Here is a 911559-nt window from a genome sequence, read left to right as displayed (position 1 = left end):
CCGAGTGGGCCGCCCTCGGCGTCGCCATCCTGGGCGCCGGCACCGCGACCGCCCAGCTGTGGCGCTTCGTGCCCGCGACGGACGACGCCCGGGCCGCCTGACCCTTATCGTCGTCGCCGTGAGGCTGATGCTCGCCGTCATCGCCGCCGTGAGCGCGGAGCTGATCGCCCTGGCGCTGTCCCTGCCCGGCTTCATGCGCCAGGTCTCCGCGAGCCAGGCGATCGCCGAGGCGCTCGACCCGGGCAGCTTTACGCGGGCGGCACGCTCATGATGCTGGTGCTCGGCAGGCTCCGCTGGATCGGCCTAGCAGCGCGGCCGTGGGCGGTGGCGTAGCCGGCGGCGGTGGACGGACGGCCTCGCTGCGTCGTGGTTCGAACTGGGCCGCCGCAGGAGCCGTGGCGGGAGCACTCCTGGACCCTGGTGGCCGCGCTGCTCACCGGCATCGTCGCGCTGGTCGTGCTGGGCCGCCCCCGCGAGCGGCACGGGCTGGAGGAGTCGTGGGCGTGATGCTCGCGGTCGCCGCGGCGGTGCTGGCCGAGGTGGCCGGGCTGGTCGTGGCCGCGCTCGGGTTCGCGGCCGAGCCGTGGCGCCCGGGCGGGCCGGTGCTGGGCTGGACGCTCGCGGGCCTGGCGGCGCTCACGCTCGCGGTGCTGGTGCAGTACCTCATCGGACGCCCGGCCTCCCTGCACCGCCTGCGGGCGCTGGTCGCGCTCGGGTTCGGGCTCGCCGCCGGCTACCTGACCGCCTGGGCGCCCGCCGGGCTGGTGGTCGCGGCGCTGGCCGGGGCCGCCGGGCTCGCGGTGCTGCGGCTGCCCCGCGACCGGCACGGGCTGAACGAGGAGTACCGGCCGGTGCCGCTGGGGTGGCTCCAGCCGCGCCCGGACGCGCTCGCCCGGCGGCGGGTCGGCGTCTCGGCCGGAACCGGGGCCGCGATCGCGCTGCCGGTCGCCGCGCTGCACGCGGCCGCGGGGGCGGTGCTCGGGCCGTCCGGGCTCGCCGACGGCTGGTCGATCGCGGCCCCGCTGGTGCTGTTCGGGGGCGCGCTCGCGGTGGCGGCGGCGGCGTACCTCGACGGGCCGGTGGCCGCGCGCCTCGCGGTGCGGCTGGTGGTCGCGGCCGGCGCCGGGGCCGGGCTCGCGCTCGGCGCCCTGGTCGCGGGCGGGCCGGGGCCGGCGACGGCGGGCGTCTCGGTGCTGGTCACCGCCGGGCTGGCGGCGATGCTGCTCGGCCCCGACCCGCGCCGGGCGGAAGCCGCAGCAGAAGCGGAAACCGCGGCAGAGGCGGAGGTCGCGGCGGAGGCGGAGGTCGCGGCGGAGGCGGAGGTCGCGGCGGAGGCGGAGGTCGCGGCGGAGGCGGAGGTCGCGGCGGAGGCGGAGGTCGCGGCGGAGGCGGAGGTCGCGGCGGAGGCGGAGGCCGCGGCGGAGGCGGAGGCCGCGGCAGAGGCGGAGGCCGCGGCAGAGGCGGAGGCCGCGGCAGAGGCGGAGGCCGCGGCAGAAGCGGAAGCCGCGACAGAAGCCGGGTAACGGGTAAGCAGAACGAGCGCGGGGCGAGGCTCAGGCGGTGTAGCCGGGGACGGTCACCATCGGGGGGCGGTCGGGGTGGGCGACGGCCGTCTCGTGCGGTACCACCGCCGAATCCCGCCGCTCGAACTGCGTCAACGTCGGCCAGAGGGAGCGGCCCGGCGACACGCGGGCGTTGATCGTCTGCAGGATCGTCGCCGCCATGCGGCCCAGCGCGGCCGTGTCCTGGTGGCCGTGGGTGCGCTGGCCCAGGTCGACCTGGGCCACCGCGTCGAGCCCGTGCGCGCGCCAGGCGTCGATGAGCAGGCCGGTCTCCACGCCGTAGCCGGCCGCGAACGGCAGCGACTCGAGCAGGGTGCGGCGGGCCGCGTACTCGCCGGCGAGCGGCTGCACGACTCCGGCCAGCTCCGGGAAGTGCGCGTTGAGCAGCGGGCGGGCGGCCAGCTCGGTGACCCGGCCGCCGCCGGCCGCGGAGACGTCGAGCAGAGGCCGGTCGTAGAACGCCTTCACCATCAGGGTCGCCGGGTCGGCCAGCAGCGGGCCCAGCAGCCCGGTCACGAAGTGGGGCCGGAAGTCGGTGAGGTCCGCGTCGACGTACACCAGGATGTCGCCCTTGGTGACGGCGAGCGCCTTCCACAGCACCTCGCCCTTGCCCGGCCGGGAGCCGGTCGCCGGGAGGATGTCGTCGCGGTGGTGCACGGTGGCGCCCGCGGCCGCGGCGACCTCGGCGGTGCGGTCCACCGAGCCGGAGTCGACCACGATCAGCTCGTCGACCAGGGGGCCGAGGCTGCGCACCCCGCTGACGATCTCCCCGACCGTGGGCTCCTCGTCGAGCGCGGGCAGCACCACGCTGACCCGGGTGTCACCCTTCGCCGCGAGCACCTCGTCGGCCGGCCAGTCGGGCCAGCGGGAGGTGCGCCGCGTGAACCAGTCCGCCGCCGCAGGGTGCATGCCTGAAACGCTAGCCCGGCCCAGCTCGTGAGATGACTCATACCCGGGGGCCGGTGGTGCCCCTTACACTCGGGTACAGCTGCACCCACAACTCAATACCTCATCCAGAGGGGCAGAGGGATACGGCCCGATGAAGCCCCGGCAACCCCTGCGACGCGTGCTCGAAGACGAGGCTTGTCGCGGTAGGTGCCAAATCCGTCCCGGTGCACGCCCGTGCGCTTTGGGAAAGATGAGAGGAAGGCCTCTGCCATGACCTCGACGCTCAGCGTCTTCACCGACTCGCCCGCCCGCAACCTGGTCTGCCGCGGGTGTGGGGCGACGTTCCCGCTCGCCGCGCAGCACGCGTGTTACGAGTGTTTCGGCCCGCTCGAGGTCGGCTACGACGCGGCGGCGCTGGCCAAGGTGACCCGGGCGCAGATCGAGGCGGGGCCGAAGAACATCTGGCGCTACGCGCCGCTGCTGCCCGTCGGGCTGGACCCCGAGACCCGCGTGACCCTGGACCCGGGCCTGACGCCGCTGGTGCGGGCCGACGGACTGGGCCGGGAGCTCGGGTTCACCGCGCCGCTGTACGTCAAGGACGACTCCGCCAACCCGACGCACTCGTTCAAGGACCGCGTCGTGTCCGTGGCCCTGACCGCGGCGAAGGCCCTGGGCTTCACGCGCTACTCCTGCGCCTCCACCGGCAACCTCGCCAACAGCGTCGCCGCGCACGCCGCGCGGGCCGGCGTCCCCTCGACCGTGTTCATCCCGGCCGACCTGGAGCCCGGCAAGGTCGTCATGACCGCCGTGTACGGCGGCGAGGTCGTCGCCATCGAGGGCTCCTACGACGAGGTCAACCGCCTGTGCTCGGAGCTCACCGAGACCGACGAGTTCGAGGACACCGCGTTCGTCAACGTCAACGTGCGGCCCTTCTACGCCGAGGGCTCCAAGACGCTCGGCTACGAGGTGGCCGAGCAGCTCGGCTGGCGCATCCCGGCCCAGGTGGTCATCCCGATGGCCAGCGGCGAGCTGCTCACGAAGATCGACAAGGCGTTCGCCGAGCTGGTCGAGATCGGGCTCGTCCCGCCGAGCGAGTGGAAGGTGTTCGGCGCCCAGTCGGCCGGCTGCAACCCGATCGCGAAGGCGCTGCACGACGGCACCGACGAGATCACCCCGGTGAAGCCGACCGGCATCGCCAAGTCCCTCAACATCGGCGACCCGGCCGCCGGGGTCTACGCGCTGGAGTCCGTGCGGCGCACCGGCGGATGGATGGAGTACGTCGGCGACGACGAGATCCGCGAGGGCATCCAGCTGCTCGCCCGGACCGCCGGCGTCTACGCCGAGACGGCCGGCGGGGTCACCACAGCGGTGCTCAAGAAGCTCGTCGAGTCCGGCAAGCTCGACCCGAACGCGGAGACGGTCATCTTCAACACCGGCGACGGCCTCAAGACCCTCGATGCGGTCGCCGACCGGGCCGTTCCCACGCACCGGGTCAAGCCATCGCTGAAGTCGGCCCGCGAGGCCGGTCTGCTCGGATGATTTTTTCGCTCCCGCGATCACGGTCCGTTGATCTGCGGAGAGCGCTTCCACGCTCGGACGAGGGGTACCTCGCCCGAGTGGGGGAGACGATCGATACCGAGCGTAGTCGTTGCTGCGCGGAATGTCGGATGGGTGACTTGACGCCCTAGGTCCCGGGGTTCAGGATGCTCGGTGCGGGAGGACGTGTCGCCGCGAGATCCCTGGATCCGCGACCACAGCACCGGAGGTGCTGGCGAGCGTCCTCCCGACCATTTCCGGGGATAAATGGATTGCCGGGAGCCGCCGCTCGGCGACACCCTGAGGCCCATGACCCCGCACACGCTCGAGATCGTCGAGGTGCGCGCCGATGACCCGGCGGCCGTCGACGCGGCGTTCGAGATCGTCGGTGAGTCGGTCCACGCGGACCGGCCCGATCTGCCGCCGGAATGCCGGTATCAGTACGACATGCAGTGGCGCGTCCCGCCGCCCCGAGAATTCCGCCACCGTTTCCTGGCCCGGCAGGGCGGCGAGCCGGTCGGTGCCGTCCAGCTCGACCTGCCCCGCCACGAGAACCTCGACAAGGCCCACGTCGACATCCACGTCCGCCCGGCCCACCGGCGGCGGGGCGTCGGCCGGGCCCTCTTCGCGCACGCGACCGCCGTCGCCCGCGCCGACGGCCGCACGCGGGTGCTCGGCTTCGGCCCGGCCGAACCCGCCGGGTTCGCCGAGTCGTGCGGCATGACGAACGGCCTGCTCGACGCCCGCCGCCGGCTGCTGCTCGCCGACGCCGACGAGGCCGCGCTCGACCGGCTCTACGCGGAGGGCCGGGCGAGGGCCGCCGGCTATCGCCTCGTGCACTGGGGCGACGCGCTGCCGGAGGAGCACGTCGAGGACCTCGCCGCACTGGACAGCTCGTTCGTGACCGAGACCCCGATGGGTGAGCTCGACTACGAGCCCGAGCGGGTCGACGCGGAGCGGCTGCGCGCCCAGCACGCCGCGTTTGTGGCCTGGGGCTCGCGGCGCTACGAGGCCGGGCTCGTCCACGAGGCGAGCGGCCGCCTGGTGGCCTGGACCGCGATCAGGGTCGCCCGGACCGTCGACTGGCACGCCTGGCAGCTCATCACCCTCGTGGACCCCGCGCACCGCGGCCGCCGGCTCGGCATCGTGGCCAAGGTCGCCAACCTGCGGGCGATGCGCGCGGCCGAGCCGGCGGTGACCACGATCGACACGTTCAACGCGGTCGACAACTCGTACATGATCGCGATCAACGAGGCGATGGGCTTCCGCCTCGTCGACCACTGGGCCAACTGGCAGGGGCCGATCCGGGACTGAGGTTGCCGGCCGGGGGAACCGTCGCGGGAACTCGTCAGATGGTCGGCGGGCCCGCTCCGCGGTGGCAGGATGGCGCCATGGAGAACTCACACCCCATGTTCGCCAGCCACGCCGACACGCTGGAGCGGGCGCTGACCGCGATCGCCGAGCGTGCGTACTGGTCAAACTATCCCGAGTCGCCCAGCCCGCGCATCTACGGCGAGCACGCCGCCGCCGACGGCGAGGCGGCGTACAAGGCCTACCTCGGCGCCGACTTCCCCCTCAAGGATCAGCCCGGCATCACCGACTGGGTCGCGACCGAGGCCTCGCCCTTCGGCATCGCGCTCGACGTGCGCTACCCCCACCTCGACCTCGACACCGCGTTCGCCGCGCTCGCCGAGGGCATGCCCGCCTGGCGCGCGGCCGGCCCGCAGGCCCGCACCGGCGTGTGCCTGGAGATCCTGGCGCGCCTGCACAAGGCCGCGTTCGAGCTCGCCAACGCCGTGCACGCCACCACCGGCCAGGCCTTCGTCATGGCCTTCCAGGCCGGCGCGCCGCACGCGTTCGACCGGGCCCTCGAGGCGGTCGCCTACGCCTACCGCGAGATGACGCGCACCCCGGCCACGGCCGACTGGCAGAAGCCCGCGGGCAAGGGCCAGACGCTGCACATGTCCAAGACCTTCCATGTCGTACCGCGCGGTGCCGCCCTGGTCGTCGGCTGCAACACGTTCCCGACCTGGAACTCGTACCCGGGCTTCTTCGCGTCCCTGGCCACGGGCAACCCGGTGATCGTCAAGCCGCACCCGGGGGCCGTCCTGCCGCTGGCGATCACCGTGAAGATCGCCCGCGAGACGCTCGCCGACGCCGGCTTCGACCCCAACCTCGTGCTGCTGGCCGCCGAGGCGCCCGGCGAGGGGCTCGCGAAGACCCTGGCCCTGCGGCCCGAGGTGCGCATCATCGACTTCACCGGCTCGACCGAGTTCGGCGACTGGCTGGAGGCCAACGCCCGCCAGGCCGTGGTCTACACCGAGAAGGCCGGCGTGAACACCGTCGTGGTCGACTCGACCGACGACTTCGCCGGAATGTGCCGCAACATCGGGTTCTCGTTGGTGCTGTACTCCGGGCAGATGTGCACCACTCCGCAGAACATTCTCGTGCCCGCCGCCGGCATCGCCACGAACGAGGGGCACAAGAGTCTCGACGAGGTCGCCCAGGGCATTGCCGGGGCCGTCTCGGCGCTCACCGCGGAGCCCGCGAAGGGCGTGGAACTTACCGGCGCAATCGTGAACGAGGGCGTTCTGGAAAGGCTCCAGAAAGCCGCGACGGTCGGCGACGCGGTGCTCGAATCATCAGACGTTTCACATCCGGCCTATGCGTCGGCGACGGTCCGTACACCGCTCATCCGGAAACTCGGCGCGGGCGATGCGGATACTTATGGGTCGGAGTGGTTCGGCCCCATTTCCTTCGTTGTCGCGACCGATTCCACGGCGGGCAGTTTGCGGATCTTCGCGGACACCGTCGGGAAGAAGGGCGCATTGACCGCTTCGGTGTATTCGACGTCGCCGGAGGTCCTCGACGCCGTGGAAGAGGCCGCACTACTTGCAGGTGTGCATTTGTCAGTCAACCTTACGGGCGGCGTCTTCGTGAACCAATCGGCCGCGTTTTCCGACTTCCACGCCAGCGGCGCCAATCCCGCCGCCAATGCCGCGCTCACCGACGGTGCCTACGTCGCGAGCCGCTTCCGTGTAGTTCAGTCACGCCGTCACGTGTAGCGCCGAAAGTCAGTAACACGTAGTCGCCGGGCGATGCTTGACTCTGCAAGGAAAAATTGCGAGAAGGCATGCTCGGCGACCTTTTCCGGCTGTTTGATTCGTGACCTTGCTGTCCGATTTGGGCCTGTCGGCGCCTCGGCTACTCCTGTACCGTGCGGTTCGGTCGTCGTTCCTCTCGCTGGAGCCACCCCCGGTCCCGGCGGCTGTGGTCGAAGACCGCGGCTCGGTTTCCCACAGCCGGCCGGGAGGCAGAAGGTCTGAAGTAGAGGAAGTGCACCGTGGCACAGGGCACCGTCAAGTGGTTCAACAGCGAGAAGGGCTACGGGTTCATCGCGGTCGACGGGGGGCAGGACGTCTTCGTCCACTTCTCCGCGATTCAGATGGACGGCTACAAGTCGCTGGAGGACGGACAGCGCGTCGAGTTCGAGATCGCGCAGGGTCAGAAGGGTCCGCAGGCCGAAGGGGTCCGGCTCCTCGCCTGACCCAGACTCCGAAATACCGCGCCGGGGCACCGTCCTCATTTGTGAGGAGCGGTGCCCTGCGCCCTTTCTCCGGCATGCACGTCAATGCCCGAATTTTCGCCAATCGCGCCGCTCGCGCCGTTTCACCACGACGAGGCGGCCTGGTAGGCGGGGGTCGCCACCGGGTTCAACGGCCCGGACTCGCCGGTGAGGATGGCGTGCTGCAGCCGCGTGAGCCAGTCGGCCGGCTCGAGGCCGAGTTCGCGCACCATCGAGGCGCGCAGCCGGCGGAAGAGGTCCAGCGCCTCCGCGCGCCGGCCCGCCGTGTAGAGGGCCACCATGAGCTGGCCGTGGAACCGCTCGTGGGTCGGGTGCTCGGCGGCGAGGCCGGTCAGCTCGCTGATCAGCATCGCGTGCCGCCCCAGCCGCAGGTTGGCCTCGATGCGCAGCTCGCGCACCCGCAGCACCTGCTCGGCCAGGCGGGCCACGTGCACCCTGAGCAGCGGCCCGGCCTGCACGTCGGCGAGCGCCGGTCCGCGCGAGCGCTCGAGCGCGGCGCGGAACTGCATCGCCGCGATGTGGAACTGGTTGTGCTGCATGGCCTCGACGCCGGCCTCGGAGAGCCGCTCGAAGTCGTGCAGGTCGAGCTGGCCGTGGCCGAGCCGGAACTGGTAGCCGACGGGCGCGGTGAGCAGGACGTGCTTGCCGGAGGGCCGGCCGCCCTCCGGTGCCGCGGCGTCCAGCATGCGCCGGATGCGCAGCACGTAGGTCTGCAGCGTGTTCACCGCGCTGGCCGGTGGTTCGTCGTCCCAGAGCTCGCGGATGAGCTCCGAGATCTTCACCGGGCGGTTGCCCTGCAGGAGGAGCGCCGCGAGTACCTTGCGTTGCTTCGCCGCCCGCGGTGTCAGGTCTTTCCCGTTGTGCTCGACCTCCAGAGGGCCCAGGACGCGAAAATGCACGTGTACTCCCCGTAAGTTGGTGCGCTTTCAACAACGTCAGCAAATTGACATTTCTCTATTGTAAGACGCGGGTCGCACCTCCGTGAATTTCCGGCCGTGATCGCTCGCGCCCGCGTGGTTTCGCCGCGCGCCGGGCCAGTTCAGCAGGGATTTTGTCGGTCCGGAAAGTTGCGGCGCGAACAATTGCGGCGCGTAACATTGTCATGCATGGATCTGTTGAAGGTTTGACGGAAATAGCCCGGCGATCTCGTGCGGGTCCGGCGCGGCGGCGTTCTCGGCCGCCACGGACTCGGCCGCGCGCCGGTGCGCCGGGTCGGTCAGCACCGCCTCGCACGCCTCCCGCAGCTCGGCGTCGGAGGCCTCGTGCGGCGGCAGCGACCGGGCCGCCCCGACGGCCGAGAAGCGCTCGGCGTTGCCGAACTGGTCGGCGAAGTGCGGCAGGATCACCTGCGGCACGCCCGCGGCCATCGCCGTCATCGCGGTGCCCGATCCGCCGTGGTGCACGATCATCGAGCACCCCGCGAGGGCCTGGGCCAGCGGCACCCGGCCCGCCCGCACCCCGTCCGGCAGCGGGCCGAGCGACGCGCGGTGCCGGTCGGGAACCGCGATGCACACCTGCGCGCCGAGCCCCGACAGCTGCTCGAGCAGCCGGCGCCACAGCGGCTCGGCCCGCTCGTCGCGGGGCAGGATCGTGCCCAGGGTGAGCAGCACGCGCGGGCGGGCCGGCGGCTCCAGCAGCCAGGGCTCGACGACCGCGGTGCCGTTGAACGGCACGTAGCGCATCCGCAGCCCGCCGTCCACGCCCGGGTACTGCACGCTGCCCGGGCACACGTCCAGCGTCCGCGCGGGCTCGGCCCAGTCGCCGCCCCCGGCCGCGAGCGCCTCGACCGCGTTCGCGGCCAGCTCCGGCCGCAGCGGCAGGCCCCACTGATGGCGCACCCAGGGCCGACCGGCCGCGGCCGCCGCCGACGGGCCCGCGAACTCGGCCGGCTCGGCGATGACCAGGTCCGGCCGCCACCGCTCGACCAGCGCCCGGGTGCCGGCGAGGGCCCGCACCGCGAGCTCGCCGAAGCGCCTGCCGGTGCGCGCCGCCATCTCCCCGGGCGACGGCGGCCCGGCCCGGCCGGCGCCCGGCGGTGAGCCCGGCGGCGGACCCGGCGGTGAGCCCGGCGGCGGACCCGGCGGTGAGCCCGGGGGCGGGCTCGACGGTGAGCCAGGTGGTGGGCTCGACGGTGAGTCAGGTGGTGGGCCCGGCGGCCGCAGCCACCCGACCAGGTCGACCTCGTCCGCGACGGCCGCGGCCGGCAGCCCGGTGGCGGTGACCGCGGGCACGAAGTCCGCGCTCGTCGCCATCAGCACCGAGTGCCCGGCGGCGCGAAACGCCCAGCCGAGCGGCACCAGCGGATACAGGTGCGCCTCCGCGGCGGCCAACGTGAAAAGGACCCTCATTGATGCCTCCTCGCGATGTTCACCTCTGTGAATATGCAGAACCGGACTGGAGCCGAACTGGAGCGGCTCGACCCCTTCCTGGCGATTTGCCGGATGCGTGACGAACGCCACTGCCTGCCTGGGAGTTGCCTTCGAACAGGCTGGTCGGGCGGCGGCGCCGCCGCCGGGCGCGCGGGGCGGGCCGCGGCCGTGCGGGCGGCGTTCAAGTTCGCCGCGAGGGCCGGTCCAGAAGGCGCTGGAACGATCGCTCGTGTCTGCCGGCCGGCCGTTGCGAGGTTCACCGCCGGTCGCCCGGGTGCTGAGACCCAGCAAGGGGAGATCAATCGTGAAGCACACACCACCGGCAATCCGCCTGTCCGACGCGACCCCGAACCGCCGCCGCGGCGGTGACCTGCGGGTGCTGCTCGGCCCGGCCACCGTCGGCGCCACCTCGGGCTTCATGGGCGCGCTGACGCTGCGGCCGGGTGAGTTCGTCTCGGAGCACTACCACCCGTACTCGGAGGAGTTCCTCTTCGTCGTCCGCGGCGATGTCACCGTGCGCCTGGACGGGGAGCCCGTGCCGCTCGGGCCGGACGAGTCCGTCTTCGTGGCGAAGGAGGTGCGGCACCGGGTGGAGAACCGCGGTACGACGGACGCGTTCGTGGTCTTCCACCTCGGACCGCTCGCGCCGCGCCCGGAGCTGGGCCACGTCGACACCGAGCCGCAGCCGAACCCCGGGGAGGCCCCGATGCGGCTGGCGCCGGCCGAATGAGCGGGCGCGAGGTGGTCGTCACCGGGATCGGCGTGGTCGCGCCCGGTGGCGTCGGGCGCAAGGCCTTCTGGGACCTGCTCACCGCCGGCCGCACCGCGACCCGCGCGATCTCGCTGTTCGACGCGACCGGCTTCCGCTCGCGCATCGCCGCCGAGGTCGACTTCGACCCACTCGCCCACGGGCTGAGCCCCGAGCAGGCGCGCACGCTCGACCGGGCGGCCCAGTTCGCCCTCGTCGCGGCCCGCGAGGCGCTCGGCGACAGCGGCGTGGAGTTCGGCCGGGTGCCGCCCGAGCGCGTCGGGGTGAGCCTCGGCAGCGCGGTCGGCTGCACCATCAAGCTCGAGGACCACTACGTCGAGGTCAGCGACGGCGGCAAGCACTGGCGGGTCGACCCGGCCCGCGCGGTCGCGCCGCTCTACGACTACCTGGTGCCGAGCTCCATGGCGCGCGAGGTGGCGTGGCTGGCCGGGGCCGAGGGCCCGGTCTCGCTCACCTCCACCGGGTGCACCTCCGGCCTGGACGCCGTCGGGCACGGCTTCCGGCTGGTGCAGGAGGGCACGGCCGACATCGTGCTGGCCGGCGCGACCGACGCGCCCATCTCGCCGATCACGGTCGCGTGCTTCGACGCCATCCGGGCCACCTCGCCGGACAACGCCGACCCGGAGCACGCCTCCCGGCCGTTCGACCGCACCCGCAACGGGTTCGTGCTCGGCGAGGGGGCGGCCGTGCTGGTGCTGGAGGAGGCCGGGGCGGCGCGGCGGCGGGGCGCGCACGTGTACGGCCGGATCGCGGGCTTCGCCGGCCGCAGCAACGCGTTCCACATGACCGGCCTCAAGCCCGACGGCCGCGAGATGGCCGAGGCGATCCGGCAGGCGCTCGGCGAGGCCCGCCTCGACCCCGAGGCGGTGGACTACATCAACGCCCACGGCTCCGGCACCAAGCAGAACGACCGCCACGAGACCGCGGCGTTCAAGGACAGCCTCGGCGCGCACGCCTACCGCACCCCGGTCAGCTCGATCAAGTCCATGGTCGGGCACTCCCTCGGCGCGATCGGCTCCATCGAGCTGGCCGCGTGCGCGCTGGCCATGGACCGCAACGTCGTGCCGCCGACCGCGAACCTGCACCACGCCGACCCCGAGTGCGACCTGGACTACGTGCCGCTCACCGCGCGCGAGCGGCGCGTCGACACGGTGCTCAGCGTCGGCAGCGGCTTCGGCGGCTTCCAGACCGCCGTGGTGCTCACCTCGGACCGGGCGGTGGCGGCATGAGCGCTGACGGCATGAATGCCGACGGCATGAGCGCTGACGAGGCGGTCTTCACGGGCCTCGGGATCGTGGCCCCGAACGGGATCGGCCACGAGGAGTACTGGGCGGCGACGCTGGCCGGCCGCGACGGGATCACGGCCATCACCCGCTTCGACCCGGACGGGTTCCCGGTGCGCGTCGCCGGGCAGGTCGAGGCCTTCAGCGCCGAGGAGCGGGTGCCGGGCCGGCTGGCGGTGCAGACCGACCGCTGGACGCACCTGGCCTTCGGCGGCGCCGACCTGGCCCTGCTCGACGCCGGGGCGGAGCTCGACGGCCGGCCCGAGTACGAGCTCGCCGTCATCACCGCCGGCTCGTCCGGCGGCAACGAGTTCGGCCAGCGGGAGATCCAGAAGCTGTGGGGCCAGGGGCCGCAGTTCGTCGGGGTGTACCAGTCGATCGCCTGGTTCTACGCCGCGACCACCGGCCAGCTGTCCATCCGGCACGGCCTGCGGGGCCCGTGCGGGGTGCGGGTGACCGAGCAGGCGGGCGGGCTCGACGCGATCGCCGACGCCCGCCGGGCCGTGCGCACCGGCTCCCGGCTGGTGCTCACCGGCGGCACCGAGGCGCCGCTCTCGCCGTACGCGCTGGTCTGCCAGGGCGCGAGCGGGCTGCTCAGCGGCGACGGGCACTACCGGCCCTTCGACGCGGCGGCGGCCGGATACGTGCCGGGCGAGGGCGGCGCGATCCTGGTCGTCGAGTCGGCCGCGGGCGCCGCCGAGCGCGGCGCGCGGGTCTACGGCCGGGTCGCCGGCTACGCCGCCACCTTCGACCCGCCCCCGGGCGGCGCGCCCGGACGGCCGGCCCGCCCGCCGGGGCTGCGCCGGGCGATCGAGCTGGCCCTGGCCGACGCCGGCCTCGGGCCGGGCGACATCGGCGTGGTCTTCGCCGACGGGCACGGCGCGCCCGAGCCCGACCGGCTGGAGGCCGAGGCGCTGCGGGCGGTCTTCGGCCCGGGCGGGGTGCCGGTGACGGCGCCCAAGTCCATGACCGGGCGGCTGTACGCGGGCGGCTCCGCCCTCGACACCGCGACGGCGCTGCTGGCCCTGCGGGATCAGGTGATCCCGCCGACCACCGGCACCGCCGCGCCCGCGCCGGAGTACGAGATCGACCTTGTCCTCGGCGCCCCTCGCCCGGCCCCCCTGCGCCACGCGCTCGTGCTGGCCCGCGGCTTCGGCGGGTTCAACGCGGCGCTGGTGCTGTCGCTGTAACGAACGACGAAAGGAGACGGACCATGTCCGAGTTCACTGTGGACGACCTGCGACAGGTCGTGCGGGAGGTGGCCGGCGCCGACGCGGGCGTCGACGTCGAGGGCGCCGCGCCGGGCGCCACCTACGAGGAGATCGGCCTCGACTCGCTCGCGGTGCTGGAGATCACCGCCCGGCTGGCCCAGCGCACGGGCCGGGAGATCCCCGAGGGCCTGGTGGAGAAAGAGACCACGCTGCAGGACACCGTGACCCTGCTGCGCGCCCGATCGGCGGCCTGAGCCGTGGCCGGGCACACGGAGAACGAAATCGTCATCGACGCGCCCATGGACCTCGTCTGGCGGCTGACCAACGACGTGCCGGGCTGGCCGGAGCTGTTCAGCGAGTACGCCTCGGCCGAGGTGCTGGCCCGCGAGGGCGAGACCGTCCGCTTCCGGCTCACCATGCACCCGGACGAGGAGGGCCGGGTCTGGAGCTGGGTGTCGGAGCGCACCCCGGACGCGGCGACCCGCACGGTCAGCGCGCACCGGGTGGAGACCGGGCCGTTCGAGTACATGCGGATCCACTGGGACTACACCGAGGTCCCGGGCGGGGTCCGGATGCGGTGGGTGCAGGACTTCGCGATGAAGCCCACGGCCCCCGTCGACGACGCCGGCATGACCGCGCGGATCAACCGCAACAGCGCCGTGCAGATGGGCCGGATCAAATCGCTGGTCGAAGCGGCACGCTGAACAGTGACAAAAAGGGGGCCCGCCGAGTGGCGGGCCCCCTTCGTTCATTGCGCTCGGCGGGGTGGGAGGCCGGAGCGCGGGATCCACGGCGGCAGCGAGCCCTCGGCGTTGACCGACTTCTCGATCACCGCCACGCCGCGGTAGAAGTGCACGGCGCCGATGTTGCGGTCGAAGTACCGCGCCTGCGCCGGATCGAGGCCGGGCCGGTCCTCGTAGTGCAGGCCGTCGGCGAGCGTCTTGAGGAAGCCGACCGACGTGTCCGGCGAGTTCAGGTCCGCCGGGCTGCCACCGAAGCCCTGGAAGTAGGAGAACATCAGGTCCTCCACCACGTAGTAGCCGCCCGGGCGCACGTAGGGCAGCAGCGCGCGCAGCGACACCACGACGTGCCCGGACATGTGGCTGCCGTCGTCCACGATGATGTCGAACGGGCCGTACTGCTCGGCCATCTCGCGCAGGTAGGCGGGGTCGCTCTGGTCGCCGCGCAGCGTGGTGACGCGGGGCTCGTCGTGCGCGGACTTGTCGAAGATGTCCAGCCCGTAGATGAGGCCGCGGCGGAAGTACCGCTTCCACGTGCGCAGCGAGCCGCCGCCGAGGTGCGGCTGCTCGTAGCCGCCGATGCCGATCTCGAGCAGCCGGACCGGCTCGTCGCGCAGCTCGCTGAAGTGCCGCTGGTAGTGCGGGGCGAACCAGTGCAGGCCGCCCCACTTGTCGGTGCCGTAGCGCACGGCCAGCTCGCCCAGGCTCGGCTCGCGCGGGTCGACGGCGCCGAGCAGCGCGTCGGCGGCCCGGGCGACCGGTTCGAGCTTCACGAGGTACGCCTTCGGGTTCGGCGGCCCGTCCTCGTCGCGCCCCAGGCGCAGCTCCACCCGGCGGGTGTGCCCGGCCCGGGCGCCGGCGGGGCCGTAGACCGCGTGGACGAGGTCGGCGAGCTCGTACGACATCCACATCGGCGCGTCCGGGTCCAGCCCGGCGGCGGCGGTGGCCCCCTTGCCGGACAGGGTGACGACGAACCCGAGCGTCCGCGCGCCGTGCACCAGGTCGAGCTGGATGTTCACCTCGGGCAGGTCCGCCGGCGGCGCGGCGCGGAAGCGCAGCTCCGCCACAACGGCCTCGGCGACCGGCTCGGGGCCGAGCCGGTCGACGGCGGCGCGCACGTCGTCCGGCCGGCCGCCCACGGCGAGGATCAACGCCTCCACCGTTTGCTGTTCGGTCATGCGATCTCCCTCACGGTTGTGGTGGTCCCGTCGCGCAGTGCGGGGCGCGGCGGGCGTTCGCGGAGCAGGCCGAGGCCGACCAGCCGGGCCGGCGGGCCGCCCAGCGCCGGGAACCGCTGCATCAGCCGGATCGGCGGCGCGGGCTTCGCGCCGGTGCGGCCGATGTTCGGCTCGGCGTCGGGGTCGTCGGCCGTGAACACGTCGCGCTGGATCACCCGCTGCAGCCCCTGCACGAGCACGGTCGGCCACCGGCGGCGGCGCTGCACCGCGGCCAGCTGCCGCACGGTGGGCACGCGCCCGGCCGCGAGCACGCCGCCGAGGAGCCGGGCGGTGGCGACCGCGTCCTGCACGGCCAGGTTGATGCCGACCCCGGCGATCGGGGACATGGCGTGCGCGGCGTCGCCGATGCAGAGCACGCCCGGGGCGTACCAGCGGCGCAGCCGGTCGATCCGCACGTCCAGCACGCGCACGTCGTCCCACGAGCCCAGCTCGCCGATCCGGTCGGCCAGCCACGGCAGGAGCGCCACGGCGGTGCGCCGCACCACGTCGACGTCCTGGGTCCGGAGGCGCTCGTAGGAGCCCTTCTGGATGAGGTACGCCACCTGCCAGTAGTCGCCGCGGTCGACGAGCACCATGCCGCGGCCGTTGGAGAAACGGATGACGAGACCCCCGGGATCGTCCGGGTGCCGGGGCAGCCGGAACCACAGGGTGTCCTCGGGGGCGCCGAAGTGGCGGCGGTACGGGTCCAGCCCCGCCAGCCGCCGCACGTCCGACGAGCGCCCGTCGCAGGCCACGGTCAGCGCGGCCGCGAGCCGGTGGGTCTCGCCCTGCGCGTCGGTGTACTCGACGCCGGCCACGCGCCCGTCCGACTCCCGCAGCCCGGTCACCGTCGCCCGCATGACCAGCCGGAACGTCGGCTCGGCGGCGCCCGCCTCGGCCAGCAGGTTCAGCAGGTCCCACTGCGGGGCCATGGCCAGGTACGAGTACGGCGGCGGCAGTTGCGTGAAGTCGGGCAGCACGAACGTGCCCCCGTCGAGCTGGACCCGCACCCGGTCCAGCCGCTGGTGCGGGATCTTCTGGAACCGCTCGCCCAGGCCGAGCTCGTCGAGCAGGCGCAGCGTCGAGGCGTGCACGGTGTCGCCGCGGAAGTCGCGCAGGAAGTCGCCGTGCTTCTCCAGCACCGTGACCCGCACGCCGCAGCGGGCCAGCAGCAGCCCGAGGAACAGCCCGGCCGGCCCGCCGCCGACCACGCAGCAGTCGGTCTCCTCGCTCATACCGGGTCCCGCCCGGCGGCCAGCGCGGGCGCCTGGGACAGCAGGACGACCGCCGTGCGCACCAGCTCCTCCGGCTCCAGCGCGCCCGCGCGGATGCCCCGCAGGCAGTGGATGAGCACCCCCTGCTCCAGCAGGTCGGGGGAGGCGACCAGGTGCCGCAGCGCGGCCAGCAGGTCCTCGCCGGACAGCTCGCCGCGGGCCCAGGCCAGCAGCGGCGCCCGGCGTTCGGGCGGGACACCGAGCAGGCCGGCGACGTAGTCCGCGGCCGGGTCGTCCGGGCTGTGCTGTCCGGTCGTGAGCTGTTCGGTCGTGAGCAGGAAGGCGAGCACGGCGGCCACCGGCTCCCGCGCGCGTTCGCTCAGCTCGGCGCAGCCGTCCGGGACATCGGGTCTATCGAAAGCGGTGATGGCCATGAGCGGAACGTAAAGGCCGTCGCTGGAGTGCTCCTTGAGAGCTGATGGACGCACCCGGCCCGGTCCGGCGCGAGTCCATCCCGGTTCAATCCGTCGCTGCCAAGCTGGCCGCGTGAAGCACAAGATTCTGATGATCGGCCGCCTGCCGGAGGGCAACGAGCAGCGGATCGCCGAGGTCTTCGGCGCCCACGACGGCACCGACCTGCCCCGGCAGATCGGCGCGCAACGGCGCACCCTCTACGGCTTCCGCGGCCTGTACCTGCACCTGGTCGAGGCCGACGGGGAGTTCCGGCAGCGCCTCTACGAGAACCGTGACCACCCCTTGTTCCAGGAGGTGAACCGGCAGATGTCGACACTCATCACGCCGTACGACCCGCAGTGGCCGACCATGCGCGACGCCGAGGCGAAGCCGTTCTACGAGTGGTCGGCGCAGTTGCCATGACCGTTACTCGCGCGAGCGTCAACGAGATGATGCGCGCCTACAAGAAGACGAGCCTGTTGCGTACCGCCGTCGAGCTGGGCGTGTTCGACGCCGTGCACGGCGGTGCCGGCACGGCCGCGGCGGTGGCCGAACACGCAGGGGCCGACCCGCGCGGCATGCGCATCCTGCTCGACGCCCTGGCGGCGGTCGGGCTGCTCACCGCCGACGGCGAGCGGTACGCCCTCGCCGACGGGGCGGCCGACGTGCTCGTCAGCTCCGCCCCGGGCTACCTCGGCGACATGACCCGCGTCGTGGTCAGCCGCTTCGAGTGGGACTCGCTCGGCCGCCTCGCCGACGCCGTGCGCCACGGCGGCACCGTCGAGGAGCAGAACGCCGAGACGCCGGGCTTCGCCTACTGGGAGACGTTCGCGGAGTACGCCTCCGCCGTCACCCTGCCGACCGCGAAGGTCATGGGCGACCTGCTCGAGCCGTGGGCGGCCGGCCGCGACCCGCTGTCGATCCTCGACGTCGCCTGCGGGCACGGCCTCTACGGCTTCACCCTCGCCCGCCGCTTCCCGCAGTCCCGGGTGACCGGGCTCGACTGGGACAACGTGCTGCCGATCACCGAGAAGCACGCGGTCGAGCTCGGCGTGCACGACCGGGCCGGGTTCATCGCCGGCGACATGTTCGAGGTCGGCTACGAAGGCCCGCACGACCTGGTGCTCGTCACCAACGTGCTGCACCACTTCGACGAGGAGCGGTGCACCGAGCTGCTGGCCCGGGCCGCCCGGGCGCTCAAGCCCGGCGGCCGGCTCGGCGTCGTGAGCTTCGTGCGCGACGGTGCCCCGGCCGAGGACCCGGAGCCGTACCTCTTCTCGATCCTCATGCTGTCGTGGACGGCCGCCGGCGAGGTGCACTCGCAGCAGGCCCACCACGACATGATCACGAACGCGGGCTTCACGAACATCGTCCAGCGGCAGGTGCCCGGGCTGCCGTTCCACGTGCTGGTCGCCGAGCGGGCCTGAGCCCCGCTCCAGTGCTTGCTTGGAGCCCGCGGTCACGTCCCCGCGGCCGCGGGCCCCCGTCGTCTGGAGTTTCCCGCATGCGCGTCCTCGTGACCACGTGTCCGGCGCACGGACACTTCCTGCCCCTCGTATCCCTGTGCTGGTCGCTGCGCGCGGCCGGCCACGACGTGCTCGTCGCCACGCCCGAGCCCTTCGTCGCCTACGCCGCCACCGCCGGACTGCCGGTCGTGGCCGCGACCGACCCCTTCGACCCGCGCGCCGTGATGCGCCCGGAACCGTCGGCCGACCGGCGGGAGCTGCTGACCGGCACCGGCCGTGGCTTCGGCCGGCTCGCCGCGCGGACCGTCGACGGACTCGCCGGCCTGGTCGAGTCCTGGCGTCCTGGCCTGGTGCTGACCGAGCCGACCGAGTTCGCGGGGCCGATCGCCGCCGCCGCGCTCGGGGTGCCGTTCGCGATCCAGACGTACGGCATCGCCAGCCGCCGCGAGCTGCACGACGCCGCGCACGACGAACTGGCGCCGGTCTACGCCCGCTTCGGCCTGCCCGGCCGCCCCCGCGAGGCGCTCCGCCTCGACGTCTGCCCCGCGGAGCTCCAGCTGCCGCGGCAGCCTGCGAGCCGCCGGATGCGCTACGTGCCGTACAACGGCGCTGCCGAGGCTCCGGGGGACCTCGGGGACCCGGGGCGCCCGCTCGCCGTGGTGACCGCGGGATCGTTCCTCGGCCGCGCGCCCGCCGTGCAGGCGCTGCTGCTCGGCATCGTCGAGCGCCTCGGCACCCTCGGCCTCGCGGTCGCCCTCGCCGTCGACCCGGCCGTGCGCGACCAGCTGGGCCCGCTGCCGGCGCACGTCGTCGCGGCCGGCTGGCTCTCGCTCGACCAGGTGCTGCCCCGGGCCGCCGTCGCGATCCACCACGGCGGCGCCGGCACCACCATGACGTGCGTCGCCCACGGGGTCCCGCAGATCGCGATGCCGTTCGTGAACGACAACTTCGACCACGGCGAGCGGGTCGCCGAGGCCGGCGCGGGCCGCTGCGTGCCCGGTGCCGAGGCCGACCCGGCGCTCGTCGCGGCCGCGGTGGAGGAGCTGCTCGGCGACCCCACGGTGGCGTCGGCCACGGGCCGCCTGGCGGCCGACAACGCCGCCGCCCCGCCGCCGCCCGCCCTGGTGCCGCTGCTCGCGGAGGTGGCGTCGTGACGGTCGAGGTGCTCCCGGACCCGTTCGCGGCCGTCCACGACGCCGACCCGTACGCGTTCCTGGCCGGGCTGCGCGAGGCCGGCCCCGTGCACCGCGCCCGCACCGGCGACGGGCAGTGGGTGTGGCTCGTGACCCGCTACGCCGAGGCGCGCGCCCTGCTCACCGACCCGCGGATGAGCCGCGACCCGCGCAACGCCCGCGCCGACTGGCTGGCCGCCAACCGGGCCAACCCGACGGCCGACCCGAGCGTCATGGCGCCGCACGTGGGCATCACCGACGGCGCCGACCACGCGCGGCTGCGCCGGCTCGTCTCCGGCGTCTTCGCGGCCGGGCCGGTCCGGCGCCTGCGGGCCCAGGTCGACCGGCTCGCCCACGACCTCGTCGACGGGCTCGCCGGGCGGGACGCGGCAGACCTCGTGACGGCGTTCGCCGAGCCGCTGCCGGCGATGGTGATCTGCGAGCTGCTCGGCGTGCCCGAGGCGGACCGGGACCGGTTCCGCGGCTGGATCCGCGCGATCGTGGCCGACGACGCCGAGGCCGGGCCCGAGGAGTCGGCGCGGCGGCGCAAGGCGGCGGTGCGGGGCCTGTTCGACTACCTCGACGAGCTGATCGCCGCGGCCCGCCGCGCGCCGGGGGAGGGGCTCGTGTCGACCCTCGCCGCCGCGGCGGCCGACGGCGACCGGCTCACCGGGCCCGAGCTGCGCTCGACGCTGTTCGTGCTGCTCATCGGCGGCTACGAGACCACCCTCGGGTTCCTCGCCACGAGCGTGCTGCACCTGCTGGCCGACCCCGGCCGGTGGCGGGCCCTGCACGCCGAGCCCGGGCGCTGCGCGGACGCGGTCGAGGAGCTGCTGCGCTACGACGGGTCGGTCAAGACGTCGTTCTGGATGTTCCCGACCGAGCCCGTCCACCTCGGCGGGGCCGAGCTGCGGCCCGGCGACCCGGTCATGGTGTCCTTCGCCGCCGCCAACCGCGACCCGGCGGCCAACGCCGAGCCCGACCGGCTGCTGCTGGGCCGCGCGGAGCCCCGGCATCTCGCCTTCGGGCACGGGCCGCACTACTGCCTGGGTGCCCCGCTGGCCCGGGTCGAGGCGAGCGCCGGCCTGGCCGCGCTGGCCGCCCGGTGCCCGGAGCTGACCCTGGCCGTACCGCCGCGGGAAGTCGGCTGGCAGCACAGCCCGATCGTGCGGTCCCCGCTGGCGCTGCCCGTGCACCCCGGGCGCGTCCTCGGCCGGACGGAGACCCGCTGATGCGCCTGCTCTTCACCAGCTGGGCGTGGCCGTCCCACCTGCACCCGATGATCCCGCTCGCCTGGGCCGCTCGCCTGGCCGGCCACGACGTCCTCGTCGCCGGCCAGCCCGCGATCGTGCCCGAGATCTGCGCGGCCGGGCTGCCGGCCGCGCGCATCGGCGCCGACGTGGACCTCGCGGCCCTCATCCCGAACATGCCCGCCGCGCCCTCCCGCGCCCGCGCGGCCGATCGCCCGGTCGGGCACCCGCTGTCGATCTTCACCGCGATGGCCGGGGCGATGCTGCCCGGCCTGACCGAGCTCGTCGAGCGGTGGCGGCCGGACGTCATCGTGCACGAGCCGACGACGTACGCGGCCCCGATCGTGGCCGCCCGGGCCGGCCTCCCGCACGTGCGCCACCTGTGGGGCGTCGACTTCCCGCAGACGCTGCGCCGGTGGGAGGTCGAGGCCCTCGCCCCGCTCGCCGAGCGCGCCGGGGTCGCGGTGCCGGACCCGCGCGGGGCGTTCACCATCGACCCCTGCCCGCCCGGCCTGCAGCTCGAGCCCGACGGGCCCCGGCAGGCGGTGCGGCACGTGCCGTACAACCGCGACGCCATCTGGCCCGGACCACTTCCGCGGAACTCGGGCCGGCCGCGGGTCTGCGTGACCTGGGGCTCGGTCCTGGGCCGCTACGGCGGCGGCGGGAGCGACGCCGCCCGGGTGGTGGCCGCCGTGGCCAAGCTCGGCGTCGACGTGGTCGTCACCGTGGCCGCGCGCGACCGGGCCGGCTTCGGGGCGGTGCCGGACAACGTCGTGCTGCTCGAGCACGCCCCGCTCGCCCAGCTGCTGCCCGGCTGCGCGGCGATCGTCTCGCCGGGCGGCGGCGGCACCTTCATGACCGCGGTGGTGCAGGGCGTGCCGCAGGTGGTCTGCCCGGGCGTACCCGACCAGAAGCTCAACGCCGCCCAGCTCGCGAAGGCCGGCGCGGCGATCGACCTCGGCTCGCCCGACCCCGACGACTCGCTCATCCGCGACGCCGTCGAGCGGCTGTTGGAGGAGCCCTCGTTCGCGTCCCGCGCCGGTGTTCTGCGCGCCGAGGCCGAGGCGGCTCCCAGTCCTACCGAAGTCCTGAGTCACCTCTCACGGATCGGAGACCAAGCATGAACACGGCAACCGGCGTGCGGGACCTGCGGGTGTCCCTCGCCGAGCGGATCGCCCGCTCGGCGATGGCCCTGGACAGCCCCGTCACCCCCAACGACGAGTTCCACGACTGGTGGGCCGGCCGCGCGGCCGCGCTGCGCCAGCAGGTGACCCGCATCCCCTTCGCCGAGCTGGGGCAGTGGTCCTTCGACCCGGCGACGGGCAACCTCGGGCACGCCAGCGGCCGGTACTTCCTCATCGAGGGCCTGCACGTGCGCAGCGACTACGGCCCGGTGCCGCAGTGGAGCCAGCCGATCATCCACCAGCCCGAGATCGGCATCCTCGGCATCCTCGTGCGCGAGTTCGACGGGGTGCTGCACTGCCTGATGCAGGCCAAGACCGAGCCGGGCAACTGTAACGACCTGCAGCTCTCGCCCACTGTCCAGGCCACCCGCAGCAACTACACCCAGGTGCACGGCGGCCGGGCGGTGCCCTACCTGCGGCACTTCCGCGAGGCGCGGCCGGAGCAGATCATCGCCGACGTGCTGCAGTCCGAGCAGGGCTCCTGGTTCTTCCGCAAGCGCAACCGCAACATGATCGTCGAGATCGACGAGGACGTGCCGGTCGGCGAGGACTTCCGCTGGGTGACCATCGGTCAGCTGCACCGGCTGCTCAACGTGGACAACCTGGTGAACATGGACTCCCGCACGGTGCTGTCCTGCCTGCCGTTCTCCGGCCCCGGCCTCGGCGGCGCGTTCTCGCACGCCGACGACGACTGGGCGGTGGCCACCGTGCGCTCGCTGACCGGGGAGCGGGCCCAGCACACCACCGGCGAGATCATGAGCTGGATCACCGACTGCCAGAGCCGGCACGAGGTCGTCACCCGGCTGGTCCCGCTCAACCAGGTCGAGCGCTGGCACCGGGAGGACGACGCGATCTCGCACGAGGAGGGGCGGTACTTCAGCGTCATCGCGGTCGACGTCGAGGCCCGCGGCCGCGAGATCGCCGCGTGGCGCCAGCCGCTGCTGGAGCCGCACGGGCTCGGCCTGGCCGCGTTCCTGGCCCGGCGCATCGACGACGTGCTCCACGTGCTGGTCAACGCCCGGGTCGAGCCCGGCTACCTGGACGTGGTCGAGCTCGCCCCGACGGTGCAGTGCACCCCGGACAGCTACCGGCACCGGCCCGCGCATGAGCGCCCGGCCCACCTCGACACGGTGCTCAACGCGCCGCGGGAGAGCATCCGGTACGACACCGTGCTGTCGGAGGAGGGCGGCCGCTTCTACCGCGCGGAGAGCCGCTACGTCGTGGTCGAGCCCGCCGACGACGTCGAGATCGAGGAGACGCCTGACCACCGCTGGATGACCCTGGACCAGCTCGCCGACCTGCTGCGGCACAGCCACTACGTCAACGTGCAGGCCCGCACGCTCGTGACCGGTCTGCGGGGGGCCTGGTGAGCGCCCCGCTGCGGGTCGGCGTGCTGGGCTGCGGCGGCATCGCCAAGCGCAAGGCGCTGCCGGCCCTGGTCGCGTGCCCGGGCACCGTCGTGGCGGCGGTCGCCAGCCGGGACAAGGACAAGGCGGCCCGGTACGCCGCCGAGTTCGGCGGCGAGCCGGTCGGCTACGAGGAGCTGCTCGCCCACCCCGGCGTCGACGCCGTGTACCTCGCGGTGCCGACCGGCCTGCACCACGAGTGGACGCGGGCCGCGCTCGAGGCCGGCAAGCACGTGCTCGCCGAGAAGCCGCTGACCACCTCGGCCGCGGACACCCGCGAGCTGGTGGAGCTGGCCGCGGCGCGCGGGCTGGTGCTGCGGGAGAACTTCGTCTTCCCGCACCACGCCCAGCACCGGGCGGTCCGGGAGCTGCTGGCCGCCGGGCGGATCGGCGAGCCGCGCTCGTTCGACGCCGTGTTCTGCATCCCGCCGCTGCCCTCGACCGACGTCCGGTACTCCCCGCAGCTCGGCGGCGGGGCGCTGCTCGACCTCGGGGTGTACCCGATCCGGGCCGCCCAGGACCTCTTCGGCGAGCTGGAGCTCGTCGGCGCCTGCCTGCGCGAGGACCCGGGCACGGGGGTCGACGTGGGCGGCAGCGCGCTGCTGGTCTCGGCCGGCGGGGTGATGGTCGGGGTCCGGTTCGGGCTGGAGCACGCGTACGGGTCGTGGTACACGGCCTGGGGCTCCACCGGCCGGCTCCTGCTCGACCGGGCGTTCACCGCCCCGGCCGGCCTCGAGCCAGTGGTGCGTATCACGGACGCCCAGGGCGAGCACGAGGAGCGGCTGCCCGCCGACGACCAGTTCCGGCGCGCGTTCGAGGCCTTCGCGGCGCAGGTGCGCGAGGGCCGCCACGAGCCGGATCCGGCCACGCTGCGCACCGCGGAACTGGTCGATGAGGTGCGGCTCAGCGCCCGCCGGGCCTCCTCCGCCGGTTCACCTGGCGGGCTTGCCTGATTGCTTGCACTCGACGGGCCAGAGTGCTAAACAAGGACTTGGCACTCCCAACCGGTGAGTGCCAAGGTCGGGACGGTGCAGTCCTCTGGTGGGCAACCACCTGAGGCTGGTCGTCGCGGGCTCATCCGGCCCGACCGCCGGGGATCCCGCCTGGGTCCTCGAAGGTGCGAAAGCAGGCGGTGAGCCGCCGGCCCCACGGGGTCGTGGCGAATCGTGAGTGTCCAGGAGGACAACGCCGAATGGCCAAGATTATCGCGTTCGACGAAGAGGCGCGCCGCGGTCTCGAGCGGGGCATGAACCAGCTCGCCGACGCCGTCAAGGTGACCCTCGGCCCTAAGGGCCGCAACGTCGTGCTCGAGAAGAAGTGGGGCGCCCCCACCATCACCAACGATGGTGTGAGCATCGCCAAGGAGATCGAGCTCGAGGACCCGTACGAGAAGATCGGCGCTGAGCTGGTCAAGGAGGTCGCGAAGAAGACCGACGACGTCGCCGGTGACGGCACGACGACGGCCACCGTGCTCGCGCAGGCGCTGGTCCGCGAGGGCCTGCGCAACGTCGCGGCCGGCGCGAACCCGATGGCCCTCAAGCGCGGCATCGAGGCGGCTGTCGCCTCCGTCGCCGACGAGCTGGCCAACCTCGCCAAGGACGTGGAGACCAAGGAGCAGATCGCCTCCACCGCCTCCATCTCCGCCGGTGACAGCACCGTCGGCGAGATCATCGCCGAGGCGATGGACAAGGTCGGCAAGGAAGGCGTCATCACCGTCGAGGAGAGCAACACCTTCGGCCTCGAGCTCGAGCTCACCGAGGGCATGCGCTTCGACAAGGGCTACATCTCGCCCTACTTCGCGACCGACAGCGACCGGATGGAGGCCGTCCTCGACGACCCCTACATCCTGATCGTCGAGTCGAAGATCTCCGCCGTGAAGGACCTCCTCCCGGTGCTGGAGAAGGTCATGCAGGCGGGCAAGCCGCTCGCGATCATCGCCGAGGACGTCGAGGCCGAGGCCCTGGCGACCCTCGTCGTGAACAAGATCCGCGGCACGTTCAAGTCGGTCGCCGTCAAGGCTCCCGGCTTCGGTGACCGCCGCAAGGCGATGCTCGCCGACATCGGCATCCTCACCGGTGGCCAGGTCATCAGCGAGACCCTCGGCCTCAAGATCGAGAACGCCGACCTGGGTCTGCTCGGCCGCGCCCGCAAGGTCGTGGTGAGCCGGGACGAGACCACCATCGTCGACGGTGCCGGTGACGCCGAGGCGATCAACGGCCGGGTCGCCGAGATCCGCGCCGAGATCGAGAAGAGCGACTCGGACTACGACCGCGAGAAGCTGCAGGAGCGCCTGGCCAAGCTGGCCGGCGGCGTTGCGGTCATCAAGGTCGGCGCGGCCACCGAGGTCGAGCTCAAGGAGCGCAAGCACCGCATCGAGGACGCCGTGCGCAACGCGAAGGCGGCCGTCGAGGAGGGCATCGTGCCCGGCGGTGGCGTGGCCCTCGTGCAGGCCGGCAAGACCGCGTTCGACAAGCTGGACCTCGTCGGCGACGAGGCCACCGGCGCGAACATCGTCAAGGTCGCGCTCGACGCCCCGCTGCGTCAGATCGCGGTGAACGCGGGCCTCGAGGGCGGCGTCGTCGTCGAGCGCGTGCGCAACCTGGAGGCCGGCCACGGTCTCAACGCCGCCAGCGGCGAGTACGTCAACCTGCTCGCCGAGGGCATCATCGACCCGGCCAAGGTGACGCGCTCCGCGCTGCAGAACGCCGCCTCCATCGCGGCGCTGTTCCTCACCACGGAGGCCGTGGTGGCGGACAAGCCGGAGAAGGAGAAGGCGCCGGCCGCGCCCGGCGGCGGCGACATGGACTTCTGAGTCCACCAGCTCCAACAACGCGGGCCGGCTCCCCTTGGGGGCCGGCCCGCTTTGCTGTCCTCAGCCGCAGGTGGCCTTGAAGACTCGCATGGTGTTGTCCCAGGCCAGCTTCCGCAGGTCCGGTTCCGACCAGCCGCGCTCGGACAGCTCGGCCAGCAGGGCCGGATACGCCGACACGTCCGGCAGGCCCTCGGGCACGATCTCGGTGCCGTCGAAGTCGCCGCCCAGGCCGACCGCGTCCACGCCCGCCACGGCGCGCACGTGTTCGATGTGGTCGGCCACGTCCCGCACCGTCGTGGGCGGGCTCGGGTTGGCGGTTATCCAGGCCTGGCGCTCGCGCAGGAACTCCGGCGAGTCCCACGGTGCGGCGATGGCGTCCTCCACCCGCGCCAGCTCCTCGCCCCACTCGCGGCAGGCGTTGGTCAGGAAGAACGGCACGAACGTCACCATCACCACGCCGCCGGAGTCCCGCACGCGCAGGAGCACGTCGTCGGGGACGTTGCGGCGGTGGTCGCACAGCGCCCGGGCCGAGGAGTGCGAGAAGAAGGCCGGGTGCGCCGAGGTGTCCAGGGCCGCGTGCATGGTCTGGTCGGACACGTGCGACAGGTCGCAGAGCATCCCCAGGCGGTTCAGCTCGCGCACGACCTCGCGGCCGAACGTCGACAGGCCGTTGGACGCGGGCGTGTCCGTCGCGCTGTCGGCCCAGTCGGTGTTGCGGGAGTGCGTCAGCGTGAGGTACCGAATCCCGAGCTTGTGCAATGAGCGCAGGACCACCAGGGAGTTGTCGAGGCAGTGGCCGCCCTCGGCGCCCAGCAGGCACGCTATGCGGCCGCTGGAGCGGGCCCGCTCGACCTCGTAGGCGTTCGTGGCCAGCGCGAGGGCCGAGGGGTAGCGCTCGACCAGGCTCCGGACCAGTTCGACCTGCTCGACGACCTGGACGGCGGCCTGGGGCTCGGGGCGGTCGTTCGGCACGTACACGCTCCAGAACTGCGCACCCACGCCGCCGCGGCGCAGGCGGGGCAGATCGGTGTGCAGGCCGGTGCTCGAGAGGTCGGTGCTCAGATCCACGTCGGCCCCACGCACCCGCAGGCGCCACGGCAGATCGTTGTGCCCGTCCATCACCAGCAAGCCGTCCAGCACCACTGAGCCGTTCATAGCCCGACCTTAGGTCCCGGATATGCGCGTTTTGCCGTCAACATGCGAACGGTCCTCATATGGTGAGGTCGGGCCGACATGAGGGGGGGATCATGGGCAAGTCCAAGAAGAACAGCAGCAGCTTCGACTCCGGCCAGAGCATCGAGCGCGGCATGCACCGCAGCGAAGACGATCTCGGCTACCTGGACCAGGACCTCACCGACGACATGACGATCACGCCCGACTCGATCATGACGGGCGAGTCCACCAACGCGAACACGGCGACGATGCGCGCGCGCACCAAGACGCAGTCCTCGCTGCAGAAGAAGCGCGGCAACCAGCCGGACATGTAGACGACGTCGGCGCCCGTGGCATGACGGGGGATCACGGGCACCGGCGGCACGTGTGTGGGGTAGGACCGTGGCGAACCCACGGCCTGCCCTACATGCGTTTACAGCTCCTTTGTGTAGATCCAGAACACGCGCTCCACCCTGGCGCCAACGGCCTTGGAGTAGAACCCGATCGGCCCCGCCCAGCCGATCTGCGCCGACCGCAGACCCAGCGAATACTGGTCGACGAGGCAGCGACGCAGCAGGACTCGTCCCACGCCGAGCCCCTCCGCGGCCGGAGCGGTGCCCATGGGGCCGAACCAGCTCGGGCGATTGGCGCCGTACGCCGCGAAGCCCAGGATCTCGCCGTCGCGCACGGCCACGTAACAGCCGGCGCCGTCGCGGCCCAGCGACTCCTCGACCTCCCACGCCCAGCCGTTGCCCCAGATCGAGCGTACCCACGAGGCCGTGTCGGGTCCGGCCGGCAGGACCTTGACGCCCTGCCCGTCGAGCCGCGCTTCGTCGACCCGCGCTTCTTCCGCCCGCTTTTCGTCCTGCCGCGACTCGCCCATCCCCGACTCGTTTGCCGGGGCCAGCCGGGTGAGATCCGCGGTCATGTTCCAGGCGGTGTCGGTCACCTCGTACCCGGCGCGCCGCGCCAGACACACCGCCGGCGTGTACCGCACGTCGACGCCCGGCCACGCATAGCACGGCGGGTTGCCGCCGAGCCGCACTCGCGTAGCGCCCAGGTCCGCGAGGCGCTCCTCGGCGGCCCGCAGCAGCGCCGCCCCGACGCCACGACGGCGAGCCTCCGGCAGCACGGCGAGGAGCTCGACGTGCCCGAGCCGCGGGTCGGCATCGCTGATGGACGCGAACGCGACGGCGGTACCGTCCGAAGCCCCCACCCGCACCCCCACCCGCCCGCTCGGCGGCGCCGCGAGCCGGGCCGCGAGCACATCGGCCTCGGCGGCGTCCTCCGGTAGGTCGAGCGCCCGGGCGAGCAGCGCCCCGGCCCCGGCAAACCCGTCGAGATCCACGATCATTTGGTAAACATACCTAACTGTTTGCGGCCGCGTCCGCCCACGTCACACGGATGTGAGCAAAACGCAAACCACGGATCTCCTCGCTCCGGAATCCGACAAAAACAGAAAAAGCCAAATATCGCACTACAGGCCATAAATCCGATATTTCACGGCGCGAACCGCTCGACTTTTTGCGCCAAGAACCGACGGCCCTGAGCGGTCGGGCGTGGCCAACGGCGCGCGGGGGGCAACGACCACCCACGGACGCTCCAAACACACGGCAGAAGCGAAATGCCCGACTTATCGCGCCGACAAAACCGGCAGCACCGGTCAGGCTGGACCGCCGCCACCGCCACCGCCACCACCCACCGCCACCGCCGCCCGCCCCCGCCGCTTACCGCCCCCGCCGCCGCGCGGCGTGGCGCGGTGCCGTGAATGCCGCCAGAAGCCCCGTGCGGGCCAGCGCGGGCCCGCCCGAGCGGCGCGAATGCCGCGAATGCCGCGAATGCCGCAGAAGTCTCGTGCGGGCCAGTGTGGGCTCGAGCACCGCGGATCGGGGCTTCGGGCGGCATTCGATGTCCGCCCGCGTGCGGGGCGGCGAGCGGAGCCGGGCCGTCGCCGTCCGACATCAACACCACGTCGGCGAGGACGACGTCGAGTGTCGGAGGCTTCCTCTCCGTTGCGAGTCGCGGCGCCGACCAGTGCGGGCCGAGCGGCGGATGAGGCGCGCCACCAGTGTCACGGCCGCCCCAGCCAGGGCGGCCGTGACAAAGGCCGGTTGCAGCGGCCTCGTCGGCGCGACGGTGAGTGGCCGACCGCGGTCACCTTGCCGCGCCGCCGGCCAGCTCGGCCAGCAGCGGAGGCTGGTCCTGCGGCGGAGGCTGGTCCGGCGGCGGAGGCCAGCAGCGGAGGTCGGTCCGGCGGCGAGGCCGGCCCCGCAACTGCTGGGCCGCTCCGAGCGCATCGGCGCCCCGACCACGCCTGTCTTCGTGGGCGCCGGCGGCGCCTCGGCCAACCCCGACTTCGTCCGGGTGTGGCGGATGGTGTGCCGCGCTGCGGCTGGGCGGATGCGCCGCCCCGAAGTCACGCGCGGCAAGGCTCGGAGGAAGTTCCTGATTCACGAAAGAGGTAAGGGGTGGGCGAGGGGGTTCACGTGGCTCCAGGGTGCCCCGTTCCGACTTGCTAAAAGCACCATACAGGATTGACAAAAACTGATTGGCTTGATCGATACTCTGCGTAGTCGTGCGAGCTGGGCGGTGGGTTTCTGAGGGGCTGGGCGGGCAGGGTTTGAGGGAGTCAGGGGGTTTTGAGTGCGACCGCGGCCTGGACGGCTGCGTAAGCGTCGATCAGGCCGGCGCCGACGGTGTTCGACAGGGCGCCGCACGCGGTGCCCGACGGCGTCGCCGGGCGGGTCGTTGTGCGGAGGATGTCGCGCGTCCTGGCGATGTTGCCGATCAGCGACGGGTTGGCCGACCACATCAGCGCGACCACGCCCGCCACGTGCGGCGTGGCCATCGATGTGCCGCTCAGCACGTCGTAGCCGCCGCCCGGCAGGGCCGACAGGATGTCCACGCCGGGGGCCATCAGGTCCGGCTTCGACAGGCCGTCGGCCGTCGGGCCGCGGCTGGAGAAGTCGGCCACGCGCGTGGCGCGGTCCACGGCGCCGACCGTCAGGGTCGCGGCGTAGTTCGCCGGTGGGTCGGTGACGGACTCGCAGCGCGGGCCGGTGTTGCCCGCCGCCGCGACGAAGAAGATGCCCGCGGCCGTGAAGGCGTCGATCGCGGGGCGCATCGAGAACTCGTCGCAGCCCTCGACCGCCGGGCAGCCCCATGAGTTCGTCAGCACCTGCGGGGCGCGCTCCGGGTGGCCCGCGTGCCAAGGGTCGGCGCCCGGCGCGTAGGGGGCGAGCATGAACTGCAGGCACGTCACGTAGTTGGCCATGCTGCCCAGGTTGCGGGGCAGGTTCTCGCACGCGGTCCACTCGGCGCCGGGCGCGACGCCGACGCCCTTGCCGACCGCGGTGGCCATCGTGTGCGTGCCGTGGCCGTTGTGGTCCGTGGGCGTGCGCGCGCCGTCGTAGGGGTCGAGCCACGAGTCGTCGCCGCCGCGGAAGTTGCCGCGCAGGGCCGGGTGGGTGCCGTCGACGCCCGAGTCCGAGCTGCCCACGACGATGCCCTTGCCGGTGGAATACCGCTCCCAGACCCGATCCGCCCCGATCAGCGTCAGGTTCCAGGGCGTCGACGCCGGGGCGGGCCGCGACCCGTGCATCGGCTCGGCGACGGCCGGCAGCGGGCGCAGCTGCGGGTTGAGCAGCACGTGGGCGACGTCGGAGCGGCCCGCGAGCCATTGCCGGGCGACCGGGCCGGCGTCCACCTCGACGCCGTTGACCAGGTAGAACGGGGTGAACGCGACGTGCTTGGAGCGCAGGTCGGCCCGCAGCGCGGCCTGGGTGCGCTCGGCCGTCGAGACCAGCCGCTCGTAGGTCGCCCGCGCCCGCGCGCCGCGATCGGGCATCGAGGCGAGCCCGCTCAGGTCGGCCTGCTCGCGCATGACCACGAAGAGCCGCTCGCCGTAGAGCCCGGGCCGCCCGAGCCCGACATACACCGTCGCGCCCGCCGCGGCCACCACGAGCGCGAGCGCCCCGGCGAGCCAGGCGTGCCAGCGCCACCGCCGGAACGCGATCAGCAGCACGATCGCGGTGAGCACGGCCAGCACGCCCGCCACGGCGGCGCCGACGGCACCCCAGAAGAGCCCGTCGCGCAGGCCCAGGATGAGCGAGGTCTCGTCGGGGTCGACGAGCGCGAGCGGGCCGAACAGCACCGGCGTGAGCAGCGCGACGACCGAGGGCATCCCGGCCCGGCGCAGCGCGGCCAGGGCGAACCCGGCCGGGGGCACGCACAGCAGGGCGAGGAGCTGCACCGCCGGCTCGCCGACCCCGGCCGCGAGCGGCACCAGCGCCACTCCCGCGAGCAGGCCGCCCACCGCCGCCCGGCCCCAGGCGTTGCCGCCCGTCGGCGTGCGGATGGTGAGCGTGAGCAGCGGGCGGGTCGCGAGCCAGGCGATCGCGAGCGCCGCCACCAGGGCGAGCACGGTCTCGGCCGCCCCGCCGAGCGCACCCACCCACAGCCACGGCAGCAGGAGCAGCAGCCCGGCGGCGAGCGACAGCCAGGGCATCCAGCGGTCCGGCTCGATGCGCGGCTGCAGCGGCCCGGTGACGAGCCGGTGGACCAGGGCCGCCGCGGCGGCGAGCGCGGCCAGGACGGCGAGATACACCTCGTGATAGGTCGGCGGCACCAGCCGCGCGACGCCCAGCAGCGCCCCGAAACCGGCGGCGAGGGCCCACTGCCGTCCCGCCAGCCGCGCGAACCACACCGGTGACAGCAGGCCGAGCAGCAGCGCCGGCACCCCGGCCAGCACCAGGCTGGTCACCGCGACCGCGAGCCACAGCGCGCGCGGCGCCGACTCGCCCTCGATGGTGAGCGCGTCGGCGACGAGCCAGAGGCCCGCATTCGGCACCACGACGACGAACGGCACCCAGAGGCCGAGCACGATGGTGAGGGCGAGCGACCAACCCCAGCTTCGTCTCGACGGCGCTGTCATGGTCCGGATGCTACGGGTCGGGTATGACAAAACGTGAGGACGCAAGAGGGAGACTCAGGGGCATGACCGAAACCGTCGACGCTGTCGTCATCGGCGCCGGGCACAACGGCCTGGTCGCCGCGAACATGCTCGCCGACGCGGGCTGGGACGTGGTCGTGCTCGAGGCGACCGAGCACGCCGGCGGGGCGGTCCGCTCGGCCGAGATCACCGCGCCCGGGTTCCTCAGCGACCTGTGCAGCGCGTTCTACCCGCTGTCGGCCGCCTCGCCGCCGCTGCTCGCGCTCGGCCTGGAGTCGCACGGCCTGCGCTGGACGCACGCGCCCGAGGTGGTGGCGCACCAGTTCCCCGACGGCCGCGCCGCCGTGATCAGTCGCGAGCTCGACCTCACGGCCGAGTCGCTCGAACGGTTCGCGCCGGGCGACGGCAAGGCGTGGCGGCAGTGGTACTCCGAATGGCGCAACCTCGCCCCCGATCTCGTCCCCGCCCTGCTCACCCCGTTCCCACCGATCCGCGCCGGTGCCCGCCTCGCGCGGACCGCGGGCGTCGGCGGCGCGCTGCGGCTCGGGCGGCGCTTCCTGGTGCCCGCGCGCGTGCTCGGCGAGGAGCTGTTCGCGGGAGAGGGGGCCCGGATGCTGCTCACCGGCCTGGCCCTGCACACCGATCTGGCCCCCGACGACGCGGCCGGCGGCGGCTTCGGCTGGCTGCTGGCGATGCTGGCGCAGCAGCACGGTTTCCCGGTCCCCGAGGGCGGCGCGCAGCAGATCACCGAGGCCCTGCTGCGCCGCTTCCCCGGCGTCGTGCACCGCCGCGCGGCGGTCGAGGAGGTGATCGTGGGCGGCGGCCGGGCGCTCGGCGTGCGCTGCGCGGACGGGCGGCTCTTCCGGGCCCGCCGGGCGGTCGTCGCGGACGTGCCCGCGCTCCCGCTGTACCAATCGATGATCAAGCCGGAGCATCTGCCCGGGCGGCTGCTGGCGGATCTGGCCGGCTTCCGCTGGGACAACGCCACGCTGAAGATCGACTGGGCGCTCTCCGGGCCGGTGCCGTGGATCTCGCCGGACGTCGCCGGGGCCGGCACGGTGCACGTGGGCGCGGACCCCGTGCGATACGCGGCGGACCTGTCGACGGGCCGCCCGCCCGAGGACCCCTTCCTGCTCGTGGGCCAGATGACGACGGCCGACCCGAGCCGTTCGCCGCTCGGGACCGAGTCGCTGTGGGCGTACACCCATCTCCCGCGCGGCATCACCGCGGAGCAGGTGTCCGCCCACGTGGAGCGCGTCACCGACGTGCTGCGGCGCCACGCGCCGGGCTTCGACGACCTGGTGCTCGCCCGCTCCGTGTCCGGCCCCGCGCAGTTGCAGGCCAAGAACCCCTCGCTGGTCGACGGGGCGATCAACGGCGGGACGGCCGGGGCCTACCAGCAGGTCGTCTGGCGGCCGACGGCCGGGCTCGGGCGGGCGGACACGCCGATCGACCGGTTGTACCTCGCCAGCTCGAGCGCCCACCCGGGCGGCGGTGTGCACGGCGCGCCGGGTGCGAACGCGGCGCGCGCGGCGCTGGCCCGCAACCGAATCCTGCTCGGCGACGCGTACCAGGCCGCGATCCACGCGGCCCTGCGCCGCATCTACCCCTGACTACCCCTGGCGGCGCTCGGCGAGGTCGGCCAGGCGCTGGAGGGCCTCATTGTTGCGGAAGTGCAGGAAGACGTCGCCGACCTTGTTGCGCACGCCCAGCATCGGGCCCTCGGTGAAGTGCTCCTGCATCGTGATCCGGGTCGCCTGCTCGTCGAGCGGGTCGAGGGTGAACCGGACGTGGCCCGCGCCGAGCGGCCAGACGTGGACCTTCAGCAGCAGCATCCGCCCCGGGTCCCAGTCCAGGGACTCGCTGCGGTCCTTGATCGACACCGGCCAGGGGCCGGCCTTGTGGTGCAGCCGCGACCCGGGCGCCGGCCAGGCCTCGTCGACTTCCCGGACGTGTGCGGTGCCGACCACCCAGTCGGAGTACGACCAGCCGTCGGCGAGCACGGAGTACACGGTCTCGGCGGGTGCGCGCACGATGCGCTCGGTGATGGACACGTCACGTCTCATTCCCCCGCCCGGGCATCTCACACCAGCGGCGTGACGGGCGCGGCTACCGTGTAGTAGTGCGCCGTGAACCCTCCACGTCCCGCTTCGAGGCTTCCCGCCTGTCGCCCGCGCGCCGCGCCGGCGATGTGGCCCGCCTGCGCCGGGAGCGTTTCGACGTCCTGATCATCGGTGGTGGCGTGACGGGCGCCGGGGCCGCGCTCGACGCCGCCTCCCGCGGCCTGTCGGTCGCGCTGATCGAGGCCCGCGACCTGGCCGCCGGCACGTCGAGCCGCTCGTCGAAGCTCATCCACGGCGGCCTGCGCTATCTCGAGCAGCTCGAGTTCGGCCTGGTCGCCGAGGCCCTCCAGGAGCGCGGCCTGCTCGCGTCCCGGCTCGCACCGCACCTCGTGCGTCCGGTGCCGATCCTGGTGCCGCTGCCGTCCCACCGCGGCTTCGCCGGGCTGGGGCAGCGGGTCTGGCAGCGCGCCTACTACGGTGCCGGCGTCGGGCTCTACGACGCCTTCGCCGCGACCGCGCGCCTGCGCCGCTCGTCGCCGCGCGGGATGCCCCTGCACCGGCACCTGTCGCGGGCGGAGACGCACCGCCGCTTCCCGTCGCTGCGCGAGGACGCGATCAGCGGCGCGATCCAGTACTACGACGGCCAGGTCGACGACGCCCGGCTGGTCGCGACGCTCGCCCGCACCGCGGCCGGCCTCGGCGCCGCGATCGTGCCCAGCGCCCGGGCGGTCGGCCTGCTGCGCGACGCCCGCGAGGTCACCGGCGTGCGCGTGCGGGACCTGGAGTCGCGCGAGGAGTTCGAGGTGCGGGCGCGCACGGTCGTCGCCGCGACCGGCGTGTGGATGGACGACATCGCCGGCATGCTCTCCGGTCAGGGCCCGCGCGAGTCCGCCGGCCTGCAGGTGCGGGCCAGCAAGGGGGTGCATCTGGTCGTACCGCGCTCGGCCATCACGGGAGAAGCCGGACTCATCCTGCGTACGCCCACGTCGGTCCTCTTCGTCATCCCGTGGGGCGGGCACTGGATCATCGGGACCACGGACACGGACTGGACCCTGGACCGGGGCCACCCCGCGGCGTCGGCGACGGACATCGCATACCTGCTGGGCCAGGTCAACGCCGTGCTGGACCGCCCCCTGGGCACGGAGGACATCGAGGGCGTCTACGCGGGCCTGCGCCCCCTGCTCTCCCGGGAGGCGCGGCACCGCCAGCCCCACAGCCGCGACGAGCAGACGTCGGCGCTCTCCCGCACCCACGCCGTGGTCGAGCCCATGCTGGGCCTGATGCTCATCGCCGGCGGCAAGTACACGACGTATCGCGTGATGGCGGCGGACGTCATCGACCGGGTGGCCCATCGCCTGGGCGGCCTGCGCCGGCACGGCGGCCTGGTGCCGGAGTCGCGGACGGCGGACCTGCCTCTGCTCGGCGCGGACGGGTACCATCCATTGTGGACGAACCGGGCGGATCTGGCCCGCCGTCACGGCCTGCCCGTGGGCGTGCTCGAGCACCTGCTCGAGCGCTACGGTTCGCTGGCCTTCGAGGTCCTCGCGCTCGACCCGCAGCTGCGCCGCCCGGTCGCGGGCGCGCCGGAGTACCTGGCGGCGGAGGTGGCGTACGCGGCCCTGGCCGAGGGCGCCCTGCACCTGGAGGACGTGCTGACCCGGCGCACGCGCATCTCGTTCGAGACGGAGCACCGCGGGACGGCCACGGCCCAGGACGCGGCCCGCGTGATGGGCGACGTGCTGGGCTGGGACGCCGCGACGCGCTCGCGCGAGGTGGACCACTACCTGGCGCGGGTGGCGGCCGAGCAGGAGTCCCAGCGCATGCCGGACGACCTGACCGCGGACGCGGCCCGCCTGGGCGCCCCGGACGTCCGAGGCTTCCAGGCGGACCGCGCGTCCGTGCTCTAGCCGGCGGCTTCGAGCTCGGCGGCCTCCGAAGGCTTCGTGCGCGGCGTCTTGCGCCAGGCCCGCGGAAGCGTGAGGGCCCGCTTGGACTCGTTCATGAAGTCCTGGCGGAGCGTCCACAGCCTGCTGCGCTGGCCGGCGTCCTGTTCGACGGCGACCGCGTGGTCGGCGTCGAGCAGCTTCACGTACTCCGCGCTCGCCGCCCTGAGGACCTGAGCGGCATCGACCACCTCGGGCGTCGCCAGCAGGCGCAGGCGTGACTGCATCACCCCCATCTGCTGCTTCGCGGCCAGGGCATCGGTGCGGCACTGGGCATCCGGGGCGGGCGGCCAGGCATCGGGCTTGCCGTCGCGGATGCCGTGCTTCACCGCGTCCTTGCCCTCGAAGCTGGCGTCCACGAAGGCGACCATGACCTCGACCAGCGCTTCGCGCGCCCACTTGGTGTGATCACGACGCCCCGTGATGTACAGGTTCACGGCGGTCAGCACCGCGGCGATCGAGGCGGCGACGGCGGAGATGACGGCGGCTCCAGTACCCATGGTCAGCAGTGTGCGGCCGCCGCGCCACCTCGTGTCCGCCCGCGCAAAGCCAGATGCGGCCCGCCGGTTGGCGGGCCGCATCTCGGGTGTCGGTGCATGAGGTGTCAGTGGGTCAGTTGGCGGCTTCGAGCTCGGTGTTGGTGCCGCTGAACATGGTGCCGCTTTCGAAGCCGGAGGCGAAGCGCTCCTTGAGCATGTCGAGCTCGGAGAACTGGGCCTGGTGCGAGGACTCGGAGCCCTCGGCGGCGAAGACGTGGTCGTCGACGGAGGCGTCGTGGGAGTAGTTGGTGTAGTCGTCCGACTCGTAGTGCACGGCGCCGGGGGCGTCGTACTCGACGTGGTGGCCCTGCGAGAAGTCGGTGGACTCGGCGGCGGAGTGGTCCTGCTCGTACACGCCGAACTGGCTGTTGTAGTCGGCCTCGGAACCCTCGGCCTGGTGCAGCTGGTCCAGCTCGGCGCTCTCCTGGCCGGCCTCGTACTGCCCGTAGTCGACGTCGCTCATGTCGCTATCTCCCTGTCATCAAAGGCAACTCGGTGATGACAAGAACGGTAGGGAATCCGGGGCCGGGCTGAATCCCGGAAACGTGCCGTCAGAAGATCTTGCCGGGGTTGAGGATGTTGTCGGGGTCCAGGGCGGCCTTGATCGAGCGGTGGGCCTTGAGGCCCGTCGGGCCGATCTCGCGCGCCAGCCAGTCGCGCTTGAGCAGGCCCACGCCGTGCTCGCCGGTCGACGTCCCGCCGAGGGACAGGCCCAGCGACATGATGGCGTCGAAGACCTTCTGGCCCTGCGCCAGGCTCACCGGGTCCGAGCGGTCGATCACCAGGACCGGGTGCAGGTTGCCGTCCCCGGCGTGGCCGACCGTCGCGACCACCACGCCGTGCTCCTGGGAGATGCGCTCGATGCCCTCGATCAGCTCGACCAGGCGGGTTCGCGGTACCGCCACGTCGTCCACCATGATCCCCCCGCCCAGCGGGAACAGGTGCGCCGCGAAATGCTCCAGGGCCGGGTGGGCCAGGCGGCGGGCGGCGAGCAACGCGTCGGCCTCGGCGGCGTCCGCGGCCACGAAGACGTCCGCGGCCTGGGCCGTGTGGCACATGGCCGAGATCGCCGCCAGGTCGTCGGGCGCGCGCGGGCCCGAGTCGACCGAGGCGATCAGCAGCGCGGCGGCGCTCGTGGGGAGGTCCATCGGGCGGTACGCCTCGATCGCCCCCATCGCCACCCGGTCGATGACCTCGAGCATGCTCGGCTGGAGCCCGGAGCCGACGATGGCCGAGACCGCGGCCCCGGCCGCCGGGAACGTGTCGAAGACGGCGACCAGGGTCAGCGAGGGCTCCGGGGCCGGGCGGAGCCGGACGGTGACCTCGGTGATCACCCCCAGGGTGCCCTCGGAGCCGACGAAGAGGCTGGTCAGGTCGTAGCCGGCGACCCCCTTGGCGGTGCGCCGGCCGCACGTGAGCACCTCGCCGCTGGCGAGCACGACCTCGAGGCCGAGCACGTGGTCGCTGGTGACCCCGTACTTCACGCAGCACATGCCCCCGGCGTCGGTCGAGACGTTGCCGCCGATGGTCGACTGCTCCCAGGAGCCGGGGTCGGGCGGGTAGTACAGGCCCCGCTCGGCCACCGCGCGGCGCAGCTGGGCGTTGACCACGCCCGGCTGGACGACGGCGATGCGGTTCTCGGTGTCGATGTCGATGATCTCGTTCATCAGCACCAGGGACAGCACGATCGCGCCGTCGATCGCGTTGGCGCCCCCGGCCAGGCCCGAGCGGGCACCCTGCGGGATGACCGGCACCCTGTGCCGGCTCGCGGCGCGCAGGACGGCGCAGACCTGGCCCGTGGTGCGCGGGCGCACGACGACCGCCGGGGTGCCGAAGGGCACCAGGTCCGCCTCGTCGTGCTCATAGGAGTGCAGCAGGTCCGGATCGGTCAGGACACCGCCCTCGTGGGGCAGGGCCGCACGCAACTCCTCGACGAGGCTCATACCTGGCACGCTAGTGCGTGTGCTCTACATCGACACGCCAAGGTGGCCCGCGCACGGGCGCCTGTTCGCCCATCTCATCAGCGACGTGTCGGCGGCCGAGCTGCATGCGTTCGCCGAGCTGATCGGGGTGCCGCCGCGGGCGTTCGAGCGCGACCACTACGACGTGACGGCCGAGCGCGCGCAGGTCGCCGTCTGGCTGGGGGCCAGGCCGGTTCCCTCGCGGGTGATCGTCGAGCGCCTGGTTGTGTCCGGGCTGCGTCGGCCGCGGCATTTGTCCGATTCAAGGGGCAAGAAAAAGCCTGGTCAGCCCTTGTTTCCGCGAATCGATTAGGTAACCCTTGCTTAGGTAAGGCTAAGCGAGGAGTACGGGCCGTGTATGTCTGCATCTGCCACCGCGTGCGGGAGTGCGAGATCCGCCGGGTCATCCAGTCCGGCGCACATACCGAGGATGCCGTCGGTGACGAGTGCGGTGCCGGCACGGGTTGCGGCACGTGTCTCGACCGCATCGCCGACCTGATCGACGCCGAAAGCCCGGCCCCGGTGCCCGTTTTCCACTAGAAACGGGCATAAGAGGCGTAACCTGCCAGCATGCAAGGGGACGCACGAGTCATCGAGTTTCTGAACGAGCAGCTCACTGCCGAGCTGACGGCGATCAACCAGTACTTCCTGCACGCCAAGATGCAGGAGAACTGGGGATACACGATTCTGGCCAAGCACACCAAACACGAGTCGATCGACGAGATGAAGCACGCCGAGGTGCTCACCGATCGCATCCTGTTCCTGGAAGGCCTGCCCAACTACCAGCGCCTGTTCCCGCTGCGCATCGGCGAGTCGGTGCCGGAGCAGTTCAAGTGCGACATGCAGATCGAGCTGGAGGCGGTCGACCGGCTGCGTCGCGGCATCGAGTACATGCGCTCCATCGGCGACGTGACCTCGGCGAACATCTTCGAGGAGATCCTCGCCGACGAGGAGCACCACGTCGACTATCTCGAGACGCAGCTCGCGCTCATCGAGAAGTTCGGCGAGGCGCTGTATCTGCAGAACGTCACCGAGCACCCAGAAGCGTAGCGATCTCGGCCTCCAGGTTCACCCGTGCACGGGCGGTCCACTCCGCCCGTGCCGGTACAATTCTGAAGATCTCCGGCAAATCCGCCAAATTGCGCAGAATGGCCGCGCGCCCCGGCCGGAAGACGTCATCCGGCACCGCCGCGTATTCCGCGCGCACGGCCTCGGCATAACGGTCGTAGTCCGGCTGCTCCGACGCCAGGATGGCCAGGTCCGCGTCGGCCAGCAGCGCGCCGTTGCGATCGCCCGGCTCGACCGCGTGGCCGGCCGTCAGGCGCACCAGCCGCGCGACCTCCGACGCCCGCCGCTCGGGGAAGCCGAGCGCGGCCAGGGTCGTCTCGGCCAGTTCCGCGCTGCGCTCCTCGTTGTCCGCCGCGAACACCTCGTAGACCGCGTCGTGGAACCACGCCGCCAGGCGCACCGCGTCCGGGTCGTCGGCGAGCCGCGCGTGCTCGTCGATCACGCGCAGCATGAGCGCCAGATGCTCGGGCGTGTGGTAGCGCCGATGCGGCTGCGACCAGCGCGCCAGCAGGTCGCGTCCGACCGTCTCCTCGCCCGGGAAGATCCGCTGCCAAGCCTCGATCACGTCACGAGCTTAGGTGCCCCACGCTCTCCACGATGTGGTCGAGGCTCACCGCGCGCCCGGCCGCCCGGTCGCGCTGGTGCGCGGCGAGGCGCGGCAGGGTCTGCGAGCGCAGCGTCTGCGCGTCCGGCGGCTCCGGCAGCCGGTGCCGGCCCCGCAGCCCGTCCGCCGCCCCGACCAGCCGGGCCGCGTGCGCCGGGTCGTCCGCGGCGAGCAGGGCCGCGACCACGTCCAGCGAGATCGCCAGGTCCAGCCGGTCGCCGACCTCGTGCCGGGTGGCCAGCGCCGCCACGAGCAGCCGCAGCGCCTCCACGCGGTCGCCCTCGGCCAGCGCGGCCAGCCCGAGCTGGTGCTGGGCCATCGCCGCGCCGAACGCGTCGCCGATCTGCCGGCTCAGGGCCAGGCTCTCGTCCAGCGCCGCGCGGGCGCCCGCCACGTCGCCCCGGCCCAGCAGGGCCTGCCCGACGCACTCGAGCGCGAGCAGGATCCCGCGCGTGTTGCCGTTGGCGCGCTCCAGGTCGAGGCACTCGTGCGCGTACCGCTCCGCCGCCGCGTAGTCGCCCCGGCTGAGCGAGACCTTGCTGAGGTTGCCCAGCGACGCGGCCACGCCCTGCGGCACCTCCAGCTCGCGCCACACCGCGAGGCTCTCGCCGAAGTGCGCGGTGGCCTCGTCGTGGTCGCCGCCGCCGATCGCGGCGATGCCCATCGCGTTGTGCGCGTGGCCGATCGTGGCCCGGTCGCCGGCCGCGGTCGCGCGCCGCAGGCTCTCCGCCCCGAGCCCGAACGCGACCTCGTGCTCGTCCTGGGTCGCGGCCAGGATCGCCGCCGCGTGCAGCAGCCGCGCCCGGGTGCCGTCGTCGTCCGCGTCCTGCTCGAGGACGCGGGCGAGCCAGTCGCGGCCCTCGCCGATGTGCGCGCCGTTGCGCCAGTAGCGCCACAGCCCCAGGCAGATCCTCGTGCGCGTCGGGGCGTCGGAGTGCCCGAACGCGGCCCGCACGTTCTCGTAGTCGGTCTCGATCCGCCCGGTCCACTCCACCTGCTCCGGCCCGGTGAGCCCGGCCGCGGAGGCCTCGGCGAACGCCGCGTAGAAGCCGGCGTGCCGGTCCGCCGGGCCGCGCTCGTCGCCGAGGCGGTTGCGGGCGTACGCGCGGATCGTCGACAGCAGGTGATAGCGCCCGTCGTCGTCATCGCGCACCACCAGGTGCTTGTCGACCAGCGCGGCGAGCCGCTTTTCCAGCAGGTCGAGATCCCCGCCCGGCAGCGCGACGGCCAGCGCCGCCGCCCCCGTCCAGCCGCCGACGAAGACCGACAGCTCGGTCATGAGCCGCTGCTCCTCGGCGTCGAGCAGCACGAAGCTCCAGTCGATCGCGCCGCGCAGGGTCTGCTGGCGGGCCGGGAGGTCGCGCGGGCCGGAGCCGCCGAGCGTGTCCAGCTCCCGGTCGAGGTGCTCGGTGAGGTGGTCGAGCAGCTCGTCCGGGCTCCACCGGTCGACGCGGGCCGCGGCCAGCTCGATCGCCAGCGGCAGGCCGTCGAGGCGGCGGCACAGCTGCGCGACGGGCAGCGCGGTGTCGATGGTGATCTCGAAGTCGGCGTCGACCGCGCGCGCCCGCTGCTCGAACAGCGTCACGGCGGGCGAGTCGGCGAGCGTCGGGACCTGGTAGACCTGCTCGCCGTACAACGACAGCCGCTCACGGCTCGTGATCAGCGCGCGCACCCCCGGCGCCGCGGCCAGCAGGTCGCTGACCAGCGCCGCGCCGTCGTCGACGACCTGCTCGAAGTTGTCGAGCACGAGCAGCTGCTCGGCCTCGGCCAGCTGGTCGAGCACCGTGTCGAACAGGTGCTGGTCGGGCAGCTCGGCCACGTGCAGGGCGCGGGCCAGGGCGGCGGTGAGCAGCTCGGCGTTCGTGGTGTCCGCCAGCGGGACGAACACCGCGCCGTCGGCGAACTCGTCCGCGACCGCGCCGGCCGCGGCCAGCGACAGCCGGGTCTTGCCGATCCCGCCCGGCCCCACCAGCGTCACCAGCCGCCCGTCGCGGATCAGCCCGGCGACCCGCGCGGTCTCGCGGTCGCGGCCGACGAGCTTGGTCATCGGCACCGGCAGCCGGCTGCGCCGCCGCTTGGGGGCGGCCGGTTTCACGCCCCAGGTGCCGTCCCCGGCCGCGACGAGCTCGCCCCGGGCCCGCAGCCGCTGCAGCTCGGCCTCGGCCCGGGCCGGCAGCCCGCCCGAGCGCTCGACCAGCCGGTCCAGCAGCGCCCGGGTCGGCTCCCCGGCGAGCGCGATGCGCAGCCAGATCCGCAGCGTCGCCGGCGACCACGGCGTCAGCTCGATCGCGGTCTCGCTGCTGTCCGCGGGAGCGCCGAGGTCGGTGGTGGCGTAGACGACCGCGCAGGCGTCCCCGAGCGCGGGCACGGGCTCGCCCACGTCCGCGAGGAGGATCACGGGTTTGCCAGGTTCCGCCGTCGTACTGCCGGCAAGCTCCGTCGCGAAGCCCCGAAGCCGCGCGATCTGGGCCACCTCGCGCAGGAACCGCGTGTGCCCCGCGCCCTTGGGGCCCGTGATGCGCAGCGCCCCGCGCAGGCCCGCCGACACGCGGGTCATGAACTCCTGCGTGGCGCTGAGCGCGGCGTCGCGCTCCCACAGGCGCGACGAGCCGGCGGCCGGGTCGGCCTCGATGTCGTCGCCGACCGCCTGGCCCCGGCCCCGCCGCTTGGCCAGATAGTTGCGGCGGTCCGCCACGGCGATGAGGGTTTCGCCATCGGTACCGTCGGCCGGGCTGGACGCCACCCCCATGCTGATCGACAGGTGCAGCGGCGGCGTGCCCGCGAACTCCCGCGCCCGCACCTCATCGGTCAGCCGGATGGCCAGCCGCAGCGCCTCGTCCGCCGCGGTGCCCGGCAGCAGCAGCACGAACTCGTCGCCGCCGTAGCGGAACAGCACGTCGTCGGCCCGGATGAGCTCCTGGATGCGCTCGGCGAGCTGACGCAGCAGCATGTCGCCGCGCAGGTGCCCGAAGGCGTCGTTGACGGTCTTGAAGTGGTCGACGTCGAACAGCAGCAGGCTGGCCCCGCCGACCTCGTGCAGGGCGGCGTCCAGGGCGGCGCGCGACTGGGCGCCGGTGACGGGATCCTGCACGTTCATCGCCAGCTTGATCGGCCTTTCCCGGGCCCCGCTGAGGTGTTCGGGAGCAATTGGCGCATCGGGTTACACGTGTCGGGTCTTCGGTGTCCGGCGGCCGGACGATCCCGGGGCGCCGTTCGTCCCTTTCGGCGCGCGGCGACCGACGATCGGGGGAGCCCGTGATCACCGCATCGGCCCCGTCCGCCCCGCCGGCCCCGTCCGCCCCGCTGCTGTTGCGGGACATCGCGGATTTCCTTTCGTGCGTACATTCTCCGGCATGTCGTCACGGTTATCCGTACCCAAGCTGGCCGCCGCCGCGGTCGTCGTCGCCTGCGGCCTGCTTTCGATCGGGGTGGCGCCCGCCTCGGCCCAGTCGCCGGGCGACGGCGGCGGGCACGCTCAGGCCGGCCTGCCGCCGGGGGCGTGCGCCGGCGCCGTCACCTCCGCGGCCGCGGCCACCCCGCCGGCCGGCTACTCGGTGCAAGTACGTGACCGCCGACCTCGACAACGCGGGCCGGCTCGTGGCCAACCGCACCGCGGCCGGCGCCTGGGAGAAGTTCACCAAGGTGCCGTTCCCGGCGCTGCTGAGCCTGAAGGCGAACATCAACGGCAAGTTCGTCACCGCGGACCTCAACAACACCGCGACGCTGACGGCGAACCGGGACTCGGCGGGGCCCTGGGAGCAGTACGACGTCGTCGACCTCGGCAACGGCGACGTGGCCCTGCGCGCGCACGCCAACTCGGCGTACGTGACCGCCGAGCTCACCAAGGGCGGGCTGCTGATCGCCAACCGCGCGGCCGTCGGCCCGTGGGAGCGCTTCAAGCTCGTCACCAACGCCGACGGCAGCGTGAGCGTGCTCGCCGGGGCCAACGGCACCTACGTCACGGCCGACATGAACAACGGCGGCAAGCTCACCGCGAACCGCACCGCGGTCGGCGACTGGGAGAAGTTCACCAAGATCGGCTGATGGACGGGCGGCGGGAAAGGGGGCCTCGGCCCCCTTTCTTCGTTTCCACCCAACCGATCGGCGGCCCGGGCGCATCTTCGGGGCGAGGCGGCGGAAGGGGACCCGGTTGCGCCAGGAACACGAGCGGGAGCTCGAGGAGTACCTCCGCGTCCGCATGCCGCACCTGCGCCGGCTCGCGTACCTGCTGACCGGCGACTTCGACCGGGCCGACGACGTCGTGCAGGCGACGGCGACGACGCTGTACCTCAAGTGGCGCCAGGTCCGCGCGGCCGGGAACATCGACGCGTACGTGCGCCGGATGCTCGTGCACACCTTCCTCGGCGAGCGGCGGCTGGCCTGGGCCCGGACCTGGCTCACCGACCGGCTGCCCGAGCGCCCTGCGGCCGCCCCGCCCACCGACGACGCGATCGTCGTGCGGGCCGCGCTGCGCCGCCTCCCGCCCCGGCAGCAGGCGGTGCTGGTGCTGCGGTTCCTGTGCGACCTGCCGGTCAACGAGGTCGCCGCGACCCTCGGCTGCTCGCCGGGCACCGTGAAGAGCCACACCTCGGACGGGCTGGCCGCGCTGCGCCGGCTTCTCGAACCCGGTGACCGGGCGGCTTCGGCGTTTGGTGGAGGTACCCGATGAGTCTCCTGGATCCGTTGCGCCGCCCGGCCTCGCTGCCACCGTCCAAGGTGGACATCGGGCGCGCCCTGCGCGACGGCCGCCGCCGCGAGCGCAACCGGCGCATCGTCGCCGTCGCCGCGGCCGCGATCGCGGTGGGCGCCACGCTCGCCGGCGTCTCCGCGTTCGCGCTGGACCGCCGGGCACCCGCGCCGCCCGCCGACGAGACGCCGTCGCCCAGCGGCTGCGGCGTGTACCGCCTGCCGACCCCGGGCGACGACCCCGGCACCGTCGCGGCGGTCGACCCCGGGGGCGGCTACGCGGTGGGGCGCCTGGACACCGACGGCCGCGTGCTGGTGTGGGCGAGCGGAGTGCTCCAGGCGGCCGAGGGGGCGCCGCAGCCCGACCCGCTCCCGGCCGCCGTCAACGCCGCGGGCATCGTGGTCGGCAACTCCGGCGCCGGCCCGTGGATGCTGCGCGACGGCTCCTTCACGCGGCTGGCCACCCCGCCGGGCGCCGAGCAGGTCACGGTGGCCGCGATCAACGCCGGCGGTGACATCGCCGGCACCGCCACGACCGGGAGGACGGGGCGCATCGTGCGGTGGAACGCGGCCCACCCCGACCAGGTCACCTACGTGACGAGCGCCGCCACGCCCGCCGTGGCCGCGGCCATCGGCGACGACGGCACGATCGTGGGGACCCAGGGCGGCGCGCAGGCCGCGCGGTGGAGCCCCGACGGCACGGTACGGCCGCTCAACCGCCCGTCCGGCCGCCCCGCGCTCGGCGCGTCGGGCCTCGCCGGCGACTGGGCCTTCGGCTTCTACGAGGACCCTGGGATGTGGTTCAACCACGGCGTGCGGTGGAATCTGCGCACCGGTGAGTCCAAGGAGCTCGGCGACTTCATGCCGGGCGCGATCGACGCGACGGGGCGCATGTTCGGCACGCGGATGCTCGGGCCGGAGAACACTCCGCCCGCGCTGTGGCGCGACGGCGAGGTGCTGGACCTTCCGGTGCTGTCGCCGGGCCAGTCCGCGACCGTGACGTCGGCGAGCGCGGACGGCCGGCTCGTGGCCGGCTTCCTCTTCAAGGCCAAGAACGACCCGATCGTCGCGGTCCGCTGGGCCTGCTAGCCCCGGACCGCCTTGAGATCCTCGACCAGCCCCGCGAACGCGGCCTCGCGGTCGTCGGAGCGCAGGACCGCCGAGGGGTGGATGGTCGCCACGAGCACGCCGTCGCCCTCGAAGTCCTCGGGGTGCTCGGCACTGGCCGGCCACGGCAGCGCCTTGCCGTGCTCGCGGGTGACCCGGAACGCCGGCCCGAGCAGTGCCTTGGCCGCCGTGGCCCCGAGCACCACGACCTTCGCGGGCCGTATGCGCGCGAACTCGGCCACGAGCCAGGGCCGGCACGCCACGATCTCGGTCCGGTCGGGCGTCTGGTGCAGCCGCCGCTTCCCGGGCGCCGCCGGACGGTGCTTGAAGTGCTTGACGGCGTTGGTGAGGTAGATGCCGCCCCGGTCGAGCCCGGCCGCGTCGAACGCGCGGTCGAGCACCTTCCCGGCCGGCCCGACGAAGGGATGCCCGCGCCGGTCCTCGACGTCACCGGGCTGCTCCCCGACGACGAGCACCCGCGCGTCCTCGGGCCCCTCCCCGAACACGGCCTGGGTCGCGTCCCGGAAGAGCTGGCACGCGTGGCACCCCTGCACGGCCCGCCGCAGCTCGTCCAGGCTCGCGTCCATGTCCATGAGCCCTCCCTCGGCCGTGGCACGTTTCCGGGATTTGTGCGGCTCCCGGCTTCCCTACTGTTCTCGGTACCACCAAAACGAAGTTTGATGCAGGGGAGATAGCGACATGAGCGACGTCGACTACGGGCAGTACGAGGCCGGCCAGGAGAGCGCCGAGCTGGACCAGCTGCACCAGGCCGAGGGTTCCGAGGCCGACTACAACAGCCAGTTCGGCGTGTACGAGCAGGACCACTCCGCGGCCGAGTCCACCGACTTCTCGCAGGGCCACCACGTCGAGTACGACGCCCCGGGCGCCGTGCACTACGAGTCGGACGACTACACCAACTACTCCCACGACGCCTCCGTCGACGACCACGTCTTCGCCGCCGAGGGCTCCGAGTCCTCGCACCAGGCCCAGTTCTCCGAGCTCGACATGCTCAAGGAGCGCTTCGCCTCCGGCTTCGAAAGCGGCGCCATGTTCAGCGGCAGCAACGCCGAGCTCGAAGCCGCCAACTGAAAAAAGCACTGACACCCGAGATGCGGCCCGCCAACCGGCGGGCCGCATCTCGTTCGGCGTCATGGCCGGTCTGTCCGGATTGATCGCACGGGACAACGCGGTGGTGACGGTCGCCGCACAATGTCCTCGTGCAGAGGCCCCTCATCGCCGGACTCCTGGCGGCGGCCGGCGCGGCGGCCGCGCTCGTCGGCGTCGCCGCCCCCGCCTCCGCGGCGGCCCCCAGGCAGGTGCTCTACGTCGGCGGGTATGGCACCGGCCTCGCGTCGGTGATCGACCCGGCGACCGGCCGGGACCTCAACCGGATCGGCGACGACAACCCCCAGGGCGTCACCGGGCGGATCGCGTTCGACGCCGGCACGGGCCGGGCCTACGTCGCGACCGGCAACGACCTCAACGTCGTCGACGTCGCCCAGAGCCGGATCATCAAGTCCATCGGCCTCACCTTCGGCCCGCTGGGCGCGGCGCTCGCCCCCGGCGGTGGTCGCGTCTACACCGCCAACTCCGCCGGCAAGACCGTGACGGTCATCGACACCACGAGCTACGCGACGGTCGCGACGATCGTCGTCGGCCGGAATCCGGCGGACATCGCCGTCGCCTCGGACGGCGGGCACGCCTACGCCGTCGCCCAGGAGCTCTACGCCGACCTCGGCACCGTGGCGGTCATCGACACGGCGACGAACACGGTCACGGCGAGCATCCGGGTCGGCCGGCAGCCGCGGTCGATCGCCGTCGCGCCGGACGGCTCGCGCGCCTACGTCGCCAACATGGACGACTCCACCGTGTCGGTGGTCGATCTGGTGGCGAACCGGATCGCCGCGACCATCGGCGTCGGGGCCCAGCCGACGGCCGTGGTGGCCTCGCCGGACTGGGCGCGGATCTACGTCAGCAACTACGCCGGGAACTCGGTGTCGGTCATCGACACGGCGACGAACGCGATCGTGGAGCGGGTGCCGCTCGCCGGGCACGCCCACGGCGTCACGATCGCGCCGGACGGCCGGAGGGCGTACATCGGCGTCGAGGACGGCTCCGGCGGTCTGCTGGTGCCGTTCGACCTGGCCACCAACGCGACCGGGGCGCCCATGCGGATCTCCCGCGTCCCCGGCAGCGCGGTCTTCGTCGACGTCGCCGACCCGGCGGGCCCCGCGGCGGACCTCTCCGTCGAGCCCGTCGCCGGCGACCCGCCCAACACCTTCAGGTTCGACCCGAGCGCCTCCGGGCTGGTCCGGATCGTCTCGTCGGCGCTCGACACCGGTGACGGCTTCACGTACAAGTCGCCGGTGCCGAGCTTCTTCACGCACACGTACCGGGCGCCCGGCACCTACACGGCCTCGCTCACCGTCACCGACGCCGAGGGGCGCGCGGCCACCGTGCGCAAGCAGGTGCGAGCGGCCTCGCCGAGCCGGACGTTCTCGCTGCTGGCGCTGAGCAATCTGCGGTACGTCACCGCCGAGGACGCCGGCCGCAAGCCCCTGATCCCGAACCGCACCGCGGCCGGGGCGTGGGAGAAGGTCCGGGTGAGCGACCTCGGCGGCGGCGATGTCGCGCTGTTCGCCCCGGTCAACAACCGATACCTGACCGTCGACCCCGCCACCTCGAAGGTGGTCGCGAGCGCGGAGAACGCGGTCCCGTTCGAGTTCGTCGCCGGCGCCGACGGCGCGTTCAGCCTCCGGTACAAGGCCACCGGCAGGTACGTGAGCACGAACTTCGACCGCGAGCTGACGGCCGACCGCACCGCGATCGGGCCGTGGGAGCGGTTCGCCGGGACGGTCGCCACCGACGTGTCCTGGGGCTCGGTGGTCCGGGGGCTCGTCTGCGCGGAGGACGGCGGCCGCAAGCCGCTGATCGCGAACCGCTCGGTGGCCGGCTCGTGGGAGACGTACGACCTCATCGACGCCGGCGACGGGCAGGTCGCGATCTTCGCCCACGCCGGCTACCGCTTCGTCACCGCGGAGGCGGGTGGCGCGCAGCCGCTGATCGCCAACCGGACCGCCGTCGGCGCCTGGGAGAAGTTCAAGATCCTCTTCAACCCGGACGACGGCACGCAGTCGCTGCTCGCGAACGCCAACGGCCGGTTCGTCACCGCGGAGGCGGGCGGCGCGCAGCCGCTGATCGCCAACCGGACCGCGATCGGACCGTGGGAGCGGTTCAAGGGCCTGCCGCAGACCTAGCTCAGGCCAGGTGCTCGGTGAACCACTGGATGAGCCGGGTGTACGCCTCCGACGCGGCCGCGGCGTCGTAGCGCTCGCCGGTGTCGTTGAAGAACGCGTGGTTCGCGCCCGGGAACGTCACCAGCTCGTGCGTCATCCCCGCCGCCGACAGGGCCGCCTCCGCCGCGCCGCGGGTCGCGTTGACCCGCGTGTCCAGCTCGCCGTAGATGCCCAGGACCGCGGCCTGCTTCGAGCCGGTGAGCGTCGCGCCGTCGGGGAACGGGCCGTAGAACGGGGCCGCGGCCGCCAGCCGGGGCTCGCCCGCGGCCAGGAGCTGCCAGACCTCGCCGCCGCCGAAGCAGAACCCCATCGCCGCGAGCCGGGCCGCCGGCGCGCGGCGGTGCAGCTCGTCGAGGGCCGAGCGCATGTCCCTGATGAACCGGGCCGGGTCGGCGGCGTTCAGGGCCGCTGTGGCCTGGGCCGGGTCCGTGAACCGCGAGGTGCCGCCCTCCTCCGAGAGCAGGTCCAGGGCGAGCGCCGAGAACCCGCTCGCGGCCAGGCGGCCGGCGACCGAGCGGATGTGGTCGGTCAGGCCGCGGTTCTCGTGGATGACGAGCACGGCGCCGCGCGGGTTCGGCGCCGCGGCCCACGCGGCCTGGAGCCCGTCGAAGGTGATGGGCTCGGCGGGCAGCGGGGCCGGGCCGGCCGCGCTCACCGGGGCGGACGCGGACGCGCCCGGGGCGGGGGCCGGGTCCGTGCAGGCGGCGAGCATCGAGGTGGCCAGCGCGGCGCCCACACCCAGCAGGGAGAGGCGCCGCAGGGCCTCGCGGCGGTTGATGAGGCCGTCGGCGTAGTCGACCACGACCTCGGACGTGAGGTAGTCGTTCACGCCCCTCAACGCTAGTGCTGAGAGGTCCGGTCCGTCGGAGGGAACGGCCATTCCAGCTTGGGCTTGTCCGACTCGCCCTCGGACTGCTCCGCCTCGGCGGCGGGGACGGCCACCGGCTCGAGGGCGGACGCGGGCCGCGCCGGGGCCTCGGGAGCGCGGGCCGCAGCCGGGGCCGGGGCGGCCGGAGCCGGGCGGCGGCGGACCGAGGCCAGCAGTTCGCGCGGCGTCGGGAGGTAGTTCCACAGCGCGCGGTCGGGGATGCGGTCGGCCGGGGCCAGCTTGCCCCACAGGACCGCGACGACCACGCAGACGGCGAAGGCGAGGACGAACGGCCAGTAGTTCTCGCCGGTGCCCGGGTTCGTCTCGACCGCCGGTATGAACCGCGCGATGTCGGGCTGCCGGATCTTGCCGGCCAGCCAGGTGAAGATCGGGTCGTTGCCGTCGCCGCCGCCGGAGGTGAAGCGCCAGAACAGGTTGACGTCACCCGTGAAGGTGATCAGGAAGCCGAACACGCCGGTGGCCAGGGCCAGCGCCAGCGGGAACCAGCTGTGCAGGCGCTGGAGGGTCACCGCCACGTAGAACGCGAGGATCGGCACGAGCACGACCGGCAGGCGCCCGGGCGGCGTGAACCCGGCCCACCAGGTGCGGAAGGTGGAGATGGCGAGCATGTACGGCAGGATCACCGCGAGCAGCATCCAGTGCGCCTGCATCCGGCTGTTGCGCCGGCCCACCAGGAACATGCCCGGCACCGCGAGCGCGAGCACAGGGAAATGACTGATCAGGCCGTACTGCCGATCGAACAGAAGCCCCGCGAGCCCCCGCTGCGGCGGGATCTGCAACACCCCGTCGCCGAGCGCCGAGTTGCCGGGGGCCGGGTTCAGCGACTGGTAGTGGGTGTAGTTGAAGATCTCGAGCGCGAGCAGCAGCACGAGCATCGGCACCGCGGCCGGGATGTAGGCGGTCAGCGCCCGCACGCCCTTCGCGCCGCCCCGGTCGACCCGCAGGAGCAGCAGCACCCCGAGGACCACGGTGAACAGCGTGAACCGGCCGTGCACCCAGGGCATCCAGCCCAGCCCCGCCGAGGCCAGCGCGACCTGCCACTTCGCCGGGCGGGCGGCCACCAGCACGCGCACGGCGTAGGCGACGAACAGCGCGCCGAACGGGTCGATGAAGAGCATGGACGCGTACATGTAGATCGGCGTCGCGACCACGAAGATCCCGGTGACGATCGTCGCGTAGGAGCGCGCGATGCCCATCTCGCGCATGATCCGGAACATGACCCCGACGGTGAGCACGCTGGCGAGCACGACGACCGCCTGGGCCCCGATGCGCCCCCAGATCATGAACGGGATCGTCCACAGGATCGGTCCGCCGAAGTTGTGCAGCGGCACCATGATGCCGTCGGCGTTCGGGTACACATGGGCCTGGATGTCCTCCGGGTAGAAGACCCGGAAGTCACCGTTGGCGTAGGCCTGCGTGAGGTCGAACGTGTGATACTTGCCCAGCGCGATGCTCTCGATGAGGTAGTGCGGCTCGTCGCCGAGCGGCGGCATGCCGAGGCGCATCTTGGCGGCGATCGCGTAGAGCACCGCCGCGAGTGCCATCAGCGCCCAGACCACCTGCCGGTCGCTGAACCGAATCGTGACCTCGGGCTCCGGATCCGTCTGGATCGACCGGTTCGCCACTTGTTACCTCCGAGCCATGGGACGCGCGACGGCGAACTTAGCACGTCCCCTCACCCGGGGGAGTCCTCCGAAGCGCGAAAACGACTCGTCCTCACATTCCGGGCGCCGGCCCGCCCGCGCGCGGCTGGCCGTCCTCGGCCGCGCTGCGCCTGCTCCGTCTGGAGGGCAAGCCCTACGTTGAGCACCTGGCCGTCGGCGCCGGGGAGACGCCGGCGTCCGACGAGCCGTTCGCGATCCGCCTCGACATCGCTGCGCTGGCCGCTCGCCGCACCGCATCCTGACGGGTCGACGGGGCGTCGCCGTACTCTGCTCCTGCATTGCTCGCTTGGGAACGAGGTGAGGCGGGTGCCGCGTAGCGCGGACAGGTGGAACACGATCGTCTGGTCGTCGGAGGACAGGACCGGCGGACCGCTTGACGAGATCTTCGACGCATTGCGGGAGCGGTTTTCCGATCTGTCCATCCAGCGGTCGGGACCAGGGACCCACCCGGGCGATGACGACAACGTCTATTGGCTGACGCGTGCGGGAGCCGATTCGGACGTGCAGATCGATACGGCGGAGGACGGTCAGCCGCCCTTCGTCTTGGAGTCGGATACCGATTCACTGTTTCGGGTGAGCGACGTGGCCTTGGTGGTGACCACCTTGAGCCAGTGGTTGCAGGCCCTCGCGTCTCCACCCTCCTAGCGCTCCAGCCCTCCGTATCCCGTCGTCCACCCTTCGGCGAACAGGTCGGCGGCGGGGCGTGCCCTCGTGAGCGCGGACCGTGACGTCCGTGCCCACGCTTGGCGGCCCCGGACGAGCAGCTCGGCCACTTGGACGGCTCGGTGCAGGCGCGGTGCTCCCCACACCGCCCCGGAAGATGCGGCAGCGGCTCAGGGACGGTCTGACGGCGGTGCGGGTCCTGGACGACTAGCTTTCAAGATCGTCTCCCACATTGCTCCCAACGGAGATCAAGAGACAACTCAGGGCCGGTCCCTCGTAGCGAGGAAACCGGCCCTGGCCTGGTGTTTCACGAAGTCGGGGTAGCCGGATTTGAACCGACGGCCTCTTCGTCCCGAACGAAGCGCGCTACCAAGCTGCGCTATACCCCGAGCGTGCCGAGTAATCGTAGCCCACGCCCGCCGCATCCCCAACTCGGTATCCCCCGTGTCGGGCGAAGGGGGCCTGACCTGGGACTACAGGGAGCGCAGGAAGTCCGCGAGGCGCTTTTCGTAGGCCTCCGGGTCCAGGTTCCAGCTTCGGCAGTGACCCGCCTCACGTGTCTCGACCAGGGTCACGAGCGGCGCCGCGGCTTGGGCGAACTCGATTGTCGGGGCCGGCGCCACGGTGCGGTCGTCGTGGTCGACGTAGAGCAGCGTGGGCACGTCGAGCCGGGCCGCCAGCGGGCGGTAGTCGAGGTCGGTCCCGCGCACGCCCAGGCGGTGCTGGATGAGCCGCAGCGCCGTCCAGGTCCACACCGGCGGCACGTTGAGCTGGCGGGCGTTCATGCGCAGCGTCTCGGTCCAGTCGACCACCGGGCAGTCCAGCACCAGGCCGCGCAGATAGCCGTCGTGGTCCCACTCGCGCAGCAGGTTCAGGATCGCCGCGCCGCCCATGGACCAGCCCATGAGGATCACGTTGCGGGCGCCCGCCGACCGTGCGTAGTCGATCGCGGACCGGACGTCACGCCACTCCGTGTGGCCCAGGTGGAAGCGGCGGTCGTACGACGGCGGGGCGTCGGCGTCGTTGCGGTACGACACCACGAGCGTGCGGCGGCCCGAGGCGGCGAGCGTGGGCAGGACGCGCAGGGCCTCGCCGCGCGGGGCGCCGCGGCCGTGCACCGCGATGATCCAGGTGTCGTCCACCGGCTCGGTCGTGGGCGGGACGAGCCACGCGGGCAGCGGCCCGAGCTCGCCCGGCACGACCACCTCGTCGAAGGACAGGCCGCGGGCGGTCGACGGATCGCCCTCGAAGACATAGCCCGAGGTGTACCCGCGCACGCCCGTCGTCAGCGAACCCCGCGTGACCTCGGTGATCTCGCGGGTCACGGTGGCCCGGTCGACGGAGATGACGTCCCCGAGGATGGCGTGCCCCTCGGCCCAGACGAACGACAGCGGGATGCTCCGCGCCGTGTCGGGGGTGCGGGTCAGCGTGATCCGGTTGCCCGCGTAGGCGCGTACGCGCACGGGGTACACCCGCGGGCCGTTGACGTTGAGCACGTGGCCGGCCAGGAACCAGCCCGCCCCGGCGGTGCCCGTGGGCAGGAGCACCGCGAGCCCGGCGGCCCCGGCGAGGCCCGCATACGCGGCGCGCCGCGGCCATTTCCGCACGGGCGCCGCAGTCTCGGCGGTCACCGCGGGATGAGGGTCAGGATCGTCGCCTCGGGCGGGCAGGCGAAGCGGATCGGCGCGGTCGGGTGCGTGCCGAGGCCGGCCGAGACGTGCAGGTACGACTCGGAATATGGCCATCGGTGCAGTCCCTTGGCCATGCTGCGGTCGAGGCCGCAGTTGGTGACCAGGGCGCCGTAGAACGGCACCGCGACCTGCCCGCCGTGCGTGTGCCCGGCCAGCAGCAGGTCGAAGCCGTCGTCGGCCATGCGGTCGAGGATGCGCGGCTCGGGGGAGTGGGTCAGCCCGATGCGCAGGTCCACGTCGGGCGAGGCCGGGCCGACGACGACGTCGTAGTCGTCGCGGCCGACGTGCGGGTCGTCGACGCCGACGAGCTCGATCGTGCGGCCGCCCGCCTTGATCGTGGTGCGCGCGTTGTTCAGGTCGGCCCAGCCGGAGCCGGACAGCAGGTCGCGCAGCTCCTCGGCGGGCAGCGCGGCGCCCTGCACGTAGGGCTTGTGCCTGTTGAAGTACCCCAGCGGGTTCTTGAACACGGGGCCGTTGTAGTCGTTGGAACCGAAGACGAACGCGCCGGGCCGGTCCAGCAGCGGGGTGAGCGCGCGGACCACGCCGGGCACGGCGTCCACGTGGGCCATGTTGTCGCCGGTCACGATGACCAGGTCCGGGTCGGTGCCGGCCAGCTCGGCCACCCAGCGCTGCTTGCGGTGCTGGCCCGGGGTCATGTGCATATCGCTGATGTGCAGCACCCGCAGCGGCTCGGCGTCGGGGGCGAGCACCGGCACGTCGAAGCGGCGCAGGGTGAACATGTTGCGCTCGACGAGCGAGGCGTAGGCAAAGGTGGCGGCCCCGGCGGCGACGGTGCCCGCCGCGAGTCGCAGAACGGTCTTCGAGCGCATTTACTCAGCCTACCGGCGCGCTTACAACAGAATATGAGCAAGATCCGACGGATAGACTTTTCTCATGTTGAAGCCGAACGGTGCTCAGGCGTCGCCCGGGGCGTCGTCCTTGAAGGCACGCCTGGAGTCCGACCTGCACGACGCCATGAAGGCTCGCGACGAGCTGGTGACGTCGACCCTGCGGATGGCGATCGCCGCGGTGCGCAACGCGGAGGTCGCCGGGAAGTCCGCCCGTGAGCTCTCCGACGACGAGATCCTGTCGGTGCTCACCAAGGAGGCCAAGAAGCGCCGCGAGGCCGCGGACGCGTTCGCCGGGGCCGGCCGCGAGGCCCAGGCCGCGAAGGAGCGCGCCGAGGAGGAGGTCATCGCGGGATACCTGCCGAAGCAGCTCTCCGACGACGAGCTCGACGACATCGTGCGCGAGGCTCTCGCGGCCGGCGGGTTCGCCGGTCCGCAGCAGATGGGCCCGGCGATGAAGGCCGCGCAGGCGGCGGTCGCCGGTCGCGCCGAGGGCGGCCGGGTGGCCGCGATCGTCAAGGCCCAGTTGACGTCCAACTGAGTGAACAAAGGCGGGCGCCCTCGGGAGAGGGACGCCCGCCTTGTTCATGCGTTCAGGTGATCAGCAGACCCACGGAATGGGGCACTGGTTCGGGACGTCGCCGTTGGGCACCCCGTTGTTGTTGTCGCCGCCGAGGTACGGCGCGGCCGGCGCGCCCGGGCCCTTGCTCACGACGAGCTGGACCGAGCTGCCCTTGGCCGTCGAGCCCGCCGGGTTGGTGCGGTCGACCGTGCCGGCCGGGCACTGCGAGGCGACCTGGCCGGACGCGACCGAGACCGAGAAGCCCGCGTTCTTGATCTTCGCCCGCGCCTGGTCGACGGAGAGGCACTTGACCGACGGGATGTCGACCAGCTTGCCCTGCGAGCGGTCCTTCGTCGGCGGGGTGAACTGCACGACGGGCTGGCCGGCCAGGCCGTCGCGGAGCACGCCCAGCGCGGCGTAGTTGACCGGCGGGTGCTTCATGTCCTTGTTGGTCTCGGGCCAGTCCGGGTCGGTCAGGAAGCCGGAGACCGCGAGCTGCTTGGTCATGACGGTGAACGTGGCGCTCTTCTCGGAGTCCGTCGTGCCCGTCTTGCCGGCGATCGGCCGCTTCACGAAGTCGCGGGAGTAGCCGGCGGTGGCGCCGGCGCACTTGCCCTGGGCCGACTGGTCGCCGACCGGGCAGCGGGCCATGTCGACGGCCGCGCGGGCGACCTCGGGGTCGACGGCCTGCTTGCACTTCGGGTCGAGCCCGTCGACCTTCTTGCCGCTGTTGTCCTTGACCTCGAGGATCGGGGTCGGCTCGCAGTAGAGGCCGTCCGCGGCGAGCGTGCCGTAGGCGTTGGCCAGCTGCAGCGGGGTCGTGGCCGAGACGCCGAGGGTGAAGGCGCCCCACTGCTTGGGGTTGGCCGCGAGCTGGGCGTCGTTCGGGGCGTTGAACTGGATGCCGAGCCGCTTGGCCACGTCGACCACGTGGTCGACGCCGACCTGCTGCTCCAGCGGCACGAAGAACGTGTTGATGGAGCTGCCGAAGCCGGTCCACATGTTGTACGGCCCGGACTGCCCGCCGGAGTTCTTCGGGCAGTAGTGCGGGCCGTTGCACGCGGCCGGGCTCTTCGGGTCGATCGGGAAGTCCGAGACGAACTGCTTCTCGGTCTGGATCGTGGTGGCCAGCGGGAGCCCGGACTCGAGGGCCGCGACCGCGGTGAAGATCTTGAAGGCGGAGCCGGCCTGGTAGCCGGGGATGTCCTTGTCGCCCGTGATGATCGGAACCGTGGTGTTGGGGTAGTTCCCCTTCTGGTTCTTCTTGTCCGGGTTGGTGTTCTTGCCGTTGTTGGTCTGGTCGTTGCTGAAGTTGCGGTTGGTGGCCAGGGCGGTGACGCGGCCGGTGCCGGGCTGGACCGCCGCGAGCATCATCGCGTTGGACTGGCCCATGGTGACCTTCTGGTCCTTGGACACGAACGGCTGGTCCTGCGCGTACTTGAAGGCCGCCGTCTGCGTCTGGATGTCGAGCGAGGAGACGACCGTGTAGCCGCCGGCCCGCAGCCGGTTGGCGCGCTGGTACTCGTCCTCGCCGAACACCTTCTGCCCGATCCACCAGCGCCGCAGGTAGTCGCAGAAGAACCCGGCGCCGAGTTCGGGGCGCTGGATCGACTCGCAGCCCTCGGGGGTCCGCTTGCCGACGATGTTGAGCTTCTCCTTGCCGGCGGCGTCGGCCGTGGCCCGGTCGATGTAGCCCATCGAGACCATCTGGTTCAGCACGTACTTCTGCCGGTCCATCGCCCGCGGCAGGCCCTCGGCCGTGGCCGGGTCGTTGGTGCCGGGCGCCTTCACGAGGCCGGCGATGAGCGCGGCCTCGGGGAGCGTCAGGTCCTTGGGGTCCTTCTCGAAGTACACGTGCGCGGCCGCGTAGACGCCGTAGGCGCCGTGGCCGAAGGGCGCGATGTTCAGGTACCGCTCGAGGATCTCCTTCTTGGAGAGCTTCTTCTCGAGGTCGATCGCGTACTTCATCTCGCGCAGCTTGCGCGTCGGGGTCTTGTCGGTCGCGTCGACGACCTCCTGCGGCGTGCGCGCCGAGTAGGCGATGGCCTGCCGCACGTATTGCATCGTGAGCGTCGAGGCGCCCTGCTCGGTCTGCCCGCCGGCGTTCTGGTTGGCCACGAACGCGCGGGCCACACCCTTCACGTCCACGCCGCGGTGCTCGTAGAACCGGTTGTCCTCGGCCGCGACCATCGCCTGCTGCATGACCTGGGCGACGTCGTCGATCTTCACGTCCCGGCGGTTCTCGTCGTACATCATCGCCAGCAGCGTCTTGCCGTCCGCGGCGAACACGTAGGAGATCTGCGGCGACGGCAGCACGTCGATGTCGGTCGGGAGGTTCTCGAACGTATCCGAACCGGCCTTCGCGGCCAGTCCCGACATGGCCACCGCGGGGAAAGCCGCCGCAGCGACCACGAGCCCCGCCAAGAGCCCACACAGCAGCAACGAAGCCGCGTTGGGCAGCAGGCCGTGCTCGCGTTTGCGCATCCAGGTCACCGCCTCAGACTACGTGACGACGTCATAAGGCCGCGTCCAGATGGAGGCGTCCTCGTTGTCCTAGACGCGTCACGTCGAGCGTGAGGTTGACCCAGTTCCGATTCTGCGGCAAGCCGCGCGGGGGCCGTCGGCATTTTGGGCAAATCGCACCCGGTAGTGGCCGAGTGGTAGCACGGATCGGCCCTTTGGTGGAACGCGAAAGGCCGGTTAACCTGGTGCAACAACGTTGCGTAACTGGACGACTACAGAGCATGATGTTCCGGAAAGCTCCTCTCGGGGTTCCCGTGGCCGGGGACCCTGCTGTCGCGCCGGGCAATCCGGCGAACTGCACCCGAATGCCATGGGGGGACGTGGTTTGGGCGCTTTTCGCCGGGGCAAGCACGGCGGATGGACCCGGGGGGAGTCCAAGGGGGGAAGAGGAAATATGAGCATGGTCGTCGACTGGCCCAGCATCGCCGCGTGTCGCAATGGCGACCCGGACGCCTTGTTCGTCCAGGGTGCCGAGCAGAACGTGGCGAAGCGGATCTGCCGGAGCTGCCCCGTGCGGTACGAGTGCCTGGCGGACGCCCTCGACAACCGGATCGAGTTCGGGGTGTGGGGAGGCATGACCGAGCGCGAGCGCCGCGCCCTGCTGCGCCGCCACCCGCAGGTGCCGAGCTGGCGCAAGATGTTCGAAGCGGCCATGGACCGCAACGGCACCAGCAAGGACGCCAAGGAGCTGGTGCCGACCGGCTGATCGCAGCCGCTTGCTTCACGCGGGGGTCGCGCCGGGCGCGCTCTACGCGAAGGTCGCGCCGATCGCGCGCAGCCCGTCGAGGTCATGGACGTCGGCGGGCTGTGCGGGCACGCGGACGACCGGCACGCCGGGGTGGGCGCGCAGGAACCGGCCGGAGACCGCCGCCTGCCGATCGTGCTGGTCGGTCAGTTCCGCGTGCACGCGCAGCACGTCCGCCGTCGCCTGGTGGCCGCCGAGCTCGTCGAGACGCTCCGCGGCCGCCCGGGCGTCGGCGGAGGACAGCGCCGGCGCCGCGACCGGCACGACCCGGTTGAGCACCAGGCCCGCGAGCGGCATCCGGTCCGCGCCCAGGCGCCCGGCGAAGTAGACCGCCTCGCGCACGGCGTCGGGCTCGGGCGCCGCCACGACCAGGAACGCCGTCTCGGGGGCCTGCAGCACGCGGTACGTCTGCTCGGCGCGCTCCCGGAAACCGCCGAACATCGAGTCCAGCGCGCCGACGAAGCCCGACAGGTCGGTCAGCAACTGGGCGCCGAGGATCTTCTGCACGGTCCGGCTGAACAGCCCGAACGAGGCCGAGACCAGGTTGAACACGCTGCGGCCGCCGGTCCGGGCGGGCGCGAGCAGCAGGCGCAGCATCTTGCCGTCGAGGAACCGCGACAGCCGGGCCGGCGCGTCGAGGAAGTCCAGCGCCGAGCGCGACGGCGGGGTGTCGACGACGATGAGGTCCCACTCGTCGCGGGCGCGCAGCTGGCCCAGCTTCTCCATCGCCATGTATTCCTGCGTGCCCGAGAACGTCGAGCTCATGGCCTGGTAGAAGGGGTTGGCGAAGATCTCCTCGGCCTTCTTCGGGTCGGTGTGCGCGAGCACGACCTCGTCGAAGGTCCGCTTCATGTCCAGCATCATGGCCTGCAGCTCGGCCGAGTCCGGCTGGAGGCCCTTGACCTGGCGGGGCGTGTTGTCCAGCTCGGTCAGGCCGAGCGCCTGGGCCAGCCGCCGGGCCGGGTCGATGGTCAGGACGACCGTGCGGCGGCCGTGCTCCTCGGCCGCTCGCAGCGCCAGAGCCGCGGCCGTTGTCGTCTTTCCGACTCCGCCCGAGCCGCAGCAGACCACGATCCGGATCGCGCGGTCGGCGAGGATCGCGTCAAGATCCAGGTCGGGCGATCCGGGCGTCTCGGCAGTGGGAGGCACCCTGCGAGCGTATCCGCTGCGAGCATCCTCAAGCAGACGTGAGGAGCAGATCACCGAGCGACTCGAGGGTCGCCACGGTCACACCCTCGGGTATCACCGGCAGCTCGACCACCGGCCGGCCGAGACCGAGCAGCTCCGCGCGCAGGGAGGACTCGGCGGCGACCTTGGTCTGGTAGGCCCGCGCCTCCCCGGCCAGCCCGCCCAGCATCTCCTTGTCGGCCGTCACGCCGGCCGCGGCCAGGCCCCGGCGCAGGTCGGCCTGGGTCACCTTCACCCCGGCCAGCACCGGCGGGCGGGTGGCGTTGACGATCACGGTGCCGATCGGGATGCCCAGCCGGGTCAGCTCCTCGATCGCGTCCGAGGTCTCCTGGACCGGCATCTCCTCCAGGAGGGTGACCACGTGCACGGCGGTCATCGGCGAGCGCAGGATGGCCGCCACGCCCTCGCTCTGGGTCTTGATCGGCCCGACCTTGGCCAGCCGCGCCGTCTCGGCCGTCACGTTGAGGAACCGGCCCACCCGCCCGGTCGGCGGCGCGTCGAGCACGACGGCGTCGTAGGCCCGGCGGCCGTCGGCGGTGCGCGTGACCGCCTCCTTGATCTTGCCGGTCAGCAGCACGTCGCGCAGGCCCGGGGCGACCGTGGTGGCGAAGTCGACGGCGCCGACCTTGCGCAGGGCCCGTCCGGCGACGCCGAGGCGGTAGAACATCTCGAGGTACTCCAGCAGCGCCTCTTCGACGTCGACCGCCAGCGCCCGCACCTCCCCGCCGCCGCGGGCCGAGGCGATGCGGACCTCCCGGTAAGGCAGCGGGTCGCGGTCGAAGAGCTGCGCGATGCCCTGCCGCGCCTCGACCTCGATCAGCAGGGTCCGTTTCCCGTCGCGGGCCAGCGCCAGCGCGAGGGCGCCGGCCACGGTCGTCTTGCCCGTGCCGCCCTTGCCGGTGACCACATGCAGACGGGCGGGCCAGCCGTAGCCGCCCCGCCCGTCGGAAGACTCGCGCGCCGTCACACCCTCGACGCTACCTGGTCGAGGCCCGTCGTCACGCGGCGGTGATCTCGCACACGAACCAGCCCTTGCCGTGGGAGGCGATGTACCGGTACTTCGTCTCCGCGACCTTCTCGTCGCTGGTGGTCACCTTGACCGTGGTCGTGAGCGTCGCCTCGTCGCTGCTCTGCTTCTCGACCGTCGGCGCGGGCCAGGTGTACGTCGGGCTGCTGAGGCTGCCGTCGTAGGTGCGGATCTCCTGGATGCGCGCGGTCAGCTTCGCCTTGTCGCGGGAGGAGGAGCAGACGTACTTGAGCGCGTCGTCGACGCTCTTGTTCTTGTACACCGCCGTGAGGAAGCTGTTGACCGCCTCGGAGGCCGTCGGCGCGCCCGTGCCCTGGTTGTTCTGGACCACGAAGTAGGCCGCGGCGCCGCCACCGCCGCAGAGCACGATCACGACGCCCAGGATGATCAGCGTGATCATCAGGCCGCGCTTCTTCTTGACCGGCGCCTGCTGCGGGTAGACCGGGTAGCCCTGGGCCGGCGGGCCGGAGAACGGCGGCGCCATGCCCGGGTGCGGCACCCCGCTGACCGGGGCCATCGGCCCGGTCGGGAACTGGCCGGTGGGCGGCGGGAACTGCCCCGTGGGCTGCCCGAACGCGCCCGTGGGCGGCATCGCGCCGGTCGGCGGGTAGGGCTGGGCGTAGGGCTGCCCGGAGATCGGCGGGGCCGAGGTGGGCGGCGGCGCGTACGGGTCCGGGTTCGGCGGCTGCACCGTGTACTGCTCGGGCTGCGGCGGCAGCGCGAACGGGTCCTGCACCGGCGGAGGCGGCGGCCAACCCGACTGCCCGGGTTGTCCGGGTTGGCCCGGATACTCCGGCTGGCCCGGATACGGGGGCGGTTGCGTCATTTCTCCCACCTTTGTGCGACACTCGCGACGGCGGCCCTCACAGTAGCGTCATGGGGCCACCCGTGGGGGTCCTGATATCAGGCTGTGCCCGACAAACCCGGACGGCCCGGCGTTACTGTCCCCACATGCAGAAATGGGAGTACCTGACCGCACCGCTGCTGGTCCACAACACGAAGATGATCCTCGACAACTTCGGCGAGGAGGGCTGGGAGCTGGTGGCGATCGTGCCCGGCCCCAACCCGGAGAACCTGGTCGCCTACTTCAAGCGCCCGAAGGCCGGCTGACATGGGTGACGTCCACGCCCGCCTGGCCGAGCTCGGGATCGCCGTTCCGCCCGTCGTACCGCCGGTCGCCGCGTACGTCCCCGCCGTGCGCACGGGCAACCACGTGTACGTCTCGGGCCAGCTGCCCATGGTCGACGGGGCCCTGCCCGCCACCGGGCTCGTCGGCGCCGAGGTCACCCCGGAGCAGGCCAAGGACCTCGCCCGCACCTGCGCCATCAACGTCCTCGCGGCGGTCGAGGCCCTCGTCGGCCTCGGCAGCGTCGTGCGGGTCGTGAAGATCGTCGGGTTCGTCGCCTCGGCGCCGGGCTTCACCGGGCAGCCAGGCGTGGTCAACGGCGCCTCCGAGCTCCTCGGCGAGGTGTTCGGCGACGCCGGGAAGCACGCGCGCAGCGCCGTGGGGGTCTCCGCACTGCCGCTGAACGCGCCCGTCGAGGTCGAGGCGATCCTCGAAGTGGCCTGACGCCGGGTGGCCGGCCGACCCCGTGGCGTACCGCTCGCGGGGTCGGCTACTGGCCGGTCGGGGGACGTGTGAGGCGAAGTACCCCGCCGTAGGATCACTTTCGTGGTAAGCCACGTCACCACCCCCGCCGCCGAAGTGCTCGAGACGTTGCCCGACTGGGTGACGCTCGTCCGTGCGCCCAACCCGGGCCCGATGACGCTCGACGGCACCAACACCTGGCTGCTGCGCGCCCCCGGCGGCGGCAGCGTCGTGGTCGACCCGGGCCCGCTCGACGAGGGGCACCTGCGGGCCGTCGCCGCGCACGCGCCCGTCGCCGCGATCGTGCTCACCCACGGCCACATCGACCACACCGAGGGTGTCGAGCGGCTGGCCGGGCTCACCGGGGCACGGGTGTACCACCCGCCGGTGCTCGAGCACCTCGACGCCGACGGCCTCACGGTCGAGCCGCTGGCCACCCCCGGGCACACGAAGGACTCGGTGTGCTTCCTGGTGCGGCTGGGCGGCGAGGAGATCGTCCTGACCGGCGACACTATCCTCGGGCGCGGGACCACCGTCGTGGCCTGGCCCGACGGGGACCTCGGCGACTACCTGGGCAGCCTCGGCCGGCTGGCCGCGCTCGACGGGCGCCCCGCGCTGCCCGGGCACGGCCCCGCGCTCGACGACACCGGGGTCGCGGCCCGGTTCTACCGGCAGCACCGCGAGGCGCGGCTGGAGCAGGTGCGGGCGGCGGTGGCGGCCGGCGCGACCGACGCGCCCGAGGTCGTGGCCAAGGTGTACGCCGACGTGGACCGCTCGCTCTGGTTCGCCGCCGAGATGAGCGTGCGCGCGCAGCTCGATTTTCTGCGACGGGAATCACACCCGGGCCCTGATGGTTTGGATGCAACGTGAGCGGTCCGCAGCGACGCGGAGGGGCCGCTCACCGGCAAACTCAGCCCGGGGGTCGCGGCGGCACCGGAGCGCAGCGGAGGTGACGGCGTGACGTGTTCGGTGTGCGGGACCGTGGCCGTTCCCGGTGCGCGGTTCTGCCACCACTGCGGCTCGGCGCTGCCCGCGGCCGCCACCCTGCCGGCGGCCGAGCGGCGCATCGTCACCGTGCTCTTCGGTGACCTGTCGGACTTCACCGCCTGGTCGGAGGATCTCGACCCGGAGCGTGTCGGCGCCGTCACCGACCGGGTGCTCGCCGCGCTCGCGGGCGCGGTGAAGACCTTCGGCGGGCACGTCGACAAGCTCACCGGCGACGGCATCATGGCCGTGTTCGGCGCGCCGGTCGCGCACGAGGACGACGCCGAGCGGGCCGTGCGCGCCGCGCTGTCGATGCAGCGGGCGGTCCGCCGGGTCCTCGACGACGAGCGCGGCGGCGGCGCCCCGCTCGGCCTGCGCATCGGCCTCAACACCGGCCCGGTCGTCGCGGGCGTGCAGGCCGGCATCGAATACACGGTCATCGGCGACACCGTGAACACCGCCGCCCGGCTCGCCGACGCGGCCGCGATCGGCGCGGTGTACGCGGGCGACCGCACCTCGAGCTCCACCCGCCGCCTGGCCTCCTGGCGGGCGCTGCGCCCGCTGCGGCTGAAGGGCAAGCGGGAGCCGGTCGACGCCTACGAGCTGCTCGGCCTGCTCGACGCGCCCGGCACCCGCTCCGGCCTCGGCGACGAGGCGCCGTTCGTGGGCCGCGAGCCCGAGCTCGGCCGCGTGTCGGGCCGCCTCGCCGAGATCGCGGACCGGCAGGAGTCGCGGGTGCTGGTCTTCACCGGCGAGGCGGGCCTGGGCAAGTCGCGGCTGGCCGGCGAGATCGAGCGCTTCGCCGCCGGATACCTCGGCGGCGCCGGCTACACCCCGAGCGCCGGGTTCGCCCCGGGCGGCGGCGCCCGCGTGCTCTCCGTGCACTGCGCGGCGTTCGGCGAGCGGCGGCGCCTGGCCCCGCTGGCCGACCTCGTGCGCGCCGCGATCGGCCTGCCCCCGGACGCCGCGCTGACCCGCGAGGCGGTCGAGGAGCGGCTGCGCCGGCTCGCTCAGCGCCTGGCCCGGGCCGCGCGCGGGCGCCCGGAGCCGCCGCGGTTCGCCAGCGACCTGCTGCTGAGCCTGATCGGCTACACCGAGGTCGTCGGCGACACCGCGTGGGTGGCGCCCGGCGGCAAGCCCGACGAGCTGGACCTCGACGTCGTGCCGGCCGCCGTGGCCGAGCTGCTGTCGGGGCTGGCCGCCGAGACGCCGCTCGTGGTGATCGTCGACGACCTGCACGACGCGACCGCCGAGACGCTGGACGCGCTCGGGGCCACCATCGAGCGGCTCGAGGGCCCGGTGCTCATCGTGCTGCTCGGCCGGCCGGAGCTGGTGCGCTCGGCGGGGGTGCTGACCCGGATCGCGGATGCTGAGGTCGTACCGATTCCGCCGCTTCGAGGCGCGGACGCCGCCCGGCTGCTGACGGCCTATCTCGGGGGCGGGCGGCTCGCCCCGGCCGACGAGGACCGGCTCCTCGCGACCGCCCAGGGCAACCCGTTCTACCTCGCCGAGCTCGTCACCCTGCTGCAGGAGCGGGGCGCGCTCACCACCGTCGCCGGCACCGACCCGCCCGGCTGGCGGCTCGCGCCCGGCTCGCTCGGCGGCCGCCTGCTCTCCCGCGACCTCGCCGCCGTGCTCGCGGCCCGCATCGACGCGCTGCCCGCCGACACCCGGGCCGTGCTGCGCGACGCCGCCGTCATCGGCGACACCGTGCCCGCCCGGGCGCTCGAGGCGCTGCGGTTCAACCCGCCCGGCCAGCCGGCCCGGCCCGCGGTCGTGGCCGCGGTCGAGCTGGAGCGGGCCGTGGAGGAGCTGCTGCAGCGGCGCATGCTGCGCCGGGGGCGGGGCGGGTTCGCCTTCGCCACCCCGCTGCTGCGCGAGGCCGCCTACGCGGGCATCGGCAAGGCCGACCTGGCCGAGCGGCACGCCGCGCTCTCGCGCTGGGCGGCCGCGGCCGTCACGAGCTTCCTGGCCGCCGGCGGCACCGGGAACGTCGCGGGGCTCAACCTGACCCTCGGCTCCGCGGACGCGTTCATCGCCGAGCACGCCGAGCGGGCCAGCCGGCTCGCCGACGTCGTCGGGCTGCGGCCGGACTCGCTCGCCCGCTCCGCCGCGCCGCTGGGCGTGCAGGCGCTGGGCCGCACCGCCCGGGCCGCGCTGGCCTCCGGCGAGCCGGCCCAGGCCGCGCAGGCCGCCGATCGGGCCGCGGTGCTCGGCGGCGGCGCGCTGCCCGCGGCCGACCGGCTCGTGCACGCCCGGGCGCTGCTGCAGCTCGGGCGGTCGGCGGAGGCGCTGGGGTACGCCGAGAAGATCACGGCGAACGCGGGCGACGACGCGGCCGTGCGGGTGGGCGCGTTGCTCGTGGCCGGGCGGTCCTACCGGGCCATGGGCGATCACCGGCGCAGCTACGGCACGCTGTCCGAGGCCCTCGACGCGGCGACGGCGGCGCACCTGACGTACGAGCGCGGCGACGCCATGCGCCGCCTCGGCATGGCCGACTTCCTCGAGGGGCGCCTGGCCGAGGCCGGGGGCCGGTTCGCCGAGTCGTTCCAGATCGCGGTCACCGCCGGCGACCGGCGCGCCCAGGCGTGGTCGCTGCAGCACCTGGCCTGGGTCACCACCACCCGCGGCGACTTCGCCGGCGCCGACGCGGCGCTCGGGCGGGCCGCCCGCCGCTTCGCCGAGCTCGGCGACCCGGTCGGGCGGGCCTGGCTGCGGGGCACCACGGCGTTCGTGCGGCTGCTCGCGGGCCGGCTCGGCGAGGCGCGGCGGCTGGCCAAGGCGTTCCTGCCGTTCGGCGAGCGGGTCGGCGACGCGTGGGCGGTCGGCACCCTGCGCGCGGTCGAGGCGTTCGCGGCGGCCGAGAGCGGCGACCTCGCCGAGGCCGACCGGGAGGCGCGGCGGGCCTACCGCGAGTTCGCCGCGGCCGGCGACGACTGGGGCCGCGGCCTGGCGCTGGTCGTGCGCGGCGTGGTCGCGCGCGAGCTGTCCGAGCCGGCACACGCGTACGACCTGCTCAGCGACGCCACCGAGTGGGGCGAGAAGACCGGGCACCCGCTGCTGCTCGGCATGTCGCGCACGATGCGCGGCTTCGTCTCGCTCGACCGGGGCGACCCCGTCGCGGCCGAGGCCGACGCGCGGGCGGTCCTGCAGGTCGTCGAGACCCACGACGTGCTGGAGCCGGCCAAGGTCGGACCGCGGGTGCTTTTCGGCCTGGCCCGCCTGGCCCAGGGCGACCTGCCCACGGCGCTGGAGACGCTGGGCTGCGTCGCCGCCGAGCGCCCCGGCCCCTCGGTGATCTTCTCCCGCCGCCAGGCCATCGCCGCCTACGCCGCGGCCCTGCTGGCGGCCGGGCGCAACGCCGAGGCGCTGGACTGGGCGCGGCAGGCACAGGGCGCGGCGGGCGAGGACGTTCGCGGTCGCGATTATGCGGCAGCGGTACTGGCCGAGGCCCTCGAAGCCAACCGAGCGTGCGCGGACGACTCCGTTGCGGCGGGGGCCGAGTCCTGAAAGTCGGCTGTGGCCGATGCGTGACGGAGAACTGTCATACCCCTGCCGTACCGTCTTAGCGTGACCGCATCGGCTCCGCTCCCCTCGGTGCCCGGCTTGACCGGGTTCTCGGTGCTGGCCCGTGGCGGGTATGCCACCGTCTACCGGGCCCAGCAGGAGTCGGTCGGGCGCGACGTCGCCGTCAAGGTCGAGAACCGCACCCTGGAGACCGAGCGCGACCGCCGCCGCTTCATGCGCGAGGCGCGCGCGGCCGGCCGCATGTCCAGCCACCCGCACGTGGTCGACCTCTTCGACGCGGGCATCACCGGCGACGGCCACCCCTACCTGATCATGGAGCTCTGCGACGGCTCCTACGCCGAGCGCATGCGCTCCGCCCCGCTGAGCGCGACCGAGGTCCGCGAGGTCGGCTTCAAGATCGCCGACGCCCTCGCGGACGCGCACTCCCTGGGCGTCCTGCACCGCGACGTCAAGCCCGCCAACATCCTCTTCAGCCGCTTCGGCGAGCCCGCCCTCGCCGACTTCGGCCTGGCCATCCTCGCCGAGTGGCGCGACGTGTCGATCACCCTCGACGTGCTCACGCCCGCCTACGCCCCGCCCGAGACCTTCCGCCACGCCCCGCCCGGGCCCGCCGCCGACGTCTATGCGCTCTGCGCCACCCTCTATGCCCTGATGCGCGGCCGCCCGCCCCGCTGGCGCGAGGACCAGATGCCGAGCCTGCTCTCGCTGGTCGACATGTTCAACGAGAACATCCCCGACCTGCCCGGCTGCCCCCCGGAGCTGATGGCGATCCTGCGCGCGGGCATGGCCAACGACGACACCAGGCGCCCGACCGCCCTGCAGCTGCGCGACGCCCTGATCGCCCTGCAGCTCGCGCCCACGCCGCCGGTGATCGTGCCCCCGCTCGGCTCCCCACCGGTCGAGCCCGTCTACACCTCGCCGCCGCTGCCGCCCACGCCCCCTCCGCCACCCGCGGACCGCCTGCTGGACTCGCCGTTCCTGGGCGGCTTCCCCCGCGACCCGGAGCAGACCGTGCCGCACGAGGCCGGCCCCGAGGAGCCCGCGACCGATCCCCTGCACCGCTCCGGCTCCGGTTCGGCTCCGTCGTCGGGCGCGGGTGTTCTCGGTTCTGGCTCGGGCTCGGCTCCGTCTTCGGGTGTGGGCGCTTTCGGTTCTGGCTCTGGCTCTGGTTCGGCTCCGTCGTCGGGCTCCGGCGTGTTCGGCTCTGGTTCGGCTCCGTCGTCGGGCTCCGGCGTTGGCGCGTTCGGCTCCGGCGGCGGGGTCTTCGGCTCCGGCTCGGGTGGCGTGGCGGCGGTCGCTGATGCGGGCCCGCCGGCCGCGCCGCCGTCGGACCCGTTCGTCGCGCCGGTCAAGCCTCCGGCGGGGAGCCGCCGCGGCCTGTGGGTCGGCGTGACCATCGGACTGGTGGCGGTGGCGGCGCTGGTGGGCGTCGCCATCGCCTACGGTTTCGGCGACGGCTCCCCAGGCCCGACCCCCTCCGCCTCGGCGCTCGTCGCCCCGCCGACCACCGGCTGCGGCCCGGTCGCCGCCACGGAGGCGCACTGCTCGAGCACCCCGGAGTGCTTCGACGTCAAACTCACGGTGACCTCCTGCGACGGGGTGCACACGTGGGAGGCGTTCGCCTACGGCGACCTGCCCGCCGGCAGCAAGGTGACCAGCCGCAAGGACCCGGCCGTGTCCGCGGTGTGCAGCATCAACACCCTGGTGGCGGTGAACATCGGCGCGGCCAGCTGGGAGATCTCGGTCATGCTGCCGAGCACGGCGGAGCAGCGGACCGGCCCGACGACGTTCCGCTGCCTGGCCGGCCGCGGCGACAACGCGATGACCGGCGAGCAGCTGCACAAGAGCCGCTAGCACCGACCGGCCGCCGGCTCGGGACGCCGCGACGCCGAGCGCCCGCCGAGCCGCGGGCCTGTCGTGCCGTGTCAGGGGCCGCGTGGCCGCGTCGGGCCGAATCGCCGTGTCGCGGTGCGTCGCCGTGCCGGGCCGCGTCGCTGTGCGGGTCGAGTCGTCGCGTCGGGTCGAGTCGCTGTGCCAGGCAGGCAGGCCGCGTCGGGTGCGTCGCCGTGCCGGGCCGCGTCGCTGTGCGGGTCGAGTCGTCGCGTCGGGTCGAGTCGCTGTGCCAGGCAGGCAGGCCGCGTCGGGTGCGTCGCCGTGCCGGGCCGCGTCGATGTGCGGGTCGAGTCGTCGCGGCGGGGTGAGTCGCTGTGCCGGGCCGACGGGCCGCGTCGGGGTGAGTCGCTGTGTAAAGGAGGTCAGGCGTTCTGGCCGGCTACCGTCCAGCGCGTCTCGAACCGCATGCGCCGGCAGCGGTTGCCCGCCTCCGGGCTCAGCCTCGCCGCCGAGCGCTGGACGATCGTGGCTTCGGCCGCGTGGTCGTCGATCGCGAAGACCGGGTTCGCGGCGAGTGTGAGGCGGTCGGTGCGGCAGGTGTGCGTCCCCGCGTCGTCCGGGGTCGTGTTTGCGCAGGTCGGGCGGGTCAAACGCGGGCCGGGGAGCGATGGGCACGAATGAGCCCAGCGCTCCCCGGTGGTGTCGTCAGTACGACTTCTCCTGCCCCAGCAGGTGCTGCGAGACGAAGTTCAGGATCATCTCCCGCGACACGGGCGCGATCCGGCCCGCGCGCACGGCTCCGAGCAGGGTCGACACGCCGTACTCGGTCGTCATCCCGTTCCCGCCCAGCGACTGGATCGCCGTGTCGACCGCGAGCGCGGCGGCCTCGGCGGCGGCGTACTTGGCCATGTTCGCCGCGACCCCCGGCCTCGAGATCGCGACCCGCGTCGTAGAGGGTCGCGGCCTTCGCCACCATGAGCCGGGCGAGCTCGACCTGGATGTGCGCGTGCGCCAGCGGGTGCGCGACGCCCTGGTGGCTGCCGATCGGCCGGCCCCACACCGCGCGGGTGGCGGTGTAGGCGGAGGCGCGCTCGAGGGCATAGCGCGCGGTCCCGCACGCCATCGCCGCCACGGTGATGCGCTCGGGGTTGAGGCCGGAGAACAGTGCGGGGAGGCCCGCCTCGGGATCCTCGCCCACGAGCGCCTCGGCGGGGACGCGCACGTCGTCGAGGTACAGCTGGAACTGGTTCTCCGGGCTGACGATCTCCATGTCGATCTTCGTCGCGGTCAGTCCGGGGGCGTTGGACGGCACCACGAAGATCGCGGGCTTCAGCTTGCCGGTGCGCTCGTCCTCCAGGCGCGCCACGACCATGATCTTGTCGGATTCGTCGACGCCGGAGATGTACACCTTCCGGCCCGTCAGGGAATAGCCCCCCTCGAAGGGCCGGGCGACCGTCGTGAGCTTGTGGAAGTTCGAGCCGGCGTCGGGCTCGGTGATGGCGAAGCAGACCTTGAGGGTGCCGGACGCGAAGCCGGGCAGCAGGCTCTGCCGCTGGGCCTCGGTGCCGTGCTTGGCGATGATCGTCGCGGCGATCGCGGGGGAGACGACGAGCAGCAGCAGCGGACAGCCGGCCGCGGCCAGCTCCTCGCAGACGATCGCGAGCTCGGTGATGCCGCCGCCCCCGCCGTCGTAGCGCTCGGGCACGCTGACGCCGAGGTAGCCGAGCTTGGCCGCCTCCTGCCAGAGCTCGTCGGAGTGCTCGTCGGCCTTGGCCTTGCGCACGAAGTACTCGTGGCCGAAGCGCTTGCCCAGCTTGGCCACCGCGTCGCGCAGGTCCTGCTGTTGAGGGGTGTAGTCGAAGTCCACGCAAACTCCAAGGGCTATGAGGGGGACAGCACCGCCAGCAGTGCGCCGGACTCGACCTGCGAGCCGGCCGCGACCCGAAGGTCGCTGATGACGCCGTCGGTGGGGGCGTGCACGGGGTGCTCGAGCTTCATCGCCTCCACCGTCAGCAGCAGGTCGCCGGCCGCGACCCGCTGGCCGGGCACCACGAGCACCCGGCCGACCGCGCCGGGCAGCGGCGCGACCAGCGAGCCCTCCGGCTGGTCGGCCGAGGGCAGGGGGAAGCGCGGCAGCTCGCTCAGCGTCACCGAGCCCTCGGAACTGTCCACGAAGGACACTCCGTCGACCTCGTGCACCGAGAACTGCAGCCGCACCCCGCCGACGTCGAGCACGACCCGCTCGCCGGTGGCGGAGAGGATCGCCGCCGGCGGGTGGTCGGGCGCGCCGGAGGGGTCGAGCGCGGCGCCGGGCAGGCCGATGTCCTCGGGGTCGATGCGGCGCACCGCCCAGGCCGCGAGGTCGTTGGCCCGGTCGAGCCGGTAGCCGACCTCGATCGTGCCGGTCGGCCCCTCGTACACCACCGTCTGCAGCGCGCTGGGCACGTTGCGCCAGCCCGAGGGCAGCCCCGGCAGGAGCGCGGTCTTGGCCCGCCGCGCGGCCCCCGCGAGCGCGGCGGCGAGACAGGACAGGCGCACCGCGTCGACCGAGGACAGCAGCGGCGCGAAGACCTCGGGGTGACGATCCAGGAACCCGGTGTCGGTGCCGCCGGACAGGAACGCCGAGTGCCGCAGCACCCGCACGAGCAGGTCCCGGTTGGTGGTCACGCCGTGGATGTGCGCGCGGGCCAGGGCCCCGCCGAGCATGCGCGCGGCCTCGGCGCGGGTCGGCGCCCAGGCGATGAGCTTGGCCAGCATCGGGTCGTAGTGCACGCCGATGACCGAACCGTCGGCGACGCCCGAGTCCAGCCGGAGCCCGGGCGCGGGCAGCGGGCCGAACGTGTGCGTGACCCCGGCGACGTCGAAGCGGTGCAGGGTGCCGGTCGAGGGCATCCAGGCGTACGCGGGGTCCTCGGCGTAGAGCCGGACCTCGATCGCGTGCCCGCGCAGCGGCGGCGGGCCGTTGAACGGCAGCGGGCCGCCCTCGGCCACGACGAGCTGGAGGCGGACCATGTCGACGCCGATCACGCACTCGGTCACCGGGTGCTCGACCTGCAGCCGCGTGTTCATCTCCAGGAAGAAGAACTCGCCGTTCGGCGCGAGCAGGAACTCCACGGTGCCGGCGCCGACGTAGGACACGGCCCGGGCGGCCGCGATCGCCGCCTGGCAGAGCCGGTCGCGCAGCTGCGGGTCGACCGCCGGCGACGGGGTCTCCTCGACGATCTTCTGGTGCCGCCGCTGGATCGAGCACTCGCGCTCGCCGAGGGGGACCACGTTGCCGTGCGAGTCGGCCATGATCTGGACCTCGATGTGGCGGGCGCGCTCGACGTACCGCTCGCAGAACACCGTCCCGTCGCCGAACGCCGACGCGGCCTCGTGCCGGGCGGCGGCCACGGCCTCGGCGAGCGAATCGCGGTCGCGCACGATGCGCATGCCCCGCCCGCCCCCGCCCGCGGACGCCTTGACCAGCACCGGGAAGGAGTCGACGTCCTCGGGCTCGACGGCGGTGGGCAGCATCGGCACCCCGGCGTCGGCCAGCAGCGCCTTCGCCTCCAGCTTCGAGCCCATCATCGCGATGGCCTTGGGCGACGGGCCGACCCAGGTCAGGCCGGCGTCGATGACCGCGCGGGCGAACTCGGCGTTCTCCGACAGAAAGCCATAGCCCGGGTGTACCGCATCCGCCCCGCACTTGCGCGCGGCCGCGATGAGCAGATCGCCGCGCAGGTACGTGGCGGTCGGTGCGTTCCCGGGCAGGTGGACGGCGTAGTCCGCCTCGGCCACGTGGGGCGAGTCGGCATCGGCGTCGGAGTAGACGGCGACCGTCTCGATCCCCATCGCCCGGCAGGTGGCGAACACCCGGCGGGCGATCTCGCCGCGGTTGGCTACCAGCAGCCTTCTGATCACTGTCGCTCCCCTAATGCCGGAATACACCGAAGTTCGCGCGGTCGCCGGTGCCGACGAGCGCCAGGCACATGCCCAGGACGGTGCGGGTGTCGCGTGGGTCGATCACGCCGTCGTCGTACAGGCGGCCGGAGAGGAACAGCGCCGCCGACTCCTGCTCGACCTTGTGCTCGACCATGAACCGCATGGTGCGGTCCTGCTCCTCGTCGTAGGCGTGGCCCTTGGCCTCGGCCGCCTGGCGGGCCACGATCGACAGCACGCCGGCCAGCTGCTGCGGTCCCATGACCGCGGACTTGGCGTTTGGCCAGGTGAACAGGAACCGGGGCTCGAAGGCGCGGCCGCACATGCCGTAGTTGCCGGCGCCGTAGGAGGCGCCGATGTTGACCGTCAGGTGGGGCACCCGCGAGTTGGCCACCGCGTTGATCATGAGTGCGCCGTGCTTGATGATGCCGCCCTGCTCGTACTCGCTGCCGACCATGTAGCCGGTCGTGTTCTGCAGGAAGACCAGCGGGGTGCCGCTCGCGTTCGCGAGCTGGATGAACTGGGCCGCCTTCTGCGCCTCGGCCGAGAACAGCACGCCGCGCACGTTGGCCAGCACGCCGACGCGGTGGCCGTGGATCGCGCCCCACCCGGTGCACAGCGCCGGGCCGTAGGCCGGCTTGAACTCGTCGAACTCGCTGCCGTCGAGCACCCGGGCCAGGATCTCCCGCGGGTCGAACGGCACCCGCAGGTCCGCGCTCGGGATGCCCAGCAGGTCGTCGGCGTCGTACTTCGGCTCCGTGCCGTAGGTGCGGGTGGCCGTGCGGCCGAAGTTGCGCACGCAGGCGCGGGCCAGCCGCAGGCCGTCGCGCTCGTCCTCGGCCACGAAGTCGGCCAGGCCCGAGCGCGTGCCGTGCATCGCGGCGCCGCCCAGCGTCTCGTCGTCGACCGTCTCGCCGGTGGCCATCTTCACCAGCGGCGGCCCGGCCAGGAACACCTTGGCCCGGTCGCGCACGAAGATCGTGTAGTCGGACATGCCGGGGACGTACGCCCCGCCGGCCGTCGCGTTGCCGAAGACCACCGCGACCGTGGGGATCTGCGCCGCCGAGAGCCGGGTCAGGTCGCGGAACGCGGCACCGCCCGGGATGAAGATCTCGGCCTGCTGGGGCAGGTCCGCCCCGCCCGACTCGACCAGGTTGATCAGTGGCAGCCGGTTCTCCCGCGCGATCTGCGAGGCCCGCTGGGTCTTCTTCAGCGAGAACGGGTTGACCGCGCCGCCGCGCACCGTCGGGTCGTTGGCCACGATCACGCAGGGCACGCCCTCGACGATCCCGATGCCGGCCACCACGCTCGCGCCGACCGGGTAGTCGGTGCCCCAGGCCGCGACCGGGCAGATCTCCAGGAACGGCGAGTCGCGGTCCACCAGCAGCTCGATGCGCTCGCGCGGCAGTAACTTGCCCCGCGCGTGGTGGCGCGCCGCGTACTTGTCGCCCCCGCCGCCGCGCGCCTGGCGCAGCGCCGATTCCAGCTCGGTCAGGCGCTCCAGCATCGCCGCGCGGTTCTCCGAGTACACGGTCCCGCGCGGGTCGAGGTTGCTCGTCAACACTGGCATGGCCCTCAGACCCCCAACTGCTTCGCGATGATCTCGTTCATGATCTCCGTGGTCCCGCCGCCGATGCCCATGATCCGAGCGTCGCGGTAGTGGCGCTCGACCTCGGCGTCGCGGACGTAGCCCAGGCCGCCGTGGAGCTGCACGGCCTGATCGACGACGTGGTCGCAGGTCGCGACCGCGGTGTTCTTCGCCATCGCCACCTCCGTAACGAGCCGCTCGCCGCTTGCGACACGGACGGCGACGTGACGTACGTATGTGCGGGCCACCGCGACCAGCCGCGCCATCTCGGCGAGGCGGTGCCGCACGAGCTGCCGGCTCGCCAGCGGGCGGCCGAAGGTGTGCCGGTCGCGCACCCAGGCCAGCGTCAGGTCGAGGCAGCGCTGGGCGGTGGCGTAGGACTGCACCGCCAACGAGATGCGCTCGGTCGCGAAGTGGGCCATGAGCTCGGCGAACCCGCCCACGACGTGGTCCTTGGGCACCCGCGCGTCCACGAAGGCCAGCTCCGCGGTGTCCGAGCAGTGCCAGCCCATCTTGTCCAGCCTCCGGGTGACCGCGAAGTCCTCGACCACGAGGAGGCGCAGGCCCTCGCCGGTCCGGGCGGCCACGGTCGCGAAGTCGGCCCGCGCCCCGCTGGTGATGAACGTCTTCGTACCGCTGACGACGTAGTGATCGCCGTGGTCGTCCGCCCGCGTGCGGATGCCGGCCACGTCGGAGCCGCCGTCGGGCTCGGTGACGGCCAGGCAGCCGATCCGCTCCCCGGCGAGCGTCGGGCGCGCGAACCGCTCGATCAGGTCCGCCCGCCCGGTCGCGACGATGTGTGGCAGCGCGATGCCGTGCGTGAACAGCGCGGCCACGAGCCCGGAGGACCCGCCGGCCTGGATCAGCTCCTCGGTGACCACGACGGTGTCGACGAGGTCGCCGCCGGAGCCGCCGGCCGACTCGGGGAAGCCGATGCCGAGCAGCCCGAGCTCAGCGGCCCGCCGGTGCAGCGCGCGGGGCACCTCGCCGGCGCGCTCCCAGGCGTCGAGGTGGGGGAGCACCTCGCGGGTGACGAAGGCGCGGGTCAGCTCCCGCAGCCGCCGCCGCTCCTCGGTCTCGAAAGGGTCCGTCATGCCACGAGCTCCGGCGGCAGCTCGACGACCCGGGAGCGCAGCCACTCGCCGAGGGCCTTGCCCTGGGGGTCGAAGCGGGTGCTGGCCGCGACCCCCTCGCCGAGGATGCCGCGCACGACGAAGTTGACGGCGAGGAGATTCGGCAGCTCGTACCGCTCGATCGGCAGCGGCCGCGCCTCGGGCAGCAGCTCCCGGAGCCGGTCGGCGGTGAGGTGATCGCGCAGCCACGCGTAGGCGGGCTCGGCGCGGGCCCAGACGCCGATGTTCGCGTCGCCGCCCTTGTCCCCGGAGCGGGCCCCGAACACCGTGCCCAGCGCGACCATGACGCCCGGCGGCGGCGGTTGCGAGCCCGGTGAAGTGCTGGCGATCGCGAGAGGTTCTGTCGTGGCGGGGGGCGGGATCGTGCGGCGGGTGCCGTCGGGCCGGACGGCCACGTGCTCGACCGCCTCCTGCGGGACGAAGTGCCCGGTGAACACGCCGAACGGGGTGGCGTCGCCGGGTGGGGCGGTCAGCGCGAGCCCGGGGTAGGAGGCGAGCGCGAGCTCCACCGCGGCCTGGGAGAAGGTGCGGCCGGCCCGCTTCGGGTCGGAGTCCTTGATCGATACGGTCAGCAGGGCGCTGGCGGCCGCCTCCGAGTCGGCGTCCGGGCGGTCGGTGCGGGCCAGGGTGAACTCGAGGCCGTCGGGGCCCAGGGCGTCGGTGAGCTGGGCGCGTACCAGATCGGACTTGGACTCGATCTCGAGCCCGCACAGCACGAACGTCATCGCGTTGCGGAAGCCGCCCAGCGAGTTGACGCCGACCTTCAGCGAGGGCGGCGGCGGGGCGCCGCGGACGCCCGAGACGCGCACCCGGTCCGGCCCGTCGGCGGCCAGGCGGATGGAGGCGAAGTCGGCGACCACGTCGGGCCCGGCGTACGCGGGCGCGCCGATCTCGTAGAGCAGCTGCGCGGTCACCGTCTCCACCGTCACCGCCCCGCCGGTGCCCGGGTGCTTGGTGATCACCGCGGAGCCGTCGGCGTGCAGCTCGGCGAGCGGGAAGCCGGGGCGGCGGGCGCGGTCGGGCAGCTCGGTGAAGAACGCGTAGTTGCCGCCCGTCGCCTGGGCGCCGCACTCCAGCACGTGCCCGGCGACCGTGGCCCCCGCGAGCGCGTCGAGGTCGTCGCGGGTCCAGCCGAAGCGGGCGATGCCCGGGCCGACGACCAGCGAGGCGTCGGTGACCCGGCCGGTGACCACGATGTCCGCGCCCGCGTTCAGGCACTCGGCGATGCCGAAGGCGCCGAGGTACGCGTTGGCGGTGAGGCCCGGCACCAGCGCGCGCACGTCGTCGCCCTCCACGTGCGCGACGGCCACGTCCAGGCCGAGCCGCGCGGCGAGGGCCCGCACGGCGTCGGCGAGCCCGGCCGGGTTCAGCCCGCCGGCGTTGGTCACCAGGCGCACGCCGCGCTCCTGGGCGCTTCCGATGACGGACTCCAGCTGGCGCAGGAACGTCTTGGCGTATCCGGTCGCCGGGTCCTTGAGCCGGTCCCGGCCGAGGATGAGCATCGTGAGCTCGGCCAGGTAGTCGCCGGTGAGCACGTCGAGCTCGCCGCCGTCGAGCATCTCGCGCCAGGCCGTGGCCCGGTCGCCGTAGAACCCGGACGCGTTGCCGATCCTGAGCGTCATCGGGTCCTCGCCCGCGGCTCGCGCTTGGCTCCCGGCGGGCCCGCGAACGCCTGCGCCACGCCGAGCCAGGCGGCCGCGTGGTCGCCGGTGGCCTGCAGCGCCAGGTCGGCCGGGTGCCGCCGCTGGGTCACCAGCAGGCAGAAGTCCAGGATCGGGCCGGTCACGCGATCGCCGGACGCCTCCGGCCCGAAGGTCAGCAGGTCGCCGCCCAGGCTCAGCTCCACGCGGAAGGGGGCCGGTGGGGCCGGTTGCCCGTGGCTGGCGAAGCCGTGGCCGATCGTCCGGTACCCGATGAAGGCGACGTGCCGCAGCCGCTCGGTCGGGCGCAGGTGCTCCCGCGCGGGCTCGTCGTCCGGGAACGTCTCGGCGATGTCGCGCCCGTGCGCCCAGGTCTCCATGATCCGCGCCGTCGCGCACGAGACGGGCGACATCGCGGGGCCGAACCAGGGCCGTTTCTCTCCGGGGGGTACCTGTCGCAGCGCCTCGGCCAGCGCCGCGCGCCCGGCCCGCCAGCGCGCCAGCAGCTCGTCCGGCGGCGCGACGCCCGCGGCCGCGGCCCGATCCACGTAGGTCAGCGGGTCGTCCAGCGACTCCGACAGCCGGGCGTAGAAGCCGTCCGGGTCCGCGTTGGCCAGCGTGGCCGCCTCGTCCGTCCAGTGCAGGTGCGCGATCTGGTGCGCCACGGTCCAGCCGGGCGCGGGCGTCGGGCGGCTCCACTGCTGCGGGTCGAGGCCGCCGACCAGCCGGTCGAGCGCCTCCGACTCCGCCGCCAGGTCTCGCAGCACCTCGTCGAGCTGCATGGTCGCGCCTCCTATATCAGCTTCGCCAGCTGGTGCTTCCAGGCCGCGAGGAGCAGGGTGCGGCGCGGGGTGTCGTCGGTGAGCAGGTTCGCCACGCCCAGCCCGCGCAGCAGGTCGAGCGTCGCCTGCACGGCCTCGCGCACGCCCGGCCGCGACTCGTCCGCGCCCAGCACGTCGACGGTGAGGCGGTGCATCTCGCGGCCGACCCGCGCCTCGAGCGGCACGAGCGCGTCGCGCAGCTCGGCGTCGGTGCGCGCGGCGACCCAGACCTCCAGGGCCGCGACGAACAGCGGGCCGGTGAACGCGGCCGCGAGCAGCTCGATGACCCGGTCCAGGCGCTCCTCGCGGTCGCCGGTCAGCGCGGCGGCCTCGACCCGGATCTCCTCGGCCCGGCGCTCGGCCAGGTGCTGGACGGCGGCCAGCACCAGGGCGGCGCGGGTGGGGTAGTGGTGCAGCTGGGCGCCGCGGGAGACGCCGGCGCGCTCGGCGATGACCGTGGTGGTGGCGCCGGACCAGCCGAACTCGTAGAGGCACTCGACGGTGGCCTCGAGCAGGCGCCGTTGCGTGACCCGGCTGCGTTCCTGCATGCCTCCCAGGGTCCTCGCCCGAAAACAAACAGTCAAGACTGATTGTTTTCCGGACCGAAAAAAGCCGCCCGGGGTGTCTGGGCGGCCTTTTCTTCTCGGAGCTGTCCGGTTTTCTTCTCCCAGTGCGGTGAGGGCGACCAGCGGCGGACCTGGCAGCGTCGGCGCGCAGCGCCCAGCGGTGCCTGGCGGGAGCGACGGTCGTGCCCCCGGCGGACCCGAGTCATGCTCTGCCCGCGCTGAGCGCTCTCAGACTCGGGCTCGGCGTGCGAGGCGCTCGGGGTCCATGATGATCACGCTCTTGCCGTCCAGCCGCAGCCAGCCGCGGGAGGCGAAGTCGGCCAGGGCCTTGTTGACCGTCTCCCGGGAGGCGCCGACGAGCTGGGCCATCTCCTCCTGCGTGAGGTCGTGGTTGACCCGCAGCACGCCGCCGTCGCGGGTGCCGAAGCGGCCCGCCATCTGCAGCAGCGTCTTGGCCACGCGGCCGGGCACGTCGGTGAAGATGAGGTCGGCCAGCGAGTCGTTGGTGCGGCGCAGGCGGCGGGCCAGCACGCGCAGCAGCTGCTCGGCGATCTCCGGCCGGTTGGTCAGCCACGGCCGCAGCGCCTGCTTGCGCAGCCGGGCCAGCCGCGTGTCGAGCACGGCGGTGGCGGTGGCGGTGCGCGGGCCGGGGTCGAACAGCGAGAGCTCGCCGACCATGTCACTCGGGCCCATCACGGCGATCAGGTTCTGCCGGCCGTCGGCCGCCCGGCGCCCGACCTTGATCTTGCCGGACAGCACGATGTAGAGACTGTCGCCCGGCTCGCCCTCGCTGAACACGACCTCGCCCTTGCGGACGTCGATCGTCTCCATCTCCTTGGCGAGCGATTCCGCGGCGTCGGCCTCGACCCCCTGGAAGATTCCGCTCCGCGCCAGTGTCTCGTCCATCGCGTCCACCTCGTATCCTCGGCGCGTCCTCTCCTCTGCGAAGCGATCGCGCGAACGCCAGTTTATGCATACGGGATCGCGTTCACCGAGGGTGGGCAGGCGGAGATGGTACCGCGCGACCTGCGGCTGGGTCGTCCTCCGCAAGGGCGGCCCGCCGTTCGCGGGGGTGCGATATCTTCGCGTCGGACACAACCGACCCGTGCTCACCGTGAGCGCGGAGCGTCGCCGAGTGGTGGAGTGGATCGCATGACGGTGTACGGCGGACCCTCCCGCTGGCCGGACGAGCAGCCCGAACAGCCGGAGCGGCGCGGCCCTGCGCCCTCTCACCCTGAGCAACCGACGGGACCGGCCGGAGGTTACGGGGCGCCCACGGGTCGTTTCGACGGATTCGCGGCGGGCCGCACCCCGCGCCCGGAACCCACCCCGGAGGCCGGTTCCGGCAACGTCTGGGGCGGCTCGTTCGGCGGCGACCGCACCGGTCCGGTCTCCGGTCAAGTCTACGGCTCCCCGCCGGTCGCGCCACTGTTCGAGCCGGCGCCCGGGCAGCAACGGCGCCCCGAGGACCTCTACTCCGCCCGGGCCTACGAGCCCGAGGAGCGCGCGGGCCGGCGCAAGCTGCCGCTGCCCGGCGATCCGCCGCCCGTCCGCGCCGGCGGCGGGCGGCGCACCGCGATCATCCTGGGCGCGGTGGCCGCCGTGGTCATCGGCGCCGGCACCGCGGGCGCGGCCACCTTCCTCGGCGGCGGCGACGACAAGCCCGCCTCGACCCAGGGCCCGGCCCAGCAGCCGAAGGGCGGCGGCGGCGGCTCCGACGCGGCCGGCGGCGGCTCGTCCGCGCCCGCCGCCGGCGCGGTCCCCGGCCCGGCCGAGGGCATCACGCTGAGCGCGACCGGCGACATCGTCATGGGCATGGCCCCGGGCGGGCTGCCGCCGAACAACGGCAAGGGCTTCTTCGACCCGGTGAAGGAGTACCTGGTCGCGGACTTCCAGATGGGCAACCTCGAGCAGGTCCTGACCGACGACACCGGCGTGGGCAAGTGCTCGGCCGACACCGCCGGCAAGACCTGCTTCGCCTTCCGCACCCCGCCGGCCTACGTGCAGAACCTCACGGACGCCGGCTTCAAGATGATGAACATGGCCAACAACCACGCCTACGACTACGGCGAGGTCGGCTACAAGAACTCGCAGAAGACGCTGGACGGGGCCGGCATCAAGTACACCGGCTGGCCGGGCGACATCTCCGTCGGCGAGGCCAAGGGCGTGAAGATCGCGGTGATCGGGTTCGCCTCCTACAAGTGGTCGAACCTGTGCTCCGACCTCGACGCCGCGGAGAAGATCGTCAAGGAGGCCACGACCAAGGCCGACCTCGTGGTCGTGCAGGTCCACATGGGCGCCGAGGGCTCCGACAAGACCCACGCCAAGAACGAGACCGAGATGTTCCTCGGCGAGAACCGCTGCAACCCGGTCGCCTTCAGCCACCGCGTCATCGACGCCGGAGCCGACCTGGTCATCGGGCACGGGCCGCACGTGATGCGCGCGATGGAGTTCTACAAGGGCCGGCTGATCGCCTACAGCCTCGGCAACTTCGCGGGCTACAAGGCGCTGTCCTACAACGGGACGGTCGGCATCGGCGGCGTGCTGAAGGTGACGCTGCTCGGCGACGGTACGTTCAAGGCCGGGACGCTCACCGCCACCTACATGGTCGCGCCCGGGCTGCCCAAGCCCGACCCGAAGAAGCAGGCCATCCCGTTCGTCTCCAACCTGACGAAGCAGGACTTCCCGAAGACGGGCGCCCAGATCGCGGGGGACGGCACGATCACGCAGCCCGCCGCCTCCTGACGCGCTCGGGCTGGGCGGACCAAGCGCTTGGTCGACTGTGACGGAGTCGCTCGATCGGGGGGCGTACCGGGCGACGTATTGTCGTTGCGTGACCGAGACCGCGTTGGCGTTGAAGCGGCGGGCGCGGCGGATGGGCCGCGCCCTCGTGACGATCCACCCCGACGCGCACTGCGAGCTCGACTTCACCAACCCGCTCGAGCTCGCCGTCGCCACCATCCTGTCCGCCCAGTGCACCGACGAGCGCGTCAACCAGGTGACGCCGAAGCTGTTCGCGCGATACCCGGACGCCGCCGCGTACGCCGCGGCCGACCCGATCGAGATGCAGGAGCTCATCAAGCCGACCGGCTTCTTCCGCAACAAGACCGAGTCGCTCATCGGGCTCGGGCAGGCGCTGGTGCAGCGGCATGACGGTGAGGTACCGGGGACGCTGAACGAGCTCGTCGCGCTGCCCGGGATCGGGCGCAAGACCGCCAACGTGATCCTCGGCAACGCCTTCGACGTGCCCGGGATCACCGTCGACACCCACTTCCAGCGCCTGGTCCACCGCTGGAAGTGGACGGACGAGACCGACCCGGTGAAGATCGAGTTCGCCGTCGCGGTGCTGTTCGCGCCGCGGGACTGGACGATGCTCTCGCACCGGATGATCTTCCACGGCCGCCGCGTCTGCCACGCGCGCAAACCGGCCTGCGGGGCGTGCACGCTGCGCAAAGACTGCCCGTCGTACGGTCTGGGCCCGACCGAGGTGGAGGCGGCCATCAAGCTGCTCAAGGGCCCGCGCGCGGGCGAGCTCGCGGAGCTGGTCCTGTGAAGCGGCTTCGTCACGCCGCGGCCCTGCTCGCAACGGTCGCGGCGCTCGCGGCCTGCACCGCGGACGTGAAGGCCCCTTCGGCCGGCGACACCGCGGCGAGCGCCGGCCCGCGCTGCATCGAGAAGGTCACCGAGTCCGCCCCGGCGTCGCCGGGCAGCGGCCCGCTGTTGCCGGCGATGGCGCTGCCCTGCTTCGACGGCGGCCGGTTCATCGACGTGGCCGACCTCGGCTCCGAGCCGACGATCGTGAACCTCTGGGCCTCGTGGTGCGCGCCGTGCCGCGAGGAGCTGCCCGCGCTCGAGCAGGTCGCGGCGGCCGGGAAGGTGCGCGTGGTCGGCATCGTCACCAAGGACCGCCACGACCAGGCCCAGTCCGTGATCGCGGACGCGAAGCTGACCTTCCCGATGCTGGAGGACCAGGGCCAGCAGTTCGCGGTGGCGGCGAGCCCGCTGGTGTCCAAGGCGCTGGTCACGCTGCCCTCCACGCTGTTCGTGGCCCCCGGTGGGCGCATCGTGTACACGTACCAAGGCCCGGCGCTCACCTCGGACAAGGCTCGGGAGCTGGCCCGGCAGTATCTGGGGGTGACCGCGTGACCGAGCTGCCGACCGAGCTGCCCGGCTGGTTCGAGCCGCTGCTCAGCAACATCCGCAACACCGACGCGGCCGACTTCACCCGCCTGCCCACGCCCGACGGGGAGGGCCGCCGGCAGAGCGCGGTGCTCGTGCTCTTCGGCGAGGACCCCGCCACCGGCCCCGACATCCTGCTGCTCCAGCGCGCCGCGGACATGCGCAACCACGCCGGCCAGCCCGCGTTCCCCGGCGGCGCGGTCGACCCCGGCGACGCCGACTCGATCGCGTGCGCGCTGCGCGAGGCCGAGGAGGAGGTCGGCCTGGACGCGAGCACGGTCGAGGTCATCACGACCCTGCCGACGCTGTGGATCCCGGTGAGTAACTTCCTCGTCACACCCGTCCTCGCCTGGTGGCGCGAGCCGCACCCGGTCGGCCCGGCCGACCCGCGCGAGGTGGCCCGCGTCGAGCGCCTCCCCATCCGCGAGCTGGTCGACCCCGCCCACCGCCTGCGGCTTCGCCACCCCAGCGGCTGGATCGGCCCGGCGTTTCGGATTCACGACATGTTGGTCTGGGGCTTCACCGCCGGCGTGCTGTCCACGCTGCTGGAACTCGGCGGATGGGCGGTGGAGTGGCCGACCGGCCGGGTTGAGGAGATGCCGACATCTGGTGCCGCACCTGTACGTTGAATGCGTGTCCGGCAGCGTGATCGACCTCGTCCTCCTGCTCCTCATGGTGATGTTCGCTATCAACGGATATCGCCAGGGCTTTCTTGTGGGTCTGCTGTCATTCGTCGGCTTCTTCGGGGGCGCGCTGCTCGGCCTGCAGCTCGGCCCGATGATCGCCGAGCAGTTCTTCTCCTCCGACCAGGCCCGCGTGGTCGTGTCGCTCTCCGCGGTCTTCGGCCTCGCCGTCGCCGGCCAGGCCCTCGCGAGCTTCGTCGGCAACCGGCTGCGCAACGCGATCGTCAGCCGTAACGCCCAGGCCGTCGACAACGCGGGCGGCGCCGTCGTCTCGGTCGTGGCCGTGCTCCTCGTCGTCTGGCTGGTCGCCGCCCCGCTGAGCACGTCGTCGCTGCCCTGGCTGGCCCGCTCGGTCAGCAACTCGATCATCCTGAACGTGGTCGACAAGGCGATGCCGGCCCAGGCCGACGCGCTCTCCCAGGCGCTGCGCGACACCGTGGACACCCGCGGCTTCCCGGACGTGTTCGACGGCCTTTCGCCGACCCGGGTCAAGGAGGTCTCCCCGCCGGACCCGAAGCTCGCGGGCTCCGAGCTGGTCAAGAGTGCCAAGAAGTCCGTGGTCAAGGTCCTCGGCCAGGCACCGAGCTGCTCGCGGCGCATCGAGGGCTCCGGCTTCGTCTACTCGCAGAACCGCGTCATGACCAACGCCCACGTCGTGGCCGGCACCAAGACCGTGAGCGTCCTCGTCGACGGCTCCTCGCGCCCGCTGCCCGCGACCGTGGTCGCCTACGACCCGAAGCGGGACATCGCGGTCCTCTACGTCAAGAGCCTCAACGCCCCGGTCCTGCCCTTCGCCGCGAAGAAGGCCGAGTCCAACGACGACGCGATCGTGCTCGGCTACCCGCTCGACGGGCCGTACGACGCGCAGTCGGCCCGCATCCGCGACCACCGCGACATCACCGGCCCGGACATCTACGACAAGGACAAGGTGACCCGGGAGATCTACACGATCCGGGCGCTGGTCCGCTCCGGCAACTCTGGCGGCCCGCTGCTCTCCACCGACGGCGAGGTCATCGGGGTCATCTTCGCCGCGGCGGCGGACGATCCGCAGACGGGCTTCGCGGTGACGGCGGACGAGGCGTCGCAGGTCGCCGAGGCGGGCAAGCAGCACACGGACCCGACGCAGACGGGGGAGTGCGCCTAGCCTTCTGGTCTCCTGCGTGGTGGCTACAGGGTGGTCGAGTGCCGGGCGCGGCGGCGGTGATGGAGTAGTACGCCGGAAGCTCCCGCGATGGAGATCAGCAGCACCGCCGTGAGGCCCGCGACCGCGCCGGCCTCCGTGCGCACGTCGCTCGCCAGCTGCCGCAGATCCGGCTCCGCGGACGTGCTCGGCATCGGCGCCGCCCCGCCCGGCCGCAGCGGCCCGGCCTGCTCGGCCTCCGCCTCGTCGCCGGCCGGGGTCGCGGCCGGTCCCGGCCCGGAGGCGTCCTCGGCGAGCGGGTTGGTCGCGACCTCGCCGACGGTGTCGCGCAGCGCCGCGACCGGGTCCACCTCGCCGTAGCCGAACCGGTCGTCGCGCCCCTTGGGCCCGAGGTCCTTGGCCGTGCCGATGAGCCGGTTGATGACGTTCGCGGCGCTCATCTTCGGGAACCGGGCGCGCACCAGCGAGGCCGCCCCGGCCACGAGGGGGGTCGCGAAGCTGGTGCCCTGGACCTGCCAGTACCCGCCGCCGGGCTTCGCCCCGATGAGATCCACCGCGGGCGCGGTCAGCACCGTCTCGGGCCCGGTGAGGGAGCCGGACCAGAGCACGTCACCCTTGGAGGTCTTGGTACGCGCGCCGAGGCCGGCCACCGCCACGACCCCGGGCTCCCGCGCCGGATACCACACCTGGTGGATCGACGGGTCGGTGGCGATGTTGCCGGTACAAGCGACAACCACGACATCGTGCGCCGCCGCGTACTGCAGCGCCTCCGCGATCGCCTCGCTGCGCAGCGCCCCGCCGAGCGAAAGGTTGATCACGGAAGCCCGGTGATCCACCGCCCAGCGCACCGCCTTGGCCACGACACCCGGATCGTCGTACTTGTTCGCCTCGTCCAGAACCCGGATCGGCAGGATCTTGGCCCCGGGCGCGATCCCCCCGGCCCCCGAACGATCCCGGTTGTTGCCCGCGATGAGGGCGGCAACGGTCGTACCGTGCCCGACCGGATCGACCTTCCCCTCGTCCCCCGCCGCGGGGTCGACGAGGTCGAGCCCGGGCAGCACCTGCCCGGCGAGATCCGGGTGCGTGGCGTCGACCCCGCTGTCGATGACGGCGACGATCACGCCCTTCCCGGTCGAGACCTTCCAGGCGTCCCGCGCGTCGAGGGCGGTGAGCTGCCACTGCTCGCTGCGGGCCTCGAAGGCGACCGCGGCCACCGGCCCAACCCCGACTCCCACCGCACAGGCGAGCGCCGCCGACAGCCCCAGAGCAAGGGCACGGCCGGCGGCGCGGGCGATGGAGGTGAGCGCGATGGAGACATTCTGGACCGTCTTGGTCGGATCTGTCAGGCCTCTGGCCCCACCTCGCCGAAAGGTGGTAACCCGTTCGGCCCGGTGACGCCCGCCCAGCAGCGCCTACACCCCTCCCTCCGCGCAGACGGTCGCCGCTCGCCCCGCAGCCGCCGCGACCGCCGGCCGACTCACACCACGAGGGGGAGCACTCGGCGCCAGCGGACGTCCGGCAACTCTGGCTCAGCGAGCAACCCCACTCGCACAGATCCAGCGGCCGCGCCGGACCGCTCCGAGGCGTTTGCGCGCGCGGCCGCCAGTGCGCGGCGGGGCGGTTCGAGGCGTCTGCGTGCGGCCTGGCAGATGCGGCGGGGCGGTTAGAGGCCTTTTGCGTGCGGCCCGGCAGGTGCGGCGAGCGGTTCGAGGCGTCTGCGTGCGGCCTGGCAGGTGCGGCGGGGCGCGGTGGGCGGTTCGGGCCGTCGGTGCGCGGCCTGGCTGATCGGCCGGCTCGGCATAGTCGAGTCCTCCTGCTGCTCGGCCCCACGCGGCCCACTTCCGATGGATGGTCCGGGCGCAACCCGCTCGGCGCGCACCACGGCTCGGCACGGCCTCGGCGAGCGCGACCAGCTGGGCGCCGCGGTGCCCAGCATCAATCGGCCCGGCACGCCCGGCACGCCCGGCCCGGCACGCGTGGCCCGGCACGCCCGGCCCGGCACGCGTGGCCCGGCACGCGTGGCCCGGCACGCGTGGCCCGGCACGCCCGGCCCGGCACGCGTGGCCCGGCACGCCCGGCCCGGCACGCGTGGCCCGGCACGCCCGGCCCGGCACGCCCGGCCCGGCACGCCCGGCCCGGCACGCGTGGCCCGGCACGCCCGGCCCGGCACGCGTGGCCCGGCACGCCCGGCCCGGCACGCGTGGCCTGGCTGATGCGGCGCGGCTCGGCATCAACGAGCCCTCCTGCGCTCGGCTCCATGCGGCCCAACCCCGATTGGTGCTCCAGGCGCGACCCGCCCGGCGCGCCCCCACGCCTCCGCACGGCCTTGGCGAGCGCGACCAGCTGGGCGCCGCGGTGCCCAGCATCAATCGGCCCAGTCAGGCGTGGACCAGCCCCAGCCTGCGCGCGCGCCTGGCGTGGCCTGGCTCGGCTCGGCCAGCCTGACGCGGCCGACCTGGCCCTGCGTGTCCCGATCTGGGCCTGCGCGGCCCAGCCGGGCGCGGCCCCAGCCCTCGGCGCTGCGTGGCGCAGACTGGCCCAGTCCAGCCCGGCCGGACCCAGCCCGGCGCGGCCCGATCCAGTCAGGCGCAGACCAGTCCGGCCTGGCGCGGCTCAGCTCCAAGCGGCGCGGCCCAATCTGGCGCGGCCGGTCCCGGCCCGCGGCGGAGGGCTCAGGCGACGGGGCAGTCGGCGATCTGAATAAGCGTGCCGCTCTCCTTCCGCGTGACCAGCCGAGCGCGGCCCGGCGGCAGAGCGCTGAACCGCACGTTGTTCAAGGCCAGACTCTCGTCGCGATCGCCCGACATGAGCACGACCGGCGAAGCGAGCTCGCGCAGCCGCTGCAGCACCGGCTCGAAGAGCGCGCGCCCCACGCCCCCGCTGTGCCGGGCGACGATCAGGTGCAGCCCGATGTCGCGGGCCTGCGCGAGGTAAGGCAGCAGCGGCGTGAGCGGGTTCCCGGCGGCCGTCGGCACCAGGTCGTAGTCGTCGACGAGCACGAAGCACTGCGGCCCGGTCCACCAGCTGCGGTTGCGCAGCTGGTCCTCGGTCACGTCCGGGCCGGGCAGGCGCCGCTGCATGTAGTCCGCGACCGAGGCGATGAGGTCGACGGTCTGCTGCGTCCCCGTGCCGTAGCCGATCAGGTGCTCCGTCCGCACCGCCCCGAGCAGGCTGCGCCGATGGTCGATCAGCACGATCCGCGCCTCCTCCGGCGTGAACCGGGCGCTGATCGAGGTCGCCAGGCCGCGCAGCAGCGTCGACTTGCCGCACTCGGCGTCGCCGAAGGCCAGCAGATGCGGTTCGACCGCGAAGTCGATGCGCACCGGGCGCAGGTCGGACTCGGCGATGCCGATCGGCAGCGCGAGCGGGTTCTCCGGGTCGGCGTCGCCGGCGATCTCGGACCAGGGCACCGACGCGGGCAGCATCCGCACCGGCCGGGCGGGCGCGCCGGGCCAGGCCGAGGCGATCGTCCGCACCAGCTCACCGGGCTCGGCCCCGTTCAGCCGCGGCTGCACCACGAGCAGATGCAGCCCTTCCTGCGTCATCCCGCGGCCCGGCGTCTCGAGCGGCACGGCCGCGGCCGCCCGGCGCTGGCCGAGCGAGTCGCCGGGGTCGCCGAGCCGCAGCTCGATCCGCGCTCCGAGCAGGTCGCGGAGGCCGGACTGGAAATCCATCCAGCGCGAGGCGGAGACGACCACGTGGATGCCGTAGGACAGCCCGCGCGTGGCGATGTCGACCACTACCGCCACGAGATCCTCGTAGTCCTTGCGCACGCTGGGCCAGCCGTCGACGACCAGGAACACGTCGCCCCAGCCGTCGTCGGGGCTCCCGGGCCCGCCGGCCGCGCGCCGCCGCCGGTAGGTGGGCATCCCGTCGATCCCGGCCGCGGCGAAGCGCTGCTCGCGCGCCGCGAGCAGGGCGGCGACCTCGCCGATCGTGCGCCGGACCGCATTGGCGTCCAGGCGCCCCGCGACCCCGCCGACGTGGGGCAGCTCCCGCAGCCCGGCGAGCTGGCCGCCGCCGAAGTCCAGGCAGTACACCTGGATCTCCTCCGGTGTGTGGGTGAGCGCCAGCGCCGTGACCAGCGTGCGCAGCGCCACCGACTTGCCGCTGTGCGGCCCGCCGACCACCGCGACGTGCCCCTGGGCGCCGTCGAGCCGGAACCACAGCACGTCCCGGCGCTGCTCGAGCGGGTTGTCGATGAGCGCGACCGGCACCTGCAGCGCCCCCTGCAGCTGCGGGGTGGTGACGGTCAGCCCGCGGCCGGGGTCGATCGTCAGCGGCCCGAGCACGTCGTCCAGCGGTGCCGAGGGGGCCAGCGGCGGCAGCCACACCTGGTGGGCGGGCACGCCCCGCCCGGCGAGCTGGTCGACGATGATGTCGAGCAGGCTCTCGCCCTCCGGCGCCACCGACGGCTCCAGCTCGGGCCCGGGCGCGGGCGGCGCCGGCACGTACCGCGTCCCGTATGCCATCACCCGCGGCCGCCCGCCGCCGCCGGCGCTCGTCGCGGCCCGCCCCGCCCGTCGCCACACCCCGCCGACGTAGGCGCCCTTGAACCGGGTCAGCGGCTCGGTGCCGGACTTGAGGATGCCGTGCCCGCCGGGCTTCTTCGGCAGCTCGTACGCATCCGGCACCCCCAGCACCGTCCGCGACTCGAGCGAGTTGAAGGTGCGCAGGCCGATGCGATACGACAGGTGCGTGTCCAGCCCGCGCAGCCGGCCCTCCTCCAGCCGCTGCGAGGCGAGCAGCAGGTGGATGCCCAGCGACCGGCCCACCCGCCCGATCTGCACGAACAGGTCGATGAAGTCCGGCTTGGCCTCCAGCAGCTCGCTGAACTCGTCGACGACGACCAGCAGGCTCGGCAGCGGGGCCAGCGGCGCACCCCCGGCCCGGGCTCGCTCGTAGTCGCGGACCGAGTCGTAGTCGCCCGCCCGGCGCAGCACCTCCTGGCGGCGGACCACCTCGCCGGTGATCGCGTCGGTCATGCGGTCGACCAGCAGCAGCTCCGAGCGCAGGTTGGAGATGAACGCGGCGACGTGCGGGAGGCGGTCCATCCGGGCGAAGGTCGCGCCGCCCTTGTAGTCGATGAGCACGAAGTTGAGCGTCTCGGAGGAGTGCGTCGCGGCGAGGCCGAGCACCAGCGTGCGCAGCAGCTCCGACTTGCCGGAGCCGGTCGCCCCGATGAGCAGCCCGTGCGGCCCCATGCCGTCCTCGGCCGACTCCTTGAGGTCCAGGTCGACCGGCTGGCCCTGCTGCCCGACGCCGATCGCGATGCGCAGCCGGTCGCGGTGCGGCCGCGGCGCCCACGACTTCGCGGGGTCCAGCGTCTCCGGGTCGCCGATCTCCAGCAGCGCCGGGAAGTCCAGCTCGGCGCCGGCCTCCCGCCCCTCGCCCGGCGGCCCGTCGAGGCCGGTTGCGACCGCCAGCCGCAGCGGCGCCAGCCGGCGGGCGACGACCTCGGCCTCGGCGACGTCGAGCGCGTCGACGACCCCGATCGCCGGCGGCGGCTCGGCGACGTCGTGGTCGGCGGTGATCGTGGCGAGCCGGCCGCCGACGGTCTCCAGGACGATCGCGGACCGGTCGAGCAGCCGCGGCGGCTCCCGGTCGAGGTCCACGATGGTCACCCCGTCGATGCCGCCGTCGGTGCCCAGGTGCGCGCTGCCGGACAGGTCGCCGCCGTCGAGCACCACCACGATGTAGGGCGCGGCCGGCGGGCCCTCCCGCTCGGCGTCGAACCGGCCCCGGCTGCGCAGCAGGTCGTCAAGGCGCTCCTCGAGCTCCCCGGCGGTCTCGGCGAAGAGGCGGACCGGGCCGAGCGCGTCGGCCCGGGTCGGGTGCAGGGCGTGGGGCAGCCACTTCGTCCATTCCCACCACGCGCGCCGGTCGGGCCCGGCGCAGACCGCGACGAGCAGGTCGTCGGGGGCGTGGAACACCGTGAGCTGGGCGAGGACGGCCCGGGCCAGCGCCCGCGCCGGGTCGTGCTCGCCGGTCGGGCCGGAGGCGGCCCGCCCGGCGCGCAGGTGGACGCGGGCGAAGCTGCGCAGGGAGACGGCCACCGGGAGGCCGGGGACCACCGAGTAGGCGTCGAGGAACCGCCGCAGCGCGGCCGCGGTCATCGGCTCCAGGTCCTGCAGGGGGCGGGTCGTCGGCGGGATGAGCGGGGTGGCGAGGGTCTGCGGGCCGGTGGCGACCCGCACGATGGCGAAGTCACCGTCGGTCGCGCGCCGCTCCCACAGGCGATAGCCGTCGACCGAGGACCAGAGCGCGTGCGGGTCCGGGTGCCGGTAGTGCAGGCCGGTGCGCTGCCGGGCCGCGGTCTCGCGGACGCGCCGGCGCAGCTGGGCGAGGTGGCGCAGGTATTCCCGGCGCGCCACGACCATCTCGGCCTTCTTCGGCGAGCCGGCGCCGGTGGACGTCAACAGCATGCCGAGCGTCGAGAAGCCGAAGATGGCGCCGATGACATAGGAATACGTCCCGCCCTCGCGCCCGGCGAAGAGCAGGGCCGTCGCGACGGTGCCGGTGAGCATCGGCACCACCTGCACCAGCTGTTGCCAGCGCGACGCGGGGGCCGGCGGGAGCTCCGGCGGGGCGGCCACGACGATCTCCCCGCTCGGGATCTCCGGAGCGGGCCGGCGCGGGGAACGCTTCACGACGACCGTGGTCACGCCGGAAACCCTAAGTGAGGGGTACGACACTTTTCCGCCCCGGACCATTGATCGTGACGACTTCGTCACGCTGTGGAATCGGCGGGCGCTCGGGGGCGACGCGTGCCGACGGATCGTGGTAGTTCTATGCCCATGTCGACTGCAGCGGCCGGTCTGGCCCGCATCACGATCAACGCGCCCGGGCGGCGCGTCGATGTTGCGGTGCCTGATGCGGTACCGCTGGCTGAATTGCTTCCCGAGCTCCTGCAGCATGCGGGCGACGGGCTCGCCGACGAGGGTGAACGGCACGGCGGCTGGCTGCTGCGGCGGGCCGACGGCACCACGCTGTCGGCCGCCGCCGGGCTGGCGGGGCAGGGGGTGCGCGACGGCACCGTCCTGCACCTGGTCCCGGCCCGCACCGGCTGGCCGGAGCTGGAATACGACGACGTGGTCGAGGCCATCGCCGCGGGCGCACGCCGGCAGGGCCTGCCGTGGGGTCCGGCCGCGACCCGGGCGGCCGCGATCGGAGCCGCCGGGGCCGGGCTGCTCGTCGCGCTGATCGCCGTCGTCCGGGCCGACCTGCCCCTGGTCGCCGCGGCCGTCACCGCCGGGCTGCTGCTGGCCGGCGTCACGGCGTCGCGGGCCTACGGCGACGCACTGGTCGGTGCGAACCTGGCCGCCTTCGCCCTGCCGTTCGCCGCCGCCGGTGGCTGGCTGGCGGCGCCCGCGGCCGCCGCGCCGGCGGCCCGCGCGCTGCTCGGGGCCGTGGCGCTCCTGCTCGCCGCGCTCTTCGGCGCCGTCGGCGTCGCGCACCTGATGCGCCTGTTCGCGGCCGGCGCGACCGTGGGCGTGCTCGGCTCGCTGACCGGGCTGCTCGCCGCCGCGACCCGTCCGGCCGCCGCGGCCGCGGTGCTGCTCGCCGTGCTGGTGGCGGGCGTGGCCGGGCTGCCGCTGCTGGCCATCCGGCTCGGCCGCCTGCCGATGCCGGTCGTGGCCACGCCGGCCGACCTCTCCCCGGGCGGGCGCGGGCCGGCCGCTGACCGGGGCCGGATCTTCGCCGCCGTCGCGCGCACGGACGAACTGCTCACGGGCATGCTGCTCGGGCTCGCCGCGGCCGCCGTGGGCGGGTCGGTCGTGCTCGCCCGGTCCGGGGACGTCTCCGGCATGGTGCTCGTCGCGGTCGGCGCGGCCGCGCTGCTGCTGCGGGCCCGCACGTTCCTGACCATCCGGCAACGGCTGCCGCTCATCCTGGCCGGGCTGGCGGGTTTCGCCCTGCTCGCGCTGTTCGCCGGGTTCGACGCCCGGATCGTCGCGGCCGTGGCGCCGCTGGTGGCGCTCGGCGTCGCCGTGGCGGGAACGCGGGCCGCGTCGCGTCCGGCCTCGCCCTACCTCGGGCGCGCGGCGGATCTGCTCGACACCCTGTGCGTGGTCGCGGTGGTGCCGCTCGCCTGCGCGGTTTTCGGGTTGTACGGCTTGTTCCTATGAAACGCGAAGGCGCCCGGTGTCGGACGACCGGGCGCCTTCGCGGTGACCCGCCGGTCTAGTCGACCGGGCGGGCGATCGGGGCCACGCCGGGGTCGTGGTACGTGCCCGCGGCGATGGCCTCGGCATAACGGCGCCGGGACTCGGCGATCTCCGCCTCCGCCTCGACGCGACCGACCCAGGTCGCGCCCTCGACGCTCTTGCCGGGCTCGAGGTCCTTGTAGACCTCGAAGAAGTGCTGGATCTCCAGGCGGTCGAACTCGCCGAGGTGGTGGATGTCCCGCAGGTGCTCCAGCCGCGGGTCGTCGGCCGGGACGCACAGGACCTTGTCGTCGCCGCCCTTCTCGTCCGTCATGCGGAACATCCCGATCGCCCGGGAACGGATCAGGCAGCCCGGGAAGGTCGGGGACTGCACGAGCACGAGCGCGTCGAGCGGGTCCTCGTCCTGGCCGAGCGTGCCCTCGATGTAGCCGTAGTCGGCCGGGTACTGCGTCGAGGTGAACAGAGTCCGGTCCAGCCGGATCCGGCCGGTGGCGTGGTCGACCTCGTACTTGTTGCGCTGACCCTTGGGGATTTCGACCGTGACGTCGAAGTCCATCTGACGACTCCTCACCCTCGCACCGCTGCGCCGACCATTAGTCTCGCGTACGGCACGGTGGGGCATCGCGGGGAGGGTCGGATGGCGAGGGAAACACCACAACGACGCGCCGGGGCCGGCCTGATCGCCGCCGTCGTCGCGCTGGTCCTGGCGCTCGGTGCGGCCCTGGCCTCGGTCTTCGCCGGAACGCAGATCGTCAATGGGCTCGGCCTCGCAGGCGGGCAGAAGACGCACTGGACGGACGGGACGGCCCCGGCCGCGCCGCCGGCGGTGCTCGCCGCGGCGGACGCCCAGGCCCCGATGCCGACCCAGGGCGGGGTCACCTCGGCGCTGCAGTCGCTGCTGGCCGTGCCCCAGCTCGGGCCGCACATCACCGCGTCGGTCGTGGACGTCTCGACCGGGCAGACCATCTACTCCTCGGAGCCGGACGCGGCGATGACCCCGGCCTCGACCACCAAGCTCGTGACCGCGGCGGCCGTGCTGGCGGCGCGGGGGCCCGCGTACCGCATCGAGACCAAGGCGGTCGCGGGCACGCAGCCGGGCGAGGTCGTGCTCGTCGCGGGCGGCGACCCGACGCTCGCGGTCTTCCCGACGTCGTACTACCCCGGCGCCGCCCGCATCGACGATCTCGCCAAGCAGGTGAAAGAGGCGCTCGGCGGCCAGGCTCCCACCAAGGTGACCTACGACGTCAGCATCTACACCGGCTCCGGCATCGGGCCGGGCTGGGACTCCGACGCGACGACCGGCGGCTCCGGTGCCGTGATGACGCCGATCATGACCGAGGGCGGGCGGCAGAAGCAGCAGAAGTACGCCCAGCGGTACCCGAAGCCCGATCTTCAGGCGGCTCAGGCATTCGCGAGCGCATTGGGCGTACCGACGAATGCCGTCGCGGCCGGAAACGCCCCGCAGGGCGCGAAGGAACTTGGCAAGGTCGAGTCCGCGCCCATGTCGCGCATGGTCGAGTTCATGCTGCAGGAGAGCGACAACGTGCTCGCCGACGCGCTCGCGCGGCAGGTGGCGCTGGCCAAGAGCCAGCCGGCCTCCTTCGAGGGCGGGGCGGCGGCCACGAAGAGCGTCCTGGAGGAGCTCGGGCTGCCGGTCACCGGCTACGGACTGGTCGACGGCAGCGGCTTCTCGCGCAACGACCGGCTCTCCCCGGCCCTGCTCACGGCCGTCCTGGCGATGGCCGCCCGGCCCGACCGCGCCGACCTGCACTCGATCTTCAGTGGTCTGCCGGTCGCGGCGTACTCCGGGACACTCACCACCCGCTACCTCAAGCCGGACCAGGGCGGGTCGGCCGCCGGGCTCGTGCGCGCCAAAACCGGCACCCTGACCGGTGTCAACTCGCTGGCCGGCGTCGTCGTGGACGCCGACGGACGCACGCTCGCGTTCGCGTTCATGGCCGACCAGACCACCAACGCGGATCAGGCCGTGATCGCCCTTGACAGAGTTGCCGCAGCTCTTGCCGCCTGTGGGTGTCACTGAGCACCGCCGCGGTGACGCTGCGTCGATCAGGGTGTACTCAGGGTTTCCACCCGCCACAGCGGTGGCCCAGCGCGGGTACGGTTGGTTCATGGCGCAGTTCGTCGATTGGGATCTGGCCGCAGCAACCGCCGCGGCGCTGGGCAAGAGTGGCCCCGCGGTGTCATACGAGGAGGCCGCGGACGCCGTCACCGACCTACGCGGCCTGGCCGATGAGGCCTCCGGGCACGTCACCGAGTTCACCGGCCTGAAGGCCATGATCCAGGGCCCGCCGGTGCGCGTTGTCGACCGCCGCGACTGGGCCGCCACCAACATCGCGGGGCTGCGCGAGGTCATTCAGCCGCTGGCCGAGCGGCTCGCGGGCGGCAAACCGCCGGGCGCCATCGTCGGGGCCATCGGCTCGCGCTTCACCGGCGTGCAGGCCGGCACGGTGCTGGCCTACCTCTCCGGCAAGGTCCTGGGCCAATACGAGGTCTTCTCCGCCGACCCCGGCCAGCTGCTGCTCGTCGCCCCGAACATCGTCGAGGCCGAGCGCAGGCTGGGCGCCAACTCGCGCGACTTCCGCCTCTGGGTGTGCCTGCACGAGGTCACCCACCGCGTGCAGTTCACGGCTGTGCCGTGGATGCGGGGATACTTCCTGGGTGAGGTCGGCGCCTTCGTCGACGCGTCCCAGCTCAACCAGGACCAGCTCGCCGAGCGCCTGCGCCGGGGCGTGACCGCCCTCGCCGACGTGGTCCGCGACCCCGACAGCCGCGTCTCGGTGCTCGATCTCGTCCAGACGCCGGGCCAGAAGGCGGTGCTCGACCGCCTGACCGCACTCATGACGGTGCTGGAGGGCCACGCGGAGTTCGTGATGGATGGCGTGGGTCCGGATGTCGTACCGACGGTTGACGACATCCGCGCCAAGTTCAACCGCCGCCGCGAGGCCGGCAACCCCCTCGACCGTGTCCTGCGCAAGCTTCTCGGCGTGGACGTGAAGATGCGGCAGTATGCGGAGGGCCGCAAGTTCGTCCACGCCGTCGTCGAGCGCGTCGGCATGGAGAGCTTCAACCGCATCTGGCAGTCGCCGCTGACCATCCCGCGCCTCAACGAGCTCTCCGACCCCGACGCCTGGATCGTGCGGGTCCTCGGGGCGAGCGCCCTGAGCCGCTCGACCGCCGCGACCCCGCCGTCCTCGATCGCCGCTCACGGTTCGGCCGCCGCGGCGTCCTCGGTCGCGGCTTCGGGCTCGGACTCGGCCGTGGAGGAGCCGCCGGCCCCGGTGCCGACGGTGCCCGAGCCGCTGGACGAGTCCCCGGCGGAGGCGGGCGTCGCCGAGCCGACCGAGGTGGCGGGGCTGACGCCGGAGGAGTCCACGACTGTGGTCGCTCCGGCAGTCGTACCGCCGGCGCCCGAAACGGCATCGGACGCCTGGTCGGCTGCGGCCGGCACATCCTCCGCCGCGACCGACGCCGAACCGACCTCAGCGGCCGCGACCGACACCGGCGCCGCGCCGGCTTCCGCGGCCGATACTGGCGCCGCGCCGGCTTCCGGGGCCGCGACCGACGTTGACGACGAGCCGGCCGAGATCGAGCCGGGCAGTGTCGGCGGCGAGCCCGGGCCGGCGGCGGTCTCCGAGCCGGCTGCGACCGACTCGGCACCGGAGCCGATCGGCGCCTTCGAGCCGGGGGAGGCGATGCGCGTCGCCGAGTCCTCGGACCCCGAGGTCGCCGAGCACCTGACCGACCCGGCCACGCCCGCCCCTGACTCGGACAATGACAAGGCGGAGGGCTCGGCCAAGCCCGCCACCGGCATCTGATCGAGTGGCGGCGCTGTCGCCGGCGGTCGCCGCCGTACGCAACGCGGTCCGGCGCGCCCTCACCGGCGCTCCGGACCCGGACACCGGCAACGAATCAGCTCCGGGTTCCCGGCTCGCGGCGCGGCTCCCTGACGGCGAGTCGGCTCTCGGCTCACGGCTCCCGGCGCGGCTCCCTGACCTGGACACCGGCGGCGAATCGGCTCACGGCGCACGGCCCACGGCGCGGCTCCCTGACGGCGAGTCGGCTCACGGCGCACGGCTCACGGCGCGGCTCCCTGAGCCGTCTGCCGGTGGCGAATCAGCTCCGGGCTCTCGGCCCGCGGCGTCCGCGGATACGCCGCGGCTCCTGGACCCGACCACGGCGATGGCGCCCCAGGACGACACGCCGCTGGCCGGGAGCCCGGCTATCGCCGGTCGGGCGCCCGCCGCCGGACCCGATGACGGCGCGCCGCTTCGGCTCGCCCCCGGCGACTATCCCGCCCCGGTGCCGCCCCGGGGCGAGTTCCCGCGCGCGGTGCACGAGGGCGACGCGCACCTAGCTGCGAACGCATCTGACGCGCCTCCGATCGCCGCCGAGGCCGGTGAAGATCCGTCGGTGGGGCCGGATGCCGGCGTGGTGCCCCTGCGCGGCGCTTCCCGGGGCGGAACGCTGCCGCCGGACGTGGCCTTGCGCGGCGCGGTCTTGTCCAGCGTGTCTCTGAGTGGAGCGGCCTCGGGCGGAGCGGTCAGCGCGGTCGGAAGCGTCGGTGGTGCGCCTGGTGCTGGGGTTTCCGCGGGGGACACGGTGCTCGTGGCCTGTTCGGGCGGGGCGGACTCGATGGCGCTGGCCGTGGGGGCGTTGTTCGTGGCGCGGCGGATGGGGGTTCGCTGCGGGCTCGTGACCGTCGACCACGGGCTGCAGGACGGGTCCGCGGAGCGGGCCGGGGATCTGGCCGACTGGGCGGTCGATCGCGGGTTTGCGCCCGTGCAGGTGCGGACCGTTCGCGTCGGGAGTGCCGGTGGGCCGGAAGGGGCGGCTCGCGAGGCGCGGTACTCGGCACTCGAGGCGTCCGCGATCGAGCTCGGGGCCTCCATGGTGTTGCTCGGGCACACGCGGGATGACCAGGCGGAGACCGTGCTGCTGGCGCTGGCTCGGGGGTCCGGGCCCCGCGGGCTGGCGGGCATGCCGCTGCGGCGGGTGCGCAACGGGGTGCTCTTCGTGCGGCCGCTGCTCGACGTCAGCCGGGCCGAGACCCGGGCGGCCTGTGCGGCTGAGGGACTCGTGGTGTGGGAGGACCCGCACAACGCCGACGCGGCCTATGCCCGGTCGCGGGTTCGGCCGCTGGTGGCCGCGCTCGGCGATGGCGTCGTCGGCAACCTGGCCCGGACCGCGCGGCTGGTCGGGGCGGACTCCGCGTACCTCGACGGGCTCGCCGCCGAGGCGCTGAACGGCGCGCTCGATGACGCGGGCGGGCTGGCGGTGGCGGCGCTGCGGCGCATGCCGGGTCCGATCCGTAGCCGGGTGCTGCATGCTTGGGCGCTGCGCCTCGGGGTGCCGGGCACGGATCTGTCGCATCGGCATGTGGATGCGCTCGACGCGTTGATCGTGCGCTGGCGCGGTCAGGGTGCCGTGGCGCTGCCCGGTGGCCTGTTCGTGGCCCGGGCCGCGGGAAGACTGCACGGAAGCCGCTGAGGCGTCCCAGTCCGCCGGCGGCGCGCTGAGCACACGCACCAGGCCTCGCTGTGCACGCATGCGCGGGCCGCGCTGTGCGCATACATCGGGGCGTGATTCCGCAAGCAGGAGGCCGGGGCGCGCTGTGCACATATGCGCCAGGGCGCGCTGCGCGCATACGCCGAGACGCGATTTTGCAAAGCGGGAGGCCGGGGCGCGATTGCGCGAAGCGCTGAGGCGGAATCGGGGGCTGTTCTCGGTGCCGGTCCGGTGGTCTGCTGAGTGGACTCTGGTGGCCGGATGGGGCGGGTGGGCACATGGGGTACGAAATCCGGCGCTCTTCGGTCTTTGCTCCTCGCGGCGTGGTCGCGACCAGTCAGGGCCTTGCCGCCGGTGCGGGGCTGGCCGTGCTGCGGCGCGGGGGGAACGCGATCGACGCCGCCATCGCCACCGCCGTCGCGCTCACCGTGGTGCAGCCGGGGTCGAACGACATCGGCGGGGACCTGTTCGCGCTGGTCTGGGACGGGGAGCGGCTGCACGGGCTGAACGCGTCCGGGCGGTCGCCGGCGCTGCTCACGCGGGACCTCGCGCTCGCGGGGGCCGCGAGCGCCTCCGACGGGCTCGGCGGGCACCAGGGGGATGCCGAGCTCGCGATGCCGACGCGCGGATGGCTGCCCGTCACAGTGCCGGGCGCGCCGGGCGGGTGGCGGGACCTGCACGCGCGGTTCGGGTCGCTGCCGTTCGCGGAGCTGTTCGCCGACGCGATCGCGTACGCCGAAGACGGTTACCCGGTGTCGCCGCGCGTTGCCGAAGGGTGGCGGGTCGACGCCGAGCAGGTGTATCCCGCGCTCGTGGGGGCGGAGTTCGCGGAGTGGGGGCGGGTGTTCACGCTCGGTGGGCGGGCGCCGCGCGCGGGGGAGCGGTGGCGCAACCCGGACGCGGCGAACACGCTGCGGCGGATCGCCGGTACCAACGGTGAGGACTTCTATCGCGGGGACATCGCGAACGCGATCGTCACGCACGCCGAGCGGACCGGCGGGCTCCTGCGAGCCGGCGACCTGGCCGGGCACGAGTCGGTCTGGGTGGACCCGATCTCCGTGTCGTATCGCGGGCACGAGGTCTGGGAGATCCCGCCCAACGGGCAGGGGATCGCGGCCCTCGTCGCGCTGGGTGTCCTCGACGGCTACGCGGAGTCGTCCCTGCACGAGCACATCGAGGCGATGAAGCTCGGGTTCGCCGACGCGCACGCGTTCGTCGCCGATCCCGGGGCCGGCGGGCCCGTTCGGGAGCTGCTGGAGGCCGGCTACCTGGCCGGACGGCGGGGGCTGATCGGGCAGCGGGCCGGGCGGTACGGCGCCGGCGAGCCGCGGCGGGGCGGGACCGTATATCTGTGCACGGCCGACTCGGCGGGGCGGATGGTCAGCCTGATCCAGTCGAACTACCTGGGGTTCGGCTCCTACGTGGTGCCGCCCGGGACCGGGCTCGGGCTGCAGGACCGCGGCGCCGGGTTCGTGCTGGCCGAGGGTCACCCGAACGCGGTCGGCCCGGGGCGGCGGCCGTACCACACGATCATTCCGGCTTTTCTGACCCGTGGTGGCGAGCCGGTCGGCCCGTTCGGCGTGATGGGCGGGCACATGCAGCCGCAGGGGCACGTCCAGGTGGTCCTTTCCACCGTGGACGGGCGGCTCGATCCGCAGGCGGCTCTGGACCGGCCGCGGTGGTACTGGCATCGGGGCCTCGACGTACTGGTCGAGCCGGGGCTGGGCCGGCGAGGTGGACGAATTGCGACGGCGGGGTCACAACGTGTTCGTCGCGGACGATCCGGACACGTTCGGGATGGGGCAGGCGATCTGGCGGAGCCCGGCCGGTTACACAGCGGGGTCGGAGCCTCGCGCGGACGGGCAGGCGATGGGGTACTGACGGGAAACCCGCAGCGAGACAGGTCTCTCATTGGGCCACCCCGCGTCGATCCGGCGCCGCCGATAGTGCAGGCTTGTCGCATGGCCGACGGCACCACCTGGCACTCGTCCGACATCGACCACGTCATCGTGAGTGAGGAGCAGATCCGCGAGAAGACCGCGGAGCTCGCCAAGCAGGTGGCGGCCGATCACGCCAACGCGGAATCGATCCTGCTCGTGGGCGTGCTGAAGGGCGCCGTCATGTTCATGGCGGACTTCGCGCGGGCGCTCGGGCGGGTCGGCCCGCCGGTGGAGCTCGAGTTCATGGCGGTTTCGTCGTACGGGCAGGGCACGACGTCCTCGGGAGTCGTCCGGATTCTCAAGGACCTCGACCGGGACATCGCCGGGCGGCACGTGATCGTCGTCGAGGACATCGTCGACTCCGGGCTGACGCTGTCGTGGCTGCTCAAATACCTGGAGAGCCGCTCGGCGGCCCAGGTGGACGTCGTCGCGCTGCTGCGCAAGCCCGACGCGCTGAAGGTCAGCATCCCGGTGCGGTATGTCGGATTCGACATCCCGAGCGAGTTCGTGGTCGGATACGGCCTCGACTATGCCGAGCGCTACCGTGACCTGCCGTTCGTCGGGGTCCTGAAGCCGTCGGTCTACGGGCGCGGCTGACCTGGCTTTTCGGCGGACGTTTCCTGAGAGTCTGCTGAGAGCACCTCGTCCCCGCCCGACGCCGATCCGCGACTGTCGGTGCCACGGTGTACCGTCAAATGGTCGCAAGCGTCAACTGAGCCCATAACCTAGGCGGCGCTTTCGGCACCGCGTCGGAAAGTGGGTCCGGCGCGGTTGACGGCCTTACGGATGGAGGGGCCGGGCGCCGCGGCGTCCGACGACAACATGGAACGTACCCGTTTGTTCCGCCGGCCGGTGGTCTGGATCCTTCTGGTGATCATCGGTGCCATCGTGCTCAGTTCCTTCTTCACTTCCGGCCCGAGCTACACCAAGGCGGACACGTCCGTCGTGCTCGACCAGCTTCGCAGCGGCAACGCGAAGAAGGCTGTGATCCAGGACAAGGAGCAGACGCTCAACCTCGATCTCAGGAACAAGATCAAGGTCAAGGGCACGGATACCAACAAGATCCAGGGTCAGTTCTCCTCGCAGAGCGCCGACGATCTCCAGAACGAGCTCAGCACGCTCAAGTCGGAGAAGAAGCTCGACGAGTACAACGTCAACGTCACCCAGGACAACATCTTCATCAGCCTGCTGATCAACCTGTTGCCGATCGCGGTGCTGGTGGTTCTGCTGCTGCTGTTCATGTCGCAGATGCAGGGCGGCGGCTCCCGGGTGCTCAACTTCGGCAAGTCCAAGGCGAAACTGATCTCCAAGGACACCCCGAAGACGACGTTCGCCGACGTGGCCGGCTCGGACGAGGCGGTGGAGGAGCTCCACGAGATCAAGGACTTCCTGCAGGCGCCGGCGAAGTACCAGGCGCTCGGCGCGAAGATCCCGAAGGGCGTGCTGCTCTACGGGCCGCCCGGAACCGGTAAGACGCTGCTCGCGCGGGCTGTCGCCGGCGAGGCGGGCGTGCCGTTCTACTCGATCTCCGGCTCGGACTTCGTCGAGATGTTCGTCGGTGTCGGCGCCTCCCGCGTCCGCGACCTGTTCGAGCAGGCCAAGGCCAACGCGCCCGCCATCGTCTTCGTCGACGAGATCGACGCCGTCGGCCGCCACCGCGGCGCCGGCATGGGCGGCGGTCACGACGAGCGCGAGCAGACGCTCAACCAGCTGCTGGTCGAGATGGACGGCTTCGACACCAAGGGCGGCGTCATCCTGATCGCCGCGACCAACCGGCCCGACATCCTCGACCCGGCGCTGCTGCGCCCGGGCCGCTTCGACCGGCAGATCGCGGTCGACCGCCCCGACATGGAGGGCCGCAAGGCGATCCTGCGGGTGCACGCGAAGGGCAAGCCGTTCACGCCCGACGTCGACCTCGACTCGGTCGCTCGCCGCACGCCCGGCTTCACCGGTGCCGACCTGGCCAACGTGATCAACGAGTCGGCGCTGCTGGCGGCCCGCAACGACAAGCGGGCGATCACCAACGACTACCTCGAAGAGGCCATCGACCGGGTCATCGCCGGCCCCGAGCGGCGCACCCGCGTGATGAGCGAGCACGAGAAGAAGGTCACGGCGTACCACGAGGGTGGTCACGCGCTCGTCGCCTGGGCGCTGCCCCACTCAGCGCCGGTGCACAAGGTGACCATCCTGTCGCGCGGCCGCTCGCTGGGCCACACGCTGGTCCTGCCCACCGAGGACAAGTACACGCAGACGCGCTCCGAGATGATCGACACGCTGGCGTACGCGCTGGGCGGTCGCGCCGCCGAGGAGCTCGTCTTCCACGAGCCGACCACCGGCGCCGGCAACGACATCGAGAAGGCGACCGCGCTCGCCCGGTCGATGATCACGGAGTACGGCATGAGCGCCAAGCTGGGCGCCGTCAAGTACGGCACCGGCGACGGCGAGCCGTTCCTGGGCCGCACGATGGGCCACGAGCGGGACTACTCCGAGAAGATCGCGTCGGAGATCGACGCCGAGATGCGCTCCCTCATCGAGATCGCGCACGACGAGGCCTGGGAGATCCTGGTCGAGTACCGCGATGTCCTCGACAACATCGTCGAGGAGCTCATGGAGAAGGAGACCATCTCCCAGGCCGACATGACCCGCATCTGTGCGCGCGTGGTCAAGCGGCCCCCGATGGCGCCCTACAACGGCAACGGCCGTCGCCGGCGCGCGGTCGAGGCCGGCGCGAACGGCTCCGAGGTCGCCCAGCCCACCGGCTTCGGCGCGGACGACCACGTCCGCATCGGCGGGGGCGAGACCCCGGACGGCACGCACTGAGCGAGCACAGCGGCACCGAGCCCGACACCGACAATGGTGTCGGGCTCGTTGCCGACCGGGAGCTGGATCACGTGGCCGCGCGGCTCGTCAGCGGCCGGCTGGGCGGGGTCGAGGTCGAGCGCAACGTCGATCTGAAGCGCATCGAGGATGCGGTACGGGAGATCCTGACCGCGGTCGGCGAGGATCCTGATCGCGACGGGCTGCGCAAGACGCCGGCGCGGGTCGCCCGGGCCTACGCCGAGCTGTTCGCGGGGCTGCGCGTCGACCCGGCCCAGGTGCTGAACACGACCTTCGAGGCCGACCACGAGGAGCTCGTGCTCGTGCGCGACATCGAGGTCCAGTCGATGTGCGAGCACCACCTGCTGCCGTTCCACGGCGTCGCGCACATCGGCTACATCCCCGGCACCGACGGGCGCATCACCGGGCTGTCGAAGCTGGCTCGGCTCGTCGAGGTGTTCGCGCGGCGGCCGCAGGTGCAGGAGCGGCTGACCTCGCAGATCGCGGACCTGCTCATGGCGCAGCTCGAGCCGCGGGGCGTCATCGTGGTCATCGAGTGCGAGCACATGTGCATGTCGATGCGGGGCATCCAGAAGGGCGGCTCGCGCACGATCACGTCGGCGGTCCGGGGACTGCTTCGCGACGACGCCAAGTCGCGCTCCGAGGCGATGTCGCTGATCCTGCACGGCTGATTTCTGCATTTGTACCCCCTGTGCCCACGCCGGGCCCAGGGGGTCATGCATGCGCCATCTTTCGCCGCGGGCCCCTCAGAAGAACAGGATCACGCCGCCGAAGACGAGGATCGGTATCAGGGCGATCAGGCTGATGACCAGGCCCAGCACCGGGGTCCTGGACGTCGTCCGGCGGGTCATCGCGCCGATGGTCAGCCAGCCGAGGCCGAAGGAGAGCGCCGGTAGTACCAGCGCACAGGGAAGGGCCAGGAGACCGACTCCGGTCAGTTCCTCGCTCGCCAGGAGCGCCGGGATCTGCACGATGGCGGCCAGGAGCGCGAACAGGAAGTAGACGCCGGCGTTGACCCACACGCGGCGGTTGGACGCCGCCTGGCGACCCGGCGCCGTCAACTCCGCCTCAGAGCGCTTCAGACCGCCCGCAGCCATCCGCAGTGCCGTCGATACCCTCCCCGGCACCGACCCCGGCACCGGTGGGCTCAGCGGGCTTACGACGCCCGTTCCCACGACGCCGCCCGGGCCGGAAACGGGTACGCCGCTGACGCGGTTCGGCACGCCGCTGACGGGGACGCGCGGGATCGACCCGGTGTTGTGCTGGCTCGGGGGGATCGGGGGAGCACTGCGCGGTACGACCACCGGATAGCCGCCCGTGGTGGACCCCCCGGCCCTCGCGACAGCCGGCGTTCCCGGCATGGCGGACGTCGGCACGCCCGACACCGGGGGCGCGCCCGACACCGGCGGCCACGGGGGCGCGCTGACCGGGGACGTGAGGATGCGCTGCCCCTGCGGCCAGGCGCCGCTGCCGCCGGTGAGCGCGGCCGGCGGCGGAGGCGGGGCCATCGGCGCACCCCGGCGCGGGTCGACCGGCTGTGGGCCCGCCGTCAGCGCGTTGTGCGCGGCCTGGATCTCCGGCCAAGCCGGGCGCAGCTCCAGGGGGCGCCCGCCCGCCTCGCCGGCCACCTCGGACAGGTAGGCCTCGTGGTGCGCGAGCTTGGCCCGGATGTTCTGCAGGTCCTGCTGGGCGGCCTTGAGCGCGGCCTTGTGCTCGGCCACGATCGCGATCACCTCGCGCCGCACGGCGTCGAGGCGCTGGCCGGCCGCCACGTATTCGAGCCAGGCCGTCCGGCTCGGCTCGCCCACCGGCACCGGCGGCGCCGTCCACGGCCCGCTGAGCTGCGCGCAGACGCGGCGGACGAGCTCGACGGGCGGGTCGGGGTCGAGGTAGACGGGGGCGTTGAGCCGGCTCGGGCCCGTGCCGGTGCCGGAGAACGTGGCGCCGGGCGGATCGCCGACCCACGCGTGCGGGTTGCGAATGGCGATCTGGGTCGCGTGCGGCAGCGGCGCCTGGGTCGTCTCCTGCGTCAGCGGCGGCGGCGGCCAGCCGGCGGCGATCAGGTGCAGCCGCCCGGCCGGCCCGGCGTGCGCGAGCTGCGCGATGCGCGCGAGGTCGCGGCCCTCGGTGAGCTCGGGCAGCGACGCGATGACGATCAGCAGCGTGGGGGCCGGCCCGTCGGTGCGCGCGGCGAGCCAGCGCTCGCCCTCGTCGAGCACGCTGCGCAGCCCTTCGGCGTCGCTCGCGGGCCGCGGCATGATCGAGTCGATCCCGGTGAACCAGTCGAAGGTCCCGCCGTCGACCACGGCGTCGATGGCCCGAATCCGCACCGAGCCGGGCGGCGAGGACGCGAGCAGCCGCAGCACGAGACTGCGCAGCAGCCCACCCACGCGCGCGTCCCGCGCATCGGCGTCGATCGCGATGTGGCCGGCCCGCAGCAGCGGCACAATCACCGGGAATCGCGCGTCATCCAGCGGATGCGCCTGCCCGACCCGCACGAACGTGGGCGGGAGCGGCCCGCCGAGCGGCGTGCTGGGCGCCAGGGCGTCCAGTTGCGCTCCGAGCCACCCGGGCGCGAGCAGCGCGCTGTTCGCGCGCAGACTCGCGGCCAGGTCGTGCTGCTCGGCGTACTGCTCCGCGGGGGCGGCGTTGGGGGAATACTTTTCGAGGATCGGCCCGGCGGCGGCGATCAGCGCAGCGGTGTGCCGATGCTGCGCAGCCGCTCGCTCGATCCGTGCCCGCAGGCGTGCCACCGTGCCCCTTCCGATCCAAGCAGATGACGGGAACGGTAACGCAGACGGGCATTCTCGTCAGCAGGCGCCATGGGGCTTGCGCGTTGTCGCTGGTAGCCGCGTCGCCTTCGGATCACCACGGCGCGGGAGGGTGCTCCTGGGGCGCTTGGGGACTAGCCTCTGGGGCGTGGACCCATCGATTCCCAACGAGCCGAACGTCGACCACGGGCGGTCGATTCCACGCTCGCGATCGGGCGAGAACGAGGTCCTTGAGGGCGAGATCATCGAAAAGGACGCGCCCCTGGGCCGTCCCCGCACAGGGCCGCCCCCGCCGCCCTCCCCCGCAAAGGACCCGAAGCAACGCAAACGCGCCCGCCGCACGGTCCTGTGGACCCTGCTCGGCATAGCGGCGTTCGTCTGCCTAAGCGGCATTGGGTTCGGCATCGTCTACTACAACAAGGCCACGAAACCGAACACGGACACGCCGGGCGGGGCGCTTGAGGGATACCTCGATGCGCGGTTCAACGGCGCCCGACCGGAACGTGTTCAGCAGTTGATCTGCCGGTCCCCGAGCCTGGGCGAGTTCGATGAGCTGGTCAGCGTGCTGGATGCGAGCAAAGCTCAGTCAGCCGGGGCGATCAGGGCCAATGCGTCCGCGCTCGATCTCAAGTATCCGTCTGAAGACAAAGCCGAGATCGAGACCAACCTGGTCTTAGCCTCCGGACCGCAGAACTATGCGAGCGTTGCCAGAGAACGGTGGCGTTTCGACCTGGTACACGAGGACGGCTGGCGGGTCTGCGGCGCGCATCGCCTGAACTGATGACTACTCCGCCCAGAGCAGGTGGATGGGCACCTCTAGCGTTTTGGGGGGCTGGCCGCTCCACGCCCACCGGTACCATTCCAGCTCGCGGCAGACGCGAATGCAGATGTCGCCTTCGGCGCTGTTGTACGCCTCTGTGACCGCGCGTAGGTCACGCTGATCGCGGCCGGTCTTGTCGTCCGGCCCGGGCACACGGACGACCCGTAGGCCGGTGATCGCCTTGACGTCACGGGCCGGTCGCGGCGGACGCCCCGGCGGCGCATCGAGCGACACGAGCATGAGTTCCGCAGATGCCGTGACCGCACTCGAGATCCGCTCGACCCAGACCCGCTCCAGGGGGACCAGTGGGGCGAACACCTCGGTCTGCTCTGACTCTGCGCGATACCACTCCTGCTCCGGCAAGGCCGGCACATAGGTGCGGCTGGCCTGAACGACTACGTTGTCGATTCGTATGTCTGCCCGCCAGCCCAGGCCGGGGACGCCGACGACAGCGCGGCGGCCGCGGAGGTCGCGCAATGACGAGGCGGCGACCAGCTCGATGCCGGCCGGTGTTCTGGCCGAGTCGCCGGCCAGCAAATCCCAATCGGGAAAGTCCGAGTCGCCAGGTAGGTCGGTCATGGCTTCATACCCAAAGGTGCCCCCATCCGCTGCATGAACGGCACCGGGTCGATTGCGCCGTTGTTGCTCGGATCGCTGTTGAGATGGACCTCGAAATGGACGTGGGGGCCGGAGGAATGGCCGGTCGTGCCCGTGAATCCGATCTCCTGACCGGGGGCGACGTGCTGTCCCACAACAACGCTCGGCTGCTTCACCATATGGCAGTACCGTGTGAGAATCCCGTTCGCGTGCTGGATCTCCACGTACCAGCCGCAGCCGAGCACCGACGGCGAGCCGTCGCGCCAGCAGCCCCAGTCGGTGCCGTTGGCCAGGTGGGCCTGGCAGCGCACCTTCACCACGATTCCGGCGGCGGCGGCGCGGATCAGGGTGCCACGCTTGACGATGAGGTCGACGCCCTGATGGGTGGGGCGGTCGGCGGTGCGGAAGCCCGAGCCGACCTCACCGCCGACCGGGGCCGTCCAGCCCGACGCCGCGATCTGCTCTCCGCTGACGCACTGAAGATTGGTCGAGCCGGCGGCCGCACGCGCGGCGCCGCCGGTCAGGGAGTTGACGACCGTGCTCGCGAGCTGTTCGTGTTTGGCGTACGCATCCGGGTACGCGCTGCGCTGCACCTTCTGCGCGGCCTGGGTGAGGCTCATCCGCTCCCAGCCGGGGATGGTCAGCAGTTTCTCGTAGAACTTCCGCGAGGCGTACTGCGGGTCCATGATCTGCTGCGGCGTGCCCCAACCCGTGCTCGGCCGCTGCTGGAAGAGTCCGAGCGAGTCATGGTCGTTGCGTGCGCCGAGGTTCGGCAGGTTGTGCAGGCTGGACTCCTGCATGGCGGTGGCGACCGCGATCACCCACCCCCGCGGCGGCACCTTCAGGTCCTGCCCGACCCGCACGATGACCGCGGCGTTGCGAACCTGCTCCTCGGAGAGTTCATGGTGGCTCGGCAGGTTGGCGGCGGCATTGACGAGCTGCCCGTTGCCGCAGCCGATGTCGTAATTCTGTGTCTTGCGGGACGCGTCGAAGAAGAACGCCGCCGCGGCGCCCGCGCAGCACACCAGCAACAGCGCCGAGCACACAACCGCCAGCAGCGCCGGGCCGACGAACCTTCTCCGCCCCGGTTCCTCGAAGTCCCCGCCTTCTCCGACGCCGCTCATGCCATCTCCCAGTCCAGCGAGGTGACCTGCCAGCGTCCGCCCGAGGCCAGCAGCCCGAGCACGATAGTCCCGCCCTCCGCCGGGATTCGGGCCACGGTCGTCGCGCCGTTGGTCTGCAGTTCTGTGGCCCCGGTGATCGTCGCTGTCGGCACGTCGGCGGGATCGGTATCGGCGAGTGATGCCAGCAGATCCGTCGAGGCGTCCGGCTTGAGCCCGGCCCGCCACTGATCCCCGGTGACCCCTGCCTTGCGTAGCCACGCGTTGGCAAACCGAGTCGCCACGGTCACCGCGTCGGCGGCCCCCTTGCTCAGCGACGGTGCGGGCGCGACCGACTCGTCGACCCCGTCGTCTCCGAGCGAGCTGAAGGGATCCGCCGATCTCGGCACTGACTCCACGGTTGGCCCGACCGCGTCGGTGGCCGAGCCTCCGCGGCCGTTGTCAAGCACCGTCCGCCCGAGCGTGACAATCACGAGAACGATCACGACCAAGACAAACGCGACGCCGTACCGCGTCCCGAGCAACCGCAGGACCGTCCGCATCGTTGCCTACCCCGGCAGGCTCGCCGACTCGGGTCGACGGGCGCCCCCGCGCCCGGTCGTGGACCGAGTCGAATCGTCCGAGCCGGGTCGATAGATTGAGTACGACGGAGCGTTCTCAGCCGGCGGGTCGGGCTCCTCCCACGTCGAGTCCCGCCGCCGGGACCGCTGCTGTCCTGCGCCGCTCCTGCTCCCGGCGGTCTCAGGCCGCTCCGCTGGCACCCCACCGCCGCTACCGGCCGAGACGGTGTCCTCGGTGCGGGCCTCGGGTCGCTGCGAGGTCTGCAGCTCCCCCGCACCGCCGCGCTGCGGCCCCGGCTCCTTGGTCCCCCCAGCGTCGACCACCTTGAGCGCTGCGGCCGCCCGTACGTCTCGCATGAACAGCCGGTGCCAACTCCCGGCGGATGTGATCGCCCGCGTCGAGTCCTTCCCGCCGAGCTGCGTAATCCGTCGGTAGGGCCTTAGCAGCAGCCACCCGACGACCCCGGTGAGCCAGATGAGCACAACCTGCAGCCACGGGGCCAATGCGGCGGTCAGGATCTGCGAAACGGCGAACAGATAGACCGCCGATCCGGTGCCGAAGATGATGATGTTGAAGACCGCTGCGATGACGGCGTTGCCCAGCCGCCGGAGGCCGGCGTTGGCCGGTCGCAGCAGTCCGATGGTGCCAAGCATTGGTGCAGCGATGACCGCCCATCGGAAAAGCAGGAACCCAAGGATCACCAGCACCGACGCCGTAAGGTCGAACAATGCGAAGAAGACGGCCGAGAGAATTGCCAGGAAGCCGGAACCGATGCGATCCATACCCTTCGTGCCCTGCAGGTGCTGATACGCCTCTGGATCCTCGACCCTAATTCGCTCCGCTATTTCCTTCCACCGATCGCCCTTCTCCTGCATTTTCTGGGCTCGGATGCTCGAGGTTTCGAGCGGTTCATTTTTGGCCGCGTGGATTTCATTCTTTGCGCGGACGTTCGCTTCGTCTGAGCGAATTTCGTCTATCTCGTCCCAGGTGAATGACCTTGCGTCGTAAAGTGCCTCTCCGTACTTTCGAGCCGTCTCGCTATCCGCGGATCCGAGCGTGCCTCGCAGCCAGTTTTGGTAGAGTAGCCCGTCGGTAACCGTATCGCTGGCGCGCAGCGCCGGCGTTCGATTGTCGATGCATGATTCAGGATGTCTTTGACACAGTGGCGCGTCGTTATTCTTCTGCTGCGCTGGGGGGCCGACTGCGTCGTGAATCAATCCGAGGCTCGATGTGAGCGCTCTGTCGGCGAGTTGTGCAGACCAGCTCGGCCAAGTTGCCAGAGCGGTCATAAGCACCATGACGAAGATGGCCCAGCCGGCGGTTGTTATCGCGTTGGACATGTCGGACTGGCGTGATCGCCAAAGAAGGTACATTCCCACGATCGCAAGCGTTACTGCGCCGAACGGTGTAAAAACTCTGTCGTAAATTGCTTGGGTCGTCCGGTCGACCATCGGGTCGGCCCAGCCCCACATGTACGATGCATCCCAGGCGCGTTCGCGCATTGCATTTGATGCGCCGATGATCGACGTTGCCACGACAAATTCACCATTGGCGACCGTGTTTTCAAATTCGGCGCTGGGATTCGTCACGGCGGCTGCGCACTTGAGGTCGTATGTGTTGAAGTCGTAGCCAGCATAACCATATTGGGTATATCGGCCTACGATGCTATCGCCTACGGCACTAGACGGGTGCTGTGCGAACCAGCCGGCCATGCCGGCGTCTGGGCTGTCGGGAATCGGCGCGTCCAGGCAGCTCGCCTTGCCGGCGATATCGCTTTTCAGGCTGGCGGCGCAGTCATTGAAGTTTTCGGGTACTTTCCACTCTTCAATGCTGCAGAGCTTGTCGCCGGGGGCGTAAGCAGTGGGTGAGGCTGTTGCCGGAGCCATAGGCCCCGCGAACAATGTCGCCAAAGCCGCGACGAGGACCACGGCCACGTACACGGGCAGGCGTCTCACCGCTAATCCTCCGGCTCATCGTCGTGGACGTCCACAACCTCCCCGCCCAGCGCGGCGCCAGGAACAGCGCCGCCAGGCGTGGTGTCGAGGTACCGCAGCAGATCCGCAACATAAGAAACGTCCACGCGCACCTTCTGGACGCGCCCGTCCACGTCGCGCATCACGAACTCGCGGAAGCCCAGGCGCGACGAGGAGCTGGTGTCGACCTGGGACAGGGCCGCGAGGGTCTGCTCGTAGCCGACATCCGTCGGCACACGCAGCAGGCGAAGCGCCTCGGCCGCGATCTCGCTGTCCTCGGCGATGCGACCCACGAAGACGGTCGAGACGAGGTTCTGCACGTCCAGGCCCAGGATGTCCTTCGGGTTCTGGGAGGCGACGAGCGCGGCCAGGTTCCACTTGCGGGAGTCGCGGGCGAGGCGGACCAGGAAGGAGCGGCCCGAACGCCAGCCCTCCATGAAGTGGGCCTCGTCCAGGCCTACGAGCTTGCGCTGGGACATGTCGCCGCCGTAGCAGCGGCGCACGGCGAGGCGGTGGGCGGTGTGCAGCATCGGCAGGGCGAGCGACTCCTCGGCCGACCAGTACTCGCGCTCGATCTTGAGGTCGGGCAGCCGCAGGCCCGCCATCGTGATGACGGTCAGGGCCGCGTCGGCGCCGAGCAGGCCGGGGGGTGGGGAGCCGAAGAAGAGCATGGCGAGCGGCATCTCTGCGGTGTCGAGCAGCAGGTTACCGAGCTCGGTGGCGTCGTGGTCGCCGGTGTCGCGCAGCGAGCGGATGACGTCCTCGAGCGTCGAGGACTCCTCGGCCGGCACCTGGCGGACCGCGTGGCGCAGCATCGTGGCCGTCGATGCCTCGCGGGCCACCTGGGGTGGTACGAGCATCATGCAGATGTCCTGCACGAGCATGCGGCGCTCGGCGCGGGCGTTGGAGATCGCGATCTCGAACTCGCGATCGCCGGCCGGGCCGGGGGCGTAATGGCCGCGTTGCGGGGTAGGGATGAGGGAATAGGGCGCGAGTGTGCCCTGCTCCGAGCCGGTCAGGTTGAGCACGCGCGAATACGGCGCCAGCTCCGGCATGCTGCACAGGCGCGCGAGCGGCCCGGACGGGTCCAGCAGCGTCACCTGGACGCCCCGTCGCGCGGACAGATAGCCCAGCGCGCCCATGAGGGTCGACTTGCCACCGCCCGGCTCGGCCACGAAGACGGCCAGGCCCGAGCGCTCCCGCACCTCCATCGGGAAGTGCAGGTCGAGGAAGACCGGGCGGCGCGAGGTGCCCGCCGTGCGCCCGATGAGGTCGCCGCGGCGGTCGCCCACGGTCGAGGCGGCCTGGGGCAGCGCGGCCGCGAAGAGCTTGACCGGCATGCGGCGCAGGTAGCCGGTGTTGGCCAGCGGCTCGCCCGGGATGAACTCGCGCGCGAGCCAGTCCTGGTTCTTCGGGTGCTGCAGCGCGACGCGCATCTCGCGCGAGTACATCTGCGTGATCCGGCGGGCCCGCTCGAGGCACTCCTCCCGGGTACGACCGCCGACCGCGATGCGATGCCAGCCGTGCGCGCGGGACGAGTCGACGGGCAGGCCGGTGCTGATCTCGTCGCCGATCGTGAGCGCGCGCTTGGCCAGGCGCTCGAGCTCCGGGGGCGCGTCGATGCCGTGCTCGGAGTAGTCGGCCTGCTGCGAGCGGATCAGGCGCAGGCGGTGCTCGAGGTTGCGGAACGAGTCGCCCGGGCCCAGGATGTCGATCCGCGACGAGATCTCCATCGGCCACGGCAGCCGCTCGTGGAAGTGCAGCCACGGCTCGTGCCGCTCGGGGATCTCCAGGGGCTCCATGCGCCCGACGGTCAGCACGGCGACGTGGCGCTCCTCGCCGGTCTGGCGATTGACGAGCTTCACCGTCGATCCGTACGGCGTGCGATACCGCTCCACCGCCTCGGTCAGCGCCAGCAGGTCGCCCGCGTCCCAGGACCCGTCGAGCGAGGTGATGTGCCCGGGCGGGGACATGCACAGCGCCACCGACCGGTACAGCAGCCACTCCAGCTCGAACGCGGTGACCCGCCGGCCGCGCATGCCGAAGGCCCCCAGCACCTCGTCGAACTGCTCGACGGTGCGGGCCATGCGGCGCCGCTCGGCGTCGGCGACCCCGCGCTTGAACAGGGACCCGATGCGCTCGGACAGCGTGTCGCCCAGCGTGCGGCGGGCGAAGGCGATCCCGAGGTACGTCTGACCCTCGGCGTGGTTGATCGACAGCAGGTGCTTCTGGGCGTTGACCAGGTGGTCGGACCATGAGGGCGCGCCGTGCACGGAGGGCAGCGGGTTCGGCGTGTTGCCGTCGACCACGCGCGCCCACTGGTCGGCCGGGAACGGCCGGGTCGTGCGCCGCAGGTGCAGCCGGAAGCCGGCGAGGCCCGCGTACTGCTCGGAGATCGCCGACAGCAGCGCCTCCCGCTCCGCGTCGGGGCGGAACGCCCAGCGCACCTCGGGCAGCCAGTACCAGGCCGTGACCGTGTTCGGCGTGAACGTCAGGTGCCCGGCGATCTCGGTGATCGCCAGGTCGATCGCCGCGCTGCGGTCCTTCTGCTTCGGCTTCGGCACCTTGTCCAGCGGCGTCCTGCGGCCCCGCTGCGGTGGCGGGATGGCGCGGGGCGGCCGGGGCGGCTGCTGGGCGGGGACGCTGCGGGCGGGCTGCGTCCGTCGCGCCGGCGGCGGTGGTGCCGTGGTCACCGCCTTCCGAGGTGTACCGCCGGCAGCAGGCCGTCCCGCGGGCGTCCCATACCGTTGCGCGGCCCATTGATCCGTCGGCGTGATCCGCTCCCCGGAACGGGCCGGACCCGCGGTCGGGCGATCGCCGAGCGGCGGGTGCTCGCCCGACGGATCGCGCCCGGGCGCGGAGGGCCGCTCGGGCCGCCCGCGCAGCGCCGGACGCCCGTTGCTCTCGGTCCAGTTGTCGTATGCCGGCCGCTCGGGAAGCACCGGCCGGGCGGGCGGGGCCGCGGGCCGGTCGCTCAGCGCCGGCCGCGTCACGTGCCGCTCGCCGTTGGCGGAGGCGGGGGTGCGCGGGATCGCCCGCTTCGGGGCGCGCAGATCCTCGGGCGCCCGCGGCGCCCCCGACGACGGCGCGGCCGAGATCGGGATGCCGGAGACGGGCTGGACGCGGTCGGCGTGGCCGGGGCCCGGCTCCAGCGCCCGCAGCCGGTCGCGCGGCGGCCCGCCGGGCTGGTCGTCGAACAGGCCCAGGAACGGCGAGTCGACCTCGGGTGCGGGCTTGCCGCTCACCGGCCGCTGCGGTCCTCCGGGGCGACCCGTGCCGCCGTTCGTGCCGTTCTCGCCCGCGGGGCGCGACGAGCCCGGCGCGCCGGGGCCGGTGCCGCGGAACATCGCGACGCGACCGCCCTCGGCCGCGGCCCGAAGTCCGCCATCGTAGTCGGTTGACTGCGCAGCGTCGTCGTCGATGTCCGAGCGGTCCTGATAGCCCCCGGACTTGCGGGGAGGCGGAGTCGTCATACGAGCTCACCGGTGAGGTCCGGGCGGATGCGCACCTTGGACCCGACCAGGCGGGCGTCACGCTGCTCGGAGCTGGGCTCGCGCGTGTGACGCCAGTCGGTCAGGGCGGTGCGGACCACCATGCGGGCAGGTCGATCGGGGTCGACGTAACGGAAGATCAGCGACGTCGCCACGATCGCGAGGGCGATCTCGTAGGCGGGGAAGTAGTCGACGTGCAGCGTGATCAGGTAGCGGATGAACATGAACAGCGGCACCAGCAGCGCGAACACCCCGTACTGCGCGTATGGCAGCTGAATGGGCAGCGTGTAGCCCGGCGGGCCCAGGTAGACCAGGCGGGCCCGGTAGATGTCGTCGTCGGTGCGCAGGCGCATGGGAGGTCAGACCTACTTGAAGATGAGGCTGACCAGCGAGTCACCGAAGAAGAACAGCGACGCCGCGCCGGCCACGAAGGCCAAGCCGATGATCGCGATCGCCGAACTCGTCAGGACGCGCGAGACCTCACCCTTGCTGGCCCGGCCGATGAAGATGACGCCGAGCGCCGCCAGCAGGATCGGCACGATCTTGGTCGTGAAGAACGTCAGGATGCCGTCGGTGTTGATCGTCTTCGGCTCGGGTGTTGGCGTCGGCGCGAGGGCGATCGCATCCACGGCGCGTGCGGCCGAGCCCCACATCGCCTGGCCGATCTCCATCAACATCATCAGACCTCCCCGGAGGCGCGACGGGCGAGGTGCACGCCGCGCGTTAAGCCTCGCCGAAAAGACGACCCAGGGGTACAACCCCGGCTGCTGTGTCGTCCTCCGGCGGAACCTTATCCGGGCGTTTGCCCTGCTAAATGCCCTTTGTCGGGTTTAACGGTCCGAATAACGTTCACTTGCAGAGAGTACGGTGCAGCCCTCTTTCCAACAAGCTGACCGAAGCGTGGTCAGTGTGCACAGTGTGCCTCGCGAGGTGGCTGAGCGCGCCCCCCTTAAGGTTGTCGCAGGTCGCCACCGGGCGGCCGCATTGAGTTGAGTACCTTCATTCAAGTGATGGTCTTGCGACGTTCAACGCCGCTCGTGATGGGCGTGCTCAACGTGACCCCGGACAGCTTCTCCGACGGTGGTCGCTACGCGGACCTCGAGGCCGCGGTGGCCCACGCGCGGCAGATGACCGCCGAGGGCGCCGACATCGTCGACGTGGGCGGGGAGAGCACCCGTCCGGGGGCCGGGCGCGTCGACGCCGCCACCGAGTCCGCCCGCGTGCTGCCGGTCATCCGCGCCCTGCGCGCCGAGGGCATCGCGATGAGCATCGACACCACCCGCGCCGCGGTCGCCGCCGCCGCCCTCGAGGCCGGGGTCGAGCTGGTCAACGACGTCTCCGGGGGCCTCGCCGACCCCGACATGGGCCGGGTGGTGGCCGCGGCCGGGTGCCCGTGGGTGCTCATGCACTGGCGCGGGCACTCCCGGCGGATGGCGGAGCTGGCGGTGTACGGCGACGTGGTCAAGGAGGTCGCCGCCGAGCTGCTCGAGCGCGTGGACGCCGCGGTCGCCGCCGGCGTCGACCCCGAGCGGATCATCCTCGACCCCGGGCTCGGCTTCGCCAAGAGGCCCGAGCACACCTGGCGGCTCGCCGCCCACCTGCCCGACCTGATCGCGCTCGACCACCCGGTGCTGGTCGGCTCCAGCCGCAAGTCGCACCTGGGCCGCCTGCTCGCCGACGCCGAGGGCCACGACCGCCCGGCCGAGGACCGCGAGGCCGCGACCGTCGCCACCACGGTGCTCTCGGTCGCCGCCGGCGCGTGGGGCGTGCGGGTTCACGACGTCCGTGGCAACGTGGATGCGATCAAGGTGTGGCAGGCGATGAAGGCGGCGGAGTGAGACCCGACAGCAGCGACCGGATCGCCCTGCGGGGGCTCACGGTCCGCGGCTTCCACGGCGTGTTCGACTTCGAGCGCCGCGAGGGCCAGGACTTCGTGATCGACGTCGACCTCGAGCTCGACCTGCGCCCGGCCGCGGCCTCGGACGACGTCAAGGACACCGTGCACTACGGCGAGCTCGCCGAGGGGCTGGCCGCGGTCGTCGCCGGCGAGCCGGTCGACCTCATCGAGACGCTGGCCCAGCGCCTCGCCGACGTCTGCCTGGCCGACGAACGGGTGCGGGCCGCGACCGTCACGGTCCACAAGCCGCACGCCCCGATCCCGCTGACGTTCGCCGACGTCGCCGTGGTCATCCGCCGGGAGCGGTCGTGACCCTCGCCCTGCTGTCGCTCGGCAGCAACCTCGGCGACCGCGAGGCTCACCTGCGGGGCGCCGTCGCCGGGCTCGGGGAGAAGGTGTTCCTGGTCTCGGGGGTGTACGAGACGCCACCCTGGGGTGATCCCGACCAGCCGCACTACCTCAACGCGGTGCTGCTCGCGACCGATCCGGACGCCGCCCCGGCGGACTGGCTCGCGGCCGCCCACCGGCTCGAGGAGGCGGCCGGACGCGTGCGTGATCCCGCGCGCCGCTTCGGCCCGCGTACCCTGGACGTTGACGTGATTGCCGTGTGGAACGACGACGGGGCGCCGGTGACTTCCGGCGACCCTGAGTTGACCTTGCCGCATCCGCGCGCCCACCTGCGCGCATTCGTGCTCCGGCCCTGGCTCGACATCCAGCCGTATGCCCAGTTGCCGGGGCACGGATGGGTCAACGACCTGCTGCGCGCCGACGTGGTCGCAGACGACCTCGCCGACCTGCGTCCAAGAGTTGACGTCCACCTCGATACGTGATCTGGAGCGGAAAGCAGATGGGCACGCCGTCACCCGAAGACCCCAACGCGAACGGACCCAAGGGACCGAACGGACCCAAGGGCCGGATGGAGCCGACCCGCCCGGCCACGCTGGTGATCGCGGCGCTCGCCACCACGGCGCTGGCCTGGATCGCCATCAGCAACTTCTGGAACAGCCTGCCCACGCTGCCCTGGCTGCCGCCGCTGACCCTGATCGGCCTGGCGATCTTCGAGGGCATCGAGGCGTACTCCACCCGCAACCGCATCCTGCGCAAGGAGGGCGCCGGCCCGCTGCAGCCGCTGGTGATCGCGCGGTACGCGGTCCTCGGCAAGGCCTCCGCCCTGGTCGCGGCCCTGTTCGGCGGCATGTACGTGGGCCTGTCCACCTGGTTGCTCACGCAGCGCGGCGTGCTGGCCAAGGTGTCGGAGAACCTGCCCCAGGCCCTGCTCGGCGTGGCCGGCTCGATCGTGCTCATCGCCGCCGCGCTCTGGCTGGAGCGCTCCTGCCGCGTGCCTCCGAGCGACCGGGACAAGGACCTGCCCCGGCAGAACCGTCAGACCGGCAGCGACCGGGCGCCCGACGACCAGAACGCCTGATCGGCGGGCCTGATCGGGGCCGCGGATCCGCTCGGCGCGCGGATCCGGCCCATCCGTCGCAGGATCCTCATGTACAGGGTCTGTCGCCGGTCACGTTCCGCGGTTACTGTGCGACCCGTACCCGTCGGCTGGCAGGAGGCGCGCGCCATGGCGTACGACGACTCGCGGTTCCGCGGTGAGCCCGGATTCCGGGAAGAACCCGACTTCCGGTCGGGCGGCGTGCCCGAGGACGCACCCACGCTGGGCGTCTCCAGCCAGTCCGTGTACACCCCCGGGAACTTCCCGGTCTCGCCCGCCTACGGCGCCCCGAGCTCCGAGACCACCCTGGGCCTGGGCCCCGACGCCCGGCGCCGCCCCCCGACCGCCCGGCAGCTCGGCGACGTCTTCGACGACCCCGAGCACGGCGAGCCCGGCCGCGACCGCTACGCCGTGCACGCCCTCTGGGAGCTGGTGCTGCTGCTGGCCGCGGGAGCGCTGCTGTACCTGCTCCACGACGCCAGCCCCGCGGCGCTGCACGGTGAGGAGCTGCGCGCGCTGCTGCTCTCCGGCGCCGAGCTCGGCCTGGTCGCCGTGGCCGCCGGCCTCACCCTGCGGGCCGGCGCGCCCAACCTGGCCCTCGGCCCGATCGCCTTCGCCGCGGCCCTCTTCTTCGCCAAGAACGCCGACCGCGGCCTGCTCATGACCGCCGCCATCACCGGACTCATCGCCGTCGGCGTCGGCGTGGTGATCGCGGTGCTGGTCGTCGCCTTCCACGTGCCCGGCTGGGCGGCCGGCCTCGGCGCCGCCCTCGCGCTCATCGCCTGGATCGCCGACCAGCCCGCCGGGAAGCTCGTCGCCGGCGCCTACGACCCGCACCCGCACGCGATGTGGTGGGCGATCGGCGTGGCCGTGCTCGCGGCCGGCGGCGGCGCCCTCGGCGTCATCCGGCCGCTGCGGCGGGGGCTCGGCCGCTTCCGGCCCGTGCGTGACCCGGCCGACCGGCGCGGCGGCGGCGCGGCCACCTTCACCGGGCTCGCGCTGGCCGGGGCCGCCCTGCTCGCGGCGGTCGCCGGGGTGCTCGGGGCCCTCGACGACCGCGGTGTCGCGGCCGGCGACGCGAGCGCCTCCTTCGGCGGGTTCACGGTCAGCGCGCTCGCGCTCGGGGCGGCCCTGGCCGGCGGCACCTCGGCCTTCGGCCGCCGCGGCGGGGTGCTCGGCACGCTGCTCGCGGTCGCCGTGATCACGCTGCTGCTGCGGTACACCGCGGCGGAGGGCTGGAAGCTGCAGCCGGTCGCGCTCGCGGCCGGCGCGATCGGGCTCGGCCTGGTGGTGACCCGGCTCGTGGAGACCTTCGGGCGCCCCCGCACCGCGGCGGAGGAGGCCGAGGAGGCGCCCTGGACCCCGCCGTCGATCACCGCGCCGCAGCCCGAGCCCGACGACAACTGGTCCCCGCCGTCGAGCCGCACCGGCAGCTGGCCCGCCACCAGCGGCTACGACACTGCGCAAGACTCCGATCGCGGCTGGGGAGTCGAGGAGCGCTGGGGGACCAGATAGCCTGGTGACCATGACTGACGTCAGGTTCGAACAGCTCGAAGCGCTTTCCACCGAGGAGCTGCGCGACCGCGCGTTCGCCCTCGCGCGGCAGAAGCGTGACATCAAGTTCTTCTGGGACCTGTTCACGCATGTGACGTACAGCGACGAGGACACCCAGGACGGCTGGATCGGCTCCCTCGACGCGACCATCGACGACGCCGTCGCCCTGTGGCGCGAGGTCACCAAGCACGAGTACGGCGAGAACGAGCCGCTCGTGCGGGCCGCATTCATCGACTACATCATGAAAGCCGACAAGTAGCACAAATCGCCGTCGGTTTATTTTTCGCGGCCGGGGGGCCTTATCCCGGCATGGCAATCACGCGATCCCGTTACCGCACCGCGACGAGTGCGGGCACGCTCGTCGCCTTTCTCCTGGTGCTGATCTTCGGCAGCCCCTGGTACGTCGACTGGACCCAGAAGGGCGACCGGGGCATCTTCCTGGAGACCCTGGCCTGGCCGGCCTGGGACCTCGACACGAACGCCGCCGTGCGCGACGTGCTCGGCGCCGACCTCAAGGCCATCCTGCTGGTGCTCTTCACGGCGCTGTTCATCACGCTGCTCGTCGGCGCGCAGCTGGCCTCGGCGCGCGGCACCCTCTCGGCGATCTTCACCGGATGGGCCGCCTACATCTTCGCCGCCGCGCTCGCGGCCTTCCTCACATCGTTCCTGATGGCGAGCCCGTCGTTCGGCCAGGCCACCGCGAACGCGGCCGGCGGCGCGGGCTACGGCCTGATCGTGGGCTGGATCATCGGCCTGGCGACCATGGCCGGGCGGCGGCCGTAACCGCCGCCCGGAGCGTCAGGCTCAAGCGGGCGTGTCCACCGCCGCGGACGCCAGGGCGACCTGGACGTCGGCGGCGGTGAGCGCGCCGATCGGCGAGTCGCCGTCGCGCACCACCACGGCGCCGCGGCCCGCCGCCAGCATCGCCCCGAACGCCTCGCGCAGCGTCGCGCCGGACGACACCACCGGCGCGTCGTCGCCGGCCTCCGCCACCGGCCGCAGCCCGTCGGACGGGATGGGCGTGACCGAGAGCCGCATGATCCCGCGGTCCTCGCCGACGAACCGCTCGACGAACTCGTTGCCGGGCCGCGCGAGCAGCTCGGCCGGGGTGGCGTACTGCTGCAGCTGCGCGTGATCGGAGAGCACCGCGATGCGGTCCCCGAGCTTGATCGCCTCCTGCAGGTCGTGCGTGACGAGGATCGTGGTCTTGCGCACCGCCCGCCGCAGCCGCAGGAACTCGTCCTGCAGCCGGCCCCGGTTGATCGGGTCGACGGCCGAGAACGGCTCGTCCATGAGCAGCACCCGCGGGTCCGCGGCGAGCGCCCGGGCGAAGCCGACCCGCTGGCGCTGGCCGCCCGAGAGCTCGTGCGGGTAGCGCTTCGCGTACTGCGCCGGGGGCAGGCCGACGAGGTCGAGCAGCTCGTCGGTGCGCGCGGTGGTCCGGCCCTTGTCCCAGCCGAGCATCCGCGGCACCGTGCCGACGTTCGTGCGCACGTTCTGGTGCGGGAAGAGCCCGACGTTCTGGATCACGTAGCCGATGGTGCGGCGCAGCTGCGTCGGGTCGGCGTTCGTGACGTCGGTGCCGTCGATGAGGATGCGGCCGCCGGAGGGCTCGATGAGGCGGTTCACCATCCGCAGTACCGTCGACTTGCCGCAGCCCGACGGGCCGATCAGCACCGTGACCTCGCCGGCGCCGATCTCGAGGCCGAGCTCCTCGACCGCGACCGTTCCGTCCGGATACACCTTGCGCAGCCGATCGAGCGTGATCGGCGCGGCATCGTGCTTCGCGGTAACGTCCACGCATGTCCTTCCTGGCTCGCGGTGAGGCGGGCAACCCCTGGTTCTCCTGGTCGTACGTCCGGGACAACGCCGACACGATCCGGGATGCGCTGCTCGACCACATCGTGATCACACTGTGGTCGGTGGCGATCGCGGTGGTCATCGCGATTCCGCTGGCGGTGCTGGCGTACTGGGTGCGCCCGCTCGCCACGCCGATTCTGACATCAGCCGGCGTGCTTTACACGATTCCGTCGCTGGCCCTGCTCGCCTTCCTGGCCCCGTTCATGGGCACCGGGCGGTCGCCGGTGATCCTCGCGCTCACCTCGTACGCCCTGATCGTGCTCATCCGCAACGCCCTCACCGGCCTGCTGCAGGTGCCCGACGACGTGCGCGAGGCCGCGACCGCGATGGGCTACAGCCGATCCGCCCGGCTCTGGCGCGTCGAGTTGCCGCTGGCCCTGCCGGGCATCCTCACCGGGCTGCGGCTCGCGACCGTATCGACAGTGGCGTTGGTCACGGTCGGCGCGATCGTCGGCTCGCACGGCGGGCTGGGCTCGCTGATCCTGGCCGGCTTCCGCAACAACTATTACAAGGCCGAGATCTCCACGGCCGCGATCGCCTGCGTCGCGCTCGCGCTCGTGCTCGATGTGGTGCTCATTCTGGTCAGCCGTTCGCTGACCCCGTGGACGCGGAGGCGCTCGGCATGAGTGTCATTAGTGACGCATTCGTGTGGCTCAATGATCCCCTGAACTGGAGCAATCCGGGCGGGATCGTCGAGCGCCTGACGGAGCACATCGAGATCTCCTTGGCGGCGGTACTGCTCGGCTGCGTCGTCGCGTGGCCCGTCGGCATCCTGCTGGGCCGGCGCGGGGCCGCCTCCGGCCTCATCGTGCTGCTGTCCAACCTGACCCAGGCCGTCCCGGTGATCGCGCTGCTGACCATCCTGTCGCTGACGCCCATCGGGCTCGGCAAGCCCGCGGTGATCATCGCGCTCGCGGTGTTCTCGCTGCCGGCCCTGCTCGCCAACGCGTACACCGGCATGCGCGAGGTCGACCCCGAGGTCCGCGACGCGGCCAAGGGCGTTGGCATGACCACGGCGCAGCAGCTCCTGCGGGTCGAGCTCCCGCTCGCGGTGCCGTTCCTGGCCACGGGCCTGCGCATCGCCACGACCACGGTGGTGGCCACGGCGACGCTGGCCACCGCGGTCAACGGCGGCGGGCTCGGCATGATCATCTCGGCCGGTTTCGGCCTCGGCCCCGGCCACGGCGGGCAGATCCTCGCCGGTGCGATCCTCGTCGCCGGGCTGGCATTGATCGCCGACGGTGTGATGGCGGTCATTGAGCGCAAGCTCACACCGAAGGTCCTGCGGCGGGCCGCCGGGCGCTCCTGACCTCGAATAGGTGATCTGCGCGACAGCTCGGTGACCGGTCGTTACGAAAACGTGCCTGGCTGCGGTTGCCGAATTTCCATCGCCGGAGTTGCCTATTGGACAACGGGCGGGCTTTCTTGCCATGCAAGCGCCGTCCGTCGGACACGCGGCCGGTCACAGTGATCGCGCCGGGACACGGAAGGCGGGCCAAGTTTTGCGAACAGCCATACGCGCCACGCTCGGGGTATTCCTCTGTCTCGCCGGTGTGGGCCTCGCCGCCTGCGGTGAGTCGGGGTCCTCGGGCACTGAGGCGCCGGCGAGCGTCAGCGGGGCGGGATGCGCCCCGGTCGCTGGGGAGAAACTGGTCGTCCTCGACGACGACAAGAAGCTCCAGCTGGCGGACAACGTGATTCCAGCGATCAACGCGAAGGCCGCCGACCCGGCCCTCATCGCGGCGCTGGACAAGGTCTCGGACGCACTCACCCCCGAGAAGCTGATCGCGCTCAACAAGGCGGTCGACGTCGACCGCAAGACCTCGAAGGTCGCGGCGGAGGAATTCGCCAAGACCGCGAACCTCACCACCGGACTGGAGAAGGGCAAGGGCGGGGCCATCAAGATCGGCGCCGCGGACTTCTCCGAGAGCGCCACCCTCGGCGCGCTCTACGAGCTGGTCCTCGACGCCGCGGGCTACGACGCCTCGGTGCAGACCATCGGCAAGCGCGAGGTCTACTACGGCCAGCTCACCAAGGGCGACATTCAGGTCGTCCCGGAATACGCCGCGACCCTGACCGAGTTCATCAACCAGTCCGTCAACGGCAAGGACGCCAAGACGCTCGCCTCCGGTGACGTCGACGCGACCGTGACCGCGCTGAAGGACCTCGGCGGCAAGGCCGGCCTGGCCTTCGGCAAGGCGTCCAAGGCGACCGACGGCAACGCGTTCGCGGTGACGTCGGAGTTCGCGTCGAAGAACGGCCTGAAGACGCTCAGCGACTTCGCGGCCAAGTGCTCGGGTCAGGCCACCGTCCTGGGCGGCCCCGCCGAGTGCCCGCAGCGCCCGTTCTGCCAGCCGGGCCTGGAGAAGACCTACGGCATCCAGTTCGGCAAGGTGCTGAGCCTCGACGCCGGCGGCCCGCAGAGCAAGGACGCCCTGAAGAAGGGCACCGCCTCGCTCGCGCTGGTGTTCTCGTCCGACGGCTCGCTGGGCTAGCCCGAAGATCGGAAGTCGTCCTCTCGTACCGCCGCGCCGAGGCGGTACGGGAGGACATTTCGTTTGTGGGCAAGTGCGGGTAAGTTCTCTGCTCATGCCGGCCGCCGAGACCACCGGACCACCCGGGGAAAAGCGGAGCACCAAGCTGCTCCAGCTGCTCTTCTGGGGCGGTGTCGGGCTGGCCCCGCTGGCCGCCCTGCTCCTGCTCGTGGGCAGCGGCTTCGTGCTGCAGTTCGCCGCGGTGCTCGGCCTGCTCGCCGTCGTCCTCATCGGCCTGTCGATCGCGCTGCGGCGCGAGGGCGAGACGGTCAAGGGCGAGGTCGAGGAGATGGTGTACGAGGAGATCGACACCCTTCGCGAGAACGTCCGCGCCGACATCACGCACGCGGCCCGCCAGACCCACGGTCAGCTCATGGAGCGTGTCGGGGTGCTGCACGAGACCGTCGACGCGCTGCGCAACCAGGTCGAGATGCTGCGCGGGCAGCTCGATCGGGCGGCCGCCCAGCCGCCGCCGCCGAACCACCCGAGCGGCTCGGCGTCGGTGCCCCAGGGCGTGCTGCGGCACACCGAGACCGTGCAGGTCACCACGAAGACGATGGTCGTCGACCCGACCGAGTCCCGCTCCGGCACCGTCTACGGCGGCGGACCGCGCGCCGACATCCCGCAGCAGCGCCGCCCGGACCGCGCCGAGCGCATCCCGGCGCGCCCCGAGCCGCGACCCGAGCCGCGCGGCGAGGAGTACGGCCGCCGCCAGGAGCGCCGCGACGACCAACGCCAGCGGGACGAGCGCCACGAGTACGGCCACCGCGAGGAGTACGGCCACCGCGAGGAGTACGGCCACCGCGAGGAGCGCCGGGACGAGCGCCGCGACGACTACGGCCGCCGGGACGAGCGCGAGGACCACGGCCGCGGCGAGCGCGGCCGCGAGCAGCTGCGCGACCAGGCCCGCGAGCAGAGCTCCTGGACCGAGCAGCTGCTCCGCGAGCGGATGGCCCGGGCCGAGAGCGGCGAGTGGCCGCAGACCCCGTCCCGCGGCGCCGACGTCGAGCGGCGCGGCGGCGGGGGCCGGCGCCGGGCCGACCCGGACGAGCGGGACGACGATGACGACAGCGTGACCGGCATGCGCACCACCGACCGCTGGGCCTCCGTGCACAGCGACGAGCGCGGCGGCCGCGAGCTGCGCATGGGGGAGCGGCGCTCGGCCGTGCACGCCGACGAGACCGGCACGCACGTGCGCATCGAGGACCGCTGGGCCTCTGTCCGGCACGAGGAGTACTACCCCGACGGCTCGCCCACCGGCGGACACCGCGCCGGCCCGGACGACCGTGGCGACCGGCATGACGACCGGCACGATGACCGCAGCGGCGAGCGGCGCGGGCGGCGGCGGGCCGACCCGGACGACCGCGACGACGAGGCCTACGACTCCCGGTTCGAGGGCCGCTACGAGTCCGGCACCGAGAGCCCCCGCCGCTCCGAGGCGCGGCGGGAGCGCGAGCGCAGCTGGGCCTCCGGCGAGCAGGCCCGCGTCGAGGTGGGCCGCCGGCCCGAGGGGCAGTGGTCGGAGAGCACCTACGAGGAGGGCCGGCGCGACGACACCGGCTCGACCCGCTGGTCCGAGGTGCGCCGCTCCGAGCGGGCGATCGGCGGTCCGCAGGCAGCGCTGCCCGCCTCCCCGGCCGAGCCGGCCTCGCGCTGGACGTCGGGGAACTCCCGCGAGGACGAGCGCTGGGCGACGCCCGCGCGCGAGGACGAGCGGGTGTCGCGGCGGGCGCGGCCGGACGACGACGAGGAGTACGGCTGGAACGGCGCTCGCGACGAGCACCGCGGCGGCCGGGCCGCCCGGCCGATCGTCGACTTCGAGGGCAGCGACGACCGCTGGCGCTAGCGTTCGCTCCTTGCCGGTTTCCTGCTTGCCGGGTTCCTCCTTGCCGGTTTCCTACTTGTCGATGTCGCCGACGACGAAGAACATCGAGCCCAGGATCGCGATCAGGTCGGGCACCAGCGTGCCGGGCAGGAGCGTGGACAGCGCCTGCACGTTGGCGTAGGAGGCCGTGCGCAGCTTGAGCCGCCAGGGGGTCTTCTCGCCGCGGGAGACGAGGTAGTACCCGTTGATGCCGAGCGGATTCTCGGTCCACGCGTAGGTGTGGCCCTCGGGGGCCTTGACGACCTTCGGCAGGCGCACGTTCACCGGGCCGGTCAGCTGGTCCACCCGGTCGAGGCACTGCTGGGCGAGGTCGAGCGAGACGTACACCTGATCCAGCAGCACCTCGAAGCGCGCGTGGCAGTCGCCCGCCGTGCGGGTCACCACCGGCACCGACAGCTCGCCGTAGGCGAGGTAGGGCTCGTCCCGGCGCAGGTCGAGATCGAGCCCGGAGGCCCGCCCGACCGGCCCGGACGCGCCGAACGCGGCCGCGTCGGCGGCGCTGAGCACCCCGACGCCCTTCGTGCGGGCCAGGAAGATCTCGTTCTTGCGGATCAGGTTGTCCAGGTCGGGCATGCGCCGGCGGACCTGGTCGATCGCGGTCCGGGCGCGGGTCGTCCAGCCGGCCGGGACCTCCTCCTTGAGCCCGCCGACGCGGTTGTACATGTAGTGCATCCGCCCGCCCGAGGCCTCCTCGAGCACGGCCTGGATCGTCTCGCGCTCGCGGAAGGCGTAGAAGACCGGCGTGATGGCGCCGATCTCCAGCGGGTAGGAGCCGAGGAACATCAGGTGGTTGAGCACCCGGTTGAGCTCGGCGAGAGCGGTGCGCAGCCACACGGCCCGCTCGGGGACCTCGATGCCCATCAGCCGTTCGACGGCGAGCACCACGCCGAGCTCGTTGCAGAACGCCGAGAGCCAGTCGTGCCGGTTGGCCAGCATGATGATCTGGCGGTAGTCGCGCACCTCGAAGAGCTTCTCGGCGCCGCGGTGCATGTACCCGATGATCGGCTCGGCGCTGAGCACGCGCTCGCCGTCAAGCACCAGCCGCAGGCGCAGCACGCCGTGGGTGGAGGGGTGCTGCGGGCCGATGTTGAGCACCATGTCGGCGGTGTCGAGCCCGGCACCCGTGCCGACGGTGACCTCGGACGTCATGGGTCAACTCTAGAGGTCCTGGAGGATGCGCAGCGCTCTCGAGACGTTGTGCATGGTGCTCGTATCGGCGACCGCCACCCGCTCCACGAACCACCGCTTCAGCGGCGAGGAGAGCCGGTCGGGCATGACGACGTACTCGTCGAGCTCGACCGCGAGCGGCGAGTCGCGCAGTTCCTCGGCGTCGGTCACCTCGGCCACGATGACGACGGGGACGTCGGTGCCGTTGAAGACGTCCGAGCTGATGATCAGGCCGAGCCGCTCACGGGCACCCTTGATGAGCCACACTTCACCGCGACGCACGGCGTCCACGGTATAGCTCGGCGTCGACGATAGCGATCTCCTCCTCGTCGGCGAGTGCGGACGCGTCGAGATCGATCTTGGCGCGGCGGACCGCCTCGGCGTGGGCCGAGAAGATCTCCCGCAGGGCTCGCTCCTGCGTGGCGCGGTCGATCCACGCGCTGAGCGACACCCCGTCGCGCTCGGCCCAGTGCCGGGCGTCGGCGATGGTCTGGTCGGAGAACGAGAGGGTCACCTTCGTCGTCATGCCATCCAGTGTACCGCCGGTATGACCATCGGTCATACCCAGCGCATGACCCAGTAGTGGCCGCCCAGCCCGCCCGGGTCCGTGAGCTCGGCCGCGGCCGAGGCGCGGGCCAGGGCGCGCACGTAGGCGGCCGGGTCGGTGCTCGCGAGCGCGAGGGGCGGCCGGGCGCCGTCCACGCCGAGCAGGCGCAGGGCCTCGCGCTGGGGCAGGACCGGCGCGCCCAGCGAGTCGAGCGCGACGTGCGCGGTCAGGTCCCGCTCGCCGTCCGCCACCGGCTCGACCTGGCGGCCGTCGCGGAACGCGGCCAGCGTGCCGAAGGGCGGGCGCCCGGCCGCGAAGTGCCCGTAGTCGACGGCCAGGGCCAGGCCGCGATCGACGGTGGCGACCGCGGCGGCCCAGGCCTCGTCGCGCGGCCGGCCGATCTCGGCCCGCGCGCCGGGCGGGGCGCCGTCCAGCGGCCACCAGCGCTCCAGCCACGCCCGGTCGGCCGGGGCGATCGGATCGTCGGCGGGGGTGAGGTCGCCGCTGAGGTACCGAATCCGGAAATCGGTGCCGAGCTCGACGATGTCCACGGGCACGTTGTCGAGCCACTCGGTGGCGATCAGCAGTCCGGCGACCCCCTCGGGCGGCCTCGTGGTCCACCCGATCGGGGACGGCAGATCACCCGGTCGAGGGGCCCGCTCGACCCCCGTCGCGCGCACCCGCCGGCGCACGTCGCCCGGCAGCGCGGCCAGGACGGCGATCAGCAGCTCGCCCCGGCCGGCGCCGACGTCCACGAGGTCGAGGCGCGCCGGGCGGTCGAGGGCCTCGTCGAGGCGGCCCAGCAGCGTGGCGACGGCCCCGGCGAACAGCGGCGAGGCGTGCACACTGGTGCGGAAGTGGTCTGCGGGGCGCTCGCGGCGGAAGAAGCCCTCCGGCCCGTAGAGGGCCGCGTCCATCGCCTCCCGCCACAGCGTCACAGGAAGGCTCGGCCCTCGCCGCGGTACGTCGGGACGACGTCGACGATCCGGTCGCCCTGCACCAGGTGCACCTCGTTGACGTGTTCGCACAGCTCGCCGGCCTTGGAGTGGCGGAAGTACACCCGGTCGCCGACCCGCAGGCCGGCCGCGCCCGGGCCCACGAGCGGGGTCTGCACCTCGCCCGCGCCCTCGGTGCCGATCAGCTTGAGGCCCTCCGGCAGCCAGGGCAGCGGCTGACGCGTCGGCGACGTCTCGCCGGAGGCGATCCAGCCGCCGCCGAGCGTGGTCACGGTGTCCGCGTTGGGGCGCCGCACGACCGACAGGGCGAAGAACGCGGCGGGTTCCGGGCGCCAGTTGCTGTACCCGTCGAAGAGCCACGGCCCGAAGAGCCCGGATCCGGCGGCGACCTCGGTCACGGCCGGGTCGGCGGCCGTCGCGGCCACGCTGCCGGTTCCGCCGCCGTTGACGAACTCCAGGTCGGCGTGGCGGCGCACCTCGGCGACGACCGCGGCCCGGCGGGCGAGCAGCTCCGGCATCGAGCGCCGCTGAATGGCCCGGATCAGCACGCCGCGCACCGGGCGCCCGGGCGGGGCGTCGCCCAGCCCGGCAATCTGGGCCTCGTAGGACATCAGCCCCACCAGGCGGAACCCCGGCCGCGCGGCGATCGCGGCGGCCAGCTCGCCGGCCTGCCGCGGGCTGTGCACGGGGGAGCGACGCACGCCGATGTGCACCTTGGACACCGGCCGCCAGGAGGCGTCGAGGTCGATGCAGACCCGCACGGGCGCGGCCCGCCGATCGGCCGGGACGAGTGCGTCGACGAGGTCGAGCTGCTCGATGCCGTCGACCATCACGGTGATCGTGGCGGCCAGCTTCTCGTCCGTGGCCAGGCGGCGCAGGGCGGCGCGATCGGCGGTGGGGTAGGCGACCAGGATGTCGTCCGCGGTGCCGTGCCCGGCGAGCCAGATGGCCTCCGGAAGGGTGAATGCCATGATGCCGCGCCAGCCCGGCTGGGCCAGGGCGCGCTCGATCAGCGCGCGGACGCGGACGGACTTGCTCGGTGCGCGCAGCGGCTTGCCCGCGGCCCGGCTGACCAGGCTTTTGCTGTTGCCGTCGAAGGCATCCAGGTCCACGATCGCGAACGGCGGGTCGAGATCGGCGGTAGCCCGGTCATAACGGGCACGAGCGTTGGACACGACGTCACGGTAACCGGTGCCCCAGGAAGATGAAAGAACCTCGCGTACTTGGGCGCGCCTCCGGAATTGTCGGGGGTGGCCTGTAGCGTGAGGACCGGAGATTCTAGGGGGTGCCGCCATCGCCAGCAGCGATCTTTCCGGATTCGGGGAGCTGAGTGCCGTCCTGCGCATCCGGCCTTTCCGCCGGCTGTGGGCGGTGCTCGGCCTCTCGTCCCTCGGCGACTGGCTCGGCCTGCTCGCCGCCTCCACGTTCGCCGCCGCGCAGGTGTCCAACGAGGCCGCCCAGGGCGTCGCGTTCGGCTCGGTCATCGCCGTGCGCCTGCTGCCCGCGCTGATCCTCGGCCCGGTGGCGGGCGTCTTCGCCGACCGGTTCGACCGGCGGCTCACGATGGTCGTCTGCGACCTGCTGCGCTTCCTGTTCTTCGCCTCCATCCCGGCCGCGGCGCTCGTCACGCGCGACGCCGCCCTGGTCATCAGCTGGACCGCGATCGCCACCTTCGTGATCGAGACGGTCGCGATGATCTGGACGCCGGCCAAGGAGGCGGCGGTGCCCAACCTGCTGCCCCGGGCGCGGCTGGAGACCGCCAACCAGCTCACCCTCGCCACGACCTACGGCATCACGCCGGTCGTCGCCGCGCTCGTGCTCATCGGGCTGCAGTCGCTGATCACCGCGATCTTCGGCCCCACCGCGCCGACCGGCCTGCAGCCCAGCACGGTCGCGCTGTGGTTCAACGCGCTGACGTTCCTGGCCACCGCGGGCACCGTGTTCTTCGGCATCCGCGAGATCAGCGGCCGGCGCACCGCGGGGGTCGAGCGCAAGCCCGGCATGATCCACGAGTTCACCCAGGGCTGGGCCTTCGTCAGCAAGACGCCGCTCGTGCGAGGCCTGGTGCTGGGCATCTTCGGCGCCTTCGCCGGCGGCGGCGTGGTGGTCGGCACCGCCAAGTTCTACGCGACCTCGCTGGGCGCCGGCACCAAGGCGTTCGCGCTGCTCTTCGCCGTGCTCTTCCTCGGCCTCGGGCTCGGCATCGCGGCCGGCCCCAAGCTCGTCGGGGCCCTGTCCCGGCGCCGCTGGTTCGGCCTGTCGATCATCCTGGCCGCCGGCTCCGTCCTCATCCTCGCCCTGGCCACCCACCTCACCATCGCCGTGGGCGGCGCGCTGCTGGTCGGCGTCGGCGCCGGCATGGCGTTCCTGTCCGGCACCACGCTGCTCGGCGGCGAGGTCGCCGACGACATGCGCGGCCGGGCCTTCGCCTTCGTGCAGATGGGCACCCGCGTGGTGCTCATGCTCACCATCTCGCTCTCCAGCGTCATCGTCGGCCTCGGCGGCACCCGCACGATCAACCTGGGCTTCTACGCCTTCGACGTCTCCAGCACCCGGCCGCTGCTCGCCATCGCCGGCGTCCTGGGCGTCTTCGCGGGCCTGTTCGCCCTGAAACAGATGGACGACAAGAAGGGCGTGCCGCTCCTCGCCGACCTGATCGGCTCGGTCCGCGGCCGCCCGCTCAGCCCCGCCGACCCGCGCGCCGCGAGCGGCGTGTTCATCGTGTTCGAGGGCGGCGAGGGCGCGGGCAAGTCGACACAGGTCGACCGGCTCGCCGACGGGCTGCGCGCGATCGGGCGCGAGGTCGTGGTCACCCACGAGCCGGGGGCCACGCCGATCGGGTCGAGCATCCGCAGCCTGGTGCTCGACCGGCCGGCCGATGGCGGCGAGGTGCTGACGCCCCGGGCCGAGGCGCTGCTCTACGCGGCCGACCGGGCGCACCACGTGGCGTCCGTGGTCCGCCCGGCGCTGGAGCGCGGGGCGGTGGTCATCAGCGATCGGTATGTCGACTCCTCGCTGGCCTACCAGGGCGCCGGGCGCACGCTGCCGGTCGACGAGGTGTCGTGGCTGTCGAAGTGGGCGACGGGCGGGCTCAAGCCGGACCTCGTGGTCCTGCTCGACCTGGACCCGTCGGTCGGGCTGGCGCGGGCGGGGAAGCGGGGGGAGGCGGACCGGCTGGAGAGCGAGTCGCTGGCCTTCCACGAGCGGGTGCGGTATGCGTTCCTCGACCTGGCCTCGGCCGACCCGAGCCGCTACCTCGTGCTCGACGCGACCAACGGGGTCGACGCGCTGGCGGAGGGCATCCTGCAACGGGTGCGGCACCTGATACCCGAGGCCGAGTCCTCCATCGAGACGGTGCTGCACGACGCGGCCGAGGTCGCCTCGGCCCTGACGGGCGATCCGGACCCCGCCTCCGCCGGCGCCTCCGACGACCCGGATGCTCCCGGGCCGTCGGGCGGGGCCTCCGGCTTATCGTCCGGGCAGGGGTCGCGGGTATGACGCCGCCGATCTTTGACGAGCTGGTCGGGCAGCCGGATGCCGTGGCGACGCTTTCGCGGGCCGTCGAGGCGGCCGACGCGATCGTGCGCGGGGAGGCGCCGGGCGCGGCCGGGCAGCAGGCGATGACCCATGCATGGCTGTTCACCGGGCCGCCGGGGTCGGGGCGTTCGGTCGCCGCGCGCACGTTCGCGGCGGCGCTGCAGTGCCCCAACGGCGGCTGCGGCACGTGCCCGGCGTGCCATACCGCGCTGACCGGCACACATGCGGACGTGCGGTTCGTGGTGCCGGAGGGCCTGTCGATCGCCGTCGGCGAGATGCGCGCACTGGTGCTGCGGGCCGCGAGCTCGCCGACCCAGGGGCGCTGGCAGGTGCTGCTGGTCGAGGACGCCGACCGCCTGACCGAGGCGGCCGGCAACGCGCTGCTGAAGGCGGTCGAGGAGCCGCCGCCGCGCACGGTCTTCCTGCTGTGCACGCCGAGCACCCACCCCGACGACATCTCGGTGACGATCCGGTCGCGCTGCCGGGTCGTACCGTTGCGGCAACCCCCGGCCGAGGCCATCGCCGCGGTCCTGCACCGGCGTGACGGCATCGACGAGCAGACCGCCGCGTGGGCGGCCGCGGCGTCGCAGGGGCACGTCGGCCGGGCCCGGCGCCTGGCCCGCGATCCGCAGGCGCGCAGCCGGCGGGACGCGGTGCTCGCCGTGCCGCGCCGCCTCACCGGCATCGGCGCCGCCTTCGATGCCGCGAGCGCCCTGATCGAGGCGGCCGAGGCCGAGGCCGCCGCGACGGTCGCCGAGGTCGACGCGAAGGAGCGCTCGGCCCTGGAGACGGCCCTGGGCGCGGGCGGCACCGGCAAGGGCGCCGCGAGCGCGGTGCGGGGCTCGGCGGGCCAGCTGAAGGACCTCGAGCGCCGCCAGAAGTCCCGCGCGACCCGGGCCCAGCGCGACTCGCTGGACCGAGCCCTGGTCGACCTGGCCGGCTTCTACCGCGACGTGATCGCCAACGCCTTCGGCGCCGACGTGGCTCCCGTGCACGGCGACGTCGACGAGCTGGCGACGGCCGCGGCGGAGAAGTGGACGGGCGAGAGCACGCTGCGGCGGCTGGAGGCGGTGCTGGAGTGCCGCGTCGCCATCGAGGCGAACGTGAAGCCGCGGATCGCGGTCGAGGCCATGATGCTGGCCCTCTGGCGGGGCTGACCCCTTCGGTTTCGGCGCGTCGCGTCGCGGTGCGCCTGCACTGGCGCGCTTGCGCCGGCCTGGCGTCGCGGTGCGCTTGCGCCAGCGTCGCGTCGCGTTGCGGTGCGCTTGCGCCGGCCTTGCGTCGCGGCGGGCCCGCACCGGCCCTCGTCGCGTCCGTGGAGGACGCCCCGCACGACCCATCGACGACGGTTGGTGGTCCCGGCTCCGGTTACCCGTCGGTTGTGGATAGCGGGGCGGGGTTATCCACAGGGTTGGATTCGGTCTTCCGTGGGGGCGTCGGGGTGCCGTACGGTCGGGCGCGGGAGGTCGAATGGGGCGCGAGATCGACGAGACTTGGATCGAGGAGGCGGTCGAGCGCTACCGCCGCATCGAGGAGCTGCAGGCCCGGTTCGACAAGGCGGTGAAGACCGTCGAGGTGGCCGTGCGATCGGCCGACGGGCTGGTCGAGGTCCTGGTCACCGCCGACGGGACGATCCGCGACGTGCGCATCGAAGGCCCGCTGCACAACCGGTCGAGCGAGACCGTGTCGCGCTCGGTCCGCGAGGCGGTGACCGCCGCCGCGGACGCCGCGGCCTGGGCGCGCGGGAAGCTGCGGGCCGAGACCTTCGGCGACTACCGCGAACTCCAATGACATCGACCATCGCCACCGCGGGAGCATCCCGGGCGACGGTCGGCCGGGCGGGGGAAGAGATGCGACTCGAAGACCTTGCGCAGCGGCTCGAGGAGGCCGGCGACAGGCTGGCCCGGGCCAGCACCACCATCAACATCATCGACCCCGGCGCCCGGGCGTTCGGGGCCGACTCCGACGGCGCGCTCGGACAGACCGGGCGAGACCTGCACCGGCTGCTGGCGATCGCCCTGAACGATCGTGGGCGCGAGGCGGTCGAGCACGGCGCGCGGCTGGCCGAGACGGCACACGCGTTGCGGCGGGCGGCCGCCGGCTATCGCGGTGCCGAGGAAGACAGCCGGGGGCGGCCATGACCGACGCACGGGATCGGCTCGACTGGGCGCTGCGGTTCGGCGCCGGAGTTGATCGTCGGGGGTGGGTATGACCGACGCGTTGGATCGGCCGGCCGGGCCGGGGACGTTCCGGCGGGTGGAGGCCGTGCCTGGCAAGGTGCTCGACTGTGCGCTGCGGTTCGGCGCCGGAGTTGATCGTCGGGGCGGGCATGACTGACGCGTTGGATCGGCTGGCCGGCCCGGGGGACGATCTGTTCCGGCGGGTCGAGGTTCTGCTTGACGCGGGAGGGGTTCCTGCTGGTAGCCGGGTCGAAGGGCTGCTGCTGCGGGTGGGGGCCATGCCCAGTGAGGTGCTCGAGTTTGCGCTGCGGCTCGACGTGGGCTCGATTCGCGCCGCCGTTCAGGAGTTGCGGGGGCTTGGGGATGACTTTCGCGTGCTGCCGGAGCGGCTCTCCGCCGACGTCCGGGGCAGCGGCTGGGAGGGCAGCGGGGCCGAGGCCTTCGGTGTCGCGTGGGCCGCGCTGGCCGAGTTCATCGGGGGCGACGAGGACAGCGTCGTGGGGCGGGTCGATGCCACCGCCGCCTATCTCGACGGTGTCGCCGGTTGGGCCGGGGAGTTCCGGGGCGAGATGGCCGAGGCCGTGGCCCGCGTCCTGCAGTCCGCCGAGGCCGTCGTCGTCGTGACCGCGGCGCAGGAGCCCGAGGCCGCCGCGGCGGCGGGGCGGATCGCGGAGCGGGTGCTGCGGACGGCCGCCGATGCGCTCGATGGCGCCGATCGGCTGCGGAAGCGGCATGAGGGGCGGCTGGGCGCGCTCGAGTATCTGCCGCCGCAGGTGCCGCGGGGCGCCGCCTCCATCGCGGGAGTCACCAGGGTGGCGCTGTAGGCCCTGTCCCGCCGATCATGCCGGGCCTGGATTCCGTCTGCGCGGGCCAGGCGTCCGCGGGACACATATGGCGCGTGGGGTCCGGATTCAGCCTCGTCCGCACACGCGGCGCGTCGGGCCTGGATTCCGTCCGCGCGCCAGGCGTCCGTGTGGGCACACGCAGCGCGCCGGGCTCGGATTCCGTCTGTGCGCCAGGCGCTCGCGGGGCACATGCTGCGCGCGAGGCCCGGCGCCCCACCGGTAACCAGGCGTTCGTGGGGCACACGCAGCGCGCCGGGTCCGGCGGGCCGAGCGTCCGCGGGCACGTGCAGCGCGCCGCCCCGCGAGAGGACCGGCCTAAGCGCGCTCCAAGGCCAGGCGGGTACGAGCTCAACGGATCTCGATCGGCTCGTCGATGAGGTGCACGTCCATCGGGCGGCCCGGCTCGAACCAGGGCGCCGAGGGCGCGGCCGACGGGCGGGCGTGCCAGTGGCGGCCGGTGCGCCGCACGCCGATCGGGTAGATGGTGAGCGAGCCGTCCGCCTTGAAGTGCAGGCGCAGGAAGCCCTTGTAGCCGGTGATGCCCTGCCCGGCGAACAGCTCGTTCACGTTCACGTCGAACTTGGCCGCGATGAGCAGGTACAACGCGAACAGCTCGCCCGCGGCGACGCCCGACAGCGGCAGGTACAGGACGATCGCGATGAGCAGGGGCAACGGCCAGGTCAGGTCCACGAAGGGCAGGCTGAGCCACGCCCAGGTGCCCAGCGTCGCCAGCCCCACGAAGGCCAGGCCGTGCAGGACGCCGAGCAGCCAGTGCCGGGGCCTTCGCTGGCCGGCCGAGCGCGGCATGGCCAGCAGGCAGGTGCCGAGGATGTCGATGACCACCATGAGCACGGCCGGCACGGTGACCAGCCGCTGCTCCACGCCGGAGATCACGCGGTCGGCGGCGTTGACGAACGCGAGCATGGTGAGCGTCTGCAGCATCCCCAGCAGGCCCAGGAACATCGGGTTGCGCCACGGCACGCGCCAGAAGACGCCGAACGCCAGGCCGCGCGACTGCGCCTTGGTGGGGAACGTGCGCCGCAGCTCGTACGTCTTCGAGGGCGACGCGTTGCGGACCAGCGTGCGCACCGGCGGGACGGAGATCTGCTCCGGCAGCTCGTGGGTCGGGTAGAGGTACGCCCCGCCGCCGCCCGAGGTGATGAGCTCCCGGCCCGGGCGGGAGTAGCGCGCGTAGTGGTGCAGGTCGCCGGAGATCATCGCGCGCACGTCGGCCCCGGTGGGCGCGATGATCGTGCGGACGAAGTAGTCGAGGCTGTCGTAGGCCTTGCGGTCGTCGGTCGACTCCACCCAGCTCGGCGAGGGCGGGCAGATGATGACCTTGTCGCCGGGGCCGAGGCGGGCGGCCACCGAGCGGAAGTACCGCAGCTGCGGGTCGTCGATGTAGGCGCCGCCCTGCACGTCCAGCCCGAGCAGCCACCACCGGTTCGGCAGCTGGATGGCGAAGTAGGAGCGCGACTGCCGGGTCCGCCAGCCGCCGACCGAGCCCTCGTCGCCGCGCACGAAGAGCCGGAGAAAGGCGGTCAGGCCGTCGTACCAGTCGTGGTTGCCCGGCACCGCGTACATTCGCGGCCGGGGTCCCTCCTCGGGCGGCTCCGGCATCGCCGCGCGGAACGGGCCCTTGAAGCGGTCCTCGTACTGCTGCCCGCTGGCCGTCGGATAGACCTGATCCCCGCCGAGCACCAGCACCTCGCCCCGCGGCAGCTCGTGCCCGTCCACGGTCAGGCTCGGCTGGGCCAGCAGGTACGCCACCGAGTAGGTCGCGTTGAACCCGTCCCCGGTGTCGGCCGCGAAGTCCACCCACAGCTCGCGGGTGTCGGGCCACTCGCCCTCGTCGGTGACCTCGCCGGCGAAGTCCGCCCCCTCGCGCAGGATGCGTGCGGACAGCGCGTCCTGCAGCTCGCGCTTGTCGAGGTACGCCCCGAAGAGGTCGGCCAGCAGCACCCGCACCGCCGTCCCGCTGAGCAGCACCGGGCTCAGCCACGGCACCGCCCGGCGCGGCGTGAACCCCATCTGGTCCGGGTCCAGCGCGGTCGGCCGGCCACCGGGGGCGATGGGCTGGGCCTCGTCGTCCTCCTGGGGGATCGGCAGCAGGGGCTCGCCCGGGTCGGCGGACAGTTCGCCCGGCGCGGGCGGCATATCGTCGGGCATCACGCGCGGGACGTTACCCGGGCGCGCGCCGACGGGGAATCCCCTCGCGCACGCCCCCCGGGCGTGCCGTACACTTGGGAACCGTTGCCGCCTTAGCTCAGTCGGCAGAGCGATTCACTCGTAATGAATAGGTCAACGGTTCGATTCCGTTAGGCGGCTCGGCAACGGCCCCCTGACCTGGGGATACCAGGTCAGGGGGCCGATTTCTGTCGATGGGGATTTGAACCCGCCCCCGAAAACCCCTCGTAAACGGCTTGCGGGGATCAGATTCGACCGCCCCGGGTGGGCGGGGCCAATCGCCCCGGACGGCCGCCAACCGCCGTCAGGCGGCCCGCGTGGTGGCGCTACTGCCGGACGGACGGTCACCGGACCGGCCGTGGGCGCCGAGCTGTTCCAGGATCTCCGAGACGTCGGGCGCGAGGGCGGCCTTGGCGATGTAGTGCTGGTTCGTCACCTGCTCGGTGGCGTGACCGAGTTGGGCCGCCGCACTCTTGGTGCTGGCCTCCCGGTCGATCAGGGTTGCCACGGTCTTGCGGAAGGTGTGGGGAACCACCCACTCCAGGCCGGCCTCGGCGCGTGCCTGCCGCCACTGCCGCCGAACGTTGTTCGGCGACAGCCACGTACCCCTGCGGGTGGCGAAGACCGAGTTGTTCGGGTTGTCCGAAGCCGCGACGCTCCGCGCCAGCAGCATGCCAACCGCGAAGTTCGGGAGGACGACCGTCCGGTGGCCCGCATCGCTCTTCGTCCAGTCTTGACGGACGAAACCCGTGCCCTTGATGTAGACCATGGTGCCCGAGATCGTAAGGGTGGGACGTTCGGCGCTGAAGTCCACGTCGTCCCACCGCAGCGCGAGGATTTCGCCGATTCGTGCCCCGGTGGCGAGCATGAGGTCAACGACGTCGGCCAGGTCTCCGGTATGCCGAGGCCCTGACTTGCCGGGCGTCGGTTGCTGCCAGTCCCGGATCGCCGTGCGGGGGACCGTCACCCGCAGCTGCACGAACGTCCGGTTGGGTCGGATGTGGACCAGGGATTGGGAAGCCGCGCTCCGCTTCTACAACGATGATGCGGGTCAGACAGGGCGCCAACCTGTGCCGATGTCCAACCCGCCGACGGGCACTTGGGCACCGGGATCGTGCCCCCGTTTATCCCCGAAAACCCCATACCAAGCTCGACGAGTCGTAGCCAGGATTGACCAACGACCAACGGCTTTTATGTAGGTAGATGCCGGGTTTTGACAACCAGTGACAAGCCGCGACAGAGGTGTCAGAACAGGTTGTCGTCGGTTCAAGTTGCTGCTCGCTCGGCCGAGGACGCTCACGGTCCTGACTTGCTCGTCCTCGCCGCGACGCGAATCGCGGAATCCACTCCGCCGGTCGGTGAAGCATACCGCCCGACCGCACGATGCTCTACGGTCTGGTGATAGGCCAGGATCGACGTTTGCCTTGTCGGAACTTTCGCGAGAGGCGAGCTCTGACCATGACGGCCACCGTTCCGCATCAGTCGCTGCGGTACCTCATTCGCGCCACCGGAACGCCCGAGCTGACCACCAACAACCTCCTCGAGGCGCTGCTCATCGCCGATCGGGCTATGTACCGCGCGTTCCTCGACGCCGTCGGGACCCTCACCGGCACGGATCTCGCCGGCACCCGGCTCGGCCGTGAGAGCTACACCGTCGACGAGCTGACCGGCAAGCAGTCGTACCGGGACTTCACGCTGTCCCGCGGCGATACAACCCCGTGCATCATCGAGACCAAGGTCGACTCCGCGCTGACCTCAAGCGATCAGGCCGCTCGCTACCTGCGCCAGCTGCCGGACGGTGGGGCGCTCGTCCTGGTGACCCGGGCGCCGTTGGCCCGTGCACTGGCTCTGCAGGCCGGCCAGCAGCTGGGCGCCGCGCTGCAGGAGCGTAGCGGCATTCACCGCGGGGTGGTCGACGAGCGCCGAGTCGTCGTCCTGTCCTGGACGCACTTGCTGCGCACCGTCGTCGACTCGGCTGGCAAGCCGTTCGACGAGTTACTGGCGTTGGACGCGGCGTTGGAGGACATCAGCGACTTCACGCCCTTCACTGCGGCAGTCAACGACGTGGCCGTTGGTCGGATGGTGAGCCAGGTCGTAGACATCGCTGAGAAGTTCTGCGCCGGCCTCGACCGACGGCTCGCCGACGCCGGCGTGCGAGTGGACTGGGTAAGTAACGTACAGAGGACCGGCCGGGCGGTCTGGGTCACAGTGGCGGTACTGGAGCACGAGCTCTGGGTCGGCTACGACGCCGACTACTGGGCAACCGTTCCCGGCGACCCGAACACCGACGGCTCCGGGAGCCCGACCGCCGACCCGCCCAGCCCGTTCTGGATCGGCCGGTTCGACGGCTACGTCCGACGCGCCATGGCGGCCGCCGTCGCCGAGCGCCGCGCACGGCTGGACCGCCTCGGAGTCACTCGGCCGCTGCGGGTCGCGCTAGGCGCACCGTTCGACGCGGTGGTCGAGCTGCTGCTGGACCAGGCGGTCGTGTACGTCGGCGGCATCAGTGCGGCGCTGCACGCCGACCCCGGCGCAATCCAGTCAAGCGGGCTACCGCAGGCCAACGAGGACGCCCTCGAGAATGATGCCGAAACCGGACTCGACGAAGAATACTGACGTACCGCTGTTGCGAATATCGCGCGATGAGCATCGTCACGCCGTGGCCCAATGTCTCCGAGGATCGAACCAGCCGCGATCAGGGAACCAGGCGATGCACACCTGCGAACCGTTGTCTCGTGCGAACCCTGATGCCCAGAGACCGCGATGACCGGTACTATGTACGGCAAGTGTCCACCCTCGCGGTGGCGTCTGACCGACTGGCGGTGCTTTACGGCGAACTCCGGTTCCGACTACCGGACGAGCCACCTATACATGAGGCCAGACGGGAACACGAGCCGATAAGCAGCGGTACCTACACGGGGCGCGTGTGCCAGAGCAGCAAAGGATTCTGCTAGTCGGAGCAGGACCTCAGTCAAAGGTCCGGTGGCGGCCGAGCTGAGTCCTGCGCGCCTCCAGCTCGGTCACGATCCGTAGGAGACCGTTGTGGAGAGCCAAACTACTCAGTTGAACCCGTTCTCTTGGACGACCCTCATCGTGATCGGCGTGCCGGTGACCGGCGCCGTCATCCTAGGCATCGTCGCCCTTCGCGGCTCTGACTCGGGAGACCGAGCGAACATCATCCAGGCGGCGGTCGGGCTCGTTCGCTGACATAGCCGGTTGACATGCATCACGTGTGCCGGGGTGTGGTCACACCCCGGCGCCGCACCCAGCTACTTGCGTGAGGTTGAAGCACGAGCGGTCCATGGCCTCCGCGGGGTGGCGGGGGAGGGGCCCTGTCTTGTCAACACGACCCGGCAGGACGTCGGCGGCAGCGACAGCGGCGCGTCAGCAGTGCCCCCGTTTACCCCTCGAAAACCCCCGCCAAGCGTTGACAATCAGCTACAAGTGACTATCACTGTCCGACGGCGTTCGTGCAGCTTAACGCCCAATTCAACAACCGATGACGAACCCGAGATCGCCACGTTCGGTAAGAATAGGTCTTGACAACCAGTGACAAGCCTCGACAGGGGCGTCAGAACAGGTTACAGGTTGCCGGCAGCTCAAATCGTCTCGTACCGGGGCACGACGCTACAGCGGAGGCTGCGGCGCGGACGCTCGTTCATGCCACCCTCAGTGCTTGATCACGTTTCTGGGCAGGGTGCCCGCTCTAGACCAAGGGGTTGGAGCGCGGAAGACTCTAGGCTCATCGAAAGCCCCACGTCAATACACTGGATAGGGGCGCGGCTGTTCACCCTGAGCAGTCGCGGCGGCGTGGTACACCAGTGGATGATATTCCGCTTGCGGTTAGTGATGTTGGGAGAGCCCGTGGTAGTTGATGTTGGTGAAGTGGCCTCGGCGGTGGTGCCGTACCTGTCAGCGGCGGCCGGTGCGTACGGGGCGGCCGTTGTTCAGCGGGTGAGCGACGGAACGGTTGATGCTACGGCGAACGCCACTCTCGTCATGGGCCGCCGTGTGGCGCGGCGGCTGTTCGGTTCCTCGCGGGCCAATCAGGTACAGGCTGCCGTGCTGAATCTGGCCGGGAAGCCCGAGGATTTGGAACTAGTGGAGGTGTTGACGGCGCAGGTGCGTGCGGCGCTGGCTGCGGATGTCGAACTGACCGCTGACCTGGTACGGATGCTAGGCGAAGCGAACGGCATGACGGTGACGGTGTCTGGTTCGCAAGGTGTGCAGGTCGGCAATGGCAACACTCAGACCAACACCTTCGCAGCGCCATTGCAATGAAGCAGACAGCGACGTGCTGTCCGTCGTTTTTCGGACAGTCAGGGCGTGTACAGGGTCGCGCCCAACGCCGACCAACATTGGTGTTGAGGCGTCGACGATCCACCTGCTCGGCGGATAGCTGACGACGGTAGTGCACAACCTCCCTCGTCGGCGGGAGTGCTTCGGACACCGACCCCGCGTATCGCACCGTCGCGTCGGTCTGGCAGGTCACTGTGGGCATGCCCGAGCCCGGTCGATGTCGCGGCCAGCGTCATGACGATGTTGAGGTAGTCAGGCCAGAGGCGCTGCCCGATGGCTGCCCGCCACGGAGGCGGCCCTAAAGGGTGATGGGTGAGCGGCGCGTGGAGCGATACTCCCGAGCCTGCCCCTAGTACTAGCGGCGGAAGTCCCAGCCGCCGGCCGACTCGCGGCCCGGGCGTCCGCCGATCGAGAAGCCGCCGACCTCTCTTCCGCGGCGCCAGCCGCGGAAGTAAGCCGTCGTGTTGGCGGCGATCTGGGCGGCGTCGCGGACGATGCGCAGTGGGCGCTCAGCCAGCGGGCCTGCGCTGCCAGGGATCAGATTTTGCTGCGGCACCCGGCGGGGCAGGCCCGTGCTCTCGTCCACGATCTGCGGCCGCGCGGCCCGCTCGGCAACCTGCTCGGCGGCCCGCCACGCGATGTCATTGTCGCTTGCCCAGCTGATGACGGGCGTTGTGTTGGTGTCACTGTCCCAGTCGGTGAACCAGGCCGATCGGGCGGAGGTGAAGATGGGCAGGTCGCTGTCAGACTCGTCCTCGTTCAAGGCCAGCGCTCCGGCCTCGGCTCGCCCGGCTGTAGCGTCGGCGGCTGCGCGGATAGTCCGCTCAGCGAGCACGCTATTCGGCCCGCCCATCACACGCAGCAGCGCGGCCGTGACCCGGGCTAGTGGTAGGAGGCTGGTCGGTACCGGATCACCGTCGAGCAGCGCCCGTACGTCAAGGCCACCCACCGGGACGTAGTACGTGAAGGCGATGTCGAGGGTCTGCAGGGCCTTGGTTCGGGTCAGGTACTTCAGCAATAGCGGACGTATGCCTGGGATGAAGTCGTAGCCGTGCTCAGTCTCCTCGACCAGCCCGGACAGCAGCACTTCGGCGAGGTCCGACTCGGTCGACGAGGGAAGGTGGGCCCGCTGTACGAGCTGCATCATCGGCAGGCTCAGCGGTGTAGCGGACAGGAGACTGGCGAGCCGAAACGCGGTCGGGGACGCTACGGCGCGGAACTGGCGCAGCCGTTCGCCCGCCGACATAGGCGACGGCGTCGCCGGCAGTGATGGCGGCATCAGCAGTGGCAGGGTGAACCATGACGTCTCGCCAGCAATTATTCGTGCCCACGTTGCGAGAAACCGCGTTGACGGATGGAGCACAGGGATCGGTACCCTGCCGGACGCGCCTTCGCCAGCTATGTGCCATGCGGTGTTGGCCAATACACCAACGCTGCCACGGATCCGCGCCCGGTCCGTCGGGGTTCCTGTGCGGCGCCAGATTTGCGGGCGCAACGGGTTGATGATCGTGACATAGGCTCGGGTGGCAAGTCGGCGCAGCAGGCTCTGCGCGGTTCCGTCACGCCACGCCCGACCCACCCCGTCGCTGAAGACGATGACCACGCTGGCCGACAGGTTGGTGAGGTGGCGCAGCGTCGCCGGGTCCTCACCGTCGAAGTCGCGCATATGGACGCGGCGGAATGCGCCGAGGCGGGCGAGGCTGGATCGCAGTGCCGAATTCGTTCGCTGCCAAACGGCCATGGACGGTGCAGAGTCAATCAGCAGCACGAGGATAGGCCACCGCCCCGACTGGCGCCGCCAGATCGGTGACGGTGCAGACGCTCGAGCCGATGCCTCCGCGGTGCGCAGTTCATCGAGCACCGGTCGGTCGTCGATCACGAATGTGCCGCGCCGCAGCGGACGCAATGCCCGCGCGAGATCGCGGGCACCGATGATCGGACCGACGCCGATGCCCCGCACCAGCGTAACGGCGGGCGCTTCGCCAACGTCACCGGAACGGGCCGAATCGGTATCGGAACTGTAAAGCGTCGCCGAGGCGGCCCGTGATGCCTCGCCAAGAGGCGGCGGCTGCTGCACCGAGGTGGACCCCTTCGGCATCGAGCCGGTCCCCTCGCGCGGCCTGACTTGCACCGACGGCGTGGCCGTCATTGACGGTCCAGAATATGGCGGCTCGGTCGACGTTGTCGGTACGCCGATCCACTGCGCCAGCCAGAGCGCGTCAGCGACATCCTCTGCGCTCGGCGATAGGCCCGCCTTGTGCAGCACCTCGAACAGTCTTGGGTTCATGCGTCCCGCGACTCGACCAGCCCGCGCAGCACCGCGTCGATGAGCGAGTTCCAGCCGTACGCCGACTCCGAGCGACCGTAGGCCGCTAGGTAAACCAGGCCGAGCAGCTGGTCGCTGGCCAGTTCGGCCTGGGTGCGCCGCCGCAGAAACTGTTCGACCAGGTTCCGAGCCTCGTGCGCCCGGCCGACGCTGAAGTGTGCCGCGACCATGTCGGACAGCTCCTGCGCCGACGGCGGCTGCAGGTCGAGCCGGATGCAGCGGCGAAGAAAGGCCGGCGGGAACTCGCGCTCCCGGTTACTCGTCAGAATGACGATGGGGAAAGCCTGGCAGTGCACGCGACCCCGGCGCACCGGCGCACGACCGTATTCATCGGCTGTCATCACCTCGACCAGCTGCTCGCTCTCAGGGAGCCGACTGAGCTCGGGGATCTCGAACATGCCCTCCTCAAAAACGTGAAGCAGGTCGTTGGGCAGGTCGATATCACCCTTGTCGATCTCGTCGATTAGCAGGACGCGCGGGCGCGTACGGGGCAGCAGGGCAGTGCCGAGCGGCCCGAGGCGGACGTAGCGACCGATGTCTAGCGGCTGCGGGACGTCTCCGTGATATCGGTAGCGCAATTGGTTGAGGTTTTCATCGTGCAGGCGGCCGATGGCGTCGTACTCGTACAGCCCGTCGCGCGCGGTGGTCCGGCTGGAGATCTGCCATCGCAGCACCACGCCGAGCTTCAACTCACGGGCGATCGCGTCGGCGAGGGCGGACTTGCCGGCGCCGGGCTCGCCGGACACGAGCAGCGGGCGTCGCAGATAGATGGCCGCGTTGATAACCCGCAGGTCGTCGTCGCTGTAGCGGCGCACGACACCACTTTGGCCGAGCCGACGCCCGCTAGAGGGATCGACGCCATAGAGTCGGTCGTCGGCGCGCTCGTCGAAGTTGCGCCAGTTCGGCGGTGGAGGAAGCCGGTCGATACTGTCGTGCGGCTCGGCAGCCCCGACGAACAATCGCCATTCGTTCGTCACCATCGCACCTTTCGTCGTGGCGCTTCCAGGATTGCGCGGGTGATCGGCTGGTGGGCCGGATCGGCCCACAGCAGCACGAGGTCGTGGCCGGGGTGGTCTGCGCCAGCGTCCGGTTCCAGCGCCTGCGCCCGTTGCGACCGGACGGTGTCGGGAAGGCGCGCGAGGGGCCGGCCGTAGAGCACGTCTTCGATGCTGGCCCGTCGGTCATGCCGGGCGCCACGGTGCCACAGCGCCGCCATCGCTCCGGTCGCATGCAGAACACGCACGACGTTGGCCGGTCGGCACACTTCCTCGCCGATGAGCGCGAGGAGTCTGCCGTCTAGCGGCCGCGGCGCCGTCTCATCATCGAACCATTCGATTGCGTCGCGGCCAGCCGCGTAGTATCGGTTCCACCGTTCGTGCGCTGCGGCATCGGACGGCTCCAGCGGTGCCAGGCGCACGACGACGGCCAGGAGGCCGCCCAACGCGACCGGCCCTGACTCCGTACCGACGGTCCACTGCTCGAACGGCGTGGTCACCAGTTCCGGTGATACGGCGAACGTCACGGCCGGGTCTTGGCTGCGTGGCCACCCCGGTAGGGTCCGCTCGATCAGCCCCGTTACCTCATCCCGCAAACCCGCCAGGGGCTGCTCACTCAGGTGGAGCTGCGGTACCCAATTCGCTTCAGTGTCGGCGCTGAGCCAGGCCCGCACGTCGTAGCGGCCCCCGGTGAGGACGTCGGGTTCGACGAGAATGGTGAGACGGCGCGGCGGCTTCGCCATGCCTCCCGCGTCGAGTGTGCTCCGCAGCCGCGCAAGTTGGTCGAGTCCATTCTCGTTGAGCCAGTTGCCAGCAACGGTGTCGACCCACTCCCGCAGCTGTCGGCGCGAGGCCGGGTTGGTAGCGGCGGCCCCGAGATACTCGACGAAGACGAACAGGAGCGACGCGTCAACCTGGCCCCGCAGCCACTCCACGCAGTGCACCGGCCCTGCGTCGCCCGGCTGCCGATCAGCGACCGCGCCGACGGCCGTCCGCAGCAGCGCCGGAACGTCTCGCACGGCCGGCATTCCCAGCAGCAGGTCGTGGAGCCGGTGGAACTCCTCCTCGGTGAGGACGGTGCGGCAGACCTCGGAGCTGAGCATGTTTAATTGAATGTTGTGATGCCCGATTTGCACACCCTGCATCGCGCCCGCCGACTCACGGCCCATCGATATCCTCTAACACGCCCGTGTCCGACTGGTCATTCTATTGCCGAGGTCGGCAGCCTTACACTTTAGTTGGCGCAGCCATGGGTCGCGACCCTGGCCCGGACCATCTTCGACCAACCCGACCCAGACTCCTTCCGAGCCAGTACGACCGCGCGGGCGCGGCGATCGCCGCCGGCTTAACTCAAACGCCAGGTCGTCCGGCACAGCGAGGACCGTCAGATCGCGATGCCGCATCCGCGCTGTCTCAGCGATGATCCGGGCATCCTTCTCATCGGTTTTGCCCTCACCCGAAACGCCGCAGCTATCCTGTTCACCGTCCGGCCGGGCACGAACACCACCGGCTGCCGGGCATGCAGCAGCACCCCAAGCGGCAGGGCTACAACGGGGCTCATCAGGTCAACCGCCCAGCGGACTTCACCATCGACTGCGGCAGCGCGGGCCAGCAAGTCCACGATCGCTTGCTGATCATTGTTGACCTTGACGGACCACAGCACATCACCCTCGCCGTCGATAGCGACCGTGTGATGCTTTGCCTTGTCCGCATCGATGCCCACCCAGGCCGCAACGGCCGCCGCTTCTTTGGATCTTGGCTGTGGCGTGGTGTGTTCGGAATGGGTCGTTCGTTCGGTCGGCAAGATTGCTGACCGACGTGATGCCGCGATCGATGGGTTCTGCGAGTGCGGTCGGGTGGTGACGCGGAAGACGCTCGTGGTGGTGTTGCCGGGGATCGGTGGCAGTGTGCTGGCCGACGACCGCGGCGAGGTGGTGTGGGATGCTGGTTTCGGTTCGATCTGGTCGCTGCTGCGCACCCCGGGCCGGCTGAGCCTAGGGGAGTCGCCGCGCCTGGAGCCGGTCGGGTTGATCAGGTCGCGGCAGCTGGTGCCAGGCTGGACCGTCGTGCATGGCTACGAAGGCCCGAGCAAACGGCTGCGCGATCTGCCGGGGGCAATCGTGGCGCCCGGTCGGGCCGGTGAACCGGTGCCGGACGCGAACATTCTCGTCGGCCGCTCGGCCGCTCGGCCGGTCGCACCCCCGCAGCCAAACCTCCTGCCATCGGCGCTGTCCCGTCCGCGCGTAACCCAGCAGTGTTCCGCGGCACCGACCGCGGCACGTCGGTATCAAGGTCGGGGTAGAGCACCATCGAATCCGGCATGGGCCGTCTGCCGCCATGTCGGACCGGTTTGATAGCCCCGTTTACTCCCCCGAAAATCCCATCACAACGCTGACAACCACGCCGTGGCCCAATGTCTCCGAGGATCGAATCAGCCGCGATCAGGGAGCCAAGCGATCCAACCCCGACGAGGCCAACTCATTGGGACGACGATCAATCCGGGCGAGTTACGGACATAACTTCAGGCAAGGCGCTTAGGGGGTTCGAATCCCACCACCACTCAGCCGTCGAAGGTGTTGTGCTGGACGTTGTGGTCGCCGATTTGCAGACCCCGGACATTCTCCAGCCGGACGTCGCGTGCGGCCGGGTTCGGTGATCGGCCAGCCCGGCGGTCCAGCAGGGCGTAGAGGACGTCGGCCGAGGCACGAGCCGCGAACCGCTTGTAGCGGTCGTCCTTGGCCGGGTCGGCGTGGTCCATGACGCCCTTGACCACTAGCCAGTCCGGTACGCCCTGGCTCTCGGCCACAGTGGCGATGGTCGCGGCCTCCATGTCCAGGCCGGTGACGGTGCGGACGCCCATCGCCGAAAGCCGTGCCCAGGCTTCGCCGTCCTTGGCCACGTAGCTCCCACTGGCCAAGGGCGCCACCGCCACTGCGAACGGCAGCTTCGTGGGCCCGTGTACATCGTCGTAGCGGGCGCGCTCGATGAACGTGCGGCCCTCCTCGGTCAGCACCCACTCCACCCCGGGCCGGACAACGTGCCCCCGGGCCTCGATCGCCTCCGGCCGTTGCGGCCACGTGCCCGGTGGGAAGTAGCGTTCGAACGCCGGGTGCTTCACCGGGTCCTGATCGAGGAGCAGCCGCTCCAGCAGCCAGAGGGCGGCCTCCTCCTCGGTTGCGGGGCCGTAGCTAGGCAGCCCGATCGGAGGATTTAGCTCCTGCGCGGCGCGGATCCATTTGTGGTCGAGTTGGTACTGCCGGTGGTCGCCGACGAAGCCGTCCCTGGTCTGCTTGCCCTCGTCGTACTCGTACGTCATCTCGGCCACCACCACATCGCCCAGCGCGACCTGGCCCGGATTGCCCGCGCACACACCGGGCATGGCCAGGCAGCCCGGACGCAGCCGGTCGACCAGAGCGGTGGCCGCGACCCCGGTCGGGCGACCGCTCATCCGGACCGGCCGGGCGAGCGCCACCGACAACCGCCGACCGTCGGAGCATCGGTACTCGCCCCGGAGGTAGGGATGCGTGTCGTCATCGTCGCACGAGACCCAGTCCTCGATGCCGACCTTCGCGGCCTCGTACTCCAGCGGGATTGCCGCCACGATCAGAACGTCGATCGGGTCCATGTCATCTCCATCGTCACCACTCGATTCCGCGGCGCCAGACCTCTGCATCGTGGTCATGCTCGCGGCTCTCCCGCTCGTACGTGTCGGCCAGTTGCCGGAGAATGTGCTGCGACCGAGGCCAGCCGTCGGCCTGTCGTTCATACTCCCGATAACGCTCGACGAGCGTCCGTTCCTGAGCGCCGCCGTCCCGGGCGCCTCGCCACGTCACCCCGCGCCGGTTGTAGAGACCACCCCAAAGCCCCCTGTCCATCGCATCACTGTCGGCATCCTCCAGCACCTCGCGCACGGCCAGCGGTGGCACCGAGCCGTCCTCGTCCGGCTCGGCGAAAGCGAGGACGGCGCCGATCTTCCCGTCGGCGAGGCGCAGCCGGCCCGAGGCCGACAGCCGTCGTCTCGCTTCGTCGACCCAGGCCGCGAGGGCCTCGGCGTCGATGGTCCCGTCCGGGCCGGTGGCTGGGCAGCGGCGCCACGAACGCAGGACCTGGAAGATGGCGCGGATCCGAGCGACCTGGTCCGGGTCGTCAACGGTCTCGTCGGAGCCTTCGGCCCGGAAAGCCGTCTCGACGAGCTCGGCGAAGAAGGCCGGATCCTCGGCGAGGCGGGCATGGATCGTCGGCGTACGGGCGTCGTAGCGCAGGAGCGGGACAAGGTTCAGCTCGATCTCGGTCACCCGATGCGGCCCGAGCGCGTCACGGTGACGTTCGAGCAGTTCGATGACGATCTGCAGGTCGTATCCGGAAAGCCTGCGTTCCTCCTCCGCCGACCGGACAAATCCCTCGCAGGCGGTGGCCGCCTCGACGGCGACCTCGGGCGTGTCGACCTGTTCGGCGTACATCGCGATCAGATCCAGGGCTGCCGCGAACCGTGCCACGCTGATCAGGCCGGCCGCCGCCTTCGCGACACCAGTGAAGTCCGCGCCGAGGCCGTTGATCCCGAACTCGCGCCAGTAGACGGCGGCCTCCTCGGGGCCGGGATCAGTGTGCTCCGGATCGCGCCGCGCCAGCAGCAGCCTCGCCCGCGCAGTCGGATCCGAAGTGCAGTCGAGGTAGTCGGCGCCGCGCCAAATCCGCAGCGCGAAGTACTCGAACGCGATGTCCAGCCGGTTCGCCGGGCGGTCCTCGGACAGCCAGGTCAGCAGCACGTCGTCGTGCTCGGTGGACGGCGACTGGGCGAGGGCGGCCCCGATCAGGTCGCCGTTCCCGGTCCGGTCAGCCAGCGCCACCAGCGCGTCGAGACCACCGGAGGCCAGGATCCGTGCCACCGCCTCGGCCCGCAGCCGGGACAGCTCGGTGAAGTACTCCGCGCTGGACCGTCTCCTCGTCACGCCCTCCGGCTGAGGCCACCGGTCGCCGAACAGCCAGAACATCTGGTCGGCCGGTTTCGACGGCGCGAGCGCGTCGGCGGCCCGCCGGAACGGCGCGAGTTCGTCGGCCGACATCGCCCATGGCGCGTCGCCGACATCGATGTGCAGAGCGATCAGTTTGCGCAGCGCCTCGGACAGACGCCGCCGCATGTCCTGGTCGTCGATCGACCCGGACAGGGACATCAGCCGCTGCACGAAGCCAGAGCGCTGGTCGTCAGGCAGATTGTCAGACAGCGGGATGAGGGCGAGGAAGCGCTCCGGATCGTCGTCGAGGTCGTCCAGTGTCAGGCTGGCGACGTCCCGGAAGGCAGCGTAGGTCTCGGCCGGCGGCGGTGCCCCCGGTATCGGCCAGGCCCGCAGGAGCGGCGTCGGGTGGAGCGTACCGACGGTGCCGTGCCGAGCCGACCGGAGCAGGTCGAGCAGCAGCGTCCGGGCGACCTCCGGCTGGTCGCGGAGCATCCGCTTCAGGGCGCGCAACCGGACCAGCCGGGGTGCGTTGGTCTGGGGCCGTGTGACCTCGAAAATCTCGGCGAGCGAGACGCCCGGCCGGTCCGGCTCGTCGCTGCCCGGATCGGCCGCGGCCATCCGGGCCAGAGCCTCGACCGCACCGCCGAAATGCTCGGTCGGCCAGGCGAGGAGCTCCAGGGCCGCCCGGAAGGAGGGGCGGCCGGTTCGCACGGCGTCGAGGAACGCGGTGGGGGATGCCTCGGCCAGATACGTCAGCACGTCCGCGAGGGAGACGTTCGCCTGACTCATAACCTCGCGCACCACCCGGTGCACGAGGTCGGCCGAACCACCACGGACTGCGAGGACGACCAGCGACTCCGCGATGCCGCGCCGGATCGCCACCGACCCGCCGTGCGTGGTGAGGACACGGACCGCCAGGCCGGCGAATGCCGCCCGGTCCTCCTCGGTGAAGCTGGGCGCCAGCAGGACGATGGTGTCCTCGGGCGCCTGCACGTACCATCGCTGACCCAGGTGCCCGAGCATCGCCGTGTCCGGGTCTGCGGCCGCTTGAGCCGAGATCTCGGCCATCTCGGCGTAATCCACCCCGGTGAACCCGCTGACGATCGCCCGATCGTCGTCGTGATCGCCGTGCCAGCCGCCCAACAGCGCCAGCCGTCGAAGGCGGACATCGGCCGACCGGGCCCAAGGCGGGAGCGCGAGCGAGCGGTGTTTGGCCAGGGCCCGCCACAGCTGGCCCAGCCCACGCCGGGCCAGGATGCCGAGGGACCGGGCCCGGTCCGGCTCGATCGAGGCGGACAGGAGTCTCTCGACCTCCTCCTCGTCGAGCGCGGGCACCTTCACGGCCGGGTGCGGCACGAGCTTGCCGTACACCAGGATGGTGTGCGGGCGCCGGAGCGGGATCTCGTTCAGCGGCAGGCTAGTCGGAACGGCCAGGATCCGCGGTTCCTGCGCTGCCAGGTGGGCGCGGAGGGCCGCCTGATCGTCGATCAGCAGCGTGAGCTTGCCCAGCGGCGTGCCGTTCAGGGCCGCCGCGATGAACGCCTTAAGCTCCAGCGCGCCTAGCTCGCCCCCAACCTCGACGACGGCCGGGCCGGTGTCGAGCGCGGCCCGCAGGGCGGCGGCCTGCTCCTGGCGCCCGGCCAGCACGATCTCCGCGCCGAGGGGAGGGTCAGCGAACGGCAACCATGTGTCGTTCCACCACTCCGTCAGCGGCACGCCGGGCGTGGGGAGCCCGTAGTAGTGGTTGTGCTGAGTGTTGCCGTCGCCGACCTGTACGCCGGAGCTGTTGCTGATCATCGGTTCCGATTGTCCCAGGCACGCGTGGCGTGGCGGCGGATTCCCGCGGGGTGATGACCGTGACATGAAGGCCACCATTTCCACGTCGGGTGGCCAGCATCCACGCCACGGCCGGTGTATAGCCGCAGCACCCCCACCAGGGATCCCCAGAAAGGGATCCGGTCGCAACAGCGGCGGTCTCTGACAGAACGGTGCTGAGCTGGGCTACCAGCCCTGGCGGTCCGGCGTGCATGCAGTCTCGTCCGTCCGTCAGCTATGGGCGGGATGGTGGTCGCCGAGCCAGTTCGACGCAATCGTCGACCGAGTGGCGTCCGCTCACGCCGCTGTCCGGTCGGCCTCGGCGGTAGCGCGAGCCCTGGACTATTGCCCGCGCGGCGAGGCTGAATCCGCCGCACGCCACCGCCATCCGATCGACGCGCCAGGAAGCCAGACCTGGGGTGGCATACCCATTCCGCTGACCCGGCCGCAGCAGGCCCCCAGGCAGCGCCCCCGTTTACCCCCCGAAAACCCATGCACAGCGTTGACAATCAGCAACAGACGACATCCAGTTCCAGGCGGCGTTTGCGCAGTTCAACGCCAAATGCTGACGAATGATGGCAGGCTCAAGATCGTAACGGGCGGTAAGTATAGGTTTTGACAACCAGTGACAAGCCTCGACAGGGGCGTCAGAACTGTTTGTCGTCAGCTCAAATTCCCTCGTACTGAGGCGCGACGCTCCGGCGGAGTCTGTGAGGCGGTGGCGCATCTTCACCAGGCCGGCAGGCGCATCGGCCGAAGCCTGTCGGCCTGCGGGCGTCCCCACTCACGGTGAGTAGCGCAGACCAAGTTACACCCTTCAGGCGAATCTTCGCCGCCTGCCAAGATCCACGGGCCCCGGCGGTGCCCTGTGGCGGTTGCTGGGGATGATCGAGGGCGCGGCGACCGAAGGGATTCCGCAGAGCGAAGCGTTCCGTGCCGACTGAGCGGGCGGTGGTCAACCCGGGGGCGCGGGATCTGTCACCTTGGATCCGCAGGCAGGGATGGCTATCGACACATGCTGCAGACTCCGTCCACCAGATCGATTGGCGGCGTGTGGACGAAGCAGCGTGCGCAGGGCTGGTGCTTGGCAGTGCGCCGTTGGCATCCGCACGAGCCGCACTTGGGGCAGAACGGCTCGCGGCAGGTGTCGTGGGGATAGCCAGTCACCGGTCCGGTGAAGCCGCATGGGCATGACAGGTCGTGGGAGGGTCTGGTCCGCTGGCGTTCGGGCTTGTCGAAGTGGATGGTCTGGATGTTCCACAGGTCGACTTCGCTGAATATCGCGTGGATGCGGTTCGTCCCTGCAACCGCGTCGAGATAGTAGTCGTGGCGTTCGCCCCATGGGGTCGCCCACCATGACCGGTCCGTTCGAGTACTGCCAGGTTCCATTCGTCGGAGTAGGTGGCCGTCTGGCAACGTTTGTCCAGGCCAAGGATACGCGATGGGTTTGCCGTCGAAGTCGCTCCATGCAATCGAGGCGTACTGCACCACTGCCGTTGCACGATCAACGATGATGACGGCGCCGATGCCGTGTAACTGGCGCGCTACCGCGATGGCGCACGCCGGCTCGCTCGCTTGCGTTGCGTCGAATAGGGCGCGCAGGTGGGCTGCACGGATCGGCTGCTCTCCCAGCATCGTGGTGGCTAGGGCTGTGGGGATCAGGAGTTGCCCGGCGATGTGATCGCAGAGCTGTTCGAGCACCCGCCCAGCGTCATCGCAGTCTGCTACCCAGCTGGCGGCGTCATCGTCGTTGTCGACCAGCCAGTGCGCGACCTCGTGGGCGACCGTGAAGTTCTCGCGTCGGCTGTTGGGCGAGAGGCGGTACAGGATTACGCCGTCGTCGAGGAAAGAGACGCCGTCGCACCACCCACCCTCGCCGCGTTGGCCGTGAAGTTCTTCGATTGGATTTGCGGTGAGGCCGAGCAGCTTGAGCGCCGACAATGGTGCGCGGCACAGGGCGTCCCGGAGGTCGTCGGGCAGTGCATCGAGGATCCGTCTGGCGTGCTGTGTGATGCTCATGGGCGCTCCTGATTGGCGGCACGTTCGCGGGCTTCGACAAAGGCGGTCAGCGCGGCTAGGGAGTCCTGCTCGTCATATGAGCTGCCCCGGCGGGCGGTGGTTGCGCTTTTGGCCAAAAGCAGAGCTTGGGCTGCCAGGAAGTCGAGGCCAGATGCACGAGAGAAGCGTCTTACAAGATCACGAAACCGTGTTGAGAGCGCTAACGCTGACGGTTGTGCTTTTGCGGCTCGAAGGTGCGCCTCGTCTACGCGGAGAATCCGAGCGATCGATGACAGGACTCCGGCGTCGATCGAGACGCTCTCTGCGATTTCCCAGCGCAGCAGTTGCCCGGTCTTTACGGCGTGGCCCGCGACGGTGAGTCGCTGGGCGAGGGCGGCTACGTTCATCCCTGCGTGTTGGCGTGCGGCCTTGAGCGCGGCGCCGGCGAGAGTTGGGTCTTGCTCCGCTGCCAGGCCGAGGGCAACGGCAAGCGGATCTTCCTCCAGCGGCGGTGGGACGGCTGGTACGAACTCCCCAACTAGGTGTTCGAAACCGGTGTCGTCATGCCGGGCGGCCGCAATCGCTTGTAGTAATACTCGAACCGCGGCTGGTGCATCGTCCGGGATTTCCAACGCGGTTGCGGGATCGTCGAGGTAACGCAGTGCGGCCTCGACGGCATCTTCCACGTCGGGCTCGGCTGACTCACGACGATGTCCAACGGTGTTCGGGTCGGGTCCTTGCCCAGTCGGAAGGCCCGCGTCGTCGGCAGCGGCGGCCATCATCCCTCACCCTTTCGGCCTCGAGCGGGGCGGATACGGTCAATATCGGCAGGACTAAGTTCGTCCAACGGCGTGAGCGTCTCCGTGATCGTGCGCAGGGCGTTCTTGAGAAGTTGGGACACGTTGGCCGAGCTGGTCTTCAGCTGGGTTGCGATTGCCCCGATTGGTTCCGAGTCGATGATTCGCAGCCGCACGACCTCCTGCTGACGCGCCGGAAGAACACTGATCGCCTCCATCAGCCGGGCGCGGACTGCAGCCCCTTGCAGTTGCCGGATGACGACGTCGGCGGTGTCCTCAGCTGGCGGCGGCTCGAAGGCGTCGATCTCGCCGTCGTCCTTGCCTGGCGCAAGATCGGTATGACGGAGTTCGGCCTGGCCGAGGCGGTCTTTAGCCCTGCGCAGGGTTGCCGTAACGAGCAATGCCTCCCAGTTTGCGACCGCGGTCGGCGGGTTGTTCATGATAGAGATGAAGGCGTCGTTGACGACGTCCAGCGCGTCGGCCTTCACCCGGCCTGAGCTGTGAAGGGCGGCCACCGCAACCTTCCACATCACGGGCCTATGCTTCTCGTATATCTGTGCCCAATCGGGGGGCACCTGCGCCGCTGGCGGATCCGTGGGCATTTGGTCATTGTCCAGCGGCGGGGCGCTACTCCTGGGTAGGCGCGGGCTCATCCAGGCGCCGCAGTCTGATAGAGGCGCCGGGCGAAACGGCGACGGAACGGCGACGCGCACAGACACCCGCCGGTGGTGTCGGCCGACGGACGGCGGGTGAAGCCCTGCGGCAGGCCCGAGAGATCGACGTCGAGCCGCCGATCTACCCCAGGCAGTCCCAGATGGACCTTGTAAACCTCCGTCGCGGACAGGATGCCAGCCAGCGCCGACACATAGGGTGTGGCGAGAAACGCCTGGCCACCACCGTCGGTCGTCGGGCTGGTGTCGACGAGCTCGATCTCGGCGTAGGCACGGGCGACGAGATCGTCCAGGCGATGCCCGACGAGGGACACGGCCGTGTCCGGCTGAATCTTGCCCGATGCCTGCGCCACCGCGAGGTCCTGTGGGGTCAAAACGACGTGCGGCTGCATCAGCTGCAGGACTCTTGCGACCTCAAGGCCAGTCTGCCCAGCGTAGACGTCGGCCTGCGTGGTGGCTGGCCCAAGAGAAACGTATTCGCAATAGGGGCATGCCAACCCGTCGCCGGCATGGTGGCGGGCCAGATGGAAAGCCATGCCGGATACGCCAACCGACAAAGTGCTACGCGCCAGTACGTCAGCAACGTCCCGCCGACCGCCGACGGTATCGGGGCTCGCGATGAGCAACCCGTCGAACCCAGGCGCGTCATTGGAGGTAATCCACTGGTCGACCGTGCCGACGTACGGTTCCGTGTGTATCCCGGCCGCCGTGAGTAAGTTGGCCCCCCACCCGACCTTGGCCGACCCAGTGACGTCGTCGACGAGCGCGGGATAACGGAATGGATTGCGGTCGTCGAAGACCTCTGGGTCGATCAACTCGACGCTCGCGACGAACGGCTTGTCCCCGCTCGCGAGCGCGGCGACGACGCTGGTTCCCACGGACCCGACACCGAGCAAGGCGAGCCTGGGGAAGACCCGGCCGATGGGGACGACCGGCTCGACCGCACCGACACGATAGGTGAGCAGGTCCCAGACGAGGTCGTGGTCGAGCCGGCGGGCCATCATCCCCAACGGGGCGAGCACCTCCTTCACCAGCTCCGCAACCGCGATGCAGACGGCGGCCTGAAGACCCAGCAGCGGACCATCATCGTCGACGATGGGCTGCGGCGCGTGTCCCACCCGGCACGCGAACACGCCTCCGCCGACGCCGAGCGTAACCGCGCCATTCTGCGCGTCGCCGAGACCAATGACCCTGTCCTTGGTGGGTGACGCGGTCGGCGCAGGTCGCAACCACGCCAGCCGGTCCAACAGGCAGTTGGCCGAGATCGAGGTTCCGGCGACGCCAGCCTCGGCCTCGCCATCAATCTCGACGTGCGAGAACAGACGCGCCGCCAGCCCCAACAGCAGACGCACAGCTGGCGCAGCACTGGTTGGCGCTCCGCCCACCCGCACGATCACGCGCACCTCATCGAGCGCCCGCAGGACCGCCGCACCGTGCTCGGCAAGGTTCGTACCGTTGACCAGGCGTAACCGAGGATCCGTCACTGCCCAGCCTCCCATTCGGTACCGGCGCGCAGCCATGCGCGCCGCTCAGCTTCCGCTGGCGTCCAACCCTGGTCGGTGAGGCGCAGGAGTGCGCAGGCGTCCAGCCCTCGGCGGAGCCCGAGACCGAAGTACGGCACGACGACGCTCAAGGCACCGCGGAACGTCAATGCAGGATTTCGGTCGTCGGCCGCGGAGTGGAACGCCTCGGCTGGATGGCTGTGAACACGGACGAGGAAGCGCTCGTCGGGCCGCAGCGAGCTGGCGAGCTGCCGCTTGCCGATCTCCGTCACCTCGACCCAGCAGCCCAGCGGACTGCGGTGGGCCTGTTGCTCTGGCGTGACGAAGCGGGTACCGACCCAGCCGCCGTCGGCCGCCGGGATACACGCCACCAGGCCGGCGCCTTCGACCCCATGGGCGCCGCGGTCGGTCAGGAAGGTCTCCACCGCGGCCAGCATGGTCGGGGGAAGCAGTACACGGAAGGCGCTCACGGACAACCGGCCTTTCGCAATGCGTGATCGAGCAGTTCCGCGAGCCGCAGCGTCGCGCGTACGGTGTCCCAGCGGTCCTGATGGTGGCCAGGAAAGGCGTAGTACTCGGCACAGCCGCGGATACACGCGAACGGGCGGTCCAACACGGAGTGCATGCCGTGCGCCAGCTGTCCCGGCCAGCGCGGCAGCGCCGCGACGGAGCCGTCCGGGTCGGTGATGCTCAACCCGAACGGCTCGGCGTCGTAGCCGCTGCCGTCGAGCGTGAGGAAGACGGTGCTGCCGTCCGAGGCGGTCAAGGGAATGCAAATCAGAGCGTCGCGGCGCTCGATGCCCGCTACCCGATCACCCAGACGGGCGCGTGCGACGCCGAGCTCATCGTCGAGGAGCTCGGCGCGCAGCGCAGGGTGCAGTGTCACCCGTCCACCTGCGGGTCGGCGATCACGAGGACGCAGACGGAGCCGGCGACGATGCCCGACTCCTCCAGCGTCGCCGACGCCGTCAGCGGAACGGTGGTGCCGCCGCTGAGCAACTCCAGCCGGTAGTTGCCCGGCGCGAGTTCACCGCGGGCGACAAAGTGCCGCTCGGCGTGACGGGCCAACGTCTCCACCCGCTCACCCGAGTGCACCCGGAAGCCGGCGGTGAACCCGGCCGGGGTGCGCACCTCCACCCGGTACGCGCGCTTGCGCCGGCGCTCGCGCTCGTCGTGGCTGATTTCCTCGTCGACCTCAACCAGGTCGACGTCGACCGAGGACGACGAAGTCGTCTCCGTTGTGCTCATGACCCCTACTTTCACGACCCGCCCCTCGGGTCTCGGTAGGTAGTCGACGCAGCCGCTCATGTTGTAACTCCAGCCTGCGGTTCGCCGCGAGAAAATGCCCCCGGCAGCACCAGCCTGCGCTGGCTCCGAGTCGCCCGACGGCTGAACCTGGTTGGTGGCTGGCGCCCCGGCTGTCCGACCAACGCCCCCGTTTACCCCTCGAAAACCCCATCCCAACGTCGACAACCAGCGACAAGCAACGACCACCGCGCGGCGGCGTCTATGCAGGTCAACGCCAACTACCGGCCAGCAATGACAACCCCACGACCGTCACGGTCAGTAAGAATAGGTCGACGGTTCGATTCCGTCAGGCGGCTCCGACAAGGGCCCGGGACCCAGGTCCCGGGCCCTTTGCCATGGCCCTAGCCGCGCTCGAAGCAGGCGGAGATCGAGCCCGCGAAGGGCGGGTGCCCGGCATCGGCCGGCATGCGCGTCAGCGACAGGATGCGCAGCCCGGCCGCCAGCTCGATCGACAGCACCACCCCGGACTTCAGGGTGTGCAGGCCGTTCTGGCTGCCGCCGGCGTCGATCGCGAACCAGTTCCCGTCGCCCCGGCTGCCCCAGATGCGCAGCGTGAACGCGTCGGCCCCGCTGTCGGCGCCCACGTTGAGCCACACCTTGCGCGGGTCGGCGATGCCGCCCTGCACCGGCGGGATGGTCAGCGACGTCTGGTCCGGCCCGAGCTGGATCGGCCCGAATGAAGCGCCCATGTCCTCGTCCTCCTCCTCGAATGCCCGCGCGCCGGCGCCGAGGGTGGGCCACGCCTGGGTGCCGTCGGCGCGCCGGTCGCCGACCACGGACAGGTGCCCGTGCTCGCGGTGCCGGTCGCGCTTCGGGTCGTGGGGCAGGTACGGCCGCCACGTCCACGCGGGGTAGTCCACGCCGTCCTGCCGGACCGGGTGGTTGCTGAAGATCTGGTCGTTGCTGATGCCGTACTTCGCCCGCGGGTCCCGGGCCCGCCGGATGTCGTCGAGCACCTTGTGCGCGTCCAGCCCGAGGCTGGGCACGTTGGGGAAGTCCCCGGCCGTCACGATCTGGCTGCCCCAGCCGGAGAAGTCGTGCGGCGTGTGGTCGCTCGTCGGGTCGTGCTTGGCGTCGCCCTTCAGGCCCCAGGAGTCCGGGTCGGTCGCGGGCGGGGCGGCCCGTGGCGCGGCCCGCTGGAGCTGCTCGAACAGGGCGAGGATGGACTTCGCAGCGCGCCAGGCCATGGGATCGGCCCTCCTCGTGTCGGGTGTTCTCGTGCTGCGGATGCGCGGGCCGGTGCGTTTGATGCGGTCGGGTCTTTTACAGTCAGGTTCGCCTCGGCCCGGCCGATCAGGACGGGGTGGAGTCGGGACGCCGGGATGCGTGAGGCCGTGGCCGCGGCGCTGAGCCGGGGTGCGCGCGAGGGCCGCAGCACCGCGGTGCTGCTCGTCGGCCCCGAGCGGCCCGGGGCCGCGCTCGACGACTTCGACGAGCTCATGCGCCGCAGCGTGCTGCGCGACGATCCGGTCGGCCGCGTCGGCGAGGAGTTCGCGGCCGTGCTGCACATCCGCAGCGTCGACAACGCCGAGGCCGTCGCGCGACGCATCGCCGTGGCCGGGCCCGCGCGCATCGGCATCGCGGTGGCCGCGCCCGGGGAGTACGGCGCCGACGACCTGCTGCGCCGGGCCGCCCTCGCGCTGCAGGAGGCGCGCAGCCGCCCGGACGGCGCGCCGTGGGCCTGCTACGAGCCCGCCTCCGTCGCGGCCGGCCCGCTCGCCGGACAGTTGCGCGAGGCGGTGGGGAAGGGCGAGCTGCGGCTGCTGTACCAGCCGATCGTGGCCCTGCCCGACGGCGACCTCGCCGGCGTGGAGGCGCTCGTGCGCTGGGCCCACCCCGAGCGTGGCACGCTGGAGCCCGACGCGTTCGTCCCGCTCGCCGAGCGCATCGGCGTCATCGGCGACCTCGGCCGCTGGGTGCTGCAGGAGGCCTCGACCCGGGCCGCGCTCTGGCAGCGGCGGCTGCCGGCGCTCCAGCTCAACGTGAACGTCTCGCCGCGGCAGCTGGACGACGACGGCTTCGCCGCGCAGGTGCTGGCCATCCTGGAGCGGACCGGGTTCTTCCCCGGCAACCTGGTGCTCGAGGTGACCGAGGGCGCGGTGATCGGCGAGCGGGCCTCGGTCGCGCAGCTCGCGGTGCTTTCCAACGCCGGCATCCGCATCGCGCTCGACGACTTCGGCACCGGGTACTCGTCCCTGCGGTACCTGGCCCGCCTCCCCGTCGACGTGCTCAAGCTCGACCGCGGCTTCGTCGCCGAGCTCGACGGCACCTCCCGCGGCGGCGCGGTCGCCCAGGCGGTGCTGCGCCTCGGCCAGATCCTGCACCTGGACACGGTCGCCGAGGGCGTGGAGAGCGAGGCCCAGGCTCGCGAGCTCACGCTGCTGGGCTGTCACAAGGCCCAGGGCTTCTACTTCGCGCGCCCCCTCGCGGCCTCCGAGCTGCAGCGATGGCTGCCCGCAGGCGACCTGTCACGCTACGAGTCCGAGGTCTGGGGCCCGGAGGTGTGATACTGCACGGGCCATGGGTGCCCATCTCCGCCTCCGCCTCGGCGTCTCGCTCGTCGTGGCCGTCGCGGCCGCGATCGCCGCGACCGCGCTGGCCCCCCTCCCCGCCGCGATCCTGCTCATCGCGGCCGCCTCCACCGCCGGAGCCCTGCTGGGCTGGCCCGGGGCGGTGTTCGGGCTCGCCCTGCTGGTCTTCGCCGACGGGGTCGCGGCCAAGGTCGCGGTCGGGCTCGCCGGGGCGCTGCCGTGGGTCGCGATGCACGCGTGGCGGCGCTGGTCGGCCCGCGACCGGCGGCTGCGCGCCGAGGCGGCCGCGGCCGAGCGGGCGCGATTACAGGCCGAGATGCACGCCTCGCTGGCCGAGACCCTCGAACTGGCCGCGATCCGCGAGCCCCGCGCCGACCCCACCGACGCCGCGCTGCCGGATCTGGTCGCCGCGATCACCCACGAGTGGTCGCAGCGCTCCGGCGTCGGGGTCATCCTGCACAGCGCCGGCCTGGACGAGACCGGCGCCGCGGCGCCCGAGGCCGGCATCGAGCTGTGCTGGATCCTCCGCGAGGCGCTGGCCAACGTCGCCGCCCACGCCCGGGCCGAGACGGTGGCCGTGACGCTGGAGCGCGACGGCGACGGCATCACGCTGGAGATCCGCGACGACGGCGCCGGCTTCACCCCGCCGGCCGCCACCGGTCGCGGGATCGCCGGCATGCGCGAGCGGGCCCGCGTCTGCGGCGGGCAGCTGACGGTCTGGTCGCGCCCGGGTGGCGGCACCAGGATCACCGCCACCGTCCCGGCCGCCATGGCCGTCGGGGCGGCCCTGCCCTCGTGGCGCGTCCGGCTGGGCGCGGCGATGGCGGCGGCGGTCGTACCGCTCGCCGTCGTCGCCCTCCTGACCGCACCCGGCGGCCTCACCTCGCCGCTGGCCGCCGACGACGGGCAGCTGCCCTTCGACCCGAACGCCACCCGCGGCCCGGCCACCGCCCAGGCCGCCGGCGGCGCGTCGCCCGGGCGCTCCGGCGCGACCGGGAGCCCGGCCGCCACCCCGTCCCGCGGCTCCTCGGGCCGCCCGTCCGGCGCGGCGGGGACCAGCGGCCCGGCCGCACCGCCCCCGACGACCGGCCCGACCGTGGTCGAGCAGCGCACCTGCCGGGTCGCCTACGTCAAGCGCAGCGAGTGGAGCCCCGGCTTCGTCGCCGACGTGACCCTGACCAACCTCACCGGGGCCCCGATGCAGGGCTGGTCGCTGCGCTTCGACTACACGGCCGGGCAGAAGGTCACCAGCTACTGGAACGCGATCGCCGCGCAGAGCGGCACCGGGGTGGTCGTGCGGCCGACCGGTGACCAGCCGACCCTGGCCGCGGGGGCGTCGCTGACCTTCGGCGTCCAGGGCATCTGGCAGGGCACCAACCCGAGCCCGTCCGCGTTCACGCTCAACGGGAGCCCGTGCGGCTGAGCCAGTGGACGATCGCCTCCGTGCGGTTGCTCACCCGCAGCTTCAGGTAGATCTGGCTGACCCGGTTGCGGACGGTCTTCTCGGCCAGGGCCAGCCGGTGCGCGATGGCCGCGTCGGGCTCGCCGGCCGCGAGCAGCTCCGTGATGTCGAGCTCGGCGAGCGCGTGCCCGGCCCCGCTGACCACCAGCACCTTCGTCACGGGCGCCACCCCACCACGGCCCCGCCGGGCTGGCAACGAGTTCCGAAACTTTTCAGACCATGACTCGGGTCCGCCGTGGTGCGGACCGTCGCTCCCGCCAGACAACGCTCGGCGCTGCGCGCCGACGCTGCCAGGTCCGCGGCTGGTCACCGTAGGCCTTCTATCAGTCCCTCGGTGCTCGGGACGGCCCCGCCCGTGGGCCGGAACATTGATGTCTATAGATGGCGGCGCCGCGACGTCCTATGTGGACGCGGCGGCGGTTCCGGGCTACGTCGGCGGCTCACTCGCCTGGGGTGCAGCCCTCCTAGCCGTGCCGCTCCTCGTACGCCTGGCGCGATCCGCACACCGACGCCCGGCTGCAGGAGCAGCGGGAGCCGTCGGCGTCCATGCGGACGACGACCGAGTCCCGCGGCACGCTGTGCCCGACCACGCGGCCCTCGCCGTCCGGGGTGCTCACCCGTGCCCCGACGGCGGGGGCCGTCGCCTGGAACGAGACGTACAGGGGATGTTCGTACTTCAGGCAGCACATGAGCCGCCCGCAGGCGCCCGAGATGCGCAGCGGGTTGAGCGGCAGGTCCTGGTCCTTGGCCATGCGGATGGTCACGGGCTCGAAGTCGTTGAGGAACGTGGCGCAGCACAGGTCGCGCCCGCACGAGCCGATGCCGCCCTGCACGCGGGCCGAGTCGCGCGCCGAGAGCTGCCGCAGCTCGACCCGGCAGTGCAGGGTCGCGCCCAGATCCCGCACCAGGGAACGGAAATCCACCCGGTGGGGTGCGGTGAAGTAGATGGTCGTCCGCGCGCCCTGCCCGCCCGCGGAGTCCAGCACGTGGTCTACTGCCACGACCTTCATCGGCAGCTCGTGGTCGCGGATCAGGCGCTTCGCCGCGACCTTGGCCTCGGCCTTGCGCTTGCGCAGCAGCTCGTCGCGGCGCAGGTCGTCGTCGCCCGCCAGGCCGAGGAGGCGCGGGAAGCCCTCGGTCTCCTCGGTGACCCACTGGGCGGCCCAGACGCACTCGGCCACCTCGGGCCCGTCGTCGGTCGGGATGAGCACGCGGTCACCCACCTGGGGGCGCAGCTCGCCGGGGTCGAAGTAGAACAGCCGGCCGTAGCGATTGAAGCTCACCGCGCACAGCATGCCCATGGCGATCACAGTAACGCGGGTCACGCCGGGCGCCTACGGCCCGCGATCAGATGACGGGAAAAGTGGGGAAAAGTCCGACTCGACACTTTTGAGCGACCCCGTACCTATCTCGTAGCTTTCGCCGTTACTAGTGCGGATGAGACCCCAAAGAGTGGCGTAACTCCGGCTGGGAAGGCCTCGTTGGGCGCAGCAGTGGCACGCCCTGACGGGCTTGCTCCCGTACTCCCCGGTCTCGGAGGACCTCATCGCTATGACGGCACCTGTAGCTTCCGCGCGCCCAAAAACAGCCCGACTGATCGTCGCCCTCGCCGCCGCTGGGGTCCTCGGAGCAGTGAGCCCGGTCGCGTTAGCGGCTCCCGCCTCGGCGGGCGCGCCGGAGAGCTCCGGCTGCCCCGAGGGCTTCGGCGCCACGGCCGCCGCCAACACGCTCGCGATCGGCGGGCTGGACCTGCGCGGCATCGGGCTCAACACGCCGCCGCTGCCGGAGCTGCGCACCGCCACCGCGCACTCCGGGTTCGCGGGCGGCCCGGCCCGGGCCGCGGCCGACGCGCGCTACATCCAGAGCAGCGGCGTGCTCCCGCCCGGCCTGATCGGCCCCAGCGCCTACCAGCAGGCGCCCCCGCCGCACGAGCAGGCGGCGACGGTACCCGTCCAGGGCGTCAACCTCGGCGTGCTCCAGGCCGGCACCGGTGGCCTGCGCGCCCACGCCACGTGGCAGGACGCGGCCCAGTGCACCGCGGCGGCCGGCCCCAAAGCCACCGCCGACGCCCGCCTGGCCGGCCTGGCGGTGCTGCCCGGCCGCGGCGGCCGCGCCCTGCTGCGCTTCGGCGCGATCCAGAGCTCGACCGCGACCGGGGTCGACAAGCTCGACGGCAAGACGGCCGCGAAGGCGACGGCCACGGGCGGCATCGCCGACTTCACGCTCCTGGCCGGCGGCCCGTCCGCGATCGGCGTGCGGGTCGTCAGCCCGCCGAGCCTGACCGTCACGGCCGGGGCCAAGAAGACCGTCGACTACAAGGCGCCCGTGCTCGAGGTCCGCGTGCCGGGCCGCGACGTGCTGAAGGTCGACTCGGCCGGCTCCCACATCGACGTGGTCGTCCCCGTCGACGGCAACTCCCGTACTGAGGCCGAGGACCTGGGCCGCGCCGAGAACCTCCCGGTCGCCGGCCTGCCGCTGCTGGACCTGCTCGGCGGCGCGACGAGCGCCCTGTCCGGCACCATCGCCGGCGCCACCGCGATCCCGGAGTCGCTGCTCGCGGGCCTGCTGCCCGGCCTGCCGGTCGTCGGCGGCGGTCAGTCCACGGTCCGCGACACCGAGGGCCGCTCGGCCCGCCCGGCCCGCGCCGTCGTGCTGCGCGTCGAGCTCGGCTCGGTGGAGAAGCAGACGAGCGCGTCCGGCCTCTACGCGAAGGCGTACTCGGTCCGCGTGAAGCTGATCGTGCGCACGAAGTGGAAGTCGGGCGGCTACGGCGACCAGACCGACCAGACCACGATCCTGGACCTGGGCGTCTGCCAGCTGGAGGCGGCCGCGGCGTCGCCGTCGTCCGGCGGCTACGGCCAGGGCGGCGGCTCGAACGGCGGCGGCTACGGCGGCGTGAGCGGCGGCTCGGGCGGCGGCGACAGCCTGCCGGTGACCGGTTCGCGCGCCGCGCTCGTCCTCGGCGCGGGCCTGCTCCTGGTCGTCGCGGGCCGCATGTTCGTGGTGCTCTCCCGCCGGCGCTCGGCGGCCTGAGCGGCGGCTCGGGCGGCGGCTCGAACGGCGGCTCGGGCGGCGGCTCGGGCGGCGGCTCGGGCGGCGACGGCCTGCCGGTGACCGGTTCGCCCGCCGCGTTCGTCCTCGTCGCGGGCCGGATGTTCGTGATGCTCTCCCGCCGGCGCTCGGCGGCCTGAGGCCCCTCAAGACCCCTCGCAACCCCTTCGCCGCCCGTGCGGCCTCACACCGAGGCTGCCCGGGCGGCGTCTTTTTGTGCGCCAGAGCAAAAAGCCGCCCGAGTGGGGCGGCAGCTGAGCGGGGCGGCGCGGGACCAGCGGTCGATCGGGCGGCCGCGACGGCGGCGGGCTGATCGGGCGGCCCCGACGGCGGCGGGCTGAGCGGGCGGCGGCGGTTGGCCGGGCGGTGTGGGGGTTGGTAGTGGATCGAGCGGCGGCGGCGGCGACGGGTTGAGCGGGCGGTGGCGGTTGGGCGGGCGATGCGGGGCCGGTCGTTGAGCGGGCGGTGGCGGTTGGGCGAGCGGTGCGCGGCTGGTCGTTGGGCGGGCGGTGCCGGGGCTAATGGTGGATCGGGCGGCGGCGGAGGACGGCGGCGAACTCCAGGGCCGCGGACGCCACCCGCTGGGCGCCGATGATGGCGTGCTCCCAGCTGCCGCTCATGCCGGACGCGAACTCGATCTGCACGTCGCCGTCGTCGATGAGCAGGATCGGGTCGCCCTCGTCCTCGGTGATGACCGCGGTGATCGCGCGCAGGTCCAGGGACACGATCGGGCTCAGCTCTTCCTCGTCGTCCTGCATCGCGCGGCCTCCATCGGGCTGCTCGGGGGGTGCGGCGACCGCGCGGCTCGCAGCAGTTTGGACGGCCGCCGCACCCCGGTCCGGGTAGCGCGAGGCCTGACCGCCCAGCCCGGCCTCGCGCTACGGTGATAGTAGCACCAAGTGTCCGTGGGCCATAAGGCCAGGTAGTAACCTGCCGATTTCGCTTCGTATGGTCGCCAGCATGATCTCCCGGAGTTCCGGCCTGTCGCTGTATCGGCAGGTCGCGGACGTGATTCGGCAACAGATCATCAGCGGTGAACTGCCGCCGGGAAGTCTGCTGCCCTCGGAGAAGTATCTCGCCGAGGAGCATGATGTCGGTCGCGACACCATCCGAGACGCGATGGCGCACCTGCGCAGCGAGGGTCTCGTCGAGAGCAAGCGCGGCTACCGCAGCCGGGTTCGCGCCATCCAGCCGCGCGAGCGCATCTGGCTGCACGCGGGCGAGGTCGTGACCGCCCGCATGCCCACGCCGGCGGAGAAGAAGGAGCACAGCATGCAGGAAGGCGTGCCCGTGCTCGTCGTCGGCGAGAAGGCCTACCCCGCGGACCGCTACGAGTTCGGCCCCGCCGAATAGCGGCGCGCACGGACCGGCACTCGGCTCACCGCGACCAACCGAGGACCCGGCGCGCGCACGGACTGGCATCCCGCTGACCGTGGCGACCGTGGACCCGGCGGCGTCGGTGAAAAGGCCCGCCGAACAGCGGCGCGCACGGACTGATATCCGGCTCACCGCGACCAACCGCGGACCTGGCAGCGTCGGCGCGCCAGCGCCCAGCGGTGTCTGGCGGGAGCGACGGTCCGCACCCCCGCGGACCCGAGCCATGCTCTGGCGTGCCGCGCATCACGCAGAAATAGCTTGAAGTCGACCGCCCTCGAAACCGATGCTTGTGGCAAGCAAGTATCGAGTTTCGGGGGAGCGCGTGTACGAGGACAGCGAGCACGCCGCCATCGGGCGGCAGGTCGGCCGGTTCATCCGGCTGTCCGAGCGGCTCTTCGCCACCCTCAAGTGGAACGACGCCGGTCGCGGCCTCGAGCGCCCGGCCTACGTCCTGCTGAGCCGGATCGCGGTCGACGGACCGTTCCGGCTGTCGGCGCTCGCCGCTGAGGTGAGCCTCGACCTGTCCACCGTGAGCCGGCAGGTCGCCGCGCTGGAGAGCGCCGGGCTCATCGGCCGGGCCCAGGACCCGTCGGACAAGCGGGCGAGCCTCGTCGAGGTCACCGACCTCGGCCGCGAGGTCTTCGCCGAGAACCGCGACCGCTGGCTGTCCATCTGGCGGGAACTGCTCGCGGACTGGACGCCGGAGCAGCGCGCGGAGTTCGCCGCGCTGTTCACCCGGCTGAACGAGTCGATCGCGGAGAGGCTTCCGCAAGAGAGGGATTGTCGATGACCACCGCCGCGCCGGAGCAACAGACCCGGCCCACCCTCGCCCACCGGCAGATTCTGCTGCTGATGGGCGGTCTCATGACCGGGATGCTGCTCGCCGCGCTCGACCAGACGATCGTGGGCACCGCGCTGCCGACGATCGTCGGTGACCTCGGCGGCCTCGACCACTACTCCTGGGTCGTCACCGCATACCTGCTCGCCTCCACCGCGTCGACGCCGCTGTACGGCAAGATCAGCGACCTCTACGGCCGCCGCCCCGTGCTGCTGTTCGCGATCGCGACCTTCCTGGCGGGCTCGCTGCTGGCCGGCCTCTCGCAGAACATGACCGAGCTCATCGCGACCCGGGCCCTGCAGGGCATCGGCGCCGGCGGTCTCATGACGCTCGCGTTCACGATCGTCTCCGACGTCGTCGCGCCCCGCGAGCGGGCCCGCTACCAGGGCCTCTTCGGTGCCGTGTTCGGCATCTCCTCGGTCGCCGGGCCGCTCGTCGGCGGCTACTTCGCCGAGCACGACTGGCGCTGGATCTTCTACATCAACGTGCCGCTGGGCATCTTCGCCCTGTTCGTGTGCGCCCGCGTGCTGCGGCTCGTCCCGCACACCCGCCGCGAGCACCGCATCGACTACCTCGGCGCCACGCTCATGGTGGCCGGCTCCAGCGCGCTGCTGCTGGCCCTGTCGCTCGGCGGCAGCGAGGGCTACGCGTGGGACTCGGCCAAGATCCTCGGCCTGCTCGCCGGGTTCGTCGTGCTCGCCGTGCTGTTCGTGTTCGCCGAGAGCCGGGCCGAGGAGCCGATCCTGCCGCTGCGGCTGTTCAAGCGGGCCACGTTCTCGCTGTCCAACACGGCCACGTTCATCCTCGGCTTCGCGATGTTCGGTTCGATCATCTACGTGCCGCTGTACCTGCAGATCGTCAAGGGCGCCACCCCGACCCGCTCGGGCCTGCTCATGCTGCCGATGATGGCGGGCGTCATCGTGACGTCGATCGTGTCCGGCCGGATCATCTCCCGGGTCGGTCGCTACAAGTGGTTCCCGGTCGCCGGTACGGTCGTCATGGGCTCCGGCCTGCTGCTGTTCACGACGCTGCAGGTCGACACCCCGCTGTGGCAGGCGTTCATCTACATGACCGTCATCGGCGTGGGCCTGGGCCTGGCGATGCAGCCGCTGATCCTGGCCGTGCAGAACTCCCTCGAGCTGCGCGACATGGGCGCCGGCACCTCCGCGGCGACCTTCTTCCGCTCGCTCGGCGGCTCCGTCGGCGTCGCGGCGCTCGGCGCGGTGATGAACAGCAAGCTCAGCGGCGCGAGCGGGGGCGTGTCGATCAACGCGCCGGCCCAGGTGCGTTCGCTGCCCCCGGCCCAGCTGGCGATGGTCGAGCACCTCTTCGTCAACGCGCTGCACCCGGTGTTCCTGGCGGCCGCGTTCGTCGCGCTGCTGGGCACCCTGATCACCGTGGCGCTGCCGAACAAGGCGCTGCAGGGCGCCACCCAGGCCGAGACGACCGACGCGTCCGACATGGAGGCCAAGGTGGCCGCGTTCTAGGCAGACCCTCTTGTAAGCCGATATGTCCGGACGCACTGCGCGTCCGGACATATTGTTACTCGCGGGTTTCATTGTGGCGCAGCGCACATTAGCTTTGCTGTCATGCGCAGCACGATGATGAAGACACCCCTCCTGATCTCCCGCATTCTGCAGCACGGCTCCACCGTCCACGGCGACTCCGACGTCGCGACCTGGACCGGCGAGGGCGCCCGGCGCACGAGCTATGCCGAGATCGGTCGCCAGGCCGCCCGCCTGGCCCACGCCCTGCGCGGGCTCGGCGTCACCGGCGACGAGCGCGTCGGCACCCTGATGTGGAACAACGCCGAGCACCTGGTCGCCTACCTCGCGGTGCCGAGCATGGGCGCCGTGCTGCACACCCTCAACCTGCGCCTGTTCCCCGAACAGCTGATCTACATCGCCAACCACGCCGAGGACCGCGTGGTCATCGTCGACTCGACGCTGATCCCGCTGCTGGCCGGCGTGCTGCCGCACCTGAGCACCGTGCGGCACATCGTCGTGGTCGGCGCCGGCGACACGTCCAAGCTGGTCAAGGACGGCGTCGAGGTGCACTCGTGGGACGGGCTGCTCGCGGGCCGGCCGGACACGTTCGACTGGCCGGTCGTGGACGAGGACGACGCGGCGGCGCTGTGCTACACCAGCGGCACGACCGGCAACCCCAAGGGCGTCGCCTACTCCCACCGCTCCATCTACCTGCACTCGATGGAGGTGTGCATGGCGGAGAGCTTCGGACTCGGCCCGCAGATGCGCAACCTGACCATCGTGCCCATGTTCCACGCGATGGCCTGGGGCCTGCCGTATGCCGCGCTGATGAGCGGCGCCCAGCTCCTCATGCCCGACCGGTTCCTGCAGGCCGCGCCGCTGGCCAAGATGATCGAGGTCGAGAAGCCCTCGTTTGCCGGGGCCGTGCCCACGATCTTCTCGGACCTGCTGGCCTACCTCGACGCGAACCCGACCGACGTCTCCTCGCTCAAGGAGGTCGTCATCGGCGGTTCGGCCTGCCCGCCGGCCCTCATGCACGCGTACGCGGACCGGTACGGCATCCAGGTCATCCACGCGTGGGGCATGACGGAGATGTCCCCGCTCGGCTCCATCGCCCGGGCCCCGCACGGCGTGGACTACCCGGAGGCGTGGTCGTACCGCTACACCCAGGGCCGCATCCCGGCGAGCGTCGAGGGCCGCATCGTGGGCCCCGGCGGCGAGGCGATGCCCAGCGACGGCAAGGCGGTCGGCGAGCTGCAGGTGCGCGGGCCCTGGATCACCTCGCAGTACATCGGCGAGGACGGCCCGGACCCGGACAAGTTCGAGGACGGCTGGCTGCGCACGGGCGACGTCGGCACGCTCACGCCGAACGGGTACCTGACCCTGACCGACCGCGCCAAGGACGTCATCAAGTCCGGCGGCGAGTGGATCAGCTCGGTGGATCTCGAGAACGCGATCATGGGCCACCCCGCGGTGCTCGAGGCCTGCGTGGTCGGCGTGCCCGACGACAAGTGGGGCGAGCGCCCGCTCGCGACGGTCGTGCTCCGCGAGGGCGCCACCGCCGACGCCGAGACCCTGCGCGAGTTCCTCGCCGAGAAGGTCGCCCGCTGGCAGCTGCCCGAGCGCTGGTCGTTCATCGAGGCGGTGCCGAAGACGAGCGTCGGCAAGTTCGACAAGAAGCGGGTGCGGTCCGACTATGCGGGCGGCTCCCTCGAGGTGGTACAGATCAACGGGTGACCCGCCCGGCCAAGAGAGCGCTGGCGATCACCGCGGCGCTGTCGGCCTGCGTGATCGCGATCTGCGGCGTGGCCCTGGCACTGCGCGACTGGGTGCCGGGGCTCGCGGGCTGCCCCGACCTCACCAGGCCGCCGAAGACCTCGGTCTTCACGGAACAGGCGAGGATCGAGCAGTTGTACCCCCAGCTGCGCCCGATCCGGTCCGTGCACTGGCAGGAGCACGAGGCCCGCGCCCGCAGCTGCCCCGAGATCGGCCCGATGGACTACGAGATGAACGGCCTCGCGGTCCTCACCCCCGAGCGCGCCGCCGCCGCGCCCGACGGCCCCGCGGTGGCCGCCCCGGACATCCCGGCCGACCTGCGCCCGTTCGCCCCGCCGGCGCCGCACTGGCTCGACGTCGGCGGCGGGCTGCTGCTCGACCGGGCGTCCGCGACCGTCTACTTCACGCGGATTTCTTCGCGGCCGTCTTCTTCGCCGGGGCCTTCTTGGCCGGCGCCGCCTTCGTCGCCTTCTTCGCCGGTGTCGCCTTCTTCGCCGCCGCCTTCTTGATCGGCGTCGCCTTCTCCTCCTCGGACGCGGCGGGCTCCTCGCCGCGGGCGGCCCGGGCCCGTTCGACCGAGGCGCGCAGCGCGGCCATCAGGTCGACCGCGGCGGCCGGGGCCTCCTCGGCTTCCTCCGGCTGCACGACCTCGCGCCCGGCGACCTTGGCGTCGATGACCTCCTGCAGCGCCTCGCGGTAGTTGTCGGTGTAGGCGCTCGGGTCGAAGTCGGCCGCCATCGACTCGATGAGCGAGCCGGCCATCGCGAGCTCGGCGGGGCGGGCGGTCACGTCCTCGTCGAGGATGTCGAATTTGGCCGCGCGGATCTCGTCCGGCCACATCATGGTGTTGAGCACCAGCACGTTGTCGCGCACGCGGAGGGTCGCCAGCTGCTCGCGCTGGCGCAGGGCCACCTTCACGATCGCCACACGCTCGACGTTGGTCAGGGCGTCGCGCAGCAGGGCGTAGGGCTTGGCCGCGGTCTGCTCCGGCTCCAGGTAGTACGCCTTGTTGTACAGGATCGGGTCGACCTGCTCGGTCGGCACGAACTCCAGCACCTCGATCGCGCGGCTGGTGGTCAGCGGCAGGTCGGAGAAGTCGTCGTCGGTGAGGATGACCATCTCGCCGCCGCCCAGGTCGTAGCCCTTGGCGATGTCGTCGTAGGCGACCTCTTCGCCGTCGACGGAGCAGACGCGCTTGTACTTGATCCGCCCGCCGTCGTCCCGATGCACCTGGTGGAAGCGGATGTCCTTCTCCTCCGTCGCCGAGTAGAGGCGGACGGCGATCGAGACCAGCCCGAAGGAGACCGCGCCCTTCCAGATCGCGCGCATGAGGATCCTTTCCGCAGCGTATCGACCATGCAATCTTCAGCTTCGCATCGTTTCGAGCCGGGCGCGAGGAACTCGCAGGCGAACTATCGTGTGGAGCATGGCAGCTGCGCCGGCTCCGATGCTCGCCTCGCCCGGTGCCCTGCCCGCCGGACCCGGCTGGGCGTACGAGTTCAAGTGGGACGGCATCCGCGCGATCGCCGTCGTGCGCAAGGGCGTGACCAGGCTCTTCGCGCGCTCGGGGGCCGAGGTGACGGCCGCCTACCCGGAGCTCGCCGGCGTCGGGCGGGGCCTGGCCGACTCGGTGCTCGACGGCGAGGTGGTGGCCATGGACGAGGCCGGGCAGCCGTCGTTCCAGGTGCTCGCCGAGCGCATGCACGTGCGCGAGCCGAACCGGGCCGCGCGCCTGGCGGCCACGGTGCCGGTGACGTACCTCGTCTTCGACGCCCTGCGCGCGGAGGGCGACGAGCTCGTCGGGCTGCCGTACCGCACCCGCCGCCAACGCCTCGAAGCACTCCCGCTCGGCTCCCGCGCGATGGTGCCCCCGTCGTTCGACGACGGCCCGGCGACCGTGGCGGCGAGCCTGGAGAACAAGCTCGAGGGCGTGGTGGCGAAGCGGGCGGAGTCGCTGTACCACCCGGGAGTCCGTACGCCCGACTGGATCAAGGTGAAGCTCGAGGAGAGCTGCGAGTTCGTGGTCGGCGGCTGGCGGCCGGGCAAGCGCGCGCTCGGCGCGTTGCTGGTCGGGGTGCCGGTCCCGGGCGGGCTGGCCTACCGCGGCCGGGTGGGCGGCGGCATCTCCGGCGCGTCCGAGCGCTCGCTGCTGGCGGCCCTCGAGCCCCTCTCGACGGGCCGGAACCCGTTCGGCGCGTCGGTGCCGCGCGAGGACGCCCGCGGCGCCGTGTGGGTGGACCCGCACCTGGTGGTCGAGGTGAAGTTCGGGCACCGCACGCGCGACGGCCGGCTGCGCTTCCCGCGCTTCCTGCGCATCCGGCCGGACCTCAGCGCCGAGGAGGTCCGCGATGCCTGACCGGATTCACGTGGAGGTCGACGGCCGCCGGCTGGACATCTCCAACCTCGACAAGGTGCTGTACCCGCGCGCCGGCTTCACCAAGGGCGAGGTCCTCGACTACTACACCCGGATCGCCCCCACACTGCTGCCGCACCTGCGGGACCGCCCCCTGACCCGCACCCGCTACCCGAACGGCGTCGAGGGCGACGGCTTCTTCGAGAAGAACGCGCCCGCCGGGACGCCGGAGTGGGTGCGGACCGTCCGGCTGCCGGTCCCCGGCTCCTCGAAGGGCCGCGAGCAGATCGACTTCATCGTGGTCGAGGAGCTCGCGACGGTCGTGTGGCTGGCCAACCTCGCGGCGCTGGAGCTGCACACGCCGCAGTGGCGGGTCGACGCCGAGGGCCGCCCGCTCGACCCCGACCAGCTCGTCGTGGACCTCGACCCCGGCCCGCCCGCGGGGCTGCCGGAGTGCTTCGAGGTGGCCCTGGTGCTGCGCGAGCGCCTGGCCGCCGACGGCCTGGAGTGCGCGGCGAAGACCTCCGGCAAGAAGGGCATGCAGCTCGTCGTGCCGCTGCCCGGCGGCGAGACGGCCGACGAGGTGAGCGCCTACGCGAAGGCGGTCGCCGAGGAGCTGGCCCGCGCCCGCCCGCGGCTCGTGGTCGCGAAGATGGCGAAACAGCTGCGGCCCGGCAAGGTGTTCATCGACTGGAGCCAGAACAACGCGTTCAAGACGACGGTCGCGCCGTACTCCCTGCGCGCCGGCCCCACCCCGACCGTGAGCGCCCCGCTGGCGTGGGACGAGGTCGAGGCCGGCGAGCTGACCGCCGCCGGCCTGACCCCATCGGTGGTGCTCGACCGCGTCTCGGCCCGCGGCGACCTCCTGCTGGGCCGATAAGTCGGGCGCTACGCGCCGCGACTTATCGGACATTTCGTATATGTCGGGATCACTGCAGGGCGGCGAGCAGCCGGTCGATGTGCTCCTCGGTGGTGCCGATGCCGAAGCTGGCCCGGACGGCCTGCCCGCCCCCCGGCTCGCAGCTTGCCGCCACCTCCGGCGACGCCTCGCCGGTCAGGCGGGCCGTGGCCTCGGACAGCAGGCGGTTCGTCAGCGGGTGCGCGCAGAACAGGCCCGTGCGCACCCCGATGCCGTGGTCGCGGCCGAGCGACACCGCGAGCTGACCCGGGTCGCGGCCCCGCACGGCGAAGGAGACGATGCCGACCCGCGCCGCGTCGGCGGGGAAGAGCCGCAGCTCCTCCACGTGCGGCAGCGCGGCGAGCCCGGCGCGGAGCCGGTGCAGCAGCGCCTGCTCGGTGCCCGCGAGGTCGCCGGCGAGGTCGCGGTCGCGCAGGGCGCGCAGCGCGGTGGCGAGGGCGACCGCGCCGAGGAGGTTGGGGGTGCCGGCCTCGTGGCGGGCCGGGCCGGTGGCCCAGCGCGTGGGCCCGTCGCCGGGGACGTGGGCGCTGGCCCCGCCGCCGGCCAGGTAGGGCTCGGCCGCGTCGAGCCAGTCCGCCCGCCCGGCGAGCACGCCCGCCCCGAACGGCGCGTAGAGCTTGTGCCCCGAGAACGCGACGTAGTCCGCGCCGAGCCCGGCGAGCCGCCCGGGGGCGTGCGGGGCGAGCTGCGCGGCGTCGACGGCGATCCGGGCGCCGTGGCGGTGCGCGACCTCGGCCAGCGCCTCCACCGGCCACACCTCGCCGGTCACGTTGCTCGCCGCGGTGACGCTGACGAGGACGTTGGGGTTCCGCAATTGGTACAGGCACAGCTCCAGCGCCTCGACGGCCTCCCGCGGCGTGCGGGGCGCCGGCAGCCGGATCGCGTCGCGCCAGGGCAGCAGGTTGGCGTGGTGCTCGGCATCGAACGTGACGACCGTGGTGCCCGCCGGGACCGCCCGCGCGAGCAGGTTGAACGCGTCCGTGGTGTTGCGCGTGAAGATCACCGTGTCGCCCGGGCCGTGGCCGAGGACGTCCGCGACGGTCTCGCGCGCCTGCTCGTACTCCCGCGTGCAGCGCTCCGACAGGGCACCCGCGCCGCGGTGGACGCTGCCGTAGTAGGGCAGCAGGTCCGCGACGGCGTCGGCGACGACCCGCAGGCAGGGGGCGGTCGCGGCGACGTCGAGGTTGGCGAAGTCGACGCTGCGCCCGTCGGACAGCTTGACCTCGCCGGGCGTGAGAATTTCGGACACAGGGCAGCCCTTTCGCTCGCGCTTGCCCGGCACACCGCGTGCCGGGCCGGGTCATCACCCGGGGCACCCCGCCGCGAACGCGAGGGTTGCCGGCCAGCAAGCCGGGGCTGTGCGCTGGCACTCATGACCTGACATGACCGTACCGCGGATAAAGTTGCCCCATGAGCGATCTCCCGCCGAATGGGACGCCGTCCTCGCCCGAGCCCGCGTCCGGGCCGCCCGCCGCCTCGCCGCCGGGCGCGTCCCCGTGGGCCTCCCCGAGCGCTCCGGCGACACCCTCCGGCTGGGGCTCGCCTTCAAACCCGGAGCCCTCCCCGTCGCAGCCCGCCTCGGCCCCGCCCGCTTCGGCCCCGCCGGCCGCGCAGCCCGCTTCGGCCCCGCCGGCCGCGCAGCCCGCTTCGGCCCCGCCGGCCGCGCAGCCCGCTTCGGCCCCGCCGGCCGCGCAGCCCGCTTCGGCCCCGCCGGCCGCGCAGCCCGCTTCGGCCCCGCCGGCCGCGCAGCCCGCTTCGGCCCCGCCGGCCGCGCAGCCCGAGTGGGGGCGGCCGGCGTGGAGTCAGCCCGCCTCCGCGCCGCCGGCCGTCGAGCCGGCGTCGGCCCCTCCGACCGCCTGGGGACAGCCGGCGCCCGGTGCCGAGTGGGGCCGGCCGATGACGCCCCAGATCCCGGCCGGGCAGTCGTCCGGCCCGGCGATGGCGCCCGCGGTGCCCAACGTGACCGAGGCGGTCGAGCCGCCGACGGGCCGCCAGGAATACCCGACGGCCGCGCTCGCCCTGGCCGCCGCCCCGCCCGCGAAGCGCTCCGACCGGCGCCGGCTCTGGACGCTGATCGGCGTCATGGGCTTCATCGCGGCCTGCGGCGTCGCCGTGCTCGCGTTCTTCGGCTTCAGCGGCGGGTGGACGGCGCTGGTCGTGGGCGTGGCCTCCGCGGTGATCCCGGTGCCGGTGCTGGTCTCCTGCTTCCTGTGGCTGGATCGGTACGAGCCGGAGCCGGTGAAGTACCTCGTCTTCGTCTTCGGCTGGGGTGCCTTCGTCGCGACCGGGGTGGCCCTGGTGGTCAACACCGCCGGCTCCTACTTCGCCGAGAAGGCCGGGCTCTCCGACGCGCTGGTCGCCGTGATCGTCGCGCCGCTGATCGAGGAGAGCATGAAGGCGCTCGGCCCGGTGCTGCTGTTCTGGCGCCGCCCGCGCGCGTTCTCCGGCATCATCGACGGGATCGTCTACTGTGGACTTTCCGCGACCGGGTTCGCGATGGTCGAGAACATCCTGTACCTCGGCTTCAAGGGCTACGGCGAGGCCGCCGACAAGTCCGGACCCGTCACCGGGGCCGCGGCGTTGGTGGGCATCTTCATCGTGCGGATCCTCATGACCGGGTTCGCCCACCCGCTGTTCACCTCGATGACCGGCATCGGCCTCGGGTTCGCCTCGCGCTCCTCGGCCCGGCCGGTGCGCTTCCTCGCCCCGCTCGCCGGCCTGCTGGTCGCCATGATGCTGCACGGCTCGTGGAACCTCATGTCGGTGACGGCGTCGACGAGCGCGTGGGTCCTGCTCTACGGCTATTTCGCCGTCATGATGCCGATCTTCCTGTGCATGGTCGGCTTCGCCCTGTGGCTGCGCTCCAACGAGGGCAAGCTGACCGAGCGCGTGCTCGGCGAATATGCCCGGGCCGGATGGTTCTCGCCGCCCGAGGTCGCCGCGCTGGGCACGCTCGGCCGCCGCCTGTCCGCCCGCCGCTGGGCCAAGCGGGTCGCCGGCGACGCGGGCGCCAAGGCGATGCGGGCGTTCCAGTTCGACGCGACGCGGCTGGCCCTCCTGCGCGACGGCCTCCATCGCGGCCTGGACAAGGAGCCGAAGCGGCGCATGGAGGCGCTCGCCGAGGAGCGGCAGCTGCTGACCGCGCTCGACGCGTACCGCCAGGTCTTCGTCGGCCGCGACCCTCAGTCGCCGCGGGCGGTGTGGGACGGCACGCGCTACCACATCACCTTCCCCGACGGCGTCGTGCGGGTCCTCGACGCCCCGGCCACGCCGGTGGTGCCCGTGCCCGTCTCGCTGGCCCCGCCGCCCCCGCCGGCGTTCGCCGCCCCGTACTACTACCGCTGACCGCCACCCGGCGCGCGACCTACCAGGGCCGCGCGCCGGTCGGCGTCACAGGTAGAGGCCGGTCGAGTCCGGCTCGACGCGCCGGGCCGCGACCGCGTGCACGTCCCGCTCGCGCAGCAGCACGTAGTCGCGCCCCTGCAGCTCCACCTCGGAGCGCTCCTCGGGGTCGAAGAGCACCCGGTCGCCCGCGACGATCGAGCGCACGCTGGGCCCGACGCCGACCGCGGTCGCCCACGACAGCCGCTTGCCGACCGAGGCGGTCGCGGGGATCACGATGCCGGAGATGTGCCGGCGCTCGCCCTCGGCGCCCTCGAGCCGGACGAGCACCCGGTCGTGCAGGAGCCGGATCGGCAGGGCGTCGGGGGGTCGCGTCGCCGGTCGGGGCAGCGGGTTGAGCGCCGGTGGACGCCTGGTAACCAGCGGCGGGTTGTGCTGTCACGCTTGCGACGCTACCGCCTCGATGCGTGCCAACGTCGCGCGACCCGGTCTACGGTGGAGAGTCGCCGTCGGGAGACGTGGAAGCCGCATCGGGGAGGTAGTACGTGGGCCGGTTCGACAAGGTGCGCGCCAATCTGCGCCGCGCCTACCTCCAGCGACTCGCGGAGGCCAGGGCCGAGCGCGAGATCGCGGTCGCCGACGAGCCCGAGCCGGAGCCGACGCTGGTCGTGGGGGAGTTCGAGCACGCGACGACCACGAGCCGGGACGACGCGGAGATCCCGCACGGCCTGCGCATCGCCGCCGCCTGGTCCTGGCGCCTGCTGCTGCTGATCGCGGCCGCGGCCGTGCTGCTCTGGCTCGTCGGCCGGCTCAAGACCGTGCTGATCCCGCTGAGCATCGCGCTGCTGCTCTCGGCCCTGCTCGCCCCGGTGATGGGCGTGCTGCGCCGCCGGGTCAAGCTGCCGCCGTCCCTGGCCGCGTTCGTCGTGCTGATCATGGGCCTGGGTGCGGTCGCGGGCGTGCTCACCCTCGTGGTGACCGAGTTCGTGGCGGGGTTCCCGGCCCTGGCCGAGAAGGCGTCGGCCGGCGTGACGCAGATCCAGGACTGGCTCACCACCGGGCCCCTGCACCTCAGCGGCCGGCAACTCGACGCGACCTTCGACGCGGCGACCACCTGGCTCAACGACAACCGGGGCAGCCTCACCGACAGCGCGCTGAGCACCGCCACCGCGACCGTCGAGTTCCTGGCCCTCGCGCTGCTGATCCTCTTCGTCACCTTCTTCTTCATGCGCGACGGCAAGCGGATCTGGCACTTCGTGACCGGCATCCTGCCGACGCCGGCCCGCGACCCGATCCGCCGCGCGGGCGAGGCGGCGTGGCGGACCCTGGTCGCCTACGTGCGGGCCACCGTGCTCGTCGCCTTCATCGACGCGCTCGGCATCGGCCTGCTGCTGTTCTTCCTCAACGTCGACTTCTGGTTCCCGCTGGGCACCCTGGTCTTCCTCGGCGCGTTCGTGCCGATCGTCGGCGCCACGGTCTCCGGCGCCGTCGCGGTGCTGGTCGCGCTGGTCGACGAGGGCCCGATCACCGCGCTGGTGGTCCTCATCGGCGTGATCGCCGTGCAGCAGCTGGAGGGCCACGTCCTGCAGCCGCTCATCATGGGCCGCGCGGTCTCGGTGCACCCGCTCGCGGTGATCGTGGCGATCGCGACGGGTGTGGTGCTCGCGGGCATCATCGGCGCCCTGGTGGCCGTGCCGCTCGTGGCGGTGCTGAACACGGGCATCCGCCACCTGGTCCAGCATCGCCAGGAGCCCCCGCCCGAGGCCGTGATCGTCTCCGCCGACTGATCCGCCGGGCGGGTCAGTCCGACAGGCGCACCCGCACCCGGCGGTTGGCCTTGCCCTTGGACTCGACCTTCACGACCTGCAGCCGCCCGATCTGCGCCGTGGACGCCACGTGCGTGCCGCCGTCCGCCTGCGTGTCCAGCCCGATGATGTCGACGATGCGGATCTCCTGCTCGTCGGCCGGAATCAGGTTCGACTGGGTGCGGATGATGTCGGGCAGCGCCAGGGCCTCGTCCCGGCCGAGCACCTTCGTCACCACCTTGCGGTCCGCGACCACCTCGGCGTTCACGAGCTCCTCGAGGCGCGCCTTGAAGTCCGGCGGCACCTCCGGCAGGTTGAAGTCCATGCGGGCCTCGGCCGGCTCCATCGAGCCGCCGGTGACGAGCGCGCCGAAGTCGCGGAACACGACCCCGCACAGCACGTGCAGGCCCGAGTGGGTGCGCATGAGCTTGGTGCGCCGATCGTCCTCGACCGCGCCGGTCACCTCGGTGTCCACCGGGGGCAGCGGGTCGCCCTCGGCGGGCAGGAGGTAGAGGTCGTCGGCCTTGCGGGTGCCGACGATCCGCGTCTGAACGCCCTGCCAGAGCAGGACGCCGTGGTCCGGGGGCTGCCCGCCCCCGCCCGGGTAGAAGGCCGAGCGATCCAGCACGATCCCGTCCTCGGCCGACGCGTGCAGGACCTTGGCGGTCCACTCCCGCAGCGTCGGGTCGGCGAGGTCGAGCCGGTACGTGCGGCCGTGATGTGTGACACCCATGAAAGCCGACTATATGCGGCGGGTCGGCCCCGCCCAGGCAAGCGAAGTGGTCATGCAATACAGAATCCGTCGGACCCGGTTCTGATACGCGTCAGCACCTCGGACGTTCGGTCACTCCGGGCGGGCCGTTCAGGCGTTCAGGAAGTCCGAGATCCGGGTGCGCAGGTCGGCCCGCTGGGTCCACACGATGCCGGGCCGGTCGTAGATGTGCAGCTCGGCCTTTGGCAGCGCCCCGGCGAGCTGCTCGGCGACGGAGACCGGGTGCAGGTCGTCGCCGCGGCAGCCGATCACCAGGCACTCGGCGCTCACCGCGGCCAGGTCGTCGCGGTCGGTGACGGCGGCCTGCTCGGGAAGGCTGGCCAGGCCCGCGGCGAGCCCGTCGCGCATGAGCTGGTCGAGGCGCTGGCGCAGGAACGCCCAGACGGGCGGGGAGTTGCGCAGCTGGGCCGGGATCTCCTGGGAGATCACGTCGGCCACCGAGGCGGCGTCGCCGGCCTCGATCGCCTCCAGCAGCGCGCTCAGCCGCTCCTGGGCCGCGGCCGCGCGGGGCGCGTCGAGCACCGCGGGCAGGAAGAACACGGCCCGCTCGAAGCGCCCGGGGTTGTCGGCGAGCAGCCGGGTGAGCGCGCCGGCCCCCAGGCTCACCCCGAGCGCCCGGGTCGCGCCGCCGAGGTCGGCGATCGCGCGCAGGTCGCGGGCCAGGTCGGCGTAGGTCCACACGCCCCCCGGCGCCGCGGACTGCCCGTGCCCGCGGAACTGGAAGAACACCTTGCGCCCCCGCACGGCGCTGCCCAGCGGCCGGGTCTCGGCGATGCCGCTGCCCAGGCCGTGCGCGAACACCGTCACGGGATCGCCCTCGCCGGTGACGAGCCGCTCCAGCTCGACCCCGTGCGGCGTGGCGACCAGCTCGGTGGGCGGGGCCGGGAGCGTCGGGCGGCCGGTCTGCGGGCCGCGCGTCACGGGCGGCCGGAACCGGTCGGGGCGCCCGTCCGGCGGGGGCGGCCAGCGGAAGTCCATCACCAGGAGCCGTGGCCGTCGACCGCGTCGCGCAGCGCGGGACGGATGTCGAGCAGATACACCGCGAAGATCCCGGCCGCGATGAGCGAGAAGATGCCGAGGTGGCCCAGCCCCAGGTTGGGCGAGATCGCGGTGAGCAGCTCGCCGCCGCCGATCAGGGCGAGCCAGATGGATTTCGACATGGTCCCGATGGCCGGGAAGGCGTCGGTCCGCTGCACCACGCAGTGCAGGAAGGCCGCGGCGCCGAGCACCAGGCAGAAGATCCACACGGCGACTTGGATGTAGTACTCGACATCGTCGTAGAAGACCGGGACGGCACTCACCATGTCACGAGCTTATGCCGAAGCCCTCCGGCCCGTGTACGACGGTGCCGGAGGGCTTCGCGGGATTCCGTTACTTCTTGGGTGCGGTCTTCTTCGCCGCGGCCTTCTTGACCGCCGGGGCCGCCGGGTCGGCGGGCTCCTCGGTCGTGGTGACCTCGGCGGTCACCACCTTCTGGGCCGGCTCCAGCTCGACCCTGGCCTCGGCGGTGCGGGCGGTGCTGACGACCTTCTCGCCGCGCGCGACGAGATCGGTGTAGACGGCCAGGGCCCGGTCCTGCGCGATCTGGGCGCCCTGCTGGGCGCTGGCCAGGAAGCTCGCGGCGTTGCGGCGCGCGGCCTCACGCAGCCGGTCGAGGTCGCCGCGCAGGTTGGTGTCGGCGGCGGCCGGGCGCAGCTCCTCGACCCGGGCGCGCAGCTGGGCGACCTGCTCCGGCAGCCGGCGCAGCTGCTGGTAGGCGAGGTCGCCGGCGCCGGCGGCGGCGTAGAGCGGCGTGGGGATCTTGCGCGTGGTGCTCTTCGTGGTGGTCTCGGTGGTCACTGCGACTCCTCGTGGGAACGTGTCGGCTCGGCGGGCGCGTCGGTGCCCACGCCCTCGGGACCCCGGTCGTCGTCGGCGGCCGGGGCCGGGTTGTTCCGCGCGTTCTCCCGGCGGAACGTTTCGTAGATCTGGGTGAGCGACTGCTTCTGGGCCACGGTGAGATCACTGTCCGCGGCGATCGCGCTGAGCACGTCGTGCCCCTCGCGCTCCAGCAGCCCCGCCCGCAGGTACATCAACGGGGTCGACACCCGCAGCGCGCCCGCGAGCTGAGCCAGCACCTCGGCACTGGGTTTACGCAGGCCGCGCTCGATCTGGCTCAGGTACGGATTGCTCACGCCCGCCTGCTCGGCGAGCTGGCGGAGCGAGATGCGCGCGTTACGGCGCAGGTCACGGATGAACCCACCCAGGTCGCGCGGCTCTTCGTTCACGCTTACCGACGGTAGCGCGGGCTGCTAACTCTTGCAAGCAAAGTGCTAACTCCCGCTAGCGTGAACCCTGTCACCGCGCCCTACCACACCGAGCGAACCACGCCTACCTCCCGGCCGCCGCCCAAAACCGGAACCTGACCGCTGAGGTTCACCCCGAGGCGGGCGAAGGCCGCCGCGAGCACGGGGAGCCGGGCCCGCATCCCTCCGTCGTCGATCTTGAGCGCCACCGCGCCGACGCCGGGCAGGGCGGCCGCCGCGACCCCCTCCGCGCCGCCCTTGAGCAGCAGCCCCGGCACCGCGCGCATGAGCCGCGTGTCGTCCTCGGCCGGGTCGTCGCCCGAGACCAGCAGCGGGAAGGCCCGCATCGCATCGGCCACCGCGCGCTCCCGGCTGCCGTCGGGGGCGCTCACCAGCCGCAGGAACGACCCGGCCAGCCCGCGCAGGGAGAACGCGAACAGCGGCGCGCCGCAGCCGTCGACCCCGGTGGCCGCGATCGGCTCCCCGATCAGCTCCTCGACCGTCGCGCCGAGCCGCTCCTGGAGCGGGTGATCCGGGTCGAGGTAGGTCTCGAGCGGCCAGCCGTTGGCCCGGGCCGTGCGCAGCATGCCCGCGTGCTTGCCCGAGCAGTTCATGAAGACCCGCTCGCGGCCGTGCCCGGCCCGGACCACGGCGTCGCGGGCGTCCTCGGCCAGCGGGTAGTCCGGCGGGCACCGCAGCGCGTCGACCGGGATGCCGGACTTGGCCAGGATCTCCAGCACGCCGGCGACGTGCGGCTCCTGCCCGCGATGGCTGGCCGCGACCAGCGCGAGATCCGCGCCGTCCAGGCCGAGCCCGGCGCGCAGCAGGCCGACCGCCTGCAGCGGCTTGGCGCTGGAGCGCGGGAACACCGCCCCGAGCACGTCGCCGGCCCAGGCCGCGACCTCCCCGTCGGGGCCGAGCACCACCACGGACCCGTGGTGGCGGCTCTCCACGAACGCGTTGCGGACGACTTCGGCGAGCAGTTCCCCGCCGGCGTAGAGGTCAGACACGGGCGATCCCGAGCAGCTCGCGGGCCTGACCGGCGGTCATCGGGGGCCGCTGGGCGAGCCGGGCGAACCCGCTGGCCCGGGCGACGAGCTGGGCGTTGCTGTCGACCGGCTGCCCCTTCGCGTACGTCACCGTGTCCTCCATCCCCACCCGCAGGTGCCCACCGGCGGCGAGCGAGGCCAGCAGCACCGGCAGGGAGGCGCGGCCGATCCCGGTCGCGGAGAACGTGGTGCCCTCGGGCAGGTCACGCAGCGCGGCCTCGCAGGCGGCGAGCGCGGCGACGGTCCCGGGCATCCCGCCCGGCACGCCCATCACGAGGTCGACGTGCACGTGCCCGCCCGCGGGCAGGCCGTGCCGGTCCAGCAGCCGGCGCAGGGTGGTGAGCTGGCCGAGGTCGAAGATCTCGTACTCGGGGACGATGCCCCGCTCCTGCATGCGCGTGTGCAGGTCGACGATGAAGTCCCAGCGGTTGAGGAACACGTCGTCGCCGAAGTTGACGGTGCCCATCGTGCACGAGGCCATGTCCGGCCCGGCCTCGAGCACCCGGAGCCGGTCGGCCTCGGGATCGGTCACCGCGCCGCCGGTCGACAGCTGCACGATCAGCCCGGTCGCCTCGCGCAGCGCGGCCACGGCCTCCCTGAGCCGGCCCAGGTCCAGCGTCGGCTCCGCGTCGTCGTCGCGGAGGTGGACGTGGATCACGCTCGCCCCGACCGCCTCGCAGTCCCGTGCCGTCGTCACCAGTTCATCCAGCGTCACGGGCAGCGCCGGCACGTCCGTTTTGCGGGATTCCGCGCCGGTCGGGGCCACCGTGATCAACGTCGTCGTCATCACCCCGAAGAGGTTACGGCTCCGGGTCGATCCGGGCCGTCGACGGGCCGATACGCAGGGCGGAGTCAGGGGTCAGGTTCTGCTTCACCACGGCCAGCGCGATCATGCCGAGCTCGTGGTGGCGAACCGCCGTGCCGACGAAGCCGACGGGCCGCTCGCCGCCCTCCAGCAGGACCGGGGTGTGCCGCGCCGGGAGCTCGTCGGTGGCGATCCCGTCCAGGTGCAGCAGGGCGAGCTTGCGCGGCGGCCGGCCCAGGTGGTGCACCCGGGCGATCGTCTCCTGCCCGCGGTAGCAGCCCTTCTCCAGGTGCACGGCCGGCCCGGTCCAGCCGACCTCGGCCGGCAGCGTCTTGTGGTCGGTCTCGAACCCGGCCCGGGGCCGGCGGGCCGCGACCCGCATCGCCTCGAAGGCCCAGATCCCGGCCATCGGCAGCCCCGCGTCCTCGGCCACGGAGGCGACGAGCTGGCGGGGGACGAGCAGATCGGCACCGTACGGCATCCGGCGCGCCCAGCCCCCCGCCGGCAGCGCGGCGACCGAGTAGCGGACCGTCGGGCGCGGCGGCACCGAGCCGGTGGCGAACTTCGCCTCCGGCACCGCGAGCAGGTCGGGCGGGAGCAGCGGGCCGACGCCCAGGGCGACGAGGGTCTCGTCGGTCTGCGGGCCGACGATCGACAGCAGCGCCCAGTCCTCGGTCACCTCGGCCGGCTCGACGCGCATCAGGAAGCGCATCCGCTCCAGGAACCCCAGCAGCCCGGGCGCGTCGCCGGTGTCGAGCCAGGTGCTCGTGCCGTCGTCGGTGAGCACCGCGTGGTGCTCGACGTGCCCGTGCGGGGAGAGCACGAGCAGCTCGGAGCCGGTCCACGGGGCGAGGTCCGACAGGTGCTGGGTGGTGAGGCTGTGCAGCCAGCCCAGCCGGTCCGCGCCCGGGATGGCCAGGACCCCGGTGTGCGAGCGGTCGACCAGGCCCGCGGCGGTGTCCAGGATGCGCTGCTCGCGGGCCGGGTCGCCGTAGTGCGCGACGGCGCCCGCATCGGGGTCGGTGGGGTCGAGGGCGGCGACCGGAACGGCGCTCAGCATGGTGCTCCCTTGCTCTCCCCGCACGCTCGGCACAGGCCGAACAGCGCGACGTGCCCGATGTCCAGGCGGAACCCGCGGCTCTGCGCCAGCTCGCCGGCGAGCTGGTCCAGGACCGGCGACGGCAGCTCGAGCACCGAGCCGCAGCCCCGGCAGACCAGGTGGGCGTGCTGGTGCTCGTCGACCGCGTGGTAGGTCGGCGCGCCGTGCGACAGGTGCGCGTGCGTGATCAGCTCCAGCTCCTCCAGGAGCTCGAGCGTGCGGTACACAGTGGTGATGTTGACCCCGGCGGCCTTCTCCGCCACCTCGGCGTGGATCTGGTCCGGGGTGGCGTGGCGCAGCCGGTAGACCGCCTCGAGCACGAGCTGCCGCGGCGCGGTCAGCCGTAGCCCGCGCGACCGGAGCATCTCCGCGAGGTCCACGGCACTAAATCTAGCCCGCCACCCGCTCGAGCCGGGCGGACAGGTGGACCTGCAGTGGCTGGCCCATCGCCGCCAGGTCGAACGTGTAGAGCAGCGCGCCCTCGACGATGCCGTAGAGCCGCTGGCCGCCCCGCACCTCCTTGGCCGTGCCGGTGCGCCCGACGCCGTCCGTGGCCATCTGCCACTGGGTGGTGGTGCGCGCCTGCCCGGTGTAGAGCTCGACGATCCCCGTGGGCGCGGACAGCAGCACCTCGAGCTCGTCGGTGGCCTTGTCGTCCACGATCACCGGCCGCCACCAGCCGACCTCGCGCTGCGAGGGGCGGATCGGGTTCGCGTCGGCGTCGATGATCCACGAGCGCGACTCGTAGAACAGGAACGGCCGCCCGTCGTGGCTGAACCGGATCTCCTGGCCGTAGTGGAAGCCCTCGATCGTCGGGTAGTCGCCCTGACCCCGGCCGCGCCACACGCCGACGAGCGGCAGCAGCCCCAGCAGGGCCGGGTGCAGGTCCGGCCCCGATCGCAGGTCGTGCGTCTCCTCATACGGATACTCACCGACCTGGGCGAGCCCCGCCCACGGCGGCTGCACGTCAGTCACCAACGCCCCCTCGACACCCGAACCGCAAGATAGACCAGTCCGCCGGCCAGCGCGCCCATCCCGGCGACCAGCAGGCTCACGAACCCGATCTCCGTAACCATCACGCGAATCCTATGCTGCGGAGCATGGCCCGTTCTCTCGTCGTCAAGGCAACCGCCGGTTCGGACGCCCCGGAGCGATGCTCCCAGGCCTTCACAGTGGCCGCGACCGCCGTCGCCGGCGGCGTCGCGACCTCCCTGTGGCTCACCGGCGAGTCGGCGTGGTTCGCCGTGCCGGGCCGCGCCGCCGAGTTCGAACTGCCGCACGCGGCGCCGCTGCCGGACCTGCTGGAGGCGATCCTGGCCGGCGGCTCGGTGACGGTGTGCACGCAGTGCGCCGCCCGGCGTGGCATCGGCCCGGACGACGTCCTGCCGGGCATCCGCATCGCGGGAGCCGCGGCGTTCGTCGAGGAGGCGCTCCAGGAAGGCGCCCAGGCGCTCGTGTATTGACCGGCAGTTCATGGCTCGGGTCCGCGTCAGTAACTGACCGTCGCTCCCGCCAGGAATCCCGGCGTCCGGGGGTGGTTTTTTCAGCAGCCGGCCGACGCGCTCACGAGGAGCGCGTCGCCGTCCTTGCGCAGGACGACCCCGGCGGCGCCGGCGCGGTAGGCGAAGACCTTCTCGGTGTCGAGCACCACGGCCGCGGCCGGCACCGAGGCCCGCGCCGCGGCGCCGTCGCCCGAGGTGACGGCCTCCACGGTCCGCAGCGCCCCGCACGCCGGCGAGGTGAGCCGGTGCGCGCGCCAGTCCGAGGCGGGCCTGCCCAGCGTGTCGAGCACGGCCTGGACCGGTGCCCGGTCGCCGTCCGGCGACGGGGGCGTGGCCTCCCGCACCGCCGCCTGCTGCACCCGGCACCCCGTGTCCGCGCTGAAGCGCAGGATGCCCGGCTCGGTCACCGAGCCCCGCACCGCCACGAAGTTCCCGGCGTCGGCGCTGAGCAGGTCGGTCGTCCCGTTGTGGGCGACGTTCGCCTGGTACTGGGCCGGCAGCGCCGCGCGCACGCGGTCGAGGGTGGCGGCCTCGTCGTCCTTGTGGACGTACACCATGAGCTCCCGGCTGAACCGGGTGCCCTCCCGGGCCGTGGTCACCCGGCAGCTCGCCTCGGTGCGCCGGTATCCGCCGAGCGCGACGACCGACGCGGCCGGGTCGAGCGCGGCGTAGATCCGCCCGAGCGCGGTGTCCACGGTCGGCAGCGCGTCGGCGATCGTGGTCTGCTCGCGGGCGGTGGGCGGGTCGCTGGAGGACGAGTACAGCGCGAACCCGGCCACGACCACGGCCCACGCGACGAGCCCGGTGACGATCCAGCGACGCTTCACGGCCGCCATCCTCGCAGCCACAATGTGAGACGCCGCCCGCCGGGCCGGGCCCGGCGAGCGGCGTCACGCAACGCGGGTCAGCCGACGGTGACGGCGACCTCGTTGATGCCGCGGTCGGCGGCGAGGGTCGCGTCGCCGTTGCCCTGGCGGGACAGGGCGCGCAGCGTCCAGGTCCCGGGGGCGGCGAAGAAGCGGAACTGCCCGGCCGGCGAGGTGACGACCTCGGCCGTGAACTCGCCGGTGGCGTCGAGCAGGCGCACGTAGGCGCCCGCGACCGGGTCGGCGCCGGAGCGGACGACCCCGGTGATCACGGTCTCCTTCTCCACGTCGACGGACGCGGGCAGCGGGGCGCTCTGGTCGGGCGCGGCGCAGCTGTCAGTGCTCACGATGCGGGTTCCCCTTCTCAGGCCTGGCCGGGCTCGTCGCCCAGCGCCACCGGCACGCCGACCAGCGAGCCGTACTCGGTCCACGAACCGTCGTAGTTGCGCACGTCGGAGTGGCCGAGGATCTCCTTGAGCACGAACCAGGTGTGCGAGGAGCGCTCGCCGATGCGGCAGTACGCCACCGTCGGCTTGCTGTTGTCCAGGCCCGCGGCCCCGTAGATCTCGGCCAGCTCGGCGTCGGACTTGAAGGTGCCGTCCTCGTTCGCGGCCTTGCTCCACGGCACCGAGATCGCGGTCGGGATGTGGCCCGGGCGCTGCGCCTGCTCCTGCGGGAGGTGCGCCGGGGCGAGGAGGCGGCCGGCGTACTCGTCGGGGGAGCGCACGTCGACCAGGTTCGCCACGCCGATCGCCTTGACGGCGTCGTCGCGGAACGCGCGGATCGACAGGTCCTGGTCGTGCGCGGCGACGTAGTTCGTGGCCGGGCGGCTGACCTCTTCCTTGTTCAGCGGGCGGGCGTCGAGCTCCCACTTCTTGCGACCGCCGTCGAGCAGCTTCACGTCGCCGTGGCCGTAGAGCTTGAAGTACCAGTAGGCGTAGGCGGCGAACCAGTTGTTGTTGCCGCCGTAGAGCACGACCTGGTCGTCGTTGCCGATGCCCTTGCTGGACAGCAGCGCCTCGAACTGCTCCTTGTTGACGAAGTCCCGGCGGACCTGGTCCTGCAGCTCGGTCTTCCAGTTGATCCGGACGGCGCCGGGGATGTGACCGCCGTCGTAGGCGGTGGTGTCCTCGTCGACCTCGACGAACACGACGCCGGGGGTCTCGATGTTCTCCTCGGCCCAGTCGGCCGTGACCAGGGCGGATTCGCGACTCATGGGTGTTGCCTCTCCCAGGAACGAGTGGTGGGTTCGAGTCGGCACACGGGCATGCAGCCGCGCGCGACCCGAGGGGGACGGATCACGGTTTCGGCGATGGGTCAGTCTCAGATGCCTGCGGAGAAGAGCTCGCGGGCCAGACCCATCGGTCTGGGGCGCCGCTGCCTCGAGCCGTTAGAAGAGCACGCTGCAGGGCCGCACCACTAGGGGCGGCAACACAGGCAGGTGGCCACGCGGCACAGGTCGACCGCGCGCCGCTTCGTGAGCAGCATGCTCATAGTCCGAGAGCCTAGCATCGCCGAGCGTGCCCGCCCAGGGTCCGCCGCGTCACTGCCCCGTAAGCTTGACGTCCGCGGCCGAGGCCGTGACCTGCAGGCCGGCGTCGGTCGTCTGCACCGAGTTGATCACCAGGTTGTAGGGCAGGCCGGGCAGCTTGACGGTGACCTGCAGCCTGTTCTGGTACTGCTTGATCAGCGAGTTGACCTGCGGCGGCAGGTTGCCCTTGTCGGTCGTGACCGACTCCAGCTTGAGCAGGATCTTGCCGGTCTCCACGACCATCGAGCCCAGCGCGATCAGCGTGACCCTGACCCCCTGGAAGGCCAGCGGCACCCGCATCTCGATCTTGTTGTTGACCACCTTGAGGTCGACGTTCGAGGGGTCGATCGAGGACGGCAGCCCGGCGACCTCCAGCAGCGGCCGCACGTTGTCCCAGCTCATGGACGCGTTGCCGGCCACCACGCCGGCCACCACGTCGCCCTTGCCGTTCATGAGGTCCCGCGCGTCGGCCTTCACCGAGCGGGCCTCGACCGTGAGGGTGTCGAGCTTGACGTTGTTCAGCTGCGGCTTCGTGAGGGAGATGGTGATCTTCTTGTACTCCCCGGCGAGCACCTGCGTGAGGAACGGCCACCCCGTGATGTCCACCTTCGGCTCGCCCTCGTACTTCACGTCCTTCGCGGCCAGCTGCGCCTTGGTCTCCTGCGTGATCCGGTCCTCGGCCGCCCCGGCCGCGATCCGGTCCACCACGACGAACACCCCGACCAGAATGATCGCCAGCACGACCAGCACGATGCCGATCTTGGCCCCTCGCCTCGCCACTGACACTCCCTCCGACCGCGGTTGCACCGCTCGTACCCAAGCACGAGGATTTCGTACCGCCGCAACAGATGACACGGGGCGCGCGGGGAATGGCGCGAATCCGCGACCGCGATCGACGTATGACTACAGCAGAAGCAGGACGCTTGCCACATATGCCGCCGGCGCGGCGAAGGCCATGGCGCCGATCGGGCCCTGGATGTGCCGGGCGAGCCACAGCGCCGGCTCGTCGCCGTCGATGATCCGGCTGGCCTCGGCGTAGCCGACCGACAGGTCCACCATCACCGCCACGATCGCGGTCGCCAGCCCGGCCAGGGCGCTGGGCAGCGGGCTGAGCCCGTCGAGGTAGTTGCCGATCGCGCCGGCCGCGGCCGTGCCGACCATCGTGCCCAGCACGACCCCGGCGCCGCCGCGGGGCACCTGGGGCGCGATGCGGGGCAGCGCGGCGATCGAGTCGGCGAAGCGGGCGATGAACAGCGCGATGCCCGCGGCCGCGAGACAGGCCACGATCGCCTGGGTGCCCTTCGGGCTGCGGCCGAGCACCACCAGGCTCGCGAAGGAGACGACGCCCAGGGTCACGACCAGCGACGAGCCGAGCGACTCGGTCACCCGCTGGCGGCCCGCCGGGCGGGTGAGCTGGCCGACGACGCCGATGATGAACCCGGCCGCGGTGACGTAGGCGAGCGGGGCCAGCGACGCCGGCCGGGTGAAGACCGCGGCCGCGTCGGTGCCCAGCGCCACCGCGATGCCCACGGTGCCGACCACCCGCGGGGCCGGCGGCCGGCTCGCCATGGTCCAGACGGCGACGAAGAGCGCCTGGACGCCGAAGACCACCACGGCGTAGGACTCGTGCCGGGTCTGCGCGCCCACGATGAGCGCGATGGCGACCAGGGCCGCGAAGCCCGCCACGCCCAGGGAGACCCAGCGGCGCACCGGCGGCAGGGGCGCCTGCCGCTCCTGCCGCTCCTCGGGCGGGGAGTCCTCGTCACCCGGACGGGGGTCACTCTCCGAGCGCTGTCCGTCACCGCCGCGCCCGTTCGGGCCCGCATCGCGGCGGCGGCGACGGGCGGCCGGCTCGGTGGCCTGTGGCCAGGCGCCGAAGTCCTCGGCGGGCGGCGGGGATGCGGGCACGCACCGATCGTGCCAGAAAGGACCGGATCCGGGCTCGGCGGGGAGCACGTGGCCGCGTCGAGCGGGCAAACCGCCATACCATGTCGGCGGAAACGGTGGGGTGTGGCTCAGCCAACTGTCCCGAACTGCGTTTCGACCGGTCGCAAAACGTGAATACTCCGATATTCTCGTCGGGGATACACCCACAACCTCCCGTCAGAGTTGCCGGGACGCTAGCGAGCCGCCGCCCTACTCAGGGGCGCCACAGCGCCCCAGACGAGAGGTGCGCCGCGGCCACGGAGGTGACTCGTGGAGATTCTGCTGCTGACCGCGGCGCCCGCGGGACAGGTGGTCCTGCCGGGCCTCGACCTGCTGCCCCACACGGTGCGCACCGCCCCCCGTGACGTCCGCACGCTCGTGAGCGGCCCCAGCCCCGACGCCGTCGTGGTCGACGCCCGCACCGAGCTCGCCGACGCCCGCGCCACCTGCCGCATGCTGCACGCCACCGGGCTGGGCGTGCCCCTGCTCGCCGTGGTCACCGAGGCCGGCCTGGTCGCGCTGCACGCCGACTGGGGCCTCGACGACGTCATCCTCGCCACCGCGGGCCCGGCCGAGATCGAGGCCCGGCTGCGCCTGGCGGTCGGGCGGCTCAACTCCGCCGCGGCGGCCAGCGGCGGCATGATCAAGGCCGGCGAGCTGACGATCGACCCGGACACGTATGCCGCGAAGCTCAAGGGCCGCCCGCTCGACCTCACCTACAAGGAGTTCGAGCTGCTGAAGTTCCTGGCCCAGCACCCGGGGCGGGTGTTCACCCGCGACCAGCTGCTGCGCGAGGTCTGGGGCTACGACTACTTCGGCGGCACCCGGACCGTGGACGTGCACGTCCGGCGGCTGCGGGCCAAGCTCGGCTCGGAGTACGAGTCGATGATCGGCACCGTGCGGCAGGTCGGATACAAGTTCGTCGTCCCGCCGTCGCGCCCGCTGCACGACTCGGAGCCGGTCCGGGTCTGAAGATCTTCCGGCTAGATTGATCGGATGATCCCCTCGACTGCGGTGCGCCGCGCCGATCGACTGGCCCCGGACCAGGTGGAGCAGGTGCTCGCCCTCATGCGGGCGGCCGGCGACACCGATGGCGCGCTGCCGTTGTCCGAGCACGTGGTGCTGCACCTCCGGCACGGGGGTGAGGCGCCGGCCGTACACCTGCTGGCTCTTGACGACGCGGAAACCGTCGTCGGCTATGCCCACGTGGACACGACCGACGAGGTCGAGGGCGCGTCGGCGGAGCTCGTCGTGCACCCGCTGCACCGCCGGCACGGCCTCGGGCGCGCCCTGGTCACCGCGGCGATGGAGGTCGCGGACGAGCGCGCCGGCGGCCGGCTGCGGCTGTGGGCGCACGGGGACCACCCGTCGGCGTCGGCGCTGGCCATCCGCCTGGGCTTCGACCGGGTCCGGGTGCTGTTGCAGCTGCGGCGTTCGCTCTTCGCGCCGCTGGACGAGGTCGTGCTGCCGGAGGGCGTACGGCTGCGAGCCTTCGAACCCGGCCGGGACGACGAGGCCTGGCTCGCCCTGAACGCGGCCGCGTTCGCCGAGCACCCCGAGCAGGGCAAGTGGACCCTGGAAGACCTGCACGTCCGGCTCCGCGAGCCGTGGTTCTCCGCGGCCGGGTTCCTGCTCGCGGAGCGCGAGTCCGACGGCGCGCTGCTCGGCTTCCACTGGACCAAGGTCCACGGCGAGCAGCACACCCACCCCCACGAGGAGGGTGAGCCGCACGCGCACGAGCCGATCGGCGAGGTGTACGTTCTCGGCGTGGCCCCCGGCGCGCACGGCGGCGGCCTCGGCCGGGCGCTGACCCTGGCCGGGCTCTGGCACCTGCGCAATCGGGGACTCGCCCAGGTCATGCTCTACGTGGACGAGAGCAACACCCGCGCCGTCGCGCTCTACCAGCGGCTCGGCTTCGTCCGGTGGTCGAACGACGTGTCGTTCCAACGCGCGCTGTGAGTGACACCGCGCACCGGTGATCACGGGATAAATGCGGACACCAGGCATCACCGCTGGGCAGTTCACCCAATGGCCAACTCGCCTCCGACCAGCCGTCATCTGCGGAGAGTGACCTGTTCACCCCGCGTTCACCCTTCTCCAGAGACGTGTTTCCCTGCCCCTTTTAGCGTCGCTTGCAGTCGACGACCTGCGTCGGCCTTCCGACTACCTCCCCAGGCAACCGGAAGACGGATACATCCCCGACGAAGGGACCGCAGTGAACTTCAAGCGGCACGGCCTCATCGCCGGCATCGCGCTCACCGCGACGCTCGCGCTCGCCGCGTGCGGCTCGGACAACGAACCGACGACTTCGGCGTCGGGCGGCGCTTCCGGTGGTACCGGCAGCGACGTCGCGTGCGCGAGTGGCACCCTTACCTCGCAGGGCTCCAGCGCCCAGGGCAACGCGATGGCCGAGTGGGCGAAGGCCTACCAGCAGAAGTGCTCCGGCGCTCAGGTCAACTACCAGGCGACCGCCTCGGGCGCGGGCATCACGGCGTTCCAGGGCGGCACGGCCGACTTCGCCGGCTCCGACTCCTCGCTCAAGGCCGGCGACGAGCAGACCAAGGCCGCGGCCCGCTGCGGCGGCGCCCCGGCGCTCAACCTGCCGATGGTGACCGGCCCGATCGCGATCGCCTACAACCTCGACGGTGTCAAGGACCTCCAGCTCAAGCCGGAGACCATCGCGAAGATCTTCGCGGGCACGGTCAAGACCTGGGACGACGCCGCGATCAAGGCCGACAACCCGAGCGCCACGCTCCCGTCGACCGCGATCCTCGCCGTGCACCGCGGTGACTCCTCCGGCACCACGGAGAACTTCACCAACTACCTGACCCAGACCGCGCCGAGCGTCTGGACCTTCGGCAAGGACAAGGTCTGGAAGGCGCCGGGCGGCTCGGGCGAGCAGAAGTCCGACGGTGTCGCCGGCGCGATCAAGAAGACCGCGGGCGCCATCGGCTACGTCGAGTGGTCGTTCGCCAAGACCAACGCCCTGGCCACCGCCAAGGTCGGCAACGGTGCGGGCGAGTTCACCGCGCTGACCGGCGAGGCCGCCGGCAAGACCATCGCGGGCGCCAAGGTCACCGGCACCGGCGACGACCTGGCCATGACGATCGACTACTCCACCAAGGAGGCCGGGGCCTACCCGATCGTCCTGGTGACCTACGAGATCGTCTGCAGCAAGGGCAACGCGGCCGACAAGCTGCCGCTGCTCAAGGGCTTCCTCGGCTTCACCTCCAGCAAGGACGGCCAGGCGCAGCTCGACAAGCTGGGCTACGCCCCGCTGCCCGAGACGGTTCGCGCGAAGGTCGAAGCCTCCGTCAAGAACCTGGCCTGACAGGAAGCATCGTTGAGCCAGACGACTCTGCCCGCCACCTCCGCCGGTTCGTCCGGCGGGGGTGGCGGTCTTCCGCCGCGCAAGCGGTTCAGCGGAGACATGCTCTTCCGCGGAACCGCGACGGCCGCCGGCTCGATGGTGCTCGTCATCATCGCGGCCATCGCCATCTTCCTGCTCGTCAAGGCGATCCCGGCCATCAGCAAGGACACCGAGAACTTCCTCACCTACAAGGAATGGTTCACCGACGGCGACCAGCCGAAGTTCGGTGTCGCGGCGACCGCCTTCGGCACCGTGCTGACCGCCGTCATCGCGCTGCTCCTGGCCGTTCCGGTGGCCCTGGGCATCGCGCTGTGCCTGTCGCACTACGCCCACCGGCGGGTCGCCACCACCCTGAGCTTCATCATCGACCTGCTCGCGGCGGTCCCGAGCGTCGTGTTCGGTCTGTGGGGTCGTGACTACTTCTACGAACCCATCGCCAACTTCAGCAAGTGGCTGCACGACGTGGCCGGCTGGATCCCGATCTTCGGCAGCAACGGCCCCTACGGCAAGTCGGTCCTGCTGGGCTCGGTCGTGCTGGGCATCATGATCCTGCCGATCGTCACCTCCCTGTCCCGCGAGGTGTTCCTGCAGACCCCGCCGGAGAACCAGGAGGCGGCCCTCGCGCTCGGCTCGACCAAGTGGGAGATGATCCGCACCGCGGTCATCCCCTACGGCCGCGCCGGGATCATCGCCTCCGTCATGCTCGGCCTCGGCCGCGCGCTGGGCGAGACGATCGCGCTGGCCCTGACCCTCGGCAGCGTCTTCGCCGTGAACTTCGACCTGCTCGGCCCCGGCGGCGTCACCATCGCCTCCAACATCGCCAGCCGGTTCGGCGAGGCCAACGAGTTCGGCCGTAGCGCGCTCATCGCCTCCGGCCTCGTGCTGTTCGCCATCACGCTCGTCGTCAACATGGCCGCCCGCGCGATCGTGTACCGGCGCCGTGAGTTCGTGGGAGGCTCCGCGTAATGGCCGTCGAGACCCCCGTTCGCAGCCTGGGCGTGCAGGACGCGTCCCAGCTGAAGGCCAAGACCCTGCCGACGTGGTCGCACTGGGCGGTCGCGGTGGCGGCGATCGTGCTGTCCTACGTCCTGATCAACCTCACCGGCGCCGGCGGCATGGTCCTCACCGGCGTCGTCGCGGCGGTGCTGTTCGTGATCCTCATGGGGGTCGCGGCGGCCGTGGTCGAGGGCGGCCGGTCGGCCCGCAACCGCATGGCGACCGTGCTCATCTACGGCGCGTTCATCCTCGCCCTGCTGCCGCTGGTCTCCGTCGTGTGGACCCTGATCACCAAGGGCAGCGACCGCCTGGACGGCAACTTCTTCAACACGTCGATGAACAACATCGGCCCCTTCGACTCCAACGGCGGCGCGTACCACGCCATCATCGGCACGATCGAGCAGGCGGGCATCGCCACGCTCATCACCGTGCCGCTGGGCATCCTGGGCGCGATCTACATCGTCGAGTACGGCCGCGGCTTCTTCGCCAACGTGATCCGCTTCTTCGTCGACGTCATGACCGGTATCCCGTCGATCGTGGCGGGTCTGTTCATCCTGTCGTTCTGGGTCTTCACGATCACGCCGCTCTACAGCTCCGACGGCTTCGCCCACTACTCGGGCTTCGCCGCCGGCCTCTCGCTGAGCGTGCTCATGCTGCCGACCGTCGTGCGCTCCAGCGAGGAGATGCTGCGGCTCGTGCCGACGGCGCTCCGCGAGGGCTCCTACGCCCTCGGCGTGCCGAAGTGGAAGACGATCATCAGCATCGTGCTGCCCACCGCCGGCCCCGGCATCGTCACCGGTGTCATGCTGGCCGTGGCCCGGGCCTGTGGCGAGACCGCGCCGGTCCTGCTCGTGGCGGGCGGCGCCTCCGCCATCAACTTCAACCTGTTCGACGGCAACCAGTCGTCCCTGTCGCTGTTCGTCTACCAGCAGGCCGGCGTCGCCTCGGAGTTCGCTCCGGGCCGGGCCTGGACGGCGGCGCTCACCCTGGTCGTTCTCGTGCTGGTCCTCACCGTCGCGGCGAAGCTGCTCGCCCGCCGAAACAAGCTCGCCCGATAATCACTGGAGCGCCAACATGGCAAAGCGGATCGAAGCCCACGGCGTCACCTCGTACTACGGATCGTTCAAGGCGATCGACTCCGTGTCGATGACGATCGAGCCCAAGTCGGTCACCGCCCTGATCGGCCCGTCGGGTTGCGGCAAGTCCACGTTCCTGCGGTCGATCAACCGCATGCACGAGGTCCTGCCCAACGCTCGGATCGAGGGCCAGCTCCTGATCGACGGGCAGAACATCTACGACCGCGACGTCGACGTCACGGCCGTGCGCCGGATGATCGGCATGGTCTTCCAGCGGCCGAACCCCTTCCCGACGATGTCGATCTTCGAGAACGTCGTCGCCGGCCTGCGCCTCAACGGCGTGCGCAAGAAGTCGGTGCTGGAGGAGGTCGCGGAGAAGGCGCTGCGCAGCGCCAACCTCTGGAACGAGGTCAAGGACCGGCTCGGCCGCCCCGGCGCGGGCCTGTCCGGCGGTCAGCAGCAGCGGCTCTGCATCGCCCGCACCATCGCGGTCGAGCCGCAGGTCGTGCTGATGGACGAGCCCTGCTCGGCCCTCGACCCGATCTCCACGCTCGCGATCGAGGACCTGATCACCGAGCTGAAGAACCAGTTCACGATCGTCATCGTCACGCACAACATGCAGCAGGCGGCCCGCGTGTCGGACCGCACCGGCTTCTTCTCGATCGACAAGACCGGGGAGCCGGGCCGGCTCATCGAGTACGACGACACGGCGAAGATCTTCACCAACCCCTCGGTGAAGAAGACCGAGGACTACATCACCGGCCGCTTCGGCTAGGCCCCAGGCCGGGCAGATCACGCGGTAGGGCGGATGGCGTCGGCCGGGTCCCGGTCCGGCGCCGCCGCCAGCGCCGCCTCGATGCCGCCGGCTCCCGAGAACTCGGCCAGCTCCAGCAGGGTGTGACGGGTCGGCGGCAGCATCGTGTAGCGGCCGTCGGCCGCCTCGGCCGGCGAGCACCACACGGTGGCGTCGGCCTCGCCGCCCACGTCCCGGGTCACCTGGCCCTCGGGCAGCTGGGCGAGGAAGAAGTACGTGTCGAAGCGCCGCGGCTCGAACTCCGGCGTGACCCAGCGCGACCACGGGGCCAGCAGGTCGCTGCGCAGGACGAGCCCGTTGCCGCTGAGGAACTCGGCGAAGCCCAGCTCCCGGGCGATCAGCGCCAGCCGCGCCGCCTCCCAGTCCGGCCCGCTCACGTCGCCGACCACGGTGTCCGCGTCGGCGCCGGCCAGCAGCACGCCGGACTCCTCGAACACCTCGCGCACGGCCGCGCAGACCACCGAGCGGGCCACCGACTCCTCCAGCCGCAGGCGCGCCGCCCACTGCGCCGGGCTCGGCCCGGCCCAGTCCGGCAGCACGGCCGCGTCGCGCGGGTCGACGCCGCCGCCCGGGAAGACGTACCTCGAGGCCGCGAACGCCATCGTCGGCACCCGGCGCAGCAGGTAGGCCTCGAACGGCTCCCGCAGCAGCACGACGGTGCTGGCCAGCCGCGGCTCGGGCGCCTGCTTCCCCGACGCGGCGAACTCGCGGGCCATCTCGGCCATCCGGGGCGGAAGCTTGAACTCGACCATGAACCTACGTTAAGGGGTGGCCTCGTGGCCGGGGCGGCCGTGGGTGCGCCGCTGCTCCTTCATCTCCGCCTCGAACAGGTGCCGGCGCCCCCCGGCCAGCTGCTCCCGGGCCTGCCGGTCGAGGTCCTTGAACAGCGCGTAGTACCCGTCGTCGAACTCCTCCACCAGCTGGAACGTCCACCGCCCGGCGATCACGTTGCGCCCGACGAGCTCGCGGCTCACCCGATCGGCCAGCTCCCCGTGCCCCGCCGTGCGCAGCAGGTCCACGGCGTCGTCGAGCATCAGGTCGGCGTGCCCGATGAGCTGGTGCAGGTCGTAGAGGCGGCCCCGGGCCCGCTCCACGGTCTCGAGGGCCTCGCTGAGCTTGCCGAGCGCCTCGACCGTCCGGTCCGAGACGCCGGCGGGACGGGTGTGCTCGGCGTCCGGGCCGGCCGCGTCCCCATGGTTGTTCCCATCGTTCATGACCTCAGTACATACCCACCTAAGCTACGGCCATGAGTGATCGCATCCGCTGGGGCATCCTGTCGACCGGCTCCATCGCCGCCACGTTCGCCGAGGACCTCCGGCTGCTGCCGGATGCGGAGCTGGCCGCGGTGGGATCCCGCACCACCGAGTCCGCCGAGCGCTTCGCGGCGGCCCACGGCGCCGCCCGGGCCCACGGCTCGTGGCAGGCGCTCGTCGAGGACCCCGGGGTGGACGCGATCTACGTCGCCACCCCGCACAGCGCGCACTACGAGGCCTCGATGCTGGCGCTGCGGGCCGGCAAGGCGGTGCTGTGCGAGAAGCCGTTCACGCTCGACGTCGCCGAGTCCGAGGAGATGGTGGCGACCGCGCGCGACTCCGGGGTGTTCCTCATGGAGGCCATGTGGATGCGGTGCATCCCCGCGATCCGCAAGATGGCCGAGCTCGTGCGCGACGGGGCGATCGGCGACCCGGTCTCGGTCCACGCCGACTTCGGCATGCAGGGCCCGTTCCCGGAGACCTCGCGGCTGCGCGACCGGAAGCTGGGCGGGGGAGCGCTGTACGACGTCGGGATATACCCCGTGACGTTCGCGCACCTGTTCCTGGGCGCCCCGGCCGCGGTGCGGGCCTGGGCCCGGATGAGCGCCGGGGGCGTGGACGAGAACACGGGGATGCTGCTGGGGTACGACTCCGGCGCCATCGCCGCCCTGACCTGCTCGCTGCTCGGGGACACCGCCCGGACCGGCACCGTCACGGGCACGCTCGGGCGCATCGACGTGCGGCGGGACTTCTTCCACCCGCACGGGTTCACCCTCTGGCGCCAGGGCGAGACGGAGAAGTTCGACCTGCCGTACGAGGGCAAGGGCTACCAGTTCGAGGCGGCCGAGGTGCACCGCTGCCTGCGCGAGGGGCTGCTCGAGAGCCCCCTGATCCCGCTCGGCGAGACGCTGGACATCCTGCGACTGCTGGCGGAAATTTCCGGAATTATCGGACTTGACTATTCAAGCTGAGGACTGAACGGGGCGGACGCGGCGTCCCGTCCTCGCTACGGTGCGGCGTATGGCTCAGGAGCTCCGGGCCGACCCGGACGCATTGATGACGCTCGCCGCCGCCTGCCTGGCCGCGGCCGACACGCTCGGCGAGCACTACCGCACCGGGCTGGGTGAGCTGACCCTGCCCGCCGACGCCTTCGGGGACACCCGGGCGTCGGCGGCGCTGGCCGGCACCGCCGCCGCGATCGGCGCCCAGGCCCAGAAGGCCGTCTCGGCACACGTCGACATCCTCGAGGAGGACGCCGACGCGCTGCTGCAGACGGCCTTCGCGTATCTGGCCGCCGACCGGCAGGCCGCCCAGACCGTGGGCAACGCGCGGCGAGCGCCGCTCTGACGCAACGACACACGGGGGATCTTCATGGTGCAGACGGTTGAGTCGTCCGCCGTCACGGTGGACGACATCTGGGAGCTGGCCGCGCGGCCGGAGCTGCTCGGGCGGGCCGCGACGGCCTGGCGGGCGGTGGTCGCCGACGTGCGGGCCGCCCACGACAGGCTCGGCGGCGCCGCGGCCCGGGTCGTCGGCGGCGACTGGGAGGGCGAGGCCGCCGACGGATTCCGGGGGCATTGGCGGCAGTACAGCGACAGCCTGAACGACCTCGAGGGAGTCCTCGCGGACACCGCCACGGCGCTGGACGGCGCGGCGGCCCTGCTGCGCGGCGGGCAGAACCAGCTCGCCGACGCGTTCGCGCGCGCCGCCGGGGTGCCGCACCGGCGCGGCGGCGGCAGCGTCACGTTCACGCCGGCCGACGCGGCCCAGGCCGAGGCGGTCCGCGCCGCGGTCGCCGAGGCCGGCGAGATCCGGGCCGACCTCGAGCAGGGGCTGGCCGCCCAGCGCTCGGCCCTGGCCCGGGCGCGGGCCCGCTGGGAGGTGCTCGCCGCGGTCTGGGCCCCCGTCATCGGCCGGACGTTCGCGGCCTGGACCCCGCCGCCAGCCGCCGGCGGGGTCGACGCGCACCTCGTCGGCGACCTCTTCGTGGTGGAGGCGACCGGCGCCGCGGACAGCGTCGTGGTCGAGGACGGCCACGTGACCGTGAACGGCCGGCGGCTCACCATCCCGCCCGGCGCCCGGCTCGTGCTGCGCACCGGCGACGGCGACGACACCGTCACGGTCGGCGGCGCCGCGGGCGTGACCGTGCTCGGCGGCGACGGCGACGACCGGCTCCGCGGCGGGGCCGGCGACGACGTGCTCATCGCCGGGATGGGCGTGGACACGGTCAGCGGCGGGGCGGGCGCGGACCGGGTCAGCCTCGGCGCCATGGTGACCGCGACCCAGACGCCGCCGAAGGGCGCCACCGAGCGGGCCGACCTCGGCGACGGCGACGACCGGCTGTGGGGCAGCCAGGGCGCCGACACCACCGACGGCGGGGTCGGGGCCGACCTGCTCTTCGGCGGCGAGGGCGCCGACCGGCTCGGCGGCGGGGCCGGCGACGACGTCCTGGCCGGCGGCGGGGACGACGACCGGCTCCTCGGCGGGGACGGCTTCGACCTGCTCGACGGCGGCGACCACCGCGACTACCTCGACGGCGGCGCCGGCGACGACCGGCTCGAGGGCGGCCGCGGCGACGACACGCTCTACGGCGGCGACGGCTCCGACGTGCTGCGCGGCGGCGAGGGCGCCGACTTCGCCGACGGCGGCGCCGGTGACGACCTGGTCGCCGGGGACGACGGCGCCGACGTGCTCTCCGGCGGCCGCGGCGACGACCGGCTCGACGGCGGCGACGGGGACGACGTGGCCTACTCCGGCGCCGGGCGCGACACCGTGACCGGCGGGGCCGGCGCCGACACGCTCTACGGGCAGGGCGAGGACGCCGCCGCCGGGGTCGAGCGGATGACCGCGACCGGGGACGACGACCTGACCGGGTTCATCACGGTGGGCGGCGACGCGCAGTACCAGGCCCGGGTGCACGCCGACCTCGACCTGCTCACCGCCTCGCCCGCGGGCCGGGCGATGCTCGCCGACCTGCGCGCCTCCGGGCAGCGGCTGCACATCGAGCCGCTCGACGAGCTCAACGGCCACGCGAGCTACGACGACGGCGTGCCGGTCATCACGTACAACCCGGCCTACGACGCCCGCACCCCGGTCACGACGCTGTTCCACGAGATGGCGCACATCTACGACTACGAGCACGACACCGACGACGGCGCCGCCTACGACCAGGGCAGCGGGCCCGACCACCAGTACCCGGGCGGGCCCGCGGTGCCGAACTTCGAGCGCCAGGCGGTCGGGCTGCCGATCGACGACGACGGCGACCCGGCCACGCCCGACCGCATCGACCCCGACCACCCGCTGCTGTTCACCGAGAACGGCCTGCGCGGCGAGATGGGCCTCGGCGACCGGCAGCGGTACGGGTCGGCCTAGAAGAGCGCGTGGGTCAGCAGGTAGGCCACGATCGCGATGACCGCGGCGGCCGGGAACGTCAGCACCCAGGCGATCACGATGTTCCCGGCCACCTGCCAGCGCACCGCCGACAGGCGCTTCGTCGCGCCGACGCCCATGATGGCCGAGGTGATGCTGTGCGTGGTCGAGATCGGCAGGCCCAGCTGCGAGGTGGTGAACAGCACGCCGGCCGCGACCGTCTCGGCCGCGAAGCCCTGCGGCGGGTCGAGGTCGATGACCTTGCGGCCCAGGGTGCGGATGATGCGCCAGCCGCCCGAGTAGGTGCCGAGGGCCAGCACCGTCGAGCAGGCCAGGAACACCCACTGCGGGATGTCCTTCTTGTCGGCGTGGTAGCCGCCGGTGTAGAGCGCGAGCACGATGATGCCCATCGTCTTCGCGGCGTCCTGCATGCCGTGGCCGACCGCCATCGCCGCGGCCGAGACCGTCTGCGCGCGGCGGAAGCCGCGGCCGAGCACCCGGGGGTTCGCGCGCCGGAACGTCCACATGATGGCGACCATGAGCAGGCCGCCCAGCAGGAAGCCGACCACCGGCGAGGCGACCATCGGCACCAGGACCTTGCTCACGATGCCGGACCAGAGCACCTTCGAGTCGAGGCCGAACCACACGGCGCAGATCGAGGCCCCCACCAGGCCGCCGAACAGCGCGTGGGAGGACGAGGAGGGCAGCCCGAAGTACCAGGTGATGAGGTTCCAGGCGATGGCGCCGATGACGCCGGCGAAGACGATGCCGAGCCCGTCCAGGCCGGTCGGCGGGTCGATGATGCCCCCGCCGACGGTCGCGGCGACGTGGCCGCCCAGGTGCGCGCCGATGAAGTTGCCGAGCGCGGCCATGATCAGCCCGGCGCGCGGGGTGAGCGCGCGGGTCGAGACCGAGGTGGCGATGGCGTTGGCGGCGTCGTGAAAGCCGTTGGTGTAGTCGAAGACCAGCGCCACCACGATGACGGCGAGGACTGCGACGAGCTGTGCGCTGATGGCTACGACTCCTTGACCACGATGGTCTCGACCGTGTTGGCCACGTGCTCGAACGCGTCGCAGGCCGCCTCGAGCTCGTCGACGACCTCCTTCATCTTGAGCACGGTCAGCGCGTCGTACTCGCCGGAGAAGAGGCGGACCAGCGCCATGCGGTACGCGCTGTCGCCGTCGTTCTCCAGGCGGTTGCACTCCACCCAGTAGGGCTCCAGGTCCTTCATGGACTTCAGCCGGGGCATGGCCTCGGCGGTGAGCCGGGACTGCTGGTCGAGCACCTTCACGATCTCGTGGATCTCGCGGGGCAGCGACGGGAGCTTGGTGAGGCCGTAGAGGTACAGCAGGCTGCCCACCGCCTCCAGGTGGTCCATCACGTCGTCGAGCAGCGACCCGAGGCGATAGATGTCCTCGCGGTCGAAGGGCGTGATGAAGCTGGAGTTGATCTTCTTGTACAGCTCGTGCGTGATCGCATCGCTGTCGTGCTCGACCTCGACGAGGCGCTCGCTGATCGACTGCACGTCGGCCCCGGGGAGGGCGAGCTCGGAGAGCAGCTCCGTGCCCTTGACGAGGTTCTGCGCCGCGCGGCTGAAGAACTCGTAGAACGAATCGTCGCTAGGACGCAGCCTGAACCGCACAGTCGACCTCGTTACCTCATCGAAGGAAACCCCGTACCCCTGAAGCGTGAATGTTAAGGCGCACGCCCCGTGGTCGTCGCAGTGAGATCCCTCGCACGCTGCGCGTTCATCTCTCGTTTACCTTGAGTTCACCTCTGGCGCCGCGGCGTACCGGACCGGTGCCGCACGGTGTTTGTAGGTCCGCTGGACCGGCTTGCGCAGGAAGCGGGCGAGCGCGCCCCGGTGCCGGCTGGCGATCACGTCGACCTCGGCCGCGCGCATCTCCCGCCAGAACGCGTTGCGCACCGGCCGCGGCCCGTCGGGCACGTCGGCGAACCGTACGCGCCGCCCGTCGGCGTGCGCGGCGCGCACGAGCGAGCGCAGGATGTGCCGCGCCTCGGCCGGGAACTCGGGCCACTCCTCCTGCGCGTCGAACCCGAGCCGGGTCGCGAGCGACTCGGTGACGAACGGCGCGACGCCGACGGGCAGGCCGCCCGGCTCCAGGTCGCTGAAGCGCCCTTCGAGGAAGGCATATCGCTCGTACGCCCCCAGCAGGTCGGCCCGCGACCAGTGCGCCCCCGTGAGCACGACGGTGATCGCGCCGGGGACCACGCGCCCGCCCAGGAACTGCGTGAGGATCGGCGCGTGCGGTCGCAGGAGACGGTCGAGCGTCTCGTACTCGCGGCCCTCGGCCCGGGTGGCCCCGGTCTCCGGGTCGGGCTCGGGTTCGGCGCGCACCATGAGCAGGAACGGCTCGGCCCGCCGCGCGTGCACCCGCCCGAGCGGATTCCCGGCGACGCGGGTCGCGAGCGGGGTGAGCACGGCCTGGTCGAACGTGGGCGGGGGCTCGCCGGGCGGCATCGCGCAGGTGAGCCGCAGCGTCGGAGTGGTCGTGTCCGGGTCGATGCGGACCCCGACCTCGACGCCGGCGAAGCCCGCGCGCGCGGCCGTGGCCGCGGGGTCGACGGGCCCGTCGAGCGCGACGAAGAGCCCGTTGGCGAGGTACGGCCGGCCGCGGCGAACCCGGGAGGCGGCGATCGCGCCCACCACCCCGCACGTCGCCAGCCCGGCGAGTCCAACGGCGACGGTCGCCAGGGCGTTGTCCATGGGAAAAATGGTACTTAACGCACATTTCGCACGCGCGCGAACTGGTCGAATCTTCGGCTCGGCGGTGTGGCTTCCTACTTCCGGGCCGCCGGTCGCTTTGGCGGCCTGCTCCCGGCCGCCGTTCTTGAGCGCGGAGGCCGTGGGGTCTGCGCCTGGCGGTTGGCGGCTTTCGTTGCGTTTTCGTCGCGTTGCGGCGATCCGGGCCTCCTCGGGTGCCCTGTCGCCGGCGCGGCCCGCTGCTGATCAACGCCCGCCTCTGCGGGTCGCCTCGTGGCTCGAAGCCGTTGGTGGCGCCGCTCGACTGGCGGCTGGCGGCTGGTCGGGCGCGCGTCGCTGCGACTTGGCGCAGCTCGCCGTGGACCGTCCTGCCGTTGCCGATCTTGGGTCGACGGCCGCAAGATCCGCGACGGTCGCCCACGTCGGCCGCGCGCCTTGCCCCCGCGCGCCTTGCCCCCGCGCGCCTTGCCCCCGCGCGCCTTGCCCCCGCGCGCCTTGCCCCGGCGCGTCTTGCCCCCGCGCAGCCGCCGCGTGCCCGTCCGACATGCCCGCGCGTGCGCGGCCGTCCGACACAACCGCCGTGTGCCGCGCCGTGCGCCCGTCCAGCGCGCCCGCCGCGCGCTTCGTCTCCGCGCCGCCGTCGCGCGCCGCGCGCCCGTCCAGTGCGCCCGCTGTGCGTCGCGGCGCCCGTCCAGCGCGGGCGGCACGTTGGCTGCGCCCACCGTCAGCCGCCCGCAGCTGCGCGCTGTGCCAGCGGCCACTCGTCCACCCCGCCTTGCGACGGGCGCCGACGCTCGCGCGCCGGATGCCGACCGCCTCGCGCAGCCGATCAGCGATTCCGCCGCGACCACCGATCGCCCTCGCGTGGCCGACCAGCGATCCCGCCGTGGCTGCCGACCGTCCCGCGGCGTCCGGCCTCGACCGCCGTGAGCCGTTCGTGTCCGAAGCGCCCCGCGGCAGCACATCCGGCGACAGCGTGCCCCCGCGACGGCACGCCCCGCAACAGCGCGACGCCCTCGTCACGGCGCGGGTGCCCGCGCCGGCGCTCGAACGACGATCGGACGCGGTCCGAGTCGCGGCCGGCCGAACTCACCGCGCTCGTCGAACCTCATCGCCGGCATCGACAACTAACTCGAGCCGGATGCCACTCTCGTGGACGTGCAAGCGAGGCGGGTGCGTGCCGTTCCGTTATCCCTTACGCTAACACACGCATCCAAGTTGATCACATCAATTGTTACGCTGGGTGTGCAAGGAGTCGCGTTTACGTGACCTCGTTCAGCCACCGATGGTACGCCGTGCCGAAGGGCTCCACGTGCCCGCTCACGGCGCCCATCAGCCAGTCCGCGCTCGCCAGAGCCGAGGTCACGACGTCGGCCGGGTACTGGTAGCGCACCTGATGCACCGCGAACTCGTCCTCGTCCAGGAGGCTGACGTCGCCGTTACGCCGACGGCGTACATCCAGATCCAGGTCGATCGCGGTCACCTCGGTGTGCGTCGGCCAGTGCGGCACGCTCGTGATGTCGCAGTAGATCTCGGTGCGGGCGGGCTCGGCGTTGAAGCAGGCTGTCCACCACGTCTGGCGCGGAAAGAGCAGCACGTGCGGCGCGTCCGGGGGCCCCTTCAGGGTGGTTCCTTTGTAGATCGGCGTCGTCGCGCCGGCGCCGAGCCACACGCCGTGCTCGTCCTCGCCCAGGTACTCCGTCTCGTAGTTCCAGTGGAGCGAGCCGTCGTACTTGCGGTACACGACCCGGATGCGTTTCATGACGCTCACGGTACCGACCGGGTGCGCCGACGAATTCTGTCGTACACAAGCGGTAGCCTGCGGACCGTGACAGCCACCCCTCAAGTCCGCCGCCCCAAGCCGGAAGTGATCGATCTGCTCGCCGCGGCCGTCGGCGCGGTGCCGGACGGTGCCGAGCGCCCGGGCCAGCAGAGCATGGCGAAGGCGATCACGGCCGCGGTGGAGAAGGAGGAGCACCTGCTGGTGCAGGCGGGCACGGGGACGGGCAAGTCGCTGGCGTACCTTGTGCCGTCCCTGCTCGTCGACGGGCCCGTGGTGATCTCGACGGCCACGCTCGCCCTGCAGTCGCAGCTCGTCGACCACGACCTGCCGCGTCTGGCGGACGCGGTCGAGCCGGTGCTGGGGCGCCGCCCGACCTACGCGGTGCTCAAGGGGCGCCACCACTACGTCTGCCTGGCGCGGCTGGAGGGCACGTCCGCCGACGAGCCCGAGGATGCGCTCTTCGACGTCGGCGAGGCCCGGCCCACGAAGTGGCTCGGCGAGGCGGGCCGGCTCGGCAAGCACATCGAGCGGCTGCGCGGGTGGGCGATGGAGACCGAGACCGGGGACCGCGACGAGCTCGACCCGGGGGTGGACGACGCGGCCTGGAAGCTGGTGTCGATGCCGGCGCGCGAGTGTGTCGGGGCGCAACGGTGCCCGTACGGTGCGGAGTGCTTCGCCGAGGCGAGCCGCAGCCGGGCGCGCGAGGCGGACATCGTGGTCACCAACCACAGCCTGCTCGCCGTGGACATGCTCACCGGGCGCCAGATCATCCCGCCGCACGAGCTGCTCGTCGTCGACGAGGCCCACGAGCTCGCCGACCGGGTGAGCTCCGCCTCGCAGGCCGAGCTCACGCCGGAGACGCTGGAGCGGGCCGCGCGGCGGTGCCGGGCCTACGTCGACGACGACGTCGCCGATCGGCTCATGGAGGCCGGCGACCTGCTCACCGTCGCGCTCGCCGAGGTGCCCGCGGGCCGGGTCGTCGGGGCGCTGCCGACGGTGGTCGCCGAGGCGCTCACGCTGCTCGACGCGGGCGGGCGCAAGGCGCTCGACGCGATCGGCGAGGTGCGCGCCGACGATGCCGACCCGGTGCGCAAGCAGCAGGCCAAGACGATGATCGGCGATCTCGTGAAGGTCGCCCAGCGCATGATCGCCAACGCCGAGCACGACGTCATCTGGATCGAGCGCGACGAGCGCAGCCGCCGGGCCGTGGTCATCGCGCCGCTGTCGGTCGCGGGGACGTTGAGCAGTCACCTTTTCAGCGACCGTACCGTCGTCGCCACCTCCGCCACGCTCGCCCTCGGCGGCCAGTTCGAGACGGTCGCCCGCTCCCTCGGCCTGCCCATCGCCGTCGAGCGCCCGCCGGTCGCGGCCAGCCCCGCCCAGGAGGCGCGCGAGACGGTCGTGCGGGCCGACGAGGCGCGGGACACGGCCGGGCTCGCCTGGAGCTCGCTGGACGTCGGATCGCCGTTCGACTATGCCAAGCAGGGCATTCTGTACGTCGCTGCGCACCTTCCGAAGCCGCAGACCTCGGGCCTTTCCGAGCCCGCCGCGAACGAGATGGTGGAGCTGGTGCAGGCGCTCGGGGGCCGGGCCCTGGGCCTGTTCTCCTCCCGCAAGGCGGCCGAGCGCGCCGCGGAGGTGCTGCGCGCCCGCACGCCGGGGATCACGATCCTGCTGCAGGGCGAGGAGTCGCTGCCGATCCTCGTGCGCAAGTTCCGCGAGGACCGCAACAGCTGCCTGCTCGGCGTCATGTCCCTGTGGCAGGGCGTGGACGTGCCGGGCGACGCCTGCCAGCTGGTGATCATCGACCGGCTGCCGTTCCCGCGGCCCGACGAGCCGCTCTCGGCCGCGCGCTCCGACGCGGTGCAGTCGGCGGGCGGCTCCGGCTTCGCCGCGGTGAGCGTGCCGATCGCCGCGGTTCGCCTGGCCCAGGGGGTCGGGCGGCTGATCCGGTCACGCGGGGACAAGGGCGTCGTGGCGGTGCTGGACTCCCGTCTGGAGCACGCGTCCAGCTACGGGCCGTTCCTGCGCCGGTCGCTACCCCCGTTCTGGTACACCACCAAGCCCGAAACCGTCCGGGGAGCCCTCCGCCGCCTGGCTGCCTCGTAGCCTCGACGCCGCCGACGGGCCGGGGGCGAGCGCGGCGGGAAAGGCACTTCAGGAGTGGGGCCGGACCGGCGAGACGGGGGAGAGCGACGAGACCGGGCACGGGCAGCACCACGGCGAGCGCGCCCGGCAGCCGTGAAGCACCGGCCCGGTGCACGGTCCCGGCCGTGCGCAAGGCCGGGCCAAGGCCGGGCTAGTGCGCAGGGCCGGGACCGTGCGCCGCGCGGCGTCGGTCTGTGCGCCTGCTCGGCGTCGGCACGTGGCGCAACGGTACGGTCACGTCGGGCTTCCGGGACGCAGCCTCGCCTTGCGCGGCAGAGTCAGGACCACGCCCAGCAGGAGCAGGCCGCACACCACCTGTTCGAGCTTCAGCCAGACGGGGAACATCCCCGGCAGCGAGACGATGACGGTGATCGCGACCATCATCACGATCGCGATGATGCGCAGCCGGCGTACGTCTCCGCGCGCCGCCAGGACGTTGCAGACCGCGGCGCTGAGCACGACGATCGTGCCCCGGACCCAGACCGCGTCGTTCACCAGGTTCGCGTGGTGCCGCAGCGTGTAGGCGACGCCGAGGGTGGCCAGGCTCAGGAGCAGGTAGGCGGCGGTGAGTAGCCGCGGGGTTCGTGTCATGGGGTTCAGCCTCGCGACCGGGGGCCGTCAAACGCATCGGCGCACGGGTAGAGCTCGGGTGGAGGCGCAACGTCCAACCCCGGTTGGATGTGGACCGCCGCGGAGAGCGGATTCAATGGACGTCATGAGCACACCGGCGCAGGCCACGCTCGACTCGGCCCGGGCCCAGCGCGACGCCGTCGTGCGCTGGCTGCGGCCCCTGGCCCCGTTGATCATGCTCGTGGTCGTGTGGTCGGCGTGCACCTCCGAACCGGGGCCGGCGCTGGGCGGGCCGGGGCTGTGGGTGCTGCTCGCCCTGGCCGTGTTCGTCGTCGCCGGCGCCGGCGGGGTGCTGACGCTGCTGCGGCCGCCGCGGGCGCACGTGCCGTTCGTGGCGTTGCTGCTGGCCGCGTCCGCGACGCTGGCGTGGCTGCAGCCGGACGGCGCGGCCGTGGCCGGGATCTTCGTCGGCGTGTCGTTCCTGGCCCCGTTGCTGCGCGGGCACGTCTCGGTCCCGATCACCGTGATCGCGCTGATCCTGCTGGCCGTGGTGATCTCCTCCGCGCGCGACGACTCGATCGTGAGCGCGCTGCTCGACGCGGTGATGGTCGGCGCGTTCTACGGCATGCTCGTCTTCGCCATCCGCCTCGCCGAGGCCAACCAGCAGGCGGAGCAGCTCGTCGAGGAGCTCGAGCGCGGCCGCGTGGCGCAGGCCGAGGCCGCGCGGCTCTCGGAGCGCCAGCACCTGGCCCGGGAGATGCACGACCTGCTCGCGCACTCGCTGTCGGGGCTGATGCTGCAGCTGGAGGGGGCGCGGATGCTGGCCGTGCGCACGCCCGACGACCCCCGGCTCCCGGCGGCGATCGAGCGTGCCCAGCAGCTCGGCCGGGCCGGGCTGGACGAGGCCCGGCGCGCGATCGGCCTGCTGCGCGACGACGAGCTGCCGACGCTGTCCGAGCTGACCAAGTCCTTCGCCCACGACCACGGCATTCGCTGCGACTTCACGACCGACGGGGCCGAGCGGGAGCTGGAGTCGCCGGCGCGGCTCGCGGTGTACCGGGTCGCGCAGGAGGCCCTGACCAACGCCGCCCGGCACGCATCCCCCACGCTGGTGACCGTGCGTCTGGAATACCTGCGGGACACCGTGCGGCTGACCGTCGAGGACTTCGGCCCGCTCGCCGCGAACCCGAGCCCGGGTGCCGGCTACGGCCTGACCGGTATGCGCGAACGCGCCGAGCTGCTGGGCGGGACGCTCGACGCGGACCCGACCGGCCAGGGCTTCCGCGTGCGGCTCGAGGTGCCGGCGTGAGCCCGGGCCAGGAGACGACCGGCGCGAGCCCCGGCCAGGAGAGGACCGGCGTGAGCCCGGACCGGGAGAGGGCTGGCACGAGCCCCGGCCAGGAGAGGACCGGCGTGAGCCCGGACCGGGGGAGTGGTGGCATGAGCCCGGACCGGGAGAGGATCCGCGTGGTCGTGGCCGACGACCAGCGCGTGGTGCGGGAGGGGCTCGCCCTCGTGCTCGGGCTGCTGCCGGACGTCGAGGTGGTCGGGGCGGCCGGCGACGGGGCCGAGGCCGTCGACCTCGCGGTGGCGCTGCGGCCCGACATCGTGCTCATGGATCTGCGCATGCCGCGCTGCGACGGCGTCGAGGCGACCCGCCGGCTGCGGGAGCGGGCGCCCGAGGTGCGCGTGGTCGTGCTCACCACCTACTCCGACGACCGCTCGGTGCTCGAGGCGTTGCGGGCGGGCGCGAAGGGATACCTCACGAAGGAGGCCGGCGGCGAGGAGATCCAGGCCGCCCTGCGCCGCGTGCTCGACGACGGCGCCGCGCTCGACCCGGCCGTGCAGCACCACGTGCTCAACGCGCTCACGCGGGGAGAGCCGGCGCCGGCCCAGCCCGCGCCGAGGAACGACGACCTCACGCCGCGGGAGGCCGAGGTGCTGGGGCTCATCGCCGGCGGGCTCACCAACGGGCAGATCGCGGCGCGGCTGTTCATCAGCGAGGGCACGGTGAAGAGCCACGTCAATCACCTGCTCGCCAAGATCGGCGTGCGCGACCGGGCACAGGCGGTGGCGTATGCCTTCCGCAACGGCCTGGCGCCCGGCGAGTAGACCCCGTGCGCGACCGGGCGCCGGCGGTGGCGTACGCGTTCCGCAACGGCCTGGCGCCTGGCGAGTAGACCCCGTGCGCGACCGGGCGCAGGCGGTGGCGTACGCGTTCCGCAACGGGCTGGCGCCCGGCGAGTAGGCTCCCAAGCCGTGGGTCAGCTGAAGACGACGGGGTCCGAGTTCGCGACGGGGCTGCGGCTGCTGGGCAAGGGTTTCGCGCGCTACGGGCGCAACCCCAAACTGCTCCTGCTGGGCGCCATCCCGGCCGTCATCACGTGCGCGCTGTTCGTCGTGGCGTGGACGTTCCTGATCATCTATATCGACGACCTCGCCGCCGCGGCCACCGGGTTCGCCGGCGACTGGTCGGGCTTCTGGCGCGGCGCGATCGAGTTCGGGGCGGGCGCCGCCATCCTCATCGCCGCCGCGCTGCTCTCCGCGCTCACATTCACGGCGCTGACCCTGCTCATCGGCGACCCGTTCTACGAGATCATCTCCGAGAAGGTGGAGGAGGGGCTCGGTGGGACGCCCGGGGCCGTGGACCTTCCGTGGTACCGCACCCTCTGGCCCAACCTGATCGACTCCATCCGCCTGATCGCGCTGGGCGTGGTCTTCGCCGTCCCGCTGTTCCTGATGGGGTTCATCCCGGTCGTCGGCCAGACCGTCGTGCCGGTGCTGAACGCGCTCGTCGGCGGCTGGCTCATCGTCGTCGAGCTCACCGGCATCCCGTTCAACCGGCGGGGGCTGCGCCTGGCCGACCGGCGCAAGGTGCTGCGGGCCAACCGCGCGCTCGCGCTCGGCTTCGGCATCCCGGTCTTCCTGGTGCTGCTGATCCCGATCGTGGCGATCATCGTGATCCCGGCCGCGGTGAGCGGGGCGACGCTGCTGACCCGGCGCACGCTCGGGCTGAACATCGACGACCAGGCTCGGCCGCCGGCGGGGCCGCCGCCGCTCAGGCCAGCAAGCCCCGCAGGAGAGTCGCGTCCCCGCTGACGAGCAGGGTGTCGAACGGCACGCGGCCCCACAGCGCAAGGGCCAGGTCGCTCGCGCTGCCGCTCGCCGTCGCGCGCTCGTGGTGCTCGTCGGAGTCGAGCAGGGTGTCGGTGTCGAGCAGCGCGATGCCGGCGCCGCGCAGCCGGACGTACCAGACCTGATCCGTGTCGGTGGCGTGCAGCGCGATCATGCCGGCTCGGTCGGTGGGCCCGCTGCGGCGCCCGGACGGGATCCAGGTGTCGAGCACCTCGGTGACGTTGTCGCTGGCCAGCCGCGCCTCGATCGGCTCGGCGAGGCCGCCGGCCATCTGCGCGTCCCAGCGGTGGATCGTCGTCTCGTGGGCCATGCGCCGGTGCCAGAACGCGGCCTTCTTCGCCTGGGGCGCGAAGTTCCAGGCCGGCGTGTCCGGGTCGACGGCGTCGAGGGTCGCCACGAGCTCGGTGAACGCGTCGGTCCAGGCCGTCGCCGCGTCCACGCCCTCGGGCAGCGGGTCGGTCGAGCGGGGCTCCGGCTTGTCGAGGTTCCCGCGGGCGACGTGTCCGGTGACGTACGAGTACACCTGGCGCAGATGCCACGCGAGATCCCCCAGGCTCCAGCCCGGACAGCTCGGCACCGGGGCGTCGAGGGGCGTGCCGTTGCTCAGGGCGGTGCGGAAGGCGTCGCCCTCGGTGCGCAGCGCGGCCTGCCAGATGTCCTTGGTGAGCTGAGGCTTGCTCATAGCCAACAAGATTAGGGCAACGCTTACGCTGGTGCCGTGTCCGAACCCCGCACGCTCGCCGCGTTCACGACCCTGCGCCTCGGCGGCCAGGCCGGCCGCCTGATCGAGGCGACGACCGAGGAGGAGACGCTCGCCGCCCTGCGCTCGGAGGGCGAGCAGCTCATCCTGGCCGGCGGCAGCAACGTGGTGGTGGCCGACGACGGCTTTCCCGGCACCGTGGTGCTGCTGCGCCAGCGGGGCCTGACGAGCGAGGCCGGCGGCGACGGGATCACCCTGACGGTCGCCGCGGGTCACCCGTGGGACGACGTGGTCGCCACGGCCGTGTCCAGCGGCTGGTCCGGCATCGAGTCGCTGTCGGGCATCCCGGGCTCGGCGGGCGCGACGCCGATTCAGAACGTCGGGGCCTACGGGCAGGAGGTCGCCGAGACCATCACCGCGGTGCGCGCCTACGACCGCGAGCGCGACGACGTCGTGACGATCCCGGCCGCCGAGTGCGGTTTCGCGTACCGCACGAGCATCTTCAAGCACAACGCCCGCTATGTGGTGCTGTCGGTGACGTTCCGCCTCAAGGTCTCGAGCGCCTCGACGCCGATCGCGTACGCCGAGCTGGCCCGCACCCTCGGGGTCGAGCCGGGCGCGACGGCGCCGCTGGAGGAGGTCCGCTCGGCGGTGCTGAAGCTGCGCGCGGGCAAGGGCATGGTGCTCGACCCGGCCGATCCGGACACCTGGTCAGTGGGCTCCTTCTTCACCAACCCGGTCGTCCCGGCCGCCGCCTTCGAGCGGGTCCGCGAGCTCGCGGCCGAGTTCGGCGCCCCGCCGTCGTGGCCGGCCGGCGACGCGGTGAAGCTGAGCGCGGCCTGGCTGATCGAGCGCGCCGGCTTCGCCAAGGGCCACGGTGACCTCTCCCGCGGGGTGGCCCTGTCCGGCAAGCACACGCTCGCCCTGACCAACCGCGGCAGCGGTACGACCTCGGCGCTGCTGGACCTGGCCCGCGAGATCCGCGCGGGCGTCGAGTCCCGCTTCGGCGTGACCCTCCACCCGGAGCCGGTGCTGGTGAACTGCGCGCTCTAGGGGGCGACGGCGGAGTACGGCACGGTGACCTCGCCCAGGCGCCAGCGGGCCGGGCGGTCCAGCACCGGCCAGCCCGCGCCCCGCGCCGACTCCACGGCGGCCCGCCAGCGCTGCCGCGGCCCGAACACCGACAGCGGGGCCGCCGCCCGCCAGCCGGTGTCGAGGTCGTGCAGGAGGGCGTGGATGCGCTCGCCGGGGACGTTGTGGTGGATGAGCGCCTTCGGCAGCCGCTCGGCCAGCGTGCCCGGCGTGTCCAGGGTGGCCAGGCGGCTGGCGAGGGTGAGCGTGCGCGGGCCGGCGGGGGAGACCAGCACCCAGGCGGCCAGCCGGCCGAGCTCGTCGCAGGTCCCCTCCACCAGCAGCGCGCCCGTCGCCGTCATCGCCGCCCAGGCGCCGGGCACGTCGGCCTCGTCGTACTGCCGCAGCACGTTGAACGCCCGCACCAGGGTCGGGCGCAGGCCGGCCAGCTCGAAGCCGCCGAGCCGGAAGCGCAGGCCCTCGGTCTCGTAGGGGCGGGCGGCGGCCACGCGGGCCGGGTCGATCTCCAGGCCGGCGACCGGCACGCCGAGGCGGGCGTGCAGCTCGATCGCGGTGATCGGCGAGGCGCCGAAGCCGAGGTCGACCACCAGCGGCTCGTCCGCCCGGCGCAGCACCCCGCCGAGCGTCGCGGCGATCCAGTTGTCGACGCGGCGCAGCCGGTTGGGGTTGGTGGTGCCCCGCGTGATCGACCCGACCGGCTTCACAGCACCCGGTGGACCTTGTGCTGGGCGGCCTGGGCGAGCGGGCGGACCACGAGCCGGTCGATGTTCACGTGGTGCGGCCGGGTCGCGGTCCAGGCGATGCAGTCGGCGATGTCGTCGGCGACGAGCGGCTCGGCGACGCCGGCGTACACCGCGGCCGCCTTCTCCGCGTCGCCCTCGTAGCGCTTGAGGGCGAACTCGTCGGTGCGCACCATGCCGGGGTCGATCTCCACGACCCGGACCGGGCGGCCGCAAAGCTCCAGGCGCAGGGTCTCGGCGACGGCGGTCTGGGCGTGCTTGGCCGCCGCGTACCCGCCGCCGCCCTCGTACACGATCAGCCCCGCGGTCGAGCTCAGCACCACGACGGTGGCCCGGCCCGAGCGCTCCAGCAGTGGCAGCAGCGCCTTGGTGACCCGGACCGTGCCGAGCACGTTGACGTCGAACATCCACTGCCAGTCGGCGAGGTCGGCGTCCTCGACCGTCTCGGCCCCGATCGCCCCGCCGGCGTTGTTGACCAGCAGCTCGACGGTCCCGTCGAGCGCCTCGACGGCGGCGGCGAGGGCCGCGACCGACTCGTCGGAGGTGACGTCGGCCACCACGGCGGTGCCGGAGCGCAGCGATCCGACGAGGTCCTTGAGCCGGTCCTCGCGGCGGGCGACGGCGACGACGTGGAAGCCCTCGGCGTCGAGCCGGCGGGCGGTGGCGGCCCCGATGCCGCTGGAGGCGCCGGTGACGACGGCGATTCGAGTAGACATGTGGCCATCCTGCACGACCGGGCCCAGGATGCAGTGACCAACGCAACGGTGGGTGAACGGCCCTCGGCGAGGGAACATGGACGGTTGGGAAGATGTAACCGGTCGGCAACAGACAGGAGCACGACGTGGCGCGGGTCGATTCGCTGTATGGCCACACCCCGCAGTCCCGCCGTATCCTCCCGAGGCGCGTCGCGACGCTGTCGGTGCACACGTCCCCGCTGGACCAGCCGGGCACCGGCGACGCCGGCGGGATGAACGTCTACATCGTCGAGGTGGCCGAGCGGCTCGCGCGGGCCGGCGTCGAGGTGGAGATCTTCACCCGGGCCACCAACAGCGAGCTGCCGCCGACGGTGGAGATGGCCCCGGGCGTGCTCGTGCGCCACGTCATCGCCGGGCCGTTCGAGGGCCTGGCCAAGGAGGACCTGCCCGCGCAGCTGTGCGCGTTCACCGGTGGCGTGCTGCGGGCCGAGGCGGCCCGGCCGTCGGGCTGGTACGACCTGGTCCACTCCCACTACTGGCTCTCCGGGCAGGTCGGGTGGCTCGCGAAGGACCGGTGGGGCGTCCCGCTGGTGCACACCGCGCACACGCTCGCCAAGGTCAAGAACCAGCTGCTCGCCGACGGCGACAAGCCCGAGCCGATCGCCCGGGTGATCGGCGAGGAGCAGGTGGTGGCGGCGGCCGACGGCCTGGTCGCCAACACCCCGGCCGAGGCCGCGGAGCTCATCGACCTCTACGCCGCCGACCCGCGCAAGGTCAGCGTCGTGCCGCCCGGCGTGGACCTGGACCGGTTCGTGCCCCGGCCGCACCGCAAGCTCGCCGCGCGCGAGCGCTTCGGCCTGCCCGCCGACGCCCGGATCGTCGCCTTCGCCGGGCGCATCCAGCCGCTCAAGGCCCCCGACGTGCTGCTGCGCGCCGCCGCCGAGCTGCGGGCGCGCGACCCCAAGCTGCTCGTGGTCATCTGCGGCGGCCCCAGCGGCTCCGGCCTCGACCGGCCCACCGCGCTCATGGACCTCGCCCGCGACCTGGGCATCGCCGACATCGTGCGGTTCCTGCCGCCCCAGCCGCGCGACGCGCTCGCCGAGCTGTTCCGGGCCGTGGACGTCGTCGCGGTGCCGAGCTTCAACGAGTCGTTCGGGCTGGTCGCGATCGAGGCGCAGGCCTGCGGGACCCCGGTGGTCGCGGCGGCCGTCGGCGGGCTGGTGACCGCGGTGCGCGACGGCGTCTCCGGCGTGCTGGTCGACACGCACAAGCCGGCCGACTGGGCGAGCGTGCTCGGGCCGCTGCTGGCCGAGCCGGCCCGGCGGGCGGCGCTGTCGCTGGGCGCGGTGCGCCACGCACGCGAGTTCTCCTGGGCCCACACGGCCAGCGGGCTGCTGGCCGCCTACCGCGACGCACTGGCGTTCCACCGGGAGGCGGTGGCGGCATGAGCGCCAAGGACGAGATCTCGGCGCTGATCGAGCGGGTGGCGGCCGAGCGCGAGATCCCGTGGGAGCGTACGGGCGAGCACGCGTACGTCGTGACCCTGCCCGGCACCCACAAGCAGAAGACGAACTGCAACCTGATCGTCGGCGAGCACGCGCTGCGGGTCGAGGCGTTCGTCATGCGCCACCCGGACGAGAACCGCGAGGCGCTGTGGGAGTGGCTGCTGCAGCGCAACGCCCGCATGTACGGCGTGGCCTTCAGCGTCGACTCGGCCGGCGACGTGTACCTCATGGGCCGGCTCCCGCTGCACGCCGTCACCGAGGCGGAGCTCGACCGGCTGCTGGGGTCGGTGCTGACGTACGCCGACGAGAGCTTCGACCCGATGCTGGAGATCGGCTTCGGCTCGGCGATCCGCCGCGAGTGGGAGTGGCGGGTCAAGCGCGGGGAGCCCCTCGACAACCTGCGGGCATTCACCGACTTCGTGAACCGCCCGGCCTGAGCATTGCCACGGCTCCTCCTGTCGTTGTGACCGGTGGCCATGCGCTTGAAATCTCGGCCGATTTCAATTGTTTCCAGTGTGTGAGCGAGCCGACAGCCCGTTTACTTGGCGGGCCAATAGTGTGCCGCGTACCGTCGTTGACGGATCCGGCGATTCCTGAAGTTGGGGAGCGGCGGGGGTGTTCCGGGCCGTAAGGCCCACTCGCGATGACGTGTCCGGGCGGGGCGTGTCATCGCAACCGGCGGCACAGAGCGGGTGTCGTGGACTGGGGGTGCACGCACCCGCTGCCGCCGGTACGAGTCGAAACTTAAGGCGCGCGTAAAGACGCCGAGGGCTTGAAGCCCGTAATTTCCTCGCATGCGTAGGCGTCTGATGACGGCCGCCATTCTGCTGGCCGCATTCGCCGGGCTCGCCGGGTGTGGATCCCAGGCCGCCAATGGGGGAGTTCCCGGTTCGGCCGACGCCTCCGTGGCGCCGAGTGCCGTCGATGGAAGTTTCGCCGAGGACGGCAGCGGGGGACTCGCGGCCCGCGCCGCGACCAGTGCCCCCGCCAAGACGACCACTGCCACAGCTCCCGCGGGCGGCGGTGGCAAGGCGCCGGCGCAGACCTTCGCCACCACCAGCAGCCAGTTCACGTTCACGCGGGCCGGACGGACGCTGCGGACCGTGGTCTGGTACCCGAAGACGGCCGGACGCTACCCCCTGGTGCTGTGGAGCCACGGGCTGCACGGCTCGCCGGAGGGGTACAGCGGCGTGACCCAGAAGATCGCCGCCGCCGGGTTCGTCGTCGCCGCGCCCGCCTACCCGTTCACCAACGACAAGGCGAACCCGTTCAACCAGAACGACATGGTCAACCAGCCCGCCGACGCGTCCGCGGTCATCACCGAGGTGCTCAAGCTCGACGGCCAGTCCGGCTCGCCGCTCGCGGGGCGCATCGACACCGCCCACGTCGGCGCGGCCGGGCACTCCGCCGGCGGGTACACCACCGCCGGCCTGCTCTCGGGCTCCACTCGCGACAGCCGCCTCAAGGGCGCCGTGGTCGTGTCGGGCGGCTCGATGGGCGGCAAGTTCTCCGGCGCGGCGACCCCGGTGCTGTTCATCCACGGCGACGCCGACGCCACTGTGCCCTTCAGCAGCGGAAAATCGCTCTTCGACAACGACCCATGGCCGAAGGGGCTGCTCACGCTCATCGGCGGCGACCATGGCGCGTCGCTGTGGGGCACGACGCCGGCCGCGAACGCCGTGAGCAAGTCGATGCTCGACCTCTTCCGCTACGGCCTGTACGGGGACTCGGCGGCCCGCTCGCGGCTGCGGGCCGACGGGACCGTGAGCGGCGCGGCGAAGTACGACGGCACGCTCTGAGGCGAAACCGCCAACATTTCGGACTTATACCCCGACCGCGGATATGTCGGGTCTGGTGGTTTTCTTCGACTGGCGCGGGACGTTCAGCAGGCCCGTGAGCTGCAGCTGTGGGTGAGCAGGCGGCCGGCGGGCCTTGCCGAGCGCGGGCGGGTCGGTAGGCGAATGGCCGGCGGGACTTGCCGGGCGCCGGGCGGGCCGGTTCAGCGGGCGGCCGGGCGTGCGAAGACGTCCAGTCACGCCTGTGGGAACCAGCTGCGCGGTGGGTGAGCGGCCTGCGGATGCGCCTTGCCATGCGCCGCGTGCCGTGTGCCGTGCGCCGCGTGCCGCGTGCCGGGTGCCGTGCACCGTGCGCGGGGTGCCGCGTGCCGGGTGTCGCGTGCCGCGTGCTGGGTGCCGGGTGCCGGGCGGGCCGGTTCAGCGGGCGGCCGGGAGCGCGAAGATGTCCAGCAGGCCCGTGAGCTCCAGCTGCGCGTAGGCGAGCGGCCGCGGATTGCGCAGGCTCAGCACGCACCCCACCCCGGCCGCCAGCTTCCAGCAGCCCACCAGCGCCCCGATTCCGGCCGAGTCCAGCACCGTCACCGCGTCGAGATCGAGCACGAGCGCCTCGGGGTGGAACGCCGGCAGTACCGCCCGGACCGCCTCGGTCACCTGCTCCCGGGTGGCCAGGTCCAGCTCGCCCGCGAGACGGATGACGACGGTGTCCGGCGGTGCGGGTTCGAGCCGCGCCGACAAACCCGCCGAGCCGTCCAAGGCGCCTCCCGCCGTCGTGGTGACCAGCGCCACTACCCGGCGACGGGGACCGCAAACTCCTCGTCCGCGGCGAGCGGGCCCGGCTCGCCGAGCCTGTGGTGACCCGCGTCGCTAGCCGGCGACGGGGACCGCAAACTCCTCGTCCGCGGCGAGCAGGCCCGGGTGGCTAGCCGGCGACGGGCACCGCAAGCTCCTCGTTCGCGGCGAGGTCGCGGGCCACTCGGCGCTCCCGGGCGGGCTGGATGAGCAGGTGGCCGGCCGCGGCGAGCAGGCCCAGGCCGCCGCACACGATCCAGTGCCAGTCGCCGAGGTACTGCAGGCTGACCCCACCGGCCGCGGGAGCGATGAAGCCGGCCGCCGGGAACGTCAGGTAGAACACGCTCTGGTAGCGGCCGCGCAGCGCCTCGGGGGACAGCTCGGCGATGACCGCGGCGTTGGGCGGGGCGGCGATCATCGAGCCGATGGTCCACACGGTCGCGGCGGCCAGGTAGCCGAGCACGCCGTCGGCGAGCGAGACGGCGGCGAAGCCCAGGCCCAGGAAGACGTTCGCGATCGCGAGCGCGGTGCCCTTGCGCCAGCGGTCGATGACCCGCGGCACGAAGAGCTGGCCGACGACGATGAGCAGGGCCGCGTACGCCACCACCGAGCCGTACACCGACGGCCGCAGCCCGTCGCCGGTGATCGCCAGCGGCAGGATCGTCGACGTCTGCGTGCCGAGGACCGCCAGCAGCAGGGACAGGGCGACGAAGAGCATGTACGCGCGGTCGGTGAGCGCCGTGTGCAGCCCGCCCGCGGCCTTGGTGGTGACCCGGTGCGCCGGGCGCGTCTCGCGCACCTTCCACAGGATGAGCAGCGCGGTCACCAGGGTGCCGGCGGCGTCGACGGCGAACAGCAGCGTGAAGCTCACCTCGGCGAGGGCTCCGGCCAGTACCGATGCCACGGCCATGCCCAGGTTGAACGCCCAGAACTGCAGGTTGAACGCGCGGCTGCGGTCGTCGGCCGGGGTCACGTCGACGATGGCTGCCACGAAGGCCGGGCCGGGCATCGCGTGCATCAGGCCGAGCAGGGCCGCCAGCACCGCGATCGCCGGGATCGGGCGGGCCACGGTCAGGCCGGCGAGCACCGCGACCGCGCCGAAGTGCGCCAGCAGCAGCGTCGGGCGGCGGCCCCAGCGGTCGGCGAACACCCCGCCGAGCAGCACGCCCGCGATGCCGCCGATGCCGTAGACGCCCACCACCAGGCCCGCGACGGGGATCGCGAGGTGCCGTGCGGAGGTGAGGTACAGCGACAGGACCAGCGCGACGAATCCGCCGACGCGATTGATCAGCATGCCGGTCCAGAGGTACCAGTAGAGGCTGGGCAGGCCGCCGATCGTGGACCGGTACCAGTTGCGCACGAAAGTCAGCACTCCTTTTGTTAAGACCCCTTACAGTTGGATCTTAGCCAGGTCTTTCTCGACCGGAGCGGCGACCCGGCGCTCGCGGGCGGGGGCGGCCAGCAGGCTCCAGACGGCGGCCGCGAGCGCCGCGCCGAGGCACCCGAGCCACAGCGCCGTGTTGCCGGCCAGGTCGCGCACCGCCCCGCCCAGCGTGGGGGCGAGGAATGAAGCCGCCTGCCAGCTCAGGCCGAACACGCCCTGGTAGCGGCCGCGCATCGAGACCGGGGACAGCCCGGCGAGCAGGGCCGCGTTGGACGGCGCCTGCAGCATCTCGCCCGCGGTCCAGACGAGCACCGTCCCGGCGTACAGCAGCGGCGTGTGGGCGAACGCGGTCAGGCCGAATCCGAGCCCGATCACCACCGTGGCGAACGGCATCACGAGCGCGGGCCGGCGCCGGGCGAGCAGCCGGCTCACCGCCATCTGCCCGGCCACGATCATGACCCCGTTGAGCGCGATGACCACGCCGAACGTCTCGCTGGGCAGGCCGTCGTCGATCATCGCCAGCGGCAGCATCGACATGTGCTGGAGCATCACCAGCGCGATGAGCAGGTTGCAGGCCACGAACCCTAGGAACACCCGGTCCCGCAGCACCGTGGCGAGGCGGCCGCGCTCGTGCTCCTCGTGCGGCGCGACGGCCGGCTTCGTCTCCCTGATGCGCCAGGCGACCAGCAGCCCGGCGGCCGCGGTGGTGGCCGCGTCGCCGACGAACAGCGTGAAGTACCCGGCCCGGGCCGCGAACCCGGCGACCACCGCGGACACCGCGAAGCCGAGGTTGATGGCCCAGTAGTAGGTGCTGAACGCGCGCATCCGGTCCTCGCCCGGCACGATGTCGGCGATCATCGCGCCCAGCGGCGGGCGGGCCGACTCGGCCGCGGCGCCGAGCAGCAGGGCGGCCGCCGCGATCTCGGCCGGGCCGCGGGCCAGGCCGAGGGCGATCATGAGCGCCGAGGTGGCGAAGAGCGACAGCAGGGCGGTCGGGCGGCGGCCCCAGCGGTCGGCGAGGTGGCCGCCGGCCGTGACGCCGACCGCGCCGCCGACGCCGTAGAGCCCGATCACCAGACCGGCCGTGGTCGGGCTGAAGCCGCGCTGGGTGGTCAGGTAGATCGTCAGGAAGATGATGACGAAGCCGCCGGCCCGATTGACCAGCGTGGCCGTCCACAACACCCAGAACTGGCTCGGCAGCCGCCGTTTCCCCGTAAGTTCCGCCACGGTCTCGCATCCTTACACCGGGGCCGTGTGATGTCGAAGTGATTCGGTACGGGACCATGGGGTTATGAGTGAAGTCGGGACACTGGTGCTCTTGCGGCACGGTGAGAGCGAGTGGAACGCCAAGAACCTGTTCACCGGCTGGGTCGACGTGGACCTCAGCGCCCAGGGAGAGGCCGAGGCCCGCAGGGGCGGCGAGCTGATCCGTGATTCCGGTCTCCTGCCGGATGTGGTGCACACGTCAGTGCTGCGCCGTGCCATCCGCACCAGCGAGATCGCCCTGCACACCGCCGACCGGCACTGGATCCCCGTCCAGCGCAGCTGGCGGCTGAACGAGCGGCACTACGGCGCCCTGCAGGGCAAGAACAAGAAGCAGACGCTGGACGAGTTCGGCGAGGAGCAGTTCATGCTCTGGCGCCGCTCCTACGACACGCCCCCGCCGGCCATCGCCGACGACGACGAGTGGTCGCAGGCGGGCGACGCGCGCTACGCGGCCCTGCCACCGGAGCTGCGGCCCAAGACCGAGTGCCTCAAGGACGTCGTGGCCCGGATGCTGCCGTACTGGTACGACCAGATCGTCCCCCAGCTGCTGAGCGGCCGGACGGTGCTCGTCGCGGCCCACGGCAACTCGCTGCGCGCGCTCGTGAAGCACCTCGACGGCATCTCCGACGAGGCGATCGCCAAGCTCAACATCCCGACCGGCATCCCGCTGCGCTACGACCTCGACGCGGCGCTGAAGCCGATCACGGCCGGCGGCACCTACCTGGACCCGGAGGCGGCCAAGGAGGCGGCCGCCGCGGTCGCCAACCAGGGTCGCTGATCACGCACGACACGAAAGGGGGCCGGGTCGACGACCCGGCCCCCCTTTTTCGTTCGCTGACGTCAGTCCTTGACGGCGTCGCGGGTGTCGAGCGTCTCGCCCGTGACGAGGAACACGACGTGACGGCCGGCATTGACGGCGTGGTCGGCGTACCGCTCGTAGAACCGCCCGAGCAGCGCCCCGTCGACCGCGGCCTCCGTGCCCTCGGCCCAGCCGGGCGCGAACATGATCCCGAACAGGTCCGTGTGCAGCTTGTCCATGGCGTCGTCGTCGCGCTCGAGCTGCCCGGCGGCGACCACGTCGAGCTTGGAGATGGCCGAGGAGATCTTCCCGGCGATCCGGTCCGCCACCGTGCCCATCTGCTCGAACGTCGCCACCAGCGGCTCCGGCACGGCGCGGGCCGGGTGCCGGCGCAGCGCGGTCTTGGCCACGTGGTCGGCGAGGTCGCCCATGCGCTCGAGGTCGGCCGCGAGGTGCAGCGCGGTCAGCAGCAGCCGCAGGTCGGAGGCGACCGGGGCCTGGCGGGCGCACAGGTCGTAGACCTTGTCCTCGACCAGCCGGTAGAGCGCGTTGACCTCGGCGTCGCGGGCGATGACCTCCTCGGCGTCGGTCTGGTCGGCGTTGAGCAGGGCGTTGGTGGCCCGGCTCATGGCCGAGCGCACCGCGTCGGCCATCCACACCAGCAGCTTGTTGACCTGCAGAAGATCGGCACGGTATTCGTCGCGCATAGTGCTCCCATCGTTGTGACCCTCACCGTATGGCCCGAACCCGGCACACCTGGTGAACAGTGGCCGCCAGCAGGATGAACACTGGACCACATGAGCCCGATTCGTGCCTTCGTGCGCGCTGGATGCGCTAGATGGTCTCCTACCATCGGATCGTGGATTGGAAGTTCCGGCAGGCGAAGTCCGAGGGTCCGGCGGTGACCGACATCCTCGACGCGCTGCAGGTCGGGGTGCTCGTGCTCGATGAGGGCGACCGTCCCGTGCTCGCCAACGCGGCGGCGCGGGAGATGGGCCTCGTCCGGCAGCGCCAGGGTGGCAGCGCCGAGCCGACCGAGGAGGCGCACACCATCGTGCGCACGCTCGCGGGCCAGGTGCGGCGCACCGGCATCACCCGCGTCGTCGAGCTCGACCTGCCCCGCCTGACGCACGGCGAGCCGCTCGGTGTCAACGTGCGGGCCAGCGCGCTCGACGGCGGCCGGGTCGCGATCGAGGCGGCCGACGTCACCGAGGCGCACCGGGTCGCCCGGGTGCGCCGGGACTTCGTCGCCAACGTCAGTCACGAGCTCAAGACCCCGGTCGGCGCGCTGCAGCTGCTGGCCGAGGCGCTGCTGGACGCGACCGACAAGGACCCCGCGGCCGCCATCCGCTTCGCCGAGCGGATCAAGCACGAGTCGTCGCGGCTGGGCCGGTTGGTCTCGGAGCTGCTCGAGCTGTCCCGGCTGCAGGGCGCGGAGCCGCTGCCCGAGCCGGAGCCGGTCGACGTCGACAAGATCACTGCCGAGGTGCTCGACCGGGCCAAGACCCCGGCCTCGGCCAAGGAGATCGAGCTGCGCTTCACGGGCGCGCGCGGGCTGAAGGTCTACGGCAACGAGAACCAGCTCGTCACGGCCGTGGCCAACCTGGTCGAGAACGCGATCGCGTACTCGCCGGAGCACACCGCGGTCACCGTGGCCACCAGCGAGGACAACGGGTACGTCGAGATCGCCGTCATCGACCAGGGCATCGGCATCGAGCCCCGCGACCTCGACCGCATCTTCGAGCGGTTCTACCGCGCCGATCGGGCGCGCTCCCGGGCCACCGGCGGCACCGGGCTCGGCCTCGCGATCGTCAAGCACATCTCCACCAACCACGGTGGCCGGGTGACGGTGGCGAGCACAGTAGGAGTTGGCTCGACGTTCACGTTGCGGCTGCCTTCGCGTCCGACGGAGGCCGCGTTGACGCTACCGCCGTCAGTTGAGATCGGAGGGGCCCCATGATCGTTACGCAACAGCAACCTTCCACCCGCGGTTCGCAGCGCAGTGCGGTTCCCCGGCAGCTACGAAAGGACAGCACGTTGGCGCGCGTACTCGTGGTCGAGGACGAAGAGTCGATCTCGGACCCGTTGTCGTACATGCTTCGCCGCGAGGGCTTCGAGGTCTCGATCGCGGCGACCGGCACTGAGGCCATGACCGAGTTCGACCGCACCGGCGCGGACATCGTCCTGCTCGACCTCATGCTGCCCGAGATGTCCGGCACCGAGGTGTGCCGGCAGATGCGGCAGAAGTCCAATGTGCCGATCATCATGATCACGGCGCGGGACAGTGAGATCGACAAGGTGGTCGGCCTGGAGATCGGGGCCGACGACTACGTCACCAAGCCCTACTCGCCCCGCGAGCTGGTCGCGCGCATCCGCGCGGTGCTGCGCCGCCAGGTCGACACGGTCGGCGAGCTCGCCCCGCCGACGCTCTCGGCCGGCCCGGTGCGCATGGACGTCGACCGGCACGTGGTGACCGTGGCGGGGGATGCCGTACAGCTGCCGCTCAAGGAATTCGAGCTGCTCGAGCTGCTGCTGCGCAACGCCGGCCGGGTGCTCACCCGCGGCCAGCTGATCGACCGCGTCTGGGGTGCGGACTACGTCGGCGACACCAAGACGCTGGACGTGCACGTCAAGCGGCTGCGCTCCAAGATCGAGCCGGAGCCCTCGGCGCCGCGGTACATCGTCACCGTCCGCGGCCTCGGCTACAAGTTCGAGCCGTAGGCCGGCGGGCCCGCCCTACCCGGCGTTCGCCACGGATTCGCGGTTGCGCCTGCGCTCCTCCATCTCGCGGCGCAGGACGTAACCGCGGATCGCGCGGCCGATGAGCTCGCTGGTCTCGTACGTGATGATCACGTCGTAGGTGGCGTTCTCGGGATCCCGCCGGACGAACAGGACGGTCCCGCTGAGCGTGATCGACTCGGACTCCAGCGAGACCTTCACGTCGACGCGGTCGTCGCGCTCGAAGCGGTCCTCCAGCATCCGGCACCGCACGCCGCCCTCGGACAGGTCGATGACCCTGCCCTGGTACGTCGAGCCGCCGTGACGCACCTCGACCCACTCGCCCCCGCCGCCGCGCACGTAGTTGCGGCGCGTCTGCAGGCGGATCGAGCCGACCGCCTCCAGCGACCAGCGGGGCGGTTGTTCGCGGCTGAGCTCGACGAGGCGCACGTCCACGGCCTGGCGCCGGTCGCCCGCCACCCAGGCGAGCTCCATGGACGCGCCGACCTTGGGCACGTCCGCCGGTATCACACCGAAGGGCGCGGCCACGGTCAGGCGCTTGCCACTCATGTCCTCGACGCGGGACTGATAGGCCTCTCCGTCCATCAGCACCACGTCGACCAGGGCGTTGATCGTGGGCAGGCTCGTCACGCCCGGACCTTCGGCTCACCCGGACGAGACTTGAGGAGTCCGGCCTCACGACACGCCCGGCTGCCGTAGCGTTCTGCCTGGTGCGCAGCTTCAACACCGGCCCGGCCGGCTTGCTCATGATGGTCGTCGGCCTGCTGCTGGCGGTCAGTTCCGCCTATACCGCCTTCGCCCAGGCCCGCTGGCCGCGGCTGCTGCCGAGCATCCTGATCGGGCTGTCGCTGGTGGCGGTGGGCTACTCGCTGGTCGCGCGGGCCCGCCGTTCCCGCTCCGGCTCAGACCGGTCTGATGGGGATGAGCTTTAGGTTCCTGGCCCCGGTGGTCGCCGGGTGCTCGGCGATCATGCCCTGCTCGGCCCGCGCCGCGCAGAGCTCCGCGAGCCGCGCATACGCCGATTTGCCGATCAGCGCCGTCAGCTCCGGTTCGTACTCCTGGTAGAGCCGCTTCGCCCCCACGTGCGCCTCCGGGGACGAGGTGCACCACCAGTGCAGGTCGTGGCCGCCCTCGCCCCAGCCGCGACGGTCGAACTCGCCGAGCGTGGAGACGAGCACCTTGGTGCCGTCGGGGCGCTTGCGCCAGTCCTGGTCGCGGCGCACCGGCAGCTGCCAGCAGACGTCCGGCTTGTATTCCAGCGGGTGCACGCCGTCGCGCAGCGCCTGGCCATGCAGGGCGCAGCCGCCCCCGCCCTCGAAGCCCGGGTCGTTCTGGAAGACGCAGCCGCCGCCGGGCCGCGTGGCCGTGCGCAGGGCCTTGTTCTTGCCGTCGATCGTGTCGTTCTCGGTCCACCGCTTGAAGCCGCGGCGATAGTGCTGCCAGTGCTCGGGCGTGAGCTTCTTGACCGCCGCCCGCACCCGCTCCTGGTCGTCGTCGTCGGTGAAGAAGGCGCCGTGCGAGCAGCAGCCCTCCTCGGCGCGCCCCTCGATGATGCCGTGGCAGCCGGTGCCGTAGACGCACGTCCAGTTGGACAGCAGCCAGGTCAGGTCGGCGCGGATGAGGTGGTCGGCGTCGGCCGGGTCCGAGAACTCGAGCCACTCGCGCGGGAAGTCGAGGTCGACCTCGAGGCTGCGCGGGTCCTCGAGGTCCTCGACCTCGACGTGGATGTCCATTCGACGAAGCGTACGCCGTCCTCCGCGCGCGGCCGAAACCCCACGCGGATACGGTTTGACCATGCGACTCGGTGTGCTCGACGTCGGTTCCAACACGGTCCACCTGCTGGTAGTCGACGCCCACCACGGCGCCCACCCGTGGCCGGCACACTCGCAGAAGGCCGAGCTGCGCCTCGCCGAGCGCATCGGCGGCAACGGCGAGCTGACCAAGGCCGGTGCCGACAGCCTCATCGCCGCGGTGGCCCAGGCCCGCGACGCCTCCGCCCGGCTGGAGACCGACGACCTGCTCGCCTTCGCCACCTCGGCCGTGCGCGACGCGAAGAACTCGGCCCGCGTGCTCAAGCGCGTGCGCGAGGAGACCGGCGTCGACCTGCAGGTGCTCTCCGGCGAGGCCGAGGCCATCATGACCTTCCTGGCCGTGCGCCGGTGGTTCGGCTGGTCGGCCGGGCGGCTGCTGGTGATGGACATCGGCGGCGGGTCGCTGGAGCTCGCCGCGGGCATCGACGAGGAGCCGGACGTGGCGCTGTCGGTGCCGCTGGGGGCCGGGCGGCTGAGCCGGGAGCGGCTGCCCGGGGATCCGCCGTCGGCGAGTTCGGTGGACGCCTTGTGCGAGTACGCGGAAACCGTCGTCGGCAAGGTCGCGCCGGGACTGCTCGTGAGCGGGTGGGACCGCCCGGTCGCCACCTCGAAGACCTTCCGCACCCTGGCCCGCCTGGCCGGGGCGGCCCCGAGCGGCGCCGGTCCGCGGGTGTCGCGCCGCCTCACGCGCACCGGCCTGCACCAGGTGCTTTCCTTCATCCGCCGCATGTCGTCCTCGGCGCTGGCCGAGATCGACGGCGTCAGCCCCGGCCGCGCGCACCAGATCCTCGCCGGCGCCGTGGTGGCCGAGGCCACGATGCGGGTGCTGGGCATCGACGAGGTCGAGATCTGCCCGTGGGCGCTGCGCGAAGGAGTGATTCTTCGCCGGCTGGAAGTGCTGGAGTCGAGTTGATCGACAGGAGACGCTACCCGAATCGGGCTAGCCTGGTGGTGTGAGTCGCCAAGTTCCGGTCCTGTTGTCCACCTCCTCGGTCTTTCCCGAGCCGACCGCGGCCGGCTTCGAGATGGCCGCCCAGCTCGGCTACGACGGCGTCGAGGTCATGGTCTGGTCCGACGCGGTCAGCCAGGACTCGGGCGCGCTGGCGGGGCTCTCGAAGCACTACAACGTGCCGGTGCGCTCCGTGCATGCCCCGTGCCTGATGGTCACCCAGCGGGTGTGGAGCCCCGACCCGTGGGAGCGCCTGCGCCGCGCCGCCGAGCTCGCCGACACGCTGGGCGCCGACACCGTCGTGGTGCACCCGCCGTTCGCGTGGCAGCGCGACTACGCGCGCACGTTCTCCTCCGGCCTGCTGCGCCTCGGGCGGCAGTTCCCCGGCATCCGCTTCGCCGTGGAGAACATGTTCCCGCTGCGCGGGGTGGGCCGCGAGTTCGTGCCCTACGCGCCCGGCTGGGACCCGACGCTGACCGGGTTCGACGCCTACACGCTGGACCTCTCGCACTGCGCCGCCTCGCGCACCGACGTGATGACGCTCGCCGACACCATGGCCGGCAACCTGGCCCACGTCCACCTCGGCGACGGCACGGGCAAGGGGCGCGACGAGCACCTTGTTCCGGGGCGGGGGAGCATGCCGTGCGCGAAGCTGCTGGCCTCGCTCGACTCGCGGGGCTTCACGGGGTCGGTGGCGGTCGAGGTCGGGACTCGAAAGGCGGGGAGCCGGGCGGAGCGGGAGGCTGATCTGGCCGAGTCGCTGCGGTTCGCTCGCCAGCACCTTGCCACGCCGTCGCCGGTCGCCTGAGCCGCTGCTTGCGGGCCGCGCCACCTTGTTCCGCGTGTGCTGTTGCGCCGCTGGCCGTCGCTGATGGCGGACCGAAGCGGCGCTTCGCGGCGCTCGCTGCTTGCGCCGGTTGGCCGCGCTCGTCAGCGGCGCTTGCTGCTTGCGCCGGTTGGCCGCGCGCTCGTCAGCGGCGCTTGCTGCTTGCGCCGGTTGGCCGCGCGCTCGTCAGCGGCGCTTGCTGCTTGCGCCGGTTGGCCGCGCGCTCGTCAGCGGCGCTTGCTGCTTGCGCCGGTTGGCCGCGCGCTCGTCAGCGGCGCTCGCCGCTTGGTGGCGCACCCGTTCCCTGGCATGTGCCGTCGTTCGTGGCCGACCGATGCGGCGGTTTAGGGCGTCACCGGTTGTGCCGCTGGCTGGCGTGGCCGGTTCCTGGCGTCTGCCGTCCCTAGCGGCGAACCAAAGCGGCGATTTGCGGCACGTGCCGCGCCTGTACGCGCCGCGTGCCGCGGCACCGGTTGCGCCGCGTGCCGCACCTGTACGCGCCGCGTGCCGCGGCACCGGCCTCGGCATCTCCTACCGCGCCCGGACGCGCCACCTGCTCGGGAGGCCGCTTGAGCTGCGCAAACGTCGCGCGGTGCCGACGGTGAGGCGCGCGAATCGGATTTATCGCCTGTCAGGGTATAAATCCGATATGTCGCGGCGCGAAGCGCCCGACATATCGCGCAGCAAAGCGAAACGGCCCCGACCGCGGGAGTGGTGCGCGGGCCGGGGCCGTCTCCGAAGTCGGCGTCAGATCTTGCGTACGGACTCGGCCTGGGGGCCCTTGGGACCCTGCTTGATCTCGAACTCGACGCGCTGGTTCTCGTCGAGGCTGCGGTAGCCGTCCGACTGGATGGCAGAGAAGTGGACGAAGACGTCGGCTCCGCCGTCGACGCTGATGAAGCCGAAGCCCTTCTCAGCGTTGAACCACTTCACGGTTCCCTGGGCCATGGTGCTGTTTCTCCTTCGTAGGGCGTTGTGATCCGGTGACGTACCCGGTGTCGGGGGCCGGCCGAGAACAGAGGCCGGCACCGCATCGCCCAAGCCCGCGTGTCCGACTTGTCGGACGCACGGTAAAGCGAACCACAAGACGCAAGATATGCCGAAGTTGCCCGCGCCGGAGGCGTTTCCAGGACTTACGCCGTCACGACCGCCCGATCGGCGTCAGCCACCGGGCTCGCCGCGGGCTGCAGCGGGGCCGCCGCGCTCGTCTCGGCGGCGCGCTTGCGGGCGCGATGGGCCGCGACGTGGGAGCGGGTGGCGCAGCGCTCGGAGCAGAAGCGGCGGCAGCAGTTGGACGACGTGTCCAGGTAGACGTTGCCGCAGCGTTCGTCGGCGCAGACGCCGAAGCGGGTGCTGCCGTGCTCGCACAGCCACACGGCCAGGCCCCAGGCCGCGCCGGCCAGGAGCTCCGAGCTCACCGACGAGCCGCGGCCGGTCACGTGCATGTGCCAGTCGTGGGTGTCGTGCCCGGAGATGCGCGGCTGCATCGGGTAGGCCTCGAGCAGCGCGTTGAGCTCGGCCACGGCGGCCACGTCCCGGCCGGAGGAGCCGTGCTCGAACACCTCCCGCAGCCGCTTGCGGGCCCGGCGGAAGGCGACCAGGTCGCGCTCCGTCGCCTCGGCGGTCTGCCAGCTGTCCTCGCCGAAGAGGGCAGCAAGATCTTGCATGCTTTCGAGCGGCGCGTTGACGATGTCGACGGCGGTCCGCGCATACGCGTCGAAGTCCACCCGACCAAGGTAGTCAAGAAATGCCACAGTGGCGACCAGGCGTCACCGGCGACGGCGGATCTGTTTACGCTCGGCTCATGCTCAGATCGGTCATCCTCGCCGCCGCCCGCTCCACGAGGGTCGAGCGGCTCGTTGAAACCGCCCCGGTCAGCCGCAGCATCGTGCGCCGCTTCATCGCCGGGGAGCACGCGGACGACGCGCTACAGCGCACCCGCGAGCTCGTCGCGGACGGACTCTCCGGCACCCTCGACTACCTCGGGGAGGACACCACCAACCCGCACCAGGCCGAGGCGACCCGGGACGCATACCTCAAGCTCCTCGACGCGCTGCACGCCGCCGAGCTGACCCCGGCGGCCGAGGTCAGCCTCAAGCTCTCCGCGCTGGGCCAGGTCTTCGACGAGAAGGTCGCCTACGAGCACGCCCGCGCGATCTGCGCCAAGGCCAGCGAGTCCGGCACCACGGTGACGCTGGACGCCGAGGACCACACGACGACCGACTCGACGCTGGAGGTGCTCGCCCGGCTGCGCGGGGAGTTCCCGACCACCGGGGCGGTCCTGCAGGCGTACCTGCGCCGCACCGAGGCCGACTGCCGGGAGCTCGCCGTCGCGGGCTCGCGGGTCCGGCTGTGCAAGGGCGCCTACAAGGAGCCGGAGTCGGTGGCGTACCAGAGCCGCCTCGACGTGGACAAGTCCTACGTGCGCTGCCTCAACGTGCTCATGGCCGGCGGCGGGTACCCGATGCTCGCCACCCACGACCCGCGGCTGATCGGCATCGGCGAGGACCGGGCGAAGTGGTACGAGCGCACCCCGGACGAGTTCGAGTTCCAGATGCTCTACGGCGTGCGCCCCGAGGAGCAGCTGCGCCTCGCCCGGCTGGGCTACACCGTGCGGGTCTACCTGCCGTACGGCACGCAGTGGTACGCGTACATGATGCGCCGCCTCGCCGAACGCCCCGCCAACGTCGGATTCCTGGCCAGGGCGCTGCGGTCGCGGGTCTGACAACGCTCTGAGCGAGCCCGGGGAAACGGGCTCTTCGTCACATCCGGAGCTTCTCGTCCGTATGGGCGACGCGACGCCTTGACCGTCTCACGTACGGTCCGGCAGTGATGGTTGGGGATGAACGCAGGTACGCGGACGTCGACGACGTCACCGCGACCCGCCCCGCCATTCCCCACCAGCGCGGCGAAGCCCGCCATGAAGCCCGCCATCACGTCCCCGGCGAGCCCGCCCCGCCCCGCGGCGGCACCGTCTTCCGGCTGGCCCTGCTCGCCTCGCTCGCGGTGCTGGTGGGCGCCCCCGCGGGCGCGATCGCCTACGCCACGGCCCGGCACGAGCGCTCGGCGATCGTGTCCGGCCAGGACCTGGCCGGGGACGAGAGCGTCCAGAGCGGCGGGCGCGCCGGGGCCAAGGCCGGGCAGCCGGGCGCCCCGGACGCGACCGCGAACGCGCTCACCCCGAACGCGCTGCCCAACACCCTCGACGGCCGGATTCGCAAGGCCCTGCGCGACCAGGCGGCCGCGCTGCTCGGCGGCGACGAGGACGGCTTCCTGCGCCCCGTCGACCCCTCCGCGGACGGGCTGCGCGAGGACCTCGCCCGCCGGTTCGGCTCGCTGCGCCAGTTGCAGGTGAAGGTCTGGCAGCCGCAGGCCGACGGCGCGGCGAAGACCGGGCCCGGCGGCACCGCGACCGTGACGGTGCGGGTGAGGTACTGCTACGTCGTGACCACCTGCGACCCGATGGAGCTCGCGGCCGACACGCGCTGGAAGGTCACCGGCGAGGGCGTCACGCTGCTGGAGTTCGGCACCTCCACCGAGCTCGGCCCGCGCCCGTGGGAGGTCAGCGAGCTGCGCACCGCGGTCGGGAACCGGGTGGTGATGGCGACGACCGCGCGGTACGCGTCGCGGCTGCCCGCCATGCTCGCCGCGGCCGAGCAGGCGGCCGGGCTCACCGACACGTTCGCGCGCTGGGGGCCGCCGCCGGCGCGGTACGTCGTCTACCTGGCCGGGCCCGACGAGTGGGCGAGCTGGTACGGCATGCGGCCGGAGGCGTGGGTGATCGGCTTCGCGCTGCCGCTCACCTCGAGCGCGACCGAGATCGTGCTCAACGCGAACCGGGTCGACACCAAGCAGACCCTCGACGTGCTGCGCCACGAGTTCACGCACGTCGTGACGCTGTCCGGGGTCGAGAAGTCGTACGAGCACACGTGGTGGCTGGTCGAGGGCATCGCGGAGTACGTGCGCGTCAAGGGCAGCGGCAAGCCCTTCGACCAGATGGGCGACGTGCGCGCCTACCTGCGCGGCGGGCGCTGGAAGAGCGAGATCGCCCTCGACGACCCGCCCGCCGACGCGAGCACCGCGGACGTCAGCGGCCGCTACGGCGTGGCCTACCTCTCGCTGCAGCGCCTGGCCGACCGCTACGGCGAGGACAAGCTGCTCGAGTTCTTCGACTACGCCGCCCGCCAGGGGATCTCGCTCGACGACTCGGCCCGCAAGGCGTTCGGGGCGAGCTGGAACGAGGTGGCGGACGACTGCGCCCGCTACGTGCGGGCACGCGCGTAGCGCAGTGACGTATCTACACTGACGAGCGTGTATCGCGTCCCCTCGCGAACGATCGCCGTCGCCGTGCTGATCCTGGTGTCGCTCACCGGCGCGTCGTGCTCGGGCAACGACTCCGGCATCGGCCTGGGCAGCGCCGGGCGCGGCGACGTGGCCGAGGTCGTCGACGCCCCCGCAACCATCACCGCCCGGGCCGCCGCCACGCTCACCGCGGCCGCCGACGGCACCCTGATCTCGCTGAGCGTCAAGCCCGGCGACACCGTCGCGGCCGGCCAGGTGCTCGCGGTCGTCGACTCGCCCGGGGCCCGGCGGCGGCTCGAGGAGGCGGGCGCGGCCCTCGACGCGCTCAAGAACGCCGGGGGCGGCGGCGCCGGGGTCAAGAACCTCTCCGCCCAGCAGCGCAGGACCGACGACGCCGCGGCCAAGGCGTTCTCGGACGCGCGCGCCGCGGCCGCGCAGATCGCCGACGTGGCCGTGCGGACCACGCTGACCACCCAGATCGACCTCGCCGAGCGGACCTACCAGGAGGCGGCCGCCTCCGCGCGGGCCGTGATCCAGAGCGTGCAGCGGGGCCTGGCCAGCGTCTCGCAGGCGATGGCGGCGCTCACCCAGGCCCAGCGCGCCCAGGCCCAGTCCGCGTTCGACCTGGCCCAGACCACCGTCGACCAGCTCACCCTGCGGGCGCCGGTCGCCGGGGTGGTGCAGCTCGGCGGCACCTCGGCGGCGAGCGCGTCCTCGATCACCGACCTGCTCGGCGCGGCCACCGGCGGTCAGGCGCCGGTCTCGGTGCCGACGGGCGGGGCCGGTGCCGGCGGCGCCGGGCCGGGCGTCGACCCCGCGGTGCCGGTCGGCGGCCGGGTGAGCGCGGGCACGGCGATCCTGACCGTGGTCGATGTGTCGGAGCTGGGGCTGATGGCCGAGGTCGACGAGACCGACGTGCTGCTCGTCCAGCCCGGCGTCACGGCGAAGGTCGAGCTCGACGCGGCCCCGGGCGCGACCTACGACGCCACGGTGACCTCGGCCGACGTGCTGCCGAGCACCTCGGCGCGGGGCGGGGTGGCGTACCGCTCGCGGCTGCGGCTCGGCACCGGGACGTACGACGACGGACGCCCGGCCCCGAGTCCCCGTCCGGGCATGAACGCGGTCGCGCACCTGCAGGTCCGCTCGATCCGCGACGCGGTGACCGTCCCGGCCGCGGCGGTGTTCAACGTCGGCGGCAAGGACGTCGTGTGGCTGGTGCGGGGCGGCCGGGCGGTCCAGCAGCCGGTGAGCGTCGGCGTGTCCGGCCAGGACCGCATCCAGGTGCTCAGCGGTGTCAGCGACGGCGACCAGATCGTGGTGCGCGGCACCGACAAGGTCAAGCAGGGCATGGAACTGCCGCGATGACCGCGGCCCTGGTCGCGGAGCGGGTCACGCGGGACTACGCGCTGGACGGGGTCACCGTCGCGGCGCTGCGGGGCGTGAGCTTCACGATCGACGCCGGCGACTACGTGGCGATCATCGGGCCTTCGGGCTCGGGCAAGTCGACCCTCATGCACCTGCTCGGCGGGCTGGACCGGCCCACCTCCGGGCGGCTGCTGCTCGGCGGCCGGGAGGTGGCCGGCCTCGACCCCCGGGAGCTGGCCCGGCTGCGCAACGAGACCATCGGCTTCGTCTTCCAGTCGTTCCATCTGCTGGCCCGCACGAGCGCGGTCGACAACGTGGCGCTTCCCCTGGTGTACCGCGGAATGCGCGCATCACAGCGGCGCCGGCGGGCGGTCGCGATGCTGGAGCGGGTCGGGCTCGGCCATCGCCTCGACCACCGCCCCAACCAGCTCTCCGGCGGCGAGCAGCAGCGGGTGGCGATCGCCCGGGCCCTCGTCACCGACCCGCAGGTGCTGCTGGCCGACGAGCCGACCGGCAACCTCGACACCAGCAACGGGCAGGCGGTCCTCGCGCTGCTGGAGACCCTCAACCGCGAGCAGGGGGTGGCGCTCGTGATCGTCACGCACGACCGCGAGGTGGCCGCCCGCGCCGACCGTCAGATCGTCATGCGCGACGGCGAGATCGTCGAGACGCCGCCCGCCCCGGAGGCGCCGTGAGGTTCGCGGAGGCCTGGCGGGTCGCGCTCGACGCGTTGCGCGCGAACCGGCTGCGCAGCATGCTCACCATGCTCGGCGTGATCATCGGGGTCGCGGCCGTCGTCGTGCTCGTGGCGATCGGCACCGGCACCAAGCAGGAGATCGAGCAGCAGGTCGAGGGGCTCGGCTCCAACCTGCTCATCGTCGTGCCGGGCCAGGTCAACCTCGGCTCCGCGCCGTCGGTCTCGCGGATGGACCTCTCCGACGTCGACGCGGTGTCGAAGATCGTCGGTGACCGCAACCGGGTGGCGGTGACCGTCGCCTCCGGCGAGACCGTGGCGGCCGGCCACGCGGAGACCTTCGCGAGCGTCAACGGCGTCATCGAGACGACCCCGAACGTGTTCGTGCGCCATCTGGCCCGGGGGACGTACCTGACCCGCTCCGACGTCGACACCCAGCGCCGGGTCGCGGTGCTCGGCTGGAGCGTCGCCCACAAGCTCTTCGGCGACCGGGACGCGGTCGGCCAGCAGCTGACCATCGCGGGCGTGCGGTTCCGGGTGAGCGGCGTGTTCGAGCAGCTCGGGCAGAGTCTCGGGATCGATCGCGACAACGAGGTACACGTGCCGATCACGACGGCCCAGCGGCTGCTCGCGACCAACCGGGTCGACGGGATCGCGGTCAACGCGCCCGACCGCGACGAGATCGGCGACCTGTCCGCGCGCATCATCGCCGAGCTCACCCGGCGCCACCCCGGCACCCAGTTCAGCGCCGTGACCCAGGAGCAGATCCTGGGCGTGCTCGGCGACATCCTGGGCGTGCTCACCGGCGTGCTGGCCGCCATCGCCGGCATCTCGCTGCTGGTCGGCGGGGTGGGGGTCTCCAACATCATGCTCGTCTCGGTGCGCGAGCGGACCAAGGAGATCGGGCTGCGCAAGGCCGTCGGCGCCCGCCCGCGCGACATCGGGGTGCAGTTCCTGCTCGAGGCGGTGCTGCTGACCACGCTCGGCGGCGTGATCGGGATGGGGCTCGGCATCGGGGCGGCCCTCGTCGTCGCCGCGCTCTCGCCGGTGCCGGCCGCGATCACCTGGTGGTCGCTCGCGCTGGCCTTCGGCGTCTCCGCCGGGGTCGGGATCATCTTCGGCGTGGTGCCCGCCCAGCGGGCCGGGCGCCTCGACCCGGTCGTCGCGCTGCGCACGGAGTGATCAATTATCGCGGAAAGATTCCGTCGATCCTGGGGTGCAAGTCACAGGCGTACCGTTACCGTACTGGTAACACGCTGATTGAGTAACGCTCGATCCGGGGCTGCCGGGCCGAGCGCTGGGCGAGCACGCTGGTCGGAGGTCGCGATGTCGAGCACGCCACACACCACCGAAGGCCGGTTGGGCGAGGTCAGGTTCCTGACTGTCGCCGAGGTGGCCACCCTGATGCGGGTGTCCAAGATGACCGTCTACCGCCTCGTCCACGCCGGAGACCTGACCGCGGTCCGCGTCGGCCGGTCGTTCCGGGTCCCGGAGCACGCGGTCGACGCCTACCTCCGCGAAGCCTTCCGCGAGACCGCCTGAGCACGCGCCCGGCGTCACCTCCGCTGCATGGCGGTGAACGACGTGTGTCGATGCTGCACCCCTGCCGGGCGGCCCCGCCGCTCCGCCGTGCATCGCTCGATGGTGATCTTCGCCGGGGCCGTTTTCCGATCCAGCGGCGATGCGGCTACCCTTGAACGGCTAACCATGTCTTCGGCGTGCCAGCGATGGCACGCGTTCCGCTGTATCGAGGAGATGCTCGTATGGGCTCGGTGGTCAAGAAGCGCCGCAAGCGTATGGCCAAGAAGAAGCACCGTAAGCTGCTGCGCAAGACCCGCGTCCAGCGTCGTCGTCTCGGCAAGTAGCGTCCCCGTTCATCGCCCGGCGACCGGTCTCGGCTCCGGCCGGGTGATGAGCGTGCGCTTCGCTGTGATCGGAGCCGCGTGACCGCGTCGCCCAGCGTCGTTCTCGTGACCGGGGTGAGCCGGTATCTCGGCGCACATCTGGCCGCACGGCTCGCCGCCGACCCGCGCATCGAACGCGTTGTCGGTGTCGACGCCACGGTGCCCGCCGGCGACCTCGCCGAGGTGCTGACCGCCGCCGGGTCCAAGATCGACGTACACCAGATCGACCTGCGCACCCCGGGGGTGCTGCGGGCGATGGTCGACGCCCGCGTGGAGGCGGTGGCGCACCTCGCCGTGGCCACCGCGACCGACCAGCACGGCGGTCGCGCGGCCATGAAGGAGCTCAACGTCATCGGCTCCATGCAGCTGCTCGCCGCCTGCCAGCAGGCGCCGCGGCTGCGGAAGCTGATCGTGCGCTCGTCGACGGCCGCCTACGGGGCCTCGTTCCGTGACCCGGCGATCTTCACCGAGGACACCGAGCCGCGCGAGGTGCCCCGCGGCGGGTTCGCCAAGGACGTGCTCGACATCGAGGGCTACGTGCGCGGCTTCCGTCGCCGGCGCCCCGACGTGGCGGCCACGGTGCTGCGCTTCGCGCCGTTCATCGGCTCCGCCGTGGACACGCGGCTGACCCGGTACTTCGACCGGCCCGTCGTGCCCACCGTGCTCGGCCGCGACCCGCGCCTGCAGTTCCTGCACGTCGACGACGCGTTCGAGGTGCTGGTGCGCTCGGTCACGCAGCCGCTCCCGGGCACGTTCAACGTGGCCGGGGCGGGCACGCTGACGCTCTCGCAGGCGGTGCGCCGCGCGGGCCGCGTCACCATGCCGGTGCTCGAGCCGGGCCTGAACGCGCTGGCCGGCCTCGGGCGCGCCGGGGTGTCCCTGGACCAGCTCGACCTGTTCGTGCACGGCCGCGTCGTCGACACCACGAAGCTGATCCGCGCGTTCGGCTTCACCCCGCGGACGACCGCGGAGGCGTTCGACGAGTTCGTCCGCAGCCGCAGGGCCAACGAGCTGCTGCCCGCGGATACGATGCGCTCGGTCGAGCAGGCGTTGCTCGACGGCTTTCGCAGGACACGTGCGGCGCGGGCCGCGTTGGAGCGTGGCGAATGACTGACCCGGATCTCCCGGACGTCTGGGACGATCGGGTCGCCGGCGCGCTGGCCTTCCTTCGCGAGCGGCTGACCGGCGAATACGAGATCGACGGCTTCGGCTTCGACCGGCACCTCACCGACGGCGTCTTCCTGCCGCTGCTGCGCCCGCTCTACAACCAGTGGTTCCGCACCGAGGTCGCCGGGTCCGAGCACCTGCCCAAGGAGGGCGCGGCGCTCGTCGTGGCCAACCACTCCGGCACGCTCGCGCTCGACGCGCTGATGCTCTCGGTCGCCGTCCACGACGAGACCGCGGCCGAGCGGCACCTGCGGCTGCTCGGCGCCGACCTGGTCTTCCGCATGCCGTTCCTGTCCGAGGTGGCCCGCAAGTCCGGCGCCACGCTGGCGTGCAACCCCGACGCCGAGCGCCTGCTCGCCGAGGGCGAGCTCGTGGGCGTGTTCCCGGAGGGCTTCAAGGGCATCGGCAAGCCGTTCGCCGAGCGGTACAAGCTGCAGCGCTTCGGCCGCGGCGGGTTCGTCTCGGCGGCCCTGCGCACCGGCACCCCGATCGTGCCGGTCTCGATCGTCGGGGCCGAGGAGATCTACCCGATGATCGCCAACATCCGCCCGCTGGCCCGGCTGCTGGGCGCGCCGTACTTCCCGGTCACGCCCACCTTCCCGTGGCTGGGCCCGCTCGGGCTCGTGCCGCTGCCGAGCAAGTGGCTGATCGAGTTCGGCGAGCCGATCCCGACCGAGGAGTACGTCGACTCGGCCGACGACCCGATGGTCGTGTTCAACCTCGCCGACCAGGTCCGCGAGACGATCCAGCAGACCCTCTACAAGTTGCTGGACCGCCGCCCGGACGCCTTCTCGGCCTGACTCAGGACCTTCGCTCAGGACTTCGCTGAGGACTCCGCGGGCTGGGCCGCCGCCTGCACGGACCGGGCCGCCGTGCGACGCCGGCGCTTGCGCATCGCGGTGAACGTGGCCACGCCCCCGATCACGACCCCCGTCGCCAGCGCGGCGGGGATGGCGATCTTGGCGGCCTTCCGCCCGGTGCGGAAGTCGCGGATCTCCCACCCGCGCTTGCGGGCCTCGCGGCGCAGCGCCGGGTCCGGGTTCACCGCGACCGCGTAGCCCACCGTGGAGAGCATCGGGGCGTCGTTGATGGAGTCGCTGTACGCCGCGCAGCGGGTCAGGTCCAGCCGCTCGGCCAGCGCCAGGGTGGTGATCGCCGACGCCTTCTCGGGCCCGTGCATGAGGTCGCCGACCAGGCGCCCGGTGTAGACGCCGTCCTGGATCTCCGCCACGGTGCCGATCGCGCCGGTCAGGCCCAGACGCGCGGCGATGATCCGGCCGAGCTCGACGGGTGCGGCGGTGACGAGCCACACGCGCTGCCCGGCGTCGATGTGCAGCTGGGCGAGGGCGAGGGTGCCCGACCAGATGCGGTCGGCCATGAGCTCGTCGAAGATCTCCTCGCAGAGCCGCTCCATCTCATCGACCTTCCAGCCGGCGATGAAGGCGAGTGCGGCCGACTTGGCGCTGGAGACGGTGCCCGCGTGCTCGGAGGCCAGCAGGCGGAAGCGGGCCTGCTGGTAGGCGAAGCGGGCGAGGTCGCGGCTGGTGAAGTACTTGCGCTTGGCCAGGCCGCGAGCGAAGTAGTAGATCGACGCGCCCTGCATCATCGTGTTGTCGACGTCGAAGAACGCCGCCGCGCCGGGGTCGGACGGGATCTCCAGGGCGGCCTCGACCTCGGCCGCCGCCCAGCCGGCAGCGGAGACGACGATGCGGCCGCTCGGCCGGCGGCGGCGCAGCGCGTTGGGACGGATCGGCACGTCGAACTCCCTTCGATGGCGACGCCCTGGGCGACGGGCTGAGCATCCGTCGGACTCCGGACGAGCCAACGGTACAAGCACCAGACAGCAACAGGGCCCGGTGACGTGCACCGGGCCCTGTCATGTCGCGGTCATGTCGCCGCGTTGAATCAATGCAGCAGCCAGTCGAGCAGGCCGCCCTTCTCGGACTTCGTCGGGGCCGGCGTCGGGTCGGAGACCGAGTTCGCGTTGGGCGCGGCCGGGGCCGACTCGGTCGCCGAGGAGTTCGCGGCGCCGGAGGGAGCGGTGGCGGGGGAGTGCCCGCCGGTGCCGTTCCCGCCCGGGTTGCCCTGCACCGGGGCGCCGGGCTGCTGGTTCGAGGTCCCGTTGCCGGTCTTGCCGCTCGGGCGGCACGCGGCGCTGCCCGGCACGGGGCCGAGCGAGTCCGGCGCGGTCACCGCGGCCGAGCCGCACTTGACGAGCGGGCGGAGGGCCTTGGACCGGTGGTCGATCTCGTCGAGCAGGGTGACCGACTTGCTCGCGCGGGTGCGGGCGTCGCCGCTCGTCCCGGTCTTGAGCCGCTCGGCCGCCCCGCGCTGGTTGGTCACGAAGCCGTCGATCGCGTCCAGCGCCGCGGTGTCCTTGTGGGTCATCGCGGTGGCGGTCAGGAGCCGGACGCCCTCGAGCGTCTCGCCGTCCATGTCGTCGAGCACCGAGGAGAGCCCCGTCGGGTCCTTGACCGCCTGGGCCTCGTCGAGCCGGGTCCGGGCGAACTCGAGGTACAGCTGACCGCGGCTGATGTCCGAGCCGGCCAGCGCGAGCTGGGCCTTCTCGGTCGATCGCTTGACGGAGTAGAGCGCGTCACCGGGCATCGCGTCGCCGCTCGCGGCCGACATGCCGGAGAGGGCCAGGGTGCCGGCGGCGAGGCCGACGACGATGGCGCCTCGGGTGCGCGTCCGGCGACTGACGGCCGGTCGGCTCCCGGCGGGCCGGCGCAGCGAGCGCAGGCTTACCCGGTGGGTCGGCTCGGGCTCGGGCGCCGTGGCGGTCGCTCCGATGCCCTCGCGTTCGATCGTGGCCATGAGCATGGCCCGTAGACCGTCGCGGAACTCCTGCTGCGCCTCCACCCGGATCGGCATGTCGCCGAGCCGCTGTCCGACCGACACAAGGTCGGTGAGGGAGTCGTCGAGCGTGGTCCTCGTGTGGTGTCGCCGGGCCCCTTTGGCCTCGTCGAGGAGCTGAGCGAGTCGCTCAGCCCGTCGACGATGGAAGACGGAGCCAATCACCTGAGGCACCCCCCTTCGCTGATCGCGTCACTCAGGCGCGGCAGGGCAGCGGGATGGTGGGCCACCGCGTCCGCCGTGCGCCATGCCGACGGTCGCATCTGGACCAACGGTGCAACACGGAGGCTGGTTACGGCGCCTGCGGGGGCACTGTAACCGGAGGTGACAGCCGTCACGGCTGGAATCCGTCGGGGAGCAGCCGGGCGAGCGCGCGTACCGCACGGTACTGCAACGCTTTGATGGCTCCCTCGTTCTTGTTCATGGTCTGCGCGGTCTCGGCGACGGAGAACCCGTGCAGGAACCGCAGCACGATGCACTCCTGCTGCTCGGGGTTGAGCTGCTTGACCGCCTTGAGCAGGTCCACGTTGGTGATGTGGTCGATGACGGCCGCCTCGGGGCTGCCCTCGGGCCCCCGGTCGGGCCGGTCCGCGTCGAGCACGTCGCCGGTGGTGACCTCCAGCCGGTACCGGCCGGACTTGAAGTGGTCGGCGACGAGGTTGCGCGCGATGGTGACCAGCCAGGCACCGAGGTCGCGACCCTGCCACGTGAAGCTGCCGATGCGCTTGAGCGCACGCAGGAACGTGTCGGAGGTCAGGTCCTCGGCGAGCTGGCGGTTGCCGACGCGGAAGTACACGAACCGGAAGACCGTGTCGAAGTAGCGGTCGTATAGGAGTCCGAATGCCGCACCGTCTCCGGCCTGGGCCCGCTCGATGAGCGCCCAGACCTCCGACGCCGGGTCCCCGCGGTCGGGGCGCGTCGGCTGCGGCGGGACGGGCTCGCGCGGGCCGGTCTCGGTCAGCGTGTCGGTGCCGACGACGTCCTGCGGGATCGGCACGGTCTCCTCGCCCAGCAGCCCGGCCCCGGCGCCGCCGGCGGGCTTGCCGTTCATCCCGGCGTTGGGTCTTGCGTTCGGTGCCGGACCCGAGCGTGCGGGCGCCTCGTTGGTGTGGGGGCGCACGCGCGTGCGCGGAACGCTGCCTCCCTCACCGCGGATCACCGTGGCGAACATGTCGCGCATCGAGTCACGCAGCATCGACAGCCCACCGGCGAGTTCGTGTTCAGCGTTGAACACGTGCTGGTAACCGCTCATGCTTCGTAAGCCCGGACATAGGGCTTATTCGGCGCGATCACGGGCACTTCGGCCTCCTCGGGGTGAGGGGTGTCAACTCGCAACAAATGGGGTGAGTCGACTTCGGTGATAATAGGTCCGGCGTCACCCGCGTGTGGGCGGCTCTTGATGTGAGGGCACATTCTGTTCACGGATCCGTGTGCGATCGGCGCACATGCTGTCCGTCACTTGGCCGCGACGCGCCGTACGACACGCCGCTAAACCGGAAAAATGGTGCGAAAACGGCCTCGCCGCACCCCGGCATCTCACGTCCGTTGCACACGTTTGGGTGGTCTCTTACTCAGTCGGCGTGTCGGCCCTGCTGTGTTTTCCGCTCCCCTCGGTCGTTCCCTGCGGGGAGCCCCGCTCCCGCACACCCACTCCCGCCCGTCGGCCGGCCCGGTCGGCCGGGAGTCGGATGTGCCGGCGCGGCCTCCACGGGCCGTTGCCGTGAGCACGATGGCATGGAAGAGGGTGATTGGTGACGGGTGATATTCCAGTGCCCGCGCTCTCACCCTCGGCGCCCCCTCGGCGGCGGCCCGCAGACGGCTCGGGCCTCGATGCCGCGCGGGGCGCTGTGGAAGACTCCGTGACCGTGCAGGATGTCTCTCATTCAGCCGCCGGCAACTTCGCCGATGCCGTGCGGCGCGCCGCCTCCGCCGGCGGCGCCCGTCCCGCCCTGCGCTCGCACGACGCCGAGCTGACCTGGGCCGAACTCGACCGCCAGGTGGACGCCGTCGCCGCCGGCCTCGGGGCCCTGGGCCTCGGCGCCGATGAGCGGGGCCGCGCCCGGGTCGCCATCGCCCTGCCCAACGTGCCCGAGTTCGCCGCCGTGTTCTTCGGCGTGCTGCGGGCCGGGCTGGTCGCGGTGCCCGTCAACCCCGCCTACACGGCGCGCGAGCTCATCCACGTGCTGTCCGACTCCGGCGCGGCCGTGCTCGTCGCCACCGGGCCGGTGCTGGAGGCGCTCGGGGACGCGGCGCCGGCGGTGCGGTACCAGCTCGGCAGGGGCCTCACCGGATTACTCAGTGACCCCACCGCCGTCACTCGGGTGGAGGCGGTCGGCGGCGGTGAGGACCTGGCCGTACTCCTCTACACCTCCGGCACCGCGGGCGCGCCGAAGGGCGCCATGCTGCCGCACCGGGCCCTGCTCGCCAACCACGAGCAGCTGGCCGGCATCGAGCCCGCCCCGGTTACTCAGGACGACGTCCTGCTGCTCGCCGTGCCCCTCTTCCACGCCTACGGCCTCAACTCCGGCCTCGGCGCCGTCGCCTACCACGGGGCGTGCGGGGTACTGGTCGAGCGCTTCGACCCGGCCGACTCGCTGGAGGCGATCGAGCGCCACGGCGTGACCGGGGTGGTCGGGGTGCCGCCGATGTTCATCGCCTGGTCGCTCATGGGCGAGCGGCTCGCGCGGGCCTGGTCCGGGGTGCGCCTCGCGGTGTGCGGCGCCTCCCCGCTGGACCCGGCGGCCGAGCGGCGCTTCGCGGAGACGACCGGGCGCGCGGTGCACCAGGGTTACGGGCTCACCGAGGCGGCGCCGGTGCTGACCAGCACGCTGGCGAGCCCGTCGATCAAGCCTGGCTCCATCGGCCGGCCGATCCCCGGCGTGCGGGTGCGGCTCGTCGACTCCGCGGGCGAGGACGTGCTCGACGACGAGGACGGCACCAGCGACCCCGGCGAGATCGTGGCGTGCGGCGCCAACCTCTTCCGCGGCTACTGGCCCGACGGCGAGGGCGGCCCGGGCGCGGACGGCTGGTGGGCGACCGGCGACGTGGCCTACGCCGACGAGGACGGCGACCTGTTCATCGTGGACCGGCTCGGGGAGCTGATCCTCGTCAGCGGCTTCAACGTGTACCCGCACGAGGTCGAGTCCGTCCTGGCCGCGCACGAGTCCGTGGTGGAGGCCGCGGCGCTCGGGGTGCCGCATCCGTACACCGGCCAGACCGTCAAGGCCGTCGTGGTGCGCGTCCCGGACTCCCAGGTCACCGCCGAGGAGCTGATCGCGCACTGTGAGCGCAACCTGGCCCGGTTCAAGTGCCCGACCGCGGTCGAGTTCGTCGCCGAGCTGCCGCACTCCGCGACCGGCAAGGTGCGCAAGGGGGTGCTGCGGTGACGACGAGGCTCACGCTGTACACCCGCCCCGGCTGCCACCTCTGCGACGACGCCAAGGCCGTCCTCGACCGCGTCGGCGAGCCCTATCAAGAGATCAACATCGAGGACTCCGAGGAGCTGGAGGACGAGTACGGCTTCCGCATCCCGGTGCTGATGCTGGACGGCAAGGAGCACGGCTACTGGCGCGTGGAGGAGGACCGGCTGCGGCGCGATCTGCGGCTATCCTCACCCTCCCGGGGGGTCAGGCAGAACGCCCCACGGGTGAAGCACCTGGTGTGGGACTGGAACGGGACCCTGCTCGACGATCTCAAGCTCGTGGTCGACGCCACGAACGTCTGCCTGGCCACGGTCGGCGGGCCGGTGATCACCGCCGAGGAGCACCGCCGCGACTTCCGCCGGCCGATCCTGGACTACTACGCGCACGTGCTCGAGCGCCCGGTCGACCAGGTGGAGTTCCAGCTGCTCGACGACGCGTTCCACGACGCCTACCGGCAGCGGATGGGCGAGGTGCGGCTGGCCCCGGACGCGCTGGAGGCCATGGCGAAGTGGCCCGGCAGCCAGTCCCTGCTGTCGATGTTCTTCCACGACGAGCTGCTGGTCGAGGTCGAGCGGCACGGGCTGGGCGCCCGCCTGGTGCGGGTCGACGGCCTGCCCGGGACCGTCGGCGGGCACCGCAAGGCCGCGTTCCTGGAGCGGCACCTCAAGGCGCTGGAGCTCGACCCCGCCGACGTGGTGATGATCGGCGACTCCGTCGACGACGGGGACGCGGCGCGCTCGGTGGGCGCCTCGGCGGTGCTGTACGCCGGCGGCTTCACCGACACCGCGCTGCTGAAGGCGACCGGGCTGCCGGTGGCCTACACCCTGGTCGAGGCCGTTTCCCTAGCCCTGTAGGTAGGTGAGCACCGCGAGCACCCGGCGGTGCTGCTCGTCGTCCGGCGGCAGGTCGAGCTTCGTGAAGATGTTCTTGACGTGCTTCTCCACCGCGCCGTCGGTCACGACCAGCTTGCGGGCGATGGCGGTGTTGGAGCGGCCCTCGGCCATCAGCCCGAGCACCTCGCGCTCCCGCGGGGTGAGGCTGCGCAGCGGGTCGTCGCGCCGGCGGCGGACCAGCAGCTGGCCGACGACCTCGGGGTCGAGCACGGTCGCGCCGGCCGCGACCCGCCGCATCGCGTCGAGGAACTCGGCGACCTCGGAGACGCGGTCCTTGAGCAGGTACCCGACGGCTCCGGCGCGGTCGGCGAGCAGGTCGTCGGCGTAGGAGACCTCGACGTACTGCGACAGCACGAGGATCGGCGTCTTCGGCACCCGGGCGCGGGCCTCGACCGCGGCGCGCAGCCCCTCGTCGGTGTGCGACGGGGGCATCCGCACGTCCACGATCGCCACGTCGGGCCGGTGCTCGACGACCGCCTCGACCAGACTGGGACCGTCCCCGACGGCGGCGAGGACCTCGTGGCCGCTCTCGGTGAGCAGGCGCACCAGGCCCTCGCGCAGCAGAACCGCATCATCCGCAACGACTACTCGCACGCGGGTGATACTAGTGCCGGTCTCGCAGGTCTTTCGTGCCCGCGGAGCGGGCATGGGGGGTCCGGGGTGGGAACCCCCCCCGGCGCGCTCTACGCCGGAGGCGTCGCCAGGCTAGGACATGGGCAGGATGGCGACGACTTTGGTGCCGGCGTCGAGCGGGCTGGTCACGGTGAGTTCGCCGCCCGCCGCGCGGACGCGATCGGCCAGGCCGGTCAGCCCGTGCCCCTTGGCGAGGCTGGCGCCGCCCACCCCGTCGTCCTCGACCGTGACCAGCATGCCGTAGGCCGAGCGCTGCAGCGTGACCTTGACCTCGCTGGCGTGGGCGTGCTTGGCCACGTTGGTGAGGGCCTCGGCGACGACGAAGTACGCGGTCGTCTCGATGTTGTCGGCCAGCCGCTCGAGCTCGGGCACCTCCAGGTCGACCGGGACGAGCGAGCGGCCGGCCAGGGCGGTCAGCGCGGCCCGCAGCCCGCGGTCGACCAGGATCGGCGGGGCGATCCCGCGGGACAGGGCCCGCAGCTCCTCGAGGGTCTCGCGGGTCTGCGCGAGGGCCTCGGCTACGGTAGCCCGGGCGGCCGCCGGGTCGTGGTCGAACTGCAGGTCGGCGCGGCCCAGGTCCATGGCCAGGCGGACCAGCCGTTGCTGCGGGCCGTCGTGGATGTCGCGCTCGAGCCGGCGCAGGGCGGTCGCCTCGGCCGAGACGGCGGCGGTGGTCTGGGCGCGGGCCCGGTCGCGGCTGCGCTCGGCCTCGTAGATCCGCTCGCGCAGCTCGTTGACCCCGCTGAGCAGGGCGCGGGCGAAGAGCGCCTCGATCAGGGCGACGCCGCGCACGACGGGCACCAGGGTGAGGGCGAAGACCAGGCCGATCGCGGTGTGGAACAGCAGGCGGGTGCCGGTGCCATTGCCGAGCCCGAGCAGCTCCGGCAAATCGTGGTAGCCCGGCCCGCGGGGGATGGACCAGTCCCACAACACCGTGCTCAGCCCGCCGAGCGTGCCCGCCCACCAGGTCACCACGAACGCGAAGGCGAACGTGCTGGGGATGATCCGGAAGACGCCGTGCAGCAGGTCCAGCCACGACTGGCCGTCGGTGAGCGGGACGAACGTGCGGCGCCAGAACCCGGCGCGGGGGCCGGCCTTCTTGTAGTACGGGTGGGGCAGGTGCGTGCGCAGCACCGGGCCGATCCGGGCGCGCTCGAGGGTCGCGAAGCCGCGCGCCTGGAAGATCGTGGCGAACATGATCGGGAAGCCCACCGTGAGGACCATCAGCCCGAGACCGAGCGAGAACCCCGTGACGCACAGCACGATGGTGATGATCGACAGGGGGAAGCCGAGCAGCACGTACTGCGTGTCGATGCCCAGCTGGCGGAGGATGCGGGAGAAGCGGCCCGGGCCGAGCGGGGTGATGGTCGTCGTCATGTCATTGACGCTAGGCATCGTGGCCCCCGCCTCCCATCCCGCCGTCCAGCCACTTGATGGTAGGGGCAGCCCTACTGGAAAAACGTGTAGTGTCGCTACGTAAGGCAAAATCACGACCGCGTGTCGGGTGCACCAAATGCCGGATTTGTGCAAATAATGGCCGGAGCGCCCGCCCGCTGCCGACCGCGTCGGAGAAAGGGGGCACCACGTGCCGCGGGGGCATTTCTCGTGTGCGCGATCCGCACGGGCGGGCGCTGACCTCTACGTGGTGGGCGCCGATTCTTCAAGATCGCGATTTGTGCACGGCTTCACAAGCGCCTACTCTGTTGCAACGACGAATCCCGCTAGCACAGGCGGTAACCGCCATCGTGAGCGGGCTCGTACACCGTCGTCGTCGTCTCGGAGACTCATGAGCCAGCAGCGCACCGGCACAACGGACGGACCGGACTTTCCGGACCTTCCGGAGGCGACCGTCGCCAGGCTTCCGGAGTACCTGCGCGCCCTGCATCACCTCAGTGAGGATGGGCACGACACGGTCTCATCGGAGGGTCTGGCCGCGGCCGCGGGGGTCAACTCCGCCAAGCTCCGCAAGGACCTGTCGCATCTCGGCCGCACCGGCACCCGGGGCGTCGGCTACGACGTGACCCTGCTCATCGACCAGATCGAGCAGGTGCTCGGGCTCACCCACCGCCGGGCCGTCGCGCTCGTCGGCGTGGGTAATCTCGGTCACGCCCTCGCCGGCTACGCGGGCTTCGGCACCCGGGGCTTCCGCATCGCCGCCCTCTTCGACGCCGACCTCGGCCGCGTCGGCGAGCAGATCAACGGCCTGACCGTCCGGCACATCGACGAGCTGCCCGAGACCGTGCTGCAGGAGCAGATCGCGATCGCCGTGATCGCCACGCCCGCGCACGCCGCGCAGCACGTGGCCGACCGGCTCGTGGCCGCCGGCGTGACCAGCGTGCTGAACTTCGCGCCGTGCGTCTTGAACGTCCCCGAGGGCGTCGACGTGCGTAAGGTCGATCTGGCCATCGAGTTGCAGATCCTGTCCTTCCACGAGCACCGCAAGTCGGCCCTCACGGCGCTGCCGGCGGTGCAGAAGCCGCAGCACAACGGAGCGGAGGTGGCGTCGTGAGCGGTTCGGAGCGAAGCGGAGAGGCCGCTCACCGGCAAGCACAGTTGCAGGCGCGACGGCACCGGAGCGAAGCGGAGGTGTCGTCGTGAGCGGTTCGGAGCGAAGCGGAGAGGCCGCTCACCGGGGGGCACAGTTCCAGGCGCGACGGCACCGGAGCGAAGCGGAGGTGACGTCGTGACCGGAGGCGTGAATCTGCTCGTCGTCGGGCTTTCGCACCGGACCGCCGGAGTGCCGCTGCTGGAGCGGGTCACGCTGGGCCCCGACGACCTGCCGGCCGTGCTCGCCGAGCTCGTCGCGCTGCCCTACGTGGACGAGGCCGTGGTCCTGTCCACCTGCAACCGGGTCGAGATCTACGCCGCCGTCACCGCATTCCACGGCGGCCTCGCCGACATCGGCGGGGTGCTCGCCGTCCGGGCCGGGCTCGCCATGAGCGAGCTGGCCCCCCAGCTGTACGTCCACTACGAGGCCGACGCCGTCCGGCACGCGTTCCGCGTCGCCGCCGGGCTCGACTCGATGGTCGTCGGCGAGGCCCAGATCCTCGGCCAGCTCCGCGACGCCTACGGCACCGCCGCCGAGCGGGGCACGGCCGGACGCCTCCTGCACGAGCTGCTGCAGCAGGCCCTGCGCGTCGGCAAGCGGGTGCACGCCGAGACCGAGATCGACCGGGCCGGGCAGAGCGTGGTCAGCGCCGCGCTCGCCTACGGCCAGGGCGCCACCGCGCCGGTCGAGGGCCGGCCCGCGCTCGTCATCGGCGCCGGGGCCATGGGCGCGCTGTCGCTGGCGACCCTGCGCCGGGCCGGGGCCGCCCCGCTGTATGTGACCAACCGCGGCCACGCCCGCGCCGAGCGCCTCGCCGAGCTGCACGGGGCCGAGGCGGTGCCCTTCGCCGAGCTGCCGTCGCTGCTCGAGCGGGTCGACGTCGTCGTGAGCGCCACCGCGTCGCCGGAGCCGGTGCTCGACGCGCCGCTGCTGGCCGGGGCCGTCGCCGGCGCGGACCGGTCGGAGGGCGCCCGGCAGCACGACCTGCTCGTGCTCGACCTGGCCCTGCCGCGGGACGTCGCCCCCGCCGTGCACGACCTGCCCGGCATCACGCTTGTCGACATCGAGCTGCTGTCCGAGTCGCTGTCCACCACCGCCGACGCGGAGGAGCGGGCCGGCGAGGAGATCGTCGCGGCCGAGGTCGAGGCCTTCCTCACCTGGCTGCGCGGCGCCGACGTGGCCCCGACCGTGGCCGCGTTGCGCGCCCGGGCCGACGAGGTCGTCGAGGCCGAGCTGCGCCGGCTGGCCCAGCGCTGCCCCGAGCTGGGCGACGACGCCCGGGCCGAGGTCTCCCACAGCATCCACCGGATCGTCCAGCGGCTGCTCCACCAGCCGACCGTCCGCGTCCGGCAACTGGCGGCGGCCCCGGGCGGCGAGGCCTATGCTCAGGCGCTGCGCGAGCTGTTCGATCTGCAGATCCCCACCGCCGGCATCGATCCGGCCGAGGCTTCCGAGGTGCACCCGTGACGTTGAGGCTCGGCACCCGGGGCAGCGCGCTCGCGATGGCGCAGTCGACCACCGTGGCGGACGCCGTGCGCGAGCGCACCGGCCGCGCCGTCGACCTGGTCGAGATCGTCACGCCCGGCGACCGGTCGAACGCGCCCGTCCCGCAGCTCGGCGTCGGCGTGTTCGTCTCCGCCCTGCGCGACGCGCTGCTGGCCAAGGAGATCGACTTCGCCGTCCACTCCTACAAGGACCTGCCGACCGCGCCGGCCGAGGGGCTGGTCGTGGCCGCGATCCCGGCCCGCCAGGACCCGCGCGACGCGCTGGTCGCCCGCGGCGGGCTCACGCTCAACGAACTGCCCGACAACGCGCGGATCGGCACCGGGGCGCTGCGCCGGATCGCCCAGATCCACGCGCTGGGGCGGCGGCTGGAGACGGTACCGATGCGGGGAAACGTCGACACCCGTCTGCGCAAGCTCGCCGAGGGCGAGTTCGACGCCATCGTCCTCGCGCACGCCGGGCTCGCCCGGCTCGGTCGCGGCGGCGAGGCCACCGAGGTGCTCGATCCGCTGCTGATGCTGCCCGCCCCCGCGCAGGGCGCACTGGCCGTCGAGTGCCGCGAAGACGATGCCGAGCTGCGCGAGGTCCTCGCCGCGCTCGACGACGAGTACACCCGCGCGGCGGTCACCGCCGAGCGGGCGCTGTTGGCCGAGCTCGAGGCGGGCTGCTCCGCCCCGATCGCGGCACTGGCCGAGGTCGCCGAGGGCGATGAGGGGCCGGAGATTTATCTGCGCGGTGCGGTGTTCAGCCCGGACGGCGGCTTCGCCCTCCGGCTCTCGCGCACCGGAACGCTCGCCGACGCCGCGGAGGTGGGCCGAGCCCTGGCCCGCGACCTGCGCGAAGAAGGCGCCGACAACGCACTGGGAGTGCAGCATGACCCGCACCCGTAAGGGCAGCACCGGCCGGATCGCCTTCGTCGGGGCCGGCCCCGGCGACCCTGGCCTGCTGACGCGCCGCGCCCATGAGGCGCTGGTGACCGCCGACCACGTCGTCCACGACCGTAATGTCCCGGAGCCGCTGCTCGCCGCGATCCGCGCCGAGGCCGACCCGGAGTGCCAGTTCAGCCCGGCCGAGGGCGCCCCCGGCGACGTCGCCAAGGTGCTGCTGTCCGCGGCCCGCTCCGGCCTGCGCGCGATCCACCTCGTCGGCGGCGACCCGCTGGCGCACGAGACGGTGCTCAAGGAGGTGCAGGCCGTCGCCCGCACCGCGGTGCCGTTCGAGGTCGTGCCCGGCATCGGGCAGGCCGCCGGCGTCGCGACCTACGCCGGGGTACCGCTGCCCGGCGTGCGCGTGACCGCCGACGTCGACGACGTGCAGTCCGTCGACTTCGAGTCCGTCGCCGCCGCCGTGGCCCGCGGCTCCTCCGCCCTCGCCGTCGACGCCGGGGACCTCGCCGCCGTGCGCGACGGGCTCCTCGCCGCCGGGGTCGACCCGGCCACGCCGGTCTCGATCACCGGGGACGGCACGGGCGAGACGCAGTACAGCTCCGCCTCCAGCGTCGACAGCATGGTCGCCGCCGCGCTCGGCTTCGCCGGCCGCGTGGTGCTGTGCCTCGGGGCCGGGGTCGGGCAGCGCGAGAAGCTCGGCTGGTGGGAGAACCGCCCGCTCTACGGCTGGAAGGTCCTGGTCCCGCGGACCAAGGAGCAGGCCGGCGCGATGAGCGAGCGGCTGCGGGCCTACGGCGCCATCCCGTGCGAGGTGCCGACGATCGCCGTCGAGCCGCCGCGCACCCCGGCGCAGATGGAGCGCGCGATCAAGGGCCTGGTCGACGGCCGCTACGCGTGGACCGTCTTCACCTCCGTCAACGCCGTGCGCGCGGTGTGGGAGAAGTTCGCCGAGCACGGCCTCGACGCCCGCCACTTCGGCGGCGTCAAGGTCGCCTGCATCGGCGAGGCCACGGCCGAGGCCGTGCGCGGCTTCGGCATCGTGCCCGAGCTGCTGCCGAGCGGCGAGCAGTCCTCCGAGGGCCTGCTGGCCGAGTTCTCGCCGCACGACGAGGTGCTCGACCCGGTCGGCCGGGTGCTCCTGCCGCGGGCCGACATCGCGACCGAGACGCTCGCCGCCGGGCTCACCGAGCTCGGGTGGGAGGTCGACGACGTGACGGCGTACCGCACCGTGCGCGCCGCCCCGCCGCCGGCCGACATCCGCGACGCGATCAAGTCCGGTGGCTTCGACGCGGTGCTCTTCACCTCGTCGTCCACGGTGCGCAACCTGGTCGGCATCGCCGGCAAGCCGCACGCCCGCACGGTCGTCGCGGTGATCGGGCCGAAGACCGCCGACACCGCGGTCGAGTTCGGTCTGCGCGTCGACGTGCAGCCCGCCCACGCCTCCGTGCCGGACCTGGTGGAGGCGCTGGCGAGCTACGCTGTGGAACTGCGCGAGAAGCTCGCCGCGATGCCCGCGAAGCAGCGCCGCGGTTCGAAGGTGCAGGGCCCTACCGCCCTGAGGTTCCGCTAAAGGGGGTCACTCCCGTGGGTTTTCCTGAGGTCCGGCCGCGCCGGCTGCGTCGCACCCCCGCGATGCGCCGGCTCGTGGCCGAGACGCACGTGCAGCCGTCCAACCTGATCCTGCCGATGTTCGTGAAGGAGGGGCTGACCGAGCCGCGGCCGATCAGCTCCCTGCCCGGCGTCGTGCAGCACTCCCGGGAGTCGCTGCGCAAGGCCGCGGCCGAGGCGGTCGCCGAGGGCGTCGGCGGCCTGATGCTCTTCGGCGTGCCGCAGACGCGTGACGAGACCGGCTCCGGTGGCATCGACCCGGATGGCATTCTCAACGTTGCCATCCGTGACGTGATCGCCGAGGTCGGCGACGCCACCGTGGTCATGGCCGACCTCTGCCTCGACGAGTTCACCTCGCACGGGCACTGCGGCGTGCTGGCCGCCGACGGCTCCGTCGACAACGACGCGACGCTGCGGCAGTACGAGCTGATGGCCCTCGCCCAGGCCGAGGCCGGCGCCCACGTGCTCGGCCCGTCCGGGATGATGGACGGCCAGATCGGCGTGGTCCGCAGCGCGCTGGACCGGGCCGGGCACACCGACATCGCCCTGCTCGCCTACGCGGTCAAATACGCCAGCGCCTTCTTCGGCCCGTTCCGTGAGGCCGTGGAGTCCGCGCTCACCGGCGACCGCAAGGCCTACCAGCAGGACCCGGCCAATCTGCGCGAGTCCCTGCGCGAGGTCGCCCTCGACATCGAGGAGGGCGCGGACATGGTCATGGTCAAGCCCGCGCTGCCGTACCTCGACGTGGTCACCCGGGTCGCCGAGATGGTCGACGTGCCCGTGGCCGCCTACCAGGTCTCCGGTGAGTACGCGATGGTCGAGGCCGCGGTCGCCAACGGCTGGCTCGAGCGTGAGCGGGTCATCCTGGAGACGCTCACGTCGATCCGCCGGGCCGGCGCCCAGCTGATCCTGACCTACTGGGCGAGCGACGCCGCCCGCCTCCTGAGCCGCATCTAAGCCTCTTCGGGGCATCCGGTCCGGTCCTCCCGGCCGACGACGAACTCGGCGGGGAGGCCGGACCGCCGGCGTTTTCGGGCGCCGGACGCTATCGCCCAAATCGGGCATATTGGGCGTGTCGCGGCGATTTCCCCGCCACTCCGGCTGCAGAATTGTTGTCGCAGCTCATGGCCCTGGTTACGGCCCCGCGCCGGTGAAATCCGGTCTGCGCGAAGTGTCAGGAACGCGACAGTTGCCCGATCGGGCGGGTTAGGCCCTCGTTGCGCTGATCGTGAGATGGCTCGTCACCGGAGGCGCCGGCTACATCGGCGCGCACGTCGTGGCCGCCCTGCAAGGGGCCGGCCTCGAATGCATTGTCGTCGATGACCTGTCCACCGGCCGGGCCGCGCGGGTGCCGTTCGGGGTGCCGCTGCTGCGCGCCGACGTGCGCGACGCCGCGGCCGTGCGCGAGGTGTTCCGCCGCCACCGGCCCGACGGGGTGATCCACCTCGCCGCGCGCAAGGACGTCGCCGAGTCGGCCGCGCACCCGCTGCGGTACTACCGCGACAACCTCGACGGCCTGGGCTCGGTCCTCGCGGCCGTGGCCGAGACCGGGACCCGCTCGGTGCTGTTCTCCTCCAGCGCGGCCGTCTACGGCACGCCCCGCCGCTCCCCGGTGCGCGAGCAGGACCCCACCGAGCCCGAGAACGCCTACGGCCGGACCAAGCTCGTCGGCGAGTGGATGCTGCGCGACGCCGCGGCGAGCGGCGGATTCCGCTGGGGCGCGCTGCGGTACTTCAACGTCGCCGGCGCCGCCGCACCCCACCTGCGCGACGAGGGCGGCACGAACCTCGTGCCCCGCCTGCTGCGCGCCGCCGCGCTGGGCATCCCGGCGACCGTCTTCGGCACCGACTACCCGACCGCCGACGGCACCGCCGTGCGCGACTACGTGCACGTGGCCGACATCGCCGACGCGCACGTGCGCGCGGCCCTCGCGCTGCACGAGGACGAGCTGCGCGACGAGGTGCTCAACGTCGGCCGCGGCGAGGGCGCCTCGGTGCTGCAGATGATCGCCGCCGTCGGCCGGGCGCTGGGCCGCCCGCTGCCCTACGACGAGGCCCCGCGCCGCCTCGGCGACCCCGCCGCGGTCGTCGCCAGCCCCGCCCGCATCCGCGCCCGCCTCGGCTGGCGTGCCCGCCACACCCTGCACTCCATCGTCGCCTCATCGATCGCCGAAGTCGTCAAGGCCGCCTGAGAAGGAGCACGAGCACCTTGAAGTCCCGGATCGTCGCCGGATCGCTGGCCCTGCTGGGCCTCGCCGGCATCGCCCTCGCCCAGCCCGCGCTGGCCACCGCCGCCCCCAAGCAGCGCATCGACCTGCGCGTGCTCGTGCTCGACGACGACAGCACCGGCATCGACACCCTCCGCGCCCAGCTCGACCGCGAGGGCGTGCCCTACGACACGCTGGACCTGGCCGCGCCCGCGCGCCCGCAGCTCACCGCCGCCTACCTCGCCGACACCGTCAGCGGGGTGCGCCGGGCCAAGTTCCAGGGCGTCATCGTGCCGAACGAGAACTCGGTGACCGGGGCCGAGGCGACCGTGCTGGCCGGCTTCGAGCGCGAGTTCAAGGTGCGCCAGATCGACGCGTACACCTTCGCCGGATCGGGCGTGGGCCTCACCAACACCTGGAGCGGGGTGCTGGACGGCTCCACCATGCAGGTCACCGACGCCGGCAAGGCGGCCGGGTTCGGCTACCTCAAGGGCGCCGTCCCGGTCGACGACCGCGACCCGGCGGTCTCGGAGTCCTTCGGCTACCTCGGCGCCGCCGCGGTTCCGGCCGGCGCGACCTTCACGCCCCTGGTCACCGGGGCGAAGCCCGGCGGCGGGGCCACCGGCTCGCTCATGGGCGTCTACGCGCACGACGGCCGCGAGGAGCTCGTGGTGACGCTGGCCGCCAACCGATACCAGACCCACGCCATGGAGCTCGGGCACGGCCTGATCACCTGGCTGACCCGCGGCACCCACCTCGGCTACACGCGCAACTACTTCAGCGTCCACGTCGACGACGTCCTCCTGCCGGACGACCGCTGGGACACCGTGCACAACTGCACCGTCGGCGACGACTGCAACCCGCGGCGGGACCCGGCGACCCTGCCGTACAACCAGACCATCCGCATGACCAAGGACGACGTGAACGCGCTCGTCGCGTGGCAGAAGGCGCGCGGGATCAAGCTCGACGTCGTGTTCAACGGCGGCGGCAGCGTGGAGGCCGGCCCCGGCGACCCGCTCACCGCGGCGGTCGTGGCGAACAAGAGCCAGTTCCGCTTCATCAACCACACCTACGAGCACACCTACCTCGGCTGTGTGCAGGACTTCACGGTGACGCCGTGGAAGTGCACGGGGCAGTGGGTGTCGCAGGCCGACATCTCCGCGCAGATCAAGCAGAACGTGGACTGGGCCAAGTCCAAGGGCATCCCGATCGACGCGAGCGAGCTCGTCACCGGCGAGCACTCCGGCCTCAGGACGCTGCCGCAGATGCCGGCCGACAACCCGAACCTCGCGCCGGCGCTCAACGCCAACGGGGTCAGGTACGTCGCCTCGGACGCCTCCCGCGAGCAGACCGCCCGGCCCGTGGGCAACGCCGTCACCGTGCCCCGGTTCCCGATGAACATCTACTACAACGTGGCCACCGTCGCCGAGGAGGTCGACGAGTACAACTGGCTCTACACCAGCGCGGCCGACGGCGGCAGCGGCATCTGCGAGAACAACCCGCAGTCGACCTGCATCAGCCCGCTGGGCGCGAGCGGCTTCACGAAACACATCGTGCCGCTGGAGTCGCGCATCGCCTACGACCACGTGGTCTCCGCGAACCCGGCCCCGCACTACGCCCACCAGAGCAACCTCGCCGAGGACCGGATCCTGTACCCGGTGCTGGACGCCGTCCTCGCCCGGTACCGCAACACCTACACCACCGCGACCCCCGTGGTGAACGTGAAGTTCGCCGAGACCGCGCTGCAGAACCGGCGCCAGGCGGCCTGGACCGCCGCGGTGCAGAGCCGCCAGATCGAGGCGTACCTGCTCGACGGCAAGGTCACCGTCACCAACAAGGGCGCCGCGGTGGACGTGCCGCTGACCATGCCGAGCGGCACCACGCTCGTCACCGCCTCGCTGCTGGGCCTCGAGGTCGGCGGCGGCGCGTTCGGCGAGGCCTACGGCGGCGAGCGCTCCGCCTGGCGCGGCATCGCCAGCAACGGCCGGCAGCTCCTGAGCCTCCCGAGCTGAGCCGGGTCGCCGTGCGCGTCGTCCTCGTCAACGAAGGCACCTACCCGTACGCCACCGGCGGCGTCACCACCTGGTGCGACCAGCTGGTACGCGGGCTGTCCGAAGTGGAGTGGGACCTGGTCGCCATCGTCGGCACCGAGCCCGACCGGCCCGCGATCGCGCTGCCCGGCAACGTCCGGTCGCTGCGCCCGGTGCCGGTCTGGGGCCCGGCCCGCCCCGCGCGCGGCCGGGCCGAGCGGGCCGCGGGGCTGCTGTGCCGGGGCATGCTCGGCGACTCGGCGCCCGACCTCGTCCTGTTCGCCGAGGGCCTGCGGGCCCTCGCCGAGCTGGCGCTTCCGGTCCGCGCTCCCGGCCGCCTCGACGTGCTGGGCCGCACCCGCTTCGGCCGCCGCGTGGGCCGGCACCCGCTCGCGGGCGCCGGCCTGGCCGACATCCTGCTCGACGCCTGGGCCAAGGCCGCGGCCGACGGCATCCGGCTGCCGCGGCTCACCCTGCGGGAGGCGGACGAGGCGGCGGTGCTGCTGGAGCACGCCCTCCGCCCGCTCGCCGCGCCGCTGCCCGAGGACGCCCAGCTGGTGCACGCCAACGCCAACGGGCTCTCGGCGATGGTCGCCCTCGCCGCGAAGTGGCGCCTCGGGGTGCCCTTCCTGATGACCGAGCACGGGGTGTACCTGCGCGAGCGGTACCTCGCCGCCGGCGCCCAGTCGCCCGGGGTGAAGACGGCGCTGCTGCGCTTCCACCGGGCCCTGGCGCGCCTGGCGTACTGGGAGGCCGACCTGGTCACCCCGGTCAGCGGGTTCAACGCGCGCTGGGCGGTGCGCCACGGCGCCGACCCGGCCAAGCTCGCCGTCATCGGCAACGGCGTCGACCCGGAGCGCTTCCCGCCCCTGCCCGGCGAGCCCGCCGAGCCGGTCATCTCCTGGGTCGGGCGCATCGACCCGCTGAAGGACCTCGAGACGCTCATCCGCGCGCTCGCCATCGTCCGGCAGTCCATCCCCGACGCCCGGCTGCACCTGGCCGGCCCGGTCCCGGACGGCAACGAGTCCTATGCCGCCGACTGCCGCGCGGTCGCCGAGTCCCTCGGGCTCGGCGACGCGGTGACGTGGGCCGGGCCGTGCGCGTCCAGCCGCGAGGCGTTCGCCGCCGGGCAGGTGGCGGCGCTGTCGAGCATCTCGGAGGGGATGCCGTACACCGTGCTGGAGGCGATGATGTGCGGCCGCCCGACGGTGAGCACCGACGTCGGCGGCGTGGCCGAGGCCGTGGGCAACGCGGGCCTCGTGGTGCCGCCGCGGGACCCGGCCGCGTTCGCCGCCGCGTGCGTGGCGTTCCTGTCCTCGGCCGAGTTCCGGGCCACGATCGGCCACAGTGGACGGCAGCGGGCACTGTCGGAGTACACCCTGGACCGCTGCCTGTCCGCCTACCGCGCCAAGTACCGCTCCCTCGTCCCGGAGCCCGCCAGCTTGTTGGTCTCGGCATGAGCGGTGACTCGCTCGTCATCGTGCCCGCGCAGCGGCGGGCCCGGCCCAGCGAACTCGACCGCCCGGAGCCGCTGCGCTACGTCGGCCGGGTCGCCGCCGACCCGGTCGCCGCGCTCGCGGACAGGATGCGCGACGACTGCCTCAGCGCCGTCGACATCGACGAGATCGCGGCCATCCTGGAGGCGAACGGCATCAACGACCGGGTCGCCGACCGCGAGTACGGCGCCCCGTCCGTCTTCGCGCTCGCCGGGCGCGTGGTCGCACGCACCCTCGACGCGGCCGACACCCAGCAGATCCGCCCGGTGCCGCCCGAGGGCCCCGGCGCGGGCCGGGCCGTCGCCGACACCCTCCTGCGCGCGCTGATCTACCTGACCCCGCTCGTCATCGGCGTCGGCGCGTCGTCCGAAGTGGACGGTGTGCCGGGGCTGGCCACCACCGGCACGCTCATGCTCGGGTGGGGCGGCGGGCAGGCGCTGTCGTACCTGGGCTACCGGGCGCTGTCCGAGCGCGGGCGCACCGCGGCCGCGCGGCTGCTCGGGGCCGGCTTCCTCGCCCTGACCGCCCTGTGGGGCCTGGTGCTGATCGGCACCGGCGCCCGCGCCTACGTCGTGGCCGCCGTCCAGCTCGCGCTGTTCGCCGTGGCCGCGGTGACCCTGGTGACCAACCGGGAGCGGACGGTGATCGGGGCGGTCGTGCCCTGCTGGGTGGCGACGGCCGGGCTCGGCTCGGGCCTGAGCGTGTCCTGGCTGCTGGCCTGCGTCGCCGTGCTCGTCGGGGTCGCCTACCTGCCCGTGCTGCGGGAACGGTCTCCGCGCAAGGTCACCCGGCGGCGGTGGCGCTCGTGGCGGCACGACATCGGCTACGCGGCCCTCTACGGGCTCGTCGGCACCGGGCAGGCCGCGCTGCTGCGCACCGTCGCGCTCGACGGGATCGCGCCGCACCGGGTGCCGCCGGCGGCGGTGCCGCTGCTGCTCGGCGTACCGCTGATGGAACTGACCCTCGTGTGGCACCAGCGGCGGATCGCGTCCGCGCGGGCCGACCTGGCCGACCGGTTCGCCTTCGACCGCCGGCTCGGCCGGATCAGCGCCGGCACCGTCGCCGTGCTCGCCGTCCCGGTCCTGGTGGGCGCGGCCATCGCCGGGGCCGTCTGGTTCGGGCTGCTCGCGCGCGGGCAGTCCTTCGCCGCGGCCGTGCTGCTCATGGCCGTCTACGCGCTGTGCCTGGTGCTCGCCTCGCACGGCCGCGCCGGCACCGCCGCGATCGTCGTGTGGTGGCCGGCGCTGCTCGTCACGGGCGTCGGGCACTGGGCGCCGGCCCTGGTCCACGTGGCGCCCACGTTCGCCGAAACCCTCGCCGTCGCGACGCTGCTCGGGGCCGCTCTGCCCGGGCTCGCCGTCGCGGCGCTCGTCCTGCGCGATCCGGAGAGTTACCGAGCATGATGCTGCTGCCGTTGTACGTCCACCCCCTGGCCGACCCCGAGGCGTGGGACTGCCTGCCCCGCGGCGGGGCCTGCTGGACGATCGTCAACGTCCACAACGGCCCCGGCGCGGGCCGCGACGAGGTCTACGCCGAGGCGACCGGGCGCCTGCACGAGGCCGGCGTGCGCATGCTCGGCTACGTCGACCTCGGCTACGGCGAGCGCGCCAACGGCGAGGTCTGGTGCGACATCGTGGGCTGGTCGCAGTACCCGGTCGGCGGCATCTTCTTCGACCAGGTGCCCTCCGACGCGGCCGGGCTCGCCTACGTGACCCAGGTCGTGCGCGCGGTGCGCGGCTCGGTCGTGCTCAACCCCGGCACCCGCTGCCTGCCCGGCTACGCGGCCCTCGCCGACGTGGTGTGTACGTTCGAGGGGCCATGGGAGTCCTACGCCGCGCTGCCGGCCACCGAACGCGACTGGCCCAACGCCGCGCATCTCGTCTACGGGGTGCCGACGGCGCGGCTGGGCGAGGCGACGGCACTGCTGCTGCGCCGGGCCGGGCACGGGCTGGTGACGGACCTCGCGGCGCCGCTGCCGTACCAGGGCGTCCCCAGCTCCCTGCGGGCCCGGGCCGCCGCGCGGTGATCTCCCGCCGGCTGCGCGCCCTGCTGCTCGGCCTCGTCGCGGTGACCGTGCTCTACGCGGCCGCCTGCACCGGCGGGGACCAGCACGGCCGGGACATCGGCGGTGGCGGCTCGCACGGCCCCGCCACCGGGGGCGCCGGACCGTCCAATGCGGACGGTCTCGGCTCCGCGCCGGCGTCCCCGCCGGGCTCGGCGGGCCCGTCCGGCCCCGCGGCCCCGCCCGCGGGCGGCTGGTGGAAGCCGGCGGTCGGGCTGACCTGGCAGTGGCAGCTCACCGGGGCGCTGGACAAGTCCGTCCCGGCCGAGGTCTACGACGTCGACGGCGCCAACACCTCGGCCGCCGACGTGGCCGCGCTCAAGGCCGCGGGCCGGCACGTCATCTGCTACGTGAACGTGGGCGCGCACGAGGACTTCCGCGCCGACGCGAGGAACTTCCCGGAGTCGGTGCAGGGCAAGGGCCTCGACGGCTGGCCGGGGGAGAAGTGGCTCGACATCCGGCGCTGGGACGTGCTCGAGCCGCTGCTGTCGGCCCGGTTCAAGCAGTGCAAGGACAAGGGCTTCGACGCGGTGGAGCCCGACAACGTCGACGGCTACAGCAACAGCAGCGGCTTCCCGCTCACCGCCGCCGACCAGCTGACCTTCAACCGGCGCGTGGCCGACCTCGCCCACCGCACCGGGCTCGGCGTGGGCCTCAAGAACGACGTCGAGCAGGCCGCGGCGCTCGCGCCCGCCTTCGACTTCGCCGTGAACGAGGAGTGCGCGCGCTACGACGAGTGCGACACCCTGAAGGTCTTCATCAGCGCGGGGAAGCCGGTCTTCCACGTCGAGTACGACGGCTCGACCGGCTCCTTCTGCGCCAGGACCAAGGCCCTGCGCTTCTCGTCGATGAAGAAGAAGATGGACCTCGACGCCTGGCGCGAGACCTGTTAGCCGCTCTCCTCGCCGTCAGCTGAGCCCGCTGCGCTCGGCCAGGTTGTGCATCGCCCGCAGGATCCCCGTCCGGTCCGCGGGCACCTCCAGGGTCTCGGCCGTGGCGCGCAGCCCGGCCAGGGTGTAGCCCAGCTGGCGCCGCCACGCCGTCGGGGCGCTCTGCGCGGTCCGTTCCACCAGCCCCGCGTTGGCCATGAGCATCGGCACGACGTCCTCGGGCTGGAAGTCCGGACGCAGCACGCCCGCCGCCCGGGCCCGGTCGACGAGCGCCGTCAGCCCGCGAAACGCCCGCCCGCGCAGGCTCTCCAGCTCCGGCACCCCCGACACGGTCGCGATCAGCAGGTCGGCGAACGCGCGGCTGCCCGCCTGCACCTCGCACAGGAACGTCAGGTGCCCGGCGAACGCCGCCCACGGATCCTCGACCCGCAGCGCCCGCTCGGTCACGTCGACCACTTCCTGCAGCGCCTCGGCGAACACCGCGGCGACGAGGTGGCCGCGGCTGGGGAAGCGGCGGTAGAGGGTGGCGTTGCCGACCCGGGCCCGGCGGGCGATCTCGTCGAGCGGCGCCTCCAGCCCCCGCTCGGCGAAGACCACCTTGGCGGTCTCGAGCAGTTGCCGGCGGTTGCGCTCGGCGTCCTTGCGCAAAGCACCCTGAGCCCCCATGGCTACAGCATATGGCCGGGAGCCTTTTTCTTGTTCCAGCAAAAGTTACGGCATCGAAGTTGCAAAGTATGGACAGCCGTAGCTAAAGACCCTAGTGTGTCCCCCACGACACCAGCGCGTTTCATCAATGTATCCGGATCGGCACCGGATGTGGCGGAGCCGCGGGGTCGACTCCGGCATCCGGCGCGACGGCGCGCGCCCTGCCTGGCACCTCACCACGTCAGGAAGGGACACCGTGAACCAGCAACCCTCCGGGCATCGATGGCGGCCGATAGCTGCCGCCCTGATCCTCGTCGCTTCCAGCCTCACCGCCACCGCGTTCACCCTCGCCGCGGCGCCCGCCACGCCCGCGGCCGCGGCCATCAACGCGGCGGACTTCCAGCAGGTCACCCTGGCCAAGGGCGAGCCCGAGGTCGGCGAGCCGCTGACCATCTCCGTGCTGCCCGACCGGTCCGTGCTGCACACCGCCCGCAACGGCACCCTGCGGCGCACCGACGCCGGCGGCACCACCACCGTCATCGCGAACATCCCCGTCTACACGCACGACGAGGAGGGGCTGCAGGGCGTCGCCGCGGACCCGAACTTCGCGAGCAACCGGTACATCTACCTGTACTACGCCCCGCCGCTGTCCACCCCGGCCGGCGACGCGCCCGCCACCGGCACCGCCGCCACCTGGACCACGTGGACGGGCGTCAACCGGCTGTCCCGCTTCACGCTCAACGCCGACTTCAGCGTGAACATGGCCAGCCAGGTCAACATCCTCGACGTGCCCGCCAACCGGGGCATCTGCTGCCACGTCGGCGGCGACATCGACTTCGACGCCGCGGGCAACCTGTACCTGTCCACCGGCGACGACTCCAACCCGTTCGACTCGGCCGGCTACTCGCCGCTCGACGAGCGCACCGACCGCAACCCCGCCTACGACGCCCAGCGCTCCGCGGGCAACACCAACGACCTGCGCGGCAAGATCCTGCGCATCAAGGTCGCCGCGAACGGCACGTACACGATCCCGAGCGGCAACCTCTTCGCCCCCGGCACCGCGAACACGCGGCCCGAGATCTACGCGATGGGCTTCCGCAACCCGTACCGCATGACCGTCGACAAGGCCACCGGCATCGTCTACGTCGGCGACTACGGCCCCGACGCCGGCGCCACCGACCCCAACCGCGGCCCGTCCGGGCAGGTCGAGTTCAACCGGATCACCGCGCCCGGCAACTACGGCTGGCCGTACTGCACCGGCACGAACACCAGCACCGAGACCTACAACGAGTGGAACTTCGCCACGAACTCCACGGGCGCGAAGTACAACTGCGCCGGCGGCCCGACCAACAACTCGTTCCGCAACACCGGCCTGAGCACCCTGCCCCCGGCCAAGCCGGCGTGGATCCGCTACGGCGGCGACGCGGGCAGCCCGCCCGAGTTCGGCGGCGGCTCGGAGTCGCCGATGGGCGGTCCCGTGTACCACTACGACGCCGCCAACCCGTCGACCACGAAGTTCCCGCAGTCCCTCGACGGACTCTTCTTCGCCGGCGAGTTCGGCCGCGGCTGGATCAAGCCGATCAAGATCAATGCGGACGGCTCCCCGGGGGCGATCGACAACTTCCCGTGGAACGGCAAGCAGGTCATGGACATGCAGTTCGGCCCCGACGGCGCGCTGTACGTCCTCGACTACGGCACCGGCTACTTCAACGGCGACCAGAACTCCGCCCTCTACCGCTACGACTACGTCGGCGCCGGCGGCAACCGGGCCCCGACCGCCGTCGCGAGCGCGAACGTCACCTCCGGCTCGGCCCCGCTCGCCGTGAACTTCTCCTCCGCGGGCTCCACCGACCCCGAGGGCGGCGCGATCACCTACTCGTGGACGTTCGGCGACGGCGGCACCTCGACCGCCGCCAACCCGTCGCACACGTTCACCGCCAACGGCACCTACTCGGTCACCCTCACCGCCAAGGACCCGCAGGGCGCCATCGGCACCGCCGGCGTGATCATCAGCGTCGGCAACACCGCGCCGACGGTCGTCATCAACGGGCCCAAGCCCGGGCAGCTCGTGTCGTTCGGTGACTCGGTGCCGTGGAGCGTCACCGTCACCGACCCCGAGGACGGGGCCATCGACTGCAGCAAGGTGACGATGACCTACGTGCTCGGCCACGACCAGCACGCGCACGCGATCACCTCGCAGACCGGCTGCGCGGGCACGATCAACATCCCGGTCGACGGCGAGCACGACTCGGCGTCGAACATCTTCCCGATCTTCGACGCGCAGTACACGGACAAGGGCGGGCTCACCGTCCACGCGCAGAGCATCATGGCGCCGCGCTACCGGCAGGGCGAGTTCTTCAAGTCCTTCCTCGGCGTCGACCAGATCACCAAGCCGTCCGCCGAGGGCGGCAAGACCGTCGGCAACATCAACAACGGCGACTGGATCGGCTTCGACCCGTACAAGCTGAACAACGCGACCTCGTTCAGCGCCCGGGTCTCCTCCGGCGGCCTGGGCGGCACGCTGACCCTGCGCACCGGCTCGCCGACCGGCACGGTGATCGGCTCCGCGACGGTGCCCGTGACCGGCTCCTGGGAGACGTTCACGACCGTGAGCGGCCCGATCACCAACGCGCCGGCCGGGACGACGTCGCTGTACCTCACCTTCTCCGGCGGCACCACGGGCGCCCTGTTCGACCTCGACAGCTTCACCTTCGTCACCGGGGCCGGCGGCAACGGCGTCGGGCCGGTGAAGGGGCTCGCGGGCAAGTGCCTCGACGCCCGCGGGGCCGGCTCCGCCGACGGCACCCAGATGCAGATCTACACCTGCAACGGCACCGGCGCCCAGGTCGTCGTCGTGGCCGGCCAGCAGCTCAAGGTGCTCGGCAAGTGCCTGGACATCTCCGCAGGCGCGACCGCGGACGGCACCAAGGTGCAACTGTGGACGTGCAACAACACCGCGGCCCAGAACTGGGCGCTCCAGGCGGACGGCTCGCTGAAGAACCCGGCCTCCGGCAAGTGCCTCGACGTGGCCGGGGCGAACTCCGCCGACAGCACCGTCGTGCAGCTCTACACCTGTAACGGCACCAACGCGCAGAAGTGGACCCTGCCATGAGGCTCCGTGCACTGACGTTCGCCGCGATCCTGGTCTGCGGCCTGCTGGTGGCCGCCCCGGCGCAGGCCGCCGACTCGCCGTACGACGTCCTGGTCTTCTCCAAGACCGCGGGCTTCCGCCACGACTCGATCCCGGCCGGCATCCAGGCCGTGCGCGACCTCGGCGCGGCGAACAACTTCACCGTCACCGCCACCGAGGACGCGAACGCGTTCACGACGGCCAACCTGGCCCAGTACGAGGCCGTGGTGTTCATGAGCACCACCGGCGACGTGCTCAACGACACCCAGCAGGCGGCGTTCGAGTCCTACATCCGCGGGGGCGGCGGCTACGTCGGCGTCCACGCGGCCGCCGACACCGAGTACTCCTGGCCCTTCTACGGCCAGCTGGTCGGGGCCTGGTTCGCCAGCCACCCCGCGATCCAGCAGGTCAACTCGCGCACGGAGGACCGGGCGAACCCCGCCACCGCGCACCTGCCGCAGGTCTGGACCCGCACCGACGAGCTGTACAACTACCAGACCAACCCGCGCGCGACCGCGCACGTGCTCGCCACCCTCGACGAGTCGTCGTACTCCGGCGGCTCGATGGGTGCCGACCACCCGATCACCTGGTGCAAGACGATCGACAGTGGACGGTCGTTCTACACCGGCTTCGGGCACACCCAGGAGTCGTACGCCGACGGCAACTTCCGCAACCAGGTGCTGGGCGGCATCCGGTACGCCTCGAAGCGGGCCCAGGCCGACTGCCGGCCCGAGACCGGCTACACCGCGCTCTACAACGGCTCCACGACGGGCTGGTCGCAGGCCGGCCCAGGCGGCTTCACCAACGCCGACGCCACCCTGAGCTCGACCGGCGGCCTGGGGCTGTACTGGTACTCCGCGAAGCAGTTCGGCACGTCGTACTCGCTCAAGGCCGACTTCCGGATCACGGGCGACAGCAACTCGGGCGTCTACGTCGGGTTCCCGAACCCGGGCAACGACCCGAACATCGCGATCAACCAGGGGTACGAGATCCAGATCGACGCCACCGACACGCCCGATCACACCACCGGCGCGATCTACAACTTCCAGTCCGCGAACATCGCCGCCCGCGACGCCGCGCTCAACCCGCCCGGCGCATGGAACACCTACGAGATCTCGGTCGAGGGCCAGCGGCTCCGGGTGTACCTCAACGGCACGCTGATCAACGACTTCACCAACACCGACCCGGCCCGCAACCTCGACGGGTACATCGGCATCCAGAATCACGGCGCGGGCGACAACGTCTCGTTCCGCAACATCCGCCTGCGCTCGGCGGACGACGCCCAGCAGGCGGAGTTGTTCAGCTCCGCCAGTGGGGTCCAGCCCTACACGAAGGCGGGCGCGCACAACGGCCAGACGCTCGGGTACATCGACCCGGGGGACTGGGCGGCGTACAACGGGCTCAACATCGGCGGCGCGACCTCGCTGCGGGCCCGGGTCGTCTCCGGCGGGCCCGGCGGCCAGATCCAGGTGCGCACGGGCTCGACCACCGGCCCGATCCTGGGCACCGTCACCGTGCCCAACACGGGGAGCTGGGACACGTACGCCGACGTCAGCGCCCCGCTGACCGGCGTGCCCACGGGGACGGCGAACGTGTACCTGACGTTCACGGGAACCGGCACCGGCCTGTTCGACCTCGACGACTTCACGTTCGTCAAGGGCACCACGGTCGCGAGCGGCCCGGTCCGCGGCCTCGGGGGCAAGTGCCTGGACGTGCGGGGCGCGGGCACGGCGGACGGGACGCAGATCCAGCTGTACGGCTGCAACGGCTCCGGCGCCCAGAACTGGACGGTGTCGGGCCAGACGCTGCGGGCCCTGAACAAGTGCCTGGACGTCTCCGGCGGCGGCTCGGCCGACGGCACCAAGATCCAGCTGTGGACGTGCAACGGCTCCGGCGCCCAGAACTGGGCCGCCCAGGCCGACGGCTCGCTGCGCAACCCGCAGTCGGGCAAGTGCCTGGACGTGACCGGCGGCGTCTCCACCGACGGCACCGCCGTGCAGCTCTACACCTGCAACGGCACCGGCGCCCAGAAGTGGACCCTGCCCGCCTGATGTTCTGACGGGTTCTTCGGGGGAGGGGACTGTACAAAGACGTGCGGTCCCCTCCCTTGCGTTGCTTACCGTGATGGATTCCATCGAGGGGCAGCATCGCCGGGGAAGTTCCCCTAGGCTCGGCGCGTGCTGGGGACCAGAGCGAGACACATCGGGCTGACGGTGGCGCTACTCTCCGTGCTGGCCGGCTGCGGAACGAACGCGGTGTCGTCCCCGCCGGCCGACACGGCCGCGTCGTTCGAGGCGCCGTCGAGCTCCGATCCCTTCCCGGTGGGCCAGCTGGAGGGCGTCGGCGAGCTCGCGCCGGCCCCGAAGAAGTCCGCCACCCCGAAGCCCTCGGCCACGGTCAAGAAGGTCAACCCCGGCGGCGACACCGGCGGCGGCAAGGCCAACACGAACGACGGCGTGCCCAACACCGCGAGCGGCACGTTCACCGTGGCGACGGGCGGCACCGACGTCGTCGGCTCGGCGGACGCGGCGACGCTGGTGAAGTACCGGGTCGAGATGGAGAACGGGATCACCTGGGGCAGCAATCCCGTCTGGACGACCGAGACCCTGGCGACCGAGGTGGACCGCGCGATAGCGTCGCCGGACGGCTGGACGAAGTCGGCCGAGCACCCCGTGACCTACGAGCCGAACAAGATCAGCGGGGCCAGCTGGAAGTTCCAGCGGGTGAGCGGCGCGGACTACAACGTGACGCTGAAGCTCGCGACGCCGGGCACCGTGGACAAGCTCTGCAAGGCCGTCGGCGTGACGACGCAGGGCATCTACTCCTGCCGCTACGGCAAGACGATCCTGCTGAACCTGCGGCGCTGGCTGAAGGGCATCGACGGCTTCCCGGCGGGGATCGACTTCCACGCGATGACGGTGCTGCACGAGCTGGGGCATTTCCTGGGCTTCGACCATATGAAGTGCCCGGGCTCGGGCCAGGTGGCGCCGGTGATGCAGACGCAGACGATCGCCTTGAACGGCTGCAAGCCCAACGCGTTCCCCTTTACCACGGACGGCACTTTCGTGACGGGCCCGTGGGCGGCAAGCTGACAAGGGGGTGACACTCCATCACTCTGAGTCATGATCATCGTTGGGGATTTTTCGGCGTCGGCTAGAATGAGTTTTGAAATGAGAGGCGGGCGCAACGGCCGATCCGTGTTTCGACGCGGTCCTTTTGGTCGGGCGGTGCGAGTTGCTTTGCCGGGGTGATGCGGTTGCTTTGCGGACGGGTGTAGGTGCTTCGCCGGGCGGTGTAGGTGCTTGCCGCCGCCGGCCGACGTGGTTCTGGGATGCGTCGACCGGTTCGCTGGGCACGGTGGCGGCGGGTTGAGCCGTTCGACCGGGCGGCAGCGGGCGTGCTCGGCGGCCCGCTGGCGTTTGCTCGGCAGTTGGCGCTCGGCGGGCCGCTGGCGTTTGCTCGGCGGCCCGGTGGCGACGGGTTCAGCTGGTTGGTTGGCTGTCTGACGGCGGGTTCGGCTGGAGGGTTCAGCTCTTGAGCCGGCGCAGGAGGTCGACGACGTCGGCCTCGTATTCGCGCCACTCGCGGTCCGGCTTGAACCCCAGCTCGGCGTTGACCTGCAGCAGCGGCTCGTTCTCCAGCGCGTTCCACGTCTGCACGTCGAGGAGGTGAGGCTCGGCCGCGCGCAGCTCGAACAGCATGCGGGCCTTGATCGCGCGGCTGATGCCGTAGCCGCGGTGGCTCGGGACCTCGATCGTGTCGTACTGGTCCGCCCGCGTCGGGCGCTGGGCCGGCACCACGACCTCGGTCAGGCCCGCGATCGTCTCGGATTGCTCGTGGACGGCCAGCACGATGTACGGCTTGAGCCCCCGCGCGTGCAGGGTGCGCAGGCTCGCGGCGAGCCGTTCGGAGTCGTACGAGCTCGGGCGCAGCGCGAGGTCGTCGATCACCGCGGCGCGAGCCGCCTCCTTGGCCGCGGCGTAGCCGGCGTAGAGCTCCGGGGGCGGGCCGCCGGGGTAGTACTCGATGCGGTAGCCGGCGCCGATCCCCGCCGCCATCTCGCCCAGCCGCAGCCAGTCCACGCCGGCCAGGTCGAGCAGGTTGCGCATCTCGATGAAGGCGCACTCGAACCCGTGCGCCTCGAAGAACTTCACGCTCGGGGTGCCGCCGATCACCTCGACGCCGACGGACTCGAAGCCCTCCTCGGCGGCGCGGCGGGCCACGGCGGCCAGCAGCGCGGTGCCGACCCGGCTCCGGCGGGCGCTCGGGGTCACCGACAGCTCGAGCACCCCGATGTCCTCGAGCGCGAGCAGGCTCGCGTGCCCGAGGATCTCCCCGCCGTCGCTGGTGGCCAGCCACGACGTGCGCCGCTCACCCGGCATGGTGACGGCGAGATACTCCCGGAACATGGTCTCGCGCCACGGCGGGTCCTCGGGCACATCGACCGTCACGATGTCGTTCAGCGCCCGCAGGACCGCCTCGAGCTCGGCCGCGGGCGCGGTCCCTGGGTCCCACTCGCGCACCTTCACGCCCTAAGCCTGCCCTTGTTTGTGGCTGAGCGGAAGTACCAGAGCGCAGAGCGTGGCATTGATCTACCTTGAGAGCTGATTTCGCCTGCCCCCGCCGCCCGCGTCGAGGCCGAAACAAGCGCCGAACCGCCCCGGCGCCCGGCCCGCGGAAGCCCAGGCCGCGTGAGAGGTCAGGGCCGCGCGCCGAGCCGCGCATGCGGCCCGCGGAAGCCCAGGCCGCGTGAGAGGCCAGGACCGCGCGCCGAGCCGCGCGAGCGGCCCGTGGGTAGCCGAGGGCGCGTGCCGGGCCGTCCGCGCCGGCCCGTGAGAGGCCAGGGCCGCGCGCCGAGCCGCGCAAGCGGCCCGTGGGTAGCCAAGCCCGGCCAGGAAGGGCGGAAGCCTAGCTCTGCCGGTCCTTGCGCCCGTAGTCGTTGGTGGCGTTGAAGACGGCCGCCCGGTACTCCTCCGGCACGTTGTACGCGTGAATCGCCGCGTTCCACCCCTCCAGCGTGGCCAGGTCCCGCCCGTTGTCGCACAGGAATGCGGCCGCCGTGAGCGCGGCGTCGTCGATGTCGTTGATGTCGATCACCCCGTCGGCGTCGGCGTCGAGGCCGTACTGCTTCCAGGTGGCCGGCAGGAACTGCATCGGCCCGACCGCCCGGTCCCAGGTCCGGTCGGTGTCCAGCGCGCCCTGGTCGGTGTCGGCCACGGACTGCCGCCCGTTCTGCCCGTCCAGCGGCGGCCCGACGATGGGCGGGACGGATCGGCCGTCGTCCTGCAGTACCGAACCGTTGGTCTGGCCGTGGTCCGACTCGATCTTGCCGATGCCCGCGAGGGTCGTCCAGGTCAGGTGGCACTTCGGGGTCGAGCGCGCGGTGACCGCCTCCGCGTAGCCGTACGCCTGCAGCGCCACGACCGGGATGTTCAGCCGCACCGATCGGGTGCCCGCCCACGCGCCGTAGACGTCGGCCGGGCGCTGGTGGATGCCGGCCGGGGGGCTGAAGGTGGGCGACGCGGACGGGTCCTCGGGCCGCGGGGCCTCGCCGGTCTCCGGCGCTCCCGTGATCGGGGGCACGCCGTTGGTACCGCCCGGAGCCGCCCCGGACACGGAGGCGTCCGCGCGCGGCTTGGCCGCCGCGGGCACCACGTATCGGCCGGCCATCCCGGCCGCCGTGAGCAGCACCAGCAGCAGCACGCCGGGCAGCAGGAACCGGAAGCCGGGCCGGGTCCTGACCCGGTCGAACCACTCGCGCCGGGCCACCGCGCGCGCCGACTTCTCGGGGCGCGCCTCCAGGACGTCCGCCGCCCGCCGTGACTGGAACCAGCTGGGTCGCCGCTCGTCCTCGGCCGCGTGCCTGGGCTGGTGGGGCGGCTTCGGGTCGGTGGACTGGCTCAGCTCCGGCGCAATGATCTCCACCGGGATCGTCCGCTCGTCCGGGTCCCGGGGAGCGGGGGGCCGGATGGAGGGGGCCGGGGGAGTGTCCATTGTGGTCGGTTGCTGACCCTCCGGCTTCTCGTCGTCGCTTGCCACGGGTTCGAGTATTCCGAATTCCCGGGCATGTGCCAACGTGGCATAGCCTGTGGGAATGCCACGTTACGAATACCGCTGCCGGGCCTGCGGCGACACCTTCGAGGTGCAACGCCCGATGCGTGAAGCGAATGTGAAGACCGCCTGTCCGGCGGGCCACGACGACACGGTGAAGCTGCTGTCCACGGTGGCCGTCGGCGGGGCTTCAGGTGGGGCTCCGAGCGGGGGCTCTGGCGCGAGGCCGGGCGGCGGTTGCTGCGGCGGCGCCTGCGGTTGCTGAAACATTGTTACGGGTGGGTTTCGTTTTGTACTGCCGAAACGGCTTTGATGTTGTGTCCTGTTGTGCCACATCCGCTGCCGGAGTGTTGTCGTTACGTCACCCGAAACCCACTCAAGCTTTGCCTCTCATCGTTGCTGACCAGCACGGATCGCCCCGGATGACCAATCCGGGATCGACCGTTTCTACGATGCGCGCGCCACTTGGTTGGGGAAATATGGGGCACGCCTGAATTAGGAAGGCGGAGGTTTCACGTGTCGGGGCGGACCCACCTGCCCAGCGGGCTGGTGACTTTCCTCTTCACCGACATCGAGGGCTCGACGCGTCTGGCCCAGATGCTCGGTGCGGGATACCGGCCGGTGCTCCACGAGCACCGGGAGGTGATTCGCCGCGCGCTGTCCAAAGCGGACGGTGTGGAACTCTTCACCGAGGGTGACTCGCTGTTCGTGGCCTTCCCTGACGCCGCCCGCGCCCTCGCCGCCTGTGCCGAGGCCCAGCGCGCGCTCGCCGCCCACGACTGGCCGAGCCCCGACGCCCGCCCGAAGGTCCGGATGGGCCTGCACACGGGCTTCGCCGAGCCGTACGGCGGCGAGTACACCTCCCCGGAGGTCCACCGCGCCGCCCGCGTCGCCGCCGCCGCCCACGGCGGGCAGGTCCTGTGCTCGGCCGCGACCGCCGCCCACGTCGGCCTGTCGTCCTCGGCCGCCCCGGTCGACCCGACCGACCCGGGCCTGGAGAACGGCCCGCTCGGCGACGGCGCGTGGCTGCTCGATCTCGGCCTGCACCGGCTGCGCGGCTTCGACGGCTTCGAGCGCATCTTCCAGCTCGTCGCGCCCGGCCTCGACCGGCAGTTCCCGCGCCCGCGCACCATCGACGCGCCCGCGCACAACCTGCCCGTGCAGACCACCCGCTTCATCGGCCGCGCCGCCGAGCGGGCCGCCGTGCGCGACCTCATCCAGCGGCACCGCCTGGTCACCGTCGTCGGGGCCGGCGGCGCGGGCAAGACCCGGGTCGCCGTCGAGGCGGCCGGCGAGATCGTCGAGCGCTTCCGCGACGGCGTCTGGTTCGCCGACCTGAGCGCCGTGGCCACCGCCGACCTCGTCGACGTCAGCGTCGCGGCCGCGCTCGGCCTGCGCCCCGAGCCCGGGCGCGCCGTCGTGCAGACCATCGCCGACCACGTCCGCGGCCGCCGGCTCCTGGTGCTGCTCGACACCTCCGACGCCCAGCTGTCCGCGGCGCGGCGGCTCGTGGCGCGGCTGTTGTCGGCCGGCCCCGAGATCTACGTTTTGGCCACCTCCCGCGAGCCGCTCGGCCTGGCCGGCGAGGTCGTCTGGCGCATCCCGCCGCTGTCGGTCGAGGCGGCCAGCGGCGGCGGCTTCAGCGACGCCGTGGCCCTGCTCGTGGACCGCGCGTCCGCGGCCCGCGGCGGCCGGCCCGTCGAGCCCGGCGACATCGCGCACCTCACCCGCGTCGCGAAGTCGCTGGAGGGGCTGCCGCTCGCGCTCGAGCTGGCCGCGGCCCGGCTGCGCCTGCTCTCGGTACCGCAGCTGGCGGACCGCATCGGCGACGTCCTCGGCACCCTCGACGCCGGCTCCCCGGCCGCGTTCGACGAGGCCTCGGACCGGCACCGCACGATGCAGGCCGCGGTCGGCTGGTCCTACCGCACCCTCGACGCGCGCTCGGCCCGGCTCCTGCGCTGGCTCTCGGTCTTCGCCAGCCCCGTGGACCTGCCCGCGATCGAGTGGCTGCACGACGGCGACCCGCTCGACCCGCTGGCCACGCTCGTGGACAAGTCGCTGCTGCAGGCCGAGGCGGGGGCCACCAGCGCGACGTACCGCATGCTGGACCCCATCCGCGCGTTCGCCGCCCGGCAGCTGCTCGAGGCGGGCGAGGAGGAGTCGGCGCGCGAGCGGCACGTCGCCTGGTGCCTGCAGGCGGCCCACGACGCCTACCTGGACCACGAGGGGCGTCCGGTGACGCTGTCCCTCTACACGCTGGACCCGCTCGCCGACGAGCTGCGCGCGGCCCTGCACTGGACCGTGACCCGCGGCAGCGCCCGGCAGGGGCTGGCCCTGGCCGGCTCGCTGGACCAGTGGTGGCGGGAGCGCGGCCTGGTCCGCGAGGGCCGGATGTGGCTGTTCCGGCTCTACGAGCGCATCAGCGCCACCGGTGAGCCGGTGCCGGACGCCGAGCTGGCCGCGGCGTACCACATGCACTCCCTGCACGCGGGCGCCGACGGCGAGACGGTCGAGGAGCTGCGGTTCTCGCAGCGGGCCGAGTCCGCCGCGCGGCGGGCGGGCGATCCGGGCCTGATCGCGCGCATCCTCTCGGCCCGCGGCGCCCCGCTGCTGGAGATGGGGCGCACCGACGAGGCCGAGCGGCTCACCCGCGACGTCATCGGCTGGTCCGACGAGCAGGGCGTGGCCGGCGAGGCGCTGTCGGCCGTGTTCGCCCTCGCGCAGCTGCTGTGGCGGCGCGGCGCCCTGGACGAGGCCGCGGACCTGCTGGCCAGCGCCCGCCCGCTGGAGAACAGCCGCCCGCTGGAGCGCGGGCGCCGCACGGTGGACATGCTGCTGGGCATGGTCGCGCTGGCCCGCGGCGATCTCGTCGCCGCCCACGACCACCTGATCGTCGCGCTGCGCTCGCGCATGACCCACGGCTTCCACCTGCGGGTCTGCGAGACCCTCAACGCGGTGGCGGTGCGCTGCGCCCTGGCCGAGGACCTGCCGACCGCGGCCCGGCTCTTCGGCGCGGCCCAGTCGGCGCGCATCCGGCTGCGCTGCTCGATCGGCGCGTTCGGCGTGTTCTGGACCGAGCAGCAGGCGCAGCTGCGCCGGTCGATGGGCGACACGGCCTTCGACACCGCCTACGCCGCGGGCGGCGCGCTGAGCCTGGAGGAGTCGGTGGCGCTGGCGCTGACCATAGAGCACCCGGACCTCATGGCCGGCTCGATCCGCTTCTCGACGGTCGAGTAGGGCCTGCTCACTCCTCCTCGGGGTCCTGGTTGGCCTCGACCCCGAGGACGTAGGCCTGCATGGCGAGCTCGTCCCCGGCGGGCCACACGAACGCGGGCAGCTCGGCGGGGCCGAGCTCGCGCACGTAGCTCCAGAAGGCCCGCACGGCCTCACCGGGCGAGGCGGCCTCGATCGGCATGTCGACGCTGACCAGGTAGGTGCGCCGGGGCGCGGGCTTCGGCGGGGCGATCTGCCGGGCGACGGCCAGGAAGTTGGCCTCGTCGAGCCGGCCGGTGCGCGCCGCGAGGCCACCGGCGGGCAGCGGCGAGTCGAGCAGGTTCACCGTGTATTGGAGCTGCCCGTCCTGGTCGACCCGCCCGAGCCCGAACACGACGGGCTCGTCGCCGCCGGCCACGAGCAGCGCCTCGTCCCCGGGCGCCAGCTCGGGGGCGTTCAGCCCACCGGCCCCGTACACCCGCTCGTTCGCGTACTGCTCCTCGGAGACGACCACGACCCACTTAGCCATGGCGCCATTGCATCACGCGCTCACGGGAGCTCGACGAAACACCCGGCCACGTGATCGTTGACCATCCCGGTCGCCTGCATCAGCGCATACGCCGTCGTCGGCCCGACGAATCGGAAGCCCCGCTTCTTGAGCTCCTTCGCCATCGCCTTCGACTCCGGTGTGACGGCCGGCACCTTCGAGAAGTCCGCGGGCCGCTCCGGGCGCGGGTCGGGCGCGAACGACCACAGCAGGGCCGCGATCCCCCCGGGCAGCTCGGCCGCCGCGCGCGCGTTCGCGATGGCCGCCTCGATCTTGGCCCGGTTGCGCACGATGCCCGCGTCGGCGAGGAGCCGGTCGACGTCGGCCTCCCCGAACGCGGCGACCTTCTCGATCTCGAACCCGGCGAACGCCGCCCGGAACGAGGGCCGCTTGCGCAGGATCGTGATCCAGGACAGCCCGGACTGGAACGCCTCGAGGGACATGCGCTCGAACAGCCCGTCGTCGTCCCGGACCGCCCGGCCCCACTCGGTGTCGTGATAGTCCAGGTAGTCGGGGGTCGAGGCGCCCCAGCCGCACCGGGCCAGCCCGTCCGCCCCCATCACCACGTCACCCATGACAGGCAACCTACTCGGGGGGTACGACAAAAAGTCCGGACTCCACCATGCGGGCGAACCGGCGCAGCGCCGCCGTGAGACCGGCCTTGGAACCGGGCCAGAGCAGCGGCCACGCGACCTTGCCGGCGTTGCCCGCCGGCAGCTGGAACCATTCGTGCCAGACCACCTGGGTGCGGTCCTTGCCCAGCTGGGTGCAGCGCAGCACGCCGGGGCCCCGCAGGACCTTGCCGTAGTGGACGACTCGAAGCTCGAACGGCGGGTCGACCTTCACGACGCGCATGAGGTCGCGCACCGACGCGGGCCCGACCTGCGTCACGGCCTCGATCTGGCTGCCCTCGCCGCCGTCGCCGGAGAGCACCCGGACCGTCGTGAACGGGATCCACTCGCCCTGCCGCGACCAGTCGGTGAGGGCCGCGAAGACCCGGGCGGCGGGGGCGGCGACGATGACCGTCGCCGTCACCTCGCCGGGTCCGGGCCGCTCCGCCTCGGCGTAGTCGTCCGCGGTCACTGCACCACCGGGGAGGAACGGTCCCAGGAGGCGTCGTCGGCGGCGTCTTCGGGGGCGTCCTCGTCGGTGGCCTTGGCCGCGGGCTTGCGCGGGCCCAGTTCGATGACGTCGGCGGGAGGCTCGATCGGGGCCTCGGAGGCGGCGCCCGAGGCCGCGGCCTGGCGGGCGTCGCGCAGCGCGTCGGCGTCCTCCTGGCGGCCCTCGCGGAGCGCCTTGATCTCGGCCTCGAGGACCTGGATCAGCTCCTCCTTGTAGCCGATGTCGTATCCGGCCCGCCGCAGCGCGGTGTCGACCTGGTTCATCCGGTATCCGCGGACGACCGTGTCGAACCGGAGCTGGTTGACGTCACCCTCGACCAGCGGGCGGGACGACGGCAGCGGTACGGAGCGTCCGTCGGGTTCATGTCCTTCGATTCCCGGGTCGTCACCGGTGATCAACAAGGACACGCCGAACCCGATGGCCCCGACAACCACTGCGGCGATCAACACCAGGAGGAACTCAGCCATAGGGGGAATCGTGGCACGCTGAGTACGCCTGGGCGAGCCCGGCACACCCATCTGTAGGAAACACGGAGGTCATGCGATGTTTCGTCTGGGCGCCCGGCGCTTCGCCGACGGCGACTACGCGGTGATGGCGATCGTCAACCGGACTCCGGACTCCTTCTTCGACCGCGGTGCAACTTTCGCGGAGGACGCGGCGCTGCGGGCCGTGGAGGCCGCGGTCGCCGAGGGGGCGGACATTGTCGACATCGGCGGGGTGAAGGCCGGCCCGGGCGAGACCGTGGACGCCGCCGAGGAGCTGCGCCGCACGCTGCCGACGGTGGAGAAGATCCGCGCGATGTTCCCCGAGGTCGTGATCTCGATCGACACCTGGCGGGCGGAGGTGGCCCGCGAGGTCGTCGCGGCCGGCGCGGACCTGATCAACGACACCTGGGCCGGGGCCGACCCCGGCCTGGCCGAGGTCGCCGCGGAGACCGGGGCGGGCCTGGTGTGCTCCCACGCGGGCGGTCTCACCCCGCGGACCCGTCCGCACCGCACGGCCTTCGCGGATCCGGTGGCGGATGTCGTACGGACGGTGACCGCCCTGGCCGAGCGCGCCCTCGCCCTCGGAGTGCGCCGCGACGGCATCCTGATCGACCCGGCCCACGACTTCGGCAAGAACACCCGCCACTCGCTGGCGATCACCAACCGGCTCGGCGAGCTGGTCGCGACGGGCTGGCCGGTGCTCGTCGCGCTGTCGAACAAGGACTTCATCGGCGAGACCCTCGACCTGCCGGTGGGGGAGCGGCTGGAGGGCACCCTGGCGGCGACGGCGGTCTCGGCCTGGCTGGGGGCCCGGGTGTTCCGCGCGCACCAGGTGCGCGAGACCCGCCGCGTGCTCGACACCGTGGCGGCCATCCGGGGCGACCGCCAGCCGTCGGTGGCGCGGCGCGGCCTCGCGTAGGGCCGCGGGTCAGGTCCAGCGCAGGATGTTCTTGCGCCACGCGTAGAGGATGCCGAGGAAGAGCACGGCCACGAAGATCGCCATCTCGGCCACGACCGCCCCGCCGTAGCCGGGCGCGGTGTAGATCACCGCCCACGGGAAGAGGAACACGCTCTCCACGGCGAACAGAGCGTATAGATAGGCGTACACATAGTAGCGGATCTGAGCCTGGGCCCAGTCACCCCCGACCGGGTCCAACCCGCACTCGTACGTCTCGTACTTCGGGTCCATGCTGTCCGCCCGGGCGGCCGAACGGCGCGGACCCAGCAGCCGGTTGGCCGTAAACGCGGCGACGAACACCGCGGCTCCGACCAGGAGCAGGAGCCCGAGCGTCGCATATCCACCCAGATATCCGCTCATGGCACGCACCGTACACGCATCATCACGATCTCCGACATGCCGAAAACGTGAAACTGTCTAGATAATGTGCTTCAGGTTTCTTGCCGGACGGCAAAAAGCCAGGCGGATGAGACCCCGCCCGACACGAGATCAGAAGGACACCCCCTCATGGAAGCACCCTCGGGCCGCCGAACCACACGGCGGCTGCGGGCCGGCTCCTTCGTGCTCCTGGCCGCCGCCTGCGCCCTGCTGTTCGCCGTGCCGGCGCACGCGGAGCCGGGCGAAGGCGAGACCAGTACCGCTCCCGTCGAGACTCCCACCACCGACGTCCCGACGCAGGAGCCGACGACCACCGCGCCCACCCAGGCCCCGACCACCACCGAGGCCCCGCCGCCACCCCCGCCGACGACGACCGCCGCGCCGCCTCCGCCGCCGGCCGTGCACCGGTTCAAGATGACCGTGAGCACGGTGTCGCTCGGCGACGCGTACTGGCAGGGCGACGGCTCGGGCGAGCTGGTCATCGCGGTCAAGAACACCGGCGAGAACGTCGGCAAGGACACCGTCACCGGCTTCTACGCGCTGCCGAGCGGGGCCCAGCCCACCGGCGCGTACGGCACCGGCGGCTGCGCCGTGGCCCCCGCCGCGCTGAGCTTCAGCTGCGCGCTGCCCGAGCAGGGCCTGGGCCAGATCGTGGTGAAGGTGAACGTCGACCAGGGGGCCTGGAAGACCATCGGGCTCGGGCAGGTCACCGGCGCTCTCGGGCAGTACCAGCGGATCGTCCCGATCTCGTTCGCGTTCACCACGCCGCCGACGCCCGGCATCGAGCTGAGCACCTCGGCCCCGCCGCTACCGGCCGCCGCCGCCCCGCAGGACGAGTCGCTGCAGCTCGCGGTGCGCCTGCGCAACACCGGCGCGACCAAGGCCACGGGCGCGGTCGAGATCGTCACGCCGCCCGGTGTGGATCTGGTCACGTTCCCGTCCGTGTGCCGCTCGCACAGGCGCGTCGGCCCCGACCGGGACCGGTGTGAGCTCGGTGACATCGCGGCCGGCAAGGAGGTCTCGACCGTCTTCGGGATGACCGTCAGCGCCGCCGCCCGCGCCGAGCTGCCGCTGACCGGGGCGGTGCACGGGTACCTCGTACCGCCCGGCCAGGACATGATCGAGACCCGCTACGACTACAAGATCACCGCGCCCCCGCTGGCCGGCGTGGAGGCCCCGCTGCCGACCTCGGCGCCGCCGTCCCCGGTCGCCCAGCGGACCTTCGAGACCGACTTCAGCCTGCGCAAGCAGTCCGACGACGGCGGGACGATGTCCAGCCTGCCGATCGTGGGCGGCATCGTCGGGCTGGTCGCGATCGTCGGCGCGCTGGTCGTGTTCTCGGTGCGCCGCCGCATGCGCGACGACGCCGAGGACGACGCGCTGAGCGCCGACGAGGTCGAGGACGTGGTGCTGGTGCCGGCCCAGAGCGGCGGCCCGACCGGCCCGTCGGCCGCGCTGACCCGCTCGCCGGTCCCCCGGTCGCTGACCCTCCCGCGCCTGCCCAGCGGCCCGGTGGCCGGCTCCGGTTTCCGCGACCGCGAGCAGGCCGGGCCGGACGAGGACGACGACTGAGCGCCCGCATTGTTGGTATTCGTCCGCGGTGCACACCAGCGCGCCGCGCGCAATGACGAAAGTCGCACCTTGGCCGCCGCGGAAGCGATATGCGCCGCAGGCGAGCCGTTCACGCCGACGTACCCTCAGGGGTGTACGACAACCCATCCGCCGCCACAGGAGGTCAGCTCACGTGACCAAGCAGGTCCGCCAGCTGGATCGAGTGGTCATCAGGTTCGCTGGCGATTCCGGCGACGGCATGCAGCTCACCGGTGACCGCTTCACGTCCGAGACCGCGCAGCTCGGCAACGACATATCCACCCTGCCCAACTTCCCCGCCGAGATCCGGGCCCCCGCCGGCACCCTGCCGGGCGTGTCGAGCTTCCAGGTGCACTTCGCCGACTTCGACATCCTCACGCCCGGTGACGCGCCGAACGTGCTCGTGGCCATGAACCCCGCGGCGTTGAAGGCGAACCTCGCCGACCTGCCCAAGGGCGCCTCGATCATCGTCAACACCGACGAGTTCACCAACCGCAACCTCGCCAAGGTGGGGTACTCGTCCAACCCGCTCGAGGACGGCACGCTGGAGGGCTGGAACGTCGCCCCGGTCGGCCTGACCTCGATGACGGTGAAGGCGCTGGAGTCGTTCGAGATCTCCAAGAAGGACGCCGAGCGGGCCAAGAACATGTTCGCGCTGGGCCTGCTGTCGTGGATGTACTCGCGCCCGCACGAGTCCACGCTGTCGTTCCTGGAGCGCAAGTTCGCCTCCCGCCCGGAGCTCGTCGCCGCGAACATCGCCGCGTTCAAGGCCGGCTGGAACTTCGGCGAGACCACCGAGAACTTCGCGGTGCGCTACGAGGTGAAGCCGGCGCGGATGGTGCCGGGCAACTACCGCAACATCACCGGCAACGCGGCCCTCGCCCTGGGCATCGTCGCGGCCGGTGTGCGCGCCCAGCTGCCCGTGTTCCTGGGTGCCTACCCGATCACCCCGGCCTCGGACATCCTGCACGAGCTCAGCAAGCACAAGAAGTTCGGCGTGACCACCGTGCAGGCCGAGGACGAGATCGCCGCGATCGGTGTGGCCCTGGGCGCCTCCTACGGCGGCGCGCTCGGCGTGACCACGACCTCCGGCCCCGGCGTCGCGCTCAAGGGCGAGACGATCTCGCTCGCGGTCGCGCTGGAGCTGCCGCTGGTGATCATCGACGTGCAGCGGGCCGGACCCTCCACGGGCCTGCCGACCAAGACCGAGCAGGCCGACCTGAACATGGCCCTGTTCGGCCGGCACGGCGAGGCCCCGGTGGCGGTGCTCGCGCCACGCTCGCCCGCGGACTGCTTCAACACCGCGCTCGAGGCGGCTCGCATCGCGCTGACGTACCGCACCCCGGTGATCCTGCTCTCGGACGGGTACATCGCCAACGGCTCCGAACCGTGGCGCCTCCCGGAGGTCGGCGACCTGCCCGACCTGCGGGTGCAGTTCGCCACCGAGCCCAACGGCGAGGACGGCAAGACGTTCCTGCCCTACCTGCGCGACCCGAAGACGCTCGCCCGCCCGTGGGCCGTCCCCGGCACGCCCGGCCTCGAGCACCGCATCGGCGGCCTCGAGAAGGCCGACAAGACCGGTGACATCTCCTACGACCCGGCCAACCACGACTTCATGGTGCGCACCCGCGCGGCCCGCATCGAGGGCATCGACGTGCCCGACGTCGAGGTCGAGGACCCGGACGGCTCCGCGCGCGTGCTGGTGCTCGGGTGGGGCTCGACCTTCGGCCCGATCGGCGCCGCCGCCCGCGCGCTGCGCCAGCGGGGCCTGGCCGTGGCCCAGGCGCACCTGCGCCACCTCTCGCCCATGCCGAAGAACCTGGGCGAGGTGCTCAAGTCCTACGACAAGGTCGTCATCCCGGAGATGAACCTCGGTCAGCTCGCCGGTGTGATCCGGTCGCGCTACCTGGTCGACGTCATCGCCTACAACCAGGTCCGCGGCCTGCCGTTCACCGCGGCCGAGCTGGAGGGTGTGCTCGAGGAAGTGGTCAAGAATGCCTGAGCAGTTGAAGCTCACGACGAAGGACTTCAAGTCCGACCAGGAGGTCCGCTGGTGCCCCGGCTGCGGGGACTACGCGATCCTGGCCGCGGTCCAGTCGTTCATGCCCGAGCTCAACATCCCGCGCGAGCGGATCGTGTTCGTCTCCGGCATCGGCTGCTCCTCGCGGTTCCCGTACTACATGAACACGTACGGCATGCACTCGATCCACGGCCGTGCGCCGGCGATCGCGTCCGGGCTGTCCGTGTCGCGGCCGGACCTGTCGGTCTGGGTGGTCACGGGCGACGGTGACGCGCTGTCGATCGGCGGCAACCACCTCATCCACGCGCTGCGCCGCAACGTCAACCTGAAGATCCTGCTGTTCAACAACAAGATCTACGGCCTGACGAAGGGGCAGTACTCGCCCACCTCCGAGGTCGGCAAGATCACCAAGTCGACCCCGGCGGGCTCGGCCGACGCGCCGTTCAACCCGATCTCCCTGGCCCTGGGCGCGGAGGCGAGCTTCGTCGCGCGGACCATCGACTCGGACCGCAAGCACCTGCAGTCGGTGCTGCGCGCCGCGGCCGAGCACCGCGGCTCCGCGTTCGTCGAGATCTACCAGAACTGCAACATCTTCAACGACGGCGCGTTCGACGCCCTCAAGGAGCCCTCGACCCGCGACGACTTCGTCATCCGGCTCGAGCACGGCCGGCCGATCACGTTCGGCAAGGACGGCGAGTGGGCGGTCACCCACCCGCCCGGCGGCTTCGGCCTCTCCGTGGTGCGGACCGCCGACGTCGCGCCCGAGGAGATCGTGGTGCACGACCAGTCGGTCGCCGAGCCGGCCTACGCGTTCGCGCTGTCCCGCCTGCCCGGCCTCGACCTGCGCAACACCCCGATCGGCGTGTTCCGCTCGGTGGAGCGGCCGGCCTACGACGACGTCGTGCGCGACCAGCTCGTCGCGGCCAAGGCCAAGGCGAAGGGCACGCCCGACGAGGAGCTCGCCTCGCTGCTCAACAGCGGCGACACCTGGACGATCCTGTAACGCTCGGCACGGGACCGCCGCCGCCTGCTCAGGCGGCGGCGGTTTCCTGTTCCAGCCACCGGGTCAGCGTCCGTACGCCCCAGCCCGTGGCGCCCTTGGCCAGCTCGCCGTCGCCGGAGTCGGCCCACGCGGGCGAGGACATGTCGAAGTGCGCCCAGCGGTCCCGCAGCGGGCCGGTGAACTCGCGCAGGTAGAGCGCGGCCAGCAGCGACCCGGCGCCGATGTCGGTCGAGTTGATGATGTCGGTGAGGTCGCCGCGGATCTCCTCGGCGTAGTCCTCGCTCAGCGGCATCCGCCACACCGACTCGCCGCACGCCTCGGCCGCGGCCGCGAGGTCGTCGGCGAGGGTGTCGCTGTGGCTGTACATCGCGGCGGTGCGCTTGCCCAGCGCGACACCCTGAGCGCCGGTGAGCGTGGCCAGGTCGATCATCACGTCGGGGCGCAGGCGGCGCACGGCGTAGGCCATCGCGTCGCCGAGCACCAGCCGGCCCTCGGCGTCGGTGTTGAGGATCTCCGACGTGATCCCGCCGTAGTGCGTGACCACGTCGCCGGGGCGCATGCTGTCGGCGCCGAGCGCGTTCTCGGCCAGCGGCGCCAGCGCGGTGATCCGCACCGGCAGCCGCATCGCGGCGGCGGCGAGCGTCGCGCCCACGACCGCGGCCGCGCCGCCCATGTCCTTGCGCATCAGCTTCATCCCGGCCAGCGGCTTGACGCAGACGCCGCCGGTGTCGAACGTGATCCCCTTGCCGACCAGCACCACGTGCCGCTTCGCGCCGCGGGGGCGCCACGACATCTCGACCAGGCGCGGCCCGCGCTCGGCCGCGGCCCCCTGCCCGACCGTGAGGATCGCGTTGAAGCCGTGCTCGCGCAGGTAGGCGGGCTCGCGGACCTCGACCGTCACCCCGGGCACCCCGGCGGCGGCCTTGACGACCTGCTTGGCGAACCAGGCCGGCGTCTTGCGGTCGCTGGGCATGTTGGTCAGGTCACGGGCCAGCGTCGTGGCGGTGACGATCGCCCGGGCCTGCTCCAGCGCGGCGTTCAGCTCGTCGCTCGCCGGCAGCGCCACGGTGACGCGGCGCAGCGGGTCGGGCTCGGCGTCGGCGAGGCGGAAGCGGTAGGAGGCGAGCCACAGGCCCTCGGCCAGCGCGCGGATCGCGGCGGGCGGGGAGTCCTGCGGCGCCAGTACCCGCAGCGAGGTCTCGGAGCGCGCCTGCTTGGCCAGCGCCGCGCCCGCGGCCCGCCAGCCGGCTTCGTCGCCCTCGCCGATGCCGGCGAACAGCAGCGGCGAGGGTTTGCGTCCCGGCCGCGGGAGCTTGTGCACGGTGCCGGCCGACCCGGTGTGCTCGACGTCCTCCAGGAACGCCGCGCACTCGGCCAGGTCGGCCGGGCCGAGGTGCAGCAGGTCGACGGCGGACTCGGGGTCGCTGGACGTCACCACGACGGCCACCGCGCCGGAGGAGCCGCGACCCGTGGCGAACCTGATGTCCAGCAAGGAGACCCTCCATGTTCCGGCGCATTTCGTGCGCACAGCAACGGGAGCGACCGCACGCCGGCCGCTCCTCCCAACCCAGTCAACCCGAAAGCGGAGCCGTATGCAGGAAGACTCAGCCAGTGGCCGTCTTCAGCGCCTCGCTGAGCTCGTTGGCCTCATCCTTGGTCATCTCGACGACGAGCCGCCCACCACCCTCGAGTGGGACGCGCATGACGATGCCGCGGCCCTCCTTGGTGACCTCCAGCGGACCGTCGCCTGTCCGCGGCTTCATGGCCGCCATGTTGTCTCCCTTCGCTCCCTGATGTCCCAGACACCAGGTGGCACAGCCGTCCCCGCATGCCGGCGCGCCCGTTCACGGAGCCTCGACCGGACCCGCAGGCTCCGTGAGGTACGCACCAACCGATGATTTTCCCTGATGATGGCCCCAAGACCCAAACCGGGGCGCGAACCTTGTGACAACTCCTGGCGGGAAATGCCGGTCAACTGTCACAATAAGCGGCCATGCAGGCCCGGTCCGCCCTCTTTGACCTCTACGGCGACCATCTGCGCCCGCGTGGCGGGCGGGCTGCCGTCGCCGCCCTCGTGCGCCTGCTCGCTCCCCTCGGCATCGCCGCGCCGGCCGTCCGCACCGCGGTGTCGCGAATGGTCCGGCAGGGCTGGCTGCATCCCCTACGGTTGCCGACCGGCCCCGGCTACGGCATCACCCCCAAGGCGGCACGCCGCCTCGATGCCGCCGGTGCCCGCATCTACCGCACCCAGCGACCCGGCGGCCCCGGGAGCGCGTGGACCGGCAGGTTCGATCTCATCACGCTGGAACCGCCCGCGCACCGCGGCGCGCGGGCGAGACTGGTGGCGAACCTCGGATTCCTCGGCTACGGCTCGGTCGACGGCTCCACCTGGATCGCCCCGCGCCCGGGGGAGGGCGTCGACGCGCTGCTCACGGAGGCCGGTGTGCGCTACGACCGCTTTACTGCGGAGCATTCCGGCGGTACCGATGGAGCAATGCATCTCGTCGCCAGAGCCTGGGACCTCGACGCGATCGCCGCGGCCTACGGCGAGTTCGTCGAGCGCCTCACGCCGCTGGTGCAGTCCGTCGGCCCGGCCACGCCCGACGAGCAGGCCTACGCGGTCCGGTTCACGCTGGTCCACGCCTGGCGCGGGTTCCTCTTCCGCGACCCCCAGCTGCCGCCGCAGCTGCTGCCCGAGCGCTGGGCCGGCACCGCGGCGGCGGCCTTCTTCGACTACCACGCCCTGCGTCTGCGTCCCGCCGCCGACCGGTTCGTGGACGCCTGCCTGACCCTCTGACCATTGGAGAAGCCATGGACGACCTGCTCCTGGAGCGCACCGAGACCGGTGTGGCGATCCTGACCCTCAACCGCCCCGATGCCCTCAACTCCCTGACCGACAGCCTGAAGGTGGCCCTGCGCGACACGCTGAAGGACCTCGCGGACGACGCATCGGTGCGCGCCGTGGTCCTCACCGGCGCCGGTCGCGCGTTCTGCGGCGGCCAGGACCTGCGCGAGCACGCCAGCTCCCTGGAGGCCGGCACCGGCGCCTCCCTGTCCACCGTCACCGAGCACTACAACCCGATCGCCACGCTGCTGGCCGGCCTGCCCAAGCCCGTCGTCGCCGCGGTCAACGGCATGGCCGCCGGCGCCGGCGCGTCCCTGGCCCTGCTCGCCGACTTCCGCGTCGGCGGCCCGAAGACCGCGTTCCTGATGGCCTTCGCCAACGTCGGGCTCGCCGGCGACACCGGCATCTCCTGGAGCCTGCCGCGGATCGTCGGCCACGCGAAGGCGACCGAGCTGCTGCTGCTGGCCGAGCCGGTGAAGGCCGAGGCCGCCTTCGCCCTGGGCATGCTGACCCGCCTGGCCGAGTCCGACGAGGACGTCCTGCCCGCGGCGCTGGAGCTGGCCGGACGCCTGGCCGCGGGCCCGACGATCGCGTACGCCCAGATCAAGCGCGAGCTGGCGGCGGGCGGCTCGGGGTCCCTGGCGGACGCCCTGGCGGTCGAGGCCGAGGCTCAGGCGCTGTGCGGCCACAGCGCGGACCACCGCAACGCGACGGCGGCCTTCGTGGCCAAGCAGAAGCCGGTGTACGAGGGCCGCTGACGGTAGGGGCGCGATATGTCGGGCGCTGCGCGCCGCGACATATCGGACTTATCGTATATGTTGCGGTCTTCTTCAACGAGGGCTGAGCCTGGCTTAACGTGCCTCGTACAAACGCGCCATAGCCTGGGCTCCATGGCCGATCGTGAGAAGGTCGCGCATCTGCTGCGCCGGGCGACGTTCGGGCCCACCGCGGAGGAGGTCGACGCCGCCGAGTCCAAGGGCCCGGCGGCGACCCTGGACGCCCTGTTCAGCCCGCCCGACCCCGACGCCGGAGCGGCCCGCACGCCACTGCCGAAGCTCGGCCCGGTGCTCAACGACAAGACCGACCGCGCCGAGCAGATCCGGACCGCCGGCACCTGGTGGCTGGACCGCATGGTGCAGGCCGACCACCAGGTGCACGAGAAGCTGACCTTCTTCTGGCACGGGCACTGGGCCACGTCCGCCGACAAGGTCAAGTCCGGCCCGCTGATGCTCGGCCAGCAGCAGACCCTGTTCCGCACCGCCCTCGGCGACTTCGCCACCCAGGTGCACGCGATGCTGCGCGACCCCGCGCTCATCATCTGGCTGGACGGGCAGAAGAACACCAACAAGGCCCCGAACGAGAACCTGGCTCGCGAGCTCATGGAGCTCTTCACGCTCGGCGTGGGCCACTACACCGAGCAGGACGTGCGCGAGGGCGCGCGGGCCCTGACCGGCTGGGTGGTGGACCAGAAGGCGGGCACCGCGACGCTCAACGCCAAGCGCCACGACGACAAGCCCAAGACGATCCTCGGCCGGACCGCCGACTTCGACGCCGACGGCTTCGCCGACGTCCTGCTCGCCCAGCCGGCCTGCCCCGAGTTCGTCGCGAGGCGCCTCTGGCTGCGCTACTGCAGCGACGCCCCCATCCCGCAGGACGTCCTCGACGCCGCCAAGACCCAGAAGACGACGGCGGCGGTACTACGCTCCCTGCTCGCCGCCGACGGCCACGCCGAACTCGTCAAGCAGCCCGTCGAGTGGCTCGTCGGCGCCCTGCGCCAGCTGCGGATCCGCCCCGGTGAGCTCCCCGACGCCCAGCGCAAGCAGCTCCTCAACGCCCTGAACCAGCTGGGCCAGGTCCCGCTCCGCCCGCCGAGCGTGGGCGGCTGGCCCGCGGGCGCGGCGTGGCTCACGACCTCGGCCACCCAGGGCCGGATCAAGCTCGCCCAGACCCTCGCCGCGCGGGCTCCGCAGCCGGTACTGGACCGCCTCACCGCCGTCCCCGCCGCCCAGCGCCCCACGGCCCTGGCCCGCCTGCTCGTGATCGACGCGTTCACGGACCGCACGCTGGCCGCGCTGACCCCGGCCGCGAACGACGCCCGGCGCCTGCTGACGCTGGGCCTGGCCAGCCCCGAATACGCGATCAACTGACGCTGCATGGAGATGGCATGGACGCCACGCCGGCGGTGCTCACCGCGGCCTGCCGATCAACTGACGCTGAAAGGAGGCGGCATGGACGCCCTGACTCGTAGGAAGTTCCTGATCGCCAGCGGCGTGGCCGGAGGCGCGGCCCTCGTCGCCGGCGGTGCCTGGACCCTGCGCGACATCTTCGACACCGCCGCCTGGGACGACCGCCCCGGCGACGCCAAGACGCTCGTGCTCGTCACGCTCTACGGCGGCAACGACGGCCTGGCCAACGTCATCCCGTACGCCGACAAGGCCTACGCCCCCGCCCGCCACGAGCTCGCCTACAAGCCCGAGGAGGTCCTCAGGCTCGACGACACCCTCGGCCTCAACCCCGGGCTCGCCGGCCTCAAGCGCATGTTCGACGCGAAGAAGCTCGCCATCGTCCGCGGCGTCGGCTACCCGAAGCCCGACCACAGCCACTTCCGGTCCATGGACATCTGGCAGACCGCGCAGCCCGACCGCCCCGGCAACACCGGCTGGCTGGGCCGCTGGCTCGACACGTTCGGCGGCGACCCGCGCCACGCGGTGTCGTTCGAGCCGGTGCTGCCGCCGCTGCTGGCCGGCGCCACGACCGCCGGGGCCGCCGTGCCCGTCTCCGGCCTCACCCTGCCCAACGGGGTCAAGCCCGAGGTGCTCACCGCGTTCGGCAAGGCCTCCGACGGCGAGCCGCCGCTGCAGGCCCGGGCCGCCCGCGCCTTCGCCGACCTCGTCGAGGTCGACGCGCTCATCCACAGCGTCGACGACCACGACGGCGACGGCGAGATGTCCACGTCGACCGGCACCGGCACCGGCGGCCGCTCCGACCTCAAGACCCAGCTCGGCCTCGTGGCCCGCTGCGTCGAGGCGAACGTGGCCACCCGCGTCTTCTCCGTCTCCCTCGGCGGCTTCGACCTGCACGCCGAGGAGCGCAACTCGCAGGAGATCCTGCTCAAGCTCCTCGACGAGGCGCTCACCACGTTCGCCGACCGCATGGCCAAGACCGAGGCCGGCCGCAAGGTGGTCGTCGCCGTGTACTCGGAGTTCGGCCGCCGCGTGGCCGCCAACGGCTCCGACGGCACGGACCACGGCACCGCCTCGAACATGTTCGTCCTGGGCAGCCCGGTGAAGGGCGGCCTCTACGGCGAGCAGCCCAGCCTCGCCGACCTGGACAACGGCGACCTGAAGTTCACGACCGACTTCCGCAAGGTCTACGCGACCCTCCTGCGCGACGTGCTCGACGCCGACCCGGAGCAGATCCTCGGCTACAAGGACCAGCTGGAGGGCATCCTCTGAGTCCGCACCGGGCCTTCGGGCCCGGTGCTGGACGTGTCGTGGTGCTGGTGTCGGCGCTCACCGAATGTTCCTGTCGAGGGCTGATTCGCTCAACAGGTCGCCATGGGCCGCCGGCTGCGCCGCGCCCGCTTCGGCACCGAGACCACCCGCGAAGGCTTCGACTTCGGCGCCAACGCGAAACTCCCGGCCGCGCAGATCCGTGACCTCGCCGCGCTGCGCTGGCTGCAAGCCGGCGAATCGATCATCCTCTACGGCGCCGTCGGCGTCGGGAAAACCCATGTCGCCCAGGCCATGGAACACCTGGCCATCCGCTCTGGCGCCGAGGTCCGCTTCCACAAGACCAGCCGCATCCTGGCCGATCTGGCCGGCGGCCGTACCTTCGACAAACGCCTGGCCGCACACGTCAAAGCCGACCTGCTGATCCTGGACGGCTTCGCGATGCGCGAGTTCACCCCGGGCCAGGCCGACGACCTCTACGAGCTGATCTCCCAGCGCGGCGCCGAAGGCCGATCAATCGCGATCACCGCCAACCGGGCACCGCAGGACTGGTATCCGCTGTTCCCTAACCCCGTCGTCGCCACCCTCCTCGTCATCGGCTTGTCCATTGAGCTATCGCGGCCGGGTTTGGCAGCTGGGGCCGCATGCTTGATCTCCATCTCGGTATCGCGTTCGACCTCCTTTCTCCTCCCCATCGCGCCCTTGGGGCCGACGGTCTCGTGTCGGCCCCAAGGGGCGCGGTGGCTCGGGGACGTGGGAGTTCCGCCGGGTCGGTCCCTCGCCCCAGGGCGGTTCAGGGTGGTGATCGTGGGTTGTTGCCGGCGGCGGCGCCGGGCGGGCGCCCGTCGTTTGCCGCCGGTGTCGGCGAGGTGTCCGGTCGCTCCGGGGAGGGCGCCGGCTGGGCAGCGGACGCGGCGGGTGGCGCCGGGGGCGTGGGTGGTTCGTCGAAGCCGGCGCCGATCAGGGCGTCGAACTCGGCGCGGACCAACTCGGGGTCGCCGCAGATGAGTTCGGTGAACGCTTCGTCGAAGCCATGGTCCCACTCCGGGGACAACGCGGTGCCCGCCTGCGCTACGGGATCGTTGGTCATGCCGGTCACCACCCGCCACGTCCGGTCCTACTGGGGAGGGGCTGATCTGGCGAACCGCCAGATCAGCCGGTGATCACCTTCTGTTCGGCGTGTTCGCGCCCGGCCACGCTGATCTTGCGGGGCTTGGCCTTCTCCTTGATCGGGATCCGCACGACCAGCACGCCATTGTCATACGCGGCGTCGATGTGGTCGGTGTCCAGCGCGTCGCCGAGGAACAGCTGCCGGGAGAACACCCCCAGCGGACGCTCGCTCAACTGCACCGTGGCCTGCTCGCCCAGGTCGATCGGGCGGCGCTCGGCGCGGACGGTCAGCACGTTGCGTTCCACGTCGATGTCGATCGCGTCGGCCTCCACCCCGGGCAGGTCGAACGCGATCACGAACTCGTCGCCGTTGCGGAACGCGTCGGCCGGCATCGCCGTCGGACGTGACCAGGTCCCGGTCGCCTGCACCCCGAACAGCTGCTGGGCGATCCGGTTGACCTCGGTGAAGGGTTCGCTGCGCATCAACATGTTCCCACCTCCTGCGGTCTCGACGTGACAGTCAATGCGCGATACCGTTTTTCTAACACGTCATCGCTCCGATGACAAGCAGTTCGTCATCAAAACGATGACGCCAGACAGGAAGGGCGCGCATGCCCTACACACCCGCCACCAGCACGGGCCCGCCCGAACGCCGCGATCTCGCCGAAGCCGTTGCCGCGGTCGCCACCATGGCGCAGGCGGTTCAGCAGCCCGCCATCGACAGGTTGCCGGTGACCGGCGCCGAGCTGCTCGACGCCCTGGTGCTGCTGCGCCGGGCACAGACCGAACTGGCCGGCCTCGAACCAGTCCTGATCGCCGCCGCCCGCGCTGCCGGGATCTCCTGGCAAGCCCTCGCACCCGCCCTCGGAGTGGCCAGCCGCCAAGCCGCCGAACGCCGTTACCTACGCAGCTCCGCCGCCCCCACCGACCAGCCCGGAGACACCCGAGACGACCGCGTCCAAGCCGAACGCGACCGCCGCGCCGGCAACCGCGCCGTCGCCCAATGGGCCAACGACAACACCGCCGACCTGCGCCGGCTCGCCGGCCAAATCACCGCCCTCACCGACCTCGACGACACCGCCACCACCGACCTCGCCCAACTACACCAAGCCCTCGGCGACCCCGACGCGACCGCCCTGCCCGCCCTGCTCGCCGCCACCTACCAACACCTATCCGACCACCCCGACCTAGCCGCACAGATCGACACCATCACCGACCACACCGACCAGATCCGCCTACAGCCCCCACGCCGCACAGGAAACACCACATAAACGCAGGCAGACCAAGAACGTGAGCGCCCACAGCTGGACGTGTCGCGGTGCTGGACGTGTCGTGGTGCTGGCCCGGTGGCGGCCACGGACACGGCGCCGTTGCGGCGGAGGGGTGTGGACCTAGCCCGTGAGCGGGTCGCCCTGGCGAGCGGTGAGCCGGGGCCGGACCCGCGCCGCTGGCTCGGCAGCGGTGCGGGCCCGGCCTCGGGGCGGCTCAGCCCACCATGACCTCCGCGGGCAGCAGCTCGTCGGGCGACGGCTCGATCGCGAGATCCGGCTCAGGCTCGGACGAGAAGGCGGAGGAAGCGAGCGAGGAGGAGGGCACGGAAGAGGGCGGAGAAGTGGGCGAGGACGGGGTCGGGGAGCTGGGCACGGAAGCGGGCGGCGAAGAGGGCGGAGAAGTGGGCGAGGACGCGAACGAGGGGTCCGGCGAATCGGGCGCGGTGAGGGCCGGGCCGGGATCGTTCGGGCTCCACGGGGCCGGGTGCCGGGGAGCCGGCCGCGGGTGGGTGTTGCCCGGCGCCGAGCGCGGACGCCGCGTCGCCGGGGTCCGGCGCCGGGTGGATCGCTCGCGCGCCTTCTCGTCCTGCTCCAGCCAGGTGAGGGCGGTGCGGCACGTGTAGGCCCACCACCCGATGAACGGCCCGTACCGCTCCCGCAGCTCGTCCGGCGACGGCCGCGCGGCGCCGTAGACCGCTCGGGCCGTCTGCACGTATTGCTCCATCTCCAGCGGCACCGCGTCCGGCCGGCCGAGGGCCCGCAGCAGCAGCGCGTGTGCCGTGTAGTCGCCGATGCCCCGCACCGCCAGCAGTGCGGCCCGGGCCTCGTCGTAGGGGCCGGTGCGCAGGAGCTCCTCGTCGATCGCGGCCACCCCGCCGAGCACCTCGGTCAGGCGCTCGGCCTTGTTCTGGGCGCCGACGTAGGGCAGCGCCTCGGCCGGCGAGAGCCGCGACAGCCGCGGCAGGTCCGGGATCGCGGTGAAGTCCTCGCCGTCGGCCCGCACCGGGGCGCCGAGGTAGAGGGTGAGGCGGCGCTTGCGCAGCGTCGCATACCACTGGGTGGAGTTCTGCAGGAGCGTGAAATACACGACCCCCTCCGCCAGGCTCGAGAACCGCACCTGGTGCAGGCCCCGGGCGACCTCGAGCAGCGGCCGGACGGACTCGTCGGCCTCGGCGCGGCGCAGGAACTCGGTGCGGTCGTCGTCCAAGCCGAGCCAGCCGGAGACCCGGACCCGCACCGCGTCCAGGTCGGGCCCGGCGAGCGGCTCCGCGCTGAACACGGTCAGCCCGGCCCCGGGTGCGCCGTCGTCGCGCTCGGCGACCTCGACCACGACCGCCGCGTCCGGGTCGGCCGGGTGCGGGAAGGCGCGGCGCACCCGCTCGCCGGGGCGCAGCGAGATGTCGCGCCGGCCGGGCCGGAAGTCCGCGAGCGCGCGAAGGGAGCAGCCGAGGTCGAAAGGGGCGGTGGCGGACAGGATCGTCTGGGTGATGATGCCGAGTTCGGTCATGGGGGCATCTTCGAACACCGGTACGACAGTTTCGGGTTCGCGGCCCGCCGGTCGCTACTGTGCGCGAGCGGCGAGCAGCAGTCCGTCGCCGAGGGGGAGCAGGGCCGGGATCCACGCCTCGCTCTCGCGGAGGGACTTGACGGCCTCTCGGAGGAGTACCGTCTCGGCATCCCGCACCGTGGGATCACTGACGCGGCCGCCGGCCAGGGCATCGGCCAGGGCCAGGGTGCCGCCGGGGCGCAGGAGCCGCTCGGCCGCGGCGATCACCGGACCGTACTCGCTGGGATCGTGGTCGACGAAGACCAGGTCATAGGCCCGGTCGGCCAGCCGCGGCAGCACGTCGAGCGCGCGGCCGGTGATGATCCGCGTGCGCGAGGGGGCGTTGCCGGCCGCGGAGAAGACCCGCCGGGCGACGCGCTGGTGCTCGGCCTCGAAGTCGATCGTGGTGAGCACCCCGTCGCGGCGCATCCCGCGCAGCAGCCAGCCGCCGCTCACCCCGGTGCCGGTGCCGACCTCGACGACCGCCTTGGCGTTGCTCACCGCCGCGATCACCCGCAGCGCCGCCCCGCAGCCGCGGCTCACCGCGTTGATGCCCAGTTCGAACGCCTGCTCGCGGGCGGCCGCGAGGACCGGGTCCTCGGCGACGAAGCCGTCGATGAAATCAGCGGTCCGGGCGGAGGCGGTAATGGGACACCCCTTAAGAGAAGTCGATTGACCGCAAGCCTAGGAGACCTCGCCCCCGCATGCTCGAAGCCGGGGCGTGTAATGCTGGATGCGAAACGGACGGAGGAGCCGATCGTGACAGACGGTTCGGCCTGGCGTCAGCCGGGCCCCGGCGCGCCGGCCAGCAACACCGGCTGGGGCGCGCGCCCCGCATGGGCCACACCCGGTGCACCCCAGGCCGCCGCCCCCAGGCCGGCGCCCGACAGCTGGTGGTCCGACGCGCTGGCCGACCCGTGGCGCGACCCGGACGCCCCGGTGGTGGTGGTCAAGCCGCCCGCCGACGAATCGCCCGAGCTCGAGAAGCCCCCGCCGCCCTCGCCCGGGCCGCGGGTGGGCATCGGGCTGGTCCTCGTCGTGTCGATCGTCACCGCGCTGCTCGCCGGCGCGCTCGGCGGCACCCTGGGCTACGTCTTCGCGATGGGCGGGGGCGGCGCCACCCTCGGCTCCGGCCAGGTCGGCAACGCCCCGCTGAACAACCGCGCCCCCGAGTCGATCGCCGGGCTGGTCAAGAAGGTCCTCCCGAGCGTCGTCACGATCAGCATGCGGGTCGGCAACGGCACCTCCCTGGGCTCCGGCTTCGTCGTCAGCGGCGACGGCCACGTGATCACGAACAACCACGTCGTGGAGGGCGGCACCGGCGCGGCGACCGTCCGCTTCAGCGACGCCAGCGTGGCCGTGGCGAGCGTCGTGGGCACCGACCCCGAGTCGGACATCGCGGTGCTCAAGATCGACACGAACGGGCTGCCGGACGGCCAGCTGGCGCCGGTCCAGTTCGGCAACTCCGACGGCGTCCAGGTCGGCGACCCGGTCGTCGCGGTCGGCGCGCCGCTCGGGCTGACCAGCACCGTGACCTACGGCGTGGTCAGCTACCTCGACCGTCCCATCCGCACCAGCGAGAACGGCACGGCGCGGTACTACTCGGCGATCCAGACCGACGCCGCCGTGAACCAGGGCAACTCGGGCGGGCCGCTCTTCGACGCGGCCGGGCGCGTGATCGGCATCAACTCGGTCATCGGCACCCTCTCCGAGGATCAGGCCAGCGCCGGCAACGTCGGGCTGGCCTTCGCCATTCCGATCAACCACGCCCGGCGCGTCGCCACCGACATCATCAACACGGGCAAGGCCCGCCGCACGGTGATGGGCGTGCAGGTCGACAACGCCTACCAGAACCCGGCCGGGGGCGCGCGCCTGGCCACCGTCGAGCCGGGCGGCCCCGCCGCGGGGGGCGGGCTCAAGGCCGGCGACGTGGTCATGGCGGTCAACGGCAAGCCGATCGACGAGTCGTGGGACCTCACCGCCCTGATCCGCAAATACGCGCCGGGCGACACCGTGGAGATCCAATACCTGCGCGGAGCCGCCAAGGCCAAGGCCTCCGTGGCCCTTGTGGCAGATGCCAAGTAAGTGGACTGACCGGCCCTCCCGGAACCGGCCCGGGTGTGCGTAGTCTGGGCAGCGAGAGCAAGGGGAGGGCCGGCACATGGGCTTCGACATCGGCGGCTGGGAATTCCTGGTCATCATCCTGGTCGGCGTGTTCATCTTCGGGCCGGACCGCCTGCCCAAGGCGATCAGCGACGGCGTGAAGATGCTGCGCCAGGTCCGCCAGATGGCCCGCAACGCCACCGGCGACCTGAGCAAGGAGCTCGGCACCGACATCCAGCTCGAGGACCTGCACCCGAAGACGTTCCTGCGCAAGCACCTGCTCAGCGAGGAGGACGAGGCCGCGCTGCGCAAGCCCCTGCAGGGCATCTACGACGACGTGCGCGGCGTCGCCGACCAGGTCAAGCGCGACGCCTCGGACGCCGCGACGGCCGCCAAGAACGTGGGCAAGGCCACGGCCCCCGCGCCGGCGGCGGCCCCGGCTCCAGCGTCCCAGCCGGCGGTCCGCGCCAGCTGGGACGACGTGACCTGATCTACCGCCCGGCGGGCTTGAGGCCCAGCGGCTTGCCCACCAGGCTCTCGCGCCGCAGCGCCAGCCGGTCCGCCACCGCGGCCAGGGCCTGCGCCGCGGGCGCGTCCGGGGTCGCCAGCACGAGCGGGAGCCCGGCATCGCCGGCCTCGCGCAGCCGCGTGTCGAGCGGGATCTGACCCAGCAGCGGCACCTTCGCCCCGACCGCTTGGCTCAGCGAGTCGGCGACCGTCTGCCCGCCGCCGGCCCCGAAGACCTCCATGCGCTGCCCGTCCGGCAGCTCCAGCCAGGACATGTTCTCCACGACGCCGACGATGCGCTGGTGCGTCTGCAGCGCGATCGAGCCGGCCCGCTCGGCGACCTCGGCCGCGGCGGCCTGCGGGGTCGTCACGACCAGGATCTCGGCCGAGGGCAGCAGCTGGGCGAGCGAGATGGCCACGTCGCCGGTGCCCGGGGGCAGGTCCAGCAGGAGCACGTCCAGGTCGCCCCAGTACACGTCGGCCAGGAACTGCTGCAGCGCGCGGTGCAGCATCGGGCCGCGCCAGACGACGGCGGCGTTGCCCGGGGTGAACATGCCGATCGAGATGACCTTCACGCCGTGCGCCGACGGCGGCATGATCATGGACTCGACCTGCGTCGGCTTGCCATCGGCGCCCAGCATGCGGGGCACCGAGTGGCCGTAGATGTCGGCGTCGACCACGCCCACGGACAGGCCCCGGGCGGCCAGCGCGGCCGCGAGGTTCACGGTCACGCTCGACTTGCCGACGCCGCCCTTGCCGCTGGCGACCGCGTAGACGCGGGTGCGCGAGCCGGGCTGGGAGAACGGGATGACCGGCTCCTGCACGTTCCCGCGTAGGCTCGTCTGCAGGTCCTTGCGCTGCTCGGGGGTCATCACGCCGAACTCGATCTCGACCCCGGCGACGCCGGCTACGGCCCCGACCGCCCGGGTGATGTCGGCGCGCAACTTGTCCTTCAGCGGGCAACCGGCCACGGTGAGCAGGATGCCGATGGCGGCGACGCCATCCGAGCGAAGGGTGACGTCGCGGACCATGCCCAGCTCGGTGATGGGCCGGCGGATCTCGGGGTCGTCGACAGTCGCGAGCGCAGCGGTGATCGCGTCTTCGACGGTGGTGGCCGGGGCAGACATGGGTGCCATGGTACGTCGGGCAGCCCGCCGTATCCGGCGCGTCAAGCCCACACGAGGAACGCGTCACACGCCCGGTAAGCGAATGATGTCACCTGTGTGCGCCTCAGGGGGCTTGTCCGCGTACCGGAGACGGTGGGATCATCGTTTACAACGCCGCGCGCCTAGCCCCTTGAGGCGCGCGGCGTATTGCTGCTCAGTCCCGAATGCTGGTCAGTCCCGGCGGGAGCGGCGGCGCGGCGGCTCGTCGGAGTCCACGACGTCGTCCGGCTCGTCCGCGCCCAGCGGATCGGCCAGCGAGCCGAGCGCCTTGCGCACCTTTTTGCGCTCCGCCTTCGCCCGCCGGTCGGCCGCCTCGTCCAGCTCCTCCGCGACCCGGGCCAGCTCCGAGCGCAGGAAGTCGCGGGTCGCCACCTCGCCGAGCGCGATGCGCAGCGCCGCGATCTCCCGCGCCAGGTACTCCGTGTCCGCCTTCTGCGCGGCCGCGCGCCGGCGATCCTCCTCCGACGCGAGCCGGTCCCGGTCCGCCTGGCGGTTCTGCGCGAGCAGGATCAGCGGCGCGGCGTACGAGGCCTGCAGGGACAGGATGAGCGTGAGGAACGTGAAGGTGTACGGATCGAACTGCCAGCTCTTCGGGGTGAGCGTGTTCCAGGCGATCCAGGCCAGGATCACGATCGTCATGTAGACGAGGAACTTCGCCGTGCCCATGAAGCGGGCGATCCCCTCCGACCACTGCCCGAAGGCCTCCGGATCGAAGCGGGGCAGCGTGATCCGGGAGGCGCGCGGCTGGTCGAGCCGCCGGCGCTCAGCCATGGGTACCACCATGTGTGCCCGGCATCGCGATGGGCAGGGGCTCGGCGTGGTCGCGGTCGCGCCAGTCCTCGGGCAGCAGGTGGTCGAGCACGTCGTCGACGGTGACCGCGCCGACCAGCTTGTCGTTGTCGTCGACCACAGGCATCACCACCAGGTTGTAGGTCGCCATGCGGCGCGTGATCTCGGCCAGCGTCGTGCGGGGCGCCAGCGGGTCGATGTCGTTGTCGACCACGCCGCCGAGCAGGGCGGACGGCGGTTCGCGCAGGAGCCGCTGGAAGTGCACGACGCCGAGGTACCGCCCCGTCGGCGTGGCCATCGGCGGGCGCGTGACGAACACGCCGGCCGCGACCGCCGGCGACAGCTGCGGCTCCCGGATGCGGGCCAGGGCCTCGGCCACTGTCGCGTCGGGCGCCATCACGATCGGCTCCGAGGTCATGACCGCGCCGGCCGTGCCCGGCTCGTACTCCAGCAGGGCCCGGACCGGGGAGGCCTCGTCGGGCTCCATGAGGTCCAGCAGCACCTCCTGCTCGGGCTTGGGCATCTCGGCGAGCAGGTCGGCGGCGTCGTCCGGGTCCATCTCCTCCAGCACGTCCGCGGCGCGCTGCGGCTCCAGCGCGGTGATGATCTCCAGCTGGTCGTGCTCCGGCAGCTCCTCGAGCACGTCGGCGAGGCGCTCGTCGTCCAGCGCCGCGGCGACCTCGACCCGCCGGGACTCGGAGAGGTCCTGCAGCACGTTGGCGAGGTCGGCGGGGCGCATGTTGTCCAGCACCGCGAGCAGCCCCGCGGTGCCCTGCGTCTGCGGCTCCCCGGCGAGCCCGGTCACCTCGGACCACTCGAGCTGGTTGAGGTGGCCGCGGCGGGTGAGCCGCCCGGTGAACTCGCGCACCGCCACCCGCGACAGCGACCACTCGCCGGTGCGATCGGCGTCCATGGCCACGTCGACCACGGCCCCCGTCCGCCCGGTCGCGGCCACGGTCACGTGCCGGTCCATGAAGTCCTCCAGCACCAGCAGCTCGCCCGGGCGCTTCTCGAAGCGGCGCAGGTTGAGCGTGCCGGTGTTGAGCACCACGGCGTCGGGCTCGAGCGCGGTGATCCGGCCGATCGGCAGGAAGATGCGCCGGCGCATGGGCATCTCGGCGACCAGCCCGACCACCCGGGGCGGCTGGTTGCCGGGGCGGGCCCGGGCGACGGCGTCACGCACCCGGCCGACCTGGTCGCCGTTCGGATCGAACACGCTCAGGCCCGCGAGGCGCGCGATGTAGACCCGCGGCGCAGTACTCACGAGGCTCAAGCCTACTGAAGCAGGCCACAAAGCAGGCGTTGGACCGAACCTCAGTGACCTGAGCCCCCTAGGCTGCGTTCATGAGCATGGTGCGGTACGCGATCGTCGACGTCTTCACCGACCGGCCCTTCACGGGCAACCCCCTGGCGATCGTCTTCGACGCCCAGGACCTCGCGACCGAGCAGATGCAGGCGATCGCGCGGGAGTTCAACCTCTCCGAGACGATCTTCGTGCTGCCGCCGACGCCGGGGACCGATGCGACGTACCGTGCCCGGATCTTCACACCGGGGACCGAACTGCCCTTCGCCGGGCACCCGACGGTCGGCTGCGCGGTGACCCTCGTGCGCAACGGCGTGATCAAGGGCCCCGACGTGGTGCAGGAGTGCGGGGCGGGGCTGCTGCCGATCCACGTCGACGAGGTGCACGGCGCCGCGACCGTCACCGGCGCCACCCCGACCGTCGGGCCCGCCCTGGACCCGCTGCCGCTGCTGGAGTCGATCGGGCTCACCGAGGCCGACCACGTCGGCCCGGCGCCCCGCAAGGCCGGGTGCGGGCTGGAGTTCACGTTCCTGTCGGTCACCGACGAGGCCGTGAGCCGGCTGCGGCTGCGGCGTCCCGTGGACAACCTGAGCGTCCTGCACTGGGACGCCGAGCGGCAGCTCGCGCACGTGCGGGTGCTCGTGCCCGAGGTCGGCGTGCCCGAGGACCCGGCGACCGGCTCGGCCGCGCTGGGGCTCGGCGTGTGGCTGGTGACGAGCGGGCTGGTGGCGGGCGACGGGCTGAGCCGGTACGAAATCGCCCAAGGTCTTGAAATGCATCGACCGTCGGCCCTGCACTGCACGGTGACGGCGCGGGCGGGCGCGGCCGTGTCGGCCACGGTCTCGGGTCACGTGGTGCCGATCGCCTCTGGCGAGATGATCGTGCCGCCGTTCGTCGGCTGACGGCGCCGGCCGCCGTGGACCGGCACGGTCACGGTCTCGGGTCACGTGGTGCCGATCGCCTCTGGCGAGATGATCGTGCCGCCGTTCGTCGGCTGACGGCGCCGGCCGCCGTGGACCGGCACGGTCACGGTCTCGGGTTACATGGTGCCGATCGCCTCTGGCGAGACGATCGTGCCGCCGTTCGTCGGCTGACGGCGCCGGCCGCCGAGGACCACCACGGCGACGCCCGCCAGCAGCAGCGCGATGCCCGGCAGCGTCCGTGCGGCCGGCAGCTGCCCGAGCAGCACCCACGCGATGACCAGCGCGCCCGGCACCTCCAGCAGGAGCAGGACCGCGACCGTCGTGGCGCTGACCCGGTGCAGCGCATAGTTGATCAGGGTGTGGCCGAGCAGCTGGGGCCCGATCGTCATGCCGGCGATCGCCAGCCAGGTGCTCCAGGTGTACCCCCACAGCGCCGCCCCCGTCGCAAGGCACACGACGACGATGAGCGCCGCGCAGATGCCGTAGCAGATCGACGCGTACACGCTCGTCGTGAGGCTGGCCCGCGCGCGCTCGCCGAGCAGCGTGTACCCGGCCGAGGCCATCCCGCCGGCCAGCGCCAGCGCGTCACCCAGCAGCGCCCGCCCCGACAGGTCCGGGTCGGCGCCGGTGGCCAGCGCGACGCCCGCGACCGCGATCCCGATGCCGGTCCAGGTGCTGCCCGGCACCCGCACGCCCCGGACCGCCGCGACCAGCGCCGTCCACACCGGGGTGGTCGAGACCAGCGCGACCGACATCGCCACGCTGGTCAGCTTGGCGCTCGGTACCCAGGTGCCGAAGTGCACGGCCAGGAACACCCCGGACAGCGCGGTGACGCCGAGCGACCGCCGCTCGGGCCGGGCACCCCCGTGCCGCAGGGCCACCGGCGCCAGCGCCGCGGCGCCCAGCGCGTTGCGCCAGAACGCGATGGCGAGCGCGGGGGCGGCCGCGAATGCGATCATGGGCGCCGAGGCCGACACCGCCACGATCGCGACGACGAGAGCGACGACGGTGGAAAGACCGACCTTGCGCATGGTGCGAATTGTCGTTGACCCGACGCGACACGCCCGGAGGGACCAGGTACACCGTTCGGAGGATGCAAGGGGGACCGATCGGTGATACAGGCTGTCTGTTTCGACTACTACAACACATGTACCAGCGCGGTTCGCCGGAGTGGGGGGCACCGCCGCACCGCCGAGGTGCTCGGCGTCGACCCGGCCGAGTGGCTGTCCGTGCTCGACCGGACCTACGACGAGCGGGCCCGAGGCGGCTACGGCAGCCACCTCGCGGGCCTGCGCCGCCTGTGCACCGAGCTCGGCGTGGAGCCGACGACCGCCCAGTTACGCGAGGCGGCGGAGCTGCGGCTGGCCACCGTGCAGGCCGACGCCCCGCTGCGCCCGGAGACCCTCGGGGTCCTGCACGCGCTGCGGGCGGCCGGCGTGCGCATCGCGATCGTGAGCGACTGCTGGTTCGAGCTCCCGCTCGTGCTGCCGCGCACGCCGCTGGCCGACGTGATCGACGCCGCCGTGTACTCCTGCCAGGTCGGGCACACCAAGCCCCACGCCGCGATGTACGCCACCGCCTGCGCCCAGCTCGACGTGGACCCGGACCGCTGCCTGTACGTGGGCGACGGCGGCAGCCGCGAGCTCACGGGCGCGGCGCGCTTCGGCCTGACCGCGATCCAGCTGCGCGCGCCGGACCTGGGCGCCCACCTGACCTTCCACGCCGAGCCCGACTGGCGCGGCCCGGTGGTGACGAGCCTCGAGGTCATCCCGGAGCTCGTGGGCGCTCGCGAGCTGGTCGCCTGACGCCTTTCGTCCCCCGTTCGGTGCGGGCCGGGCCTATTCTGGGGGCGTGACCGTGACGGCGACGTTGTCGCTGACGGATGGCCGGTACCTCGCCCGCCTGGCGGCGGACGCGGTGCACGCACGGCTCACGGGCTCGCCGCTGGCCGCGACGATTCCGCTGGACAGCCCCCTCCGCCGCGACGGCGCGTCCTTTGTGACCCTGGAGCGGGCCGGGGTGCTGCGGGGGTGCGTGGGCAGCCTGGAGCCGGTCCAGCCGCTGCACCGTGATGTCGTGCGCAACGCCGTGCAGGCGATGCGCGATCCGCGGCTGCCTCCGGTGACCGCCGAGGACTGGCCGGGGCTGGACGTGAAGGTGTCGGTGCTGGGCCGGCCGGAGCCGGTTGCCGCGGAGTCCCGATCGGCGCTGCTGGCGGTTCTGCGGCCGGGCGAGGACGGGCTGATTCTGTGGGATGGCACGCGGCGGGCGACGTTTTTGCCGGCGGTGTGGGCCAAGCTGCCGGATGTTGAGCAGTTCGTGGATGCGTTGTTGCGCAAGGGCGGGTGGGCGGCGGGGGAGTGGCCGGCGCAGGTCGAGGCCCTGCGCTACACGTCGACCGAGTACCGCGACGCGGCGCCGCGACCGCAAATTTCCGCATAAATCGCCCTTTTCCCGAATTGCTCCGCTTCTGTTCGACGGTGCTCGGGCGGCTCGCAGCTCGGGGCCGGCGGCGCGCCTCGGCGATCGTGCGGCTCGCCGGGCAGGGCCAGCGGCGCTTTCGCCCGGCGGTGTGCCGCGGCGGCTTGCGGCGCAGCGCCAACGGCGCTTTCGTCCGGCGGCGAGCCGCGGCGGCTCGTGGCGCAGGGTCGGCGGCGCGCCACGACGGCCGTCCGGCACGGGGCCAAGCGCGTAGCGCAGGCGGCGCAGGGCGCGCAGGCGCAGGCGGGCAGGCACAGGTCAGGCCGCCCGAGCGATGCGGACGCAAAAGCGGGTGCCGCAGACGCGGGTCCGGCAACACGGCGAGTCGGCACAAAACGGGCGCGGTCAGCGGCTGCGGCGGCCGCGTGCGGCGACCAGGGCGGTCGTGGCGGCCGTGCTGGACGCGGCGCCGCCGGGCAGCGACGGCCAGGGTGACGCAGGCCCCGACGGCGCAAGATCCGCGCCCCCGACCCCGCCCGCGATGCGAAAACCGGCGACCAGGGCGGGCGCGGCGACTCCCGGCAACGGCGGCCAGGGTAAGGCCCCGACGGCGCAAGACCCCGCCCCCGACCCGCTTGGCAGCGCCCCGCGCGACGCGCGAAAAGCCAACGCCCCGGCCGACAGCCTCAGCACGCCCGGATCGACACCAACGCCAGCGGCCCCATCACCCCCGATCGTGATTGGATGTGAAACATGGACGCACTGGTCGAGGAGGCGGCAAAGAAAGCCGCAGTAGCCTGGATCGCCGTCGCCGGCCGCCCCCCAACCCTCGCCTGGTGCGCCTGGCTGGGTGGCGCCCTGCTCGTAGTCACCGGCGAGGGCGAGCAGGCGATCCCCGGCCTGTCCGAGGCCGCAACCGCCGACGTCAGCCTCCGCGGCGATCACGGCGGCCGGATCGTCACCTTCTCCGCCGACGTCACCCGCGTCGCCCCGTCCGACGAGGCGTGGACCGAACTCGTCCCCCAGCTCGCCGGCAAGCGCCTCAACAGCTCCGGCGCCGCCGACGATCTCGTCCGAGCATGGGCCGAGCGTTGCGTCGTCAGCCGTCTCACCCCGGCCGGCGCCTCCGCGGACATGCCCGACGACTCCCAGGCCGCCCCGCCGCGCCCGACTCCCGCCACCCGCATCCCCCGCCGCCCGTTCCGCCTGCACAAAGTCCGCGGCGCACGGGGTCGTTGAGCTGCGAGAAGAACCCGGTCGCGCCCTCCTTTTCCAAACCTCAGTTTACCCACCGCCACCTAATCGATCACGCTCCGACAAGATCGAAAACGGCGCTGAGTAACCAAGGCATCACCCCAGACCGACGGCCCGCAGGCTCTCCTCCCACAGGCGGCCCGCCAGCGCGGGGCTGTCGGTGTCGCGGGAGGGGCGGATCAGCTTGCGATCCATGTAGTACCCGCCCGACGTCAGCTGCGAGGCCGGAGTCGCGGCCAGCCACACCAGCGTGTCCGCCCCGCGCTCCGGGCTGCGCGCGAACGGGGCCAGCCTCGCCGCCCTGTTCACGCCGATCGAGGAGCCGAAGCGGCTGCGCACGAAGCCCGGGTGGTACGACGCCGACATGATGTCCGGCCAGCGGCGGGACGCCTCGGCGGCGAAGAGGATGTTCGCCTGCTTCGCGGAGCCGTACTGCCGCCACAACCCCCGCTTCCGGGCGCCGCGCAGGTCGGCGGGGTCGAGGGCGCCCATCGCGTGCGCGCCCGAGGCGGTGTTGATGATCCGGCCCCCGCGGAGCTGTTCGCGCAGGAGACTACTGAGCAGGAACGCCGCGAGGTGGTTGGTCTGCAGGGTCGCCTCGAAGCCGTCGGGGGTGATCTGGTGGCCGCGCACGACGCCGCCCGCGTTGTTGGCCAGCACGTCGATGCGCTGGTAGCGCTGGCGCAGGTGGTCGACGAGCACGTGGACGTCGTCGAGTCTGGCGAAGTCGCTGCGGTACGCGGGGGCCGTCCGGCCTCCGCCCGCCTGGGAGACCGCGGCGGCCGCGGCCTCGAGCCGGGCGGGGTTGCGCCCGACGAGCACGGTGTTCGCGCCGCGCCTGGCCATGTCGATCGCGGCGGCCAGGCCGATGCCGGAGCTGGCCCCGGTGATGACCACCGTACGGCCGGTGAGATCTCCCACAGGGGAGTTCTGTGTACTCACGCGTCGAGGTTACCGTTTGGTAGCCGCCTGAACCTTGACTAAGGAGCCGTCGATGGCCGCCCTGGGACGCCCGCGCCGTTCGTGCCTCGCCGTGCCCGGCTCCAGCGTGAAGATGCTGGCCAAGGCCCAGGGGCTGCCGGCCGACCAGGTGTTCCTCGATCTCGAGGACGCCGTCGCGCCGCTGGCCAAGCCCGAGGCGCGCAAGAACATCGTGGCGGCCCTCAACGACGGCGACTGGGCGGGCAAGACGCGCGTCGTGCGGGTCAACGACCTGACGACGCCGTGGACGTACCGCGACGTCATCGAGGTCGTCGAGGGCGCCGGCGAGAACCTCGACGCCATCATGCTGCCCAAGGTGCAGAGCGCCGGTCAGATCGAATGGCTCGACCTGACGCTGACCCAGATCGAGAAGACCCTGGGGCTCGAGCCGAACACGATCGGCATCGAGGCGCAGATCGAGAACGCCGCCGGGCTGGTCAACGTCGACGCCATCGCCGCGGCCAGCGCGCGCCTCGAGACCATCATCTTCGGCCCGGCCGACTTCATGGCCTCGATCAACATGAAGTCGCTGGTCGTGGGCGGGCTCATCCCCGGCTACCCGGGCGACCCGTACCACTACATCCTCATGCGCATCCTGATGGCCGCCCGCATGCACGACCTGCAGGCCGTCGACGGCCCGTTCCTGCAGATCCGCGACGTCGACGCGTTCCGCGAGGTCGCCGGGCGCAGCGCCGCGCTGGGCTTCGACGGCAAGTGGGTGCTGCACCCGGGGCAGATCGATGCGGCCAACGAGGTGTACTCGCCCGCCCAGGACGACTACGACCACGCCGAGCTGATTCTCGACGCGTACGACTACTACACCTCCGAGGAGGGCGGCCGCCTCGGCGCCGTCATGCTCGGCGACGAGATGATCGACGAGGCCTCCCGCAAGATGGCCCTGGTCATCGCGGCCAAGGGGCGCGCCGCAGGGATGAAACGCGGCACCGTCTTCACCCCGCCGAACTGAGAAAACGCGCGTCGCATTGCCCGGTGGCGCGTCCGGCAGGCAGGATTTGCCGTATGGCACCCGACCTACGTTCCAGCGGCCCCGCCGGCAAGAGCGGCCGGCGCGACGCGAGCCGGCCGTCCTCCGCGCGCCGCACCCTGCGAGCCGTACCGTCCAGCGGTCCCGACCTCGCCGGCGACACCGCCGAGGAGGAGACCCCGGCCGCGATCGATCGGCTCGACGGACGGGTCGCCCTGGTCACCGGCGCGGGCAGCCCGGACGGCATCGGCTACGCCACGGCCCGCCGGCTCAAGCAGATGGGCGCCGCCGTCGCGATCGTCTCCACCACCCGGCGCATCCACGACCGGGCCAGCGAGCTCGGCGTGATCGGCTTCGTCGCCGACCTGACCGTCGAGGCCGAGGTCGGCGCGCTCGCCGACGCCGTGCTCGACCAGCTCGGCGCGGTCGACATCCTCGTCAACAACGCCGGCCTGGCCAGCAAGGCCAGCCCCGAGGTGCTGCGCCCGGTCGCCCAGCTGACCTACGAGGAGTGGCGGGCCGAGATCGACCGCAACCTCACCACCGCGTTCCTGGTCAGCCGGGCCTTCGTCGGCGGCATGGCCGAGCACGGCTGGGGCCGCATCGTGAACCTCGCCGCGACCGCCGGGCCGGTGAACGCGCTGCCGGCCGAGGCCGGGTACGCCGCGGCCAAGGCCGGCGTCGTCGGGCTGACCCGCGCGCTGGCCATGGAGCTCGTCGCCGACGGGATCACGGTCAACGCCGTCGCCCCCGGCATCATCCACACCGGCGCGTCCACGCTCGTCGAGCTCAAGCAGGGCTTCGGCACGCCGATGGGGCGGCCCGGCACGCCGGAGGAGGTCGCGGCCACGATCGCCTTCCTGTGCTCGCCCGGCGCGTCGTACATCACCGGCCAGATGCTCGTCATCGACGGCGGCAACAGCGTGCGTGAGGCGCAGTACCGCTGACGCCGACACGGACCCGTCATCAGCGAATGCCCAGGTTTGCTGGCTATGTTTGGCCGTATGGGGGCTCGTCCGGCTGACTACGTCGTGCTGCTGACGCCGCCGGCCACTGTCGGGGCGGCGTGCGAGGTCGTGCTGCTGTCCGGCGAGCCCGAGGCGTTCCTGCCGCTGATCCTCGTGCTCCAGCCGCTGACCGTGCTCGGCATCGTGGTGGGGCTCGTCCAGCTCACCCGCAGCACCCGGGGGCCGTCGACCTTCAAGCTGACGGTGTACCGCGGGGAGCCGGCCTTCGCCGCGCTGCCCGCGTTCCGCCGCCAGTGCCTGTTCAACGGCCTGCTGAGCGCCGCCCTGCTGCTGATGGCGCTCAACGGGATGCGGGTCGCCGGCCGGATCGTGCCCACGATGGCCTGGGCGATCCTGGTCGTCAACGGCTGCACCGTGCTCCTGCTGCTGTTCCGCATGATCCGCAGCGGGCCGCTCCTGCTCACCCGGGGTGGGATCGCGGTCGACGGCGGCCGCAGCTTCGTGCCTTGGGCGGCGCTCGGGCCGGGGCCGGAGCACCAGCTGTGGACGGTCACCCGCCCGGAGCTCATCGAGGGCGCCCGCGTGAAGCGCTTCCAGCCGGGCCAGGACGTGCCGCTGGACGTGTCGCTGTGGTTCCTGTTCCGGGCGATCCACACCTACGTCGAGCATCCGCAGCAGCGCCCCGAGATCGGCACCCCGGAGGAGCTCGTCCGGCTGCGCGGCACCCTCGCCCGCCAGGCCACCTGATCGCCCGACGCGGCCCGCCCCGGCCGTTCCTAGCCTGGAATGCATGCGCTGGGCCTGGGTCGTCGCGCCGTCGGTGGTGGTGGGGGGCCGCCGGCGCCCTCGTGCACGCGTTCGTGTCCGGTGGGTACGTCGTCTTCGGCCTCATCGCCGTCGCGCTCATCGGGCTCGACCAGCTGCTCACCGACCTGCGCCGCCGCGAGGAGCCCGAGGCCCGCCCCGGCTGGGAGTTCTTCGCGCCGCGGGGGCTCGTCGCGGCCCGGGCCGGGCGCGCGTTCGCCCTCGCCGTGACGCTCGTGATCACGGCCCTGCTGCTCACCGGCGACCCGCTGGGGTGGGCCGTCGCCGCGGCCCTCGCCGCGCCGCCCGCCCTCGTCGGCGTCCAGCTGTCGGTGCGCCTGGCCGTGGGCGCCTCCGTGCTGCGGCTGAGCCCGGACGGGGTGGAAGTGCGGGGGCGGCGGTACCCGTGGGAGCGCATCGAAGCCGTCGAGCTCAACGGCGACCGCGCCAATCCGCGGCTCGACCTGCTCGTCGCGGGTCGCCGCCACCCGGTCACCCTGCGCCCGTCCGGCGTCGACGCGAGCCTGCTGTTCCTGACCGACCTGCTCGGCTACTACCAGTCCCACGCGCGCGTCCGCGGCGCGATCGGCGACCCGGTCGAGGCCGGACGCGTCCACGGCCTGCTGCTCGGCGCCCGCCTCGCCGCCGGCCTGCACGGCGGTCCCCGCCCGATCCTCGCCGCCGGCTGAGCCCGCGCGGTGCCGGACGCAACCCGAGGCGCACGGCATGGGCCGAGGCGCACGGCGCGGGGCGCGTCGCGGGGCGCGGGGCGGGGCGCGGGGCGAGTGGTGCGGGCCGGGTGCGGGGCGGTGGCGGCGCGCTAGGTTGGGGGGCATGCGCAGCGCTGAACAGATCCTGCGCGAGGCCCGGACGATCGCGGTCGTGGGCGCCTCCCGGGATCGCTCGAAGACGGCTCACGCGGTGCCCCTGCAGATCCAGCTGCACGGCTGGCGCATCGTGCCCGTGAACCCGTTCGCGGACCAGATCTTCGGGGAGCGCGCCTACCGCCGGCTCGCCGACATCCCGTTCCCGGTCGACCTGGTCAACGTGTTCCGCCCGTCGGCCGACGCGACCCAGGTCGTGAAGGACGCGCTCGCCATCGGCGCGCCCGCGATCTGGCTGCAGCAGGACATCTACAGCCCCGCGGGCCGCGCCCTGGCCGAGGCCGCGGGCGTCGACTTCCTCGAGAACACCTGCATCGCGGTCGTCCGCGCGGTGCACGCGCTCAGCGCACCCCGTAGTCCCGCAGCAGACCCCGGCTGATGATGGTCTTCTGAATCTCCGAGGTGCCCTCGCCGATGAGCAGGAAGGGCGCCTCGCGCATGAGGCGTTCGATCTCGTACTCCTTGGAGTACCCGTAGCCGCCGTGGATGCGGAACGCCTCCTGGACGACCTCCGCGCAGTGCTCGCTGGCCAGCAGCTTGGCCATGCCCGCCTCGACGTCGTTGCGCTGCCCGGCGTCCTTGAGCCGGGCGGCCCCGACCATGAGCGCGTGCGACGCCTCGATCTTCGTGGCCATCTCGGCCAGCTTGAACGCGATCGCCTGGTGCTTGACCAGCGGCTGGCCGAACGTGTGCCGCTGCTGGGCGTAGGCGATCGCGAGCTCGAACGCCCGGATGGAGATGCCGCAGGCCCGCGCGGCCACGTTGACCCGCCCGACCTCGATGCCGTCCATCATCTGGTAGAAGCCGCGGCCGGCCTTGTCCGCGCCGCCGAGCACCGCCGAGCCGGGCACCCGGACGCCGTCGAGCACCATCTCGGTGGTCTCGACGCCCTTGTACCCCATCTTCTCGATCTTCCCGGGGATGTTCAGCCCGGGCAGGCGCTCGCTGAGCCCGAACCCGGGCTCCTTCTCCAGCAGGAACGTCGTCATGTTCCCGTAGACGGACTCGGCCCCGAGCTCGGTCTTCACGAGCGTGGCGACGACGGAGGACTGTGCCCCGTTGGTGAGCCACATCTTCTGCCCGTCGAGCACCCAGTCGTCGCCGTCGGCGACGGCCTTGGAGCGGATCGCGGCCACGTCCGACCCGGTGCCCGGCTCGGACATCGAGAACGCCCCGCGCACCTCGCCGGTCGCCATCAGGGGCAGCAACCGCTGCTTCTGCTCGTCGGAGCCGTGCTGGGCGACGAGGTAGGCCACGATGAAGTGCGTGTTCACGATCCCGGACACGGACATCCACCCGCGGGAGAGCTCCTCGACCACGAGGGCGTAGGTGAGCAGCGACTCGCCGAGCCCGCCGTATTCCTCGGCGATGGTGAGCCCGAACAGCCCCATCTCCCGCATGCCGGCCACGATGTCGTCCGGGTAGACGTCGTCGTGCTCGAGCCGCTGAGCGTGCGGGATGATCTCCTTGTCGACGAACGCCCGCACGGTCTCGAGCATCGACTGCTGCACATCGCTGAGCCCGGGCGTCCGAGCGAGACGAGCCATGGCGGACCTCCGTTGGTGGGCTCCTGCCCATGAAGTTACCGGCGGGTATCCGGCTATCCGTGGCCCGGACCCTGTGAAATGGTTCTCAGGTGCGAGTCAACGGCCTGGCGGTAGCCGCCCTGATCTGCGCCGTCCTGCTACCCCCGTTCGGCATCTTGATGGGCCACATCGCGTGGTCCCAGTGCCGGCGCGAGCAACGCCCGGGCGCCGGCCTGGCCCTGGCGGCGATGATCACCGGCTACGTGGTCCTGCTCATCGTGTGCGGCCTGCCCATCATCTCCTTCGTCTAGCGGTCCGCCACGCGGCGCATGAGCTCCGCGAGCGGCCCCCGCCGCCCGTGGATGTGCTCGAGCCAGACCGTGACCCCGGCGCCGGCATACTCGGCGAGGATCGGATCGTCCGGCCCGGCGGACTGGCCGGTGAGCATCACGTCGAACGGCGACGCCCGCTGGCCCCGGATGTATGCGACGGACTCGGCGATGGCGGCGGGCGAAACGCTCATCCCCGTCTCGCCGTCCCCGGCGGCGAGCCATCCGTCCCACCGGGCGGCCCGCCGCAGCGCCGCCTTGCTGTCCCCGCCGACGAGGATCGGCGGCCGGGGCCGCTGCACCGGCGGCGGCGCGAGGCTGACCCCGGAGACGCTCTGCCCGCCGAGCAGCCCGCCGACGATCGACAGTCCGGAGTCGAGCAGCCGGGCCCGCTCCTTGAGGTCGGCCGACTCGCCGAAGGCCGTGAACTCGGCATCGACGCCCCCGAGGCCCACCCCGAGCACGACCCGCCCGCGGCTGAGCCGATCGAGGGTCGCGACGGCGCTGGCCACCACGGCCGGCCGCCGCCGGGGCAGGGGAGTGACCGCGGTGCCGATCCGGATGGCCGAGGTGGCCTGCGCGACGGCGGCCAGCGTCACCCAGGGATCAGCGGACGGCACGCCCCAGGCGAAGGCGAGGTGGTCCCAGACGAACAGGTATTCCCAGCCGGCGGCCTCGGCGGCAACGGCCACGTCGACCACCAGCGACGGCTCCGCGAAGTCCCCGAGCGTGCAGACGCAGATCCCGAAGCGCATGGGCCGTCACCCCGTCACCGCGGTCCACGGATCCTTGGGCGGCGACGAGGATCCCTCCGGGCAGACCTTGCGGTAGTCGCACCACGAGCACTGCGGGCCCGTGCGCGGGGCGAAGTCCGAGTCGGCCAGGATGTCCGCGGCGGTGGCCTCGGCGCGGCGCAGGTGCCGTTCCAGGGACGCATCCGTGTGCTCGAATGCCGCCACCGTCCCGGTCGGCAGATGGTGCAGCTCGACCCGGCGGCAGGCCTTGCGGAACACCCGGGCGGTCGCGATCGCATACAGCGCCAGCGCCCGGGACCCGCGCGCGTCGTCCTGCGAGACCCCGCCCCGCCCCGTCTTGTAGTCGACGATCACGAGCTCGTCGCCGCGCTGGTCGATCCGGTCCACGCGGCCCGACAGCGCCAGGGTCTCGGTGCGGGCCGCGACCGTCCGCTCCACCCCCACGGGCTCCTCGGCCGGGTCGAGTGACTCCACATAGGACTCGAGCCAGCCCAGCGCCCGCCGGTAGACCTCCCGCTCCTGCGCGTCGTCCTGGTAGCCCTCGCGGACCCAGGTCGCCTTCAGCAGGCCCGGCAGCGCCTCCGGCACCCGGCGCCCGGGCTCGAGCGCATACCAGTTCTTGAGGGCCGTGTGCACCGATGCGCCGAGGGAGTTGTGTGCCCACGGCGGCCCCTTTTGCGGGGCGGGGCGGTCGACGTAGGTGAACCGGTAGCGGCGCGGGCAGTCCTCGTAGCTGCCGAGTTTGCTGGGCGTGCAGGTGAACAGGCGCGGCGGCGGTGCGAACAATCCCAACTGCTCCACACCGAGCATCCTGCCATCGGGGTACGACAAAACGTCAGTGCGGTGAGTGCAGATAGGTGGTCACGAACGCCCCGATGGCGTCGGCCAGCAGCTGCACGGCGATCGCGGCCACCAGCAGGCCGGCGATCCGGGTGACGACCTCGATGCCGCTCGGCCGCAGGATGCGCACGAGCACGCCGGAGAAGCGCAGCACGAGGTACACCACCAGCATCACGGCGATGATGCCCACCGCGATGGCCGAGTAGCCCGCGAAGGAGTGGGCCCGCCGCACGAACAGCATCGTGGCGACGATCGCGCCCGGCCCGGCCAGCAGCGGCGTGCCCAGCGGCACGAGGGCCACGTTCGACGTCACCTCGTGCCGCGGGTCGTCGGTCTTGCCGGTGAGCAGCTCCAGCGCCACGAGCAGCAGGAGCAGGCCGCCGGCGCCCTGCAGCGCGGGCAGGTCGATGTGCAGGTAGCCGAGGATCTGCCGGCCCAGCACCGCGAAGGCGACGATGACGCCGAGCGCGAGCAGCACCGCCTGCAGCGCCGCGCGGTGCCGGGCGCGGCGTTCGAGCTGGCCGGTGAGGGCGAGGAAGATCGGCACGGCGCCCGGGGGATCGAGGATCACGAGCAGCGTCACGAACACTTCGCCGAAGAGTTTCACATCCACGACCGGATTGTCGTAGCAGGCCCGTATCGAGCGGATACCAGGGTCTTGACGTCATCGAATGCCGCCCCTACGTTGCCAGAGAACAGCAAACTTTCCTTACAGATGGAGGGTCCATGGGCAAACGCAGGCTCCTGGCGGGGGTCGCGGCCGCGCTGGCGGTGACGTCGCTGGCCCTCGCGCCCGCGACGGCGGCCGACGCCCACGGTGCCGCGCACCAGGACGAGTACAAGCGGGTCGGGTACTTCATCCAGTGGGGCATCTACGGCCGCTCGTACTTCGTCAAGAATCTCGAGACCAGCGGGCAGGCCTCGCGCCTGACCCACATCAACTACGCGTTCGGCGGCGTCAACGCGGCCGGCAAGTGCGAGTCCGTCGACCCGTGGGCCGACTACCAGCGCCCGGTGTCCGCGGCGGAGAGCGTCGACGGCAAGGCCGACGAGGCCGGCCAGCCGCTCGCCGGCAACTTCAACCAGCTCCGCAAGCTCAAGGCCATGCACCCCGGCCTCAAGGTCCTCATGTCGCTGGGCGGCTGGACCCTGTCGGCGAACTTCTCCGACGCCGCGCTGACCGACGCGTCGCGCCAGGCGCTGGTGAAGTCCTGCATCGACACGTTCATGTCGACCGGCGTGTTCGACGGCTTCGACCTCGACTGGGAGTGGCCCGGCTCCGAGGGCAACCCGGGCAACGTGATCCGGCCCGAGGACAAGCAGAACTTCACCAAGCTCGTCGCGGAGTTCCGCAAGCAGCTGGGCAAGAAGGCGACGCTGACGGCGTTCCTGCCGGCCTCCCCGGCGAAGATCGACGCCGGCTTCGAGGCGAACAAGATCTTCAAGTACCTCGACTTCGGCTCGGTCCAGGGCTACGACTACCACGGCACCTGGGAGACCACCACCAACCAGCAGTCCGCGCTCTTCGTGCCGCGCAACGCGCCCACGACGCCGGACTTCAGCGGGTCGACGTCGCTCAAGGCGTGGACCGACCGCGGCGCGCCCAAGAAGCAGCTCGTGCTCGGCGTGCCGTACTACGGCCAGGGCTGGACCGGCGTCACGAACGCCAAGAACGGCCTGTTCCAGACGGCGACCGGACCGGCGCCGGGCACGTGGGCGGCGGGCAACGAGGACTACAAGGTGCTCGCGACGCTGCCGCAGCAGGGCTACAAGGTCTACCACGACCTGCTGTCCGGCCACGCGTGGCTGTTCAACGGCACGACGTTCTGGACCTTCGACGACCCGATCGTCGTGGCTCAGAAGGGTCTGTACGTCCGCCTCGCCGGCTACGGCGGCGCGATGATCTGGTCGCTCGACGGTGACGACGCCAACGGCACGCTCACCAAGGCCATCTACACGACCCTGCGCTGATCAGGGGGTGCTCGGCGGCATGAACCGTGCGATGCCGTCGAGCACCCGCTGCAGGCCGAACGTGAACGCGCGCACGGGGTCGCCGGCGCCGTACTCCTCCCCGGCCGCCTGGCCCACGCGCGCCGCGGTCGGGAAGCGGGCCGGGTCGAGGACCTCGGAGAGCAGCGGCGCCCACGCCTCCCACCACTCCGTGTCGCTGCGGCCGGTGCGCTGCTCGGCCTGATCGGCCAGCACCGCGGCCCGCGCCGCGCCGGTGACGTAGTCGAGCACCAGGCTCAGCAGCTGGTCGGTGTCCACATCGGACACTCCGGTGCCCTCGAAGGCGCGCAGTTCGAAGTCGTACTTCGCGATGCTGTTCGGCCCCAGGACCGGCCGGCTCGTCGCCACCTGCAGCAGCCAGGGATGGCGGCGGTAGAGCTCCCAGTTGGTGCGGGCCACCTCGGTGAGCCGCTCGCGCCAGCCCCCGGCCGCGTGGGCCTCCCGGACCGCCTCGCCGCTGACCGCGTCCACCATCACGTCGAGCAGTTCGGCCTTGCTGGGCACGTACGTGTACAGCGACATCGCCGTCACCCCGAGCCGCTGCGCCACCCGGCGCATCGACACCGCGGCCAGCCCCTCGGCGTCGGCGAGCGCCACGGCGACGGCGACGATCCCCGGCACGGTGAACTTGGGCCGAGGGCCGCGCCGGGCCGCCGCGGCCGGCAGCCGCCCCCACAGCAGGTCGATGCTGCGCCGCGGGTCGCCGGTCCCGCTGTACTCCGTCGTCACCCCACCACGTCGCTTCCCCGCCCGGCCGCGACGATGCGCTCCAGCACCTCGGGCGCCGTGGTGCGGGCGCCGAGCCGGACGGTCTTGTGGGTGCCGTGGTAGTCGCTGCTGCCGGTGGTGACCAGGCCCAGCCGCTCGGCGAGCGCGTGCATCTCGGCCTGCTCCCGCGGGCTGTGGTCGGTGTGGTCGGCCTCCAGGCCGAAGAGCCCGGCGGCGGCCAGCTCGACGATGAGCGAGTCGGGCACGATCGGCCCGCGCACGCTGGCCCGCGGGTGCGCGAAGACCGGCACCCCGCCCGCGCCCAGGATCAGCCGCAGACCCTCGAAGACGTCGATGTCGTCCTTCGGGATGCGGTAGCGGGCCCCGAGCCACTCCGGCTGGAAGGCCTCCGTGACGCTGCCGACCAGGCCGCGGCGCATGAGGGCCTGGGCCAGGTGCGGGCGGCCGACGGTGCCGCCGCCGGCGTAGTCGCGCACCTCGTCCCAGGTGACGTCGATGCCGTCGGCGCGCAGCAGGTGGGTCATCCGCTCGGCGCGGGTCTCGCGGGCGGCCCGCACCCGGGCGAGCTCGGCGGTCAGGGGCGCGTCGGTGGGGTCGAAGAGGTAGGCGAGCATGTGCAGGCCGATCGGCCTCGCGCCGCCGTGCCAGCGCAGCGACAGCTCGGCCCCGGGCACCAGGGTGAGGCCGCCGGGGCGGGCCGCGAAGGCCTCGGCCCAGCCGCCGGTGGTGTCGTGGTCGGTGAGCCCGAGGACGTCCAGCCCCGCCGCGGCCGCCTCCCCGACCAGCTCGGCCGGGGTCGACGTGCCGTCGCTGGCGGTGGAGTGGGCGTGGAGATCGATTCGCACGCCCCCAGTTTATGAACCTTTACTGCGCCGCGAGCGGTTCGATGAGCACGACCCCGTCGCTCTCCTGGTCCAGCTGGTCGACCTGGTCCGCCTGGCCGGTGGGGTCGAGCTTCAGGAACTTCTTGCTGTTGTCGACCACGAAGGTCTTGGCGTTGAGCCACATGGTCTTGGTGGTGACGGCGAGATTCCACAGCTTGGCCTTGAAGCCGGGGTTGAACACCGCGGTCAGGTCCAGGATCGCGACCTGCTTCAGGCCCACGACCGGATAGGCGAGCCAGCGGCCGTCGGGGGAGATGCGCGCGCCGGCCGGCGCCGCGACCGGCAGCCCGCAGGCCTTCTTCATGATCTTGAACGGCTGGTCGAACTGGAGCTGGGCCAGGCACATCGCGGTGTCCGCGGCGCCGGCCGGCTTGAGCTCGGCGTAGACGCCGTTGTTGTCCTGGGTGCCGCCGAAGACCCGCACCACGGTGTTGTCCCAGGTCGGGCTGTACCCCCGCTCGGTGTGCCAGACGTCGAAGCCCTTGTCGTCGTTGCTGACCACCAGGTTCGTGCCGACGAAGGTGACCGGCTCGGTGTTGGGCAGCACCGTGACGGAGGGGCCCTGGGTGATCGTCTTGGCGTTCTGGTCGCTGCGGGTGCCGACGTTCATCTTGCCCTTGGACGCCCAGGCCACGGTGCTGCCGTCCTTGGCCACCGCGATGTTGGTGGCGTCGTCGACCAGCACCTGCTGCCGCTCGTCGTCGTCCTGCAGGACGAGCTGCTTGTCGCCGTCGGGCTGGGTGTTGACCACCAGGTAGCCGTCCTTGGCCTGGTAGGCCGCGGTGACGGTGCTCTTGGCGGGCAGCTGCAGCCGGACCCGGGTGGCCGCCTCGGCGCTCGGGCCGATGGCGGTGACCTCGCGCATGTCCGACGAGGTGACCGGGGCGGTCGGGGTGCCGGCGGTGGACGGGCGCTGGGTGGGGCTCTCCTGGGCGAGCGGCCCGGGCGGCTGTGGCGAGCCACCGGGCGCGCCGGCGGTCAGCGTGTGCAGCATCGCGACGGAGGCCACGGCGAACGCGACGATCCCGGTCAGCCCGGTCACCGCGGCGCGCCGCCGCCGGCGGACCCGCGCGGCGCCCTGGATGGCGGCGTCGGCGAACCCGTCCAGCGACGCCAGCGACCCCGGCGGGGGGCTGCCCGCCTTGGCCGCGAACGTATCGCGGAGCTCGTCTTCCAGCATGCTCGTCACGTCTCCAAACCCAACCGCATGGTCAGACTTCCACCGGTTCTTCGACCACGGTGTCCGCAGGTAGAAGCGCTTCGGCCTCGGCGAAAGGTTGTGCGGCCTTGCCGACCTCCTCAATTTCCGGCGCGATCGGCGCCGCGGGCGGGGCGGTGGGGGGCCGGGCGGGCTGGCTTCTCGTGGCGGGGCGCACACCCTCCGCGCTGAGCTTCTCGCGCAGCGTGGCCAGGGCGCGGGAGGTCTGGCTCTTGACGGTGCCGACGGAGACGCCGAGCAGGCGGGCGGTCTCGGCCTCGGACTGGTCCTCGTAGTAGCGCAGGACGAGCACGGCCCGCTGCCGGTTGGGCAGGTTGCGCACGTGCCGCCACATGGCGTCGCGCTCGAGGCTCGCCTCGAGCTGGTCGGCCGCGGCGCCCTCGGGCAGGATCTCGGTCGGCCGCTCGCCGTGCCAGCGCCGCCGCCACCAGCTCGTCGCGGTGTTGACGAGGACCCGCCGCGCGTAGGGCTCGACGGCCTCGATGTGTCCGAGGCGCTTCCAGGCGAGGAAGGTCTTGGTCAGCGCGATCTGCAGCAGATCCTCGGCCGTGGCCCAGTCCCCGGCCAGCAGATAGGCCGTGCGCAGCAGCGCCTTGGAACGGAGCCCGACGAAATCACGGAAGTCTTCCTCGCGGAACCCTGCGTCGTCCGGCACCGGCCGCCCCCTCCACCCTCCGCGCCCACGTACGAAGACGCCATGAGGGGGCTCCCGGGTTGCACGAACGCGTAGATTTTCAGGAATCTCTCAGGTTCAGGTGCCGTCGTCCTCGCCGGTGACCGCACGGCCCAGGCGGGCCTCGACGGCCTCGGGCTCGTACATTTCCTCGACAATGCGCAGGTAGAGCTCATTCGGGTTGGGCAGGTTGCGGATATTGCGCAGTGCCTGATCCTGACCCGCGGACTCGAGCTCGAAATGTCCGTAGCCGAACATGCGGCCGGTCAATGACTGCACGTATTTCATGTCCGTGACCCGCTGCAGCGGCATCATGGCCACATTGCGCGTGAAAATGCCCGACACGACCATCACTCGCTTGTTCGTGAGGATGAATCGGTCGTACCACCAGTCGGCGACCTTCCACGCGCACCAGAGCACCACCAGCGCCCAGATCACCACGACGGCGGTCCGCAGCTGCTCCTGGTTGTGCTTGGTGAGCCAGCCGGCGATGTAGCCCATCGCGATCGTCGCGACGATCGCGATCAGGCCCTCCTTCGCGAGCTGGATCCAGTGCCGCTTCCATTCCCCGCGGAACTTCTCGGTCGGGAACAGATAGCGGGCCGCGTGCCGGCTGGCCTCGTCCTCCAGGGGCGCCATGCGGCTGCCGGGCGGCACCGACGGCACCGAGTCGCCGCCCTGGAGCCGGGCGAACTCGTCCTGCGAGAACGACGGCGGGGCGCCACTGTACTGCGGGGCCGCCGCGCCGCGCGCGTGCGCGCCGTCGGTCATCGAATCCGCATACGGGTCGGAGCTGAAGTCGTCGCCGTCGGTGGTGTAGTCCCCGTGCACCGGCTCCGCGCCGCCGTGCGCCGCCTCGTAGTCCCGCGCGGCCTCGTAGTCGGAGGTCGGCGAGTATTCGATCGGCGGATCGTCGGACGAGGTGTAGTCGGCCCGCGACTCGGGGCGTGAGCCCGGCCGCGCACGGGGGATCGGCTCGGTGTCCCGGTCCTGGAACCGCCGGGCGTTCGGATCGTCCTCGGGAGGCTCGGCGCCGGTCGACATGGCCGGCCCTTAGGCGACGAGACTGGAGAAGAAGTCGCCGAATCCCGTGGCGATGTCCATGATGCCGCCGCCGATGGACTTGAACACCTCGGCAGCCGACTGTGGCCGATATGCCACGAAGAAGATGAGGAAGGCAATGCTTCCCCAGGTGAGGACCTTCTTGACCATCGCCGTCAATCCCTCCCCGCAACGTCGCGCACCGACGCCCCGGCCAAACTCAGCGTATCAGCTGCGCGGCTCAGGGTGCAGATGCGCCGCGCCGAGCGTCGGGCTCGGAGCTTGATCCTAGTCGCGGGTGTCTACGCCTTGCCGTGAAGATAAGGCGACGGCGCGCCGTAAACGAGGTGGGTTGGCACATCGTCGGCGAGATCGTGCAGGTCGAGCTCCTCTTCGAGCAGATAGCCGGCCGCGGCGGGCCAGGTGATGACGTAGATCCACATGCCGGCCGCCTCGCCGACGTACGCGCATCGATCCTCGGGCGCCTTCGCCATCCACAGCGGGGTCGGCCAGCCGGCGGCCCGGACCTTCGCATGCGCGGTGGTGGTGGCGATGTCCCCGTCGAAGAACGGGCCCGGATCGGTGCCCGGGATGCCGGCGAAGCGGGTGCCGAGCCCGATGCCCGGCTCCTCGGCGATGATCACGCAGTCGGCCGGCCCGTGCTCGACCGGCCCCGGGCCGCTGCAGGCCAGCGCGGTCGCCCGGACCCCTGAGCGCTCGTCGCCGACCCACCCGAGCCCGGTGACGGTCCAGCCGGTCGGCAGCGGCCACGGGCACCACAGCGGGGTCGGCCGCTTGTCCCCGGCCCGCGCCGCGGCGGCGATCAGTTTCGCCTTGGCCGCGTCCGCGATCTCGGGGCCGATGTGCTGCGCGACGTGCAACGGCAGCACCGCGCCGTCGGTGTCGCAGCGCCACTCGGAGTGCATGAGGTCCGGCGGTCGCACCGGACCACCACAGCGGGGACAGCTGACTGCGACGCCCATATACCCACGGTAAGGCCGTTCAGGGGTTTGTGGCCCCGTACTGGCGGATCCAGGTATGCATGGCGATACCGCTGGCGACTCCGGCGTTGATGGAGCGCGTCGAACCGTACTGCGCGATCGAGTACACCGCGCCGCATGCCTCACGGGCAGGTTCCGACAGGCCAGGGCCCTCCTGGCCGAAGAGCAGCACGCACCGCTCGGGCAGCTCGGCCCGCTCCAGCGGCCGGGCGCCGGGCAGGTTGTCGATCCCGATCAGGGGCAGATGCTCACCCTGGGCCCAGGCGAGGAACGTCTCGACGTCGGGGTGGTGGCGCACGTGCTGGTAGCGGTCAGTGACCATCGCGCCGCGCCGGTTCCACCGCCGCCGGCCGACGATGTGCACCTCGGCGGCCAGGAACGCGTTGGCGTTGCGCACCACCGTGCCGATGTTGAGGTCGTGCTGCCAGTTCTCGACCGCGACGTGGAACGGGTGTCGGTGGGTGTCGAGGTCGGCGACGATCGCGTCGAGGCGCCAGTAGCGGTAGCGGTCCACGACGTTGCGCCGGTCGCCCTCCGCCAGCAGCTCGGGGTCGTAGTGGGGCTCGGCCGGCCACGGCCCGCTCCAGGGGCCCACGCCGACCGCGAGCTCGATCTCGGGTTCCATGGTGCGGCGACGGTACCTCGCGGCGCCCGCCCGGTGGAGGCCGGTCGGGTGAGAAGGGTTGACCAGCCCACCCGACCGGCGTTCGCGGCGCGCCGGGGTGCTGCCCGCCTCAGCGGTGCAGGGCGCGCGCCAGCTCGCGGGCGATCCCGTTGACGAAGCGGCGCTCCGCCAGCTGGATCTCCACCCCGCCGATCCGGATCCGCCCGGCCTGCCAGGCGGTCCGCCCGACGCTGGCGGCGATGTCCATGAGCCACTCGCCGTAGGCGAGGGCGATGTCGGGCCCGAGGCGCTCGGCCAGCAGCCGCATCGCGAACCCGCAGTCGGCGAGCACGGCGGCGGTGCCCAGGGAGGGACCGTCGATGTCGTTGTCGGTGAGCTGCTCGGCGAAGATGGCGGCCACCACCCCGCGCACGAGCAGCGCGCGGGACCGCTGCCCCGCGGCGATGGCCTCGACCCCGGCGACGGCGTCCACCTGCTCGTCGCCGGCGCAGGCCGCGACGAGCACGGTGCGGGGCAGCCGGACGAGCAGGTCCCACTCCTGCCGCCGCAGCGGCAGGTCGACCCCGGCGGCAGGACGACCGGACGGGCCGGGTGCGGGCTTGCTCGGCATGGCAACCTCCCTCGCCGAGCGTATGCCGAAAGATCCGCTGATTGCGGCGATTTGCCCGGCCGGATCGGTCGCGTCCGGCCGGAACCGCATCTCACGCCGCGACGGGAACGTCGCGACAGGAGGATCAGGCCTGCACCATGCAGCCCCAGCCGTCGTAGATGCCGTCGTGGCTCTCGACGATGCCGCGGACCTTCCACGTCACCTCGTGCAGGGCCGGGGGCTCGACGGAGTCGCGGCGGATCGCCTGCAGGACGAAGTCGCCCTCGTCGCCGCGCTCCACCGTGACCGCGAAGCCGTCCTCGCGCAGCTCCTGGGCCGAGGCCTCGGCACGGTCCGGGTCGGGGAAGTAGGCCAGGAACTCCACCGCGCGCGGGGCGCTGAGCCGGTCGCCGTGCGCCTCGAGCTCCTGCACCACCTGGTTGTCGTCCATGATGTTGCGCTGCCACGCGTCCGGGGTCAGCTCCTCGCGGACCCGGGTCCAGCCGGGGTCGGACGCGACCGTGATCTCGGGGGCGACGCCGGCGATCGCGGGCAGCGGCGGCGGGGAGCCGTCCGCGGGCAGGTATCCGGTGATGCGCCCGTGGCTGTCCGACAGCACACGGCCCACGAGGGCGCCGCCGGCGGAGCGCAGGACCTGGCGCACGGCGGCGTCGAGCTCGTGGATGGCGGCCAGCTCCTCGGCGGCCGGCATGCCGCTGGCGCCGTCACCGGTGTAGGCGAAGTCGACGTCGAAGCGTCGCGGGAACCGGGCGACCGGGGCGGCCTCGACCGCGCCGAGATCGATGTTGTACATCGCGAGCCGGCCGCCCACCTCGCCCGGGTAGACCGCCCAGCGCTCCTCCCACGCCGGTTCCCGCCCCAGCAGCCTGCGGAGCAACCCCACGCCGTCCTCCTTGACGCTTGCCTGGTCCGACTTGCCGTTACGACTTCGGCTCCGGGAAGCTGGGCGCCTCCGGCCCCGCGTGCGACCGCTTCGGCACCATCACCCGGCGCCGGAAGACGCAGACGAGCGTGCCGTCCTGCTTGTATCCCCGGGTCTCCACGGTCACGACGCCGCGGTCGTCCTTCGACTCCGACTCGCGCTTGTCCAGCACGACCGTCTCGCCGTAGATCGTGTCGCCGTGGAAGGTCGGCGCGGTGTGCCGCAGCGACTCGACCTCCAGGTTGGCGATGGCCTTGCCGGACACGTCGGGGACGGACATGCCCAGCAGGATGGAGTAGACGTAGTTGCCGACCACCACGTTGCGCCCGAACTGCGTCGACGTCTCCGCGTAATGGGCGTCGAGGTGCAGCGGGTGGTGGTTCATCGTCAGCAGGCAGAACAGGTGGTCGTCCGACTCGGTGACCGTCTTGCCCGGCCAGTGCCGGTAGACCGCGCCGACGTCGAACTCCTCGAAGTACCGGCCGAACTGCATCGTCGCCCCCTCTGTCAGGTGTCTGGGCAGCATGCCGGGCCGGATCGGGCACTCGATAGAGGGAAGCAGGCAAGTGTGACAAAACGCAGCAAGCGGCGGGGCTCTGCCTGGCGCCCGCCGCCCACGCTTCGTGGTGAGTATCTTGGTCTGCCATCGACCCCGATCGCAACGCTCCGTATAGAGACGCGCGTCACAGTCTCGCGGAATCGTAGGAGTTCACTACGCGTTGTGATTGCCGTTGCACTACAGAGCGTGATGCGTTCACCGTGCGGTAAAGTCCCGAGCCGATGGAACGGTTGAACGTGCGGGGGCGCGTGCTGCGGATCGTGGCCACGCTGGTCTTCGGCGCCCTGACCCTGGCGGGCACGTTCTGGGGCGACGACACGGCGTTCCCGTTCGCGCCGTTCCAGATGTTCGCCATCGCCGACAAGCCCAACGAGCCGGTGCTCGTGCTGCGCACCGACGGCATCGACGTCACCGGCCGCAGGCTCGAGCTCGACGAGCGCAACGCCGGGGTGCGCCGGGCCGAGATCGAGGCGCAGATCGAGCGTTTCAAGGCCGATCCGTCCCTGCTGTCCTCGATCCGGGAGTCGTACTCCGCGCGCAACCCCGGCAAGCCCCCGCTCGCCGAGGTCGACATCGTCGAGGTGCGGCACCACCTGCACAACGCCCAGCCGACGGGGGAGATCACCGAGGTCGTGCTGGCGAGGTACCGGCCGTGACGCGCTGGCTGTTCGCACCCGTGCCCAAGGCGCGCATCGCCGCCTTCCGCACCCTGGTGTACCTGTTCATCCCGCTGGACGTGGTGTTCTTCAGCGCCTGGATCAAGTCGCACGGCAATCTGCCCGGCAATCTCTACCAGCCGCTGATCGTCGGCCGGCTGCTGCACCTGCCCGCGCCGACCCACCTGCTCGTCGACGCGATCTACTACGCGCTCATCCCGCTCTCGCTGCTCGCGGCGACCGGGCGCGCCCCCCGCCTGCTCGGCTGGGCGGTGTTCGCGCTCTACCTCGAGTGGATGTTCATCGCGATGAGCTACGGCAAGATCGACCACGATCGGTACTCGATCCTGGTCGCCCTCGCCGCGCTGCCCACCGCCGGCAAGGCCCGCCACGGCGACCGGACCCCGTCCGAGGCGGGCGGCTTCGCGCTGCGGGTCACCCAGATCGCGGTCGTCGCCACGTACTTCCTCTCCTCGATCGCCAAGCTGCGCTTCGGCGGCCTGGAGTGGCTGACCGGCGCGACGCTGACCCGGGCGTTCATCCGGCGCGGCACGCTGCTGGCCCAGTGGCTGCTGAAGATTCCCGGCTTCACCACGGTGTCGCAGTTCGGGATCGTGGGCTTCGAGCTGCTCAGCCCGATCGTGTTCTTCGTGAGGCCGAAGTGGCGCTACGCGATCGTGGCCGGCTTCTACCTGTTCCACCTGATGACGGTCAGCCTGATCACGATCTCCTTCATCCCGCACCAGATCGCCATGGCGGGCTTCCTGCCGCTGGAGAAGGTCACCCCGATCGCGTGGTGGCGGCGGTGGCGCAACCGCACCGAGGAGCCCTCGGAGCCGGTCGTCGCGGCCTAGCGCGTCCGGAGAGCCCTACAGCAGCGTCAGCTGCTCGGGCTCGGGCTTGTGATCGGGCTCGGGCGTCGGGCCGGTCGAGTCCGTCCGCGTCGTGTCCGTTCGCGTCGTGCCGATCCCGCCCGTGCGCATCCCGTGCCGGCGGGCCGCGAGCCGGACCCGGGCCGCCACCTCGCGCTGGTACGACTGCGGCGCATACGACCCGTCCCCGAACAGCTCCCGATACCGCGGCCCCAGCTGCGGGTGCTCGCGCAGCAGCCAGGCGCGATACCACTCGCGCGCGCCGGGGCGCAGGTGCAGGGCCAGCGGGACGATGCTCGCCGCGCCCGCCGCGGACAGGGCCGCCACCGTCGCGTCGATCGACTCCTGGGTGTCGGTCAGGCCGGGCAGGATCGGGGCCATGAGGACGCCCACCTCGAAGCCGCTGTCGGACAGCCGCCGGATGGCGTCCAGCCGGCGGCGCGGGCTCGGGGTGCCCGGCTCGACCGCGCGCCAGTGGGCCTCGTCGACGAAGCCGACCGACATGGACAGGCTCACCGAGGTGACCGTGGCCGCCTCGCGCAGCAGGTCGAGGTCGCGGGTGATCAGGGTGCCCTTGGTGAGGATCGAGAACGGGTTGGCGTGGTCGCGCAGGGCCGCCAGGATGTCGCGCATGAGGCGGTAGCGCCCCTCGGCGCGCTGGTAGACGTCGACGTTGGTGCCCATCGCGACGGGGGCGCCCGACCAGGAACGGGCCGACAGCTCGCGGCGCAGCACCTCGCCCGCGTTGACCTTGACCACGATCTGCGAGTCGAAGTCGTGCCCGGCGTCGAGGTCGAGATAGGTGTGCGTGTGCCGGGCGAAGCAGTTGTGGCTCACGACCCCGTTGGCGATGAAGTCGCCGGTGCCGGTCGTGATGTCGAACATCGGCACGTCCACGCCCAGCGCCTCGACCGCGGCCACGCGCAGGGACTCGTCGCCGCGCACCTGCTCGCCGGCCGGGGCGCCGACCGACCGGGCCGGGCCGAAGCGCAGGCCGAAGCGGACCCGCTCGCGAGGACCGCCGAGCACGCGGACGCCCCCGAACGGATCGTCGGCGGCGACGGCGAACCCGGCCCGCTCCAGGCATTCGGCGAGCCAGTCGACGACGACCTTGTCGACCACGTCGAAGTGGGGCAGGCCGCCGGCGAGGGAGCCGGTCGCGTCGAACAGTCCGGCGACGAACCCGAGGCGCCACGCGGGCTCGGGCTCGTCCGGCCAGCCCAGCACGGCGCTGGCGTCGCGCACGCTCGCCCCCGCGAACTCCCGCGAGTCGTTGGTCAGCGCGTGCAGCCCCCCGCAGGCCGCCGCGTAGTCGTGCGCGCGCCGCAGCGCCCCGGCCGGCACCGGCGAGGCGTGGCCGTCGCCGTTGACGAAGCCGCAGAGGTAGCCGCGCCGGTAGGCGGGCTCGTCCACCGGCGGGACGGGCGGCAGCGCGCCGAACCCGGCGAGCCGGTTGGCGGTGGTCAGGTGGGGCCGGCGGCTGCGCCCGTGGCGGGCCCCGGTCACGTGCTTCCAGCCGCGGTCGGTGAGGAAGCGGTGCTCGCCCGAGGCCACCAGCGCGGTCCCGTCGGCGAGGGTGACCCGGTGCGCGGGCTTGACGGTCTGCCAGTGCGCGAGGACGCGGGTCGTCGTGTAGCGCCGCAGCCGCCCGTCACGCACCGTGCCGACGATCTCGTCGCCGACCTTCAGCTGCGCCAGCGGCCGGGTGGTGCCGTCGGCCATGAGGATCGCGGTGTCGCCGGTCAGGCAGTAGACGCAGGCGTGCGAACACCCGCGATAGGGGTTGATGGTCCACTGGAACGGCACCCGGGACGCGCCCGGCACCTTGTTGATCAGGGACTTGGCCTGGACCTCGTAGAACGTGATGCCGCGGAACTCCGGTGTGTCGAAGGTCCGGGCGACGGCCCCGGGCAGCGCGAGCGGTAGTGCTCGCGGCCGCCCGGGGTCTCCGGTGCCAGGACCGCCAGTCGCCTTGAGGTTGTCCCATCGCACGAGTTCATTCGAACACGCGTTCTAACGGGATGCAAGGCGATCGGACGGCCTACTACTGGGCGTCACGCCTTGGTGACGGAGTCGCTCTCCTCGGCGGACTGCTGGGCCGCCGCCTGGGCCTCGGCGACCTTGGCCTTGACCTCGGTCATGTCGAGGTCGCGGGCCTGCTGGATCAGCGACTCGAGGGCCTGCTGGGGCAGGGCGCCGGGCTCGGAGTACAGCGCCACGCCGTCCCGCACGATCATCAGTGTGGGAATCGAGCGGATGTTGAACTCCGCGGCGAGCACCTGCTCGGCCTCGGTGTCCACCTTGCCGAAGGTGATGTCGGGGTTGAGCTCGGACACGCGCTCGTACACCGGCGCGAAATTGCGACACGGCCCGCACCAGGAAGCCCAGAAGTCGACGAGCGTGATGCCCTCTCCGCCGATCTTCTCGGCGAAGTTCTCCGCGGTCAGCTCTACGGTTGCCATGCTGCTTCAGCTCCGATCCCTCAGGGCGTCTCGGGTATGCACCGTCATAACCAGCTACCCCTTACCGGCATTCCCAACCGATCCGAGGGATGATGGTCACGTGGCTGCGACCGACCGCCCGGTCTTCGTGTTCGACGGTGACTGTGCCTTTTGTTCATCATGCGCCCGCTTCATCGAGCGGCGCATCAGGCCCGCCGCGGACGTGCTCGCCTGGCAGTTCGCGGACCTCGCCGAGCTGGGCCTGACCGAGGAGCAGGTGAGTTCGGCCGTCTGCTACGTGGCCCCCGGACGGGTGAGCGCGGGCCCGGTCGCTATCGCCGACCTGCTGCGCCGGGCCGGGTTCGGCTGGCGCGCGGCGGGGGCGGTGCTGGGGCTGCGCCCGATCACGGCGCTGGCCTGGCCGGTCTACCGCTGGGTCGCCCGCAACCGCCACCGCATGCCCGGCGGCACCGCCGCCTGCGCCCTCCCGCCGGACCACCCCGCGCGAGCGAAAGCCTAGGAGCCCGGGAAGGCGAGGGCGAAGCACTCCTCGACCAGGGCGTTCAAGTCCTCGCCGGGATTGAGGGCCCAGCGCGTCAGCGCCGTGTCGAAGGCCGCGAACGCCACCGCGACCAGGACCGACGGGCGGAGGTCGGCCGACGGGTCGACGGCCATGCGGCGGGCCAGCTCCGCGGTCATGGTCTGCTTCCACGCCGTCTGCCGCTCCAGGTAGCGGCCCAGCAGCGCCGGCGTCTCCACCGTCACGCGGGCCAGGCGGCTCGACTTCTCCGGGTGCTCCCAGAACTTGTCGGTGAAGACGCGCAACGCCTGGCGGACCGCCTCGGCCGGGGGCTCCGGCGCCGGGCGGGAGTGCAGGGCCTCGCTCAGCTTGCGGCCCAGGTCGCTGAGGAACTCGATGATGACGTCTTCCTTGGACTGGAAGTAGCGGAAGAACGTCCGGCGCGACACGCCCGCGGCCGCGGCCATCTGGTCGATCGTCGTCTCCTCGAAGCCGTGGAAGGCCACCAGCTTCAGGGCGGCCTCGGCCAGCTCGTCCCGGACGAGCTGGCGCTTGCGTTCCACGAGGCTCACCCGATCATCGTACGACCCCGTGGGCAACTTTGGCATCCAGGAGCTTAGTTGACACTGTGTGCCTCCGGTGGCATCTTGGGACTCATGCGGTGGACCGAAGAGCAGGTGCCGGCGCTGGCCGGTAAGACGTTTCTGGTGACCGGGGCCAACAGTGGGCTGGGATTCGAGACCACCAAGGTGCTGGCGCGCAAGGGTGCGCACGTGATCATGGCCGTCCGCGACCTCGGCAAGGGGGAGGCAGCACAACGGCGGATTCAGGGGAGCACCGAGCTCAAGCGCCTCGACCTCGCCGACCTCGACAGCGTGCGGGCACTGTCGAAGGCGCTGCACGACGAGCGGGGCGCGATCGACGTGCTCGTCAACAACGCCGGGGTCATGATGCCGCCGCGGCAGCTCAGCGCGCAGGGGCACGAGCTGCAGTTCGCGGCCAACCACCTCGGGCACTTCGCGCTCACGCTGCTCGTGCTCGACCTGGTCACCGAGCGGGTGGTGACGGTGAGCTCCGGGCTGCACCGGGGCGGGCGCATCCACTACGAGGATCTCGACGGCGCCCGGGAGTACAACCGGCAGGCCTTCTACAGCCAGTCCAAGTTCGCCAACGTGCTCTTCGCGCTGGAGCTCGACCGGCGGCTGCGGGCGGCCGGCGACGCGCGGCGCAGCCTGCTGGCCCACCCCGGGTACTCGGCGACGAACCTCCAGCTCAGCGGGCCGACCGGGGCGCTGCGCGGGTTCATGCGCACGGGCAACGCGATGTTCGCCATGCCCGCCGCGCAGGGGGCGCTCAGCATCCTGTACGCCGCGACCGAGCCCGCGGCCGAGAGCGGGCAGTTCATCGGGCCGGACCGGTGGCGGGAGATGCGCGGCTGGCCCAGCGTCGTGCGGCCCGACCCGAAGGCCACCGACGCGGCCGACGCGCGGCGGCTGTGGGCGCTGTCGCAGCAGCTCACGAACGTGCAACTTTCAGGTGCTGACCTGCGCCGATAGCGCGAATACGCAGGTTTCCTTTCCGGATGGCGGGCGCCGCTGGGTTCAATCCCAGCACGCCAGTCGCCAGGGAGGAAGATCGATGCGACAGAGGAAGAAGTGGCTGAGCGCGCTCGCGGCCGTGGGCATGGCCGCGGCCGCCGCGCTCGGGGTCGCCATACAGCAGCCGTCCGCACACGCCGCCGGGTCGTACAACTACGCCGAGGCGCTGCAGAAGTCGATCTGGTTCTACGAGGCCCAGCAGTCCGGGCCGAAGCCGTCGTGGAACCGCGTGAACTGGCGCGGCAACTCCGCGATGAACGACGGCTCCGACGTCGGGCTCAACCTCACCGGCGGCTGGTTCGACGCCGGTGACCACGTGAAGTTCGGCTTCCCGATGGCGTTCTCGACCACGATGCTGGCCTGGGGCGCGGTCGAGTACCGCGACGCCTACGCCCGCTCCGGCCAGCTGACCAACCTGGTCAACAACCTGAAGTTCGTCAACGACTACTTCATCAAGGCGCACCCGAGCGCCAACGTCCTCTATGGACAGATCGGCAGCGGCAACCCCGACCACGCCTGGTGGGGGCCGGCCGAGGTGATGCCGATGGCGCGCCCGGCGTACAAGATCGACGCGACCTGCGGCGGCTCCGACCTGGCCGGCGAGACCGCCGCCGCGATGGCCGCCTCCTCGATCGTGATCCGCCCGACCGACCCCACCTACGCCGACACCCTGGTCACGCACGCGAAGCAGCTGTACACCTTCGCCGACACGGTCCGCAAGAAGTATTCGGACTGCATCACCGACGCCGCGAGCTACTACAACTCGTGGAGCGGCTACAACGACGAGCTCGTGTGGGGCGCGATCTGGCTGTACCGCGCCACGAACGACGCGAGCTACCTCGCCAAGGCCGAGAGCGGCTACGACAACCTGAGCAACGAGAACCAGACCACCACGAAGTCGTACCGCTGGACGATCGCCTGGGACGACAAGTCGTACGGCTGCTATGTCCTGCTGGCCAAGCTCACCGGCAAGCAGAAGTACATCGACGACGCCAACCGCTGGCTGGACTACTGGACCGTGGGCGTCAACGGCGCCAAGGTGCCGACGTCCCCCGGCGGCGAGGCGGTCCTCGACAGCTGGGGGTCGCTGCGGTACGCCGCCAACACCTCCTTCGTCGCGTTCGTCTACAGCGACTACCTCACGGACGCGACCCGCAAGGCGCGCTACCACGACTTCGGCGCCCGCCAGATCAACTACATCCTCGGCGACAACCCGCGCAATTCGAGCTACATGATCGGCTTCGGGGCCAACCCGCCGAAGAACCCGCACCACCGCACCGCGCACGGCTCCTGGAGCGACAACATCAACGAGCCCGCGCAGTCGCGCCACACGCTCTACGGCGCGCTGGTCGGCGGCCCGACGGCGCCGAACGACGCCTACGCCGACAGCCGCAACGACTACACGATGAACGAGGTCGCCACCGACTACAACGCCGGGTTCACCAGCGCCCTGGCCCGCATGTACAGCGAGTACGGCGGCACCGCGCTCGCGAACTTCCCGGTCGCGGAGACCCCGGACGGCCCGGAGATGTACATCGAGTCCTCCATCAACACCCCGGGCACGAACTTCACCGAGGTCAAGGCGCTCGTCTACAACAAGTCGGCGTGGCCGGCCCGGGCCCTGACCCAGGGCTCCTTCCGCTACTACTTCACCCTCGACGGCGCCACCACGCCGAGCCAGATCTCGCTGACGAGCGCCTACAACCAGTGCTCGGCGCCGACCGGCCCGACGCTGGTCAGCGGCAGCACGTACTACGTGACCGTGAGCTGCGCCGGGCAGAACATCGCCCCGGCCGGGCAGTCCGCGTGGCGGCGCGAGGTGCAGTTCCGCATCACGAGCGCCGGCTCCTGGGACCCGTCGAACGACTGGTCGCTGCCGGCCGGCAGCACCCAGGCCGCGAACAGCCACATGACGCTGTTCGACGGCACCACGAAGGTCTGGGGCGACGCGCCCGGCTCGGGCCCCGCCGACACCACGCCGCCGAGCGCGCCGGGCAAGCCGTCGTTCACGAACGTCACCGCGACCGGGGCCACCGCGACCTGGGCCGCGTCCACGGACAACGTGGGGGTGGCGAGCTACAGCGTGTACAACGGCAGCACCCTGGTGGGGACCAGCGCCACGACGTCGCTGGCGATCACCGGGCTGACCCCGTCGACCGCGTACTCGTTCACCGTCGTCGCGCTCGACGCGGCCGGCAACGCCTCGAGCGCCTCGCCGGCCGGGACGGTCACGACCTCGGCCCAGACCGGGGACGTCACCCCGCCGACCAAGCCCGGCACGCCGGTGGCCTCGGGCATCACCGCCTCGGGGGTGACGCTCACCTGGGCGGCGTCCACGGACGCGGTCGGCGTCACCGGGTACGACGTGCTGCGCCTCGGCGGCACGGCCGGCCCGGTGGTCGTGGCCACCACGACCGGTACGACCGCCAACGTCACCGGACTCAGCGCGAGCACCGCGTATCAGTTCGCGGTGCGGGCCAAGGACGCGGCCGGGAACCTCTCCACCACGTCCGACCCGGTGTCGGTGACCACGACCGGCGGCTCGGCGGGCAAGTCCTGCTCGGCCACGTACAAGGTCACCAACCAGTGGGGCGACGGCTTCAACGGCGAGGTGACGGTGACGAACACCGGCTCCACGGCGCTGGCGGGCTGGACGGTCTCGTTCACGTTCCCGGGCAACCAGAAGATCAGCAACGGCTGGTCGGGCGTGTGGACCCAGTCGGGCGCGGCGGTCACCGTGGCCAACGCCGACTGGAACGGCACCCTCGCCCCCGCGGCCTCGGTCGCGCCGGGCTTCGGGGCGAGCTACTCGGGGACGAACTCGGCCCCGGCCACGCTCACCTGCACGGCGCGCTGAGCCGATAGATCACGATGTCGCCGGCGGACCAGGCGTAGGAGGCCTGGTCCGCCAGGCGCGGCGACTCCCGGCCCTGCGCGCGGTCGACGAGGATCCAGCCGACCCGCTGGTCCCGCAGCCAGCGCAGCCGGGCCGGGGTCGGCTCGTAGATGGCCAGGTCGTTGGCCCGCAGGCGGGCCGGGTCCCAGTAGTCCAGGGCCGGGCCGACGCCGTGGCGGGCGGCCTGGATGGCGTTCGACTCGGGGGAGTAGCCCCAGCTGCCCAGCAGGACCCGGCGCTCGGAGTAGGCCGAGATCCAGTAGGCCAGGCTCTGGCGGCCCTGCTCGCCGGAGCCGACGCGGTGCACGTTCGTGGCGATGTACTCGTCCGGTGCGCTGTGCGCGCGCAGCCACCGGGCGCCGGCGGCCTGGTCGGGGGTGACGCGCACGTGATAGGCGGTGCCGAGGTTGGCGTGGTGCACGGCGTCGTAGGGCAGCCCGGCGGCGCCCGCGAAGAGCACGACGACCAGCGCGGCGGGCTTCGAGCGCGTGGCCGCCGCGACGAGGAGCGTCAGCGCGGCGAACGCGTAGACGGGGACCACCGGGTTGGCGGGCGGCATCGTCGCGGTCCAGGCCGCGGCCGCCACCCCGGCGGCCCCGAGCAGGCCGGCGAGCGGGACCCGGCGCACCCCGGCCGCGGACAGGATCGCGCCGAACGGGAAGCCGGCGATCGCGAAGAAGTGCTGGCCCCAGGAGTTGTGCCAGATCAGCACGGTCGCGGCGAAGCCGGCCAGCGCGGCGCCGGCCAGGAAGCGCTCGACGGGGCCCCACGGGCGCGGCACGAACAGCGCCCCGGCCAGGCGGCATCCCATCGCGATGGCGTAGGCGCCCAGGCCGGCCGCGATCACTACCGGGCGGCCGCGCGCGAAGTCCGCCATGATGCCGAAGGGGGCCCAGGTCAGGCCGCCGCCCTCGGAGCCGTACAAGAGCAGCACGGCGAGCCCGGTCACCCCCGCGAGCACCAGGAACGCCCGCCACGCCCGGCGCGGGCCCGCGCAGACGAGCCCGGCCAGCGCGACGGGCAGCACCGTCGACTTCGCGCCCGCGACGCCGGCCGCCAGCACCGTGAGCAGCAGCCAGGTGCGCGTCGTGTGCTCGCGCCGCAGGATCTGCACGAGCACGGCGATCAGGGGCATGGACAGCGCCGAGGCGTACAGCACGGAGCGGCTCGACCAGGAGTAGTACGTCGTGATCGTGCCGAAGAACGCGGGCGCCCGGGCGGGCAGGACGGCCTCGCCCACGGTGTACATCAGGGCCGCCGCGATCGGACCGGCCCACGCGCGCCCGGTGACCCGCCAGGCGGCCACGGCGAGCAGGACGACCGCGAGCACGGCCAGCGCCGGCAGGTCGAGCCGGAACCACAGCACCGGCAGGTCGACGCCGGTCAGGCGGCCCGCGGCGGCGAGGTGCGCGTAGGCGAACCAGTGGTACGGCAGGGGCTCGGCGCCGAGCTCGGGGACGGCCAGCGGGAAGTGGTGGCGCAGGTCGGCGGCGACCGCGAGCAGGTTGAGCTGGTCGATCATGTAGTCGGCCGGGCGGCCGGTCGGCACCGGGGGGTTCACGCGCAGGAAGGCCCAGGTGAGGTACGCCACGAAGCCCATCGCCACCGCGGCGACCGACCAGGACCAGCCCCTCGTGGGCCGGTGCGGGTATTCGGGGGTGCGCAGGTGGCGGCGCAGGAGGATGACCGTCAGGATCGGCCAGGCCCACCAGATCGGGCGGGCGGCCGTCTCGGCGACGAGCCCGACGGCCGTGCCGAACGCCAGGTCCTCGACCAGGCTGTGCGCGTCGCGGCGCAGTGCCCGGTAGATCAGCGTGCCGGGGAGGACCACGGCGGCGCCCAGGTAGGCGAAATACCGCACGATATCGGAAATGTCGGTTTTGAGGGCTATCAGGACCGCGGTCACGGCGGCGGCTACGGTGAGCGCCGGGAGCCAGCGGGTCACGCCCGGTTGAACGGTGCGGACCCGGGTTCAGTTGCGCGCCTTGAGCCGCTCCATCGCGCGCTTGCGGGCCGGGGACTCGATCCACTCGATCGGCACCGCGCGCAGCAGGCGGCCCGCGATCCGGGCGTTGACCGAGGTCACCAGGTCGGTCGCGGGCAGGCCCGGCAGCCCGTAGAGCCGGCGCGCCCAGGCCGGCAGCAGGCCGATGGCCAGCGCCGACACGCTGAACGCAGCCCCGCGCACCGGGGTCAGGCCGAGCCCCCACGGCAGCGGCGGCATGGTGAGGAAGATGCCGGTCGCGGCCGAGTCCGGGGTCAGCTCCAGCTTGGGCCGCATCGAGGCGTAGTAGGCCTCGACGGCCGCCACCGAGTCGGGGACCGTCTCCGGGTCGAGGCCGACCAGCGCCGCGGTGCGGGTCTGCTCGCGGAAGTACTCGTCGGACTCCTCCGGGGAGAGCCGCAGCCCGCCGCGCAGGACCGCGCTCAGGAACGACTCGACCTCGGTGACGTGCACCCATCGCAGCAGCTCGGGCTCGTCGACGCGGAAGCGCTCGCCGGTGCGCCGGTCGACGGCGGTCATCCGGGCGTGCAGCGCGCGGACGTGGCGGCCGGCGCGCTCGGCCTCCTCGGTGGTGCCGTAGATCACGGTGGTCACGTAGGTCGAGGTGCGGGCCAGGCGGCCCCAGGGGTCCTGGCGGTACCGGCTGTTCTGCTCGACCCCGGCGACCGCGCGCGGGTGCAGGGCCTGCAGGTAGAGGCTGCGCAGCCCGCCCACGGTGACCATCGGCTCCCGGTGCACACGCCACGTGACCGAGTCGGGACCGAAGAGGCCGTGGTCGGTCACTGCGCCATTTCTTCGGCCCGCTTGAGCTGGCACGCCGGGCACAGCCCCCAGAATGTGACCTCGGCCTCATCCAGCACGAAGCCGTGGGCCTGCGACGGGGTCAGGCAGGGCGCCTCGCCGACCGCGCAGTCCACGTCGGCGATCTCGCCGCAGCCGCGGCACACCACGTGGTGGTGGTTGTCGCCGACCCGCGACTCGTATCGCGCCGGGCTCCCGGCCGGCTCGATCCGACGGGCCAGCCCGGCCCGGGACAGCGCGCTGAGCACGTCATACACCGCCTGGGTCGAGACCGTGTCCAGGCGCCGGCGCACCCGGGCCGCGATCTGCTCGACGTCGAGATGGCCGCGGGACTGCTCGAGGACCTCCAGCACGGCCAGCCGGGGTCGCGTCACTCGCAGACCCCGGGCGCGCAGCAGATCTTCACCCGACACACTTCCATGAGACCACGCAGCCTGGAACCGTTCAAATGTTTCCGGACTCTTGAACCCCGGAACTCGCCCGCGGGTACGCCCCCGCGGGGAGGATCCGTATCTGAAGGAGGCTTCGTGTTCGATCGTGTAGCCGGTATTCCGGCCCACCCGCTGTTCATCCACGCGGCGGTCGTGCTGGTGCCGCTGCTGGCGCTGGTCGCGGTCCTCTACGGGGTGTGGCCCGCGAGTCGCCGGCACATCCGCTGGCCGCTCGTGGCGTTCGCGATCCTGGCTCCGGGCTCGGTGTTCTTCGCCAAGGAGTCCGGGGAGTCGTTCAGCGCCAACAAGGCGTTCCAGTCGCCGCAGATGCGGGCGGCGATCGAGAGCCACGAGGAGTACGCGGACACGCTGTTCTGGGTGATCCTCGGCCTGGCGGTGGTGGCCCTGGTCATGGCGTTCATGATCCCGGCGACCCGCGACGGCTCGGCGCGCATCAAGGCCCCGGCCGCGGCGCACTACGCCGCCGCCGGCCTGTCGGTGGTGCTGGCCGTCGCCGCGGCGTTCTACGTGTACAAGACCGGCGACTCCGGCGCCAAGATGGTCTGGGACGGGTTCTAGAGCACGGCTTCTAGAAGAGCGCGCGGCCGCAGAGGATCAGGAGCACGACCACCAGCACGGCCCCGGCGAAGATGCCCATGCCCTTCGTCAGGATCGTGGCCGCCTGCTCCTCGCGGTCGAGGTGCTCGCCGTCCTGGGGCGGCAGCGTGCGCGGCGGTGCGGGCGGCTCGACCACGGGCGGCCGCCAGCCGTGCGGCGGCGGGGTGGTGCGCGGGGCGCCGGTGTAGGGGACGCTCTGGGGCCCGGGCGGCGCGGGAGGGGGCGCGGCCTCGGTGCCCTCGGCGGGGCGTCGCCAGTACGCGTCGTCGCTCACGCCTCGACAGTACCCATCACCGGGGTGAGCCGGTCGGTTCACCCCGGTGACGGGCGCCGGGGTCAGTCGTTGCCGAGTTCGCGCAGTTCGGCCAGGGACATCGGGCGGGTCGCGTCCGGGTCCGGCTGGTCCGTGTGCTGCTGCAGGCGCAGCGTGTCCTGCTCGTCGGCGGGGAGGTCGGCGACGGGCTCGGGGGTGGGTTGTGTCATGCCGCCGAGTGTGACCCGTGCGCCCCGAAGGCGACTGTCGTCATTCGGCCACTTTCCGGCAAACTCGCGGGAGTAGTCTCGCTGCCGTGGCTGGTACGAACGGGTGGGCGCCCACCGATGAGCAGCGCGAAGTGAGCTTCGAGGACTTCGCCGACGAACTGGTCGTGCTCCCGGATCACACGACCGACGACACCGACTCGGGCTGGGGCGAGCGCGCGGCGACGAACGACGACCGCCTCCTCTCCGACCGCCCGCCGCACTGGGACTGAGGACACGCGAGAACGCCCGGCCCGCTCGCGGACCGGGCGTTTCTGCCGCCGGAGATCAGGACGAAGCGGACGAGCTGCCGGAAGAGGACGACGACGTCGCGCTGCCGGCCGGCTTCGACTCGGCCTTGGTCTCCGTCTTCGTGGTCGTCGACTCGCTCTTCGTCTCGCTCTTGGAAGACTCGGTCTTCGTGGACGACGAGGACGAGGACTTGCCCGAGTTGCGGGAGTCGGTGCGGTAGAAGCCCGAGCCCTTGAACACCACGCCCACCGCCGAGAACTGCTTGCGCAGCCGGCCCTGGCACTCCGGGCACTCGGTCAGCGGCTCGTCGGTGAACGACTGCACAGCTTCGAGCTGGTGGCCGCACACCGTGCAGGCGTACTGGTAGGTAGGCACCGCTCAGCCTCCATCATTGGCACTCTGATACTTCGAGTGCCAATGATGCGGTATCGGACACCCCTTCGTCCAATGGACGTGCGCGGGGTCATAACCCAGCAACGCTCCGCAGACGTGCTGGTCATGCGGTTCGGCCGGGAGTTGCGGCCGCCATTCGCCGGGGTAGAGCAGCACGATCGCGGGCGCCCCGGCCCGGCGCAGGGCCCGGTCGTAGGAGCCGCCGCCCTGGCCGAGCCGGAGGCCGTCCTCGGCCACGGCCAGCCCCGGCAGCAGCAGCAGGTCCGCCCGGCCGATCGCGTCCGGGCCCAGCCGCGGGCCGGTCGGCTCGCGCATGCCGCGGCGGCCCTCGACCAGGGTTCCGTCGTACGGCGCCCAGTCCAGGTCGTCGTCGTCGAGCAGGACGGGCAGCAGGAGTCGCTCGGCCACCCGGGCCAGGGCGGGAACCAGCTGCGGGCCACCCGGCTCGAACGCCATCGGCACGTAGGCGGCCACGGTCCGGGCGCCTGCCTCCGGTACCAGATCAAGCACGGCGGCCACCAGGGAGCGGTCCGCGTTCGCCCGATCGGCGGCCGGCATGGCCCGGCGGACGGACCGGATGTGCGCTCTGATCTCGGTTTTGGGGGACACCCCAGGCAGCACCACTCGATTCCTCCCGATCTGTGACAGCATCGCATCATGACGCTGCGGGCGCGCCTCACCGCCGCCTTTCTCGCGGTCGTCCTGGGCCCGGTGCTGCTCGGCGCCGTGTTCGTCGGCATCGCCGTGGCCACCGTCAGCGACCAGCGTGCCTCCGAGCGGCTCGGCGCCGGCGCCGACAACCTGCGGGCCGCCCTCGCCGTCACCTGCCAGCGGCTGCGGCTCGCGGCCGAGACCGCGGCGCTGCTCGGCGACAGCCCGGACGCGGCCCAGACCGCCGTCGGACGCGGCCTGGCCCGAACGGTCGAGGTGACCGGCCCCGACGGCGGCGTGCTCACGAGCGCGGGCGACCTGCCGCCCCGGCCCTGGGCCGACTGCGCGGCGCCGACCGGCAACGCGTTCGCCGCGCTCGCCGCCTCCGTCGACGTGCTCGACGTCAACGGGCGGCGGGCCGGGCGGGCGTACGCGGTCGAGCCCGTCGACTCCACCCTGCTGGGCTGGCTCGCCTCGGCCAGCGGGGTGCGCGTCAGCTCGCTGGCCCCCGGGCCGGCCCCCACCGCCGAGGACGCCGCCGTCGCCGAGCTCGCGCGCGGGCTGGTGCCGGGCGCGACCGGCACCACCGACGGCGGCCGGCTCGTGCGCCGGCTCGACCCGCAGCCGGGCCAGCCGCTCACCCTGGCCGTGAGCGTCCCCGCCCCGGACGTGCAGGGCCTCTACGCGGTGCTCGTCGCCGTCGTCGTCTGCGCGGGCCTGGTCGCGATCAGCGTCGCCTGGTGGCTGGCCCGCTCGACCACGCAGCCGCTCACCGAGCTCGCCCAGGCCGTCGAGCGGGTCGCGGACGGCGACCTCGGCGCCCGGGTGCCCGTGCGCAGCCAGGACGAGGTGGGGCGGCTCGGGCAGACGTTCAACCGCATGACGCGGGAGATGCAGGGATACGTCCAGGCCCTCACCGCCAGCCGCGACCAGCTCCGCGGCCAGCTCGGCGTGCTCGGCGACACCCTCGCCGGCACGCACGACCTCGACCGCATCCTCCAGGTGATCCTGCAGACCGCGACGGCCGCGACCGGCGCGCAGGCCGGGGTCGTGCTCATGGCCGACCCGGCCGGCGTCGAGCTGCGGGGCCAGGTCGCCGAGGGCCTGACCGCGATCCCGGGCGGCATCGACGTGACCGAGCTGCGGCTCTCGCCAGGGGAGGGGCTGCTCGGCACGGTCGCCGCGTCCGGGGAGCCGCTGCGGGGGCGGGTCGACCGCGACGGTCCCGCGCTCTCGGCGAACGAGCCGCGGTGCGTGACGTACGTCGCGGTGCCCATCGCCGCCCCCGCGGCCGGCCCGACCACCGGGCTGGAGCCGTCGACCGAGCGCCCCCCGGCCGCCCGCGGCGTGCTCGCCCTCTACGACCGGCACGGCTTCGACGAGTTCGACGACGCCGACCTGGTGACCTTGCGCACCTTCGCCGGGCAGGCGGCCGTCGCCGTCGACAACGTCCGGGTGCACGAGGAGGCCCAGCGGCTCTCCCTCACCGACCCGCTGACCGGCCTGTCCAACTACCGCTACCTGCGCGAGTCGCTGCGCCGGGAGGTCGAGCGGGCCAGCCGCTTCGGCCGCGACCTGGCCGTGCTCGCCCTCGACCTGGACCACTTCAAGGAGGTCAACGACGGCTACGGCCACGCCGCGGGCGACGCGGTGCTGGCCGAGTTCGCGCGGCGGCTGCGCGCCGAGATCCGCGAGGTCGACTTCGCCTTCCGCCAGGGCGGCGAGGAGTTCGTGGTGCTGCTGCCGGAGACCGATGCGGCCGGCGCGGCCACGCTCGCCGAGCGGCTCGGCGCGGCCGTGCGGCGCAGCCCGGTGCTCGTCGTGTCGGCCTCGGGCGCCCCGGCGCCGCGTCGGATTCCCGTCACCGTATCGATCGGCATCGCGGTGTTTCCGCACCACGGCGCGACCGGGGCGGCGGTGCTCGAGGCGGCCGACGACGCCCTGTACGCGGCCAAGGCCGGCGGGCGCGACACGTATCGGCTGGCCGCGGGTGGCGGTGGCGCGAAGGCGAGCGCCGAGGTGACGCCCGGCGCGCCAAAGGCGTCGCAACCACCGCGACAGAGCCGCGGCGGCTAGCCTGCTTACATGCCTGACACGACTCCTCACCAGTCCGCGACGCGTCAGCGGGCTGTCAAAGCCGTGATCCCGGCGGCGGGGCTAGCCACCCGCTTCCTCCCGGCAACCAAGGCCGTCCCCAAGGAGCTCCTGCCGGTGGTCGACCGGCCCGTGCTCCAGTACATCGTCGAGGAGGCGGCCGCCGCCGGCATCAGGGACATCCTCCTGGTGACCGGCCGCGGCAAGACCTCGATGGTCGACCACTTCGACCGCCGCCCCGACCTGGAGGCGCGCCTCATCGAGAAGGGCGACACCAAGCGCCTGGAGGCGATCAAGCGCCCGGCCGAGCTCGCCGAGATCTACACCTGCCGCCAGGCCGAACCCCTCGGGCTGGGGCACGCGGTGTCCTACGGCGAGTCCCACGTCGGTCCCGAGCCCTTCGCGGTGCTGCTGGGCGACGAGTTCTGCGACGAGGCGGAACCCCTCCTGCCGGCCATGCTCGACCTGCAGGCCCAGACCGGCGGCATCGTGCTCGCCTTCATCGAGGTCGACCCCGAGGAGACCAACCGCTACGGCATCGCCGCCGTGGAGCCCTGCGACCTCAAGGTCGACGCCGGCGAGACGGTGAAGGTCACCGCGCTGGTCGAGAAGCCCAAGCCGGAAGAGGCCCCGAGCAACCTCGCCATCGTCGGGCGGTACGTGCTGCCCGCCGAGATCTTCGACGCGATCCGCCGCATCGGCCCCGGGGCCGGCGGCGAGATCCAGCTCACCGACGCCATGGCGCTGCTGCTGGCGGAGGGCACCCCGGTGCACGGGATCGTCTACCGGGGCACCCGGTACGACACCGGCATGCCCCTGGGGTACTTGCAGACGGTCGTCCAGCTCGCGGTGCAGCGCGACGACCTCGGTCCGGCGTTCAGCCAGTGGCTGACCCAGTTCGTGGAGAAGGATCTGCGCGGGTGACAGCGGTTCCAGCGACGGGCTCCCACCACGACGCGGCGCGCGACGCCGGCGTCGGGTCGAACGCGCGCGTCCCCCTCGCCGACTATCTCGCCGGCGTGCTCCGAGGGCTCCGCCCGTTGCCCCCGCTGGACCTCGAGATCACCGCGGCGCACGGCAACGTGCTCGCCGAGGACGTGGTCGGGCCGGGCCCCGTGCCCGCGTTCGACCACGCCGCCATCGACGGCTACGCCGCGCGCTTCGACGACATCAGCGACGCTCAGCCGGGCCGGCCGGTCCGGCTCAGCGTCGTCGGCGACCTGGTGGCCTCGAGCTGGCGCCCGGTCCGCCTCACCCCCGGCACCTGCTTCTCGGTCGCGGCCGGCGCGCTCATGCCGGTCTCCGCCGACGTGGTGGTCCCGCCCGGGATGACCGACCAGGGGATGGCCGCGGTCGAGGTGTACCACCCCACGAAGCGCGGCCACGGGGTGCGCCGCGCCGGCGACGAGCTGCCGGCCGGGGCGATCCTGGCCCGGGCCGGCGCCTACGTGACCCCGCCGCTGGTCTCGGTGCTGGCCGCGAGCGGCATCGGGCACGTCGTGGTCCGCCCCAGCCCGCGCGTCGTGGTCATCGCGACCGGGGACGAGCTCGTCGACGTCGGCCGGGCCAGCCAGCCGGGCCAGGTCGTCGACGCCAACTCGCACGCGCTGACCGCGGCCGCCGCGGAGGCGGGCGCGCACGCGTACCGCGTCGGCATCTGCGATGACGACCCCGAGGGCCTGCGCGGCCTGCTCGACGACCAGATGCTGCGGGCCGACCTCATCATCACCACCGGCGGCACGGGCACCGGCCCCGGCGACATGGTGCGCCGGATCCTCTCGCGCACCGTCGTCTTCTCCGATCTTTCCGTGTACCCGTGCAGCTCCCTCGGCTACGGAACGGTCGGCGGCCCCAACGGGGTGCCGATCGTCTGCCTGCCCGGCGACCCGGGCGCGGCCCTCATCGGCTTCGAGGTGCTCGCCCGCCCGGTCATCCAGCTGCTGGCCGGGGCCGATCCCGTGTTCCGTCCCAGCGTGCGCGCCCACCTGCTGGAGACGGTCAGCTCGCCCTCCGGGATGCGCGAGTTCCGGCCCGCGTACATCACCGAGCGCCGCGGCGGCGGGTACACTGTCGCTCCGCTCGCCGGTGGCCCGTACACCCTCTCCGGCCTGGCCGACGCCAACGGCCTCATGGTGCTGGGGGAGAAGGTCATCAGCGCGGCCGCAGGCTCCACGGTGGACGTCATACTCTTGGATAGGCGGCGATGAGTCAGCCCGGTTGGCCCGCAGTCCTCAAGGACGGTCCGGTCACGCTGCGCCCGTACCGGCGATCCGACGCGCGCACGTGGTCCGAGGTGCGCCGGGCCAACGAGCAGTGGCTGGGCAAGTGGGAGCCGACGCCGTACGGCACCTGGCACGACCTGAACTCCGTGGCCGCCTTCCGGGCCGTCCACGCCGACCTGCGCCGGGCCGCGCGCCACGGCACCGCGATGCCGTTCGCGGTCTGCTACGAGGACCGGCTCGTCGGGCAGCTGACGCTCGGCAACATCGTGCGGCGGGCGTTCTGCTCGGGCTACGCCGGCTACTGGGTCGACTCCCGCGTCGCCGGCAAGGGCATCATCCCCACCGCGCTCGCCCTGGTCGTCGACCACGCCTTCGCCGTCGGCGGGCTGCACCGCATCGAGGTCAACATCCGCCCGGACAACGCCGCGAGCCGGCGGGTCGTGGAGAAGCTGGGCTTCCGGCAGGAGGCCTACCACCATCGGTACCTGCACATCGACGGCGACTGGCGCGACCACCTCGGCTACGCGATGACCACCGAGGATCTCGCCGGCGAGGGCGGCCTGCTCGCCCGCTGGCACAAGACCCTCGCCGCGACCTAGACATTTCGGTCTTTTCGGACAAATCCGATTTGCCCTTTCGGGCGTTTCCTCCTGCGTGTTGACGTGGTACTGGCCCCGGCGCGTCGTAAGGTCATGAAACGGAGTTACCGCGTTGTAACTTCCACAGACTTGGATGACTCGCGCGCCTGGGGGGACCGGCGCACGAGGCTGGAACAGGAGGGGTGAGGGTGCCGACCTCGGTGCTCCTCGCCGTCCTCGCCGCTGCTGGGCTCCTCGCCCTGGCGCCCGCACTGGTGCGCCGATACGACGCAACAGAGCGGCTGGTGGCGGAGCGGGCGTTGTCGACCGCGCGGGTGCTGTCCCGCGCCGATCGACGCCGCCGCACCGTGCCCGGCCGCCGCCCGGTCAACCCGCCGCGGCTGCTCGTCCCGCGGGTCTCCTCGGCCGCCGGCCCGCTGCCCGCCCCGCGCCTGACGACCGTGTCGCCCGCCGCGCGCCGCCGGGTCCAGCGCGCCCCGCGCGCGATCTACCGCCGCCGCCGGGTGCTCCTCGCGCTCGTGCTGCTGAACCTCGCCGAGGTGTGCGGGATCACGCTCGTGAGCCCGGGCTTCTGGGTGAGCTTCGCCGTGACCGGCGGGCTCCTCGTCTACTACCTCGCGCACCTGCGCACCCGGGCCCTGCGCGACCGCCGGCGGCGGCGCGAGGAGGCGCGGTACGCGGCCTGGATCGCCCGCCGTCAGGCCCAGGTCCGCCGCGAGCAGTCGCGCCGCGCCGCCGCCCGCCGCGAGGCCCTGGCCCGTCAGCTGGCCGAACGTGACCGCGCGCGGCGGGAGGCGGCCCGCCTGAACGCCCTGCGTGGGCGCCCCTACGACACGCGGGCCTCGGGACAGTGAACCCGTTCGCAATCCCTCTCCACGACCTGTTAGTCTTAGCGCCGGTCCGCTTCACCGGGACCGATTGGGGTTGTGGCGCAGTCTGGTAGCGCACCTCGTTCGCATCGAGGGGGTCAGGGGTTCGAGTCCCCTCAACTCCACCAGAGATCGAATTCGGCGGCTGTTCCCGATGGGACCGGCCGCCGAAGTCGTTTTCCGCGGACTTCGCACGCTGAGCGCATCGGGGCCACGCATTCCGGGCGCTTCGCTCTGCGGTGGCTTGGAAGTGCGCGATCGTCAAGCCCGCCCACGCCCGTTGCGTCGCGTCCCCTGCGCTGTGACGCGGATCCTGCGCTAGAGCGGAAGGATGCTGACGTCGTACTTCTGGATTTCGGGATCGCGGGTGGCCAGCGTCAGGCCCTCGACCTGGGCCTGGGCGATGAGCATCCGGTCGAAGGGATCGCGGTGCAGGAGGGGCAGGCGGCCGGCGACGACGGCGTGTTCGGCGGTGATCGGCAAAGGGCGAAACCCGGCGTCGCGGACGCGCTCAGGTAGGTCGGCCGGCTGGAGCTTGCCGAGGGCTTGTTTGATTGCCACTTCCCAGACGGTTGCCGAGCTCAGGTAGACGTCCGGCTCGTGATCGAGCTGGTCCTTGACGTCGTCGGGCAGGGCCGGATCGTTGGCGAGCCACCACAGGACGACGTGCGTATCGAGGAGCAGGCTCACGGCGTCAGGCCGAAGTCACGGGCGATCGCGTCGTTGACGTCGGATGAGTCCCAGTCTTCGGCCATGGTCAGGCGGCCGGCGAGCGAGCCCCGGCCGGTGCGGTTGACTCGCCGGTTCAACGGGACGACCTTGGCCACCGGCGTGCCGGCCCGGCTGATGACGATCTCCTCGCCGTGCTCGACGCGGTCGATGATCCGCGAGAGGTTGGTCTTGGCGTCGTGGATGTTGAACGCGGCTGCTTCGGACACTGCGACCTCCTTAGCTAACAGTCTAGCTAAGAGGCGCGCTCCGCTCGTCCGTCCGAACCTTGAGGACGGCGAGACGGTGATCTGGATCTTGAAGGCGGTCGGTTGATTCCTCGCGCTCGCTTCGCTCGCTTGCCGGTGGCGCGGGTCACGTAGCGTCCGGGTTGCTGAGTGGAGCTGAGCGAGCGAAATGGGAGCGGAGCATGGCTGCGGAGCCTATTGAGCGCGGGGTGTCGCGAGTGCGGGATGCCCTGGTGGGGTGTGAGGAGCTTGAGCTTCGGCCGCCGGCTACCGAGGAAGCGGTGGCTGGGTTTGAGCGGCGGGCCGGGGTTCGGCTGCCCTTGCCGTTCCGTGCGTTTGTGCTGGGCGTGGCTGACGGGATCTGGGTCGACGACGAGCCCTGGCTGTACGGGCTTGACGACGTGGCGCTCGAGGTTGAGAGCGGTCAAGGCGATCCCTCCCGGCCGTTTGCGTATGGCGAGGCTGAGGCGGCTGCGATGCTTTCGGCCATCGCCGAGCTTCCCGACGGCTCTGGCGTCCTGGATGACTCGCGGCTGGCCGGGCTGCAGCAGAGTGGGGACCTTGATGGATGCCTGACCATTGCCAACCATGGCGGCAATGACTTCTCGGTTCTTGTGGTCACCGGGGAGCAGGCCGGATGGGTTTGGCGCACCGGGGAGATCGATGTGCCGGAGACGCGGGAGCTCTACTCCGGGGATCGGGGTGCTACGCCGCTGGACTTTCTGGCGTGGCTCGAGGTCTGGGCGCAGGAGTTCGGCTGATCCCGCCGCGGACGAGAGTCGCAGCCCGTTGATCGTGGGTGTGTGTGGTTACTCAGGGTGATTGAGTTGTTTGGAAGAGGGCTGGGTGACCTGGCGGCTCGGGCAGCGTACTGTGAGCCAGTCTCGTAACCGATTGCTGGAGTCCTCCGTGAAGCTCTCCATCCTGATGCCGGTGTACAACGAAGAGGCCCGGCTGCCTGACGCATTGAAGCAGGCCCTCGCCGTTGACTACCCGTGCGAGATCGAGCTCGTGGTCGTCGACGACGGCAGCAAGGACGGAACGGCGCAGATCCTGGCCGCGGCGGACGACAGCCGGCTCCGGCCGATCACGCATCCGCGCAACCAGGGCAAGGGTGCGGCGATCAAGACCGCCGTGGCCGAGGCGACCGGTGACTACATGGTCATCCTCGACGCCGACCTGGAGTACGACCCCAACGACATTCCGCGGCTGCTCGACCCCGTGCTCGACGGGCGCGCCGAGGTCGTCTACGGCAACCGGACGTTCGGGTCGCACAGCTCGTTCTCGTTCTGGTACGTGATGGGCAACAAGGCCGTCACGACCGCCGCGAACATGCTCTACAACTGCTACCTGTCGGACCTGGAGACGTGCTTCAAGCTGATGCCGCTGGCGATGTACCGCTCGCTGGCCGTCAAGTCGAAGGGCTTCGGCATGGAGGCCGAGGTCACCGGCAAGCTGCTGCGCCGCAAGGTGCGCCCGTTCGAGGTGCCGATCAGCTACGCCGCCCGCTCGCGGGAAGAGGGCAAGAAGATCACCGCGATGGACGGGGTTGAGGCGCTCTGGATTCTGCTCAAGGAGCGGATCCGTAAACCCCCGAAGAACATCTGACGGCGGTGCACGGCGGTCGGGTGCGCCGACCGCCGTCGATCCGCAGCTCAGCACGGGTCGATGTTCGGTATTCAGCCGCGTGATTCGCTATTCGTACGACAAAGTCTGACCGATCGATGGAGCCGGGAGCCCCGGCGCCTGAGGATCATGGCCCCGTTGTGACCCATCCCTCGTCCTATCGGATAAGGGTCCACTCAACGGGGAGTTCAGCCAGTGACTGAATCGCGCCTTCCCAGGCGCACCTCGATGACCCGGATCGCGGTCATCGGTGCGGTCGCCTCGGCCCTCGTCGCCGCCGGAACCACGGCGGCGTTCGCGGCGCCCGAGAAGCAAGGCACGGCCGGCCCCGCCGGCAAGAAGCAACCATCCCACACGCTCGACTACCAGGCCGACGGCGCCGAGCTCAAGGCCCAGTCGCCCAAGGTCTCGGGCAAGTTCCGCTCCGGCGGCCGCGGCGCGGTCGCCAACGACTACATCGTCGTGCTCAAGAACGGCAAGGCGACCCAGGACCAGGTCACCGCCAGCGCCGGGGCGCTCACCAAGGCCCACAACGGCAAGGTCGGCAAGGTCTGGTCGAAGTCGCTGCGCGGCTTCACCACCACGATGTCCGAGGCCGACGCCCGCAAGCTGTCCGCCGACCCGGACGTCGCCTACGTCGAACAGAACGCCCTGTTCAAGAAGTCCGACGTGCAGAACACCCTGCCGGACCCCAACAACTGGAACCTCTGGGGTCTCGACCGGATCGACCAGGCGTTCCAGCCGCTCGACCACAAGTACACCTACCCCGCCGCGGGCAGCGGCGTCACGGTGTACGTGCTCGACACCGGCGTCAACGCGGCGCACCAGGAGTTCGCCGGCAACGCCGGGTTCCAGCACTCCTGGTCGGCCAAGTGGAAGGACGACCAGGTCGCCGATTGCGGCACCCCCGCGCCCGGCGCGGACGACGACGGCCACGGCACCTTCGTGGCCGCCGAGATCGCCGGGGCGAAGTACGGCGTGGCCAAGCGCGTGCCGATCGAGTCCGTCAAGGTGCTCGACTGCACGGGCGGTGGCTACACGGACCAGATCGTCGACGGCATCAACCACGTCACCGAGACCGCGGTCAAGCCGGCCGTGGCGAACATGAGCCTCGGCGGCGAGATCAGCCCGGCCATCGACGACGCCGTCCGGGCGTCGATCGCCAGCGGCATCACCTACACGATCGCCGCGAACAACCACAACAAGGACGCCTGCACCGAGTCGCCGTCCCGGGTGCAGGAGGCGATCGTCGTCGGAGCCACCGACGAGGCCGACTTCCGGGCATCCTTCTCGAACTACGGCCCGTGCGTCGACCTGTTCGCCCCCGGCGTGCGCATCGAGTCGGCGTGGTACCAGAGCACGAACGACTACGCGTGGGCCGACGGAACCTCGATGGCGGCGCCGCTCGTCGCGGGTGACGCGGCCCTGCTGCTGCAGGCCCACCCGGACTGGACCCCGGCCCAGGTGCAGGCCGCGATCCTCAAGGCGGGCGTCAGCGGGACGGTCCACGCGGCCGGCCCCGGATCGCCCACCAAGCTGCTGCGCATCGGCGAGCCCGCCTCGGTGACCAGCCAGCAGTTCGGCCTGCGGGCCCGCGCCAACGGGCTCGTCGTGACGGCGGAGAGCGGCGGCAACCAGCCGATGACCGCGAACCGCTTCAACAAGGGCGCCTGGGAGGGCATCACCGTCGTGGACGCCGGCGGCGGCCTCGTCGGCCTGCAGTCCAGCGCCAACAACAAGTACATCACCGCCGAGTCCGGCGGTGCGGCCCCGCTGATCGCCAACCGGGCGAGCATCGGGGCGTGGGAGAAGTTCACGCTGGTCAACAACGCCGACGGCAGCGTCAGCTTCAAGGCGGCGGTCAACGGCAAGTACGTCACCGCCGACCTCAACAACGGCGGCAAGCTCATCGCCAACCGCGACGCCATCGGCGCGTGGGAGACGTTCGACTTCGCCGGGGCGGCCACCACGATCGCCCTGTACGCGCCGGTCAACGGGCGCTTCGTCACGGCGGACAACGGCGGCAACTCGCCGCTGATCGCCAACCGCGGGACGATCGGGCAGTGGGAGCAGTTCGACGTCGTGGACGCGGGCGGCTACCTCGCCCTCGTCGCGCACGCGAACAACAAGCTCGTCACCGCCGACCTCAACAACGGCGGCAAGCTCATCGCGAGCCGCACGGCGATCGGCGCCTGGGAGAAGTTCACGGTGGTCCACTCCGCGAACTTCACGGTGGGCTACTACGCGAACGCGAACAGCCGGTACGTCACCGCCGAGAGTGGTGGTGCCGCGCCGCTGACCGCGAACCGCACCGCCATCGGTGCCTGGGAAGTGTTCCAGTTCGTGAACGTCGGCGAACTGCTGTAACCGCTGTACCGAACTCCCCCTGCCGGTCGGCCGACCGGCAGGGGGAGTTTCGTTTGGGCACGGCGTACGGTGGCGCGGTGAGCTTCGGTCAACCCGTCGCGTCCCTGGAGATCCAGGTCGCGTTGTCCTGGGCCGTCCGCCGGGCGCTGGAGTTCCGCGAGCCGAGCGTCAGCGCCGAGCGGGCCGCCGACGCGATGCTGCGCATGCTCGGCGCGGACGAGGTGCGCTGGCAGATGCTGCCGGGCTGGGGCGCCTCCGGCGAGGGCGTGCCGGTCGCGCAGGAGGACGAGGTCGAGGCCACGCTCCGGCTCGCGCACTGGCGGGCCCGCCGGGACCTGCGCCGCTCGGCCGCCGACCCGCTGCCGGAGTGGGATCCGCGGGTGCGGGTCGGGCTCGGCCGGGCCCTCGCGGCCGCCGCCGAGGCACCCTCGATCCGCTGCCTGGGCTTCCGGCTGTTCCTGCGCGCGCTGCTGGTGGAGTGCGCCTCGCCGGGAGAGTGGAGCGAGTTCATCCGCCGCTTCCACCTGCGCCCCGACGAGGAGTTCCTGCTCGACGGCACGCCCCCGGTCAGCTCGGCCTCGGCGTTTCTCAAGCCGGTCCGCAAGGGCGACCCGGTGCTCTCCGCGCTGGCCGCCCCCGCGGTGCTGCGCGGCGAGGCCGTGCAGCAGGCGGTGCGGGGCGGCTGCGCCCTGGTCGGGCAGGCGCACGCGGTGATGGCCGTGTGCGCGCTGGACTACCTGATGGCGATCACCCGGATCCGGCTCGCCGACGACGCCGTCGCGACGAACGGGGGCGCCCGGGCCCTGGCCGAGCTGGGCGTGACGTATCCGGACGTCAAGAACTTCGCGATGGACCTCTCGCCCGGCCCGGCCGAGATCCCGCGCGAGGACAAGGCGTGGCGGGCCGGGCGGGGCGACCCGCCGTTCGGGGCCGACCTCTACCACGCCGCGGGCGAGGCCACGCGGCTCGCGAGCGAGCTCGGGCACCGGTACGCCGGCTCGTCCCACCTGCTCTTCGCGATCGCCTCGGACGCGACCGGCCCCGGGGCGCAGATGCTGCGGGCGTACGGTGCCGACCCGTCCGCCTTGGCGATGCGCCTGGGCCGCGAGCTGGCGCCCTGACCGGATCGCGGCGCCGGGCCGGGCCGATCGACAGCCAGGTCGGTAGGCTGCGACGGTGACCGGGCGACTGCTGGCCATCAGCGACCTCCACGTCGGCTACGCCGAGAACCGCGCGCTCGTCGAGCAGATGCGGCCCACACACCCCGACGACTGGCTCATCGTGGCCGGCGACGTGGCCGAGCGGTTCGCGGACGTCACGTGGGCGCTGCGCACGCTCAGCGAGCGGTTCGCGAAGGTCATCTGGGCGCCGGGCAACCACGAGCTGTGGACGCCGCAGAACGACCCCGAGCAGTCGCGCGGGGTGGCGCGGTACGACAAGCTCGTCGACGCGTGCCGCGAGCTCGGTGTGCTCACCCCCGAGGACCCGTACGCGCTGTGGGAGGACCGCCTCGCGGTCGCCCCGCTCTTCGTGCTGTACGACTACTCGTTCTGGCCCAAGGGCGCGACCTCGACCGAGGAGGCCCTGCGGATGGCGCACGCGGCCGGGATCGTGGGCACCGACGAGGCCCTCCTGCACCCCGACCCCTACCCCGGGCGGGCCGAGTGGTGCGCGGCCCGGCTCGAGCACACCGAGGCCCGGCTGGCCGCGATCGACGGCCCCACCGTGCTGGTCAACCACTTCCCGATCGTGCGCGAGCCGACGGATGTGCTGTGGTACCCCGAGTTCGCGCTCTGGTGCGGCACGACCCGCACGCGCGACTGGCCCACCCGCTTCCACGCCGAGGTCGTGGTCTACGGCCACCTGCACATCCCGCGCACCACGTGGCACGACGGCGTCCGGCACGAGGAGGTCTCGGTCGGGTACCCCCGCGAATGGAGCAAACGGGCGACCCCACCGGCGCAACTCCGCCCGGTTTTGACCCCTGCAACCTAGAACGGCGTAGAACGTCGCCCGGGCAACACGGCCGGCCCGGATTCGGCAATGATCGATGCGCAACCCCAACCATCCCGGGAGCGCAGATTGCGTCAGCTTGCCCTGCGCCGTTCGCTGCTGTCCGCCGCAGCCACGGCCACGATCATCGGCGCCATGGCGGTGCCGTCCGGGCCGGCCTTCGCCGCCGGCACGGCCACCATCACCGGCCACCTCACCGACTCCTCCGGCCAGCCCCTCGCCAACGCCGCCGTCCAGGTCTCCACCGACCAGGAGACGTTCCAGGTCACCACCGACGCGAGCGGCGCCTACAGCGCGCCGGGCCTCGACGCCGGCACCTACACCGTGTCCTTCGTCCCGGCCGGCGCGCAGTTCCGGCAGTACGCCCACCAGAAGCGCACGTGGGAGACCGCCGATCAGATCACGGTCGCCGCGGGGGCCACGGTCGTCGTCGACGACCAGGCGCTGCCGTCCGGCCGGATCACCGGGTCGCTGCACAAGCGCGACGGCTCGCCGGTCGCCGGCGCCTACCTCACCGCCTACACCGCCGACGAACAGGTCATGGTCGGCGTCACGAACACCGCCGCGGACGGCACATTCTCCTTCGAACTGCTGACGGGCGCCTACAAGATCCAGTTTTATCAGTACCCGCTGGTGAACCAGTGGAACGGCGGCACCTTCACCTCCGAGTCGGCCGCCGCGATCACGGTCGTGGCCGGCCAGGCGACGCCGCTGGCGGAGACCGTCATCGGGACCGGCTCGATCGCCGGGCAGTTGCTCAAGGCCGACGGCACCCCGGCCGCCGGCGTCGGCGTCTCCGCCAACGTGCTCGACGGCGCCGGCCGCTACGCGACGACCGGCGCGGACGGCCGCTACCGCATGGACGACGTGCCGGTCCGCGCCGACTGGTACGTCGCGTTCCGCGGGCCGGGCGGGCAGACGCAGTACGCCCACGGCAAGCTCACCCAGGAGTCGGCCGACCGCGTCGCGGTGACCGAGGACCAGGTGACCACCGTGGACGACCAGCTGTTGCCGACCGGGTCCGTGCGGCTCGTCGCCCACGACGCCACCACCGGCGCGCCGCTGACCGGCTTCTGCGCGTGGGAGGCCTCCTCGGGCGTCGGCGGCTGCGCCGAGACCACCGAGATCGTGGTGCCGGACGTGTTCGTCGGCACCTGGCACTTCTCGGTCAACCTCGGCGACCACCGGCACTTCGACGTCATCGACCAGCCGGCCGTCGTCACCGCGGGTCAGACCACCACGGTGGACGTGGCGATGCGCCTCGGCGCCTCCCTCACGGTGCCGATGACCGCGCGGGCGAGCGGGGCCGCCGCCGACGGCTGTGCGCAGGTCGCCCGGTCCGGGGGCGAGTTCCCGGTCCCCTACGGCTCCGGCTGCTCCGACTGGCAGTGGCCGCCCACCCCGGGCTCGGTGCTCATCGGGCCGCTGGAGCCGGGCACGTACCAGGTCTTCGCCGACCCCAGCGGCGATGCGCTCGGGTCGCAGTGGGTGGGCGCGACCGGCGGCACCGGCGACCGCGACGCGGCGGCGTCCGTGACCCTCGCCGCCGGCGACCAGGCCACCCTGGCGCCGGTGCGCTTCGACGGGGCCGGCTCGATCCGGGGCACCGTGACCGACGTGAGCACCGGCGCCCCGGTGCCCTACGCCTGCGTCTCGGTCGTCGCGCGGACGCCGGGCTTCAGCGGCGACGGCTGCAACCAGGCGACCGCCACCGACGGCACCTACACGATCGGCGGGCTCGGGCCCTACGCGTGGCCGGTGCAGTTCTCGCACCAGGCCTACCAGTGGCGCTGGTCCGGCAACAAGGTCACGCGGCCCGAGGCGACCAAGGTGACCGTGCGCGTGGGCAAGAGCGTGGCGGCGAACATCAAGCTGCGCACCGGGGGCGGCACCGTCTCCGGCACCATCAAGGACGCCGCCGGGCACACGATCGACGGCACGGTGATCGCCTACAACGCGGTCACGGGCGAGGCGGTCTCGCTCGGGGCGCAGGCCTACGGCGGCGGGCCCTACGCGCTGTCGCTGCTCGCGGCGCCGCAGCCGGTGAAGCTGTTCTACTACGCCGGATTCGGGCACAACGGCTGGGCCGGCGGCACCGACTTCGCGTCGGCCACGACCTACCAGGTCAAGAACAACAGGACGACGACGGCGAACATCGTCGTCCCGTGACACGGCGGTGGCCGGGACCCGCACGGGTCCCGGCCACCGGTTCTGATCGGCGCGCTACAGGCTGTACCTGCGGTCGAGCGCGAGGTTGTGGTCGTCGAGCCCGGGGATGTACGACGACGTCCCCGACGCCCCGAAGGACGCCGCCGCCGGGGTCACGCCCGCCCAGCGCTGCAGGGCGGAGGTGGCCTTCGCGGTCTCGTCGGGCTTGAGGGCCGCGATGTTCGCGCCGTGGTTGGCGCCCGCCGCCATGTACCACTGCGAGTCGCGGGTGAACGGCCCGAGGCGGAACGGCTCGGAGCCCCAGGGGTCGTTCGCGCCGTAGACGAACAGCAGGCGGCTGCCCGCGAACTTCACCCAGATGTCGATGTCGAGCATCGTGAACGGCTGGAACCGGGGCACGAGCTCGCGCGGGATGTAGGACTGGGCCCGGTCCTGGCCGCGGTAGTGCTGCAGGCCCTTGAGGTGCGGCTGGGAGGTGTCCGGGTAGCCCAGCTGGTACGAGGCCTGGAAGTAGTACGTGATGTAGGGCGTGATGCCCTGGTCGGTGTTGGAGTCCAGGCCGTAGATCAGGTCGATCCAGTTCCAGATGTCGTCGCTGGATGCCGTGGCCGGGGGCACGTCGGCGCAGTCGCTCTCCAGGCTGTACTGCCAGAAGGCCCACGTCGTGCCGTTGACCATGAACTCGAAGGCCCGGTCGACCCCGCCGACGATGTCGAAGGTGCGCTGGTTCTCGGTGGCCCAGGCCTGGTACCGCGCGACGAGCTCCGCCCGCCGCTGGAAGGCCGCGATCTGCACACCGTCCAGCGCGGCCCGGCACTGCGCGGTGCCGACCTTGGTGAAGAACGTGTCGTAGGCGGAGTCCTGGTCGTTGACGACGTCCTGCGGCGCGACGTACGCGACCGTGCCGTCCACGTCGTCCGGGTAGAAGCGGCGGTGGTACACCGAGGTCATGCCACCCTTGCTGGCGCCGGTGGAGACCCACTTCTGCGCGTAGATCGGCTTGAGCGCCCGCACGATCCGGTGGTGGTCGGTGGCCGCCTGCCAGATCGTCATCTGCTGCTGCCAGTTCGGGTTCGCCGGGCGTGACGGGGTGAAGAAGCGCTGCTCGACGGAGATCTGGTTGCCGTCGATCAGCCGCGTCGGCTCGGAGCGGAACGCGTACTCGGGCACGTTGTAGCCGGTGGTGTGCAGCACCATCGGCCGGTCGGTGCCGCGGTGCAGCAGGGAGAAGCGCTGCTGGAACGTGCCGGCCCGCGGGTTGGTGTGGTCGACCGGCTGGGTGATGCTGAGGATGAAGAAGCGGTACGGCGCGGCGACCGGCTGCTCCGAGAGCACGGTGAGCCCGGGCACGGCCGCCAGGCGGTCCTTGATGTCGGTCTCCGTCGCGGCCGACGCGGGCGCGGCCACGGCGACGGTGCCGAGCATCCCGAGCAACAGCGCCACGCTGAGCAGCGCCCGTCGGAATCGGGTCATGCGGTACCTCCACATCGAGACTTTCCGCTGTCTCGATGGAAGCTACCGGCGATCCGGACTATTCGGCCCCGCTCGTCCACCCTCGCAGTGGATCGAAGAGGGCGATCGGATGCGCGGTCGCGCCGGTGAGGCACAGGTCGGCGAGGATCTCCCCGACGACGGGGACGAACTTGAACCCGTGCCCGGAGAACCCGCAGGCCACGGTCACCCGCTCCCGGCCCGGGTGCCGGGCGATCACGAAGTGCTGGTCGGGCGTGTTGGTGTACATGCAGGTCTTGCCCCGCAGGAAGCGCCCGGGGACGGCCGGAACCCGGGTGGCGAGGTGGCGGGCGATGAACGCGATCTCCTCGTCGCGGATGCCGCGGTCGATGGTCTCCGGCGTGGTCGTCTCGCCCCGCCGGAAGAACGCGACCTTCATCCCGCCCCCGGGGCCGTCGAGGGCCGGGAAGCCGTACACCTGCATGCCCGGCGGATCTTCCCAGATGAAGATCGGCTGTGGTCCCGGGATCTCGGACCGGGGCTCGAACCAGAACTGCACCTGCCGCTCGACGACCAGCGGCACGCCGAGGTCGGGCAGCAGGCCCGGCGCCCACGCGCCGGGGCAGATCACGAGCGCGCCCGCGCGGTAGGTGCCCGCCGCGGTGCGCACGGTGACCCCGCCGCCGTCCTCCGCCCACGCCTCCACCGGCTCGTGGAAGCGCAGCTCGGCGCCGAGCCGCCCGGCGAGGTCGAGGTTCGCCTGGACCGCCGCCTCGGGCCGCAGCACGCCGGCGTTGCGCTCGAACAGCGCCACCTCGCCGTCGCGCGGCGTGAACTGGGGCCACCGCCGGCGGATCCCGGCCGCGTCGAGCATCTCGTGCGGCAGGCCCCACTGCTCGGCCGCGCGCCGGCTGCCCTCGACGGTCAGCGACGCCGGCGGGCCCATGAAGAGCCCGCCGGTCAGCGTGAGCAGGTCGCGGCCGGAGTCGCGCTGCAGGCGCTCCCAGAGCTCGTAGGAGCGCAGGATCAGCGGGACGTAGGCCGGGTCCTCGAAGTAGGCCTGCCGCGTGATCCGCGAGCCGCCATGGCTGGAGCCCTGGTCGTGGGCGGGGCCGAAGCGCTCGAGCCCGAGCACCCGCTGCCCGCGGGCGGCCAGGTGATAGGCGGCCGAGCTGCCCATGCCGCCGAGGCCGGCCACGATCACGTCCCACTGCTGCGCCATCAGGGCAGCGTAGCCACCCTTGCTCGCTTTCTGATCACGGTCGCCAGCGCGACGGCGACGAGCGCCAGACAGAGGCCGGCCGGCGGGATCAGGCCCAGCGCACCGTGGGGCTCGTAGGCCGCGTAGACGTTCGTCGCCGCCGGGCCGGGCCAGACCAGGTAGGCCCAGGCCGCGAGCGTGGGCCACGCCATGAGCAGCACCGAGAGCAGCGCGAGCTCGCCGACGGCCACGCGCTGCCACAGCGGGGCGCGGCGCAGGCGATATCCGATCCGAGCGGCGAGCAGCCAGCCCGCGACCAGCCCGAGGACCGCGCCGGCCACGGTGAGCGGGGCGGTGAAGGCGGGGAGGGCGGGCGCCACGTCGACGAGGAGCATGGTGTTCGGGCCGGTCGCGGCGACCTGCACGGAGGCCTCGACGCCGCCACGGGTCGCGCGCAGGGCCCCGTCGAACTCGGTGGGCTCGACCCGCCAGCCCGCCGCCACCAGCCGCGCGGCGGCCTCGTCCGGCGTGACGTGCGGCGCGCGCACGGCCTGCGCGATCACCCGGCCGCGCAGGCCGAAGGCCTCCGAAAGGCGCTCGGCGCGGTGCTCCGTCGCGGTGCCCGCGGCCGTGTCGAGCAGCCCGCCGACGACCGCGTCGCTCGGGCGCACCGCGACGGCCCAGCCGCAGACGCTGCCGAGCCCGGCCCCGAGCCCGCCGGCGATCAGCGCGCTCAGCACCGCGGCGAGCACCATGACCCGGCCGGTCGGGAGCCGGAACCGCTGCCGCAGCCCGCCCGCGACGATGTCGCGCACCTCGGCCGCGGTGGGCCGCTCGCGCCCGGGCTCGGCGCCGTCCATGAGCGTCGTGAGGATCTCGGTGCCGTGCGTGCGCCGATAGGGCGCGGGATAGGCCAGCAGCAGGCGACGGTACCGCCGGGGGAGGGCATCCGGGACGCTCACGCGGTCACCGGGCCCGGGCTGGCCCGGCGCCGCAGCCGCTCGGTCGCGGCCGCCGCGTGCCGCCGAAGCCGCTCCGCCTCGGTGGCCAGCGCGCTCGCCCCGCCGTCGGTGAGCGCGTAGTAGCGGCGCAGCCGGCCGTCGACCGCCTCCTCCCGCTCCACGACGATGAGGTCCTGCTCGACCAGCCGGTCCAGCGCCCCGTAGAGCGTGCCCGCGCCGAGCACGACTTCCCCGCCCGACAGCGCGCTGACCTCCTGGATCAGCCCGTAGCCGTGCCGGGGCCGCTCGGCCAGCGCGGTGAGGATGAGGAACGTCGGTTCCCGCATGGCAGCCATGGCCGATACGTTACGTCTGGCGAGGCATATCGGCAACCGTACTGACAATCGGTAGTCGAATGCCGTCCCGTCGTGGTGGCACGTTTCCGGGATTCGCCGGTCTCGGGGTCGTCCTACCGTATTGCTCAACAACGACTTCTCAGGGGGACATGATGAGCGACTACGACATGGGCGACACGGGTCACGGCGACGTCGACTACGGCCACTACGAGGCCGGTCAGGAGCAGGGCTCGCTGGACCAGCTGCATCACGCGGCGGGTTCGGAGGCCGACTACAACAGCCAGTACGGCGTGTACGAGCAGGACCACCACGACGCGGAGTCGACGGACTTCTCGCAGGGTCACCACGTCGAGTACGACGCGCCGGCGGCCGTGCACTACGAGTCGGACGACTACACGAACTACTCGCACGACGCGACCTCGGACGACCACGTCTTCGCCGCCGAGGGCAGCGAGAACGCCCACCAGGCCAGCTTCGGCGAGCTCGACCAGCTCGAGCAGAGCTTCGGCAAGTCGTTCGTCGACGGCACGGAGTTCCACGCCGGTGGGGGCCAGTTCGGCGTCGCGGCCAACTAGTCCCAGGACTGCACGAACGGCCGGTCACCCCGCGAGGGTGGCCGGCCGTTTCGCTGGGTCGGGACGGGTCAGAGGGCGGTCAGGATCACCGGGCCGTCGTCGGTGACGGCGATCGTGTGCTCCCAGTGGGCGGCCCGGGAGCCGTCGACGGTCGAGACCGTCCAGCCGTCGCGCTGCAGCCGGTGGCGGTCCGAGCCGCTCTCCACCACCATCGGCTCGATGGCCAGGGCGAGGCCGGGGCGCAGGGCCAGGCCGCGGCCGGGGCGGCCCTCGTTCGGCACGTGCGGGTCCTCGTGCATGGCGGTGCCCACGCCGTGGCCGCCGTAGCCCGTCGGCATGCCGTACTTCGCGGCGCGGCACACGCTCTGCACCGCGTAGGAGATGTCGCCCAGCCGGTTGCCCGGCACCGCGGCGGCGATGCCCGCCTCCAGGGCCCGCCGGCCCACGTCCGACAGGCGCTGCGCGGCCTCGTCGACCGGGCCGATGCCGACCGTCACGGCGGAGTCGCCGTGGTAGCCGTCGATGTGGGCGCCGAAGTCGATGGAGAGCAGGTCGCCCTCCTCCAGGCGGCGGGCGTCGGGGATGCCGTGCACGATGGCGTCGTTGACCGACAGGCACAGCACCGCCGGGTAGGGGATCGGCGCGAACGACGGGTGGTAGTGCAGGAAGGACGACTTCGCGCCCTTCTCGGACAGCAGCTCGCGGGCCAGGTCGTCCAGCTCCAGCAGGGTCGCACCGGGCTTGGCGGCCGCGCTCACGGCCGCCAGGATCTGGGCGACCACGCGGCCGGCCTCGCGCATCGTCGCGAGTTCCGCCGCACTCTTCAGCACCACCATGCCGGATATTGTAATACCAGGATTATCATCGTCCACATGGTGCGCAACCCGTTGACCGATGACGAGCGGCACCGCGGGCTGGTGCTGGGCAGAATGCTCCAGCAGGCGCGCGGGGCGCGCAGCGCGGCGGCGGTCGCGTTCGAGGCCGGCATCTCGCTCGACACCCTGCGGAAGATCGAGCGCGGGGCGATCGCGACCCCGGCGTTCTTCACCGTGGCGGCGCTCGCGCGGGTGCTCGGGCTGGACCTGACCACGCTGGCCGAGGCCCTGGGGGACGACAAGCCGCAGGCGACCAGCCGCGTGGCCTGACCGGTCCCGCCCGCCATGACCCTGTGGGAGCGGACCGAGGCGCTCGACGAGCTGAGCGGCCTCGGCAACGGACGCATCGCGCTGGTCGCGGGCGAGGCCGGCATCGGCAAGACCAGCCTCGTGCGGGCCTTCACCGATGCCGTGCGCGACCCGGTGTGGCTCGGCGCCTGCGACCCCCTGGTCACCCCGCGCGCCCTCGGCCCGTGGCACGACATCGCCCGTCGGGCCGGCGGCGCCCTCGCCGCGGCCCTGGACGCCCAGCGGCCGCCGCTGCCCGCCCTGCTGGACGCGCTCGAACACCCCGGGCGGCGGCCGGTCATCGTGATCGAGGACCTGCATTGGGCCGACGCCGCCTCGCTCGACCTGCTCGTCCTGCTCGCGCGGCGGATCGAGCGGCTGCGGGCGCGGCTCGTGCTCACCTACCGCGACGACGAGACCCCCGGCCACCCGCTGCACGCGACCCTGGCCGCCTTCCCGCGCGACGTCGTGCGCCGGGTGCCGCTGCCCCGGCTGTCCCGCGCGTGCGTCGCCGAGCAGGCCGGGCGGGCCGGGCGCGACCCGGGGACCGTCTACGAGCTCACCGGCGGCAATCCGCTGCTCGTGACCGAGGCGCTGAGCGAGGAGCCGGCGGGTGCCGTACGACACCTGATCCTGACCAGGATCGAGCGGCTGCCGGCCCCCGCGCGGGACCTCGCCGAGCTGGCGGCCGTCATGCAGCGCCTCGACGGGGCCGACGACGCCGAGTGGGCGCTCGTGGACCGCTGCGTGGCCGCGGGCGTGCTGGTCGCGGCGGACGGCGGGGCCGGGTTCCGCCACGAGCTGCTGCGCCGGGCCGTCGAGGACGCGCTGCCGCCGGGCCGCCGCCGCGCGCTGCACCGGCGGGCGGTCGAGCGCCTCGAGGCGCGCCCCGGGGTCGATCCGGCCCGCCTGGCCCATCACGCCAGACACTGTGAAGAGCCGGAACTGCTGCGGCGGTACTGCCTGATCGCCGCCGAATCCGCCGCCGCCCAGGGCGCCCACCGCGAGGCCGCGGCGCACTACCGGGCCGTCGTGGACCTCGACGCCGGGGTGGAGGTCCTGGAGGCCTACGCGTTCCAGGCGTACCTGGCCGGCCTGTCCGCCGAGGCCCTCGACGCGCGCCGGGAGGCGGCCGGGCGGCGGCGCGCGGCCGGCGACTGGGAGGGCGCCGGGGCGAACGAGCGCTGGATCTCGCGGCTGGCCTGGTGGAGCGGCGACACGGCCCTGGCCCGGCGCGCGGTCGAGGACGCGGTGGCGACGCTGCGCCAGGGCCCGCCCGGGCGCGAGCTCGCGATGGCCCTGAGCACCCGCGCCCAGCTGCACATGCTCGCCTACGAGGTCGAGCCGGCCGTGGCGTGGGGCACCCGCGCGGCGGAGCTGGCCGAGCGCCTCGGCGACCGCGAGACCGCCGTGCACGCCGGCATCAACGTCGCCACCGCCCGGCTGGTGCGCGGCGAGCCGGGGGCGTCGGCCGAGCTGGTGCGGCTGCACGAGCGCGCGGACGCCGCCGGGCTCGCCGACCACGCGGCCCGGGCCCTGGTCAACCGGGCCGCCACGGACCTGTGGACCGGCGACGACCTCGCCGCGACCCTGGCCGCGATCGAGCTCGCGTTCGCCTATGCCGACGCGCGCGATCTCGGGGGCTACCGGCAGTACCTGCTCGGCGTCCGCGCGGCCGTGCGGGTCGAGGCGGGCGAGTGGGACGCGGCGCTGGCCGACGCCGAGGAGTCGCTGGCGTACCCGAGCCGGGGCGGGGTCGGGCCGCTGCCCGCCCTCGTGGCGCGGGGCCGGGTGCAGTCCGCGCGGGGCGAGCCGGAGGCGGGGGCGACCCTGGACACGGCCCTGCGCGAGGCGCTCGCGACCGAGGAGCTGCAGCGCATCGGGCCGGTCGCGATCGCCCGCGCCGAGCACTTCCTGCACCTCGGCGAGGCCGGGCGCGCCGCGGCCGAGGCCCGGCGGGGGCTCGAGCTGGCGGAGTCGGTCGGGCACCGCAGGTACACCCGGGAATTGGCCTTCGCTCTGCTGCGGGCGACCGGCGCACCGTCCGATGTGGACTGGCGGGCGGCGGCGGACGGCTTCGCGCGCGCCGGGCGGCACCTCGCGCGGGTGCACGCGCTGGGGCTCGGGGACGCGGCCGCGGCCGGGGAGGCGCTCGCCGCGCTGGACGCGCTCGGGGCCGGGCGCGCGGCCGCGTGGCTGCGGTCGGACCTGCGCCGGCGCGGGGTGAGCGGGGTGCCGCGCGGGCCCCGGCCGGCGACCGCCGCGAACGCCGGCGGGCTGACCGGCCGGCAGGCCGAGGTGCTGCGGCTGCTCGCCGACGGGCGCTCCAACGCCGAGATCGCCGCGGCCCTGACGCTGTCCGAGAAGACGGTGCAGCACCACGTCTCGGCGATCCTGGCCAAGCTGTCGGCGAGCTCGCGCACCCAGGCCGCGGCGGCCGCGCGGCGGCTCGGGCTAGTTTGACCCCATGATTCGCAGCGGCGCCGTCGACGTGGACTACCCGGACTCGGGCGGCGGCCGGGCCGCGCTCGTGGCCGGCTCCCTGCCCGGGTTCGCGGTCGAGACCGAGCGCGTCGCGTGGCTGGACGAGGTCGAGGCGTACGTTCCCGGGCAGTTCTACCGGCGCGAGCTCCCGGCGATCAGGGCCGTCCTGGCCGGCGTCGACCCCGTCGAGCTGCTGATCGTCGACGGCTACGTGGACCTCGACCCCGGCGGGCGGCCCGGGCTCGGCGCCCACGTGCACGAGGCCCTGGGCATCCCGGTGATCGGCGTGGCCAAGACCTCCTTCCACACCGCGACCCACGCGGTGCCGGTGCTGCGCGGCGGGGCGTCGAAGCCGCTGTACGTCACCGCGACCGGCCTGCCGCGGGCGGACGCGGCCGCCTTCGTGACCGGGATGTGCGGCCCCTTCCGGATGCCGGACGCGCTGCGCCGTGTCGACGCGCTCGCGCGGGGCCGGGCGTAGGCGCGCGCCGCGGCGCGCGCCCCGTTCGGGATGCCGGACGCGCTCGCGCGGGGCTCGTCGCGGGGCATTGAACATATTCAAACTGTTAAGGACCTTAAGAGCACTTGCGGAGGCATCGACAACGTTGTACGTTCCCTCCACAACGCTTAACTTTGTTAACAGTTAGCGTCACGTCCGTAGTGCTCGTGGAGGGGTCCATGAAACGCAAAACCCTGATCCCCCTCGCGCTGACCGCCGCCGCCACCCTAGGTGCGACGACCCTCGGCGTGATCAACGCGCAGTCCGCCAGTGCCGCGTTGACCAGCAACTGGTACGCCTCGGCGCCGTACCTGATGCCGTTCGACAACAGCCCGCCCGACGCCGTCGCGGTCATGAACGCGACCGGGCAGAAGGCCTTCCAGCTGGCGTTCATCCTCGCCCCCAACGGCGGCGGCTGCACGCCCACGTGGGACGGCACCCGGGCCGTCTCCTCCGACACCGAGGCCGCGGCGCTCATCTCGCGCATCCGGGCCGCCGGCGGTGACGTGAGCGTCTCCATCGGCGGGTACGGCGGCACCAAGCTCGGCCAGACCTGCGGCACCCCGGCCGCGACCGCCGCCGCCTACCAGCAGGTGGTCACCAAGTACTCCCTCAAGGCGATCGACTTCGACCTCGAGGAGCCGGAGTACGAGAACGCCGCGGCCGTGAACAACGAGCTCGGCGCCGCGCAGATCCTGCAGCGGGACAACCCCGGCCTGTACGTCTCCGTCACCACGGCCGGCACGGCGGCGGGCACGGGCTGGTTCGGCACCGAGATGCTCAAGAACGCCAAGAGCCTCGGCTTCACCCCGAACAACTACTCGATCATGCCGTTCGACGGCGGCTTCAACGGCGCGTCCTCGCAGACCGCCGCGGCCGAGGCGTTCCACGGCATCCTGATGAGCACGTTCGGCTGGGACAGCGCCACGGCCTACGCCCACGAGGGCGTCTCGCTGATGAACGGGCGCAGCGACGCCGGCGAGTACTTCCGCCAGGCCGACTTCCAGACCGTGCTCGACTACGCGACCTCGCACCACCTGGCGCGGTACACGTACTGGTCGGTCAACCGCGACCGCCAGTGCGCCGACCCGAACCAGTCGACCACGTCGGGCACCTGCAGCAGCGTGCCGCAGACCGCGTGGGAGTTCACGAAGTACACGGCCCGCTTCGCGGGGGCCACGCCGCCCACCACGAACCCGACCACGGGCGGCCCGCCGCCCACCACGCCCGGCACCGGCACGTGCACCGCGGCGGCCTGGAACTCGGGCACCGCGTACTCGGGCGGCGCGCTGGTGTCGTACAACGGCCACACCTACAAGGCGGCCTGGTGGACCCAGGGCGAGACGCCCGGCACCGCGAGCGTCTGGGTGGACCAGGGCGCGTGCGGCGGCGGGGGCACCACGCAGCCGCCGACCTGCCCGGCGGCCTGGAACTCGGGCACCGCGTACAGCGGCGGGGCGACGGTCTCCTACGGCGGTCACAAGTGGACCGCGAAGTGGTGGACCCAGGGCGACATCCCCGGCAACAACTCGCAGAACGTGTGGACCGACAACGGAGCCTGCTGACCGGCACCACCAGTGACGAGGCCGCCGCCCGAAGGGTCATCGGGCGGCGGCCTCGCCCCATTTTCGCTCACCTGTCGCAGCCGGGCGCCGAAGAGTCTGACATGAAGGTGACCGTGGCCCGGAAGCTCGCGGCGCTCATCCTGCTCGCCGCGCTGGGCATCGCCGCCACCGCCGTGGTCCTCGGCGCGCTCCTGAACGGGCTGGCGAGCCGCTTCGACGAGGTGTCCAAGCAGGACCACCCCTCGGTGCGGGCCGCGCTCGAGATGGAGGTGGCCAAGACCGGGCAGGCCGACGACCTGGGCAGCTACGTCGCCGGCGGGGACCGCGAGTTCCTGACGGAGTGGAACGACGACCACGCCGAGTTCGTGAAGTGGCTCGACGCCTACCGCCGGCTGGACGTCTCGCCCCACGAGGCGGCCGTGCTCGACACGGTGACGAGCGCCGACGCGACGTACCAGAGCGAGGCCCAGAAGGTCGTCGCGCTGGTCCAGGCCGGGGACACGGCCGCGGCGACCAAGGCCTCGAACGACGTCCTCGGCCCGCTCGAGGACAAGATCTTCAAGGGCCTCACCGAGCTGGAGGACCTCAACACCACGACCATCGCCGACGCCACCGCGGCCGGGGAGCGGCAGGTCACCCGCGGGGCCTGGCTCGCGGTCGTCATCCCGCTCGCGGCCCTGGTGGTCGTGACCGCGGTCGCGATCGTCATCGTGCGCGGGATCGTGCGCCCGCTGCGCACGGCGGTCGCGGCGCTCGGCCGGGTCGCCGAGGGGGATCTCACCGGCAGCGTCGCGGTGCGCGGCGGCGACGAGCTGGCGGACATGAGCCGGGCGCTGAACCGGGCCACGGCGGCGATGCGCGAGACGGTCGGCGCGCTCGGCTCGACGGCGACCTCGCTGACCGACACCGCCGGGGACCTGAGCCGCTCGGCCGGGGACACGGCCGTGAGCGCCGACAACGCGAACCTGCAGGCCCAGACCACGGCCTCGGCGGCGGAGGAGGTCTCGGCCGGGGTGAGCACGGTGGCCACCGCCTCGGAGGAGATGACCGCGGCGATCGCCGAGATCGCGCAGAACGCGTCCCGGGCCGCGGTGGTCGCCACGAGCGCCGTGGACACGGCGGCGCAGACCTCGGGCACGGTACAGCTGCTGGGGGTGGCCTCCGGCGAGATCGCCGAGGTGCTCAAGACGATCACGAGCATCGCGGCGCAGACCAACCTGCTCGCGCTCAACGCGACCATCGAGGCGGCCCGGGCCGGCGAGTCCGGCAAGGGCTTCGCGGTCGTCGCCGGCGAGGTCAAGGACCTGGCCCAGGAGACCTCCCGCGCCACCGAGGACATCGCCCGGCGCATCGAGTCGATCCGCACGCACACCGGCGCGACGACGGAGGCGATCGGGCGCATCGCCGGGATCATCGACGAGATCAACGACTACCAGAACACCATCGCGTCCGCGGTCGAGGAGCAGACGGCCACCACCGAGGAGATCAACCGCTCGGTGAGCGAGGCCGCGGCCGGGACGCAGGTGATCGCGGCGAACGTGACGCACCTGGCGACCACGGCGCAGGCGGTCACCGAGGCGGCCGCCGCCTCGAGCCGGGCCGCGTCGTCGCTCACCGAGACGGCCGGCCACCTGCGCACGCTCGTGTCGCGCTTCAGCGTCTAGTGCCCGCGGTGCCTAGTGCCCGCCCCGGCAGCAGCGGGCCTGCGCATACAGCTCCTGCATCCGGTCGCCGGCCTCCTCCGGGCGGTTCAGGGGCGTCGGGAACGGGAGTCGTACGTCGCGGGCGCGCCCCGCGAACTCCAGGCGCAGGACCACGCCGTACCGGTCGAGGCGCACGGGCACGACGCGCTTGACGCCGTGCAGGTGATGCGGCGGCACCAGCCGGGTCAGGCGGTCGACGGCGTCGGGGTGCGCGTCGCTGAGGTGGCACAGCAGGTCCGCCTCGACGTGCGCGAGCGGATCGGGCTCGGCGGCGGCGAACGCGTCCGGGTCGACGGTGATCTCGGCGTCGCGCCCGTAGGCGGGGTCCTGCAGCGTGGCCTCGGCCAGATCGAGCGCCAGCCCGCCCGCCGGATGCACGCCGAGCCAGCCGCCGAACGTGGCCCGGGCCCGCACCCGCGAGCGCACCGAGGTCGGGGCCACGTCCGTGAGCTCGAGCACGGCGGCGCTGTCGTCGGCGCCGTTGATGGCGTCGAGCGGTACGTCGAGCAGGATGCGCCCGCCCTCGACCCGGTGCGCGCCGACCAGGTCGCAGCGGCGCCCGGGGACGTGCAGGGTGAGCGAGCCGGCGGCGGCCAGCAGCGAGCGCAGGCGCTCGGCAGGGGTGGGGAGCGTTGACATCCGACCTCCTAAGGTTAGGCTTACCTTATTCGAAAGGAGCCCCGTGAACCAGTCACGCCCCAAGGTCCGCCGCTCCCGCGCGCTGGGCATCGCGCTGACCCCCAAGGACGTCAAGTACTTCGAGCGGCGCCCGTTCCCGCCCGGCCAGCACGGCCGTGCGCGCCCGAAGGTCAGCGACTACAAGGTCCGGCTGCTGGAGAAGCAGCGGCTGAAGGCGCAGTACAACATCCGCGAGAACCAGCTGCGGGCCGCCTTCGACCGGGCGGTGCGCCGCCCCGGCAAGACCGGCGAGGAGCTGGTCGTGGACCTTGAGCTGCGGCTGGACGCGCTGGTGCTGCGGGCGGGGTTCGCGCGCACGATCTACCAGTCCCGCCAGGTGGTGACGCACCAGCACGTGAACGTCAACGGGCGGCGGGTGGACCGCCCGTCGTACCGCGTCCGCCCCGGCGACGTCATCGAGATCGCCGAGCGCAGCCGCACGAAGACGCCGTTCATGGTCGCCGCCGCGGGCGCCCACACGGGCGAGCGCACCGCTGCCTACCTGGACACGAACCTGGCCGGCCTGACCACGCGCCTGATTCGGCTGCCGCTGCGCCAGGAGATCCCGGTGCTCTGCGACGAGCAGCTGATCGTCGAGTTCTACAGCCGCTGACGCGCGGCCGGCCGGAAGGGGAGTCTCCCGCCCGGCCGGCGCCGCGCACTCGGAGCGCATCGCCCGGACGTACAATTCCGCCGCCCGATGTACCCATCCATTCCGGCTGCCGAACGGCGCGATTCCCCGCTATCTCTATAAAATGCCGCTGATCGATGTCTGGTCGCATTTCTCGTATCATTGATACGGGAGGCGGCCGGATGAAGAGTGCGCGCGTGGCGGGCCGGGTCGTGGTGGTCGGCGCGGGGGTGGCCGGACTGGCGGCCGCGTGGTCGGCCCGCTGCCTCGGCTTCGCGGTCACCTGCCTGGAGGCCCGCGAGATCGGTCATCCCCAGGGCAGCTCGGCGGGGCCGGCGAAGATCTTCCGGTACGCCTACGAGGACGAGACCTTCGCCCGCCTGCTCATGGACACCGAGGAGCGGTGGCGCGAGCTCGAACGGCTGACCGCCACCGCGCTCATCCGGCCGTGCCCCGGCCTGAACATCGGCCGGGCGGACTCCGCGGCCCTCGCCGCGATCACCGGCTCGCTCGAGGCGGCGGGCCGCAAGTACGAGGTGCTGCTGCCCGGCGACGCCCGGCTGGCGGAGTTCGGCCTGCGGCTCTTCGCGGGCGAGGCCGCCGTGCTCGAGCTCGATGCCGGCGTGATGGAGCCGCCCGTCGTGCTGCGCGCGCTGGCCGGGCACCTGCGGGCCGGCGGCGCCGAGCTGCGGGAGCGGGTCGTCGCGCGCCGGATCGAGCCGCGCGGCGACGGTCTCGTGGTGCGGACCGACGCCGGCGACGTGGCCGCCGATCGGGTCGTCGTCGCCGCCGGGCCCTGGCTGGCGGACCTGGTCGAGCGCCCGCCGGTGCCCCTCACGGTCACCCGGCAGCATCAGTTGTCGTTCGCGACCGATCGGCCGATCGGCGCCGGGACCCCGTTCTCGTGGGCGGAGATTACGACGGACGACGGCTACGGGATCAGCAATCTGCACGGGGCGCACATCATCGGAAACCATCTACCCGGTCCGGCCGGGAGGCATTCCGGAAACGCGGGTGATCCGCACGAACTCGACGCGGTGCATGCGCGGCTCGGCGCATTCCGCAGGCGGCTGACCGATGCGCCCGGCGTCGCCGTGACGGCTGCGCGTACCTGCCACTACACCAGCGCGCCCGGCGACGCCTTTCTGATCTCCCGGCACCCGGATCTGCCCGGCACGGTGCTGCTCAGCGCCTGTTCCGGGCACGGGTTCAAGTTCGCGCTCACCACCGGCCGCCGGGCCGTCGAGCTGGCCGCCGAGGCCTGATTTCAAGCGTGGTGCAAGCGAAGCGGCGGCTCGATGCCTGCCGAGGGCCCTCACCACGGCCGGGTGACACCCGCGCGGGGCGGTATTTGCAAGCGCCGAACAAGCGGGTCGGCAGGCTCAAGGGGCTAGAACTGTAACGTTGATGCCGCCCTCATACCTTTCCGATACCTGCTCGAGCGCGGAGGATGCGGATGGAACGCGCAGGCGCCGCACATCGGATCGAACTCCTGGGAGATCTGCGGGTCTACGACAGCACCGGGGTGCCATTGCCGCTGCCCGGTGACCGCGTCATGCAGCGGCTGCTGGTCGCGCTGGCGCTGCGGGTGGGGCACCCCCGCAGCATCACCGAGCTCGTGGGCATCGTGTGGGGCAACGGATCGGACTCGTTCAACCGCAACGGCAAGAGCCTGGAAGCGCCGGTCAGCCGGCTGCGCAGCCGGTTCGAGATGCCGATTCCCCCGCGGCGCGGCACCGGCCACTTCTACCAGCTCGATCTCGAGCGCTCCGAGATCGACGCGCTCGCCTTCATCGACAAGGTGCGGGCCCCCGTGCTCGAGGCCGACGAGATCGCCCGGCTGCTGTCGATGTGGCGGGGCGACCCCCGCACGGTGTTCGAGTTCCTGCCGCGCGGCGAGTGGGCGCCCCTGATGCGGGCCTTCGAGCAGTTCCTGGGGCACATCAACCGGCTGCCGGCGGCGGACGTGCGCCAGATCCGGGGCGAGCTCGACGAGTTCGCCGACCGCCTTCCGGACCTCACCGCCGACGTGGCCTGGCCCGCGCCGGCCGCGCCGGTCCGCCGGCACCGGCTGCTCATCGTCGAGAACGAGGCCAAGGTCGCGGAGATGCTCGCCAGCATCCTGATCGACTACGAGACGCGGATCGCCCTCACGCTCACCGAGGCGATGCAGGTGGTGATCGAGCAGATCGACGACATCGACGGCGCGCTCATCGACCTGCACCTCACCGAGCGCATGGACTCGGCCGGCCTCGAGGTGCTGGCCTACATCCGCGACCGGCGGCCCGAGCTGCCCCGGGTGCTCATCACCGCCAGCCCGCCGCCCGGTTCGCAGGAGCAGATGCGCCGGGTGTACGGCATCATGGACATCCTGGTCAAGGGCGCCGACGGTTACAGCGCCAACGGGGTGCGCGACGCCGTCGCGCAGATGTTCAACGAGGCGCCCGAGGCCGCCCGGCAGCGGGCCACGGCCCGGCTGCGCTCTCACGCGATCCAGGTGCAGCGCCGGCTCAACCAGCAGATGAGCGCGGCCCGGCGCGGCATCCGCACGGGCGAGCGCTCCGCCTACACCGAGCTCGAGCGCTGCACCGACCGCATCGAGCAGTTCGACCGCGACAGCGACATCACGCTGCAGCAGATGGAGCTGGCCGCCCCGGCGGAGCTCGACGAGATCTTCCTGCAGTACGTGCGGCACTGGCCGCTGGACAACCAGGGGGCGGCGGCATGACGGGGCCGATCGACACCCTGGAGAGCCTGGAGGACCGCGCGGACGACGAATGGCAGGAGCGGCAGCGGGTCTACTGGGCCGGGATCTCGTCGCGCTACGACGAGCTCTACCGCAGCGGCTGGAGCGCGCTGGAGAACGCCTGGACGCGACGGCGGCTCAAGTTCCTGCGCGAGCTCGCCGACCCGGTCGTGCTCGACCTGGGCTGCGGCACCGGGCTCGGCCTCTCGTTCGTCCGGCACCACAACGAGCGCGCGCGGTACGTCGGCCTGGACATCTCCAAGGACATGGTCGGACCGCTCATCGACCAGGGGGAGAGGGTCGTCATCGGCTCGATGGACGACCTGGGCGCCTTCGACAACGCCTCGGTCGACGTGGTGATCTCCCTGTTCTCGTCGTTGTCGTACGCCGACCGGACCGAGACCGTGTTCGCCGAGACCGCGCGCGTGCTGAAACCCGGGGGCTGGGCCTACTTCTCGGTCCTGAGCGCCCACGCGCTGAGCCGGTGGCGCGCCGGGGCGGGCCGCGGCCTGTACCAGACCCGGGGCGACCACCGCACGGGCGCCGCCGTGCCCGTCCGCGAGCACACCACCCGTACCATGCGGCGCCTCGGCCAGCGGGCCGGCCTGCGCCCGGTGCGGATCACCGGCATGAACCTGTTCTCGGGCCTGTGGGAGTTCCCGCCGATGTGGCGGGTGGGCCGGCACGGCGCCCGGCTCCTGCCCGCCCTGGCCCACACCATCGAAGCCAAGTACCGGAAAGTGCAGTAGAGGACTGATGACGATGCACACGCCCGCCGTCGAGCGGCTCGATGCCCCGTTCCCGATCTTCCGGGCCGACTGCCGGGGACTGCTCCCCGCCGGCTGGACCGGCGAGATTCTGGAGCGGGTGTCGACCTACGCGGAGTACAGCTGCCTGAGCGGCGACTCCCCGACGTCCCGGCAACGGGAGCTCGGCGACTGCGCCGGGTTCGTCGTCGGCGTCGTCACCGGCAAGGTGGTGTACAACGAGCTGCCCTGGCTCGCCGAGCTGTACCACACCCGGGTCCTGGACCTCGGCAACCGTCTCGGCCTCGGCGAATTCGCCGGCTCGGCGGACGAGCGCTCCGCGATCAACGTCAACGTCCTGCGGACGGGCAACGGCTACGAGTGGCACGTCGACTCCAACCCGCTGACCGGCCTGCTGTTCGTGACGGAGCAGCCGGCCGAGGGCGGCGGTGAGCTGGTGTTCCGGGCCGACCCGGTGACGAGCCCCGGCGAGGACTGGGAGCTCGTCGTCCGGCCCCGGGCGGGCGAGCTGCTGCTCTTCGACGCCCGCCGGGCCGCGCACGCGGTGATGCCGGTTCGCGGTGCGGCGGACCGGATCAGCGTGCCGATGAACTTCTACTACGCCAACGCCGCGAACGGGCGGCCGGACTGCCTCGACCGGTACCTCTACGGCGAATGACCCGGGGCCGGGACGCCCACCTTCGGAGGGAAGCAGCGGATGAACGGCAACATCGCTCGAGACGACGCCGGGTCCGCGCTGCTGCTTGAGGTCTTGCAGCGGGCGCAGCTCGCGGTGTGGATCGCGGACAACGCCGAGCAGGGCTACGCGATTCGCGAATGGAACGCCGGCGCCGAGAGCCTGTACGGCTACACGCGGGACGAAGCGCTCGGCCGCAACTACGTCGAGCTCTTCGTCAACCGGGCCGAGCGCGCCGAGACGCGCGACTCGCACCAGCGCATCGTGGAGGAGGGCGAGGAGTTCGGCTGGAACTTCGCCGCCGACGACATCTCCAAGGACGGCACGATCCACACCGTGCTCGGCAACGCGTTCCGCGTCTGGGACGCCAACGCGGGGCGGCACGTCTACGCCGAGGTCGGCATCGACATCAGCGACTTCGAGCAGATGAGCCGGCAGCTCAACCGGTCCCGGCAGCTGGCCATCCTCACCGCCGGCGGGGCGCGTCAGCAGCTGAAGATCGTCCGTGGCATCCAGCAGCTCAACGAGGCGATCGCGTCGATGAGCCGCCCGGACGAGCGGGGCCTGGAGCGGGTCGTGAAGGCCGTGCGCAGCGGCGTGCACGACATGCTGCTCAGCGACCCGCTCTGCCGCATCTGGCTGTTCGACGACGCCGAGACCCCGCGGCTCGCGCCCGGGTACGACGAGCTGCCGGGAGCGCCCCGCATCGCCGAGGCCGAGATCATCGCCAAGACGGTGTCGTCGGAGGCGCTGGAGACGATCTCCGACCACAGTCCCCTCATCGAGGCCGGGGACGACGTCTACCACTCGGTGGTCGCGAGCCCGCTGCACATCGGCTCCGAGCTGCGGGGCATCCTCATCATGTTCTTCCGGGCCGAGGAGCCCCTGACCGGGGACGACAAGGAGCTCCTGGCGCCGTTCAGCAGCTACGCGGCGGTCGCGCTCGTGATGGCCGCGCTCGCCCGCGAGCAGCAGCGCCGCCGCTACGAGGACACCGAGCGGATCCGGCACGCGATCATCCAGTCCGTGCTGCACACGGTGGGCAACGAGGCCGGGCTGGCCAAGCTCGCCGTCGACTCGCTCAGCGACGAGCTGCGCTCGCACCGGGAGCTGCCCGCGCCGGTGTACAGCCAGCTCGAGCAGGTTCGCGCCTCGGTCGACCGGCTGGGCCAGATCATGACCGAGCTGATCCACCTCAACGTCAACATCAGCGAGCAGTCGCGGCTCAACCTCGCCGAGGCGGTCCGCGTCGTGACGCGCCTGATCGAGCAGAATCACTACGAGCGCGTGGTGGTCACGCACGACATCGACCCGGGCATCTGGATCGAGGCCAGCGAGTACCTGTTGCGTGAGGCGTTGAACAACCTCGTGCAGAACGCGGTGCAGGCGATGATCGAGGCAGACTGGGGCGGCGAGCTGCGCCTGACCGCGGAGACCGTCGAGCGCAACTGGAACGGCCGGATGCGCACGATCGTCATGCTCGACATCGAGGACTCCGGGCCCGGCGTGCAGCCCGGCTTCCGCCAGCGCATCTGGGAGTCGGGCTTCACGACCCGCGGCGACGGCCACGGGCACGGCCTGTACTACACCCGCGGGCTCGTCGGCATGCTCGGCGGGGCGGTGGAGCTGGTCGAGGCGCCATCCTCGCTCGGCGGCGCCTCCTTCCGGCTGTTCCTCGTCGGCGCGGAGCCCGGCCGCTGACCGTTGCCGCGGCGGACATAGACCCGCCGCGGGCCCCGCCGTGCCCCCGGCACGACCACGATCACCCTGAGCTCGGGCCGCGGCTCGGCGGCGACCGGCTTCGGCCGCCGCCGCTGCCAGGCCCACATGACGAGCCTGCCGAGCGCCATCGCGGCCGGGAACGCCATGGGGAGAAGGCCGCTGTAGTCCATCTCGCACCTCCGCTGAATGCCCTGTTGCAAGCAATGTTCCGGCGGTGTGCTTGTCTCCCGCTTGCCTCGTCCTTCGACATGCACCGTCACGACGGGAACGGCCGGCCACCCTCGCGGGGTGACCGGCCGTTCGTGCAGTCCTGGGACTAGTTGGCCGCGACGCCGAACTGGCCCCCACCGGCGTGGAACTCCGTGCCGTCGACGAACGACTTGCCGAAGCTCTGCTCGAGCTGGTCGAGCTCGCCGAAGCTGGCCTGGTGGGCGTTCTCGCTGCCCTCGGCGGCGAAGACGTGGTCGTCCGAGGTCGCGTCGTGCGAGTAGTTCGTGTAGTCGTCCGACTCGTAGTGCACGGCCGCCGGCGCGTCGTACTCGACGTGGTGGCCCTGCGAGAAGTCCGTCGACTCCGCGTTGTGGTGGTCCTGCTCGTACACGCCGTACTGGTTGTTGTAGTCGGCCTCCGAACCCTGCACCTGGTGCAGCTGGTCCAGCTGGCCGTGCTCCTGACCGGCGTCGTAGTGGCCGTAGTCGACGTCGCCGTGACCCGTGTCGCCCATGTCGTAGTCGCTCATCATGTCCCCCTGAGAAGTCGTTGTTGAGCAATACGGTAGGACGGCCCCGAGACCGGCGAATCCCGGAAACGTGCCACCACGACGAGACGTCAGCGGCGGGGCTGGGGGGTCAGCAGCGGGGGTGCCGACGGCGGCTGGAACGGTGGAGGGTTCTCGATGCCCGCGGCGCGCTCCAGCAGCGCCACCAGGCCGGCTCGCGTCGCGACCACGACCATCGTGTGGGTGCGGTCCAGCGTGCGCCAGCGGTTCTGCTCCGGGGCCCAGAAGGTCTGCACGCCCACACCCAGGCCCGCGCGGCCGGTCTGGACGGCGACCAGGCGCACCAGTCCGGGCTCGCTGACCGCGCGGAAGTACTGCCCTTCGAGCTGGGAGCCGGCCCCGACCGGCACCTCGGCGACGAGCAGGACCCGGCGGCCGACCGGGATGGTGTCGATGACCTCGCTGCCGACCATGGACGCGGCGAAGGCCGGCGCGGCCAGGTACGACACGCTGCGCGAGAGGTTGATGTCGAACGCGGTCTTGATGCGCTGGGCGAACTCCTCCTCGAACAGGCGCAGCACGACCCGCAGGCTGGCGCGGAGGTTGCGGCCGATCAGGGCGGCCTCGAGGTTCGTCACGTCCGCGGTCGTCACCACGACCAGGCAGCGGGCCGTGGCCACGGACGCGGCGGTGAGCGTGTCCGGGTTGGTGACGTCGCCGATGATGACCGGCAGGCCGAGGTCGCGGCCGACCTGGACGCCGCGGGCGCGTTCGTCGCGGTCCACGGCCACCACGTCGATGCCGAGGTCGTTGAGCTCCCGCAGCACCCGGGTGCCGACGTTGCCGAGTCCGACCACGACCACGTGGCCGGAGAGGGGCTCGGTCAGGCCGCCGGCCGCGATCGCCAGGCGGGCCTTCACCACGATGCCGACGACGGCGGCGGTGATGGCGGGGATGACGGCCACGCCGACGACGACCAGCACCACGTCGACCGCCTGGGACAGGACCGGGGCGTCCTCCTGCGGGTTGGCGCCGCCGAGCGCGGTGAGCACGGCGAGGTAGAGCGCCTGCCAGGCCCCGACGTGGCGCACGGCGGCCACCGCGATGGTGCCCAGCGCCAGCACGCCCGCGATGCCCGCCAGGATTCGGCGCAGGCCGCCGCCGATGAGCAGCCGCGACAGGCGCATCGGGTGGCGGCGGCGGGGGCGCGGCGGCTCGCCGTCGCGGTTGCCGTACACACTCGTGAGCACGAGATCGGCGCGCTCCTCGTCGGCCGGCAGGGTCTCGTTCTCGGCCGTGATCGCCAGGCCGCAGCGCACGTTGGCCGGGTTGGCCGCGGCGCGGTCGAGGGCCATGAGCTGCTGGCCGTCGGAGAGGCGGATGGTGGTCGGGTTGCTGTCGCCCAGCGCGGCGGCGACGAAGGCGGGCGCGGCGATCTCCGAGGCCGAGAGCACCGAGCAGTTGGAGAGCCGCTCGACGATCCCGGCGCCGAGGCGGGTGTTGAACATCCGCAGCACGACCCGGACCGACGGGTCGACCTCGCGGGCGATGAGGGCGGCGTCGACGTTGGCCACGTCGTCGGTGTCGAGGAACGCGATCGCGTCGGCGTCGGTCAGGTCGGCGGTCTCGAACACGGCGCGGGACGGCCGGCGGGCCTCGATGAGCACCGGGCGGCTCAGCGGGTCGTCGTCGGCGCGGATCTCGGCGATCTCGGGTGCCTGCCCGGCGGTGAGGTCGGGGACGATGACCGTCACCTGGGCCGAATACGTGTTGATCAGCTCGCCGACCAGCCGGCGGGCGAGCGCGTTGTCTCCCCAGACGACGAACTTGCGCACGGCGCCGATCGTAGCGACGAAGCGCTACCCGCAATGGGGCGGCAAACCGACCAGAAGATTGACGTTGTACAGCAGGATCGCGTACTTCCCGACGTCGTGGCGCTCCACCGGGGCGCCCCACATGTGCTCGGCCTGCTCGGGGGTGCCGTAGAACGGGCGGTCCTTCTCGAACACGACGAACCGGGCGTCGTGCGCACCGGCGTCGTACATCGAGTCCTTCGACTGCCAGCAGAACGGCACCAGCCGGTCCCCGCCGCCGACCACGGGCGCGACCACGACCTTGTGCTCGGTGGTCACGGTGATGTTGTTCGAGGCCCAGTACGCGCCGAGGCCGTAGGACAGGCCCCGCTGGCGCAGGTAGTCCGCGGCCTCCTGAGCCTCGGACGGCTCGGCCCGGGGCGGCGAGTAGATCACCACGGTGAGCGCGAAGACCGCGAGCACGGCCGCGAGCGCGCCCCGCCCGATCCGCACCGTCCGCCCGGGGGCGCCGGAGGCCAGCCAGGGACCGGCGTAGCGGGCGGCCAGGGCGGCGGCCATCGGCAGGACCGGCGCGATCTCCCGGGCCGCCATCAGGTCGACGGAGATGGTGGAGACGATCTCGGCGCCGAGGTTGCAGGTGATCGCCGCGATCATCACCGAGTCCACCCGGTCGGCCGTGCCGCGCACCGCGCGTACCAGCGTCACGACGAAGGCGACGAGGGCCACCGCGAACCCGATCAGGTGCAGCAGCGAGAGCAGGATCTCGAACGCGGCCGGGTGCCAGCCGGGGCGGTGGGTGCCGAAGATGACCCCGACCATCCGGGCCGTCATCCAGGCCCGGTGCGGCCAGTCCGACAGCGGCGCCAGCTCGATCGGCGGGTGCGGCGACTGGAACGCGCCGAGCGCGTCGAGCAGGTGGCGGAAGCCGCGCGAGACGACCACCGAGACCACGGCCGCGGCGACCAGCGACAGCTCGTAGAGGCGCTCGCCGCGGCGAATGGCCCGATAGGCGCAGACCACGGCCAGCGGTACGGCTCCCACGAACGTGATGAGCGGGTCGCCCATCGCGCCCCAGCCGAGCAGCAGCGCGACCAGCACCGGGGTCCACACGCGGTGCCGGAGCCGGTCGAGCACGAGCCAGGCCAGGACCAGCGGCACCGCCGAGCCCGTGTGGTTGGGGGAGGACAGCAGCGTCTGGTATCCGGTGCCGGGGACGGGCAGCAGGAGGATCGCGACCGCGACCGCCACCCGCAGCCAGGCCTCCCGGCCCTCGGCCCGGCCCTTGGCCAGCGCCGCCGCGACGAAGACGATCATCGTGTAGGTGATGGCGGCGGTCACGTGCACCTGGTCGGCCGTGACGCCGGTGAACCACTGCACGATGCCGTACTGCACCAGCTCCGTCGGGTAGAAGGACACGTCGGAGAGTGCCCAGCCCTTCAGCAGCGGGTTGCCGTGGAACATGTCCCAGGCCTGCAGCGCGTTGCTCGCCCCGTCGCCGTTGATCGGGAACGCGCGGGCCATCCGCAGGTACGCAGCGCACAGGCCGACGAACAGCCCGACGGCCACGACAACGGACCCGGCCCCGATCATCAGCCTCTGACGCACCCGGGCAGGGTACCGGATCTACCCGGATCACCCGTATTCGTCGGCCAGCTCCCGGTAGGCGGCCAGCACCACTTCCGTGCGCGAGACCAGGTCGGGCTCCGGCCGCGAGCGCAGCGACCCGAGCAGCGCCTCGGCCGCCGTGACCCGCAGCCGGGCCCGGGTCTGCGCGGCCCGCTGGTCGAGAAAGTCCTGGCACAGCCCGGCCAGCCGGCGCAGCTGCCCGGCCCGCCGGCGCACCTCGGCGTCGACGTCGGTGAGCCGCTGGACGATCTCGGCCTGCCGGTCGGTGACGGTGCTGAAGAGGCTGCCGGCCCCGATCGGCTCGCCGACGGAGGCGCGCAGGTCCCGGTCGGCGGTGCGCAGCTCGCCGCGCTCGGCGAGGGCCTGGGCCAGGTCCCACAGCGCCCGCTCCAGCGTCGGCGTCGGGTCGGCCGGGTCGCCCAGCCGCTCCAGCGCCGGCCAGGTGAGCCGGATGCGGTCGGCGTTGGCCGCGGCCGCCTCGAACTCGGTGCGGTCGCGCGGGTCGGTCAGGTACCGCCGCAGCGCCCGCCCCCGCCGCGTCGGCGTGCGCACGAGGGCGTAGCCGGCCAGCATGAACACGGTCGACGCGACGAGCGCGAGCACCCCGCGCACGGCCGCGGGCGGGTCGACCCAGTGAATGGCGAGCGCCACGGTCGCCGCCGCCGTGAGCCCCAGCGCGTAGAGCGCGTGGACCCACCGGTCGACCGGCCAGAACGGTCCGGCGTCGACCTGGGCCGGGCCCGATCGGGGCCCGGTCTCGTCGCTGATCGCGGCGAGGCTGCGCTCCACCGCGTTCCCGCCCCGCCGCAGCACGCCGACGCGGAAGCCGCGCAGGTAGTCGATCACCGTGCGCTCCGCGTCCGCCGGCTCCGCCGGGTCCGGGCGGCCAGGCTCGCGACCACGAGCGCGATCAGGGCCCCGAGCACGCCCCAGGCGATCCCGCCGAGCACCGCCGCGGCCGACGCGGCGGGGATGGACAGCGGGCCGAGCCGCCCCGGCAGGTGCTGCGCGGGCGCGGCGGCGAGCGTGACGAGCGCGGCGGCGGCCAGGCCCAGCAGCGGGGCGTACGGCTGCGGCACCAGGGCGGCCAGCACGGCCGTCAGCAGCACCCCGAGCGCCGGCCCGAGCCACGGCAGGACGGTCAGCAGGCCGACCGCGACCGCCGCGGCCTGCGGGTGGGCCACTCCGCACGCGGACAGGACCGGCCAGGCGACCGCGGCCGCCAGCGCACCCCACAGGCATCGGTGGGTGGCGGCGGTCGCGGTCCCGGCGACGCGGGCCGGACGGGAGCCGGAGCGCAGCAGCAGCACCGGCTCCGGCATCGGCTCCACGACCCGGACCGCACTGCCTTTCACAACAGCCGCAGCTCGCGCGCGCGTTCGACGGCCTCGCGCCGGCGCCCGGCGTGCAGCTTGCGATAGATGTTCTTGACGTGCGTCTTCACGGTGTTGACCGAGACGTACAGCGTGGAGGCGATCTCCAGGTTCGACATGGTGCCCTGCAGGTAGCGCAGCACCGTGAGCTCCCGCTCGGTCAGCGGCTCGACGAGGTTGGTGTCCCCGCCCCGCGCGCCACCGGCCAGCGGCGACGATCCGGCCGCGAGCTCGGCCGCGAGCGGGTGGTAGACGGGCAGCAGCGGCGCGAAGTTGGCCAGCAGGTCGCGCACCGGGTGCCCGCCGACGAGGAACGGACGGCGGAAGCTCTCCTCCTCGGCGATGTCCAGCGCCACCTCGAGGCCCCGCAGCACCCGGTTGCGGTCGCCCAGGGTGCGCCCGGCGAGGCTGGTGAGGATGGCCGCCTGCACGGTCCAGGTCAGCGCGGTGTCGACGGACGGGGTGGCGAACTGCGCCGCGGTCGTCGCCGCGGCCGCCGCCTTGCCCTCGATGAGCGCGGCCGAGGCGTCGACGCACGCGGCCCAGCCGGGGAACACGTCCGGGTCGCCGCCGGTGGCCACGAGCCGCCGGGCCGCGCCCAGGTCGCCGCCGCCGATGCGCAGCTCCGCCTCGGTCAGCGCGAGCGCGCGCTCGACCGCCGGGGCCAGCGCGGCCCCGCCCAGGTCGCGGCGGGCGGTGTGCAGCACCTCCAGCGCCGCGGCGAGCCGCCCGGAGCCGTGGCGGAGCTTCGCGCGCACGGTCGCGATCGACACGAGCAGGTCGGCGTCCCCGGCCGCGAGGTCCAGCGCCTCGTCGAGCAGCCGGTCGGCCTCGGCGATGCGGTCCCACTCGCCGTAGACGCCGGCGAGCGCCATCCGCACCCAGCCCAGGTCGACGGCGTCGGTGATGCCGAAGCGGTCCGCGGTCACCAGCGCCTGGCGGCCGAGCCGGGCGCTCGCACGCAGCCGCCCCCGCAGCGACTCCAGCACCGCGAGCCGGCTGGCCGCGCACACCTGGGCCTGGGCCAGTCCCGCCCGCTGGGCCAGGACCAGCGCGCCGTGCAGCGGGGCCCCGGCCGCGCCGAGCTCGCCCAGGCGCAGGCGGGCCTCGCCCTCGTCGAGCAGGGCCAGGGCCCTGGTTTCATCGTTATTTGCCGATATTTCGGACAACTCGGCGAGCATCCGGCGCGGGTCGCCGCCGAGCCACGCCTCGGCCACCGCGAACGCGCGGAACATCGGCGTGGTGTGCTCGTCGAAGTTGCGGATGCCACCGGCGCGGCGCAGGAAGTCGCGGGTCCCCTCGAGGTCGCCCACCCGCAGCCGCTCGGCCGCGAAGGCCAGCGGGAGCCGGGGGTCCGTCGACTCCTCGGCGGCGGGGGCGTGCGGGGCCGACTCGTGCGGGCGGTCGTAGCGCACCCCGGCCAGGATGTCCGGCCACCCGCGCTCGAGCGTCTCGACGGCGCCGGACCAGTCCTCGGCCAGCAGCGCGTGGCGCAGCGCCTCGGCGGGCAGGCCGTAGGCGCCGTGCCACGCGGCCGCCCGCCGGTGCAGCTCGGCGACCCGCTCGGGGCTGCGGCGCAGCAGCTCGGCGTGCAGGGTGCGGGCGAAGAGGGGGTGGAAGCGGTACCAGCCGCCCGGGCCGGCGTTGCGGGTCAGGAACGTGTTGGAGCCCTTGAGCTCGGCCAGCACGCGGGCGCCGTCGTCGCGGCCGGTGATCGCCTCGACCAGCCCGGCGTTGAGCCGCGGGGCGATGGCCGTCTCCAGCAGCAGCCGCCGCGTCTCGACCGGCAGCGGGTCGATCACCTCGCCGGTGAGGAAGTCGCCGACCGCGGTGCTGAACGGGCCGCCGTCGTCGAGCACCCGCTCCGGCTCCGGGTGCCCGCGCATCGCCATCGCGGCGAGGCGCACCCCGGCCGGCCAGCCCTCGGTGATGGAGTGCAGCGAGTACAGCGTCGCGCTGGGCAGCACCACGTCGTGCGCCGCGAGCAGCTCCGCCGTCTCGGCGATGGTGAGCGAGAGGTCGTTCGTGCGCATCTCGGTCAGGGAGCCATCGACGCGCCAGCGGTACAGGGGCAGGGAGGGGTCGCGGCGGCACGACAGCACCAGTCGCAGCCGGCCCATCCCGTGACGGACCAGCGCCTCGAGATCGGCCAGCGCGCCCGGGTCACTGATCTCGCGCACGTCGTCGACGACCACGACGTGGGGCCGCTGCAGCTCGTCGACGACCCGCAGCAGGTCGTCGCCGTCGCGCTTGCCGGGCCGGTCGGCCTCCGACAGCGCGCCGAGCAGCTGCCCGGGCACGTCCGCGCCCCGCTCGGCGTGCGAGGTCACCCAGCGGACCACCGGCGGCTCCCCGCCGTCGCCGAGGCGCACCGTGCGCGCCCAGGCGACCAGCGCCGCGGTCTTGCCCCATCCGGCGGGCGCGGTCACCAGCGTCAGCGGCGCACGCACCGCGGCGTCCAGCTGGGCGACGACCCGCTCCCGCAGCACGTAGCCAGGCGGCAGGTCCGGCACCGCCACCGATGGTGGCGCCGTGTAACTGCGGCGATCCTGCTGTACCAACGCTTGTGACACCCGTGCCCCCCGAAATCGCTTTCCCGGCCGCGCTTTTCCACTCGTCTTTCATCCGGGCTGAACGAGTTGAGCAAAGCATCGGCGCACGCTGCGCCGCCTCACCCGGCCCGGGTGGTCCACCCGCTCCTGGTCCGGCGATTTCCCTTGTGTGCCAACGGTTCCATTGACACCATTGCAACGCCGCGCCGCCTGCCGGAGCCTCACCCGAAAAGGATGACGCGTGCTCACCACGATGCTCGGCAGCGTTGAGCGCTGCCGCCCGCGCAATCGAGACGCGGGCGTCGGGGAGGAGGACCAGCGAGCATGAGCGCGGTTGTGGGCGAGATCGAGCTGAGCCCCGCAAACGGATTCGAACTGAGCCTGCGGGGCTACCACCGCGCGCAGGTCGATCGGTACATCGCCACCCTGCAGATGCGCCTCACCACAGCGGAGACGGAGCTCGCCGCGGCCCGCTACCGCGAGCAGCAGCTGACGGGCCGGGTGGAGCGCCTGGGCGCCGAGCGGGCCCAGTGCACCTGCGCGGACGAGTCCGCCAAAGTCGTCGGCGGGCGCATCCAGCGGATCATCGAGCTGGCCGAGGAGGAGGCCGGCGCCCTGCGGGCCCAGGCCGAGCAGGACCTCGACAACGCCCGCGCGGCCGCCGAGGCGATGCTCGCCGACGCCCGCGCGCACGCCGAGGACGCGATGCGCGACTTCCAGAGCGCCCTGGCCCAGCGCCGGGCCGAGGAGGCCCGCGTCGAGGCGAACCGGCGGGCCCAGTGGGACGCCCGCCGGCAGCGTCAGCGCGAGGCGGCCGAGAACCTTCTGGCCACCACGCGCTCCGTCGGCACCGACACCGTGCAGGTGGCCCGGCGGCTGCTCGACACGCTCATCGCCGAGCACACCAAGCTGCTCGCCGAGGTGGAGACGGCCGAGAAGGGGATGGCCGACCTCTCGTCGGCGTGATGGCGATCCGGCAGGTGCTTCACCCACCGTGGGTGAGGACGCTTCACTCCGGCAGAGGCCAGGATTGCTTTCGTGACAAGGCAAACGACGGACGGAACAGGGCCGGTGACTGCTGCATCGTCCACTGTGCTCCGTCCGGTCCCGCCAGCCGCGGGCGTCGCGCCGTCGGTGGTCCCCGGCGCGACGGACCCAGCTGGGTCGTTCGGTGAACACCGTCGAGCAGGGGGTACTCGACGGCCCAGGAGTCAGCGGTGAACACGGCCCGCGTCCTGAGCACCGGCCGGCCTTCAGCGAGGGCGGCGGGAGCCGATGGGTGGGCGGCTGATCCGGAGGAGGCCGCCCACCCATCGCAAGTCACCACATGAACGAGGACGGCGCGCTCCCAGGCCCGCGCCGTCCTTTTTCCTTTCTGTCGTCTTTCCTTTCTGTCGTCGTGAGGGGCCGCCGTGAGGGGCACGGCGTCCTCGCTGCTGCACCGGCTGCGGCACGTGCTCACCCCGCACTCGCACGACGCGGCGGACAAGGCCGACCCGGCGATGGAGGGCTCCCGCGAGGGCGTCCGGGCGCTGTGGATCTCCTTCGCCGGGCTCGGGCTCACCGCGGTGCTCCAGGCGATCGTCGCGGCCTGGTCCGGCTCGGTGGCGCTGCTCGGTGACACCCTGCACAACGCGGCCGACGCGCTGACGGCCGTGCCGCTGGGCATCGCCTTCCTGCTCGGCCGCCGCCCCGCGAACCGGCGGTACACCTACGGCTACGGCCGCGCCGAGGACCTGGCCGGGATCGTCATCGTGCTCACCATCGCCGCGTCCGCCGCGCTGGCCGCCTGGGCCGCGGCCGACCGGCTCGCCCATCCCCGGACCGTGAGCGGGCTGCCCTTCGTCGCGGCCGCGGGCCTGGCCGGCTTCGCGGGCAACGAGCTCGTCGCGCGCTACCGCATCCGCACCGGCCGGAGGATCGGCTCGGCCGCGCTCGTCGCGGACGGCCTGCACGCGCGCACCGACGGCTTCACGTCCCTGGCCGTCGTGCTCGGCGCCGGCGGCGTCGCCCTGGGCTGGACCTGGGCCGACCCGCTGGTCGGGCTGCTCATCACCCTGGCGATCGTGGTCGTGGGCAAGGACGCGGCGCGCGAGGTGTACCGCCGCCTGATGGACGCGGTCGACCCCGCGCTCATCGCCGCCGCGGAGGCGGTCCTGGCCGCGACCCCGGGCGTGCTGCGGGTCTCGGCCCTGCGGATGCGCTGGATCGGCCACCGCCTGCACGCCGAGACCGACCTGGTGCTCGCCCCGGACCTGACCCTGGCGCGGGCGCACGAGATCGCGGTGGACGCCGAGCATCGCCTGCTGCACGCGGTGCCCCGGCTGGCGGCGGCGACGGTGCACCCGGACCCGGAGTCGGCCCACGCCCACGACCCCCTGGAGCACCACCGCCATCCCCCGGCCGGGCACCAGCACCAGCACCAGAACCAGCACCAGAACCAGCACCGGCACTGACACGAAGAAGCCCGGCGACGCGAGTCGCCGGGCTTCTCGTACTTGCCGCGGGTGCTCTCAGAGCGGTGTGCCCGGGCCCGAGGTGGGAGCCTCGGCGGCGTCCTCGGCGCGGTGGGTCGCGGCCGTGCGGCCGGACACGGGCGAGTCGGCCTCGTGGGTGTGGGCGGCGGGGCGGGGCTGGTTCATCGGGAACTCGGTGTCCCGCGGCTGGTGATCGGCCCGGTGCACGCCGCCGGCCGCGGCCGGGGCGATGACCTCGCTCGGCACCCAGTGCACGGTCAGCGCGTACAGCACGATCACGTCCAGCGTGATCATGAGCAGCGACCAGACCGGGTACGCCCCGAGCCAGCCGATCTGCGACAGCGCGTGCAGTGCGACGATGACGATCGCCGCCACCCGGGCCACACTGTTGCGCATCAGCAACCCGGCGCCGCACACCAGCAGCAGCGCGCCGAAGACGATCATCACGATGCCCAGGCCGGTCAGGTTCACCACCACCAGGCTGTCGCCGTCGATGAAGGTGACCTGCCGCCGCAGCAGCGCGACGAGCCCCTCGAGGATGTTCAGCACCCCGATCACGGCGAGCAGGACGCCGGCGAACATGATCCAGCCGAACCAGGCGGAACTCCGCGCAGTACCGCGCGAGGTACCGGTATCAGCCATGTCGTTCTCCTTCCGGGATGGGCCGCGGCGGACAAGAGAGGAGGCGCCGCGGCCGGATCCGGCGAATCTCGTGTGGCGACCTCCCTCGATCAACGGTGCTTTTGCAAGCGATCGTTCGGCTTGTCCGGATGAGCGGGCATCACCCCGCGGGCATGAAGGTCTCCGGTGCCGGTCCTCACCCCGGGTGGGTGAGGACCAGTCACCCCCGGCCGTTCGCACAATGCGCTCGTGGAGATGGCCTGGATCCCCGGTGGCACCTTCGCCATGGGTGCCGAGGGCTTCTATCCGGAAGAGGCGCCCGTTCGCAAGGTCGCCGTCGACGGTTTCTGGATCGACTCGCATCCGGTGACGAACGCCGAGTACGCCCTGTTCGTGCAGGAGACCGGCTACGAGACGCTCGCCGAGCGCGATGCCGAGCAGGGGCCGCCGGGCTCGATGGTGTTCGTCCAGCCGCCCGGCCCGGTGCCGCTGCGCGACTGGCGTGTCTGGTGGGAGCTGCGGCCGGGCGCGTCCTGGCGGCACCCCTTCGGCCCGGGCACGGACATCCGCAAGCGCTCGGCTCATCCCGTGGTTCACGTCGCCTACGAGGACGCCGCCGAGTACGCGCGCTGGGCCGGCAAGGAGCTGCCCACCGAGGCCGAGTGGGAGTTCGCGGCCCGGGGCGGGCTCGAAGGCGCGCCCTACCCGTGGGGCGACGACCCGGAGCCGGGCCGCGCCAACATCTGGCAGGGCATCTTCCCCTGGCTGGACCGCAGCGACGACGGCCACGGCACGAGCCCGGTCGGGGCGTTCGCGGCCAACGCGTACGGCCTCTTCGACGTGGTCGGCAACGTGTGGGAGTGGACCTCGGACTACTACCGCTCGGGCAACGCGCGCTTCGGCGAGGCCGAGGGTGAGATGCCGCAGAACCCGCGCGTGGACGTGCCACCGGGGGCTACCGTGTTCAGCAGCCGGGTGGTGAAGGGCGGCTCCTACCTCTGCTCGACGGGGTACGACCACCGCTTCCGGCCCGCCGCCCGCCAGCCCGAACCCATCGACAACGGTAGCTGCCATGTCGGCTTCCGATGCGTTCGGAGACAGGCCCCCGGCGGCGCGTGACCAGGCGGCCCTCACGCCCCAGTTGATCACGCACCGTATTTGTTCACCCCCTGCGGGTGAGGCGACATCACCTTTTGTCGCCTCACAATCCCGTGGTCATCCGCCGTGCTGCGGTGGGTGGGAGGGGGCGAAATACGTTGGGGCAGAAAACGCTCGTAGACACCATCACCCGTCCCGCACTGCACTTCGCAGTGCCCGAGCCGCCCCGCTATCACGTGCCGCGACCGCGTCTGCTCGACGCTCTGGATCGCGCTGTGGCGGGGCCTTTGACATTGATTTCCGCTCCGGCGGGGTGGGGCAAGACCACCCTGCTGGCCGAGTGGGTGGCGGCCGGGCGAGCACCCTGGCCGCTGGCGTGGTTGACGGTGGAGGCGCACCACGGCCCACGCTTTTGGGAGCACGTGCTCGGTGCCGTCACCCAGGCGACCGGCGAGGAGCCGGGCGAGGCAACCGCGGCCGACGGCCCGGGTGAGGCACTGGAGTCGCTCGTCACCCTGCTGCGCCGGGCCGGGCCGCCGGTGGTGCTGGTCCTCGACGACCTGCAGGAGCTGTCGGTGCCCCGCGTGTGGGGTGAGCTCGAGACGCTGCTTTCCCAGGCGGGTGACCGCCTGCGTCTCGTGATCGCCTGCCGGACCGATCCGGCGCTCACGCTGTACCGCTTCCGGATCCGCGGCGCCCTGAGCGAGCTGCGCACGGGTCCGCTCGGCTTCACCCTGGACGAGACCGCGCAGATGCTGCACGCGCACGGGGTGCGGCTGGCCGAGTCGGCGCTCGTGGAGCTGCACGCGGTGATGCGGGGATGGGCGGCCGGCCTGCGCCTCGCCGCGCTCGCGGTGCAGGGTCACCCCGAGCCGGACAGCCTGATGCCGCGGTTCGCCCTGCAGGATCGGGCGCTGGGGGAGTACCTGGTCGGCGAGGTCTTCGACACGCTGCCGGAGGACGTCCGCGAGGTCGTGCTGTGCACCTCGGTGCTCGACCAGGTCAGCGCCGAGCTCGTGGAGGCGCTCACCGGCCGGGTGGACGGCGCCCGCATCCTGGCCCAGCTCGAGCACTCGAACCTCTTCGTGGTGCAGGGCAGCGGGAACACCGGGATGTACCGATGTCATCCGCTCTTCGGCCTGATGCTCTACGACGAGCTGCGCCACCGCCGGCCCGAGCAGGTGCGCCAGCTGCACCGGCGCGCGGCCGACTGGTTCGCCGCGCACGACCAGCCCGCGGACGCCCTGCGTCACGCCCTGGCCGCGCGCAACTGGAGCCAGGCCTCGGACCTGCTCGCCGCGAGCTGGCAGGAGCTGGTGCCGGGCGCCCGGCTGCGCACCATCAAGGAGCTGGTGCCGCCGCCTCCGCAGGAGGTGCGCAACGATCCGAAGCTGGCCCTGGCCTTCGCGGCCGAGCGGCTCGACGCGAGCGATCCGCAGGGCACGGAGACGTTCCTGCACCTGGTCGACCGCTCGCAGCACGCGCTGGTCGACTCCGCGCGGGCCGAGCTGCGCCCGATTGTCGACAGCTTTCGCATGGCCGAGGCCCATCAGAGCCAGAAGCCTGATCTGGTACTGGCGACAGCGCCGCTGCTCCTGCGCGACGACACCGGCCTCGACGACCAGGACAAGGCCCGCATGCGGGCGCTAGCCCTCGTCGCGGTCGGCGGGGCCCGGCTCATCCAGGGCGACCTCGGCGCCGCCGAGCACGCGCTGCAGGAGTCGCTGCACCTGGCCCGCCGGTGCGGGAGCGTCCAGTCGCAGCTGGCCGCGCTGCGCCAGCTCGCGCAGCTCAACGCGGCCCGGGGCCGGCTCACCGCGGCCCTGCGCTACGGCAAGGAGACGCTGGCGCTGGCCGACCGCGAGGGGCGCACCCAGGGCAGCGACGTGGTGTGGGCCCAGCTCACCGTGGCCGAGGTCTGCTACCTGCAGGCCCGCGTCCAGGCGGCCGGACACTACCTCGACCGGGCGCTGGACGGCGGTCTCGCCGATCCGGCGCTCGTGGCGGTCGCGACCATGACCCGTGCCCACATCCGCGCCGCGACGGGGGATGCGCGGGCGGCGTGCACGGAGCTGGCCGCGATCCGGCGGCAGCTCGCCGACTGGCGGTACACGCCGAGGATGCAGCACTGCGTCACGCTGGCCGAGGCCGAGCTGCGGCTCGCGGCGGGCGACACCGAGGCGGCCAAGCGGCTGCTGACCCTGGAGCCGGTCGAGATGCTGGCGCCCTGGCTCGGCGTGGTGCGCGCGAAGGCCCATCTGGCCGAGCGCCGGCCCGCCGCGGCGCTCGGGGCGGTGCAGCCCTACCTCGAGCCCACGACGGGCTCGCTGGTGTGGACGGTCGACGCGAACCTCACCAGCGCCCGCGCCCTGCGCGCGCTCGGCGACCGCTCCAAGGCCGGCCGGGCGCTCGAACAGGCCCTGCGCCACGCCGACGACGAGGCGATCCGCTGGCCCTTCGTGGCCGGTGGGCAGCCGGTGCGGGAGCTGCTGGTGACGTACCTGCCGGCCGGCAGCGGCTACCGCGGGCTGGCCGAGGAGATCGCGCAGGAGCTCACCGGGTTCGGGCGCGCCCCGGCCGCGGCGGGGGAGCTGGCCGAGCCGCTGACCGAGCGGGAGCTGGCGGTGCTGCGGTACCTGCAGGGCACGCTGTCGGCGGGGGAGATCGCCTCGATGCTGTACGTCTCCGTCAACACGGTGAAGACGCACATGAAGAACATCTACCGCAAGCTCGGCGTCGGCCGCCGGCGGGAGGTGATCGAGCGCGCTCGTGAACTCAACCTGCTGTAGCGCCCGCCGTCGCTAGGAGCGCGGACCCGATCCCGGGGCCGCGCTCCTTTTTTGCGTTCCGTTCCCACCCGGTCACCGGCGTTCCCGCCGGAGTGCGACGGCGGCACACAAAAGCGAAGCGGCGGCGGCCCCCTGGGGAGGACCGCCGCCGCTTCGGGCGGGGAGTGGACAGTCTCAGCGATTCACGTACGGCCGCGCGCCGATGGCGGCGAGCTCCTCGGCCGCGATCGCCTCCTCCTCGGCCAGGACCAGCGGCAGCGGGTCGATGAGCGGGTCGAGCGACTCGAGGGAGGCGCGCTGGACCGGCATGGCCGCGTCGCCGGCCGGCACGGTGGCCTGGCCCACGGCGCGGACCCAGACCGTCGGGGTGTCCCCGACGAGCTCCGCCTCGACGGTCTCCTCGAGCAGCGCCGCGCTCACCGGCGCCCCCACCAGCGCTTTGACGACCACGGTGTCGTCCTGGTGGCCGCAGGCGGGCGGCTGCATCGGCACCGACGGGCCCGCGACCGGCTCGGGCGGCAGGAGGTCGATGGTGATGATGTCGTCGCGGGAGACGCTGTGCCGCACCGGCGGGCGGCCGGCCTTGTGGCGGCCGCGGTACGCGTCCGAGCGGCTGTTGCGCCGCAGGGTCAGCTTTGCCGTGGGTGCCGGGCGCGCGGGCCTGACGGGATCGTCCGGCGCGGCCACGACGCTGCCGCGCGGTACCGTCAGGATGAACAGGATGATCACGTCCAGCGTGACCATGAGCAGCGACCACGCCGGGTAGGCGCTCAGCATGGCCAGCTGCGAGATCGCGTGCAACGCCACCACACTCGCGGCCACCGCCTTCGCGCTGGGGCGCCGGGCCCGCAGCGCGATACCGGCCCCGGCGAGCATCGCGCCCAGCGTCACCGTGGCCGCGGCCCAGGTGCCGGCGCTGGTGAACGCCACATCGTTGCGGTCGAATCCGACCTTGTCGCCGGCGAATCCCACCAGCAGTCCCTGCGCGACGTTCAGCAAGCCCACCAGCGTGAGCATGGACGTTCCGAACGCCCGAAATTCCTTGACCCGCATCCGCCCGTCTTCTCCTCGTTCTCACATGACGGCATACAACGATGAGGCCGTGCCGATCCCCGGTTCAGCGAACCGAGGACCAGCACGGCCCTATATCCCCCGTGAACTTGTTCCCCCCGGAACAGGCCCGACCCGTGGTGCCCGGTCCCGCCGCCCGCGGGACCGGACACCGGCGCAGACCCCTCCACGCCGGTCCCGGGCCGCCGGTTGATCCCGCCCGCGGACGTGGGCAGATCCCCCGGCCTTCCCGTTCCCGGACTTCGGCGCCTGCCGCAAGCCGGCAACGTGTCGTGCCTGAGAACATGATTCGAGTGGCCCGGGTGAATGCGGATCACCCTCGATGGGTGAACGGCCGGGTGGCGGCCCTACACCGGCTCGGCGGCCAGCAGGCAGGCGTCGTCGTCGGGGTTGCCGCGGGGCGCGCAGTCCAGCGCGGTGCGCAGCCGCTCGCCGGGGGCCGAGCCGCGCACGGCCACCCCCACCTCGTCGGCGAGCCCCTGCACGCCCTGGTCGATCGCGCGGTCGCGGCGCTCGACGACGCCGTCGGTGAACATCAGCAGCAGGTCGCCCGGGTCGAGCACCACGCAGGCGGTGGGGTATGGCGCGGCCGGGTCGACGCCGAGCGCCATGCCGAACGGCTGGGCCAGCGCGCTCACCCCGGCCGTGGTGGCCCGCAGGATCGGCAGGTGACCGGCCCGGGCCCAGGTCAGCGAGTGGTCGGCGGGGTGGAAGCGGCCGCACACGGCGGTGGCCAGCACGGTCGACGGGCGGCGGCAGAGCATCCGGTTGAGGGCGGCCAGGATCGCGCCCGGCTCGTCGCCGGCCAGCGCCAGCCGGCTCATCGCGGCTCGCAGGCGCAGCATGGTGGCGGCGGCGGGCCGGCCGTGGCCCATCACGTCGCCGACCGCGAGCATCACGTCCCCGCTCGGCAGGGGCGTGCTGAGGTACCAGTCCCCGCCGACGGGCCCGGAGTGCCTCGCGACGGCGTACCGCACGCCCACCCGCACCCCGTTGACCTGCTCCCGTAAACCGTTCATGCCGGATATCGTGGCCCCGCCCGGGCCCCGGCCGACTCGCCTGCGGCGGGTGAGGGCCTAGATGATGCTCAGCGCGCGTCCGCGTCGCACGGCGTCGCGGCGGCGGCTCACGCCCAGCTTGCGGTACACGTGCCGGACATGGGTCTTGACGGTGTTGGTCGAGACGCTCAGCACCGTGGCGATCTCGGCGATGGAGAGCATGCTGCGCAGGTACTGCAGGACCAGGGTCTCCCGCTCGGTCAGCGGGTCGATGATCTGCTCGGCGGGCACGTCGAACGCGCCGGCGACGGGCTCGGCCCCCTCCTCGGCCTCCTCATGTTCGGCTTCCACGTGTTCGGCCTCCTCCTGACGGACTTCCTCGTGACGGAATTCCGCATGCTCGGCTGCCTCCTGGCCGATCTCCTCGCGGCCGACCCGGCGAGTCATCACCGCCCCCTCGAGCAGCGCGGCGATCCACGAGCCGTGCCCGGCGAACGGTGCCCGGATGCCCTCGGGCGCGGCCAGCCGCAGCGCCCGCTCGATCTGCTCGGCCGCGCCGGCGAGGTCGCCGAGGCGGTGCTGGGCCTGGGCCAGCATGACGCTCGCCGCCACCGCCACCACCAGCGAGGCCACCGGCTCGGCGAGCAGTCCCTCCAGGGCGTGCCGCGCCGTCTGCGGCCGGTCCGACGCCAGGGCCACCCGGGCGCGGGCGAGCGCCACGGCGGGGGCGCCGGGCCGGTGCCGGTCGAGCTCGTCGAGCACCGCACGGGCCTTCTCCGGCTGCCGCTCGGCCAGGCACAGGTCGGCGTGCAGGACGCGGGCGGTGAGCTCGGCGGCCGGCGGCAGGGCGCCGATGCGGTCGCCCAGCACCGGCTCCAGCGCCTCCGCCGCGCCGGCCGGGTCGCCGGAGTCGAACAGCAGCAGGGCCAGGCTCAGAATGCCGCTGAGCCAGCCGTGCGGGTCGGGCGGCGCCTCCGCGGTGATGCTCTCGTCGAGGTGGAAGCGGGCCTCGTCGAGCCGGCCGCGGATCCGGCAGACGGTGGCGAGCACCAGCCGGGCGTCGCTGATGTTGCGTGACTCCGCGATGCCCGCGTCCCGGCTCGCGTCCAGCACCCGGCGCGCGCACGCGGCGGCCGCCGAGAGCCGGCCGCGCCGCAGGTGCACCAGCGCCTGCAGCCGGTTCGCCTGCACGACGAGCAGGGGGAAGCCGGACTTGCGGGCCAGCGCGGTGCCCCGCTCCAGGGCCGCGTCGGCGTCCTCGACCGCGTCGCGGGCGATCCCGGCGCCCGCGAGCGTGAGGTGCGCGCCCGCGCGGGCGCCGTCGGCCGCGTCGGCGTAGAGGTGCTCGCCGGCGGCCTCCTCGACGCGCTCCAGCAGCCGCTCGGCCGCGTCCGCGAAGCGGTCCAGGTCGTCGGCCGCGATCGCCTCGGCCATGCGCATGGCCGCCAGGATCTCGGCGTCCAGCGGGGCCGGCGCCTCGCCCAGCGCCCGCTCGCCGAGCCGGATGAAGGCCGACATGGCCGCCGCGTCGCCGGTGTCGCGGCAGCAGATGGCCAGCGCGAAGGCGAGCATCGGGCGCTCGGCGATGTCCTGTGGAGGCTGCGGGCCGGTTCGCAACGCCATCGCGCGCGACCCCGACCCGCAGAGCTCCGGCCAGTACTGCAGAAATAATCGCTCGGCGCTGACCCAGTCGGCGCCGAGGACGGCGTGCACGACGGCGTCGCCGGGCAGCCCGTTGGCGGCATACCAGCCGGCCGCCGCCCGGTGCAGGCCACGCTCCTCGGCGGCGAGGGTGGTGCGCACCTCGGCGCGCAGGACGGCGCGCAGCAGGCGGCGGTAGCGGTACCACGAGTGCGAGCCGCCGTAGAAGGTGGCCAGCGCGTCGGACCGGCTCGCCTGGGCCAGCTGGCGGGTGCCGTTGCGGCTGCCGGCCAGCGCCTCGACCAGCCCCGGGCAGACCGTCTCCACGATCGAGGTGCGCAGCATGACCTCGTGCACGTCGGGGTCCAGGTGGGCCAGGATCTCCCGCTGCACGTACTCGGTCAGCCCCACCTGATCGTTCGGCCCGGCCTCACCCGCGACCAGGTCGGTGACGACCCGCTCGGGCTCGTGGCGGCCGACCATCGCCGAGAGCGCCACCGCGACGGCGGCCGGCCAGCCCTCGGTCACGTGCCACAGCGCATGCTGGAACTGCCGGGCCAGCCGCACGTCGAGCCGCTCCGCCAGCCCGGCGATCTCGGCCTGGGCGAAGGCGAGGTGGTCGGCGCGCAGCTCGGTGAGCTGGCTGCGCACGCGCCAGCGGTAGAGCGACAGCGGCGGCTCGCTGCGAGCGAGCAGCAGGAAGCCGATGCGGTCGCCGAGACGGGTCATCAGCCGCTCGACCCGGCGCAGCACGGTGCGGTTGGTGACGTTGTGCAGGTCGTCGAGGACCACCACCGGGCGCTCCGGAAGCCGGCCGCCGGTCCACGCGTAGGTGGCGGGGTCCAGCGCGATGCCCGCGGCGTTCAGGGCCGCGGTGAGCTGGCGCCACGCCGCGGCGCCGCAGTTCGGCTCGAACCGCACATAGGCGATGCGCCCGGGCGGGCGCCCGGCGCGGATCCACGACGCGGCGAGCACGGTCTTGCCCCAGCCGGTCGGCGCGCAGACCAGGGTGACCGGCTGCTCCACCGCCGCGTCGAGCTGGTCGAGCAGCCGCCGGCGCTCCAGGTGTACCGCGGGCAGGCCCGGCACTTCCCGGTCGGGCGCGAACTCGACCGGCACCGGCCGCACCTCCAGGGGCCGCGCGGGGCCGGCCCAGCTCGCCGAGCCGAGGAACCGCTCGGCGGCGTCGTTGTGCGCCAATCTGCCAAGCGTGGTTTCGCCGTGGTGGCTGGTATGCACCGTCACTCCCGAAGAGGCGGGTCTACGACGTGCCCGGACTGGCACCTTCCCGTTCCAGATCGGCCATGTTCGACGTCGAACACGATAGAACCCGGACCCGGTTTCGTGGAGTGTTTCATCGAAGTCCATCGATGCACGAAGCCGTGGAGTGCCCCCCGTTTCCGGGCTCGCGAGGGTGAGCCATAGAGATCTATCGATTTATTGCCACTGTGCAGCGCACGGCGCGTGCGCGATTGCGCCGCCGAATGGGGGCCTTTGCCCGAATATTTCGGCGAGGTCACTCGCCGTCGGCCGCGCCATGGCTACCGAGCGTGATTTGCCGTCGTTTACGTATGGGTAGCGCCGCGCCGACCGTGTGTGAAAACGCAGGCGAATGGCGCCCTAACGCGACGGAGTTCGGGCCATTACGCACGATCCCGGCGTGTTGTGGCTCCAACTTACCGACTGGCGCTCGGGAAATTACTCGGAACTCGAATCTACGGCCGCAGGTTTTACTCCAAATTACACGCGTGTCATCAGTGTTATTACTCCGAGATTGAGATCGTTTTACTCAAACCCGTGCCAACTTGCAATTTGCATCCGGTAAGGCCGCGCACAACGGACGATTCGGACGGCGGGGCGGGCCGGTGACAAATGCCAGTCGTCGATGGGCTCGCGAGCGCGATGGTGGCATAAGCGGAAAATGTCCGATCAAATCCCGAATCGAAAAGGTCGGACATTTCCGCGCGCCTTATCGCGAAGCGGCGGTCAGCTCGCCTGAGCGGCGGCGTCGTCCTCGGCCACCGGGATGCCCGACGCCTGCGCGAACGCCGAGAGGCCCTGCAACAGGGCCGCGCGGTCGTCCGGGGACATGCGCCGCAGCACCGCCGCGATCGTCTCCTGGCGCTGCCGGCCGAGACCGTCCAGCAGCCGGTGCGCCGTCGGGGTGAGCACGAGCCACACCTCGCGCCGGTCGCGCTCGTCGGCGGTGCGGCGCAGGAGGTCCGCGGCCTCCAGGCGGTCGCACAGGCGGCTGGCCGAGGAGGGCGCGGTGTGCAGGGCCACGGCGAGCTGGGTCAGGTTGACGGACCCGGCCTGGTCGACGACGCCGAGCACGCGCAGCTGGGCGGCGGACACGCCGGAGTTGTCGTTGGCCGCGCTCGTGGCCAGGACCAGCGCCTGGCTCGCGGCATCCGCCAGGGCCGCCGCCCGGGCCAGGTCATCGTGGCTCGACGGGTGCGGTGAGGGTCGGCTCCGCACGTTGTCCTCCGGGTGTCGCGGCGGTCACGGGTCAGCTCGGGGCGACCAGTCCAGGCAGATGATCAGGGCATCGTCCGCAAGTTCGGCGCCCGCGTGATACTCACGAAGGCTCCGCATGACGCTGCTGATCGCCTCGGCCGGTGGCTGCAACCGGGTCGATCGTATGGCACGGCTCAACTCACGCTCACCGAACGTCGCCTCGTTCGGCCGGATGGCGGCATGCACCCCGTCGCTGACTACGAAAAGCCGATCTCCAGGGTTCAACGTGGTGTGTTCCTCGACGTAGCGGGTGTCGCCGAACATTCCCAGCGGCAGCTGGGCGTCGAGGGCCATGTCGCGCACCTGCCCGTTGCGGACCAGGATCATGCGCGGCGAGCCGGCGTCGATCATGCGCAGCTCGCCGGTGGCGGTGTTCAGCGCGAGCAGGAGGGTGGCCACGTGCCGCGCCCCGCCATACTGCGAGTAGATCGCGTCCGCCGCGAGCACCGCCTGGTCGGTCAGGTCGCCGGGGCGGGACTGCCCCGCCGGGATCGAGCGGCGGGCGTTGCGCATCGCGTTGACCGCGAGCGTGGTGAGCAGGGCCGCGTCGAGGCCGCTGCCCATGCCGTTGAGCGCGGTCACGGTGAGCCAGTCGCCGTTGATCGACCAGTCGAAGTGGTCGCCGCCGACCGTGTAGGCCGGCTCCAGCTGCCCGGCGAACTTCACGCCCGGCTGCTCGTAGGCCCGGGCCGGCAGCAGGTCCCACTGCATCTCGGCGGCCATGGTCAGCCGGCCGCTGCGCCGCCGGTCCAGGTGGTAGCGGTCGGTGCGCCGGTAGGCGGCCGACAGCGCCACCGCGAAGCTCTCCGCCAGTTCCTCCAGCCGCGGCTGCTCGGCCGGCACCCGGTCGGCGTCCAGCCCGACGCTGAGCACGCCGACCCGCTCGCCCCAGGCGCTCACCGGCAGGTGCAGCCGGGCGAGGGACTGCCCGTCGCGGGCCTCCACCACCGGGGTCTGGCTCGCGAACGCCCGCATCGCCGAGCCGAGCTGCTCGCCGAGCGCCTCGTCGGGCTCGGCTCCGCTCGGCGACAGCGCCGTGGTGCGATAGTCGGCCAGCCAGACCGTGCTGCTTTTGGTGCCGTGGGCCGCGCTCAGATACGCGTCGAGCGTCTCCACCAGGCGATCCGGTGGAGTGACGCGCAGTGCTTTGTCGATGGAGCCAACGCCGGACATTCGAGCCTTTCGCCAGCCTTTGCTTGCCGTGCGGCAAATAATATAAGGCAGGTATTCCGGCTCTCTTCTACCCACTCCCGCAAGTGATCTACACCCAGCGAGAGCCCAGCCACATTCTGGAGAACCACTCCGTATATGAAATGTCCATTCCCGCGTAGATTGGGTAGAAATACGCGAAGCAGGCGGCCACGAGCAGCATGTAGGCGCCGACGATGATCGAGCCGATGAGCCGCTGGTCGCTGTTGGGCCGCAGCTTGCGGGCCGGGCCGAGGATCGCGCCGAGCACGTAGACCACGGCCAGCACCAGGAACGGCTCGGCCGGCAGGCAGTAGAAGTAGAACATCGTGCGGTGCTCGGGCATCTCGTTGAACCAGGGCAGGATGCCGGTCAGCGCGCCCGCCATGATCAGCCAGGCGCGGCCGTCGCGGCGGGCGACGGCGAGCCAGCCGAGCGCGACGAGCGCGGGCAGGAACGACCACCACAGCAGCGGGGTGCCGAGCAGCAGGATCTCGGAGGCGCAGCTGGGCGCGCCGCAGGGGCCGGACTGGTCCCAGTAGAAGGCGACCGGGCGGCCCAGCAGGAGCCACTGCCACGGCCACGACTGGTACTGGTGCTTGGTGCTCAGCCCGGTGTGGAACGCGTACGCCTCGGAGTGGTAGTGCCACAGGTTCACCAGCGGGTCGATGAACCGGTCGTGCGGCAGGCCGTTGCTCTCGGCGTACCAGTGCCGGAAGTACCCGCCGTCGGAGAGGAACCAGCCCCACCAGCAGTTGATGTAGACGACCAGGGCGATGACGAAGATCGCGAAGAACCAGATCGAGGCGGTGCTGAGGAAGGTGTCGAGCACCCAGTGCTTGACGCCCGCGCTGCGGCGGGCGCTGAGATCGAACAGCCAGATGGCGACGGCGAAGATCGCGACGTAGTAGACGCCGCTCCACTTCACGCCGCAGGCCAGGCCCAGCGAGATCGCGCACAGCAGGCGGTACCAGGGGAAGCCGAGCCGTGCGCGCAGGCCCGGCTTGCTCGCGTCGAACCCGTCCTCGAGGAGCCTCAGCCAGCGGGCCCGGCGTTGCTCGCGGTCGAGGACCAGGAAGAAGAACGCGACCACGACCCAGAACATCAGGAAGACGTCGAGCAGAGCCACCCGCGAGAGCACGAAGTGCATGCCGTCGAGGGACATGAGCAGGCCGGCGGCGCCCGCGAGGATCGTGGACCGGAACAGCTTGTAGGCGGCGATGACGATCAGCAGGATCGAGATGGCGCCGACCGTGACGGCGGAGATGCGCCACCCGAAGGAGTTGTAGCCGAAGAGCTGCTCGCCGATCCCGATCATCCACTTGCCGATGGGCGGGTGCACGACATACTGCGGCGTGTTGTCCTCGGGGTTCCACTCGACCCCGCGCTGCAGCAGGTCCTGCGCCTCGTTGGCGTAGTAGACCTCGTCGAAGATGACGTCCTTCGGATGCGCGAGATTGACCAGGCGCAGTAAGAGGCCGACGCCGGTGATCAGCGCCGCGACGAGCCAGAAGTTCAGGCCGCCCTTCGGCGCCCGGGCCAGCCGGCGGCGGACGATGTCGGGCACCACGCGCACCGTGGGCTCCGGCGCGGGGGCGGGGCTCTCCGGCTCGCTTGTCTGGGTCAGCACACCCGAGGTCATTGGGCGATCGTAGGGGTCGGGATGCCACCATCGCACATGTGCCGTTGATTCTGCTCGGAGCGCCGCTGGGAAATCCCGAGGACGCGTCCCCCCGCCTGCGTGAAACACTCGCGACCGCCGATGTCGTCGCGGCCGAGGACACGCGCCGGCTGGGGCGGCTCGCGCAACACCTCGGCGTCGAGATCACCGGCCGGTTGGTGAGCTATTTCGAGGGCAACGAGGAGCGGCGCACCCCGGATCTCGCCGAGGAGCTCGCCGCCGGGCGCACCGTCGCCGTGGTCACCGACGGGGGCATGCCGAGCGTCTCCGACCCCGGCTTCCGGCTGGTGCGTGCCGCCGTGGCGCTCGGCGTGCCGGTCACCGCCGCCCCGGGCCCGAGCGCGGTCGTGACCGCGCTCGCCGTGTCGGGACTGCCGTGCGACCGCTTCTGCTTCGAGGGGTTCCCGCCCCGCAAGCAGGCAGAGCGGCGTTCGTACTTCACGGCGCTGGCCGCCGAGCCGAGAACCCTGGTCTTCTTCGAGTCCCCGCACCGCATCGCCGCCACGCTGGCCGATCTCGCGCAGGCCTTCGGCGACGACCGCCCGGCGGCGCTGTGCCGGGAGCTGACGAAGACGTACGAGGAGATCCGCCGCGGCACCCTGGCCGCCCTGGCCGCGGACGCCGAGACGGCCCGGGGCGAGATCACGCTCGTGGTCGCGGGCGCGCCCCCGGTCGCGGCCGGGCGCCCCTCCGACGAGGCCCTGGCGGCCGAGGTGGCCGAGCTGGTGGCCGCGGGAGCCGATCGCAAGGAGGCGACCCTGGACGTGGCCAAGCGGCACGGCCTGGCCAAGCGCGAGGTCTACGCGGCGGTCATCGCACACAAGTAAGGCCCTTCTCGGCGGCGTGTCTCGGTCGGCTGGGTTCGCGGCGCTCTCTGTTCGCGGCGGTCTTCGTTTACGGCGGCCTCTGTTTAGGGCGGTCTCTGTTTACGGCGGTCTTTGTTTGCGGTTGGTGCGGTCGCGGTGGTGGTTCAGTACGCGGCGAGCACGATCGCGGCGGCCAGCACGACCGGGGCGGTCACGGTCAGGGTCCAGGCCGTGAGGCGGTCGCGCAGGCGGGCGAAGCGCCAGGCCCCGGTCAGCCACGCCAGCAGGAGCCCGCACAGCAGCACCAGCCCGAACCCGGTGGCCCAGCGCACCCGCAGGCCGGACGGGTTGCCGGCGTAGGCGACCCGGCCGCCCGGCACCATCACCGCGGCCACCGAGGAGCCGGTGGGCTCGTCGAGCCCCATCAGCCGGGTGCCGTCGACCGCCTCCGCCCCCGGACGGGTGAACTCGGCCAGGCACCGGCGCAGCACCCCGGTGCCCTTGCACGAGGTGATCTCGGCGGTGCCCCGCACCCGGTGCCCCATGTCCAGCCAGAACGGCTCGGCGCTGGTCCACGCGAAGAACCCGGTGAGCAGCGCGACGACGAGCATCGCCGTGAGCCCGGCGACGGGGCCGCGCGCGGGCCGGACCCGGCGCTGGCGGGCCCGGCGCTGGGGTGCGCTGCGGCGGTCGTCGCGGGGCTGGCGCATGACCCGCATCGCCGGCGGCGGCCACGCCTCGGACCGCCCGGCGAGGTGGTCGGCGACGGCGGCCCGCCCGGCCTCGTGCGCCGCGAGCTCGTCGGCCGCGGTCTTGTAAGCCTCGGTCGCATGCGTCCCGGTCGGATATGCCTCGGTCGGATGTGCCTCGGTCGGATGTGCCTCGGTCGGATGTGCCTCGGTCGGATGTGCCTCGGTCGCGTCGGCTTCGGCGTGCGCCGGCGAGCTGTCGTGCAGTGCCAGCGTGGTGGTCGTCGGCCACAGCGGGAAGTGCTCGGCGGCGGTCTCCCTGGCGGCACCGCGCTCCTCGGAACCGGACACGGGCTGGGCGGCGGCCGGCACCAGGACCCGGACCGGCGGAATCCCCGCGGCCTCACCCCGCCATCCCCGGGCCGCGGCGGTGTTCCCCGCTCCTGCGCGCCGATCTGCCCCTGCGCGCCGATCTGCCCCTGCGTGCCGAACTGCCTCTTCGCTCACGTTTTCATTGGACAACGGGCGATAGCCGACGTTTCGGACGTGGCACGCGTGTCGGGCGAACTTATCCGGTTCCGCAACACAACTATCCTGTTCGCGGAACACCACGACGGGTCACTACGCTTTCAGGTCATGAGTCGTGTTCTCGCCGCGGTCGCCTGGCCTTACGCCAACGGCCCGCGCCACATCGGTCACGTGTCCGGATTCGGGGTGCCCTCCGACGTCTTCAGCCGCTACATGCGGATGGCCGGCCACGACGTGCTGATGGTCTCGGGCACCGACGAGCACGGCACGCCGATCCAGGTGCAGGCCGACGCCGAGGGCGTGACCCCGCGCGAGCTGGTGGACCGCTACAACCGCGTGATCGTCGAGGACCTGCACGGCCTCGGGCTGTCCTACGACCTGTTCACCCGCACCACCACCGGCAACCACTACCAGGTCGTGCAGGAGCTCTTCGCGGGGCTCTACGACAACGGGTACATCATCGCCAAGACCACGCTCGGCGCGATCTCCCCGTCGACCGGGCGCACGCTGCCCGACCGGTACATCGAGGGAACCTGCCCGATCTGCGGCTACGACAGCGCCCGCGGCGACCAGTGCGACAACTGCGGCAACCAGCTCGACCCCGACCAGCTGATCAACCCGCGCTCGAAGATCAACGGGGAGACCCCGGAGTTCGTCGAGACCGAGCACTTCTTCCTCGACCTGCCCGCGTTCGCCGACCAGCTCAACGCCTGGCTCGACACCCGCGAGGGCTGGCGGCCCAACGTGCTGAAGTTCTCCCGCAACCTCATCGACGACCTCCAGCCGCGGGCGATCACCCGCGACCTGGAGTGGGGCGTGCCGATCCCGCTGGAGGCGTGGCGCGACCGCGCCGACAAGCGCATCTACGTGTGGTTCGACGCGGTGATCGGCTACCTGTCGGCCTCGATCGAGTGGGCCCGCCGCAGCGGCGACCCCGAGGCCTGGCGGCAGTGGTGGCAGGACCCGCAGGCCCAGGGCTACTACTTCATGGGCAAGGACAACATCGTCTTCCACTCGGTGATCTGGCCCTCGATCCTGCTGGGCTACTCCGGGCCGAAGCCGCAGTCCCTGGGCGCGCTGAACCTGCCCACCGAGGTGGTCTCCTCGGAATACCTCACGATGGAGGGCAAGAAGTTCTCCTCGTCCCGCCGCGTGGTCATCTACGTGCGGGACTTCCTCGAGCGCTACGACGCCGACGCGCTGCGCTACTTCATCGCCGTGGCCGGCCCCGAGTCCAACGACACCGACTTCACCTGGTCGGAGTTCCGCCGGCGCAACAACGACGAGCTCGTGGCCGGCTGGGGCAACCTGGTCAACCGCTCGATCTCGATGGCCGCCAAGAACTTCGGCGAGGTCCCGGCCGCGGGCGAGCGCACCGCGGAGGACGACGCGCTGCTGGCCGCCGTCCGGGCCGGCTTCGAGTCGGTCGGGCAGCTGCTGGGCAAGCACCGGCAGAAGGCCGCCATCACCGAGGCGATGCGGATCGTCGGCGAGGTCAACAAGTACTTCTCCGACCAGGCCCCGTGGAAGCTCAAGGAGGACAAGGCCCGCATGGGCACCGTCCTGCACGTGGCGCTGCAGGCCGTGCGCGACTGCAACACGCTGCTCACGCCGTTCCTGCCGCACGCCGCCCAGCGCATCCACGAGCTGCTCGGCGGCACCGGGGTGCACGCGCCGATGCCCGAGATCCGCGAGGTCGAGGACCTCGACAACGGCCTCTCCTACCCGGTGCTGATGGGCGACTACACCGTCGGCACCAAGTGGGAGCCGGTCGACATCGAGGCCGGGACCAAGCTCGAGGCCCCGACCCCGGTGTTCAAGAAGCTGGACGAGTCCATCGTGGAGGAAGAGCTCGCGCGCCTGCAGAGCTAGCCGCGGCCGAGCTGACCGCCGGGCGGCCGGAGCGAAACGCCGGCAAGAACAGCCCCGCGAAGCGCGGCAAGAAGTGCCCGCGAAGCGGGCGCCAGGCCTATAGCTGATACCAGTGGTCGCTCTCGTGGGCGTCGGTCACCTCGCTGGCCGGCGCCCACGCCTCGTAGAGGCCGCGCTCGACGCAGTGGGCGCCAAGTCGGGCGACCTGGTCGCCGTCCGGGCGGGACAGGCGTAGCCGCAGCCAGTCGCCCTCCTGCCGGATCACCGTGCAGCGGGCGTCGCGCCAGGTGGCGCGCGGTACCCGGCGGGCCAGGGTCTCCAGCGGGTAGCGGGCGGCGCGGGTCTTGGCGGCCACCCGGAACTCGCCGGGCGGGTCCACGATCGCCTCGAACACGTTGTCGCGGTAGGAGCCCACGTAGCGGGTCATCGGTGGGGTGACCGGGAAGTACTCCTGGTCGGAGGAGTCCGGCAGCAGGTGGCGCCACTGCGGGCCGTGCATCCGGCTCCAGGCGCGCTGCTCCGGCAGGTAGGTGTAGAGCGTGACCTCGGTGCCGTCGCCCGTGTAGGCGACCAGCGACGTGTTCGCCGGCACCGGCAGCTCGGCCAGGTCGGCGGTGACGAACTCGGGCACGATGTGCCTGCCGCTGGGGGCGAAGCCGGTGCCGATCACGGGCGGGCCGAGGCGGTCGTGCGGGGGCATGGTCACCAGCCCGCCGTAGTTGCCCGCCAGCGGCACGTCGTAGTCGTGGGCGTCCACGGCCCGCCAGCGCACCGCGAAGACCACGCCGCCGGTGTTCTCGCCGGACAGGATGGCCAGGTCCTCGGGGGTCCGCAGGTGGGCGACGTCGAAGGCGCGGTAGCAGAAGCCGCTGATCGGCCAGCCCTTGAGGTACCCCTGCAGCTGCCGGCCGGAGAGGAACTTGATCATCCGGGTGCCCCGCCGGACGACCGCGGTGCGGCGGATCGGGGCGAGCGCGGACGCGGCGGCCGGGGTCTGGCTCAGCCGGTGGATGGTGGGCCAGTCCAGCGCCCGGGTGACCGGCATCAGCAGCGGCTCGTCCTCCAGCCCGTCGAGGGCGGAGGTCACCTCCGTGGCGTGCACGAAGCGGCGGTACGGCCACTTCGCGCCCGGCCTCGGGTTGGGCAGGAACCCGGGGGCCGCGTGGGTCGCATACACCTCGTAGGCCGCGCCCTGGGCGATCTCCTCGGCCGGGTAGCTGACCCCGTCGATCGTCACGCTGTGGGTCGCGGACCCTTCCGCGTGTCCGATTACCGTCACCTGCCCGACGCTAGGGCCGGGTGATTGTGACTCGGTGAACGGCGCGTGAACGGCACATCGAGGGTGGCATGCTTGACCCCGATGAGTGCGAGAAAACACAGTCGCCAGGGCGCCTTCCCGCCCGCGCCCGAGCCGCTGCCGGTCAGGGTGCTCGACAGCCACACCCACATCGACATCACCCTCGACGGGGACGCGCCCGACGGGCCGGCCACGATCGAGGACGCGATCGCCCGCGCGAGCGCCGCCGGCGTGGACCGCCTGGTGCAGGTCGGCGTCGACGTCGAGTCGTCGCGGTGGGGCGTCGAGGCCGCACAGCGCCACCCGGCGGTGCTCGCCACCGTGGCGCTGCACCCCAACGACGCGCCCCGGCTGGCCGACCTCGACGGCGCGCTGCGCGAGATCGAGCGCCTCGCCGCCCACCCGCGGGTGCGGGGCATCGGCGAGACCGGGCTGGACTACTTCCGCACCGGCGACGAGGGGCGCAAGGCCCAGCACGAGAGCTTCCGCGCGCACATCGCCATCGCCAAGCGGCACGGCAAGGCGCTGGTCATCCACGACCGCGACGCGCACGAGGACATCCTGGCCGTCATCGACGAGGAGGGCGCGCCGGACCAGGTGGTCATGCACTGCTTCTCCGGCGACGAGGACTTCGCCCGGGAGTGCCTCGACCGCGGCTTCCTGCTCAGCTTCGCGGGCACGGTGACCTTCGGCAACGCCGCCCACCTGCGCCGCGCGGCGGCCATCACCCCGCTGGACGCGATCCTGGTCGAGACCGACGCGCCGTTTCTCACCCCGATGCCCTTCCGCGGCCGGCCGAACGCGTCCTACCTGATCCCGCTGACGGTCCGGGCCCTGGCCGAGGTCACCGGGCACGACCTGGCCGCCCTGTGCGCCGCGATCTCCGCCAACGGCGAACGAGCCTTCGGCAGCTGGACGTGACCCTCCTCGGCCCCGCCGACGTGCGGCAGCTGGCGGACCGCCTCGGCATCCGCCCCACGAAGCAGCTCGGGCAGAACTTCGTGCACGACCCCAACACGGTGCGCCGGATCGTGCGCGCCGCCGATCTCGCCCCCGACGACCTGGTGCTGGAGGTCGGGCCGGGGCTGGGCTCGCTGACCCTGGCGCTGCTGGAACACGGCAACCCGGTCTGCGCCGTCGAGATCGACCCGCCGCTGGCCGCGGCGCTGCCCGAGACGGTGCGGCAGTTCGCGCCGGAGCAGGCCGAGCGGCTCACCGTGATCGCCGGGGACGCGCTGCGGGCCGACCTGTCCGGGGTGAAGCCGACGGCGCTGGTGGCGAACCTGCCGTACAACGTCGCCGTCCCGGTCGTGCTGCACCTGCTGGCGACCGTGCCCTCCCTGCGGCGCGGCCTGGTGATGGTGCAGAAGGAGGTCGCCGACCGGCTCACCGCCGGGCCGGGATCGCGGGTCTACGGCGTGCCGAGCGTGAAGCTGGCCTGGTATGCGACCGCGCGCCAGGCCGGCAAGGTGCCCGCCGCCGTCTTCTGGCCCGTGCCGAACGTCGAGTCCGGGCTGGTCGGCTTCGAGGTGCACGACGGGCCCGGCAGGGTCGGCTCTGATCGCGCGCCGACCTTCGCCGTGATCGACGCCGCCTTCGCCCAGCGCCGCAAGACGCTGCGGGCCGCCCTGGCCGGCTGGGCCGGGGGCGCGCCGGAGGCCGAGCGCATCCTGCGGGCGGCCGGGGTCGACCCGGGGCTGCGCGGCGAGCAGCTCACGGTGGACGACTTCACCCGGATAGCGAGCCAACGCGGTCCCGGCGACTCGCCCGGGTAGGGTGCAGCAGTGACCGAGCCGCTCTTCTCCGAGGACGAGGAGTTCGACCGGCCGCGCCTGGCCGCGCACGGACCGGTCCGGGTCCGCGTGCCCGCGAAGATCAACCTCCACCTGCACGTCGGGCCGGCGCGTCCGGACGGCTTCCACGAGCTGACCACCGTCTACCACGCGATCGGCCTCTACGACGAGCTCACCGCCCGCCGCGGCGACACGCTCACGCTCACCATGGAGGGCGAGGGCACCGGCGAGCTGTCGCTGGGCGAGGACAACCTCGTCATGCGCGCGGTGCGGGCGCTGGCCGCCGAGACCGGGCACGACGCCCACGCGCGGCTGCACCTGAAGAAGCAGATCCCGATCGCGGCCGGGCTGGCCGGCGGCAGCGCCGACGCCGCCGCCGCGCTCGTGGCCTGCGACCACCTGTGGGGCACCGGGATGTCCCGCGACGACCTGGCCGCCATCGCCGCCACGCTGGGCTCGGACATCCCGTTCCTGGTGCTCGGCGGCACCGCGCTGGGCACCGGGCGGGGCGAGCTCGTGAGCCCCGTGCTCACCGGCGGGCACGCCTGGCACTGGGTGCTCGCCGTGGCCGACGAGGGGCTGTCGACGCCGGTGGTGTACCGCACATTCGACCAGCTCGGCGGCAACTCCACCGCCGGAGCGCCGGACGACCTCCTCGCGGCGCTGCGCCAGCGGGACCCCGAGGTGCTCGCCGACCGGCTCGCCAACGACCTGCAGGCCGCCGCGCTGCACCTGCGCCCCGAGCTGCGCGCGGTGCTCGACGCCGGGCTGGACGCGGGCGCCCTGGCCGGCCTGGTCTCCGGCTCCGGCCCGACCTGTGTGTTCCTGGCCGAGGACGCCCGGCACGCCGCGCTGCTCGCCGCCGAGCTGGAGTCGCGCCAGTGCTGCCGGGCCGTGAAGACCGCCGTCGGTCCCGTCCCCGGCGCCCGAGTGCTGTGAGGGCGTAGATGGCCAACATCGTCAATCTCGACAAGGTCTCCAAGACCTACCCGGCCGGGCGCATCTTCGACGAGGTGTCCCTCGGCATCGACGACAGCGACCGGATCGGCATCGTCGGGCTCAACGGCGCCGGCAAGACGACCCTGCTGCGGATGCTCACCAAGGCCGAGGAGCCCGACGAGGGCCGGGTCACCCACCGCCGCGACCTGCGCGTCGCCGCGCTGCCGCAGACCCTCGACCTGCCGCCGCAGGCCACCGTCCGCGACGTCATCGTCGGCACCGCCTGGCTGCCGGCCGGGTTCGCCGCCGAGCACGAGTGGGCGGGCGACGCGGGCGTGCGCACGGTGCTGGGCGGGCTCGGCATGCCGCACCTGGGCCTGGACGCGCCCGTCGGCCCGATGTCCGGTGGCGAGCGGCGCCGCGTCGCGCTCGCCGCGCTGCTGGTGCGCCCGGCCGACCTGCTCATCCTCGACGAGCCCACCAACCACCTCGACGTGGCCGGCATCGCCTGGCTGGCCCGGCACCTGCTGCAGCGCCGCGGCGCGCTCATCGTCGTCACCCACGACCGCTGGTTCCTCGACGCGGTGTGCACGACCACGTGGGAGGTCGCCGACGCGACCGTGCGCGCCTACGAGGGCGGCTACGCGGCCTGGACCCTGGCCCGGGCCGAGCGGGTGCGGGTGGCGGCCGAGACCGAGGCCCGCCGGCAGAACCTGCTGCGCAAGGAGATCGCCTGGCTGCGCCGCGGCCCGCCGGCGCGCACCAGCAAGCCCAAGTTCCGCATCGACGCGGCCAACGCGCTCATCGCCGACGTCCCGCCCGCCCGCGACACCGTCTCGCTGCAGCGCCTCGCCGTGACCCGGCTGGGCAAGCAGGTCTACGAGCTCGACGGCGTCACGCTGCGGGCGGGGGAGCGGACCCTGCTCGAGCCCACCGACTGGATCGTCGGGCCCGGCGACCGCATCGCCGTGCTCGGGGCCAACGGCGCGGGCAAGACCACGCTGCTGCGCGTGCTCGCGGGCGTCCGCGAGCCCGACGGCGGCCGGGTCCTGCGCGGCACCACGGTCCGCCCGGCGTTCCTGTCGCAGGAGCTGCGCGAGCTGCCCAACGACCTGCGGCTGCTGGAGGCGGTCGAGGAGGTGGCCAAGCGGGTCAAGCTCGGCGACCGGGAGCTGTCCGCCGCCCAGCTGGCCGAGGTCTTCGGCTTCACCGGGGCCCGGGTCTGGACCCCGGTCGGCGACCTCTCCGGTGGCGAGCGGCGCCGGCTGCAGCTGCTGCGCCTGCTGGCCACCGAGCCCAACGTGCTGCTGCTGGACGAGCCGACCAACGACCTGGACATCGACACCCTGGCCGCGCTCGAGGACCTGCTCGACACCTGGCCGGGCACGATCATCGTGGCCAGCCACGACCGGTACCTGGTCGAGCGGGTCGCCGACGTGGTCTACGGCATGCACGGCGACGGGCGGCTGCGGCACCTGCCGGGCGGCGTCGAGGAGTACCTGGCCCACGTGTCGGACTCCTCGGGCTTCGGGGTGGCCAAGGCCCAGCCGGCAGTCGTGGAGCGGGCGCCCGACCTCAGGGCGAGCGAGAAGGACCAGAAGGCGGCGAAGAAGGAGCTGGCGAAGCTCGAGCGCAGCATCGACAAGCTGAGCCAGAAGGAGGCGCAGCTGCACGCGCAGCTCGCCGAGCACGCCACCGACTACGGGAAGATCACCGAGCTGGACGCTCAGCTTCGGGCCGTGCAGCAGGAAAAAGCCGATTTCGAGGAGCAATGGCTCGCCCTGGCCGAGATCGCCGGTTGAGGTCATCTTAGGATTGGCCCATGGCCTCACACTTCCCGGTCAACCACCACCTCCGGCCGCTCTACCGGCTGCTCTGCGTGGTGGCGGGCCTCTACATGCTCGTCTACGGCGTGGTCGGCTTCATCGCGACGTCCGGCTCGGACTTCTTCACCCGTGACGAGGCCGAGTGGGTGCTGGGCCTGCGCACGAACCCGGCGTTCGCCCTGCTCTCGATCGTCGCCGGCGTGATCGTGGTCGGCGCGAACATCATCGGCCGCAACGTGGCCCACGCGATCAACACGCTCGCGGGCGTGGTGCTGACCGCGGTCGGCATGGCGTCGCTGGCCCTCATGCAGACCGAGGCGAACGTGTTCGCCTTCTCCATGGTCAACGTGATCGTCACCTTCATCCTCGCCGGGATCATCGGCACCGCGAGCCTCTACGACCGTGTCGGCCCGGCGGCCGCGGCCACGGCCGAGGAGCAGCACCGCCACAACGCCCGCGTGGCCTGACCGGCCGCCGGTCGCACGACCGTTCGCCAGGAGTTCGCACCGATTCCTTGCCCGCGCCGCCCCGCGGTGCTGGGCTGGGAAGATGCCGGACGCGCTACTGATCACCGAAGGTGATGACGAGCCGCCCGCCCGGGGCGAACTCCTGCTGCATGCGGACCTGCACAACCACACGCGGCTCTCGGACGGGGTCGGCTGGGCCGGTGAGGCGTTCGCCTCGATGCGGGCCGCCGGCCTCGACGTCGCCGCGGTGACCGACCACGCGTACGGCCCCTGCGAGCCCGCCAAGACCATCGACGACGAGGGCTGGCGGCGGCTCGGCAAGCTCGCCGACGCGGCCGACGAGCCCGGTGCGTTCGTGGCGCTGCGCGGCTTCGAGTGGTCGAGCACGGCGCTCGGGCACATGAACGTCTGGGGCGGCGACCGCTGGGTCGAGCCGCTGCAGACCGGCGGCGCGGGCACGGCGATCCCGGCGTTCTACGAGTGGCTCGCGGCCGGGGACGAGCTCGTGGGCTTCAACCACCCCGGGCGCGAGCCGGGTCGCTTCGGGCTGTTCCGGTACGACCCACGCCTGGCCCGCCGCCTGGTCGCGCTCGAGATGTTCAACCGCGACGAGGACTACCTCTTCGAGGGCGTCGACGGCGGGGAGCTCTCGCCGCTGGTGGCCTGCCTGGACGCGGGCTGGCGGGTCGGGCTGGCCGGGGTGACCGACGAGCACCGCGAGGGCTGGGGATTCCACGAGGGCCTCGGGAGCACGGGCCTGTGGGCCCCGAGCCGCACCCGCGACGGGGTGCGGGCGGCGATGCTGGGCCGGCGCATGTTCGCGACCCGGGAGCGCGGGCTGCGGGCCGACGCGCGGCTGAACGGCACGGCGATGGGGCGGCACGTGCGGTACCAAGGCCGGATCGTGGAGATCGAGCTGGATTTCGCGGCGCCGGACGAGTGGCTCGGGCACCCGCTGCGCCTGCAGGTGCTGCAGCGCGGCGAGCCGGTGCCGGAGGTGGTCGCCGAGCACGACTTCCGCGTCTCGGGCGGGACGCTGCGCCTGCGCACGCCGCTGGCGGAGGGCGACTGGACCGTCCTGCGGGTCACCGACCCGGCCCGCCCGGCCGACCCGCGGGCCGGGGACCTGCCCGGCTACCGCTCGGCCGGGCACGCCGTGGCCTACTGCAGCCCGTTCTTCACTTCCCCGCGCGGGTGACCAGGGTCGGCTTGCCCTCCATGTTGGACAGGCCGTTCCAGGCGAGGTTGACCAGGTGCGCGGCCACCACTTCCTTCTTGGGCTTGCGCACCTCCAGCCACCAGCGGCCGGTCAGCGCCACCATGCCGACGAGCGCCTGGGAGTAGAGCTCGGCGAGCTTCGGGTCGAAGCCGCGCCGCTTGAACTCCGCGCCCAGGATGTGCTCGGCCTGGTGGGCCACGTCGTTGAGCACGCTCATGAAGTTGCCGGTCGGGGACATCACCGGCGACTCGCGCACCAGCACCCGGAACCCGTCGGTCTCCGCCTCGATGTAGTCCAGCAGCGCCAGCGCCGCCTGCTCGAGCAGCTCGTGCGGGTGGCCGGCGGTCAGCGCGTTGGTGATCCGGTCGAGCAGCGAGCGCACCTCGCGGTCCACGACGACCGCGTAGAGGCCCTCCTTGCCGCCGAAGTGCTCGTACACCACCGGCTTGGACACCTTCGCCCGCGACGCCACCTCCTCGATGGAGGTGGCGTCGAAGCCCCGCTCGGCGAACAGGGCGCGCCCGATGGCGATGAGCTGCTCACGGCGCTGTGCGGAGGACATCCGCACCCGTGACTTGGTCGAGATCGCGGGCGGCGGCGGCAGCGGCGGCCGCGGCTGCGCATGGTCCTCCGGGCGCTCGGTCACCCGTTCATCGTGCCAGCCGCGACGCGCTTGGCGTCGAGCCGGTCGCGCTTGGGCCAGCGGACGTTGGTCGCCCAGCCGAGCTTCTCGAAGATCCAGATCAGCCGCGCGTTGATGTCGATCTGGCCCTTGTCCACGCCGTGGCGGGCGCAGGTCGGGTCGGCGTGGTGCAGGTTGTGCCAGCTCTCGCCGAAGGACAGGATCGCCAGCGGCCAGAAGTTGCTGGCCTTGTCGCCGTCGCGGGTCTCGAAGGGCCGCTCGCCGTAGACGTGGCAGATCGAGTTGATCGACCAGGTGACGTGGTGCAGCAGGCCGATGCGGATCAGGCCGGCCCAGAAGAACGCCGACAGCGCGCCCTGCCACGACCAGGTGACGAGGCCGGCGATGATCGCGGGCAGGCTCGCCGACAGGGTGACGATGAGCGGGAACGCCTTGTCGATGCGCTGGATGTCCTTGTCGGCCATCAGGTCGGGGGCGAAGCGCTCGCGGTTGGACAGCTCGCGGAAGAACAGCCAGCCCACGTGGGCGTAGAAGAGGCCCTTGACCAGGCCGCCGAAGGACTCGCCGAAACGCCACGGCGAGTGCGGGTCGCCCTCGCGGTCGGAGAACGCGTGGTGGCGGCGGTGGTCGGCCACCCACTGCGTCGGGTTGCCCTCGATCGCGGTGCTGCCCGCGATCGTCAGCGCGATGCGCAGGCCGCGGTTGGCCTTGAACGCGCCGTGGGTGAGGTACCGGTGGAAACCGGTCCCGATGCCGAGTCCCCCGATGATGTAGAAGATCGCGCCGAGGACGACGTCGAGCCAGCTCAGGCCCCAGCCCCAGGCGACCGGGACGGCGGCGACCAGCGCGACGAACGGCAGGATCACGAAGGCCCACAGCGCGACGATGATCCCCGGGTGCTGCTTGCCCTCGGTGAGCGGCTTCGGCCCGCGATCGGGGCCGTCGGTGGACGTGGGATCAAGGACCGATACGGACATGGCACCTCTCAAGGGGAATCGTCACCGGGCGGGGCTACGCCTACGTCACCGTAACTTACGGGTGCGTAGGTTGGCCATACGGTGCTCGTGTCAAGGTGGTGACCCGGTGTTCCATTGTGATCTTCGTCGGTCCTGGTCCGACCCGAACGGCTGAACTTCGTTCCGCGGGGTGCCGGATGCCCCTGGGGCAAAAGGGATCGACGCGCAGGCTAGGCTTCAATCGGCGGTGGCAGTGGGGTGTGGGGTAACGGCAGCCCGCAGGCCTTTGGAGCCTCGCAGTCCTGGTTCGAATCCAGGCACCCCAGCCACCTGACTACGATGAGGCGCACCGACACCGTCGAGGAGCGCTCCGTGAGAAACGTGATCATCCTGGCCGCCGGCGAAGGCAAGCGGATGAAGTCCGCGGTCCCCAAGGTCCTGCATCCCCTGCTCGGGCGCACCCTGCTCGGGCACGTGCTGGCCGCCGCGGAGCCGTTCCTGGACAGCGGCACCGTGACGGTGGTCGTGGGCCACGGCGGCGCCCAGGTCCGCGAGCACCTGGCCGAGGTGGCGCCCGAGGCGCGGCCGGTCACCCAGGAGGAGCGGCGGGGCACCGGCCACGCCGTGCGCATCGCCCTCGACGCCAACCCCGAGCTGACCGGGACCGTGGTCGTGCTCAACGGCGACATCCCGCTGCTGCGCGCCGAGACCCTGGCCGCGCTCGTGCACACCCACGAGGCCACGAAGGCCGCGGCCACCGTGCTCACCGCCGAGGTCCCGGACCCCACCGGGCTCGGGCGCATCGTGCGCAACCGGGGCGGGGAGTTCGCGGCCATCGTCGAGGAGCGCGACGCGACGCCGGACCAGCGCGCGATCCGGGAGATCAACTCGGGGGCCTACGTCTTCGAGGCCACCGCGCTGCGCGAGATGCTCGGCAAGCTCTCCACGGACAACGACCAGGGTGAGGAGTACCTCACCGACGTCATCGCCCTGCTGGCCGCGGCCGGCTCCGCGATCGTCGCCCACCGGGCCCCGGACGCGACCGAGACCCTCGGCGCCAACGACCGCGCGGAGCTGGCCGGCCTGCGGGCGCTCATGCGCGACCGGATCAACACCGAGTGGATGCGCGCCGGGGTGGCCATCATCGACCCGGCCACCACCTGGATCGACGTGACCGTGACCCTCGAGCGCGACGCGGTCGTCGAACCCAACACCCACCTGCGCGGCGCGACCAGCATCGGCGAGGGCGCCGTGGTCGGCCCGGACAGCTCGCTCATCGACGTGGTCGTCGGCCCCGGCGCCACGGTCGTGCGCACCCATGCCGTCTCCGCCGACATCGGGCCGCAGGCCTCGGTCGGGCCGTTCGCCTACCTGCGCCCCGGCACCGAGCTCGGGCGCAAGTCCAAGGTCGGCACCTTCGTGGAGACCAAGGCCGCGACGCTGGGTGAGGGCGCGAAGGTGCCGCACCTGTCCTACGTCGGTGACGCCTCCATCGGCGAGCACACGAACATCGGCGCCGCCACGGTCTTCGTCAACTACGACGGCGTGCGCAAGCAGCGCTCGACCATCGGCGCCCACGCCCGCACCGGCGCCGACAACATGTTCGTGGCCCCCGTGACCATCGGTGACGGGGCGTACACGGCCGCCGGCAGCATCATCGTGAAGGACGTCCCGGCCGGCGCGCTCGGCGTCTCGCGCGCCCAGCAGCGCAACATCGAGGGATGGGTGGAGCGCAAGCGGCCCGGCACCGCGGCCGCCGAGGCGGCGCAGGCGGCTCAGGCACGTGAAGAAAACCACGCCGGGGCCGGTCAGGTGGCTGAAACGGGTCTTCCCGACGAACAATGAGCGCAACCACGAGATCGGGAGCGGGCAACCCCAATGGCCAGCATCAGTTCGGAGAACCGCAAGAACCTCATGCTCTTCTCCGGCCGGGGGTTCCCCGCGCTGGCCGAGGAGATCGGCGCCGTGCTCGGGGTCGACCCGACCCCGATGGACGCCTACGACTTCGCCAGCGGTGAGATCTTCATCCGGTACCGCGAGAGCGTCCGCGGTTCCGACGCGTTCGTCGTGCAGTCGATGGTCTCGCCGATCAACGACTGGCTGATGGAGACGCTGATCATGGTCGACGCGCTCAAGCGCGGCTCGGCCAAGCGCACCACGGTCGTCCTGCCGTTCTACCCCTACGCTCGGCAGGACAAGAAGCACCGCGGCCGCGAGCCGATCTCCGCCCGGCTGATCGCCGACCTGCTCAAGACGGCCGGTGCCAACCGCATCCTCACCGTGGACCTGCACACCGCGCAGATCCAGGGCTTCTTCGACGGCCCGGTCGACCACCTGTTCGCCATGAACACCCTCGCCGACCACATCGAGGCCAAGTACGCGGGCCGCCCGATCACGGTCGTCGCGCCCGACTCCGGCCGGGTGCGCGTCGCCGAGCGGTGGACCGACCGGCTCGGCGGCTGCCCGCTGGCCTTCATCCACAAGACCCGCGACCCCAGCAAGCCCAACCAGGTCGTCGCCAACCGCGTGGTCGGCGAGGTCGAGGGCCGGGTCTGCCTCATCGTCGACGACATGATCGACACCGGCGGCACGATCGTCAGCGCCGCGGACATCCTCTTCAACGAGGGCGCGGCCGAGGTCGTGGTCGCCGCCACGCACCCGGTGCTCTCCGACCCCGCGTGTTCCCGGCTCGACGCCAGCCGGATCAGCGAGGTTGTGGTGACGAACACGCTGCCGCTGCCGCCGGACCGCAAGGTGGAGAAGATCACGCAGCTCTCGATCGCCCCGCTGCTCGCTCGGGCGATTCGTGAGGTGTTTGACGACGGCTCGGTGACGACCCTTTTCGGCGGGCTGTCCTAGAAGTTCCGCACGAGTCGTGGCCGGTGGGGGACTCCGTCCCCCACGCCCCCGGCGGCGGTTTGTCCTGAGTTTCGGACTGCGTCATGCCTGTGGGGGAGGGTGTTCGGGCGCCGAACCGCCTCGGGTAAGCTAGGCAGGTTGCCACGGCGAGGGTGCTCCCCACGGGCCGGGCGTGCGGTTGTTGTGTGACTGCCGGGTGATTGTCACCCCGGCGGCCACCCACCGACCGGCATGACGGCCGAAGCGGGCTCCGTGATCGACGCGGCGCTTCGGGTCTGTGCCCCGTGCGCCCCCTCGCCCGAGCGCCGCATGAAGACAACTGTTAGCCGGTCGCGCAGGCCGGTGCCCGCCGCACAACCGCATCAGGAGTTCTGTCGTGTCCGAGGTAAAGATCAGCGCCGAGCCCCGCACGGAGTTCGGCAAGGGTGGTGCCCGCCGCACGCGCCGGGCCGGCAAGGTGCCAGCCGTGCTGTACGGCCACGGCGAGGCCCCCCGTCACATCGCCCTTCCCGCCCGTGAGTTCGCCGCGGCCATTCGCCACGGCGGCATGACCCAGGTCTTCAACATCGAGATCTCCGACGGCAGCGCCGCCCTGGCCCTGCCCAAGGCGATCCAGCGCGACCCGATCAAGGACACCTTCGACCACGTGGACCTGCTCGTGGTCCGCCGCGGCGAGAAGGTGACCGTCGAGATCCCCGTCCAGCTCACCGGCGACGCGGCCCGCGACACCCTGGTCATGACGGAGAGCACCACGATCGCCGTGCTGGCCGACGCGACCAAGCTGCCCGAGCACCTGGAGGCCTCGATCGAGGGCCTCGAGGCCGGCAGCCAGGTCAAGGCCGCCGACGTCAAGCTCCCCGCCGGTGTCGAGCTCGCCGCCGACCCCGAGCTGGTCGTCGCGATCGTCTCGGCCGCGCAGGACCAGGCGATCGAGCCCGAGGGCGCCGAGGAGGCGCCGGCCGAGGAGCCGGAGCCCGCGGCCGCCGAGGCCTGATCGGCGCACCAGCTTCGCCGAGTCGCGGCCGCCTTCCCGGGCGGCCGCGACTTTGCTGTGTGAGTGAGGAGACCCGGTGACCGACGCCGCACCCTGGCTGGTCGTGGGGCTGGGCAACCCCGGCCCCGAGTATGCGCGAAACCGCCACAACGTCGGCTTCATGGTCGCCGACCTGCTCGCTCAGCGGGCCGGGCTGCGCTTCGGCAAGCACCGCCGGGTCGTCGCCGACGTGGCCGAGGGCCGGCTGCGCGTCGGCGGGCCGCGCCTGGTGCTCGTGAAGCCGCTGACCTTCATGAACCTCTCCGGCGGCCCGGTGGCCGGGCTGGCCCAGTTCTACAAGGTGCCGCGCGAGCAGGTGATCGCCGTGCACGACGAGCTCGACATCCCGTGGACCCAGCTGCGGCTGAAGCAGGGCGGCGGCGAGGGCGGGCACAACGGCCTGCGCTCGATGTCGAGCTCGCTGGGGGGCAAGGACTACCTGCGGGTCCGCTTCGGCATCGGCCGCCCGCCGGGCCGGCAGAACCCGGCCGACTTCGTGCTGTCCGACTTCTCCGCGGTCGAGCGCAAGGAGCTGGACTACTTCGTGGACCGCACCGCGGACGCGGTCGAGATGATAGTCGACCAGGGTCTCGAGGCGGCCCAGAATCGTTATCACGCCGAATAGTCGCGCTGTTCGGCCATCTGATACGGACCGTCACGATAACCCGTCGGCGTGACGAATGTCCGACTTGCACGTTGTACTCCAGGTTGCACCGTTTGATGGAAACGGTCCTTCTGAAGGAGGCAGCGTGGCGATCGACAGCGGACGAACGCGGGACGGGTTCCACCGCCCGGCTCATCTCCGCCGCGAGGATCGCCCGGCCGGCCTGCGCCGCCCCGACCGGACGGCCGACGCCCGCCCCGAGCCCGAGGCCGCGCCCGCCCCGCCCCCCGTCTACGGCCGCCCGGCCGCCCCGGCGCGCGGCCGCCGCCCCAGCCCGGTGCGCAACCAGATCCGCCAGGTCTCCGCGAGGAAGCCGCGCCCGGTGACCGCCGGGGTGGCCGCGCCCGTCTCGCCCGCCCCCGCGCCCGGTGCCGCCGCGCCCGCCGAGGTCGACCCGGCCCTGGCCGCCGAGGTCGAGGCGGCCGTTCGCGGTACGACCCCCTTCACCCGCACGCCGGTGCGCATCGCCGCGCCGGACATGTCCGCCGGGGCCGGCCGCACCTCCCGCCACCGCGCCCGGTGGGCGTGGGAGGGCCGCTACCTGCGCACCCTGCTCGTGCTCGACTTCGTCATCGGGCTCATGGCCGGCGCGGCGGCGTTCGAGGCCCGCTTCTCCGGCGGCCTCACGCTGTACAACGCCCGCTACGTCCTGCTGTCGGTCCTGCTGCCGATCGCGTTCACGGCCAGCCTCGCGGCCAACCGCGCCTACGAGAAGCGCTACCTGTTCGTCGGCACCGACGAGTACCAGCGCGTGCTGCGGGCGGGCCTGGCGCTGACGGCCGCGACCGTCTTCGTGGCGTACACCACCGAGACCCGCATCGCCCGCGTCTGGTTCTTCGTCGCGCTGCCGCTGGTCACCTTCGGCTGCCTGCTCGCCCGGTTCCTGCTCCGCCAGCTGCTGCACCGGGCCCGCAAGCGGCGCGGCGCGTGCATGCGCCGGGTCGTGGTCGTCGGCCACGAGCTCGCGGTCGAGGCCATGGCGCGGCAGCTGCGCCGCGAGCGGTACCACGGCCTGAAGGTCGTCGGCGCCTGCCTGCCCGGCGACGGCGAGGTCGCGGACGTGCCGATCCTGGGCCGCTTCGACGAGGTCGCGGGGGCGGTGCGCCGGGCCCGGGCCGACACCGTGCTGGTGCTGTCCTGCCCGGAGCTGGACGGCCACGCGCTGCGCCGGCTGGCCTGGCACCTCGAGCGCGACGACATCGACCTGATCGTCGCGAGCACCCTCATCGACGTGGCCGGCAGCCGCACCACCATCCGCCCGGTGGACGGCCTGCCGATGCTGCACGTCGAACACCCGACCCTGAACGGGGCCCGCCGGCTCGTCAAGGCGCTCGTCGACCGGGCGGGCGCGGTCGCCCTGCTGGTGCTCGCCAGCCCCCTTCTGGCGGTTCTCGCCATTGCGGTTCGCATGGACTCCACCGGACCGGTACTGTTCCGACAGACGAGAGTGGGCAAGGACGGTCACGAGTTCGTGATCTTCAAGTTCCGTACGATGCACATCGATGCCGAGGCCCGCCTGGCGGAGCTACGGCACCTCAACGAAGTCGACGGCGCGCTGTTCAAACTGCGCAATGACCCGCGGGTGACCCGTGTCGGGCGGCTTCTGCGCAAGTTTTCGCTCGACGAGCTGCCGCAGCTGCTCAACGTGATCGGCGGCAGCATGTCGCTGGTCGGGCCGCGCCCGCCGCTGCCGGAGGAGGTCGCCGTGTATCCGGACGACGCCCGGCGCCGGCTGGCCGTGCGGCCCGGGATGACCGGCCTGTGGCAGGTGTCCGGCCGGTCGGACCTATCGTGGGACGAAGCGGTCCGCCTCGACCTGCAGTACGTGGAGAACTGGTCGCTCTCGCTCGACCTGGTCATCCTGCTGCGGACGTTGAGCGCTGTGACCCGAGGGGCTGGAGCGTACTGATGACCGACCTACCACCCGCCACCGACGGCGGATTCGCGCGCTGGCTGGCCCAGCGGGCCGGAGACATGCTGCTGAAGCTGCGCGAGGAGATGGGCTACTCGGACCCCGCCGCGCTGCGCAAGGCCGGCGACCGGCTCTCGCACGAGCTGCTGGTGGAGCAGCTCACGCGCTGGCGCCCGGCCGACGCGATCCTGTCCGAGGAGGGCGCCGACAGCGCGGCCCGGCTGCGGGCCGAGCGCGTCTGGATCGTCGACCCGCTCGACGGCACCCGCGAGTTCGGCGAGGAGGGGCGGGCCGACTGGGCCGTGCACGTGGCGCTGTACAGCCAGGCGACCCGGGATTCCCAGATGGCCCAGGACTCGTCGTCCGGGACCGGGCCGGCCCGCGGCCGCCTGGTCGCCGGGGCGGTGGCCCTGCCCGCCCAGCACTGTGTGCTCGGCACCGACGCCCCGCCGCCGTTCCCGCCCATGCCCGGGGTGCAGGGCGAGCCGATCCGGATGGCCGCCAGCCGCACCCGCCCGCCGGCCCTGCTCGGCGCGCTCGCCGAGAAACTTCCCATCGAGCTGGTGCCGATGGGCTCGGCCGGGGCGAAGATCGCCGCGGTGATCGACGGGGCGGTTGACGCCTACGTTCACGCGGGCGGGCAGTACGAGTGGGACTCCGCCGCTCCGGTCGCTGTGGCTCTCGCCACGGGCCTGCACGCTTCCCGTATCGACGGGACTACGTTGGAATACAACCAGCCCGATCCCCGCCTGCCCGACCTGGTGGTGTGTCGGAAAGCATTGGCACCGTCACTGCTCGCCGCCATCAACGGCTGAAAGGTCCCGCCTACTCATGAGCCGGCCGCCCTACCGGGTCTCTCACCTGGATGCTCTCGAGGCCGAGAGCCTGTTCATCATGCGCGAGGTGGTCGCCGAGTTCGAGCGGCCGGTGCTGCTGTTCTCCGGCGGCAAGGACTCGATCGTGATGCTGCGGCTGGCCGAGAAGGCGTTCGCGCCCGCCCGCATCCCGTTTCCCGTCATGCACGTGGACACCGGGCACAACTTTCCCGAGGTGCTGCAGTACCGCGACCGGCGGGTGAGCGAGCTCAACGTGCAGCTGATCGTGGCCAGCGTGCAGGAGGCGATCGACGCGGGCACGGTCCGCGAGTCCGCCGACGGGATGCGCAACCGGATCCAGACGCCGGTGCTGCTCGACGCGGTGGAGAAGTACCGCTTCGACTCGCTCTTCGGCGGTGCCCGGCGCGATGAGGAGAAGGCGCGCGCGAAGGAGCGGGTGTTCTCGTTCCGTGACGATTTCGGCCAGTGGGACCCGCGCAACCAGCGGCCGGAGCTCTGGGCGCTGTACAACGCCCGGATCGCTCCGGGCGAGTCGATCCGCGTGTTCCCGCTGTCCAACTGGACCGAGCTGGACGTCTGGCACTACATCGCCCGCGAGGGCATCGAGCTGCCGGGCATCTACTACGCGCACGACCGTGAGGTCGTCGACCGTGGCGGGATGCTCTACGCGATCAACGAGTTTTTGCCGCTCAAGGCCGGTGAGACGCCGTTCACCGAGCGTGTGCGTTACCGCACGGTCGGGGACGCGTCCTGCACCGCCGCCGTCCGCAGCGACGCGGACACGATCGACAAGGTCATCGACGAGGTCGCGGCCACCCGCATCACCGAGCGCGGGGCGACCCGCGGCGACGACAAGGTGAGCGAGGCGGCCATGGAAGACCGCAAGCGTGAGGGGTACTTCTAGCCATGACCTCCGTGCTGGAGACGCCGCAGCAGCGGCAGATGGACCTCCTGCGCTTCGCGACCGCGGGCTCGGTCGACGACGGCAAGTCGACGCTCATCGGGCGCCTGCTCTACGACTCGAAGGCGATCTTCGAGGACCAGCTGGAGGCGGTCGAGGCGACCTCGCGCTCGCGCGGCGACGAGTACACGAACCTGGCACTGCTCACCGACGGCCTGCGGGCCGAGCGGGAGCAGGGGATCACGATCGATGTGGCGTACCGCTACTTCGCCACCCCCCGGCGCAAGTTCATCATCGCCGACACGCCGGGCCACATTCAGTACACGCGGAACATGGTCACCGGCGCCTCGACCGCCGACCTGGCGCTGATCCTGGTCGACGCGCGTAAGGGCCTGGTCGAGCAGTCCCGCCGGCACGCGTTCCTGTGCTCGCTGCTGCGGGTGCCGCACCTGGTGCTGTGCGTGAACAAGATGGACCTGGTCGACTACTCGCAGGAGGTCTTCGACCGCATCGCCGACGAGTTCACCTCGTTCGCGGCCAAGCTCGAGGCGCCTGACCTCACGGTCATCCCGATCTCGGCCCTGCACGGCGACAACCTCGTCTCCCGCAGCGACAAGATGCCGTGGTACGAGGGTCCCTCCCTGCTGCACCACCTCGAGCACGTGCACATCGCCTCCGACCGCAACCTGGTCGACGTGCGGTTCCCGGTGCAGTACGTGATCCGCCCGCAGTCCACCACCGTGTCGGACTACCGCGGCTACGCCGGCCAGATCGCCTCCGGCGTGATGAAGCCCGGCGACGAGGTCATGGTGCTGCCGTCCGGCTTCACCACGAAGATCACGCACATCGAGACCGCCGACGGCGAGCTGTCCGAGGCGTACCCCCCGATGTCGGTCACGATCCGCCTGGCCGACGAGATCGACATCGCCCGCGGCGACCTCATCTGCCGGCCCAACAACGCCCCCCAGGTCGCCCAGGACATCGAGGCGATGGTCTGCTGGATGGACGAGACCCGGCCGCTGACGGTCGGCGGGAAGTACGCCATCAAGCACACGACCCGCTCGGCCCGCGCCGTGGTGCGCGGGCTGCAGTACCGCCTCGACGTCAACACCCTGCACCGGGACGAGTCGGCGAACCAGCTCGCGCTCAACGAGATCGGCCGGGTCCGGCTGCGCACGACGGTGCCGCTGCTGGCGGACGAGTACCGCCGCAACCGCACCACCGGCGGGTTCGTCATCATCGACGAGCAGACCAACCGGACGGTCGGCGCCGGGATGATCATCGAGGCCGGCTGACCGAGACGCGCGCCACGCGGCGGCCCTCCACGGTGCTCACCCGGAGGTGCCAGCCGTCGTGGCGCACCTGGTCGCCGACCTCGGGCACCCGCCCGAGCCGGGCCATGAGGAAGCCGGCCACGGTCTCGTAGGGGCCGCTGGGCAGCCGGAGCCCCATCCGCTCGGCGAGGTCGGCCAGGTTGAGCCGGCCGTCGACCTCGTCCACCCGGGCCGGGGCGGGCGGGGCGTCGTACTCGTCGTGGATCTCCCCGACGAGCTCCTCGATCAGGTCCTCCAGCGTGACGATCCCGGCCGTGCCGCCGTACTCGTCCACGACCACCGCGAGGTGATGGCCCTCGCGCCGCATCTCCGACAGCGCGGCCAGCACCCGTTTGCTGGCCGGCAGCCGCTTGACCTCGCGGGTCAGGCCGCGCAGGGACGCCGCCGGCTCGGGGTTCCCGGCCGCGGGCGTGAGCAGCAGGTCGCGCAGGTGCACGAAGCCGAGCACGTCGTCCGGGTCGGCGTCGATCACCGGGAAGCGGGAGTGCCGGGCCCCGCGCACGGCCAGGACGGCGTCGGCGACGGAGAGCGCGGCGTCGAGGAACACGACCTCGGTGCGCGGCACCATGACCTCGCGGACGTGCCCGGTGCCGGCGGTCACCGCGATGAGGGTGCGCAGCTGAGCCTCGGAGATGCGGGCCGGGGTCGCGGTAGCGTGAAGGCGCTCCGCCCAGCGGGTCAGCAGGGCGGCCGCAGCCTGCCGTAGGGTTCCGGGGCCATCCTGATGGCCGGGCTCCGGCATGAATGACAGTGTAGGCGCCTTTTTCCATACCACTTTCGACGTGTAAATTTGTTGGAACGCGTCGACTTTTGGGAGGTTGTAGTGAAGCTACTCGTCACCGGTGGTGCCGGGTACATCGGCAGCATCGTGACCGCGCTGCTGCTCGACGCCGGGCACGAGGTGGTGGTGCTCGACGATCTCTCCACCGGCCACGAGGACGCGGTGCCCGCGGGCGCGGCCTTCGTGCGCGGGCGGGTCCACGACGCGATCGGCGACCTGCTGACGCCCGAGTTCGACGGGGTGCTGCACTTTGCGGCCTTCATCGCCGCGGGGGAGAGCGTGCAGAAGCCGGAGAAGTACTGGGAGAACAACGCGATCGGCACGCTGCGGCTGCTCGACGCGATGCGGTCGGCCGGCGTCCGGCGGCTGGTGTTCTCGTCCACCGCGAACGTCTACGGCGACCCCGACACCGTGCCGATCCCGGAGACGGCGGCGGTGCGCCCGCCGAACCCGTACGCGACCTCCAAGCTCGCCGCCGACCACGCGCTGACCGGATTCGCCGTCGCGCACGGGCTCTCCGCGGTCAGCCTGCGGTACTTCAACGTCGCCGGAGCCCTGCGCCGGCCCGACGGCGGCATGATCGGCGAGCGCCACGACCCGGAGACGCACCTGATCCCGATCGCGCTGCAGGTCGCCGCGGGCAAGCGGGAGAAGCTGCAGATCTTCGGCGACGACTACGACACTCCCGACGGCACCAACATCCGCGACTACATCCACGTGGCCGACCTCGGCGCGGCCCACCTGCTCGCGCTCGGCACCATGGACGGCCCCGGGCACCGGATCTTCAACCTCGGCAACGGCACCGGCTTCTCCAACCGGCAGGTCGTCGAGGTCGTGCGCTCGGTCACCGGGCACCCGATCCCGGTCGAGATGGCGCCGCGGCGCCCCGGCGACCCGGCCCAACTCGTCGCGTCCTCGGACAAGGCCAAGCGCGAGCTGGCCTGGACGCCGCAGTACGCCGACCTCGCCACGATGGTCGCCGACGCCTGGGCGTTCATGAACCGCTGAGATCAGGCCGGGATCACTGCGCGTCGAGCTTCTGCCAGGTGGCACCGTCGACGGAGAACGCGGTGTAGATGGTCGTCATCTGGTAGGCGACGTAGCCGGCCTCGGTGCGCGCCAGCCGCATCGTCTGGTGCAGCCCCTCCAGCCGTACCCAGGACGCACCCCCGTCCTCCGAGACCAGCCAGTGGCCGTGGCCGTCGACGATGAGCAGGCGGCCGTCGGACAACGGGACCAGGTCGCCGCCGATGGTGGCCTGGCCCGCGGTCGGGTGGGGCGCCTCGAACGACGCCCCGCCGTCCGTCGAGGTCGCCACGGCAAGCAGGCGCTCCGGCGCCGCGGCGGCCTCCTGAGGGGCGACGATCGCGGCGAACACCGTGCGGCCGAGCATCGCCGCGCGGGCCGACGCGTTCGCCGGGAAGCCCGGGAACACGTGCGGTTCCCAGCTCACGCCGCCGTCGCGGGAGACCGCCACGGCCGGCGACCCGTCCGCGGCGCGCCCGCCCACCCACCACGAGCCGTCGCCGGCCCGGACGCGGGAGCGCCAGCACACGGTCAGGGGCGGCTGCTGCGGTACCGGGGCCAGTTCGGTCTTGGTGATCGAGCCCGTCGGGGCGCCGCACGCGTCGCCGGCCAGGGCGACCAGCCGGGAGTTGCCGGTCAGCGGCGTCGCCGGTCCCACCGGCGCGTCGTCGGTGTTCCACTGCACCCCGTCCGAGGTGGCCGCGCGCGGGTGCGCCGGGCCGGGGCCGAGGAGCACGGCCCCGCCGGGGATCGTGATCAGCTCCGGGCGCCCGGCGATCGGCGAGCGGACGGTGCTCCAGGACCGGCCCCCGTCCGCGGTGCGGCTGACCCACGTGCCGGACCCGTCCGCGGTGAGCAGGAAGCCGCGGTCGGCGTCGAGGAACTCGGCGTCGCGCACGGTGCCGGGCAGGTCGGCCGGCAGGTGCGGCAGCCCGGTGATCGTGATGCCGTCCGCACTCCACACCGCCGCCGGGTCGGACGCGGCCGCGGTCGGGGCCGGGTGGTCCCGGCGATCGAGCGCGACGGCCCCGACCCCGGCCGCGACCAGCGCGGCGATCGCGGCGGCCCCGGTCCGGGCGGCGAGCCGGCGCCGGCGCAGGGCGGCGGCCCGGGCCGCGATGACCTCCATCGGCGGCTGCTCGATGTCGAGCCGGTCGCGCTCGGCCCGCAGCCGCGACGCCAGCTCGTCGCGCACGGGTTGCTCAGGCACGCGTCACCTCGTATCCGGGCAGCCGCGCGGCCAGGGCGGCGCGGCCGCGCGAGAGGCGCGACTTGACGGTGCCGGTGGGTACGTCCAGCGCGGCGGCGATCTCCTCCACGCTGAGGTCGGCGTAGTAGTGCAGCACGATGACCTCCCGGTAGCTGCGGGGGATGGCGTCGAGTGCGTCGGTCAGGTCGGTGCGGGTATCGGCGTCGGGCTGGTCCGCGTGCTCCTGCAGCGGCCGTTCCCGCAGCAGGAACCGGTCGAGGACGCCGCGGCGGCGCCAGCGGCGGCGGACGACGTTGAGCGCCACCGTGCGCAGCCAGGCCTCGGGGTTGTCGATGCCGGAGAAGCCGCGCGGGCGGGCGACGGCCCGCGCGAACGCCTCCTGCACCGCGTCGTGCGCCTCCGGCAGGTCCGTGGTGAACGCGTAGAGCTGCACCACGAGCCTGCGGTAGCAGGCGTGGTACACCTCGCCGACGTCCCCCACGCTGACAACGATCCCCCGCGGACCCCGCGGGTTCCCAGAACTTTCCCGGACTTCAGTTGGGCTGGACGGTGCCGGACAGCACGGCGTCCTGCCAGGCCTTCGCGTCCTGTGACACCTTGGGCGGGTCGCCGAGCGCCGCGTAGCCGTTGTCGACCGCGGCGATCACCCCGCCCGGCCCCGGTACGACCGCGAAATGCTCGCCGTCGTTGCTGCCGAAGAAGAACGTCTCGGTGTCCGAGTGCACCCACATGAGCACCGAACGGTCCGCGCGCACCAGCGCCCCGAGCGAGCGGTTGTCCAGCGTCTTGAGCTGCGCCGGCAGTTCGACCGCGCCGCGCACCTCGCGCCAGTTGAACCCGCCGTCGGTCGTGCGGAACACCCTGATCGCGTGGCTGTACGGCACGAAGGCCCACGCGCTGTGCCCGTCCACCGAGGCCACCGTCGGCACGTCGCTGCCGGCCGGGGCGTCGAGGGTGCGCGCGAGCCAGCTCCCGCCCTGGTCGGCGCTGACGCTCACGGCCGGCGCCCCGGAGTGCAGGTCGGCGCCGGTGACCCACCAGCCGGCCTTGGCGGGCAGCCCCTGGGCGATCGTGCGCCGGGCCATGGGCGGCTGGCCGACGATGCTCAGCGTGCCGTCGCTCTCGCGGACGCCGAACAGGTCGCCGTACTGCACCAGCTGCACGCTGCGGTCGCCCGGCCCGAGCACGAGCCGGTCGCCGGGCCCCATCACCGGCGGGGTGTCCTGCGGATTGAGCTGGGTCTGGGTGTCGGGCGTGAGCGCGAAGCGCACGCTGGCCCGCGACCCGGCGCCGACCTCGCCGCTGAGGATGAACGTGGACGCGGCGATCCGCACCAGCTGGACGTTGGCGACCCGCTCCAGCGGGCTCGTGCGCAGCGCGTCCACGACGTAGGGGCTCGGCCGCTGGGTGGCGCCGCCGAGCCCGGTCACCTGCAGGCTGCAGCGGCGGGCCTGGGGGATCTCCACGCAGACGTCGACGGCGGCCACGAGGTTGGTCAGGTCCCCGGCGGCGGCCAGCACGGTGGTCGTGGACGGATACTTGCCCGGGGCCGTCGGCGTGTCCGAGACCGACGGGCTCCAGGCCTCGCCCAGGTCCGGGTTCGGGCCGAGCACCATCGGGCCGGGGCGGCCGTAGACCCCGGCCAGCGCGACCGGGGCGAGCACCCCGAGGGTGCCCAGCAGCGCGCCCAGCACGGTCAGCCGGTCCCGCAGGCGCACGCGGCCGGCGCGGCGGTACAAGGTCACGAAGTCCGGCACCCAGGTGGCCGACTCGATCTGCTGCCGCAGGGTGCGGAAGTCCAGCTCAGGGCGCATCTCGCACCTCCTGGGGCTGGAGCGGGCTCGGGGCGGGGGACGGGGCCGGGCGGCGGCGCGGGGCGCTCTGGTCGGACTCGACGTCGCTTAAGAGCTGGGCGAGCATGGCGCGGCCGCGCGACAGCCGCGCCTTGACCGTGCCCACCGGCACGCCCAGGGCGTCGGCGACCTCGTGGACCGACATGTCGGCCAGGTGGTGCAGCACGATCGTCTCCCGCGTGGCCTGCGACAGCTGTTGCAGGGCGGCGACCAGGGCGACCCGGTTGGGGTCGACGCCCGGCACGCTCTCCACCGGGCGGGCGACCCGGCCGCTGCGCACCAGTGTGTCGAACAGACGCCGCCGCCGCCAGCGCGTGCGTGCAAGGTTCATGGCGACGGTGCGCAGCCAGGCCTCGGGGTCGGCGACGTCGAGGAACTGCCGGGGCCGGGCCAGCGCCCGGGCGTAGGCCTCCTGCACGAGGTCCTGCGCCTCGGCGTGGTCGCCCGTCAGCGCGTAGAGGGCGGCCACGAGGCGGCGGTAGTGCGCCTGATACGCATCGCGCACGGCCTCACGGGCCTCAAGCTCGTCGCCCACTCGTACACCTCCCTCTCCGACCGGCGCGGACTAGCACGCTATCCAGACAGACGCCTGTGTGAAGCATCCGGTTGCGCCTGACAGAATGGCGTCATGTCGTCTCCCGCCCGGCCCCGGGTCCTCTCCGGGATCCAGCCCACCGCCGACTCGTACCACCTGGGCAACTACCTCGGTGCCCTGCGTAACTGGGTGCCGATGCAGGAGACGCACGACACCTTCTACTGCGTGGTCGATCTGCACGCGATCACGATGGGCCACGACCCGGCGCTGCTGCGCAAGCGCACCCGGGTCGGCGTCGCCCAGCTGCTGGCCATCGGGCTCGACCCGGAGCGCTGCACGCTGTTCGTGCAGAGCCACGTGCCCGAGCACGCGCAGCTCGCCTGGGTGATGAACTGCCTGACCGGCATGGGCGAGGCCGCCCGGATGACCCAGTACAAGGACAAGTCGGCCAAGCAGGGGGCGGACCGCACCAGCGTCGGGCTCTTCACCTACCCGATCCTGCAGGCGGCCGACATCCTGCTCTACCAGGCCGACGCCGTCCCGGTCGGCGAGGACCAGCGCCAGCACCTGGAGCTGACCCGCGACCTGGCCCAGCGGTTCAACACCACGTTCGGCCAGACGTTCACGCTCCCGTCGCCGTTCATCATCAAGGACACCGCCAAGATCACGGATCTGCAGGAGCCGACGGCGAAGATGTCCAAGTCGGCCTCCACCCCCAACGGCCTCATCGAGCTGCTGGAGGACCCGGCCCGCGCGGCCAAGAAGATCCGCTCGGCGGTCACCGACACCGGCCGCGAGATCATCTTCGACTCCGAGAACAAGCCGGGCGTGTCCAACCTGCTCACCATCTACTCGGCGCTGAGCGGCCGGACGGTGCCGGAGCTCGTCGCGGCCTACGACGGCAAGGGCTACGGCGACCTCAAGAAGGACCTCGCCGAGGTCGTGGCCGAGTTCATCAAGCCGATCCAGCAGCGCACGAACGCCTACCTCGACGACCCGGGCCAGCTCGACAAGCTGCTCGCGATCGGGGCCGAGAAGGCGCGGGCGGTCGCGGTGCCGACACTGAAGACGGTGTACGACCGCATCGGCTTCCTCGCTGCCGGCGCGGCCTCACACTGAGGTGCCCAAGACCACCATCGGCGTCGCGATCGACATCCCGCAGCCCTGGGGCGGCGAGCTCACCGCCGCCCGCCTGGCCGCCGGGGACCTGGTCGCGGAGCACGTGCCGGCCCACGTCACCCTGCTCGGCCCGACCGAGATCGACGCCGCCCGGCTGCCGGCGATCGACCGGCACCTGGGCGAGGTCGCCCGGGCGCACCGGCCCTTCACCGTGCGGCTGCGCGGCACCGGCACGTTCCGGCCCGTCACCCAGGTCGTGTTCGTCGCGGTCGCGGCCGGGATAGCTTCGTGCGAGTCCCTGCACGCCGCGGTGCTGGACGGCTTCTTTGCGCCGACGCGCTATCCCTACCACCCGCATGTGACCATCGCGCACGACGTGCGGCCGGAGCAGCTCGACGCGGCGTTCGCGGACCTGGCCGGCTACGAGGCCTCGTTCACGGTCGGCGGATTCACGCTGTTCGAACACGAGGACGGCGGCCGGTGGCGTCCCCATGCGGAGTACCGCTTGACGGCGGACGATTGACGGGTGGGTGCTCTGGACCGGCTGGAGGCCGGTTTCGATCGCATGATCGCGGCGGCCCGGGGTCGCTCGCGGGTGTTCGACCACGTGTGGCGGGCCCAGGAGCGGTACTTCGACGTCGACGCCGTCCGCCTGGCCGCCGCGACCGCGTACTACGGCTTCTTCGCGGTGTTCGCGATGGTCGTCGTGCTGTTCTTCATCCTCGGCCGGGTGCTGGGCGGCAACAAGCTCGTCGTCGAGCGCGTGCAGATCTACCTGCAGGCCAACCTGCCGCAGCTGCAGAGCGACCAGATCTTCGCGGGCAGCCAGCAGATCGGCATCATCGCCCTGGTCGGCCTGGTCATCGCCGGGGTCGGCTGGGTGGAGAACCTGCGCTCGTCGCAGCGGGCGCTGTGGCAGCTGCAGGAGCACCCCGGCAACGCGGTGGTCCGCTGGCTGCTCGACCTCGCGGTGCTGGTCGGGCTCGGCCTGCTGCTGCTCGTCTCGATCGGCATCTTCGCCGGGATGCAGGAGTTGATCTACTGGCTCGCCGGGGACGTGGACCAGGACCCGGTGCGCGTCGCGCTGCGCGGCTTCTCGACCCTGCTCTCCGGGGTCGTGGACGTGTTCCTGGGCGCGGCCCTGCTCGTCGGCGTGCCCCGGCTGCGCATGTCGCTGCGGCGGCTGTGGCCCTCGGCGCTGCTCTTCGCGATCGGGCTGGGCCTGCTCAAGACGGTCGGGAAGTGGTACATCACCCGCACCGAACACAATCCCGCCTACCAGCTCGTGGCGGGCACGATCGGGTTGCTGCTGTACATGTACCTGCTGCACCAGCTCCTGCTCTTCGCGGCGGCGCTCTCGGCGACCAGCCCGCACGGCCGGATGCGCGACCTCGCCGGCGGGGCGCCCCGGGCCGATGTGCAGGCGGCCCGGCGGGCGGCGGAGCTGGTGGAGAAGGCGGCGGTGGCGACCGAGCACGCGGCGGAGGTGGCCGCTCACGTTGCGCCACCAGGGGCACCCCCGGTCGTGCCGTCCGGCGGTTCGGCGGGTGCGGAGCGCTCGGAACCGTCATGATGGGCGCCGTGGGTGCACTCGTGACTTTGGACCTGCCGGCCGACGCGCCGGCGCTGACCCTGCCGTGGATCATCACCTTCGGCCCGATGAACGACGAGGAGGAGTGGGAGCCGGTCGTGTGCGGCCCCTACGAGCGCGCGCACGCGCTCGCGCTCGCCGAGGCCGTGGTGGCCGACGAGGACCTGATGGCGGTCGTCGAGCCGCTCCAGCCGCACGTGACGGTGGCCCAGATCCAGGGCGACATCGCGGCGTCCCGGCTGGCGGCGGAGAACGAGGACGTGGAGACGGCGGCGCTGGACGCCGAGCTCGCCGGCTACGAGGAGTCGTTCCACGACCACGAGCACGGCGACGAAGACCACACGCACGAGCCGCCGTCGGTCGACGAGATCCGGGCGGGCTTCGCCAGGATCGCCGCCAAGCTGAACAGCTGACTACGCTTCGCAGCAACTGCTTTGCCCTGGGTGAGATCGCAAGATCCAACTTTTTCGGGTTGTGTATGGTGCCAATAAGCGGAACGGGCACACACACCCGGTCGCCCTCGGTTCCCAGCTCTTCCTCGCGCGTCCTGTAATTCCCCCGTCGCCCTCGCCGCCCGGTCCGATCTTCGGTTCCTTCGCGGCGGTGGCGGCGGGGCCCGTCAGCCCGCTTCCATCCAGACCGTCGTGTCGGGCGGCAGCGTGCCGCCGACCGGCGAGCTGGCCAGCACCGGCTCCCGCGGCAGCGTGAACGCCGACCCGCCGAGGTTGGCCGCGACCAGGAAACCCTCGGTCTCGAAGCACAGCACGCCGTCCGGGGCTGGCCGCCAGGTCAGCGTGGTGGCGGGGCGGCGGAGGCGGATCGCGTCGCGGTAGAGGTTGAGGGTCGAGTCGGGATCGGCGCGCTGGGCGGCGACCGTGCGCCCGGCCCAGTCCGGCGGCATCGGCAGCCAGGCATGCTCGCCCGGCCCGAACCCGAACGGCGGCTCGTCGCCCTCCCACGGCAGCGGCACGCGGCAGCCCTCGCGGCCCGGCTCGGCGCCGCCGGACCGGACCCACTGCGGGTCGGTCCGGACCTCGTCGGGCAGGTCTAGCACCTCGGGCAGGCCGAGCTCCTCGCCCTGGTAGAGGTACGCGGAGCCGGGCAGCGCGAGCATGAGCAGCGCGGCGGCGCGGGCCCGGCGCAGGCCGGCGACGCCGTCGCCGAAGCGGGTGACGGGCCGGCGCCGGTCGTGGTTGGAGATCACCCAGGTCGGCGGCGCCCCGACGCCGGCGGCCGCGGCGAGCGAGGCGTCGATGATCCGCCGCAGCTCGCCGGGGTCCCAGGGGGCGTCGAGGAAGTCGAAGTTGAAGGCCTGGTGCAGCTCGTCCGCGGCCACGTACCGCGCGACCCGCGCCGGCGAGGTGTCGAAGACCTCGGCCACGGCCATGCGCTCGCCCGGGTACTCGTCGAGGATCTTGCGCCAGCCGCGGTAGATCTCGTGGACGCGATCCTGGTCAAATACCGAAATAGGCGAAATGTCGGAAATGTTGGGCTTTATGAGGCCGTGGGCGACGTCCACCCGGAAGCCGTCCACGCCGCGGGCCAGCCAGAAGTGCAGGATGTCCTCGAACTCCGCCCGCACCTCCGGATTTTCCCAGTTCAGGTCGGGCTGCGCCGGGTCGAAGAAGTGCAGGTACCACGAGCCGTCCGGCAGCTGGCTCCAGGCCGGGCCGCCGAAGAGGGACCGCCAGTCGTTCGGCGGGCCGGCGTCGCGGCCCTGGGCGAACATGTACCGGTCCCGCAGGCCCTCGGCGAACCAGGGGTGGGCGGACGACGTGTGGTTCGGCACGATGTCGACGATCACCCGCAGGCGCAGGCGGTGCGCCTCGGCCAGCAGGGCGTCGAAGTCCGCCAGGGTGCCGAAGACCGGGTCGACGTCGCGGTAGTCCGACACGTCGTAGCCGCCGTCGATCATGGGGGAGCGGTAGAAGGGGGACAGCCACAGGGCGTCCACCCCCAGGTCGGCCAGGTGCGGCAGGCGTGACGTGATCCCCGGCAGATCGCCGACGCCGTCGCCGTCGGAGTCGGCGAAGCTGCGGGGATAGATCTGATAGATGACCGCGGTACGCCACCACTCCACGTGATCAACGCTACCGACGCTCCGGGGCGGGAGAGGGCGAAACCGGGCCGGTGCTCAGGCCGGGAGCGTCGCTCGCAGGGCGGCCAGGAACCACGCCCAGCGGTGCATCGTCGCGGGGATCGGGGGCCAGCCGTTGATCACGGCCATCAGCTGCCAGTACCGCTCCGCCCGGGGCTCGATCGACAGCTCGATCGCGTCCGCCACCTCGCGGCGCAGCGCCTCGCCGTCGGTCCGGCCCGCGGCGGCGGCCCAGCGCGCCATCACCTGGTCCACCGTCGCGCCCGGGGACGGGGTGCCGCGCTCCTGGGCGTCCGTCACCAGGCCGATGAACCACTGCAGGCCGGCCGGGTCCGTCGGCACGACGCGGCGCGCGTCCGGGGCGAAGCTGCGCCGGCCCATCTCCCGCAGGCGCTCGCGGAAGTCCGGCGCCCGCAGCATCTCGGCCAGCTCGATCCACGCGTCCACCTGCTCGTCCGTCGGCTCGTCCGGCAGGTCCGCGGACACGCTGCGCAGGCCCGCGGTGAACTCGCGGGACTCCGACGAGTCCGCGATGCCGGAGAAGATGCTGTCGAAGAACTCGTCGATGATGCGCTGTCGTTCGTCCGCGCTCGCCTGGGCGATCCTGGCCAGGCGCTCCAGGTCGGCCGGGGTCGCATCGCGGTCGGCCACCGCGCGCAGGGCCGCCCGGCGCAGGCGCAGGACCCGGATCTGGGTGCCCAGGGCCGCCGCGTGGGCCGCGGCCACCTCGCCCAGGTCCGCCCCCCGGTCGAGCACCCGGCGGATGGTGGCCAGGTCCAGGCCCAGCTCGCGCAGCGTGCGCACGAACTCCAGGCGCATGATCGAGCCGTGGTCGTAGCGACGGTACCCGGCGTTGGACCGTTCGGACTCGGGGACCAGGCCGACGTCGGAGTAGTACCGAATCGTCTTGACCGGCAGGCCCGTGAGGCGCGACAGCTCGCCGATGTTCATACCGCGGATCCTCGACCCTCCAGCTACGGGAGAGTCAAGGGGTCGCTAGGTTGCGCGGGTGGAACCTTTGCGGCTCATCCTCCTGTTCCTGCACCTGATCGGCTTCGCGATGCTGCTGGGCGGCTCGATCGCGCAGTACCTCACCGGGAAGCTCCGGATCAACCCGGCCATGCTCTGGGGCGCGACCATCCAGGTGGTGACCGGTCTCGGGCTCGCGGCTCCGCTGCGCGGCGGCGGGGATCACGAGCCGCCGAGCGCCAAGCTCGCCGTCAAGCTGGTGATCGGACTGATGATCTTCGTGATGGCCTTCTTCTCCCGCAAGCGGGACGAGGTCAACCGGGGTCATTTTCTCGCATTGGGCGGGTTAACGATCGTTAATGCCGCGGTTGCCGTGTTTTGGCGGTAACGGGGGTGTTACAAGATCGATCCCACGGGGCGGGAGCGCGCCCGGCACGTCACGGCCCTATAACGCACTCCTCCCAACCCGGCAGCAAACGGTGGTTCAGGACCGTCGAGGGCGTACGCTCCCGCCGTTGGGTTCACCGCGTTCGGGCGGTGCATTGGGAAGGGAGACCGTCTTGCGCCGAGTGCGTGGGATGAAGGTTCTCGCGGCCGCCGCGGTGGCGTTTGTCGCGTTGGGCAGCACTGCCGCTTGCGGTGACAGCAAGGACAGTGGCACGGGAGACAGTGGCAGCGCGCCGCCCGCGAAGAAGAGCGTCAAGGTCGGCCTCGCGTTCGACATCGGCGGCCGTGGCGACAAGTCGTTCAACGACTCCGCCGCCGCCGGCCTCGACCGGGTCAAGAGCGACCTCAACCTCGAGGTCAAGGACCTGGCCGCGGTCGCCGGGGAGAGCGAGAACGACAAGTACTCGCGCCTGAAGCTGCTCTGCACCAGCGGCTTCAACCCGGTCATCGCCGTGGGCTTCGTCTACGACGGCGCCGACGCCGCGAACGGGCCGCTCGCCCGCGCCGCCAAGGACTGCCCGAACACGAAGTTCGCGATCGTGGACGGTGGGACCCAGGCCGCCAACGTGGCGGACCTGACCTTCGCCGAGGAGCAGGGCTCCTACCTGGTCGGCGTCGCCGCCGCCCTGAAGACCAAGAAGGGCACCGTCGGCTTCATCGGCGGCTGCCAGGTCGACCTGATCAAGAAGTTCGAGGCGGGCTTCACCGCCGGCGCCAAGGCCACCAAGGCCGACATCAAGGTGCTGACGAACTACCTGTCGACCCCGGCCGACGCCTGCAAGGGCTTCAACGACCCGGCCGGTGGCAAGACGGCCGCCAGCGGCATGTTCGACCAGGGTGCGGACATCGTCTACGCGGCCGCCGGCGGCTCCGGCACCGGCGTCTTCGAGGCCGCGAAGGACAAGAAGGCCCTGGCCATCGGCGTCGACTCGGACCAGTACAACACCGTCTCCGACGCCTCGCTCAAGCCGGTCATCATGACCTCGATGCTCAAGCGGGTCGACAACGCGGTGTTCAACTTCGTCAAGGACTACGCCGACGGCAAGTTCACGGCCGGCGCGACCGTCTTCGACCTCAAGGTCGACGGCGTGGGCTACGCCACGTCCGGTGGTCAGGTCGACGACATCAAGGACAAGCTGGACGCGGCCAAGGCCGACATCGCCTCTGGCAAGATCACGGTGCCGTCCAAGTAAGTAGTACGTCCCGGTAGTAGACATCGGGTGTTCGGCGGGGGACTGTGATCCGGTCCCCCGCCTCATCTGTTAGGAGCCTGGATGACCGCGGAACCACCCGCCGTCGAACTGAAGGGGATCACCAAGCGGTTCCCCGGCGTTGTGGCCAACTCCGACGTCAACCTCACCGTGCGCAAGGGCACGATCCACGCGATCGTCGGTGAGAACGGTGCCGGCAAGTCGACCCTGATGAAGATCCTCTACGGCATGCAGCCCCCTGATGAGGGCGAGATCATCGTCGACGGGGGCGCGGTCAGGTTCTCCTCGCCGCAGGGCGCGATCGCGGCCGGCATCGGCATGGTGCACCAGCACTTCATGCTCGCCGACAACTTCACCGTGACCGAGAACGTGGTGCTCGGGGCGGAGAAGCTCTACGGCATCGGGTCGCGGGCCAAAGCCAAGATCACCGAGATCTCCCAGCGGTACGGCCTGGGCGTGCGCCCGGACGAGCTGGTCGAGAACCTCGGGGTCGGCGACCGCCAGCGCGTCGAGATCCTCAAGGTGCTCTACCGCGGCGCCCGGATCCTCATCCTGGACGAGCCGACCGCGGTGCTCGTCCCGCAGGAGGTCGACGAGCTCTTCGGCAACCTGCGCGAGCTCATCCGCGAGGGCCTGACCGTCCTGTTCATCTCGCACAAGCTCGACGAGGTGCGCGCGGTCGCCGACGACATCACCGTCATCCGCCGCGGCACCACCGTCGCCTCGGTCAAGCCGGCCGACGTGAGCGCCCGCCAGCTGGCCACCCTCATGGTCGGCAGCGAGCTGCCCAGCCCGGAGGCGCGCGAGTCGACCGTCACCGACGAGCCGGCCCTGGTCGTCGAGGGGCTCACGGTCCTCGGCGCGGGCGGCCGCCCGGTCGTGAGCGACGCGACCTTCACCATCCACCGCGGCGAGGTCGTCGGCATCGCCGGCGTCGAGGGCAACGGCCAGGCCGAGCTGGCCGAGGCCATTCTCGGCATGCGCGAGTCGACCGGCACCATCCGGCTCGGCGCCGACGACGTCTCCGGCTGGAGCACCCGGCGCCGCCGCGAGGCCGGCATCGGCTACGTCCCGGAGGACCGGCACCGCCAGGGCCTGCTGCTGGACGCGCCGCTGTGGGAGAACCGGATCCTCGGCCACCAGACCGAGCGGCCCAACGCCCGCGGCGTGCTCATCGACGTCGGCGGCGCCCGGCGCGACACCCAGCGCATCGTGGAGCAGTACGACGTGCGCACCCCCAGCATCGACGTCGCCGCCGTGGCCCTCTCCGGCGGCAACCAGCAGAAGCTCATCGTCGGCCGCGAGATGAGCCACGAGCCGAAGGTCCTCATCGCCGCCCACCCGACCCGCGGGGTCGACGTCGGCGCGCAGGCCGCGATCTGGGACCACATCCGCAACGCCCGCATCGCCGGCATGGGCGTGCTGCTGATCTCGGCCGACCTGGACGAGCTCATCGGCCTGTCCGACTCCCTCAAGGTCATCTACGGTGGGCGGCTGGTGGCCGACGCCGACCCGGCCACCGTCACCCCCGAACAGCTGGGCGTCGCGATGACGGGCGCCACGATCGAGGAGGCCTCCCAGTGAGCGCGGGAACCACCACCGCCTCCCCGCCGCCGTTCTGGCGGCGCATCGACCCGGCCAAGCTCCTGCCCCAGCTCATCGCGCCGGTCGCGGCGCTGCTGCTGGCCGCCGTGATCTCCTGGATCGCGCTCTCGCTCACCGACAAGGACGCGGCCCAGGCCTTCAGCGACATGCTGGACTTCGGCACGCAGCCGGACTCGATCGTCGAGATCCTGAACAAGGCGAGCGAGTACTACATCGCCGCCGTCGCCGTGGCCATCGGCTTCAAGATGGGCCTGTTCAACATCGGCGTCGAGGGCCAGTCGAAGATCGGCGCGTTCATGGCCGGGGCCCTGGCCAGCGCCTCCTTCATGAGCTGGATGCCCGGCTCGCTGCGGATCGTGCTGATCATCGTGGTCGCGGCCATCGTCGGCGCGATCTGGGCCTCGATCGCCGCGCTGCTCAAGACCCAGCGCGGGGTCAGCGAGGTCATCTCCACGCTGATGCTCAACGCGATCGCCGGCCAGGTGGTGACCTGGCTGCTCAACGACCACTGGGGCGTGCAGCAGCCCGGCGCGCAGATCAAGACCACGGGCGTGCTGCCCGAGAGCTCCTGGATGCCCGGCCTGCCGATCGTCTCCGGCACCGACCAGAAGGTGCTGGGCTTCCTGGCCATCGCCGCGGTGCTCGGCATCGTCTACTGGTTCACCATCAACCGCACCCGCTTCGGCTTCGACCTGCGGGCCACCGGCTACAACCCGTTCGCGGCCACGGCCAGCGGCGTGAGCGCCAAGAAGATGGTCATCACCGCGATGGTGATCTCCGGCGCCATCGGCGGCCTGGTCAACCTGCCGCGGATGCTCGGCGAGACGCACACCTACACCGAGGGCTTCGGCGGCATCGGCTTCACCGGCATCGCGGTCGCGCTGCTGGGCCGCAACCACCCGGTCGGCATGGCCCTGGGCGCGATCCTGTGGGGCTTCCTGGCCCGCTCCCAGCTCATCCTCGACCTCGACGGCATCCCGAAAGAGATCGTGGTGATCATGCAGGGCGTCGCCGTCCTGTCCGTGGTCGTCGCCTATGAGCTGGCCAACCGCATCGGCCGCCGCGCCCAGCAGAAGCGGGTCGGCGCCGCCACCGCGGCCCCGGTCGGCTCGGCCCCGCTGGTCGCGAGCACGGAGGAGTCCAAGTGAGCACCGACGCGATGCTCTCCGCCGTCGCGGCGGGACCGGCCGCGCCCAAGCGGCGCCGCATGAGTACCTCCCGGATCCTGCTCATCATCGCCGGCACCCTGATCGGCCTGTCGCTGGTGCACCTGCTCACCGGGGCCGACGACGTCACCTCGCAGGGCGCCATCCAGGCCGCGCTGCAGGCCGCGGTGCCGATCGGGCTGGCCGGCCTCGGCGGGCTCTGGTCGGAGCGGGCCGGCGTGGTCAACATCGGCCTCGAGGGCCAGATGATCCTCGGCACCTGGTTCGGCGCCTGGGGCAGCCTCAACTACGGGCCCTGGGTCGGCCTGCTGATCGGCATCGCCGGCGGCGCGATCGGCGGCCTGCTGCACGCGCTGGCCACGGTGACGTTCGGGGTCGACCACATCATCTCCGGCGTGGCGATCACGCTGCTGGCGCCGGGCATCACGCGGTACCTCTCCTTCATCGTGTGGGGCAGCGGCGGCGCGACCCAGTCGCCGGCGCTCAAGCCCGACCAGACCGTGCCGAGGGTCTCGGTTCCGTTCGTCGACAAGCTCGCCGGGCTCGAGAAGCACCACTGGTTCCTGGTCAGCGACCTGGCGGGCGTGCTGCGCGGCCTGCTCGTGGACGTGTCGCTGGTGACGGTGCTCGCGGTGCTGCTGATCGTCGGGACCTGGCTGGTGCTGTGGCGCAGCCCGTTCGGCCTGCGCGTGCGCTCGGTCGGCGAGGACCCGCGGGCGGCCGAGAGCCTCGGCATCAACGTGTACAAGTACAAGTACTACGGCGTCGTCATCTCCGGCGCGATGGCCGGCCTCGGCGGCGTGTACCTGTCGACCGTCAGCTCGGTGATCTTTCGCGAGGGGCAGACGGGCGGCCGCGGCTACATCGGTCTCGCCGCGATGATCTTCGGCAACTGGCGGCCGGGCGGGCTGGCGCTGGGCGCCTCGCTGTTCGGCTACACCGACGCGCTGCAGCTGCGCCGCGGCTCGGAGTCGGTGCACGCGCTGCTGATCCTCGTCGGGGCGCTGCTGCTGGCCCTGGCGGTGTGGGAGTTCGTGCGGCGCAACACCGTGGTCGGGGTGGCCGCGGGCGTGCTGGGCATCCTGTCGTACGTCATCTACTTCACCGTCGACAAGATCCCCACGGCGCTCGTGCAGGCCACGCCCTACATCACGGTGCTGGTGGTGCTGGCGCTGGCCGCGCAGCGACTGCGGATGCCCGCGGCCGACGGCAAGACCTATCGCCGCGGCGGATGACCTTGGAGGACCTTGCCCAGGCACTATTGAGCCGTGAACTCTCTCGTGATTGATTGGGACGCGCTTCGGGGCGCGGCGGTTTCGGCCATGGAACGGGCGTACGCGCCGTACTCCAAGTTCCCGGTCGGTGCCGCCGCGCTGGTCGACGACGGCCGGGTCGTGGTCGGGTGCAACGTCGAGAACGCCTCCTACGGCCTCGGCCTGTGCGCCGAGTGCGGCCTGGTCTCGAGCCTGCAGGCCACCGGCGGCGGCCGGCTGCTCGCGCTGGCCTGCGTGGACGCCGAGGGCCGGCCGCTCATGCCGTGCGGGCGGTGCCGCCAGCTGCTCTGGGAGCACGGCGGGGCCACGCTGCTGATCGATCACGTGGGCGGTCCGCTGCCGATGTCGGCGCTGCTGCCGTACGCCTTCGACGACACCGACCTCGCCCGCGTCAACGAGCGCGAGGTGGATCTGGGCCCGACGGTCCCCGCCGCGCTCGCGCTGAAGGTCGGCAGCGGGACCGTCTTCGTGCACCCGGACGTCGCCGAGGGCCGGCAGGTCTGGACGTCGTACTGGGAACGCTCATCCGGCACCGGTGATGACGAGCCGACGGGCATCCTGGAAGAGGGCCCGATCTTCGCCACGGCCGCCGAGGCGGTCGACTGGGGCCGCATCCGCACCCCGCGCGTGGTCGTCGTCGACGCGCAGGGCACCGCGAGCTGGGCCGGGGACACCCCCCGCCCGGCCGGCATCGAACAGGACTGGAGCACGCGATGAGCTTCGCGGCCGTGGACGTCATCCGCGCCAAGCGCGACAAGGGCGTGCTGAGCGACGAGCAGATCGACTGGGTCGTCGCGGCCTACACCCGCGGCGAGGTCGCCGACGAGCAGATGTCGGCGCTGGCGATGGCGATCCTGCTCAACGGCATGACGCCGGGGGAGATCGCCCGCTGGACCGCGGCGATGATCGCCTCCGGGGAGCGGCTGGACCTGTCCAAGGTCGGCCGGCCGACCGTCGACAAGCACTCCACCGGCGGGGTCGGCGACAAGATCACGCTGCCGCTGACGCCGCTCGTGGCCGCGTGCGGGGCGGCGGTGCCGCAGCTGTCCGGCCGCGGCCTCGGCCACACCGGCGGGACGCTGGACAAGCTGGAGGCGATCCGCGGCTTCGGCACCAGGCTCTCCAACGAGGAGTTCACCGAGCAGCTGCGCACGGTCGGCGCCGCGATCTGCGCCGCGGGCGAGGGCCTGGCCCCGGCCGACCGCAAGCTCTACGCGCTGCGGGACGTCACCGGCACGGTCGAGGCCATCCCGCTCATCGCGAGCTCGATCATGAGCAAGAAGATCGCCGAGGGCACGTCGGCGCTCATCCTCGACGTGAAGTTCGGCTCCGGCGCGTTCATGCGCGAGGTCGCCGACGCCCGCGAGCTGGCCCGCACCATGGTGGAGCTGGGCAAGGCGCACGGCGTGACCACCGTGGCGCTGCTGACCGACATGGAGGTGCCGCTCGGCCGGGCCGTCGGGCACTCCGTCGAGGTCGAGGAGTCGCTCGAGGTGCTGGCCGGCGGCGGGCCGCAGGACGTCGTCGCGCTCACCCTGGCCCTGGCCCGGGAGATGCTCGACGCGGTCGGGCTCGGCGACGCCGACCCGCAGGACGCGATCGCCGACGGCCGCGCGATGGACTCGTGGCGGGCCCTGGTGCGCGCGCAGGGCGGCGACCCGGACGCCCCGCTGCCGGTGGCGAACGAGGTGGAGACGATCACCGCGGCGGCGGACGGGTTCGTGTCGGGGCTGGACGCGTACGCGATCGGCGTGGCCGCGTGGCGCCTCGGGGCCGGCCGCGCCCGCAAGGAGGACCCGGTCAGCAAGTCGGCCGGCATCATCCTGCACCGCAAGCCGGGCGAGCCGGTGCACGCCGGCGACGTGCTCATGGAGCTGCGGGCCGAGGACGCCGCGAAGCTGCCGGCGGCGCTGGAGCTGGCCCGCGGGGCGATCACCCTCGCGGAGGCGCCCCCGGCCAAGCGGCCCCTCATTCTCGACCGGATCTCCTGATGCGAAGTCTGGCCGAACGGACGGTTATGCGGACGGTTATTGTGCGCGGGTGACCACGACGGCGCCGGATCCGCAGCGGGTGCGGGAGGCGAGCCTCGAGGAGCTGCACCGCCTGCGGCTCCCCCTTCCCCCGCCCGACTTCCCGCTGGTCTGGGAGCCGGGGGACCATATCGAGCTGCGCCCCGGGCCGGAGATCGAGGCCCGGGCCGCATGCCTGAACGTCGTGCTCGCCCGGGCCTGGGGCATGCCGCCCGAGCTGGGCGTGCAGTGGCTGGCCGAGGCGCGGCTGATCGACCGGCTCACCCCGCCGGAGTGGCGGTTCGTGGCCGACGGCGACGGCGACGAGCGTGCGTTCGCCCTGCACGTGGAGGCCCTCTTCGCCCTGGCGTGGCTGCTGGGCATCGCGATGGACCTCGACCCGCTGCGGGGCGCCGCCGACGGGCTCATGGAGCGGCTGCCCGGCCTGGCCCAAGGGGAGAGCTTCGCGGCCTGGCGCCGGCGCACCCTGGCCGCCCCGCGCCCGGTCGCCGACGCGGCCCGCCAGCTCGACCTGTATTACTGCCTGGACTGGTCGCTGCGGGAGTGCGCGCTGCGGCGCCTGCCCCTGCCCGGGCAGGTCGACGCGGGGGCGGCGGGGCAGCGGCGGTGGGCGCTGGAGTGGGCGGTGGTCTTCACCGGGCCGTATCACGGGGCGGCGCCGAGCTGGGAACAGGTCGATCTCAGCACGTAACGGCGCATGACTCGGGTCCGCGGGGGTGCGGACCGTCGCTCCCGCCAGGCACCGCTCGGCGCTGCGCGCCTTCGCTGCCAGGTCCGCCGCTGGTCACCCACCATCCAGCTTCAGTCCTGCGGGCACGGGCGCCACACGGTGAGGTCGACGTCGAGGGTGGCGGAAATCGGCTCCGGCGCTGGTCGCCGCGGTCCGGCTTCAGTCCTGCGGGCGCGGGCGCCACACGGTGAGGTCGACGTCGAGGGTGGCGCGGATCGGCTCCGGCGCTGGTCGCCGCGGTCCGGCTTCAGTCCTGCGGGCGCGGGCGCCACACGGTGAGGTCGACGTCGAGGGTGGCGGAAATCGGCTCCGGCATCTCCTCCAGCGCCGCGCGGATCTTGTCCGGGTCGGTGTGCCACGCGCTCGGACCCATCCCGACCAGGGCGAACGCGTCGGCGCGGCCGAGGGCGAGCGGGGCCCGGACCCGCCGGGCCTCGCTGCGGCCGAACCAGGGGTCGAGGCTGCGGTGCAGGCGCTCGCCCTTGGCCGGGTCGACGCGGATCAGGCCGAGCGCGTCGACGAGCTCGGCCAGGTGAGCGGCGGCCGGGGTGGCCACCACCAGGGCTCCGTCCGGGTGCAGGACGCGCGCGAACTCGGCCCCGGAGCGGGGCGCGAAGACGTCGAGGATGACCGCGGCGGCGTGGTCGGCGACGGGCAGGCCCTGCCAGATGTCGGCGCGGACGGCCCCGATGCGGTCGCCGGCCCGGGCGGCGCGGCGCAGGGCGGGCTTGGAGGTGTCGATCGCGAGCCCGTCGCGCTCGCCGGCGGTCGCGGCGGCGAGGTAATGGGCCGTGCCGGCGCCGACCTCCACGACCAGGCCCGGCCGTTCGCGCGCGGCCAGCTCGGCCACGGCCGCGCTCAGGGCGCCGAAGTGGCCGGCGGCCAGCAGGGCCTCCCGGGCCGCGACCATCTCGGCCGTGTCGCCGGTGGGGGCGGGGCGGCCGGCGGTCAGATCGACGTACCCCTGCCGGGCGACGTCGAAGGAGTGCCCCTGCGGGCATCGCAGCGCCCGCTCGCCTGGGGAGAACGGGGCGCGGCACACGGGACAGCGCAGATGTGTGATGAGAGCGGGTCGCACCCTACTAGTGTCGTTGCATGGCTTCACTGGCTGTACCAACCATCGACGAGATCCGTCGCGCGCCCAAGGCCCTGCTCCACGACCATCTCGACGGGGGCCTGCGCCCCGCCACGATCCTGGACCTCGCGGCCGAGATCGGCCACGAGCTGCCGGCCGCCACCCCCGACGGGCTGGGGGAGTGGTTCGTCGCGGCGGCGGACTCGGGGTCGCTGGAGCGGTACCTCACCACCTTCGCCCACACCGTCGCGGTGATGCAGACCGCGGACGCGCTGCACCGGGTCGCCCGCGAGTGCGCGCTGGACCTGGCCGCCGACGGCGTGGTCTACGCCGAGGTCCGCTTCGCCCCCGAGCAGCACCTGGAGGCCGGGCTCACGCTGCCAGAGGTCGTCGAGGCGGTGCTGGACGGATTCCGGACCGGCTCGGCCGAGGCGGCCGCGACGGGCCGCCCGATCCGGGTCGGCACCCTGCTCACCGCGATGCGGCACGCGGCGCGCTCGATGGAGATCGCGGAGCTCTCCATCCGGTACCGTGATGCCGGCGTGGTCGGCTTCGACATCGCGGGCGCCGAGGCCGGCTTCCCGCCCACCCGGCACCTCGACGCCTTCGAATACCTCCAGCGCGAGAACTCACATTTCACCATTCACGCCGGCGAGGCGTTCGGCCTGCCCTCGATCTGGCAGGCGCTGCAGTGGTGCGGCGCGGACCGGCTCGGGCACGGCGTGCGCATCGTCGACGACATCGCTCACGACGACGACCAGAGCACCACGCTGGGGCGGCTGGCCGCGTACGTGCGGGACAAGCGCATCCCGCTCGAGCTGTGCCCCTCGTCCAACGTGCAGACCGGCGCGGCCGCCTCGATCCGCGAGCACCCGATCGGGCTGCTGCGCGACCTGCGGTTCCGCGTTACCGTCAACACGGACAACCGGCTCATGAGCGGCACCAGCATGTCGCGCGAGATGGCACTGCTGGTGGAGGCGTTCGGCTACGGCTGGTCGGAATTGCAATGGTTCACGGTGAATGCGATGAAGAGTGCCTTCATTCCGTTCGACGAGCGCCTCGCGCTGATCAATGACGTCATCAAGCCGGCGTACGCGAAGCTGCTGTGATGTCCGCATTTGTCACCGGTGATCATCCGGCTGTAGTCCAACCTTCTTCGCAAGTTCCGATTAAACGGACATATCCATAAAATTCGCACATAAGCCACAGCGGTAGACCTGGGCTTTCTTCTTGGCACGGGACATGGTGGAATCTCGGAGGTCTGGCCCAGTAGGGTCGGCCGGTCGCGGGTGCCTGCTGTTCCACAAGGCGCCGGTTCGGAGGGCGGTGAAGTGAGCAAACGGCCATCGACGCAAGAGCCGGTCTCGTCGCGTCTGCGTTTCCCGATCGGCCGGCTCCGGGACCTGCCGATCTGGTCGAAGCTCGGCCTCATCATGATCGTCCCGATCATCGCGACGATCGTGGTCGGCACCAACGGTCTCGTCGGCAACATCGGCGACGCGAACGACGCCGATCGGGCCCGCACCCTCTCCGGGCTGTCCGCCCAGGCCTCCGCCCTCGTGCACGAGCTGCAGAACGAGCGCGCGAACGCGACGATGCTGCTCGGCCAGCTCAACACCGACGCGGCCGTCGAGGCCCGCAGCGTCTTCGAGCGGCAGACCCAGAAGACCGAGGACGCGAGCCGGGACTACCAGCTGACCCGCTCCGGCCTGGCCGACCCGCCCGCGGACTTCCGCAAGCAGCTCGCCTCGATCGACACGCAGCTGCAGGACCTGCCCGGCATGCGCAAGCAGATCACCGAGGGCAGCAAGGACATCCTGGCCAGCACCGTCGTGGCGCGATACAAGTCGCTGGTCGACGACCTGCTCAGCATCCGTGACAGCTCGGCCGAGCTGTCGAACAACCCGTCGCTGGGCGCCGACATGCGCGCCGCGGCCGCCATCTCGGAGATGAAGGAGCAGGTGGCCCTGGAGCGGGTCGTCGGCATCCGGGCGCTCACGACGAAGGCGTTCACGCCGCAGCTGCGCAAGGAGTTCCAGGCCGCCCTGACCGGCCAGGAGCAGGCGGAGGAGCAGTTCCGCACCAACTCCCAGCCCTGGCACCGCGACGTGTTCGACAAGAAGCGCTCCGGCTCGGACCTCAAAGAGGCCGCCACCTTCGAGGGCATCCTCGGCCCGTTGACCACGGAGCAGCTGCCCGCCGAGGTCAACTTCACGGCCGCCGCGTGGGACAACGCCATGATCAACAAGGCGAACCTGCTGCGCGGCATCGAGATCGAGTTCGACGACCACAACATCGACGGCGCCACCGCGGCCCGCAACGACCTCCAGCGCCGGGTGCTCGTCACCGCCGGCGCGCTGCTGGGCATGCTGCTGCTGGCGATCCTCTTCGCCTGGATCGTGGCCCGGTCGATGGCCCGCTCGCTGCGCGAACTGCGCCACGGCGCGCTCACGGTCGCGCAGTTCGGCCTGCCCCAGGCGGTGCAGCGGCTGCGGGACCCCTCGCTGGCCACCCAGATGTCGCCGCACCAGCTGGCCCTGCAGATCGCCGAGCCGCTGCCGATCCGCAGCCGCGACGAGTTCGGCCAGGTGGCCGAGGCGTTCAACGCGGTGCACCTCGAGGCCGTGCGCACCGCGGCCGAGCAGGCCGCCCTGCGGGCCAGCGTCGCGACCATGTTCGTCAACCTCGCCCGCCGCTCCCAGATCCTGGTCGACCGGCTCATCGGTCACCTGGACCGGCTGGAGCGCGGCGAGGAGGACCCGGACCGGCTGGCCGAGCTCTTCCAGCTCGACCACCTGGCCACCCGGATGCGCCGTAACGACGAGAACCTCCTGGTCCTCGCGGGCGCCGACTCCACGCGCATCCAGCGCGAGCCGGCCCCGCTGATGGACGTGCTGCGCGCCGCGCAGTCCGAGGTCGAGCACTACACGCGCATCGAGTTCGGCATGATCGACCGCGACATCGAGATCGCGGCCCACTCGGTCAACGACATGGTCCACCTGGTCGCCGAGCTGCTGGACAACGCGACCGCGTTCTCCCCGCCGGACTCGGCCGTCATCGTCGAGGCCCGCCGCGTCGGCGACCGCGCCGTGCTGCTGGTCGAGGACCACGGCATCGGCATCTCGCCCGAGCAGCTCGCCGAGCTCAACGACCGGCTCGCCAATCCGCCGATGGTCGACGTGGCCGTCTCCCGGATGATGGGCCTCGTCGTGGTCGCCCGGCTGGCGGCCCGGCACGGGGTCAAGGTCGAGCTGCGGGCGGCGCGCGAGCGCGGCACCATCGCCGACATGACGCTGCCGGCCGGCGTGCTCGTGCCACGGGCGCTGTCCGGGCGCGCCGCCGCCGGGATGCCGACCGCCGGCATGCCCGCCGTCGGCCCCAACGACGTCGTGCAGGCCCGGCCGATCCAGTCGACCCCCGCGCCGCGCTCCCCGCTCGCCTCGCCGCTGGCGCTGGAGAGCGGCCCGACGCCGGGCGGTCTCGGCGGCGGCTTCGCGGGCGCCGGCACCGGCCTCTCCGGCGGCAACGGCGGCGGCCCGCGCTTCGGCACCCTGACCAGCAGCGGCCTCTTCGGCGGCGACCGGCCCGAGCGCAACGGCGCGGGCGGCCCCGGCACCGGGGAGCGCCCGACCGTCAACGGCTTCGCCAACGGCGCCCCGCCGCGCCCGGCCCCGCCCGCGCCCCCGGCCCGCCCGACGCTCCCGCCCTCGGGCGGCGACACCGGCGGCTTCCGGCGCGGGGACACCGACGGCGGCGGCTTCCGCCGCGGCGACACCGACGGCAGCGGCTTCCGGCGGGGCGACACGGGCGGCTTCCGCCGCGACGGCGCCGGCTTCGGCGGCCGCGACCCCGAGCGCGACACCGGCGGCCTGAGCCGCAACGGCTTCGGCGCGGACCGCCCGGCCGAGCGCAACGGCGGCCGCAACCTGCCGGCCTGGTCCGACCTCACCGGCGTCGGCGACGTCGGCGGCGAGGAGGCCTACCGGCGCGACCGCTCCGACGCGCCCGGCGGCCCGGGCGGGCTCAACCCGCTGCCCCAGCGTCGCGCCAACGAGGCGTGGCCGACCGAGGGTGAGGTGACCGACGCCGAGGAGGTGGGCGGTCCGATCCCGCGGCAGCGGCCCGGCTTCGGCGGCGGCCAGTTCGACGACGATCCCGCGTTCGGCGCCCCCGCGACGCAGAACGGGTTCTCCACCCCGCCGGCCGCCCAGCCGCCGGCGCCGTCGCCGTGGCCCACGGCCGAGCCCGAGCCGCAGCAGCGGACCGCGGCCGAGCCCTACGCCCCGGTCGACATGACCGCGGAGATTCCGCGCGTCCGGCTCGACTGGGACCCGGCGCCGAACGAGACCGAAGCCCAAGACTCCCGGCAGCGCTTCGTCGACGAGACGATGGAGCTGCCGATCTTCCGGGAGCTGGAGTCCGCCTGGTTCACGACCACGCGCCAGCCCCTGGGAGACCCGACGCCCCCGGCGCCCACCGCGGCCCCCGCTCCGGCTCCGGCCGCGGCGCAGCCGCCCTCGTCCGGCCCCCGGCCGGTCGAGGTCACGTACAGTGAGGCGCCCTCCCCATACGTCCCGCCGCAGCGATTTGAAACCCGCACTCCGGGTGAACCTTCGCGAGGTTCGGCCGACCGGGCGTCGAGCGGTTCGGCAGTAAACTGGCACACTGCGGCAGACGAAGGATGGCAAGCGGCAGCGGCAATCGCCGAGGCGCAGGAATTTGCGACGACCGACATGGGTTTGCCCAAGCGCGTGCCGATGTCGCAGCTGGTTCCGGGTGGCGTTGAGAAGAACACCACCGTTGCGCACAAGCGGACGCCGGAGTCCGTGCGCGGTCTGTTGTCGGCGTATCACCGAGGCGTTCAGCGGGGCCGCACGCGGTCCGACGACTCGACAACCCCGGAGCCGACTTCGGCCGGGCCTCAAAACTCGCAGGTTGGCAAGGAGCACGAGGCATGACATCTACGCAGGATCTCGGTTGGCTGCTAGCCAACTTCGCGGACCGAGTGCCGGGGGTCGCCCACGCGGTCGCCGTCTCGGCGGACGGTCTGCTGTTGGCTGCTTCTCGCGACCTGCCCCGCGACCGCGGCGATCAGCTCGCCGCGATCGCGTCCGGTCTGGTGAGCCTGACCCAGGGTGCGTCCCGCTGCTTCGAGGGCGGGGCCGTGCTGCAGACTGTGGTCGAAATGGACAATGGCTTTCTGTTCCTCATGTCGATCTCCGACGGTTCGTCGTTCGCGGTCCTCGCGGCCCGCGCCTGCGACGTCGGCCAGGTCGGCTACGAAATGGCATTGCTGGTCGACCGGGTCGGTGACGCTCTCACGCCACCGCCTCGCCCCACGGCCTCGATGCTCGGCTGAAGCTGAACTGAACTCGGTGACAGAGCAATATCCATTAGTGGCAACAACATACTCATTGGCTGCTTACGAGGCCCGACGAGTGAGGAGGTGAACGGCGAACATGGCCGAACGCGATGAGCCAACGGGCGCGTTGGTAAGGCCGTACGCCGTCACCCGAGGTCGCACCCGGCCCAAGCTGGAGATTGCGATCGAGGCGCTGGTCGAGACCACCGTGCGTGGCCGGGCGGCCAATACCAGGCCGGGTGGTGCTCACGGCCAGGAGCAGCAATACATTTCAACGCTTTGCGACGGGCGCCTGCAGTCTCTCGCCGAGATCGCGGCGCGCATGCAGCTTCCGCTGGGTGTCGCCCGCGTCATCGTGGCGGACATGGCTGCCGACGGACTGGTCGCGGTGTACGAGCCGACCTCGCTCGACGATAACGAGTCGGTGGGCACAGAACTGCTTGAGAGGGTGCTGAGTGGACTTCGGAGGCTCTGACGTGGCGCACCGCCCAGGGCGGGTCACGTCAGCGAAGATCGTCATCGCCGGCGGTTTCGGCGTGGGCAAGACCACACTGGTCGGCTCGGTCTCGGAGATCACGCCGCTGACCACCGAGGCCATCATGACCTCCGCCGGTGTCGGTGTGGATGACACCCGCAATGTGCCCGGCAAGACGACGACCACGGTCGCCATGGACTTCGGTCGTATCTCGATCGACCGGGACCTGATCCTGTACCTGTTCGGCACCCCGGGCCAGACCCGTTTCTGGTTCATGTGGGACGAACTCGTGCGGGGCGCGATCGGTGCGGTCGTGATGGTGGACACCCGGCGTCTGGCCGACTGTTTCGCCGCGATCGACTTCTTCGAGCACCGGCGGCTGCCCTACCTGGTGGCCATCAACTGCTTCGACGGCGTGCAGTACCACAACGCCGACGACGTGCGGGAGGCGCTCGCGATCTCGAGCGACGTTCCCGTGGTGTCGTGCGACGCTCGCTCCCGCGAGTCGACCAAGAACGTGCTCATCTCGCTCGTCGAGTACGTGCTGTCGATGCGCCGGAGCCGGGCGACCGCGCCGGCGTAGCACCCCGCAACACCCCACTCAGCCGTGGACGCGCACCGAGCACCCGTGAGGGTCGCCCGGTGCGCGTTTCCGTTGGCGGACTTCACGCTGCGTACCGTTCCGAGTGCGGAACGCGCCCGTTTCCGTTCTCCGGCCCGCTGAGCGATTCGTACCCCGTTCGGTGTGCCCGGTGTGCCCCGGCCCGGCCCGACGCCCTGGCGGCGCGCACAGACCGTCTGCACGGGCATTCGCGCGGTCATCCTCCGCCACATCCGCACGGGCGCCGGCCCCGGGACGCAACAGCGAGGGCCGCCCCCGGGATCGGGAGCGGCCCTCGACGCGCTGTGCGGTGCGGTGCCGGCTAGCGGCGGGCGGAGCGGTACTCGTACTCCCGCTCCTGGTAGTCCCGGCTCGCCTCGCGGCTGAAGTCCCAGCCGCCCGCCGACTCGCGCCCCGGCCGGCCGCCGACCGCGAAGCCGCCGACCTCCTGGCCCCGGCGCCAGCCGCGGAAGTAGCCCGTCGTGTGCGCCGCGATCTGGGCGGCGTCGCGCACGATGCGCAGCGGCCGCTCCGGGTTGTTCACCGGGGCGCCCGGCACCAGGTTCTGCTGCGGCACGCGGCGCGGAAGGCCGGAGTGGGTCTCGTCGCCGATCTCCGGCGCGGCGGCCCGCTGGGCCGCCTGCCACGCCGAGTCGTTCGAGTTCTCCCAGCTCGGGGTCGCGCGCGGGGCCGCGGTCTCGCCGGCGGACTCGGCGTCCGCGTCCCAGTCGGTGAACCAGGCCGAGCGGGCGGCCGCGAAGATCAGCAGGTCGCCGTCGCCCTCGTCGGCCGGCTTGGCGGCCTCGCGGTCGGCGGCCTGGGCGCGGCGGCTGCGGCCGGCACCGGTGCTGCGTGCGGTCGCGCGCTCCGCCGGGCGGTCCGAGTCGACCAGGCGCAGGGCCGGGGGCTCGAAGGGGAACTCGCCGCTGTACTCCCCGCTGAGCTCGTCCGGGTAGCCGGCCTTGAGCGCCGGGTCGGCCATCGGGGCCGGCTCGACGAGGCGCAGGCCCGCGGGCTCGAGCGGCAGCTCGCCCGTCTGCCACGGCGGGGGCACGCGGCCCTCGCGCTGGCGGGGCAGTTCGACGTGGCGCTCGGCCGGCGCCGGCCGGGACCGCTCGCTGCGCGGGATCTCGGTGCGCGCCCGCTCGGAGCGGGGAATCTCGGTGCGGGGGGTCTCGGTGCGCGCCCGCTCGGACCGCGGGATCTCCGTGCGCGAGGAGCGCGGGATCTCGGTGCGGGCCCGCTCGCTGCGCGCCGGCTGCTCGTCGTCCTGGCTGCGGTCCGCGTGGCGGGAGGCGGCACGGGTCGTCTGCGCGGCCTCCTGCTCGGCCCGGTCGCGCTCGGCGCGCCGCTCCGCCCGGGACAGCCCGGCAGAGGCGGCCGCCGCCGGGGACTCGGCCCGGGACCGGGTGGAGCGCTCGCCGTTGAGGGGCGGGAACTCGCCGGAGCCGAACGAGGACAGCGCGTCCGCCGCCGAGCCGCGCGAGGCCGGGGCCTCGGAGCCGCGGCGCGGGGGCAGGGCCGACTTCGCCGTGGCCTCGAGCGTCGCGTCCAGCGCCGAGAAGTCCGGCGGCTGCGGGATGTCGCTGAGCTTCGGCAGGCTGCTCAGCTCCGAGGGGGAGGCGAGCGGGTCGGCGCCGAACTTGTAGGCCGCGACCGAGGTCTCGGTGGTGGGCGCGTCCGACGGGCCGAGCGGCCAGCGGGAGGACGCGGCGCTCGCGGCACCGAGCGTCGGCGGCTCACCCAGCGCGGCGAGGTCGCTCAGGCGCGGGCCGCCGTCGAGGCCGCCGCCCGAGGTGGGCGCGGCCGGGGACGGGACCGAGGCGGCCGGCGGCGCGGAGGACGGGCCGGAGAGCGGGTCGTAGCCGTAGGAGTCGAAGCGCGGCATCTCGTGCGGCTCGGATCCGCCGATCAGCGGGGCGATGCCCGGCGGCGGGGGCGGCATGAGCGACGTGAACTGCGGCTCGCTGGACGACGACGTCGGCTGCGGCGGGATCACCGGGGTCGGCGCGACCGGCGGCGGGGCGACCGGGGCGGGGGCCACCGGCAGCGGCGCGACGGGCGTCGGCTGCGGCGGTGCGGGCTGCAGCGGGACCGGGATCGACTGCATCGAGGCCGGGGTCGGCGCCTGCGGCTGGTAGGTCGGGGGCACGGGCGGCGCGGGCGCGTACATCGGCGTCGGCGGCTGGTAGGCGGCCGGCTGGTACGGCGGCGGGGCGGGCGTGTATCCGGGCGGCGTCGAGGTGACCGGCGGCGCGGAGGTGACGCCGTAGGCCGGCGGGGCCGAGGGCACCGAACCGTAGACCGGCGGCGCGGAGGGCACCGACCCGTAGACCGGCGGCGCGGACGGCACCGACCCGTAGGCGGGCGGGGCCGACGGCACGTAGCCGGGCGGCGTGGAGACCACGGCCGGCGGGCCGGACACGACGGCGGGCGCGGAGCCGATGGTCGCCGGGGGCGCCGACACGACGGGCGGCTGGGCCTGGGTCGGCATGGTCGGCGCGTTCTGGGCGCGGCGGCGGCCGCCGGCGGCGCGGGAGGCCGAGGACTCCTCGGTCCGGGCCACCTCGGCGGCGCGGGCGGCCTCGGCGGCCCGGGTCGCGGCGCGGGAGCGGGTCGGCTGGGCCTCGCTCGCGGCGGCGGCCGGGCGGGCGTTGGAGGCGACGGCGGCGGCCCGGGAGCGCGACGGCGCGTCCTGGGCGGCGGCCGGACGCAGCGGGGTCGCCGGGGCCAGCGGGCCGGACGGCGCGCCGAGCGGGGCGCCCTGGTTCAGGGCGGCGGCGGGGCTGAGCGGCGTGGCCGGGCGCTGCCGGTTGGGCAGCGTGCGGTGGGCGGCCGGGCTCATCTTGTCGGCGAGCACCGCGACGAGCGCGGTGGCCGCGGCGTCGCCGGCCCGCACGGCCGCGACGGACTGCCGGATGGTCTCGGCGACCGCGGTGGTCATGGCCCGGTTGACGCCGGTGCGGCGCGGGGTCTCGGCGATCGCGACCCGCAGCGCGGTGATCGCCTCGCCCAGCGTGACGGCGTCGGCGACCCCGGCCTTGGCGAGCTCGGCGACGACCGCCTGGTCGCCCTTGCGGCCGTTGGCGCCGCCGCCGAGGATGCCCGGCTCGGGCAGCGCGTCGAGGATGGCCAGCGGGATCGACTCGGCCGGGTCCGGGTAGGCGCGCAGGGCCGCGGGGTAGAGCTCGCGGAGCACCTCGCGCAGCGTGGCCGCGGCGCTCTGCCGGCCGGAGACGACGGCGGCGTGCGCGGCGAGGACCGGCTTGAGCGGGAGCATGTCGCGCGGCGGGCTCTGGCCGACCGCGGAGAGGACACCGGCCTGCAGCGCCCGGGCGAGACCGACCGCGCGGCGCTCGGCGGCGTTGGACTGGATCTCCTCCGGCGACTCGTCGTCGGCGAAGCGCTCGGCGTAGTCGTCGGCCGAGTCGTCGTCGGTGAACGCGAGGTTGCGGCCGGCCGCGGTGAGCAGCTGGGTGACGACGTGGTCGTCGCTCTCGGCCGCGACCGCCACGGCGGAGGTGCCGCCGGAGCGCTGCGCCAGCAGAGCGCTGAGCTCGGCGTAGCCGCCGGCGTCGTCGCTCACTTCGCAGATGTCGATGAGTCGGCCGGCGTCGTCGACGACCGCGACGGTCAACCAGATGTCGGAACCCGACTGCGGCTCGGCGGGGTCAGCCGACGCCAGACCGCAGTACACCCGAACGAGCGCCACCGCGTCGTCCTCCTCTCGGGACATCAGTTGAGCTTTCGTCACGTCGGCGGGGACTGTCCCGGCGCCCCGCCGTCGTGTTGCCGCAGGTCAAACTGAACGACCTCTAGTGAACAGGTTGACGGCCGGTGACGCGATCAGCCGAAACGGCTGAATGCCCCATTGGCTGATCGTCGTCCACCGTCGCCACCCGTCCGGCTAGGAGCCGGGTCGGGCCCGCCGTGCCAAAATGCCCACGGCTTAGATCCTGTCGGTCACAAATCAATCACGCCAGTCCACGGCGGCAGAAATTTTGCCGATAATCGTCCGCCAGCCGAGGGCCGCCTGTTGTGCCCCGATTTTCTTGAGCCGGCGCTTGGCGAAGAAACCGCCCATGCCGCCCGCCGCCGCAGCTCGCAGGCCCTCGTCGAGGTCGTCGAGCGGGGAGCCGGGGGACAGCGCCGTGCGGACCGGCTCGAGCCGCAGGGCGTAAGCAAGGTCACGTGCCGCCTCGCCCGCGGCGAGCAGCAGATCGGTGTCCCAGGCGTCCTGGCCGCCGCGGAGGTTCTCCACCACGAGGTCGAGCTCGTAGTGGTTCTCGTCGGTGGGCACGACCGCCGCGACCGTGATGCGCTTGCGCAGGCTCTCCCAGGTGTCGAGCTGGGTGAGGTCGTGCTCGGCGTCGCTCTTGACGAACTCGACCAGGCCCTCGACGGAGCGGAAGAGCAGCAGCTTGCCGCGGTGGGAGAGGAACGCCGGAACCTCCTCGGGCTCCGCCTCCTCTTCCTCCTCCTCTTCTTCGTCCTCGTCCTCGTCGTTCTCCGCCTCGGCGTCCTCGGCGTCCTCGTCGTCGGTGTCGGCCGGCTTGTCCGAGTCCTTGTCGAGCTCCGCGACCTCGTCGGATTCGTCAGATTCGTCGGAATCCGCGTCATCCTTCTTCGCGGGCTTCTTCCGGGACTTCGCGGATGAAGCTTCCACGGCGGCCGGCTCGGGCTCCTCGTCCTCGAACAGCTCCGCGTTCTCGAGGATGACGACGCGATCGTCGTCCTCGTCCTCCGCCGGGCGCCGGTGGAGGATCGCGAAGTCGTCCTCCTCCTCGTCGACCTCGGTCGGGGTCAGCTCGGTGTTGAGCCGGTAGGCCCGCAGCGTGAAGCCGACGCCCTTGAGCAGCGCGATCTCGACGGGCTCGATGCGCACGTCGTTCCACATCGCGTCGGCCTGGGCCGAGCGCTCGCGGCCGCCCTCCTCCTCGTCGAAGTCGGCGTCGTCCTCGGCGTCGTCGTCCTCGACGGCATCGACATCGTCGTCGATCTCAGTGTCGGCCAGGGCGTCGACGTCGGCGTCGGCCGAGGCTTCCTCGATGTCCTCCTCCACCGGCTCGGGCTTGGCCGGACGCGAGGATGCGGGCCGGGAAGACCGGGAAGACTGGCGGGCCACTGTGACCTCCGTAGTCGGGCTCGGCGTGCGGGCACACCAGGGCGTGTGTGGCCTCGCGCACAAAACACCCTAGTGTGCACCGTCTGCGGCGGTCAGACCCCCTTGGGGTGCCAGACCGTCTTGATCTCCAGCAGCGAGACCATGCGGGAAACGCCGGGGTCGGCGCCCCAGTCCGGAGTGCTCGGCCGGATCACCCGCTTCAGGTTCTCCGCCGCGGCCGCCTCCAACTCCTTCGCCAGTGTGGCGTCCGTCACACCCGTGAGATCGATGGCGTTCACGTCCATGTGCGCGGCGAGCCAGGGCGCCATCTCCGCGACCGAGCCCGTCAGCAGGTTGACCACGCCGCCGGGCAGGTCGGAGGTGGCGAGCACCTCGGCCAGGGTCACGGCCGGCAGGGGCCGGTCGGGCGCGGCGAGCACGACGACCGTGTTGCCGGTCACGATCGCGGGCGCGATCACGCTCACGAGCCCCAGCAGCGACGAGTCGGCCGGCGCGACGATCCCGACGACGCCGGTCGGCTCCGGGGCGGAGAGGTTGAAGTAGGGTCCCGCGACCGGGTTGGCCCCGCCGTGCACCTGAGCGATCTTGTCGGCCCAGCCCGCATACCAGACCCAGCGGTCGATGGCGGCGTCGACGAGGGAAGCGGCGTCGTCCTCGAACTGCGCCACCTCCTCGGCGAACTGCGAGCGGCGGCCCTCCAGCATCTCCGCGATCCGGTAGAGGATCTGCCCGCGGTTGTACGCGGTCGCCCCGGACCACTTGCCCACGGCCGCCCGGGCCGCCTTCACGGCGTCACGGACGTCCTTGCGGGAGCCGAGCGCGGCGTTGGCGAGGAACTCGCCCGAGGCCGACTGCACCTGGTAGGACCTCCCCGACTCGCTGCGGGGGAACGCGCCCCCGATGAACAGCTTGTACGTCTTGCGGACGGCCAGCCGGCCTTCAGTGCTCAAGGTAGGCCTCCAGCCCGTGCCGGCCGCCCTCGCGGCCGTAGCCCGACTCCTTGTACCCGCCGAAGGGCGAGGTGGGGTCGAACTTGTTGAACGTGTTGGCCCACACCACGCCGGCCCGGAGCCGGTCCGCGATCTGCAAGATGCGTGAGCCCTTCTCGGTCCAGACGCCGGCCGAGAGCCCGTACGGCGTGTTGTTGGCCTTCTCGACCGCCTCGTCCGGCGTGCGGAACGTCAGCACCGACAGCACCGGCCCGAAGATCTCCTCCCGGGCGATCCGGTGCGCCTGGGTGACCCCGGTGAAGATCGTCGGGGCGAACCAGAACCCGCGCTCGGGCAGCTCGCACGGGGCCGACCAGCGCTCGGCCCCCTCCTGCTCGCCGACCTGCGACAGCTCCCGGATGCGGGCCAGCTGGGCGGCGGAGTTGACCGCGCCGACGTCGGTGTTCTTGTCCAGCGGGTCGCCGACGCGCAGCAGCGCCATGCGGCGCTTGAGGGCGGCGAGGAAGTCCTCGGCGATCGACTCCTGCAGCAGCAGGCGCGAGCCCGCGCAGCACACGTGGCCCTGGTTGAAGAAGATGCCGTTGACCACGCCCTCGACCGCCTGGTCGACGGCCGCGTCGTCGAAGACGATGTTCGCGGCCTTCCCGCCGAGCTCGAGGGTCAGCCGCTTGTCCGTGCCGGCGACCGCGCGCGCGATCGCCCGCCCGACCTCGGTCGAGCCGGTGAAGGCGACCTTGTCGACGCCGGGGTGCTCGACCAGCAGCCGGCCGGTCTCGCCCGCCCCGGTGACGATGTTGACGACGCCCGGCGGCAGCTCGGCCTGGCGGCAGATGTCGGCGAAGAGCAGCGCGGTCAGCGGCGTGGTCTCGGCCGGCTTGAGCACGACCGTGTTGCCCGCGGCCAGCGCCGGGGCGATCTTCCAGGCGAGCATGAGCAACGGGAAGTTCCACGGGATGACCTGGGCCGCGACGCCGAGCGGGCGCGGGTCGGGCCCGAAGCCGGCGTAGGAGAGCTTGTCGGCCCACCCGGCGTAGTAGAAGAAGTGGGCGGCGACCAGCGGGATGTCCACGTCCCGCGACTCGCGGATCGGCTTGCCGTTGTCCAGCGACTCCAGCACCGCCAGCTCGCGGCCGCGCTCCTGGATGATCCGGGCGATGCGGAAGAGGTACTTCGCCCGATCCCGCCCGGGCATCGGCCCCCACACGGTGTCGAAGGCGTGCCGGGCGGCGCTCACCGCGGCGTCGACGTCGGCCGCGTCGGCGCACGCGATCTCGGCGAGGGTCTCCTCGCTGGCCGGGTTGATCGACTTGAACGGCTCGCCCTTGCCGTCGACGAACTCGCCGCCGATGAACAGGCCGTAGGACGAGGCGATGTCGACGATGGCGCGCGATTCGGGCGCCGGGGCGTAGGAGAAGTCCATCGCTAGTCCAGGGTGAAGTAGTCGGGGCCGCTGTAGTGGCCGGTGGCGAGCTTGGTGCGCTGCATGAGCAGGTCGTTGAGCAGCGTGGAGGCGCCGAAGCGGAACAGGTCGGGGTCGAGCCAGTCGGGCCCGGCGGTCTCGTTGACCATCACGAGGTACTTGATCGCGTCCTTGGCGGTCCGGATGCCCCCGGCCGGCTTGACGCCGATGACCCGCCCGGTCTCGGCCCGGAAGTCGCGCACCGCCTCGAGCATGACCAGCGTCACCGGCATGGTCGCGGCGGGCTGCACCTTGCCGGTGGAGGTCTTGATGAAGTCGGCGCCGGCCAGCATCGCCAGCCAGGAGGCGCGCCGCACGTTGTCGAGGGTGGCCAGCTCCCCGGTCTCGAGGATGACCTTGAGGTGGGCGTCCCCGCAGGCCTCCTTGACCGCCGCGATCTCGTCGTGGACCTCGGCGTAGCGGCCGGACAGGAACGCGCCGCGGGAGATCACCATGTCGATCTCGTCGGCCCCGTCGGCGACCGCGGCCCGGGTGTCGGCCAGCTTGACCGCGAGCGGGGCCTGGCCGGAGGGGAACGCCGTGGCGACGCTGGCCAGGTGGACCTTCGAGCCGCGCAGGGCCTCCGCGGCGGTGGCGATCATGGCGGGGTACACGCAGATGGCGGCGGCGCTCGGGCAGCTCGCGTCGGCCGGGTCGGGGCGCACCGCCTTGGCGCACAGGGCGCGCACCTTGCCCGGCGTGTCCGAGCCCTCCAGCGTGGTGAGGTCGACCATCCGGATCGCCAGGTCGAGCGCCTGGGCCTTGGCCGTGGTCTTGATCGATCGGGTGCCCAGCATCGCGGCGCGTTGCTCGGCGCCGACCTGGTCGACTCCCGGCAGGCCGTGCAGGAAGGTCCGCAGCGCGCCTTGTGAACGCGGCGTGACCTCGGCGGTGAGGCTCATGGGGAAAATACTAGGCTCTCGCATCGTGGACGTACTCGTGGTGGATCACCCCCTGGCCAAGTCGCGGCTGACCGCGATGCGCGACGAGCGCACCGACAACGGCTCGTTCCGGGCCGCGCTGCACGAGCTCACGACGATGCTCGTGTACGAGGCGGCCCGCTCGTTCGCCACCGAGCAGTTCCCGGTCAAGACGCCGGTCGCGACGACCGAGGGCACCCGCCTGGCCAACCCGCCGCTGCTCGTGCCGGTGCTGCGGGCCGGGCTGGGCATGTCCGACGCCGCGCTGGCGCTGCTGCCGGAGTCGTCCATGGGGTTCGTGGGGCTGGCGCGCGACGAGCACACGTTCGAGCCACGCGCCTACATGGAGTCACTGCCCCGCGACCTGTCCGGCATCCCGGTGCTGGTCCTCGACCCGATGCTGGCCACCGGCGGCTCCCTGGAGCACTGCGTGCGGCTGCTGGTCGACCGCGGTGCGACCGACATCACGGTGCTGTGCGTGCTCGCGGCGCCGGCCGGCATCGAGCGCCTGGCCAACTCCGGGCTGCCGATGCGCCTGGTCACCGCGGCGATCGACGAGCGGCTCAACGAGCACAAGTTCATCGTCCCGGGCCTGGGCGACGCGGGCGACCGGCAGTTCGGCGGCATGCCGCGCTTCGGCGATTCTTAAAGAATTGCTTAAGAAAGGTCGCCGTAACGAGGGATTACGGCGGCCGAGCCCTTGAACGGGTGAACGGGTCCGGCCTTACGGTTGCCCGCGATGAAATACCGGAAGAAGCTCCTGCTCGCGGCCACGATCCTGCTGGCCCTCGCCGGCTCCGGCGCGATCGCCTCGGCGACGCTGCGGGAGCCGGTGGCGGGGTTGCGCGAGGCCGAAGCCCGCCAAGGGCTCCAGGCCCGCACGACGCCCACGGCCGAGAACAAGCAGCGCCGCTGTGTCGTCGACGCCAAGCTCGTGCCGAGTTGCGGGCTGCTGTGGGGCGTCGCGCCCGGCGCGTTCACGGACCTCTCGTCCGGCCAGGCCCTGCGCAACTTCGAGAGCACGACGGGCCGCCCGGCCGACATTCTGCACTCGTACCACCGCGGCGACGAGGTCTTCCCGACCGCCGACGAGATCGCCGCGGTACAGCAGCCGAGAAAACGCATCCTGTTCGCCAACTGGAAGGTCGCCTGGGACACGACCTGGGCGAACGTGGCCGCCGGCGACGAGGACGCGCGCATCGACAAGGCGGCCGCGCGGTTCCGGGCGTTTCCGGGGACCATGTTCCTGGCGCTGCACCACGAGCCCGAGAACGACGTGCGCTCGGGCGGCGGGATGACGGCCCGCGACTATGCCGCGATGTTCCGCCACACCGTGCAGCGGCTGCGCGCCGACGGGGTGCGCAACGTGGTCTTCGTGCTCGTCTACATGGCCTACCAGCCGTGGTGCGAGAAGGACTGGTTCGCCGACCTGTACCCGGGCGACGACGTCGTGGACTGGATCGGCATGGACCCGTACCTGTTCGCCAAGCCCGGCGGCTACGGCTACGGCGACTTCTCGCACCTGGTCAACCACACGTCGAATCCGGCGGTCTGGCCCGGCTTCTACTCCTGGGTGACGAAGACGCACGGCAGCAAGCCGCTCATGGTCGCGGAGTGGGGCGTCTACGAGCACACCGCCGACCCGGCCCAGAAGGCCTGGATCTTCTCGACCGTCGCCCAGCAGATCGGGAGGTTCCCGGCAATCCGGGCGCTGGTCTACTTCGACTCGCCGAACGCGCCGAAGGGCGACACGCGCCCGGACTCGTCCCAGCCCGCGCTGAGCGAGTTCCGCAAGCTGGCCGAGTCGCAGGTCTTCTCGGTCACGCTCTAGGCCGAGCGGTCGCTAGAGCCCAAGCGCCTCCGCCGTCTGCGTGCGCAGGGCGACGAGGGATGCGGCGGCCCGCTCCCGGGCCCCGGCGATGTCGCCGCCGGCGACGGGCTCGACGACCTCGAGATAGGCCTTCAGCTTCGGCTCGGTCCCGGACGGCCGGACCACGACCCGGGTGGTTCCGGCCCGCAGGATGAGCACGTCGGACTCGGGCAGCCGGTCCTCGATCGAGTTCACCGGCTCGTCGAGCAGCTCGGCCGGCGGGCGGGAGCGGATGGTGGCCATCATCTCCGTGATCTCGGCGAGGTCCTCGACGCGCACCGAGAGCTGGTCGGTGGCGTGCACCCCGTGGCGCAGCGCCAGCTCGTCCAGCCGGTCGCCGAGCGTGCGCAGCTCCGCCTTGAGCCCGGCGGCGAGCTCGCAGACCAGCAGGGCGGCGGTGATGCCGTCCTTGTCGCGCACCAGCCCGGGGGCGACGCAGTAGCCGAGCGCCTCCTCGTAGCCGTAGACCAGATCGGCTCCGTTGTCGCCGGCCCGCACGATCCACTTGAAGCCGGTCAGCGTCTCGCCGTAGGGCAGCCCCCGGTCCGCGCACATGCGGGACAGCAGGCTGGAGGAGACGATGGTGGTCGCGTAGCGGCCGTGCACCCCGCGGCGCATGAGATGGTCGGCGAGCAGCACCCCGACCTCGTCGCCGCGCAGCTGCCGCCACACCTCGCCGCTGCGGAAGGCGACCGCGCACCGGTCGGCGTCGGGGTCGTTGGCGATGGCGATGTCGGCGCCCTCCCGCGCGGCGAGCGCCAGCAGCAGGTCGGAGGCGCCGGGCTCCTCCGGGTTGGGGAAGGCCACGGTCGGGAAGTCGGGGTCGGGCTCGGCCTGCTCGGCGACGACGGACGGGGCCGGGTAGCCGGCCGCGGCGAGCGTGGCCTCGAAGACCTCGCGGCCGACGCCGTGCATGGGGGTGTAGGCCACGGCCAGGTCCCGCGGCACCTCCGGGTCGATCACCCCGACCGCGGCGTCGACGTATTCGCGCACGATCTGCTCGCCGAGCACCTCGCCGGGCGGGCCGAGCGGCACGTCGCCCAGCGGACCGACCTCGCGGATCGCGCGTTCGATCCCGGCGTCGGCGGGCGGGACGAGCTGGGCTCCGTCGTGGAGGTACACCTTGTAGCCGTTGTCCTGCGGCGGGTTGTGGCTCGCGGTGACCATCACCCCCGCCACGGCATCGTGGCGGCGCACGGCGAAGGCGAGCAGCGGGGTCGGCAGGGGCCGGGGCATGAGCAGCGCCCGGCGCCCGGCACCGGTCGCGACCCGGGCGGTCTCGACGGCGAAGGCGTGCGAGCCGTGCCGGGCGTCGTAGCCGATGACCAGCGGCCGGTCGTCGGGCCCGGCGGCCTGGGCGGCGAGCCAGCGCACCAGCCCGGCCGCGGCGCCGCGCACGACCGCGAGGTTCATCCCGTTGGGCCCGGCCCGCAGCGGCCCGCGCAGGCCCGCGGTGCCGAAGCGCAACGGGCCGGCGAACCGGTCCGCCAGCTCGGTCTCGTCGTCGAGCACGGCCCGCAGCTCGTCCTGGCTCGCCGGATCGGGATCGTCGGCGAGCCAGGCTTCAGCCGCGGAGCGGAGGGATGCGGTCATCTGCCTTTCATAACACGCGTCAGCCGCCGGTCGGCGGCGTCAGCTTGAAGGAACTGACCATCGCGTCGAAGATCGCCTTGCTCTCGGCGAACCGGGCGTCGGGGACGGTCACGAAGAAGTGGTACGCCTTGCCGTTGGCCACGACGGCGTCCCAGAGGGCGTGGCGCAGGTGGTCGCCGGAGCCGCAGGTGTACTCCAGCACCGCCGACGCCTGCCCGTCGAGCTTGGCGTCGGTGAGGTCGACCCGCGCATACGGGCTCTCGCAGCTGCCCGGCGTGGACTTGAGCCGGCTCTCGGCCGACTCCAGGAAGGCGCGCGGGGCGGCCGACGTCTTGTCGATGTTGACCCGGATGCGCCGGTTGGCGTCGGCCGGGTCGGTGATGTCGAAATACGGCGCGGCGGCCGTGCCCAGCTTGGTGACCTTCCAGCCCTTGGGCACGCTGACCGTGATGCCGCCCGGGTGGGTGAACGGCTCCACATCGAACGCCGGCCCGGCCGGGGCGCTGGAGCCGCCCGCGTTGGGCAGCCCGTTCTTGCCGCCGTCGTCGCCGGAGAACAGCCCGGCCGCGGCCCCGATGCCGAGGAAGAGCACGAGCGCCAGCCCGGCCGCGATCCCGGCCTTGGCCAGGGTCGGCAGCGCCTTGACCTTCGCCACCAGGCCGGCGCCGCCGCCGAAGGTCGTGCCGGGGCTGGGCGGGGTGGCCGTGGTCGGGCCCTGGGCCCAGTCGTCCTGGGCGTATTCGGGCGCATACGCGTTGTAGGCGTCGGCCCCGGTGCGCTCCAGCTCGGCGTCGTGCGGGGCCCCGCTCGGGGCGGGTGCGCCGGAGTGCATCCGCCGCATCGCGCCGCTGACCGTCTCGCCGGGGGCCATCATCGCCCGCCCGCCGATCTGGCCGGTCGGCTGCTGCGGGTGGACCATCGTGGGCTGGTGGGCCGGGCGGACCACCGCGTAGGGGTCGGTCATGTGCGCCGGCGCGTTGCTGGCCAGCGGGCCGGCGAGCAGGTCGCGCAGCACGGCGCGGGCCGTCTCCACGTTCCAGCGGCGGGCCGGGTCCTTCTCCAGCAGCCCGTAGAGCACCCCGGCCAGCGGCCCGGCGCGCATCGACTGCGCCGGCGGCTCCTCCACGACGGCCCGCATCGTCTCGAACGGGTCGCGCTTGTCGAACGGCGGGCGGCCCTCGACGGCCGTGTACAGCGTCACGCCGAGCGAGAACAGGTCGCTCGGGGGCCCGAACTTGGCCCCGATGGCGCGCTCGGGCGAGATGAAATGCGGCGAGCCCAGCACCATGCCGGGCGTCGTGAGCTCGCTGTCGGTGGGCATGCGGGCCACGCCGAAGTCGGTGAGCACGCAGCGGCCGTCGCCGCAGATGAGCACGTTGGCCGGCTTCACGTCGCGGTGCAGCACCCCGGCGGCGTGGGCCACCTCGAGCGCGCCGAGCAGCGCGATGCCGATCTTGGCGACCGCCCGGGCCGCGAGCGGGCCGTCCTCGACGATCATCTCGGCGAGGCTGCGCGCCTGGAGCAGCTCCATGACGATCCACGGGCGGCCGGCCTCGGTCACCACGTCGTACACCTGCACGACCGACGGATGCGACAGCGCGGCGGCGGCGCGGGCCTCACGCAGGGTCCGCTGATACATCGAGTCGCGGTCGCTCGGGGCGAGGCCCGGCGGGAGGATCACCTCCTTGACCGCCACGTCACGGCGCAGCAGCGTGTCGCTCGCGCGCCAGACGGTGCCCATGCCGCCGTGTCCGATGGCGGTGCGCAGGGCGTAGCGCCCGCCGATCACGACTCCGGGCGCGGCGCGCTGCCCCGGAACCGGGGGCGCGGTGGAGCCCGGCTCGCGCGCTTCGCGGGCGGGTCCGTTGGAGGGGGAGTCGGAGCCGTGCGCAGGTTCGCGCCCGGCTCCGGCCGAGGCCAGAGCACCGGTGGGTGGCAGGGGCTCGCCATGCCACGTCGGAAGCTGAGTCACAGGCAGTTAACCGTCATGGGGAGGGGGAAGGTTGACTTCTCGCCCCACTATCTTGCTTGCTCTCGCCCGTCGAAGAAAGGTGGGGTCCGCTCCTTCACCGTACCGTGACCCGCGGACAACCGACCGTGCCGATCATGTCGCCCTGCGGACGGTCGCAGGATTGAAAGCGTTCATCCGGGGAACCTGGACAGACGGATGGAGCGTCTACGCAGGAGACGGAAACCATTCGGGAACATCGGCGACTCGGCTTTGCTGGATTCTCGATCTCGCCTGCCGATAGACGGACGAGGGGTGCGTCGCCGGTCCTGTGGTCCGTGCCACCCTGCGACGTCTTCCGTCACTGTGTGTTGAACCGTGGCGACGCAGGTCGCGGAACTAGTGCGAAAACTTATCGCGACACCGCGTGACCGCGACGGCGGTCGCGCGTTAGAGGAGATGAGGTGACGCCTGCAGTTTCGCGCCTTTAGCTGCGGTTAAGTGACGCTCAGCTATTCCGGCATCACGAGAATGATGTTGCGCTGCGTCACCTTCACCCGGTTAGTCTGTCCATGGCACGCATGGGGCGGGCCGCTCCATTAGACCGAAATAGAGAACTCACCGTGACGAGAGCGCTGACGTTGACCGAAGCCGCCGCTGCGGCGCGCCCGGTCGGCAAGTTGACGTCGTCGAGGGCCGAGCGTCTGTCCGATGGCTGGCCCGAGACCCCACCCGGGGCCGATCCACTGCCCGGACAGCTCGATCGCTGGCTCGCCTCGCGGGGGGCCGAGCTGGTAGCGATCCGGCGTCACATCCACGCGCACCCCGAGCTGTCCGGCCAGGAGTTCGAGACGGCCGCGCTCGTCGCCCGCGAGCTGACCCGGGCCGGCCTGTCGCCGCGCCTGCTGCCCAAGGGCAACGGCGTCATGTGCGACATCGGCCACGGTGACCGCGTCATCGCGCTGCGGGCCGACCTCGACGCGCTGCCGCTGCCGGACACCAAGGACGTGCCCTACCGCTCGACCGTCGACAACGTCTGCCACGCCTGCGGCCACGACGTGCACACGACGGTCCTGCTCGGCGTCGGCCTGGCCCTGGCCCAGCTGGCCGAGCGCGGCGAGCTGCCCGGCCGGGTCCGGCTGCTGTTCCAGCCGGCCGAGGAGACCATGCCGTCCGGCGCCCCCGAGGTCATCGCGGCCGGCGCGCTCAAGGACGTCGCGGCCATCTTCGCGCTGCACTGCGCGCCCCACCTGCCCGTCGGCCTGGTCGGCGTGCGCTCCGGCCCGTTCACCGCGGCCGCGGACAAGATCGAGGTCCGGCTGACCGGCCGCGGCGGGCACACCGCCCGCCCGCACCTGACCGCCGACCTGGTGCACGCCCTCGGCCGCATCCTCGTCGACGTGCCGTCGCTGCTGGACCGCAAGCTCGACGCGCGGGCCGGGGTCTCGATGGTGTGGGGCGCGGTGCGGGCCGGCGAGGCCGCCAACGCCATCCCGATCGAGGGCATGGCCCGGGGCACGATCCGGGTGCTCAGCCGCGAGGCCTGGCAGGAAGTGCCGGAGCTGGTCACCAAGCTCGTCCACGACGTCATCGCGCCGACCGGGGCCGACGTCGAGGTGACGTACACCCGCGGCGTCCCGCCCGTGGTCAACGACCGGATCGCCACCGCGATCATCGCGGGCGCGGCCGGCGCGGCGCTCGGGCCGGACCGCGTGGTCGAGGCCGAGATCAGCATGGGCGGCGAGGACTTCGCGTTCTACCTGGAGAACATCCCCGGCTCGATGATCCGGCTCGGCACCGGCATCCCGGGCTCGGAGGCGAAGTTCGACATCCACCAGTCCGCGTTCGACGTCGACGAGCGGGCGATCGGCCACGGCGTGCGGATCATGGTCCACACCGCGCTCGCGGCACTGAGCGCCGGGGCGTTCTAGCAAGGTTTCGGACAGCGAAGGTCGTCCACGTCTGGTACCACACCAGACGTGGTCACCGAGCTGCGCGTGCACGGCGTCACCGGCTCCCCGGCCGAGGACGTGCTGGACCGGCCCCTGCTGCGCCGGGTCGCCGGGGACACCGACGCGGGCTTCTTCCGCCCGCGGGCCGAATACGGCGCCGTCACCGGGCCCGGGGGCGCCACGCTGGAGGCCTACCGCTGGGGCAACCTGACCGCCGGCGCCGCCGCCCGGGCGCTCTGGCTGCTGTTGCTGCCGTTCATGTTCGCCAACGTCGCGCTGTGGCTGCGCCCGGCGACCCGGCCGGGCCCCCGGGCCGCGATCCGGGCCCTGGTGCGCGTCTACGCGCTGTCGATGACCGCCTCCTTCGTGCTGTCGTTCGTCGAGGTCGCCGTCGACCTCGTGGGCTGGCAGTGCGCGAGTCTGCCGCGCTGCCTGCGGGGCCGCGGCTATCTGGCGCTCTTCGCCGACGGGTTCTTCGCCACCCCGAGCCGCCGCCTGGCGCTCGCCGCGCTCGGGCCCGTGCTCGCCATCGCGCTCCTGTGGTTCCTGGGGCGGCGGACGTGGGCGCGGTACGAGGCCTTCCCCGCCCAGACCGAGGGCGACGGCGACGGGCTGGCCCACCCGTGCTTCTGGAACGGCAAGCCGCTCGTCGGCCGGCTCCGCTCCCTGCACATCGCGTTCGCGTTCGCCACGCTGGACGCGATCCTGCTGGGCAACCTCCTGCCGCACGGCTGGCCCGGCCCCGGCCTCGCGCTCGCCGCGCTGACCGGCCTCGTGCTCGTGCTGTGCGTGCTCGCGGTGGCCGTGCGGGCCGTGGTCGACCGCGACAACCCGGCCCCGTGGGCGACGCCGGGCACCCGGCTGCTGAGCCACGCCGCCGTCGCCCTGACCGTGCTCGTGCTCGGCTACGCGCTGCTGCCCCGCGACCCGTGGACGGCCGGCGGCCGGCTGCCGGTGCTCGGGGGCACCATCACCGGGCTGTTCGCGGCGCAGGTCCTGCTCATGATCGTGCTCGGCGCCGTGGTGCTGGCCAGCCGCCCGCGCGGGACGTTCCTGCAGGGCCTCGCCGGGCCGCTCATCGCCAGCGCCGGGCTCGGCGTCGCGGTCGCGTTCTCGGCCGGCCTGGCCTACCGGGCCGCGGACTTCCTCGACCGCCGCTCCCGCCCGTCGTCGGCCGACTACGCCGCCTGGCAGCCGCTGCAGCCGCCGCCCGCCTACGAGTGGGCCGCGGCCGGGTTCGTGCTGCTGCTCGGGCTCACCGTCGTGGTGGCCCTGGCCGGTGGGCTTCCGCTGGTGCGGCGGCTGCGCAGGGACGCCCGGGCGGTCACCGACGCCGACTTCGACGGCGGGCGCGAGCGGGACGCGGACCGGGCCCGGCAGATCGACCGGGCCGTGGCCGACGCGCGCGTGACCGACCACATCGGACGGATGCTCGTGTGGGTGTTCATCCCGGCGGCGACGGCGGCCGTGGCCGCGACGGGCTTCGCGATCGCCGCGCGGCGCCCGATCAGCCTGTTCCCGTCCGGCTCGGCCGGGGCCGAGGTGATCTCCTTCGCGGTCAACCTCGGCACCTACCTCATCGGCCTGTCCGCGCTCGCGCTCGTGCTCATCGGCGTGCTCGCCTACCGTTACCAGCGCTTCCGCCGGATCGTCGGCGTGCTGTGGGACCTGGGCACCTTCTGGCCCCGCGCCGCCCACCCGCTCGCGCCGCCCTGCTACGCCGAGCGCGTGGTGCCGGAGCTGGCCCAGCGGGGCGCCTGGCTCGCCGCCGAGCAGGGCGGCGTGATCCTCTCCGGGCACAGCCAGGGCAGCGTGCTCGCGGCCGCGACGGTGCTGCAGATGCCGCCCGAGGCGCGGGCGCGCACGGCCCTGCTGACCTACGGTTCGCCGTTGCGCCGGCTGTACGCCCGGTTCTTCCCCGCCTACCTCAGCGACGACGTCCTGGAGCAGGTCGGCGCGGTGCTCGCCCGGCCCGGGGCGACCGGGCCGGGCGAGCACACCCCCCGTTGGGTCAACCTGTGGCGGGACACCGACCCCATCGGCGGGCCGGTGGAGTCGCCGACGGCGCGCGACGTGCGCCTCGTCGATCCGCCGGGCTTCGCGGTCCCGCCCGGCGACACGGTGTTCCCCAAGGTCGACGGCCATTCCGGCTACCAGCTGCGGCCGGAGTTCGGTGCGGTGGTCAGTGCGCTCGCGGCGGATCTGGCTCCGCGTCGTCCCGCGGTGCCGGCACAACCGGCGGCGCGGGTTGCGGAGCCGGCTCGTCCGCCGCGGGCGCCGGAGCCGGTTTCGCGGCCACGGGAGCCGGAGCCGGAGCCGGTTTTGCGGCCGCGGGGGCCGGAGCCGGTTTCGCGGGGGCCGGAGCCGGGGCCGGGGCCGGTGAGGTCGGACGCGGAGCCGGCGGCATCGGCGGCGCCGGATGAGGGTGCGGATACATAGGCGCCGCGACGGCCGGCACGGGCACCGGGGCCCGCAGTGCCGGCGGGTGCGTGCGGCGGTAGCGCCTGGTGAGCCAGACGACCAGCCAGATCGGCAGGCCGAGGAAGAGCAGCCAGGGCAGCAGCCACCCGAAGATCGTCAGTGCCACCCGCAGCGACGCCGTGAACGCGTCCCAGCCGTGGCGCAGCCCGACCAGGATGCCGGTGTCCTCTTCGGACACCGCGGGCGCCTCCGGGCCCTGCAACACCAGCGTGATGGTCGACAGCGAGGTCAGCCCGGCCAGCTTGCGCTTGCGGGACTGCAGCGACTCGAGGTCGGACTCGCGCCGGGACAGCTCCGACTCCAGGGTCGTGATCTCGGCGATCGTCTGCGCCCTGGCCAGCAGCGCCCGGATGCGCTCGACGCTGGCCTGGGCGGTGGTGATCCGCGACTCCACGTCGACGACCTGATCGGTCACGTCCTGCGCGGACACCTGCCGGCTCTTCTCGTCCCCGATGCTCTTGAGCTGGTCGAGCGTGGCCTGGAACTTCTCGGCCGGCACCCGCAGGGTGATGGTGGCGGTCGAGCTCTGCCCGTCGATGCGCCGGTTGTCGCCGCCGACGAACCCGCCCGCGCCGGTGGCGAACGCGATCGCCTGCGCGGCGGCGGCGTTGACGTCCTTGACCTCGATCGTCATGGTGCCCGCGTAGATGATCGAGCGGTCGGTGGTGTCGAGGTTGTCCGGGGCCTTCTGCTGGCTCTGGCCTTGGTCGGCCTTCCCGCCCGCACCCGCGGCGCCCTCCTGCTGGGGCGCCGCCGCGGGCCCCGCCGCGTCCTTGTTGCTGCTGGTGGCCGGTGCGTCGCTCGCATCGGAGCCGCACCCGCTCAGGGCGAGGACCAACGCGCCGGCGGCCGCCGCGAGGAACACGGTCGTGCGCCTGACTGACATGACGCCTCCTGGGTAGGGTCCTGTGGGGTTGCGCCGGTCCGACGCGGGGCGGGGCGGGCGCGTTCCACCCGTGCGGGTCACAGTTCTGCCACGAGAGGGTCACCGGATGCGCATCACGAAGTACACGCACGCCTGCCTCCGCCTCGAGCACAGCGGCGGGGTGCTGGTGATCGACCCGGGGGTGTTCAGCGAAGCGGAGGCCCTCGACGGCGCCGACGCGGTGCTCATCACCCACGAGCACATGGACCACGTGGACCTGGACAAGCTGCGCGCCGCCGCGGCCCACCAGCCCGCGCTGACCGTGCACACCCATCCCGACGTCGAGGCGCAGCTGACCGACCTCGACGCCGACGTCTTCGCGGTCAACCCGGGCGACATCTTCGTCGCGGCCGGGATGACCGTGCGCGCGCACGGCGGCCGGCACGCGGTCATCCACCCCGACATCCCGCGGATCGTCAACCTCGGCTTCGCCATCGACGCCCCGGACGGCCCGATCTACCACCCGGGCGACTCGTTCCACGTGCCCGACGAGGAGATCGCGACGCTGTTCGTGCCCGTCTCGGCGCCGTGGCTCAAGCTCGCCGAGGCGATCGACTTCGCCCGGGCGGTCGGGCCGGAGCGCGCCTTCGCCCTGCACGACAGCCTGCTCGTGGACGTCGGCCAGCAGATGGTCACCGGCCACATGACGCGCCTGTCCGGCACCCACTACGAGCGCCTGGAACCGGGTACGACCATCTAGCGTTGGTGCCATGGCAGACGCCCTCGCCGCCGTCACGGCCCGGCTGTACTCGGCCCCGCCGGAGGACTTCATCGCGCTGCGCGGCGAGGAGGTCGCCAAGGCCCGCTCCGCCCGCGACACCGCCCTGGCCGCGGCGATCGGCAAGCTGCGCAAGCCCACCGTCGCCGCCTGGCTGGTGAACCGGCTCGCCCACGAGCGCCCCGACCTCGTCGCGGAGCTGCTGGAGCTGGCCGAGGAGCTGCGCGCCGCCCAGCGCGAGCTGCGCGGGGCCGACCTGCGCGAGCTCTCGGTGCGCCGGCGCGGCACGGTCTCGGCCCTGGCCCGCGAGGCGGTCAGGCTGGCCGGCCGCGGCTCGGCCGGGAACCTGCCGGTCGCCGAGGTGGAGGCGACCTTCGCCGCCGCGCTGGCCGACGCCGACGTGGCCGCCGAGGTGCGCGCGGGGCGGCTGACCAAGGCGCTGGAGTACACCGGCTTCGGGGAGACCCCGCGCCCCAACCTGCGGCTCGTGCAGGGCGGCCCCGATGCCTCGACGGCGGCCGCCGCGCCGCCGCGCTCCGCGCCCGACGAGCCTTCGGCGGCGACCGTCACGCCGGTGCGCTCGGCGCCCGACGCGAGCGAGCGGGAGCGGCGGGCCGAGGCCCGGCGGCGCGAGGAGGAGCGGCGGCGGGCCGAGGAGGAGCACGCCCGGCTGGTGCGGCAGGCGCGGCGGGAGCTGATGACCGCCCTGCAGCAGGTCGCCGACGCCGAGAACGCGAAGGCCGAGGCCGAACGGGCCGTGGCCGCCGCCGACAAGGCCATCAAGCAGGCCGAGAAGCGGGTCAGGATCGCCCAGGACGCCCTGGCGGACCTCGGCTGAGTCGTTCGTCCGTTCGCGCGCGTCGTGAGTACCCGAACGAGTGCCTTCACCGTGATCCATGCGGGGAGGCAGAATGACCGGGATGACTCCCGAGCAGGCGGCCGCCGCGGCGAAGCAGGCGGTGCTGGTGCTGGGCGGCGCCTTCAGCGACGATCCCAAGACCATGCGCCGCGCCCGTCAGATCGGCCTGACCGGCTGGGCCTTCTACGTGGCCGGACGCGGCGGCGCCCTGGGCGAGGTGCGCGCCGACACGGTCGCCGCGGCGCTGGGCTTCATCGCGCCCGAGGCGGTGCAGGACGGCTGGGACGCGGCCCGCAAGGTAGCCCCGCCGGAGCAGATCGCCGCCGACAACCTCGACGAGTGCTGCCGCTGGGGCCGCGAGCACCTGGAGAGCTTCTACGCGCTGCCCAAGCTCGTCGAGCTGGCCGAGCGGGTGGTGGTCAGCGCCGAGACCGCGGGCATGCCCCTCTTCGCCGCCTGGCGCGCCATGCCGCTGCCGGACGACTCGCCGGGCGCCCGGGCCGCCGTGCTGGCCCACCTGCTGCGCGAGCACCGTGGGGCGGCCCACCTGCTGGCGATCCGGGCCAGCGGGCTCACCCCGCTGGAGGCGATCATCTCCGGCCCGGACGGCGAGGCCGAGGCGACCGCGTTCGGCTGGCAGCCGCCCTACCCGCCGTTCGAGCCGCTGGTGCGCCGCCGCAGCTGGGCCGAGGCGCTGACCGACCGGATCGCGGGGGAGGCGTTCCGGGCGCTGTCACCGGCCGAGCGCGCCGAACTGGTGAACCTGCTCGACGCGGCCGTGCAGTCGGTCAAGGAAGCCCTCCCGAGCTAGGTTGCTACCCATGGACCTGCCGGGGTGGACGATTCGCGGGTGTTCGCTGCGTGACGTGGCCGCGATCCTGTCCGTGACCAGGGCGAGCGACATCGCGTCCCTCGGGGAGCCGGACTGGACCGAGGAGGAGGTCGTCGCGACCCTCACCGCGCCGCACCTGGACCCGGCCGCCGATTCCTGGCTGGCGTTCGGGCCGGACGGGACCGCGCTGGCGTGGGCGTACGTCGACAATCCCGAACGCGGCCCGCGCGACAACGTGGAGGTCTACGCGGCGCCGCCGGACGGCTGGCCCGCCTTCGGCCCGCTGCTGGACCTGGCCCTGGCCCGGGTGGCCGAGCGCGGCGCCGAGATCGTGCGCGCCGGGGTGGTGCCGGGCGAGACCGCCTACGTCGAGGCGCTCACCGCCCGCGGCTTCGCCTTCCGCAAGCGCCACGCCCGGATGACCCGCGCGCTGACCGGCGAGGAGCGGCCGCCCGACCCCCGGTTCGGGGTGCGGGTCGTGCGCGACGCGGAGCTGCCCCGCTTCCACGAGGTGCTGCAGACCGCCTTCGCCGACACCCCCGACTTCGTGCCCACCTCCTACGCGGACTGGCGGGCCGCCCTGGCCGCGCTGCCGTCGGTGAGCTGGGACGAGTGGCTCGTGGCCGAGGCCGGCGGCGCGATCGTCGGCGCGCTGCAGTCGGCTGACCAGGGCGTCGAGCGGGGCGAGGGCTGGGTGAAGAATCTGGCCGTGCTGCGCGGGCACCGCGGGACCGGGATCGGCGGCGCGCTGTTGCGGGCGGCCTTCGCGATCTACGCGGCGAAGGGGCGCACGACGGCCGGGCTGGGTGTCGACCTCACCAACCCGACCGGGGCGTACCACCTCTACACGAACGCGGGGATGACCGTGGCCTTCGCCGCCGACATGTACGAGCGCATCCGCTAGGGCATCGCCGTCTTCGTCGGGCGGGCGCGCAGGGCCTCGAGGTAGTCGGCCGGGGCCCCCGCCTTCGCGGCGGCGTTGGCGATCTCGGCGAGATACCACGCGGTGGGCAGCCCGCCCTCGTAGCCGTTGAACACGTAGACCCACGCGGTCTCCTCGCCGTCGAGGGTGGCCACGCGCAGGTGGAGCTTGCGGTACGTGCCGGCGAGGGCGCCCTCGACCTCGTCGAGCTGCTTCTCGTCGTTGGGGTGCACGTCGTACAGCGCCACGAAGACCCGGTCGCCCGGCGACTCGACGATCGTGGTGACCGAGCCCTCCCAGCCGAGGACGTCCTCCCCGGCGAAGGTCAGCCGCCAGCCCTCGAGCCAGCCGGTCCCGATCATCGGCGAATACGGACAGTAGGCCCGCATGCGGGCAGGGTCCAGGTTCGAGCCATACGCGGCGTAATGACGCACGGCGATGACGATAAACCCGACCGGGTACGCGAGAGAATACTGCTGAGCGTGTCGGATTCAGATCCACTCGTCGGCGCGCCATGGGCCGAGCGGGTAGCCCGGCGACGCAGCGTTGCCCCCGCGGGGGAGAATGGCATCAGAAGAGCCGAGGAGGGGTGGCTGGCGTGGGCCGGATCGTGATCATCGGAGGTGGCCCGGCGGGCTACGAGGCGGCCCTGGTCGCCGCGCAGCTGGACGCCCAGGTGACCGTGATCGAGGCCGAGGGCGCCGGGGGCGCCTGCGTGCTGCACGACTGCGTGCCCAGCAAGACCTTCATCGCCAGCTCGTCCGTGGTCACCGCGCACCTGGACACGGAGGCGTTCGGGGTCATCGGCCCCGAGGGGCCCGACGTGCGGGTGGACGGCCCGGCGGTGCACCAGCGGGTGAAGCGGCTCGCCCACGCGCAGTCCGGCGACATCCACGCCAAGCTCCTCAAGGCCGGTGTGGAGTTCGTCACGGGCACTGCGCGCCTCGGAGAGGACACGCTCGGTCACACTCACGCCGTTCGGGTGACGCCGGCCGACGGTGACGCTCCGTATGTGATCGCCGCCTCCACGGTGTTGCTCGCCACCGGCGCCACCCCGCGGGTGCTGGCGTCCGCGGCGCCGGACGGGGAGCGGATCCTCGACTGGCGCCAGGTGTACGACCTGCCCCGGCTGCCCGAGAAGCTCATCGTGGTCGGTTCGGGTGTGACCGGCGCCGAGTTCGCCTCCGCCTATCTGGCCATGGGCGTCGATGTGACGCTCGTCTCCAGCCGCGACCGGGTCATGCCGCACGAGGACCCCGACGCCGCCATGGCGATCGAGCGGGTCTTCCGGACCCGGGGCATGACGATCCTCAACAACTCCCGCGCCTCGGCCGCCCGCCGCACCGCCGGCGGGGTCGAGGTCGAGCTGGCCGACGGGCGGGTCGTCGAGGGCTCCCACGTGCTCATGTGTGTGGGTTCGGTGCCGCAGACGTCCTCGCTGGGCCTCGCGGAATACGGGGTGGAGGTCGCGCCGGGCGGATACGTCACCGTCGACCGGGTCTCGCGCACCAACGTGCCTGGGATCTACGCGGCCGGCGACTGCACCGGGCTGCTGCCCCTCGCGAGTGTCGCCGCCATGCAGGGCCGGATCGCGATGTGGCACGCGCTCGGCGAGGCGGTCGCCCCGCTGAAGCTGCGCACGGTCGCCGCGAACGTGTTCACCGACCCGGAGCTCGCGTCGGTCGGCATCACCCAGTCCGACATCGACAGCGGCCGGGTGCCGGCCCGCGCGGTGATGCTGCCCCTGGCCGGCAACGCCCGGGCCAAGATGGACGGGCTCGACGACGGCTTCGTGAAGATCTTCTGCCGTCCGGCCTCCGGCCTGGTGGTCGGCGGCGTCGTGGTCGCCCCGAAGGCCAGCGAGCTGATCATGCCGATCGCGATGGCGGTGGAGAACCACCTCAGCGTCGACCAGCTGGCCCACACGATCACGATCTACCCGTCGATCTCGGGCTCGATCGCGGAGGCCGCGCGCCAGCTCATGCAGCACGACGAGGACTGAGCCCCGGGCCTGGGCGGCCGAGCACCGCCCGCTTGGACCGGGGTGACCGACCGCGGACCTGGCAGCGACGGCGCGCAGCGCCCAGCGGTTCGCCCAGTCTGGCTCGGTGAGGCTTCGCGGAGACCGACCCAGACCAGGCGCTGACGGCAGCGACGGTCCGCACCCCGCGGACCCGAGTCCTGCGCTAGGGAATCTCCCGGAAGATGCCCCGGGCGTAGTCGGCGACGGCCGCCCGGGTCACCGTGGCCTCGATCGGCAGCGACTCCAGGCAGCGGCGCAGGGCCTCGGTGAGCAGCGGCCGGGGCACCCGCATCGACACCGTCGAGTGCGGCACCCACTCGCCGGGCTCGTAGAGTGGCAGCGAGGCCATGCCCGCCGCGCTGAGCAGGCCGTGGACGCGCGCCTGGTGCGCGACCAGCTCCGGGGTCGGGGCCGGTCCGAGGAAGACCACGCGGCCGACGAAGACGCCGGCGTACTGGAAGTTGACCCGCAACGGCTCCGCGACCCGGGTGCCGGCCAGCGCCGCGGCCACCGCCTCCGGGTCGAGCTGCCGGGCCACGGACAGGGTCACGTGCGGGCGGTGCCGGCCGTCGTGCGGGGTCCGCAGCGACTGCACGCCCAGCTCCTCGAGCTGGTCCCAGAGCACCCGGATGCGGCGGGACGCCCGCTCGTCCAGGTACATCTCGACCGACGCGACCATCAGCGCGCCCGCTGGCAGCGCGGGCACCAGTACGCGTTGCGCGCGCTCAGCACCGCGGTGCGCACGGGCGAGGCGCACACGAGACACGGCTGGCCGGTGCGGCGGTACACGTACACCTCCCCGCCGTGCCGGTCCACCCGCGGCGCCCGGCCCATCGCCTCCGGCGTGTGGGCGCTGTGGACGGTGTCGATGCGCCCCTCGGCCACGCCCGCGCGCATCAGGGTGCGCAGGTCCGCCCAGATGTCGTTCCACTTGCGGCGGCTCAGTCTCGTGCCCGGCGTGGTCGGCGGCAGCCCGGCCCGGAACAGCGACTCGGTCACGTAGATGAGCCCGGCCCCGGCCACGATCGACTGGTCCATGAGCAGCGCCATGAGCGGCCGCCCGGAGCCGCGGATGGCGTCGTACGCCGTGCCGCCGTCGCTGTCCTCGTCGAGCGGGTCGGGCCCGAGCCGGGCGTGCAGGGCGTCCAGCCGCGCGGGGTCGAGCAGCTCGCAGGCGGCCGGCCCGCGCAGGTCGAGCCAGTGCTCGCCGTTGGCCAGCCGCATCCGGATCTCGCCCACGGGCGCGGGCGGCGGGCCGTCGCCGTCGGTGCACTTGCCGTACAGCCCCAGGTGCACGTGCACCGTCTCGCCGTTCGCGTAGTGGTGGAACAGGTGCTTGCCGTGCGCGGAGGCGTCCTCGAACACGCGGCCGTCGACCCGCGACGCGTCCGCGGCGAAGCGCCCCTGCGGGCTGCCGACGGCGACGGGGCGGCCCGCGAACAGCTTGCGATGCCGCTCGGCGAGGCGGTGGATGGTGTGACCTTCGGGCACCGGGCATTTATACCCGGACCGTCGCGCGCGTGGCGCGCTATTCTCGGCGGCATGAGTCGCAGCGCACTGTCCACGACGACGCCGGGCCTTCCCCGGCGGCGCTGATCGACGTCAGCAACCTTCCGCTCCGGGGCGCCGCGCTCCGGAGCTTTTTTGTGGCCCGAGGCGGCGCTCCCCGCGTCTCGAGGAGTTCGTCATGCAGGACCACCGCAAGCTCGGCCGCGAGCTCGAGCTGTTCCACTCCGACCCGCTCGTCGGCGCCGGGCTGCCGCTCTGGCTGCCCCGGGGCGCCGCGGCCCGGCGCGCCGTCGAGGACTACCTGCTCGACCTGGAGCGCCGGCACGGCTATCGGCACGTGTACTCCCCGCCGCTGGCCAAGGCCGAGATGTACCACCGCTCCGGGCATCTGCCGCACTACGCCGACGACATGTTCCCGCCGATGGCGCTCGATGCCGACAACGCGTTCGTGCTGCGCCCGAGCCTGTGCCCGCACCACGCCGCGGTGTTCGCCGCGCGCGGGCGCTCCTACCGCGAGCTGCCCCTGCGCATCGGCGAGATCGGCGGGCAGTACCGCGCCGAGCGCTCCGGGGTGCTCGGCGGGCTGTCGCGGGTACGCGCGATATCCCTCAACGACGGGCACGTCTTCTGCGCCGAGGACCAGGTCGAGGCCGAGGTGGTCGCGGCGCTGTCGGTGATGCGGGAGGCGCACCGGGCGCTCGGCTTCGCGCCGTCGTCGTGGCGGCTGTCGCTGCGGGGGGACGGGCCGAAGTACGTCGACGACCCGGACATGTGGCAGCGCGGGACCGCGGTGCTGCGCCGGGCGCTCGCGGCCGCGGGCGTGGACTACGTCGACGGGCCGGGCGAGGCCGCCTTCTACGGGCCGAAGATCGACATCCAGCTGCTCGACCACGCCGGCCGGGAGAGCACCCTCGCCACCGTCCAGGTCGACTACTACATGCCGGCCCGGTTCGACCTGTCCTACGTGGACGCCGGCGGCGCCCGGAAGCGGCCCGTGATGGTGCACCGCAGCGCCGCCGGGAGCATGGAGCGGCTCTTCGCGCACCTGATCGAGGTGCACGACGGCGCGTTCCCGGCGTGGTTCGCACCGGTGCAGCTGGAGGTCCTGCCCGTCGGGGACGCGGACGTGCGCGGGTTCCTCGGGCGCGCCCGGGCGCTCGGGCTGCGCATCGAGGAGTCGTACTCCGGCAGCCTCTCCGCCCGCATCCGCGACGCCGCCCGCCGCCGGGTGCCGTTCGTGGCGGTCATCGGGGCGAACGAGGCGGCCGCGGGCACCGTCTCGCTGCGCTCGCGGGACGGCTCGGTCGCCGCGCTGCCGGTGGCCAAGGCGCTGGAACTGCTCGAGGCTTCGTGCCGCCCGCCTAAACAGGATCCGGTACTGGAGCCGTCAGTGTCCGTGTGAGTGTCCTTCGACTCGTGGGTGCGGGGCTGGCTGTGCTCGCCTTGGCCGCCTGTTCCGCGCCCGCGGCCTCTTCTGTCCCGTTGCCGAGCCCGTCTTCCGCCGCGAGCCGCGAGCCCGCGCGCGCGGTGGCCCCCGAGATCGGCTATCCGGCGGAGGGGAAAGGCGACTATGCGGTCGCGCCGGCCGGAGGTCCCGTCATCGGTACCGCCGGGCAGCTGCTGACCTACCGCATCGCCGTCGAGCGGGACATCACGGGCATCTCCGCCGCCGGGTTCGCCGAGGCCGTCGAGGCGGTCTTCGCCGACCCGCGCAGCTGGCCCGGCACCGGCAAGTGGCGGCTGCGGCGGGCCGGGGCCGGGGACCGCTTCGACTTCACGATCTACCTCGCGACCCCGGCGACGCGGGACCGGCTCTGCGGGAGCTCCTACGACCGGTACACCTCCTGCCGCAACGGCGACAGCGTGGTCATCAACGTGGCGCGCTGGGTGCGGGGCGTGCCCGATTACGGCTCGGACCTGGTCACCTATCGGCAGTACGTGATCAATCACGAGACCGGGCACCGGCTCTACCACGGCCACGAGCTGTGCCCCGGCCCCGGCCGGCCCGCGCCGGTGATGCAGCAGCAGACGCTGGGGCTGCACGGCTGCGTCGCCAACGCCTGGCCGATCGTCGACGGGCGGGAGTACGGGGGGCGCTCCGGGCAGTACGACGACCCCGCTCCGCGCGACCCGTAAACGTCCGGGGCCGGATCCCTCGTCTACCTCGGTGGAGCCGTGGGGGAGAGGTGCCGTGCAGATCGAGTTCACCGAGTTCGTGCACGGGCGGTCGCAGGGCCTGCTGCGCTTCGCCTACCTGCTCACCGGGGACCGGCACCTCGCCGAGGACCTCGTGCAGGAGGCGCTCGTGCGGGCCCATCGCCGCTGGTCCGGGATCGTGGGGGAGGAGGGGCCCGAGCCCTATGTGCGAAAGACGATGCTGCGGCAGTACCTGTCGTGGCGCCGCCGCCGCTCGTTCGCCGAACGGCCCGTAGCCGAGCTGCCCGAGCTCGCGACGGCCGATCCGGCGGCCCGGGTGGCCGACACCGACGCCATGTGGGCCCTGCTGCGCACGCTGCCCCGGTCGCAGCGCGCCGTCGTGGTCCTGCGCTACTACGAGGACCTTCCGGACGCCGAGATCGCCCGGCTCCTCGGGTGCGCCGAGTCCACCGTACGAGTACACGCGTTCCACGCCCTGAAGAAGCTCCGGGCGGCCCTGGCCAGTGACCGGGAGGCCGCCCCCGCGCCGGGAGGCAGATCATGAACGACGACGAGGTCGAGGCCCGGCTCCGCGACGCCCTGCGCCAGTTCGCGGGCGACGCCCCGCCCGGCGTGTCGATGCTGACCACCGTCACGACCGAGTCCGCCCGCCGCGGCCGCCGCGTCCGCCTGGCCGCCCTCGCCTCGGGCGCCGCGGCCCTGGTCGCGATCGGCGCCGCCGTCCCGTTCGCCCTGCGCGGTGCGCCCCCGGCCGTCGTGGCCGCCCCGTCCTCTCCCGCCTCGCCCGTCCCGCCCTCTCCAGCCTCGCCCGTCCCGGTCCCGTCCGCGACGGCCTGGTTCTCCCCGCGCCCGGCCACGCTCGTGGCCGCCACGGTGCCGCCGTCCCTGGTGTTCCCGGTCTCGCCGCCCACCGGCGGCGGCTACGGCACCCCGATGATCTCGCTGACCGCAGACCGCCTGACGCTGTTCCAGACCCTGCCGACGACCGCCCCGGTGACGGTGACCGTCTACGACTCGCGGCCCCCGGCCCCGACCGCGCGGTCCCGCGCGACCCAGGCCGAGGTCGCCGGGCGGGCGGCCACGGTCTACGAGTGGGCCTGGTCGGACGACGACCAGACGAACCCGGACTCGAGCCCCCGGGTCTCGCTCGTCTGGCAGCCCTCGGCCCGCACCTGGCTGCGCCTCGACGCGGACGCGGGCACGGCGGTGCCGCTGCTGATCGCGTACGCGGAGGCGCTCAAGCCCGGCGGCGCCAAGGCCGAGACGCCGTTCACCTTCACGCTGATGCCGTCCGGCTGGACGGTGGACGACATCAGCCCCGCGGTGGTGACGTTCGCCCCGCCCGGCACCGACCCCAACGCGGGTTTCCTGTTCAAGCTGGTCGTACAGCTGGACGAGGAGCCGGGCCTGCAGCCGAAGCTCGCGGGCCCGTCGACGGCCGGCGTCCGCGTGGGCGAGCGCCAGGCGTGGCTGACGACGACGCCGGAGGTGCAGTTCCTGCAGATCCCGGTGGACGGCGGCCGCTCGCTGATGCTGCAGGTGAGCCCGGCGGCGGCACTGCCGCAGGACGTGCTGCTGCGCTTCGCGGCCGGCATCGGCGTGACCCCGTCGGCCCAGGTGAGCCACGGCTGAGCGGCCGGCGCAGGTGATCCGGGGTTGATTTGCGGGGTGGCGGGGTTCGTTCGGCCGCCGAGCGGATACCTCGTCTCCGGCCGGAGACGCGGGATTTCCGCGCCGGCGATTCGGGTCAGATATCGGATGATTCACCCAGATCGCCCCGTACAGGTCATACCTGTGCATACCATCAATTTTGTGCTGGTAGTAACGACCGAGGGCTTACCCGGTTACGAGATCACCGCCGTGCTGGGCGAGGTGATCGGCGTTGTCGCTACGTCCCGCAACCCGTTCGCGGCCGGCCTGCGCTCGACGGAGGGCGGGCCGGGCCAGGACATGTCCCAGTTCCTGGTCCAGACGCGGGCGCGGGCCGTGGGCCAGATGGTCCAGGCGGCGGAGAACCGCGGGGCGAACGCGATCGTGGGGATGCGCTTCGACCATCGGGACGTGACGAACACGTGGGTCGAGCTGTGCGCGTACGGCACCGCGGTGGTCGCGGTCCCGATGCACGCCCGGACGGGGGCCCACGCCGCCTGACCTGCACCTCGTTCGCCGCGGGCCGGATCAGGTGTCGCGTCGGTGCAGTCCGGCGAGCGCCGCGTCGAGGATCGGCTGCCGGTATTCCGGGGTGCCGGGGATCTTCGCGATGGCGACGACCAGGTCGAGGATCTGGTTGAGCTCGAGTCCGGCGTCGATCTGGCGGGCGTCCTGGGCGGCCGCGAGCAGTGGCCGGCCGGCGGCGAGCATCCGGCCCCGTGCTCCGATCGGGCCGGAGCGACGATCATCCCGACGGCCCTGGGCCAGGCCGTCGCCGCCAGTCTCTCCGGACGGCTCGTCGCCGTCCGGAAAGACCGCTTCGCCCTCACGCTGGGCGGCGCGCTCCTGGCCACCGCCTACCTGCTGGTCGCCTAGGCCGTCTTCGGCCTCGGCGCGGGGCATGGTCAGCCCGCCGGTCAGCCACACCGCGGTCTCCGGGCTACCGCTCGGCCAGGTCGGCGTCGCGGTCACCGGCTCGATCGTGGCCGGCTCCAGCGCCGGGTTCGTCCACTCGAGCCACGCCGCCTGGGTCGTCATCGGAGCCTGCGGCTTCGCCGTGCTCGCGCTCGGCCTCATCTCCACCAGCGGCTAGGCGAGGGACGCCGCCACCCGCAACCGTCGGCGTTTCGCCACCGCACCGCAGGGCGACCCGCTGCCCAGCCGATCCGCGGACCGTATCGAAGCGGGGACCGAGTGACGGACCGCCCTCGCTCGCCTCGACGGCCGCGGCCTGGAAGTAGGTAGGTCTCGGTGCGCCCACGTGTGGCGACGTCGAGGTCGTCGCCGGCCTCATGACCGCTGCCATCAAGGAGGTCGCGGCGATGGACCCTCGCACACCAGCGCTGACCTGCTCACCGGCGAGAGCTCATCGCGCTGGGACGCACCCTCAAGAAGCGCGCCGCTCCTTCGACCGCCCCGGCCGGCGCCTCGCCATCGCGCCGCAGGGCGACGACCAGCCGATCCGCAGACCCCGCCGAAGCGGCCTCGGCATGGAGGTCGCCGGGCGGCGCCTTGAGCGGGACCGTGGTGGTGTCGGCGCCGCGGAGCCTAAGGCGCCCCACGAGACACCGCGGGCCGGCGCGCCGGTGCACGCACCGCGGACATGGCTAGGGCGGTCCCCCTCGGCCGAAGGCCCTCCGGGGACCGCCCTTTTGTCTGGCGGGAGCAACGGTCCGCAGGTGACGCGGACCCGAGCAATGCTCTACGACTTGATCTCCGCGATGACCGCCCCCGCCGACACGACCTCGCCCACCGCCGCCTGCAGGCCGGTCACCACGCCGGCCTTGTGGGCGTTGAGCGGCTGCTCCATCTTCATCGCCTCGAGCACGACGACCAGGTCCCCCTCGGCGACGGTGTCCCCCTCGGCCACCGCGATCTTCACGATCGTGCCCTGCATGGGGCTGGTCAGGGCGTCGCCGCTCGCCGCCGCGCCCGCCTTCTTGCCGGCCGCCCGCTTGCGCGGGGCCGCGGCGGGGGCGGCCGGGGCGCCCGCCCCGAACCCGGCCGGCAGCGTGACCTCGAGCCGCTTCCCGCCGACCTCGACCACCACGGTCGAGCGCTCCGCGGCCTCGGCCGCGTCCGTCGCCGGCGCCGCGAAGGGCGGGACGTCGTTCACCCACTCGGTCTCGATCCAGCGCGTGTGCACGCGGAAGGGTTCGTCGGTGAAGGCCGGGTCGCGCAGGACCTTGCGGTGGAAGGTCAGCGCGGTGGCCATGCCCTCGACGACCATCTCGTCGAGGGCGCGGCGGGCGCGCTCGATGGCCTCGGTGCGGGTCTCGCCGATGACGATGACCTTGGCCAGCAGGGAGTCGAAGTTGCCGCCGATGACGCTGCCCGACTCGATGCCGGTGTCGACCCGCACGCCGGGGCCGGTCGGCAGGGTGAGCTGCGTGACGGTGCCGGGGGCGGGCAGGAAGCCGCGGCCGGGGTCCTCGCCGTTGATGCGGAACTCGATCGCGTGGCCGCGCGGGACGGGGTCGGCGTCGAAGCGGAGCTTCTCGCCGTCGGCGACGCGGAACTGCTCGCGGACGAGGTCGATGCCGGTGGTCTCCTCGCTGACCGGGTGCTCGACCTGCAGGCGGGTGTTGACCTCGAGGAAGGAGATGGTGCCGTCGTTGCCGACGAGGTATTCCACCGTCCCGGCGCCGTGATACCCGGCCTCGCGGCAGATCGCCTTCGCCGAGGAGTGGATCTCCGCGCGCTGCTCGTCGGTGAGGAACGGGGCCGGCGCCTCCTCGACGAGCTTCTGGTGGCGGCGCTGCAGCGAGCAGTCGCGGGTGCCGACCACGATCACGTTGCCGTGCTGGTCGGCGAGCACCTGGGCCTCGACGTGGCGGGGCTGGTCGAGGTAGCGCTCGACGAAGCACTCCCCGCGCCCGAACGCGGCCACCGCCTCGCGCACGGCCGACTCGAACAGCGACGGGATCTCCTCGATCGTGCGGGCGACCTTGAGGCCGCGTCCGCCGCCGCCGAAGGCCGCCTTGATGGCGACCGGCAGGCCGTGCTCCCGCGCGAACGCGATGATCTCGTCGGCGTCGGCGACCGGCTCGGCGGTGCCGGGCACGAGCGGGGCGCCGGCGCGCTGGGCGATGTGCCGGGCGGTGACCTTGTCGCCGAGGTCGCGGATGGACTGCGGGCTCGGGCCGATCCAGGTGAGCCCGGCGTCGAGGACGGCCTGGGCGAAGTCCGCGTTCTCGGACAGGAACCCGTATCCCGGGTGCACCGCGTCCGTCCCCGCCCGGGCGGCCACGTCGACGAGCTTGTCGATGCGCAGATAGGTCTCCGCGGCCGAGTCGCCGCCCAGCGCGTAGGCCTCGTCGGCCAGCCGGGCGTGCAGCGCGTCGCGATCGGAGTCGGCGTAGACCGCGACGCTGGCGAGGCCGGCGTCACGGCAGGCGCGGATGACCCGAACAGCGATTTCGCCCCGATTGGCGATCAGTACCTTGCGCACGCAGGCAGTCTATGCCCAGGGTCCGACACTTTCCGTTGCCAAGAAAGTCACTCCCGACGCTTAGTCAAACTTGGCTATTACGCTTACATCGTGTCCACTACGCGTCTGATGATCCTGGGCCTGGTGTCGTACCTGCAGCCCGTCCACGGCTACGACATCCGCAAGGAGCTGACCAGCTGGAACGTCGAGAGCTGGGCCAACGTCCAGCCGGGCTCGATCTACCACGCCCTGCGCCGGATGACCGAGGAAGGGCTGCTCGAGGAGGTCGCGACCGAGCAGGTGGGCAACCGGCCGGCGCGCACCCTCTACCGGCTGACCGCGGCGGGCACGGCGGAGTACCAGGCGCTGCTGCGGCGGTACTGGTGGGAGTACCAGGAGCCGCACGACCCGTTCCTGGCCGCATTCGCGTTCCTGCCGCACCTGCCGCGCGCGGAGGCGGCGGGCGCGCTGCGGGCCCGGGCCCGGCTGCTCGAGGACTGGACCAAGACCTATCGCGACAACGTGGACCAGTGGATGGCGCACAAGCCGCCGCACGTCGGCTGGCAGTTCGAGCTGACCCTGGCGCGCTGCGAGGCCGAGGCCCGCTGGTGCCACGACATCGCCGCGCGCATCGAGGCCGGCGAGGGTGCGCACCACAACGAGGACGCCGACGCCAAGGGCGCCGAGGAGTGGCGCCGGGCCATCCGGGCCGAGCACGGCGAGCCCGTCGACGACGAAGACGAGTAGTACGCGACATACTCAAGCTTGACCGAAAAATCTATATCGCGTTACAGTCTCCTCGCAAACGCAGAGACAGGGAGACGGACATGATCGAGACGAGGGGCCTGCGCAAGTCGTTCCGCTCCCGCGCCGGTCGCGACAAGAAGGTCGTCGAGGCCGTGCGCGGCGTCGACCTCTCCGTCAGGGGCGGGGAGATCTTCGGCTTTCTGGGACCGAACGGCGCGGGCAAGACCACGACGCTGCGCATGCTCGCCACGCTCATCGCGCCGGACGGGGGCGAGGCCACCATCGCGGGGGCCGACCTGCTCAAGAACCCGGGCGAGGTGCGGCGGCGCATCGGGTACGTCGCCCAGGGCGGCAGCACCTGGGACGAGAGCAGCGCGCGCGAGGAGCTCGTGCTGCAGGCCCGCTTCTACGGTATCGGCAAGGCCGAGGCGCAGCGGCGGGTGAGCCGGGCGCTGGACGCGTTCCAGCTGACCGAGTACGCCGATCGGCGCTGCAAGACGTACTCGGGCGGGCAGCGCCGCCGGGTCGACATCGCGCTCGGCATCATCCACGAGCCGAAGATCGTGTTCCTCGACGAGCCGACCACCGGCCTCGACCCGCAGAGCCGCGCCCACATGTGGGACGAGGTGCGCCGCCTGCGCGAGGAGGGCATGACGGTCTTCATCACCACGCACTACCTCGACGAGGCCGACGCCCTGTGCGACCGCATCGCGATCATGGACCACGGCGAGATCGTCGCCGAGGACACCGTCGACGCCCTCAAGCGCGAGGTCGCCGGCGACGTGGTGACCGTCGGCGTCAACGGCGCCACCGAGACCGCGGCCGGCCTGCTCGCCAACCAGGACTACGTGCGCAGCATGGACCACGCGGACGGGCGGCTGCGGCTGTACGTCACCGAGGGCGCCACCGCCATCCCGCACATCCTGCGCCTGCTCGACCACGCCGGCGTGACCCTCGGCGAGATGGAGCTGCACCGTCCGAGCCTCGACGACGTGTTCCTCACCAAGACCGGCCGTTCCCTGAGGGAGAGCTGACCGATGAAGTTCCTCCGCGACACCTGGCTGGTCTTCCAGCGCCAGATGCAGCTCATGCTGCGCAACCCGGTCTGGCTGATCGTGGGCGTCATCCAGCCGCTGTTCTACCTGCTGCTCTTCGCCCCGCTGCTGAAGCCCGCCCTGGGCGTGAGCACCAACGCCGAGGCGTACAAGCTGTTCGTCCCCGGCCTGCTCGTCCTGCTGGCCATGTTCGGCTCCCTGTTCACCGGCTTCGGCCTGATCGCCGAGCTGCGCGTCGGCGTCATCGAGCGCAGCCGGGTCACACCGGTGAGCCGCTTCGCCCTGCTGATCGGCCGATCCCTGCGCGACGTGGTGTCCCTGCTGTTCCAGGCCCTGCTGATCGTCGTCATCGCCGTGGCGGTCGGCCTGCGCGTGAACGTCGTGGACGTCGTCGCCGCGTTCGCCCTCATGGCCGTGATCTCGCTGATGCTCTCGGCCTTCTCCTACGCCGTCTCGCTCAAGCTGCGCAGCGAGGACGCCCTGGCCCCGCTGCTGAACACGATCTCCCAGCCCCTGCTGCTGACCGCGGGCATCCTCCTGCCGCTGACGTTCGCCCCGAAGTGGCTGCAGACCGTGGCCGACTGGAACCCGTTCTCGTGGGCGGTGGACGGCGTGCGCGCCCTCTTCGACGGCAACCCGGGCGCCGACTCGGTCTGGCAGGCCGCGGTGGTCGTCGGCGTCCTGACCGTGGCCACGGTGGTGTGGGCGTCGCGGGCGTTCGCCAAGGGCGTTCGCTGACACGGGTTTTCCCTGCTCGGGTCCGCGTCAGTCACTGACCGTCGCTCCCGCCAGACAAAAGGGCGGTCCCCGGAGGGCCTTCGGCCGGAGGGGACCGCCCTAGCCGGGTCCGCGGTGCCAAGACCGCACCGCGGCGCCGCGTCACTGTGGCTGTACCGGTAATGAGACTCACCGCCATGGCCACTTCCGCCGCGCCGGACCGCATGACAGCGTTGCGCTCGTGCCTCGTCTCGTTCGCGACCGGCTCACCTGGGTCCTGTACGTCCAGCTGGCCCTGTGGGTCTACTTCATGTACGGATTCGGCCCCGTGGCCCCGATCCTGCGCGACGAGCTGCACATCAGCCGCACCCTGGCCGGCCTGCACGGCACCGCGTTCGCCGTGGGCGGCGTGCTCGGCAGCCTCGTCCTGCCCAACCTGACCAGACGCCTGGGCCGGGCGCGGCTCATCTGGATCGGCCTGGCGTGCATCAGCGTCGCGGCGGTGGGGATGTACACCGCCCACCACCTCGCGCTGACCCTGACGTTCGCGACGCTGGCGAGCATCGGCTCGGCCCTGGAGGTCAACGCCATCAACGCCGGCCTGACCGACCACCACGGCACCGCCGCCCCGGCCGCGATCAGCGAGGCGAACGCGGCCGCCGCGGCCCTGGGCCTGGTGGCCCCGCTCGTGGTCGGCGCGACCTTCGCGGCCGGCTGGGGCTGGCGCTCGGGCCTGGCCGTGGTGGTGCTGCCGGTGCTGGCGGTCGCGTGGTACGCGAGGTCGAAGGGCGTGCGTCCCCCCGAACCGGCCGGCTTCGGCGCCCCGAGGGCACCGCACCGCCGCCTGCCGACCGCCTTCTGGCTGGCCCTGACCAGCCTCTTCGCGACCGGCTCGATCGAGATCTGCCTGACCCTGTGGGGCAGCGACGTGCTGCGGGAACACGCCCACGTCTCGGCCGGCGTCGCCACGGCCGCGGTGTCGGCCCTGATCGCCGGCATGGTGCTCGGCCGGCTGGCGGGGGGCCGGCTGCTCCTGCGCTTCCGCCCGTCCCGGATGCTGCTGGCCGCGCTGGCGGTGAGCCTGGCCGGCTTCGCGGTCTTCTGGCTGACCGCGACCCCGTGGCTGGCGATGGCGGGCCTGTGCCTGTGCGGCATCGGGATGGGCCTGCACTACCCCCTGGGCATCGGCCTGGCGCTGGCCCACTCGGACGGCCAGCCGGACCTGGCGGCGGCGCGAGCGTCGTTCGCGGTGGGCATCTCCTTCGGCCTGGCCCCCTTCGCGCTGGGCGCCCTGGCGGACCAGGTGGGCCCGCACAGGGCGTTCCTGCTGGTGCCGGCCTTCGCGGCGCTCTCCGCCGTCGCGATCCTGCGCCTGGACCGCACGACGCTGCCCATGACCGCACCCGCTCCGGCCGCCTGATCCCGTCCGCCTGATCCCGGCCGCCTGATTCCGGCCGCCTGATCCCGGCTGTCGGAGCGTCAGAGCGTCAGAGCCGGCGCGCGATGGTCAGGCCGTCCGCGATCGGGAGCAGCACCGACTCGACCCGCGCGTCGGCCAGGACGTGCCGGTTGAACGCGACCATGGCCACGGTGCCCGTGTCCGCCGGGTCCGGGTCGATGATGTGGCCGTGGCGCAGGACGTTGTCGACCAGGATCAGGCCGCCCGGGCGCATGCGCGGGACCAGCTGCTCCCAGTAGTCCAGGTAGCCAGTCTTGTCCGCGTCGATGAAGGCGAGGTCCAGGTGCGGGTCCGGCGGCAGGGTGGACAGCATCGCCGACGCGGGCCCGATGCGCAGCTCGATCCGGTCGGTCAGGCCCGCGCGGTCCCAGAAGCGGCGGGCGATCCGCGTGTACTCGTCCGAGACGTCGAAGCAGATCAGGCGGCCGTCCGCCGGCAGGCCGCGGGCGATCGCGATCGAGGACAGGCCCGTGAAGGTGCCGATCTCGACCGCGTTGCGGGCGCCCAGGATCCTGGTCAGGAGGGTCATGAAGCCGGCCTGCTCGGGAGCGATCTGCATGCCCTGCTCGGCCGGCAGGACCCGGGCCGTCTCCTCGATCAGGTCGCGGACGATCTCGTCGGGCGTGCTGCCGTTGGCCACGACGTAGTCGTGCAGGGCGCCGGTCAGCGCAAGGGTCTCCTTGGTCATACGCCAATACTCCACAGCGACACCAGCGGGACGTCCAGCCGCGCCAGCAGGAGACGCAGGGTGGGGACCGACAGGCCGACCACGTTCGTGTGGTCGCCCTCGATGCCGGCGACGAACGCCCCGCCCCGGCCGTCGATGGTGAACGCGCCCGCGACCTCCAGCGGCTCGCCCGTGGCCACGTAGGCCGCGATCTCCTCGTCGGAGGGCGACGCGAAGTGCACCGTCGTCGCCACGACCTCCTCGGCCGCCGCGCCCGTGGCCGCGTCCAGCAGGCAGTGCCCGGTGTAGAGCACGCCCGAGCGGCCCCGCATCGCCTGCCAGCGCGCCGTCGCCTCCGCGGCCGTGCCGGGCTTGCCCAGGATCTCGCCGTCGAAGCCGAGCACCGAGTCGCAGCCGAGCACCAGGGCGTCCGCCGGCGCCGACGGCAGCACCGCGCGGGCCTTGAGCCCGGCCAGCGTGCCGGCCAGGGTCGCGGCGTCGCCGGCCTGGACCACGGACTCGTCGACGCCGCTCACGACGACCTGCGCCGCGATGCCGGCCTGGGCGAGCAGCCGCCGCCGCGCGGGACTCGCCGAGGCGAGGATGAAGGTTCTCACGCCGGCAACGTTAGCGAACTACCATCTATGTCCGTGCGCAGGCTGTGGGCGGAGTTCAAGGCCATCGCCGTCGGGGGCTCGGTCCTCGACCTGGCGCTGGGGTTCATCATCGGCACGGCGTTCGCCACGCTCGTCCAGTCGTTCGTGACCAACCTGTTCCTGCAGGCGGTCGCGGCCACGGTCGGGGAGCCGGACTTCAAGAACCTGGCGATCACGGTTCACGGCACGCCGATTCGCTACGGCACGTTCCTGAACGATCTGCTCCAGTTCATGCTGCTCGCCGTCGGCCTGTTCGTCGTCATCAAGTTCATGACGCTGATCGGCGTCGACCGCGGCCGCTCGCTGGAGCTGCGCAACTGCCCCTACTGCCTGGACCGCATCCCGGTGGCCGCGCTGACCTGCCGCTCGTGCGGTCAGCAGCTCGTCACCGACCTGCCCGATCCGCAGGAGGCCGAGCGGCTGCAGCTGGAGCGGGAGGCACGCAAGTGGCCGACGCTGCCGGCGCTGCCGCCGATCACGATCCCGCGACGGCGCCCCAATGGCGGGGCTGACCCGGCCGAGCCGACGCCGCCCACCGCGACCGGGGACGAGCGGCCGCAGCCGGCGCCGGGGCGAGACTGAACAGGGCGCCGACGATCGCGGCCACCTCTTCGGCGGTCGGCGCGCCCTTGACCACCCTGAACAGCGGCTCCTGGCTCACGTAGACCTCCCGGACTTGTTCGCGAAACGTTGCTGTCCTGCGAGCATACGCACACCTCAGCAGCGCATACTCGAACGGAACGGGAGTCGATGGCGAATTGGGGGGCGCATTGACAAACGTCCTGATTCGCCGAATCTGTATCGCTATATCGATCGCTGTCGCTGCCGTGCTGCTCTCGGCGGCGGGTGCGGCGAGCCCGGCGTCGGCCCTGGAGGGCGAGTCGCCCGCCTCGATCTCCGCCTCGCTGCACTACCAGGTGACCTTCGTGGCCCGGGCCTGCGACGGCTACCAGAACGTCATGGGCAACCGGGTGCGCGACGACAACGCCGAGAACGCGGCGCCGGTCGGGCGCGACAGCGCCTACCACGACGGCGACGAGGTCGACCCGCAGGTCGAGGCGGCCGGCTCGGCCGGCTGCACGCCGCTGAACGGGTGGCAGTTCTCGCTCGGGGCCGGGCACGAGAAGAAGGGCGCCCTGTCGACCGTCACGACCCCGGCCACCGGCTCGGGGCCGACCGCGGCCGCCGCCCAGCTGCTCGACCGCACCGGCCAGAAGACCGGTCAGACGATCGACGGCGCGGTCACCGTCACGCTCACCGACGAGCAGGCCAAGGCGGCCGCGCGGCACCAGCTCTGGGCGCAGGGCGGCAGCCCGGGCGACCCGCTGCTCGCCGGCGCGCAGGCGGGGCACGCGGGCTTCGGCTTCGGCTCCTTCCGCTGCGCCATCGACGGGCACACGAACGGCAACGTGCAGTGGGTCGGCTTCCCGTCCGGGGCCCGGCACGTCTTCTGCTTCGCCTACTACGTCAAGGCCGCCCAGCCGACCGCGACCCTCGTCGTGCGGGCCCGCACCACGACCGGCCCCGGCTACCCGCAGCACTTCCGGTTCGACTCCAGCGCCAGCTACAACCCGCAGCGGCGCATCGACATCGACGCCAAGACCGACGCCACCCTGGTGCGCAGCGCCGGCGGTGCGCCGGGCACGGTCGTGGCGCACACCCCGGCCGGCTGGAGCCTCGCGGACCTGAGCTGCACGAAGTCGGGCGCCGGGCGGAGCCTGGCCGCGACCGACGTGCCGACCGCCACGGCCACCGTCACGCTCGCCGCCGGCGAGGTCGTCACGTGCACGTTCACCTTCGCCCCGCCGCCCGCCCAGCCCGGGCTGACGCTGCGGCTGTACTCCGACACGGCCGGCGGCGCCTTCGACCTCGCGGTCGCCGACCCGGCCGGCGGCCCCGCCCGGCACCTGAGCGCCACCGCCACCGGCGACGGCTCCGCGTCGCTCGCGTCCGGGGCGGACCTCGGCACGCTGCTGCCGGGGGCGTATGCGGTCACACTCACCGCCCCCGCGGGGGACGCCGCGGCGTGGAGCCTCGCCGGCGCCGGCTGCGGCGACCAGGAGCTCAAGCCCGAGGGCTGGACGGTCACCGTGACCCTCGCGACCGCCGCCGCGGCCGACTGCGCGCTGCGGGTCACGCGCAAGGCCGGCTCGATCGAGCTGCGCGCGGTCACCGTCGGGGGCACCGCGGCCGCCGGGTTCGCGGTCACGCCGCGCAAGCAGGGCCTGATCGGCTGGTCCGGGGTGTCGACCACGGCGGCACTGGGCGAGCCCGCGGTGGCCCAGGGCGACGTGCCCGGGTCGCTGACGTTCGCCGAATACCTGGTCACGCCGATCGCGCCGCTGTCGACCGTGGACGGCAGCTGGCGGCTGAGCTCCTTCGCCTGTGACCCGGGCGAGTCGCCGGATCCCGATGACGGGGCGGCGGGTGTCGTACCGCTGACCGCCTCCGACCCCGCCGCCAAGTGCACGGCCACCTACACGTTCGAGCCCGCCCGGCAGCTGCAGCTCACGGTGCGCTTCGCCGGCAGCGCGGCCGGGCGCGCGGGGGCCGTGGTCGTGGACATCGACTGCGAGGACGGATCGAGCGGCCGGGCCGTGCTCGGCGGCGACGACAACGGCGAGGCCTCGCTGCCGGCGCCGCTGGGCTTCCTCAGCCCGACGAGGTGCACGGTCCAGCAGCCGCAGACCCCGTCGTCGAAGGACGCCAAGGTCTCGGTCACCGCCACGGTCGACCCGAACCCGGGCAACGCCCCGGTGGCGATCCCCGGCACCCTGCAGATCGGGGCCGACAACGCGGCCAACGCCCAGGACGCGCAGGAGACCACGATCGTCGTCACGGTCACGTTCGACACCGACGCGGCCCGCCCGACGCAGCAGAAGGTGCTCGATACTTTCCGGGTCCTGCCGGTCGCCCTCATCGGGGCCGGGCTCGTCGGGCTCGGCCTGCTCATCCTGCTGATCATGGTGCTGCGCTCGCGCACCGACTGACGAGCGATCGTCACCAGAACCGGGGTTTTTCGCGCGTGCTCCGGTTCGGTACTTTGCAAGGTGATGACCTACTCCGGGGCACTGGTCGCCGAGCGCTACCGCTTGATCGAGCCGCTCGGTGCCGGTGGCATGGGTCGCGTCTGGCTCGCCCGCGACGAGATGCTGCGCCGGGACGTGGCCGTCAAGGAGGTCGTCCCGCCGGAGGGGCTGACCCGCGAGGAGCGCGACGAGCTCCAGCTGCGCACCCTGCGCGAGGCGCGCGCGGCGGCCCGGCTCAACGACGCCAACGTGGTGCGGATCTACGACGTCGTGCACACCGAGGAGGCGCCGTGGATCGTCATGGAATACGTCCCGTCGCGCTCGCTGCACCAGGTGATCACCGAGGACGGCCCGCTGCCGCCCGAGCGGGTCGCCGGGATCGGCCTCGCGGTGCTGAGCGCCCTGAAGGCCGCGCACGCCGCCGGGGTGCTGCATCGTGACGTCAAGCCCGGCAACGTGCTGCTGGCCGACACCGGCCGGGTGGTGCTGACCGACTTCGGGCTGGCCGTGTTCGACGGCGGCGACGGGGCCGTGACCCGGCCGGGGCTGATCCTGGGCTCGCCGCAGTACATCTCGCCCGAGCGGGCCCGCGAGGGGACCTCGGGCCCGGAGAGCGACATGTGGTCGCTGGGGGCGACGCTGTACGCCGCCGTCGAGGGACGCTCGCCGTATGCGCGCTCGACGACGTACGCCACCCTGACCGCCCTGGCCACGGAGGAGCCCGACGCGCCCGTGCGGGCCGGCGTGATGAAGCCGGTGCTGACCGCCCTGCTGCGCAAGGACCCGCGGGCCCGGGCCGGCGTGGCCGAGACTGAGCGGCTGCTGCAGCGCGCCGCGTCCGGCGAGGGCCGCGCCTGGTGGAGCATGCCCGCGCTGCCCCGTGCGCGCCGGTCCCGCGAGGGGCACTCCGGCTCGCCGTCCGGCGGGACTCCCCGCCCGGCGCCCGTCGCGGCCCCCGCGGCCCGGCCGGTCGTCGCGGTGAGCCGCGAGCCGGGCGTCGCCGCGGACGTCTCGCCCGAGCTGGCCTCGTTCTTCGGGCCCGCCCCGCGGCCGGCCGAGACGGGCGGCAGTGGCATCGGCAGAGACACCGGCGGCAGAGACAGCGGCCGAGACAGTGGCACCGGCGGCGACGGCGACGGCGACCAGCTGGTGCCGCTGCACTCCGCCGACGACGACCTCGACCGCACGGTGCCCCGCACGTCGCCGTGGCGCTGGGCGGCCGCGGCCGTCGCCGTCGTGGCCCTCGTGATCACCGCGGTGCTGCTGCTGACCGACTCCGGCGACGAGCCGGACGGCACGGCGAACGACCCGCACGGCATCGGCGTCGCGGCCTCCCCGGCGCCGTCGTCGGAGCCGGGGAAGCAGCCGGAGCCGGGGACGCAGTCGGCGACGACGGTCGCGACCCGGTCTCCGATCGTGCAGGGCAGCATCGGCGGCGACGCGGTGCGGCTGCCGGACGGCTACGAGTGGATCACCGACCCCGAGTTCGGCTGGCGGGTCGGCCTGCCGGTCGGGTGGATCCGCAAGCCGCACCCGTCGTCGGACTCGATGGTCTACTACGAGTCCAATGTGGTGCCCGGCATGCGGGTCGGCATCGACACCACGTTCACGCCGCCGCGGGGCGACCCGGTCAAGGACTGGGAGCAGCAGGAGGCGGCCAGGGTCGCCGGCAACATGTACCCGAACTATCACCGGCTCAAGATCGTGCCGGTCAAGGACTACATCGGGGACTGTGCCGACTGGCAGTGGACGTACGACAGCCCGCAGGGACACATGCACGTGTCCAACCTGGGCTGCCGCATCCGCCCCGACCTCGGCCAGGCCATCTACTGGGAGTGCACGACCGACATGTGGACCCAGCCGGCCGCGCAGAACGTCTACGCCATCATCCGGGCCACGTTCCAGCCCAGCCCCCAGCGCTGACCCGTCCCGCTACAGCGGGATGTTGCCGTGCTTCTTCGGCGGCAGCGTCTCGCGCTTGGTGCGCAGCAGCCGCAGCGCCCGCACGATCTCGACGCGGGTGGTCGAGGGCGCGATGACCCCGTCGACGTAGCCGCGCTCGGCCGCCACGTACGGGTTGGCCAGCGTGTCCTCGTACTCCTGGATCAGCTCGGCCCGCAGCGCGGCCGGGTCCTCGGCGTCGCGCAGGTCCTGGCGGTACAGGATGTTGACCGCGCCCTGGGCGCCCATCACCGCGATCTGCGCCGTCGGCCAGGCGAAGTTGAGGTCGGCGCCGAGGTGCTTGGAGCCCATGACGTCATACGCGCCGCCGTAGGCCTTGCGGGTGATGACCGTGACCTTCGGTACCGTCGCCTCGGCGTAGGCGTAGATCAGCTTCGCGCCGCGGCGGATGATGCCGTCCCACTCCTGGCTGGCGCCGGGCAGGAACCCGGGCACGTCGACGAACGTGAGGATCGGGATGTTGAAGGCGTCGCAGGTGCGCACGAAGCGGGCGGCCTTCTCCGACGCGTCGATGTCGAGGCAGCCGGCGAAGTGCATCGGCTGGTTGGCGACCACGCCGACCGGGTGCCCCTCGACGCGGCCGAAGCCGACCACGATGTTCTGCGCGAACAGGGGCTGGACCTCGAGGAAGTCCTCGACGACCGTTTCCACGACCGTGCGGATGTCGTACGGCTGGTTCGCCGAGTCGGGGATGAGCGCGTCGAGCGCGAGGTCCTCGTCGGTGATCTCGAGCGCCGCCGCGCCGGAGGACGCGTCCAGCACCGGTGCGTCGTCCATGTTGTTCGACGGCAGGTAGGACAGCAGCGCGCGCACGTAGTCGATCGCGTCGTCCTCGTCGGCCGCGAGGTAGTGCGAGTTGCCCGACTTCGTGTTGTGCGTGCGGGCCCCGCCGAGATCCTCCATGCCGATGTCCTCGCCGGTGACCGTCTTGATCACGTCCGGGCCGGTGATGAACATGTGCGAGGTCTGGTCGACCATGACGGTGAAGTCGGTGACGGCGGGGGAGTACACCGCGCCGCCCGCGCACGGGCCCATGATCAGGGAGATCTGCGGGATGACGCCCGACGCGCGCACGTTGCGGAAGAAGATCTCGCCGTACAGCCCCAGGGAGACCACGCCCTCCTGGATGCGCGCGCCGCCGGAGTCGTTGATGCCCACGACCGGGCAGCCGATCTTCATCGCCAGGTCCATGACCTTGACGATCTTCTCGCCGAAGACCTCGCCGAGGCTGCCGCCGAAGACCGTGAAGTCCTGGGCGAACACGCACACCTGGCGGCCGTCGACCGTGCCGTAGCCGGTGACCACGCCGTCGCCGTAGGGCCGCGTCTCGTCCAGCCCGAAGTTGGTGGACCGGTGCCGGGCCAGCTCGTCGAGCTCGACGAACGAGCCGGGGTCGAGCAGCAGGTCGATGCGTTCCCGGGCGGTCTTCTTGCCGCGGGCGTGCTGCTTCTCCACCGCGCGGGCCGAGCCGGCGTGGACGGCCTCCTCCGTGCGGCGCCGCAGATCCGCGAGTTTGCCCGAGGTCGAGTGGATGTCCGCCTGCTTCGTGGTCACCCTCGGCAGCTTAATGGCGCCGACATAGGGTCGACCTGTGAACATTTCCACCGGCTCCTCCGCCGACTCCTGGTCTGACCTCGGACGCCCCCCGTTGCGGCCGCTCGCGCTGCGCCGGGCGCTGCTCGTCCCCGGTGGCCTCTGGACCGAGCTGCGGATCGTCGAGGAGACCGGCTCGACCAACGCCGACGCGATCGCGGCGGCCCGCGAGGGCGCCCCGGAGGGCCTGGTGATCGTCGCGGAGCGGCAGGTCGCCGGCCGCGGGCGCCTCGGCCGCCAGTGGGAGTCGCCGGCGCGGGCCGGGCTCGCGCTCAGCGTGCTGCTGCGCCCCGAGGTCGCCCCGGCGCGGCTGGGCTGGCTGCCGCTGCTGGCCGGGGTGGCCCTCGCCGAGGCGGTGCGCCGGGTGTCCCGGGTGGACGCCTACCTCAAGTGGCCGAACGACCTGCTGCTCACCGGGGACCGCAAGACGGCCGGGATCCTCGCCGAGGCGGCCGACGGGGCGGTGGTGCTCGGCATCGGGCTCAACGTCACGCTGCGCGAGGACGAGCTGCCCCGCCCGGACGCGACGTCCCTCGCCCTGGCCGGGGCCGCGAACACGGACCGTGATCCGCTGCTGCGGGCCCTGTTGCGGGCGATCGGGGAGTGGTACGCGCGCTTCACCGAGCACGCCGGGGACCCCGATGCGTCCGGGCTGCGGGAGGCGTACATCTTCCACTGCGGCACCGTCGGCCGCCGTGTGCGCGTGGACCTGCCCGGCGGGACGGCGCTCGAGGGCCTGGCCGCCGGCGTCGACGTCGACGGCCGGTTGCAGGTCACGGACCGGTTCGGCGCCGTGCGGGCGGTGGCGGCCGGCGACGTGGTCCACGCCCGGCTGGATACGTCCGGGTAGTCCATGCCGCCGGGTGGCGTTCAGGGTCTAGCCTCACCTCCGACATTCATGAATGAGGAGGGGTTTCGCGTGGGGTTCCCGGAAAGCGTCCTGACCAAGGACGAGCAGGTGGTGCTGCACCTGCACCCCCACTGGAAGGCGTTGTTCCTGCCGGTGGTCTGGTTTGTGCTGGCCGTGGCGGCAGTCGTCGTCCTGGCGATCTTCACGGGCTGGGGCATGATCCCGATGCTCATCGTCTCCGGCGTGGCCCTCGTGCTGGTCCTGGTGGTCACCGTGTGGCCGTGGATCAAGTGGCGGACCACGCACTACGTCTTCACCAACGAGCGGGTGATCATGCGCAGCGGCGTCTTCTCGCGCAGCGGCCGTGACATTCCGATGGGCCGGATCAACGACGTGTCGTTCTCGCACTCGCTGTTCGAGCGGATGCTCGGCTGCGGCACGCTGACCATCGAGTCGGCCGGGGAGCGCGGTCAGGTGCAGCTGACCGACCTGCCGCAGGTGGAGAAGACCCAGAGCATGCTGTACGAGCTGGTCGACTCCGACCGCCAGAAGCACACGTTCGGCGACGACGACCGCGACGCGCTCGTCAAGGAGCTGCGGGACGACGCGACCAGCTGAGTCCCGCCCGGTCCCCGGGTTTGTCTGGTGCCCCCGTCAGCGCTTCGCGGCGGGGGTTTCCAGGTCGTCGGCCGGCTTGCGGGGCGCGGGCGGCGCGGTCGCCGGGTCGGAGAACGCGGCCTCCAGCGCCTCCATCTGCCGCTCGTCCGGGGCGATGGCCGCGGTGTCGGAGAAGGCCACCTCGAGCGCCTCGATCTCGCGCCGCTCCGGGTTGGCGGTGAAGACCCAGGTGCGATAGGCCCAGAAGCGGAACGTCGTCGCCAGCAGGATGCCCGCGGCGTTGGCGATGTTGAACGCCAGCCGGTCGTCGGGGTTGGACTCGCTGAAGTGCAGCCCGTATTTGGCCACCGCCAGGCCCGCCTCCTGGATGAGCAGGCCGACGCCGTTGAGGGCGAAGAAGAGCACGTATTCGCGGCGCGCGCTGCCGCTCTCCCGGTCCTTGTAGGTCCACTGGCGGTTGAGCAGGTAGGACACGATGGTCCCGACGACCACCGCGACGACCTTCGCCTTCAGCGGGCCGATGAACAGCAGGGCGTTGACCAGGATGAAGTCGACGGCCGTGTTGACGCAGCCGACCGCGCCGAACTTGAACAGCTCGGTCGCGAGCGCGTGGTAACGCTCGGGCAGGAAGCGGTCGCGGAGACTGCTGGCGAATCGCACCGGCCAACCTTACGGTAAGCGACCAAACCGCGCGCGGCTGCGAGGCCGACTGCGGGACAGGTCACCCCGCCGTCTCACTCTCCGTCACGGCCGGGCTGCCAGGGGTGGCGTCGGTGTGATCGGGGCGCTTGCGGAACACGATCTGGCGGTAGGACCAGAACCGGAACAGGGTCCCCAGGACGAGCCCGACGCCGTTCTTGGCGATGTTGTCCGACAGCTGGCTGGTGAAGCCGAAGAGGTAGTGGCTGATGCCTAGGCAGGACAGCGCGATGACCAGGCCGACGAGGTTGAACAGGAAGTAGAGCGCGTATTCGCGGCGCAGGTCGGTGCGGGCCCGGTCGCGCCAGGTCCAGAACCGGTTGCCGATGAACGCGCACGTGGCCGCGACCGCCATCGAGATCGTGCCGGCGACCAGCGTGTTGAGCGGGCCCCACAGCAGGTTGTAGACGCCGGTGTCGATCAGGAAGGTGATCAGGCCGATCGTGCCGAACTTGCCGACCTCGCGCACCAGGCCCTCGAAGCGCGCGTAGAGCTTCTGGAACATGGTCGGCTGCGGGGTTGTCGACTGCACGTCGGTCACGCAGGACAGGGTAAGGCACGACACCGTTTGCGCAGTAATGCGCGCTGGACGAAAAGTTCGCGCGAATTTCTGCGAGCGGGCTTGAAAGCCTCCCGTTCTTGTGCAGGTTTTCACAAGGTCTCGCGGTGCCGGGCCAGGTCGGCGGGCCTAGGCTGGGAGAAACCCGCTGGATTTCACGACGCGCTCGCACCATCGCGCGCCGCGCTTCCGCGCATCCATCGGGCGGTTCGAGGTCAATGCCGACCAAGAGGAGTCACCGTATGTCTGCCCCGGTAACAGTGCCCGGCCTGGATCAGGCGCCCACCGCCCACACCCGGCTGCTGGCCTGGGTCCGCGAGGTCGCCGAGCTCACGAGACCCGAACGCGTGGTCTGGTGCGACGGCTCGGAGCCCGAATGGCGCCGGATGACCGATGAGCTGGTCGAGAGCGGGGCGCTGGTCCGCCTGGCCGCCCGGCCGAACTCCTTCTGGGCCCGCACCGACCCCTCCGACGTGGCCCGGGTCGAGGAGCGCACCTTCATCTGCTCGGTCGACGAGGCCGACGCCGGGCCGACGAACAACTGGATGGCGCCGCAGGAGATGAAGCGGCGGATGACGGAGCTGTACGACGGGTGCATGCGGGGGCGGACGATGTACGTCATCCCGTTCTGCATGGGCCCGCTCAGCGCCGAGGACCCGATGTTCGGCGTCGAGCTGACCGACTCGCCGTACGTCGTCGCCTCCATGCGGATCATGACCCGGATGGGCGCCACGGTGCTGGAGAAGATGGGCACGGACGCGAACTTCGTGCCGTGCCTGCACTCGGTGGGTGCCCCGCTCGAGGACGGGCAGGCCGACGTGGCCTGGCCCTGCAGCGAGACCAAGTACATCTCCCACTTCCCCGAGACGCGGGAGATCTGGAGCTTCGGCTCCGGCTACGGCGGCAACTCCCTGCTGGGCAAGAAGTGCTACTCGCTGCGCATCGCGAGCGTCATGGGGCGCGACGAGGGCTGGCTCGCCGAGCACATGCTCATCCTCAAGCTCACCAGCCCCGAAGGGGTGGTCAAGTACATCGCCGCGGCGTTCCCGAGCGCGTGCGGCAAGACCAACCTGGCGATGCTGGAGCCCACGATCCCGGGCTGGAAGGTCGAGACGCTCGGCGACGACATCGCCTGGATGCGGTTCGGCGAGGACGGCCGCCTGTACGCGGTCAACCCGGAGTTCGGGCTGTTCGGCGTGGCTCCCGGTACCGACTGGAAGACCAACCCGAACGCCATGCGCACCCTCGCGCGCGGCAACTCGATCTTCACCAACGTGGCGCTCACCGACGACGGCGACATCTGGTGGGAGGGCATGGGCGAGCCGCCCGCGCACCTCACCGACTGGCGCGGTGGCGACTGGACGCCGGACTCGGACGAGCTCAGCTCGCACCCGAACTCCCGCTTCTGCACCCCGATCGCCCAGTGCCCGATCCTGGCGCCCGAGTACGACGACCCCCGCGGCGTGCCGATCGACGCGATCCTGTTCGGCGGCCGGCGCAAGACCACCATCCCGCTCGTCACCGAGGCGCGCGACTGGGTGCACGGCGTCTACCTCGGCGCCACGCTGTCGAGCGAGACCACGGCCGCGGCGGTCGGCCAGGTGGGCGTGGTGCGCCGGGACCCGATGGCGATGCTGCCCTTCATCGGGTACCACGCCGGCGACTACTTCGCCCACTGGATCGAGATGGGCAAGGGCGTCGACGGCGACCCGACCAAGCTGCCCAAGATCTTCTACGTGAACTGGTTCCGCCGCGGCGACGACGGCCGGTTCCTGTGGCCCGGCTTCGGCGAGAACTCGCGGGTGCTCAAGTGGGTCGTCGAGCGCATCGAGGGCACGGCCGAGGCGGTGGAGACCCCGATCGGCGCGGTCCCGGCGCCCGGCGCGCTCGACGTCGCCGGCCTGGACCTGACGGCCGAGGACGTGGCCGCGGCGCTGCGCGTCGACGCGGAGGAGTGGCGCGCCGAGCTGCCGCAGATCCAGGCGTGGTTCGAACAGTTCGGCGAGAAGTTGCCAGGAGTTCTCTGGGCCGAGCTCGACGCCCTGAGGGCCCGCCTCGGCACCGCATAACCGCAGGTGAGCGGCCGGTCCGTCGGGTGACCGGCCGCTTGTCACTTTACTGAAACGGTACTGTCCGGTGCCCGCCTGACGGTGTTGCTTCGCCCTCGGGGTCGCTAGTCTTCTCTGCCGTGGGCCTGCGTGACGTGGTTTATTCGCTGTACGAGAAGCGTCTCGCCCGGAGGCTGCTCGGCAAGCCGAAGCCGCACCACGTCGGGGTGATCGTCGACGGCAACCGCCGCTGGGCGCGCGAGATGGGATACGTCGACCCCAACGACGGCCACCGGGTCGGCGCCGAGCGGATCAAGGAACTCCTCCGCTGGTGCGACGGCGCGGGGGTCAAGCACGTCACCCTCTGGCTGCTGTCCACCGACAACCTCTCGCGCCCGGCCCAGGAGCTCGACCCGCTGCTGCAGATCATCGAGAACCTGGCCGCCGACCTGGCCGACGAGCGCAACCCCTGGCAGCTGCGCATCGTGGGCGCGCTCGACCTGCTGCCCGGCGCCAGCGCCCAGACCCTCAAGGCGGCGCAGGAGAAGACCGTCGACCGCACCGGCGGGGCCCAGGTCTCCCTGGCCGTCGGCTACGGCGGCCGCCGCGAGATCGCCGACGCCGTGCGGTCGCTGCTGCACGAGCACGCGAAGGCCGGCACCACGATCGAGGAGCTCGCCGAGATCCTCGACGTCGACCACATCTCCGACCACCTCTACACCCGCGGCCTGCCCGACCCTGACCTTGTGATTCGCACGTCGGGGGAGCAGCGGTTGTCGGGCTTCCTGCTGTGGCAGAGCGCGCACTCGGAGTTCTACTTCTGTGACGTGCACTGGCCTAGCTTCCGGCGGACCGACTTTTTGCGGGCGCTGCGGTCCTACGCGAACCGTCAGCGGCGTTACGGGGCCTGAGCTGGGGTTTTCGATAAGTCGGGCGCTTCGCGCCGCGACTTATCGGATTTTTCGCCTGTGGGGCGATAAATCCTTTTCTGCCGGATTTCGCGCCGGGTTGGCGCTCGTGGGACGCCTGTCTTGGCGCTAGTCGTCAGGCGCCAGGCGCCAGGCGCCAGGTGCCGGACGCCAGGTGCCGGACGCCAGGTGCCGGACGCCAGGTGCCGGCCGCCGGGTGGCGGGCGCCGGGTGGCGGAGGTCGTGGTCGGCGGACGCCGTGCTTGGGGATGCCGTGCTTGGGGTGCCGCGCGAAGCGTTGGCCGCTCACGGCCCGTGAGTCGGCGGCGGGCCCGAGCGCGGAGGGGGTGAGGGCGAGCGCTGAGCGGCGCCGGGATCGCCCGTGCGTGGCCGGCGAGCGCTGAGCCGCGCCGGGATCGCCCGCGGGTGGCCCGGCGAGCGCTGGGTGGTGCCGGGGGCGCTCGTGCGTGGCCTGCGAGCCGGGAGAGGGCGGCCGAGCCCCGTCGCCGCCGGTACGAGGGCGTGAGGCGGACGCGATCGGTGTGAGCGGTCGCACACAAACGGCCCACCGTGCGGTGACTTTCCGTAGTGGCCCGTGCACCTGGTGTTTGTCGGGTGTTCGGACCTGATCGGCTGGGAATCGGCTGCGCGATCTAGTGGATTTTGCAACTACCGGATAGCGTCATTGCTGTGGCGGGGGTTTTCCCCGGCATCCGAGGCCCGGACCGAGCGAACGCATGTGAAGCCACGGGGCCAAGCACCCGACCCCGTGCGGGCGTCGGAGGACGCGAGTGCGGGCGGCGAGGTGCCCGTCCCCGGAGATCCCGTGACCGTTCGCCGTAGTCCCTCAGCATCCTCCTCCACCTCCGCGGAGCCGGCGCCAGCCCAGGCATCAAGCCAGGCGACGCCGCCCGTCAAGGCCGTCCGGCGCACCCGGAAGAAGGCCGAGGAGAACCCGGTCCCCGTTCCCACCCGGCGCACCTTCGTGCTGGACACCTCCGTGCTGCTGTCCGACCCGGGCGCGTTCCTGCGCTTCGGCGAGCACGACGTCGTCCTGCCGCTGGTCGTCATCTCCGAGTTGGAGGGCAAACGGCACCACCCCGAGCTGGGCTACTTCGCGCGGCGCTCGCTGCGCTTCCTGGACGAGCTGCGGGCCAAGCACGGGCGGCTGGACGAGCCGCTGCCGCTGACCGACGCCGGGGGCACCCTGCGGGTCGAGCTCAACCACGCCGACCAGCACGTGCTGCCGGCCGGGTTCCGGGCCGACACCGACGACGCCCGGATTCTCGCCGTGGCGCTCGCGCTGCAGGCCGAGGGCAAGGACGTCCTGCTGGTCACGAAGGACATGCCGCTGCGGGTCAAGGCCGGCTCGGTGGGCCTGGCCGCGGACGAGTACCAGCCGGGACCGGCCGCCGATCACAGCTGGACCGGCATGGTCGAGCTGGGCATCAGCGAGGCCGAGGTCAAGCAGCTGTACGCCGGGGAGGCCGTCGACCTCGACGGCGCCGGAGACCTGCCGGTGCACACCGGGCTCGTGCTCACCTCGCAGAACGGGTCCGCCCTGGGCCGCGTGGGGGCCGACAAGTCGGTGCGGCTGGTGCGGGGCGACCGCGAGGCGTTCGGCGTGCGCGGGCGATCGGCGGAGCAGCGGGTCGCGCTGGATCTCCTGCTCGACGACTCCATCGGCATCGTCTCCCTCGGCGGGCGGGCCGGCACCGGCAAGTCGGCGCTGGCGCTCTGCGCGGGGCTCGACGCGGTCATGGAGCGGCGCAAGCACAAGAAGGTCATCGTGTTCCGGCCGCTGTACGCCGTCGGCGGCCAGGAGCTGGGCTACCTGCCCGGCAGCGAGGCCGAGAAGATGTCGCCCTGGGCGCAGGCCGTCTTCGACACGCTGGGCGCGCTGGTGCACGACAACGTGATGGAGGAGGTCGCGGGGCGGGGCATGCTCGAGGTCCTGCCGCTGACCCACATCCGGGGCCGCAGCCTGCACGACGCGTTCGTGATCGTCGACGAGGCCCAGTCCCTCGAACGGGGGGTTCTGCTCACCGTGCTGTCCCGCATCGGCATGAACTCGCGGGTGGTCCTCACCCACGATGTCGCTCAGCGTGACAACCTCCGAGTCGGCCGGCACGACGGTATCGCCGCGGTGATCGAGGCGCTGAAGGGCCATCCCCTCTTCGCACACGTCACCCTCACCCGTTCGGAGCGTTCTCCGATCGCCGAAGTGGTCACGGATCTGCTGGAGGACCTGCCGTTCGAGCGCTGATCGTCGGCGGCCGCGAGTCGGAGTTGAGGGCAACCGCCCGAATTGCGGCGTGATTAGGATCACAGAAGGTAGCGTTTGGGTTCTCACCCTCGATTGTGCTGGGCGATGGTGGGTCTCGAGCGCGTGACGCCACGCAAGTGGGCATCAGGCGCTCACGGTGCGTAAGGGTCCGGACGGTGGGTAACACCCCGTCCGGACCCGCTCCGCGAGGAGCGGGCGCCGTTTCCTGTCCCCGACGAATGGATGACCCTGTGATCCGGCTGTGGCACCGGGTCGGCACCATCCGAGCCGTGTTCGCCCTCGTGATCCTCGCGGGTCTCGTCGGCGGCCTCGTGATTGCCGGCCTGACCCAGCACGACGACGACTCGGCCAACGCCGTCAAGGCTGCCGATACCGCCGCATTCCCCGTCTCCTCGTCCTCCGCCACGCCGTCCGCGTCGCGCTCGCCGAGCAGCGTCGCCGAGGCCGACGCCCTGGCCAAGGCCAAGGCCGCCGCCGAGGAAGCGTCCGCCGAGGCCAAGGCCGCCGACGACGCGGCGCGCAAGAAGGCCGAGGAGGAGGCAAGCCGCAACAAGGCCCGCACCACCACGCCGCCACCGACCAACTCGGCGCCGAAGTATCCGGTGCCGGCCTCCTGCGACGTGTACTCGGGCAACAAGAAGACCGGCTGCGCCGTCCTCATCGGCATGGGCTTCGGGCTCGACCAGATGCCGTGCCTGGAGAAGCTGTGGGACAAGGAGAGCGGCTGGAACGCCAAGGCGGCGAACCCCAGCGGGGCGTACGGCATCCCGCAGGCGCTCCCGGGCAGCAAGATGTCCTCCGCCGGGGCCGACTGGAAGACGAACCCCGAGACGCAGATCCGCTGGGGGCTCGGCTACATCAAGGGCAAGTACCAGACGCCGTGCGGTGCCTGGAACTACTGGAACAGCCACCACTCGTACTGAGGCTTCCGCTCGCCGGCGCCGTCACACCTTCTCGTGTGGCGGCGCTGGCGCGTCTCTGCTACCACTTTGGTCGTGTCGAGCGACATCGAACGGCAGGCCGACCCGACCCGGTTCGGGACCGAGGCCTTCTACGCCTCCATCGGGCGGGCCTTCGTGGCCATGTGCGCGTTCGTGCCGGTGCTGTTCCTCGTCGAGTTCTTCGACGGGCTCAGCGGGCACCGGCTCGACCAGGAGGGCGGCATCCGCCCGCACCACATCGACGGGCTGGACGGGATCGTCTTCGCGCCGTTCCTGCACGTCAGCTTCGACCACGTGCTGGGCAACAGCATCCCGCTGATCCTGCTGGGCACCTTCGTGCTCGCCGACGGGGGTGCCCGGTTCTGGCTCACGACCGCCTTCATCGCGATCGTCGCCGGGGTCGGGGTCTGGTTCCTCGGGGACGCCAACACGGTCGTGGTCGGGGCCAGTGGCGTCATCTTCGGGTACCTCGGCGTCATCCTCATGCGCGGCGTGGTCGGCCGGCGGCTGTGGTACATCGGCGTCGGCCTGCTCGTCGGGCTCCTCTACGGCTGGCAGCTCTTCGGCGTGCTCCCCGGCGACCCGGACGTGTCGTGGCAGGGCCACCTGTGCGGGTTCCTGGCCGGGCTGGTCGCCGCGATCCTGTTCCGCCGGCGTCGCCCGCGCCCGGTTGAGCACGCCGACCCCCTATCCCTGGGCCCGGAGCTGTCGTAGCGTCCCACTCATGCGGGAAGCCGTTGCGGGCCGATCAGGTCCCGACCCACAAGGCCTGTGTCGCCGTACTGTTGACCTCGCCATCGTTGGTGCGGGACCGGCCGGGTTGTTCGCCGCCTACTACGCGGGATTCCGCGGGCTGTCCACCGCCGTGATCGACGCGCTGCCGGAGCCCGGCGGGCAGGTCACGGCGATGTACCCGGAAAAAATGATCTTCGACGTGGCCGGGTTCCCGGGCATCCGCGGCCGCGACCTCGTGGCGAACCTGGTCGAGCAGGCGGCGCAGTTCAACCCGGAGTACCTCCTGGGGATCCGGGCCGAGAAACTGTCCTATGAGGACGAGCGCCCGGTGCTCGGGCTGTCCTCGGGGGAGTCGCTGGCCTGCGGGGCGGTGCTGATCACCGGCGGCCTGGGCAGCTTCACCGCGCGCCCGCTCCCGGCGGCCGAGGGCTTCTCCGGCGACGGTCTGCTCTTCTTCGTACCGCACCTCGCCGACCTCGCCGGGCACGACGTCGTGATCGTGGGCGGCGGCGACTCGGCCTTCGACTGGGCGCTCGCCCTGCAGCCGATCGCCCGCTCGGTCACCCTGGTGCACCGGCGCGACAAGTTCCGCGCGCACGCCTCGACCGTCTCCCGGGTGCAGGCGCTCCCCGTCGAGATCGTGACCAACGCCGAGGTGACCCGGCTGCGCGGGGACGCCCGCGTCACCGGGGTCGACGTCGTCGTGCGCGGCGGCGGCGAGGCGCGCACGCTGCCGGCCGACACCGTGGTGGCCGCGCTCGGGTTCACCGCCGACCTCGGCCCGCTCGCCGACTGGGGGCTGGAGCTGTCCAAGCGGCACATCTGCGTGGACAGCACGACGGCCACGAACCTGCCGCGGGTGTTCGCGGCCGGGGACATCAGCGAGTACACCGGGAAGGTCCGCCTCATCGCCGTGGGCTTCGGCGAGGCGGCGACCGCGGTGAACAACGCCGCCGTGATCATCGATCCGGCCGCGCACCTGTTCCCCGGCCACTCGTCCGACAACGGCTGATCCGCGCCGGCGACCCCGGACCACGGCGCGCCGCCCGGACTCCGGCTCCGCGTTCCGCCCGGTATTCCTTGGCACGCCCCTCGTCCGCGCGAACCGCTGGAAACGCCTGACCTTTGCAACGCCCTCTCGTGCGCGCAAGCCGATGGCGGCGCGTCGGCCCGACACCGGGCCGTGAGCGGGCGCACCGGGGCCGTGTGTCGAACCCGCGGCCGTTTGCGGTCGTAGCCGGGTGGGGATCTCGACCTGCTCGAGAAGCGGATGCGGGCCCGGTGCGACCTCGTCACGGCCGGGACGGGCGCTCGCGACCGCCGCGAGCACGTCGATCTTTGTCCGACGCGGGCACCCCGTTGGCGCTCCGTCGCCTGCTCCTCCGCGGCCGTGTCCGGGGGTGCGGGCGAGGGCGATGCCGTTGAAGGGTGCGACCGGTGCCGGACGCGGGGAGGAGTCGCTGATGTGCGCGAATACCCCGACGGGCGAAAAATCCGATATGTCGGCTGGTTCGGCCGCGAAGCGGCCGACATATCGCGCAACGCTCCCAGGCCGGGCAAGGGGCGCCCACACCGCAACGGCAACTCCTCAACCGCCGAAGCGCACCGCCGATGGGACAAGGCGTGGTGGGCGTCCGCTTGCAGGTCCTCGGCGTGGTGCTCCTCGGCCTGCTGGTGTCCGGCGGCGCGGGGCTGCTCATGCACCGCGTCGAGCGCGACGGCGCCGACCAGGCCCTCGATCGGCGCGCCGCCGCCGCGCAGGACGCGGTGGCCTCGGCGACGCAACGGTACGTCGACGCCCTCCAGCTCGCCGCGGGCGCCCTCGAGGCGCTGCCCGCGCTGGACGCCGACGCCTTCAGCACCGCGACCGAGCCGCTGGGCCGGCTGTGGCTGCCCGGCGCCACGGGCGTCGACTACGTGGTGGCGGTGCCCGACGCCGGGGTCGCCGCGGCGCAGACGGCCTGGCGCGACCGCGGGGTGCCGGAGCTGAACCTCGCGCCGGCCCCGGGCACCAGCGTGCACTACTTCGCCGTGTTCGCCCGCCCGCTCGACGTGCGCCGGCCGGGCGGGCCGGGGCCGGGGCGCGACCTGGCCGCGACCCCGCAGGCGGGCGCCGCGGTCGAGCGCGCCGAGAAGACCGGGCTGCCGGCGGCGTCCGAGCCGTACGTCGCGCTGCGGGACGCGTCCAGCGCCGCCGACCCGCAGCCGCAGACCGTCGCGCTCGTGCAGCGGGTGGTCGAGCGGCGCACCGGGGCGCTGCGCGGGTACCTCCAGCTGACCGTCCGCGTCCAGGACTTCTTCGGCGACACCATGCTCCAGCCCGCGCGCGAGCTGCTCGACGTGAGCCTCGCCGCGTACGCCGGGACCGAGCTGCGCACCATCGCCGCCATCCGCCGCTCGTCCGACCGGGTCGCCGACCTGCGCCGCACCGTCGACGTGCAGGTCGCCGACCGGCAGTGGCGGCTGCGGGTGGCCACCGACTCCGGCGCGCTCGTCGGGGCGGGCGGCCACCTGGACGAGGGGATGTTCTTCGGCGGCGCCGCGCTCACGCTCGTCACGGCGCTGCTGGTGTACACCCTCGCGACGTCCCGCCGCCGGGCCGAGGAGCGCGTCGAGGAGGCCACGGCCGAGCTGCGGGTCGCGGGGGCCACGGCCCGGTCGCAGGCGACGCTGCTCAGCGCCGTGATGGACACGATCGCCGACGGCGTGGCGGTGATCGACGAGGAGGGGCGCGCGGCCTGGCTGAACCCGACCGCCCGGGCGATCCTCGGCCCCGAGGCGTCGCAGGCGCCCGCGTCGCAGTGGCCGGAGCTGCTGGACATGCGCGAGGCCGACGGGGTCACGCGGTACCAGAACCGCTCGCCCGGGCCGGCGGGCACCGAGACGCTCGTCGAGTGCGTGATGGCCGGGCGGCGCATCGAGGTGCGCGTCCGCGCGCTGGTCTACGACGGTGAGGCACCCGGCGCCGTGGCGGTTATGCGCGACATCACCGACCGGCACGCGGCCTCGGAGCAGCTGCGCTCCTCCGAGGAGCTGCTGCAGCTGCTGCTGGACGGGGCGCGGGACTACGCCATCTACATGCTCGACCCCGGCGGGCGGATCGTCAGCTGGTCGGTCAATGCCGAGCGCCTCAACGGGTACCGCAGCGACGAAATCGTCGGCGAGAACTATGCGCGGCTGTTCACCCCGGAGGACTGCGAGGCCGGGCGGCCCGGGACCGTGCTGCGCCAGGCCCGCGAGACCGGCCGGGCCGAGATCGACGGGCCGCGGGTGCGCAAGGACGGCGGCCGCTTCTGGGTGCAGGGGCTCCTGACGGCGGTGCGCGACCCGGACGGCTCGGTGCGCGGGTTCGTCAACGTGAGCCAGGACGTGACCGCCCGCAAGCGGGCCGACCAGGTCATCGAGCGGCTCAACGCGGACCTGGAGCGGCGCGTCGCCGAGCGCACGGCCGACCTGCGCGAGGCCAACGCCGAGCTGGAGTCGTTCTCCTACAGCGTGTCGCACGACCTGCGGGCCCCGCTGCGGGCCGTCGACGGGTTCGCCAAGATGCTCGCGCTGGACCACGGGGAGGCGCTGGACGAGCAGGGGCGGCGGTACGTCGGGCGAATCCGGGCCGGCGCGCAGCAGATGGGCGAGCTCATCGACGGGCTGCTGGCCTTCTCCCGGCTGCAGCGGCAGGAGATGGCCAACTCGCGCGTCCGCCTCGCCGACCTCGTCGCCGAGGTGTGGGACGAGCTCGCGGTCGAGCGCGGCGGCCGGACCGTCGAGCTCGTCGTCGGCGAGCTGCCGGACGCGCTCGGCGACCCGCGGCTCATCCGGCACGTGGTGGCGAACCTGCTCGGCAACGCGGTGAAGTACACCCGCGACGCCGACCCGGCCCGCGTCGAGGTCGGGCACCGGGTGACGGCCGGGGGTGAGGCCACCTACTTCGTCCGGGACAACGGGGCGGGGTTCGACATGCGGTACGCCGGCAAGCTCTTCAAGGTCTTCCAGCGGCTGCACCGGGCGGAGGAGTACGAGGGCACGGGCATCGGCCTGGCCCTCGCGCACCGCATCGTGCACCGCCACGGCGGCCAGATCTGGGCCGACGCCGCGCCGGGGGAGGGGGCCACGTTCTACTTCACCCTGCCCGCGCACGTCCCGGCCCTGGAGACGGTCTCGTGAACCGGGTGCTGCTGGTCGAGGACAACCCGGACGACCTGGAGCTGGCGCTGCTGGCCCTCGACCGGGGCAGCTTCACCACCGCCGTCGACGTGGCCCGCGACGGCGCCGAGGCGCTGGACTACCTGCTCACCCGGCGGCCCGAGCCGCCCCAGGTGGTGCTGCTGGACATCAAGCTGCCGCTGGTCGACGGCATCGACGTGCTCCGGCAGATCAAGGCCGACCCGCACACCCGGCACATCCCCGTCGTCATGCTCACCTCGTCGGCCCAGGATCGCGACCTGCGCGCCTGCTACGAGCTCGGCGCGAACAGCTACATCGTCAAACCCGTCGACATGGAGCGGTTCATGGCCGCGATGAACAACATCGGTGCCTACTGGCTGGGCCTCAACCTGACGGACCCGCGGACATGAGGATCCTCCTGCTCGAGGACAACCTCGACGACGCCGACCTGCTGGTGCTGGAGCTGCGCCGGGCCGGGTTCGAGCCCGCCTGCCGCCGGGTCGACGCCCGCGAGGACTTCCGCGCCGCGCTGCACGACCCCGCCGGGCGGCCCGACATCATCCTCGCCGACTACTCGCTGCCGCAGTTCAACGCGCTCGAGGCGCTGGCGATGCTCGGCTCGGACGGCCTCGACATCCCGGTCATCGTCGTCAGCGGCGCGCTGAGCGAGGAGGCGTGCGTCGACGCGCTGCGCCACGGCGCCGTGGACTACCTGCTCAAGGACCGGCTGAGCCGGCTCGGCTCGGCGGTCGAGCACGCCCTGTCGCAGCGGCGCCTGCTCGCCGACCGGCACCGGGCCGAGCGCACCTTCCGGGCGGCGTTCGACCATGCGCCGGTCGGCATGGCCGTCACCGATCTCGCCGGCCGGGTGCTGCAGGTCAACCAGGAACTCTCCCGGATGACCGGGATCGAGCCGGGCGGGTTCCTGCCCGGCCTGATCTGCGACGACGACCGGGCGCTGGTCGAGGAGCGGCTCAAGCGGCTCGTCGCGGGCGAGGCCGACAAGGTGACCACGGAGCTGCGGCTGTGCCGGGCCGACGGGTCGCTGGTGTGGGGGCAGTACTCGGCCTCGCTCATCGGCGGCGACGCGGCCGGCGTGGTGCACCAGATCGCCGACGTCAGCGACCGGCACCGGGCCGAGGAGGCGCTGCAGCGACAGGCCGAGAAGCTGGCCCGGACCAACAGCGACCTGCAGGAGCTCGACCGGCTCAAGAGCGAGTTCGTGGCGACGGTCTCGCACGAGCTGCGCACGCCCCTGACGTCGATCCGGGGGTACACCGAGATCCTGGCCGACAGCGACGCCACCGCGCTCGGGCCGACCGAGCGGCGGATCGTCGGGATCATCGACCGCAACGGCCGCCGCCTGCTCGACCTGATCGAGGACCTGCTCACGTTCTCCCGCATCGAGTCGGGGACGCTCACCCTCGACCTGGGGCCGGTGCGCCTGCGCGGGCTGGTCGACGCGGCCTGCGAGGCGATCCGGCCGGCCGTGGAGACGGCGGGGCTGCGGCTCACCGTGGACGTGGACGAGCACATCCCGCTCGTGCAGGGCGACGGGGAGCAGCTGGAACGGGTCGTACTCAACCTGCTCGACAACGCCGTCAAGTTCTCGGACCCGGCCGGCAGCGTGACGATCACCGGCCGCGAGCGCGACGGCGAGGTCGTGCTCTGGGTGCGCGACACCGGCGGCGGCATCCCCGAGGCCGAGCAGGGGATGATCTTCCAGCGCTTCTTCCGTACCGCGGACGCGCAGCGCCGGGCGATCAAGGGCAGCGGGCTCGGGCTGGCCATCTCGAAGGCCATCGTGGAGGCGCACGGCGGGTGGATCGCCCTCGAGTCGACCGAGGGCACCGGCACGACGGTCGGCTTCGGGCTGCCGCTGCCTACGCTCTGAGGCGGGTGGCCAGCTCCGCCAGCTGGCTCTCCTTGGCCTGGCCCACGATGATCACCGTGCGGTTCTCGGTGCTCTGCACGATCGCGCGCTCACCCGGGCGGCCCTGGGACAGACGCTGCCACTGCAGGCCGGCGATGCTCGTCTGCCCGTCGTCGTGCGGGTTCTGCCCGACGATGGCCGGGACCAGTACCGATGCCGGATCGGCGCTCTCGACGAGCTGCATGGCGCCGTTGTCCGGCGCGGTGATGCCGATGCGCAGGACGCCGCCGGTGAACGTCGCCGAGGCGATCCGCCACCCGTCGGGCAGCCCCTCGGGCTTGAGCTCCTGGAACTTGCCCGCGCGCTGCACCGAGCCGTAGACCTCGGTCGTGTCGACGGCGGGCGGGGTCTCGTGGCCCAGATAGCGGTAGAAGGCCACGATGAGGAACACCGGCACGATCAGGACCAGCATCGACAGCGCCATGTCCCGCGGCCGGCGGGCCTTGGTCGCCCGGGGCTGCTCGGTCGTACTTGCCACGTGACCATCTTGACAGGTCATGCGGACCGGATCGCTGCGAGGATGGTTGGTGGTGAACGTTGTGCTGAACACACACCCACGCAACGACGCGCGAGGAGTGCACGAATGAGTCGTGAGATGGACCGGAACCTGGCCCTCGACCTCGTCCGGGTCACGGAGGCGGCGGCGATGGCCGCTGGCCGCTGGGTCGGGCGGGGCGACAAGAACGGCGGCGACGGCGCGGCCGTCGACGCGATGCGCCTGCTGATCAACTCGCTGCCCATGCGCGGCACGGTGGTGATCGGTGAGGGTGAGAAGGACAACGCGCCGATGCTCTACAACGGCGAGAGTGTGGGCGACGGCACCGGCCCGGAGGTGGACGTGGCGGTCGACCCGGTCGACGGCACCACGCTCATGAGCAAGGGCATGCCCAACGCCCTCGCCGTGCTCGCGGTGGCCGAGCGGGGCGCCATGTTCGACCCGTCCGCCGTGTTCTACATGGAGAAGCTGGCCGTCGGCCCCGACTGCGCGGACGTCGTGGACATCGAGGCCGGGGTCGAGGAGAACCTGCGCCGGATCGCGCGGGTGAAGCGCTCGAGCGTCTCGGAGCTGACGGTCTGCATCCTGGACCGGCCCCGGCACCAGGAGCTCGTGCAGCAGGTGCGCGCGACCGGCGCCCGCATCCGCTTCATCTCCGACGGCGACATCGCGGGGGCGATCAGCGCGGCCCGCGATGTCAGCGAGACCGACGTGCTCATGGGCATCGGCGGGACGCCGGAGGGGATCGTGGCGGCGGTCGCGCTCAAGTGCATGGGCGGGGCGATCCAGGCGAAACTCTGGCCGCGCGACGACGCGGAACGCGAGAAGGCCCTGGCCGCGGGGCACGACCTCTCGCGCGTGCTGCACACCGACGACCTGGTCAGCGGGGACAACATGTTCTTCTGCGCGACCGGGGTGACGAGCGGGGACCTGCTCAAGGGGGTCCGGTACCGCTCCGGCGGCGCTTACACCCAGTCGATCGTGATGCGGTCGCGCTCGGGGACGATCCGGTGGATCGACTCGTTCCACCGGCTGGAGAAGCTGCGGGCCTACTCGCTGGTCGACTTCTCCTAGCCGCTCCTGGTCGTGTGGGGGCGCCTCGTTCGCTGTGTGCTTCGAGGCGCCCCGCGCGAAATGTCGGGCGCTGGCGCGCCGCGACATTGCGGATTTATACCGCCGTCAGCGGTTTCCAGGCGTGGTTGCAACACGGAGTGTTAGCTGGTGGTGGTTAGGACTTGGGTGAGGTGCACCGCGGCCGGCCCAGCCGGCGGCGATCGCCGCCTGCGACACACCGGCAGCAACCGGTCACCGATCACGACCCGCTCCTCCAGGGACAAGAACCGGGCCGACACCACCACCACCACCACCACCACCGGCGCCGCCGCGGCCGCGGCAGCTTCCTGCCGCCACCGCCACCCCGACCAGCCGACACGCCTCACCCGTCCGCACGCCATGCGCAACGAGCTCGGCATACCTCGCACGCTCCGCCAGCAACGGCTTACACCCCTGCGGGCGACGACTCTCCCGGATCTCGAACACGGCAACCCCTGATCAGGTCAGGTGTTGCAACGACCCTCTGAAACCGGGGTCGGGGGATAAATCCGATGTCACGCTCGGTCGCGGTCGAGGGGTGAGGGGTCCTTGCCCTCCGCGGTGTGCGAGCGCGCTTCGGGGGGCGGGGCCAGGTGGTCGAGGGTGAGGTTCTTGGCCTCGGCGGTGTGGGAGTGCGATTCGGGGGCGAGGGCCCGGCGGTCGTGGTCGGGGGTGGGGCACCCGCGACGCCGTGGAAGTTGGTGCCGGAGGTCTGCGCTCGAAGGGCGGACATTCGATCGGGGTGACCATCCGCGGGCCTGGCAGCGACGGCGCGCCAGCGCCGAGCGGTGTCTGGCGGGAGCGACGGTCCGCACCCCCGCGGACCCGAGCCATGCTCAGCGCGCGTCGCGGAGCGTTTCGCGGATCGCGTCGTCCAGCGGCGTCGCGGTCAGGCCGAACTCGCTGGTCACGAGCGAGGAGTCCATGACGAACGGCCGGTCGTGCTGGTACCGCACCTCGATGAACTCCCGCGCGACCCGGTCCCAGAGCCCGGCCGCCCGCACGGCCAGGGCCGGGTAGGCGCGCAGCCGCGGCGCCTCGAGGGCGGCCAGTGCCGCGACCCGCGTGAGCAGCTGCCGGGCCGTCATCGCGGGCACCGACGGCGTGTGCCAGGGCCGGCCCCACGCGCGCGGGTCGCGGGCCAGGGCGACGAGGGTGCGCGCGGCGTCGCCGGTGTACGTGTACGTGTGCGGCACGTCCAGCGCCCCCGGCAGCCACACGGTCTTGCCCGCGCGCATGGCCGGCAGCGCCATGTCGATGAGGGAGTACCTGGGGCCGATCCAGTCCGAGGAGCGCACCTCGACCGCCCGGACGCCGGACGCCAGGGTGTCCAGCCACATCTTCGCTCGCACCCGGCCCTTGACGGTCTCGGCCGCCAGTGGCATGTCCTCGGTCATCGGGCGGTCCACGTGCCCGTACCCGTACAGCGGCGCCGTGATCGCCAGCACCGCGTCGTTCGCCCGCGCGGCTCGCAGCATCGCGTCGTGCATCGGGGGCCACGCGGTGGGCCACTCGAAGTACTGCGGGTTCGCGCAGTTGTAGACCACGCTCGCCCCCTCCGCGCAGCGCAGCAGCGCCTCGGCGTCGCCCGCGTCCGCCGCGACGCGCTCGATGCCCGGGTGCTCGGGGCCGCCTCCGCCGCGCGTGACGATCCGGACCGTCTCCCCGGCCTCGGCCAGCTCCAGCGCCACCGCGCTGCCGACCGACCCGGACCCGACGACGACCTGCATGACATCCTCCTTCGCTTGGAGAGCAGTGCTCTCGAAACGGAGCATAGGTCGCGGTGTACGCGAAAAGCAAGAGCAGTGCTCTCGTTCCGGAGCGTGTGTCAGGATGGGGGCATGAAGGCGAACTCGATCAGGGCCCGCGTCCGCGCCGAGATGACGGACGAGATCAAGGAGACCGCCCGCCGCCACCTGGCCACCGACGGGGCCAACCTGTCCCTGCGCGCCGTCGCCCGCGACCTCGGCATGGTGAGCTCGGCGATCTACCGCTACTTCCCGAGCCGCGACGACCTGCTGACCGCCCTGATCCTGGACGCCTACAACGCGCTGGGCGGCTGCGCCGAAAGAGCCGTGGCAGCGGTACCGTCCGATGCCTTCGCCGCCCGCTGGCTCGCCCTCGCCACGTCGGTGCGCGACTGGGCGACCGAGCACCCGCACGAGTACGCGCTCATCTACGGCAGCCCCGTGCCCGGCTACCAGGCTCCGGAGGACACCGTGGCCGCGGGCATCCGCGCGGTGACGGTGCTGGGCGGCATTCTCCAGGCCGCGGCGGAGGCCGGCGCCCTCGCCCCGAGCGACGACCCGCTCCCGCCCGCGGACTCGGCCGCCGACCTGGAGCGCATCCGGGCCCTGATCGCCCCCGCCGTCGCGCCGGCGACCCTGGCCCGCGCCCTGTCGGCCTGGGTGTCGCTGTTCGGCCAGGTGAGCTTCGAGATCTTCGGCCAGCTGCGCAACACGGTCAACCACCCGGCCGAGTTCTTCGCGCACCAGATGCGCGCGCAGGCCCGCTACATCGGCCTGCCCGCCTGATCCCGGCTTAGGACTCCGACGGGGTCAGCCGCGCCCGCGCGGAGTCGAGCCAGCGCTGGCAGATCGAGGCCAGCTCCTCGCCGCGCTCCCACAGCGCCAGGGACTCCTCGAGCGTCGACCCGCCCGACTCGAGCCGCTCGACGACGGTCGCCAGCTCGGCCCGCGCCTGCTCGTAGGTCAGGGTCGGCTCGGCCATCTTCGGCTCACTCACCCGCAGAACCCTACTGGGCCGTCACGCGGAGTGCGACAGGAACAGGACCGAGTCGGCGCGGCGGTAGCCGACGCGCGCGTACACCCGCTCCTGGGCGTCGCCCGCGGGCGTCAGGAACGCGAGGGTCGCGCCTGCGGCGAACGCGGCGCGCGTCAGGTGCAGGGTGAGGGCGGCGCCGAGGCCGCGGCGCTCGTACGCCGGTCGCACCGCGATCCCGGCCACCTCGCTGATGCCGTCGCGCACGGCCGCGGCGATCCCGCCGCCCGCCGTCTCGCCGGTCGCGAGCTCGCGGGCCAGGAGCTGCAGCTGGCCGGACTCGGCCTTGGCGCGCGTGGCGGCGACGTGGGCCGGGGTCGGGGGCGCCTCGCCGAAGGCCTCGTGCTGGGCGGCCAGCATCGCCTCGATCTCCGCGTCGGTCTTCGGGGTGACGAGCTCGAAGCCGGGCGGCACGGGCTGGTCGGCGGCGCCGTCCGGCCCGCACTCCATGAGCGGCAGCCGGTCGGCGACGGTGAAGCCCGCGGCCAGCAGGGCCGGCTCCACGGCCGGGGCGAGGTTCGGCAGGTACTCGAGCCGGGGCGCCCGCCCGCGGGTCGTGAACGCCGCGATCAGGGCCTCGATGTCGGCCGCGGACGGGTCGGCGCCGGGGTCGGGGACGGCGTAGTTGAGGTACACGTTCGAGTCGTGCCCGGTGATCGTCACCGTGAACGGCCCGGTGCGCACCACCTCGCGCCCGTTCTTGGCGCTGGCCAGCATGTACTCCTGCAGACGACGCGACAAAGCCCAACCCTCCGCAAGAAAGCACCAGAAACGGACCGGAACGACATCATCTCGCATAAATGCCGGACGTCAAGCGTCGGTCGCCGTTGCCGACAGCTCGCCCTCGGCCAGCCGGACGCGCAGCCGCTCGCCGCCGGTCACCTCGGACGGGGCGCGGACCACGGCGCCGTCGGCGCGCTGGACGATCGCGTAGCCCCGCTGCAGCGTCGCCGACGGGGACAGGGTCCGCAGCCGGGCGAGGGTGTGCTCGAGCTCGGTGCCGGCCCGGTCGAGGCGGTGCACGAGGTTGCGGCTCGCGCGGGCGCGCAGGGCGCTCACCTCGGCGGCCCGGGTGTCGACCATCGACAGCGGGCGCGCGATCGACGGGCGGGAGCGCAGCGCGTCGAGGCGGTGCTGCTCGCGATCCAGCAGGCCGCGCAGCGCGCGGTCGAGGCGCTGCTTGGCCTGGCCGATGAGGCGCACCTCGTCGCCGAGGTCGGGCACGATGCGCTTGGCCGCGTCGGTCGGCGTGGACGCGCGCAGGTCGGCGACGAAGTCGACCAGCGGCACGTCGGTCTCGTGGCCGATCGCGGAGACGACGGGGGTGCGGCAGGCGAACACCGCGCGGCACAGGGCCTCGTCGGAGAAGGGCAGCAGGTCCTCGATCGAGCCGCCGCCGCGGGCCAGGACGATCACGTCGATCGTCTCGTCGCGGTCGAGCACGGCGAGGGCGTCGATGATCTGGGGGACCGCCGACGGGCCCTGCACGGCGACGTTGATCACCCGGAAGTCGACGGTGGGCCACCGGCGCCGCGCGTTGGTGAGCACGTCGCGCTCGGCGGCGCTGGCCCGCCCGGTGACCAGGCCGATGCGGCGGGGCAGGAACGGCAGCCGCCGCTTGCGCTCGCGGGCGAACAGCCCCTCGGCGGCGAGCAGCTTCTTGAGCTGTTCGAGGCGCGCGAGCAGCTCGCCGACGCCGACCTGGCGGATCTCGTCGGCGCGCAGGCTCAGCGAACCGCGGGCGGCGTAGAACTCGGGCCGCGCGTGCACGACGATCCGGGCGCCGTCGGTGAGGCCGGGCGCGCCGAGGTCGACGACGTCGCGGTTGGTGGTGACGGTCAGGCTGAGGTCGGCCGACGGGTCGCGCAGCGTGAGGAAGACGGTGTTGGTGCCGGGCCGCCGGGTGACCTGCGCGACCTGGCCGTCGACCCAGATCCAGCCGAGCCGCCCGATCCACTGCCCGATCTTCTGGCTGACGACCCGGACCGGCCAGGGCTTCTCGCTGCTCGACGCCTCATCGGTCACCGCCACACCCTATCCGCGCAGGAATGCGAGGACCGCCCGGACGCGGCGGTGGACGTCGTCGTCGGGCGGCAGGTCGAGCTTGGCCAGCAGACCGTTGATGTGCTTGGCGACCGCCGCCTCCGAGACCACGAGCGACCGCGCGATCGCCGCGTTCGAGTGGCCCTCGGCCATGAGCGCCAGCACCTCGCGCTCGCGCGGGGTCAGCCGGGCGAGCGGGTCGCGGCGGCGGCCGAGGAGCTGGGCGACCACCTCCGGGTCGACGACGGTGCTCCCGGCGGCCACGCGGTCGACCGCATCGGCGAACTCGGCTACGTCGCCGATGCGGTCCTTGAGCAGGTAGCCGACGCCGGCGCGGCGGCCGGACTCGAGCAGCTCGGCGGCGTAGGTCTGCTCGATGTACTGGCTCAGCACCAGCACCGGCAGCCCCGGATCCTCGGCGCGCAGCCGGATCGCGGCCTGCAGGCCCTCGTCGCTGAACCCGGGCGGCATCCGCACATCGGTGACCACGAGATCGGGCCGGTGCTCGCGCACGGCCGCCACCAGCGCGTCCGGGTCCCCGACGGCCGCGACGACCTCGTGGCCGAAGCGGCGCAGCAGACCGGCGATGCCCTCGCGGACGAGCACGCCGTCCTCGGCGATCACGACCCGCACGGCAGCTCCACGTGTACCACCGTAGGCCCTCCCGCCGGACTGGCCAGCGCCACGGTTCCGCCCGCCGCCGCCACCCGGTCCGCGAGCCCGGACAGCCCGGTGCCCCGAGCCGGGTCCGCGCCGCCCCGGCCGTCGTCGCGCACCTGCACGCGCAGCCACTCGCCGCTCACCGAGGCGGCGACGCGGGCCCGGGTGGCCGAGCTGTGCTTGGCCACGTTGGCGAGGGCCTCGACGACGACGAAGTACGCGCAGGCCTCCACCGCCCCCGGCAACCGCTCGGGCAGGGCGACATCGACGTCGACGGGCAGCGGGGCGCGGTCGGCCACCTCGAGCAGGGCCGCGTGCAGTCCCCGGTCGGACAGGATTTTCGGGTGTACTCCCCGAATGAGCTCCCGCAGCTCCGTCAGCGCCTCCTTGGCCAGCTCGTGCGCGCGGGCCACCGGCTGCGCCCCCGGCGCGCCGGGCGCCAGCTCGAGCCGGGCCAGGCCGAGCTGCATGGACAGTGCCAGGAGCCGCTGCTGGGCCCCGTCGTGCAGGTCGCGCTCGATGCGCCGCCGCTCGACCTCGAACGCGTCGACGAGCCGGGCCCGGGAACGCGCCACCTCGGTGAGCTCGGGGCTGGTCTCCATCCGCGGGCCGAGCACCGCCTGCGTGATCGCGGCGCGGGCGGCGGCCCAGGCGGTGAGCGGGTACAGCAGGACGATCCCCAGCACGACGCCGAAGACGGCCCCGGCGAGCGTGAGCGCGAGCGGGGTGCCGTCGTCGACGTAGAACGGGGCGCCCACGAGCGCGGCCACGACCCACGCCCACAGCGCCACGACCATCCCGTCGAGCCAGCACAGGGCCGTGACCATGAGCATCGTGTACCCGAGCTCGCGCCACGTGGCCGGCTCCGACAGCCGGACCGTGAGCCAGCGGCGCAGGCCGGGGCGGTCGGGGCGGCGGTGCGGGTCGGTCAGGCGCACGTCGTCGACGAGGCGCAGGCGGCGGCGCTCGACGCGGGCCACCACGATGCCCGACAGCGCCGCGGCCAGGAAGCCGGCCAGCCCGATCACCACGAGGGTCAGCGCCGCGCCGGCGAGCAGGAGGACGAGCAGCACCGAGCCGGCCGCCGCGCCGAGTGCTCCGCCGCTGGTCAGGTACAGCAGCGAGCGCCACGGCCACCAGGACCGCAGGAACCGCATCGGGGGCAGCCGCAGCGCGTCCATGACCGAACGGGGCCGCATGCTGCCGACCGTACCGGCGCGGCGCCCCGCCCGCGGTAGTGCTGGCATGACGGAACCCGGCTGTGACGCTGGTCATGCCGCGGGTTCGTTCGCCGCCTTCGCCGCGCTCGCGGGCCGGGGTGGGGAGCGGGTGGCACGTACCATGGCGGGGTGACTGCTTCGAAGCGCGTGCTGCTCGCCAAGCCCCGCGGCTACTGCGCCGGTGTGGACCGCGCGGTCCAGACGGTGGAGGAGGCGCTGAAGCTGTACGGCGCGCCGATCTACGTGCGCAAGGAGATCGTCCACAACAAGCACGTGGTCAGCACGCTGCAGGCCAAGGGCGCGATCTTCGTGGAGGAGAACGACGAGGTGCCCGAGGGCGCGATCGTGGTCTTCTCCGCCCACGGTGTCGCCCCCGAGGTGCACGAGCAGGCCAAGGCGCGGGCCCTGCGCGCGATCGACGCCACCTGCCCGCTGGTCACGAAGGTCCACCAGGAGGCCCGCCGCTTCGCCGCGGACGACTACGACATCCTGCTCATCGGCCACGAGGGGCACGAGGAGGTCGTGGGCACCACCGGCGAGGCCCCGGCCCACATCCAGCTCGTCGACGGCCCGGAGGGCGCCGACAAGGTGACCGTGCGGGACCCGTCGAAGGTCGTCTGGCTGTCGCAGACCACGCTGTCGGTGGACGAGACCCTGGAGACGGTGTCGCGGCTCAAGAAGCGCCTGCCCCTGCTCATGTCCCCGCCGAGCGACGACATCTGCTACGCCACGTCCAACCGCCAGGACGCCGTGAAGGCGATGGCCCCGAGCTGCGACATCGTCCTGGTCGTGGGCTCGCAGAACTCGTCGAACTCGCAGCGCCTGCGCGAGGTCGCGGTGGACGCGGGCGCCAAGGCCGGCTACCTGATCGACTACGCGACCGAGATCCAGGAGTCCTGGCTGACGGACGCGACCACGGTGGGCGTGACCTCGGGCGCCTCGGTCCCCGACGAGCTGGTCATGGACGTGCTGGACTTCCTGGCCAAGCGCGGCTTCGCGGATGTGGCCGAGATCACGACGGCGCAGGAGAAGCTGGTGTTCTCGCTGCCGCAGGAGCTGAAGCGCGACATGAAGGCGCAGGCGGCGGCGCGTGCCGCCGAGGTGGCCAAGACCCTCGGCTGAGCCTCGCGCCGCCGGTGCACCGGGCCTTGGGTCCGGCGGTTTCTCTGTCACGGCCGGCTGCCGGCGCCGCCGGGGCTGGGCGACCCCTCGCGGACGCTGACCACATGCCGGCCTGGCCCTACTGACCGCTGCGCCGCTCGCGTCCGCGCCGTTGCCGACCGGGGTTCGGGCCGGAGTCGTTCGCCCCTTGCCGCCGTGGGAGACGCGGTTTGCGGCTATTCGTGCTGTCGGCATGCCGGTCCATCGGTAGTGGGTGCGCGCTTGGCGAATGGGGGCACGCAGGGTCACGATGGCCGCGGCGAGGTAGTGGTAGAAGTCGATGACGAATGGGCGGCGGTCGGTGTGTCGGCGGAGTTTGCCGAACCCGTTCATCCAGGCGTGGCCGGCCTCCACGACCCAGCGCGGCGGGCGATCGGCCGCCCTGCCTCGTTCGGCAAGCGGCTGCCGGGTCGGGATCGAGTCGTAGCCCGCGTCCAGATGGACCGTGACCAGTTCCGGCCAGCGCGGTCCGACCTCGCTGATCGCAGCGTCGAGGGTCGTGTCGAGCAGCGGTCCGTCGTGTCGGTTCGCCGCCGGCCGCGATAGCCGGACCCGTGCACCAGGGCTGCGACAAGGCGCTCGAACACGACCCGGTCCGAGATCCGCCGCGGGTGACAACCCAGCGGGTAAGTCAGGTCGAACTCGCCCCGAACGGGAAACAGTGCGGGCACAGGCATCCCCAGGTCGGTCACGGAGCGTCGAGAACTCCCATGATCGACCGATGCCTGTGCCCGTTCCCGCGGCAACGCACCGAACGTCCCGATTCCACCCTATTGACGGTCTCCCTAAGTCGTGGCACGGAGTGCCCGACCTATCGGAGCGCTGCTCGCGCTGGGCTGACAGCCGGTGCCGGGGTGGCGGTGTCGTCGGGGCTGGTGGACAGGACCAGGGTGACCGGCGGCGGGCCTGGCAGCGTCGGCGCGCCAGCGCCGAGCGGTGTCTGGCGGGAGCGACGGTCCGCAGCCCGGCGGACCCGAGTCATGGCCTGAAAGCCAACGGCTCCGGGCACGCCGCCCGGAGCCGTTCGCGGGGATGGTCAGAAGTCGCCGCCGAAGTCGCCGCCGTCGAAGCCGCCGTCGCCCCAGTCGCCGCCGTCACCGTCCCAGTCGCCGCCGTCGCCGCCGTCGTCCATGGCCTGGTCGAAGCCTTGGTCGTAGCCGGCGTCCTGGCCCTGGTCGAAGCCGGCGTTGTACGCGGCGTCGTAGCCGTGGTCGCCCCAGGAGTTGTCGAAGAGGGCGTCGAAGACGAGCACCGAGCCGATGCCCCAGGCGCCGGCCACGAGGGCCGTCTTCCACCAGGGCTCGGAGTACCACCCGGCGGGCACGCCGCGGCCGGCCACGGCGCCGCCGGGGTAGTAGTACGGGGTGCCGTTGCCGGGCTGGGGGCTCGCGCGGTACGAGTGGCCCTGGACCGAGACCTCGCGCTCCTTGGTGATCTGGCCGGCCCGGGCGCCCGCCAGCGCGGGCACGTCGGGCCCGGGGTCGAGGCCCATCGCGGTGCGGGCCGCGCGGATGTACATCAGGCCTTCCAGCGACGTCTCGCGCGCCAGGTCGTACTGCTTGAGGCTCGTCGCGCGCTCGAGCTGCCCGCCGGCCGCGTTGTACCGTTCGCTCGCGTCGACCAGCGCCTGCTTGACGGCCGGCTCGTCGCCGGAGAGGTTCATGAGCTGGCCGCCGAGCCGCTCGTACCAGCGCAGGGCATCCTCCCGCGCATCGGCCAGCTGCTGCGCTTCACGCTTCCTGCGACCGAAGCCGAACACCGTCACCACTCCAACCAGGACGAGTAACCCATGCCTTCGACGGTACCGGTTTCTGTCATACCCCTACGGCATGCTGAATACCGTGGATCTCGCACTCCTGATCATCGGTCTCCTGCTCGGTGCCGCGCTCGGCTGGTATGTGGCCCGATCCCGCTCGGCGGTCGATCTCGCCAAGCTCGAGGCGACGCTGCAGGCCACGCGGGAAGGCGAGGCACGCCTGGAGGCCTCGCTGCGCTCGCTGACCCTGGAGGCGCGCGGGCAGACGCAGGACGCCGTGGCCGACGCGGTCACGCCGCTGAGCGAGGCCCTGCTGCGCTACGAGCGCCGGGTCGCCGAGCTCGAGCGGGACCGGGTGGGGGCCTACGAGTCGCTCCGCGAGCAGGTGCGGGCCATGCACGAGGTCTCGGGCGAGCTGCGCACCGAGACGCGGCGCCTGGTCTCGGCCCTGCGCGCGCCCACGGTCCGCGGCCGCTGGGGCGAGCAGCAGCTGCGGCGCATCGTGGAGGCCGCGGGCATGCTCGAGCACTGCGACTTCGACGAGCAGGTGAGCGCCGCGACGGACGACGGCGTCGTGCGCCCCGACCTCGTCGTGCGCCTGCACGGCGGCCGCCAGGTGGTGGTCGACGCGAAGGCGCCGCTGGAGGCCTACCTCGCCGCGCTCGAGTCCCCCGACGAGCAGACCCGCACGGCCAGGCTCACCCAGCACGCCAAGCACGTGCGCGCCCACGTCGAGGCGCTGTCGGCCAAGCGGTACTGGTCCGCCTTCGAGCCCGCCCCCGAGTTCGTCGTCCTCTTCGTGCCCGCCGACACGTTCCTGGACGCGGCCCTGCAGCACGACCCCGGCCTCCTCGACCACGCCTTCGCCCGCAACGTGATCCTCGCCACCCCGGCGACGCTGGTCGCGCTGCTGCGCACCATCGCCTACGCGTGGCGCCAAGACTCCCTCACGACCAACGCGCTCGCCGTGCACCAGACGGGCCGCGAGCTGTACGCGCGCCTGAGCACCATGGGCGACCACCTGGCAAAGGTCGGCACGTCGCTGTCGACGGCGGTGACGTCGTACAACCGCGCCGTCGGCTCGCTGGAGGCCCGCGTCCTGGTGAGCGCGCGCCGCCTCGCCGAGCTCGGCGCGAGCGGCGACGCCCTGCCGACCCCGCCCCAGGTCGAGGCCACGCCGCGCCAGTTGCAGGCCCCGGAGCTGGTCGAGGACGAGTACGAGGCGCTCCTGGCCGCCCTGCGCGAGGACCCACCGCCGAAGTAGCGGCCGGGCCGCCCGGGCGTCGCCCGCCGCGGCGGGTGTCTGCTGGTCATGGCTCGGGTTCGCGGGGGTGCGGACCGTCGCTCCCGCCAGACACCGCTCGGCGCTGACGCGCCGACGCTGCCAGCCCCGCCGTTGGTCACCCTGGCCCATCCACCAGCCCCAACAACACCGCCACCCCGACACCGGCTTCGAGCCCAACGCGGCCAACACTCCAGCACCGGCTCTCGGCGCCAACGCTGCCAGGCCCGCCGCTCGTCGCTTCCGGCCATCTACCGGCCCAACGACACCGCCTCTCCGGCACCGGCGTTCAGCCAAACGCGGCCGGCACTCCGGCACCGGCTCTCGGCGCCGACGCTGCCAGGCCCGCCGCTCGTCGCTTTCGGCCGTCTACTGGCCCCAACGACACCGCTACTCCGGGCACCGGTTTTGAGCCCAACGCGAGCAGCACTCCAGTACCGGCTTGACGATCCGATAAGTCGGGCACTCCGTGCCACGACTTATCGGATATTTCGGTTATGCCCGAAAGCCGCGGATCGTTGGCGGGACTTTGGCACTCGCGCGGCAGCTCAACGGCCACCACTCGGACCGCGGTCCGGCATCGCGTTCGGCCAACCTCTTCGCGCTACGGCCGACACGACGGTTTGACGACCGGCGGTCAACCGCCAGCCGCGATCGCAGACCAGGACGACGGTTTGGCGACCGGCGGACAGTCGCGATCGCCGTCCGGGACGACGGTTTGGCGGCTGGCGGACAGTCGCGATCGCCGTCCGGGACGACGGTTTGGCGGCTGGCGGACAGTCGCGATCGCCGTCCGGGACGACGGTTTGGCGGCTGGCGGACTGCCGTGATCGCCGTCCGGGACGACGGTTTGGCGGCTGGCGGTAGTCGCGATCGCCGACCAGTTCGAAGCGCGACAGGCTGCGACGCCACAGGCAACTCGGCTGAGGAGTCCCGCGGCCGATGCGACCGACGACCACTCCGCAGCCGACGCGCGGCGGACCTGACGCCGCGGCCGACGCGACCGAAACGCGCCATCGCGACCGACGCGGCCGAAGCAAGCCGAACGAGGCGCCGCCGGCGGACCGGAGCGCGACGGGCAGCCGGCTCGGCTTCCCGACGCGACTCAAGTGCGATGGGCGGCCGATTCCGCATCCCCGGCGCGACTCAAGCGCCACACCGGAGGCCGCAGCCGGCTGGAGCGCGATGGGCGGCCGATTCCGCATCCCCTCGCGGTTCAAGCGCGACGGGCCTGAGGGTGCGGCGGACTGGAGCGCGATGGGCGGCCGGCTCCGCTTTCCGGCGCGACTCAAGTGCGATGGACGGCCCACTCCGCATCCCGGCGCGGCTCGAGCGCGGCGGCGGGGGTTCAGCGGGCGGTGGCGATGACGCTCACCGGGGGATCGCCGTGGCGGTACAGGGTGTCGACCACCACGCGCAGACCTGGGTTCGCCTGGACGCGGTCGTAGCTTCGATCCTTGATGCGGTCGCGGTCGAAGTCGATGCGGGTTGGGCTGGTCGGCTCGTAGCGTACCCAGGTCTCCTCGCCGATCATCGGGCCGGCGGTGCCGCGGAGCTTGACCTTGATGGAGGCCTCGAACGAAGGGGTGTCATCGGGGTAGACGCGTACGCGCACGGTGTATCGAGTCGACTGGGTCCCGCCGTGGCTATCGACGTTCTGCGAGCCGAAATCGACGTGCACGATCTCGCCGCGAGCGGTGATCGCATTGGCGCCGGGTTTCCGGCCGAGTCCGAACATGGCGCGACCCTAGGTGTCCGCAAGCACCGACTCGATCATGTCTGCGACAGAGGCGAGTACGGCCTCCGACACCGAGTACCGCATTGTCCGGCTTTGGCAGCAATTTCCACCCGGCCCGGAGTGGTGCCGGTCCGACCCGGCACTCCGAGGCGCATCGATCCGCGCGGTCCGCGGGTCCTCGGGACGCCGCCGGGGGTCCGCCCCACTATTCGGGCATAACCGAAATATCCGATAAGTCGTGGCACGGAGTGCCCGACTTATCGGATCGTCAAGCCGGTGCCGGAGTGCTGCTCGCGTCGGCGCCGAGAGCCGGTGCCGGAGTGCTGGCCGCGTTTGGCTGAACGCCGGTGCTGGAGTGGCGGTGTCGTTGGGCCGGTGGATGGCCGAGAGCGACGAGCGGCGGGCCTGGCAGCGTCGGCGCCGAGAGCCGGTGCTGGAGTGCTGGCCGCGTTGGGCTGACGGCCGGTGCTGGAGTGGCGGTGTTGTTGGGGCTGGTGGATGGGCCAGGGTGACCGGCCGCGGGGCTGGCAGCGTCGGCGCGTCAGCGCCGAGCGGTGTCTGGCGGGAGCGACGGTCCGCACCCCCGCGGACCCGAGCCATGACCAGCAGACACCGTCAGTAGCGGCGACTGCCCTGCGCCCCCCGCAGCGCCCGCTCGGCCAGAGTCAGGTCCGAAGCCGCCGCGCGGGCGAAGGGGCTCGACGCGCCCAGGAGCTCGGCGTAGACGGCCTGGGCCGCGCGGTACTCCGTGATGGCCTCGTCCAGCCGGCCCAGGTCGTGCAGCACGCTCGCCAGCCGGTGCCGGGAGACGGCGGTGTCCAGGTGTACGGGGCCGAGCAGGCGCAGCCGGCTGCCGAGCACCGCGCGGTGCTCCGACTCCGCGTCGGCCAGGCGGCCCGCGTGGTGCAGGGCCGAGGCCAGGAGGCTGCGGCTCATCAGGGTGTCGCGGTGCTCCGGGCCGAGCAGGCGGGCCCGGGCGCGCATGACGGTGCCGTGCTCCTCGATGGCGCGGTCCAGCTCGCCCATGTCCTGGTAGACCTTGGCGAGGTTGCTGCGGCTGATCAGCGTCTCCTGGTGGTTGGCGCCCAGGACGCGGGTGCGCGAGTCCAGGACCCGCTGGTGCTCGGCCTCGGCGCGGGTCAGGTCGCCGAGCTGGTGGTAGATCGTGGCCAGGTGGCTGCGGCTGGTCAGGGTGTCCGGGTGGTCCTCGCCCAGGATGCGCACGCGGGCGGTCAGGGCCTCGTCGCACTCCACCAGGGCCTCGGCCAGGCGGTCGAGGTCGCGCAGGACCGTCGCGTGCTGGTCGCGGGCGGTCAGCGTGTCGGGGTGGTCCCAGCCCAGGGCGTGGGCGCGGGCGTCGACGATCTCGCGGTAGGACTCCTCGGCCTCCTGCAGCTGGCCTCGCCAGTGCAGGTCGGTCGCGCGCTGCCAGCTCGCGGAGTCGTCGTAGACGCGCGGAGCCGGGGTGGGGGCCGGGGACGGGCGGCGGCGGGGCTCGGGGGCCGGCCAGTCGGCCGGGTCGGGCTCGTCGTCGTGGTGCCCGGTGGCCTGGGAGCCGTAGACGGTCGAGGACGTCATGTGCGGGTAGACGTCGTCGTCATCGTCCATGTGCTGGGGCTGCTGCTGCGGGATGGGGGCCGGGAACCTCGCGGGCTCGAACGGCTCCGGCTGGTCGTAGGCCGGCTCGTAGTCGTCGAGGATCTCCGACGGCACGTCGATCGGGGACTCGCGCTCGCGCCGGCGCAGCTCGCGGCGCAGCGAGACGATCGCGTCGGAGATGGCGTCGGAGTGGTCGCCGATGCGCCAGGCCACGGCCGAGACGGGGCGGTCCAGCGCGGTGCTCAACTGGCGGACCGAGCCCAGGATCGAGTCGTCCGGCGAGGCGTTGATGATGACCAGCGCGGCCTGGAACGAGGCGGTCGGGCCGACCAGCAGGGCCTGGAGGGTCGCCTGCATGCGCGAGATCGAGAAGCCGGTGCCGGCCCGGATGTCGACGATGATGTGGGCCTCGGACATGGCGATCGGGCCCAGGCCGTAGCCGAAGACGGGCTGCAGCTTCTGGCCCTCGCGCCCGGCGGCCTCGTAGAGGGCGGCGTTGGCGCCCTCGTGGTAGGCGATGGCCTGCGGGGCGTGCCCGCGGATGAGCTGGACGAAGCGGTCGTACGCCCCCTCGGCGTCACCGTCCTGCTGCGCCCGGCCCGCGGAGGCCAGCCGCTCCTCGCGGTCGGTGGAGCGGATGTTGATCGTCCCGCCGGACAGGCCCGCGAGCCCCACCAGGACTCCGGCGCCGACCAGGACGGCGGCCCCGGCGGTGCTGCGGAACTGCACCGTCGTCAGCACACCCAGGCCGACCAGCGCCAGCCCGACGAACACGACGAGAAATCGGGTCTGGCCACTCCAGCGTCCGCCAGTCATCGGTCCTCTTCATCCGCGCGGTATCAGAGTCGTGGTCATGCCCTGAAGCAACCGAGATGACCCTCCATAGATCCATAGCGTGACGAGAATCTTCCCATGAACCGATGTATCCACGGTAGATCGACGGCGTGAACCCCGCCATTCACGCGACTGGGCGGAGATCGCTGTCAAGTACCCGACAGATCTAGAGCAAGGAGTCGCGCCACTGGGCGTGCAGGTCGGCGTAGTGGCCGCCGCCGCCGATCAGGGTCGCGGGCGGGCCGTCCTCGACGATCCGGCCGCCCGACATGACCAGCACGCGGTCGGCGATCTCCACTGTGGACAGGCGGTGCGCGATCACCAGCGCGGTGCGCGAGGCCAGGATCGTGCGCAGCGCCTGCTGGACGAGCCGCTCGCTCGGGATGTCCAGCGAGGACGTCGCCTCGTCGAGAATCAGCACCGCGGGGTCGGCCAGGAAGGCACGCGCGAACGCCACGAGTTGGCGTTGTCCGGCCGAAAGGCGTCCCCCGCGCTTGCGAACGTCGGTGTCGTAGCCCTGCGGCAGCCCGCGGATGAAGGCGTCCGCGCCGATCGCCGCGGCCGCCGCCTCCACCTCGGCCCGCGTCGCGCCCGGGCGGCCGAAGGCGATGTTGTCGGCGACGGTGCCGGAGAACAGGTAGTTCTCCTGGGTCACCATCACGATGGCCCGGCGCAGGTCGTCCTCGGCGAGCGAGCGCAGGTCGACGCCGTCGAGCGCCACCGTGCCGGCGGTCGGATCGTAGAACCGGGCGACGAGCTTGGCCAGCGTGGACTTCCCGGCTCCGGTCGCGCCGACCAGCGCGATCGTCTGCCCGGCCGGGACGAACAGGTCCAGCGGCGGCAGCACCGGGCGCCCGGCGTCGTAGGCGAACTCGACCGCGTCGAAGGCGAGCTCGCCCCGCGCCGCGGCGAGCCGGACCGGCGAGCGCGGCTCGGCGACCGCCGGGGGCTCGTCCAGGACCGCCGCCAGCTTCTCCAGGGCGGCCGTCGCGGACTGCAGGGTGTTGTAGAACTGCGACAGCTCCTGCATCGGCTCGTAGAACCGCCGCAGGTAGAGCAGGAACGCGGCCAGCACCCCGACCTCGGTGTGCCCGTGCAGCACCCGCCAGCCGCCGTAGGTGAGCACCACGGCGATCGAGACGTTGCCGATCATCTTGATCGAGGGGGAGTACGTCGCGACGAGCCGCTGCGCGTGCAGGCTCGCCCGCCGGTAGTCGTCGTTGACCGCGGCGAAGATCTCGTCGTTGCGCCGCTCGCGCCGGAACGCCTGCACCGCCCGGATGCCGCCCAGCGACTCGACGAAGTGGATGATGACCAGCGCGATCGTCTCCCGGGTCCGCCGGTAGGCCCGCGCGCTGGCCCGCTGGAACCAGCGCGAGAGCCACAGCAGGAACGGGAACGACGCGAGCGTGACCAGCGCCAGCGGCAGGTCCAGCCACAGCAGGATGCCGGCCACCGAGAGCACCGACAGCGCGGCGAGCACCAGGTCGTCCAGGGCGCCGTCGGTGAGCTCGGAGATGTTGTCGACGTCGCTGGTGAGCCGCGCGATCACCCGGCCCGAGGTGAACCGCTCGTGGAAGCCGATCGACAGCCGCTGCAGGTGGTTGTAGACGCGCGTGCGCAGGTCGAGCAGCACCGCGTTGCCGACCCGGCCGGACATCGCCAGGAACGCGCGCCGGGTGCCGAACTCGGCCGCGGTGGCCACCCCGAACAGCACGGTGACGAGCACGAGTGTCGGCGGGTGCCCGATGCCCCGGTCGATGCCGAGCTTCACCAGCAGGGGTCCGGCCATCCCGGCCAGGTTCTGGGTCAGCAGCAGCGCGACGAGCACGCCGATGGCGGCCCGGTGCGGGCGCAGCAGGGAGCCCAGCAGCCGCCGGCTGGCCACGCGCTCGGTCGGGTCGGGCTCCTCCGTCGCGGTACCCCGCCACCGCTGGACGTCAAGCGCCACGCAGCACCTCGCGATAGCCGGGGCAGGTGGCCAGCAGGTGCGAGTGGGTGCCGATCGCGGCCAGGCGGCCGTCCTGCAGGAACGCGACCCGGTCGGCCAGGGCGATCGTCGAGGGCCGGTGTACCACCAGCAGCGCCGTCGTCCCCGCGAGCACCGTCGCCAGCGCCGACTCGACGAGCGCCTCCGTGTGCACGTCCAGCGCCGACAGCGGGTCGTCGAGCACGAGCACCCGCGGCCGCCCGACGACCGCGCGGGCCAGGGCCAGGCGCTGGCGCTGCCCGCCCGAGAGCGAGAGCCCCTGCTCGCCGATGCGCGTATCGAGGCCCCAGGGGAGGTCGTACGCGAACCCGGCCTGCGCGATCTCGAGCGCCTCGGCGATCTCGGCGTCGGTCGCGTCGGTCCGCCCGAGCGTCAGGTTCTCCCGCACGCTCATCGAGAACAGCGTCGGGTCCTCGAACGCGGTGCCCACGATCCGCCGCAGCGAGTCGAGCCTCAGGTCGCGCACGTCGTGCCCGTCGATGGTGATCGCCCCGGCGTCCACGTCGTAGAGCCGCGGCACCAGCGAGACCAGCGTCGTCTTGCCGCTGCCGGTGAGCCCGACGATCGCGACCGTCTCGCCCGGCTCGACCTCCAGGTCGATGCCGCGCAGCACCGGCCGGCCCGGCTCGTAGCCGAACGCCACGCCGGCGAAGCGCACCCGGCCCTCCACTGTGGACGGGCTGACGGCGCCGGGCCGGTCCACGATGGACGGCGGGGTGTCGAGCACCTCGTAGATGCGCACGGACGCGCTCATCGCCTCCTGCGCGTTGGCGATGATCCAGCCGAGGATGTCGATCGGCCAGACCAGCATCACCTGCAGCGCCACGAACGCGACCAGCGTGCCGACGGTGAGCTGTCCCCTGGAGACCTGCACGGCGCCCGCGACCAGCACGACCGCGAGCGTCACGTTGGGCACCAGGTCGAACTGCGAGAGCGTGCGGGCCACCATGCGGCTCTTGCCCACGCCGAGGTCGTGCACGTGCCGGGCGCCGCCGGTGAAGTGCTCGCTCATGTGGTCGCGCCGGCCGAACGCGCGGATCACCCGGATGCCCTGGGCCGACTCCTCGACCCGCGTGGTGAGGTCGCCGATGGCGTCCTGCAGCTCGCGGGAGGCGGCGAAGTACCGCCCGGTGAACCGCCGCACGATCAGGAACAGCGGGATCGCGCTGAGCGCCACGAACACGCCCAGCGGCCAGTACAGGTGGATGAGCAGGCCCGACACGGCCAGGTAGGTGGCCAGGTTGAGCACGAAGAAGAAGAGCCCGAAGGACAGGAAGCGCCGGATCGAGGACAGGTCCGCCGTGGCGCGCGAGAGCAGCTGCCCGGACTGCCATCGGTCGTGGAACTCGATCGGGAGGCGTTGCAGGTGGGCGTACAGGTCCTCGCGCAGCCGCGCCTCCATGCCCACCGAGGAGGCCGACTGGGCCCAGCGCCGCACGAAGCTCAGCACGCTCTCGCACACCCCGAGCGCGATCGCGAGCCCGCCCAGCAGGAACAGCCCGCGCACGTCGCCGTGGCGCACCGGGCCGTCGACGACGCGCTGGATGAGCAGGGGGATCGCGAGGCTGGCACCGGTGGACAGCACCGCGGCGACCATCGACCACGCGGTGAGCCGGTAGTACGGCCGCAGGTACACCCGCATCCGCCACAGCGCGTGGGCCTTGCCGGGAACGCTGCTGGACCGCCGCGCCTGCGGGGGCGCGGCGGTCGTCGGCATGCCTCTACGCTACGGCGCCATCACATCGGCGCCAACCGATATTCAGATGGCTTCATGATCCAGCAGCCAGCGCTTGACCGGCAGCCCCCAGCGGAACCCGCCGAGCGTCCCGTCCAGGCGCAGCACCCGGTGGCAGGGCACGAACAGGGCCGCGGCGTTGGTCGCGCAGGCCATCGCGGCCGCGCGCACCGCGGCCGGGCGTCCGGCCCGCCCGGCGAACTCGGTGTAGGTCACCGGCGCGCCCGCGGGCACCTGCCGCAGCACGTCCCACGCGTGCGCGATGAACGCACCGCCACGCTGGCGCACCGCGACGCCGTCGATCGCGGTCAGGTCACCGTCCACATAGGATTTCAGAGCCTTCAGCGGTACCCCCGGATCGGCGCGCCGCTCGACCGTGCCCGAGAGCTTCCCCAGCGCCATGAGCCCGGGCACGTCGGTGGTCCAGCCGCTGGCCAGCACCGTCTCGTCCGCGTCGGTGAGCATCGTGAACTCCCCGGCCGGGGTGTCGGTCGTCGTCCAAAAAACGTTCACAGCATCCTCCAGAGTCGAATGGCGGCGTAGGACCGCCAGGGCCGCCAGCGCTCGGCGTGGGCGGCGAGGGCCTTCGGGGTGTCCGGGAGCCCGGCGGCCCGCGCCCCCCGCAGCACCCCGAGATCGGTCGGCAGGAACGCGTCGGGGTCGCCGAGGGCGCGCATCGCCGTGTACTGCGCGGTCCAGTCCCCGATCCCGGGCAGCGCCTTGAGCCGCTCGACGGTCTCCTCGCGGTCGCCGCCGCCGTCGAGGTCGAGCGAGCCCTCGGCGACCGCGGCCGCGAGCCCGCGCAGGGTGCGCCGGCGCGCCTCGGGCATCGCGAACGCCCCGTCCGGCAGCGCCAGCAGCTCCGGCGCGGTCGGGAACAGCCCGGCGTCGGCGGCGATGAGCTTGCGCAGCACCGTGCGCGCGGCGGCGACCGAGATCTGCTGGCCGACCACGGCCCGCACGGCGATCTCGAAGCCGTCGGTGGCGCGCGGCACCCGCACGCCCTCCTCCTTGAGCACCATCGGCGCCAGGGCCGGGTCGGCGCCGAGCACGGCGTCGACGGCGGCCGGGTCGGCGTCGAGGTCGAACAGCCGCCGGCAGCGCGCCACCGCCGGGGCGAGGTCGCGCAGGTCGGTCAGGCGCAGCGTGGCGGCGACATGGCCCTCCCGCGGGGTCAGCGTCGCCCGGCCGGGGCCGTGGGGCAGGCGCAGGTTGCGGTGGTAGCCCTCCTCGTCCAGCCCGTCGATCCCGGCCACCGCCCGGTCGCCGAGGAACGTCAGCAGCGCCTCGGCGTGCAGGGGAGCGCGATACGGCAGCCGTACCGTCACCACACCCTCGTCCACCTCCGGCTGCGTGCGCCGCTCGCGCATCTGCGACGGGGTGCGGCCGTAGATCTCGCGGATCGTGTCGTTGAACTGCCGCACGCTGCCGAACCCGGCCGCGAACGCGATGTCGGCCAGCCCGAGCCGGGTCGTCTCGATGAGCACCCGAGCCGTCTGCGCGCGCTGGGCCCGGGCCAGCGCCAGCGGCCCGGCCCCCACCTCGGCGGTGAGCATGCGGTGCAGGTGGCGCTCGGTGTACCCGAGCCGGCCCGCGAGCCCCGGCACCCCGTCGCGGTCGACCACCCCGTCGGCGATGAGCCGCATCGCACGCCCGACCACGTCGCCGCGCACGTCCCAGTCGGGCGAGCCCGGCGCCGCGTCGGGCCGGCAGCGCAGGCACGCGCGGAAGCCCTCGCGCTGCGCGGCCGCCGCCGTCGGCAGGAACCGCACGTTCTCCCGCTTCGGCGTGATGGCCGGGCAGGACGGGCGGCAATAGATCTTGGTCGACTTGACCGCCGTGACGAACACGCCGTCGAAGCGCGAGTCACGGCTGGTGGCCGCCTTGCGGCAGGTTTCGAAGTCGAGTTCCACGACTCCATCCTGCCCCGCGCACGACCCGGCGACTGGCGGGATTCGGACGTCCATGTGGGCGGTCGCCGGCCCTAGTCTGGTGCGCATGACTGACCACGAGGCCACCGAGGGACTTGAGGCCGCCGACCCCGAGCCGCGGATCGTCCAGGTCCACGGCGAGCACGGCGAGACCATTTACGCACTGGACCAGGACGGCGACAACGTGGCCGACGCGGCCGCGTACGACGACGACAACGACGGCGTGATCGACCGGATCGCGATCGACACCGACGGCGACGGCACGCTCGAGACCGAGCTGCGCGACCTCGACGGCGACGGGCGCATCGACGCGGTCTTCGTGGACACCGACGGCGACGGCCACAAGGACGTCGCGATCCTCGACTCCGACGGCGACGGCGAGTTCGACCGCGTGATCGTCGACTCCGACGGCGACGGCCGCATCGACACCGACATCCGCGACACCAACCACGACGGCCGGGCCGACTACATCGCCCGCGACGAGGACGGCGACGGCCGCCGCGACTACACCGTCACCGACAGTGACCACGACGGCCGCTTCGACACCGTGCACTACGACGACCCGAAGAACGACCCGCTGGCCCAGGCCTGAGCGAACCGGCCGCCGCCCCTCTCGTCACGGGCGGCGGCCGTTCGTAGGCTGGCGATCATGTCGGAGGACACGGAGCTGCTGGACCCGGCCGAGCAGAGTGTGTACCGGCTGCTGGTGCGCCTGGCGGTCGCCGGCGCCGACGACCTGGCCGACCGCGCGGACATCCCGGCCGCCGAGGTCACCCGGCTGCTGGAGTCGCTGCGGGCCAAGGGCCTCGCGCGCGGCGGCCCGATCTTCGAGCCGCTGCCGCCCGACGTCGCGCTCGGCGACGCCCTCCTGCGCCGGCAGCGCTCGCTGGAGTCCGCGCGGCGGGTGGTGGCGGGGCTCACGGAGGAGTACCGCGAGACCTCCCGGCGGCGCATCGCCGACCATCTCGTCGAGATCGTGGTGGGCGCCTCGGCCCTGCGCGAGCGGTTGCGGGACATGCAGGACTCGGCGCAGGAGGAGATCCTGTGGTTCTGCCGCGTGAACCCGATCGCGATGGCCGGCCCCGACAACACCGAGGAGCCCTCGGCGCTGGCGAGGGGGGTCCGGTACCGCGCGATCTACGAACGCGCCCTCATCGAGATGCCCGGCGAGCTCGACGGCATCGCCGCCTCGGTGCGCCGGGGCGAGCGCGCACGGGTGGTCGACGCGCTCCCGGTCCGCCTGGCGATCGCCGACCGCACCATGGCGCTCTGCCCCCTGGTCCCGGACCGCGACCGAGGCCTGGCCGAGCCGACGGCGGCCCTGATCCGGCGGGGCGAGCTGCTGGACGCGTTCGTGGCCCTCTTCGAGGCGACCTGGGAGCGGGCCACCCCGCTGCTGGACGGCGCCGCGGACGCGGGCCCCGCCGGGGCGGACCGGCTGCTGCTGTCGCTGTTCGTGGCCGGCTTCCCGGACAAGTCGATCGCCTCACAGCTGGGCGTGAGCAAGCGCACCGTGCAGCGGCGGCTGGAGCGGCTGATGGCGACGGCCGCGGTGGACACGCGGGCGGGCCTGGCCTATGAGGCGGGCCGCCGGGGCTGGCTCGCCTGACTCCTCCCTCCGGCGGCCGGCAACGGCGGTTCGTGCCCGCGCGCGGTGTCGTGCTTCTCTTTCGCGGCTCGCGGCTCGCGGCTCGCGGCTCGCGGCTCGCGGTGCGCGGTGCGCGGTGCGCGGTGCGCGGTGCGCGGTGCGCGGTGCGCGGTGCGCGGTGCGCGGTGCGCGGTGCGCGGTGCGCGGTGCGCGGTGCGCGGTGCGCGGCTCGCGGTGCGCGGTGCGCGGTGCGCGGCTCGCGGTGCGCGGTGTTGTGCTTCTCTTTCGCGGCTGGCGACGGTCGTGCTTCTCGCTCGCGGCCGGCGACGGCGGTTGTGTCCGTGCGGTGTCGTTGCTCGTGTCCGCGGTCGTCTCCGGGGCTGGGCTTGGGGGAGCTGCCCCGTGGCCGGCGCGGCCTGTGGCTTCGGCGGTCGTGGATGCGATGGCGGGCCTGGCCTGTGAGGCGGCGCGGGCGAGCCTGGATAGTGTGACGTCTGTCCGCTTGACGCCACGGATGTCCACATCGCGCCATGTCCGCATTACGGCACAGGCCGGACATGTCGCGAGAATGCCTCGGGATTCAGACTTCTCGGTCGGGTGGCCCGGACGATCCCCCCTCAACTGTCCGGTCACCCATGCCCGGGCCGCGTGGCGTCGTTCAGCCCTCCACCTCAGCGACGCCGCGCGGCCCACCCAGTTCCTCAGCCTGCCGTGCCCGCCGCCGGGATCGACCGCCACGCATCCGCCCGCCGCACCGCGCCCGCGCCCGCCGCGCCCGCGCCCGTCCGTCGCGCCCGCGCCCGCGCCCGTCGCGCCCGCGCCCGCGCTCGCCGCGCCGCGTCCAGCGCGCCCGCCGCGCCGCGCCCGTCGCGCCCGCGCCCGCGCTCGCCGCGCCGCGTCCAGCGCGCCCGCCGCGCCGCGCCCGTCGCGCCCGCGCCCGCGCTCGCCGCGCCGCGTCCAGCGCGCCCGCCGCGTCGCGCCCGTCGCGCCCGCGCCCGCGCTCGCCGCGCCGCGTCCAGCGCGCCCGCCGCGTCGCGCCCGTCGCGCCCGCGCCCGCGCTCGCCGCGCCGCGTCCAGCGCGCCCGCCGCGTCGCGCCCGTCGCGCCCGCGCCCGCGCTCGCCGCGCCGCGTCCAGCGCGCCCGCCGCGTCGCGCCCGCGTGTCCATGCACCGTGTCCGTGTCCGCGCTGCATGCTCGTCGCCTTGTGCGTTTGTGCACGGTGCGCCCGCGTCCGCGCGTTGGTGCATTGCGCGGTTGTGCGGGAAGGGCTGCGCGTTCGTGCGGTCGCGGTGTGGCGATGCGTGGGGTGCGGCGTGTCAGTTGGCGTTTGCGGCCCGCTGAGACAGCCACCGGGCGCCGAAGTCGACCAGTTCGCGCTGTCGCATCAGGCGGGCCGTTCCAGCGCCCACGGGGCCTGTGCGCTCGGCTCCGGTGATCTCGGCGAAGTCCTTGGCCAGGGGCTCGAAGAGCGAGGTGTCGTCGTCGAGCTCGCGGTAGGTGACCCATCGGCGGGCTCCGTCCACCACGACGGGGGAGCCTTGGCGGTGGTAGGACTTCGGGGCGTCCGCGCGGTACTCGGCCAGGTGCAGCGAGGTGTTGTTGTCGTGTCCGACGCCCAGCAGGAGGACCCACGCGTCGGCCTCGTACAGCTTGGCCAGCGGTGAGGACTCGCCCAGGCCGTCGTCCAGGTCGTGGCCGGCGGTCAGGTGCTCCGCCAGGGGGCCGAGGGCGGCGAAGGAGACCGTCGGGTGGGCGCTGCGCCGCACGCCGGGGAAGGTGCGGAAGCACTCGACGATCGCGCCCATGTAGCCCGTGGGAGTGGTTCGCGGGTCGTAGGCCGGGGTCTCGGCGCGGATGATCTCCCACCAGGGCTCGGGGACCGGGGGGTTGGCCCAGTCGGCGGGCTCGGTCAGGTGGCGTGAGTGGGTCGGCATGACGAGGGTGCCGTCCGGGCCCAGGGCTTCCAGCAGCGCGAGTACCACGGCGTGGGCGCCGCCGGCCACCCAGCCCAGCCTCGACAGGGAGGAGTGGGTGATCACGGTCGCGCCCGGGGGCAGGCCGAGGGCGCGCAGCTGGGCGGCGATGGTGCTGATCGTGCCGGGGTTGGTTGCGCGGGCGACGGCATCGGCTTCCATGGGTTCATCATCGCCGCCGGCCGGCGAGGGTGGCGGATGGCTGTCGGTCCTCCGGGTGGCCGAGGGGCGCGCGCCGTCGGGCCGGGCGGCCGAGGTGGCGCGGTCGGGCCGGACAACCCAAAACCCGGTCGGCCGGACAACCAAAAACACCGTCGGGCCGGACAACCAAAACACCGTCGGGCCGGACAACCAAAACACCGTCGGGCCGGACAACCAAAAACACCGTCGGGCCGGGTGGCCGAGGGTGGCGCAGTCGGGTCGCCACGGGGCGGGGTAGCAGGTTCTGGCCGGGGACGCGATGGCCGGCGTGGGCGGATGCGCAGCCGGCTGCCCAACCGGTTCGGCGGGTCTCGTATCGGTGTCCCAGAATGTTGGGCATGGTGCGGTGGACGCTGTCCGGGTTCGGGGATGAGATCGATGCGGATCCGGCGGTACAGCTGCCGGTGCTCCTGGCTCTTGGGGCCCGGCACATCGAGGTCCGCAGCGCGTGGGGTGTCAACGTCGCCGAGCTGGGCGACGAGGACGTGGTGCGGCTGGCCGACGTGCTCGCGCGGCACGGGGTCGGGGTCTCGGCCGTCGCGTCGCCGATCGGCAAGTGCGGCGTCTTCGACGATCCGGCTGTCGAGCAGGCGCGGCTGGAGCGGGTGGTGTGGGTCGCTCGGCGGCTTTCCGCGCGGTACGTCCGGCTGTTCTCCTTCTACCGGCCCGACGGCGTCGCGGCGGAGGAGGTGCGCGACACGGTGCTGCGGCGGATGCGCGGGTTCGCCGATGTGGCCGAGCGGGAGTCGGTCGTGCTCGTGCACGAGAACGAGAAGGCGATCTACGGTGATACGCCCGGCCGCGTGCTGGACGTCATCGAGTCCGTGGGGTCGCCGGCGCTGCGGGTGGCGTGGGACAACGCGAACTTCGTGCAGGTGGGCGTGCGGCCCTTCAGCGAGGGTTATGCGATGCTGCGGCCTTTCATCGAGTACCTCCAGGTGAAGGACGCCCGCGCCGCCGACGGCATCGAGGTGCCGGCCGGGGCCGGGGACGGGCAGCTGGCCGAGACGCTGACCGCGCTGCGGGACGACGGCTTCGCGGGGTTCGCCTCGCTCGAGCCGCATCTGTCCGACCCGGCCTTCCCGGACGTGTTGTCGGGGCCGCGGCGGTTCGGGGAGGCGGCCCGGGCGTTTCGCGGGCTGACCGATGCGCTGGGGATCGAACTGGGCTGAGGGCGGGTTGCGTAAGCTGACATGTCGTGGCACTCAGCATCGGCATCGTCGGCCTGCCCAACGTGGGCAAGAGCACCCTGTTCAACGCCCTGACCAAGGGTGACGCGCTCGCGGCGAACTATCCGTTCGCGACCATCGAGCCCAACGTCGGCGTGGTCGGGCTGCCCGACACGCGGCTCGGGCGGCTGGCGGAGCTGTACGACTCGCAGAAGGTCATTCCGGCGCCGGTGTCGTTCGTCGACATCGCCGGGCTGGTGCGCGGGGCCTCGAAGGGGCAGGGGCGCGGCAACGCCTTCCTCGCCAACATCCGCGACGCGTCGGCGATCTGCCAGGTGGTGCGGGCGTTCTCGGACCCGAACGTGGTGCACGTCGACGGCAAGGTCTCGCCGCGCGACGACATCGAGACGATCAACACCGAGCTGATCCTCGCCGACCTGCAGACGATCGAGAAGGCGCTGCCGCGGCTCGAGAAGGAGGCGAAGGTCCGCAAGGAGCGCTCCGGCGTCGCCGCGGCCGCGAAGGCCGCCTCGGAGCTGCTCAACGAGGGCAACACGCTCTACTCGGCCGGTTTCGACGTCTCCGAGCTCGGCGAGCTGCACCTGCTGACCGCCAAGCCGTTCCTGTACGTCTTCAACGTCGACGAGGCCGGCCTCTCCGACGAGGCCTTCCTCGGCGAGCTGCGGGCCCTGGTCGCCCCGGCCGAGGCGATCTTCCTCGACGCCAAGATCGAGTCGGAGCTCACCGACCTCGACGAGGAGGAGGCCCTGGAGCTGCTGGCCTCGATCGGGCAGCCGGAGCCGGGCCTGCACCAGCTGATCCGGGTGGGGTTCCGGACGCTCGGGCTGCAGACGTACCTCACCGCCGGGCCCAAGGAGGCCCGCGCCTGGACGATTCCGATCGGGGCCACGGCTCCGGAGGCGGCCGGCGTCATCCACTCGGACTTCCAGCGCGGCTTCATCAAGGCCGAGGTGGTGTCGTTCGAGGATCTGATGGCGGCGGGCGCGATGAACGCGGCCAAGGCCGCGGGCAAGGTACGCATCGAGGGCAAGGACTACGTGATGCAGGACGGCGACGTGGTCGAGTTCCGGTTCAACGTCTAGGAGCACACGTGACGTACGTCGTCGACTTCGAGAGCGTCTCCACCGCCGGGCTGGAGTCCTCGCCCGTGGCCGAGGCCCTGGCCGGCCTGCGCGCCAACGAGGCCCGCTACTTCAAGAACAAGTACGACCACGTCTTCACGGTCGAGCCGGCGTCGCAGGCCGCGGATGCGGTGGCCTACGTGCACCGCATCCTGCGGGAGGAGCGGGACATCGAGATCGGCTCCGAGCCGCTGGAGGCGACGTCCTTCGAGGTCGAGGGCATCCGCTGGACCTACGTGTTCTACCGGTCGGGCCTGGCCGTCAACGTGCTCTACACGCTCGAGGCCGGCGAGAAGCGAGCCGTGGGCTTCAAGCTCTCCGACGGGATGGACGTCCCGGCCGAGCTGGCCGAGCGCTTCAAGTTCGCTCGCCAGCGGTCCAAGCTGGCCGGCACCATTCGCGGGTCGTTCTTCGTCATCAAGGGCGAGTACTGACGCTGGTTGGACGCCTACCGTGGTGCGGTGATCGGCACCACGTGCTCGGCCACGAGCTTCACCGCCGCGCCGCAGTAGGCGCAGGAGTCGCCGAAACGGGCCCTCAGGGACGGGGTCATGCTCCCGGACAGCGGGAAACCCCGGTTCTGGTCGTATTGGCGTCCGGCTTGCTCCAGAAACATGCGCACGACGCGGTTGGGGACGTCCGAGTAACTGCGCAGGGCCATCTGACATCTGTATCACCGCGGCATCGGCGCGGTGGGTGGGGACCCTCGTCTTTGCCCTTGAACCGTGCATATACGAAAAGTCGGATATGTCGTGGCGCGCCAGCGCCCGACATATCCGCCGGGCGGGAAGCGTGGGCCTGGTGCGGTCTTGGCACCACGGGCGCCGGGATTCCTGGCGGGAGCTACGGTCCGCCGCTGACGCGGCCCGAGCCATGGATTTATGCCGCTCCGGCAATGATGTTCTTGTACAGATCCTCGATGCGCGCGGCGAGCGTGACCTCGCCCGGGGACAGGTCCGACTCGTCGCTGCCGGGCACCCGTAAGCGGATCTGCGTGCGTCCGTCCAGGCGGCGGACGTCCGGGCGGACGCCGACCGCGTCGGCGACCACTTTCATTCGCTCGGTGAGTGCCGCATGCTGGGAATCGTCGAGATGCAACGTCCGGCGGATCTCGCCGCCGTCGTGAGTCCAGCCTTGCAGTAAGGCCAGCGCATCGCTGAGATAGTCACGGTGATCGTCGCTCCACCGGGCCCGCATGTCGACCTACCCTCCCTCGGCATCGTTGCCGGCTTGTGGCCGATTCGAAGCCTGCCCGTCATCAACGGTGTCTGCAAGTCTGACTAGCAACCGGTGGATCTGTCCACGGCCACTTTTCCCTCGTCTGGTGAACAACAGGGCATAGCCCGCCACCGGAACTTCATATGGATCTGGCACCCTGGTTGCCCGTGCAGACCGAACGGTTGATGCCACGGATCATCGTCGGCGCGGCGATCATCGCGAATGGGCGGGTTTTGGCGTGCGAGCGCGCCCAGCCGCCCGAAATGGCCGGAAAGTGGGAATTCCCCGGGGGCAAGGTCGATCCGGGGGAGACCGAGGTGCAGGCGCTGGTCCGCGAGTGCCAGGAGGAGCTCGGCGTCGACGTCGCCGTGGGGGAGCGCGTCGGGGACGACATCGCGATGCTGAACGGGACCGCGATTCTGCGGGTGTACGTCGCGACGCTCCTCGACGGCGCCCAGCCGCTCCCGCTCGAGCACAGCGACCTGCGCTGGCTGGGTGCCGGAGAGCTGGACAGCGTGCCGTGGCTGCCCGCCGACGCGCCGATCGTGCACGCGCTGGAGCCCCTGCTGCCCTCGTAGGCGGCGTTGTTACCTTCGAGCGCGTGGATGTCACCTACGCCGAGGTCGGCGCGACGCGTGAGGGGCCGCTGCCGACCGGCTATCTGCACGTGACCCGGCGGGCTCGCCTCACGGCGGGGTTCGCCGAGGCGGCCGAGGCGCTCGCGCACTGGCGGCCGCAGCGCGGGGCGGGGCTGCGGGTGCGCACCGACGCGGAGCGGGCCGGGCTCGGGGTCGAGTTCGCCTCCGGCATCGGGGCGGGGCCGCTGCGGCTGTGGGTGCCCTGCAAGATCGTGTGGATCGAGGACCGGCCCGGTCGCTTCGGGTTCGGGTTCGGGACGCTCCCGGGGCACGTGGCGACCGGCGAGGAGGCGTTCCTGCTCGCCACCGACGCCGAGGGCGCCGTGTGGTTCGAGGTCCGGGCGTTCAGCCGCCCGGCGAAGTGGTGGACGAAGCTCGGCGCGCCCGTGGCCCGGCTGATGCAGGCCCGGGTCACGGACGGGTACGTGGCCGCGATGCGGGGCCTCTGACCGTCGGCCGGGGCCCCGCATCGCGAGCCGCCACTCAGTGCGGGTGGTTGTACCGCAGCTTCTCCGGCGGCAGCGGGAACTCCTGGTCGTCGCCGAACGGGGAGGCCGCGGCCGCGCGGTCGAGGTAGAGCTCGGCCACGGGGAGCTTGCCGTCGGCGCCCACGGAGGGGTCCTGCGGCACGGGGCCCTGCTGGTTCCAGTGCGAGCCCGTGTCCGCCGCCGCGCCCGTCGGGCTCGACGCGTGGGCCAGCGCCGGCTCGTCCAGCTGGTCACGGCGGAAGATCTTGCGCCCAAGCCAGGTCACCGGGTCGTACCTCCGATCGACAACGCGTTCCTTCATGGGAATGATCGCATTATCGGTGATCTTGATGTGCTCCGGGCAGACTTCGGTGCAGCACTTGGTGATGTTGCAGTAGCCGAGGCCCTGCTCCGCCTGGGCCATCTCCTTGCGGTCGCCGCGCGCGTCGAGCGGGTGCATGTCCAGCTCCGCGGCCCGGATGAAGAAGCGGGGGCCGGAGAAGGCCCGCTTGTTCTCCTCGTGGTCCCGGATCACGTGACACACGTTCTGGCACATGTAGCACTCGATGCACTTGCGGAACTCCTGCGAGCGCTCGACATCGATCTGCTGCATGCGGTACTCGCCCGGCTCGACGCCCTTCGGCGGCGCGAAGGCGGGCATCTCGCGGGCCTTCTGGTAGTTGAAGTTGACGTTCGTGACCAGGTCGCGGATCACCGGGAAGGTGCGCAGCGGGGTGACGGTCACGGTCTCGTCGTCGCCGAACGTCGACATCCGGGTCATGCAGCCCAGGCGCGGCTTGCCGTTGATCTCCATCGAGCAGGAGCCGCACTTGCCGGCCTTGCAGTTCCAGCGCACCGCGAGGTCGGGCGTCTGGGTGGCCTGGAGGCGGTGGATGACGTCGAGCACGACCTCGCCCTCGTTGACCTCCACCTGGAAGTCCTCGAGCTGGCCGCCCGTGTCGTCGCCGCGCCAGACGCGGAAGTGGCGATTGGTACCCATCACAGCTCCTCGTCGGTCATGTACTTGGCCAGCTCACTGCGCTCGAACAGGTCCTGCAGCTCCGGACGCATCACCGGCAGCGGCTTGTGCTCGAGCCGGACGTCCTCCCCGTCGAGGGAGCAGACCAGGTTGACCTTGCGCCAGGTCGGGTCCATCTTCGGGTGGTCCTCGCGGGTGTGCCCGCCACGGGACTCGGTGCGCTCGAGCGCCGCCTTCGCCGTGCACTCGGAGACGACGAGCATGTTGCGCAGGTCGAGGGCCAGGTGCCAGCCCGGGTTGTAGCGCCGGCCGCCGGTCGCGCCGACCTTCTTCACCCGCTCCTTGAGCTCGGCCAGGCGCACCAGCGAGTCGCGCAGCTCGCCGTCGCGGCGGATGATGCCGACCAGCGTGCCCATGATGTCCTGCAGCTCCTGGTGCAGCGTGTACGGGTTCTCGCCGCCCTCGCCGCGCTGCAGCGGGGCCAGCGCCGTCTCCACGGCCGCCTCGACCGCCGCCGGGGTCGGCTTGCGCCGGCCGGTCTCGGTCGCGTACGCCGCCGCGTGCTCGCCCGCCCGCTTGCCGAACACCAGCAGGTCGGACAGCGAGTTGCCGCCGAGCCGGTTGGAGCCGTGCATGCCGCCGGAGACCTCGCCCGCCGCGAACAGGCCGGGCACCGCCGCGGCCGCCGTGTCGGCGTCGACCTCGACCCCGCCCATCACGTAGTGGCAGGTCGGGCCGACCTCCATGGGCTTCTTGGTGATGTCGACGTCGGCCAGCTCCTTGAACTGGTGGTGCATCGAGGGCAGCCGCTTGATGATCTGCTCGGCGGGCAGGCGGCTGGCGATGTCCAGCAGCACGCCGCCGGCCTGGGTGCCGCGGCCGGCCTTGACCTCGCTGTTGATCGCGCGGGCGACCTCGTCGCGGGGGAGCAGCTCGGGCGGGCGGCGGTTGTTGTCCGGGTCGGAGTACCAGCGGTCGGCCTCCTCCTCGGTCTCCGCGTACTGCTTGCGGAAGACGTCGGGGACGTAGTCGAACATGAACCGCTTGCCGTCGGTGTTGCGCAGCACGCCGCCGTCACCGCGGACCGACTCGGTGACCAGGATGCCCTTCACCGAGGGCGGCCACACCATGCCGGTCGGGTGGAACTGCAGGAACTCCATGTTGATCAGCGTCGCGCCGCTGCGCAGGGCGAGGGCGTGGCCGTCACCCGTGTACTCCCACGAGTTCGACGTGACCTTGTAGGACTTGCCCACGCCGCCCGTCGCCAGCACGATCGCCGAGGTCTCGAACAGCACGAAGTCGCCGGACTCGCGGTAGTAGCCGAACGCGCCCGCCACCGCGCCGTTCTCGATGAACAGCTCCGTGATCGTGCACTCCTGGAAGACCCGGATGCGCGCCTCGTAGTCGCCGTGCGCCGCGTAGTCCTCCTGCTGCAGCGAGACGATCTTCTGCTGCAGCGTGCGGATCAGCTCCAGGCCGGTGCGGTCACCGACGTGGGCCAGCCGCGGATACTCGTGTCCGCCGAAGTTGCGCTGGCTGATCTTTCCGTCTTTCGTACGGTCGAACAGCGCGCCGTAGGTCTCGAGCTCCCAGATCCGGTCCGGAGCCTCCTTGGCGTGCAGCTCCGCCATGCGGAAGTTGTTCAGGAACTTGCCGCCGCGCATGGTGTCGCGGAAGTGCACCTGCCAGTTGTCGTTCGCATTGACGTTGCCCATGGCCGCGGCGGCGCCGCCCTCGGCCATGACCGTGTGCGCCTTGCCGAACAGCGACTTCGAGATGATGGCGGTCTTCTTGCCCGCGAGCCGGGCCTCGATGGCGGCCCGCAGCCCGGCGCCGCCCGCACCGATCACCACGACGTCGTAGGTGTGTCGCTCGATGTTCGTCATCGGGGGGTCCTAATTCCAGATTCGAAGGTCGGTGATCCAGTCCGCGGACACGGCCATGATGTACGCGTCCGTGAGGATGACCGTGAACAGCGACGTCATCGCGAACGTGCCGTGCCGCGTGTTGAGCTTGGAGATCAGCGTCCAGAGGCGGTAGCGCACCGGGTGCTTCGAGAAGTGCTTGAGCCGTCCGCCCATCACGTGCCGGCAGGCGTGGCAGCTGGCCGTGTAGCCGGCCAGCGCGAGCACGTTGACCACGATGATGAGCGAGCCGAGCCCGATGCCGAAGCCGCCGTCGGAGCCCTTGAACGCGTGGAAGGCGTCCCAGATGTTGATCAGCAGGATCAGCGACGCCACGTAGAAGAAGTACCGGTGCGAGTTCATGAAGACCAGCGGGAAGCGGGTCTCGCCGCTGTACTTCTTGTGCGGCTCCTGCACGGCGCACGCCTGCGGCGACATCCAGAGCGACCGGTACCCGCTCTTGCGGTAGTAGTAGCACGTCACCCGGAAGCCGGCGACGAACGGGAACGCGGCCAGGCCCAGCGGGAGCCAGCGCGGGAACGCGCCGAACGGGGTGCCGAAGTGGCTCGACCCTTCGACGCAGGAGTCGCTCAGGCACGGGGAGTACAGCGGGGTCAGGTATCCGTGCTCCGGGACGAAGTACCACTTCGCCATGAAAATCCGGATCGTCGAATAGACGATGAAGAACAGCAGAATCGCCGCGATGGACAGCGGGTAAGTCCGCCACCCGTCCGTCCGCAATGTCTTGGCGCCGATCGCTGCGCGGGGCCCCGCGCCCGAAACTGACCGAGGCCGTGTAGGCGTGGTCGTCATGGTGAGTACTCCCTGGACGGGCTGGTGAAGAGTTCTCTGATGTACCGATCTATGGTCGGTGCACACGTTACGCCCGATCCCGCAGCGACGTGCGTTGGGAGTCTTGCGTGTGCCGACGCGATACCGAAAGACCTTCGCCGAAAGCCTGCTGCCCGTTGTGGAGAACTTCACTCCTGGCGCGGTGACCACGCCATTCCCATGATCAAAACTTTGGTTAGGTTTACCTAACTTTGCGCATTGTCCGCTACTTGGCGTCCCGGAGTTAGGACGCCGTGTGGTTGTCGCTTTGCCTTTCCGTCGGTCGACTTGTTGGCGCTTTGGCTCGGGTGCCGTTGCCGCGTTCATCGCCCGGCCCGTTCGACGGGCCGGGTTTTTGCGTCGCGAAGAATCCTCAGCCCGATGCGCCGCCGGTGTAATTCCACGATGCCAGCCGCAGCGCCGGCGCCACGAATCCCGCTTCCGCCCACGGCCCGGGCATCTCCACCGCGTGCGAGCCGATCCCGAGCACGGCTCCGGGGCCGAGCGCCTGCGCGTAGGACTGGGTGAAGCGGAAGTTCCGGACCGGCGTGGTGATCCGGCCGTCCTCGATGAGCCAGACCCCGTTGCGGGTGAGCCCGGTGACGACGAGTGTGCGCGGGTCGAGCACCCGGGTGTAGTGGTTGTCCGTCACGAGCAGCCCGCGCTCGACTCCCGCGACGAGCGCCGCGACCGTCGAGTCCGTCGCCGGCCCGTCGACCTCCTGCGGCCCCGGCCCCTCCGTGGCCAGCAGGCGCAGGCTCGACGGGATCGCCCCGAAGCTGGCCCCGCCCGGGATCGCGTGCCCGGTCGACTCCGCCCCGCCCCCGGCCCGCGCCGCCGTCCGGCGATCGTGTACCACCGCGCTCGACACGCCCCGGTCCACGAGCACCACCCGCCGCCGCGGGGTGCCCTCGGCGTCGAACGGGATCGCGGTCGCGTCCGGCTGCGACGCGTCCTCGACCAGGGTCACCGAGGGGTCGAACTGCGCCTCGCCGACCTGCAGGAACGACTGGCGGTCGAGCACCATCTTGGCGTTGAAGCCGTACATCGCGAGCATCTGCAGCACGTCGGAGACCGCGGCCGCCTCGAGCACCACCTCATAGCGCCCCGGCGGCAGCTCCACCGGGTCGACGCCGGCCCGGGCCTTCGCGGCCGCCCGCGCCCCGAGCACCGCGCCGTCGATGTCGCCCAGGCGCACCGCCGCGAGCCGGGCCAGCCCGTCCGAGCTCGAGGTCCGCGCGATGCCGTCCATCGCCGCGCTCGTCCGCGCCGCGGCCAGGTGCTGCCCGGCCGAGTTCGCGTAGACGACCCGCGCCGCGGACGTCCGGCAGTACCCGGCGGTGTCGAGCCCCTCGGCCTGCGCCACGAAGGCCCGCACCCGGGCGGCCCGATCGTCCGGCGACGCCCCCGCGGTCTCGTCGTCCACGTTGCCCGCGAACGCGAGCGGCGCCGGCGGCGCGAGCCCGGGCCACGTCGGATCGGCGGGCGCGAGCCGCATCGAGGCGACCGTCCGCCGCACGAGGTCGTCGAGCCCGTCGAGCACCGTCGTCGAGGCGCCGGCCGTGCGGCCGTCCGCGTGCAGGCGCAGCCGCACCCCGGTGATCTCGTCGGCCACGTTCTGATGAATGTACGACCCGGCGAACCGCGTCAGCGCCAGCTCCTGCCGCTCGACGGTCACCTCGGCCTCGATGCCGGCGCCGACCAGCTCCAGCACCCGCTGGGCCAGGTCGGTCTCCGTCGCCGTCACGCTCATCCCCGCACCCCCACGCACGTGTCCAGATCCGTCCCGTTCCCGCTCGCCGGCGGGCTCTTCATCGCACCGCGGCCACCCGGCCGCTCTCCCGCGCTGCGCTCTCCCGGGGTCCGCATCGCTTTCGTGGTCGCCGCATTCGTCGCGACGGGCCGGGCGTTTTGCGGGCTCCCGCTCGGACGCGCTGGGAGTGGGCCGTTTTGGAGGGTGTGGCGGTGGCGCCCTCCCGCCGCATTCGTGGTGCTGCCTGGGGGCGTCATCCGCGGACTCCCACCCGGACGTTCTGGAAGCGGGCCGCGGCGGCCGGGTGGCCGGTGTGGCCGATCTGGCCCGGCTGGCCCTTGCCGCAGTTCGGGGTGCCCCAGGAGACGATCTCCGAGCCCAGCATGTCCATCGAGCCCCAGAATCGGGGGCCGATGCCCGTGTAGGTCGGGTTGCGCAGCATCCGGCCGCGGCGGCCGTTCTTGATCTCCCAGCCGATCTCGCACCCGAACTGGAAGTTGAGGCGCTTGTCGTCGATCGACCAGGAGCGGTTCATGTCCATGAGCACGCCGTCCTCGGTCGCGGCGATCATCTCGTCCAGCGTGTGCGGGCCCGGGAGCAGGCCGACGTTGGTCATCCGGACCATCGGCAGGCGGGCCCAGCCGTCGGCGCGCACGCTGCCCGCGTAGTCCAGCCCCGCCACCGCGGCCGAGTCGCGACCGGCGAGCGTGCCGACCCAGATGCCGTCGCGGACCGCGTACCGCTGCTGAGCCGGGGTCCCTTCGTCGTCGTAGCCGAACGACCCCAGCGCACCCGGAATCGTCGGGTCGATGGTGATGTTCATGAGCTCGGAGCCGTACCGAAGCTGATTGATCTTGGCCAGGTCCAGCCACGACGTGCCCGCGAAAGCCGCCTCCCACCCGAGGATCCGGTCGAGCTCGATGGCGTGCCCGACGGATTCGTGGATCTGCAGGGCCATCTGCTCGCTGCCGAGGATGAGCGTCGTCTCACCCGCCGGGCACTGCGGCGCCGTCAGCAGCGCCCGCGCCTCGTCGGCGATGCGGGCCGCGTGCGCCGTGAGGTCCAGCTCGTCGACGATCTCCCAGCCGCGCGTGCCGTATTGCCCGCGGTAGGAGGGATATGAGCGCCGCTGGGTCTCGCCGTCACCGATGACCGTGGCCGAGATGCCCGCCCCGGACTCGCGGATGTGCTGGTCGATGCGGTGCCCCTGCGAGGAGACGAACCACTTGCGCGTGTCCCAGATCTGGTACAACCCCTCGGCGATGTCCGCCCCGGCCTTGTGCGACTCCGCGGTCGCGGCCGTGAGCAGATCGCCCTTGACCGACAGTGCGACCCCGAGCGGGTCCACCTCGCACGCGCTGGCCCAGGAGTCCACACGCGCCTCGACCCCGACGAGGTCGACCGCCGGCCCCGGCACCGTGGCCGAGGCCCGGGCGATCGCCGTAGCCCGCTCGCCCGCGCGCTTGGCGGCCGCGGAGCCCAGATCCGGCACCGCGAAGAAGCCCCAGCTCGAACCCACCAGTGCCCGCACACCGACGCCCGCGTCCTCGTCCTGGCTCAACTCCTCGATCTCGCCGTTGCGGGCGGTCATCGACTCGGAGCGGCGGTGCATCACGCGGGCATCGGCATACCGGGCGCCGGCTGCGAGAGCCGCCTCCACCGCCGCGGTCGCCACGTCGAAGTGGGTCATGGTTGGACCCTACCGAGGGGGTATGACACTTTGGGCGGACACGACCCTACGTCGATGTCTTGGCTACCCGATCAACTCGTTGATCTGCCGCGCCAGCGCGAGATCCTTCTCGGTCACCCCGCCGGCCGAGTGCGTGGAGAGCCTGAAGGTGAGCGTCCGCCAGCGAATGTCGATGTCGGGGTGGTGGTCGGCCGCCTCGGCCACGTGCGCGACCTCGGCGACCAGCCGGATACCGTCGAGGAACGAGGGGGCGGTCACCGAGCGCTCGATGCCTTCCGCGTCGCCGGACCAGCCCGCGAGCTCACCGAGCGCGGCGGAGACGTCGTCATTGCCGAGTACGTCAGCCATGCCCCGAACCTACTCCCGCGGCCGGCGACTGCGGAGGACGATCGCCGGAGCATGGGCGCGATTACCGGCGGGTGAGGCGCCGCCGGGTCATGGGCGGCGTCTGCGGCTGCGGATGATGGTCTGGAGTACGGCGATGAAGACCACGACGACGACGGCGGCGCCGATGGCGGCGATGACGGCTGCTGTCCGGCCGTCACCTTTGCCGTTTGCCGTTGGTGGGGATGGGGAGGCGCTGGTCGGGGCGGGGGACAGGTCGGCGGTGAGGGCTTTGACGAGGTCGATGACGCCGTAGCCGTACACCGGGTCCTTGCCCGGCTCGCCCTTGTCCTGCGCGGTCTCGGTCAGCCTGCGCACCACGTCGGGGCCTTTGAGCTGCGGATACTTCGCGCGGATCAAGGCTACAGCACCAACGACCAAGGCGTTGGAATCGCTGGTCCCAGTGCCGGTGCGCGTCCTGCCCTTGGCGTCGACCGCGGTGATGTCGACGCCTGGGGCGACCAAGGTGAGCTCGGGTCCTGCGACGGAGATCGCCGCGCGGTCGCCGTTGCGGTCCACGGCGCCGACCGCGACGACACCCGGCACCTTGGCTGGGAAGTCGACGCTGCCGACGTCGGGCTTGTTGCCGGCCGCCGCCACCACGACGACATCTGCGGCGAGGGCTTTGGCGATCGCGGTGCGCACGATGTCGGCGTCCCCGCTTCCGATCGACAGACATATGACCTTGGCGCCCTTGCTCACGGCATAGTCGATGGCGGCGGCGACATCGCGCGCATAGCCCATGGCGAAGACGAAGTCGGGCGAGAGCTGAATCGGCAGGATCGTGGCTTTGGGGGCGATGCCGAGCACGCCCTTACCGGTGCCGCGGCCGCGTCCGGCGATGAGCGTGGCCATGGCGGTGCCGTGGCCGGCCGGGTCGTGGGTTCCGTCGCCGGTGTTGCCGCCGAAGTCCTTGCCAGGGACCACCGCTCCGGCCAGTTCGGGGACGGTCGCTTCGACGCCGGTATCGGCGACGGCGACGAGTACACCCTCACCTTGACTGATGCGCTGCGCTTCCGTGATGTGCATGAAGCCCAGGTGCCACTGCTGGTCGCGAACACTGTCGGCCAATGCCGGCGTGGGCACGGCCAGAGCCGCCAGCATCGCCACCGCAGTCGGCAGTGCGAGTCGTCGCAGGGTCAACGGTCGATGCCAATCACGCCGGGGGGTACGTCGCCACTGGGCGCGGCTGGCGGCGGCTTGAGCACAGGAGCCACGCCTTCCTCCACCTGCCATGCCTCGTCGTCTGGGCGCTGGCGTCCGGATCGGCGCTGGGTGTACGCCTCGTAGCTGCGATCCCGCCAGCCGCCACCCGGCGAGCGCTCGCCGCCCTCCGTGCCTCGCGCGGACATGGCCCGCCGATCAGTGGCGTGCCCCATGGACCGGATGACGCTTGATCTCCCAGCACTGCCAGTGCCCCCGTTCTCGCCGAGCGGCGCACGTCCCGGCCGTCCGGCGCCAGGCTGGGCCAACGGCCGCTCGATGAGACCGTTGGTCGGCGTCAGTTGGCCTGGTATCCGGCCGATCATTGGTGGCATTGGCGGCGGTGGCGGCAGCAACGTCGTAGGCGCGGCAGTCGGAACGGTCGGCGGGGGAGGCATCAGCACCGGCGGGACGACTGGCGCTGGCGTTCTAGTCAGGAACGGCCCTGGGTCAAAGGCAATCGGTGGGGACGATGTGCCAGGGGCGGTGTTGATCAGCTCGCGGTTGGGCGGGGGCGGATCGAACACTGGTGCGGGCTGGCGGCCGACGCTGGACGAGCCACTGCTACGGCCGCCGCGCGGGTTCGACGGTCGAGGCGGCGGTTCGCCGTCGTCGAAGCGCTGGATTCGCGGCATATCGACGCGCTGAGCGGTGGCGGCGTTCACCTTCGCGTCGGTGTCTTCCATGATGGCGCGAGCCTGTTTATCGAGCTCCTCTTGATGTTGGCGCACCACAGCGTCGGTGGCGAGCTCTGGCATACCCACGTTCGGTGCCCAGCTGTCGGGCAGCGTGTTGACCATCGGACCCGCAGGGGTTTTCGCGAGGTATGCCCGCCAGGCCGCCTTCGGGTCGTCGTAGGCGTCGTGCAGCGGCTTGATCCGCTGCTGCGCCACGATCAACGCGTCGGTCACCTTCGCGTATACCGTCTTGGCCTGGCCGGCGGCCTCCTGCGCATTGACCATGGCCTGGATGGTTCGGTCGATCTGGTCGAGATAGGCCTGCGCCGCGGGGCTGCCCTCTGGGCTCCAGGCATCGGCGAGGTCCTGGCGTAGCCGTCGGAGATTGCCGATCTGGGCGCTGAGCATCGAGCGCTTCGCGTCCCACCCGCGCATGGCCTCGGCGTGCGAGGCTGCGCTCTCGTGGGCCACCATCTCCCAGAGTTCGCGCACCGTGTAGTGCTGGTAGGTGCTCATTCGGCGTCGCCGTGCATGTTGCGTCGCTCCTCGAGCAGGTCGTTGCGGGTCTGGGCCTGTTCAGCCTGATAGGCGGCCTGTTCCGAGGCGGTCAGGCCCTTCGACGCGCCGCCCTCGACCGACTTCAGAAATTCGGCGGAGCTGAGGTCGGCATCGAGGTACGTCGTGACCAGGTCGTGCGCCGTCCGGGCGAGGGCGCCCGTGTTGTGCGAAAGCGCAGACAGGAACGTGATGGCCTGGTCCATCGTGTTCCAGTACTGCAGGGCCGCCTCCTGCACGGTTGGGCTGGCGCTGTGGATGCCGAAGGCGCCGTAGGACTGCAGCTGGTACGTCACGAAGTCCGTCGTCGGGGCGATGTCCTTGTCCACGTACGACTGGAGGCTCGCGCCGAACGCGCGTACGCCCTCCGGGTCGATCTTGATTTGCTTGTCCGCCACGGTGTTCCTCTCCGTCCCGTGTATCGACGTGCTTAAGGTAGCGGGAGCGGTGCTGGAGTAGAAAGGACGATATGTCGATCCGTGCGGTAACCCGGGAACTGCTCGTGCGCTGTGTCGACACCTGGGCGCCCGGGAATCTGCATGCGCCTCATGGTGCGGCGTTTCTCTACGCGTCCGCGCGGGGGATCGATCATGACGCGGCCGAGGCGGCGTTGCGCGCGTTCGGGGAGTTTGGGGATCGGCTTCGCGGGCGGCTTACGCTGCTGTTCGTCGCGCCCGGAATCGAGGCGTTGACGGGGCGGTTGGCGGCTGTGCAGCGTGAAATCGGTACACCTGCGGAAATGGCGGTTCACGTTGTGCCCGGCGGCAATGTGGGCGCCGTTCTCAAGGCGGCCGGAGCCGCGAGCGGGCCACTGCTGGCAATGGTCGACGACAGCATTGCGAAAAGCTTCAAAGCGGCCGTCGTACTCCTCACAGCCCCCGCCGGTACCTGGGCGAAACAACGCGCGGAACTGCACGCGGCGGGGCTGGGGCTCACCGCGGGTGTCGAGTTGGTCGATGGCGAGAGCGAAATGCTCGTCGGCTTCGGCACGCGCTCGGACAAGAGCCTGGAGTCGTTCAAGAGCGAGCTGTGGGCGCTGGACGAGTACGCCGGCGTGCGCTATCGCGACCCGCGTGACCCCGAGGGGCACCTGATGGACATCTCGCTGGAGCCGAACCCGGGCGCGCTGCGGCGCGAGCTCCTGGCGCGGCTCGGCGACGGCCGGCTCACCGTCACCGAGCTCAAGCGGTTCGCGCTCACGGACACGGTGTACCGCGCCGCCGACGCCCAGAAGCTCATCATCGCGCTGCTGCACTCCGGCGCCGTGCGGCGCTCACCCGAGGGCGGGCGCCTCGGCGGCGATGTGGTGATCAGCCTGGCGCCCGCGGCGAGCGGTTGACCGGCAACCAGTTAATGATCAGCCAGCCGTCCATCAGCCCGGTGCCTGCAGCGAACGGCGGATGAAGTCGAGCTCGATGCGCAGCAACTTCTCGGCCAGCCCGCCCGCGGCCATGTGCGTGGCGCCGGTCAGCGGGATCATCGAGTGCGGCCGGCCCGCGGCGAGCAGGGCGGCCGAGAGGCGCAGCGTGTGCGCGGCGACCACGTTGTCGTCGACCAGGCCGTGCACGAGCAGCATCGGCCGCGCGTCCTCGGGGCGCACCGGCGGCTCGGCGGCGAGTTCGACCAGCGAATTGTGCGCGTACACGTCGGGGGCGTCGGCGGGCAGCCCGAGGTATCGCTCCGTGTAGGCGGTGTCGTAGAGCGCCCAGTCCGTGACGGGGGCGCCGACGACCGCACAGTGGTACACGTCCGGCCGCCGCAGCACCCCCAGCGCCGACAGCCAGCCGCCGAACGACCAGCCGCGGATCGCGACCCGCCCGAGATCGAGGTCGGGGTGCTTGTCGGCGAGCGCCTCGAGCGCGTCGACCTGGTCGGCGAGGATCACGTCGGAGAAGCGGCGGTGGATGGCCTTGTCGAAGCTGGGCGCGACGCCGGGCGTACCGCGGTTGTCGATGGACACGACGGCGAAGCCCTGGTCGGCCCACCACTGCTTCTCCACCCAGCGGGCCCGCGCGGCGACGACCTCCTGATGGCCCGGGCCGCCGTAGATCGCCACCAGCACCGGGAGCCGGCGCCCGGCCACGTGGCTGCGGGGATAGACCACGCCCGCCGGGACGCGCCGGTCGGTCACCCGCTCAAGAGCGGGTCGCGGCGCGAAGGGCGGTTGCGCCGCGTGGGACGCGATCGCGCCGACCTGCTCGCCGTTGTGGATGATGCGGTACTCCCACCCCGCCCGCTCCAGCGTCTGCGACCCGATCACGATGGTCCGCCCGGCCGCCTGGGCCACGTGCCAGCCCGGCTCCGTGGTCAGGCGCGTCGCGCGCGGGCTGGACTGGGTCACCGGGATGTGGAAGACGTGCTGCTCGCTCGGCTCCCCGTCGCTGGCCTCCACGATCAGGTCGCCTTCGAGGTTTCCGGCCACGCGGCGGACGTACAGATTGGGCGGTGTGATCAGGCTCCCGTCCGCGAACAGGCAGCGCGCGTCGTATCCGTCGTGGGCGAGCTCGCCGCCGACCAGCACCCGGCCGTCCGCGAGGTGTGCGGGCGTGCCCGGCACCGGCTCCACCCAGCGCGGATCGGCGAGCTCGGCGTGGACCTGCGTCTCGCCGGTGCGCGGGTCGACGGCGATCACGAGGCCGTGCTGCTGCAGCCGGCGCAGCACCGCGAGCAGCGGTCCGCCCTGCTCCGACCAGGTGGCGGCGACGAGATACGGATAGGTCTCGCGGTCCCAGTGCACGTCGACCCAGCCGCCGTCGAGATCGAGCACGTGCAGCGTGACCTTGGCGTTGCTCGCACCCGCGTGCGGATAGGCGATCGTGCTGGGCGGCTGTTCCGGCAGCGACGGGTCGTGCAGGTGCCACCGCGGGACCCGCGACTCGTCCACGCGCGCGGTGAGGATGCTGTGGCCGTCGGGCGACCACCAGTACCCCCGGAAGCGGTGAAATTCCTCGGCTCCGATGAACTCGGCGAGTCCCCAGGTCACGCCCTCCTCGCCGGCCAGGACCGAGTCCGTGCCGTCGGCGTCGATCACCCGCAGGGCGCCGCCGGTGACATAGGCGATCCGGCGTCCGGTCGGGTCGAGCCGCGGGTCGACGACCGGCCCGGCGGTGTCGAGCTCGGTCACATCGCCGGTGAGCAGGTCGGCGCGGAACAGCCGGCCGCCGAGCGGGAAGACGGCCAGCACTCCGGCTCCGTCCAGCGCGAACGAGCCGATGCCGCCCGCGGACAGCCGCAGCCGCTCGCGCAGCGCCCGCTCGGCCGGCGGCAGGTCGGGCTGGTCGCGCAGCAGCGCCGCCGGGTCGGCCAGGCACCGCTCGCTGCGGGTGGCGACGTCGAAGACCCAGAGCGCGTCGGTGGGGTCCTCGGGGCCCGACGAGCGCAGGTAGATCACGCGAGCGCCGTCCGGGCTCACCGTGACGGCGCGGGGTGCCCCGTAGGAGAAACGTCGGGTTCGTGCGGCCAACTCCGGATAGTCCACCCCGGAATGTTGACTCGTGGCCGCCGGATTGTCATGTGATTGGCCCGGAACCGGGCATCAACGTCACTCTTGGTGAGCGGATGCTCACACTGACCGTGGCCGCTGGAGAAAGTGTCGGTGGCAGGCCGTACAGTTGCCCCCGTGAGTGCTCGGAGCATCCTGTTCGTCCATGCACACCCCGACGACGAGTCGATGGGGACCGGCGCGACCATGGCCCGCTACGCGGCCGACGGCGCCCACGTCACCCTCGTCACCTGCACGCTCGGTGAGGAAGGCGAGATCCACGTGCCCGCGCTGGCCGGGATCGCCGCCGCCGAGGGCGACCAGCTCGGTGGCTATCGCATCGCCGAGCTGGACGCCGCCTGTCGCCACCTGGGCGTGACCGACCACCGCTTTCTCGGCGGGGCCGGGCGGTACCGCGACTCCGGGATGATGGACACCCCGGCCAACAAACACCCACGCGCCTTCTGGGGCGCCGACCTCGACGTGGCCGCGGGTGAGCTGCTCGAGGTGATTCGCGAGACCCGCCCGCAGGTTGCGGTCACCTACGACCCCAACGGGTTCTACGGCCACCCGGACCACATCCAGGCCCACCGGGTGCTGACCAGGGCCGTGGAGCTGGCCGAGGCGGAGGGAATCGGACCCGCCAAGGTGTACTGGACGGCGGTGCCCCGCTCCGTGCTGCAAGCGGGCATGGAGCAGTTCCGCGACTCGTCCGACAACCCGTTCGCCGAGATCGAGCATCCGGAGGACCTGCCCTTCGGCACCGCGGACTCGGACATCGCGGCGCGGGTGGACGCCCATGAGTTCGCGGAGGAGAAGACGGCCGCGCTCAAGGCACACGCCACGCAGATCCCGCCGACGTCGTGGCTGTTCTCGATCGCGGGAAACTTTGGCGCCGAGTTCATGGGCGTGGAGTATTACCAGCTGGCGCGGGGTAGCAAGGGACCCGGCGTCGGGCCGTACGGGTGGGAGGAAGACCTCTTCGCCGGGCTCGAGGTAGATGTGCCGACGCCTCGGGTCTCGTTGCTGGAGCCGCCCGCCTCGTCGGCCGCCGTACTGGGGACCTCGGCACTGGGGTCGTCCGGACTGGAGCCTGGAGCATCGTGACGACCAAGCGCAAGGGGCCGCCTCGGCCGGGGCCTTCGGCTTCGGGGCCTGCTCTCGTTCGCGAATCCACGGCTACGCCCACTGACGTTCCCGTGGCCTCGTCCGGGTCCGCTGGTGCGCCTGGGGCTTCGTCCGGGTCCGGGGCCGCTGGTGCGCCTGGGTCGGCGTCCGTCTCGGGGGCTGCGGCTGGGTCGGTCGTGTCCGGGCCTGCGGCCGCGCCTGGATTCGCGCCGGTCGAGCCGTCGTCTGCGGATTCCGCTCCCGATGCCGGCTTTGCGGTGCCGTCCGACGTCATGTGGCCGGCCGCCGCGGAGCCTTCGCGGTCGTGGCTCAACCCGTCGCCGGAAACCCGGAAATCCTTCGACATCGCCATCACGATCGCGGGGCTGATCGTGACCACGTTGCTCGGGGCGGCTCTGGCGATCATCGAGGCGCTCTACTCGCCGCTGCGCATCGGCGGATGGCGCCTGCCCGTGTCGCTGCTCATGGCGCTGGTGACCAATCCGCTGCTGGGCTGGTTCGCCTACACCACGACCCGGCGGCGGATGGCGGCGCTGCTACCGGCGGCCGCCTGGTGCGTGGTGTGGATCCTGGCGGCGGGCCGCACCTCAGAAGGCGACATGATCATCACCGAGGACAACTGGGTGGGGCTGCTGACGCTGTTCGCGGGTCCGCTGGCGTTCGCGATCGGCATCTACGTCTCGACCATGCGCCCGCGGCCGCGCGTGACTCCGCCGGACACGACTCCGCCCTCGCCGGCGGGCACCTGAGCGGTCGGTCGTTCTCTTCGACCACCCGCGACCCGGCTTGCTTGACGCTCGCCGGCCTCGTCCGCTTCGGCGGCGCTCACCGGCAGTGTTGACGCGTTGCCGCCGCGTTGACGTCGGGTGCGTTCGTCGGCTTTGTTGACGTTCGCGGTGTTCGCTGGTCGCGTTGACGCGTCAGGGCCGCGTTGGCGTTCGGGGCGCTCGTCGGCTTTGTTGACGTTTGTCGGCTTCGACGTCCGCGTTGGGGCCGGTGTCTGGCTAGTTGGGCCGGTGTCTGGCTACCGATTCGGCGTTCGGTCCGGCATTGCGGGGTCCTTGGCCGGCCCGGGCCGCGCCATCGCCGCAGTCGCGGGCTTCGCGTTGGCCGTCGCTTGGTCCTCGCTCCGTGATCGTGACCGCCGCCGTGGCTTCGTGGCCGTGGCCGTCGCTCCGTGATCGTGGCCGCCGCCGTGGTCTTCGCGGTCGCCGCCGTGGTCTTCGCGGTCGCCGTCGCGCATCGCTGGGGCTAGAGCCGTGGCCCGTGGTGAGCATGGCGGGGGAGGCGTGGGTCGTGGGTCTGGACCGACGAGGTCCGCGAAGGTCGTGTTTGGATTTCGGGTGGCGGGGGAGCGTCGCGTTGTGCGGCATCGGAAACGCGGCGCGGTGGTGATTCCGCGCGTCGGTTTGTAGTGCGGAAATGCTCGGCCGAATGGGGGCTCACCGGTGGCTCGAAAGCGGCTCCCGGGAGAGGTTCAGCGAACTCTGAGGCGGCGGGTCTTGCGCGCACGCAGTGTAGACGGGTAAACACGTTCCCGCGCCGGGATCGCGTGGGTTCGGCGTATCGGGGAACTGAAGTGACGGAGGCTGGCTATGAAGGAGCGGTGGTTGCCCGTCGGGCTCGTCGCGGGGGGTCTCTTCGTGGTCAATCTCGTCGCGCGGCTCGTGGTTCGGATCGCGGCCGGGGACGATGACGCCAAGCAGATCACCATCGGGCTTTGGGCGCTGTTCGCGGTCGGTGCGGTGATGATTCCCGTCGCCTTCTGGTACGGCCGCCGGGTGCCCATGATTCGCGTCATCGGCGAGCTCGGGCTGGCCGTTGTGGTCGCGTGCCTGCTGGCCGTGCTCATCGGGCCGTTCGTGTCCGGGGTGGGGCCGTTCAGCAACGGCGTCGGGCTCGTGTTTCGCCAGTTCTTCTACTTCGTCGGCCTGTCCGCGATCGGTGCGGTGATCGGGCTGCTGGTGCTCATGACGACCGGGCTGGACTACAGGTCGCAGTCCTGGAAGCGGTACATCGAGCACGCCGGTACCAAGCCCCGCAAGGCCGTTCGCCGCTAGTCCCGCCTCGGCCCGGCTCGGTCGGCGGCTGTGCGGCGTTCGAACGTGCAGTCGGCGCCCGGCTGGTGAGCGAACGCGCAATGGTGCGGCGTTGGTTGCGCGGATGCGCGGCCGACCTGGAGCCGGTGCGCGAACGTGCAGTCGGCGCCCGGCTGGTGAGCGAACGCGCAATGGTGCGGCGTTGGTTGCGCGAACGTGCGGTCGGCGCCTGGCTGGTGAGCGAACGCGCAACGGTGCGGCGTTGGTTGCGCGGATGCGCGGCCGGCCTGGAGCCGGTGCGCGAATGTGCAGTCGGCGCCCAGGGTCAGTCGGTGAGCAGGCGGCGCGACGAGTAGATGTGGTGCACGGTGAAGCCCAGGCGGGAGTACAGCGCCACGGCCGCCGTGTTGCGCTGCTCCACCTGCAGGTAGGCGTCGCGGGCGCCCAGGGTCACGGCCCACTCGGCCAGGGCCGCGATCAGGCGCTGGGCCAGGCCGCGGCGGCGCATGCGTTCGTCGACGCCGATCAGGGACAGGCCGAGCCAGCGTGACTCGTCGTCGGCCACGCAACCGCGGGCGGTGGCCAGGAGGGTGCCTTGCTCGTCGTACCACTGCGCGAATCGCACGTTCGGCACCGCCGTGAGCACGTGCCGGGCCGAGTCGGGCAAAGGGCCCTTGCGGCCGGCGACCGCGGTCAGCCACTCCGCCGACGGTTCGGTGGCGAGCTCGATTCGTCCGCCCGGCGACCCGGCGGTCTCGGGTGCGTCCTCGGCGAAGCTCGGGCCATCGGACGCGGCGGATGGGGCCGTGGCTGAGGGTGAAAAGGCGGGGGATGTGCCGGCCGCGTCCTGGCCGGTGGACGAGGCCGGATTCGGTTGCCCTGGCTGCGCGGCGGCGGAAGGTGGGGAGGTGTCGGCCGCTTGCGTCGGCGCCGTGGCGGCGGAAGGTGGGGAGGTGTCGGCCGCTCGCGTCGGCGGTGCGGCGGTGGAAGGTTGGGTGGCCGGCGGCGCCGCGGCAGGTGAGGTGGTGGGGGAAGTGTCGGCCGCGTGTCCTGAGAGGGCCGTGAGCAGAGCCGGCAGGGGGACCGTCATCACCTGGGTCGTCGGCATCGCGGTCCAGCCGCGGCGCTCCAGCTCGTCGTCCAGGCGCTGGAAGAGCGGGACCGGGATCGAGAGGGCGGGGATGAGGGAGCGCTGGCGGTACCATTGCTGGACGAAATCGATCGCGTCCGGCGTCGGCAGGTCGGGGGAGCCGATCGCGAGGGCGGAGTTGGCGCGCTGGGTCCAGCCGTCGGTCGCGCGCAGGAGCCAGTCGCCCAGGGTGGCCTGGTCGCGGGCCGGCCAGCCCCGCGCCGCGGCGGCCTCCAGCGACTCGGTCGGCGTGAAACGGCGGCGCGGCGGGACCGGCTTGGCCCGTGCGATCTCATGCAATGGAACGCGGACCGCTCCGGTGCGGGCACGGACTGTGAGATGCGTCTCGGTCGCTTCGAGCAGCTGGCCCAGAATGTCCGAAAACACGGGTCGTGCGTCGCGCATCCCGACGATTCGGCGCACGACGACGCGCTGTCCCACATGTTGTGGCCCGAGCACGATCGACCTCCCGTGAACCTGGATACTAGGCTCGTACCGCCGCGGTAGGGATGCGGCGGGGCTTGCCAGCCCCAGGTTGGCAGCCTCAGGTGCGAAAGAGGGCGACCCGTGACATACATCATCGCCGAACCTTGCGTGGACCTGCTCGACAAGGCCTGCATCGAGGAGTGCCCTGTCGACTGTATCTACGAGGGCAACCGCATGCTCTACATCCACCCGGATGAGTGCGTGGACTGTGGCGCCTGCGAGCCGGTGTGCCCGGTCGAGGCGATCTTCTACGAGGACGACGTCCCGGAGAAGTGGAAGGACTTCGTCGGCGCCAACTACTCGTTCTTCGACGAGCTGGGCTCGCCCGGCGGCGCGTCGAAGGTCGGCAAGGTCGAGAAGGACGCGGCGTTCGTCGCCTCCCTCCCGCCGCAGGAGCGCGAACACTGACCGGCACAGCCTTCGGGGCCCGGCGCGCGCTTGCGGCCGGGCTGCCCGACTTTCCGTGGGATCGCCTCGAGCCGGCCAAGGCCACCGCGTCCCGCCACCCCGACGGCCTCGTGGACCTCTCGATCGGCACGCCGGTCGACCCGGTGCCCGAGCTGATCCGGGCGGCGCTGGCCGAGGCTTCGAACGCGCCCGGGTACCCGCTCACCGCCGGCACCCCGCGCCTGCGCGAGGCGATCCGGGAGTGGGTGACGCGATGGTGCGGCACCGGCTCGGGCGAGTTCGGCGTGCTGCCCACGATCGGCTCCAAGGAGCTCGTGGGCTGGCTGCCGACGCTGCTCGGGCTCGGCCCCGGCGATACCGTGGTCATTCCGCAGGTGTGCTACCCGACGTACGAGGTGGGCGTTCTGCTCGCCGGCGCCCGCGTGGTCCGCGCCGACTCGCTGACCGCGCTCGGGCCGGAGCGCGTGAGCATGGTGTGGGTGAACTCGCCGTCCAACCCGACCGGCAAGGTGCTGCCCGAGGCGCACCTGCGCAAGGTCGTCGCCTGGGCGCGCGAGCGCGGGGCGATCGTGGTGAGCGACGAGTGCTACCTGCCGCTGCCGTGGGAGTCGGAGCCGGTGTCGATCCTGTCGGTCTGCGACGGGAACTTCGACGGGGTGCTGGCCGTGCACTCGCTCTCGAAGCGCTCGAACCTGGCCGGATATCGCGCCGGGTTCGTGGCCGGTGACGCCGCCCTCGTCGACGAGGTGCTGGCCGCGCGCAAGCACGCCGGCATGATCGTGCCCGCCCCGGTGCAGGCCGCCATGATCGCGGCGCTCGGCGATGAGGTGCACGTGGAGGAGCAGCGCGCGCGGTACCGTCGCCGCCGTTCGATCCTCCGCGAGGCCTTCGAGCGCGCGGGGTTCACGGTCGAGGATTCGCAGGCCGGACTGTACCTCTGGCTGACCCGCGGCGAGGACTCCTGGGCGACCGTGGATTGGCTGGCCGAGCGCGGGATCCTGGCGGCGCCGGGCGCGTTCTACGGTCCCGCGGGCGAGCGGCACGTGCGGGTCGCGTTCACGGCCACGGACGAGCGCGTGGATTCGGCCGCGTCGCGACTCTGAGCGGCAGTGTTGCGCGCTGGTGCGCGACTCCGTCGAGCGCGTGGATTCGGCCGCGTCGCGACTCTGACCGGCACCGTTGCGCACCCGAGCGCGACTCCGTGCACGTTTCGGCCGGCCGTTTACGACAAAAGCGACTTAAGCGGCGGCGGGGGATAAATCCGATATGTCGTGGCGCGCCAGCGCCCGACATATCGGGCTCGCCCACGGAGGCCTCGGCGCTCGGTCGGGACCCGCGTATCTCGGCGGCTCGGCCCTGGTGCGGGTCCGTTGAGAGACATTTAGCAACCGGCTGAGCAGCCGCCGGGCAGGCCCCGAAATCGGTCGAGGCCCGCCCGGACCAGCGCTCAGTTCGCGTGCAGTGCGGCGTTCAGCTCGATGCCGCGCCCCTGGCGTTCGCGGACCTCCAGGCGGCCGCTCACCGAGTTGCGGATGAACAGCAGGTTCGGCAGGCCCGAAAGCTCCCGCGCCTTCACCACGCGGCCGTCCGGCAGGGTCAGCTTCGAACCCGCCGTGATGTAGCAGCCCGCCTCGACCACGCAGTCGTCGCCGAGGGAGATGCCGATGCCCGCGTTCGCGCCGAGCAGGCAGCGCTCGCCGAGGGAGATGATCTCCTTGCCGCCGCCGGAGAGGGTGCCCATGATCGAGGCGCCGCCGCCCACGTCGGTGCCGTCGCCGACCACGACGCCGGCCGAGATGCGGCCCTCGACCATGGAGTTGCCGAGCGTGCCGGCGTTGAAGTTCACGAAGCCCTCGTGCATGACGGTCGTGCCGGGGGCGAGGTGCGCGCCCAGGCGCACGCGGTCGGCGTCCGCGATGCGCACGCCCGACGGGGTCACGTAGTCGACCATGCGCGGGAACTTGTCGACGCTGAAGACGTTGAGGCGGCGGCCCGCGCGGCGCTCCGTCGCGCGCAGCTCGTCCACCTGCTCGGGCAGGCACGGGCCGGCCGAGGTCCAGGCCACGTTGGCGAGCAGGCCGAACTGGCCGTCGAGGTTCGCCTGGTGCGGGCGGACGATGCGGTGCGAGAGCAGGTGCAGGCGCAGGTACACGTCGGCCGTGCTCGCGGGCGCGTCGCCGAGCGACTGGATCTCCACGCGCACGATCTCGGACCGCAGGCCGAGGGGGCCTTCCGTCTCCACGAACGAGCCGAACTCGGGGCCGGTCGCGGCCACCGAGGCGGCGACCGCGGCGGCCGCGCTGCCGGGGTCCGCGACGGAGGCGGCGGTCGCGGCTATGGCCGTGGCGGGATCGAGTCCGGTGGTGCTCGGAAACGCCCCGAGGCCCAGGTTGCCGGCCGGGAACCAGGCATCCAGCACCTGTCCCGAGGACGTCACAGTGGCCAGGCCCAGGCCCCACGCGGGGGAGTCGATGTACGCGGTCGTCACGGGACGGAACGCTACCGCACGCGCCGGACCGCCCGCCCGTCTAAGGTCGAGTCATGCTCACCCGTGACGTGCTTGCCGATCCCGTGGCCCTGACCAGGGCGCTCGTCGACATCGAGTCGGTCTCCGGCAACGAGGCCGAGATCGCCGACCGCGTGGAGGAGGCGCTGAGCGGCACCGCGCTCAAGGTCGAGCGCTTCGGGCACACGATCGTCGCGCGGACCGAGCTGAACCGGGACCAGCGGGTCGTGCTCGCCGGGCACCTCGACACGGTGCCGCTGCACGACAACTTCCCGTCGCGCACCGAGGGCAACCTCATGTGGGGCTGCGGTACGTCCGACATGAAGTCCGGCACCGCGATCGCCCTGCACCTCGCGGTCACCGAGGCCGAGCCGCGCCACGACGTGACCTACGTGTTCTACGAGTGCGAGGAGGTCGACTCGGCGCGCAACGGGCTGAAGATCCTCGCCGACCGCCGCCCCGACCTGCTCACCGACGCCTCCTTCGCGGTGCTCCTCGAGCCGACCCACGGGCTGGTCGAGGGCGGCTGCCAGGGGACGCAGCGCGTGATGGTGCGCACGAGCGGCAAGCGCGCGCACTCGGCCCGGTCCTGGCTCGGGGAGAACGCCATCCACAAGGCGGCCCCGATTCTGGAGCGTCTGCAGCGGTACCGCGACCGCAAGGTCACCATCGACGGCTGCGAGTTCCACGAGGGCTTGAACGCGGTGCGTATCTCGGGCGGCGTGGCCGGCAACGTCATCCCCGACGAGTGCGTGGTGGAGGTCAACTTCCGCTTCGCGCCCGACCGCGACGAGGCGGCCGCCGAGGCGCACGTGCGCGAGGTGTTCGACGGCTTCGACCTCGAGTTCGTGGACTCGGCCCCGGGCGCGCTGCCCGGCCTCGACGCGCCCGCGGCGCAGGAGCTGCTCGGCGCGATCGGCCGCCCGCCGCGGGCCAAGCTCGGCTGGACCGACGTGGCCCGCTTCGCGGTGCTGGGCATCCCCGGCCTGAACTTCGGCCCCGGCGACCCGAACCTGGCGCACAAGCAGGACGAGCACGTCGAGATCGACAAGATCGCCGAGGGCGCCGAGGTCATGCGCCGCTGGCTACGGGGCTGAGGCCGGCGGTTCGGCGAGAGAGCCGAGAGCCGAGGGTGCCGAGGTGACGCGCCGCCGGTCTACGGGGCCGAGGCCGGCGGCTCCTCGGCGGCCGGCTCGAGCGTGCGCAGCATGCGGCGCACCGCGAGCACCTCGCGAATCCGTCGGTTCATCTGCCGCTTCTGGCGGTCAGCCTCGACTCGTGTCATGCCGGTCACACCCCCACGCCTGCCACCGGTATATCGGGTAGGACGCGACGGTAGGAGCAAACGTTGCTCTCTGCACCCGTTTTCCTACCGAGCATGTCCGATCATCGCGGCGCGGGTGGCCCTGTGACGAAGGTCCTACCGTCCGGATAGGGCCACGCGTTGGCGACGCAGCCCTCGAGCCCGAACGACTGGCGGGCCATGACCGGGGCGGGGGCGCCCGGGCGCGGGCAGATCGCGTGCCCGTTGCCCAGGAAGTGCCCGACCTCGTGGTTGACGACCATGTGCCGGTACTCCGCGACGCTCGGGTACCACGCGACCCCCAGCAGCCACCGCTTCAGGTTGATGATCACGTCGCGGCCGCCGCGGCAGGAGACCTCGCCCCGGGTGCGCACGCCGCGCCGCGCGCACATGGAGTCGGTGGTCGACGGCGTGGCCAGGTGCACGGTGAGCTCGGAGGCGCTGCCCGCCGCGACGCGCTGGAACGAGTACTTCCCGCCCGCGATCCAGCTGCGCGCGTCGCCGAGCGTGTGCTGCACCGCGGCCGCGAACTCCTCGGGATCGACCCCGGAGCCCTGCTCGGTCGCGACCACGTAGTGCACCAGGTGCCCGGCGCCGCCGACGCGCTCGCCGCCGGAGGCCGCGAAGTCGAACTTCCCGTTGCCCTGCCCCGGCACCGCGGGCGGGGCGGAGATCGACGGCGACGCCGAGAACGACGGGGACGCCGAGACCGGCGGGGGCGCTGAGAACGACGGGCTCGAAGACGAGGCAGGCGACGGGGAGGGGGCCACGAACGCGCCGGAAGGTGACGAAGGGCGCAGCGAGTACCAGATGAGCAGTGACCCGGCCAGAAGGCTGCAGACGGCCGTGAACACCGCCCAGCCCCGTCTCCCCATGGCCGTATTGGACCATGCGAGGACGTACGGTGACAGGCATGAGCGAGCCCAAGCGCAGCCGGCCGCGGGAGCGGCATCGCGGCATGGTGACCCTGCGACGCGACGCGATCCCGTTGAGCACCGCCGACCAGCGACTGCTGGACTCCCACCTGCGCCACGAGTGGAAGACCAAGGACGCCTGGCGGGCGCTGCGCATCCTCAGCGAGTTCGTCGAGGGCTTCGACACCCTGGCCGACCTGCCGCCCGCGGTGAGCGTGTTCGGCTCGGCCCGCAGCAAGCCCGACAGCCCCGAGTGGCGCATGGGCGAGGAGCTCGGCGGGGCCCTCGCGCGCGCCGGCTACGCGGTGATCACCGGCGGCGGCCCCGGCGTCATGGAGGCCGCGAACAAGGGCGTCGCCGAGGCCGGCGGGCTGTCCATCGGCCTGGGCATCGAGCTGCCGTTCGAGCAGGGCCTCAACGACTGGGTCGACGTCGGCATCGACTTCCGGTACTTCTTCGCCCGCAAGACGATGTTCGTGAAGTACGCCCAGGCGTTCGTCGTGCTGCCGGGCGGCTTCGGCACGCTGGACGAGCTCTTCGAGGCCGTGACCCTGGTCCAGACGCGCAAGGTCACGCGCTTCCCGGTGGTGCTCATGGGCACCGCCTACTGGCAGGGCCTTCTCGACTGGATCCGCGGCACGATGCTCCCGGACGGCAAGATCGGCCCCGAGGACCTCCAGCTGCTGTACCTCACCGACGACGTGGACGCCGCGGTGCAGCACATCCGCGAGGCGGCCGAGCAGCTGGAAGAGGACAAGCTGGGCGGCGGTAGCTGATGGCGCGCATCGGCGTGTTCTGCGCCTCGTCGCAGCGGCTCGAGCAGCGCTGGCTCGACCTCGCCCACGACCTTGGCGTCGAGATCGGCCGCCGCGGCCACGAGCTCGTCTCCGGCGGCGGCTGCGTCGGCATGATGGGCGCGGTCGCGGACGGGGCGCGCGCGGGCGGGGCGCGGACGTACGGCGTGATCCCGCAGACGCTCGTCGACCTGGAGGTGGCCGACACCAAGTCGGACGAGCTGGTGGTCACCGACGGCATGGCCTCCCGCAAGACGCTGCTCATCGAGCGGTCCGACGCCTTCATCACGCTGCCCGGCGGCCTGGGCACGCTGGACGAGCTCTTCGAGGTCTGGACCACCGCGACGCTGGACCTGCACCGCAAGCCGATCCTGCTGCTGGACCACGACGGCTTCTACGGCGGCCTGATGGACTGGCTGCGCACCCTCGCCGCCCAGGAGTTCGTGCGCTCCACGGCCCTGGCGATGATCCTCACCGCCGGCGACGTGCGCACCTCGATGGACCTGATCGAGGCGTCTCTGCTGGGCACGTCCCGGGAGTGACACCGGCCGTGGTTCCATTGGTCGCGTGACCGCGACCGCTTCCCCCGCGGGCCGGAGCCGTGCCTACAAGCTCGTGCGCCGGCCCGCGGTCAGGCCCGTCCCGGTCTTCTCGGACCCGTGGCAGCGGCTCGTCGTAGAGCACACGCGCGGGCCGCTGCTCGTCATCGGCGGGCCCGGCAGCGGCAAGACCACCGCGCTCGTCGAGGCCGTCGCCCAGCGGGTCGCCGACGGCACGGACCCCGAGCAGATCCTCGTGCTCACGTTCGGCCGGCGCGGGGCGGTGCGGCTGCGCGACCGGATCGAGGCGCGGCTCGGCCGCTCCAGCGGGCTGCGCACGACGGCCGAGCCGATGGTCCGGACGTTTCACGGGTACGCCTTCGGCCTCCTGCGCCGCGCCGCCGTCGACCGCGGCGAGGCCTCCCCGCGGCTGCTGACCGGCCCCGAGCAGGACCTGGTGATCCGGGAGCTGCTCGCCGAGTCGGGGGCGCCGTGGCCGGAGGCGCTGCGCGGCGCGCTCAACACCCGCGCGTTCGCCACCGAGCTGCGCGACCTGCTGCTGCGCGCCGTCGAGCGCGGCGTGACCCCGGACGGGCTGGCGGAGCTGGCCCGCATCCACCGCCGCGCGGACTGGAGCGCCGCGGCCGCGTTCTTCCGCGAATACCTCCAGGTGCTCGCCCTGCGCGACGCGACCGGCCGGGGCTCGGTCGCCTACGACTACGCCGAGCTGGTGCGGGCCGCGGCCGGGCTGCTGGCCGACGACGAGCACCTGCTGGACCAGGAGCGCCGGCGGCTGCGGTACGTCTACGTCGACGAGCTCCCCGACACCGACCCCGCCCAGGTCGAGCTGCTGGAGCTCGTCGCGGGCGACGGGCGGCACCTCGTGGCCTTCGCCGACCCCGACTCCTCGACGTTCGCCTTCCGCGGCGCCGACCCGGCGATCGTGGCCGGCTTCGAGCTGCACTTCCCCGGCGCGGTCCAGGTGACGCTGCCCCATTCGCGGCGGCTCGGGGCCGGGCTGCTCGCCCCGATCGGGCGGGTCGCGGCCCGGCTGCGCGGCCCCTCGCGGCACCGGCGGATGCTCCCGCAGCGGCCCGGCGGCACCGTGGAGACGCGCACGTTCGCGTCCGAGACGTCCGAGGCCGCGTTCATCGCGCACCGGCTGCGCGAGGCACATCTACTGCGCGACGTGCCCTGGTCGCGGATGGCGGTCGTGGTCCGCTCCACCGCGCGCCAGCTCGCCCCGCTGCAGCGCGCCCTGCACACCGCCGGGGTACCGACGACGACCGAGTCCGAGGACCTGCCGCTGCACCTGCAGCCCGCGATCGCCCCGCTGCTGCTGCTCCTGCGGTGCGCGCTGGACGACGCCCGGCTCGACGAGGACGCCGCCGTCGCGCTGCTGCACTCGCCGCTGGGCGGGGCCGATCCGCTGGCCGAGCGGCGGCTGCGGCAGGGGCTGCGCGCGCTTGCGCTGGCCGCGGGGGACCGGCGCCCGTCGAGCCTGCTGCTGCTCGCGGCGCTGCGCGACCCGGCCGAGCTCGCGATGGTCGAGCGGCGCTGGGCCGGCCCCGCGCGCACCGTGGCCGGGCTGCTGCAGCAGGCCCGCGACGCCGCGGCCCGCCCGGGCGCGACGGCCGAGGAGGTGCTGTGGGCGGTGTGGCAGGCCAGCGGGCTCGCCGAGCGCTGGTCGGCGCTGAGCGCCCGCGGCGGGCACCGGGGCGCGGCCGCCGACCGGGACCTCGACGCGGTCGTGACGCTCTTCGACGCCGCCGCGCGCTTCACGGACCGGCTGCCGGGGGCCGGTACCGATGTCTTCCTGGACCATGTCGAGGGTCAGGACCTGCCGGCCGACAACCTCGCCCCGATGGCCGACCGCGGCGACGCGGTGCGCATCCTGACCGCGCACGCCGCCAAGGGCCTGGAGTGGGACGTCGTCGCGGTCGCCGGGGTGCAGGAGGGCGTCTGGCCCGACCTGCGGCTGCGCGGCAGCGTGCTGGGCTCGGAGCTGCTGGTCGAGGTGCTGGCCGGGCGGAGCATGGAGACCATCGGGCGGCTCTCGGCGCTGCTGGACGAGGAGCGGCGGCTGTTCTACGTCGCCGTGTCGCGCGCCCGGGAGCGGGTGATCGTCACCGCGGTCGCGTCCGGCGACGGCGAGGAGCAGCCGAGCCGGTTCCTCACCGAGCTCTCCGTCGACGAGGAACAGCCCGCGTTCGAGGCGCCCCGCGCGCTCACGCTGCCGACGCTGGTCGCCGAGCTGCGGGTGGCGCTGGTCGACCCCGACGCGCCCGAGCAGCGGCGGGCGAGCGCGGCGGCACTGCTCGCGCGCCTCGCGCGGCAGGAGGTACCGGGAGCGGATCCCGGCAGCTGGTGGGGCCTGCCGGCGCTGTCGGACGAGCGGCCGCTGGTCGACCCGGGCGAGCCGGTGCAGGTGACCCCGTCGACCGTGGAGAGCGTCGAGCGGTGCAGCCTGCGCTGGCTGCTCGAACGCCACGGCGGGGCGCTGACCCCGTCGCCGGAGCAGTCCATCGGCAACCTCGTGCACGCCGCGGCGATGCTGGCCGCCGATGCCACCGCGGATCGGGCGCAGCTGGTGGCGTACGTCGCCGACCGCTTCGACGCGATCGAGCTCTCGGCCCGATGGCTCGCGGGGCGGGAGCGGGACCGCGCCGAGACCATGCTCGACAAGCTCATCGGCTGGCTGGCCGGCAACCCGCGCCGGCTCGTCGCGATCGAGCAGGACTTCCTGGTCGAGCTGGCCGATCCCGAGGCGCCGGTGGAGATCAAGGGGCGGGTCGACCGGCTGGAGCTCGACGAGCAGGGGCGGCTCGTGGTCGTCGACCTCAAGACCGGCAAGTCGATCCCGGCCAACGCCAACCTTGCCGAGCACCCGCAGCTGGCCGCGTACCAGGCGGCGATCGAACTCGGCGCGTTCGAGGAGTCCACAGTGGCCGGCGGCGCGTCGCTGGTGCAGCTGGGCGGCGAGACGAACGCCGCGCGCGAGCAGGTGCAGCCGCCGCTGGGCGAGGCCGACGACCCGAACTGGGCCCAGGCCCTCGTGCAGCGCACGGCCAAGACGATGGCCGCCTCGACCTTCAGCGCCGTGGTGAACAACAAGTGCCGCGTGTGCCCGGTCAAGACCTCGTGCCCCGTCTCGGGCAAGGGCCGCCAGGTCACATGACGCCGCTGGAGTTGGCAAGGCTCTTGAAGCTGCCGGCGCCGACGCCGCAGCAGGCCGGCGTCATCGCGGCGCCGGTCGGACCGCTGCTCGTGGTGGCCGGCGCCGGATCGGGCAAGACCGAGACGATGGCGGCCCGGGTCGTCTGGCTCGTCGCCAACGGCCACGCCCGCCCGGAGCAGATCCTCGGCCTCACCTTCACCCGCAAGGCGGCCGGCGAGCTGTCGCACCGCATCCGCCAGCGCCTCGGGCAGCTGGTGCGCCGGCTCGGCCGCGACGACCTGATCGCGGGCGAGCCGACCGTGGCCACCTACCACTCGTACGCGGCCCGGGTCGTGCGCGAGCACGGCGTGCGCGCCGGGTTCGAGCCGTCGACCCGGCTGCTGACCGAGGCCGCGTGCTGGCAGCTCGCCGACGCGGTGGTGCGCGCCTACGACGGGGACATGACCGCCGTCTCGGCCGCCCCGTCGACCGTGGTCGACGCGGTGCTGCACCTCGCCGGCGACCTGGCCGAGCACCTGCGCGAGCCCGCGGACGTGGCCGCGTGGACGGGCCGGTTCTTCGCCGAGATCAGCTCGAAGAGCGGCAAGATGGCCAAGCCGGTGCGCGATGTGCTCTCCCGGCAGCAGGCGCGCCTGCAGCTGTTGCCGTTGATCAGGCAGTACGGCGAGAAGAAGGCCCTGCTGGAGGCGATGGACTTCGGCGACCAGCTCTCCCGCGCGGCCACGGTCGCGACCGCGCACCCCGAGGTGGGCCAGGTCGAGCGGGACCGCTTCCGGATCGTGCTGCTCGACGAGTACCAGGACACCTCGCACGCCCAGGTCGTGCTCCTGCGCGCGCTCTTCGGCGGCGGCCACCCCGTCACCGCGGTCGGCGACCCCTGCCAGTCGATCTACGGCTGGCGCGGCGCCTCGGCCGGCACGCTGGACCGTTTCCCGGCCGAGTTCGTGCGGCCCGACGGGAAGCCGGCGCCGCTGCGGCAACTGACCACCAGCTGGCGCAACCGGCCCGAGATCCTCGACGTGGCCAACACGCTGTCGGCGCCGCTGCGGGCGTACGGCGCCCAGGTCGCCGAGCTCGCCCCGGCCGACGTGCTCGCCGAGCCCGCCTCGACCGCGACCGTGCACTGCGCCCTGCTCGACACGTACACCGAGGAGGCGGCCTGGCTCGCCGACCGGGTGCTCGCCTCGTGGCGGCTGGCGGCGAAGGTCGAGCCGGACACGTTCCCCTACGACATCCCGGTCGAGGACCGCCCGTCGACCGCGGTGCTCGTGCGGACCCGGGCCCAGATCCCGGCGCTGGAGAACGCGCTGCGCTCGCGCGGCCTGCCGGTCGAGGTCGTCGGGCTCGGCGGGCTGCTGGACACGCCCGAGGTACGCGACGTCGTGAGCATCATGCGGGTGCTCGCCGACCCCGCCGAGGGCGCGGCGCTCCTGCGCATCCTGACCGGCCCGCGCTGGCGGATCGGCCCTCGGGACCTGGTCGCCCTCTACCGCCGCGCCCGGGCGCTCGCCGCCGCCCGCCGCCACGGGGACAGCGCCGCCGAGCCGGAGCTCGCGGACCGGCTGGACGAGGCCGTACTGGTGGAAGCCCTCGACGACCTGGGCGAGCCCGAGCTCTACTCCGAGGAGGGCCACCGCCGCTTCGTCCGGCTCGGCGGCGAGCTGCGCGCCCTGCGCCGCCGGCTCGACCAGCCGCTGCCCGATCTCGTCGCCGACCTCGAGCGCGTCACCGGCCTCGACGTCGAGGTCGCCGCCCGGCCCGGCGACGCCGGCCTGGCCCGCGGCCACCTCGACGCGTTCGCGAACATCGCCGCGCGCTTCGCGTCCGAGTCGGAGGGGGCCACGCTGAGCGCGTTCCTGGCGTTCCTGGCCGCGGCCGAGAACGAGGAGCGCGGCCTGGCCCCGGGCGAGGTCGAGGTCGTCGCCGGGGCCGTGCAGATCCTCACCGCGCACGCGGCCAAGGGCCTGGAGTGGGACGTCGTGGCCGTCGCCGGACTGTGCACGGACGTCTTCCCGGGGCCGAGCAACGCGGGCGACCACTGGCTGCGCGGCCTCGGCGTGCTGCCCTTCCCGCTGCGCGGCGACCACGCCGGGCTGCCCGCGCTCGACCTGTCCGAGGCCGACGACATCAAGGGCGTGGTCCGGGCGCTGGAGCAGTTCACGCGGGACTGGCGCGATCACGACATCCGCGAGGAGCGGCGGCTGGCGTACGTCGCCGTCACCCGCCCCCGCCGGTTGCTGCTGGCCAGCGGGTACTGGTGGGGCGAGGGCATCAAGCGGCCCCGCGGCGCGTCGGTGTTCCTGGACGAGATCCGCGAGCGCTGCCTGGCCGGGGCCGGTGTCGTCGACGCCTGGGCGCCCAGGCCGGAGGCCGACGCGCAGAACCCGACCGCCGCCGACGTGCCCAGCGCGAGCTGGCCCGCCGACCCGCTCGGCCACCGCCGCCCGCTGCTGGAGGCGGCCGCGGCGCTCGTGCACACCGCCGACCCGGCCGCGGCGCCGGCGGTGCACGACCCGCTGGTGGCGCGCTGGGCGAGCGAGGCCGAGCTGCTGCTGGCCGAGCGCGCCCGGCTCGCGCCCCGGGCCGGCGGCCTCGTCGAGGTCTCGCTGCCCGGGCACCTCTCGGTGTCGCAGCTGGTCTCCCTGCGCCGCGACCCGCAGCGCCTGGCCCGCTCGCTGCGCCGCCCGCTGCCCGCCCGCCCCGACCCCTACGCGCGCCGGGGCACCGCCTTCCACCACTGGCTCGAGCAGCGCTTCCGGGCCGAGCGCCTGCTCGACCTCGACGAGCTGCCGGGCGCGGCCGACGAGGACGCCGCGCCCGACTCCGCCCTGGCCGACCTCCAGGCCCGGTTCCTGGCCAGCGAGTGGGCCGACCTGGTGCCGCTGGACGTCGAGGTGCCGTTCGCGTCGGTACTCGCCGGCGTGGTGGTGCGCGGGCGGATGGATGCCGTGTACCGGTACGCGGACGGCCGCTTCGACGTCGTGGACTGGAAGACCGGCGGGCGCCCGGGCGGGGCCGACGCGACCGCCGCGGCGGTGCAGCTCGCCGCCTACCGCCTCGCGTGGGCCGAGCTGCGGGGCGTGCCGCTGGAGCGGGTCGGGGCCGCCTTCTTCTACGTGCGCAGCGGCGAGACCGTCCGGCCCGCCGACCTGCTCGACGAGGCCGGGCTGCTCGAGCTGATCACCTCGCTGCCCGCCGTGTAGGTCACGACCGAGTCTCAATGAATTGGCAAGGTTCTGACACGCGGCTGTCGGTGGAACCGGCTCCTCCTCGAAGCTGTCCAAGAGGGCATGCGAGGGGGAGTGCGCACCATGCAGGCACCGCACGTTCGCGAAGTCGCCCTGGTGGTAGGCGTGGCCACCGCCGGGGTGCTCACCGCTGCGCTCGTCGTGATCGGTCCGGTCGCGGCGGCCGACTCGCACCGATATCCGCAGGTCACCCAGCTGCACCCGCCACCCCAGCCGCAACCGTGACCCGAAACCTCCAGCAAATCCCCAGCTGAGCGGGGTGGGGGCTGCTGGTCGTCCTCGCATGCGGCTGCGACACTGGATCTGACATGACCGAGCAGAGTTCGCCGTGGGCGACGCCGGACACACAGACCGTGATCGAGCCGGTCGCGGTGCCCGCGTCGCCATCAGCCGCACCCGCCGAGCCGCTGCGCCGGCGCGAGCAGCGGGACGCGGCGGGCTACGCGTCCGGGCGCGTCGGGCGGTCGGGAACGCCGCCGCCGGTGCCGCCGCCGGACGTGCTGGAATACGGCCGCGGCGACGACGACGATCCGGTCAAGCGCAACCAGAAGATCATGAAGTGGCTCGGCGGCGGCGCCATTCTGGTGGTCGCGATCGGGCTCGTCGTGATCCTCGTGTCGGTGCTGACCAACAACGCCACCACGCCGGGCGGGCTGTTCAACAAGCGGGCCGAGGCGCCCAGCGACACCCGCCCCGAGCTGGCGCGGCGCTGCCCGCCGCCGAGCATCCCGCCGGACAACCCGCACCCGGGCGGCGAGGAGGTCCCGCCGGGGCCGCGGACGACCGACGGTGAGTCCGGGATCAGCTACAAGCAGTTCGGCGATCCCTGGCGCCCGCTCGCCGAGAACTGGCGCGACCAGGGCGAACTCAAGATCACGTACCGTATCGGCCAGGACTTCATCACCGAGCCCAACTACGACGGGGCCGGGTCCGACTACCACGCCACGATCCTGTCGGGCCACGTGCCGGCCGCCGTCAACGACGGCATGGTGCTCGACCTGCACTGCGTCGGCGACCAGATCGCCGCGGACGTGCGGGTCAGCTTCTACCCCAAGGGCAACCAGCTCGAGCAGATCGAGGCCAAGGACCTGACGCTGGGCGGCCGCCCGGCCCGGCTGCTCAAGTTCCGGCTCCACTTCAACACGCCGGGGCTGCGGGCCAAGAGCGAGCTCGTCTCCATCGCCCTCGTCGACCTGGGCAAGCCGGAGGCGGCGATCCTGTACGTGTCCATCCCCGACACGCACCGTCAGTTCGACTCCGTCGCCGACGAGGCCCCGGAGAGCATCCGCCCCGTCTGAGCGGCGCGAGTGGCGTCACTTGCGTCGATCCGGCACGCTGTCCGGCATGAAGCAGCGCCTGGCCGCGGTGGCCGTGGGCTTAGGTCTGGGACTCGTCGCGGCCGTGGTGCCCGGCGGTGCCGCCCGGGCCGATGTCATTCGTGACGACGAGTGGCACCTGCGGTACCTCGGCGTCGCCGAGGCCAACCGGCACTCCCGGGGCGAGGGCGTGACGGTCGCGGTGATCGACCGCGGCGTCGACCGCGCCCACGCCGACCTCGCCGGGGCCGTGCTCGACCCCGTCGCCGTCAGCACCCCGGCCGGCGCCGGCACGGATGCCACGCCGAGGCCGTCGGGCCCGCCGATCGCCGAGGGCACCGGCTACGACCCGGACGGGCGCGGCACCGCGCTCGCCGGGATCATCGCCGGGCAGGGCCACGGCGCCGACCACGCCGACGGGGTCATCGGCGTCGCGCCGGGCGCCAAGATCCAGCCGATCGTGCTCGACACGCCCCCGACCAGGGAGCCGTCCGCCGACGAGCTCGCGGCCGGCATCGAGGCGGCGATCGCCCACCGCACCGCGGTCATCGTGATCGGCTACTCGGTGGCCGGCAGCGAGCGGCTGCTGCAGGCGGTCCGCGACGCCCAGGCGGCGGACGCGATCGTCGTGGCGGCCGACGGCGACCAGCCCGGCCGCGCCTTCGACCCCTACCCGGCCGCCTACGACGGCGTGCTCGCCGCGGTGCCGCTGGGCCGCACCGGGGAGGTGCTGGTGAGCTCGACCAGCGGCCGCCGGCTGGGCCTGGGCGTCCCCGGGGCGCAGATCATGACCACGAACACCGGCAACCGCTACCGCATCGACGACGGCAGCGCCTCGCCCGGCATCCTCGCCGGCGCGGTCGCCCTGGTGCGCTCGGCCTACCCGGGCGTCAAGGCGTCCGAGATCGTGCGCCGGCTCAGGCTGACCGCGGCCGACGCGGGCCCGGCCGGACCCGACGCCGACTACGGCCTCGGCCGTCTCGACCTGGTGCAGGCGCTCACGCGGCGGCTGCCGAGCCCCTCGCCATCACCCTCGGCGGGCGGTTCGCGGCCCGGCGTGTCCCCGGCCGCCACGCCGGTCGCGGCGCCCTCGTCGCCGCGCTCGCGGGGGCCGTACGGCTGGCTGCTGGGCCTGCCGCTGCTCGCCGTGATCGCCGGGGTGGGCGTCTACGCCGGGCTTGCGGAACGCCGGATCCGGATTTCGGCGCGAAACGAAGTAGATTCGGTGGGTGTCCAGTCGTAGCCCCGCTGTGCGGATCCCGGCTTCCAAGTACCCCGTCGAGCGCTTCACCCTGCCCAACGGCCTGCGGGTGGTGCTGACCCCAGATCGCGCCGCGCCGGTCGTCGGCGTGGCCGTGGTCTACGACGTCGGCATCAGATCCGAGCCGCAGGGGCGCACGGGCTTCGCCCACCTGTTCGAACACCTGATGTTCCAGGGCTCGGAGAACCTCGAGAAGCTCGCCCACTTCCGCCACGTGCAGGGCTCGGGCGGCACCTTCAACGGCTCGACGCACTTCGACTACACCGACTACTTCGAGACGCTGCCCTCCAACGCGCTGGAGCGGGCCCTGTTCCTCGAGGCCGACCGGATGCGCGCGCCCCGGCTGACCGAGGAGAACCTCCGCAACCAGATCGACGTGGTCAAGGAGGAGATCCGGGTCAACGTGCTCAACCGGCCCTACGGTGGCTTCCCCTGGCTGCGGCTGCCCCCGGTCATGTTCGACACGTTCGCCAACGCGCACGACGGCTACGGCTCCTTCGAGGACCTCGAGTCGGCGACCGTGGCCGACGCGGCCGACTTCTTCGACCGGTACTACGCCTGCGGCAACGCGGTGCTCGCGGTCTCCGGCGACTTCGACGTGGCCACCGCGACCGAGCTGGTCGAGCGGCACTTCGGCGACGTCCCGGCCCGGCCCGCGCCGGCGCGCCCGGACTTCACCGAGCCCGACCTCACCGCGGAGCGCCGCTCCTCCTACGAGGACCGGCTGGCCCCGCTGCCCGCGATCGCGGCCGCCTGGCGGGTGCCCGACCCGGTCAGCGACCTGCAGGGCTACCTGCCCTACGTGGTGCTCGCCGAGGTCCTCACCGACGGCGACGCGTCGCGGCTGGTCGAGCGGCTGGTGCTGCGGGACCGGTCGGTGACCAGCGTCGGGGGGTACATCGGCTTCATGGGCGAGCCGTTCGCGGTGCGCGACCCCACCGCCCTGGTGCTGCAGGCCCACCTCCCTCCCGGCGGCGACGTGGACAAGGTGCTGCGCAGCGTCGAGGAGGAGTGCGCCCGGATCGCCAGCGACGGGCTGGCCCCCGACGAGCTGAGCCGGACCCAGGCGCGCATGGCCACCCACCTGCTGCGCGACACCGACGCGGTGCTCGGCCGCGCGCTGCAGATGGCCGTGCTGGAGCAGCAGCGCGGCGAGCCGGAGCTGCTCAACACGCTGCACACGCTGATCGGTGAGGTCACCGAGGAGCAGATCGTCGCGGCCGCGGCGCAGCTCGTGCCGTCCCGCCGCGCCGCGGTCGAGGTCATCGCCGGAGGAGCCAAGTGACTGTGACAACGCCCCTGCGCGCCCTGCCCGTGCTCGGACCCAACCGGGCCCTCAAGGTGCCGTCGACCACCGAGCACACGCTGGACAACGGGCTCACCGTGATCGCCGTGCGCCGCTCGTCGGTGCCGCTGGTGGAGGTACGCCTGCGGGTGCCCTTCGCCCAGGCGGACCTGGCCCGGGCCGCGCTGCTGACCCAGACGGTGCTGTCCGGCACCTCGACCATGTCGACCGTGGACATCGCGGCCGAGCTGCAGAAGGTCGGCGGCGGGCTGTCCGCCGGCGCCGACCCCGACCGCCTGCTGATCTCGGGCAACGCCCTGGTCGACGGGCTGGACCGGCTGCTGGAGATCCTCGCCGGGGTGCTCACCGACGCGGCGTACCCCGCCGAGGAGGTCGACACCGAGCGCGCCCGTCTCGTCGACCGGATCCGCGTCGCGCAGAGCCAGCCGAGCCACCTGGCCCGGGTCGCCCTGCTCAAGCGGATGTACGGCAGCCACCCCTACGCGGTGCAGACCCCGAGCCCGGAGCGGGTCGAGGCGGTCGTCCCCGACGAGCTGCGGGCGCTGCACGGCGAGCGGCTGCACCCGGCCGGCGCGACGATCGTGATCGTCGGCGACCTCGAGCCGGAGCAGGCCATCGCCGCGGCCGAGCGGATGCTGGGCAAGTGGAACGGCGGCGGCCACCCGGCCGAGCTGCCGCCCGCCCCGGCGCTGGAGCCGGGCCCGCTGACCCTGGTCGACCGGCCCGACTCGGTGCAGTCCTCGTTGCGCCTGGCGCTGCCGGCGGTGTCGCGCCGCCACCCCGACCACGCCGCGCTCCAGCTGGCGAACCTGGTCTTCGGCGGGTACTTCTCCTCGCGCTGGGTCGAGAACATCCGCGAGGACAAGGGGTACACGTACGGCCCCCACTCGCTCATCGAGCACGCCGTCGCCGGCTCCGCGCTCGTGGTCTCCGCCGAGGTCGCCACCGAGGTGACCGGCCCGGCCCTGCTGGAGACCCTGTACGAGCTCGGCCGCATCGCCAGCCTGCCGCCGAAGGACGAGGAGCTCGAGCAGGCGCGGCAGTACGCGCTGGGAACGCTGCAGCTCGGGATGTCCACGCAGGCCGGGCTGGCCGGGCTGGTCTCGACCTACGCGGGCTTCGGGCTGCGGCTGGACTACCTGGCCGAGCACGCCGCCAAGCTGGCCAAGGCCGGCAAGGACGAGGTGGCCGCGGCCGCGGCGCAGTACCTGGCCCCGGCCCGGGCCGCCGCCGTCGTGCTCGGCGACGCGGCCAAGGTCGAGGCCTCGCTGGCCGCGCTCACCCCGGTGCAGCGGGCCTCGGAGTCATGACCGCGATCGTCCCCGACGCTCCGACGTTCGCGCGCGGCCCGCTCGAGCGGGCCGCGCACCGGCGCACCGACGAGGCCTGGCTGGCCGAGGCCTTCGAGCGGGCCCGGATCGTGGTCGTCGACGACGGGCACGTCCTGGTCCACCCGGGCGAGCCGCCGGAGCTGGTGCTGATCGACGCGGCCGCGGCGCCCGCGGGGGAGCGGTTCTTCCTCGGCGAGGAGGCCGACGGCACGGTGTACTTCGCCGTGGCCGCGGACGTCACCGCGCCAGAGGGCACCAAACGGGTGAACGTGCGGGAGGTCGGGGCGGCGCTGAGCGACCTGCCCGCGGAGATCTTCATCACCGCGGTCGCGCTGGCCAACTGGCACTCGCGGCACCCCTACAGCCCGCTCAGCGGCAAGCTGACCCGCGCCGCGCAGGCCGGGTGGGTGCGGGTGACCGAGGACGGCGAGGAGACGCTCTGGCCGCGCACCGACCCCGCCGTGATCATGCTCGTGCACGACGGCGTGGAGGGGCCCGACGGGCGCTGCCTGCTCGGGTTCAACGCGCAGTGGAAGGCGCTGGGCGCCACCGTGCCGCGGTTCTCGACGCTGGCCGGGTTCGTGGAGCCGGGCGAGTCCGCCGAGATGGCCGTGGCGCGCGAGGTGCTCGAGGAGGTCGGGGTCCGGGTCGACCAGGTGACGTACCTCGCCAGCCAGCCGTGGCCGTTCCCCGGCTCACTGATGCTGGGCTTCCACGCGCTCGCCCCGGCCGGCGCGGCGATCACGGTCGACGAGGCGGAGATCGCGGAGGCGCGCTGGCTGACCCGGCGCGAGATCGCGGCGGTGCTCGAGGGCGAGTCCAAGGAGTTCGGGCTGCCGTTCCGGGCCTCGATCGCGCACTACCTGATCACGTCCTGGCTGCACGGCTGAGCGCCTCCCGGTGCCAGGTCGCGCACCAGCGGTCGAGCACCGCGGCGGCGTGCTCGGGCGATACCTCGCGCAGCTCGTCGTCGATGCGCTGGCTCACGAAGGCGTTGGTGGGGTGCCAGGCGAGGTCGCGCCAGACGGCCTCCTCGGTCACCCCGCCGTCGGGCGTGACCGTGCGGCGCAGCAGCGACAGCGGGCGCTCCGGGGTCGTCTCGTCGCTGACCCGCACGAAGTAGGTCACCAGCAGCCGCGGCTCCTCCGGCGGACCGGCCCGCCAGGAGCGCATGGCCTCGTCGTTGAGCCGCTCCCCGGCCACGGGCCGCTCGGGCCGGTAGGCGTGCGCGTGCATGCGCGCGAGGAGGTCGGGCTCGGGCGCGAGGCCGTCGTCGAGGATGTCGGCCACGAAGCGCTCCGGCCACAGCCACAGGCCGTCGGTGTGCAGCACCGAGGGCCCGTGGCCGCGGCCGATGGTCGTGCCGCCCGCGAGGTAGTCCGCGATCCGGCGGCGTCGCTCGGGATCGGCCACCCGGGGGCGCTCCGGCGCGTCGCGCACGGCGTACAGACGGGCAACCCGCATGGTGGCCGGCCTCCCCAGACATCCCGGCTATCTAGCCAGCCACCGTAACGGATTTGTTCCCGTTCAGCTACCGACAGTTTCCAGGTGCTTCTTGACCTGCACGATCGTCGGGTTCGTCATCGAGGTGCCGTCGTCGAAGCGCAGGGTCGGCACCGTCTGGTTGCCGCCGTTGACCGTCTCGACGAACTTGGCCGCCTCCGGGTCCCGCTCGATGTCGATCACCTGGTACTGGATGCCCTCGCGGTCCATCTGCGACTTGAGCCGGTGGCAATACCCGCACCAGGTGGTCGAGTACATGGTCAGCATGGGTGGTTCCTCCAGAAAGCATCGGCGGGGTCACACAAGGCGATACCGCATAACGTCGTACCCAGCTGGAATGATGTCCAGCTGTGGCGGACTCCTCAGAGATTCTCGCGGGACTGGATCGGGACCAGTCCGTCGCGGTGACCGCCCCGGCGGGGCCCCTGTGCATCCTCGCCGGCGCGGGGACGGGCAAGACCAGGGCGATCACGCACCGCATCGCCCATCGCGTCCGGTCCGGGCAGGTCCGCGCCCAGCACGTCCTCGCCGTCACGTTCACCGCCCGGGCCGCCGCCGAGATGCGCGAGCGCCTGGGCCGCCTCGGTGCCGGCGGGGTGCAGGCGCGCACGTTCCACGCGGCGGCGCTGCGCCAGGTGCGGTATTTCGCGCCCCGGCTCTTCTCCGGCCGCGATATGCCCGAGCTGCTGGACAGCAAGGCCCGGCTGGTGAGCCTGGCCGCGACCAAGGCCGGGCTGAAGACCGACCGCGAGGTGTTCCGCGACCTCGCGAGCGAGATCGAGTGGGCCAAGGCGTCGCTGATCGAGCCGGACGACTACGCCGCGGCGGCCGCCAAGGCGCTGCGCGAGCCGCCGTTCGACGGGGCCCTGGTCGCCAAGATCTACGCGCACTACGAGCGGGCCAAGCGCGCCGCGGGCGTGATCGACTTCGAGGACATGATCCGGGCCGCGATCTGGGCCGTCGAGGAGCACGCCGACGTCGCCGAGCAGGTGCGGTCGCAGTATCGGCACTTCGTCGTCGACGAGTACCAGGACGTCAACCCGATGCAGCAGCGGCTGCTCGAGGCGTGGCTGGGCGGGCGCGACGACGTCACCGTGGTCGGCGACGCCAGCCAGACCATCTACTCGTTCACCGGGGCGAGCGCGTCCTACCTCGTGGACTTCCAGCGCCGCCATCCGGGCGCGACGGTCGTGCGGCTCACCCGCGACTACCGCTCCACCCCGCAGGTGGTCGGCCTCGCCAACGCCGTCATCTCCCGGGCCCGCGGCGAGCTGTCCCGGCTGCGGCTCGATCTCGTCGGGCAGCGCCCGCCGGGCCCGGAGCCGACCGTGCGCACCTTCGCCGACGAGCCGGAGGAGGCCTCGGCGGTCGCGGCGCGCTGCGCGGAGCTCATCGCCGCCGGCACCCCGGCCCGCGAGATCGCCGTGCTGTTCCGGGTCAACGCCCAGTCCGAGGTCTACCAGGAGGCGCTGGCCGAGGCCGGCATCCCCTACGTGGTGCACGGCACCGAGCGCTTCTTCGAGCGCACCGAGGTCCGCGAGGCGATGATCGCGCTGCGCTCCTACCGCGGCGAGGAGGGCGACGGGCTGGTCGGCACCGTGCACACCGCGCTGGAGCGGGTCGGCTGGCGCCCCGACGCCCCGCCCGCCGGTGGCGCCCAGCGGGAGCGCTGGGAGGCCGTCGCCGCGCTCGTCTCCCTCGCCGAGGGCATGGCCACGCTCTCGCTGGACGAGTTCAACACCGAGCTGCAGCGGCGCGCGGCGCTGCAGCACGTGCCGACCGTCGAGGGCGTCACGCTCTCGTCGCTGCATTCCGCGAAGGGCCTCGAGTGGGACGCGGTGTTCCTCGTCGGGCTGACCGAGGGGACCCTGCCCGTCATCCACGCCCGCACGCCCGACGCGGTCGAGGAGGAGCGGCGGTTGCTGTACGTCGGCGTCACCCGCGCCCGCCACACCCTCTGGCTCTCGCACGCCGCGGCGCGGACTCCGGGCGGCCGGCCCCGGCGCCCGAGCCGGTTCGTGCCCTCGACCGCCCCGGCGGGGGCCGCGTCCGGTTCGTCCGCGGGCCGCGCCGCCGCGGCGCCGCGCCGGCCGCTGGACAAGGCCGCGGTGGCCGGGCGCGTCCGGCGGGTCATGGCCGTGTCGTGCCGGGTGTGCGGCACCGGACTGGTCAACGGGGCCGATCGCAAGCTCGGCCGGTGCTCGACCTGCCCGTCGGACCTCGACGAGGAGCTGCTGGGCCGCCTGCTGGACTGGCGGGCCCGGCTGGCCGCGATCCAGAAGGTGCCCGCGTTCGTGGTCTTCACCGACGTGACCCTGTCCGCGATCGCCGAGCGGCGGCCGTCGCGCCGCGAGGAGCTCGCCGCCATCGCGGGGATCGGGCCGCGGAAGCTGATGTTGTACGGCGACGACGTGCTCGCGCTCGTGCGCGGGACGAGCGTCGACGAGCTGGCCGCATCCATCGATGAACTTTGACCGTGTCGGGGCACCATGAGCTGCGTCGACGTGGCACACTGAGGTCCGGCGCGAACGGTTGCCCGGGGTTGTTCCTGGCTTGGAACCTGACAAAAAACTTTCCCCGATAAATCGTTTGCCCTACCGTTGAGGCACGGCATAGCCTGCGAACACGACGCCGGAAGACCGGCCGTCGCACCACGACGATCTGCGGAGAGAAGGTGGCACCCGTGAAGCTCTATCTAACCCAGGAGCGGCACACGCTGCTGTCTGCCCTCTGCGCGTCGAAAGCGCCGGCCCGTTCAGTCTCGCCGACCGTCTCGTTGCAATGGCAGGAGTCCGTCCTCGCCGCCTCCTCCGTCGCTCCGGCGCCGGTTGCCGTTCTGGCTGCCGTCGTTCCGGCTGCTCTGGTTCCGGCCGCTCTGGTTCCGGCCGCGCGCGTCGCGCGCGCTACCGGGTCGGTCCGGACGGATCTGACGGTTCGGGTGACCGAGGCCGAGGTCCGGATCGACGACACCGATATCAGCACCACTCTGCTCGACGAGCGCGGGACCCAGGTTCAGGGGACCAATGGGTTCAGCGCGAAGCACGGCATGACGGCTCCGAAGCCCAACGGCGGAGTCCGCGGCATACCACCTCGAGGCAGGCCGGTCTAACAAGACCGACTCACCGGCTCACCTCGAGGCCGCGGAACCCGACACCGGGATCCGCGGCCTCATTTATTTGCACCGAACGATCACACCAAACGATCGACAAACAGAAAGGGGTGACCGGGATGAGCCTGGCCTTGGCATCGATCGACGTGCGCGTCGACCCGGCCTCGGACGAGCGTCTCCGCGCGGCTGCGCGGGGTGTCGTGAAGTCCGACCTGCCGTGCCGCACCTTCGACCCGGACCTGTGGTTCGCCGACTCGCCGGCGGAGCTCGAGCTCGCGAAGTCGCTCTGCGTGGAGTGCCCGCTCCGCGCCGAGTGCCTGGCGGGCGCGATCGAGCGCGCCGAGCCCTGGGGTGTCTGGGGTGGCGAGATCTTCGAGCGCGGCGCCGTGGTGCCGCGCAAGCGTCCGCGGGGCCGCCCGCGCAAGGAGGACGTCGCTCGCGACGCCGTCCTGCGTGGCGAGGTTGCCGCCCGTACGGCGGCCGTGGTCGCCGGTGTGGCGGCCTGAAATGAGCGCACATCGCCAGCCGGCCAGCCGAGGACTGCGCGCCGCGCAGCCGACCCGGCTTCGTTCCACCGAGTTCGTCACCGACCGACCCAGGAGTTCCGCGATGTCCTTGCAACTACTTCACGAAGCACTGTCGAGAGCGCGAATGCGTCGGCCTCAGACTGCGATCCACTCTGAGGCTTACCCGTCCGCCCGCCAGGTCGCCATGCGCGCGCGTCGCGAGCAGGAGCGTCACCTGACCCGACCCTGATGTGAACGATGAGCAACGGGCCCCTTCGCCGTGAAGGGGCCCGTTTCCATGTCCTGATCGCCGCGGCCTCGCTCGCCTGCTCCCTCGCTCGCCTGCTCCCTCGTTTGCCGGCTCGCTTTCTGGCTTGCTAGCTCGCTCGTTTGCGGCTTGCTGGGCTCGCTGGCTCGCTCGTTTGCTGGCTGGCTGGCTTGCTTCCGGGGCGGTCTGCTTGGTTGCTTGCCCGCTCACGTGGCGGTTGCCCACTCGCGCCGCGGCTCCTTCTTGCGCCGCAGCCACTTGTGCGCCGCGACCGCTCTGTGCCGCGACCGCTCTGTGCCGCGGCCACTTCTTACGCCGCGGCCGCTCTGTGCCGCGGCCGCTCTTACGCCGCGGCTCCTTCTTGCGCCGTGGCTACTTTTTGCGGCGCGGCTTCTTCGCCTCGGGCTCGGCGAATCCGGGCAGCCAGTCGGTGAGGATGGCGCGGTAGGCGGCCTTGGCCTCGAGCTGGCACAGTACGCCGATGGAGCCGAGCGTGACGCGGTGCACGAGCATGTAGGACGGGGGCAGGTTGAGCTGGCGGCTCAGCGCGTAGGCAGGGCTCTTCGGGTTGGCCAGCCGGGTCGCCTCCGCGCGCAGCCAGGCCCGCGTGAACTGGAACTCGTCCTCGGCGAGCGGGTCGAGCATCGGCCGGATGTAGCCGAGCACCGCGGGCGCGTCGACCTTCGCGTCGCCCTTGATGAACCCCTCCTGCCGCAGGCCCTCGAGCACCGCCTCGGCGTCCCCGGCCAGGGCCAGGCGGGTCAGGCGGCCGATGATCTCGGGGTGCCCGCCGGGGAGGTGCGCGACCGCGCCGAAGTCGAGCACGCCGAGGCGGCCGTCGTCGAGCAGGCGGTAGTTGCCCGGGTGCGGATCGGCGTGGAGCATGTCGGCCCGGGCGGGGGCGGAGAAGTGCAGCAGCGCCATGAGGTGCCCGGCCCGGTTGCGCTGTTCCTCGGTACCGCCCGAGATGATCGCCGACAGCGGGGTGCCCTCCACCCACTCGGTGACGATGACGCGGGGCGACGAGGCGAGCACGGGGGGCACGAAGATGTCCGGATCATCGGCGAAGGCCGCGGCGAACGCGCTCTGCGAGCGCGCCTCGAGCTCGTAGTCCAGCTCCTCGGTGACCCGGTCGCGGATCTCGGCCACGAGCGGCTTGACGTCCAGGCCCGGCTGGATCGCCTTGAAGAGCCCGGCGAAGCGCGCCAGCTGGTTGAGGTCGGAGCGCAGCGCCTCACCGGCGCCGGGATACTGCACCTTGACGGCCACGTCCCGCCCGTCGGACCACACCGCCCGGTGCACCTGCCCGATCGACGCGGCGGCGGCCGGCTTGTCGTCGAACTCCTTGAACCTTTCGCGCCAGTCCACCCCGAGCGACTCGGCGAGCACCTTGTGCACGCTGGCGGCCGGCAACGGCGGGGCGGCCTCCTGCAGCTTCGTCAGGGCGGCACGGTAGGGCCCGGCAAGCTCCTCGGGCAGGGCGGCCTCGAACACGCTCAGCGCCTGCCCCATCTTCATCGCGCCGCCCTTGAGCTGCCCGAGGACGCTGAAGAGGTGCTCGGCGGTGCGGCGCTGGACATCGGCGGAGACGACGTCGGCGGCCATGCCCGTGACGCGCTTGCCCAGCCCGAGCGCGGCCCGTCCGGCCAGTCCGAGGGGCAGCGACGCCAGCCGTGCGGTGCGGGCGACTGCGCCCCTAGGGATCTCGGTCACAAGTCATTCTTACCCGCTCGAGCCACCCCGACGACGGCGACGGCAGTCACAGCGTCCTCGTGCCGCCCATTCCCACCGCTGGACACGCCGCGCAACGGGCCGGATGCGGCCCCGGAGACGGTGCTCGCCGACTGTGCGCGCGACTGTTTGCCGCCGCCGGACCGGCCGTGCACCGAGCCGGACGCGTCCGTGGAGACGACGGTCACATTCTCCTCGCGCCACGCAGATCGACCTGCGGAAGTCTGACGGAGGTCCCAGCGTCGATGCCCCTTCACGGGGTGCCGCCTTCGTGCTTCACGGGTTGCTGCGTTCGTGCTTCACGGGGTGCCGCATTCGTGGAGAGCCGCGTTCGTGGGTGCCGCTTTCACGGTGTGCCGCCTTTCGTGGGGTGCAGCCTTCGTGGAGAACCCAGCTTCGTGGGAACCGGCCTCGTGGAGAACCCAGCTTCGTGGGAACCGGCCTCGTGGAGAACCCAGCTTCGTGGGAACCGGCCTCGTGGAGGACCGGCTTCGTGGGTGCCGCTTTCGCGGGGAGGCGCTTCACGAGGAGCCGGCCTCGCGGGAGCTGCTGTCACGGGAGCCCCGGCGGCGGCGTCGGCAGTCGCAGCGCGGATGGGCGGTCCACTCCCGGCGGCGGGCCTCGCCGGGACGGGGGATCTCCACGATGGCCGCCTCGGTGCGCAGGGAGCCGCCGTCGAGATAGGACAGCACCTCGTCGGCGGCGAATGCGGCGCCCGCCATCGCGGTGGTGAGGCTGCACGGCTCGCCGATGCCGGGGGGCGCGGTCGCCAGCTGTGCGGCGAGCGCGGGCCAGGCGGGGTCGCGGTCCTGCCGGTGCAGCTCGAGGCAGCCGCGGCAGGGGGAGCGGCTGGGTCGCACGAGGGGGCCGACGAGGACGGTGCCCAGCCGGACCTGGACCTCGAGCCGCGGCAGGAGGTGCATGCGCACGCCGCGGCGGTCCAGTGCGTCGAGGCGCCGGTCGCCCACGCGGACCACGAAGTCCACGCCGTCGCCGCGGCCGGCCGAGAGCCGTGCCCAGGGCGCGTGCCGCGTGATGGCGGACGTGATGGCCAGGACCCGGGAGGACTCGACGTCGTCGCGCCCGAGGCCGCCGACGGCCACATCAGCGTCCGTCGCCCGGCCCTCGACGAGCGGCTCGACGTGCCCGACCCCGGCTCCGGCCAGCGCGGTCGCGAGCGGGGCCACGAGCGGGCCGTCGCCGGCCACGATCACGCGGGCTCCGCCGCGCCGGCGCAGCACGCCCGCGGCCGTCCGGTCACGGGGGTCTTCGCGCAGGCGGAGGCTGATCGCGGCCGCCTCCGCGGTGAGCCCGTCCCCGGTCGTGCGGTCCAGCCCGGTCGGGAGCAGCGCGTGCGCGGCCACCACCAGGCCGCTGGCCCGCAGCGTGTCGACGAGGGCGAGCACCTCGGCCCCGTCCAGCCCGAAGGGACGGGCCTCGGCGAGCAGGCGGCGCAGTGTGCGGGAGCCGTCGAGCAGGTCGAGCACCCGGGCCAGGGCCGGGTGGCCCAGCTCGAGCACGACGGCGGTGGCGGGATCGGTGCCCAGCTGAACGGTTCGCTCGTCGCGCCAGAGGCGTCGCAGCCCCGGGAGCAGCCTCGGTCGCATGCCTGCCACGCTGCCACGGCTGGGCGCCGGCCGGCGGCGGTTGTCCACAGGACGATCCACCGACGGCCGGCGTTATCCACAGCCGGCGGGCTGGTTATCCACAGGGAAAGGGGCAAAGGCCGTATATCGCGCGGGGTTCGCGCGGAGTGCTTTCGGTCCCTCCGGCGTGGATGCCGGACTCGCTCGACCTGCTTCTGTGCCCGATATTCCGGATATGTCCGTCGAAAAGGCTCGACGGGTCCGGGCCGAATGCCGGGCGGGGAGGGCATTCGGCGCGGTACAGCGCCGCAAGCCAGTCCGAGGTGGTGCCAGGTGCGAGGTCGATCGGGTGGCGAGCCGCCGGCTCAGGCCTTGCCGAGGATCCGGTTGACCGTGGTGCCGCAGACCGGGCAGGCGCCCTTGGCCATCTTCATGCCGGTCTTCGAGATGGCGATCTCGCCCTCGAAGTCCCGCTTCTCCTTGCATTTGACGCAGTAGCCGTTGTAGGTCTCGGCCACGATGCCCTCCTCAAATCGGTCCGGCACGCCCCGCGCACCGGTGCTGACCAGCTAGGCCAACGTGGTGAGTGTGCCTTGTCGGACACTCGGGGAAAGTGCGGTTAGACGGGACACGCCGAGCGTAATCGGAAGATCTTCCTCCAGCCGCACCGTACACACTATGCACAGCCTGGGGATAACTGTGTGGGCAACGGTGTGGGTTGCTGTGGATGAAATCGCAGCGGGCACCCGGAGCAGGCCGGACTTCCGGCGGAATCTTTCCGGCGAGTGCCCACGAATGGGTGACTTACGGGCGCCCTCCCCAAGATTGGGCCTTGCGAAGGGATGGCTGCCTACGGCTAGCGTTCCCCCGTGAGCGGGACCCGAGGGGGGCGGCCGGCATGACCCGCAAGCCGGTCATCGAGGTGCGGCGCAGCAAGCGCCGCCGTCGCACGGTGTCGGCCTACCGTGACGGCGAACGCGTGGTGGTGCTGATCCCGGCCCAGTTCTCGCGCGCCGAGGAGCGCGAGTGGGTCGACCGGATGCTCGAGCGCCTGGCGGCGCGAGAGCAGCGAGCTCGGCGGACCGACGCCGAACTGACCTCCCGGGCGCAGCGGCTCGCCGCCCGCTACCTGCCCGACCACGCCGCGGCCGGCCGTCCGGCCAGCGTGCGGTGGGTGCAGAACCAGAACGGGCGTTGGGGATCTTGCACGCCGGCAGACGGTACCATCCGGATCTCCCACCGCGTGCAGGAGATGCCCGACTGGGTCATCGACTACGTACTGCTGCACGAGCTGTCACACCTGGTCATCCCGAGCCACAGCAGTGCCTTCTGGGCGCTGGTCGCCCGCTACCCGAAGGCCGAACGGGCCCGGGGGTATCTTGAGGGGGTGTCAGCGGCCGCCGGTCTTGGGATCACCGAATGACGGTCGCCGCTGTCGTCGCGCTGCTCGTTCCGGTCGCCTGGGCGCCGCCCGGCACCGACCCGGACGTCTGGCGCTCGGCGATGGCCGAGGACCTCGTCGACCTGCTGACCCCGCTGCCGCGCGTCCAGCCGGCGATCGCCGCCGTCGCGGACGACCTGCCACTGGCCGCCAAGATCGCCTGGCCGTCGACCCGGATCTACGAGATCCCGGCGCCGACCATCCGGGCCGCGCTCGCCGCCGCGGCCGCCGACGGGCACGACAAGGCGGCCGTCCTGCTCGCGGATGCGCCCGACCTGCCGGCCATGCTCGTGGGCAAGCTGCTGCGCCCGCTGTCGACCCGCCACCTCGCGATCGCCCCGGCCCACAACGGGGGCCTGCTCGGCGCCGCCGCTCGCCTGCCGCTGCCGGAGTGGCTGCCGGAGCTCGACGCCGACGCCGGTGACGTGGTCACGGCGCGCCGCCCGGCCCCGGAGCCGACCATGGTCGCCGCCGCGCCGGGCTGGCACCGGCTGCGCGGGCCGGAGGATCTCCGCCGTCTCGATCTCGGCCTGGACGGCTGGGACGCGACCCGGGCGCTGTTGACCTAGCGGCGCGGTCGGCGCGGGACCGGAAGACGCTCATCGTCCCGGTCCACGCGACTCGGGCGCTGCCGACCTAGTGGCGCCGTCGGCGCGGGCCTTCGCCGCCCCGGTCCCAGCCGACGCGCGACCGGAAGACCTTCGCCGCCCCGGTCCCGGCCGACACGCGACCGGAAGACCTTCGCCGTCCCGATCCCGGCCGACACGCGACCGGAAGACCCGCGCCGTCCCGCCCGGCCGACGCGACTCGGGCGCTGTTGACTCGGCGGCGCCGTCGGCGAGGGCCAGAAGGCGTGGGCCAGAAGACGACCCTCGCCGTGACACGCGGTTGACATGACGTCGCCGTTGGGGCTGATGGATAGGCTCAGGGTGACCAGCGGCGGACCTGACAGCGTCGGCGCGCAGCGCCGAGCGGTGCCTGGCGGGAGCAACGGTCCGCACCCCCGCGGACCCGAGTCATGACGCTCTCAGCTCTCGTCGTCAGACGAAGGCTTCTTCTCTTCGGGCGACGGGTTTTCGGGCGACGGGTTTTCGGGAGATGGGTCGCCCAGCGAGCCGAACTCCTCGCCGAAGCCCAGGTCGCCGAGGTCCAGCTGGGTGCGGGCGAAGAGGTCCGGGTCGGCGAACGCCTCCTCGTCCGGCAGCAGGTCCGGGTGGCCCCAGAGCGCGTCCCGGCCGCTCACCCCGCGGTGCTCGGTCAGCGCGTTCCACAGCGCCGTGGCCTCGCGCAGCCGGCGCGGCCGCAGCTCGAGCCCGACCAGCGCGGCGAACGTCTGCTCCGCCGGGCCGCCGGCCGCGCGCCGGCGCCGGAAGGCCTCCGAGAGCTTCACCACGTCGGGCAGGCGCTCGCCGGCGGCGCGGTCGACCACGTGGCAGACCCAGCCCTCCACGAGCGCGAGCGCCGTCTCGAGCCGGGCCAGGGCGGCCCGCTGCTGCGGCGTGTCCTCGGGCGTGAAGATGCCCTCCAGCACCAGCTCCTGCGGGTCGTTGCCGAGCGTCGACGGGTCGATGCGGCTCATCGCCTCCTCGATCGCCTCGCGGTCGACGTGGATGCCGGCCGCGTAGGCCTCGACCGCGGCGAAGACGTGCCCGCGCAGCCACGGGACATGGCCGAAGAGGCGCTGGTGGGCCGCCTCGCGCAGGGCCACGTAGAGGCGGACCTGGTCGTCGGGGACCTCGAGGCCCTTGCCGTATTCCGCGATGTTCGCCGGCAGCAGCGCCGCGGTCCCGGCCGGGCCGAGCGGCAGGCCGATGTCGCCGGCCGAGAGCACCTCGGCGGCCAGGGAGCCCAGCGCGGTGCCGAGCTGCCCGCCGAGCAGCGCGCCGCCCAGCGAGGCCACCATCGAGGTCATCGGGCCCATCTGGGCGCGCATCTCCTCGGGGACCAGCTCGGTCATGGCCGAGACCATGCGGGCCGCCACCGGGTCGCAGAGCTTGCGCCAGATCGGCAGCGTCTGGTTGAGCCACTCGCCGCGGCTCCACGCGGCGGTCGAGCGCACGCCGGACGGGAGTGCGGACTCCGGTTCCAGCCACAGGTCGGCCAGCCGCAGCGCCTCGATGACCGCGGCGCGCTCCACGGCCGTCACGGCCGGGTCGCCGACGGGCTTCGCGGCGTCGGGGTCGGCCGGCTCGGCGGCCGGCATCGGGGCGCCGGGCATGGCGAAGCCGACCGGGAACTGCGACATGCCGGCCGCCGGGCCGCCCCCCGTGAGGTGGGCCTGCGCCAGCTGTCGCGCGAGATCCCAGTTGACCGGACCACCGCTGGGCGTGGCGAACAGCTGCTGCAGCTGGCTCAGGAATTGCTGCATCTGGCGCGGATCATTGGGATCCGGCACGTCGCCGCCGGACGGACCGAAGCCGAACGGGATATCTGCGGGCATGTCACAACGGTACTCGCTTCCAGGTGCGGTGGGCCGGGAGCGCTAGGCTCGCCGCCATGAGACGTCGTGGGCTGACCGTGCTGTTCGGCGCGCTGCTGCTGTTGGTGCTGTCCTGGCAGGCGACCGTGGTCAAGGTGCCGTACGTCGAGATGGGCCCCGGCCCGACCTACGACACGCTCGGCACGGACACGGGCAAGCCCGGCGGCCACCCGATCATCAGCGTCGACGGCGCCGAGGCGACCAAGTCCAAGGGCCAGCTGCGCATGACCACGGTGTCGGTCCAGCCCGACATGACGCTGCTCGACGCCATGATCGGCTGGTGGCAGAAGGACCGGGCGGTCGTGCCCCGCGAGCTGATCTACCCGCCGAACCGCACGCAGCAGCAGGTCGACGAGGACAACGCCCGCGACTTCCAGCAGTCGCAGACCTCGGCCGAGACCGTCGCGCTGCGCAAGCTCGGCTATCCCGTCCAGGTCACCGTGGCCGAGGTCAGCGCCGGCTTCCCGGCCGAGGGCAAGCTGCAGAAGGACGACGTCATCAAGTCCGTCGACGGCACCGCGGTCGACAGCCCCGACAAGCTCACCGAGCTCGTGCGGGCCAAGCCGGCCGGCACCAGCCACCAGATCGAGATCGTGCGGGCCGGGCAGACCTCCACGGTCGAGGTCGCGACCAAGGCCGGCGACGACGGCAACCCGCGCATCGGCATCCAGGCCGGCACCAGCCAGCCGCACCCGTTCAAGCTCACGATCCAGCTCGACCGCATCGGCGGCCCGTCGGCCGGCCTGATGTTCACGCTGGGCATCATCGACACGATCAAGCCGGAGGACCTCACCGGCGGCATGATCATCGCCGGTACGGGCACGATCGACGACGCCGGCGCCGTCGGCCCGATCGGCGGCATCCCGCAGAAGCTCGTCGCCGCGAAGGCCGCCGGGGCCAAGGTCTTCCTCACGCCCGCGGCCAACTGCGGCGAGGCGATGGACAATCCGCAGCCCGGCCTGCCATTGATCAAAGTGAACAACATCGACGATGCGCTGACCGCCCTCGACACGCTCCGGGCCGGTCGGACGCCGACGCTGTGTAGTAGATGACTACGCTGGACGAGTTTCCATACGCGAACGGGCGGAGCCGACCGTGGTAATGCGTAATCCGATGACCAGGGTGAGCCGGCGAGGACGGGTCACGATCGCCGTCCTGGTGGTCGTCTTCCTGCTGTTCACGTTGTTCGACCGGGTGGTCGGGGCGTGGGCCGACTATCTGTGGTTCTCCGAGGTCAAGTACCCCCAGGTCTTCACCGGGGTGCTCACGACCCGCATCTGGATGTTCGTGATCTTCGGCGTGGCGGTCGGGCTCGTCATCGCCGCCAACCTCTACCTGGCCTACCGGACCCGCCCGCTGCTGCGGCCGCACTCGGCCGAGCAGCACGCGCTGGACCGCTACCGGCTGTTCCTGCTGCCGCACATGACCGGCTGGATCATCCTGGTGGCCGGCCTGATCGGGCTGTTCTCCGGCCTCTCGGCGCAGGGCCACTGGCAGGACTGGATGCTGTTCAGCAACAGCACCCCCTTCGGCCAGACCGACCCGCAGTTCCACGTGGACCTGTCGTTCTACGTGTTCGAGTACCCGTTCTGGCGCTACCTGCTCGGCGTGGCCTTCACCGCCGTGGTCTTCTCGCTGATCGGCGCGCTCGCCCTGCACTACCTCTTCGGCGGGGTCCGCCTCCAGGGCGCCGGCGAGCGCATGACGGCCGCGGCCCGCGCGCACCTGACCGCCCTCGTCGCGATCTTCGTGCTGCTCAAGGCGGCGGCGTACTTCCTCGACCGCCGTGGCCTCCTGCTGGACAAGTTCCCGACGCAGGACCTGTACGGCGCCGGCTACACGAACATCAACGCCCTGCTGCCGGCCAAGGAGATCCTCGCCTGGATCTCCATCGTCGTCGCGATCGCGATCCTGGTGTTCTCCAACGCCTTCATGCGCAACCTCGTGTGGCCGGGCCTGGCCCTGGGTCTGCTGGCGCTGTCCGCGGTGGCGGTCGGCGGCATCTACCCGGCCGCGGTGCAGTCGTTCACCGTCAAGCCGAGCCAGCTGCAGAAGGAGGCTCCGTACTTCCAGTACGCCATCGACGCCACGCGCGAGGCGTACGGCTTGAAGGACGTGAAGGTCGTCCCGTACGCGTCGAGCAACACCGACCCGCCGCCCTCGCTGACCAACGGCAGCGATCCGACGGTGAACAACATCCGGCTCCTCGACCCCGCCGTCGTCGGCGACACCTACACCCAGCAGCAGCAGGTCCGCGGCTTCTACGAGTTCAACCCGAAGCTGGACATCGACCGCTACACGCTGACCGACGACAAGGGCAAGTCGCGCACCCAGGACTACATCGTCGGCGTCCGGGAGATCCGCTACGACCAGCTCCAGCAGAACAACTGGCAGAACCGGCACAGCGTCTACACGCACGGCTACGGCTTCGTCGCCGCCCCGGCCAACCAGGTCGTCTGCGGCGGTCAGCCGTACTACGTCTCCGGCTTCCTGAGCGAGAACACCAAGCCGGACAACCAGGGCAGCGAAGAGTGCGCCTCGGACAACGACCAGATCAAGGTCACCCATCCGCAGATCTACTACGGCGAGCAGATGGGCGACGTCTACGCGATCGTCGGCAAGGGCAAGGCGAGCGACCGCAACGCCGAGTTCGACCGGCCGACCGGGGGCTCCGGCGACCAGGACCAGTACTCGACGTACGACGGCAGCGGCGGCGTGGACGTCAACACCTTCTGGCGCCGGCTGCTCTACGCGTCGTACTTCCGCGAGACCAACTTCCTGCTCTCCGGGGTGCTCAACGACCACTCGAAGGTCCTGTACGTCCGCGACCCGGAGACCCGGGTGCGCAACATCGCGCCGTTCCTGACGCTGGACAGCGACCCGTACCCGGCGGTCGTCGACGGCAAGATCCAGTGGATCATCGACGGGTACACCACGTCGGCGACCTACCCGTACGCGCAGAAGCTCGACTGGAACACCGCGATCCAGGACTCCTCGACCGGCGGCCGGGTGTTCCCGGAGCCGCGCCAGGACGTCAACTACCTGCGCAACTCGGTCAAGGCGACGGTCGACGCGTACACGGGCGAGGTCAAGCTCTACGCGTTCGACGAGAGCGACCCGGTGCTCAAGACCTGGAACAAGGCCTTCGGCGGCAAGCTGGTCCAGCCGCGCTCCGCGATCTCGGAGAGCCTGATGGAGCACCTGCGCTACCCGGAGGACCAGTTCAAGGTCCAGCGTGACCTGCTCAGCCGCTTCCACGTCACGACGCCCGAGGGCTTCTTCTCCGGCCAGGACTTCTGGGAGGTCCCGAAGGACCCGGCGAACTCGACGGCCGACCAGCCGCCGTACTACCTCGTCGCCCAGCTCCCCGGCCAGGACGAGGCCCGCTTCCAGCTCACCGCCGCGATGGCCCCGCGCAAGCGAGGCAACCTGGCGGCGCTCATGTCGGCGTCGTACGTCAACGGCCAGCCCCGCTTCGAGGTGCTCGAGCTACCGGCGAACACCGCGATCCAGGGCCCGAACCAGACCCACAGCAGCATGACGTCGATCGCCGACGCCAGACGCGAGCTCACCCAGTTCAGCTCGCAGAACTCGGACGTGTTCTACGGCAACCTGCTGTCCCTGCCGGTCGCCAACGGCATGCTGTACGTCGAGCCGATCTATCTGAAGGCGAAGAACGAGACCGCGTTCCCACGCCTGCAGAAGGTGCTCGTCGCCTACGGCCCGAAGTACATGGCCTACGCCGACAACCTCGCGGACGGGCTGGAACAGCTCGTCAAACAGGTCACCGGCCAGGCGCCGGTGCCCCAGACGGACAACGGCGGCAACACCGGCCAGAACACCGGCAACCCGTCCGGCAACCAGGGCACGCCCCAGGTGCAGGAGGCGATCGCGGCCATGAACAAGGCGATCGCGGACATGAAGGCGGCCCAGCAGTCGGGCGACTTCGAGGCCTACGGCCGCGCGCTCAAGGCGCTGAACGACGCGATCGCCCGGTACGAGGAGGCCACGAAGGCGGCGGGCGCCACCCCGTCGCCGAGCGGCTCACCAGGCGCTACGCCGGGCGCCTCGACGTCCCCGTCGGTCCAGCCGTCCTCGGGCTGACCGCATTCGCTGATCACCCGGGCCGGCGGTAACGACCCCGGCCCGGGTGACACCCGACACGGTCACCCGGCACCGATTTGGACCTGACCAACCCCGTCCGCTAAGCTAAACAAGCCGACGCGGGGTGGAGCAGCTCGGTAGCTCGCTGGGCTCATAACCCAGAGGTCGCAGGTTCAAATCCTGTCCCCGCTACAAATCGCGACGCCCCCTGCTTCACGCGGGGGGCGTTTGCCGTTTCGATTTGTAGCATTCTTCGCGCTCACTTCGTTCGCTCCCCAGTGGGGGGCTTCGCCACCCCACACCCCCCATTAAGACCTCGCGGGTTGCGCTTGCACCGTCGAGTCCTCGTGTGCGTGTTTGGTTTGCTCGGGTTCGTTTTTGGCTCTGGCCGTTGCTCCCGCCAGGCACCGCTTGGCGCTTCGCGCCGTTGCTGCCGGGTTGTCGGTGGGCGCGCTTTTTTTATCGGCTCTTGTGCTCGGGCTCTTGGGTTAATGGTTTGGGGTCTTGGGTTTGGTGGGCTAGTGTTGGTGGTGCGACGCGGGGTGGAGCAGCTCGGTAGCTCGCTGGGCTCATAACCCAGAGGCCGCAGGTTCAAATCCTGTCCCCGCTACCAGGGAAAGCGCCCTCTCAGAATGAGTTCTGGGAGGGCGCTTTCGTGTCTTGTGCGGCCGGTCCCTCACATTCCATTCCGGCATAAAAGCCGGCTCGAAAGAATGCGGCCGCGTCCGCTCGCATCGGCGTCCGTGTCATGTTCGGGCGGTGACCTGGCGGCGGTGCCGGCGCACGAGCCAGCGGGTCAGCAGGGCCAGCCCGCCGATCGGGATCAGCAACAGCGCGCCGAGCTGGAGCAGGGGCGCCCAACGGATGGGAAGTACCGCCGCATCCGTGTGCGGGCCACCGAACGCGCCGGCGGCGACCAGGTCCGGCGCGACGTCGATCGATGACACTTCAGGCGGCGGGTCGAGCACGGTCCTCACCCCGCCGGGGGCGACGACGGCTACTCGAACGTGTCCGGTGATGGCCCAGCCGCCGTCGTCGAACCCCGCGTCCAGGGCGCCGTCGCCCGGCTCCGGGTCCGACACCACCGCGACCAGTTCGGTGTCGTGCCAGCCCAGGGCTCGTACCGCCAGCCCGGTGAGCGGCGGCAGCGCGGGGCCGGCCGCGTCGGCACCGGTGGCGGCGTCGAGGTACGACACGTGCCAGGTGCGTGCGGCCAGGCTCGCCGTGTCACAGGCTTCGGCGCAGCCGTCGAGCGTGAGCAGCGCGATGCGCGTGCCGTCCGGCGTCCAGGCGCCCGCGCCCGCCAGCCGCACGCCAGGGCTGATGGGATGACGCCAGAGGCGGTTGCCCTGCGCGTCGTAGGCATCCAGCGTGGTGCCGTCCGCGGTCGGCTGCGCCACCACCACTCGTCCACCGTCCGGTGCGAAGGCGCCCGACCAGGACGTCGCGGCCGCTGTGTCGTCGAACGGATCGCCGAGCGGCGTCTCGGCGGCGGTGGAGAGATGCAGCAGGTGGTACTGGACGGAGTCGCCGTGCGCGGCGCGGTGCCGGGTCAGCAGGGCCTCGCCATCTGGCCGCCACGCCACGACCGTTCCACAGCAGGTGTGCGTGGCCGTGTCGAAGGTGCGGGCCCGGCCAGTTCGCAGGTCGGTGACGGTCAGCCAGCCGCCCTCGTCCGCCGGCTGCGCGACGCGCGTGCCGTCCGGTGACAGCCGCACGTCGATGCCGGCTCGCACGCCGTCGCTGGGGTAGCGCAGCACGCGATACGCGCCGGCGCGCCCGACGACGGCCAGTTTGCCGCCCTCGGACTCGAACGGGTCGGTCCCCAGGGCCGACCCTCCGCCGAACAGCACCGACGCCGCACCGGCCGGGGCGCCCTGAACCGTCTGCTGCCAGGGATAGGGCAGCTCCACTTGGCCCGGGACGGCCGGAACGCCCGCCGCCGGCCGAGTGTCCCGTCCGAGGCCGGGCAACACTGCCACGGCGCCGACCAGGAGCGCGGCGATGGCGGCTCCCGCGCCGGCCAGCACGCGGTCGCGGTATCGCTCGCGTCGTCCGCGCCGCCAGAGATCCTCCGGCAGCCGTGCCGGCGGCATCTGTTCACCGATCCGGAGGAGCGTGTCGCGCAGCGGCGCCGTCATGAGGTGACCTCCGTCAGCTCGGCGAGTTCCGGCGCCTTGGCGCGCAGCGCGGCCAACGCGTCGCGGGTCTGGCTCTTCACGGTGGACACGGAGCAGCGCATGACCTCGGCGGTTGCGACCTCGGTGAGATCTTCGAAGTACCGCAGGACCAGCACCGCTCGCTGGCGTGGCGCGAGCCGGGCGAGGGCGGCCTGGACCGCGACGGCGGTGTCGATGCCACTGGACTCGTCCGGCCCCGGCCGCTCCGGTGGTTCGGCAACGAGGTGGACCCGCCGCCAGCGCCGGCGCCACAGCGACACATGCTGGCTGACCATGGCACGCCGGACATAGGGATCAGGATCGCCGCCGGCAACCACCCGCTCCCAGTGCCGGGCAACCTTGACGAGCGTTGCCTGGACCAGATCCTCCGCGGTGTGCCGGTCGCCGCACAACAGGTATGCCGTCCGCGACAGCGCCGCCAAGCGGCCCGACACGTACGTGTGGAACGACTCCTCGGCCTTCACTACACCTCCCTGCTGTGACACACGCTCGCATGCCTACGTACGGGTGGGTGCGGCCGGAGAGTTACATTCGGTAAAGCGGTTTGGAGTTCCGGCCGGTCTGAGCTAGGTTTTGTCATGCGACGCGGGGTGGAGCAGCTCGGTAGCTCGCTGGGCTCATAACCCAGAGGCCGCAGGTTCAAATCCTGTCCCCGCTACCAATGGAAATGGCCCTTCAGGGATTGCCTGGAGGGCCATTTTCGTCCCTGTGGTCGGGGTTGGATTTTTCGGCGCTCCGAGGGCTACCCCTACTCATCCGGGTCGAACCCCTGCTCGGATAGGGGTATGCCGCGTCTGGCTTCTGTCCCTGCTTTGGCGGGTGTGCGGTGTTCAGGGACAGTGTTCGACGGAACCGGTTTCGGGGATCTCGCGAAAGTCTGGGGTCGGGGTTCGAGTGCGGGGCGGGGTAAATTTTTTCACGTTTGGTGGGAGCGCTCACATGAGGGGGGCCGGCCGTGCGGCGTGGCGTCTACTTTCTGGCCAACGACACCGTCCTTGAGCAGGCGATCGCCTTTCTCAGCAGCTTCCGCCGGTTCAATCCCACGATCCCGTTGTGCCTCGTGCCGTTCGCCGACAACGTGGAGCAGGTCGCGGCCCTCGCCTCGCGGTTCTCGTTCGACGTGTGGCAGCGGCCCGAGCTGCTGCGCGAGTGCGACGACATCAGCAAGCTCTTCCACGGCGAAGTGGCCGGGCAATATCGCAAGCTCGCCATGTGGTCCGGGGAGTTCGACGAGTTCGTCTACATCGACTGTGACACCGTCGTGCTGCACTCGATCGACCTGGTCTTCCCGCACCTGGCCAAGTTCGACTTCGTCGTGTCGAACTCCAACGTGCCCGACGCCCGGCGGTGGGTGTGGCGGGACTCGATCATGCGGGCCCGGGCGCTCAGCCCGCGGCAGATCAGCTTCGCGGCCAACACCGGGTTCGTCGGCTCCAAGAAAGGGCTGCTGGACCTCGATACGGTGCGGGCGAAGCTGGACCGCGCGCTCGCGCTCGCCCCGCACATGGAGCTGCTCTGCCGCGAACAGCCCCTGCTGAACTACCTCATCGTGACGTCCGGGCGGCCGCACACGAGCCTGCTCGCGATGATGGCCGTCTCCGGCGACATGTCCATTCCGCTCGAGCGGTGGGGCGGCGGTGACATCGGCGTCGTGCGGGACGGGCAGGTCGTCACGCCGGAAGGGGGCTCGCCGACGCTGCTCGTGCACTGGGCCGGGGAGTTCCAGAAGGTACGCGAGCACGGGGGCCGGATACCGCATCACGAGCTGTGGTCGTACTACCGCGATCTCGTACCGCAGACGTAGAGACCTGGGATGTAGAGGCCCGCAACGGACTGGAGGCACCAGCGTGTCGGTCAGTGTCGTGATCCCGACCACCCTCGAACGGCCGCACGTGCGCGAGTGCGTCGAGGCGGCGCTGGCCTCGGCCGCGCTGCTCGGCCCCGACACCGAGGTGCTGCTCGTCGCCAACCGCGTGCCGGCCGGCGCGACCTACGACGGGCCCGCGGACCCCCGGCTGCGGGTCCTGCGCTCGGACCCGGCCGGCGTGTCCCGCGCCCGCAACGCCGGGGTGGCGGCGGCCCGGCACGACACCATCCTGTTCGTCGACGACGACCTGGTGGTCCCGCTGTCCTGGTGCACGGAGATGCACCAGGCGCTGCGCGGCGGCTGCACGGCCGTCGGCGGCCCGGTCCGCCTGCGGGTCGTCGGCCCGATCACCGCGTTCATGAACCATCAGCGGTTCTACGACGCGGCCCCGATGGACGGGGAGATGGGCGGCCTGCTCGTCACCGCGAACGCCGGCTACCGCCGCGACCTCGCCCCGCCCGGCCCCCCGTTCGACACGGAGCATCACGCGCACGCCGGGGAGGACACCGACCTGGCCCTGCGGCTGCGCGCGGCCGGTCGGCGCATCGGCTGGCTCGCCACCCCGTCCACGCCGGTGCACCACGTGGAGGAGAACGTCCCGGCCCTGGTCGTGCGCGCCCTGCGCGACGGCCGCAGCAGCGCGCACATCTATGCCCGGCACGGCCTGCGCGCGCCCGTGCAGTGCCTGCCCTCGCCCTGGCGCGTGTACTGCGCGTCGCTGGCCGGCCGGCCCGACTACTACCGCCTCTACGGCGAGATCGACGCGCTGCCGGTCCGGGCCCTGTTCGCGACGATGTCGCTGGTGCTCATCAACTGCCTGCACGCCGCGTACCTGCAGGAGACCGGGCGGCTGTTCGATCACCCGCTGGTGTCCGTGGACGAGGACGCGCTCGTCGCGGAGCTGAGCACGGCGCTGTCCTCCGCCATCGAGGCCGCGTCCGGCGTCGCGCCCGAGGTCTGGGGCCGGCTGCCGATGTGCCTGTCGCCCGACCGGATCCGGCCGACCCTGGAGGGCCTCGTGCCGGTCGCCGAGATCGCCGCCATCTTCAACCGGCACGCGCCCCGCGGGACCACCCCGACGCGCCAGCTCTTCAACCACCTGAACCGGGGCGACGGCGCCTGGATCAACCGCACCATGAACCTGCGGGACCGGGCGGCCGAGGTCTGGCGGCGCCTGACGCCCAGCATCGACGAGGCGACCCTCGACACCCTGGAGACCGAGGCCCGCCGGGCCGGGCTCACGCTGAGCGACGTGTGTGGGTACCTCGACCGGCCCGAGGTGCGAGCCCCGAGCCGCGCCCGCCGCTGACCTAGGACTGGGGGATCGGGCGGTCCTCGCGCAGGGCGTCGTAGAAGGGCTTGATCTTGTCGGTGTCGGCCAGGACGACGGACTCGTCGCCGATCATGCCGGTGCCCTTCGTCGGGCTGGTGTAGGCGGTCACGTCGTCGCCGCGCAGGTTGCGCAGCTCCATGGCCATGTCGAACATGTTCAGCGTGTCGTCGACCGTCGCCGCGTCGGCGGTGGCGTGCAGGAAGTCGTTGAGCTTGCCGGGGCTGCTCAGGGTGCCGCCCGAGGCGGCCTTGTTCAGCACGGCCTTGATGACCTGCTGCTGGTGGCGGATCCGGGCGAAGTCGCCGTCCTGGAAGGCGTAGCGCTCGCGGGCGTAGTCCAAGGCGGTCGCGCCGTCCATGGTCTGCAGGCCCTTCTCGAAGTGGCGGGTGCCCGAGGGGTCCAGCGAATGGGTCGAGGTGAAGCTCTCCGACACGTTGATGTCCACGCCGCCGAGGGCGTCGACGATGTCCTTGAAGCCGGAGAAGTCGACCATGACGACGTGGTCGATGCGGATGTTCGTGAACTTCTCGACGGTCTGCACGATGCCGGGCACGCCACCCCAGGCGTACGCCGCGTTGATCTTGGCTTCCCGGTTGCCGTACTGGCTGTTCGGGGCCTTCGGGACGTACACCCACGTGTCCCTGGGGATCGAGACCATCTGGGCCTTGGTGTGGGTCTGGTTCAGGTGCAGCACGATGATGGTGTCGCTGCGCGAGCCGTCCTGGTTGTCCGGGTTGCGCGAGTCGCTGCCCAGCAGCAGGAAGTTCATCGCGTCCTTCGCCGCCTCGGCCTTCTGGGGGCGTTCGGCCTCGGGGACCCCGGCGAAGGCGTCGACCCGGTCGACGCCCGACGCCACCGAGTTCAGCCAGAGGGCGGTGCCGGCGAACGCCACGCCGATCAGCACGGCGAGTGACGCGACGATGACCAGCGCGATCCGGGCCCCGCGGCCGAGCCGCCGCTTCGGGGAGGCCGGCGCCGGCTCCACCGGCGCCGGCTCCACCGGCGGCGAGTCCACAACAGACGGGTCCGGAGCGCGGCGAGGAGCCGGGATGCGCTCGATCACCTCGGTGGGGTCGTCGTCGGCAGCGTGGCGCCCCTGCGTTGGCATGGCAGGGATAGTACTGATGCGGCTCATGACCGCGGATCCGTCGAGCGGCCGGACGTGGGGGGGCCGCATGGGGACGGCCCCCCGCAGGGTCAGGAGAGCGCGCAGCTCACGGCGGGTGCGGCGTTGGTGCTGTTGTTCCACGAGGCCAGGAAGCCGAACGAGGTGCTACCGCCAGGAGCCAGGGCGCCGTTGTACGTCACGTTGCGTGCCGTCACCGTCGCGCCGGACTGGGTCAGCGTCGTGTTCCAGGACTGGGTCACCTGCTGGCCGTTGGCGAACGTGAACGTGGTCGTCCAGCCGGTCGACGCGGTCGTGGACGTGTTCGTCAGCGACACCTCGCCCTGAAAGTTTCCGCCCCACGACGAGACGACCTTGTAGGTCGCGGAGCACTTTCCAGCAGCCGGTGACGGGGAAGCCGAGGCCGAGCGGGACGGGGACGGGGAGACCGAGCGGGAGGGCGAGGCCGAGGCCGAGGCCGAGGGGGACTGGGGAGTTGTGCCGCCCAGGACCCGGGCCAGCACCGGGTACCACGCGTCCGACATCTTCTGGAAGCCGGTGTCGTTCGGGTGCACGCCGTCGCCCGTGTCGGCCACCGCGTCGAAGCCCGTCCACAGGTCGGCCAGCACGATCGGCGACTGGGCCGTGGTCAGGCCCGCGGCCCACGACGGCAGCGCGTTGTTCAGGGCGATCACGTCGGCCGGGCAGGTGGCGCAGGCCGCGGCGCTCATCGGGATGATCTGGGCCACGATGATTTTGATCGCCGGGTTGTTCGCGCGCATCTGGCCGACCAGCTTCGTGAACGCCGCCAGCTTGGTGGCCAGCGGGATGTAGCCGCCCCACATGTCGTTCGTGCCCAGGTGCATGAGGACGATGTCGGGGGCGGCCGCGGCCAGCCACGGCGGGAGCTGGTTGTTGTCGGCGATGCCCGTCGCCGAGTAGCCGCCGTGGCCCTCGTGGTCGAAGTCGTAGGCGTAGCCGGGGTTGCAGCCGCCGCCGTCGGAGACGCCGCCGACGAAGTCGATGTTCGTGTAGCCGCTGGTCTGCAGGCGGTGCCAGAGCTTGGCGCGCCAGCAGCCGGGGCCGGCGGTGATCGAGTCGCCGAGCGGCATGATGCGCACGGGGGCCGCGGCGGTCTGGGCGGCCCCGGCGGGCTGGACGAGGACGAGGCCGGCCGCGGCCAGGGCGGCGGCGATCAGGGCAGGAAGGAAGGATCTGCGCAGCACGGGGAGAACTCCTCATGGAGAAGACAGGCAGGGGTTCATCGGCCGGCTCCCACGGCAACGCGCTGAGGATGCTACCCCAACAGGCCCCGATGGCGATCGATCGCTTCGCGGCGGCACCAGACCGGGATCTCCTCCAGCGGCGCGTCCACGCTCACCACCCGGCCTCCGTCCGACGTCTCGCCGGTGCGCAGGTCGGTCCAGCGGCCCGGCGGCAGGAAGGCCTCGCGGGTCGTCGCGCCTTCCTCCAGTACCGCCGCGACGAACAGCTCGTCGCCCAGCTGGAAGTCGAACGGGTGCGCCCACGCCTCCGGCTCGTGCGGGTGGGCGAGGGCGACCGCGCGCAGCAGCGGCCAGCCGGTGTCGACGGCCCGGGCGGCCTGTTCCGCCAGGTACGGCACCAGCCGCTCGCGCAGGTGGGCGTAGTGCCGGAAGACCGGCAGCACCCGGGCGTCGCCGGTCTGCTCGGCGATGTTCCACGGGGTGCGGTCGCGCGACGGTGTGCGGTGATGGTTGAACTCCGAGTGGTACTGCATGATCGGCAGGAACGCCGACAGCGCCGTGGCCCGCAGGTAGAGCTCCGCGCTCGGGACGGGCCCGGAGAACCCGGCGAGATCCCAGCCCCAGTGGACGATCCCGCACGCCGCCGCGCTCAGCCCCGCCCGCAGCGACGAGCGCATCGCCTCCCAGGTGGAGTCCTCGTCGCCGGCCCAGAACACGCCGTGCGCCTGCGACCCGGTGAAGCCCGCGCGGCTGAAGGTGACCGGCGCCCGGCCCGCCGAGCGCAGCAGGTCGCCGTAGGCCGCGGCGTATTCGACGGGGAAGCGGTTGTTGCCGCTCGCGCCCACCGAGCCGTCGGCGTAGCGCAGGTCGTGGCCCCAGGCGTGCTCGCCGCCGTCGGTCTTGAAGCCGTCGATGCCGACCTCCTCGACGAGGTACCGCCGCTTGGAGAGCCACCAGTCGCGCGCCTTCGGGTTCGTGAAGTCCGGCATCAGCGCCAGCGGGAACCACCAGCCGCGGTTGCGGTACGGCCGGCCGTCCCCCTCCCGAACCCCGTAGCCCTCGCGCACGATGGCCGCCGCGTCCGCCGCGGCCTGCCCGGTGGGGTGCGGGCGCATCTTGGCCAGCGGGATCTGCCACAGCAGCACCCGCACGTCCCGCTCGTGCAGCCGGTCGACCATCCCCTTGGGGCCGGGCCACGCGCCGGCGGCCGGGAAGGCGAAGTCGGCGAGGCGGTGCGGGCTCCCGTCGTCGTGCACCGCGTACTCGGCGTCGCGGAACGCCGTGAACGTCGACTCGTCGCTCCAGGCCTCGATGACGACCACGCCGACCGGCACGTCGTGCCGGCGGTGCAGGTCCATCTCGGCGGTCACCCGGGCCTGGGTGTTCCACTCGTTGCCGCTGGCCCAGAGCCGGAACACCCAGTCCGGCAGCCGCTCGGGCCGGCCGACCCGGTCCAGCCAGCGGGCCAGGTTCTCGCCGGGCGAGCCGTCGAGGAAGTGCACGTCGAGCCGCCCGTCCACGACGTCGGCCTCGATCTGGATGGCGTCGCCGATGTCGAACCAGGTGCGCTCGGCGGTGTCGACGTGGAAGGCCCAGCCGGTGCCGCCCAGCACGTGCGCGAACGGCATCGGCAGGTAGGTCCGGCCCGCCGCGCCCTGGCCCTTGTACTGCTCGAACACGGTCGCGTCGATGGCGTGCCCGCGCTGGTCGAGCCGGTCGAACCGCTCGCCGAAGCCGAGCACGTGCTCGCCGCCGTCCAGCCGCAGCGCGAACCGCACCCTGTGCACGCCCTCGCCGTCGGCCAGCCACGACACCGAGCCGGGCACGATCCGGCTCTCGCCGTGCGTGGTCAGGGTTCCGCCGGTCGGCGACCAGGCGGCACCGCTCACCTGGAACCAGCGCGTGCGGCGGGTGACGGTGCCGTCGGTGGCCACGAACCGGTAGCGCACCGTCCGGCCCGCGGGCAGCGGCGGACTGCCGGCCGACCAGCGCACGCTCCGGCCCCGGGGCCCGGCCGCGGCCGAGGCGAGATGGCCCTCGGCCCCGGCGACGGGCCCGGCCGGGGCGTCGTCGCGGCTGAGCTCGAAGGTGCCGCCGTCCCACTCGCAGCGCACGGCGACGACCGACGCGGCGGCGGCCACGCCGAGATCGACCCGCTCGCCGCAGAGCGGGCGCACGGGCACGCGCTGGTCGATTGACGGCTGGTACGCGTGGCCGGAGCCGAAGGGGCGGTGCCGGATCATGCCGTGACTCCCAGTTGTGCGGCGAGGGACAGGAAGGCGCCGTGCGACCACAGCAGCGGGGTGGCCACGGGCCCCCAGCGCTCCAGCCACTCCTGCCGGTGCTCCGGCGCGAGCAGGCGGTCGCTCACCTGCTCCGGCAGGTCACCGTTGGCCGCGGCCGTGCCGGCGATCCACCCGAGCTGCCGGCGCGCGTCGGCCGGCCGGTCCAGGCGCAGGTAGGCGTGGCCGAGCAGCGCGGCGAGCACCGGCCACCGGCCGCCGCCGTAGAACACGTCGGCCCGGAAGCGGTGCACGCCCCCGCCGTCGAGCAGGTCCCGCTCGACGGCGGCGACGGTCCGCCGCGCGGTGCCGGCGTCGACGACCGCGAACGGCGCGACCGCGGCCAGCAGACTGCCGTCCACGGCGTCCGAGCCGAGCCACTTGCGCAGCCGCCCGTCCACCCGGCCCTCGGTCGCCACCAGCGCGGCGATCGCGTCCGCCGCCGCCCCGGCCGTGGCGGCGCCGGCGGCGTCGAGCAGCCCCGTGCGCAGCGCCGCGCGGAGCCCGGCCTCGACCGCGGTGAGGGTCGCGACGTGGACCCGCTCGGCGTGCTCCTCCCACCAGTCGTAGCAGGGCAGGCGCCAGGTCGCGGCGAGGTACCGCACCGTGCGCCGGACCGCGGGGGCGAACGGCGTGCCGTCCGTCCCCGCGGCCGCCAGGAACCGCTCCAGCGTCCACAGCCAGGTGCCGTAGCCGTCGAGCTGGAAGTCCCACCAGCTCTCGGTGCCGTCCCGGCCGTCGAGGGTGTACCGCGTCGGCAGGAACCGCGCCTGGTCGACCTCGGCGCCGGCGGCGAGCGCGGCGACGACCTCGTCGATGCGCTCGGCCCGCTCGTCGATGACCCGCGCGGTCCACTCGTGGAAGGCCCGCGGCCCGTCGGTGACGCCGTGCGCGAGGAGCCCGTCGGCGACGAACGCGCCGTCGCGCAGCCACGCGTAGCCGTACACCTTGAAGCTGGAGCAGGCCGGGTAGGCCCCGCTGGGGGCCTGCTCGCGGGTGATCACCTTGATGCTGTGCTCGACCAGGTCCTGCATGTGAGATTCCTTAGGAGAGCAGTGCCGTTACCTGCTGGGCGGCGTCGTCCAGCGTCTTCTGCAGGTCCTCGCCGGCGGCGGCCTTCGTCAGCGCCTTGTCGACGATGTCCTGCATCTGCTGCTGCTTCGCGACCACCGGCTGCAGCGACTGCTTACCCAGCGCGTCCATCACGGCCTGCCGGTTCGCGGGCGGCTTGATGTCGAGGTAGCCGGAGAGCTTGGCGGGGTCCGCGAGCGGCGGCAGCTCCCACGCCGAGCTGACCCGGGAGTTCACGCTCTGCTCGGACGTCGTGAGGTAGCTCAGCCACTTGAACGCGGCGTCCTTGTGCGCGCTGCGGGCCGAGACCGCGACGCCGTTCTGGAACACGGCGCTGGCGCGCTGGGCGTCGCCCGGCTCCACCACGACGTCCCAGCCGAACGGCACGTCCTTGAGCGTGTCGAACTGCCAGTTGCCGTTGTGCCACATCGCGAGCTTGCCGGACTTGAACAGGTTGGTGTCGAAGTCCGGGGTGCCGCCGACCTCGGTGAGCGTCGGCATCGTGGCGCCCGGCTTGCCGATCAGCCACTTCGCCGCGGCCACGCCCTGCGGGCTGTTGAACGTCGCCTTCTTGCCGTCACCGCTCAGGAACGACCCGCCGGCCTGGCTGACCGCCTTGTAGAACTCGTTGAAGGTGACGGGCTGGAAGTCGCCGTAGACGCCCTTGGCCTTGTCGGTGAGCTTCTGGGCCGCGGCCGTCTCGTCGGACCACTTCCAGTCGGGCGTCGGGTACGCCACCCCGGCCGCGTCGAAGAGCGCCTTGTTGTAGATGAGCACCACGGTGGAGAAGGACTCCGGCAGCGCGTACTGCTTGCCGTCGTGCTTGAACGCGTCCAGGGCGCTTGACGCCAGTACCGATGGCTGCCAGGTCTTGTCGCCGGCGGACGGGCCGGCGAGGTCCGCGAGCGAGCCGGCCTGGGCGTAGGTGACGAAGTTCTGGTAGTCCAGCTCGAACGTGTCCGGGGCGGTGCCGCCCGCGATCGAGGTCTGCAGCTGGGTGAAGTAGTCCTTGTAGGCCGCGGTCTGGACCTGCACCTTGATGTCCGGGTTCGCCTTCTCGAAGGCGGCCCTGATGTCGTCGAGGTCCTTGAGGTGGTCCGGGGCGGCGGAGAACGTCAGGTAGTGGACGGTGGTGACGCCGCTCTCGGAGGAGTCCTTGGTGGCGGACCCCTTCGAGCAACCGGTGACGGTCGCTAAGAGGGCGATGCCGGCGACGGCGATCTTCAATCGCAGGGACATGGTGGCCTCACATTTCGGGGTGTTATTTGAGACCGGCGTTGGCGACGCTCTGCACGATGTGCTTCTGCGCCAGGGCGTAGAGGACGAGCATCGGCACGATGCTCACCACGGAGCCGGCCATGATGGCGTTCCACTGGTTGCTGTACTGGCCGCTGAGGGTCGACAGGCCCAGGGGGAGGGTCATGAACTCGCGGGAGCGGATGGCGACGAGCGGCCACAGGAACGCGTTCCAGCTCGACATGAACGCGAACAGGCCGTAGGTGGCCAGGGCGGGCCGGATCAGCGGCAGGATGATCCGCAGGAAGATCCGGACGTGCCCGGCCCCGTCGACGAAGGCCGCCTCGTCGAGCTCACGGGGCAGCACCGCGACGGACTGGCGCAGGAGGAACACGCCGAACGCGGAGGCGATCGTCGGCACGATGAGTGAGGCGTACGTGTCGACCAGGTCGAGCGCGCGGATCTCGATGAACAGGGGCACGACGAGCACCTGCATCGGGATCATGAGGGTGGCGAGGTACCCGACGAAGACCACGTTCTTGCCGGGGAACTCGAGGCGGGCGAAGGCGTAGGCCGCGGTCGAGCTGGTGATGAGCAGCAGCGCCGTGGACACGACGGCCAGCACGAGACTGTTGAGGGCGATCCGCCAGAAGGGCAGGAACTCGAAGAGCTTGCGGTACCCGTCCAGCCCGGCCCGCTCGGGAATGAGCCGGGGCGTGGTGAGCACGTCGCCGCCGACCGTGATCGACGTGACGACGGTCCACACGAACGGGAAGATCATGAAGAGCGCGCCGGCCGCGAGCAGCGCGATGAGCAGCCGCCTAGACATAGTGCACCCACCGCCGTTGCAGGCGCTGCTGGACCACGGTGACCACCAGGATCAGCGCGAACAGCAGCAGGCTCAGGGCCGAGGCGCCGCCGGCGTCGCCGTAGCGGAACGTCAGGTCGTAGATCTCCTCGACCAGCGGCCGCGACGCACCGGCCGGCCCGCCGCCGGTCATGACGTAGATCTGGTCGAACACCTGGAAGCCGCTGATCAGCGAGATCATCACGACGAAGTAGCTCGACGGCGTGAGCAGCGGGAACGTCACCTTCCAGAAGCTCTGCCAGGCCGACGCGCCGTCGAGGCGGGCCGCCTCCAGGTACTCCTCCGGGATCGACTGCAGCCCGGCCAGCAGGATCACCATGACGAACCCGGAGTCCTTCCACGCCGACGCGATGACCGTGGACGGGATGGCCCAGCCCGGCGAGGCCCACCAGCCCGGACCCGGGATGCCGGCCAGCCCGAGCAGGTGGTTGACCAGCCCGTTGGCCGGGTTCAGCAGCCACTTCCAGGTCAGTGCGACGACCACCCAGCTGGTGACCACCGGCAGGAAGTACATCGAGCGCAGGAGGTTGCGCCCGGGAAAGCGGCGGTTGAACGCGACGGCGAGGGCGAGGCCGCAGACGTACACCAGCGGCAGGTAGAGCGCGAGGAACAGCAGGGTGTGCAGCAGCGCGTCGCGGGTGTCGGCGTCGCCGAGCAGGCGGGTGTAGTTGTCCAGGCCGATCCAGCGCATCGGCGACTGCAGGTTCCAGCTGTGCAGGCTGATCCAGCCGGCCGCGACCATCGGGGCGAGCGTGAACATCGCCAGGGGTACGGCGCTGGGCAGGAGGAACAGCGCGACGATCCCGGCCTTGCGGATGCCCTTGGGGCCGACCATCACTCCACCGCCCCGTCGCCGCGGCCGTGCAGGCGGGCCACGACGAGATCGGCCTGGGCGCCGCCGAACCCGTCGAGGTCGAACGGGGCCGCGAGCACGAGCGCCGCCGCGCCCTGGGCCCAGTTGCTGTCGTCCCAGGTGTCCACGACCAGTGCGATCCCGTCGGACCGGCGGACCTGGCGGCGGGCGAACTCGGCCCGGAACGCGGCGTCCCAGTGGATCCAGTGCGCGACGCCCTCGCCGGCGATGACGATCCGGTCCGGGTCGAGGATGTTGGCCGCCCCGGCCACGGCCCGGCCCAGCAGCCGCCCGGCCTCGGCCAGGATGCCGGTGGCGGCCACGTCGCCACGATCGGCCGCGGCGACGAGCGCGCCGAAGCCCTGCCGGGGCCCGAGCACGCCGCGCTCCCGCCCGGTGCGCTCCAGCGCCGGCTCTCCGATCCAGGCCTCCAGGCAGCCGTGCCGGCCGCATTGGCACCGCGGGCCGTCATCGTCGAAGTCGAGGCCCAGCGGCACGTGGCCGAACTCGCCCGCGCCGCCGCGGCTGCCGCGGTAGACGGTGCGGTCGGCCACGATGCTCAGGCCGATGCCGCGGCCGATGGTGAGCACGAGGAAGTCGTCGGCCTCGCGGCCGTGGCCGTACAGCACCTCGGCGACGGCCAGCGCGTTGACGTCGTTCTCGACCACCACCGGCAGCCCGAGCACGCCGCGCAGGTGCCGGCCCACGGGCAGCTGCCGCCACTGCAGCACGTCGGCGTCGACCAGGCCCTTGTCGGGCCGCTGGACCACGCCCGGCACGGCGACCCCGACGCCGAGCAGCGGCGGCAGGCCCGGGTCCGGCGCGGTGTGCGGCGTCAGCTCGGCCGCGAGGCGGGGCAGCGCGTCCGGCGCCATCGCGTCGAACGCCATCGTGGCGCTGGACAGCAGCTGCCCGTCGAGGCGGACGTTGACCACGACGAGGTGGTCGGCGGCGACCTTGACCCCGAGCGCCCGCCCGGCCGAGCCGACCAGCCCGATGAGCGATCCGGGCCGTCCGCCGCTCGACGGCGCCTGGGCGACCTCCTCGACCAGCCCCTGCTCCAGCAGCCGGCGCATGATCTGGGACACGGCGGCCGGACTGAGGCCCAGCTCACGCGCGATGTCGGCCCGGGAGGTCGGTCCTCGACCGCCCAGGAGGGCAAGCACCGCGGACCTGGACAGGTCCCGCCCGGCTCCGTGCTTCGCTAACGGCACTTCGTTCACCTACTTCATGAAGTCGCGATACAAAGTCCCACGCCGCGCGGTCAAGGTCAAGGGGTCTCGTTCCTGGTGGAAGACTGGCTCCATGAGCGAGACCACCCTGCGCGTCGGGCTGATCGGCTACGGCCTGGCCGGCTCCGCGTTCCACGCGCCGTTGATCAGCACCACGCCCGGACTCAGCCTGGCCGCGATCGTCACCGCCAACGCCGAGCGGCAGGCCGCCGCGGCCGAGCGGTATCCCGATGCCCGGATCGTCGGGCGGGCCGAGGAGCTGTGGTCCGCGGGTGACCTCGACGCGGTCGTCGTCGCCTCGCCGAACCGCACCCACGCGCCGATGGCCCGCGCCGCGCTCGAGGCCGGGCTGTCCGTCGTCGTGGACAAGCCGCTCACCCCGGCGTCGGCCGAGGCCGAGGAGCTCGCGGCGCTGGCCGCGAAGCAGCAGAAGCTCCTGACCGTGTACCAGAACCGGCGCTGGGACGGCGACTTCCGCACCGTGCGCCGCCTGGTCGCCGAGGGCGCGCTCGGACGGGTGCTGCGCCTGGAGTCCCGCTTCGACCGCTGGCGCCCCGTGCCCAAGGGCGGCTGGCGCGAGAGCGGCGACCCGGCCGAGGCCGGCGGCCTGCTCTACGACCTCGGGAGCCACCTCGTCGACCAGGCCCTGCAGCTGCTCGGCCCGGCGACCGAGGTGTACGCGGAGGCCCACACCCGCCGCGCCGGCCTGACCGTCGACGACGACACGTTCATCGCCCTGCGCCACGAGGGCGACGCCCGCTCCCACCTGTGGGCGACGACCCTGGCCGCAAAGGCCGGCCCCCGGCTGCGCGTGCTGGGCGACCGCGGCTCCTACCTGAAGTACGGCCTGGACGTGCAGGAGGACGCGCTGCGCGCGGGCCGGCTGCCCACCGAGCCCGGCTGGGGCCAGGAGGAGCCGGGCGCGTTCGGGGTGCTCACCGACTACGACGGCGTGGACCACACGGTGCCCACCGACCCGGGCGCCTATCAGGACTTCTACGCCGGCTTCGCGGCCGCCCTGCGCGACGGCGCCCCCGCGCCGGTCGACGTGCACGACGCGATCGCCGCGCTGAAGGTGCTGGAGGCGGCCCGCCGCTCGGCCGACACCGGCGAGGTCGTCAAGCTCTGATGTCACACATCCGGCGGCGGTGACGTCTTGTCACGCATGGGGCCCGATGACTTCACGCCGCACCGCCGCCGCCTGATCGACGTCGCCTACCGCATCCTCGGCACCGTCACGGATGCCGAGGATGTCGTGCAGGAGGCATGGCTGCGCTGGTCCGCGGCCGACCGGTCCGAGGTGAGCAGCCCGCAGGCGTTTCTCGTGACGGTGACCACCCGCCTCGCGATCGACCGGCTGCGCCAGGTCCGGGCCCGCCGCGAGGCCTACCCCGGCCCCTGGCTGCCCGAGCTGGTCAGCACCCAGCCCGACCCGCAGGGGCGCGCGGAACTGGCCGAGAGTGTCGAGCTGGCGCTGCTGGTCGTGCTGGAGACGCTGTCGCCGCTGGAGCGCGCCGCGTTCGTGCTCCACGAGGCCTTCGGCCTCTCGCACGCCGAGATCGCCGGCATCATCGGGCGGAACGAGGCCGCGACCCGGCAGCTCGCCCGGCGGGCCCGCGATCACGTGCGGGAGGCGCGGCCCCGCTACAGCGCTGATCGGGCGCAGCGGCGACGGCTCACCGAACGCTTCCTCGCCGCCTGCTTCGGCGGCGACCTGGCCGGCCTCGTCGACCTGCTCGCCGCGGACGTGCGGCTGGTCGCCGACGGCGGCGGGCGGGCCAAGGCGCCGCTGCGGGTCATCGAGAGCGCCGACCGCGTCGGGCGCTTCCTCACCTCGATCTCCAACGACGAGGGCGCCCAGCGCTTCCTCGTCTCCATCGGCCTGCCCAGCCCGGCCGCGTTCGAGATCACGATCGAGGACGTCAACGGCGCCCCGGCGATCGTGGCAAGGGTGGGGGGAGCGCGTGATCCTGGTCCTCGCCGTGGAGCCGGACGGGGAGCGCGTCGGCACGGTGTTCCTCGTCGCCAACCCCGAGAAGCTCGCCCGGGTGTCACGTTCCGCAGGGGGCGCCGCGTCCACACCCGCATGAGGAACTCCATCACCATCGTCGGCGGCGGCGTGGCCGGGCTGACCGCCGCCATCGCGTGCGCCGAGCGCGGGCTCGCCGTCACGCTGCACGAGGCCCACCGGTCGCTGGGCGGGCGGGCGCGCTCGACGCCCGGGCCGTACATCGCCAACGACGGGACCCACGTGCTCTACAGCGACGGGGAGCCCTTCCGCTGGCTCGCCGCGCGCCGCCTGGTCCAGCCGTGCAGCAGGCCCACGCCGGGCGAGCTCGCGAGGTTCCGGTTCCGCCGCGACGGGCGGATCCGCTCGGCCCCGCCCCTCGCGCTGCTGCGCATGGTCTCGCACCGCCGGCTGACCGCGCCCGTGGACGAGTCCTTCGGCGACTGGGCCACGCGCCGGTTCGGCCCCGAGGCGACGCGGGCCGCCGCGGGCGTGGTCGGCGTCATCACCTACACCGCCGACCCGGGCCGCCTCTCGGCCGCGTTCGTGTGGGAGCGCCTGCTGCGGGCCGTCGCGCCGGGCTGGCCGGCGGTGCGCTACGTCCACGGCGGCTGGTCCGCGATGGTCGAGCGGATGGCGGCCCACGCCCGCGGCCTCGGCGCCACGATCGTCACCGGCGAGCGGGTCGACGCCCTGCCCGGCGGCCCGGTCATCGTGGCCACCGGCCTGGACGCCGCCCGCGCCCTGCTGGGCGACGACTCGCTGCGCTGGCCGAGCGGGCGGGCCGCGCTCGTCGACCTCGGGCTGCGCGCGGACCGCCGCGACCCGTTCGTGGTGTCGGACCTCGACGAGGGCGGGTTCGTGGAGCGCTACTCGCTGCCGGACCCGAGCCTCGCCCCGCCCGGGCACGCCCTGGTGCAGCTGGAGCTGCCGGCCCGCCCGGACGAGCCGATCCCGGCCGCCACCGCGCGCGCCGAGGCCCTCGCCGACCTGGCCCTGCCCGGCTGGCGCGAGCGGGTCACCTGGCGCCGCGACGCGTTCGCGAACGGGCGCACCGGCGCGGTCGACCCTCCCGGCTCGACCTGGCGCGACCGGCCCGCGATCGGCCGCGGCGGCGGGGTGTGGCTGGCCGGCGACAGCGTGGCCGCGCCCGGGATGCTGGCCGAGGTCGCGCTGAACTCGGCCCGCCGCGCGGCCGAGGCCGCATCCACAGCCGTGGAACTTTCACCGTCCGCGGTGCCGAAGGCATCGACGCAGCGTGATTGATGGGGTCAGGCCAGCATGGCCTCCAGGCGGTCGGCGGCCCGCTCCGGGCCGGCCGGCGTGGGCTCCGTGAAGCCCGCGGCCCGGGCCCCGTAGCCGGTGTCGGTGAGGGCCGCCCACAGCCGGTCGGCGGCCGCCTCCGGGGTCCAGGCGTCGGCCGGCAGCCAGCGGGCCAGATCGTGCCGGGCCAGCCGCTGGGCCACGTCCGGCCGGTCGGCGCCGTGCGCCAGGATCACCTGCGGCGTGCCCGAGAGCAGGGCGCGCACGGCGGTGCCGATCCCGCCGTGGTGCAGGATCGCGCCGCACTGGGGCAGCGCCGAGGGGAAGGGCAGGCGGCGGTACCACGCGAAGCGCCCGACCCGCTCGGGCGAGACGACCACGACCGGGTGGTCGACCAGCCCGGCCGCGGCGAGGGCGACCTCGTAGTACCGCGGATGCAGCATCTGCCCCGTCCCGCCCGTCACGAGGATCGGGCGCCCGGGCAGGTCCACCGTCTCGCCGTCCTCGTCGCCGCAGACGAACCCGGTCAGCGCCGCCCGCGACCGCATCCCGGCCGCGTCGAACCAGCCCGGCCACAGCCCCAGCGTCGGCACCCGCAGGAACCCGGCCCAGTCGGCCACCGGCGCCAGCCCGAACCCGGCCCGCACCGCGTCGACGCCCGCGGCCAGCCCCTTGCGCGCGTGCGTCGCGGCGACCGGGGCCACCATCAGCTGCACCGGGGCGACCGCGACCCAGACCGCCGGCGCGCCGAGCAGGTCCGCGGCGACCAGCACCGACAGCGCCGAGGTGTGCCGGCCCACGAGCACCGTCTCGCCGGGCCGGTGCCGCTCGGCCAGCAGCTCGACCTCGCGGCGCAGGTCGTCGAAGAGGCCCCGCGTCTCGTAGTAGCGGCGCAGGTCGTCCGGGCGCCGCACGGCCAGCAGCTCGGGGGTGTGCGCCTGCTGCTCGCGGTAGCGCTCCTCGGTGTCGATGGCGGCGAAGCCGTAGGGCGCGTGCCGGGCGAAGGGTGCGTGGCTCACAAGCGTCACGTCGTGGCCGCGCGCGGCCAGCGCGGCGCCGACGCGCGCGAACGGCAGGACGTCGCCGGCCGAGCCGTGCGCGACGAGCAGGAAGACCGCCATGGCGGTGGAGTATGACCACGGCGGCGGCCGCGTTTCAAGACTGCGGAATCCGAAGATCGAAATACGTAGACCTTGACGCTGCGCTGTCGGCGTGCGTAGCGTGCGGGCAACTGGAAGCGCTCCCAACACCGCCAAATGCGAGTATTCCGGCCCAAAATGTTCGCGGGGGACGATTGATGGTCACGCCTGCCTTAGCCCGCCTCGATCCGGATCGCCGCGCCGCGCTCGCCCGGCTGGTCGCCGCTCGCCGGGCCGGTGCGGGCCGGGCGCCGGACGCGATCGCGCCCCGGCCGGCCGGCGACGGGCCCGTCCCGTGCTCGCCGGCGCAGCGGCGCATCTGGGTCGCCGACCGGCTCGGCGAGGTCCCCGCCGCCACCTTCGGCCTGCGGCTGCGGGGCCGGCTCGACGTGGCCGCGCTGCGCCGCGCGTTCGTGGCGGTCGCGGCCCGGCACGAGGCCATGCGCACCGTCTACGAGCTCGCCGGCGACCAGCCCGTCCAGCGGGTGCTGGAGCGCACCGAGGTGCGCCTCGACGTGCGCGCCGGCGACCCGCACGCGATCGCCGCCGAGGCCGTCCGCGAGCGCTTCGACCTGGCCACCGGCCCGATCTTCCGGGTCACCCTGGTCGAGACCGCCCCCGACGACCACGTGCTGCTCTTCGTCGGGCACCACATCGCCTTCGACGAGCACTCGGTCGGCCTGGTGCGGGCCGAGGTCGCGCGGGCCTACGCCGGGCAGGACCTCGGGGCGCCGCCCGCGCTGCAGTACGCCGACTACGCCGCCTGGGCCGCCGCCCGCCCGGTGCGCGAGGAGCACGCGCGCTACTGGCGCGAGCGGCTGGCCGGCCTCGGCGACACCCGCCTGCCCTTCGCCCGCGAGCACGCCCCGGGCGCGCCGACCCGGGCGCTGCGGCTGGAGCTGGCCCCCGGCTCGCTGCACCGCCTGCGCGCCGCGACCCCGTTCACCGCCCTGCTCGCGGCGCTCGGCGACGCGGTGGCCCGCTACACCCGCGACCCCGACGTCAGCATCGGCACCATCTCCTCCGGCCGGCCCCGCGTCGAGCTGGAGCCGGTCGTCGGCTGCTTCCTGAACCCGGTCCCGCTGCGCACCGACCTGACCGGCGCCCGCGACCTGGCCGCGGTGGCCGAGCGGGTGCGCCGCACGGTCGCCGGGGCGCTCGCCCACGAGGTGCCGTTCGAGACCCTGCTGCGCGGCGGCCCGCTGTTCCGGGTCGCGCTGCACCTGCACCAGCCGCACGCCGTGGAGCAGTGGCAGGGGCTGCGGGCCGAGGTCTGGCACCACGACGTCGCCGGCGTCGAGCCGGACCTGGTGCTCGAGGCCGCGCCCCGGCCCGACGGGGGCGCGGAGCTGGCCTTCCGCCATTCGGCCCTGGAGGAGGGGGTGCTCGAGCACTTCGCCGAGCACGTCCGGCGGCTCGCGGAGGGGCGCCCGGCCGAGGCGCCGCGGCCGGTGTACTGGCGCAAGGACCCCCGCACCGTCCTCGACCTCATCGACGCCCAGGCCGCCCGCACGCCGGACGCGATCGCGCTGGAGGACGCCGGCGGGCGGACCCGGACCTACGCCGAGCTGATGTCCAATGTGGACAAGCGGGCGGCCGGGATTCGCGGAAGACTCGTCCCGATCGCGCTCGAGCGCACGCCCGAGCTGGTCGAGGAGGTCCTCGCGGTCTGGCGGGCGGGCGCCGCCTACGTGCCCGTCGACCCCGGCTACCCGCCCGCGCGCCAGGAGCTGATCCTGGCCGACGCGCGCGCCGGCGACCCGGGCGCGGGCGTGGCGTACGTGCTGCACACCTCCGGCTCGACCGGCCGCCCGAAGGGCGTGGTCGTCGAGCACCACGCGCTCACCAACTTCGTCCTCGACATGGCGGCGCGGCTGGAGTCGCGGCCCGAGCACCGCTGGCTCGCCGTCACCTCCCTCAACTTCGACATCGCCGGGCTGGAGCTGTTCCTGCCGCTGGTCACCGGCGGCCGGATCGTGCTCGCCGACGCCGATGCGCAGCGCGACGGGCACCGCCTCGACGCCCTCATCGCCCGCGCCGGGGTCACGCACGTGCAGACCACGCCCTCGCGCTGGCGGCTGCTGCTGGCGGCGGGGTTCGACCGGCCGGGCGTCGTCGCGCTCGTCGGCGGGGAGGCGCTGCCGCTCGCCCTGGCGCGGGAGCTGCGGGCCAGGAGCCGCGAGACGCTCAACGTCTACGGCCCGACGGAGACGACGATCTGGTCGGCCGCGTGGCCCGTGCCCGAGGCGCCGGACGAGGTGCTGATCGGAGCGCCGATCGCGTACACCCACATCCGCATCTGCGACGAGGACGGCCACGAGCTGCCGACCGGCGCGATCGGCGAGCTGTGCATCGGCGGGCTGGGCGTGGCCCGGGGCTACCTCGGCCGCCCGGCCCTGACCGCCGACCGGTTCCGGCCCGACCCGTGGGGCGCCCCGGGCGACCGGCTCTACCGCACCGGCGACCTGGCCCGCTGGGGCGCGGACGGGCAGCTGCGCTTCCTCGGCCGGGCCGACAACCAGATCAAGCTGGCCGGGCACCGCATCGAGCTCGGCGAGATCGAGGCCCACCTGGCCGCGCTGCCGGGCGTGCGGCAGGCCGCGGTCGCGGTGCGCGACGAGCGCCTGGTCGCCTACGTGGTCGGCGCGCCCGAGCGCAACGACCTCGCCGAGCAGCTGCCCGGGCACATGGTTCCGCGGGTGTACGTCACCCTCGACGCCCTGCCCCTGACCCCGAACGGCAAGCTCGACCGGGCCGCGCTGCCCGACCCCGAACCGGTCGCGGCCGCCGGCCCGGCCCCGCGCACCGAGACCGAGCGGCTGGTCGCCGACATCTGGGCCGAGGCCCTGGGCCGCGACGGCATCGGCGTGGACGCGGACTTCTTCGCGCTCGGCGGGCACTCCCTGCCGGCGATGACGGTCGCGGCCCGGCTCTCGGTCGCGTGCGGCTACGAGGTCGCGGTGCGGACCGTGTTCGCGCACCCGACCGTGGCCGCGCTCGCCGCCGCCGTCGACGAGCTCGTGAACGCCCCGGACCACACCCGCGACGTGCCGGTGACCCCGCGCCCCGACCCCGCCGCGCCCGCCCCGCTGTCCCCGGCCCAGCTGCGGCTGTGGTTCCTGCAGGTGCTGCAGCCCGACGACGCCGCCTACAACATGGCGCTCGTCTACCGGCTGCGCGGCCCGCTCGACGCCGACCGGCTGCGGTCGGCCCTGGAGCTGCTCGCCGAGCGCCACGACACCCTGCGCACGCGCTTCCTCGAGGTCGACGGCGAGCCGGTCCAGGTGGTCACCGATCGGCGCCCGGTGCTGGAGCGCGGCTCGCTCGACGACATCCCCCGCTGGACGAACCGCCCCTTCGACCTCGGCGAGGGCATGCTGCTGCGGGCCGGGCTGGTGACCGATGCGGAAGACGAGCAATTGCTGTGCCTGGTGATGCACCACATCGCCGGCGACGGGCGCTCGCTGGGCATCCTCTGCGAGGAGCTGCGCGCGGCCTACGCCCAGGCGCCGCTGCCGCCGCTGCCCGTCCGCTACACCGACTTCGCCGAGTGGCAGCGGGCCCGCGGCGACGAGCGCGACCTCGCCTACTGGACCCGGCGGCTGGCCGGCGTGGCGCACCTCGACCTGCCCACCGACCGGCCCCGCCCGGCCGTGCAGACCTCGCGCGGCGCCTTCGCCCGCCGCCGCCTCGGCGCCGGGCTCGCCGACGCGCTCGACCGCCTCGGCGGCGTCCACGGCTGCACCCCGTTCATGGTGCTGCTCGCCGGCTACCAGGCCCTGCTGGCCCGGCACACCGGCCAGACCGACATCAGCGTCGGCACCTCGGTCTCCGACCGCGCCCGGCCCGAGCTCACCGGGCTCATCGGCATGTTCATCAACACCCTCGTGCTGCGCACCGACGTGTCCGGCGACCCGAGCTTCGCCGAGCTGCTCGGCCGCGTGCGCGAGGTGGCCCTGGGCGCCTACGCGCATCCCGAGATCCCGTTCGAACGCCTCGCCGCCGACCTCGGCCTGCCCCGCGACCCGTCGCGCACCGAGCTGTTCCAGACCATGCTCATCCTGCACACCGAGGAGGGCGCGACCACCGGCCTGCTGCCCGGGATCGCCGCCGAGCACGTCGACGACGGCCTCACCCAGGCCAAGTTCGACCTGATGCTCGACGCCTGGCGGGAGCCGGACGGGGTGCAGCTCGCGCTGAACTACCGCACCGACCTCTTCGACGCGGCCACCGCCGAGCGCCTTCTGGCCCGCCTGGAGCGCCTGCTGACCGCCGCGGCCGCCGATCCCGCCCGCCCGCTGTCCACGCTGGACCTGCTGGCCCCGGGCGAGCGCGAGGCCCTGATCGCCCTCGGCACCGGCCCGTCCGGCGAGGTGCAGGACCCGCCCGCGCCGGACCCGGCCGCGATCGCCCTGAGTTTCAAAAATGCAACGCTGACCTACGGGGAACTGCACGAGCGCGCGGCACGGCAGGCCGGCTGGCTGCGTGACCGGGGCGTAGGCCCCGACGACCGCGTGGCGGTGCTGATGCCGCGCTCGATCGACCTCATCGTCACCCTGCTCGCGGTGCTGAAGGCGGGCGCGGCCTACGTCCCGATCGACCCGCGCTATCCGGCCGCCCGCCGCGAACTGCTCGCCGAGGGCTGCGCGCTCACGGTGACGAGCGTGGAGCAGGCGGAGCCGTACGAGTCCACTGTGGACCCGCGGAGCCTGGCCTACGTCATCTACACTTCCGGCTCGACGGGCACCCCCAAGGGCGTCGGGGTCACCCGAGACGCGTTGCGCGCGCGGGTCGGCTGGATGCGGCGGCGGTACGACCTCAAACCCGGCGACGTCGTCGCGCAGTTCGCCACCGTCAGCTTCGACACGCACGTCGAGGAGGTGTGGCCGACGCTGGCGGCGGGCGCCCGCCTGGTGCTGCTGCCGCCCGACGAGGACCTTCCGGACCTGCTCGCCCGCGAGCCCGTCACGGTGCTCGACCTGCCCACCCCCTACTGGCACGAGCTCGTCGGGACCGTGCGGTGGCCCGAGTCGCTGCGCCTGCTCATCCTCGGCGCCGACACGGTCCGCGCCGACCGCCTCGCCGCCTGGTACGCCGAGGTGGGCGACCGCGTCGAGGTCCTCAACACCTACGGCCCGACCGAGACCACGGTCATCGCCACGACCGGCGCGCTCGGCCCGGCCGAGACCTCCATCGGCACCCCGATCGCGGACACCCGCGTCTACGTCGTCGACGAGCACCTGCGCCTCACCCCGACCGGCGTCCCCGGCGAGCTGTGCGTCGCCGGCGACGGGGTGGCCCGCGGCTACCTCGGCCGCCCCGGGCTCACCGCCGACCGCTTCCGCCCCGACCCCTACGGCCCGCCCGGGGCCCGCCTCTACCGCACCGGCGACCGGGCCCGCTGGCGCCCCGACGGCCGCCTCGAGTTCCTGGGCCGCCTCGACGACCAGGTGAAGATCCGCGGCTACCGCGTCGAGCCGGGCGAGGTGGAGACGGTGCTCGGCGGCCTGCCGGGCGTCGCCCAGGCCGCGGTGGTCGTGCGCGACGGCGCGCTGGCCGCCTACGCGGCCGGCGACGGCCTCGACCCGGACGCGCTGCGCCGGGCGCTCGCCGAGCGGCTCCCCGCCTTCCTCGTGCCGGCCCACTGCACGGTGCTCGACCGCGTCCCGCTCACCGTCAACGGCAAGGTCGACCGGGCCGCGCTGCCGGCCCCGGTCGCGGCCGCCGGCGGCTACGTGGCCCCGCGCACCCCGGCCGAGGACCTGGTCGCCCAGATCTGGGCCGGCGTGCTCGGCGTCGAGCGGGTCGGCGCGCACGACGACTTCTTCGCCCTCGGCGGCCACTCGCTGCTGGCCATCGCCGCGGTCGCCCGGCTCTGCGCGGCCACCGGGCGGGACGTCCCGGTGCGGGCGCTGTTCCTCGACCCGACGGTCGCCGGGCTCGCCGCCGCCGTGGACCGGCACCGCCAGGAGGCGCCGGTGGTCCGCCGCGGCCTGCGCCGGGGCCCGCTCTCCTACGGCCAGCAGCGCCTGTGGTTCCTGCACCAGCTCGACCCCGAGGACGCCTCGTACAACATCGCCGTCGCCTACCGGCTGCGCGGCCCGCTCGACGCCGACCGGCTGGAGGCCGCGCTCAACGCGGTCGTGGCCCGGCACGAGTCGCTGCGCACGCGGTTCATCCCCACGGAAGACGAGCCGTTGCAGGAGGTCACCGACGCGCGCCTGACGCTGGAACGCGGCGACAACGTCTCGGCTGATGTCCCGGCTTGGACCAACCGCCCGTTCGACCTGGAGTCCGGGCTGCTGCTGCGGGCCGGGCTGGTGACCGATGCGGAAGACGACCACGTGCTGGCCCTGGTGGTGCACCACATCGCCGGGGACGGGCGCTCGCTCGGCGTGCTGGTGCGCGAGCTGCGGGCCGAGTACGCGGGGGAGACGGTCGCGGAGCCGCCGGTGCAGTACGGCGACTTCGCCGTCTGGCAGCGCGAGCGGGACCGCGACCAGCTCGACTCCTGGCGCGACCAGCTCGACTACTGGCGCGGGCAGCTGACCGGCGTGCCGATCCTCGACCTGCCCACGGACCGGCCCCGCCCGGAGATGACCGGCTTCGAGGGCGCGTTCCTGGTGCACGACCTGCCCGCGAGCCTCGCCACCGGGGTGCGCCGGCTGGCCGCCGAGGGCCGGTGCACGCCGTTCATGGTGCTGCTGTCGGTCTACGAGGTGCTGCTGGCCCGGCTCACCGGCCAGGACGACTTCTGCGTCGGCACCCCGATCGAGAACCGGCCCCGGGCCGAGGTCGCGGACCTGGTCGGCTACTTCGTCAACACCCTCGCCCTGCGGGCCGATCTGGCCCGCGACCCGACCTTCCGGGAGCTGCTCGGCCGCACCCGGGACACCGCGCTGGCCGCGTACGCGCACCAGGACGCGCCCTTCGACCGGCTCCTCGCCGCCGTCGACGTGCCCCGGCGGCTCAACCGCACCCCGCTGTTCCAGACCATGTTCACCTTCCACACCGAGGAGGCGGCCGGCACCGACGTGCTGCCCGGGGTCGACGCGGCCTTCCACGACCCGGGCGGGCGGCAGGTGAAGTACGAGCTGAGCCTCGACGTCTGGCGCACCGCCGACGGGCTGCGGCTGGTGTTCGGCTACCGCACCGACCTGTTCGACCGGGCCACCGCCGAGGCGCTCGCGCACCGCTTCGAGGCCCTGGCCACCGCGCTGCTGTCCAACCCGGACAGTCCACTGTCGACGGTCGACGCCGGGGGCGACGCCGAGGCCCGCGCGGCCCTGCGGCGGTCGGTCCGCGCGCCGCGGGCCGTCGCCAAGCCGGGCCCGGCCGCCTTCGTCCCGCCCCGCGACGCGGCCGAGGAGCTGGTCGCCGGGGTGTGGCGGGAGGTGCTGGGCCTGGAGCGGGTCGGCGTGCACGACGACTTCTTCGCCGCCGGCGGGCACTCGCTGCTGGCGATGAAGGTGGCCGGGCGGCTGCGGGCGGCGACGGGCACCACCGTGCCGCTGCGGACCATGTTCGCCCACCCGGTCCTCGCCGACCTGGCCGTCGCCGTGGAGGAGCTGATCGTGGCCGATCTGAACGAGCTGTCCGACGACGAGGCGGAGCGGCTGCTGGGGGAGTCCGGATGACGCTGACACCCACCAAGCGGGCACTGCTGGAGCAGCGGCTCCGGGGCCGGTCCACCCGGACGATCCCCGCCCTGCCGGATGACGCGCCGCCGCCGCTGTCCTTCGCGCAGGAGCGCTTCTGGTTCCTGGAGCAGCTCGCCCCGGGCAACACCGCGGCCGTGATCCCGATCGTGCTGCGCCTGCTCGGCGACCTCGACGCGGACCGGCTCGCCGCCGCGATCTCGGCCGTGGTGGCCCGGCACGAGCCGCTGCGCAGCCGGTTCGTGGACGGCGGGGACGGAAGGCCGCGGCTTCGCATCGACGAGGCCGCACCGGTACCACTGCCGCTGCTGCCCTTGGAGGCGCTGGAGGCGCACCTGGCGGAGCCGTTCGACCTCGCGGCCGGGGGGCTGCTGCGCCCGGCCCTCGTCAAGGTGGCGCAGGACGACCACCTGCTCGCCATCGCGGTGCACCACATCGTCACCGACGGCTGGTCGATGGACCTGTTCGCGAGCGAGGTCGCGGCGCACTACCGCGGCGGCACCCCGCCCGAGCTGCCGGTCCGCTACCGCGACTACGCCGCCTGGCAGCGCGCGAACACGGGCTTCGCGGCGAGCGTGGCGTTCTGGCGGGACGGCCTGGCCGGCGTCGAGCCGCTGGACCTGCCGACCGACCACCCGCGCCCGGCCCGGCAGACGTTCACCGGGGCCGAGCACAGCTTCCCGCTCGGCCTGCGCGACGAGCTGCCGGCGCTGTCCCGCGACCACGGGGTCACGCTGCACATGACGCTGCTGGCCGCGTTCCAGGCGGTGCTCGGCCGGCTCAGCGGGCAGACCGACTTCGCCGTCGGCTCGCCGGTGGCCGGGCGGCAGCCGCCCGAGCTGGAGCGGCTCATCGGCATGTTCGTCAACACGGTGGCGGTCCGCGCGCCGCTGTCCGGCGACCCGACCTTCGCCGAGCTGCTCGGGCGGGTGAAGGAGGGGTGCCTGGACGCGTACGCCCACCAGGATCTGCCCTTCGAGCAGCTGGTGCAGGAGCTCAACCTCCCGCGGGACGTGCGGCGCTCGCCGATCTTCCAGGCGCTGTTCGCGCTGCAGAACTACGACGAGTACGACGGGCGGGACTGGGGCGGGCTCACCCTCGGGCACTGGCCCGCGCCGGTGTCCGCGACGCGCTTCGAGCTCGAGCTGTACGTGAAGGAGGCCCCCGGCGAGCTGTGGGCCACGGTCGTCTACAACACGGACCTGTTCTCGCACGACACCGCGGTCCGCTTCGCCGGGCACTTCCGCCGCTTCCTCGCCGAGGTGGCCGCGGACCCGCACCGGCGACTGTCCGATGTGGACCTGCTGGAGCCGGACGAGCGCGCGGTCGTGCTGCCGGCGCCGGAGCCGGTCGAGCTGCCCGAGACGACGGTGCCGGCTCTGATCGAGGCGCGGATGGCGGCGCAGCCGGACGCCGTCGCGCTCACGTTCGCGGGCCGGCACATGACCTACGGGGAGCTCGACGAGCACTCGGCCCGCCTCGCTGCCCGCATCCCGCGCGGTGCGCTCGTGGCGGTCTCCATGGACCGGTCGTTCGAGCTGGTCGTCGCGCTGCTCGCGGTGCTGCGGGCCGGGGCCGCCTACGTGCCGCTCGACCCCGAGTACCCGGCCGAGCGCCTCGCGTTCATGCGCGAGGACTGCGCCGCGCTCGACCTCGACGCGGCCCTGGCCGGCGGCGGATCGCCTCTCGAAGGGCCCGGGCCCGGCGACATCGCCTACGTCATCTACACCTCGGGCTCCACCGGGCGGCCCAAGGGCGTGCCGAACACCCATCGCGGCCTGCTCAACCGCCTCGACTGGATGCAGCGCCGCTTCGGGATCGGCCCCGGCGACGCGGTGCTGCAGAAGACCCCGGCCGGCTTCGACGTCTCGGTGTGGGAGTTCTTCTGGCCGCTCATGACCGGCGCCCGCCTGGTCCTGGCCGAGCCGGGCGGGCACCGCGACGCCGAGTACCTGCGCGACCTCATCCGCGCCGAGCAGGTCACCACCCTGCACTTCGTGCCCTCGATGCTCGCCGTCTTCCTGGCGACCGAGGGCGTGGCGGCGTGCACCTCGCTGCGCACGATCGTCTGCAGCGGGGAGGCGCTCCCGGCCGACCTCGCCCGCCGCTGCGTGGCCACGCTCCCGGCCGAGCTGCACAACCTCTACGGCCCGACCGAGGCCGCGATCGACGTCTCGGCCTGGCGCTGCGACGGCGACGCCCTGGCCGGCCGGGCCCGGGTCCCGATCGGCGCCGCGGTCCAGAACGTCGCGCTCTACGTGCTCGACGAGCGGCTGCGGCCCGCACCCGTCGGGGTGCCCGGGCAGCTCTACATCGCTGGGGTGCAGCTGGCCACCGGGTACCTCGGCCGCCCGGCCCTCACCGCCGAGAAGTTCCGCCCGGACCCCTACGGCCCGCCCGGCAGCCGGATGTACGCCACCGGCGACGCCGCCCGCCGCCTGCCCGACGGCACCATCGACTTCCTCGGCCGCCTCGACACCCAGGTCAAGCTGCGCGGCCTGCGCATCGAGCTCGGCGAGATCGAGACCGCGATCCGGGCCCGGCCGGGCGTCGAGGACGCGGCCGTGGTCGTGCGCGACGAGCGCCTGGTCGCCTACGTGGTCGGTTCGGACGACGATGTGCGGCCGGCCCTGAAACGCAGCCTGCCCGACTACATGGTGCCGGCCGCGTTCGTCCGGCTCGACGCGCTGCCGCTCACCCCGAACGGCAAGCTGGACCGGCGCGCCCTGCCCGCCCCGACGGTCACCCGCAGCGCCGCGGTCGCCTTCGCCGAGCCGTCGACCGACGCCGAGCGGCTCGTCGCCGGCATCTGGCAGGAGCTGCTCGGCGTCGAGAAGGTCGGCGCCGACGACGACTTCTTCGACCTCGGCGGCCATTCGCTCGTCGCCACCCAGGTCGTCGCCCGGCTGCGCAAGGCCGGCGGCGGGGTCTCGGTGCTCGACGTGTTCCAGTACAAGACGGTCCGCGAGCTGGCCCGGCTGCTGTCCGAGCCGGACCGGGGGCCGCGGCGGCTGCTGCACGAGCTGACCCGGCCCGTGCCGCCCGGGCAGCGGCTGGCCTCGATCGTGGCGGTGCCCTACGGCGGCGGCAGCGCGGTCGTCTACCAGCCGCTCGCCGACGCGCTCCCGGCCGGGTGGTCGCTGCACGCGGTCGCCATCCCCGGCCAGGACATCGGCGTGCGCGAGGAGGCGCTGCCCTTCGACGAGCTCGCCGCCCGGCTCACCGCCGAGGTGCTGGAGCGCGTCGAAGGACCGCTCGTCGTCTACGGCCACTGCGGCGTGGGCTCCTCCGTCGCCGTCGAGCTGGCCCGGCGGCTCGAGGCGGCCGGGCGCACCGTCGAGGCCGTCTACATCGGCGCGGTGTTCCCGTTCGCGCGCCCCACCGGCCGGTTCAGCGGGCTGCTGGCCAAGCTGGCCGGGCGCGAGGCGCTGCTGTCCAACCGGGTCTACGAGAACTGGCTGCGCTCGATGGGCGTCGAGATGGCCGAGTTCGACCGGGACGAGGCCGACCTCATCATCCGCAACATGCGCGAGCACACGCGGCTGGCCGAGGAGTACTTCACCGGCCTGTTCGCCGAGCATCCCGCTGCTCTCAAGGCGCCGATCGTCTCCGTCGTCGGCAGCCAGGACACGCAGACCGAGTTCTACCGCGAGCGCTACCGCGAGTGGCACTTCCTCACCGGGACGACCGCGCTGGTGGTGCTGGACGAGGCGGGGCACTTCTTCCTGAAGTACCGCGCCGGGGAGCTCGCGCACATCGTCACCGAGGTACACGGCACCGACGAGCGTCTGCGGGACCCGGACGGCGGCTGGGAGGTGGCCGCCCGCTCGTCCACGGTGCGGCGCGCGGACGGCCCTGATGGCCCTGAGGGCCCCGAACCCAGCCTGGGCCGGTTCATGGCGGTCGCCACCGGGCAGCTCGTGTCGATCGTCGGCTCGGCGCTCACCGAGTTCGCCATCCCGCTCTGGATCTACCTGCAGACCGGCTCGCTGGTGCGCTTCGCGGTCTTCGCGGTGCTGGGCCTGGTGCCCGGCATGCTCGTCGCGCCCTTCGCCGGAGCCGTCGTCGACCGCTTCGACCGGCGCAAGGTGATGCTGGGCGGCGACCTCGCCGCCGGGGCCAGCCAGGCCGCGCTGCTCGCCCTGGCGCTCACCGGCACCCTGCGGGTCTCCCACGTCTACGGGCTGCTCGTGGTGCTGTCGGTGGCGCTGACGTTCCAGCGGCTGGCGTTCTCCTCCGCGGTGCCGCAGCTCGTGCCCAAGCGGTACCTCGGCCACGCCAACGGCATGGTCCAGCTCAGCTTCGGCGCCGGGCAGTTCCTCGTCCCGCTGGTCGCCGCCGGGCTCATGGCCACCGTCGGGCTGCGCGGGGTGCTCGTGCTCGACGTGGTCAGCTACGTCGTCGCGGTCGGCGTCACCCTCGCCGTGCGGTTCCCGCGCACGCTCGCCTGGGCGCGCCGGGAGACGTTCTGGCAGGAGGTCGTCGGCGGGTGGCGCTACGCCCTCGGCGCCGGGAGCCTGCGGCCGGTGCTCGTGTTCTTCGCGGTGCTGAACCTGTTCATGACCCCGCTGTTCCTGCTGCTGTCGCCGCTGGTGCTCTCGTTCGCCGACCTCGGCGCGGTGGCCCGGGTGAGCATGGCGGGCGGGCTCGGCGCGGTCGCGGGCGGGCTGCTCATGAGCTTCTGGGGCGGGCCGCGGCGGCACCGGGTGCGCGGCATGCTGCTGGTCGTCCTCGGCCTCGCGCTGAGCAGCGCCCTGCCCGGCCTGCGCCCCAGCGAGCTGCTCGTGGCCGCCGGCGCGCTGGGCATGTCGCTCGGGCTGACCCTGGCCAACGGCGTCTACACGACGATCGTCCAGGTGAAGGTGCCGCAGCGCTTCCACGGCCGGGTCTTCGCGGTGAACACCGTCATCGCCTTCTCCACCATCCCGATCGGCTACGCGGTCGTGGCGCCGCTCGGCAGCCGGCTGCTCGACCCGCTCCTGGCCCCGCACGGCGCCCTGGCCGGCAGCCTGGGCGCGCTGATCGGCACCGGACCGGGCCGCGGCACCGCGCTGCTGTTCCTGCTCCTGGCCGCCGTGATGGTGGCGCAGGTGCTGGTCTCGCTGCGGCTGCCGAGCCTCGCCCGCTTCGACGAGCGGGTGCCCGACGCGGCCCCGGATGACCTCATCGGGGCTCAGGTTCGCCAACGCCGCAAGGAGCAGGCCCATGGATGACTACGTCGTCGTGCGCAACGACGAGGAGCAGTACTCGATCTGGCCCGCCGGTGACCCGCTGCCCGCCGGCTGGCACGCCGAGGGGGTGCGGGGGCCGAAGCAGGAGTGCCTCGACCACATCGACCGCGTCTGGACCGACATGCGGCCGGCCGGCTCGCGGGGAGCGTAGGCGATGACTCCCGAGGAGACCGCGGTCGCGCGGATCTGGACCGAGCTGGGGCTCAAGCCCACGTCGGCCGAGGACGACTTCTTCGACCTCGGCGGCGAGTCGCTGGTGCTGGTCGGGTTCCTGGCCCGGGTCCAGGCCGAGATGGGCCTGGAGCTCGCCGTCGACGAGCTGTTCGAGGAGGACCTGACGGTCGCGGCGGCCGCCCGGGCGATCACCCGGGCCGCGCTCGCCGAGCTGGACGGGCTGTCCGAGGCCGAGGTGGCCGAGCTGCTGAGCCGGGCCGAGTAGCGATGCGGGTGCTGCTCGCGCAGAACATGCCGTGGCTGCCCGGGCACGGCGGGGCCACGAAGTCGAACCGGCTGCTGCTGCAGGAGCTGGCGGCCCGGGGGCACCGGTGCGTGGCCGTCACCCGCGGTACCCCCGGCGTGCGCACCATCGCGGGCGTCGAGGTGTTCGCGGCCGACGGTCCCCGCCTGCCGAGGCTGCTGCGCGAGGTCGCCGCGGCCGAGGAGCCGGACTGGACGCTGGTGCCGTCGGACGACCCCGGCCTCATGGTGCTCGGCACCGCGCTGCGGGCCACCCCGGACCGGGTCGTGTACCTCGTGCACACCCTCCAGCAGCTGCCGTTCGGGCCGCGCGCGTTCTACCCGAGCGACTCCGGCCGCCGGATGGTCGCCCGGGCCCGCGGGATCCTGTCGGTGAGCCGGGCCGCGCACGACTACGTGCTCGAGCACGGCGGGCTCTCCTCGACCGTGCTGCACCCGCACGTCTACCACCAGGGTCCCCCGGCGTTCGACGCCTCCGGTTGCGTCACCATGGTCAACCCGTGCGGCTTCAAGGGGCTGCCCATCCTGCTCGGCCTGGCCGACGCCCGCCCTGCCCTGCGATTCCGGGCCGTGCGCACGTGGGGCAGCACCGACGGGGAGCTCGCCGAGCTCGCGGCCCGGCCCAACATCGAGGTCGTGCCGGCCACCCCCGACATCGCCGACGTGCTGCGGGGCAGCCGAGCGCTGCTGATGCCGTCGCTGTGGGACGAGACGTTCGGGTACACGGCGGTGGAGGCGATGCTGCACGGGGTGCCGGTGCTCGCCTCGGACGTCGGCGGGCTGCGCGAGGCCAAGCTCGGGGTGCCCTACCTGCTGCCGGTCGACCCCATCACGGAGTACGAGCCGCAGCGGGCCGGCGAGCCGTACCCGCGCCCGGTCGTGCCCCCGCAGAACATCGAGCCCTGGCTGGCCGCCCTGGACGACTGCGCCCGGTACTCCATCCCGGGCCAGGCGGCCGCCTCGGCCTTCGTCGAGGGACTCGACCCGGGAGCGCTCGAGAAGTACCTGGTGAACCTGTGAGCGCGGACCTGCGGATGCTGCTGCTCATCCGGCACTTCGAGACCGCGCTGCTGGAGCTGTTCGCCCGCGGGCTGCTGCACGGCACCACCCACACCTGCCTCGGCCAGGAGGCGGTGCCGGTCGCGCTGATGCCGCTGCTGGACCCCGAGGACTTCGTGTTCGGCAACCACCGCGGTCACGGGCACTACCTGGCCCGCTTCGACGACCCGGCCGGCCTGCTCGCCGAGATCATGGGGCGGGAGGGGGCGGTCTGTCACGGCGTCGGCGGCAGCCAGCACCTGCGGCGCGACCGCTACCTGTCCACCGGTGTGCAGGGCGAGAGCCTGCCGCTGGCCGCCGGGGCCGCGCTGCACCTCGCGCGGACCGAGCCCGGACGGCTCGCCTGCGCGTTCATCGGCGACGGTACGTGGGGCGAGGGCGCCGTCTACGAGACGCTGAACCTCGCCGCCCTGTGGCGCCTGCCGCTGCTGGTCGCGGTCGAGCACAACGGCATCGCGCAGAGCACCCCGGCGGCGGCCGCGATGGCCGGCACCATCGCCGCGCGGGCGGCCGCGTTCGGCGTCGAGCACCTGCACGTGCCCGCGGCCGAGCTCGGCGACGACGTCGGCGCGATGCGGGCGATGCTGGAGGAGCCGCTCAAGCACGTGCGCGACGGCGCCGGGCCGCTGGTCGTCGAGTTCGCCGTGCACCGGCTCGGCCCGCACAGCAAGGGCGACGACACGCGGCCGGCCGCCGAGGTGGCCGCGCTGCCGGACTGGTACGCCCGCCACGCCGGCACCGCGCCGGACGCCGAGCAGCGCGCGCGGGTCGCGGCCGTGGTCGCCGACGTGACCGCCCGCCCGCCCTCGGTCTGGGAGTCCCGGTGACGCGGGTCGCCGAGCGCCTCAACGCGGCGCTGGGGGAGCTGCTGGCCGGGGACCCGTCGGTGTACCTGCTGGGCGAGGACATCACCGACCCGTACGGCGGCGCCTTCAAGGTCACGAGGGGCCTGTCCACCCGCTTCCCGGACCGCGTGCTCGGCACCCCGATCAGCGAGTCGGCGATCGTCGGCGTCGCCAACGGGCTGGCCCTGGCCGGGGACAAGGCGATCGTCGAGATCATGTTCGCCGACTTCGCGCTGCTCGCCTTCGACCAGATCGTGAACGTCGCGGCCAAGTCGACGGCGATGTTCGGCCGGCCGGTGCCGATGCCGCTGATCGTGCGCTGCCCGGCCGGGGGCAACCGCGGCTACGGGCCGACGCACAGCCAGAGCCCGCAGAAGCACTTCCTGGGCGTGCCCGGCCTCGACGTGCACGAGCTGAGCCCGTTCACGGAGCCGTTGCCGATGCTGCGCGCGATGCTCGCCTCCGGACGCCCCTCGGTGCTGTTCGAGGACAAGGTGTTGTACGGCCGGCCGATCGGCCTGCCGCCGCTGTTCCGCGCCGAGGGGGACACGATCGTCGTGGACGGCGCGCCCGGCGACGACTTCCTGATCGTGGCGCCCGGCGGGCTCGCGCACCGCGCGATGGAGGCGATGGAGGCGCTGCTGGTGCGGTACGAGCGCTGCGGCGCCCTGCACGTGCCCACACGGCTCTACCCGTGGGACCCCGAGCCGGTGCTGCGCCACCCCGCCCGGCAGATCCTCGTGGTCGAGGACGGGCCGCCGGGCGCGTCCTGGGGCACCGAGGTCGCCTACCGGCTGCGGGACTGCGGGCGGCCCGTGCGCGTGCTGCACGCGGCGGACACGGTGGTGCCGACCGCGGCCCACCTGGAGCGGGAGGTGCTCGTGCAGGCTTCGACGATCGTGGCGGCCTTGGCGGCACTGACGTGACCGAGATCCGGGTGCCGAAGCTCAACACCAACGACGCCGAATACACGCTGCTCGAATGGATCGTGCCGCCGGGGACCCTGGTGCGTGAGGGTGAACCGGTCGCGACCGTGGAGACGTCGAAGGCGGCCGAGGAGCTGCCCGCGCTCGGCTCGGGGTATCTGCAGCCGCTGCTCCCGGCCGGTGCGGTGTGCTCGGCCGGTTCGGTGATCGGGCGCCTCTCGGCCGCTCCGGCGGAGCCCGCTGTTTCCGGTGTTTCGGAAATGTCGGATGTCACTATTACGGAGCCGGCGCTGCGGGCCATGGCCGAGCGGGGGATCTCGCGCGCGGCGGTGGAGGCGCTCGGGCGCAGGGTGATCCGGGTGGCCGACCTCGACGAGCTGGCCCCGGCGCCCGGCGCGCCGCGGGAGGAGCGGCTGCCGCCGGTGCAGCGGGCCGTGGCCGCCGTGGTGGCCGAGTCGGCGCGCAGCATCCCGCAGGCGTTCGTGGCCGTGCGTGTGCCCGTCGAGGCCGCGGTCGCGCGCGGGCGGGAGCTCACGCGGCGGTACCGCCGCCTGATCGGCCTGCCCGAGCTCACCATCGCCGCGATCGGCGCGGTCGCGGCCGAGCACCCGCACTGCTTCGCCGCGTTCGTGCCGCCGGACCGGGTGCGCCGGGCCGCGAGGGTGGACGTCGGGGTGACCGTCGACGTCGGCCAGGGCCTGCACGTGCCGGTCATCCGCGACGTGCCGGGCCTGTCGCTCGCCGGCATCGCGGAGCGCCTGATGGCCCTGCGCACCACGGCCCTGCGCGGGGCCTTCCGCCCGGCCGACCTCGCGGACCCGGCGATCCTGCTGGCCCTGCACACCGACCCCGACGTGACCGCCGCCGTGCCCCTGGTGCTGCCCGGCACCACGTGCGCGGTCTCGCTCACCGCGCGGGTGGACGGGCACGTGCGGCTCGGGCTGGCGTACGACCACCGGGTCCTCAACGGCCGCGGCGCCACCCTGTTCCTCAAGGCGGTGGCGGCTACGTTAGCGGTATGAGCGAGAACTACAGGGCGATCGTGTACACCGAGTTCGGTGAGGCCTCGGTGCTCAACGTGACCGAGCGGGAGCTCGTGGAGCCGGGGCCGGGTGAGGTGCGCGTCCGCGTGGCCGTCTCCGGGGTCAACCCGACCGACTGGAAGACCCGCACCGGCGCCACCGCCATGGCGCCCGTCGCCGCCGAGGGCCAGGTGCCCAACCAGGACGGCGCCGGGGTGATCGACGCCGTCGGGCCCGGGGTGAGCGGGTTCGCCGTGGGCGACCGCGTGTGGCTGGTCATGGCGGCCTACCAGCGGCCGGGGAGCGGGACCGCGCAGGAGTTCACGGTGGTGCCGGCCGATCGGGTGGTACCGCTGCCGGATGCGGCGTCGTTCGAGGCCGGGGCGAGCCTGGGCGTGCCCGCGATGACCGCGCACCGGGCGCTCACCGTGCACGAGGGCGCGCCCGCGCGGCTGGCCCCCGGCGCGCTCGCCGGCCGCAACGTCCTCGTCGCCGGCGGGGCCGGGGCCGTGGGCAACGCGGCGATCCAGCTCGCGGTGTGGGCCGGGGCCAATGTCGCGGCCACGGTCAGCTCGCCGGAGAAGGCCGAGCTGGCCCGCCGGGCCGGGGCGCACCACGTGGTCGACTACCGCGCCGCCGACGCCGCCGAGCGGCTGCGGGCCGCGCTGCCCGGCGGGGCGGACGTGGTCGTCGAGGTGGCCGCGGCCCACAACGCCGAGCTGAACCTGGCCGTGCTGCGCTCCGGCGGGACGATCGCGGTCTACGCCAACGACAGCTCCGGCGGGCCGCTCTCCGTGGACGTGCGCCGGCACATGGTGCTCAACGTGCGGTACCAGTTCGTGCTGCTCTACACCGTCCCGCGCCCGGCCCTGGCCGAGGGCGCCGCGGCGGTGAACGCGGCCCTGGCCGACGGCGCCCTGCGCTTCGGCGCCGAGGCCGGCGTGCCGCTGCACGAATATCCGCTCGCCGAGACGGCGGCGGCGCACGCCGCGGTGGAAAACGGCGCAATCGGCAAGGTGCTCATTCGCGTGGCCATCGGTATTTAGGAGGACCCGGTATCGACCGATCGGCCAATCAATTCGACTAGCATTTCGTGAGGCCGAAACCGCAGGTCAGTGGCGTTTGTCGGCCGTCAATTGCCGAGCAGCGGTCCTTTCCGTTGGAAAACCTCGAAACGGTCACGATCGACTTCCGGCGGCCCACGCTTCGTTCGGCGTTCACGATTTCTCCCTCGGCACTTGGCTAAGCCTTGCGAGGTTCAGCACTGCGTTCCCGCCCGGGTCGCAGTGCTGAAGCTGGAGAGGCCATGCCCCAGGTGCGAATCCAGGTCCTGTGTGGACCACCCTCGGTGCATCCGCGCCGGATGGGCTGGTCCACGGGGGCGATCGGGCGCGACGAGTGGTACGCCTGGCGGCTCATCGGCACGAACAACCACGAGCTGGGCCGCAGCGCGCTGAGCTTCCGCAGCTACCAGGCCGCGCTCGCCGCGTTCGCCGAGGTCCAGGCGGGCCACGACCGGCTCGTCCAGCTGCCCGTCCCCGAGCGCCCGACCGGCCGCTGGGGCTGGCGGCTCGAGCTCGACGGCGCGGCGGTCGCGGTGAGCGGCCGGTGGTACCGGCGGGACAAGCTCAGCCTGCTCGGCGCGGCCAAGTTCGTCGCCCTGTGCGCCGCGGCCGAGCCGGCCGACGGGGTCGTGGCGCTGCACGATCGGGCCGCGCGATGAGCCAGGACCTCGTCGCCCCGCCGGCGGATGCGCCCGCGGTCCGGCCGGCCCGGCGCAAGCTGGTCGCCAACGCCGGCCCGGCCGACAAGGTCTACCGCGGCGTCGCCCGCGGCGGCGGCAGCCTCGTGCTCGTCCTCATGGTGCTCGTCGGCACCTTCCTCGCCTACCGGGCCTGGGAGGCGCTCAGCCAGGCCGGCCTCTCCTTCATCACCACCGAGCAGTGGAACCCCGACGGCGGCGGCTTCGGCATCGCCGCGGTGATCGTCGGCACCGTGCTCATCGCGATCGTCTCGGTCGTGGTGGCGGTGCCGCTGGCCATGGGTACCGCGCTCTACATCTCCGAGTACGCCCCGCGCTGGCTCAAGCGCACGATGATCGCCATGGTCGACCTGATGGCGGCCGTGCCGAGCGTGGTGTTCGGCCTGTGGGGCGCGTTCTTCCTGCAGTGGAAGATCATCGACCTGTCGCGGTGGATCGCCGACTGGTTCGGCTGGATCCCGATCTTCAAGGTCGGCGGCGTCGAGCGGCACGACCCGCTGGCGACGATGACGGCCTACACCTCCTCGACGTTCATCGCCGGCGTGGTCGTCGCGCTCATGGTCGCGCCGATCGCGTGCTCGGTGATGCGGGAGGCGTTCGGCCTGGCCCCGATGGGCGAGCGCGAGGGCGCCTACGCGCTCGGCGCGACCCGGTGGGGCATGATCCGCAGCGTCGTGCTGCCGTTCGGCCGCGGAGCCGTCGTCGGCGGGACCATGCTCGGCCTGGGCCGGGCGCTGGGCGAGACGATCGCCGTCGTCATGATCATCTCGCCGCGCTTCGAGATCCAGCCGCGCGTGCTCGAGCACGGCACCAGCTCGGTCTCGTCGCTCATCGCGCTGCGGTACGGCGAGGCCAGCCCGTTCGGCATCTCGGCCCTCATGGCGGCCGGCGTGGCGCTGTTCGTGCTGACGCTGCTCGTCAACTTCGGGGCGGCCTTCGTGGTCTCGCGGTCCCGCTCCGGCGCGATGAGCGAGGCGTGACCGTGCAGACCGTGCGGCAGACCGTGTCCCAGGCCGAGCCGGCGACGCTGCCCCTCCCCGAGCCGGGCACCGTGGTGCCGCGGCGCCCCACGGGGCCCAGCGCGCAGCGCCGGCGTCGCATCGGCGGGGTGCGCCGCACCGACCTGTACGCGATCGCCGGCGCGATCGCCGCGGGCAGCGCCACGACCGGCGTGCTGTGGACCCAGCTCGGGCCGTTCACCGGCCTGCTCGGGTACGTCATCGTGACCTGGCTGGTGACCGTCGTGTGCTACGCGGCGCTGGTCTCCCTCGACGAGAGCCGCGCGGCGATGCGCGACCGCATCAGCGCGTTCGTGGTGCACTCGCTGGCCGCGGTGCTCGTCACCGCGCTCGTGTTCGTCATCTTCTACACGTTCTCGCGCGGCTGGCGCGCGATGGTCCACCTGAACTTCTACACCCAGGACCTGCGCACGACCCTGGCCACCGACCCGCTCACCAAGGGCGGGGTCCTGCACGCCATCGTCGGCACGCTCATCGAGCTGGGGATCGCGCTCGGCATCGCGGTGCCGCTGGGCCTGGTCGCCGCGATCTACCTGCACGAGGTGCCCGGCCGGTTCTCGCGCTTCGTGCGGACCGTGGTCGAGGCGATGACCGCCCTGCCGGACATCATCGCCGGGCTGTTCATCTATGCGACCCTGATCCTGATCTTCCATCTCGGGCCCTCGGGCTTCGCGGCCGCTGTCGCGCTCGCGGTGACGATCCTGCCGATCATCATCCGCACGGCCGACGTGGTGCTGCGGCTGGTGCCGGGGTCGCTCAAGGAGGCGTCACTGGCGCTCGGGGCGAGCCGGTGGCGCACGACCTGGCACGTGCTGCTGCCGACCGCCCGCTCGGGGCTGGCCACGGCGGTGATCCTCGGCGCCGCGCGGGCGATCGGCGAGACCGCGCCCGTGCTGCTGACCGCCGGCGTGACGGGTTACCAGAACCTCGACCCGATGCACGGCTCGATGATGTCGCTGCCGCTGCTGGCCTTCACGCAGGTGCAGTCGCCGGAGAAGAACGAGATCGCCCGCGGCTTCGGCACCGCCTCCGTGCTGCTCATCCTCGTGCTGCTGCTGTTCATCGTCGCCCGCGTCATCGGCGGCCGCGGCCCCGGCGAGCTCACCGCGCGCGGCCGCCGGGCCCGCGCGGCCGCCTCCCGCCGCGACGAGCGGCGCATGGCCGAGCGGCGCGCGGCCCCCGCTGTGTTCGCCCCACTCCCCGTTCCCAGCCAGGAAGAGACCGGACCATGAATCCTCGGCGTTCTCGTTGGCGTCGCCGGACTGCGCAGGGCATCGCCGCGCTCGTCGTGGCGATGGTGAGCCTCGTCGGCACCGCGCGACCCGCGGCCGCGGTGACCTACGTGCCGATCTCCGGTGGCGGCTCGACCTGGTCGTACAACGCGTTCCACGCCTGGATCGGCAACGTGGGCCAGTACAAGATGCGGGTCGACTACGAGCCCACCGGCTCCACCACCGGCCGCACCAAGTTCCGGGCGGGCTCCCTGGACTGGGCCGCGTCCGACATCCCCTACGGCGTCAAGGACGGCAACAGCAACGACGATCCGCCGCCGCGCGGGTTCGTCTACATGCCGGACACCGCCGGCGGCACGACCTTCATGTACAACCTGAAGATCGGCAACAAGCGGGTCACCAACCTGCGGCTGTCCGGCGAGAACATCGCCAAGATCTTCACCGGCGTGATCACCAAGTGGAACGACCCGGCGATCAAGGCCGACAACCCCGCCCTGAACCTGCCCGGCACCACCATCGTGCCGGTGGTGCGCTCGGACGGCTCCGGCTCCAGCGCCCAGCTCACCCAGTGGATGATCGCCACGCAGGGTAAGTACTGGACGGCGTACTGCCAGAAGGTCGGCCGCAACCCGTGCACCCAGACGTCGGCGTACCCGGTGCTCGGCGGCTCGGCGATGATCGGGCAGCCCGGTGACCTCGGCGTCTCCGGCTACGTCAGCCAGGCGGGCGCCGTCGGCTCGATCGGCTACGTCGAGTACTCCTACGCGATCCAGGCCGGGTTCCCGGTCGCGAAGGTGCTCAACGACGCCGGCTACTACACCGAGCCCACCGCCGGGCACGTGGCCGTGTCGCTGCTCGGCGCGAAGATCAACAACGACAAGAGCGACCGGGCCAAGTACCTGACTCAGGACCTCTCCGGCGTCTACACCAACAAGGACAAGCGCACGTACGTGCTGTCCTCGTACTCGTACATGATCCTGCCGACCACGAACGAGTTCGGCTTCACCAACGCCAAGGGCCTCACGCTCGGCGACTTCGGCAACTATCTGCTGTGCCAGGGGCAGAGCCAGGTCAACGCGCTCGGCTACTCGGCCCTGCCGATCAACCTGGTCCAGGCGGGCTTCGGCCAGCTGGCCCTGGTCCCGGGCGCCGTCGTGCCGCCGCCGACGGACATGAGCAAGTGCAACAACCCGACCTTCTCGACCGACGGCACCAACACGCTGGCCAAGAACGACCCGTTCCCGCAGGACTGCGACAGGATCGGCACCGTCCAGTGCGCCGAGGGCACCGGCGGCGCCACGGGCAACACCGGCGGCACCGGCACCGGCACCGGCAGCGGGTCCGGCGGCACGGGCACGGGCTCGGGCACCGGCGGCACGGGCACCGGCACGGGTACGGGCGCCTCGGGGGCGCCGACCGACGGTGCCGCGGCGCCCGCGCAGACCTGCGACGCGGACACCGGCGTCTGCTCCGGCGGCGGCTCGGGTGGCGGCACCGGCGGCGGCGTGGGCGCACCCGGGCAGGTCGACGCGGCCGCGGTGGAGACGTCGGCCGCGCTGAACAACGGCTTCGAGGTCGTGCTCATGGTGGTCGCGGCGGCGCTGCTGCTCGGCCTCGGCCTGATCCCGCCCCTGGCCGCGCAGCTGGGCTCGAACCGCCGGGCGCGCCGCGACTCCTCGGGCGGTCTGTGATGCGCGGCCTGGTCATGCGCGCGCTGGGCACCAGGGCCGCCCGGCGGCGGGCGGCGAGCGCGTTCGCCGCGGCGGCGGCCGCGCTCGGGCTGCTCGCGCTCGGCACGGGCGGGCAGGCGTTGGCGGACACGTCGTCGGACCAGATCACCGGCAACGGGATCACGGACTCCGCGGTCACCGTCCGCTGGGACGCCGGCCTGCTCGGCCTGGACAACAAGACGCCCGTCAAGACTCGCGACTCCGCCGACCCGTACGCCTTCATGCACGCCGACTTCAAGGACCTCGAGGTCACCGTCGGGCAGACCGAGAACCTCGTCCACCAGGCCATCAAGGTGACCTGGAAGGGCAAGCCGATGAAGGGCCTGTTCAACGCCAACTACCTGCAGATCATGGAGTGCTACGGCGACGATCCCGCGGGGCCGGCGCCGGAGAACTGCCAGTTCGGCAGCGAGGGCCTCAAGCAGGACAAGACCGGCGGCTCCTACATCGGCACCCGCAACGGCAACGTCTGCGACAAGCACCAGCCCAGCACCACCGAGCCGCCGGCGGCGCCGGGCCTGGCGGCGTTCCTGGGCTGCGACCCGGCCGAGGACCCGGCCGCGCCCGGCTACGGCCACCACAATCCGGCCGGGGGCACCGACACCTACACGGTGCCGTTCGTGCCGGTCAACACCACCGACAAGATCTACCAGCCGGGCGAGTGGCCGTTCAACAAGTACAACAGCAACGAGATCCAGCAGGCCGGCACGCGGGCGGACGGGACCGGCGACGCGTACTTCAACACGCTGACCCAGACCGAGGCGCCCGGGCTCGGCTGCGGCGAGATCAAGGGCGACGGCAAGCCGCGGGACTGCTGGCTGGTCATCGTGCCGCGCGGGGAGTACGAGCCCAACGGGTGGAAGCTCCAGGACTTCGACGCGGCCTCGATCATCCAGGAGTCGCCGCTCGGCGCCGCGTCCTGGGCCCAGCGCATGCAGATCCGGCTCAAGTACAGCCCGGTCGAGCCGAGCTGCGCCCTCGGCTCGGCCAAGGAGCGCCAGACCCAGGGCACCGAGCTCGTTTCGCACGCGGTCTTCTCGTGGCAGCTCGCGCTCAACACGGCGGCGAAGTGCTCGAAGCTCTACGGGTACTCGGCCACGCCCGAGGCCTCGAACACGTCCGAGCTGACCCACACGACCTCCGAGACCGGGCTCGCCTTCACCACCGTCCCGATCGGCACCGAGGCCGTTCGGGGCGGCGGTACGCTGCCCACCCTCCCGCCGCTGGCCTACGCCCCGGTCGCGGTCTCGGCGATCACGTTCGGCTTCCACGTCAACCTCGCGGACGGCTACGTCAGCACGCCGATCAAGCTGTCCCCGCGGCTGGTCGCCAAGGCCCTGACCCAGTCCTACAAGAGCGATCTCACCGACGTGCGGGACAACGGCGGGGCGGGCCCCGAGTGGGCCCGGCAGAACCCGGCCTTCATGACCTCGGACCCGGAGTTCATGAAGCTCAACCCCGGCCTGCCCTTCCGGTCCGGCAGCTCGCTCATGGCGCCGCTGCTGACCGCGGATCACTCCGGCGTCATCCAGCAGGTCTGGGCCTGGGTCCTGACCGACCCGGCGGCGCGCGCCTGGCTCGGCGGGCAGCGGGACGAGAACGGCATGATCGTCAACGAGCTGTACCAGAAGCTGGACCTCGGTTCGAGCCCGCTGGACTCGTTCCCGCGCCCCAACAAGTGCTTCAACACCGGCGCGCCGGGCGAGAAGATCCCGGACCGCTGCACGCTGAATCTCCTGCCGTACATGGAGAACTACGACGACAGCGCGAGCCGGGTGCGCGCGGCCAACAACCCCGAGGGCGCCGACTGGAACCCGAACCTGCGCTCGCCGAGCGGCGAGGCGGGCTGGTGGGAGGTCAACCAGCCCATCGAGTTCCCGGGCCAGATCTTCATGTGGGGTGTCATGGACACCGCCAGCCTGGCCAACTACGGGGTCGTGCCGGCCGAGCTGTGCAAGGCGGACGGCACCGGCTGCGTGTCGCCCACGACGGCGTCGCTCACCACCGCCCTCGGCAGCGCCAAGGAGGACAGCAGCGGGCTGCTGCACGTCGATCCGGCCAACGCCGGGTCCGGCGGATACCCGCTGACCACCGTCACCTACGCGGCGGTCCGGCGCAACCAGGACGCCGCGGCGCTGTCGGACTACGCCGCGCTGATCAAGTACGCGGTCAGTGACGGCCAGCGGCCCGGCGTGGAACCCGGCCAGCTCCCGCACGGCTTCCTGCCGCTGCCCGAGAGCCTGCGCGGCACCGCCATGGCCGTCGCCGACCTGCTGCTCACCCCGGTCATCACCGCCTCGGCCAGCGAGTCGGAGGGGCCCGGCACCGGCGGCTCCGGCACGGGCGGCAACGGCTCGGGCGGCGTGCCCGAGACCGGGGCGCGGCCGGTGGCGTCGAGCTCGGCCTCCTCCGCGGCACCCTTCGCCACCACCTCGGTGAGCCCCCAGCCCGCGGCCCTGTCCACGCCGGCCCTGGAGGTGGGCGCGGTCCGGTGGGCCCTGCTGGCCGTGATGATCGCCGGCCTCGGCGGGGCCGTCGGCGGCCCGCTGCTGCGCTTCGCGCTCAGTCGCCGACCTCCGGGCGCCGGGGGATAGGCCTACATATCCGCGTAACCCGTCCTTCATGTTGGCGTACACCCACGTATCGCCACCTTCTACACACATCCGGTATCGGCCCGGCCGCCCGGCTCCACAAGATGTTGTCGCTCCCCCCATCGCAGGAAAGGACGCACATGAACAACACGAAGCGGCTCGTGCGGCGGATGCTGGTCGGCGGCATCGCCGCGGCGACCGTTGCCACGGGTCTCGTCGTCGGCGTGGCCGGGCCCGCCTCGGCCGACCCGGTCTCCGACCTGGTGGGCGTCGGGTCCGACACCACCCAGGACGTGGTGAACGGCGTCGCCGACAGCATCGGCCTCGGCCTCATCGGCTCGTGGGACGCCATCGACCCGAGCACCAAGGCCCAGCACGTGGTGATCAACCCGAAGCGGGGCTGCACGTTCAACCGGCCGAACGGTTCCGGCCAGGGCGTCACCGCGCTGCGCCAGTCGGGCGGCGTGGCGGCGGCCATCGCCGCTCCGTTCGCCGACGAGGTCGACCAGCCGGAGGCGGGCTGCGTCGACTTCGCCCGCTCCTCGAGCGACCCGGGCACCGCGCAGTCCAACACCGGCCGCTGGGTCTACATCCCGTTCGCGCTGGACGCGGTCGGCGTGGCCAGCCAGCACTTCGGCGACACCACCGCCGCCAACTACAACGCGCTCAGCTACGACCCGACCAACGCCGCGACCGGCACGGGCACGCTGCAGAAGCTGTACCGCGACGGTCAGCCGGTGGTCATCAACGGCACCACCTACGACCCGCAGTGCAACGTCTCGCCGTGCACCGGTGGCGCCACCCCGATCCACCTCTACATCCCGCAGAACGGCTCGGGCACGCGCTCGTTCTGGCTCAGCAAGATGGGCATCGGCACCGTGCCGGCGTGGCTGCACGACCACGCGTGGACCGGCACCGACTACAGCGGCGCGCTGGTCGAGGAGCACGACGGCACCGTCCTGCAGAACGACGCGAACGGCATCGCCCCGTTCTCGATCGCGCAGTGGGTCTCGCAGCGCAACGGTCACGGTGACCGCCGCCACGGCGCCCACCTGCACAGCCTCGTGAACATCGGCGTCACGCCGAACGTGACCGTCAACCCGCTGTCGGGCGCCTTCCCGACGTCGGAGACGGGCAACCTGAACGCCACCTTCATCATCCGCCGCGAGGTCTTCAACGTCGTCGAGTGGAAGAAGGTCAACGTGGGCAACGCGGCCTTCGACGCGAAGCTCTACTCGGTCTTCGGCCCGGGCCAGGGTCTCTGCGGCAAGTCCGCGGTCATCCTGAGCTACGGCTTCGGCCTGCTCAACAGCGCTCCGCTGGGCCACACCTGCGGCGCGATCGTCGACGGTCTGCGGGCCTACGGCACCGACTGAGAACCGTGAATCCGGGCCGGTGCCTGGCCGGCGGGAACCGAGCCGGGCACCGGACCTTCGTGCAGCGTCCTGGACTCGCTCCAAAACTCAGACTCCCCGGGGGCCATCCCGGGGTCGTCCAGGGCTGTGCAGCGGGCATTGCCCTCTATCCGAAAGGTCAGTGTAGCCCCTGATGAAGACCACTTCCCTGAAGCGCCAGGCCCTCGTGGCCGGTGTGGTGCTCGGGGCGATGGGCGCGACCCTGCTCGCGCCCTCGATCGCCCAGGCCGAGGTCCCGAACCCGCTGCCCGCGGGCATCAACCTCGGTGGCCTCCACCTCAACCCGACCTCGGGCAACGGTGGCGAGACCCCGAGCTTCACCGCCGACTCCGCCTGCCCGGCGGGGACCAACCTGGCGAACGTCAACACGATCGACCTCGGTGGCGTGGAGCAGACCATCTCCAACAACGTCGCCGGCATCCTCGCGACGTCGCCCGGCTTCGGCACCACGTTCAACACGGACATGAGCACGGTTCAGGCGCTGGCCGGCAACGGCGGCGCGGAGTCGTTCCTGTTCCTGGTCGACTGCCGCACGGGCGCCGGCCACGGCACCTACACCGACGCCGTCCAGGTGGACTTCGCCGCCGACGGCAGCTGGCAGATCCACGGCTCGGGCCCGGTCCAGCAGCCGACCACCACGTCGGTGTCCCCGGCCTCGCAGACCGTGGCGCCGGGCACCAACGTGACGGTGACGGCGACGGTCAGCCCGGCCGCCGCGACCGGCACGGTCGAGTTCAAGGAAGGCGCCACCACGCTGTTCACGGCCCCGTCGGGCAGCGGCACCTTCACCTACTCCTCGGCCTCCCTGGCCCTGGGCACGCACAACATCACCGCGACGTTCCACGCGGCGAACGCGGCGGCCTACGGTGACTCGACCTCGTCCGCGGCCACCGTCGTGATCGCCAGCGACACGACCACGGCCACGGAGAACATCCAGGTCGGCGTTCCTCAGGAGCAGGGCGTGTTCACCATGACGGTGGACCCGGGCATCGTGGACATGGGCACCGCCCACCTGCAGGGCACGGGCGACGCCCGCCACTTCCACGCCGAGGGCAACCTCAAGAACGTGAACGTCTCCGACGGTCGCGACCAGACCGTCCCCGGCTGGTCGGTCACCGGCCAGGTCGGCGACTTCACCAACACCGCCGACGCCACCAAGAAGTTCTCCGGCACCAGCCTCGGCTGGCAGCCGGCGGTGGTGGCGCAGAACGCGGCCGGCAACGTCGTTGCGGGCCCGGCCGTCGGCACCGGCGTCACCCCCGGCCTGACCAGCGCCAGCAGCCTCGGCGGGGCGCAGGCCGGCAAGGGTCTCGGCGACAGCAAGCTCGGTGCGGCCCTGTCCTTGGACTTCCCGAAGGGCACCACGCCCGGCACCTACGCCGCGACGATCACCATCACCGGCCTCGGCGGCACCCCGCTCGCCTAAGGCCAGGCGCATCACGGGAGGGGCGCGCGGCGTCGTCCGCGCGCTCCTCTTCGAACCGTCGATCTGAATGGACGTGACATGACCACTCCGCGCCCCCCGCGCGCGATCAGCGCCGTGCTCGGCCTGCTGATCCTCGCCGCGACCCTGGTGTTGGGCACCCCGGCCGGCGCGGAGCCCACGCCGTCGGGCTCGATCACGTGGGCGGTCCAGCCCTCGAGCGCGAACGGGCCGGACAACCGCAAGGAGTTCTCCTACCTCGACATCAAGCCCGGCACCGTCATCCACGACTACGTGGCCGTGACCAACTTCAGCGCGGCGCCGGTGACGTTCCAGATCTACGCGACCGACGCGCTCAACGGCAACAACGGCGTGCTGCAGCTGCAGCCGGCCGCCGAGAAGCCCAAGGACATCGGCTCCTGGGTGACGATGCAGAAGACGAGCGTCACGCTCAAGCCGAACGAGCGGGCCATCGAGCCGTTCACGCTCACCATCCCGGAGACCGCCACCCCCGGCGACCACACCGGCGGCGTGCTGGCCTCGATCGGCGTCGAGGAGAACAACGCCAACGGTCCCGTGAAGGTCGACCGCCGCCTGGGCGTCCCGCTGTACCTGCGCGTGTCCGGCCCGCTCAGCCCGGGCATCGCCATCGAGTCCGTCAGCGCCGCCTACCACGGCACCGCCAACCCGTTCGGCGGCGGCAGCACCGACGTGACCCTGACGGTGCACAACACCGGCAACGTCCGGCTCAACCTGAGCCCCGAGGTCGCCGTGAAGGGCCTGTACTGGGTGAAGGTCGCCGGCGTCACCGGCCAGACCCTGCCCAACCTGCTGCCCGGCTCGTCGGTGCAGTTCACCGTCCACCTCGACGACGTCTATCCGCTCGGCCCGATGACCGCGCGGGTGCGCGCCGTGCCGAGCCAGATCACCGCGCTCGGGCTGCCCAAGGCGCCCACCGAGCCGCAGACCGTCGAGGCCGAGGCGTTCCTGTGGGCCACCCCGTGGCCGCTGTTGCTGCTGCTGATCCTGCTCGCCGGCGGCTTCGTCGGCATCCGGTGGCTGCGGCGCCGGCGGCGCGGACGCCAGGAGCGCGTGGTCGCCGACGCGGTCGCGAAGGCGCGCCAGGAGACCGTCGAGGAGCTGCGGAAGAAGGCGCTGGCGGCGAATGCGACCGCCGGCGGCGGGGCGGAGTGACGCCCTCATGACCGCGACCGCCGTGCTGCCGCCCCCCGACGTCGTCGCCCCGGGCCCCGGCGCCCCGCCGCCGCGGCCCCGGCGCCAGGCCGGGCCGTACGTGCGGGTGCTCACGACCGCGCTCACGATCCTCTCGCTGGCGCTGCTCGGCTTCGGCGCCTACGTCGGCTTCGTGTCGCGGCTGCACCACGACCGCGCCCAGCTGACCGCGTACGCGGACTTCCGCAAGGACCTCGCCCTCGGCCTCGCGCCGACCGGCCCGACGCACCCCGACGACCCGGCGAAGCTGCTGGCGCTCGGCACGCCGGTGGCCGTGCTCGACATCCCGAAGCTGCACCGCAAGGAGGTCGTCTTCGAGGGGACGACCGGGGCCGTGCTGCAGAGCGGGCCCGGTCACCGGCGGGACACGCCGCTGCCCGGGCAGTCCGGGGTCAGCGTGATCATGGGCCGGGCCACCACCTACGGCGGCCCGTTCGGCGACCTCGCCACGCTGGTGCCCGGCGACGAGTTCACCGTCGTCACCGGCCAGGGCGAGCACCGCTACCGGGTGCTGGACGTGCGGCACGGGGGCATGCCGCAGCCGCCCCGGCCGGCCGCGGGCGCCGGGCGGCTGACGCTGACCACGGCCTACGGCGGCATGTTCGTGCCCTCGGACGCCCTGCGGGTCGACGCCGACCTGGTCTCCGAGGTCATGCCGACGCCGCGGGCCAGGCTCACCGCCTCCCAGCTGCTCCCGGCCGAGCAGGTCATGGCGATCGACACCGGCGTCTGGTTCCCGCTGGTCATCGTCGGCGAGGCGCTGCTGCTCGCGGTCGCCCTGCTCTCGGCCGCGCGGGTGTTCTGGGGCACCTGGCAGACCTGGATCGTGGCCGTGCCGGTGGTCGGCTTCCTGGGCCTGATGACCGCCGACTACGTCTCCCGGCTCCTGCCGAACCTGATGTGACGCCGAACCTGATGTGACGACGACGGACTAGGGAAATCATGGTGACTCTGCCAGCCAGCGACGACACCGCCTGGGCGAGCTCGCATGCGGCGATGGCCGCGTACGACGAGTACCTCGGCATCCACCGGGAGCTGCCCTCGCTCGCCGGGCTCGACGCCCGGGAGATCAGCGCCTGGTTCGGCGAGCGCCAGGTGCTGGACCGGGTGAGCCTGGCCATGAAGGCGGGCCAGGTGACCGCGCTGATCGGCCCCTCGGGCTGCGGCAAGTCGACCTTCCTGCGAATCCTCAACCGGATGCACGAGCTGATCCCGGGCGCGGCCCTGGCCGGCGAGGTGCTGCTGGACGGCCTGGACATCTACGACCCGGACCGGCGCCTGACCGACGCCCGGCGGCAGGTCGGCATGGTGTTCCAGAAGCCGAACCCGTTCCCGGCGATGTCCATCTACGACAACGTGGTCGCCGGCCTGAAGCTCACCGGGCGGCGGGCCGGCCGCGCCGAGAAGGACGCCCTCGTCGAGGAGTGCCTGACCAAGGCCGGGCTGTGGCGCGAGGTCGCGGACCGGCTGCGCCAGCCGGGCGGGGCGCTCTCCGGCGGCCAGCAGCAGCGGCTGTGCATCGCGCGGTCGCTCGCCGTTCGCCCGCGGGTCCTGCTCATGGACGAGCCGTGCTCGGCGCTGGACCCGACCTCGACCCGGGTCATCGAGGAGACCATCCAGGAGCTCGTGGCCGAGGTGACCATCGTCATCGTCACGCACAACATGCAGCAGGCCCAGCGGATCAGCGACCACTGCGCGTTCTTCCTCGCCGAGCAGGGCACGCCCGGCTACATCGTCGAGCACGGGCCGACCGACGCGATGTTCGGCAGCCCGCAGGACCCACGCACCTCCGACTACGTCAACGGCCGCTTCGGCTGAGCCACGCCGGCATCACGAAGGTCTGCCACCCCTCACTCGGCTGAGCCACGCGGACATCACGAAGGTCTGCCACCCCTCACTCGGCTGAGCCACGCCGACATCAGAAAGGTCTGCTACCCCTCATGAAGAGCAAGCGCTCGACACGGCTGGGCCTCGCGCTCGCGGCGGCCATCGGGGCGATCGGGGTGAGCATGCTCATTCCCGCCGTCGCCATGCCCGCGGTTCCGAACCCGTTGCCCGACGGCATCCAGCTCGGCGGCCTGCACCTGAACCCGACCTCGGGCACCGGCGCCGAGATGCCGAGCTTCACCGCCGATCACGCCTGCCCGGCCGCCGCCACCCTGGCGAACGTCAACACGATCGACCTCGCGGGCACCGAGCAGACGCTGTCCAACAACGCCTCGCTGCCCGCGATCTCCTCGGCCGGCTTCGGCAGCACGTTCTTCACCGACATGGCCACGGTGCAGTCGCTGGCCGGCGACGGGGGCGAGGAGTCGTTCCTGTTCGTCGTCGACTGCCGCACGGGGGCCGGCCACGGCACGTACACCGACGCCGTGCAGGTGGACTTCAAGGCCGACGGGAGCTGGCTGGTGCACGGCACCACGCCGGGCACCCCGACGCCGACGCCGACGGTCACCAAGACCCCGACGCCGACGGCGACGGTCACCACGACGCCGACACCGACCGCCACCGAGACCACGCCGACACCCGAGGCCTCGATCTCGCCGACCCCCGCCGCGGGCACCGGCAACCTGCCGGTCACCGGCGCCGGAGTGGCCGCCATCGCCGCCGCCGCGGTCGCGATGATCGGGGTCGGAATCGGTCTGCGATACGCGGCCCGCCGGCGCGGTTCCGGCTATTGACCGTTCGGCCATTCGTTTCTGCTGAATGGCTTACTCGCCGTTTCTCGATGTTCATCTCGTGCATGTCCGGCGTGTGGTTGGGAACGCGCGGCGCGTCATCGCCGATATCGAGGGTTCACCACGGTGGCCTGCGCGCCGGTTCGCTACGAGCGAACCGGCGCGCCGGTAACGAACATTCGGGGAGGAATGTCCACATGCTGCCGCCGCGGTTCATTTTCCTGGCCATCGTCACACCCGACGACGACGCGTCCTTCGCCGACCGCAAACAGCGGACCGCGTGGATGCTGTGCTCGCCCAACAACCGGATCCTGGGCCGCGGGAGGCTGCCCTTCGACACGGAGGCGCAGTGCCGCGAGGCCGTGCTCGCGCTGGTGGGCGTGGCCGACCGGCTCACGCCCGTCTCGACGGCGCTGGGCAGCAGCGGGCACTGGGTGTGGCGGGCCGAGCTGGACGGAGTGCCGGTCGCCGTCTCGCACCGCTCCTATCTGCGGGCGCGGGAATGCCAGTACAACGTCGGCCGATTTCTCGCCGCCCTGCCCGACGGGCTGCTCACCGACGGCCGGCGGCTGTTGCGGGAGCCGCCGCGGACGGTCGAGCGAATGACCGCGTGACGATGCCGCAATTCCTTTTGTTCGCCATTCACCGGAACGGACCATTCATGAAATTCGCCCTGGTGTTCGTGGCCTTCGTCGCATTGCTCCTGACGGGGTCCCCCGCGCACGCCGGGGCCGCGCGCGACGACGGCGACGGCGGGATGCAGATCCAGGTCGTGGTGAGCGGCAGTCCGGAGGCGACGACGAGCCCGACGCCCGGCGGTGGCGGCGGCAAGGACGGCGGGGGCGGCGGGCTGCCCCGGACGGGCCTGAACGTCATGCTCATCGCCGGCGCCGGGATCGCCCTGGTGGCGCTGGGCGCGACCGTGCGGGCCGCGGCCCGGCGGCGTTCTAGCATGGGCGCGTGAATCCCGAGGCCCACCTCGATCTGGAGCTGGTCGCCGCCCGGCTGCGGCAGTGCACGGACGATCTGGCGCTCTTCGGCGGGATGCTCCTCGCGGTGCTCACCGCCGCGCTGCCCGCGCACCTGGTCGAGGTGCGGCGCGAGGGGAGGCTCAAGGCGCGCCTCGGCGGCCGGGAGCCGGCGGTGCTCGGGGTGAGCAGGTGCCCATGACGAGCCCGAGCGGCTCGAAACCGGTCTGCGTGGTCAGCACGAACTCGTTGACCGACAGGTCGGACGTGAAGAAGGGCTTGCCCTGCTGGGTGCGGGCGAGGCGCGCGCGGGCGCTCTCGGGGAGCTGCTGGGGCTGCTGGGAGACGGGTTCGCTCAGGTCCGGACCCTAGGCTCGGGTGGCGGGCGGCGGATGTGCGGTTTGTCAGGGTCGCGTCGTCAGGGGCGGGAAAATGCGCGGCCGCCGGACGGGAGGCGCTGCTACGGTGTCGCCCGTGAGTGGCCGGCTGCGCGAGATCGCCCGTCAGACCGTGACGATCGCCGAGCGCGGCGACTACGTCAACGCGGCCGGCGAGACCGTGCCCGTGGCCGCCGCGGCCGCGGTGGCCGGCACCCGCCTGTTCGAGCCGGACGACCCCGTCCGGCCCGGCACCCCGGCCCCGGCCGTCGCCGTCGAGGTGACCCGCGAGTCGACGCTCGCGGCCGCGCGCCGGGTCGGCGACGGCGCCGCGACGCTCGTGTTCGCCTCGGCCAAGAACCCCGGCGGCGGCTTCCTCGGCGGCGCGAAGGCCCAGGAGGAGAGCATCGCCCGCGCGTCGGCGCTCTACGCCTGCCAGCGCGCCGCGTCCGCCTTCTACGAGTTCCACCGCCACCAGCACGATCTGCGCTACAGCGACCGGGTCATCTACTCGCCGGCGGTACCGTGCTTCCGCGACGACCAGGGCCACCTGCTCGACGCGCCCTTCCACACCGCGTTCCTCACCGCGGCCGCGCCGAACCTGGGCGCCGTGCTGCGCAGCCAGCCCGACGACGCCGCCGGCGTGCCGGAGATCCTGCTCCGCCGGGCCACGCGGGTCCTCCAGGTCGCCGCGGCGCACCACCATCGCACCCTCGTGCTGGGCGCGTGGGGCTGCGGCGTCTTCCGCAATGACCCGGCGGAGGTGGCGCGCGCCTTCGCGGTCGCCCTGGAGCGGGTGCCCTGCTTCGACCGCGTCGTCTTCGCCGTCTACGACCGCCTGGCGAACACCCCGGTGTACCAGGCCTTCGCGGACGCCTTCCCCGGATCGCACCGCCCCTCGGCGGCGGAAACGGTCCCGGCCGAATAGGGCTGGCAATACCCGCAAAAACGGACGTATCGAATATTTGACGCCCGTTCGCGATGGTCAATGTGGTCTATTTCACGCAATGCTTTCCGGGTAAATGGGCGCACTAGAGGGTCGGCCGTGGATCCGGCTATCGTGCTTGGACAAATGAGTGGCGCCGATCCGTGGTGACGAAATGTCATGGATCAAATGCGGATGGTATAGCGCCGTAGGCGGCGACAATCGGGGGCGCGTCGAACATGTCCACCTACACCAGCTCGAGCGCACCGCGCGGCGATCTCGGCGACGAGACGGCCGAGGTCGCGCCACCGGTGAAGAAGCCGCGGAAGCGGAGCCGGTTCCGCCGCCTGCCCCGGTGGCAGCGGGCGCTCATCATCACCGCGATCGTGCTCGTCACGTTCGTCGGCGGCGGGACGGCCGCCGCGTTCGGCCTGCTGAGCCGCTACGAGGGCGCCGTGCACCACGACGATCTCATGGGCGACGCGGCGCCGCCGGCGGCGGTGGCCGAGGAGCACTGGCAGGGCGGCCCGCTGAACTTCCTGCTGCTGGGGTCCGACTCGCGGGCCGGTGAGACCGGCAAGGGCGTGGTGGCCGGCGAGCGCTCCGACACCATCATGCTGGTGCACATCTCGGCCAAACGGGACAGCGCGGTCATCATCTCCATCCCGCGCGACAGCTACGTCATGATCCCGGAGAGCAAGGGCCGCAAGGCCGGCATGAACAAGCTCAACGCCGCCTTCGCCTTCGGCGGCGCGCCGCTGGCGGTGAAGGCCGTCAGCCAGCTCACCGGCATCACGCTCGACGGGGCGATGATCGCGAGCTTCGCCGGCATCCGCACGATGGTGGACGCGGTCGGCGGCGTGGAGGTCTGCCTCGACTTCGACGTCAAGTCGACCTTCTCCGACACGGTGTGGAAGAAGGGCTGCCAGCCGATGGACGGCAAGACCGCCGAGGAGTTCATGCGCAACCGCAAGAGCGTGCCCGGCGGCGACTTCGGCCGCATGCACGATCAGCAGCTGGTGGTGCGGGGCATCATCAACAAGGTGTCGCAGGGCGGCCTGCTGGAGAACCCGCTCGCGCTCGACAAGCTGCTGATCACCGCGGCGCAGTCGCTCACCATCGACAAGTCGATCGACCTCAAGACGCTGGCCACCTCGGTGAAGAACATCAGGCCCGACAACGTGAAGTTCGGGACGGTGCCCTACTCCAACCCGGACCTCAAGACGCCCGCCGGCTCGGCCGTGCAGCTGGACGAGGCGCAGGCCAAGGAGTTGTTCGAGGCCATCCGCAACGACACCATGGACGCCTTCTTCGCCGCGCACCCGGCACCGTCGGCGACGGCGGGCCGCTGACGTCCCCGTCCCCGCGCTGACGCTGTGGCCGCTGCCGCTGTGGCGGTCGTGGCGGCCGGCCGCGGCGCGGTCAGCGCCAGCCAGGACCCCAGAAACGCTCGTTGGCCAGCCGGCCGAACGCGCGGACCGCGGCCAGGCGCTCCCGCGCCCAGTCGCGCATCGACGCTCGCCGGCGGTGCAGCAGCACCCGCTGCACCGCCAGGCCGACGCCGGCGGCGAGACCGCCCAGCGCCCCGCCGGCGATGCGCACGGCCCAGGACACCGGCTCCGCGTCCGCCGGGGTCGCGGCCGCCCGCCGCACCGTGAGGTCGATCCGCACCGGCGCGGGATCGTCCGGCGGCAGCACCTCGCGCCCGGCCCGCGCGACGAGCGCCGAGCCGACCGCCTCGGCGATCCGGGCCGCCCGCACGGCCTCGGAGTCGCGCACCTCGATCTCGATGAGCGTGCTGTTCAGCGGCGACCACGCGGCGATGCGCGAGCCCAGCTCGCCGGGGGAGTAGGGCAGGGGCAGGACGCGGCGCACCTCGGCGGTGACGGCGGCGCCGGCCGCCTGCTGCGCGTAGCCGCGGACCCGCGACTCGATCAGCCGCTCGTCGACGCCGAGCGACCGGCCGACCGCGACCGCCGAGGTGGGGTCGATGGCCGGCGCGTCCGCCGCGTCCGTCGAGTCGGCCGGGGCCAGCGCGGCCACGGGAGCCTGCTGGATCTTCGTGAACGCCGCGACGAGCTGCAGGCGCGAGCGGAACTCCGGCTCGCGTGCGGCGGTCGCCAGCCCGGTCACCGACGCGCCGAGCACCACCAGTGCGGCCACGCTTCGCCAGTGCGTCAGCGCCGCGCGGAGGAACAGGGTGCCGTACATCGGACTCCAACGACGGGCTGGACGCGGGACGGGTCACAGGCTACAGGCCGCGGGTGCTCGGCGAGTGCCTGAACCGGATCGCCCATATACCGCATCCGCTGCCTCCCGTACTGCCGGAATTGCGGTTTTTCATCAGTTGCGGCGACAGGAACTGTTCCGGTACAAAGACTCGTCGCGCAAAACGGGGAGCACGATGTTGATACCGGAGTCAGGAAAAAGCCGGTGCTGAGGCTCGCCCGCATCATGGCCCGGCCCGCGCCGCTGTACATGGCATCCCTCGCGCTCACCGGCTTCGCGTCCGTCGGCACGGTCGTGCTGCCGGCCACCGCGCGCGGTGACCTCGCCGCGTCGATCGTGGGCGCCACGCTCGGCGCGTCGATCGGCGGCTTTTCGATCGACACCTTCCTGCTGTCCCGCCCCGCCGGCTGGGTGCTCAACCGCGGCCGCCGATGGATCCTCCTGCTGCTGGTCGGCTGCATCGTGGCCTCGGGCGCCGTCGCCGCCGTGCTGATCGCCGTCGAGGGCATCGGCAGCTACGCCATCGCGATGGCCGGTGGGGCCGCGCTCACGCTGTTCAACGCGGGATCGTCGCTGGTGCTGCGGCTGGAGCAGTTCGTCTACGTGTACGGCACGCGCGCCGTCGCCGGCACCGTGCTGATCGCCGGCTACGCGGTGCTGTACCTGCAGGGCGACCGCTCCGGCGGGCACTGGAGCGCCGTGTGGCTGGGCTCGCAGGTCTTCGCCGCGCTGGGGCTGACCGTCGCGGTGCTGCGCCGCGCCCGCGGCTTCGGCCTCGACCCGTCCGGCTCCGGGCCCGTGGTCCCCGAGCGGGTCGCCGGCGACCGGACGCGCGACGTGACCGCCGTCGGCAAGCTGCACCTGGGCATCTGCGCCCAGATGCTCACATTCCGGCTCGACCAGATCATCCTGGCCCGGTTCGCCGGCTCCGGACCGCTCGGCGTCTACGCGCTGGCCGTCGCCGCCATGGAGTTCGCCCAGGCCGGCGCGGTCGTCACCGCGCAGCGGATCCTGGTCGACCGGGGCGCCGGCGACACCCGGCAGCCCTCGGCGAGCCCGATCGTGAAGGCGGCGCTGCCGGTCGGCGTGCTGTGCACGCTCGCCCTCGCGGTGCTCGGCTGGCTGGCGTCCGGATACCGCGAGGCGTGGCTGCTCGGCCTGATCCTGCTGCCCGGCACGGTCGCCGTGGCGCTGGGCAAGGCGTGGTCCGCCGCGCTGCTCAAGCAGCGGGGTGAGCAGGCGACGACGGCCGTCGCGCTGATCGCCCTCGCCGCCGCGGTGCCGACGTACCTCGTGCTCATCCCGCTGGTCGGTGCCGTCGGCGCGGCCGCGGCGTCCTCGGTCGTCTACAGCATCCACGCGGTCGGCTCACTGATGAGCCTGCGCCGCAAACCCATGGTCCTGGTCGCGAGCGGAGCGGTTTAAGACATGGACACCTCGATCATCGTGCTGACCTGGGAAGACCACGAGAAGACCAGCGCGTGTGTGCGATCGCTGCCGGCGTCCGCCGAGATCGTCGTGGTCGACAACGGCAGCGGACCGGCCATCAGTGACGCGCTGCGCGCGATGTGTGAGCAGACCGGCGCCGTGTACGTGCGCTCCGAGGAGAACCTCGGCTACTCCAAGGGCATGAACCTCGGGGTGCGGCACTCGACCCGGCGCAACGTCATCCTCGCCAACAACGACGTGACCGCGGGGGAGGACGTCGTCGGGCGCCTGGTGGCCGCGCTGGACGACCCCCGGGTCGGAGCGGCCTTCCCGAGCATCCGCAACCACGACGGTTCCGAGGGCACCGACGCCGGCCGGTTCCTGTCCGTGCGGGTCGGCCTCGGCCACGCGACGGGGCTGAGCGCGATCGTCCCGGCCCTGCGCATCTCGACCACGCCGGACAAGGCGGACTGGATCTCCGGGCCGTTCGTGGCGATCCGCCGCGAGACGCTCGACGCCATCGGCGGCGTCGACGAGTCGGCGTTCTTCTACTCCGAGGACCTGCGGCTGTGCTGGGCGGTCCGGCAGCTCGGCCTCGACCTCGCGTTCGTGCCGGAGGCGGTGATCGTCCACGAGAACGACTCCACCTCCAAGCGGGTGTGGAGCCGCGAGGAGATCTCGCGCCGGCAGACCCGGGAGTTCATCCGGGCCAGCCGGGAGCAGGGCGGCCGGCGCGGCCGGGTGGCCACGACCGCCTACGCGGCCGGGACGGTCGTGCGCGCCGCCATCGCCCGGACCACCGTGCGCAAGGCGATCGCCCGCGGCGCCATCGAGGGTCTGCGCACCCCATGAGGGTTCTGGTCGTGTGCACGACGGGAGGCTCGGGCCGCCGGCAGTTCGGCGGGGCCGAGCACTTCCTCATCGACATGCTGCCGGCGCTCGTCGCCGCGGGTGTCGAGATCGTGGCGTGCACACCCGACGACGAGGTCGGCGCGGCGCTGCGCGAGGCCGGCGTGCCGTGGCGCGAACTCGGCGCGCGCAGCCGGATCGACCTGCAGTACGTGCGCGACATCCGCCGGGTGATCGGCGAGGTGCGCCCCGACGTGGTGTGCTCGCACCTGCTCTCGGCGGCGATGCACTGCCGGGCCGCGCTGCGCGCCGGGCGCGACCGGACGCCGCTGGTGGTCACGCTGCACAACAGCCTGTGGCAGTACCGCGACGTCGCACCCACGCTGCGGGCCAAGGCCATGGTCCAGGCCAACATCACGCTCGACCTGATCATGCGCCGGGTGCGGCCGCACACCACCGTCGCCGTCTCCGGCTACGAGGCCGCCGAGCTGAGCGACCGCGGCCGGGTCAAGGACGTCCGCGTCATCCCGAACCCGCTCCCGCCGACCTGGCCGCAGCCGCAGCCTGCCCCGGTGCGCGGACCCGCGGACCCGCCGGTGATCGGCTTCATGGGCCGGCTCGAGCCGGAGAAGGGCGCCGGGCTGCTCGGCGACGTCGCCCGCGCCCTGCCCGAGGCCCAGCTGCGCGTCGCGGGATCCGGCTCGATCGCGGTGCCGGCGCTGCCGAACGTCGACCTGCTCGGCCAGGTCGACCCGGCCAAGTTCCTGCCGACGCTCGACTGCCTGCTGGTGCCCTCCAGCGTCGAGTCCTTCGGCAAGAGCGCCCAGGAGGCGCTGTCGCTGGGGGTTCCGGTCGTGCACTCCGGCGTCGGCGGGCTCGCCGAGGTGACCCGGCGGGCCGGCGGCGTCCTCGCGTTCACCGCCGAGCCGCGCCCGGACGCCGTCGTCGCGGCCGTGCGGACCGTCCTGGCGTCCGGCGCGCCGAGCGCCGAGCGCCTGGCGATCGCGCGGTGGTATCAGCAGGAGTACGCCTTCGGCCGGGCCGTGCAACGGTGGACCGACCTGTACCGGTCGGTGTCGCATGGCGCCGCTTGACGCCGCCCGGCCCGCCCGGGAGCCGCTGACGCCGGCCGCCCTCGCGGTCACGGCCGGCGTGGTGATCGTCGTGCTCGTGCTCGACGCGCAGACGGGTGCGCTGCTGGGGATGGCCGCGGCGGCGTACTTCGCCGCGCGCGCCGGGATGTGGTGGCTGAGCGCGACCGCCGCCGCCTGGCTCGCCGCCTTCACCGCGGTGCTGGTCTTCCCGGACCCGTACGACTCCTCCGCCGGCCCGGCCGCGGTGCCGGTCCTCGCCGCGTTCGCGGGCTGCTTCCTCGGCGGCTGGGCTCTCGGGCGCGCCCGCCTCGGCCGCCGGTCGGCCGATCCCGGCGTCAACCCGGACGTCAACCCCGACGCTGACCCGGTCCCGCCGGAGACGACCCGGCGGCCCCTGCTGACCTGGCCGAGCGAGCGGCGGCTGCGGCTGTACCTCGGCGCCGTCCTCGTCGTCGCGCTGGTGTCGGCGCTGCTGCGGTTCCGCGGCACCCTGCCGCCGGTGTTCGCGAGCAACCCCGACGCCGCCCGCGAGGCGCTCAGCCGGCGCGACAACATCTACACCGGCGTGCTCGGCCAGGCGTGGACCGTCGGCCTGGCCGTCGCGCTGCTGCGCACCGTGGCCGGCGAGGCGCGCCACCGCTGGCTCTACGCCGCGCTCAGCGTCATGTTCGCGGGCGGCGCGGCGCTCGGCGCGAGCAAGAACGCGGTCCTGGTCGGCATCGTCCCCGCCCTGATCGCCGCCCTCTCGACGCGGCGGCCGCCGGCCCGCAAGCCGCCCGTGGTCAAGCCGGTGGTCGTGGCCGCGCTGATCGGCGGCTTCGCCGTGCTCCTCGCGGTGTTCCTCGGCGGGCAGCGCACGCTGGCCGGCCAGGGCGCCTTCGAGGACGAGTTCCGGGCACGCTACGGCAGCAACCCCGTGGCGGCCAGCGTGGCCTCGCTGGACCTGTCGCTGAGCTCGTCCACGGAGACCTTCGGCCGGCTGTGGCAGCAGCGCGACTCCGTGCCGCGCGGCCACGGTGCCTACTCGCTGAAGTTCGCCGGTCACCCGGGCGAGGCGCTGGTCGGCCACACCGACATGTACCTCGTCACGTCGCAGCTGAGCATGCCGTACTTCATGAACACCGCGACGTTCGTGGCCATCCCGTTGCTCGACTTCGGCCCCGTCGGCGCCGCGATCTACCTGGCGCTGCTGGGCCTGCTGGTCGGCGTCGTGGACCGGCGCCTCGAGCGCTCCACCGGCCCGGCGCAGCACCTGGCGCGGGCCTTCGTCGTGTACTACGCCGCGTTCGGCATCTACGAGCTCTACGCCGCGCTCCAGCCGTTCTGGCTCGGCCTCGTGCCGGGCCTCCTCGCGCTGTACCTGACCGGGAGGTCGGTCCGTGCCACCTGACGTCCGGCCGCGCCTCGCCGTGGTCACCGTGCTGTACCGCTCGGCCGAGGTGCTGGCCAAGACGCTGCCCACGTGGGTGCGCAGCGCCGAGGGGCTGCCCGTCGAGTTCGTCTTCGTCGACAACGCGCCCGACGGGTCGTGCCCGGAAGTCATCGGGCAGAACCTGCCGCCGGGCACCGGGCTGTACCTGCCCGACGACACCAACCCCGGCTTCGCCGCCGCCTGCAACCGGGCGGCGGCCGGGGTCACCGCGGAGCACCTGTTGCTGCTCAACCCGGACGTCTGGCTGCACGAGGACTCCCTGGCGCGGATGCTCGAGGCGATCGACGCCCGGCCGGACGTGCCGATCGCCGTCGGGCTGCTGATGCACGGCAGCGAGTACACCGGCATCGACCTGCACCCGGTCGGGCTGTTCGTCGACCGCCCGTCGGCCTCCGGGCGGCGCCCGATCGGGCCGTCCGGCGGCGCCGGCGTCTTCCCGGTCGAGCTGTTCCACCGCTTCGGCGGCCTCTACGAGCCGATGTTCGCCTGGGGCGAGGACTCGGACCTCGCGTTTCGCATGTACGCCGCCGGGGTCCGGACCGAGTCGCTGGACCTCGCGCTGCCGCACGCCTGGGGCCACAGCGTGGAGGGCAACGCCGAGCTCACCGAGTTCCGGTCGTTCCTGCTGGCCCGCAACCGGGTCCTCGTCGCCGCCCGCGGACTCACCTGGCCGCTGCTGCTGGGGACCGTCCCGATCCTGCTCGCCGCGCACCTGGCCCTCGCCGTCCGGCGCACCCGGCAGGGGCTGCTGCGATCGTTCCTGCGCGGCGTCGGGCGCGGGCTGGCGATGGCGCCGGCCGCGCGCCGCGACTGGCGCGGCCGGCGCCTCGGCGTCGCCGCCCTGGTCCGCCACCTCCGTGGAAGGGCACCCCGATGAGCCATCCCCACATCCCGGCCCAGCGCGAACGGCCGGCGCCGCGCTGGAGCGTGGTGACCGTCACCTACAACTCCGCCGCGACGCTGCGGCGCTGCTGGAACACGCCCGACAAGCCGTACGACTGGATCGTCGTGGACAACGCCTCGTCCGACGACTCCGTCGAGGTGGCCCGCTCGCTCGGCGCCCGGGTGATCGCGCTGCCGGAGAACCTCGGGTTCTCGAAGGCCAACAACGTCGGCGTCCGCGAGTCGGCCAGCCCGATGCTGCTGTTCGCCAACCCCGACCTCGAGGTCGGCGCGGACGGGCTCGAGCGGCTGGCGGAGCACCTGAGCGTGCACGGCGGGCTGGTCGCGCCGCAGCTGCTCGGCCCGGACGGCGCGCCGCAGCCGAACGGGCGCGGCTTCCCCTACGTCACCGCCAAGCTCGGCAACCGCCGGCTGTGGCCGTTCGAGCGGCTGCACGAGCGGTACCGCATCCTCTGCGAGCCCGGCGAGGCGCGCTGGGTGGCGTGGATGATCGGGGCGGCCGTGGCCGTGCGCCGCACCGACTTCGACCGGATCGGCGGCTGGAACGAGCGGTTCTTCCTGTACTACGAGGACGCCGAGATCTGCCTGCGGGCCTGGGAGCACGGGCTGCCCGTCTCCGTGCTGGGCGACGTGCGGTGGACCCACCACTGGGGCCGGGCGACGAACACGCTGCGGTGGTCGCGCGCGCACAACCTGGAGCTGCGCTCGGCGTGGTTGTTCTACGGGATGTACCCCGAGTTCGTGCTCGGCGTGGGCCGGCCGAAGCTGCGCCGCCGGCACATCGTGCCCGCCCGGCTCGCCGGCCGCCGGGTCGTGCTGCCCGACGTCACTGCACCTAACCCGTAACACGGGACGGCTACCACGAATCGGGCCAGGCCAATAGCATGCAACCGTCGGCCGGTCACGCCGGTCGGGCGGCGAGCCGGGGGTTTGCATCCAGGCCTCGGACCGTTACGGGGAGCGATATGAACGAGCCGATGCACCAGCCGCGCCATGCCCATCTGGCGATCGACGTCGAATGGCACCCGCCCCAGCAGCGCTCGGCCGAGCCGGCGACGGCGGACGAGCCGGCTGTTCCGGCCGGGACCGCCGAGCCCTCGACCGGCCAGTTCGACCGGGAAGAGGCCGCCTCGTTCCCGGCCGCCGACGGCGCCCTGACCGGACGGATTCCGCTGGACGCCACCGCCGTGCTGCCCTACCCGGCGGCCCGGGCGTCGCGGCGCACCCGGTCGCTGCGGGTCTGGATGATGGTCCTGCCGGTCGACGTCATCGCGCTGCTCGCGCCGCTGCTGTGGACCCAGCGCAACTGGAAGGGCATGATCTTCACCGCGATCCTGACGGTGTGCATCTTCGCCATCGGCGGGCTCTACCACGCGCGGCGCCACCTCAGCATCCTCGACGAGCTGCCGAGCCTGTTCGGCCGGCTGCTGGCCTCCGCGGCCCTGGTCGCGATCATCGCGGCCGAGCGGCACGACTCGATCGAGGCCATCACCGAGTTCCTGCAGAGCATCGCGATCTCGGCGGTGCTGGTCATCGTCGGCCGCACGATCACGCTCTCGGCGGCGCTCATCGCCCGCCGGCGGCGGTGGGTGGAGCACAACACCATCATCATCGGGGGCGGCCCGATCGCGGCCGAGCTGGCCCGGCTGCTGCGCCGCTACCCCAGCTACGGCCTGCGCTTCGTCGGCTTCGTCGACGTGCAGTCGACCCCGCACGCGCAGCGGGAGCTGCAGCCGCTGATCGGCTCCCTCGACGACATCGAGGCCATGATGGCGGTCACCGGCTGCGACGTGGTCATCGTCGCCGACGTGAACTGCCCCGACTCCAAGCTCGTCGAGCTCGCCCGCCGCCCGGCGATGATGAAGCGCGACCTGTGGGTGGTGCCGCGGCTGCGGGAGTTCTTCTCGCACAGCGGCGTCCCCGACCACATCGGCGCCATCCCGGTCGCCCGCACCCGCCGGGCGACGCTGACCGGGCCGCGCTGGGCGGTGAAGCGGACGTCGGACATCATCGTCTCGGCCATCGCCCTGGTGCTGCTGAGCCCGATCCTGCTGCTGTGCGCGATCGCCACGCGCATCGAGGGCGGCCCGGGCATCCTGTTCCGCCAGCAGCGCATCGGCCGGTACGGCAAGCCCTTCGACGTCATCAAGTTCCGCTCGATGCGCCCGGCGGACCCGAACGAGTCGGCGACCAACTGGAACGTGGCCGGCGACCCGCGCATCGGCCCGGTGGGCCGGTTCATGCGGCGCACCTCGCTCGACGAGCTGCCCCAGCTGTGGAACATCCTGCGCGGCGACATGACGATCGTCGGGCCCCGGCCCGAGCGGCCCTTCTTCGTCGACCAGTTCTCCGCCGAGCACCCGGAGTACGCACTGCGCCACCGCGTGCCGGCCGGCCTGACCGGCCTGGCCCAGGTCAGCGGCTTGCGCGGCGACACCCCGATCTCCGACCGGGCCCGGTTCGACAACTACTACATCGAGAACTGGTCGCTGTGGCTGGACCTGAAGGTCATCCTGCGTACCGTGGGCGAGGTGTTCACCGGCGGAGGACGCTGAGCCGCGCCCCCCGCCGGATGCCGCCGGCCGGTCCCGTCAGCTGTGGCGCTGCCACAGGCCCCGCATCGGCTCCCACTTGCCGTCGAGCTCCCGGTCGCAGAGCGCCTCGAGGGTGACGCCGGACGTGTCGTCGTCGCGGTCCCACCACAGGCCGCAGATCGTGACGCCGGTGCTGAGCCGGTAGGCGTACTCGATGTACATCCCCGTCGCGCCGGTGACCGCGCCGTTCTTCTTGCCCGGCGTGCCCAGGCCCGGCGCCAGGTTGCCCGCCTGGCCGTTGAGCTTGACGTGGTAGTCGCGCGCCTGGTCGCGGGCGACCAGCGACTCGTAGGTCGAGAAGTGCACCGAGATCCCGCCGTAGGTGCAGGCGATGTGCGTCTTCTCGCCCTGGTTGAGCGCGGGGCCGTTCGGCTCGCTGTTGGTGGTGCAGCCGCCCAGGTACGGCAGCCAGGGGTCGGCGAGGGCGGCGATGTCCCCGCCCAGCTTGGGCTTGTTGATGTCGCGCCGGACCGACTCGTAGGCGGACAGGGAGCTGCCCGCGGAGGGGGCGGCCGACGGGGTGGGCGCGGCCGCCGGCTGGCCCGGCGAGTGCAGGAAGTATCCGGCGGGGCCGGCCAGCACGATGCCGGCGACCGCGCCGATCAGCAGCCCGAGGAGCAGCTTGCCGCGCCGCTCCGGCGGCACGGGGGCGATCCGTGGCGGCGAGCCGGGCGGGTCGGTCGGCAGTCCCGCGTCGCCCCATGCCGGCAGGTCCGACCCCGAACGCCAGGCGGGGGCGGGCGGGCCGGAGGCCGGCTGAGCGGCGGGCCAGGCCTGCGCCGGCGGACCGGAGGCCGGCTGGGCCGACCAGGCCTGCGGCGGCCCGGAGGTGGGCGGCGCGGAGGTGGGGTGCGCCGGCCAGGCTTGGGGCGGTCCCGAGGTGGGCGGCCCTGAGGTGGGCGGCGCGGAGGTCGGCGGCCCCGAGGTGGGCATGGCCTGGGGCCACGCCTGCGCGGGGGGCGATGCCGACCACGTCTGGGGCGGGCCCGAGGCCGGGGGGCCGGACCATTGCTGCGGCGGAGGCGCGCCGTGCGCGACCGGGCCGGGCGGCACCTGCGGCCAGGGTCCACCGGGAGGCAGCGGCCCACCGGGAGGCAGTGCTCCACCGGGAGGCAGCGGCCCACCGGGCGGCAGAGGCCCGCTGGGCGGCACAGGCCCGCCGGCGGCCGGCCACGGCGGCTGTGGGGCGCCCGGCGGGGCCGGAATCGGCAGCGTCGGGGTGTCGGCCTCCGGCGTCGACGGCCCGGGCATCGGCGGGTCGCTCCACTGCGAGGCGGGTTGCGCGCCCGGCTGCGGCGGCTCGCCGGCGTAGTGCGGGCCGGAGGGGTAGCTGGTCACGATGCGAAGGTTAGCAGCGAGGTTCGCTATCGTCGGGAGCCGTCGAACGCCGGAGGGAGATTCTGTGGTACAGCCCGGTGACCGGTTCCGGTTGCTGCGAGATGCTCTGCGCCGGCCTCTGCGGAGCGGTGGTCGTCTCGAGCCGCTGCTGCGCCGGGTGGAGGCGCTGCCCTGGCCGGGCCGCTTCACGCGGACGATCGCGTTCGCGCTGGTGCCGACGTTCGTGGTGGGCCTGCTCATCGGCCATCTCACCGGCGAGACCACCGGGAACGCCGCGGCGGGGAACCAGGCGGCGGCGGTCGGCACCTACCGCCTCTCCTCGGGCTACTCCGGCGTCCAGGGCGGCAACCAGTGGTACTACTTGCAATGGGACGGATCGAAATATTCGCCCATGTCGTGGGATGCAGGGGTCGGGCAGTGGAAGGGCAACTACCCGGACTGCCAGATCGGCCCGGGCTGGGCCCATCCCGACACCAACCAGGCGGTCATCGGATGGAAGGCCCCCCGCTCCGGCTCGGTGACCGTGCAGGGCTACATGGACCACCGGATGTACACGCCGGCCAGCGACGGGGTCCGGGCGGTCGTCAAGCTGGAGCACGGCGCGAGCACGACGAAGGTGTGGCCGTCGGCCGACTACCAGGTCATCCGGCCGAACTTCATGGCCCAGCACGTGTTCAAGGTCGACGTGCAGGCCGGTGACATGCTCTATTTCCAGGTCGACCAGTTCGGCACGTCGTCCTACGACACCCTGTTCTGGGACCCGGAGATCGCCTACGACGTGGAGCCGAAGTTCGTCCTCGACCAGGCCGAGGTCGTCATGTCGCCCGACGACTTCCAGCGGATGGGCGTGTCGATCGCCTACGACTCGATGCTCTCGGTCGTGCCCGGCGGCGGCAACCAGCTCGACTTCTACCACTCGCAGGGCGGCGGCAGCCAGGGCACGGTGCTGTCCAAGTTCCGCGGCACGCTCGCGGAGCCGGCCCAGACCTCGGTGTACACGAAGAACGCGCTGAACGGCCGCACCGGCGAGCAGTGGTGGATCGCGAACATCTTCCAGACCGAGGACCACGCCCTGCTCGCGTTCTGCCACATCGAGGACGGTGATCCGGCGCGGTACGGATGGTGGGGGATCGGCCTGGCGTACTCCACCGACAACGGCGCCACCTTCCACCGCCTCGGCTGGATCGTCGGGCAGCACGTGAAGGACGACAACGGGGCGACGAACATCGGCGGCGTGCCGTACATCGCCAAGGACGGCTACTTCTACGTCTACTACGGCGACGTGACCACGGCGGGCGCGGCTCCGGAGCCGTCGGTGGCGCGGGCCCCGATCGCCGAGGTGCTCGACGCGGCCCGGCGCGGCACGGTCGGCGAGTGGCAGAAGTACCGCGACGGCGCCTGGGGCCAGCCCGGCCTCAACGGCGACGCGTCCCCGGTCATGGGCGACGGGCCGCTGTACTCCACCCACGGCGACGCCGCGTACAGCACCTACCTCGGCCGCTACCTGCTCACCGGATACACGCACGGCCCCGGGCGAGGCGTCTACCTCGCCTTCTCCGCCGACGGGGTCGGCTACGACGCCCCGTCGTGGGTCCAGCGCAGCTCCATGCCGGACAAGGACTCGCTCTCGCCGTTCGAGACGATCGTCAACGTCGACGGCACGGACAACGGCGTCGTCGGCCAGTCGTTCTACATCTACTACGGCTACCGCTTCCGGCAGGCGGACGTGACCAACAGCGACTTTCCGCCGCTGTACCGCTGGCTGTTCCGCCAGAAGGTCACGCTCAACGCCGCCGGCTTCTCCGGCAAGGCGGGTCGCCAGCCGGGCGGCTGAACGAGGATGGGCCCGGCCTCAGGCCGGGCCCATACCCACGTCGACGCCGGCGGGGCCGGCGTTCAGCGCGCGAACTTGGCGACGTTGGCCTTCTCGCGGGCCTGCATGATCTCGGCGGCCTTGAGCACGGCCCCCTTGATCCCGGTCAGCAGCTGGTGCAGGTCGTTGGCGGCGCTGGTCCACTCGGCCTTGCGCTGGGCGAACGCCTCCTGGGCGTCGCTCTGCCAGGTGTGCAGCAGCGGCGCGACCTGCTGGTCGACGCTGTCGAGCTCGGACTGCATCGACGACAGCGCGGCGCTGATGTCGGACGCGGCCTGGTTGAGCGCGGCGAATTCGACGACGATCTCGTCACCGGCCATGGTGTTCCCTCCCCGTTTCGGCTCAGTTGATCATCAGTGCGCGCGTGATCTCGCCGGCGCTCGCCCCGGCCTGCTGCATCTCCTGGCGCATCTCGTCGTCGCTCAGGGTGTAGTCGCGGCCCGCGGTCGACACGGCCTGCGCGATGCTGCGCAGCGCGACGTTCAGGTTCGCGACGTCGGTGTCGAAGCGGTCCTTGATGCCCTGGAACGAAGAACCGCCGGCGCCCACCCAGGACGACTGCAGCGGGGTGAGCTCGTTCATCAGCTTGTTGAACATGCCAGTGAGCCGGTCCGCGGCCCCGTCGATCTCCTGAGCGGTCTTCGCCATGACCGCGGCGTCAGTGGTTACTCCCTTACCGGCCATCGTCAGACCCACCTCCATTCGGATGCCGACGCCCCCGTGGGGCGGCGCTTGTGCATATCACCGTATCGAAGTTCTCCCACTTCCCGTAGTGGGCGATTTCGCGGACGGGCCGGTCAGCCCGTCAGCGGACGCTGCGCGGCCCTCGGGTCGAGACCGGGTCCCGCGGGAATCCGGGCGACGACGAAGGACGGCAGCTCGATCGGCTTCACGGAACCGTAGCCGAACCACGCCAGTTGCGCGGGGGCCATCAGGGCGAACCGGCGGCCCTGGTCGGTGACGAAGAACACCTGGCCGGAGCCGGTTTCGGCCGACTGCGCCGAGCGCACGACCGCGCCGCCGCCCGACGGGACCACGACCCGCGTCGCGACCTGGTCGGTGGCGTTGCCGTTGGTCGCGATGCCGGCACTGTCCGGCTGCGGCTGGGCGTTGATGAGAAACTTCGGCGCGGCCTGCTTGTCGGTCCACGTGGTGCACAGCGTCGCCGCCGGGTCGACGGTCGCCATCGAGGGCACCTGGGCCGGCGGGTCGAGGTCGGACTTGGGCCTGTTCGCCTTGGACACGTTGGCGACCTCGGCGGCCTGGATCGCCTTGGCCTGGGGCGTCGCGTTCGGGTAGGCCGCCGCGGTGGCCGGGTCGGCCAGGATCAGCGCCTGCTCGACCGCCGTGACCTGCACGATGTCGTTCGCGCGCACGAGGTAGCCGGTGGTGGAGCCGCCGACGGTGACCGTGAGCACCTGGCCGATGAGGTAGTTCTTCATCGCGGTGGACGCCTTGCCCTTGTTGTCCACCTGCGGCTGGGTGATCGGCAGGCCCTGCGGCACGGTGTCGAGCCACGCCTCGTCGACGAGGACCCGCGGCTGCCCGTCGATGCCCATGGCGGCGAAGATCTGGCGGGAGTCGACCCGGTACCGGTGACCGTTCCACACCAGGTAGTTCTTCTGGCTGCTGGTGTTGTCGCGCACCACGATGGCCGAGTCGCCGAGGTCCTGCCCGCCCGGCGGAGTCGTGCCGACCATGACCAGGCTCGACACCGTGGCGCCGCCGCTGGAGTCGTGGCCGGCCACCGCACACATCGACCACCCGGCCGCGCTCATCCGGCTCGCCGGGGGCAGCGCGTCGGGCGCTCCCGCGATGCCGATCAGCGGGCCGCGGGTGGCGCCGGTCAGCGACTCCCGCGAGACCGAGACGGTCGTGGCGGCCTGGCCGATCGCGAGCACCGCGGAGGCGTAGTTGGCGACCGGGTAGAGCACGCCGTCGCGGTACACGTACCGCGTCCCGGTCTCCTTCTCGATCACGACCGCGTTGGCGGCCTGCCAGGACGTGTTGCCGCCGTGCTTGATGAGCCCGATCACCCCGAAGACGGCGAGCACCAGCACGGCGACCATCACGCTGGCGTACCCGGCGCCGGCCAGCCGGCGGGTCGGCGACATCGACGGGTCGGCCTCACCCGAGACGAACGCGTTGACCACACGCTGCATCAGGTACTGATACGACTGGATCTGTTCCCGTCGGGACGGCATGTCCGGTTGGTCCCCTCCCCGTGGCCCTCGCGCTTGCGTGGGGCTCGGCTGCATACGATAGGCCAGCGAACACGGAGGTGCGGCATTGGTGACGCCTGATGAAGCCACGCAGATCGCCCGGCCCTGGGCGCTGGCCAGCCTCCCGTCCAGCGGGGGCGACGTGGGACTCTTCGAGTTCGAGCACGGGTTCGTGGCGTGGGCCAAGGTGCCGCCGTCCGACCCCGACCGCCCGCCGGAGGTGATCGGGGCGCCACTCGCCGTGATCGACAAGGAGTCGGGCGAGCTGACCACGTGGCCGTCGCTGTCGCCCGAGGGGGTCGCGGAGCTCTACGAGCTCGAACTGGCGGCCCGGCGCCGGTTTCCCGATGACGTACGGCAGGTGCTGACCGCCGCCGGCTGGAAGTCCAACCGCAACGTCGAGACCTGGATCGCGAGCTGGCTGCGGGAGCTCTACGAGGCCACCCCCGGCCTGGAGCGACGCCTGCCGATCTTCCCGGTGGCCCGGCGCCTGCTCGAGGAGTTCGGCGGCCTGAGCTTCCGCCAGCTCAAGCAGCCGGGCGTGGCGACGGGCGGCTGGAACGTGGAATTCTGGCCGACGAAGGGCCGCGTGCTGGCCGACCTCTTCGTCGAGTTCGCAGTTGACCTGGGGATGCCGGTGTTTCCGCTGGCCTGGTTCGAGGACGGCCCGAGCGACATCGTGGCCGCGGCGGATGGGCGGGTCTTTCTGCTGCACGAGGCGGGCGAGTTCCTGATCGGGGCCGACCCGGACGAGGCCGTGCGGAGGCTGGTGCGGGGCGAGCCCTTCACCGAGGTCGACGACCACGGCGAGCCGCTCGGCTCCTGACCATCACCTCGGTATCGGTTTCTGTTCACCATTTGTGAGTCGAGCTGTCCGGGTTCATGGTTCGGGTCGCATTCTGGGATAATTTTCGATGTGCGGCAGTTGCAGTTGTTCGCCTCGCGGGAATTGGCTTCCATGCGGGATCGGACGAAGGCTCGGAATTGGTGGCCGGGGAAGGACGAGTTTCGTCGGGAGCAGCAGCGACGGCGAAATTGGGGGCTGGCGAGGCGGCATGCGGAGAAGCTGCGCCGCATGCACGGGGCCTCGACGCCCGCATACGAAACTCCGGTGTCGGCCGCGCCCGCGCTAGCCACGTCCGCGCCCACGCGGCCCGCACCGCCCGCGCCCACGCTGGCCGCGCCCGCGCCGCCCGCGCCCACGCTGGCCGCGCCCGCGCCTGCGTCCGCGGCGCCCGCACCGCTCGCGCCCACGTTGGCCGCGCCCGCGCCGCCCGCGCCCGCGCCGCCCGCGCCCGCGTGGCCCGCACCGCTCGCGCCCACGTTGGCCGCGCCCGCGCCCGCGCCCGCGGCGCCCGCACCGCTCGCGCCCGCGCTGGCCACGCCCGCGTCCGCGCCCGCGCCGCTCGCGCCCGCGCGGCCCGCGTCCGCGCCCGCGCCGCCCGCGTCCGCGCCGGCCACGCCCCTCGCGTTGTGCGCGCGTCGGTCCGAGTCGGCGCTGTCTGCTGCGTCGCCCGCGCCCCGCGCGCGCCTTCCGCGTCCGGGCTCGTTCCCCCCGCGTGTGCGCCGTCCGTGCCCCCGTGGGCAATCGACGCAATGGTCCACGCTTCGAGAAGCCGCGCACCGCAGTCAAGCTTTCCGAACAATGAAACAATCCGCCACGGAAATCGTGCCCGATATTATCGCTGCGGATGCCGGCTATATACGAGCGGCCGATACGTCGGATTGTGCAATTATCGGGCTCAGCCGGCCAGGCCGCGAATCCAGCTGTAGACGCCCAGCACCTGACAGACGATCGGGATCGTGGCCAGCACCAGCAGCACGTCGAAGATGTCCCCGAGCCGGCCCAGGTAGACCGAGGGCGGCCGCACGCTGTACCGCATCCCCGCCGTAACCACGAGCACCGCCACGAGCAGCAGCCCCACCCCGACGCCGACCTGCACGGGCAGGCTCGCCCCGGTCAGCCGCGCCATCAGCAGCCCGAGCCCGGCCAGCCCGGTCAGCAGCAGCGGGAGCCGGTGCCGCACGGTGCCGAAGAGCCGAGCGCGCAGCAGGCTCGCCGCGGCCACCACGCCGACCAGGATGCCCGTCATGATCCCCGGCTCGCGGCTGATCAGCCAGAACGAGGTTACGTTGAGCACGGCGAAGGCGAAGAGCAGGCCGGTGAAGATCTCGTCCGCGCGCGCCACGGTGGCGTACGTGGTCGCGGCCGGCGGCACCGGGTCCTGCTGCAGCAGGTCGTCGGTGGTGCGGGGGAGTTGCGGCACCGGTACCTTGCCCAGCCGCACCGACGCCAGCGGCAGTGCCGGCGCGAGCAGGACCAGCAGGCCGACCAGGGCCGCGGCGCACTCGGGCGCGCCGAGTGAGGTCAGGCCGAGCAGGCCCGCGAGCACGCCCAGGGCCCCGGCGAAGATGCCCGCGACGAACAGGCGGATGTTCGCGCCGACGGCTAGGTAGCCGATCACGGCGAAGACCAGCAGCGCCCCCGCGCCCGTGAGCAGGTGCGGGGCGCCGAGGCGGGACAGCTTCTCGTCGCCGCCGAGCACGAGCAGGCCGCCGGCGAAGGCGTACACGAGGCTGGCCGCGCCCAGAGTCGAGCCCGCGGTGGCGTCGGACATCGCCCGGGACAGCACGAAACCGCCGGTCAGCAGGCCCGCCGCGACCACGAGCGCGACGATGCCGGGCAGCATCCAGGACGGCCCGGCGAGCAGCAGCAGCGCTAGGGTGCCGAGCAGCAGCAGGACGCCCGTGGCCAGGCCGGTGACGCGGGTCGCGGCCGGGGTCCAGGCGGCGCCGTAGCGGCGGGCGCCGGCCGCGATCGCGTCGACCACGTCGTCGTACTCGAGCTCGGGCCACTCCTCGTAGCGCGGCGCGAGGTGCAGGATGTCGCCGTCGTGCACGTCCTGGGCGGCGAGCGTGCGGCTCATGTCGAGCGTGGTGCCATCGGTGCGGCGCAGCACCCAGCCGCCGTGGTCGAGCCCGTCGTCGGCGAGGGCCTCGCCGGCCCGGGGCAGCACCCCGGGCAGCAGCATGGCCAGCGGGATCTGCTCCGGCAGTGCCAGGTCGAGGCGCCGCTTGGGGGCCGCGAGCACCACCCGGGCCAGCCCGGCACCAACGTTCTCGGCCATCGACCGTGCTCCCCGCCGTTTCTGCCCGCCATCGAGAGTGCCCAACCTAGCAGCCCACTGGTTAGCATGTGTGCTCGAACGGGTGCTACGGGGAGGGTGGACTCGAGTGAGCACAGTCGTGCGCCGCAGGCCGTCGCGGCGAGCCGAGCCCGAGTACCCCTCGGGCGAGGTCCTGCTCGAGCCGCCCCCCGAGGTGCCCGCGCCCACCGGCAAGGGCTGGGCGCAGATGCTCATGATGATCCCGATGCTGGCCGGGTCCGGCTCGATGGCGCTCATGTTCGCCGGTCAGCGCGGCGGGCCCCTGGCCTACATGACGGGCGCGATGTTCGGCCTGTCCGCGATCGGCATGCTCGCCTCCCAGTTCGGCCAGAGCGCCGGCCCGGGGCGGCAGGAGATGCTGCTCGCCCGGCGCAACTACATGCGCCACCTCTCCCAGCGGCGCCGCCAGGTGCGCCGGGCCGGGCAGAAGCAGCGTGCGGCGCAGCTGTACCGCTACCCGGACCCCGACGCCTTGTGGTCGATCCCGGCCGGCCAGCGGCTCTGGGAGCGGCGCCCCGGCGACGCCGACTTCGGCATGGTGCGCATCGCGCTCGGCCCCCAGGACCTCGCGACGCCCCTGGTGCCCCCGGCGAGCAAGCCGCTGGAGGACCTCGACCCGATGTGCGCGGTCGCGCTGCGTCGGTTCATGACCACCTACGCCACCGTCGACGACCTGCCGATCGTGATGGCCCTCGACGGCTTCGCCCGCGTCTACATGCAGGGCGATATTGAGCAGACCCGGGCCCTGGCCCGCGCGATCGTCGCCCAGGCGGCGGCCTTCCACTCCCCGGACGACCTGATCGTGGCGGTGTGCGCCGGCCCGGCCAGCAGCGCGCACTGGGAGTGGGCCAAGTGGCTCCCGCACGCGCTGCACCCGAACCGCAACGACGCCCTCGGCCAGCTGCGCCTGGTCTCGACCAACGTGCCGGGCCTCGAGGCGATGCTCGACGACGTGCTCGGCTCCCGGCCCCGGTTCAACCCGGTCAGCAGCGCCGAGCGGGTCGGCGGCCCGCACCTGATCGTCGTGCTCGACGGCGGCGACGTGCTCGGCTCCGACCACCTCATGACGGAGGGCGGCGTCGAGGGCGTCACGGTGCTGGACCTGTCCACCCCGCCGCCCCGGCTGCTCGACCAGACCGCGCTCGTGCTCGGCATCGAGCCCGGCGGCGCCTTGTCCAGCAGCACCTTCGAGGGCAAGGCCGAGGTCGGCCGGGCCGACGGGCTCAGCCTGACCGAGACCGAGGGCCTGGCGCTGCAGCTCTCGCCGCTGCGGCTGTCCGCGGCCTCGCGCACCGAGCAGCGCGCCACCGGCACCATCGACCTCACCGACCTGCTCGAGATCGGCTCGCCCGAGGACTACGACCCCACCCGCCACTGGGTGCCGCGGCCGCAGCGCGACCGGCTGCGGGTGCCGATCGGCTGGTCGCCGGACGGCACGATGGTCGAGCTGGACCTCAAGGAGTCGGCGCAGGACGGCATGGGCCCGCACGGCCTGCTGATCGGGGCCACCGGCGCCGGCAAGTCCGAGCTGCTGCGCACGCTGGTCCTCGCGCTCGCGGTCACGCACAGCTCCGAGGTGCTCAACTTCGTGCTCATCGACTTCAAGGGCGGCGCGACCTTCACCAAGCTCGACGTGCTGCCGCACACCAGCGCGGTCATCACCAACCTCGAGGACGAGCTGCCGCTGGTCGACCGCATGACCGACGCCATCAACGGCGAGCTGCTGCGGCGCCAGGAGCTGCTGCGCAAGGCCGGCATGTACGCCTCCCAGCGCGACTACGAGAAGGCCCGCACGGCCGGCGCCCCGCTGGCGCCGCTGCCGAGCCTGCTCATCATCTGCGACGAGTTCAGCGAGCTGCTGACCGCCAAGCCGGACTTCATCGACATGTTCGTGCAGATCGGGCGGGTCGGCCGGTCGCTGGGCGTGCACCTGCTGCTCGCGTCCCAGCGGCTGGAGGAGGGCCGCCTCAGAGGCCTGGACACGCACCTGTCGTACCGCATCGGCCTGCGCACCTTCTCGGCGGTGGAGAGCCGCATCGTCCTGGGCGACGTCGCCGCGTTCGAGCTGCCCCGCGCGCCCGGCCACGGCTACCTGCGCTTCGGCACCGAGCCGCTCAAGCGCTTCCGGGCCGCGTACGTCTCCGGCGTCTACCGCCGCGACACCGCCGTCGCCCTGGCCGCGGCCGGGGGCGGCCCCGTCGTGCGCGACTACGTCAGCGGATACGTCGCGCCGCCGGTGACCGAGGAGCCGGTGGTCGTCAAGGAGGAGGAGAACGTCGTCGGCGACAGCATGCTCGACCTGCTGGTCGACCGCATGCGGGGCAAGGGCATGCCCGCGCACCAGGTGTGGCTGCCGCCGCTGGCCGACCCGCCGTCGCTCGACGCGCTGCTGCCCTCGCGGATCGTGGACCCCGAGCGCGGCCTCACCGTGCAGGTGGCGGAGCTGCAGGGCAGCCTGCACGCCGTGCTCGGCATCGTGGACCGGCCGCTGGACCAGCGCCGCGACCCGGTCTGGTGGGAGCTGGCGGGCTCGGCCGGGCACGCGGTCGTGGTCGGCGGCCCGGGCAGCGGCAAGAGCACGATCCTGCGCAGCCTGGTGCTGAGCCTGGCCCTGTCGCACACCCCGCGCGAGGCCCAGTTCTACTGCCTCGACTTCGGCGGTGGCGCCCTGGGCACGCTGCGCGAGGTGCCGCACGTCGGCGGGGTCGCCACGCGGCTCGACCCGGGCGCGGTGCGCCGCACGGTCGCCGAGCTCTACGTGCTGCTGGCCGAGCGCGAGCGGCGCTTCGCCGCGGCGGCCGTGGACTCGATGGCGACCTACCGCCGGGCACGCCGGGCGGGGCAGCACGCCGACGACCCGTTCGGCGACGTGTTCCTGATCATCGACGGCTGGTCGACGATCCGCTCCGACTTCGAGGACCTCGAGGGCGCGATCAACGACCTGACCAACCGCGGGCTGACGTACGGCGTCCACGTCATCGCCTCCGCGACCCGCTGGAACGACGTCCGGCCCGCGATCCGCGACCTCTTCGGCAGCCGCCTCGAGCTGCGCCTGGGCGATCCCAGCGACTCGCAGCTCGACCGGCGCGCGGCGATGAACGTGCCCGACCGCACCCCGGGCCGCGGCATCGTCCCCGGCGGCCTGCAGTTCCTCGGCGCCCTGCCGCGCGTCGACGGGCAGCAGACGGTCGAGGACCTCTCCGACGGGGTCGAGAAGCTGGTCGCCGAGATCCGCCAGAGCTGGCCCGCCGCCGGTGCCCCGCCCGTGCGGCTGCTGCCGGCGACGCTGCCGTACGAGAGCCTGCCCGTCACCGATCGTGAGCGCTCCGGCATCCCGATCGGCATCGCGGAGGCCGACCTGCGCCCGGTCTGGGTGGACTTCGACCAGGATTCGCACTTCCTGCTCTTCGGCGACTCCGCGTCCGGCAAGAGCGCGTTCCTGCGGGCCTTCGGGCAGTCGCTGATCGATCGGTACGAGCTCAACGAGGCTCGCATGATCGTGGTCGACTACCGGCGCAGCCTGCTCGGCGCGTTCGACAGCAAGCACCTCATCGGCACCGGTACCTCCGCGCAGACGGCGCAGACGATCATGAACGAGGTCGTGGGGGTGCTCAAGAGCCGGCTCCCGGGGCCGGACGTCACGATCGAGCAGCTGCGCAACCGCAGCTGGTGGAAGGGCCCGGAGCTGTACGTCCTCGTCGACGACTACGACCTGGTCGCCGGGGGCAGCACCAACCCCGTGACGCCGCTGCTGGACTTCCTCAGCCAGGCGCGGGACGTGGGCCTGCACCTGATCCTGACCCGGCGCACCGGCGGCGCGAGCCGCGCGCTCTACGAGCCGGTGCTCATGCGGCTGCGGGAGCTGGGCTCGCCCGGCATGCTGCTGTCCGGCGAGCGGGACGAGGGCGCGCTGCTGGGCAACGTGCGCTCCTCGCACCAGCCGCCCGGCCGCGGGTACTACGTGACGCGCAAGGAAGGCGGCCGGCTCGTCCAGCTCGCGTGGCGCCCGCCACCGAGCTGATGAACCTGGGCGTCTTGTGGTGCGTGAACGATATGATTGAGTTGGGTCTATCGGGTTCGACTTCGGCCGACGGGGAGGGCGAATGACCAGAGACGGTTACGAGTACAAGCCGGGACACGACTCGTGGACACCGGTCGACCATTCGCCGATCAAGGTCAACGTGTCGAGCCTCGCCGACTACGTGAAGCTCGTCGGCAAAGAGGTCGAGGACTACAACACCAACCTCAAGGACGGCGTCCTGCCGATGACGAAGGTCCAGTCGACCTTCGCCGGCTTCGGCGAGGCCAAGCTCTACCGCGGGGTGCACGCCAACGCGCTGGCGGCGACGGGTGACCTGCTCAAGGACGTCTCGTTCAGCCTGCAGGCGATCACGCAGGCGGCGCTGGGGATCTACTACGAGTACCTCGGCGGCGACGACCTCGGCAAGGCCAACGTCGACGACGTCTACGACGTGTTCTGGCCGAGCGACGGGCGCCCGACGCTGCAGGACCAGGTCAAGGCCGCCCAGGAGGGGCAGGGCACGGACGACGCGCCCTTCACCGGCTCGGCGAACGCGGCCGAGCACCGCATGGAGACCGAGGGCGCCATCCCGCCCACCGACGGCTCGGCCTACTTCAACACCTGGGACCAGGGCTTCTCGGTGGGGGAGGGGACCAATTCGTACTACGTGTACAGCAACGAGAACGACATGATGGGCGCCCCTGAAGACCCGCTGAAGAAGAAGTGAGACGGGGGAACCGATGACCGATCAGTACTACGGGTATGTGAAGTACACGCTTCCCCCGAGCGTTTCGCAGTACGACAACTACAGCGCCTCGAACCAGATCGTCGACTACGACCCCACCGACTGGGACGCCGAGTCGACGACGATCGAGATGATGTGGCCCTGGATCCAGATCGACTCCGACGCGCGCGCGACGGCCCTGGCCGACATGTGGCGCCGGGTGCACACGCTGCTGGACAACACGAGCCGCAACCTGCGCCGGTACACCGACGAGCTCGCGTCGCAGTGGAACTCCGACGCGTCCAAGGTCTTCATGCGCGAGATCGGGGCCTCGCTGTCCTCGATCGACGAGTGGAAGGACGTCGCCAACACCAACGCGACGGGCCTCGACGTGCTCGCCAGCACGATCAAGTACAACCAGAAGAAGGCTCTTGCGGTCTGGAACGAGTATTGCCAGGCCATCAGCAACCCCGGCAGCGTGCCCGGTTCCGCGGCCACGTCGAGGGTCGTCGCGGCCGGCAAGGGCGGCGCGATCACGAACACCGAGAGCGACGACAACCGCAAGAAGCGGCTGGTCAAGCACTACACGGAGCAGATCAAGCCATTCGTCAAGGACCTCGCGGACACGTATCTCAACGTGTACTACAACTTCCTGACGCACGGCTCGACGTACAAGGGCCCGACGAACGCGGCCGTGGCGGTCCAGCCGACCATCCGCCCCGGCGGCCCCGGCGGCAGCCTCCCGCCGCCGCCGATCCTCAACCCGCCGTCGATCCCGAAGATCAGCCCGCCGGACCCGAGCCGGCTCCAGTCGCAGCTCGCGGGCCTCGGCCTGCCCGGCTACGACCCGGACCACGCGCTGACCCTGGCCGGCGGCGCGGTCGCGCCCCCGCTGCCGGCGCTGCCCGACCTGCATCTGCCCCCGGCCCCCGGCGGCCCGGGCGTCGTGCCCTCGGTGAACGTGCCGGGCCTGCCGGCGTTCCCGGGCGGCCCGAACTTCCGCGCCACCGGCGGCCTCGCGGGTCTCGACCCGGCCGAGGCGGCCCAGCGGCTCGGCCAGGGCCCCGGTCAAGGCCCCGGCGGCATGCGCCCGCAGCTGCCCGGCCGCCCGAACCTCTCGGGCATGCGTCCGCCGCCCGGCGGCGGCGCCCGCCCGCCGATGCCGCCCGGCCGCGGCAACCCGAACCTGCGCGGGTCCAAGGGCCGCCTCCCCGGCGGCGTGCACGGCCCCGACCTGAGCGAGGAGATGGGCCGCGGCACGCCGCGCAGCCCGATGCCGCCCCGCCTGGGCGGACGGCGCGGGCCCGGCGGCCCCTCGGGGCACATCGGCCCGGAGAACGAGCGCCTCGGCGGCCGCGGCAACGGCCTGCCGCCCGGCCAGCGGGGCGCGGGCCGCGCCGGCGCCCCGGGCGAGCGCCTCAACGGCCGCCGGGCTCCCGGCCTGCCGCTGGAGGAGCAGGAGGGCTTCAACCGCCAGGCGGCTCGCCCGGCGATCGAGGGGCGCGGGGGCATCAAGCGCCCGGCGGGCGGCCCGCTGCCGGAGGGCGAGGGCCGCGGCCCGGCCCTGCGCGGCCGCGGCGGCTCCGGCCCCGGCGAGTCGCCGTTCCGGCCGGTGCGCCGCGACCAGCGGGCCGAGCACGACGACTACGCGGAGGCGACGGAGGACGAGCTGTGGGCGGTGGAGCGGCCGAACCAGGGCGGCGCCGTCATCGACACGCCGAACCTGCCGCAGTCCCCGGAGGCCGGCCCGGCGATCGGGCGGTCGTGATCCTTTAGCACCATCTGCACCGTGCCCCCGCCGGACCGACTTCGGCGGGGGCACGGTGCTTTCGCGGCTGGTGCGGATAACTCCAGACACTCAGTCCGGACTTATCCGATTTATCGGTTATTTGATGACCAAGGCGTTCGTCAGTCGGTACGGGAGCGCGTCGGGAGGGCGAAGAAGACGTCCTCCGGCTCGATGTCCGGGTCCCGCTCCGGGCGCTTGACCGGCTGGACCTCGCCCGGGCGCCAGTTGCGGGCGCGGCCGCGGCGGGCGGCGCCGCGCATGGCGAAGATCACCAGGGCGGCCACCAGGATCGCGAGGCCGGCGAAGGCGGCGATGCGCCCCGCCGTCTGCCAGCGGCTCAGGCGGGCCGCGGCGGCCGGGTCGCTCGCGGTGGCGGGGATCGGCGTCGGGGTGGCCGCGCCCTGCTTCGAGGGGGTCTCGTAGACGGCCCGGAAGGGGTCGACCAGGCCGTAGCCGAACTCGGTGCTGCGCTGGGCCCCCGCCATGCGATCCGCGGTCACCTGCAGCCGCCAGGCCACGTCGCTGTTCTTGAGGCCCGGCTGGGCCGACCACACCAGGGCCGCGGCCGCGCTGACGATGGGCGCGGCGAAGCTGGTGCCCTTGTAGTACTGGTGGCCGTGCTCGCGGGTCGCGGCGAGCACGAGGTTGCCGGGGGCGGCGATGTCCACATAGGCGCCGACCTGCGACTCGTCGACCCGGGTGCCGTCCTGGTTGACCCCGGCGACGCCGAGGACGCCGGGGTAGGCGGCCGGATACGACGGCGGGTCGTTCGGGATCGCGCTGCGCGCCGAGCCGATCGGCGGCGGGGTCGCCTCGGCGCTCACGTGGTGGTTGCCCACGGCGGCGACGACGAGCGCGCCCTTGGTGTTGATCGCGTAGTCGACGGCCTCGGCGACGGCGGGGTAGTCGGTGTCGAGGCTCAGCGAGACGTTGATGACGCGGGCGTTCTGGTCCGCCGCGTACCGGATCGCCTTGGCGAACACGTCCGGCCCGGCGGCCTCGCCGTTGGTGCCGTCCTCGTGGTCGGAGACGCGGATCGGCAGGATCTTCACGCCGGGGGCCAGGCCCTCGAAGCCGACGCCGTTGGCGTGTTTGGCGGCGATGAGGCTCGCCACCGCCGTGCCGTGCGACGTGCAGTCGAAGTCCGCCCCCGCCGCGTTGCGCAGGAAGTCGAAGCCGGGCAGCACCTGGCCCGCCAGCTGCGGATGGGCGCCGTCGACGCCGGAGTCGAGGACCGCGACCGTGATGCCGCTGCCGTTGGTGGTCGGCCAGACCCGCCCGATCCCGAAGGTCTGCTGTGGCCAGGGCGTCTCCTTGACCACCTCGCCCGCTTTGGCCGGGTTGTTGCACGTTCCGGCCGGGGGCGGCCCCGCGAGCGCGGTCTGGGGCACAACGAGCGCCGTCGCCGCGGCACCGAGCGCTGCGATGGCGGCGAACCAACGCTTGCGCTGCACGTCGGAGCCCTTCTGTGACATCGATTCGCACTGGTGGCGTATTGCCGTTGTTGAGTATCGTACGGTTGGACGGCTTGCTACGGGGAGGGCACCATGGACAACCGTGCGCTCCGGGCGCGCGCCGACGAACTGGCCGGCGAGCTCGAGCGGATGCGCAGCGGCATGGGCACGCTGCAGCAGAAACTCCAGTCGATCACGGCGACGGCCAAATCGGACGACGGGTTCATCACCGCCGTCGTCGGGCCCCGCGGCCAGCTGATCCGGCTGGACATCGACGCGCGCGTCTACCGTCGCCCGGACTCCCGCCAGCTCGCACAGTCGATCACCAAGACGATCCAGGCGGCGTCGGCGGACGCGATGCGGCAGGTCACCGAGGCGTGCAAGCCGTTCATGGCCGAGTCGACGGTCCAGTCGCACCTGGAGTTCGACCTGCAGGGCATGACCCACAAGCTCGACTCCGAGCTCGGCCTGCTCGCCGCGGACATGGATGCGGACAAGGAGAAGAAGCGATGACGGACAGCACTGCGGTCAACCCCACCCAGGCGCTCGGTGCCGCGTCGCAGCTGACGACCACCGGCGACGCGATGCTCAAGCGGTGGCGCACCCTGCGGGCCCGGATCGACGAGCTCAACGGGGGCCAGCCGTGGGGCAACGACGAGCCGGGCAAGAACTTCAACAAGTACTACATGGAGGGCGAGCACCCGCCCTGCACCAGCGTGCTCGAGGGCGGCGAGAGCCTCGTCATCGCCATGTCGAAGCTCGGGGAGCAGGTCCGGGAGGGCGTCCAGGGCGTCGTCGACATCGACGACCTCACCGCCGAGTGGTTCAAGAAGAAGTAGCGCTCCCCGCCAGGGGTTCGACGCGGGGAGCCGTCCGAGTTGGCCATTGAGAAGCCCGACCTCCATCCCATCGACTGGTTGTGGGACGCCGTCTGCATCATCGGCGGCGGTTCCGCGTGGCCGGACGGCAACGAGGACCATCTGCGCGAGCTCGCGCAGGCCTGGCAGGATCTCGGCACCGAGCTCAACGGGCTGCTCAACAACTCCGACACCGTCGCGATGCAGATCGCGCAGGCGTGGGGCGGGGACGCGGGGGAGGCGTTCAACCAGTACTGGACGGCGCTCGCGGTCGGCCCGCAGAACGGCCTGCCCCAGGTCGCCGACATCGCGCTCAACTACTCGGCGGCCGCCGACAACGCGGCGATGGAGATCGAGTACGCGAAGCTCGTCCTCGGCATCACGCTGATCGTCACGGTCATCACGATCGTCATCTGCCAGATCCTGGCCGCGTTCACCTTCGGCGGCTCCGAGGCGGCGGCGGCCGGCGCGGTCACCGCGGCCCGCACCATCGCCGGGCGCGTGCTGCAGCGGCTGATCAGCTTTCTCGGCAAGGAATTCGTCAAGAAGTACATCCGCCAATTCATCATCCACGAGATCCAGCAGGTCGTCCTCTCGGTCGGCACCGACTGGCTGGCGCAGGAGATCCAGATCGCGGAGGGGCACCGCAAGGAGCTCGACACCCACTCCCTGATGAACAGCCTGGTCTCCGGCCTCGTCACCGGCGCCCTGACGTTCCCGCTGAACTTCGTCCACCTGCCGATCAACAGCCGCCTGCCCCGGGTGGCCGCCAACGCCGCCGTCCACGGCGCGGCCAACGCCCTGATCATGCCCGCCTCGATGATGCTCACGACCGGCTTCATGACCGGCGACTGGAGCTGGAAGAACATCACGCAGGGCATCAACCTCCAGTCGTTCATCAACGGCGCGGCGATGGGCGGCGGCATGGGTGCCATCGGCGCCCTCCGCAGCCCGAAGCCGGGCGCGCACGGCGCCGCCCCGCACGTCGACGGCGAGATCAGCCGGCCCGGCGAGACGAACACGGGCGGCGAGAACGGCACCCGCGGCCTGGGCGACACCAACCTCGGTGACTCCGGCCTCGACACCAACGTGCGCGACTCGGGCGTGACCGGCGACGGCGGCGCCACGGGCGACCGGGGCGCCACCGGTGACGGCGGGAACACGAGCGGTAATCGGCCCGGGGCGGATGTCACAGGGGCCGACTACACTCCAGGGGACGGGCAATCGCTCGCACCGACCTCGGACAATCCGGCCGGCGGCTCGGTCGCGGCCCCCGTGGACTCCAACGCCGGCGCCAACGCGCACGGCGACTCGGGGACCACGCAGGCCGGCGACTCGGGTGCTGGGCAGAACGGGCACGGCGGCGGCGATCCGGTCACCCAGCGCGGTGGGGATCCGGTCGTGCAGCGCGGCGGCGAGCCGGTCACGCAGCACGCGGCGGACTCCGGGAACGGGGCGAGCGGCGGGGGCGACGGCGGGGCGCGGACCGGCGAGACACGGGCCGGCGAGACGCGGGTCGGTGAGACGCAGGCCGGGAGCAGCGCGGGTGCCCACGCCGGGGAGACCGGGGCGCGGGGCGCGGCCGACAGCGGGTCGAGCGGGCCGGTCGCGGATCGGGCGGCGGCTGGCGCGGACCGGGCGGCGGCGGGCGTTGATCGGGCGGCGGCGGGCGCCGGCGGGCCGGTGGCGGAGCATCCGGGTGCGGTCATGGGGGTCGACCGGCCGGCCGGGGCGGACGGGGCGCGGACCACGGACGCCGTCGGACGCGGGGCCGAGGCGACCGGGCGCGGTGCCGATGCTGTGCGGGGTGCGGACGGCACGGGGCGTGGAGCCGAAACAGCCCGTGGTGCCGAGGGGACCGGCCGCGGTGCTGAGGGCACTGGGCGCGGCTCGGAAGGTGCCGGCCGTGGTTCCGAGGGTGCCGGCCGCGGTTCGGAAGGTGCCGGGCGCGGGGCCGAGGCGACCGGGCGCGGGAACGAAGGGGCGCGGACCGGGGACTCGGGGCGGGGCTCCGATGGGACTCGAAGCGGGGAGAAGGCCGGGGAGCGCGGCGGGGACGGGACGCGTACGACCGATGGGGGCCGTACGACCGAGCAGAACCGCACCAATGGGTCATTCCGGGCGCCGGAGCGGGCCGGGGACGTCGGGGCTCGACCTGGCGAACCCGTGCCGGTTGGAGAGCACGGGCGGCCGGGCGAGCACGCGACGGTCGGTGAGGCCTCGGGGCGGCTCGGCGAGCACGTTCAGGTCGGAGAAGCACGGCCCGGCGAGAACGGGGCGCGTACCGGCGAGAACGGGGTTCGGCCCGGCGAGAACGGGGCCCGGCCCGGGGAGCATCAGCCGGTGCACGCCGGCGAGCAGGGCCGGGGGCCGGAGCACGCGCCGGTGCACGACGGGACCGAGCGCGGTGACGGCGCCGGGCGGCATCGGGCCGAGGAGCCCGCGGCCGTGTTCGTGCCGTTGCCGCGGCTCGACGACATGCCCGTCCGGCTCGGCGGGAGCGAGCCGGGAGCCGGTTCCCCGCGGCCCGTGTCCATGCACGAGGGCGGCGGGCGCGGCACCGACACGCTGCCGGCGCGGGAGCACGGGCCGGGCGATCGCGGGACCGGGCCCGGGGACCGGGGCGAGGGGCCCCGCGGGGACGAGCCACCGCCCGGGGATCGGCCCGGTGGGGGTGGCGACGAGCCGCCGCCGCCCGGGGATCGGCCCAATGGCGGGGACGAGCCGGCCTCGAAGCTGTCGACGACGGAGACGGCAGGGGGCACGCGCGGGTACGAGGGGCCGCCGCGGCACTTCGAGGGCGAGCCCGGCAGCCGCGAGGGGCGGGCCGCCGTCGACGAGTCGGCGCGGGATCTCGCCGACGCCGTGCGCGACCAGATGAACTCCGAGAACCTGGGCAAGAAGAACCGGGTGCGCGTGGCCGGGGCGCTGCTCACGCCGGAGGACCCGACGATCTCGAGCCACACGAGCACGCGGCCGATGAAGCACGACAACGGTACGGCGACCGACGTGCGAGTACACCCGGAAGCCCAACGGGTCCTGGACGACATCAAGGCCGCCGCCGAGCACGACCCCGACAAGCGGATCGGGCAGAACCACGGCAAGTGTGCCGAGGTGGTGCTCGTCTCCGACAAGCTCTACGAGCTCGAGCGGCAGTGGCACGAGGCCGGGGAGCCGGGAGACTTCGGGACCTACGCGCGCGAACAGCTGCGCGACGGCGTCGTCGCCACGCACTGGATCGGCGAGGGCGGGCGGCAGGAGCACGGCGACTACGCGCCGCCGTGTGCGTCGTGTGAGCCGTTCGTGCAGGACTTCGGCCTGCATGCGATCGATCCGCACGAGGGCGCCGCGGCGCACGGGCCGACCACCGGGCCGCACGAACCGACCGGCGGCCGCCCGGGCGAGCACGGGCAGGGCGAGGGCGTGCGCCCGGGCGAGCACGGGCAGGGCGAGGGCGTGCGCCCGCCCGAGACGCTGGGCGGCATCACCGACCGCCCGCTGTCCGAGGCGCGCACGAACGAGTACACCGGACCCACGCCCCACGAGGTCCGCGAGCTCAACGAGGCCTTCCCGCGCGACGAGCACGGCCGGCCGCTCACGCAGCCCGACGTGCGCGTCGGCGACTGGGCGCACAACGCCAACGACGGCGGCCACACCGAGCCGGGGCGCAACAACAACTGCCCCGAGGTGGCCATGGCCGTGCTGGCCAACCACTACGGCGAGCCCACTGTCGCCGGCGCCATGCGCGACCCGCACGCCGCCGGCGAGCGCGGCGCCGCCGACCGCATCTCCCGCTGGACCGGCGGCGAATGGGAGATGCACGGCAGCGACCACCGCGGCTTCGACGGCATCGAGCGGCAGCTGCGCGAGGCGGGGCCGGGCTCCGGCGCCGTCGTCGTGATCAAGTGGGGCGACACCGGCGAGGGCCACGCGTTCAACGCGCTGAACATCCACGGCGACATCGTCTGGGTCGACATGCAGCACAACGTCGTCTCGGACCACGGGCCGATGTACCACGACAACGTCGCCGGCGTCTGGTCCATCACGCTCGACGCGCACGGCGAGCCGCTCCACCCGATCGAGCACGGGACGGGCATGGGCGGCGGGCCGGCGCACGCGGGCGCCGGGCCGGTCGACGGCTACCAGGCCCACGAGCTGAGCGCCGAGCACGTCATCGGCGAGGACATCCCGGTCAAGCTGCAGCTCGGCGACGACGGCAAGCTGCACATGGAGGGCGACCCCAAGGACACCTCCCGGACCATCAAGGGCAACCTCCAGCGCGGCGGAAGCTTCGTCACGGACTGGCACACCGCGATCCGCAACGACATGGTCGCGGTGGCGCACCAGGGCGAGCCGGTCCCGCACCAGCTGACCCACGACCCGGCCCGGCCGGAGAACCCGGTCGAGCAGGTCCGGGAGGCCTCGCGGGACTACCACGACGCGCACGAGCGCGCCTACGACGCGTTCAACGAGAAGCGCGACGACATCATCAGCCGGTACGAGGAGGAGACCGGCGCCGACTTCAGCGACTTCGGCCCGAAGGACCTCAAGCCGGGGACCAAGGAGTTCGAGACCGCGCTCGACACCCTCAAGCAGGACCGGGTGGGTTCGCGCTTCGCGACCGAGCTGCGGGAGGCGGCCGGGCAGTTCAACAAGGACATGCACCCGGTGCGCATGGCCAGCAACGCGGTCGGCGTGCACGCCGGGCTCGGGGTGGCGTTCCACGAGGCGATGCACGGCAACCTGCCGACGCCGCACACGGAGGTCAACCCGGAGCACGTGTTCCTGTCGGGCGACCCGGTCTCGGCCAAGAACCACGAGCTGGACATCATCGCGCTGCGCTACGACGGCTCGGGCGACGCGCCGGCGAACTACAACCGCCTCGACATCTGGGAGGCCAAGGGCAACTCCGGCACCCTGGGCGGGCACGAGATCCCCGAGTTCGGCGGGAAGCGGGCCCAGCAGGGCAGCGGGCCCTACCTGAAGTGGATGCTCGAGCACGACCCGACCATGCTGCGGCTGTACGCCGAGCACCCCACGCTGCTCGCCGACATCCAGACGGGCAAGGTCACGGTCGCCTATCACAAGGTCACGACGGAGCGCTTCGAGCCGGTGCGCGACGGCGCGGGCCGGATCGTCCGGGACCCGGAGACGGGCCGGCCGCAGCTGCTGGACGGCAGCAGCCGGACCCACGTGCGGGAGTTCGGCCTCGACGGCGTGGACCGCGGCGGCCACGAGCGGAACTACTTCAACCCCGACGAGGTCAACCCGGACCCGCAGAAGATCCACGAAGCCGGGGTGCGGGCGGCCGCGGAGGCGGCCGCCGCGCGCGGCGAGCACGTGCCCGAGCGCCTGTCCGGCTACGACCCCGAGCGCGTGTACGACGTGCGGACCACCCAGGGCGGCCGGGTCTGGCACGCCGAGCTGGGGGCGGGCGAGTTCGGGCCCGCGACCCTGCACGAGGTCGAGGCGCGCGTGCACCAGCTGCTGGAGGGCGCCGCGGACCCGCGCACGTGGGTCGACGGCGCCCCGCCGCGGATCGTCGTGCACGCCCCGCACGGCATCGACGCGGCCACCGCCCGGCTGATCGAGCACACCCGCGTCGAGTTCACGCCGCCCGACCCGGGCCACCCGGTCGCCCCGCCGCGGATCACCGTCGACGGGCCGCGGCTGCACGGCGAGCCGATCACACTGCCCGAAACCACCGTCGCGAACGACCGCGCCAACCGGGTGCCCTACTTCGGCGAGCCCGATGCCCCGGCCCCGGTCCCGGTGCGCGTCGTCGACGGGCGGCTGTACGACGCCGGCGGCCTGCCCCTGCACGGGGAGTACATCTACGCGGTCGACCCGCGGACCCAGCAGCTGCACGCACACCCGTTCATGGCCGACAACACCCGCCACTCGAGCCTGCTCGCGGGCGGCCCCGTCGACGCGGCCGGCACCCTGCGCATCGAGCACGGCCGGATCCTCGGGGTCGACAACGCCAGCGGCCACTACACGCCGGTCGCCGACCACGTGGCCCGGGCCCGGGACGCGCTCGTCCACCTCGGTGCCGACCTCACCCGGGCCGAGTTCCGGGCCGACGTCGGCCCCGAGCCGACCGAGCACTCGCGGGCCCGCGGCGAGCAGGCCTTCGACCGGGCGATCGCGGAGCTGAACCGGCCCGGGGAGATCGAGGGCGTGGCCGGCGTCAGCCGCGAGACCAGCCACGTGGAGATGAGCCGGGCCGAGCGGCCGGCGGTCCTGCGGGTCGAGCTCACCGACGGCCGGGTGATCGAGGTCGACGGCGCGGGCGTGCGCGACTTCCTCCAGGCCGCGCGCCACGACGGGCCGGACGCCGAGGGGTTCCGCTTCCCGGCCGAGCGCGAGGGCACCGCAACCGACGCCGACCTGGCCTACCAGGGCGCGGACCAGCTGCGCGACCGCATTCAGGGCGAGCTGGACCGGCTGGCCGCGCCGCCCCGCGAGCCCGCGGGCGAGCCGCCCCCGCCGGCCCGCCCCGACCACGTGCTCAACGAGCTCGACCGGCTGCTCGCCGAGCGGACCGGCCAGGAGACGCTGCACGCCCCGGGCCGCGACGGCGAGCCCGCGCTGCCGCCGCGGGACACCGACCGCGCGATCGCCTCGCTGCGCAACGTGTCCGACGAGCGCATCGCGGCGCTGGTCGACCGGGCCGGGGTGGCCGGGGAGGCGGCCGCGCGCATGGCCACCGAGCTCGCCGCCCGGCGCGACGCGGTGCTGGAGCGCAACTTCCGGCCCCCGGCGCCGGAGGCGGTGCACACCATGGCCCGGGACGCCCGCGGCCTGCTGGGGCGCAACCCGTCGCCGCGAGAGGTGTACGACGCCCTGCGCGAGGCGTCCATCAGGAACACCGAGACGTACGCGCACGGCATGACGGTCCGCGAGGCCGCCCGCGCCCTGGACCGGCTGATGCCGCCGGAGGGCAACCGCCACGAGACCTTCGAGCGGACGATCGCCGACTTCCTCGACTCGCCAGAGGGCCGGGCGTACCACGAGGCGATCACCGAGCTCGACCTCGCGACGAACCACGCGCCGCACTTCGACCCGGAGGGCTGGCCGTTCCGCGAGCCGTCGCCGGAGGTCGTCGAGCGGCAGAGCGCCCAGCACGCGGCCGGATGGAGCGACGAGCAGCGCGCCGCGTTCGAGCGGTACGCGAACGGGCGCTCGGGCGCCGACGAGTACCTGCGCACCGGCAACGCCCAGCACAAGACGGTCGCGCGCGCCGAGGCGTACCGCATCCAGGGCGCGATGCGCGAGTCGCCCACCGAGATGCGGCTCACCGGCGACCTGTTCTGGCGGGACCTGGGCCTGCGCGGCGCCGTCGACCTGCCCCGGCTGGTCGACGGTGACATCACCCTCGACGGGTTCACCCGGGTGATGCCCGAGGATCACCTGCGCGCGAGCGGCGACGTGCGGATCGTCGTCGACGCGCCGGCGGGCACGCCGCTGGCCTGGATCGGCGGCGCCCACGAATACGCCGAGGGCCAGGCGCTGCTGCCCGCCGGGGCCCGCCTGCACGTGACGGAGCTGCGCCAGACCGGGTTCGACCGGTTCGAGCTGCGGTTGCGCTACACCGGCTTCGAGGACCCGGCCACGATCGGCGGACGGCTGCTGGAGGACGGCGGCCCCCGGCCGGGCGATCTGCACGACGCCGGGCAGCCGGGCGAGGTGCCGCCGCCCGGCGTGCCGGCGCCGGTGGGCGAGCCGATGACGGCCGGCCACGCGTACACCGTCGCGCACGAGGCCGGCATCGACCTGCGCGGCGTCGAGATCCGGGTGGCCGAGGACCCGGCGCTGGCGCAGTACATGCGGGATCAGGGCGTCGCCGCGATCGTGCCGCCCGAGGAGGGCGGCCGCGTGGTGGTGCTCGGGCCGGACGCGTTCGCCGACCGCGACACGCTGGCCGCGACGCTGCGCGAACACGGAGGGGGTGCCGGTGATCCGCATCATGGTGGAGCGCCTGTTCGACTGGACCGGCCGGGGTCTGATGGTCTCGGGGTTCCAGATGGGGGGCATCATCGAGCCGGGGATGAGGCTGGGCGACGGTACGGGGATCCGCGCGACGGTGCTGGGGATCGAGCCGGAGAGCCCGCGGGACCGGGCCGAGGGGTGGGTCACCCTCCGGCTGGAGTCCACGACGCCGAGTCCGGCGGCCGTGGGCGTGATGCTGAAGGTGGAGGAGAGTCCGGCGGTGGCGTACCGCTACCACGCGACCCCGGACCTCGCGACGGCGGCTCTGGTCACGATCTCGGAGGACTCGCCGGGGACGAGCCGGGCGGTGGCTATCGAGCTGGCGACATTCTCTCGATCCTGGGCGGCGAGCCCGCCGCCGGGTTCCCAGGAGATCACCCGGGAGCAGGCGGAGCAGACCCTTCGGGCGGCCCGCACGATCATGCCCTCGGAGGCGGAGCTGCGCCGGATCCTGCTGACGCGAACCTGACGGCGCACCGGCTCGTCCAGGAGCGGATCGCGCCGCACTCGCCGGAGCTGGCGAGCGTGGTCGAGAAGCTGCTGGACGACCCGCACGCGCTCAACGTCACCAACTCGCTGCGCAACCCGCTGCTGCGCGACCTCGTGCTGCGCCACATCGAGGAGCTGGCCCGCGGCGACGCCCTGGCCCGCTACGGCGGCGACCTGCACCAGTTCCTGCAGGAGAACCCGGGCCGCGGGCCGCTCTACGCCAAGGTGCCGGAGTGGGTCAACAAGGTCGTCGTGGACGGGGCCGAGCAGTCGCGGATGGGGCTGTACATCGCCGACATGAAGGCCTCCGATCCGGCCCTCGGCGTCGGCACGGAACCGACCGGGGCCGAGATGGGGCTCGTGCGCGAGTACGCGGACCGGCTCACCGCCGAGCTCAAGCCGGAGGTCGACCGGGTCCTGGGGGACATCGCCCAGCGGATTCGCGAGACCACGGACGGGCCGGTCGACTACAACAGCCGGGCCAAGGACGCCGCGGGCCTCATCGACAAGGTCGGGCGGATGAGCCGGGGCCGCGAGAACGCGCCCGGCCGCCCCTGGTACCGCGTCGGCGATATCATCGACGCCGTCGGCGCGCGGATCACCGTGCCCGACACCAGCAGCCTGTGGAAGACCCTGCAGGCGGTCGTCGACGAGTTCGGCGTCGGCGACGGCGGGCGGATCGTGGAGGTCGACAACATGTATGCCTCCCCGAAGTCGAAGAGCCCGGAGTACCGGGTGATCCCGCTCTGCATCGGCATCGAGGTCAACGGGAACAAGTACGCGTTCGAGCTGCAGCTGACCACGCTGCGCGCGTCGATCGCGGCCGACATCGAGCACAACTCGCTCTACAAGCCCTACGTGTCCATGTCGGCGGCCGACGCGCAGGCGGTTCGCGAGGCGTTCGAGGAGGCCGCCGCCCTCGATCAGCTGGAGGACAGCTCATGACCGAGCGCGCGTCGCTCTACGTCTTCCGGCTGGGCGAGGCCGACGACGACCTGACGCCCGCCTTCGTCGTCGACGGCCGCGACTACCCCGACGACGAGGCCGTGCGCGCCGCCGTCGGGGCGGCCCGGGCGGCCCTCGGCGAGCGGCGGCTGATCGCGGACTTCGAGACGTCGGCGGCAGCACCCGAGACCCCGCGATCCCCGCTGCCCTCGTGGCCCGAGTGGCGCGCGCGGCACCTCGAGCGCGGCGAGCCGATCGGCGTGCGGCCCCGCCCCGAGGTCCAGCCGATCCCGGCGGGCTGGGACGACATGGGCCGCTGGCTGGAGCAGTCCCGCTCGTGGCTCGACGCGCAGCTCGCCGCGGCGGCCGGCGCGGTGCCCGGGGCCCGGGTGCGGCGCACGCGGGAGGCCGAGGCGCACCGGATCGGCCCGGGCTCCGTCGTGCTCGCCGAGGAGCGGTACCAGACGGACTGCGAGTACCTCGCCGTCCCGCCCGCCGGCGCCGACGCCGGCACGGTGCTGGGGCAGGTCGCCGCGGCGCTGCACGCGGGCGGCTGGACGGTCGAGGCCCTCGAGGAGTCGCCCGGGTACGTCACGCTGCCGGCCGCGCGGGCCGGGTACACGATCACCGCCGTCTGGAGCCGGCGCAACAACGCGGTGCGGCTGACCGGCGCCTCCCCGGTCGTGGACGCCACCACGTTCGAGGCGCGGGGAGGGGCCGGCGGTGCCGCGCACGTTTGACGGCTCCGTGGGCTGGCCCGTGCTGCGCGCCCGCTTCGCCGACCGGCTCCCGCCGACGACCCTCGCCACGCTGGACGCGGCCGTGGCCTTCGCCGCCGAGCGGCACGGCGACCAGCGGCGCCCGGCCGGGGAGCCCTACGCCGAGCACCTGCTGGAGGCGCTCGAGGTGCTGGTCGAGGCGGTCGGCGAGCGCGACCCCGACACCCTGTGCGCCGCGGTGCTGCACGACGTCGTCGAGGACACCCCGACGACGCTCGACGAGGTGCGGGAGCGCTTCGGGCCGCGGGTCGCCGAGCTGGTCGGGTGGGTCACGAAGCAGGGGGACCGGGAGGCGTACCTGACCGCCCTGCGCGACGCGCCCGACGCCGCGCTCGCCGTGAAGCTCGCGGACCGGGTGAGCAACGTCCAGCGGCTGCGCACGCACCCGCGCCCGGCCAAGCGGGCCTCGTACTACCGGGAGACGGTCGCCACCATCGTGCCCCTCGCCGCCGGGCGGCCCTGGTTCGAGGCGTGGTACCGCGACTGGCAGGCCGAACACGCCGACCTCGAACGTCTCGATGGGGGACAGCCATGAGTCTCGGCGAGTCGGACGAGCCGTTCCAGTTCGTCGTGCTGGGCGAGCACACCGGCGGGCAGCTGGTGCCGGGCGAGATGACCGCCGGGAACGACCGCCGCTTCTTCCGGGTCCTGCGCTACCTGCGGCGGGGCTCCTGGGTCATCCGCGACCCGCTGACCAGGGGCGCCGACGCGCTCGACCCGCAGGCGGAGCCGGCGGTGCCGCGCGGCTACCGCACCGACGGCGAGTGGGTCTGGCCGCTGGCGCTGGAGTACTACCTGGAGCACCACGGCGTCGCCCCGCCCAAGGGCCTGCTCGACGTGATGACCGAGCGCGCCCACTTCCCCATGCGGGTCCACGCCGACCGGTGCGGCCAGGCCCATCAGGCGCTGCTGCCGCGCATGCCCGGCCCGTTCGAGCCGCCCGCGCCGATGCAGTTCCGCCTGCCGCCCGACGTGTACGACCTGCTGCTCACCGTGGGCTGGACGCCCGGCCGCCGGATCCCGGTCGCCGAGGGGCTGGACCCGCGGGCCGAGGAGATCCTCGCCGAGTTCGGCGGGCTCACCTACCCCGTCTACGGCTACGTGCGCGACTGGCGGGTGACGGCCTTCCACCTGCTGCCCGACGGCCCGCCGAGCGACCCCGACCGGCTCGCGGCCGCGGCCGGGCGCCTCGGCGGCCCGCTGCTGCCGCTCGGCTCGGTGCCCGGCTGGAACTGCGAGATCGTGCTGCACCCCGAGCACGGCATCGGCACCGCCGGCGAGACCGAGCGGTTCCTGGGCCACGACATCGACGAGGCCCTCACCGCACTCGTGCGCGGCGTGGCTCCCGCCGGGTCGCGTCGCGCGGGGAGCGGTTGGCTAAGGTAGGCCCATGTCGACCGACCTGCGGATGCTCAGCGGCGACGAGGTCGTCGCGCTGGTTCGCAAACTGATGACCGTGCGGCCGCTGCTGCGCAACGCCCCGGCCGAGCAGATCATCCAGGAGCTCGGCTGGACCGAGATCGAGCACAACGACGAGGTGTTCTTCACCGACCCCGGCGACGGGCTCGGCGAGGGCAGCGTCGGCCTCGGCGACGACGGCACGCCCGAGGTCGTGACGGCGTCGATCCACACCCAGATGCGCGGGCGCGACACCGACGAGCGGCGCGACTTCCGCCAGGACGCGTTCTCGGTGGCGGGCCGGGCCATCAATGCCGCGTTCGGCAAGCCCTACGGGCTCGAGGGCGGCAATCTGCCGAAGCTGAAGTGGCGCATCGGCGACTCGGCGATCAACCTGATCCGCGCGCCGATCGGGGTCAAGCTGTGGCTGTGGCGCCCGATCGACCTCAAGGCCCGGGAGTGGATCCCGGATGAGGAGGAGTACCTGTGACCGCGCCGACGACCCCGACGTGGGACGAGTTCGCCGCCGCCCTGCGCAAGGAGCTGGGCCGGATGGGCGACGGCATCCTCTTCGTCATCAGCCATCGCGAGCAGCCCTGGCACTTCGCGCAGTTCGCGCAGTACCTCGACGAGACCTTCGCCGAGGTCAGCGGGGAGACCGTGCAGGACCCGGCGGTCGAGGAGGCCCCGACGCCGGAGGGGACGCGCATCCTCGAGTCGCTCGGCTGGGCGCCGCCGATGCGCCGCGAGGGCTACCGGTGGCACCGGTCCGTGCCCTACCCGCCGACCAGCGCGGAGTACCGCGAGATCGTCGACGCCGTGGTGGTCGCCCTCCGCGACGTCAACGGCGTGCCGGGCCCGGACCACCTGACCTACCGGGCCTGGAACGGCAAGGACGACAACAAGCCCTGGCCGGTCGACCTGCCGGGCGTGCGGCCCGAGGCCGGTTCCTGAAGCGCTTGACTCGGGTCCGCGGTGGTGCGGACCGTCGCTCCCGCCAGACACCGCTCGGCGCTGCGCGCCGTCGCTGCCAGGCCCGCGGCTGGTCACCCTCTTTCCATCGCAGTTCCCGGCTCTACGGCAGGAGGTCGGGCCGGTAGCGGCGGAACCAGTCGCCGATCCGTCCCGACGTCCAGCCCCGGTCGATCATGGCCAGGCTCATGTTCACGGTCAGCGGGTCGCCGAACGGCACCCACTCCGCGCCGTGCTGCCGCTGCCGCTCGACCTGGCTGTGGTCGAGGATCTCGCCGACGCCCGTGAGGCCCGGCCCGGTGTTGGCGTCGGCGAACATGTCGACGCCCGCCTGGGCCGCGGCCCGGCCCACGCCGTAGGGCGCGATGACGGTGCCGGAGCGGCGGTTGATGACGACGACGCTCTGGATGTCGGCCCAGCGCATGCGCACGACCTTGCCGTCGCGGCGCAGGAACTCCACGCCGCTCGGGGACAGCCGCAGGCCCTGCTGGCGGCTCGCCACCCGGTGCAGCAGCGTGATCCCGCCGACCACCAGGATCGGCCCCAGCACCATGCCCGCGTAGCCGGCGATCATGTAGCCGATGACGAACATCAGCAGGGCGACCACGATGTTGGTGGGCAGGAACGGCTTGCTGTAGTTGTGCCAGGTCTGCGCCCAGCTCGCCCGGAACTCCTCCGGCTCGTTCATACCGTCACCTCCGCTTCGCTCCGGTGCCGTACCTGTGCTGCCTGATGAGCGGCCACTCCGCTTCGCTCCGTACCGCTCATGTGACCGCTTCGAGGTCGGCCAGTTCGAGGATGCGCAGCTCGTCGAGGCTCGGGCGGCGGCCCAGGACCCGCAGGCGCTGCGCCTGGGCCTTGCGAACGCTTTCGAAGAGCTTCCGGGCGTCGCGGGCGTTGCCGAAGTTGGCGTCACGCTCGACGGCGGCGAAATGGCGCAGCAGCGCCGGCTCCACGTCGTCGCCGAGCAGGTAGTCGTCGGCCGCGCACATCCGGCGCACGATCCGGACGAGCTCCTCCGGGCTGTAGTTCTCGAAGACGATCGTCTTGGTGAACCGGGACGCGAGACCCGGGTTGGCCGAGATGAACTCGTCCATCTCGGCGGTGTACCCGGCCGCGATCACCGCGATCTCGTGCCGGTGGTCCTCCATGAGCTTCACCAGGGTGTCGATCGACTCCTGGCCGAAGTCCCCGCCCGAGCCCATGGTGCGCGACAGCGTGTAGGCCTCGTCGATGAACAGCACGCCCCCGCGCGCCTCCTCGAACGCGGCCGACGTCTTCTCGGCGGTGTGCCCGAGATACTGCCCGACCAGGTCGCGCCGCGAGACCTCCTTGAACGCGCCCTTCGGCAGCACGCCCAGCGCGGCGAGCAGCTTGCCGTAGATGCGGGCCACGGTGGTCTTGCCGGTGCCCGGCGCGCCCGCGAACACCAGGTGGTGGCTCATCGCGCCGACCGAGAGCCCGGCGCTGCGCCGCCACTCGTTGACCTGGATCTCGTCGATGAGCGCCCGGACCTCGTCCTTGACGCCGGCCAGGCCGACCATTGTCTCCAGGTCGCCCAGCAGCGCCTCGACCGCGGCCGCGTCCCCGCCGGCCGCCGGGGCGCCGTCGCCGATCGTCAGCGGCGCCGCGTCGGGCCGGGCGGTGATCAGCGTCGTGGTCGCGCCCTCGGCGATGTCCACGGCCGGCACGCCCGTGTTCTCGATCTGGCACTCCTCGATCGCGCCGCCGCACCCGCGCGCGACGGAGATGCCGACGCCCTGGGTGTCGTGGATCTTGCAGCGGCGGATCGTCGGCGAGCTCTGGTGCGCCACGACCACCCCGGCGTCGCCGGTCTGGGTCACCTCGCAGCCCTCGAGCGTCGGCTTGCCGAACTGGTACACGTAGACGCCCCGCCGCCCGCACCCGCGCACGACCGTGGCGGTGATCACCGGATCGGCGCCGATGCGCACGATGATCCCGTCCTCGGCGACCTCGCTGATCTGGCAGTCGTCGATGGTGCCCGGCGCGTCCTCGACCACCACGCCGTACTGCGCGCCGGTGATCGTGCACTTGCGCAGGTCGATCGAGCCGCCGGCCAGGTCGACGCCGGGCCCGAAGCGCGCGGTCAGGTCGCAGCCGTGCAGCGCGAGCTGGGTGCCGCGCGCGGTGACCACGGGCGCGTCGGCCGCCAGCAGCGTGAAGCCCTCGATCGTCAGCGAGGCGTTGCGCGCGCTCACGGCCGGATAGGGGATCGCGGACGCGTCCAGCGTCACGGTGCCGCCCGCCGGGTCGGAGCTCACCAGCTTCAGGCGCTTGCCGGTGACGAAGATGGCCTCCGCGTAGCTGCCCGGGGCCACCGCGATCACCGAGTCGTCGGTGGCCGCGGCGAGCGCGTCGCCGATGGTGGCGTACGCACCCCGCTGCTGCGGTGAGACGAGAAGTGTGCGAATGACGGCCCCCGGTGCTCCAGACGAAAGGTGCCCTCGCATTATCGCAGCCAGCCGCGCTCACCACGACGCCCGCCTATGGGCAGTCAGTCCGCGTTTGGGCGGCTACGCTGTGCGGCATGGCGACCAGGGCGACGACCGGCCGCAGGCTGCCGCTGACCGCGGGCGCGCTGCTCGTGGGCGACACGGTCTACCGGCACACCTCCGTTCGCGGCGACACCCCGCCCGAGCTGCACGCGCTGATCCGGCGGTTCCTGCACGAGCTGCCGGTCGAGTCGCGGGAGCGCTACGCGGGCTCCTGCGCGGAGATGGTCCTCGTCTCCGACCGCCTGCACGAGGCCGAGCGCGTCCTCGGCGGCACCCCGCTGACCCCGGCGGCCGCGCGGGCCGAGCTCTGGGGCGCGCGGCTGTCGCTGGTGCACATCCGCGAGGAGGGCGACCCGGTGCACGGCACTCCCGCCCGGCCCTGCCGCACCTGCACCGCGCTGCTGGACTGGCTCGGCATCGAGGCGGGCACGTCATGAGCCGCGCGTTCGCCCCCGGCCTGGAGACCGGCCGCGTCCGCGTCGCGGTGCTGGAGTGTGCGTCATGAGCGGCCCGGCGCGTTTCGCCCCCGACGTGGAGACCGCGCTGCGCGAGGCGGGCTGGGAGCCTGGCCGCGACGTGACGCCCCGAGCACGCATGTGGGGCCTGGCGCTCGCCTCGCACGCCTCGCCGTCCGGGCAGCAGCACACCGTCGTGCCCGCCGCCCTGGCCGTGCTCGCCGAGTTCGGCGGCCTCACGGTCCGGGCCGCGGGCGAGGGCGCCGAGATCGCCCGCACCGGCATCGTCTTCGACCCGCTGCGCGGCCTGCACGCCGCCACGACGCTGGCCGAGCTCGGCGAGCTGGTCCAGGCCCGGCTCACGCCGATCGGCGAGCAGGACGACGGCGCCGGGCTGCTGGCCGTGGACGAGTACGGCCGCGTCTTCGTCCTCGACCACACCGCCGACTGGTTCGCCGGCGCGACCGTGGACGAGGCGATCGCCACGCTCCTGGGAGGCCGCCTCCCGGCCCGCGTCACCGACGACGGCACCTGGTCATGACGCCGTCGTACGACTCAGGCCCAACCGGCGCATACGGCCCACACGAGGACTGGCGCCCGCCCGGCACCGAGGACCGCCGGCCCTCGCCCGGCGCCGGGGACTGGCGCCCCTCGCCCGGTGCCGGGGACCCGCGGCCCTCGCCCGGCGCCGAAGACTGGCGGCCGTCGCCGGGTGCCGATGACCCGCGCCCCTCAACCGGTGGCGGGGAATGGCGGCCCTCGCCCGGTGCCGGTGACCCGCGGCCGTCGATCGGTGGCGGGGACTGGCGGCCGTCGACCGAGGCCGAGGAGGCCATGGCCGCGGCGGTCGCGGCCGGTGACCAGATCGCCTACCTGAAGGCGCTGTCCGACGAGGCGCTCTACCTGCCGATCACCCCCGCCGCGGCCGCCGGGCGCGAGCCGGTGACCCTGGCGACGTCCCCGGCCGGCGGCACGACCTACGTGCTGGCCTGGACGTCCGGCCCGGCGCTGCCCCCCGAGGTCCAGGCCGTGCGCCGCACCCCGCTCTTCGAGGTCGTGCACGCCATCCAGGAGCGCGGCTGGGGCATCGCCGTGGACCCCGGGCTGCCGGTGCAGGCGTACCTGTCGCCGGACGCGGTGCGGACCCTGCCGCCGTGGGAACCCGAGTGGTGGCCGCTGGACGACGCGCTGCGCCGGGCGGTGCTGGCCGAGGACCGGGAGGCGTACATGGCCGCCCTCCTCGAGGCGCACCTGGTGCTGCCGCTGCCGACGGAGGAGGAGCTCGCCGCGGCGAACCCGCAGCCCGACCCCGACGATCCCGAGGCGGCCTACTGGACCGTCGTGCGCACCGACCGGATCGTGCCGAGCATCTCCCGCGACGTGACCGACCCCGAGTTCCCCTGGTGGCGCGCCGAGCTGGTCGACGGCCGCGAGATCATCTTCGCCTTCACGTCGGTGGCGCACATGCAGGCCGAGGTCGGCGACCGCGAGTGGGTCTCGGTACCGTTCGTCGACATCGTGGTCGCCTGGCCGGAGAACGAGCCGGAGAGCGGACCGCAGAGCCGGCCGCGGACCGGGTCGCAGAGCGGTGCCGGAGGCTGGGCGGGGAGCGGGTCGCAGAGCGGCGCCGGAGGCTGGGCGGGGAGCGGATCCCAGAGCGGCGCCAGGAGTCGGCAGCAGACCGGGGCCGACAGCGGCGCCGGGAGCTGGTCGCAGGCCGCGCCGAGGGGCGGGGCGACGAGCGGGCCGGAGGGCCGGCCGGCGCTGCGGCTCAACCCGGGCGGCACCAACGGGGTGGAGCTGCCGCCCGAGGCCCTCGCGGAGATGTACAAGCTGTTCATGGCGGCCCTGCACGAGAAGCACACCGCGCGCGGCGAGTGATCAGCGCTGCGGCGGCCCGTGATACTGCTGCTCGACCCCGGTGGGGGAGAGCCAGACGTACCGGTTGGCCCCGCTTCCCATGAGCGCGAGCATCTCCGGGGTCATCTCCTGCAGCAGGCCGGCCCCGCTCTCGGTGAGGTTCAGCGCCTGGCCCGCCACCGCGGCCTCCTGGCGGCTGAGCTTCTGCAGCATCACGAGGTTGCAGCCCTGCAGCGTGTGCGCGTGCTCGGCGCCGAGCTTGCGCACCACCGTCACCTGCGTCTGCCACGCCCCGAGCTCCGGGCGCGCACCGAAGCCGACCTGGCTCACGTCGGTCACGATGAGCAGCGGCTGCCGGGCGCTCGCCGGGGCGGTGGGCGGGCGCGGATCGTTCCACAGCAGCAGCCGGTCGCTCATCCCGGTCGCCCACTCGCCGAGCCCCTGCCACGGGCGCGGGTCGCCGGTCATCACGATCACGCGGGCGCCCAGGGCGAGGGTCCGGAACACCAGGAGCCGCTGCGCCCAGAGCCCGGCGACCAGGGTCACGCGGGTCGGCTCCGGGCGGAACAGCCGGATCGGCACCGGCTGGCGCTGGTAGTCCACGCCGAGCATCAGGCCCGTCGCGCCCGTGCCGCCCCGCATCTGCTTCAGCGCCGCCGCGCTCACGTCGTGCCAGCCCACGTGCAGCCGGGGCAGGCTCGGCCCGAGCGGCTTGCCGGTGCGCCGCGCCGGGGCCGGGGTGCTCGTCGGCGGCCCGGTCGGGCCCTGCCGGCGGACCGCGAGGTCCTCGGGGCGGGCCTGGGCCGGGGCCTGCGCGGGGTGCTGGGCGGCCCCGAGCGTCCCGGCCGCGGCCTGGGCCTGCTGCCACGGCAGGTTGGGCGCGGCGGTGCGCGACAGGGAGCTCTCGAGGTCGAACTGCGGGGGCGCGGCGGCCGGGCGCACCTCGGTCGTCACGTGCTCGCGAACCGGCTGGGCCTGCTGCGGCACGGCGGCCCGCGCCTGAGCGGCGTACTGGGCCTGCTGGGCGGCCTGAGCCTGGGCAGCCTGAGCGGCGGCCTGAGCTTGAGCAGCCTGAGCAGCGGCCTGAGCTTGAGCAGCCTGAGCGGCCTGAGCCTGAGCCTGAGCGGCGGCCTGAGCCTGGGCATACTGCGCCTGCTGCGCGGCGTAGGCGGCCTGCGCCTGGGCGGCCGCCTGGGCCTGCGCGTGTGCTTGGGCGGCCGCCTGAGCTTGAGCGGCCTGAGCGGCCTGAGCGGCCTGGACCTGAGCCGCGTAGGCCGCGGCCTGCTCCGGGGAGTACTGCGCGGCGCGAGCCGCCGGCGGCACCTGGGCCCGGCCGACCCCGCCCCGGTGCAGCCCGATCTGCTCCGGCGGCGGCGCGCTGTGCCGCCCGTGCTGCTCCTCGTAGGGCTCCGGCGGCTGCTGCGGGTGGCTCACTTCGCACCGCCCCCGGTCGGGGCGCAGGCGTACATCCCCGGCCCGTGCTCCCCGTCGAGCCGCACGAGCTCGGCGTGCGCCGCGGTCGCCGCCTCCGTCACCGCGCCGGCCGAGGCCTCCAGCGCCGCGGCCGGGGCCGAGACGCGCACGAGGCAGCGCAGCGCCAGCCCCCCGCCGTCGCGGGTCAGCGTCAGCGAGGTCGCCGACGACGAGGACGGCAGCGAGATCAGGTGCTCCAGCAGCGCGGAGGTGTCGTCCAGCCGCGGCCAGGTCTTGAGCCAGAAGACGTTGTGCGCCAGCTCGCCGGAGCGCCAGAGCGTCCAGTCCTCCTGCGGCCGCCACGACTCGCCGGGCGCGTCCGGGTCGAGCTCGCAGGCCCGGGCGAGGGCGTCGGTGAGCTCGTCGCCGGTGAGGATGTGGTGCTCGAGGCCGGCGTCGCGCAGCAGCCGGCCGACCTTGCGGATCAGCGAGCCGACGAGCGCGGGCGCGTGCTCGGCGTCGTAGCTGCCGGCCATGCCGACCTCGGCGCGGGCGCGGGCCTCGAGCCGGACCGCGACCCACGTGGTGCGCTCGGCGGGCAGGGCGGGGCCGGGCTGCAGCTGCTGCAGCTCGCGGTAGGAGCGCGCGGCGAACTGGGTGTTGTCCACCCGCTGCCACGGCGCCGGGACGCTCACGGTGGTGACCTGCACGACCGCGCCGGGGTGCTCGGCCTCGTCCAGCACGCGGGCGAGGAGATCCAGCGGTACACCCGGCTCGGCATCGCCCCGCATGGACGTCTCGGTGCCGAGGACGGCCGCGGCGTACCACCCGGCGGCGTCGCATCCGATGCCGATCTTCGGGCCGTCGGCGGTGGCGCCGGGCACCTCGCGGACCAGCATCCCCGGCGCGAGGGTGCGCAGCATGACCAGGCGGCGGTCGGGCTCGTGGGCGGGGTCGGGCGCGGCGAAGCGGCGGCGGTTGTGCTCGCGGGTCATCGCGCGTCGCTCCAGCCACCAGCGGCCGCGGCTGCGCAGCAGGGCCACGAGCATGACGGCCAGGCCGGCGGCTCCGGCGATCCCGGCGACGATCGGCCCGCGCGGCAGCACGGCCGCGATGCCCAGCACGACGGCCTCGACCAGCACCAGGCGCCCGATGTGGATCCCGCCGACGTATCCGGGCCGGGGCCGCAGCCGCGGCCGGTCCACGGTGTCGGGTCGTCCGGCGGGCGGCGCGGTCGCGCTGCCCCGCGCGGACACGGGCGCTTGTGTCATCCGGCCGGCACCCCCCGTAGCTCTAGCCGCTCAACTCGTCGTCGGGATCGCAGCTTACCTATCCCGTTCACCCTATGGGGGCAGGCGGGAGAGCATACCGCGTCACCCTCATCATCCCTCCCGGGCCGGCGATCGCGCTCACCGGCGGAGCACTCTGTGCGGTATCCGCCAGCCGATGCCCAGCCGATGCCGGTCGCGCCACGGCGTCCTCGTGGGTCACGCTGCCCACACGGACAGCACGCGTGCCGCCACTTCCCGGACGGGCGATCGCCGCGCGGCGGAGTCACCGCGCCGGGTGAGGGTTGAACGGCGCCGGCCGGGCACAGGGCGCTCCATGCCAGCCACCAAGCCAGCCACCAAGAAGAAAAGCGGCAGCCAGCCCTGGCTGCACCAGCAGGGCCGCGAGATCCAGCGCTTCGGCCAGCTGCGCCAGTTCCCGGTCGCGCTGTCCCACGACGCCCGCCTGTACTCCTGCGAGCGGCTCAACCAGGTGCTCGCCGACACCCAGATCCTCTACTCGCTCTACAAGAAGCACCACTGGCTCATGCGCGGCCCGACCTTCTACCAGCTGCACCTGCTGCTCGACAAGCACGCCGAGGAGCAGCTCGAGCTCGTCGACACCCTCGCCGAGCGGGTCCAGACGCTGGGCGGCATCGCCGTCGGGGACCCCCGGCACGTGGCCGAGCTGACCCGGGTACCGCGGCCGCCGGACGGTGCCGAAGAGGTCCCGGCGATGCTGTCGCGCCTGCTCGAGGCGCACGAGATGATCCTCCAGGAATGCCACGACGCCGCGGGGCGGGTCATGGAGCAGGGCGACGACGGCACCAACGACCTGCTGGTCTCCGACGTCATCCGCCGCAACGAGCTGCAGGCCTGGTTCCTCGCCGAGCACCTGGTCGACACCCCCCTCGTGCACACGGAGGAGGAGGCGAGGGCGGCCGCCAACGGACGGCGTTGATGGCAGGCGTTACCGTGACGGCGTGACGAGGCATATCGAGTCGCAGCTGGGCATCGACCTGGGCACCACGCACACGGTCGCCGCGCTGACCGCCGCCGACGGTCGCAGCCAGCCGCTGCTGTTCGACGCCAGCTTCCTGCTGCCGTCGTCGGTGTACGCCGAGGTCGACGGGCACCTGCTCGTCGGCCGGGATGCCGAGCGCAGTGCCCGGCTCGATCCCTCCCGCTTCGAGCCCAACCCGAAGCGCCGGGTCGATGACGGCACGGTGCTGCTGGGGCAGCGCGAGTACGCGGTGTCCGACCTGCTCGCCGCGCTGCTGCGGCGCACCGCGGACGAGGCGTCCCGGGTGCTGGGGGTCATGCCGGTGCGCACCGTGCTGACCTACCCGGCGAACTGGGCCACCCACCGCCGCTCGGTGCTCGCCGACGCCGCGGCCCGGGCCGGCATGCCGTCGCCGATCCTCGTGCCGGAGCCGATCGCGGCCGCCGCGTACTTCACCAGCATCCTCGGGCGCACCATCGTGCCCGGCGGGGTCCTGGTGGTGTACGACTTCGGCGGCGGCACCTTCGACACCACGATCCTGCGGCGCCGGCCCGACGGCGGCTGGGACGTGCTGGCCAGCGACGGCCTGCCCGACGTCGGCGGGGTCGACCTCGACGCGGCGATCATCGGACACCTGGGCCAGTCGCTCACCGCCACCGACCCGGACCGCTGGCGCCAGCTGGTCGAGCCCGCCGACGACGCCGCCCGCCGCCGGCACCACCTGCTGCGCGAGGACGTGCGCGCGGCCAAGGAGCAGCTCTCCCGCGCCTCGACGGCGAGTGTGCACCTGCCGCTGTTCGAGACCGACATCCACGTCACCCGCTCGGAGTTCGAGCAGCTGTCCCGCTCCTACCTGCAGCGCACCGTCGACCTCACGGCGAGCACCCTGCAGCGGGCCGGGGTGCGCATCGACCAGATCGGCGGGCTGTTCCTCGTCGGCGGCTCCAGCCGCATCCCGATGGTCTCCACGCTGCTGCACCAGCGGCTCGGGGTCGCCCCGACGATCATCGAACAGCCCGAGCTCGTCGTCGCCCTCGGCAGCGTGCTGGCCGCGATGCCCTCGCGGCCCGCGCCCTTCCCGCAGGGGCCGCCGCCGCCGGCCGGGCCCCGCCCGCCGATGATGGCCCCGCCGAACGCGCCCATCTCCGGCCCGGCCCCGATTCCTGTCCCGGTCTCGGGCCTGCCGACCACCCCCATGCCCACGGCACCCATGTCCGGGCCGCCGAACCCGGTGTCGCCGGCGGCGTTCCAGTCCTCCGCCACGCCGACGTCCCCGCCCACGAGCGCGCCGCCCAATCCCACCGCGGTGTTCGGGGCACCGCCCCCGGTCGCGCCGCCGTTCCAGCCCGTCGCGCCGCCGCGCCCGGGCGGCGGGAGCAAGACCGGCCTGCTCGTGCTCATCGTGGTCGGCGCCGTGCTGCTGCTCGGCGTCGGCGGCGCGGTCGCCTGGAACGCGGTCAGCGACGACAAGCCGGACACGGACCGCACCGCCACGGCCGGCAACGGCAGTCGCGGCAACGGCGGCACCGGGACGGACAACGGCGGCGGGGCGGCCCCGACCGCGAACGCGAAGCCGGGCGCGGCCACGCAGACCGTCGACGTGAACAAGACGATCTGGTACGCCCAGTTCAAGGTCACCGTGGCCAAGGTGACGTACGACGCCAAGACCGACAGCACGCCGAAGCTCTCGGCCGAGCTCGTGATCGAGAACCTCGGCCCGGACAACGAGCGGCCCTATCTGCCGACGGTCTTCAACGTCGGCGGGCAGCAGTACACGGGCCAGTTCGAGGAGAGCACCACGGTGGCGGGCGGCCAGAAGAGCAACTACACCCTGGACTTCGGCATCTACGACCCGCTGAAGGTCAGCATCGCCACCGGCGAGCTCATCTTCGGCGCGGCCGACCGCGAGCAGCCCAAGATCTCGCTGGCGAGCGGGGACGTCAACGCGTACGAGCCGGTCAACCTGATCAAGGACCAGAAGGTGACCGTGCGGGACGTGACCGCCACGTTCACCACGTGCGACCTGCGCGGCGGCTTCTTCGACTACAACGGGCAGGCGAAGAAGGGCTACCGCGTGGTGATGTGCAAGGTCGACATCCAGTACAACGGGAAATCCTCGGAGTACGTCGGGCAGGAGCACTTCCGCCTGGGCACGCCGGACAACTCCGAGCTCGGCCCGGACACGGCGCCGAACGAGGCCCTGTCCAGCGGGCAGAAGGCGGTCGGCACCGACCTCGCGTTCCAGGTGAAGATCGACCAGCCGGGCACGTACAAGCTGCGGCTGGTCGACCTCGGCGACCACAAGGACCGGCAGGCCGGCGACGTCGCCGAGGTCGACCTCACCCTGAAGTAGCTAGCGGGCGCCGCCGTTGACGTAGAGGGTCTGGCCGGAGACGTAGGAGGCCTCGTCGCTGGCCAGGAACGCGATGACGGCGGCGACCTCCTCGGGCCGGCCGACCCGGCGCAGCGGCGTGCGCTCGGCCACCATCGCCTGGTGCTCCTCGGCGGTGCTGCCGACGCGCTCGGCCGTGGCCGCGGTCATCGGGGTCGCGATGTAGCCCGGCGCCACCGCGTTCACGGTGATGTCGTACGGCCCCAGCTCGATCGCCAGCGTCGCGGTGAGCCCCTGCACGCCCGCCTTCGCCGCGGCGTAGTTCGCCTGGCCGCGGTTGCCCAGGGCCGAGCGGCTGCTGAGGTTGACGATCCGGCCGTACCGCTGGGGAACCATCACCTTCTGCGCCGCCTGACAGCACAGGAACATGCTGGTCAGGTTGGTGTTGAGTACTGCCGACCACTCGTCGAACGGCATCTTGAACAGCAGGTTGTCCCGCGTGATGCCGGCGTTGTTGACCAGGATGTCGATCCGGCCGATGCCCGCGAACACCTCGTCGACCTGCGCCTTGTCGGTCACGTCGCACGCCACGACCCCGTCGGCGGCCTTGAGGTCGAGCACCACCACGTTCGCGCCCTGCTCGCGCAGCAGCGCCGCGGTGGCCGCCCCGATGCCCTGGGCCCCGCCGGTGACGACAGCCGTCCTGCCCTCGAATCGCATGCTCAGATCCTTTCCACCAGTACCGCGGAGCCCTGCCCCACACCGACACACATCGTCGCCAGCCCGCGGGAGTCGCCCGTGCGCCGCATCCGGTGCAGCAGCGTCGTGAGGATCCGCGCGCCGGAGCAGCCCAGCGGGTGCCCGAGCGCGATCGCGCCGCCGTCCGGGTTGATCAGCTCCGGATCGAGCCCGAGCTGGTCGGCGCACGCGAGCACCTGCGCCGCGAAGGCCTCGTTGAGCTCGGCCTGCTCGACGTCGCCGACGGACCAGCCGGCCCGGGCGAGCGCCTTGCGGGTCGCCGGCACCGGCCCGATACCCATCACGTCGGGGTGCACGCCCGCCGACGCCCCGGCCACGTAGCGGCCCAGCGGCTCCAGGCCGAACTCGCGCAGCGCGTCCTCGCTGACCAGCAGCAGCCCGGCCGCGCCGTCGTTGAGCGGCGAGGAGTTGCCGGCGGTCACCGTGCCGCCGTCGCGGAAGACCGGCTTGAGCTTGGCCAGCTTCTCCAGGCTCGTGTCGGCCCGGATGCCCTCGTCGGCGCCGACCCCGTCGACCGGCAGCAGCTCGGCCGCGAAGTGCCCGTTCGCGGTCGCCTCGGCCGCCCGCTGGTGGCTGCGCAGCGCGAACGCGTCCTGGCGGTCGCGGCCGATGCCGTGCCGCGCCGCGACCTCCTCGGCCGTCTCGCCCATGCTCAGCAGCCCGTGCAGCTCCCGCATGCGCGGATTGACCAGGCGCCAGCCGAGCCGGGTGTCGGAGACGGCCATCGCGTGCGGCAGCGCCTCGTCCGGCCGCGGCAGCACGAACGGCGCCCGGCTCATCGACTCCGACCCGCCGGCCACGACCACGTCGGCCTCGCCCGCGGCGATGGTGCGGGCGGCGATGGTGACCGCCTCCATCCCCGAGGCGCAGAGCCGGTTGACGGTCGCGCCGGGCACGCTGTCGGGCAGGCCCGCCAGCAATACCGCCATCCGCGCCACGTTCCGGTTGTCCTCGCCGGCCTGGTTGGCCGCGCCCCAGTAGACCTCGTCGACGCGGGCCGGGTCGATGCCCGACACCAGCTCCCTGACCACGGCCGCCGCGAGGTCGTCGGGCCGCACGTGGGAGAGCGCCCCACGCAGCCTCCCGATCGGTGTGCGCCGGGCGGCGGCAAAGTACACGGTTCGCATGCCCATAAACTAACACTGTTAGTTGGACGCGGGAACCGTCCGGCCGCCGCCCGCGTCCAACCGCCATGAAGCCTTCGCGCCTGATCCTGGCGACCGCGCTCCTCGCGGCCGCCTGCGGCTCGCCGTCCACCATCGCAGAGCCGCCCACCGCCTACGCCCCGGACGATCTCGTCCTGCAGGTGCGCAGCTCCGGCGGCATGCTGCCGGTCGAGATGCTGGTGACCCAGGTGCCGGAGATCAGCGTGTACGGCGACGGAAGGGTCATCACCGCGGGCCCGGTCACGGAGATGTACCCGGGCCCGGCCCTGCCGAACGTGCAGGTGCGCCACGCGAGCCCCGAGACCGTGCGCAAGCTGGCCGAGCGGGCCGTCAAGGCCGGCGTCGGCAACGGCGCGGACCTCGGCACCCCGCAGATCATGGATGCCGGGACGACGATCATCACCGTGCGCACCGGCACGGGCCTGGTCACGTCGGACGCGCCCGCCCTCGGCCTCGGCGACGACGGCCTGAGCGCGGCCCAGCACCAGGCCCGCAAGCCGCTGGTGGAACTGGTGCGCTACCTGCGCGAGCTGGACCTGGGCGAGCCCGTCGCCTTCGAGCCGAGCCTGGTCGCCGCCGTCGGGCACCAGTGGCAGCCGCGGGAGGACGGCCTGCCCACGGACCCGCCGCCGGTCGACTGGCCCGGCGCGGCCCCGCTGCCGGGCGATCCCGTGGGCAACCTGAACGTGCGGTGCGTGACGGCCGACGCCGCACCGGTGCTCGCGGCGGCGAGGAGCGCCAACGCGCGCACGCCCTGGGTGTCGGGCGGCGCGCGCTGGGAGGTGGGCCTGCGGCCACTCCTGCCGCACGAGTCCTCGTGCTCAGATGTGAACCGATAAGTCGGGCGCTCCGCGCCGCGACTTATCGCATTTTTCGCCCGCCAGGTCATAAGTCCGAAATGTCGCGGCGCGCAGCGCCCGACATTTCGGGACTCGAGCGGTTCCTTACGTCGGCTCCGAGCCCTGGACCGCGCGCCACAGCCAGGCGCCCGAGTTGCGGCGGGAGAGCAGGCCCGTGATGCGGTACGGGAACGGCTCGACTGACCCGTCAGGCCCGTGCTCGGCGCCGTCGGCCTCGGCGATGACGAAGGCGCCGCCCGGCAGGGTGTGCACCGTCGCCGACGTCGCCTGCCAGGTGTAGGCCGCGGGCCGTGCGAAGAGCCCCGCGAGGAGCTCCCGCACGGCGTCGCGGCCGGTCGCGCACTCGCCGGCCTCGGAGCCGACGTACGTGATGTCGTCGTCGGGCACGAAGCAGGCGAGCGCGCCTTCCAGATCGCGGGCGAGAAAGGCCTGCCCCAGCCGGTCCACCAGCTCGACCACGTCGCTCATGACGGCACCACCAGCTGCTTGGGCGAGCGCATGCCCGGCAGGTAGAGGAACGCGAGGGTCACCGCGGCCCCGAGCACACCCGCGCCGATGAGGGTGTTCTGCACGCCGATCGCGGTCGCGACGGGTGCGGCCATGGCGTAGCTCAGCGGTACCAGTGCGATCGAGATGAACCAGTCGACCGAGCTCACGCGGCCCATCAGCTCCTCCGGGACGAGCCGCTGCTTCGCGGTCGCCCACGCGATCGTGCCGGCCGCCTCCAGGCCGTTGACGAGCGCGCACGAGATGGCGAGCTGCCACGACGCCGTGGCCAGCCCGTAGCCCGCCACCGCGAGGGTCGCCAGCGTCCAGGTGACGTAGATGAAGCGCATGTACTCCTGCGGCACCCCGCGCTGCCCGACGATCAGGGCCGCCGCGACGGCGCCGATGCCGCCGCTGGCCAGGATCAGGCCCAGGTCGCCGGCGGTACCGTGCAGCTCGTGCTTGACCACGAGCGGCAGCAGCACCTCGGTCGGGCCGATGAAGAGCAGGTAGGCGAACGTCGCGGCGAGGAAGGTGCCCCAGAGCCACACGTTGCCGCGCACGTAGTGCATGCCGGCCTTGAACTCCTCCCACACCGACGCCGCGGGCTCGTCCGAGACCGGTGCGGCCGCGGGGCGGGAGCGCATCAGCATCAGGCAGGCCGCCGAGACCGCGAACGTGGCGGCGTCCACCGCGAAGGCCAGCCCGCTGCCGCCGACGGCGATGAGCACGCCGCCGAGGGACGGGCCGGCCATCTGCAGGGCCGCGGGCCGGACGAACTGGTCCAGGGCGTTGGCCTGGACCAGCTCCTCCTCGTCGACCAGGGTGGGCACGAGCCCGTCGAACGCCGGGCCGAAGAAGCCCGACGCCGCCCCGTAGACCGCGACCAGCGCCACGATGTGCCACACCTGCACGACGCCGGTGAGGCTGAGCACCGCGAGCACCGTCAGCACCGAGCCCCGCACCACGTCGGTCGCCAGCATGATCTTCCGCCGGTCGAACCGGTCGCTGACCACCCCGCCGAACAGCAGCGTGGCGACCTGGGGCAGGGTCAGGGCGAACCCGACGACGGACATCGCCGCCGGGGCGTCCGACAGTGCGTACACCTGCCAGGCCATCGCGACGAGGAGGATCCCGTCGCCGATCAGCGAGCCGCTCATGCCCGTCCACAGGAGCCGGAAGTCCCGGACCCGCAGCGGGATCAGCAGCGCCGGAAGCTCCCGCTTGGCGCGGTGCCGGGCCTCGAAGACGTGCTTCAAGCCGCGTTCCCGAGGGCGTTCACGTCCGTCCGCAGCAGGCGGCCGGCGTGGGCGAGCTCGGTGATGACGCCGTTGAGCTGGTCGATCTCGGCGTCGGTGTTGGCCGCGGTGACCTGGACGCGGAAGCCGACCTGGTCGCGCGGGACGAGCGGGTAGGCGGCCAGGGTCACGTAGGTCTCGCGGTCCCACAGGAACTGCCCGACCTGGGCGATGTCCTCGCCCGGGGCCAGCGGCAGCTCGATGATCGGCGTGGTGCCGGAGTTCGGGGTGTAGACGCCGAGCGCGCGCACGTGGTCGAGCACGCGCATGGTCTTGCGGTACAGGTCCGCGCGGATCTCGTCGCCCCGCTTCTCGTTGACGTCGAGGCCGGCCATGACCGTGGCCAGCGAGGCCGTCGGGGACGGGCCCGAGTACAGGTACGGCGGAGCGGCGACCTTGAGGTGGTTCTTGAGCCACGTCGGCAGGGCCAGGAACGCCATGAGCGACGAGTAGGACTTCGAGAAGCCGCCGACGAGCACGATGTTGTCGTAGGTCTCGCCCGCGTACTTCACGATCGCGTTGCCCCGCGAGCCGTACGGCGAGGTCTCGTCGGGCCGCCGCTCGCCGATGACGCCGAAGCCGTGCGCCTCGTCGACGTAGAGCAGCGCGTCGTACCGGCGGCAGACCTCGGCGAAGCGGGCCAGGTCGGGCGCGAGACCGGTCATGCTGTTGACGCCGTCCATCGCCACGAGCTTCGCCTTGCCGGCCGGGGCCTTGGCCAGCAGCTCGGCCAGGTGCTCGGGGTCGCCGGCCTTGAAGCGCTGGACCGTGGCGCCGAGGCCCTTGGCGTACATGCAGCCGTCGTAGATGGTCTTGTGCGACTGCGAGTCGAGGAAGATGGTGCCGTCGCCGGCCAGGATCGGGATCACCGACATGTGGATGTGCGTGATCGTCGGCAGCAGCAGGGTGTCCGGGGCGCCGAGCAGCTCGGTGAGGCGCTCCTCGATGTCGATGTACGGCCGGGAGTTGCCCAGCAGCCGCGACCAGCTGGGGTGCGTGCCCCAGGTGCGGATGTACGGGTCGACGGCGTCCATGATCTCCGGCTCCAGGTCGAAGCCGAGGTAGTTGCACGAGGCCCAGTCGGTCAGCCAGTGACTGCCCACCCGGATGCGGCGGCCGTCGATCTCCTCGATGACGGCGTCGTACATCGGGCTGGTCGTGCGCAGTCGCTCGAGGTCGTCCCAGCGTCCGTCGCGACGAACGTAGGAGCCCTGGGTGCTGTGCAGCGGGTGGACGGTCATGCGGGTCTACCTTCCGTGGTTGAGGAGTGTTCCTGTGCAGCTCGCCGGGGTCTCCGGACGAGTCACGCCATCGCGGCGAATGGCGCGGTCTTCGGGATGAGTGCGAACGCGTCGGGTTCGGACAGCGGCCGGGCGAACAGGTAGCCCTGGCCGTAGGGGCAGCCGATCTGCTGCAGGGCCTCGCGCTGGCCGGCCTCCTCGACGCCCTCGGCCACGACCGAGAGGTTGAAGGTCTGGGCCAGCTGGACGATCGCCGTGACGACCGCCCGCTGCTGGGCCGAGCTGAGCATGTCGTCGATGAACGACTTGTCGATCTTCAGGACGTCGATCGGCATGTGCTGCAGGTACGACAGCGACGAGTAGCCGGTGCCGAAGTCGTCGATGGCGAGCCGGATGCCCATCGCCCGCAGCGCGTCGAGGTCGGCGCGCACGGTGTCGTCGTTGCGCAGCAGCAGGCTCTCGGTGATCTCCAGCAGCAGCGTGCCGGGCTCCACGCCCGAGGTGCGCAGCATCTGGCGCACCTCCTCGACGAAGCCGGGAGTGCGGAACTGGCGCGCGGAGACGTTCACGCTGATGTACCGCAGCGCGCCGGGCGCCGTCGAGCGCTGCCAGCGGCCGGCGGTGTTCAGCGCCTGCTGCAGCACCATCCGCCCCATCGGCACGATGAGCCCGCTCTCCTCGGCCACCTCGATGAAGTGGCCGGGCGCGATCATGCCCCGGGTCGGGTGGTTCCAGCGCACGAGCGCCTCGAAGCCCAGCGGCACGCCGGTCTCCAGGTCGACGATCGGCTGGTACTGCAGCACGAACTGGCTCTCCTTGACGGCCTGGTCGAGCGCGGCGCGCAGCTCCAGGCGCTCCAGCACGGCGGTGTGCAGGTCGGACTGGTACCGCCGCCACTGTCCCTTGCCGGCCCCTTTGGCCACGTAGAGCGCGAGGTCGGCCTGGCGCATGAGCTCCTCGGCCGAGTTCGCGTCGATCGTGGTGGACAGGCCGATGCTGCTGATGCCGTTGACCGACTCGCCGGCCACGGCGAAGGGCTCGGCGAGCGCGAGGTTGATGCGCTCGGCGGCCAGCTCGAGGTCGGCGATGGAGTCGGCCTCGATGAGCGCGGCGAACTCGTCGCCGCCGAGGCGGGCGACGGTGTCGGTCGGGCGCAGCTCGGCGGTGATGCGCTTGCCCACGGCCTGCAGCAGCTCGTCGCCGACGGCGTGGCCGAGCGTGTCGTTGACGATCTTGAAGTCGTCGAGGTCGATGAAGAGGACGCCGACCAGGCTCCCGTCGCGCTGGCCGCGGAACACGGCCTGCTCGACCCGGTCGCCGAAGAGCACCCGGTTGGCCAGGCCCGTGAGCGAGTCGTGGAACGCCTGGCGGATGAGCTGCTCCTCGAGGCGCCGGCGCTCGGTCACGTCCCGCACGGTCAGCACCAGGCCGCCGACGGTGGTGTCCTCGCGCAGGTCCCGGCAGTCGACCTCGACCAGCAGGTCGGAGCCGTCCACGCGCTCGGCCCGCACGTCCATGACGTCGTGGCCGTGCGCGCCGGAGCGGACCTGGCCGAGCAGCTCGGCGAGGCGGGCGCGCTCGTCGCGGGCGATGAACTCCCACAGCTCGTAGCCGGCGATGCGCTCGTCGCCGAAGACCGTGCCGGCCGCGGGGCTGGCGTACTGGATCACGTCGTTGTCGTCGACGATCAGGATGACGTCGGACGTGTTGTGGATCAGGGTGCGGAAGTACGCCTCGCTGTTGCGCCGGTTGACCTCGGCGGTCAGCGTGATGCGCTCCAGCGCCATGGCGGCCTGCGCGGCGAGCACCTCGAAGGTCGGCTGGAGCAGCTGCAGGACCTCGGTCGGGGCGGCGAGGTACAGCACGTCGCTGGTCACGCCGAGCGGGTGGCGCAGCGTCGAGCTGAACTCGCGCAGCCGGGACCGCACGTCCGGGGCGAGCCCGGAGACGCGCACCAGGCCGGGCGCGGGCAGCTCCTCCTCGGCGCCGACGCGCACGAGGGTCACCACGTGCGGGGTGTCGGCCGGCAGCAGCCGCTCGAGCGTGGTCTGCACGGCGGAGAGCGCCTCGCGGGCGTCGGCCGCGGAGACGAGCGTGGTCGTCGCCTCGCGCAGCTCCCGCTCGCGGGCCAGCGACTGCCGGTGGTTGCCCATGACGCCGGCCAGGCGCAGCAGTACCAGGGCGAACATGACGCCGGAGGCGGCCGCGATGACGGCGGCGTCGCGCACGGTGCCCAGGCTCGCCTCGACCAGCAGCACGCCGGGGGCGATCAGCGAGGCGGCGCCGAGCAGCGCGATGCGGCGCCCGCCGAGGTCGGCGGTGGCCGAGCGGGTCGGCTCGGTCATCTCCTGCATCGACGGGTGCAGCGCGGCCGCGGCCCACGCCGAGTAGCACACGACCCAGCCGAGGTCGGTGGGGCCGCCGACGTGCCAGGAGCCGTTGAGCTGGATGAGGCCGTAGACGACGTCGGCCGCGAGCAGGCCCGCGGTGCCGAGGCCGAGCAGGTTGATCGAGCCGGTGCGGCGCACGCCACCGGTGAGCAGGCGGGCGAAGACGGCCAGGGTCAGCACGTCGCCGAGCGGGTAGCCGATCGACACCAGCTTCTGCAGCAGCGTGAGCTCGGTGCTGCGCACGTACGGGTCGATCAGGAAGATCCAGGACAGCAGGGCCAGGCCGATGGTGAACGTGGCGGCGTCGATCAGGCTGTCACGGTTGTTGCGCCCGGTGCGGGAGCGGATGAAGCCGAGCAGGCCGCCGGCGAGGATGGGGTACATCGCCAGGTACAGCACGTCGGAGAACGACGGGAACGGGTTCTCGAGGCCGAACACGTCGGTGAGCAGGTTGTAGAGGAAGTCGCCGAAGCCGAAGCAGGCCAGCGCCGCGGCCAGGAGGAACCACGGCCAGCGGCGGCTCGGCCGGTGCACCACGACGCCCACGACGACGCCGGCCACGCTGGACAGGCCGATCGCGCCCCACCAGAGCATGTGCATGTCAGGCCACTGGTAGAACGCCTCGGTGAGCAGGGCCATCCAGACCGCGAACCAGGCGCTGAGCTTGTTCTTCAGCACGTGTTCCGCCTCCTTCCTGCTCACGACTAGGGCTTCGTGCAATCCCTGAATCGGTCAGGCGGCGGGAGTCTGAACGAGAACCCGGGTGCGGGCTGGGTCGGGCGAGTTGCCGGACGGGTCCCCCGAACGGTGGACATCGCGTGCTCAACCGGCCACGCTCCGTGTTTGATCTTGCCACCACGGAGGCCGGGATGTCTGGCGGGAGCGGCGGTCCGCAGGTGACGCGGGCCCGAGCAATACATTTCTACGCTCTTGACGCCCGACGGGGTATAAATCCGACATGTCGGGCTAGCGAAGCGCCCGACATGTCGTTGTCCCGAGTTATCGGCGGGCGGGGCCGCGGGATGCGCTGAACGCCAGGCCCGGCGGCTCCGACTCCTCCGCGACCGTGCGGTGGTGGTGCTGCGGCTCCGCGTAGAAGCTCAGGCCGATCACGCCGGCCAGGGTCACCACGAAGCCCACCGCCACCAGCCACTCGCGGTGCGGCCACACGCCGTCGCCGAGGAGGAACAGGCCAACGAGCGCGGCCGGCACGGCGCCGGCGGCGTCCATCGCGGCCACGGCGGCCGTCGTCGAGCCCCGCTGCATAGCCAGGCCCAGGAGCAGCTGGCCGACGAGGGAGTGGGCGATGAGCAGGTACGACAGCGGGTCGGTCACGAACTGCCCGAGCGAGTCGGCCGAGGCCAGCGGGCGGGACGCCACCGCGGCGGCGCCGAACGCCACGCCCGAGAGGGAGCCGAGCACCACCGAGCCGGGCGCGCCGTGCAGCCGGCTGGCGAAGAAGCCCAGCACCGCCAGCGCCACCAGGACCACGGCCAGGCCGATCACGCCCCCGGTGCCGAGCTGGCGGGACGGGGCCGGCTTGGCCGCGAGCACGAGCGCGGCGATGCCCGCGGTCAGCGCCAGCAGCAGCGCGACCTCGGTGCGCGGCAGCTTCCACTTGAGGATCAGCACGCCCAGCAGCGTGGTCACGCCCAGGCCCGCGGCCATGGCCGACTGCACGAGGAAGAGGGGCAGGTCACGGCGGGCGAAGAAGGCCAGCGCGAAGCCGGCGCACTGGCAGGCGATGCCGGCCAGGTAGGACTTGTGGCGGCCGAGGCGCAGCAGGAGCATCGGCTGAAAGCCCTGATGCAGGTCGGTGCGCGCGGCGGCCACGGACTGCAGCAGGTTGGCGACGCCGTAGGCGGCGATCATCGCGCCGAGGAACAGCCAACTCCAAGATGCCACCCGGGCAGGATAGACCCCGTGCGGGTGCCGGGCATACGGACCTTTGGGTTTACCCGGACAAACCGGACAGTCGGGTGTTGCTCAAACGGGTGAGCACGTCCTCGTGCAACCGGCCGTTTGTCGCGACCGCGCTGCCGCCGCCCGGGCCCGGCGTACCCTGCAGGTCGGTGAAGGTGCCCCCGGCCTCGGTCACGATCGGCACCAGGGCCGCCAGGTCCCACAGCGACAGCTCGGGCTCCACCATGATGTCGACGGCACCCTCGGCCAGCAGCATGTACCCGTAGAAGTCCCCGTAGGCCCGCTGCCGCCACGTGCGCCGGCTGATGTCGAGGATGGCGCCCAGCCGCCCGGCCTCCTCCCAGCCGCCGAGCGACGAGTAGCAGAACGAGGCGTCGGCCAGCCGCGACACCGACGACACCCGGATCGGCGTCGCGGCGGCGGTGTGGCGACCCGCGTACGCCCCGTGGCCGAGCGCCCCCCACCAGCGGCGCCCGAGCGCGGGCGCCGACACCAGGCCGACGACCGGCTGGTCGCCCTCCATGAGCGCGATGAGCGTCGCCCAGATCGGCACCCCGCGCACGAAGTTCTTCGTGCCGTCGATCGGGTCGATGACCCACTGGCGGCTGCCCGGGCCCGCGGCGGCCTCGGTCGCGCCGTACTCCTCGCCGAGCACCCCGTCGCGCGGGCGCGCCCGGCCGAGGGTGGCCCGCAGCGCCTTCTCCACCGCGGTGTCCGCATCCGTCACCGGCGTCAGGTCCGGCTTCTCGGACACGTGCAGATCCTGGGCGCGGAAGCGCGGCACGGCGATCGCGTCCGCGGTGTCGGCGAGAAGATGAGCGAGGGCCAGATCGTCCGCGTAGCGAGCCATGCGCGGAAACTTAGCCGACGATCGCCACCTTCTGGCAGTACTGTCGCCGTTTGTGACTCCCACAGCCCTGTGCGGCCTGCTTGCCGAGTCCGAGCGTCTCCAGGTCTTCGCGGCCGTGGTCCTGGGCGCACGCACGCCCAGCGCCGTCGAGTCCGCCACCGGCCTGCCCGCCCGCGTCATCGAGCCCGCCATCCGGCGGCTGCAGCAGGGCGGCCTGCTCGGCGTGGAGGGCGGCGAGCTCGCCGCGTCGGCGGACACGTTCAAGGAGGCCGTGCGCGCCGCCGCGGTGAGCGCCGGACCGCAGCCGCAGCTGGACCCGGACCGGCAGCGCGACCTCGTCCTGCGCACGTTCATCAGCGACGGCCGGCTGACGCAGATCCCGGCCGCGCACGGCAAGCGCATGGTCGTGCTCGAGCACATCGCCTCGTCCTTCGAGCCCGGCGTGCGCTACCCCGAGCGCGAGGTCGACGCGATCCTGCGCGCCTGGCACGACGACCACGCGGCGCTGCGGCGGTACCTCGTGGACGGCGGGCTGCTGTCCCGGGACAACAACGTCTACTGGCGCTCAGGCGGCCCCGTCGTCGTCTGAGGGCGTGCCCTCCTTCGAGGCCAGCAGCCGGCGGAACGAGGCGAGCCGGCGCGGGTCGGCCCCGCCCTCGGCCACGAGCTTGTCCAGGCCGCAGTCGCCGCCCGCGCCGGTGTGGTCGCAGTTGGGCGAGCAGCGCGTGGAGGCCTCCACGAGGTCGGGGAAGCCGTGCAGCAGGCTGTCGGCCGAGACGTGCGCGAGGCCGAACGAGCGCACGCCCGGCGTGTCCACGATCCAGCCGAGGTCGTCCGGGAGCTGCAGGGCCACGGCGCTGGTCGAGGTGTGCCGGCCCTTGCCGACCGCGCTCACCGAGCCCACCGCGCGGTCGGTGCCCGGCACCAGCCGGTTCACGAGCGTGGACTTGCCGACGCCGGAGTGCCCGATCAGCACCGACACCCGGCCGGTCAGCTCGGCCACGAGGTCGTCCAGGGGGCGGTCGGGGCGGCACAGGACGTACGGCAGGTCGAGCTCGGCGTAGTAGTCCAGCACCGCGTCCGGGGACGCGAGATCGCCCTTGGTCAGGCACAGCAGCGGGTCGATCTCGGCGTCGTAGGCCGCGACCAGGCACCGGTCGATGAACCCGGTCCGCGGCGGCGGGTCCTGCAGCGAGTTCACGATCACCAGCTGCTCGGCGTTGGCCACCACGACCCGCTCGAAGCGGCCCTCGGTGCCGCCCTCCTCGTCGTCCGCGGTGCGCATGAGCACGGAGGTGCGCTCGTCGATGCGCACGATGCGCGCCAGCGTGTCGGGGCGCCCGCTCACGTCCCCGACGATCTGCACGTGGTCGCCGACGACCACCCCGTGCCGGCCCAGCTCGCGGGCGCGCATGGCGGTGACGGTGGCGCCGGTGTCGCCGATGTGGCAGGTGTACCGCCCGCGGTCCACCGCGACCACGAGCCCCTCGACGGCGTCGCTGTGCTTCGGGCGCTGGCGCGTGCGCGGTCGCGAGGACCGGCTCGGGCGCACCCGCACGTCATCCTCGTCGTACTCGCGCTTCCGCCTCAGCCGACCCTCCCGCTGAACCCGACCCTCATCGCCCGGCCACCATCGTTGACCATAGCCGGGGAAAGTCCGGCAGCGTCTTCGCGGTGCATGCCACGTCGTCCAGACGCAGCCCGGGCACCGCCAGCCCGAGCACCGCGCCCGCGTGCGCGAGCCGCCGGTCGCCGTTCGTGCGCAGCGTGCCGCCCCGCAGCGGGCGCGGCCGGATGCGCAGCCCGTCCGGTTCCGCGGTCACGTCCGCGCCCAGGCCGGTCAGCGCCGCGGCCACCTGGGCCAGCCGGTCGGGCGGCTCCTGGCCGCGCAGGTGCGACGGGGAGTCGGCGAGCGCGGCGACGGCGGCCAGCACCGCCGACACGTCGGCCAGCCCGGTGAGGTCGGCGCTGACGCCGTGGACCGTCCCGGAGCCGCGCACCATCAGCCCGCCCGGCGTCAGGGCCGCCTCGCCGCCCATCTGCCGCAGCACGTCCAGCAGCCGCCGGGTCGGCTGGCTGGTCGCGGCCGGCCAGCCCCGCACCGTGACCGTCCCGCCGGTGACGAGGGCCGCGGCCAGGAACGGGGCGGCGCTGGCGAGGTCCGGCTCGATGTCCCAGGCCCGTCCCTTGAGCCGCCCGGGCTCGACCGCCCACACGTCGGGGCGGGTGTCGTCGACGCCGGCGCCGGCCGCGCGCAGCATGTGCACGGTGAGGGCCACGTGCGGCTTGGGGACCGGGGCGCCGACATGGCGTACGACCACACCCCGGTCGTATCCGGCCGCCGACAGCAGCAGCCCGGAGACGAGCTGGCTGGACGCCGAGGCGTCGATGGTCACCGGGCCGCCCGCGATCCGCCCCGAGCCGTGCACGGTGAACGGCAGCCCGTTGCCGGTGTCGATCCGCGCGCCCAGCGTCCGCAGCGCGCCGAGCAGCGGGGCCATCGGGCGGCGCCGGGCGGCGGGCTGGCCGTCGAAGGACACCGAGCCGGTGGCCAGGCCCGCGACCGGGGGCAGGAAGCGCAGCACCGTGCCGGCCAGCCCGACGTCGACCCGGGCCGGGCCCTCCAGCGGCCGCGAGCGCAGCAGCCAGAGGTTGTCGTCGGCGGTCGACACGTGGCAGCCCATCGCGCGCAACCCGGCCGCCATCAGCTCGGTGTCCCGGGCCCGCAGCGGGGTCCGCAGGGTGCTGGCGCCGTGCGAGACGGCCCCGAGGACCAGCGCCCTCGCGGTCATGGACTTCGACCCCGGCAACCGCAGCGCGGCGTCCAGCGGACCGGCGGCGGTGGGAGCGGGCCACGGTAAGTCGGTTTCCACGCGCTCAGTGTGCAAGCAACTTCGATAGGTAGCGACTGCTGAGTTGCCGGGCAGGATTTTTCTCATACTGCGCGGATACCGTTGGCCCCATGTGTGGCAGGTACGCGACCTCGCGCAGCAACGCCGACCTCAGCGCCCTGTTCGAGGCGGCCGACGAGACCGACGGCCTCGAGCCGGACTACAACGTGGCCCCCACCGACCCGGTGCCGGTCGTGCGGGTGTCGCAGTCGGCGGGCGGCCGGGTGCTGGCCACGGCCCGCTGGGGGCTGCTGCCGGCCTGGGCCAAGGACCCGAAGGCCGGCGCCCGGATGATCAACGCGCGGGTCGAGACCGTCGAGTCCTCCGGCGCCTTCGCGCAGTCGTTCGCGCGGCGGCGGTGCCTGGTGCCCGCGGACGGATGGTACGAGTGGGTCCGCAGTGACGACGGAAAATCCAAGCAGCCCTACTTCATGACCCTCGGCGACGCCGAGCCGTGCGTATTCGCGGGGCTGTGGTCAGTGTGGGGCAAAGGCGACGATCGACTCCTCACGTGCAGCATCATCACCACACCGGCCGTCGATGACCTGGCGCTCATCCACGACCGCATGCCGTTACTGCTGCCGGAAGCCCGATGGGCCGACTGGCTTACCGCACAACCGGATGCAAGCCTCCTGTTGCCGACGCCATCGTCGCACGTCGCACGGCTGGAGCTACGCCCCGTAGGCGCCCGCGTGGGCGACGTACGCAACGACGGTCCTGACCTGGTCGCGAAAGTTGCGGCACCCCCACTCCGATCGAGCGATGTCGAGCCGATCGATCTGACCCTTTTTTAGGCTGTAAGTCCAGAAAAAAATCCGACCGTTTTTGCGGATCGGCCGATGAACTCTTGAATTTGCAGCCGTTTCTGCGATACAACACAGCGCCGGTGGGTCTATGTCGGATGGGGGCATCCCGACGTTTTCCCGCCTTGCGTTCGTTTGACCCACGGGGGAGGTGGGTGTATGACCCGGGCGAGGATGCCACGCCCTCACGAAGTCGCAGCCGCGAAGCGAGACCCGCGACTGCTCAGGGCCGTCAAGGAGCAGCAGGGCGACGGAGCCTGGCGTATCCGCGGCGCATGCCAGGCGGTCGACCCAGAAACGTTCTTCCCGGCTCCGACGGAGCCGGCCGACGCCGCGGTGGCCCTGTGCCGCACGTGCGACGTCCAGGGAGCCTGCCTCGCGTGGGCCCTCGACGTCGGCGACTGCCACGGTGTCTGGGGAGCCACAACACCGCGCGAGCGGCGTGCGATGCTCGTCGCATGGCGCAGCGAGGGGCAGGGGCCGGGCGTTCCCGGCCAGAGCGACCCACGGCTCGGCGCGATGGCGTGCCTGCCGATCCTGCCGTTGCAGCGGGCCCGGACCCGGGAACAGCCGGATCCGGTCGGGGCGGGCGCTCCGCAGTAAAGCCGTCCTCGTCCGCCGCTCGGCCCCGGCCGGGCGGCGGGCGTTCGGTCGCGACCCCGTTCGGCCCGGCGCGGTACAAGCTCGACGTGCCCGAGAATTACGGCGGGACGCTGCTCATGCTCGGCCACGGCGCCGGCGGCGACGTCGACGCGCCCGACCTGGTGGCCGTGCACGACGCCGTGCTCGGCCTCGGGGTCGCCGTGGCGCTGGTGACCCAGCCGTACCGGGTCGCCGGCCGGCGTGCGCCCGCGCCCGCCGCCCAGCTCGACGCCGCCTGGCTGGCCGTCGTCGCCCGGCTGCGCCGGAACCTCGAGTTCGGCGCGCTCGTCGTGGGCGGGCGCTCCAGCGGCGCCCGGGTCGCCTGCCGCACCGCGCGCGAGGCCGGGGCGGCCCGCATCCTGGCCCTGGCGTTTCCGCTGCACCCGCCGGGCAAGCCGGACAAGTCCCGCGCCGACGAGCTGCTCACCGGGGTGCCGACGCTCGTGCTCAACGGCGACCGCGACGCCTTCGGGGTGCCGGGGGAGTCGCCCGGGGTACGCGTGGAGGTCCTGCCCGGCGAGACCCACGCGCTGTCGAAGCGCCCCGCGGCCGTCGCCGAGGCCGCCGTGGCCTTCGTCACCGGGGCCGGACTCCCTCGTTGATCGGGATGTGGCCGGCTTACACCGGTCACGCTGCCACAACTCCCAGGCCCTCCCTGCTCCCAGCGGCCGGCCCGGTCCCAAAGTGGTCCGGCCGCTGGAGCGGTGAGGCGGAATGGCGGGCCGCGTTGCGGTGTTACACCACCCGAGCGGCGCTGCCGACGGCGCCGTCAGCGGAGGGAACCAGAGCGTGGCAACACTCGAGCGTGACGACCTGCGGATCCGCGAGTTGCTGTTCAGTCCGGCGTGGCCCGGGACGACCGACGCGGAGCCGGATCCGTCGTGGCAGCCGATCGCCCGTGAGCGTTTGACGGGCGCCACAAACACAGAACTCGCACAGGAACTCGGCGTATCCTCGACCGGACGGTCAAGGGTGGGGGTCGCACGAGTGGTGAGCAGCGAGAGCGCGGAGCAGCAGCGGGTCCGGTTCGAGCACGACGCGCTGCCCTTCATCGACCAGCTGTACGCCGCGGCCCTGCGCATGACGCGCAACCCGTCGGACGCCGAGGACCTCGTGCAGGAGACCTTCCTGAAGGCCTACGCGGCGTTCCACCAGTTCGAGACGGGCACCAACCTCAAGGCGTGGCTGTATCGGATCCTCACGAATACGTACATCAACTCGTACCGGCGCCGGCAGCGTCAGCCCGTCCAGGCGCCCACCGAGGAGATCACCGACTGGCAGCTCGCCGAAGCGGAGTCGCACACGTCCAGCGGGCTGCGCTCCGCCGAGACCGAGGCCCTGGACCGGCTGCCCGACTCCGACGTGAAGGAAGCCCTGCAGTCGCTGCCCGAGGAGTTCCGCCTGGCGGTCTACCTCGCCGACGTCGAGGGCTTCTCCTACAAGGAGATCGCCGACATCATGAACACGCCGATCGGCACCGTGATGTCCCGGTTGCACCGCGGACGGCGCAACCTGCGCCGGCAGCTCGAGACCTATGCTGCCGACCGTGGGTTCACCCGCACTCCGTCCGCTGAGCCGAGCGAGGTCTGAGATCGATGAGCTGTGGAGACCCGCACGAGACCGACTGCAGTGACGTGCTCGCGGAGGTATACCTCTACCTCGACCTCGAGTGCGCCGACGAACGCCGCACGGTGATCCGCGACCACTTGGACGAGTGCTCGCCGTGCCTGCGCGAGTTCGGCATCGAGCAGGAGGTCAAGGCCCTAGTGGCACGCTGCTGCGGCTCGGAGCTGGCACCGGCGGAGCTGAAGGCCCGCCTGCGCGCGAAGCTCTCGGAGTTCGTGGTGAACGCCGACTCGCGCGAGCTGCGGACCGACTAGCCACGGTCACCACTTGTGTTCGGCTCCTACCTCCGCGTCGAACCTTGATCGTCAGATTTGGATGCGTCGGGTAGGCTTAGGTTTGAATCGGCCGCGCACCGCCTGAGTGGGCCTTGGCTTGCTTGAGCTCTGCGTGGGCATTCGTCCTCGTTGCTTCCTCTGCTCCTGGCTTGGGCTCCTGGCTTGTGCTCCTGGCTTGTGCTGCGGCGGCTCTTCGCGGCCGCCGCAGGCCTCGGTGGTGGGGTCCGCGGCGGTCGCGGTAGGGCCGCGCGGCGGGTGATGCCCCCGATATGCTGCGAGCGCACACAATGCAGCCGCGAGGGAGACCCGGGATGTCCGACGAGATCCGTGCCGAGATGGTCGCCAACGTCTGGAAGGTCACGACCCAGGTGGGCGCCGAGGTAGCCGAGGGCGACACCCTGGTGATCCTGGAGTCGATGAAGATGGAGATCCCCGTGGTGGCCGAGTCCGAGGGCACGGTGAGCCAGATCGCCGTGAACGAGGGCGACGTGGTGCAGGAGGGCGACCTGATCGCCGTGATCGGGTGACCTCACCCGCGCTGGACGCCGTCGCCGCGCACGCCGCGACCCTGCCCGCCGACGCCACGGGCGGCCCGTCGGCCGCGCCCGTCTCGGACGGCCCGCCGCCGGCTGAGGACCGTTCGCTCGTGCCCGGTCAGCCGACCGGCCCGGGCGCGGGTGGCGTTCGCGTCCGGCTGATCACGCTGGACGACTACGACGCCGTGTCGCGGCTGACCGTCGAGGCCTATCGGGCGGACGGGCAGCTGGAGGCGTCACCCGAGTACGCGGCGGTGCTCGCCGACGTCGCGAGCCGGGCCGAGGCCGCGGACGTGCTCGTCGCCGAGCTCGACGGGGTGCTGCTGGGGGCGGTGACGTTCACGCTGGCCGGCGGGAAGTACGCGGAGGTTTCGCGGCCCGGCGAGGCCGAGTTCCGCACGCTCGCCGTGGACCCGGCCGCGCAGCGCCGCGGGGTGGCTCGGGCGCTCGTGCGGGCCTGCCTCGATCGCGCCGCCGAGCTCGGGTGCGGTGGGGTGGCGATCTGCGTGCGCGACGACAATCCGGGGGCGTTTGCGCTGTACGAGGGGTTCGGCTTCACGCGGGACGCCTCGCTGGACTGGTCGCCGGTGCCCAAGATCAACCTGCTCGGGCTGCGGATCGGGCTGCCGGCTCCGGCGAAATAGCCGCTGGTCAGCCGGGTTGCCGCTGCCGTCGGCGGGTCGGGGCCCGCGAATGGGCCGCCGGCGGTCGATCAAGCGCGGTCGGTGGGGTCGGGGTGCCTTCGATCCAGGCTCCGCTGCGGCCGTCGATGGTGCGCGATTGGTCCGGGTTGCCGTCGGTTGACGGGCACTATCTTGACGAAGCGCGTTATAGGCGGATTTATCCGGACTCGTGGGCAGTCGCGGCTGTTGGCTGGGCTGGCGGAAGCCGTGGTGCGTCGGTGAGGCGCGAAATCGTGAAATCGGCCGGCAGACGTGCGGCTGCACCGCCTCAGCCCAGCTCGGGATCTCCGAGGCGAAGAGGTGAAAAGGTGAGGCGGCGAGTCAGCCGGTGGGGTCGCGCGGCTCGGTGGGTGCCGCGCGGTCGGCTGCGGCCAGGAGTTCAGTCGGTGGGGTCGGGCGGCTCGGTGGGTGCCGCGCGGTCGGCTGCGGCCAGGAGCTCAGTCGCGACCTCCAGGGCCGCGGCCCGGCGCTCCTCGCTCGTCCCGGGCCGTTCCCGCAGCAGGAACCAGCTCGCGTGGATCGAGAACAGCGCCATCGCCCGCCGCAGCTGCTGAGCCAGTGAATCCGCCGGGTCCGTCAGCAGGGCGAACACGCGCAGCATCTGCTCGCGCATGCGCTTGCCGGCCGGCAGCGTGTTGATCAGCGTCTGGTTGCGCTCGAAGAAGCGGATCACGTTCTCGTGCACGAACTCGTCGTGCAGGACCGAATACCGCTCGACGAACTGCAGCCGCGTCGCCGAGTCGCGGGGCTGGGACTCCGCCCAGTCCAGCAGGGCGTCCACCGCCGCGATCCGCTGCTCGATCAGGCTCGAGATGATGTCGTCCTTCGTCGGGAAGTGGTAATACAGCGCCGCCTTCGTCACGCCCAGCTTCTCGGCGATCTCGCGCAGCGACGTCTTGTCGTACCCCTCCTCGATGAACAGGTCGAGCGCGACCCGCTGGATGTGCGCACGCGCGTCCGGGGCCCCGTCGGCGTCGCCCGTGCGGATGCGATTGCGCCCGCGGACGACCCGCGCGGCGGTCTCGTGCTCGCTGGAGTTCATCGCCACCAATCCTACTTGACGCCCGGCTAGTACCCAGCTTACCGTACGGCTAGTAAGTCACCTAGCCGGTCGACAAGTAAGTTCGGGGAGCAACCGACAATGGCAGACAAGACGGCGCAGAGCCCGGTGAAGGTCGTCCTTCCCGGCCTGCTCATGGCCATGCTGCTGGCCATGCTCGACAACGTGATCGTGGGCACCGCGATGCCGCGCATCGTCGGCGACCTCGGCGGCGTCGACCACCTCTCCTGGGTGGTCACCGCATACGTCCTCGGCACGACGGTCTCCACCCCGCTGTGGGGCAAGCTCGGCGACCTCTACGGCCGCAAGACCGTCTTCATGACCTCGATCGTGCTGTTCCTGCTCGGCTCGGCCCTGTGCGGCTTCGCGCAGAGCATGCCCGAGCTCATCGGCTTCCGCGCGTTCCAGGGGCTCGGCGCCGGCGGGCTGATGGTCGGGGCGATGTCGGTGCTGGGCGACCTGGTGCCGCCCCGCGACCGCGGCAAGTACCAGGGCCAGTTCGCCGCCGTCATGGCCATCGCGATGGTCGGCGGGCCGCTCGTCGGGGGCTTCATCACCGACCACGCCGACTGGCGCTGGGCGTTCTTCGTCAACCTGCCGCTGGGCGGGGCCGCGCTCGTCCTGCTCGCGCTGCGCCTGCACCTGCCGAAGCGCCGCACCGAGCACCGCATCGACTGGCTGGGCGCCCTGCTGCTGTCGGTCGGCGTGACCGCGCTCGTGCTCATCACCACGTGGGGCGGCACGCAATACGCCTGGGGCTCGGCCGAGATCCGCGGCCTCGCGATCGTGGCGGTGCTCGGGCTCGTCGCGTTCGTGCTCGTCGAGCGCCGGCACCCGGAGCCGATCGTGCCGCTGTCGGTGTTCGCGAACCGCAACTTCACCCTGGTCGCGGTGCTCGGGTTCCTCGTCGGCTTCGCGATGTTCGGCGCCATCACCTTCCTGCCGCTGTACCAGCAGATCGTCCAGGGCGCCTCGGCGACGAACTCGGGCCTGCTCCTGCTGCCGATGATGGCCGGCATGCTGGTCACCTCGCTCGTGGTCGGCCGCGTGATCACGAAGACCGGGCGGTACCGGATCTTCCCGATCGCCGGCGGCGTGGTCATGGTCGCCGCGACGCTGCTGCTGGCCCAGCTCGGCCCGCACACCTCCAAGCTCTCCTCGGGCCTGTACATGACCGTGCTCGGCATCGCACTGGGCTTCCTGATGCAGACCACGATGCTCATCGCGCAGAACAGCGTCGAGCTCAAGGACATCGGGGTGGCCAGCAGCACCGCCACCTTCGCCCGGTCCATCGGGGGAGCGTTCGGCGTGGCCGTCTTCGGCGCGATCTTCAACCACCGGCTGCACGCACTGCTCGGCGAGCGGCTCGGCTCCGCGGCCGCGGACAAGATGGCCAGCGGCGGCGGGGGCGCGCGGATCGACCCGGCCACCCTCGCGCAGCTGCCGCCTGGCGTGCGCACGGCGGTCCTCGACGCGATCGCGGGCGCGACGTCGAGCGTGTTCCTGTGGTCGACCGTGGCCGCGGTGCTCGTGCCGGTGATCGCGCTGTTCATCCGCGAGGTCGCCCTGCGCGGCGGGGCCGCGGACGAGTCCGAGCGCACATTGGTTGCGCAAGAGGGCTAGTTTCGCGCACGCGGTGCGCGAAGTTGCTCCCAAAACTAGCGATCGGTGCGCGAAACTGCGAGACTACGAGCAGGAACGCGCATCGATCGCTCATTGGGAGGACCGTCATGACCGGCGCCGGGATGAAGGCCGACATCGCCGAACAGCCGGAGGTGTTCGCTCGCCTGCTCGACGAGCGCGCCGGCCAGATCGCCGAGGTCGCCGCGAAGATCGCGGAGTGGAAGCCGCGCAGCGTCGTGTTCACCGCGCGCGGCACGTCCGACCACGCGGCCCTCTACGCCGCCTACCTCACCGAGATCCGCCTCGGCATCCCGGCCGGGCTCGCCAGCCCGTCGGCGATGACGCTGTACGGCGCCCGCCCCGACCTGCGCGACACGCTCGTCGTCGGGGTCAGCCAGAGCGGCGGCTCGCCCGACCTGCACGGCGTGCTCAGCGTCGCCCGCGAGCAGGGCGCGCACACGCTCGCCGTGACCAACAACGCCGAGTCCCCGCTGGCCCGGGCGGCCGAGCTGCACGTCGACGTGGCGGCCGGGCACGAGGTGGCGGTCGCGGCCACGAAGACCTACACGGCGGAGCTGCTGGCCCTGCTCATGCTCGTCGAGAGCGTGCGCGGCGGCGGCACCCTGCCGGACGAGGAGCGCGCCGAGCTCGCGAAGCTGCCCGGGCACGCCCAGGCGGTGCTGGCCGACGACACCGTGGTCGACCTCGCCGCGCGGTACCGCTTCGCCGACCGCCTGGTCACGACCGGCCGCGGCTACGCCTACCCGACCGCCCGGGAGACCGCGCTCAAGCTCATGGAGACGTGCTACCTGGCCGGCCTCTCCTTCTCCGGCGCCGACCTGCTGCACGGCCCGCTCGCGATGACCGACCCGGACGTGCCGGTGCTCGCGGTCGTCGGCAACGGCCCCGCCGGGCAGTCGATGCGCGACGTCGTCGGCCGGCTCGGCGAGCGCCGCGCGGACACGGTCGTGTTCGGGCCGGCCGCGGTCGAGGGCGCCTCGGGCTGGGTGCGCACGCCGGACGTGGACGAGCGCTACGCGCCGCTGCTGGACATCCTGCCGCTGCAGCGCCTCGCGCTCTCCCTGGCGCTGCTGCGCGGCGAGAACCCGGACGCGCCGCGCGGCCTCAAGAAGGTGACGACGACGCTGTAGCGGCCGCCACGGGGATCACCGCGGGGCGACCCTCCGCGAGGTCCTTGGTCGCGAACGAGGTGGCCGGGCGGCTGCCGACCGAGATCTGGTACGTCGCCCGGCTGCTGGACACGTTGCGCTGCTCGAACGCGAAGTTGCAGTCGAATCCGCCCCCGTCGGCCGCCAGCACGCCGGCCGCCAGCTCCGCCGCGGCGATCGGGCGCCCGGAGGAGTCCGCGATGCGGACCGTGCCGCCCTGGTACACATCCCGCACCGACGACGGCGCCAGGCACGCGCTGCCCGTCACGCCCGCGGCGGCGCCGGCGACGGAGACGTAGCCGTGCAGCAGGAACCCATCGGGCTTGGACGTCTCGTCGTGGCGGCCCACCCAGCCACAACCGCCGAGCGCGAGCACCAACAGCAGGGGAAGTAGCAAACGCCGCACCCGGCAACCTTAGTCTTGTCCTCGTGTCCACCCTGCGCGACCTCGTCGAGGAACACACGAGCCTCGAACCCGATGACATCGAGCACCTGCACCGGCTGGCCGGCGACTGGCAGATCGTGTCCGACCTCAGCTTCGCCGACCTGCTCATGTGGGTGCCGATCGAGGTCCGGGGCGAGTTCATCTGCGTGGCCCAGGTGCGCCCGACCACCGCGGGCACGGCCTACCAGGATGACCAGGTGGGCCGGATCGCCGGCGGTCCCGAGGTCGCGCACCTGGCGATCGTGCGCCAGCAGGGGCGCATCTGGCGCGAGGGCGATCCGGTCTGGTACGGCGACATGCCCGCCCGCCACGAGGCGATCCCGGTCCGCCGGCGCGGCCACGACAAGGTCATCGCGGTCCTGGGCCGCGACACGAACCTGAGCACCGCCCGCACCCCGGCACAGCTGGAGCTCAACTACCTGACCACGGCCGACGACCTGGCCCAGATGATCGTCGACGGCAGCTGGCCGCCGCCCCGGCACCCGGGCGAGACGACGAGCGCGCCGCGCATCGGCGACGGCCTGGTCCGCCTCGACGCCACCGGCAAGGTCACCTACGCCAGCCCGAACGCCCAGTCCGCGTACCGCCGGCTGGGACTCGCCGCCCACCTGGTGGGCGAGAGCCTCGCCGAGACCACGGGCCGGCTCGTCGACGACCCGCTCGAGGGCGCCGACGCGACCGACCGCATCCACCAGGCCCTGCACGGGGAGGCCCCGGCCCGCAAGGAGCTCGAGGCCCGGGGTGCGACCGTGCTCATGCGCGCGCTGCCGCTCATGCCGGCCGGGGTGCCCATCGGGGCGCTCGTGCTCGTGCGGGACATCACCGAGGTCCGGCGGCGCGACCGGCAGCTCATGACCAAGGACGCGACCATCCGCGAGATCCACCACCGGGTCAAGAACAACCTGCAGACCGTCGCCGCGCTGCTGCGGCTGCAGGCGCGACGGGTGGGCGTCCCGGCGGCCCGGCACGCGCTGGAGGAGTCGGTACGGCGGGTGGCCTCCATCGCCCTGGTGCACGAGACGCTCTCGATGTCCTCGGAGTCCTCGGACGAGGCGGTCGAGTTCGACGGCATCGTGGACCGGGTCGCGGCGGCCGCCGTCGAGGTGGGGGCGGCCGGGTTCAGCGTCGCGGTCCGGCGCGAGGGCGACTTCGGGGTGCTGCCCGCCGAGATCGCCACGCCGCTGGTCATGGTGCTCAACGAGCTGCTGCAGAACGCGGTCGAGCACGCCTTCGAGCCCGCCGGGCCGGACGCGCCCGAGGTGGTCGTCTCGGTGCACCGCTTCCGCAAGCAGCTGCACGTGACCGTGGCCGACAACGGGTGCGGGCTGCCGGAGGGCTTCGACCTCGACGCCAGCGAGCGGCTGGGCCTGCAGATCGTGCGCACCCTCGCCACGGGGGAGCTGCGCGGCACCATCGAGCTGCGCGGGCGGGCGGACGGCGGCACCGAGGCGGTCATGGTGGTACCGCTGGCGAAACGGTGAAACCAACCGGACTGTGGGACGCAAGGGCGGCGTGGCCGGTCCCGGCGCTGATTCGCGTCCCCGAATTCCTATCGGCTGAGTGTTATTCCAGTTACATGTTCGTCAAATCCTACTGAGAGAACCCTCACGTGGACGTGGCGTAAGGACCGCTCCCCGTGGAAGACTGCACCCTATGCACGCTGCTTCTCTGCGGCTCGTCAGCCGCCGACACGTCGACTACGGTCGCGTGCGCAGCGCCATCTGTCCGGCTTGCTGAACGCCGCCCGCCGAATTTCTTTCCCGGGTGCGCGACTTCGCGCCGGATCCTTATGACATCGACGTCATCCGTTCCCGCATCGATCGGGGACGGCCGGCGCTTGGCCGCGTGCTCTCGATCCTGAGAGGACGCCGACATGTCGGTGAACACTGTCCGCGGACGTGGTGCGGCCGGTGGTCGTCCCCGCGGTGAGGGGCAGTGGGCCCTGGGGCACCGCGAGCCGCTCAACCCGAACGAGCGCAGCAAGAAGGACGACAACCCGCTCAACGTGCGGGCCCGCATCGAGAACATCTACGCGCACCGGGGCTTCGACTCGATCGACCCCGCGGACCTGCGCGGACGGTTCCGCTGGTTCGGGCTCTACACCCAGCGCCGCCCCGGCATCGACGGCGGGCGCACCGCCGTGCTCGAGCCGGAGGAGCTCGACGACCGCTACTTCATGCTGCGCATCCGCAGCGACGGCGGCCAGCTCTCGCTCGAGCAGCTCAAGACGATCGCCTCGATCGCCCAGCGCTTCGCCCGCGACACCGCCGACGTCACCGACCGGCAGAACATCCAGCTGCACTGGATCGAGATCGAGAACGTCCCGACGATCTGGCGGGAGCTCGAGGCGGTCGGCCTGTCCACCCTGGAGGCCTGCGGCGACTCGCCCCGCGTCATCCTCGGCAGCCCCATCGCCGGGGTCGCGGAGAGCGAGGTGCTCGACCCGACCGAGGCGATCAACGAGATCAACGCGCGGTACATCGGCGACCCGGAGCTGTCGAACCTGCCCCGCAAGTTCAAGACCTCCATCTCGTGGCTGGCCGACACGCCGTACGAGGCCAACGACGTCTCGTTCGTGGGCGTCATCCACCCCGAGCACGGTCCCGGCTTCGACGTGTGGGTCGGCGGCGGGCTGTCGACCAACCCGATGCTGGCCCAGCGCCTCGGCGCCTGGGTGCCGCTGCACGAGGTGCCCGACGTGTGGCACGGCATCATCCGGGTCTTCCGCGACTACGGCTACCGCCGCCTGCGCAGCCGCGCCCGGCTGAAGTTCCTGGTCGCGGACTGGGGCGTGGACCAGTTCCGGCAGATCCTGGAGAACGAGTTCCTCGGCCGGCGCCTGATCGACGGCCCGTCGCCCGAGCTGCCGGAGAAGCCGGTGGACCACATCGGCGTGCACAAGCAGTGGGACGGCAAGTACTTCGTCGGCGCCGCCCCGATCGCCGGGCGCAGCTCCGGCACCCAGCTCGCCGCGGTGGCCGAGCTCGCCGAGCGGCACGGATCGGCTCGGGTGCGGCTCACGCCGTACCAGAAGATCCTGGTCCTCGACGTCGAGCAGGAGCACACCGAGTCGCTCGTGCGGGGCCTGGCCGCGGTCGGGCTCGAGGCCCGCCCGTCGAGCTGGCGGCGCAGCACCATGGCGTGCACCGGCATCGAGTTCTGCAAGCTCGCGATCGTGGAGACCAAGGCGCGGGCGGCGGAGCTCATCGAGTACCTCGAGAAGCGGGTCGCCGACCTCGACGCCGACATCTCGATCCACCTCAACGGCTGCCCGAACGCGTGCGCCCGCACCCAGGTCGCCGACATCGGCCTCAAGGGCATGCTCGTGCGCGACGACAGCGGCGAGATGGTCGAGGGCTTCCAGATCCACCTCGGCGGCGGGCTGGGCATGGCCGAGGGGCAGACGGCCGGCTTCGGCCGCAAGCTGCGCGGCCTCAAGACGACCGCCGCGGCCCTGCCCGCGTACGTCGAGCGGGTCGCCAACCACTACCTGGCCGGGCGCGAGCCCGGAGAGTCCTTCGCCCGCTGGGTGATGCGAGCGCCGGAGGAGGAGCTGCGATGAGCGAACGTAGTGAGCGAATCATGACTCAGTGCGTTTTTGAGCCTCGTGGCGCCGGGGAGCGAAGCGAGTCGGCGACATGAGCGAACGGATGGCGCCGCTGCATTGCCCCTACTGCGGCGAGGAGGACCTTCGACCTCACGAGGACGCGCACGGCGCATGGGAGTGCCGCAGCTGCGCCCGCGTCTTCTCACTGAAATTCCTGGGACTGGCGGCGAACGCTTTGGAGGCGAAGCGATGAGCAGCACGACCGTTGCCCGAACCGCACAAGAATCCATCGACCTGGCCGCGGCCGCTTCGGCGCGGCTGGAGGGCCAGACGGCCGAGAAGATCGTGGAGTGGGCCGCCGGCCAGTTCGGCGAGCGCTTCTGCGTGACCAGCTCCTTCGCCGACGCGGTGCTCGCCCACGTGGTGTCGAAGGTCGTGCCCGGCGTGCCGGTCATCTTCCTCGACACCGGCCTGCACTTCGCCGAGACGCTGCGGGTGCGCGAGATCGTCCAGCGCACGCTGCCGGTGACCGTCCGCTCGATCCGCCCCCGTCAGACGGTCGCCGAGCAGGACGCCGAGTTCGGGCCGCGGCTGTACGCCCGCGAGCCCGACGAGTGCTGCTTCCTGCGCAAGGTCGAGCCGCTGGAGCGGGCCCTGGAGGACTACGACGCGTGGGCCGCGGGCCTGCGCCGCGACGAGTCGCCGAGCCGCGCCAACACGCCGATCGTGGGCTTCGAGCGGGCCCGCGGCAAGTTCAAGGTCTCGCCGCTGGCGCTGTGGACGCAGGCGGACGTGGACCAGTACATCTCGCGCTACAACGTGCCGGTGAACGCGCTCATGCGGCAGGGGTACGCCTCCGTGGGCTGCTGGCCGTGCACGCGCCGCACGCCTCCGGGCGGCGACCCGCGCAGCGGCCGCTGGGCGGCGTTCGACAAGACCGAGTGCGGTCTGCACACCTCCGGATGACCGCTGTTCTTCTGGTGGCCCACGGGTCCTCGGATCCGCGGGCGGCCGCGGCCACTCGCGCGCTGACGCGGGCGGTCGCGGCCCAGCGGCCCGGCCTGGACGTGCGCTGCGCGTTCCTCGACCACGCCGGGCCGCGCCCCGGCGAGCAGCTGGCGGCGTTCGAGGCGCTGGGGCACCGCGCCGCCGTCGTCGTGCCGCTGCTGCTCACCAACGCCTTCCACGGCCGCTTCGACCTGCCCGCGGTGCTGGAGCGGGCCCGGGCCGGGGGCCTGGGCCTCGACGTCACCACGACCGACGTGCTCGGCGCCGGCACGCCCGCGCTGCTGCTCTCGGCGCTGCGCCGGCTGCTGCCCCCGATGCCCTTCGACGGGGTCGTGCTCGCCGCCGCCGGCACCCGCGACGACCTGGCCCGCCACGGCGTCGACCAGGCGGCGGCGGCCCTGGGAGCGTCGCTGGGCGTGCCGTGCGTGCCGGGCTATGCCTCGGCGTCCACCGTCACCGGCGCGGCCGCGGTGGACGCGCTGCGGGCCCGGGGCTGCGAGCGGATCGCCGTCTCGTCGTACTTCCTCGCCCCCGGCCGGCTGCACGATCTCGTGATCGGCTCGGCGGTCGCGGCCGGCGCGCTGGAACCGGTCGCCGCGCCCCTGTGCGCCCACGTGGACGTCGCCCGTCTGGTGATGTCCCGGATCGGGGATTTCGCGCTCGTACGAGCCGCCTGAGGGGCCGCGGCACCGTTACGTGGTGCTGGACGGTTACCGTTGGGGGATGATGACGTGCCCCAAGTGTCGCGGCGAGATGCGCCAGTTCGAGCGGAGCGGTGTCACCGTCGACCAGTGCCTGGAGTGCCGCGGGATCTTTCTCGACCGCGGCGAGCTGGAGCGGCTGATCGACGCCGAGCAGGCCTGGCAGGGCAGCCGGCAATCTCATCAGCAGACCCATCAGCCGACCCACCAGCCGTCATACGGCTATCAGCAACCATATCCCCAATCGCACGGTGGCTATGGTCATTACGGACATCACAAGAAGCACCGGCGCCATCACCGGGAGAGTTTCTTCGGAGAGCTTTTCGACTAGATGCAGCAAACGCCCCGGCCGAATGGCCGGGGCGTTCGTTGTCTAGATGCGTGCGTTGGAAAGGCTCAGGCAGAGTGAGCGCGGACCCGAAGGCCGCCGCGACGCTTCATCAGGCGACGCTCGTCTTCGCTCATTCCGCCCCAGACGCCGGCGTCCTGACCCGAGTCGAGGGCCCACTGGAGGCACTCGGAGGTCACGGAGCAGCGCTGGCAGACCGCCTTCGCCTGCTCAACCTGCAGCAACGCCGGGCCGGAAGTCCCAATGGGGAAGAACAGCTCCGGGTCCTCGTCGCGGCAGAGGGCATGGTGGCGCCAGTCCGACATGGCGGCAACACTCCTTGTTTTTTTCGCGGATCGTTGTTGGTGATTCCCGTTATGCATCTCATGTAACGGTTCGGCTAGGCGGAGCCTGAAGATCCGTTGCATGTGTGCGGGCAACGCTCAGTGGTCGTTTCGCTTGTGAATGCTTTCACGAACTACCGCGATGTCAAGGGGTCCAAACCAAAAAAATCCAAGTCGGTGAGCAAGCTCACGCACTGTTTGTCCGATTTTATGGCGACTGGTGACCCTGGATCGCAACAGTCAGTGACCAATGTAGTACGGCTTGGTCAACGACCGGAGGGCTTTCGGAGATGCGGCCGCGGTGTCTCTGTCGCGACTCTCTGCAACTTTCTCCCCCTTCGGTGGATGATCGCCCGGGGTGACTCAACACACTACGCGTAACGCACCCGGGACGGACGCGAAATCCAACTTGTCAACCTCGCCGAGGTACTCCCCGTCGACCTGATACGCGATCGGCTTGGCGGCCGTCAGCGTGAACCCCGGCAGGTCGTGCAGTCGCAGCACCTGCTTCCCCTTCGGGGTCCGGCGGCTGGACAGCAGCTGCGACACCGTCCGAGCGGTGCCGGCGATCTGCAGTTCCCGAAGGCCGAGCACGTCCAGCCCCGTGTCGAACGAGGCGCGCGGGTTCGGATTGACCGGCCGCTCGCCGATGTACGTCCACGGTGCCGTGTTCTGCACCAGCATCCACGTTAGCCCGCTTGTGGCCGGTTCGCCCGGCAACTGCATGGTGAGCAGCGGCACGCGCCGATTCGTGGCGGCGTACTGGCCCATGAAGGCGCGCAGGTACAGCAGCGGCGTGGACGTCGAGCCCTTGTGCCGGGCCTGGTCGACGCGGCGCACGACCTCGGCGTCGAGGCCCAGGCCGGCGCAGAACGTGAAGTAGCGGTCGTCGGCCCGGCCGAGCCCGATCAGCCGTTCGCGCCGGTCCCGCAGCGCCTCGAGGATCGCGCCCGTGCCCTCCGCCCAGTCGCTGGGCAGCCCGAGCGCCCGGGCGAACACGTTCGTGGAGCCGCCGGGCACGACCGCGAGGGCCGGGCGCTCCTGGGCGCGGTTCGCGGCGGGCCCCGCGTCGAAGGTCATCAGGCCGTTGACGGCCTCGTTGACGGTACCGTCGCCGCCGAGGGTCACGACGAGGTCCAGGCCGTCCCGGGCGGCGTCGCGGGCCAGGTCGGCGGCGTGCCCCCGGCGGCGCGTGTAGACCACGTCCAGGTCGACCTGGCTGCGCAGGGCCCGCACCAGGATGTCCCGGCCGCGCTCGGTGGTGGTCGTCGCATTGGGGTTGACCACCAGAAGGGCTCGCATGGGCGGCACTGTACCCGGTTCGCTGCGCGATAAGGTTGGCCCGTGAGGATGTCGTGAGCAGGAGGGACGTGCAGGTGAGCGCGGTCGAGGAGGTTCCCGGCCGGACCCCGGCGACCCTGCGCTGGGCGGTCCGGCTGCTGCTGGTGGAGGGGGCCGGGCTCGCCGCCGTGACGCTGTGGCTGGTGTATCTCGACCTGACCTCCGACGCCGCCTCGGTGCCCGGGGCCGTCTCGGTGACCGTCTATCTCGCCCTCATGACCGTGTGCTTCGCCGGCGTCGGGATCGCCCTGCACCGCCGGCGGCGCTGGGCTCGCGGCCCCGGCATCGTGGTCTCGATGCTGCAGATGCCGATCGGTCTCACGATGCTGCAGACCGGCCAGCCGTGGATCGGCGGACCACTCTTCGTGCTCGGGCTGACCGGGGCTGTGCTGCTGTTCGCGCCCTCGACGCGCATCGCGCTCGGTGTTCGTTAGATCGATAGATGTAACGCTCGTCATCGTTCGCTGTGCGCACCTGTTCGCCGCCCGGACAGGATTCCGTTCCGGACAGCGAGTCCGTTATCTCACAGTGACTGATCCGTAAACGGTTTCGGTGCTTTACGCTCGGTTGTCGTGACGGTCGCTCCCGCCTATCAGGTCCTCGCCGAGCGCATCCGCGTCGACATCGTGTCCGGCCAGCTGCGCCCCGGCGAGCGCCTGCCCACCGAGCCGCAACTGTGCGAGCAGTCGGGCCTGAGCCGCTCGACGGTGCGCGAGGCGCTGCGGTTACTGAGCAGCCAGCACCTGATCGTCACCACGCGGGGCGTCAACGGCGGCAGCTTCGTCGCCGAGCCCGACGCGTTCGCCCTGGGCGAGACCCTCGCCGACGGCGTGGGCCTGCTGCTGGCCAGCGGCGCGGTGACCGGCGAGGACTTCCTCGAGGTGCGCCGCATGCTCGAGGTGCCGGCCGCGGGCCTGGCCGCCGCCCGCCGGGAGCCGCAGCACCTGGAGGAGCTCGAGCGGGCGATGTTCGACCCGGAGCACGACGACCTGGAGCGGCGCATCGAGGCGCACGCGGCCTTCCACCTGGCGGTCGCGGCGGCCACCGGCAACTCGCTGCTCTCCCTCGTGGTGCGCCCGCTCTACAGCCTGGCCAACCGCGAGTCGGTGGAGCGGGTGTTGCCGCTGCCGTTCTGGCGCACGGTGGACCGCGACCACCGGGCCCTGCTGGGCGCGATCCAGGCGCAGGACGTGGCCCGGGCGATGGAGCTGGCCCGCGCGCACATCGACAACATCCGCCCGGCCGAACGCGTGCCGGCCGTCGTCTGAGCTCAGCTCCGCGACGGGCGGCGCTTGGTCAGCCGGATGCCGGCCTGGTGCGCGTCGACGCTCGCCGAGACCTCGTCGGCCAGGGCGCTGAGCACCTGCCACGCGAACGACTCGCCGCCCGGCAGCCGCTCGTCCGGCGAGCCCAGCGGCACGGTCGTGTAGACCGTCAGGGCGTCGGGCGTGACGGTGAACCGGCAGGAGAGTTCCACCGTGTCACCCAGCTGGGGGGTGTCCGCGGCCACGGCGAGCAGCATCGCGCAGGCCTCGTCGACCGCGATGCGCAGGTCCTCGATCTCGTCCAGGGTGAACTGCAGGCGCGCGGCCAGGCCGGCCGTCGCGGTGCGCAGCACGCCGAGGTAGGCGGGCGACGCCGGCACGGCCAGCAGCACCACGTCGTCGCCGTCGGCACCGGACCTCTTCGGAGCGACCTGAGTCAACGCTATCGAACCCCTCTTCACCGCGACCCTGACCGCGACTCTACGACGTCGGCGCACCCGACGACGCGGCGAGTGCTTCCAGCGGCGCGCCGGAGAGGCGGTACGGCACCCAATCGTGCTTCGGCCCCGCCCCGAGCCGGTCGTAGAACTCGCGCGCCGGGTTCCAGTCCAGGACGGCCCACTCCAGGCGGCGGTACCCGTGCGCGACGCACACCGCGGCGAGCGCGGCGACGAGGGCCTTGCCCGCACCGGTGCCGCGCGCGCCCGGACGCACGTAGAGGTCCTCGAGGTAGATGCCGTGCACGCCCTCCCACGTCGAGTACGTGAGGAACCACAGCGCCATGCCCACCACCGCGCCCCCGTCCTCGGCCACGTGACAGAACACGGCGGGGGAGGGGCCGAAGAGCGCCGCGTGCAGCTGGGCCTCGGTGAGGTGGCACTCGTCGCGGGCACGCTCGAACTCGGCGAGCTCGTAGACCATCTCGACGAGCGCGGGGACGTCGTCCGGGGTGGCGGGGCGGATCATGCTGCTACTCCCTGAAAAGCACGACCCCCACCCCGCGGGTGCGGGATGGGGGAGGTCCGATGACGCAGACTCCACAGGCCGGTTCAGGCCTGCTTGGTCTCCCAGAAGATCTTCGCGATCTCGTCGATCTTGCCCAGGAGCTGCTCGGCGACGGCCGGGTCGGCCGAGCCCTTGGCGCCGGACGCGCCCGCGAGCTTGGTGGCCTCGTTGAACAGGCCGTGCAGCTGCGGGTACTTCTCGAAGTGCGGCGGCTTGAAGTAGTCGGTCCACAGCACCCACAGGTGGTGCTTGACCAGCTCGCTGCGCTGCTCCTTGATCAGCAGGGCGCGAGTGCGAAACTCGGCATTGTCGTTCGCCTGGTACTTCTCACAGATTGCCTTGACGGACTCGGCCTCGATTCGGGCCTGCGCCGGGTCGTAGACACCACACGGCAGGTCGCAGTGGGCGCTCACCACGGTGCGCGGGGTGAAAAGCCGCGACAGTCGCATCGAACCCTCCAGGGTGATTTGCGATGATCCTCAGTGCTGACCCTACTCCTATCCATCTTCGGGGATTTCATGCGCCTGCCGTGGTTTGCGGCACTCGTCTCGGGCCCGTCCATGGTGCCGACACTGCGCTCGGGAGACCGGATTCTGGTGCGGCGCGGGACATCGGCGCGCCCTGGCGACGTGGTGGTCGCGCAGTTTCGCGCCCGGCCCGGCCTGCTCGTGGTCAAGCGCGTGGAACGGGCCGATGCCGACGGGTGGTGGGTGGTCGGCGACAACCCCTTCGCCAGTGATGATTCTGCGCGTTACGGCCGCGCGGACATCGTCGGCCGTGTGACATTTCGCTGGTGGCCACAACCCGTGCGCCTGCGCCGCGTCCCACGCTAAGGTGAGGCGGATACGGGCGACCCCCGGCCGCATTCGCACATTCTTTCGCGCTTTCACCCGCGCCGCGCGTCCTTCCTGTATCGCAAACCGTGGCAAAGGAGCCCCCGGTGCTGACATCCGTGTCCGATTCCGTGTCCGATCCCGTGTCCGACCCCGTCTTCGACCTGCACGTCGGCGGAAAGCTCTCGGTGCAGTCGACGGTCCCGCTGTCCACCCGCGAGGACCTCTCCCTGGCGTACACGCCCGGCGTCGCCCGCGTCTGCGAGGCCATCGCCGCGGACGAGTCGCTCGTCCACCAGCTCACCTGGGTCGGCAAGGCCGTCGCCGTCGTGACCGACGGCTCCGCGGTGCTCGGCCTGGGCAACATCGGCCCGCGCGCGGCGATGCCGGTGATGGAGGGCAAGGCCGTGCTGTTCAAGCAGTTCGGCGGCGTGGACGCGGTGCCGATCTGCCTCGACACCCAGGACCCGGACGAGATCGTGCGGATCGTGACCGCGCTGGCGCCGTCCTTCGGCGGGATCAACCTCGAGGACATCTCGGCGCCGCGCTGCTTCGACATCGAGCGGCGGCTCGAGGACACGCTGCCGATCCCGGTCTTCCACGACGACCAGCACGGCACCGCGATCGTGGTGCTCGCCGCGCTGCGCAACGCCTGCAAGGTGCTCGGGCGCGGCCTCGGCGACCTGCGCATCGTGGTCAGCGGCGCGGGCGCGGCCGGCATCGCGGTGACCCGGATGCTGATCAGCGGCGGCGCGGACGCGGGCGAGATCATCGTGCTGGACTCGCGCGGCTGCCTGCACACGGGCCGCACCGACCTCAACCCGGCCAAGGCCGCGCTCGCCGCGCAGACCAACGCCGGCGGCGTGACCGGCGACATCGCCTCCGCGCTGCGCGGGGCCGACGTGCTCATCGGCGTCTCCGGCGGCACGATCGGCGAGGCGGCGCTGGCGGGCATGGCGCCGGAGGGCGCGATCTTCGCGCTGGCCAACCCCACGCCCGAGGTGCACCCGGAGATCGCGGCGCGGTACGCGAGCGTCGTGGCCACCGGCCGCAGCGACTTCCCGAACCAGATCAACAACGTGCTGGCCTTCCCCGGCATCTTCCGCGGGGCGCTGGAGTCGGGGGCGACCCGCATCAGCGACGGCATGAAGGTCGCCGCGGCCGAGGCGATCGCCGGCGTGCTCGGCGCCGGTGAGCTCGCGCCCGACGCGATCGTGCCGAGCGCTCTGGACCCGCGGGTGGCCCCGGCGGTCGCGGCCGCGGTGTCCGAGGCGGCCCGCCGTGACGGCGTCACCCGTTAACGAGGGTTAAGGTCCTGGGTATGCGTGCCGCTTTCGCAACCGCGTTCAACGATGCCGACCCGCTCGCCGTGCTCGAGGTGGGCGACGCTCCCGAGCCGGCGCCCAGGGACGGCTGGGCCGTGGTGGACGTGCGCGCCAGCGCGCTCAACCACCACGACCTGTGGTCCCTGCGCGGCGTCGGCCTGCGCGAGGAGCAGTTGCCCATGACCCTCGGCTGCGACGCCGCGGGCATCGGCCCGGACGGGGCCGAGGTCGTCGTCTACCCGGTGGTCTACAACGAGAAGGGCGACTTCACGATCCTCTCGGAGTACTACCCGGGCACGGTCGCCGAGAAGGTCACCGTCCCGGCGTACAACCTGGTGCCCAAGCCCGCGGAGCTCACCTTCGCCGAGGCCGCGTGCCTGCCGACGGCCTGGCTCACGGCCTACCGCATGCTCACCACCAAGGGCCGCCTCGAGTCCGGCGGGGCGGTGCTCGTGCAGGGCGCGGGCGGCGGCGTGGCCACGGCCGCGGTGCTGATCGGGACGGCCCTCGGGGCGCGGGTGTACGCCACCAGCCGCGACGCGGCCAAGCGCGAGCGCATCGCGGCCCTGGGCGCGACGGCCGTGGAGCCGGGCGGCCGCCTCCCCGAGCGCGTCGACGTCGTGGTGGAGACGGTGGGCGAGGCCACCTTCGAGCACTCGATGAAGTGCGCGAAGACGGGCGGGCGGATCGTGGTCTCCGGCGCGACGAGCGGTCACCTGCCGCAGGTGAACCTGCGCCGGATGTTCGCGCTGCAGCTGGAGATCCTGGGCACGAGCATGGGCACGCCGGAGGAGCTGGCCGACCTCATGGCCCTGCTCGCGCGCACCGGCATCCGCCCGGTGATCGACTCGGTGGTGCCGTTCTCGGAGGCGCGCAAGGCGTTCGAGCTGCTGCACTCGGGCGACGTCTTCGGCAAGGTCGTGCTGGATCACACCAGCTGAGACCAGCTGAAACACCCTGCTCGCGGCGCCCTGGCCTCTCGTGGCCGGGGCGCCGCGAGCCGGCTCAGAGGTGCGAGTCGAGGTCGGCGGTGGGCGCCAGTTCGGACCGGGCCGCGGCATCGCCGTACAGCTCCAGCCGCAGGAACTCCAGCGTGCTCTTCGCGACCGTCGGGTACGACGCCGAGGACGGGCTCAGATACGGGTCGTTGTGGTTGCCGCCCGGGATGGTCAGCATCGCCTTCGCCCACGGGACCAGGTCGTACGTCGCCTTGCCGCTGTCGTAGGTCACCAGCGGATCAGCGTCGCCGTGGACGAAGAACAGGGCCGCCGGCGTGCCCTGGAACTCGGTGCCCACCCCGAGGCCGCTGCCGGCCAGCACCACCCCCGCGCGCAGGCGTTTGTCGCGCCCGGACGTGAACAGGCCGACCGTCGTGATCGCGCCCGCCGAGTGGCCCGCGGCGGCCAGGCGCCCGGCGTCGATGCGCTTGCCCAGCGGGCCCGCGAGCACCTGCCCGAGCACGAAGCTCGCGTCGGCCGGCTGGTTCAGCACGTCGTACATGTCGAAGTGCGCCGCGCCCCGGGTCGTGTTCGGGTAGGCGGGGGCGATCACCACGAACCCGGCCGCCGCCCAGCTCTGCAGCAGCGGCGCGAACTCCTCCGGCGTGCCGTTGAGGCCGTGGCTGAACAGGACCGCGGGGTAGCGCCCGGCCCGGTCCGGCGTCCAGACGACGGTGCGCAGGATGCGGCTCTCGCGGGTGTACGTCACCTGCTGCGACGACACGGAGAGCCCCGGTGGCGGCAGCGTCAGGGACGGCGGCAGCTGTACCGGGGCCAGCCCGCCCGCCAGCGAAGGCGCGACGGAGGGCGAGGCGACCACCCGGCGCGCCGGCGCCGGGGCCGTCGAACAGCCGCTGAGCAGGGCGAACAGGCATACGGCGGCGGCGAGTCGGCGCATGGCACCAACGGTACGAGCGGGGTCGGCGAACGACCGCTTCCCCGCGGGGCGAAATCCGGCTACCTTCCGGCGCATGACTGTCGTGTTCCGCGCGCTGACCGCCGTGTGCGCGGTGGCCGGGATCGTCGCGCTGCAGGTGTGGAACCACGGGGACTGGGGCTCGTTCGTCTACTTCACCGTGCAGAGCGCCGTCATCATCGCCGCGGTGTCCGCGGTCGCCGTGTTCCGGCCGGTGCCCGCCTGGGTCCGCGGCGCGGCCACGCTCTACAGCTGCATCACCGGGATCGTGTACCACACCCTGCTGGCGAACCCGTCCAGCCCGTTCTACCAGGCCGACTCCGGGGCGCACACGCTGCACAACCTGCTGCTGCACTCGGCCGTGCCGATCCTGGCCGCCATCACCTGGCTGGTCGTCGAGCGGGAGCGGGTGCGGTGGTGGTACGCGGCCGCGTGGCTGTGCTACCCGCTGGCCTACCTGGTGTTCGCCCTCGTGCGCGGGGCGTTCGTGCACGAGTACCCGTACCCGTTCATCGACGTCAACAAGCTCGGCGGGCTCGGCGTGACCGAGACCTCGCTCGGCTTCACCGTCGCGTTCTTCCTACTCGGCCTCGCGCTCATCGGCCTCGGGGTGCTGCTGCGCCGGCTGCTGACGCGCGACCGCGCGGGCGAGACCGCCCCCGCCGAGGACCCGGCCTCGGTCTGACCGGGCGGAGTACCCCGACCGGGGGAGTATGCCCGCAATCCGACACTGTTCGGGCCCTGGCGGCCCCGACACGCTCGGTAGTGTGTCGGCCATGCCCGATGAGCGTATCGACCCGAGTCAGAACACTCAGGCGTTCCAGGCGTGGGTGGACAACAGCAGGAATCAGCCGGCCGAGCCCGCGAGCTCCAAGACGTTGCTCTGGGTCGGCGTCGGCGTCGGTGTCGTCGTGGTGCTCGCGATCGTGCTGTTCGTCGCGCTCGGCTGAGCACCGCGCTCCGCGTAGATCCCCGACGATTCGAAGTGCGTGAAGCCCGGGAGGGTGGCGTCGCTCGTCAGCCGCATCCGGGCCACGTCATCGCCGTTGAGTGCGAAGTCGAGGAAGTCCAGCAGCGTGGCCAGCACCTGCACGTGGCCGCGCTCCGGGTCGTTCGTGCCCGCCCCGTGCTCGCCGCCCTCGATGGTCAGGAACGCCTTGGGCCACGGGTTCTTGCCGTAGGACTCGCGGCCCTGGCTGTAGGCGACGACCGGGTCCTTGTCCCCGTGGACGAACAGCAGCGGCACGGGGCTGCCCTTGTAGGCCGTCGTCGGCCGGCCCGCGAAGATCACGCCGACCTTGAGCCGCGGGTCGCGCTTGCCGGTGAAGAGCCAGTCGGTCGTGGTGCCGCCGCCGGAGTGCCCGATCGCGCCGAGCCGGTCCGGGTCGATGCTGTCCGCGAGCGGGTTGCCCGCCTTCATCATCTGCGTGATCACGAACGAGGCGTCGACGGCCTGGTTGGGCACGTCGGTCTTGTCGAACTTCGGCCCGTCCTTCTTCGTGAAGGGGTAGGCCGGGGCGGCGACGACGTATCCGGACTCGGCCAGGAACTTCGTCATGCCCTCCTGCATCTGCGGGTTGCTGTAGAAGCCGTGGCTCCACAGGATCAGCGGGAACTCGCCGGGCAGGGGCGTGGCGTCGACCTGCACGCGGCCGCGGGTCTGGCGGGCGGAGCCGCGCACCGGATACCACACGGTCGTCGGCAGCGACCGGCTGCCGCGCGCGAAGCTGAAGTGCCGCACGCCGACCGCGTGCGGGGCCTTGGTGGAGGCGTCGACGGCGGTCGCACCGGCCGCGGTGGTGAAGGGCGTGCCGCTGTCGTCACTGCCGGACGCGGCAAAGGCGCCGCCCAGGATCAGCAGGGCGGCGGTCAGCAGCGTGACGGTTGCGGTTCGGGTGCGACGAGCGGGCACGAGGAAAATGTAAGGGCGGCTCGTGCTAAACCCATATCGCCCGAGTGGGGACATTCGATTGGCTTGCCGGACTACACCAGGATGTCACCGGATGAACCATTTGGACGACGTGGCTACCCTCAGGGGGATAGGCGCCAGCTGATCCGCTCGTCGAGTTGCGGCAAATGTCCGAAATGGACGGACTGACCTACTCGTCGTCCTCGTCGTCCAGCCGCGCCAGGTAGACGGCCAGGCGCTCGATCGGCGTCTCGAACTCGGGGTTGAGGTCGACGAAGTCGCGCAGCCGCTCGGCCAGCCACTCGATCGAGACCTCCTCCTCACCGCGGCGCTGGGCCAGCTCCTCGATGCCGCGATCGGTGAAGTACATGACGCGTCCTTCCGGAAGATGCGAAACGGGGGCACGGCGTCGCCGCCGTGCCCCCGGAAGTTACCGAACCGCTGTCACGGCTTCGGCAGGGCCGCCTCGATCAGCGCCTGCTGCTCGGCGTCGTGCAGCTTGGTCGAGCCCACCGCGGGTGCGGCGGCGGCCGGCCGGGAGATGCGGCGCAGCCCCACGCCCTGCAGCTGCTCGAGCAGGTTGAGCGCGATGAACGACCAGGCGCCCTGGTTCGCCGGCTCCTCCTGGACCCAGGCGAAGTCCTCGGCGTTCGGGTACTGCTCCAGCGCCGCCTTGAGCTCCTCGATCGGCATCGGGTAGAGCTGCTCGACGCGGATGATCGCCGTGTCGGTGATGCCGCGGTCGGTGCGCGCCTGGAGCAGGTCGTAGAAGACCTTGCCCGAGCACAGCAGGACCCGCTTCACCGCGTTGGGGTCCAGCGCGGTGCCCTTCACGCCCGGGTCGGCCAGCACCGTGGAGAAGGTGCCGGTGGTGAAGTCCTCGACGCCCGACACGCACAGCCGGTGCCGCAGCAGCGACTTGGGCGTGAAGACCACGAGCGGCTTCTTCTTCGGCGACAGGGCCTGGCGGCGCAGCAGGTGGAAGTGGTTCGCGGGGGTGGTCGGCACCGCCACGCGCATGTTGTCCTCGGCGCACAGCTGCAGATACCGCTCCAGCCGCCCCGACGTGTGGTCCGGGCCCTGGCCCTCGTGCGAGTGCGGCAGCAGCAGCGTGACCGAGGCCAGCTGGCCCCACTTGACCTCGCCGGAGGAGATGAACTCGTCCACGATCGACTGGGCGCCGTTGACGAAGTCGCCGAACTGCGCCTCCCACATGACCAGCGCGTCCGGGTTCTCCACCGAGTAGCCGTATTCGAAGCCCATCGCCGCGAACTCCGACAGCAGCGAGTCGTAGATGAAGAGCTTCGCGTTGTCCTTGATCAGCGACGACACCGGCATGTAGTCCGCGCCGGTCTCGGCGTCGACGATCCCGGCGTGGCGCTGCACGAACGTGCCGCGCCGCGAGTCCTGGCCGGAGAGGCGGACCGTGACGCCGTCGTGGACCAGCGAGCCGAATGCGATGATCTCGCTGAAGCCCCAGTCGATGTCGCCCTCGGCGGCCATCTTCGCGCGGCGGTCGAGCAGCTGCTGGACGCGCTTGTGCGGGGTGAAGCCGTCGGGGAGCTTGACGTGGGCCTCGCCGATCGCCCGCAGTACCGATTCATCGATCTTGGTCTCGACCACCGGCTCGGCCTCGGGCTCGCGCAGCCGGGTGAGCCGCGCGGCGGGCGAGCTGGAGGCGTCCCGGGTCGCCTTGAACACCGTCTCGAGCTGCTCGTGGTAGTCCTTGAGCAGCGCCTCGGCCTCGGTGATCGGGATGTCGCCGCGGCCGATGAGCTCCTCGGTGTAGATCTTTCGCACCGAGCGCTTCTGGTCGATGATCGCGTACATCAGCGGGTTGGTCATCGAGGGGTCGTCGCCCTCGTTGTGCCCGCGGCGGCGGTAGCAGACCAGGTCGATCACGACGTCCTTGTTGAACGCCTGGCGGTATTCGAACGCCAGCCGCGCCACGCGCACGACGGCCTCGGGGTCGTCGCCGTTGACGTGGAAGATCGGCGCCTGGATCATCCGGGCGACGTCGGTCGAGTAGAGCGACGAGCGCGAGTACTCCGGCGCGGTGGTGAACCCGACCTGGTTGTTGACCACGACGTGGACGGTGCCGCCGGTGCGGTAGCCGCGCAGCTGCGACAGGTTCAGCGTCTCGGCCACGACGCCCTGGCCGGCGAAGGCCGCGTCGCCGTGGATGAGCAGCGGCAGGACGGTGTAGCCCTCGAGCTTGAGGTCGATCTTGTCCTGCTTGGCCCGCACGATGCCCTCGAGCACCGGGTTCACGGCCTCCAGGTGCGACGGGTTCGCAACGACCGAGACGGTGGTCGCGTGCTCGCCGTCCGGGTGCGTGTACTTGCCGGTCATGCCCAGGTGGTACTTCACGTCGCCGGAGCCGTGCGCCGACTTCAGGTCCAGGTGGCCCTCGAACTCGGAGAAGATCTTCTCGTACGGCTTGCCGACGATGTTGGCCAGCACGTTGAGCCGGCCGCGGTGCGCCATGCCGATGACGACCTCGTCGAGCTCGCCCTCGGCCGAGTTCTGCAGGATCTCGTCGAGCAGCGGGATCAGCGACTCGCCGCCCTCCAGGGAGAAGCGGCGCTGCCCGACGTACTTCGTCTGCAGGAAGGTCTCGAAGGCCTCGGCGGCGTTGAGGCGGTTGAGGATGTGCTTCTGCTCGTCGGTGCCGGGCTTCTCGTAGGGCTTCTCGACCCGCTCGGCGATCCAGCGCCGCTCCTCCGGGTCCATGATGTGCATGTACTCCACGCCGACCCGGCGGCAGTAGGAGTCACGCAGCACGCCGAGCACGGCCCGCAGCTTCATCTTCTGCTTGCCGGAGAACCCGCCGACCGGGAAGACGCGGTCGAGGTCCCACAGGGTCAGCCCGTGCTCGAGCACGTCGAGGTCGGGGTGGCGGCGGATGCGGAACTCGAGCGGGTCGGTGTCGGCCATCAGGTGACCGCGCACCCGGTAGGCGTGGATGAGCTCCACGACCCGGGCCGCCTTGTCGATCTGGCCCTCGGAGGTGCGGGCCACGTCGCGGACCCAGCGCACCGGCTCGTACGGGATGCGCAGCGCGGTGAAGATCTGGTCGTAGAACCCGTGCTCGCCGAGCAGCAGCTCGTGCATGACCTTGAGGAACTCGCCGGACTGGGCGCCCTGGATGATCCGGTGGTCGTAGGTGCTGGTCAGCGTGATGATCTTGCTGATGCCGAGCTCGGCCAGGGTCTCGTCGGACATGCCGGCGTAGGGCGCCGGGTATTCCATCGCGCCGACGCCGATGATCGTGCCCTGCCCGGTCATGAGCCGCGGCATCGAGTGCACGGTGCCGATGCCGCCCGGGTTGGTCAGCGAGATCGTGGTGCCGGCGTAGTCGTCCATGGTCAGCTCGTTGCGCCGGGCGCGGCGGACGATGTCCTCGTAGGCCGACCAGAACTGGCGGAAGTCCATGTCCCCGGCGCCCTTGATGCTGGGCACGACGAGGGAGCGGGAGCCGTCCGGCTTGGCCAGGTCGATCGCGATGCCCAGGTTGACGTGCTCGGGCTCGACCAGGTTCGGCTTGCCGTCGATCTCGGCGAAGCTGTTGTTCATCTCCGGGTGCGCGGCGAGGGCCCGGACCAGCGCGTATCCGATCAGGTGCGTGAAGGACACCTTCCCGCCGCGGCCGCGGGCGAGATGGTTGTTGATCACGATCCGGTTGTCGGAGAGCAGCTTGGCCGGCACGGCGCGCACGCTCGTGGCCGTGGGAACCTCGAGCGAGGCGTCCATGTTCTGCACGATGCGAGCGGCCACGCCGCGCAGCGGGACGCGCTTCGCGCCGCCGGCGGGGGCAGGGGCCTCCCGCGTCGGCGCGGGCTTGGTGGCCGGGACGGCCTTCTTCTCCGCCGCCTTCTCGGGGGCCTTCTCGACCGGCTTGGCCGCCGGTGCGGGCGCGGCGGGCTTGGCGGCCTTCTTCTCGACCGGCTTCTCGGCGGGCTTGGCCGGCGCCGCGGCCTCGGCGACGTCCGGGGCAGGCTTGTAGTCCGCGAAGAAGTCGTGCCACGCCGAGTCCACGCTCGCCGGGTCCGCGAGGTACCGCTGGTACATGTCCTCGACGATCCACTCGTTCGGGCCAAATCCCGCCAGCGGATTCTCCTGCGAGTTGGTCGCTTGGGTCGACACGGCTCTTGATCGCCTCTTCCAAACGCGAGTTGCTAGGGGTTACGGATGTCCGGTCCTTTAGGCTACGCGCTGCCTAACGCTCGTTCGTCGCCGACGCCGCCGGAGTGACCATGTTGGCGAGCGGCCTGACGTCCTACCCTTACAACTGTGGCCGCCCGAGGGCGGCCACAGTTGTCCAAGATCTTGCAGTTACATCTTGCGCAACTCTTGAGGCGGTGCTGCGAGCACCCGGTCGCACACCGTCACGCGATGTCGCGCTTGCGGGTGATCAGGGTGCCGATTGTGCCCAGGATCACCGCCCAGCCGACGAGCACCACGACACCGACCCAGCGGGCGGGCAGGTGGGTGTCGCCCACCTGGCCACGCAGCGTGCCGACCACATGCTCGGAGGCGAGCGGCGGAATGTAGACGGCCGCCTCCATCACCCAGTCCTCCTTGATGAGGTACGTCCGGATGAGTGCCAGCATGGCCAGCGCCGCGTAGGTGCCGATGGTGTAGACGACCGCGGCCGTGATCGTCGCGCCGATCTGGCTGCGGATGAGCACCCCGATGCCGATGCCGAAGATTCCCCACAGGACGTACACCAGCAGGTTGAGCAGGATCGCCTGTTGCGCGGTCCAGTGCCCCAGGCTGTTGGCCACGCCCTCGCTGGAGAAGAAGATCGCGCCGACCACGACGTTGATCACGGTGGCGATGAACCAGAAGATCACCGCCATCGCGCCGCCGGTGATCAGCTTCGCCGCGATGACCTTCGTGCGCTTCGGCGTCGCCAGGAACGTCGCCGTCGCGGTCTGGTGGTAGAACTCGTTCGTGATCAGCAGGATCGCCAGCAGCATCACCATCATCAGGCCGAAGAACTGGCCCGACGTGTAGACGTTGGCGGCGATGCGGGCGAGCCCGGCCCCGGTGTGGTTGGCCGCCGCCTCGTCCTTCGCGGCCTGCTGCTGGGCCAGGAAGTCGGCCTGGTCCTGCGGCGACATCCCGGGCGGCGGGGCCTGGTTCAGGTAGTCCGGCGTGGACAGGTCCGAGTCCGCCTGGGCGGTGTTGATGAGCAGCGCGAGCCCGACGAACGCCACCGAGCACAGCAGGAAGATCCACCACATGTTCGTGGTGCGCAGCTTGATCAGCTCGCTGCGGATGAGCCGGATCATCGGATGTCCGCCCTTCCCTGGGTCAGTTCGAGGAACACGTGCTCCAGGTCGGGCCGCTCGGCGACCAGTTCGTGCAGCTCGACCCCGGCCTGCAGGGCGAGCTTGCCCACGGCCGGGGCGTCCAGGCCGGTGATCATGTGCGCGCCGGTGTTGCCGGGGTTGATCGTCCCGCCGGCCTCGCGCACCGCGGTGACCAGCTCCTGGATGTTGGGCGTGCGCACCCGCACCGTGGCCTGCGTCGAGCCCTGGCCGATGATCTTCTCGACGGGGCCCTGGGTGACCAGCTTGCCCGCGGCGATGATGACCACGTCGTCGGCGAGGATCTCCATCTCCGACAGCAGGTGGCTGGAGACGAGCACCGTGCGCCCCTGCTGGGCCAGGCCCTGCAGCAGCCCGCGCATCCAGCGGATGCCCTCGGGGTCCAGGCCGTTGGCCGGCTCGTCGAGGATCAGCACCTTCGGGTTGCCCAGCAGCGCCTGCGCGATGCCGAGGCGCTGCTTCATGCCCAGCGAGTAGCCGCGGAACTTGCGCTTGGCCGCGGTGGTGAGCCCGACCAGCTCCAGCACCTCGTCGACCCGCGAGGCGGGGAAGCCCCCGGCCGCGGCCACGCAGCGCAGGTGGTTGCGCGCGGTGCGGCCCTTGTGCGCGGCCGAGGCCTCAAGGATCGCCCCGACCAGCTGCAACGGCTCGGCGACATCGGCGTAGCGGTGCCCGCCGATGGTCGCGGTGCCGGACGTCGGCGTGACGAGGTTGAGCACCATGCGCAGGGTGGTGGTCTTGCCGGCACCGTTCGGCCCGAGGAACCCGGTGACGCGGCCCGGCTCGACCACGAACGACAAATTGTCGACGGCTCTGACGTTGCGGTACTGCTTCGTCAGGCCGGAGACGACGATCTGCCCGTTGGACAACGCGCCGCTCCCTCCGTGAGACAGGTGAAGGCGCCAATATGGCATGTCCGGACAAGCCGCGCGCGATCTAGGGTCGATCCGCCACGCGGATGACGTGCTTGAGCCCGGACCAGGTTTCGTCGATCGCGCACACCTTAACGTCCACGCGCCCGTTGGCCAGGGCGTATTCGCGAACGATGTTCTCGTCGAGATCGGTGGCCATCCCGGAGGCGCGCTTCGGCCACGCCACCCAGAGCGCGCCGGCGGGCGGGGTGAGCCGGTGCAGAACCCGCCACCGGCGGCGCAACCGGGCGGAGTCGGGACAGAACAGGACGATCACGTCGTACAGCCCCGGCGTGCTGCGGCGGTGGAGTACCACGTCCGCTGGCAGCTCCGCGAGGTCGAACCCGGGCGGAGCGCCATCCAGCAGGACGCGATGTCCCGCGTGGATCCCGAGCTTCTTGGGTAACGGTGTGCCTGAATATCCCGCCATGGCTGACCACGGTAGCGACAGTTCACCCGCGCGCCATCAGGCGAACCTGTGAGCGTCAGCCATCCGCAGACCTCGACGCCTACACCGAACGCATGACGATTCTCGCCGTCGCCGCCGGCCCGCAAGAGCTGGGCGACTTGCAGCGCTACACCCTGCTGGTGGCCACCGACGGCGCCCAGGTCCGGGCCGCACAACGGCTCCGCCACGACGTCTTCGCCGGTGAGCTGGGCGCCACCCTGCACGGCTCCGAGGAAGGCCTCGACACCGACGCGTTCGACGAGCACTGCGACCACCTGATCATCCGCGAGGAGCTTACCGGCGAGGTCGTGGGGACCTACCGCATGCTCCCGCCGGACCGGGCGGCCGCGGCCGGCGGACTCTACGCCGACACCGAGTTCGACCTCACCGGCCTCGCCCAGCTGCGCGAGGGCCTGGTCGAGACCGGCCGCTCCTGCGTGCACCCCGACCACCGCAGCGGCGCCGTCATCAACCTCATGTGGGCCGGCATCGCGCGCTACATGCACCTGCACGGGCACCGCTGGCTCGGCGGCTGCGCGTCGGTTCCGCTGGCCGACGGCGGCGCGACCGCGGCGGGCGTCTGGGACCTCGCCCAGCGCAAGCACCTGGTGCCGAGCGCCTGGCGGGTGCGCCCCCGCAACCCGTGGGTCTGCGACCTCGAGCCCCCGGCCAAGGTCAACGTGCCGCCGCTGCTCAAGGGCTACCTGCGCCTGGGCGCCTGGGTGGGCGGCGCGCCGGCTCACGACCCCGACTTCGACTGCGCCGACTTCTACGTGCTGCTGTCGCTGGATCGGGTCAACCCGCGGTACATGCGCCACTTCCTCGGACAGGAGTGACCCCATGGCGGTCATGGACAGCCTCTGGCTGCCTCGCTCGACGTGCGGCGCGGACTGCCTGCCGGCCGCCTCGGACCGGCACGTCTCGCGCCTGATCGTGGCCAAGCGCATCGCGGTCACCGGCACCGTGCTGCTCTTCGCCGCCCTCTCGGTGCCGGTGCTGGCCCTGCTGCCCCAGCGCGGCCTGATCCGCGCCCAGCGCGCCCTGGCCCGCTCGGTGCTGGCGGGCCTCGGCATCAAGCACTCCGCGACCGGCCGCATCCCGCAGTCCGGCGCCCTGCTCGTGGCCAACCACGTGAGCTGGCTGGACGTGATCGTGATCCTCGCCCACGCGCCGGCCCGCCTGCTGGCCAAGCGCGAGGTCCGCTCGTGGCCCCTCATCGGCCGCCTGGCCGCGACGCTCGGCACCGTGTTCGTGGACCGCGCCCGCCCGAAGAGCCTCCCGTCGACGGTCGCGGAGGTGCGCGGCAACATCGCGGCCGGCGGCGTGGTCGCGGTCTTCCCGGAGGGCACGACCTGGTGCGGGCGCATGGGCGGGACCTTCCGCCCGGCGATGTTCCAGGCCGCGGTCGATGCCGGCGTACCGGTCGTGCCCGTCCGCCTCACCTTCGCCCAGGGCGGGGTGGTGACGACGGTGGCCGCCTTCATCGGCGACGAGACCCTGCTGGCGTCCCTCAAACGAGTCCTGGCCGCGCGCGACCTCTCCATCAGCCTGCGGGCCCACCCGAAGCTGCACCCGGCCCCCTGCGACTCCCATCCGCACTCGCACACGCACTCCCGCCGGGTCCTGGCGCGCGCGGCGACCGCCGTCGTGGCGGCCTGACCCCTGCGCGGCCGCGCACATCACTGCCTCTCCTGTGCATTGAAGAGCGCGCTTTCTCGAGGCCATCACCACCTACCGCAGCATCGGCGCCGGGCACCGGGTGGACCGGCGCCCGGCGGAAGCCGTCACTGCTCCAGGACCTCCCAGGCCTTCGGGACCCAGATCCAGTGGTCGTTCACGTACACCAGGCCCTCGTAGGCGCGGCCCGTGTCCTGGCCCGGCTCGGTGTACTTCCAGCGGTACACCGTGAGGCCCGGCCGCAGGTGGGCGCCGAGCTTCTCGTAGCCGCCCGGGAAGTCGCGCTCAACGGCCGGGGTCCACTTTCGGATGTCCTCGGTCGTGGCCTGGTACAGCTTGAGGTCGGTCTGGGACGCCGAGCCGGCCAGCTGGACCTTCTCGCCGTTCCACAGCTTCGTCTTGTAGTACGACTCCGCCTTCGACGCCAGCTCGTCCGTGAACACCGCGGCGTAGTCGGCCGCCGTGGGCTGGAGGGTCTTCACCGTCTCCGCGCCGTCGGCCGCGCGCAGGGCCTCCATCAGGGCCTTCGCGCCCGTCTCGCCCTTCGGGAACGCGGCGGCCTTCGCGGTGGTGGAGGCCGCCGGGGCGGGAGTGTCGGCGGCGGGGTCGCCGCAGGCGGTCAGGGCCAGGCCGAGCAGGGCTATGGGTAGCGCAAGTCGCTTCATGTGAATGCTCCTTCAATGATCACGAAGCGCTCACGCTAATCGCGGGCGTCAAGCGTTGCTGTCGGAAGGTTTCCGCAGGTCAGGGCCGAGGTTGCCCGGCGCCGGGAGACAGTCGGTCACATTGCCGACACGCCGCCGCCACGGAAACGGACCGTGTGCCTCGTGCGGCCGTCCGGGCGGGTGGCGGGCGGTTGCTAGCGTCCGCGCGCATGGGTGGCATCGAGGTGGACCAGGACGGGAGGGACATGGCCCTGCAGGCGTTGTTCCCGTTGTACCAGTCGCCGCAGCGCACCGAGGACGAGCGGGACGCCTACCGGGCGGCGCTGCGGGCCGCCCTCGCCGAGTACGGCAGCGACACCGCGTTCTACCTGCTCAAGGATCTGGGCTAGAACCGGACTCGGCCGTCAGCCGTCGATCGCTCCCGCGCCACTGCGCCGGACATGGCCCGAGCGCTCTGCGTGGCCCGCACCGCGCGCGTCAGCGTGGTGCACGCGCCCGGCGCAGTGCGCGCCCGGGGTGCGATGTCGAGCGCCACGGTGCGTGCGGGGCTGGACCGGGCCATCTGCGCCGACCACCCGTCTAGCCATTATGTCGTGAGTGACAGTCGCGATGTATCGCGTTTCGCGCTACGCTCGGGGGCAAGAGCGTGAGCGGAGCGAGGAGTGCGCGACATGACCGCGTGGGAGATTGGCGAGCCGCGGAAGATTGTGCTCGAAGAAGGCGTCACTGACCTCAGTGTCTCGCTCGTCGCGGGGCGGCTCAACGTCGTCGGGTCCGATGACGGGCCCGCGCGCGTCGAAGTGGCCGAGATCGGGGACCGGCCCGTGCACGTCGAGGTCGGCGACGGGCGGCTCGACGTCACGCAGGAGTTCCCGAAGGGCTGGCCCGGGTTCCTGTGGTGGCTGTTCCACCAGCGGTTCAAGGTCGACGTCTCGATCGTGGTGCCGACGGGGGCCGCGGTCCGGCTGCACCTCGCGTCGGGTGCGGTCATCGCGTCCTCGCTGCGCAAAGGGGCCACCGTGGACGTCACCAGCGGGCGGATCACGCTGCTCGGCATCGACGGGCCGGTGTCCGGGCGGGTCGTGTCCGGCTCGATCGAGGGGCTCACGCTCGGGGGCACCGTGGCGTTCGAGACGGTGTCGGGCGAGATCGTGGTGGCGGATTCGACGGCGGGGGAGGTCTCGGCTCGTACCATCTCCGGCTCTGTCACCTGCGATCTCGACAACCCTCCGGCCGGGACCGAGGTGCGCCTCGACACGGTGTCGGGGGAGATCACGGCGCGGGTGCGGGAGGACAGCGACCTGCGGGTGAGCCTGCACGCGATCTCCGGGCACGTGGTGAACGGGTTCCCCGAGCTCGACCAGCACGCGAAGAACACCGTCACCGGGCGTCTCGGCACGGGGTCCGGTGGACATCTGGCGGCCAGCGCCACGTCTGGCACGATCTCGTTGTTGCGCAGACCGGTGGACGACGAGCCGCCGATGGACGACGAGGACGCCGAACCGCCCATGGACGACGAGGAAGCGATGCGCCTGATGGGCGGCGAACCGCCGACCGACGGCGAGCCACCGACCAACGGCGAACCGCCAGCCAAGGACCAGGAAGAAGAGAAGACGGCATGAGCGCGGTGTTCAGCCACGGCCGGCTCCGGCTCTACCTGCTGAAGCTGCTCAACGAGGGCCCCCGCCACGGCTACGAGCTCATCCGCCTGCTGGAGAACCGCTTCCACGGCCTCTACGCCCCGTCGGCCGGCACCATCTACCCCCGCCTGCAGCGCATGGAGGCCGACGGCCTGATCACGCACACGGCGGAGGGCGGCCGGAAGGTGTACGAGATCACCGCCGCCGGCCGCGCCGAGCTCGACCGGCGCGCCCGCGAGCTCGAGTCGCTCGAGGCCGACATCAACGCCTCCCTCGCCGACCTCTCGACGCTCGCCGACGAGGTCGAGCAGGGCGTTCGCGGCTCCGTGCGCGACCTCAAGCGGGAGCTCAAGGAGGCCAGCCGCCAGGTGCGCAACGGCCCGCCGCCGGCGCCGGGCTCGTTCGGGTGGGGCTACCCGCCGCGACCCGGCGCCACCGGGGCTCGCCCGGCCGCCCCGCCCGCGGACGTGGTCGGCGAGCTGGAGGACAAGGCCGCGCTGCTGCTGGCCGAGGTGCGCCGCCTGGCTCGCACGGGCCGCGCGAGCCAGGAGACCATGCGTGCCACCCTGGTGGTGTTGGACGGCGCGATCGACCAGGTGAGACGCTTGCTGAGGTAGGCCGGACGGTGCCCAGGAACTTCCCAGGCAACCACCAGCCCTACTCCAGCGGAGGGCGGAAAGATATGCGCATGGGGGTACGAGGCGGCGTCGCACAATCCGGGGGTGCATCGTCGCCAGGCGTGGCGCAGGCTGAGGCGAGGCTGCTCGTGGTCGAGGACGACCCGAATATCCGCGAGCTCCTCTCCGCCAGCCTGCGCTTTGCCGGTTTTGCGGTGGACGCGGTGACCACCGGCAGTGAGGCGGTCACCGCGGCCCGCGAGGCCAAGCCCGACCTGGTGGTCCTCGACGTGATGCTGCCCGACCTCGACGGCTTCGAGGTGATCCGGCGCCTCCGCGAGGGCGGGGTGCGGCTCCCGGTCGTCTTCCTGACCGCGCGCGACGGCACCGAGGACAAGGTCCGCGGCCTCACGCTCGGCGGCGACGACTACGTCACCAAGCCGTTCAGCCTGGAGGAGCTCACCGCCCGCATCCGGGCCGTGCTGCGCCGCACCGCCGGCGATCCCGGGCCCAACCGCCTGGTCTTCCACGACCTGGAGCTGGACGAGGAGACGCACGAGGTGAGCCGGGCGGGACAGACCATCGCGCTGTCCCCGACGGAGTTCAAGCTGCTGCGGTACCTCATGCTGAACGCCGGCCGCGTGCTGTCCAAGGCCCAGATCCTGGACTTCGTGTGGAACTACGACTTCCGCGGCGACGACAGCATCGTGGAGTCCTACATCTCCTACCTGCGCCGCAAGGTCGACATCGCCGAGCCGCGGCTCATCCACACCCTGCGCGGCGTGGGCTACGTCCTGCGCCTGCCCGTCTGATCCGGTCCTGCGGTGCGGTTCATCGCCGACGTTCCGCTGCGGGTCAAGCTCGTGGCGGCCGTGCTGACCCTGGTCACCATGGCGCTGCTCGTCATCGGCGTCGCCAGTGCCCTGGTCATGCGCAGCTCGATGATCGACAAGGTCGACGGCCAGCTGCGCCAGCTCGCCGGCAACGTCGACCTCGACCGGCTGCAGGCGCAGGTGCAGGCCCAGGCCCGCGGTCAGGCGTCCGTCATGACGCAGAGCAACTACTTCTACTTCTATCTGGCCTACAACTCCAAGGACCAGCTGGGCTGGCAGATCGTCGGGCTGTCCGACAGCGACCCCCGGCCGCCGCTACCGGTGGGCGACGACGTGAGCGACCACATCGGTGAGCCCTACACCGTGACCGCCGCCAGCACCCGCGAGCGCTGGCGGGTGCTGATCATCAAGCGGCCCACCACCCGGCAGGACGGCGTCAACGTCATCGGCGTCGCCGAGAACCTGTCGATGATCGACAACGCGGTCGACGAGCTCGTCGCGGCCGAGCTGTTCATCGGCGCGGGCGTGCTCGTGGTCATCGCCGCCGTCGGGGTCACCATCGTGCGGACCAGCCTGCAGCCGCTGCGCGACATCGAGCGCACCGCGGCCGCGATCGCCGCCGGCGACCTCACCAAGCGCGTGCCCGAGAGCCCGCCCGAGACGGAGATGGGCCACCTCGCCGGCGCGCTGAACGTCATGCTCGGGCAGATCGAGGGGGCCTTCCGCGTGCGCGAGGCGTCCGAGGAGCGCATGCGGCAGTTCATCGCCGACGCCTCCCACGAGCTGCGCACGCCGCTCACCACCATCAGGGGATTCGCCGAGCTGTACCGCCAGGGCGCCGCCCGCGCCCCGGAGGAGACCTCGGCCCTGCTGCGCCGCATCGAGGACGAGGCCAACCGGATGGGGCTGCTGGTCGAGGACCTGCTGATGCTGGCCCGCCTCGACCAGGAGCGCCCGCTCAGCCTGGCCGACATGGACCTGCGGGTGATCGCCGGCGACGCGGTCGCGGCCGCCTCCGCCGTGGCCCCCGACCGCGACATCGCGCTGGAGCTCGAGACCGACGAGCCCATCGAGGTCAACGGCGACGAGGCGCGGCTGCGGCAGGTGGTCGGCAACCTCATGACCAACGCGCTGACCCACACGCCGCCGGGCACGCCCGTGCAGCTGCGGCTGCGCCGCGACGGCGGCGACGCGCTGATCGAGATCGTGGACCACGGGCCGGGCCTGACCGACGAGCAGGCGTCCCGCGTCTTCGAGCGCTTCTACCGCGTCGACAAGGCGCGCACCCGCCAGCAGGCCGGCGGCTCGCACAGCGGCAGCGGGCTGGGCCTGGCGATCGTCGCCGCGCTCGTGGCGGTGCACCAGGGCACGGTCTCGGTCTTCGTCACTCCCGGTGGCGGGGCGACTTTCCAGGTTCGGCTTCCCCTCACAGCCGGTTCCCAGGCCGCTCCCGGTGGCCCGCAAGTAACTCCGGCCAAGCTCAAATCATGAGCGAACAGCAGGGATGGGCGCAGACGCCGGCCGCCGAAGCACAGCAGCACATGCCTTCCAACCACGTGCCGCCGCACGTCCCGCACATGCAGCACCCCCCGCAGTGGTACCCGCCGTCGTCACCCTATGTGACGCCCGCCGCCGCGGTGCCGGCTCCTCTCAAGAGCCGCCGGCTGAGCAAGGGCGTCGTCGCGGTGGTCGCCGCGGTCGCGATCTCCGCCGCGTCGGCCTTCGGCGGCGGGGTCGCCGCCCTCGAGCTGCGGCCGGCGAGCGGGACGAGCACCGTGGTCAGCGCGCAGAACTCCAGCTCCTCGAAGTCGGGCAGCACGAACCTCGCCGACGTCGCGGCCGCCGTGCTGCCGAGCGTGGTCTCCATCAACACCGGCTCGGCGGTCGGCTCGGGCGTGATCATCACGACCGACGGCGCCATCCTCACCAACAACCACGTCGTCGCGACCGCCCGCGGCAACACGGTGCAGATCAGCTTCTCCGACGGCAAGTCGGGCACCGCCCAGATCGTCGGCACCGACGAGGCCAACGACCTCGCGGTCGTCAAGCTCACCGGCGGCGGCACCTACACCCCGCTGGCCTTCGCCGACAGCTCCTCCGTCAAGGTGGGCGACGCGGTCCTCGCCGTCGGCAGCCCGCTGGGCCTGGAGGCGTCGGTGACCTCCGGCATCGTCAGCGCGCTCAACCGTGAGATCGACGAGAGCGCCGAGTCGGGCCAGGGCGGCCGCGGCCAGCAGGTCTCGACCGGCGCGAAGATCACGGGCGCGATCCAGACCGACGCCGCGATCAACCCGGGCAACTCGGGCGGCGCCCTGGTCAACATGGCCGGGCAGCTCATCGGCATCAACACCGCCATCGCCTCGACCAGCGAGACGGCCGGCAACATCGGCGTCGGCTTCGCGATCTCCAGCAACACCGCCAAGTCTGTCGCTCAGCAGCTGCTCAGTTAGCACCGCACCACAAAGGCTGGATTCCCCTCCCAGAAAGTAAGAGGCGGCGCACTTGGCGGAGTGCGCCGCCTCTTGCCGTGCTCAGTCCGCCCAGCCGAAGGAGCGCTCCACGGCCCGCAGCCACAGCGCGTGCCCGCGGTCGCGCTGCTCGGCCGCCATCGCGGGCTCCCAGCGTTTGTCCAGCTGCCACTTCTCACGCAGCGTGTCGGTGTCCGGCCAGAACCCGACCGCCAGCCCCGCCGCGTAGGCGGCCCCGAGCGCCGTGGTCTCCGCGACCGTCGGGCGCACCACGGGCACGTCCAGCACGTCGGCCTGGAAGGCCATGAGCAGATCGCTCGCGGTCATCCCGCCGTCGACCTTGAGCGTCTCCAGCGGTACCGCCGACTCGGCCATCATCGCGTCGACCACATCCTTCACCTGCCACGCGGTGGCCTCCAGGGCCGCGCGGGCGAGGTGGCCCTTGGTGACGTAGCCGGTGAGCCCGGTGATGACGCCCCGCGCGTCCGGGCGCCAGTGCGGCGCGAAGAGGCCCGCGAACGCCGGCACGATGTAGCAGCCGCCGTTGTCCGCCACGGTCGCCGCCAGGTCGTTGATCTCCGGGGCGGAGGCGATCAGGCCCAGGTTGTCCCGCAGCCACTGCACGAGCGAGCCGGTGATGGCGATGGAGCCTTCGAGGGCGTAGACCGGGTCCGCGTCGCCGATGCGGTACCCGACCGTGGTCACCAGCCCCCGCTCGCTCGGCACGGGACGGGTGCCGGTGTTGAGCAGCAGGAACGAGCCGGTGCCGTACGTGCACTTCGCCTCCCCGGGCGCGAAGCACGCCTGGCCGAAGAGCGCCGCCTGCTGGTCGCCCAGCGCGCTGGCCACTGGCACGCCGTGCAGCATGGTCTTCGCCTCGCCGTAGACGTAGGACGAGGAGCCGATCGCGGGCAGCATGACCCGCGGGATGCCGAACGCCGCCAGCAGCTCGTCGTCCCAGTCCAGCGTCGTCAGGTTCATGAGCATCGTGCGGCTGGCGTTGGTCACGTCGGTCACGTGCCGCCCGGTCAGCTTCTCGATGAGCCAGGTGTCGACGGTGCCGAAGTGGATCTCGCCCGCCTCGGCCCGCGCGCGCAGGCCCGGCACGTTGTCGAGCAGCCAGACCACTTTGGGGGCGGCGAAGTACGTGGCCAGCGGCAGGCCGCAGCGCTCCCGGAAGCGGTTCGGGCCCGCGTCGCCGGCCAGCGAGCGGATCAGCGCGTCGGTGCGGGTGTCCTGCCAGACGATGGCGGGGTGCACCGGCTCACCGGTGCGGGCGTCCCACAGGATCGTGGTCTCGCGCTGGTTGGTGATGCCGATGGCGGCGACATCGGCGCGGGAGAGCCCGGCCTGGTCCAGCGCGCGGGTCGACACCGCCTGGACGTTGTGCCAGATCTCGACCGGGTCGTGTTCGACCCAGCCGGGGCGGGGGAAGCTCTGGCGGTGTTCGCGCTGGTCAAGCGCCACGATGGCGCCGTCGGCGTCGAACACGATCGCACGGGTGGAGGTCGTGCCCTGGTCGATGGCGAGGATAAACACAGTGCCATCTTCGCCGAAGCTCTGTCACGTTCGGGACGGAACCTTTCCGGCTCCTGCGGCGGCCCCTAGAGTCCGGAGGCCGGAGCCGTGTCCAATCAGGAGCGACAGTGTCCGTCATCGAGACGCGCATCAGTGTCTGGGAGGCCCTTGCCGGGCGCGCCCCGGGTGCCCCGCTCGGCCCCGCCGATGTCGGACTGTGGCACGCGGTGACCGACCGGCTCAACCCGGCACGGGCCCGGCCCGTGCTGCGCGAGGGTGTCGAGGCGGTCACGCTGACGTCGGCGCGCGGGGTCGAGTACGTCATGCTGCGCTCGCCCGACCACGGCGAGTCGAGCTACGTGCGCCTGACGCCCGAGGAGTACCGGCTCGCGCGGCTCATGGACGGCAGCCGCACGGTGGCGCGGCTCGTGGCCGAGTTCGCGCGCATCTCCGGACGGCTCGCCCCCGACCAGGTGACCCGGATCGTCGCCGACCTCGCCGGCAACCGGATGCTGGACGAGCTGCCCGTCGACGCGTTCAGCAAGCTCCAGCGCGTGCACCGGCGGCCGTGGCCGATCCGGCTGGGCCGGGGGCTGCTGGCCACCGCCCAGGGCCGCCGGGTCGTGCTCGCCCGCGTGGACCCGGTCGTGACCTTCCTGTACAAGGCGGGCGGTCGGCTCTTCTTCACCCGGATCGTCGCGGTGCTCTGCGGGCTCGTGGCGGCGGCCGGCCTCGGCGTGTTCGTGTGGAACTGGTTCCGCGCGGACCAGTCGGTGTTCCTCACCAACGACTCGTACTTCTCCGGCGCCCTCGTCCTGCTCGGCCTGAACGTGGTGGCGCTGGCCTGCCACGAGCTCGGGCACGCGCTGGGCGCCAAGCACGCGGGCCGGCGCGTGCCCGTCGCGGGCTTCCTGGTGTATTTCGGCATCCCCTCCGTCTTCGTGGACACCACGGACGTGTGGATGGCCGGCCGCCGGGCCCGGCTCGTGACCACCATCGCCGGCCCGGCCACCGGCCTGGTGCTCGCCGGCGCCTGCCAGCTCGTCGGCGTCTTCTTCCCCGAGCTGGAGCCCTGGACCTTCAAGCTGGCCTTCGCGTGGTACCTCAACGCGCTGTTCAACCTCAACCCGTTCATGGCCCTCGACGGCTACTACCTGCTCATGGACTGGCTCGAGGTGCCGAACCTGCGCGCCCGCGGCCTCGCCTGGGTGCTCGCCCGGCTGCGCCGCCGCCCGCCGCGCTTCTCCGAGCTCGACCGCGAGGGCCGGCTTGTCGCGCTCTACGGCATGCTCGCCGTCATCTGGATCGCGATCGCGATCAACCTCGTCTACCGCGTCTACACCGACCGCGTGGCCGGCGTCGTGACCGGCCTGTGGAACGCCGGGTGGCTCGCCCGGGGGCTGCTGGCCGTGATCGTCGCGGGGCTGCTCGCGCCGGTGGTGTACCTCTTCTTCGGCTGGCTGCGGCGGCGCGGCCGGCGGGTGCGGGACCGGCTCGGCGAGCGCAAGCTCGGGCGCGACGAGCCCCGCCGGTTCGCCGCGCTGAGCTCCTCGGCGCTGTCCAACCTGCCGCCGGACGCCCTCGCGCGGCTCGCCGGGGACGCCCGCTGGGTGCACCCGCGCACCGGCGACCAGCTCGTCTTCGCCGGCGCCGCCCAGCCGTCGGTGTTCGTCGTGGTCGACGGCGCCCTGGAGGCGAGGCGTCCGGGCGATCCCACCGGTACCGTCCGGGAGCGCGTCGGCCGCGGCGGGATCGTCGGCCTCGCCAACGCGCTGACCGGCGCCCCGGCCGCGCTGAGCTGGATGACCGCGGGCACCACGCTGCTGGCCATCCCCGCCTCGACCGTCTCGGCCGCCGTCGGCCCGCTGCCCGGCCCGCCGCCGGTGGAGCGCGCCGAGCTCGAGACCCTGATCGACGAGACGCCCGCCCTGTCGAGCCTCGGCCCCGACGACCGTCTCGGCCTGCTCACCCGCGCCCGGCCCCTGCAGCTCGGCCCCGGTCAGCCGGTCGTGCTGCGCACCGGCGACGACGCGCTCGTGGTCGAGTCGGGCTCGCTGCTGCTGCCCGAGGGCGTCGAGCTGCACCGCGGGTCGATGATCGGGCCGTACGGCGACGGCTCACCCGGCCAGGTGGCCACCGCCCGCACCCCGGCCCGCGCCTGGCTGCTGCCCGCCGTCGCCGGGCTGCCGCTGCTGCTGGGCCGGTCCGCCGACACGACCCCGTCCGGCGGCCGCCGCCCGATCGCGGGCGCCCACCCGCCCTCGAACTACCCGCCGCTGGCCGCGCCGCCCGGGCCGCCCGCGCCCGCCGACGACAGCGTCGACCGCCGCTTCGAGCGCCGGCTCTGGTGGCTGCTGGTCCTGCTCCTGCTGTTCGCCCTGTTCCTCACCGGCGCGAACCTGTTCACCGGGCCGGTGTGGGCGGAGATGCCGACCGACAGCGCCCTGGTGACCGTCACCCGAGGCGACGCCACCGTGCGCGTCAACGGCATCGACCGCACCCTGACGCGCAATGACAAGGTGTACGTCCAGCAGGGCGACTCGATCCACATCAGCGTCAAGTCGACCGCGTCCCTGACCTTCCGGGGCGGCAGCGCGACGGTGCTCTGCGCCGGGGCCGACCTGCGTGTCGGCGCCCTCGTCAGCGGCCAGGTCAGCGAGCTCGGCACGCCGATCGAGCCGACCGCCGCGCTGACCCTGGAGCAGGGCCGGCTGCTGGTCGACACCACGAGCACGACGACCGCCTTCAAGCCGCTGCGCCTCACGGTCGGCCCGGTGACCAACGAGGGCGCGGCCCGCTTCGCGCTGCCCGCGGGCGGCGATCCCGAGGTGGGCCGCGGCGTGGTGAAGCTGGACGGCACCGTCGTCGACCCGAGCTCCGCGGCCGACCTGACCTGCGGCGACGGGGTGGCGCTGCCGAAGCCGGGCGGGACGCCGACCGTGGTGCCGTCGGCCTCGGACACGCCGTCGGAGCTGCCCTCGCCGAGCGAATCGCCGTCCGCGTCGGCCTCGGCCTCGGACCCGGCGTCCACGGAGGCGACCCCGACGAAGACGCCGACGAAGACCCCGACGCCGACGAGGACCACCGCCAAGCCGCCCACGACGACGCCCGCCGCCCCGCCACCGACGACGACGGCCGGCCCGCCGCCCAACCAGCCGCCGGTGATCACCATCGTGACCCAGCCGGCGAGCCCGATCGACCAGACCCTGAACTCGGGCGCCCCGTGCAACAAAGGGCCGACCCAGGTGTCGATTCGCGTCAGGGTGACCGACGACAGCGGGATCATCAAGGGCGTGACGGTGTCGTGGAGCGGGTTCGCGTCCGGCTCCCGGTCGATGTCCCGCGACGGCGACTACTACGGCAGCATCGGGCCGGTCGACAACAACGGCACCAGCAACCGCGGCGGCACGCTCGCGGTCAAGGTCACCGCCATCGACGGCGCCGGCCTGTCGAGCACGGTGAACGCGTCGTCGGTGACCGTCTCGGCGTGCAGCATCATCATCATCGGCTGATCACTGGCACACATAGGAGCGAGCGTGCTTTGTTGGTTCTGCGCCAAGGCGGCGCGGGGGTCGTGCCGGTTCTGCGGTCGCGGGCTGTGCGAGGACCATGCGAAGTTCGGCCCCTACCTGCTCGAGGTGCACCGCTCGCAGCGCCGCGGGCGGGCGGAGGGGCTCGTGGTGGAGGACGCGGTGCAGTGCGGGACCTGTCGCCCGCGGCCGCAGCCGATACCGATGCCGGAGCTCGACTGAGCTCGGGCGGTACACAATCTGGGGGAAATTGCGATGTCCGACTTCGATGAGGTGCTGGAGCGCCTGCTCGGCGATCCCGCGTTCAAGGCACGGCTGGCGGCCGACCCGCAGGGAGCCCTGGCCGGCTACCGGCTGACCCCCGACGAGCTGGACATCCTGCAGACCCAGCTCGGCGAGGCGGGCGGGGGCGGCGGCCAAGCCCACGTCCAAGCCCACGTGGAGCAGCGCACCAGCAAGGCGAGCATGTTCGGCGTGTTCTCGTCGATCGGCTCCGGCCTCGGCGACGTGCTGCACGGCCACGGCGCCGGGGTGAGCGCCCACGACGTGTCCGCCCGCGGCCTGGGGGTGCAAGGCTCCGGCGGGGCGGACCTGGGCCAGCGGATGCACGACGTGGTCGAGCAGCAGGCCGGCGGCCGCCACGCCGCCCTCGAGCCCGCCGGCGGCGAGCCGGGTGGCGGCTCGATCGCGCACGCCGTGCAGGACGCGGGCGCCGGTGGGCACGGCGCCGGCGACTCCTACTCCCACACCGAGTACCACAGCGAGACCCACTCCTCGGGCACCGTCTACCGCTCCGGCACCTACAGCGGCGCGACCGGCGGCACCCCGGCCGAGTCCGCCGCTCAGGGTGGCGCCGGCGTCGCGGCCGGCCTGGGCGGCTACCAGCCCGGCGGGCACGGCGGCACCGGCCTCGGCGCCGGGCTGCAGGACCTCGGTCAGCAGCAGCCGCACCAGGGCGGACTCGGCGGCGCCCTGTCGGGCGTGGCCGAGCACGCCGGGCACGCGCAGGTTCCCGGGTCCGCACCCACCGACGGCTACCACACGCGCGTGGACTGGGACGGCGACGGGCGCTGGGACCAGCACACCTACGTCAACCGGGCCGACGGCGGCGTCGACATCGTGGTCGACACGAACGGCGACGGGCGCCCCGAGTTCGTCGGGCACGACGTCAACCGGGACGGCCTGATCGACTCCTCCGACGTGGACTCGAACTCCGACGGCGTCGTGGACGCGCGCTACGAGGACGTCAACGGCGACGGGTGGCTGGACCGCCGCACGCGCTGAGTGGCACGTTTCCGGGAGCCGGTCGCTCCCGCCGTTCCCTACCGTTCTAGATGTACCGCGCCGCAGCGGTAGATCGAAGAATCCGGGAGCAGGTTATGAGCGACTTTGACCTCGACTGGGGCATGGAGCACGAACTCCACGTCGACCACGACGGCGGAGTCGACCACGGCCTGGTCGACGCGCACGTATATGAGGGACACGACCAGCACGACACATACGCCGACGCCATCCACGAGGGCGACGCCGGCCATGACACGCACCAAGACACGCATGACGACACGCACGACGGCCACGACTACACCGCCGAGGCCGACCTCGATTCCGTGGACGCCCACCACGAGGACCCGCTGACCCTCGACGAGCAGGACATCGACCTGCCCGACTGGCAGCTGGACACCTCGTTCCTGGACGGCCACTACGACCTGGTGGGCGCGGCCCCTGACGAAAACGACATGTGGTCGCAGTTCATGACCGACATGCACGAAGAGGTCAACCCGTACGCCGCCGGCTGAGTCCCGGTCGGTGCGCTCCGGAGCGCACCGACCGGCCTTCTGCTCACGCCGTCCGGTTGTTCACGCCGTCCGGAGCTTGATCGCGCTCGCCGGCCCCGAGCTCGCGTAGTACCACCCCTGGGCCGTGTCGCAGCCGAGTTCCAGCAGCCGGCTCGCCTGCTCCGCGGTCTCCACGCCCTCCGCCGTGACGCTCAGCTTGAGCGTGTGGGCCAGGCCGATGACCGCCGCCACGATCTCCTGGTCGACCGGGTCCGGCCGCTCCGGCGGGCGCAGCCCGGCCACGAAGGAGCCGGCCAGCTTAAGGCTGTGCACGGGGAGATTGCGCAGGTACGCGAAGTTCGAGTAGCCGGTGCCGAAGTCGTCGATCGCGATGCGCGGGCCGAGCGCGGCCAGGGCGTTGAGCGCCTCGATCGGGTCGTCGCCGGTGCTCATGACCGCGCTCTCGGTCAGCTCCAGCTGCAGGCCCTCCGGCGGCAGCCCGGTCTGCTCGAGGATCGCGCGCACGTCGCGCACGATGGTGCGGTCCCGCATCTGCCGTACGGCCAGGTTGACGCTCATGATCGGGGCGCGGTCGCCCACGGCGCGGCGCCACTCGGCGGCCTGCAGGCAGGCCTCGTGCAGCACCCAGCGGCCGAGCGGCACGATGAGCCCGGTCTCCTCGGCCATGCCGATGAACGCGTCCGGCCCGAGCACCCCGAAGCGCGGGTGCCGCCAGCGCACGAGGGCCTCGACGCCGATGGTGACCCCGTCGCCGAGGCGGACGAGCGGCTGGTACTCGACGAAGAACTCCCGCCGCTCGAGCGCGGCGGGCATGGAGGCCGACAGCTCGTACCGCTTCACCTCGCAGGTGTGCCGCTCGGCGTCGAAGAGCGCGAGACGGTTGCGGCCGTCGGCCTTGGCCCAGTAGAGCGTGGTGTCGGCGGCCTTCATGAGCTCGGCGGCGCTCGTCCCGAGCAGCGGCTGCTCGACCACGCCGATGCTGGCCGAGATACTGATCTCGTGGCCGCCGACGTGGACCGGGGCGCGCACGGTGTCCAGCGCCTTCTCGGCGACCGCGACCACCTCGTCGATGCCGCCGCACCGCTCCACCAGCACCACGAACTCGTCGCCGCCCATGCGGGCCACGAGCTGCCGATCGCCGCTGATCGAGCGGGCCAGCCGCCGGGCGACGGTCTGCAGCAGCTGGTCGCCGACGTCGTGGCCGAGCGTGTCGTTGATGACCTTGAAGCCGTCCACGTCGAGGTAGCACACGCCGACCCGGGCCTCGTCGTCCTGACCTTCGTCGTCCCGGGCCCCGTCGAGCAGGGCCCCGAGCCGCTCGAAGAACAGCGTGCGGTTGGGCAGCTGGGTCAGCGGGTCGTGCAGGGCCTGGTGGCGCAGGCGCACCTGCAGCAGGTACCGCTCCGTGATGTCCTCGAACATGGCCACCATCCACCGGGGGCGGCCGTCCTCGTCGCGGATGATCGAGGCGACCAGGTCCGTCCAGACCCGGTGGCCGTCCTTGTGCACGTAGGGCTTCTCGATGCGGAACTGGTCGCGCCCGCCCGAGAGCACCTCCTCGAACATGGCGCCGGCGGTCGGCGGGTCCTCGGGCAGCACGAAGTCCTCGAAGGACATCGAGCGCAGCTCCTCGGCGCTGTACCCGAGCATGTCGCACAGCGCCTGGTTGACCTCGATCACCTGGCCGTCGATGGTGCTCACGCTCATGCCGATCGCGGCCCCGGCGAAGATCGCCTGGAACCGGGCCTCGCTGACCCGCCGGCCTTCCTCGGCGCGGGCGCGGGCCCACAGCGCCGCGGTGCGGATCTCCTCCTGCTCCTCGAGCACCCGGTCGCGCAGGGCGAGCGCGTAGCCGGACGCGAGCGCGCCCTGGATCTGGGCGACCCGCTTCACCGGCGCGTTGCCGAACTGCTCGGCGAGCACGGCCAGGGTCCGCTCCAGCGTGGTGGGCTCGGTGAAGTGCGCGGCGACCAGCGTCGAGCCGACCTCGCGCACGTCGGTGGGGTCGAAGGTCTCGGCGGTCAGCGCCTGGATGACCCGCGTGGAGAGGCTGGTCAGGAAGTCCTGGACCTCGAGGCCGTTCATCGACACGTAGCTGGTCCCGGCGATCGCCAGCGACCAGGCGCGCGCCATCCGTTCGGCGGCGCGATGGGGGCGGTCCCACGAAGTCGGCGTGGGGCTGATGGCGGTCATGGTCGGCGCGGCTAATCCTTGCGCGCGACGACCGCGCTGCCGACCGCGTTGCCGTCCGGCGGGGACTCCTCGTCGCCGTCGGGGCGCCAGAGGTGGGTCGCGACGACCCCGGGCGGGAGCAGCGTCAGGTCGCCGAGCAGGGCCGCGACCTGTTCGGCGGTGCGCAGGATGAGCGGGGTCGGCGACTTGCGGTACATCTCCCAGGCCTTCTCCTCGGCCGGGGTGAGCGGCCGGTCGAGCCCGGCGTGCGAGAGCACCACGTGGCTGCCGGGCGCTCCGGCGGCGGCGTATGCGGCGACGATGTCGGCCGGGCGCAGCTCGTCCGGGACGAAGTGCAGGACCGCGACGAGCAGGAAGGCGACCGGCCGGTCGAAGTCCAGCAGGTCCCGGATCTCCGGCTGGGCCAGCACCTCGGCGGGGGAGCGCAGGTCGCCGGCGACGACCGCGGTGCCGGGCACCTCGGCCAGGATGGCCCGGCTGTGCGCGACCGCGACCGGGTCGTGGTCGACGTAGACGACGCGCCCGTCGGTGACGCCGGCGTCGGTGAGCACCTCGTGCACGTTGCCGACGGTCGGGATGCCGGAGCCGAGGTCGAGGAACTGCCGGACGCCCTGCGCGGCGAGCTCCCGCACCGCGCGGCGCAGGAAGGCCCGGTTGCTGCGGGCGAGCCCGGCGACGGCCGGCATGACCTTGAGGACCTGCTCGGCGAAGGCGCGGTCGGCGGCGAAATTGTGGGATCCGCCGAGGTAGTAGTCGTAGACCCGGGCCACACTCGGCCGGTCGAGGTCGACGTCGGCCGGGGCCCAGCTGGGACGATCCACGGATCAACACTCCTCGACCTCGGTCGCTTCGTCGCCGAGCATACGTGCGGGCGGGCGGCGAGCAAACCCGCCGCCCGCCCAGACGAGTATCGATCAGCCGATCAAGGCGTAACGGTTGGCCGGCCCCGGAGCAATGGGCCCGGTGGCCAGGTAGGACGTCAGGGCGTCGACGTCGAAGCCGGGCGCGGTGACCCGGCCCGTGCCCTTCGCGAGGTTCAGGAAGCCGTCACCGCCGTTGGCCAGGAAGTCGTTCGTGGTCACCTTGTAGGTGGCCGCCGGGTCGAGGGCAACCCCGTTGAGCTGGATGTTGCTGATCTTCGATCCGGCCGGAGCCGAGGCGCTGATGCTGTACGTGAAGCCGGCCGAGACCTGCAGCATGCGCTGGACGGTCTGGCCCTGGAAGCCCACGAACTGCTGCTCGAGGACGTCCTTGATCTGCGCGCCGGTGAACGACTGGGTGACGACCAGGTTGTTGAACGGCTGCACGGTGAACGCCTCGCCGTAGGTGACCTGGCCGGGCGCCTCGCCGCCGGGGGAGTTGGCGTAGATCAGCGAGGCCCGGATGCCGCCCGGGTTCATGAACGCGATCTGGGCCCCCGCCGAGCCCTTGGTGTAGGCCAGCTGCGCGTCGGCGATGACGTCGCCGAGCGGGGTCTCACCGGAGGCGACCTGGGTCGTGGTGATGTCGGCGCTGATGCTGCCGATGACCTTGTTCGCCAGCGGCGCCACGGCGACGCGGTACTTGTCCGCGATCTTCTTCACCTTGGCGTCGACCAGGGCCGTGTTGCGCACGAAGTTGCCGGAGGCGTCCTTCTGGTACGTGCCGTCCGCGTTCTTCACGCCGTTGTCGACGATCACGTTGGTGCCGGACGCGTCGACGAACTTGCGCGTCTTCTTGTCCAGCGTGACCCGGATGTCGGTGACCAGCGTGCCGGCCGTGCCCGCGCTCGTGACCAGCGAGTTCTTGCCCGAGGAGTTGGGCAGCTCGCAGCTGTAGAACCGGTGCGTGTGGCCGGAGACGACGACGCCGTAGGCCGGGTTGAGGCCCTTGGTGATGTCGGTGATCGGGCCGGCGAAGTTGGCGCAGCCGGACGGGTCCAGCGGCGCGGGCGGGCTGCTCTGCATGCCGCCCTCGTGCACCACGAGGACCATCGACTTGATGCCGAGCCAGCCCAGAATGGTGGCGTACTTGTTGGCCGTCTCGACCTCGTCGTGGAAGTCGACGTTCTTGATGCCCGCGGGGTTGACGATGCCCGGCGTGGCCTCGAGCGTCATGCCGACGAACGCGACCGGCACGCCCTCGTAGAAGCGGATCGTGAACGGCAGCAGGATCGGCAGGCCGTTGGACTTCTGGGTGACGTTGGCGGCGAGGTACTGGAACTTCGCCCCCGAGAACCCGTCGCCGTCCTGGCAGCCGTCGGTCGGGTGGCAACCGCCGAACTGCATCCGGTAGAGCTCGGTGACGCCCTCGTCGAACTCGTGGTTGCCCACGGAGGCGAAGTCGACGCCCATCGCGTTGAGGACCTCGATCGCCGGCTCGTCGTGGAACGCGGCGCTCACCAGCGGCGAGGCGCCGATGTTGTCGCCGGCGACCACCGTGTCGCTGCTCTTGACGCCGGCCTTCTTGGCGTCGTTGCGCAGCTTGGTCAGGTAGGTCGCGAGGTACTCAGAGCCACCGGCGGGAACGCCGTTGATGAGCCCGCCACTGCCGGTCGGCGGGTCGATGTTGCCGTGGAAGTCGTTGAAGCCGAGCAGCTGTGCGGTCGTCGTCGGGCCGGTCTTCTCGGCGAACGAGACCTTGGCCGGGGTCAGTGGCGTCCACCGGTCCGATGCCTGCGATCCGCCGGTCTTGGCCAAGGGCAGCAGTGCGACGACCGCGACGGCGAGTGCGGGCACCGCGAGGTGCTGCGCTAACCGCCAGCCGCGGGCGCTTGGCTGGGCCATGATCTCTCCTTTTGGAAGGACACATGCGTAGATGAACATCCTTGTCGATCGCGTCCGCCGCGCGCGAGCACCACTCGTCGTCGGTTCGGTGTCGTACGGGTAAAAGCGAGGGTCGGCGGCGGGAGGGAACGGACCGGTCGAACGGGCAGTACACACTGCGCGACGATGCAATACCGCTAGGTATCTAGTACGTTGCCGGTGAAGGGACACCTCGCGTACGGAGGCGGCCACCATGCTGAGGCGGTTCACGGCCGTGCTGGTCGTCCTCGCATCGGCCGCGTTGAGTGGGTTGATCTTCCCCGAACGGGTGAACGCCGCCGATCCCGACGGCTGGAAGCCGGTCTTCGCCAACACCTTCGACGATGCGGGCACCCTGCCGACCGGCTGCTCCGCCTACGACGGCGCGCCCGAGGGCGCCCAGGCGAGCTACTTCCGCCCCGAGGCGGTGACGGTCGCCGACGGCCACCTGAGCCTGGCCCTGCACAAGCGCACCTACGGCGGCAAGCCCTACGTCACCGGCGAGCTGCGCTGCGTCGGCGCCGCCCAGCAGTTCGGCCGCTACGAGTTCAAGGCCCGCGCGCCGGTCGGCGCCGGCATCGACTCGATGGCCCTGCTGCGCCCGGTCGACCGCGCCGTGGACCGGCACAACTCGCAGCTGGAGATCATGGCGAAGCCCGGGGCCGAGCAGGCGCTGGTGAGCAACTCCGACGGCACGACGACGAACACCAGGGCGCTGACCGGGACGTTCCGGGACTGGCACACGTACGTCATCGAATGGGCCCCGTCAGGCTTCAAGGTCTACGTGGACGGCGCCCTGCAGTGGCTCGATCCCGCGGTGTCGACGGAGCCGCGGTGGTTCGGCTTCGCCGTGACGACCGGCGACCGGGCCGGCACTCCCGGCTCGTCGACCGCCCTGCCGGCCGAGTTCCAGATCGACTACCTGCGCATCTGGTCCTTCGCCCCGGCGGACGCCGACCCGGGGGCGAGTCCGGTGACGCGGGAGGGTGCGATGCCGGCCGCGCCTGCGGGGGATCGGCATTGGTCGTTGTGGCTGGCGGTGGCGGCGGTGGTTATGGCGGCGTTCGCGTTGTTCGGCCTCGTGGTGCACAAGACTCGGCCGCATCGCCCGAAGTCCTCGCATCGCGCCTGATGCTGTTTGCGCGAAAAGTCGGGCGCTTCGCGCCGCGACTTTTCGGATTTATCGCCTGTCGGGCGGTAAATCCGAATTGGTCGATTCGGGGGCTGTCGTGCGCCGGGGCCGCGGGGCTGCTGGAACGGCGCCTGCGGCTCGCGGGTGGCGAACGCGTCCCGCGGTCCCGCGGGGCACGCCGTGGGCCGGCGGGCCGCGCCGTGGGCCGGCGGGCCGCGCCGTGGGCAGCGCTGAGCGTCCCGCGCTGAGCGCCCCGCGCTGAGCGCGCCGTGAACCGCCCCGCGTCCCGCGGGCCGCGGGCCGCGCCACGGGCCGCGCCTGCGCCACGGGCCGCGCCTGCGCCACGGGCCGCGCCTGCGCCACGGGCCGCGCCTGCGCCACGGGCCGCGCCTGCGCCACGCGCCGCGCCTGCGCCACGCGCTGCGCGCTGAGCGCGCCGTTTGCCGCGCCACGCGCTGCGCGCTGAGCGCGCCGTTTGCCGCGCCACGCGCTGCGCGCTGAGCGCGCCGTGAACCGCCCCGCGCCCCGCGTCCCGCGCCCCCGCGTCCCGCGCCCCCGCGTCCCGCGTCCCGCGCTGAGCGCGCCGTGGCCGCAGCCGCGTGCCGCGCTGAGTGCGTCGCGGGCAGCTGCGGCGCTGAGTGCGCCGCGTTCATCAGCCGTGCCGGGTGCGTCGCGGGCAGGAGCGCCGCGCGCCGGGTGTGTCGCGGGCAGGAGCCGCGTGCCGGGTGCGTCGCGGGCAGGAGTCGCGTCGAGTGCGTCGCGGCAGGAGGCGGCTTCGCTCCAAGCGGATCCGCTGGGGGCGAAACGGCCTGGCGAACCAGCGGCGAGCCGCGAATCATCGGCCGATGAGAATCCTCGTACTCGGCGGCACCGTCTTCCTCGGCCGCGCCCTCGCCCGCCAGGCGCTCCAGGCCGGCCACGACGTCGTCTGCGCCGCCCGCGGCGAGTCCGGCGAGCCCGTCGAGGGCGCCGCCTTCGTCCGCGTCGACCGCGACCGCGCCGACGGGCTGGACGCGATCGAGGGCGCCTTCGACGCGGTCGTGGACGTCGCCCGCCACCCGCACCACGTCCGGCACGCCGTGGGGGCGCTCAGCGGGCGCGTGGGGCACTACACGCTGGTGTCGAGCTGCTCCGCGTACGCCGACAGTGCGACCCCGGGACAGACCGCCGCGACGGCGCCCCTGCTGCTGCCGGACTTCGACGGGGATCCGGGGGCCGGGGCGGAGGAGTACGGGCGGTGCAAGGTGGCGTGCGAGCGCCTCGCGGCCGACGGGTTCGGCGCGGATCGCACGTTCCTCGTGCGCGCCGGGATGATCGTCGGGCCGGAGGATCCGACGTACCGGTTCGAGTACTGGGTCCGCCGGGCGCTGCGCGGAGGCGAGGTGCTCGCCCCAGGCGGGCCGGACGAGGCGGTGCAGCTCGTGGACGTGCGCGATCTGGCCGACTGGATCATCGCCGCGGGCGGGAGCGGGCTGGCGGGGGCGCTCGACGGCATCGGGGCGCCGATGCGCCGGGAGGAGTTCCACGCCGGCTTTGCCGAAGCGGCGGGCGTACCGCAGCAGCTCACCTGGGTCGCGCAGGACTTCCTGCTCGATCGCGAGGTGGCGCCCTGGAGCGGGCCGCGGTCGCTGCCGTTCTGGCTGCCCCTGCCGGAGTACGCGGGGTTCCTGAGCCGGGACGTGACCGCCTCGCTCGCGGCCGGCCTGCGCACCCGGCCGCTCGCCGAGACCGTCCGCGACACCATCGAGGCCATTCGTGACGCATCCCACATCGATGCGAAGAACGGATTGGGTATCGATGAAGAGGCGCAGCTGTTGCGTGAATGGCACGAGCGGTGAGCCGGCGACCTGCCAGTGTTCATCGCGTCACGCTCGCCAAGGCCGGAAAAGGCTGTCGTGTCCCTGACCGTTGCCGATGAACAACCGTGCCCACGAGCGTCAAGCGCCTCCCGCACTGGCGTTCCCAGGGAACTCACAGCGAATTCAGGCGTCTGACGGGCAGGTAGAGCACGTATCACTTGTTGCAACCGAAGCGAACCGGAGCAGTCTCCCGAGCGTCTAGGTAAGTGGTGCAACTCTCAGGGGTCGTCACCGAATCGCCCCTCGGGGCGGAATTCGGCAGGCGCTTTGACTGTTGTGTAGGGGGCATACCCGGGGGGCACCCGTTTTAGCAGGGTGAAACGGGGAAGGCGAAGGATGGAGCGGGGAGGGGCCCGAAGGTGGAGAACGTGAAAGTGGAGATGCGACCCGATACAGGTGCCGAGGAGCGTGACCTGGTCGGCGTGTACCTGCATGAGATCTCCCGCACGCCGCTGCTCGACGCCGCTTCTGAGGTCGAGCTGTCCAAGGCGGTCGAGGCTGGGCTCTACGCCGAGCACCTGCTCGACAGCGACGAGATTCCCGACGGCGTGACCGCGGAGGAGCTGCACCGCCTCGTGGCCGACGGCGAGCGGGCGAAGGACCGGTTCATCCGAGCCAACCTGCGCCTGGTGGTGTCGATCGCGCGGCGCTACGTGCGGTCCGGCATGCCGATGCTCGACCTGATCCAGGAGGGCAACACCGGCCTGGTCCGCGCCGTCGAGAAGTTCGACTACGTGCGTGGATACAAGTTCTCGACATATGCGACGTGGTGGATCCGCCAGGCGATCAGCCGGGCGATCGCGCAGCAGGAGCGCACGGTCCGGCTCCCGGTGCACCTCGTCGAGGACGTCAACCGCATGCGCAACGTCGCGCGGCAGCTCACCCGTGAGCTCGGCAACGACCCGGAGCCGGAGCAGCTGGCGACCGCGCTCGGCGTGCCGGTCGAGCGGGTGCACGAGCTCATGCGCTGGTCGCAGGACACCGTGTCGCTCGACACCCCCGTGGGTGACGACGGCGACACCAACCTCGGCGACCTGGTCGCGGACTCCGACGCCCCGTCGCCGGAGGACGTGGTCCTGGCCGCGCTGGAGCGCCAGCGGATCGAGGGCCTGCTCAACCACCTGGACGACCGTTCGGCCGGCATCATGCGGGCCCGCTACGGCCTCGAGGACGGGCGCGAGCACTCGCTGACCGAGGTGGCGACGCGGTTCTCGCTCTCCCGCGAGCGCATTCGCCAGCTGGAGATTCAGGCGCTCGGCCGGCTGCGTGAGCTGGCCCGGGCGGAGGGCCTGCAGGCCGCCTAGCAAGCAGCTACATCCCCCAAGACGAGCAAGGCCCCGGGTCGGAGCGGACCCGGGGCTTTTTCGCGCGGTGAGACCGAGCCGGCGGCGCGGGAAGGCGCGGGAATCGGTCCGCGGCGAACGGTGGCGGCTGCGCGAACGGCGGCGGCCCGGACCAGGCAGCGGAGCAGTCACGGCGGGCATGCGGCGGCAGTGGCGAGCGGTGAGTGGTCAGCTGCTGCGGTGGCGGCGCGAAGGGATCAGCGGTGAGCTGCGGTGGCGGCGCGGGCCGAGCAGTTGAGTAGTCGTTGCGGCGGGACATCGCTCACGGGCCGCGGAGCTGGGCAGTTCCGCGGCCCGTATGACAGCCATGAGGCGAGTGGCCCTAGAAGGGGTTGCCGCAGACCTTCCAGGATCCACTCTCCTTGATCAGGTCGAAGGTGTGGCTGGACTTGCCGGCGTTCTGGTAGGTCAGGCTGGCGTCGATCTGGGCCGTCTCGTTGCCGTTGTTGTTGCTGTAGGAGCCGCCCCAGCTGATGTCGTGGGCGGTGATGGGGTCCTTCTTGACGTACGCCTCGAAGGTCTCCGGTCCGTAGTTCTGCTGCGCCGAGGAGCACAGCAGGTCGTAGGCGGCCTGGGTCTTGCCGGTCTCGAGCGCGGTCAGGAAGTCCACGGTCGCGGCCTTGGGTTCTTTGGTGGAGCCGTTGACGACAAAGAAGAGCCCGGCGACGCCGCCCCCGCAGCAGAGTACGAAGAGGCCGATCCCGCCGAAAATAATGATCTTCCAGGTTTTACTCACGCGCATCAGCGTATGAATCGAGATCAAGACCTGATGTAAACCATTTGACGCAGGTCATGCCCGATGCGCGACGATTCGCGCGAACGGGAACGGCGTTATGGCGCGGTCGGCACGTGCGCGCGGCCGCGGGCAGAGGCCGGAGCCATGTCCGATGCGAGACAAGCCGCGGGCCGGGAAACGGGGTCGCGAGCCGCGAAAACGGGGCTGCGGGCCGGAAACGGGGTCGCGAGCCGCGAAAACGGGGCTGCGGGCCGGAAACGGGGTCGCGAGCCGCGAAAACGGGGCTGCGGGCCGGAAACGGGGTCGCGAGCCGCGAAAACGGGGCTGCGGGCCGGAAACGGGGCCGCGGGCCGCAGGCCGGGGAATCGAGCGCCGCGAGCCGCGAGCCGCGAGCCGTTTCAGGCCCGCTGTGCGACGACGAAGAGGCGAGGGAACGGCAGGATCGTGCCGAAGGGCTCGCGCGGGTACAGCTGCCGCATCTGCTCCTTGACCTCCGCCGTGAACTCCTCGAGGTTGTTCCCGGAGAGGGCGTCGAGGTAGGGCCGCAGGCCGGTGCCCTTGAACCACTCGAAGACCGGGTCCTCGCCGGGCAGCACGTGGTAGTAGGTCGTCTCCCACGCGTCCACGGTGAGGCCGGCCGCGGAGAGGAGCCGCACGTAGTTGGCCGCGCTCAGCACCGGCGACGCCGAGCGCGGACCCGTGGTGCCCGAGGCGCCCGCCAGCAGCGGTGCCCAGCGCTCCTGTGCCGCCACCGCGACCATGCCCGGGTCGAAGGAGAGCGGCACCTGGAAGGCGAGCGTGCCGCCGTCGTCGAGCGCCGCCGCCCACAGCGGCAGCAGCGTCTCGTGGTCGCCGACCCACTGCAGCGAGGCGTTGGCCACGATGACGTCGAGGGAGCCGCGCTGGGGCCGCCACTCGCCCGCGTCGGCGAGCTGGAAGGTCAGCTGGGCGGTTCGGTGCTCCGCGGCCGCCGCGATCATCGCCGGCGAGGAGTCGAGGCCCAGGATTGCCGCGTCCGGCCAGCGGGAGGCGAGGGTGGCGGTCATCGTGCCGGGGCCGCAGCCGAGGTCGACGACGGCGACCGCGGACGTGGTGGGGATGCGCGCCACGAGCTCGCGGAACGGGCGGGCGCGCTCGTCGGCGAAGCGCTCGTACTGCTGCGGATCCCAGGTCGCCATGCCCCAATGATGAAGGGCCGCCCTTCGATGGGAAGAGCGGCCCTTCGAACAAGCGACGAACTAGACCTTCGGCCGCCCGTACCCGTAGATGCTGTCGACGCCGATCGGCGCCTCCTTCACCACGTCGCCCGTGTGCGGGGCGTGCACGATGGTGCCGGGCTTGACGTAGATGCCGACGTGGCCGAGCCCGTTGTAGAACACGAGGTCGCCGGGCAGCAGCTGGGAGCTGCTGATGTGGGCCACCTTGCTCCACTGGCTGGCCGCGTTGTGCGGCAGGCTCACGCCCGCGGCGCCCCACGCGCCCATGGTCAGGCCGGAGCAGTCCCAGCTGTTCGGACCGGCGGCGCCCCACTTGTAGGGCTCGCCGAGCTGTGCGTAGGCGAAGTTGACGACCTTCTGCCGGGTCGCGTCGTCGACGACGGGCGCCTTGGCGTTGGTCGTGCCGGGCGAGCTCACCTTGGTACTGCCGGCGTTCTTGGCCTTCTTCTGCAGGTCCTCGAGCTTCTTGACGTCGCCCTCGATCTGCTTGCGCTGGTTTTCGAGATCGGCCTTCTGCGTGTTCTGGGCCGCGATCGTCTCGTCCAGCTTGGCCTTGTCGTTCTTGTAGTCCTCGATGCTCTTCTGCTGCTGGTGCGTGATCTGCTGGAGCATCGAGAGCTGGTCCATCAGCGAGCCCGACGACGTCGCGTTGAGCACGATGTTGAGGTTGCGCATGTTGCCGTTGGTCTTGAACGCGGCGATCGCGATCTCCTGGACGGCGCCGTTGGTCGCCGCCACGCTGTCCTCGAGCGTCTTCGCCTTGCTCTGGGAGTCGGCCAGGTCGATGTTGATTTTGTTCCAGGCCTCGACCGTGGCCTCGAGGTCCTTGTTCGACTTGTCGAGCTGAGCCTCGATGTCGGCGAGCGACGGATCCGCGTGCGCGACCGTCGCGGGTGCGAGCACGGTGAGTGAGACGAACCCGATCAGCAGAGTCCGCAGCACCGACCGGCGGGCACGATGTCCAGTGGACAAGGAAAGACCCTTCTGCACCGACACCGCCTACCGGGTTAGCTGACGGGTTCGGGCGGGAAGAGATAGCGCCCTACCGCAGCGTTGCGGATTCACCCCGAGAAGCGCGGGTCCCCGGTTCGCCGCGCGCGCCCGGGGGTGGGTGCGCGCGATGTCGATTCGGCGGCGCTTGCCCGGCGCCGTCCGGGTTGGACGGCGGACTGCCGAGCAGGCCAGAGCCTAACTTAACGTGATCATCTCGCGGGCGAAAGGCGTGCGTCCCGCTCGATATCTATTACCCCAAAAGTCCGTATTACTGCCGGTTGGCCGCCCGTGCCAGACCGTGACATCGGTGCCGGACGGTTACAGATTCGGGGCTTGATTCCTACGCGGAAGCGGGTTAAATACTCCTAACTTCTTACACCGCCGGTGCAAATAGTTCGGGGGTCCGCACGTGCTACGGGTCCAGAACCTCGAGGTCGTCTACGACGATGTGATGCTGGTGTTGCGGGGCGTGGGCCTCGCCGTCCCGGAGGGCCGGATCGTCGCCCTCCTCGGCGCGAACGGCGCCGGCAAGACCACGCTGCTGCGGGCGCTCTCCGGCCTGCTGGGCGTGCACGACGGGGCCGTGACGCGCGGCTCCGTCACCCTGGGCGACACTCCCGTCCACCGCCTGCGCCCCGCCGCGGTCGTGCGGCGCGGGATCAGTCAGGTGATGGAGGGCCGGCGCACCTTCGCCGAGCTCACCGTCGAGGAGAACCTGCGGCTGGGCGCCCATACCCGCCGCCGCGGCGCGGCCGAGGCGATGGAGCGCATGTACGCGCTCTTCCCGGTGCTCAAGCAGCGGCGCGCGGCGGTGGCCGGCTACCTCTCGGGCGGCGAGCAGCAGATGCTGGCGATGGGCCGGGCGCTCATGTCCGACCCGAAGTACCTGCTGCTGGACGAGCCGAGCCTGGGCCTGGCCCCGCGCATGGTCGAGCAGGTGCGGGACCTGATCGTGGAGATCAACCGGGCCGGCACCGCCGTGCTGCTGGTCGAGCAGAACGCGACCATGGCGCTCTCCGTCGCCGAGCACGGATACGTGCTGGAGAACGGCAAGGTCGTGCTCGACAAGCCCGCCGCCGAGCTGCTCGCCGACGACGACATCCGCGAGTTCTACCTGGGATCGCACGCCGCCCACTCGTTCCGCGAGGTCAAGCACTACAAGCGGCGGAAGCGGTGGTTGTCGTGAGCGATGTGCTGACCTTCAAGGACGTGCAGCTGAGCTTCGCGGGCGTCAAGGCGATCAACGGGGTCGACTTCAGCGTCGGCGCCGACGAGCTCTTCGCGGTGATCGGCCCCAACGGCGCCGGCAAGACGTCCATCTTCAACGTGATCTCCGGGGTGTACCGCCCGCAACACGGCCGGGTCCTGCTCGGCGACACCGACATCACCGGCGCGCGCCCCGACCGCGTCGCCCGGCTCGGCGTCGCCCGCACGTTCCAGAACGTCGAGCTGTTCCGCCAGCTCACGGTCGTGGAGAACCTGATGCTCGGCCGGCACCACCACATGCGCTACGGCACCCTCGCCGCCGTCGCCTGGCTCGGCCGCGCCCGCCGCGAGGAGCTGGCCAACCGGGCCCGGGTCGAGGAGATCGTCGACTTCCTCGAGCTCGCGCCGTGGCGCCGGATGCCGGTGGGGCTGCTGCCGTACGGCGTGCAGAAGCGGGTGGAGCTGGGCCGCGCGCTCGCCATGGAGCCGCGGCTGCTGCTGCTCGACGAGCCGGTCGCCGGCATGAATCTCGAGGAGACCGAGGACATGGCGCGGTACATCCTCGACATCCGCGACGAGCTGGGCATCCCGATGATCCTCGTCGAGCACGACATGGGCCTGGTCATGGACCTCGCCGACCGGGTGCTGGTGGTCGACTTCGGCGTCCCGGTCGCGTGCGGCACGCCGAAAGAGGTCCAGCAGCACCCCGACGTGATCCGGGCGTACCTGGGGGAGGGGGTATGACCATCGCCGAGCTGGTGCGCGATCGGGCGCGGCGGACCCCGGACGCGGTCGCGCTGCGGGAGAAGCACCGCGGCATCTGGCGCGAGATCACCTGGCGGCAGTACTGGGACACGGCCCGGTCGGTCGCGCACGCCCTGCGCGGGCTGGGCGTGGAGCCGGGCGACCGGGTCGCGATCCTGTCCGAGAACCGGCCCGAGTGGCTCTTCGCCGACGTCGCCACGGTGGCGCTGCGCGCGGCGACCGTCGGGCTCTACCCGACCAGCCCGTCCGGCGACGTCGGCTGGCTGCTGGCCCACTGCGGCGCGAAGGTGCTCATCGCCGAGGACCAGGAGCAGGTGGACAAGGCCCTGGCGGTGCTGGAGGACTGCCCCGGGCTGCTCAAGATCGTGTACCTCGATCCGAAGGGCATCCGCAACCGGTACACCAACGATCGCCTGCTCTTCTGGGGCGACCTGCTCGCCGGCGTCTCCCAGGAGGACCTGGAGCTCGCGGCCGAGCCCGGCGACCTGGCGACGCTCGTCTACACCTCCGGCACGACCGGGCGGCCCAAGGGCGCGATGCTCACCGTGTCCAATGTGGACTTCGCCGTCGGCGTGCTGCGCGGCGAGGGCGGGCTCACCGATCCGCCGCCCGGCCCCCGTGACCTGCTGCTGTCGTATCTGCCGCTGTGTCACGTGGCCGAGCGCGTCTTCACAGTGTGGCTCGGCGCGGCCACGGGCGTGGTCGTGCACTTCGGCGAGTCGATCGCGACCGTGCAGGCGGATCTGCGCGAGGTACAGCCGACGATCCTCTTCGGTGTCCCGCGCATCTGGGAGAAGATGCTCGCCGGCGTCACCACGCGCATCGCCGGAGCGTCGCGGCTCAAGCGCGCCAACGCCCGGCTGTGGCTGCGGGTCGCCGACAGCATCGGGGCAACCCTCGCCGCCAACGGCGGGCGGCACACCCCCGGCAGCCGGCTGCGCTACGCGCTGGGCTGGCTGTGCTGCTACCGCGCGCTGCGGGAGCGGATCGGGCTGCGGCACGTGCGGTACGCGGCCAGCGGCGCCGCCCCGGTCGCGCCCGAGGTGCTGCGGTTCTTCATGGGCATCGGGGTGCCGATGCACGAGGTGTACGGCATGACGGAGAACGCCGCCATCGCCACCGCCAACCGGCCCGGCCGCGTCCGCCTCGGCACCGTCGGCGAGCCCCAGCCCGGGGTCGAGGTCCGCATCGGCGACGGCGGCGAGATCCTGACCCGGCACGCGGGGACCTTCGCCGGCTACTACGCCGACCCGGACGCCACCGCCGCGGCGCTCACCCCCGACGGCTGGCTGCGCACCGGGGACATCGGGGCGCTCGACGGCACGCACCTGCGCATCACCGACCGCGCCAAGGACATCATCATCACCGCGGGCGGCAAGAACATCGCGCCCAGCGAGCTCGAGAACGCGCTGAAGGCCTCCCCGTACGTCAAGGAGGCCGTCGTCGTCGGGGACCGCCGGGCCTTCCTCACCGCGCTGGTCGGCATCGAGCTGGAGACCGTCGGCGAGTGGGCCCAGCGGCGGGGCCTGGCCTACACCACCTACCGCGACCTGTCCGGCAAGCCGGAGGTGCTGGCCCTCGTGCGCGGCATCGTCGACGAGGTCAACGCCGGCCGCGCGCCGGTCGAGCAGCTCAAGACGTTCCGGCTGCTGCCCAAGGAGCTCGACCACGAAACCGGAGAGCTGACCGCCACGCAGAAGGTGCGCCGCGCCGCGGTCGCCGAGGCCTTCCGCGCCGAGGTCGACGAGATGTACCGGAGTCCGGCGTGAAGGATCTGCTCGAAAGCGTGCTGCGGGGCATCGGCACCGGCAGCGTGTACGCGCTGCTGGGCCTCGGCTTCGTGATCATCTACAAGGCGACGCGGGTGATCTCGTTCGCCCAGCCGTCGTTCATGCTCGCCGGGGCGGTGCTGGTGACGTACCTCGCCGGCCCGCTCGGCTTCTTCGCGGCCCTGATCGCCGCGGCCGCGCTCACCGGCGGCCTGGCCCTGGGCGTCGAACGGCTCGCGGTGCGCCCGATGATCGGCCGCCCCGTGTTCACCGTCGCCATCATCACGCTCGGCATCGACATCGCCGTGCGGGTCGTCGACAACGCCTTCATCGGCCTCGACGTGCGCCACGTCGGCGACCCGTGGGGGCTGAAGGTGTTCAAGCTGCCCGGCGGGGTCGTCGTGGAGCAGCGGCACGTGGCGATGGTGCTCACGACCGCGGTGCTCATCGCGGCGCTGTTCGCCTTCTTCCGGTACACCCGCACCGGCCTGGCCATGCGGGCCGCCGCCTACGACCAGGAGGCGGCGCTCGCGCAGGGGGTCAGCGTCGGGTCGGTCTTCGCGATGTCGTGGGCGCTGGCCGGGGCCCTCGCGGCCGTGGCCGGCACCTTCGCCGCGGTCGGCGGCAGCGTCAGCGAGTCGCTGTGGCTGGTCGCGCTGACCGCGCTCCCCGTGATCATCCTCGGCGGGCTGGACTCGCTGCCGGGGGCGGTCATCGGCGGGGTGGTGGTCGGGGTGGTGCAGGAGGTCACCGCGGCCTACCAGGGCCACCTGCCGTGGCTCGGCGGCAACTTCTCCGTCGTCACGCCCTACGTCGTCATGCTGCTCGTCCTGCTGGTCCGCCCGTACGGGCTGTTCGGCACCCGGGAGGTCACGCGCGTATGAGAAAGCGTCCGCTGCTGCACACCGCGTACTCCCAGGACTTCGCGCTGTTCGGCACCGCCGTCCAACGCTCGTTCGTGCTCGTGGGGCTGCTCGTCGCGCTGGCGATGCCGTTCCTGGTGCAGGACGACGTGCTGCAGCTGCTCGGCCTCGCGTGCGTCACGGCCCTCGGCGCGCTCGGCCTCAACATCGTCACCGGTCTCGCCGGGCAGGTGTCCCTCGGCCACGCGTTCTTCCTGGCCATCGGCGCCTACACGGCGGCCGCGCTGGCGGGTGACCCGGACGGGCGCACGATCGGCTTCGGGGTCACCGAGATCCTGGTCTGGCTGCCCGCGGCGGGGCTGGTCGCGGCGCTGGCCGGGATGCTGGTCGCGCCGCTGGCCACCCGGCTGCGCGGGCTCTACCTGGCCGTGGTCACGCTCGGGCTGGTCTTCATCGGCGGGCACGTCATCAACGGCTGGTCCGAGCTGACCGGCGGGCCCGGCGTGGGCCGCCAGCCCCCGGCCCCGTCGCTGCTGGGCCTCGACCTCAACACGTCGGGCGCGTTCCTGACCAGGGACCAGAAGTTGTACCTGCTGATGCTGGTCCTGCTGCTGATCGGCGCCCTGGCCGCGCGCAACCTGGCCCGCTCGCGCGTGGGCCGGGCGCTCACCGCCATCCGGGACCGTGACATCGCGGCCGGCGTGATCGGGGTCAACCTGGCCCGCTACAAGACGGTCGCCTTCGGGGTGTCGTCGTTCTACGCCGGCTGCGCCGGTGCGCTGCTCTACGTCGGGGCGGGCTACTTCGACCCGACCTCGTTCGACCTGCTGCTCTCGGTGCAGTACATCGCCATGATCCTCATCGGCGGGGCCGGCACCGTGAGCGGCGCGATCCTGGGCGCCTTCCTGATCACGCTGCTGCCGCGGCTGACCCGGGAGATCCCGTCGCTCCTGCCGTTCATCAGCTCGTCCCCGGCCGAGTCGCCGAACGCCTACCAGCTCGAGACCGTCCTCTACGGCGTGCTGATCGTCGTGTTCCTGATCTTCGAGCCGCGGGGGCTGTTCGGCATCTGGATACGGCTTCGCAACTACTGGAAAGCCTGGCCCTTCTCGTACTAAGGAGCCCATGCATGAAACGGTCGATCGCCCTCACCCTGGCCGCGGTGCTCGCCGCGGCCGGGCTCTCGGCCTGTCGCGGCGCGGACAACACCGACGCCCAGAACGCCGGCGGCACCAAGACCGACGTCGGCATCACCAAGGAGCCGTGCCCGAAGTCCGAGCACAAGGACCGCGGGTGCATCTACCTCGGCATCATCTCCGACCTCACCGTCGGACCGTTCCACGCCCTCGCCGTGCCGATCACCGAGGCCCAGAAGAAGTTCTGGCAGCGCGTCAACGCGCAGGGCGGGATCGGCGGCTACGACGTCGACGCCGAGACCTACGTGCGCGACAACAAGTACAACCCGCAGACCCACAACGAGGTATACCAGGAGATCAAGGGCAAGGTCCTGGCGCTCGCGCAGTCGCTGGGCTCGCCGACCACGGCCGCGATCCTGCCCGACATGAAGCAGAACAACGTGCTGGCCACCCCGGCCGCGTGGACGTCGGCGTACGCGTTCGAGGACAACATCCTCGAGTCCGGCGCCAACTACTGCTTCGAGTCGATGAACGCCGTCGACTACGCCAAGGACGCCTTCAAGCCCAAGTCCGTCATGGCGGTCCACCTGGCCGGCGACTACGGCGACGACGCCGCCGCCGGCACCAAGATCGCCGCGGAGAAGAACGGCATCACGTTCATCGACGTGAAGACCGACTCGGGCACCGACAAGCAGGCCGGCGCGATCAACGCGATCGTCAGCCAGAAGCCGGACCTGGTCATCATCACCACCGGTCCGGCCGACACCGCCGCGGTCGTCGGCGGGGCCGCCCAGCGCGGCTACACCGGCAAGTTCATCGGCACCAGCCCGTCGTGGAACCCGGGCCTGCTGCAGAGCCCGGCGGCCCCGGCGCTCAAGGCGCTCTACCTGCAGACCGCGCCGTGGAAGACGTTCTCCACCGACTCGCCCGGCCACAAGGCCATGCGCGAGGCGCTGGGCTCCTCGGTCACCCCGAACGACGGCTACACGTCCGGCTGGGTCTGGTCGTACCCGCTGCTCGCGGCGCTCAAGAAGGCCCAGGCCGACGGCGACCTGACCCGGGCCGGGCTCGTGAAGGCCGCGAAGTCGCTGACCAAGGTCGACTACGAGGGCATGCTGCCCGACGGCGCCGGCAACTTCGCCGGCGGCCCCGACGGGCAGTTCCGCCAGTCGCTGCTCTACAGCCCCGCCACCGGCAACGGCACGACGGACGTGCCGCTGGTCAAGGACTACTTCGTCGGCCCCACGGCCAAGGACTACAAGCTCGACAAGCCCTGTTACGAAAAGCTCTGAGCATGCTTACTTGAGCTCACTCGCCACCTGTCGCAGGAGGTCCAGCGTGGCCTCCTGCGACAGTGCGAGGTTGGCCAGCCGTTCGAGGATCATCCGGTACGCCGCGATGAGCTCCGGCTCCTCCCACAGCAGGTGCTGGCGCCAGAGCACGCCGTCGTCGGCGCCGAACTCCAGCAGCGTGAAGTCGCCGTCCCAGCCGGGGTGGTAGCCGGCCCCGAGGGGCACCACCCGGATGTCGGCGTACGGGCGCTGCGCCACGTCGATCGTGTGCTCCAGCTGGTCGACTAGCAGCGACTCGTCGCCGGAGACGGGGCCGCGGCGCAGCACCGACTCGTCCAGCAGGACCTGCACGCTGGGCGGCTCGCTACGGGCGAACAGCTCCTCCTGGCGGCGCAGGTGGAACTCGACCCGCCGCTCGGCCGCCGGGGACTCGGCGTCCGTGGTGGCGTGCGCGTACCGCCGCGTCTGCAGCAGCGTCGGGAACATGATCGGCGCCCACTCCCCGACGCGGGCCGCCTCCGCCTCGAAGCCCACGTAGGTGACCAGCTGCGCGGACAGGGTCGGACGGTACTCGTCCCACCACATCCGCCGCTTCGCCGCCCGGGCCAGCTCCAGCAGCTCGTCGACCGTCCGCGGGTCGTGGACCCGGTAGTAGGCCAGCAGACTGCGCAGGTCGCTCACGGAGATGGCGACCGTGCCGTTCTCGATGCGGATGAGCTTGGACAGCGACCACTCCATCTCGGCCGCCACCAGGTCCTGGGTCAGCTCCCGCTCGCGCCGCAGCCGTCGCAGCTCGGCTCGGAGGCGGCGCTTGCCCACGATAGGCCCGCTCATGGCCATCACCCCAATCGCGTACACACATGGCATCGCCCCGGTCGAGGGCTCCGCCTGTCTACCCGGATTGCGGCAGATGCACCTATCTGGGCGCGTGGGCTGCGAGAAAGATTTTGGCCATGGCGCTGGCCAGGTCGCCGGGGTCGTTCGAGGCGACCGCCTGCCCCCCGGTCAGCTGCGACATCTCCCGCAGCACGGTCATGTCGGCGTCGCCGCCGTAGCCGATCGCGAAGACCATCACCGGCCGCCCGGGGTCGCGCAGCCCGGTGAGCCGGCTCAGGAACTGCTCCTTGGGCATGGAGAACCTCGAGTCCTGGTCGCGGCCGTCGGTGAGCACCACGACGAGGTTGACGGCGTCGGAGGCGAACCGGTCCTTCAGGTCACCCACCCCGCGCAGCACCGTCTCGAACAGCGGGGTCCCCGCCTTCGGCATCGCCGCGTACTGCTCCGCCACCTTGCGCATCGCCTCGCGCCGGGGCACGTCGCCGACCGCGTCGCTCATCGGGCCGAACGGCAGCGCCACGGTGAACGGCGGCGCCTCGGCCCCGGGCGAGGCGAACATCCACACGCCGAGGCTGGTCTCGTCGCCGAAGAGCTGGGCCGCCTGGACTCCGGCCGAGCGCAGCAGCCCCGCCTTGGTGGTCGCGTTGCCGGCCCGGTCGCGCACCTCGTCGTTCATCGAGGCGGACGCGTCCACGAGCAGCAGCGTGTGGTAGGCCAGCCGCTTGTACTGCGCCCAGGTCGCGGCCCACTCGGCCACGTTGTCCGGCAGCCCGATCGCCGCCTGGTACTTCGCCGTGAGCCCGTCGCCGCCCGGCGCCGCGTCGCCGGCCGGCCGCAGCCCGCGGCTGGTGAGCCGGTCGGCGAACTCCTTGGCGTGCATCCGCTCGGCCAGCCGGGCCGCGAGCGCCTTGAGCTCCCCGTCGCCGGCCGCCTTCGGGGTCATCAGCAGCGGGAAGTCGGCCTCGGCGATGGCGTCGGCCGGGTACAGCGCAGCCATCGCCACCGGGTGCCGGGTCTGCTGGTAGCGCCAGAAGTCCTGCTCGGTGAGCGTGAACAGGCCCACGTCGCGCAGGGCCCGGGCCGAGTCGGTCTGCTGCGCCAGCTTCTCCAGCAGCTTGGCCGGCTCGGCCTCGGCGTCGGCCAGCCGCGCGCGCACCGACAGCGCCCGCATCTGGGCGATGCCGGGGTCGGTCGTGGTGCGGGCCATCGCGCTCTGGATCTCCATCGCGGCGAGCAGCCCCGCCGTGTCGCGCAGCGGGCTGCCCATGCTGAGCTTCGGGCCCTGCCCGTTGTTGAGCGCGGCGCCCAGCGCGGCCCACGTCGGCTGCTTGTCCGGCCAGCCCAGCCCCTCGGCGTAGGCCCTGGGGGCGGCGATGACGACCGGGGTGCGGGCCAGCGAGACGGGCTCGGGGGCATAGTCGAACTTGGCCAGCCGGGCCCAGCCCGCGGTCGCCGGGATCCAGGCCTCGCCGCCGGCGTAGGTGTCGGTGGCGGTGATGGCGACCAGCTTGCAGCCGCCCTGCTGGTTGGCGCCGATGTCCGCCGCGGCCTGCTCGACGACGGGGGCGAGCTCGGGGGTGACGGTGGTGCGCAGCACCCCCCGGCCGCCGCAGGTCGCAGCCGCCGCTCCGGCCGCGCCGTCGGAGTGCTCGGCGCGGTTGCGCGAGGCGAGGTTGAGCCCGACCGCGACCCCGGCGGCCACGGCCAGCGCGACGATCACCACGCCGACGGCCACCCACAACTTGGTGCCCGGGGGCTGGTCGGACGGTGCCGGCTGCTGCGGCTGTGGCGGGGGCGGGACGGGCCTTCGGTGTTCCCGGTATTCATGGTGGTCGGGGGCGGGCGGCCACTCCTGGGGGTAGAGCGGCGGCAGCCAGTCGTCGCGGCGGGGTCGGGCCGTATGCGCCGGTGGAGGCGGGGGGTCGTCCTCCGCCGGCGCATACGGCCCTTCCTCCTCGTACTCCGCGGGGTGGTCGTCGGAGTACGAGTCGCCGTCGTCGGCCGGCGCCCAGGGGGAGGGGCGCGCGGCCCACGCCGGCGATGGTGCGTCGCCAGGGGGTGGCGGGGGTGGCGGGGACTCGGTCGATGCCGTGGGGGCCCACGGTGAGGGGGCTGGGGCGGGCGTCTCGCGCGGGGGCGGGACGTAGATCCCGTCGGCCGTGAGGTCGTCGTCGCCGCGACGCCTGTGGTGCCGGCCCTCCGTCATGGCCTCCCTTTCTCTCCTTGCGAGCCCGCTACGGTGCGCGAGGGTGCGGACGCGCGATGCGGTCAACCTAGCACCGGTGGGCGTCGATGTGTGACCGCCCGACTACGTACTGATCATGAACTTGCCTTGCGGTATCTGGATATTCGGCCATTTGGGATCGAAGCGATAAAACGTGGTGAAAACCTCATCCAGGGCGCTCATCTGGCGCTCGGTCCGGCCGATTCTTTGCACGGTGGCATCTATTCGGCCGTGCGCTCGTGCGGCCGGCGGGGGAGGTACGGGCGGGGATGGCACTGGATCGGCGGCTGCTGCGCTGGATCACGGGGTTCGCCGTGCTCAGCGTCGCCTGGCTGATGGCCCAGTGGCCCCAGCCGCTGCTGCACCCCGCGCTCGGCTGGCTGCCGGCGCCCGTCTGCACCGTGCTCACGGCGGTCGTGTGCCTGCGCACGACCCGCGCCGCACCCGACCGCCGCGCCGGGCGCTTCTGGCGTCACATGACCCTCGTCATGGCCGTGATCATGGCCGCGATCTGGAGCAGCGCCTACGACTCGCTGCTCGGGCCGGGCGCGCCCACCCAGCGCTCCAGCCCGCTGACGCTGGTGCTGTTCCTCGGGGCCGTGGTCGTGGTCGTCTGGGCCCTCCTGCGCCTGCCGATGGGCCGGCGCAGCCGCCGCGACCTGCTCACCTTCAGCCTCGACATGGCCGTGGTCCTGGCCGCCGCGATGCTCGTGGCCTGGTTCTTCGCCGCGCGGGCCGAGGTGAGCCTGACCGGCGTCACCGGCACCTCGTGGACCCTGTTCGGCGTCCTGCTCATGCTCTTCGCGGCCATGTTCGCCCTGGCCAAGGTCGCCCTGGCGGGTGCCGGCGCGCTCGATCGGCGGTCGCTGTGGATCATGGGCGGCACCCTGCTGGCCGGGGGGCTCGCTGGCTCGGCGGCGCCGTTGCTGGAGTCGCGGCCGTACGTCAACGACTGCCACATCTCGATCCCGGCCTGCTGCGTCGGGCTGGCCCTGGCCGCGATCCGCCAGCGCCGGGCCTTCGGCGAGCCGGTGGCGACCGTGACCCGGCGCGAGCGGCGGCCGTTCAGCCTGGTGCCCTACGCCGCGATCCTGGCCGCCGACGCGTTCGTGCTGGCCGGGATCGGCGCGAGCCCGCGCGAGACCCGCATCCTGGTCGGCGGCTCGGTGCTGCTCACGCTGCTGGTCGTGGCCCGGCAGCTGGTCTCGCTGTACGACAACTCGCACCTGCTCGCCCGCGTCGACGCGAGCATGCTGAAGCTGCGCCGCCACGAGCGCCGGTTCCGCTCGCTCGTCCAGCACTCCTCGGACATGTCGGCCATCTGCGACGCCGGCTTCCACGTCACGTACGCGAGCCCGAGCCTGCTCCGCTTCACCGGCGAGCGCTCGGCCGCGGCCATCTCGCTGCGGGACATGGTCCACCCGGGCGACCGGGAGGCCCTCGGCCGCGCGACCGCGAGCCTCGCCACGCCGGGCAGCACGACGACCCTGCAGCTGCGCCTGCGGCACCCGGACGGCACCTGGCGCTGGTTCGAGGTCGTCACCACCAACCTCGTGCACGACCCCAGCGTCCGGGGCGTGGTCGCCAATGCGCGGGACATCACCGAGTCGCGGCGCTACCAGGACCAGCTCAGCTACCAGGCCTCGCACGACGGGTTGACGGGGCTGGCCAACCGCTCGCTGTTCGCGGCCCGGACCGCCGAGGCGGTGGCCGAGTCGCGCTGGGGCTCCGGCGGTGCTGTGGTCGGCGGCGTCACGGCTGGCGGCGTCACGGCTGGCGGCGCTGGGGCTGGCGGTGTTGCGGCGGGCGGTGTTGCGGCCGATGGGGGAGTCGGCGGTGCTGGGGTCGGTGGTCCGGTGGCGGGCGGGTCCGGCGAGGGTGGTGCTGAGGTGGCGGTCGCGCTGATCGATCTCGACGACTTCAAGGCGATCAACGACCGGCTCGGGCACGCGGTCGGGGATGCGCTGCTCGTCGAGGTGGCCGAGCGGCTGCGCGCGACCGTCGGGGCCGGCGACGTCGTGGCGCGGCTCGGCGGGGACGAGTTCGCGGTGCTGCTGATCGGGGCCGACCGCGACCGCAGCGCGGCCATCGCCGAGGCGTTCATCGACGCGCTCGCCGCGCCGGTCCGGGCCGCCGGGTACGAGCTGCTGGTGCAGGCGAGCATCGGCGTCGCCCGGCACACCGCGGACTGCGCGGCGAGCGACCTGCTGCGCCGGGCCGACATGGCGATGTACGCGGCGAAGGAGCTCGGCAAGAGCCGCTGGGTCGAATACGGCCCGGAGCTCGACGCGCACGCCGTCGAGCACGCGCAGCTGGCCGCGGAGCTGAGCCAGGCGCTCGACCGCGACGAGCTGACCGTCGTCTACCAGCCGATCGTGGGCCTGCCCGGCGGTGAGGTCCGCGGCGTGGAGGCCCTGGTCCGCTGGCACCATCCGGCGCGCGGCATGGTCTCCCCGGCGACGTTCATCCCGGTCGCGGAGCGCACGGGCCTCATCGTGCCGATCGGCGCCTGGGTGCTGCGCCAGGCCTGCCGTCAGGCCGCCGACTGGACCGCGCTGCTCGGCGACGCCGCCCCGGCCAAGATCAGCGTGAACGCCTCGGCCCGCCAGCTGCTCGAGCCGGCGTTCGTCGCCACGGTCGAGGCCACCCTGCGCGAGACCGGGCTGGACCCGTCCCGCCTGAACATCGAGATCACCGAGACCGCGGTCTTCGGCGGCGGCCGCGCCCTGGACACCGTGCGGGGGCTGCACGCGCTCGGCGTGAAGATCGCCCTGGACGACTTCGGCACCGGCCACTCGTCGCTGGGCCTGCTGCGCAGCTGTCCCGTCGACGTCCTGAAGGTCGACAAGTCCTTCGTCGACGGCGTGACGGGCACGGTGGAGCAGGAGGCGATCGCGACGTCGATCAGCGAGATCGCCCAGGCCCTGCGCCTGGAGGCGGTGGCCGAGGGCGTGGAGACCCCCGAACAGGCGGCGAGGCTGCTGGAGCTCGGCTACCGGCTGGCCCAGGGCTTCCACTTCTCCCGCCCGCGGCCCCCGTCGGAGATCCCGGCCCTCTGCGCGCCGCCGCTGGCTCATGCGGAAGCGAGCGCGACCACCGGGGGGATGGCAGATCGCGCCCGCTTCCGCACTTTAGGGGGCGAGTAAAGCCTTCAGGGTGCCAAGACCTTGGCTGCGGTCTTGCCACGACGGACGCCGGGATTCCTGGCGGGAGCGACGGTCAGCAGGTGACGCGGACCCGAGCAGGGACGCTCTTGAGCTCTTGCAATGACTACGGCCAACCGCAACGGCCCGACGGGCCGCGCATACTTCTCTGCCGCGTGGCCAGGAGACACACTGCCCCCGGCCCCCGGAGAGTCCCTTGGAGAGTCCCTTAGAACGTCACGCCACCGCACCCCACATCGCCGAGAAGGCCGCCGCCTCCCCGGCCAGCCACCGCTCCACCTCGTCGACCTTCACCGCCGTGCCGGGCCGCAGCGCATCCCCGCGCCGCAGGTCCACCAGCACCGGCGCCGCGTTCGGCAGGACCAGGTCCATGTGTCGCCCCATCAGGTGCAGCGTCGCCACGGCCGCCTCGTCCTGCGGCGGATCCTCGTCGAAGTGCAGCCGCACCGCCTCGCCCCGCCCGTCGGGATACCGCAGGCCGAAGTGCGGGTTGATCTTCACCGGGAGCGTCCCGATCATGCAGAGCGCGTCCCGCGTCGGCGTCACCTCGACCGGCGTCGGGATGGACTCGAGGTAGCGCAGGGCGCCGGGGACCACCGACTCGTAGAGCGGCTTCCACCGGGCGTTGACCTGGTCGACGACGGCGTTGAGGTAGGTGCCGCCGGTCCGGAACTGGATGTCCGCCTTCAGGGCCTTCACGAGCTGGCCGTGCGGGTTGAAGCCGTGCCCCGACTCGCGCTGCCGGCGCAGGCCGCCGACGAAGCTCGCCTTGCGCGGGCCGGTCCGCCCGACGTAGCGGGTGAAGCTGAGCAGGGTGGCGTAGGGGACGGATCCGGTCGAGGTTACGGGCGCGGTCACTGGCGCTCTCCTCCCAGGTCAAGAGCGTCTTTCGTACATACATTCTAATGGATCCGCGCAAGGATGCCCACCCCGTTCGGACGGTGGGACAGTGATCAGTGACGCTATGTGAGATCGAGAACCGTCAGCCCATGAGGTTCTCGACGGGGCCCAGCATGAGCCGCACGCCGAAGGCCAGGCAGGCGAGCACGACGATCACGAAGAAGCTCACGTAGACGATGGCGGGCACCCGGGTGAGCCGCGCGATCTGGTCGGCGTCGGAGTTCGGCGCCTGCCGGCGGAAGCGCGACTGCTGCAGCTCGAAGACCGCCCGCACGCCGCCGAGCAGCATGAACCAGGCGAACGCGTAGGCGAAGGCGCCCTGGATCTTCGCGTCGGCGAACCACGACACCCCGAAGATGATCGCGCCGGCGGCGACCACCGAGATCACGCCGTAGAAGTTGCGGATCATGATCAGCATGAGCACGAGCAGGACCAGCAGCAGCCAGAGCAGGATCGTGATCCGGCCGGCGCCGAGGATCGCGGCGGCGGCCAGGCCCAGCAGCGACGGCGTGATGTAGCCGGCCAGGCCGGTGATGACCATGCCGGGGCCGTTGGGGCGGCCGCGGGACAGGGTCAGGCCCGAGGTGTCCGAATGCAGGCGGATGCCCGACAGGCGGCGGCCGCTGAGCACCGCGGCGAGCGCGTGGCCGCCCTCGTGCGCGATGGTCACGAAGTTGCGCATGACCTTCCACGCCGGCCGCAGCAGCACCGCCAGCAGAGCGGCCACGGCGGTCGCGATGACCACCTCGCGCGGCGGGGACGGTTGGCGGCCGAGGGCGTCGTGCAACACGTCGAAGGCAGCATCCACCACGAGTGCAGAGCCTGCCATCTCACGTGTTGAATGAACAGCGTGGAGATCAGGCGCTTTGCGGAAACCGACTGGCCGGGTGTGTGGGACGTATGGCACGAGGTGGTCGCGGCCGGCGAGAGCTACGACAACGACCCGGCCTCGACCGAGACCGACGCGCGCGGGCACTGGCTGCTCGCGCCGCCGTGGGAGCAGTGGGTCGCGGTCGAGGACGGCGAGGTGCTCGGGACCTACAAGGTGGGGCCGAACAAGGGCCGCCTCGGCGCGCACGTGTCCAACGCGAGCTTCATGGTCTCGTCCCGGGCCCGCGGCCGCGGCCTCGGGCGCACCCTCGGCGAGCACTGCCTCGACCGGGCCCGCGCGCTCGGCTACGCCGCGATGCAGTTCAATGCGGTCGTCTCGACGAACACGGTCGCCGTGCGGCTGTGGCGCTCACTCGGGTTCATCATCGTCGGCACGATCCCCGACGGCTTCCAGAGCACGAAGCACGGGCTGGTCGACTTTCATATCATGTATCGGCAGCTGTGATGGTGTGCAACCGCCGCCGGGTCCCCCTTGGGGGGCGTACTTGCTGGTACAGCTTGTGACCTTCATCCGGCATTCTGTACGAATACCCCGATGCGTACTCCGCCCGAAGCGCGCTACGACACGGACGATCACCACAGCGGTGATCTGACCGGTTATCGGATCGGTGACGCGTACGAGCTGGTCGAGCCCATCGGCGGCGGCGGGACCGGCACCGTGTGGCGGGCCCGCGCCCTGGCCGGCGACGAGCAGGTCGCCGTCAAGCTGCTGCGCGAGGACCTCATGTCCGAGCCGAAGGCCGTCAACCGGTTCGTGCAGGAGCGCGCGATCCTGCTCATGCTCCGCCACCCGCACATCGTCCGGGTCCGCGACCTGGTCACCGTGGGCACCTCGCTCGGCCTGGTCATGGACCTCGTCGAGGGCGGCAGCCTGCGTGACTACCTGCACGAGCGGGGCACCCTGGCCCCGGCCGAGGCCGCGACGCTGCTGGCCCAGGTCGCCGAGGCGCTCTCGGCCGCGCACCGCCGCGGCGTCGTGCACCGCGACCTCAAGCCGGACAACATCCTGCTCGACCGCGTCGACGGCGAGCTGCACTGCCGGCTCACCGACTTCGGCATCGCCCGGGTCCTCGACACCCCGAGCATGACGACGCCGGGCGCGCTCGTCGGCACTGCCAACTACGTCGCGCCGGAGGCGGTCTACGGCGGGCGTCCGGCCCCGGCCGCCGACATCTACGCGCTCGGCGTCGTGCTCTTCGAGCTCACGACGGGCCGCCCGGCCTACGCCGGCGGCCCCGCGTGGGCCATCCTGCGCCGCCACGTCGACGAGTCCCCGAGGCGCGTGCCCGGCATGCCCGACGCCGTGTGGCAGGTCGTGCAGGAGTGCATGGACAAGCGCCCCAGCCGGCGCCCGACCGCCCGTGAGCTCGCCACCGCCCTGCGTTCCGTGGCCCGCCGCACCGCCGACGTGCCCCCGCTCCCGCCGCAGTCGGTGGAGGAACGCCTCACCACGATCCAGCCACCCCTGCCCGCGCAGCGCCCGGCACCGACCCGTTCCCGGGCCGCATTTCTGGCGTTGGTACTGCTCGTGCTCGCGCTGATCGCCGTACCCGCCTGGCAGTACCTCCATCGCGACCACTCCACCGACACCGCCGACGGCGTGCGCGCGACTCCGGCCCCCGCGGTGCCCCCGTCCGCCGCGACGCGCAGTGCCGGGGCCGCCGCCGCTCCCAGCCGCGGCGCGGGCTCGTCGCGGGCCGGCGACAAGAGCGCCGCGGCGTCCCTCCAGCCGGGCGCGCAGGTCGAAGGCTCGGATGCCTTCGGGCCGTACGTGTGCGGCGAGCAGTACACGTGGGACATCGGCCACCCGGCCCTCGGCAAGCCCTGTCACGCCCTGGCCGCCGACCGCGTCCGGCTCATCGGGCACATGCAGAGCATCCCCGGCGTCCAGGCCGACATCAGCATGTCGATCCTCGACCTCGGCTCGGGCCGGACCGCGGACGGCCCGCACGAGTGCAACGGCCTGCTGTTCACCGACTTCGCGCCCAACCACGACTGCGGCCCGTTCGAGGCGCACCTGCCGCGGGGCCATCGGTACGTGGCGGTCCAGCGCTGGGTCTACACGAACCGTGCCCTGCTGCCGGACGGCGAGGTCCGCGGCGTGGAGTTCGACTGGTAGACCGGTCGTCCCGGCTGGCAGGAAATGGGGCCGGAAAATGTCGTACCCCTGTGGTGAAGTGTGGGGTATGACGGGGGATGGTCCGGAGGGACTCGATGAACTGCTCGACGAGCACTGCGCCAGCATCGGCGCGCTGACCCGGCACCTGCGCGAGGTGATCCTGAGCGCCCGCCCGGAGCTGACCGAGCGCGTGTATCGCGGCTGGAACGGGCTGGGCTTCCACCATCCGTCGCGGGGGTACATCGCGGCGGTCTTTCCCCGGGAGGACTCCGTCGCCGTCGGTTTCGAGCACGGCGCGGACCTGCCCGATCCGCACGGGCTGCTGGAGGGGACCGGGAAGCGGGTGCGGTATCTCCGGTTCAAGCCGGACGACAGCGCCCCGACGCACGAGCACCTGATCGAATACCTGGACCTGGCCGTCGCCTGACTCCGCTGCGTCGGCCCTCTCGCTCATCGGTGTGGGCGGTCTTTCGGGCCGCGATCTCGTGCGTCCGGTTTTCGCGGCCTCGGGGCGGCCCGTCTGTGGGCAGGTCGTCGCGGGCGGCTCGTCAGAGTGCAGCTCGCCGGGGTCGGCTTGTCAGGGCCGGCTTGTCAGGGAGCGGCGAGCCTAGGCGGGACCACCTGGAGGCCGTCGGAGCGAAGGGCCCGGCCGTCCTCGGTGACCACGGCGCTCTCGTGGCCGGGGAGGGCCGCCAGCCAGTCGATGCCGGGCAGGCCCATGGCCAGGGCGGCGGTCGCGTACGCGTCGGCGGTGCCCAGCTCCGGCCCGACCACGGTGACCGAGCGCAGCTCGCTCGCCGGGGCGCCGGTGAACGGGTTGAGCACGTGGAGCCCCCGCTCGTACGTGCCTGAGGTCGCCACCGCGGTGTCGGTCACCTCCAGCACCCAGGCGACGGCCAGCGGCTCCCACGGGTGGCGGACTCCCACCCGCCACCGCTCCCGCCCGCGGGGCGCCCCGCGCACGAAGATGTCCCCGCCGGCGTTGAGGCAGTGGTTGGCCGAGCCCTCCTCCAGCAGCCGGTCGCAGGCGCGCTGGACGGCCCAGCCCTTGACGTACCCGGACGGGTCGAGCACCCCGCCCGCGCTGACGTCGAAGTAGCCGTCGGTCTCGTCCCAGAGCTCCGCACACCGGTCGAGCACCTCGCTCACGAGCGGCGAGCACTGCTCCCGGCGGATCTCGCCGCGCGCGAGGCGGCTGATCTCGCTCTCCGCCTGGTACGTGCTGAAGATCTCGTCCACCTGCCGCAGCCACCCGAACACGCCGTCGGCGAGGCGTTCCAGCTCGTGTACCGGCAGATCATCGTCCAGGTCGAGGCTGATCGCCATGCCCATGACGTGCTCGACCCGCACCAGGCTGTGCGTCATGGTCGCGCTCTACCCGTCATACCGTTCGTCATACCCAGCCTCGCCGCATTCTGCCCGCCCGGCTTGATTCTGCCCGTCCCTCAAGCATCCGCCACGCGCCGCATCGCCGTCGGCCGCGCCGCCGCTCGCCGTTCTCCACGCGGTGCCGCCGTCCGTCATGCGCCGTGTCGCCATCCTTGTCGCGGTGTCGCCGTCCGTCGTCCGTCGTGCGCCGCGTCGTCGTCCGTCGTGCGCCGCGTCGTCGTCCGTCGTGCGCCGCGTCGTCGTTTGCCCTGCGCCGCGTCGTCGTTTGCCCTGCGCCGCGTCGTCGTTTGCCCTGCGCCGCGTCGCCGTCCTTCGCGCCGTGCCGCCGTCCGTCATGCGCCGCATCCTCCTCCCGCCGTGCCGCGGCGTTGTCCGCTGCCCGGTGGCGGTCGGCCGGCGTGGTCTGCCGCCCGTAAAAAGGGGCATCCGGTGCGTATACGGCGGCGGGGTATAAGTCCGAAAAGTCGTGGCGCGGAGCGCCCGACTTTTCGTGGGCCGCGCGGGTCAGGCCTGGAAGGCGCGGTCGATGGCGGACTGGAGGGAGAGCTTGTAGCCGCCGCTCGTGTACGTGGCGCCGGAGACGGTGTCGATGTCGGCGCTCTGGGCGGCCAGGGCCTCGGCTCGCAGCTTGGGCAGGGCCGAGTTGTTGATCTGGACCGAGCGGGAGTGCTCGCTCGGGGAGTCGAGGACCTTGACGTCGGTGATCTTGCCGCCGGAGACGACGATGCTCAGCTCGACGTTGCCGTAGTCGACGTAGATCGGGTTGCCGTTGAAGGTCCCGTCCTTCATCGTCGTGCGCGGGGGCTTGGCGGCCGTGGTTGTCGGCTTCGAGGCCGGGGCGGTCGTCTTCGTGCCCGCGGGCTGGGTCGTCGCGGTCTTCGTGCCGGGCGTCGGGGTCGTGCCCGGGGCCGGGTTGCCCTGCGGGTCCGTGCCCGTGGACGATGCGCCCGCCGGGGCGGAGGAGGCGCCGGCGCCGGGGATCGGGCTCTTGGCCGCCTGGGGCTGCATCGCCTGGTCGCTCGCCGGGCTGCTGAATCCCGCCTTGGCGCCGACGAGCAAGATGGTGCCCGCCGCAGTCCCCATCAGGGCCATCAAGGCGCGTCGCATGTGCGGTCCAACTCCTCAGAACTCGAAGGGGTCCAGGTGGACCTGGCGGCGGGGGACCCGCAGACGGCGCAGGACCTGCAGGGACTGCTGGATCAGGCCGTCGGGGCCGCACAGGTACACGTCGCGCTCGGAGATGTCCGGGACCAGGTCTCGCATGCCCGTCGGGGTGAAGAGGCGCCGGGGGCCGGGATCGCGGCGGTCGCCGACCACGAACCACAGCTGGGCGTGGCGCAGCCCCGCCAGGTGCTCGAGCTCGTGGCGCAGGTGCAGGTCGTGCACGGCGCTCGCGCGGTAGATGACGATCGCGCCGGGCGGGAGCTCCTCCAGCAGGGCGCGGATCGGGCCGATGCCGCTGCCGGCCGCGATCAGCAGGGCGCGCTGCTTCACGCGGCGGCTGGCGGTGAAGTCGCCCCACGGGCCCTCGACGAAGATCCGGGTGCCCGGCGACATCTCCCGCATCCGGGACGTGTGGTCGCCGACGGTCTTCACCGTGAGCCGCAGCCAGCGACCGTTGGGCGCGGCCGAGAGCGAGAACGGGTGCGCCTGCCACCACAGCCCGCGGCCGAGGAACCGCCAGCGGAAGAACTGGCCCGCCTGGGCGTCGAGGTCGTGCAGCCGGGCGCCGGTGATGTAGACCGACACCATGTCCGGGCCCTCGGTGACCACGTCGGCGACGCGCAGCCGGTGGCGCAGGTTGAGCCAGAGCGGCCCGACGACGCGGCCGAGGACCACGGCGGCGATGGTGACGACGTAGAACCCGATCCACACCGTGCGCCCGAGGCCCGGCCGGAACAGCTCCTGGCCGTTGGAGAACTGGTGCGCGAAGCCGAGCAGCAGCGCCAGGTAGGCGCTGAGGTGCAGGAAGTACCACAGCTCGTAGGGCAGGGCGCGCCGCAGCCCCCGGATGCTCAGCAGCCCGATGCACACGAGCATGCCGGCCGCGATGAACGCGGTGATCATGTCCGAGTACTCGCGCAGGAGCGTGCCCAGCTCGCTGGTGAACCCGACGTCGTCGGCGTAGGAGTAGCCGACCGTGATCAGGGCCGCGTGCGCCAGGATCATGACCAGGACCGAGCCGCCGAGCTCGCGGTGCCACAGCCCCAGGTGCCGGGCGCCGATCCAGCGCTCCAGGAACGCGAGGCGGCTCATGAGGATCACCTGCATGAGCAGCAGATAGCCCGCGATCAGGCCGGTCACCCGCCCGGCGGCCTGGAAGACCTCGGCGCTCGTGTCGACCGAGCCCGTCTTCGTGCCGAGCCACCAGGGCAGCACCGCGAGCGCGAGACCGCCCCAGAAGAGGGTGCGCAGGAGGAACCGTCCGGCGCTGTTGTGCTCGACGGGCCGCGCCGCGGGAGCGGCGAGCGAGCCGGCCGGGCGCTGTCTCGGGACGGTCATCGTTGTCTCTGCGTACGGTGCATGCGGTTCCACTGCCATCGTGATACCAGGGCCCTGGGCCGCTCGGCCACGGGCTTAATCGGGACTTCAGGTTGTGCACAGGGGTGCCTGCGCGGGACATGTTCGCACGCGGGTACGACAGTTTCGGATCCGTAGACTGCGACGATGCGCAGGCTCTGGCGAATTGTCCTGGTGTCGGCGGCTGTGCTCGCGGCGGTGGCCGCGACCGGGCTCGGGATGGCGTACTCGCTGGGCCTCTTCGCCGAGGCCGGCCGCTTCAGCTCGGTGCCCGGCTGCGGGGTGCTCGACCCGTCGGCCTTCGCTCCCGTGGTCACCGTGGCCAAGATCGAGACCGACGGCGACAACTGCACCGCGTCGGACGGGAGCGTGCAGGTCAACGTCGGGTACACCCTCGTCACCAAGCGGGGCACCGTCGGCGGTCCCGAGCTGGCGTCGCGCTATCTCACCGCGGTCGCGGGCGGGGACGCCGAGAAGCTCGACGGGGTGGGGGATCAGGCGATCCGGCAGCGTACGCAGGCGATCGGGGCGCCCCAGGTCATCAGCATGCGGGTGAGCAACCTGATCGTCGTGCTGTCGGTGGTGAACCTCGGCGGGGGGCGACCTGCCGGCCGGGGCCGAGGACGGTCTCGTGAAGGTCGCGGCGGCGCTCGGCGCCCGTTTGGCGGGCTGAGCGGGCGATCGTCTTTCGCTCCGCCTGCACGAACTCACATATCGGACTTTATTGGTCGAGACCGGACGGACCTCGTGACCCGCTAGATCCGGAAATATTCGCGTATTTCCGGGTATGGCGGTGGTGGGGGAATGGCCACCGGTGCGGCCGCGGCGGGAAGGGCTCCGGCCGGGGCGGCGGGACGCCGGAAGGAGTGCGGCCGGGTCGCCCCGAAGCGGCAATCGGTGCGGCATTCGCATCGACGGAGATCGACATTCGGCGGCGCCGTGAGAGGGGCGCCCGGCCGCTGCCGCGCTGCCAACGGCGCCGTGGGACCAGCTCGGCGGGGGCCGGGATGCGTCAGGGCAGGCGGCGCTGGAAGCGCCCGGCGGCGTCGGTGCGGTCCTGGTACCCAAGTGCCCGGTAGAACGCGTGCGCGCCCTCCCGCGTGCGCAGGCTCGTCGCCTCCACGCTCGAGCAGCCCCGCATCAGGCCGAAGGTCTCCGCCGCCGCGACCAGGCTGGTGCCGATCCCGCGGCCGCGCGCCGACTCGGCCACGGCCAGGGCGACGATGCGCAGCCAGGCGCCGTCGACCTCGAAGGACGGGATGACGTGCGCGGCGATGACCCCCAGCAGGCGACCCCGCTCGTCCCACACGAACGCGGCCCCGTCGGGGTGCTCGCACCAGCGCTGGAGCCGCTCGGCGAGGTTGGTGTCGGCCTGCGGATGACCGTCACTTTCCAGCAGCCGGGCCACCTGGTCGGTGTCGTCCGGCGCGAGCCGGCGCACCCCGCGGGCGACCTGCTGGCGGTAGCTGTGCAGTACATCAGCGGTCATGATTGCAGCGTAGAACCGGACGGCCGGAGTGTGCTTGCCGGAAAGTAGTCACTCACGTTCACGGCGCAGCGGCCACCGCTTGACTGTGGGGCCGGACGGTCTAGACTTTGCGCCCCTCAGATCGCGCAGGAGTCGTCCGTGCACTCGCCCGAGGCCGAAGCCGAGGCCGAGGCCGAATCCGAGGACGAGGACGAGGACGAAGAGGAGCCGGACGGGGCGCGCAGGACGGTCAGCGAGGACTCGGCCAGGGCCTGCTCGAAGACCTCGAGCGGCTGGGCTCCCGAGACGCCCAGGCGCTGGTTGAAGACGAAGAACGGAACCCCGCTGATCCCGTACGCTCGGGCCTGCGCGATGTCCGCCTCCACGTCCTCGGCGTAGGAGCCGTCCGCGAGGGCCTGCTTCGCGGCGACCTCGTCGAGGCCGGTCTCGGCCGCGAGGGACGCCAGGACCGTGTGGTCGCCGACGTCGGCGCCTTCGGTGAAGTACGCCCGCAGCAGACGCTCCTTCAGCTCGCCCTGGCGGCCGCCGGCCTTGGCGAAGTGCAGCAGGCGGTGCGCGTCGAGGGTGTTGGCGGTGCGGGCGCGGTCGAAGTCGTACGCGAGGCCCTCCTCCGCCGCGATCGCCGTCACGTGCGCGAACATGCCCTTGACCTGGCTCGGCGACAGGCCCTTGCGCGCGGCCAGGGACTCGCCGACCGTGCGCGGGTCGCCGGTCGGGGTCGACGGGTCGAGCTGGAAGCTGCGCCACTCGACGGAGACCTCGCCGGGGTGGTTCGCGAGCGCGCGCTCCAGCCGCCGCTTGCCGATGTAGCACCACGGGCAGACGATGTCCGACCAGACCTCAATCTGGATCATGCGCGCACTCCTCACAAGCTCGTTGACGCTTCAACAATACTCGCGCCAGAGCCGAAGTCGAGTCGCGCAATTTCGTGAAATGTCCGAAAAGTCGGGCTAGCGAAGCGCCCGACTTTTCGTCCAACCGCCCGTCCACATAGGAGGCCTGGACCTGCTCACCAGTCCGAGTTGACGCCCCCGGACCCGAGGATCACCTGGTCGTAGCCGTTGCCGTCGTTGTCGTCCGTGTACGCCACGCTGAACTCGCCCCAGTTGTCGACGGCCACCCCGAGCTGCTCCTGCCGCCCGGTCGTGGTCTGGGTGAGCACCCGCGCGGGGAGTCGGCCGGCCGTCGTGCCGTCGGGGTTGAAGCCCCGCCCGTACTGCTCGGTCGCCGACCAGCCGACGACGGTGTTCGCCTGCCCGTCGATGCCGATCACCGGGTTCGTCCCGCCGTCGGCGACGAGCACCTCGGTGCCGCGCGCGACCGCGCCGGGGCCGAACGAGCGCGTCCACACGCCCGCGGTGCCGGTGTGGTCGGACTCCCACGCGACCGCGAAGTCCCCGGTGAAGTCCTCCGCGATCGCGGCGTGGCGCTGCTGGCCGTCGCCGAGGCTGTTCGCGGTACGCCGGGAAAGATTGACGGCCCCGTTGGCCTTGGCCAGGCCGACCAGCCCGATGTTGTAGTAGCCGTTCGCGTCGGCGTCCTCGTCCCACACGACCAGCGCGTCCCCGGACGCGGAGACCCCCACGTCGGGCCGGTGGTGCTGGCCGGTCTGCTGGGAGGCGAAGACCTCGTACGCCTTCGTCGCCGGTCCGGTGTACCCCGCCGCCTTCACCGTGTACGTGCTGCCCTGGACGTCCTCCCAGACCACGGTGAACGCGACCGCGCCGCTGGTCGGGGCGCCGTCCGGGTCCACCGCGACCTTCGGCAGGATCTGGTCGCCCGCGGTGTCGGCGTTGGCCCGCCCGGACGCGGTGACCGAGCCGGCCGGGGAGATCACGCGGTACTGGATGTTGTACACCCCGTTGCCGTCGCCGTCCTCGGCCCACACCACGACCGCGTTGCCCTTGTCGTCGATCCCGACGTCGGGCGACAGGTGGGTCCAGTTGCCGGTGCCGCCCGCGGAGAGCTTGAGCTCGTACTTGGCGACCCCGTTGGCGAACATGCGCACCCAGACGTCCGAGTGGCTGTTGTTCTCCGGCGCCGAGGTGTCCCGGTCGTCCTCCCACACCACGGCGACCTGGCCGTTGCGGTTGGTCGCGATGGCGGAGGTGTCCTGGTCTCCGGTGGCGACGGAATTGGCCGTCGTCCACGTCAGCGAGGCGAGCGTCAACGCTACAAGAGCCTGCATGTGTACTCCTAAATGCTCTGCAGGCCCGGACGGCCGTCGAGGATCGCGAACGACTTGAGCGTGGTGGCGGCCGCGCCGTGCTCGGTGACCGAGGCGACGCCGCGGAAGTCGGCGGTGACCTGCGCCGGCGTGATCGTCGTGCGCACGTAGCCGCGGCGGTTCGAGTAGAACTTCAGGTGCGGGTTGGTCGCGGCGTTGGGGATCGCCGTGTCCGCGCTGCCGTTGCCGCCCGACGTGATCGACGTGCACACGAGCTCGGTGCCGATGACCGCGGAGCTCGCGTTGGCGTAGTCGGCCTTGAGGTCGTTGGCCCACGAGGCGTGCACGTCGCCGGTGAGCACCAGCGGGTTGCGCACGCCGCGGTCCACCCAGCCCTGCTGGATGCGCGCCCGCGAGGCCCGGTAGCCGTCCCAGGCATCCATGTTGCTCGCGCCGGACGCGTCGAACTGCCGGGCGAAGAACACCTGCTGGCCGATGATGTCCCACTTCGCCAGGTGCTGCCCGAGGCCGTCGAGCAGCCAGGCCTCCTGCGCGGTGCCCGGCAGGCTGCGGGTGGCCAGGTCGGCGTCGGCGCACACCTTCCACCCGTCGCCGCAGGCCTGGTCGTTGCGGAACTGCCGCGTGTCGAGCATGTGGAAGACGGCCAGCTGGCCCCACTGGACGCGGCGGAAGAGCGGGATGCTGTTGCCGTTGTTGGCGTTGGCCGGGCGTAGCGGCATGTTCTCGTAGTACGCCTGGTACGCGGCGGTGCGCCGGGCCGTCCACTGCGCCGTGGTGAGCGCCGGGCTGCTGTCGGCCCGCGTCATGTTCGCGTAGTTGTTCTCGACCTCGTGGTCGTCCGGCACGACCAGCCACGGGGCGATGGCGTGCGCGGCCTGCAGGTCGGGATCGGACTTGTACTGCGCGTACCGGCGCCGGTAGTCCGCCAGCGAGACGATCTCGGCCCCGAGGTGCTGGCGCAGCGAGCCGGCGGTCGCGGCGTCCTCGTAGATGTAGTCCCCGAGGTGCAGGATCAGGTCCGGGCGGTCGTCGGCCATGCGGCGGTAGGCGGTGTAGTACCCGGACTCGTAGTGCGCGCAGGACGCGAATGCCATCACGAAGTCCCGGCCGAGCGAGCCGGGCGCGGGCGCGGTGCGGGTGCGCCCGACCGGGGAGATGTGGCCCTGCGCGCGGAAGCGGTAGTAGTACTCGGCGTCCGGCTGCAGGCCCCCGGCGACCACGTGCACCGAGTGGGCGGCGGCGTAGCGGGCCGTCACCGTGCCCGACGCGACGAGCGAGGCGAACGTGCTGGTGGTCGAGACCTGCCAGTCGACGGCGACGTCGGCGTTGGCCATCCCGCCCTGCCCGTCGGCGTTGAGCGGGGTCGGTGCGAGGCGGGTCCACAGCACGACGCTGCTCGCGTCCGGCTCGCCGGAGGCGACACCGAGCTGGAACGGGTAGGGGACGGCGGCGCTGGCGCTCTGCAGGGGCGCGACCACGGCCCCGGCGGCGGCGACCCCACCGAGGACGAACGTGCGGCGGCTGAGCCTATTCATGGGCACACCTTCGAGTCCGCTCATGAACACAGCATTGACGGTTATTGTATAGATGTCTACGGATGTGTACGCACCTGGTGCGGGGTGCGGCCGAACGCCTTGCGGAAGGCGCGATGGAAGCTCGCGACGTTGACGAACCCGGCCTCCGTGGCGATGTCGATGACGCGCAGATGTCCCCGGGACGGGTCGCGCAGGTCCCGGGACGCCTTCTCCAGCCGCAGCCGGCGCACGGTCGCCGCATAGGACTCCGGTTCCGCGCTGAAGAGCCCGTGGATGTACCGCACCGAGACGCCCAGCCGCCGGGCCGTCGTGGCGGGGGAGAGGTCGTCGTCGCTCAGGTGCTCCTCGATGTCCGCGAGCGCCGCGGCGTGGGTTCGCGGTGACCGTACCGGGGCCAGAACCGTGGGATCGAGTGCGATGGCGAGCATCCCGGCCGCGTGGACCGCCAGCCGCTCCGGGCGCCGCACCGCGGACACCGACTCCAGCGCGAGCCGCACCGCCGCGCCCACCCCGGCGCGCGTCGGCACCGCGGCCGCGGTCGGCACGGGGCCTTCCAGCAGGGTTCTCGGGACGAAGAACGACAGCTGCTCGAAGTCCGACCCGAACTCGAACCGGAACGGCCGCCCCGTGTCGACGAGTCCCAGCTCCCCGGGGCGCAGCAGCGTGCTCCGGCCGCCCTGCGCCATGAGGCTGGTCCCGCGCACCTGCAGGTTGGCGTAGTACCCGCGCACGGGCGAGCGCGCGATGTCGTCCTCGGTCCGCCGTACCGTCTGCCGCTGCGACGCGATCCGGGCGAGCGCGAGCCCGCCCAGCCGCCACTGCTCCACGTCGCCCGCGAACCCGCCGCGCAGGTCCGACTCCGGCGTCAGGGCGAGGAAGGCGGCGCAGATGAGCTCGCGCCAGGCCGCGAACTGCTCGCCCGGCGTGTGGTCCCCCGTCGACCAGTGCATGCTCCCCTCCTGTCGGCTAGCCGTCTCTGCACCCCATGCAACGTCCGGCTGCGCTATCGGCAACATGGTTGCGACGGGGTTCCGACACGGTGAGTGCATGAGGACTCGCTTCACCGACGCGTTCGGCCTGACCACGCCGATCGCCCAGGCCGGCATGGCATTCGTGGGCATGACGCCCGACCTGGCCGTCGCCGTCAGCAACGCGGGCGCGCTCGGCGCGCTCGGCGTGGGGCTCATGCCCGCCCCCGCGCTCACCCAGACGATCGCCGCGATCCGCGCCGGTACCCCCGGCCCGTTCAACGTCAACTGCATCACCGCGTTCACCGGTGACGAGCAGATCGACGCGATCTGCGCCGCCCGCGTGGCGGTCGCCTCGTTCCACTGGGGCCACCCGCAACAGGCCTGGATCGACCGCCTGCACGCGGCCGGCGTCCAGGTCTTCGAGCAGGTCGGCTCGGTCGACGCGGCCCGCGCCGCGGTCGACGGCGGCGTCGACGCGGTCGTCGCCCAGGGCCAGGAGGCCGGCGGCCACAACGCCTCGACGCTGCCGCTCTTCGCCCTGCTGCCCCTGGTCGCCGACGCCGTGGGCGCGGACGCGCTCGTGCTGGCCGCGGGCGGCATCGCCGACGGCCGCGGCCTGGCCGCCGCGCTCATGCTCGGCGCGGACGGCGTCTGGGTGGGCACCCGCCTCGTGGCCTCCACCGAGTCCGCGGCGCACGACGGCTACAAGGAGCGCCTGGTCGCCGCGGCCGCCGAGGACACCGTAAGCACCTCGCTGTTCGGCCCGGACACTCCGCGGTTCAACCCGATGCGCGTGCTGCGCAACCGGGTCGTGCGCGAGTGGGCCGACCGCACCGGCGACATCCCCGACTCCCCGCTTCCCGTGATCGGCGAGACGATCCTGGGCGGCCGGAAGATCCCGATGCACCGCTTCTCCAACCTGGTTCCGATGCGCGACGCGACGACGGGCGACCTGGAGGAGATGGCGCTGCTGTCCGGGCAGGGCGTGGGACTGGTGCACGAGATCCGCCCCGCGGCCGAGCTGATCGCCGAGATGACCGCCCAGGCGGAGAAGCTGCTCGGCGGCGCCTGGGCCTGACCCGATCCGGCCCGACCTGACCTGACCTGACCTAGGCTGCCGTGATGGACTTCTCGGGGCAGCGCCTGGTCGACGCCGACTTCTCCGGCACGACGTTCGACGGCCCGGTCACCTTCCAGCGCGCCGAGTTCGTCGGCGACGTCTCCTTCGCCGGCGCGCGGTTCACCGGCCCGGTCGCGTTCGGCCGGGCGCGGTTCCGGGGCCGCGCCGACTTCACCGGCGCCGAGTTCGCCGCCGAGGCGTGGTTCGGCCGCGGTACCGAGACGTGGTGGGAGGACGACGAGCGCTGGGAGACCGGCCTGGTCCCGCCGCCGTGGGACGAGGCCCTGGACGGCCCCGACCCGAACTGGCCGGTCGCCGTGCTGGTCGAGGACTACCAGGACTGGGAGGAGGGCGGCGACGGCGCCGTGTTCGCGGGCGACGTGACGTTCACGGGCGCGCGCTTCGCCGGCCCGGCCTGGTTCTACAACGCCCGCTTCGCCGGCGCGGTCTCCTTCGCCGGGGCCGCGCTCGGCGGCCGCTTCCACCTCGACCACCCGGCGGCCGACCTGACCGGCGCGCACTGGGCCGGCGACGGCACCGCGGTCTTCCCGCTGGGCTGGACGGCCCCCGAGGCCGGCGGCGAGGTGGTGCGGGATCCCTCGGCGGACCTGGGCGCCGACCGCCCGGAGCTGCGCCAGCCGATCGTCACGGCCCTGTGCGCCCTGCTGCGGTCGCCCTCCCTGACCGACGAGGCCCGCCGGGATACCCAGCGCCTCCTGACCGACCGCCTGCGCCGCTGGCCGGGCCTGATCGTGAACCTGTGCGCGGCGACGCTGGTGGACCTGGACCTGAGCGGCTGCTCGGCCGAGTACGCGGACTTCAGCGGCGCCCAGTTCCACGGCACGACGAGGTTCGCGGGCAGCGCCTTCGAGCGCGCGTCCTTCTCGCTGGACGGCCCGTGGGGCCACGCGACGTTCCTGGGTGAGGCGGTGTTCGACGCCGAGCGGCCGCAGTACGCCGTCTTCCGGCGTTGACCACAACGGCTACATGAGTAGAGTTAAGGTTCGTGCAGCGTCATCGTCCCCCGTCGCCGCAGACGGTCAACGTCCTGCGGGCACTGGCCGCCGACCCGGCCCGGTGGCGTTACGGCTACGACCTCGCCTCCGAGGTGCATCTCAAGTCGGGCTCGCTCTACCCGATCCTGGTCCGGCTGGCCGACTGCGGCCTGCTGGAGACGTCCTGGGAGCCGGGCGTCGGCAGCCGTCCGCCCCGGCACCTCTACCGCCTGACCGGCGCCGGTCGCGAGTTCGTGGCCGCCCTCACCGCCGAGCAGCGCGACCGCAGCGCCGCCCGTTCCCGTCGCCGCCTGAGTGAGGCGTAGATGCCGTACTTCATCGTGTTCCTGGTGACCCCGATCGCCGTGGCCATCGCGCTGTACCGCCGCAATCCGGCCCGGTTCCTGGACGGCCCGGCCGAGGATGCGCCGCTGCGGCTGCTGCGCTGGGCGGTCGGGCTCCTGTCGGCGCAGCGGGCGGAGTGGGGCCGGGCCATGCTCGGCGAGCTCGGCGCGCTGGAGGGCCGCTGGTCGCGGCTGCGGTTCGCGTTCGGCTGCACCGGTGCCGCCCTGGTCATGCCGCCCTGGGGCCGGGCCGCCGCCGCGCTGTGGGCCACGATCGGGATCGCCGCGGCCAGCCTCGCCCTCTTCGCCGTCCTGACCGTCGACTACGGGCTCGGCGTCGGTGGCTGGATCACCCTGGCCGTCGTCGCCCTCATCTGCGCCGGCTACCTGCTCGGCGCCAGCGCCCTGCTGCGCCGCCCCGGCATCGCGCTGCCCGGCGTGCTGGGCGGCGTCTTCGCGACCCTGGCGGCGCTGAGCCTGTCCGGCTTCACCGCGGTCGACCAGGTCACCTTCATCCCGAACCCCTGGCAGCAGTGGGTACGCGTGATCGCGGTACCGGCCGTCATCGGCGTCGCCGGCACCCTGTGGCGCCGCGACCCGGCCGCCGGGCGCCGCGTCGCCCGGCTGGCGGCCCTGAGCGCCGGGCTGCTGCAACTGCTCTACGCCACCGTCGCCGTCACGATCCTCGGCGGTGGCGGACCCCCGGACGAGGACGGCGGCTCCACGATCCGCGGCACCGTCAGCGACCGCCTCGGCAACAACGTTGTCGATCTCGTGGTCTCGACGCTCATCATCGCGATGGTCGGCTGGGCGGCCGCGGCGCTCGCCGGCTCCGTGATGCGCCGCGTGTCCCCAGCCGCCGCACCGGTCCAGGAGGTGTGAATCCCGTGGCACCACAACGCCGCCGAGCGATACGCCTCACCCTGCTGATCCTCGCCGTCGCGGTCCTGACCGCGCTCGCCGCGAGCCTCCAGCTCAGCAGCCGCTGAACCGGGCCCTCGCCAGCCTGCACCCCGACGGCCACGTGCGCGAGGCCGCGGTGTTCGGTGTGGGTCGGGCCGGTGCGGCTTCGGGCCTTGGCCGGACTGCGCGAGATGCTCACCGAACAGCCCGCCCGGTACCGCCCGCTGGTGGCGCGGGAACTGCCCGGCTCGCCGCCCGGAGGCACGCGGCTGCCCTCGCGGCTCTCCTGGAGCCGACCAACGACGACCATCGGTAGGCGGGTGGCCGGCCTCAGCCGATCGACGTCACTGCCCCGGGCGCAGGCTTGTCCGCGGGTCCGGCCATCGCGACCTCAGTTGCGCGTACTCGGCGATGAGTTCGTCGCGGCTGAGCCCGCCGCCGTAGACCGAGCCCCGCACCAGGTCTTCGAAGCGAAGGAAATCGTGCTCCATCGGTGTCAGGTCGTGCTCGGGGCCCACCACCCAACCCTTCTCCGCCGCGTTGACATTGCTGACTGCCCTGTTGTTCGCGAGGTGGGCCCACAGCTCGTAATCCCCGAACGCCTCGTCGTGCGGATCGACGACCGGGAGGATCTCCCTTCCCCGAGGGAAACCGAGCGCGCCGAAGAGTGCCAGCACGGCGTCCTCCCTCGAACGGGCTTTCGTCCCAGGTGTCGTGGACGATGGCCGCGATGGTCTCTGTTGCCGGCGTCCGCCCGGTCTCATGGGCCCAAACCACAAATGCTTCGGCTGCGCGTCCCGGCTCCACGCGTTCGGGCTGGCCGTCCAGGTGCGCGCATACACAGCGTTCGCCGGTGTTGGGCAGGGTGCATGGACACGGCCGCACCTTCGGGGGAGTGGGCTTCCAGATGGGCACACACGCTCTCCGAGACCCACCCGGCCAGCACTGGGGCCGCGGTCGCGGCGGCCAGTTCCCGGACGCCAGCCGCCAGCCGCAGCCGCTCCCGGCCGAACGGCAGGACCCCGACCCGCTGCCAGCCGTCCCCCAGGTCGTACAGCCCCACGCGGTCGCCGAACGAGGGCCACAGGCTTGGGACACAGAACTGCGATCCGAACGACTGCCGAACCCCCGGATACGCCGGAAGGTTGCCGTTGCCGTTACCGGGCCTCGCAAGCAGGAGCGTTCCGTACCAACCCATGAGGCGGCACCTTATGAGGCCTCACCCAGGCCATCAAGCCCTTGGCGAGACGGAGGCGGCGGGCAGATGGATCAGGCCATCGGTGGGACCCTGTTGCTGTCGCGCCGCCCGTTCCGGCATTTCGACGGGCGGCGTGCGCAGCGAAAATGCCAGTGAGCGTGGTGCGCCCGGTAGGACTCGAACCTACGACCTTGGGATTAGAAGGCACCAACGTTGCCGCGATCAGGCGGTTGACTGCCCCGCTCTTGTCTCCGGCTGGTGCTGGCGGCGATCGGCGCCGTGCGCGGCGGTTGCTGTCGGCCGCTCAGCGGCATCGACCTGCGAGAACCCGACCGTTGTAAGCGTCGGGCGGGCCGAGCTGTGTCAGCCGACGCGCTGAGAAAGACAATTGACGGGTGCATCGCCGGGCTCGACCTACTTGCATGCTTGACTCCCGGCAAATCATGCTAGGCAGTGATTGTGCCCGCGATTAACGCTTCCCGCGGCCGTCATCAAACTTGCTCAACCGGTTCTACCCCTGGAGCGGAAATGGGAAATCTAGGCAGGTACCAGGACATCGTCACGACAGCAAAGCAGCTGGGCGGTGTCGAAAAGTTGATTGAGACTATCGAATCGAAAGCCGTGACGAGGGCGGCTCCAAAACTTTTACTTTTAGGCGCTGCGGGAGGCGCGGCGTTGGCAGCGAGCGTAGTTGCCGGGAAACGCCTCTGGAGCAAGTACAAGGCTGGCGAAGTAGCCGCCAATGAGGCAAAGGAGCGACTTAGGGCTGAGCTTGCAAAACACGTTACCTCCGACCACGGCGACGCAGACCACGGAGAGGGCCCGACCGATGTCGACCAGAGCTGGCAGCCCTGAGGCAGCCCGTGTCGACGGTCGCGCCGCTTCGCGCATGCCGGCACCACCACTTGCCATAGGGACCGACAGCCGCTGCATCGGCTTCCTGTGGTCCGCTGGTTTTGAACCCGCGACCTTCCGAGTCCCGGCGGTAAGGCTCGGCACGGTCGGTCCCGTTGACCTGGAACGGTTGTCGGCCGGACTGGGTTGGGCTCGGTCCGGTCGGTTGCGGTACTCCGCTGCTGTACGCGCCAACGGCGAGCCGCACATGAAGAGGCACGATCGCGGCGGTCGTTGACCGGTCGTCGCGCTTGCTTGTGTGTCTGGCCCCTGACTGTCGATCTCCCGTAATGGAGAGCATTTCGCGAGAATCGACGTCAGTTGATGTTGATGCATGAGTGGACAAAGTTTCTATTTTGACGCGAATCCAGGCGCAACGGTGCACTCGCCATCCATCGCTGGTTCGCGAGTGGACCAAGCGCGATGCCACCTCAAGGCGGCCTTCGGCCGCTGCGCGCGCCGATGCCCAGCGCTCACCGGAAGCGTGAGCACTGGGCATGCGAATGGTCGCGGACTGAGTGGGGGCTCCTACGTGATCACGACGCTTGGTGACGCTCGCTCCGGGAACACGCAGTCGCCGGCGACGCCACCGCGCCTTAGCATCGAAGCACCGACATGGCGGGGAGTTGTGGATGCGATCTCGTATATCGCGGCCGCTGCGGATTCTCATTGCGGCAGGCTTGATCCTGACCCTGGCCTTCATTGACCACTACGTGTTCCATCGCTCCTTCGTGTACGTGCTTGTCCTCATGGTGTCGGTCTTTGGCCCGATGGTCCTGTGGCGGTGCCTGGAGGAAGCGGCGCAACGGCGACGGACCCGTGCCCAGCAGGCTCCGAACGGGGCAGAACAGGATGCCTCCGGCGAGTAGGGCCTCCGGCCCTACGACCCGGGTGCGGCCTCCGGCGTCCAGGGCATCCCGCCCTGGACCCGACGCTCCGGGATGCCAAGATCCGCCGCGGCCTCCCACCGCACACCACAGGCAGCCAGACCACACCTGCCCGCTCTAATCGGTACGCGGCAGCAGGGAACGCGAAAGCTCACCGCACGTGACTACTGCAACATCGCGTTGCTGTTGATAGTTGCCGGTGGGGTTACCTACCTGGTCCTTCTCGCGGCAGATGGTTCCGGGGCAGCCGGCGTAGTCACCCTTCTGAAGACCTTCGGCGTCGTGGCATTACTCGGGTTGCTGTTGGCAGCAGTCCGTGCCATTTCGAGTGGTTGATCGCGTTAGGGCAGTTGGACGCTTCGCTGGACACATCCGAACAGCGGGCTTAACTCCAGAGCTTCTCAAGCTGCTGCTGAGCGAGGAGTAGCGCGCCAACGGTCTCCAGCCCATGGATCGTCTTGCCGATTTGGGCCATTGCCTCGCCGAACGGCATGGTGACGACGCTCATGTCGAAGTATTTCTCGATTTCGGTGTCGCCTTGTGCCGGCCCAGACAGCCGTACGGGCGCAGCGAGGTAGAAGTGCACGTACTTGTTGGTCTCGGACGGCAACGAGTAATAGTCGCCGAGGGCATGCAGCTGCCCCTCGTCCGTGAGCGTGTAGCCGGTCTCCTCTACCAGTTCGCGCAGGGCCGCGTCGGCTGTCGGTTCCTCGGCCGAGACGATGCCGGCCGGGAGCTCCAGCGTGTCTCTCTTGAGGTTGTGCCGGTACTGCTTGACGAGCACGACGTGGCGGTCCGCGGTGACCGGGACGGTCATGACGCTCGGTGTCGTGTCGACGAAGTACCAGTCGATCTCCTGGCCATCGGGCATGCGCAGCAGCTCGCGCACGAAGCGCTTCGGCTTGTCGACGAGCACGTCAGTGCTCAGGAGCGTCGCGTCCTTCATCTTGGCTACCCAGTTGCTCATGGCGTCCCTGTTGCTGTCGCGCCGCCCGTTCCGGCGTTTCGACGGGCGGCGTGCGCAGCGAAAATGTCAGTGAGCGTGGTGCGCCCGGTAGGACTCGAACCTACGACCTTGGGATTAGAAGTCCCCTGCTCTATCCACTGAGCTACGAGCGCATGTCGTCGCACAGGCTACCGTCATCCCCCGTGGCCGTGCTGAAGACCTGCCTAAGAACAGCACGCCGCCGGTTCCGGGAGCAACCGGGTAGACGGCGGGCCGGCGCCGCGGGCGGGGAAACCCTCGGCGCCGGCCCGCCGCCCGGTCCTCAGACGCCCACGGGCACCCGGGTGCGCGGCTTGCGCCGCGGCCGCGGGCCGGGACCAGGCTCGACCGCCTCCTCCTCGTCGAGCTCCACGTCAGAGTCGTCGTCGGGTTCGCCGTCGGATTCGTCGTCGGGCTCGGCCTCGGAGCCCGGGGCCGGGGTCTCGAAGGCCGCGGCGAGGTCGTCGGTCGCGGCCAGCGAGGCCAGGATCTCCTCGGCGAACGGGTCGCCGTCCTCGACCAGCGTCACCACGCCGCCGAGGTCGGGGTCGAAGGCCTGGCGCCGCGGCAGGCCGTTGATCTCGTCGGCCGGGACCGTCGGGGCCTCGCCGATACGCGCGTCGCCGAGCTCGTCGTCGATCGTGCTGGTCGCGGTGTGCGGCCTGATGCGGGCGAACTTGGCGCGCCCGCGCGAGAGGTCGTGGCCCACCGTCTGCGCGTCGAGCTCGTAGCTCACCCGGCGCACGTGGTCCTCGGTCTCCCAGTCGCGGCTGTACAGCCGGCCGGTCACGATCACCGGATCGCCCACCTGCACGCTGCGCGCCACGTTCTCGGCGAGCTGCCGCCAGCAGTTCACCCGCACCCGCAGGCTGTCCCCGTCGATCCAGCGGCCGTCGGCCCGGTCGAGGCGCCGCGATGTCGACGCCACCTTGAAGCTTGTGACCAGCGTCTGGTTGTCCACGAGCCGGCGGCAGTCCGGCGCGTTGAGCACGTTGCCGACGACGGTGACCATGGTCTCGAACACGGTCTTGCTCCCTCCATGTTTCCCTTGCGGTGTCGGGAGAGAGCGTGCGCGAAACGGGGGTCGTCCCGCTGGGCGTGAGGGCCGGATCTGTGGACGGCGGGGTGCTTGTGGACGGGGTCGCGGGCCGGGCCGAACCGTGCTATCAGACCCGGAACTGGCCCACGAGGACGCGCAGCTCACGGCTCATGCCCGAGAGCTCCTCGACGGCCGTGCGGGTGTCCTCCACCCCGTCGGTCGTCACCCGCGCCGCGTCGGAGATGCCGGCGATGTTCGCGGCGATGTCGGCCGAGCCGGCGGCCGCCTGCGCGATGTTGCGGCTCATCTCGTCGGTGGTCGCGGTCTGCTCCTCGACGGCGGCCGCGATCGTCGTCTGGTAGTCCCCGAGCCGCCCGGTGACCTCGACGATCCGGTTGATCGCCTCCGTCGCGGCGGTCGTGTCGGCCTGGATGCTGGCGACCTTGGCGGCGATGTCCCCGGTGGCGCGGCCGGTCTCCTGGGCCAGCTCCTTGACCTCGTTGGCCACGACGGCGAACCCCTTGCCGGCCTCGCCCGCGCGGGCCGCCTCGATGGTCGCGTTGAGCGCGAGCAGGTTCGTCTGCCCGGCGATGTCGGTGATCACCTTGACCACGTCGCCGATCTGCGCGCTCGAGCCCGAGAGCCGCCCGATGAGGTCGAACGCGGACTGCGTGAGCTCGGTCGTCTGCCCGCCGACGCGGGCGGCCTCGGCGGCCGTACCGGCGATCTGCTGAATCGACGCGCTCATCTGCTCGGCGCCGGTGGCCACGGTGTGCACGTTGCCGGAGACCTCGTCGGCGGCGGCGACGATCAGCCCGGACTGCGCCGAGGTCTCCTGCGCGCTGGCCATGATGCGCCGGGAGGTGTCGGTGAGCCGCTCGCTGGCGACCGCGACGGTCGCGGCAGAGCCACTGATGGCCCGTACCGTTGCCGCGATCTTGTCCACGAACGTGTTGAACTCCCGGCTCACGGCCGAGAACTCGTCATGCCCGCTGACCGTGAGCCTCTTGGTGAGGTCCCCGTCGCCCTCGGCGATGTCCGCGAGCCGGTCGTGCAACGCGCGCAACGGCCGGATGACGGACAACGAGAGCGCGACGGCGAGCAGGATCGACAGCGCAAGGGCGATGACGCCGACCGTGTTGGCCAGGCGCTGCGTGCGGTTCGCGCGCGCCGCGGCGGCCACGTGCGCGGCCGCCTCGAGCTTCTTGGCCGAGGCCAGGAGCGCGTCGACGCCGTCGGCGATCCGCGCGTACACCTGGAGCCCCTCGCCGACCACCAGCTCGTTGGCCGCGCTGACCTGCGCGGGCGTGCCGGCCCGATAGCCGGCGACCACGCGGTCGTCCATGGCGACGAAGTCGGCGTACGCGGTGCGGATGGCCTCCACCGAGCCCCGGTCGCCCGCCGAGAGCGGCAGCTTCGCCATCGCGTCGAGCTCGGTGCTGAAGTCGCGCATCGCCTGCAGATACGCGGCCCGCGTCTCGGCCGTGTCGTCCGTGGCCCCGGGCAGCCCGCGCACGACGTCGAACGCGTACCCGACCTGCCACCCCGAGATGTCGGTGATCCGGAACTTGAGCTGCTGCGCGGCGTCGAGCTGGGCCTGCGAGGCCGACAGCCGGACGGCCGTGTCCCGGGTCCCGCGCGCCGCCGAGATCGCCGACAGCCAGATGGCCACGACACACAGCGACACGACAAGGAACCCGACCACCAGCCGCGTGACGACCCGCGTCCGCCGGAGCGCGTCCATGCCCGACCTATCGGCGCCACCGAACCGCACCGAAGCAAAAACCAAAGATCCAAAAGCGGCGAGCTACCGCGATGTCCGCGGTGGTCCGGACCGTAACTCCCGTGGCCTCACCCTCCGCGTGGAGGCGCGGTCGACCTGGCGGCGCGCGCCCCTGCTCGCCGGGCGGGGCCGGCGGCCGGCTGGCAGACTGGCCGGATGCCGACCTTCGAGCAGCTCTTCGCCCAGCACGTCGCGACCGGAATGGCCCGCCAGCTGGCCCTGGCCGACCTCATCGGCGAACGCGACTGGCAGCTGGACCTGTCCACGGGCCAGGCGACCTTCGGCACCGACCTGCGCTACGACATCCAGCTGCTGGGCACCGAGAGCCACAGCGACGAGACCTGGCTGTGGGCCTGGGCCAACGAGGCGAGCAACCTCCCGCCGGACCTGCTGCGGCTGTGCGCGTGGCTGCGGGAGTACGGCGCCGAGGAGCAGGTCGCCGAGTTCCTGACCCCCGGCTTCCCCCTCGCCCAGGCCGACGGCCACCGCCTCGCCCTCGTGGCCGGAAGCCTGACCGGCCGCCCGTACTACCGCGGCCCCTACGACGGCGGCGCCGTCTTCTTCCACCTGGAGGGCACCCCGGCGCAGCTGTCGGCCCCGGTGCGCCCGGAGCGGGCCCTGACCGTCCTGCAGCAGGTGATCTCGGCCTTCCCGCTGGACCACCGCACGACGGCGAGATCCTTCTTCGAGCAGCAGACCTGGGGCGTCGACGAGGCCGCGGACTCGATGATCGTCCAGCACCCGGAGGGCACCACGATCCGCATCTCCTTCGACGACCTGGGCCGCATCAGCAAGATCGAGGGCACCCTGAGCTGAACGTGAAGAGACCGGCATCCACGGGGGAAGACGCCGGTCTCACTATGCATGATAGTTGCCACGGCACCGACCCGCCACCGCAGCGTTGCTCGGCGGCGGTGGCATGCCGCGGCGCTCACACCTCCCGTGCCGGGGCGGCCGGTGGGGACACGCGGCGCATCACGGAGCCGGCGAGCGCGGCGGCCGCCCAGCCGACCATCGCGATCGTCAGCGTCGTCACCGCGAGGTGGACGATGTTGTTGCCGAGGCGGTCGCTGACGGTGCCGGGGATCGTGGAGCCGCCGCCGCCGAGGACGGCGACCGCGACGGTCACGACCGCATGGAGGGCGAGGCTGGCCGCGGCGATCCCGATCGTGGCCCACAGTGCGGCGGCGGCCCGGCCCCACGGGGCTCGCCGAGCATGGCCCGGCCCCACTCCGCCCGCTGCGCCGACAGGAGCCCGACCGCCCAGCGCAGCAGCCGCAGCGGCGCATCCTCGGCCGGGCCGTCCAGGAAGCGGCGGTACAGGACGATCGCCACGTAGCCATTAGCGTCAAGAGGCCCTAGGCGCAGGAGGGGCGGCCGCCGGCCGAGCACAGGCGGTGGATGAGCGCGTACCGCTCGGGCGGCAGCCCCGGCCGGTGCACCACCGTCAGCGGGCCGAAACCGTGTGCGCGAGGGAAGGCGATCGGCAAGGGGCCCGAGAGCACCACGCCCTCCAGGTGCGGCCAGGAGGCGAAGACGCGCTCCAGGCCGGGGACCGCCGTGTCGTCCAGGTCCGGGAAGGCGCCGTCGTCCTCGATCCAGACCCAGACCGACGGGGCCGTGCGGGTCTGTTTCGCCTTGAGCTCGATCGCCCGGACGAGGCGTCGGCTGGTGCCGGTACCGCTGCCGCGTTTGTTGAATCCGCGCAGCTCCAGCCGCACGTCGCCGAGGAGGAGGTCGCCGACCGGGGGCTCGAGCACGGGGCGGACCCCGGCCAGCAGGGCCTGCGCCGCGAGGTGGGCCTGCAGGCGGCCGTGGCGCTGCTCGTCGCGGCTCGGGTTACGCGCCAGGTGCTCGCGCAGACGGGCGATGCCCTCCACGTGGTGAGCGGCGAGGAAGCGAAGCGCATCCATGAAAGGTTCTCCGCGATCGCGCTGACAAATGCTGACAAGCCGGGCGGGCGCTTGCCCACCGGACCGGGCGGGACGCAGCTTCCGGATCGAAGCGTTTCACACTCCGAGCGAGAGGTCCGCCGCCATGCCCCAGAGTTCAGTGCGCCGCGCCGCCGGTGCGTTCGCACTGCTCGTCGCGGCCGGCGCGTTGTCCAGCCTGCCACTGGCCAGCGCCTATGCCGATCCCGCCCCCACCAACGTCACCGTCAACACTCGCGCCGGGCTGGCCACCGTCGCCGACACCGCGCTCGGCGTCAACCACGCGATCTGGGACTCGGAGCTCGGCACGACCGCCGTGTCCGACCTGCTCGGCGCGGCCGGCGTGGGCATGGTGCGCTACCCCGGTGGCTCGTACGCCGACATCTACCACTGGCAGACCCACACCGCGCCGGGCGGGTACGTCGCCCCGAACACGGACTTCGACACGTTCATGGCCGGCGCCCGGCGCACCGGCGCCCAGCCCATGATCATCGCGAACTACGGCACCGGCACCGCGCAGGAGGCGGCGGACTGGGTGCGGTACGCGAACATCACCAAGGGCTACCACGCGAACTACTGGACGATCGGCAACGAGAACTACGGCAACGGCCACTACGGCACCGCCTGGGAGGCCGACGACCACGCGGACAAGAGCCCGAAGCAGTACGCCGAGGAGGTCGTGGCGTACTCGAAGGCGATGAAGGCCGTCGACCCCGGCATCAAGGTCGGCGCGGTGCTCACGACCCCGGCCAACTGGCCCGACGCGCTCGTGGGCGCGGGCGACGCGGGCTCGTGGAACCAGGTGGTGCTGTCGATCGCGGGCCCGTCCATCGACTTCGTGGACCTGCACTGGTACCCGGGCGGCAACGGCGAGGCCGACGCGCTGACCAAGCCGGGCCAGATCGACGACATCATGTACATGGTGCGCGACCAGCTCACCCGGTACGCGGGCGCGAACCCGGGCCGGATCGGGATCAGCCTCACCGAGACCAACGCCGGCGTCGGCCAGAACACCCAGCCCGGCGCGCTGTTCCTGGCCCAGACCTACAGCGGCATGCTCGAGAACGGCGTCTTCACCGTCGACTGGTGGGACGTGCACAACGGCATCGGTACCGTCTCGACCGTCGCCGGCCAGACCGACTACGGCGACTTCGGCATGCTGTCGAGCGGCAACTGCAACGCCGACAACACCGTGTGCGAGCCCGCGAAGAACACCCCGTTCGCGCCGTACCACGCGCTGAAGCTCATGCACTCCTTCGCGCACCCCGGCGACCAGCTCATCCGGGCCGGCACCGACAACCCGCTCGTCGCCGCGCACGCGGCGCGCCGGGCCAACGGCGACCTCACGGTGCTGCTGGTGAACATGGACCCGGCGAACAGCCACGCGGTGAAGATCGCCTACGACGGGTACACCCCCTCCTCAGCGGCGCCGACGGTCGAGTCGCTGCTCAACGGCGCCGGCGGCATCGCCAGCGCGCAGTCCGGCACCGCGGCCGCGCAGACCCTCGCGCCGTACTCGCTGACCGTGCTCACCCTGCACCCGGCGACGTCCCAGGCCAACGCCCCGAAGGCGCCGGCCCGCCCGTCGGCGAGCGCGATCACCGACCGCACGGCGACGCTCACCTGGCCGGCCTCGCAGGCGGGCGTGAAGTACGAGGTGTACCGCCAGGTCGGCGCGCGCTCCGAGCAGCTCGGCGAGACGACCTCGACGACGTTCACCGCGGGCAACCTGACGCCGGGCACGCGGTACACCGTGAACATCGTGGCCCGCGACGGCTCGGGCCGCGCGAGCTGGTCCTCGCCGCCGCTGACGTTCCTGACGGGCGCCCCGGCGACGAGCACCTGCGGCATCCGGTTCGCGGACACCAACGACTGGGGCAACGGGTACGTCGGGAACATCGACATCACCAATACCGGTACCGCCGCGATCAACAACTGGACGCTGACCTTCACGTGGCCGACCGGCTGGCAGAGCCTGAGCAGCGGCTGGAACGGCACCTGGACCCAGACCGGCACGACGGTCCGTGTGACCCCGGCCGACTTCAACAAGGACCTGGCCCCCGGCGCATCGACGAGCGTGGGCTTCGTCGGCGCCTACAACGGCCCGAACATCCCGCCGGCGGCGTTCACGCTGAACGGCAACGTCTGCTCGATCGGATAGCGTTTTTTTCAAGCAATTCAGAGCTACCGCGATGTCCGCCGGGCCCCTGACCGTTACTCCCGTGGCCTCACCCTCCGCGGGTGGTAACGGTCAGCCTGGCGGTGCGTTCACGATTCGTCGAGCGTTCGGTCCGGCGGTCGCCGCCACCAGTTGGGCGACCGCCGGATCGTTCTCTAGCGCCGGGCGGCCACACCGTCCAGCAGCAGCATGTTGGAGGCGTCGCCGTGCGAGCCGCCGGTCCCCACGTGCTTGTCCGAGATCCCCGCCCCATGCTTGATCACGTGCACGAGCGCCATCGCGTGCCCCCGCCCGACCCCGTAGTCCTCCTTGAGCCACTCGATGACGGCCCCTGCCTTGACCTGCGGCCCGTCGAACCCCTTCCCGGCGGCGACGGCGAGCAGTTCCCGCGGCGTCATCCCGGTCTTGGTCTCCAGCGCGTCGATGTAGGCCTGGAACGACATGATCTCTGCTCCCTAGCGTTGGCTCCTGCCTTACAACCACGCGTCGAACTCACCCGGCCCCTTTCGACAGCCGCGCCGAAGTTTTTCCGACGCGCCCGTACTGTGTCCGCATGGACGAGCGCCGCCTGGACGACACCCGCAACGCCATCGGTGTCCTGACCCTGCTCTTCCAGGCCCCCCAGGACAGCGAGACGAGAAGCGGCTACCTGCAGCAGATGATCGGCGACGAGGACGCGGTCGCGGACGTGGGCCGGGCCTTCACCGGGATGACCAACCTGGCCGCCCTGATCCTGCTGGACCACGCCCGCCGAACCGGCGAGCCGGCGACCGACGTCCTGCGCCGCATCGCCACAGACCTGGCCGCCACCTGACGGTGAGCCGCACGGATCCGGCTCCTATCTGGCTGGCTCCTATCTGGCCGGCTCCTATCTGTCCGGCGCCTCACGGACCCTGCCGCTACCTGACGGTGAGCCCGGCGCGGATCGCCATGACCGCGAGCTGCGCCCGATCCCGCGCGTTCACCTTGACCATGGCCCGCCCCACGTGCGTCCGGACGGTGGCCGGGCTGACCGCCAGCTCGGCCGCGATCTCGTCGTTGGACCGCCCGGTGGCAACCCAGGCGGCCACCTCCCGCTCCCGCCCGGTGAGCTGATCCAGCACGACCGGCGGCCCGCCCATCCCCCCGAACCGGGCGATGACCCGCCGCGTGACCGACGGCGACAGCAGCGCCTCCCCGCCGGCCACCACCCGGATCGCCCGCACGAGCTCGGCCGGCTCGGCATCCTTGAGCAGAAATCCGGCAGCTCCCGCCGCCAGCGCCGCGAACACGTTCTCGTCGCTCTCGAACGTGGTGACCACAACGACCCGCGTGTGCCGCAACTCGGGATCCCCAGCAATCGCCCGGAGCGCCGCCAGCCCGTCGACCCCCGGCATCCGGATGTCGAGCAACGCCACATCGGGCCGGCACCGCCGGATCAGCTCGACGCCCGCGGCTCCGTCGCCGGCCTCCCCGACCAGCTCGAGGTCTTCCTCACGCTCGATGAGCAGCCGAAGCCCCCCGCGGATGAGCGCCTCGTCATCGACCACGACGACCCGGATGCGCGCACTCATCGCGGAATCCAAGCCCGCACGGCGAACCCGTCACCCACCAGCACCTCGAACGTCCCGCCAACACTCTCGACCCGCTCCCGCATACCGCCGATGCCCCGCCCGACCCCCGCCTCGCCCCCCGCCCCGACTCCCGGCTCGCCCTCCGCTCCGACTCCCGGCTCGGCCCCCGACCCGACTCCAGGCCTGACCCCGCTGGCCGCCTTCTGGACGACCGCCACCGCGCTCCGGCCCTGCTCCGGCCCGCCACACTCACCGTCCCGGACTGCTCCCGGATTGCTGACAACGACAGCCACCGCGTCCCCCTCCACCCGCACCGACACCGCGGCCCCCGCCCGCGGCGAATGCTTGACCACATTGGTGAGCGACTCCCGAACCACCTCATACGCGATCCGCCGCTGCCGCTCACTCACCCCGGCAAGCCCGTCGTACTCGAGCTCCACCCGAACCCCACCGGCCCGAACCTGCTCAACCAGCCCCTCGACATCGGCCGGCGAGTCGATGTTCTCGATCACCGCCCGAAGCTCCTCCAGGGCGCCCCGGCTGGTGTCCCGAATCGCCCGCAGCGCCTCCCGGACCTGCCCCGGCTCCTCGTCGAGCACCACGAGCGCGACGCCGGCCTGCATCGCGACGACGGCGAACCCGTGCCCCGCCACGTCGTGCACCTCCCGCGAGACCCGTACCCGCTCCTCGAGCACCGCCCGCCGCACAAGCTCGGCCCGCTCCCGCTCGACTACCAGCCGCCGCATCTGCACGATCGCCCCGAGCGACCACGGAACCGCAAGCCAGCAGGCCCCCCAGAGCACCAGCCCGACGGCGAGCAGATCGAGATGGTGGGCCATCCGCGGCAGAACGGCGAGCACGGAGACGAGGGCCGCCACCGCCAGCGCGACGGACGATTCCCGCAACGGCCGCCGCCGCGCGTACTCGAACATCGCCCACACAATGGTCAGCAGAATCGGCCCGAAGGGATACCCGATCAGGAGATAGACGGAGCTGACGCCGACCGCGACTCCCAGCGGCACCAGCGGCCGGCTACGCCGAAACCCCAACGAGAGCGCGGCCACGAGGATGAGCCCGAACCCGGCAGCGTCCAGCGCCCGCGGCGCGTCCTGCCCGAGCCCCGCGCGCCACCCCCCGACCGCGACCACGGCCGCAAAGAGGGCCGCGAGCAGCCAATCCCGCCGCACGCGGAAATCCTAGTCGCCGTTGAGCACCCACCTCCGCCCGTCACATCCACCGCGGCTCTCCGTCATATCCATCACCAACCTGCTCGCGGAGAACGTCAACGCCTGCCGTCTCCGAGCGCGCCCGCCGCACCTCGCCCGCCGCACCTCGCCCGCCGCACCTAGGCCGCGGCACCTCGCCCGCGGCACCAAGGTCGCGGCACCTCGGCCGCGGCACCGAGGTCGCGGCACCTCGGCTGCCGCACTGGTACGCCGATCGCCGAATCCGCCCGGCCGGAGCACCGCGGTCGCGCCCGGCACCGTTCGCCGCGCCCCCGGGACCCTCGCGGTGGTCCCTAGAACCCGGCGGTCTCGGAGAATGCGGCCTCGGGCGCCCGCGTCTGATTGGGCACGAACGGTTCCCAGATGCCTCGCCGCCGGACCAGCATCTTGCGCGAGAGCAGGTGGCGATCGCCGGCGAAGAAGATGCGGTCGACGGCCCGCTGAACCTTGGCGAGGCCGGGTGGCGAGTGGGAGCCGGTCACGATGACCACGTCCCGCGCCGGTACGCCGACGACCAGCTCGCCGGGCACCGAGCGCTCGAGGCTCGCCCACAACCCCTCGGCGAGCAGGAGGCTGGAGGCGATGCCCTCGAAGCTGAGCATGAGCGCCGGTGGCTGTCCGTGGACGCCAACGGCACCGAGTCGTGCGTCGAGGTTGTGGGCGGCCTGGCGGCGCAGCATGCGGCGGGGAAGCTCCATGCGTTGCAGATCGGCCCACGTGACGAGACGCTGGCCGAATGGTGGGCCGTAGCTGTAGCCGACTCCCAGCCCGCCCATGAACTCATCGAGCACGGGCGCATGCACATCGTCGCGCCGGAGGTCGCGAAGCGGTGCGAGTACGGGGAGGAGCACGAGCTGCACGAGTGCAAGGTAAGACCGTGACGGAAGTGAGACAAGCTCTTGTTTTTGCGCCATCTGCTTGCTAGCTGTGCACCGCCGGAACCGACTCCCAGGCAGTCCCACTCATATGTGTCCATATTCGCCTCCGTAGCTGCTGTCGGGTTCGATAACGGTTCGGGATCGCCGGCTCACGTTCAGGCTCGAGCTGCCGCGACGAGCCGCTCCCAGACGAGGCGCGGCGCCGGCTGGGCTGCGCCGCGTTGCCGTGCTGCGGTGCGGTTAGGAGGGGCGGGGCTGGGCTCAGGGCGCCGGGTGGTAAGCGGGTTTTCGACGGTGGCGGCGGTGGGCGAGGGCTAGGCGCGTGGCCGCGGCCAGGGCGACCGCGGCGGTGCCGACGGCGACGGTGAGGGCTGCGGCTCGGCGTACGTCAGACGAGGTCGGGGGCTCGCCGTCGCCCAGGTGGGGCCGCTCCTCGACGCGCGAGCCGTAGACGTTGCGGCCGCCCAGCCGCACGCCCAGGGCGCCGGCCGCGGCCGACTCGCACTGGCCCGAGTTGGGGCTTGGGTGGTGGGAGCCGTCGCGCAGCCAGGTGCGCAGGGCGCGGGACGGGCTGCCGCCGACGAGGGGTGCGGCGGCGACCGTGAGGGCGGCGGTCAGGCGAGAGGGGATGAGGTTCGCGGCGTCGTCGAGGCGGGCACTGGCCGTACCGAATCTGGCGTATCGCTCTGAACGGTGACCCACCATGGCGTCGAGCGTGTTCACGGCCCGGTATCCGACGATGCCGGGGACTCCGGCGATCGCGGCCCAGAAGAGCGGGGCGACGACGGCGTCGGACGTGTTCTCGGCCAGGGACTCGACGGTGGCCCGGGCCAGTTCCGGCGCGCCGAGGCCGGCGGGGTCGCGGCCGCAGAGGTTGGGCAGCTGGTCCCGAGCGGCGGGCAGGTCGCCGGTGGCCAGCTTGGCGGCCATGACCCGGCCCTCGCGGGCGAGGCTGGTGCCGCCGAGCGCGGACCAGGTGGCGGCGGCGACGAGGGCGGTGCGGGCCAGCGGGCGATTGCGGGTCAGGCGGGCGGCGGCGGCCGCGGCCACGACCGGCACGCCGACCGCGACGGCCGTGAACCGTGCGCCCGCCCAGCGGTCGCGGGCGTAGAGCCGCCGCTCGAGGGCGCCGGCGAAGCGGCCGAAGCCGGCCACCGGGTGCCAGCGGCGCGGGTCGCCGAAGGCCGCGTCGAGTGCGGCGCCGAGCGCGATCCCGGCCGCGTCGGCCCTTGCGCCTGCCAAGAGTTTCATGCCGCGACCGTACCGGGAGGCTCTGACACTTCTTCGGAGCCGCCGCGCGGAGGTTGCTGAGCGAGTTTGCTCGACTACTGAATGTGGTGGGCCGATTTTTGTGTCGTACCCGCGGGTGAGAATGGGCGACGTGGAAGGCAAGGGTGGTCTGCTCGTCGCGGGAACGACGTCGGATGCGGGCAAGAGTCTGCTGACGGCCGGGATCTGTCGGTGGCTGCATCGGCAAGGGGTCAACGTCGCGCCGTTCAAGGCGCAGAACATGTCGAACAACTCGGCGGTGGCAATCGAGCCGGACGGCACCGGCGGTGAGATCGGGCGCGCGCAGGCACTACAAGCGGTCGCGTGCGGGCTGGCGCCGAGCGTGCGGTTCAATCCGGTGCTGCTCAAGCCCGGCTCGGACCGGCGCAGTCAGGTCATCGTGCTGGGGCAGGCGGTCGGGCACATCGGCGCCGCGAACTACGCGGAGATCAAGGACCGGCTCCGCTCGACGGTGCTGGAGACGCTCGACGACCTGCGCCGGCGTCACGACGTGGTGATCTGCGAGGGGGCAGGCAGTCCGGCGGAGATCAACCTGCGGGCGATGGACCTGGCGAACATGGGGCTCGCGAGGGCCGCGGACCTGCCGGTGATCGTCGTCGGGGACATCGATCGGGGCGGGGTGTTCGCGGCGCTGTTCGGGACGGTGGCGCTGCTCGACGCCGAGGACCAGGCGCTGGTGAGCGGGTTCGTCATCAACAAGTTCCGGGGCGACGCGGGGCTCCTGCGGCCGGGTGTGGAGTTGCTGACCGAGCTCACCGGGCGGCCGACGCTCGGGGTGATCCCGTGGTCCAACGACCTGTGGCTGGATGCCGAGGACTCGCTGGCGTATGACGGGCGGGTGCTGGGCCGGCCGGCCCCGGCGCGCGGGACGCAGTGGTTACGGGTGGCGGTGATACGGCTGCCGCGCCTGTCGAACGCGACGGATGCCGAGGCGCTGGCGTGCGAGCCCGGGGTGCAGGTGCGGCTGACGGTGGAGGCGGCCGATCTGGCCGATGTCGACCTGGTGGTCGTGCCCGGCAGCAAGTCCACTGTGGACGACCTGGGCTGGCTGCGGGAGCGGGGGCTGGCCGACGCGATCGTCCGGCACGCCAAGGCGGGGCGGCCGGTGCTGGGGATCTGCGGCGGGTTCCAGATGCTGGCCGAGCGCATTGACGACGAGGTGGAGAGCCGGCAGGGCAGTGTCGCGGGGCTCGGGGTGCTGCCGGTCGACATCGCGTTCGCCGAGCGCAAGACCCTGGCGCTGCCGAGCGGGACGGCGTTCGAGGGGGTGCCGGTTCGGGGGTACGAGATCCATCACGGGCAGGTCACCCGCAGCGACGGGCCGCCGCTGATCCGGCTGCCGGACGGGACCGGGGAGGGGGTCGTGGCCGGGAACGTGTTCGGGACGCACTGGCACGGGGCGTTCGAGTCGGACGGGTTCCGGCGGGCGTTTCTGGCGGAGGCGGCTCGGCTGGCCGGGAGGCATGGGTTCGAGGCGGCGCCGGGCACGTCGTTCGCCGCGCTGCGGGAGCGGACCGTGGACGTGCTGGGGGATCTCGTGGAGGAGCATCTCGACACCGATGCGCTGTGGCGGTTGATCGAGGGCGGGGCGCCCAAGGGGCTGCCGACGATCTCGGTGGGGCTGCGATGAGCCGGGCGGCTGAACACCGGTCTCGACGTCACCGGGTGCCGATGGTCTCGGCCGGCGGTTCCGGCGTTGGTGGTGGGCGACGTGGTCGAGGACGGGGGAGCGATGCCGAGGACGTATCGGGCGTTGGCTGATTCGGTGCTGAGCCGGCCGGCTCGGCTGGGTGCCGTCCGCGTCGTGGGGGTGGACGGGCGGGCAGGGTCCGGGAAGACCACGTTCGCCGGGCGGCTGGCTCGAGCGCTCGAACAGGGCCGCGAGGCGGGCGACGGGATCGGCCGCACGGCACGGCGGGTGACCGTGCTGCACACCGACGACTTCCTGGACGGGTGGGCGAAGCTGCTCGCCTGGCAGCCGCGGATGCGGGAATGGGTCCTCGAACCGCTGGGGCGGGGGGAGGCGGGGGCTTATCGGCGGTACGACTGGGGGCTGGAGCGGCTCGTGGACGAATGGACGCCCGTCGATCCGCCGGATGTGCTCGTGGTCGAGGGGGTCGGCAGCGGGTCGATGGCGATGCGGCCGTATCTGACGCTGGGAGTGCTGGTCACGGCGCCGCGGGGGCTTCGGCTGCGGCGCGGGCTGGAGCGCGACGGCGAGGGGCTGCGGGCCGAATGGGAGCGTTGGATGGCCGCCGAGGACGGGCACTTCGCCGCGGATCCGACCGAAATGGCCATGGATGTGCTGGTCGACGGGGCGTCGGGGGAGGGGCACGATCCCGAAAATGAGTACATCGCCGTCCCGAGCGGGTGGACGGCCCGCGCAACACTGGAGGACGATCCGGAGAGCAGGCCGGACGGGGAGGAGTGGAGCGAATGAGCACTGACGAGGCGCAGAGCGGGAATCCTCCGGCGCGGCGACGGGTGGTGCTGACCGGAATCAGCTCCCGGGCCTGGGAGCATCCGGCGGACCGAGGCGCGCTGGTGGCGCTGCGTGAGCTGCGCGGATTCGACGACGTGCTCAAGTCGCTGCACGCACTGTGGAACGAGCGGGCGTGGCGGCTGCAGTTCCTCGGCAACGCGATCCGGGTCGACCACCGGCAGTATCCGCGGGTCCACCGGCTGCTCGCCGAGGCGGCGGCCTCGCTGGACCTGGCCGAGCTGCCGGAGCTGTTCGTGCAGCAGGACCGGTCGATCAACGGCATGTGTATCGGCATGTCGAAGCCGTTCATCGTGGTGAACTCGGGCTCCGTGGAGCTGCTCGACGACGACGAGCTGCGCTGCATGCTCGGGCACGAGCTCGGGCATCTGGTGAGCGGGCACGCGGTGTACCGGACGATGGTCATGATCCTGACGGACTGGGCGGTCCGGCTGGCCTGGCTGCCGGTCGGGTCGATGGTGCTGCGGGCGATCGTCGCGGCGCTGATGGAGTGGTGGCGCAAGGCCGAGCTCTCCGCCGACCGTGCCGGGCTGCTCGCCTGCCAGGACCCGGCCGCCTCGTTGCGGCTGGCGATGAAGCTCGCCGGCGGCGGGGACCTGTCCGAGGTTGACACGACGGCGTTCCTGGAGCAGGCGGCCGAGTTCGACCGGGCCGGGGACCTGCGCGACAGCCTGATCAAGATTCGGATGGTGACCGCGCGGTCGCACCCGATGCCCGTCGCGCGGGCGGCCGAGGTGCGGGCGTGGATCGACAGCGGGGAGTACCAGCGGATTCTGTCCGGCGACTACCCGCGGCGCGACGACGACGGGAACGCGTCGGTGAGCGAGGAGATCAAGGCGGCGGCGGCCTCGTACCGGCAGGCGTTCAGCCGGTCGCAGGACCCGCTCGTGTCGCTGCTGCGCAAGCTCGGGGACGGGGCGGCGGACGTCGGCGGGTGGGTCGGCGCCGGGGCCGGGCGGATGCGGGGCTGGATGCGGGGCGACGGTTCGGACGGAGGGGACACCAGGACGGCCGAGTCGTAGGCGTCACCGAGGCGTCGGTCGGGCGCATCCGGCGGGATCGGGCCGTAGGTTCCGCGATGCCGTGATGCGCCGAGTGGCCCGTGCTTCGCGCTGGCGGGATCGGTGCCGTGGGTTCAGTGATGCTGTGATTGCGCCAGAGGGCCTTCGCCTGTCGATGGTGGTACCTGTCGGACAGGGGCCAGTCCTCGCGCGCGGAGAACGGCGCGACCGATGCCCGGCTGCCGAGGCCCCGGAACGGCCAGTCCTCGCGCGCGGAGAACGGCGCCGGCGTGGCGTGTCCGGTGCACGAGCGCAGCGGTCGGGCCTCGCACGCGGAGAACGTGCCCGGCGTGGCGTGTCCGGTGCACGAGCGCGGCGGTCGGGTCTCGCGTGCGGAGAACGGTGCCCGGCGTGGCGTGTCCGGTGCGCGAGCGCAGCGGGCGGTCCTCGCGCGCAGGAGATCGGCGTTGGGGCGCGCGGGCTCATTGGTAAGTCGGACCCGGTGCGGGAGCTGCTGATGGGGGCTCCAGCGGTGTGGGTGGTTGCTGGGGTGAGTCTCGGGTCTTGGGCGCTGGCTCGGGGGTTTTGAGCGAGGGGGCCGGGAAGCGGGGCGGCAAGGGCGGGCGCGGGTGGTGGGCAGTAAGTTCTCCGTATGACAGTGCGAACCGAGGAAGAGCTTCGCGCCGCGATCCGGCGGGAGATGCCGGGTGTGCGCGCCGATCTGGAGGCGCTCGTCCGGATTCCCGGCATTGCGTTTGCCGGATTCGACCACAGCCACGTCGAGCGCTCGGCCGAGGCCGTTGCGGAGTTGCTGCGTGGGGCCGGACTGCCCGATGTGCGGATCGTGCGCAAGGGCGGGCAGCCGGCGGTCATCGGGCGCAAGCCGGCGCCGGCCGGGGCGCCTACCGTGCTGTTGTACGCGCACCACGACGTGCAGCCCGTCGGGGATCTCGGGCAGTGGAAGAGCGACCCGTTCGAGCCGGTGGAGCGGGACGGACGCCTCTACGGCCGCGGGGTCGCCGACGACAAGGCCGGGGTCATGGCGCACGTCGCGGCGCTGCGCGCGTTCGGGGACGACCTGCCCGTCGGGGTGGTGGTGTTCATCGAGGGCGAGGAGGAGTACGGGTCCGAGTCGCTCGAGGACCTGCTCCGCGAGTATCGCGACGACATCGCCGCCGACGTCATCGTGATCGCGGACTCCGGCAACTGGGCCGTCGGCCAGCCAGCACTCACGACGGGGTTGCGCGGGATCGTCAACGGCTTCGTGGAAGTACAAGTGCTGGAAAATGCTGTGCACAGTGGGATGTTCGGCGGTGCGGTGCCCGATGCGCTCATCTCGCTGTCACGCCTCATCGCCAGCCTGCACGACGACGCCGGGGACGTGGCCGTCGAAGGACTGCTGCGCAAGCCCTCCGCGCCGCTCGACTATCCCGAGGAGCGCTTCCGCGAGGAGGCGGGCCTGCTTGAAGGGGTGCAGTTCATCGGTACCGGTCGCCTCGTCGAACGGCTCTGGACGCGCCCGGCGATCTCGATTCTCGGCATCGACGCGCCGGCCACGTCGGGCGCGCCGAACGCGTTGATCCCGCGGGCGAAGGCGAAGTTCAGCGTGCGGATCGCGCCCGGGGATTCGGCGCAGCGGGTGTACGACGCCGTCACCGACCACCTCCGCCGGCACGCGCCCTGGGGTGCCCGCGTGACCATCGAGCTCGAGCAGCTCGGCGAGCCGTGCTCGATCGATGCGACCGGGCCCGCGTACGACGCGGCGCGCGAGGCGTTCGCGGCCGCGTGGGACGGGGCGGAGCCGGTCGACATGGGGATCGGGGGGTCGATTCCCTTCATCGCCACGTTCCAGGAGCTGTTCCCCAAGGCCGCGATCCTCGTGACCGGCGTCGAGGACCCGGACACGACCGCGCACGGGCCGAACGAGAGCCTGCACCTCGCCGAGTTCGAGCGCGTGTGCATCGCCGAGGCGCTGCTGCTGTCGAAGGTTGCCCGGCTGGCCGCCTGAACCTGTATCGCGAAATGCCCGGCTCAGCACCGAGTCGGGCATTTTGTTTCAATGACGCATGTACCCTGTCAGGGTATAAATCCGAAAAGTCCGATCACGAAGTGTCGGACTTTTCGCGGGGCCGGTGGGAGTGCAAAGGGCTCGGGTGCGGTGGAATGCCGGGGGCGGGTGCGTGGCGCGGGGCCCGTCTCAAGGCGTCCGCATGAGGTGCGTGGGTGCGGGGCGTCGCTCGAGGTGGTGCTTGTTTCGGGGGCGGGCTGCCGAAGTGCCCCTCCGGATTCGCCGCGGGGGCCTCGTGGGGTCGGCGCTCTTCTCAGTAGGAGGCCAGGGACCGCTGACCACGCGAGGGGCCGGAGCGGAGTGTTACTGGGCCGCTGACTCCAGGCCGTTGACCTGGACCACCACCGACTCGGCGGCGGCCACGGCCTCGGCGGCTGCCATGACCTCGATGGCGGCCAGGGGCTCGACCGCGGCCAGTGTCTCCATCGCCGAACGGCGGCGGCAGACGCGCTGGCGGCGGGGAGTCGCGGCGTCAGGCTCGGTGGTGGACGGGTTGCGGCGGCGTAGGCGGTTCACCAGGCCCAGCGTCTGACCAGCCGGGCGTCGTGTGCCCCGCGTGGCCTGGGCGGGCACCTCGGCGGCGGGCACGTCGAGCGTGGCCCGCGCGGTGGCGGGCTCGCCGAGGGCGAGAAGAGCGGCGGGCTCGTCGAGCGTGGCCCGCGCGGTGGCGGGCTCGCCGAGGGCGATAAGAGCAGCGGGCTCGTCGACCGTGGCGCCAGCGGCTGCGGGCTCGCCGAGCGTGGTGAGAGCGGCCGCGGCCGGGGTGAGCGTCGTAGGAGCGGCGACGGCGGGCTGGTCGAGGGTAGTGGCCGTGCGCTTGTTCAGGCGGCCGGCCAGGCCCAGGAGCGGGGCGCCGGCCATGAACAGCAGCGCCGCGGCGGCGATCAGCAGCAATGGCAGCCAGGACGAGTCGGCCATGGCCTCGCCGCCGAAGTGGCCCAGCAGGGCGCCGTACGTCGCCCAGAGGGTCGCGGCCACCACGTCGTATGTCGCGAAGCGGCGGGTCGAGACGCCGTTGCGGCCGGCGTAGAGGGCGGTGACCATGCGGCCGGCGGGCACGAAGCGGCAGAAGAGGACGGCCAGGAAGATGTGGCGCTGCATCGCCTCGTTCAGCCTCGCGGTGACCTTGGCGGCTCGGCGGGGCAGTTCGCGGCGGCGGCGGCGCTCGCCGCGGCGGGCCAGGCGGCGGCCGACGGCGAAGGCCAGCAGGTCGCCGGCGATGACTCCGGCGGCGCCGGAGAGGACCAGGAGCAGCAGCTGCACGTGGCCGGAGGCGGAGAGGATGCCGCCGCCGATCATGAGGGCCTGGGCGGGGACGACCGGAATGAAGGCGTCGATCGTGAGCAGGACGAGAACCGTGGCGTAGAGCACGCCCGGTGCGGACACCAGGTCCAGCACCGCGCTTACCATTCCGGACTCGCCATGGCCCGCCCCTTTACCCCGCGTAACAGATCCCCCGTTGACCATGGCAACACGGCTGCACCCCACTGCATGCCCAACTGACCACGATTGTGTCCCGCATCTCCTTTGAAATGGCTGAGAACACGCATACCCGCAGGTGGGAAGGTGCGCACGAAAGCCGTCAGCCGGCCGGGGGATCCCCCTATCCGAGGGTTTCGTGGACGAAGCACCAGCGCCAGTACTCGCCGGGCTCGATCGACTGCATCACCGGGTGGTGGTTGACGAGGAAGTGCTGGGTCGCGTGGCGGCGCGGCGAGGAGTCGCAGCAGGCGACGTGGCCGCAGGCGAGGCATTGGCGCAGGTGCACCCAGTCGGTGAACCCGCCCTCCTTGCACTCCGGGCAGCCGTCCACCACCGGCGGCTCCACCTTCTCGGCCGCTTCCAGATGCACGCAGGTCACAGGTCCCCCCGCTCGAGCAGTGACTCTTCCAGGTCCATGTCGCGCTGCGCCTGGCGCAACGTCTCCTCCGGGATTCTCCCCGAGTCGCGGGCCTTGCGGAAAACCTCCCGCTCCGCGCTGAGCATCTCGCGGCGCAGGCGGGCGTAGGCGGCGGACGGCGTTTCCCGGTCCGAGCGGCCCAGACGCTCCCAGGCCATGTTGGAGCGGGACAGGGCCATCTGCCGCAGCCGCTCCACGACACCCTCGGGCGCGTCGCCCGCGATCTCCTCGAGGCGGGTCTTGCCGGCTCGGGTGGCCTCGTGCTGTACCGACGCCTCGGCCAGGGCATCCTCGGTCCGATCGTCGCCGGGCACCTTGAGCCAGCGCGCGACCGTCGGCAGGGTCGCGCCCTGCAGGACCAGCGTGGCCACGATGACGCCGAAGGCCAGGATGACGAAGAGGCCGCGAGGGTACGGCATCCCGTCCGCGAGCGTCGTCGGCAGCGAGAGCGCCGCGGCGAGGGTGACCGCCCCGCGCATGCCCGCCCAGGAGATGACGGCCGGGCCGGCCAGCGAGGGCGACGGGTCGCGGCGGCGGACGCGGGGGATGAGGCGGGCGAAGTACGTCGTCGGAAAGAGCCACACGATCCGCGCCACGATCACCACGCCGACCACGGCGGCCAGGGCGCCGGCGGTGAACGCGAACGAGCGCTCCACGTCGGCGATGAGGGCGCGCAGCTGAAGGCCCACGAGGAGGAACACGGCCCCCTCGAGCAGGAACTTCACCATCCGCCAGAAGGCGTCCATCTGCAGCCGGGAGGCCGCCGACATCAGGGTCGGCATGCGGTGGCCCAGGGACAGGCCGCAGACCACGACGGCGACGACCCCGGAGGCGTGCACGGACTCGGCCGGCAGGAACACCACCCAGGGCGTGAGCAGCGAGACCGCGTTGTCGATGAGCGGGTTGCTGACCCGCTTGTGCACGAAGCCGATGAGCAGCCCGCCGGCCACGCCGAACGCGACGCCGCCGATGACCGCGATGGAGGCCTGCTCGGTGATCGACCAGCCGTCGACCGCCTCGCCGACCGCCGCGGCCACCGCGACCCGGAGCGTGACCAGGGCGCTCGCGTCGTTGATGAGGCTCTCGCCCTCCAGGACGGTGACCACGCGCCGGGGCAGCCCGATGCGCCTCGCCACGGCCGTGGCCGCGACCGCGTCGGGCGGCGCGACGACGGCGCCCAGGGCGAGGCAGGCGGCCAGCGGTACCCCCGGCAGCAGCATCTTGAGCGTGAACCCCACGGCGGCCGTGGTGAACAGCACGAGCCCGACCGCGAGCAGCAGGATCGGCCGCAGGTTGAACTTGAACGCCGGCACCGAGGTCTCCAGCGCCGCCACGTAGAGGATCGGCGGGAGGATGCCGATCAGCACGACCTCGGGGTCGAGCTCGATCTCGAGCACCCCCGGGACGAACGAGATCACGATGCCGACGACGACCAGCAGGATCGGCGACAGCACGCCGATACGGCGCGCGAGGACGGAGGTCGCGACCACGACCGCGATGAGTCCGACGATGTTTCCGAGCCCGTGCACGGGCGAAGCTTATCCACGCCGCCGCCCGCCACTGTTACGAGTGACGGGCGCCACACGGCGGGTCGCCGAACAGCACGGGTGACCGGCGCGTGCGCGAGCCCGTCCGGGCCTGAGACACTGCACCCGCACATGCAGCAAGCCGTGACCTAGGGGAGGATCGTCCTCATGTGTGCCACACGGCAAATACTCCTGCCCTCCGGGCCGGTGTGAGCATGCCCGACGTCAGCACGACCGTGGATCTTCGTCACCGGCGCATCGGACCGATCGCCGGCGAGCGGATCCGCGTGCTGCTGGTCGAGGACGATCCCGGCGACGCGTTCCTGGTCCGCGAGCTGCTCGCCGAGGCCGACGCGCCGTTCGACGTCGAGATCGCGCAGACCATGCGCGAGGCGCGGCCCCGCTTCCGCGACGTGCACTGCATCCTGCTCGACCTCGGGCTGCCCGACGCGAGCGGCCTGGACGGGCTGCGCCAGGTGCTGCAGCACGTGTCGGGCGCCGCGGTCTGCGTGCTCACCGGGCTGGAGGACGAGCATCTCGGCAACGCCGCCGTCGCCGAGGGCGCCCAGGACTACCTGGTCAAGGGGTCGGTCGACGGCGCCGGCCTGGCCCGCGCGGTGCGCTACGCGGTCGAGCGCAAGCGCGCCGACGAGCAGGCCCGGCTCCTGCGCGAGTCCGAGCTGCGCCAGGCCGAGTCGGCCCGGCTCGAGCGCGGCCTGCTCCCGCAGCCGCTGATGCGCGACGTGCCCGCCGACCTGTTCAGCATCTACCGTCCCGGCCGCGACCGGGCCCTGCTCGGCGGCGACTTCTTCGACGCGATCGGGGTCGACGACGGCAGCCGCCTGCACCTGCTCATCGGCGACGTCTGCGGCCACGGGGTCGACGAGGCGCCGCTCGGCGTGGCGCTGCGGGTCGCCTGGCGCGCCCTGGTGCTGGCCGGCGTGCCCGAGGACCAGGTCCTCGACTCGCTGGAGCAGGTCCTCGTCGCCGAGCGCCGCACCGACGAGCTGTTCGCGACCGTGGCGGTCGCGACCGTCGACCTGCGCGCCGGGACCGCCCGCATCCGCCTGGCCGGCCACCCGCCGCCGATCCTGATCTCCGGGGACCGCGCGGTCCCGTGCGAGGTCGACCCGGGCCTGGTCCTGGGCGTCATCCCGGGGATGCCGCGGCCGCCCGCCGAGATTCCGCTGGGGCCGGACGGGCAGTGGTCGCTGCTGCTGTACACCGACGGCCTGATCGAGGGCTCGGCCGGCCCGGACGCGGCGCCCGGCGACCGTCTCGGCGTCGAGGGGCTGTGCCGCGTGCTGACCGGCCCGATGCGCGCCGAGCCCCGTGACCTGCCCGGCTGGCTCACGCTGCAGGCCGAGGCCCACAACGGCGGGCCGGTGCAGGATGACATCGCCGTGCTCGTGCTGACTCCCTCGAGGACTTCATGAACCCCTCCAGCTGGTCGCTGTGGCGGCGCATCACCGCACTGTGCGCCGTCGTCGCCGGCCTCCTCGTCGTGATCGCGGTCAGCGCGACCGCGACGGCGGCGTCCAACCGCAGCGAGACCGAGCAGGTGCTGGGCGGCCTCACGCCCGCTCTCGTCAATGCCGAGCGGTTGTACTCCCAGCTGCTGCGCCAGCAGTCCGCCGTCCGCACGTTCCTGCTCACCGGCAAGGACTCCGATCTCGACAACTACCGCGACGCGCAGGGCCAGGAGGCCGCGATCCTCGCCGACACCCGGCACCTGGTGGCGGACGAGCCTCAGCTGCTGAGCACCGTGGACGGGATCGCGGCGGCGACGGCGCGGTACCGCCGCGAGATCACGGAGCCGCTGATCGCCCAGACGCGGGCGAATGGCGTGAACCCGGACACGGCCGCCCCGACCGAACAGTCGCGGGCCGTCTACAACGACGCCGCCACGCGCATCAACGGGCTCGCAGGCCAGATCGTCACACGGCGCGACGAGGTCGCCGGGCAGGTGCGCACCACCGGCAACGTGCTCGTGCTGCTGCTCATCGTCGCCGCCGTCGTGGTCGTCCTGGCCGGTGCGGCGCTGGCGCTACTGCTGCGCCGGCTCGTGACGCGCCCCGTCACCGACCTGGCCGGCGAGGTGCGGCGGGTGGCGGGCGGCGACTACGAGTACGAAATCCGCAGTTTCGGTCCTCCGGAGCTGACGGCGCTGGCCGACGACGTCGACACCATGCGGCGGCGGATCAACGCCGACCTCACGGACGTGCAGGAGGCGCGGCGGCTCGTCGAGGAGGCCAACCGCATGCTGGAGCAGCAGGCGGCCGAGCTCACCCGGTCCAACCGGGACCTCGAGCAGTTCGCGTACGTGGCCAGCCACGACCTCCAGGAGCCCCTCCGCAAGGTGGCGAGCTTCTGCCAGTTGCTGCAGCGGCGGTACTCCGGGCAGCTCGACGATCGCGCGGACCAGTACATCGGTTTCGCCGTCGACGGTGCCCAGCGCATGCAGCGGCTCATCAACGACCTGCTCGCGTTCTCCCGCATCGGCCGGCTGACCAGCGGGTTCACCGAGGTCGATCTGAACAAGGTGGTGCTCGACTCGGCCGCGCAGTTCGACGCGCAGCGCGAGGCGACCAACGCCGAGATCATCTTCACCGACCTGCCCGTCGTGCGCGGCGAGGAGCCGCTGCTCGGCGCGCTGTTCAGCAACCTCATCGGCAACGCGATCAAGTTCCGCCGGCCCGACGTGCCGCCGCGGATCGTGATCGACTCCACGGCCGGTGACGGGGAGTTCGAGATCAGCGTCGAGGACAACGGCATCGGCATCGAGCCCGAGTTCGCTGACAAGGTCTTCGTGATCTTCCAGCGGCTGCACGCCAAGGAGACGTACCCCGGCACCGGCATCGGCCTGGCGATCGCCAAGAAGATCGTCGAGTACCACGGCGGGCGGATCTGGATCGATCCCTCGCCGCGCGAAGGTACGCTGTTCCGGTTCACGCTGCCCGCAGCCGTTCCCGCTCTTGAGGAGTCCCCCGCATGACCGCGCCCGTGGAAGCGTCCCTGCCGATCGAGGTGCTGCTGGTCGAGGACGACCCGGGCGACGTGCTCATGACGCAGGAGGCGTTCGAGGAGCACAAGGTCCGCAACAAGCTCAACGTGGTGCAGGACGGGGAGGAGGCGCTGGCGTACCTCCGCCGCGAGGGCAAGTTCGCCGAAGCGACCCGGCCCGATCTCATCCTGCTCGACCTGAACCTGCCGCGCGTGGACGGGCGGGAGGTGCTCCAGGTCATCAAGGAGGACCAGGACCTGCGGCGCATCCCCGTCGTGGTGCTGACGACCTCGCAGGCGGACGAGGACATCCTGCGCAGTTATTCGCTGCACGCCAATGCGTACGTCACCAAGCCTGTCGACTTCGACAGTTTCATCGCGGTGGTCCGGCAGATCGACGAGTTCTTCGTCAGCGTGGTCAAGCTGCCGCCGCGGAGCTGAGTTCGTTCCGGTTGGCGCGAAATGTCGGGCGCTGGCGCGCCACGACATTTCGGACTTTTCGCCTGTCGGGTTATAAATGCGATAAGTCCGATCACGGAGTGTCGGACTTATCGGAAATGCCGGCTGCTGTCGGTTATGACTGAACGAACAAGGATCCGTGATTTCGCCTGACGGTGGCGGTTTGTCCGCCGCGGAATGGGGCGGAGCGGCGGCGGATCGAGTGGCGGGAGCCCGGCCTGCGAGAAGGTGGGAGACCGGCCGTGGATGGCGGTAGGCCCTGCGGGCAGTCGCGGCGGGAGCGCCGGCTCCGGGGGAGTTGGGGGCCGTGGATGGCGGTAGGCCCCGCGGGCAGTCGCGGCAGGAGCGCCGGCTCCGGAGGAGTTGGGCGCCGCGGAAGGTGAGCCGCTCGGGAAGGGGCCGTGCGGGAGGTAGCCGCGGAAAACAGCGGGCTGTGTGGAAAAGGGTGCCGTGCGAGAGCGTGCTGTGAAAGCTGGCCGCTCGAGCGAGTGCGGCGGAGAACCCCGGCCCCGTCAGCGGGCGTCGCAGGCGAAGGAGCCGGCTGTGTGAGCGGGCACTGCCAGGCGGAGGAGCCGACCGTGCGCCCGCGAAGGCGTGGGTAAAGACGACGAACGGCCCGTGTCCTCAAGGACCCGGGCCGTCGCGATCAGCGAAAGCGTTACTGGTTGGCCGCGTGCACCTCGGCCGGGTTGTGCGCCGGCACCGGAAGCTCGATCCGATGCACCCGCTCCCAAGCCTCGATCACCGAGGACGTCACGTGCGTGCGGAAGTAGTCGTTCGCGCTGAGGCGGTTCGTCACCGGCTCCTCGCTCTCCGCGAGCAGGCTGCCCGTCACGAGGTGCACGCCGTTCTGCACGGCGGCGCTCAGGCGCCGGTGGCCGTCGATCACGTAGTAGTCCTGGCCGCTGTGGCCGATCGTCAGCGGCTCGAGGTCCTCGGGGGCGGCGTCGGCCAGCTCCTGCGCGAGGGTCTCGTCCGCGAAGTCGATCTCGCGCGTGGGGTAGATACGCATGGGGTCGAGCAGCAGCAGCGGCGGGCGCTCGCGCAGGATGTCGGTGCCCAGGCGGCCCTCGAAGGCGGCCTGCACGGCCGAGACGACCTGGTCGGGGTTGGCGCGGGTGCTGTCGGCGACGAGGTCGTAGTTGCGCAGACGGTACTTGTCCGCGCCGTACCGCGTCAGGAACCGCATCCGCTCGCTCTCGCTGCGGCTGTGCAGGTTGCGCTTGGCCTCGTCCAGCGACGCGTAGTTCTCCACCTCGGAGTGCGGGCGGGCCAGCACGCGCCGGGCGGCCTCGTTCGGCTCGGTGATGAGGTGGACCTTGAAGGCCTCGTGGAAGAAGAACCAGGCCAGCCGGCTGTCGACGATGAGCTGCTCGCCCGACTGCGCGATCTCGGTCTGCAGGCTGTCCACGGCGCTGTCGATCGCGTCGTCCAGCTCGGCGTGGAGGTTGAGCTGCAGCGCGGTCATGCCGCGGCGCTGGGCCATCTCCCGGTACATGTCGCCGACGCTGATGCGGCGCAGACCGAGCCGGCTCGCGAGTTCGACGGAGACGGTGGACTTGCCGCTGCCGAGGTCTCCGTTGATGACGACCGACCGGTGATTGCTCATGCGCAAACTCTCCAGGTAGTGAGGCGTCGCGAGCCTAACACGCTCCTGGTGCAGGCCTTTTCGTCGTGCTACCCAGGCGGTACCGAAGGAATTCGCCCGAACGGGCTGCGCTGGTCGGTAATCCGGAGGAAACATCGGACTGACAGCATCCGGCCACCCACCGCTGCGAGACGGAGGTCGCGACTTTGTTCCTGACCCGCCACGAGCAGGAGCGCCTGCTGATCCACGTCGCCGCCGACGTGGCGCAACGACGCAAGGACCGCGGGCTCAAGCTGAACTACCCGGAGGCCGTCGCGATCATCACCGCCTTCCTGCTCGAGGGCGCGCGCGACGGGCGGACCGTGGTCGACCTGATGGAGGCCGGGCGCCACGTGCTCGGCCGCGACGACGTCCTTGAGGGCGTCCCCGAGATGCTGGCGGAGGTGCAGGTGGAGGCGACGTTCCCGGACGGCACCAAGCTCGTGACCGTTCACCACCCGATCCCGTGATCCCCGGCGAGATCGTCCCCGGCGAGGGGCCGATCGAGATCAACGCCGGTCGACCGGAGCTGGCGCTGACCGTGCGCAACACGGGGGACCGGCCGGTGCAGGTCGGCTCCCACTACCACTTCGCCGAGGCCAACGACGCCCTCGAGTTCGACCGGGAGGCGGCGCGGGGGCACCGGCTCGGCGTCCCGGCGGGCACCTCGGTGCGCTTCGAGCCGGGCGTGGGCCGCGAGGTGGTGCTGGTGCCGCTGGCAGGCAACAAGGTCGTGCCTGGGCTGAGGAAAAGGGCGCAATGAGGATCGACCGGAGCAGGTACCAGAACCTCTACGGCCCCACCACGGGCGACCGGGTGCGCCTGGCCGACACCGACCTGTTCATCCAGGTGGAGGCCGACCACTGCGCCGGCGGCGACGAGGCCGTCTTCGGCGGCGGCAAGGTCATCCGCGAGTCGATGGGCCAGTCCCGGGCCACCCGCGCCGAGGGCACCCCGGACACGGTGATCACCGGCGCGGTCATCCTCGACCACTGGGGGATCGTGAAGGCCGATGTCGGCCTCCGCGACGGGCGGATCGTCGGCATCGGGCGGGCCGGCAACCCCGACATCATGGATGGCGTCGACCCGGCGCTGGTGATCGGCCCGGCGACGGAGATCATCGCCGGCAACGGGCGCATCCTGACCGCCGGCGCGATCGACTGCCACGTGCACCTCATCGCCCCGCTGATCCTGGAGGAGGCCCTGGCCAGCGGGATCACCACGATCGTCGGCGGCGGCACCGGGCCGGCCGAGGGCAGCAAGGCGACGACGGTCACGCCGGGCTCCTGGCACCTCGCCCGGATGCTCGAGGCGCTCGACCCGTGGCCGATCAACGTCCTGCTGCTCGGCAAGGGCAACACCGTCTCCGAGGAGGCGATGTGGGAGCAGCTGCGCGGCGGCGCCGGGGGCTTCAAGCTGCACGAGGACTGGGGCACCACCCCGGCCGCGATCGACGCCTGCCTGCGGGTCGCCGACGCCTCGGGCGTGCAGGCGAACATCCACACGGACACGCTCAACGAGGCCGGCTTCGTCGAGGAGACCCTGCGCGCCATCGCCGGGCGGAGCATCCACGCGTACCACACGGAAGGCGCCGGCGGCGGGCACGCCCCCGACATCATCACCGTCGCGGGGCACCCGAACGTGCTGCCGTCCTCGACGAACCCGACCCGCCCCTACACCCGCAACACGCTCAGCGAGCACCTCGACATGCTCATCGTCTGCCACCACCTGAACCCGAGCGTGCCCGAGGACCTGGCCTTCGCGGAGAGCCGCATCCGGCCGTCCACGATGGCCGCCGAGGATCTGCTGCACGACCTCGGCGCGATCTCGATCATCGGCTCCGACTCCCAGGCGATGGGGCGGGTCGGCGAGGTGGTCCTGCGCACGTGGCAGACCGCGCACGTGATGAAGCGGCGGCGGGGAGCCCTGGAGGGGGACGGCGCGGCGGACAACGAGCGGGCGAAGCGGTACGTCGCGAAGTACACCATCTGCCCCGCCGTCGCCTCCGGCATCGCCCACGAGGTCGGCTCGGTCGAGGTCGGCAAGCTCGCCGACCTGGTGCTGTGGGACCCGGCGTTCTTCGGGGTCCGCCCGCACGTGGTGGTCAAGGGCGGCGCGATCGCGTGGGGCGCGATGGGCGACGCGAACGCCTCGATCCCGACCCCGCAGCCGATCCTGTCCCGCCCGATGTTCGGCGCCTACGGGGCCGCCGCGCCCGCGACCAGCCTCGCGTTCGTGGCGCCGGCCGCGATCGAGGACGGGCTGGCCGAGCGCCTGGGCCTGCGCAGGAGGCTCGCCCCGGTCGCGGACACGCGCTCGGTCGGCAAGGCGGACCTTCCGCGCAACAACGCCCTGCCGCGCATCGAGGTCGAGCCCGACACCTTCACCGTGCGCATCGACGGCGAGGTGGTCGACCCCGATCCGGTCGAGGAACTGCCAATGGCGCAGCGGTACTTCCTGTTCTGACATGAACACCGACCTGCTCCTGCTCGCCGACGGGCGCTTCCCCTCGGGCGGGCACGCGCACTCCGGCGGCCTCGAGACGGCGGTGGCGCGCGGACGCGTGACCGACCTCGTCGGCCTCCGCGCGTTCCTGCTCGGCCGGCTGCGCACGGCGGGCCTGGTCGCGGCGGCCTTCGCGGCGGCCGCGTGCGCGCGCCCGGAGGCGATGGAGGAGCTCGAGGACGAGCTGGCCGCGCGGACCCCGTCGCCGGCGCTGCGCCTGGCCGCGCGCCGGCAGGGCCGCTCGCTGTGCCGGGCCGCGCTCGTGGTCTGGCCCGGCGAGCACGTGACCCGGGCCGCGGCCGCGCGGGTCGCGCAGCCGATCGCGCTCGGGGTCGCCGCGCACGCGGCCGGGCTCGGCCCCGAGGCGGCGGCGCTGATGGCCGCGTACCACGCGATCTCCGGCCCGGCGAGCGCGGCGGTGCGCCTGCTCGGGCTGGACCCGTACCGCGTCCACGCCGTGCTCGCCGAGCTCGGCGACGCGTGCGACGACGTGGCCCGGGAGGCCGCGACACACGCCCGTGGCCCGATCGGGGACCTGCCGGCGGCATCGGCGCCGCTGCTGGACGTCTCCGCCGAGGACCACGCCGCATGGGAGGTTCGACTCTTTGCCAGCTGAACACGAGCACACGCATCCGCACCCGCACGACGACCCGCATCACCCGCTGCCGCACACGAAGCGCGCCGTGCGCATCGGCATCGGGGGACCGGTCGGCTCCGGCAAGACGGCCCTCGTCGCCGCGCTCTGCCGCAGCCTGTCGGGCGATCTGCAGGTCGCGGTGGTGACCAACGACATCTACACGACCGAGGACGCCGACTTCCTGCTGCGCAACGGCGTGCTGCCGGCCGAGCGCATCCGCGCGGTCGAGACCGGCTGCTGCCCGCACACCGCGATCCGCGACGACATCTCGGCCAACCTCGACGCGATCGAGGAGCTGGAGGAGAGCCTCGGCCCGCTCGACGTGATCCTGGTCGAGAGCGGCGGCGACAACCTCACCGCCACGTTCAGCAAGGGCCTCATCGACCGGCAGATCTTCGTCGTCGACGTGGCCGGCGGCGACAAGGTGCCGCGCAAGGGCGGCCCCGGCGTCACCTCGGCCGACCTGCTCGTGATCAACAAGACGGACCTGGCCCCGCTCGTCGGCGCGGACCTCGGGGTGATGGAGCGCGACGCGGCCGCCCGCCGCGGCGAGCTGCCGACCGTGTTCCTGTCGCTGGTGCAGGACCGGGCGGCCGGGCCGGTGCAGGAGTGGATCCGCGGCCTGATCGCGACCGTATGAGGGCCGCGGCCCGGATCGTCGCCGAGCGCGAGGGCGAGCGCACGGTGCTGCGCGTGCTCAAGGGCGAGGCGCCGCTGCTGCCCCGGCGCACGGGCCCGGCCGGGGTGCACCTCGTCGGCGGGGCGGCGGGCCCGCTCGGCGGCGACGACCTGAGCCTGGAGATCGAGGTCGGGCCGGGGGCGGAGCTCTGGGTCCGTACCGTCGCCGCCTCCATCGCCCTGCCCGGCCGCTCCGGCGCGGAGTCGGTCCTCGCCGTGCACGCGACCGTGGGCGAGGGCAGCTTCCTGGCGTTCCTGCCCGAGCCGATCGTGGCCGCCGCGCGCTGCCGGCACCACAACGCATCGCGGGTGGAGCTGGCCGCCGGCGCGCGCCTGATCTGGCGCGAGGAGGCGGTGCTGGGCCGCTTCGGCGAGGAGCCGGGCGACCTGCGGCTGTCGACGAACGCGCGCCGGGGCGGCCGGCCCTGGTACCACAGCGATGTCACCATCGCCCGGGGACCGGCCGTGCTCGGCGACGCGCGCGTCCTGGCCTCGCTGCTGACCACGGACGCGGCCGAGCCCGCGGCCGGCGAGCGGGCCGCGGTCATGCCGCTGGCCGGCGGCGGGGTCGTGGCCACGGCGCTCGGCGACGACCTGGCGCAGACGCGCGCGGTCACCGACCCGCTGGTCACACCGGCGCGACAGCCGGGCTCAGCGGAGGCGACCGCCCGGACTACCTGAGGAAGAGCGCGGCGATCTTCGGCAGGTGCTTGCGTACGTCGTTGTCGTCATCGTCGTCCCAGTCGTCCTCGACGAGCGGGGCGACCTGACCGGTGCGGGCGCGCAGCAGCATCGGGTAGTCGTCGGCCTCGCCGTAGAGCTCCTCGGCGAGGTCCTCGACCTCCCGCGGGGCCAGCTCGTGCGCGGCGAGGTCGCCCGCGGCCACGGCCCGCACCACCGGGTCGTCGGCGAGCGCGTCCGGGTCGGCGACCGCGCGCTCGTAGGTGTCGCGGCCGCGCGCGATCAGCCCGTCGACGAACGCGTCGGCGTAGCGGGCCACCACCCGGCCGGTCGCCCACATGGCCGAGGAGTTGGCCCGGGCCTGCAGCCGCGTGCGGTGGGCGTCGAAGTCCAGCAGCTCGCTCTTGTCGAGGGTGGCCAGGCGCATCCGCAGCGCGGCCGTGAACCGCCCGGCGAAGCCCGGCGTGACGCGGTCCCCGGCGGCGGAACGAGCACCGTCGATGATCGACCAGAAAGTATCGCTGTCCACGGCAGGCAAGTCTTGCACGACCGCGCAGGTCCTGGGAACGGCGCGCGGGACAAGGCCTAGGCTGCGCCCATGAGCGAGCAGGTGGGGGTGCTGCTGCGGCAGTGGCGCGAGCGGCGGCGGCTCAGCCAGCTCGCGCTGGCCAACCAGGCCGAGGTCTCCACCCGGCACCTGAGCTGCGTGGAGACCGGTAAGGCGCGGCCGACCAGCGCGATGATCCTGCGCCTGAGCGAGCACCTCGACGTGCCGCTGCGCGAGCGCAACGCCCTGCTGCTGGCCGGCGGCTACGCGCCCGCATACCCCGAGCACGGCCTCGACGGCCCGGCGCTGCGGCAGGTCCGGGCCTCGCTGCGGCAGGTGCTGACCGGCCACGAGCCCTACCCGGCCGTCCTGGTCGACCGCGGCTGGGACCTGCTCGAGGCCAACGAGGCGCTGCTGCGCCTCACCGAGGGGGCGGCCGCCCACCTGCTGCGCGGGCCGGTCAACGTGCTGCGCCTGTCGCTGCACCCGGAGGGGCTCGCGCCGCGGATCGCCAACCTGGATCAGTGGCGCGGGCACGTGTTCGCGCGCCTGCGCCGGCAGATCGCGGCGACGGGCGACTCCGCACTGCGCGATCTGCTCCAGGAGCTGCGGCGGTACCCCGGGGGAGAGGCCCCCGCGGCCCCGCACGACGTCGTGGTCCCGCTGTGCATCCGGCTCGGCGGCGTGGAGCTGCGCCTCTTCGGCATCACCGCGGTCATCGGCGCCCCGCACGACGTGACGGTCGCGGAGCTGGCGATCGAGTCGTTCTTCCCCGCCGACCCGGCGACCGCGGAGGCCCTGCGGCAGGGCTGATCGGTGGCGGCTCGGTGGTGGCACGTTTCCGGGATTCGAGGCGGCGGCCGCGACCGTACCGTTCTTCATGCAAGGCCACACACCACAACGTCCCAGAGGGAGCGCACCATGAGCGACTACGACACCGGCGACACGGGCTACGACGGCGGCCACGAGGTCGACTACGGCCAGTACGAGGCCGGCCACGAGAGCGGCGCCCTGGACCAGCTGCACCAGGCGCAGGGCTCCGAGGCCGACGCCCAGTCGCAGTACGGCGTCTACGAGCAGGACCACCACACCGCGGAGTCGACGGACTTCTCGCAGGGCCACCACGTCGAGTACGACGCCCCGGCGGCCGTGCACTACGAGTCGGACGACTACACCAACTACTCGCACGACGCGACCTCGGACGACCACGTCTTCGCCGCCGAGGGCAGCGAGTCCTCGCACCAGGCCGAGTTCAGTGAGCTCAGCGCCCTGCAGGAGCGCTTCGACACCGCGTTCGCCGAGGGCACCCAGTTCCACGCGGACGGCGGCGACGCCCAGATCGCGTCCAAGTAAGGCACCGCAGTACCTCATGGTGTGGCTTCGGCCCGGCCGGCGGATCAGCCCCGCCGGCCGGGTACCCAACCCGCACCCCGCGGCTACGGCTCAACGCACTCGGTTGTTCGACTTCGTCCGGGTGTCCGGGACTGTCCGGACATTCCCGGCCGCCCGCGCGAAGTCGGCCATCCGGGTGCGTTTTCGTGTCGGGGCCGCGACCTTTCCTTGATCGTCTCCGCGGCGCTGGTCACAATCGCCGGTATGGGTTTGGGGGATTACGTGGGGATGTGGCGGGCGAAGCGGCAACAGCAGAACCGCAACGGCAACCGGAAGCAGAACCGGAAGCAGAAGCGGCGCGACGACGGCGACTGCGGGCCGGACTGGCACTGCGACGTCTGCGACTGCAGCCCCATCATGCTCGGCTCGCTGCTGTCGCTCATGGCGGTCTCGGCGCCCTCGCGCGCCCCGCGGCGGGACCCGGGCGGGCCCGGACGGGCGGGGATGGCGGCGATCCGCGGGTACCAGCGCTTCGTCTCGCCCCATCTGGGGATCAAGTGCCGCCAGGTGCCCTCGTGCAGCAACTACGGCCTGCAGGCGGTCCAGCGCTACGGCCTCGTGGAGGGCTCGCGGCTCACCGCGGCGCGGATCAAGCGCTGCAACCCCTCGACCCCGCGCGGCACCGTCGACCAGGTGCCGTAGGCCGTTGCTCCAGGACGCGCCCTCTAGGAAGCACGGACGCAGCGCAGGCCCGAAAAGGTCATCACGGCCGGCAGCGCGAACGTGACGGCGGAGGCGGCGAGGTTCAGGCCGGCCGCACCGCCGGCGTTCCCGTGGCCCCAGGTGGGGCTGAACGCGGAGAGCAGCACGCCGCCGACGGCGAAGAAGCCGACCGTGGCGATCGCGGCGATCCCGGTCGCGCGCACGAACCGGCGGCCGACGTCGACGTACCGGCTGCCGATCCCGCACGCCAGCGCGGCCAGCAGCGCCCCGACGACCACGGCGTAGGTGGCGTAGTCGACGGTGTGCGCCAGGATCAGGTACGCGCGGCTCGGCTCCCAGCTCCAGCCCACCGCCGCGCGCCGCCACGCCAGCTCGGAGACCAGCGCCTCGAGCGCCACCGCGCCGCCCACGATGATCGCGGTGCGCCGGCCCTGGGCCAGCGCCAGCTCGCGCTGGTACTCGGGGGCGAGGGCGGCGATGGGGCCGAACTCCTCGACCGCGGCCCGCTCGGCGGCGAGGCGGTCCAGGCCGTCGGCCTCGTAGCGCTCCGCGGCGTCGGCGAGCCCGTCGCGGGCCTCGGTGACCAGGTCCGTCTTGGCCGCGCGAGGACCGCGCAGGGCGCCGCGCAGCGAGGCGACGTAGGCGTCGATGGGGCCGGCAGTCAGCACCTCCTCAGCATGCCGCCAGGGCGCGCGGCGGGCAGTCCGGGTTGTCCCTGACCTTTCCCCGGCTTCGGGCCTCGGGTCTGGCGCGCCGGGCGCGGCGTCGGCCAGCCTACATGTAGCCGTTCTACATGTAGGGAGACACCAGATGCGCAAGTGGCTGCTGGGCGGCCTGATCCTGCTGCTCGTGCTGTGCGCGGGCGGGGTCGCCGCCCTGGTCTACTTCTTCGTCCGCCCGCCGCTGGACGTGCGCGCCGACTTCACCCGGCCGCTGCGGGTGCCGCCGCTGGCCGCCTCGACCGTCGACGCGCAGGGCCGGCGGGTGTTCGACCTGCGGGCCCAGCCGGGCGACAGCGACTTCGGCCACGGCGCGACCCGCACCTGGGGCTACAACGGCGCCTACCTCGGCCCGACGCTGCGGGCCAAGCGCGGCGAGCCGGTCGTGGTCAACGTGCGCAACGCCCTGGCCGAGCCCACGACCGTGCACTGGCACGGGATGCACCTGCCGGCCGCGATGGACGGCGGCCCGCACCGGCCGATCCCGACCGGCGGGGCGTTCCAGGCCGCGTGGACGGTCGACCAGCCGGCGGCGACGCTCTGGTACCACCCCCACCCCAGCGAACGCACCGAGACCCAGGTGTACCGGGGCCTGGCCGGCCTGTTCCTGATCGACGACGACGAGCCGGCCCAGCGGGCACTGCCGCACGACTACGGCGTCGACGACATCCCGGTCCTGGTGCAGGACAAGGAGTTCGACGGGGACCAGCTGTCCATGGGCGACCGCTTCGGCAGCGACATCGGCGTGCTCGGCGACGAGATCCTCGTCAACGGCACCCCCGGCCCGTACGTCGACGTCCGCTCCGGCCTCGTCCGCCTCCGCCTGGTCAACGCCTCGACCGCGCGCATCTACGACTTCACCCTCGCCGACCACCGCCCGTTCGCCCTCGTCGGCACCGACGGCGGCCTGCTCGAGCGGCCGGCGATGACGAGCCACGTGCGCCTCTCCGTCGGCGAGCGGGCCGAGATCGTGGTCGCGCTGCAGCCGGGGGAGCGGCTGACCCTGCGCAGCGAGCGGCCCCTCGGCGGCTCCCTCGACAGCCGCTTCAACGGCGGCCAGGACAGCTTCGACATCCTCCAGCTGCGGGCGGCCGCGACCCTGACGCCGGCCAAGCTGCCGGAGACGCTCGTGAGCACCCCGCGCCTGGACCCGGCCCAGGCCGCGCAGACCCGGAACTTCGAGTTCCAGGGCCGCGAGATCAACGGCGACGGCATGGACATGGGCCGCGTCGACGCCGTCGTCGTCAAGGACACCGTCGAGGTGTGGAACGTCTCCAACGGCCACGACACCCCGCACAGCTTCCACATCCACGACGTGCAGTTCCAGGTGCTGACGGTGGACGGGCACGCCCCGCCGCCGGAGCTGTCGGGCTGGAAGGACACCGTGTTCATGGCGCCGCACCAGCACTACTCGGTGATCGCGAGGTTTGCCGACTACGCCGACCCGGCGACGGCGTACATGTTCCACTGCCATGTCCTCAAGCACGAGGACGAGGGCATGATGGGCCAGTTCGTGGTGGTCGAGCGGGGACAGCAGCCGAGGCTGCACGGGTGAGAGGGTGCCGGGCCCCCCGTGGCGGCGCGGGGCCCGGCACGTCTCGCAAGCGTTCCGTCGTCCCCGTGTGTGTCGTCCATGCGGCGGCAGCAACCCAACGAGAACCGCTCCTGTGACCGGCATGACACATCGATCAACGCCCCCGTGTCAAGAGATCATCCGAGCTAGGTGTCGTTCGTCACCGAGGCTCTCCGAGATGCGCGCGGAGCGCGACCGCAAGGTCTCCCTGGGTGCCCGTCCAGGCCGTGTACCCGTCGGGGCGGACCAGCACGCGGCGTTCGTGCGGGGCGTGGACGAGCCGGTCCTCGTACCCCTCCGGAGCCTCCGGGGCGAGCAGCACGTGCCGGCCCTGGCGCAGCAGCTCGTAGAGGCGCGCCCCGGCGAGGTCCACGTCCGCCTGGCGGGGCGCGTGCGGGTAGTCGATGCCGATCCCGGACACGGTGCCGGTCAGCCCCCGCTGCACCGCCGGGAGGTGCAGCGCCAGCCCGGCGAGCACGTCGCGGCCGAGCCGGGCGCCGCGCGACTGCAGCAGCGCGAGGCGGATGAGGCCGCCGCTGGAGCGCAGCACCGCCCGGCCGACGGCGTGCCGCTCCGACTGGTAGGTATCGAGCAGCCCGGCCGGCGCCCAGCCCGCCCCGGCCGCGGCGAGCTTCCAGCCGAGGTTGGCCGCGTCCTGCAGGCCGGTGTTCATGCCCTGGCCGCCGGCGGGGGAGTGCACGTGCGCGGCGTCGCCGGCGAGGAAGACGCGGCCGGTGCGGTACCGCTCGACCTGCCGCTCGTCGCTGTGGAACCGTGAGAGCCAGCGGCACTCGCCCATCCCGAAGTCGGTGCCGAACGCCTCCCGCACGGTGGCCCGGACCTCCTCGAGCTCGAGCGGCACATCGTCGCCGACCTGGTGCCCCCGGTTCCAGGCGAAGACGCGGTACCACCCGTCGCCGAACGGCGCCACGAACGCGAACGCGGACCCGACCGCGTTGACGGTGATCACGTCGGCCGGCGGCTCGGCGAGCCGGACGTCGGCGAGCATGAGCGAGCGGACCGCGGCCCGGCCCGGGAACCGCAGGCCGAGCGCCTCCCGCACCCCGCTGTGCGCGCCGTCGGCCCCGACCAGCCAGTCCGCCGCGAACGTGCCGCCGTCGGTGCGCACCTCGACGCCGTGCTCGTCCTGGCGCAGGCCGGTGACCGTGGTGCCGCGCACGATCCGCGCCCCGGCCTTGAGCGCGCGCTCCTCGAGGATGCGTTCGACGTTGTACTGCGGGGTGATGAGCACGTACGGGTACCGCGACGGCAGCACGCCCAGGTCCACCGAGACGTGCCCGAACAGCCGCAGCCGGGCCAGCTTCGTGCCGGTGGCGATGACGTCCTCGGCGATGCCCCGGGCGTCGAACTGCTCCAGCGTGCGCGCGTGGACGGCGAACGCGCGGGTCAGGTTCGACTCCCCGGCGCGGCGCTCCAGCACGGTCACGTCGGCGCCGGCGGCGGCCAGGTCCCCGGCGAGCAGCAGGCCGGTGGGGCCGGCCCCGGCGATGACGGTCCTCATGGCTCCTCCTCGATCTTGCCAACAAATGTTGGCAAACAATTGTTGGCATACGCGCACACCGATGTCAACGGGTGGTGAAATCGTGATCCCGCTTGACCTGAAGCCCTGTTGAGGTGCGAGGTTGGGCCGCGTGGAGAACAGACGCACGCTCACGGCCGGCCTCGTGACCCTGGTCACGCTGGTCGCCTTCGAGGCGGTGGCGGTCACCGCCGCCATGCCCTCGGTCGCCCGCGCCCTCGACGGGATCCCGCTCTACGGCTTCGCCTTCGGCGGCGCCCTCGCGACCAGCGTGGTCGGGATGGTGCTGGCCGGCGCGTGGTGCGACCGCGCGGACCCGGCCCGGCCGGCCGCCGTGGGCGTGGCGCTGTTCTGCGCCGGGCTGCTGCTGGCCGGGCTGGCCCCGCACATGTGGGTGCTCGTGCTGGGGCGCCTGGTGCAGGGGTTCGGCGGCGGGCTGGTGAACGTGGCGCTGTTCGTCGTCGTGGGGCGCGCCTACCCCGGCGCCGAGCATCCACGCGTCTTCTCGCTGATGTCGGCCGCGTGGGTCCTGCCCGCCGTCGCCGGGCCCGCGGTGGCCGGGCTGATCGTGCAGTTCGTCGGCTGGCGCTGGGTGTTCCTGCTGGTGCTGCTGGCGGCCGCCCCGGCGATGGCGGTGGTGTGGCCGAGGATCTCCGGGATCTCCGGCGGCTCGGGCGAGGCGGGTCCCTCCCGGGTGCCGTGGGCGATCGGCGCGGCGGTGGGCGCCCTCGTGCTCTACGTCGGCGGGCAGGAGTCGCTGCCGCTGCTCGCGGCCGGGTTCGTGATCGCCGCCGTGTGCGGGGTGCGGCTGCTGCCGCGCGGCACCCTCGCCGCCGCCCGGGGCCTGCCCAGCGTCGTGCTCCTACGCGGCCTCGCCGGGGCCGCGTTCGTCCAGGCCGACGTGTTCATCCCGCTCATCCTCACCCGCGAGCGCGGCCTCAGCCCGGCGCTGGCCGGGCTCAGCGTCACCGTCGGCGCGCTCTTCTGGTCCGCCGGCTCGTGGCTGCAGGCCCGGACGGGGCAGCGCCTCTCGGACGCGGCCCGGCTGCGGCTGGGCGCCGCGGCCATCGCGGCCGGCGTGCTGTCCGCGGTGGCGATCGTGTCGGCGGCGGTACCGGTGGCCGTCGTCGTCGCCGGCTGGTGCCTCGGCGGCTTCGGCATGGGCCTGGTGTCCCCGGTCTCGGCGGCGCTCGTGCTGCGCCTGTCGGAGCCGGGCCGGCAGGGCGCGGGCAGCTCCGCCCTCTCCGTCGCCGACGCGCTGCTGACCACCATCGCGCTCGCCGCCGGCGGCTCCCTCTTCGCCGCGCTCGTCGACGCCGGTCCCGTCGCCTACCTCGCCGCCTTCGCGGTCGCGCTCGTCCCCGCCCTCGCCGCGATCGCTGTCGCCGGTCGTACTTTCGGCGGATCTGACGGTACGACGCCCCCCGTAGCATTGGCCGGTGAGCGTGCGGGTGCTGGTCGCGGATGATCAGGAGATCGTCCGCACCGGGCTGACGATGATCCTCAACGCCCAGCCGGACATCGAGGTGGTGGCCGAGGCCGCCGACGGCCGCCGCGCCGTCGAGCTGGCCCGCCGGCTGCGCCCCGACGTCTGCCTCCTCGACGTGCGGATGCCCGCCATGGACGGCCTGGAGGCGACCCGGCAGCTGGCCGGCCCGGGCGTCGAGGACCCCATCGCCGTCGTGGTCATCACCACCTTCGACCTCGACGAATACGTCTACGCGGCCCTGCGCGCCGGCGCCCGCGGTTTCCTGCTCAAGGACGCGGGCCCGGCGCTGCTCGCCCAGGCCGTGCACGCGGCCGCGAACGGCGACGCGCTCATCGCCCCCAGCGTCACGACCCGCCTGCTGCGCGCCTTCGCCGACAACGGCCCCGCGGCCCCGCCCCGCCAGCCGATCGAGCCGCTGACCGAGCGCGAGGAGCAGGTCCTGGCCCGGGTGGCGCGGGGCCGGACGAACAACGAGATCGCCGACGAGCTGTTCATCACCCTGAGCACCGTCAAGTCCCACGTGACCGCCCTCATGCTGAAGCTGGGCGTGCGCAACCGCGTGGAGATCGCGATGTGGGCCTACGAGACCAACCGGGTCCGACCCGGGGGCTGAACTTTGGTCGGGCCCGGCCCCGGCCCATGGATCGATGTTTCCGGCCCGCGCGAAGCCCACCATCGGTGCTCATGACGACCGTTGCCAACCGGACCCGCACCCGCGACTGGCCCATCATCGCCGGCCTGTTCGTGCTCGCCCTCGTTCCCTCCCTGGCCGGCGGCGTGCGCGTCGCCCAGCTGACCGGCGGCGTCGAGCGCACCGCGGCCAACGCCCGCTTCGTCGACATGCCGGCCCCGGTCCTCGTCCACATCGTCGGCGCGGTCCTCTACGGGTTCCTGGGCGCCCTGCAGTTCGCCCCGCACTTCCGTCGCCGGCACCGCCGGTGGCACCGCGTCACCGGCCGGGTCCTGGTGCTCTGCGGCCTGGCCGTGGCCCTGTCCGGCCTGTGGATGACCACCTTCTACGACCTGCCGAGGGGCGACAACGCGGCGACCAACGCGGCCCGCTACGTCGTGGGCACCGGAATGCTGGCGTCGATCGTCCTCGGCTTCGTCGCCATCCGCCGCCGCGACTTCCACGCGCACAAGGCCTGGATGATCCGCGCGTACGCCCTCGCCATGGGCGCCGGCACCCAGGTCTTCACGAGCCTGCCCCTGATCCCGCTGGACCCGGACGGCCCGGACTACCCGGCCTGGCGCAGCGTGGCGCTGATCTCCGCCTGGGTGCTCAACCTGGCCGTCGCCGAGATCGTCATCCGCCGCTCGGCCCGCCCCCGCCCCCGCACCGAGGCGTGACTATCCGGGGCGGCCGAGGATCCACTGGGCCACGCCGTCCGCGTGGGTCTCGTCCTGCAGCAGGGCCACGCCGTGCAGGGACCCGGCCAGCTCCGCGCCCAGCCCGGCCGCCGTCTCGTCGTCGGGCGTGCGGGCGTACACCGCCATCTCGCCCGCGCCGAAGGGCTCGAACGGGTCGTCGTCCGGCGCGGGCTCCGGCAGCGGGACGTCCGCCGCGGCGGCCAGGGCCGACAGGAGGTCCGGGGTCGCCGGGCCGAAGGGGACGCCCCACTCGCGCAGCCAGTGCTCGCTCACCGCGTCCATGTCGAGATCCATGTCGCCTCGCTCGTCCGCGTGGCGCCGAGGCGGGCGGCCACGGCCTCGTGCCACTCGGCGTCCACCGGGTCGCCGGCCACGAGGAGGAGCCGCCCCGGCTCGGCCTCGGGGGCGGGGCGGGGCGTCCCGGGGATCAGCGGGGCGCGCACGCCGCGGCCGGGGCGGCGCAGCGGGCACGGGCCCAGGCCGAACTCGGCGCCGACGGCCGCCAGGCCCAGCACCGCGGCGCGCAGCAGGGCGAAGCGGTGGTGGCGGTGCGGCCCGGGCACGTGGAGGTCCGCGGTCAGGCGCTTGCGCGAGCCGCCGACGCGCCGGATCGACGTCACGGCCACCGTGCCGGACGGTGACGGGCGCGGGCTCAGGATCACCTCGCGGCCGCCCGGGAATCTCGGGCGCAGCCAGGCGGGGCCGTCGAAGGCCCGGTCCACGGCGTCGCCGACCCAGGCGTCGGTGAGGTCCTCGGCAGGCTCGAGCCCGAACCAGTACGTCATCCGCAGGCCTCGGCCCGGGCCCGCAGCAGGGTGCGCTCGCGCTCGTTGCGGGTCATCGACGCGGCGCGCTCGAACTCGGCGCGGGCCTCGGGGAGGCGGCCCAGGCGGAAGAGGAAGTCGGCGCGGACCGAGGGCAGCAGGTGGTACCCCCGCAGCGCCTTGTCCTGCAGGAGCGGCTCCAGCACCGTCAGGCCCGCGGCCGGGCCGTCCGCCATCGAGACCGCCACGGCGCGGTTGAGCTCGACGATCGGCGACGGGGCGAGGGCGGACAGCTGGGCGTACCGCCGCGCGATCTCGGACCAGTCGGTCTCCTCCGCGGTGCGGGCGCGGGCGTGGCAGGCGGCGATCGCGGCCTGCAGCGTGTAGGTGCCCCCGCCCAGCTCCTCGGCGCGCTCGAGCGCCTTCAGGCCGCGGGTCACGAGCAGCCGGTCCCAGCGGCGCCGGTCCTGGTCCAGCAGCATGATCGGCTCGCCGCCGGAGCCGGTGCGGGCGGCCGCGCGGGACGCCTGGATCTCCAGCAGCGCGACGAGGCCGTGCACCTCCGCCTCGGCCGGCATCAGGCCCGCCAGCACGCGGCCGAGGCGCATCGCCTCCCCGCACAGGGCCGGGCGCATCCAGTCGTCGCCGGCCGTCGCGGAGTACCCCTCGTTGAAGATGAGGTAGATGACCTCCAGCACCGAGGCCAGCCGCTCGGTGCGGGCCGCGCCCGTGGGCAGCTCGAAGGGCACCTTCGCGTCGGTGAGGGCCTTCTTGGCGCGGCTGATGCGCTGGCCCATCGTCGCGTCCGGGACCAGGAACGCCCGCGCGATCTCGTCCGTGGACAGCCCGCCGAGCAGGCGCAGGGTCAGGGCCGTGCGCGCCTCCGGCTTGAGCACCGGGTGGCACGCGGTGAAGATCAGGCGGAGCAGGTCGTCCTCGATGGGCTCCTGCTCGAGCACCGCCTCCAGCGCCGGGTCGTCGAGCCGCTCCTCGCCGGCCAGGGCGGGCAGGTGCTTGTGCAGCACCTGCTGCCGCCGGATGGTGTCGATCCCGCGCCGCTTCGCCGTCGTCATGAGCCACGCCCCGGGGTTGCGCGGGACGCCCTCGGCCGGCCACTGCTCCAGCGCCGCGACCAGGGCGTCCTGCGCAAGCTCCTCCGCGAGGCCGACGTCGCCGACGAGCCGGGCGACGCCCGCGATCACGCGCGCCGCCTCGATCCGCCAGACCGCTTCGATCGCGGATTTGGCATCGGTACCGGGAGTGCTCACCCGGCCAACATAACTAGCCCTCGTACTCCGAGACCCGCCGCACCTCGATCTCGATGTCGTGGTCGAACAGGTCCGCGAACCGCCGCGCCCACTCGACGGCCTCGGCCTGGTCGCGCACCTGCACGATGCCGAAGCCCCCGATGACCTCCTTCGCCTCCGCGAACGGCCCGTCGACGACCGTGGTCTCGCCGTCGCGCTTGGAGATCGTCGCCGCCCCGGCCGAGCTGGGCAGCAGGCCCTCGGCGGCGAGCAGCACCCCGGCCTTGCTGACCTCGTCCATGTACTTCGCGAACCGCTCGATGAACGCGGGGGTCGGCTGCCACAGCGCCGGGTTCGAGTCGTCCAGCTTGTGCATCATCATGTAGCGCATTTCGGGTTCCCTTCCGTGGTTTCTGTAGCCTTCACCACCGCGTCGAGTTCGGTCCGCGGATTTCGACAACGCCCCCACGAGTTTTCCCGGGAGATTTCCATGCGCATCCTCTTCGGCTTCGCCGGCGGCAACGGCCACGTCCAGCCGCTGCTCCCGCTCGCCCGGGCCGCCGCCGCCCGCGGCCACGCCGTCGCCTTCACCGGAAGACCCGGCGTCCTGCCCAAGGAGTTCGAGGGCTACCCCGCCGGCGCGGACGAGCCGGACGATCGCCGCCCCCTGCGGCCCGTCGACCGCGACCGCGAGGAGCGTGACTTCCTCGGGGGCTTCGGCGGCTGGATCGCCCGGGAGCGCGCGGCGACGACCGGCGCGGTGGCCCGGCAGTGGCGCGCGGACCTGATCGTGTGCGACGAGGGCGACTTCGGCAGCATGATCGCGGCGGAGTCGCTCGGCCTCCCGCACGCGTCGGTGGTGGTCCTGGCGGCCGGCGGCTTCGGCCGCCCCGCGGGCCTGGCCGCCCTGCTCGACGAGACGCGCGCCGCGCACGGCCTGCCCGCCGACCCGTCGCTGGCGATGCTGGACCGGCACCTGGTGATCTCGCCGGTACCGCCGACGTTCCGCCCGGCCGCCACGCTCGTGCGCCCGTTCGAGATGCGCCCGTTCGAGGTCGTGGCCCCGGCCCCGACCGACCCGCCGACCGTGTACTTCACGCTCGGCACGATCTTCAACACCGAGTCGGGCGACCTCTTCACGCGCTTCCTGTCCGGCTTCCGCTCGCTGCCGATCCGGCTCGTCGTCACGGTGGGCGCGGGCATCGACCCCGCGGAGCTCGGCCCGCAGCCCGCGCACGTGCGGGTGGAGCGGTACGTCCCGCAGGCGTCGCTGCTGCCGCGCTGCTCGGCGGTGGTGACCCACGCCGGCTCCGGCACCGTCGTCGGCGCCCTGGCCCACGGCCTGCCGATGGTGCTGGTGCCGATGGGCGCCGACCAGCCCGCGAACGCCGACCGGTGCGCGGAGCTGGGCGTGGGCGTGGTCCTCGACGCCGTGTCCGCGACCGGGGCCGACGCGGCCGCGGCCCTGCGGACCGTGCTCACCGACCCGTCGTACGCGGCCGCGGCTCAGGCCCTGCGCGCCGAGGTGGCCGCGATGCCGGACCCGGCCGCCGCGGTCGCCCGCCTGGAGGCGCTCATCGCGTAACTGGGTCGCGGGCCCAGCGGCGCAGTTCGTCGGCGCCGTCGGCGATCTCGCGGCGCAGCAGCGGGTCGAGGTCGGTGCGGCGCAGCATCGCCTCGGCCGGCGCCAGGGCGCGCGGGGAGAACAGGGGGAACGCGAACCGGACCACCTTGAGCGCCCCGAGCAGGTAGCGGCCCTCGAGCATGGCGGGCACGTCGGCGAAGTACCGCTCGGCGTACGGGTCGGTGAGCGCCTCCTGGCCCGGCTGCCAGAACGCCTCGGCGTTGACCATGGCGAGGCGGGGGTTCGGGTCGTGGACGAGCACGTCCCAGGCCGCGGCCTTGGCCTCCGGCGTGGGGCGGGCGGCCCGGCAGGCGGCCGCGCGCTCGGCGCCCATGGCGCTGGGGTCGCGGCGCTCCTCGGCGGCGATCTCGTCGGGCGTGGCGTCACCCAGGGCGGCCAGGCGCAGCAGCAGCGACCAGCGCAGGTCGGCGTCGATCGCCAGGCCGTCCGGGGTGCCCGGGCCGCCCGCGAGCCACGCGCGCAGCACCGGCGCGCCGGCCACGGTGGCCAGCGCCCGCGCGGCGGCCAGCTGGCGGCCCGAGCCCGGAGCCGCCGCCGACAGGGCCGCCGTGCACACCTCGGCCAGCGGCGCGAACGGGACCAGGCCGCGGCGGCCCAGGGCGTCGCGGGCGAAGGCCAGGACCTCGTCGAAGACGCCTTCCTGGCGCTCCGCGGGCAGGGCCGCCACGAGCAGGTTCAGCAGCTCCGACGGCGGGATCTCGCCGTCGCGCACGGCGTCGGTCACCGCGGACCAGATCACCGCGCGGGCCAGGGAGTCGTCGAGGTCGGGCAGGACCGCGGGCAGAGCCGCGCGGCTGAGGGGGTCGAAGCGGACCTTCGCGTAGGTCTCGTCGCCGGCGTTGAGCAGCACGACCGTGCCGGCGGCCGCGGCGACGCCCGGCAGGAGCGCGCCGGGGCCGTCGATCGTGCAGGGCTCGCGGGTCACCGAGCCGTCCGAGGCGAACGTCGCCACCGTCAGGCGGTGCGGGCGCAGCGGGCGGCCCGACTGTTCGATCCGCAGGCCGGGCTCGCCGCGGGACGGCACCGGGCGGAGGGTGTTCGCGCCGGTGCTGCGCAGCCACAGCTCGGCCCAGCCGGTGAGGTCGCGGCCGGCCGCCGAGCCGATCACGGCCAGGAAGTCCGTCAGGTCGGCGTTGGCGAACCGGTATGCCGAGAAGTACTTGCGCAGGCCCTCCAGGAAGACCTCGTCGCCCAGCGAGATCGCGAGCTGGCGCAGGGCCGCGGCACCCTTGGCGTACGAGATGCCGTCGAAGTTCTGGAAGGCCACCGCCGTGTCCGTGACCCCCTCCGGGGCGACCGGGTGCGTCGACGGGCGCTCGTCGGCCAGCAGGCCCCACCGCTCGCGCCAGATCGCGAAGTCCGCGGGCGCGGACGGGTGCCGCCCGGTCTCGGCCGCGACCCGCCAGCCCATGATCTCCGCGAACGCCTCGTTCAGCCACACGTCGTCCCACCAGCGCAGCGTCACCAGGTTGCCGAACCACATGTGGGCCATCTCGTGCGCCATCACCACGAAGCGCCGGTGCCGGTCGCTGTCGGTCGCGCCCGCCCGGAACAGGAACTCCTCGCGGTAGTTGACCAGGGCCGGGTTCTCGACCGCGCCGCCGCTGAACCCGGGCACGAAGGCCTGGTCGTACTTGCCGAACGGATACCGCACCCCGAACAGCTCGTGGTAGCGGTCGAAGGCCGCGGCCGTCGCGGCGAACAGCTCGTCGGCGTCGGCGTCGAGGCCGGCGGCGAGGCTGCGGCGGCACAGCAGGGCCAGGGGGATGCCGTCGTGCTCGCGCTCCAGCACGTGCCAGGGGCCGGCGACGAAGCTGAACAGGTAGGTGGACAGGGGCGGCGTCGGCTCGAACGCCCAGCGGCCGCCGGTGCGCGTCGCCACCGGCGCGTTGGCCCGGACCGTCCACTGTGCAGGAGCGAGCACCGTCAGGGTCATCGGCGCCTTGAGGTCGGGCTGGTCGAAGCAGACGAACATGCGCGGGGCGTCGTCGAGCGGGGCCTGGCCGTAGAGGTACGTCTCGCCGTCCTCGGGGTCGGCGAAGCGCAGGATGCCCTCGCCGCTGGGGGAGTACCGCGCGGTGAACTCGGCCTCGAGCCGGTTCTCGGCGGCCAGCCCGGCCAGCGCCACGCGCCCGTCCGCGACCGGCGCCTCGCGGCCGTTCAGCGTCACGCGTACGTCCTGGGCCCCCTTGACCTCCGCGAAGCTCGCGGCCCCGGGCGAGGAGCAGGCGAAGTCGACGACCGTGCGCGAGGTGAACGTGTCCGGCTCGGTGAGGTCCAGCTCGATCGCGTAGGAGCGCACGGCGACGAGCCGGGCTCGCTCGGTCGCCTCGTCGCGGGTCAGGCTCGTCATGATCCCGACGCTACCCGCTCGCCCGCCCGTCAACTCCGGCGGTTAGCTTCGGCCGCGTGGACGGCTACTGCGAGCGCCTCGGCCCGGGCCTGTGGGCCGAGCCCCTGAACGCGGTGTCGAACGCGGCGTTCCTCGTCGCGTGCGCGGTGCTGCTCGTGCGGACCCGGCACCGGACCCTGCCGATCCTGCTCGGCGTCGTCGGGCTGTGCAGCCTCTCGTTCCACACCTTCGCCGACGGCTTCACCGCGGCGCTGGACTCGCTGTCGATCCTGGTGTTCGTCCTCGTCGCCGTCGTGCTCCTCGCGACGTACGGCCTCGGCGTGCGACCCGGGCGCGCGTGGCTGGCCGCGCCGGCGTTCGTGGCGTTCGCCGCGCTCGTCGACGTCCTGTTGGCGCGGGCGGGCCGGCAGTACACCCTCGGCGGCTATCTGCCCGCCCTGCTCGGGCTCGCCGGGTTCGCCGTCGCCCTGCGCTCGCGGCCGCTGGCCGTCGCGGCGGGCGTCTTCGCCGTCTCGCTCACCCTGCGCACCCTGGACGAGCCCCTGTGCGGCACGGTCCCGATCGGCCTGCACTGGGCCTGGCACTGCCTCAACGCCGTGGTCCTCTCCCTCGTAGCCCGAGCTGTGAACAAACTTCGATCGGAGTTCGGCTCGTTGGCATTGGGCGGTCAGACGCGGACATAAGGGTCCACCTCATGACTGAAGGGCAATTCGGACGGCGGGCACTGCTCCAGGCCGCCGTCGCCGTCCCCGCCGTGGGAGCCGTCGTCACCACCACCACCACCGCGACCAGCGCCGAGGCGGCCCCGCAGACGTCCGACCCGGGCGTGCCGAGGTTCGCGCTCGCCGTGCTGCCGGACACCCAGTACCTCTTCGACGAGGACAGCTCCCGCCCCGAGCCGCTGCGGGAGACCTTCGAGTACCTGCTGCGCGAGCGCGCCGGCTCGAACATCGTGTTCATGGCCCACCTCGGCGACGTCACCGAGCACGGCAGCGAGCACGAGATCGGGCTGGCCTCGGACACGTTCAAGGCGCTGGACGGCCGGATGCCCTACAGCGTCCTGGCCGGCAACCACGACATCAACGGCTCCACCGACGACCAGCGCGGCGACTCCGCCTACCTGCGGGCGTTCGGGGCCGCGGCCAAGCGCTTCACGAAGATGCCGACCTTCGGCGGGGCGTCGCCGGACGGGTACAACAGCTTCCACATCCTCCGCGCGGCCGGGCGCCAGTGGCTCGTCCTCGCGCTGGACTGGCGGGTGTCGGACAAGGGCCTGGCGTGGGCGCAGGGCGTGCTCGACGCGCACCCGACGCTGCCGGTCGTGCTCACCACGCACGAGCTGGCCTGGTCCGAGGAGAACGGGCAGGCGCACCTGTCCGACTACGGCCAGCGGCTGTGGGACCGGTTCATCAAGCGCAACGACCAGATCTTCCTCACCCTCAACGGGCACTTCTGGCCGCCGGGGCGCACCGTGCTGCGCAACGACGCGGGCCACGACGTGCACGTGCACATCACGAACTACCAGGACCGGTACTACGGCGGCGCCGGCATGATCCGCCTCTACCGTTTCGACCTGGCCCGCGGCGTCATCGACGTGGAGACGTTCTCGCCGTGGTTCCTGCGGCGGGACCCGCACCAGCGCAACCCGCTGGAGGCGGAGACGATCGAGCTGACCGGGCCGGCCGACCGCTTCAGCCTGGAGATCGACTTCGCGGCCCGGTTCGCCGGCTTCGCGCCCGTCACGCCGCCCGCGCCCCGGCCCGCCGCGGCCGTCATCGGGCGGGACACGGCGGCGTACTGGCGCTTCGACCCCGCCGGGCTGCCGTCCGGCGGTCCGGCGGGCGCGGCGGTCGCCGACGGTACCGTCGTCAAGGACCTCACCGGCAAGGGCAACGACCTCGTCGTGCACCGGCTGCACGCCAGCGGCCCGGGCGCCCTGACGTGGTCGCCGGAGCATCACCTGGGCGCGCCGGCCCACGCGAGCCTGCGCTTCGACGGCGGCAAGTCCCCGGACCGCGGCGCGATCCTCGAGGCGGTCGGGTCCGCGCCGATCAACGCGCAGCGGTTCGAGCGCGGCTACACCATCGAGGCGTTCGTGAAGTTCCCGGACCCGTTCGAGGGCGACCACGCCTGGATGGGGATCCTCTCCTGGGAGGGGCGCAACGGCGACGCGGGCAAGACCAGCGGCTGGTCGCCCGAGGAGCCGACGTGCAGCCTGAACCTGTCGCCGGAGCGGTTCCTGCAGTTCGTCGTCTACCCCACCGACCGCGACGCCGACCCGACGTCGTGGAGCCATGCGCTGCCGGTCGGCCGCTGGATGCATCTCGCGGTGGTCAACGACTCGCGCAAGACGGTGGTGTACGTCGACGGCTCGCCGATCGCGCGCAACCCCACCCAGCCCTCGAAGGGCATCACGACGTTCGGCAAGCCGTTCGTGATCGGGGCGACCCAGTTCGCCGAGCAGTTCTCGCAGGGCTTCTACGGCTGGATCGGCGACGTGCGGATCACCGCGGCGGCGCTGCCGGTGCGGGACTTCCTGACCCGGTTCTGAGCGCCAGCCGGGCCGCGCCGAGCGCGGGGTCGTGCGCGGTGCCCACGGTGGTGCCGTGCACGACTCCGCGCTCAGCCAGCCGCGCCAGCACGCCGCGGCGCACCGGGGTGTCGGCGACGAGCAGGCCGCCGGCCAGCACCACCGGGGCGTCCGGCGCCTCCAGCTCGTCGAGGGTGGCGACCAGCCGCCGCGCGGCCTCGGTGGTGATCGCGGACGCGTCCGGGTCGCCGGCGTCGGCGAGCTCGCACACCACCGGCGCGAGGGCGCCGAACGGGGGCAGCGCCTGGGCCCAGTGCACGAGGTCGTCCGCGGTCGCGGCCCCGGCGTGCGCGGCCACCCGGCGCGCGAGCGGCGCCTGCCATTGACGCGCCGCCAGCCGTACGGCCTGCAGCCCCAGCCACATCCCCGAGCCCTCGTCGCCGAGCAGCCAGCCCAGCCCGTCGGCGACCCGCGTGATCTCGAGCCCCTCGACCAGCGCGGCGACGGCGCCCGTCCCGGCGATGAGCACCGCGCCCGACGCCCAGTCGCCCCCCGCGGCGAAGGCCGTGACCGCGTCGCCCGCGATCGTCATCGGGCAGCGCAGGCCCAGCGCGTCCCACTCCGCCGCGAAGGCGGCCGCGATCGCGGGATCGGCCAGGGCGCTGGCCCCGGCGACGCCGACCACCCCAGAGGTCACCGTCGCCGGGGCCGGCCCGAGCGCGGCCCGCAGCGCCGACCCGATGGCGCGCGCGGCCGCCGGGCCGCCGGCGGCCGGGTTGCCGGGACCGGCGGACCCGCGCCCGAGCACGGCGCCCGTCTCGTCGACGACCACCGCCTTCGACGCCGTCCCGCCCGCGTCTACGCCGACCACCACGGACCGGACCACGACTGCCATGGCATCGATGGAAACATAGAAAATGCTTATTGACTAGAAGTTGAAGTGGTCGTAATTTTCATCGCCAAGGCGGAACGATGAAAAGGATGACCGGTGACGGGTGAGAGTGGCGGGCTGCTCGGGCGGCTCCGTATCGAGGGGCCGACGATGCCGGACGCCCTGGCGAAGATCGCCGAGACGATCCTCGGCGATCCCGAGACGGCGGCGCACGCGAGCATCGTCGACCTCGCCGAGCGCTCGGGCACCTCGACGGCCACCGTCACGCGGTTCAGCCGGACGCTCGGCTTCAAGGGCTACGCGAACCTGCGGGTGGCGATCGCGACCGAGACGGGGCGGGCCGAACAGGCGCGCTGGGAGACCGACATCAGCGGGGACATCGCGCCGGGCGACCCGCTCGGCGACGTCCTCGGGGTGATCACCGCCGCGGACACCCGGGCGATCCAGGCGACGGCGGCGGGGCTGGACGTCGCCGCGGTCGAGCGGGTCGCGGAGGCGATCGCCGGCGCCGGGCGCGTCGAGATCTTCGGGTTCGGCTCCAGCGGTACCGCCGGCCGGGAGATGGCCTTCCGGCTCGAACGCATCCGGGTCCCGGTCTGGTACCGCTCCGACAGCCACACCGCGCTCACGAACGCGGCGCTGCTCGGGCCGGGCGACGTCGCGATCGGGCTGTCGCACTCCGGCCGCACCCGCGAGGTGATCGAGACCCTCGCCGAGGCCGCCGACCACGGGGCGACGACGATCGCGGTGACGTCCTTCGGGCGCTCCCCGCTGGCCGAGGTGGCCGACGTCGTGTTCACCACCTCGGTCCACGAGACCACCTTCCGGGTCGCGGCCCTCTCCGCGCTGCACTCGCAGCTGCTGGTCCTGGACCTCATCTACGTCGCGGTGGCGCAGCGCACCTACGAGCGCACCGCCGAGGCCCTCGAGCTCACCGTGCGCGCCGTCGACGCGCACCGGTTGCCCGACACGACCACCACCCGCAAGCGACCACGGAGGGACAAGCCGCTGTGACCATCAGAAGTGCCGACTACGTCGAGGTGATCCGCGCCGCGATCGACCGCGTCGGGACCACCCAGGGCGACAAGGTGGCGCACGCCGCCGACCTGATGACCGCGACGGTCCAGGCGGGCGGGGTGATCCAGGCGTTCGGCTGCGGGCACTCCGAGGCGCTCGCCATGGAGATCGCGGGCCGGGCCGGCGGACTCGTGCCCACCAGCCGCATCGCCCTGCGCGACATCGTGCTCTACGGCGGCGACCCGCTCAGCGCGCTGGCCGACCCCCAGCTCGAGCGCACCCCCGCCGTCGCCCACCGCCTCTACGACCTCGCCCCCGTCAAGCCCGACGACACGTTCGTCATCGCCTCCAACTCCGGCGTCAACGGCGCCGTGGTGGAGATGGCGCAACTGGTCAAGCAGCGGGGGCACGCCCTCATCGCGATCACGTCGCTCGAACACTCCGCCCGGGTGGACTCGCGGCACGAGAGCGGCCTGAAGCTCGGCGACCTCGCCGACGTGGTCCTCGACAACGGGGCCCCCTACGGCGACGCGTCGCTGCCGCTGCCCGGCGGCGGTGCCGTCGGCGCGGTCTCCTCGATCACGGCGGCCCTGCTGGCCCAGCAGATCGTCATCGAAGTGGTGGCGCGCCTGCTGGCCGCCGGCGTCACGCCGCCGGTCTACCTGTCCGACAACGTGCCGGGCGGGCGGGAGCACAACGCAGCACTTGAGGCGCGGTACGCCGGGCGCATCCGGCGTACCGCATAAAAAGGAGAGCGAGCCTTGCCATGAACCCCTCACCTTCATCCCCAAACTACCCCAGCCGCAGATCCCTGCTGAAAGGTGCCGCCGGCGTCGCCATCGCCGCGCCCCTGCTCAGCGCCTGTGTCACCAGCGGGAGCAACGACGACAAGCCCGCGGCCAGCACGGGCGACAAGAGCGCCGACAACCCGCTCGGGGTCAAGGACGACGCCCCGCTCGAGGTCGTCATCTTCAAGGGCGGCTACGGCGACGACTACGCCAAGCACGCCGAGGACCTCTACAAGGGCAAGCACCCCAAGGCGACGATCGACCACAAGGGCATCCAGAAGGTCGGCGAGGCGCTGCAGCCCCGGTTCGTCGCCAACACCCCGCCGGACGTCGTCGACAACACCGGCGCCGGCCGGCTCGACCTGGCCACGCTCGTCTCGGCCAAGCAGCTGTCGGACCTCACCGAGCTGCTCGACGCCCCGTCGTTCGACGACCCGGGCACAAAGGTGCGCGACACGCTGCTGCCCGGCGTCGTCGACGACGGCACCTTCGACAAGCAGGTCCTCACGCTGAACTTCACCTACACCGTGTGGGGCCTGTGGTACTCCAAGCCGCTGTTCGCGAGCAAGGGCTGGGCGTACCCGAAGACGTGGGACGAGATGCTCGCCCTGTGCGCCACGATCAAGGCGGCCGGCATCGCGCCCTGGACCTACCAGGGCAAGTACCCGGAGTACATGAACGACCCGCTGCTCACCATGGCGGCCAAGATCGGCGGGGAGGCGCTGCTCAAGAGCGTCGACAACCTCGAGCCGAACGCGTGGAAGGCCGACGGGCTCAAGGCCGCCGCGGAGGCGTTCGCGGAGCTGGCCGCCAAGGGGTACATCATGAGCGGCTCCGAGGCCCTGTCCCACACCGAGTCGCAGGCCGCCTGGTGCCAGGGCAAGGCCGCGTTCATCCCCTGCGGCTCCTGGCTGGAGAGCGAGCAGAAGGGCGTCGCCCCCAACGGCTTCGACATGGTGATGGGCCCGGTGCCGTCCCGCACGGGCAGCGACAAGATGGGCGGGGCCGCGGTGCAGGCGGCGAGCTCCGAGTCCTACATCGTGCCGTCGAAGGCGAAGAACGTCGCCGGCGGGATGGAGTACCTGCGGATCCTGTTCTCCAAGCAGTCGGCGAAGAGCTTCGCGCAGTCGGCGGGCACGCTGCCGGCCGTGGCCGGGGCGACCGACGGGCTGACCCTGAGCAGCGGGCTCGGCTCGACGCGGGACGCGATCACGGCGGCGGGCAAGGAGGCGTTCAGCTTCAAGTTCCGCACCTGGTACGCCCCGCTGGCCAAGGCCGTCGACGACGCGACCGGCGAGCTGGTCAACAAGCGCGCCACCGCCGCCGAGTGGGCGGACCGGGTCCAGAAGGCCGCCGACGCGCTCGCGAAGGACTCCGGCGTCAAGAAGTACACCCGCTGATGAAGCACGGTCGGCTCCGGTTCCTCGTCGGTGCGCTCGTGCCCGCGCTGGTGCTGCACGTGCTGTTCGTGCTGTCCCCGTACGCGCAGGCGTTCTACCTGTCGCTCACCGACTGGACCGGCGTGGCCGGCGAGGCGCACTTCGTCGGGGCGGGCAACTACGCCCGCCTCGGCGGCGACTCCCTGTTCCTCGACGCGGTGCGCAACAACGCGATCATGCTCGTCGTGGTGCCCGTCGTGACCATCGGGCTCGGGCTGTTCCTGGCGAGCATGCTCCACCTCGGCGGGCGCGACGGGCGCCGGGGGATCGCGGGCACCCGCGTCTACCAGATCGTGTACTTCTTCCCGCAGCTGCTGTCGCTGGTCATCGTCGCCGTGCTGTGGCAGTTCATCTACAACCCGAACAACGGCCTGCTCAACGGGGCGCTGCGGGCGGCCGGACTCGGCTCGGCGGCGCGCAGCTGGCTGGCCGAGCCGAACCTGGCGCTGCCGGCCGTGATGGCCGTGCTGGTCTGGTCGTCGGCCGGGTTCTACATGGTGCTGTTCAGCGCGGCGATCGACTCGATCCCGAAGGAGCTCTTCGAGGCCGCGCTGCTCGACGGCGCGAGCGGCTGGGCGACGTTCCGCAAGGTGACGCTGCCCCTCGTGCGCGACACCGTGCAGGTCGCGTTCGTCTACCTCGGCATCGCGGCCCTCGACGGGTTCGCCGTCGTGCAGGTCATGACGGTGGGGCCGGGCGGGCCGGACGGGGCCACGGAGGTGATCGGGCTGTCGCTGTACCGCAACGCCTTCACCTACGGCAAGTTCGGCTACGCCTCGGCGATGGGGGTCGCGCTGTTCTTCGCGACGCTGACGCTGGCGGTGCTCGCCCTGCGCGCGGGCCGCAAGGAAAGGGTCGAGCTGGCATGACTCTGGCTTCGTTGGAGCGTACCGCGCCGGCCTCCGCGCCGCCGCGTCCCGCTCGTCCCCGCGCCCGGGCCGGGGAGGTGCTGCCGCACATCGCGATGCTGTGCTGGAGCGTGGTGACCGCGCTGCCGCTGCTGTGGGCGGTGATGAGCTCCTTCAAGACGGACAACGACATCCTGAACGACCCGTGGTCGGTGCCGTCGCGCCCGCACTTCGAGAACTGGTCGCGCGCCTGGAACCAGGCCGACATCGGGCGGTACTTCCTCAACAGCGTCATCGTCGTGGGCGGCGCGCTGCTGCTGACGATGCTGCTGGGCGCGCTGGTGGCCTTTGCCCTGGCGCGGTACGAGTTCCGGGGCAACCGCCTCATCTACTACACGTTCGTCGCGGCCATGTTCTTCCCCGTGTTCCTCGCGCTGGTGCCGCTGTTCTTCGTCGTGCAGCAGCTGCACCTGCTCGGCACCTACCAGGGGCTGATCCTGGTCTACGCGGCCTACGCGGTGCCGTTCACCGTCTTCTTCCTGCACGCGTTCTTCCGCACGCTGCCGGGCGAGGTCGCCGAGGCCGCGTTCATGGACGGCTGCTCGCACGCGGGGGTGTTCTTCCGCGTGATGCTGCCGATGGCCCGGCCGGGCCTGGTCGCCGTCGGCATCTTCAATTTCCTCGGGCTCTGGAACCAGTACCTGCTGCCGCTGGTTCTCAACCCCGACCCGGACCGGTACGTCCTGGCGCAGGGATTGGCCTCCCTGTCGGTCAGCCAGGGCTACCGCAGCGACTGGAGCGGACTGTTCGCCGGCCTGACGATCGCCATGCTGCCGGTGCTCATCGCCTATGTCGCGTTCCAACGGCACATCCGCGCCGGAATGACCGCCGGCGCGGTCAAGTAACAAACCCGTGATTGTGTGTGGGGAGGGCTCTATCCATGTCCATCGGTAAACGTCGATCTATCGCGATCGCGTCCGGCATCGCGTTGGCCGGCGCCGTCGGAGCGTTCGCGATCACCGCGGCGACCGTCGGCACCGCCAGTGCCGCCGCGAACAACTGCGGCTACCTGTTCGACGACTTCAACTACAGCTCGTCCTCGGACGCGTCGCTGACCGCCCACGGGTGGGTGCCGCGCACCTACTCCGGCGGCCCCGGCGTGCCCGGCGCCACCTGGTCGGCCAACAGCATCTCCTTCCCGACCAACGGCGGCCAGAAGGTCATGCAGCTCACCGCGTCCACGGACGGCACCGGTGGGGGCACGAACCAGGCCGAGCTGTACACCAGCCAGAAGCGCTACCTCGAGGGCACCTACGCCTCGCGCATCCGCTTCACCGACGCGCCGACGAGCGGCAACGACGGCGACCACATCAACGAGACGTTCTTCACCATCAGCCCGCTCAACGGCGACCTCGACCCCACCTACAGCGAGCTGGACTTCTCGGAGTACCTGCCCAACGGCGGCTGGGGCGAGACCGGCCCGATCAACTACCAGACGACCTGGTACACCTACCGCAACGACCCGTGGTACGCCGACAACGTGCACTCGGAGGAGCGCAAGAGCTTCGACGGCTGGCACGACCTGGTGATCACCGTCTCCGGCGGGCACGTCATCTACTACATCGACGGCCAGCAGGTCGGCGACCACTCCGGCAAGTTCTACCCGCGCCAGACGATGACCATCAACTGGAACCTGTGGTTCATCGACACCGCGGCGCACTCCGGCGGCCTCTCGACCTACATCCAGCAGGTCGACTGGGTGCTGTACGCCAAGAACCAGGTCCTCACCCCGAGCCAGGCGACGGCACAGGCGGCCGCCTACCGCAGCGCGGGCAACGCGTTCACCGACACGGTGGACTCGTCCGGCCCGTGCGTGACGCCGACCGGCTCCGCGACTCCGTCTTCGTCGGCCTCGCCGTCGAAGTCCCCGTCGGCGTCACCGTCGCCGTCGACCTCCACGCCGCCGGCCACCAACTGCGCGTCCGCTCCTGAGTGGACGGTCAGCGGCATCTACACGGCCGGCCAGACGGCCAAGCACGAGAAGAGCGCCAACGGCAACCCGAACGGCCCGGCGTCGGGCCAGGGTAAGCACCTCTGGCGCGCGAAGTGGTGGACGCAGGGCTCGGAGCCCGGCTGGACCGCCAACTGGGAAGACCTCGGCCACTGCTGAGTAGGCTCTCCCTGCTGCTCGGGCCGGCGCCCCTTCGCTTGGGGCGCCGGCCCTCTTACGTTCTGTCATGCTTAAGTTGCTCTCCGAGTTGATCGATGTCCTGGATTTTTTGGCGTCGGGTAGCATTGAGCAATCGGAACAGCACGCGCGACCCGCGTCCATCTGTTCTCTGCGGCACACTGCGGGCGTGAGGACGATGGTGACCTTTTGGACTGCCGTCTGGGCTGGCTGTTTGGCAGCGCATCTGGTCCTGAGGACGGCGTCGAACTCGTCGTACGCGGCGGCTGCTGGACATCCTTGAGCCGGTGACGGGTCGACTCCGGGAACTGGTGGGAGCGCGAACTGGCTGTGCTACCTCGGCTCCACGCGACCGAGCACGCGGCGGAGCTGGATCGCGACACAATGCGGCGCCTGCTCGGCCTGCCTGGGATCTGTGGCTGGACGTCTACGACGAGGAGGCACCGGAGTGACGCTCGCGGACGGCGGCCCTTGGGAGTCGCGATCGGGCACGCCGGGCCGACGCCAGGGCCAGGAGCGCCCTCGTCCGGATGCGTTCGCTCCAGGCCTGCTCGGTCGGGCTCTGCCGCTGCTCAGAGCCGAGCACCGCGCACAGCCGCCCGCGTAGCGGCCAGCACACCGTTGCCGTCATCTGCCTCGAAGCGGGCGACCGGTTGCTCCGCCACTCGATCAAGCTGGTCGACGAACGGCGTGCCACCTGCACGACTGCGGACAATGCGGCGCGCGCTTGCGGACACAAGTGAAAACCGAAGAGCGACAAAATTCAAATTTCAGGAGAGGGAAAAACAATGGGCCGGACGGATTCGAAGCGTTCCTGATCCCGGGGTGTTGCCGTGGTGGCCACCGACGGGGTCGAAGAGCAGGGCCGCGGAGACAACGTCGGCCCGCAGCTCCTGGGCGTCGGCCTGAGTGCGCCCTCGACGTCGGCCGCGATGAGGATCTTGATCGAGGTCGGTCCGCCGGCGGAGTGCTCGTTGAAGCTGCGAACCGCGAACTCGACGCTCGCCACTGCCGCTGCTCAGGATGCTCTTCAACGCCGATGGTGGCCGGCCACGGCAACACCTCGGAATCGGGAACCCCTCGGCAACCGCCCGACCTATTGTTTTTCCCTTTGGAAAATGCAAAGGCTTGTTGCTTTTGCTCTTGTTCTGACTCGGCGGCGCTGACATCGCGCGAGTCCGTTCGACCACGACGCCACGCCGGACCGTACCGTCGCCTCCGCACGGTTTTGTCGGCCGCTCGCGGACGGCGGCCGCAGGGAGTCGGCGATCGAGGGGCCGATCCGCGGCGCCGGCGATAGTTGGCCGCCGCCGGGGCCAGGTGCATCACCTCGCGCGTGATGCGGTCAGAAACTGGCCGCATCTCACTCTAGCCTCATCCGTGTGCGGATCTCATTGCGAGCGCTCAATCGGACCTACCTGCGGCGGCAGCTCCTCGACGATGGCGGAGGGGGTGGCGGTGGCAGCGAAAGCCCCCGAAGCGCCGCCGAAGTCGTCGCGCACCTCGTGGCCGTGCAAGCCCAGGAGGTAGATGCGCCATATGTCGGACTTTGGGCGCGTACAAGGGGATTCGCGCACGCCGAGCTGCAGGACGCGTTGTCCGGCAAGGGCGTCGTCCGCGGTGGGCTGCTCCGCGGCACGCAGCACATCGTCGCCGCCGAGGACTACCTCTGGCTCCGGCCGTTGATCTCGCGCGGCATGGGCAACACCGGGCTCTCGGCGTTCCGGCGGCAGCTCGACGGGATCGAGCTCAGCGAGCTCGTCGCCGCCGCGCGGGAGGTGCTCGGCGGGCGGACCATGACCCGGCCGCAGCTCGCCAAGGCGCTCGTGGCCCGGTACCCGGGGCGGGAGACCATGGCGCTCGCCTGGGCCGCGCAGCACCAGCTCGCGCTCATCCATCCGCCGCCCACCGGGATGTGGCGGCGGCGCGGGCACGTGCACGTCGCGCTGGCCGAGGAGTGGATCGGGGCGCCGCTGCAGGACGCGCGGGAGGGGCGGGTGCAGGAGCTGTTCCGGCGGTACCTCAAGGGGTGCGGGCCCGCCACCGTGGCCGACTTCCAGAACTGGTCCGGGCTCCGGCGGGTGCGCGAGGACATCGAGGGGATGCGCCGCTCGCTGCGCGTGTACCTCGCCGACGACGGGCGGGAGCTGTTCGACCTGCCCGACGCCGAGATCGCCGACGCGGACGAGCCGGCTCCCGTGCGGTTCCTGCCCGAGTTCGACAATCTCATGCTCAGCCACGAGGACCGCGGCCGCATCGTCGCGAGCGCCGCCGACCGGGCCGTGATCTGCCCGGGGTACTCCGTCGTGCGCCCCACGTTTCTCGAGGACGGGTTCGTCGCCGGCACGTGGGAGGTCCGGGGCGAAACCCTGGCCGTGCAACCGTTCCGGCCGCTGCTCGACCCCGCGGCGGTCTGCGCCGAGGCGGGGAGGCTGCTCGAGTTTCTGCAGCTTCCGGACGGTACGACCGTGACGTTAGAAGAGCGTCAGGGGGCCGGCCGGTAGCGGCTCCGGCAGCGGGGGCAGGCCCGGAAGCAGTGCCGCGACGGCGGCGTGGAAGTCGCGGGCCAGCTGCGGTGCGTCCGCGTTGTCCGGCGTGTGGATGAAGAACGTCGGGGAGCGGCCCTCGCGCAGCCACGCGGCCGCCTGGCGGGCCCAGCCCTGCCAGCCGTCGACGGTCTGCCGCCGATCGTCGCGGCCCAGGTACCGCACGATCGGCCACGACGTGAGCGCCGCCGCCCGCCGGGGCAGCCGCGGCTTCTTCAGCCACGCGTCGCGCTCGGCGTCGCTCGTCGGCGCCGCGGCGAAGAACGCCGTGGTGTCGAACGGCACCCACTCGGCCCCGGCCGCGACGAGCACATCTTCGAGCAGGGGCGCTGCCCCGGCGAAGAACGCGGGATGCCGGACCTCGACGGCGCAGCGATATCCGGACGGGAGCCGGCGCAGGAACGCGGCCAGCAGCGGCACGTCCGACGGGGCGAAGGACGCCGGCAGCTGTACCCACAGTGCGTGGACCCGCGCCCCGAGCGGCTCGATCGCGTCGAGGAAGCCGCGCAGCTCGTCGTCCGCGCCCGTCAGGCGGTGCTCGTGCGTGACGGGCCGGGGCAGCTTGAGCACCATGCGGAACTCGGGGCCGGTCTGCTCGGCCCAGGTCCGCACCGTCTCGCGGGTCGGGGTCGCGTAGAAGGTGGTGTTGCCCTCGACGGCGTTGCACCAGCCCGCGTAGGCGCGCAGCCGCTCCCCGGCCGGCAGCGGGTGCTCGACGAACCGCCCCTGCCACGACTTGAGGCTCCACATGGCGCAGCCGACGTGCAACGCGGGCATGGTCACGCCGAACACCGTAGGCGATCCGGCCGGTCGCGCGGAAACCCCAGGCCACGCGCGGAATGCTCCGGCCACACGCGGCAACCCTCAGGCCACGCGCGGAACCTCAGGCCAGCAGGGCGGCGAACTCGGGCCGGCCGAAGGCGGTGCCCGCGATGCCCCAGCCGCCCTCGGCCGCCTCGGTGAGCAGGACCCAGGTGCGCTGGGCCTGGCTCGGGTCGCCGCTCACCTCGGCGACGATCCGCGTCGCCTCCGCCACCAGCTCCCGCTGGCCGTCGCGGGTCAGGACGCCGGGCGGGGTCAGGACCTGCACGCGTACCGTCCGCGCCTCATCCGTCGCCGCCGTGTGCACGGCGGACGCGGGGAGGCGGTGCAGGTAGGCGCCGGTGTTGTCCGTGTGCGCGGGTCCGGGCTCGGCGACCCCCTCGGCGTGCAGCAGGGCCGCGGTGAGCCGGGCGGCGAGCTCGCGGTCGGAGCCGGCCGGGAACAGGTCCTCGGGTGCGTAGACGTCGATCATGGGCATGGCGAAGCGACTCCTTGGGCAGAGGGACTATGCTGGTCGTCATATGCTGGTTGTCATATGCTGGTCGTCATAGAACGTAAATTATGCCAGTCGTCATAGTCAAGACGGCGTGAGCGGGGAGTTGCCGGTGGCGGGCGAGGTACGGGGCAGGATGGTCGAGGGTGCGGCGCTGCTGCTGGCGAAGCAGGGGCTGCAGGCGACCTCGTTCTCGGAGGTGCTGAAGGCGACCGGCGCACCCCGCGGGTCGATCTACCACCACTTCCCGGAGGGCAAGGACCAGCTCGTCGACGCGGCCCTCGACCTGGTCGCGGCGCGCATGCTCGACGGGCTCGCCCAGCAGGCGGGGCGCAGCGCGGAGGAGGTCACCGCGTATGTGATCGGGGCCTGGCGCTTCGTGCTGGAGCGCTCCGGCTTCGCGGCCGGCTGCGCGGTGCTCGCGGTCACCGTCGCCGCCGACTCGCCGGAGCTCCTGCAGCGGGCCGCCGCGATCTTCCGGGCCTGGCGTGAGCGGCTGACCGGCCTCTACGTGCGGGCGGGGTTCGACGAGGCCCGCGCGGCCCGGTTCGCGGCGGCCGTCATCGCCGCCACCGAGGGCGCGGTCGTCATGTGCCGGGCCGAGCGCAGCCTCGAACCCCTGGAGCTGGTCGGCGAGACGCTCCTGGAGCAGGCCCGCCGCACATGACGAGGCGCAGCCACGAACCCCTGGAGCGGGTCCGCCGCACATGACAAGGCGCAGCCACGAACCCCTGGAGCGGGTCCGCCGCACATGACGAGGCGCCCGCCGGGGAAAACCCGGCGGGCGCCTCGGAACGAGCTGCCTTACTCGGCCGTGAACGTCACGTTGCGACGGCGGCGGATGGCGAAGACCAGCCCCGCACCGCCCGCGATCAGGGCCGCGCCCGTGCCGACCATCGGCAGCGTGCTCGACGAGCCGGTGACCGGCAGGCTCGGGCTCGGCGACACCGACGGCGGCGGGGCGACGGACTTCGACGTCTCGGGCGTCGGCGACGGGGACTTCGACGGCGACTTCGAGGGCGACGGCGACGGCGTGTGCTCCGTGGGCTTGCAGTCGCCCTTGAGCTGCACCGGCGGCTTGCTCGTGAAGGACTTGGTGTAACCGTCCGACCAGCGGGCGTCGACACTCAGCGTGAGGCTCTTGACGGTGGTACCGGCGTACGTGGTGGTGAACGAGCTGCTGCTGCCGGGCTTGCCCTTCTCCTTCAGGCTGATGGCGGCGTGGGTCTCGCCCGTCTCGTTGATCTTGATGTTGGTCAGATCAACGGTCTTGTCGTAGTCGTTGCTGACCGTCCAGGTCACCGTGTACGTGCCGTTGACACCGCAATCCGCCTTGCCAACCGGACCCGCGCTGTGCGCGCTGGCCGGGGTAGCGAAGAGGGTCGATAGGCCGACGGCGGCAGCCGCGGCGAAAGTGCCGACGGCAGCCTTCCTGAACAGCGAGTTTTTCACGTCGTCTCCTACGGGGCAGAACTTAGCGACGACACAACATAGTGCGGCGCGCCCCGTCGGCGACAGTCGTAAGGGCATAGAAATTCGCGAGTGGTGTGGGTTTGTCCGGATTCTTCAAAAAAATAATGAAGATCTATGATCCTCTTAATCACTCGATGCGGTGGACCCGTTACAACATAAGGGCAAACGCCGAGCTGGCGGCCGTGGTGCCCCTGCGTAATGGTGGCAGAACGCTAGGTGTACGCCGCGACGGATCTCGATGGATACGCGACCGAGCCGCGGTCGAGGACATGGCGGTGCGTCGATGTCGCCGGGCGCGCCCGGGCCGGCGTTTGAGGGAAGTCTTCAGTCGGCGCCCGACGGTCACGCAAAGTAGTCGTCGAAGGCGCCGGGCAGGCCGGAATAGGATCGCGCCGGTGGAGACGGCGCAGATCCTGCAGCACGCGTCGCTGCTCACCCTCCCGCAGCTCCAGGTCGCCGAGGTCCTGTCCCTGCGGGCCGAGGGCACGCGGCGCCGGGATCTGGCGCGGGCGCTCGGCGTCGAGCCCGGCGACCCGCGGCTCGAGGCCGCGCTGCACGCCCTGCGGGAGAGCGGGCTCGCGTGGCCGGACGGCGAGTGGATCCGCACCGTCGAGCTGCACAAGGTCCTCGCCAACAGCTACGGGTTCGGGCGGGCCGCCGCGCACGAGATGACGTACCTCCCGCTGGAACAGCTGCAGCGCGTCGCCCACGAGCTCGGCGTGCTCGGGGGGCTCGGCGGGCGCGACCACGCGCAGCTCGTCCGGGCCATCGGCGCCGCGCTCGCCGACCCGGACTTCGTGCGCGAGCAGTTCCGGCTCGCCCCGAAGGCGGCCCAGGACATCCTGCGCGACCTCGCCGCCGGGGAGCCGTTCTACGCCGACCCGCACGCCCTGCTCGCGCTGCGCACCAACCGCCGGGGCACGCCGCTGCGCTTCGCCGTCGACCGGGGACTGCTCGTCTACAACGGGTACTACGGCGCCGCCCTCTCCATGCCCAGCGAGGTCGGGGCCGCGCTGCGCCCCGGGTTCCGGGCGGACTTCGACACCACCCCGCCCGCGCCGGCGTCGGTCGCGATCAGCCCCGAGGCCGTCGACCGGTCCGGGGCGGCCGCGGCCGGGGCGGCCCTCGCGTCCGTCGTCACGCTGCTGGAGGAGTGCGGCCGGACCCCGGTGCCGATCCTCAAGGCGGGCGGGATCGGGCTGCGCGAGGTACGCAAACTGGCCCGGCTCATCGACTCCGACGAGGAGGGCGTGCGGTTCTGGCTCACCGTCGCCGGCATGAACGGGCTGATCGGCATCGCCGGCGACCGGGTCGCGCCGTCGGCCGAGTTCGACGCCTGGCTCAAGCTCGACCCGGCGGAGCGGCTCGCCTGGCTGCTCGAGGGCTGGCTGCGGATGCCGGCCGCGCCGCTGCTGCTCGATGGCCGCCCCGCGCTGGTCGGCAGCGAGCACGACGAGAGCAGCGCCGTGCTGCGGGTGACCCTCACCGCCGTGCTCGCCTCGCTGCCGCCCGGGCGCGGGGCGGCCGGGCTGGACGGGCTGGCCGCGATGCTGGCCTACCTGCGGCCGCTGGTCGCCGGCGATGCCGATGAGGTCGTACCGCTGGCCGCCGCCCTCTGGCGCGAATGCGAGCTCATGGGCGTGGGCGCGCACTACGCCCCGACGTCGCTCGGGCACGCGCTCGCGTCCGGCGACGGCGAGCGGCTGGCCGGGGTCCTGCGCGACTTCCTGCCGGCGGCCGAGGAGACGGTACTGCTGCAGAGCGACCTGACCGCGATCGCCACCGGCACCCCGTCCGCGTCGCTGAGCGCCCTGCTGGACCTGGCCGCCGAGCGCGAGTCCCGGGGCGGCGGCTCCACGTGGCGGTTCACGGAGGCCTCGGTGCGCCGCGCGTTCGACGCCGGCACCGGCGCCGGCGAGCTCATCGCGCGCATCCGCGCGGCGGCGGCCGGCGGGCGGGTGCCGCAGCCGCTGGAGTACCTGGTCGCCGACCTCGGCCGCCGGCACGGCAACGTGCGGGTGCGCACGGTCGGCTGCGTGCTGCGCAGCGACGACACCGCGCTGCTGGGCGAGATCATGCGCGTGCGCAGCCTGGCGCGGCTGGAGCTGGCCGAGCTGGCCCCGACCGTGCTGTCGAGCGCCCTGAGCCCCGCGGAGACCCTCGCCGCCCTGCGCCAGGCCGGCTACGTGCCGGCGGCCGAGAACGCCGACGGCACCATCGCCTTCGAGCGCCCGGCCCGGCACCGGGCTAGAGGGACCGATCCAGAAAGCTGATCACCGCCCGGGTCAGGGCGATGCGCCGGTCCGAGAACGCGTGGTCGGACGGCAGCAGCATCGTCTCGCAGCGCTCGATGCCGGCGTAGGCGCGCACGAGCGGGTCGTGGTGCAGGGCCGGGGGCGCGACCGTGTCGTCCTGCGCCGCGACGAGCAGCACCGGGCGGTCCGCGAGCCGGGGCGCGAGGCTCGCCAGGCGCCACGACGGGCCGTTGGCGCGCATCTCCTCGAACAGCGCGTCGCCGCTGGTGCCCCGCAACGGCAGCGGGTCGGCGGCGAACATGGCGCGGGTCTGCTCCAGTACACCTTCCGGCTCCTGGGAAACGGCCCCGAGGTCGTAGGCGGCCAGGGCCGCGACCGCGCGCACCGACGCGTCGCCGGCCGCCGTGTGCAGGGCCGCGAAGCCGCCGACGCTGTGCCCGACCACCGCGACGCGACCGGGGTCCAGCGACGGGTCGAGCCCGGGGGCGGCCGCGGCCGTGCGGGCGGCGTCGGCGAGGACGTTCGACCAGGAGTACGCGCCGCCGACGCCCCACGAGCCGCGGTAGTGCACGACCAGCGCGGCGTATCCGGCCCGCCGCAGCGCCTGCGCGAGGTCGAAGTTGCGCTCGTTGCCGGGGAAGCCGTGCAGCACCACGACGACCGGGTGCGGCCCGGGCCCGGCCGGGAGGTGCAGGACGCCCAGCAGCGGCACGCCGGCGCTGTCGAAGCGCACCTCGGGCGTGCGGGCGCGGGGGAGCAGGGCCGGGTCGGGATCGGTCAGCCAGCGATCATCCATGCGGATGTTGTACCGTGCGTGCGCGCCCGGCGGGGAGGAGAATTCGAGCATGACCGCGAAGCCAGTGAACCTGACCGAGGCGCTCCAGTCGTTCACCGAGGTCTACAGCCCGCGGATCGTCGCGCGGATGAACGACTACGACGTCCGGGTCGCCCACACGCGCGGCGAGCACGTGTGGCACACGCACGCCGACACCGACGAGTTCTTCCTCGTGCTCGACGGGCGGTTCGACATCGCCATCCGCGAGGCGGACGGCCACGAGCACACCGTCGTGCTGCATCCGGGCGACACGTATGTCGTGCCGCGCGGTACCGAGCACAAACCGTCGTCGCCGGGCGGCTCCATCCTCATGTTCGAGCCGACCGGGACGCTCACGACCGGCGATGCCGTCGCGGGCGAGATCCCCGCGCACGTCGACAGCACCGCCGGGCACGATCTGGTCTAGTGCGCGACCGGGCAGCCGTTCGTCAGGCGGCCCAGGAACGCGTTCGGGTCGTAGTAGTGCTCGACCTCGAGCAGCTTCAGGTCGTCGTTCACCTTGGCGACGCTGATGCCGAACATTTCCACGGTCTCGCCGGTCGGCTGGAAACCGTGGTATTCGCCGGTGAAGGCGCCCCAGTGGCGCCACTTGAATGTGACGACCGGGGGAGGGCTCAGAACCTCGAGGACCTCCCAGTAGAAACCGCCCGGGAACGCCTTGTGGAAGATGTGGTGCGAGGACTCGAACGATTCCTGCCCCGACTTGTAGAAGGCGCTGTCGCCGATCAGGATGTTGTAGCTGCCGATGTCGGCGATGTCCTGCGCGCTGGCCCACGGCCCGCCGTTGACGTTGGTGCGGAAGTGCTCCGACACCATCGACACCCAGGTCGCGGGGTCCTTCTTGTGCGAGACCTCCATTTCGAAGACCTGCACGATGCTCTCGACGACCGCCTCGAGCGAGCCGGGCGCGAAATGGTGGGTGCGCTGGCCCGGCATCACCGTGTGGGAAAGGTGGTAGTCGGGGGTTCCCTCGCGCCAGTCGTCCGGGTTCGCGGCTTCCACGATGGCCGAACGACCCTGTAACCACAGGGGGGTTTCGGTCACGCTGACGTCCCTTCGCGGTATGTGACGGGGAAGTGATCGCCTGCGATCGTGGGCTAACGCATTGCCGTGCGTCAACCCCGTTGAGTAAATGCGCCGAGCAATCCAAGTAAGATCACGGACATCAATGTTAATTTCGTGTTTCCGCTGGCGGCGCGGCGTGGTCGAAGCGATTCCGGACCCGCCCGCGAGGGTTTCCGGGACGGTCCGGCCCGGCGCTAGCTCGACGCCAGGTGCTGCTCCACCGTGGCGACCTTCGACTCCAGGCGGCCCACCGGGCCGTCGCGCCAGTCGACCTTGATCACGGTGCTGGTGCGCGGGGCCGAGGCCTGCACGACCGCCACCGCCGCCTGCACGACCGCCATCACCTCCTCCCACGTCGAGCCCTCCACCGTGGTGAACATGGCATCCGTCCGGTTCGGCAGCCCCGAGGCCCGGACCACCCGAACCGCCTCGGCGACGAGGGCACCCACGTCCTCCCCGAGCCCGAGCGGCGTGACACTGAACGCGACAAGCACAGACATGCACTCGACGCTAACCTGGGCAACCGTGCGACTGCTGATCACCAACGACGACGGCATCGGGGCGCCCGGGATCAGGGCGCTGGCCGAGGCCGTCGCGCGCGACGGGCACGACGTCACCGTCGCCGCGCCGCAGACCGAGTTCAGCGGGGCCGGGGCGGCGCTCACCGCCGTCACCGAGCAGGGGCGGCTCGTCCTCGAGCCGGTCGAGTTCGACGGGATCACGGCGTTCGCGGTGGCGGCCTCGCCCGCGTACATCGCGGTGCTCGCGGCCCTCGGCGTCTTCGGCCCGGCCCCCGACATCCTGCTCAGCGGCATCAACCAGGGCGCCAACGTCGGCCACGCGATCCTGCACTCCGGGACCGTCGGCGCCGCGCTCACGGCCGCGAACGAGGGCATCCGCGCGCTCGCGGTCTCCCTCGACGTGCCCACGGCGCTGCCCCACGAGGACCGGGCCGTGCCGGTGGTCGAGCAGCACTGGCCGACCGCCGGGGCGCTCGCCGCGCGGCTGCTGCCGCGGCTGGCGGCCGCCCCCGCCGCCACGGTGCTGAACCTCAACGCGCCGAACCTGCCGCTGCCGTCGCTCAAGGGGCTTCGGCGCGCGGCCCCGGCGCCGTTCGGGCAGGTCCGGATGGCGGTGGCGGAGGCGGCGCAGGACTTCGCGCGGATCATCGTCGAGGTCCGCGAGGAGCCGGCGCCGCCTGGCACCGATCTGGCGCTGCTGGCCGAGGGGTACGCGACCGTGACCGCGCTGCGGCCGCCGTCGGAGGACCTCGATCCACTCGTGGCGGGCGACGGCCTATTCGTTGTGGAGGACCTCGGCGATGGGCAGCCGCGCGGCGATGCGTGAGGGCAGCAGCGCGCCGAGGACCGCGATCGCCACGCCGGCCAGGGCCATCAGGGCCAGCGCGCCCGGGTCCCAGACGTGGAACATGGCCGCCGGGAGGTCGATCTTCGCCGTGCGGCCCACCACCGGCAGGATCAGGCGGTGCGCGGCGATGCCGGCCGGGATGCCCGCGACCGCCACGAGCAGGCCCAGCACCGCCATCGACGTGACCATCATGGCCACCACCTGCCGGGGCGTCATGCCGATCGACTTGAGCATGCCGAGGTCCCGGCGGCGTTCGCGGACGTTGAGCAGCACCGTGTTGAAGACGCTCAGCGCGGCGACGGTACCGATCATCAGCGAGAACACGACCGAGACGGTGACCACCGAGACCGTGTAGGTGTTGCCGAGACTGCTCACCGCGGACCAGGCGTAGAGGCCGGGGTCGGCGGCGCGCACGGCGGCGAGGTACGACTCCACGCTCGTCCCGGGCTGGACGCGCACGGAGTACATGACCTGGTGGTTCACGAGGTGGTACGACGGCGCGACGGCGGTGAGGACGGACCAGTCGGCGAAGAGGTCCCCGCCGGCGATGCCGGCCTGCATGGTGCGGCCCACGATCGTGACGGGGGCCTCGCGGCCGTCGTAGGTGAGCCGGATCGTGTCGCCGACGCGCAGGCCGAGGTTCTGCAGGGCCTTCGACGCGGCGACCACCTCGCCCGGGGCGGCCATCCAGCGGCCCTCGGTGAGCTCGGCCTGGTAGCCGAGCGTGGTCGCGTCGCCGCGCAGGAAGTCCACGTTCACGGGGTTGCGGTGGCCGGCGACGGCGAGCTGCAGGGTGAGGTCGGCGGTGACGAAGACGGTGCCGGGCAGCCCGCGCAGCAGCGCCTCCACCTGCGGGTCGGTCCGGTCCGTGGAGACGCCGCCGAGGTCGGGGTTGCTCGGGCGGACCTGGGCCTGCACCGCGTCCGCGCGGTCCACGGCGTCGCCGAAGCGGATCACCGACGTGGCGAGGCCGCCGGCGAACGTGACCGTGGTGACCGCGAGCAGCAGCGCGGCCATGGTGAGCGCGGTGCGGCCGGGCCGGGCGAAGGGCAGGCCGAGGCCGAGGCTGACCGCGCGGGGCAGGCGGGTGCCGGACAGCGCCCGCTGCACCCGCAGGCCGCGGCCCGCCTTCGGGGCGGAGCCGGCGCTGATGGCCTCGGCGGCGGAGAGCCGGTGGGCGCGCCGGGCCGGCACCAGCGCGACGAGCGCGACCAGGACGGGCACGCCGAGGGCGCCGGCGAGGGGCACCCACAGGCCGGTGTCGACCCGCGCGCCGAAGCCGAGGCCCAGGAACGCGCCGGCCAGCAGCGGCCGGGCGGCGACGGTGCCGAGCGCGGTGCCGAGAAGGGCGCCGGCGACGGACGGTACCGACACCATGACGAGATACACGAGCACCACCTGGCGCGGGGTGAAGCCGATCGCCTTGAGCACGCCGATGTGCCGCAAGCCCGAGACGACCGCGCCGCTGACCACGTTGGCCACGATCAGCACGGCGACCACGAGGCCGAGCACGCCGAAGACGACCAGGAAGGGCAGCATCGTGCCCGGGCCGGCCGCGACCTCGGCCTTGCGGGTGAGGTACGACTGCGTCCCGGTGAGCCCGTCGCGCGGCACGGACGCGATCGCCGCGTCGACCTCGGCCCGGTCGGCCGCGTGCCGGAAGCGGTAGAGGACCTGCGATCCGGACGGGCCGAGCGCGGCCATCGTCGCGGGGGAGACCCAGGCGTCGGCGGTGTTGCCGAGGCTGTACGCCACCCCGACGATCGTCAGGACGGGCCGGCCGGGCACGGAGACGGCCTTGCCGAGGAAGTCGCCGCCGAAGCGCTCGGCGTCGGCCCGGTCCGGCGGCGGCTGCGCGGTGACGACGATCTCGTTCGCGCCGGTGGCCCAGCGGCCGACCCACACGTCGACGCGGTCGACGGGCCCGGCCGGGTCGGCGCGCCCGACGACGGTCAGCGGCCCCGTCGCCATGGCGGGGCCGCCGTCGGCCGGCACGTCGAGCACCACCTCGGGGAACGGGCCGGCGACCGCCTCGACGCCGGGGGCGCTCGTCGCCGGGTTCTGGGTGTCGTACGTCGCGATGACGTGCGCCCCCCGCTGCTGCGCGAACGCCCGGTCGAACGGGCCCGTGGACGCGTCGAGCAGCCCGAGCGCGACCACGATCGTGGCCGTCGAGCACAGCACCACGAGCCCGATCACGAAGGTCTGCAGCCTCCGCCGCCGCACGGCAGCGCGCGCGGCCCGCCACACCGCGCTCATGCCACGACCCTGCCGTCGGCGAGCTCGACCACCCGGCTCGCGCAGCGCTCGGCCATCGCCGTGTCGTGCGTGACCAGCAGCAGCGTCTGCCCGATCTGGTTGAGGTCCAGCAGCAGATCCATCACCTGCTCGCCGGCCCGGCTGTCGAGCGCCCCCGTCGGCTCGTCGGCCAGCAGCAGCGCCGGGCGGTTCATGAGCGCCCGGGCGACCGCGACCCGCTGCCGCTCGCCGCCGCTGAGCGAGGCCGGGTAGGCGTTGCGCCGGTCGGCGATCCCCAGCTCGTCGAACAGCTCCAGGGCGCGCCGCCGGGCCTGCGCGGCGCGGATGCCCATGAGCTGCGCGGCCAGGGCCACGTTGTCCAGCGCCGAGAGGTCGTCGAGCAGGTTGAAGAACTGGAACACCATGCCGATGCGGCGCCGGCGGAACAGCGCCAGCCCCGTCTCGCTCAGCGCCCCCAGGTCCTCGTCGTGCACCTCGACCCGCCCCGCCGTCGGCCGGTCGAGCCCGGCGATCATGTTCAGCAGCGTCGACTTGCCGCAGCCCGAGGGGCCCATGACCGCGACCGCCTCGCCGGCCTCGACGCTGAGCGAGACCCCGTCGAGGGCGGTCGTGCCGCCGAACTCCTTGCGCACCCCGTCCAGGCGCACCACCGTCGTCATGCCACGACGCTATTTCGGCTGTACCGCCCGTGACGTCCGCTGCCGGATGCAACCCGCCGCCCGGGGTCATCCTGGGGATGTATGCCGGTGCTCCCCTGGTCCGATGCGCGCCCGGGCGCGGGTCTGGCATCGTGACGAGGGTGACCGTCCTCGCCGTTGTGCTGCTCACGGCGTTCGTGGCCGCCGCGGCGGCGGCGGTGGCGCTGGGCATCGCGGCCGCGCGGGCCCGGCGGCGGCACCGGCGGGCGCTGGACGAGCGGGGCTGGCTGCTCGAACGCGAGCGGCAGGCGGCGGCGAGCGGGGCCGTCGCGGCCGAGCGGGCCCGGATCGCCCGCGAGCTGCACGACATCGTGAGCCACAACGTGAGCGTGATGGTGGTGCAGGCCGGGGCCGCGCGCGAGGTCCTCGCCGCCTCGGCCGCCGACGTCCCGCCCGGCGTGGCCGGCGCGCTGGCCGCGGTGGAGGGGGCCGGCCGCGACGCGCTCAAGGAGCTGCGCCACCTGCTGGGCCTGCTCGCCCCCGCGGCCGACGGGTCCGAGGAGCACTTCGAGCCGCAGCCCGGCCTCGACGGGCTGAGCCGGCTCGTGGACCGGATCGCGTTCGCCGGGCTGCCGGTCGACGTGTTCGTCAACGGGGAGCCGCGGCCGCTGCCGGCCGGGATCGACACCACGGCGTACCGGATCATTCAGGAGGCGCTCACCAACGCGCTCAAGCACGGGGAGGCGGATCGGGCGGAGGTCTGCGTGCGGTACGCCGAACGCTCCCTGCGCATCGAGGTCCTCAACACCGGACCCGCCCGGCCCGCGCGCCGCACCCCGCCCGTCGGCACCGGCCGGGGCCTGCTCGGCTTGCGGGAGCGGATCGCGGTGTACGGCGGCGACTTCGACGCCCGGCGGCGCTTCGGCGGCGGCTTCCGGGTCCGCGCCCGCATCCCTTTGGACGCGGCATGATCGGTCCGCGGGTCTTGATCGCTGACGACCAGGCGCTGGTCCGCACCGGCTTTCGCATGATCCTCAACGCGCGCGGCGTGGACGTGGTCGGCGAGGCGGCCGACGGCGTCGAGGCGGTCTCCGCGGCCGACCGCCTGCGCCCCGACGTGATCCTCATGGACATCCGCATGCCCAACCTCGACGGCCTGGCCGCGACCCGCCAGATCGTCGAGCGGCAGCCGAGGTGCCGGATCATCATGCTCACGACGTTCGACCTGGACCGGTACGTGTATGCGGCCCTGGCCGCCGGCGCGAGCGGCTTCCTGCTCAAGGACGTGACGCCGGAGCACCTGGCCAACGCGGTCCGCCTCGTGGACACCGGCGACGCCCTCCTGGCCCCGTCGATCACCCGCCGCCTGGTCGAGCGCTTCGCCGCCGAGTCGCAGCCGCCGCCCCTGCACCGCGACCTGACCCCCCTCACGCCGCGCGAGCTCGAGGTCCTGACCCTCATGGGCCAGGGCCGGTCCAACGCGGAGCTGGCCGCGGCCCTGACCCTGAGCGAGGCGACGGTGAAGACCCATGTGGCGCGGATCTTCACCAAGCTGAACCTGCGCGACCGGGCGCAGGCGGTCGTGCTGGCGTACGAGACCGGGCTCGTCCGCCCCTCCTCAGACGGGCTCTGACCGGATCATCCGCACGAGCGCCCGCAGCCCGGCGAGCAGATCCTGATGATCGCTGATCCCGTCGACGGCCGAGTCGATGCGCCGCACCATCCGCTCGATCGACTGCCGCAGCTGCTCGTCCCGCTCCCGAGCCACATCCCGATCCTCGTCGGCGACGCGATGCTGCTCGTCGGCCTGCCGCTGCAGCGACTGCACCAGCTCCTGCAGCTCGGCAACGTCCCGCCGCAGCGTGACGACGTCCTCGCGGGGATGCGTGACCTCGCGGGTCATGACGGTGATGCGCTGGTGGAGGTGCGAGAAGTACGCCCCGGCCGGCCGCATCAGGGTGGACAGCAGGAAGAACCCGGCGACGTAGTACCCGACCGCCCGCCCGGTGACGAATCCCGCCACGGCCGCGACGACCGCCGTCCCGACGTGCCCGGCGACGGCGAACCCGAGCATGCGCCGGGCGATCCGCCGCGCCTCGGCCTCGTGGCCGTCCTTGACGGCGATGCCCCGGTCCCGCGACTCGGCGGCCTCGGCAACGACCCGACGCGCCCCGAAGTAGAGGTTCCAGGGCGCGGACACGAGCACGAGCGTCCAGGTGAGCGCCGCGAACGCCGCGCCCACGGTCCACAACAGCTCACCGGTGACCCCGGCGAGACGCCCGAGCCACGCGAACAGCAATACACACGCGGCCCCGACGACCACGACCGACCACCATTTACTCCCACGCATACGCCGCATCATTCGGTACCGATGGATGCCGCGGATCCGCCGCCGTACTCACCTTCGGCTGAGTAGCCGCGCGACTAGAGTGGCGAGTCGTGGACGAGCTGCCGATCGCTGAGTTCGGGTTTCCCGGGGAGTTGCGCGACAAGCTGGTCGCGGCCGTGCTCGACGGCAGCAAGACGACCACGACCGGCCTGCTGCAGGACTACGAGCTCGACCAGGAGCCGTTGCCGGTCGTCGGGCGGCGGGCCGCGGTCGTCGACTCGGCCGGGCGGCGCGTCGGGGTGATCGAGGTCGTCGAGGTCCGCGTGGCCCGGCTCGGCGACGTCGACCTCGGCCACGCCGTCGACGAAGGCGAGGGGGACGCCACCGTCGCGCAGTGGCGGGAGACGCACGAGCGCTTCTGGCACGGCCCGGAGTACCGGGGCTGGCTGGGCGACCCCGCGTTCACCGTCGACGACGACACGCGCGCGGTGTTGCAGCGCTTCCGGCTCGTGCCCTAGACCCCGGGCATGTCGGCCGACCCGGTCACGGCCCGGACGGTCGCGTCCGCCACGGCGCGTACCGCGTCCGTCTCCAGCCCGCCGACCGAGATGCGAATCGCGGGCGGCGTGGCGATGCGGTACAGCGCGCCGGGCGCCACCGCGAATCCCGCCTCCCGCAGCCGCGCCACCGCGGTCGTCTCGTCGGGCACCGACACCCAGACGTTGAGCCCCGTGCGGCCGGTGACCGTCTGGTTTCTGGCCCGCAGCGCTTCCACGAGGGCCGTTCGACGGGTTTCGTACTCTTCTTTCGCCGTCGCCACCGTCTCCGCCACGACCGGGTCGGACCACAGATCGGCGACGAGCCGCTGAAGGAGCAGCGACACCCACCCGGTGCCGACGCGCTGCCGCCCGACGAGCCGCCCGATGCTGGTGGCGTCGCCGGCGACCACGGCAAGCCGGAGGTCGGGCCCATAGGACTTGCTGACCGACCGTACGAATCCCCACGCCCCCGTAGCCCCGGCCAACGGATGCAGCGCGTCGACGGAGAGCTCCCCGGCATGGTCGTCCTCGATCACGAGCACATCGGGGTGCGCGGCGAGCACGGCGCGAAGCCCCGTGGCCCGGGCTGCCGTCACGCTGGCCCCGGTAGGATTGTGCGCGCGGCTGGTCACGACGAACGCGCGAGCCCCAGCGCGCAGCGCGTCCGCGAGCCGCCGAGGGTCCGGCCCGTCCTCGTCGACGGGCACCGGCACCGCCCGCAACCCGAGCGCCGCCACGAGATCGAGCAGATTCGCCCACCCGGGATCCTCGACGGCGACGCGGTCACCGGGCAGCAGATGCGCGTTGAGCAGCCGCTCGATCCCGTCGAGCGCACCCCCGGCCACGGCCAGCTCACTCGCGTCGACCCCGTCGCGCTCGAGCCGCTCTTCGGCCGCGGCGCGCAACGGCGGATGCACGGTCCCGGCGGCGTACCCGGTAGACGTCCCCGCCGCGGCGGCGCGCGCGAGGGCCGGCCCGAGGTCGGGCAGCAGCCGGGGATCGGGCGCCCCGGTGGCCAGATCGAGCACGCCGTCGGGCACTTCGAGCCGAAACTGCCCCCGCGCCGGCGCCACGGCAGGCCGGGGCCGCACCCGAGTACCGTGCCGCCCCGCCGACTCAGCGATCCCGCGCTGTCGCAACGCCTGATACGCGGCGGCGACGGTCGCGGGACTGACCCCGAGCTGCGTGGCCGCGGCGCGAATCGGCGGGAGCGGGTCACCGGCCTGCAGGCTGCCGGAGCGCACACCGGCTTCGACGGCGGCGGAGATTTCGCTCGCCGTACGCCCAGCCAGCGCAAAGCCCACGGTCACGCTCCCGACCCTATAGCCCACCAGCCCCACGCCGACTCGCCCGCCGCGCGATCAGGCATGGAACCGCTGACAGCGCCCCATGACGCCTTCGGCCGGCTACGTCTTGCCGCGTACCTTCCCCGGGGACGCCGTGACGTGGATCGAGCCCTGGGAGTCCCTGGAGCGCGACTGGTGCGGCGAGGCGTCGGGGTTCACTGAGTGGCTGCGCCTGGAGTCCGAACCCGAGGTACTGCGCTCGGTCGCCATCGATTTCGTGGCCCTGCCCGAGCCGGCAACAACGGCAATGCTGGCGGACCTCCGCCTTCCGCTCCGCCGGGGGATGAGGGTTGAGGAGGTGTTCGCGGTGTGCGGTTCGCCGCGGGAGACGCTGAGCTTCGTCGGCGACCGCACGACGTATGAGTTCCGGGTGGGCTCCTCTGAGTCCTACGACGTGAGCTGCACAGTCCATCACGGCGATGGGCTGATCTACATCACGGTGCACACGTCTTCGTCGGTATCGCGGTTCTCGACTTGGTCAGGGAGGTAGACGCAGAGGAAGTACTCGGCGAAGACGCCGGTCACGGGGTGCACGCGGCTGCTGAGATCTCGCACGACTTAGCAGTGGATGCCGGTCTCCGCGATGGTTTCGCGGACCGCGACGGTGCGGAGCCGTACGCAGGCAAGGAGTGGACCGACAGCGGCGAGAACCGGGATCGCCGTCAGTTCGAGCAGCGCGAGATCGGCGAAAGCCGTCCCGTGCCTTGCCCTCCGGAGCTAACAGGGATGATCCGCGCCCACATCCGCGAGTTCGGCGTCGGACCTGACGGCCGCACCTTCGTCGGCGAGCGCAACGGCAGGGAGATGCCCAAGCTCACGATCGTGCGCGCGTAGAAGCACGCTCGTGCGGCGATCTTCACCTCGGATGTGCTCTCGTCGCCGCTGGCGAAGCGCCCGTACGATCTGCGTCATGCGGCGGTTCAACATGGCTGAACGGTGGGGTGCCCGCCACCCAGGTCGCCGAGTGGGCCGGGCAATTCGTTGAGGTCTTGCTACGTATCTACGCAAAGTGGTTGGACGGTGGGAAGGAAGCACTACAGCAACGCGTCGAAGTCGCACTTGGTGGCAAGCGCCTATGACCCAGCCTCGTGAGAATCTCCTTCGACATCGAAGTGCCCCATGATGGCATCGAGCAGCTCGTCTGGGTTTGAAATCCGTGCGAGCTTAGACAATCTGGTTATCGCGGAGGGAATCTGAAGGAGTGGATCAGCCAAGCCAAGCTCACGGGCGATGGCGCGGGCCTGCTTAAGCCCTTCTACAACAATGTCCATCTCGAACTTGCCACCAAACCCAATTAGGGCCATATCGGCGAGAGCCCTACTTGCGGGGTCTGATGCTCTGAATGCCTTAGCGGCACCGACAAGCGCGTATCGCTGCCACTCGGGCAAGGATTGTGGATTATTTCGAGCGGCCTCCCGATAGAAGGCGACAAGGTCTTTCATGGGGCTCGTCTGCCACGCCCACCACGACGGTCGTGAAAGGACCACTGCGGCAGACCTAGGTTGCCAGCTATCTTGCTCCGCAAGCCAAACCAGATCTTCAATGTGTACAACTACATCAGCAACGAAGTCGAGTGCAAGCTGTCGGTTAAGAGTCACCGTCCGATCGAGGGCGGTGGTAATCGAACTTTCGCTGGTGCCGGCTGCAAGATCTTGATCGCGCAGACTGTCAATTAGGGCTGACGTGCCAAAGCACCGAACTCCAAATTCTCGGGCAAGGCGACGCAATCCTATGTCGTCGCTCCACAGTGGCACATCTTCGTCGTGGGCAAGTTGGACGGATTCCAGCCAGCCCAACTGGCGCTCTCCTGCCGCTAGGTCTTGGAATAGCGTCAAGCCGTTGCGAAGTGGTTTGGAGGAGAAGTTCTCGGCAAGATCCTCGACGGCTTGGATGCGACGAAGCTGTCTGATGTATTCATCCTCGGGAAGTTCCCAGAAGACACCCGACTTCGTGTTCGAGTCCCAGCCGAATGTTCCGGGACTGCCGGCGAGCGAGCGAATCTCGAACCCGGCAGCATATATGTCGTAGGCGGTACCAGTTGATATGTGCAGTGCGGGGAACTGGCCCTCAAGTGGAGTTGATGACCGCAGCGCTGTAAGTGAAAGTATTGTTGCGGCATCGGCGACGACCGGCTTTCCGATTGCAGCGGTTGCAGAAGCAACGTCTACTTCATGCTCTGCGTCGTCGGCGGCTGCGCCTACGAGCGGGCCTAGTGCTCGCTGGATTAGAATGGCAGAGTGGCCCTTGCTGACGATGCTTGCCATAAATCCGCGAGGAGCATCGTGTTCCTGTGCCGCGCGAATTACTTGCCGCAAGCCCTCGGTGGCTGCATCCCTGTGGCGGGAGAGTTCTAACACTTGTTCTGCAAGAAGCTGCGGGTCGCCGTGCAATACATTGACGCCAGTGGACTCGCCAAATTCATCGATCAAGTCCTGCAATGCAGAAAACGCTTGACGGTGCAGTTCGGCAGGGACCGCTGGCTGAGCTAGCCGGCGGCGCGTTTCAAGATCGTCTTCGTCGGCTTGGCTCTCAGCCGCCGCGGGCACCGTCATACTAACAGTCGCTGGATCGACTCCGTGGGTCCTCATTACGATCTGGCCGAGAAGTGCTGTAGATATCTTCGGATCCTTGATTCGGCGCGCTAGGGCGAGGGCTTCCGAGGCTTTCGCCTCGTCCCATTCGGTCGAGTTGTTAGCCTGGAGCCACAGCTGTGCGTCCAGCGCTGATCTCACAGTCGGTTGATACTTCGCAATAACGTTGGCTGCCCGGCGCAGCCGACCCTGATTTACTTGTGAGAGAACCAGATTCCACACGTCGATGGTGGCTGGCTGAGGCCGGATGGTTAAGGCCGCGGCAAAGTCCGCTTCGGCAACGTCCCACTCTTCGCGGTTAGCGGCCATAGTGCCGAGGAACCTAAAGAGGTCGGCTCGTTCTTCCGGAAATCCGGTAGTGGCAGAGACGGCAGTCCGTGCGGCCGCCTCGGCTTCGCTGCTTTCGACCCGGATCAGACATTGCGCCTGGGCAATAAGAAGGAAGGGTTCGTTAGTGTGAGCGTAGATTGCCGCGCAGTTTTCCGCAGCTTCCTCATGTCGCCCGGCTTCGGTGAGTTCTCTAATCAAGAACTCGACCGCGATCGACTCGCGACGGGAGAGGCTTCTGAGGCTTGGCAGTGCGGCGTCAAGGTTTACCCTCGCTTCAAGGAGTGCCGCAATAAGCTCCAGGTACGTTTCGGGGACGATGGAAGCGTCTGATAAAGGAGCAAGGCGGCGCCGTTCATCTACACCTAGTAAAGCCAGCGCGACACTCGCTTTTACAGCATCCTCGTAATCTTTCTCCGTGAAGGCCCTGTCGATTTCGAGGAGCCAGAGCTTCTCTTGTTCGCTCTCTGTGAGGTTGAGGGTGCCGACGCGAAGTTTTGCGACCCTGTCCTCAACCGAATTGCCCAGGCGCGTAGACAGCTCTGGAAGAAGCTCACGCCTTCCGGCGGCCCATGCGGCATACAAAGCATGTCGCCGAATTCTCGGATGTTCCGCCTCCTCATCTGAGGCTGATCCGTCCGGGGGTTTAAGGCAGATCGCTAGCGCCTTGGCGTATTGCCCATCGAGGCCCTGTGCGCGCACTAGGTGTGTTAGATATGGGATCGTCGGGCCCGACCAGCTGCGGCGTTGCGCGATGGCCGTCTCCAATAAGCGAATAGCATCGGTTAGATCGCTAGTTTGCCGTCGGCTGGACGACGATCGTCTTATGTGTGCGAGGGCAAGGACTAACATGGCGTTCGTGTTTTCCGGCTCTGCCTCGAAGGCAAGGCGTGCGTGATGGCATGCGCCGTCGACGTCGCCACTACGAGACCGGTTTTCACTCAGCAATGTTTGGACCAGCTGGTCTCCGCGAATCTCCGTGCCGCCAGTCAAAAGTCGCTGATCTATATTGAAAGGGCCTGCGTCGTCCTCGGGTTGGCCTAGCAGGGTCTCGGCGACAAGAACGGTCAGGCTGTTCTCGCCAGCTTCCTTCGCGTCGTCCAAGAGTGCTTTCGACCGCGGACGGTCCTTATAAGCAACGTTTATTGCGGCCGCAGCGAGAAATTTGCCTCGCTGCGCTGGCTTCGCGAGAGCGGCTCGTTCAAGAGCATCGGCGCTCAAAGCAAGTAGGTCATGTTCCGCGGCGTACGACGCCAACGCTTGCCAAGAAGCGGGGGCCTGACGTTGCATCCAGCTGGGAGAAGTGGCAAGGATCGAGCTGGCAATGCCAAAGGCGTTATTTCTGCCTTCTGCCAGATGCAGTGCCAGTACGGCTCTGTCCGTAATGTCTGCTGTTGGATCCTCTGTTAGCTTCTCGCGAACGGTTGGTGGAATCTTGGAAAGCGCGAATTCGAATAGCTGGGTCGCGCGCGACTCAAGACCGCTCGCGAGGTGTGTCCACTCGAGATCGGCGTCCTGGATCGTCTGTTGTCGCGATACTTCCACCTTGAAGTTTTTGCCCGTCGACATGATTGTGCGCTCTGAAATGACTTGCCAGTATGCCTGTTTGTCTTCCAGGTCGACCAACACTACAACGACAGGCAGGGCGTGATTCAGCCATAAGCGGGCCTTCTTGGCATTGAATGGAAAGAACCAGCCGCTATCTGACGGCTTGTTGAAGTAGCTCTTCCCGGTTTTGATCTGGATGGCGATGAGGCGTCCGGTGCCGTCCTCGCCGATAGCCTTCTCAACGTGGGCGTCGATTCCTTGGTCGCTAACGGTTTGCTCCCGGAAGAGCCATCCCAAATCCAGCGTTGCTCGCTCGACCAGGTTGACTCCGGCCCGATTCGTGAATTCGCTCATCAACGCCTCATGTCGATACGCGCCTGTGCGTATCCGAGATGGTACCGGCTGCCGTTGCGCTGACCTACTCGGACGCACAGTCGATCCGCTTTCGGCAGTGTCGGCCAGTATGCCGGCGCTGTTCAGTGACGCGTCTCAAGCAGGGCTATGGGTTGGGGAGGCGACAGACGGGCAGCGGGCGAGTGGGTGACGAGGCCGGGTTGGATGCAGAGGCCGCATGCTGTCGGGCGTCCTCGTCGGACTTGGGAACCGGTTGGGAACAGGCGGCCGCTCAGGGCCGGTGATGGCCAGTGACGGCCGGACGCAACAAACAAGCCCTTGACCGCGTCTCCGCTGGTCAAGGGCTTCTTGCGGCTGGTACTGCGTGGTGCCCCCGGCAGGATTCGAACCTGCGCCCCCGCCTCCGGAGGGCGGTGCTCTATCCCCTGAGCTACGGGGGCCTTACGACCTCGAACAGACTAGCAGAACCCCCACCCGCCCCACGAACTGGTTCCCCTGCGTTGCGTGGGACGGGTGGCAAAAGGGCGGCACTACGAGGACAGCGGCTGCGCGCCGAGGTCCTTGAGCTTCTCCGTCAGCTGCGAGATGTCGTACGACTGGGACACGCGGATCTTCTCCGCGGCGTCGCGGACCTCAGGATCCTTGGCGTCCTTGGCGGCGATCTCCGCCATGTGGATGCCGCCCAGGTGGTGGCGCAGCATGAGCTGGCACCAGAGGGTGTCGAACTCCTTGCCCTGGGAGGACTTGAGCTTCTTCAGCTCGGCGTCCGAGGCCATGCCGGGCATGCGGCCGTCGGCCTGGAGGGTGTTCATGCCGGACGGCATCCACGCCATGGGGCGGTTGGACGACGTGGGGGAGAGGTGCCACTCCGTCAGCCAAGTTTGCATCTGGCCGATCTGCCACTGCTGGCTCGCGGCGATGTCGTACCCCAGGTTGCGGATGTCGTCGGTCGTGCCGAGACGGTACGCGAACATCCCCATCTCGACCGCCTGTGCGTGGTGCACGCTCATGTCGCGGGCGAAGCCGGCGTCGATGGAGGACTCGCCGGGGCGGTTCATGATCGGGATGAGGTACCCGATCGCGATGCCCGTCACCAAGAGGAGTACGGCGGCGAGCGCGCCCAGGCTCAGGCGCGCCCGCCGTGAAGGTTGCGCGAACACGGGCTAGTTGCTGCCCATCTGCGTCGTGCCGTCCTTGCCGAGGTCACGCGGCGTGCTGCCGGTCTCGGTGATGATGTCGCCGCTGGAGCACGGGGTGCCGGCCTCGAGCGTCGCGTTCTGGCGCAGCGCCTTGATGAACTCGTCGATGCGCTTGTCGCTCGCGTTGTCGACCTTGAGCTGGTAGCCCCACGCCTGCAGCGAGATCGGGGCGTCCAGGTTCGGGTACGGGCTCATGAGCATGTAGTCGTTGCCGCGCACACGCTTGGCCAGGGCCTCGACCTGGTCGGCCGGGAGGCTCGGGTTGTACGTGATCCAGACGGCGCCGTGCTCCATGCTGTGCAGCGCGTGCTCGCTGGCGATCTGGGACGTGTAGACGTCACCCAGGCAGCGCTGCCAGTTCGGGTTGTGGTTGCCGGCGACGGGCGGGCTCAGCTTGTAGGTCTGCGGGCCCCACACGTGCTCGCGCTGGCCGACCATGGCCTTGTCGAGCTTGTAGTAGTCCTTCAGGCCGCTGATCTGGTCCGCGCGGTCGCGCCAGCCCAGGCCGTTCTCGTACACCTGGTAGCCGGCGAAGCCCACGATGCCCAGGGCCAGCACGCCGACCGTGGTGAACAGCGCGATCGGGCCCCAGCTCATGCCCTGCTTGACCTTGACCGGCGCGATCTTCTTGGCCGCGGGCCGGGCGGTGGCGGGCCGCTTCCCGGCCGGGGCCGTCTTGCGGGCCGGAGCCGACTTGCGCGGGTTCGCCTTGGGCTTGGCCGGGGTCGCGGTCTCCGCGGATTCCGAGACTTCCGAATCCTCGACGGCGTCCACATCCTCCAGGTCGGCGTCCTCGTCGCCGCCCTGCTTCGGCTTCGCGCCGGAGACAGCCTTGGTGGACGGCTTACGGTTGCCGCCACCGTGCTGGGTGCTCATGCTCATCTCGTCGCCTCGCAACGCTCAGCGTTGTGCTCGCTCATCGGGCCTCGTCTGGTCAACGGTCGGGGGTCGCGGCGGGGAACTGCTCCGGTGGCTCCCTCCCCCGCGGGGGGAATCCGGTTCCAGCCGTCCCGCATTGTGACCAGCACAACGGGCCGCCGCCAAGTACCGGAGTCTACCCCCGATAGCATTTGTCGGTGACTCCCGCTGAACTCGCCGTAGCAGTCCTCGCCGCCGCCCGCGCGGCCATCACCGAGCGTGACCTCGACGCGTCCGTGCTTCCGGCGACGACCAGCGTGGAGCGACCCCGAAACCCGGAGCATGGTGACTATGCGTCCAATATCGCCCTGCAGTTGGGCAAGCGGGTCGGGCTGAACCCGCGCGAACTGGCCGCGGCGGTCGCGAAAAACTTGCAGGAAACTCCCGGGATCGGCAGTGTGGAGATCGCCGGGCCTGGATTCCTCAACATCCGGCTCGCGGCCGGGGCCGTGGGCGAGCTCGCCGGGCTCATCGTGCGGGCGGGGCGTGGCTACGGCCGCAGCGAGACCCTGGCCAAGGAGAAGGTCAACCTGGAGTTCGTCTCGGCGAACCCCACCGGCCCCGTCCACCTCGGCCACACCCGCTGGGCCGCCGTCGGCGACGCGCTGGGCCGCATCCTGAGCGCGGCCGGCGCCGACGTGACGCGCGAGCACTACATCAACGACGCCGGCGTGCAGATGAACCGGTTCGGCGAGTCCGTCATGGCCGCCGCGCACGGGCAGCCCACGCCGCCGGACGGCTATCCTGGCGAATACGTCCAGGACATTGCCAACGCCATCAAAGCCGCCGATCCGGACATTCTGCAGCTGCCGGAGGAGGAGCAGCAAGCGGCGTTCCTCCAGAAGGCGTACGAGAAGATGCTCCAGGAGATGCGGGACAGCCTCGAGCGGTTCGGCGTCCACTTCGACGTGTGGTTCTCCGAGAAGACGCTGCACGAGGGCGGCGCGGTCGAGCACGCCCTCGACGAGCTGCGCAAGCAGGGCCACGTCTTCGAGCAGGACGGTGCCGTCTGGCTGCGTACGACCGACTTCGGCGACGACAAGGACCGGGTGCTGATCCGCTCCAACGGCGAGAAGACCTACTTCGCCGCCGACGCCGCGTACTACATCAACAAGCGCGAGCGCGGCTTCGAGCGGTGCATCTACATGCTCGGCGCGGACCACCACGGCTACATCGGCCGCCTCAAGGCCATCGCGGCCTGCGCCGGAGACGACCCGCGGCGCAACATCGAGGTGCTCATCGGCCAGCTGGTGAGCCTGCTGCGCGGCGGCGAGCCGGTCCGGCTGAGCAAGCGCGCCGGCACGCTGATCACCCTCGACGAGCTCATCGACGCCGTCGGCGTGGACGCGGCCCGGTACTCGCTGGCCCGCTCCTCCACCGACTCGCCGCTGACGCTGGACATCGAGGTCATCACGCGGCAGAAGAACGACAACCCGGTCTTCTACGTGCAGTACGTCGGGGCGCGCATCTCGTCGATCGCGCGCAACGCGGCCGAGTATGGATACGAGCGCTCCGAGACGTACGACGCGGCTCTGCTGGTACACGAGAAGGAACTGGATCTTCTGAAGGCGCTCGGGGACTTCCCCGGCATCGTCGCCACCGCGGCGGAGCTGCGCGAGCCGCATCGCGTGGCACGCTATCTGGAGGACCTGGCCGGGGAGTACCACCGGTTCTACGACAACTGCCTCGTCCTGCCCCGGGGCGACGACCCGTTCACGGAGACGCACCGGGCCCGGCTCTGGCTCAACGCCGCCACCCGGCAGGTCATCGTCAACGGCCTGGACCTGCTCGGCGTCTCCGCGCCGGAACAGATGTAGAGGAAGACATGCGCGCACACGAGGCTGGGGCGCTCCACGCGGACCTCGGCTCCAACGGACCGTCCTGGCTGCGTACGCCGCAGGACGTGAACGCGTTGGTCCCGATCCTGTGGCCCAAAACGGTCACGCGCGGAGCAAGCGGACAAATTGTGGTCGGCGGCGTTGAGGTCGGGCAAATCGCCCGAGATCACGGCACGCCAGCCTACGTTCTGGACGAAGCGGACTTCCGGGACAGATGCCGGAATTTCCGGAACGCCTTCGGCGGAGCCGAGGTCTACTACGCCGGCAAGGCCTTCCTCGCCACGGCCGTGGTCAGGATCCTCGTGGAGGAGGGCCTCAGCCTGGACGTCTGTACCGGCGGTGAGCTGGCGGTCGCCTTGAAGGGCGGCATGCCGCCGGAGCGCATCGGCCTGCACGGCAACAACAAGTCCGTCGAGGAGCTCACCGCCGCCGTCGAGGCCGGCGTCGGCCGGATCATCGTCGACTCCTTCGACGAGATCGAGCGGCTCACCCGGATCGCGATCGAGTCCGGCAGGCGCCCCAACGTGATGGTCCGGGTGACCGTCGGCGTGGAGGCGCACACGCACGAGTTCATCGCCACCGCGCACGAGGACCAGAAGTTCGGCTTCTCGCTGGCCGGCGGCGCCGCGGCCGAGGCGGTCGACAAGATCCTCGCCGACGACGTGCTGGACCTGCGCGGCCTGCACTCGCACATCGGCTCGCAGATCTTCGACGCCTCCGGCTTCGAGGTCGCCGCCCGGCGGCTGCTGTCGCTGCAGGCCCGCATCAACGAGGTGCACGGCCGCGAGCTGCCCGAGCTCGACCTCGGGGGCGGGTTCGGCATCGCGTACACCACGCAGGACGAGCCCGCCGACCCGCACGACCTGGCCGGGGACCTGCTGCGGATCGTCAAGCAGGAGTGCGCCGCGCTGCACCTGAGCGTGCCGCACCTCTCCGTCGAGCCGGGCCGGGCCATCGTCGGGCCGGCGATGTTCACCCTCTACGAGGTCGGCACGGTCAAGGACGTCGACGGCATCCGCACGTACGTCTCCGTCGACGGTGGCATGAGCGACAACATCCGCACCGCGCTGTACGACGCGGCCTACTCGGCCACCGTGGCCGGACGGGCGTCGTCCGAACCGCCGATTCTCGCCCGCGTGGTGGGAAAACATTGCGAGTCCGGGGACATCGTCGTGAAAGATGAATTCCTGCCGGCCGACGTCAAGGCCGGAGATCTTCTTGCGGTCCCGGGCACCGGCGCCTACTGCCGCAGCATGGCGAGCAACTACAACCACGTGCCCCGCCCGCCGGTCGTGGCGGTGGCCGACGGTGCGTCGCGCGTCATCGTCCGCCGGGAGACCGTGGACGATCTGCTGAGACTGGACGTGGGGTGACAGATGCCGCAATCGGTGAAGGTAGCGCTGCTGGGCTGCGGGACCGTCGGTTCCGAGGTGGTCCGCCTGCTGCACGAGCAGGAGGACGACCTCACGGCCCGCATCGGCGCGCCGCTGGAGCTGGTGGGCGTCGCCGTCCGCCGCCTCAACAAGACGCGTGAGCTGCCGATCGACCCCGCCCTGTTCACCACCGACGCGCTCGGGCTCGTCACGCGCGACGACGTCGACGTGGTGGTCGAGGTCGTCGGCGGCATCGAGCCGGCCCGGACCTGGCTGCTGGAGGCCCTGCACGCCGGCAAGAGCGTGGTCACGGCCAACAAGGCGCTGCTCGGCGAGGACGGCGCCACCCTGCACAAGGCGGCCGCGGACTGCGGCGCGGACCTGTACTACGAGGCCTCCGTCGCCGGCGCCATTCCGCTCCTGCGCCCCCTGCGCGACTCGCTGCACGGCGACCGGATCACGCGGGTGACCGGCATCGTCAACGGCACCACGAACTTCATCCTGTCCTCGATGGACGCCACCGGCGCCGGCTTCGCCGAGGCGCTCGAGGAGGCGACCGCGCTGGGCTACGCCGAGGCCGACCCGACCGCCGACGTCGAGGGCTTCGACGCCGCCGCCAAGGCCGCGATCCTCGCCTCGATGGCCTTCCACAGCCGGGTCACCTCGGCCGACGTCCACCGCGAGGGCATCACCGAGGTCACCGCGGCCGACGTGGCCAGCGCGAAGGCCATGGGCTGCACGATCAAGCTGCTGTGCATCGCGTCGAAGGCCAACGGGGCCGTCTCGGTGCGCGTGCACCCGGCGATGATCCCGCGCACGCACCCGCTCGCGGGCGTCGGCGACGCGTTCAACGCCGTGTTCGTCGAGGCCGAGGCGGCCGGGCAGCTGATGTTCTACGGCCGCGGCGCGGGCGGCGCCCCGACCGCCTCCGCGGTGCTCGGGGACGTCGTCGCCGTGGCCCGCAACCGCCTCGCCGGCGTGCGCAGCGCGTCCGAGTCCGCCTACGCGGACCTCCCGGTCTCGCCGATCGGGGACGTGTTCACGCGGTACCACATCAGCCTGGACGTCTCCGACAAGGCCGGCGTGCTCGCCGCGGTCGCGGGCGTCTTCGCCAAGCACGGCGTCAGCATCGCGACCGTGAACCAGTCCGGCCGCGGCAACCAGGCCGTGCTCGTCATCGTCACGCACGCCGCGCCGGATCGCGCCCTCGCCGCGACCGTCGCCGAGCTGCGGGCACTGGACATCGTTCGCGCCGTGGCGAGCGTCCTGCGGGTCGAAGGGGAGTAAGGCGCCATGTGGCGTGGATTGATCGAGGAATTCCGGGACCGTCTCCCGGTCGGGCCGCAGACTCCGGTGATCACGCTGCAGGAGGGCAACACGCCGCTCCTGCCGGCGCCGGAGCTCTCCGCGCGCACGGGCTGCGACGTGTACCTCAAGGTCGAGGGGGCCAACCCGACCGGCTCGTTCAAGGACCGCGGCATGACGGTGGCGGTCTCCAAGGCTGTCGAGGACGGCGCGAAGGCGATCATCTGCGCCTCCACCGGCAACACGTCGGCCTCGGCCGCCGCGTACGCCGCCCGGGCCGGCATCACCTGCGCCGTGCTCGTGCCGACGGGCAAGATCGCCCTCGGCAAGCTCGCCCAGGCCCTCGTGCACGGCGCCCGCCTGCTGCAGGTGACGGGCAACTTCGACGACTGCCTGGCGCTGGCCAGCAAGCTGTCGCTGGACTACCCGGTCTCGCTGGTCAACTCGGTGAACCCGGACCGGCTGCAGGGCCAGAAGACCGCGTCCTTCGAGATCGTGCGCACGCTCGGCGACGCGCCGCACATCCACTGCCTGCCGGTCGGCAACGCGGGCAACATCACCGCGTACTGGATGGGTTACAAGGAGGAGGTCGAGGCCGGCAACGCCACCCGGCGCCCGCGCATGTTCGGCTTCCAGGCCTCCGGCGCCGCCCCGATCGTCCGGGGCGAGGTGGTGCGCGAGCCGAGCACGATCGCCACCGCCATCCGCATCGGCAACCCGGCGAGCTGGACGAAGGCGATCGACGCCCGCGACGAGTCCGGCGGCCTCATCGACGCCGTGACCGACCGCGACATCCTGCAGGCGTACCGGCTGCTGGCCCGCTCGGTCGGCGTCTTCGTGGAGCTGGGCAGCGCGGCGAGCGTGGCCGGCCTGCTGCAGGCGACCGCGCAGGGCCGCATCGAGCCCGGCCAGACGATCGTGTGCACGGTGACGGGCCACGGGCTGAAGGACCCCGAGTGGGCGATCTCCACGGCCCCCGCGCCGACGACGATCCCCGCCGAGCCCCTCGCCGCCGCGAAGGCGCTCGACCTGGCCTGAGGTTTCTGGCCCAGGTTTTTTTGCCCCGGTCCGCGTCACCTGCGGACCGTTGCTCCCGCGCGACTCGGGCCGGGGCCCAGCTTCGCTGGCCCTGGCCCTGCGACTGCGCGGTGCCAAGAGCGGAAAACCCTCTAGGGTGTTCAGGTGCCGCCAGCGCTTTCGGTCCTTACCCGCAACAAGGACTTCCGCAACCTGTTCACCGCTGACCTGATCGGCCTGGGCGCCGACTGGTTCGTGATGATCCCCCTGCTCACCCTGCTGCCCCACCTGACCGGCTCGGGCCTGTGGGGCGGGCTCGTGCTGGCCGCCGACACCGGGGTGACGGCGCTGCTGCTGCCCTTCACGGGAACGATCGCCGACCGCGTGGACCGCCGCCGCATCGTCATCGCCGCCGACCTCGCCATGGCCGGGTGCGCCCTGTTCCTGCTGCTCGTGCGCACCCCCGCGACGGCCTGGGTCGCCCTGGTGGCCGTCGGCGCGATCGCGGTCGCCAAGGCCTTCTTCACGCCCGCCGCCCAGGCCGCCCTGCCCAACGTCGTCGACCCCGAGGACCTCCCGGCGGCCAACGCGCTCGCGGGCTCGGCCTGGGGCACCATGCTCGTGATCGGCGCGTCGCTGGGCGGCATCGCGTCGGAGGCCTTCGGCGCCTACCCCTGCTTCGTCATCGCCTCGGCCCTGCTGCTCTTCTCGGCCTTCCAGGTCTGGCGCGTGCGCCGCCCCCTGCAGGCGGAGCGCACCGAGCCCCCGGCCCCCGCGCTCGCCGCGATCGCCGAGTCCCTGCGCTACATCCGCGCCCGCCCGAGGATCGCCTCCCTGGTGACCGTGAAGTCCGCGGTCGGCTTCGGCAACGGCGTCCTGACGGTCTTCCCGCTGCTGGCGCTCGCGCTGGGCGCCGGCCCGATGGGCACCGGCCTGCTCTTCGCCGCCCGGGGCCTGGGCGCGCTGGTCGGCCCGATGGTCCTGCGGAAGGTGCTGTCCCACCGCTCCTGGCTGCTACCGGGGCTGGCCCTGTCGATGTCGCTGTACGGCCTGGCCTACATCGGCGTGAGCCTGACGACGCTGTTTCCGCTGGCCCTCGCCGGCGTGGTGCTGGCGCATGTGGCCGCGGGCGGCAACTGGATGATGTCGAACTACGTCCTGCAGGAGGAGGTGCCCGACGCGCTACGGGGAAGGGTCTTCGCCACGGACTTCATGCTGGCGACCCTTTCGGTCGCGGCCAGCCAGCTGGCGGTGGGCGTCTTCGTGGACCGCACCGACCCGCGGGTGCTGGTCGCGGCGTGCGGGGCGGTGACGCTGCTGTACGCGGCGGGCTGGTCGCTGGTGTCGCTGCGCCGCCCGGCTCCCGCTACGGAGTAGCCCTCCGCGATATGTCCGACGCTTCGCGATCGGACATATCCCATTTATACCCTGACAGGTCATATTTACGATTCGGCCGAAGATCGTGAAAGTTTCGGGCTCTTGTGCGGGTGAGCTATCGTGGTGATATCACTTCGATAGCCATCCCCCTGGAGGAGTCATGGAGCGACGAGCGTTTCGAGTAGCCGGGTTCGCGATGCTCGGCGTGCTGCTCATCCTGGTCGCCGGGGCCGTCGCCGCCGTCACCCAGCTGTCCGAGGACGCCGGCGCCGCGGTCGTCGTCCTGCTCTCGCTGCTCGCGGTCCTGATCTTGTCCGGGTTCACCGTGGTCAACCCGAACGAGGCCCGGGTCATGCAATTCTTCGGGCGGTACGTGGGCACCATCGGCGACGCCGGCTTCCACTGGACCGTGCCGCTCACCACCAAGCGCCGCCTGTCCCGCCGGGTGCGCAACTTCGAGACCGACCGGCTCAAGGTCTCCGACGCCGACGGCAACCCGGTGGAGATCGCGGCCGTGGTCGTCTGGCGCGTCACGGACACGTTCAAGGCGTCCTTCGGCGTGGACGATCACATCTCGTACGTCGCGGTGCAGTCCGAGGCGGCCGTGCGGCACCTCGCCACGAGCTACCCCTACGAGTCCCACGACGACGGCCGCTCGAGCCTGCGCGAGGGCAACGTGGTCAGCGAGGAGCTCACCGTCGAGCTGGGCGAGCGCGTGGCGCTGGCCGGGGTCGAGGTGCTGGAGTCGCGGATCACCCACCTCGCCTACGCGCCCGAGATCGCCCAGGCCATGCTCGCTCGCCAGCAGGCCAGCGCGATCGTGGGGGCGCGGTACAAAATCGTGGAGGGCGCCGTCGGGATGGTGCAGAGCGCGCTGGAGCGGCTCAGCGAGCTCGACGTCGTCGAGCTGGACGAGGAGCGCAAGGCCCAGATGGTGGCCAACCTGCTCGTCGTGCTCTGCGGCGACCGCAACGTCCAGCCCGTGGTCAACACCGGCACGCTCTACGCCTGATCGATCGTCGTGCCCGAGCGCAAGAAGCTGCTGCTGCGGCTCGACCCCCAGGTCTACGACGCGATCGCGCGGTGGGCCGGCGACGACCTGCGCAGCGTGAACGCGCAGATCGAGTTCGCCCTGCGCCTCGCCCTGCGCCAGGCGGGCCGCGACCCGAAACGGGGCCAGCCCCCGCCCGGCCCCGACGTCGACCCCGCAGCCGAGGGCGAGGCCGGCGACGAAGGGGAAGCCGGCGACTGAGGCTGTGCCGCTCGACCCCGCCGCCCCGGCCGCTGGGCTCCAACCCGCGCCGGGGCGGTGGCGTGCTCACGCGCTCATTGCTGGGTGCGGGCGGCGGGGTGCTCGCACCTGGTGCGGGCCGGCGGCGTGCTGACCGGTCGCGCGGGGCGGTGGGAGTGTTCACGGCTCGTGCGGGGCGGTGGGCTGCTCGCGCGGATCCGGGAACCGGTGGCGATCCCGGGAAATGGGCGCGCCGTCCTCATGGTGAGATGATGGGCATGGCCTTCCTGTCCCGACCCGTCGTCGTGCGCGTTCCCGCGACGAGCGCCAACCTCGGCCCCGGATTCGACGCGCTCGGTCTGGCGCTGACGCTGTACGACGAGGTCGAGGCCCGGGTCACCTTCGCCGGCGTCACGGTCGAGGTGAGCGGCGAGGGTGAGGGCGATCTTCCCGCCGACGAGACCCACCTGGTCGTGCGCGCGATGCGCCGCGCCTTCGCCGTGCTCGGCGAGCAGCCCCCCGGCCTCGCGCTGCGGTGCCGCAACCGCATTCCCCAGGCCCGCGGCCTCGGCTCCTCCTCGGCCGCCATCGTCGCCGGGATCGTGCTGGCCCGGGCCCTGGTCGAGGGCGGCGCCGAGCGCATGGACGACGCGGCCGCGCTGGTGCTGGCCGACGAGATCGAGGGTCACCCCGACAACGTGGCGCCGTGCCTGCTCGGCGGCTTCACGATCGCGTGGACGGGGGACGGGGGTGCGGTGGCCGTACGCCGGGAGCCCTCCCCGGACATCCGCCCCGTGCTCTTCGTGCCCGAGGAGCGCGGCCTGACCGAGGTCGCGCGCGCCGCGCTGCCCAAGACCGTCCCGCACGGCGACGCCGCGTTCAACGCCGGGCGCGCCGCGCTGCTCGTGCACGCCCTCGCCGGTGACCCGGGCGCGCTCTTCGCGGCGACCGCGGACCGGCTCCACCAGGACTACCGCGCCGAGGGGATGCCGGGCACCGCCGACCTGGTCGCGAGCCTGCGCGCCGAGGGCGTGCCCGCCGTGGTCTCGGGCGCGGGCCCGAGCGTGCTCGCGTTCGGCGTGGGCACGTGGACCCCGCGGCCGGTCGAGGGCTGGCGCGTCCTCCCGCTCGACGTCGACCTGACCGGTGCCCGGCTCGGTGGCGAACTGACCTGATCCGCAGAGTCTGAAAACCCGGTCGCCGCGAGCCGTGTGCAGCCGTGGGCCGTGCACCGCTGTGGGCCGTGTGCAGCCGTGGGCCATGTCCAGCCGCGGTCCGTGGGCCGTATGCAGCCGCGGTCCGTGGGCCGGGTGCAGCCGCGGGACGTGCACCGTCGTGGGCCGTGTGCCCGCCGCGGCCCCGTGTGCAGTCGTGCGGCCGTGGCCGTGTTCAGCCGAGGCCGTGTGCCGCCGCGACCGGCCGAAGGTGGCGGGTGAGGCGCGATGTGCCGTTGTCGATGTCGTGGCCGTCCGGCCCGGTGGTGAGCTGGTATGGGGTACGCTGGAACACGCCGAGCGGGGCCCTGTTGCCGCTGGCTGGCGGAGTTGATTACTCTCTAGTCTTAAGCAGCCGCTCAGTGCGGCGATCTCATGCGGGGCGGCGTGCTCCGAATTCCGTGGCACCCCTTGCGCACGCCCGGCCGCCAACCCGCGTTTCCTGTGGTCGCGCGCACTCGGCTGGGCCGGTGACGCACATGGTGGCGTCAAGGCCCACCGCCAAAAGCGCTGCAACACCCTCCCGGTCGCACGTCGAATCCGGGGGAGCAGCAGGAAACTCCGCATCGCAAGGTCGAGATGGGAGCACGCAAGACCCCGGCACACCGTCGATGCGGGAACACGCACCACCCCCGGATACGGGGCAACGCACGACCTCCACACCGCAATGCGCAAGACGGCGGCGGGGAGCACCCGCGGGCCGCCCGCCCACCACAGTCGAATACGGGCCGGCCCCGGAACCTAACGAGGGAAGGAATCCATTGAGCGACACCACCGACGTCACGTCGGATGTCTCCACCGACCGCGCCGCGGTCGAGGCCGACGGCGCCGAGGCCGGCGCGACGCGTCGGCGGCGCTCTGGCACGGGGTTGGCCGGCATGCTGCTTCCCGAGCTGCAGAGCCTGGCCGCCTCGTTGGGCATCTCCGGCACGGCTCGCATGCGTAAAGGCGAGCTCGTCACCGCCATCCAGGAGCGTCAGGCGGGCGACTCGCGCCCCGCCGCCGAAGCGAAGGCCACCGAGGCGAAGGCCACCGCCACCGCGGCCCCCACTCGCACCCGGTCGCGCAGCACGGCCGCCGGGGCCCGCACCGAGGCCCCCGAGGCGGAGTGGCCCTCGGCCACCGAGGTCACCGAGCCGCCGGCCCGTTCCCCTCGTCGGGCCACCCGCGCCGCGGGTCCGCCGGAGCCGCGGGCCGCGCGCGAGGAGACCGCCACGGCCGAGCCGGCCGCCGCCGAGGCCCCGGCTGCCGAGCGGGCCGAGCGCCCCAGCCGCGCCGAGCGTGCGGAGCGGGCCGAGCGGGGCACCACCGAGCGGGCGGAGCGCGGCACCACCGAGCGCGCCGAGCGGGCTGCCACCGAGCGCGCCGAGCGCGGCACGACCGAGCGGGCGGAGCGCGGCGAGCGGGCCGAGCGCGCCGAGCGCGGTGACCGTGCCGAGCGCGGCGAGCGTGCGGAGCGCGGGGAGCGCACCGAGCGTGCCGAGCGCGGTGACCGGGCCGAGCGCGGCGAGCGTGCCGAGCGCAACGACCGCGGTGACCGGGCCGAGCGCGGCGACCGCGCCGAGCGGGCCGAGCGCAACGGCGCCGACCGCGGCGAGCGGGCCGAGCGCGGCGACCGCGGGGACCGCAACCAGCGCGGCGGCTTCGCCGACGACGAGGGTGACGACGACGGCACCGGCCGTCGCGGGCGGCGTAGCCGGTTCCGCGACCGCCGCCGGGGCCGCGACCGCGACGGCGCCGAGGCCGCCACCGGCGGGCGCGGCGGCAACGAGCCGCAGGTCAGCGAGGACGACGTCCTCGTGCCGGTCGCGGGCATCCTCGACGTGCTCGACAACTACGCGTTCGTGCGCACGACCGGTTACCTGTCCGGCTCCAACGACGTCTACGTCGCCATGTCGCAGGTCAAGCGCTACGGCCTGCGCCGGGGCGACGCGGTCACCGGGGCTGTGCGCCAGCCGCGCGACGGCGAGCAGCGGCGGGACAAGTACAACCCGCTCGTGCGTCTCGACACCGTCAACGGCATGGACCCGGAGGAGGCCAAGCGCCGCCCCGAGTTCTACAAGCTCACCCCGCTCTACCCGCAGGACCGCCTCCGCCTGGAGACCGAGCCGCACATCCTGACCACGCGCGTCATCGACCTGGTGATGCCGATCGGCAAGGGCCAGCGCGCGCTCATCGTGTCGCCCCCGAAGGCCGGCAAGACGATGGTGCTGCAGGCGATCGCGAACGCGATCACCCGCAACAACCCCGAGTGCCACCTCATGGTCGTGCTGGTCGACGAGCGGCCCGAAGAGGTCACCGACATGCAGCGCTCGGTGAAGGGCGAGGTCATCGCCTCGACCTTCGACCGGCCGCCGTCGGACCACACCACCGTCGCGGAGCTGTCCGTCGAGCGGGCCAAGCGCCTGGTGGAGCTGGGCCACGACGTGGTCGTGCTGCTCGACTCGATCACCCGGCTCGGCCGCGCCTACAACAACGCGTCGCCCGCCTCCGGCCGCATCCTGTCCGGTGGTATCGACTCGACGGCGCTCTACCCGCCGAAGCGCTTCCTCGGCGCCGCGCGCAACATCGAGAACGGCGGCTCGCTGACCATCATCGCCACGGCGCTGGTCGAGACCGGCTCCACCGGTGACACGGTCATCTTCGAGGAGTTCAAGGGCACAGGCAACGCCGAGCTCAAGCTCGACCGGAAGATCGCCGACCGGCGCATCTTCCCGGCGATCGACATCGACCCGTCCAGCACGCGCAAGGAGGAGATCCTCCTCGCGCCGGACGAGCTCGCGATCGTCATCAAGCTGCGCAAGGTGCTGCACGCGCTCGACTCGCAGGAGGCGCTGAACCTCCTGCTGGACCGGCTCAAGAAGACCCGGACCAACGTCGAGTTCCTCATGCAGATCGCCCAGACGACACCGGGCGAGTAGGCGGCAACGCGGATGCCCCCGGAGCGAGCCGCTCCGGGGGCATCAGCACGTTCAGCCACGAATCGGTGGACGGCGGCGCCCGCGGTGGAGGCGGCGGCCGAGGCGGGCGGCCGAGTCAGCAACAGTGGCGGCGGCAAGAGGCGGCGAGCGGCCGAGTCAGCAACCGAGGCGGCGGCAAGAGGCGGCGGGCGAGTCAGCCGCGGATCTCGGTGGACGGGTCGGGCGGGTCGACGACCTCGAAGATCTCCACCATGCCGCTCGTGCGCAGCAGCCGGTACACCCCGGGACCCGGGCTCGCGAGCACCACCGCCACGCCGGCGCCCTGCGCGTACTTGTACCCGCTGATCAGCACCCCGAGCGCGCTGGAGTCCATGAAGGACACCGCGGCCAGGTCGATCACCACACGCGCCGGGCGGCCGTCGACCGCGCGCACGATCGCCTCGCGCAGCGCGGGCGCGGTGGCCACGTCGACCTCGCCGCGCACGGCGAGCACCGTGCCGCCGTCGGGCTCGCGCCGGGCGCGGATGGGGATTTCCGCCACAGGAGCAGTATCGGGCGTCCGGCCCGGGCCGGCCATCGGGGGCTCCACAATCCGACCCTTTCGCACGCATAGACCGTCAGGCTCATAGACAGGCGTACAAACCCCAACGCATACGCGGGTTTTCAGTGACGCTTCTCTGGCGTACGGTGACGCAGATCGGAGTGGGCGGGCCCCCTGGCGTGCGGGCCGGCCTCGGCGCCGCGGACGAAGGGTAGGCGCGGCCTTGAGCATCCTGGGCGGGTCCGTCCTCACGGCGATGGCCGAAGGCCTGCGGGGCCGGGATCTGCCGTCGCTGCGCACCGCCCTGGAGACCGAGCTGGGCCTGCCCATCGGCGGATCCGACGACCCCGAGACGTTCCTGGACCGGTGCGCCCGCATCCCGGGTGCCCTGCACGCGCTGGGCGATCGGCTCGACGAGGAATTCCGGAAACAGCTGCGCGCCGTACCGGTACCGCTGCTGCTGCCCGCGGAACGACGGCGCCTGCTGGCGCTGACCGCCCAGGCCGCCCACCTGCCCGTCGCCGGCCCGTATCGCGCGGCCGTCGGCCCGGCCGGACCCGATCGGCCCGTCGGCGAGACGGCCTCCGATCTCCTGCCGCACCTCGAGGGCCTGCTGCGCCCGCCCGAACAGCCGCCGCCGCTGCTCGCGTTCGTCGCGGCGCTCGCCGCCGAGGCCGGAGCGGGCCTGCGCGCCGAGCTGCGGGCCTGGCTGGAGGAGCACCTCGCGCGCACCGGCGCCCCGGCCGACTGGCTGGCCGCGCTCACCCCGGGCGCCGGTCGCGGCTCCCGCACCATCCTCGTGCTGCGCATCGAGCGCGACCGGCTCGACGAGGGCTTCCTGGTCTGGGCCTGGGTCCAGGGCGAGGACGGTGCGCCGGGCATCGCGCTCGCCGCCGCCGAGACCGTCATCGCCGAGGCGGACCTGCCGGCCGAGGTCGACCGCCGGCTCGCGACCGTCCTGGCCGCGCACGCCTCCGACGCCAACGAGCTGGCCGTCGAGTGCATCCTGCCCAAGGCGCTCGGCAACCTCCCGGTCGACCAGTGGCCCGTCGGGCCCGCGTTCGGCGCCGAGCCGCTGCCGCTCGGCGCGCGGTTCTCGGTCGTGCTGCGCTCGTGGGAGCGGGCCGCCGACCCGGCGCTGCGGGCGAACTGGAGCCGCAAGTCCAAGCGGCTGCGCGCGCACGGCCACCTCAGCGACCCGAAGGCCGTCTTCTTCCTCGACCGGCCCGAGCCCGCCCTCGCGGCGCTGGGCGCGCAGCTCGCCGAGGAGCCGCGGATCTGCTTCATGCAGGAGTTCCCGCCGGGCGAGGAGCCCGGCCTGGCCGCCGACGAGCTCGGCGTGGCGCTGACGATGGGCCTGCCGGTCGCGGTCTGGTGCCGGCCGGGCTACGACCCGCGGGCGGCCGGGCGACTGGACGAGATCCTCGAGGTGTCCAGCGTCGCCGAGATTCCTGGTCTGGTACTGCGCCTGCGCCGCGAGGCCGCCCGCGCCCCCGGCGCCGAATCCCGTCCGGGCACCCATCTCGCGCTGCTGTGGGACGAGTCCGGCCGCCGCCCCGAGGAGCCCGCGCTGCGCTGGCGCCCGCCCGGCGAGGCGGGGGAGCGGCGATGAACCTCGACGCGCTGCGCCCGCTGGCCGCGCTCGGCCTCGACGAGCTCGCGCTGCTGGTCGACACGGGAGCGTCCCTGACGCTGTGGGAGCCGGTCCTGGCCGAGCTGCGCGCCGCGCTGGACGGCCTCGGCGGCCCGCCCGTCGCCGAGTGGACGCTCGAGCCCGGCCTGGAGCTGCCGCCCGCCCGGCGCGTCACGCTCGTCGTCACCGACGGCGTCGGCCCGGCCTGGGACGGCGCGCTGGCCCCGCTGCTGGAGCGCCTCGGCCGGGCCGGCCCGACCGCGATCCTGCAACTCCTGCCCGCCCGCATGTGGCCCCGCGCCCGCGCCGCGCTGCATGGCGTCCGGCTGAGCGCGCCCGGCCCGGCCGCCGCCAACGCCGGCCTGCGGGTCGAGGTGTCCGACCGCCGGTTCGAGCCGGGCCACGCCGGCATCGCGATCCCGGTCCTGGAGCTCGCCCCGCGCTGGCTCGGGCCCTGGGCCGCGCTCGTCGCCGGGGCGCCGGAGACGGTACCGGGCGTCGCGCTGTTCACCGGGCGGCTCGGTGCGCAGACCGCCGACGTCGAGCCGGCGCGCGGCCCCGAGCGGCGGGTCCAGGCCTTCCGCGCCGCGGCCTCGCCGACCGCGTACCGCCTCGCCGCCCTCCTCGCCGCCGCCCCGCTCACCGTGCCCGTCATGCGCCTGGTGCGGCAGGAGCGGCTGGGGCGGGCGCGGCCGGAGCACCTGGCCGAGGTGTTCCTGAGCGGCCTGCTCGTGGCCCGGGACGGCTACGACTTCCGGCCCGGCGTGCGGGAGGCCCTGCTGCCGGCGCTGGAGGGCGCCGAGGCGTTGGCGGTGGTACGGCTCGTGGCCGATCACCTCGGCCCGGCCGACCTGGACGCGGCCGTCGTCGCCGGCGACCCCCGGCCCCTGGCGGCCCTGGGCCCGGCGTTCACCGAGGCGGCCGCCCCGGTGCTGCGCGCGCTCGGCGGCGCCCACGCGGAGCTGGCCGAGCGGCTGCGGCGCCCGGCCGCGGCCGAGGCGGCCGCGGCGGACACGGCGGCGGCGAGTTCTGGCCTTCTGGCCGGAGGTGGCGACGCCGACGGTGACGGCAGGGTGACCGAGATCGATGTGGTGGCGCAGTTCGCCGATGCGGCGGCCGAGCGGTGGGACGGTGCGACGGGTGCGGCGACGGCGGCGGGGGAGCGGGACGTGCACGTGAAGACACCGCAGCAGGTGCGCAACGCGGTGCCGCCGCGCAACTCCGGCTTCGTCGGCCGCGACGCGGTGCTCGACGAGATCGGGCGCAAGCTCGACACCGGCCTCGTCGCGCTGCTGCCCGACGCCCGGCACTCCCTCGGCGGCACGGGCAAGACCCAGCTGGCGCTGGAGTACACGCATCGGTACGCGGGGGAGTACGACCTCGTCTGGTGGGTGCCGGCCGAGCAGGTCGCGCCCATGCGGGTGGCCCTGGCCGGGCTCGCGCGGGCCCTGAAGATCCGGGAGAGCGGCGACCTCAACCGGACGCTGCAACTGCTGCGCGAGACGCTCGAGCGCGGGTCGCAGTACCATCGCTGGCTCTTGATCTTCGACAACGCGAGCCGTCCGGAGGACATCGAGCCCTATCTGCCCCGCGGCACCGGCCACGTGCTCGTGACGTCCCGCAACCCGCGCTGGGCCGAGATGGGCCATGCGATCGAGGTCGGCGCGTTCACGCGGGCGGAGAGCGTGCTGCTGCTGCGGCGCCGCACGCCGGCGATCAGCGGCTCGCAGGCGCACACGCTCGCCGCGCGCCTCGGCGACGTGCCCATGGCGATGGAGCAGGCCGCGGCGACCCAGCACGCGACCGGCTGGGCGGCGACGGAGTACCTCGACCGGTACGACGTGCTGCGCCGCGACATGGGGGGCACGACGGAGCGGCCGGAGTACCCCAGCCCGATCGTGGTCACGTGGAACCTCGCCTACGCCGAGCTCGCCGAGCGCAACCCCGGCGCCGCCCGGCTGCTGGACGTGTGCGCGTTCCTGGCCGGCGAGCCGGTGTCGTGGAACGTGCTGTGGGAGAGCCGCGGCGCCGGGCTGCCCGCCCCGCTGGGCGCCCTCGTGCGCGTGGAGAAGGCCCTGCGCACGGCGCTGCGGGAGCTCGCCCAGTTCGGGCTGGCGCAGGTCGACCCGGCGCTGCAGTCGGTGCAGGTGCACCGGCTCGGGCAGCTGCTGCTGCTGGAGCGGCTGGGGGTCAAGGAGTACCCGATCTACCAGCAGGCCGCGCACGACGTGCTCACCGCGGCCGACCCGGCGATCCCGGACGATCCGTCGAGCTGGCCGCGCTACGAGGAGCTCAGCGCGCACCTGCTCTACTCGGACCTGCTGGCCGGGGCGACCGACGAGTCTCGCCAGCTCATGCTGCACTACGTGCGCTTCCTGTTCGTGCGCGGCGACCATGACAGCAGCCGTACCGTGGCCCAGCACGCGTACGACCGCTGGCGTCTCGCCCTGACCGACGAGCACGAGGACACTCTCGCGGCCGCCTACCACCTCGCCAACGCCATGCGCGCGGGCGGCGACGCGGCCGAGGCGGCCAAGCTCAACCAGCAGACCCTGGCCACCCTGCGCAATGTCTTCGGCGACGACGACGAGAGCACGCTGATGACCGCCAACAGCGTCGGGGCGGACCTGCGCCTGCGCGGCGAGTTCGTGGCGGCGCGCAACGTCGACCTGGACAACCTCGACCGCTACCGCCGGCTCTTCGGCGAGGCCTACCCGCGCACCCTGCGCTGCGCCAACAACCTCGCGGTGGACATGCGCCTGCTGGGCGACTTCCGCCAGGCGCGCATCATCGACGAGCAGACCCTCATGCACCGCCGCCGCGTGCTGCCCCACCCGCACCCGGAGACGCTGTGGTCGCTCGTCAGCCTGGCGCACAACCGCTTCGGCCTCGGCGAGCACGAGGTCGCGATCGAGATCCTCACCGAGGCCCTCCCGGTGCACGCCGAGGCGTTCGGGGAGGACCACCCGGGCGTGCTCACCGGGATGCGGTACCTCGCGATGGCCCTGCGCCGCGCCGGCGTCTATCCCCGGGCGCGCAAGGAGGCCGAGGCGACGATGGCGCTGTGGCTCGAGAAGTACGGCGACCACAGCGCCGACTCCCTCTCGGCCGTCCTCACCTACGCCAACTGCGTCCGCGCGAGCGGCGAGTTCGCGGCCGCGCGCACGGCGGCGCAGCAGGCGGCCGACGGCTTCGCCGCGATCCTCGGCGAGAAGCACCCGTTCACCCACGCGGCCCAGGCGGCGCTCGCCGCCGCCCTGCGCGCCGAGGGCGACCCCTCTGCGGCGGCGGAGCTGGACCGGCACGCGCTCGTGGGCCTCGCTCACTCCGTCGGGGCCGAGCATCCGTTCTCGGTCGCCTGCGCCATCGGCTACGCCTCCGACCTCGCCCAGTCCGGGCAGACGGCCGGGGCCGTGATCGCCTCGAAGGACACGGTCCGCGTGGCGCAGTCCGCCTTCGGGGCCCAGCATCCGGCGTTGCTCGTCGCGGGCTTCAACCACGCGCTCGATCTGCGCGCGGCGCATCCTGCCGGGGAGGATCGGGGGACTGTGGCGGCGGCGGCTGAGGCGTTGCGGCGGCGGCTTGGTGATACGCATCCGGCCACGCAGACGGCCTTTGCCGGGCGGCGGCTCGAGTTCGATATCGAGCTGCCGGCGACCTGAGTTCGGTCGGTCGCGAAATATCCGGCTCGTTCCTCGCCGAATATTTCGGACTTTTCGCCTGTGGGGCGATAAATCCGTTTCGCGGGCATTTTCTGGTCTGGCGTTCGGCTCGTGAACCGATCGGGTCGTTCGATCCGATGAGGTTGGTGAGGGCCGCGACTTGGCGACCCGGCCAGACGGATCGGGGGCCGTTCGCGCGCGGCGCGGTGGTGGGCGACGGCGGTCTCGGTGCGGTGGGGCCGGGCGGCTGCGGCTGGGAGTGCGGCGGGTGCGGCGTCGGCGGGTGGCGCGGAGGGTTGGCGGTGGCCTCCGGGCTGCGGCTGTGGGCGGTCCGGTAGTCGCCGCGGGCGTGGCGCGGTGAGGCGGACCGGCGCCTGGCGCGGGCGTGGTGCGGTGGGTGGGCGGAGGTCCGGTGCGGGTCGGGTGGTGGCGTGCCTGGGCTGATGGGGCGGCGAGGGCGGTCGGATCGCGGCGGCGCGGGACCAACGGTGGTGGGCTGGTGGCTGGCGCGGACGTGGCGCGGTGAGGCGGCCCGGTGGCTGGCGTGGGCGGAGGTCCGGTGCGGTCAGGCGACGGCGTGCTCGGCCCGATGGGCGGCCAGAGCGGCCAGGGCCCGCTGCCGCGGGATCGAGGAGACGCGGTCCGGCAGCCAGGAGTCGAGCCGTGCCCGCATGCCGTCGACCAAGCGGCGGCCGGCCGGCCCCAGCGCGTCCGACGTGTGCAGGGTCTCCAGGGTCTCGGCCACGGCCACCCGCCACCGGGTGAACTCGAAGGCGGCGGTGTCGTCGGCGGTGCGGGAGTACTCGGTGCGCCAGAAGTCCGCGATTGCGAGATGGGCGTAGCAACCGTGCAGCAGGGCGCCCGGCGGGCGTGGGTCGGTGCGCCACGGGGCGTAGTAGCGGCGGGCCGGCGGGTCCGGGCGCAGCATGTCGTGGAAGAGCAGCAGGGCGTTGAGCTTGCCGTGCTGCTGCTCGTGCACCAGGCCCGCCGCCAGGCGGCGCGGGTCCGGCGGGCGGGCCAGGGCCGCGGCGCCGAACGCGTCGCGGGACGTGGCGCTGCGGCCCGCCGCGGACAGCGGGACCACCGAGGTCAGGCAGCGGGACATGGACCGGACGTGCCAGGGGTGGTGGGCGGCCAGGAGTTCGCCCGCCGCGGCCGTGTCCGCTCGCCACCGCTCGGCCTCGTCGGGCGGGAGGCGGTCGGTGAGCGGCAGGTTGTAGACGCCGCGGTAGGGGTCCAGGTCGTCGAGGTACAGCCGCAGGGGGCCCGCCTCCAGGCGCAGCAGCGGCAACCAGGCCGACGCCCCGGCGACCGACAGGCCGGACGGCGAGACGGTCACCGTGGCCGGGCCGTCGACCAGGGCCGTGCCCCGCGCCGGGATCGACAGGCGGCCGCTCGGGGCGGGGGCGGTCCAGGTGGCGTCCAGGCCCGCGGCCAGCGCCGCCGCCGCCGCGACGCCGTGCAGGTGGTCGAGGTCCGCGGGGGTCGCGGGGCCGGTCAGGCAGTGGATGGCCCACGCACCGACCTGGGGGTGGCCGAGGACCGCCCTGGTGGCCGCGGGATTCTGGGCGTCGGCGGCGGCCAGGACGCGCGCGGCCTCGGGCGCCCGGTCGCGCGCGGCGTGGGCGACCTCGCGGACCAGCAGGACGTGCTTGGTGATCTGGCCCGCGCGCAGGGTGTCCAAGACCCGCTCGCCGCCGCGGCCGGTGGCGAGTTCGTCCAGGTCCTCGGGGCCGATGACCAGGGCGCGCGCTCGTGGCGAGGGGGTGGGGGTGTTCAGGGCTCGGCCCGGTCAGATGCTCGAATTGAAGCCGGCGACGGTTTCGTGGGGCTCGTCGACCTCGCCCAGCACGCGGCGGATCGTGTGAGCCAGGACACCGTTGCCCAAGGCGGCCAGGCGGGCCGGATCACGAAACGCATTCAGGACCGGTCCGTCACGCAGCGCATCCAGATCGGGTAAGCCGGGCTCGAACCCGCTGTCCGGATTGCCCGAAAGGTCGGTCAATGTCGCGTGCAGCCGGTCCGGAGTGTCCGTTTTAGTACCATCCCGCACAAGGCCTGCCTTCACTGGGCGTCACCTATGTCTATCATCCACGACGCCCTTCCGCCCGCCCGCGGTTGGCGTCGCGGCCCGGGAATTCTGCATGAACGGGCCGTACGCGGCAATCGACGTGCGTCGCCGCGGACGGCACGTGCAAAAAATAGTTGGTGCCTGGAAAGGTTTCGCAGGCGACCACCGGAATTCGCCCGGCGGAGGCAACGCGGGGGCCCTGGGGCCCGTCCGGATCAGAAGTCGCCCTCGGCCACCTGGAAGACCGTCAGGCCCAGGGCGCGCCACATCCGCACGACCTGCTGGCGGTCGTCGAACACGCCGATCACGTGGTACCGGCTGCGAATCTCCTGCTCGAAGATCTCCGCCTTCACGATCGAGTCGCGGCGCTGGTCGCCGAACCGGCGCATGAACAGCCCGCGGTAGGGCACGCCCACGTGCTCGGCGAGCCAAGCCTCGGTGTCGGCGCGGCAGTCGTCGCTGCGGCCCGAGCAGAACACGATCTCGTGCCCGGCGGCGTGCATGGCCCGGACCGCGGCGATCACGGGCTCGTTGGGGAGGTCCTCGCCGACGCGGGACATGTCGTACGGGCTGCGGCCGTTGAACAGCGCCACGGTGCCGTCGATGTCCACGAGCACCGCGCGCGGCGCGTCCGGCGGCGGCTCGTAGGCGACGCCGACGGTCTCGTCGAGCACCGGCAGGGGCAGCGGCAGCGACCGGCCGGCGAGGTACCGCTGATGCATCGATCGGATCACGGCCTCCCCGACGTGCCCCTCGCCCGTGCGCAGGGCGTCGCGGCGGACGCACTCCTCCACGGGCACGTCGGTGAAGTCGCGGACGGTGAAGTGCGCCTTGCACTTCGCGGCCAGCTCGGCGAACTCGCGCACCACGCGGCCGCGCAGGTTCGTGTCGTCGCAGACCACGTCGGCGCCCCCGCGCAGCAGCGCCTCGACGGCGGCGTGGTGCGCCTCCGTGACCTGGCGCTCGGCCCGGCCGCGCCGCTCGTCGTCGGGCACGCGGCCGCCGTGCATCATGCGGCGCAGGTCGTCGCGGTTGACCCGCACGAGGTGTTCCTGCTGCTTGGCCCAGGTGGTCTTGCCCGACGCGGGCAGGCCGCGGGTGATCGTGAGCGTCGCCATCTACTCGGCCTTCCCGTCGTTCTCGGTGGCGCTGACTGCCGGGCGTACCTGCTGCCACAGCAGAGCCCCGTAGTCCTTGTCGTCCAGGCGCAGGAACAGGCACCCGCGCCGGGGGCTGCGCGCCACGGCGAACGCGAAGTCCTTGCGCGTCCAGCCCTCGGGCAGGCCCGCGACGACCTGCGCGTACTCCTGCTCGACGGCCTTGGTCAGCTCCGCCACCGAGGCCGTGAGCCCGGCCGCGACGTCGCTCGCCCACGCGTGGAACTCGTCCGGCAGCGGCTCGAGCAGCTCGTCGAGCCGGTCGGCGAGCATCGCCTCCCACACGACCCGCGGGTTGAGTCCGGTGACGATCCGGTGCAGCCGCACGTACTCGGTGTACTTGATCTTCACCCGGGTGTCGGGGCCTGTGAAGTGCACCACGAGCCCCTCCCGGTTGTCGCGGGGCGGGGCGGCGAGGGCCTCGGCCAGGGTGCGGTACGAGAACGACTCCACCACCGGCCCGGGCCACCCCGGCACCGCGTCCGGGCCGTGGCTGCGGCCGGTCGCGATGTCCACGGCGCCGAGCAGCACCAGGTCGTCGAGGCCGTCGTAGTCCAGCACGATCCGGTTGGCGGGGTAGATGATCTCGAACAGCACCGTCAGGCCCGCGGGCGGCTCGAAGCGGCCGGCGTACCGTGACCGGAACACCGCCGTCGCGTGCCGCGCCTGCTCGGAGTCGAACGAGCCGCGGGTCGCCAGGGCCCAGCCGTCCGGCGTCGGGAAGAGCACGCCCAGCGAGCCGTCGGCCTTGTCCGTCACCGCGACGGGGCCCTCGAGGTCGAGCTCCGGGGCGCCCGGCTGGCCGTGGTTGAAGAACTTCGCGAACGGCCGCGCCAGCACCTGCCCGTCGCGAGCCACGACGAGGCCGCGGCACGCGAGGGTGGCCGCGTTCCACACGTTCTCGTACTGCGTCTTCTCCGTGTAGTTGTGGATCAGCAGCGGCAGTGAGGGGTGGGTCTGGGTGCGGATGTACCCGCCGCCGACCATGTCGGCCAGCAGCTTCGGGTCGCAGAGTTCATCGATGTGGAGGCCCATAGCGCGGTACAGCGTAGGCGTGGCGCGCCACCGCTCGCGACGGGAATACGGCCAGGGTGCGGCGCGTTGTGCGGGGCGGTCAAAGAGCTGTGCGGACGACATGGCAGACTTGACCGACGGCCAACTCAGGTTCCGGTTCACGTCCATGTGGCGACCCGGCGACCGACTGATCGAAAGGACCACGGCCATGAAGCCGGACATTCACCCGGAGTACGTGACCACCGAGGTCACCTGCTCCTGCGGCAACTCCTTCACCACCCGCAGCACCGCCAAGGGCGGGCAGATCCACGTGGAGACGTGCTCGGTCTGCCACCCGTTCTACACGGGCAAGCAGCGCGTGCTCGACACCGCTGGGCGGGTCGCGAAGTTCCAGCAGAAGTACGCGAAGGTCCAGGCCCAGAAGGCCGGCAAGTAGCTGCGCTTCCGGCGCCCGTCCACGACCCCGCAAAGGGTTGTGGACGGGCGCCGTCTTCGTGTTGAGGGAACCCGACCACGCTGGAGAGGACTGGAGAGGACATGACCGCCGACACCCGGCTCGCCACGCTGTTGGCGGAGTACCAGGAGATCGAGCAGAAGCTCGCCGACCCGAGCATCCACGCCGACCAGGCGCTGGCCCGCAAGACCGGCCGCCGGTTCGCGGAGCTGTCGCCGATCGCGAAGACCGCCGGCGAGCTCGAACAGGCACGGGAGGACCTCACGGCCGCGCGCGAGCTCGCGAGCGAGGACGCGGCGTTCGCGGCCGAGGCCGACGAGCTGCAAGAGCGCATCCCGCTCATCGAGGAGCGCCTCGCCGAGCTGCTCGCCCCGCGCGACCCCAACGACGCCAAGGACGTGATCCTCGAGGTCAAGGCCGGCGAGGGCGGCGAGGAGTCGGCGCTGTTCGCGGGTGACCTGCTGCGGATGTACCAGCGCTACGCCGAGCGGCACGGCTGGGTCACCGAGGTGCTCGACTCCCAGGAGTCCGACCTCGGCGGCTTCAAGGACGTCGCCATCGCGATCAAGACCCGCGGCATCCCCGACGGCGGCAACGGCGTCTGGTCGCGGCTCAAGTGGGAGGGCGGCGTGCACCGCGTCCAGCGCGTGCCGGCCACCGAGTCGCAGGGCCGCATCCACACCTCCGCGGCCGGCGTGCTGGTCACCCCCGAGGCGGAGGAGACCGGCGAGGTCGAGATCGACCAGAACGACCTGCGCATCGACGTGTTCCGCTCGTCCGGGCCGGGTGGCCAGAGCGTCAACACGACCGACTCGGCGGTGCGGATCACCCACCTGCCGACCGGGATCGTGGTCTCCTGCCAGAACGAGCGCTCCCAGCTGCAGAACAAGGACCGCGCGATGCGGATGCTGCACGCCAAGCTGGTGGCCCTGGCCGAGGAGCAGGCGGCGGCCGCGGCCGGGGACGCGCGGCGCTCCCAGGTCCGCACGGTCGACCGGTCGGAGCGCATCCGGACGTACAACTTCCCGCAGAATCGGATTTCCGACCACCGGATCGGTTACACCGCGTACAACCTCGACCTGGCACTCGGCGGGGACCTCGACAGCGTGCTGGACGCCCTGGCCGAGGCCGACCGCAAGGCCCGGCTCGCGGGAGAGGACCAGCTCAGCCGAGGGTGACGGGGGTCTAACGCCGACGTCACATTGCGGAAACGGTGCAGGGGCACCCTAGTGTCGGGTAGCGTTCCACGCGAAACCGGGCCGCACCCAGCGTGATCGCCGACACATCCGGAGGGCTGCTATGCCGTCGCCATCGACGCCAGTCGACATCTCCGCGGCTCCGCGGGCCGTGGTGAGCACCGCCGCCGACCTCATCTTCCGGGTCGGACGCTCGGTGCTGGGCGCCGACAAGGTCCCGACGGCGAAGGCGAACGCGTGGGCGGCCGTGTGCGCCGACCAGGAGCGCGCCCGCATCCGGGAAGAGAACGCCCGCATCGTGCTCGCCCGCTGAACTGCGATCGCCTAGGACGCCGCGCGGGGGCGCGGCGTCTTGGCGCGCAGCATCGCGTGGTCGGCCGCCTCGAAGGCCTCCGACACGCTCTGGAAGTCCTCGCCGGAGAGCCCGGCCCAGCCGATCGTGACGCCCACCGGCGTGCCCGGGACCAGCGACTGCCAGTCCTCGCCGGCGATCGCGCTCTCGATCCGCCGTGAGATCTCCCGCGCCTCGCCCGGCGAGGTGGTCGGCAGCACCACCACGAACTCGTCGCCGCCGTAGCGGGCCACGAAGTCGCCCTTGCGCATGACGCGGTTGAGCACCCCGGCCACCCGCTGCAGCACCAGGTCGCCCGACAGGTGGCCGTGCACCGTGTTCACCTGCTTGAACCCGTCCAGGTCGCAGACGCCGAGGGCCGCATGGCCGCCCGCCCCCACGAGCTTGGTGATGTGCTCCTCCAGGTAGCGGCGGTTCGGCAAGCCGGTCAGCGGGTCGGTCTGCGCCTCGCCCCGGTGGAAGTCGACCTTGCGGACCAGGTCCTCGTGGTCCAGCAGCGCCGCGACCCCGTCGACGAACAGGTCGCGCAGCAGGTCGAGCTGGGTGTTGGCGGCCCGGTAGGCGATGCGGTCCGCGTGGTAGGCCGAGCGGTAGTCGCCCGCCCCGAGGTGCGCCAGGGCGCGCAGGCGCAGCAGCTCGGCCGGGCCGAGCGAGTCGTCGCTGACCCGGGCCGTCTCCAGCCGGGCCACCGCCTCGATCGGGCGGCGCTCGGCGATCGCCTGGCACACGGCGCCGAGCGTGCGGAAGTCCTGCGCGCGCGTGGACAGGCCGGCCGACTCCAGCAGCGGCCACGGGTCGAGAGCGGGGGCGGAGGCGCCGAGGGTGCACAGCCGTACGACCGCATAGCCCATCGCGCCCCGGGCCACCGGACGCAGCCGGTCCACCTCGTCGTCGCGGACGCGGCGCTCGAGGTCCGAGGCGATGTCGCGCAGGATGCGCAGGCAGCCCTCGCTGTCGCCGCGATGGTCGAGGTCCACGGCGAGGCGCAGGCGGATCTGCGGCGCGGCGAAGTCGGTGCTCGCCGTCGGCACGCCGACCTCGACCGCGACCGCGCGGGCCCGGTCCATGGCGGAGAGCGCGTGGCCGTGGAAGCCGGTGTACGAATACGCCATCGCGAGGTTGTGCCAGCCCCACGCCGTGGTCTCGTCCATCAGCTCGACCGCGCCGAGCGCCCGGGAGCCGTGCACGAGGGCGCGCACGCAGTGGTCGAGCGAGCCGGCGCTCAGGGCCACGATCGCGGCCAGGGCCTGCAGCTCGCCGTACTGCCCCGGGTCCTGCAGATGCCGGGCGGCGGCCAGCCCGGCGTCCAGCGCCGCGGCGTACTCCTCCGACCGCCCCAGGTTGATCAGCGTGATGAGCCGCAGCTTGAGCGCCTCGACGCGCTCGGCCGGGGCCTGGTCGCCCTCGAGCACCCGCTCCACGACCGTGAGCGCCTCGCCGAGGCGATCGTCGAAGATGAGCCGCCGCGCGCGCGTCAGCTCAGCCGTGCGGTCGCCCACCGCCATCCGAACCCCCTCCAGCGCGCCTCATGATTATGGGGTGCACCGACTCGAAGATGACACGCCGGAACGAGAGTTGCCCACGCTTTCACAGCTGATCACGGCGGCGACCGCGACCCTGGCACAAGCCGGCGTGGCCTCGCCCCGCGTCGACGCCGAGCTGCTGGCCGCCCACGTGCTCGGCGTGCCCCGCTCCCGCCTGCTCACCGCCGCCGTCACCGGCCCGCAGGCCGCGGAGCTGGAGCGGCTGGTGGCCCGCCGCGCCGCGCGCGAGCCGCTGCAGCACCTGACCGGCACCGCGCCCTTCTACGGGCTGGAGCTCGCCGTCGGCCCGGGCGTGTTCATCCCGCGGTTCGAGACCGAGCTGCTGGTGGAGTGGGCGCTCAAGCAGCCGGCCCGGCGCGTCGTCGACCTGTGCTCCGGCTCGGGGGCGATCGCCGTGGCCTTCGCCGCCCGGCGCCCCGAGGCGGAGGTGCACTGCGTCGAGCGCTCCGAGCGGGCGCTGCCCTGGCTGCGGGAGAACGTCGCCCGCCTGGCCCCGGCGGTCCGGGTCGTCGAGGCCGATGTGTCCGACGGATCGGTTCTTTCCGATTTATCCGGTACCGTCGATCTGCTGCTGTGCAACCCGCCCTACGTCCCCGAGGCGACCCCGGTCGACGTCGAGGTGGCCGAGCACGACCCGCACGACGCGGTCTTCGCCGGCGACGACGGACTGGCCCTCATGCCGGCGATCGCCCGCACGGCGGCCCGGCTCCTGCGGCCCGGCGGCCGGCTGGCCATCGAGCACGACGACACCCAGGGCGAGTCGCTGCCGGAGCTGCTGCGCCGCACCGGCCTGTTCACCGACGTCGAGGACCACCGCGACCTGGCCGGCCGCCCCCGGTTCGTCACCGCGAACCGGGGCGACCGGCACCTCGACTGAGCGCCGCGGCCAGGACAGGGCCTAACGCGCCGCCACGATCAGGTTCGTCAGGAAGGCCACCGTGGCGGCCGGGACCGCGGCGGTGCCGGAGAGCGTCTCGTCGAGCCAGGACTCCCGGACGATGCCGTTGCCCCGCAGCGGGGCCACCGCGCCGGGGTCCGCGCGCCAGTGCTCCACCACGAGCGCCGCCCACTCGCCGGCCCCGAGCTGGGCCTTGCTGCCGCCCCGCACCCGCTGGCGGATCTTGCGGGCGAGCCGGCCGGCGGTGACGCGCGCGGCCGCGGCCCGGGTGCCGATGCCGCCCTGCCCCAGCTTGGCCGGGATGAGCCCGGAGTCGAGCGGCACCGCGGCGAGCTTCGGGTCGAGCCGCTCGATGAGCTGCCCGGTGAGCCGGCCGCCGCGCTTGTCGTCGGGCGACACCGCGTGCGCGAGCTGGACGAACCGGCGGTCGAACATCGGGTTGATGAAGAAGCGGTTGGTGGCCGCCACCGAGCCGTGCGCGCCGGCCCACCGCTGCATCCGCTGGAAGAGGTAGAACTGGTCGATCGCGCGCAGCCACTCGGAGGAGGTGCCCTCGAAGCCGGCCCAGATCAGCTCCAGCGCGTCGGTCTGCGCCCGCAGCGAATCCCTCAACACTGCCGGCATATTCTACCCTCGCCATTCCCCTCAGATTTCCACCTTCACAGTCGTCGCGCCGCCCGCGCGAATAATAAAGCCCCAGGGCGCACCCGAGACCGCCTCCCTCCCAGTTCCTCTCCCACAACGGCCAGCGCGAGCTGCTCCCTCATCCGCATCTTACGCCGCCGCCACGTCCCGCCTCACTAGTCTCAGCCATACTCTTCCCGTCTCACTTTACACTCAACCCACGATCCAAATAACTCCACCCACACACATAACTCCTCTACTTGCTGATCTCCCCGTCACGCCCCGTCACTCGCTCACCCGCGCACACTTGGCCGGCACCGCGCACAGCAGCACCCGGGTGTCCTGGCCGCCGGTCAGCTGCAGCACCGTGGCCGGGTGGTCGCCGAGATAGGCGGTCTGGAAGTCCTCGAGCAGCCCGGCCATCTCCTCGACGGCCGTCTCCACGGTGGGCGTCGCCCCTTCGAGCTGCAGGGACGGCTCGATGTACCGGCGGGCCCGCACCTGGCCGCCGGACAGCACGGCGAGCGAGCCGGCCTCGAGCTTGAACACGTCGCCGAACACGGTGCCCAGCCCGACCTGCCAGCCCACGAGGCTCTGCAGCCCCAGCGCGGCGGTGTTCAGCGTCGAGCCGGCCAGCGCCTTGAGCGCGAGGGCGCTCGTCGACACCGCGGCGACGCCGTCGCCCTGCCAGTAGAAGACCTGCAGGAAGCCCAGCCAGTCGGTCGCGACCACGGTCGGCGCGGCGGGGGACGACCGGTGCGCGGCCGCGAACGGCGGCACGAGCGCGGCCAGGGCCGTGCCGTCCACTCCGGAGCCGTCCTTGAGCAGTCCCGCCAGGGCGTCGGTGGAGACCTCGCCGGACCAGGTGCGCGCCGCGCGGCCGAGCCGCACCGTGAATCCGCCGGCCTGCTCCTCGACGCGGTCGCCCGGGTCCTGCGCGCCCAGCGCGACCCAGCCGTCGGCGCCGGAGAACACGGTGGCCTCGCCGAGGGCCGCGACCGCCGCCGGTGCCGGGGCGCCCGGCGCCGACCCCGGGGCGAACGAGACCGCGAGGAAGGACCTCACCGCGACCACCGCGCGGCAGGGAAGAATGGCAGCGCAGGACGCGAAAACATGGTGGCCATCGTAGACCTCACCCCGATCGGCCGGATGTCTCACCCATGACGCAAACCTGACATCGCGCGGGCCGCGACCTTCGCTGCGAATTGGCAGGTTTTCGCGCCGCGGGTCTGTGGTTAACTCTGCGGGTGTTGCGTCGAATCTGGGCGAGGCGAACGCTGGCCGAGGCTTTCTCGTCACGGGAGAACAGCTTCGGCTTCCTGCGGCTCCTGTTCGCCTTCCTGGTCCTGCTGTCGCACACCTTTCCGCTGGGTTACGCGCGCGACGATCCCGGGGCCGGCATCACCAACGGCCAGGCCGAATTGGGCGAAATCGGCATCATCGGCTTTTTCGTCATATCTGGGTTCCTGATCACCCGAAGCGGGATGCGCTTCGGGCTCGGCCGCTTTCTCTGGCACCGGGCCCTGCGCATCCTGCCCGGGTTCTGGGTCTGCCTCGCGGTGACCGCGTTCGTGCTCGCGCCGCTGGTCGCGCTGCTGGAGCGGGGCAACCTCAGCGGATTCTGGTCGCATCACGAGGGCCCCGCGCAATACGTCGCCAAGAACCTGTTCGTGGCGATGCAGCAATACGGGATCTCCGATCTCCTGCTGGACACCCCGTATGCGCACCGCACCGGCGACAGCGTCTTCGACGGTTCGCTGTGGAGCCTGATGTACGAGGTGGGCTGCTATTTCATGGTCGGCGGCCTGGCGCTCGTCGGGGTGCTGCGGCGCGCCAAATTCGTGGTGCTCATCATGGCCGCGGCCGGCTTCGCCATCATGATCTACGACCTCATCCAGGCCCCGAAGGTGCCGGGTCCGCAGGGAATCCACGGCCCGGTCCTCGGATTCAACGGCCTGGACCGGTACTCGCTGATTTACCTGACGTATCTGTTCCTGCTCGGGGCGTTGTTCGAGCTGTACAAGAACCGCATCGTCATGAACGACGCGGGTGCCCTCGTGGCCGTCGTCGTCCTGCTGGGCACCGTCCAGTTCGGCGGCGTCGCGGTGCTCGGCTACCCGGCCTTCGCCTACCTCATCCTGTGGCTGGCGATCCGGCTGCCCCGGTGGCTGCGCGGGATCGGCCGCAAGCAGGACTACTCGTACGGCTTCTACATCTACGCCTTCCCGGTCCAGCAGCTGCTGGCGCTGCTCGGGGTGCCGGACTGGGGCATGCTCGCCTACATCGCGCTCTCCACGGCCGGCACGTTCGTCCTGGCCGTGCCGTCCTGGCACCTCGTCGAGCGGCCCGCGATGGGCTTCAAGGACTGGACCCCGCGCCGCTCGCGCCGCCGGCCGGAGCAGCGGCCCGCCGCGGACCCGGCCGGGCCGCCCCGGGAGCTGGCGAAGGACGGCGCGTGATCAGCGCACGACGGCGGGGGACCAGGCGTCGGGGATGAGCACCCGCGAGGCGCCCGACCCGTCGGCCGGCACGACCCAGACGTCG

General features: G+C 72.4%; 805 protein-coding genes, 9 tRNA genes, 14 pseudogenes and 3 riboswitches (2 of these 831 cut by a window edge). Of the genes and pseudogenes, 467 read left to right on the top strand and 361 right to left on the bottom strand.

Annotation, left to right across the window (positions count from 1 at the left end; genetic code table 11):
* From AC6JBM_RS41490 to AC6JBM_RS41475, 4 genes are all read left to right on the top strand, one after another.
* On the top strand, positions 1 to 101 hold the final stretch of the coding sequence (locus AC6JBM_RS41490) for a hypothetical protein (RefSeq protein WP_497979252.1). Its footprint begins 385 nt before the window's first position; 101 of the gene's 486 nt are visible here — the last part of the coding sequence; its start codon lies off the left edge, out of view; its stop codon occupies positions 99 to 101.
* Positions 102 to 118: 17 nt separating this feature from the next.
* Positions 119 to 271: a hypothetical protein gene (locus tag AC6JBM_RS41485; protein WP_497979251.1), complete on the top strand. Its 153-nt coding sequence runs from the start codon at positions 119 to 121 to the stop codon at positions 269 to 271.
* Positions 272 to 366: 95 nt separating this feature from the next.
* Positions 367 to 507, top strand: a complete 141-nt coding sequence (locus AC6JBM_RS41480) for a hypothetical protein (RefSeq protein WP_497979250.1) — start codon at positions 367 to 369, stop codon at positions 505 to 507.
* Positions 498 to 1523 (top strand): hypothetical protein, encoded by a 1026-nt coding sequence (locus AC6JBM_RS41475; RefSeq protein ID WP_497979249.1) that lies wholly within the window; start codon positions 498 to 500, stop codon positions 1521 to 1523. The genes AC6JBM_RS41480 and AC6JBM_RS41475 overlap by 10 nt, the downstream gene beginning before the upstream one ends.
* A gap of 30 nt (positions 1524 to 1553) precedes the next feature.
* Here the strand turns inward: AC6JBM_RS41475 and AC6JBM_RS41470 are convergent, their stop codons facing one another.
* A complete protein-coding gene (locus tag AC6JBM_RS41470) occupies positions 1554 to 2471 on the bottom strand; it encodes a glucosyl-3-phosphoglycerate synthase (protein WP_497979248.1) in 918 nt (305 codons plus the stop codon).
* A gap of 97 nt (positions 2472 to 2568) precedes the next feature.
* Positions 2569 to 2707: riboswitch (SAM riboswitch) on the top strand.
* 13 nt (positions 2708 to 2720) lie between these two features.
* Here AC6JBM_RS41470 and thrC (AC6JBM_RS41465) point away from each other — a divergent pair.
* The 4 genes from thrC (AC6JBM_RS41465) to AC6JBM_RS41450 all read left to right on the top strand — a co-directional run bounded on the left by thrC (AC6JBM_RS41465) (position 2721) and on the right by AC6JBM_RS41450 (position 7533).
* Entirely contained in the window at positions 2721 to 3989 is a 1269-nt protein-coding gene (gene thrC / locus AC6JBM_RS41465) for a threonine synthase (protein WP_497979247.1), read from the top strand.
* 306 nt (positions 3990 to 4295) lie between these two features.
* The gene (locus tag AC6JBM_RS41460) at positions 4296 to 5300 is read left to right on the top strand and encodes a GNAT family N-acetyltransferase (RefSeq protein ID WP_497979246.1); all 1005 of its coding nucleotides are present in this window, start codon (positions 4296 to 4298) and stop codon (positions 5298 to 5300) included.
* A gap of 77 nt (positions 5301 to 5377) precedes the next feature.
* Positions 5378 to 7051: a phenylacetic acid degradation protein PaaN gene (gene paaN / locus AC6JBM_RS41455; protein ID WP_497979245.1), complete on the top strand. Its 1674-nt coding sequence runs from the start codon at positions 5378 to 5380 to the stop codon at positions 7049 to 7051.
* A 278-nt stretch (positions 7052 to 7329) separates the two neighbouring features.
* Positions 7330 to 7533: a cold-shock protein gene (locus AC6JBM_RS41450; protein ID WP_190251253.1), complete on the top strand. Its 204-nt coding sequence runs from the start codon at positions 7330 to 7332 to the stop codon at positions 7531 to 7533.
* 122 nt (positions 7534 to 7655) lie between these two features.
* Here the strand turns inward: AC6JBM_RS41450 and AC6JBM_RS41445 are convergent, their stop codons facing one another.
* Both AC6JBM_RS41445 and AC6JBM_RS41440 read right to left on the bottom strand, forming a co-directional pair.
* Positions 7656 to 8471 (bottom strand): AfsR/SARP family transcriptional regulator, encoded by an 816-nt coding sequence (locus tag AC6JBM_RS41445; protein WP_350609929.1) that lies wholly within the window; start codon positions 8469 to 8471, stop codon positions 7656 to 7658.
* 201 nt (positions 8472 to 8672) lie between these two features.
* A complete protein-coding gene (locus AC6JBM_RS41440; RefSeq protein WP_497979244.1) occupies positions 8673 to 10031 on the bottom strand; it encodes a nucleotide disphospho-sugar-binding domain-containing protein in 1359 nt (452 codons plus the stop codon).
* A gap of 211 nt (positions 10032 to 10242) precedes the next feature.
* On the opposite strand from AC6JBM_RS41440, the gene AC6JBM_RS41435 reads away from it, so the two are divergent.
* From AC6JBM_RS41435 to AC6JBM_RS41415, 5 genes are read left to right on the top strand one after another with little or no spacing between them, the layout of a single operon-like run.
* A complete protein-coding gene (locus AC6JBM_RS41435) occupies positions 10243 to 10671 on the top strand; it encodes a cupin domain-containing protein (RefSeq protein WP_497986653.1) in 429 nt (142 codons plus the stop codon).
* Positions 10668 to 11939, top strand: coding sequence for a beta-ketoacyl-[acyl-carrier-protein] synthase family protein (locus tag AC6JBM_RS41430; protein ID WP_497979243.1), 1272 nt, complete (start codon positions 10668 to 10670; stop codon positions 11937 to 11939). Before AC6JBM_RS41435 ends, AC6JBM_RS41430 begins: the two co-directional genes overlap by 4 nt.
* Positions 11936 to 13183, top strand: a complete 1248-nt coding sequence (locus AC6JBM_RS41425) for a ketosynthase chain-length factor (protein ID WP_497979242.1) — start codon at positions 11936 to 11938, stop codon at positions 13181 to 13183. The genes AC6JBM_RS41430 and AC6JBM_RS41425 overlap by 4 nt, the downstream gene beginning before the upstream one ends.
* A 23-nt stretch (positions 13184 to 13206) precedes the next feature.
* On the top strand, positions 13207 to 13458 hold the full coding sequence (locus AC6JBM_RS41420; RefSeq protein ID WP_497979241.1) for an acyl carrier protein: 252 nt from the start codon (positions 13207 to 13209) through the stop codon (positions 13456 to 13458).
* A 45-nt stretch (positions 13459 to 13503) separates the two neighbouring features.
* Positions 13504 to 13908: an SRPBCC family protein gene (locus AC6JBM_RS41415; protein ID WP_497979240.1), complete on the top strand. Its 405-nt coding sequence runs from the start codon at positions 13504 to 13506 to the stop codon at positions 13906 to 13908.
* Positions 13909 to 13952: 44 nt separating this feature from the next.
* Here AC6JBM_RS41415 and AC6JBM_RS41410 read toward each other — a convergent pair whose 3' ends face one another.
* The 3 genes from AC6JBM_RS41410 to AC6JBM_RS41400 are packed head-to-tail and all read right to left on the bottom strand — an operon-like array spanning position 13953 to position 16809.
* On the bottom strand, positions 13953 to 15122 hold the full coding sequence (locus AC6JBM_RS41410; protein WP_497979239.1) for a class I SAM-dependent methyltransferase: 1170 nt from the start codon (positions 15120 to 15122) through the stop codon (positions 13953 to 13955).
* The gene (locus tag AC6JBM_RS41405; protein WP_497979238.1) at positions 15119 to 16396 is read right to left on the bottom strand and encodes an FAD-dependent oxidoreductase; all 1278 of its coding nucleotides are present in this window, start codon (positions 16394 to 16396) and stop codon (positions 15119 to 15121) included. Before AC6JBM_RS41405 ends, AC6JBM_RS41410 begins: the two co-directional genes overlap by 4 nt.
* Complete coding sequence (locus AC6JBM_RS41400; RefSeq protein ID WP_497979237.1) at positions 16393 to 16809, bottom strand: hypothetical protein; 417 nt, start codon at positions 16807 to 16809, stop codon at positions 16393 to 16395. The genes AC6JBM_RS41405 and AC6JBM_RS41400 overlap by 4 nt, the downstream gene beginning before the upstream one ends.
* Positions 16810 to 16921: 112 nt before the next feature.
* On the opposite strand from AC6JBM_RS41400, the gene AC6JBM_RS41395 reads away from it, so the two are divergent.
* From AC6JBM_RS41395 to groL, 8 genes are all read left to right on the top strand, one after another.
* Positions 16922 to 17251, top strand: a complete 330-nt coding sequence (locus AC6JBM_RS41395; RefSeq protein ID WP_497979236.1) for a TcmI family type II polyketide cyclase — start codon at positions 16922 to 16924, stop codon at positions 17249 to 17251.
* Positions 17248 to 18255: a class I SAM-dependent methyltransferase gene (locus AC6JBM_RS41390; protein WP_497979235.1), complete on the top strand. Its 1008-nt coding sequence runs from the start codon at positions 17248 to 17250 to the stop codon at positions 18253 to 18255. Before AC6JBM_RS41395 ends, AC6JBM_RS41390 begins: the two co-directional genes overlap by 4 nt.
* Before the next feature lie 77 nt (positions 18256 to 18332).
* Entirely contained in the window at positions 18333 to 19448 is a 1116-nt protein-coding gene (locus tag AC6JBM_RS41385; RefSeq protein ID WP_497979234.1) for a glycosyltransferase, read from the top strand.
* The gene (locus tag AC6JBM_RS41380) at positions 19445 to 20698 is read left to right on the top strand and encodes a cytochrome P450 family protein (protein WP_497979233.1); all 1254 of its coding nucleotides are present in this window, start codon (positions 19445 to 19447) and stop codon (positions 20696 to 20698) included. The genes AC6JBM_RS41385 and AC6JBM_RS41380 overlap by 4 nt, the downstream gene beginning before the upstream one ends.
* Positions 20698 to 21840, top strand: a complete 1143-nt coding sequence (locus AC6JBM_RS41375) for a nucleotide disphospho-sugar-binding domain-containing protein (RefSeq protein WP_497979232.1) — start codon at positions 20698 to 20700, stop codon at positions 21838 to 21840. The genes AC6JBM_RS41380 and AC6JBM_RS41375 overlap by 1 nt, the downstream gene beginning before the upstream one ends.
* Complete coding sequence (locus AC6JBM_RS41370) at positions 21837 to 23270, top strand: NDP-hexose 2,3-dehydratase family protein (protein WP_497979231.1); 1434 nt, start codon at positions 21837 to 21839, stop codon at positions 23268 to 23270. The genes AC6JBM_RS41375 and AC6JBM_RS41370 overlap by 4 nt, the downstream gene beginning before the upstream one ends.
* The gene (locus AC6JBM_RS41365) at positions 23267 to 24259 is read left to right on the top strand and encodes a Gfo/Idh/MocA family protein (protein ID WP_497979230.1); all 993 of its coding nucleotides are present in this window, start codon (positions 23267 to 23269) and stop codon (positions 24257 to 24259) included. The genes AC6JBM_RS41370 and AC6JBM_RS41365 overlap by 4 nt, the downstream gene beginning before the upstream one ends.
* A gap of 239 nt (positions 24260 to 24498) precedes the next feature.
* The gene (gene groL / locus AC6JBM_RS41360) at positions 24499 to 26118 is read left to right on the top strand and encodes a chaperonin GroEL (RefSeq protein ID WP_497979229.1); all 1620 of its coding nucleotides are present in this window, start codon (positions 24499 to 24501) and stop codon (positions 26116 to 26118) included.
* Positions 26119 to 26178: 60 nt separating this feature from the next.
* On the opposite strand, the gene AC6JBM_RS41355 is transcribed toward groL, so the two are convergent.
* Positions 26179 to 27273, bottom strand: a complete 1095-nt coding sequence (locus AC6JBM_RS41355; RefSeq protein ID WP_497979228.1) for a dipeptidase — start codon at positions 27271 to 27273, stop codon at positions 26179 to 26181.
* A 92-nt stretch (positions 27274 to 27365) separates the two neighbouring features.
* Between AC6JBM_RS41355 and AC6JBM_RS41350 the strand changes: the two genes are divergently transcribed.
* On the top strand, positions 27366 to 27605 hold the full coding sequence (locus AC6JBM_RS41350) for a hypothetical protein (RefSeq protein WP_350609912.1): 240 nt from the start codon (positions 27366 to 27368) through the stop codon (positions 27603 to 27605).
* Between the two features lie 98 nt (positions 27606 to 27703).
* On the opposite strand, the gene AC6JBM_RS41345 is transcribed toward AC6JBM_RS41350, so the two are convergent.
* Both AC6JBM_RS41345 and AC6JBM_RS41340 read right to left on the bottom strand, forming a co-directional pair.
* Positions 27704 to 28624 carry a GNAT family N-acetyltransferase gene (locus AC6JBM_RS41345; RefSeq protein ID WP_497979227.1) on the bottom strand — a complete coding sequence of 307 codons (921 nt, stop codon included), beginning with the start codon at positions 28622 to 28624 and terminating at the stop codon, positions 27704 to 27706.
* 1275 nt (positions 28625 to 29899) lie between these two features.
* Positions 29900 to 32203, bottom strand: coding sequence for a S8 family serine peptidase (locus tag AC6JBM_RS41340; protein WP_497979226.1), 2304 nt, complete (start codon positions 32201 to 32203; stop codon positions 29900 to 29902).
* A 62-nt stretch (positions 32204 to 32265) separates the two neighbouring features.
* Between AC6JBM_RS41340 and AC6JBM_RS41335 the strand changes: the two genes are divergently transcribed.
* Complete coding sequence (locus AC6JBM_RS41335) at positions 32266 to 33834, top strand: phytoene desaturase family protein (protein WP_497979225.1); 1569 nt, start codon at positions 32266 to 32268, stop codon at positions 33832 to 33834.
* Here AC6JBM_RS41335 and AC6JBM_RS41330 read toward each other — a convergent pair whose 3' ends face one another.
* Entirely contained in the window at positions 33835 to 34275 is a 441-nt protein-coding gene (locus AC6JBM_RS41330) for an SRPBCC family protein (RefSeq protein ID WP_497979224.1), read from the bottom strand. It lies immediately after the preceding gene.
* Between the two features lie 68 nt (positions 34276 to 34343).
* Between AC6JBM_RS41330 and AC6JBM_RS41325 the strand changes: the two genes are divergently transcribed.
* The gene (locus AC6JBM_RS41325; RefSeq protein WP_497979223.1) at positions 34344 to 36191 is read left to right on the top strand and encodes a glycerol-3-phosphate dehydrogenase/oxidase; all 1848 of its coding nucleotides are present in this window, start codon (positions 34344 to 34346) and stop codon (positions 36189 to 36191) included.
* Here AC6JBM_RS41325 and AC6JBM_RS41320 read toward each other — a convergent pair.
* The 3 genes from AC6JBM_RS41320 to AC6JBM_RS41310 form a co-directional block, all read right to left on the bottom strand.
* Positions 36188 to 36727 carry a hypothetical protein gene (locus tag AC6JBM_RS41320; RefSeq protein WP_497979222.1) on the bottom strand — a complete coding sequence of 180 codons (540 nt, stop codon included), beginning with the start codon at positions 36725 to 36727 and terminating at the stop codon, positions 36188 to 36190. The genes AC6JBM_RS41325 and AC6JBM_RS41320 overlap by 4 nt on opposite strands.
* A 112-nt stretch (positions 36728 to 36839) precedes the next feature.
* Positions 36840 to 37229, bottom strand: a complete 390-nt coding sequence (locus AC6JBM_RS41315; protein ID WP_497979221.1) for a hypothetical protein — start codon at positions 37227 to 37229, stop codon at positions 36840 to 36842.
* Between the two features lie 88 nt (positions 37230 to 37317).
* Positions 37318 to 38709: an FAD-binding oxidoreductase gene (locus AC6JBM_RS41310; RefSeq protein ID WP_497979220.1), complete on the bottom strand. Its 1392-nt coding sequence runs from the start codon at positions 38707 to 38709 to the stop codon at positions 37318 to 37320.
* Positions 38710 to 38728: 19 nt separating this feature from the next.
* Here AC6JBM_RS41310 and AC6JBM_RS41305 point away from each other — a divergent pair, with 19 nt between their 5' ends.
* From AC6JBM_RS41305 to bfr, 3 genes are read left to right on the top strand one after another with little or no spacing between them, the layout of a single operon-like run.
* Positions 38729 to 39040: a DUF4031 domain-containing protein gene (locus tag AC6JBM_RS41305; RefSeq protein WP_497979219.1), complete on the top strand. Its 312-nt coding sequence runs from the start codon at positions 38729 to 38731 to the stop codon at positions 39038 to 39040.
* Positions 39041 to 39081: 41 nt separating this feature from the next.
* Positions 39082 to 39267 (top strand): (2Fe-2S)-binding protein, encoded by a 186-nt coding sequence (locus AC6JBM_RS41300; protein ID WP_433082704.1) that lies wholly within the window; start codon positions 39082 to 39084, stop codon positions 39265 to 39267.
* A 30-nt stretch (positions 39268 to 39297) separates the two neighbouring features.
* A complete protein-coding gene (gene bfr / locus AC6JBM_RS41295; protein WP_350627165.1) occupies positions 39298 to 39777 on the top strand; it encodes a bacterioferritin in 480 nt (159 codons plus the stop codon).
* Here bfr and AC6JBM_RS41290 read toward each other — a convergent pair.
* A complete protein-coding gene (locus AC6JBM_RS41290; protein WP_497979218.1) occupies positions 39755 to 40360 on the bottom strand; it encodes an HD domain-containing protein in 606 nt (201 codons plus the stop codon). The two genes, bfr and AC6JBM_RS41290, sit on opposite strands and share 23 nt — an antisense overlap.
* Position 40361: 1 nt before the next feature.
* Positions 40362 to 43496 (bottom strand): diguanylate cyclase, encoded by a 3135-nt coding sequence (locus AC6JBM_RS41285; protein ID WP_497979217.1) that lies wholly within the window; start codon positions 43494 to 43496, stop codon positions 40362 to 40364.
* A 467-nt stretch (positions 43497 to 43963) separates the two neighbouring features.
* Here AC6JBM_RS41285 and AC6JBM_RS41280 point away from each other — a divergent pair, with 467 nt between their 5' ends.
* The 3 genes from AC6JBM_RS41280 to AC6JBM_RS41270 all read left to right on the top strand — a co-directional run bounded on the left by AC6JBM_RS41280 (position 43964) and on the right by AC6JBM_RS41270 (position 46174).
* Positions 43964 to 44443 (top strand): fascin domain-containing protein, encoded by a 480-nt coding sequence (locus AC6JBM_RS41280; protein ID WP_497979216.1) that lies wholly within the window; start codon positions 43964 to 43966, stop codon positions 44441 to 44443.
* Positions 44444 to 44549: 106 nt separating this feature from the next.
* Complete coding sequence (locus tag AC6JBM_RS41275) at positions 44550 to 45068, top strand: SigE family RNA polymerase sigma factor (RefSeq protein ID WP_497979215.1); 519 nt, start codon at positions 44550 to 44552, stop codon at positions 45066 to 45068.
* A complete protein-coding gene (locus tag AC6JBM_RS41270) occupies positions 45065 to 46174 on the top strand; it encodes a hypothetical protein (protein WP_497979214.1) in 1110 nt (369 codons plus the stop codon). Before AC6JBM_RS41275 ends, AC6JBM_RS41270 begins: the two co-directional genes overlap by 4 nt.
* Here the strand turns inward: AC6JBM_RS41270 and AC6JBM_RS41265 are convergent.
* Positions 46171 to 46806: pseudogene (locus tag AC6JBM_RS41265) on the bottom strand (UdgX family uracil-DNA binding protein); the annotation flags it as partial. The gene AC6JBM_RS41270 and the pseudogene AC6JBM_RS41265 overlap by 4 nt on opposite strands.
* A gap of 85 nt (positions 46807 to 46891) precedes the next feature.
* Here AC6JBM_RS41265 and AC6JBM_RS41260 point away from each other — a divergent pair.
* Both AC6JBM_RS41260 and AC6JBM_RS41255 read left to right on the top strand, forming a co-directional pair.
* Complete coding sequence (locus AC6JBM_RS41260) at positions 46892 to 47281, top strand: hypothetical protein (protein WP_497979213.1); 390 nt, start codon at positions 46892 to 46894, stop codon at positions 47279 to 47281.
* A 128-nt stretch (positions 47282 to 47409) separates the two neighbouring features.
* Positions 47410 to 49449, top strand: coding sequence for a PKD domain-containing protein (locus AC6JBM_RS41255; protein WP_497979212.1), 2040 nt, complete (start codon positions 47410 to 47412; stop codon positions 49447 to 49449).
* Position 49450: 1 nt separating this feature from the next.
* On the opposite strand, the gene AC6JBM_RS41250 is transcribed toward AC6JBM_RS41255, so the two are convergent.
* Positions 49451 to 50317: a dienelactone hydrolase family protein gene (locus tag AC6JBM_RS41250; protein ID WP_497979211.1), complete on the bottom strand. Its 867-nt coding sequence runs from the start codon at positions 50315 to 50317 to the stop codon at positions 49451 to 49453.
* A gap of 11 nt (positions 50318 to 50328) precedes the next feature.
* Positions 50329 to 52002 (bottom strand): hypothetical protein, encoded by a 1674-nt coding sequence (locus AC6JBM_RS41245; RefSeq protein ID WP_497979210.1) that lies wholly within the window; start codon positions 52000 to 52002, stop codon positions 50329 to 50331.
* A 345-nt stretch (positions 52003 to 52347) separates the two neighbouring features.
* On the opposite strand from AC6JBM_RS41245, the gene AC6JBM_RS41240 reads away from it, so the two are divergent.
* Entirely contained in the window at positions 52348 to 52686 is a 339-nt protein-coding gene (locus tag AC6JBM_RS41240) for a hypothetical protein (protein ID WP_497979209.1), read from the top strand.
* A gap of 333 nt (positions 52687 to 53019) precedes the next feature.
* Here AC6JBM_RS41240 and AC6JBM_RS41235 read toward each other — a convergent pair.
* The 3 genes from AC6JBM_RS41235 to AC6JBM_RS41225 all read right to left on the bottom strand — a co-directional run bounded on the left by AC6JBM_RS41235 (position 53020) and on the right by AC6JBM_RS41225 (position 55225).
* A tRNA-Pro gene (locus tag AC6JBM_RS41235) sits at positions 53020 to 53093 on the bottom strand.
* 84 nt (positions 53094 to 53177) lie between these two features.
* Positions 53178 to 54335: an alpha/beta hydrolase gene (locus AC6JBM_RS41230; RefSeq protein ID WP_497979208.1), complete on the bottom strand. Its 1158-nt coding sequence runs from the start codon at positions 54333 to 54335 to the stop codon at positions 53178 to 53180.
* Positions 54332 to 55225 carry a metallophosphoesterase gene (locus tag AC6JBM_RS41225; RefSeq protein WP_497979207.1) on the bottom strand — a complete coding sequence of 298 codons (894 nt, stop codon included), beginning with the start codon at positions 55223 to 55225 and terminating at the stop codon, positions 54332 to 54334. The genes AC6JBM_RS41230 and AC6JBM_RS41225 overlap by 4 nt, the downstream gene beginning before the upstream one ends.
* 64 nt (positions 55226 to 55289) lie before the next feature.
* On the opposite strand from AC6JBM_RS41225, the gene AC6JBM_RS41220 reads away from it, so the two are divergent.
* Positions 55290 to 55784, top strand: coding sequence for a GatB/YqeY domain-containing protein (locus AC6JBM_RS41220; protein WP_497979206.1), 495 nt, complete (start codon positions 55290 to 55292; stop codon positions 55782 to 55784).
* Between the two features lie 60 nt (positions 55785 to 55844).
* On the opposite strand, the gene AC6JBM_RS41215 is transcribed toward AC6JBM_RS41220, so the two are convergent.
* Positions 55845 to 58289: a transglycosylase domain-containing protein gene (locus AC6JBM_RS41215; RefSeq protein ID WP_497986652.1), complete on the bottom strand. Its 2445-nt coding sequence runs from the start codon at positions 58287 to 58289 to the stop codon at positions 55845 to 55847.
* Between the two features lie 433 nt (positions 58290 to 58722).
* Here AC6JBM_RS41215 and AC6JBM_RS41210 point away from each other — a divergent pair, with 433 nt between their 5' ends.
* On the top strand, positions 58723 to 59034 hold the full coding sequence (locus tag AC6JBM_RS41210; protein WP_497979205.1) for a WhiB family transcriptional regulator: 312 nt from the start codon (positions 58723 to 58725) through the stop codon (positions 59032 to 59034).
* 42 nt (positions 59035 to 59076) lie between these two features.
* On the opposite strand, the gene bagB is transcribed toward AC6JBM_RS41210, so the two are convergent.
* The 3 genes from bagB to AC6JBM_RS41195 are packed head-to-tail and all read right to left on the bottom strand — an operon-like array spanning position 59077 to position 62114.
* On the bottom strand, positions 59077 to 60222 hold the full coding sequence (bagB, locus tag AC6JBM_RS41205; RefSeq protein ID WP_497979204.1) for an ATPase BagB: 1146 nt from the start codon (positions 60220 to 60222) through the stop codon (positions 59077 to 59079).
* 28 nt (positions 60223 to 60250) lie between these two features.
* The gene (gene bagA, locus AC6JBM_RS41200) at positions 60251 to 61228 is read right to left on the bottom strand and encodes an ATPase BagA (RefSeq protein WP_350612385.1); all 978 of its coding nucleotides are present in this window, start codon (positions 61226 to 61228) and stop codon (positions 60251 to 60253) included.
* Positions 61229 to 61259: 31 nt separating this feature from the next.
* Entirely contained in the window at positions 61260 to 62114 is an 855-nt protein-coding gene (locus AC6JBM_RS41195) for an Rv0361 family membrane protein (RefSeq protein WP_497979203.1), read from the bottom strand.
* A gap of 125 nt (positions 62115 to 62239) precedes the next feature.
* Between AC6JBM_RS41195 and sp36 the strand changes: the two genes are divergently transcribed.
* From sp36 to AC6JBM_RS41170, 5 genes are all read left to right on the top strand, one after another.
* Positions 62240 to 62398, top strand: a complete 159-nt coding sequence (sp36, locus tag AC6JBM_RS41190) for a Sp36 family protein (RefSeq protein WP_190251269.1) — start codon at positions 62240 to 62242, stop codon at positions 62396 to 62398.
* A 1-nt stretch (position 62399) separates the two neighbouring features.
* A complete protein-coding gene (locus AC6JBM_RS41185) occupies positions 62400 to 62858 on the top strand; it encodes a RidA family protein (RefSeq protein WP_497979202.1) in 459 nt (152 codons plus the stop codon).
* 102 nt (positions 62859 to 62960) lie between these two features.
* On the top strand, positions 62961 to 63746 hold the full coding sequence (locus AC6JBM_RS41180) for an MBL fold metallo-hydrolase (protein ID WP_497979201.1): 786 nt from the start codon (positions 62961 to 62963) through the stop codon (positions 63744 to 63746).
* Between the two features lie 87 nt (positions 63747 to 63833).
* Positions 63834 to 67370 carry an adenylate/guanylate cyclase domain-containing protein gene (locus tag AC6JBM_RS41175; RefSeq protein WP_497979200.1) on the top strand — a complete coding sequence of 1179 codons (3537 nt, stop codon included), beginning with the start codon at positions 63834 to 63836 and terminating at the stop codon, positions 67368 to 67370.
* 60 nt (positions 67371 to 67430) lie between these two features.
* Entirely contained in the window at positions 67431 to 69242 is a 1812-nt protein-coding gene (locus AC6JBM_RS41170) for a serine/threonine-protein kinase (RefSeq protein ID WP_497979199.1), read from the top strand.
* Positions 69243 to 69643: 401 nt separating this feature from the next.
* Here AC6JBM_RS41170 and AC6JBM_RS41165 read toward each other — a convergent pair whose 3' ends face one another.
* The 9 genes and pseudogenes from AC6JBM_RS41165 to AC6JBM_RS41125 all read right to left on the bottom strand — a co-directional run bounded on the left by AC6JBM_RS41165 (position 69644) and on the right by AC6JBM_RS41125 (position 79796).
* Positions 69644 to 69871: a hypothetical protein gene (locus AC6JBM_RS41165; RefSeq protein ID WP_497979198.1), complete on the bottom strand. Its 228-nt coding sequence runs from the start codon at positions 69869 to 69871 to the stop codon at positions 69644 to 69646.
* Positions 69872 to 69926: 55 nt separating this feature from the next.
* Positions 69927 to 71088, bottom strand: a pseudogene (locus AC6JBM_RS41160) (acyl-CoA dehydrogenase family protein).
* A 14-nt stretch (positions 71089 to 71102) separates the two neighbouring features.
* Positions 71103 to 73124, bottom strand: coding sequence for an acetyl/propionyl/methylcrotonyl-CoA carboxylase subunit alpha (locus tag AC6JBM_RS41155; RefSeq protein ID WP_497979197.1), 2022 nt, complete (start codon positions 73122 to 73124; stop codon positions 71103 to 71105).
* Positions 73125 to 73134: 10 nt separating this feature from the next.
* Complete coding sequence (locus tag AC6JBM_RS41150; protein WP_497979196.1) at positions 73135 to 74712, bottom strand: acyl-CoA carboxylase subunit beta; 1578 nt, start codon at positions 74710 to 74712, stop codon at positions 73135 to 73137.
* A 5-nt stretch (positions 74713 to 74717) separates the two neighbouring features.
* Positions 74718 to 75824: an acyl-CoA dehydrogenase family protein gene (locus tag AC6JBM_RS41145; protein WP_497979195.1), complete on the bottom strand. Its 1107-nt coding sequence runs from the start codon at positions 75822 to 75824 to the stop codon at positions 74718 to 74720.
* The gene (locus AC6JBM_RS41140; RefSeq protein WP_497979194.1) at positions 75821 to 77485 is read right to left on the bottom strand and encodes an acyclic terpene utilization AtuA family protein; all 1665 of its coding nucleotides are present in this window, start codon (positions 77483 to 77485) and stop codon (positions 75821 to 75823) included. Before AC6JBM_RS41140 ends, AC6JBM_RS41145 begins: the two co-directional genes overlap by 4 nt.
* Positions 77482 to 78285 carry a TIGR03084 family metal-binding protein gene (locus AC6JBM_RS41135; RefSeq protein ID WP_497979193.1) on the bottom strand — a complete coding sequence of 268 codons (804 nt, stop codon included), beginning with the start codon at positions 78283 to 78285 and terminating at the stop codon, positions 77482 to 77484. The genes AC6JBM_RS41140 and AC6JBM_RS41135 overlap by 4 nt, the downstream gene beginning before the upstream one ends.
* 11 nt (positions 78286 to 78296) lie before the next feature.
* Positions 78297 to 78872 carry a TetR/AcrR family transcriptional regulator gene (locus tag AC6JBM_RS41130; RefSeq protein ID WP_497979192.1) on the bottom strand — a complete coding sequence of 192 codons (576 nt, stop codon included), beginning with the start codon at positions 78870 to 78872 and terminating at the stop codon, positions 78297 to 78299.
* A 246-nt stretch (positions 78873 to 79118) separates the two neighbouring features.
* Positions 79119 to 79796 carry a Crp/Fnr family transcriptional regulator gene (locus AC6JBM_RS41125; protein ID WP_350612368.1) on the bottom strand — a complete coding sequence of 226 codons (678 nt, stop codon included), beginning with the start codon at positions 79794 to 79796 and terminating at the stop codon, positions 79119 to 79121.
* Between the two features lie 621 nt (positions 79797 to 80417).
* On the opposite strand from AC6JBM_RS41125, the gene AC6JBM_RS41120 reads away from it, so the two are divergent.
* The 5 genes from AC6JBM_RS41120 to AC6JBM_RS41100 all read left to right on the top strand — a co-directional run bounded on the left by AC6JBM_RS41120 (position 80418) and on the right by AC6JBM_RS41100 (position 84896).
* Positions 80418 to 81635: a CapA family protein gene (locus AC6JBM_RS41120; protein WP_497986651.1), complete on the top strand. Its 1218-nt coding sequence runs from the start codon at positions 80418 to 80420 to the stop codon at positions 81633 to 81635.
* 130 nt (positions 81636 to 81765) lie between these two features.
* The gene (nth, locus tag AC6JBM_RS41115; RefSeq protein ID WP_497986650.1) at positions 81766 to 82443 is read left to right on the top strand and encodes an endonuclease III; all 678 of its coding nucleotides are present in this window, start codon (positions 81766 to 81768) and stop codon (positions 82441 to 82443) included.
* Positions 82440 to 83036: a TlpA family protein disulfide reductase gene (locus tag AC6JBM_RS41110; RefSeq protein WP_497979191.1), complete on the top strand. Its 597-nt coding sequence runs from the start codon at positions 82440 to 82442 to the stop codon at positions 83034 to 83036. The genes nth and AC6JBM_RS41110 overlap by 4 nt, the downstream gene beginning before the upstream one ends.
* 5 nt (positions 83037 to 83041) lie before the next feature.
* Positions 83042 to 83698 carry an NUDIX hydrolase gene (locus AC6JBM_RS41105; RefSeq protein WP_497986649.1) on the top strand — a complete coding sequence of 219 codons (657 nt, stop codon included), beginning with the start codon at positions 83042 to 83044 and terminating at the stop codon, positions 83696 to 83698.
* Positions 83699 to 83702: 4 nt separating this feature from the next.
* Positions 83703 to 84896 carry a MarP family serine protease gene (locus AC6JBM_RS41100; RefSeq protein WP_497979190.1) on the top strand — a complete coding sequence of 398 codons (1194 nt, stop codon included), beginning with the start codon at positions 83703 to 83705 and terminating at the stop codon, positions 84894 to 84896.
* Between the two features lie 23 nt (positions 84897 to 84919).
* Here AC6JBM_RS41100 and mycP (AC6JBM_RS41095) read toward each other — a convergent pair whose 3' ends face one another.
* Both mycP (AC6JBM_RS41095) and eccCa (AC6JBM_RS41090) read right to left on the bottom strand, forming a co-directional pair.
* A complete protein-coding gene (mycP, locus tag AC6JBM_RS41095; protein WP_497979189.1) occupies positions 84920 to 86107 on the bottom strand; it encodes a type VII secretion-associated serine protease mycosin in 1188 nt (395 codons plus the stop codon).
* Positions 86108 to 87565: 1458 nt separating this feature from the next.
* Positions 87566 to 91558 carry a type VII secretion protein EccCa gene (gene eccCa, locus AC6JBM_RS41090; protein ID WP_497979188.1) on the bottom strand — a complete coding sequence of 1331 codons (3993 nt, stop codon included), beginning with the start codon at positions 91556 to 91558 and terminating at the stop codon, positions 87566 to 87568.
* A gap of 132 nt (positions 91559 to 91690) precedes the next feature.
* Between eccCa (AC6JBM_RS41090) and eccD (AC6JBM_RS41085) the strand changes: the two genes are divergently transcribed.
* A complete protein-coding gene (gene eccD, locus AC6JBM_RS41085; RefSeq protein WP_497979187.1) occupies positions 91691 to 93022 on the top strand; it encodes a type VII secretion integral membrane protein EccD in 1332 nt (443 codons plus the stop codon).
* A 55-nt stretch (positions 93023 to 93077) separates the two neighbouring features.
* Here eccD (AC6JBM_RS41085) and AC6JBM_RS41080 read toward each other — a convergent pair whose 3' ends face one another.
* Entirely contained in the window at positions 93078 to 93617 is a 540-nt protein-coding gene (locus AC6JBM_RS41080; RefSeq protein WP_350612361.1) for an inorganic diphosphatase, read from the bottom strand.
* Positions 93618 to 93698: 81 nt separating this feature from the next.
* Between AC6JBM_RS41080 and dacB the strand changes: the two genes are divergently transcribed.
* From dacB to folE, 7 genes and pseudogenes are all read left to right on the top strand, one after another.
* On the top strand, positions 93699 to 95102 hold the full coding sequence (gene dacB, locus AC6JBM_RS41075) for a D-alanyl-D-alanine carboxypeptidase/D-alanyl-D-alanine endopeptidase (RefSeq protein WP_497979186.1): 1404 nt from the start codon (positions 93699 to 93701) through the stop codon (positions 95100 to 95102).
* An 88-nt stretch (positions 95103 to 95190) separates the two neighbouring features.
* A pseudogene (locus AC6JBM_RS41070) lies at positions 95191 to 96231 on the top strand (zinc-dependent metalloprotease); the annotation flags it as partial.
* A 1450-nt stretch (positions 96232 to 97681) separates the two neighbouring features.
* The gene (gene tilS, locus AC6JBM_RS41065; RefSeq protein WP_497979185.1) at positions 97682 to 98569 is read left to right on the top strand and encodes a tRNA lysidine(34) synthetase TilS; all 888 of its coding nucleotides are present in this window, start codon (positions 97682 to 97684) and stop codon (positions 98567 to 98569) included.
* Positions 98570 to 98865: 296 nt separating this feature from the next.
* Positions 98866 to 100248: pseudogene (locus AC6JBM_RS41060) on the top strand (gamma-glutamyltransferase family protein); the annotation flags it as partial.
* A gap of 300 nt (positions 100249 to 100548) precedes the next feature.
* Positions 100549 to 101124, top strand: a complete 576-nt coding sequence (gene hpt / locus AC6JBM_RS41055; RefSeq protein WP_497986648.1) for a hypoxanthine phosphoribosyltransferase — start codon at positions 100549 to 100551, stop codon at positions 101122 to 101124.
* Positions 101125 to 101313: 189 nt separating this feature from the next.
* Positions 101314 to 103347 (top strand): ATP-dependent zinc metalloprotease FtsH, encoded by a 2034-nt coding sequence (gene ftsH / locus AC6JBM_RS41050; RefSeq protein ID WP_497979184.1) that lies wholly within the window; start codon positions 101314 to 101316, stop codon positions 103345 to 103347.
* Positions 103348 to 103409: 62 nt separating this feature from the next.
* Positions 103410 to 104036 (top strand): GTP cyclohydrolase I FolE, encoded by a 627-nt coding sequence (folE, locus tag AC6JBM_RS41045; RefSeq protein ID WP_497986647.1) that lies wholly within the window; start codon positions 103410 to 103412, stop codon positions 104034 to 104036.
* A 75-nt stretch (positions 104037 to 104111) separates the two neighbouring features.
* On the opposite strand, the gene AC6JBM_RS41040 is transcribed toward folE, so the two are convergent.
* Positions 104112 to 106118, bottom strand: a complete 2007-nt coding sequence (locus AC6JBM_RS41040; protein ID WP_497979183.1) for a hypothetical protein — start codon at positions 106116 to 106118, stop codon at positions 104112 to 104114.
* 166 nt (positions 106119 to 106284) lie between these two features.
* Between AC6JBM_RS41040 and AC6JBM_RS41035 the strand changes: the two genes are divergently transcribed.
* A complete protein-coding gene (locus AC6JBM_RS41035; protein WP_497979182.1) occupies positions 106285 to 106917 on the top strand; it encodes a hypothetical protein in 633 nt (210 codons plus the stop codon).
* Between the two features lie 3 nt (positions 106918 to 106920).
* Here the strand turns inward: AC6JBM_RS41035 and AC6JBM_RS41030 are convergent, their stop codons facing one another.
* From AC6JBM_RS41030 to AC6JBM_RS41000, 7 genes are all read right to left on the bottom strand, one after another.
* On the bottom strand, positions 106921 to 107535 hold the full coding sequence (locus AC6JBM_RS41030) for a hypothetical protein (RefSeq protein WP_497979181.1): 615 nt from the start codon (positions 107533 to 107535) through the stop codon (positions 106921 to 106923).
* On the bottom strand, positions 107532 to 108677 hold the full coding sequence (locus AC6JBM_RS41025) for a M23 family metallopeptidase (RefSeq protein WP_497979180.1): 1146 nt from the start codon (positions 108675 to 108677) through the stop codon (positions 107532 to 107534). The genes AC6JBM_RS41030 and AC6JBM_RS41025 overlap by 4 nt, the downstream gene beginning before the upstream one ends.
* Positions 108674 to 109216, bottom strand: coding sequence for a hypothetical protein (locus tag AC6JBM_RS41020; RefSeq protein WP_497979179.1), 543 nt, complete (start codon positions 109214 to 109216; stop codon positions 108674 to 108676). The genes AC6JBM_RS41025 and AC6JBM_RS41020 overlap by 4 nt, the downstream gene beginning before the upstream one ends.
* Positions 109217 to 109222: 6 nt before the next feature.
* Positions 109223 to 111190 (bottom strand): MFS transporter, encoded by a 1968-nt coding sequence (locus tag AC6JBM_RS41015; protein WP_497979178.1) that lies wholly within the window; start codon positions 111188 to 111190, stop codon positions 109223 to 109225.
* A 2-nt stretch (positions 111191 to 111192) separates the two neighbouring features.
* Positions 111193 to 114555 carry an ATP-binding protein gene (locus AC6JBM_RS41010; protein ID WP_497986646.1) on the bottom strand — a complete coding sequence of 1121 codons (3363 nt, stop codon included), beginning with the start codon at positions 114553 to 114555 and terminating at the stop codon, positions 111193 to 111195.
* Between the two features lie 122 nt (positions 114556 to 114677).
* Positions 114678 to 115052: a hypothetical protein gene (locus AC6JBM_RS41005; protein ID WP_350612349.1), complete on the bottom strand. Its 375-nt coding sequence runs from the start codon at positions 115050 to 115052 to the stop codon at positions 114678 to 114680.
* 12 nt (positions 115053 to 115064) lie between these two features.
* Positions 115065 to 115379 carry a hypothetical protein gene (locus AC6JBM_RS41000; RefSeq protein WP_350612348.1) on the bottom strand — a complete coding sequence of 105 codons (315 nt, stop codon included), beginning with the start codon at positions 115377 to 115379 and terminating at the stop codon, positions 115065 to 115067.
* A gap of 330 nt (positions 115380 to 115709) precedes the next feature.
* Here AC6JBM_RS41000 and folP (AC6JBM_RS40995) point away from each other — a divergent pair, with 330 nt between their 5' ends.
* The 7 genes from folP (AC6JBM_RS40995) to AC6JBM_RS40965 all read left to right on the top strand — a co-directional run bounded on the left by folP (AC6JBM_RS40995) (position 115710) and on the right by AC6JBM_RS40965 (position 120377).
* Positions 115710 to 116537, top strand: a complete 828-nt coding sequence (folP, locus tag AC6JBM_RS40995) for a dihydropteroate synthase (protein WP_497986645.1) — start codon at positions 115710 to 115712, stop codon at positions 116535 to 116537.
* Positions 116534 to 116908 (top strand): dihydroneopterin aldolase, encoded by a 375-nt coding sequence (gene folB / locus AC6JBM_RS40990; RefSeq protein ID WP_497979177.1) that lies wholly within the window; start codon positions 116534 to 116536, stop codon positions 116906 to 116908. Before folP (AC6JBM_RS40995) ends, folB begins: the two co-directional genes overlap by 4 nt.
* A complete protein-coding gene (folK, locus tag AC6JBM_RS40985; protein ID WP_497979176.1) occupies positions 116905 to 117426 on the top strand; it encodes a 2-amino-4-hydroxy-6-hydroxymethyldihydropteridine diphosphokinase in 522 nt (173 codons plus the stop codon). The genes folB and folK overlap by 4 nt, the downstream gene beginning before the upstream one ends.
* 86 nt (positions 117427 to 117512) lie before the next feature.
* Positions 117513 to 118022, top strand: a complete 510-nt coding sequence (locus AC6JBM_RS40980) for a DUF3180 domain-containing protein (RefSeq protein WP_497979175.1) — start codon at positions 117513 to 117515, stop codon at positions 118020 to 118022.
* Positions 118023 to 118169: 147 nt separating this feature from the next.
* Complete coding sequence (locus tag AC6JBM_RS40975) at positions 118170 to 119555, top strand: ABC transporter permease (RefSeq protein WP_497979174.1); 1386 nt, start codon at positions 118170 to 118172, stop codon at positions 119553 to 119555.
* A gap of 10 nt (positions 119556 to 119565) precedes the next feature.
* A complete protein-coding gene (locus tag AC6JBM_RS40970; RefSeq protein ID WP_350612343.1) occupies positions 119566 to 119853 on the top strand; it encodes a hypothetical protein in 288 nt (95 codons plus the stop codon).
* 50 nt (positions 119854 to 119903) lie between these two features.
* Positions 119904 to 120377 carry a hypothetical protein gene (locus AC6JBM_RS40965; RefSeq protein WP_497979173.1) on the top strand — a complete coding sequence of 158 codons (474 nt, stop codon included), beginning with the start codon at positions 119904 to 119906 and terminating at the stop codon, positions 120375 to 120377.
* Between the two features lie 21 nt (positions 120378 to 120398).
* On the opposite strand, the gene AC6JBM_RS40960 is transcribed toward AC6JBM_RS40965, so the two are convergent.
* The gene (locus AC6JBM_RS40960) at positions 120399 to 121394 is read right to left on the bottom strand and encodes an ABC transporter ATP-binding protein (RefSeq protein WP_497979172.1); all 996 of its coding nucleotides are present in this window, start codon (positions 121392 to 121394) and stop codon (positions 120399 to 120401) included.
* A gap of 2 nt (positions 121395 to 121396) precedes the next feature.
* On the opposite strand from AC6JBM_RS40960, the gene AC6JBM_RS40955 reads away from it, so the two are divergent.
* The 4 genes and pseudogenes from AC6JBM_RS40955 (at position 121397) to AC6JBM_RS40940 (ending at position 125834) form a co-directional block, all read left to right on the top strand.
* Complete coding sequence (locus AC6JBM_RS40955) at positions 121397 to 122080, top strand: ABC transporter permease (protein WP_350612340.1); 684 nt, start codon at positions 121397 to 121399, stop codon at positions 122078 to 122080.
* Complete coding sequence (locus tag AC6JBM_RS40950) at positions 122077 to 122763, top strand: ABC transporter permease (protein ID WP_497979171.1); 687 nt, start codon at positions 122077 to 122079, stop codon at positions 122761 to 122763. Before AC6JBM_RS40955 ends, AC6JBM_RS40950 begins: the two co-directional genes overlap by 4 nt.
* A gap of 95 nt (positions 122764 to 122858) precedes the next feature.
* Positions 122859 to 123949: pseudogene (locus AC6JBM_RS40945) on the top strand (glycine betaine ABC transporter substrate-binding protein).
* A 94-nt stretch (positions 123950 to 124043) separates the two neighbouring features.
* The gene (locus AC6JBM_RS40940; RefSeq protein WP_497979170.1) at positions 124044 to 125834 is read left to right on the top strand and encodes a hypothetical protein; all 1791 of its coding nucleotides are present in this window, start codon (positions 124044 to 124046) and stop codon (positions 125832 to 125834) included.
* Positions 125835 to 125885: 51 nt separating this feature from the next.
* Here the strand turns inward: AC6JBM_RS40940 and AC6JBM_RS40935 are convergent, their stop codons facing one another.
* The 5 genes from AC6JBM_RS40935 to AC6JBM_RS40915 are packed head-to-tail and all read right to left on the bottom strand — an operon-like array spanning position 125886 to position 129718.
* On the bottom strand, positions 125886 to 127022 hold the full coding sequence (locus tag AC6JBM_RS40935) for an NADH-quinone oxidoreductase subunit D (protein WP_497979169.1): 1137 nt from the start codon (positions 127020 to 127022) through the stop codon (positions 125886 to 125888).
* A gap of 9 nt (positions 127023 to 127031) precedes the next feature.
* Positions 127032 to 127331 carry a type II toxin-antitoxin system PemK/MazF family toxin gene (locus AC6JBM_RS40930; protein ID WP_497979168.1) on the bottom strand — a complete coding sequence of 100 codons (300 nt, stop codon included), beginning with the start codon at positions 127329 to 127331 and terminating at the stop codon, positions 127032 to 127034.
* Complete coding sequence (locus tag AC6JBM_RS40925) at positions 127309 to 127566, bottom strand: DUF6364 family protein (RefSeq protein WP_350612335.1); 258 nt, start codon at positions 127564 to 127566, stop codon at positions 127309 to 127311. The genes AC6JBM_RS40930 and AC6JBM_RS40925 overlap by 23 nt, the downstream gene beginning before the upstream one ends.
* 32 nt (positions 127567 to 127598) lie before the next feature.
* The gene (locus tag AC6JBM_RS40920) at positions 127599 to 128504 is read right to left on the bottom strand and encodes an SAM-dependent methyltransferase (RefSeq protein WP_497986644.1); all 906 of its coding nucleotides are present in this window, start codon (positions 128502 to 128504) and stop codon (positions 127599 to 127601) included.
* A gap of 17 nt (positions 128505 to 128521) precedes the next feature.
* Positions 128522 to 129718, bottom strand: a complete 1197-nt coding sequence (locus tag AC6JBM_RS40915; RefSeq protein ID WP_497979167.1) for an amino acid deaminase/aldolase — start codon at positions 129716 to 129718, stop codon at positions 128522 to 128524.
* 196 nt (positions 129719 to 129914) lie between these two features.
* Between AC6JBM_RS40915 and tmk the strand changes: the two genes are divergently transcribed.
* From tmk to AC6JBM_RS40890, 5 genes are all read left to right on the top strand, one after another.
* Entirely contained in the window at positions 129915 to 132041 is a 2127-nt protein-coding gene (gene tmk / locus AC6JBM_RS40910; RefSeq protein WP_497979166.1) for a dTMP kinase, read from the top strand.
* A complete protein-coding gene (locus AC6JBM_RS40905; protein WP_497979165.1) occupies positions 132038 to 133237 on the top strand; it encodes a DNA polymerase III subunit delta' in 1200 nt (399 codons plus the stop codon). The genes tmk and AC6JBM_RS40905 overlap by 4 nt, the downstream gene beginning before the upstream one ends.
* A 313-nt stretch (positions 133238 to 133550) precedes the next feature.
* Entirely contained in the window at positions 133551 to 133871 is a 321-nt protein-coding gene (locus tag AC6JBM_RS40900; RefSeq protein ID WP_497979164.1) for a YbaB/EbfC family nucleoid-associated protein, read from the top strand.
* Positions 133868 to 134221 (top strand): hypothetical protein, encoded by a 354-nt coding sequence (locus tag AC6JBM_RS40895; RefSeq protein ID WP_497979163.1) that lies wholly within the window; start codon positions 133868 to 133870, stop codon positions 134219 to 134221. The genes AC6JBM_RS40900 and AC6JBM_RS40895 overlap by 4 nt, the downstream gene beginning before the upstream one ends.
* A gap of 188 nt (positions 134222 to 134409) precedes the next feature.
* Entirely contained in the window at positions 134410 to 135084 is a 675-nt protein-coding gene (locus AC6JBM_RS40890; RefSeq protein WP_497979162.1) for a hypothetical protein, read from the top strand.
* Positions 135085 to 135453: 369 nt separating this feature from the next.
* On the opposite strand, the gene AC6JBM_RS40885 is transcribed toward AC6JBM_RS40890, so the two are convergent.
* Positions 135454 to 137274 (bottom strand): metallophosphoesterase, encoded by a 1821-nt coding sequence (locus AC6JBM_RS40885; RefSeq protein ID WP_497986643.1) that lies wholly within the window; start codon positions 137272 to 137274, stop codon positions 135454 to 135456.
* An 86-nt stretch (positions 137275 to 137360) separates the two neighbouring features.
* Here AC6JBM_RS40885 and AC6JBM_RS40880 point away from each other — a divergent pair.
* Positions 137361 to 137433 (top strand) — tRNA-Thr (locus AC6JBM_RS40880).
* A gap of 163 nt (positions 137434 to 137596) precedes the next feature.
* On the opposite strand, the pseudogene AC6JBM_RS40875 reads toward AC6JBM_RS40880, so the two are convergent.
* Positions 137597 to 138247: pseudogene (locus tag AC6JBM_RS40875) on the bottom strand (site-specific integrase); the annotation flags it as partial.
* Positions 138248 to 138750: 503 nt separating this feature from the next.
* Here AC6JBM_RS40875 and AC6JBM_RS40870 point away from each other — a divergent pair.
* A complete protein-coding gene (locus AC6JBM_RS40870; protein ID WP_497979161.1) occupies positions 138751 to 139908 on the top strand; it encodes a hypothetical protein in 1158 nt (385 codons plus the stop codon).
* A 1248-nt stretch (positions 139909 to 141156) separates the two neighbouring features.
* Positions 141157 to 141573: a hypothetical protein gene (locus tag AC6JBM_RS40865; protein ID WP_497979160.1), complete on the top strand. Its 417-nt coding sequence runs from the start codon at positions 141157 to 141159 to the stop codon at positions 141571 to 141573.
* Positions 141574 to 141946: 373 nt separating this feature from the next.
* Here the strand turns inward: AC6JBM_RS40865 and AC6JBM_RS40860 are convergent, their stop codons facing one another.
* The 4 genes and pseudogenes from AC6JBM_RS40860 to AC6JBM_RS40845 all read right to left on the bottom strand — a co-directional run bounded on the left by AC6JBM_RS40860 (position 141947) and on the right by AC6JBM_RS40845 (position 146575).
* Complete coding sequence (locus AC6JBM_RS40860; RefSeq protein ID WP_497979159.1) at positions 141947 to 143878, bottom strand: SAV_2336 N-terminal domain-related protein; 1932 nt, start codon at positions 143876 to 143878, stop codon at positions 141947 to 141949.
* Positions 143875 to 144894 (bottom strand): AAA family ATPase, encoded by a 1020-nt coding sequence (locus AC6JBM_RS40855; RefSeq protein WP_497979158.1) that lies wholly within the window; start codon positions 144892 to 144894, stop codon positions 143875 to 143877. The genes AC6JBM_RS40860 and AC6JBM_RS40855 overlap by 4 nt, the downstream gene beginning before the upstream one ends.
* Positions 144891 to 146081: a VMAP-C domain-containing protein gene (locus tag AC6JBM_RS40850; protein ID WP_497979157.1), complete on the bottom strand. Its 1191-nt coding sequence runs from the start codon at positions 146079 to 146081 to the stop codon at positions 144891 to 144893. Before AC6JBM_RS40850 ends, AC6JBM_RS40855 begins: the two co-directional genes overlap by 4 nt.
* 9 nt (positions 146082 to 146090) lie before the next feature.
* Positions 146091 to 146575 (bottom strand): annotated as a pseudogene (locus tag AC6JBM_RS40845) (IS110 family transposase).
* 52 nt (positions 146576 to 146627) lie between these two features.
* On the opposite strand from AC6JBM_RS40845, the gene AC6JBM_RS40840 reads away from it, so the two are divergent.
* Positions 146628 to 147266: a hypothetical protein gene (locus tag AC6JBM_RS40840; protein ID WP_497979156.1), complete on the top strand. Its 639-nt coding sequence runs from the start codon at positions 146628 to 146630 to the stop codon at positions 147264 to 147266.
* Positions 147267 to 147472: 206 nt separating this feature from the next.
* Here the strand turns inward: AC6JBM_RS40840 and AC6JBM_RS40835 are convergent, their stop codons facing one another.
* From AC6JBM_RS40835 to AC6JBM_RS40790, 10 genes are all read right to left on the bottom strand, one after another.
* Positions 147473 to 148537 carry a hypothetical protein gene (locus tag AC6JBM_RS40835; RefSeq protein WP_497979155.1) on the bottom strand — a complete coding sequence of 355 codons (1065 nt, stop codon included), beginning with the start codon at positions 148535 to 148537 and terminating at the stop codon, positions 147473 to 147475.
* A 13-nt stretch (positions 148538 to 148550) separates the two neighbouring features.
* The gene (locus AC6JBM_RS40830; protein ID WP_497979154.1) at positions 148551 to 151664 is read right to left on the bottom strand and encodes a hypothetical protein; all 3114 of its coding nucleotides are present in this window, start codon (positions 151662 to 151664) and stop codon (positions 148551 to 148553) included.
* A 1023-nt stretch (positions 151665 to 152687) separates the two neighbouring features.
* Positions 152688 to 153701, bottom strand: a complete 1014-nt coding sequence (locus AC6JBM_RS40825) for an ImmA/IrrE family metallo-endopeptidase (protein ID WP_497979153.1) — start codon at positions 153699 to 153701, stop codon at positions 152688 to 152690.
* A complete protein-coding gene (locus AC6JBM_RS40820) occupies positions 153698 to 154366 on the bottom strand; it encodes a hypothetical protein (RefSeq protein ID WP_497979152.1) in 669 nt (222 codons plus the stop codon). The genes AC6JBM_RS40825 and AC6JBM_RS40820 overlap by 4 nt, the downstream gene beginning before the upstream one ends.
* Positions 154367 to 154458: 92 nt before the next feature.
* Positions 154459 to 155079, bottom strand: coding sequence for an RNA polymerase sigma factor (locus AC6JBM_RS40815; RefSeq protein WP_497979151.1), 621 nt, complete (start codon positions 155077 to 155079; stop codon positions 154459 to 154461).
* 47 nt (positions 155080 to 155126) lie between these two features.
* Positions 155127 to 156632, bottom strand: coding sequence for a hypothetical protein (locus tag AC6JBM_RS40810; RefSeq protein WP_497979150.1), 1506 nt, complete (start codon positions 156630 to 156632; stop codon positions 155127 to 155129).
* A complete protein-coding gene (locus AC6JBM_RS40805) occupies positions 156629 to 157075 on the bottom strand; it encodes a hypothetical protein (protein ID WP_497979149.1) in 447 nt (148 codons plus the stop codon). The genes AC6JBM_RS40810 and AC6JBM_RS40805 overlap by 4 nt, the downstream gene beginning before the upstream one ends.
* A 41-nt stretch (positions 157076 to 157116) precedes the next feature.
* Positions 157117 to 157536, bottom strand: a complete 420-nt coding sequence (locus AC6JBM_RS40800) for a hypothetical protein (protein ID WP_497979148.1) — start codon at positions 157534 to 157536, stop codon at positions 157117 to 157119.
* Positions 157533 to 157898: a hypothetical protein gene (locus tag AC6JBM_RS40795; RefSeq protein ID WP_497979147.1), complete on the bottom strand. Its 366-nt coding sequence runs from the start codon at positions 157896 to 157898 to the stop codon at positions 157533 to 157535. The genes AC6JBM_RS40800 and AC6JBM_RS40795 overlap by 4 nt, the downstream gene beginning before the upstream one ends.
* 401 nt (positions 157899 to 158299) lie before the next feature.
* The gene (locus AC6JBM_RS40790; RefSeq protein WP_497979146.1) at positions 158300 to 159145 is read right to left on the bottom strand and encodes a hypothetical protein; all 846 of its coding nucleotides are present in this window, start codon (positions 159143 to 159145) and stop codon (positions 158300 to 158302) included.
* A gap of 135 nt (positions 159146 to 159280) precedes the next feature.
* Between AC6JBM_RS40790 and AC6JBM_RS40785 the strand changes: the two genes are divergently transcribed.
* Positions 159281 to 160465, top strand: coding sequence for a putative bifunctional diguanylate cyclase/phosphodiesterase (locus tag AC6JBM_RS40785; protein WP_497979145.1), 1185 nt, complete (start codon positions 159281 to 159283; stop codon positions 160463 to 160465).
* Between the two features lie 13 nt (positions 160466 to 160478).
* Complete coding sequence (locus tag AC6JBM_RS40780) at positions 160479 to 161912, top strand: cellulose binding domain-containing protein (RefSeq protein ID WP_497979144.1); 1434 nt, start codon at positions 160479 to 160481, stop codon at positions 161910 to 161912.
* Here the strand turns inward: AC6JBM_RS40780 and AC6JBM_RS40775 are convergent.
* Positions 161890 to 162111 carry a LuxR C-terminal-related transcriptional regulator gene (locus AC6JBM_RS40775; protein WP_497979143.1) on the bottom strand — a complete coding sequence of 74 codons (222 nt, stop codon included), beginning with the start codon at positions 162109 to 162111 and terminating at the stop codon, positions 161890 to 161892. The genes AC6JBM_RS40780 and AC6JBM_RS40775 overlap by 23 nt on opposite strands.
* A gap of 304 nt (positions 162112 to 162415) precedes the next feature.
* Positions 162416 to 163252, bottom strand: a complete 837-nt coding sequence (locus AC6JBM_RS40770; RefSeq protein ID WP_497986642.1) for a PSP1 domain-containing protein — start codon at positions 163250 to 163252, stop codon at positions 162416 to 162418.
* A gap of 331 nt (positions 163253 to 163583) precedes the next feature.
* On the opposite strand from AC6JBM_RS40770, the gene AC6JBM_RS40765 reads away from it, so the two are divergent.
* The gene (locus tag AC6JBM_RS40765) at positions 163584 to 164984 is read left to right on the top strand and encodes a hypothetical protein (RefSeq protein WP_497979142.1); all 1401 of its coding nucleotides are present in this window, start codon (positions 163584 to 163586) and stop codon (positions 164982 to 164984) included.
* 536 nt (positions 164985 to 165520) lie between these two features.
* Here the strand turns inward: AC6JBM_RS40765 and AC6JBM_RS40760 are convergent.
* Positions 165521 to 165760 (bottom strand): hypothetical protein, encoded by a 240-nt coding sequence (locus AC6JBM_RS40760; RefSeq protein ID WP_497979141.1) that lies wholly within the window; start codon positions 165758 to 165760, stop codon positions 165521 to 165523.
* 190 nt (positions 165761 to 165950) lie between these two features.
* Between AC6JBM_RS40760 and AC6JBM_RS40755 the strand changes: the two genes are divergently transcribed.
* From AC6JBM_RS40755 to AC6JBM_RS40735, 5 genes are all read left to right on the top strand, one after another.
* Positions 165951 to 166355 carry a winged helix-turn-helix domain-containing protein gene (locus AC6JBM_RS40755; RefSeq protein ID WP_497979140.1) on the top strand — a complete coding sequence of 135 codons (405 nt, stop codon included), beginning with the start codon at positions 165951 to 165953 and terminating at the stop codon, positions 166353 to 166355.
* A gap of 346 nt (positions 166356 to 166701) precedes the next feature.
* Entirely contained in the window at positions 166702 to 167169 is a 468-nt protein-coding gene (locus AC6JBM_RS40750; RefSeq protein WP_350612320.1) for a MarR family winged helix-turn-helix transcriptional regulator, read from the top strand.
* On the top strand, positions 167166 to 168704 hold the full coding sequence (locus AC6JBM_RS40745; RefSeq protein WP_497979139.1) for an MDR family MFS transporter: 1539 nt from the start codon (positions 167166 to 167168) through the stop codon (positions 168702 to 168704). Before AC6JBM_RS40750 ends, AC6JBM_RS40745 begins: the two co-directional genes overlap by 4 nt.
* Positions 168705 to 168806: 102 nt before the next feature.
* A complete protein-coding gene (locus AC6JBM_RS40740; protein WP_497979138.1) occupies positions 168807 to 170441 on the top strand; it encodes a long-chain fatty acid--CoA ligase in 1635 nt (544 codons plus the stop codon).
* Complete coding sequence (locus AC6JBM_RS40735) at positions 170438 to 170989, top strand: hypothetical protein (protein WP_497979137.1); 552 nt, start codon at positions 170438 to 170440, stop codon at positions 170987 to 170989. Before AC6JBM_RS40740 ends, AC6JBM_RS40735 begins: the two co-directional genes overlap by 4 nt.
* Here AC6JBM_RS40735 and ku read toward each other — a convergent pair.
* Complete coding sequence (gene ku, locus AC6JBM_RS40730) at positions 170883 to 171809, bottom strand: non-homologous end joining protein Ku (RefSeq protein ID WP_497979136.1); 927 nt, start codon at positions 171807 to 171809, stop codon at positions 170883 to 170885. The two genes, AC6JBM_RS40735 and ku, sit on opposite strands and share 107 nt — an antisense overlap.
* 97 nt (positions 171810 to 171906) lie before the next feature.
* Here ku and ligD (AC6JBM_RS40725) point away from each other — a divergent pair, with 97 nt between their 5' ends.
* A complete protein-coding gene (gene ligD / locus AC6JBM_RS40725) occupies positions 171907 to 172836 on the top strand; it encodes a non-homologous end-joining DNA ligase (protein WP_497979135.1) in 930 nt (309 codons plus the stop codon).
* Positions 172829 to 173713, top strand: a complete 885-nt coding sequence (gene ligD, locus AC6JBM_RS40720; RefSeq protein ID WP_497979134.1) for a non-homologous end-joining DNA ligase — start codon at positions 172829 to 172831, stop codon at positions 173711 to 173713. Before ligD (AC6JBM_RS40725) ends, ligD (AC6JBM_RS40720) begins: the two co-directional genes overlap by 8 nt.
* A 49-nt stretch (positions 173714 to 173762) precedes the next feature.
* Here the strand turns inward: ligD (AC6JBM_RS40720) and AC6JBM_RS40715 are convergent, their stop codons facing one another.
* A complete protein-coding gene (locus tag AC6JBM_RS40715; RefSeq protein WP_497986641.1) occupies positions 173763 to 174992 on the bottom strand; it encodes an aminotransferase class V-fold PLP-dependent enzyme in 1230 nt (409 codons plus the stop codon).
* Positions 174993 to 175014: 22 nt separating this feature from the next.
* Positions 175015 to 175130, bottom strand: a riboswitch (SAM riboswitch).
* 518 nt (positions 175131 to 175648) lie between these two features.
* On the opposite strand from AC6JBM_RS40715, the gene AC6JBM_RS40710 reads away from it, so the two are divergent.
* A complete protein-coding gene (locus AC6JBM_RS40710; RefSeq protein ID WP_497979133.1) occupies positions 175649 to 177097 on the top strand; it encodes a PrsW family intramembrane metalloprotease in 1449 nt (482 codons plus the stop codon).
* A gap of 45 nt (positions 177098 to 177142) precedes the next feature.
* Here AC6JBM_RS40710 and AC6JBM_RS40705 read toward each other — a convergent pair whose 3' ends face one another.
* Positions 177143 to 177484, bottom strand: coding sequence for a GroES family chaperonin (locus tag AC6JBM_RS40705; RefSeq protein WP_497986640.1), 342 nt, complete (start codon positions 177482 to 177484; stop codon positions 177143 to 177145).
* Positions 177485 to 177639: 155 nt separating this feature from the next.
* Between AC6JBM_RS40705 and AC6JBM_RS40700 the strand changes: the two genes are divergently transcribed.
* Positions 177640 to 178881 (top strand): AI-2E family transporter, encoded by a 1242-nt coding sequence (locus tag AC6JBM_RS40700; RefSeq protein WP_497979132.1) that lies wholly within the window; start codon positions 177640 to 177642, stop codon positions 178879 to 178881.
* A gap of 13 nt (positions 178882 to 178894) precedes the next feature.
* Here AC6JBM_RS40700 and AC6JBM_RS40695 read toward each other — a convergent pair whose 3' ends face one another.
* From AC6JBM_RS40695 to mtfM, 11 genes are all read right to left on the bottom strand, one after another.
* Positions 178895 to 179632 carry an alanyl-tRNA editing protein gene (locus tag AC6JBM_RS40695; protein WP_497979131.1) on the bottom strand — a complete coding sequence of 246 codons (738 nt, stop codon included), beginning with the start codon at positions 179630 to 179632 and terminating at the stop codon, positions 178895 to 178897.
* A 129-nt stretch (positions 179633 to 179761) separates the two neighbouring features.
* Positions 179762 to 180652 (bottom strand): alpha/beta fold hydrolase, encoded by an 891-nt coding sequence (locus AC6JBM_RS40690; RefSeq protein ID WP_497979130.1) that lies wholly within the window; start codon positions 180650 to 180652, stop codon positions 179762 to 179764.
* Positions 180649 to 180975, bottom strand: a complete 327-nt coding sequence (locus AC6JBM_RS40685) for a DUF2516 family protein (protein WP_350612309.1) — start codon at positions 180973 to 180975, stop codon at positions 180649 to 180651. Before AC6JBM_RS40685 ends, AC6JBM_RS40690 begins: the two co-directional genes overlap by 4 nt.
* Before the next feature lie 67 nt (positions 180976 to 181042).
* Complete coding sequence (locus tag AC6JBM_RS40680) at positions 181043 to 181510, bottom strand: hypothetical protein (RefSeq protein WP_497979129.1); 468 nt, start codon at positions 181508 to 181510, stop codon at positions 181043 to 181045.
* Positions 181507 to 181938, bottom strand: coding sequence for a helix-turn-helix domain-containing protein (locus tag AC6JBM_RS40675; RefSeq protein ID WP_497979128.1), 432 nt, complete (start codon positions 181936 to 181938; stop codon positions 181507 to 181509). The genes AC6JBM_RS40680 and AC6JBM_RS40675 overlap by 4 nt, the downstream gene beginning before the upstream one ends.
* A gap of 80 nt (positions 181939 to 182018) precedes the next feature.
* On the bottom strand, positions 182019 to 182966 hold the full coding sequence (locus AC6JBM_RS40670) for an asparaginase (protein ID WP_497979127.1): 948 nt from the start codon (positions 182964 to 182966) through the stop codon (positions 182019 to 182021).
* Positions 182959 to 183792, bottom strand: coding sequence for a beta-keto acid cleavage family enzyme (locus AC6JBM_RS40665; RefSeq protein WP_350612306.1), 834 nt, complete (start codon positions 183790 to 183792; stop codon positions 182959 to 182961). Before AC6JBM_RS40665 ends, AC6JBM_RS40670 begins: the two co-directional genes overlap by 8 nt.
* Positions 183793 to 183805: 13 nt before the next feature.
* Positions 183806 to 184870, bottom strand: coding sequence for a CAF17-like 4Fe-4S cluster assembly/insertion protein YgfZ (gene ygfZ, locus AC6JBM_RS40660; RefSeq protein ID WP_497979126.1), 1065 nt, complete (start codon positions 184868 to 184870; stop codon positions 183806 to 183808).
* The gene (locus AC6JBM_RS40655) at positions 184864 to 185274 is read right to left on the bottom strand and encodes a Fur family transcriptional regulator (RefSeq protein WP_497986639.1); all 411 of its coding nucleotides are present in this window, start codon (positions 185272 to 185274) and stop codon (positions 184864 to 184866) included. The genes ygfZ and AC6JBM_RS40655 overlap by 7 nt, the downstream gene beginning before the upstream one ends.
* A gap of 25 nt (positions 185275 to 185299) precedes the next feature.
* Complete coding sequence (locus AC6JBM_RS40650; RefSeq protein WP_497979125.1) at positions 185300 to 185884, bottom strand: heme-binding beta-barrel domain-containing protein; 585 nt, start codon at positions 185882 to 185884, stop codon at positions 185300 to 185302.
* The gene (gene mtfM, locus AC6JBM_RS40645) at positions 185881 to 185985 is read right to left on the bottom strand and encodes a small membrane protein MtfM (protein WP_350612303.1); all 105 of its coding nucleotides are present in this window, start codon (positions 185983 to 185985) and stop codon (positions 185881 to 185883) included. Before mtfM ends, AC6JBM_RS40650 begins: the two co-directional genes overlap by 4 nt.
* A gap of 12 nt (positions 185986 to 185997) precedes the next feature.
* On the opposite strand from mtfM, the gene AC6JBM_RS40640 reads away from it, so the two are divergent.
* Entirely contained in the window at positions 185998 to 186372 is a 375-nt protein-coding gene (locus tag AC6JBM_RS40640) for a DsrE family protein (RefSeq protein WP_350612302.1), read from the top strand.
* 80 nt (positions 186373 to 186452) lie between these two features.
* Here the strand turns inward: AC6JBM_RS40640 and AC6JBM_RS40635 are convergent, their stop codons facing one another.
* From AC6JBM_RS40635 to AC6JBM_RS40610, 6 genes are all read right to left on the bottom strand, one after another.
* The gene (locus tag AC6JBM_RS40635) at positions 186453 to 187238 is read right to left on the bottom strand and encodes a hypothetical protein (RefSeq protein ID WP_497979124.1); all 786 of its coding nucleotides are present in this window, start codon (positions 187236 to 187238) and stop codon (positions 186453 to 186455) included.
* Between the two features lie 77 nt (positions 187239 to 187315).
* Positions 187316 to 187624, bottom strand: coding sequence for a DUF1416 domain-containing protein (locus tag AC6JBM_RS40630; RefSeq protein ID WP_497979123.1), 309 nt, complete (start codon positions 187622 to 187624; stop codon positions 187316 to 187318).
* Positions 187625 to 187641: 17 nt separating this feature from the next.
* A complete protein-coding gene (locus tag AC6JBM_RS40625) occupies positions 187642 to 188493 on the bottom strand; it encodes a sulfurtransferase (RefSeq protein ID WP_497979122.1) in 852 nt (283 codons plus the stop codon).
* Positions 188494 to 188696: 203 nt separating this feature from the next.
* A complete protein-coding gene (locus AC6JBM_RS40620) occupies positions 188697 to 188771 on the bottom strand; it encodes an Ms5788A family Cys-rich leader peptide (protein ID WP_345301109.1) in 75 nt (24 codons plus the stop codon).
* Positions 188772 to 188820: 49 nt separating this feature from the next.
* Complete coding sequence (locus tag AC6JBM_RS40615) at positions 188821 to 189588, bottom strand: LmeA family phospholipid-binding protein (RefSeq protein WP_497979121.1); 768 nt, start codon at positions 189586 to 189588, stop codon at positions 188821 to 188823.
* 123 nt (positions 189589 to 189711) lie between these two features.
* The gene (locus AC6JBM_RS40610) at positions 189712 to 190716 is read right to left on the bottom strand and encodes a hypothetical protein (protein ID WP_497979120.1); all 1005 of its coding nucleotides are present in this window, start codon (positions 190714 to 190716) and stop codon (positions 189712 to 189714) included.
* Positions 190717 to 191004: 288 nt separating this feature from the next.
* On the opposite strand from AC6JBM_RS40610, the gene AC6JBM_RS40605 reads away from it, so the two are divergent.
* The 6 genes from AC6JBM_RS40605 to pstB all read left to right on the top strand — a co-directional run bounded on the left by AC6JBM_RS40605 (position 191005) and on the right by pstB (position 196951).
* On the top strand, positions 191005 to 191706 hold the full coding sequence (locus tag AC6JBM_RS40605) for a winged helix-turn-helix transcriptional regulator (protein WP_433082893.1): 702 nt from the start codon (positions 191005 to 191007) through the stop codon (positions 191704 to 191706).
* Positions 191707 to 191730: 24 nt separating this feature from the next.
* On the top strand, positions 191731 to 192693 hold the full coding sequence (gene mshD, locus AC6JBM_RS40600) for a mycothiol synthase (RefSeq protein WP_497979119.1): 963 nt from the start codon (positions 191731 to 191733) through the stop codon (positions 192691 to 192693).
* A gap of 256 nt (positions 192694 to 192949) precedes the next feature.
* Entirely contained in the window at positions 192950 to 194065 is a 1116-nt protein-coding gene (pstS, locus tag AC6JBM_RS40595; protein WP_497979118.1) for a phosphate ABC transporter substrate-binding protein PstS, read from the top strand.
* 12 nt (positions 194066 to 194077) lie between these two features.
* Entirely contained in the window at positions 194078 to 195070 is a 993-nt protein-coding gene (pstC, locus tag AC6JBM_RS40590; RefSeq protein ID WP_497979117.1) for a phosphate ABC transporter permease subunit PstC, read from the top strand.
* Positions 195070 to 196158 (top strand): phosphate ABC transporter permease PstA, encoded by a 1089-nt coding sequence (gene pstA / locus AC6JBM_RS40585; RefSeq protein WP_497979116.1) that lies wholly within the window; start codon positions 195070 to 195072, stop codon positions 196156 to 196158. The genes pstC (AC6JBM_RS40590) and pstA (AC6JBM_RS40585) overlap by 1 nt, the downstream gene beginning before the upstream one ends.
* Positions 196159 to 196174: 16 nt before the next feature.
* Complete coding sequence (gene pstB, locus AC6JBM_RS40580) at positions 196175 to 196951, top strand: phosphate ABC transporter ATP-binding protein PstB (RefSeq protein ID WP_350612292.1); 777 nt, start codon at positions 196175 to 196177, stop codon at positions 196949 to 196951.
* A gap of 17 nt (positions 196952 to 196968) precedes the next feature.
* On the opposite strand, the gene AC6JBM_RS40575 is transcribed toward pstB, so the two are convergent.
* Both AC6JBM_RS40575 and AC6JBM_RS40570 read right to left on the bottom strand, forming a co-directional pair.
* Complete coding sequence (locus AC6JBM_RS40575) at positions 196969 to 197742, bottom strand: NUDIX hydrolase (RefSeq protein ID WP_497979115.1); 774 nt, start codon at positions 197740 to 197742, stop codon at positions 196969 to 196971.
* Between the two features lie 9 nt (positions 197743 to 197751).
* Entirely contained in the window at positions 197752 to 198204 is a 453-nt protein-coding gene (locus AC6JBM_RS40570; protein WP_497979114.1) for a hypothetical protein, read from the bottom strand.
* Between the two features lie 32 nt (positions 198205 to 198236).
* On the opposite strand from AC6JBM_RS40570, the gene AC6JBM_RS40565 reads away from it, so the two are divergent.
* From AC6JBM_RS40565 to AC6JBM_RS40555, 3 genes are read left to right on the top strand one after another with little or no spacing between them, the layout of a single operon-like run.
* Positions 198237 to 199214: a Gfo/Idh/MocA family protein gene (locus tag AC6JBM_RS40565; RefSeq protein WP_497979113.1), complete on the top strand. Its 978-nt coding sequence runs from the start codon at positions 198237 to 198239 to the stop codon at positions 199212 to 199214.
* A 49-nt stretch (positions 199215 to 199263) separates the two neighbouring features.
* The gene (locus AC6JBM_RS40560) at positions 199264 to 199590 is read left to right on the top strand and encodes a hypothetical protein (RefSeq protein ID WP_433082910.1); all 327 of its coding nucleotides are present in this window, start codon (positions 199264 to 199266) and stop codon (positions 199588 to 199590) included.
* 24 nt (positions 199591 to 199614) lie between these two features.
* Entirely contained in the window at positions 199615 to 201615 is a 2001-nt protein-coding gene (locus AC6JBM_RS40555; protein WP_497979112.1) for a M91 family zinc metallopeptidase, read from the top strand.
* Here AC6JBM_RS40555 and AC6JBM_RS40550 read toward each other — a convergent pair.
* From AC6JBM_RS40550 to AC6JBM_RS40535, 4 genes are all read right to left on the bottom strand, one after another.
* Positions 201612 to 202625, bottom strand: a complete 1014-nt coding sequence (locus tag AC6JBM_RS40550; protein WP_497986638.1) for an inorganic phosphate transporter — start codon at positions 202623 to 202625, stop codon at positions 201612 to 201614. The two genes, AC6JBM_RS40555 and AC6JBM_RS40550, sit on opposite strands and share 4 nt — an antisense overlap.
* A 2-nt stretch (positions 202626 to 202627) precedes the next feature.
* Entirely contained in the window at positions 202628 to 203254 is a 627-nt protein-coding gene (locus tag AC6JBM_RS40545) for a DUF47 domain-containing protein (protein ID WP_497979111.1), read from the bottom strand.
* A 117-nt stretch (positions 203255 to 203371) separates the two neighbouring features.
* Entirely contained in the window at positions 203372 to 204340 is a 969-nt protein-coding gene (locus tag AC6JBM_RS40540) for a PI-PLC domain-containing protein (protein ID WP_497979110.1), read from the bottom strand.
* Between the two features lie 1258 nt (positions 204341 to 205598).
* On the bottom strand, positions 205599 to 206099 hold the full coding sequence (locus AC6JBM_RS40535; RefSeq protein ID WP_497979109.1) for a DUF402 domain-containing protein: 501 nt from the start codon (positions 206097 to 206099) through the stop codon (positions 205599 to 205601).
* Between the two features lie 174 nt (positions 206100 to 206273).
* On the opposite strand from AC6JBM_RS40535, the gene AC6JBM_RS40530 reads away from it, so the two are divergent.
* On the top strand, positions 206274 to 208229 hold the full coding sequence (locus AC6JBM_RS40530; RefSeq protein ID WP_497986637.1) for an ATP-dependent DNA helicase: 1956 nt from the start codon (positions 206274 to 206276) through the stop codon (positions 208227 to 208229).
* A gap of 273 nt (positions 208230 to 208502) precedes the next feature.
* Here AC6JBM_RS40530 and AC6JBM_RS40525 read toward each other — a convergent pair whose 3' ends face one another.
* Complete coding sequence (locus tag AC6JBM_RS40525) at positions 208503 to 208859, bottom strand: hypothetical protein (protein ID WP_497979108.1); 357 nt, start codon at positions 208857 to 208859, stop codon at positions 208503 to 208505.
* Positions 208860 to 208983: 124 nt separating this feature from the next.
* On the opposite strand from AC6JBM_RS40525, the gene AC6JBM_RS40520 reads away from it, so the two are divergent.
* From AC6JBM_RS40520 to AC6JBM_RS40510, 3 genes are all read left to right on the top strand, one after another.
* Positions 208984 to 210147 carry a sensor histidine kinase gene (locus AC6JBM_RS40520; protein WP_497979107.1) on the top strand — a complete coding sequence of 388 codons (1164 nt, stop codon included), beginning with the start codon at positions 208984 to 208986 and terminating at the stop codon, positions 210145 to 210147.
* The gene (locus AC6JBM_RS40515) at positions 210144 to 210950 is read left to right on the top strand and encodes a response regulator (protein WP_497979106.1); all 807 of its coding nucleotides are present in this window, start codon (positions 210144 to 210146) and stop codon (positions 210948 to 210950) included. Before AC6JBM_RS40520 ends, AC6JBM_RS40515 begins: the two co-directional genes overlap by 4 nt.
* Before the next feature lie 147 nt (positions 210951 to 211097).
* Positions 211098 to 211937: an EI24 domain-containing protein gene (locus tag AC6JBM_RS40510; protein ID WP_497979105.1), complete on the top strand. Its 840-nt coding sequence runs from the start codon at positions 211098 to 211100 to the stop codon at positions 211935 to 211937.
* Here the strand turns inward: AC6JBM_RS40510 and AC6JBM_RS40505 are convergent.
* Positions 211897 to 212655 carry a maleylpyruvate isomerase family mycothiol-dependent enzyme gene (locus AC6JBM_RS40505; RefSeq protein ID WP_497979104.1) on the bottom strand — a complete coding sequence of 253 codons (759 nt, stop codon included), beginning with the start codon at positions 212653 to 212655 and terminating at the stop codon, positions 211897 to 211899. The two genes, AC6JBM_RS40510 and AC6JBM_RS40505, sit on opposite strands and share 41 nt — an antisense overlap.
* A 36-nt stretch (positions 212656 to 212691) precedes the next feature.
* Here AC6JBM_RS40505 and AC6JBM_RS40500 point away from each other — a divergent pair, with 36 nt between their 5' ends.
* On the top strand, positions 212692 to 213726 hold the full coding sequence (locus AC6JBM_RS40500) for a UDP-N-acetylmuramate dehydrogenase (RefSeq protein WP_497979103.1): 1035 nt from the start codon (positions 212692 to 212694) through the stop codon (positions 213724 to 213726).
* Here AC6JBM_RS40500 and AC6JBM_RS40495 read toward each other — a convergent pair.
* Together AC6JBM_RS40495 and AC6JBM_RS40490 are read right to left on the bottom strand one after the other, a co-directional pair.
* A complete protein-coding gene (locus AC6JBM_RS40495; protein WP_350612278.1) occupies positions 213723 to 214469 on the bottom strand; it encodes a class I SAM-dependent methyltransferase in 747 nt (248 codons plus the stop codon). The two genes, AC6JBM_RS40500 and AC6JBM_RS40495, sit on opposite strands and share 4 nt — an antisense overlap.
* On the bottom strand, positions 214466 to 215221 hold the full coding sequence (locus AC6JBM_RS40490; protein ID WP_350612277.1) for an SDR family oxidoreductase: 756 nt from the start codon (positions 215219 to 215221) through the stop codon (positions 214466 to 214468). The genes AC6JBM_RS40495 and AC6JBM_RS40490 overlap by 4 nt, the downstream gene beginning before the upstream one ends.
* 125 nt (positions 215222 to 215346) lie before the next feature.
* Between AC6JBM_RS40490 and mshA the strand changes: the two genes are divergently transcribed.
* The 3 genes from mshA (at position 215347) to AC6JBM_RS40475 (ending at position 218504) form a co-directional block, all read left to right on the top strand.
* A complete protein-coding gene (mshA, locus tag AC6JBM_RS40485) occupies positions 215347 to 216648 on the top strand; it encodes a D-inositol-3-phosphate glycosyltransferase (protein ID WP_497979102.1) in 1302 nt (433 codons plus the stop codon).
* Entirely contained in the window at positions 216645 to 217142 is a 498-nt protein-coding gene (locus tag AC6JBM_RS40480) for a type III secretion system chaperone family protein (RefSeq protein ID WP_497979101.1), read from the top strand. The genes mshA and AC6JBM_RS40480 overlap by 4 nt, the downstream gene beginning before the upstream one ends.
* A gap of 357 nt (positions 217143 to 217499) precedes the next feature.
* A complete protein-coding gene (locus AC6JBM_RS40475; RefSeq protein WP_497979100.1) occupies positions 217500 to 218504 on the top strand; it encodes an alpha/beta hydrolase family protein in 1005 nt (334 codons plus the stop codon).
* Between the two features lie 414 nt (positions 218505 to 218918).
* Here the strand turns inward: AC6JBM_RS40475 and AC6JBM_RS40470 are convergent, their stop codons facing one another.
* The 3 genes from AC6JBM_RS40470 to AC6JBM_RS40460 all read right to left on the bottom strand — a co-directional run bounded on the left by AC6JBM_RS40470 (position 218919) and on the right by AC6JBM_RS40460 (position 221901).
* Positions 218919 to 219254: an STAS domain-containing protein gene (locus tag AC6JBM_RS40470; protein ID WP_497979099.1), complete on the bottom strand. Its 336-nt coding sequence runs from the start codon at positions 219252 to 219254 to the stop codon at positions 218919 to 218921.
* A gap of 166 nt (positions 219255 to 219420) precedes the next feature.
* On the bottom strand, positions 219421 to 220650 hold the full coding sequence (locus tag AC6JBM_RS40465) for an MDR family MFS transporter (RefSeq protein WP_497979098.1): 1230 nt from the start codon (positions 220648 to 220650) through the stop codon (positions 219421 to 219423).
* Positions 220651 to 220680: 30 nt separating this feature from the next.
* Complete coding sequence (locus AC6JBM_RS40460) at positions 220681 to 221901, bottom strand: MDR family MFS transporter (RefSeq protein WP_497979097.1); 1221 nt, start codon at positions 221899 to 221901, stop codon at positions 220681 to 220683.
* Positions 221902 to 221965: 64 nt separating this feature from the next.
* On the opposite strand from AC6JBM_RS40460, the gene AC6JBM_RS40455 reads away from it, so the two are divergent.
* Positions 221966 to 222718, top strand: coding sequence for a phosphoglyceromutase (locus AC6JBM_RS40455; protein ID WP_433613162.1), 753 nt, complete (start codon positions 221966 to 221968; stop codon positions 222716 to 222718).
* A 62-nt stretch (positions 222719 to 222780) separates the two neighbouring features.
* Here the strand turns inward: AC6JBM_RS40455 and phoU are convergent, their stop codons facing one another.
* On the bottom strand, positions 222781 to 223446 hold the full coding sequence (gene phoU, locus AC6JBM_RS40450) for a phosphate signaling complex protein PhoU (protein ID WP_350612270.1): 666 nt from the start codon (positions 223444 to 223446) through the stop codon (positions 222781 to 222783).
* 152 nt (positions 223447 to 223598) lie between these two features.
* Here phoU and AC6JBM_RS40445 point away from each other — a divergent pair, with 152 nt between their 5' ends.
* On the top strand, positions 223599 to 224699 hold the full coding sequence (locus tag AC6JBM_RS40445; RefSeq protein WP_497979096.1) for an ATP-binding protein: 1101 nt from the start codon (positions 223599 to 223601) through the stop codon (positions 224697 to 224699).
* Between the two features lie 68 nt (positions 224700 to 224767).
* Positions 224768 to 225460, top strand: a pseudogene (locus AC6JBM_RS40440) (winged helix-turn-helix domain-containing protein); the annotation flags it as partial.
* 15 nt (positions 225461 to 225475) lie between these two features.
* Here AC6JBM_RS40440 and AC6JBM_RS40435 read toward each other — a convergent pair.
* Positions 225476 to 226108, bottom strand: coding sequence for a PilZ domain-containing protein (locus tag AC6JBM_RS40435; protein ID WP_497979095.1), 633 nt, complete (start codon positions 226106 to 226108; stop codon positions 225476 to 225478).
* 80 nt (positions 226109 to 226188) lie between these two features.
* On the opposite strand from AC6JBM_RS40435, the gene AC6JBM_RS40430 reads away from it, so the two are divergent.
* The gene (locus AC6JBM_RS40430; RefSeq protein WP_497979094.1) at positions 226189 to 226410 is read left to right on the top strand and encodes a hypothetical protein; all 222 of its coding nucleotides are present in this window, start codon (positions 226189 to 226191) and stop codon (positions 226408 to 226410) included.
* On the opposite strand, the gene AC6JBM_RS40425 is transcribed toward AC6JBM_RS40430, so the two are convergent.
* A complete protein-coding gene (locus AC6JBM_RS40425) occupies positions 226381 to 227211 on the bottom strand; it encodes a DUF3109 family protein (RefSeq protein ID WP_497979093.1) in 831 nt (276 codons plus the stop codon). The two genes, AC6JBM_RS40430 and AC6JBM_RS40425, sit on opposite strands and share 30 nt — an antisense overlap.
* A gap of 61 nt (positions 227212 to 227272) precedes the next feature.
* Here AC6JBM_RS40425 and AC6JBM_RS40420 point away from each other — a divergent pair, with 61 nt between their 5' ends.
* Positions 227273 to 228202 carry a Ppx/GppA phosphatase family protein gene (locus AC6JBM_RS40420; protein WP_497979092.1) on the top strand — a complete coding sequence of 310 codons (930 nt, stop codon included), beginning with the start codon at positions 227273 to 227275 and terminating at the stop codon, positions 228200 to 228202.
* 40 nt (positions 228203 to 228242) lie between these two features.
* The gene (locus AC6JBM_RS40415; RefSeq protein WP_497979091.1) at positions 228243 to 229046 is read left to right on the top strand and encodes a sugar phosphate isomerase/epimerase family protein; all 804 of its coding nucleotides are present in this window, start codon (positions 228243 to 228245) and stop codon (positions 229044 to 229046) included.
* A gap of 765 nt (positions 229047 to 229811) precedes the next feature.
* Here the strand turns inward: AC6JBM_RS40415 and AC6JBM_RS40410 are convergent.
* Together AC6JBM_RS40410 and AC6JBM_RS40405 are read right to left on the bottom strand one after the other, a co-directional pair.
* On the bottom strand, positions 229812 to 230012 hold the full coding sequence (locus AC6JBM_RS40410; RefSeq protein ID WP_433082962.1) for a cold-shock protein: 201 nt from the start codon (positions 230010 to 230012) through the stop codon (positions 229812 to 229814).
* A gap of 185 nt (positions 230013 to 230197) precedes the next feature.
* Positions 230198 to 230791 carry a CGNR zinc finger domain-containing protein gene (locus AC6JBM_RS40405; protein ID WP_497979090.1) on the bottom strand — a complete coding sequence of 198 codons (594 nt, stop codon included), beginning with the start codon at positions 230789 to 230791 and terminating at the stop codon, positions 230198 to 230200.
* A gap of 77 nt (positions 230792 to 230868) precedes the next feature.
* Between AC6JBM_RS40405 and AC6JBM_RS40400 the strand changes: the two genes are divergently transcribed.
* The 9 genes from AC6JBM_RS40400 to AC6JBM_RS40360 all read left to right on the top strand — a co-directional run bounded on the left by AC6JBM_RS40400 (position 230869) and on the right by AC6JBM_RS40360 (position 239296).
* On the top strand, positions 230869 to 231789 hold the full coding sequence (locus AC6JBM_RS40400) for a proline dehydrogenase family protein (RefSeq protein ID WP_497979089.1): 921 nt from the start codon (positions 230869 to 230871) through the stop codon (positions 231787 to 231789).
* A 107-nt stretch (positions 231790 to 231896) separates the two neighbouring features.
* Positions 231897 to 233348 (top strand): basic secretory protein-like protein, encoded by a 1452-nt coding sequence (locus AC6JBM_RS40395; RefSeq protein ID WP_497986636.1) that lies wholly within the window; start codon positions 231897 to 231899, stop codon positions 233346 to 233348.
* Positions 233349 to 233375: 27 nt separating this feature from the next.
* Positions 233376 to 234731, top strand: coding sequence for an efflux RND transporter periplasmic adaptor subunit (locus AC6JBM_RS40390; RefSeq protein ID WP_497979088.1), 1356 nt, complete (start codon positions 233376 to 233378; stop codon positions 234729 to 234731).
* Positions 234728 to 235426 (top strand): ABC transporter ATP-binding protein, encoded by a 699-nt coding sequence (locus tag AC6JBM_RS40385; protein ID WP_497979087.1) that lies wholly within the window; start codon positions 234728 to 234730, stop codon positions 235424 to 235426. The genes AC6JBM_RS40390 and AC6JBM_RS40385 overlap by 4 nt, the downstream gene beginning before the upstream one ends.
* Positions 235423 to 236607, top strand: a complete 1185-nt coding sequence (locus tag AC6JBM_RS40380; RefSeq protein WP_350612257.1) for an ABC transporter permease — start codon at positions 235423 to 235425, stop codon at positions 236605 to 236607. Before AC6JBM_RS40385 ends, AC6JBM_RS40380 begins: the two co-directional genes overlap by 4 nt.
* A gap of 144 nt (positions 236608 to 236751) precedes the next feature.
* Entirely contained in the window at positions 236752 to 236967 is a 216-nt protein-coding gene (locus tag AC6JBM_RS40375) for a helix-turn-helix domain-containing protein (protein WP_033363444.1), read from the top strand.
* Positions 236968 to 237188: 221 nt separating this feature from the next.
* Positions 237189 to 237290: a 30S ribosomal protein bS22 gene (locus AC6JBM_RS40370; protein WP_007465623.1), complete on the top strand. Its 102-nt coding sequence runs from the start codon at positions 237189 to 237191 to the stop codon at positions 237288 to 237290.
* 78 nt (positions 237291 to 237368) lie between these two features.
* Positions 237369 to 238439, top strand: coding sequence for an NAD-dependent epimerase/dehydratase family protein (locus AC6JBM_RS40365; protein WP_497979086.1), 1071 nt, complete (start codon positions 237369 to 237371; stop codon positions 238437 to 238439).
* A complete protein-coding gene (locus AC6JBM_RS40360) occupies positions 238436 to 239296 on the top strand; it encodes a lysophospholipid acyltransferase family protein (RefSeq protein ID WP_433082973.1) in 861 nt (286 codons plus the stop codon). Before AC6JBM_RS40365 ends, AC6JBM_RS40360 begins: the two co-directional genes overlap by 4 nt.
* Before the next feature lie 14 nt (positions 239297 to 239310).
* Here AC6JBM_RS40360 and AC6JBM_RS40355 read toward each other — a convergent pair whose 3' ends face one another.
* The 3 genes and pseudogenes from AC6JBM_RS40355 to AC6JBM_RS40345 all read right to left on the bottom strand — a co-directional run bounded on the left by AC6JBM_RS40355 (position 239311) and on the right by AC6JBM_RS40345 (position 242604).
* Entirely contained in the window at positions 239311 to 240204 is an 894-nt protein-coding gene (locus tag AC6JBM_RS40355; RefSeq protein WP_497986635.1) for an HAD family hydrolase, read from the bottom strand.
* Positions 240205 to 240629: 425 nt separating this feature from the next.
* Positions 240630 to 241526 (bottom strand): annotated as a pseudogene (locus AC6JBM_RS40350) (DUF5667 domain-containing protein); the annotation flags it as partial.
* A 160-nt stretch (positions 241527 to 241686) separates the two neighbouring features.
* Positions 241687 to 242604 (bottom strand): sigma-70 family RNA polymerase sigma factor, encoded by a 918-nt coding sequence (locus AC6JBM_RS40345; protein WP_497979085.1) that lies wholly within the window; start codon positions 242602 to 242604, stop codon positions 241687 to 241689.
* 607 nt (positions 242605 to 243211) lie between these two features.
* Here AC6JBM_RS40345 and AC6JBM_RS40340 point away from each other — a divergent pair.
* The 3 genes and pseudogenes from AC6JBM_RS40340 to AC6JBM_RS40330 all read left to right on the top strand — a co-directional run bounded on the left by AC6JBM_RS40340 (position 243212) and on the right by AC6JBM_RS40330 (position 245628).
* Positions 243212 to 244738, top strand: a complete 1527-nt coding sequence (locus AC6JBM_RS40340; RefSeq protein WP_497979084.1) for an AMP-binding protein — start codon at positions 243212 to 243214, stop codon at positions 244736 to 244738.
* Positions 244735 to 244953, top strand: a pseudogene (locus AC6JBM_RS40335) (glutaredoxin family protein); the annotation flags it as partial. The gene AC6JBM_RS40340 and the pseudogene AC6JBM_RS40335, both read left to right, overlap by 4 nt.
* 45 nt (positions 244954 to 244998) lie before the next feature.
* Positions 244999 to 245628, top strand: coding sequence for an HAD family hydrolase (locus AC6JBM_RS40330; RefSeq protein WP_497986634.1), 630 nt, complete (start codon positions 244999 to 245001; stop codon positions 245626 to 245628).
* On the opposite strand, the gene AC6JBM_RS40325 is transcribed toward AC6JBM_RS40330, so the two are convergent.
* Both AC6JBM_RS40325 and AC6JBM_RS40320 read right to left on the bottom strand, forming a co-directional pair.
* A complete protein-coding gene (locus AC6JBM_RS40325) occupies positions 245617 to 246261 on the bottom strand; it encodes a response regulator (RefSeq protein WP_350612251.1) in 645 nt (214 codons plus the stop codon). The two genes, AC6JBM_RS40330 and AC6JBM_RS40325, sit on opposite strands and share 12 nt — an antisense overlap.
* A 111-nt stretch (positions 246262 to 246372) precedes the next feature.
* Positions 246373 to 247677 carry a sensor histidine kinase gene (locus tag AC6JBM_RS40320; RefSeq protein WP_497979083.1) on the bottom strand — a complete coding sequence of 435 codons (1305 nt, stop codon included), beginning with the start codon at positions 247675 to 247677 and terminating at the stop codon, positions 246373 to 246375.
* 409 nt (positions 247678 to 248086) lie between these two features.
* Here AC6JBM_RS40320 and AC6JBM_RS40315 point away from each other — a divergent pair, with 409 nt between their 5' ends.
* From AC6JBM_RS40315 to AC6JBM_RS40265, 11 genes are all read left to right on the top strand, one after another.
* Complete coding sequence (locus AC6JBM_RS40315; protein WP_350612249.1) at positions 248087 to 248809, top strand: redox-sensing transcriptional repressor Rex; 723 nt, start codon at positions 248087 to 248089, stop codon at positions 248807 to 248809.
* 186 nt (positions 248810 to 248995) lie between these two features.
* On the top strand, positions 248996 to 250315 hold the full coding sequence (locus AC6JBM_RS40310; protein WP_497986633.1) for a glutamyl-tRNA reductase: 1320 nt from the start codon (positions 248996 to 248998) through the stop codon (positions 250313 to 250315).
* The gene (hemC, locus tag AC6JBM_RS40305; RefSeq protein ID WP_497979082.1) at positions 250312 to 251241 is read left to right on the top strand and encodes a hydroxymethylbilane synthase; all 930 of its coding nucleotides are present in this window, start codon (positions 250312 to 250314) and stop codon (positions 251239 to 251241) included. The genes AC6JBM_RS40310 and hemC overlap by 4 nt, the downstream gene beginning before the upstream one ends.
* The gene (locus AC6JBM_RS40300) at positions 251225 to 252808 is read left to right on the top strand and encodes a bifunctional uroporphyrinogen-III C-methyltransferase/uroporphyrinogen-III synthase (RefSeq protein WP_350612247.1); all 1584 of its coding nucleotides are present in this window, start codon (positions 251225 to 251227) and stop codon (positions 252806 to 252808) included. The genes hemC and AC6JBM_RS40300 overlap by 17 nt, the downstream gene beginning before the upstream one ends.
* 14 nt (positions 252809 to 252822) lie before the next feature.
* Positions 252823 to 253803, top strand: coding sequence for a porphobilinogen synthase (gene hemB, locus AC6JBM_RS40295; protein WP_497979081.1), 981 nt, complete (start codon positions 252823 to 252825; stop codon positions 253801 to 253803).
* Positions 253804 to 254074: 271 nt separating this feature from the next.
* Positions 254075 to 255037 carry a UDP-glucose 4-epimerase GalE gene (gene galE / locus AC6JBM_RS40290; RefSeq protein WP_497979080.1) on the top strand — a complete coding sequence of 321 codons (963 nt, stop codon included), beginning with the start codon at positions 254075 to 254077 and terminating at the stop codon, positions 255035 to 255037.
* A 17-nt stretch (positions 255038 to 255054) separates the two neighbouring features.
* Positions 255055 to 257064 carry a hypothetical protein gene (locus AC6JBM_RS40285; RefSeq protein ID WP_497979079.1) on the top strand — a complete coding sequence of 670 codons (2010 nt, stop codon included), beginning with the start codon at positions 255055 to 255057 and terminating at the stop codon, positions 257062 to 257064.
* Between the two features lie 11 nt (positions 257065 to 257075).
* Positions 257076 to 258542, top strand: coding sequence for a GT4 family glycosyltransferase PelF (gene pelF, locus AC6JBM_RS40280; protein WP_497979078.1), 1467 nt, complete (start codon positions 257076 to 257078; stop codon positions 258540 to 258542).
* Entirely contained in the window at positions 258539 to 259981 is a 1443-nt protein-coding gene (locus AC6JBM_RS40275) for a hypothetical protein (protein ID WP_497979077.1), read from the top strand. Before pelF ends, AC6JBM_RS40275 begins: the two co-directional genes overlap by 4 nt.
* A complete protein-coding gene (locus tag AC6JBM_RS40270) occupies positions 259978 to 260604 on the top strand; it encodes a spherulation-specific family 4 protein (protein WP_497979076.1) in 627 nt (208 codons plus the stop codon). The genes AC6JBM_RS40275 and AC6JBM_RS40270 overlap by 4 nt, the downstream gene beginning before the upstream one ends.
* The gene (locus tag AC6JBM_RS40265; protein WP_497979075.1) at positions 260601 to 261533 is read left to right on the top strand and encodes an endo alpha-1,4 polygalactosaminidase; all 933 of its coding nucleotides are present in this window, start codon (positions 260601 to 260603) and stop codon (positions 261531 to 261533) included. The genes AC6JBM_RS40270 and AC6JBM_RS40265 overlap by 4 nt, the downstream gene beginning before the upstream one ends.
* Positions 261534 to 261548: 15 nt before the next feature.
* Here the strand turns inward: AC6JBM_RS40265 and AC6JBM_RS40260 are convergent, their stop codons facing one another.
* Complete coding sequence (locus AC6JBM_RS40260; RefSeq protein ID WP_497979074.1) at positions 261549 to 262196, bottom strand: TetR/AcrR family transcriptional regulator; 648 nt, start codon at positions 262194 to 262196, stop codon at positions 261549 to 261551.
* Between the two features lie 235 nt (positions 262197 to 262431).
* On the opposite strand from AC6JBM_RS40260, the gene AC6JBM_RS40255 reads away from it, so the two are divergent.
* From AC6JBM_RS40255 to AC6JBM_RS40245, 3 genes are all read left to right on the top strand, one after another.
* Complete coding sequence (locus AC6JBM_RS40255; protein WP_497979073.1) at positions 262432 to 265287, top strand: PQQ-dependent sugar dehydrogenase; 2856 nt, start codon at positions 262432 to 262434, stop codon at positions 265285 to 265287.
* A complete protein-coding gene (locus tag AC6JBM_RS40250; RefSeq protein ID WP_497979072.1) occupies positions 265284 to 267356 on the top strand; it encodes a ThuA domain-containing protein in 2073 nt (690 codons plus the stop codon). The genes AC6JBM_RS40255 and AC6JBM_RS40250 overlap by 4 nt, the downstream gene beginning before the upstream one ends.
* 126 nt (positions 267357 to 267482) lie before the next feature.
* Positions 267483 to 268397: a DUF3152 domain-containing protein gene (locus AC6JBM_RS40245; RefSeq protein WP_497979071.1), complete on the top strand. Its 915-nt coding sequence runs from the start codon at positions 267483 to 267485 to the stop codon at positions 268395 to 268397.
* Positions 268398 to 268832: 435 nt separating this feature from the next.
* Here the strand turns inward: AC6JBM_RS40245 and AC6JBM_RS40240 are convergent, their stop codons facing one another.
* Both AC6JBM_RS40240 and AC6JBM_RS40235 read right to left on the bottom strand, forming a co-directional pair.
* Positions 268833 to 269834 carry a GNAT family N-acetyltransferase gene (locus AC6JBM_RS40240; protein WP_497979070.1) on the bottom strand — a complete coding sequence of 334 codons (1002 nt, stop codon included), beginning with the start codon at positions 269832 to 269834 and terminating at the stop codon, positions 268833 to 268835.
* Between the two features lie 379 nt (positions 269835 to 270213).
* Complete coding sequence (locus AC6JBM_RS40235; RefSeq protein ID WP_497979069.1) at positions 270214 to 271344, bottom strand: lytic transglycosylase domain-containing protein; 1131 nt, start codon at positions 271342 to 271344, stop codon at positions 270214 to 270216.
* A gap of 55 nt (positions 271345 to 271399) precedes the next feature.
* Here AC6JBM_RS40235 and AC6JBM_RS40230 point away from each other — a divergent pair, with 55 nt between their 5' ends.
* Both AC6JBM_RS40230 and AC6JBM_RS40225 read left to right on the top strand, forming a co-directional pair.
* Positions 271400 to 271621, top strand: coding sequence for an FmdB family zinc ribbon protein (locus tag AC6JBM_RS40230; protein ID WP_350612233.1), 222 nt, complete (start codon positions 271400 to 271402; stop codon positions 271619 to 271621).
* Between the two features lie 251 nt (positions 271622 to 271872).
* Entirely contained in the window at positions 271873 to 274593 is a 2721-nt protein-coding gene (locus AC6JBM_RS40225; protein WP_497979068.1) for a winged helix-turn-helix domain-containing protein, read from the top strand.
* A 7-nt stretch (positions 274594 to 274600) separates the two neighbouring features.
* Here AC6JBM_RS40225 and AC6JBM_RS40220 read toward each other — a convergent pair whose 3' ends face one another.
* Genes AC6JBM_RS40220 through AC6JBM_RS40205 form a run of 4 tightly spaced genes read right to left on the bottom strand, consistent with a single transcriptional unit; the run spans position 274601 to position 276705 of the window.
* Positions 274601 to 275098, bottom strand: a complete 498-nt coding sequence (locus AC6JBM_RS40220; RefSeq protein ID WP_497979067.1) for a hypothetical protein — start codon at positions 275096 to 275098, stop codon at positions 274601 to 274603.
* Positions 275099 to 275118: 20 nt separating this feature from the next.
* Positions 275119 to 275691, bottom strand: a complete 573-nt coding sequence (locus AC6JBM_RS40215; RefSeq protein WP_350612230.1) for a DNA-3-methyladenine glycosylase I — start codon at positions 275689 to 275691, stop codon at positions 275119 to 275121.
* Between the two features lie 10 nt (positions 275692 to 275701).
* Positions 275702 to 276199, bottom strand: coding sequence for an SRPBCC family protein (locus AC6JBM_RS40210; RefSeq protein WP_497979066.1), 498 nt, complete (start codon positions 276197 to 276199; stop codon positions 275702 to 275704).
* Positions 276196 to 276705 (bottom strand): DivIVA domain-containing protein, encoded by a 510-nt coding sequence (locus AC6JBM_RS40205; protein WP_497979065.1) that lies wholly within the window; start codon positions 276703 to 276705, stop codon positions 276196 to 276198. The genes AC6JBM_RS40210 and AC6JBM_RS40205 overlap by 4 nt, the downstream gene beginning before the upstream one ends.
* 76 nt (positions 276706 to 276781) lie before the next feature.
* Between AC6JBM_RS40205 and folP (AC6JBM_RS40200) the strand changes: the two genes are divergently transcribed.
* The gene (gene folP / locus AC6JBM_RS40200) at positions 276782 to 277642 is read left to right on the top strand and encodes a dihydropteroate synthase (protein WP_497979064.1); all 861 of its coding nucleotides are present in this window, start codon (positions 276782 to 276784) and stop codon (positions 277640 to 277642) included.
* A 9-nt stretch (positions 277643 to 277651) separates the two neighbouring features.
* Here the strand turns inward: folP (AC6JBM_RS40200) and AC6JBM_RS40195 are convergent, their stop codons facing one another.
* A complete protein-coding gene (locus tag AC6JBM_RS40195; RefSeq protein WP_497979063.1) occupies positions 277652 to 278041 on the bottom strand; it encodes an NADH-quinone oxidoreductase subunit A in 390 nt (129 codons plus the stop codon).
* Between the two features lie 147 nt (positions 278042 to 278188).
* On the opposite strand from AC6JBM_RS40195, the gene AC6JBM_RS40190 reads away from it, so the two are divergent.
* The 3 genes from AC6JBM_RS40190 (at position 278189) to AC6JBM_RS40180 (ending at position 282672) form a co-directional block, all read left to right on the top strand.
* The gene (locus AC6JBM_RS40190) at positions 278189 to 279631 is read left to right on the top strand and encodes a hypothetical protein (RefSeq protein WP_497979062.1); all 1443 of its coding nucleotides are present in this window, start codon (positions 278189 to 278191) and stop codon (positions 279629 to 279631) included.
* A 172-nt stretch (positions 279632 to 279803) separates the two neighbouring features.
* Complete coding sequence (locus tag AC6JBM_RS40185; protein ID WP_497979061.1) at positions 279804 to 281651, top strand: 2-oxoacid:acceptor oxidoreductase subunit alpha; 1848 nt, start codon at positions 279804 to 279806, stop codon at positions 281649 to 281651.
* Entirely contained in the window at positions 281644 to 282672 is a 1029-nt protein-coding gene (locus tag AC6JBM_RS40180) for a 2-oxoacid:ferredoxin oxidoreductase subunit beta (RefSeq protein WP_497979060.1), read from the top strand. The genes AC6JBM_RS40185 and AC6JBM_RS40180 overlap by 8 nt, the downstream gene beginning before the upstream one ends.
* A gap of 28 nt (positions 282673 to 282700) precedes the next feature.
* On the opposite strand, the gene AC6JBM_RS40175 is transcribed toward AC6JBM_RS40180, so the two are convergent.
* Positions 282701 to 284164 carry a leucyl aminopeptidase family protein gene (locus AC6JBM_RS40175; RefSeq protein ID WP_497979059.1) on the bottom strand — a complete coding sequence of 488 codons (1464 nt, stop codon included), beginning with the start codon at positions 284162 to 284164 and terminating at the stop codon, positions 282701 to 282703.
* Positions 284165 to 284276: 112 nt separating this feature from the next.
* Positions 284277 to 284444, bottom strand: a complete 168-nt coding sequence (locus tag AC6JBM_RS40170) for a DUF3117 domain-containing protein (RefSeq protein ID WP_081971220.1) — start codon at positions 284442 to 284444, stop codon at positions 284277 to 284279.
* Between the two features lie 221 nt (positions 284445 to 284665).
* On the opposite strand from AC6JBM_RS40170, the gene AC6JBM_RS40165 reads away from it, so the two are divergent.
* From AC6JBM_RS40165 to AC6JBM_RS40145, 5 genes are all read left to right on the top strand, one after another.
* Positions 284666 to 285469 carry a PaaX family transcriptional regulator gene (locus AC6JBM_RS40165; RefSeq protein ID WP_350612221.1) on the top strand — a complete coding sequence of 268 codons (804 nt, stop codon included), beginning with the start codon at positions 284666 to 284668 and terminating at the stop codon, positions 285467 to 285469.
* A 14-nt stretch (positions 285470 to 285483) separates the two neighbouring features.
* Positions 285484 to 286275: an enoyl-CoA hydratase-related protein gene (locus AC6JBM_RS40160; protein ID WP_497979058.1), complete on the top strand. Its 792-nt coding sequence runs from the start codon at positions 285484 to 285486 to the stop codon at positions 286273 to 286275.
* Positions 286276 to 286407: 132 nt separating this feature from the next.
* Positions 286408 to 287664 (top strand): DUF1800 domain-containing protein, encoded by a 1257-nt coding sequence (locus AC6JBM_RS40155; RefSeq protein ID WP_497979057.1) that lies wholly within the window; start codon positions 286408 to 286410, stop codon positions 287662 to 287664.
* Between the two features lie 81 nt (positions 287665 to 287745).
* Complete coding sequence (locus AC6JBM_RS40150; protein WP_497979056.1) at positions 287746 to 288972, top strand: DUF1501 domain-containing protein; 1227 nt, start codon at positions 287746 to 287748, stop codon at positions 288970 to 288972.
* Between the two features lie 102 nt (positions 288973 to 289074).
* A complete protein-coding gene (locus AC6JBM_RS40145) occupies positions 289075 to 289977 on the top strand; it encodes an ATP-binding protein (RefSeq protein ID WP_497979055.1) in 903 nt (300 codons plus the stop codon).
* Positions 289978 to 290121: 144 nt separating this feature from the next.
* Here the strand turns inward: AC6JBM_RS40145 and AC6JBM_RS40140 are convergent, their stop codons facing one another.
* Positions 290122 to 290568, bottom strand: coding sequence for an Hsp20/alpha crystallin family protein (locus tag AC6JBM_RS40140; RefSeq protein WP_497979054.1), 447 nt, complete (start codon positions 290566 to 290568; stop codon positions 290122 to 290124).
* A 122-nt stretch (positions 290569 to 290690) separates the two neighbouring features.
* Here AC6JBM_RS40140 and AC6JBM_RS40135 point away from each other — a divergent pair, with 122 nt between their 5' ends.
* Positions 290691 to 291350 carry a hypothetical protein gene (locus AC6JBM_RS40135; protein WP_497979053.1) on the top strand — a complete coding sequence of 220 codons (660 nt, stop codon included), beginning with the start codon at positions 290691 to 290693 and terminating at the stop codon, positions 291348 to 291350.
* A 214-nt stretch (positions 291351 to 291564) separates the two neighbouring features.
* Here the strand turns inward: AC6JBM_RS40135 and AC6JBM_RS40130 are convergent, their stop codons facing one another.
* Entirely contained in the window at positions 291565 to 292857 is a 1293-nt protein-coding gene (locus AC6JBM_RS40130; RefSeq protein WP_497979052.1) for a DNA glycosylase family protein, read from the bottom strand.
* A 54-nt stretch (positions 292858 to 292911) separates the two neighbouring features.
* Positions 292912 to 293514 carry an O-methyltransferase gene (locus AC6JBM_RS40125; RefSeq protein WP_497986632.1) on the bottom strand — a complete coding sequence of 201 codons (603 nt, stop codon included), beginning with the start codon at positions 293512 to 293514 and terminating at the stop codon, positions 292912 to 292914.
* A 141-nt stretch (positions 293515 to 293655) separates the two neighbouring features.
* Here AC6JBM_RS40125 and AC6JBM_RS40120 point away from each other — a divergent pair, with 141 nt between their 5' ends.
* Complete coding sequence (locus AC6JBM_RS40120; protein ID WP_497979051.1) at positions 293656 to 294981, top strand: S1C family serine protease; 1326 nt, start codon at positions 293656 to 293658, stop codon at positions 294979 to 294981.
* A gap of 76 nt (positions 294982 to 295057) precedes the next feature.
* Positions 295058 to 295489: a Sec-independent protein translocase protein TatB gene (gene tatB / locus AC6JBM_RS40115; RefSeq protein ID WP_497979050.1), complete on the top strand. Its 432-nt coding sequence runs from the start codon at positions 295058 to 295060 to the stop codon at positions 295487 to 295489.
* Between the two features lies 1 nt (position 295490).
* Here the strand turns inward: tatB and AC6JBM_RS40110 are convergent, their stop codons facing one another.
* The 3 genes from AC6JBM_RS40110 to AC6JBM_RS40100 all read right to left on the bottom strand — a co-directional run bounded on the left by AC6JBM_RS40110 (position 295491) and on the right by AC6JBM_RS40100 (position 298725).
* Positions 295491 to 296633 carry an Mrp/NBP35 family ATP-binding protein gene (locus AC6JBM_RS40110; RefSeq protein WP_497979049.1) on the bottom strand — a complete coding sequence of 381 codons (1143 nt, stop codon included), beginning with the start codon at positions 296631 to 296633 and terminating at the stop codon, positions 295491 to 295493.
* Positions 296634 to 296843: 210 nt separating this feature from the next.
* Positions 296844 to 297443, bottom strand: coding sequence for a DUF1003 domain-containing protein (locus AC6JBM_RS40105; protein WP_497979048.1), 600 nt, complete (start codon positions 297441 to 297443; stop codon positions 296844 to 296846).
* Positions 297436 to 298725, bottom strand: coding sequence for a magnesium transporter MgtE N-terminal domain-containing protein (locus AC6JBM_RS40100; protein ID WP_497979047.1), 1290 nt, complete (start codon positions 298723 to 298725; stop codon positions 297436 to 297438). Before AC6JBM_RS40100 ends, AC6JBM_RS40105 begins: the two co-directional genes overlap by 8 nt.
* A gap of 80 nt (positions 298726 to 298805) precedes the next feature.
* On the opposite strand from AC6JBM_RS40100, the gene AC6JBM_RS40095 reads away from it, so the two are divergent.
* Positions 298806 to 299666 carry a PhzF family phenazine biosynthesis protein gene (locus tag AC6JBM_RS40095; RefSeq protein ID WP_497979046.1) on the top strand — a complete coding sequence of 287 codons (861 nt, stop codon included), beginning with the start codon at positions 298806 to 298808 and terminating at the stop codon, positions 299664 to 299666.
* Positions 299667 to 299803: 137 nt separating this feature from the next.
* On the opposite strand, the gene AC6JBM_RS40090 is transcribed toward AC6JBM_RS40095, so the two are convergent.
* On the bottom strand, positions 299804 to 300718 hold the full coding sequence (locus AC6JBM_RS40090; protein WP_497979045.1) for a DMT family transporter: 915 nt from the start codon (positions 300716 to 300718) through the stop codon (positions 299804 to 299806).
* An 81-nt stretch (positions 300719 to 300799) separates the two neighbouring features.
* On the opposite strand from AC6JBM_RS40090, the gene AC6JBM_RS40085 reads away from it, so the two are divergent.
* From AC6JBM_RS40085 to AC6JBM_RS40075, 3 genes are all read left to right on the top strand, one after another.
* Entirely contained in the window at positions 300800 to 301492 is a 693-nt protein-coding gene (locus tag AC6JBM_RS40085; RefSeq protein WP_497979044.1) for an HAD family hydrolase, read from the top strand.
* 46 nt (positions 301493 to 301538) lie between these two features.
* A complete protein-coding gene (amrA, locus tag AC6JBM_RS40080; protein WP_497979043.1) occupies positions 301539 to 302129 on the top strand; it encodes an AmmeMemoRadiSam system protein A in 591 nt (196 codons plus the stop codon).
* A gap of 732 nt (positions 302130 to 302861) precedes the next feature.
* Positions 302862 to 303347, top strand: a complete 486-nt coding sequence (locus tag AC6JBM_RS40075; RefSeq protein WP_497979042.1) for a hypothetical protein — start codon at positions 302862 to 302864, stop codon at positions 303345 to 303347.
* A 111-nt stretch (positions 303348 to 303458) separates the two neighbouring features.
* On the opposite strand, the gene AC6JBM_RS40070 is transcribed toward AC6JBM_RS40075, so the two are convergent.
* Positions 303459 to 304304, bottom strand: a complete 846-nt coding sequence (locus AC6JBM_RS40070; RefSeq protein ID WP_497979041.1) for an SDR family NAD(P)-dependent oxidoreductase — start codon at positions 304302 to 304304, stop codon at positions 303459 to 303461.
* A 52-nt stretch (positions 304305 to 304356) separates the two neighbouring features.
* On the opposite strand from AC6JBM_RS40070, the gene AC6JBM_RS40065 reads away from it, so the two are divergent.
* From AC6JBM_RS40065 to AC6JBM_RS40045, 5 genes are all read left to right on the top strand, one after another.
* Positions 304357 to 305310, top strand: coding sequence for an HpcH/HpaI aldolase/citrate lyase family protein (locus tag AC6JBM_RS40065; RefSeq protein ID WP_497979040.1), 954 nt, complete (start codon positions 304357 to 304359; stop codon positions 305308 to 305310).
* 53 nt (positions 305311 to 305363) lie between these two features.
* On the top strand, positions 305364 to 306275 hold the full coding sequence (locus tag AC6JBM_RS40060; protein WP_350612204.1) for an SDR family NAD(P)-dependent oxidoreductase: 912 nt from the start codon (positions 305364 to 305366) through the stop codon (positions 306273 to 306275).
* Between the two features lie 57 nt (positions 306276 to 306332).
* Positions 306333 to 307043, top strand: coding sequence for a hypothetical protein (locus tag AC6JBM_RS40055; protein ID WP_350612203.1), 711 nt, complete (start codon positions 306333 to 306335; stop codon positions 307041 to 307043).
* Between the two features lie 101 nt (positions 307044 to 307144).
* Positions 307145 to 307789, top strand: a complete 645-nt coding sequence (locus tag AC6JBM_RS40050; RefSeq protein ID WP_497979039.1) for a hypothetical protein — start codon at positions 307145 to 307147, stop codon at positions 307787 to 307789.
* Between the two features lie 145 nt (positions 307790 to 307934).
* The gene (locus AC6JBM_RS40045; protein WP_350612201.1) at positions 307935 to 308363 is read left to right on the top strand and encodes a CoA-binding protein; all 429 of its coding nucleotides are present in this window, start codon (positions 307935 to 307937) and stop codon (positions 308361 to 308363) included.
* Here the strand turns inward: AC6JBM_RS40045 and AC6JBM_RS40040 are convergent.
* Positions 308326 to 309531 (bottom strand): acyl-CoA dehydrogenase family protein, encoded by a 1206-nt coding sequence (locus AC6JBM_RS40040; RefSeq protein WP_497979038.1) that lies wholly within the window; start codon positions 309529 to 309531, stop codon positions 308326 to 308328. The genes AC6JBM_RS40045 and AC6JBM_RS40040 overlap by 38 nt on opposite strands.
* Positions 309532 to 309620: 89 nt before the next feature.
* Between AC6JBM_RS40040 and AC6JBM_RS40035 the strand changes: the two genes are divergently transcribed.
* Complete coding sequence (locus tag AC6JBM_RS40035; RefSeq protein WP_497979037.1) at positions 309621 to 309821, top strand: DUF4190 domain-containing protein; 201 nt, start codon at positions 309621 to 309623, stop codon at positions 309819 to 309821.
* Here the strand turns inward: AC6JBM_RS40035 and AC6JBM_RS40030 are convergent.
* The 3 genes from AC6JBM_RS40030 to AC6JBM_RS40020 are packed head-to-tail and all read right to left on the bottom strand — an operon-like array spanning position 309818 to position 312047.
* Positions 309818 to 310594: an LLM class flavin-dependent oxidoreductase gene (locus AC6JBM_RS40030; protein WP_497979036.1), complete on the bottom strand. Its 777-nt coding sequence runs from the start codon at positions 310592 to 310594 to the stop codon at positions 309818 to 309820. The genes AC6JBM_RS40035 and AC6JBM_RS40030 overlap by 4 nt on opposite strands.
* A 6-nt stretch (positions 310595 to 310600) precedes the next feature.
* Positions 310601 to 311404: a RecB family exonuclease gene (locus tag AC6JBM_RS40025; RefSeq protein ID WP_497979035.1), complete on the bottom strand. Its 804-nt coding sequence runs from the start codon at positions 311402 to 311404 to the stop codon at positions 310601 to 310603.
* Between the two features lie 25 nt (positions 311405 to 311429).
* On the bottom strand, positions 311430 to 312047 hold the full coding sequence (locus AC6JBM_RS40020) for a MarC family protein (protein WP_497979034.1): 618 nt from the start codon (positions 312045 to 312047) through the stop codon (positions 311430 to 311432).
* Between the two features lie 113 nt (positions 312048 to 312160).
* On the opposite strand from AC6JBM_RS40020, the gene AC6JBM_RS40015 reads away from it, so the two are divergent.
* The gene (locus AC6JBM_RS40015; RefSeq protein WP_350612195.1) at positions 312161 to 313405 is read left to right on the top strand and encodes a glycoside hydrolase family 18 protein; all 1245 of its coding nucleotides are present in this window, start codon (positions 312161 to 312163) and stop codon (positions 313403 to 313405) included.
* On the opposite strand, the gene AC6JBM_RS40010 is transcribed toward AC6JBM_RS40015, so the two are convergent.
* The 11 genes from AC6JBM_RS40010 to AC6JBM_RS39960 all read right to left on the bottom strand — a co-directional run bounded on the left by AC6JBM_RS40010 (position 313406) and on the right by AC6JBM_RS39960 (position 321674).
* Complete coding sequence (locus tag AC6JBM_RS40010; RefSeq protein WP_350612194.1) at positions 313406 to 314173, bottom strand: TetR/AcrR family transcriptional regulator; 768 nt, start codon at positions 314171 to 314173, stop codon at positions 313406 to 313408.
* Positions 314170 to 315018, bottom strand: a complete 849-nt coding sequence (locus AC6JBM_RS40005; RefSeq protein ID WP_497979033.1) for a PHP domain-containing protein — start codon at positions 315016 to 315018, stop codon at positions 314170 to 314172. Before AC6JBM_RS40005 ends, AC6JBM_RS40010 begins: the two co-directional genes overlap by 4 nt.
* A 19-nt stretch (positions 315019 to 315037) precedes the next feature.
* The gene (locus AC6JBM_RS40000; protein ID WP_497979032.1) at positions 315038 to 316237 is read right to left on the bottom strand and encodes a hypothetical protein; all 1200 of its coding nucleotides are present in this window, start codon (positions 316235 to 316237) and stop codon (positions 315038 to 315040) included.
* Between the two features lie 31 nt (positions 316238 to 316268).
* Positions 316269 to 316931, bottom strand: a complete 663-nt coding sequence (locus AC6JBM_RS39995) for a SigE family RNA polymerase sigma factor (protein ID WP_497979031.1) — start codon at positions 316929 to 316931, stop codon at positions 316269 to 316271.
* Positions 316932 to 317027: 96 nt separating this feature from the next.
* Positions 317028 to 317993, bottom strand: coding sequence for a PH domain-containing protein (locus AC6JBM_RS39990; protein WP_497979030.1), 966 nt, complete (start codon positions 317991 to 317993; stop codon positions 317028 to 317030).
* Between the two features lie 9 nt (positions 317994 to 318002).
* Positions 318003 to 318161 (bottom strand): hypothetical protein, encoded by a 159-nt coding sequence (locus tag AC6JBM_RS39985; RefSeq protein WP_203853873.1) that lies wholly within the window; start codon positions 318159 to 318161, stop codon positions 318003 to 318005.
* Positions 318162 to 318292: 131 nt separating this feature from the next.
* Complete coding sequence (locus AC6JBM_RS39980) at positions 318293 to 318973, bottom strand: DUF6758 family protein (protein WP_497979029.1); 681 nt, start codon at positions 318971 to 318973, stop codon at positions 318293 to 318295.
* 19 nt (positions 318974 to 318992) lie between these two features.
* Positions 318993 to 319616, bottom strand: a complete 624-nt coding sequence (locus AC6JBM_RS39975) for a TrmH family RNA methyltransferase (RefSeq protein WP_350612188.1) — start codon at positions 319614 to 319616, stop codon at positions 318993 to 318995.
* 109 nt (positions 319617 to 319725) lie between these two features.
* Complete coding sequence (locus AC6JBM_RS39970) at positions 319726 to 320226, bottom strand: hypothetical protein (RefSeq protein ID WP_350612187.1); 501 nt, start codon at positions 320224 to 320226, stop codon at positions 319726 to 319728.
* 124 nt (positions 320227 to 320350) lie between these two features.
* The gene (locus tag AC6JBM_RS39965; protein WP_497979028.1) at positions 320351 to 321109 is read right to left on the bottom strand and encodes a DUF695 domain-containing protein; all 759 of its coding nucleotides are present in this window, start codon (positions 321107 to 321109) and stop codon (positions 320351 to 320353) included.
* Positions 321110 to 321146: 37 nt separating this feature from the next.
* Positions 321147 to 321674 (bottom strand): MaoC family dehydratase, encoded by a 528-nt coding sequence (locus AC6JBM_RS39960; RefSeq protein WP_350612185.1) that lies wholly within the window; start codon positions 321672 to 321674, stop codon positions 321147 to 321149.
* A 254-nt stretch (positions 321675 to 321928) separates the two neighbouring features.
* Between AC6JBM_RS39960 and AC6JBM_RS39955 the strand changes: the two genes are divergently transcribed.
* Complete coding sequence (locus tag AC6JBM_RS39955) at positions 321929 to 322363, top strand: hypothetical protein (protein WP_497979027.1); 435 nt, start codon at positions 321929 to 321931, stop codon at positions 322361 to 322363.
* Complete coding sequence (locus tag AC6JBM_RS39950; protein WP_497979026.1) at positions 322360 to 323217, top strand: MFS transporter permease; 858 nt, start codon at positions 322360 to 322362, stop codon at positions 323215 to 323217. Before AC6JBM_RS39955 ends, AC6JBM_RS39950 begins: the two co-directional genes overlap by 4 nt.
* A gap of 15 nt (positions 323218 to 323232) precedes the next feature.
* Here the strand turns inward: AC6JBM_RS39950 and AC6JBM_RS39945 are convergent, their stop codons facing one another.
* Both AC6JBM_RS39945 and trxA read right to left on the bottom strand, forming a co-directional pair.
* Positions 323233 to 325227, bottom strand: coding sequence for an intein-containing Rv2578c family radical SAM protein (locus AC6JBM_RS39945; RefSeq protein WP_497979025.1), 1995 nt, complete (start codon positions 325225 to 325227; stop codon positions 323233 to 323235).
* Positions 325228 to 325289: 62 nt separating this feature from the next.
* The gene (gene trxA, locus AC6JBM_RS39940) at positions 325290 to 325697 is read right to left on the bottom strand and encodes a thioredoxin (protein WP_497979024.1); all 408 of its coding nucleotides are present in this window, start codon (positions 325695 to 325697) and stop codon (positions 325290 to 325292) included.
* 100 nt (positions 325698 to 325797) lie between these two features.
* On the opposite strand from trxA, the gene AC6JBM_RS39935 reads away from it, so the two are divergent.
* On the top strand, positions 325798 to 326196 hold the full coding sequence (locus AC6JBM_RS39935) for a thiol-disulfide oxidoreductase DCC family protein (RefSeq protein WP_497979023.1): 399 nt from the start codon (positions 325798 to 325800) through the stop codon (positions 326194 to 326196).
* Here the strand turns inward: AC6JBM_RS39935 and AC6JBM_RS39930 are convergent.
* Entirely contained in the window at positions 326193 to 326768 is a 576-nt protein-coding gene (locus tag AC6JBM_RS39930) for a TetR family transcriptional regulator (RefSeq protein ID WP_497979022.1), read from the bottom strand. The genes AC6JBM_RS39935 and AC6JBM_RS39930 overlap by 4 nt on opposite strands.
* A gap of 84 nt (positions 326769 to 326852) precedes the next feature.
* On the opposite strand from AC6JBM_RS39930, the gene AC6JBM_RS39925 reads away from it, so the two are divergent.
* Together AC6JBM_RS39925 and AC6JBM_RS39920 are read left to right on the top strand one after the other, a co-directional pair.
* The gene (locus AC6JBM_RS39925; RefSeq protein WP_497979021.1) at positions 326853 to 327752 is read left to right on the top strand and encodes an oxidoreductase; all 900 of its coding nucleotides are present in this window, start codon (positions 326853 to 326855) and stop codon (positions 327750 to 327752) included.
* A gap of 82 nt (positions 327753 to 327834) precedes the next feature.
* Positions 327835 to 330651, top strand: a complete 2817-nt coding sequence (locus AC6JBM_RS39920) for a glycoside hydrolase family 9 protein (protein ID WP_497979020.1) — start codon at positions 327835 to 327837, stop codon at positions 330649 to 330651.
* Here AC6JBM_RS39920 and AC6JBM_RS39915 read toward each other — a convergent pair.
* The 3 genes from AC6JBM_RS39915 to AC6JBM_RS39905 are packed head-to-tail and all read right to left on the bottom strand — an operon-like array spanning position 330632 to position 333909.
* Positions 330632 to 332635 (bottom strand): hypothetical protein, encoded by a 2004-nt coding sequence (locus AC6JBM_RS39915; RefSeq protein WP_497979019.1) that lies wholly within the window; start codon positions 332633 to 332635, stop codon positions 330632 to 330634. The genes AC6JBM_RS39920 and AC6JBM_RS39915 overlap by 20 nt on opposite strands.
* 27 nt (positions 332636 to 332662) lie before the next feature.
* Positions 332663 to 333478, bottom strand: coding sequence for an oxygenase MpaB family protein (locus tag AC6JBM_RS39910; protein WP_497979018.1), 816 nt, complete (start codon positions 333476 to 333478; stop codon positions 332663 to 332665).
* The gene (locus AC6JBM_RS39905; RefSeq protein ID WP_497979017.1) at positions 333475 to 333909 is read right to left on the bottom strand and encodes a Fur family transcriptional regulator; all 435 of its coding nucleotides are present in this window, start codon (positions 333907 to 333909) and stop codon (positions 333475 to 333477) included. Before AC6JBM_RS39905 ends, AC6JBM_RS39910 begins: the two co-directional genes overlap by 4 nt.
* Positions 333910 to 334023: 114 nt before the next feature.
* On the opposite strand from AC6JBM_RS39905, the gene AC6JBM_RS39900 reads away from it, so the two are divergent.
* Complete coding sequence (locus tag AC6JBM_RS39900) at positions 334024 to 334506, top strand: DUF2231 domain-containing protein (protein ID WP_350612174.1); 483 nt, start codon at positions 334024 to 334026, stop codon at positions 334504 to 334506.
* Between the two features lie 10 nt (positions 334507 to 334516).
* Here AC6JBM_RS39900 and AC6JBM_RS39895 read toward each other — a convergent pair whose 3' ends face one another.
* Both AC6JBM_RS39895 and AC6JBM_RS39890 read right to left on the bottom strand, forming a co-directional pair.
* Complete coding sequence (locus AC6JBM_RS39895; RefSeq protein WP_497979016.1) at positions 334517 to 334819, bottom strand: translation initiation factor 2; 303 nt, start codon at positions 334817 to 334819, stop codon at positions 334517 to 334519.
* A 62-nt stretch (positions 334820 to 334881) separates the two neighbouring features.
* On the bottom strand, positions 334882 to 335028 hold the full coding sequence (locus AC6JBM_RS39890; RefSeq protein ID WP_350612172.1) for a hypothetical protein: 147 nt from the start codon (positions 335026 to 335028) through the stop codon (positions 334882 to 334884).
* An 86-nt stretch (positions 335029 to 335114) separates the two neighbouring features.
* On the opposite strand from AC6JBM_RS39890, the gene AC6JBM_RS39885 reads away from it, so the two are divergent.
* Positions 335115 to 335297 (top strand): hypothetical protein, encoded by a 183-nt coding sequence (locus AC6JBM_RS39885; protein ID WP_350612476.1) that lies wholly within the window; start codon positions 335115 to 335117, stop codon positions 335295 to 335297.
* Between the two features lie 55 nt (positions 335298 to 335352).
* Here the strand turns inward: AC6JBM_RS39885 and AC6JBM_RS39880 are convergent, their stop codons facing one another.
* The gene (locus AC6JBM_RS39880) at positions 335353 to 335691 is read right to left on the bottom strand and encodes an FmdB family zinc ribbon protein (RefSeq protein ID WP_497979015.1); all 339 of its coding nucleotides are present in this window, start codon (positions 335689 to 335691) and stop codon (positions 335353 to 335355) included.
* Between the two features lie 3 nt (positions 335692 to 335694).
* Positions 335695 to 336360 (bottom strand): 5-formyltetrahydrofolate cyclo-ligase, encoded by a 666-nt coding sequence (locus tag AC6JBM_RS39875; protein WP_497979014.1) that lies wholly within the window; start codon positions 336358 to 336360, stop codon positions 335695 to 335697.
* Between the two features lie 6 nt (positions 336361 to 336366).
* Between AC6JBM_RS39875 and AC6JBM_RS39870 the strand changes: the two genes are divergently transcribed.
* The 6 genes from AC6JBM_RS39870 to AC6JBM_RS39845 all read left to right on the top strand — a co-directional run bounded on the left by AC6JBM_RS39870 (position 336367) and on the right by AC6JBM_RS39845 (position 342272).
* On the top strand, positions 336367 to 338436 hold the full coding sequence (locus AC6JBM_RS39870) for a GGDEF domain-containing protein (protein WP_497979013.1): 2070 nt from the start codon (positions 336367 to 336369) through the stop codon (positions 338434 to 338436).
* A 9-nt stretch (positions 338437 to 338445) separates the two neighbouring features.
* Complete coding sequence (locus AC6JBM_RS39865) at positions 338446 to 339378, top strand: UTP--glucose-1-phosphate uridylyltransferase (RefSeq protein WP_497979012.1); 933 nt, start codon at positions 338446 to 338448, stop codon at positions 339376 to 339378.
* Positions 339375 to 340661: a molybdopterin molybdotransferase MoeA gene (locus tag AC6JBM_RS39860; RefSeq protein ID WP_433056197.1), complete on the top strand. Its 1287-nt coding sequence runs from the start codon at positions 339375 to 339377 to the stop codon at positions 340659 to 340661. The genes AC6JBM_RS39865 and AC6JBM_RS39860 overlap by 4 nt, the downstream gene beginning before the upstream one ends.
* Positions 340658 to 341275, top strand: coding sequence for a GNAT family N-acetyltransferase (locus tag AC6JBM_RS39855; RefSeq protein WP_497979011.1), 618 nt, complete (start codon positions 340658 to 340660; stop codon positions 341273 to 341275). The genes AC6JBM_RS39860 and AC6JBM_RS39855 overlap by 4 nt, the downstream gene beginning before the upstream one ends.
* A gap of 182 nt (positions 341276 to 341457) precedes the next feature.
* On the top strand, positions 341458 to 342129 hold the full coding sequence (sepX, locus tag AC6JBM_RS39850) for a divisome protein SepX/GlpR (protein WP_350612165.1): 672 nt from the start codon (positions 341458 to 341460) through the stop codon (positions 342127 to 342129).
* Positions 342130 to 342195: 66 nt separating this feature from the next.
* A tRNA-Ala gene (locus AC6JBM_RS39845) sits at positions 342196 to 342272 on the top strand.
* 190 nt (positions 342273 to 342462) lie between these two features.
* Here AC6JBM_RS39845 and AC6JBM_RS39840 read toward each other — a convergent pair.
* A complete protein-coding gene (locus AC6JBM_RS39840; protein WP_497979010.1) occupies positions 342463 to 342834 on the bottom strand; it encodes a type II toxin-antitoxin system VapC family toxin in 372 nt (123 codons plus the stop codon).
* Positions 342831 to 343082, bottom strand: coding sequence for a type II toxin-antitoxin system Phd/YefM family antitoxin (locus tag AC6JBM_RS39835; RefSeq protein WP_497979009.1), 252 nt, complete (start codon positions 343080 to 343082; stop codon positions 342831 to 342833). The genes AC6JBM_RS39840 and AC6JBM_RS39835 overlap by 4 nt, the downstream gene beginning before the upstream one ends.
* 236 nt (positions 343083 to 343318) lie before the next feature.
* Between AC6JBM_RS39835 and AC6JBM_RS39830 the strand changes: the two genes are divergently transcribed.
* The 6 genes from AC6JBM_RS39830 (at position 343319) to AC6JBM_RS39805 (ending at position 351275) form a co-directional block, all read left to right on the top strand.
* Positions 343319 to 343861: a hypothetical protein gene (locus AC6JBM_RS39830; RefSeq protein WP_497979008.1), complete on the top strand. Its 543-nt coding sequence runs from the start codon at positions 343319 to 343321 to the stop codon at positions 343859 to 343861.
* A 148-nt stretch (positions 343862 to 344009) separates the two neighbouring features.
* The gene (locus AC6JBM_RS39825; RefSeq protein ID WP_350612163.1) at positions 344010 to 344708 is read left to right on the top strand and encodes a glycosyltransferase family 2 protein; all 699 of its coding nucleotides are present in this window, start codon (positions 344010 to 344012) and stop codon (positions 344706 to 344708) included.
* Between the two features lie 213 nt (positions 344709 to 344921).
* Complete coding sequence (locus tag AC6JBM_RS39820; RefSeq protein ID WP_350612162.1) at positions 344922 to 347093, top strand: S8 family serine peptidase; 2172 nt, start codon at positions 344922 to 344924, stop codon at positions 347091 to 347093.
* Positions 347094 to 347170: 77 nt separating this feature from the next.
* The gene (locus AC6JBM_RS39815) at positions 347171 to 348214 is read left to right on the top strand and encodes a Clp protease N-terminal domain-containing protein (protein ID WP_497979007.1); all 1044 of its coding nucleotides are present in this window, start codon (positions 347171 to 347173) and stop codon (positions 348212 to 348214) included.
* A gap of 55 nt (positions 348215 to 348269) precedes the next feature.
* Positions 348270 to 349088: a metallophosphoesterase family protein gene (locus AC6JBM_RS39810; protein ID WP_497979006.1), complete on the top strand. Its 819-nt coding sequence runs from the start codon at positions 348270 to 348272 to the stop codon at positions 349086 to 349088.
* An 87-nt stretch (positions 349089 to 349175) separates the two neighbouring features.
* Positions 349176 to 351275 (top strand): carboxypeptidase regulatory-like domain-containing protein, encoded by a 2100-nt coding sequence (locus AC6JBM_RS39805; protein WP_497979005.1) that lies wholly within the window; start codon positions 349176 to 349178, stop codon positions 351273 to 351275.
* Positions 351276 to 351329: 54 nt separating this feature from the next.
* Here AC6JBM_RS39805 and AC6JBM_RS39800 read toward each other — a convergent pair whose 3' ends face one another.
* The 4 genes from AC6JBM_RS39800 to AC6JBM_RS39785 are packed head-to-tail and all read right to left on the bottom strand — an operon-like array spanning position 351330 to position 355216.
* Entirely contained in the window at positions 351330 to 352748 is a 1419-nt protein-coding gene (locus tag AC6JBM_RS39800) for a S28 family serine protease (RefSeq protein ID WP_497979004.1), read from the bottom strand.
* A 58-nt stretch (positions 352749 to 352806) separates the two neighbouring features.
* Complete coding sequence (gene solA / locus AC6JBM_RS39795; protein WP_497979003.1) at positions 352807 to 353949, bottom strand: N-methyl-L-tryptophan oxidase; 1143 nt, start codon at positions 353947 to 353949, stop codon at positions 352807 to 352809.
* Positions 353949 to 354890: a hypothetical protein gene (locus AC6JBM_RS39790; protein ID WP_497979002.1), complete on the bottom strand. Its 942-nt coding sequence runs from the start codon at positions 354888 to 354890 to the stop codon at positions 353949 to 353951. The genes solA and AC6JBM_RS39790 overlap by 1 nt, the downstream gene beginning before the upstream one ends.
* Positions 354887 to 355216, bottom strand: coding sequence for a PadR family transcriptional regulator (locus AC6JBM_RS39785; RefSeq protein WP_497986631.1), 330 nt, complete (start codon positions 355214 to 355216; stop codon positions 354887 to 354889). The genes AC6JBM_RS39790 and AC6JBM_RS39785 overlap by 4 nt, the downstream gene beginning before the upstream one ends.
* 161 nt (positions 355217 to 355377) lie before the next feature.
* Between AC6JBM_RS39785 and AC6JBM_RS39780 the strand changes: the two genes are divergently transcribed.
* Entirely contained in the window at positions 355378 to 355800 is a 423-nt protein-coding gene (locus AC6JBM_RS39780; protein ID WP_497979001.1) for a hypothetical protein, read from the top strand.
* A gap of 68 nt (positions 355801 to 355868) precedes the next feature.
* Here the strand turns inward: AC6JBM_RS39780 and map are convergent, their stop codons facing one another.
* Positions 355869 to 356636 carry a type I methionyl aminopeptidase gene (map, locus tag AC6JBM_RS39775; RefSeq protein WP_497979000.1) on the bottom strand — a complete coding sequence of 256 codons (768 nt, stop codon included), beginning with the start codon at positions 356634 to 356636 and terminating at the stop codon, positions 355869 to 355871.
* 36 nt (positions 356637 to 356672) lie between these two features.
* On the opposite strand from map, the gene AC6JBM_RS39770 reads away from it, so the two are divergent.
* The 5 genes from AC6JBM_RS39770 (at position 356673) to AC6JBM_RS39750 (ending at position 363175) form a co-directional block, all read left to right on the top strand.
* Positions 356673 to 356945 carry a helix-turn-helix domain-containing protein gene (locus tag AC6JBM_RS39770; protein ID WP_350626933.1) on the top strand — a complete coding sequence of 91 codons (273 nt, stop codon included), beginning with the start codon at positions 356673 to 356675 and terminating at the stop codon, positions 356943 to 356945.
* A 15-nt stretch (positions 356946 to 356960) separates the two neighbouring features.
* Positions 356961 to 359426: an ATP-binding protein gene (locus tag AC6JBM_RS39765; protein ID WP_497978999.1), complete on the top strand. Its 2466-nt coding sequence runs from the start codon at positions 356961 to 356963 to the stop codon at positions 359424 to 359426.
* Positions 359427 to 359430: 4 nt separating this feature from the next.
* On the top strand, positions 359431 to 359928 hold the full coding sequence (locus AC6JBM_RS39760; RefSeq protein ID WP_497978998.1) for an endonuclease V: 498 nt from the start codon (positions 359431 to 359433) through the stop codon (positions 359926 to 359928).
* A gap of 197 nt (positions 359929 to 360125) precedes the next feature.
* The gene (locus tag AC6JBM_RS39755; protein WP_497978997.1) at positions 360126 to 361511 is read left to right on the top strand and encodes a carbohydrate-binding protein; all 1386 of its coding nucleotides are present in this window, start codon (positions 360126 to 360128) and stop codon (positions 361509 to 361511) included.
* A 101-nt stretch (positions 361512 to 361612) separates the two neighbouring features.
* Positions 361613 to 363175: a methyl-accepting chemotaxis protein gene (locus AC6JBM_RS39750; RefSeq protein ID WP_497978996.1), complete on the top strand. Its 1563-nt coding sequence runs from the start codon at positions 361613 to 361615 to the stop codon at positions 363173 to 363175.
* A 12-nt stretch (positions 363176 to 363187) separates the two neighbouring features.
* Here the strand turns inward: AC6JBM_RS39750 and AC6JBM_RS39745 are convergent, their stop codons facing one another.
* Positions 363188 to 363853 carry a DUF2470 domain-containing protein gene (locus tag AC6JBM_RS39745; protein ID WP_497978995.1) on the bottom strand — a complete coding sequence of 222 codons (666 nt, stop codon included), beginning with the start codon at positions 363851 to 363853 and terminating at the stop codon, positions 363188 to 363190.
* Positions 363854 to 363896: 43 nt separating this feature from the next.
* Here AC6JBM_RS39745 and rpsD point away from each other — a divergent pair, with 43 nt between their 5' ends.
* The 6 genes from rpsD to AC6JBM_RS39715 all read left to right on the top strand — a co-directional run bounded on the left by rpsD (position 363897) and on the right by AC6JBM_RS39715 (position 370413).
* Positions 363897 to 364505, top strand: coding sequence for a 30S ribosomal protein S4 (gene rpsD, locus AC6JBM_RS39740; protein ID WP_497978994.1), 609 nt, complete (start codon positions 363897 to 363899; stop codon positions 364503 to 364505).
* 200 nt (positions 364506 to 364705) lie between these two features.
* Positions 364706 to 365788, top strand: a complete 1083-nt coding sequence (locus AC6JBM_RS39735) for an FAD-dependent oxidoreductase (protein ID WP_497978993.1) — start codon at positions 364706 to 364708, stop codon at positions 365786 to 365788.
* A 191-nt stretch (positions 365789 to 365979) separates the two neighbouring features.
* Positions 365980 to 367251 (top strand): hypothetical protein, encoded by a 1272-nt coding sequence (locus tag AC6JBM_RS39730; RefSeq protein ID WP_497978992.1) that lies wholly within the window; start codon positions 365980 to 365982, stop codon positions 367249 to 367251.
* Positions 367248 to 368018: a class I SAM-dependent methyltransferase gene (locus tag AC6JBM_RS39725; RefSeq protein ID WP_497978991.1), complete on the top strand. Its 771-nt coding sequence runs from the start codon at positions 367248 to 367250 to the stop codon at positions 368016 to 368018. Before AC6JBM_RS39730 ends, AC6JBM_RS39725 begins: the two co-directional genes overlap by 4 nt.
* 7 nt (positions 368019 to 368025) lie before the next feature.
* On the top strand, positions 368026 to 368694 hold the full coding sequence (locus AC6JBM_RS39720; RefSeq protein ID WP_497978990.1) for a 2OG-Fe(II) oxygenase: 669 nt from the start codon (positions 368026 to 368028) through the stop codon (positions 368692 to 368694).
* Between the two features lie 39 nt (positions 368695 to 368733).
* Positions 368734 to 370413, top strand: coding sequence for an ATP-binding protein (locus AC6JBM_RS39715; protein ID WP_497978989.1), 1680 nt, complete (start codon positions 368734 to 368736; stop codon positions 370411 to 370413).
* Positions 370414 to 370750: 337 nt separating this feature from the next.
* Here AC6JBM_RS39715 and AC6JBM_RS39710 read toward each other — a convergent pair whose 3' ends face one another.
* The 6 genes from AC6JBM_RS39710 to AC6JBM_RS39685 form a co-directional block, all read right to left on the bottom strand.
* A complete protein-coding gene (locus AC6JBM_RS39710) occupies positions 370751 to 371173 on the bottom strand; it encodes a hypothetical protein (RefSeq protein WP_497978988.1) in 423 nt (140 codons plus the stop codon).
* Between the two features lie 89 nt (positions 371174 to 371262).
* Positions 371263 to 372987 carry a potassium channel family protein gene (locus AC6JBM_RS39705; protein WP_497978987.1) on the bottom strand — a complete coding sequence of 575 codons (1725 nt, stop codon included), beginning with the start codon at positions 372985 to 372987 and terminating at the stop codon, positions 371263 to 371265.
* Positions 372988 to 373011: 24 nt separating this feature from the next.
* Positions 373012 to 374571 (bottom strand): hypothetical protein, encoded by a 1560-nt coding sequence (locus AC6JBM_RS39700; protein ID WP_497978986.1) that lies wholly within the window; start codon positions 374569 to 374571, stop codon positions 373012 to 373014.
* A 27-nt stretch (positions 374572 to 374598) separates the two neighbouring features.
* Positions 374599 to 375438, bottom strand: a complete 840-nt coding sequence (locus tag AC6JBM_RS39695) for a hypothetical protein (protein WP_497978985.1) — start codon at positions 375436 to 375438, stop codon at positions 374599 to 374601.
* On the bottom strand, positions 375435 to 375923 hold the full coding sequence (locus tag AC6JBM_RS39690) for a hypothetical protein (RefSeq protein WP_497978984.1): 489 nt from the start codon (positions 375921 to 375923) through the stop codon (positions 375435 to 375437). Before AC6JBM_RS39690 ends, AC6JBM_RS39695 begins: the two co-directional genes overlap by 4 nt.
* A 20-nt stretch (positions 375924 to 375943) precedes the next feature.
* On the bottom strand, positions 375944 to 378478 hold the full coding sequence (locus AC6JBM_RS39685; protein ID WP_497978983.1) for a helix-turn-helix transcriptional regulator: 2535 nt from the start codon (positions 378476 to 378478) through the stop codon (positions 375944 to 375946).
* A gap of 363 nt (positions 378479 to 378841) precedes the next feature.
* Between AC6JBM_RS39685 and AC6JBM_RS39680 the strand changes: the two genes are divergently transcribed.
* Together AC6JBM_RS39680 and AC6JBM_RS39675 are read left to right on the top strand one after the other, a co-directional pair.
* A complete protein-coding gene (locus AC6JBM_RS39680; protein ID WP_350626213.1) occupies positions 378842 to 379483 on the top strand; it encodes a hypothetical protein in 642 nt (213 codons plus the stop codon).
* A 446-nt stretch (positions 379484 to 379929) separates the two neighbouring features.
* On the top strand, positions 379930 to 380973 hold the full coding sequence (locus AC6JBM_RS39675; protein WP_497978982.1) for a cation diffusion facilitator family transporter: 1044 nt from the start codon (positions 379930 to 379932) through the stop codon (positions 380971 to 380973).
* Between the two features lie 57 nt (positions 380974 to 381030).
* Here AC6JBM_RS39675 and AC6JBM_RS39670 read toward each other — a convergent pair whose 3' ends face one another.
* A complete protein-coding gene (locus AC6JBM_RS39670; RefSeq protein WP_497978981.1) occupies positions 381031 to 381636 on the bottom strand; it encodes a DUF7144 family membrane protein in 606 nt (201 codons plus the stop codon).
* Between the two features lie 228 nt (positions 381637 to 381864).
* On the opposite strand from AC6JBM_RS39670, the gene AC6JBM_RS39665 reads away from it, so the two are divergent.
* Together AC6JBM_RS39665 and AC6JBM_RS39660 are read left to right on the top strand one after the other, a co-directional pair.
* A complete protein-coding gene (locus AC6JBM_RS39665) occupies positions 381865 to 382734 on the top strand; it encodes a formylglycine-generating enzyme family protein (RefSeq protein WP_497978980.1) in 870 nt (289 codons plus the stop codon).
* A 56-nt stretch (positions 382735 to 382790) separates the two neighbouring features.
* Positions 382791 to 385502 (top strand): winged helix-turn-helix domain-containing protein, encoded by a 2712-nt coding sequence (locus tag AC6JBM_RS39660; protein WP_497978979.1) that lies wholly within the window; start codon positions 382791 to 382793, stop codon positions 385500 to 385502.
* A 174-nt stretch (positions 385503 to 385676) separates the two neighbouring features.
* On the opposite strand, the gene AC6JBM_RS39655 is transcribed toward AC6JBM_RS39660, so the two are convergent.
* The 6 genes from AC6JBM_RS39655 to AC6JBM_RS39630 form a co-directional block, all read right to left on the bottom strand.
* Positions 385677 to 386555: a DUF7144 family membrane protein gene (locus AC6JBM_RS39655; protein WP_497978978.1), complete on the bottom strand. Its 879-nt coding sequence runs from the start codon at positions 386553 to 386555 to the stop codon at positions 385677 to 385679.
* A 365-nt stretch (positions 386556 to 386920) separates the two neighbouring features.
* Complete coding sequence (locus tag AC6JBM_RS39650) at positions 386921 to 387592, bottom strand: PP2C family protein-serine/threonine phosphatase (protein ID WP_497978977.1); 672 nt, start codon at positions 387590 to 387592, stop codon at positions 386921 to 386923.
* Positions 387593 to 387649: 57 nt separating this feature from the next.
* Entirely contained in the window at positions 387650 to 390451 is a 2802-nt protein-coding gene (locus AC6JBM_RS39645) for a winged helix-turn-helix domain-containing protein (RefSeq protein WP_497978976.1), read from the bottom strand.
* Positions 390452 to 391198: 747 nt separating this feature from the next.
* Positions 391199 to 391690: a MarR family transcriptional regulator gene (locus AC6JBM_RS39640; RefSeq protein ID WP_350626199.1), complete on the bottom strand. Its 492-nt coding sequence runs from the start codon at positions 391688 to 391690 to the stop codon at positions 391199 to 391201.
* Positions 391691 to 391714: 24 nt separating this feature from the next.
* On the bottom strand, positions 391715 to 392845 hold the full coding sequence (locus tag AC6JBM_RS39635) for a PP2C family protein-serine/threonine phosphatase (RefSeq protein ID WP_497978975.1): 1131 nt from the start codon (positions 392843 to 392845) through the stop codon (positions 391715 to 391717).
* 145 nt (positions 392846 to 392990) lie between these two features.
* Entirely contained in the window at positions 392991 to 394559 is a 1569-nt protein-coding gene (locus AC6JBM_RS39630) for a dolichyl-phosphate-mannose--protein mannosyltransferase (RefSeq protein ID WP_497978974.1), read from the bottom strand.
* Positions 394560 to 394603: 44 nt separating this feature from the next.
* On the opposite strand from AC6JBM_RS39630, the gene rsmI reads away from it, so the two are divergent.
* Complete coding sequence (gene rsmI, locus AC6JBM_RS39625; RefSeq protein ID WP_497986630.1) at positions 394604 to 395425, top strand: 16S rRNA (cytidine(1402)-2'-O)-methyltransferase; 822 nt, start codon at positions 394604 to 394606, stop codon at positions 395423 to 395425.
* Between the two features lie 143 nt (positions 395426 to 395568).
* On the opposite strand, the gene AC6JBM_RS39620 is transcribed toward rsmI, so the two are convergent.
* The gene (locus tag AC6JBM_RS39620) at positions 395569 to 396444 is read right to left on the bottom strand and encodes a hypothetical protein (RefSeq protein WP_497978973.1); all 876 of its coding nucleotides are present in this window, start codon (positions 396442 to 396444) and stop codon (positions 395569 to 395571) included.
* 285 nt (positions 396445 to 396729) lie between these two features.
* Between AC6JBM_RS39620 and metG the strand changes: the two genes are divergently transcribed.
* Positions 396730 to 398493 (top strand): methionine--tRNA ligase, encoded by a 1764-nt coding sequence (gene metG / locus AC6JBM_RS39615; protein WP_497978972.1) that lies wholly within the window; start codon positions 396730 to 396732, stop codon positions 398491 to 398493.
* Between the two features lie 97 nt (positions 398494 to 398590).
* Here the strand turns inward: metG and AC6JBM_RS39610 are convergent, their stop codons facing one another.
* Positions 398591 to 399772: a hypothetical protein gene (locus tag AC6JBM_RS39610; RefSeq protein ID WP_497978971.1), complete on the bottom strand. Its 1182-nt coding sequence runs from the start codon at positions 399770 to 399772 to the stop codon at positions 398591 to 398593.
* 81 nt (positions 399773 to 399853) lie between these two features.
* Here AC6JBM_RS39610 and AC6JBM_RS39605 point away from each other — a divergent pair, with 81 nt between their 5' ends.
* The 6 genes from AC6JBM_RS39605 (at position 399854) to AC6JBM_RS39580 (ending at position 406013) form a co-directional block, all read left to right on the top strand.
* Positions 399854 to 400711: a TatD family hydrolase gene (locus tag AC6JBM_RS39605; protein ID WP_497978970.1), complete on the top strand. Its 858-nt coding sequence runs from the start codon at positions 399854 to 399856 to the stop codon at positions 400709 to 400711.
* A complete protein-coding gene (rsmA, locus tag AC6JBM_RS39600) occupies positions 400702 to 401565 on the top strand; it encodes a 16S rRNA (adenine(1518)-N(6)/adenine(1519)-N(6))-dimethyltransferase RsmA (RefSeq protein ID WP_497986629.1) in 864 nt (287 codons plus the stop codon). The genes AC6JBM_RS39605 and rsmA overlap by 10 nt, the downstream gene beginning before the upstream one ends.
* 9 nt (positions 401566 to 401574) lie before the next feature.
* Positions 401575 to 402522: a 4-(cytidine 5'-diphospho)-2-C-methyl-D-erythritol kinase gene (locus AC6JBM_RS39595; RefSeq protein ID WP_497978969.1), complete on the top strand. Its 948-nt coding sequence runs from the start codon at positions 401575 to 401577 to the stop codon at positions 402520 to 402522.
* A gap of 8 nt (positions 402523 to 402530) precedes the next feature.
* On the top strand, positions 402531 to 404324 hold the full coding sequence (locus AC6JBM_RS39590; protein ID WP_497978968.1) for an ABC-F family ATP-binding cassette domain-containing protein: 1794 nt from the start codon (positions 402531 to 402533) through the stop codon (positions 404322 to 404324).
* A gap of 20 nt (positions 404325 to 404344) precedes the next feature.
* Complete coding sequence (locus tag AC6JBM_RS39585) at positions 404345 to 404815, top strand: DUF4383 domain-containing protein (RefSeq protein WP_497978967.1); 471 nt, start codon at positions 404345 to 404347, stop codon at positions 404813 to 404815.
* Positions 404816 to 404897: 82 nt separating this feature from the next.
* Complete coding sequence (locus AC6JBM_RS39580) at positions 404898 to 406013, top strand: CehA/McbA family metallohydrolase (protein WP_497978966.1); 1116 nt, start codon at positions 404898 to 404900, stop codon at positions 406011 to 406013.
* Here AC6JBM_RS39580 and AC6JBM_RS39575 read toward each other — a convergent pair.
* Positions 405994 to 406596 carry a TetR family transcriptional regulator gene (locus AC6JBM_RS39575; RefSeq protein ID WP_433089821.1) on the bottom strand — a complete coding sequence of 201 codons (603 nt, stop codon included), beginning with the start codon at positions 406594 to 406596 and terminating at the stop codon, positions 405994 to 405996. The genes AC6JBM_RS39580 and AC6JBM_RS39575 overlap by 20 nt on opposite strands.
* A gap of 80 nt (positions 406597 to 406676) precedes the next feature.
* Positions 406677 to 407654, bottom strand: a complete 978-nt coding sequence (locus AC6JBM_RS39570) for an acyl-CoA desaturase (protein ID WP_497978965.1) — start codon at positions 407652 to 407654, stop codon at positions 406677 to 406679.
* 233 nt (positions 407655 to 407887) lie between these two features.
* On the opposite strand from AC6JBM_RS39570, the gene AC6JBM_RS39565 reads away from it, so the two are divergent.
* The 9 genes from AC6JBM_RS39565 (at position 407888) to cysN (ending at position 417133) form a co-directional block, all read left to right on the top strand.
* A tRNA-Gln gene (locus AC6JBM_RS39565) sits at positions 407888 to 407962 on the top strand.
* 10 nt (positions 407963 to 407972) lie between these two features.
* Positions 407973 to 409478, top strand: a complete 1506-nt coding sequence (glmU, locus tag AC6JBM_RS39560) for a bifunctional UDP-N-acetylglucosamine diphosphorylase/glucosamine-1-phosphate N-acetyltransferase GlmU (protein WP_497978964.1) — start codon at positions 407973 to 407975, stop codon at positions 409476 to 409478.
* Positions 409479 to 409511: 33 nt separating this feature from the next.
* Entirely contained in the window at positions 409512 to 410492 is a 981-nt protein-coding gene (locus AC6JBM_RS39555; RefSeq protein ID WP_350626173.1) for a ribose-phosphate diphosphokinase, read from the top strand.
* 376 nt (positions 410493 to 410868) lie between these two features.
* Positions 410869 to 411486 (top strand): 50S ribosomal protein L25/general stress protein Ctc, encoded by a 618-nt coding sequence (locus tag AC6JBM_RS39550; RefSeq protein WP_497978963.1) that lies wholly within the window; start codon positions 410869 to 410871, stop codon positions 411484 to 411486.
* 76 nt (positions 411487 to 411562) lie between these two features.
* Complete coding sequence (gene pth, locus AC6JBM_RS39545) at positions 411563 to 412150, top strand: aminoacyl-tRNA hydrolase (RefSeq protein ID WP_350611858.1); 588 nt, start codon at positions 411563 to 411565, stop codon at positions 412148 to 412150.
* A gap of 124 nt (positions 412151 to 412274) precedes the next feature.
* Positions 412275 to 414098, top strand: a complete 1824-nt coding sequence (locus tag AC6JBM_RS39540) for a sugar transferase (protein WP_497978962.1) — start codon at positions 412275 to 412277, stop codon at positions 414096 to 414098.
* On the top strand, positions 414098 to 414916 hold the full coding sequence (locus AC6JBM_RS39535) for a 3'(2'),5'-bisphosphate nucleotidase CysQ (protein ID WP_497978961.1): 819 nt from the start codon (positions 414098 to 414100) through the stop codon (positions 414914 to 414916). Before AC6JBM_RS39540 ends, AC6JBM_RS39535 begins: the two co-directional genes overlap by 1 nt.
* A 16-nt stretch (positions 414917 to 414932) precedes the next feature.
* The gene (cysD, locus tag AC6JBM_RS39530) at positions 414933 to 415841 is read left to right on the top strand and encodes a sulfate adenylyltransferase subunit CysD (protein WP_497978960.1); all 909 of its coding nucleotides are present in this window, start codon (positions 414933 to 414935) and stop codon (positions 415839 to 415841) included.
* Positions 415842 to 415843: 2 nt separating this feature from the next.
* The gene (cysN, locus tag AC6JBM_RS39525; protein ID WP_497978959.1) at positions 415844 to 417133 is read left to right on the top strand and encodes a sulfate adenylyltransferase subunit CysN; all 1290 of its coding nucleotides are present in this window, start codon (positions 415844 to 415846) and stop codon (positions 417131 to 417133) included.
* Here the strand turns inward: cysN and AC6JBM_RS39520 are convergent.
* Positions 417117 to 417914, bottom strand: a complete 798-nt coding sequence (locus AC6JBM_RS39520) for a hemolysin family protein (RefSeq protein WP_497978958.1) — start codon at positions 417912 to 417914, stop codon at positions 417117 to 417119. The two genes, cysN and AC6JBM_RS39520, sit on opposite strands and share 17 nt — an antisense overlap.
* Positions 417915 to 417995: 81 nt before the next feature.
* Here AC6JBM_RS39520 and galE (AC6JBM_RS39515) point away from each other — a divergent pair, with 81 nt between their 5' ends.
* Complete coding sequence (gene galE / locus AC6JBM_RS39515) at positions 417996 to 418961, top strand: UDP-glucose 4-epimerase GalE (protein WP_497978957.1); 966 nt, start codon at positions 417996 to 417998, stop codon at positions 418959 to 418961.
* A gap of 13 nt (positions 418962 to 418974) precedes the next feature.
* Here galE (AC6JBM_RS39515) and AC6JBM_RS39510 read toward each other — a convergent pair whose 3' ends face one another.
* From AC6JBM_RS39510 to AC6JBM_RS39495, 4 genes are read right to left on the bottom strand one after another with little or no spacing between them, the layout of a single operon-like run.
* A complete protein-coding gene (locus AC6JBM_RS39510; protein WP_497978956.1) occupies positions 418975 to 420189 on the bottom strand; it encodes a sialidase family protein in 1215 nt (404 codons plus the stop codon).
* On the bottom strand, positions 420182 to 420670 hold the full coding sequence (locus tag AC6JBM_RS39505; protein ID WP_497978955.1) for an RNA polymerase sigma factor: 489 nt from the start codon (positions 420668 to 420670) through the stop codon (positions 420182 to 420184). Before AC6JBM_RS39505 ends, AC6JBM_RS39510 begins: the two co-directional genes overlap by 8 nt.
* Positions 420671 to 420722: 52 nt before the next feature.
* Complete coding sequence (locus AC6JBM_RS39500; protein ID WP_497978954.1) at positions 420723 to 422003, bottom strand: beta propeller repeat protein; 1281 nt, start codon at positions 422001 to 422003, stop codon at positions 420723 to 420725.
* Positions 421993 to 422577 (bottom strand): RNA polymerase sigma factor, encoded by a 585-nt coding sequence (locus tag AC6JBM_RS39495; protein ID WP_497978953.1) that lies wholly within the window; start codon positions 422575 to 422577, stop codon positions 421993 to 421995. The genes AC6JBM_RS39500 and AC6JBM_RS39495 overlap by 11 nt, the downstream gene beginning before the upstream one ends.
* A 93-nt stretch (positions 422578 to 422670) precedes the next feature.
* Here AC6JBM_RS39495 and trpS point away from each other — a divergent pair, with 93 nt between their 5' ends.
* The 4 genes from trpS to AC6JBM_RS39475 are packed head-to-tail and all read left to right on the top strand — an operon-like array spanning position 422671 to position 425700.
* Positions 422671 to 423696: a tryptophan--tRNA ligase gene (gene trpS, locus AC6JBM_RS39490; RefSeq protein WP_497978952.1), complete on the top strand. Its 1026-nt coding sequence runs from the start codon at positions 422671 to 422673 to the stop codon at positions 423694 to 423696.
* The gene (locus AC6JBM_RS39485) at positions 423674 to 424219 is read left to right on the top strand and encodes a 2'-5' RNA ligase family protein (RefSeq protein ID WP_497986628.1); all 546 of its coding nucleotides are present in this window, start codon (positions 423674 to 423676) and stop codon (positions 424217 to 424219) included. Before trpS ends, AC6JBM_RS39485 begins: the two co-directional genes overlap by 23 nt.
* Positions 424220 to 424222: 3 nt before the next feature.
* Positions 424223 to 425269: a YihY/virulence factor BrkB family protein gene (locus AC6JBM_RS39480; protein WP_497978951.1), complete on the top strand. Its 1047-nt coding sequence runs from the start codon at positions 424223 to 424225 to the stop codon at positions 425267 to 425269.
* Between the two features lie 8 nt (positions 425270 to 425277).
* Positions 425278 to 425700, top strand: coding sequence for a hypothetical protein (locus tag AC6JBM_RS39475; RefSeq protein ID WP_350611845.1), 423 nt, complete (start codon positions 425278 to 425280; stop codon positions 425698 to 425700).
* 206 nt (positions 425701 to 425906) lie between these two features.
* Here the strand turns inward: AC6JBM_RS39475 and AC6JBM_RS39470 are convergent, their stop codons facing one another.
* Together AC6JBM_RS39470 and AC6JBM_RS39465 are read right to left on the bottom strand one after the other, a co-directional pair.
* Positions 425907 to 427367 (bottom strand): glycoside hydrolase family 13 protein, encoded by a 1461-nt coding sequence (locus AC6JBM_RS39470; protein ID WP_497978950.1) that lies wholly within the window; start codon positions 427365 to 427367, stop codon positions 425907 to 425909.
* Positions 427368 to 427421: 54 nt separating this feature from the next.
* A complete protein-coding gene (locus tag AC6JBM_RS39465; protein ID WP_497978949.1) occupies positions 427422 to 428336 on the bottom strand; it encodes a MerR family transcriptional regulator in 915 nt (304 codons plus the stop codon).
* Between the two features lie 58 nt (positions 428337 to 428394).
* Here AC6JBM_RS39465 and AC6JBM_RS39460 point away from each other — a divergent pair, with 58 nt between their 5' ends.
* The 8 genes from AC6JBM_RS39460 (at position 428395) to AC6JBM_RS39425 (ending at position 436778) form a co-directional block, all read left to right on the top strand.
* Positions 428395 to 428742: a hypothetical protein gene (locus AC6JBM_RS39460; RefSeq protein ID WP_350611842.1), complete on the top strand. Its 348-nt coding sequence runs from the start codon at positions 428395 to 428397 to the stop codon at positions 428740 to 428742.
* 190 nt (positions 428743 to 428932) lie between these two features.
* Positions 428933 to 429994, top strand: coding sequence for a BMP family lipoprotein (locus tag AC6JBM_RS39455; protein ID WP_350611841.1), 1062 nt, complete (start codon positions 428933 to 428935; stop codon positions 429992 to 429994).
* 81 nt (positions 429995 to 430075) lie between these two features.
* Positions 430076 to 431596: an ABC transporter ATP-binding protein gene (locus AC6JBM_RS39450; protein ID WP_350611840.1), complete on the top strand. Its 1521-nt coding sequence runs from the start codon at positions 430076 to 430078 to the stop codon at positions 431594 to 431596.
* On the top strand, positions 431593 to 432765 hold the full coding sequence (locus AC6JBM_RS39445) for an ABC transporter permease (protein ID WP_497978948.1): 1173 nt from the start codon (positions 431593 to 431595) through the stop codon (positions 432763 to 432765). The genes AC6JBM_RS39450 and AC6JBM_RS39445 overlap by 4 nt, the downstream gene beginning before the upstream one ends.
* The gene (locus AC6JBM_RS39440; protein WP_497978947.1) at positions 432762 to 434018 is read left to right on the top strand and encodes an ABC transporter permease; all 1257 of its coding nucleotides are present in this window, start codon (positions 432762 to 432764) and stop codon (positions 434016 to 434018) included. The genes AC6JBM_RS39445 and AC6JBM_RS39440 overlap by 4 nt, the downstream gene beginning before the upstream one ends.
* Positions 434019 to 434063: 45 nt before the next feature.
* Positions 434064 to 434774: a cytidine deaminase gene (locus AC6JBM_RS39435; RefSeq protein ID WP_497986627.1), complete on the top strand. Its 711-nt coding sequence runs from the start codon at positions 434064 to 434066 to the stop codon at positions 434772 to 434774.
* Positions 434771 to 436048, top strand: a complete 1278-nt coding sequence (locus AC6JBM_RS39430) for a thymidine phosphorylase (protein WP_497978946.1) — start codon at positions 434771 to 434773, stop codon at positions 436046 to 436048. The genes AC6JBM_RS39435 and AC6JBM_RS39430 overlap by 4 nt, the downstream gene beginning before the upstream one ends.
* Positions 436049 to 436097: 49 nt before the next feature.
* Complete coding sequence (locus tag AC6JBM_RS39425; protein ID WP_497978945.1) at positions 436098 to 436778, top strand: DUF4272 domain-containing protein; 681 nt, start codon at positions 436098 to 436100, stop codon at positions 436776 to 436778.
* Positions 436779 to 437064: 286 nt separating this feature from the next.
* Here the strand turns inward: AC6JBM_RS39425 and AC6JBM_RS39420 are convergent, their stop codons facing one another.
* Positions 437065 to 437895, bottom strand: a complete 831-nt coding sequence (locus AC6JBM_RS39420) for a putative RNA methyltransferase (protein WP_497978944.1) — start codon at positions 437893 to 437895, stop codon at positions 437065 to 437067.
* 17 nt (positions 437896 to 437912) lie between these two features.
* Between AC6JBM_RS39420 and AC6JBM_RS39415 the strand changes: the two genes are divergently transcribed.
* The 5 genes from AC6JBM_RS39415 (at position 437913) to AC6JBM_RS39395 (ending at position 444312) form a co-directional block, all read left to right on the top strand.
* Complete coding sequence (locus tag AC6JBM_RS39415) at positions 437913 to 439001, top strand: adenosine deaminase (protein ID WP_497978943.1); 1089 nt, start codon at positions 437913 to 437915, stop codon at positions 438999 to 439001.
* A gap of 222 nt (positions 439002 to 439223) precedes the next feature.
* Complete coding sequence (locus tag AC6JBM_RS39410) at positions 439224 to 442850, top strand: sensor histidine kinase (protein ID WP_497978942.1); 3627 nt, start codon at positions 439224 to 439226, stop codon at positions 442848 to 442850.
* Positions 442847 to 443251, top strand: coding sequence for a roadblock/LC7 domain-containing protein (locus AC6JBM_RS39405; RefSeq protein ID WP_033358336.1), 405 nt, complete (start codon positions 442847 to 442849; stop codon positions 443249 to 443251). The genes AC6JBM_RS39410 and AC6JBM_RS39405 overlap by 4 nt, the downstream gene beginning before the upstream one ends.
* Before the next feature lie 100 nt (positions 443252 to 443351).
* On the top strand, positions 443352 to 443729 hold the full coding sequence (locus tag AC6JBM_RS39400) for a DUF742 domain-containing protein (protein ID WP_350611831.1): 378 nt from the start codon (positions 443352 to 443354) through the stop codon (positions 443727 to 443729).
* On the top strand, positions 443710 to 444312 hold the full coding sequence (locus AC6JBM_RS39395) for a GTP-binding protein (protein ID WP_433083288.1): 603 nt from the start codon (positions 443710 to 443712) through the stop codon (positions 444310 to 444312). The genes AC6JBM_RS39400 and AC6JBM_RS39395 overlap by 20 nt, the downstream gene beginning before the upstream one ends.
* Before the next feature lie 340 nt (positions 444313 to 444652).
* Here the strand turns inward: AC6JBM_RS39395 and AC6JBM_RS39390 are convergent, their stop codons facing one another.
* The 5 genes from AC6JBM_RS39390 to deoC all read right to left on the bottom strand — a co-directional run bounded on the left by AC6JBM_RS39390 (position 444653) and on the right by deoC (position 452766).
* Positions 444653 to 448066, bottom strand: a complete 3414-nt coding sequence (locus tag AC6JBM_RS39390; RefSeq protein WP_497978941.1) for a hypothetical protein — start codon at positions 448064 to 448066, stop codon at positions 444653 to 444655.
* Positions 448067 to 448300: 234 nt separating this feature from the next.
* A complete protein-coding gene (locus AC6JBM_RS39385; RefSeq protein ID WP_497978940.1) occupies positions 448301 to 449392 on the bottom strand; it encodes a SatS C-terminal domain-containing protein in 1092 nt (363 codons plus the stop codon).
* A gap of 155 nt (positions 449393 to 449547) precedes the next feature.
* Positions 449548 to 450405: an aldehyde dehydrogenase family protein gene (locus AC6JBM_RS39380; RefSeq protein ID WP_497978939.1), complete on the bottom strand. Its 858-nt coding sequence runs from the start codon at positions 450403 to 450405 to the stop codon at positions 449548 to 449550.
* Entirely contained in the window at positions 450395 to 451825 is a 1431-nt protein-coding gene (locus AC6JBM_RS39375) for an aldehyde dehydrogenase family protein (protein WP_497978938.1), read from the bottom strand. The genes AC6JBM_RS39380 and AC6JBM_RS39375 overlap by 11 nt, the downstream gene beginning before the upstream one ends.
* A 2-nt stretch (positions 451826 to 451827) precedes the next feature.
* Complete coding sequence (deoC, locus tag AC6JBM_RS39370) at positions 451828 to 452766, bottom strand: deoxyribose-phosphate aldolase (protein WP_497978937.1); 939 nt, start codon at positions 452764 to 452766, stop codon at positions 451828 to 451830.
* A 25-nt stretch (positions 452767 to 452791) separates the two neighbouring features.
* On the opposite strand from deoC, the gene upp reads away from it, so the two are divergent.
* Positions 452792 to 453433, top strand: a complete 642-nt coding sequence (gene upp, locus AC6JBM_RS39365; protein ID WP_350611824.1) for a uracil phosphoribosyltransferase — start codon at positions 452792 to 452794, stop codon at positions 453431 to 453433.
* Between the two features lie 90 nt (positions 453434 to 453523).
* Positions 453524 to 454615 (top strand): glycoside hydrolase family 26 protein, encoded by a 1092-nt coding sequence (locus AC6JBM_RS39360; protein WP_497978936.1) that lies wholly within the window; start codon positions 453524 to 453526, stop codon positions 454613 to 454615.
* Positions 454616 to 454627: 12 nt separating this feature from the next.
* Here the strand turns inward: AC6JBM_RS39360 and AC6JBM_RS39355 are convergent, their stop codons facing one another.
* Both AC6JBM_RS39355 and AC6JBM_RS39350 read right to left on the bottom strand, forming a co-directional pair.
* Positions 454628 to 456247, bottom strand: coding sequence for a phospho-sugar mutase (locus AC6JBM_RS39355; protein WP_497978935.1), 1620 nt, complete (start codon positions 456245 to 456247; stop codon positions 454628 to 454630).
* 19 nt (positions 456248 to 456266) lie between these two features.
* Positions 456267 to 458036, bottom strand: a complete 1770-nt coding sequence (locus tag AC6JBM_RS39350; RefSeq protein ID WP_497978934.1) for a serine/threonine-protein kinase — start codon at positions 458034 to 458036, stop codon at positions 456267 to 456269.
* A gap of 731 nt (positions 458037 to 458767) precedes the next feature.
* Here AC6JBM_RS39350 and AC6JBM_RS39345 point away from each other — a divergent pair.
* Positions 458768 to 460126 carry an amidohydrolase gene (locus AC6JBM_RS39345; RefSeq protein WP_497978933.1) on the top strand — a complete coding sequence of 453 codons (1359 nt, stop codon included), beginning with the start codon at positions 458768 to 458770 and terminating at the stop codon, positions 460124 to 460126.
* Between the two features lie 2203 nt (positions 460127 to 462329).
* Here AC6JBM_RS39345 and AC6JBM_RS39340 read toward each other — a convergent pair.
* A complete protein-coding gene (locus AC6JBM_RS39340) occupies positions 462330 to 463514 on the bottom strand; it encodes a DUF4349 domain-containing protein (RefSeq protein ID WP_497978932.1) in 1185 nt (394 codons plus the stop codon).
* A 106-nt stretch (positions 463515 to 463620) separates the two neighbouring features.
* On the opposite strand from AC6JBM_RS39340, the gene AC6JBM_RS39335 reads away from it, so the two are divergent.
* The 4 genes from AC6JBM_RS39335 (at position 463621) to AC6JBM_RS39320 (ending at position 466866) form a co-directional block, all read left to right on the top strand.
* Complete coding sequence (locus AC6JBM_RS39335) at positions 463621 to 464253, top strand: MBL fold metallo-hydrolase (RefSeq protein WP_497978931.1); 633 nt, start codon at positions 463621 to 463623, stop codon at positions 464251 to 464253.
* Between the two features lie 10 nt (positions 464254 to 464263).
* The gene (locus AC6JBM_RS39330) at positions 464264 to 465109 is read left to right on the top strand and encodes a hypothetical protein (RefSeq protein WP_497978930.1); all 846 of its coding nucleotides are present in this window, start codon (positions 464264 to 464266) and stop codon (positions 465107 to 465109) included.
* An 82-nt stretch (positions 465110 to 465191) separates the two neighbouring features.
* Positions 465192 to 465941: an SCO6745 family protein gene (locus AC6JBM_RS39325; RefSeq protein WP_497986626.1), complete on the top strand. Its 750-nt coding sequence runs from the start codon at positions 465192 to 465194 to the stop codon at positions 465939 to 465941.
* 10 nt (positions 465942 to 465951) lie between these two features.
* Positions 465952 to 466866, top strand: coding sequence for a GNAT family N-acetyltransferase (locus AC6JBM_RS39320; RefSeq protein ID WP_497978929.1), 915 nt, complete (start codon positions 465952 to 465954; stop codon positions 466864 to 466866).
* On the opposite strand, the gene AC6JBM_RS39315 is transcribed toward AC6JBM_RS39320, so the two are convergent.
* Complete coding sequence (locus AC6JBM_RS39315) at positions 466863 to 467318, bottom strand: gamma-glutamylcyclotransferase family protein (protein WP_344616602.1); 456 nt, start codon at positions 467316 to 467318, stop codon at positions 466863 to 466865. The genes AC6JBM_RS39320 and AC6JBM_RS39315 overlap by 4 nt on opposite strands.
* Before the next feature lie 155 nt (positions 467319 to 467473).
* Between AC6JBM_RS39315 and AC6JBM_RS39310 the strand changes: the two genes are divergently transcribed.
* Positions 467474 to 468886 (top strand): NAD(P)H-quinone dehydrogenase, encoded by a 1413-nt coding sequence (locus AC6JBM_RS39310; RefSeq protein ID WP_497978928.1) that lies wholly within the window; start codon positions 467474 to 467476, stop codon positions 468884 to 468886.
* Between the two features lie 184 nt (positions 468887 to 469070).
* On the opposite strand, the gene AC6JBM_RS39305 is transcribed toward AC6JBM_RS39310, so the two are convergent.
* Together AC6JBM_RS39305 and AC6JBM_RS39300 are read right to left on the bottom strand one after the other, a co-directional pair.
* Positions 469071 to 469613: a 2'-5' RNA ligase family protein gene (locus AC6JBM_RS39305; protein ID WP_497978927.1), complete on the bottom strand. Its 543-nt coding sequence runs from the start codon at positions 469611 to 469613 to the stop codon at positions 469071 to 469073.
* Positions 469586 to 470398 carry an Fpg/Nei family DNA glycosylase gene (locus AC6JBM_RS39300; RefSeq protein ID WP_497978926.1) on the bottom strand — a complete coding sequence of 271 codons (813 nt, stop codon included), beginning with the start codon at positions 470396 to 470398 and terminating at the stop codon, positions 469586 to 469588. The genes AC6JBM_RS39305 and AC6JBM_RS39300 overlap by 28 nt, the downstream gene beginning before the upstream one ends.
* Before the next feature lie 190 nt (positions 470399 to 470588).
* Between AC6JBM_RS39300 and thrS the strand changes: the two are divergent.
* The 5 genes and pseudogenes from thrS to AC6JBM_RS39275 all read left to right on the top strand — a co-directional run.
* Positions 470589 to 471818 (top strand): annotated as a pseudogene (gene thrS / locus AC6JBM_RS39295) (threonine--tRNA ligase); the annotation flags it as partial.
* Positions 471819 to 471898: 80 nt separating this feature from the next.
* Positions 471899 to 472552: a DUF3152 domain-containing protein gene (locus AC6JBM_RS39290; protein ID WP_497978925.1), complete on the top strand. Its 654-nt coding sequence runs from the start codon at positions 471899 to 471901 to the stop codon at positions 472550 to 472552.
* 55 nt (positions 472553 to 472607) lie between these two features.
* Complete coding sequence (locus tag AC6JBM_RS39285) at positions 472608 to 473117, top strand: SigE family RNA polymerase sigma factor (RefSeq protein ID WP_497978924.1); 510 nt, start codon at positions 472608 to 472610, stop codon at positions 473115 to 473117.
* A complete protein-coding gene (locus AC6JBM_RS39280; RefSeq protein WP_497978923.1) occupies positions 473114 to 474205 on the top strand; it encodes a hypothetical protein in 1092 nt (363 codons plus the stop codon). Before AC6JBM_RS39285 ends, AC6JBM_RS39280 begins: the two co-directional genes overlap by 4 nt.
* Positions 474206 to 474385: 180 nt before the next feature.
* Positions 474386 to 474724, top strand: a complete 339-nt coding sequence (locus tag AC6JBM_RS39275; RefSeq protein ID WP_350611809.1) for a YbjQ family protein — start codon at positions 474386 to 474388, stop codon at positions 474722 to 474724.
* A gap of 27 nt (positions 474725 to 474751) precedes the next feature.
* Here AC6JBM_RS39275 and AC6JBM_RS39270 read toward each other — a convergent pair whose 3' ends face one another.
* Positions 474752 to 475150 carry a hypothetical protein gene (locus AC6JBM_RS39270; protein ID WP_497978922.1) on the bottom strand — a complete coding sequence of 133 codons (399 nt, stop codon included), beginning with the start codon at positions 475148 to 475150 and terminating at the stop codon, positions 474752 to 474754.
* Here AC6JBM_RS39270 and AC6JBM_RS39265 point away from each other — a divergent pair.
* Complete coding sequence (locus tag AC6JBM_RS39265; protein WP_497978921.1) at positions 475125 to 475316, top strand: hypothetical protein; 192 nt, start codon at positions 475125 to 475127, stop codon at positions 475314 to 475316. The two genes, AC6JBM_RS39270 and AC6JBM_RS39265, sit on opposite strands and share 26 nt — an antisense overlap.
* A 609-nt stretch (positions 475317 to 475925) precedes the next feature.
* Here the strand turns inward: AC6JBM_RS39265 and AC6JBM_RS39260 are convergent.
* On the bottom strand, positions 475926 to 477674 hold the full coding sequence (locus tag AC6JBM_RS39260) for an acetyl/propionyl/methylcrotonyl-CoA carboxylase subunit alpha (protein WP_497978920.1): 1749 nt from the start codon (positions 477672 to 477674) through the stop codon (positions 475926 to 475928).
* Between the two features lie 90 nt (positions 477675 to 477764).
* Between AC6JBM_RS39260 and AC6JBM_RS39255 the strand changes: the two genes are divergently transcribed.
* The 4 genes from AC6JBM_RS39255 to AC6JBM_RS39240 all read left to right on the top strand — a co-directional run bounded on the left by AC6JBM_RS39255 (position 477765) and on the right by AC6JBM_RS39240 (position 481592).
* Positions 477765 to 478400: a PadR family transcriptional regulator gene (locus AC6JBM_RS39255; RefSeq protein WP_497978919.1), complete on the top strand. Its 636-nt coding sequence runs from the start codon at positions 477765 to 477767 to the stop codon at positions 478398 to 478400.
* Between the two features lie 80 nt (positions 478401 to 478480).
* Positions 478481 to 479434: an ATP-binding cassette domain-containing protein gene (locus tag AC6JBM_RS39250; protein WP_497978918.1), complete on the top strand. Its 954-nt coding sequence runs from the start codon at positions 478481 to 478483 to the stop codon at positions 479432 to 479434.
* 3 nt (positions 479435 to 479437) lie between these two features.
* A complete protein-coding gene (locus AC6JBM_RS39245) occupies positions 479438 to 480193 on the top strand; it encodes an ABC transporter permease (protein WP_497978917.1) in 756 nt (251 codons plus the stop codon).
* Positions 480194 to 480413: 220 nt separating this feature from the next.
* Entirely contained in the window at positions 480414 to 481592 is a 1179-nt protein-coding gene (locus AC6JBM_RS39240; protein WP_497978916.1) for an MFS transporter, read from the top strand.
* A gap of 67 nt (positions 481593 to 481659) precedes the next feature.
* On the opposite strand, the gene AC6JBM_RS39235 is transcribed toward AC6JBM_RS39240, so the two are convergent.
* Both AC6JBM_RS39235 and AC6JBM_RS39230 read right to left on the bottom strand, forming a co-directional pair.
* Entirely contained in the window at positions 481660 to 482319 is a 660-nt protein-coding gene (locus tag AC6JBM_RS39235; protein ID WP_497978915.1) for an O-methyltransferase, read from the bottom strand.
* Positions 482316 to 482915, bottom strand: coding sequence for a Maf family protein (locus AC6JBM_RS39230; RefSeq protein ID WP_497978914.1), 600 nt, complete (start codon positions 482913 to 482915; stop codon positions 482316 to 482318). The genes AC6JBM_RS39235 and AC6JBM_RS39230 overlap by 4 nt, the downstream gene beginning before the upstream one ends.
* 27 nt (positions 482916 to 482942) lie before the next feature.
* Between AC6JBM_RS39230 and AC6JBM_RS39225 the strand changes: the two are divergent.
* A pseudogene (locus AC6JBM_RS39225) lies at positions 482943 to 483218 on the top strand (MscL family protein); the annotation flags it as partial.
* Between the two features lie 211 nt (positions 483219 to 483429).
* Here the strand turns inward: AC6JBM_RS39225 and AC6JBM_RS39220 are convergent.
* On the bottom strand, positions 483430 to 483561 hold the full coding sequence (locus AC6JBM_RS39220) for a hypothetical protein (RefSeq protein ID WP_497986625.1): 132 nt from the start codon (positions 483559 to 483561) through the stop codon (positions 483430 to 483432).
* Between the two features lie 220 nt (positions 483562 to 483781).
* On the opposite strand from AC6JBM_RS39220, the gene AC6JBM_RS39215 reads away from it, so the two are divergent.
* Both AC6JBM_RS39215 and AC6JBM_RS39210 read left to right on the top strand, forming a co-directional pair.
* Complete coding sequence (locus AC6JBM_RS39215) at positions 483782 to 485944, top strand: prealbumin-like fold domain-containing protein (protein WP_497978913.1); 2163 nt, start codon at positions 483782 to 483784, stop codon at positions 485942 to 485944.
* A gap of 63 nt (positions 485945 to 486007) precedes the next feature.
* The gene (locus AC6JBM_RS39210; protein ID WP_497978912.1) at positions 486008 to 487906 is read left to right on the top strand and encodes a serine/threonine-protein kinase; all 1899 of its coding nucleotides are present in this window, start codon (positions 486008 to 486010) and stop codon (positions 487904 to 487906) included.
* Between the two features lie 9 nt (positions 487907 to 487915).
* On the opposite strand, the gene AC6JBM_RS39205 is transcribed toward AC6JBM_RS39210, so the two are convergent.
* On the bottom strand, positions 487916 to 489544 hold the full coding sequence (locus AC6JBM_RS39205) for an acyl-CoA carboxylase subunit beta (protein ID WP_497978911.1): 1629 nt from the start codon (positions 489542 to 489544) through the stop codon (positions 487916 to 487918).
* Between AC6JBM_RS39205 and AC6JBM_RS39200 the strand changes: the two genes are divergently transcribed.
* The gene (locus AC6JBM_RS39200) at positions 489543 to 490388 is read left to right on the top strand and encodes a biotin--[acetyl-CoA-carboxylase] ligase (protein ID WP_497986624.1); all 846 of its coding nucleotides are present in this window, start codon (positions 489543 to 489545) and stop codon (positions 490386 to 490388) included. The two genes, AC6JBM_RS39205 and AC6JBM_RS39200, sit on opposite strands and share 2 nt — an antisense overlap.
* A gap of 69 nt (positions 490389 to 490457) precedes the next feature.
* A complete protein-coding gene (locus AC6JBM_RS39195; protein ID WP_350611796.1) occupies positions 490458 to 491006 on the top strand; it encodes a PH domain-containing protein in 549 nt (182 codons plus the stop codon).
* Between the two features lie 36 nt (positions 491007 to 491042).
* On the opposite strand, the gene AC6JBM_RS39190 is transcribed toward AC6JBM_RS39195, so the two are convergent.
* Positions 491043 to 491666, bottom strand: a complete 624-nt coding sequence (locus AC6JBM_RS39190; RefSeq protein ID WP_497978910.1) for a GtrA family protein — start codon at positions 491664 to 491666, stop codon at positions 491043 to 491045.
* A 61-nt stretch (positions 491667 to 491727) separates the two neighbouring features.
* A complete protein-coding gene (locus AC6JBM_RS39185) occupies positions 491728 to 492246 on the bottom strand; it encodes a GtrA family protein (protein WP_497978909.1) in 519 nt (172 codons plus the stop codon).
* A 260-nt stretch (positions 492247 to 492506) separates the two neighbouring features.
* Here AC6JBM_RS39185 and AC6JBM_RS39180 point away from each other — a divergent pair, with 260 nt between their 5' ends.
* The 9 genes from AC6JBM_RS39180 (at position 492507) to AC6JBM_RS39140 (ending at position 505241) form a co-directional block, all read left to right on the top strand.
* Positions 492507 to 494333 carry a phosphoenolpyruvate carboxykinase (GTP) gene (locus AC6JBM_RS39180; RefSeq protein WP_497978908.1) on the top strand — a complete coding sequence of 609 codons (1827 nt, stop codon included), beginning with the start codon at positions 492507 to 492509 and terminating at the stop codon, positions 494331 to 494333.
* A 119-nt stretch (positions 494334 to 494452) separates the two neighbouring features.
* Complete coding sequence (locus AC6JBM_RS39175; protein ID WP_350611792.1) at positions 494453 to 495223, top strand: isoprenyl transferase; 771 nt, start codon at positions 494453 to 494455, stop codon at positions 495221 to 495223.
* Positions 495224 to 496046: 823 nt separating this feature from the next.
* Positions 496047 to 497486, top strand: coding sequence for an RNA 5'-3' helicase PhoH2 (gene phoH2 / locus AC6JBM_RS39170; RefSeq protein WP_497978907.1), 1440 nt, complete (start codon positions 496047 to 496049; stop codon positions 497484 to 497486).
* 239 nt (positions 497487 to 497725) lie between these two features.
* The gene (locus AC6JBM_RS39165; protein ID WP_497978906.1) at positions 497726 to 498430 is read left to right on the top strand and encodes an aggregation-promoting factor C-terminal-like domain-containing protein; all 705 of its coding nucleotides are present in this window, start codon (positions 497726 to 497728) and stop codon (positions 498428 to 498430) included.
* A 72-nt stretch (positions 498431 to 498502) separates the two neighbouring features.
* Positions 498503 to 499162, top strand: a complete 660-nt coding sequence (locus AC6JBM_RS39160) for a rhomboid family intramembrane serine protease (RefSeq protein WP_497978905.1) — start codon at positions 498503 to 498505, stop codon at positions 499160 to 499162.
* A gap of 10 nt (positions 499163 to 499172) precedes the next feature.
* A complete protein-coding gene (locus tag AC6JBM_RS39155) occupies positions 499173 to 500195 on the top strand; it encodes an NAD(P)/FAD-dependent oxidoreductase (protein WP_497978904.1) in 1023 nt (340 codons plus the stop codon).
* Positions 500196 to 500809: 614 nt separating this feature from the next.
* Positions 500810 to 503347, top strand: coding sequence for a PAS domain S-box protein (locus AC6JBM_RS39150; RefSeq protein WP_497978903.1), 2538 nt, complete (start codon positions 500810 to 500812; stop codon positions 503345 to 503347).
* Positions 503344 to 503757: a response regulator gene (locus tag AC6JBM_RS39145; protein WP_497978902.1), complete on the top strand. Its 414-nt coding sequence runs from the start codon at positions 503344 to 503346 to the stop codon at positions 503755 to 503757. The genes AC6JBM_RS39150 and AC6JBM_RS39145 overlap by 4 nt, the downstream gene beginning before the upstream one ends.
* Positions 503754 to 505241 carry a sensor histidine kinase gene (locus tag AC6JBM_RS39140; RefSeq protein ID WP_497978901.1) on the top strand — a complete coding sequence of 496 codons (1488 nt, stop codon included), beginning with the start codon at positions 503754 to 503756 and terminating at the stop codon, positions 505239 to 505241. The genes AC6JBM_RS39145 and AC6JBM_RS39140 overlap by 4 nt, the downstream gene beginning before the upstream one ends.
* On the opposite strand, the gene AC6JBM_RS39135 is transcribed toward AC6JBM_RS39140, so the two are convergent.
* Positions 505231 to 505758, bottom strand: coding sequence for a DUF4245 domain-containing protein (locus tag AC6JBM_RS39135; protein ID WP_497978900.1), 528 nt, complete (start codon positions 505756 to 505758; stop codon positions 505231 to 505233). The genes AC6JBM_RS39140 and AC6JBM_RS39135 overlap by 11 nt on opposite strands.
* Positions 505759 to 505863: 105 nt before the next feature.
* On the opposite strand from AC6JBM_RS39135, the gene glpX reads away from it, so the two are divergent.
* Positions 505864 to 506850, top strand: a complete 987-nt coding sequence (glpX, locus tag AC6JBM_RS39130) for a class II fructose-bisphosphatase (protein ID WP_497978899.1) — start codon at positions 505864 to 505866, stop codon at positions 506848 to 506850.
* A gap of 854 nt (positions 506851 to 507704) precedes the next feature.
* Here the strand turns inward: glpX and AC6JBM_RS39125 are convergent.
* Positions 507705 to 508598, bottom strand: a complete 894-nt coding sequence (locus AC6JBM_RS39125; RefSeq protein ID WP_497978898.1) for an NAD-dependent epimerase/dehydratase family protein — start codon at positions 508596 to 508598, stop codon at positions 507705 to 507707.
* A 111-nt stretch (positions 508599 to 508709) separates the two neighbouring features.
* On the opposite strand from AC6JBM_RS39125, the gene AC6JBM_RS39120 reads away from it, so the two are divergent.
* A complete protein-coding gene (locus AC6JBM_RS39120) occupies positions 508710 to 509402 on the top strand; it encodes a TetR/AcrR family transcriptional regulator (protein WP_497978897.1) in 693 nt (230 codons plus the stop codon).
* A gap of 7 nt (positions 509403 to 509409) precedes the next feature.
* On the opposite strand, the gene AC6JBM_RS39115 is transcribed toward AC6JBM_RS39120, so the two are convergent.
* From AC6JBM_RS39115 to AC6JBM_RS39095, 5 genes are all read right to left on the bottom strand, one after another.
* Positions 509410 to 509598 (bottom strand): exodeoxyribonuclease VII small subunit, encoded by a 189-nt coding sequence (locus AC6JBM_RS39115; RefSeq protein WP_497986623.1) that lies wholly within the window; start codon positions 509596 to 509598, stop codon positions 509410 to 509412.
* A 36-nt stretch (positions 509599 to 509634) separates the two neighbouring features.
* Positions 509635 to 510390 carry a GNAT family N-acetyltransferase gene (locus AC6JBM_RS39110; protein WP_497978896.1) on the bottom strand — a complete coding sequence of 252 codons (756 nt, stop codon included), beginning with the start codon at positions 510388 to 510390 and terminating at the stop codon, positions 509635 to 509637.
* A 69-nt stretch (positions 510391 to 510459) separates the two neighbouring features.
* The gene (gene xseA, locus AC6JBM_RS39105) at positions 510460 to 511674 is read right to left on the bottom strand and encodes an exodeoxyribonuclease VII large subunit (protein WP_497978895.1); all 1215 of its coding nucleotides are present in this window, start codon (positions 511672 to 511674) and stop codon (positions 510460 to 510462) included.
* A 9-nt stretch (positions 511675 to 511683) separates the two neighbouring features.
* Positions 511684 to 512325, bottom strand: coding sequence for a response regulator (locus AC6JBM_RS39100; protein ID WP_497978894.1), 642 nt, complete (start codon positions 512323 to 512325; stop codon positions 511684 to 511686).
* Positions 512313 to 513551, bottom strand: coding sequence for a sensor histidine kinase (locus AC6JBM_RS39095; RefSeq protein WP_497978893.1), 1239 nt, complete (start codon positions 513549 to 513551; stop codon positions 512313 to 512315). The genes AC6JBM_RS39100 and AC6JBM_RS39095 overlap by 13 nt, the downstream gene beginning before the upstream one ends.
* Positions 513552 to 513701: 150 nt before the next feature.
* On the opposite strand from AC6JBM_RS39095, the gene AC6JBM_RS39090 reads away from it, so the two are divergent.
* Complete coding sequence (locus AC6JBM_RS39090; RefSeq protein WP_497978892.1) at positions 513702 to 514694, top strand: 4-hydroxy-3-methylbut-2-enyl diphosphate reductase; 993 nt, start codon at positions 513702 to 513704, stop codon at positions 514692 to 514694.
* Between the two features lie 219 nt (positions 514695 to 514913).
* Here AC6JBM_RS39090 and AC6JBM_RS39085 read toward each other — a convergent pair.
* Positions 514914 to 515192 (bottom strand): annotated as a pseudogene (locus AC6JBM_RS39085) (IS5/IS1182 family transposase); the annotation flags it as partial.
* A gap of 577 nt (positions 515193 to 515769) precedes the next feature.
* A complete protein-coding gene (locus AC6JBM_RS39080) occupies positions 515770 to 516492 on the bottom strand; it encodes a hypothetical protein (protein WP_497978891.1) in 723 nt (240 codons plus the stop codon).
* An 82-nt stretch (positions 516493 to 516574) separates the two neighbouring features.
* On the opposite strand from AC6JBM_RS39080, the gene AC6JBM_RS39075 reads away from it, so the two are divergent.
* Positions 516575 to 517753: a DNA recombination protein RmuC gene (locus tag AC6JBM_RS39075; RefSeq protein ID WP_497978890.1), complete on the top strand. Its 1179-nt coding sequence runs from the start codon at positions 516575 to 516577 to the stop codon at positions 517751 to 517753.
* A gap of 1366 nt (positions 517754 to 519119) precedes the next feature.
* On the opposite strand, the gene AC6JBM_RS39070 is transcribed toward AC6JBM_RS39075, so the two are convergent.
* From AC6JBM_RS39070 to AC6JBM_RS39045, 6 genes are all read right to left on the bottom strand, one after another.
* Positions 519120 to 519509: a hypothetical protein gene (locus AC6JBM_RS39070; RefSeq protein ID WP_497978889.1), complete on the bottom strand. Its 390-nt coding sequence runs from the start codon at positions 519507 to 519509 to the stop codon at positions 519120 to 519122.
* Positions 519510 to 520124: 615 nt separating this feature from the next.
* Positions 520125 to 521924: a tetratricopeptide repeat protein gene (locus tag AC6JBM_RS39065; protein ID WP_497978888.1), complete on the bottom strand. Its 1800-nt coding sequence runs from the start codon at positions 521922 to 521924 to the stop codon at positions 520125 to 520127.
* 184 nt (positions 521925 to 522108) lie between these two features.
* Positions 522109 to 523893, bottom strand: coding sequence for an ABC transporter ATP-binding protein (locus AC6JBM_RS39060; RefSeq protein ID WP_497978887.1), 1785 nt, complete (start codon positions 523891 to 523893; stop codon positions 522109 to 522111).
* Positions 523883 to 525574 carry an ABC transporter ATP-binding protein gene (locus tag AC6JBM_RS39055; RefSeq protein WP_497986622.1) on the bottom strand — a complete coding sequence of 564 codons (1692 nt, stop codon included), beginning with the start codon at positions 525572 to 525574 and terminating at the stop codon, positions 523883 to 523885. The genes AC6JBM_RS39060 and AC6JBM_RS39055 overlap by 11 nt, the downstream gene beginning before the upstream one ends.
* Before the next feature lie 117 nt (positions 525575 to 525691).
* Positions 525692 to 526132 (bottom strand): methylated-DNA--[protein]-cysteine S-methyltransferase, encoded by a 441-nt coding sequence (locus AC6JBM_RS39050; RefSeq protein WP_497986621.1) that lies wholly within the window; start codon positions 526130 to 526132, stop codon positions 525692 to 525694.
* 44 nt (positions 526133 to 526176) lie between these two features.
* Complete coding sequence (locus AC6JBM_RS39045) at positions 526177 to 527580, bottom strand: AlkA N-terminal domain-containing protein (RefSeq protein WP_497978886.1); 1404 nt, start codon at positions 527578 to 527580, stop codon at positions 526177 to 526179.
* An 85-nt stretch (positions 527581 to 527665) separates the two neighbouring features.
* On the opposite strand from AC6JBM_RS39045, the gene AC6JBM_RS39040 reads away from it, so the two are divergent.
* Together AC6JBM_RS39040 and AC6JBM_RS39035 are read left to right on the top strand one after the other, a co-directional pair.
* On the top strand, positions 527666 to 528190 hold the full coding sequence (locus AC6JBM_RS39040) for a hypothetical protein (protein WP_497978885.1): 525 nt from the start codon (positions 527666 to 527668) through the stop codon (positions 528188 to 528190).
* Positions 528191 to 528247: 57 nt separating this feature from the next.
* Positions 528248 to 529207, top strand: a complete 960-nt coding sequence (locus AC6JBM_RS39035; RefSeq protein ID WP_497978884.1) for a helix-turn-helix domain-containing protein — start codon at positions 528248 to 528250, stop codon at positions 529205 to 529207.
* A 1295-nt stretch (positions 529208 to 530502) separates the two neighbouring features.
* On the opposite strand, the gene AC6JBM_RS39030 is transcribed toward AC6JBM_RS39035, so the two are convergent.
* Positions 530503 to 531321, bottom strand: coding sequence for an AAC(3) family N-acetyltransferase (locus AC6JBM_RS39030; protein WP_497978883.1), 819 nt, complete (start codon positions 531319 to 531321; stop codon positions 530503 to 530505).
* 377 nt (positions 531322 to 531698) lie between these two features.
* Between AC6JBM_RS39030 and AC6JBM_RS39025 the strand changes: the two genes are divergently transcribed.
* The 3 genes from AC6JBM_RS39025 to AC6JBM_RS39015 are packed head-to-tail and all read left to right on the top strand — an operon-like array spanning position 531699 to position 534105.
* The gene (locus AC6JBM_RS39025; RefSeq protein ID WP_497978882.1) at positions 531699 to 532532 is read left to right on the top strand and encodes a sugar phosphate isomerase/epimerase family protein; all 834 of its coding nucleotides are present in this window, start codon (positions 531699 to 531701) and stop codon (positions 532530 to 532532) included.
* A 26-nt stretch (positions 532533 to 532558) separates the two neighbouring features.
* Complete coding sequence (ychF, locus tag AC6JBM_RS39020; protein ID WP_497978881.1) at positions 532559 to 533632, top strand: redox-regulated ATPase YchF; 1074 nt, start codon at positions 532559 to 532561, stop codon at positions 533630 to 533632.
* An 8-nt stretch (positions 533633 to 533640) separates the two neighbouring features.
* Positions 533641 to 534105 carry a DUF8821 family protein gene (locus AC6JBM_RS39015; protein ID WP_497978880.1) on the top strand — a complete coding sequence of 155 codons (465 nt, stop codon included), beginning with the start codon at positions 533641 to 533643 and terminating at the stop codon, positions 534103 to 534105.
* Positions 534106 to 534119: 14 nt separating this feature from the next.
* Here the strand turns inward: AC6JBM_RS39015 and AC6JBM_RS39010 are convergent, their stop codons facing one another.
* Positions 534120 to 534332, bottom strand: coding sequence for a hypothetical protein (locus AC6JBM_RS39010; RefSeq protein ID WP_497978879.1), 213 nt, complete (start codon positions 534330 to 534332; stop codon positions 534120 to 534122).
* A 218-nt stretch (positions 534333 to 534550) separates the two neighbouring features.
* Complete coding sequence (locus tag AC6JBM_RS39005) at positions 534551 to 534868, bottom strand: pterin dehydratase (RefSeq protein ID WP_350611762.1); 318 nt, start codon at positions 534866 to 534868, stop codon at positions 534551 to 534553.
* A 164-nt stretch (positions 534869 to 535032) separates the two neighbouring features.
* On the opposite strand from AC6JBM_RS39005, the gene AC6JBM_RS39000 reads away from it, so the two are divergent.
* Positions 535033 to 535467, top strand: coding sequence for a (deoxy)nucleoside triphosphate pyrophosphohydrolase (locus AC6JBM_RS39000; protein ID WP_350611761.1), 435 nt, complete (start codon positions 535033 to 535035; stop codon positions 535465 to 535467).
* 23 nt (positions 535468 to 535490) lie between these two features.
* Positions 535491 to 535976, top strand: a complete 486-nt coding sequence (locus AC6JBM_RS38995; protein WP_497978878.1) for a DUF1990 domain-containing protein — start codon at positions 535491 to 535493, stop codon at positions 535974 to 535976.
* Between the two features lie 34 nt (positions 535977 to 536010).
* On the opposite strand, the gene AC6JBM_RS38990 is transcribed toward AC6JBM_RS38995, so the two are convergent.
* The 9 genes from AC6JBM_RS38990 to AC6JBM_RS38950 form a co-directional block, all read right to left on the bottom strand.
* On the bottom strand, positions 536011 to 536994 hold the full coding sequence (locus AC6JBM_RS38990; RefSeq protein ID WP_497978877.1) for a succinate dehydrogenase/fumarate reductase iron-sulfur subunit: 984 nt from the start codon (positions 536992 to 536994) through the stop codon (positions 536011 to 536013).
* Positions 536994 to 538859 (bottom strand): fumarate reductase/succinate dehydrogenase flavoprotein subunit, encoded by a 1866-nt coding sequence (locus AC6JBM_RS38985; RefSeq protein WP_497978876.1) that lies wholly within the window; start codon positions 538857 to 538859, stop codon positions 536994 to 536996. The genes AC6JBM_RS38990 and AC6JBM_RS38985 overlap by 1 nt, the downstream gene beginning before the upstream one ends.
* Before the next feature lie 9 nt (positions 538860 to 538868).
* On the bottom strand, positions 538869 to 539690 hold the full coding sequence (gene sdhC, locus AC6JBM_RS38980) for a succinate dehydrogenase subunit SdhC (protein WP_350611757.1): 822 nt from the start codon (positions 539688 to 539690) through the stop codon (positions 538869 to 538871).
* 391 nt (positions 539691 to 540081) lie between these two features.
* Complete coding sequence (locus AC6JBM_RS38975) at positions 540082 to 541461, bottom strand: TldD/PmbA family protein (RefSeq protein WP_497978875.1); 1380 nt, start codon at positions 541459 to 541461, stop codon at positions 540082 to 540084.
* A gap of 253 nt (positions 541462 to 541714) precedes the next feature.
* Positions 541715 to 543151, bottom strand: a complete 1437-nt coding sequence (locus AC6JBM_RS38970) for a TldD/PmbA family protein (RefSeq protein ID WP_497978874.1) — start codon at positions 543149 to 543151, stop codon at positions 541715 to 541717.
* Between the two features lie 63 nt (positions 543152 to 543214).
* The gene (locus AC6JBM_RS38965) at positions 543215 to 543499 is read right to left on the bottom strand and encodes a 4a-hydroxytetrahydrobiopterin dehydratase (RefSeq protein ID WP_497978873.1); all 285 of its coding nucleotides are present in this window, start codon (positions 543497 to 543499) and stop codon (positions 543215 to 543217) included.
* Positions 543500 to 543586: 87 nt separating this feature from the next.
* Entirely contained in the window at positions 543587 to 544678 is a 1092-nt protein-coding gene (locus AC6JBM_RS38960; RefSeq protein WP_497978872.1) for a S8 family serine peptidase, read from the bottom strand.
* Complete coding sequence (locus AC6JBM_RS38955) at positions 544675 to 545931, bottom strand: hypothetical protein (RefSeq protein WP_497978871.1); 1257 nt, start codon at positions 545929 to 545931, stop codon at positions 544675 to 544677. The genes AC6JBM_RS38960 and AC6JBM_RS38955 overlap by 4 nt, the downstream gene beginning before the upstream one ends.
* Positions 545928 to 546368 carry a hypothetical protein gene (locus tag AC6JBM_RS38950; protein ID WP_497978870.1) on the bottom strand — a complete coding sequence of 147 codons (441 nt, stop codon included), beginning with the start codon at positions 546366 to 546368 and terminating at the stop codon, positions 545928 to 545930. The genes AC6JBM_RS38955 and AC6JBM_RS38950 overlap by 4 nt, the downstream gene beginning before the upstream one ends.
* 71 nt (positions 546369 to 546439) lie before the next feature.
* Here AC6JBM_RS38950 and AC6JBM_RS38945 point away from each other — a divergent pair, with 71 nt between their 5' ends.
* Positions 546440 to 547309, top strand: a complete 870-nt coding sequence (locus tag AC6JBM_RS38945; RefSeq protein ID WP_497978869.1) for a hypothetical protein — start codon at positions 546440 to 546442, stop codon at positions 547307 to 547309.
* 33 nt (positions 547310 to 547342) lie between these two features.
* On the opposite strand, the gene AC6JBM_RS38940 is transcribed toward AC6JBM_RS38945, so the two are convergent.
* Entirely contained in the window at positions 547343 to 549448 is a 2106-nt protein-coding gene (locus AC6JBM_RS38940; protein ID WP_497978868.1) for a S9 family peptidase, read from the bottom strand.
* 192 nt (positions 549449 to 549640) lie between these two features.
* Here AC6JBM_RS38940 and mshB point away from each other — a divergent pair, with 192 nt between their 5' ends.
* The 3 genes from mshB (at position 549641) to AC6JBM_RS38925 (ending at position 552639) form a co-directional block, all read left to right on the top strand.
* On the top strand, positions 549641 to 550558 hold the full coding sequence (gene mshB / locus AC6JBM_RS38935) for an N-acetyl-1-D-myo-inositol-2-amino-2-deoxy-alpha-D-glucopyranoside deacetylase (protein ID WP_497986620.1): 918 nt from the start codon (positions 549641 to 549643) through the stop codon (positions 550556 to 550558).
* Positions 550559 to 550836: 278 nt separating this feature from the next.
* The gene (locus tag AC6JBM_RS38930) at positions 550837 to 551328 is read left to right on the top strand and encodes a hypothetical protein (protein ID WP_497978867.1); all 492 of its coding nucleotides are present in this window, start codon (positions 550837 to 550839) and stop codon (positions 551326 to 551328) included.
* Between the two features lie 846 nt (positions 551329 to 552174).
* Positions 552175 to 552639 (top strand): hypothetical protein, encoded by a 465-nt coding sequence (locus tag AC6JBM_RS38925; protein ID WP_497978866.1) that lies wholly within the window; start codon positions 552175 to 552177, stop codon positions 552637 to 552639.
* 304 nt (positions 552640 to 552943) lie between these two features.
* Here the strand turns inward: AC6JBM_RS38925 and AC6JBM_RS38920 are convergent, their stop codons facing one another.
* The gene (locus AC6JBM_RS38920) at positions 552944 to 554047 is read right to left on the bottom strand and encodes a GNAT family N-acetyltransferase (RefSeq protein WP_497978865.1); all 1104 of its coding nucleotides are present in this window, start codon (positions 554045 to 554047) and stop codon (positions 552944 to 552946) included.
* A gap of 267 nt (positions 554048 to 554314) precedes the next feature.
* Between AC6JBM_RS38920 and fdxA the strand changes: the two genes are divergently transcribed.
* Complete coding sequence (fdxA, locus tag AC6JBM_RS38915) at positions 554315 to 554641, top strand: ferredoxin (RefSeq protein ID WP_350611744.1); 327 nt, start codon at positions 554315 to 554317, stop codon at positions 554639 to 554641.
* Positions 554638 to 555744, top strand: a complete 1107-nt coding sequence (gene dapC / locus AC6JBM_RS38910; protein ID WP_497986619.1) for a succinyldiaminopimelate transaminase — start codon at positions 554638 to 554640, stop codon at positions 555742 to 555744. The genes fdxA and dapC overlap by 4 nt, the downstream gene beginning before the upstream one ends.
* Positions 555745 to 556088: 344 nt before the next feature.
* Here the strand turns inward: dapC and dapD are convergent, their stop codons facing one another.
* Positions 556089 to 557129, bottom strand: coding sequence for a 2,3,4,5-tetrahydropyridine-2,6-dicarboxylate N-succinyltransferase (gene dapD, locus AC6JBM_RS38905; RefSeq protein ID WP_497978864.1), 1041 nt, complete (start codon positions 557127 to 557129; stop codon positions 556089 to 556091).
* 53 nt (positions 557130 to 557182) lie between these two features.
* Here dapD and dapE point away from each other — a divergent pair, with 53 nt between their 5' ends.
* Complete coding sequence (dapE, locus tag AC6JBM_RS38900) at positions 557183 to 558244, top strand: succinyl-diaminopimelate desuccinylase (protein ID WP_497978863.1); 1062 nt, start codon at positions 557183 to 557185, stop codon at positions 558242 to 558244.
* Between the two features lie 289 nt (positions 558245 to 558533).
* Here dapE and AC6JBM_RS38895 read toward each other — a convergent pair whose 3' ends face one another.
* Positions 558534 to 559325: a DUF3152 domain-containing protein gene (locus AC6JBM_RS38895; protein WP_497978862.1), complete on the bottom strand. Its 792-nt coding sequence runs from the start codon at positions 559323 to 559325 to the stop codon at positions 558534 to 558536.
* A gap of 38 nt (positions 559326 to 559363) precedes the next feature.
* On the opposite strand from AC6JBM_RS38895, the gene AC6JBM_RS38890 reads away from it, so the two are divergent.
* The 10 genes from AC6JBM_RS38890 (at position 559364) to nudC (ending at position 573227) form a co-directional block, all read left to right on the top strand.
* A complete protein-coding gene (locus AC6JBM_RS38890; protein ID WP_350611740.1) occupies positions 559364 to 560140 on the top strand; it encodes an LOG family protein in 777 nt (258 codons plus the stop codon).
* Complete coding sequence (locus tag AC6JBM_RS38885) at positions 560140 to 560700, top strand: LOG family protein (RefSeq protein WP_497978861.1); 561 nt, start codon at positions 560140 to 560142, stop codon at positions 560698 to 560700. The genes AC6JBM_RS38890 and AC6JBM_RS38885 overlap by 1 nt, the downstream gene beginning before the upstream one ends.
* Before the next feature lie 73 nt (positions 560701 to 560773).
* On the top strand, positions 560774 to 563875 hold the full coding sequence (locus tag AC6JBM_RS38880) for an ATP-dependent helicase (RefSeq protein WP_497986618.1): 3102 nt from the start codon (positions 560774 to 560776) through the stop codon (positions 563873 to 563875).
* A complete protein-coding gene (locus tag AC6JBM_RS38875) occupies positions 563812 to 567078 on the top strand; it encodes an ATP-dependent helicase (protein ID WP_497978860.1) in 3267 nt (1088 codons plus the stop codon). Before AC6JBM_RS38880 ends, AC6JBM_RS38875 begins: the two co-directional genes overlap by 64 nt.
* A gap of 108 nt (positions 567079 to 567186) precedes the next feature.
* On the top strand, positions 567187 to 567348 hold the full coding sequence (locus AC6JBM_RS38870) for a hypothetical protein (protein ID WP_350611738.1): 162 nt from the start codon (positions 567187 to 567189) through the stop codon (positions 567346 to 567348).
* Positions 567349 to 567431: 83 nt separating this feature from the next.
* The gene (locus AC6JBM_RS38865; protein ID WP_497978859.1) at positions 567432 to 568421 is read left to right on the top strand and encodes a hypothetical protein; all 990 of its coding nucleotides are present in this window, start codon (positions 567432 to 567434) and stop codon (positions 568419 to 568421) included.
* Positions 568422 to 568467: 46 nt separating this feature from the next.
* Entirely contained in the window at positions 568468 to 569682 is a 1215-nt protein-coding gene (locus tag AC6JBM_RS38860) for a S8 family serine peptidase (RefSeq protein ID WP_497978858.1), read from the top strand.
* Positions 569669 to 570985, top strand: coding sequence for a M16 family metallopeptidase (locus AC6JBM_RS38855; protein ID WP_350611735.1), 1317 nt, complete (start codon positions 569669 to 569671; stop codon positions 570983 to 570985). Before AC6JBM_RS38860 ends, AC6JBM_RS38855 begins: the two co-directional genes overlap by 14 nt.
* Positions 570982 to 572316 carry a M16 family metallopeptidase gene (locus AC6JBM_RS38850; RefSeq protein WP_497978857.1) on the top strand — a complete coding sequence of 445 codons (1335 nt, stop codon included), beginning with the start codon at positions 570982 to 570984 and terminating at the stop codon, positions 572314 to 572316. The genes AC6JBM_RS38855 and AC6JBM_RS38850 overlap by 4 nt, the downstream gene beginning before the upstream one ends.
* Positions 572313 to 573227: an NAD(+) diphosphatase gene (nudC, locus tag AC6JBM_RS38845; RefSeq protein WP_497978856.1), complete on the top strand. Its 915-nt coding sequence runs from the start codon at positions 572313 to 572315 to the stop codon at positions 573225 to 573227. The genes AC6JBM_RS38850 and nudC overlap by 4 nt, the downstream gene beginning before the upstream one ends.
* Here the strand turns inward: nudC and AC6JBM_RS38840 are convergent.
* Both AC6JBM_RS38840 and AC6JBM_RS38835 read right to left on the bottom strand, forming a co-directional pair.
* Positions 573205 to 573801, bottom strand: coding sequence for a hypothetical protein (locus AC6JBM_RS38840; RefSeq protein WP_497978855.1), 597 nt, complete (start codon positions 573799 to 573801; stop codon positions 573205 to 573207). The two genes, nudC and AC6JBM_RS38840, sit on opposite strands and share 23 nt — an antisense overlap.
* A 63-nt stretch (positions 573802 to 573864) precedes the next feature.
* A complete protein-coding gene (locus AC6JBM_RS38835) occupies positions 573865 to 574107 on the bottom strand; it encodes a mycoredoxin (RefSeq protein ID WP_497978854.1) in 243 nt (80 codons plus the stop codon).
* Positions 574108 to 574190: 83 nt separating this feature from the next.
* Here AC6JBM_RS38835 and AC6JBM_RS38830 point away from each other — a divergent pair, with 83 nt between their 5' ends.
* The 3 genes from AC6JBM_RS38830 to AC6JBM_RS38820 all read left to right on the top strand — a co-directional run bounded on the left by AC6JBM_RS38830 (position 574191) and on the right by AC6JBM_RS38820 (position 577455).
* On the top strand, positions 574191 to 576314 hold the full coding sequence (locus AC6JBM_RS38830; RefSeq protein ID WP_497978853.1) for an ATP-dependent DNA helicase UvrD2: 2124 nt from the start codon (positions 574191 to 574193) through the stop codon (positions 576312 to 576314).
* A 209-nt stretch (positions 576315 to 576523) separates the two neighbouring features.
* Complete coding sequence (locus AC6JBM_RS38825) at positions 576524 to 576949, top strand: hypothetical protein (RefSeq protein ID WP_497978852.1); 426 nt, start codon at positions 576524 to 576526, stop codon at positions 576947 to 576949.
* A 119-nt stretch (positions 576950 to 577068) separates the two neighbouring features.
* Positions 577069 to 577455 carry a WhiB family transcriptional regulator gene (locus tag AC6JBM_RS38820; protein WP_433083485.1) on the top strand — a complete coding sequence of 129 codons (387 nt, stop codon included), beginning with the start codon at positions 577069 to 577071 and terminating at the stop codon, positions 577453 to 577455.
* 640 nt (positions 577456 to 578095) lie between these two features.
* On the opposite strand, the gene AC6JBM_RS38815 is transcribed toward AC6JBM_RS38820, so the two are convergent.
* The 3 genes from AC6JBM_RS38815 to AC6JBM_RS38805 form a co-directional block, all read right to left on the bottom strand.
* Positions 578096 to 579436, bottom strand: a complete 1341-nt coding sequence (locus AC6JBM_RS38815) for an ABC1 kinase family protein (protein ID WP_497978851.1) — start codon at positions 579434 to 579436, stop codon at positions 578096 to 578098.
* Between the two features lie 539 nt (positions 579437 to 579975).
* Entirely contained in the window at positions 579976 to 581061 is a 1086-nt protein-coding gene (locus tag AC6JBM_RS38810; protein WP_497978850.1) for a hypothetical protein, read from the bottom strand.
* A 344-nt stretch (positions 581062 to 581405) separates the two neighbouring features.
* Positions 581406 to 581561 (bottom strand): DUF5679 domain-containing protein, encoded by a 156-nt coding sequence (locus tag AC6JBM_RS38805; RefSeq protein ID WP_425516560.1) that lies wholly within the window; start codon positions 581559 to 581561, stop codon positions 581406 to 581408.
* A 377-nt stretch (positions 581562 to 581938) separates the two neighbouring features.
* Here AC6JBM_RS38805 and AC6JBM_RS38800 point away from each other — a divergent pair, with 377 nt between their 5' ends.
* Together AC6JBM_RS38800 and AC6JBM_RS38795 are read left to right on the top strand one after the other, a co-directional pair.
* Positions 581939 to 582463, top strand: coding sequence for a M48 metallopeptidase family protein (locus tag AC6JBM_RS38800; protein ID WP_433083490.1), 525 nt, complete (start codon positions 581939 to 581941; stop codon positions 582461 to 582463).
* Positions 582460 to 583050: a hypothetical protein gene (locus tag AC6JBM_RS38795; RefSeq protein ID WP_497978849.1), complete on the top strand. Its 591-nt coding sequence runs from the start codon at positions 582460 to 582462 to the stop codon at positions 583048 to 583050. The genes AC6JBM_RS38800 and AC6JBM_RS38795 overlap by 4 nt, the downstream gene beginning before the upstream one ends.
* A 458-nt stretch (positions 583051 to 583508) precedes the next feature.
* Here the strand turns inward: AC6JBM_RS38795 and AC6JBM_RS38790 are convergent, their stop codons facing one another.
* Positions 583509 to 584921: a zinc-dependent metalloprotease gene (locus tag AC6JBM_RS38790; protein WP_497978848.1), complete on the bottom strand. Its 1413-nt coding sequence runs from the start codon at positions 584919 to 584921 to the stop codon at positions 583509 to 583511.
* Between the two features lie 56 nt (positions 584922 to 584977).
* Here AC6JBM_RS38790 and AC6JBM_RS38785 point away from each other — a divergent pair, with 56 nt between their 5' ends.
* The 4 genes from AC6JBM_RS38785 to AC6JBM_RS38770 all read left to right on the top strand — a co-directional run bounded on the left by AC6JBM_RS38785 (position 584978) and on the right by AC6JBM_RS38770 (position 589677).
* Entirely contained in the window at positions 584978 to 586012 is a 1035-nt protein-coding gene (locus tag AC6JBM_RS38785; RefSeq protein ID WP_350611722.1) for a YlbL family protein, read from the top strand.
* A gap of 61 nt (positions 586013 to 586073) precedes the next feature.
* Positions 586074 to 589064 carry a UPF0182 family membrane protein gene (locus tag AC6JBM_RS38780; protein ID WP_497978847.1) on the top strand — a complete coding sequence of 997 codons (2991 nt, stop codon included), beginning with the start codon at positions 586074 to 586076 and terminating at the stop codon, positions 589062 to 589064.
* A gap of 118 nt (positions 589065 to 589182) precedes the next feature.
* Positions 589183 to 589256, top strand: a tRNA-Met gene (locus AC6JBM_RS38775).
* A 344-nt stretch (positions 589257 to 589600) separates the two neighbouring features.
* Positions 589601 to 589677 (top strand) — tRNA-Met (locus tag AC6JBM_RS38770).
* A gap of 133 nt (positions 589678 to 589810) precedes the next feature.
* On the opposite strand, the gene AC6JBM_RS38765 is transcribed toward AC6JBM_RS38770, so the two are convergent.
* Positions 589811 to 591205 (bottom strand): hypothetical protein, encoded by a 1395-nt coding sequence (locus AC6JBM_RS38765; protein ID WP_497978846.1) that lies wholly within the window; start codon positions 591203 to 591205, stop codon positions 589811 to 589813.
* Positions 591202 to 591708 (bottom strand): SigE family RNA polymerase sigma factor, encoded by a 507-nt coding sequence (locus tag AC6JBM_RS38760; protein WP_497978845.1) that lies wholly within the window; start codon positions 591706 to 591708, stop codon positions 591202 to 591204. The genes AC6JBM_RS38765 and AC6JBM_RS38760 overlap by 4 nt, the downstream gene beginning before the upstream one ends.
* Positions 591709 to 591828: 120 nt before the next feature.
* On the opposite strand from AC6JBM_RS38760, the gene AC6JBM_RS38755 reads away from it, so the two are divergent.
* From AC6JBM_RS38755 to AC6JBM_RS38745, 3 genes are all read left to right on the top strand, one after another.
* Positions 591829 to 591905 (top strand) — tRNA-Met (locus AC6JBM_RS38755).
* A gap of 294 nt (positions 591906 to 592199) precedes the next feature.
* The gene (locus AC6JBM_RS38750) at positions 592200 to 593048 is read left to right on the top strand and encodes a glycosyltransferase family protein (RefSeq protein ID WP_497978844.1); all 849 of its coding nucleotides are present in this window, start codon (positions 592200 to 592202) and stop codon (positions 593046 to 593048) included.
* Positions 593049 to 593091: 43 nt separating this feature from the next.
* Positions 593092 to 594420, top strand: coding sequence for a glycosyltransferase family 2 protein (locus AC6JBM_RS38745; RefSeq protein ID WP_497978843.1), 1329 nt, complete (start codon positions 593092 to 593094; stop codon positions 594418 to 594420).
* A gap of 1 nt (position 594421) precedes the next feature.
* Here the strand turns inward: AC6JBM_RS38745 and AC6JBM_RS38740 are convergent, their stop codons facing one another.
* The 8 genes from AC6JBM_RS38740 to AC6JBM_RS38705 form a co-directional block, all read right to left on the bottom strand.
* Positions 594422 to 595552, bottom strand: coding sequence for an LCP family protein (locus AC6JBM_RS38740; RefSeq protein ID WP_497978842.1), 1131 nt, complete (start codon positions 595550 to 595552; stop codon positions 594422 to 594424).
* 89 nt (positions 595553 to 595641) lie between these two features.
* A complete protein-coding gene (locus AC6JBM_RS38735; protein ID WP_497978841.1) occupies positions 595642 to 596775 on the bottom strand; it encodes a cellulose binding domain-containing protein in 1134 nt (377 codons plus the stop codon).
* A 71-nt stretch (positions 596776 to 596846) separates the two neighbouring features.
* A complete protein-coding gene (locus AC6JBM_RS38730; RefSeq protein ID WP_497978840.1) occupies positions 596847 to 599018 on the bottom strand; it encodes a glycoside hydrolase family 31 protein in 2172 nt (723 codons plus the stop codon).
* Positions 599015 to 600091, bottom strand: coding sequence for a glycoside hydrolase family 15 protein (locus AC6JBM_RS38725; protein WP_497978839.1), 1077 nt, complete (start codon positions 600089 to 600091; stop codon positions 599015 to 599017). Before AC6JBM_RS38725 ends, AC6JBM_RS38730 begins: the two co-directional genes overlap by 4 nt.
* A 10-nt stretch (positions 600092 to 600101) precedes the next feature.
* A complete protein-coding gene (locus AC6JBM_RS38720; protein WP_350611702.1) occupies positions 600102 to 601367 on the bottom strand; it encodes an ABC transporter substrate-binding protein in 1266 nt (421 codons plus the stop codon).
* A 22-nt stretch (positions 601368 to 601389) separates the two neighbouring features.
* Entirely contained in the window at positions 601390 to 602193 is an 804-nt protein-coding gene (locus AC6JBM_RS38715) for a carbohydrate ABC transporter permease (protein ID WP_497978838.1), read from the bottom strand.
* Complete coding sequence (locus tag AC6JBM_RS38710) at positions 602186 to 603067, bottom strand: carbohydrate ABC transporter permease (protein WP_497978837.1); 882 nt, start codon at positions 603065 to 603067, stop codon at positions 602186 to 602188. Before AC6JBM_RS38710 ends, AC6JBM_RS38715 begins: the two co-directional genes overlap by 8 nt.
* Positions 603067 to 604251 carry an ROK family protein gene (locus AC6JBM_RS38705; protein ID WP_497986617.1) on the bottom strand — a complete coding sequence of 395 codons (1185 nt, stop codon included), beginning with the start codon at positions 604249 to 604251 and terminating at the stop codon, positions 603067 to 603069. Before AC6JBM_RS38705 ends, AC6JBM_RS38710 begins: the two co-directional genes overlap by 1 nt.
* 139 nt (positions 604252 to 604390) lie before the next feature.
* Here AC6JBM_RS38705 and AC6JBM_RS38700 point away from each other — a divergent pair, with 139 nt between their 5' ends.
* Complete coding sequence (locus tag AC6JBM_RS38700) at positions 604391 to 605446, top strand: Gfo/Idh/MocA family oxidoreductase (RefSeq protein WP_497978836.1); 1056 nt, start codon at positions 604391 to 604393, stop codon at positions 605444 to 605446.
* Positions 605447 to 605482: 36 nt separating this feature from the next.
* Positions 605483 to 607591 (top strand): RNA polymerase sigma factor SigJ, encoded by a 2109-nt coding sequence (sigJ, locus tag AC6JBM_RS38695; RefSeq protein ID WP_497978835.1) that lies wholly within the window; start codon positions 605483 to 605485, stop codon positions 607589 to 607591.
* Between the two features lie 5 nt (positions 607592 to 607596).
* On the opposite strand, the gene AC6JBM_RS38690 is transcribed toward sigJ, so the two are convergent.
* Positions 607597 to 608709: a glycosyltransferase gene (locus AC6JBM_RS38690; protein ID WP_497978834.1), complete on the bottom strand. Its 1113-nt coding sequence runs from the start codon at positions 608707 to 608709 to the stop codon at positions 607597 to 607599.
* Positions 608710 to 608885: 176 nt separating this feature from the next.
* On the opposite strand from AC6JBM_RS38690, the gene AC6JBM_RS38685 reads away from it, so the two are divergent.
* From AC6JBM_RS38685 to AC6JBM_RS38565, 25 genes are all read left to right on the top strand, one after another.
* Positions 608886 to 616364: an amino acid adenylation domain-containing protein gene (locus AC6JBM_RS38685; protein ID WP_497978833.1), complete on the top strand. Its 7479-nt coding sequence runs from the start codon at positions 608886 to 608888 to the stop codon at positions 616362 to 616364.
* Positions 616361 to 621598: an amino acid adenylation domain-containing protein gene (locus tag AC6JBM_RS38680; protein WP_497978832.1), complete on the top strand. Its 5238-nt coding sequence runs from the start codon at positions 616361 to 616363 to the stop codon at positions 621596 to 621598. The genes AC6JBM_RS38685 and AC6JBM_RS38680 overlap by 4 nt, the downstream gene beginning before the upstream one ends.
* Positions 621591 to 621767, top strand: a complete 177-nt coding sequence (locus AC6JBM_RS38675) for an MbtH family protein (protein WP_497978831.1) — start codon at positions 621591 to 621593, stop codon at positions 621765 to 621767. Before AC6JBM_RS38680 ends, AC6JBM_RS38675 begins: the two co-directional genes overlap by 8 nt.
* A gap of 3 nt (positions 621768 to 621770) precedes the next feature.
* Positions 621771 to 622055, top strand: a complete 285-nt coding sequence (locus AC6JBM_RS38670) for a phosphopantetheine-binding protein (RefSeq protein ID WP_497978830.1) — start codon at positions 621771 to 621773, stop codon at positions 622053 to 622055.
* 2 nt (positions 622056 to 622057) lie between these two features.
* Positions 622058 to 623113 (top strand): glycosyltransferase family 4 protein, encoded by a 1056-nt coding sequence (locus AC6JBM_RS38665; RefSeq protein WP_497978829.1) that lies wholly within the window; start codon positions 622058 to 622060, stop codon positions 623111 to 623113.
* The gene (locus tag AC6JBM_RS38660; protein ID WP_497978828.1) at positions 623110 to 623979 is read left to right on the top strand and encodes a thiamine pyrophosphate-dependent enzyme; all 870 of its coding nucleotides are present in this window, start codon (positions 623110 to 623112) and stop codon (positions 623977 to 623979) included. The genes AC6JBM_RS38665 and AC6JBM_RS38660 overlap by 4 nt, the downstream gene beginning before the upstream one ends.
* Positions 623976 to 624923 carry an alpha-ketoacid dehydrogenase subunit beta gene (locus AC6JBM_RS38655; RefSeq protein ID WP_497978827.1) on the top strand — a complete coding sequence of 316 codons (948 nt, stop codon included), beginning with the start codon at positions 623976 to 623978 and terminating at the stop codon, positions 624921 to 624923. The genes AC6JBM_RS38660 and AC6JBM_RS38655 overlap by 4 nt, the downstream gene beginning before the upstream one ends.
* Complete coding sequence (locus AC6JBM_RS38650; protein ID WP_497978826.1) at positions 624920 to 625945, top strand: 2-oxo acid dehydrogenase subunit E2; 1026 nt, start codon at positions 624920 to 624922, stop codon at positions 625943 to 625945. The genes AC6JBM_RS38655 and AC6JBM_RS38650 overlap by 4 nt, the downstream gene beginning before the upstream one ends.
* Entirely contained in the window at positions 625942 to 626991 is a 1050-nt protein-coding gene (locus AC6JBM_RS38645; protein WP_497978825.1) for an NADPH:quinone reductase, read from the top strand. The genes AC6JBM_RS38650 and AC6JBM_RS38645 overlap by 4 nt, the downstream gene beginning before the upstream one ends.
* A 260-nt stretch (positions 626992 to 627251) precedes the next feature.
* A complete protein-coding gene (locus AC6JBM_RS38640) occupies positions 627252 to 627668 on the top strand; it encodes a hypothetical protein (RefSeq protein ID WP_497978824.1) in 417 nt (138 codons plus the stop codon).
* Entirely contained in the window at positions 627665 to 628687 is a 1023-nt protein-coding gene (pstC, locus tag AC6JBM_RS38635) for a phosphate ABC transporter permease subunit PstC (RefSeq protein ID WP_497978823.1), read from the top strand. The genes AC6JBM_RS38640 and pstC (AC6JBM_RS38635) overlap by 4 nt, the downstream gene beginning before the upstream one ends.
* Positions 628684 to 629958 (top strand): phosphate ABC transporter permease PstA, encoded by a 1275-nt coding sequence (pstA, locus tag AC6JBM_RS38630; RefSeq protein WP_497978822.1) that lies wholly within the window; start codon positions 628684 to 628686, stop codon positions 629956 to 629958. Before pstC (AC6JBM_RS38635) ends, pstA (AC6JBM_RS38630) begins: the two co-directional genes overlap by 4 nt.
* Positions 629955 to 631649, top strand: coding sequence for a phosphate ABC transporter substrate-binding protein PstS (locus tag AC6JBM_RS38625; RefSeq protein ID WP_497978821.1), 1695 nt, complete (start codon positions 629955 to 629957; stop codon positions 631647 to 631649). Before pstA (AC6JBM_RS38630) ends, AC6JBM_RS38625 begins: the two co-directional genes overlap by 4 nt.
* Complete coding sequence (locus AC6JBM_RS38620) at positions 631649 to 634282, top strand: hypothetical protein (RefSeq protein ID WP_497978820.1); 2634 nt, start codon at positions 631649 to 631651, stop codon at positions 634280 to 634282. Before AC6JBM_RS38625 ends, AC6JBM_RS38620 begins: the two co-directional genes overlap by 1 nt.
* A 137-nt stretch (positions 634283 to 634419) precedes the next feature.
* Positions 634420 to 635655: a hypothetical protein gene (locus tag AC6JBM_RS38615; RefSeq protein ID WP_497978819.1), complete on the top strand. Its 1236-nt coding sequence runs from the start codon at positions 634420 to 634422 to the stop codon at positions 635653 to 635655.
* Between the two features lie 172 nt (positions 635656 to 635827).
* Positions 635828 to 637120 (top strand): Ig-like domain repeat protein, encoded by a 1293-nt coding sequence (locus AC6JBM_RS38610; RefSeq protein WP_497978818.1) that lies wholly within the window; start codon positions 635828 to 635830, stop codon positions 637118 to 637120.
* Positions 637121 to 637198: 78 nt separating this feature from the next.
* Positions 637199 to 638311 carry a WxL protein peptidoglycan domain-containing protein gene (locus tag AC6JBM_RS38605; protein WP_497978817.1) on the top strand — a complete coding sequence of 371 codons (1113 nt, stop codon included), beginning with the start codon at positions 637199 to 637201 and terminating at the stop codon, positions 638309 to 638311.
* A 7-nt stretch (positions 638312 to 638318) separates the two neighbouring features.
* Entirely contained in the window at positions 638319 to 639254 is a 936-nt protein-coding gene (locus AC6JBM_RS38600) for a sortase (RefSeq protein ID WP_497978816.1), read from the top strand.
* A 38-nt stretch (positions 639255 to 639292) separates the two neighbouring features.
* Positions 639293 to 640168 (top strand): phosphate ABC transporter ATP-binding protein, encoded by an 876-nt coding sequence (locus AC6JBM_RS38595; RefSeq protein WP_497978815.1) that lies wholly within the window; start codon positions 639293 to 639295, stop codon positions 640166 to 640168.
* A gap of 122 nt (positions 640169 to 640290) precedes the next feature.
* Positions 640291 to 641031 (top strand): hypothetical protein, encoded by a 741-nt coding sequence (locus tag AC6JBM_RS38590; RefSeq protein WP_497978814.1) that lies wholly within the window; start codon positions 640291 to 640293, stop codon positions 641029 to 641031.
* A 194-nt stretch (positions 641032 to 641225) separates the two neighbouring features.
* Positions 641226 to 641642 (top strand): hypothetical protein, encoded by a 417-nt coding sequence (locus AC6JBM_RS38585; protein ID WP_497978813.1) that lies wholly within the window; start codon positions 641226 to 641228, stop codon positions 641640 to 641642.
* 47 nt (positions 641643 to 641689) lie between these two features.
* Positions 641690 to 641992: a hypothetical protein gene (locus AC6JBM_RS38580; RefSeq protein ID WP_497978812.1), complete on the top strand. Its 303-nt coding sequence runs from the start codon at positions 641690 to 641692 to the stop codon at positions 641990 to 641992.
* Positions 641989 to 642198 carry a hypothetical protein gene (locus AC6JBM_RS38575; protein WP_497978811.1) on the top strand — a complete coding sequence of 70 codons (210 nt, stop codon included), beginning with the start codon at positions 641989 to 641991 and terminating at the stop codon, positions 642196 to 642198. The genes AC6JBM_RS38580 and AC6JBM_RS38575 overlap by 4 nt, the downstream gene beginning before the upstream one ends.
* Positions 642199 to 642470: 272 nt before the next feature.
* Positions 642471 to 643301 carry a TIGR02452 family protein gene (locus tag AC6JBM_RS38570; RefSeq protein WP_497978810.1) on the top strand — a complete coding sequence of 277 codons (831 nt, stop codon included), beginning with the start codon at positions 642471 to 642473 and terminating at the stop codon, positions 643299 to 643301.
* A gap of 236 nt (positions 643302 to 643537) precedes the next feature.
* Positions 643538 to 644650 carry an LCP family protein gene (locus AC6JBM_RS38565; RefSeq protein WP_497978809.1) on the top strand — a complete coding sequence of 371 codons (1113 nt, stop codon included), beginning with the start codon at positions 643538 to 643540 and terminating at the stop codon, positions 644648 to 644650.
* A gap of 70 nt (positions 644651 to 644720) precedes the next feature.
* Here AC6JBM_RS38565 and AC6JBM_RS38560 read toward each other — a convergent pair whose 3' ends face one another.
* Entirely contained in the window at positions 644721 to 645509 is a 789-nt protein-coding gene (locus AC6JBM_RS38560) for a YveK family protein (protein ID WP_497978808.1), read from the bottom strand.
* A gap of 222 nt (positions 645510 to 645731) precedes the next feature.
* On the opposite strand from AC6JBM_RS38560, the gene AC6JBM_RS38555 reads away from it, so the two are divergent.
* From AC6JBM_RS38555 to AC6JBM_RS38525, 7 genes are all read left to right on the top strand, one after another.
* Positions 645732 to 646952 carry a lipopolysaccharide biosynthesis protein gene (locus tag AC6JBM_RS38555; RefSeq protein ID WP_497978807.1) on the top strand — a complete coding sequence of 407 codons (1221 nt, stop codon included), beginning with the start codon at positions 645732 to 645734 and terminating at the stop codon, positions 646950 to 646952.
* Positions 646953 to 646955: 3 nt separating this feature from the next.
* Positions 646956 to 647807, top strand: a complete 852-nt coding sequence (locus AC6JBM_RS38550; protein ID WP_497978806.1) for a glycosyltransferase — start codon at positions 646956 to 646958, stop codon at positions 647805 to 647807.
* Positions 647804 to 648898 carry a glycosyltransferase family 4 protein gene (locus AC6JBM_RS38545; RefSeq protein ID WP_497978805.1) on the top strand — a complete coding sequence of 365 codons (1095 nt, stop codon included), beginning with the start codon at positions 647804 to 647806 and terminating at the stop codon, positions 648896 to 648898. Before AC6JBM_RS38550 ends, AC6JBM_RS38545 begins: the two co-directional genes overlap by 4 nt.
* Positions 648885 to 650288, top strand: a complete 1404-nt coding sequence (locus AC6JBM_RS38540; protein ID WP_497978804.1) for a hypothetical protein — start codon at positions 648885 to 648887, stop codon at positions 650286 to 650288. The genes AC6JBM_RS38545 and AC6JBM_RS38540 overlap by 14 nt, the downstream gene beginning before the upstream one ends.
* The gene (locus AC6JBM_RS38535; protein WP_497978803.1) at positions 650278 to 651207 is read left to right on the top strand and encodes a glycosyltransferase family 2 protein; all 930 of its coding nucleotides are present in this window, start codon (positions 650278 to 650280) and stop codon (positions 651205 to 651207) included. Before AC6JBM_RS38540 ends, AC6JBM_RS38535 begins: the two co-directional genes overlap by 11 nt.
* On the top strand, positions 651204 to 652079 hold the full coding sequence (locus tag AC6JBM_RS38530) for a glycosyltransferase family 2 protein (protein WP_497978802.1): 876 nt from the start codon (positions 651204 to 651206) through the stop codon (positions 652077 to 652079). Before AC6JBM_RS38535 ends, AC6JBM_RS38530 begins: the two co-directional genes overlap by 4 nt.
* 119 nt (positions 652080 to 652198) lie before the next feature.
* Positions 652199 to 653788, top strand: coding sequence for a sugar transferase (locus AC6JBM_RS38525; protein ID WP_497978801.1), 1590 nt, complete (start codon positions 652199 to 652201; stop codon positions 653786 to 653788).
* Positions 653789 to 653824: 36 nt separating this feature from the next.
* On the opposite strand, the gene AC6JBM_RS38520 is transcribed toward AC6JBM_RS38525, so the two are convergent.
* Positions 653825 to 654472, bottom strand: coding sequence for a hypothetical protein (locus AC6JBM_RS38520; protein ID WP_497978800.1), 648 nt, complete (start codon positions 654470 to 654472; stop codon positions 653825 to 653827).
* A gap of 757 nt (positions 654473 to 655229) precedes the next feature.
* On the opposite strand from AC6JBM_RS38520, the gene AC6JBM_RS38515 reads away from it, so the two are divergent.
* Positions 655230 to 656999, top strand: a complete 1770-nt coding sequence (locus tag AC6JBM_RS38515) for a glycoside hydrolase family 183 protein (RefSeq protein WP_497978799.1) — start codon at positions 655230 to 655232, stop codon at positions 656997 to 656999.
* Between the two features lie 62 nt (positions 657000 to 657061).
* On the opposite strand, the gene AC6JBM_RS38510 is transcribed toward AC6JBM_RS38515, so the two are convergent.
* From AC6JBM_RS38510 to eccB, 3 genes are all read right to left on the bottom strand, one after another.
* On the bottom strand, positions 657062 to 657358 hold the full coding sequence (locus AC6JBM_RS38510; protein WP_497978798.1) for a WXG100 family type VII secretion target: 297 nt from the start codon (positions 657356 to 657358) through the stop codon (positions 657062 to 657064).
* Between the two features lie 22 nt (positions 657359 to 657380).
* Positions 657381 to 657734, bottom strand: coding sequence for a WXG100 family type VII secretion target (locus AC6JBM_RS38505; RefSeq protein ID WP_497978797.1), 354 nt, complete (start codon positions 657732 to 657734; stop codon positions 657381 to 657383).
* A 101-nt stretch (positions 657735 to 657835) separates the two neighbouring features.
* Positions 657836 to 659242, bottom strand: coding sequence for a type VII secretion protein EccB (gene eccB, locus AC6JBM_RS38500; RefSeq protein WP_497978796.1), 1407 nt, complete (start codon positions 659240 to 659242; stop codon positions 657836 to 657838).
* A gap of 88 nt (positions 659243 to 659330) precedes the next feature.
* Here eccB and AC6JBM_RS38495 point away from each other — a divergent pair, with 88 nt between their 5' ends.
* Positions 659331 to 660086 carry an SUKH-3 domain-containing protein gene (locus AC6JBM_RS38495; RefSeq protein ID WP_497978795.1) on the top strand — a complete coding sequence of 252 codons (756 nt, stop codon included), beginning with the start codon at positions 659331 to 659333 and terminating at the stop codon, positions 660084 to 660086.
* Between the two features lie 916 nt (positions 660087 to 661002).
* Here the strand turns inward: AC6JBM_RS38495 and eccD (AC6JBM_RS38490) are convergent.
* Positions 661003 to 662388, bottom strand: coding sequence for a type VII secretion integral membrane protein EccD (gene eccD, locus AC6JBM_RS38490; RefSeq protein ID WP_497978794.1), 1386 nt, complete (start codon positions 662386 to 662388; stop codon positions 661003 to 661005).
* 106 nt (positions 662389 to 662494) lie between these two features.
* Here eccD (AC6JBM_RS38490) and eccCa (AC6JBM_RS38485) point away from each other — a divergent pair, with 106 nt between their 5' ends.
* From eccCa (AC6JBM_RS38485) to AC6JBM_RS38475, 3 genes are all read left to right on the top strand, one after another.
* On the top strand, positions 662495 to 666448 hold the full coding sequence (gene eccCa / locus AC6JBM_RS38485) for a type VII secretion protein EccCa (RefSeq protein WP_497978793.1): 3954 nt from the start codon (positions 662495 to 662497) through the stop codon (positions 666446 to 666448).
* 82 nt (positions 666449 to 666530) lie between these two features.
* Complete coding sequence (locus AC6JBM_RS38480) at positions 666531 to 667175, top strand: hypothetical protein (protein WP_497978792.1); 645 nt, start codon at positions 666531 to 666533, stop codon at positions 667173 to 667175.
* A 13-nt stretch (positions 667176 to 667188) separates the two neighbouring features.
* A complete protein-coding gene (locus AC6JBM_RS38475; RefSeq protein ID WP_497978791.1) occupies positions 667189 to 668940 on the top strand; it encodes a WXG100 family type VII secretion target in 1752 nt (583 codons plus the stop codon).
* Between the two features lie 140 nt (positions 668941 to 669080).
* Here the strand turns inward: AC6JBM_RS38475 and mycP (AC6JBM_RS38470) are convergent, their stop codons facing one another.
* Positions 669081 to 670415, bottom strand: coding sequence for a type VII secretion-associated serine protease mycosin (gene mycP / locus AC6JBM_RS38470; RefSeq protein WP_497978790.1), 1335 nt, complete (start codon positions 670413 to 670415; stop codon positions 669081 to 669083).
* 93 nt (positions 670416 to 670508) lie between these two features.
* Here mycP (AC6JBM_RS38470) and AC6JBM_RS38465 point away from each other — a divergent pair, with 93 nt between their 5' ends.
* The 8 genes and pseudogenes from AC6JBM_RS38465 (at position 670509) to AC6JBM_RS38430 (ending at position 683829) form a co-directional block, all read left to right on the top strand.
* Positions 670509 to 670928, top strand: coding sequence for a YbaB/EbfC family nucleoid-associated protein (locus AC6JBM_RS38465; protein ID WP_497978789.1), 420 nt, complete (start codon positions 670509 to 670511; stop codon positions 670926 to 670928).
* Positions 670925 to 671254 (top strand): hypothetical protein, encoded by a 330-nt coding sequence (locus AC6JBM_RS38460; protein WP_497978788.1) that lies wholly within the window; start codon positions 670925 to 670927, stop codon positions 671252 to 671254. The genes AC6JBM_RS38465 and AC6JBM_RS38460 overlap by 4 nt, the downstream gene beginning before the upstream one ends.
* Positions 671255 to 671293: 39 nt before the next feature.
* Positions 671294 to 677275 (top strand): annotated as a pseudogene (locus AC6JBM_RS38455) (WXG100-like domain-containing protein); the annotation flags it as partial.
* A 3419-nt stretch (positions 677276 to 680694) separates the two neighbouring features.
* Positions 680695 to 681438: a hypothetical protein gene (locus AC6JBM_RS38450; protein ID WP_497978787.1), complete on the top strand. Its 744-nt coding sequence runs from the start codon at positions 680695 to 680697 to the stop codon at positions 681436 to 681438.
* Positions 681422 to 682012 carry an HD domain-containing protein gene (locus AC6JBM_RS38445; protein WP_497978786.1) on the top strand — a complete coding sequence of 197 codons (591 nt, stop codon included), beginning with the start codon at positions 681422 to 681424 and terminating at the stop codon, positions 682010 to 682012. Before AC6JBM_RS38450 ends, AC6JBM_RS38445 begins: the two co-directional genes overlap by 17 nt.
* Positions 682009 to 682863: an SUKH-3 domain-containing protein gene (locus tag AC6JBM_RS38440; RefSeq protein WP_497978785.1), complete on the top strand. Its 855-nt coding sequence runs from the start codon at positions 682009 to 682011 to the stop codon at positions 682861 to 682863. Before AC6JBM_RS38445 ends, AC6JBM_RS38440 begins: the two co-directional genes overlap by 4 nt.
* A gap of 4 nt (positions 682864 to 682867) precedes the next feature.
* Positions 682868 to 683365, top strand: coding sequence for a DUF6301 family protein (locus AC6JBM_RS38435; RefSeq protein WP_497978784.1), 498 nt, complete (start codon positions 682868 to 682870; stop codon positions 683363 to 683365).
* Positions 683362 to 683829 (top strand): TY-Chap domain-containing protein, encoded by a 468-nt coding sequence (locus AC6JBM_RS38430; protein WP_497978783.1) that lies wholly within the window; start codon positions 683362 to 683364, stop codon positions 683827 to 683829. Before AC6JBM_RS38435 ends, AC6JBM_RS38430 begins: the two co-directional genes overlap by 4 nt.
* A 121-nt stretch (positions 683830 to 683950) precedes the next feature.
* Here the strand turns inward: AC6JBM_RS38430 and AC6JBM_RS38425 are convergent, their stop codons facing one another.
* Both AC6JBM_RS38425 and AC6JBM_RS38420 read right to left on the bottom strand, forming a co-directional pair.
* Positions 683951 to 684535 (bottom strand): hypothetical protein, encoded by a 585-nt coding sequence (locus AC6JBM_RS38425; protein ID WP_350611653.1) that lies wholly within the window; start codon positions 684533 to 684535, stop codon positions 683951 to 683953.
* A 76-nt stretch (positions 684536 to 684611) separates the two neighbouring features.
* Positions 684612 to 686318, bottom strand: a complete 1707-nt coding sequence (locus AC6JBM_RS38420; RefSeq protein WP_497978782.1) for a right-handed parallel beta-helix repeat-containing protein — start codon at positions 686316 to 686318, stop codon at positions 684612 to 684614.
* Between the two features lie 77 nt (positions 686319 to 686395).
* On the opposite strand from AC6JBM_RS38420, the gene AC6JBM_RS38415 reads away from it, so the two are divergent.
* The 3 genes from AC6JBM_RS38415 (at position 686396) to AC6JBM_RS38405 (ending at position 688699) form a co-directional block, all read left to right on the top strand.
* The gene (locus tag AC6JBM_RS38415; RefSeq protein WP_497978781.1) at positions 686396 to 686800 is read left to right on the top strand and encodes a YwqJ-related putative deaminase; all 405 of its coding nucleotides are present in this window, start codon (positions 686396 to 686398) and stop codon (positions 686798 to 686800) included.
* Between the two features lie 64 nt (positions 686801 to 686864).
* Positions 686865 to 687359, top strand: a complete 495-nt coding sequence (locus tag AC6JBM_RS38410; RefSeq protein WP_497978780.1) for an SUKH-3 domain-containing protein — start codon at positions 686865 to 686867, stop codon at positions 687357 to 687359.
* A 293-nt stretch (positions 687360 to 687652) separates the two neighbouring features.
* Positions 687653 to 688699 (top strand): SseB family protein, encoded by a 1047-nt coding sequence (locus tag AC6JBM_RS38405; RefSeq protein ID WP_497978779.1) that lies wholly within the window; start codon positions 687653 to 687655, stop codon positions 688697 to 688699.
* Here the strand turns inward: AC6JBM_RS38405 and AC6JBM_RS38400 are convergent, their stop codons facing one another.
* The gene (locus AC6JBM_RS38400) at positions 688700 to 690112 is read right to left on the bottom strand and encodes a hypothetical protein (protein WP_497978778.1); all 1413 of its coding nucleotides are present in this window, start codon (positions 690110 to 690112) and stop codon (positions 688700 to 688702) included.
* Positions 690109 to 691362: a type VII secretion protein EccE gene (locus tag AC6JBM_RS38395; RefSeq protein WP_497978777.1), complete on the bottom strand. Its 1254-nt coding sequence runs from the start codon at positions 691360 to 691362 to the stop codon at positions 690109 to 690111. Before AC6JBM_RS38395 ends, AC6JBM_RS38400 begins: the two co-directional genes overlap by 4 nt.
* 334 nt (positions 691363 to 691696) lie before the next feature.
* Between AC6JBM_RS38395 and AC6JBM_RS38390 the strand changes: the two genes are divergently transcribed.
* On the top strand, positions 691697 to 692320 hold the full coding sequence (locus AC6JBM_RS38390; protein ID WP_497978776.1) for a Dps family protein: 624 nt from the start codon (positions 691697 to 691699) through the stop codon (positions 692318 to 692320).
* A gap of 22 nt (positions 692321 to 692342) precedes the next feature.
* Positions 692343 to 694715, top strand: coding sequence for an Hsp70 family protein (locus AC6JBM_RS38385; RefSeq protein ID WP_497978775.1), 2373 nt, complete (start codon positions 692343 to 692345; stop codon positions 694713 to 694715).
* Here the strand turns inward: AC6JBM_RS38385 and fabG are convergent, their stop codons facing one another.
* Both fabG and AC6JBM_RS38375 read right to left on the bottom strand, forming a co-directional pair.
* On the bottom strand, positions 694716 to 695414 hold the full coding sequence (fabG, locus tag AC6JBM_RS38380) for a 3-oxoacyl-ACP reductase FabG (RefSeq protein ID WP_497978774.1): 699 nt from the start codon (positions 695412 to 695414) through the stop codon (positions 694716 to 694718). It lies immediately after the preceding gene.
* A gap of 2 nt (positions 695415 to 695416) precedes the next feature.
* Positions 695417 to 696580: a thiolase family protein gene (locus tag AC6JBM_RS38375; protein ID WP_497978773.1), complete on the bottom strand. Its 1164-nt coding sequence runs from the start codon at positions 696578 to 696580 to the stop codon at positions 695417 to 695419.
* Between the two features lie 65 nt (positions 696581 to 696645).
* On the opposite strand from AC6JBM_RS38375, the gene AC6JBM_RS38370 reads away from it, so the two are divergent.
* Positions 696646 to 697458, top strand: coding sequence for a hypothetical protein (locus tag AC6JBM_RS38370; protein WP_497978772.1), 813 nt, complete (start codon positions 696646 to 696648; stop codon positions 697456 to 697458).
* A gap of 105 nt (positions 697459 to 697563) precedes the next feature.
* On the opposite strand, the gene AC6JBM_RS38365 is transcribed toward AC6JBM_RS38370, so the two are convergent.
* The 6 genes from AC6JBM_RS38365 to hisN form a co-directional block, all read right to left on the bottom strand.
* Positions 697564 to 697947: a YybH family protein gene (locus AC6JBM_RS38365; protein ID WP_350611641.1), complete on the bottom strand. Its 384-nt coding sequence runs from the start codon at positions 697945 to 697947 to the stop codon at positions 697564 to 697566.
* The gene (locus AC6JBM_RS38360) at positions 697944 to 699224 is read right to left on the bottom strand and encodes an MFS transporter (RefSeq protein WP_497978771.1); all 1281 of its coding nucleotides are present in this window, start codon (positions 699222 to 699224) and stop codon (positions 697944 to 697946) included. The genes AC6JBM_RS38365 and AC6JBM_RS38360 overlap by 4 nt, the downstream gene beginning before the upstream one ends.
* A complete protein-coding gene (locus tag AC6JBM_RS38355; protein ID WP_497978770.1) occupies positions 699221 to 700504 on the bottom strand; it encodes an aminotransferase class I/II-fold pyridoxal phosphate-dependent enzyme in 1284 nt (427 codons plus the stop codon). The genes AC6JBM_RS38360 and AC6JBM_RS38355 overlap by 4 nt, the downstream gene beginning before the upstream one ends.
* Positions 700505 to 700566: 62 nt before the next feature.
* Positions 700567 to 703596, bottom strand: coding sequence for a putative bifunctional diguanylate cyclase/phosphodiesterase (locus AC6JBM_RS38350; RefSeq protein ID WP_497978769.1), 3030 nt, complete (start codon positions 703594 to 703596; stop codon positions 700567 to 700569).
* 297 nt (positions 703597 to 703893) lie between these two features.
* Positions 703894 to 704766, bottom strand: a complete 873-nt coding sequence (locus AC6JBM_RS38345; RefSeq protein WP_497986616.1) for a hypothetical protein — start codon at positions 704764 to 704766, stop codon at positions 703894 to 703896.
* Between the two features lie 82 nt (positions 704767 to 704848).
* Entirely contained in the window at positions 704849 to 705667 is an 819-nt protein-coding gene (gene hisN / locus AC6JBM_RS38340; protein WP_350611637.1) for a histidinol-phosphatase, read from the bottom strand.
* Positions 705668 to 705719: 52 nt separating this feature from the next.
* Here hisN and AC6JBM_RS38335 point away from each other — a divergent pair, with 52 nt between their 5' ends.
* A complete protein-coding gene (locus AC6JBM_RS38335; protein WP_497978768.1) occupies positions 705720 to 706256 on the top strand; it encodes a DUF2087 domain-containing protein in 537 nt (178 codons plus the stop codon).
* Here AC6JBM_RS38335 and rsgA read toward each other — a convergent pair.
* Together rsgA and aroA are read right to left on the bottom strand one after the other, a co-directional pair.
* On the bottom strand, positions 706233 to 707219 hold the full coding sequence (gene rsgA, locus AC6JBM_RS38330) for a ribosome small subunit-dependent GTPase A (protein WP_433089850.1): 987 nt from the start codon (positions 707217 to 707219) through the stop codon (positions 706233 to 706235). The genes AC6JBM_RS38335 and rsgA overlap by 24 nt on opposite strands.
* Positions 707220 to 707283: 64 nt before the next feature.
* Complete coding sequence (gene aroA / locus AC6JBM_RS38325) at positions 707284 to 708540, bottom strand: 3-phosphoshikimate 1-carboxyvinyltransferase (RefSeq protein ID WP_497978767.1); 1257 nt, start codon at positions 708538 to 708540, stop codon at positions 707284 to 707286.
* 89 nt (positions 708541 to 708629) lie between these two features.
* Here aroA and AC6JBM_RS38320 point away from each other — a divergent pair, with 89 nt between their 5' ends.
* The 7 genes from AC6JBM_RS38320 (at position 708630) to AC6JBM_RS38290 (ending at position 713084) form a co-directional block, all read left to right on the top strand.
* Complete coding sequence (locus AC6JBM_RS38320; protein WP_497978766.1) at positions 708630 to 709352, top strand: SOS response-associated peptidase; 723 nt, start codon at positions 708630 to 708632, stop codon at positions 709350 to 709352.
* A 168-nt stretch (positions 709353 to 709520) separates the two neighbouring features.
* Entirely contained in the window at positions 709521 to 709964 is a 444-nt protein-coding gene (locus AC6JBM_RS38315) for a WhiB family transcriptional regulator (RefSeq protein WP_350611633.1), read from the top strand.
* A gap of 86 nt (positions 709965 to 710050) precedes the next feature.
* Positions 710051 to 710605, top strand: a complete 555-nt coding sequence (locus tag AC6JBM_RS38310; protein ID WP_497978765.1) for an alpha/beta hydrolase family protein — start codon at positions 710051 to 710053, stop codon at positions 710603 to 710605.
* A gap of 112 nt (positions 710606 to 710717) precedes the next feature.
* A complete protein-coding gene (locus AC6JBM_RS38305) occupies positions 710718 to 711593 on the top strand; it encodes a sigma-70 family RNA polymerase sigma factor (protein WP_497978764.1) in 876 nt (291 codons plus the stop codon).
* A gap of 5 nt (positions 711594 to 711598) precedes the next feature.
* Positions 711599 to 711883 carry a mycothiol system anti-sigma-R factor gene (gene rsrA, locus AC6JBM_RS38300; protein WP_350611631.1) on the top strand — a complete coding sequence of 95 codons (285 nt, stop codon included), beginning with the start codon at positions 711599 to 711601 and terminating at the stop codon, positions 711881 to 711883.
* Between the two features lie 332 nt (positions 711884 to 712215).
* Positions 712216 to 712431, top strand: coding sequence for a biotin/lipoyl-binding carrier protein (locus AC6JBM_RS38295; RefSeq protein ID WP_497978763.1), 216 nt, complete (start codon positions 712216 to 712218; stop codon positions 712429 to 712431).
* Between the two features lie 119 nt (positions 712432 to 712550).
* Positions 712551 to 713084: a GNAT family N-acetyltransferase gene (locus AC6JBM_RS38290; protein ID WP_497986615.1), complete on the top strand. Its 534-nt coding sequence runs from the start codon at positions 712551 to 712553 to the stop codon at positions 713082 to 713084.
* A 418-nt stretch (positions 713085 to 713502) separates the two neighbouring features.
* Here the strand turns inward: AC6JBM_RS38290 and AC6JBM_RS38285 are convergent, their stop codons facing one another.
* Positions 713503 to 714165: a TetR/AcrR family transcriptional regulator gene (locus AC6JBM_RS38285; RefSeq protein ID WP_497978762.1), complete on the bottom strand. Its 663-nt coding sequence runs from the start codon at positions 714163 to 714165 to the stop codon at positions 713503 to 713505.
* A 99-nt stretch (positions 714166 to 714264) separates the two neighbouring features.
* Here AC6JBM_RS38285 and AC6JBM_RS38280 point away from each other — a divergent pair, with 99 nt between their 5' ends.
* Both AC6JBM_RS38280 and AC6JBM_RS38275 read left to right on the top strand, forming a co-directional pair.
* On the top strand, positions 714265 to 715806 hold the full coding sequence (locus AC6JBM_RS38280) for an MDR family MFS transporter (protein ID WP_497978761.1): 1542 nt from the start codon (positions 714265 to 714267) through the stop codon (positions 715804 to 715806).
* A 122-nt stretch (positions 715807 to 715928) separates the two neighbouring features.
* Positions 715929 to 716957: an SIS domain-containing protein gene (locus tag AC6JBM_RS38275; RefSeq protein WP_497986614.1), complete on the top strand. Its 1029-nt coding sequence runs from the start codon at positions 715929 to 715931 to the stop codon at positions 716955 to 716957.
* Here the strand turns inward: AC6JBM_RS38275 and AC6JBM_RS38270 are convergent.
* Entirely contained in the window at positions 716932 to 717381 is a 450-nt protein-coding gene (locus AC6JBM_RS38270; protein WP_350611626.1) for a hypothetical protein, read from the bottom strand. The genes AC6JBM_RS38275 and AC6JBM_RS38270 overlap by 26 nt on opposite strands.
* A gap of 23 nt (positions 717382 to 717404) precedes the next feature.
* On the opposite strand from AC6JBM_RS38270, the gene AC6JBM_RS38265 reads away from it, so the two are divergent.
* From AC6JBM_RS38265 to AC6JBM_RS38245, 5 genes are all read left to right on the top strand, one after another.
* Positions 717405 to 718901, top strand: coding sequence for a sensor histidine kinase (locus tag AC6JBM_RS38265; RefSeq protein WP_497978760.1), 1497 nt, complete (start codon positions 717405 to 717407; stop codon positions 718899 to 718901).
* 392 nt (positions 718902 to 719293) lie between these two features.
* Positions 719294 to 720982 carry a nitrite/sulfite reductase gene (locus AC6JBM_RS38260; RefSeq protein ID WP_497978759.1) on the top strand — a complete coding sequence of 563 codons (1689 nt, stop codon included), beginning with the start codon at positions 719294 to 719296 and terminating at the stop codon, positions 720980 to 720982.
* Between the two features lie 234 nt (positions 720983 to 721216).
* Positions 721217 to 721933 carry a phosphoadenylyl-sulfate reductase gene (locus tag AC6JBM_RS38255; protein WP_497978758.1) on the top strand — a complete coding sequence of 239 codons (717 nt, stop codon included), beginning with the start codon at positions 721217 to 721219 and terminating at the stop codon, positions 721931 to 721933.
* Positions 721930 to 722652, top strand: coding sequence for a sirohydrochlorin chelatase (locus tag AC6JBM_RS38250; protein ID WP_497978757.1), 723 nt, complete (start codon positions 721930 to 721932; stop codon positions 722650 to 722652). Before AC6JBM_RS38255 ends, AC6JBM_RS38250 begins: the two co-directional genes overlap by 4 nt.
* 49 nt (positions 722653 to 722701) lie before the next feature.
* Complete coding sequence (locus AC6JBM_RS38245; RefSeq protein ID WP_497986613.1) at positions 722702 to 723007, top strand: TFIIB-type zinc ribbon-containing protein; 306 nt, start codon at positions 722702 to 722704, stop codon at positions 723005 to 723007.
* 65 nt (positions 723008 to 723072) lie between these two features.
* Here AC6JBM_RS38245 and AC6JBM_RS38240 read toward each other — a convergent pair whose 3' ends face one another.
* A complete protein-coding gene (locus AC6JBM_RS38240; protein ID WP_190257048.1) occupies positions 723073 to 723330 on the bottom strand; it encodes a WhiB family transcriptional regulator in 258 nt (85 codons plus the stop codon).
* Between the two features lie 381 nt (positions 723331 to 723711).
* The gene (locus tag AC6JBM_RS38235; RefSeq protein WP_497978756.1) at positions 723712 to 724650 is read right to left on the bottom strand and encodes a diacylglycerol/lipid kinase family protein; all 939 of its coding nucleotides are present in this window, start codon (positions 724648 to 724650) and stop codon (positions 723712 to 723714) included.
* A 53-nt stretch (positions 724651 to 724703) separates the two neighbouring features.
* Here AC6JBM_RS38235 and AC6JBM_RS38230 point away from each other — a divergent pair, with 53 nt between their 5' ends.
* Positions 724704 to 725123, top strand: coding sequence for a hypothetical protein (locus AC6JBM_RS38230; RefSeq protein ID WP_497978755.1), 420 nt, complete (start codon positions 724704 to 724706; stop codon positions 725121 to 725123).
* A gap of 138 nt (positions 725124 to 725261) precedes the next feature.
* Positions 725262 to 725957 carry a FadR/GntR family transcriptional regulator gene (locus AC6JBM_RS38225; protein ID WP_497978754.1) on the top strand — a complete coding sequence of 232 codons (696 nt, stop codon included), beginning with the start codon at positions 725262 to 725264 and terminating at the stop codon, positions 725955 to 725957.
* Positions 725958 to 725959: 2 nt separating this feature from the next.
* On the opposite strand, the gene AC6JBM_RS38220 is transcribed toward AC6JBM_RS38225, so the two are convergent.
* The 3 genes from AC6JBM_RS38220 to sodN all read right to left on the bottom strand — a co-directional run bounded on the left by AC6JBM_RS38220 (position 725960) and on the right by sodN (position 727408).
* Positions 725960 to 726394 (bottom strand): ATP-binding protein, encoded by a 435-nt coding sequence (locus AC6JBM_RS38220; RefSeq protein ID WP_350611617.1) that lies wholly within the window; start codon positions 726392 to 726394, stop codon positions 725960 to 725962.
* Positions 726395 to 726434: 40 nt separating this feature from the next.
* Positions 726435 to 726920 carry a GNAT family N-acetyltransferase gene (locus AC6JBM_RS38215; protein WP_497978753.1) on the bottom strand — a complete coding sequence of 162 codons (486 nt, stop codon included), beginning with the start codon at positions 726918 to 726920 and terminating at the stop codon, positions 726435 to 726437.
* Between the two features lie 83 nt (positions 726921 to 727003).
* Positions 727004 to 727408 (bottom strand): superoxide dismutase, Ni, encoded by a 405-nt coding sequence (gene sodN, locus AC6JBM_RS38210; protein WP_350611615.1) that lies wholly within the window; start codon positions 727406 to 727408, stop codon positions 727004 to 727006.
* 69 nt (positions 727409 to 727477) lie between these two features.
* Between sodN and AC6JBM_RS38205 the strand changes: the two genes are divergently transcribed.
* The 3 genes from AC6JBM_RS38205 (at position 727478) to AC6JBM_RS38195 (ending at position 730058) form a co-directional block, all read left to right on the top strand.
* Positions 727478 to 727792, top strand: coding sequence for a S24/S26 family peptidase (locus AC6JBM_RS38205; RefSeq protein WP_497986612.1), 315 nt, complete (start codon positions 727478 to 727480; stop codon positions 727790 to 727792).
* Between the two features lie 119 nt (positions 727793 to 727911).
* A complete protein-coding gene (locus AC6JBM_RS38200; RefSeq protein WP_497986611.1) occupies positions 727912 to 729093 on the top strand; it encodes an NAD(P)-dependent malic enzyme in 1182 nt (393 codons plus the stop codon).
* Between the two features lie 20 nt (positions 729094 to 729113).
* The gene (locus AC6JBM_RS38195; RefSeq protein ID WP_497978752.1) at positions 729114 to 730058 is read left to right on the top strand and encodes a zinc-binding dehydrogenase; all 945 of its coding nucleotides are present in this window, start codon (positions 729114 to 729116) and stop codon (positions 730056 to 730058) included.
* Positions 730059 to 730122: 64 nt separating this feature from the next.
* On the opposite strand, the gene AC6JBM_RS38190 is transcribed toward AC6JBM_RS38195, so the two are convergent.
* The gene (locus AC6JBM_RS38190; protein ID WP_497978751.1) at positions 730123 to 731013 is read right to left on the bottom strand and encodes an alpha/beta hydrolase family protein; all 891 of its coding nucleotides are present in this window, start codon (positions 731011 to 731013) and stop codon (positions 730123 to 730125) included.
* Between the two features lie 73 nt (positions 731014 to 731086).
* Here AC6JBM_RS38190 and AC6JBM_RS38185 point away from each other — a divergent pair, with 73 nt between their 5' ends.
* Positions 731087 to 731716 (top strand): Pr6Pr family membrane protein, encoded by a 630-nt coding sequence (locus tag AC6JBM_RS38185; RefSeq protein ID WP_497978750.1) that lies wholly within the window; start codon positions 731087 to 731089, stop codon positions 731714 to 731716.
* A gap of 162 nt (positions 731717 to 731878) precedes the next feature.
* On the opposite strand, the gene AC6JBM_RS38180 is transcribed toward AC6JBM_RS38185, so the two are convergent.
* The 6 genes from AC6JBM_RS38180 to AC6JBM_RS38155 form a co-directional block, all read right to left on the bottom strand.
* A complete protein-coding gene (locus AC6JBM_RS38180; protein WP_497978749.1) occupies positions 731879 to 732943 on the bottom strand; it encodes an alpha/beta hydrolase family protein in 1065 nt (354 codons plus the stop codon).
* A gap of 187 nt (positions 732944 to 733130) precedes the next feature.
* The gene (locus AC6JBM_RS38175) at positions 733131 to 733310 is read right to left on the bottom strand and encodes a DUF6104 family protein (protein ID WP_350611610.1); all 180 of its coding nucleotides are present in this window, start codon (positions 733308 to 733310) and stop codon (positions 733131 to 733133) included.
* Positions 733311 to 733384: 74 nt separating this feature from the next.
* Positions 733385 to 737086 (bottom strand): multifunctional oxoglutarate decarboxylase/oxoglutarate dehydrogenase thiamine pyrophosphate-binding subunit/dihydrolipoyllysine-residue succinyltransferase subunit, encoded by a 3702-nt coding sequence (locus tag AC6JBM_RS38170; protein WP_497978748.1) that lies wholly within the window; start codon positions 737084 to 737086, stop codon positions 733385 to 733387.
* 242 nt (positions 737087 to 737328) lie between these two features.
* The gene (locus tag AC6JBM_RS38165) at positions 737329 to 738237 is read right to left on the bottom strand and encodes a DUF2705 family protein (RefSeq protein ID WP_497978747.1); all 909 of its coding nucleotides are present in this window, start codon (positions 738235 to 738237) and stop codon (positions 737329 to 737331) included.
* Positions 738234 to 739145 (bottom strand): ABC transporter ATP-binding protein, encoded by a 912-nt coding sequence (locus tag AC6JBM_RS38160; RefSeq protein ID WP_497978746.1) that lies wholly within the window; start codon positions 739143 to 739145, stop codon positions 738234 to 738236. Before AC6JBM_RS38160 ends, AC6JBM_RS38165 begins: the two co-directional genes overlap by 4 nt.
* A 67-nt stretch (positions 739146 to 739212) precedes the next feature.
* Positions 739213 to 739464, bottom strand: a complete 252-nt coding sequence (locus AC6JBM_RS38155) for a hypothetical protein (RefSeq protein WP_497978745.1) — start codon at positions 739462 to 739464, stop codon at positions 739213 to 739215.
* Positions 739465 to 739709: 245 nt separating this feature from the next.
* Here AC6JBM_RS38155 and AC6JBM_RS38150 point away from each other — a divergent pair, with 245 nt between their 5' ends.
* Together AC6JBM_RS38150 and AC6JBM_RS38145 are read left to right on the top strand one after the other, a co-directional pair.
* Positions 739710 to 740471, top strand: coding sequence for a GNAT family N-acetyltransferase (locus AC6JBM_RS38150; RefSeq protein WP_350611605.1), 762 nt, complete (start codon positions 739710 to 739712; stop codon positions 740469 to 740471).
* Positions 740472 to 740475: 4 nt separating this feature from the next.
* On the top strand, positions 740476 to 741294 hold the full coding sequence (locus AC6JBM_RS38145) for a lysophospholipid acyltransferase family protein (RefSeq protein ID WP_497978744.1): 819 nt from the start codon (positions 740476 to 740478) through the stop codon (positions 741292 to 741294).
* A 125-nt stretch (positions 741295 to 741419) separates the two neighbouring features.
* Here the strand turns inward: AC6JBM_RS38145 and AC6JBM_RS38140 are convergent, their stop codons facing one another.
* Complete coding sequence (locus tag AC6JBM_RS38140) at positions 741420 to 741977, bottom strand: hypothetical protein (protein WP_497978743.1); 558 nt, start codon at positions 741975 to 741977, stop codon at positions 741420 to 741422.
* Between the two features lie 209 nt (positions 741978 to 742186).
* Between AC6JBM_RS38140 and AC6JBM_RS38135 the strand changes: the two genes are divergently transcribed.
* The 6 genes from AC6JBM_RS38135 (at position 742187) to AC6JBM_RS38110 (ending at position 747517) form a co-directional block, all read left to right on the top strand.
* Positions 742187 to 742366, top strand: coding sequence for a hypothetical protein (locus AC6JBM_RS38135; RefSeq protein WP_497978742.1), 180 nt, complete (start codon positions 742187 to 742189; stop codon positions 742364 to 742366).
* Between the two features lie 282 nt (positions 742367 to 742648).
* The gene (locus AC6JBM_RS38130; protein WP_497978741.1) at positions 742649 to 743599 is read left to right on the top strand and encodes a DUF4097 family beta strand repeat-containing protein; all 951 of its coding nucleotides are present in this window, start codon (positions 742649 to 742651) and stop codon (positions 743597 to 743599) included.
* The gene (locus AC6JBM_RS38125; protein ID WP_497978740.1) at positions 743596 to 744234 is read left to right on the top strand and encodes a PadR family transcriptional regulator; all 639 of its coding nucleotides are present in this window, start codon (positions 743596 to 743598) and stop codon (positions 744232 to 744234) included. Before AC6JBM_RS38130 ends, AC6JBM_RS38125 begins: the two co-directional genes overlap by 4 nt.
* A 122-nt stretch (positions 744235 to 744356) precedes the next feature.
* Positions 744357 to 745046 (top strand): response regulator transcription factor, encoded by a 690-nt coding sequence (locus AC6JBM_RS38120; protein WP_350627064.1) that lies wholly within the window; start codon positions 744357 to 744359, stop codon positions 745044 to 745046.
* A gap of 12 nt (positions 745047 to 745058) precedes the next feature.
* Positions 745059 to 746558, top strand: coding sequence for a sensor histidine kinase (locus AC6JBM_RS38115; RefSeq protein ID WP_497978739.1), 1500 nt, complete (start codon positions 745059 to 745061; stop codon positions 746556 to 746558).
* Positions 746555 to 747517, top strand: coding sequence for a S1C family serine protease (locus AC6JBM_RS38110; protein ID WP_497978738.1), 963 nt, complete (start codon positions 746555 to 746557; stop codon positions 747515 to 747517). The genes AC6JBM_RS38115 and AC6JBM_RS38110 overlap by 4 nt, the downstream gene beginning before the upstream one ends.
* 81 nt (positions 747518 to 747598) lie before the next feature.
* On the opposite strand, the gene glpK is transcribed toward AC6JBM_RS38110, so the two are convergent.
* A complete protein-coding gene (glpK, locus tag AC6JBM_RS38105) occupies positions 747599 to 749074 on the bottom strand; it encodes a glycerol kinase GlpK (protein ID WP_497978737.1) in 1476 nt (491 codons plus the stop codon).
* A 107-nt stretch (positions 749075 to 749181) separates the two neighbouring features.
* Here glpK and AC6JBM_RS38100 point away from each other — a divergent pair, with 107 nt between their 5' ends.
* The 4 genes from AC6JBM_RS38100 to AC6JBM_RS38085 all read left to right on the top strand — a co-directional run bounded on the left by AC6JBM_RS38100 (position 749182) and on the right by AC6JBM_RS38085 (position 754379).
* On the top strand, positions 749182 to 752565 hold the full coding sequence (locus tag AC6JBM_RS38100) for a cyclic nucleotide-binding protein (protein WP_497978736.1): 3384 nt from the start codon (positions 749182 to 749184) through the stop codon (positions 752563 to 752565).
* Positions 752566 to 752589: 24 nt separating this feature from the next.
* Complete coding sequence (locus AC6JBM_RS38095; protein WP_345132159.1) at positions 752590 to 752805, top strand: hypothetical protein; 216 nt, start codon at positions 752590 to 752592, stop codon at positions 752803 to 752805.
* A 33-nt stretch (positions 752806 to 752838) separates the two neighbouring features.
* Complete coding sequence (locus AC6JBM_RS38090) at positions 752839 to 753867, top strand: hypothetical protein (RefSeq protein ID WP_497978735.1); 1029 nt, start codon at positions 752839 to 752841, stop codon at positions 753865 to 753867.
* A 95-nt stretch (positions 753868 to 753962) separates the two neighbouring features.
* Positions 753963 to 754379 (top strand): hypothetical protein, encoded by a 417-nt coding sequence (locus AC6JBM_RS38085; RefSeq protein WP_497978734.1) that lies wholly within the window; start codon positions 753963 to 753965, stop codon positions 754377 to 754379.
* Positions 754380 to 754439: 60 nt separating this feature from the next.
* On the opposite strand, the gene AC6JBM_RS38080 is transcribed toward AC6JBM_RS38085, so the two are convergent.
* From AC6JBM_RS38080 to AC6JBM_RS38070, 3 genes are all read right to left on the bottom strand, one after another.
* On the bottom strand, positions 754440 to 756572 hold the full coding sequence (locus AC6JBM_RS38080; RefSeq protein WP_497978733.1) for a putative bifunctional diguanylate cyclase/phosphodiesterase: 2133 nt from the start codon (positions 756570 to 756572) through the stop codon (positions 754440 to 754442).
* An 11-nt stretch (positions 756573 to 756583) separates the two neighbouring features.
* A complete protein-coding gene (locus tag AC6JBM_RS38075; protein ID WP_497978732.1) occupies positions 756584 to 757393 on the bottom strand; it encodes an SAM-dependent methyltransferase in 810 nt (269 codons plus the stop codon).
* Between the two features lie 93 nt (positions 757394 to 757486).
* Positions 757487 to 759337 carry a bifunctional metallophosphatase/5'-nucleotidase gene (locus AC6JBM_RS38070; protein ID WP_497978731.1) on the bottom strand — a complete coding sequence of 617 codons (1851 nt, stop codon included), beginning with the start codon at positions 759335 to 759337 and terminating at the stop codon, positions 757487 to 757489.
* Between the two features lie 232 nt (positions 759338 to 759569).
* Here AC6JBM_RS38070 and AC6JBM_RS38065 point away from each other — a divergent pair, with 232 nt between their 5' ends.
* The 3 genes from AC6JBM_RS38065 (at position 759570) to AC6JBM_RS38055 (ending at position 763650) form a co-directional block, all read left to right on the top strand.
* Complete coding sequence (locus AC6JBM_RS38065) at positions 759570 to 760487, top strand: glycoside hydrolase family 16 protein (RefSeq protein ID WP_497978730.1); 918 nt, start codon at positions 759570 to 759572, stop codon at positions 760485 to 760487.
* Between the two features lie 845 nt (positions 760488 to 761332).
* Positions 761333 to 762325, top strand: a complete 993-nt coding sequence (locus AC6JBM_RS38060; protein WP_497978729.1) for an NAD-dependent epimerase/dehydratase family protein — start codon at positions 761333 to 761335, stop codon at positions 762323 to 762325.
* A 401-nt stretch (positions 762326 to 762726) separates the two neighbouring features.
* Complete coding sequence (locus AC6JBM_RS38055) at positions 762727 to 763650, top strand: sigma-70 family RNA polymerase sigma factor (protein ID WP_350620449.1); 924 nt, start codon at positions 762727 to 762729, stop codon at positions 763648 to 763650.
* A 361-nt stretch (positions 763651 to 764011) separates the two neighbouring features.
* On the opposite strand, the gene AC6JBM_RS38050 is transcribed toward AC6JBM_RS38055, so the two are convergent.
* The 3 genes from AC6JBM_RS38050 to AC6JBM_RS38040 all read right to left on the bottom strand — a co-directional run bounded on the left by AC6JBM_RS38050 (position 764012) and on the right by AC6JBM_RS38040 (position 766584).
* Complete coding sequence (locus AC6JBM_RS38050) at positions 764012 to 764425, bottom strand: Rv0361 family membrane protein (protein ID WP_497978728.1); 414 nt, start codon at positions 764423 to 764425, stop codon at positions 764012 to 764014.
* Between the two features lie 398 nt (positions 764426 to 764823).
* Positions 764824 to 765603: a methyltransferase domain-containing protein gene (locus tag AC6JBM_RS38045; RefSeq protein WP_497978727.1), complete on the bottom strand. Its 780-nt coding sequence runs from the start codon at positions 765601 to 765603 to the stop codon at positions 764824 to 764826.
* Between the two features lie 60 nt (positions 765604 to 765663).
* Positions 765664 to 766584 carry an NlpC/P60 family protein gene (locus AC6JBM_RS38040; RefSeq protein ID WP_497978726.1) on the bottom strand — a complete coding sequence of 307 codons (921 nt, stop codon included), beginning with the start codon at positions 766582 to 766584 and terminating at the stop codon, positions 765664 to 765666.
* Positions 766585 to 766624: 40 nt separating this feature from the next.
* Positions 766625 to 766786, bottom strand: a riboswitch (cyclic di-AMP (ydaO/yuaA leader).
* A gap of 300 nt (positions 766787 to 767086) precedes the next feature.
* Here AC6JBM_RS38040 and AC6JBM_RS38035 point away from each other — a divergent pair.
* From AC6JBM_RS38035 to AC6JBM_RS38010, 6 genes are read left to right on the top strand one after another with little or no spacing between them, the layout of a single operon-like run.
* The gene (locus tag AC6JBM_RS38035; protein ID WP_497986610.1) at positions 767087 to 767821 is read left to right on the top strand and encodes an ABC transporter ATP-binding protein; all 735 of its coding nucleotides are present in this window, start codon (positions 767087 to 767089) and stop codon (positions 767819 to 767821) included.
* Positions 767818 to 768585 carry an ABC transporter ATP-binding protein gene (locus AC6JBM_RS38030; protein WP_497978725.1) on the top strand — a complete coding sequence of 256 codons (768 nt, stop codon included), beginning with the start codon at positions 767818 to 767820 and terminating at the stop codon, positions 768583 to 768585. Before AC6JBM_RS38035 ends, AC6JBM_RS38030 begins: the two co-directional genes overlap by 4 nt.
* On the top strand, positions 768582 to 770375 hold the full coding sequence (locus tag AC6JBM_RS38025; protein WP_497978724.1) for an AMP-dependent synthetase/ligase: 1794 nt from the start codon (positions 768582 to 768584) through the stop codon (positions 770373 to 770375). The genes AC6JBM_RS38030 and AC6JBM_RS38025 overlap by 4 nt, the downstream gene beginning before the upstream one ends.
* Positions 770372 to 771259 carry a branched-chain amino acid ABC transporter permease gene (locus AC6JBM_RS38020; protein ID WP_497978723.1) on the top strand — a complete coding sequence of 296 codons (888 nt, stop codon included), beginning with the start codon at positions 770372 to 770374 and terminating at the stop codon, positions 771257 to 771259. Before AC6JBM_RS38025 ends, AC6JBM_RS38020 begins: the two co-directional genes overlap by 4 nt.
* Positions 771256 to 772356, top strand: a complete 1101-nt coding sequence (locus AC6JBM_RS38015) for a branched-chain amino acid ABC transporter permease (RefSeq protein ID WP_497978722.1) — start codon at positions 771256 to 771258, stop codon at positions 772354 to 772356. The genes AC6JBM_RS38020 and AC6JBM_RS38015 overlap by 4 nt, the downstream gene beginning before the upstream one ends.
* Before the next feature lie 11 nt (positions 772357 to 772367).
* Positions 772368 to 773666 (top strand): ABC transporter substrate-binding protein, encoded by a 1299-nt coding sequence (locus tag AC6JBM_RS38010; protein ID WP_497978721.1) that lies wholly within the window; start codon positions 772368 to 772370, stop codon positions 773664 to 773666.
* A 6-nt stretch (positions 773667 to 773672) separates the two neighbouring features.
* On the opposite strand, the gene AC6JBM_RS38005 is transcribed toward AC6JBM_RS38010, so the two are convergent.
* Together AC6JBM_RS38005 and AC6JBM_RS38000 are read right to left on the bottom strand one after the other, a co-directional pair.
* Positions 773673 to 774500 (bottom strand): DUF5753 domain-containing protein, encoded by an 828-nt coding sequence (locus tag AC6JBM_RS38005; protein ID WP_497978720.1) that lies wholly within the window; start codon positions 774498 to 774500, stop codon positions 773673 to 773675.
* Between the two features lie 82 nt (positions 774501 to 774582).
* The gene (locus tag AC6JBM_RS38000; protein WP_497978719.1) at positions 774583 to 776709 is read right to left on the bottom strand and encodes a hypothetical protein; all 2127 of its coding nucleotides are present in this window, start codon (positions 776707 to 776709) and stop codon (positions 774583 to 774585) included.
* Between the two features lie 287 nt (positions 776710 to 776996).
* On the opposite strand from AC6JBM_RS38000, the gene AC6JBM_RS37995 reads away from it, so the two are divergent.
* Complete coding sequence (locus tag AC6JBM_RS37995) at positions 776997 to 779873, top strand: putative bifunctional diguanylate cyclase/phosphodiesterase (RefSeq protein WP_497978718.1); 2877 nt, start codon at positions 776997 to 776999, stop codon at positions 779871 to 779873.
* Positions 779874 to 780107: 234 nt separating this feature from the next.
* Here AC6JBM_RS37995 and AC6JBM_RS37990 read toward each other — a convergent pair whose 3' ends face one another.
* Both AC6JBM_RS37990 and AC6JBM_RS37985 read right to left on the bottom strand, forming a co-directional pair.
* On the bottom strand, positions 780108 to 780749 hold the full coding sequence (locus tag AC6JBM_RS37990; protein WP_497978717.1) for a hypothetical protein: 642 nt from the start codon (positions 780747 to 780749) through the stop codon (positions 780108 to 780110).
* A gap of 124 nt (positions 780750 to 780873) precedes the next feature.
* A complete protein-coding gene (locus tag AC6JBM_RS37985) occupies positions 780874 to 781620 on the bottom strand; it encodes a M50 family metallopeptidase (RefSeq protein ID WP_497978716.1) in 747 nt (248 codons plus the stop codon).
* A 12-nt stretch (positions 781621 to 781632) separates the two neighbouring features.
* On the opposite strand from AC6JBM_RS37985, the gene AC6JBM_RS37980 reads away from it, so the two are divergent.
* From AC6JBM_RS37980 to AC6JBM_RS37970, 3 genes are all read left to right on the top strand, one after another.
* Positions 781633 to 782127 (top strand): GNAT family N-acetyltransferase, encoded by a 495-nt coding sequence (locus AC6JBM_RS37980; protein ID WP_350620417.1) that lies wholly within the window; start codon positions 781633 to 781635, stop codon positions 782125 to 782127.
* 90 nt (positions 782128 to 782217) lie between these two features.
* The gene (locus AC6JBM_RS37975; protein ID WP_497978715.1) at positions 782218 to 783801 is read left to right on the top strand and encodes a serine/threonine-protein kinase; all 1584 of its coding nucleotides are present in this window, start codon (positions 782218 to 782220) and stop codon (positions 783799 to 783801) included.
* 67 nt (positions 783802 to 783868) lie between these two features.
* A complete protein-coding gene (locus AC6JBM_RS37970; protein ID WP_497978714.1) occupies positions 783869 to 784228 on the top strand; it encodes a DUF1801 domain-containing protein in 360 nt (119 codons plus the stop codon).
* A gap of 164 nt (positions 784229 to 784392) precedes the next feature.
* Here the strand turns inward: AC6JBM_RS37970 and AC6JBM_RS37965 are convergent, their stop codons facing one another.
* The 3 genes from AC6JBM_RS37965 to AC6JBM_RS37955 form a co-directional block, all read right to left on the bottom strand.
* Positions 784393 to 785166, bottom strand: coding sequence for an FAD:protein FMN transferase (locus tag AC6JBM_RS37965; RefSeq protein WP_497978713.1), 774 nt, complete (start codon positions 785164 to 785166; stop codon positions 784393 to 784395).
* 528 nt (positions 785167 to 785694) lie between these two features.
* Entirely contained in the window at positions 785695 to 786297 is a 603-nt protein-coding gene (locus AC6JBM_RS37960) for an FMN-binding protein (RefSeq protein ID WP_497978712.1), read from the bottom strand.
* Positions 786298 to 786312: 15 nt separating this feature from the next.
* A complete protein-coding gene (locus AC6JBM_RS37955; RefSeq protein WP_497978711.1) occupies positions 786313 to 787692 on the bottom strand; it encodes a ferredoxin reductase family protein in 1380 nt (459 codons plus the stop codon).
* 165 nt (positions 787693 to 787857) lie between these two features.
* On the opposite strand from AC6JBM_RS37955, the gene AC6JBM_RS37950 reads away from it, so the two are divergent.
* Positions 787858 to 788469 carry a hypothetical protein gene (locus tag AC6JBM_RS37950; protein ID WP_497978710.1) on the top strand — a complete coding sequence of 204 codons (612 nt, stop codon included), beginning with the start codon at positions 787858 to 787860 and terminating at the stop codon, positions 788467 to 788469.
* 253 nt (positions 788470 to 788722) lie between these two features.
* Here AC6JBM_RS37950 and AC6JBM_RS37945 read toward each other — a convergent pair whose 3' ends face one another.
* The 5 genes from AC6JBM_RS37945 to AC6JBM_RS37925 form a co-directional block, all read right to left on the bottom strand.
* Complete coding sequence (locus AC6JBM_RS37945) at positions 788723 to 789199, bottom strand: GNAT family N-acetyltransferase (RefSeq protein ID WP_350620403.1); 477 nt, start codon at positions 789197 to 789199, stop codon at positions 788723 to 788725.
* 116 nt (positions 789200 to 789315) lie between these two features.
* The gene (locus AC6JBM_RS37940) at positions 789316 to 790053 is read right to left on the bottom strand and encodes a DsbA family oxidoreductase (RefSeq protein WP_497978709.1); all 738 of its coding nucleotides are present in this window, start codon (positions 790051 to 790053) and stop codon (positions 789316 to 789318) included.
* 155 nt (positions 790054 to 790208) lie between these two features.
* Entirely contained in the window at positions 790209 to 791387 is a 1179-nt protein-coding gene (locus AC6JBM_RS37935; RefSeq protein WP_497978708.1) for a hypothetical protein, read from the bottom strand.
* A gap of 8 nt (positions 791388 to 791395) precedes the next feature.
* Entirely contained in the window at positions 791396 to 792922 is a 1527-nt protein-coding gene (locus tag AC6JBM_RS37930; RefSeq protein ID WP_497978707.1) for an alkaline phosphatase D family protein, read from the bottom strand.
* Between the two features lie 56 nt (positions 792923 to 792978).
* Positions 792979 to 793872, bottom strand: coding sequence for an AraC-like ligand-binding domain-containing protein (locus AC6JBM_RS37925; protein ID WP_497978706.1), 894 nt, complete (start codon positions 793870 to 793872; stop codon positions 792979 to 792981).
* Positions 793873 to 793969: 97 nt separating this feature from the next.
* Here AC6JBM_RS37925 and AC6JBM_RS37920 point away from each other — a divergent pair, with 97 nt between their 5' ends.
* From AC6JBM_RS37920 to AC6JBM_RS37905, 4 genes are read left to right on the top strand one after another with little or no spacing between them, the layout of a single operon-like run.
* Complete coding sequence (locus tag AC6JBM_RS37920) at positions 793970 to 794971, top strand: NAD(P)H-dependent flavin oxidoreductase (RefSeq protein WP_497978705.1); 1002 nt, start codon at positions 793970 to 793972, stop codon at positions 794969 to 794971.
* Positions 794972 to 795015: 44 nt separating this feature from the next.
* Positions 795016 to 795987 (top strand): pentapeptide repeat-containing protein, encoded by a 972-nt coding sequence (locus AC6JBM_RS37915; RefSeq protein ID WP_497978704.1) that lies wholly within the window; start codon positions 795016 to 795018, stop codon positions 795985 to 795987.
* A gap of 32 nt (positions 795988 to 796019) precedes the next feature.
* Positions 796020 to 796334 carry a PadR family transcriptional regulator gene (locus AC6JBM_RS37910; RefSeq protein ID WP_497978703.1) on the top strand — a complete coding sequence of 105 codons (315 nt, stop codon included), beginning with the start codon at positions 796020 to 796022 and terminating at the stop codon, positions 796332 to 796334.
* Entirely contained in the window at positions 796335 to 797234 is a 900-nt protein-coding gene (locus tag AC6JBM_RS37905) for a hypothetical protein (RefSeq protein ID WP_497978702.1), read from the top strand.
* Positions 797235 to 797599: 365 nt separating this feature from the next.
* On the opposite strand, the gene AC6JBM_RS37900 is transcribed toward AC6JBM_RS37905, so the two are convergent.
* Positions 797600 to 797932 (bottom strand): hypothetical protein, encoded by a 333-nt coding sequence (locus AC6JBM_RS37900; RefSeq protein WP_497978701.1) that lies wholly within the window; start codon positions 797930 to 797932, stop codon positions 797600 to 797602.
* 1049 nt (positions 797933 to 798981) lie between these two features.
* Between AC6JBM_RS37900 and AC6JBM_RS37895 the strand changes: the two genes are divergently transcribed.
* A complete protein-coding gene (locus tag AC6JBM_RS37895; RefSeq protein WP_497978700.1) occupies positions 798982 to 799308 on the top strand; it encodes a hypothetical protein in 327 nt (108 codons plus the stop codon).
* Positions 799309 to 800027: 719 nt separating this feature from the next.
* Entirely contained in the window at positions 800028 to 800216 is a 189-nt protein-coding gene (locus AC6JBM_RS37890) for a hypothetical protein (RefSeq protein ID WP_497978699.1), read from the top strand.
* 403 nt (positions 800217 to 800619) lie between these two features.
* Here AC6JBM_RS37890 and AC6JBM_RS37885 read toward each other — a convergent pair whose 3' ends face one another.
* The 4 genes from AC6JBM_RS37885 to AC6JBM_RS37870 form a co-directional block, all read right to left on the bottom strand.
* A complete protein-coding gene (locus AC6JBM_RS37885; protein WP_497978698.1) occupies positions 800620 to 801201 on the bottom strand; it encodes an NUDIX hydrolase in 582 nt (193 codons plus the stop codon).
* A gap of 76 nt (positions 801202 to 801277) precedes the next feature.
* Positions 801278 to 801353: transfer RNA gene (locus tag AC6JBM_RS37880), tRNA-Arg, on the bottom strand.
* A gap of 149 nt (positions 801354 to 801502) precedes the next feature.
* The gene (locus tag AC6JBM_RS37875; RefSeq protein WP_497978697.1) at positions 801503 to 802243 is read right to left on the bottom strand and encodes a single-stranded DNA-binding protein; all 741 of its coding nucleotides are present in this window, start codon (positions 802241 to 802243) and stop codon (positions 801503 to 801505) included.
* A 142-nt stretch (positions 802244 to 802385) separates the two neighbouring features.
* Positions 802386 to 804002, bottom strand: a complete 1617-nt coding sequence (locus AC6JBM_RS37870; protein WP_497978696.1) for a methyl-accepting chemotaxis protein — start codon at positions 804000 to 804002, stop codon at positions 802386 to 802388.
* 195 nt (positions 804003 to 804197) lie between these two features.
* On the opposite strand from AC6JBM_RS37870, the gene AC6JBM_RS37865 reads away from it, so the two are divergent.
* The gene (locus AC6JBM_RS37865) at positions 804198 to 804857 is read left to right on the top strand and encodes a DUF6882 domain-containing protein (RefSeq protein WP_497978695.1); all 660 of its coding nucleotides are present in this window, start codon (positions 804198 to 804200) and stop codon (positions 804855 to 804857) included.
* Positions 804858 to 804972: 115 nt separating this feature from the next.
* Here AC6JBM_RS37865 and AC6JBM_RS37860 read toward each other — a convergent pair whose 3' ends face one another.
* Genes AC6JBM_RS37860 through AC6JBM_RS37850 form a run of 3 tightly spaced genes read right to left on the bottom strand, consistent with a single transcriptional unit; the run spans position 804973 to position 805954 of the window.
* On the bottom strand, positions 804973 to 805170 hold the full coding sequence (locus AC6JBM_RS37860) for a hypothetical protein (RefSeq protein WP_497978694.1): 198 nt from the start codon (positions 805168 to 805170) through the stop codon (positions 804973 to 804975).
* Positions 805167 to 805376 (bottom strand): hypothetical protein, encoded by a 210-nt coding sequence (locus tag AC6JBM_RS37855; protein ID WP_497978693.1) that lies wholly within the window; start codon positions 805374 to 805376, stop codon positions 805167 to 805169. Before AC6JBM_RS37855 ends, AC6JBM_RS37860 begins: the two co-directional genes overlap by 4 nt.
* 23 nt (positions 805377 to 805399) lie before the next feature.
* Positions 805400 to 805954 carry a hypothetical protein gene (locus AC6JBM_RS37850; protein WP_497978692.1) on the bottom strand — a complete coding sequence of 185 codons (555 nt, stop codon included), beginning with the start codon at positions 805952 to 805954 and terminating at the stop codon, positions 805400 to 805402.
* Between the two features lie 124 nt (positions 805955 to 806078).
* Here AC6JBM_RS37850 and AC6JBM_RS37845 point away from each other — a divergent pair, with 124 nt between their 5' ends.
* Complete coding sequence (locus tag AC6JBM_RS37845; RefSeq protein WP_497978691.1) at positions 806079 to 808133, top strand: cellulose binding domain-containing protein; 2055 nt, start codon at positions 806079 to 806081, stop codon at positions 808131 to 808133.
* Positions 808134 to 808306: 173 nt separating this feature from the next.
* Here the strand turns inward: AC6JBM_RS37845 and AC6JBM_RS37840 are convergent, their stop codons facing one another.
* Complete coding sequence (locus AC6JBM_RS37840) at positions 808307 to 808594, bottom strand: DUF4287 domain-containing protein (protein ID WP_350616357.1); 288 nt, start codon at positions 808592 to 808594, stop codon at positions 808307 to 808309.
* Between the two features lie 110 nt (positions 808595 to 808704).
* Between AC6JBM_RS37840 and AC6JBM_RS37835 the strand changes: the two genes are divergently transcribed.
* Positions 808705 to 808965 carry a hypothetical protein gene (locus AC6JBM_RS37835; protein ID WP_497978690.1) on the top strand — a complete coding sequence of 87 codons (261 nt, stop codon included), beginning with the start codon at positions 808705 to 808707 and terminating at the stop codon, positions 808963 to 808965.
* An 85-nt stretch (positions 808966 to 809050) separates the two neighbouring features.
* On the opposite strand, the gene AC6JBM_RS37830 is transcribed toward AC6JBM_RS37835, so the two are convergent.
* From AC6JBM_RS37830 to AC6JBM_RS37815, 4 genes are all read right to left on the bottom strand, one after another.
* Positions 809051 to 809704 carry a response regulator transcription factor gene (locus AC6JBM_RS37830; protein ID WP_497978689.1) on the bottom strand — a complete coding sequence of 218 codons (654 nt, stop codon included), beginning with the start codon at positions 809702 to 809704 and terminating at the stop codon, positions 809051 to 809053.
* Positions 809701 to 810891, bottom strand: a complete 1191-nt coding sequence (locus AC6JBM_RS37825; protein WP_497978688.1) for a sensor histidine kinase — start codon at positions 810889 to 810891, stop codon at positions 809701 to 809703. The genes AC6JBM_RS37830 and AC6JBM_RS37825 overlap by 4 nt, the downstream gene beginning before the upstream one ends.
* 332 nt (positions 810892 to 811223) lie before the next feature.
* Positions 811224 to 811790: a DUF1444 domain-containing protein gene (locus AC6JBM_RS37820; RefSeq protein ID WP_497978687.1), complete on the bottom strand. Its 567-nt coding sequence runs from the start codon at positions 811788 to 811790 to the stop codon at positions 811224 to 811226.
* Between the two features lie 279 nt (positions 811791 to 812069).
* Complete coding sequence (locus AC6JBM_RS37815) at positions 812070 to 813059, bottom strand: cobalamin biosynthesis protein (protein WP_497978686.1); 990 nt, start codon at positions 813057 to 813059, stop codon at positions 812070 to 812072.
* 130 nt (positions 813060 to 813189) lie between these two features.
* On the opposite strand from AC6JBM_RS37815, the gene AC6JBM_RS37810 reads away from it, so the two are divergent.
* From AC6JBM_RS37810 to AC6JBM_RS37795, 4 genes are all read left to right on the top strand, one after another.
* Positions 813190 to 814728, top strand: a complete 1539-nt coding sequence (locus tag AC6JBM_RS37810) for a cobyric acid synthase (RefSeq protein WP_497978685.1) — start codon at positions 813190 to 813192, stop codon at positions 814726 to 814728.
* An 81-nt stretch (positions 814729 to 814809) separates the two neighbouring features.
* Complete coding sequence (locus tag AC6JBM_RS37805; RefSeq protein ID WP_497978684.1) at positions 814810 to 815538, top strand: uridine kinase family protein; 729 nt, start codon at positions 814810 to 814812, stop codon at positions 815536 to 815538.
* The gene (locus tag AC6JBM_RS37800; RefSeq protein ID WP_497978683.1) at positions 815535 to 816620 is read left to right on the top strand and encodes a M48 family metallopeptidase; all 1086 of its coding nucleotides are present in this window, start codon (positions 815535 to 815537) and stop codon (positions 816618 to 816620) included. Before AC6JBM_RS37805 ends, AC6JBM_RS37800 begins: the two co-directional genes overlap by 4 nt.
* A 631-nt stretch (positions 816621 to 817251) precedes the next feature.
* Positions 817252 to 818607, top strand: a complete 1356-nt coding sequence (locus AC6JBM_RS37795; protein WP_497978682.1) for a dipeptidase — start codon at positions 817252 to 817254, stop codon at positions 818605 to 818607.
* A 363-nt stretch (positions 818608 to 818970) separates the two neighbouring features.
* Here AC6JBM_RS37795 and AC6JBM_RS37790 read toward each other — a convergent pair whose 3' ends face one another.
* From AC6JBM_RS37790 to AC6JBM_RS37780, 3 genes are all read right to left on the bottom strand, one after another.
* Complete coding sequence (locus AC6JBM_RS37790; RefSeq protein WP_497978681.1) at positions 818971 to 820065, bottom strand: VTT domain-containing protein; 1095 nt, start codon at positions 820063 to 820065, stop codon at positions 818971 to 818973.
* Positions 820066 to 820270: 205 nt separating this feature from the next.
* Entirely contained in the window at positions 820271 to 820528 is a 258-nt protein-coding gene (locus AC6JBM_RS37785; protein WP_497978680.1) for a UBP-type zinc finger domain-containing protein, read from the bottom strand.
* The gene (locus AC6JBM_RS37780; RefSeq protein WP_497978679.1) at positions 820525 to 822096 is read right to left on the bottom strand and encodes a Na+/H+ antiporter; all 1572 of its coding nucleotides are present in this window, start codon (positions 822094 to 822096) and stop codon (positions 820525 to 820527) included. Before AC6JBM_RS37780 ends, AC6JBM_RS37785 begins: the two co-directional genes overlap by 4 nt.
* Positions 822097 to 822308: 212 nt before the next feature.
* Here AC6JBM_RS37780 and AC6JBM_RS37775 point away from each other — a divergent pair, with 212 nt between their 5' ends.
* The 3 genes from AC6JBM_RS37775 to AC6JBM_RS37765 are packed head-to-tail and all read left to right on the top strand — an operon-like array spanning position 822309 to position 825537.
* The gene (locus AC6JBM_RS37775; protein ID WP_497978678.1) at positions 822309 to 823529 is read left to right on the top strand and encodes a PP2C family protein-serine/threonine phosphatase; all 1221 of its coding nucleotides are present in this window, start codon (positions 822309 to 822311) and stop codon (positions 823527 to 823529) included.
* Complete coding sequence (locus AC6JBM_RS37770) at positions 823526 to 825088, top strand: sensor histidine kinase (RefSeq protein WP_497978677.1); 1563 nt, start codon at positions 823526 to 823528, stop codon at positions 825086 to 825088. The genes AC6JBM_RS37775 and AC6JBM_RS37770 overlap by 4 nt, the downstream gene beginning before the upstream one ends.
* A complete protein-coding gene (locus AC6JBM_RS37765) occupies positions 825085 to 825537 on the top strand; it encodes a response regulator (protein WP_497978676.1) in 453 nt (150 codons plus the stop codon). Before AC6JBM_RS37770 ends, AC6JBM_RS37765 begins: the two co-directional genes overlap by 4 nt.
* 676 nt (positions 825538 to 826213) lie before the next feature.
* Here AC6JBM_RS37765 and AC6JBM_RS37760 read toward each other — a convergent pair.
* The gene (locus AC6JBM_RS37760) at positions 826214 to 827164 is read right to left on the bottom strand and encodes an AAA family ATPase (protein ID WP_497978675.1); all 951 of its coding nucleotides are present in this window, start codon (positions 827162 to 827164) and stop codon (positions 826214 to 826216) included.
* Between the two features lie 185 nt (positions 827165 to 827349).
* Between AC6JBM_RS37760 and AC6JBM_RS37755 the strand changes: the two genes are divergently transcribed.
* The 6 genes from AC6JBM_RS37755 to AC6JBM_RS37730 are packed head-to-tail and all read left to right on the top strand — an operon-like array spanning position 827350 to position 831683.
* A complete protein-coding gene (locus AC6JBM_RS37755; protein WP_344613498.1) occupies positions 827350 to 827652 on the top strand; it encodes an urease subunit gamma in 303 nt (100 codons plus the stop codon).
* On the top strand, positions 827649 to 827945 hold the full coding sequence (locus AC6JBM_RS37750; RefSeq protein ID WP_497978674.1) for an urease subunit beta: 297 nt from the start codon (positions 827649 to 827651) through the stop codon (positions 827943 to 827945). The genes AC6JBM_RS37755 and AC6JBM_RS37750 overlap by 4 nt, the downstream gene beginning before the upstream one ends.
* Entirely contained in the window at positions 827942 to 829648 is a 1707-nt protein-coding gene (locus AC6JBM_RS37745) for an urease subunit alpha (protein ID WP_497978673.1), read from the top strand. Before AC6JBM_RS37750 ends, AC6JBM_RS37745 begins: the two co-directional genes overlap by 4 nt.
* Position 829649: 1 nt before the next feature.
* Positions 829650 to 830303 (top strand): urease accessory protein UreF, encoded by a 654-nt coding sequence (locus AC6JBM_RS37740; RefSeq protein ID WP_497978672.1) that lies wholly within the window; start codon positions 829650 to 829652, stop codon positions 830301 to 830303.
* Complete coding sequence (gene ureG / locus AC6JBM_RS37735) at positions 830293 to 830964, top strand: urease accessory protein UreG (protein WP_350616320.1); 672 nt, start codon at positions 830293 to 830295, stop codon at positions 830962 to 830964. The genes AC6JBM_RS37740 and ureG overlap by 11 nt, the downstream gene beginning before the upstream one ends.
* A complete protein-coding gene (locus AC6JBM_RS37730) occupies positions 830961 to 831683 on the top strand; it encodes an urease accessory protein UreD (RefSeq protein ID WP_497978671.1) in 723 nt (240 codons plus the stop codon). Before ureG ends, AC6JBM_RS37730 begins: the two co-directional genes overlap by 4 nt.
* Here the strand turns inward: AC6JBM_RS37730 and AC6JBM_RS37725 are convergent.
* A complete protein-coding gene (locus tag AC6JBM_RS37725; RefSeq protein ID WP_350616316.1) occupies positions 831676 to 832212 on the bottom strand; it encodes a DUF4240 domain-containing protein in 537 nt (178 codons plus the stop codon). The two genes, AC6JBM_RS37730 and AC6JBM_RS37725, sit on opposite strands and share 8 nt — an antisense overlap.
* Before the next feature lie 69 nt (positions 832213 to 832281).
* Between AC6JBM_RS37725 and AC6JBM_RS37720 the strand changes: the two genes are divergently transcribed.
* From AC6JBM_RS37720 to yidD, 3 genes are all read left to right on the top strand, one after another.
* Complete coding sequence (locus AC6JBM_RS37720) at positions 832282 to 833043, top strand: helix-turn-helix domain-containing protein (RefSeq protein WP_497978670.1); 762 nt, start codon at positions 832282 to 832284, stop codon at positions 833041 to 833043.
* 108 nt (positions 833044 to 833151) lie between these two features.
* Positions 833152 to 833583, top strand: coding sequence for a hypothetical protein (locus tag AC6JBM_RS37715; protein ID WP_497978669.1), 432 nt, complete (start codon positions 833152 to 833154; stop codon positions 833581 to 833583).
* A 243-nt stretch (positions 833584 to 833826) separates the two neighbouring features.
* Complete coding sequence (gene yidD / locus AC6JBM_RS37710) at positions 833827 to 834264, top strand: membrane protein insertion efficiency factor YidD (RefSeq protein WP_497978668.1); 438 nt, start codon at positions 833827 to 833829, stop codon at positions 834262 to 834264.
* A gap of 23 nt (positions 834265 to 834287) precedes the next feature.
* Here yidD and AC6JBM_RS37705 read toward each other — a convergent pair whose 3' ends face one another.
* Positions 834288 to 834953, bottom strand: coding sequence for a permease prefix domain 1-containing protein (locus AC6JBM_RS37705; protein ID WP_497978667.1), 666 nt, complete (start codon positions 834951 to 834953; stop codon positions 834288 to 834290).
* A gap of 142 nt (positions 834954 to 835095) precedes the next feature.
* Between AC6JBM_RS37705 and AC6JBM_RS37700 the strand changes: the two genes are divergently transcribed.
* On the top strand, positions 835096 to 836559 hold the full coding sequence (locus tag AC6JBM_RS37700; protein WP_497978666.1) for a multicopper oxidase family protein: 1464 nt from the start codon (positions 835096 to 835098) through the stop codon (positions 836557 to 836559).
* 178 nt (positions 836560 to 836737) lie between these two features.
* On the opposite strand, the gene AC6JBM_RS37695 is transcribed toward AC6JBM_RS37700, so the two are convergent.
* On the bottom strand, positions 836738 to 838099 hold the full coding sequence (locus AC6JBM_RS37695; RefSeq protein ID WP_497978665.1) for an FAD-dependent monooxygenase: 1362 nt from the start codon (positions 838097 to 838099) through the stop codon (positions 836738 to 836740).
* A 130-nt stretch (positions 838100 to 838229) separates the two neighbouring features.
* Between AC6JBM_RS37695 and AC6JBM_RS37690 the strand changes: the two genes are divergently transcribed.
* The 3 genes from AC6JBM_RS37690 (at position 838230) to AC6JBM_RS37680 (ending at position 840956) form a co-directional block, all read left to right on the top strand.
* Positions 838230 to 839585 carry an MFS transporter gene (locus AC6JBM_RS37690; protein ID WP_497978664.1) on the top strand — a complete coding sequence of 452 codons (1356 nt, stop codon included), beginning with the start codon at positions 838230 to 838232 and terminating at the stop codon, positions 839583 to 839585.
* Positions 839557 to 840219 carry a response regulator gene (locus tag AC6JBM_RS37685; protein ID WP_497978663.1) on the top strand — a complete coding sequence of 221 codons (663 nt, stop codon included), beginning with the start codon at positions 839557 to 839559 and terminating at the stop codon, positions 840217 to 840219. The genes AC6JBM_RS37690 and AC6JBM_RS37685 overlap by 29 nt, the downstream gene beginning before the upstream one ends.
* 71 nt (positions 840220 to 840290) lie before the next feature.
* Positions 840291 to 840956 (top strand): DUF2306 domain-containing protein, encoded by a 666-nt coding sequence (locus AC6JBM_RS37680; RefSeq protein WP_497978662.1) that lies wholly within the window; start codon positions 840291 to 840293, stop codon positions 840954 to 840956.
* Here the strand turns inward: AC6JBM_RS37680 and AC6JBM_RS37675 are convergent, their stop codons facing one another.
* From AC6JBM_RS37675 to AC6JBM_RS37660, 4 genes are read right to left on the bottom strand one after another with little or no spacing between them, the layout of a single operon-like run.
* Positions 840957 to 841271, bottom strand: a complete 315-nt coding sequence (locus AC6JBM_RS37675) for a hypothetical protein (protein WP_497978661.1) — start codon at positions 841269 to 841271, stop codon at positions 840957 to 840959.
* Complete coding sequence (locus tag AC6JBM_RS37670; RefSeq protein WP_497978660.1) at positions 841247 to 841762, bottom strand: hypothetical protein; 516 nt, start codon at positions 841760 to 841762, stop codon at positions 841247 to 841249. The genes AC6JBM_RS37675 and AC6JBM_RS37670 overlap by 25 nt, the downstream gene beginning before the upstream one ends.
* Positions 841759 to 843009, bottom strand: coding sequence for an RNA polymerase sigma factor (locus AC6JBM_RS37665; RefSeq protein WP_497978659.1), 1251 nt, complete (start codon positions 843007 to 843009; stop codon positions 841759 to 841761). The genes AC6JBM_RS37670 and AC6JBM_RS37665 overlap by 4 nt, the downstream gene beginning before the upstream one ends.
* Positions 843010 to 843022: 13 nt before the next feature.
* A complete protein-coding gene (locus tag AC6JBM_RS37660) occupies positions 843023 to 843379 on the bottom strand; it encodes a YciI family protein (protein WP_433613897.1) in 357 nt (118 codons plus the stop codon).
* Positions 843380 to 843478: 99 nt separating this feature from the next.
* Here AC6JBM_RS37660 and AC6JBM_RS37655 point away from each other — a divergent pair, with 99 nt between their 5' ends.
* A complete protein-coding gene (locus AC6JBM_RS37655; protein ID WP_497978658.1) occupies positions 843479 to 844573 on the top strand; it encodes a glycosyltransferase in 1095 nt (364 codons plus the stop codon).
* On the opposite strand, the gene pepN is transcribed toward AC6JBM_RS37655, so the two are convergent.
* Positions 844563 to 846986 (bottom strand): aminopeptidase N, encoded by a 2424-nt coding sequence (gene pepN / locus AC6JBM_RS37650; protein ID WP_497978657.1) that lies wholly within the window; start codon positions 846984 to 846986, stop codon positions 844563 to 844565. The genes AC6JBM_RS37655 and pepN overlap by 11 nt on opposite strands.
* A 56-nt stretch (positions 846987 to 847042) precedes the next feature.
* Between pepN and AC6JBM_RS37645 the strand changes: the two genes are divergently transcribed.
* Together AC6JBM_RS37645 and AC6JBM_RS37640 are read left to right on the top strand one after the other, a co-directional pair.
* Positions 847043 to 847669, top strand: a complete 627-nt coding sequence (locus AC6JBM_RS37645) for a hypothetical protein (RefSeq protein ID WP_497978656.1) — start codon at positions 847043 to 847045, stop codon at positions 847667 to 847669.
* An 11-nt stretch (positions 847670 to 847680) separates the two neighbouring features.
* Positions 847681 to 849537, top strand: a complete 1857-nt coding sequence (locus AC6JBM_RS37640; protein WP_497978655.1) for a LamG-like jellyroll fold domain-containing protein — start codon at positions 847681 to 847683, stop codon at positions 849535 to 849537.
* Here AC6JBM_RS37640 and AC6JBM_RS37635 read toward each other — a convergent pair.
* A complete protein-coding gene (locus AC6JBM_RS37635) occupies positions 849491 to 850411 on the bottom strand; it encodes an N-acetylglucosamine kinase (RefSeq protein WP_350616295.1) in 921 nt (306 codons plus the stop codon). The two genes, AC6JBM_RS37640 and AC6JBM_RS37635, sit on opposite strands and share 47 nt — an antisense overlap.
* Before the next feature lie 93 nt (positions 850412 to 850504).
* Here AC6JBM_RS37635 and AC6JBM_RS37630 point away from each other — a divergent pair, with 93 nt between their 5' ends.
* The 6 genes from AC6JBM_RS37630 to AC6JBM_RS37605 are packed head-to-tail and all read left to right on the top strand — an operon-like array spanning position 850505 to position 856670.
* A complete protein-coding gene (locus tag AC6JBM_RS37630) occupies positions 850505 to 851422 on the top strand; it encodes a MurR/RpiR family transcriptional regulator (protein ID WP_497978654.1) in 918 nt (305 codons plus the stop codon).
* Positions 851423 to 851424: 2 nt separating this feature from the next.
* A complete protein-coding gene (locus tag AC6JBM_RS37625; protein ID WP_497986609.1) occupies positions 851425 to 852171 on the top strand; it encodes a sugar isomerase domain-containing protein in 747 nt (248 codons plus the stop codon).
* 20 nt (positions 852172 to 852191) lie between these two features.
* Positions 852192 to 853613, top strand: coding sequence for an N-acetylglucosamine/diacetylchitobiose ABC transporter substrate-binding protein (gene ngcE, locus AC6JBM_RS37620; protein ID WP_497978653.1), 1422 nt, complete (start codon positions 852192 to 852194; stop codon positions 853611 to 853613).
* Positions 853613 to 854521, top strand: coding sequence for a carbohydrate ABC transporter permease (locus tag AC6JBM_RS37615; protein ID WP_350616291.1), 909 nt, complete (start codon positions 853613 to 853615; stop codon positions 854519 to 854521). The genes ngcE and AC6JBM_RS37615 overlap by 1 nt, the downstream gene beginning before the upstream one ends.
* A complete protein-coding gene (locus tag AC6JBM_RS37610) occupies positions 854518 to 855405 on the top strand; it encodes a carbohydrate ABC transporter permease (RefSeq protein WP_497978652.1) in 888 nt (295 codons plus the stop codon). Before AC6JBM_RS37615 ends, AC6JBM_RS37610 begins: the two co-directional genes overlap by 4 nt.
* 35 nt (positions 855406 to 855440) lie before the next feature.
* A complete protein-coding gene (locus AC6JBM_RS37605; RefSeq protein WP_497978651.1) occupies positions 855441 to 856670 on the top strand; it encodes a family 16 glycosylhydrolase in 1230 nt (409 codons plus the stop codon).
* Positions 856671 to 857451: 781 nt separating this feature from the next.
* Here the strand turns inward: AC6JBM_RS37605 and AC6JBM_RS37600 are convergent.
* The gene (locus tag AC6JBM_RS37600) at positions 857452 to 857697 is read right to left on the bottom strand and encodes a hypothetical protein (RefSeq protein ID WP_497978650.1); all 246 of its coding nucleotides are present in this window, start codon (positions 857695 to 857697) and stop codon (positions 857452 to 857454) included.
* Positions 857698 to 858070: 373 nt separating this feature from the next.
* Between AC6JBM_RS37600 and AC6JBM_RS37595 the strand changes: the two genes are divergently transcribed.
* The gene (locus AC6JBM_RS37595) at positions 858071 to 859192 is read left to right on the top strand and encodes a winged helix DNA-binding domain-containing protein (protein WP_497978649.1); all 1122 of its coding nucleotides are present in this window, start codon (positions 858071 to 858073) and stop codon (positions 859190 to 859192) included.
* Here AC6JBM_RS37595 and AC6JBM_RS37590 read toward each other — a convergent pair.
* Positions 859163 to 860011 carry a DUF72 domain-containing protein gene (locus tag AC6JBM_RS37590; RefSeq protein ID WP_497986608.1) on the bottom strand — a complete coding sequence of 283 codons (849 nt, stop codon included), beginning with the start codon at positions 860009 to 860011 and terminating at the stop codon, positions 859163 to 859165. The two genes, AC6JBM_RS37595 and AC6JBM_RS37590, sit on opposite strands and share 30 nt — an antisense overlap.
* Before the next feature lie 106 nt (positions 860012 to 860117).
* Positions 860118 to 860534, bottom strand: coding sequence for a tautomerase family protein (locus tag AC6JBM_RS37585; protein ID WP_497978648.1), 417 nt, complete (start codon positions 860532 to 860534; stop codon positions 860118 to 860120).
* Positions 860535 to 860643: 109 nt separating this feature from the next.
* Between AC6JBM_RS37585 and AC6JBM_RS37580 the strand changes: the two genes are divergently transcribed.
* The gene (locus tag AC6JBM_RS37580; RefSeq protein WP_497978647.1) at positions 860644 to 861216 is read left to right on the top strand and encodes a TetR/AcrR family transcriptional regulator; all 573 of its coding nucleotides are present in this window, start codon (positions 860644 to 860646) and stop codon (positions 861214 to 861216) included.
* A gap of 137 nt (positions 861217 to 861353) precedes the next feature.
* Here AC6JBM_RS37580 and AC6JBM_RS37575 read toward each other — a convergent pair whose 3' ends face one another.
* The gene (locus tag AC6JBM_RS37575) at positions 861354 to 861851 is read right to left on the bottom strand and encodes an LAVTG motif-containing sortase-dependent surface protein (RefSeq protein ID WP_497978646.1); all 498 of its coding nucleotides are present in this window, start codon (positions 861849 to 861851) and stop codon (positions 861354 to 861356) included.
* A gap of 566 nt (positions 861852 to 862417) precedes the next feature.
* Between AC6JBM_RS37575 and AC6JBM_RS37570 the strand changes: the two genes are divergently transcribed.
* Entirely contained in the window at positions 862418 to 864295 is a 1878-nt protein-coding gene (locus AC6JBM_RS37570; RefSeq protein WP_497978645.1) for a helicase-associated domain-containing protein, read from the top strand.
* Here AC6JBM_RS37570 and AC6JBM_RS37565 read toward each other — a convergent pair.
* Positions 864270 to 865073 carry an alpha/beta hydrolase family protein gene (locus AC6JBM_RS37565; RefSeq protein WP_497978644.1) on the bottom strand — a complete coding sequence of 268 codons (804 nt, stop codon included), beginning with the start codon at positions 865071 to 865073 and terminating at the stop codon, positions 864270 to 864272. The genes AC6JBM_RS37570 and AC6JBM_RS37565 overlap by 26 nt on opposite strands.
* Positions 865074 to 865122: 49 nt before the next feature.
* On the opposite strand from AC6JBM_RS37565, the gene AC6JBM_RS37560 reads away from it, so the two are divergent.
* Complete coding sequence (locus tag AC6JBM_RS37560; protein ID WP_350616277.1) at positions 865123 to 865518, top strand: cupin domain-containing protein; 396 nt, start codon at positions 865123 to 865125, stop codon at positions 865516 to 865518.
* On the opposite strand, the gene AC6JBM_RS37555 is transcribed toward AC6JBM_RS37560, so the two are convergent.
* Positions 865515 to 866156, bottom strand: coding sequence for a SnoaL-like polyketide cyclase (locus AC6JBM_RS37555; protein WP_497978643.1), 642 nt, complete (start codon positions 866154 to 866156; stop codon positions 865515 to 865517). The two genes, AC6JBM_RS37560 and AC6JBM_RS37555, sit on opposite strands and share 4 nt — an antisense overlap.
* A 215-nt stretch (positions 866157 to 866371) precedes the next feature.
* Entirely contained in the window at positions 866372 to 866677 is a 306-nt protein-coding gene (locus tag AC6JBM_RS37550; protein WP_497978642.1) for a thiamine-binding protein, read from the bottom strand.
* Between the two features lie 25 nt (positions 866678 to 866702).
* On the opposite strand from AC6JBM_RS37550, the gene surE reads away from it, so the two are divergent.
* Positions 866703 to 867524 (top strand): 5'/3'-nucleotidase SurE, encoded by an 822-nt coding sequence (surE, locus tag AC6JBM_RS37545; protein ID WP_497978641.1) that lies wholly within the window; start codon positions 866703 to 866705, stop codon positions 867522 to 867524.
* Here the strand turns inward: surE and AC6JBM_RS37540 are convergent.
* Both AC6JBM_RS37540 and AC6JBM_RS37535 read right to left on the bottom strand, forming a co-directional pair.
* On the bottom strand, positions 867474 to 869804 hold the full coding sequence (locus tag AC6JBM_RS37540; protein WP_497978640.1) for an FtsX-like permease family protein: 2331 nt from the start codon (positions 869802 to 869804) through the stop codon (positions 867474 to 867476). The two genes, surE and AC6JBM_RS37540, sit on opposite strands and share 51 nt — an antisense overlap.
* The gene (locus tag AC6JBM_RS37535) at positions 869801 to 870463 is read right to left on the bottom strand and encodes an ABC transporter ATP-binding protein (protein ID WP_497978639.1); all 663 of its coding nucleotides are present in this window, start codon (positions 870461 to 870463) and stop codon (positions 869801 to 869803) included. Before AC6JBM_RS37535 ends, AC6JBM_RS37540 begins: the two co-directional genes overlap by 4 nt.
* Before the next feature lie 197 nt (positions 870464 to 870660).
* Between AC6JBM_RS37535 and AC6JBM_RS37530 the strand changes: the two genes are divergently transcribed.
* The gene (locus AC6JBM_RS37530; RefSeq protein ID WP_497986607.1) at positions 870661 to 871413 is read left to right on the top strand and encodes a sensor histidine kinase; all 753 of its coding nucleotides are present in this window, start codon (positions 870661 to 870663) and stop codon (positions 871411 to 871413) included.
* Positions 871410 to 872075, top strand: a complete 666-nt coding sequence (locus AC6JBM_RS37525) for a response regulator (protein ID WP_497978638.1) — start codon at positions 871410 to 871412, stop codon at positions 872073 to 872075. Before AC6JBM_RS37530 ends, AC6JBM_RS37525 begins: the two co-directional genes overlap by 4 nt.
* Here the strand turns inward: AC6JBM_RS37525 and AC6JBM_RS37520 are convergent.
* Positions 872061 to 872792 carry a hypothetical protein gene (locus tag AC6JBM_RS37520; RefSeq protein WP_497978637.1) on the bottom strand — a complete coding sequence of 244 codons (732 nt, stop codon included), beginning with the start codon at positions 872790 to 872792 and terminating at the stop codon, positions 872061 to 872063. The genes AC6JBM_RS37525 and AC6JBM_RS37520 overlap by 15 nt on opposite strands.
* Before the next feature lie 89 nt (positions 872793 to 872881).
* On the opposite strand from AC6JBM_RS37520, the gene AC6JBM_RS37515 reads away from it, so the two are divergent.
* Positions 872882 to 873289, top strand: coding sequence for an ASCH domain-containing protein (locus AC6JBM_RS37515; RefSeq protein WP_497978636.1), 408 nt, complete (start codon positions 872882 to 872884; stop codon positions 873287 to 873289).
* Here AC6JBM_RS37515 and AC6JBM_RS37510 read toward each other — a convergent pair.
* Entirely contained in the window at positions 873286 to 874620 is a 1335-nt protein-coding gene (locus AC6JBM_RS37510) for an aminotransferase class I/II-fold pyridoxal phosphate-dependent enzyme (RefSeq protein WP_497986606.1), read from the bottom strand. The genes AC6JBM_RS37515 and AC6JBM_RS37510 overlap by 4 nt on opposite strands.
* A gap of 130 nt (positions 874621 to 874750) precedes the next feature.
* Here AC6JBM_RS37510 and AC6JBM_RS37505 point away from each other — a divergent pair, with 130 nt between their 5' ends.
* On the top strand, positions 874751 to 875146 hold the full coding sequence (locus AC6JBM_RS37505) for a hypothetical protein (protein WP_497978635.1): 396 nt from the start codon (positions 874751 to 874753) through the stop codon (positions 875144 to 875146).
* Positions 875147 to 875220: 74 nt separating this feature from the next.
* Positions 875221 to 875490 (top strand): hypothetical protein, encoded by a 270-nt coding sequence (locus AC6JBM_RS37500; protein WP_497978634.1) that lies wholly within the window; start codon positions 875221 to 875223, stop codon positions 875488 to 875490.
* Positions 875491 to 875729: 239 nt separating this feature from the next.
* Here the strand turns inward: AC6JBM_RS37500 and AC6JBM_RS37495 are convergent, their stop codons facing one another.
* From AC6JBM_RS37495 to AC6JBM_RS37480, 4 genes are all read right to left on the bottom strand, one after another.
* On the bottom strand, positions 875730 to 879476 hold the full coding sequence (locus tag AC6JBM_RS37495; protein WP_497978633.1) for a DUF4365 domain-containing protein: 3747 nt from the start codon (positions 879474 to 879476) through the stop codon (positions 875730 to 875732).
* A gap of 365 nt (positions 879477 to 879841) precedes the next feature.
* Positions 879842 to 879916 (bottom strand) — tRNA-Arg (locus AC6JBM_RS37490).
* 90 nt (positions 879917 to 880006) lie between these two features.
* Positions 880007 to 880570 (bottom strand): DUF305 domain-containing protein, encoded by a 564-nt coding sequence (locus tag AC6JBM_RS37485; RefSeq protein ID WP_497978632.1) that lies wholly within the window; start codon positions 880568 to 880570, stop codon positions 880007 to 880009.
* A 69-nt stretch (positions 880571 to 880639) separates the two neighbouring features.
* Positions 880640 to 881272 (bottom strand): thioredoxin-like domain-containing protein, encoded by a 633-nt coding sequence (locus AC6JBM_RS37480; RefSeq protein WP_497986605.1) that lies wholly within the window; start codon positions 881270 to 881272, stop codon positions 880640 to 880642.
* Between the two features lie 479 nt (positions 881273 to 881751).
* Between AC6JBM_RS37480 and argS the strand changes: the two genes are divergently transcribed.
* The 9 genes from argS to rho all read left to right on the top strand — a co-directional run bounded on the left by argS (position 881752) and on the right by rho (position 893869).
* Positions 881752 to 883410, top strand: coding sequence for an arginine--tRNA ligase (argS, locus tag AC6JBM_RS37475; protein WP_497978631.1), 1659 nt, complete (start codon positions 881752 to 881754; stop codon positions 883408 to 883410).
* Between the two features lie 8 nt (positions 883411 to 883418).
* Positions 883419 to 884804 (top strand): diaminopimelate decarboxylase, encoded by a 1386-nt coding sequence (gene lysA, locus AC6JBM_RS37470; RefSeq protein ID WP_497978630.1) that lies wholly within the window; start codon positions 883419 to 883421, stop codon positions 884802 to 884804.
* A gap of 15 nt (positions 884805 to 884819) precedes the next feature.
* Positions 884820 to 886091: a homoserine dehydrogenase gene (locus AC6JBM_RS37465; protein ID WP_350616429.1), complete on the top strand. Its 1272-nt coding sequence runs from the start codon at positions 884820 to 884822 to the stop codon at positions 886089 to 886091.
* A gap of 6 nt (positions 886092 to 886097) precedes the next feature.
* Complete coding sequence (thrC, locus tag AC6JBM_RS37460) at positions 886098 to 887147, top strand: threonine synthase (protein ID WP_497978629.1); 1050 nt, start codon at positions 886098 to 886100, stop codon at positions 887145 to 887147.
* Positions 887148 to 887291: 144 nt separating this feature from the next.
* On the top strand, positions 887292 to 888503 hold the full coding sequence (locus AC6JBM_RS37455; RefSeq protein ID WP_497978628.1) for an MFS transporter: 1212 nt from the start codon (positions 887292 to 887294) through the stop codon (positions 888501 to 888503).
* Between the two features lie 160 nt (positions 888504 to 888663).
* Positions 888664 to 889515 (top strand): SPFH domain-containing protein, encoded by an 852-nt coding sequence (locus AC6JBM_RS37450; protein ID WP_497978627.1) that lies wholly within the window; start codon positions 888664 to 888666, stop codon positions 889513 to 889515.
* A 9-nt stretch (positions 889516 to 889524) separates the two neighbouring features.
* Positions 889525 to 889755: a type II toxin-antitoxin system antitoxin gene (locus tag AC6JBM_RS37445; RefSeq protein WP_497978626.1), complete on the top strand. Its 231-nt coding sequence runs from the start codon at positions 889525 to 889527 to the stop codon at positions 889753 to 889755.
* Positions 889756 to 890006: 251 nt separating this feature from the next.
* The gene (gene thrB, locus AC6JBM_RS37440; protein WP_497978625.1) at positions 890007 to 890909 is read left to right on the top strand and encodes a homoserine kinase; all 903 of its coding nucleotides are present in this window, start codon (positions 890007 to 890009) and stop codon (positions 890907 to 890909) included.
* 800 nt (positions 890910 to 891709) lie between these two features.
* Positions 891710 to 893869, top strand: coding sequence for a transcription termination factor Rho (gene rho, locus AC6JBM_RS37435; RefSeq protein ID WP_497978624.1), 2160 nt, complete (start codon positions 891710 to 891712; stop codon positions 893867 to 893869).
* A gap of 193 nt (positions 893870 to 894062) precedes the next feature.
* Here rho and AC6JBM_RS37430 read toward each other — a convergent pair whose 3' ends face one another.
* Positions 894063 to 894410 (bottom strand): STAS domain-containing protein, encoded by a 348-nt coding sequence (locus AC6JBM_RS37430; protein ID WP_433613928.1) that lies wholly within the window; start codon positions 894408 to 894410, stop codon positions 894063 to 894065.
* A 223-nt stretch (positions 894411 to 894633) separates the two neighbouring features.
* On the opposite strand from AC6JBM_RS37430, the gene AC6JBM_RS37425 reads away from it, so the two are divergent.
* A complete protein-coding gene (locus tag AC6JBM_RS37425) occupies positions 894634 to 896022 on the top strand; it encodes a VMAP-C domain-containing protein (RefSeq protein WP_497978623.1) in 1389 nt (462 codons plus the stop codon).
* Complete coding sequence (gene fxsT, locus AC6JBM_RS37420) at positions 896019 to 899705, top strand: FxSxx-COOH system tetratricopeptide repeat protein (protein WP_497978622.1); 3687 nt, start codon at positions 896019 to 896021, stop codon at positions 899703 to 899705. The genes AC6JBM_RS37425 and fxsT overlap by 4 nt, the downstream gene beginning before the upstream one ends.
* Positions 899706 to 900270: 565 nt before the next feature.
* On the opposite strand, the gene AC6JBM_RS37415 is transcribed toward fxsT, so the two are convergent.
* From AC6JBM_RS37415 to AC6JBM_RS37400, 4 genes are all read right to left on the bottom strand, one after another.
* Positions 900271 to 901389: an aKG-HExxH-type peptide beta-hydroxylase gene (locus AC6JBM_RS37415; RefSeq protein WP_497978621.1), complete on the bottom strand. Its 1119-nt coding sequence runs from the start codon at positions 901387 to 901389 to the stop codon at positions 900271 to 900273.
* 108 nt (positions 901390 to 901497) lie between these two features.
* Positions 901498 to 901773 carry an FxSxx-COOH cyclophane-containing RiPP peptide gene (fxsA, locus tag AC6JBM_RS37410; RefSeq protein ID WP_497978620.1) on the bottom strand — a complete coding sequence of 92 codons (276 nt, stop codon included), beginning with the start codon at positions 901771 to 901773 and terminating at the stop codon, positions 901498 to 901500.
* Between the two features lie 218 nt (positions 901774 to 901991).
* A complete protein-coding gene (locus AC6JBM_RS37405; protein ID WP_497978619.1) occupies positions 901992 to 902894 on the bottom strand; it encodes a phosphatase domain-containing protein in 903 nt (300 codons plus the stop codon).
* Positions 902895 to 903968, bottom strand: a complete 1074-nt coding sequence (locus tag AC6JBM_RS37400) for an RNA ligase (RefSeq protein ID WP_497978618.1) — start codon at positions 903966 to 903968, stop codon at positions 902895 to 902897.
* A gap of 187 nt (positions 903969 to 904155) precedes the next feature.
* On the opposite strand from AC6JBM_RS37400, the gene rpmE reads away from it, so the two are divergent.
* From rpmE to AC6JBM_RS37385, 3 genes are all read left to right on the top strand, one after another.
* Positions 904156 to 904383, top strand: a complete 228-nt coding sequence (gene rpmE / locus AC6JBM_RS37395) for a 50S ribosomal protein L31 (protein ID WP_497978617.1) — start codon at positions 904156 to 904158, stop codon at positions 904381 to 904383.
* A 101-nt stretch (positions 904384 to 904484) separates the two neighbouring features.
* The gene (gene prfA, locus AC6JBM_RS37390) at positions 904485 to 905579 is read left to right on the top strand and encodes a peptide chain release factor 1 (RefSeq protein WP_497978616.1); all 1095 of its coding nucleotides are present in this window, start codon (positions 904485 to 904487) and stop codon (positions 905577 to 905579) included.
* Between the two features lie 121 nt (positions 905580 to 905700).
* Complete coding sequence (locus tag AC6JBM_RS37385) at positions 905701 to 905910, top strand: hypothetical protein (protein ID WP_497978615.1); 210 nt, start codon at positions 905701 to 905703, stop codon at positions 905908 to 905910.
* Positions 905911 to 905921: 11 nt separating this feature from the next.
* Here AC6JBM_RS37385 and AC6JBM_RS37380 read toward each other — a convergent pair whose 3' ends face one another.
* Entirely contained in the window at positions 905922 to 907454 is a 1533-nt protein-coding gene (locus tag AC6JBM_RS37380) for a GGDEF domain-containing protein (RefSeq protein ID WP_497978614.1), read from the bottom strand.
* A gap of 34 nt (positions 907455 to 907488) precedes the next feature.
* Between AC6JBM_RS37380 and prmC the strand changes: the two genes are divergently transcribed.
* Positions 907489 to 908370 carry a peptide chain release factor N(5)-glutamine methyltransferase gene (prmC, locus tag AC6JBM_RS37375; protein ID WP_497978613.1) on the top strand — a complete coding sequence of 294 codons (882 nt, stop codon included), beginning with the start codon at positions 907489 to 907491 and terminating at the stop codon, positions 908368 to 908370.
* A gap of 21 nt (positions 908371 to 908391) precedes the next feature.
* On the opposite strand, the gene AC6JBM_RS37370 is transcribed toward prmC, so the two are convergent.
* On the bottom strand, positions 908392 to 909006 hold the full coding sequence (locus AC6JBM_RS37370; RefSeq protein WP_497978612.1) for a hypothetical protein: 615 nt from the start codon (positions 909004 to 909006) through the stop codon (positions 908392 to 908394).
* Positions 909007 to 909300: 294 nt separating this feature from the next.
* Positions 909301 to 910080 (bottom strand): hypothetical protein, encoded by a 780-nt coding sequence (locus AC6JBM_RS37365; protein ID WP_497978611.1) that lies wholly within the window; start codon positions 910078 to 910080, stop codon positions 909301 to 909303.
* A gap of 182 nt (positions 910081 to 910262) precedes the next feature.
* Between AC6JBM_RS37365 and AC6JBM_RS37360 the strand changes: the two genes are divergently transcribed.
* A complete protein-coding gene (locus AC6JBM_RS37360; protein ID WP_497978610.1) occupies positions 910263 to 911474 on the top strand; it encodes an acyltransferase family protein in 1212 nt (403 codons plus the stop codon).
* Here the strand turns inward: AC6JBM_RS37360 and AC6JBM_RS37355 are convergent, their stop codons facing one another.
* Positions 911475 to 911559: the 3' end of a TolB family protein gene (locus AC6JBM_RS37355; RefSeq protein ID WP_497978609.1), read on the bottom strand. 932 nt of this gene lie beyond the right edge of the window; only the last 85 of its 1017 coding nucleotides appear in the window; its start codon lies off the right edge, out of view — the gene reads right to left on this strand; the stop codon is at positions 911475 to 911477.

The organism is Dactylosporangium thailandense (genome assembly GCF_059739745.1).
The sequence above is the reverse complement of the archived record's forward strand: the minus strand, read 5'-3'. Positions and strand labels throughout refer to the sequence as shown.

Excerpts from the sequence above, each read along its gene's own strand:
- AC6JBM_RS38895 (WP_497978862.1), bottom strand. The coding sequence starts at position 559,325 with ATGGGGAGACGGGGCTGGGCGGTGTTCACGGCCGTCTGCAGCCTTCTG.
- AC6JBM_RS38800 (WP_433083490.1), top strand. The coding sequence starts at position 581,939 with ATGACCCGCAAGCCGGTCATCGAGGTGCGGCGCAGCAAGCGCCGCCGT.
- folP (WP_497986645.1), top strand. The coding sequence starts at position 115,710 with ATGGTCTTGCGACGTTCAACGCCGCTCGTGATGGGCGTGCTCAACGTG.
- yidD (WP_497978668.1), top strand. The coding sequence starts at position 833,827 with ATGGGTTTGGGGGATTACGTGGGGATGTGGCGGGCGAAGCGGCAACAG.
- mshD (WP_497979119.1), top strand. The coding sequence starts at position 191,731 with ATGATCCCCTCGACTGCGGTGCGCCGCGCCGATCGACTGGCCCCGGAC.
- AC6JBM_RS39980 (WP_497979029.1), bottom strand. The coding sequence starts at position 318,973 with ATGGGCGTCGCAGTCAGCTGTCCCCGCTGTGGTGGTCCGGTGCGACCG.
- AC6JBM_RS37940 (WP_497978709.1), bottom strand. The coding sequence starts at position 790,053 with ATGATCCAGATTGAGGTCTGGTCGGACATCGTCTGCCCGTGGTGCTAC.
- rpmE (WP_497978617.1), top strand. The coding sequence starts at position 904,156 with ATGAAGCCGGACATTCACCCGGAGTACGTGACCACCGAGGTCACCTGC.
- AC6JBM_RS38710 (WP_497978837.1), bottom strand. The coding sequence starts at position 603,067 with ATGGTCGGCCCCAAGGGCATCCGCAAGGCCGGGATCGTCGCGCTGTTC.
- AC6JBM_RS38065 (WP_497978730.1), top strand. The coding sequence starts at position 759,570 with ATGCTGAGGCGGTTCACGGCCGTGCTGGTCGTCCTCGCATCGGCCGCG.
- AC6JBM_RS39580 (WP_497978966.1), top strand. The coding sequence starts at position 404,898 with ATGCCGGACGCGCTACTGATCACCGAAGGTGATGACGAGCCGCCCGCC.
- AC6JBM_RS40425 (WP_497979093.1), bottom strand. The coding sequence starts at position 227,211 with ATGGACATCCACGTCGAGGTCGAGGACCTCGAGGACCCGCGCAGCCTC.
- AC6JBM_RS41430 (WP_497979243.1), top strand. The coding sequence starts at position 10,668 with ATGAGCGGGCGCGAGGTGGTCGTCACCGGGATCGGCGTGGTCGCGCCC.
- AC6JBM_RS37975 (WP_497978715.1), top strand. The coding sequence starts at position 782,218 with ATGCGTACTCCGCCCGAAGCGCGCTACGACACGGACGATCACCACAGC.
- AC6JBM_RS38530 (WP_497978802.1), top strand. The coding sequence starts at position 651,204 with ATGAGCCATCCCCACATCCCGGCCCAGCGCGAACGGCCGGCGCCGCGC.
- AC6JBM_RS37495 (WP_497978633.1), bottom strand. The coding sequence starts at position 879,476 with ATGAGCGAATTCACGAATCGGGCCGGAGTCAACCTGGTCGAGCGAGCA.
- AC6JBM_RS39450 (WP_350611840.1), top strand. The coding sequence starts at position 430,076 with ATGACCGCGGAACCACCCGCCGTCGAACTGAAGGGGATCACCAAGCGG.
- AC6JBM_RS39355 (WP_497978935.1), bottom strand. The coding sequence starts at position 456,247 with ATGACCGCATCCCTCCGCTCCGCGGCTGAAGCCTGGCTCGCCGACGAT.
- AC6JBM_RS41210 (WP_497979205.1), top strand. The coding sequence starts at position 58,723 with ATGAGCATGGTCGTCGACTGGCCCAGCATCGCCGCGTGTCGCAATGGC.
- AC6JBM_RS37935 (WP_497978708.1), bottom strand. The coding sequence starts at position 791,387 with ATGCAGGCTCTTGTAGCGTTGACGCTCGCCTCGCTGACGTGGACGACG.
- AC6JBM_RS38460 (WP_497978788.1), top strand. The coding sequence starts at position 670,925 with ATGACGGACAGCACTGCGGTCAACCCCACCCAGGCGCTCGGTGCCGCG.
- AC6JBM_RS39725 (WP_497978991.1), top strand. The coding sequence starts at position 367,248 with ATGACGGGGCCGATCGACACCCTGGAGAGCCTGGAGGACCGCGCGGAC.
- AC6JBM_RS37865 (WP_497978695.1), top strand. The coding sequence starts at position 804,198 with ATGCCGACCTTCGAGCAGCTCTTCGCCCAGCACGTCGCGACCGGAATG.
- AC6JBM_RS38610 (WP_497978818.1), top strand. The coding sequence starts at position 635,828 with ATGAAGACCACTTCCCTGAAGCGCCAGGCCCTCGTGGCCGGTGTGGTG.
- AC6JBM_RS40155 (WP_497979057.1), top strand. The coding sequence starts at position 286,408 with ATGGCCGATCGTGAGAAGGTCGCGCATCTGCTGCGCCGGGCGACGTTC.
- AC6JBM_RS41400 (WP_497979237.1), bottom strand. The coding sequence starts at position 16,809 with ATGGCCATCACCGCTTTCGATAGACCCGATGTCCCGGACGGCTGCGCC.
- AC6JBM_RS38720 (WP_350611702.1), bottom strand. The coding sequence starts at position 601,367 with ATGTCCCTGCGATTGAAGATCGCCGTCGCCGGCATCGCCCTCTTAGCG.
- AC6JBM_RS39415 (WP_497978943.1), top strand. The coding sequence starts at position 437,913 with ATGGCTTCACTGGCTGTACCAACCATCGACGAGATCCGTCGCGCGCCC.
- AC6JBM_RS40045 (WP_350612201.1), top strand. The coding sequence starts at position 307,935 with ATGCGCAGCGCTGAACAGATCCTGCGCGAGGCCCGGACGATCGCGGTC.
- AC6JBM_RS39050 (WP_497986621.1), bottom strand. The coding sequence starts at position 526,132 with ATGCTCACCGACGCGGACGAGACGGTGCTGGCCAGCGGCTGGACCACC.
- AC6JBM_RS40755 (WP_497979140.1), top strand. The coding sequence starts at position 165,951 with ATGGTCGCCAGCATGATCTCCCGGAGTTCCGGCCTGTCGCTGTATCGG.
- lysA (WP_497978630.1), top strand. The coding sequence starts at position 883,419 with ATGCGCGCACACGAGGCTGGGGCGCTCCACGCGGACCTCGGCTCCAAC.
- AC6JBM_RS40000 (WP_497979032.1), bottom strand. The coding sequence starts at position 316,237 with ATGCTGGAAGACGAGCTCCGCGATACGTTCGCGGCCAAGGCGGGCAGC.
- AC6JBM_RS37955 (WP_497978711.1), bottom strand. The coding sequence starts at position 787,692 with ATGACCGTCCCGAGACAGCGCCCGGCCGGCTCGCTCGCCGCTCCCGCG.
- AC6JBM_RS39990 (WP_497979030.1), bottom strand. The coding sequence starts at position 317,993 with ATGTCGACCGGCGCCGAGCCTCCCGAGGACGATCCGAACGCCCGGCGG.
- AC6JBM_RS38320 (WP_497978766.1), top strand. The coding sequence starts at position 708,630 with ATGTGTGGCAGGTACGCGACCTCGCGCAGCAACGCCGACCTCAGCGCC.
- AC6JBM_RS39040 (WP_497978885.1), top strand. The coding sequence starts at position 527,666 with ATGACTGACCACGAGGCCACCGAGGGACTTGAGGCCGCCGACCCCGAG.
- AC6JBM_RS39070 (WP_497978889.1), bottom strand. The coding sequence starts at position 519,509 with ATGTTCGGACTCGGCCGGAAACCCGGCGCCAATGCGATCACCGCTCGC.
- AC6JBM_RS38540 (WP_497978804.1), top strand. The coding sequence starts at position 648,885 with ATGGCGCCGCTTGACGCCGCCCGGCCCGCCCGGGAGCCGCTGACGCCG.
- AC6JBM_RS37720 (WP_497978670.1), top strand. The coding sequence starts at position 832,282 with ATGAGCGAGCAGGTGGGGGTGCTGCTGCGGCAGTGGCGCGAGCGGCGG.
- AC6JBM_RS40025 (WP_497979035.1), bottom strand. The coding sequence starts at position 311,404 with ATGCTCGGTGTGGAGCAGTTGGGATTGTTCGCACCGCCGCCGCGCCTG.
- AC6JBM_RS37920 (WP_497978705.1), top strand. The coding sequence starts at position 793,970 with ATGAGGACTCGCTTCACCGACGCGTTCGGCCTGACCACGCCGATCGCC.
- AC6JBM_RS37525 (WP_497978638.1), top strand. The coding sequence starts at position 871,410 with ATGATCGGTCCGCGGGTCTTGATCGCTGACGACCAGGCGCTGGTCCGC.
- AC6JBM_RS39125 (WP_497978898.1), bottom strand. The coding sequence starts at position 508,598 with ATGCAGGTCGTCGTCGGGTCCGGGTCGGTCGGCAGCGCGGTGGCGCTG.
- AC6JBM_RS40130 (WP_497979052.1), bottom strand. The coding sequence starts at position 292,857 with ATGACCGAACTCGGCATCATCACCCAGACGATCCTGTCCGCCACCGCC.
- AC6JBM_RS39655 (WP_497978978.1), bottom strand. The coding sequence starts at position 386,555 with ATGCGGGTCAAGGAATTTCGGGCGTTCGGAACGTCCATGCTCACGCTG.
- AC6JBM_RS38015 (WP_497978722.1), top strand. The coding sequence starts at position 771,256 with ATGAGAAAGCGTCCGCTGCTGCACACCGCGTACTCCCAGGACTTCGCG.
- AC6JBM_RS39605 (WP_497978970.1), top strand. The coding sequence starts at position 399,854 with ATGAGTGCGAGAAAACACAGTCGCCAGGGCGCCTTCCCGCCCGCGCCC.
- AC6JBM_RS40140 (WP_497979054.1), bottom strand. The coding sequence starts at position 290,568 with ATGTTGATGCGCAGCGAACCCTTCACCGAGGTCAACCGGATCGCCCAG.
- AC6JBM_RS39760 (WP_497978998.1), top strand. The coding sequence starts at position 359,431 with ATGATTCGCAGCGGCGCCGTCGACGTGGACTACCCGGACTCGGGCGGC.
- AC6JBM_RS38420 (WP_497978782.1), bottom strand. The coding sequence starts at position 686,318 with ATGCGAGGGCACCTTTCGTCTGGAGCACCGGGGGCCGTCATTCGCACA.
- AC6JBM_RS40965 (WP_497979173.1), top strand. The coding sequence starts at position 119,904 with ATGGCAATCACGCGATCCCGTTACCGCACCGCGACGAGTGCGGGCACG.
- AC6JBM_RS39720 (WP_497978990.1), top strand. The coding sequence starts at position 368,026 with ATGACGATGCACACGCCCGCCGTCGAGCGGCTCGATGCCCCGTTCCCG.
- AC6JBM_RS41215 (WP_497986652.1), bottom strand. The coding sequence starts at position 58,289 with ATGCGCAAACGCGAGCACGGCCTGCTGCCCAACGCGGCTTCGTTGCTG.
- AC6JBM_RS40135 (WP_497979053.1), top strand. The coding sequence starts at position 290,691 with ATGCCCTACACACCCGCCACCAGCACGGGCCCGCCCGAACGCCGCGAT.
- tatB (WP_497979050.1), top strand. The coding sequence starts at position 295,058 with ATGGGCTTCGACATCGGCGGCTGGGAATTCCTGGTCATCATCCTGGTC.
- AC6JBM_RS41270 (WP_497979214.1), top strand. The coding sequence starts at position 45,065 with ATGAGTCTCCTGGATCCGTTGCGCCGCCCGGCCTCGCTGCCACCGTCC.
- AC6JBM_RS38525 (WP_497978801.1), top strand. The coding sequence starts at position 652,199 with ATGAACGAGCCGATGCACCAGCCGCGCCATGCCCATCTGGCGATCGAC.
- AC6JBM_RS38785 (WP_350611722.1), top strand. The coding sequence starts at position 584,978 with ATGAGACGTCGTGGGCTGACCGTGCTGTTCGGCGCGCTGCTGCTGTTG.
- AC6JBM_RS40925 (WP_350612335.1), bottom strand. The coding sequence starts at position 127,566 with ATGACGACGAAGGTGACCCTCTCGTTCTCCGACCAGACCATCGCCGAC.
- AC6JBM_RS39095 (WP_497978893.1), bottom strand. The coding sequence starts at position 513,551 with ATGCGGCCCCGTTCGGTCATGGACGCGCTGCGGCTGCCCCCGATGCGG.
- ftsH (WP_497979184.1), top strand. The coding sequence starts at position 101,314 with ATGGAGGGGCCGGGCGCCGCGGCGTCCGACGACAACATGGAACGTACC.
- AC6JBM_RS38765 (WP_497978846.1), bottom strand. The coding sequence starts at position 591,205 with ATGACGGCGCCGCTGCGCGACACGCTCCTCCGGATCGGTGAACAGATG.
- AC6JBM_RS38550 (WP_497978806.1), top strand. The coding sequence starts at position 646,956 with ATGGACACCTCGATCATCGTGCTGACCTGGGAAGACCACGAGAAGACC.
- bfr (WP_350627165.1), top strand. The coding sequence starts at position 39,298 with ATGCAAGGGGACGCACGAGTCATCGAGTTTCTGAACGAGCAGCTCACT.
- eccD (WP_497979187.1), top strand. The coding sequence starts at position 91,691 with ATGTCGACTGCAGCGGCCGGTCTGGCCCGCATCACGATCAACGCGCCC.
- AC6JBM_RS41260 (WP_497979213.1), top strand. The coding sequence starts at position 46,892 with ATGAGCGACGTCGACTACGGGCAGTACGAGGCCGGCCAGGAGAGCGCC.
- AC6JBM_RS38235 (WP_497978756.1), bottom strand. The coding sequence starts at position 724,650 with ATGCGAGCCCTTCTGGTGGTCAACCCCAATGCGACGACCACCACCGAG.
- nth (WP_497986650.1), top strand. The coding sequence starts at position 81,766 with ATGGGCCGCGCCCTCGTGACGATCCACCCCGACGCGCACTGCGAGCTC.
- AC6JBM_RS41020 (WP_497979179.1), bottom strand. The coding sequence starts at position 109,216 with ATGCGGACGGTCCTGCGGTTGCTCGGGACGCGGTACGGCGTCGCGTTT.
- AC6JBM_RS39765 (WP_497978999.1), top strand. The coding sequence starts at position 356,961 with ATGACCCTGTGGGAGCGGACCGAGGCGCTCGACGAGCTGAGCGGCCTC.
- AC6JBM_RS40560 (WP_433082910.1), top strand. The coding sequence starts at position 199,264 with ATGGCTCAGGAGCTCCGGGCCGACCCGGACGCATTGATGACGCTCGCC.
- AC6JBM_RS39000 (WP_350611761.1), top strand. The coding sequence starts at position 535,033 with ATGGATCTGGCACCCTGGTTGCCCGTGCAGACCGAACGGTTGATGCCA.
- AC6JBM_RS41185 (WP_497979202.1), top strand. The coding sequence starts at position 62,400 with ATGGGTGACGTCCACGCCCGCCTGGCCGAGCTCGGGATCGCCGTTCCG.
- AC6JBM_RS40655 (WP_497986639.1), bottom strand. The coding sequence starts at position 185,274 with ATGCTCCGGTCGCGCGGGCTACGGCTGACCGCGCCGCGGCAGCTCGTG.
- AC6JBM_RS38090 (WP_497978735.1), top strand. The coding sequence starts at position 752,839 with ATGTCCGACTTCGATGAGGTGCTGGAGCGCCTGCTCGGCGATCCCGCG.
- AC6JBM_RS39465 (WP_497978949.1), bottom strand. The coding sequence starts at position 428,336 with ATGAACATCGGCGAGCTGTCGCGCCTCACGGGCCTGCCGGTCAAGACG.
- AC6JBM_RS40770 (WP_497986642.1), bottom strand. The coding sequence starts at position 163,252 with ATGGGCATGCTGTGCGCGGTGAGCTTCAATCGCTACGGCCGGCTGTTC.
- AC6JBM_RS39730 (WP_497978992.1), top strand. The coding sequence starts at position 365,980 with ATGGAACGCGCAGGCGCCGCACATCGGATCGAACTCCTGGGAGATCTG.
- sdhC (WP_350611757.1), bottom strand. The coding sequence starts at position 539,690 with ATGACGACCACGCCTACACGGCCTCGGTCAGTTTCGGGCGCGGGGCCC.
- AC6JBM_RS38465 (WP_497978789.1), top strand. The coding sequence starts at position 670,509 with ATGGACAACCGTGCGCTCCGGGCGCGCGCCGACGAACTGGCCGGCGAG.
- AC6JBM_RS38840 (WP_497978855.1), bottom strand. The coding sequence starts at position 573,801 with ATGCGGGTTGCCCGTCTGTACGCCGTGCGCGACGCGCCGGAGCGCCCC.
- AC6JBM_RS37675 (WP_497978661.1), bottom strand. The coding sequence starts at position 841,271 with ATGGATCTCGACATGGACGCGGTGAGCGAGCACTGGCTGCGCGAGTGG.
- AC6JBM_RS41000 (WP_350612348.1), bottom strand. The coding sequence starts at position 115,379 with ATGATGTTGATGGAGATCGGCCAGGCGATGTGGGGCTCGGCCGCACGC.
- AC6JBM_RS38425 (WP_350611653.1), bottom strand. The coding sequence starts at position 684,535 with ATGAACGAGCCGGAGGAGTTCCGGGCGAGCTGGGCGCAGACCTGGCAC.
- AC6JBM_RS38010 (WP_497978721.1), top strand. The coding sequence starts at position 772,368 with ATGAAACGGTCGATCGCCCTCACCCTGGCCGCGGTGCTCGCCGCGGCC.
- AC6JBM_RS40055 (WP_350612203.1), top strand. The coding sequence starts at position 306,333 with ATGGGGGCTCGTCCGGCTGACTACGTCGTGCTGCTGACGCCGCCGGCC.
- AC6JBM_RS39520 (WP_497978958.1), bottom strand. The coding sequence starts at position 417,914 with ATGCCGGAGCCCGGCCATCAGGATGGCCCCGGAACCCTACGGCAGGCT.
- AC6JBM_RS37565 (WP_497978644.1), bottom strand. The coding sequence starts at position 865,073 with ATGGATGATCGCTGGCTGACCGATCCCGACCCGGCCCTGCTCCCCCGC.
- AC6JBM_RS40250 (WP_497979072.1), top strand. The coding sequence starts at position 265,284 with ATGAGGCTCCGTGCACTGACGTTCGCCGCGATCCTGGTCTGCGGCCTG.
- map (WP_497979000.1), bottom strand. The coding sequence starts at position 356,636 with ATGGTGGTGCTGAAGAGTGCGGCGGAACTCGCGACGATGCGCGAGGCC.
- AC6JBM_RS41135 (WP_497979193.1), bottom strand. The coding sequence starts at position 78,285 with ATGCAGCTCGACGAGGTGCTGCGAGACCTGGCGGCGGAGTCGGAGGCG.
- AC6JBM_RS39535 (WP_497978961.1), top strand. The coding sequence starts at position 414,098 with ATGACCGACCTACCACCCGCCACCGACGGCGGATTCGCGCGCTGGCTG.
- AC6JBM_RS39430 (WP_497978946.1), top strand. The coding sequence starts at position 434,771 with ATGAGCTTCGCGGCCGTGGACGTCATCCGCGCCAAGCGCGACAAGGGC.
- AC6JBM_RS38740 (WP_497978842.1), bottom strand. The coding sequence starts at position 595,552 with ATGCCAACGCAGGGGCGCCACGCTGCCGACGACGACCCCACCGAGGTG.
- cysD (WP_497978960.1), top strand. The coding sequence starts at position 414,933 with ATGAGCCGGCCGCCCTACCGGGTCTCTCACCTGGATGCTCTCGAGGCC.
- AC6JBM_RS38790 (WP_497978848.1), bottom strand. The coding sequence starts at position 584,921 with ATGCCCGCAGATATCCCGTTCGGCTTCGGTCCGTCCGGCGGCGACGTG.
- AC6JBM_RS41125 (WP_350612368.1), bottom strand. The coding sequence starts at position 79,796 with ATGGACGAGACACTGGCGCGGAGCGGAATCTTCCAGGGGGTCGAGGCC.
- AC6JBM_RS40270 (WP_497979076.1), top strand. The coding sequence starts at position 259,978 with ATGATGCTGCTGCCGTTGTACGTCCACCCCCTGGCCGACCCCGAGGCG.
- AC6JBM_RS40110 (WP_497979049.1), bottom strand. The coding sequence starts at position 296,633 with ATGTCTGCCCCGGCCACCACCGTCGAAGACGCGATCACCGCTGCGCTC.
- AC6JBM_RS38275 (WP_497986614.1), top strand. The coding sequence starts at position 715,929 with ATGAAGGCCGACATCGCCGAACAGCCGGAGGTGTTCGCTCGCCTGCTC.
- metG (WP_497978972.1), top strand. The coding sequence starts at position 396,730 with ATGAGTCGTGTTCTCGCCGCGGTCGCCTGGCCTTACGCCAACGGCCCG.
- AC6JBM_RS39360 (WP_497978936.1), top strand. The coding sequence starts at position 453,524 with ATGAAATACCGGAAGAAGCTCCTGCTCGCGGCCACGATCCTGCTGGCC.
- AC6JBM_RS37775 (WP_497978678.1), top strand. The coding sequence starts at position 822,309 with ATGCCCGACGTCAGCACGACCGTGGATCTTCGTCACCGGCGCATCGGA.
- eccD (WP_497978794.1), bottom strand. The coding sequence starts at position 662,388 with ATGGCCGAGAACGTTGGTGCCGGGCTGGCCCGGGTGGTGCTCGCGGCC.
- AC6JBM_RS41220 (WP_497979206.1), top strand. The coding sequence starts at position 55,290 with ATGTTGAAGCCGAACGGTGCTCAGGCGTCGCCCGGGGCGTCGTCCTTG.
- AC6JBM_RS38345 (WP_497986616.1), bottom strand. The coding sequence starts at position 704,766 with ATGATCGCCGCCTACGGCGTCGCCAACCTGCTGCAGTCCGTGGCCGCC.
- AC6JBM_RS38365 (WP_350611641.1), bottom strand. The coding sequence starts at position 697,947 with ATGAGCGACGTGGTCGAGCTGGTGGACCGGCTGGGGCAGGCCTTTCTC.
- AC6JBM_RS39340 (WP_497978932.1), bottom strand. The coding sequence starts at position 463,514 with ATGTCAGTCAGGCGCACGACCGTGTTCCTCGCGGCGGCCGCCGGCGCG.
- AC6JBM_RS38240 (WP_190257048.1), bottom strand. The coding sequence starts at position 723,330 with ATGTCGGACTGGCGCCACCATGCCCTCTGCCGCGACGAGGACCCGGAG.
- AC6JBM_RS40320 (WP_497979083.1), bottom strand. The coding sequence starts at position 247,677 with ATGACGACGACCATCACCCCGCTCGGCCCGGGCCGCTTCTCCCGCATC.
- paaN (WP_497979245.1), top strand. The coding sequence starts at position 5,378 with ATGGAGAACTCACACCCCATGTTCGCCAGCCACGCCGACACGCTGGAG.
- AC6JBM_RS39800 (WP_497979004.1), bottom strand. The coding sequence starts at position 352,748 with ATGACCCGATTCCGACGGGCGCTGCTCAGCGTGGCGCTGTTGCTCGGG.
- AC6JBM_RS40685 (WP_350612309.1), bottom strand. The coding sequence starts at position 180,975 with ATGGTGAGTGCCGTCCCGGTCTTCTACGACGATGTCGAGTACTACATC.
- AC6JBM_RS40345 (WP_497979085.1), bottom strand. The coding sequence starts at position 242,604 with ATGAGCGGTTACCAGCACGTGTTCAACGCTGAACACGAACTCGCCGGT.
- AC6JBM_RS38680 (WP_497978832.1), top strand. The coding sequence starts at position 616,361 with ATGACGCTGACACCCACCAAGCGGGCACTGCTGGAGCAGCGGCTCCGG.
- AC6JBM_RS38985 (WP_497978876.1), bottom strand. The coding sequence starts at position 538,859 with ATGACGAACATCGAGCGACACACCTACGACGTCGTGGTGATCGGTGCG.
- AC6JBM_RS40785 (WP_497979145.1), top strand. The coding sequence starts at position 159,281 with ATGCGTGAGGCCGTGGCCGCGGCGCTGAGCCGGGGTGCGCGCGAGGGC.
- AC6JBM_RS40830 (WP_497979154.1), bottom strand. The coding sequence starts at position 151,664 with ATGATCAGCAACAGCTCCGGCGTACAGGTCGGCGACGGCAACACTCAG.
- AC6JBM_RS40165 (WP_350612221.1), top strand. The coding sequence starts at position 284,666 with ATGCAGGCCCGGTCCGCCCTCTTTGACCTCTACGGCGACCATCTGCGC.
- AC6JBM_RS41405 (WP_497979238.1), bottom strand. The coding sequence starts at position 16,396 with ATGAGCGAGGAGACCGACTGCTGCGTGGTCGGCGGCGGGCCGGCCGGG.
- AC6JBM_RS39555 (WP_350626173.1), top strand. The coding sequence starts at position 409,512 with ATGGCCAGCATCAGTTCGGAGAACCGCAAGAACCTCATGCTCTTCTCC.
- AC6JBM_RS38580 (WP_497978812.1), top strand. The coding sequence starts at position 641,690 with ATGAAATTCGCCCTGGTGTTCGTGGCCTTCGTCGCATTGCTCCTGACG.
- pstB (WP_350612292.1), top strand. The coding sequence starts at position 196,175 with ATGGCAAAGCGGATCGAAGCCCACGGCGTCACCTCGTACTACGGATCG.
- AC6JBM_RS40015 (WP_350612195.1), top strand. The coding sequence starts at position 312,161 with ATGGGCAAACGCAGGCTCCTGGCGGGGGTCGCGGCCGCGCTGGCGGTG.
- AC6JBM_RS38810 (WP_497978850.1), bottom strand. The coding sequence starts at position 581,061 with ATGCGACCGAGGCTGCTCCCGGGGCTGCGACGCCTCTGGCGCGACGAG.
- AC6JBM_RS37550 (WP_497978642.1), bottom strand. The coding sequence starts at position 866,677 with ATGTCTGTGCTTGTCGCGTTCAGTGTCACGCCGCTCGGGCTCGGGGAG.
- AC6JBM_RS40710 (WP_497979133.1), top strand. The coding sequence starts at position 175,649 with ATGACGCCCCAGATCCCGGCCGGGCAGTCGTCCGGCCCGGCGATGGCG.
- AC6JBM_RS40105 (WP_497979048.1), bottom strand. The coding sequence starts at position 297,443 with ATGGCTGAGCGCCGGCGGCTCGACCAGCCGCGCGCCTCCCGGATCACG.
- AC6JBM_RS40890 (WP_497979162.1), top strand. The coding sequence starts at position 134,410 with ATGACTGACGCGTTGGATCGGCTGGCCGGCCCGGGGGACGATCTGTTC.
- AC6JBM_RS39115 (WP_497986623.1), bottom strand. The coding sequence starts at position 509,598 with ATGGCCGAGCCGACCCTGACCTACGAGCAGGCGCGGGCCGAGCTGGCG.
- AC6JBM_RS39165 (WP_497978906.1), top strand. The coding sequence starts at position 497,726 with ATGGATGACCCTGTGATCCGGCTGTGGCACCGGGTCGGCACCATCCGA.
- AC6JBM_RS38390 (WP_497978776.1), top strand. The coding sequence starts at position 691,697 with ATGCCAGCCACCAAGCCAGCCACCAAGAAGAAAAGCGGCAGCCAGCCC.
- AC6JBM_RS37895 (WP_497978700.1), top strand. The coding sequence starts at position 798,982 with ATGGGAAATCTAGGCAGGTACCAGGACATCGTCACGACAGCAAAGCAG.
- AC6JBM_RS41285 (WP_497979217.1), bottom strand. The coding sequence starts at position 43,496 with ATGAACGTGCAGGATCCCGTCACCGGCGCCCAGTCGCGCGCCGCCCTG.
- AC6JBM_RS38965 (WP_497978873.1), bottom strand. The coding sequence starts at position 543,499 with ATGGCTGACGTACTCGGCAATGACGACGTCTCCGCCGCGCTCGGTGAG.
- AC6JBM_RS38560 (WP_497978808.1), bottom strand. The coding sequence starts at position 645,509 with ATGTACGGCACCCTGTTCCTCCGCGCGGCGCTGACGCACTGGCGAAGC.
- dacB (WP_497979186.1), top strand. The coding sequence starts at position 93,699 with ATGGCGAGGGAAACACCACAACGACGCGCCGGGGCCGGCCTGATCGCC.
- AC6JBM_RS38870 (WP_350611738.1), top strand. The coding sequence starts at position 567,187 with ATGCAGGCACCGCACGTTCGCGAAGTCGCCCTGGTGGTAGGCGTGGCC.
- AC6JBM_RS37760 (WP_497978675.1), bottom strand. The coding sequence starts at position 827,164 with ATGAGCAATCACCGGTCGGTCGTCATCAACGGAGACCTCGGCAGCGGC.
- AC6JBM_RS40490 (WP_350612277.1), bottom strand. The coding sequence starts at position 215,221 with ATGTCTACTCGAATCGCCGTCGTCACCGGCGCCTCCAGCGGCATCGGG.
- AC6JBM_RS40825 (WP_497979153.1), bottom strand. The coding sequence starts at position 153,701 with ATGAGCATCACACAGCACGCCAGACGGATCCTCGATGCACTGCCCGAC.
- AC6JBM_RS37915 (WP_497978704.1), top strand. The coding sequence starts at position 795,016 with ATGGACTTCTCGGGGCAGCGCCTGGTCGACGCCGACTTCTCCGGCACG.
- sodN (WP_350611615.1), bottom strand. The coding sequence starts at position 727,408 with ATGCGACTGTCGCGGCTTTTCACCCCGCGCACCGTGGTGAGCGCCCAC.
- AC6JBM_RS38665 (WP_497978829.1), top strand. The coding sequence starts at position 622,058 with ATGCGGGTGCTGCTCGCGCAGAACATGCCGTGGCTGCCCGGGCACGGC.
- AC6JBM_RS37560 (WP_350616277.1), top strand. The coding sequence starts at position 865,123 with ATGACCGCGAAGCCAGTGAACCTGACCGAGGCGCTCCAGTCGTTCACC.
- solA (WP_497979003.1), bottom strand. The coding sequence starts at position 353,949 with ATGGCGCAGCAGTGGGACGTGATCGTGGCCGGCCTCGGCGGCATGGGC.
- AC6JBM_RS37450 (WP_497978627.1), top strand. The coding sequence starts at position 888,664 with ATGGAGCGACGAGCGTTTCGAGTAGCCGGGTTCGCGATGCTCGGCGTG.
- dapE (WP_497978863.1), top strand. The coding sequence starts at position 557,183 with ATGCTCACCCGTGACGTGCTTGCCGATCCCGTGGCCCTGACCAGGGCG.
- AC6JBM_RS39745 (WP_497978995.1), bottom strand. The coding sequence starts at position 363,853 with ATGTCAACGCTCCCCACCCCTGCCGAGCGCCTGCGCTCGCTGCTGGCC.
- AC6JBM_RS38605 (WP_497978817.1), top strand. The coding sequence starts at position 637,199 with ATGACCACTCCGCGCCCCCCGCGCGCGATCAGCGCCGTGCTCGGCCTG.
- AC6JBM_RS39005 (WP_350611762.1), bottom strand. The coding sequence starts at position 534,868 with ATGCGGGCCCGGTGGAGCGACGATCACCGTGACTATCTCAGCGATGCG.
- AC6JBM_RS39975 (WP_350612188.1), bottom strand. The coding sequence starts at position 319,616 with ATGGAACCCGAGATCGAGCTCGCGGTCGGCGTGGGCCCCTGGAGCGGG.
- AC6JBM_RS38195 (WP_497978752.1), top strand. The coding sequence starts at position 729,114 with ATGCGTGCCGCTTTCGCAACCGCGTTCAACGATGCCGACCCGCTCGCC.
- AC6JBM_RS38370 (WP_497978772.1), top strand. The coding sequence starts at position 696,646 with ATGAAGCCTTCGCGCCTGATCCTGGCGACCGCGCTCCTCGCGGCCGCC.
- AC6JBM_RS37945 (WP_350620403.1), bottom strand. The coding sequence starts at position 789,199 with ATGACCGCTGATGTACTGCACAGCTACCGCCAGCAGGTCGCCCGCGGG.
- AC6JBM_RS40955 (WP_350612340.1), top strand. The coding sequence starts at position 121,397 with ATGTCCTTCCTGGCTCGCGGTGAGGCGGGCAACCCCTGGTTCTCCTGG.
- glmU (WP_497978964.1), top strand. The coding sequence starts at position 407,973 with ATGAGGCGCACCGACACCGTCGAGGAGCGCTCCGTGAGAAACGTGATC.
- mtfM (WP_350612303.1), bottom strand. The coding sequence starts at position 185,985 with ATGGTTACGGAGATCGGGTTCGTGAGCCTGCTGGTCGCCGGGATGGGC.
- AC6JBM_RS38780 (WP_497978847.1), top strand. The coding sequence starts at position 586,074 with ATGACCAGGGTGAGCCGGCGAGGACGGGTCACGATCGCCGTCCTGGTG.
- AC6JBM_RS37615 (WP_350616291.1), top strand. The coding sequence starts at position 853,613 with ATGAAGCACGGTCGGCTCCGGTTCCTCGTCGGTGCGCTCGTGCCCGCG.
- groL (WP_497979229.1), top strand. The coding sequence starts at position 24,499 with ATGGCCAAGATTATCGCGTTCGACGAAGAGGCGCGCCGCGGTCTCGAG.
- AC6JBM_RS38925 (WP_497978866.1), top strand. The coding sequence starts at position 552,175 with ATGAAGGAGCGGTGGTTGCCCGTCGGGCTCGTCGCGGGGGGTCTCTTC.
- AC6JBM_RS38080 (WP_497978733.1), bottom strand. The coding sequence starts at position 756,572 with ATGACCGCCATCAGCCCCACGCCGACTTCGTGGGACCGCCCCCATCGC.
- AC6JBM_RS40900 (WP_497979164.1), top strand. The coding sequence starts at position 133,551 with ATGGGGCGCGAGATCGACGAGACTTGGATCGAGGAGGCGGTCGAGCGC.
- thrC (WP_497979247.1), top strand. The coding sequence starts at position 2,721 with ATGACCTCGACGCTCAGCGTCTTCACCGACTCGCCCGCCCGCAACCTG.
- AC6JBM_RS38005 (WP_497978720.1), bottom strand. The coding sequence starts at position 774,500 with ATGAGCGGGCCTATCGTGGGCAAGCGCCGCCTCCGAGCCGAGCTGCGA.
- AC6JBM_RS38860 (WP_497978858.1), top strand. The coding sequence starts at position 568,468 with ATGAAGCAGCGCCTGGCCGCGGTGGCCGTGGGCTTAGGTCTGGGACTC.
- AC6JBM_RS40370 (WP_007465623.1), top strand. The coding sequence starts at position 237,189 with ATGGGCTCGGTGGTCAAGAAGCGCCGCAAGCGTATGGCCAAGAAGAAG.
- AC6JBM_RS38035 (WP_497986610.1), top strand. The coding sequence starts at position 767,087 with ATGCTGGTGTTGCGGGGCGTGGGCCTCGCCGTCCCGGAGGGCCGGATC.
- AC6JBM_RS41355 (WP_497979228.1), bottom strand. The coding sequence starts at position 27,273 with ATGAACGGCTCAGTGGTGCTGGACGGCTTGCTGGTGATGGACGGGCAC.
- AC6JBM_RS38165 (WP_497978747.1), bottom strand. The coding sequence starts at position 738,237 with ATGATCCGGCTCATCCGCAGCGAGCTGATCAAGCTGCGCACCACGAAC.
- AC6JBM_RS39680 (WP_350626213.1), top strand. The coding sequence starts at position 378,842 with ATGAGCGCGGTTGTGGGCGAGATCGAGCTGAGCCCCGCAAACGGATTC.
- AC6JBM_RS38585 (WP_497978813.1), top strand. The coding sequence starts at position 641,226 with ATGCTGCCGCCGCGGTTCATTTTCCTGGCCATCGTCACACCCGACGAC.
- AC6JBM_RS37670 (WP_497978660.1), bottom strand. The coding sequence starts at position 841,762 with ATGACGTACTGGTTCGGGCTCGAGCCTGCCGAGGACCTCACCGACGCC.
- AC6JBM_RS37540 (WP_497978640.1), bottom strand. The coding sequence starts at position 869,804 with ATGAGCGCGGTGTGGCGGGCCGCGCGCGCTGCCGTGCGGCGGCGGAGG.
- AC6JBM_RS40420 (WP_497979092.1), top strand. The coding sequence starts at position 227,273 with ATGCGACTCGGTGTGCTCGACGTCGGTTCCAACACGGTCCACCTGCTG.
- AC6JBM_RS41140 (WP_497979194.1), bottom strand. The coding sequence starts at position 77,485 with ATGACGCTCAGGATCGGCAACGCGTCCGGGTTCTACGGCGACCGGGCC.
- AC6JBM_RS40870 (WP_497979161.1), top strand. The coding sequence starts at position 138,751 with ATGACGGCCACCGTTCCGCATCAGTCGCTGCGGTACCTCATTCGCGCC.
- AC6JBM_RS40555 (WP_497979112.1), top strand. The coding sequence starts at position 199,615 with ATGGTGCAGACGGTTGAGTCGTCCGCCGTCACGGTGGACGACATCTGG.
- AC6JBM_RS37680 (WP_497978662.1), top strand. The coding sequence starts at position 840,291 with ATGACGACCGTTGCCAACCGGACCCGCACCCGCGACTGGCCCATCATC.
- AC6JBM_RS38600 (WP_497978816.1), top strand. The coding sequence starts at position 638,319 with ATGACCGCGACCGCCGTGCTGCCGCCCCCCGACGTCGTCGCCCCGGGC.
- AC6JBM_RS40360 (WP_433082973.1), top strand. The coding sequence starts at position 238,436 with ATGACTGACCCGGATCTCCCGGACGTCTGGGACGATCGGGTCGCCGGC.
- AC6JBM_RS40665 (WP_350612306.1), bottom strand. The coding sequence starts at position 183,792 with ATGACGACGACGTTGATCACGGTGGCCCCGACCGGCGCGGAATCCCGC.
- AC6JBM_RS37715 (WP_497978669.1), top strand. The coding sequence starts at position 833,152 with ATGAGCGACTACGACACCGGCGACACGGGCTACGACGGCGGCCACGAG.
- AC6JBM_RS40940 (WP_497979170.1), top strand. The coding sequence starts at position 124,044 with ATGCCGGCCGCCGAGACCACCGGACCACCCGGGGAAAAGCGGAGCACC.
- AC6JBM_RS39010 (WP_497978879.1), bottom strand. The coding sequence starts at position 534,332 with ATGGCCCTGCGCAGTTACTCGGACGTCCCCAACCGCGTCGTGCGCATG.
- AC6JBM_RS40160 (WP_497979058.1), top strand. The coding sequence starts at position 285,484 with ATGGACGACCTGCTCCTGGAGCGCACCGAGACCGGTGTGGCGATCCTG.
- AC6JBM_RS39970 (WP_350612187.1), bottom strand. The coding sequence starts at position 320,226 with ATGCCGAGCAAGCCCGCACCCGGCCCGTCCGGTCGTCCTGCCGCCGGG.
- AC6JBM_RS37405 (WP_497978619.1), bottom strand. The coding sequence starts at position 902,894 with ATGGCGACGCTCACGATCACCCGCGGCCTGCCCGCGTCGGGCAAGACC.
- AC6JBM_RS40260 (WP_497979074.1), bottom strand. The coding sequence starts at position 262,196 with ATGGGGGCTCAGGGTGCTTTGCGCAAGGACGCCGAGCGCAACCGCCGG.
- AC6JBM_RS37835 (WP_497978690.1), top strand. The coding sequence starts at position 808,705 with ATGGACGAGCGCCGCCTGGACGACACCCGCAACGCCATCGGTGTCCTG.
- AC6JBM_RS39250 (WP_497978918.1), top strand. The coding sequence starts at position 478,481 with ATGATCGAGACGAGGGGCCTGCGCAAGTCGTTCCGCTCCCGCGCCGGT.
- AC6JBM_RS38565 (WP_497978809.1), top strand. The coding sequence starts at position 643,538 with ATGTCCACCTACACCAGCTCGAGCGCACCGCGCGGCGATCTCGGCGAC.
- AC6JBM_RS39985 (WP_203853873.1), bottom strand. The coding sequence starts at position 318,161 with ATGGTCAAGAAGGTCCTCACCTGGGGAAGCATTGCCTTCCTCATCTTC.
- AC6JBM_RS39025 (WP_497978882.1), top strand. The coding sequence starts at position 531,699 with ATGGTGCGGTGGACGCTGTCCGGGTTCGGGGATGAGATCGATGCGGAT.
- AC6JBM_RS40950 (WP_497979171.1), top strand. The coding sequence starts at position 122,077 with ATGAGTGTCATTAGTGACGCATTCGTGTGGCTCAATGATCCCCTGAAC.
- AC6JBM_RS38480 (WP_497978792.1), top strand. The coding sequence starts at position 666,531 with ATGACCAGAGACGGTTACGAGTACAAGCCGGGACACGACTCGTGGACA.
- AC6JBM_RS40530 (WP_497986637.1), top strand. The coding sequence starts at position 206,274 with ATGGCGAAGGCGATCACGGCCGCGGTGGAGAAGGAGGAGCACCTGCTG.
- AC6JBM_RS39375 (WP_497978938.1), bottom strand. The coding sequence starts at position 451,825 with ATGGACTTCTCCTACGCCCCGGCGCCCGAATCGCGCGCCATCGTCGAC.
- AC6JBM_RS40410 (WP_433082962.1), bottom strand. The coding sequence starts at position 230,012 with ATGGCCCAGGGAACCGTGAAGTGGTTCAACGCTGAGAAGGGCTTCGGC.
- AC6JBM_RS37960 (WP_497978712.1), bottom strand. The coding sequence starts at position 786,297 with ATGCGACGCGCCTTGATGGCCCTGATGGGGACTGCGGCGGGCACCATC.
- AC6JBM_RS39855 (WP_497979011.1), top strand. The coding sequence starts at position 340,658 with ATGAGTCAGCCCGGTTGGCCCGCAGTCCTCAAGGACGGTCCGGTCACG.
- pepN (WP_497978657.1), bottom strand. The coding sequence starts at position 846,986 with ATGACGAGCCTGACCCGCGACGAGGCGACCGAGCGAGCCCGGCTCGTC.
- AC6JBM_RS38890 (WP_350611740.1), top strand. The coding sequence starts at position 559,364 with ATGAGCGAGCCCAAGCGCAGCCGGCCGCGGGAGCGGCATCGCGGCATG.
- AC6JBM_RS39205 (WP_497978911.1), bottom strand. The coding sequence starts at position 489,544 with ATGTTCACAGGTCGACCCTATGTCGGCGCCATTAAGCTGCCGAGGGTG.
- AC6JBM_RS40145 (WP_497979055.1), top strand. The coding sequence starts at position 289,075 with ATGGGCCGCCGGCTGCGCCGCGCCCGCTTCGGCACCGAGACCACCCGC.
- ygfZ (WP_497979126.1), bottom strand. The coding sequence starts at position 184,870 with ATGCTGAGCGCCGTTCCGGTCGCCGCCCTCGACCCCACCGACCCCGAT.
- pstC (WP_497978823.1), top strand. The coding sequence starts at position 627,665 with ATGAGCCAGGACCTCGTCGCCCCGCCGGCGGATGCGCCCGCGGTCCGG.
- AC6JBM_RS37845 (WP_497978691.1), top strand. The coding sequence starts at position 806,079 with ATGCCCCAGAGTTCAGTGCGCCGCGCCGCCGGTGCGTTCGCACTGCTC.
- AC6JBM_RS39235 (WP_497978915.1), bottom strand. The coding sequence starts at position 482,319 with ATGACCAAGGAGACCCTTGCGCTGACCGGCGCCCTGCACGACTACGTC.
- AC6JBM_RS40030 (WP_497979036.1), bottom strand. The coding sequence starts at position 310,594 with ATGCGCTTCGGGATCTGCGTCTGCACGCTCGGGGACTTCGCGGAGCCG.
- AC6JBM_RS40540 (WP_497979110.1), bottom strand. The coding sequence starts at position 204,340 with ATGGACAACGCCCTGGCGACCGTCGCCGTTGGACTCGCCGGGCTGGCG.
- AC6JBM_RS40150 (WP_497979056.1), top strand. The coding sequence starts at position 287,746 with ATGGACGCCCTGACTCGTAGGAAGTTCCTGATCGCCAGCGGCGTGGCC.
- AC6JBM_RS40065 (WP_497979040.1), top strand. The coding sequence starts at position 304,357 with ATGGCCGCCCTGGGACGCCCGCGCCGTTCGTGCCTCGCCGTGCCCGGC.
- AC6JBM_RS38130 (WP_497978741.1), top strand. The coding sequence starts at position 742,649 with ATGACCGCGTGGGAGATTGGCGAGCCGCGGAAGATTGTGCTCGAAGAA.
- sigJ (WP_497978835.1), top strand. The coding sequence starts at position 605,483 with ATGGGGCCCGATGACTTCACGCCGCACCGCCGCCGCCTGATCGACGTC.
- AC6JBM_RS38250 (WP_497978757.1), top strand. The coding sequence starts at position 721,930 with ATGACCGCTGTTCTTCTGGTGGCCCACGGGTCCTCGGATCCGCGGGCG.
- AC6JBM_RS41425 (WP_497979242.1), top strand. The coding sequence starts at position 11,936 with ATGAGCGCTGACGGCATGAATGCCGACGGCATGAGCGCTGACGAGGCG.
- AC6JBM_RS40780 (WP_497979144.1), top strand. The coding sequence starts at position 160,479 with ATGGGTGCCCATCTCCGCCTCCGCCTCGGCGTCTCGCTCGTCGTGGCC.
- AC6JBM_RS39280 (WP_497978923.1), top strand. The coding sequence starts at position 473,114 with ATGAACGACGACGAGGTCGAGGCCCGGCTCCGCGACGCCCTGCGCCAG.
- AC6JBM_RS38375 (WP_497978773.1), bottom strand. The coding sequence starts at position 696,580 with ATGCGAACCGTGTACTTTGCCGCCGCCCGGCGCACACCGATCGGGAGG.
- AC6JBM_RS40575 (WP_497979115.1), bottom strand. The coding sequence starts at position 197,742 with ATGGTCGAGTTCAAGCTTCCGCCCCGGATGGCCGAGATGGCCCGCGAG.
- AC6JBM_RS39400 (WP_350611831.1), top strand. The coding sequence starts at position 443,352 with ATGGCCGAACGCGATGAGCCAACGGGCGCGTTGGTAAGGCCGTACGCC.
- AC6JBM_RS38355 (WP_497978770.1), bottom strand. The coding sequence starts at position 700,504 with ATGACCGTCCACCCGCTGCACAGCACCCAGGGCTCCTACGTTCGTCGC.
- AC6JBM_RS37605 (WP_497978651.1), top strand. The coding sequence starts at position 855,441 with ATGTCCATCGGTAAACGTCGATCTATCGCGATCGCGTCCGGCATCGCG.
- AC6JBM_RS37970 (WP_497978714.1), top strand. The coding sequence starts at position 783,869 with ATGACGGGGGATGGTCCGGAGGGACTCGATGAACTGCTCGACGAGCAC.
- AC6JBM_RS40920 (WP_497986644.1), bottom strand. The coding sequence starts at position 128,504 with ATGGACGCGGCCCTCTACGGGCCGGAGGGCTTCTTCCGCCGCGAGCGC.
- AC6JBM_RS38645 (WP_497978825.1), top strand. The coding sequence starts at position 625,942 with ATGAGCGAGAACTACAGGGCGATCGTGTACACCGAGTTCGGTGAGGCC.
- AC6JBM_RS38690 (WP_497978834.1), bottom strand. The coding sequence starts at position 608,709 with ATGGCGGTCTTCCTGCTCGTCGCGCACGGCTCGGCCGGCGACGTCCTG.
- AC6JBM_RS40385 (WP_497979087.1), top strand. The coding sequence starts at position 234,728 with ATGACCGCGGCCCTGGTCGCGGAGCGGGTCACGCGGGACTACGCGCTG.
- AC6JBM_RS39325 (WP_497986626.1), top strand. The coding sequence starts at position 465,192 with ATGACTCCCGAGCAGGCGGCCGCCGCGGCGAAGCAGGCGGTGCTGGTG.
- trpS (WP_497978952.1), top strand. The coding sequence starts at position 422,671 with ATGTCGTCTCCCGCCCGGCCCCGGGTCCTCTCCGGGATCCAGCCCACC.
- ligD (WP_497979134.1), top strand. The coding sequence starts at position 172,829 with ATGCCTGACCGGATTCACGTGGAGGTCGACGGCCGCCGGCTGGACATC.
- AC6JBM_RS40835 (WP_497979155.1), bottom strand. The coding sequence starts at position 148,537 with ATGGACCCGATCGACGTTCTGATCGTGGCGGCAATCCCGCTGGAGTAC.
- AC6JBM_RS37380 (WP_497978614.1), bottom strand. The coding sequence starts at position 907,454 with ATGGCGGTGGGCGACCGCACGGCTGAGCTGACGCGCGCGCGGCGGCTC.
- AC6JBM_RS40860 (WP_497979159.1), bottom strand. The coding sequence starts at position 143,878 with ATGAACCCAAGACTGTTCGAGGTGCTGCACAAGGCGGGCCTATCGCCG.
- AC6JBM_RS41320 (WP_497979222.1), bottom strand. The coding sequence starts at position 36,727 with ATGGGTACTGGAGCCGCCGTCATCTCCGCCGTCGCCGCCTCGATCGCC.
- AC6JBM_RS41315 (WP_497979221.1), bottom strand. The coding sequence starts at position 37,229 with ATGAGCGACGTCGACTACGGGCAGTACGAGGCCGGCCAGGAGAGCGCC.
- AC6JBM_RS37655 (WP_497978658.1), top strand. The coding sequence starts at position 843,479 with ATGCGCATCCTCTTCGGCTTCGCCGGCGGCAACGGCCACGTCCAGCCG.
- AC6JBM_RS38450 (WP_497978787.1), top strand. The coding sequence starts at position 680,695 with ATGACCGAGCGCGCGTCGCTCTACGTCTTCCGGCTGGGCGAGGCCGAC.
- AC6JBM_RS40060 (WP_350612204.1), top strand. The coding sequence starts at position 305,364 with ATGGCACCCGACCTACGTTCCAGCGGCCCCGCCGGCAAGAGCGGCCGG.
- AC6JBM_RS39785 (WP_497986631.1), bottom strand. The coding sequence starts at position 355,216 with ATGCGGGAACCGACGTTCCTCATCCTCACCGCGCTGGCCGAGCGGCCC.
- AC6JBM_RS39955 (WP_497979027.1), top strand. The coding sequence starts at position 321,929 with ATGGAACGGTTGAACGTGCGGGGGCGCGTGCTGCGGATCGTGGCCACG.
- AC6JBM_RS38260 (WP_497978759.1), top strand. The coding sequence starts at position 719,294 with ATGTCGGTGAACACTGTCCGCGGACGTGGTGCGGCCGGTGGTCGTCCC.
- AC6JBM_RS37745 (WP_497978673.1), top strand. The coding sequence starts at position 827,942 with ATGAGGATCGACCGGAGCAGGTACCAGAACCTCTACGGCCCCACCACG.
- AC6JBM_RS41195 (WP_497979203.1), bottom strand. The coding sequence starts at position 62,114 with ATGACGCAACCGCCCCCGTATCCGGGCCAGCCGGAGTATCCGGGCCAA.
- AC6JBM_RS38205 (WP_497986612.1), top strand. The coding sequence starts at position 727,478 with ATGCGCCTGCCGTGGTTTGCGGCACTCGTCTCGGGCCCGTCCATGGTG.
- AC6JBM_RS41030 (WP_497979181.1), bottom strand. The coding sequence starts at position 107,535 with ATGACCGACCTACCTGGCGACTCGGACTTTCCCGATTGGGATTTGCTG.
- AC6JBM_RS39055 (WP_497986622.1), bottom strand. The coding sequence starts at position 525,574 with ATGCGGGTGTACCTGCGGCCGTACTACCGGCTCACCGCGTGGTCGATG.
- AC6JBM_RS40565 (WP_497979113.1), top strand. The coding sequence starts at position 198,237 with ATGAGTGATCGCATCCGCTGGGGCATCCTGTCGACCGGCTCCATCGCC.
- AC6JBM_RS37930 (WP_497978707.1), bottom strand. The coding sequence starts at position 792,922 with ATGAATAGGCTCAGCCGCCGCACGTTCGTCCTCGGTGGGGTCGCCGCC.
- AC6JBM_RS39035 (WP_497978884.1), top strand. The coding sequence starts at position 528,248 with ATGTCGGAGGACACGGAGCTGCTGGACCCGGCCGAGCAGAGTGTGTAC.
- AC6JBM_RS37480 (WP_497986605.1), bottom strand. The coding sequence starts at position 881,272 with ATGAGCTGGGGCCCGATCGCGCTGTTCACCACGGTCGGCGTGCTGGCC.
- AC6JBM_RS38440 (WP_497978785.1), top strand. The coding sequence starts at position 682,009 with ATGAGTCTCGGCGAGTCGGACGAGCCGTTCCAGTTCGTCGTGCTGGGC.
- AC6JBM_RS39750 (WP_497978996.1), top strand. The coding sequence starts at position 361,613 with ATGAAGGTGACCGTGGCCCGGAAGCTCGCGGCGCTCATCCTGCTCGCC.
- AC6JBM_RS37695 (WP_497978665.1), bottom strand. The coding sequence starts at position 838,099 with ATGAGGACCGTCATCGCCGGGGCCGGCCCCACCGGCCTGCTGCTCGCC.
- glpX (WP_497978899.1), top strand. The coding sequence starts at position 505,864 with ATGAGTCGTGAGATGGACCGGAACCTGGCCCTCGACCTCGTCCGGGTC.
- AC6JBM_RS38590 (WP_497978814.1), top strand. The coding sequence starts at position 640,291 with ATGAAGAGCAAGCGCTCGACACGGCTGGGCCTCGCGCTCGCGGCGGCC.
- AC6JBM_RS37520 (WP_497978637.1), bottom strand. The coding sequence starts at position 872,792 with ATGCGTGGGAGTAAATGGTGGTCGGTCGTGGTCGTCGGGGCCGCGTGT.
- AC6JBM_RS37870 (WP_497978696.1), bottom strand. The coding sequence starts at position 804,002 with ATGGACGCGCTCCGGCGGACGCGGGTCGTCACGCGGCTGGTGGTCGGG.
- fxsT (WP_497978622.1), top strand. The coding sequence starts at position 896,019 with ATGAACCTCGACGCGCTGCGCCCGCTGGCCGCGCTCGGCCTCGACGAG.
- AC6JBM_RS40815 (WP_497979151.1), bottom strand. The coding sequence starts at position 155,079 with ATGCCCACGGATCCGCCAGCGGCGCAGGTGCCCCCCGATTGGGCACAG.
- AC6JBM_RS41080 (WP_350612361.1), bottom strand. The coding sequence starts at position 93,617 with ATGGACTTCGACGTCACGGTCGAAATCCCCAAGGGTCAGCGCAACAAG.
- AC6JBM_RS37700 (WP_497978666.1), top strand. The coding sequence starts at position 835,096 with ATGCGCAAGTGGCTGCTGGGCGGCCTGATCCTGCTGCTCGTGCTGTGC.
- AC6JBM_RS38990 (WP_497978877.1), bottom strand. The coding sequence starts at position 536,994 with ATGGGTACCAATCGCCACTTCCGCGTCTGGCGCGGCGACGACACGGGC.
- AC6JBM_RS38435 (WP_497978784.1), top strand. The coding sequence starts at position 682,868 with ATGTCGACCGACCTGCGGATGCTCAGCGGCGACGAGGTCGTCGCGCTG.
- AC6JBM_RS41470 (WP_497979248.1), bottom strand. The coding sequence starts at position 2,471 with ATGCACCCTGCGGCGGCGGACTGGTTCACGCGGCGCACCTCCCGCTGG.
- AC6JBM_RS38725 (WP_497978839.1), bottom strand. The coding sequence starts at position 600,091 with ATGCAGGACCTGGTCGAGCACAGCATCAAGGTGATCACCCGCGAGCAG.
- hpt (WP_497986648.1), top strand. The coding sequence starts at position 100,549 with ATGGCCGACGGCACCACCTGGCACTCGTCCGACATCGACCACGTCATC.
- AC6JBM_RS41415 (WP_497979240.1), top strand. The coding sequence starts at position 13,504 with ATGGACCTCGTCTGGCGGCTGACCAACGACGTGCCGGGCTGGCCGGAG.
- AC6JBM_RS38315 (WP_350611633.1), top strand. The coding sequence starts at position 709,521 with ATGACCCGGGCGAGGATGCCACGCCCTCACGAAGTCGCAGCCGCGAAG.
- sp36 (WP_190251269.1), top strand. The coding sequence starts at position 62,240 with ATGCAGAAATGGGAGTACCTGACCGCACCGCTGCTGGTCCACAACACG.
- pstA (WP_497979116.1), top strand. The coding sequence starts at position 195,070 with ATGGCCGTCGAGACCCCCGTTCGCAGCCTGGGCGTGCAGGACGCGTCC.
- AC6JBM_RS38395 (WP_497978777.1), bottom strand. The coding sequence starts at position 691,362 with ATGACACAAGCGCCCGTGTCCGCGCGGGGCAGCGCGACCGCGCCGCCC.
- AC6JBM_RS39715 (WP_497978989.1), top strand. The coding sequence starts at position 368,734 with ATGAACGGCAACATCGCTCGAGACGACGCCGGGTCCGCGCTGCTGCTT.
- AC6JBM_RS37535 (WP_497978639.1), bottom strand. The coding sequence starts at position 870,463 with ATGACGACGGTGGTGCGCCTGGACGGGGTGCGCAAGGAGTTCGGCGGC.
- AC6JBM_RS39865 (WP_497979012.1), top strand. The coding sequence starts at position 338,446 with ATGCCTGACACGACTCCTCACCAGTCCGCGACGCGTCAGCGGGCTGTC.
- AC6JBM_RS37985 (WP_497978716.1), bottom strand. The coding sequence starts at position 781,620 with ATGGCAGGCTCTGCACTCGTGGTGGATGCTGCCTTCGACGTGTTGCAC.
- AC6JBM_RS41340 (WP_497979226.1), bottom strand. The coding sequence starts at position 32,203 with ATGACAGCGCCGTCGAGACGAAGCTGGGGTTGGTCGCTCGCCCTCACC.
- AC6JBM_RS38675 (WP_497978831.1), top strand. The coding sequence starts at position 621,591 with ATGGATGACTACGTCGTCGTGCGCAACGACGAGGAGCAGTACTCGATC.
- deoC (WP_497978937.1), bottom strand. The coding sequence starts at position 452,766 with ATGAGCCTCACCGCCGAGGTCACGCCGCGTTCACAAGGCGCGCTGCGG.
- AC6JBM_RS39870 (WP_497979013.1), top strand. The coding sequence starts at position 336,367 with ATGACGCTGCGGGCGCGCCTCACCGCCGCCTTTCTCGCGGTCGTCCTG.
- AC6JBM_RS40970 (WP_350612343.1), top strand. The coding sequence starts at position 119,566 with ATGACTGACGTCAGGTTCGAACAGCTCGAAGCGCTTTCCACCGAGGAG.
- AC6JBM_RS37610 (WP_497978652.1), top strand. The coding sequence starts at position 854,518 with ATGACTCTGGCTTCGTTGGAGCGTACCGCGCCGGCCTCCGCGCCGCCG.
- AC6JBM_RS39245 (WP_497978917.1), top strand. The coding sequence starts at position 479,438 with ATGAAGTTCCTCCGCGACACCTGGCTGGTCTTCCAGCGCCAGATGCAG.
- AC6JBM_RS38285 (WP_497978762.1), bottom strand. The coding sequence starts at position 714,165 with ATGAACTCCAGCGAGCACGAGACCGCCGCGCGGGTCGTCCGCGGGCGC.
- AC6JBM_RS41005 (WP_350612349.1), bottom strand. The coding sequence starts at position 115,052 with ATGCGCCTGCGCACCGACGACGACATCTACCGGGCCCGCCTGGTCTAC.
- AC6JBM_RS40480 (WP_497979101.1), top strand. The coding sequence starts at position 216,645 with ATGAGCGCCAAGGACGAGATCTCGGCGCTGATCGAGCGGGTGGCGGCC.
- hisN (WP_350611637.1), bottom strand. The coding sequence starts at position 705,667 with ATGGCTCGCTACGCGGACGATCTGGCCCTCGCTCATCTTCTCGCCGAC.
- AC6JBM_RS37850 (WP_497978692.1), bottom strand. The coding sequence starts at position 805,954 with ATGGATGCGCTTCGCTTCCTCGCCGCTCACCACGTGGAGGGCATCGCC.
- AC6JBM_RS41370 (WP_497979231.1), top strand. The coding sequence starts at position 21,837 with ATGAACACGGCAACCGGCGTGCGGGACCTGCGGGTGTCCCTCGCCGAG.
- AC6JBM_RS38305 (WP_497978764.1), top strand. The coding sequence starts at position 710,718 with ATGGCGGGCCGCGTTGCGGTGTTACACCACCCGAGCGGCGCTGCCGAC.
- thrC (WP_497978629.1), top strand. The coding sequence starts at position 886,098 with ATGTGGCGTGGATTGATCGAGGAATTCCGGGACCGTCTCCCGGTCGGG.
- AC6JBM_RS37730 (WP_497978671.1), top strand. The coding sequence starts at position 830,961 with ATGAGGGCCGCGGCCCGGATCGTCGCCGAGCGCGAGGGCGAGCGCACG.
- AC6JBM_RS38145 (WP_497978744.1), top strand. The coding sequence starts at position 740,476 with ATGGCGGTCATGGACAGCCTCTGGCTGCCTCGCTCGACGTGCGGCGCG.
- AC6JBM_RS39120 (WP_497978897.1), top strand. The coding sequence starts at position 508,710 with ATGAAGGCGAACTCGATCAGGGCCCGCGTCCGCGCCGAGATGACGGAC.
- AC6JBM_RS38670 (WP_497978830.1), top strand. The coding sequence starts at position 621,771 with ATGACTCCCGAGGAGACCGCGGTCGCGCGGATCTGGACCGAGCTGGGG.
- AC6JBM_RS38620 (WP_497978820.1), top strand. The coding sequence starts at position 631,649 with ATGCGCGGCCTGGTCATGCGCGCGCTGGGCACCAGGGCCGCCCGGCGG.
- AC6JBM_RS41410 (WP_497979239.1), bottom strand. The coding sequence starts at position 15,122 with ATGACCGAACAGCAAACGGTGGAGGCGTTGATCCTCGCCGTGGGCGGC.
- AC6JBM_RS40695 (WP_497979131.1), bottom strand. The coding sequence starts at position 179,632 with ATGGGTGTCACACATCACGGCCGCACGTACCGGCTCGACCTCGCCGAC.
- AC6JBM_RS38885 (WP_497978861.1), top strand. The coding sequence starts at position 560,140 with ATGGCGCGCATCGGCGTGTTCTGCGCCTCGTCGCAGCGGCTCGAGCAG.
- AC6JBM_RS39500 (WP_497978954.1), bottom strand. The coding sequence starts at position 422,003 with ATGCGCCCTGAGCTGGACTTCCGCACCCTGCGGCAGCAGATCGAGTCG.
- AC6JBM_RS40475 (WP_497979100.1), top strand. The coding sequence starts at position 217,500 with ATGCGTAGGCGTCTGATGACGGCCGCCATTCTGCTGGCCGCATTCGCC.
- AC6JBM_RS37815 (WP_497978686.1), bottom strand. The coding sequence starts at position 813,059 with ATGAAACTCTTGGCAGGCGCAAGGGCCGACGCGGCCGGGATCGCGCTC.
- AC6JBM_RS39330 (WP_497978930.1), top strand. The coding sequence starts at position 464,264 with ATGGCAGACGCCCTCGCCGCCGTCACGGCCCGGCTGTACTCGGCCCCG.
- AC6JBM_RS40395 (WP_497986636.1), top strand. The coding sequence starts at position 231,897 with ATGGTTGGGGATGAACGCAGGTACGCGGACGTCGACGACGTCACCGCG.
- AC6JBM_RS40840 (WP_497979156.1), top strand. The coding sequence starts at position 146,628 with ATGCCCACCCAGGCCGCAACGGCCGCCGCTTCTTTGGATCTTGGCTGT.
- AC6JBM_RS40090 (WP_497979045.1), bottom strand. The coding sequence starts at position 300,718 with ATGCGCAAGGTCGGTCTTTCCACCGTCGTCGCTCTCGTCGTCGCGATC.
- AC6JBM_RS41375 (WP_497979232.1), top strand. The coding sequence starts at position 20,698 with ATGCGCCTGCTCTTCACCAGCTGGGCGTGGCCGTCCCACCTGCACCCG.
- AC6JBM_RS39780 (WP_497979001.1), top strand. The coding sequence starts at position 355,378 with ATGAGCGACTACGACATGGGCGACACGGGTCACGGCGACGTCGACTAC.
- AC6JBM_RS40505 (WP_497979104.1), bottom strand. The coding sequence starts at position 212,655 with ATGAGCAAGCCTCAGCTCACCAAGGACATCTGGCAGGCCGCGCTGCGC.
- AC6JBM_RS38820 (WP_433083485.1), top strand. The coding sequence starts at position 577,069 with ATGAGCCTGGCCTTGGCATCGATCGACGTGCGCGTCGACCCGGCCTCG.
- fabG (WP_497978774.1), bottom strand. The coding sequence starts at position 695,414 with ATGCGATTCGAGGGCAGGACGGCTGTCGTCACCGGCGGGGCCCAGGGC.
- AC6JBM_RS40895 (WP_497979163.1), top strand. The coding sequence starts at position 133,868 with ATGACATCGACCATCGCCACCGCGGGAGCATCCCGGGCGACGGTCGGC.
- nudC (WP_497978856.1), top strand. The coding sequence starts at position 572,313 with ATGACCGCGATCGTCCCCGACGCTCCGACGTTCGCGCGCGGCCCGCTC.
- phoU (WP_350612270.1), bottom strand. The coding sequence starts at position 223,446 with ATGCGCGACGAATACCGTGCCGATCTTCTGCAGGTCAACAAGCTGCTG.
- AC6JBM_RS40075 (WP_497979042.1), top strand. The coding sequence starts at position 302,862 with ATGGACGCACTGGTCGAGGAGGCGGCAAAGAAAGCCGCAGTAGCCTGG.
- AC6JBM_RS38615 (WP_497978819.1), top strand. The coding sequence starts at position 634,420 with ATGAACAACACGAAGCGGCTCGTGCGGCGGATGCTGGTCGGCGGCATC.
- AC6JBM_RS37740 (WP_497978672.1), top strand. The coding sequence starts at position 829,650 with ATGAACACCGACCTGCTCCTGCTCGCCGACGGGCGCTTCCCCTCGGGC.
- AC6JBM_RS37660 (WP_433613897.1), bottom strand. The coding sequence starts at position 843,379 with ATGCGCTACATGATGATGCACAAGCTGGACGACTCGAACCCGGCGCTG.
- AC6JBM_RS40205 (WP_497979065.1), bottom strand. The coding sequence starts at position 276,705 with ATGGCTGAGTTCCTCCTGGTGTTGATCGCCGCAGTGGTTGTCGGGGCC.
- AC6JBM_RS40220 (WP_497979067.1), bottom strand. The coding sequence starts at position 275,098 with ATGGCTAAGTGGGTCGTGGTCGTCTCCGAGGAGCAGTACGCGAACGAG.
- AC6JBM_RS38510 (WP_497978798.1), bottom strand. The coding sequence starts at position 657,358 with ATGGCCGGTGACGAGATCGTCGTCGAATTCGCCGCGCTCAACCAGGCC.
- AC6JBM_RS37950 (WP_497978710.1), top strand. The coding sequence starts at position 787,858 with ATGCGCAGGCTCTGGCGAATTGTCCTGGTGTCGGCGGCTGTGCTCGCG.
- AC6JBM_RS39065 (WP_497978888.1), bottom strand. The coding sequence starts at position 521,924 with ATGACTGGCGGACGCTGGAGTGGCCAGACCCGATTTCTCGTCGTGTTC.
- AC6JBM_RS39890 (WP_350612172.1), bottom strand. The coding sequence starts at position 335,028 with ATGACACAACCCACCCCCGAGCCCGTCGCCGACCTCCCCGCCGACGAG.
- AC6JBM_RS40535 (WP_497979109.1), bottom strand. The coding sequence starts at position 206,099 with ATGAAACGCATCCGGGTCGTGTACCGCAAGTACGACGGCTCGCTCCAC.
- AC6JBM_RS37830 (WP_497978689.1), bottom strand. The coding sequence starts at position 809,704 with ATGAGTGCGCGCATCCGGGTCGTCGTGGTCGATGACGAGGCGCTCATC.
- ngcE (WP_497978653.1), top strand. The coding sequence starts at position 852,192 with ATGAACCCCTCACCTTCATCCCCAAACTACCCCAGCCGCAGATCCCTG.
- AC6JBM_RS39590 (WP_497978968.1), top strand. The coding sequence starts at position 402,531 with ATGGCCAACATCGTCAATCTCGACAAGGTCTCCAAGACCTACCCGGCC.
- AC6JBM_RS39585 (WP_497978967.1), top strand. The coding sequence starts at position 404,345 with ATGGCCTCACACTTCCCGGTCAACCACCACCTCCGGCCGCTCTACCGG.
- AC6JBM_RS38625 (WP_497978821.1), top strand. The coding sequence starts at position 629,955 with ATGAATCCTCGGCGTTCTCGTTGGCGTCGCCGGACTGCGCAGGGCATC.
- AC6JBM_RS40040 (WP_497979038.1), bottom strand. The coding sequence starts at position 309,531 with ATGGCTCGTCTCGCTCGGACGCCCGGGCTCAGCGATGTGCAGCAGTCG.
- AC6JBM_RS38135 (WP_497978742.1), top strand. The coding sequence starts at position 742,187 with ATGGGTGGCATCGAGGTGGACCAGGACGGGAGGGACATGGCCCTGCAG.
- AC6JBM_RS37965 (WP_497978713.1), bottom strand. The coding sequence starts at position 785,166 with ATGACGCACAGCCTGGTGCGGGTCGAGCACGTCATGGGCATGGCGATC.
- AC6JBM_RS37585 (WP_497978648.1), bottom strand. The coding sequence starts at position 860,534 with ATGCCCATGATCGACGTCTACGCACCCGAGGACCTGTTCCCGGCCGGC.
- AC6JBM_RS39210 (WP_497978912.1), top strand. The coding sequence starts at position 486,008 with ATGACCTACTCCGGGGCACTGGTCGCCGAGCGCTACCGCTTGATCGAG.
- AC6JBM_RS38700 (WP_497978836.1), top strand. The coding sequence starts at position 604,391 with ATGAGCGAGACCACCCTGCGCGTCGGGCTGATCGGCTACGGCCTGGCC.
- AC6JBM_RS39405 (WP_033358336.1), top strand. The coding sequence starts at position 442,847 with ATGACATCTACGCAGGATCTCGGTTGGCTGCTAGCCAACTTCGCGGAC.
- AC6JBM_RS39570 (WP_497978965.1), bottom strand. The coding sequence starts at position 407,654 with ATGTCCGTATCGGTCCTTGATCCCACGTCCACCGACGGCCCCGATCGC.
- AC6JBM_RS38085 (WP_497978734.1), top strand. The coding sequence starts at position 753,963 with ATGAGCGACTTTGACCTCGACTGGGGCATGGAGCACGAACTCCACGTC.
- AC6JBM_RS41225 (WP_497979207.1), bottom strand. The coding sequence starts at position 55,225 with ATGCGCTCGAAGACCGTTCTGCGACTCGCGGCGGGCACCGTCGCCGCC.
- AC6JBM_RS41420 (WP_497979241.1), top strand. The coding sequence starts at position 13,207 with ATGTCCGAGTTCACTGTGGACGACCTGCGACAGGTCGTGCGGGAGGTG.
- AC6JBM_RS41150 (WP_497979196.1), bottom strand. The coding sequence starts at position 74,712 with ATGCCAGTGTTGACGAGCAACCTCGACCCGCGCGGGACCGTGTACTCG.
- AC6JBM_RS38280 (WP_497978761.1), top strand. The coding sequence starts at position 714,265 with ATGGCAGACAAGACGGCGCAGAGCCCGGTGAAGGTCGTCCTTCCCGGC.
- AC6JBM_RS40455 (WP_433613162.1), top strand. The coding sequence starts at position 221,966 with ATGAGTGAAGTCGGGACACTGGTGCTCTTGCGGCACGGTGAGAGCGAG.
- AC6JBM_RS38000 (WP_497978719.1), bottom strand. The coding sequence starts at position 776,709 with ATGACGGAGGGCCGGCACCACAGGCGTCGCGGCGACGACGACCTCACG.
- AC6JBM_RS39710 (WP_497978988.1), bottom strand. The coding sequence starts at position 371,173 with ATGAGCGACTACGACATGGGCGACACGGGTCACGGCGACGTCGACTAC.
- AC6JBM_RS40850 (WP_497979157.1), bottom strand. The coding sequence starts at position 146,081 with ATGGGCCGTGAGTCGGCGGGCGCGATGCAGGGTGTGCAAATCGGGCAT.
- AC6JBM_RS40570 (WP_497979114.1), bottom strand. The coding sequence starts at position 198,204 with ATGAACGATGGGAACAACCATGGGGACGCGGCCGGCCCGGACGCCGAG.
- AC6JBM_RS41390 (WP_497979235.1), top strand. The coding sequence starts at position 17,248 with ATGACCGTTACTCGCGCGAGCGTCAACGAGATGATGCGCGCCTACAAG.
- AC6JBM_RS38185 (WP_497978750.1), top strand. The coding sequence starts at position 731,087 with ATGACTGTCGTGTTCCGCGCGCTGACCGCCGTGTGCGCGGTGGCCGGG.
- AC6JBM_RS41460 (WP_497979246.1), top strand. The coding sequence starts at position 4,296 with ATGACCCCGCACACGCTCGAGATCGTCGAGGTGCGCGCCGATGACCCG.
- AC6JBM_RS37795 (WP_497978682.1), top strand. The coding sequence starts at position 817,252 with ATGACAGTGCGAACCGAGGAAGAGCTTCGCGCCGCGATCCGGCGGGAG.
- AC6JBM_RS40375 (WP_033363444.1), top strand. The coding sequence starts at position 236,752 with ATGTCGAGCACGCCACACACCACCGAAGGCCGGTTGGGCGAGGTCAGG.
- AC6JBM_RS38125 (WP_497978740.1), top strand. The coding sequence starts at position 743,596 with ATGAGCGCGGTGTTCAGCCACGGCCGGCTCCGGCTCTACCTGCTGAAG.
- AC6JBM_RS38730 (WP_497978840.1), bottom strand. The coding sequence starts at position 599,018 with ATGATCCGGCACCGCCCCTTCGGCTCCGGCCACGCGTACCAGCCGTCA.
- AC6JBM_RS39650 (WP_497978977.1), bottom strand. The coding sequence starts at position 387,592 with ATGAACGGTTTACGGGAGCAGGTCAACGGGGTGCGGGTGGGCGTGCGG.
- AC6JBM_RS38215 (WP_497978753.1), bottom strand. The coding sequence starts at position 726,920 with ATGATCCGCCCCGCCACCCCGGACGACGTCCCCGCGCTCGTCGAGATG.
- AC6JBM_RS38595 (WP_497978815.1), top strand. The coding sequence starts at position 639,293 with ATGGTGACTCTGCCAGCCAGCGACGACACCGCCTGGGCGAGCTCGCAT.
- AC6JBM_RS40195 (WP_497979063.1), bottom strand. The coding sequence starts at position 278,041 with ATGAGCGGATATCTGGGTGGATATGCGACGCTCGGGCTCCTGCTCCTG.
- AC6JBM_RS40525 (WP_497979108.1), bottom strand. The coding sequence starts at position 208,859 with ATGACACGAACCCCGCGGCTACTCACCGCCGCCTACCTGCTCCTGAGC.
- AC6JBM_RS40905 (WP_497979165.1), top strand. The coding sequence starts at position 132,038 with ATGACGCCGCCGATCTTTGACGAGCTGGTCGGGCAGCCGGATGCCGTG.
- folP (WP_497979064.1), top strand. The coding sequence starts at position 276,782 with ATGTTTCGTCTGGGCGCCCGGCGCTTCGCCGACGGCGACTACGCGGTG.
- AC6JBM_RS40885 (WP_497986643.1), bottom strand. The coding sequence starts at position 137,274 with ATGCCCGACGATATGCCGCCCGCGCCGGGCGAACTGTCCGCCGACCCG.
- AC6JBM_RS39320 (WP_497978929.1), top strand. The coding sequence starts at position 465,952 with ATGGACCTGCCGGGGTGGACGATTCGCGGGTGTTCGCTGCGTGACGTG.
- AC6JBM_RS38140 (WP_497978743.1), bottom strand. The coding sequence starts at position 741,977 with ATGAAGCGACTTGCGCTACCCATAGCCCTGCTCGGCCTGGCCCTGACC.
- AC6JBM_RS38190 (WP_497978751.1), bottom strand. The coding sequence starts at position 731,013 with ATGCGCCGACTCGCCGCCGCCGTATGCCTGTTCGCCCTGCTCAGCGGC.
- AC6JBM_RS37385 (WP_497978615.1), top strand. The coding sequence starts at position 905,701 with ATGCCGTCGCCATCGACGCCAGTCGACATCTCCGCGGCTCCGCGGGCC.
- AC6JBM_RS37840 (WP_350616357.1), bottom strand. The coding sequence starts at position 808,594 with ATGTCGTTCCAGGCCTACATCGACGCGCTGGAGACCAAGACCGGGATG.
- AC6JBM_RS38070 (WP_497978731.1), bottom strand. The coding sequence starts at position 759,337 with ATGGCCCAGCCAAGCGCCCGCGGCTGGCGGTTAGCGCAGCACCTCGCG.
- AC6JBM_RS40740 (WP_497979138.1), top strand. The coding sequence starts at position 168,807 with ATGCGCAGCACGATGATGAAGACACCCCTCCTGATCTCCCGCATTCTG.
- AC6JBM_RS38150 (WP_350611605.1), top strand. The coding sequence starts at position 739,710 with ATGACGATTCTCGCCGTCGCCGCCGGCCCGCAAGAGCTGGGCGACTTG.
- AC6JBM_RS41350 (WP_350609912.1), top strand. The coding sequence starts at position 27,366 with ATGGGCAAGTCCAAGAAGAACAGCAGCAGCTTCGACTCCGGCCAGAGC.
- AC6JBM_RS38255 (WP_497978758.1), top strand. The coding sequence starts at position 721,217 with ATGAGCAGCACGACCGTTGCCCGAACCGCACAAGAATCCATCGACCTG.
- AC6JBM_RS38475 (WP_497978791.1), top strand. The coding sequence starts at position 667,189 with ATGACCGATCAGTACTACGGGTATGTGAAGTACACGCTTCCCCCGAGC.
- AC6JBM_RS40170 (WP_081971220.1), bottom strand. The coding sequence starts at position 284,444 with ATGGCGGCCATGAAGCCGCGGACAGGCGACGGTCCGCTGGAGGTCACC.
- AC6JBM_RS39335 (WP_497978931.1), top strand. The coding sequence starts at position 463,621 with ATGCGCATCACGAAGTACACGCACGCCTGCCTCCGCCTCGAGCACAGC.
- AC6JBM_RS38295 (WP_497978763.1), top strand. The coding sequence starts at position 712,216 with ATGTCCGACGAGATCCGTGCCGAGATGGTCGCCAACGTCTGGAAGGTC.
- AC6JBM_RS38175 (WP_350611610.1), bottom strand. The coding sequence starts at position 733,310 with ATGTACTTCACCGATCGCGGCATCGAGGAGCTGGCCCAGCGCCGCGGT.
- AC6JBM_RS38545 (WP_497978805.1), top strand. The coding sequence starts at position 647,804 with ATGAGGGTTCTGGTCGTGTGCACGACGGGAGGCTCGGGCCGCCGGCAG.
- AC6JBM_RS37885 (WP_497978698.1), bottom strand. The coding sequence starts at position 801,201 with ATGAGCAACTGGGTAGCCAAGATGAAGGACGCGACGCTCCTGAGCACT.
- AC6JBM_RS40400 (WP_497979089.1), top strand. The coding sequence starts at position 230,869 with ATGCTCAGATCGGTCATCCTCGCCGCCGCCCGCTCCACGAGGGTCGAG.
- AC6JBM_RS38685 (WP_497978833.1), top strand. The coding sequence starts at position 608,886 with ATGGTCACGCCTGCCTTAGCCCGCCTCGATCCGGATCGCCGCGCCGCG.
- AC6JBM_RS38955 (WP_497978871.1), bottom strand. The coding sequence starts at position 545,931 with ATGAGCACCTACCAGCACTACACGGTGCGCGAACTCTGGGAGATGGTG.
- AC6JBM_RS39920 (WP_497979020.1), top strand. The coding sequence starts at position 327,835 with ATGCGACAGAGGAAGAAGTGGCTGAGCGCGCTCGCGGCCGTGGGCATG.
- AC6JBM_RS40315 (WP_350612249.1), top strand. The coding sequence starts at position 248,087 with ATGAGCCAGCAGCGCACCGGCACAACGGACGGACCGGACTTTCCGGAC.
- AC6JBM_RS38865 (WP_497978859.1), top strand. The coding sequence starts at position 567,432 with ATGACCGAGCAGAGTTCGCCGTGGGCGACGCCGGACACACAGACCGTG.
- AC6JBM_RS41335 (WP_497979225.1), top strand. The coding sequence starts at position 32,266 with ATGACCGAAACCGTCGACGCTGTCGTCATCGGCGCCGGGCACAACGGC.
- AC6JBM_RS38715 (WP_497978838.1), bottom strand. The coding sequence starts at position 602,193 with ATGTCTAGGCGGCTGCTCATCGCGCTGCTCGCGGCCGGCGCGCTCTTC.
- AC6JBM_RS37770 (WP_497978677.1), top strand. The coding sequence starts at position 823,526 with ATGAACCCCTCCAGCTGGTCGCTGTGGCGGCGCATCACCGCACTGTGC.
- AC6JBM_RS38970 (WP_497978874.1), bottom strand. The coding sequence starts at position 543,151 with ATGACCCACTTCGACGTGGCGACCGCGGCGGTGGAGGCGGCTCTCGCA.
- AC6JBM_RS39735 (WP_497978993.1), top strand. The coding sequence starts at position 364,706 with ATGAAGAGTGCGCGCGTGGCGGGCCGGGTCGTGGTGGTCGGCGCGGGG.
- AC6JBM_RS38045 (WP_497978727.1), bottom strand. The coding sequence starts at position 765,603 with ATGGCGACCTGGGATCCGCAGCAGTACGAGCGCTTCGCCGACGAGCGC.
- prfA (WP_497978616.1), top strand. The coding sequence starts at position 904,485 with ATGACCGCCGACACCCGGCTCGCCACGCTGTTGGCGGAGTACCAGGAG.
- AC6JBM_RS40625 (WP_497979122.1), bottom strand. The coding sequence starts at position 188,493 with ATGAGTCGCGAATCCGCCCTGGTCACGGCCGACTGGGCCGAGGAGAAC.
- AC6JBM_RS38415 (WP_497978781.1), top strand. The coding sequence starts at position 686,396 with ATGGCGACCAGGGCGACGACCGGCCGCAGGCTGCCGCTGACCGCGGGC.
- AC6JBM_RS40180 (WP_497979060.1), top strand. The coding sequence starts at position 281,644 with ATGCCTGAGCAGTTGAAGCTCACGACGAAGGACTTCAAGTCCGACCAG.
- AC6JBM_RS38245 (WP_497986613.1), top strand. The coding sequence starts at position 722,702 with ATGACGTGCCCCAAGTGTCGCGGCGAGATGCGCCAGTTCGAGCGGAGC.
- AC6JBM_RS39770 (WP_350626933.1), top strand. The coding sequence starts at position 356,673 with ATGGTGCGCAACCCGTTGACCGATGACGAGCGGCACCGCGGGCTGGTG.
- AC6JBM_RS39265 (WP_497978921.1), top strand. The coding sequence starts at position 475,125 with ATGGTCAGCCCGCCGGTCAGCCACACCGCGGTCTCCGGGCTACCGCTC.
- AC6JBM_RS40230 (WP_350612233.1), top strand. The coding sequence starts at position 271,400 with ATGCCACGTTACGAATACCGCTGCCGGGCCTGCGGCGACACCTTCGAG.
- AC6JBM_RS37400 (WP_497978618.1), bottom strand. The coding sequence starts at position 903,968 with ATGGGCCTCCACATCGATGAACTCTGCGACCCGAAGCTGCTGGCCGAC.
- AC6JBM_RS38025 (WP_497978724.1), top strand. The coding sequence starts at position 768,582 with ATGACCATCGCCGAGCTGGTGCGCGATCGGGCGCGGCGGACCCCGGAC.
- mshB (WP_497986620.1), top strand. The coding sequence starts at position 549,641 with ATGGGGACCGGCGCGACCATGGCCCGCTACGCGGCCGACGGCGCCCAC.
- AC6JBM_RS41025 (WP_497979180.1), bottom strand. The coding sequence starts at position 108,677 with ATGAGCGGCGTCGGAGAAGGCGGGGACTTCGAGGAACCGGGGCGGAGA.
- AC6JBM_RS41310 (WP_497979220.1), bottom strand. The coding sequence starts at position 38,709 with ATGAGCCTCGTCGAGGAGTTGCGTGCGGCCCTGCCCCACGAGGGCGGT.
- rsrA (WP_350611631.1), top strand. The coding sequence starts at position 711,599 with ATGAGCTGTGGAGACCCGCACGAGACCGACTGCAGTGACGTGCTCGCG.
- AC6JBM_RS40275 (WP_497979077.1), top strand. The coding sequence starts at position 258,539 with ATGAGCGGTGACTCGCTCGTCATCGTGCCCGCGCAGCGGCGGGCCCGG.
- AC6JBM_RS40935 (WP_497979169.1), bottom strand. The coding sequence starts at position 127,022 with ATGACGTCCGAGGTCACCGTCGGCACGGGTGCCGGGCTCGACACCGCC.
- AC6JBM_RS40975 (WP_497979174.1), top strand. The coding sequence starts at position 118,170 with ATGGCGTACGACGACTCGCGGTTCCGCGGTGAGCCCGGATTCCGGGAA.
- AC6JBM_RS40190 (WP_497979062.1), top strand. The coding sequence starts at position 278,189 with ATGGAAGCACCCTCGGGCCGCCGAACCACACGGCGGCTGCGGGCCGGC.
- AC6JBM_RS39925 (WP_497979021.1), top strand. The coding sequence starts at position 326,853 with ATGCGGTGGACCGAAGAGCAGGTGCCGGCGCTGGCCGGTAAGACGTTT.
- AC6JBM_RS40745 (WP_497979139.1), top strand. The coding sequence starts at position 167,166 with ATGACCACCGCCGCGCCGGAGCAACAGACCCGGCCCACCCTCGCCCAC.
- AC6JBM_RS40795 (WP_497979147.1), bottom strand. The coding sequence starts at position 157,898 with ATGAGCACAACGGAGACGACTTCGTCGTCCTCGGTCGACGTCGACCTG.
- AC6JBM_RS39345 (WP_497978933.1), top strand. The coding sequence starts at position 458,768 with ATGGCACGCATGGGGCGGGCCGCTCCATTAGACCGAAATAGAGAACTC.
- AC6JBM_RS39755 (WP_497978997.1), top strand. The coding sequence starts at position 360,126 with ATGAAACGCAAAACCCTGATCCCCCTCGCGCTGACCGCCGCCGCCACC.
- AC6JBM_RS37905 (WP_497978702.1), top strand. The coding sequence starts at position 796,335 with ATGCCGTACTTCATCGTGTTCCTGGTGACCCCGATCGCCGTGGCCATC.
- AC6JBM_RS38640 (WP_497978824.1), top strand. The coding sequence starts at position 627,252 with ATGCCCCAGGTGCGAATCCAGGTCCTGTGTGGACCACCCTCGGTGCAT.
- AC6JBM_RS38055 (WP_350620449.1), top strand. The coding sequence starts at position 762,727 with ATGCGACCCGATACAGGTGCCGAGGAGCGTGACCTGGTCGGCGTGTAC.
- AC6JBM_RS38405 (WP_497978779.1), top strand. The coding sequence starts at position 687,653 with ATGGCCGCGGCGGTCGCGGCCGGTGACCAGATCGCCTACCTGAAGGCG.
- AC6JBM_RS40980 (WP_497979175.1), top strand. The coding sequence starts at position 117,513 with ATGGAGCCGACCCGCCCGGCCACGCTGGTGATCGCGGCGCTCGCCACC.
- AC6JBM_RS39390 (WP_497978941.1), bottom strand. The coding sequence starts at position 448,066 with ATGTCCCGAGAGGAGGACGACGCGGTGGCGCTCGTTCGGGTGTACTGC.
- AC6JBM_RS37800 (WP_497978683.1), top strand. The coding sequence starts at position 815,535 with ATGAGCACTGACGAGGCGCAGAGCGGGAATCCTCCGGCGCGGCGACGG.
- AC6JBM_RS38060 (WP_497978729.1), top strand. The coding sequence starts at position 761,333 with ATGAGAATCCTCGTACTCGGCGGCACCGTCTTCCTCGGCCGCGCCCTC.
- AC6JBM_RS41010 (WP_497986646.1), bottom strand. The coding sequence starts at position 114,555 with ATGTTCCGCGGCACCGGCCCCGGCGCGCCGGGCTCGTCGCGCCCCGCG.
- AC6JBM_RS37590 (WP_497986608.1), bottom strand. The coding sequence starts at position 860,011 with ATGCCCGCGTTGCACGTCGGCTGCGCCATGTGGAGCCTCAAGTCGTGG.
- AC6JBM_RS38835 (WP_497978854.1), bottom strand. The coding sequence starts at position 574,107 with ATGCTGACCATGTACTCGACCACCTGGTGCGGGTATTGCCACCGGCTC.
- AC6JBM_RS40640 (WP_350612302.1), top strand. The coding sequence starts at position 185,998 with ATGCTGCGGAGCATGGCCCGTTCTCTCGTCGTCAAGGCAACCGCCGGT.
- AC6JBM_RS39155 (WP_497978904.1), top strand. The coding sequence starts at position 499,173 with ATGCGGGAAGCCGTTGCGGGCCGATCAGGTCCCGACCCACAAGGCCTG.
- AC6JBM_RS39875 (WP_497979014.1), bottom strand. The coding sequence starts at position 336,360 with ATGCTGTCACAGATCGGGAGGAATCGAGTGGTGCTGCCTGGGGTGTCC.
- AC6JBM_RS37980 (WP_350620417.1), top strand. The coding sequence starts at position 781,633 with ATGAACAGCGTGGAGATCAGGCGCTTTGCGGAAACCGACTGGCCGGGT.
- AC6JBM_RS38410 (WP_497978780.1), top strand. The coding sequence starts at position 686,865 with ATGAGCGGCCCGGCGCGTTTCGCCCCCGACGTGGAGACCGCGCTGCGC.
- AC6JBM_RS40300 (WP_350612247.1), top strand. The coding sequence starts at position 251,225 with ATGACCCGCACCCGTAAGGGCAGCACCGGCCGGATCGCCTTCGTCGGG.
- AC6JBM_RS41145 (WP_497979195.1), bottom strand. The coding sequence starts at position 75,824 with ATGACGGACCCTTTCGAGACCGAGGAGCGGCGGCGGCTGCGGGAGCTG.
- AC6JBM_RS40760 (WP_497979141.1), bottom strand. The coding sequence starts at position 165,760 with ATGCAGGACGACGAGGAAGAGCTGAGCCCGATCGTGTCCCTGGACCTG.
- AC6JBM_RS40215 (WP_350612230.1), bottom strand. The coding sequence starts at position 275,691 with ATGGGTGACGTGGTGATGGGGGCGGACGGGCTGGCCCGGTGCGGCTGG.
- AC6JBM_RS40790 (WP_497979146.1), bottom strand. The coding sequence starts at position 159,145 with ATGGCCTGGCGCGCTGCGAAGTCCATCCTCGCCCTGTTCGAGCAGCTC.
- AC6JBM_RS39670 (WP_497978981.1), bottom strand. The coding sequence starts at position 381,636 with ATGGCTGATACCGGTACCTCGCGCGGTACTGCGCGGAGTTCCGCCTGG.
- ligD (WP_497979135.1), top strand. The coding sequence starts at position 171,907 with ATGGCAGCTGCGCCGGCTCCGATGCTCGCCTCGCCCGGTGCCCTGCCC.
- AC6JBM_RS39960 (WP_350612185.1), bottom strand. The coding sequence starts at position 321,674 with ATGCTGCCCAGACACCTGACAGAGGGGGCGACGATGCAGTTCGGCCGG.
- AC6JBM_RS41385 (WP_497979234.1), top strand. The coding sequence starts at position 18,333 with ATGCGCGTCCTCGTGACCACGTGTCCGGCGCACGGACACTTCCTGCCC.
- AC6JBM_RS41345 (WP_497979227.1), bottom strand. The coding sequence starts at position 28,624 with ATGATCGTGGATCTCGACGGGTTTGCCGGGGCCGGGGCGCTGCTCGCC.
- cysN (WP_497978959.1), top strand. The coding sequence starts at position 415,844 with ATGACCTCCGTGCTGGAGACGCCGCAGCAGCGGCAGATGGACCTCCTG.
- AC6JBM_RS40520 (WP_497979107.1), top strand. The coding sequence starts at position 208,984 with ATGAGCACACCGGCGCAGGCCACGCTCGACTCGGCCCGGGCCCAGCGC.
- AC6JBM_RS37765 (WP_497978676.1), top strand. The coding sequence starts at position 825,085 with ATGACCGCGCCCGTGGAAGCGTCCCTGCCGATCGAGGTGCTGCTGGTC.
- AC6JBM_RS39455 (WP_350611841.1), top strand. The coding sequence starts at position 428,933 with ATGAAGGTTCTCGCGGCCGCCGCGGTGGCGTTTGTCGCGTTGGGCAGC.
- AC6JBM_RS38975 (WP_497978875.1), bottom strand. The coding sequence starts at position 541,461 with ATGAGCGTGACGGCGACGGAGACCGACCTGGCCCAGCGGGTGCTGGAG.
- AC6JBM_RS37635 (WP_350616295.1), bottom strand. The coding sequence starts at position 850,411 with ATGGCAGTCGTGGTCCGGTCCGTGGTGGTCGGCGTAGACGCGGGCGGG.
- AC6JBM_RS37640 (WP_497978655.1), top strand. The coding sequence starts at position 847,681 with ATGACTGAAGGGCAATTCGGACGGCGGGCACTGCTCCAGGCCGCCGTC.
- AC6JBM_RS38110 (WP_497978738.1), top strand. The coding sequence starts at position 746,555 with ATGAGCGAACAGCAGGGATGGGCGCAGACGCCGGCCGCCGAAGCACAG.
- AC6JBM_RS38945 (WP_497978869.1), top strand. The coding sequence starts at position 546,440 with ATGTCGATCCGTGCGGTAACCCGGGAACTGCTCGTGCGCTGTGTCGAC.
- ku (WP_497979136.1), bottom strand. The coding sequence starts at position 171,809 with ATGCGCGCGATCTGGAAGGGCGCGGTCTCCTTCGGGCTGGTCTCGATC.
- AC6JBM_RS38795 (WP_497978849.1), top strand. The coding sequence starts at position 582,460 with ATGACGGTCGCCGCTGTCGTCGCGCTGCTCGTTCCGGTCGCCTGGGCG.
- AC6JBM_RS39180 (WP_497978908.1), top strand. The coding sequence starts at position 492,507 with ATGTCTGCCCCGGTAACAGTGCCCGGCCTGGATCAGGCGCCCACCGCC.
- AC6JBM_RS39030 (WP_497978883.1), bottom strand. The coding sequence starts at position 531,321 with ATGGAAGCCGATGCCGTCGCCCGCGCAACCAACCCCGGCACGATCAGC.
- thrB (WP_497978625.1), top strand. The coding sequence starts at position 890,007 with ATGGGCATGGCCTTCCTGTCCCGACCCGTCGTCGTGCGCGTTCCCGCG.
- AC6JBM_RS37925 (WP_497978706.1), bottom strand. The coding sequence starts at position 793,872 with ATGCACTGGTCGACGGGGGACCACACGCCGGGCGAGCAGTTCGCGGCC.
- AC6JBM_RS39575 (WP_433089821.1), bottom strand. The coding sequence starts at position 406,596 with ATGTCCTCCGCACAGCGCCGTGAGCAGCTCATCGCCATCGGGCGCGCC.
- AC6JBM_RS37995 (WP_497978718.1), top strand. The coding sequence starts at position 776,997 with ATGGCACTGGATCGGCGGCTGCTGCGCTGGATCACGGGGTTCGCCGTG.
- eccB (WP_497978796.1), bottom strand. The coding sequence starts at position 659,242 with ATGCCGTCCCGACGGGAACAGATCCAGTCGTATCAGTACCTGATGCAG.
- AC6JBM_RS39140 (WP_497978901.1), top strand. The coding sequence starts at position 503,754 with ATGAGGATCCTCCTGCTCGAGGACAACCTCGACGACGCCGACCTGCTG.
- trxA (WP_497979024.1), bottom strand. The coding sequence starts at position 325,697 with ATGGCAACCGTAGAGCTGACCGCGGAGAACTTCGCCGAGAAGATCGGC.
- AC6JBM_RS40095 (WP_497979046.1), top strand. The coding sequence starts at position 298,806 with ATGAGCATGGTGCGGTACGCGATCGTCGACGTCTTCACCGACCGGCCC.
- AC6JBM_RS41130 (WP_497979192.1), bottom strand. The coding sequence starts at position 78,872 with ATGCAGGAACGCAGCCGGGTCACGCAACGGCGCCTGCTCGAGGCCACC.
- AC6JBM_RS39630 (WP_497978974.1), bottom strand. The coding sequence starts at position 394,559 with ATGACCTCGGGTGTGCTGACCCAGACAAGCGAGCCGGAGAGCCCCGCC.